Raw genomic sequence first — 922,746 nt, 5'->3', positions numbered from 1 at the left:
AGACCTGATAGCCACCTTGGGATGCGAACCTCTGTGCGCGCAAAGTCCTCGAAACAAAATGGGGCTTTTCCACATCTAAAGAGATTGGGATCAGAACAATCGCGGGCGGGAAGAATTGTCGTGAAATGCAGGGAGATTGAGCCCGATGTCCGTGATATTCTATAAGTCTTTGGTAGACGTGCGCCTATCGCCCCGCGACATAGATTCGCTCCGGGACACGCCGAATATGGCCCCAATCGCACCCAGTCCTACCCAAGCATACACAACGATCCGATATTTATCGCGGGAGAATCACGCTTGGCGATGGAAGACAAGTACGAAGACGATATCCAGAAACTGATTGATACAGGTAAGGAAAAAGGTTACCTCACCTATGGTGAAGTGAACGACCTGATTCCGAATGACCTGAATTCACCAGATGATCTCGACGATCTGATCACCACGATCGGAACGCAGGGGATTGATTTGCTCGATGAGGGCGGCCCCAAGTTTGGCGGCGACAAGTACGAAGAAGGCGAAGAAGGCGAAGACGTTGAGCTCGACCTAACGCCGGGTACCCTCGAAAAAACCAATGACCCCGTTCGCATGTATCTGCGCGAGATGGGCACCGTACCACTGCTCACGCGCGAAGGCGAAGTTGAAATCGCCAAGCGCATCGAGCGCGGCCAGCTCCGCGTCATGAAGGCCATTTCGCGCTCATCGATTGTCATTCGCGAAATCGTCGGCCTCGGCGAAGACCTCAAGCGCGGCGTACGCAACATCAAGGAAGTGGTGATCTTTGACGAAGAAGAGATCACCGAAGAGATCCTGCAGGCGCGCGTCAAGCAGACCGTTTCGCGCATCGACGCGCTGGTCAAGCACCAGAAGAAAGCCGCAGCGTTCGAAGAGAAACTTGAGACCATCAACCCGAAGGCAAAGGCCAAAGAACACCGCAAGACGCGCTGGGCCATCGCACGCGAGAAGGTCTACGTTTCGCGGATCGTTCGCGAGCTGAAGTACACCAACCAGGAGCGCAAGCGCCTTCTCGACAAGCTCAACAAGACCGTCGACTCCATGCGCATGCTCGAGCGCCAGATCAAGTCGCTCGACCAGAAGCACGACCAGTCGAAGAGCGAAGAGCTCAAGAAGGAATACCGCCGCCAGCAGAAGAACTGCAAGATCGATCTCGAAGAGCTGGAGCAGGAAGCCGGTGTCTCCATTGCCGAACTCAAGCGCACGCAGCGCGAGATGATTCAAGGCGACATGGACGCCGAGCAGGCGAAGCGCGAACTGATCGAAGCCAATCTTCGTCTGGTCGTCTCGATTGCGAAGAAGTACACCAACCGCGGTCTCCAGTTCCTCGACCTGATTCAGGAAGGCAACATCGGCCTGATGAAGGCGGTCGATAAATTCGAGTACCGTCGCGGTTACAAATTCTCGACCTATGCCACCTGGTGGATCCGGCAGGCCATCACCCGCGCTATCGCGGACCAGGCCCGCACGATCCGTATCCCGGTGCACATGATCGAGACAATCAACAAGCTTATCCGCACTTCGCGTCAGCTGGTGCAGGAGCTTGGCCGCGAGCCAACCTCGGAAGAAATCGCCAAGCGCATGGATATCCCTGTCGCGAAGGTTCGCAAGGTTCTCAAGATCGCACAGGAGCCCATCTCGCTCGAAACGCCGATCGGAGAAGAAGAAGATTCGCACCTCGGCGACTTCATCGAAGACCGCATGGCCGTATCGCCTTCCGACGCTGTCATCAGCGTCAACTTGAAGGAATACACCTCGCAGGTCCTTAGGACCTTGACGCCGCGCGAAGAGCGCGTCATCAAGATGCGCTTCGGCCTCGAAGACGGCTCCGAGCACACTCTAGAAGAAGTGGGCCAGAGTTTCCAGGTCACCCGCGAGCGCATCCGCCAGATAGAAGCCAAGGCATTGCGCAAGCTGCGTCATCCGTCGCGTTCACGCAAGCTGAAAGCCTTCGTCGACGCCGTCACCGAATAAGGGAGTCATTACAAACTCAAAAGGCCGCTCTGCCGAGCGGCCTTTCCTTTCGCTACCAAACCTCTAGATTTGTCATCCTGAGCGTAGCGAAGGATCTGCTTCTTCTAAACGTGCCTCTAATCTCGTCAGCGCACAGCCTTGTCATACACCAATCTCGCAGCAGCCACATCCTCAGCACCAATCCCAAGGGCCTTATAAACCCTTCGCCCAAAAGGTAGAGCAACCGACCCAGCCAGCAACTCACCAAGCTCGGCGTACACACTCGCACCCGACTTCAAAATATCCCCCGACTCACGCATTGCAGCCTCACGCGACTCCACCACAATCGCCGCCCCCATCACCGCATCATCCAGCTCCCGCCGGTGCGACCCTAAAGTAGCAACAGCATTCACATAGGCATCCGGCCCAAGCCACTCACCTCGAACCAGAGGCTCATTCACATGCGCCACGCTGACGACAACATCCGACCCACGAACCGCTTGCTCCAGCTCCAGCATGACGCGCACCCCAAGCTCTTCAGCAACCTGCTGAGCATGCAACGGTGTTCGCCCCCACACGCGAATCTCCTCGAACGACCGCACCAACCGCAGCGCGCGAATATGCGCCCGCGACTGCACCCCCGTCCCCAACACAGCCAGCACGCGAGCATCCGGCTTTGACAACAACTTCGTCGCCACACCAGACACAGCAGCCGTACGCATCTCCGTTATCAGCCGTCCATCCATTGACACCAGCGGCTCTCCGGTCTTCGCCGAGAAGAGCTGAATCACTGCCTGATGCGTCGGCAGTCCAAGCGCAACATTCTTCTCGTACACCAGCACCAGCTTGATGCCGATCACGTCACCATCGACAGCAGGCATCATGCCAAAGATTCCGCTATGCTCCGGAACCATGACAAGCGACCGAACAGGCTGTTGAATTTGGCCGGAAGAAAAGCGAATCAGCACCCGCTCCATCACAGGGATCAGCTCTTCGTAGCTCAGGAGCCCGCGAACCTGTTCTTCGTCAAAATGAAGCATTTGTAAGTGATGATAAAGCTTCATAAGCCAGAAACACGCACAGAGCAACCCACTCATGTGAATCGACAGGAAGCTCCAATCCTGGCAAGGGCTCAGATTAATTCACACAGTGCAAGAAAAAGGAGAATTGCCGGATGGTCCTGTGTAAAATCCCGCCTGAGTCTCCTTGAGGCAGAACCGCCATGCTGCAAGCATCAGAAAGCGCCTTCGTCGTCATCGCAGTCATGGCTGCCTCTCTGGCATTTCTCTTCGCGCTCGACCGTTGCTGGCCGTCGCATCACAGGCGCAAACACAACGATGCCTTTGCGTGGCAGGTCAATTTCCTCGGCATGACCTATGGGGTCATCATCAGCTTCATGCTCTTCGCCGCGTGGACCAGTTTCTCCGATGCGATCACAAATGCCAATGGAGAAGCCAACGCTGCCATCAATCTGTCACGCCTCTCAGATACCCTGCCGCAAGCGCAGGGTGACTCGGTGCGTGCCCTGACCCGCAGCTACGTTGATGTCATGCTCAACGATGAATGGCCTGCGATGACCCATAACCAGCTTTCGCCAAAGAGCCATGAGCTCATACAGCAGCTTTGGTACGTTCTCTCGCACACCCTGGCAACCAGCCAGGCGCAGCAGGTCGGCCTGGATCATGCGTTCATCGAACTCTCTTCCATGACGGAACACCGCCGCATCCGCCAGGAACAGGCCCTGCAGCATCTTCCCGGAATTCTCTGGGCTGTTCTGCTCCTCGGCAGCGTCCTCACGGTTTCGTATGCATGCCTCTTCGGGGCGGAAAACCTCAAGCTGCATGCCATTCAGGTCGGAGGATTGTCCCTCCTCATCGCTCTCAGCCTCGCCGCCATCGCCGACCTGTCACGCCCCTACCAGGGCGCGGCGCACGTCGAGCCCTACGGTTTTCTGCGTGCGCAGGAAACCCTCAACGCTGCGACAGAAACACACTAAAACCCCGGTGGCCGTTCACCGGCGACATGAAATTCTTTTTCCAGTGCCAGGCCCGCCCGTCCCAGTGTGCCTTCATCAAACAACCGTCCAATCAGCGTGACGCCATGAGGCACGCGCCGTGGGGGAGAGAACTTCGGCAGAGGCTTATCCGGATCGGGAGCCCAGTCGCTCCGCGCCTCCGATACCTCAACGAAGCCAGCACGAAACGTCAGCGAGGGATGCCCGGTAAAATTCGTCAGCGTCAGCATCTCATCGCGCAGCGAAGGCACAAGCAATAAGTCAACCTGCGAAAACACGCGCGCCATCTCCTGCGCTACCTTCCGCCGGAAACGATCGGCCTGCACATAATCCACCGCTGAAAGAAAGCGCGACTGGCGAAAAGTATTTGGCCACGCATCCGGCGTCTGCATCTTCAGTATGTAGACCTGGTGATTCAGCGTAATCTCTTCAAACGCCGCCGCCGACTCCGCAAACAAAATCAAATCGAGCGAATCATACGGCCAGTCCGGAAGCGAAACCTCCACCGGAACCATCCCCAGCTTCTTGGCCGTATCGAGCGCCGCGCGGTCAACCTCCGTTGCCGGAGCCTCCTGCATCCACTTCGGAAAATATCCGACCTTTAACTCTTTCACATCCGCATTCGCGTCGAAATCCAGTTTGCTGGGCACACTCCCCACATCGCCCGCATCCGGACCGGAGATCGCATTCAGTACCAGCAGCGTATCCTCCACGCTGCGAGCCATCGGCCCCAGCTTATCGAGTGACCAGCAGAGCGTCATCGCCCCCGTACGCGCCACCCGGCCATAGGTCGGCCGCAACCCCGTCACACCGCAACGCATGCTCGGACTCACAATGCTTCCACCCGTCTCGCTGCCAATGGCAAATCCCACCAGGCCAGCTGCCGTGGCCGCGCCCGGTCCCGCACTCGATCCGGAAGAGCCTTCTTCGAGTAGCCATGGATTCATCGTCTGTCCGCCGAACCACACATCGTTCAACGCCAGCGCTCCCAGGCTCAACTTCGCTACTAGAACCGCGCCAGCGTCGTTCAGCCGTTTCACCACTGCAGCATCTTCGTCTGGCACGCGCATACGGAAAGGCTCCGCCCCGTAGGTTGTCGCAATCCCCTCAGTATCCAGAAGATCCTTCGCACCCCAAGGAATCCCATGCAGGGGCCCGCGATATTTCCCGGCCGCAATCTCCGCGTCGGCCTGCTTCGCCTGCGCAAGCGCATGATCGCGCGTGAGCGTAATCACGCAGCGTAATTTAGGATCGAAGCGCTGCAACCGATCCAGATAGATCTGCGTCAATTTCGTCGATGTCAGCTTGCGGCTCTGGAGCCAGCGCGAAAGCTGCGAGACCGGAGCATAGGCGATGTCCTCGTCTTTCTCCGGCAACGGTTCGGGAGCCCCCTTGCTGCGGATAAACCGTTCTTTCTCCGGGCCAGCATGTTGCCCCGGCTGCACCGCCTCAACGCGCGACCACGGAGCCAGTCCCGGCTCCAACGCCACCTTGCGCGGCCCTACACGCCGCTCATACAGCGGAGCCATCGCCTGCCGCCAGCTCTGCGCCGCCTCATTTCTTTCCGCAGGACTCAGATCGACCTGCACCAGCTTTTGCGCTTCGGAAAACGTAGCAGACGTAATATCCGGCCCTACCGGCGGAGCAGTTGCAAATGCCGGCGGCGCTCCTGGCGTTGACGGCGTTCCATTCTGCGAGGCAGCCGGCTTCGGCTTTTCTTTGCACGCAAGGGCTGCTCCAGCAAGCCCCAGCGATCCCTTCTTCAAAAAATCCCTGCGCGATTTCGCCATTTCTCTCCTGAATCCGACAAGATTAGAAACTCAAAGGTATCTGGTGCACTATACGATAAACCGTGCGCAACCTGCCGTTGTTTGGTGGCTTGTGATGGTAAGTATCCCTTGACGTAAGGTAGCCTCACAGATCACCACTAAAAGCCATCACCCTCAGGAAGATGAGGAAAATTTCTAGTGTCTCTTTTTCTCTCTTGGTTGATTTCATCAAACGATCCCATACGTGCAGTCGATACTGTGCGGCTGAGTCTTGAATCTTGCAGCGCACACTGGTTCGCTTGGGTCAAATATGCGGGGTACGCTGTGGCCTTAGGTTGCGCCATGGAAGCGCCTGAGACTTTTGTGATTATCAAACGGTGGTGCCTGCTGAGGTTTCGGGATGAGGACCGCGAAGAAAACAGAGAGGAAAGAACAAGCTGGTTCGTCCCAATAGCTGCTATAGGACTGTTGATTATCGTCGCAGGAATTGTGGTCGAAACATATGCCGAAAGCAAGGTTTCGGACAATGATGCTCTCTTGAGGGCGCACGAATCTGACAAAATCACTGCAGCCGAAGGTGAAGCTGCAGCAGCAGTTAAACAGGCGGGTAGCGCCGCTACATCTGCGAAAACCGCCCACGACGAATCGGACGCCGCGAAGACATCGTCTGATGATGCTCTGAAAATTGCAGGAGGGGCTCGCCGGGAGGCCGACACATTCGAGCGGGATATTAAGTCTGCAAAAGAAAGCTCTGCCGATGCGAACAACAAAGCAGCTGAAGCTGAATCGCATTTGGCGTCCGCATACCAAGCAGCAGCCATTGCCCAAGCAGAAGTGAACCGGCTGAAAAGTCCTCGCTCGTTGGTCAACATTGACAAGATCATTGCAGCTTTACGGGATTTTAAGGGAACCGAATATGCGCTCGGGACTTCATCAGACGTGGAGCAAATCGAGCTTACAAAGGAGCTCGCAGCCGTTTTGGATAAAGCCGGCTGGGTGAGAAAGCAGCCGCAACAAGTGCCACTCAACTCCCTGTTTATCCCGCTTTCCGCACAAGGCCCTGCAGACGCCATCCCGCCCTGCATTGCTATCGGAATCGCAGCAGAAGCCCACGTCAAAAACCCATCGGCGGAAATAGGAAAGACTTTCGAAACGGCACCAAAAGAATTAAAGGCGGTGCTTGCTTTCCAAGCGGCCCTTTGGCCAAACATATCTCCTGCCGACCCCAAAAATATCGAGCCGCTAAATCTTGACCCAAAGGCTGGCGAAGCTCCCATAACGATCTGTGTTGGCAAGAAACCGTAAAAGACAAGCAGGACCGCCACCCAAAACACACCTCCTTTCGTTGCCCTGTCACGGTAGCTTGAGTAGACCTTACGTGTGAGAATATTTACCCTTGTGATTTGTACCGTCGCTCTGGAGAGGGAATGGCCGAGCAGGCGCATCTCGACATCTTGCATCAGGGAGTCGCCGCCTGGAACGAGTGGCGTAGCACTCATCCCAAGGTCCGTCCCGATCTCTGCTCAACCACCCTCTCCTGGCTCGAACTCCCCGACGCAGACCTCCAGCACTGCAGCCTGAACGATTCCCGACTCCACTATACGCAGCTCAACCGCGCCGACCTCTACCGCGCTGCCTTCGGCAAAGCCTCGCTCTACGGAGCCGACCTGCGGGGAGCTCGCATTGTTGAAACCAGCTTCGCAGGCGCCGACATGACCAGGGTCGACCTCCGTGACGCAGAAATTTCATTCACCGATTTCACCTCTGCCCACATGGTTGAATCGAACCTGCAACACGCAAAAATGATCGGTGCCGAGTTGAGCAAGGTCAACCTCTTCCGGGCCAATATGGCCGGCGCGCAACTGCGTGGAGCGAAATTCCTCTGGGCCAATCTGACGGGGGTTGATCTTCGCGACGCAAACCTCACCGGTGCGAACCTTACCGGAGCGACTTTCATCGATGCCGATCTCTCAGGCGCCGATCTCAGCAACGCGAACCTGCAGTTCGCGCGGTTGATTGATTCCAACCTCGATGGGGCCAATCTCTCCGCCTGCCGCGTCTACGGAGTTTCCGCCTGGAATCTCACATCCGCTGGAACCGTCGAGTCCGATCTCCTCATCACACCTGGCGGTGAGGCCTCGATCACTGTCGACAATCTCGAGGTGGCGCAGTTCCTCTATCTGCTGCTCAATAACTCCCGTATTCGCCAGTGCATCGACACCATCACCTCAAAAGTCGTCTTGATCCTCGGACGCTTCACCGTCGACCGTCTCCCCGTGCTGCATGGCATTCGTGAAGCACTCCGAAGCCGCGGTTACCTACCGTTAGTCTTCGACTTCGAAGGACCATCCAGCCGCGACATCACTGAAACCGTTAGTACCCTCGCGCATCTGGCGCGCTTCATCATCGCCGACCTCACCGACGCGCGTAGCATCCCGCAGGAGCTCACCGCCATCGTGCCCAATCTGCCGTCTGTCCCAGTGCAGCCCGTCTTGCTCACTTCACAGCGCGAGTACGGCATGTTCGAGCACTTCAGTGCGGTTCGCTCAAGATTTGCACAATCAGCTCTCTCAACCGTTCCGGCTGGAGCTGATCGAGCGGAAGCGACTCACCCGTCCCTGTCCACTGAATGCGCGCCGCCACGCCCGGCTGATCGTTCGTGATGGGAATCGCAATCATCGGCACGCCATGCGCCAGCGCATCGAGAGCCGTATTCAACCCCGCATGCGTGATGCACAAACGCGCGCGCGCCAGCAACTCCCGCTGCGGAGCATAGGAAAGCAGAACGACGTTCTTCGGAATCTTGCTCATCTCCATCTTCGGCAGTGAGCCGCCGCCCAGCGACAGCACCACCTGCGCGTCGAGCGTCGCACAGGCATCTAGGATCGCGCGGAAGATCCATCCCTGACCGTTCTGCAATGTCCTCAGCGAAGCATAGATCAACGGCTTCCCGTTCAAACGCCGCCAATCGAAAGACACCTGCCTGCGCGCCGAGGTGTGATGCAGCGGTCCCACACAGTGAAAGGTGCGAGGCAACTCCTTTCGCGGAAAATCGAGCGCATCCACCATCTGCGCGATCTGCGCCAGCGGAGAAAAGCTGTCCTCCAGCACGTCGTCATAAGGCTTAAGCTTCCATGCCTTCCGTTGTGCATTCTCGGCGTCGCGCCACGGCATCAGCGCCTGCGCAATCTGCTGCCAGCCTTTTTCATTCCGTGCAATCCCGCTCTCGCTCGCGCCAAAGCACCACGGCAAAGTCGGTGGAGGCACGCCTGGCTCGCGGTTTGCCGGCGCCGCATTCGCCAGCGATGCATAGGACAAACAAAGGTGCTGCGCCACCGTCGCGCCGCCGGGAAAAAGCTGGTCGATCACCAGCGCATCCATCTGGTTTGCTTCGATCAGCCCCGGCAGATCGCGGAACGATGCCCGGGCGAGCGTAATCATGCGCTCCAGAAAATACTGGAACCCGTCTGCTCCCTGGAGCCTTCCGATCCTCTCAAAAACCTGTGTCAGCGAGCCCTCGGGATATTCTTCCAGGGCGAAAGGCACAAACCTCAAACCGCTTTCCTCGATCGCCTGCCGGGTATCCGCCAGATTGAAGAAAGTCACCGTGTGTCCACGTTCGCGAAGAGCCCTTCCAAACGCCAGCGACGGGTTAAGATGCCCCGTCGCATATAAAGATAAAAAGCCGATGTAAGCCAATGATCCTCCGTGTGAGTATGCCGCCGTCTAATCCGCGGAGTTGGTTCGTAGCAATGAAGAAGCGCAATCGGGGGGAGAAAGCGCAATGCAGGGCCGGTATGTTGATGCTATGAACTTATTGCTGTCGAGTTGTCACCGGATTGTTGTTGCTCTGTAATTATCCCGGCGCGAAAAGCTGATCTGCGAAATCAGGCTGTCAAGGGGTCGTCGCCTAATATTTTTTGTAAGTTATTGAAAACAAATCGATTTTAGTTGCCACAATTTGGCGTGAAATATTGCTCAAATTGTTATCCTGAATATAAGAGCTGAGAAACAGCGCTTAGGGTTCTTCCATTGCCACAGATGTTCGCAGACCCTCTCCTAAGTGATTGAAAACACTAGAACCGACTTAACCCTATAAGAATCAATGAGGTAGAGGGGGATGATCCCCTGCTAAGTCATTGAAAAATAAGGAAGGGGAGACCGGCACACGGGGGAGGGGGTTACCGGTAAAATAGAGGCTGCAGCATCATGCCATTCACTGAACAGTACGACGTAGTCGTAGTCGGCGCAGGACACGCCGGTTGCGAGGCGGCCATGTCCGCTGCCCGGATGGGCTTGCGGACCGCCCTGTTCACGCTCAACCTCGACCTGATCGCGCAGATGTCCTGCAATCCCGCCATCGGAGGCATCGCCAAAGGCCATCTCGTCCGCGAAGTCGACGCCCTCGGCGGCATCATGGGCGAAGTCGCCGACGCCGTAGGCATCCAGTTCCGCCTGCTCAATACCTCCCGGGGCCCGGCAGTATGGTCACCCCGCGCCCAATGCGACAAGCAGCAATACCGCGTAAAAATGCGGGAAATGCTCGAATCGCAGCCCAATTTGTTCATCAAGCAGGCCGAAGTAGCCGACGTTGTCTTCGAGGCTTGTCATCCTGACCCTGAACGGAGTGAAGGGGAAGGACCTGCTTCTCTCTCTACAGTGGAAAATCCTCGGGTGCCCCATCCTTCACGGAGTGAAGGGTGGGAAAGCAATGCACCCTATAAGCCGGGAAAGATCATTGGAGTAAAACTCCGCGACAGCCGCATCGTGCAAGCAGGCGCTGTCGTCATCACGACCGGAACCTTCCTCAACGGCCTCATCCACTGCGGCGAAGAGAACTACCCCGCAGGACGCAGCGGTGAACCACCATCGGTCCTGCTTGGCGAAGCCCTGAAGCGCCTTGGCCTTCGCGGCTGCCGCCTCAAGACCGGAACACCGCCGCGCCTCGATGGCCGTACCATTGACTGGAGCAAGTTCGAGGAGCAACCCGGAGACGCAGATCCAACGCCGTTCAGCTTCCGCACGAAAGAGATCAAGAGTCGGCAGATATCCTGCCACATCGCTTACACCACGCCCGAAACGCTGCGTCTCATCCGCGAGAACGTCATGCGCTCACCCATGTATTCCGGCCAGATTACGGCCACCGGCCCGCGCTACTGCCCCTCGATCGAGGACAAGGTCGTCAAGTTCCCGGACAAGGAGCAGCACCAGTTCTTCCTCGAACCCGAAGGCTTAAACACCCATGAAGTGTATGTGAACGGCATGTCCACCTCGCTGCCGATGGACGTCCAGTGGCAGATCGTTCACTCGATCCACGGCCTCGAGAACGCGGAGATGCTCCGCCCCGGCTACGCCATCGAGTACGACGCCATCGACCCCACCGAGCTCGACCGCAGCCTGCGCGTCAAGCAGTTCCAGGGTCTCTACCTCGCCGGACAGATCAACGGAACTTCAGGCTACGAAGAAGCAGCCTGCCAGGGCATCATGGCCGGAATCAACGCCGCCTTGTATGTGAAGGGAGACAAGCCCTTCACCCTCGACCGCACCGAGGCTTACACCGGCATCCTTATCGACGACCTCATCAGCAAGGGCACCAACGAGCCCTACCGCATGTTCACCTCGCGCGCTGAGTTCCGCCTCCACCTGCGCATCGACAACGCCGACCGCCGCCTCACACCGCACGGCCGCCGCCTCGGCCTCATCAGCGACAAAGCATGGAGCGACTACGAGCAGAAGCAAGCCCGCGCGGTGACGCTCGAAAAGCTGCTGGCCACAAAGAAGGTCAATCCCGAGCGCCTACAGACGCTCCTGCCCGAACTCGCTGCACAAATCGGCAACATCGCCGGACAGACCTACGTGCAGTTGCTGAAGCGCCCCGAAGTGACCATCGATACGCTCTTCCCGATAATCCGCGAAGATCTGACCGATCCGATCTTCGCCAGCTGGCTCGCTGGGTCTACCGAGACGCATCTGCCAGCGCAGGTCCGCAATGAATTGAAGTCCGTCGAAACCGAGATCAAGTATTCGGGTTACCTCGACCAGCAGAAAAAGGCCATCGACAAGCTCAAGAAGGCCGAAGAGCGTGCCATCCCCGCATGGTTCGACTACAAAAGCGTCAGCGGCCTCTCCCGCGAAATGCAGGAAAAGCTCATGCGCGTCCGCCCGCAGACCATCGGGCAGGCGAGCCGCATCCCCGGCGTTACTCCGGCAGCCCTCTCGCTGATCAACATCTACATCGAGATCCAGGCAAAGCGCGGAATGGCACAAAACGCCAGCTAAATGCTTCTAAACGTCGACTAAGCTCGCATAAAACGCCTTTAATTACACGAAAACAGCAGCTTCCCTCCCCGCATTCCTGCGGTCTACACTCTGGTGGTTCCTGCTGCAGAGAGAGGAAGGCGTCCGTTCATCTGTGGCTTCAGCAGGAGGATTGAAATGAGTTCCGCGGATAACTCAAGTCCAGTAACGCGTCGGATCTTTCTCGTTGCGGGCGCAACGGCCATTGCAGGCAGTGCGTTCGACCTATGGCAAGGTGCGAAACCCGTTGAAGCGAAAGAGAAAACAACGAAGGAAGTGAAGATTCTTCAGTTCTCGGATGCAGGGCAGCGCGAAGACCCCGTGATGCTCCCTGAAGTCGTGAAGACTGACGCCGAATGGCAGCAGCAGTTATCGCAGGATGCCTTTATGGTTACGCGGCGCGCAGCCACCGAGCGCCCCTACTCCGGGCAATACTGGAATCTGCATGACAAGGGGCTCTATCGCTGCATGTGCTGCTCTACCGCTCTTTTCAACTCCGACACGAAGTTTGAGTCCGGCACTGGATGGCCGAGTTTCTGGCAGCCCATCGCAAAAGAAAACGTTCGCGAAAGCCCCGACTACTCGATCGGAGAGATGCGGGTGGCTGTCTCTTGCCAACTGTGCGATGCGCATCTGGGACATGTCTTCACCGATGGCCCTCGTCCGACTGGCCTTCGTTATTGCATGAATTCCGTAGCGCTCCGTTTCACAAAACTTGCCTGAGCGTCTATTCGTTGTTGTCCTGAGCCTGAATGGCTCCATTCTTTAACGCCCATTCGACAAACCCTTCGGGTGCGTTCTTGACCCCAGCGATATTCGCCATCTTGATACTTTTCAGCCGTTGCCACTGGATATTCTTGAGGCTCGTCTGACGCAGATCGGCGCCGCCCAGGTCGGCATCGGCCAGATTTGACCCAGCAAGGTCGCTTCCCACAAGATCGGCTTCATTCAGACTCGCGTGCTCAAAAGAAGTGCCTTCGAGATCGCTACCCCGCAGGTTCGCCGAATGCAAATCAGCATAGGTGAAGTCAGCCGATTTCAGATCGCTGCCACGCAGATCGGCCGCGCTGAAGTCCGCGCGCAGCAGATTTGCACGCTCCAGCTTCAGTCCCTGCAGAAATGCGGACGACACATCCACACCGACGAGTGGAACCCTGTCCTCATTCAGCTCCTGCAATGCATCGATGCGTCCGCCACTGCCGCCCTTCCCCTGGGCCGTGTTGATAACCTGCCAAGCCTGATAGTGTCGTTGCTTGATGCGGTCTCCCGACTCGCTAAAATAGAAAATGACACCCACCAGCATCGAGAAGCTTCCAAGGTACTCAAGGACTTCGAGAAAGCTCCAGTTGCTGAGCAGGAAAGCGATCCAGTCCCATCCCCACTCGAACGCAACGAAAGGAATCATCCAGCGGCGCCTGATTCGTGCACTAAGTGTTGCCCATCTTTCCGGACGTTTTCTCGCTTCGTGCATGATCATTCTGAACCTCCCGTCTGCATCCGTGAGATTCAGAATGTTCAAAACAGTTACATGCTCCGTTTTTTCGGCAACAACTTTTTATCAACACATAGGAAAGACGGTACTTCGTGGCGCTGAAACAAGATAGTGACTTGCGCGAGTCGCCGGATATACTGGTTCCCCGTCGAAATCGAACTAGACACTGTGCTTCTGGCCTTTTGACAGCTAAGGGAGGTGCTTTTGCCGCTTACCATCAACGGTCTATCCAAGACCTATCCCAACGGAGTGCAAGCACTCAAAAACCTGAGTCTTACCATCGGGAACAATATGTTTGGCCTGCTGGGGCCAAACGGAGCAGGCAAGAGCACGCTGATGCGCACCATTGCCACTCTGCAGGAGCCGGATACGGGAGAGATCTGGCTCGACGGAGTCAATGTCATCAAGCAGAAGGAAACAGTCAGGCAACTCCTCGGCTATCTTCCTCAGGAATTCGGAGTCTATCCGAAGATTTCCGCGCTCGACATGCTCAATCACCTCGCCGTGATGAAAGGCGTGACCAAGAGCGGCGAGCGCAAAGATATGGTCGAGGCACTACTGCATCAAACGAATCTCTGGGAAGTGCGCAAGAAAGCTCTGAGCACGTATTCGGGAGGCATGAAGCAGCGCTTCGGTATCGCGCAGGCGCTTCTCGCCAATCCCAAGCTCATAATCGTCGACGAACCCACAGCGGGCCTCGATCCTTCGGAGCGTCATCGCTTTCTAAATCTACTCAGCGCGATTGGCCGTGACGTCATCGTCATTCTGTCGACCCATATCGTCGAAGATGTCCATGAGTTGTGTAACCGGATGGCCATCATCAGCAATGGCGAAGTGCTGCTCGAAGGATCTCCGACTGAGGTGCTTGAAAAGCTCAACAGCCGTATCTGGAGCAAGCTTGTCGACAATGAAGCTGAGCTGACGGCAATCGAGAAAGGAATGCAACTCGTGTCCGTGCAATTGCTGAGTGGCGTGCATGAGGTGCGCGTGTATGCAGAGAGCGATCCGGGAGACGGCTTCAAATCTGTCGATCCGAACCTTGAAGATGTGTACTTTCTCAGTCTGGAACGCCAAAAGACCAACTGATTTGGCCGCGGAGAATCTTCATGTTTCTTGATTTCTTCCAATTAGAGCTTCGACTGCGACTCAAGAGTATTTCGACGTATGTTTACTTTCTGATGTGGTTTCTGCTCGCCTTCCTCTCCGTGGCAGCAGAAGATTTCGGCCCAGTCGGTGCGGGGAAGATTCTGCTCAATGGGCCTTATGCGACAATGCAGATCTTCTTCCAGCTGACTGCTTTCGGAATGATTGTGATGGCCGCGATCTTCGGACCGGCCATCCTGCGTGACTTCCAGCGCGACACATGGCAGATGGTTTTTACGAAACCGATCTCAAAGCTGTCTTATCTCGGAGGCCGCTGGGCTGGATCGATCGTCATCACGCTCCTCATCTTTACCGGACTGCCGATCGGAGAAATAATCGGCTGCTTTGCTCCCTGGGCAGATCACACGCGCATAGGACCGCTCCATTTCGCGATGTTTGCGAAACTGTATTTTTCCATCATTGTCGTGCAAGTATTTTTTCTAGGTAGCCTCTTTTTCATGGTTGCCGCGCTCACGCGCAAGATTGTCATTGTCTACCTGCAGGGCGTAGTTCTCTTTGTTATTTATCTGGTCGGCCTTGTAAGCGTGATTACAGCCAGAAGTCTGGAGCGTTTCTGGCCTTCAGTGTTCGATCCGCTTGGCGTTCTTCTGCTCGACAGCGTTACGCGCTACTGGACCGTCGCGGAAAGAAACACACTGGTCGCGACGTGGACGGGCATGTTCCTATGGAACCGGCTGTTGTGGCTGGGAGTTGGAGTCCTGGCGCTCGCGATTACTTGGATATTCTTTCCGATGTCCGCTGAGTTGCTCACCGCTCGAGCATCACGCAAGAAGAAAAAGGTTGAGCAGGAAGAATTGCATCCGCCCAGACCACGGTTTGCTGTTTCTCTTCCAAAGGTGCAGCAGTATTTCGGCTTTCACACAACGGTGCAGCAGTTTTTGTCACTGCTGCGGTTACGTATCCAGAACATCGTTCGCGAGATTCCATTCTGGGGTATCACCGCATTGATGATCGCGTATGTGCTGATCAATGCGCATTTCGCAGGCCGCGTTGATGATCGCGATGTCTGGCCCGTGACCTATCTGATGCTGCAATCCGTCGAAGGAAATGCGACTTTCTTTCTTTTCATCGTGGCCGCTCTGTATGCAGGAGAATTGGTGTGGCGCGAACGCGATACCCGTTTTGAACAGATCCACGATTCACTGCCGTCACGCGAATGGGTCGATTGGCTGAGCAAGTTGTGTGCGCTGGCTGTCGTTCAACTCGTGCTGCTCACCTGCGTATTGGTTTGTGGAGTTTTTTCCCAGGCGATTCAGGGCTATTACCACTTTGAGTTGCTGCAGTATTTCAAAGAACTCTATCTGATCACGTTCACGCAGGTGGTAACCTTCTCACTCTTTGCCATGTGCGTTCAGACACTTGTCGGCAATAAGTTTCTCGGGCATGGCATTGCGATTGGTTATTTCATTCTGATTCCTGTCTTGTATCGAGTCGGTATTGAGAACCGTCTTGTCCTCTTCGGAGAAATTACACCCTATACCTATTCCGACATGAATGGTTACGGGCATTTCGTTCCTGGACTTTTCTGGTCGCTTCTCTACTGGCTTGCCATCGCTGGACTTCTGGGGATTCTCGGCGTTGCCATGCATCGCCGGGGAAGCGACACATCGTGGAAGACTCGTTTCCATGGTGCATTCGATCGTATGCCCAAATTGGCTCCGGCAGCAGCCGTCTTGCTGGTGGTTGCAGTCGGGAGCGGCGCATGGTTCTACTACAACACGCATCGCCTCAATCCATTTCGTACGACGAAACAACAGCGCCATCTGCAGGCCGAGTACGAAAAGCTCTACAAAAAATATGAGAAGCAACCGCTGCCGAAAATTATTGCCGTTGATACGACGGTCGATATCTATCCGCAGCAGCGATCTTTCAAAGCGATCGGATGGTACATTCTGGAGAACCGTTCCAGTCAATCGATCAGCGATATTCACATTACAGGACAGAAGGAATCTCTTGACGAGATCCACTTTGACCGCCCTTCACAACTGACGCTGAACGACAAACGCCACTTCTATTCCATCTATCACCTGGCCCAGCCTCTTGCGCCCGGCGAAAAGATGCGCATGGATTTCCGCTGCTCATGGACGTCACGCGGCTTCCGCGACGGAAACGAACGTCCGGAGCTTGCCTACAATGGGACCTTCTTTGATCAGGATTACTTTCCGTATCTTGGCTATAACCGCGGCATAGAGTTGGATAACCCGGTCCGTCGCCGGGAAGAGAGTCTCGGCCCTTATCAGGAAATGGCCCCGCGCGGCGACGCTTACTATACGCAGTTGAACCTCTTCCGTCCGGATTCAGACTGGATCACGTATCACGCCGTGGTCAGCACTTCTGCTGATCAAATGGCCATCGCTCCGGGATATCTCCAACGGCAATGGACGGACAATGGTCGGAATTACTTTGAGTACAGCATGGGATCGACGGACATCGCTGACTTCTTCTCATATCTGTCGGGTCGTTACGCCGTCAAACACGATAAGTGGAAGGACGTGAATCTCGAAATCTACTACACGCCGATGCATACGTTTGATCTGGACAAGATGTTGTCCTCGTCGAAGCATGGCCTGGATTACTACACGGCGAACTACAGCCCATACCAGTTCCAGCAGTACCGGGTTATTGAGTTTCCTCGCTATCGGGGTTTTGCGCAGTCATTCCCGAACACTGTTCCTTATTCGGAGGACATCGGCTTCATCGGCAGACTGAAAAAAAAGGATGATATCGATTTCACCTACTTCGTCACCGCGCACGAACTCGCACACCAATGGTGGGGGCATCAACTGATCGGCGCTGACGTGCAGGGCTCGAACATGATGTCGGAGAGCCTTGCCGAATATTCTGCGCTGCGCGTCATGCAACATCAGTACGGCGATACCCATATGCGCCGCTTTCTGAAGCATGAGCTCGATGGCTATCTGCGCGGACGCAGCGGGGAGGTCCGGCATGAGCCGCCACTTGTGCAGGTGCAGAATGAACCGTATGTCTGGTATCAGAAGGGATCTCTGGTCTTCTATGCGTTGAGCGACTATATCGGTGAGGACAGGCTAAATCAGGGGCTCAGGGATTTCCTGATAAAGAACCGTTACAGCATGCCGCCGTACCCAGATACGCGCGGCTTGGTAGTGTCGTTGCGGGCTGTTACGCCATCCGATCTTCAGTATCTGATTACTGACATGTTTGAGAGCATCACGCTTTATGACAATCGTGTCGTCTCGGCCACCTGGCAGGAGACTCCCGATCATAAGTACAAAGTTGTCCTCACCTTGAAATCGCGCAAGCTGAAGGCGAATGGCGATGGCGTGGAAACTGAAGTTCCACTGCACGATCTCATCGAGGTTGGCGTTTTTTCCGGCACGAAAGATCATGAACAACCCATCCATGTAGAGAAGCAGTGGATCTCGCAAAACGACTCGACTGTCGAGTTCATCGTTGACCAGAAGCCGACACGTGCCGGGATCGATCCTTATAACAAGCTGATCGATCGCAATCCGGAAGACAACATGATCGATGTGACCAAAATGTAGCGAGCAGAATCTGTATGTGTTCAGTTGCAGGCTGTAGGTTTCATGAATAAATGCCTCTTCGATCCAATAAAATACGATCCCGCTACAATGGTGCCGTATGAAATCGTGGATGCCAGGCGTTCCGCGCTATCTTCGCAGACGGAAATTCCTGCTCGCGGCTCTGTGCATCCTTTTAGGTGGCTGTCATTCGCATGATGGCGGCCCTCGGCCTACGATCGAGTTCCTCAAAGTTCCGCCGGCAGGGGCTGGGGGTCCAAACAAATTAGATATCATCGAAGGACGGGTCAGCGGTGCGCACGACGGCCAGCAGATTGTTTTGTACGCCAAGGCTGGCAATTGGTGGATCCAGCCGATGGCCTATCAACCCTTTACAAATATTCAGTCTGATTCCACTTGGAAGAATTCAACGCATCTCGGAACTGAGTATGCTGCTCTTCTAGTTGAATCTGGATATCATCCTCTGGACAAAATGGACGCGTTGCCAACCGAGGGGAGTGGCGTAGCAGCTGTGGCGACCGTTAAGGGTGGAAATGCCCCGCCTACGATGTCCAAGACCATTCAGTTCAGTGGCTACGAGTGGACAGTCCGCGACACATTGGGGGAGCGGAACGGCTCTCCGCATGACAACGATCCTACCAACGTCTCACTGGACTCCAAAGGCTTCCTGCATCTTCGCATCGGTCGCAAGCCAGACCAATGGACCTGCTCTGAGGTAATCATGACGCGCCACTTCGGGTATGGAACGTATCTTTTTTCAGTGCAGGATATTTCTCAATTGGAGCCTGCTGCGGTGCTTGGTATTTTCACCTACGATGAGCTGGGAACCGATCAAAATCACCGCGAAATGGACATCGAGATAAGCCGCTGGGGCGATCCAAACGATAAGAATGGGCAATATGTCGTTCAGCCCTATTACGTTCCCGCGAATGTCTCGCGCATTACTGTGCCGCCAGGGCCACTTACATTTTCTCTTCATTGGGAACCAGGCAAGGCGACTTTTGAAACCGTTCGCGGAAATATGCCGACCTCCAGTCCTCATCCAGTCGCGGTCCACGTATTTACGTCAGACGTGCCATCGCCGGGCAGCGAATCGGTACGTCTGAATCTGTGCCCCTTCAACTACTCCAAAGTTCCGCTGCAACATCAGGCTGAGGTTGTCATTGAGCGCGTCCAGTATCTACCGTAATGGTCATCGACGCTTCTGGTGGCTCTTGGCTGCTCTTACAATCCTGGGATTTGCTCATCCGGCATGCGCGCTCGACCCCGACCGAGCGATGTCGCAATACATACGCGACGGCTGGAATCCAGAAAATGGATTTCCTGGTGGACAGGTCAATGCCATTGCTCAGACAGGGGATGGATATCTGTGGATCGGCGCTGAAAAGGGCTTGTTTCGATTTGATGGACGAAACTTTCTCGACGCAGAGCAACTGAATCCGGCGTTGTCACACGTTAACCACGTGCTTGGGCTTAAAACTGATGTTGACGGAGATATGTGGATACGGCTGCCCGGCGCAGGTGTGCTTCGCTACCACGACGGAAAATTCGAAACAGTCATATCGGGTATTGCAACGCCTTCGTCGAACGTCACCGCCATGTCCAGAGCAAACAAAGGTGGGATGTTGCTCTCAACTTTGCTACACCCGGTGCTCCGCTACCGCAACGGAAAGCTTGAGGTGCTCGAATTCAGGAATCTGCCTTCGAATCTGCTGGTATTTTCGCTCGCAGAAACTTCGGATGGAAAGATCTGGATGGGTACTCGGGACAACGGGCTCTTCTATGTAGAGAATGGCCAAGCTGTTGCAGCAACCGAAGGACTGCCTGACAAGAAGATCAATTGTCTTCTTCCCGTGAAAGACGGCAAAATGTGGATCGGCACCGACAACGGTGTTGCGCAGTGGGATGGAACCAGGATTTCCGCAAGCAATGTTCCGCCACCATTGAGCCATGTTCAGGTGTTGAGCCTGGTGCAGGACCGCGACTCCAATCTGTGGGTGGGCACGGCGCGTGGGCTGTTGCGATTCAACTCGCAAGGAGTTGTTCTGTCTGACGTACATAGTCAAGAATCCAGGGAAGCTGTCGCCGCCCTGCTCGAGGACCGTGAAGGCAACCTTTGGGTTGGGAATACCGACGGCTTGGAACGACTCCGCGATGGATTGTTCATGACGTATTCGACTGCTCAAGGTCTGCCGTCCGATCGAAGCGGCCCAATCTATGTCGATTCAGATGACCGTGCATGGATTGCCCCATCCAGCGGTGGCCTCTATTCCATGAGGAGCGAAAAGATTGGACAAGTAAAGACTGCCGGGATAGGCGACGATATCGTCTATTCGATTGTCGGCAATAAAGACGATCTCTGGATTGGAAGGCAGCGCGGCGGACTTACCCATCTGCGCGTGCAGGGAGGCATCTTAACGTCAGAGACATACACCACGGAACGCGGGCTCGCGCAAAACAGCGTCTACTCAGTCTATGAGAGTGCTGACGGAACCGTGTGGGCAGGGACTCTTAGTGGAGGTGTGAGCCGACTCAACAATGGCCGATTCACCACCTATACAACCGCTGAAGGCCTGGCGTCGAACACCGTTACTTCGATCGCGGAAAGCTCCGATGGAACCATGTGGTTTGCAACCCCCGGCGGCTTGAATGCGTTTATCGACGGCCACTGGCGTACTTATGCGGTGAAGGATGGATTGCCATCCGATGATGTGATTTGCCTTCTGCCGGGTGCGGGAGGCGTTTTGTGGATTGGAACCGCGAATGGTCTTGCTGCGATGCGTGGCAACCAAATTATCGGCCCTCATCCAGTTCCAGAGTCCTTGCGGGACCCCATCTTCGGATTCGCCCAAGACAGTGGCGGAGCTTTATGGATCGCTACTTCGAATCACGTACTCAGAATCATTCGAGATCAATTCCTGCATGGCGCGATTCACGAAGAGGATGTTCATGAGTATCGGCTTGCAGATGGCCTGCAGGGAGATGAGGGCGTGAGACGGGATCGCTCCGTCGTGACCGATCGCCACGGGCGTATCTGGTTTTCCCTGAATCGCGGCATTTCCGTGGCTGATCCAAGCCGCGTGAGCAACGATTCGGCGGCAGCCATCGTTCATATCGAAGCTGTCTCTGCTGATGGAAATCCATTCAACATGCAGGACCCAGTGCGGATTCCGGCATCTCAACAGAGAATCGTCTTTGATTATGTCGGATTGAGCTTTGCCATCCCCGATAGCGTCCGCTATCGATACAGGCTTGATGGTTTCGATCACGAGTGGAGCCAACCCGTCGCCGCGCGACAGGCGGTGTATACAAACCTTAATCCAGGCCCATATCGCTTTCGCGTAATCGCGGCGAATAGCTACGGGCAATGGAACAGTTCAGAAGCCACTCAGTCTTTCAAGATTCAACCCGCATTCTGGCAGACATGGTGGTTTGAATACTCGTGCGTGTTGGCGTTGGTATGTGTTGTATGGATTTTTTATCAACTGCGCATGCGTCAAATGGCGCACAGCATGAATGTTCGCTTCGAAGAACGCCTGGCAGAACGAATGCGCATTGCCCAGGAGTTGCATGACACACTACTGCAGGGTCTACTCAGCGCCTCGATGCAACTCCATGTGGCCGTGGACAAGGTTTCGGAGAATTCGCCGGCAAAGCCCCTGTTGAGCCGCGTTTTGCAGTTGATGGGACAGGTGATTGAAGAAGGACGAGATGCCCTTCGAGGTCTCCGATCATCGGGTCGGGATGCTCTCAATCTCGAACAAGCCTTTTCCCATGTGCCCCAGGAACTGGCCATTCAAAAAGAGATTGCTTACCGTGTCATCCTAGATGGTTCGCCTCGTGCCCTCCATCCGGTGATCCGCGACGAGGTTTACCGCATTGGACGCGAGGCGCTGGTCAATGCATTCCGGCATTCTCAGGCGAGTAGCATCGAGATTGAATTACAATACACAGCCAGTCACCTGCAGATTCTTATTCGAGACGATGGCTGCGGGATCGATCCGCAGGTGCTGCGTTCAGGTCGGGAAGGACACTTCGGGCTTCCAGGAATGCGCGAGCGAGCCGAGGGAATTGGAGCGAAACTGAAGCTATGGAGCCGATCTACCGCGGGAACTGAGGTTGAGCTGATCGTGCCGGGAAAAGTTGCCTACTTGCATCAACCTGGAAATCGCCGGCCGGGTTGGTTCTCCCGGCTGAAGACGCAAAGCCAGAAATTCAGGAGCGAGCAAAAATGAACGATAAACCCAGTATCCGCGTCTTCTGCGTCGATGACCATCCGTTGCTCAGAGAAGGAATATCCACCATCATCCGCAACCAACCCGATATGGAGATCGTGTCTGAGGCGCCGAGTGGTCGTGACGCGATTCAGCGGTTTCGCGAACTACGGCCGGATGTCACGCTTATGGATCTCCGGCTGCCCGATATAAGCGGCATTGACGCCTTGATCGCAATTCGCGCGGAATTTCCTGACGCCCGCGTCATCATGTTGACGACTTTCGAGGGCGATGTAGAGGTTCAGCGTGCTTTGGAGGCAGGAGCACGCGGATATATGTTGAAGAGTATGCCTCCGAAAGATCTGGTCGATGCAATTCGCCAGGTGCACGCTGGCAAGAAACGGATTCCGCCAGAAATCGCTGCACGTCTTGCCGAGCATTTCAGCGATGAAACGCTCAGCGAACGTGAAATCGAAGTTCTGAGGCACGTCGCCGGCGGCAACCGGAATCGTGAGATCGCTGAGCGCCTTTTCATCTCCGAAGAGACCGTCAAGGTTCATGTCAAACACATTATGGAGAAGTTGGGCGCGAGCGATCGTACACAAGCCGTAGCGATCGCTGTACGCAGGGGCATCATGCACCTGTAGACAGGAATGCAGGCAGCAGCCGGACAGTACCACTACAGTGGTATCGAAATATTACGAGCCCTCGGGATGTTCCTTGCAACAGCCTTCGCTATTCTGAACGTCGATTTGCTGCAAAGCATCGAGGAGGCGGAGGATCTGCGGCTTTTCTCCACGTTTCCGGCTGGGTTGCCAGGCCTCGGACTGCTTTTGTTGCGGCTCGCGGTCGGCTCGATTTCTGTGGCACAGGGTGCGAGTTTCCTGGTCGCCTCAGGTGCTCCAGCATCGATGCTCTGGCTCATCGGCGCTTTAACCTTTGTGCTGGGCGCGTTCCTCATGATCGGGTTTCTCACTCCGATTGCCAGTATTGTTGCCGCGCTCGTTAGTATGGGTTTTGCATTGAGGGCATTTCCTGGGCTTCCCAGTACGCACTTCGCAGCGCCAGGAGCGATTGAGACCATCGTGGTTACCTTGGCGTTAGCATTGCTGGGTGCGGGAGCGTTTTCACTCGACGCTTTTTTGTTTGGCCGCCGTGAAATCATCATTCCTGATATTTCCCGGTCTCCGAAATGAGACCGCAGACAAGTATGTTTAGCGTGTGTGCGGCGGTCTTTGTCCGATTGATCTTACCTCAATAGTGGTAAGAAAAAAGCAGTCGATCTCGTGATGCGGCTCAGCAGCGTTTTCTTCATAGTGATTTGTATCAACACCAGTAGCGGGACCTGCACTGATACCTCTTCATCGCGTGCGGCTTCGCTACCATGCCAAAATTCACTGTACGTGAAAGCAATTGCTATCTCTCAAACCGCCACGGAGGTTGCGCCAATGACGACCAAATTCAAACTCCATGAAACACTCGAGAATGCCTTCGTTGCAGGACTGCTGCTTACAGGCAGCGTAGAGCGAGCCGAGGCTGCCATACTAGAGAGCGTCAGAATGTCCTGTCCCGATGATCTATTCGGGGAAGCATTGTTTCGCCGCGCCATTCATCATGCCATCGACCCGCAGTTGGAGAGCGAGCACCTCACGGAAGAAGACCGTGCTGCTTCCATCCTGCCCTTTGAGCTGCGCTGCGTCTTGAACCTGCCGAAGAATCTCCGGCACTGTTACGTGTTGCGAATTCTAGTTGGTTTGCCCCGCGAGGTCTGTGCTTGGCTGCTGCATTTAGATACGTCCGAGGTGGAGCAAAGGGTGTGCGCCGCCATGGTCGACCTTCCGCAAATTCAGCAAAGAGAGTGTCGCGTCTTAGGAGGCGGCTCGACCAAGAGATTCGTCGCCGACAAAGCTAGTCTTTCGCCAAGCATCCGGCGATTGCCCCGTGGTCGCAAGCCATATCGGAATCAACCGTCGGTGACCTTCTTTACCACTACCAAAATCATTCAATTCAACGAGCCAACCGCAAACTCCTAACCGCATTCGCGGCGCTTGATTTCTGCGGAGATGATGCAGAAAGCCTCTCCGCGCTGAAATCCTGTTCACCATCCGCTACGCCTTCAATCGCTCTCGAAATCACAGCACAGGAGGAACTCCAAAATGCCTTACCTAGCCACGCCTGACGGAACGCAGCTTTACTACAAAGATTGGGGCAGTGGACAGCCCGTTGTTTTCAGCCACGGATGGCCGCTGAACGCGGATGCTTTCGAAGACCAGATGATTTTTCTGGCCGCAAGGGATACCGCTGCATCGCTCATGACCGCCGCGGCCATGGACGTTCAGGCCAGCCATGGGATGGCAATGAGATGGACACTTATGCCGACGATCTGGCTATGCTGACCGAAAACACTTGATCTCAAGGACGCCGTTCATATTGGCCACTCCACGGGTGGCGGCGAGGTCGCTCGTTACATTGGCCGCCATGGAACAAAGCGGGTTGCAAAAGCGGTGCTGATTGGAGCTGTGCCTCCGCTGATGTTGAAAACAAAAGCCAACCCCAATGGCCTGCCAATTGAGGTATTTGATCAGATTCGTGCTGGTGTTCTCGGAGACCGCTCGCAGTTTTTCAAGGATCTTAGCGAACCCTTTTATGGGTTCAACCGGACGGGCGCCAAAGTCTCGCAAGGTCTACGTGACTCGTTCTGGTTGCGGGGTATGCTGGCAGGACACAAGGCCGTTTATGACTGCATCAAGGCTTTCTCGGAGATCGATTTTACGGAAGACCTGAAGAAGTTTGATGTTCCTACGCTCATCTTGCACGGCGATGATGACCAGATCGTGCCAATCGGCGCGTCGGCACTCCTCTCATCGAAACTTGTCAAAGGGGCCATATTGAAAATCTATCCCGGCGCGCCCCACGGCATGTGTTCTACCCTTAAGGACAAGGTCAACGCCGATCTCCTCGCATTTATCAATGGGGAAACGGATTCGCTTAAATCAGATGCCGAGCGTGAACAATTGTCGAGCGTTTCTTGATGTTGTCGATGGGGTCTCTATTCGAGGCTTTCTGCATTTGCCGGTTATCGGTGGGGGAGACTGCCTCGTTCTGACACATGGCGCAGGAGCCAATTGCAATGCTCCACTCCTTATCAAGCTGGCGGAAACGTTCTGCGCTTCCGGATTAACCGTTCTCCGCTGTGATCTTCCGTTTCGCCAGGCGCGTCCGCACGGCTCTCCTCCGCGGGGAAGTGCGGAGCGTGACCAAAAGGGACTTCGAGCCGCGCTGGGTTCGATGCGACAACAGTCTTCCGGCAGAATGTTCCTGGGTGGGCATTCCTATGGTGGAAGGCAGGCATCGATGCTGGCCGCAGCTGAACCTGGTCTCATCGATGAGCTGTTGCTGCTGTCTTACCCACTTCATCCCCCGCAGAAGCCCGAGGAGCTAAGGACCGGGCATTTCTCTTCGCTCCGGACGCCGGCTTTGTTCGTCCACGGTACCCGAGATGGGTTCGCTACTACCTCGGAAATGGTTGCGGCCTTAACACTCATCCCAGCCCGAACGGAACTGTGCGAAATCACAGGCGCGGGGCATGAGCTTATGACAAAGCGAAATGAAGATGAACTCTCACGAACAATCGTCGGAGTTTTTCAGTCATTCGCGAAGGAGAAAGTCGTATAAGGCAAATAAGACGAATCTCAGAGCAGAGCTGGGAGGGGAGGCGTCACATCACCAGCGCGACGCGCTCAAGCTCCGCCTGGAGGCAGTCTACGGAGCAACCGAAGCCTTCGAGCCGAGGCAGCACATCAGAAACCAGTTTCGAATCCGTGCCGTAGCCATGGGCACCGAGAAATGCGACGACTAATTCGGCGGCCTGCCTGGAGTCAATCCCCGACTGCATCAATTCCTGACGCAGCCGGGAAAGCTCCGCCATCGAAAATTTCTCGATCATGTTCTTATCCGCCACCGCGAACTCCTACCTCAGTAATTTGATGCCGGGGGTCGCTATCGGAATTGAAACACGAGTTCAATCATTTTGTTCTGCCGAATTGGTTCTTACATTCAGAGTCTTTCGTAAGGCCCTGATTGTTACAACTCGGTACTTACGCGCCCTCTCAACTGATTACCTTGCAAGGGCCGGTTCAGGCTCCGCTGCCGGCTCAGTAACACGCTGCTCTGGAAAATAGGCATTGACAACATATTGTTCCAGCATGCGTTGCGTATTGAAAAACGATCCATTCAAGGCGATGGTGGAACGCATAATTCGGCGCCATTGCTGCGGCTGCTCATAAAAAAGCGGCAGTAATACGTGTTCGAGATGTTCATAAAGAGAGTTGGCCTCGGCGGCTTCGTCCTCGTGATCTTCGATCGCCCACCCGGTCACTCCCTCAATCCAGCCTTCGATCCACCAGCCGTCAAGAATACTGAGGCTGGGGACGCCATTTAACGCCGCCTTCATTCCGCTGGTGCCGGAGGCCTCATAGGGGCGCTTGGGAGTATTCAACCAGACATCTACGCCGCCGGTGAGCAGAGCGCCGAGCGTCCATTCGTAGTTTTCGAGGTAAACAATGTGCAGAGCATCAGAGTTCAGCTTCTTTGCCAGTTCAATAACGTGGCGAATCTTGGCCTTTCCGGGCTCGTCTGCCGGATGGGCTTTGCCGCTGTAAAGGATCTGCAAACCGCCGTGTTCATGCGCACATCGCACGAGCCGCTCCGGATCAGTAAAGAGAAGATCAGCCCGTTTGTACGTCGCTGCACGGCGGGCAAAACCGATCGTGAAGACATCGGTCCTCAGTGCAACACCGGTACGTTGTGCGACTGCGTCTACCAGCAACTGCTTGGCGGCGGCATGGGCACTCTCAATTTCCTCTTCCGGGATGTCGATTGCGTAGCGCAGCGTCACGTTGTCCTGACGCCAGCGAGGCATGTGCCGGTCGAAGATATTCTGGAATGCGGCTGAAGTCCACGTCGCAGCATGAACGCCGTTGGTGATGGCGCTGATGTTGTACTCGGGAAACATTGAGCGAGACACCTTGCCATGCTGCATGGCTACGCCATTCACAAAGCGTGAAAAGCTCAACGCAACGTACGTCATATTCAACAGGCCCTCGTGAATACAGCCATTGCGTTCGAGAAAGGCGAGGCGATCCCGGCCAAGAATACGGTTCGCCTGTTCGAGAGAAAAGCGGTCGTGTCCGGCAGGTACCGGCGTATGCGTGGTGAAAACGCAGTGCTGGCGAACAGCCGCCGCATTGGCCTCTTTAGCCGATGAAAGAGGAGCACCGTTCATCTGATCTTCCATCAATGCAAGGGTCAGTAAAGCCGCGTGTCCCTCGTTCATGTGGTAGACCGTTGCCCTATATCCGAGGGCATCCAGGAATCGAACACCACCCATGCCGAGGACGATTTCCTGACGCAAGCGGTAGTCGCCATCACCGCCGTACAGTTGATCGGTAAGCGTACGATCGGCGGGGTCGTTCTGCTGCAGGTCGGTATCGAGAAAGTAAATCGGTATCCGATGTCCCGACACGCCGATCAGGTCATACCGCCAGGCACGCAGTGCCACTTCGCGCTCTTCCAGAGTGATGGTGACAACCGGCTTCTCCGGGGTGAGCTTTTCTTCTATCTTCCATGGCTGTGGCTCTTCGGTCTGCACGCCGTCTTTATCAAGGTGCTGTCTGAAGTAACCTTTGCGATGCGCCAGCGTGACCGCTGCGAGTGGCAAACCCATATCGGCGGCGGAACGCAAGGTGTCGCCGGCAAGGACGCCCAATCCTCCGCTGTAGGTGGGCATATGCGGGGCAACTGCAATTTCCATGGAAAAATAGGCAATACGTGAACTCTCATTGGGGTTGAGAGAGACAAAACCACTTGAAAGACTCATTCAACTCTTCTCCCCGTGCACAACAGTCAACAGATCTTGGCTGTTGATCAAGGTTTGCACGGACACAATTTCTAATGCCATCTGCCATCTATCGCAGCAGCACAGCAAGCAATCCAGCTCTCAGATTTTACCAAGCACACCGCTGAAAGTTTCCGACAAAACGATGAGTCGGCAACGTCGCCAACATCATTTCGGGAAATGAATACTTTACCGTGTGACTAAGATGCATCCTGCTCCAGTTTGTGTGCTCCTGCCGATGCATGGCTCTGATAGATCTCAGGATGAATGCCTGTGCGCGCTTCGTAAGCGGCAGAAATCTTCGACGCGAATTGCTTCGCGTGCACTGACTCGACCAAATTCACTGTGCAGCCGCCGAATCCACCACCCGTAAGTCGAGCTCCAACGCAGCCTTCCAGCTTGTTGGCCAATTCAACCATGATGTCAGCCTCAGGACAGCTCGCTTCGAAATCGTCGCGATAACTTACATGGGCCTCAGCCATCAACCGTCCCAGCGTGTTCAGATCATTCGCTTCCAGTGCGTCCGCTGCAGCCACCGTTCGGACATTCTCAGTAACGATGTGGCGGCAGCGCTTCAGCACGTTGGGCGGCATCTCATGCCCCCAGCGCTTGAGGTCCTCAACCGTAGCGTCGCGGAGCAGGCGGACCTCTGGGCGATGCCTCTGTAGGATCGCGGTGCCTTCTTCAACTTCAGCGCGTCGCGAACCATACTCACCCCCCGCGTGGGAGTGTTTCACCATCGTGTTACAGATCACCAGGCTCAGGTGCTTCGGAATCGGTGCGAGCCGGTAATCAAGACTGCGGCAGTCCAGCAATAGAGCGTGATCAGCAGCACCGCAGCACGACACAAATTGATCCATGATCCCGCACGGAGCACCAACGTAGTCATTCTCCGCGCGCTGGCACAACAGAGCAATTTTGGGCAATGGCAGCGAGGCGTCGGCAACATGCAACATCGCCAGCATGCTCGCAACTTCAATGGATGCTGAAGAGCTTAATCCAGCACCGAGCGGAACGTCTCCCTCAAGTGTCAGATGAAAACCGGGAACTGCAATCCCCTCCTGTTGCAGGATGGCGAGCACGCCAAATGGATAGTCACTCCAGTGATGCGAACCGTGGGCGCCAATCTCGCCCAATGCGTGCGAGATACCCTCCCCGAAGTTTTTCGAGCAGACGGTTGCACTTGCATCGCTGCACGGGGAAATTGCTGCAATCGTTGCAAAATCAATTGCTGCCGGCATGACAAAGCCGTCAGCGTAGTCGGTATGCTCGCCGATCAGGTTGACGCGGCCGGGAGCAAGAAAGAGGATGGGTTCCTTGCCGAATTTCTCCCGGTGCAGCTCTCTGATACCGCTTACATCTAGCATTTTGGGCAGGCCTCGATAAAAATAGGGAACCCGTGATTACAATACACCAGCTACACGCAATTCAAGCGACCAGCGATCTTCAGTACTCGCAGTCAGCTTCCGCGCACGGCCTTGTTCTGCTGCCGATGCCAGTGAGTCGCCCAGAGCAGTACACGGTTCGAGAGCGACGCACTGCTGGCGGTTTGCTCCGTTGCCCGGCCAACCGCCGTAACAAATCCAAAGCCCCAGGTAAGGTAATTCCTGGGAATCGAACCGCAGTTCGACCCGGCTTTTCAGCCGACGACGCTCAATGGCGCACCAACCCTCCTTCGGTGCGGCAGTGAAAAGCTTGTCACCGATGCCGTCTGTTTTCTTACCTGCAATGGTTAAATCCGCTGACTTCCCGTTCATTCGCGCCTGCGGCCACAGCTGCTTCGTTCCCGGCTCGCCCAGCCGATTCTTCGCAGAACCCTCGACTGTTACCTCCGAGATTGACTCCGGGAGAACAATGCGATCCCCAGGCTCGACAGCGAACAAAGGATGCGCCGACCAGACATATTCCACCGGTTCGTCACTCAGATTTCGCACCTCGTAGAAAATATGTAGCTGATGCTCGTCAAGCCGCAAAGTTTTGCCGAATCGCAAAGGGAGGCTAAAGCCATCCGCGAACATTGCCAGTTCGTTCCCGTTCTGGGCGCTGATTTCCCAGGGTACCTGCCAGAAATCTCCATGATCGGGAATTTGAACAGTTCCGGATGCTATTGGAACTTCGCAGGCAGCGACGGAAGGCAGACATTCATCCCATCCGCTGGCATCACTGGCGTCAAAGCTCATATAGCGCGTGCGTAGGGCATAGGGCTGTAGAGGCTGCTGCAGTAGCTCCTCTCCGGTCGGAATTTGAATGGATGCGATCTTGCCGCCCAGCGAAGGAAGGACGACCACTCGCATCCTGCTGTTCTCAAGCACAGCTTGCTCTAGAGGGTTTCGGGTTCGATCGCCTTCGACACTGCGTGGCTCAACTTTTCCCATATAGCATCCACCCAGTTCAGATGTTCCGGCTTCATCAGCACTGACCGAAGACAAGTAACCCTGCCGTCGGCCGGCGCTCCAGGCCACGTCTCAGGACCAAAAAAGTTGACCGGCACCTGAGCAAGTGCCAGATGAAGGTCTTGCTTCGCGGCAAGATCAAAAACCGCGGTGGCCAACCGCGAAGACTCCTCCAATGTACACGCTTTCACGGCCCAGACCAAGATATCCAATTCAGGTTCGGGGCCGGGAAAAAATCGTTTGTCTTGCCTTATTTTGTTATAGACGCGCAAGGCTGCCATTCGGCCGCACGAAAGCCCCTGCGCAAACTCACCGTCAGGAGTTAGCGGCAGGAGTTTCTGAGTTGCCCACAGGGCCGTCGCCGTAGCCCCTGCCCGCGAACACTCCAGGCTGATCTCGCCAAGATGCAGTTCGTTGGATGTGAAATATGTGTAAGGCGAGTCATGCTTATAAAAGCGTCCCACCGAGGGATCGTTGAACAGAATGCAACCGCAACCATAGGGCTGCAGCCCGTGCTTATGTGGGTCGACCACGATCGAGTCAGCCTCGTCGATTCTTGCGTAGGCTCGCGCAGCATCTGGCCCCAGATCCGACACGAGCTTGAAATAGCCGCCATACGCCGCATCCACATGAATGCGGAATCTATGGCGCTGGCGCAGATCTAATATCTTGTCTAGTGGATCAACAGCACCCGCGGAAGTGGTACCCAATGTAACAACGACTGTCCCGACCTCACCGGACTGCAGCGCTGTCTCAAGACTGGATAAGTCCATGCGCCCGCGCGTATCTGCAGCAATATTCTCGAACGCGAGGCCGAGTACACTGCCGATGCGCTGATGCGTGTAGTGAGCATTTTCTGAAGCTACGATCTTTTTTCCCGGTACGAGTCGTCCCGCTACCCACAGAGCCTCAAGATTGGCGAAGGTGCCGCCGCTGGTGAGGTGGCCCAGGTGCTCGGTCCAACCAAACATGGCAGCGATTTCCCGGACGGCTTCAACTTCGAGGCGCGAACTGGCCCGGCCGCCGTCGAGAGCATGATTATTCGGGTTGATCCACATGGCCAGCGCGTATGCTGCCCGCGCGATCGGATGAGGCGGCTTGAGCATCTGCCCCGCGTAAAGCGGATGGAAATACGGATAGTTATCCGCGAGCCGTTCGGTGAGTTCGTCTAGAACTGCGCGCATAGCATCCGTTGATGCCGTCTCTGCCGATGGATCGGACGATGGTAGATGCGAGAAAGCCTGTTGTAACCTGGGCAGGGCCTCGCTAAAGAGTTGCAGTGCCTGATCCTGTTTCATACGAACCAGTCACAGGATACCTGTTTCATCTAGTCAGCCAGCGAATGCTATGCCCTGATGGCTGCCGTCGCAAAATGGCTTATTTGCAGATGCGCCACAGCGGCAGAATGCTGTCTGCTGAAGTTGTGCGGCTAGCTCACCGGCGGCATTCCTGACAGTCAGGCTGCCTGAGGCTAGCAACGGTCCGTTTCTCGCAGGATTGAATTTGACGATCCCGGTCGACACAGAGGATCCAGTGGCATTTGCAGCCTCTGGACCGGGATCATGAAATCCAATCTTTATATGGGAAGCATCGCAGAAGGGCTTGTTCGCAGAAGCCCCGCACCGGCAGAACGCGGCGCGTGTCTCTCGCAGTGTCCCATCAGAAAGTGCGATTTCAAAGTCGCCGCGTGCCAGAAGCGGCCCATCTTCCGTGACTGTGACCACATTTTCGGGTTGCGGAGTCTCGTTCAGTGATGCGTCTTTCGGGCGATAGTGCAAGGCGCCGGTTGGGCACCGCTGAATGATCTGCGCCGTTTTGGCGGCATCTTCGCCATCCGGATGGACCCACGGCCGGGCATCCTTTTTGAAGACCGCCGGCGCGCCGTGAATGCACTCCGTGGCATGGTAACAGCGAGCCACGTCATACAGAATAGTGATGTCCTTGCCTTCGTACTCTCTGATCTTGCCCATGGCGGCATCCCTACTGCAGATACATGTCGTCGATGTAGCACCATCGCCAGTTTTCGCCTCGTTCAGCCGACTTGATAATAGGGTGCTGCGTCGTGTGAAAGTGCGCTCGGGCGTGGCGGTTTTTGGATGAGTCACAGCAGCCGACGTGGCCGCATTCCATGCACATGCGCAAATGAACCCAGCTATCGCCGGTCTTCAGGCATTCTTCACATCCTTTGCTGCCAGGTTTCACCTTCTTCTCGTGATCCTTGACATGGGGACACGTTGCTTGCGCCATTCAACCCTCCGTTGTACAGCCACATCATTTTCCGCTTAAATGTCCGATTCGTCGAGACCGATCTCTCGTAACCGGATGAGTTGCTGCATCGTCTAAGGTTGCTGCAGCGTCTAAGCCCAATAAGTGAGGTCGACCTTAGACCTGATCCGGCCTGCGCTGTGCGATTCATGTGTTTCTAAAAGTAGTAGGCTATCTTACAGAGGTCGATCACCCTTCGGATTAGCGCATCGCGAAATACTTGAAAAGGAGCACTATGCAACTTGGAATGGTGGGACTCGGAAGAATGGGAGCGAACATGGTTCGCCGCCTCGCCCGTAACGGACACGAATGTGTCGTGTTCGACAGGTCAGCCAAGGCTGTTGAAGATCTGGCAAAGGAAAAGGGAGTGGGCGGCTCGTCGTCGCTGGCCGACTTCGTAAACAAATTGACAACGCCGCGCGCGATTTGGCTGATGATTCCTGCGGCAGTCGTCGATGACACGATCGCAGAGATTGTTCCTCATCTGCAAAAAGGCGACATCCTTATCGATGGAGGCAACTCTTACTACATCGACGATATCCGCCGCGCCAAAGAACTCGCGCCGAAGGGCATCAATTACGTCGACGTGGGAACGAGCGGCGGAGTGTGGGGCCTGGAGCGTGGATACTGCATGATGATCGGCGGCCACAAGGAAGTCGTTGAGCATCTTGACCCGATTTTCAAGGCCATAGCACCTGGTATCGGAGACACTCCACGGACCCCGGGCCGCGAAGGCGAGCCGACCCAAGCCGAACAGGGCTACTTGTACTGCGGAGAAAGCGGTGGTGGCCACTTCGTCAAGATGGTGCACAACGGCATCGAGTACGGCATCATGGCGGCGTACGCTGAAGGCCTCGGCATTCTGAAAGCCGCCAATGTTGGCAAAGATACCCACGAGATCGATGCCGAGACAACGCCTCTGCGCGACCCCGACCACTATCAATACGATTTCAATATGCCGGATGTCGCCGAAGTGTGGCGGCGCGGCAGTGTCATTGCTTCCTGGCTGCTCGACCTGACCGCATCGGCGCTTCACGGCGATCCTGAACTCTCGAAGTTTGGTGGCCGAGTCTCAGATTCCGGCGAGGGCCGCTGGACAGTAAAGGCCGCCATCGATGAGGGAGTTCCTGCGCACGTACTCACCGCCGCGCTCTACGAACGATTCAGCTCACGCGGACTTGCAGACTACTCCGACAAACTTCTCTCCGCCATGCGCTTCGCATTCGGTGGGCATCTTGAGAAACCAGCCGCAAAATAGTGGATGCGGTGCCTTTGAAAATGCAGAGGGGAATTCGTTCACCCTCTCTGGATCTAAAGCGAAGGGGCGATTCCCTTTCGGGATTTCGCCCCTTCTTTTCCGATTTTTTTGAAGATCTGGTTCGGCCTCCAGACGACAACCGATTGTCGCTTCGGAAACGTTCAGAACCTGCGAACCTTGAGGCCCGCGCTTTCCTCACTTTCCCGTCGCGCTATCCGTTGTAAGAGCTTCTTCGGCTCCATTCAAAGCTTCCAGTTGCCCAGTCGCTTCGCGAGATCCGTCGCCGGTTCTCCTAATGGTCGTTGTCTGCTCTCTCCCGCTGGAAGATCTCTCTTCCGTTGAGGAGAAGCATACTCCCAGACCAGGTGAATGCAAGTAGTTCTGAGAAATTTCGCGGCGTGGAAATGACGCAAGTATTGGGGAAATACAATACGCAAGTTACGCCTGATCTCATCTGTTTGTTCGGTCGCTCTATGCAATGATCGTCCAGGAAATCGTCGAGCATATCGCTGTGCTCTTCTTATAACGGATCCTGAGCATCCGGGTTCACATCTTCAGATCCAGACTCGACGAGATCACGATCAAATTCATCAAGACGCGAGAGCTCGCGTTCGATTGCGCCAAGAACTCCTGTCAAGGCAGGTGTCATTCGGGCATCGCATGTCTTTGGCAAGCTCAATGGAGCAACAAAACTTCTCAGTGACAGGGGATGAAGCAGGCTTTCGAATTGCTCCCATTCCAACCATGATCCAACCCCGATTACGCAAATGGTTGGAGTTGTGCCAGCGAAGCTGCTTCGTCTCCGCACCTCGCTTGTTCCGTGAATCGGGCCATCGCGAACAGAGTTGGGAACCAGAAGATCGAAAGCGCGCTTAAAAGCCTCACACCTGCGCACGGGATCACGATCCAGGCAGTGCCGGATTAGCTGGACACAGTATAGAGGCAGATTTGAGCCGTTCAATTGACGCACCGCAACAAGAGACATGTCGGGGGCGATCGTCGGCTTTCTACCTGTGAATACTTCGTGCAGAACGACACCGAGTGCATAGAGATCAGTGCCCTGAGTTGGTGGCTGGCCAAGAAATAGTTCCGGCGCCATATAGTCGGGTGTCCCAATGACTGCTCCGCCGTTTAAAACAGTTAGCTCGGACTCCAATGCCCTCGCCAGACCAAAATCAGTGATACATAACCGCACGTCCGGACCCGTCCCGTCGAGCATGATATTGTTCGGCTTTATGTCACGGTGAACGATCCCAGCCGCATGGATGGCTGCTAACCCGGCAACAATCTGCCTCAGGATTGCGAGTCCCTCGTCAAGCGATATCGCACCACGCCTTTTCAATCGTTCCGCAAGGGTCTCACCCTTTAGCAGCTTCATGGTCAGGAACATGCAGCCTGACTGTTGCTCGTCACAATGAAAGATGTCGTATATGGGGCAGAGGTTCGGATGGATCACTTCCCTCGCGAGCACGACTTCACGCGCGAAACGCTCTTGCAGACCAGGATCATCGGCCATGTGAGGAAGAATCGTCTTCAGGGCTACATGCGCACCATGTAGAAATCTGTCCTCCGCCTCATAGACTTCCCCCATTCCGCCCTTGGCAAGGAAACGAACAATTACGAAACGACCGAGGAGCACTCGGCCCGGGGAAAATCTACCAGCAGGAGCGCTGCCTGACGACGCATTACCGTTCTTAGTGTGAGGGTTCTCGTCTGCCACCCCAAGAAATTCCAACGGCGCATGCTGGAGAAAACTGCCCGCCCTGGCGTCATCAGCCAGAAGGTCTTCAACCATCCTCCTCAACTCAGGATTGCCATTGCATGCCTCATCGAGGAAGGCACATCGCTCCGTGGCCTTGAGCGCGAGAGCCCCCTCAAATAACTTCTCCACCAAGTGTCTCTGAGATGCCATACTTCTAATCCGACCGGCTAAAGACTTATGAAGGCCCTTATCTTTGGATTGTTGACCTTCCGTTGGCCCTGAATGTATGCGCTGTGCGAAGTTTCTATTCGGCGCATCATCTCTGACTCTGCAGACGACAGATGGTCGAAAAAACCTTTTCGCGCTGGTGTAATGATCTGATCCTGAGATGGCGCGTTGATGCCCAGGCTATCCAGAACTCCACACTGTCGCCTAACAAAAGAAGCACTGCGCGTGGACATCAGGCTCTTATAGCCGAATAATTCTTAAGCCAGTACAGGCTTTTGCTCTGTGAGGTCGTTTAAGTGAGACATAAGGGAAAACCATGTGAGGTAAGAAATGGATCAACCTTGGAAGATGCTCGTCTATATTTCCGCTGACAACACGCTCTACGATGACGCTCTGGTCAGCCTGCGTCAGTTAACCGATGCTAGTTCACTGAACAATGTTGATATTGTTGTCCAACTCGATGGGCCCAGCCCCGGGCAGGGGTCTCGCTACAGATGCGTCGGGGGCAAGAAACAACTGGTTTGGGAAGCGGACAAGAACTATGTAAACATAAACCGGGCGCAACGGTTAAAGGATTTCCTCAGCTTGGAGGAGGCAGCGGGTAAGTTACCGACCGCAATGCCTCACGTATCGACGGCAACGCCAGAGGGATCGACGGCGACGCCTCCAGAAAGACAGAGGATTGCTCTTATTCTCTGGGGACATGGCGCTGGTCTTGACCACCTTTACTTCTACAAGAATCCTCTGCCGAAAGACTCACTGAGTCCGAACGTTCCTAACCCTAACCTCTACGTGACAAACATCGAACTTGGAACAATCCTCGAGAAATATTCCGCGGGGGTGGTTCGCAAGGGTATTCTCGAGAATTATTCCAAGGATGAGATTCTCGAGAATTATTCCAAGAAATGTTCCCGGGAGAAGATTCTCGAGAAATATTCTAAGGAGGACCTTCTCAAGAAATACTCCGAGGAGGAGATTCTCGAGAAATATTCTAAGGAGGACCTTCTCAAGAATTATCCCAAGGCGGTCGACTTCAAGATTGACTTGTTGGGTTTTGACTCCTGCCTGATGGCGATGACCGAAATTTGTCACGAAGTTGCCGGATCAGTGTCGCTCGTGGTTGCTTCGGATGAAGTGGTGCCCGACCAAAGTTGGCCCTACGATACCATCCTGGGCGACTTGAGCAAATTCCCGGGGATGGATGCCAACACTCTGTCAGCAGCTATCATAAGCAGATTCCGGGAGAGGTACACCCAGAAAGGCAGCAAGACCAGGGTTTCCCTGTCTTCAATGAATTTGTCGAAGAGCAGCGACCTTGTGAAGGCAATGACAGAGTTGGTCAATGCCTTGGACGCTGCCACAAAATGGGATGCGGATGTGAAAGCGAAAAGTATGATATTTCGCGCACGTGATGCGTCACGCACTCCTGATGAGGTCACATACATTGATTTTGGCGTCTTCTGCAAAGAGCTCTCACAGTCTTTCTCCCAGGAACACGTCGAAGAGCCCGAACGCAATAAAAATTACGCCGCCGTGTCCAATCAGGCAAAGAACGCCCTCGATGTGCTCGTGAGCTCCCCGTACATCCTCTACCATCGTGACGCAGGGGAGGACGGATCGATCGATCCGTATGGTCTTGCCATTTACTTCCCGCAAACTCTCGACATTATTACCTCCCTGATCGACGATGCAGTGAAACAAGAGGTGGTGCCAAAGGTGATGCCACGTGACGACGTAAAGACTCCAGGCACTCCACACAAAACCCCCGGTACTCCACATAAAGGAGACGGCCCACAAATTACCGGATATGAAATCCTATGGGGTGACTACCTGAAACTCAAATTCAACCAGGACACGCGCTGGGCAAATTTGGTATGTCAACTACTGGGTGGAAATGCAGATCTGATGAGTAGAACGATAGCAGATCTGATGAGTAGAACGATAGAAGTCGCACAGCCTGCCGAGCGCTCAGTGGCATGATCTGACTGGGGCGACTTTAAGCCGCGTCAATACCCGGTTATCGGAGTGGGTTACATGATGTACGGGCGGGCAAAATCATCGCACTGCCCGTGCGTCATTTGGATGGCCCGGCACTATCCCCCAATCCCGCCTCTCGATGCAAACTTTATCTTGCGATACACACCGGTCATTTTCAAGCGCACCCAGTTGTATGTTCCGCTTTGAGAGCATGCTGACTCATGCTAGCCACCAAAGATGGAAAACGCTGCCCAATAGTATGGATGAGATGTCTCCGGTTTGGATCTGAGATCATGCTCAGCCTCCTTGAGCGCATTGGAGGCGGCCTGTCCTTGCAGCAAGTGCGTGTAAAAGTCGTGCATCAAATCGCTGCTCGCTTGTGAATCGACGCGCCATTTACTTGCGACCACATCGGGGACGCCGGCGCGCATAAATACGCGCGCCAAATTGCTCGGATCCACCAGGCCCTCGTTTGAGACGGCAGTTTCGCACGCTGAAAGAACGACGAGCTTCAGGTTTGCCAGTTCCAGCCCACGAAGCTGGGTTTCTCCAAGCAATCCTGCCTCATCGGCATTCCCCGCCTCCGGGGCGAGTATCAGGCCAGATCCGTGATTTCCTGAAAGGGCGTGACCGGCAAAGTGAAAGATCTCCACTTGCGGCAGCATCTCCTTGACCTTTGTCAGGGTAGCGTCCGTACCCGTCAGGAGATGCCGGTGATCGAACTTAGCCGCAACATCGTGAGCCTCCAGATTTGCTTCCGGTAGAGGAGTAAATTCCGTCAGGTCCGGGTCTGTTAACAGCGGGTTGCCCACAGCCAAAATCGCATTATGCGCTGACACGGCTGTGGCGGGCCGAAGTATTTGCGAGTATGCGAGACCTGGCGACTCAACCATTGGCAAAAGGTCACCCAGGTATCTGCCATCGGGCGCTTTGAGTGCCTGGAAAGGGATGAAAGTGAGAGATTCATCCGGTTCAACAAGAAGCCTGGCAGAACCCTTAAGATTCGTCTCCACGGGCCGAACCAACCAGTCGTACAACTGATGGGCATCTCGATCGATTGCATTTGGATCCGATGAGGGATCAGCACACAACCGAGTGAACCTGGTAACAGTGGCAAGCAGTGACGCTGCACTTACATTTACCCAGGAGAAATGCACGCCGTTGCTATCCAGCAGCCACACAGCGAGTCCATTGGGCAGGGAAGCCCACGTTATCACCGCATCTCCCGGTTTAAGCGCGTACTCTCGCGGGGCAAAAACTGATGTCAAGCCTGAAGAAGATTTTCCCTGAGCGATAGACGGCACTCCGGGCTGCCGCCTGGAGCGAACAACAAGCCACAGAGGCTCGCCTCGATACCACTCCAGAAATCCAAACGACTTTGCCCCATCGCGGTAATTCTCGCTGTAAATTTCCAGCAAAGCGCGATAAACTCCTGCGGTTTCTCGTTGCCATGTGAGGATATCTGCTTCCGACGAAAGCGAGTCTTCGTTCTTTTCGATCAGTCTTACTGCTTCCAGAAGTTCGGTCTCCGCCAGTTGCAGTTTACCTGTGCGGAGGTGGAGTTCCCCCAATGATGCCCAGTGCGAAACAACATAGGCATAGTCATAATTGCCCGAAGAAAGACCGGCCTTCACCCTTTCAAGACGAGCCCCTGCCGCTTCGAATTTCTTTTGCTTTACTTCCAAAGATGCACGGTCAATTTCAGATTCTAAAAGGAGCGCACGAGCCTCCCGTGTCCCCAACCCGCTGAATAATTCGCTGGCCTTTTCATACTCTATTTCCGCCAACTTTGTGTCATTGGCGGCTTCGGCTACCCGTGCCAGCCAATGATGAGCAAAGGCCTCATACGTGCGAGCTATTCCGGAAGACATTCGTACAGCTTCTTTAGCTGCGGCTTCTGCCAGTTGCCACATTTCCCTGGACTCGGCAGCATGGCCCATATCTACGCAGAAGACATATCCGTTCACAGGCGGATACCACCCCTGGCTGAACTCACGAAGGCCAGCCGAGATGCGAGCCCATGAATCGGGTGAAGCTACCCACGGTGTCTGGACACCATCGAGATAATATTGACCCCAGAGCTGCAGGACCGCATAGCGCGCCTGATCAGCCAATGCTACCGCGTGTGCTGCGTACAGCATCGCTTGCTCTGTATTACCTTTAAAGAAGTAGCAATCCGAGACCACAAACAGGATTTGAGTTTCGAACCACGCATAATGATGGCGATGCACCCCTTGGAGTCCGCTTGAGCCGATGGACATGCATCGATCTTCCAACTGAGACTGATTCGAGCCAGTGAAATATTCGTATCTCGCCCCGACCTCACCTGCGTCATTTCTCGCCAATTGAAATTGCTTCATGGATCGGGTGGCATGAGCAATGACTGCATCCATGTCACCCTGCGCATTCGCTTGCGCGGCCGCGGAGAGTTCAAGCGCTCCGTCAGCCCACGCTGACGAATGCGGACCTTTGAGGAGATCAGATAGCCATTCATCGCCGTGCTGCGTACGCAGGATGTCAGAGAGCGCATTCAGAGCAGCCCATTCTGTCGATGATTTCTTCTCTGCCAGTTGCCTGTGGCTGGCAACTGTGGGGAGCCATTCAGTTAGAGCTGTGTCGAGATATGCTTCGTCGAGGGGCAGGGGCCAAGTTTTGTCATTGGGGTTAATCGCGTGAGAACGCAGGGCTGATAGGGCGGATGCCGGGTCGCGAATCGGCGATGCGCGCGAATTGTTTTGTTCCTGCTTTTGTATTCTCTGCTGCAGCAGTTCGTATCGATGCTTGCCCTCCGATAGCCATCCCGGATCAGTCTCGATCTGTAGAAACTTCTTCCAATCTTCTTCCGCCGCTCCATATAAGTAGATGCGTTCTGCCACGACAGCTCGATTGAACAGAGCAACGCTATTGTCGGGAGTTGTAGCTAAGACCTCGCCTAAGTACTCATCTGCGGAATGGTAGTCGCCATCTCTACCTGTCTTCTCAGCCCGCAGAAAATAGGCTGTGGCTAGATCTATCTTCAGCGGCGCCGAGTTAGATTCGGTTTCCAGTGCTCGCTGTAACGACTTGATCGCGGCCTCGTAGTTGTTATCAAGCAAATCTGCACGAGCCTTGGCATCCAGTAGCGTGGTATCGTCCGGATTCTTGTGTAATCCCTCACCAATCAAGGCTTCAGCTCGAAGCAAATCTTCCGGTTTGTCCAAGTTTGAGCCGCTAGTGCCACGTTCCACGCGGATGGGTGCGTTGCTCGCTCCGGGAATACGCAGTTCCAATGTTCGATGTTCAGTATAAGCAGACGCAATAAGTGCCAGGGGTGCAGCGGGGCCTTGGTGAGGATGGGAGAGGAAGAAGTGAAATGCAATCCATCCGACAATCACAGCGGACGCCAATGCGACGGAGACCGGAAGAAGTTGCGGTCTGAGAGCTTCCCATATCCGGATCCACCATTTGCTTTCAAGAGGCGGCTGTGCAGCTCTGCTCATCTTCTGTGCCATCGACCTGCGCCACGACGGATCGTTGCTCTTCAGGCTGGTGAGCATAACCTCTTCATTGGGGCTTACCTCATCGGAAAGAACGTGCATAGCGTCGCTCAATAACGCTCCGCAACGCTCACAATTCGCCGCGTGTCTGAGGAGCAGCTCGGATTCCGCCGCAGGCAAGAGCCCGGCGGCCACGGCTGTCCAATCAATAGTGTCAGGGCACTCCGGATCGGGCCCACTGGTGCGTAAACCTTTTAGGCTCCGCAGTACGTCTTGCACATCTCTATGCATCCGCACCTTTCGACTACATTCCAGGCAAGAATCGAGGTGTCTTTCAACGCCTTCCGCAGATTGCCTCGTTACCGGGCCATCCGTGACGACAGCATCCCCTGATGCCGACAGGAAATCTTCGATATCAACGTCGTCAAGATGTTTGTCTACTGGGCGCTCCAAAAAGCAACTCTCCTTATATGAGGACGACTTTCTCGACCAGAATCCTTCCGAGCCTACTCAGCCTTGGTAGAGGAGCCGGATGGCAGATCTCTTATCTTCTCTCGAATCATGCATTTCAGCCGCAGAATGACGCTCTCCACGCCTTTGACCGTTAACCCTGTTGTCGGTAGTGCAGCAATTTCCTTGGCGGTCATACCCTGCCGATAGTGAAGCCAGAAGACGGTGCGATCTCTCTCCTGGCTGGGTCCTTCCGTGCAGTTTTGCAGGCATGAGTCAATCTGGCGAAGGAGAATCTCGCGCTCCATGGTGCTCTGGCCCCCCAGGCTCTCGCTTGCAGCCTTCGGCTCCAACTCTTCATTCGCTTGCACGACGATTTTGCCCCCACGCTTTCTGGATTGCTGAGACTTGAAATAGTCGTGAGCGACATTAATCGCCACGGTTTTGACATATCCGTTAATGGCCTCACGATGAGCGATCGCAAACTCATACAAAAGGCGGCATTTATCAGCACAAAGCTTGAGATACGTATCCTGCACCAGGTCGTCAACGACTTCCGGAGGGCTAAATCCCCATCGGCGAGCTGTGCGAATGATTGACAGACTAATATCGCGTTGAAAACGCGCAACGAACTCTTCCCAAGCCGCACTGTCATTCGATTCAGCGCAAGCACGGAGCAACTCCTCTACTGCCATGGAAGAGTAGGGAATCAACGCAGCCTCGGAAACGCAGTGCACGAATTCTACACGAGGAACTGGAAGAGTCGGCTGCCCGAATTCGTTAGCAAAGTAAGCGCAGACAACAGATTCGACAGCGAGACGGCTGTGCTCTGATAGTGATTGCAGCGTACAGCCACGGCCAGCGTTTTCGCACCGTTAGTGTGGTGTAGTTTCTTTAGGTAATTGACAAAGACCCGACGTTGTCGAGTCCGGTGACGTGGACGGAAGGTATTGAATTTCCTCTAGGTTCCTTGCTTGTCGAGTTTCGAGGCACGAGACCGCTGTATCTCATTGAACAGCCATACCCTTGCCAGGGCCCAGTCGCTTTTCACAGTTCGGGGTGACACGTTTAGAATTCCCGCTATTTCTTCAACGGAGAGCCCTGCAAAATAGCGCAGCTCGACCACTTTTGCCTGCCTGGTATTCACCTCTGCAAGAAGATTTAGCGCCTCGTGCAGAGCCAACACCTCACCTGAGTGCTTGGCAGAAATCGCAATTTCTTCGTTCAATTCAACTCGCTGAAGATCTCCTCCTCGCATTTCAGCCTGACGAGTTCGTGCGTGGTCGACAAGTAGGCGACGCATCACGTTTGCAGCGACCGCGACAAAGTGCTGGCGATTTTGCCAGTCGACAGCGTCGTAAGCAAGGCGCAGGTAGGCCTCATTGATCAGCGCAGTCGGTTGTAACGTGTGGTCGGTTCGCTCGCGTCGCATATAGGACTTCGCCAACCGATGAAGTTCTTTATAAACGAGGGGCATCAGTTTATCGGCCGCGGATGCGTCTCCCTTCCTCATGGCCTGCAAGAGGAGCGTAACTTGACTGTCAGCAGCATGCATGGCGATGGCTCATAGCAATCTCAGTGGATACAGGCCCGGCGGTCACGCTTTCATGTGCGGATGAAACCGCGCTTTTTCTAACCCTAGGCTAGGCTTCGCGAGCCACAGATTGCAATTGTCGATGAATCTCCCCTTGAAGCCGATTGCCCTTTTCACCTCTGAACTGCGCTTTATGGAATGAAGGCAGTCAGAAAAACGACGCTTCACAGAGTTGAAAGGAGAAAGGCCCATGAAACGAATCACCGCAATCACAATTCTTCTAGCCGGCTTTGCTGCGGTTGGCGCCTCGGCCCAAGAGAATGGCGTGCAGGCTAACATCCCATTTGACTTCACGGTTGCCAGCAAATTACTCCCCTCTGGAACTTACAGGCTTGTTTCGATTGACCCCAATGTCGTTGAGATTCGAAATGTCAACAAAAACAAGTTTCATGCGATAGGCATTGTCAACGCTGACGGCGAGAAAACAAAGACTAATAAGTTGGTCTTCCATAAATATGGCGATCAATACTTCCTCAGCGAAATTCTCTGCACCTCCGGACAGATGAATCTAGCGTTTTCTGTCTCGAAGTTGGAAAAGGATGCTCAACGGCAAGAGGCTTCGCTTCGCGCTGCCACTCAAACCGTTGTCGCATTCAAGTGAAGAGGATATTCGTTGCTGATGTGCCTGGAGCCAAACGGCTCTGGGCCCATTTTCTTAACTCGTCGCGAGAGTAATTGTCTGTAATCGATAAATAGCCAACCTCCTCCATTCTCTCCACAACGCTTGATGATTCACTTCTAACTCTCTCGTGAAGGGATATTCCCAAAGTCGTCGTTGATAGCAGCATGCAACGTCGATTCGTCGGCCAGGTAAAAGGGAGGTCGTATGCCGCGATTTACCACTAAGAAAGTCTTCTTAATAGCGTCTCTCTTGCCGCTCATCGCCTCCGTGAGTTTCGCAGTGTCGACGGATCGTAAGCTTCTTTCTATGATTCCTCCTGGTGCTCAGTCGGTTGCGGGAATCACTGCTCCATCATCCCCAGGCGGTCACGGCAACTTTGTTGTCCTCACCCACAACAGTGCCACCGATTTCAATGATTTTCTTGCCCTGACCGGCGCCGACAGCACGCGCGACATCCATCAGGTCGTTTTCGTGGCTATTGCTGACAAAAAGGGTGAACTGAGCGAGCACAGTCTTCTGGCGAACGGGCACTTCGATCAACAGGGTATCTATAAATCTGCGGCGGCCGGCGGTGCAACCGTCGGTCGCTACCGTAGTATCAGCATCCTGGCGGTTCCGCCGTTTGCACGCGAGCGCAGGGACTTCGACGAGGTGCGCTCACTAGCCATTCTCGATTCTAAAATACTCCTGTTCGGGTCCATCGACAGTGTGCGCCAGGAGATTGACCGCAACCTCGATGGCAGCGAGGAAGATCCTTCGATTGTTGAACGGCTGAACCACCTGCGCCGCGATGACGAGACATGGTGCCTCATCGACGCGCCTGTCAATAACAAAGAGATACAAGATGTCCTGATTCGACTTGACCCTGCGCTCGGCAGGTTGGTTGAAAACGGCGGTACCTTTCAGTTTGGAATTCACTATAGCGGACATGTTGAATTTGAATATGAAGTTACTGCATCCTCCAACCTCGACTCTGAGGCCATATCCGATTCGCTAACAACATCATTGGTGGAGACAGGTACAAAGGGATCTCTACTTCTGCCTCATCCCTATATCGCAGAAGGCGGCCACACCGTACGCGCCGCCGTGAAAATTTCGCGGCGGCGTTATGACGCATGGCTGGCAGAGATCTCGGCCCCAGGAGCACCTCTCGGAACTCATCAATGAGCCTCAGTCGTTGGACGCCGGAATTCTTTGCAGCAACTCCTTGATCGGTGCTGTTGTCACAACTCCCGATAAAGAACACCCTCGATAGATCGCGGGATGCGGAGACATGACTGACATTATTGCCATCGCCGTCTTCGCTGTACTAATCCTGACGACCCTCTTTGTCGCTTTCATAATCGACGGATTGGAGGAATTTGTTCAACGACCTGGAACAAAGAAGACTGAGAGTGAGGTGAGTTCCGCTCGACGGAAAGTCAGGATGGCGGAATCACGCTGGATACGGTGACGGCATCTGAAATGGACTTATGAGCCACGGATGAGATTCATCTCCGCCTGAGCGGTAATGCTGTCTTAATCACCAACCGGAACCGGATCTTTTTCCGCGAGATAGACATAACGAAGCAGACGTCTCTCACTGTTGAGCGCGCACACGCAAGAAAGAAATTGCTGGAGACCATCAAAGTTAGGTTCGCCTTCCACGGCGATCAACTCGTCCCGACGTGAATCGCGGGCGTCTCGCCAACGCATGGCAATGCGGGTGGTGTTCGCGGTTGTATCACTGACCCTGAGCAGGCGAAAACCTGCTTTCCGAATTAGCTCTTCGTTGTGCCCCGGTGGAGTGAAGAGGTAGTATCCGATTGAGCTACGTGTTGCGATCTCTTCATGCGAAATCGCCCCGCCAATAACCAGAGCATCACTGAACAGAAGACGTCCCAGCGGCTTCAGAACCCGAAAGACTTCCAGCAGCAATGAGAGCCGTCTGGGAATGTGGCAAATAACGTCATTCGCAAAGGCAGCATCAAAGCTGGCATGGCGAAAGGGCAGACCCTCGGATGCATCGCAATGCTCGAAGAACACTCGGCCTGAAAGACCGCGTGCATTCACAAGAGCCTTGGCATTGCGTATTCCGGCCTCATTGACGTCCAGGCCCACAATGCTGCAACCGGTTGTCTCAGCAATTTGCAGGGCATACCTGCCTGAGCCACATCCGATTTCAAGCGTATGGGAGTTCGGTGTGACAGCCAATAATTGAGGAATCTCACTCGACTCATCGTTTGTCACCCAACTCGTCTGGCCAAAATCCTCTCCGTAAGTTGCTATACGGATTTGCCGATAAACGTCTTCCTCATAGTTTCCGTATGCGCTGTCATAGAGATCGACTGTCGGCATGATCTGTAGCCCCATCCTCTCTGATCCAAGCTTGTTATACGCTGGCGAGGACTATTCCTCGGCAAATCCTGTAAAGCTATGAGGCGGAACTTCTACCTTGAACTCGATGCGCTCTGGATCGTAAGTGAACCTGGTGCTCGCGGCGGTCTTGCCTTCAATGAGTTCACCCGTGGCCAGGTTTCTTATGTGCATAGGGGCGCGCCGGGATTCGCTGTCCCAGGTATGGAGAGCGTAACCGGCGCGGGAGCATCGAGGAACGACTCTACCACCATCGTTTTGTTGTCGTAGGCGAAGAAGCCTACCTTGGCCGGGCATCCATCCAGACTGGAAACCCTGCCATAATATAGCGCTTGATCTGCGTAAGCGCCTGTTGGGGAAGCGCGTAGAGATCCCCTGGGGTCCTCGGGGATGGCGAGGACGTAAAGAATGCCGTGCGAATATTTATCCATGAGCAGCAGCGGAGCGCCGCCGCCGTTAGAATGCCGCGCACGACGGGCCAGGCATCGTTGGCCTGGAAGGCCACTTCAGGAACCAGAATATCGTTGGCCGCCATTGGGCCAGTGCCGAAACCGCCCCAGAATTAATCCATCTTCAGCACATTGCCAGTGACATGCAGTTCGGCGATTTGCTCGATCCCTTTTCCCTCCAACGCCTTCAATAGAGACGCGGTGATCACCACGTTGCCACTCTGCTCAAGGTGTTTTTTGACCTTGTCGACGATATCGGGATCATACTTAGCCTGCCAGTGAGCAGGACGGTGTGGGCATCGGTCGGGAACTCAGGACGGATGTCGATGGGCAGTCCGATCATGCCGAGGTAGTTCTGGAGGAAGTCTTCGCCAAGAGACTGATACGGTTTGTAACTTGCGATGCCGATCGGATGGCCTAGCTTACCGAGGATGCTATTAACCTCAATGAGCGAGTAACCCGCTGCCGTAGCCTAGGTGACAGGGTCTGCGGAAAACGAAGCAACGAATGCGAGCGCACATACTGGTCTCCTTGCGACAACGCGAAGTTTGACCTTCGGCCCGAGCCAGTATATGCGCAGAATGTGCTTAAGTAAAACGTTTAAGGGAACAGATGGCGAGGGAGGTGAGTCTGGAGATGACATGCTGCTGTCATCTCCAGATTCGGTTTTCAATGACCGTTGACGATAACCGTAACTGGCACGGATATGACACTCTTCCAATTGGCGTCACCTGAATAGACAGCTGTGATAAGGTTCGTGCCTTTTGGTAGCGTCGCCGCAAGCGTCGCGATGAGCGTCCCGCCATTGCCACCGACAACCGCCTGCGGGACACTGATTGGTCGAGCTTGGCCGTCCTCTGCATCGAAGAACTGAATCGTGCCGGTCGGTGCCGCGACATTCGTGGATGCGAGCGAACTAATCAGCGAAGCGGTAACGCTTATTTGCGCGCCCGCCTGCACACGGGTCGCTTCTGCCTGTAGCCTGACTGTGGGAACACCCTGGGCCACGTGCACAGTTATGGGTGTACTGTTGGCTCCGGCATAATTTCCGTCCCCGTTATACACCGCATAAACGCTCTGCGATCCCACGGTGTCCCACTCTACGATGCCGCTTGCGCGTCCACCGGAGAGAGCGAGTTGACCGCTGATCTGCCCGTAGTTCGAATACAAGGTAACGTAGCCTATCGGAACAGCTGTGCTTCCCTGCGTTGCAGGTGTGACCGTAACGGAGTATTCCGTCCTCTGTCCAAGTGGGAACGAATTTGTTCCGAGATTCAGGCTGATGTTTACCGCCTTCGTCCCAGCCGTACTCTCCGTAATGATCTCTTGCTCTGTCTTCCTGCCCCCATTGGTGTAATTCGCATCGCCAGCCCAGTTCGCGACCAGAAAGTAGGCACCGGCAGGCGCATTAAACGGTATGCTTGCTGTTCCGGTCTTATCAAGTATGCCCGTGCCCAGAGTTGCTCCAGTGTCAGAGCGCGCAAGGGTTACGGCGCCTGATGGCGGAGCAGCCGGATCGGAGCCGAAGTAGACATAGCCGGTAATTCGTGTACCTGCAATCGGAGTCGTGTTGCTGGCTGCAGTCTCCCAGTAGGTCGTGCCTTTGGCGATGGTGAATGTCAAGGTCGCGCTGCTCGCGTGGAAGCTGCCATCCCCTGAATACGCTGCATTGAATGTGTATGTGCCCGGCGTGTAATCGCACGGCGTTTGCGGCCCACACTGTATATAAATCATCCCGGTCTTATCGACGGGATACGTGCCGACAGATTTTCCACCTTGCGACAGTTGGATAGAGCCGGTCGCGTCCGTAGGTCTTGACAGACCGGCAACTTGGAACCGAAGCCAGTATGGATTGCCAAACGAAGTGTTGTTCAGTTGAACGATTGGCCTGTTGCCCAGAATGTAGAAGCGGCTGTACGCATAGCTCGTTCCGGTTACAGTGCTGTCTTCGGGAGCAACGGTCACAGCAACTGGATTAGAGTTGCTGGTTCCGTATGTAGCATCCCCGGAATATTCTGCCGTGAGCGTGTAGTGACCGCCAGGCAGATTAATGGTGGATGCGTTGTACATGCCTGCGCTCAATGCGGCACTCGCGACTGACTCAGCAGAGTTCGCCGTGATCAGGACGTCCCCTGAAGGCATACCCTTGCCCGATGAAGCGCTCACCTTGCCGCTCAGTACGACAGATGTGCCGTGCTTGAATGTGGTTTGCGAGAGGCTCAATGTGGTTGCGGAACGAAGTGTCCGATGCACATCCCATGAATTTATGAGATTGGCAGCATCGACGGAGCCCAGGCCGCTGGCTAGATCGTATCCAGCTGTTGCGGCATGTCCATCCGTAAAGCTGTTAGGCGGGAAAAGGGCGGGAGGCAAACTCAGGCCGACGACCACAGGCGAATCAGTACCTTGACAGTCTTGTCCTCCTTTAAAACAAGGCACAGCGTTTGATCCAAGCGTAATGTCGTGAAAGACGCATGCGCTCTTTTGCGTCGGGTCCGTGAGTTGGCTGGAGTTGCAGTTGCCGTTTTGTTGCGCATTCGCCAATTGATAGAACTGATAATTTGCTACGCCCTGAAATTGTCCATGCTTCTGCTCCACCAGGGCCATAATGCCGGCCATGGAAGGTGCAGCTGCGGAAGTGCCGCCGACAATGGAAGCCTGTTCGAGGGTGATGGAGCCGTCGCTGTTCTTTGTCCATTGACAACTGCCTTCATAGCAGAGCATGTAGCCGTCATGCTCGGCTGCCGCTGCAAGCGAGAGATCAGGCAGATCGCGCACACCATCCTGGGGAACGCCAACACCTGTCTGCCATGACGGCTTTGTATACCCCGTTGCGCAATATTCCGTGCCGGAATCGTCCGTGGTGCGGGTCGCGCATGAGCTTGCGCCTCCACCTCCTGCATAGGAGTAGAGATAGTACGGAGGAAAATTGCAGTTCGTAAAGCTCGGGGCAACATCAGCGGCGCAGGATTCATTCCACACTGCCTCAGGAATATAACCAATTGCGGAAGACAGATTCTTAGCGTTGTTCAGATTCCAATAAGTATTCAGGTCGGCGTCATTGAATTCGGTCCCGCCTACGGCCACGTTGTAAGCAGTAGAAGCAAGACCATTGACACCGAAACCAAAGTGCGTGGATTCCGCACCGGGATCGTTACACCCGCTCGCACCCGCATCTCCGGAAGAAACAAAAACCGTAATGCCTTCGGCCGCAGCCTGTTGCCAGAGCAGGTGGTAGAAGGATATCTGCGAATCCGACATGTCAGCTTCGCAAAGGCCAAAGCTCACCGTCATGATGGGAGCAAGCGCCTTATCGACGATGTAGGATGCGGCGATGTCCACGCCATCCGTGGTGGATGTGGTCGCGCCGATCACGTAGTCTATCCTCGCCTTAGGAGCAACTGCACCCGCCCACTCAAGGTCGAGTGAAGCTTCGACATTGTCCCCCTCGACTACGCCTGGATCGGTTGTGGCATAGATGACGTTCGGATCATTGAACGGAAGCCCCGCAATCGTGCGAAATGCTTCTATATCTGACATGCTGATGTCGGAACGCCCCACAACGGCGATTGAAACTCCGGTCCCATTGATGCCGTTGTTGATAACGGGCTGCGTGTCGTAAATCTTTGAAAAGTCCCCAGGTAGAAGATAGGTCTCAATCTGGCTCCCTGCCGAAGTAAACGAAGGTGACGCCGTGGCTGGCGTGCTGGTACTTGCAACACGCGCCAGCTTTCCGTTCTCATTGCGGGCGATGGTTGCAGGTGAAGTGTGTTGCGGGTTTGCGAGGAAGTTATTCATGCTTACCACGCCTGTAACCGCCGGCTCAAGCGCAACCGGGATCGACAAGTTGGTCGCGTTGGCATATTTCTTCACGCCCTTGACGGAGTACTGATGGATCTCTGTCTGGAAGGCAGTTTCTACTTGTCCCGCGTTTCCACTAAAACGAATCCAGCTCTTGCTGCGTGATACTTCTTCGATGGAAAACCCATTGGCTGAGAGCCAACTGCTAATGGCTTGAACATCTTCGTCGCTTCCTCCGAACTGTGCTGCGTACTGCGCGGGGGTAAGCCATTTGTGGAAGTTTGGGGAGTTCGGGTTGTGGAGATCATCCACATATTTCTTTAAAGTGGCTTGTTGATCTGCCGATGGACGTAGCGTGAGCAGCATGTCCTTCATGGTCAGGCCGGCATCCACTCGGCCCTGATCGCTTGCCGTTCTGGTCAGCGGGTGCACCGTGCCAGCAAGCATTTTTCTCTGTGTGGGATCAATCGTACGGGTGATCTTCGGCTTGACCTGCGTGTATGCCATAGGCGCAAGCATCAGCAGCATCCCAGTCATCGACGTAACGAGCTTCAGCGCTCGGCGACAGTAGATTTTCATGCAACCAACCTCCGGAAGAAAGCGTGGGTGGAGATGCCAGTCCCATGCTCAGCAGCTGTTGCTCATCTCCGCATAGGCCTCGTGGCATCCAAGGTGGGAAATTTTCGAAAGGTTAACACTCTAGCTGGAATCAAAGCTCGAAATACGAAGGATAGTTTTCAAACTACCCGAAAGGGTAGTTGCATCAGGCGTCGAGGAGTCCGCGCTGGATCGCAATCACCACGGCCTGCGTGCGGTCATTGGCCTGTAGCTTTAGAAGAATTTTCTTTACGTGCATCTTGACCGTGTTCTCGGTCACAAAGATAAGATCGGCAATCTCTTTATTGCTCTTGCCTTTTGAGATGAGGCCGAGAACTTCGATTTCGCGCTCGCTCAGTTTCTGCGAAGAGATGTATTGCGTTAGTTTCTCGGCGGTCTCGGGCGAAAGGCAGCTGCCGCCTGCCGCGACGTGCCGTACCTGATCGGCAAGCGTAGCGCCGTCGATCCCCTTCAGGAGATATCCGCGGACACCTAGGCTGATCGCGTTGTAAATCGAAGCATCGCCTTGGGCTGAGCTCAGAATGATGATACGCGCCTGTGGATCATTGCCGAGCACAGTGCGCACGACATCAAATCCGCTCTGGTCTGGCAGCCGAAGATCCAGCAGGACAACATCCGGTCTGAGGACCGAATACATTTCGATTGCCTGTTTCCCCGTAGCGGCGAGTCCAACGACTCTCATATTTTGCCGCTCCAGCACACCCGCGAGCCCTTCGCGCACCATGGGATGATCGTCGACAATCAGCACCTGAACCGGAGTTTCAACTTGCGTCTGCATCATTTCCCCTGAATCTGCCTCTGCCATTGCGTCGCCACAGTGAAGAACTGGATGTCTTTACGCGCAGTATAACGTTCGTCCCTTGTTCCGGTTCACTTTCGATTACCAGCGTAGCGCCGATGCGTTGTGCGTGAGCGTGCATTCCGCGCAATCCGAAGTGTCCGGTGCGGCCGTGCTGCAAGAGGTCTTCGGTCATGCCATTTCCATCATCGGCGATCTCAACTTCAAGCATATCGGGAAGAAAACGTACCTCCACTGTTACATATTCTGCATGTGCGTGGCGAAAAGCATTTGCCAGGGCTTCACGACAGATGCGGTAAACCTCATCCCGAATCAGAGGCTGCACCTCGCGCGGCTCACCCTGGGAAACCAGATCGAATACGGGCAGCGGTCCTGATCGGAACTCCGCCTCCGAGTGCCGTAGCACTTCCACCAGACTGTATTGGGTTACAGCTGTCGAATGAAGGTTCGAGACCATGTTCCGGCTGCGCGCAATCGTCTCGCGCATTCGTCCTGCCAGTGTTGCCAGTGACGCCTTCGATTTTCCAGGCTGATCGGCTATCTCAAATCCAATCAGCTCAAGTTGCAGCGTTGCGCCGATCAGGTCTTGAATCACCGTATCGTGAATCTCGTGCGCAATTCGCTCGCGCTCTGCAACACGCTCCTGAAATCGCATGCTGAGCCGTTCCGCTCTGCGGCGAGTGAATCGCCGTGTAACTTCGACAATGATGCCGATCGCCGCACAAATGACAACAATGAGAAACCACTTCGTCTGCCAGAAGAACGGCCGGATCTGAATCTCCACCTGCGCTGGCTGTCCACTTGAGCCACCTTCGCGGTTCGTCGCCATCACCTGGAATGCATAATGAGCGGGCCGAAGGCCTGTGTACGATACCTCGCGCGATGTTCCCGCGTCAACCCAATCGCGGTCCCACCCCACCAGGCGATAACGAAAATGGGTCTGCTCTGGAGCAACCGTGGCCGGAGCTGTGTAGGCAAAAGTAATGCGATGCCGGCCCGGACCTATGATCAAATCTCCGGACAGGTTATGTTGATCGTCCACAACGATGCTGTCGAGGACTGCCTGCGCAGGCTGTGTGGCCATGAGATGTGGATCAATAACAGCCGGCCCTTTGATCGTTGCAAACCACATGCGCCCATCGTGCGCCCGTATGGCTGTCACACCATTCAGCGGCAAAACATAGCGACTCTTGAGGCCGTCCGCTTCGGTAAATACTTCTGGATCAATTCGTGAACTTCTACCCTCGGCATACGCCTTCCATTGTTCATGCACAATGCGAGCAATGGCGCTTGCTGTCACAATCCAGAGATTTTCCGCATCATCGCTCATTACATCAAGCACAGTATTACCGGGCAGTCCCTCTTTCTGTGTTAGCAAACGTTGGCGGCCATTCGTTTCACTTCGCAGCAACAAGCCATTGAATGTACAAATAGCCAATCCATCTCGTGGCCACGCCGCGCAAAGAACCGGTCCATCGGTGGAAAACCCGCGTTCAAAGCGGCTTCCATTCCAGCGTTCCATCCCTGCCGCATCTCCGACCCACAAATCGCCACGAGGATCAAGACCCAGCCACGAAACTGGCTTTCCGCTGAGACCGTCCTTGGTTCCAAACTCGGCAACCTCGCCGTTCCTAAATCGGAAAATTCCTACATGTTCAATGCGGAACCAGACGCTTCCAACACCGTCAACAACTGGAGTGCTCACATATCCATGCGGAATCCGCGTCATCTTCGCAAACCTGCTGCCACGCTTCTCGAATATCCCATAGTCTGCGATCGCGATTGCCGGAGCGGCACCGTGTTCAAAAAACCCTCGAACCTGTCCCGGAGACAGTCCCTGTGCTTTATCGAACCGGTGCGAGTGACCTTCCCACCAACGGACCACGCCTCCTTCGAGGGTCCCCGTCCATATGGAGCCATCTCTTTGTTCAAAGATGGAAACCGTCTGGGTGTGTTGTCCTGCCACTCTGTTCGTTACGGAATAGCTCGTAAAGATGCCCTGATGAAGACGCTGAAGACCGGCAATCGTCCCCAGCCAGAAATCTCCGTTGTGGTCTTCGAGAATCGTACGAACATCGTTGCTCGCAAGCCCGTTGGCTTGGGTGAGGGTTTCTACTTCATCGCCGGATTTGCGCGTGAGTCCATGAAGTCCGCCGCTCGCCATCCAGAGCCGATGATGGCTGTCAACCATCACGCTGACAAAGTTACCCAAGCCAGGCTTGTTGACTCTCGTGAAGCCGTTCCCGTCAAAATGAAACAAGCGATGACCGTCGCCTGCCCAAAGATCGCCAAAGCGGTCAGAATATAGAAAACGAGAATCCCGCAGATTGTATTTTGCAACGACCGAATCCTTGCGCATGCGGAAGATATTCTCGCCGTCTGCGATCCAGAGAGAGCCATCGTTTCCAATTGCCAGATCGCTGACGCGATGCACTCCGTCAGGCAAGCGTGCGGGAACCAATCTGCCCGCTTGGGTTCGCTCCAGTCTGCCCTCAAAGCAGACCCATAATTCTCCGTCCTTTGAGCGGGCAATCGCGTCAATCCGATAGTGCGGTCGCCCTTCAAAAAGAATTGGCACAAATCGATGATGCTCGTAATGAAAGAAGCTTGAAGCTGTCACAATCCAAAGACCGTCGCCACCGTCTCTCACGAGGCCGCCAATAAACCCTTGCAGTTCCGGCGGTCCGTCCTGGCCGAATCCACGGAAATGAAGCCCATCAAAGCGCACCAGTCCATTCATCGTCCCCACCCAGACAAAGCCATCGGATGTCTGCGCAAGTGATGTGATGAAATTCTGAGGAAGTCCCTGTTCAGTCGTCCAGGTAGTCAATACCTCATCGCGGAGCGATGGTTGAGGATCCGACGCCTTCACGCTCTTTGCGCTGAGGGTCAATGCAAGGAGCAGAGGAAAGACCTTGTATGAGTTGCTAAGATTCAACGTTCGTCGTGCTGGCAAGCTGTCTCTATCATATTGGATATAGAGAGCTGCTCAGAAGGCGTTCGTTCTTCTCACTGCGACCGATTACCGTCTCAAGGCCTTCCGAATGCGGGCAAGATGGTGCCAGCTGTGCCGAAGAGCGTGATCCTCAATCACGAACTGCGCAGTGACCGGCGCGTCCGAGTTCAATGAAAAAGGTGCGGCCTGGTCTAACTCTTCATCCGTGAACCCGCGTACCGCCGAGGCGGCGGCACGGCTATTCCACAACAGGAGTTCGAGCGCTGCAGCCTTGCTTATCTCTTCGTGTTCTTCGGTGTGCTCAGCGTTCAACTCAGCAACCACATCCCAGGTAATATCCGTAACAGGCTTCGCGGCCGCGACGCTTTGCGCCAGATTAATCTCGACGGGGTAGACGCTGGCAACGTGATGCACGATTACGCCCACGGAACGCCCATCCTTCCGACCCTCGGGCACCGGGGTGCGCCACTCTGCCTCCGAAAGTCCTTCGGCAAACGCGGCGAGCAGTTCAGCACACTCTTCAATGCGATCCGCCAATGCCGCGGCGCGACGACTTGCTGGCGCTCCGTTGATCTTGCTGAAAGCCTGACTCGCGCGTGCGTCTTTCGTAGTCGTTCGCATTCTCGCATCTCCATCCTGGATTTCCGAAGCAACCATGTTGTGCTGCACAGCAAGAGCAACCTTAGCTACAGGCAGAGCCCGAGCCCGGAGCGAAATATTCGACCCCGGGGCGGCAGCTCAAGTTAAGGTCGGACTTCGTAGACTAAGTTGAATGGTGTTTCTGCTGCCCGCCGAAAGCGAGTGAATCCAGCCGACGTCACAACCTCGCGAATGCGCGCCTCGCCGGCCTGCGCCCCCAGACACAACCCAACTTCCTGAGATCGTGAGCACGGCGTGCACAGCAGCGTCGAGAAAGAGTAATAGACACGTCCCACCGGATTCAGATTGTCTTTCAAGTGATCATTGGCAAAGGGCTCAACAATCATCCATACTCCATCGCGCGCCACAGAGCTTCGAACGTGCGCTGCGGCCCCGATCGGATCGCCCATGTCATGCAGGCAATCAAACACAGCGACGAAATCGTAGTCCTTGCCGGGAAAATCTTTCGCGCTGGATACTTCGAAGCTCATGCGACCCGCAACGCCCTCGCGTTTCGCAGATTCGCGCGCCGCTTCAATCGACTTGTCGTGATAATCAAATCCGAAGAACTGCGACTTCGGAAACGCTTTCGCCATCAGCAAGGTCGAAGCCCCTTTGCCGCACCCGACGTCCGCAACTCTCGCTCCAGCTTCCAGCTTCTCTTTCACGCCATCCAGCGCAGGAATCCAGGCGCTCACAAGATTGGCAACGTAACCGGGGCGAAAGAACTTCTCGCATCCATGGAAGACGCCGTCGGCATGCTCATGCCAACCCATTCCCGCGCCCGTGCGAAACGATTCTGCGATTCTCGGGACTGCGGCAAGCGAACCTAACGCCAGTTCAAATGCTCCAGGCAGATACGCGGGACTGTCTTCCGTCGCAAGTGTGAGAGCCTGTACGTCGTTCAGACTGAACTTGTCGCTCTTCGCATCATAGGTGATATATCCTCCGGCAGCTTGTGAAGCCAGCCATTCGCGCAGGTAGCGCTCGTCGGTGTTCGTCTTCGTGGCGAGTTGTGCCGAGGTCATTGCTTTTCCGGCAAGGGCCTTGTAAAGGCCTAACTTCTCCCCAATTACGACCATGCCCGTGTGGACTGCGGCCCCGAGATCAGTTACAAACTGACCGATAAAGCAATTGAGTTGGCCCATATCGATCGCAGATGCCTGTGTTGTACTCATTTGGACTCGTCTCCTTTCGTCTACATATGGAAATCGGAAATCGATGACCAAAGACGACAGGTGTACCGTTGATATATTTGCAAATCGATGCCAGTGACAGGAAGCAGCATCACTCGACGAAAGAGGTAACTAATCGTTCGCGAAAAACTTGATTGCTCCCAGCAGGTTTGAGTAGTCATCTGTCCACAAACGCGACTGAGGCTGTCCATGAAGAGGCTCCCAGCGAAATGGAGCACTCGTGCCGGAAGCCAGGGTATGCAGGTCGGCTGGCTCGCGAGCCATCACTACCCAAACCGACGGCATCTTTCCGGCATCGCGCTGCGCTTGTGTGACAAAGATGTCATTCAAGAACATGGACACGGTGAAAACGAGGAGCGGCATCGAAGGAGTAAGACGATCTATCAACCCCTTCTTGGTAGGCAGATCAAAGGCATCAGAGTTCATCAATGTCCGTGATAGTACACGACGGGATAACTGGCAACTAGCCTTTTATAAGTAACACTGCGAACGCGTTACTTATCTTCGGTCCGTTAGTAACTCCGCTATTCGAGGGCGTCTTTCATATCTCAGATGTGTCGCTTTTTTCGAAGGACATCGACGCCTCGTTTGCAGTCAAAGCATGAGGGTCAAGCAGCAGTTGGACTGTAACTCTTAAAACCGGCATTGGCCATTCCGCGTTGCGCCTCCGGGTTTTTCATGAAGGTCTCCCATACGAAGGAGGTGCGTACATTTTCCGCCATGAGCATGGTGATACCGGTGTCAATCCCGACGACGTCATTGTCGTACCATTTTTTCAACGGATTGAACGCATCGACAAACCCATAGCGGCACCAGGCTTGCGGATAATGAGTTTTGATATTCTTCAAGACGCGCATGGTGGCGTCCGTTAGAAAAGGCAATGACCCTCCACAAGCTGCCGGGACCACCGTCCCATCGATAGGGCCTGTAGCCGGTGGGCCGCCCCAGACCACATAACCGTTTTCAGAGTCGGAGGCAGTGATGCCCCACAGATCGTCACTGTAATCGGGAAAGTTATTATTAAGACCCACGCAGAAGCGACGGTGAACTTCGGTGGCAATGGCTGAGTTCTGAAAGTAATCCGCGTACTTGTCGCGCATGTGGCGGAAGTCGAACCAAGCCTGGGAGTATTGGTGCACAAACAGCGGTGCAAATGAGCCAATATAGCGAAGCCCCTCGTATTCAAAGGTCGTTCTTTTCCATGCCAACCAAGCCTCAGGCCGCAGGGGATGAGAAGAAGAGCCCATTCCGAGCAGATAGATCATCATCAATTCGCTGTAGTAGTCCCACTTGGAAGCGAGAAACCCGAACTCAGGCGTCCATCCCATCGGCAGAAGTGTGATGTCTTCTGATAGCCAGGTCCAATCCACGCGGTCAAAAATTGCATGGGCAAGCTCGATAATGTCGCGATCCCGAAAGTGCTGGCGGCAGGTAAGAATACCGCAGAGCAAAATTGAAGTATCAATGGAGGAGACTTCGGAATCCCATATTCTTTCGCCGGTATTCATGTTGGCAAAGTGATAGAAAAATCCGCGATGCGTCGGCAGCTTCTTCCAAAGAAATTCAAGTGTCGTGATGACGCGCAGACGTGCGTCCTGGCGGGATATGAAGCCGCGTTTTTCTGCGATACAGATTGCTGTCAGGCCAAAGCCCGTTGACGCGATGCTTGCAGCCACAGTGGTGTCCGCTGTACGAACGTTGCAACGGTCCTTAATCAATCCCGTCTGCGGATTAGTTTGCTCCCAGAAAAAGAGGAAATTGCTTCGTTCAAGTTCGTCCAGAAACTGATCATCTTCAGGCGACACCGTGGTCGCCAGAGGGACGGGTGTTCGTTCCGTACGCTCACTCCCAGCCCGCTGTTGCACGGGTGCCTGCGCCAACACAGGAAAGCCCTTCCATTGGGCGAGCGGCAAACCGAGGGAGACACCCGCCATTTGGCGCAGCAGCTGACGCCTGGAACCGCGATTCTCGCGCCTATCGGTTATTTCGCGAATTTGCGTCTCGTTTCTTCCATCGATTTCACCTGCACTTTCATCTATGCTCATCAGACCATCGCTTTTCTGGGAAAAATCGATTCTAGGTGACACTTATTGAATAATAGACGCAACGACGCCCTAGTTAGAACGACCCATGGGCACCGTATCCAAGTGCATACAACATATATCGGTCTTTGAATGATAGGGAAAAAAGCTGTTTGGGCGATTATCGCAGTTGTCGCAGTAGTGGTCACTGTGCTGTTGCTGCGTGCACACCGACTGAGATCGATTTCCATACGGCAAGCGATCCCGATTGAAGGTTCAGTGATTGGGCGCGACGCTGATACGGAGAAAGAGTTGCCGATCGCAGACGTTGCGATCACAGCATCGGACGGCGTGAAGACTGTCACGACTCGTTCCGAAGCTTCCGGATATTTCAAGGTTGTCTTTCAAAAGGAACCCTTGTCAGAAAAACCTGTGATTGTCAGTTTCCGACATCCATATTACGAACCGCTCAACTTGACGGTTCAAACGGGAAGATTGAAGACCCCGACAGAGCTATATGTTGCGGCAATGACTCCGATTCCTGCGAAGGACCTGGCTGCATCGAAGCGCCCGGAAACTGTAGTATCCAATATCAGGGTGAGATACACGATCAACTCCCGGAGCGAGACGAATATAGGGAGCGCAGTCAAAACCTTTCAGGTCGTCAATAAGGGGAATGTGCCCTGCAATCAACAGTTCCTATGTTCACCGGATGGAAAATGGAAGGCATCCGCTGCATCTGCGTCGTTGGATGCCGGAGCGGACAACACGTTCGGCAATGTTAGAGCCTCTTGCATTGCAGGGCCGTGCCCGTTTACACGGATCGACTCAAGCGGATTTGTTCATGGAGGGCGCAACATCCGAGTCACTGCCCTGAACTGGTCGGATACCGCGACCTTCCTGCTGGAGGCCGAGGTCTTTCATAACGCAATCGTTTCCAATGTCCGCGAGTTATATCCTGTCATTTTTGGTCAGACGCTCAACTTTACACTGCCCCCAACCCAGGAAGGCGTGAGTCTTGAGGCGGAGATCGATGGCTCTCCTGTCGTGTTTCCGCTGAGTCCGGACTTTAATTTGAGCTGGGCCAGCTGTTCTGTCCGGACTGATAACGAAAAAGAGAAGACCACGGTCTACCGTTGTGAACTTAAACCCGGATATCGTTTCTGATCTGCGATGAGCTTCAATGTCGCTTCTGAGACGCCGCCAAACATTGCCGAAAATCCCATACATCCTTCTGGAAAATGGTAGCCAGAGACGGGATCGGAGTCTCTTTGGCTTATTAGAATCTGCAACTTACACATTCCAAATAGTGAGCAAAGTGGAGAAAGTGCCAGAATGCCCGGTTGTGCTTTCAATTTGCTTGCAAAATCGAGTAACACGAGGCCAAGTGGGGCGAGAGTTTTCGGCGGGTCAGCTTCACACCGGCGCACCTTACCATCCATTCCAACAGCGTCAGTCCGGCTCGCTCCGCCCGCGACTCCAGCAACCGCACGTCGGCTCCGAGACTTTCGTGCCTACCGATTTGCTCCGCACTTCACGCTTCATCGCGCACCCTGGCGTTGGGATTCCAAGGCGGCAGACGCCACAAGGCCGCATGACGCATCGTGCGGCCTCGGGCTAACAGGACGGGCAGCTAAAGGAAAAATCTCTTCTGACTGGATCGTGTGCGAGTCGGCTCATCTGCTGTCACCGAGAGCAACGTGCGCCCCGCTCCAGGCCGCGACCGCCCAGAGCATGTTTTTTCTTTAGACGCTGCTTGTCGGCTCTGAGTTACCGCACAGCAACCGAAGTTACTCTGCAGCTCCCATCTGGGTGAGACGTGTCACCCTCAACCCGCTGCCATAGGCAGCGTTGCTCTTCGGCGGGTACGCCACGGCTGCCGGAGATGGGCTGTAGGCAGCCTATGGCTGGACAGCGGCCTGCACATGGCCCGCTTCGTGCAACGACGTGTCCGTGGCAGGAACGCCCTGGGCGCTGTACATGGGGATCGGCTTGACCGGGTGCGCCGTGATCTTCACATCCAGCGACGGCAGCATTTCAACCGTGGGGTTGGTTGGGCTGTCCGTCTCCTCATCGGACATGACGTAGGTATACGTCACTGTGAACTTGCCGTTCACGTCGGATGCGAACTGCCACGTTTGCAGATTGGCGACCGTGCCACCGGCCAGAAGGCGAGGACCGGATTTCACCTCCGTAGCCGTCACCTTCCCGTTGCTGACTGTGAACTCCACAACCACCTTGCCGGTGATGCGCGCCGCCCGCCCGATAGGTGGGTAGACCGGCAGAGCCGCTTCCTGGAGGATCGGGAGCTGGCCGCTCAAGTCCGCGCTCCCCGGATGATCTGCGGGCACAGGCTTGACACTCTGGATCGCTTGAACAACCAACTTGGTTTTGAACGCCCCGAGATGACCCCAGCCAGGCTGATACGACTTTCTGACACCTTCCGGCAAGTTGGGGGAAGGCATTCCCGGTCCGTAGAACTCCCCCTCGAACACTACATCCGCCTTGCCCGCTGTATCCAGCATGGATCGTAGCTGCTCTTTGTTTGCGGTCGATTTAAGGTCGAGTTCAACCCAGGTGCTTTGATCCGGACAGGCAGCGTCGGTAAGAACACTCCCTTCGAACCCGGTGATGTAAATCCCCCCAACTTGAACTGACCGCTGCTCTCCTTGCTTAGCTGTTCGCTGCAAGTCGCAGAGAGGCACTTTGTCGGGCGTCGGTGCTGCGGCACTGACCTGGATGTTCACACCAAGCAGCAACGGTAACAACCAAACGATTTTTCTTTGCGCCTTCATATCCGCAACCTCAGTGTGGAACCACGATACCCAGCACGTTTGCGCCTTGATTGGTTGGAGTCAACGGTTTCCCGTTAATCGCTGATTTATATATTCCCGGGTTTGCGAGTAATATCGCATCGACTCGCCCTGGTATCCCAATCGGGCTTGACCCGGCTCCGAGTGCGCAGTTGGCATTGCCGCAGCCGTTGTAAGACTCATTGGCGGACCTGTAGATGGAGTCCGTTATGGCGTATGCTCGCTGCTCCGATGTGTACTGGCTGATGTCCTGCCCCAGGTGGAGGCTCGTGGTTGTAAATGTGATGTTGGCCGCCATAGTTTGAGCGTCCTCGACGTGGCTTCCTTCATGACCGACGTCTGCATCCAAGGCTGTTCCTTTGTCGTTTGGATTAAACGTGACGGTTGAATTCGATATCGGCGTATTGCCATTGGCATCGAGCACGGAATGTGTAACCCCACCCTCGCCATTACTAGCAACATCGCTAGAAAAAGCCACTGTGACCTTGTCGCCGCGTGCGTCTACAACTTCATTGCCGGGGTCTCCATAAGCTCCCGCTGCTGCGCGAACCGCAGCATTCTTCGATTGCAAGTCATGCTGCCGCGATGCTTCAAACCGTTTGTCAGCATCCGACGTGCAATGCTCCTTTGCACCCGCCGCGTCATCTGCGCACGCATACAAGCCGGTTGGATCGGTGTACCGCAGCGGGTTGTTTAGCACATAGGCGTATTTGTTCAACGTCTGCGGATTGGCAAGGCTCCCGCCCACGGGATCAGGCGACAGCATTCTCCCCATTGAAGATGCAAAATACCTGGCCCCGAAGTAGTCATTGCCGGATTCGGAGTCTCGTTCTTTGCCGGTAAAGAGCGTGGGATCGGAAGGGCCCGTATTCGTTGGGGAAATCACACAATTTTGCACCTGATCTCCGAAAGGAAGACTGCAGAAGGTGACAATCTGGTTGCCCGAGCGATCCGCGTGCATGCGTTCTGTCCCCACCCAATCGGTTGCGCTGTTTACGAGATACGGAGCCGCACTGCTTCCTGTTGGGGCTGTATAGAAATATCCGCGATGTCTGCCATTGACCCAGATTTCCTGATTCTAACCGGCGGCCATACTTTTCTTCTGGACCCGTCAGATCATAACTCCTCTCGCTCTTCCCTGAACTAGAATCCATGCATCCCAATAGTGCCTCCTGTTGTTTGTCTCCGGCGCTGTGGTCGCATGATTAACGATCTTTGGTATAAAAACGCGGTTATATACTGCCTCTCTGTCGCAACCTATATGGATGCAAATGGAGATGGTATTGGTGATTTTCAAGGCCTGACGCGCCGCCTCGATTATCTTCAGGGCATCGGCGTGACCGCCCTATGGCTTATGCCATTTCAGCCATCGCCCTTTAAAGATGACGGATACGATATTGTCGATTATTACGGCGTGGATTCAAGATATGGCACTCTCGGAGACTTCGTAGAGTTTGCACACGGATGCCGGCAGCGAGGTATGCGCCTGCTCATTGATCTGGTTGTAAACCACACATCGAACGAACATCCCTGGTTCAAAGAGGCACGGCGTGATCCGAAGTCGAAATATCGTGAATGGTACGTCTGGTCGAAAAAGAAACCCCGGAATGCTGCCTCCGGAATGGTCTTCCCCGGCGTGCAGAAATCCACATGGACCCATGATCAAACTGCTAAGGCCTATTACTTCCATCGGTTCTATGATTTTCAGCCTGACCTGAACACTGCGAACCCAAAAGTCCAAGCGGAGATTCTCAAGATCATGGGCTTCTGGCTGCAACTGGGAGTTTCAGGCTTTCGGATGGACGCCGTACCATTTGTTATCGCGGAAAAGGGCCCTGAGATTGCGAGGCCCAAAGAGCAATATGAAATGCTTCGAGGCTTCACTCAGTTCCTTAATTGGCGAGAGGGGGAGGCGATCATCCTGGGCGAGGCAAATGTACTGCCCGATACTGACATGGAGTATTTTGGCGGTGCCGGTGAACGGTTGCAGATGATGTTCAATTTTGAAGTCAATCAAAATCTTTTTCTCGCACTGGCAACTAGCGATTCTCGGCCACTGGTAAAAGCGATGCGTGCCACAAAGAGCCGTCCCGCGACCGCTCAATGGGGACAATTTCTCCGCAATCACGATGAACTGGATCTTGGACGCCTCAATGAAGCAGACCGTGAAACCGTCTTCGCTGCATTCGGCGCGGATCTGGACATGCAGTTGTATGGGAGAGGGATTCGCCGTCGCCTAGCACCTATGTTGCAGGGCGATAGGAGGAGACTCGAACTGGCATATAGCCTCATGATGACGCTGCCAGGCACGCCAGTAATTCGTTATGGCGACGAGATCGGGATGGGCGATGACCTTCATCTTCCCGAACGAAACTGTGCTCGGACACCGATGCAATGGTCAACGGAGCCTCATGCCGGATTTACTAAGAACGACAAGCCAATTCTGCCAACAATCAGCGTAGGCCCGTATGGCTTCCAGCATGTCAACGTAGCTGCACAACGCCGCGATCCCAATTCGCTGCTTAACTGGATGGAACGCACCATTCGCATGCGCAAAGAGGTCCCCGAGATCGGCTGGGGTGACTTTTCATTTATATCCACGGGAACACCACAAGTTTTGGCAATGCGGTATGACTGGCGGAACAATTCGGTATTGTTTGTGCACAATCTCAGTTCTGAGCCGCGAGAGGTGCGCCTTGCGTTGAAGAGAGAGGGCGAAGCAGACTGCATCTTGGCCAATCTTCTGTCCGACGATCACAGCCGCGCTGAGAAGGGTGCCCCCCATCACATCCTGGTCGAGCCGTATGGCTATCGGTGGTACCGCGTCTGCGGCTTGGATTATCTACTAAAACGGAGCGACACCTGAGAGACCTGCTTGCACACAGCCGTTCTGACGGCTCTCTCAATCTTTCTGGTGGCTTTCTTCTTTCACCGACTTGGCCATTCGACCTCCTCAGATACTAAAAGTTATGCTTACGGATCACAGATATGGACGATTGCTCGTAGAAGGCCGTGTGGTCCTATATATGCAATTGTTATTTCACGCCAATCTGCGCTTGAATCTTGTTGTAATGGGCTCTGGAAAGGATATGCCTCTTCACCAATTGAGAAGTATTCTCATACGGTCTTCCAGCAATGATGCCCTGCGCCTCTGCCGCAGTCACATCCGGCAGCTTTTCCAGATCTTGGGCGGAAGCGGTATTGATATCTGTCAGTCCCTTTCGGGTTAGTCCCTCAACTACGCCTCTTGCAATCGCCCCTGCGTCGCGTTTAGCCGCCGCGGTCGCATCAGCAGTGTGCTGCTGAAGAGAACGGGTATTGTTCGAATCAAAGCACCCAGAGAGCAAGAGGGTACAAACTAACGAAGTCAAGCTTGCTTTCATGCCCTTCGGATGCATATTTCTGTGGTCAACACGGACGACCCTCCGATGTTCGCCCCTCGACGGGCCGATCATAATACTTAGAATCTTCGTCAACAGGGCCTCAGAAATCGTGGCTTGAGGGTAACGATGCCCGCACCTTCTACCCACGCGGTCACCTCAGATTCGGAAGTGCTGGCAGGAATCTCCTTTGCAAGCCAGACCACTCTGCCTTCATGGCAAACGCCCTGACCCGCGTGAGTACCTTTTGAGGCAGGGTCGGGAGCTTGATATGGGACATCCTGAACCGCTACATACTCTATCTTGTATTCGTTCGGCCTTTCCATGGGGCCTCCAGATCGAAGTTCGTCGTTGCATGTTGGATTGCCACAGTAGGAATGTGGTTATCTAATGTGCCCCGATTAAGACTCGCCATGAGTTGGCTCCGTCTTCGGAGGCTCTAAACCGAGTGTGAGAAATAAAGAGATACGCGCATCCAAGGCGGGATGCCGCCTTCGGACGTATAGCGGAGGTAAGGTGACAGTGTTCTTTGAATGCCGCTGGCAGAATCTGGTGAAAGGGACTGCAATTGGATCTCAGCATAGCCGAACGAAATTGCCTTTGGAAGTGAGGACGATGAAGAGTGTTTAGCTGTTGTGGATGGGCCCGCATTGTCGGCCAGCACGCAGACTCAGTTCACAACGCAGAACTTCCGCGACGCTCCAGGCTTGAGCGATACAGCCGCGAGCAGTGAACGGAGATTCGGCATCGAAGATCTCGCTGATGGTACCGATCCCTGCTTCGCTCATCTCCGTATCAAAGCTCGCGAGTAGCGCCTCTGCGGTCTCCCAATCGCCGGGATTGGCGCGAAGCCATGCATCGAAGAAAGGGCCGATAAGCCAGGCCCAGACCGTACCCTGGTGATATGCGGCATCACGTGCGCGAAGGTCCCCATCATAGCGAGCTTTGAAATCGGGATCACTCGGTGCGAGCGAGCGGAGTCCAAATGGGGTGAGCAACTGCTCACGAACGACACTTAGGACGGGCTTCCACTTATCCTCTGCAAGCACGGCATGAGGAAGCGAGATGCTGAGTACCTGATTGGGACGAAGAGAAGAGTCATTCCCGCCGCCCTCCTGATCCACAACGTCATAACAATAACCGAGCTGAGATGACCAGAAACGGACATTGAAGCTTTCATAGACCTTGGCAGCGGCGTTCGAGAGCTGTTTGGCGCGGCCCGCATCGCCTACCATCTCAAGCCAGCGTGCAGTGACGCACAGAGCGTTATACCAGAGGGCATTGATCTCGACAGCCTTGCCACGGCGAGGGGTCACGACCCAGTCGTCGACCTTCGCATCCATCCATGTGAGTTGGAGACCGGGCGCGCCTTGGTGAAGGAGGCCATCAGCCGGATCTACACCGATGCCGAAGGATGTTCCTTTCTGGTGCCACTCGACGATGTCGAGTAACCTGGGCAGAAGAACCTCGAGAGTCTCACTGTCGTCGGTCGCACGAATATAGCGGTCGGCAGCATGGAAGAACCAAAGGCTCGCGTCGGCGGTGTTATAAAGGCCGGAAATCTTTCCTTCCGGAAACATATTGGGAATCAGGCCATCGCGTATGTACTTGGCAAAGCTGCGAAGAATGTATTCGCCTTCATGGGTGCGTCCCGTGGCGATGGTGAGGCCTTCGAGCGAGATCATCGTGTCACGGCCCCAGTCGGTAAACCAATGGTATCCGGCTATGGCGGTGCGAACTTCATCGCCAATGCTGTGGGCCTGGACCGTTTCCGCTGTGCGCCCGACGGGACTGATAAGAAACTGGTCCGCTGCGAGCACAAGTTCCGCTGCCAGTCCAGAGCGCGCTTCCTTCGGCGCAGTACGAAGCAAGCGCCGCCGCCGTTCGGTTTCTGCAGCAAAAGCATTCTCTGGACTAAGAGCGTTGACATGCTCCCATTTTTCGGTGGAAATCACCAACGAAGCGCTGGAACTCTCTGTAAGGTCGACAGAAAAACAGCCCGGGCTCCATAGATTTCCCTTCCAGTCGTAGCCGCGGCTTTGCTCGATGCGATAGCGGAGTTCTGTCACCTGTTCGAGCATGAGACGAAACGAAGTGCCTTCACCTCGCCATGCAAGACAGAGCGGTGGTAGATCGCCAGCCACCGAAAGCTCATACCCCGCCGAGACAGCGCTGAAACGGTAGTCCTCGTGCCTTGGACCGGCGAGTGATCCTTCATGAGGACGGATGTCGATAGCGGGGCACAATTCCAACTGCGCTGCTTTGCCTTTCAACAAGCGATAGGTGATGTATGTTGTGTTCTGCGCGTGCACCATGCAGAGACGCTTTTCGAGAGTGAACTCGTCCGAAGCGTAGGTAAACACGGGCAAGCCAATTTCCAGACGGAAGCTCTTCAAAAACGGACTAACGGTATCCGTCTGCGTTGCGAGGCTAAGATTATCTGCGGTCAGTTGGTAAGTGCGATCGTCGATGCGAAGTGTCTCAGCGATCTGATTCATCATCATCATGCGCCCATGGGGTGCTGGCAACGCAGCAATCAGCCAACCGTGGAAGCGCCGCGTATTCAGACCTGCAATCGTTCCAGACGCGTAACCCCCCAGGCCATTTGTCACAATCCACTCACGGTCGAGTTCGGCGGAAGTTTGATCGACTTCGATGTGTCGGACAAGTTGTGGGGTGCGAAAGATATCCATTTTTCTCCTCTACTCATTTCTTGGGTACAGGCCGCGACCCATATGCAATCTGTTCTTAGTTGGCATCTGAACCCGTAAAGCCGGACTTCGGAGATTCGGGACTAAATGGGGCGCTGGTTTTCACAGGCACGAGGAGTTGGGTGCTTTCGCCGGTAATGTGCCATGGTCCAAAACGATCCGGAGCATACGATCCACAACCTCCGTATACTGGCCATTCGCTGGACCATTGAACTCGCCATTCACAGCCAGCGGGTGGAGCAGTCAAAGGTTCTGGAAGGTGTGGTAAGTCGAGGCCGACACCAAAGTTGACGAGTAGGAGACGATCTTCGCGACTGGAAGTGAGATAGCGAAGAACGAAACAGCCTTGCCCAAGGACGGCCCCATCGACACGGCAATCTCTGCGGCTAAGTACGGGATCAGTACGGCGTAAAGCAAGCAGATCGATGTGAAGCTGCACGATTTCAGGATGCCGCTCCTGCTCGGCCGGATCGAGCTGTGATTGTCGGAATGTTTCAGGATCCTCAGGACTAGCAACGCAGATCTTCATTTCAGGTGTGTCCTGAGTTGCAAACTGGAGCATGAAACTTCCGCGTCCTCGAGTGACCGCGGCTGCAAGTTCGCCAGCGTGGCCGACAAAGTAATGAAAGGGCGTCTGCGCGCCATACTCCTGACCCTGAAAAAACATTGGTGTACCAGGACTAAGCAGCCAGAGTCCCGTCATGGCTCGATAGCGCGAAGGGCTCGAAAGAAGCCGAAGGCGTTGTGATCTACCGAAGTTAGCTATCTGGTCATGATTTTCCAGGAAGGTGATGAAAGCTTTGGCACCGACATCGAGACTCGACGTGCCACGTGGATGCTGCTGCCAAGAATAGTATTGGCCCTGATATAGATAGCCGTATTTGGCAGCGGAGATAAACTCCTGGGGATGCCCGAGATGGTCGCTGAAATAAGCCTCACGCCGACCAGTGACCGCGACAACAGCGCTGTGGTGGAAGTCGTCGTTCCACACGGCATCAAGGCCGTAGCCGTTCTGCTCGACGCTGCGGATGAGGCACGCATCTTGCGGCTCGTTTTCTGCAAGGACAATGGTCTTGCGTCCATTTGCCGATGCACGGACACAATCGCCAATCTCTGCAATGATATGGATCCCGTGCGATCCAGTGTCATGAATCGATTGTGTAGCGTCCAACCGGAGGCCGTCAAAATGATATTCATCGATCCAATGAGTGACGTTGGCTAAGAAAAAGTCGCGCACTGGTTTGCTGTTTTCTCCATCAAAGTTGATGGCGTTTCCCCACTCAGTGTTCTTGTCTGAGAAGTAATGATTGGAATACTTGCCGAGGTAATTGCCGTCCGGGCCCAGATGGTTATACACCACGTCGAGGATCACGCCGAGTCCAAGCTGATGAGCTGCGTCTATCATTCGACGGAGATCGTCGGGGTGGCCGTAATGGTGAAAGGGAGCGAATAAATCGACGCCATCATAGCCCCAGCCCACGTTGCCGGGAAACTCAGCCAACGGCATACATTCCAAAAGTGTGATCCCAAGGTCTCGCAGGCGTGAAAACTCATGAAGCGCTGAAAGAAAAGTGCCTTGGGGAGTAAAGGTTCCAATATGCAGCTCGTAAAGCACCTGTCCTTCGATAGAGACTCCAAGCCAGTGCGTTTCAGCTTCGCTCCAAACATATGAGCCTGGATCGATGATCTGCGACGGTCCATGGGGCCCTTCGGGCTGGTAACGTGAGGCAGGATCAGGAAATGCTTCACCGCCATCCAGGCTGAATCTATAAAGGCTGCCGACGCGAACTTCTTGCAAAAGGCCGGAGAAGTAACCGTCTTCTTCCGCCCCAAGTGGGTACCGGAGATCTTTGTCCTCGACTACGACCTCAACGTTGCGGGCAACCGGCGCCCAAATGCGAAATTGTGTGCCTCGAGCGTATGGGATGGCTCCTATCGAACAATGCTTTCCGATAAGACGCCCATCCCCCACCTCTCGCATCTCTCGATCACACCTCGTGACTACATTAGATGCGTTCTGGCGAATAATTCAGGCATCGGGAGATTGTTAGCTTGTATAAGATGCTCGGATTTGAAGGCCAAAGCTTTGAAGTTGATGGAAGGCCACGCTCTACAGCGCTCATTGACCTATAAAGATCGATCTGTATCTTCGGCAAGTTGCTTATAAACCTGCCGCCGGAGCAGGACTGGTGATCGTGATCTGGGCTGTACTCGGTCCGATCTTTCATTTCTCCGATACCTGGCAGCTCGTAATCAACACAGGAACAACGATCGTAACCTTTTTGATGGTCTTTCTCATTCAAAACACCCAGAATCGAGATGCCCGGGCAATCAATCTCAAACTCAACGAGTTGATACGCTCTATTGATAAAGCACGTGACCAGATGATCGATATCGAAAACCTGAGCGATCTGGAACTCGATGAACTTCACGCGAAGTACGAAAAGATCAAGGGAGAATGCAATCAGCGAGAAAGTCAAGCTCGTTCCGGCAAGATGGCAGATGTTAACGACTGAGGAATTGCTTTAGAGCCTGGACCGCAATGTATCGCTTGTGTATCCGATTGTAGAGATCGACCTCGAGTTGACCTCTCCGCAGTTTCGACAACCTACTGGATTTCAGATGTACCTGTAAGGCCAGGATGGCTTCCGTTTCCCTTGAGACGCTCGCTTCGATTTGCATTCTGTTCATCACGACAAAGTCTCCTTAAATAGGATGCCGAACCTCGTGAGAACGTGAGAGTGAGATCTGAGATTCGATCCATCGGGCTCTATCCGGGAAAGTGCTAATTAGGCCGCCCTTTTTGCTTCCTTGATCAAGCGAAATGCCGTGTCTTCGCCTTTGCATCCAAGCAATCGATATTTCTTGCCTTCGAGGTTGTGATAGTTCACGAAGAAATCCTGGAGTTCCTTTATCCATTTGGCAGGAAGGTCCTTCAACTTTCGCACGTTAGCGTACATGTGATTGGCTTCGGCAACAGCGACAACGATCATTCCGAATTTTCTTTTTGCCGTCGAGCTGTTCGCCCTCGATAACTCCGATGAGTCGAGCGTGAACGGCGCAACCTGGGAATGCGGGCTCGTCCATCAGCAGAAGCACATCCAGCGGATCACCGTCTGGAGCGATGGTTTGAGGTAGAAAGCCGAAGTCGTAGGGGAACACCATGCCTGCCGGCAGAACTTTCTTGAGCGCGAAAATACCCTGGTCCGGATCGTATGCGAATTTGTTTCGGCTGCCAGCTGGAGTTTCAATAATGACCTGAAGAAGGTCATCCTTCTTATTAATCGGTTTCAACTTTGTTGGATCCGTCAAAGACTTCATTTGTCACACCTCTCTGGCGCCTTCACATACCTGCTTACTGTTACATGGGATGGCGAAATACGGTTAGATAGAAATGCTTATTCAACCCCAATGGCCCTCCTGTGAATAAATTGCGGCCGAGAGATTCCAGATCTCGCTCTGCATGGGATTGACGTAAATACAGGTCCAGCTCGTGATAGCGACAGGATGTCTCGCCGACCATTGTCTGTGGATGGAGACCATAAGCTCTGGCAAAACAATGCGGCGTTACAGTCCGAGTATGATTCATCAATTTCTCGTCCTGCGGCGGCGAGATACGTTTCTGTGGCCCACACGTTCGCGTGTACCTAACGTCTCATCGTCAGGATGAGGGGAGATAACGACCGTCAGTTTGTCGGGTGGTTGCCAACGTGGCAAATCCGACAAAAGTGACATCCATTCGGCTTCATGAACGACAGGAGTGATCATCGCAGCCCTGAAGCGTCAGATGCGGAAACGGTTCATACCGGTTGATTTAGGACATCTCAGTAGATAAATCGCCAGCGAAACGTCAAACGTGGGCATCATACAGACCGAGGATGTTCCCGATATGGCAAAAAAGAGCTCAGTCAAAGCGCGAAAAAAAGCAGTGCAAAAGCTCGACAAGGCTGTCAAAAAGGCCGTGAAGAAGGGCGTTCCCCAAGACGAGCTTGAGCAGACTGTCAATGATGCGATGGGAAGAGCAGTCGCAAAACAGCCCGCAAAGCGGAGAGCGCCCCGTACATCTGGTCGAAATAGAAAAGCCTCAGCTTCTGCTGCTACGGTGCGAGATGAAGATCTCGACTAACTGAAAGGAACCAAAAAGTGACGACTAAGAATGGCAAGATGAACCGTGAGAAGCTAATCGACGCACTCAATGAAGATCTTTCCCGGGAATACCAGGCAATCATCTCGTACGTGAATTATTCGCAAGTGCTCAAAGGGGCTGCATACATGAATATCGCCGACGAGCTGGCAGTTCACGCCGCCGAAGAGCTTTCTCATGCGCTGCAGGTGGCCAATCATATCGACTATCTAGGCGGCATGCCTTGCGTCACTCCCAAGCCCGTCAAGACCTCGGAGAAGGCTGAAGAAATGCTTCGATTCGATCTGGAGAACGAGAAAGAAACAATCCGTCAATACCGTCGCCGTATAAAACAGTCGGACGAGCTCAATGAGTTTGCCATCACGGAGAGCCTTCGCAATATCCTGGTTCAGGAACAGGATCATCTGATCGCGCTGGCGACCGCGCTCGGAATCGATCCACCTAATCCTGGAATCGCTGACTAGCCCATTTTAGATTTTGTTCTGAGTAGCAAATGCGGTCACAGCAATTTGGACATAGATTTCGCGACACTAAGCTGAAGGTCGTCCAAATCCTGCCCCCATTTAGGCGATTTTCCCAAAGGATCGTGATGAGATGGGATAGAAGAAAACGGGGTCGCTAAGGCGCGACCCCGTTTTCGGTATCGATCTTCGAGCTCAGAGTTTCCTTGTCGTGGCGGGTTCGAGAACCTCGTCGCGATCTACGTCAACTATCTCCCCTCCCCGGGCATGGGCCGGGACTGCTGAGGGTTCAGAGATATTTCCAAAGGTTTCCCGGCCACCTGCTGTGTCCTTTGACGCCGCTTCCCCAGTGGACGAGATATCTTTTGCACCTGTTTCCTTGAGAGAAGTCTTGGCGACGTCAACCTGCTCGGAGGTATCACAATGCACTGAAAGTAATGTGCCTCCACCCTTCACGGCACCTTCGTATCGTTTCGCTTCGTATTCAGGAATGCCCATACCTACCAGCGCTCCAACGATGCCGCCTACCGCCCCGCCGACGCCCAAGCCTGCAAGGGCCGCCATGATGGGGCCAGCTGCAATGAGCGGGCCGACACCTGGGATTGCAAGAGCCCCGATTCCCGCTAATAGCCCGAGAGTCCCTCCGACGACGCCGCCAGTTGTTACGCCTGTCGCTGCTCCCTCTGGTGCTTTGGTGCTCTTTTCGTGGGCAAATGCACGAGTGCTCTCGTCGTCAGGAAGAAGGACGGAGATGGCAGAGTTTGTGAAGCCTCTGGCAATCAAGTGATCGACAGCGGCTTCTGCCGTAGCTGCCGTAGCGTAGATGCCGAAGACGGCTGTATTTTTGCTGGACATGATGCTGCTCCTCTGCTGCTAAATGCAGCGTAGATCTGAATTAACATGGATAGTGCTTCTACTGTTTGACGGTGAGCTCATTGGTGATTTGGTCAGCAGAAACAACGCTCGCGGTATCGGAGGCGATCTTTTGCTTCTCGTCCTCTGATTTGACGGGGCCTTTGAGCGTGACCGCGCCATTAAGCGTGACGATCTTGATATTGTGGGCGTACGTCGAGAGATCTTTATCCGCCAAAATCGTCTTACGAACACTTGCCGTAATTTGGCGGTCGGCTTTAGCGTTCGACTGGCTATCTGCTGTTTGTGCGTGATCTTTGTTGCTCTTCGTATTGTCGGGTGCTGTTTGTGCGCTATCGGTCTGCGCAGATGCTTGTAATACAAAAGGAATGCTGGTCGAACATGAGATGGCGATCGCGGCGGAAGCCACGATACCAAAACGCAGTAAAGTCATAGTTGGAACCTTCCCAATTCTGATTGCTGAACAGAGGCTCCGTAGGCTGGCTGTATGTAAGACGGCCCTCTCGTTTAAACGCAGTCATTAACTCAGATGGACTAATTAGGCGACGGAGTTGTACTGTCGGAGAAATGTCCTTTGAATGAACGCGTGCAGGAGCGCGGAGCTTTTACTAAAACCTTGAAGTCGGCCTGCCAGCTGAAATTAACCGGTCAATTTATTTGGTAAATAATCGATTTCTTGCAGGGGGTCTAACTCCCACACTGTAAGCTGGCTCTCTACATCTCACGGAGAGCATCGATAGATTGGTCAGGCCATTTAAATGCTGCTTTCAACCGTTCTGGACATAGACCGTTCTGGTTAGTGGATGCAGAATACTTCTTCTGACTCGTTAGGAAGCGGCGATAGATTGCATCCCACTACTGAGGCAATCATGAAAACAACTACCGTAGTCGGAATTCTCCTTGTCGTCCTGGCAATCGTCGGTTTTGCCGTGGGTGGAATCAGTTTCACGCATCAGAAGAAAGATGTGGACGTGGGCCCTGTTCAGGTTTCGCATAATGAGACCAGTACTGTACCTATCTCGCCGATCTTGAGTACCATCTCCTTGATCGCTGGAGTCGGATTAGTCGTCGCTGGAGTTCGCGCTAAGGCATAAGCTTCCAACCTCGTAACTGATTCACGTAGCCCTCCCTAGATCGTGGTCGTTCGATCGCCTAGTTCTGTTCCCCGCTGAAAGACCCGCTCCGGCGGGGCTTTTCCATCAGGCCGTCATCTTCGCCGGTTCCGGCCTGCTCAATGAAATCAAGGGAAGAGTAATACGGAATGTAGTCCCGTTTCGCCCTGGTTTCTGGGAGGTCCGGAAACGCAACGTGCCACTGTGTTTGACAATGATTCGTTGCGATAACCAAAGGCCGAGGCCGGTTCCTTGCGTTTTGGTCGTCATGTAGGGTTCGAAGAGCCGCTGCGCTACATGTGCAGGGATGCCGCTTCCATTGTCCGCGAGTGTTATATGAATCGCTTCTCCATGAGTCCTCACACGGAAAGAGAGCCTGCCGTTTTCTCGCGGCAGGGCATCCAATGCGTTCAAAATGAGATTCGAGACTACCTGCAAAATCTCAGTCCCAAAAGCTCGGGTCACGGCAGGCCGTTGAAATCTAGAGTCGACGGTTACTCCGTGTCGCGTAATCTTGTCGGCGTGCAGTTTCAGGGCGGATTCTGCGATGGCTACCAGATCCCAATTCTGGGCCTCGGCCTGTGTGCGATGAAATGTCAGAGCCTGGCTTGTCACCTTGCTGAGGATGGCTAGCTGCTGCTCGATAATCCCCATGTTCTCCCAGACCAAGGCAGGATCGTCCTTGCGGAGTTTGGTGAGATATACGAGATTGGTGATGGCTTCGAGTGGATTATTGACTTCGTGCATCAGCGCACCAGCCAAGCGGCTCGCTAAAGCCATCCTCTGGCACTGTTCGAGAGCCCCTTCTACCTGCCGAAGTCTTTGCTTAAGGTCCGTCTGGCTCGCCTCATGCATGAATAGCCCATTTCTAGTTTGGCGTGCCTGCTGCATTTACACCCTGTCTTGTCTGAGTACGAATTAGGACTTTCGGTTGGATTGATTTCGAAATCAGGTAAGATCGGAGACCGTGAATTCACATAGGGCACGCCTCTAAGATTCTGGGGGATTGCAAGGGCAACCCCCGGGAGTATTCTTCAAGAGGGTCCCGACGTCCTGTACCCAGATAATTGCTCCGGAGAGGATTTACATTGCAGAATCGGAATAGCTTACGAGTCTTCGTGGTCGATGACGAAAAGGTGATCGCTCAATCGCTCGCCGTCCTTCTGAGGCAAAGCGGCTTTTTAGCGGAATCTTTTATAAATCCCCTGGAAGCATTGACGGAGGCGGCTTCGACGCCTCCTGATTTGCTCATTTCCGATGTCATGATGCCGGAGATGTCAGGGGTGGAACTTGCCATCAAGTTACGGGCGTTCCATCCTGACTGCAAGATCCTGCTGTTTTCCGGACAAGCTGCAACGGCCGACCTTCTTCGAGCCGCTCGGGAACAGGGCCATGATTTCGAGTTACTTCTGAAACCCGTCCATCCTGCCGACCTTCTCGCAGCCATCAAACGGGTCGTACCCCCAGAAAATGCGGAAGAATGAAGGGGCCACTTTCAGCATCTCAATAATCTGTATGCGGAGAGAAGCGCACGAGTTTGTTCTAAATAGCGTTCTGTAGGATACTCCCTGTGACGATCCGGGCCTTCTGCTGAGAGGCTTGAATACTTCGCGTGCTGCAAGGTGCACCGAATGAAAAGGGCTAACGCGAAGATGAAATCGAGCGTATCCAAATCCGCTTCATCATCGAAAAGAACATCCGCAAGAAAGAGCGCCAGTTTGCCCAGCGATTCCTTTCCCGTAGTAGCGATCGGAGCCTCTGCGGGTGGGCTGGAGGCATACAAGGAATTCTTTCATGCGCTACCGGTAGATACCGGAATGGCGTTCGTCCTGATTCAGCACCTCGATCCCAGCCATCATAGCCTGTTGGCGGAAATCCTTTCCAAGGCGACCAAACTGCCGGTCGATGAGGTCAAGTCGGGGGGCAGGATAAAACCAAATCATGTGTACGTGATTCCGCCGGACGCGTTCATGGCAATTACCGCTGCGACCTTCAGACTGACGCCGCGAAACAAGGGTTCGGGCCAGCATCTCTCGGTCAATTTCTTCATGCGTTCGCTGGCGGAAGAGCGCAAAAGCGGGGCAATTGGAGTCATCCTTTCTGGCACGGGGGCCGACGGCACTCTCGGCTTAGAGAGCATCAAGGCGGAAGGAGGCATCACCTTTGCCCAGGACCCTGAAACCGCCAAATACGATGGCATGCCACGCAGCGCCATCGATTCCGGGTGCGTGGACTTCGTTTTGCCACCCAGAGAGATCGCGAAAGAACTGCAAAGGATTCAACGACATCCGTATATACGCCAGGAGGAACGAGGTGCAGAAGAGCAAAGCAAAGAATTAGAGGATTCCGTGGCCCCTCCCCCGCAAGAGGAGGCTTTCGCAGCCATCCTTGACCAGCTGCGGAAGGCGAGCGGGGTGGATTTCCATCAGTACAAGCCCAATACCATTCACCGGCGTGCGCTGCGGCGCACAGTGATCCTGAAACTGAACACGCTTGGTGAATATGCGAGGTATCTAAAGGAGCATCCCGAAGAGGGACCAAAGCTCTACGACGACGTGCTCATCCCTGTGACCAGCTTTTTCCGCGATTTCGAGGCTTTCGAGGCCCTGAAGGCCCAGGTCTATCCCGCCATTGTGAAAGACAAGGGCAACAAAGGCGCCATCCGCATGTGGGCGCCGGGCTGCTCCACCGGCGAGGAGACTTATTCCCTGGCTATGACCTTGCTCGAATTCCTGGGTGATAAGGCCGCAAGCTTTCAGATACAGATCTTTGGAACTGACTTGAACGAGAAAGGCATTCAGAAAGCGCGCTCGGGCCTGTATCGGGAGAGCATTGCAGACGAGATATCGCAGGAGCGCATGCAGCGATTCTTCGTCAAGATTGAGGGCGGCTATCGTGTCAACAAAGCAGTGCGCGATATGTGCGTCTTTGCCCGGCAAAACCTGGCCATCGACCCACCTTTTTCACAAATGAACCTGGTGGCCTGCCGCAATCTGCTCATCTACATCCAGCCGGTGCTGCAAAAGAAGATCATCCCCATCCTGCACTATGCACTGAAGCCTTCGGGATTTCTGGTTTTAGGAGGTTCAGAGAGCGTTGCGGCTTTCCCGAATCTCTTCTCCACCGTGGATAAAAAGCACAGGATCTATGCGAAGAAGGCGATTGCGTCGAGGCTGCACTATGACTTTGTTCAAAGCTACTATCCCACTGTGATCAGTCGCGATATTCCCAGCAAAGCCCCGAAGTCACAAGATCCGGCGAACAGCGAATTCGATGTGCAGGCCGAAGCCGATCGTCTTGTGCTGAAGAACCACGCCCCGGTCGGAGTGGTCATCAACAGCGCGATGGAAGTGGTTCAGTTTCGGGGACGGACGACTCCGTACCTGGAACCTGCGCCTGGTAGACCCAGCCTGAATGTGCTGAAACTGGCGCGGAATGGACTCGCTGTTGAACTCCGTACGCTAATCAGTGCCGCCAGGAAAAAAGGCGCCTCGGTCAGAAAGGACCAAGTCCTCTTTGACGGGGATAGTCATAAGCGAATCCTGAACCTCTCAGTCACCCCGCTAGGGGAGAAAGGCTCTGAGCACAAAATCCACTTCCTGGTCCTCTTTGACGACGTTACCCCGCAATCGATTCCCGCCAGCGACGTTTTTCGTAGCAGGGCGAAAGGAAGCGCCGGAGATAAGTCTGAATCGAAGCGGCTGAAACGAGAGCTTGCCGACGCACAGGATGCATTGCGTTCCGCTATCGAGTCGGAAGACTCCCTCAAGGAAGAGTTCCAATCTGCGAATGAGGAAATCCTCTCAGCCAACGAAGAGTTGCAAAGCACCAATGAGGAATTGGAGACCTCGAAAGAGGAACTCCAGTCGGCCAATGAGGAATTGAACACGCTGAATACGGAACTTCGCCAGAAGAACGATGACCTGCACGAATTGGGCAACGATATCTCAAACTTGCTGAACAGCACGCGGATTCCGGTCGTCATGCTGGACCGCGGATCACGCATACGCCGCATGACTCCGATAGCGAACAAACTGCTCAAGGTAGTTCCGTCCGATATTGGTCGGCCAATCGCCGATATAAAGCTTAATGTTGATGCGCCCGAGATGGAATCGATGATCGCCTGGGTGCTGGAGAGCCTGCAACCGGCGGAGCGTGAGGTGCGCGACCTTAAAGGCAGTTGGCATTCCCTAAGCATCCTGCCCTATCGGACACAGGACGAAAAAATCGATGGCGTGGTGCTCGCCCTGCACGATATCGATGCCATGAAGGTCGCCAATGAACAGCTGAGAAAGTCGACGGAGTTTTTCCGGGGAGTGATGAACACCGTAATCGAGCCCTTGCTGGTGCTCGATGCAGAGCTCAGAGTCATCATGGCGAACGAGGCCTTTCTGAGCTCCTTCAAGGTATTCGCGGACCAGACCGTCAATAGATTTATCTATGACCTTGGCAATGGGCAGTGGAACATCGCGAAGTTGCGTATCTTGCTCGAGGAGGTTCTACCGAAACACCAGACCATTCATGATTTCATGGTTGAGCACGATTTTGAGAGCATTGGTCCCAGAAAAATACTCCTGAATGCGCAGACGCTTTTTTCGGCGCACGATGAGCAGCCGATGATTCTTCTGGCCTTCGAGGATGTCACCGAACGGGCGCGGGCAGAGGCGGCGTTGCGCGAAAGCGAAGAACGCTTTCGCGCTTTGTTTGATCTGGTGCCTGTCGCGGTCTATTACTGTGATGCCTCCGGGGTCATCCAGAATTTCAATCATCGCGCCCAGGAATTGTGGGGCCGCACGCCGGAGCCGGGAGACACCGACGAGCGCTTTTGCGGTTCGTTTAAGATGTTCCGCCCCGACGGCACTTTCATGCCTCACGATGAGTGCCCTATGGCGGAAGTGGTGAGCGGCAAAACACAGGAGGTGCATGACCAGGAGGTGCTTATTGAGCGACCCGACGGCTCGCGAATCACGGCGGTGGTGAATATCCGTCCGCTGAATAATCAGCGCGGAGAGGTCACAGGAGCAGTCAATTGCTTTTACGACATCAGCGACCGCAAACTCGCCGAAGCGGCTCTAATCAAATCGGAAAAACTGGCTGCCGCGGGACGTTTGGCCGCCACCCTGGCGCATGAGATTAACAATCCCCTGCAGGCTGTTACGAATCTGGTCACTTTATTGAAGCAGTCTCCAAAGCTAGATACGCAAGACCGCTCATTTGCAGCACTCGCGGCGGAGGAACTCGACCGGGTGGCACACCTGACTCAGCAGTCGCTGAGTTTCTATCGAGAGTCAAGTCAGCCCACTTCGGTGAACCTGGAGATCGTATTCGATAGTGTCCTGGACTTGTATGCCAAGCGGCTACTTGCAAAAGAAATTATCGTAACCAAGAACTATGTGTTGGACGGAGCCACAATCGATAGTTATCCAGGCGAGATTCGCCAGGTATTGTCAACCTTGCTTCTCAATGCAATCGAGGCCGTTCCTGCGGGTGGTACCATCGCCCTGCGCATTCGCCGATCATTTGACGGGAATAATCCAGTGAGCGATGGGGTGCGAATGACCATCGCAGACAGCGGCATTGGAATTCCTCAGAACAACGTTGCTCGAATCTTTGAACCCTTTTTTACTACCAAGGGAGAACAGGGTACAGGGCTCGGTCTATGGGTGGCGAGCGGGATCATCAGCCGGCTGGCTGGCTCAATTCGTGTGCGCAGCAGCGTGCGTTCTGGCAAGAGCGGGACTTGTTTCTCCATCTTTCTTCCCACCCAATTGCCTGGCAGAGCATAGACCTTCTTGCCGAGACGCCTTCCTGCCAAGGGGTTTGCGCGTCGAACCGCCCGGGAATGCTCATCGGGCGAGCCGCTTCCGCTGAGTGTCTCCGCGCGTTCTATGACCTTCGCTTCGACGGGATGGTCTTTACGAACGGCCTACATCAGATGACTGCTCGGAGGGCAGTAGTCACGCTCTCACGTGCAGCCCTGAGAGAGATGGCGACCGTCTCACCTGCGGCCATCGTATGCGCGAGTGCTGATCTCTTCCGTGTTCCCGTGTGCTCGAAAGCGACGGTCTCGATCCCACCCCCGAAAAGGGTATGCTTCTCTTCCAGTCGATCGAGCGCAGCGTTCAAGTCCGCGACAAAGGCCTCGGCTTCATCAGCGACGACGATCAGTTCGACATTGATCTTTTTGTATAGCATCTCAATATCTCCACCCCCAATCTTATGCCCGCCCGACTCCAAAGCACCACCCAAGCTCCCGAGTAATGGGCTATGCGGAAGTAACCCAGGTTGCCGTTCAAACCGGTTTATCGTAGGAGTGGAGCCCCGATGTTGCTCACTATTTTGCAAAGTGCAACCTCCTACCACCTGCCGCTTGATTTCCTGTTGCGGGTGGGAAAGTGTCATGGGAAGTGTCAGTCGAAGGAAGAGAACATGGGTTTTCCCGCTTTCCCATGTCGAAATCCTAGCCAGAGATTATGTAACTGTGACTGAGCAGAATTGCGATGACGGAACCCGGCAGCGTCGCGGGGAAGAAGCCGTGGCGCATTCCATGCGGAATACGGCGCTCGAAGGCGGGGAACATGCGTTTCCCCATGATGCGGAAAGGGCATCGGCAGAGTGAGTGTGGGTCAAGTGTGGGTCGCGTTCTTGGAGGAAAATCCCGTAAGTCTTTTTTAATGTGGTGGCCAGAGACGGGATCGAACCGCCGACGCCGGCCTTTTCAGGGCTCCCTACCAATGGACCTAAGTTGCTTAGAATCAGCGGGCGCGATTGATACGAAAGACCTTAGAGCAGCGCCCATTTAGGATCGTTTGGAATCATTTGGGATGGTTTCCTCCCCAGGTTGTTCCCGTATTGTTCTTGCCTACCAACTCGACCGATTTCACGCGCGTATGGAAAGCCGTCCTAGCTTACACGCGATCCTATGTTGCCACAACATTTGATCGACGGCTAACGGCACTTTAGGGCGGTGTCGGCAACCCGGCTTAAATATAAAGACGCTGGAGCAGAAATAGGAATGCAACTTGTTAATCCATGCTTCCGAATTTGATGACCCATCATCCCGAAACACGTGATACGCGTTCTCTCTGTTACAGCGGGTCCAGAACGGCGAAGTGATCGCGATATTCAATGAAGACCCGCCGGAAGAGGCTGATCGTCAAGACGCCATCGAACCCCTTGCCACGTGGATCCTTCTGGGTGCCGGCAAGGCTGACGACGGGCACTGCGGGAAGCCTGAGTGAGCCGATCTTCACGTCTTGCGGAGGCAGAACGGAGAATATCCGCTGCCTTCCATCCACCCCAGTCCCCGGCAAACGAGCTGTTTGCCGTAGAGCCAGGTACTCCGATGTGTTGAAGAGAATGGCGCCGTTCGCACCGGAGTCGAGCATAAGGCGAACGGGGCGCGTCGCATCGGACAGGCGAGCCTCGACGATGATCAGGTTTGGCGGGGGCGATCCGTCTGTGATCTCCGATGGAATGATCAGCGCCGTATGCGGTCCTCTTACGTCCGCGCGCATGGCTCCGGAGCTGTCGAGACACAGCAGCTTGTGTACGTTGTCGATCAGCACATCGAAGTGCTCGAGGAAATCCTCACCAAGAACGCCCTGGATGGTCAGTCCCGTAGCCCGCAGATTCGACAGATCGTACACTAACACTTTCAAGTCCGTGACCTTGTGCAGGCCGGTTTCCACCAGGGCTAGCTTTGAGAACGAGGCCGAAGAGCTCATGCCGGCACTAGCCACCTTTGTGTTGCCGTACTCAGGAAGTTGGAGTGACGAGGCAATGGCGGGATCGATCAAGGTCATCTGGGTCCCAGTGTCGAGCAGGAAGCTGTAGCGTCCACCATGGTTGATGGAGACTTCAACGACCATTTGGTGCCGATTCACGAGATGGTAGGGTACACTGGCCACTTTTCCCGGGCAGTACGTTTCAGCAGTCACAGTCGCAACTGCGGTTATCGCAAAGACGATGCATCCAAATCCCTTCAGGTTGAACATTTCCAGAACTCCTCAGCCAGGTAGGCTGAGGCGACTCGCGAGATCACCTCTGGTTCCTAAAAGGAAATCCGCGCATGAATTGGCTCAACACAAGTCGTGTCGGAACCGGGAATCGGCAGTATCATGTGGGCACGCACCGTGACGGCCTCGTCGCGTTCCCCGAGGTAGTTCCAATCGCGACCCCTGCTCAGTAAGGAGGTCCGATGCCGATAACCGATTCGCCTGAAATTGATGCACTCTTGGCCAAGTGGGGAGAAGGCGACCGGGATGCGCTGCGCGGCCTGATTCCGCTCCTATACGACGAGCTTCGCCGGGTTGCCTGCCAGCAGCTGCGCAGAGCGCCCTCCGCTCGCACGCTGCAGACCACGGCACTAGTCCACGAGGCCTATCTCCGGTTGCACCAGCAGTTTCGGGGACAATTCCAGAACAAGTCGCATTTCATTGCCATTTGCGCATTGCTGATGCGCCAGATTCTTGTAAGTTACGAGCGCGATAGGCGGGCGGCAAAACGGGGCGGCGGGCTAAACAAATGCACCCTTGAGGACGTGCATGCGGTCATGAAGGGCCAGCCTGTAGACCTGCTCGATCTGGACCGCGCGTTGACTGAGCTCTCGCGGCTGGATTCGGAGCAAGGCCGCATTGTGGAGCTCCGCTTCTTCGGCGGATTTTCGATTGAAGAGACGGCCGAGGTCCTGGGTATTTCACCGGCGACGGTGAAGCGGCACTGGTCGACCGCGCGGATCTGGCTCTACCAGCAGCTGAGCGGAGAGGCTTGAGCATGACTCCGGAGCGCTGGCAGATGGTTCGCGGGATCCTGCAAAGCGCGATGGAATTGCCCCCGGGAGAGAGAGCTGCGTTTCTCGATAGCAAGTGTTCCGGTGATCCGTCGCTACGTAACGACGTCGATGAGTGCCTTTCCATCGAGGGCAAGTTGGATCCGGACTTTCTGGAGTCTCCGGCGGCACACCATGTCGCGCTGGTTACTGCTACGGGCAACACCATGCTGGCGGCGGAAACTCGACTCGGGCCCTACGAGGTTCAGGCTCTCCTGGGAGCGGGAGGCATGGGCGAGGTGTACCGCGGCCGAGATATACGGCTCAATCGCACCGTAGCTATAAAGGTAATCCCCCATGCGCTGTCATCCGATCCGTTTCGACAGCAGCGCTTCGAACGCGAGGCTAGGGCGATTTCGGCACTGCAGCATCCCAACATTTGCACCTTACATGACATCGGCCAGCAGGACGGAACGCACTTCCTGGTCATGGAGCACCTGGAAGGCGAGACGCTGGCGAAGCGATTGCAAAAAGGACGGCTCCCGCTCGAGTTGACGCTACACTATGCGGCCGAGGTTGCCGATGCGCTCGATGCCGCCCATCGGCGCGGCATCGTGCATCGCGATCTCAAGCCTGCGAATATATTCCTCACCCTTCATGGCGAATCCAAAGTACTGGACTTTGGGCTGGCGAAGTTTGCAAAGACTGAAACAGATATCCCATCCGACCCTACCGAGGAGGATCGGCATGGCAGTTCTCAGACGGCGTTCGGGCGCGAGTTTTCTGTTGAGCAAAGCCTAAGCCGTACTGGAATTGCGATGGGTACGGCCGGCTACATGTCGCCTGAACAGGTACGCGGCGAAAAGGTTGATTCCCGCACCGACCTGTTTTCGTTTGGCTTGGTCCTTTTTGAGATGGCGACTGGGCAGCGCGCGTTTAGCGGAGATACGGCAGCAGTTGTCCAGGATGCCATTCTTCATCGGACGTTGCCTCCCGTGAGCGAATTGAATCCCGAGTTGCCCGTTAAGCTCGAAGGAATTATTCGCAAAGCGCTGGAGAAAGACCGTGAGTCGCGGTACCAGACAGCAGCTGAGATGCTCGCAGAGCTGAAGAGCATCTCCACGGCCCCAGGCGAGTCTTCTTCATCATCCCATTGGGCACTGCGCGCGAAAACATTCATTGGCGGAGGATTGGTCCTTCTCTTAGCTGCCATTAGTTTCCTCTGGTGGAAGTACTCCCACCTTTCTCCTCCCATAGAAATCAAAGAGCGAAAGCTCACCACGAGTTCCAGCGACAACCCTATCGTCGGTCCGCAAATTTCAGGGGATGGAAAGTATCTTGCTTTTGGGGACAATTTCGGTCTTCAAGTTCGATCTCTCGAGAGCGGTGAAACTCGTGACATGCCTAACCCAGCGCAATTTGGAGATGCTCACGTATCTTGGAGCATTCGCTGGTTCCCAGACAACGCACGTTTTTTGGCAGTCTCGCAAACGAGTGATGATAATTCAGCTGGCGTGATTACATGGGAGGCGTCAGTAATGGGCGGTGTACTCCACAAAGTTCGTGAGGACGCGTTTGCCTGGGGTGTTTCTCCTGACGGTTCATCGGTCGCAGCGACCAACGGGACAGGGCGCGAACTGTGGGTGATGGACGCTGACGGCCGCAATCCGCGAAAACTGCTCGACGCAGGCGAGAATGGCGCTGTTATGGGGGTCCGGTGGTCGCCGGATGGAACAAAGTTACTTTACCAGAAGAGGGATGCGAGTCCTCGACGATCGATTGAGATTCGAGACCTCAAAAGCGGTGACAGTCACGTTGTGCTCTCTAATCCGCAAATTCACGGACTCTATTGGTTGCGCGACGGCCGTGTTGTGTATGTGCTGGAAGAGGACACCGAGGGCGTGACTTGCAACTTCTGGGTCGCGCGAATCGATCAACAGACTGGTGCATTCGCATCAAATGCCCGACAGCTTACTCATTACAGCGGCTTCTGCGTTGAGGACATCTCCGCAACCGCAGACAGCAAAAAGCTGGTCTTTACGAAACGATCAAATTCTGCTGCGGTTTATGTTGCTGATGTCGAAGCTGGAGGCACTCGGATTACCCCTCCAAGGCATTTGAGCCTGACAGAAGGTACGGAATACCCAAACGGATGGACGGCTGATAGCCGTGAAGTCGTCTTTACGTCGAACCGCGACGGGAAATGGGGCATTTATCGGCAGCCTTTGAGTGGGGGAGCAGCTCAGCCGGTGCTGGTAGAAAACACTGGCGAATTCGGATTTCCCCGGACGAGCCCCGATGGACGTTGGTTGCTGATTGAGCGTGAGTCTCCCGGCTCTGTCGGATGGGCCCACCACGACCTGCTTAGAGTGCCCATGACCGGAGGCCCAGAAGAACTGATTGCCAGAGACATTCGGGACCTAACTTCTTGTGCTGCTCCATCAATCCAGTTATGCGCGTATGCGAAGGAAGAGAATAACGAACTTACCTTTACGAGCTTCGATCCGCAACTCAAACAGAGGCGTGAATTAGGACGCTTCAAGATGGATCCCAACTTCAAGGGAGACTACGGTTGGATGCTGTCACCGCATGCCACTCGAATTGCCATCAACCAGGCAGCAACGGGGAACATCTACGTGCTCAACCTGAAGACCCAGGCACTGCAGCACATCATCGTCAAGCATTGGAACAATCTTGTGAGTATGGATTGGGCTGCGGACGGGAAGGGGTTCTTCATGTGCAGCCTTCAACCTGGAGCCGTTCTCCTCCACATTGATTTGCATGGCAATGCGCATGTGCTTTGGGAACCAAATGGCAAGCGAATCGTTTGGGCGTTACACTCGCCCGATGGTAAGCACGTAGCCATGCCATTTTTTTCCGACAACGTGAATGTTTGGATGATGGAGAATTTTTGAGTTCGTTCATTCGCAATGGTATCCACTTGCAAATCGATGCTGAACCGTTAATGCTCGGCAGCATTCAAAAGCTTATACGGAAATACGCTTGCCCTTGCCGTGGAAGATTCGACTGGCATTGTTGAGGAGCGAGACCAAAGCCTCCATCGCTGATATTTGTGTCCGGCATGCAACTCCTGATCACGCGGTTGAGTATGTTAAAGAACTCCATTCTGAGTTCGGCCTGTATGCGGTCGCCCAGGAAGAACTTCTTGGCCAGTGCAATGTTCTCGTTGTAGGTCGGGGGGAGCCGCAGGCTTTCCAGCAGGCGGGGTGCATTACCCGGTACCCACGGTCCAGGATCCGAAAACGCTTTAGGATTTAGAACTGGAAGAGGATTACCGCTTGTATCGGTCTTATCGACATTCTTCCAGGAAATAACCGGCTCAATCCCGGGCACGGCATTCGCGCGATTGAAGCCATTGTTCAATGGATTGCCGCTAGCGCTGACACCTAATGGAGAGCCACTCTGATATTGGAGGATGCCGCTCACCTGCCAGCCACCTGCCAGGTTTTTCTTGATAAAACCACCGTCACTCAGAAGCTTCTTACCGGGACCAACGGGCAATTCATAGACGCCACTGATGTTCACGAAGTGGGTCTGGTCGTAGCCGGCAATCGTATACTCCGAGGCGAGATTGTATTTGTTTAAGGCCTGAACAGCAAAAGCGCCAAATCCGAAGCCAGAAGTCGTCATGGAATGCGAGAGCGTGTAGTTAACCAGAAACCCTAGACCGTCGGCAAACCTCTTCTGAACTTGCGCTTGTAACGCGTTATACGAAGAACGCCCTTGAGTCTCGAAGCTGTTGTGAATGGCGCCGCGGTACTGCGGATACGGCACTAACGCATTCAGCAATGGCACGGATTGGCCGTAATCATTCGAGAAATTCTGATAAACGCTGTTGAAGCGGTTGCTGTCTTTTCCGTAGCCAAGTCTCTGCAGCACGGTCTGAGCCGGAACTGGCGCGGGGCATGGAAACGCCGGGTTGCCGTTACTGTCAAGGGTTTGCGTGGTGCAGGTCCAGCTGTCTCCCAGCACGCAATTGCTGGCTCCGCCATCGTTTGCACACAAATTTAGTAAGTCTGGATTGAGCTGATTCCATGGTTGGAGTCCGGATGGCAGATGGACGCCTCTATTGCCGACATACGACACCGAAAGAAGCAGGTTCCACGGTAGTTCGCGTTGGATACCTGCATTCCAGCTCTCGCTGTAGGGATACTTTCCGGGATCGCGGGAAAAGAAGTTGACGCACTGGTTGGTGGAGAGACCATTACAAAGGGTCGGGCTGAACGGGATGGGCGGAGGAAACGGGAGCGGAAAACTGGAGCTTGTATCCCATTGTCCCGCACCCGGACCAGGATAACCGGACGTGGTATACGAAGATGGCAATGAACCGGCGAGCAGACCGGTGAGGTCGTCCCCAACCTTAGTATCGCCATAATCGTAAGCGCCGCCGATGAGGAAGCTTACAGCATAACCGGACAGAAGCACGGTTTTCTGGCTCAACTGATAGGCCAAGCCCAGACGAGGCCCGAAATTGTCCCAATGAATATTGGCCCGGTCATAGCCCGCACAGTTTGAGCAGGTTCCCAGTAAACTGATAGCTCCACGTAACGGCTGACCAGTAACCGTCCCGATTGCCCCGGGATTGGGCTCGTTTGGATCAAAAAAGTTAACCTGAGCCGCAGGTCCAGATCCAACGGAAGTAAACGGAATCAGGATGTCCCAGCGCAGCCCTGCATCGACTGTTAGGTGCGGCGATAGCTTGATGTTGTCGAGTACGTATGGCGAAACAGCGAAATTCCGCAACTTGCCCAAGGCGGCATTACTTCGGAGCACCGAATCGACATTGCCTAGAAGGAAGCTGGCAAATGCGCTTCCCGTGGTGTTGATGTTCAGTAAGTCGGAAATGTTCGGATCATTGTTGCTTGTCGTATTGCTGTTAAAGCTGAGGGTCCCGTTACAGACACAATTCTGTCCGAAAACATGCTGAGTACTATGGCGAAATTCTGCGCCAAAGTTCCAGGTATGACGGCCTTGCGTGTAGATCCAGTTATTGGCCACACTTAAACCTTTTCCATGCTGTAGCGCAAACGATACATTCCCAAATGTGGTGAGCGCCTTTGGCGCACTGTTATTGGCATTGAAGGTGAACTGTGGAGTCTGGCTGCCGTTCGCGACAATGGATGGAAAGGCGTCAGCTTGTATTGTGGCAGGCGCGGGAGGCAGGTCGTTGTCGTCCTTCTCAAAGAACGCTCCGACTGTTGTTACCAGGTTGCTCCTGATCGCATTGGAATAATTCAGAATAATTCCCATGCCGTATGTAGTCAGAATTGCCAATTGCGTGAGCGGATTATCGGCGGGGAACGAAAAGCCCGGTATGTAAGACGTATAAGGAGCCCGCCAATAAGACCCATGAATTTTCTGCGCCTCCGTCAGGTTGTGATCAATCGAGAAGCCGGGCTCGAATTCGCGCGTGGGAAAACTCGAGACCCCTGTAAAAATGTTGTTTTGGTTTGGGTTCGGAGTTCGAGGATTATTGGAGTGAGGAATGAGCGCCAGAATTTGCTGCGAGATTGGACTGAAGCAACTTGGATCGATCTTGTTGCCGGGAAACTGCTGTCCCGGAACATAACCGTGAGCGGCAAGGCTGCACCCCGGAGGTATTAAGGAAGGATTGTTGGCCCAAGCCTGTGGGACGTAGATCTGTATCTGTTGTGGCACAACCTGACCAGTTGGAAGGGTATTGAAGAAGAAGTCATTGCTGAAATCGCCATTTCTCATGGCATCTGTAGGTACTGTTCCAAGTTGCGTTGTGCCTTGGTTCAAGCGATACCATTCAAAATCAATGTGGAAAAAAGTCTTGTTTTTTCCGTTGTAGACCCTGGGAATGAAGACGGGACCGCCCAACGAGAAACCGAAGTTGTGCTCGTGGTCAGCCGGCGTGATTTTGTTTCCGTTTGCATCAAGATTCGGGTAGGCACCCGGAGCATCGAAGGAGCTGTTGCGCATGACCTCAAAGGCGGAGCCATGCAATTCGTTTGTTCCCGAAGCAAACTGGAAGGCTGCGACACCTTGTCCGAGCCCATACTGAGGTGAGAAAACCGAAGAGATAACGCGAGCCTCGTCTACCATTTCATAGGGTGGATTGATGATCTCCTGAAATCCTGGAGTTTCGTCTTTTACTAAAGGCAATCCGTTGAATGTTACTTCGTTCGCGAAATCAACCCCGCCGTTGATCCGGTGACTGAACTCGCCGCCCGTCACACCGGGAGTCAGAAATATAAACGAGTCGATGCGGCGTCCGCGGTTCGTGGAAATCTGATTCTGGCCCATTTCAATGGGAAGCTCCTCAATGAATGCATGCTCGATCGTGGTACCGAGTTCGGGCATCTCAGTTTCGAGCGTGATCAAGGGTGCCGTGACCTCTACCACCTCTTCTGCTCTGCCTATTTTGAGCGCACCATCTACCGTGATCTTTCTGCCGCCGGGCTCTATAATGACGCCAGTCACGATGTGGGTTTGGAATCCCGGCATCTCAATCCTTACCGAATAAACGCCCGGGATCAGGTCTGTGATTAGGTAAGTGCCGGACGACGTGGTGACAGTATGGCTCGTTACCCCTGTGGCAGTATTGATTGCGGTGACGTTCGCGCCGTCAATGAAGTTCCCAGTAGCATCGGTAATTGTACCTGTAATACCACTTAGTACTTGGGCATGCGAGCAGGGCGGAGAATCCAATAGCAAGAGACAGGTGATTAGAGGAGCTAAGAGCCAGTATGTATTGAGCGCTTTCCCCGCTTCCTGTACAGACTTCGTCACGCGCCATGCGGTTGACCGCATATTTAGTTCCGTGTCTTCGGTTCTGAACCCTCAGGCTACTTCATGAGAGGACTCCGATAATCATGGAGATAATCGTGTACTGTTGCTCTCATGCGAAGTGGAATGGTTCTCGCCACCGGCCCTCTTAAATCGCGGAAACGTCAGCCATCTGCAGAACCTCGCGGAAACGCAAACAAGGATATGCCAGAGAAACCGTGGTGGAAATAAAAAAAGAACCAGCAACCTGACGGACAAAAGCGTGTGACAGAAGGCTCACGGCGACTAAGAAGGTACATCTAGCCTTCCCGGCTCTTGTTTGTCACCTAAAGAAGATAGACCTATTGCCGGAAAAAACAGCATTGTGCCTCTAGGCGCTTGTTGAAATTCGTCTGAACGCGGTGGGTTTATTGTGAATTTGGGTTTTTAGGCGGGTTGAAAACTGCTTGAGTCCTGCCGAAGCTCGTCGCGCGATCAGTCCTGGGAGTCGGATCAGAAGGCGCCGCACAACGGAAGATGAACAGCCAATCCACTTTCTCCAATCCGCGCAGCTTCACCTAGAGCAACAGACCGGTTTGCTTCAGCCATCCAAAGCCCTTCTCGATGAGCCTGCGGCGACTCCGGCTGGTGGCATCGCCGGGCTGGCCCAAGCCCGAAAAAGATCGGGCACCGCTGAGCCGAATTCTCTCGGAATCTCCTTTTACTTAGTGAGAGAGTGCGGCTTCCTGCGAGTGCGACGCCGATTCCAGCGCCGGATTCCTGTTGCTTCCAAGTCTCTTTCGAGGAGGATGTCACCATGTTTGGAAAATTGTTCTCAAGAAGAAACCTGCTATCCAATGGCTTGTGCCTGTTCATCGTGACAGCGACGACAGGTGTGCTACCGTCCAAAGGCGTTCTGGCTGCGACTCCCGCAGCGAACGACGATCAAACCAGGCATGTCTTCTATACCCTTGCTTCTCCTCCTGGAGAGAGGGAGATGTGGGCGATTGAAGTGACCGGCAGGAAGATCACCACGACCGACATTGGACCAATCAAAACGGGCTGTGCCACGCTGGCGATGTCGCCCTCCGGGACACCGCTCAGCATGTGCGGCATACTTTTTGGGACCCAGCAGCTCACCAGCTTCGATACGAAAACCGGACTGGCCACGCTGTTCGGTGTTCCCGTTCCCGGGCTCGCCGTCATGGCCATGGCTTTCGGTCCCGATGGGACTCTGTACGCGGTGGGAGGTTGTTATCCGAACGGTAACCCGAACGATCTGAACACCGACTGTTCCAGCTCAGACCCGAATTTCAACTCGCTGTATACAGTCAATGAGGTCACGGGGGCGTTTACCCGCATCGGTTCAACGGGCGCACCTCAATACTTTATGGACCTGGCGTTCGATCGTCGCGGGAGCCTGTACGGGGTGACGACCACTCTCAACCCTTCTTATGTTCCTGCGATCCTGTATCGCATCAATCCTGAAACCGGCGCAGCCACGAAGATCGTTAATCTGGTGGGAAGTAACACCGTGATGGGGTTGGCTTTCGCCCGGGACGGCAAATTATATGCGACCGACTTCACTGGTGCCTCTGGTCTCTATGTGATCGATCCCAAAACAGGTTTTGAGTGTGCGGTCGCCGCCATGCCCTTTGGTCTTTCCACCGGCCTCGTGTTGGCGGACCCGCTGCCGTGATGAGACTCGTGGCGTCACTCCCATTTCTGAGGTCGGGGTGATGACCTAAACGGAAAAGGACCGCCATTTCTCAATTCGACGTTAAGCCACTGATGGTCTTCCCCGGCTACGACCCCGTACGAGACCAATACTGACCCGATCAGCCGCAGTTTTCGTCATTGCGAGTGAGCGAAAGTGATCGACACCACTCAGAGTACGCATTGTTTGAATGCAAAGCGGTGGGATGGGGCGTCCCAAAAGGCACGAGAGGAACACGTAGCAGCGATACTAGCAATACTGTCGCCTGCGACAGTTCCAGCCGTGTTGACACTGGTGTGTATGAGAGCCCGTTGCTAAGCGTGGGTCCGAGGACACGTAAGGGTCAGTGGTGACGTCTGCCGCGGCAGCGATCCCGTTCAGGAGTTTGCATTCTTCGTAACCTCGGGCCGCAGGCGCCAGTGAAAAGGGAGATGCATGAGATCTTCACAAGAGCCCAGAAGGAGAAGCACTTGCGAGCTATGCCTAGATCGGCGAATGCGCAACCGAAACGACCTTCTGGGACGAAGAAGCGTATATACCAGCGAGCCGGAAACGAGCCGGCATTCGATCTCAAGTCCGAACTGTATCGAATCGCTGGGGTCGACCTTACGGACGTACCTGGGCTTAGCACCCTGACAGCACACACAATCATCATGGAAATCGGACCCGACGTTTCGCGTTTTAGAAATGCATCTGCGTTTGGATCTTGGTTAGGACTGTGCCCGGAAAAGAAGGTCAGCGGAGGCAAGGTCCTCCACTCGCAAACGAGGCACGTAAAGAACAGGGCTGCCATCGCTCTCCGTCTCGGAGCACAGTGCCTATATCACGCCAACAACCATCTCGGCGAATTTTATCGGAAGGCCAAATGGAGATTGGGGGCGCCTGCCGCGGTTACTGCCACGGCCCACAAGCTCGCACGCATCGTCTACCACCTTCTCTCAACGAAGCAGCCCTATACCGAAGAGGTCTTCCAGAGGGCCGACATCGCATCAAGAACTCGCGCCGAAAATCGACTTCGACAACAAGCTGCTGCACTGGGCTTCTACTTGGCCCCTGCAACAGGTACAACACTTTAGCGAGGTGTTCATCAGGAGTCGAAGAGGAGCACGAGGTGTTACAAGAAGCTGAACTCAGCGGCAGCTGATTCAGAGAACAACCTCGGAGGCTCCTCAGAGACGACATGTACTACATCGGACTGGATGTTCACAAGAAGACGATCAGCTACTGCGTGAAGGACGCGGCTGGTTGTGTGCATCAGGAAGGCAGGATCGGATCGACGCGGACCGAGTTGGATGCGTGGATCAGAACCCTTCCACAACCGCGCACGATGGCGATGGAAGCGACGATCTTCAGCGGCTGGATTTATGACCATCTGCGGCCGCACGCAGAGAAGGTGAAGGTCGCGCATCCGCTGATGCTGCGAGCGATCGCCGCGGCCAAGAAGAAGAACGACACGATCGATGCCAGCAGGATCGCCGACTGCCTGCGATGCGATTTCCTGCCCGAGCGCCATATGGCTTCCACGGAGATCCGGGACCGGCGCCGTACCTTGCGCTACCGAAACCTGGTGATGCAGCAGATGGCGCAAATGAAGAACCGAGTATCGGGGTTGCACATGGAAAGCGGGGTCAGCTATGACAAGCTTCGATTGCACCGCATGGCTTACTTCGACGAGTTGCTTTCCACCAACGAAGAAGTGAGAGACAACATACGGCCACTACTGAAGATTTGCCGCCAACAGATCGATCGTGCGATCCGCCTGGACTCGACATTGCTTCGCACGCTGGAGCGGGATCCTCTGCTGCGTGATCGGTTGAAGCGGCTCAGAACTATCCCTGGAGTCGGCCCGATCACAGCCTTGACCTGGGTGCTCGAGGTGGGCGATACATCTCGTTTCCTCAGAGAGGAAAACAAAAACATCGAGATAATTCGGTGCGCAGGCTGCCAGGTCCTGCAGTAAATCGCCCGGGCGACGGAGGAAACTCCCGAGGCTCTCTTCGCATTGTTTCGGGACTGGCAGAGAACACAAACTCAATCTTCTGCGATGGCTCTTACCAGCCTAGGCAGCAAATGGATGTCCGGTTCTGCAAGAGAGCAGGAACCACCCGCCGAGAGGCAAAGGTGCGCGGCGATAGATCCCGATCAGGCCAACAGCGCGCTCTCCAGAGCGCGTCCAGATACTTCGTGCTTCTCCCTTGACAAATGACTTACATGGATGGCGATTATGCGTAAATGGAGAATCTTTCCAGGCAACTGGGCATTTATTGTTACCGACTCACTTCGCGGGGTTTGAAAGCAGGTTTTATGCTGACGGGAACAATACGGGAACATCACCGACTCATATTTTTCAATCACTTACAAGAAAGGAATAAGGACGGCCTCGGAGAATTGGTGCTGGGGTTCCTTGTAAGTTATTGATTCTAAACGGTGGCCAGAGACGGGATCGAACCGCCGCCGCCGGCCTTTTCAGGGCTGCCTAGCAAACTAAACTAAGTGGTCTGGAATCAGCGGATATGATTGAGATAAAGAGCGTTGTGGCCTCTTACATTTTGGATGGTTTCGACCGTACGATGGTCGTGTATTGGTCGTGCGTCTCAAACCAGTCCGTCATCCGATGTATTTCCGTACCCAACTCCGCATAGACGTGCGATTTGCTGTCATGCATGGTTAAGAAAGGGACGAGGCCGAACCTTTCGTTGCGTATTTTCCAACGAAAGGTTTTCCAACTCTTCTACCGATTGTATCCGGGAGCCTCTTCATGGATCTTGGCCAATCATCTCCGTCGTAAGATTCTTCTTTGCAAAGGCAACGAATTGGCGAACTGTCATGCTGTGGGTGTGCCTTGCGGAGACAAGTGCGATCTGGGAAGGTGGAATTCGGTCGAGAATTGTACAGACCCTGACCCCGTCTGGCTTTCGCGTCAACGCAGATTGCGGCAAAACCGCGATTCCCAGCCCTGAATCAACCAAGGAAACAAGAGTGGGCATCTCACCTGCGGACTGCACAACCTCCGGCACGATACCTGCCCGGGTGAGGATGCTGGCGATCTGGTCATAATAGCCCGGCGCAAAGCGGCGTTCATACATGACAAAAGGCTGTCCTGCGAGCTGGCGCAGCCGAAGTTGCTTCACCCTGGCAAGGGGGTGTGCCGCGGGAACCGCCACGACAAACGGTTCGCGATGAATCGGTGTCAGGTCGAGATGCGGAGAAGCCTCGAGCGGAATCCGCAGAAAGCCGACATCGAGCGTGCCCTCGTTCAACATCTTCATCTGATCGTGAGTCAGCACGTTTCGCAGGGAGAACTCAACGTTGGGATTCTCCTTTCGATAGTGGCGCACCAGACGCGGAACGATCTCGTATCCGGCTGTGGAGATGAATCCCAACCGGATTACGCCGATTTTGCCGCGAGCAGTCAGCGTGGCACGTTTCTTAGCCTCTGCTAGACGTTCCATGGCTGCGGTGGCATCCTCCCGAAATGCCGCGCCGGCATCTGTCAGTAGGGTCCGTTGCCGGTTGCGATCAAAAAGCCTGACCCCTAGTTCCTCTTCCAGCGCCTTGATCTGCAGGCTCAGGGCAGGCTGACTCAGATGAAGTTCTTGGGAACTCTTACCAAAGTGGAGCGTCGCCGCCAATGACAGAAACGACTCGATTTGCCGCATTTCCATGTGAGAATCCTCATTTGCTGTACTTATCACAAGCCACTCAACATACGATTAGACCTAATCTCAGCTACGGAATCAAATTGACCAGTAGAGAGTGGTGAGGGCAAGAGAGACGGCGCGCTTGGAACGGCGCCGCATACGAGCGATCCACCCTCGACCGAAAAGAAAGGACTCAAGAGGATGAAATCCAGTTTCTTACGGAAGGAAATCTCACGCCGCGAAATGTTTTCGTATTCAACCAGGCTGGCAGGCAGCGCTCTCCTGGCGCACGTCTTTTCCACCAGACTACTCGGCGCCTCCGTCTCGGGCTACCCGCAACAAGAGCCTTCGCCGGACCTGCTCGCGGATATGCGCGCTAAGTTCAACGCCGCTCCCCTCCAAATCCAGAGGCTTGGTGAAGATGTCACGATGCTCTCCGGCCCCGGCGGAAGCGTGGTCGTCCTCAACGGCCCCGACGGCAAATTCGTCGTGGACACTTTCGTTGCGCCAGCCTGGCCCCGGCTCAAAGAGGCTCTCGATGGCCTGGGCAACGCGCCAGTGCAATGCGTCATTGATACCCACTGGCATTTCGACCACACCGATAACAATGCGCATCTTCATGCCGCTGGAGCCACGGTCCTTGCGCACGAAAACACGACAAAGCGCATGTCGGAGTCGCACGATCTGCCGGTCTTATATAGAGCAGCAAACGGTGCACTCGCCGGCCTGCATTTCGACCCTTCGCCAGCAGGGGCCTTGCCGCAGCAAACCTTCGCCACAAGTTACAAGCTGCAAGCCAATGGGGAAACGCTCGCGCTGCAACACGTTCCTCCCGCGCATACAGACACCGACATCTACGTTCATTTTGAAAAGGCCAACGTGATTCAGATGGGCGATCTGTTTTTCAACTGGATGTATCCCTACATCGACCCCAGTACCGGCGGCAAAATCACCGGCACGATTGCCGCTGCCGACAGAATCTTATCGCTGGCCGACAAGGATACCAAGATTGTTGCGGGACACGGCCCGCTCGGCAACAAAGCGGACCTCACGAGATTTCGGGAAATGCTGGTGACTTCGCGCGATCGGATTGAGAAATTGAACTCTGCGGGAAAACCCGCCCAAGAGGCTGTCGCAGAAAAGCCCTTCGCCGATCTCGACGCCATCTGGGGCAAAGGCATCATCAACAGCGACCAGTGGGTGCAAATTGTTTATCTGACCCTTTGAGCTGCCCGCGACTGAAATCAAATGATCCGACCAGAGCGTAACAAAACAAAAGGAGCAACAAATGGGTTATTCAATAAAGCCTATGCGAGGAGTACGAGGAATCTCTCAGTCCCTTTGCATCGTTTTATCGCTGTTGACCTGCGGCGTACTGTCTGCGCAAAACCAAGAGCAGCGCGTCCGGAATATTGTTCTGGTTCACGGCGCCTGGGCCGATGGTTCTGGCTGGAAAGGCGTCTACGACATTCTCGCCAAGGACGGCTACCACGTCAGCATTGTCCAAGAGCCAGAGACATCCTTCCAGGACGATGTAACTGCCGTGAAGCGTGTCCTCGCAATGCAAGACGGGCCGTGCGTTCTTGTTGGGCACAGCTATGGCGGAGCTGTGATTACGGAAGCAGGCACGGATCCATCGGTTCTGGGCTTGGTGTATATCGCGGCCCACATGCCGGATGCCGGCGAGAAAGAGTCAGACGACGGAAAGCGATACCCGAGCGATCTCGCCAAATCGGGCGCTATTAAGAAAACGCCTGATGGCTTCACATATATCAACCCTGTGCAATTTCATGAATTGTTCGCGGCTGACCTTTCCGATGATCGGGCCGCATTCATGGCGCGCTCGCAGGTGCTCAACTTTGCGGACAATTTCTCAGCGACGATCACCACAGCTGCCTGGAGAACTAAGCCGAGCTGGATGCTAGTGGCGGGAAGCGATCGCACTATCAATCCGGATTTGGAACGTTGGTATGCCAAACGGGCTAACAGCCATACGGTCGAAGTCGCAGGCGCCAGCCACTCAGTCTACGTCTCACATCCTCAGGAAGTTGCAGATGTAATTGAAAGTGCAACACGTGCCGTCTCGAAATAAATCGGACTCCGCAAGGAGTCTTCACACCGGAGAGACCAAGTGAAACTTCTCGAAATTCAGTCGTCACCAAGAGGCGAATCTTCCGACTCGATCGCCCTCACCAGATCATTCATCGAGGCGTGCAAGTCCTACAGCAGCTCGATAGTCGTGGATACGTTGAACGTCTGGCATGAGCGGCTACCGGAGTTCGACTACGAGACAATTGGCGCGAAGTACAAAGCAGTGAAGCACGAAACGATGACTGAGGCAGAGTCCAACGTATGGGAACGTATTCAATCGTTGATCTTCCGCTTTCAGAACGCCGATCGAATCGTTTTAGGAACTCCAATGTGGAACTTCAGCGTGCCCTACAAGCTGAAGCAATTGATTGACCTGGTTGCCCAACGCAACTTTCTCTTCACGTACGACGGCAAGGAGTATGGGCCAGCGCTTCATGTAGAAAAAGCGGTCACTGTCTACACTCGCGGCTCTCGTTTTCTCGAAGCGTCGGCTATCCCGCCATCGCGCTTCGATCACCAGGCTCCTTACGTAGACCTCTGGCTCCGGCTGATCGGGGTGCAAGACCTTCGAAGCATCATCGTTGACAACGCGTGGAATCACGATGCTCGGGAGTCGGAGAGGAGCCTGGCGGATGGTCAGGCGCAATTGATCGAATTGGTCGAGTGGTTCTTGGAATAAGCAACGGCCGAATGCTCGGCGAGTGGTAAGTCGCACTGCACTCACCGGCGAAGGCAACCGAGCAAGGACATGTCTGAATAGTCCGCTTTTCGTCCATGTCGGACTTCTAGATTCTCCATGCCAGACAGTTTCAATTGTGACGTATTAAAGACTGCAGGGCTGAACTCGCGTCTGCGTCTCCAGGGTTGAGTTGAAGCACTCGGGTGTACAGCTTCATGGCGAGATCCGGCCTGCCGCTCTTTTGATAAATCGCGGCCAGATTGAAGAGGGGGATTGGATCGTCTGGATTCATTTCGGCCGCGTTGAGGAATTGCCGAACGGCATTATCCGTGTCTCCTGTACGAAACAAGAGAACACCGAGATCGCAGTACGCATCATCGCTGTGCGGTGCAAGAGTGATGGCACGCTTATATTGCGTTTTGGCCGCGTCGATCTTGCCGAGCGCCTGGAGCGCAGTGCCATAGTTCGTGATAGTTTTCACGTCATCGGGCTTGAGTTGAAGCGCCTTCTGAAAAATGCGGGAAGCCTCATTCGCTCTTCCCAAGTTCAGATCCACATTTCCAAGCCCAGCAAGTGCGGGCTCGTAGGACGGCTCCAAACCGACTGCTTTCTTGTATTCACAGCTCGCCCGAGCGAAATCTTTGCGTTCCTCCAGGATGGCACCCAGATCGTAATGCAGCTTGGCACTGCGAGGAGTAGCTTCCAAAGAATGCCGGTAAAGACGCGCAGCATCCGACCAGTCTGCGATTCGTGTTTCCAGCCGATAAATGCCCCACAACCCCCACACGGCGATTAATCCGAGAACGAACGGTCGCCAGCGCACCCGCGATTCTACGCCGATGACGACAATTATCAAGGCTAGGCCCATGGACGCCACGTAGGTGTAACGCTCGGCCATGCCCTGATAGATGAACACGATGCCGCAGAACGGCAACAACCCGAGTCCCATCCATGCAAAGCCAATTCGTAATCTCGGAATCTTACGGCATACAATCATCAATACAGCACAGGCGAGAGCCAGACACAGCCACGCTGCAAGCGCATTTCTGGACCATCCTGGAGGCGGCGTGTCAGTCGATCGCTCCATGCTCATGTGGATTGGAAGAACCATCCAACCGAGATACTTCCAGAAAAACAGCCCAAAGGACGTCATCGTCCCATTTGTTGTAACTCCGGTTGCACCCGCGGCACGTCTCAACCCAAAGTAAAGCAGTATCGTAGTGACCGACAGGCCATAGAGCGTCATGGCTGCTCGACTCTTGCCTTTGCACTTCGTGATTATCAGCAGGAGAGTGAAAGCAACAATCAACACAGCCACTTCATGTGAAAGCAGTGCACAAGATGCAGCCACGCAATAACCGACAAGATATTTCACCGCAGGACGAGATAAATACCGTTCTGCAAACAACGTCCCAAGCAACAGGAAACACGTGGCTAGGCAATACGGACGACCAGAGATCCACGTAACCACTTCCGAATTAACCGGAAGACACATCCAGAGCAGCGACGTAAGTGCCGAAGACAGAGAGGAAAAATGCAGCCGTCGCAAGAGCAGAAATAGAAACAGGCAATTCAGCCAATGCAGCACCATATTCGCGAGATGGAAACCTGCTGGCCTCAGCCCCCAGAGCTTTTCGTCGATGGCCAAGCTTAGCCAGAAGAGAGGACGATAGAAAGACTCGCCGCTTCCGCTTAGATCTGAGGCAAACGATACAGGAGAGTGAAAGTATTTTAGACTCCCGGCTAGGCATGATAGAGATTGGTTCTCTACTATCTGTGGCGCATCGTCATAGGAAGCAAAGCCTGCGGTAATGGCATGTGTATAGAGAACAGTTATCCAAAGAGAACTGGCCAGGACATAGGATGCTATCGGTCGACAAAGGCACCATTGAGCCGCCCGCAGGTAGAGCGATGTAGTCATCATCTATTCCGTCAGGGTGTATGGCAGGATTGATTCACGCAGAGAGCCTACAAACCGCGGCGTTGCGTGAATGCCTTCTCCGGTTGTGGTGGTAGAAGTTAAAGAAATATCTTTCGGTCCTAGTGACTTGAAAGAACCCCACTGCAACTCCGGGTTCTTTGAAGCCATGCCCCAAGGATGCCGCGCGCGGTATCAGGCGAAGGCAACGGGCGGCGCGAACCGACCGCCACCGAATGATCCGCTCGCGCGATCGGTCTCCAAAAAGAACACCATTATGTCGTTTGGGTCGATGCCTGCGTCGCCAAGCTTTTCGACCAGGGCGACAACAAGACCCTTCTTCCTATTGCTGTCAGTCCCTGAAGATACCAGCACGTCGATCATCAACATCTGGTCGGGGCGCGGCTTGGGCAGTGCGGGATAGTACAGATCAACCCTCGCGTCACTTGGTCCCAAGGAAAGAAAACGTTGGAAAAGGTCGTCCTTTGGATATCCGTAGCAATGCTTGCAGCGTAGATGGCTCTGGAAAGGCGGCCTTCCTCGTTGGTTGACCCGTTGGAATTCATCGTCATGGTAAACAAGGGCATAAAATCTCCTCGTTCAAGGATGAGAATCTTGCCGCGGTCTGAAGTCTTGGTTTCCTTTGTTCTCACTGTTCCCCTTTTGATCCCTTTTCTTGCTGCTCGCGGCAAGTTGCCTCGAAGCTAATCAGCGGCGTTGAAGCCGGCGGAATGCGCCTTCTTCAAGAAAGACTCCAAAGAACGGAAGATCGCTCAACGTCTCTTCGAGAAGATGTGAGCTTGTGAACAAACCCAATCCACTGGCCTGTTCAGCTCCTATAGCTGACAGATAGACCGCTTTCGACGGCAAAGCTCTTGACGTGCCTCATGCAGGACCTTCAACGTCGCCTTGGTCACGGCAAAGCCCGGAGCCGGCGCAAAGTTCGGAGGAACCATTAAGAACACGCCAGCGACACCGGTGAACGCTGCCGTGATCGCATCCACGTCGTCGTAGTCTGCCTTGAAAAGCTCCACACTTTATTTCTGCCACTCTGCCGCTTTCTCGGGATTCCTTACGATCCCACTAACCTTCTCGCCCTTGCAAGAAGTGTGCGTGCAACGGCATCGCCGACATTGCCGTGATTCCCATGACTGCGTACATATTGATAGCTCCTCGTTTCTATCGTGGTTGTCTGAAATGATTTGTTGTGAATGTCAGTGCTTCTTCATCGTTCTCGCCGAAGAGCGCAACGTTTCCCGCGCTGCCGAGCGCCTGCTCCTTAGCCAACCTGCCGTCAGTCGCGCCCTGCAGCGTCTTCGTGACATGTTCCACGATGATCTCCTCATACGCGCTGCATCCGGCTACGAACTTACCCCGCAAGGCCAGCGCCTCCTCGGCGAACTCGAAGTCATGCTGCCCAAGCTTGATCGCCTCCTCAGTGGTTCCAACTTCGATCCCGCCACCGAACAGGCCACCTTCCGCATCGCTGTGACAGACAACGCCGCCGCCGTCCTTGCACCTCTTCTTTGTCGCAATGTCTTGCCCGGAGCAAAGAAGGTCCGCATTGACTTCCTGCCCTGGCACAGCGGCGTTTACGACCAGCTTGCGCACGGTAGAATCGATCTCGCCATGGCGGCCAGCATTGTCGACGTCCCGCCACCCCTGCAGAGCCAGATGATTTACAACGAAGATTTTCTTTGCGCCGTGGATGCAAAGAGTCCCTACAAGCACACTCTCACCATCGGCCAGTACATCAAGGCGGAACACATCAGCATTGCCATCCAGTCCGGCATCCAGGTGGTTCCCGATAAGCCTCTCGCCGCTAAAGGTTATAAGCGGAGAATCGCCATGCAACTCCCCTACCACGAGGCGGCCATCCGCTGCGTTCCGGGCACACACTACATTGCCACGGTGCCGCGCCGCTTCGTGGAGGGAGCAACGCCCAATCCCTCCATACGCTTCCTTAAGCCTCCTCCCGAAGTCAGCAGCTTCCGCTATGTCATGACCTGGCACCCACGCGTTAACACCGACGCAGCCCACACTTGGCTCCGCCAAACCATGCGGCAACTAGGTGCTTCCCTATCCCGCTAAGCGCGGTTTTCGGTGAGCGCGTTATCACCAAATCATTCGCCGACAATGAAACGCGATCCACATAGACGTGTAGTCGCCATCTCGTACAGTTGCCGCATCAGTACCGATCAAGACAGAAAGCGTGCTCTGCCGCTTCAGCTCCTCTAGCGTAACGATCTATTCTTTGTCAGACTCAGCGTGAATTCCGTCCCCTCTCGATTCGATTCCTCGACCCAGACACTGCCAACGTGCTCTTCAGCTATCCGGCGTGCCAGCGTGAGCCCCAGGCCTGTTCCATTGGGTTTTCCTGCGGTCACGAACGGATCGAACAACGTCTTCCGGACAGAGGTAGGTATGCCGGGACCATTGTCCGAGATTGTCACGTAGATCCGCTCATCGACTTCCGTAATGAGGACCGTCACCTCAGGCACGTGAGTTGAGCGCGTCGCAGCCTGGCAGGCATTGAGCAGCAGGTTATATATGGCACTTTCAAGATTTCTGGCATCGATGTCTGCTTCCGCCGGCGGGAACTTGCCGCGTGTGATGGACACGTTCCGCCCGTCTGGATGATGTTTCACTGCCGCAACAGCTTTCTCAACAACCAAGGAAACGCGCTCTCGGACAAAGGAGTTATTACGTCCGCTCCTGCTGAAATGCAGTAGTGAGTCAATGCGCTCCGTCATATCGAGCACTGCTTCTTGAATTTCGAGCAGCAGATTAGCCCGCCCGTTCGCGCATGTATCGTGGTGCTCGAGGAACTCGGCGTTCGCATAGATCACCGTGAGCGAGTGGCGCATATCGTGGGTTATCGAGCATGCCATCCTGCCGATTACCGACATCCTCTCTGCCTCTATCATTTGGCTTTGTGCACGCCGTTGCGACCCGTTTCGCACATCCAGACCAACACCCTTATCAAAGATGAGAATATTGCCGCGGTCTGAACTCTTTGGTTTCCTAAGGAGTGTCTTCACTGTTCCCCCTTGTAACCCTGTTCTTGTTGCTCGCGGCAATTTGCCTCGAAGCTAATTGCCCTGCGGTGAAGACAACTGTTGAAAGGTGTCTTCGTCAAGATAACGACCCGATTGGGAGGCGGGAGCTATCGGGTAGTGGTTCTTTTGCATTCGGTTTTCGAATTCGGCGCCTTCCTGTCCAGCCGGTTCGGACGGAAGAATCTGCGCAAGTGCCTCGAGCCTCATCAGTGCCGTCGTTCCCCTGTTGGCCTAGATCAAGACCGTTCCACTATCGACAACGACTGTCTGCCCAGTGCTGAATCCTTCCTGTCCAACGATCAGAGACTATTCGACGTGACGAGCGAAGTCAGAACCGCCTCTAGGGTCGTGCGCTCTTTGCGAGAGTTTGCCTCGCCAGATTCAAAGTCGATCCATCCTTCGTTGAAGCCGTCAATCATTCGAATCCTCGGCATGGGATTCCTCATGCCCCGCGAGCGAAACAGTGTTTCCCATTGGTCGCGTGGAACTGCTTCCGCCCGCACCGGACGCTCCAGCGCAGCGCTAAACCCCGCAGCAATATCATTCGCGGAGTAGCGCTTCGGACCTTCGAGTTCAATAACACGGACTCCCGTCCATGTTTCATCAAGTAGTTTTGCCGCCGTTCGCGCGATGTCCCCGGTGGCAACCATCGGGATCCGGTGATCGAGTGGTTGCAGAAAGGTGGGGATCACGCCCTTGCGCGCCGCTTCCACATCCCACGCCGCGTTCTCCATGAACCAGGCCGCACGCAATAATGCAATCGGGGCCGAGGTGGTGCGCAGCATCTCTTCCGTGATTTTGGAGTTGTTCAGAAGGTTGGGCTCCGCAATCTGGGCTCCCACCGTGGAGAGAAACACGATCTTCTCCGGCCGGGCAGTTTCGATGGCATGCCGGATGGCTTTGGCTGCCTCGTGCGTCTGAGGAAACCCCGGATCAGGATCGTAGTCTGGAGGCGTCATCAGGAAGACTCCCTCGACGTCCTGAAAGGCTTTGGTGAAACCCGCTGCATCCTCAACGCTGGCGATTGCGATATCACAGCCTTGAGCGGACCAGGGCCGTCCCTTCTCGGCATCCCGCACAACTGCTCGCACCTTGTGCCCCTGTGCCAGGAGACTGCGCGCTACCGCTCCGCCTACCTTGCCTGTCACTCCAGTAATCGCAAACATGATCGACCTCTCTTAAGAATGTTGTTGACCTGGAGATCTGATGTCATATTCGATTGCAGCGATTTGAGCATGAGTGTCATATTAGAAATGACGAAATGCATGAATCAGAATCTCGATGAGCGAGCCGTGAACGGGCTAGGCGTCCTTGCCGCGATTGTGCGATGCGGCAGTTTTGCCAGTGCAGGCAAAGCGCTGAACATGTCGCAGTCAGGGGTGAGCCGGTCCATTGCGCGGCTCGAAGCTCGCCTGGGACTACGATTGTTCGAGCGAACCACACGCTCCGTCTCTATGACGGATGAAGGGCGACGGTTATACGAGCAGATCGGCCCGTTGCTGACTGGCCTCGAAGAGGCTGTGGCATCGGTGATGGAAGGACGAGCACTGGTGCGGGGCAGACTGCGCGTGCAAATGCATCGCACGTTTGCACATTTCCTGGAAGGAGCACGGCTCAGGGCGTTTCTTGAAAGCCACCCAGAACTAGAACTCGAACTGATAACTCGTGATCAACTCGGCGATCTGGTGAGCGAGGGCTTCGACGTTGCCATTCATGTCGGAAACCCGCCGGTTTCGAGCCTGGTTGTGAGAAAGCTCTGGACCACGCGCATTGTGACCGTCGCTGCTCCCTCTTACTTCAAACGACACAAGCATCCAGCAACGCCGCAGGAGCTCGTGACGGACAGACATATCCTGATTGATTATCGCGACCCCGAGACTGGGCGTCCGTTCGAATGGGAATTCCATCGTGGCCGAAGAATCGTAAAAGTTCCCACCAATGGTCACATCATCGTCAGTGACATCATCACCATGCACAATCTCTGCCTGGCAGGCTATGGAATCGTTCAGGTGATGGAAAATGCGGTGTCGCGGTTGTTGAATCAGGGGAAGCTGATTGACCTGTTCCCGGATTGGCAGGATGAGCGCTTTCCTCTCTACGCCGTCTACCCATCGCGGAAACATTTGCCAGCAAAAACCCGCGCATTTCTGGATTTTGTTCTCTCATTACCTTCGTCCATTGCGGCCAACGCTCAGGATTAGCTGACAGTCCGAAAAGGTAAACAATGATCCCCCTCAACTCCATCGCAGCCACCATCTCGTGCGTGCGCTGCAATTTGTTGTAGACCACCCACAGCACAGAAGGTTCGTGGGGCGCCACTAAATACTCTGCGACGCGCAGCTATATAAACGAGCCCGTGCTTCATCCGGAAGGGCTGTCAGTGCTTCTCACACCTAGGCGTCACTGACTGCATGCTCAAGTTCCTCTGCCGCTCCCGCGCTTGGGAACCACCTTCAAACCTTGCAACCGGTCGACAGCCTCGCCAACAGTTCCTGCCACTCATCTTCCTTCCACTCACCACATTGTGCTGTCGGAGAATTCGCGCCGACTACCATGCCCGTCTCGCGACTGAATTGGGATGGGCCTATCCGCTCAGCTGTAGCTGGATCGAAGCTGTCCGTTGTCTTGTAGGAGTCAACCCACGCTCCATCGATCCAATTCAGAGGAGTGCCAGGCAAAGCGGGGATAAGATGGCTGGCGATGACCTTCATGACTTGATTCTCCTTAGTAAGGTGAAGAGGTGTGAACCGTTCGCGACGTACCGAGGTGACAGAGCTCCGACATCGCGCTAGTAAGAATGTTCAGCGGCCGGAGCTCCAATCGTTCTTCAATAAAGATCGCCGGCGCTCGGATCTATCTGAATGTCGATCAAGGTCGGGCTCTCTCTTTGAAGTGCATCTTGCAGTGCGCCGTAGATATCGCCTGACCGAGTGACCTCGACTCCGACCGCCCCAAATCCGCGAGCGACATCCACGTATGAGATCCCCGGTAGGCGGATGCCAGGAGGTTCGCTGTTCCCCAAGAGTTGGCTGAAAGATTTCATTGCGCCGTAGCCGTGGTTGTTCAGGACACTCATGACCATGGGAAGCTTCTCCTGTACGGCGGTCCAAAGAGCTTGGATGGAGTACATGGCCGAGCCGTCCCCGATGAGGCAGACCACGGGCTGTTTTTCGGCGAGCGCGACACCAACAGCCGCCGGCAGCCCCCAGCCCAATCCTCCGCTGGCCATCGTGTAAAAGCCTTTGGGCCGGAGTATCGGAAGATGTTTCTGCATTGCTGGCCGGTGTGAGGGTGCCTCCTCGACGACGATGATGTCGCGACCCACGGCGCGCGCAATCTCCTGCATTGCGAATTCGGGTTGTATTGGGTCTTGTGCCGCGACGGGAACGATACGACGAGTAATCTGCGGCTCTTTGCGAGAGGACTTCGGCAGGCGTTGAAGTAATGCTTGCAGCGCAGGGACCATGGAACTCACGATCGTATTCGTCGCCTGGCTCCGCGCCGCGGAGAGAGGATTATCAGTTATCTGAAAGATTCTCGGCTGCTTCATAGGCGTCTCTGCCAAGCACGATACGCAGAGGAGGTTGGTCGTCGAGTGCCAACTGAAGGAGGATGGAAGCCGCTTTCGTCGGATCCCCGGGCTGCTTTCCGGCAAAATTGCGCTGGAATCTCACAACATTTCCTACCGTGGCGTCGTACTCAGGGCGGCCACCCGTCAGCGTGGTTGACGAGCCTGCAAAATCTGTCCGGAACCCCCCGGCTCCACAATTGTCACGCGAATCCCGAGTGGGCCAACTTCTTTTGCTAGTGATTCCGAGAAGCCTTCCATCCCGAACTTAGCCGCTGCATAAGGCCCGCGACCTATTGGTCCAATCCGGCCGCCAATCGATGAGATTTGAAAGATTCTCCCCGCCTTGCGCTCGCGGAAGTAGGGCAGGACAGCCTTCGTCATAATGATGACGCCAAACAGGTTCGTTTCAATTTGTTCTCGGAACTCCTGCAGCGGTGTCTCTTCGATAGGGGCTACATTTGCCGTAGCCGGCATTGTTGACGAGCACATCCAGCCCGCCAAAGGAATCAATCGTCGTTTGCACCACACGGGAGGCCAGGTCCTCATCAGTGACATCGAGTTGAAGCGGAAGAACCCGGTCTCCGAACTGTCCCTTAAGAGATTGCAGACTTCCGATATGGCGTGCGGTAGCAGCTACTCGATGGCCAGACCGCAGAGCAGCTTCAACGAATGCACGGCCGAGTCCACGAGAACTGCCGGTAACGAGCCATACCTGAGACATTGATACTCCAATCCAATCCTGATATTTGTCGTGGTAACTGTTTCTAAGATGCTAGCCAAAGATCGATTGACATGGCGCCGCATCCTCTAACGATGGCTATCAAGAGCAGCGAGAGGAGCATGACGTGATACTCAATCCCTTCCCCGTTCTTTTCGCCAAACCAATTCATTGCCCATCCATCGGGCAAATGCACTATAAGGGCACCAGTAAAGATTATGAACAGACCACCAGCCGCGATTCTGCCCAAAAAGCCTGCTATTAGCGCAATGCTTCCAAAAGACTGTCCGACGATGATCAGCCATGCAATGCTTTTCGGAATCCTGCGAGAATCTAGGTCTTTCAGAGTGCCGTCGAGTCCTGGCCCCCCAAACCATCCGAAGAGTTTCTGCATTCCGTATGGAAAGATGATGAGTCCAGCAATAATGCTCAGAAAGGTCAAGGCGTAGTCTGGATCTGTGTGAAGTATTTTTTCTATCATCGACTGCTTGACTCCGATTTCCTATGGTCCGCAAGTAAGCGCCACTGATAAGTAGTTCATCGAGCCTCAGTCCAGACCGCCCGAGGAGCATTGGGAAACCACCAGCTTGGATTCTCGCGGAGTGCACAGTTACTTGGCGGGAAGAAGAAGCGGCGCACCTTTATTCTTCACAAAGAAAACAAGGAACTTTGCGGGTTTCGACTTACTGGCGTTGCGACCTACGATGTGTACGTCCTGTGGGCCCTCGTAGAAGGTTTGGCCTGGGCGAAGCGTTACTTCCTTGCCACCTCTGACTTGCATCACAACCGACCCTTCGAGAACGTAGACGAAGACATGGGCATTATGACGGTGGATCGCGTCCGTCGCACCTGGTGGGTAGTCGACCGTAATCATCAGGCCTTCCTTGCCAGGAATTCCTGTCAAGTCCTTCGACAGAAGCGGCGTTACCTTTGGTTCTTGGGCCACAAGTGTTCCAGTCAGAAGAATTGAAACCATGAGTATGCGTTTGATCATTTTGATGCCACCTTGCTACGCATTCCTGGCTGGTAGGCTCCTGGTACCGATCGAAATGAAATCGCGAGACGGTTCCAACCGTTGATGGTGATGACAGCCAGTGTGAGATTTACGAGTTCCTCATCCTAGAAACTCTGCTTCGCTAACTCATATATGTCATCCGGCACATGGCACTCCGTAATCAGGGTCAGAGCCTCGGTCCATGCTAGAGCAGCGCGCTCTCGTGCGGTGAAGAATGGTGTCTCTCTCCATGCGTTAAGCGCATACAAACGCTGTTCCGTCTCGCCTTCGCTGCGGGCATCTTTGGAGTGGATATCAATACAATAGGCACATCCATTGATCTGCGAGGCGCGCATCTTCACGAGTTCGACAAGCGATGGTTCGAGTTTGGATGCTTTTCGAATAAACGTCTCCAAACCGACCATGGCCGCGTAAGCCGCTGGAGACTCTTGCTGAGCATTAAGGCGTGCTTCCATAGTGTGTTCCTTTCTTTTTGCGTTCCCCGAGGGGAGCGATTGGGTTAGTCGTTGACCCAATTTAGGCGCCGTGGCTTGAAGGTTGAGCAATCTCTTCGCCTGTGGCAGTGAGCACCAGAGAGTTTTGTGCCGTAGTAAACCGCACCCTTCCTCTAAATGGCGGGCCGTGTTTTTCCGGAATGTTCTGGTCTGGAGTTGCTCCTACAGATTTATAGTTGAGCCGCCTGAGCACTGAAGCTGGACTGGTTTGTAATGCGTCGGGCTGCCAAGGCGATCGGTAAGCCAACGAATAAAGCGTGCCCGAGAACCCCGTTCAGCAAGAGCGGCAAAGACAAGGGTGATTTCACGACTGCTGTGTGCGGTAGTACGACAAGGTTCATAACAATGAATACCGCAACGCCGTAGATCGTGCCCCACATTACCGCCTCCCTGTTTAGCATGGGCAGAAACCGGCTTGCTCCCGCGTAGATGGCGGCGACCGCGAAGGCCAGGAAAAAATGGGCGAGGAGACCAACCAAGGCGCCGGAAATTCCCTTTTGAAAAGCGGCCGCTCCATAAAGGCCGCTGGCAATAAATTGCAGAACTTGGATCGGGTTGAAGCCTGCCGCGAAGTAATAGGCCGCGAAGCCGTCGGCCGCATCGAGTATTCCAGCAATGAGTTCACCATAAAATATCGCGGCACCTCGGTTGATCGGTTGCGATTTAGACATAATCATCTCCATGCTTCATTTCCGGCACTCGTCTCGGTGACGGGTGAGTTTAAGATTTTGGGCTCCGGGCGCCATCCGGATCGTTACCGACACGATGTCTCTTCGAGTAGCGATGACCGCCGCATCTGCTTCATCGACGGACCGGTGCAGATCGTCGTTGAGGCATCCGGCTTCTAGCCGGGTGGGCTCCGACCAAGCGGCTAGAGCCGCGTCCAGTGCCTCACTCTGGCCACCCGAGCGCGGAATAAAGCGAAATTTGTGACCAGTGACACCGAGTATCCCTCCCCGCTCACGCTGCTAATAGGCGAATGACGGGTTTGATTGTGACCCCTTTTTCACTGTCTTGCGCAGCTTGATTGATTTGATCGAGGCTGTAAAACTTCATCAGTTTCTCGAACGGGAAGCGCCCCTGCGCGTTGAGTTCGATGAGCTGCGGGATAAAAATGTCAGGAACGCTCTCACCCTCAAGAATGCCGCGTATCCCTTTGCCTTGTATCATCAGGGTGTTCACGTCAAAGCTCACCTCTGTGCCTAGCGGCTCTGCTCCGACGATTCCGCACGTGCCGAGAGATCCGAGTGCTTCTATCGCCTGATGCAACACACTGGGGTTCCCAGAGGTCTCCAGCGAGTAATCGACTCCGCCACCAGTAATATCTCGGATCGCCTCGACCGGATTTGTCTGTTTACTGTTAATAGCATGCGTCGCGCCCAGTTCCTTTGCCATTTCCAGACGCGAGGGCACGATGTCTATGGCGACGATGGTTGTTGCCCCAACAGCCCGTGCTGCCATGATCGCAGAGTACCCAACTGCGCCCGCGCCGAAGGAAGCGAAACTTGTACCCGGTCTCACATTCAGTGCATTCATTACGGCGCCGGCTCCGGTCTGAATACCGCATCCGAGCGGACCGAGGCGTTCGAGCGGTACGTCACTGCTGACCTTGACCACGTTGCGTTCATTGGCGAGTGCGTACGTGGCAAAGGACGATTGCCCGAAAAAGTGATCGTGAACTTTCTCTCCCTGGCCGTCGAGTGTAGCAGTGCTGCCGTCCAACCGTGCTCCACCGAAGCAGAGTGGGAACGTCTTCTCGCAATGTGCCATCCTTCCCAAGCGACAAGGCTTACAACGTCCGCATGTCAAGAAGGTGAGCACCACGGAATCGCCGGGCGCGACTTTGAGAACGTCAGCGCCTACGCTCTCAACGATTCCAGCACCTTCGTGTCCGAGCACGATTGGATGTGGCACCGGGTAGCTCTGGTCACGTGCAACCATATCTGTGTGGCACAAGCCGGTGGCTACGACCCTGACTAAGACTTCGTCTCGGCGCGGAGCGTCCAAAGTTAGGGTTTCGATGCTAAAAGGGCCGCCTTTCTCTCGCGCGACGGCAGCTCTAATCTGGGTTGTATTTTTGCTCATCGAATTTTTCTCCTCGGTTGAGACTCTGTAGTAGCGACCTACGCTACTTTTCACGCGACCGAGCACAGCACACTTGTGACTTTCAGGATGCGGTACGATCTCGTCGCGTTCATGAATGATTGGAAGAAGACCCCATCAGGCGCGGTCTTCTCACTTGATTGGCAGCTCACAGTAAGCCCTATGACTTAAAGAATCCGAGAAGTTCTCGCACAACGGCCTCGGGTTGGTCCTCGGGGACATAGTGGCTACTGGAGTTGACCTTTGCGACACGCACGTCTGAAGCCTGTGTCGGAAGAAGCTCGCGCAGATAAGGATAATTACGTTCACCGGCCAAGGCTAGAACTGGCGTTGCTATCTGGCCGTAGTGTTTGGCGTCAATGATGTCCTGTCCAAACGTCTGATACCAGCCGTTTCCAGCGCGGATCGCATCCGGCTGCGAGTACGCCGCGGCGTAGATCGCACGATCACGCTCCGAGATCGCAGCGGGATTTCGCAGTTGAGAATCGAAGAGCCAGTCGATCAGTAACCTAAACTTCCCAGCCAGCAGTTGTTGCGGAAGGTCCGGCAGTTGATTGAAAGCGAACCACCAGAGATAGACCGGATGGATTGATTCCCCGGTTCCGCGGACCGCATGCCCGGGTGGAGGGAGCAGCGACATTGTGTAGAGACTCTCTTCGGGGTGCGCAACGTCGATCAGGCAAATTTTGACCGTCGCATCTGGATAGTTAGCAGCGAAGCTGTAGGCGACCATTGCTCCGATATCGTGTCCGGCGATGTTGACCTGCTTGTACCCGAGCGCTTGGGTCAGCTCGTGAATATCCTTGGCCATGTTCTTCTTGTCGTAGCCCAAGGCCGGTTTAGCAGAACCTCCCATCCCGCGAAGATCAACCGCGATGACGCGGTGGCGCTTCGCCAGTTCCGGCATGATCTTATGGAACTGCCACCAAGTCTGGGGCCAGCCCGGCAGCAGGAGCACGGGCGTGCCTTTGCCACCCTCGACATAGTGGATGCGGGTGCCGTTCACTTCGCCATAGCCGTTCCTGAAATCACCGGAAAGTGAAGCGGCCAGTGCTGCATCCGAAGTATCTACCATGTTCTGTGATCCGCGTTCTGTACGGACTTGGCTGCTCATTTGTTATCTCCTATTTACCTTCGGACTGTACCGAAGAAATTGCTTCTCGGCGCGTGACGACGAATCATTTCACCAGGTCAACGTCGAGTGTGGGTTGGTATTCGGCGCGTACCGTTGTTCAGGCAGCCTGCCAGATCACTTTTGGGTTGGTAAGTTCCAGTGCGCCGGGAGCGCCAAGTTCGCGCCCATACCCTGAAGCCTTGAAGCCTCCGAACGGTGCGCGGGGATCGGTGCGGGTGAAGTCATTGATAAATACCATTCCAGACTCGATCTCGCCAGCAACCCGGCGGGCCTTGACGAGATCGCGGCTCCAGACTGCCGCGCTGAGACCGAAGTCAGTGATGTTGGCGAGGTGAATCGCCTCGTCCTCGGTCTTGAAGGGGAAAATCATAGCCACGGGACCAAAGAATTCTTCCTTGGCTATCGCGGCATCGGGCGGCAGCCCCACAAGCACCGTCGCCGGGTAGAAATTGCCGGGGCCGTCGGGGATCTCACCGCCAGTGAGAATGCGTGCTCCAGCCTTTACCGCGTCGAGCACCTGGCGATGGAGGTTCTTGCGGGCACCGGAGCTGGCCAGTGGGCCGAGCTTGACGCCATCCTTCATGGGATCGCCCATGGGCAGCGCCTTGGATTGTTCGACAAAAGCCTTGGTGAAGTCGTCAAACAGAGACTCCGCCACTAAGAAGCGCTTGGCGCAAATGCAACCCTCACTATTGTTGAAGTAGCGCGATGCCACGCCGTTCTCTACGGCCTTCGCAAGATCGGCGTCCTCCAGAACGATGAATGGATCGGAACCGCCGAGTTCCAGCACCACTCTCTTGCCGACTCGGGCCGCTTCCTCCGCAACGGCGCGGCCGGCGCGGACGCTGCCGGTGACGGTGGCGGCCCGCACCCGTGGATCGGCGATGACGGCCGCACACGCCTCAACCGGGATCGCAAGGTTCACATAGAGTCCTTCGGGGCCACCGGCGTCGCGCACCAGGGTCTCCAGCGCCTCGGCGCAGCCTTGCACTGTTTCGGCATGCTTGATGATCGCGGTATTGCCGACAAGGGCTGTGGTGTTGAAGAAACGCAGCACCTGCCAGAAGGGTACGTTCCACGGCTGAACGGAGAAGATCGGCCCTATCGATTCATAGATGATCTGTGCCGGTATGCCGGGGACGGGCTGTGGCTTGAGATAAGCCTCCCCCATTTCGGCGAGGTGGCGGGCGTCCCAGGCGCATTTCTTGATCTCGAAAATGGAGTCAGCCAGCGGCTTGCCCATCTCGGCGGTGATCAGGCGGGCATAGGTCTCGACCCGTTCTTCCAGCAGCTCGGCGAGCCGAGTGAGAAAGGCGATTCGCTCGTGCAATGGGGTGCGGGACCAGTGCCGCCAGCCGTCCCAAGCGGACTGCAAGCGTACCTCGATTTCTGCCTTGTTGTGCTCCGGATAAGTGCCAAGAAGTTCACCCGTCGCCGGATTATGTGATTCGAAGTTCATTGAAGTCTCCCTGCCACTCTCTGTGGCATATTCAGTTTTGTTTGCATGAAAGTTGTAGTTACAAAAATAGAGATCGACTTGCCAAGCGGCAGGGGGCGATCAGATCACCTTGAAATAGCCCTCATCGTTCAGGATGTGCCGGGGCCAATCCTGCTTCGTTGAAGTAAGCTTTCTGATTTTCTCGATGAACGCGGGGTCTTGGTTGTCACCCCGATAAACGGTCATATCCTCGGCCAGCCAGGCAGGAAGAGCAGCGAACCGATGCACCGTTTGTGTCTCTAGATACCAGGTAATATGGACGAGCGCGCCACTCTCCTCGTACCAGACAGTGGTCTCGACTCCCGGAGCTACCCGCTGGTAGTAGAAGTGCTGGATGGCATGGCGTCCAGCGTGTGGCCCCTCTTTCAGGGTGTAGTCGACGATGTCGGGCCCAACGATGGCAGGTTCGAAGACCCAGCCATTGGCAAAGTGCCAGCTTAGTCGTGCACCAAGGATGCTAGTGAGCATATTAGTTAATTCCTTTCGAGACGCGGCAGCGAGTGTTGGTCGCCGTCATGTGTGTTTCTATGGCTTTGATGAATCTCGGCGATTGTCAGCACTGACATATATCCCTTAAAATCTGCCAGTTCGTTATGCGACCATCCACATCGCGCCACATCGTCTTTACTGCCTACGAAGGTGTCTCGTTGCTCGATCTATCAGGACCGCTGGAGGCTTTCCGGGTGGCTGCTGAGTTCGCTCTGAAAGAGGGCCGTACGAGCTACGAATGCACGGTGGTGTCCTCCCGCGGTGGCCCGGTAAGAACTGTCAATGGCGTGGAACTGAATGTGAAGTCTATGCGCAGCATCGGCAATAAACCGATTGATACGCTCGTCGTGCCGGGCGGCTTCCTTGTAGAAGATGTGACTCGCGATCGCGCTCTCATGCTCTGGATCAGGAAGGTCGCTCCAAGGTGCAGGCGGGTGTGTTCCGTGTGCATTGGTAGTTTTCTATTGGCTGCGGCGGGAGTTCTCGACGGACGCCGCGCGGCCACACACTGGAGGCATGCGTCGTTGCTCGCTAGCCGCCACTCTAACGTCACCGTGGAGCCCGATGCGATTTTCGTTCACGACGGCACCGTGTGGACTTCTGCCGGCGCAACTTCAGGAATCGATTTGGCGCTGGCTTTGATTGAACAGGATGCAGGCAGAGAAGTCGCAATTCAGGTGGCGCGCTTCCTCGTGGTGTATCTAAAGCGAGCGGGCGGCCAATCGCAGTACAGCGCATTGCTCGATGCGCAGGCCCACTCCGACTCTGACCGTTTCAATGAGCTTGAACAATGGATCACAGAGCACCTGAAGAGCGATCTTCGCGTTGAGGCGCTGGCCGATCACGTCCACATGAGCCCTCGCAACTTCGCGCGAATCTACGCTCAGACGCGTGGCCGCTCCCCCGCGAAGGCAGTGGAGGCCATTCGCCTAGATGCTGCACGACGACGGCTTGAGGAGACTACTGATCGAGTCGAGACCATCGCTGGAGATTGTGGCTTCAGTGGCGAAGAGCAAATGCGATTGGCGTTCATTCGAACTTTGGGCGTTCCGCCGCGCGATTATCGAAAGCGCTTCGCTTCTACTCAATCGTGATTGACTTGCTCGGTGGAGCAGAGAATTATTCAACAGATTCGGCTCGGTTACGTGCGCTCCGACAGTGGAGAGGAAGACGATCTTCCAGGGCCGTGCCGACTCGATGGCGTGCCGGATCGTTGTCGTGATGGCTTAGTTCACAACATCCGTCGATGGCCCGGACTCCGCGAGTCGAGCGAAAACAGCGAGAACAAGGCGATCGCAGCGCGCGCCCATGAACGGGAATGCATTTTTACCGCTCTCCCCAACACGTTCGAAAAGCCAGCCGCGCATCATCGCGCGCCCCCTGTGCAGGCGAACCTTTACGTTCTCTTCGGTCAGATCGAGCGCGGCGGCTGTTTCTGAAGTGCTCAGCTCTTCAATATCGCGCAGCATGACCACAGCCCGATACTGCTCAGGAAGGCCGAGCACCGCTTCCTCCAATAGCTGGCCGACTTCCGCAACCGAAGCCCTTTGTTCCGGATCAAGCGAAGTATCGGCCATATCCATAATCCCTTCCCCGTTTTCCTCATCTTCAAGTTGCTGATTGCGGTTGCGCTGGCGTAGCCGTCGCAGCGCTTCGTGCACCGCGATGCGTGTCAGCCAGGCAGAAAATGGAGCTTCTCCGGCAAACTGGTCGAGATGTTGGTATGCCCGTACATAGGCATCCTGCATCACATCTTCCGCCTCTGCATCGTCACGCAGAATGGCAAGCGCCACGCGGTAGAGCCGCTGATTGTAGCGGCGCATGATGATCTCGTACAAAGCGATGTCGCCGGCCTTTACTCGATCGACGACCTCCTCGTCTGTCCAGCTTTCGGATCGTGCTCTCTCGAACGTTCCAATGGTTGTCATGTGAACGACCTGTAGATAAAGAGTCGCGCCGATCCAAAAGGTTACAAGCCCAGAATGATTGTGCCGATCGATGCGCCGCGCCGACGACCATGCGTCTGCCTGGCGCAGGATTTCTGAATACTCTACGGCGCGTGTAACCAATTGTCTGCTCGCCACTCCTTTTTAGTAGAGGGTTAGAAAATGACAGACTTCGATAAGCGTCTCAATGTAGCCTGGTGGGCTCTGAAAATCGCCCTGGGGGTGGGACCCGTTGTCGCCGGCATCGATAAGTACTTCAATAAGCTCACTGATTGGAGCATGTACCTGAGTCCACTGGCAACAAAGGTCATACCGGTCAGCCCTGCAACCTTTATGCATGCGGTCGGCATCGTCGAAATCGTCGCCGGGCTCATCGTACTAAGCAGCAAAACTAGGGTTGGCAGTTACATCGTGATGGCTTGGCTTCTCGCCATCGCCGTGAACCTATGCACCACAGGCATGTTTTATGACCTTGCTGTGCGTGATGTGGAAATTGCCATCGGGGCTTTTGCTCTTTCCCAGCTCACAGCTGTGCGCGAGCAGTACGCGACAGCAACGCTAAGTGCGAAAGCCGCGCCGGACTCAGCCCTTGCTCACACTCACTGAGTAAGACATCAACAACTCAAACGGAGGATCCATGAAAAAACTCACTTCGCTTCTCCTGCTGCTTGGGCTTAGTGCACTTCCTGCACTCGCGGCGCCGCAAACTTTTGAGAACGTATCTGTCGTGGACGTCAACTGCTCCAAGAAGGCAGCTGCCAACCCCGATGCTCACACCCGCGACTGTGCTCTCAAGTGCGAGGGGAGCGGCTTCGGCATCGTCACGAGTGACCAGAAATTCTTGAAGTTCGATGCCGCAGGAAACGAACAGATTTTGGCAGCCCTCAAAGCGTCCAATAAAACCGATCATCTCCGCGTTAATGTCAGCGGGGACGTCGACGGCGATACGCTGAAGGTTTCCTCAATCAAGCTGTTGTAAGCCTCAGGTTCAACCTACTTGTGCATCGGACTCTCGGAATGCCGGTGCACAAGCTTCTGACCACCGGCTGGACCTGCAGCAAGATGCAGGCAGGGGAAATCGAAAATTAATGAATGCACTCATGTGTGCAATCAGCTGGAGGTGACACTATGAAAGCAACGCAAACCCTGCACAATCTCGGTCAGAGCCTTTGGCTCGACAACATCACCTTCTGAATAACGGCACTTTGAGGAAATACGTAGACGAATTTTCGGTTACCGGGCTCACTTCCAACCCGACCATCTTCGAACATGCGATTTCTAAAAGCGCCGCCTACGACGAGGACATCGCCAGCTTCGCTGAGCGAGAGATACACGAGGAGCAGATCTTCTTCGAACTTGCCCTGCAGGACTTGCGAAGGGCGGCAGATCTATTCCTGCCTGCGCACACGCGCACCAACGGCGTTGACGGGTTCGTTTCGCTGGAAGTCTCGCCGCGACTGGCATACGACACGCAAGGATCGATCGCCTCCGCCAAAGAATTGCACGCCAAAGGCAACCGTCCGAATTTGTTCATTAAGATTCCGGGCACGAAGGAAGGAAATCCAGCCATTGAAGAGTCGATCTTCTCCGGCGTTCCCATCAATGTGACTCTGCTGTTTTCTGTCGATCAATACGTGGCGTCCGCGGAAGCGTACATGCGTGGTATCGAAAGACGAATCGATGCAGGTCATTCTCCGAATGTTCGGTCGGTGGCGTCGGTGTTCCTGAGCCGCTGGGACAAGGCAACGATGGATAAGGTGCCAGGCGAGCTGCGAAACAAGCTGGGCATCGCCGTTGGCCAACAGGTGTACAAAGCATATCGAGACATTCTGGACTGCGATCGGTGGCAAAGACTGGCGAACTTTGGGGCCCAGCCGCAACGTCTTCTCTTTGCGAGCACTGGCACGAAGGATCCGAAGGAGTCCGATATTCTCTATATTTCAGCGCTGGCAGCTCCGAACACGATCGATACCATGCCGGAGGAAACCTTGCTAGCGTTCCAAGAACACGGGGCAGTGAACGGGTCTCTGCCGCGTGATGGTGGGGACTTGCAGACGGTTCTCGACGGTTTTCAAAAAGCGGGTATCGACCTTACGAAGCTGGCTGCCGATTTGCAATCGGACGGCGCGAAGTCTTTCGACAAGTCGTGGGACAGTTTGCTGAAGACGATTCAGTTGAAGAGCGAGAGCCTACAGGCAAAATAAAGATACAGCTCTCAAGTCCTCATCCCAACGGATGAGGGACTCGCTTCTAAAAGTTGGCGCGTGTGGGAAGATCCGATTTCTGCGCGCCGCTCACTGCGACAGCTCCGCGAAGAACGCGTCCTCATAGCTCAATGCAATCATGGAAAGGCGAACTGGAAGGGTGAATTATAAGGGTGTTGTTCCCAGGAATCACTCCTTTGCAGTTATCGATGCGTTCATTCGCGCCTGCCGGGATGCCGGCGTCGAGGACTGCAATTTGAGCCTTGCGAAGCTGCTTTAACAGGTCAGCCCTTTTCCTGGCGGCCCAACGAGCATCCTGATTATTTTCGCGACAAGAGAAGCGCCCAGCTTATTCGTCTCGGATGACAGAGCGGGATCAGCCACTCGCCTTAAGAATTCGTGAAGAGTGGCGTTTGGATAAGCAAGGCTGATCCATTTCAGCAACCACTCATATGCCTGCGACGCATGGTCACGTCTGCAGGCTCGCTCCAACTTGCGGACGCTCCTATGAGCGATCCTCGGCGTGGGCGCGGAGTTCCTTCACGCTGAGAACAACGATGCGATGGCCGCGGGCTTCGATCACGCCGCGCTGTGTCAGCTTCTGCAATCCGCGCGTGACGACTTCCCGGACGGAACCGAGACGTGCTGCTATCTTGGAGTGAGACAGAGGGAGGGAAAACGAGATGCCGTCTTTGAGTTCCGGCGTACTTCTCCGTGCCTCTTCGAGCGGCAGGGTTGCTAGCCGCTGACCGACATCCATCAAAGCGAGTTGTTCGACCATCCGCAGTTTCTTCGCGATAATCTCCAGAGCAGTCAAAGCCGTTCAGGATGCTGAAGCATGAATCGGCGAACATCTTCTCGACCGAGAGAGAGGACCTCTGAATCCTCCTCAGCGATCGTCGTGGATGGATAAGGACCGCCATCGAAAACTGAGACCTCGGCCGTCGGACTGCTTCCGCACCATTTTTGAGCAACCCTGCTATGAGCAATTCGGGGATCGCGGAGGAGAAGGGGCGGAGAGGAGGTCGAAGATGAGTCGGCTGATCTCTCCGCCCTTTTGGTTTTCTTTTAGCTTCGTAGTGCGGCGTCCGCTGCTTCGGCGAGCGGTACGACTGCGTCGAAGAATGCCTGGCTTTGGCCCAGGAACAGGCCGGAATTTACCAGGCCCGTCGCGGCCGCAACCGCTCCCGCGGTATTGGTGTTGCGGGGCCTGATGACCGAGCAGACGGGCAGGCTTTTATCCAGAAAGGTGCAGGGTTCAGGCATGATGTCGCCGCGGTTTGGGTTCTCCCGAATGTCGGGAAAACTCGGGCCGTCGTGGCCTTCGAGTTTGCGGATTCGTTCAAGGGCAGTTTGGAAGACGGCGAAGTGGTAGACCTCCACTGGGCCGATGGAGGCGAGGATTGCCACGACGTCGAGGTTCGTGACCTTAGTCATAAACGAGTTGTAGAGGCTGCTTCCACCTTGCTCGATTGCTGCAAAGTGAAAGGCGGCGGTCTGTGCAATAGAACGGAGCTCATCGCCGCCAAGCGAGTCGGAGGTAGGAACTGCGGGCTGGTTGACGATGTTGGCTATCTGGGCGAAGGCATCTCCGAAGTCGGGGTTTCCGGCCTGGCGGTAACGCTGGTAGTAACTCGTATCGACGGTCAGATTCTTCAGGTTGGTCAGACGGCCGATGTTCTTCGCGCCTTCGACGGGTACGCTGGGCAAGGTGCGGAAGGGATCGAGGTTGATTGGTGTTTTGCCGGCAGCGACCAGGAATGCATTGATGAAGGTGGCATGGCTGCGCTCGTCTTCCAATACCCCACAGATGTAGTCGGGAAGCGATTCGTCGATCCTCTGAAGGGCATTGCGGTAGCCGGGATTGTTGGTCGCGAGTTCGCAGTATTGTTCCCAAAGATCAGATTCGACGAGTTCTGCCGCTGCGAGGAACTGCAATACGGCTACATCGCTATCGTTGAGTGAGGGCTTTGATTCGGCGAAAGCGATCTCTGTTCCGTTCATTAAAGCGAAGCCGGGTATGGCGATGGCCGCACCTGCTGCCGTCATCTTGAAGAACGAGCGGCGGCTTTGTGTCGATACTGTGCTGGAACTGCTCATAAGACACTCCTTGTGTTATTCCCTTTTGTTTTCGCAAAAAATTCGGGTTCGCCCTGATGGGAGTGCCTGCGTGTCAGCAAGAGATAAATGACAGCCAGTATCATCACCATGAGAGCATCGACAAAGAACCAGCCATATCCCAACACGAAAATGTGACTGAGAATTACGGCAGTCATCCACACAATAGTCAATCCCGCTCCCAAGTTGGCTGTCTTCGGGATCAGGAGCAGAACCGCCACCACTGTTTCGAACACCCCTGACCCTAGCCGGAATACCGGCTGAGATACCAACCCGTGGACCGCTTGCGACATCTGCGTGAACAGGGTCACCGAATCTGGCATCCCTGCAAACTTGAGAAAGATAGCGGCATACAGAAGGTTCACGGACACGAACAGGCGAATTGAAAGTAGTGCAGGTCTATTACCCATAAAATCTTGCCCCCGTGCTCGAACCGGCCAATGCTTCGCGAGTGGTAGTACTCATTTCTGAGTCTTCATGAACCGGGATCATTGGCGCCCGGCTTTAGCTGCAGCTTGCTCGATTAAGTCTGCTACTTCTTTCGGGTGAGAAAGCATTGGCACGTGACTGGAGGGAACAGTGATCGATGTGGCCTTCATTGCCGCCGCTTCGGCCTTCTCGAGTTCCGGAGAAACGGCGCGATCATCGCTGGCAATCACGGACCAAGATGGCTTGGTCTTCCATGCGGCAGTTGTGATTGTGGCCCCGAAAACAGCTGCCGCTGTGGGACCCTGTGTCGCCGTCAACAGCTGCTTCTCCTTGTCTGGCAGATCCTGGGCGAAGTCCTCAGCGATTCCCTTTGGGGTCACCGTCAGAAAACTTTCAGCATCCGCCCGGACTTCGCTGCCTAGCGGAGCCGGCGGAAACGGTTTGGTGACCGAAGCAACGGACTCACCATCCGACGGAGCGAGGGCAGCCACATAAACCAACCCGACTACCTTTGGATCGTTTCCTGCCTCCGTGATAACCACTCCCCCGTAGGAATGGCCCACTAGCAGTACAGGGCCATCCTGCAATGCGATGGCACGCTTGGTGGCGGCGACGTCATCAGCCAGAGAGCTCAATGGGTTCTGCACAGCGACCACATGTAATCCCTTGGCTTGAAGCAGTGGAATCACTTTGGACCAGCTTGATCCATCGGCCCACGCACCGTGAACAATGACAATGTTTCTAACCGCTTGAGAAGAGTTCGTCTGAGCGACCGCTCTCGTGTGAAACACTGCTGTCAGTAGGAATGCTGCAAACGCAATCAAAGCAATTCGGTATGTTTTCGAGAGAGTCATATTTTTCTCCTTCGTTGCATCAAGATTGAAGCCATAGTTCATCACGCTCTTGCCGCAATCAGAGTCCGCAAGAGCCGACGCAGTCCTTGTAAAACGGTCTGCTACAGGTCCGGCTTACACCACGTTGATCGTGACGTCGATGTTGCCCCGTGTGGCGTTGGAATATGCACATGTCTCGCCGTGCGTGGCGTCCACAATGGCAAGGGCGACTTCGCGCTCCAAGCTAGGCAGGCAGACGTTAAGCCGTGCTCGGAGGAAGTAAACATCGCCGGAGTTACACAAGTCTATTTCGGCATCGACGGTTACGTCAGCCGGAAGTTTGACCTTCATTTTGCTGGCCACAAGTCCCATCGCGCTGATGAAACAGGCCGACCAGCCAGCGGCAAACAACTGTTCCGGATTGGTGCCAGTTCCTGGAACTCCAGGAGCCGAAAACTTAACATCTAAGCGGTCATCATCACTTTGAGAGATGCCGCCGCGCCGACCTCCCCAGGTATGGGTCTTGGCGGTGTACATCACTTTCATGACTTCATGGTTTGAACTAGCTACTGCGTTGGCTTTGGACATCTCGATTTTGCTCCGTGCGCCGGTCATAACCGGCAAGCTATAGTGAATGAAAATCTCTTAGTTGAAGGATTGGCACCACGACCCCGAGTCAGTGGAGCCGCGCGCGATCTGAGTCGGGTTCCGATTACAGGTAGGCATTAGGAAACCTCAAGAATCACTTCCAGCTCAACGGGGGTACCGAGGGGGAGGCTTGCAACGCCGTAGACGAGTCGAGAAGGATTCCTGTCTTTTCCAAAGACCTCTTGCAGCAACTCTGAAGCGCCGTCAGCCACCTTTGGGTGTTCGCGGACATCTCCAGATGTGGCCACCGCTACGCCAAGCCGAATAACTCGCCTCACTTTGTCGAGCGACCCCAGATGCTGCCGCGCGACAGCGAGGGCGTTGAGCGCCGCCACCCGAGCCGCCTTGTGACCCGCTTCTACATCGAGTTCAGCGCCGACGCGCCCGATGAATTTCGCTCCGCGGCCATGCGTGGGTAGCATCCCGGTTAGAAAAAGTAGGTTGCCCGCCTGTACCGCCTCCGCATAGATGCCGAATGGTTCAGGCGGTGTCGGGAGCTGGATGCCAAGTTCTTTCAACCGCTGCTCGGCGCTGGCAGGCCGAGAGCCATCCCGGCTTACCATTTGCCTGCGTGAGCGCCGCCATCCACGTGCAGTATTTCGCCCGAGGTGAACGTGGCGTCGGTCAGAAACAAAGCCGCGTCGACGACTTCTTTAACTTCACCTAGCCTGTCGACTGGGTGCAGCCCTTTGAGAAAGTCGTGGGTTTCGGGTTTATGCATGGGAGTATTGATCACTCCCGGCGCTATGGTGTTTACACGAATGCCATCCTTCGCGTATTCAATGGCGAGTGCGCGCGTCACCGCATTCAAGGCGCCCTTCAGCATAATTTGAACAGCTGCCCCTACACCTGCGATCGGTTGGTCGACCAGGGTGGTTGAGACGTTGATGATGCTGCCCGATTTCTGCTCCAGCATTTGCTTCACGGTGAGCTGTGATACGTAGAGAAAGCCTGCTAGTGTGGTGGAGACTAGGGTGTTAAAGTCTTCAGTCGTGTACTCGGTGAAAGGCTTCGGAATAAAAACACCAGCATTGTTGATCAGCACATCGATCCGGCCAAATCGGGATAGGGCAGTATCCACGATCTTTGCAGCCGTGCGCGGGTCGCCGATGTCTCCATCGACCAGTGCAAGATTCGCGGACGCTGCGAATGGATTGGCTTTAGTCACGTTTCGCGAGTTTGCGACTACGTTGTAACCTCGTTTCAAGAACTCATCCACGAGACCCGCGCCGATACCTTGTGAGGCGCCGGTAACGATTGCTGTTTTCCGCGTATTTACCATTTCTAATCTCCTTTATTGTTCGGTTCAGGCCGATTGGAACCAACCTCGGGGCACCCAAATCTGTGGAACATCTTGAGCGCGAGCTCCCCGTTTCAACCCATAAACAGCTGCTAACAGAGCGACTATTGCGAGCCGATTTGTTGATACATTTGCTCTGAGCACAACTCTGAGTAAACTGCACATCGCATACGGAGTTGTTCGGATTACTGCTGGGGTGGTCGGATTCTTGCTACATTCATGCACCCTGTGGCGGATCTCCAGCTAATTGCAACCAGTCGGTAGACTGTCTCAGGCTGTCTTGAGCGAGATCACTGCGAGGGTTCGAATGAGTTGCGTAGGCACTCTCGGGGCGTCTAGTTCAAATTCCGTCATAGCGTGAATACCCGCGCTTTGCCCAATAGTCCGGCGGTTCGTCTTGAGTATAGGTAATCCGGGTAATTGCCTTGATGTTCTTCAAACCTAGTTTCACAGGTACAAGCAGTCGCAGCGGAGCCCCGTGCTCCACTGTGAGAGGCTTTCCGTTCAGGTGAGTCGCCAGTAGAGACTGCGGATGCTCGGCTGTCAGCAGGTCAATCGAAACGAAATATGGATCCGAATTCCCGTTTGCGTCGAGATTGATCGCCGATTCGATGTGGGCCCATTTTGCTTGGGACACCGGCGGATAAGCATGCAAGAGATCGTCAAATCTCAAACCGGACCACCATGCGATTGCGCTCCAACCCTCCACACACACGAGGCGAGTAATCTGGTCATGGATCTGGTGGTGTGCGAGAAGGGTGCCGATGTCGAGAGAAACGCTCAGCCCGGAGGACAGCCCATCGAGAGTCAGACGCCACCCCGAAATATAAGCCGGATCTGGCGTCGCGCCGTTGTAGTTGTTCTTAAGCGGAGTAATCTGCGATTTAGTATAGGTGGGCGCCAAATGATGCTGCGAATAGAGCGCTGTTGACACATCATCGTCGAATCGCAGTGCTTTGTTCAGAAGCCATTTGTCTTCCGGTCCAGTCTTAACTGGATCGAGACCCAGCCGTTCGAAAACCTCCCGGGGAAGCTGCGATCCGCCAACTGCAAATGTGGCGAGCGCTCCCGCACCGAAGATCAGCAAATTACGCCGAGTCCAGCGGTGCAGCATCGAGGGTTCGACTTCAATCGGTTCGGCCGGTCGTTCGCTGAATGCGCCCTGAAACTTCTTCAGGAGAACAGATCCCCTGGCGGACTTTGGTTCCACATCATTCTGTTTAGAACGCATGATCGGAAACCTCCGAGCACGCGAATTTCTTGGACCAGCCGGTGATCATGCTCCCCAACGTGTCCCAACCAGCGGCGATAACCAACACAACATGCGGAATCGCAAACACTACAAAGAACCACATCAGCCAAAAGTGCCAAACGCGGGCCTTATCGAATCCGCCGAAGATGGCTGCAAGCCAGGAGAGTTGCGCCGGTTTGTGAATTGCCCACCCAGTGGCGACAGCGAGGAAGCCGCCAGCCGCAACGGCAAAATAGGAGAGCCGCTGAAGGGGGTTGTATTTTGTGCGAAATCTGGGATGCGTTTGGCCGCGCTGAGCCAATATGGCGTAGGGTAAGCCGAGATAATATCTGGCCATCTGCAAAACGCCGCCAGCATCGCTCAGCCGGGGCAGGAGTGATCGCCATCCCCCTCCCAGAATGAGGCCTGCAAGGTACACCAGCCCGTTCAGCATCAATGAGTACGCGCAGAGCCAGTGAAAACGTAGAGCGTAGGCGAGCATGAAGGGTCCAAGGCTGCTGTGGTTGTAGACCCAGTCCGCCGGGTCTGCGTAGTGGTGCAGCCATGGAACGTGAGCACAAATCCAGATTCCCGCGTCAGCGAAGTAGTCGAAATTACCCGACTGCGGATCCGGATTATGTCGATAAACGGGCGAAGCCCAGTAGATCGATATGCCGCTCAGAATCAGGCCGACGAGGAGCGGAATGGTAAGCCAATGACTGATCCGTACTAAGATGTGGTGCCGACGGACTACGAGCGCGCGGGCCTTGGGAGACAGCGCGCCTGTAGCCATTCGTTCACTGTGGATTTGTCTGCCAGATGACACGGCATATCCCTCTGGCTATTACTTGGTATTTCCCGAGGGGGGTCCGCCGATCACGAGGATCATATGCGTGCTGAGCGTGCCATCCGTTTGTTTATCGGTCTTGGCGTAGGCCGTCTCCCCTGCCGCCAGCTGAACCTCGCCGGGAACAACACTTACGACCGCAACATTCGGCGGCACAGAAATGGTCTGTGCTCCATCCTGATAGTTAACGACCAGTGTTGTTCCGGTTCCTTTCTGCACGACGCCGTTCGTCATTCGAGAGTGTGACTCGGGCGCGCGCCGCAGGGAAACAGATCCGTTGGTCATCCGACTCTGAGTCGTAGCGCCGGGCTGCGCATCCATTGCAACGCTGCCTTCCACGGCGCCTCGCAGTTCCGACGGAAATATGAAGATCTGCTTTGCCACCTCCGTTCCGTCCGGCAGCTCCGTTGATGCGACACCAATATACGCATTGTCCGTGATGTGGTTCAGGTCCGAGGGAACTACCTTATATGTTGTGAGTGGCTGCGTGATGTCGATATGAAAAAGCCCAGATTTATCCTGGATTGTGATCGAATGATCCCCGACAGACTGAACCTGCCCCAGGGCACCCGAGATGGGTGGTGCAACATCCTGAGCCCGAGCTCCCGGGTTGAATCCAAAAGCGACTGCCACTAGAGCGACCATCGCAAGAGGAAACATGCGGTGACGGCTTGCGTTGAGCAGACGTTGACTCGTGGTTTTGGCACTCATTGACCCAGAGTGTCCGTTCGCATTGGAGGGGAGTGTGGCGCTGCTTAGCTCTTTATTGCCAACCGTGACGTATGACATTTCATATCTCCCTTGTTGTTCCCGCAATCAAGCATCAGTTGATCTTGGGCCGGTCATTTGACCTTGTTCAGTCTCGCGGCTTTCTCCGCGCGAATTCGTGGGTGGGTTCAACGAAACGCGGAGGCCAAGAACGATTCGAACAGGTCCTCTACGTAACGGGCACGAATACCGCCATCAATCGGACTTGCGATTCGAATTGTTCCCGCCTAATTCTTCGAAGGTGTGCTTGCAAGGATCTCAACTTTTTCGACCTGCGGGGGAGTCGCGAACAATTCGTTGGCCCGAGCCCCCAACGTCTTCGCAATCTCGCCAGTCAGGTGGGCATTGCGGCCCGCTTCATTTGCAAAGGTGTCGAAGATGCCGAACTTCCCCGGCCCGATCTTGATCGCATACCATTTCAACGTCCCATTTTCATTGCGCGCGAGAGGCTGAGCCGACTTCAGAAATGCTTCGGCATCGGCCTCCTTACCTGGACGTGCTTCGAGCGTGACTAACAATCCAATTGCTTCCATTGAGTTACCCTTCTGCGTTGAGTTATTCCCGACCGATTGGAACCGGCCTCTGCTCACAACTCTGAGTAAACTGCACATCGCATACGGAGTTGTGCGGGTTTCTGCTCGGATGGTCGGAATCCTGCTACTTCATGCTGCTAGAGACAGAACTCCAACGACTTTCAATTAGGTTTCCAGGGTGCCCTGAGTGAACGACGCCGAGACTTCGAACGAGCTGCGGCGCGCGCAGTCAGAATTGTTGGCGGAGGACGCAGTGCCGAGGCAGATGCAAGGAGCGATGATTTACAAATTCCGGTGAGCCGCGACGTTAGCCACGAGGTGAAAGGCAGCCCGTGAGGGTGACGTGTGGCTGCGAACCACAAATCAGAGGCGTAGCATATCTTCGGAATGGGTTTCCGAAACGCAACTCACTTCGGAATTCAGCAAATCCTGGCGATACTGAGTTGGATTAACTCCACAGACTTCACGAAAAACTTGCGCAAAGTGCTGCTGAGTTCTGAAGCCACAGGCCACGGCCACGTCCAATACTCGCGCATCGGGTGCACGCAACATCGCTTTAGCGCGCTCGACCCTTTGGCGCAGAACAAATTGATGCGGGGTCTCGCCGGTTGACTTGCGAAACATCCGCGCGAAATGGGCTGTGCTCAATCCTATCGATTGCGCCATCTCGTCGAGACTCAAGTCGTCCCCGATCTTCGCATCGACCAACTCTTTAATCCTTCGCAAGCGCGCTGAGCCTAGTCCGCCTCGGTACATCTGCACAGGACGGTGCCTTACTGCATGACCCGTGACCAGGGCTACGGCCATCGCCTGTTCAACAGAATCCAGAAATAGCCGCCCGCTCGGAAAGCCAGCAACCATCTCCGCACGCGCGGCGGCAACCAGCGCACTCAAGCGGGAGTCAGCAAACTTACGTGAAGGGTGCAGTTCTACCTCGCCGTAAGTTCCGTCCGAGCTGGCCATCAGGGCCGCGTCGGAAATACCGAGCTGCAAATGCGGTACGTTCATGAGTCCAACCCACTCTCCCTCATGACGATGGCACAGTGCTAAGTCGCCCTTCGCATAGTCGAACTTTTCCAGCGCGGAACGCTTTGAGCCCCATTCAATTGAGCCGGGCCCCAACATCATTGCGAAAGCCTGATCATGCCGCACCCAATGACGTGGCTCTATATCAGACTCGGGTTGAAAGAGTTCAACTCTCATTCTTTTGCATCATGCCTTCACATTGTTGATATGGCCGAGAGCTCAACAGGCGCTGTTCAAAGTCATCTGATTTGATGAATCTCCGCGGCAAGGCGATACATGTATCTCGCGTGAGGGCAAGGCTCTCAAACAAGTTCTGGGCACGCCATTTGCCGGATACCCAGCAATGTAGTTGAAGGTGCAACAGCACACCACCCTGGGTCCTCTCCGGAGATCCCGATCCAGGGTACTGATGGGACAACCGATGACCTGAACGCTTGACTCGCGCGGAAATGCATGCCGCGTGTTGTGATCTTCTTGAGCGGAGTTCCTATCAGAACCTCACCTGCCCAACAAGTAGAGCGACCTCGAAAGAGGCTGGCGTCGCCCATTCTGCAGCATTCACATTTTGCACATTCCAAAAGAGTTGGAAGATCGCCTTAAATTAAGCAAGGCAGCGCACGACCAATACGCGACCACACCCCAAAAAGTGTCATGCTATTAAAAATAGGTAACTTAGCCAAAACACGCAAAAGCCTCCCGAATGGGAGGCTTATGATTTAACGCCTGTAAGTTATTGATTCTAAATGGTGCCCAGAGACGGGATCGAACCGCCGACGCCGGCCTTTTCAGAGCTGCCTAGCAAGCCAACTAAGTGGTCTGGAATCAGCGGATATCATTGAGATGAAGAGTGTTGTGGCCTCTTCCATTTAGGATGGTTTAGGACCATTTGGGATGGTTTCGACCGTACGATGGTCGTGTATTGGTCGCGCCGGTCGAAACGCTCTCTGGCTCCCGTGTCTTCCATCAACCGCTTTATTGGCCGTAAATGATCCGTCAATTTGTCTCGCATACAGAGCAAAATGTTCAGTCGGCGACAAACTCGATTGCCGGGATGATGACGCGCATCTACTGTTTAAGCTGGGATGAGATCGGGATTTTTTGACACACTTCCCGGAATGTTTTTGGAGGACTGCATTGGATCTTAAATGCTCTGGTCAAGCTGAAGCGGCAAAGGTGGCGCTGTGCTCGACTGCCACGCTGGATGACCGCGTTCGGTGTAAGTTCTGGATTCTAATTGGCGTCTCCGACGGGATCCATCTCTCGTCAGCACGAGAAAACAGCCGGATGTTGCGATAACGGTGAACCGAGCCGTTGTCCAGGCAAACAGATCCGTTGGTCATCCGACTCTGAGTCCGGATCGGTGGTAGACCCATTGTCCTGGCTATGTGTCAGCTCCTCCTCTGGATTCTGCGCCCGGCGAAGGATGGGCAGACGATTTCTCAGAGGTCAAGCGGATTCCTTACCTCATCTTGATAGAGAAGTCGATTTTGAGCTCGTTCTTTATCCTTGTGCCTCCACCAACGCTGACTGGCTGAATACCGAAGTCAGTCTGTTTGATCATCGTACTTCCAATGTATTTGCCGTCGAGTGAATTCACGTGCACCAGTACCGTCCTGGTTTCGCCATGTAGGGTTAGCTGGCCTAAAACATCCCATTCTCCCTCTGCCGTGGATTGCACCTTGTCGGAAGCAAAATAGATTTCCGGGAAACGGCTGCTTTCCAGAACTCGCTCCTGCATCGCGTGTTGAATCTTACTCCGGTGTTCTTCCGGCAGGACGGTCAGGCGGATCGCCTCCACCCGAAAGCTGATCTCCGCTGAAACTCCGTCATCAATCGTTCCGTTCGCAATCGGAGCTGTCACCGTGTACTCGTGGGCGGCGGCCAAGAGCAGCCCGCTCTTGCCCACATGGATGGTGAGCGTGCTTTGCTCCGGGTCGATCTGTCTCTCGACCGCGAGCGCGTATTGGCTCCCGAAGAAACAAAGCAGAATCGACAGAAGGATTGCTTTCATAACCATCTCCCACGTAGCCTGAGCGCGTCTCAGCCGACACGGGCGTTTCTGTCGCCCCGGTGACGGGACCGATATCATTTTGGCAACTGGATTGGAAGCCATGGACTGCGCATGCAGCGTGAGCGCGTTAAGATTGCCGCGCCTTTCAACCACATCGGCGTAGTCAGATTTGGAAAAAAGGCGCGAAAAGGATCGCGCCTGTCTTTAAGGTTTCATTTGATTGTGCTGCTGGCAGAACTGCTCGAAGATGCATCTCCTTGATCGAATCGCACTGTTTGGTTGCCCCATTCGATGTCCTGGACAATGTTTCCATTGGTAAAGCGAATTGCCGCGTCACGATATGGTGACTTCTCCTGAATTACTGTGGCTGAGGCGGTGACGATCGTCTCCTTTCCCTTCATGATGCTGACGCGGACAGATGAACCGGTGCCTTCCCACTGAACGCGATAGCTCCCTGGGGGTATTTGAGTTCCGTTCACAATCACGGTCTGTTCTAACGTGACTTCAGCCCGATTCCTCGAGGCGGCTGGCAACACCGAGGGCATCATTAGCATGAACGAGAGTAGTAAGGTATGCTTCGGTTTCATTCCGTGGGACATGATCTTCTCCAATCTCTGGCATTTCTGCAGATAGGATGAGACGCATTGTCGCGGAGAGTACCGTAGACATATCTGATAGTATCATTCGAATCGAGCGGCACCCTTCTTCGAAAGGCCCCTGAACTCAACCCTTCGGTTCGACGGGTCAGTTACGTACCAATTGTGAGAATCCGGCCTCAGAGGCATGCATGCATTAAGTGCATTCGCCCTGTGTGGCTGTTGAAAAACTCTTCTCTAGAAATCTGCTAAATAATCGCGCCATCGACTTATAGCTTTGAAAATCACATTGAATGTTTGAGCTGTGTCTATTGCCGACAGCAATGCTACGCGGATCGCTGATTGTCCAAGTCGGGCGTGACACTGCCCGCTCTGACTAAAGAGACCAACCAAGTCGTGATCCTTTCTTACCCTCGACTAGATGGCTTGCCTCGTTTTTTTCGAGCCGATTATTACAACGACCGACGGTAGTTGCTTGGCGTCATGCCCGTGACACATCGGAAAATGCGGGCCATGTGATGCTGATTGGCGAAGCCGCTCGACTTGGCAACCTTAGTCAGCGAAGTGCGAGGATCGCGCATCAAGGTTTGTGCTCTTTGCACTCGCCGATCAAGCAGGAATTGATAGGGCGTCTTACCGGTACTCTCGCGGAAACTCCGAATGAAGTGCGATGTGCTCAATCCAGCCTCGCACGCCAATTCATCCAGTCGAAGGTTTCCTTCGAGGCGTGCCTCCATCAATGCGATGCACCGACGCAGAGTAGAGGGCGCCATCCCTCCAACGGATTCCGATATAAGTGGTGCAGCAGCAGAATAATAATGAATAAGGTGGCTCGCTAAAGCGGCCGCTATGCTGTCCAGAAAAAAGCCGCCACTGGGAAAACCCTGACGCTTTTCGTACAGAAGAATCTCCATGAGATGGCGCATGTTGTGATCCTGTAGCCCATGACGCTCCTGCAGTTCAACTCGTTGCTTCCGGCTATCGTGCAGAGCTTGCTCCAGGATTTCATTCTGCAAAAGCACGAGGGCGACGTTTGCGGGGTTTTGCATCTCCATGCGTCGCGGTTGGTTGAATTCGCATATCGACAGACTGCCAGCGCTCACGTTTATCGATAGCAGGCCTTTCGAGCTATGCCAGTGGGCAGAGTAATCGGAGAGGATCAGGCCAAGACGGACATCATTAACTGCTGGAAGTACCCATTCTCCTCGGGGTGCTTCCACCACGGCCACATCGACTGGCATGAAATCCCGCTTCGCTGTTGGCAGAATGCTGAGCGGAGCCGTCTTTGATGTAAATGCACGACTTATATTCATGCTGAACGCCACTTACACCGACCGGTGAACACGTTCTTATAACACTCAGATGTCCAGCGCATCAGCAACGATTCTGAGAGATCCGCTGAACAGTGCGTTTTGTAGCCCGAATCTTCTCGCGAATTAGAGAAATCCATTCATGGAAATGACCTGTATCTAAAGACGCTTTTCTGTGTCGAATTTCGCTTAAACCGTTCGTTATGAAAACAACGACGGCATAACCGCTCGGTCTCGCCGACATCGAACTTGGTGTGCTGGGAAATTGTGCGACCAGACACGAAAACCAGAAGCGTGAAAATGCGTAATTCACAGCAAGAATTTGTAATTCAATCCATAACTAAACGGGGAGAATTCTCCGGAACGCTGAAAACACCAATGAGCCAGTCAACACTTGAACAGAAGAGCCATTGCAGGCGCAGTGCAGAACTCAAATGGTGAGCAACTGCGCGAATCTTAAATGTGCCAAACCACTGCATTATTTGCGAGAAGGTCGAATCTTTGTCTTCAATGTGCAAGATTCGTCTGTGAAAAGTTCTGATGAGAAACAGAGTCACCAACTTGAGCATTATTGGCTTTGTGGTGCTTGTTCTCAGAAGTTCGTGGTCAAAGATCTGAGTGGCGACATTCGGTTGGCTCCCAGGCATTCGGTCCGTAAGTCTGTTGTCCAGAAAAAGGGTCGAAGACCCGCCCTGTCGCGACGGCTTTGGCCTGGTAAGCGAGACGTAAAAGGCATGAGACAGCGGTCCAGTGAACACCGATTGATCTCGTGAAAGCGCGGCGAAAAGGCGCAGTATATGAAAGGACGCTCCCGATCTCCCACTCCACAAGGGAGAAGGAGTTCGGAGCAGAGAAAAGGATGGAAACAATGGCTCTCAAAGGCAAACCACGCGACATGAACAAGTGGCGGGAAGTACTCCTCGATCCGAATGTCCACTTCCCCGGCGAGTCGAGCGAATACCGGCGCGCGCGCAACGAGCTGTTGGAGGCTGAGGCAGAGCTCCGGCGGCAGAACGAGCAGGTCGCCGCCCAGCGCCGCGCACTCCCAGCTGGCGGCCTCATCAGGGAGGACTACGTCTTCGAGTCCGCGGCCGATGGCAGCAAGGTCAGGTTCTCGGAGTTGTTCGCACCGGGCAGGAACTCGCTGGTCATCTACAACATGATGTTCCCGCGCTGGTCAGAAGACCAACGAGCGGGCGCCCCAGGGGGCAAGACAGCCGAACTGCCCCTGGTCGATCAGCCGTGCCCGTCATGCACATCGGTCGTTGACGGGCTCGATGGTGCTGCTTTTCACCTCGCCGAGCGCATCAACCTCGTCGTGATCGCGAAGACAAGCCCCGATCGGCTCGGCGCCTACGCACAAGAACGCGGCTGGCGCAACCTGCGGCTGTTGTCCTCGCGGAACAACACCTTCAACCGCGACTACCATGCGGAAGCACCGGACGGCGGGCAGCTCCCGGTCCTGAACGTGTTCTCACGCGGCGAGGACGGGATCTATCACCACTGGACGAGCGAGATGACATTCAAGCGCGGCGACACCAGCTCCCTCGACCCGGTCTGGGTAATCTACGGCGCTCTCGATTTGACGCGCGAGGGACGCGGAGACAGCGCTGCCTACCCCAACCTGCAGTACTAGGAAGTCCTCGTTGAAGCGGCAAGAATCAGTATTGAAAATGACCGACGCGAGTTACGGCAAGTTCGAGTGCGCCATTTGCGCCCGCGCGATTTCCGAGCGCGCGTTTTTCGCCGTCGCGGCGTTGCTGTTCGCCGCCAGCGCGGCGGTGACGATCGTCTGGTGCAACTCGATGTCGGCGATGGGCGGGATGACGATGGCCGGCGGGTGGACGATGTCGATGGCGTGGATGCGAATGCCCGGACAGTCGTGGGCGGGAGCGTCGTCGTCGTTCGTCTGTATGTGGGGCGTGATGATGGCGGCGATGATGCTGCCGTCGCTGGTGCCAATGCTGTCGCGCTATCGGCGAGCGCTGGGCGGCGCGGAAAATCTTGGCAAGCTGACCGCGCTGGTTGGGGCCGGTTATTTCTCGGTGTGGACCACGTGGGGAATCGCCGCCTTTCCGGTGGGGGTCGCGCTGGCGGCACTCGAGATGCGGCATCCGGCGCTATCGACCGCGGTTCCGATCGCGGTCGGCGTGGTGGTCGTGATAGCGGGCGCGTTCCAGTTCACCGCGTGGAAGGCCCGTCAGCTTGACAGCTGCCGCGATGCGCCCGGGCCCGGCGCGCTTTCACCGTGCGCCGCCACCGCGTGGCGGCACGGCCTGCGCCTGGGGCTGCACTGCAGCCAGTGCTGCGCGGGCCTGATGGCGATCCTGCTGGTGATTGGCGTAATGGACCTGCGCGCGATGGCGGTGGTGGCGGGCGCCATCACGGTCGAGCGCCTGGCGCCGGCGGCCGAGCGGGTCGCGCGAGCGATCGGAGCGGTCATAATCGGAACCGGCTTGTTTCTGATCGCGCGAGCAGCCGGGCTCGGATGACGCGCAGCGCGTGCCTTGGGGCCCGGACAGGTCACCAGCAACGACCGCACGCTGCAATCGATCGCACTGGCCCGGCAGCCGGTGCCCATGACGTGTTCGATTATGAGCGCGACGACATCCGCACAGAAATCGCGAGCGGACCTCCGGATTCGACTACATCGTGCAGCTACCGCTCGGACCTCGCAAGCGAAGTATCCACCTCTTGTTCGATTTGCGACACCGTCGGAGCCCGGAGATCGAGGAGGTGGACGAGGTCCTTGCTAAAAAGCAAATCGAGCGTCCAATCCAAGGCTACGCGGACCTTCTTCTCCAAACGAGGCAACTTACTCAGATAAATGGTGCGCCACAGAAACCAGGCAACGAAACCTGAGAAGTTAATTCCAAGAATGTTCGCCACACCGGTCCTTCGGCCTATCGCTGCGAGCAGACCCAACGTGGAAAATGAGAACCGCGTCTTTGTGCCGCCACGAATCGTCGCGGTTACGTTCTTCGCAACAGTTTTACCTTGCCGGAGGGCATGTTGAGCGGTCGGTGGATGTGGCCGGCCAGTCTTGTGGTCTGTAATCGAAGCGCAGTCACCCAGCGCCCACACGCCCGGCCAATCCTGCACTTCCAGGTACTCATTTGTCACAATACGACCGCGGTCCAATTTGCATGGCAGTGTGGCAATGAGAGGATTCGCAGATGTCCCTGCGGTCCAAATCATTGTCTTCGTCGGAATAGTAGAGCCGTCGCTCAGGTCCACCACATCCTCGTCTACACAGACAACCTTTGTATTGACTCGAATCTCTACTTTGCGCTCTGACAATTTTTTCTGAGCGTACGCGCCCAATTTTGGCCCCAGTTCCGGGAGGATCACATCACCCGGATGTGCCAAAACCACCCGGAGCATGGCTGCCGTAAGATGTGGATAGAACCGAATCGATTCGCGCAGAAAATCGTTCACAGCGGCCACCGTCTCGACCCCGGCAAAACCACCGCCAGCAACAACAATCGTCAATAAATTAGGCCGTTCGCCGGCCGCACACTCAAAATCCGCCTCCTCCAACATATCGATCAGTTGATTCCTCAAGTGAATTGCATCGCTCAGCGACTTCATCGTCATGCCCCTGCGCTCAAGGCCCGGCAGCCCGAAGAAGTTTGTGGTCGACCCAAGAGCGAGAACGAGATAGTCGTAGTTAAGTTCGTGACTATGGCGCTCCGGACCGTGCACCACCGTCACGTGCTTCGAGGCGAGGTCAATATGTACCACCTCCCCATGAAAGAACACGACGTGGCTTAGGAGCTTCCGGACTGGGTTCACGATATGTGTCATATCCAGATCGCTTGCAGCAACCTCATGCAGCATGGGAGTGAAGAGGGTAAAGTTCTCCCGATTGACCAACGTGACCTGCACATCGCTATCGCGGGCGAGCGTCTGTTCAAGCCCGAGAGCGGTATAGAGTCCACCGAACCCACCACCGAGAATCAGCACCTGTTTGCGCGTTCTTGCACTCATTGGTTCACTACAACTTTCTGTTGAAGCTGGATGCTCCCCCAAAAAAAAGCACGAGGCTAGCAAGATTCGACCCTGAAATACCATCGCAAAGGTTGCTCCGATGACTTGATCGTTGAAGAACGAGCCAGCGGAACCGCTTGAGGCGCTTCCGCTGTGCCTTCATTACTCTTTGAACAGTGCGACGCGTGAGTGACGGCCGCGCCCGCCCGCATTGCCGCGGCACCTATGGCTGCTTCCGTCAGCATCGTGTCATTTGCGCCGGCCTGACGCGCTGCCTTCACATGCAACTCAATGCAGTATGGGCATTGCGTCGTGAGCGCAACGGCGACCGCCATCAACTGTTTGTGCAAGACATCGATAGCACCCTCTTTGAACGCCTCTTTATCAAAAGCCCAAAAGGCTTTCATCGTGTCAGGCGCATTCTCATCGAGCTTTTTGAGCCGAGTGAGATTCTTCATATCAAACATCTGGGTGACTCCATTTCTATTTTGTATAGGCGCTTTCGAAGATGAGAGGTACTGAGAGCGCGTTTGGTTACACGTCTCAGGGCTTCAAGAGTGACTCCACAAAACGCACGGGAATGGCAAAATTTGATCCGCCGAAATCGCGTAGTATCGCGAAGTTGATTCCTATGACCTGACCTTGATCATTGAAGAGTGGGCAATGCTAGAACGGCTTTCATTCCTCCGCGGTAATCAGTTGAAACCCTGTATCCTGCGTCTTCAAGCACAGCGATGAGGGTTGCTCTCAGAGCGTCGTCAGACTCAACGATTAACAATTTCCCGGTTTGGTCGTTCATATCTTCCTCTTCTTCGTGCGACGGACAGAATTTGATGCCACAGCAACGTGGCCGGCGCCGATATCTGCGCCCTTCATTCATGCGTTGCGGGTCTGGTAAGAGACGATCAACGACAGGCTTGTAGGAATGGTGCGCTCGGCGCCGAACACGGTCCACGTGAACTCTTCGAACGTGTCACCACGTAATCTCAGTAACAAGCGTGGCTCTGGCAGCGTCCTGCTTTACTAGATAGACCGACGCCGACGGAGGGACCACATCTCTGAGCAGGAAAGCGGCATTTTGGCTATTAGCTTTGTTTTCGGAAAGGATTGCCTTCTTGCCGAAATAGCTGATCAGATAGAACGCAACTCCGAAAGAGATAATGTCCTTGAAGAGAAACAGGCCGAGATTGTTCATGTAATGGATGCCGTGAAACACGATGGTGTCATCCGGGGTTGTGATCAACATGCTGCTTGTGGTGAAGAACATGCCGACTAGAATGATCCCGGCCAGAATGCCTGCTTTCGGTTTGAAGTAGCCAATGATCAGCAGGAGTGCTGCTGTCCATTCAGTGGCCCCGATCATATCCCCCAGAATATATGGTCCAAAGACCTTGAATTGCCAACTGGTAAGTGGCGATCGAGGACATGCATAAACACCCTGAAACTGCCTGGTCGCTGGAACAGTTGGCTCAAAGCGCTGGTATGTCCCGCGCGCGCTTCGCCGCCCACTTTCGCAAGGTCGTCGGCATGACGCCATTTGATTACCTGACGAACTGGCGCCTGGGAGTTGCCCAAACGATGTTGCGCAAGGGCAACTCGCTGAAGCTCATCGCAGCCGCCGTTGGATACACCAATGCCACAGCCCTGACGCGAGTCTTCACCCAGCGTCTCCGAAATGTCACCAACTGAGTGGCTCGCTCGTAGCCATGGACAAAGGAAGGAACGGATGTCTGACTAGCGGATCGTATTCTTCAAATTCGTGAATGCGCCCTTGTGTCTCGATGTAGCCATCATCCTAGTGGTCGAGTTGTTTTATCAAGGCAATAGCTTAGACCAATGCGTTTCAGTTGGCCGTACAGGTCAACGCGCTCATCCACCGCGATGGCAGTTGTCTGTACTTACCGGATTTCACGCTCCCAGATGCCTGCCTGTAGTGTCGCTTCGTGCAACTTCGCCTATGCGCAGTCCTCTGAATATTCGAGAATCTGAGCGCAAGGCTGTCTCAAGGAGTGACACATGACGCAAAGACGACAACGAGGTTGGCTGAAGAAGGAAACACGCATACCGGGTGAAACATGGGTGCTCCATTTTCGAACTACGCGCAAGTCCGACGGCAGGCGAGTGGAGAACAAGATCCCTCTTGGTTTGATCCGCGATCTTCCCGACAAACTTACAGCCTGGGCTGAAGTCGAGCGATTGCATCTTCCGATCAATCCGGTGGACTCGCGACGCGGTGTCACATTTGGCGACCTTGTACTGCACTACGCCGAACACGAATTGGTCGAGCGAACAGAATCAATCCACCCAAAGGCGCATACCACAATAAAAGGTTACGACCGCGCCCTCCGAAACCGCTTGCTTCCGAAATGGGGCAACAGAATTGCGCTGGATATAGAACCGCTCGAAGTCGAGGAGTGGCTGACGACTCTGAAGAAGGAAGAGGAGCTTGAAAATCCAACTCTCGACCGACTGCGACGTGTCATGTCTCTGGTCTATCGCCACGGCCAACGATATGGCTTGATTCCACGAACTCAGGAATCGAATCCAATGCGCTTCGTCCGTTGCAAGACAACCAGCTGCTACGAAGCCATGATCATTACTCCCGAACAAGCTTACGCAATCGTCCGAAACCTACAGGAGCCGGAGCGCACTCTGACGCTTTTGGCTGCGGGCACTGGTCTGCGCATCTCCGAGTGCCTGGGATTGCAATGGCAGGATGTAAATTTCGCGGAGGCGATGATTCATGTACGTCGCACCTGGACGGGAGGCCAAGTGGGTTTGCCAAAGACCAAGGCTTCAAAGGGGCCTGTGCCGCTCCATCCACTGCTGGCCGAATTCATGCTTCGCTGGAAAAAGAAGACCGCCTATTCGGACCCAGGCGACTGGGTGTTTGCTTCGTTTCGACTGAAAGGCAAGCAGCCGCGGGTAGCGAATATGCTCGTTGAAGATTATCTGCGCCCGGCCGCAGCGAAGGCTGGAATTCTTTCATCGCATCGAGATGATTGCGGGCGGCTAGTGGAGGACGATCCGCGCCGGTTCGGATTTCACAACCTTCGCCACAGTCTCGCATCGTTCCTGGTTCGCATCAGAACTGATCCAAAAACGGTGCAAACTCTGCTTAGACATAGCGATGTCAAATTGACGCTCCAGTTTTACAGCCACGCTGTCAGCCAGGATCGCATGGCCGCCGCGGGGGAAATGTTAATCGCGATTCTCAGCCACGCGGCGGATCAAAGCGGACTGGGAGCGGACTAAGGAAACGGTGATTGGCGCTAAGTTCTCGATCATCATGCGGCTACCGTAGGGGCTGTTGGCACGTCTTTCGATGCGGACTGAGAGCGGACTGGGATCTGCGACGGAATTTGGCTAAGTCTTTTAGAATGTGGTGGCCAGAGACGGGATCGAACCGCCGACGCCGGCCTTTTCAGGGCCCCCTACCAATGGACCTAAGTGGCTTAGAATCAGCGGACCCGATTGAAACAAAAGCTGTTAGCAAGGTGCGATTTAGGATTGTTTGGGATCATTTGGGCTGGTTTCCTCCCCAGGTTGTTCCCGTATTGTTCCCGACCACCAAATCGACCGATTTCACGCGTCATAACTCATAGACGTTCTCGCTTACACGCGATTGTATGTTGCCACGAATTCTGAAATCGAGCTCTCCCCTACCAGATTTCGCAGGATCAGGTCTGCCCGATCTTGGGGCGTGTTCCGACATCTACCTCGATAGACTCTTTCTGGTGATACCTCGTGGGGCAAGAGGAACCTTTGCGCACTCTTGAGGCATTGATCGCAAGTGGGCAGGAGAAGACTAAATGAAGGGCGTGGGATACAAGAAACCGCTCCCCATCTCGAATCTCGATTCACTCATCGATATTGAGGTTCCTGTACCGACACCGAGCGGTCGGGACCTCTTGGTCAGAATCGAGGCTGTTTCTGTGAACCCAGCAGATACCAAGCTGCGCGCAGGAGTGGGTCCATTACCGGGCGACGAGTTCCGAATCCTGGGCTTCGATGGCGCGGGCGTGGTGATTGATACTGGCGAAGACGTGGAACTCTTCAAGAAGGGGGATGAAGTTTGGTATGCGGGCTCCGTTGTTCGACCGGGCACAAACGCTGAGTATCATCTGGTAGACGAGCGGATCGTTGGTCTCAAGCCAAGAACGCTGGACTTCACCCAAGCCGCAGCCCTTCCGCTCACTGCCATTACAGCTTGGGAACTTCTGGTCGACCGTTTTGGCTTGCGTGGAAAATCGTCTGGGCACGGAGATTCTATTCTGATCATTGGTGGCGCAGGCGGTGTGGGGTCAATCCTCACGCAACTCGCTCGCAAACTGACGGGACTGAACGTTATTACAACCGCGTCCCGTCCAGAAACTTCCGCCTGGTGCATTGAATTGGGAGCACACTTTGTCATTGACCACACGAAGCGGCTCAAGCCCCAGCTTGAGTCGATTCGTTTTCCCACCGTCAATTACATCGCAGCGCTTACGGCTTCGGACTGTCATTATCCCGGCATGATCGAAGTTTTAGCGCCGGAAGGCACGATTGGCATGATCGACGACCCGCCCCATGTCGACGTCAAGCCGCTCAAGGATAAGAGTGCCTCGTTCCACTGGGAATTCATGTTCGCCAGGCCGAAATACCAGACACAAAGCATGATCAGGCAGCACGAATTGCTTTCTAGCGTTGCAAAGATGGTGGACAACGGCGAACTCCGGACAACGATCGGCGAGAACGTAGGAGTCATCAACGCTTCAAATCTCAAGAAGGCACACACGATGCTGGAATCTGGCCGGACGCGAGGAAAGATTGTGCTGACGGGCTTTTAACGATCAGTGTGCTTGATAATGAGCGTACCGTCCGAATTGCGGAAGGGGTCGGTCACAACTGAGTGTCGGCACAATGTTGTGCAGCGGGTCACAGAGTCCTGCCAGCCGACGAGATTGATCATGCGCAACTTAATAGCTTCGAGATGATCAATTTGACAAATTCGAGTTAATCGGTTTCGCTTCGTCTCAAATGCCCGTCAGCCGAGAACTGGTTGTACTGCCTGAAAGCCAGAAGTGCCGTATAGATCGCGACGTAGATGAGTTGAAGTCCGGCACTCTCCCAATCCTGGCGCAATGTCGCACCGAACGTGAGGCTGAGCATGAGAAGTGCCCCGACTAAGATAACGTAGCGAGTGTAGATGCCTATCAAGAGGAAAAAACCGACGGCGGCTTCGGCCCATGGTAAGCACAACCCAAATAGATATACCGATGTTGCGGGTAAAAAAGTATGTTGAAACATCGGGACCAGAATATGTGCGAAATTCGCTGGACCGGCAAGGATGCGGCTCAAGCCATGCGTGAAGATGTTGAGCCCGATGCTTACGCGCAGAATTAGATAGCCCATAGACACGTCGGTCTGTTGGCCGGAATTGCGGGGCATGTAACCTCCTCGGTGAATCCCAATGTCAGCCACAGGACATCGGATTACTAAAGATAGTTAGGCTTCTGTCGTAGCGAGTTCTTCTTTCGAGTAGTCAACCTGGAAAAAATCCATCTTTCAGAAGACCACAATCGATTTCTCATCTTGAATTAAGTATCAATCGCCACAACTCGTAGCGCTCTTGTCCGGGTTTGATTCCGCCAGCAAAGTGCTGGCTGAGATTGCTCGATGAGAAAACGAGATTTCCCTCGTGATCAATGGTTGGCGTGTCCGGCCACCACACACCTGCGTCAGACGCTACCAACGTCATCGTGTGTTTTTGAGAATCGTATTTGACGATACCCCCGTGTGTTAGGTCCGTGATGTACAAGTTTCCTTCCGCATCGGTCACGATCCCGTCGCTGTTGCCTCCGACGCTCCCGATATTGCGAACTGCCGCAGAGATCTCCTCGTCAGGGGCTGACGGATCTCGCAACAATTGCGTCGAAATCGAGTACGCGTGGAAACCTGTTGTTACTGTCCAATAGAGGGTGTTCGCGTCCGGCGAGAGAGCAATGCCGTTGATACCGCACTTCATGGGATTTCCCGGCCACACCTCATTATTGTGGGAGAACACCTTCACTCCGGGCACGACCTGCAGGCTGGCGTGCTTATGCAGCACTCGTCTGGCCGATCCCGAGGCGACATCGATAACAATGATGCCCACCATATTGTCTGGTGCACTGCGTATGCCGCTGTCGGAGATGTAGCCGATCTTCCGTTGTTCGTCCACGACTATGTCGTTCAGGAAACTTCCTTTGCGATCGCATGCAATATCCAGTCCAATACGCTTGACCAGGCTGCCGGTCTCAAGATCGAACACGAGAACTTTTTGTGCCCCTGCCGGAGCCTCTGTTTCGCCGGCAATGTAGCCCATATCCAGCGCCCACAACCAATCGTTGGTCCGGTCCACATAGAAGCCGAGCACACTACGCAGGTTCTGGTCCGGATTTGCAGACACAGTATTCCCCTCAACTGATGGAAATGCAGTCAGGATGGCAGGGCCAGACAATGAATTCAAATCCAGAACACTTATGGTCGCGGGGGATTCACTGGAAACCAGCCGGGGTGTACTTACGAAAGCCCGTCCTCTCTTATCGAAGTGGATGCCACAGATTGGTGAGGAGACCGAATTTGAGAATGCCTTGGCGGCGCCACTATGATCCGGTCGATCCCAACTCACACCTGAATAACTACGCCACCGCTCAAGCTCAGGATTGACCGCGGTTGCGCTTTTGAGACTCTGGGCATGATAAGCCATGACTTTTCCTTCGAACGATCATGTTGATGTACATTTCTGGTAACTGGTGTCTCAAACCCCCTTAATGAAAGACTCTGGGGTGCCATCCTGTGGATTGAAAAAGATGATGTCCTTGGGATCTCGCCGCGGCGTGTCAAACGAGAGAAAGATCACTGGTCCTTCGAGAATGTCAGGAAGCGCATGTATAGTGCGACGCTTAAAGAAAAGAAGGTCGCCAGGCGCGAACTCTCCGGTGTTGGACGCATCTGACATCCAGAAAGTGCCTTTGCCGGACAGAATGTACAGATACTCATCACTCCCTGCGTGGTAGTGAGGAGGAGTGCCACGATACACGCGAAACACACGTGCGCTTGCCGCCTCTTCATTTGTTAGATATGTGTCGAGCAGGAGTGTATCTGCTGTTTCCGGAAACCTCTTTGCAATTTCCATAACTTTGAAACGATCGAAAGTAGCTCGTGTTGTCATAGGCGTTTGTTCCTCCACTGCAATATGCCATGTGCCCCAGTCGAAGTGGCCTGCTTATCGGCGAACTCCCTTTTGTCCAATGTTGAGGCGATAAAGTACGACTGGTTGCTGGATAGCATTGGTACCGCCGTTTATCCCGGCCATGCGATTGAGTTGTGAAGCAGGCATCAGCAGATGGCCAGAGTCATCGATCCACATCGCATCCACCCAATCCAGACGTGGATCGTCAATGAGTGTCGCGATTTTGCCTTCCGGGGAAATCGTCAAAATGCGCTTTTTATCCGTGTCGCTGAGATAGATTGTTCCGTCAGCTCCGATAGCGGTGCCACCGGTCGATGGTGTGTCGGCAAAACGCTCGACATGCAATGCGAGCTGTGCGTCGGAAAGGCTGGCATCGTCGAGGTAGCGTGTCTCGACGCGAGACATGCGGCCGCAGGAGGGCTGGTAATAAAACCACTTGCCATTCGGCGACACCTCAAGCTGATCGGCATGAATATTGATGGGATCACCCTTCGGATTACGTAGGATCTTCCCTTCGGCGACTAACGGAGTCTGAGCGACAGTCGATGGATGACCGTCCAGCACCCGTCGTCCCTTGCCGGTGTTCAGGTCAAGAACTATCAAGCCTGGGCTGCCTGCGTCAGTGAGATACGCGTGGAGAGCATTGAAGCGGACGTCGTCGACGAAACTCCACGGTCTCGCTACGGCAGCAAGGTCATAGATGCGGGAAACCTTGTTGGTGGCAATGTCGATCTTCATCAACTTTGGACCGCCCGGCGCGAGCGGTTTACCGATGCCCGGCCCGCCTCGATCGACCACCCAGAGTGCACCATCAGGCCCCATTCGGATGGAGTTGACTCCCACGAAAAGCTCATGGCCATCCATGCCTGGCTTCCAACTGTTCATTCGTTCGTCTGGGTAGGGCACCGGTTTTCCATTGCGCACCTCGACAACTTGTGGAGTCGTGCCAGGGCTCGCTGGTTGCGCTACCGTAAAGAGTCTCCCGTCAGGCGACACCGTTGGGCCGTTAATCACAAGGTCGCTCGAAAAGACAGCCTCAACACGGTTTTGAGAAATGACCGGTGACGCTGCGAAGAAAATGGTTGCCGCTATTGCGATAATTCTGGTCATATTCTTCCTATTTGTTTCCGTTAGGGACCATGAATACTCCACCGCGCTGCCTCGCCAATTGAAAAGTGCTCACCCAACGAATGCTCCGGAGTCGATCAGCTTTGGGATCACCTTTCGTTGACGCAATTCCTGAAAAAACTGCTGAAACATTTCCTCCGTATCGATACACGCATCAAAACCCGCGCGGCGAGCTTTAATTGTGCTCGTGATGTTGTCAAACCCTTGGTTGAAAATCGCGTCCCCGAACGGCCATGCGACAACTTCTGAATATGAGTGCTGCACGAGTCGATATCTCTCTACGATGTGATTCCAGAGATCAGCCTTATCGGCCATATAGGTTGCCAACGGGATGGGAACCGGCTCTGCGGTCTCCATCTGAAACATCTTGGCGATTTTTGGCCACATGTACTGCCACCGGAAATAGTCGCCGTTCGTAATGTTGAAGATCTCATTGCTACATTGCGGCGACGTGCCAGACCAGACAGAAGCCTTCCCGAGAATCTCGGCGGATGTTAACTGGTACAACGCTTGATAGCCTTCGATGGTTCCCGGGTAACGCAGCGGCAATCCCAACTCCTTCGAGATGACTGCGTAGATGGCTATCACCATGGCAAGGTTCATGGGATTGCCGAGCGCGAACCCACACACCGCTTCCGGACGTAGCGCGGTCCAGGTCCATTCCTTCCCAGCCTGTCTTTGGCGGAGAAAGTCTTCCTGATCGTAGTAGAAATTGGGGCCCATCAAGCGAGGCTCATCTTCTCGCGCCGGAGTCTTGAACGGGCCCAGATCGGCACCATACGCCTTCCCTCCCTGATAGAACACAACTCGTTCCAAACGAGGAGATGTCGACTCCACAACGTCGAGAAGGTTCCGCAGTATAGCAACATTGACTTCCGACCTTTCAACGACGGACGCCTTCTCGATGTAAGCACCGAATACGACCTGCGATATCCCTCGAATCTGTCCGAGCTTCTGGGTTACGTCTTCCCGATTCAGAAGATCTAACTGAACGGGGATCACGCCTTCAGGTAGAGCGGCATTTCTTCGAGAGAGACCGTAGACAACAGTCCCAGGAATCTCGCTCCATTGTTCGGCCGCCGCTATGCCGCTCACTCCATGCACACCGGCTATCAACACAATGCGTTTTTCGTTCATTGGGTCACTCTCATGTTTTGAGCGCAATCATGCTTAGGTCTCCAGCGCTGAATAATGCCGGTTGCTACTGCGGTACTGCTCCGATTTGCTTCAAGAAAGTGAGATTATCTTCAAGATGCCAATTGTCGGTAATCTGTCCGCGAGCGTCGATGCGTATGATGTCCGTGGCTATGAAGTCCACTTCTTGGCCATGACCATGCAGGCTTCCGAAATCGCCACTGAAGTGCCCCGTGAAGCGGAGATGAGAGACTACGCGATCTTGAACGATGATTTGTTGCAGAACCTCACAGCGCAGATCTGGAACCGCCTTCGTGAACTGACGGAACGCAAATAGAGGACCACCTGGACCTTGAGGTCGGCCTGGAGGAAGAGCCCGATCCGTGAAGGATGGAGAGATGACACGAGAGAGCAGCGCCGGATCGCCGGCATTCCAAAAGGTATAGAACTGTTGCGCTGCATCGATTAGCGATTGCCTTCTTTCGCCTTGAAGATCGGCGGAGACGATCAGGACATCTGGTTTACCAAATTGCATTTTGCTTTCACCTCGCGCGACTGCCAAGTTGATAAGGCTGGCAAAACAAAAACCTACGCATGCGAACCTCCACGAGAAGGCCGTCTGCGTTTTAAGTCTCGTCATGCGATTGTTCCTCCTCCGTCGATAGTGACAACGGAGCCGGTCACGAACGGGTTGGTTGCCAAAAGAGCACTGCCTTGGCAACGTCTTCCGCTGCCCCGATTCGCCGGTCAATGCGTAGATCCTCCGCTGTTGTGGCTCAGGCGCTCGGTAGCCCTGTGACACTAGCCGGACCGCGCTGCATGACAGGCGTATCCTGACGGTTCTCAAGCACCCACTTCGCAATCTCATCTTTGCGCGCAAACCACACACCATCGCGACTCTTTGCATAGGTGAGAAAGCGATCGAGCATCCGGATCCGGTTTGCGTGTCCGTTGATGCGATCATGGAAGCCAATGAGCATCATACGGCGTCGGGTCGCACCTTCTTCATAGAGTTGATCAAACTCATCCTTAAGTGCCTGCTCATAGGCCGTCGGATTGTAGCCTTCGAAAGGGAAAGACGAGATGTCATTCATATGGAACGTATACGGGACAGTCACGAAGTCTTTGCCATTTACGGGAATGATGAAGGGCTCGTCGTGGCTGGGTTCGTCGATGTGATAGAGAAAGCCTAGTTCCTGCAGGGTCTCGAGGATGTGAACCGAGTTGCGGAGCCAGTAGGCATTCCAACCGACCGGGCGTTGCCCGGTGATCTTATGAATTGTTTCCACGCAATCGGCAATGAATCGCTTCTCTTCATCCCGAGGGAGGAAATAGGAATTCTGCCAGGTGCGTCCATGCGCAGCCACTTCATGGCCTCGGCGAGCGATCTCTTGCGCAAGATCAGGGGCGTTCTCAACAGCCTTACCAATCATGAAGCTGGAGACTTTGATCCCGTGCTTGTCGAAGAGGTTCAAAGCGCGCGGAATGCCTTCGTAGTAGCCATAGGCGAAGAAGGCATTTGTCGGAAGATCCGGCAGGCCGTCTTTGATTGGTTCAGGGATCGGACCGCCCGCCCCGGAGATTGGCTGGCCACCTCCTTCAAACATCATCGAGATGCTTACGGCCAACCGAGCGCCATTCGGCCAGAATCGCTTTGTCTGCGTCTGTGTAGTGGTCATTGTGCTTCCTCCTTCGCTGGTTGAACTCCCTGCGCGTGCCTTATCACAAAATGCAGCAATCCCTGCTAGGCCCAGACCCATCGTGAAATGTCGCCGCGTAATCATCATCCGATCTGCCCGACCTGTGCTTCGATCTTTCAAGGAAAACAGTAAAGAGTCGGAGGGTCCGAACACATCCCCAGATTGGGCAGCGATCCACCTGCAAAATCTGGCAGGGTAGGCGCGAGTGGAAGGCGGTCCTGCCAGAGAAGGTGCGTGCTTAACCACGGCTTGTAGAGAGCGGGAACGGATCAAGCGCACACACTGCATCGGCTGCCGCTTGCAGATTTCTGTCGGAAGCCATGGGAATGATAGTCTCAGCTTCCGGTGAAGACTCTGGCCCTGCCAGCCGCTTGTTTACCGTTTGACGGTGAAGGGCGAGATTGGCTTATGAACATAACCCGATAGGTCCTGTGTAGAATTGCCGAGACTGCGTAGGAGACGACGCCGAGAGACCGTCAGTTTCACTTGGGTGCCCGATGTTGCGGAACTAGTGATCGTCAGGTTTCCACCGATGCGTGCAGCTCGCTCGCGCATCGCCTGTAATCCGTAGTGGCCACTCATTACGGCAGCATTGTCCAGCCGATCGAAGCCCCTTCCATCGTCGGAAATCGTAAGTGAGAGATTTCCCGCGTATTCGAGTGAGACTTCGACTTCGCTGCCAAGGGAATGCCTTCTGGCGTTAGCTATTGCTTCCCTTGCAATCCGAAGCACCTCGTCTTGGACCTCGGGTAATAGGTCGACTGGGGTGCCTGAAATCGACAAGGCAACGTTTATCGGACCCTGGGCTCTCGCATCAACTGTGATGGCCTGGAGTGCGTCCGCAAAGTCATCTCGTTTGGGTTGGGTCTCACGAAGCGAATTGAGCGCCGACCGTCCCTCCTCGCTTGCACGATCAAGCCAGTGAACAAGTTGCGCTAAAGCATCGCGCATTCCCCCCACATCGGAACACTTGGCCAAGGCGTGTTCGGCGAACAATTTGCTTCCCTGTATGGTCTGAAGAAAGGTGTCGTGCAAATCCCTGGTTATCAGCATCCGCTCACTCAATCGCTCTTCGATCCGGAGCTCGAGGATTCTCCGCGCAATGACCCACACAAACATGGCCGCAATTAGGAATGTCGAAAGGGCCATGAAGGGAATCAAAAAGAGTATTCGGTTCTGCAGACTACGGGCATTCAACTCGGAGCGCGAAAGCTCCGTGGTAAAGGCTTCATCTATCTTCTCAGCGAACGCCGTCACCTCCATCTCTGTCGGCCTGAGTTCATTTGCGTCGCGATACTTGACCGCTTCCCAATCACTTGTCGCCGCCAACGATCTGATCGCTTCAAGCTGATGCGGAAAGCCGATTTCGACAGCGTCGAGGATTGGCAAGAACCGCCTGTCGAACGAGTGCGCGGAAGGAGACAAACTGAGGGCTTCCCTTGTTTGCTGTAGCTGTTCAAGTAGATCCTTCTGGAGGCTCTCAGACCTAAGTGACAGGGCGTGGGTATCATGTGATACCACGAGTTCATCGATGCTCTGATGAAACGAGACAAGACTGTTGCGCAAACGCAGAACTGCCATCATCTGTTTGCTTACGACGGCTAGGCGGTCGGTCTGCTCTCGAGCCAAGCGAAACTGCCAGATGAGTAGCCCGTTGCCGCCTAGGATGAACACAACGAGTAGTACAAATGTCAACTTCAGGGGGAGACCGAGGTTGAGCTTGATTGTTGTGTATCTTCTCATTCGTCCTCGTTGTGCAGAGGAGTGTTTCATTCTCGAGCCACGAGCCCGGGTTGCTGCCCTGTGATCCGGACCAGATTCTTTTGCAACTCGAATGCTGCAGCAGAGGCTCGTTTCTCTCCGGTAAGCACTGCATGCACAGCCCCAAAATATTCCCTGCTTACTTTTTCATAATCACGTGAATCAAAGCGAGTTGGACGAGCAATAACAATTGCTCGTGCAGTATCCGGGTTCGAAGATGAAACATCGTATAGGGCGGGCTTGGCCACGAAAAGATGAATCTCACCTTTTTCAAATGATTCGAGCTGCTTTCGAAGCAGGAATCGAACAAGCGCGGCGTCTTCTTGGGGGTGCTTAGAGTACTTGGAGACGGCTAATCCAACTCCTCCAAGGGTGCCGACCCTTGAAACGGAACCACCTGGTAGCGCCGTTATCGCCATTTCTCCAACTTGGTGTCCAGTTCCCCAAATAGTCACGTGAAGATTCGAGTCTTGCTGACTTGAATCCCCACCGGGTTCGCCGGCCCAAACGCGGAGAAACGCACTTCGACCGGAATTGAAAGCACCCAAGGCATCCGACTCCCTGTATTCAGGCACGCTCGGAGGAGAAATCCAGCCAATCCAATGCTTGGCCCGTTGCCACGCGTGAATCGCCGCTGGATTGTCCACGCTGACCGCACCATCGCTCTCGATGATCTTGCCACCACCCTCATCGACTTGCCACTCAAGAGCATTGCAGGTAAGCGATTCTTCGGCTGCACCCGGCCATACGTAACCCCAGAAGTCTTTGTTGCCGTGCGCGCGCTCACCCTCTTGGATACGCAGCGCCATCCTTTCAAGTTCAGTCCATGTCGCAGGAGGATTACCAAAGCCGTATTTACGAAGAAGGTCTGCTCGGAAAGCCAAGACGCCGACGTGATTCTGATAGGGAATGGCGACGAGCTTTCCTCCGATGAAATAACTGGACTCAAGTGCTGGCGCGATTGAATGAGCTAAATCCGGCATGTACGGTCTCAAATCGAGCAAGTCATCTTTAAGCATACCCAGCCATGTCTCGTCGACTTCGAGGACCTCCGGTCCTTCGGATCCTTGCTGCAGGAGTTTTCTTACGAACGATAGCTGGTCCAGGGTCTCAGCTGGAACCCCACGGATGTTCTCGAGTCTGATCCCTGTCTGAGTGGTGAATTCTGCGGACAATGCGTTGACTGCAGATAGTTCATTTGGCGGGATCCACTCGTCTCGAAGGATTCGGATCGTTACAGTCTCCTTCGTCTGTTGGTGACAGCTTCCCATTCCCGCCAGGAAAAGTGAGATTATTGCCAGTCTAGTACAGCGGGAGATTGAGGCGCGAAACGTGTGCATGAGCCCAACTCCTGAACCTTGGCTGCGGTTAAATGCGGAGAAATCCGCGCCGTTGTGCAATGGTCACTGCATGCGTACGATCATTCGCACCCAGCTTCATCATCACGTTCTTGACGTGAAAGTTGACGGTATTTTCTGAGATCGCCAACCGATCTGCGATCTGCTTGTTGCGATATCCGTCGCGCACAAAGCTGAGGACCTCGACCTCACGCGTCGTCAGCTCCTCATAGCCGACGTGTTCGGCTAGTCGTGCGGCTACTTCTGGCTGCACGTGGCGATGCCCGGCGTGGGCAGATCGGATGACATTCAGGAGTCTGGCTCGATCCAAACTCTTGAGAATATAGCCAGCTGCTCCAGCGCGTAGTGCGCGCTGAATCTCCGCCTCCCTGTCGAACGTGGTGAGCATAATGATGCGAGCCTGAGGAAATTCCTCGCGAATCGCAATCAAAGCATCGGTGCCGCTTGCATCTGGCAGGGAAAGATCCATCAGCGTGATGTCGGGGCGGTGTTTACGAAAGGCGTCGATCGCCTCGGCAGCGTTCGATGCCTGTGCAACCAGAATCATATCTTCCTCAGTACTGAGGATTACTCCTAATCCGGCACCAAAGACCGGGTGGTCATCAACACTGAGTACTCGAATGCGAGAGTCGGGGAACATTTTCAGGCGCCGTAGAAACGAAACACAATCCTTGACTTACGATGCGCAATTGTAACTTGTCGATTCAATGTTGATGAACCGCCATCATTCTTATCAAACGCTGGAGATGGGAAGTAACCGAAAAGTCCAGGAGATCGCCTACCAGAATTGGTAGGTGAAATCATCTCGAATCTGGCGTTGCGAGATGGATCGATCTGGAATTCAATCAAGGCTGGCATGATCGCTCGGACGCCGCCAAAGAGGAATCTGTAGTCGTCGACGCCGTCGCCCGTGTCAGTAAACTGACAATTCCTAAGTTGATTTGCAAATTATCGCGTGAGCTGTTCAGCACCTTCGCTCACATTATTCGGCAATTCTCAAGCATTCAAACGCCTGATGAACCTAGAACCATGGTATCGATCCCCGGAAGTTCTGGCAGCGATCGCTGTCTTCATTGTGATCGTTGTCTTGTTGATCTATCTATTGCGCCAAAAACATTCAATCTCACGCTTTGATGGCCTGCTAGACCACCGGCTTGCACATCAAACGCGACATACCCGAGATCTGAACGATTCCTTTCTGCAGACCGTGGAGACTGGCAAGTTGCTTGACGACGACGGACCGTCCAACTACGACAATGTGGCGGACATGCGCCGGACTCTGAAGAGATTCTCTGAGTGGCTCGGACAAGCGACTGAGGTGAGAAAGCCGGCTCTAGATTCTCTCCGCTCTCCAACCGAGCACTGTAACGACTTGCTCGAGGCGATCCCTCGCACGAACGAAGAAGGTACTGCAACGAAGTCGATAGAGGTTACGTTCGCGCTGGTTGGCGAAGTACAAGAGACGCACTCCATTGTCAGCAATGAAATCTTTTGCATTGGCTGCGAAGCTATTCAGAACGCTTATATGCATTCAAAAGCGACGAATTTGAGAGTGGAGCTTGAGTTCGGTCAGGATCTTTCGTTGTGCATCATCGACAACGGAATCGGAATCGATCTCACTCCACTTAAGCAAGGAGATCAGACGCAATCCGGTCTCCGGCGAATGAGGGAGGCAGCCTCGCGAATTGGGGGACAGTTGACGATCTCGAGTTCGGCTTCTCTTGGAACTCAAGTTCGCGTCCGATTGGGGTCGATTATCTTTCGTAAAGGCGCCGGGCAATGAGGCGCTCAAGCTCGACAAAAGAATTAATCGCACGGTCGGAGGTAAGAACCCCGAGCTCTTCGAAATCGGCTCTTACAGTTCGGACAAGCCTCGCGGGAAAGTAGTAGGCAACCTTGTTTGACGGCACTGCCACATTCAATTGGGACGAGCATGAATAGCGATTACACAACGATCGATGATGTTCGCAAGCTGTTCACGAAACATATGAACAGTCTTTATTTGCTCGCCCTTTTGCTAACTGGAAATCAAGGGGATGCGGAACGATCCTTCGTCGCTGGTCTCGCCGACTGCGTGGATGGAAACCCCGTCTTCAAAAAATGGGCACGTTCCTGGGCTCGGCGCATCATAGTCGGCAATGCGATTCGGATAATGGGGCCTCATGTCAGCCTCGCTAGGTCGACAGCAAGTGCGTCCGATTCGGCAAAGCAAGATCCTCCCAAGATGCTTTTGGAAGAGTCTCCATTTGCGAGCGTGCTCGCGCTTGAAGACTTTGAACGCCTCGTATTTGTGCTTTCAGTTCTCGAGCGATACCCGGCCCAGGAATGCGCAGCTCTTTTAGGTACTTCGACACAAGAAATCTTGGAGACACGGATTCATGCTCTTCAACATATGGTGGAGTTCGCTAATGGAAAGTCCCACCTTCGTCAATCGGTTTCAGGAATCAAGCAGAAGCTAAGCGCTACTGACGAATTCGCTCGCAGGAGCCTTTCATGAGCCGCACTTCGGTTAACGGTTGAATTGCCGACTGAATTTATCGATCCGCACCGCTGGGGTCGCTTTCGACCTCGGGACAAGTACTTCACTTGGCCGATCATCCGTGAGTAAGACTCACGAAGCGGTCTGGGCGCCACGGCGGTCAAATCTTCTTCGATGATTGGTCCCAACCCCACATTTGTCGCCCGCACCAGCAAAAGGGGATGGTCGCCACCAGACATCGTCGCTACCCGTCTTTGCAAAATGTACTTTATTTGTCGATTTCTGAACTGGATGTTCCGTGGCTCGAGTTCTCCTTGCTCGTCAAAAATTGAGTGCGGCTAGAGCGGTTGGGTGCATATCACGCCAGTCTTCGAGCCCCGTCAAACGAGCCCAGGCTTTGGCTGTGGGCTCTTTCGAGAAGACGCCCAGATTCGAGAGGGCGAACCAACTCCCCGGTTGTTCAGCATGGGTGGCAAGCACCGGAATCAGACTTCGGTCGCAAGGGAAACGTTCGGCGTCCTCCACCCAGAGATCCGCTTCGCGGCGGAAAATAGAAGATCCTCCACGCGCGTGTGCCCTCTGCGGACTCGGCGATGCGGCGACCCGAATGTCCTCGGGATTGGTGGGATGAATGGCAACGCCGTACAGGTACGGTGCAGCTTCCAGACCTTTGCCGAAGTAGATCCAGGTATCTCCGCCGTCCGGGCTTTCGGCAAAGGACCTTCCTGCTCTCAGTAATGCGTCGCCGAGGGCCGCGTAGAGGCGTAGCGGAGCAAGCGGATGGGTGAGCAACACGTGTGCATCCACGGGGCTATCGGGCAACCGGTCCATAAAGGTCCTGCCGCTGTCGCGGGAACGAATCATGGCGCCAGCCTCAATGGCCAGGTGCATGCAACCGTCGCAGGTGTGGGCGATGCACTGGACGTGGTGAGTCCGCGGCCGCGGAGGAAAAGACCAGTTCGTGCGGGAAGGCAAGTCGAGAGCGGACACGAGTTCGAAGGTGTCGCCATGGTCAGTGGAACGGTATATGCGGCTTGGTTCCGTGCCGACCCACACGGCATGCCGGCCATCTGCCTGAGGAGCGGGATCGACGGACACGAAGGTCGTCTCGCGCGGCTCAATCGCACCGCCGGTCGGCCAGTCGAAGAAACCTTGCGGGGTTCCGACGGGCAGCCACGTCTCACCCGCATCCTCACTGCGCCAAAGTCCCCGGTTGTAGGTAGCGCAATACGCTCGAGCAGGCTCGCTGGGGTCCATGGCGAATGCCATCGGCTGGACGCCGGAAAGCACTGGTCTAAGACCGTCACTCGCGTCCAACTCGAATCTATAGAGCCCGCCGGTAAGTCCAATCAGCAATATGGTCATTGTGCACCTCAGTGCCCGTCGACCGGGCCTTCAATCCATGCCTCGAATGAGGCGGTCGTCAACTCCCACGAACAAATGATGCTTGAGACGGCAGCGGGAATACTCAACGTGATTTTGACTACCCGCAGCTTGCTTTCGTTTTGGATGCAGAGATAAGGGAGCCATCGGCCTAGTGGTCGCAATGGCAGGCACGCCTTACGCCTGAACCATCAGTTTCCGCCCGCTCTTATTGGGGATCTGGATAGACCAGGGTTCGAATGTCGCGGTTCTCCAGAATTACCTGCTCCGTTCCCGCACCTGTACGGATCGCGACATCCACCATGGACTTAGCCAGGTCATCGGCACGAATCACCTGGTTGGGGAACAGGAGCTGAAACACGGGGTATACCGATCGCAGCAAGCGGTAGCTGAAATTCGGTTCCTTTCGTGGTTCTACTGGATAGATATAGGCTGGCCTGAAGATGTAGAGCCGAGGAAACCCCGATCCGAGGAGCGCCTTCTCAGCCTCACCCTTGTAACGCGCAAACGCCATGCGGCTTCGTCCCGTAGGATCAGCACCGCTCCCGCTCAAGAATGAGAACGATGCGTTTGGGCAACTGTTACGAAAAACTCGCGCGAACTCGACCGTATAGTCAACGGTGATCATTCGCATTTCGGCGTCTGTCACCGTTCCGGTATACGTGCCCAGGCAAAAGACCGCTGCGTCCTGACCTGCCAGAGCCCGTGCAAGCTCGGAGCAGTCGCTAAAATCCTGATGCAGGACCTCATCGAACTTAGCGTGCGATATACCAGTCTTCCTGCGACTGATCGATGTCACTCGTTCGACAGCCGGAAGGCTCAGTGCATAGCGAAGAGCGTAGCCGCCGACCATGCCCGTCGCGCCCACGATGATGAGCCGCATGCGACCCGCCACCGGAGTGTTCATCACAGCGCACGCTCTTCAATCCAGTCGACGTAGAGCAGGCGCTCGGCAAACAACCACGCGCCGTCCGCCTTCACAAAGGTGTCATAGTAGCGCAGGTAAGCCACCATTAGGCGCCGCTTTTCACCCTCCACCGTGAGATGGTGTGCTATGCAGTAAGCTTCCCCAGTGGCCCGACTGCCGGTGAGCGAGAAGATAGTGCTCTGTCCAACGAAGTGCATCGTTGCGTCGTATTTGTTCAAGTCTGCGAAGACGGGAGCGAGTTCCTCGCGCGAGTGCAGTTCCTGCGAGGGTATCGAGTCCTTCGCATTCATATACACCACGAAATGCGTGTCCACCGTAAAGAGAGACATCTGGCCTTGCGCGTCACGACGGTCCGCGCAATGCGCGTATGCCTCGACCAATTCCCGAATAGCAAGTCGATCCGCGGCTTCCTGGGGTGAGATATCAACGTGTTTGCTCATGGTCCGGCTTCCTCTCCATTGTTTAGTATCGAGAGGGCAGTATACTTTCGCAATAAGGCACCTTTTATGCCTGTACTAACCACGGGGTAACTATTGAAGAAGATAAGCCCAAAGCCGCCATTCAACTGGGAACATATCAAGGGATTTTGCGAGTCCCTCACTGACGACGAGGATTCACTCACGCGCGAGATGGTAGCGTGCATCGCTGACAAGTGGTCTCTCTGGACGATGAGCGTTATCGCTGAATACCGGCGCCCAATGCGTTTCTCTCGCATCATGGAGAACGTCGCAGTCATCAGCCAGAAATCCCTGACCAAGACGCTTCGTGGTCTCGAACGCGACGGCCTCATCACCCGCAAGGTCTTCGCCGAAGTACCTCCCCGCGTCGAATACGCGATTACACCGCTCGGTGCCGAGATGCTCAACAATGTCGCACCACTTTGGCTATGGGTCGCAAAGAGCGTACATCGGTTTCAGGGCGCCCGAGCCGCTTTCGATGGTCGTTCGGTGTGAATTTTGCAATGTAACTGCGACTGGGGCTGTGATTCATCAGGGTGCACATACGAATCCTGCCAATCAACACACTGAGTGGCCACGATTGGTCCCTCAAAACGCGCTAGTGTTTACCGATTTCCTGTGAGTGAGTTTTCACTTGGATGGGAACTAAAAGATCGTTCTGACTGAAGCCCCGTCAACCGATCGCCAACCGTGCAATCGCATCGGCATGAATACCCGCACAGTCGACCAACGGGAAATCGGTCGACTGTTCGTCGAATGCAAGCGCGAGATCGGTGCCCCCAAGCATGATCGCTTCCACGCCCTGGTTCTCAAGCAACCGGTGGCTCACGTCATGGAAGAGCAAACACTGTTCCTTTGTCACAAAGCCCGACGCCGCCATCGAAATGTAGGCTTGATGCACATCGTCTAAGTCCGGTTCGTTTGGCGGGACGATCTCCGCGCTAGCGACGCGCCCGTAAAAGCGCGTCTCCATCTCAATCGGGTTTCTGAACAGCGAGGACGCTTCTCCGATGAAGTCAAAACCGATATGTAAGACCTGCATTGACGAACGCAATCTTGTCAGAGGGGGGAGACTGCTCTAGGAAGGTTCCAGGAATGAAGCCGGCGAGATTCAAGGCACCAAGGAAATGCTCGCTTATCGCCCAACGAATCTCCAAATTGGGTTGGCTGCCGATATAGTGCGCGTCACTAAGATTCGCTGGCCGTAGTGCCACGTTGTTGAAGCTATAAAGCGCATCTTTTGTGCTCTCGCGCCAGAACCAGATCCAACAGATATCTCCGGTCACATTTTGCCGAGGATGAAACCAAAATTGCGGCTGAACAGAAAGCAAATTTGCCGGCCCGATCAGCGCGAACTTCGGCCCGAAATAAGCTCCTCGCGGAAATAGCGCGTTAAATGTTCCCAGGGTAGTCGGCTGGCCGCTGTCACCGCTGATGGCGTCGGCCTGTAGACCGAAACGCGCGCGCCACACCTCACCGGGAAGCGTCCACCCTATATTCCCTCCAGTGGCCCATGCACGGATCGAGCGATTCCCGAAAGAGCCCCACTGGAACCCAGTCTCGATGTTGTAATCAAAACCTGCCCTGGGCGGCTCGCCAGGCAGGCGATTGAAATACCGTCCACCAATCATGCGCCGCTGCTCTCGTGCGGATTGGTTGCCGTATGTTGCCGACTTTGCATCGTAGTCAAGAAAGTAGGCATCGGACATGAACCGCGGGCTCCAGCGCAGATTCGAAGCGTACAAGCCCCAAAAAGTGATCGTTGGGTTAGGTATGTCATCCCACGCGCCTGGGTTGATCTCTACCGGCTTGACAGCGATCAGATCGATGCGGCCCGCTGGTTTGTCGTACCCTACACGGATGCCATCGAACGCGCTTCTTACATTCACCCCCTCGTTGTCATCCAAAAGGCGTCCTGTTCCGAGCACGACTTCCTGGCGCCCGACAATGACATCCCAACCGGGGTGCGGGTCGTGCAGATTTCCCCCGAACTCGACGAAACCTTCATGTCCATCGGCGATGTCCTTATCGATTCCCGGTCGCGGATATTGGCCCGTGAACTCATCGAAGAACGGAGTAACAAAGACGCGCGCGTGATCTCCCAGGCGGAGGTCGATATCGGGCATTAGCCGCACAAGAACAACGCCTGGATTTTGTGGGCCCGCGCCCCAATTATTGTTGCCGAGGTACTGAAACTCCGTCCGGCTCTCAAGCCCGAAGGTTAGGTAGTTTGTCCCGGAGTCGTTCAGCGGAATGAATTTCAATCTGTCGTAACGATCCACTCGCAGGGACGGATCGCGTAGAAAGCTCCAGTCTTCAAACCTCGGAAAAGGACTCAGTGGAGGCCGAACTCCCGGTTGCGGGGCATGGAGGGGCGTTGGGTCTGGTGTCTGTGCCTTCAGCGTGCCCGTAACAAAAACGCAAAGCAAGAAAATAAGGAAACATACTGCCTTTGAAAAGTTTCTCAAAGCCCTATGCTGCCTAATATCACGCGAGTTAACAGTGAAAGCCGGAATATTCATGATGTGAGGTCTATGGGTCGCCTAAGTATTATTCACATCGGTGCCCGTAACCAACGCTACGTGCGGTAGATCCCTGCTGGGGAACGCGTCGCGGGCTGAGTAAACCAACCGCCTCCTACTCGTGTTCAAACATCTAGCCGATGCGATATTGACCGCCATCGACGACGATTGCCTGCCCGGTGATGAATGCAGCCTCATCGCTTGTTAAGAACAGAATCGCGCCCGTCACATCTTCCGGTGCTCCGATTCGCTTGATGGCCTGCTGTTCCCATGTGGCGCGCTTCTGCTCGTCCGATTGGAGGGCAGTCGCCGATGTGCTCGTCAGCCCGGGCAGTACCGCATTCGCTGTAATGCCGTCACTCGCAACATCGTTCGCTAGACCCCTCATGAACCCGATGATTCCCATCTTCGAGGCGATGTAGTGGCTCATGCCCGGTATGGCCAAGCCAACCATGTTTGACGATATGCCGATGAAGCGGCCCCACTTCTTCTTTCTCATCGCGGGCAAGAAATGTTTTGCGCTGAGGAAGTGTGAGTCGAGATTTGTCGCCATGGTTTTTCGCCATGTCGACAGGTCCAATTCATCAATGGAGCAATTTGGAAAGTAACCCGCATTGTTCACGACGATATCTACCTCGCCCACCTCCCCGCTTTTGTTGGATACCGAGTTCCAATCCTCTTCACGCGTCACGTCGAGCTGAAGCGCATATCCCGCGGGCCCAATCTTCCTTGCGGTTTCATGCGGTGGCTTGAGGTCGGTCGCAATCACCCGTGCACCTCGTTCCGCCAGCGCGAATGCGATCGCCTGGCCGATGCCTTGGCTGGCACCGGTCACCAACGCTACGCGTCCTTCGTGCGTTCTAATTGCAGTCTTCATCTGCTAGTCCCCCCTTGCTGCTGACTCTAGAAATGTTCCCACTGACTGGAGCGCCCACCCATGACAAATCCGTGCGCCATCCCATCCATACCTCCAGCGTGGCGTCGATGCCGGCAGCCACGGCCCGTGCGACTTGCCTGGGCATCGGAGCTCATCACGCGAATTGCGCCCGCGCAAAAATGAGGGGCCGTTGAGAACTCCGGCTAAGACGTTGTGACGAGCGCGCGACGTGCAGAGTGCAGGCGAGGAAAGAGGCGTAATGCATTGCCTCCGAGGATAGCGGTCTTTTCCAGATCGTTAAGCTCAACGCTTTGCAGGATCCGTTGTATCGAATGAACCGCAAGGTCCCGACGAAGATACGGGAAATCCGTGCCATACAAAACTTGGCTGATTCCTGCCACGTCCCGCAGCATGCGCAGCACGGGGTCGCTTGCGGCGAGAGCAGTATCCCAATAAATCCGGCGGAACATATCCGCGGCTGTGCCTCGCTGGTCACCGCTCGGGATGAACCCCATTTTGTCGATGATGTCGAAACGCGCCGCAAGATAGGGGATCGACCCTCCAGCGTGAGAAAAGATGTACTTCACATTTGGTGTGCGCGCGAACCTTCCTGTGTAATGCATCTGAGCGACGGCGCGGTTCGTGTCTGTTGTGAAGTCGATCAGATTGTCGGGCAGCCCCAGTGAATGAGCAACCGGGTCAGGCGATGGATTCGGATGCACATAGACAACGGCTTTGCGGCGCTCAAGTTCTTCGAACACCGGCTCCAGGACCGGATCTCCGAGATAGACGCCGTTGGAATTCGTGAAGAGAACGATGCCATCGAGCCCGAGTCCATCGAGTGCATGCGAGAGTTCCTCTAAAGAAGCGTCGACATCCGGAAGCGGAAGGCAGGCAAAGCCTCCAAAACGGTCGGGCCGTGCATGAGTGAGTTCCCCCGAAAACTCATTACACTGTCGCGCTAAGGATCGCGCTTTTGCGCTATCTCCCGTGTGGACGCCGGGCGTACTGAGCGACAGAACGGCGATGTCGATCCCGGCGTCATCCAAAAATGAGATGGCAGCCTCCTTGGACCATCGCAGCGGTGCAAGCCCTCCGACTGGAGCATGCGCGTTTTCCGTCGCCTCCCAGAAGAAGTCGGGTAATAAATGCTGATGCGTATCGATCGTCACCGGTGTGCCTTTTGAATTGCTCCTCATGTTATCCCTGTTTTCAGCTGAGAATGAATTTGGCGGCGCGCCCCGCAATCATATGGGTCGGCGCGTTGGTGGGCCCGGTAATGATCCGCGGCATAACTGACGCGTCAGCTACGCGCAGATTTTCAAGACCATGCACGCGAAGCTTCGGATCGACCACAGCGAGCTCATCCACGCCTATTTTGCATGTGCCAACAGCATGTCCGAAGCTCGCCGAGCCTAGTCTCGCAAGCTCTCGGATATCCTCAGACGTCGCCTTAGGGCCAGGAACGACTTCGATCTCGCGCACGCCGTCAAAAGCATGTTGATTCCCCAGTTCGCGTGCAGCTTCGATGGCGCGTACGATGGCCGCAAAATCTTGGTCAGTCCCGAGATAGTTGCCATTGACTACGGCAGCATCCTGAAATCTATTGCTGGCCAAACGGACGGAGCCTCTACTCGTTGGCTGCACCAGCGCCGGTGCGATCGTGAAGGCATCGTCCGGCGGCGCACCAAATCGCGCCGCAGCCTCGGGTGTAACCGCTGGCAGCTGTTCAAGAACAAGATTGATGTCGGTATCGCCGGAGGAACCGCTCGACAGGTAAGCCTCTGCCTCGACGGCATCGCTGTCGGCCGGCCGTTTCGGCATCTTGCCCTTGTACTTAAACACAACCCCGGACACGAGTACATGGTCTTGCAGATTGGCGCCAACTCCAGGTAGGTTTTCGACGATTTCAATTCCGAGCCCCTGAAGCGCCTTCGCCTCTCCAACGCCGGAGAGCATCAAGAGTTTCGGCGTATGAATGGAGCCGGCGGTCAAGACGACGTCTTTGCTGGCAGCGATATCTTTTTCCACGCCTTCTGTAATCAACTTGACGCCCACGCACCGAGTGCCTTTGAAGTTCAGTTTCACGACATTTGTATTAAGGAGAAGGGTCAGGTTTGGCCTGGCCAACTCCGGGCGAAGAAGGGCGCGAACGGCGCTTACCCGAGTCCCATCGGCGGCGATGTTCATGTTGATGAACCCGGCGCCAGCCCGCATTGGTCCGTTTACGTCGTCGAGGATGGGCATCCCCATTTCTCGTGCAGCTTCGACAAAAGCTGGCGCTGTTGGATGAGGATCTCCAGGGCGGCGGATATGGATGGGACCGCCTGCACCTCGCCAGGAATTGGCGCCTCCCTCCCAATCCTCCTGACTCTTGAAGACCGGAAGCACGTCAACGAAAGCCCACCCCTTCGCACCGCTCTTCTCCCAGCCGTCGTAATCGCGCTGCATGCCGCGAGTCCAAACCATGCCGTTAATACTGCCTCCGCCCCCAAGCACGTGACCGAGAGCCATGTTGAATTTGCGATTGTTCAACTGTGGCAGCGGTTCGAGAGGCAAGTGGTAGTCGAGCGGCCCTCCAACGTTGTAAAACCATATGCTCGGGTTCGCGATGGTCGGCGCGTCGTCGGGTCCTCCCGATTCCACCAGGAGAACCTGTGCGCCGGATTTCGACAGTTCGGCTGCCAGGACTGAACCGGCTGAGCCTGCGCCCACGACGATGTAGTCATAGTGCGCCTGGAGCGAAGTTCGCCGCTCTATTTGATTTGCGTTGGCCGCAAGGGCCTCGTTGAGCGAAGGACCAAAAATACTGGTAGCAGCTGCCGCTCCAAGTATCGAGAAAAACTTGCGGCGGTCTAAGCGGCCAGTAGACAGTTGATCGAGAACAAACTGTTTCTTTTCATTCGAAACATGAATCACTTTGAGCTCCAGAATCTGACTGTTATTCCTTCGGAAGTCGGCGCGCAGGCGGAATCCCGCTCTTGTTTGCGTTGTTGCTCAGGTCGCGATGGAGAGATTTGATTTCGATCGTCACTTCGCGGTCAAAAGGGATACTGGCGCTGACCACTGTGGGCGTTGATCCAAATCACGTCGCTGAAATCGTCGAGACTGCGGGGCCTTGTTCGACCCCACCCGCTGTCGCGAACGCCACCCATCGGTGCGTGAATCTCATCATTTACTGTCGGTGAATTCACGTTCACGATTCCAGCTAGAATCTTTGGCGCCATTTCAAATGCTTTGTAAGTGTTGCCAGCCAGAATCGAAGACGTGAGCCCGTACATTGTGCGGTTTGCTGCGGCAATTGCTTCCTCGGGTGTATCCACCGCCTCGACCACGACGACCGGCCCGAAAGTCTCTTCGTTGGCGATGGCGGCATCGAGAGGAACATCGGTCAGAATTGTAGGGAAATAAATCTGCCCATCGTGTTTCGCGCCGGTGTGAGCCTTCGCTCCACTTGCGCGCGCCTCCTGAACACGATCATCGATCAGCTTTACGGCATCAAGAGTAATGATTGGACCGATAATTGTTTTCGGGTTCAGCGGATCGCCCGCCTGTAGGGTATTGGTCCGTGCCACAAACTTGCCGAGGAACTCGTCGTAGATCTTGCGCTGAATGATGATCCGGCGAGTGTTGAGGCAAATCTGCCCTTGATGAAAGAAAGACCCGAACGTCGCCGTTCGAACCGCGAAGTCCACATCGACGTCGTCGAGAATAATCATTGGATTGAAGCCGCCAAGCTCCATCACGGTTCGCTTCAAGAGCCTGCCCGCTCTCTCGGCCAACATGCGAGCCGTCTTCACTCCGCCGATCAGATTGATGATCCGAACTTCAGAACGGTCAAAGAACTCGTCGGCAATTGGACCAGCGGCTCCTGGCGCATGCGTAATAACGTTAATCACTCCCGCTGGGAACCCGGCTTCCTCAGCAACTTCCGCGAGCATGATTCCAGCAGAGACAGGAGCGAACTCGGATGGCTTAACGACAACCGTGTTTCCAGCGGCCACCGGCGATATGACGGCTCGCCAGGATAGGATGTTGGCGCCGTTCCATGGAGTGAAGCTCGCGCAAACGCCTAATGGCCGTCTCACTCCGATCGAATGAGTATTGGGCTGGTTGGTTTCGAGGACCTCGCCTTTGGGCAGATACACCCACCCTGCAACCTGCTGCAGGGTGGCCGCAACCAGGTCCATCTGGAACACGGAGAATGAAATGGTTGACCCTGTTTCGCGAGCGAGGATTTCAGCGATTTCGTTTCGACGACGTCTGACGATCTCGGATGCCTTCAGGAAAAGACGTGCTTTTTCTGCAGGCGTCGTTTCGGCCCATCCTGGAAAAGCTTCAGCTGCCGCATTCACGGCGGCATGAGCATCCGCCCGGGATCCTGCCGCCACGCGAGCAAAGAGCCTTCCACTGTAGGGCTCGTGGACTTCAAAGGTTTTGTCGTTCTGTGCATTCTTCCACTGATTGTTGGCGTAGTAGCTGTATGTTCTTACATCGGTCTGTAGCTCAGTCACGATTGACTCATCTCCTGTTGCTCAGTTGGCTCTTACGTTCCCACCCGTTATGGTTGTGCAAGAATCGGGCCACTCAAATCCATTGATTTTCAGGAGGTTAGCGCGAGTGTCGCTCCCCACTTTTTGAGATTTCGCGATAGATGGGGAAAAGGGATGCGGCAGGTGAATGAGACACGGAGAAAGCGCTCGAAACCGGTCGTCGGCACGAAACAAATCTGGACATCCCGCCTACCGGCGGGAACCGCGTCGCTATTTGTCGTCTCGATAGGCTCTTTTCTCTTGAAGCATCCACCTGCGAATGTAGGATGAGCAATTAAACACCTCAATGCCCTGAACCACACACTCATTCAGCAAGCGAACCCCATCGATATCGACAACGTCGACTTCGTCCAGATCCAAAGTTGCCGGCTGGCCAACCTGTTCGATTTCGGCACGCACATCATCGATGTACGCGCATCGAAGTTCGCCAGACAGACAAATTCGTGTCCCGTGTTGCTCGCAAATCCGTGTGATTTTCAACGTCATCGCCGCCCCTCCAACCCGCTGGAGCGAAATGCAAAGAGAAGGCCGTTACAATTCATTCGCCGTCAAAGGTTTAGAGCCGGCGAAAGTCTCAGGTTTTCGGGATTTCCCACTCAACGGGTAAAACGCGGAAGGGCTGTGTTCAAGATTTCTTGGCTGGCGGCATCAGCCGGCCTAGGACTTGAATCGAAACTTGTCGATTCCCAGGCGTTTGATTTTCGCTTCAAGGGTGGAATCGGGAATACCCAGTTGAGTGGCTGCGCCTGCTGGTCCTGATATCCGTCCGTGACTCTGCGCGAGCGCGGCTTCGATCACTTCCTTTTCGTGCGCCAGCAACGCACCGTTGAGAGCCGCACTTGAATGCGCAACCTCGGTTGGCTTTCGCTTGAGCCACGCTTCGTCCACGCTAAACGTATCTGAGTCACTCAAGGTAACAGCGCGCTCAATCACGTTTTGCAATTCTCGGACATTCCCTGGCCATCCGTACTCTTGCAGAATTTTCAGGGTCTTCTTCTCTATGGTTTGAAACTTCTTCCCCATCTTCCTTCCGAATCGGGCAATGAAGTATTCGACAAGAATAGGAATGTCGGCCGCCCGCTCGCGTAGCGAGGGCATAGAGATCGGGACGACATTCAATCTGTACAAGAGGTCTTGGCGGAACTTACCTTCACTCACAAGCTCATCGAGGTCACGATGGGTTGCGGCCAACACTCGGACGTCCACGGGAATAGGCCGGTCGCTACCGACACGTTCGATCTCACGCTCCTGCAGCACTCGCAACAATGCGATCTGAATATCCGGAGGCAGATCCCCTACTTCATCCAGAAGAATGGTGCCACCGTTCGCGGCTTCAAAGCGTCCCAACCGTCGATGCGTAGCGCCAGTAAACGCCCCCTTTTCGTGCCCAAAGAGCTCCGAGGCAATCAGCGAAGCGGGGATTGCGCCGCAATTCACGCCAATAAATGCCCGTCCCGCACGCTTGGAACGCTTGTGGATCGCGCGAGCAATCAACTCCTTGCCTGTACCGGTTTGACCCAGAATAAGTACGGTTGAGTCTGAGATCGCTACTTTGCTGACGTGTGACAGCACCTTGCGCAGAGGCTCCGAAGAACCGACGATCTCCTCAAACATCGACGTCTGATTCAGCTCTTCACGCAAGGCGGCGTTTTCACGTTGCAGGCCCTCCTCGGCACGCTTGCGATCATCGATATCGGTACACGCGACGTACCACCGGAGGATTTGTCCATGCTCGTCGCGCAATGAGTTATAGCGGGTCAGGAACCAACGATAGCTTCCATCCCCATCGCGCAATCGCAATTCCAGCTGGCCGCCTGAACCGTTAGACTGGACCTCGGCAAAATAAGCGAGCTCTCGCTCCCGGTCATCCGGATGAATGAAGGCTGCCGGGGCTTGTGTTTGCCTCCACGCTTCGAGACTAATCCCTGCGAAATCAAGCCCGGGTTTATTGAGATAGAGACGCTCGCGACTGGGTCCGTATATCCCAATAAGTTGAGGCGCGAGGTCCAGAACCTGCCGGAGTTCGAGTTCGTTTCTGCGTAGCTCCTCTGTCAGCTGCTCCTGCTCTGTGACGTCGATTCCGGTACCTACGAAAGCTTGGAAAGAGTCGCCGTGACTCAACGGAACGCCGACGCAACGAACACTACGAATCGCTCCGTCAGGTCGCACAATCCGCTTGGTGAAGTCGAATCCGCTGTGTGCCGCGAACATCTCCTGAATGTTCCGCGACACGAACTCTCGATCTTCCGGGTGTACGAGCGCCAGATATTCGGAAACGCTCGGAGCTTTAGTTGCAGGATCGAGACCGTGAATCTTGAACAACTCGGAGGACCAGTGCTCGAATCCGTCATTGTTCAATGTCCAACTGCCCGTGTGCGCAAGCCGCTGTCCCTCATCGAGGTAGAATTCCGCTTGCTTGCGTTCGTCGATATCGAGATTAATCCCAACCCAACACACGAGTGTTCCGTCACTCATTCGCAGAGGTTCTGCTCGGCTCAGAAACCACCTGTATCCTCCTACGGCATTTCGAACTCGAAAGGCCACCTCGCCCGCACTTCCGGTGCGAAGACACGTAGACCACACTCGACGTGTCCCTTCGTGATCATCCGGATGCAGCAGATGAATGTGAGAATCCCACGCCCCACCGGGATCTGCCCCAAGACGAAGAGGATGATCCCTGGGTAGCCCGAGATATTCGGCGCATCGCGAATTCACGAAAACAAGCACACCGGATGGACTTGCATACCACACATATGCCGGAATGACGTTGGCCGTAGCGCGCAGTTGGGCCATGATCGAGAATTGTTCTTCGGGAGTGCCGATTGCATTTACTCCGTTGAGCGGGTCGGGCTCATATGGCGGGAACTCAGCCATGCTTGCGTTATCCCGACAAACCTTGAGATCTTGTACTGCCTTCTATGGATGCACGCCATGCTCAAAAAGAAGCGCCGAACTTACGCCACGGCAAGACCTAGGCCGAATACTAGCGGGAAACGAGCTTGGAAGCAGAAGCCACGCATCGAAGCTACTGTCCCGAATCGACGTGCGCTCCGGTATTCACCCATCTCCCATTGCGTTTCTGAAAGATCTCCGTGGAGCGGCAATTGAGGGACTCCTGCTTTCCCTCACTTCCCATGGTGATTTTTACCAACGAATAGAGGACAGCCACATCGCCGAAGCTCTGGATGTCAGTACGCGGGAAAGAAAGGAACACGAGCTTCCCACCATGATCGGCGAAAGCTTTGGCCCCCGCTAGAAATTCATTGCGATTTTGCCAATGTGCTTCGCCGGGATTGATGGTCAGGAAGTCTTCACCAATCAACTCCTCGAGTTTGACTTGATCGTTCGAGAAATAGCTATCCCACACTTGTTGACGAACTCTGAGCAGTTCTTTTTGTTCGGAGGACGTAGGCGTCGTCTGCGCTCGTGCAAGGCTGAATGATGTGACAGTGAGCACGAACGTCACAACGAAAACGCTGATTACACGCCGCAAATACTTCGTTCCTGGATTTCGATCAGGCATGCTTGTCCCTCGTCACGATTAACACCACCTCTGCGTCTAGCTGAGCCTCAATTCGCAGGGCCTGTTCTTCACGGATGACGAGCCCTTCTCGCGCTTCCACGCGTACCCCGTTCACGTTTACGCGTCCTGAGGCCGGCACAAGGTAAGCAGCATCACCAGAACCCAACGGATACTCTGTAACACTTCCTCGCTCTAACAGTGCGCCAGATACCTCTGCATCCGCGCGCATGGAAAGAACCTCTTCGTCAGTTGTTCTTCCACTGGCAAACGTTACGAATCGACCAGCGCGATCGGCTTTTGGAAATGGTTTTGTGCTCCATTGAGGAGAACCTCCTTGATCCTTCGGGGAAAGCCAAATCTGAAACAGCCGCGCCGGGACGTCCTCTATATTGGTTTCCGAATGGAGGATTCCCGTTCCAGCACTCATCACCTGTACGTTCCCCGCTTCGATTTGACTACGGTTGCCTTGATCATCCTGGTGCGTCACCGTTCCGTACCGAACATACGTGATGATCTCGACATTGGCGTGGTGATGAAGACCGAATCCAGAATGGGGAGCGATCTCGTCATCGTTAAAAACATACAGATTCCCAATTGGAGCATGTGCGGAATTTCCATACTCGCCGATAGCAAAGTGGTGCTTCGCCTTAAGCCAGCCATTTTCCCTGCCGGCTATATCTTCCAGCGCTTTCAGTTCGACCATAAATACCCTTTCAAATTGATGACAGCCGATGGCACATTACCATCTGCTTTGGTAGCGGCAGGATTAGGAGGTGTAGGATCCCATAAGGGTGCAAGGCCTGGTGGGTCCACGATGCGACTACTATGTCGAGCCAACCTAACGATTGCGCTCATATCAACTTCTTCAAGAGAGAAGTCGAAGATGTTGAGATTTTCTTTGAGGCGTTCTTCCCGCTCGGTGCGGGAAAGTACTACGACACCGTTTTGCTGCAACAGCCACCTCAGAACTATCTGAGAAATGGACTTGTTGTATCGTCTAGCAATCCGTTGAAGGACAGGATCCGAAAATACCTCTCCGACCGCCATCGCACAATACGCGGTAACTGCCGCTCCGGCTTGCTGTGTGGCTGTGATGAGGCGCTCCTGGTTGAGATATGGATGATATTCAAATTGATTTGTGGCGAGGGGAATGTCCGACAACTCAACCGCTCGTTGCAGCAGTGCACGATTGAAATTGCTTACGCCTATGCTGAGTACCTTGCCTGCGTGCACTAATGCATTCAAATGCCCGAGCTGGTCTTCGAGCGGCACCGCTGCGCTTGGCCAATGCAGCAACAGCAAGTCGATATAATCGGTGCGCAACGCTTTTAGGCTCTCGTTCACTGATCGCTCAAACCGGCGTTGTTCGTAGTTGCTGACCCAGACCTTTGTGGTAATGAAGACATCATCGCGCGATACGCCAGACCTCTGTATGCCTTCACCGACGGCGTCCTCATTCCCATATATCTGCGCAGTATCGATGTGACGAAAGCCCGCCCGTACAGCATGAACGATCAGGTTCGCGAGCTTCGAACCATGCATGCCGAACGTTCCGAACCCGATGCACGGAATTCCAGCACCGTTGGCGCAGATCGAACTTGATGCGTCACTAGTCGTAGTTACTCCAACCTGTGACATATATCTCCTCCAGTCTCATCACACGCACGACTGCAGCCCAGAGAACAAATTGAAGAGCAGTCGCACTTGTCTTTATTTCTGGCTCAATTCCAAATCGATCGTGATCTTGATCTCATCGCTGACTACACTGTTCGGATACTTCGCCCCAAAGTTAAAATCACTGCGTTTGATTGTGGTTGTCGCGGAGAGACCCGTCACGATATCTCCCTCCATGCCTTTCTGCGGGGCCGCAGGATTCTCTGTTTCCAAAACCACTGGTCTGGTCACGCCGGCGATGGTCAGGTCTCCGAATACCTGATATCCACTATCGGACTTCTTGACCGCCGTCGACCTGAAGGTGATTCGCGGATACTTCGAGATGTTGAAGAAATCAGCACCCTTGATCGTCTTGTCGCGATAATCGTTAGCCGTGTTGACGGTTTTTGCATCCAGTGTCGCCACGACGCTATCGCGTGATGGGTCATTTGGAATCCATTCGACCATTCCAGTGACATTGCTAATCGAACCCCGGATAGTTGTTACTGAAAGATGTCGCGCCTGGAATGTTGCTTGCGTATGGACGGGATCTATCTTCCAGGAATTTGTCTGTCCGAAAGCCTGTATGGCAAGGATCGCAACGACAACAGGGAGCAATCGCAAAACATTTTTCATTCGAGCTTTCTCCTAAAGCATAGGTCTTCGAATCTTCTGGAAACCTATGACTTCACGATAAGCACAATCTTCTGCGGCGTCTTACACCTTCGTTCCAAATGTTTTATAGATTATTGCTGCTGCGAAGCATCGGTCGAAGATTGGCCCGCGTCAAATGCACGATCTTCGATCGTAATACCGCAGGATTATCTTGCCTTGGAAACTTTGTTTCACTTGATTCGGCGGTATTCAGCAGGCGTAATGCCTGTCTGTTTCTTGAATGCCAGTGTGAGATGAGCCTGGCTCGAGAAGCCACTGGCAGCAGCTATCTCTGCAACACCAAGAGGACTGGCAGTGAGCAGCTTTTCCGCATGCGCGACGCGGCGCTGCATTACGTATTGATGTGGTGTCGTGCCCGTTGATTCGCGGAACATACGCAGGAAGTGTGCCCTGCTATAACCCGCCTCTCGAGCGAGAATCTCGAGAGTAATGTCTTGGTCGAGCGAGGATTCCACGAAATCTTTCACCCGAGCAAGTCGATTCCCGGGAAGAGCCGATATCTTGGTGGGAACCTCGATCGGCACTGCGGTCCCAAGATGTAGGAATCGCGACGCAAGTGCTTGGGCAAGAGACTCTGCGAAAAGTCTTCCAGTCGGATTGCCAGCATCGAACTCTGCAACGAGCAATTGCATCAACTGATGAAGCGCTTTGTCCTTGAGCCCGGAGCGAAATACCAGGCGTTCGGGATCAAGACCCCTTATATCCTCTGCGATTTCGTCGATAAAGTTCCCGTCGAATGAGCAGTACACTAACTCTGCAGGCGATACCAGATGCATCGTGGGGACCGGCCCCTTGGGAATCACCGTAACCTGTCCGGCGGTCTTGCGTACAAAAACGGTACCCGATTTGGTCTCGTGCTCGCCACGCATAAGCGGAGAACCGACCAACGCCAGAATATTTTGATGGGCTTGGTCGTTGATGCGCATGTTGACGCCAGCCAATTGCCGCTCCAGGAGAAAACCGCTCCAGGCAAAGTCAGAGCTTGACCGGATGATAGAAAACTCGCCCGTACACAACGCGGAAAGCGCCGGACTTGCATTCAGATTCATCTCAACTCACCAATGATTCTCTCTGGATTATCGCCCGCGCGATGGGTGCGACCTTTGTGCCAAGAAGCTCGATGGCTCGCATTCTGTTGGCATGCGGCAGAGACGCAATGCTCATCTGAAACGTTAACCGCGATATGCCTCCGAGAGCTTCATCAAAGGCAAGAACTTTCTCGACAACTCGTTCCGGCTCACTCACCAGCATAGCTCCGTTGGCACCACGGACTGCTTCGTAGTGGGAACGAGTCACCGGCGCCCAACCTCGTTCCTTACCTATTTCAGTAAAGGACCGAGCATAACCCGGGAAGAACTCGTCAGCGGCCTGCTGGTCTGTGTCTGCAACGTAACCGAGGGCGTGGATACCTACGCGCAGACTCTCAGATTGGTGCCCTGCTTCTTCTCCCGCCTGGCGATAGAGATCGATGAGCGGTCGGAATCTGTGTGGTTGTCCACCAATGATGGCTACCATCAGGGGCAGTCCGAGCTGCCCTGCCCTCACAAATGATTCTGGTGTCCCACCGGCACCGAGCCAAATGGGAAGCTTTTCCTGTAACGGGCGTGGATACACAGGCTGGCCATCTAGTTGGGGACGAAAACGGCCCGCCCAATGTACCTGGGAGTTCTCGCGCAGCTTGAGTAGCAAATCCAGCTTCTCCGCAAACAGGGCGTCGTAGTCTTTGAATGCAAGACCAAAGAGCGGAAACGCTTCGGAGAAGGAACCTCTCCCCACGACCATCTCCACTCGTCCGCGAGAAATGAGATCGATCGTAGCAAACTGTTGAAATACCCGGACCGGATCGTGAGCGCTGAGAACGGTTACCGCGCTCGTCAGGCGAATTCGCCGGGTCACAGCGGCTGCGGCTGCCAGGAGAGTCTCCGGCGCCGAATCAAGGAATTCGGCTCGATGGTGCTCTCCGATCCCGAATACATTCAGACCAACCTCGTCGGCAAGCTTTATTTCGTCAAGAAGGTGAGCGAGGCGATCCTGGGGGCTCAGGCTCGCTCCGGTCAACGCGTCCGGTACTGCCGCAACGAAGCTATCGATTCCGATCTCCATTTCAATCTTCTGGGCTCCTGTGGAACGAAAATGCCTGTTGCAACAGATTCCTATAATCGCTACGGGATGCTTTAATTGCTTAAATGCCGGAATCCTTGCCAGGGATGAGAGCGAACGCAACTAGAAGATCATTTCCCGACCATGTTTCGTACGAGTTTCCAGGAAATTGCCAAGCCTTACAGAATAGTGCGTGAATCTGACCCGATGAAGCTTCACGGTGAGTCCACCCTTACGCTCCGACATCTACTTCACCGGATGTGAGAGATCACAAACCAGCAAAGGAGATGGCATGAAGATAGCGGTTATTGGAGCAACGGGAAAAACGGGTCAAAGAGTAACAACGGAGCTCTTGCAGCGTGGTCACCATGTGACAGCAGTGGTTCGCAACCCCTCGAAGGTCCAGAACCACAAGAACCTGAGCGTCGTTACGAGCGACCTTAGCGACGCGAAACAGATCGCCGGCGCTTTGGAGGGCGCCGATGCAGTCGTAAGCGCATATGGCGCGCCCGCTGATAACACGGAGCAAGTTATTACCGTCACCCGGCACATCACCAATGCAGCAAAGCAGAACAAGCAGCGCCTCCTCGTCGTCGGCGGAGCCGCCAGCTTGTTCATCAAACCCGGCGTTACAGTCCTGGCGGCCGGCTACGTCCCTGAGTGGGGGATTCCGATTGCCACGGCTCATAACAAAGTGCTCGAAGATCTCCGGCGCAGCGACGTAGACTGGACCTATTTCTCACCTGCGGCCTTCTTCGAGCCTGGCGAGCGCACCGGCAAGTTTCGCCTCGGCAAGGACGACCTGATCGCCGACGCTTCAGGCAAAAGCCACATCTCCATGGAAGACTATGCGATCGCGACCGTGGATGAACTAGAGAAGCCGGCACATCGCCGCGAGCGGTTCACCATCGGCTACTGAACCGTGCTTGACACGCAAAGACGCCTGCCGCCGGCGTAGGCTTCGTTGAAGTCGGCTTGGCGGTAGGTGTAGTCGCGGTCAACAACCCTGGCGGCGCCAGATGGACTCGTGAGTTATTTTGTGGTGCGTTGAGCAACCAGCCGGTGGCCCAATCTAACGACCGACTGGGCTTCGCAAATTCGCACAGGATCTCCTTAGAACGCTCATCCTGTACCTTCGGTACTACGATCTCCACCGTCAAGTTCCAGGATTGTAGGCCATTGGAAGTTGGCCAATCATTGGCTGGGCCACGATAATCGCCAACGCGCCCGTCGAGCGACCTCAATCACCTCCTGTAACCCGCATAACAAACAACACGACGGATTGACTCAGTTCTCCCCGAAGTATTTGAAGGTAAGTTTTGTGCTACGGGAACAATATGGGAACATTGTTCATTGATTGTTTTCAATCACTTACAAGGAACGCATGAAAACTGTCTCGGAGAATTAGGGAGGTGTTTCTCGGTAAGTCATTGATTCTAAATGGTGGCCAGAGACGGGATCGAACCGCCGACGCCGGCCTTTTCAGGGCCGCGCTCTACCACTGAGCTATCTGGCCTTGGGAGTTCCAAGGACGCCTGAGGCGCATGGGGATGTCTGAGAAGGAGGAAGGCCAAAGCCTGAGCGGCTTTGCAGGCAGCAACCTGACATCAAACAACCTCAACTAGTATAGCAAACACTCACCACGTCAGGCGGACGGTCTGCTTCTGATAGCCCACACCTGCCGGGAACGTGAGATGCAACTTCCCCAAACCAGACCCGCCGCCAGCCGCCTGATCTACCTTTGCACCCGAAACCTGAATCGCAGACCGCGCTCCATTCACGCGCAACGGCAAATCGTAAGCGCTGCCTCCCTGCGCCTCAAGCTGGAGCGTAAGCGAATGTGCATCCACGCTTTGGCTCAAAACCTTCAACTGCGCCGTGCTCGACCCGGGTAACGGCAACTCATGCGGAATCCCAATCTCCACTCCGGGCAACGGAATACGCAGCTCCCCTCCATGAGCTCCGAACAACTGAACCGAACCGCCCGCAGCCCGAACAATAAGAACCGCGCCCTCCCGCTTGAACGAGATATCGATCAGGCTCCCACCCACCGGAACATGCCGTAACTCAGCGTGATACCACTCCGCCGGCAAGTGCGGATCTACAGAGATGCTGTTATTGAGAGCGTCGGTCGTGATCCCAAACAACCCGCGCAGCGCAGGCGTCAGCACCATCGCCGACGACCAGAGCTGATGCGGCGTGCTGCGCCCGAAAGGCGAAAAGTACGCCCCGGAAAGCAGTTCGGTCACCGAGCCCAGATCCTGTGCCCAGGTCAGGTCCGCATTCTGCATCAGATGAGCATAGCCCGAAAGCGAGCGCCCGGTTCGGTACTCAGCAAGCGAGGCCCAACCGGTAAACAGCGGCCACACCGAACCCTGATGGTAGCTGATCGGATCATAAAAGGCTTCGTGCTCACCCAGATCGCGCAGACCCCAGTCGGTCGAAAATTCCTCCGACGCCCAGCGCTGGAACATCTCGCTCGATTGCTTCAGCGCACAGTGCCCATCCCACCACGCAATCGTCGGATAGATCGTCGCCGTCTTATCCAGTGAGCCATCAACATTATGGCTGAACGCATACATCGGCCCTGCATACTCCTGCTCTATCGTTGCGGCCACCTTCTGCGCACGCGCCTCGGCAGCACTCGCGTCATCAGCTTTGTTCATCGCACGAGCTAAGCGTGCGAAAGCGCCACTCGCCTGCTGGTCCAACGCCGCAAGATAAATCTCCTGATGCGGCATCCCCGAGGGCCAGCTCTCCACCCAACCCGTCCCCTGAGAATTGTCGTAGATTCCGTCGCCATCGGTATCGTGCGTGCGCTCAAACTGCCATGCTTTATCAACCGCATCCCAATGCTGTTGCAGAAACTCCTTGTCGCCGCTCGCGTTGACGTAGTCCTCCATCGCCATCAAAAAGAGCGGCGTCGAATCCGCAGCAGCATACTCGTAGGGAAACTTCCCCCAGTCCACCAGCTCCGCCGTTTGCGAATACTCGTGCATGATCTTGCCGTCGTCGCGCTGACGCTTGATCAGGAACTCGAGAGCCAGCCGTGTGAGCGCGAAATCTCCGTAGCCGTTCACCGCATACAGCGTAAACAGCGTGTCGCGTCCGAAGAACCAGCCAAATCCCGGCCGGTTCGAATCGCCGGAAGAGTAGAACCCCGCCACCAGTCCAACTTCATCTCCATGCCGCACGCGCAGCTGGTCGATCGCAAGCTCGGCCCACCGTATGGCCTCGTTAAAACGCTGGTCCGGAGTGTCAGCTACGAGCCGCTTGTCGAAGAAGTGCGCATAGTAGTCAGCCGTCTTCGCATATAGCTGCGCAGCGTTCTCATTCAACCTCGCCAGCTGAGCCGCAAGCGCCGCAGGCTTCGCGCTTTCCGCGTTGTTCCCGACCGCCAGCAGCAAGGGAAAATACCGGCCTGCATCGCGCTTCGGATCAAAACTCAGAATCATCTGCGTCGGCCAGAATTTTGGCCGCTCCTGATACGGAGCGAGAATTCCCGGCTGTGTTCCCGGCATGCCGATGGCTCCCCGCAAATCCTCCGCGTCCGTGTTCAGAATGTAGTAACCGCCATCGCCCAGCTTCATCCAGTCCGGCGAAGGCGCGTTGTAATTCGGCGCGGGCCACATGCGCTTCATCTCGGGCGTGAATGAGAAGGTAAGCTTAATCGGCCGCACCGATTCGACCTGAAACAGCGCCATAATGCCCGCGCCATTCGTGTCGCATTGTGTTGCAAACAGAATCTCGCGGACGGTAAAGGCAGCATGCGAATAAGTAATCGTTGTGTGATCGGGAGCGACTTCAATCTCCGCCGCCTGTTCGGTCACATCAATGGGGACGTTGTAGTCCGCAAGCTCCGCCTCAAGATGGAAATGGCTGAGCAGCTTCACCGGAAAGACCCACGCCTCAAAGCTGCCGTCCTGCTGACCGACAAAAGTGCCGCACTCTCCAGCCACCGTGAAGGGCTTCAACGGCTCTACATGCTGCCGGATCGTTAGATCACTCGAAGCCAGCGGAAACTGTGGAATGGATTGCAGCCACTGCTGTGCCCCAGCCGTACGCCCCGCGGTCGCAATCACCAGGATCGTCACCGCCTGAGCGAGCCGATACCATACACTTGTCCCACATTGCTTTTGCATTCTTCTCACCCAAGAGGACTATCGTAATGTCTCGCGCCCGCTATCGTCAGCTATTCGCGTTGTCCCTCTTATTCGTCGCGTTGCAATCCACCTACGCGCAAGCCACAGCGCCGGCACATGAGGCCACAGAGGAGGCCCGTACAGCCCGCGCCTTCGAAGAGGCCCGAAAAGAAGGTCCCGCTGCCCTGCGCGCCTTCTTTTACCAGATGCCCAAAGGGGCCGACCTGCACGTGCATCTCTCCGGAGCAGTCTACGCCGAGTCCTTTATTCGTGCGGCAGGCGAAGACGGGCTCTGCGTAGACACCCGGCTTCTCGCCTTTATCAGGCCAGTGAATGGCGCATGCAAGTCGGGCGAAGAACCGGCCGCTAGCGTTCCACACGAACAGAAGCTATACGACGATTTGATTGATTCATTTTCCATGCGCACCTTCGTCCCCAGGACCGGCGACTCGGGTCACGATCACTTCTTCGACACATTTGAGAAATTCGGTGGAACCAACAAAAGCCATGTCAGCGAGTGGATTGACGAGGTTGCCAGCCGCGCCGCTGCGCAGAATGAGCAATATCTGGAGCTGATGGAGACGCCCGATTTCAAACCTGCCGCCGGCCTGGCGATCGAGACCGGCTTCCATCCTAATTTTGTGGAATATCGCGACGTGTTGATGGCACACGGTTTCCGCAACGTCATACCCGCCGTCAGCGCTTACTTCGACCAGATTGAAGCCACGCGCCGGGAACACGAGCACTGTGGTCAACCGAAGGCAACGCCGGCCTGCAATGTGGAAGTTCGCTTCATCTATCAGGTGCTGCGTGGCCTTCCCAAAGAAGTCGTCTTCGCTCAGATCCTTCTCGGCTTCGAAGTGGCGTCGGTCGATCCGCGGGTCGTCGGCATCAACCTTGTCCAGCCGGAAGACTGCGAGGTTTGCATGGCCGATTATCGTCTCCACATGCAGATGATCGATGCGTTGCACCCGCTTTATCCGAAAGTGCACATCTCGTTGCACGCAGGCGAACTCGAACCGGGCATGGTGCCGCCCGATGGGCTCACCTTCCACATCCGCTCCGCCGTTGAGCAGGGACACGCCGAGCGCATCGGCCACGGCGTCGACGTCATGTATGAAGACAAGCCGTACGAATTGCTTAAGGAGATGGCGACAAAGCACGTGATGGTCGAAATAAATCTCACCAGCAATGACGTCATCCTCAATACCAGGGGCGACAGCCATCCCTTCATGCTCTATCGCAAGTACGGCGTGCCCGTCGCTCTTTCCACCGATGACGAAGGCGTCTCCCGCATCGACCTCACGCACGAATATGTACGTGCCGCAGTTACATATCCGCTAACCTATCGCGACTTCAAGCAGATGGTCCGCACCGGCATCGAGCACAGCTTCCTGCCCGGAGCCAACCTCTGGCAAGTTTCCGACCCCGAGAAACTCGAACAGCCCGTATCGCAGTGCCGCGGGCAGCTCGGACGCGATACGCCAACCGGAGAATGTGCAACTCTGGTTCACTCCAGCGAAAAAGCACAACAACAGTGGGAGCTTGAACACAGGTTTCACACATTTGAGGCAAACTTCTAATCAGAAGACGTCATTCTGACGACCAACGGGAGGAAGAATCCATACGATGAAAGCAGCCCACAGACGCGGGCATCTTTCCGCCGCTGCCATCAAGACTTTTGTTGCCAGGGCGAGACGCCTACAGGTATGTGGGTGCTTCAGCCCTCGCATGCCGGCAATAGACTAACCTAAACGATCATCACTATATCTGCCTGAAACATGAGAATCGTCCTTTCGACCTTCGGCACATTTGGCGACGTAAACCCGCTTATTGCGCTGGCTCTGGAATTAAAAAGACGCAGCCATCGTCCGGCGATTGCCGTGCCCGAAATGTTCCGCCCGAAGATCGCGCCTCTCGGTATCGACTTTTTTCCTGTTCGTCCCGATCAGGACCAGACCGACAAGCGCCTGGTCGCCTTGATTTACGACAAGAAGACAGGAACCGAATACGGCCTGCGCGAATTTCTCTTTCCCGCTCTGCGCCAGAGCTACGACGACCTGCTCGCCGCGGTCGAGGCCGACGGCGGAGCCGATCTGCTCATGACCGGCGAGCTCGCCTACGCTGGCCCCATCGTCGCCGAAAAGACCGGCATTCCGTGGGCCTCCTACGTACTGGCCCCATTTTCATTTTTCTCAGCGTACGACCCGCCGGTCCTGCCACCGTATCCAACCTTAGCCCGCGCACAAATTGTTGTCCCAAAAATCGGCCACGCCGTAACCCGCTTCGCTCGCTACGTCACGCGCCGCTGGCCCGAGCCAGTTTACGAACTGCGCCGTGAACTGGGCCTCGGCCGCGGCGAGGATCCGATCTTCGATGCCAAGCATTCCGAGCAGCTGGTCCTTGCACTCTTCTCCCGCATGCTCGGCGAGCCGCAACCCGACTGGCCTGAGAACACCCTGATCGCTGGCTTCGTCTTTTATGACGGCGATGCCGGAAACGTCACCCTTTCTCCGGAACTGGAAAGATTCCTCAATGCGGGACCGCCGCCCGTGGTCTTTACCCTCGGCTCTGCCGCCGTGCTCGATGCAGGCGACTTCTACGAGCAAAGCGCCGAGGCCGCAAGGCTGCTGAACCTCCGCGCAGTCCTCCTCGTTGGCAACGAACCAGACAACATCCCGCGCTTGCCCGTCTCGGAAAACATCTGCATCGCGAAATACGCGCCCTACTCGAAGCTCTTTCCCCGTGTGTCGGCCATCGTGCATCAGGGGGGAGTAGGAACGACAGCCCAGGCGCTTCGTTCCGGCAAGCCGATGATCGTCATGCCCTACAGCCATGATCAGCCTGACAATGCTCGCCGTGTGCGCCGTCTCGGTGTGGCCAAAGTTGTCCAGCGCAAGAACTATACCGCTGAGCGCACAGCCCGAATGATCACGGGACTTCTGAGCAACCCGCGCTACGCCCAGCGTGCCCTCGAAGTACAGCGCGAAATGGCCAAGGAAGACGGCCTGAAGACAGCCTGCGATGCACTTGAAAAAATCATGCGCCGCTAACCGTTTTGTTACAGGACCGTCAAAAAGCATAAGAGGCGAACCCGAAAGCTCGCCTCTTATGATCCGTCTAGATTGTCTGCGTCTTAGAGCGGCTGAACGTCCGCTGCCTGCCAGCCCTTCGGCCCCTTAACGACGTTGAACTGTACGGCCTGACCTTCTTGCAGACTCTTGAAGCCATTTGAGTTAATGGCTGAGTAGTGCACGAAGACATCTTCACCATTCTGGCGCGAGATGAAGCCGAACCCTTTTGCGTCGTTAAACCACTTCACTGTTCCTTGTTCCATGTGATGCTATTTCCTAATTTGAATTGCGCTGGAACAAATCGGATCCACTACTGGCAAGTTCTTGCTGCTGGGCGAGGACTGCTCTTGCCCGTTCAGTTCTAACGCCTATCCAGTCTATCAGATTCGTCAGGTAACCAAGAAAATTGTTACCTTCCCCCTTGCGGCTGGGCCGTGGGATTGGTTTTCACGTCTGGCGGCGTACCCCCCTGCAGGTACGTTTTGTATTGCGTATCGACAATGCCAAGGTTGCGCGCCAGCCCTAGCTTCGCCTGGTTGAACTGGCGCACGCTGTTCACATACTGCGACTGAGCCTGCGCCAGAGTCGACTGCGCCTGCACCACCGGCAAATTGTCATCCACTCCAGCCTGGAAACGGTCTGTGCTCTGCTCCAACGCCGTCGTCGACAGGTCCACATTGCTCCGCGCCACGTTCACCAGATCGGAAGCCGTCTGTAGATCGAGAAGGCTGTCCCGCAACTGCTGGTCAATCTTGTTCCTCAGGTCCGCCATCTGGGAGCGATAGTTCTCCAGCTGCGCCTCGGCGACGTCATGGTCGCCGCGAAACTTCGCCTCTTGAAAGATTGGAACCTCTATCGTGCCTGCCGCCTCGAACACCCCATGGTAAGGTCCGCCGGAAATCCCCGAAACACCATAATTCCCTTTAAAGTTCACCGTCGGGAAGCGCTCATGCGTTGCCGCCTTGCGCTCCAACTCCGCCATGCGAAGGTTCTGTATGAGAGCCTGATAATCCTGCCGACTGGAATAAGCCTCACGCTTCGCATCCTCAATGCTCATCTTGGAAAGATCCGCAAATGGCGCCGCATCCGTGAGCTGAATCTTCTGCCCTGGATCCATCCCGATCTGCCGTTTGAGCGTAATTTCATCCTTCTGCAGCGTGTTCTCGGCATTGATCACAGCCTGCTGCTGCGTCTGGTACTCAACCCGCGCCCGCAGTTCATCGAGATTGGCCGCCGTCCCCGCCTGGTGCTCCGCAACTGCCTGGCTGAGCAGTGTCTCGTCGGTCTTGAGCAATGATTCCGCGTAGTCGAGCTGCGCCCTGTCTGCAATCGCCTGCAGATACGTCGTGCCCACATTCAGCACCACCAGCCCACGCGTCGATTGCGCACTGTAATACGCCGCCTTGGCGCCGGTTTTCATCGCGCGATACAGATCCCAGCCCGCCCAGTTAAAGAGGGTCTGCGACAGGTTCGCATGTCCCTCCGTAACATCGACCTTCACGACAAATTTGAAATTTTCTATCTCCGATGGCGGAAGCAGGCTGCTGAACTCGCCCAGCAAGCCGCCGCGAAATCCCTCTGCCTCCAGGTTGTACTGGTGCAGACCAGTCCCGCCGGACACATACAGATTCGGCAACAGCAAGTTCAACGTCTGCGAGGCTTGCGCCTGCGCCGTCTGCTGATTCTGGCGCGCTTCCGTCAGCGCCAGGTTGTTCTGAATCCCCATCAGGATCGCGTCATCAATCGAGAGCTGCTTCACCTCCGGCGTCGCAGGCGCAACTTGCACGCTCCCGTAGTACGGGTTGGTTGCCGAATTATTCGGATTGCTCTGCCCCAGCGCACAACCTATTCCCATCCAGCCCACCAGAACCGGCACGATCAGAGTGCGCAACTTCATCTACGATTCAACTTTCCTGAATTCAATCTCTTGGCTCAGAATTTTAGATTACGAAACCCGCCGAAGGTTGCCAAAATACTCGACTTGGCGCGATTGTCTCTTCGTGGAATGCCCATCCTTCAAGAGATTTACAAATACCCTCATTCCAAATGGGTTATGAGCAGGGGATGGACCTATTTCCATCATTTTCCCGGCAGCACAAAAAAATCAGGCCAGTCCCAGACTGGCCCAATCGCAAAATCAGTCGAGCATTTGCCGCTATTCCTCTTCCTCCTCCACCGGTTTCTTGGCATTCGCTATAATCTTGTCCGCCTGCACCTGCGGGACAACATCATAGTGGTCCATCTCCATGTGGAAACTGCCCCGCCCCTGGGTCATCGCCGTCAGGCTCTGCCCGTAGGTCAGCATCTCCGCCATGGGAACCTCAGCGCGAATCGTCGTGCCGGAATTGGTGCTCTCCATGCCCTGCACGCGCCCGCGACGCTGGTTCAGGTCGCCCATCAGCGCCCCGGCAAACTCCTCCGGAGCCTCGATCTCAACCCGCATCACCGGCTCCAGCAGCACAGGCTTCGCCTGCTCCATGCACTTGCGGAAAGCGATCCGCCCCGCCAGCTTGAAGGACAGTTCGTTTGAATCGACATCGTGATAACTGCCGTCAAAGACCGTCACCTTGAAATCGACGACCGGGTAGCCCGCTAAAAATCCCCGCGCAGCCGACTCCTGAATGCCCTTTTCGACGGCCGGCACATACTGCCGCGGAATCGCACCCCCGAAAATGTCATTCTCAAACTCGAAGCCCGATCCGCGCGGCAGCGGCTCCATCTTGATCTTGCAGTCGCCATACTGCCCATGGCCTCCAGTCTGTTTCTTGTGCCGCCCCTGAGCTTCAGCGCGCCCGCGAATCGTCTCGCGATACGGCACTTTGGGCGCCTTCAGCGTCACTTCGGTGTGGTACCGCTTGCGCAGCTTTGACACCAGCGATTCAATATGCGGCTGCCCCGCTCCCGCAATCAGAAATTCGCTCGTCTGCGGATCGCGGTAGAAGCGAACCAGCAGGTCCTCCTCCATCAGCTTGTGCACCGCAGGAGCCAGTTTGTCCTCATCGGCGCGTGTCTTCGGCTCAATCGCATAGGTCATCGCCGCTTCCGGCATGCCCACTGGTTCGAAGAAAATATCGTGCCCCTTCTCGCCCAGCGTGTCGCCGGTAAACGTATCGCGCAGCTTGGCCACCGCGCCGATGTCGCCGGCATGCAGATCCGAAACCGGCACGGCCGAATGACCCTGCATAACTGATAAATGAGCAAATTTCTCCGACCCCTTGCGCGAATAATTGCAGACGCCTGCGTCGTTCTTCAGTACGCCGGAAAAGACCTTGAAGAAGGAAATGCGCCCGGCGAACGGATCGGTCATGGTCTTAAACACATAGAGCGAGATCGGCTCCTTGTCATCGACAGCACGCATCACGATCTCAGGCTGTCTCTCGCTTACCTCACCATTGCCGTGCGCAGCCACAGCCTGTAGAACGGCCCTTGCGGCCACGGGAGCACGCTCAACTGGAGCAGGCGCATACACTTTTAGGAAATCGAGCAGGTGATCGGTCGCCACATTTGTGCCGCCGCTGGCGAAGAGCACTGGGAAAATACGGTCTTCCCGGATCGCTTCATGCAGCGCCGTAATCAGGTGCTGCTCCGGAATCGTGCCCTGGGCAAAGAACTCCTCCATCAACTCGTCCTTGCCCTCTGCGACCAGTTCTACGAGCGTCTCGTGAGCCGCCTTGGCTTCTTCCGCCATGTTGGCCGGAATATCGCCGATCTTGCCGTGGCCATCGCCGTCGGGCGTATAGAAAAACGCCTCCATCGTCACCAGGTCCACGACACCCTGAAAGCCCTTGTCATTCACAATCGGCAACTGCACCGGGATCAGGTGCCTTCCATAGCGCTCGCGCATCGCTTCCAGCGTCTTGTCCAGATTGGCTCGCGGATGGTCCATCTGGTTCATTACCACCACGCGCGGCAGGTTGAACTCATCGGCGAATTTCCAGACGCGATCGGTCATCGCCTCCGGCCCGTTCGCGGCGTTCACCACCACCAGCGCAGCCTCCACCGGCATCATCGCCGCTCGCGCTTCGTGCACGAACATATGGAAGCCAGGGGTATCAATGAAATTGACCTTCACTCCGTTCCATTCGGCATACGCCACGGCGTTCAGCATGGTGGTTCGCCGAGCGACATCTTCCTCGTCATAGGCGGTCATGGCGCTGCCATCTTCCACGCGCCCCATTTTTGGCGTCATCTTGGCGGCATGCAGCAGAGCGGAGACGAGCGTTGTCTTCCCGCTGTGCGCATGCCCTACTACAGCTACGTTTCGAATCTCACTTCCTTGATACGTTTTCATCGTGAACTCCTTCTTTGATGTAAGTGAAGTCAGCCAGCAAAAAATTCGGTCCGTAAACGAACCGGCTAGCGAAAGACCGGTCAACAGATTGTGTGGGAATCAAGGAGAAGCGCGGGAATGGATGGTGGCTGCCTTACTTGCAAACCCCGGATGACTGCCCCGGGCTTTAGCCCGGGGCATCAGGACTCCGCGATTAAAGGCACTCAGGTCAGGTGCCTGTTCTTTCTCGAATTGCTCGAGACAGGGATGTCGTTCAGGCGTCGCTTGCGGCGTCTCGCTGACGAAAGAACACGGCGTCAGCCTTCCACCGAATCTGCCGTCCTCGGCATCCATCAGGGCCAGCAGGCGCCCCAAAAATCCGGGCGTCTTCAGAGATTGACGATGCTATCACAGGGAGTGGTTTACCGAGTAGCGGGCGATTCCTGCCGTAAAAAACCAGCACCCTGCCTAAAGGGTACATTCTGCGAATCGCGGACACGCGGCATCAGACACCGCAGCGTACTGCAAAGGTAGTATTGCGCCCATTCTTTGTCTCCCGTATTGTTTTTGGCACTTCCCCCCAGGAATCATCTCCTGACTTCAGCTCTGGAAGCCGCTGACCAGCTCGACCGGTCGGAGAGCCAAAGAAAGTGAGGTTCCATGAAAATCGCCCGCACGTTTGCCCGCACATTTCTGGGTGCAGCAATCGCACTTGCATTCTCTACTCTGCCTGCGTATGCGCAGCAGCCATCCACGGGTTATCACACAGTGGCCTGCTTCAAAGTAAAGCCGGACAGTGCCGCCGCCCTTCACAAGTTCCTGACAGAGGATTCTCACAAAGTCGCCCAAGGCCGCGTGAGCGACGGTGAACTCACCGCCTGGTATCTTCTGAGACCCGTCTTTCCAGGAGGTGAATCCGCAGAGTGCGATTACCTCAGCATTTCCCTCTTCGCCAAAACGCCGCATACCTTGGGGATGGAACAACTCGACGCTGCGATCAAAAAGGAGGGGCTGACCTTTACCCCGGATGATTACCTCAAACACCGGGATGCGGTCGCCAAACTCGTATCGACGGCGCTATTCCAGAATCTGGCAACCGTTGGCGCACCCAAGAAGGGCGACTACTTCCGGGTCAATTACATGAAAGTCGCCGATGGCAACTTTGACGATTGGATCGCATACGAGAAGAAAGTATGGCAACCCATCGCGGACGCGCTGGTGAAAGAGGGCAAGTCAGACGGCTGGTCTCTGAATGTTCGGGCAATGCCCTTTGGGCCCGATTTGCCGTTCCAGGGGGTGACCGTAGATATTTTCCCGAGCATGGATGCTGCATTCGCAGACGATCCACAGTTTCTTGATCGCTTCAGAAAGGTGCATCCCGACATGGAATTCGGTACCACTCTTGAACACTTCGAGAAGCTAAGAACCCAGGCCCTGATCGAGCTCTACGTCCTCGACGACATCGTCACAGCGCAGTAGCAATAGCGCGAGACGCATTCGGCGGCGGCCACCCCCATGGCCGCCGCCTGTCAAGACCCTCAAACCAAACTTTCTTCATCAGCGATTGATTTCGAAGGATATTCGTTGCAACGATCTCTGGCATATTTTCCAGCGAAACCAGCTATCCTGAAATAAGAGAGGCAAATCGCAGAGGAAGGTGCACCGGTTCTGGCACATCCCCTTAACCACTTGTTTTAGACGAATTTACAAAAACATAGGGGGGAGGGTGGCCCTCAGAACCTGAGGTAAAGCCCAATCATTCCCCCATAGGTATGCGTGAATTCAGTGGTCGAGAAAAAGGCATCATACGGCTCTGGTGCGTGATAGACCTTGCTCAAGTATGAACGCCTTAACCGCCTGTGTTTGGACGAATTTACAAAAACATGGGGAGGGGTCAGAACCTGAGATAAGCCCCGATCATCGGCTCCGCCGTATGCGTAAACGCGTTGGTCGATGAGAAGGCATGCGACACGTCCGGCGCGTGATACAGATTGCCGCGGTATTGAAATCGTAACCCGATGTGAGGAATCACCGTCCAGTCCACCCCGGCACCGTACACAAAGACTGGCTTGGCGTCACTCTTGCTGTCGGGCTGTCCCGAGTCGGGATGAAAGAAAATGATCCCCCCACCCGCCAGAATGAACGGCTTCAACATCAGCACCGGAAAGGACACGAACCAGTCCGCTCCCACCTCGTGCGCTGCCGTCTTGATCTCTTCGAAGTCGTTGTAGTTCTGGTTGGCCCGGTTGAAAGAGTAGTTCAGTTCATAGCCGACCAAAGGGTTGGAGATGTGCCGCAACTCCAGCAGCACGCCCGCCGCGTTCGACGGGCTTTGCACCGTGCCATTCGCAGCCGTCGTGCCGCTGAAAGATCCATAGAGGCTGGCAGCAGCGTCCGTCTGGGCCCGCGCAGAGCCGGTTACAAAGAGACCGCCAAAGGCAAAGAAGCACAGAGCGACAGGGAGCTGGGAGAGTAGACGCCGCATCATAGCGTTAACTTTGATGTCAACACTTGTGGAAGCGGAAGTATCCTCGGAGGTGTTTTTGTAGAGGTACTTTTCTCGCGAGGTCAGACGGGAGGAGCAGTGGGAGCCGAGTGCAACTCGGGTGTCGCCTCCACCGGCTCCCGCTTGTAGGTGAGCGGCGGCGTTTCCGGAACCGGAGCCAGATGCTTGGTCATCTGGTAGGTGTAGCTGATGCGGTGGATCACGGTAATCGTCGAGAGCGCGGCCAGCACCCAGAGCACAGGCGCCATCGCCCCCCAGCGGTTAAACAGCGCGCCGAGGATGATAAGAACGATCCGCTCCGGCCGTTCCATGAAGCCGACCTTGCACTGCCCGATCAGCGCTTCGGCGCGCGCGCGGGTATAGCTCACCATGAGCGAGGTGACCATTACGAACGCCGCCAGCACCACGTAGAAAAAGCGGTTGCCGCGAGCGTAGAAGACCAGCAGCCCGAAGAAGAGCACTACATCGGAGTAGCGATCGATGACCGAATCGAAAAACGCGCCGAAGACCGTGACTTGTTGCGTCTGGCGGGCGACGCGTCCGTCGACCATGTCGAAGATGCCGGCGCCAATGATCACCAGTCCGGCATAGAGAAACATGCGTACGTAGTTGTGCTCGTTGGCATAGCCGAAAAGGATCGCTGCAGCGGTGTTGATGATGAGCCCAATGAAGGTGAGCACGTTGGGCGAGATGCGGGTCAGCGCCAGGCCATTCACAATGGCCTGCAGCAGCACCCCGCATGCGCGTCCAAAAGCGCTCGTCCAGGTCTTATTGGAACTCATGCCGCGTTATTCCGCTTCGTCGTGGATCGTTGAAAGTTTCAGGATTTCGAGCTCGCGTTTGCCGTTCGGAGTTACAACCGTCGCAACATCGCCCACCTGCTTGCCGACTAAAGCGCGCCCGATAGGCGAGGTGGTCGATATCAGGCCTTGGTTAACATCCGACTCCTCACTTGTGACAAGCTTATACTCGATCTCCTCATCCTTGGATGTGTCATAAACGACGATGGTTGAGCCAAAAGCGACGCGGTCATGAGGAATATTTGCGAGGTTAACGAGGGCAAGCTCGCCCATGCGCTTCTTGAGTTGCCCAAGGCGCGCATTCACGAATACCTGGCGCTGTTTGGCCATGTGGTATTCGGCATTCTCGCTCAGATCCCCTAATGCGGCTGCTTTCTTGATTTCCAGGGGAAGCTCGTGAGCAAGCTCATGTTCGAGCTGTTTGATCTCTTCCAGCAATTTCTTTTTGATGTGTTCGGGCATGCAATAATCCATTGCGGCTCATAGGCATGAGCCGCTCGTCCACGGCTGACCAGTGATAACCGCCAAACTTTTATTATACGGGACGACGAGTGGGCGTCGAGTGTAGCCTGTCCTGAGCGGAGTCGAAGGACGCCTTCGGCGCTGGTTAGGGCCCCAGACGACGCGCGTCGAGAAAGCCTTGCAGAATAATAACCGCAGCGACCTGGTCGACCACCTCACGGTGTTCTGCCCTCGGACGGCCTGACTCGTACAGAATGCGATGCGCTTCAGTGGTGGTCAGGCGCTCATCCCACAAATGCACCGGAAGCTTCGTTTCATCGGCGAGCAGTTGGGCGAAGACCTGCGTTCTCTCGGCCTGACGGCTTTGATCACCGGAGAGGTGAAGCGGATTGCCAACGACAATCTCCTGGCAGCCGTATTTCCGGGCCAGCCTGGCCAACGATCTCAAATCATCGCGAGGCTTCTTACGAACCAGGGTCAGGACCGGCTGCGCGGTAAGCCCCAACTCGTCGGAAACAGCAACACCAATATGCCGATTGCCTACGTCCAGACCGAGAAGGCGCGGTGCGCCATCGTGCTCCATGGCAGCATCTTACGCAAGACCCGAGAGCCAAATGCAGGCAAAATGAGTCGCATCATACAATCAGGGATGGGAATCAAAACAAATTACAGGTCAAGTGGGATTTGCGACGTTTACTACTTCTTGCAGTGACTGCAGCTCTGTTGTGTGCCGGACTGGCGCTTTACGTTCCGGCGGGCCCTCATAGCGAGATGTTTCTGGAAATTCCGCCCGGTACCAGTTCGGCACAAATTGCACGCCTTCTGAAGTCACACGGTTTGATCCGGAGTCGTTATGCCTTTGACATCATGCGGGCGGTGAAGGGTGGGACACTGAAAGCAGGCGAGTATCGCTTTGATCATCCGGCGCGCATGTCGGAAGTGTATGCGAGGTTGGAAAGGGGCGATGTCTATACGCGGGCGTTGACGATTCCTGAAGGCGCCAACATCTTTGACATCGCGCAGAGGGTTGAAGCCGCACAGCTGGGCAGCAAAGAGGCGTTTCTTGAGGCCGTTAAGAGGAATGTGGCGTTGATCTCCGATTTGGATCCTGGCGCGCAGAGCGTCGAAGGCTACCTCTTTCCCGATACCTATCAATTTCAACGACTGTCAACGCCCGACCAGATAATTGCCGCGATGGTGAAGCGCTTCCGCCAGACGGCCGCAAGCATTGATCTAATCCAGAACTATCACAACGTGGTGACGATGGCTTCGCTCGTCGAACGAGAAACACCCATCGGAAGCGAGCGGCCAATGGTAGCAAGCGTATTCTCCAATCGCATCGCCAAGGGTATGCCGCTCATGACGGACCCCTCCGTGATTTACGCCGACCTGCTGGATGGAAAATACAGAGGCACCATTTACCAATCCGACCTTGACGGCGATTCGCCCTATAACACCTACAAGCACTCGGGGCTGCCACCTGGACCGATCTGCAATCCTGGCATTGAATCGCTGAAAGCCGCAATGGAGCCAGCCCAGACACAATTTTTGTATTTTGTTGCTGCAAGTACCGATCCGGCGGGACATTCCCGTTTTGCAAAGACATTGGAAGAACATGAACAAAATGTTCAGGCTTATCGTCGCGCGCAACACGCAGCAGGCCAGCGTTAGTCGACGAGAGCGTTATTTAGATGAGTTGTAGCGGCAGTTCTTGATAGTGAAGGCCCGATGCGAAAGTTTTGGTTTCAAGCGATGGCGCTGTGCCTGCCGGTGTTGACCGGTTGCTTGAGCCATACCCGAAAGCTTCCGCAACCGAAAATGCCGAGCGTTGTCCAGTCTGCTGATGTGGAGCAATTGGTCAGCAATATTAACAAACAGTACGATGCGATTCAGTCGCTGAACGCAACTGTGGAGTTTCAAGCGTCGGTTGGCGGAGCGCAAAAGGGCAAGGTAACCGACTACACGTCGGTTCGTGGCTTCATTCTGCTGCGCAAGCCTGAGATGCTGCGAATCCTGGGCCTGCTCCCTGTACTGCATACTCGCGCATTTGACCTGGCCAGCGACGGATCAAATTTCAAGCTACTGATCCCGCATGAAAATAAGGCGATTGTTGGCTCAAATGCAGTCAGCAAACCTTCGACGAATCCGCTTGAAAATATGCGGCCGAATGTTTTCTTCGATTCCTTGCTCATCCACAGCATTGGACCAGATGAATCGCTGTCGAGGACGACGGAGACAAAGACTGTACTCGATCCCACGAAGAAGCAGCTGCTACTCGAACCTGAATATGTTCTCAGCGTGTTTCGGAAAAACGGCGATTCAAACATTCTTGTTCCGGTGCGCGTGATTCACGTCAGTCGGGTAGATCTACTTCCGAATGGAGAAGACATCTACGACAAAGAGGGAAATATTCAAACGCAAGCAATCTATGGTCCATACGAATCTTTCGGGGATTTCCGCTTTCCCACCAGCATCACGATCAAGCGTCCGCTTGAGGAGTACCAAATCGTCATTACTTTTCAGAAGGTGACAGTCAACCAGACGCTGAAAGACGACCAGTTCCAGCTCGATATTCCGAAGGGAACCCAGATACAGAATCTGCAATAGAAGCTTTAAGCGGTGTAGCGATCCAGTCTGGCGCGCCTGGCGTGTTCGTCGATGGCTGCGTTGATCTGCAAGGCAGCCTTCAATGCTTCGCGTCCATCCTCTCCGGAAACCACTGGCCGACGGCGACTGCGAACACATTCCAGGAATGATTCAATCTCGAAGCGCAAGGGCTCGCCCTGCGTTACCTGAGGCTTCTGCATGCTGAGCCCGGAAGAATTTCCTACAACACCAGAGTTTGCCGTTGCCCGGGCTTCCACATTGATTACGAGAAGGTCCTGCCTTGCATAGTCAATGGACACATATTGGTGTGGTTGAAAAAAACGCAGCTTGCGCACTCGTTCCGTGCTGACACGGCTGGCGGTAAAGTTGGCGACGCAGCCCGACTCGAATTCGACACGGACATTTGCGATATCGACTTTCGGCGAGAGTATGGGCAATCCAACCGCATGCACATGGCTGACAGGAGACTGTGCAAAGGTAAGGACTATATCAAGGTCGTGAATCATCAGATCCAAAACGACGTCTACATCGAGCGAACGTGGGCTAAAGACGCTGAGCCGGTGCGCCTCAAAAAACATCGGACCATTTAGCAGACCGCGAACCGCCGCAACCGCAGGATTGAAACGCTCCAGATGCCCAATCTGCAGGACACGTCGATGCTGATTGGCAAGAGCTGTGAGCTGCCCTGCTTCCTCAAGAGATGCGGCAATCGGTTTTTCGACGAGCACGTCAATTCCGTTAGCCAAGAGTGCAGATGCCGCCTGGAAATGGCCGATCGTGGGAACACATACAGAAGCTGCGTCTATCTGGAGGTTGCCACTCGCACAATCGCTGAGAAAAGCGTCGATTGAACCGTAGACGGGCAGGCCCCATTCCTGCTCAAGCGACGCGGTCCGGCTCGTGTCACTTTCCACGATGGCAGCGAGCCTGACCGGAAAATCCGATTCCTGCAAGGTTCGATAGACGCGCAGATGATTCCTGCCGAACACACCCGCACCGAACACTGCTACGTTTTGCGTTGCTGATTCCCTCAAAATGGCGCGCTAACGCGCTTCTCCCTTTCCTTCAACAACGCGCAGACAGCGCATGTAGAGTTCCAACAGGTGTGTTACCTGATCCTCTGGCTTTGAAGCGCTCGCAGCAACAAATCCAGGTGAGGAAGCAGCGGTGCGACCCGCACCAGTGGTAGCAGCAACAAATTTGAGCAGGTCAAGAGCAATATCTTCAGTCCGGCGCGTACCGTTCGCCGAAGCCGTTATCTGGTCCATGAACAACCCCTCCGACGCGATGCTACCAAAATTCGAGCGGGCGTGAGTGCATTAGGCTTCGGAGATACTGGCGCAAATGCGGCCCACAACGATGTTGCCAAGGGATTCTTCAGGTTTCATTTCGATCAGTTCGATCGGATGTTCCATCTTTTGAGGACGGAGAACAATAGTGCTTCCGTAAAGCGTGGCGTAGCGGAGGAGCATAGTATTTCCGCGGTGGATGGCATAGATGCTGGGCATTGGCGGCCGATGGGAAACAAGCGAGTTGTATTGCCGATCGATGACAAGAATGGCATGCGGAGCGATTACGGGACCCATTGGCTCTGCTTGTACGTAACTAACTCGAACCGCAACGAATCTTTCCCAATCTTTTCGGTCAGAGGAGCGCCTAGGGCGCAAATGATCAAGGTATCCGGCGGGCAGTTGAACGAGTTCCAAAATGGAACTCGTTCGTATCTGCGATTCATAGATAGCTACGGATTGAGATACAAGCGCGACGCGACTTGTTAACGCAACACTATGCTTGTGCGCCTGACTCTGACGGGTTGGTGCTTGCGCCAGAAGCTCTTCTAGAGTGATGGATTGAGCGGATAGGACGCGGTCGAGCGCATCCAGGCTAAGACGGCGCCTACGGTGAAGGAAATTGGAGATATGCGCATGCTTTAACCCGGTTTGACGGGCCAGCAACGTGCCGCTGAGCACTCCGCGCTCGATGCGTCGCAGAAGTTCCAGGCGAAGTTGCTCATGTAGCTGCGAAAAGGTCATTTGTGGAAAGTTTTCTTTGAGCTATACACTTTTGTGCACAGACTTAGCTCAAAGAAAAGCTACTATGTTGTGTTTCTCTGATTTCGGGGGATCGGAGCTTTCCAGCTAGATACGCTGCGTCTTCTGAGTGGCTATTTGTTGACCAATTCGACGCCGCGCAGATACAGTCGTTTCACTTTTGCATGTCATTTGAGATTTTGCCACTCGTTGAAAGAGCCTTAGCGGCTTTCTGGACATGGGCGCGGACATTGGGCTGGTATCTCAGAAGAAGGCACTAGAGAAACTTATTTAAAGAAAACCCTATCTCTATAACCCCATGATCTGTGTCTCTCTCTCCCTATTCCTACCAACAACAGGAATGCATGCAATCGGCAACGGAAGCCAGTTGAGACCGTGCTGGATGTACCTACTCCCTTGTCCGCAGAAGCAATAGTCAGAAAGAAAGCTGTGGACTTTTTTTACTGCTTTGGAGAAATAATGACGTTTACGCGCGTGACTTTAAAGGTTTGTGAGGGGTGCGGAGGCCTTTGGTTCCGAGCCCAGGAGTTGAACGAGGTTTATTGCGCTACGTGCTCGACGAGGTTGCGAGCCTTTCCTGCTCCAAGATCCAGGAGGTTGGCCGGCCGGCCAAGGAAGAACCGACGCATCACAACACAACATGCGGCTGCCGGGAGGGAGCTATGAGCGCAGCATTGATGCTCCCCTTTGTCTGGGCCGAATCTACAAGCGTTGACACGCCGTCTGTTCCCGTAGGCGCACCTACAGAAGGCATCGCTTTCTACAGGAGACGCACCGAGCTTCTCTTGCGGAGATACATGTTTGTTTCTCTCCAAACAGGACGTGTGCCGTCGCTAATCGGCAAATGTGTTTTTCGTGGAAAAGCATCCAGCTATCGTATGCACAGTTTTGAGGATGCCGTGATCTTTTTATTCGATATTGAGAAATGCCTCAAGAAGATCGATCCGTTTGGGCGTGAATTGATTTCCCGAATTGCGTTGCAGGAATACACACAGGAGGAGACCGCAGAACTTCTTGGGGCGAGCCTACGCTCTGTTACGCGCAAGTATTCAGATACGCTTGATGACCTATCTCGCCTATTTCTAGATCTAGAGATTCTAAAAATCGACTAATAGGAAAACCTGTCAAGGGGGTAGATCTGTGGAAATGTCGCTAAGTTGCTCAATTCATGGAGAAAATAGTTTGGTGTAAGTTGGCGTACTATTTCCACTAAAAATGCTATCCTAAAGATAAGAGTAAAGAAAACAACAAAGGGAGGCGGTTTCCGCCTCCCTTTTATTTTTGCCTATGGTTAAACGAGCTGATAAACCTCGCACTAAACGAGTTATGGAATCTGAGCAAATCGATCCCCAGACGGAGACACACGCTGCCGAAAAACGACTATCGACCAAGCCGAGACACTTCAGAAAAACCGCGCAAGAGGAAATTGGAAGAAACTACCGGCAAATAGTTGAGGCTTTGGCAAATCATGCGGTAGAGGGCAGTGTGCAACATACGAAGCTGCTATTCGACTTAGGCGGAGTTAAGGAAGAAGTCCAGGCTGCTACTTCGAGGCGACGCAGACCGCCAAGCCTTGGACAGATTTTGCTGAAACAAGCTGAGGAACTCAAGCGCAACAAGGCTAAAGAAGCAGAAAGAAGCGAGACGAAGTAATCAGACTTGAAAGTGGTTTCTGTGTTAGACCGCGAAAAAAAGAGGAGCAACGGTGAGCCAGAAGAGGTGGTTTGTGAAGAATGCGATGTGGATCCTGCTATTCGGATTGACTGCATCGCCTATTCATTCCCAGATAACGACTACGACGGTGCAGGGAGTAGTGTATCGAGCAGATGGAACGCCAGCTACTGGAACGCTGATCGTAACATGGGCCGCCTTTTCGACTGCGAAGAACCAGGCTGTCGCTGCTGGCAATGCAACGGTTGCAATCGGGCAAGACGGGTTTGTTAGTATCAATCTTGCCGCGAACGCTGGAGCTTCTCCGGCGGGTAGTTACTACACGGCGATCTATCATCTTAACGATGGCACGGTAAACAAAGAATACTGGGTTGTCCCGGCCGCGGCGACTGCCTCCATCGTTTCAATTCGCGCTCAACTTGTTCCTGCAACGATCGCGGTGCAAGACGCAACAAAGCAATATGTCGACACGTCAATCGCATCTCTGAGTGGTAATTATCTTTCTCTGACTGGCGGGACAATGGCTGGGCCGCTGCTACTGTCAGCTTCTCCAACGTCTAGTAACCAAGCGGCAACGAAGCAGTATACGGACCAGGCGGTGGCTTCGGCTGTGCCGCTGGCGGGCGGTAATATGATTGGAACGCTGCGGACGCCCGATGCGGTGACAAAGCTGCCGCGAGTTGACATCAGACATCCCGATTTTTCCGGGGGAGCTGACCCAACTGGAACCAACGACTCGACACTTGCGATTCAAGCCGCAATTGCTTTTGCGGTTGCGAACCCCCAGGCTGGGAGCAATGGGGCAACTCCCTGCATATATATACCTGCCGGCCTCTATAAAGTAAGCAATACGTTACGTGTTCCATCTAACATATGCATCGAAGGAGATAGCAGTCAAGCGAGCATACTACAACTCACGTCTGCTCAGACGAACCTGCTTACGGTCTACGCTGACTCTTGCTCTAACACAGAAATTTGTAACGGGCAGATAAGCGATATCCAACTCGATGGGAGCGGCCATGCCACAACTGGCACTTTACTAGAAGTCGATGCTGCTGCCCAGTTTCACATTACAAATGTCTCGATGTCTAACCATGGCGGCCGCGGACTGCAACTAAATAACAACAGTGAGCGATTTCGTTCAGACAACTTATCGATCACTTCTGTTCGGTGGCCCATCATCTTAGGCGGCGACATCAACGAAAGCTATTTCTTCAACACCCAGATCTTGGCACCTGGATCCACCGCAGAGCGCTTCGGGGAGGAATACTACTGTTACGGAATCAATTGCCCGAACAACTCCTATCCTTTTCCTAACCAAGGTGCGGGTGGTGGTCCGTCCTCGGTAAGCCCTGATCCTCATGGTGCGATCACAATCGTAAAGGCCGTGAACTATAGTTTCTATGGCGGGTCGATCAAGCCACTCAAGTACATGAGCGGCTTTCGCGCAGGTGGCTATGGAAGCATCCGGAATTTCTATCTGGAGGGTTTTCCTTACAGCAACGAGCCACGACTGAATGCTGGGATTTACGTTAACGGCGGCGTGCTTGAGAAGACGAAGCTGGCGGGTGAACTACCTCCTTCAGCGACAGTTGTCGGAGTAACTGACACATCCTGGATGGCGCAGTATTTTGAATCGGCGGCTGACATGGGAACCGGCTCGATTGTTTACTACATTATTATGCCGCAGGACTTTCTCTCCGGCAGTGCTGCTCCATCACAGTACAATCCGAACATTCAGCGCGGACAGTTTGAAGTCATCGAAGTACAGGGGTTCACTGCCGACGGGAAGATGCACGTCCTTGCCCGCGGGGCTTCCGGGTCGAGCATAAGCAACGGTGACTGGCCAGCAGGCTCCATCGTCGAGGAAGGACCTGGGTCTCAGCATGCGGCCGTTGATATCGAAGACTCTCACATTGCGGCCATTCAGCCGCCCGGCGCTGGATATATCGATAACTGCGACCAAACTGGGGTGCTGACCTGCGCGGAAGTCGTTACCGGACCTATCCCGGATGGTTTGATCGTAGATCCGCCGGGCGGCGCATTAGACTTCTTTGATGGCGTAGGGTCCGCAAAGCTGACGATACATAACATTGATACGTCTTCTGGCTCTTACGCCCATCAAGGCGAGATCGCTGTACATCGTTATCCCGGGTTGAATTTTGATGGCGCCTATGGCATCCCGTTCAATCAACTGGAAACGGCTGAGACCTCCGGGGCATCGTCGCGGATGCAACTCGCCAATATCACGGGTGGCTCTTATCTGACCGCCCCGACCTACGTGAACGGCATATCGGCGCAGCCGACTGTCACCGTGCCGGGACTGGGGCTCGTATGGACGCCAACAAACGGTTTCTTCATGAGATATGAGCAGCAATATGGTCAGTATGGTGGTTACAACCAATGGATGGTCGGGACAAAGTTTGCAAACAGCTACTGCTGGTTCGACACGCCTGCAGTTGGAAGCACTCAATCGCTAAACCGAATATGTTTTAAAGGCTCGCCGGGAAACGCTGGCCATGCAGGGTATGAATACGACGTCTGGAATGGGACTCAGTGGACAGGAGCATTCAGTGTTGCAGGCCAGAGTAACTCAACCGCTAATGTAACTGTCAGTGGAACTACAAAGGTGGGGGGAGCGTTTACTGCTGCATCGCTGAACGGGGAGATCACGGTGGACGGAAGTACTTATACAACCCTGAACAGTGCCTGGAATGCTGCGGTTGGCATTGCTAACGGAACCGGCCGCAACCAGACCGTAAGACTTGGACCTGGAAGTTACTCGGTTAGCTCGTCGCTGACTGAGCCTAGCAACGGAGCCTGCATTAATCTCGTTGGATCGGGTGGAGCAAGCACCGCGGCAGATAGCACAGCAAGCGCGACTACGCTCAATGTAACTACAAATCTTGGAGGAGATGTAGTTTTTCTCGGGAATAACTCTCAAGCACAAGGATGTGTCTTTAAGGATTTCACTATCCTTGCAAGTAAGAATGCTATCCACGGCCTGGAATTGCAGTGGTTCCGCGGGTTGCTGGTGGATGACGTTGCGGTTAACGACACTTCCGCAGAAGGCATCTTGCTCGGGGAGGAAAGCACGACCAACGGACATCAATCGGGGTTCATTCTCCGGAATGTGACTGTCAGTTATAACGCCGCTAACTTCACCCCGGCGAGCCGACCAGCTTACGGAATTCACATGCAGCAGACGGCAATCGATAGCCATCTCGATACTGTACTGGTACGCAACGCGCTCATTGCTGGAATCTATAACGAAGGTACAGGCAATACCGGCTATATGATTCACGGATTCGGCTATCCGTACACGTGCACGAATGCACCTTGTAGCAATACAGCACTAAGTTCATCGGTAGCCAATGCCTCCTACGCAACGGACTATGTGATCTACGATACAGGTGGCGCTGGAAGTGTGTGGACAGATACATATGCTGATAGCCCTGCGATTGCCGGGTTCTACGTCGGCGCCAATGGAACTTCGATCCATGGCGGACATATTCAGTGGCCCGATTTCACGAGTTTTCCGTCGGCAAACCTCGCCTATGTCTCGCCTAATGTGACAAATGGGTTGGAAGTCGCCGACATCGGCTGCCTGGGCATGTCCTCGTCAGTGAACTGGATTACGTATGCGGCTTCTTCCGGCATACCTCCAACATTCGCCAGCGTTCATCATCTGACCGGCTGTGGAAATTATGCGCAAGCATTAGAACCAGAGACGACGACCGGATTTACGGGCGGTGGGGCTTCGAATAATGCTCCCGGAAACAGCGCGGTCGCCACTGTGTGGGCGTCGCCAAAGGCGGCGACTTCGAACTATGAAGCATATTCGGCGCAGCTTTATAGCGGGTATCAGACAGATCTGTTTGAAGGGCACATTGCGGGACAGAATCCTTTTTTCAACGTTACCTATCAAGGCACTGTTCGTACACAGGGCGGCATTGCACTCTCGACCGTATTGAATACTAGTGGATCCATAACATTGACCGCCGCTAACAAAAATGTCATTGCCAACGCGTCGAGCGGAACACAGACAATCACATTACCGAGCTGCTTTACGCCGTGGCCAGATAAGGCTTCTCCAACTGGGGAGGAATTTACGGTCATCAAGTCAGACTCGAGTACCAACGCTGTGACGGTGACGACAACGAGTTCGCAGGCCATTAACTACCAAGGAGCAACCGCTAACTCGTTGGTGATTTCATCGGCTGGCAAAAGAACCTTGGTTTGTGGACCCGATGCGAACTGGTACGCGTATTGAGAGCTGGGGAAGTGCGATTGATCGCAGTGAGCTGCTCGATCTTGGAAGGGTCCTGGATAGCGCGCTGCCTGAGCTGAAAGGCGAGGTTACCGGGCGTTTTCTTGCAGAACAGCTCCTGCGAATTCGCAACCGGACTGGCAAAATCGTGCCATTCCGACCGAACCGGGCGCAGAGGGCATTCGAGCAGCGACGGGGAAGGGCAAATATCGTCCTTAAGTCGCGCCAGATGGGCATCAGCACATGGGTAGCCGGACGATTTTTTCTGAGAACGATCACGAATCCCGGTACGCTGACATTGCAAGTGGCACACACACAGGAAGCAGCCGAGGGAATATTTCGAATTGTTCACAGATTCCTTGATGGGCTGCCAGAATGGCTGCGAGATGGGGCTCTGCGAACCTCAAAGGCAAGTTCGCGGCAGATCGTATTCCCATCACTGGATAGCGAGTACCGCGTTGAAACTGCTGGTGACGCAAATGCAGGGCGGGGCTTGACTATTCATAATCTGCACTGCTCGGAAGTCGCTCGCTGGCCGACTGGCGCGGGGGAGACGCTACAGGGACTACGAGCAGCAATGCCTCCGCAAGGAGAGCTGGTGCTGGAATCGACCCCAAACGGGGCTGAGGGATGTTTCTGGGAAGAGTGGAACAATGCCGAACAGTGCCGGATGGTGCAACACTTCTTTCCCTGGTGGTTGGAGGACGCATACCGAGCGGAGCGCGTGTCCGAGGAGTCGCTGCAGAGTGATGAGCGGAGGCTGATTGAACAGCACGGACTGAGTCTGGAGCAAATAGGATTTCGCAGAAAGATAGCGGCGGGATTTCGTGGGCTGGCGAAGCAGGAGTATCCAGAGGACGCGATTGAATGCTTTCTCAGCAGCGGCGATTGCTATTTCGATGTCGCCGCCTTGGATGCGCGCATCAAGGACTTGCCTGAGCCGATTGCAACACGGCTCGGAGGAAAATTGCAGTTATGGTTTCCTCCAGTGCAGGGGCGACGTTACCTGGTTGCTGTAGACACGGCTGGAGGCGGCAGTGAAGGGGACTATTCTGTTGCGCAGGTACTGGAGATCAATACAGGCCTTCAGTGTGCCGAATTACGAGCAAGGTTGTCTCCACTGGAACTCGCGGAAGAGTCTGCACGGCTAGCGAAGGAGTACAACGGAGCCTGGCTGGTGGTGGAACGCAATAATCACGGGTCTGGGGTGCTGGCATACCTGCATAGTGTGAGCAGATATCCGCATATTTACAGGCAGGAAGATCAGGACGGCTGGCTCACATCAGTGGTTCATCGTCCGCGCATGCTGGGAGCGCTGGCTGCTGCTCTAGTCGAAACACCGACAATTTTTTACAGCAAGCGCCTACTGCAGGAATGCCGAAGCTTCGTGCGGCATCGCAACGGAAAGATTGGCGCCAGTGCTGGAGCACATGATGATTGCGTGATGGCGATGGCAATAGCGCTCTGTGTACGGGGTGAAATGCGATTGTGAACGTCACGTTGGAGCTCGGAGCAGGTACAATCCGATTGAAACGGAGGCAGGTTGGCGGTTCTGGCCACACAAGCAATTCGACGGATGCGAGGAGGAGCGCAGAGCCATCTGATGCTTGCTTCAGACGGCCATCCTTATGTCGTCAAGTTTCAGAATAATCCGCAGCATATACGGGTCCTGGCCAATGAATTAATGGCGACGCGATTGGCGGAAGCGGTTGGGCTAAGTGTTCCAGCCAGTGAAATCGTTGAGGTGACAGATTGGCTGATTCAAAACTCGAAGGAACTTAGCCTTGATTTGGGCCAGACCCAAGAACAATGTCGGCCGGGCTTACAATTTGGTTCCAGATTGGTGGGCGGTCTGATGCCGGGGCAGGTAGTTGATTACCTTCCCGAGGAAAGACTGGCTGAAGTGAAAAACCTTGCTGAATTTTTCGGAATGCTTGTGATTGATAAGTGGACTTGCAATTCCAATGGAAGGCAGGCCGTATTCTACAAACGGCCTCGGGAGAAGCGCTATGCGGCCACGTTTATCGACCAGGGGTACTGCTTTAATGCGGGGGAATGGAAATTTGTTGATGCTCCATTACGGGGGGTCTATGCGCGGAATCTCGTGTACCGAGGTGTTGTGGGTTGGGACAGCTTTGAGCCTTGGTTGAGCCGCGCGGAAGAACTTGATCCGCAGAAAATCTGGTCTATAGCGGAGATAGTGCCTCCGGAATGGTATGGCGGGGATCTAGCAGAAATTGAGACGCTTATTGAGCGGTTATTGGAACGACGTAGCCGTATTCGCGAGCTGATTACTCTCTTTCAGGAATCATCCCGCCAGCCTTTTCCAAATTGGATGACGGTTTCGATCGGCGCGATCGAAAGACAGTTTCCCGAGCCCAGTTGGGCCGATACTATCCGAGGACCGATAATGTGATCGTGGCAATGACATCCAGGTATAGAAATTGAGTACACGGAAGCAATGCGATTTCTACCTCGTCCGGTATGTGCCGGATCCGGTGAGAAATGAATTCGTAAATATCGGAGTTCTGCTGCGGGACGTAGCACAACCGGAACAGATAACCGTGAACTTTACGAAGGACTGGGCGCGTGTTCGATGCATCGACCCGGATGTGGATGTTGCAATGCTTGAGAGCCTGGAGAGTGAGCTTCGGCGGCGGCTAGCACATCAGGGTAGCGACGCAACGCCACTTATGCGTGTTTTCGAAGATTCTTTTTCGACTGGACTACAGATCACCGAACCTAGGGCATATCTGGCTGAGTCGATGATTGCCGGAGTCGAGGAGTTGATGCGGCTATTTGTCGAGCCACGCAAGAGGCAAGCGTCGGCGCGCAAGACCGGACGGCAGGCGATACAAGCCAAAATGCGGTCGCAGTTTGAGCGCGCAGGCGTTTGGGACTTGATGCGCAAACGTATTTCTGTCTCGAGATATACGAAGACGGGTGATCCCTTACGTATCGATTGCGGTTATCGGCCGAATGGCCTAATTCGCATGTTTCATGCTGTCTCGCTAGACAGCGATACGGAGTGGCCTAAAGTATTGGCTTTCAGCGTTGAATCCATTCGGGAAGGTGTGGCGCGGATTGAGAATGCGGAACTGGAACTTACGGCGATTGTAGAGCCGATTGTTGAGGTCAGCGCGGATCGTGAGGATGTTGAGCGCGTGGAGCAATATCGATTTTCCGTCGAGACCATGGAAGAACAGGATATCCGCGTGATAACAACGAATGATCTGCCTAGAATGGCGGAGACAGCGCAGAGGGAATTTCGGTTATAGAGCCAAATGTGACGATCTGAGAAGCGGCAGTGCGTGGGATTGGTTGGGCATGGCTTATCGCCATGCCCTTTCTTTTTGAGAAAGCAGAGAACGACGGGAGGCGAAACATTGAAGGTCAAGAGTTCGGTTCAAAAACTGTGGCGGCGGAAGGAAGTCGGCATCGACGCAGCAGAGGAGCAGGCGGCAAAACGAAAGACCTTGGCACTGCCTTCAATTCTGACTCCCTACCGCACACCCTCAAATGCGTTGCCGAAACCTACTCCTGTGAATTTGCGTCGCTTTGCTGAAACGCCGCTGGTGCGCAGGGCAATCAATGTGCTGAAAGATCGCATCGCCAGCCTGGATTGGCAAGTGCGACCGAAGCGTGGATTCTCACTCCTAGATGTAGACAACGTTCAGGGACGTATGCAGGCCCTGCGTCGAGCGCTTGAGGAGCCGAACGCGAGCGATTCATTTCGCACCTTGATTGAGCAGGTCCTGGAAGATGCACTGGTCGGGGGTTTTGGCGCGATTGAGATGGAGATCACAGGAGATGCGCAAAAACCGTTCGATTTGTGGGCCGTGGATGGCGCAACGATTGAGATCAATCCGAAATGGGATGGGAAGCCGGAATCAGTCCGCTATGCGCAAACGACTGGATTACCTGGCGCCAATACGCAAGTCTTGCTGCGTGATGATCAGCTGATTTACTTGCGGATGAATCCACGATCCCATACGCCGTTTGGTTTGGGTCCGCTAGAGGTTGCATTCGAGACTGTGAACACCTTTCTTGCCGCTCATAGATTCGCCGGAAACCTGGCGAGTAACGCAGTAGTGCAATATGCGTTGTGGCTCAATGAAACAACTCCTGTGGAGCACGAGCGGCTGATTCGATGGTGGCAGGACGAAATTGAAGGCACGGGCAGAGTTCCTCTACTTAGCACAGAACAGAAGCCGGAGGTGCTACGCTTCGCGAGCGGCACAGATGCGGACCTTCGGATGAACTGGCAGGAGTTCTTGATTCGCATGGTTGCGAATGCATTCTCATTGCCTCCGATGCTTCTTGGACTTGAGCGTGAAGTGAACCGAACGACGGCGGCAGAGCAGGCCGACGAAGCATTCCGCAGCGCAATCGTGCCGCTGGCGAAGTTGCTGGCAGAGCATCTGACACGAGATTTGTTTGCGAAGAAGCTGGGCTGGCGTGAATTTGAGTTTGTTTTCAATGAACTGGATGCGCCAGACGAGTTGACGGAACTACAGGTTCAGACACAGCTTCTTGCGGCTGGCGTTTTGACTGTAAATGAAGTGCGGTCGATGCGTGGACTGGCGCCGCTTCCGACTAGTCAGCTCACAGTGACGGCGTCAGAGAGGGGGTAAAAGAGCAGCGAATAGACAACCAGCATTTAGATGAGGGGATAGAGAGGACATGAGACTGGAAGCAATGGCGATTACCATGCCGGAAGTCGGGGATCATCCGAACCGGATTTCCTTTGAAGGTGTGCTTACTACGGTGGACGAAGCAAGCACTCGGCCTCCATCCGGAGCACGGGGACACAGGGTGATCCTTACGCAGACGGCAGCGCGAGAGGCGTTGCCATCATTGCTTGGGATGGCTGTTGATTATGCACCTAAATGGGACGGCCATGATGCACGGGCGAAGTGCGGGATCATCACGGAAGCTGACGTTATCGGAAATCAGTTGCAAGTGGGCGGCTATTTGTTTGGCCGTGATTTCCCGGAGGTAGTGCGGCAACTGCAGCACAGCGAGAGCGGCAGCATGGGTATGTCTTATGAGCTGGCAGATGCGCATGTTGCTGACATGCGTGCAGAGGTATGGACGTTAACGCGTGCCATATTCACAGGAGCGGCCATTCTGCTTCGAGAGAAGGCCGCGTATCGAAACACGTCGTTTCGGTTGTCGGCGGGACGTTGCCGGAATAGCAACTCGCTGAGAGAGAGCAACAGGGCCAAACTTGCTGCGCGCTCGGGCCGGCCATTCGAGACGCAATTTTGGGGTCAGACAAAAGAAGGAAGGAAGCGTAATGGAAACAGATAACATTCTTGCCTCGTTGGGGGAGAGTATTGAACGCCTCACCACCGCCGCGGGTCTCCTGGAACGCACTGTGACGTGGCTCGAACAGCGTGACCAAATTGCAGGTGGAGCGGTTGAGAAAATGACGGCCGCGGTTGAAGGCCAAAGTGAGTCCCTGCAGCGCGAGTGCGAACTGCGACTGAAGCTAGAAGCAGCTGAGCAGCAGATTGCGGAACTACGCGCGCAGAGCAGCCGGTCTACCGCGGCTCGCCAGACACTCCCTGCTTCGACGACGCAACTGCTGGCGAAACAAGGAATTTCGACAGTTGACTCAATTCAGGCCGGCGCCCTGGATGCGGCTCTCACGGGATTGAGCCTCGAACAGCGAATTGCTGTAAAGGCGCAGTTGCTGCGCGCGGGAATGCTGACCCAGTAGAGTCATTCAAAAGACTGGCGCGTGACGGCGGCTGAGGCCGCCCTTTTCTTTTATAACGCACGGCCTTCGGAAACCGTGCCATCTCAAACCAATCACTCCGCCTGTCTGCAGGCAGAAAGAATCGAATGAGCGCAAACTTTTACGACATCCATGCGGCTGCTGATTACATCGGGCCTGGTGCAATCGAAGTACCCTTTTATCAGACTGAGATCACTGACATCGTACAACGTCGGGGTATCTTCGGGCAGAGGATCAAGCAAGTTCCGGCCACAGGACATCCTTCTCGGTTCTTCGAAGAGACCGCCATTCCGACCCCTGGAACGGCAGGCTTCGTCGACCCACGCAATATTGTTGCCCCAATTGTTAGCCCGACACGCGTGGAGCGCAGCGTTCCACTCAAGGCGATTGTCGCCCAGCTCAATTACAACCTGTTTGACATCGAATTGGGCACGCAGCAAAAACAATTCGCTTATCTGCAGGCTAAAGATCTTGTCGATACAGTCGAAGGCGTTCTGCACACCCACGACATTGCGCTTTGGAACGGTAACGATTCCTCGTTGAGCACTCCGACATCGACGCAGTATTTCGGCGTCTCCTCTCAAGTTGCGGCAGGAGGTAACACGACGACGATCGGCGCCACCGCGAGCATCGTCGATGGCTTGAAGTCGACAGTTGCTCAAATGGTAGCTAACAGCAACTTCGCAGTTCGTCCGACTGCTATCTATGCCAACCCGGTGCTGCTCGATCTGATCGACCGCGAGATGAAGACCGACTTTAACGTCGTTCTGAATACTCGCGAAATCAATGCCGGATTCACGGTGAAGACTCTCTCGACGCAGGCCGGAGACCTCCCGCTGATTCCGGACTGGGCATTGAGCTACACCGGTACTCCGGGTTCAGGATCGGCTGTTCTTCCGGCCTACATCGTGACTGAAGACATGATCGAGTATCACTGGCTGAGCGATCCGACACCCCGGGTCTTCCAACTCGGCATTCCCGGCTCCTTGGCTTCGCAGTATGTTGTGGTGAAGTTCGGTGGCGTGGTGGTGAAGGGCGCAAATTATGCGCACTACCAGGTGCTGGTTGATCGCTAGGCATGTCGCCGTCGGGTGATTTCCTAGCAGCATGAATCAACTTGAGGATGATTCGCTCGCGCGGATCATCCCTTTTTGCAGGTGGGTCCGTTTGGTTGAACTGCCTGAGTGGCTAGAGCTCTTTTTTCACGCGGGACTCTGTGAATCGCAATGCGATGCACTTTCGACAAACTGATCCACCCACTTCTTCTTGAAACAAAGATGTGAAGCGTGCGGCGACTCAGATGCGGAGATAATTATGGGATATTTGCAGCCGACAGACTATCAGAACTTCGGCCTTGCGTCGGATACAACGGATGATTGGATCACTGTCGCTTCGGCATTGATTGACACTCACTGCAGACGGATCAGCCTGAATCCTACCCAGTATGTGGAGCGCTTGAGGCTCACGGCTGGATCACAGACGGTGCGATTGAGTTATCTGCCGCTGGCGCCGATCACTCCAGCTACCTCACCGTTTGTAAATATTCAGGCGCGCTACGCGCGCCCGCGGCGTGGCCAGATGATTTATCCATTGCAGGAAGAAATCGCTTGGGCGTTCGCATTGCCCGGCGCGTGGACGCAGATGGACCCGTCGACAGTCGACTTCGTTCCGCAAACCGGTGAGCTAATCTTCCCGATGAACATTCTTGGGTTGCCCTATAACGAGGTGCAGGTGACGTACACGGCGGGGTTGAGCACCATTCCCGATGCGGTAATGGCCGCATGTGCATTGATCGTCAAGAATGCGCAAGCTACCCCAGGATTAAACGTGAAGAGCAGCAGAATCGACACAATGCAGATGGAGTACTTTTCCAACACACTGATTGACAGCACGGTGCAGAGTCTATTGAAGCCGTGGGTGGCAAGTCGCCTGGGGTGAGAGATGAGCGCAGATCTTAGCGTTAGAAATCCGAATAGCAGCGCTCTGTTGATGGCGGATGCGCTTTTACGGGCGGGTGGAGGGATAGCTGTTTCTCTCTTTGTAGCGCCTGCCACTGTCGATAGCAGTGACGCAGGACAAGTTGGCATTGACATTCCCAATTTTCAGCAGCTTTCACTCTCTCCTGCGATTTTTCGCAGGGTTCGCGCCACGATGCAAGAAGGACAACAGGCACGTTACGAGCTCCTAATCTCTGCTTCCGCAGTGCAGCAACAGGTAAGCACCTTGCAATTGACGTCGGCAGATGCGTTATTCGACACAGCAGCGGGGATCGAGATCAATGGCGCTCAATTCCTGGTTGAATCGCGTTCAGTATCGCAATCCCTGGGACAGGTCTATTTGTATCGCCTGCTGTTACGTGAGTCGCATTCACTTCTACAGCCCGTTCCATAACTTTTTAAGAAGGCATGTATGGAAAATGCAAAAGACACTTTTTATGTGACACTACGTAATCGTCTGGCCGCATTGAATCCGAACCGCGTGATCATTTTACGAGGTGTGCAAAGACCAGGCATTCTGATGGAAGAAGCAGAAGCGCCTGTCGCGCAGTTACCGGCAGACGCCTTTGTGTTGCGTTGGACCGCTCTCGACGTGGATGTACAACTGCCGTCCGTCCTGGCGCAGATGACTTGCGAGGTCCACTACACAACCGGCGGCACAGAAGCCAATGCTGGCCTTGACCGAGGGCGGACGCTTGAGGGAATGGATGCAGAACTGCTAGGTATTCTCAGCCCAAATTGTGCGCCAAAGATGAATTTCACACAGACGCCGACTGCCACGATGGCGACGAAGGTCTTCTGGGGAGAACCACAATTCTCGACTTTGACAACGCAACGTGAGCGCCTGACACGAGTTGTGAAGATCAATGTTTTTACGTTTCAGGAGCGCGGCGAACTATGAGCACATCCGTGGTTACAAATTATTCCGCGTTACCTACCATGTATCGACGGGTGCGCGCGTACTTTGCTCCGGTTAATCGAGTGCAACAAGTTCCATCAACATTCGACCCATCTCAGATGGGTCAGTTTTCTCTAGATTCGCCGCCTGAGCCTTGGATCGATCTCGGTTGGACTGAAAATTTCGCTCGCAAGTCAACCGGTTCGATCAGTGCGCTGAACGTCGGCGTGCCAAGTGTCGCGCAGTACCAGGTCCGTGAAGCGACGGGTGCGACCGTATCGTTTCGCTTTAAGGTCTGGAACAAACTGACGATGGCGCTGTCGGCCGGATCGCAGCACATGAACCTGATTCAGCCTGCGAGCGGAAGCGCTGCGAATGGATCTGGCGCAAAAGGGGTTGCGGCAGTCAGTGTGCAGGCTGGTTCCAGTGCCACGAATATTGCTTTGAATACAACAGACATCGGGCCGTTCTCAGCTGGCTGCCTGGTCACCGTCGATGTCGACTACGCAGGGCAGGCAGGCTTTGTCGGGAGCGGTGTATCAGCAGCTTACGTGCGTAATTCAGTCGCGATCAACAATGATCCTGACTACATTCGTCGAGTGAGCTTTAACGTGGCGAGGGTGGCACAGGTAACTTCAGGTGGATTGCAGCTCGCGCAGCCGCTGCTTGCTGGCACCCCGTTGAGTGGCATGAAGGTCCAGCCGATCGTTGGTTTTGTCGACCGTGAAGGCGGGACTTTTTTTCAGGAGTGGTCAGCAGTGTTCGTTCTACCCGGAGAGCAGGGAGAGCGCGTGATCTTTCACTATCCGCGGTTGCAGGCGATGCAAGGATCTGAAGAAAGTGCCGATGCCGTGGCCGCGCCGCTCGAAAGGGCTGCATTAAATGCCAACTTCCGTGCGCTGCCGGTGACCGACAGCAATGATGGTGAACTAACGGTCTGCTTCCGCAGCTTCATTCCGGGCAGCGCTACCTTGATATAGCCCCAAGGAGACCAAGTGATCCTAACGATCGACAATCTAGATGGCACAGGTGACCAGAACTATACGAGTGCCGTTATTCAGAAAACGCCCCTGCGGATCGAGCGGCAATTGAATGAGCCATCCATTTGCACCTTTGCGCTGGCTGCTCAAACGGTCAATCTGCCGGTGCCTCTTCGCTTGGCACGAGTAGTAGTGAGCGACGATGGCGGAGTTGTGCTGTTTACTGGTTACATTGCGAGCGAACCCGCGTTGGAGCTAGTGGGTGAAGGCATGGCCGGGCCCGTATACCAGGCCGTGGTGTCCGCAGTAAGCGATGAAGTTCTGCTCGACATGCAGGGGCTCGCTCTGATGACGTCGAGTTTTGGCCTCCCAGCGGGACAACTGGTCGGAACGTTGACGAATATAGTCGATCCCACACGCTTTTCTCTAAGCACGTCTCAAGCTGCGGGCACGGTCGGACGGTTTACACCGGAGCCTGCTAAAGGCTGGTCTGGCAATGTCGGGACTCTGGCCTCAAGTTCGCGGAATATGTATCGGGTTATGTCAGGAGACGTGACAATGACCCCCATTGGCAATGTCACGCATTCACTGAGTGAAAACAGCGGGACACTGCAAGTAAACAAACTGCAGGCATCGATGATAAAAATGCTCGCGAATGATGTAACGGTTTGCGGCGAGGATGAACCGAGTGCCTATGTCACAGAGGTGTTTGCAGGTGACGGAACCACGATCTTATTCGATCTAACCGAGGACCCATACTTCCCACCATCTTCCAAAACAAAGCCTTTGGCGGATCTCTTTCAGTCGCCGTCAATTAATACGCAGCTATGGCAACTGCAAGATCCTGGCGCTCATATTTCACTCACGTCAAACGGGCTGACCTGCGTGGGCGGCAACGGACTTGATGGCGAAACCACTCTGTGTGCAAATGGCAATTTGGAGCTTGGCGGCTCTCTGGTTATCGAAACGAATGGGCTCGTCCTCAGCGCAGGGAGCACCGGAATTCTGAGCGGTCTGTACGGCGGTGATGTCAATACCGCAGACTGTCTCGCTGGATTCCAAGTGCATCAGGCAAATGGAGCAACCTGCATTTCCCCCTTGATCGCGGGGCTTGCGGCCGGCAGTTCCTTCACTCCAGTCGCGGGACAGATCTACACTCTGCGCACGCGATTGTATGCGAAAGAAATGCAGCGGGTCCTGCAGTCTTACTATTCCTTGGGCGATGAGGGGACAGAACTTTGGGGTAGTAGTGCTGTTCCTTGCGGCTTGAACCTGGTGCTGGAAGTACAAGACATGACAAATGGGGTAAATAGTACGCCCGTTGTCCTCTATGACGGCGCCATGGCAATTACACCATCGATTTGCACGTTCGGGTTATTGAACAGCACAAATCTAATCTGCAGCATTCGCAGCGTGGACATGACACAGGGAGGACCCGTCTGGGTTACGAGTATCCCGCCCGGCAGCAACATGATCACGCAACGGATAGGGACCACCGCCCAGGGGGCCGATTGCAAAATTGAACGGACAGGCAAGCTGCGTTTTTATGCGACCAACGTACCGCAGGCGGGAGAACAGGTGTTCGTCTCCTATCGGACAAAACGCAGGGCTGTGGCACGCATGGCGAATGCCGTTGCCACCTCTCCGCAGAATTCTTCGCAGCTCCCCGCGACCGCTCGCTGGATTGGCTCTGTAACGAGTCCGCATCCCATCAGTTCGGCGGACTGCGAGAATGCAGCATTGGCGTTGCTGTCCTTATCGTCAAGTCGAGCAGCGGCCTGGAAAGGAACCTATACAGGCTGGAACATGGAGACGCAAGGCGACATCTGGCCTGGCGATTTGCTCGCGGTCACTGCTCCATCGGCAAATTTGAGCGCAAATCTGGTCGTACGCGGCGTGCAAATAGAGGTTTCCAACTCGTCGCCGCAGATGAATAAATACACGATTCACTTCGCCAACGACTGGGCCGACGCACTCGCAATCAAAACCTCCTCCGCGGTGCCGGCCGATACCTGGCTGCCGCTACAGCCGCGAACGGTTGAGCCCTTGGCGAACCTGCTGACCCTTAGTCCCTCGTCGATCACTGCGAGTACGCTCCAGGTGAATGCAGGTGTGACGGCTCCTTCTGGAGGGGGATTTGAGGTGAGAAGAAGGGACTGGTCGTTTGGACCGGGAACTGACTCTGACCTTGTATTGCGGAGCCCGGTTAGCAGTTTCACAATTCCTCGCGAAGCCGTAACGGAACAGTACTACGTGCGTATGTATGACGGATCGACTCCACCAAACTACTCGCGATTCTCGAGCGCGATCTTCGTCAACGTACCAATGTAGCGGACATTTCCGGAATGAGTACGTCTGTGGCGGTCCCAGCCGCAACGCAATTCTATTGTTTCCAAAATGAAAATCAGGATGAACCAATGATGAACTTCATGCATGCGATCCTCTGGCCGAGCAGCTCAGCCCAATCCTTTTGGACCGGGGCTGGGGCACTTTGGGTTTTCTCAGCTGCGGTGAGCGCAATGGGTCCACCTAGAACGGAAGCCAGCGGTTTCTACGGTTGGCTCTATCGTTTTACCCATCTTCTGGCAGCAAACCTGGATAGGGCTCTAAGGCAGACTTCGCCTGAACCTGCACCAGAACAACAGCAAACACGCAATTCAAATAAGGAGACCGAATAACGTGGCAAACATCCTTCTTGGAATCGAACACGGCATCGAAGTTGCCGCAGAAGATGTTCTTAAATTCGTGAGCGGGGCCATGGTGGCAAGCAATAAGGCGGAACCCAGTGTGGTTGCTGGGCTCGGTGTGCTTTTAGGCACTGTTGCAAAAGCGCTTGGCGATGTCAATGGCGTCGTCACCAATCCGCTGAACTTCTCGCTGGATATAGCGACCATTCAGGATCTCAAAGCCGTGTGGCCGGCGATGGTTCAGTTTGCCGGATCACTTGGCATCAAACTGTAAACGATCGGGCAAGACGCACTCGCACAGGTTGGGCTGCTCAAGATGATGCTTGATTGAAAGGCACTATAATCACATTCATGGAGCACGCCCCGCTTGTCGGCGTGGTGATGGGCAGTAAGAGTGACTTTGAGGTTCTCAAACATGCCGTCGACCTGCTGAAAGAGTTCTCTATTCCCTATGAAGTGCGAGTTGTTTCCGCGCACCGCACTCCCGACTTGCTTTTCACTTACGCAGAACAGGCGGAAGCGCGCGGGTTGCGTGTGATTATCGCGGGCGCAGGTGGCGCGGCGCACCTACCTGGCATGCTTGCTGCGAAGACGCTGGTCCCGGTACTTGGCGTGCCTGTCCCAGCAACGATGCTCAATGGCATCGATTCGCTGCTTTCAATTGTTCAGATGCCAAAGGGCGTGCCTGTGGGGACGCTGGCCATTGGCAAACCTGGTGCAGCGAATGCCGCTTTGTTTGCTGCAGAGATGCTGGCCACAACAGATCACAATCTACGTGAACGGCTCCGCGTATGGCGAGCTGCCCGCAAAGAGGAAGTGCTGGCTGAGGAGTTGCCGCAGTGAGCGCGATACTTCCCGGCGCAACCATTGGAATTCTCGGTGGCGGCCAGCTTGGGCGTATGACTGCGATGGCAGCGCGCTCGCTTGGTTATCGTATCCAGGTGATGGACCCGGATCCTTCGTGCCCGGCAAGATTCGTTGTTGATGCGTGTTTTGAAGGTTCATGGGATGACGCTCGCGCGGCAGCAGATCTCGCGCGCGGCTGCGATGTCATTACGCTCGAGATTGAACAGATCGCAGTGACAAGCCTGCAGGCAGCAGCCAAGTACGCTCCCGTACGACCTGGCGTGGCAATGATGGAGATCATTCAGGACCGCATTCTTCAGAAAAACTGGCTCGTGGATCATGATTTTCCTGTCGGCGAGTTTCGGAACATCCACACGGAAGCCGACCTGCAGACAGCCATCGTTGCACTTGGAGGTCGCTGTTTTGTAAAGAGTGCGCGTGGCGGATATGACGGGCGCAGCCAGGTGAAGATTGGCTTCGACGAAACTGCTTCGTCAGCTGAGACACTTGCCCATGATGCCTGGAACTTATTGGGGCATCGCCCCGCGATTGCTGAGAAGGCGCTAGACCTTGAAAAAGAAATTTCAGTGATGGTGGCTCGTTCTCCAAATGGCGAACTGAAAAGCTATCCATCGGCTGCAAATCATCACGAACATCAGATTCTGGCGTGGAGTGTCATACCATCTTCAGTGCCAATTTCACTGGAAGAAAAAGCTCAAGAGATTGCGCGTCGTATCGCCGTAGAAATGAGCCTCGAAGGCTTGCTTGCGGTTGAGATGTTTCTTACGAGAAATGGCGAGTTGTTCGTGAATGAACTCGCGCCGCGACCACATAACAGTTATCACGCCAGCGAGCGGGCCTGCACGACAAGTCAGTTCGAACAAATTGTACGTGCTGTCTGCGATTTACCCTTGGGCGATGTGTCAATCGTAAAGCCTGCCGCAATAGCAAATTTGTTGGGCGAACTTTGGCTTGGACATGAACCGCGGTTTGATCTGGCTCTGTCCGTGCCGGGCGTGCGATTGCATTTGTATGAGAAGCACATGCCAAGAGCCGGCCGAAAGATGGGGCACCTTTCCGCCGTCGGTGAAAGCCCAGAAGAGGCTATTGAACGCGTGCTACAGGCAAAAGAATTACTATAAGAAATAAGGCAGGCTTTGCGCCTGCCTTTCTTTCGTCTTACTTGTCCTCGGACTAACCAATATCCTCGCTCCAGTTTTCGAGATACTTCTTTACCTCTGCCATGAATCTACCTGCATCGGCTCCATCGATGATGCGGTGATCGAAGCCGAGCGTGAGGTGGATCATGTGCCGAATCGCAATGGAGTCGGTTCCTGAGTCATCGGTAATAACTGCGGGCTCTTTAAAAAGGCCACCTACGCCGAGAATGGCACTCTCCGGCTGATTGATAATTGGTGTTCCGAACTGCTCGCCGAAAATTCCTGGATTTGTAATCGTGAAGGTGCCAGATCCAACCTCATCCGGCTTTAACTTCTTGCCGCGCGCGCGTTCGGCGAGATCGGCTATCGCACGCGCGACGCCTACGAAGCTGCGCTCTTCTGCCTGCTTGATCACCGGTACAATCAGACCCCAATCCAGCGCAACCGCGATACCCAGATTGATGTTCTGGTGATAGCGGATGGCTTCGCCTTCCATTGACGCGTTCACAATGGGCATCTTGCGGAGTGTTGCAATCACGGCGCGTGAGATGAACGGCATGTAAGTCAGCTTCACGCCGTTGCGCTGTTCGTATTTCGACTTCTCCTTCTCGCGAATCTTGACGATGCGGGTGAAGTCAATTTTGAAGACCGTATGCACATGTGCGTTCGTGCGTTTGGAATCAATCATGCGCTGCGCAATAATCGCGCGCATTCTTGACAGCGGCACGAGCTCTCCGGGAAGGGCTGGAGTAGTTGGCGCTGCCGGAGAAGCAGCGGGCTTGGCAGCCACTGTCGGCGGCGCAGGAGCGCTGACCGGCACGGCGGCGGGCGCCGTAGTTCCAGTTCCGTGCTTCTCTAAAAAGCCGAGGACATCCGTTTTTGTGATGCGGCCGCCAGCGCCACTTCCCGCCACCCGATTCAAATCAAGATTATTGTCCTTGGCAATCTTGCGAACGAGCGGTGACGAACGCATGTTTTCACTGACACTTGCCGCAGCTTCCTGAGGTTCTACTGTCGAGGCTGGAGCCGCTTCAGTCTTTGCAGGTGCAGGCGCAGGAACTGCCGGTGTGGCGGCTGTTCCAGCCGCACCGCCAATGACCCCGACAACGGTATTGATCTGCACCGTAGTTCCAGCCGGAACTTTGATCTCAGAAAGAACGCCGGCGGCAGGCGATGGAATCTCCGCGTCGACTTTGTCGGTCGAAATTTCAAATAGCGACTCGTCCCGCTGCACGGAATCTCCGACCTGTTTCAGCCACTTTGTAATTGTGCCTTCGAAGATTGACTCGCCCATCTGCGGCATAATGACATCCGTTGCCGCCCCCCCAACGGCAGGTGCGGCTGGTGTCGAAGCGACAGGAGTTTGGGCCGGTGCCTCCGCCTTGGGTGTTGTTGGCTGTGGAGTAGGCGCTGACGCCGTTGCTGAACCAGACTCGTTGATCACACCAACGACCGTATTGATTTGTACGGTCGTTCCCTCAGGAATTTTGATCTCAGAAAGAACGCCGGCGGCGGGTGATGGAATCTCCGCGTCGACTTTGTCGGTCGAAATCTCAAATAGCGGCTCGTCCCGCTGCACGTTATCACCCGGTTTCTTGAGCCATTTCGTGATCGTACCTTCAAAAATCGACTCGCCCATCTGGGGCATGATTACTTCAGTCGGCATGGAATCCCTTTCCGGCGTGTTGCGAGAACATGACTATGAGCAAATGTCGATTATAAATCGACATTTCCCAGCCGCGGTCGTACGAGGCCAAACGATTCAGTTTACGCGAAATGCGATTCCTTCACATCCCGCAGACGCTTGATCTCAGACGGGACCGATAACGGAGTGTCTTGCGCCGGACTCTTCGCTGGATTGGGCAGCAGATCGTCGAGAGATTCCAGCCAGAGGGTCTGATGATCGAAAACTTGTCCGAAATACCGCGAAACGGAGTGCATCACCTTTTCGAAATCGATCGACGCATCCAATTCCCGTTCAAGACTCGTCACATCGCGATCGACAATACCGCAAGGAACAATCAGATTGAAATCTCGCAAATCCGTCGTCACATTGAGCGCGAAGCCGTGCGACGTGATACCACGCGAGATGTGAACGCCGATGGCAGAAATCTTGCTTTCACGTATCGAACCACCGGCAAGGGTCCACACCCCGGTTCTACCTGCGATGCGTTGCGCAGGGACGCCGAATTCACCACATGCACGGATCAAAACCTCTTCGAGCTTACGGACGTAGTCAACTGCACCGACGCGGGGACTAAAGCTGCGCAGGTCGAGAATAGGATAGCCGACTAGTTGTCCTGGCCCGTGATAGGTGACGTCTCCGCCGCGGTTGATTTCGTGCACTTCCACGCCACGTGCCGTCAACAGTTCGTCGCTTGCGAGAATGTTCGAGCGGTTGGAATTCCTCCCCAGCGTGAGCACAGGAGGATGTTCCAGCAACAATAGAACGTTGCCAATGCGCTGCTGATGTCTCAGCCCAACCAGCGTTTTTTGGAGTGCGAGACCGGTAGCGTAATCGAGACGTCCGAGATAGAGAACAGAAAGAACCATTTCATCAAAAGCGAGAAGCCCAGCTTATGCCGGGCTTCGTTTCAAAACGGTGTTATACGTTGATCGCCAGGCCTTCAACACTGCCGAAGCCATCCAGCATGGCTTCAGCAAGAGTTGGATGCGCATGAATCATGTACAGCATGTCATCGACTGTTGCTTCAAGCTCGATCGCTGTGACGGCCTCCGCAATCAGTTCTGTTGCCTGAGGCCCAATGATGTGCACTCCAAGAATCTCGCCATATTTCGCATCGCTGACGACTTTGACGAAGCCCTCATGCGAATCGACGATCGATGCCTTGGAATTGGCTGTGAACGGGAACTTGCCAACTTTTGGCGTGTGTCCTGCTTCCTTGGCCTGGGCTTCGGTCAGACCGACACTACCGATCTGAGGTTCCGTATATGTGCATGCTGGAACGCGCTGACGGATAATCGGCCGCGCGTACTTTCCTGCGATTTTTGCCGCGACCACCATTCCTGCCATTGAGCCGGAGTGGGCCAGTTGGGGCAATCCAGCGACGATATCGCCAATCGCATAAATCCCGGGCTCTTCGGTCTGCATCCACTCGTTCGTCTTGATGAAGCCTCTTTCCGGCGTGATCTTTGTCTTCTCCAGACCTATCCCCTCTGTGCGTGGCGCTCGTCCTACTGCCACAAGAACCGTCTCGGCTTCCTTTACTACCTGCTTGCCGTCGGAAGCGGTGAACGTGACCTTAACGCCCGTCTTCGTCTTTTCTACCTTCTCGACCTTTGCGCCAGTATGGGTATCAATTCCACGCTTGCGGAAGGTGCGCGCTAACTCTTTGCTAATCTCTTCATCCTCGACTGGGACCAGCCGCGGCAAATACTCGACGAGTGTGATTTCCGAGCCGAAGCTGCGAAAGATCGATGCAAACTCCACGCCGACTGCACCTGCACCGATCACCACCAGTGATTTCGGGATCGCATTGATAGAGAGAATTTCGATGTTCGTGAGGATCTTGTCGTCGGCCGTCAGTTCCGAAAGCATGCGAGCATCCGAGCCGGTTGCAAGAACAACATTCTTGGTCTTGACCGGGCTCGTTTTTCCCGAGGCATCGGTTACTTCGATGCTGTGGACACCGTCTTTGGCCGGACCGGTCACACGTCCAAAACCAGGGATCACCGTCACCTTGTTCTTCCGCATCAGGAAATCAAGACCCTTGGTATGTTTGGTGACGATCTGATTTTTACGATCCAGAATAGTTTTCCAGTTCAGCTTGGCCTCGCCGGCTAACTCAATTCCGTAGTCTTTGGCATGCTTCAAGTGGTCATAGACCTCAGCATTGAATAGCAGCGCTTTCGTTGGAATGCAGCCTACATGCAGGCAGGTTCCACCCAGCTTCTCTGCCTTTTCAATCAGGACGACCTTCAGCCCGAACTGCCCTGCGCGGATGGCGCATGTATATCCAGCCGGACCGCCGCCGATTATTGCAATGTCATATGTTGTTTCTGCCAAAGGTATGCTCCGTTCAAGAGAGTGCTCGATGGGTTAAGGACGAAAGCCGTTTAACCCAAACATTTCATTGTACGCGGTGAATCGCTTCCTAATGAGAGATGTTCGAATTCGCTGGAAGATGCAGGGCGCTCAGCCGAGTACCTTGGCAGCGTCTCTTGCGAAGTACGTTACGATGAAGCCCGCGCCGGCACGCCGGATGGAAATCAGGGATTCCATCATGGCCCGTTGCGGCTCCAACCAACCCTTGGCAAATGCTGCGTGCAGCATGGAGTATTCGCCGGAAACCTGATAGGCGCCGATGGGCACATCGAATCGTTCGCGTGCCGCACGGATGACATCGAGATATGGCATCGCCGGTTTCATCAGGATCATGTCAGCGCCTTCCGTCAAATCCAGCTCGATCTCGCGCATGGCCTCGCGCAGATTCCCGCCATCCATCTGGTAACTGCGGCGATCTCCGAACTGCGGCGCGGAATCGGCGGCTTCGCGGAAGGGTCCATAAAAAGCGGAAGCAAATTTCGAGGCATAGGAGAGCACTGGGGTCTGCTCCATGCCTTCCTCGTCCAGCTCATCCCGGATCGCGGCAACACGGCCATCCATCATGTCGCTCGGGGCGACGATATCGGCTCCAGCCGTAGCCAATGAAAGCGCCGTGCGTGCGATCAGCCGTACGCTTGAATCATTTTCGATTTCGTACGAATCGCCTTGCTTCCTCACCATGCCGCAATGTCCATGCGACGTGTATTCGCAGAGACATACATCCGCGATCAAAAGCAGCTTCTTAAGAGCCGCGCTCTTTTTGAACTCCCGCAACGCACGCTGCACGATCCCATCGTCGGCCCAGGCGCCCGCTCCTTCGTCATCTTTGGTTTCCGGAAGGCCGAAGAGCAGCAACCCACCGATTCCAAGTGAGGCAGCAGTTTCTGCTTCCCGCAAAGCCTCATCTACTGAAAGGTTGAAGATGCCCGGCATAGAGCCAATCTCATTCCGCACGCCCTCACCAGGGCAGATAAACAATGGATAAATGAATGCTGAGGGATCTAGACTTGTCTCGCGCACAAGGGAGCGCATCGGCTCGCTTGACCGCAGTCGACGCAGCCGAGTAATCGGGTATTCCATGCCTTTATTTTAGGGTACGGCTATCTGCTCATATTCCTGCCCCGACGGGGCAGGCAACAGAACCCACAACGTGTAGATGGAAAGTGCGGTGCCTGTTAGCGGTTTGATGAGAGTGAGGAATGCGGTCACGATGCCGAGCGTCCGGGCCCAGGTTGCACGGCGCAACAGGCCAATTCCTGTGATGAAAGCCAGCAGGGCGCGTCCAAAGACCAACGCAGTGATGAAGCCTGGTATCCACATTGTGTTGGGAAAAGGAAATCCCGGCCCGAAAGTGTAGTAATGATGGCTTCCGTGCCCCCAAACTCCCCAGCCACCAAATACGCCAGCGACGAACGGCAACGCGATGAGCCAGCCCACAACGCTCCACGCGGCCCATACCATCCAGAGAATCGCGACCGTCTGCACATGCCGTTGCACACGGGAGTACATCTGAGGGCGCGCAAGCGGCGTGGGTGGCACAGGGCGCCCGCATTTGGGGCAGACCTGCTCAAAAGCTTGCATTGCTTGGCCGCATCCGCTGCAAAACATTATTGAAATCCCCCTTTCCAGTTGCTACGCACGAAATCCCCATCCGGTTCCGCGAATCGCAACTGCCGAATCGCAGGTACCATATTTTCATGCCGTTAGCGAAGTCCACCCCATTTCCCATGGAGGATTGCAGCCGCTCTGTACTGGAATGGGACAAATTTCTTGCCCTGTTGTCCGGGTATTCGGTTTCCACCATCGGAAAACAATGGATCCTCAATTTGCGCCCGTCCACAGACCGCGCATGGCTTGATCGGCAGCATTCCCTGGTCGACGAAATGCGGCTGCTCCTCAACGAAGGTGCACAGCCAGGGTTGGGGTCACTCTTCGATCCAATTAGCCTGCTCGATAAATCCCGCATTGAGGGGGCTGCGCTTGAGGCCGAGGAGATTCGCGATCTGATGAATCTGGCCGACGATATCTCCGGCTGGACTTCACTTCTCCGGGTGCCGCCTGAGCGCGTGCAGGATCGAATTCCCGAGCTCAACGCTCTTTCAGCGGCATTGTTCACGACCGATCTCCGGCCGTTAGTCGAATCGCTACGTACCAAGATTCTTCCCGATGGCACGCTCACAGACGATGCTTCCCCAGAATTGCGTCGCATTCGCCGTGAAATGGAGCGGCAACAGCGCGCTATTGAGGACAGCCTTCGCTCTGCGCTGCGCCGTCTCTCAGAGGGCGGCAGTACACAGGATGACCTGATCACAATACGCGGAGAGCGGTTCGTAATTCCGGTAAAGAGCGAGCTTAAACGACGCGTGCAGGGCGTGATTCACGGCGCCAGCTCCAGCGGCCAGACCGTCTATCTCGAACCCCTCGAAACCATTGAGCTGAACAACGAGCTGGTACGGCTGCTCGAAGACGAACAGGCAGAGATACACCGCATCTTTCTGGCAATGACAAGACAGATCGCGGGATATGGGTCGATCATCGGCGAAGGCGCTGCCGTGCTGGCAGAGGTTGAATCCCTGCTGGTACGTGCGCGTTTTGCGCTGGAATTCCAATCCGTGCGGCCTCGCTTCAGCGACGCAGTTTCGGCTGACTTCGAATTGAAGCAGGCACGGCACCCGCTGCTCGAAAAGCGTTTACGGAACAGCGGCGGAACGATTGTGCCTTTAACGCTGGGACTTTCCAGCGATGAACGTCAACTGATCATCAGCGGGCCAAACACCGGCGGCAAGACAGTTTCGCTCAAAACCGCGGGATTGCTCTCAATCATGGCGCAAGCTGGCGTTCCAGTACCAGCAGAAGAAGCAGTCTTCCCTGTCTTCGAAAATATCCTCGCGGACATCGGGGATTCGCAATCGATCGAGCGAAATCTATCGACCTTTTCTGCGCACATCGTCAATCTGAACCGCATCGCGCAGATCGCCAATTCCGGATCTCTGGTATTGCTGGACGAACTCGGGTCGGCTACTGACCCTGAAGAGGGAGCAGCGCTCGCCGTGGCGATCGCTGAGCACTTTCTTCGCTCTCAGGCATGGTCGATCATCTCGACACATCTCACATCTTTGAAGGTCTACGCAGCCAATCATGCCGGCGTAAGAAACGCTGCCGTGGGTTTCGACGAGCACACACTCTCGCCAACTTACGCACTGCGTCTCGGCGTGCCGGGCGCGTCAGCAGGCATCAACATCGCGCAGCGACTCGGCCTCGACCCGGAGATCGTCACTGCTGCTCGATCCCAACTCAATACGCAAACACGGGACATCGCCAGCTTTCTCGATCGCCTGCACGCGCAACTCGAAGAGCTGGGCGAGGAGCGCCGCCGCGTACAGCTACTGGAACAGGAAGTCGCGCGCGAACGCAATCGCCTCGCCACCGAAGGCATGAAGGAGTGGCGTGCAAAGGTTCGAGAACTGGAGCAGAAGCTGCACTCACTGCTCAAGGACTTCGAATATCAGGCACGCGAAACGGTGCGCGCCATCGACGACCGCGCGGCGCAGCAGAAGCTGTCCAAACATGCTGAACAGCGAATCGCGCGTCTACGCCGTGAATTTCAGGAGAGCTTCAACTCCGCCGTAGTTGCGGACAAGACTGGCGCGGACAAAGGCGACCAACACGCGCATCCCCATGTGATTCGCAACATCTCTGTCGGCGACACGGTCAAACTGCGAACGCTGGGCCGCACAGGAGTCGTCCAACGCGAGATCGACACAAATATATTTGAGATAGCGATCGGTCCGATGAAAATGCGCGTAGCCCGTGACGAGATTGCCGAAGTCATCCCTGTCCGATCCAGCCCGATTGACGCCGCCCGGAGACGCGGCGTTTCGGTATCCGTCGCCGAACCCGACCCGGAACTACGCGCAGAGATCAATCTCATCGGCAAGACAGTGGATGAAGCTACCGACGAGGTCGAGAAGTTTCTGGATCGCGCATATTTAGCGGGGCTGCCTCGTATCCGCATCGTACACGGCACAGGGATGGGTATTCTGAGGCGTGCGCTGCGGTCTATGCTGGAACGCCATCCTCACGTCGCCTCAATAAGTGAGCCGAGCCAGGCAGAGGGGGGCGCCGGAGCGACCGTGGTTGAACTTCGAGCCTGAACGGTACTATGGACGGCCCATAAAACCAGTGCTACGATACGACACGCAATGCGAGGGCACGTTATGATCCGGGTCATTACCGTGGAACGCGAGTATGGAAGTCAGGGGGCGGAATTCGCTCATCATCTTGCGCACTACCTACAATGGAAGCTCGTGGATCAGTGCCTCATCGATGAGATTGCGGTAAAAGCCGGCATCACGAAGAAGCTTGCCGAAAGCTGCGATGAACGGCTCGATCCCTGGTACTACCGCGTCGGAAAGGCATTTTGGCACGGCTCAATCGAGCGACTGCCGGCTACCGCCGACCCGGATATTTTCGATGCAGAGCGTATGGTCGAATTCGTTCGTGACTATCTGCAGCAACAGGTGAAGACTGGCCACTGCGTAATTGTCGGACGAGGCGCCACGAGTGCGCTTCTCACCACGCCGGGAGTTTTTCACGTCTTCGTGCACGCGTCGATGAAGCGCAAAATGGAGTGGTTCGCAAAGAACTTTCCTCAGCACGCGAAAGAAGCGGAGCAGGAAATCCTGGCAACGGACAAACGTCGTGCCGCATACGTTCGTCGCTTCTACAATCGTGAGTGGACCGATTATCGCCTCTATCACCTGATGTTGAATTCGTGCATGGGATTCGAGGCGATGGTGAAGGCTACTGTCGACGCTGCCGGATTAACCGCCCCTATTCCGCAGCATGCTGAGCTTTGAATGAAATTGGTTGCCTGTATTTACCCTTCTTGCCTCGGTTTTATTTCGCCGACGAATTGCTTTTCAAATCCAATAGATAGAGCAATTTGATTCCTATCGCAAAAGTCATCTCTCAGTCTAAGCAACCGAATCCACCCACAACATCTTCCGACTGAACGTGTCACAAATATCTGTGGGTTGAGGGGCCCATGGAGCAAGCACGAAGAGAAAAGGTCGTCGCTCCTCGAAACCTGCGGATGGCAGCCAGGGAAACGAAGGAAAAGACGGCAAGGTATACCCATGAAGGTCAGACGTCTTTTACAAGTCTTCATTCTCACAGCATTGCTGATGAGCCTACCCGCTGCGTCATTCGCACAAGTGAGTATCGGAGTCGCGGTAAATGTTGCCCCTCCGGTCCTTCCGGTTTATGACCAACCTATTTGCCCTGGAGCGAATTACATCTGGACTCCAGGTTACTGGGGCTGGAACGGTGATGACTATTACTGGGTTCCCGGAACTTGGGTACTCGCCCCTGCAGAAGGCTTGCTGTGGACGCCTGGCTGGTGGGGTTGGGGCAATGGTGGCTATATCTGGAACGCTGGCTACTGGGGCCCGCACATCGGCTTTTATGGCGGCGTAAATTACGGATTCGGCTATTACGGGAACGGCTATGAAGGTGGGTACTGGCGTGGAAACAGCTTTTACTACAACACCGCTGTCAGCCACGTGAACACGACTGTCATCCGCAATGTGTATGTCAATAAGACCGTCATCAACAATGTGACCGTGAATCGCGTAAGCTACAACGGCGGCCACGGTGGAATCACGGCGCGTCCAACGGCTGTAGAAGAAACGGCCCTAAGAGAACGCCGCATGGGCCCTGTCAATGCACAAGTAACGCACCAGAATGTCGCAAGGGAAGATCGTGGAAACTTCTATAAAAGCAATCATGGCGTTCCTGCAACCGCCGCAGTTGCCAGACCGGCAGCTTCGGTCAACGACTTCCATCGCAATGCTGTAGCTGCCAGACCTGTCGCCGCTCCTGCGAACAACGTCGCAGCGAGACCCGAAACTCGTCCGACGCCTGAGAATCATGCAACCAATAGTGCTGCAACCCGACCCGAGACACGGCCAGCACCTGAAAATCACCCAGCCACTACTTCAAGACCAACCAACGCTGCGGCTCGACCAGTGCCCGAGGCCCATCCAACTCCAACGAATAGGCCAGAGAGCACGGCGCGCACAGAGCCTCGTCCCGCTCCTGAAGCCCGGCCTGCACCGCAACCGCAGCATCCTGAAACCTCTACAGCTCGGCCCGAGACCAGACCAGAACCACAGGCACAGCCTCGGCCTGCTCCGCAACAAGCACACGGCACTGCACAGCCTCGGCCCGAGTCTGAACAACAGCAACATGCCCAATCGGAGTCGCGTCTTGCTCCGCAACCAAAGCAATCGAAACCAGAACCACAGCAACAGGCGCACTACGCGTCCCAGCCTCGACCAGAGCAGCACGCGCAACCGCAGGCTCGTCCTGCACCCCAACCAAAGCCTGAGGCCCAACCTCACGAGCAGCCAAAGTCTGAGGCCCAACCTCGTGAGAGTAAACCTCATGGCGAAGAACATCCCCAGCGTTAAACAGTTCCATTCATAACAAAAGGCCCGGAGATCATCCGGGCCTTTCGTTTCCCGAGGAAAAGTGATTCCCTTTTCTTCCCTCAAAATAAATTGGAATTTTGTGCGCTAAAAGCCCAGTTTTGCCAGTCCCAAACTATTCACATCTACTAAGCGCGAGACATATCCTGCGTCTTTCCTTCACAGAAGAATAGGGGCGCGTAGGTCAGGCGGGGTAAGGCGCGCTACCAGCGGGCTTTCGTTGAAAACGCAGAGGCTATTGCGGCCTGTGTCTTTCACGGTGTACATGGCGGTGTCTGCGTTGCGGAGGAGTTCTTCGGGGGTGCGGCCGCCCTCCGGAAAAATAGAGATGCCGATGCTAAGAGTAAGGCTGACTTCCCGACCGCTAATCGCCATGGGCTGGGAGGCGTTGCGCATAATTTGCTGAGCGCAGTGCTCAACGTTTTCCGTAGTGCGGAATTCGGGCATCACGATGACGAACTCGTCTCCACCCATACGCGCCACGGTATCAGACTCGCGCACAGACGATAATAGGCGCTGACCGACGGTCGCAAGGAGGACGTCGCCGTCGGCGTGGCCGAGCGAGTCATTGATCTGTTTGAAGTAATCGATGTCAACGAGGAAGATGGCAACCTTTTGGTCGTGATTCTGCGCACGGAGGATCGCCAAGCGGAGACGCTCGTGGAGCAGCATACGGTTGGCGAGGCCAGTCAGGTGGTCGTGATGCGCGAGATAGTTGACGTGATCGGAGCGCCGGCGGTGCTCGGTGACGTCGCGGCTGGTGATGGCGATGCCAGTGCCAAGCCGGACGACCTGGACGTTGAGCCAGGTACCTTTGATCATCTCGTCGTCGATGAATACTTCGCAGGTATAAGGAATGCCGGTGCGGACGACTTCACGGTATTTGTGGATGAGGCCGGATTTGATCATGAACGGCCGAACTTCGGTGAGGATTTTGCCGTAAAGGGCTTCGCGGGGTACGCCGAGCCGCCGCTCAGCGTTAGGGTTGATGTAGCTGAAGCTGAAGTCGACAATGGCTCCCGTTGCATCGGGGATACTGTCGAATATGTAGAAGTCGTCCAGAGTGCACTCTGCCGCGGCGAAGAACCGGTCGTGATCCGTTGCACCGGATCTGTTGGCCGTCAGAAGGTGTCTAGGACGAAAAGCGTTGAAAAAAGCGAGGGTCTGACCCCAGCAACGTTTCGCGCGCATATTCAGAATTTCGGCTCGGTCGACCCAAGGCAAGACGGGAAATTGAGAACTATCATATCATTGCCGCCCGAATACGGCGATGATCAGATGCGCATGGGCATGATGATATAGCGATATTTGTAGTCATCCGCGCCATCTTCAGGGCGCATCTGCCCAGCTGATTGCGCGTCCTTGAACTCCAACCGAACCTCGCCGGCATTTCCCGTCGCCTTTAGAAAGTCCAAGAGATAGGCGGAATTGAATCCGACTACGATCGCGTCGAAATTGTAAGGAGTCTCAATCACGTCTTCCGATTCGCCTGAATCCGTCGATGAAGACGAAATCTTGAGCTCATTTTGCTCGATACGAATCTTGATTGCCCCCGAGCGCTCATCGGCAAATTGCGCCACACGCTGAATCGAGGCGTTTAAATCTTCGCTCCGTACGACGACGAACTTGTTGTTGTCGCGAGGCATCACAGCCTCATAATTCGGGAACTGGCCTGTCAACTTACGACTGGTCAGCGTGCGGTGGCCGATGCGGAAGAAGAGCGTTTGATCATCATCAGCAAACTCGAGATACTCTTCGTCGCTGTTGGCCAGCAACGACTGAAGTTCAGCCAGCGCCTTACGTGGAATCAGCGTCTTCTTCTCTCCACTGATATTCGAAAGACTCTCGCCCGACTTTTCAATGTGCGCGAGACGGTGACCGTCGGTGGCCACCATTGTCAGGCTTTCGGCCTTGAAAACCAGAAGGGCACCGTTCAACGTGTACCGTGATTCCTCGTTCGATATGGCGAATATCGTCTTCGAGATCAGATTCTTTAACGAGGAGGTGGGTATCTTCGTGACGCTGCTTTCCGGAAACTCCGGCACTTGGGGAAAGTTGGCGCGCGCCATTCCAACCATCTTCGTATTCGAACGCCCGGCGCGGATCTGAACCCAGTGGTTTTCGAGCAGCTTAATGGAAATGTCTCCATCACCGAGCAACTTGATGTAGTCATAGAGCTTGCGAGCCGGAATTGTGCACGCACCGGGCTTCTTGACCTTCGCCGGGCATGAAGTCTTCATGCTCTGGTCTAGATCCGTACCGGTAATAATCAGCTTGTCATCCGCAGCTTCAATCAAAAAGTTCGAAAGAATGGGAATCGTCGTTTTGCGTTCAACCACGCTCTGGGTAGCCGTTAGCTCGCGCAGCAATTCCTGCCGGCTCACGCTGATTTCCATGGCGCTTTGCGCCGTTTGTTTTTCCTGCTCTACGCCTACGCCAGGCATACTCTGCCCCCTTTAGGGATTTGCCACACTTTACACCACCGCGCGCAAAAGAAAGAAGCGCGAAGCCCGATGGAATTCATTCTAGTGAGAAAACCTCACCTTGTGCTTGCGGAAAACGTGGCAGGTGAGTGGGAAATTTTGCAAAGGGTAACAGGCAAGCCGGGGAAGAGCGCGAAGTGGAGCGGACTGGCGCGACGAATTCTGCTTCTATATGAAGTATTAAAGAATAGATAGTAGCCGTAGCAGATCAATGCGGAAAAGTGGAAAGCTCGCCCAAAATCTCTATCAGCGCTCCTTCCGAGCCGTACACGTTTTAGAAAAGTAGGGCTCTTAAAAACGAAAACTTTGGAAGATGCGCCCAAAAGCTTCCCAAACGCACCGCGTTCTCCGCATCGTGCACAGGTCCACATCAAAAGCTCGTGTGGAAAAACTCAATGCTAGGGTGGAAAGCACGTTTTCAGGCAGGAATAGAGCACCTCTGGCGATAGTGGGAAATCCACTAGATGCTTCTTACCCGAAGAATCCACAGCGATGCCGCTGTTCTCGGCTTGGGAATGGAAATCGGTTTGGCAGTTGGCTAGCGCTGCGCGGAAGTTGAGCGTCGCGGGGTAACCAGCGGCCAGAATTCCTCGTGCCGGTCGTCGTGGTAAATGAGTCCGCGGACCTGGCCAGAGGCATCCTTCTGGAAGATGAGCCGCGTTGGACTTCCGGAAATGTAAAAGAAGGTGGTCGGATTCTCGGGCAAAAGTTCGTTACTTTCACCTACGCGACTCCTGGCGTAAAGAGAATCGCCCTGTCGGTAGACTGTGGTCTGGATAATCCCCTGATCCTCGTATTGGCCGACGTAGGCATCATAGATGGAAGGGTTAACCTTGGCAGGCACCGGATGCACCGGAACAAGAAAGTATTCGGCTGCAGGTTGGAGCGTAGGAATCTGGCTTAGAGTGTGTGAGAGCAGCCACCGAGGCAGGTCTGGGTTGGCATAGGCCTTGTCCCAAGCGTTATGGCGAACGCCAGCATACTCCCAGAAGCGCACCTCACCATTGTCCGATTTGAGCGCTTCGTACATGAGCGCAGCTTGTTTTGGTATAACGACAGGATCTTCGGCTCCATGGAAAATCCACACCGGTGTCCTACCTACCGCGCGCGCGTATTCCTGCGGCAGATCGGTGTTATGCCAGCGCTCAGGAGCGTAGGACCAGAAAACTCCACCACAGATCGGGACGACGGCCGCAAAGGTATGAGGCCAGTTCTTGGCGATTTCCCAGGTTCCATATCCGCCCAAAGAAAGTCCAGTCACATAGAGTCGCTCCGGGTCTCCGTGAAACTCCTTCACGCTGGCGCGGAGTGCCGCCATGGCCATCTGCATCATGTCTGGATCGGTCCAGTGATGGTGCTGGAAAGGTACCTGCGGCATAACAACCACAAATGGCCATCGCTCTGGATGAGAGCGGATGGCTGAAGGCAGTCCGATCTGCGTTTGATCTATCCCATCCACTCCACGCTCACCAGAGCCGTGCAGGAAGAGAATGACTGGCCAACGCTGGTGCTCATTCCATGTTTCCGGAAGATAGACCTGGTATTTACGCGTCGTGCCTTGCAGGCTGAGGGTACGGTTGAGAAACCCCGTGTCCTGGTGACGGGCAGAGGCAGGCAAGGCGAGTAGAGCAGCAAAACACAGGAGGAAGAAGTGACGCAAACCCATTACCGGAGAGGATAGCAAGCGACATCCTTAAATGCGCAGAAAATCGTCGCTGGGCGGCCCTACGCGAGAAAAAATGAATTAGTGCAGAAGAAGATCATCCCGCAAGCGACCTACCAGAAGACTGCTGGGATGATCATCGCGAAACAGTCAAAGTGAAGGCGCTCGATTGGTTTCTTCAAGGAACATTAGTTCAGGTCCTGCACAGAGCGCGTCGAGACGGAGGATCAGGAGTTGTCTTCGATGCGTTCTTATGCTGTATCAAGCTTTTTTGCTGGAGATGAGTCTTATCAGAAACGTCAAAATCACCGCACCCAGCACCGCGATGACGATGGTGTAAATCATTCCGCCCCGGCCCGTAAATCCAAGAGCGCGCATGATAAAGCCACCAATGATCGCGCCTACGATGCCGACAATAATGTCCATCACCGGACCATAGCCGCTTCCCTTCATCAACTTGCCAGTGATCCAGCCAGCGATCAGACCGACAATGATCCACCAGAGAATAGAAAGCATGAAAATCTCCTTTCCTCTGAACGCGTAGATGACCTTACCGCCGTCTGAACCTGCATCTGTGTAAAGCGCAGGTACGTTAGCGCAAGGAGAAGGAGTTTTCAAGCAATAATAAATTGTTACACTAAGCCTAATTTAATCAGCTATTTAATGTTTCCTGAAGTTTATTGATCATGCGATTCAGGTCTTTGTCTGAACGCCGTTGTTCTTCAATTTTCGCAATGGAGTGCATCACGGTCGTGTGGTGTTTACCACCAAATTGACGACCGATCTCCGGTAAAGAAGCCTCTGTCATCGTTTTTGCCAGGAACATCGCAATCTGACGAGGTACGACGACAGCACGCGAATTGTTCTTTTGCTTCAACTCCGTTACACGCATGCCAAATTGCTCAGCCACAGCACGCTGAATTGCCTCAATCGTAATCTTGCGTACCTGTGTATCGATAAACTGCTTGAGGCATTGTTGGGCCGCCGGCAAAGTAATTTCGACTCCGCTCATGCTGCACCATGCAAAGAGCCGTGTAAGCGCTCCCTCGAGCTCACGGACATTCGTTCTGACATTGGATGCAACGAAAAGTGCCACATCAACAGGCAGAACCATATGGTCGTTTTCTGCCTTCTTCTGCAGGATGGCGACCTTTGTTTCTAGATCCGGCGGCTGGATGTCGGCAATCAGTCCCCACTCGAAGCGGGAGCGCAGGCGGTCTTCAATTTCGGCCAGTTCCTTGGGAGGACGATCGGAAGCGATAACAATCTGCTTCATGTTCTCGTGCAGCGCATTGAAGGTATGGAAGAACTCTTCCTGCGTGCGTTCCTTCTGCGCGAGGAACTGGATATCGTCGATAAGCAACAGGTCGACTGTCCGGAACTTGTCGCGGAAGCTGGTCATCTTGTCGTAGCGGAGCGAGTTGATCATCTCGTTGGTGAACTTTTCACTCGAGACATAGCAGATGGATGTCTGTGGCTCGCGACGTTTCACTTCATGACCAATTGCATGCATCAGGTGCGTCTTGCCCATGCCCACGCCACCGTACAGGAAGAGCGGGTTGTATGCCTTTGACGGACGTTCGGCCACGGCCTCGGCCGCGGCGCGCGCAAACTGGTTGCCTGCGCCAATGACGAAAGCATCGAAGGTGTAGCGCGGATTGAGTTGCGCCGCAGACGACCAGTCAAAGCGGCCCTGCTGTGGCGCACCGGCTGTCCGTGCTACGCCACGCGCGCCGTCACGAAATCCATTGGGCGGGGCAGTCGGCGAATGGGTGGGCACTGGAGCAAAGCCCCCATCCTCGCGCACACGCACGAGTGTGGGATCCTCTTCCGGCGTGATGAACACGACTTCGTCGAACTCGACCTGAAGATTGTCAATGGCTTCCTGGATCAAATCGCCGTAGCGATCTCCGACGTGCTGAAACTCTGGTGTTGGAATCCGAACAAATAGTTTCTTGCCGCTGATGTGGCTAAATCGAGTTGGCTTCAACCAGGTGTCAAACGATTGCCGGTTGATTTTCTTTTCGAGAGCCCCCAGAATCCGCACCCATGGGTTGAGTGAAGTAGGGGTTGCAGGGACAAAAGACATCGTGTTTCCTTCGCGCGGCGTCCGCCGCAGTGCGATCGGAACCCTTGGTGAAACGCCACAGCGAAAAAACAACATCCTTGCCCGGTTGTGCAAAGCCCGGGGCCAAGGTTCGCTCTGGTGTGCCAGGAGCTTGGATGAGTGCGATTAAGCTCTCACAATGCGATCTTTGAGTGCAGCAGGACGCGCAGAAAAATCTCTAGTGAACGGAGCCGATAGTAGCACATTTAAGCGTGGTTGAAACCTTACTTTCGATGCAAATTGTGTGTCTCATTTGGAGTTGCACCACCGGTTGTGAAAAAGTTGACCCAGCCGCGTGTTTTGCCGATAGGACTAGGATGAGATATACTCAGAAATTGCTGCACTGAGTAATTTCCTGCTCTGTGGACGGCACCCATATTTCATTGAAGAATTTTTGAGGAGCCCACCTCCATGCCGAAGCGCACATTTCAACCGAATCGCCGCCGCCGCTCGAAGACCCACGGGTTTCGCAGCCGCATGAAGACGAAGAGCGGGGCTGCAGTTCTGTCACGCCGCCGCGCCAAGGGACGCAAGCGTGTCTCGGTGAGCGCAGGATATCGCGACTAAGCCTCCATTCTTTCTTCGGCTTCGCCAACCCGGAAGCCAGAAAATAAACGAAAAAGCCATGCAGGAAACAGCTTCTGATCGGACGCCGCCCCCACTGCGTGGCGCGCGTCTGAGTAAGCACGCCGACTATCAGCGCGTGTATCAGGAGAGCCGCAAGTATTTTTCTGCCTCCATGACTTATTTTTTCAGCCCGCGTTCCGAGGACCCATCTTCTTTTTGCGGTCCGCGCGTTGGCCTTACCGCAGGGCGAGTCCTTGGCAAAGCTGTCGAACGCAATCGCATTAAGCGCCGGATGCGCGAGGCTGTGCGCAAAAACCTGGGCAATCTGCATTCGAATGTCGATGTCGTTCTTCATCCCCGGAAGAGCGTTCTGGAAATTGATTTTTCCCGTCTGAATGGTGAAATAGGCCGGGTCTTCGCGACTGTTGAAGCGTCTCTCAAGAAGGACTCACGGGAGACGGAGGCATGAACAAAGAGCGTGGAACTTGCGTACTCCTCATGGGTCCGCTGCACACGTTCTACAAGCTGTTCGTGTCTCCTGTGTTGCATGCCGGTGCAGGGATGGCCGGTGGAGCGTGCCGTTTTCAGCCGACTTGTTCTGAATATGCAGCGATTGCTGTGCATGAACATGGATGGCTGCGTGGAGGATGGATGTCGTTGAAGCGCATGTCGCGTTGCCATCCAGGCGGCAAGGGCGGTTTTGACCCCGTCCCGCAGAAATGTCCATTCATGCAGAGTTCTAAGGCGCCGGTTACCATGAAAGAAGCGCATATTTCACACGAATCGAGATCATAGGAAGCACTCTTGGCAGAAATAAAGAATCCCAATCAGCAAGGCGGGCAGGACTCGAAGACTATTCTCGCGTTCACCACGATCTTTCTTGTGATGTTTCTCGGCTTCCAGTTCATGAAGCCGAAGAAGCCTGCAACGCCTGCCCCTGAGACGCAACAACAAGCTGCTGCTGCGAGCCCCAGCCAATCCACGCCACAATCGCAACCGTCTACCGACCCAGTTCCATCTGATAGCGCCAACACGACGCAGGCCGCATCTGAATCGACAACCGTCGTCGAGAACGAACTCTATCGCATCACCTTTTCGAACCGTGGCGCTCAAGTTACCTCTTGGATTCTGAAGAAATATAAGGACGATGATGGCAAGCCTCTCGACCTCGTAAATCATGAGGCTGCGGCGAAATTTGGCTATCCGCTGTCGCTCTTTACTTATGATCAGAACCTGAGCAGTCGCCTCCAACAGGCAATGTTTGTGCCTTCCGCCACCGGGAGCATCTCGGCCCCCGGTACGCTCAGTTTTGAATATGCGAGCGGCGGTCTGACAGCCCGCAAGACCTTCAAGTTTGATTCAAACTACCTCATAAACGCTGAAGTCTCTGTGACCCAAAACGGCACACCTGTCGCAGCGCTACTCTCATGGCCCTCCGGCTTCGGTGATCAGGACACCTTGCCGCATTACGCTGCGGCCACATTGGACACTGCCCAGGGCGGCAAGGCAGAGCAGGTGGCCTACAAGAAGGTGAGCGGTGGAGAGACGCTGCACGGTTCATTTGATTGGGCAGGAGTCAGCGATCTGTATTTCGCAGCGATCTTCCTTCCCGATTCACCAAAAAATGTGGATCTCGTGAGCCTGCAAAACACCCTCACGATTCCCAAGAACGCCAAGAAGCCCGATCCGGGTCAAACCGAGCAAGCTCCGATTCTAGGTGCGGCGATGGGTGCGGCGGAGCCATACAGTGTCCGGGTCTTTGCTGGGCCGAAGTCGCTCGACGTACTTGGAGCGATTCCAGCGAATGGCGGAGTGAGTCTGGAGAAGGTTGTGAACTTCGGCTGGTGGGGTATCATCTCCAAGCCGCTCTTCCTGATGCTTAAGTTCCTGCACGATCACGTCACCGGCGAATGGGGTTGGGGGATTCTGATTCTGACTCTGGTTCTCAACCTGGCGATGCTGCCGACGCGCTTCCAGATGATGAAGTCGTCACTCAAAATGCAGCGCATTCAGCCCCAGATGGACGCAATCAAGGCCAAGTATGCAAAATTCAAGGCTACCGACCCGCGCCGACAGGAGATGAACAAGGAGATCTTCGATCTGCAGAAGCGCGAAGGCGTGAACATGTTTGGCGGCTGCATTCCGATGCTTATTCAATGGCCGTTACTTTTCGCTTTTTACCGCATGCTCTCGAACGTCATCGAGCTGCGGCAGGCGCACTGGCTCTGGCTGCCCGATCTCTCCGCTCCCGATCCGCTTCATATCCTGCCGATCTTCTTCATTGTCTCCATGTTCCTGGTGCAGTGGCTTACGCCATCTCCAGGTGTTGACCCGGCTCAGCAGCGCATGATGGCGTTTACCATGCCTGCGGTTTTTGGCTTCATGACGTGGAATATCGGCTCAGGCCTCGCGCTCTACTGGGCTGGGAGCAACGTCCTGGGAATTGTGCAGCAGATGCTAATGAATCGCACCAAGATGGGCCAGGAAGTGCGCGAGATTGCGGCAAAGAGAGCAGCAAAGCGCGCAGGCAAACAAGCACCGCTTGTCCGTAGATGAGGAGTCACTAAGCGAGCGAAGTTACCCAGGTGCCCTTTGTCTGCGGGCACCTTTGACTTTGGTGCTGCCAAAACACAGCGCTTCTGTGGCCTGGATTGCCACGATGATATACGTCAAGAGATACTAAATTGATGCCGATTGACGATTACTCTGCCGCAGCTCAGAAGATTGCAGCATTCCTGAAAAACCTGATAGAACTCGGCGGGCTCCGGTTGAAGTATCGGATTACCGCAGGTGCCGGCGCGGTCGATCCGGATGGACTGGAAGCGCGCGAGATCTATGTGGAACTGGCTGGCCCCGATGCGTCTCTACTCACGCAAAGAGGCGGAGAGCTACTGCGTTCGCTAGAGCACGTCGCGGCGAAAATCATACGTCTGGACGCAGAAGAGCACGACAAAGTCTCATTTGACGCCCACAACTTCAAAGCATTACGTGCCCGCGAGTTGAAGCTTGCGGCAGAGACGGCGGCTGACAAAGTACGTCGCACTGGACAGCCCTACAGCTTCGCTCCCATGAGTTCGCGAGAGCGTCGGATGCTCCATCTGGCCTTTCGCAACTACGATGATTTGGAAACCTCGTCGAGTGGCGAAGGATTGCGTCGATTTGTCGTTGCCTATCCCAAAGGCTATGAGCCGGCAAAGGCGCGTCCACGCAGATAGTCGTGCAATCTGATTCCCATTCCGCAACTGAGACGATTGTCTCCGAAAACGAAACGATTGTCGCCATTTCCACACCGCCAGGTCGCGGTGGCATCGGCATCGTACGGTTCTCCGGCCCTCGTGCTCTAGAAATCGCCCTGCCTTTGCTGAAGATGCGCGCTGAACTTGAACACGCGCGCGCTCGATTCGCCGAGATTGTCGATCCTGAGAAGCGGTCCAAGCTGGACGAAGCCGTAGTTACCTATTTCGAGGGTCCGAATTCCTATACAGGAGAGGACATTGTAGAGATCGCGGCGCATGGTTCTCCGGTCATTCTCGATCTGCTTGTGCGGCAGTCGCTTTCTGGGGGCGCTCGGCTCGCCCGGCCCGGCGAATTTACCGAGCGTGCTTTTCTGTCCGGGCGCATCGATCTGACACAAGCCGAGGCGGTGCGTGATTTAATCGAATCGCAAACGCTGTATCAGGCCCGTGTTGCCGCACAGCAGATGGGAGGGTCACTCTCTCGTCGTATAAAGCCCATCAAACAGAATCTCGTTGAGTTGATCGCCGTCCTCGAAGCAGGTATTGATTTTGCCGACGATGACGTGGATGTGATGGCAGACGCCGAGATCGTCGCGCGCATCGACAGCGTTATTGGCCCACTCGCGGAGCTGGCTCGTACATTCGAACATGGCAGGATCGTACATTCAGGCTTGGGGCTGGCCATCGTAGGACGCCCGAATGTGGGCAAGTCGTCCCTGTTCAATCGTCTGGTTGAATGGGATCGAGCTATCGTAACCGCCATACCTGGGACCACTCGGGATTTAGTAACTGAGAAGGTTGCAATTGGAGGGATACCGATTGAGCTGGTCGATACCGCTGGCTTGCGGGAAGCGACAGACGAAGCAGAGTCCATAGGAATACAGAAGTCGCGAGAAGCTCTGGCCGATGCGGATCTCGTGTTGGTTGTGTTGGACGCTTCCACCGAGACTTGGAACGAAGAAGATGATTTGATCTCATCCGTGGCCGGAAGATGCGCAATCATCGTCTACAACAAGTCTGATTTAGAGTCCCGCTCATCGAGTCATCACATGGTGACGGAAGACAACGGAATGCGTGCGATCCGAACCTCCGCCTTAACCGGCGAGGGAATTGAGGTCCTGCGCTCTGCAATCCTCGATCTGGTGCGAAATTCCGGGACTGGCGGCGAAGACGACATGCTGACGAGTGTGCGCCACCATGAAGCCGTCACCGCGGCGTTGAAAAGGCTGGAAGAGGCAAGAGAAGCTATCAGCAGAATGACACCGCATGAAATGCTGATGCTCGATCTTTACGCAGCCCTCCGACAGGTAGATTCACTCACCGGTGAAACAACTCCTGATGACATTCTGAATCTAATCTTCTCCACCTTCTGCATCGGAAAATAGAGTTAGATCCAAGCTCATCCAAGAATATTCGCGTGCACAACATAAGCTCTTGAATTGATTAATAAAACTGTCCTATAGTGTCCATATTGATCCCGGGCAAGCCGACGGCATGTGAGTCTCCAATGAGTCTCCTGCCAGAATGGCTATCAAGAAACTGCCATGGAGACTCAAACGGGGACAGGAATGCCACTTACAGACGCCAAAATCAAAGCACTAAAACCACGAGTATCGCGTTACCTGGTTACAGACGGACGTGGACTTTCGCTCGATATTTTGCCGAGCGGCAAGATGTCGTGGCTGTATCGGTATCGTGTCAACGGCAAGCAGGAAAAAGTGGTGCTCGGTCGCTATCCTGACTTGACCTAAAGGCAGCACGACAGAAACGGGATGATCTGTCTACCGCGGTGGCACATGGCAAATCACCTGCGCAAGAAATGAGGCTGGCACGGGCAGGACTAGCCACAAATCCAACGATGCGTGAGTTCGGGAATCGTTATTTTGAAGAGCAAGTTGTAGCCCGCTGGAAGAACTCCCATGACATACGGCGCTACCTCGACAACGAGATTTATCCGGGACTCGGAGACAAATTACTGAAGGAGCTGACCGCGTTGGATGTGCAGGCGTTGGTCTACCGAAAGCGCGACAATGGCCGCATCGCCGCTGCAATCCAGCTGCGCGGGGTGATCAAGCGAATGTTCGACTATGCAATCGAATTGCAAATAGTCACGATCAATCCTGCTGCGATGGTGGCCACTCGGTTCATCGGTAAGTCTCGGAAGAGGTCTCGCGTACTGACACCGAAAGAGATTCGCTTATATCTGCGCACAATTTATCAGAGCAACATTCGACGGCAGTTCAAGCTGGCTCTACACATCATCCTGTTGACGCTCTCGCGTAAGTCGGAGTTGCTACTTGCTCGTTGGAAGGATGTCAATCTCGACACAAATGAGTGGCTCATTCCGCAAGACAGCGCTAAGAACGGAAAACCACATATCGTTTATCTTTCTAGGCAGGTTAGTGAGATGTTCGGAGAGCTAAAGGTGCTTGCAGGAGACTCTGAGTTACTGATGCCGGGCAGGAGCAGCATGGTAAGGCCTTTTGCCAAAAACGCGCTCAATAAAGCGCTGGAAGGTCTGACTTTCGATATGGACCCCTTAACGATTCACGATTTGAGACGAACTGGTGCAACTCTATTAACCGAGCATGGATTTTGACAAAGACGTGATTGAAAAGGCTTTGAGCCATGAACGGGAGGGCATCGAGCTGTCTATGTCTTGACTGAGTACGCAGAGCAGCGCAGGAAGATGCTGCAATGGTGGAGCGACTATGTGAATGGCATTCTGGACGAGTCGAAAGTGATTGTGGGGAACTTCGGGATCACCGCATAGCGAGTCATAATATCAAGCCGTGCGGTTTTTGGACGGAAGCAAATTGTACTTGGGCGATGTGCTCTACGCTGCCGTCCGGTATCGCGATGCTCGGCAGCGAATAGAGACGCACAGGACTCTTATCTATGAACCCGATCGATAAACTGGTCTCCGACGCGCTCGGCGATTTCAGGAAGGTCGCCGCACTCGCAGATGCAGCATTCATCGCCGACACTATCACTGTCGAGATAATGCCGAAGCCGCACAAACCACCGAAACGTCTACCCGTCGGCTAAATGGCGGTCTATGCGTTTTTTGTCAACGGGCAAGCACTCAAAGTAGGAAAGGCTGGCCCTAAAAGCGCCGCCCGATACACCTCCCAGCACTACAATCCAAACAGCGCCCGCAGCAATCTCGCTCGCTCGGTCGTTATGAATGCACATCAGGTCGGAGCCGGCGGGATCGATAATTCAAATGTTGGGGATTGGATCAAAACGCACGCTGACCGGGTAAATCTCCTTGCACCTCTCAGCCTCGGAACGCCGATGCTTTCTCTTTTGGAATCCTTTCTGCATGTCCGATGGAAGCCCACGTTTGAGGGCCGACTTGAGAACGAATAGCTTTATCAGGGGTACCCGGGGGACACCTCATAAATGAGACCTAGTTGTTGGTTGGACTATCGGTGAACCTTGGCGGCAGTTGAGAACGAGGTGAACGTACTTCCTCTCCGTTAGGCCAAATTCCTCGCAACAGCAGGTGCCTCAAGTCTAAAGTTAGCCTGGCGCTATTTCGCTTTCCGCTCTGTGCGCCTGAGATCCCCACCCCAATCTGCCGATCAGCCAAGCCCGCGAATTGTCGGCGCGAGGTCCGTTCTGATGGTCGCAGGACTGATTTAGAACACAGGGTGGTTACCGCCCGATTATAATCGCCGCGTGCGCGGACGCTAGCGACGGTCACCGCGAAAGCAACTTGTCGAAAAAATACGTCGACGATTGCTTTCCCATGACTCTCGAGTTCTACGGGAGGACAGTCAAGCCCGTGCGCTTATCCATTTGGGATCATTCCACGGCCCTTAGTATTCCGAATTGGGGGAAGACTCCAATGAAAGCTGCAGGATCGGTACTGGCACTGGCTGGGATGGTCATGACGCTCATCGCGTCCAGTCCGGCTCAACAGTCGCAGTCCACTCTGCCCGCTTTGCAGCCAAAAAGAGTCGTCCAAGACCACTTCACGGACATTATCCCTGTCGCTTCTACCAATGTTTTGGAAGGTGCGCTGGTGGGGGCAAGCGACCTAAAGATAGTGTTAGACCAGCTCAGTACGTACGTCCCAGACGGACATGGCCAGGCCATGTGTCTGCAAGTCGCATCTCGGGACGGTCGGTACATTGGGCGATTTGAATACGATATAAGCTCACAACACTCGGGATATTACGGTCTCGTTCTAGCCACTCAGTGGAAGTCTCAGTTGGCGAGCTACAGGGCCAGTGAGCTTGCTGTCCTTGTGGTCTTCAAGAACGACTGTTCGTTTCTGCTTCCAAATGATCTAGTGGGAGTTGCAAGTTGGGGAGACTGGTCAGAGCCTAGCCACGTTACGTTGTTTCTAAATGCCACAAGGCTTGATTCCAGAGTATTCATACCAGATGAAGGACGAGTCTACGACTGTGACTTGATCGACTCTCCCGTCAAGACTGCGTTTGACACGAAATGCCAAGTTATATTTTCTTCGCTCCAGAGGCCTAGCCGTCTTACTGTTCGCCTGTACCGCTTCGAATCGTTACAACCCGAGGTGCCATTTCGGATTGCCATTCCATGAAGAGCACGTTCAAGCAAATTGCGTCCAAGAAGAGCCCGCAAAGAATATCAATAGCTTTGGCGATCCTCTTTGCGGTGGCAGTGACTTTTTGGTCGACACCAACCACGTACGATGTGAACGCAGAAACTGAGACCCTCCGCATTCGCACTGATATCGCACCGATCATATGGGGTTTGTCGGAAGTGATAATGTACCGAGATTACAACCCGCAGTCTGAGGCTTTTACAGGTTCGTTCAGCCCCTCCAGTGGTACCGACGTCGAAGTAGAGCGCATCACTTCGGGCCCCCTCAGGTTACGCTGCAAGAACTCAAATGGTTCTGTAGGCGAACTTCGAAATCAAGACGGCCAACAAAAACTGGGAGGGCGAGTTACGTTTGTGATTCCAAATGTCGACAAACGAGCAAAGTCAGGTGGGACACTGCTGTTTCCAGTGTCAGGGGACATTGAATTGGGTCAAGACTTGACCTATGATGCGAGCACAACCGTCGCGATTCTGCAATCTGGAACCGTTCGAGTCTTAGGCAGGTCACTGTTAGAGCCAACACTTTTCGAGGCCGGCACGTACCCTCTCGAGCTTGGTGATGACTTTAGGTTAGAGGCGGCCTTGTCTCCGAGCGTTGGGGTGCTGGTAGCAGGCGACCATCCGGGCTTTCGAGTAGCCATCAGAGGCACCAGCAAGTCAGCGACCGTCACGCGATTTGGATCGAGTGGGTACGTGATTCGGACCTCGCTGTTCGAACGGTTGAAAAATGACGCTGGCTTGCAGATTCTGTGGGTCGCTGCCTTGACGTTTGTAGGTTTTGCTCGCTCGTTTTGGAAGGAGAAGAGCTAATGAAAATCCTCAAGGTGATGATCTCAATAACTCTGGTGTTGCTTGTCGTCAACAAGGCTCGCGGCGACACGGTGTTCATTCAGGCCGGAGAGCAGACGGGAGTGGGTATAACACGAACAAGAGGTTCGGAATGCTTCGTGATCACCGCAGAGCACGTTCTGGGAGTCGTCCAAACCGTCTCGATTGTCGGATATAGGGGTGTGCGGAGCACAGGAACCAAAGAACGTAGCTATGCCGAGGACATAGCGGTCCTAAGAGTTTCTGGGCAAGGCCCCGATATTTGCGGTGGGCAACAGTGGCGCAATGTAAGTGCTGCCTCTTTGAGGCAATCCATGCGCTGGCAATTGGAGGGAAGCAATGGGGACGGCAGCGTGAGAATTATGGATGTGGCGCTACAGACCATAGATGATCGGTTTTTGTTCGTAACATCCACTAGAGCCACTGACACCATCTATGAAGGGATGAGTGGGAGCCTACTCAAAGCAGATGGTCAACCAGTTGGCATTCTCATCGACGTAAGGAGGGGGAACGACGGCGAATCTGGCCGTGCTTATCGGCTGGATTATCTTGAGTCCACGCTTAACAGTTTCTTTGCAGGTGGCGATCCCTTCAATGCATTGTATGGAAGCTGGCAAGCTAGGCAGCCCGACCTAGAAGTGAGAAGAGGTTCATGCAAGCAGATATACCACAACTCCCTTTCTGTTACGCTAAGCCCATCAGATGTAGAAGATGGGACGCTTTTGGGCAGCGCTGAGCAACTCGCCGCCTTCGAAGTTACGAACAATAAATGCGGAGTTCCTCAGGGAACTAGCGATGCGTATGTGTACCGCTTCCAATGGGTGATCACTCCGAGAACTAGTGTTGAATTTGATCAGATAAGTAAATATTTGTCCTGTTCAGGGCCGTCTTTTCCCTCAAGATGCCACTTTGACGCGGGCGATATGCAGGGGTCACTTAAGGTTCAAGGCGGAACAATGGTTCTTACTAACACATCGGGAGCTGCTACCTTTCAGAAGAGATGACTAGCTGATTGTATGGCGTTTGCCCAGGTAGGCGATGAGTAGCTAGTTCCTCCTAGTGCTCAATTCCAGAGCTCCTGATCTTGGATTGGACGAATCTCGTGAATGTCCCGAATCCCTAAGGGTTCTAACCAGCAGACTACCTAGTACTCGAAATCATAGCCTCTGCATGTCCACACCAGTACTGCGTAATTTTCTAAACAAGGCCTCGACAATTTCGTCGGCAGCCGCGTGATTCGCCTTTTGCGGGGTTCCCAATCCTCGAATGATCTCGCCTTGGCGATGAGACGCAACCGCGCCATAGCTGAGGAAGGTTGTCAGGACCTTCTCATGCCCGAGGTTCTGGCTCCACGCCTTGAACTCTTCGGGAGTTTTGCATACGTCCTCGCCCAGTTTGACAAGGGTATTTCGGAAGCAGTGGGGATTGAAGTATGGTAGCCCCGCAAGCTCGAAGGCATCGCGAAATATTGCACGAATGGGTGAAGCGCTGCTCCAGTGGGCCCGATCCAGCCCCGTGACTCCAAACTGGTGATTTGCTCCCAATGCAATGCGTGTCGATGGGAAAAGGGGATCCTCATTGCCCCAGAGTTTCTCCTCTCTCAAAAAGGACACCCACTCCTCCACAATTCTGTGAACCTCCTCACCCACGGGGAAGAAATACGTGGTGAAAGTCTTGCTGAATTTGGTCTTCACATCCCGCGCGTCCTGATGGGCGCAGCCCGAGACCAGATCAATGTGCTTCAGCTTCATCGATGCGATGGCACTGTCCCGAGCGCCTGTGAGCAGCGTGAATGCAATTAGGGCTCGGTTGCGGCGCTCAATCTCCGTGGTGCCAGGCATCGCATGAATAACGTGCTTGATCTGTTCCAATGTAGGGATTCGCTGCTCCCTTCTGGCAACGGCAATACGAGTATCATTGTCGGAAAGATTGAAATATTCCGCATCCGAATACTGGAGACGCGATTTGTAGCCAGGCTGCCACGCAAGCCACTGGAAGAAACGCTTGAGTTTCGTAAGAGTGGCATATAGAGTCGCCTTGCTCAGGTTCTCTCCAGACTGTTGCGCCTTTTGCTCGGCCAGGTGCTTCTTGAACGCAATTGCCTGCTCGACGTGAAAGGACTTGAAGTTCCGATGCCCTGTATAGGTCATGGCGCAGATGCGGGCGGTGGCGTCGACCAGCTCTACTCCGCTCAGGGCTTCGTTCTTCAGGTGGAGCTTCTGGTCCTTGTCCAATTTGTGATGCTTGGTGATGTAGTCATAGGCGGCAAGCAGGAAGCCACCAGTGCCGCAGGCCGGATCATGGATGAGCTGTCCCGGCTCGGGGCGCATCACGTCCACGATCGCCTGGATCAGGGCGCGCGGCGTGAAGTACTGTCCCGCGCCGCCTTTCACGTCGGCGGCGTTCTTTTCGAGCAGACCTTCGTAAGCGTCGCCCTTCACATCTACGCCGAGCGTGGTCCACTGCTCTTTGCCGATCAGGTCGCTGACCAGGCGCTTCAGCTGGCCGGGTCCTGAATCTTGTTCTGCGCCTTGCGGAAGATCACGCCCAGCGTGCCGCGCTTCTTGCCGAGTTCGGCGAGGATGTGGCGGTACTGGTTTTCGAGGGGATCTCCATCGAGGCGCTCCAGGCTCTTCCAATTCAAGTCGGCCGGAATCAGAGCTTGCTGGCCGGGAAGCATGGCCTGGCGCTCGTCGGCCATCTTCAGGAAGAGCAGGAAGGTGAGCTGTTCGATGTAGTCCTGGTAGGAGAGGCCGTCATCGCGAAGGATATTGCAGTAATTCCAGAGTTTCTGGACGATTGCGTTGGATGTCATTGAATTGTCTGTTGTGAACCTGAGATCGTTTCGGGCAGCTTCGATTGCGGGTTGACATATTCCACCGCGCATACATTCGGGTGCAGATGAAGGAAGTCCTTGTCTGAGGTGAGCAACACCGCGTTAGCTGCCCGGGTTGTTGCGGCAATCCACATGTCATTGTTCGAGAGCGCCCTGGAACCACCCTTCACTTTCAAATTTGCCTGATCAACAGCCACGTACCCTGCAAGTATCTCCGGGTCATTCAGATCCATCGTGATCATGCTGGCAAGTACAGCGTTCAGAGACTCCCGTTTCTTCTCGATCCAGCTCTGTCGGGCAGCCATAGCAAGCAGCTCTCCATGACTCACAACGCTGATCAGGGGTCGTTTCAAAATCTCAGCGAGCCCATAGGTTTGAGTGATGTAATTGGCCAGGTCCTTGCCTCGAACCAGGGCGAGCAGAATGTTTGTATCAAGGAGGTAGAGCGTTCCCCTAGCCACGGACCTCTCTCAGCATCTCTAGCAGTTCTTCATCGGTCTCATCACCCGGCCAGGTGCCAAAGAAAGCGTCCATCCAGTTCCTGTTCTGATCGCCGGTGCGAATCCGGGATGATGGGACGCGGTGCAAAATCGGGGGTGGAATCCGCGTGAACAATCGCGATTCTGCAGTCCCCTCTTCCATGCCTTGCGCATCAATGCGAAGAACGCTTCCGGACGGACGATAGACCGCCTTGCCGACAACCGTGATGAACTTGCCCAGCAACGGCTTCAAGCGATCGATTTCTTCCGCGTTTTCCAATACGCCGCGAACTGGCCTGCCGTCCTCGAGAATCATTTCAAACGACCGCGTGCTGTGCCGCATCATGTCCAGTCGACCAGATACGCGGACCTGCCGCGAGGCGGGGGTCTGTTCTGTCAGCTGCTGCGCGCGCACAGCGACGTCGCGGTCGAGGCGAGCTAAAGGCGAATCTGGCGTCCATCTCTCAGGCAAGTCTACGAACTCCACCTGCTGGCCGAACAGCCGGTTAGCATTGCCAAAACGTTTCAGAAGCCCGAGGTCATAAAGCGAACTATCTAAATTTCCGCTCCTTACTTCCTTCGCAACTCGTGCGAATATATTTAGCGCGGTTTCCTGTGGTTCCGGCTTGGTGTCCCAAAAGGCTGTCTGCTTGTAAATCTCTTCGGCTGCTTCGCCCAGCGGAGGAGCTTCAACCTGCAGAACTGTGGCACAGGCGTCGGTTTCCGTCCAGCCGAGGACGCGGACATCGGCGGCACGGCGCAGCCATGCTGGTGGTGCACCAACAGGAGAGCTGCTGCCCTCGATGGCCATCCGCACCGAGGAGGTGACCATTGGAGCCAGCCGGCGAAAGAAATCCCCGCAGAAGTCCAGCGGCAGTCGGCGGCCAAAATGACCGCTGGTCTGCATTACGACTTGTTGCTCTACATATTTCAGGAAAACTCACCCCCGGTGGTTCATTTTAGCTGACTTCGACACCTTCGGAAGCGTATACCAGCTCCCGTTGAATACCTCGGGCTTTGGCTTTGCTTCCTTCTTGCCGGATACGCTTCAGTAACGCGGAGGCGGGTTCGTCGGCGGGGTCCTGCGTCGTTAGACGTCCTGCAAATGCTGAATCGAGTATTCCGCTGCGTAGTTTCTCTGCGTGAATCGACTTATGAATCACGTTTTCCGAAGCGCTATCAATCATTGAAATTCGTCGCTCAACTTGCTCGACGATTCGACGCTGTTCTTCTAGCGGAGGAAGCGCGATCGGAAGCGAACGAATGTGGGCCACTCCGAGATCAGGGATGGTTGCGCCTTGAACTCTGCTCAGAGCGATCTCGCGAATAACGTTTGATGAGCAAACAATACGCAGAAAGTCGCCATCAACTTGCGGACAAGTTGCTTGGATAAGTACTAATGAGTAGGAAAGGCAATATGTTCGTTCGGGTGGTATCTTGCATGTTCTTCCCGATCGTGCCATACCGAGACATCACGAATGCACCGGAACGGATTTCGAATCGATTTATTTGGTCATTTAATACGTCTAGGCTGACTCTGCGTCCGACAGAAAAGTCAATGGAGCTCTCGCCGACGAAGTTCTCAGCTGATACGAAGGCGGGGCCGTCAGCAACATATTTCGGTGTTCGGTGTGAGGGATTTGGATCAATTACCTCAGCAATAGTATCGAGTCTGACGCGAGTCCAACCCTCGGGCAGTGTGGGCAAGCCCCTAATATCGGGGGCGACTGGGTCCTTGTAATTTTGTTTCCAGCGGTCGTCTTTGGGAGGCTTGCCTGCGGCCTTCATTTTGGCCAGGGTGTTGGCTTCCCAGCAGGCGCGGCGCTCTTTGAGGATGCGTTCGAGCAGCTTGTCTGCCGGTTCGTAGTCGCGGCCATCCTTGCTAGCGAGTTCGGCTTCGGTGGACACAAGCCGCCCCTCGCAGGCAGCCTTGCGCACCGAGGCGCGGTAGCGCTTCAGATTCGCCTGCACGCGCTTGAGCGCCCCTGTTGCGGCATCGAGCCGAGTGAACTGCTTTTCGATTTCGGCGACTATGCGGTCTTGTTCTTCGGGTGGAGCAACGATAAGTGGTACTGAGGATGACAATGCTGATGAACTAATACTTGCTTGATTTACATGGTTCGTACACCGATGACGAAAATAGCCCTTCATCCACAGAAAATGTAGTTGATATGCGACGAAGCCTGGATGTATTCCAGATGGCGGCCTCAGTCTTGTCATGTGATTTGAGAATGTAGTCTCCGGAATGGGAGTTCGAATATAGGTAGTCTTCCCTATCAATTCTGGGCTATTCGTATTATTAAAGAGCACATCTCCTTTGATTACGCGAGAATCGCCAGCTGTGGGCGGTACATATTTCACATCACCCAGATCTAAGTCTCCATCTCGGCTCACGTTCATTGGACGTAGGTGAGGTATGCCCAGTCCTTCTTTATTGTGAATCCCACTCGGGAAACCGGACTGGATATCGGGGATTGCTTGACCAACAATGACTGCTTCCCAGCCTAATGGAAGTTCATCCAGATTCAGTGGATAGAAATCCTTGATGACGCTCATGCTGCCAGCACCTCATTTAGTTGCGTGAGCAGTGGCAGAAACTGCGGGCCAAAGACCTGCTGCGCTTTTCCCAATCCGCCCCACTTCACAAACGGATCCAGTTCGAAATCGTCCGGCTCGACTGTGAGACTTGATGCCACGTGATCGCGGATCGCCTCAAGCCAGCTCATCTGCTCAGGAGTGAAGCTGACTCCGACGGAGTGTTGCTGGTCGAGCCATTCGGTGAAGCGATAGTCGACTTCGGCTCTGCGGGGGACGAGTTCGCCCTTTTGGTGAAGTGCGTACCGGACCAGGTTGACGATGTCGGCTGCGACTTCGGTGCGACTGCCGCGCACATGTTCGTGGTCGAGCCTTTCGTAGGCCTGCCAGAGCTGGTCGGGCTGGAGAGGCATGCGGCCATCGATGGGCTTCTCGATGGTTTTAGCCAGCGCTTTGACCTGCTTCAATGAGAGCCCAACGGCGTAGGGTTTACTGTAGAGAATCTGCAACACCTCGATTTCGTCCTTGTTTTCCGCGAGGAACTGCTCAAACGACTGCACGATGCGCAGCGCTTTCTCACGCTGCTCCTGGGCTGGGCCGGCAAATGTGAGCTGATCCTGATTCACAGTATCAATGATCTGCTCATAGCTTTTTTTCACACCCAGGATAAGGTTGCGTAGCGCCGGATTGGAGGCGAGCGGCTTTGCGGCTTCCTGCAGCAATTGCCTTCTAGCTGCGCAGTCTGCTCCTCTGTAGGTTCGGTTCCGCCGTTGAGCGTCTTTGCGGCTTCGATATGCCGGTCGGGGTCAAGCGCGGCGACGATCTCGCTGGCAATGAAAGAAAGTGGCTGGCCGTTTGCCGCCTCGGTGAGCGAGAGGCGATCTTCAGGCGTGAGCTGGCGATCGAGACGCGCGAGGCGCGACGCAATGGAGCTGAGGACGTCGGCCTCGCGGTTGCCGAAGGTGACGAGTTCGAGCAGCTTGTCGAGGGCGATGTTCTTTTTGCGATCGAGCGGCTGCGTGTCCTGCATCTTTTCCGGTTCAAGGCCGACTGCGTCGATGAGGACGAAGTGGTCTTTCGTTTTGGCGTCGGGGGTTACGCCCTGCAGCTCGGTGGGCGTGACAATGCGGGCGCCACGGCCTTTCATCTGCTCGAAGAGTGTCCGGCTTTTGACCGCGCGCATGAACATGACGATTTCGAGCGGACGGATGTCGGTGCCGGTGGCGATCATGTCCACCGTGACGGCGATGCGGGGGTAGTAGCTGGTGCGGAACTGGCTGAGCAGGTCTTCAGGCTTCAATCCCTGCGTGATCCACTCATCGACTTCGTATTCCTTGCCGTCTGCGTCCGTCTTCTTTGTCCGGACTTTGGCTGTGCCGGCGCGATAGGTGATCTTCTGAGCGAAGTCGTTGCCCTTGCCGAACTCTTCGCGGAGGATCTGGACGATGTCGTCTGCGTGGCTGTCGTCCTTGGCAAAGATGAGCGCTTTGGGGACTTCGGTGCGGCCAGGGAAGATTTCGGTGAAGAGCCGGTCGCGGAAGGTGCGGATGATGGTGCGTATCTGGTCGGGTACGACAACGCGGCGGTCGAGCTCGTCGGCGTCGTAGGGGATATCCTGATCGGCCAGCTCCCAGCGGACTTTGCGGGTCTGGCGGTCGCGATAATCGACGTGAAAGCCGGCGTTGATGGTTTCGCCGAACTCGCTGATGTGGGTGCGGATTTCGTAGAGGTCAAAATCGACGTTGACCCCGTCGGCGACGGCCTGCTCGTAGGGGTATTCCATCACTAGGTTCTGATGGAAGAAGCCCATAGTCTGCTTGGAGGGCGTGGCAGTGAGGCCGATGAGCGAGGCGTCGAAGTATTCGAGCACTTGCCGCCACAAGTTGTAGATGGAGCGATGGCACTCGTCGGTGACGATGATGTCGAAGGTCTCGATCGGGAGATCGGATTGTAGGTAATGGGCTCGGGTGGACGCTTGAGCATTTCGAGCGAGGCGCCGGAAAGCTCATCCAACTCCGGGTCTAGATCTTCACCCTTGAGCATCGAGAACAATCGCTGGATGGTGGAGATGCACACCTTCGCCACCGGATCAATTCGATTCGATTGCAGGTGCTGGACGTTATAAAGCTCCGTGAAGATGCGGCCATCATCCGGTGTGCGGAAGGCCTGGAACTCTTTCAGTGTCTGGCGGCCGAGGTTTCCGCGGTCCACCAGAAACAGAACACGACGAGCACCAGTGAATTTGATGAGACGATACAGGAAGTTGCAGGCGGTGTAGGTCTTGCCGGCTCCCGTGGCCATTTGAATGACGGCGCGCCTGCGGCCTTCGCGCTGGGATTTCTCAAGGGAAGATATGGCTTGTACTTGGGCAGGGCGCAAGCCATCTTCAGGCAGATCTGGCATGGAAGCGAGCCGCGCTTTGGATGTGGACCCTAGTTGTGTTAGCTCATCCTGAAGCCACTCGGCGAGCGTGGCGGGACGGTGGAAGGCGAAGACCGGACGGCTTGCGGCTTCCGGTTCCAGCAAGTTCGTGAAACGGGTCTCTATTCCTGTGGACTCATAGCAGAATGGGAGCGGGCGGCGAGGAGCAGGCAGGACGACCGGCAGCCCTCCCTTCACTGTATTTCTTGTCTGAATCTCAACGCCGGTGAGCGTGCTGCCTTCCTTCTTGGCCTCCACGACTCCAGCGGCCTGCCCGTCCACGAAGAGGAGATAGTCCGCCTCACCGTGGCCGGCATTAAGGGCAAACTCTCGGATGGCCACTCCGCGCGCAGCATCGAGATTGGCATTGGAGCGGTTCTGTACGCACCAGCCCGCGGCAGTCAGGAGTTGGTCGATTTTCTCCCTGGCTTTTTGTTCCGGAGTCAAAGCAGTAAAAGGAAGCTGGCTTCAGTGTAACAATCAGCCATATTTTAGCTGAATGAACTTCTGGCGCAGTTCTAGCGCAGACTCGTCTACCTTCGCTAGATTTCGCCGCGGAGGATCTGAAATGCGGCACGAGTGACGCACGATTTCGCCCGGTAAGCGCCGTGTAGGTAGCGGCCTGGAAGTCGTCTGCCGCATCGAGCATGACAGGGAACATGCAATCATGCTGGTCCCCGAAACACTCGATCCACGCACCCCAAAGATCGTGCAGTTGCCCGATAGCCGTGCCGTGATAGTTCGTTGTCCGGACCGCCACATCGTCCGGCAACGTGACGATGGAATCCCAAGTGCCCTTGTCGATCAGGTCGTTTGCACGCTCCGCCGGCTGTGGCGCGTACCCAAAATCATCCCGCGTCAGGACGATGCACCTCGCCCGGAAGTCTTTCTCGGCAGCCGCCTCGGCATGGGACCATGTTACTTCACTACCTCGATCAGACTGCGTTGCGAAAGAACCGGCTGACTGGAGTAAGCCTCCCAAGGAGAGCCGCGACGGGCAAGAGGAAAAAAGATCCGCAGCGAGCCCTCTGCGTCGATTCTGAAGACGCTGCCCGACGGTCGATAAATCGCCTTTCTACGACTGTAATTGACTTGCCCAGTAGAGACTTTAGCCTGTCGATCTCATCCGCGGGTCGGAGCAGCAAGAAAAGAGGTCAAAGAAAGAGTTTGCCTCCCGTTGGACCGAAGCGCAGAATGCATATCTGCAGGGAAAAATCTAGAGCTTCCTTGGCGCAGTGTCGCGCCAACCTCTCAAATGGCAGGTGTGCGTCCGGCGCAAAGTGCGGACCTTCTCGCCCTTCTCGCCCTTCTCGCCGATTGCCGACTAAGATTGTCCGACCGGAGGTCTTGCCACGATGTCCGTTGTGTACAACCACAATATCCTGATCGCCCCCCAGTACCGTTCCGGACCGGAGGCCCCTGTGGACGCCCCCGCGGAACTCGGCGCCGCCTTTGTAAAAGGAACGATCGCGGTGCTCGATAAAGCGCGGGCGGCATCGGCGAGCTTCAGCGCTCTGATCGTCGCGCTCGTCCGGTGTAGCCACCCCATCCTGATCTACATGGCAAGGAGCAAGCGCCAAGCGCTGGACAGGGGTCCGGACGCGACGGGCGAACGCAATTCGACGGGCGACACGCTAAGCGCCGAGCTGCTGACGCGGGTAGAAGGAACGAGCTATGCAAAACACCGAGCCGACCTTGTCAAATCGCTAAAGAACGCCGTGCAGGGCACAGTGGCCAATAATTCCTTCAATGAAAACGTGGCGACGGCACTGAACAACAAGTATTGGGAGTTCTCTGACCTCACTAAGGCGATCCATGAGCAGATCGTGATCAAAGGCACACAAAGGACTTTTGACGAGCTTCTGTTGCAGGTTGTGGAGTATGTAAAGAAGATGCCCAGGGCTGCAGCGAACGCTGACGAAGGCGATGGGAGTTACCGGAGCAGAAGGAGAGCTTCCCCGAAAAGCATTGTGGACCCCAGGCTGGATTGCGAGGTCTTCACCGCTGATAGCGTGCAGACACCTGTAGACTATTACCGCCCGCTCTATGATCGGCTGGGAACAACACTTCACCTGGATGCGGCACTCAACGCAGTTCCGACAGGAATGCGCCGCGAAACGGAACAAGAGGTTCGAAGACTTCTCGGCCGCGATCAGGGTCCACTCGATGCCGCATTCCTGCGAAAGTGCGAAGCCACAAATCCGAAGGGCTATCTAATGACGAAGCTGATCTTGGAGCGCTATCTGCTGCCCAATGTCGGTTGTGGATCAAACATAATATTCAACCTCTGTGCCAAGCGCGCCGACCCAAGTCAAGAGAAGATGCCCACGGGAACGATACCCGACAAGAACAGCCCGTGGAATTTTCGCCCCGCCGAGGTAGCGCTGGCACACGAACTCATCCACGCATGGAGGAATGCAGCTGGCCGGACGATTTTCAGCGTAAACAGCCTCGAAGACGAGTCGATGGTGATTGGTACAGCGAACGTTCCCTCAGCGTTTCCGCAATTCACGGAGAACACAATCCGGGGGGAAATGAATCTTGCCGATCGACCGATCGATACGAGGCCATCGATGTTCTGAACAGCGGCCAAACCTCTGAGCCTTAAGCAACCTAGTTGCTCTGAGCAACGACAGAGTCTGGTTGTAACCACATCAGTCGGCGTGTCCCGCTGCCGGTGTCCGTATGGATTGTCCTGATCAGCCAACGCCCACCGCATCTACGGCTTATGCGATGGATTTGAGTCTCCATTGAGTCTCCAATACGCGCGTGTTTTCTAAATACCGCATAAACATTGGCGATCGACTATAAATTCTATTTTCTGCATCGGCAAGTAGTTGGACTGTCGAGGTTAACCTTCATGGGATGACTAGACAAAGTTATCAGGATCCCTATCGACCTGATCACGAATCTCCTGAGATCAAACAGAAACGTGATAAACAACATAAACTAAAATCTGATAACGAATGGCCATTCGACGCTTTAGGTGAGACAAAGGGAGCAGATGCGGTTCCGCAAATATCGTTATCGACCAGTTCACGCTATCTGTGAGAAGGTTTTTGAACTTCTTGCGCCGTTGGTTTCCGGTGTCACAGGCGAACCTTTGACGGAAACTCCAAAAAAAATCCTGATTCTCAAATTTGGGGGAATGGGTGAGGCTGTGTTGGCCCGCTCGCTAGTTGAGCATTTGCGTCGGCGAAATCCTCTGATGAGGTTCGACTTCATACTAGAGGAGCGAACGATGGAGCCTATGACCTGTGGCGGAGGGGGAAATTCGCTTATCTATCGTTCTGGCTCCGATGGTTTGGCACAAGCATTGTCGATTCTTAGAACAATCAGACGACAGCACTATGATGCGATTCTGGATTTTGAACAGCATTCCTTGCTCACGGCTGCCTTTACGCGAGCGGCGGGAATTCCCGTCAGGGTGGGTTTTGTTCACCCCGGAACTCGTTCTCGTGGTGAATTCCTGACTCATCCAATTGAACTGCGAGAGAGCGAGTCGATGTGGAGTGCTATGGTTCGAATGTGTCAGGTAATTGATCCACAACTCACCGCAAGTGTGGGGGCTGTTGCGATGCCGTACTCCCCTGAGACCAATAGCTGGATGGAGAGTTGGTGGAAGAACAAAATAACTAACCAAGCCCGTGGCCCGGTTGTAGCCATGCATATCGGAGTAGGGCCAAGCGCGCAGTATAGGTTATGGCCAATGGAGCGCTGGGTTCAATTGGCAAGTCGGCTCTTAGCCCTCAACAAGGAGATGACTGTGGTGCTGACTGGGGGAACGGCGGAGCAGCCTCTTATGGAAAATTTCAAGCTCCAATTCCCCGGCAGGACTGTTGGAGCTTCTGACTTGGGAACCTTTGAACGCTCTGCTGCCCTGCTGGAACGCTGTGACCTCTTGATTAGCTGCGATACTGGAATCATGCATTTGGGTGCTGCAATGGGAACTCCTACCGTAGGATTGTTTGGTCCCAATACGCCCATTTGCTGGGGTCCGGTCGGCTTCCGCGCAACGTATGTTTATCCAACACGTCAGCCATGTAGTCCGTGCATCAATAGCTATCAGCGATATATTCCCGCCAGATGTACAGCCATTCAACAAAGTGCGTGTATGTGGGATATCAGTGTTGATGATGTGTTGGCAGCGACCCGCACCGTTCTCCGTGACGGATGGGTTTAAGGACTACCGCGTCCATCGTTGAGGTGTCGATCTGAACCTGAAACTTTCCCTAAATTTGTGACACTGTATTCGAGTGATCATCGAGACATCGGGTTAGATTGTTTAACTGGCAATTAAGATTGGAGAGGCTTGAGGCGGCTGAGATATACGGTCGTAAAGAATGCGCTTGCAAATGTCGTCCGGGGGGGAGCCTCAGCGATCGCAGCCCTAGTGATACCTCATTTTCTTACGCATGCGCTTGATCATGAGCACTTTGCGGCATGGTCACTATTGCTACAAATTGCCGCGTATGCTAACTATCTGGATTTTGGTTTGCAGACGGCAGTAGCACGATATCTTGCTCAAGCCATTGAGCTTGGCGATGAGGGGCGGCGCGATCGCCTGATAAGCACTACCTTCGGGCTTCTCATGCTGGCCGGGGTATTGGTACTCGCCGTACTTGGAGCAATTATTTGGTGGTTTCCACAGATCTTCCATTCGGTTCCTCTCCAGACCGTTTCAGACCTCCGCGTAGCGCTAGTCATTATGACGGCAACCGCATGCATAATGCTGCCGGTGTCAACGTTTACGGGAGTGCTGATTGGATCTCATCGCAACGAATACCCTGCAATTGCGATTGGCGGGAGTCGAATACTCGGAGCTATAGCGGTACTTGTGACTGTTCGCTACACGCAGTCCTTGAGTCTACTGGCGCTCAGTCTTTGTAGTTTCCAGCTACTTGGAGGACTTGCCCAATACCACATCGCAGAACGCCTGTTGCCTGGGATGCGTGTCCGTTTCTCATATGTTGACCACGCGATGGCACGAGAGTTAATCGGGTACTGCTCAACTCTCACTATCTGGTCGTTCAGCATGTTGTTGATCGGTGGCCTCGATGTCACCATCATTGGATATTTCGATTTCAGTGCAGTTGCGCAGTACTCACTTGCAACGACGCTGATCAGCTTTTTCATGGGGTTAAGCAATTCTATATTCAGTGCGCTATTGGCGCCCGTTGCGATGCTCCAGTCTCGCAAGGAGTACGAACGAATCCGACGGCTGGTTACGACCTCAACTCGATTAAATACTTATGGATGCATGGCGTTAACGGTCGCAGCGTTTTTCTGTGGTGGAAATCTTCTTAAGATTTGGGTTGGACCGGCCTATGCTGCAAAGGTATTGCCGATCCTTGAGATTCTGCTGGTGGCTCAAACTGTACGGCTAACCGGAAGCGCATATGCAGTTGTGCTGGTAGCCTTGGGATTACAACGATATGGCTTGTTCCCGGCAGTCGTAGAGGGCATCCTCAACCTTGCGCTGAGTGTGTTAGGCATGAGGGTTATCGGAGCAGTCGGCGTAGCTTGGGCGACCTTGATCGCCGCCGCAGTTGCAATTGCCATGCAAGTGGTATTGATAATGCAATGGGCGCATGAAATCAAAATGAATCGCTCAACCTTTGCATGGGAAGGAATTGTTCAGCCAGTTTTAGCATTTTCCCCGCTTATTCTCTGGCTTGTTTTCAGAGAATGGCATGTTCCGCATTTGCAGTTCTCAAGTTTGGGGGACCGGTTCTTGCTCGTCGGCTGTTTGTTTCTTACGTGTGTATTTGTCTGGAATGGACTCCAACGCCATATCAAAGCGAGCAGATTCGCCGGTTGAAGTCAAAATAGGAGCGAAGGTTATTCAAGGGTTCACTTTCTCGCAGATTACCTCTATTGCATCACCCTGGTGGACGAGGTCAATTATCCGTTCCAGGAGATTTGCGGTGATAATTAGTAGCAAATTAGAGAAAAGCCATCCCTGCTCAGATCGTTTTGTCGTATTGCGGTTCACGTAGATTTGGAGGCTGCCTAATAGGCTCGTGTAGTTAGAATTGTAGTGCACACCCCTAATTAGAAAGCCAGCACGTTGTAGGAGCGCCGTCAATGTCTTTACAGAATAACTGTACGTGTGCACCGGTGCGCCCATATACCACCAATATCTCCTGAATAGACGAAATGGAAGGCTATCTATATTTGGGACACCGACATACACTTTGCCTCCTGACCGCACAATGCGATACAGCTCTCCTAGTACCTGGACCGGATTTGGCATATGCTCAAAAGAATGATTGCTGCGCACGTAGTCAAATGAGTCCGATGGGAAACTAGCCTGAACTAAGGTACCGTGAAAGATATCGAATCCAGCTTGTCTTCCATTCGCAACCCCATGGGCGCTGGGCTCGACGCCCCGCACATTCCATCCACGAGAGCGCATTCGTTCGAGATAGGTGCCACTGCCACAACCAATATCGAGGAAATCCCCAGGCTCGCTAAAATCAGGGTCATGATTTGGAATGGGAGAGCGCAATATCTTCTGTTTTAATTTCGTCAGACGAGTGGGTTTCAATATCGGTTGATATGCGTAGTATCCTTCAGAATAATACTGCGCGAGTTCGGACTCTGTGGGCATTGGGTCCAGACTTACGAGTCCGCAGTTGACACATCGAACAAGATCGAAGTCGCCTTTTATTCCATAGTGACGATCAGATGTTCGGAATAAGAATTCTCTTTTCAGCGATTGACACACGATACATTCTGGCGAAGGCATTTAAAGGGGATTATAAATTGGTGGCGCCCACCCCGGTTTATATACACTCAGGCTTTTATGGGCATCGCTGATTTTCCCACATGTGTTAACTAGTATTTCGATGTCGAAAAGACAAACGCTGCATGAATGAGAAAACGCTTGATGGCAGTTGGGGGTCAGACCCGTTGCCATACTCCCCTGATCGCATCATATTGCTTGAGCAGCTTTGCTGGATTACCCGCGGCAACTGAGTAGTCTGGGATGTCATGAGTGACTACCGAATGAGCCCCGATAATGCAGTACTTCCCAATCCGCACGCCCGGTAAAACTATTGTAGAGAAGCCGAGGAATGACCCGTATCCGATTTCGACAAACGAATTTTCATCAAGTATTCTGTCGCCAATTTTGGTGAGGTTGTTTACGTCTGAATAAGGATGGGTTACATCTACAATTGCGCAGTTGCCCGTAATCGAGACATTATCACTGATGGTAAGTCGCGAATGACACACAAGATGGACATTCTGTTCTATGTTTACGTTATTTCCAATGTGTAGGCGAGGGATGCGGCTATTGGGACCTAATACAACCTCCAGCCTAGCACCCTGTCGGATGTTTACATTGTTTCCAATGTGCATAAATCGCGGATTGCGGAGCAAGATGGGCCTAAATAGCGTAGAACCTCTGCCAAAATGACCGAACACCTGGCGATAGTAGAGTACCCCCTTAAGTAGACATAGTTTATCGTATAAAAGATTTAGTTTATCGTGAAAAGGCATTTGTAGAAGTCTCTGAAGTTTTACGGACAACGTCTGCATTTATTTGCACCGTGAATTACTGGAAGTTACGGTTCTTAAGTTCTTTTCAATGAACGGCAAAAAATTTGTAAATCCCCGATGGCGGTGCTGCAGCAAGAGGACTCGAGTTGCAGAAATGTAGAGTTAGCATGCCGTCCTTGCTGACAAAACCACTTACACTTAAATTGCCGAGCGTCGAGGGAGGCGAAATGCTGCCAAGGTTGTCGGCCATTTTAAGATCTGCAAGGTGCTTGTCTGTAAAGCTTTGATCGCTGCAACTATTCGCTGCTACGGAGCTAGGGAATATGATTCCCGTTGAGACGAAGCGGAAAGAACTAACGGTGCTTGTCCCGCTAAGATTGAGAGTTCGACTGGCAGTGTTACCGTTGACGTTTTCCCCGTTGCTCGTCCAGATGCCGTTCCCACATCCGACAGAACTGCGGATCACATTTTTATTCTTATCGAATATCTGAATTGCAGAATCCTGCGCAGAATCACAGTAAATTTGAGTATTCCCGGTCGCCGGATCAATGTTGTACCCGTTAGCCGGATATGGGAATGTCGTTAAAGTCGACGGGGGAACGTTCGAAAGCATTCCGCCTTGCAGCGAAGAGTTGGCGGAGCGGCCCCAAAAGAGCACATTCGAGACCAACCCGGGAACATGCCCTCCAAAATCTGACGATTTATAAACGTTATTATAATTTGGAGTCCATCCCGTACCCGATTGGCCGACAAATCCTTCAATCTCGTTGCCCGCAACATTTCCCAAACCGGTGTTGTTTGTGATGTCTGGCCCTGCGGGCAAATCCCATCCAATCGTACCCTCAGAAATGTTGCTCCAGATATTGCCAGCGCCGTTATATCTCCAGTATGTGTACCCTGGACGGTTACTACCTTCCACGATGAAGTTGATAAAGAGATTGCCTTGAATAGTTGGCTTCACCTCCCCACCCCCAGGATTAAAATCCACTACAATCGGACAGTTGACGGTTATGAAATTTGCAAAACTATTGCCGTTTACATATGCTCCGCTTCCTATTGCAGCTAACTGAATCGCCGCGCCGACTTCAGCTACTTGAATGTCATGGAGCCGGAGAAAAGAAACAACTTGGTTCGGGCCAGAAGAAGAAAGCAGGAAGCCGGTTCCCGTGGTAGCGCCGCTGGCCCCCGTAATGTGAATGTGATCCACCTCGGTATCAAACCATCCGTATATAGTCGCCTGAGCAGAATTGAAGGTAAAAACATCTCCGGTGTATCCAGGTGGGAGGCTGATAGTGCACCCTGTGACTCGTGCATGTTGACCAACATTGAATAAGTTGGTGATAGTGCTGTTCGGAATGAAGACCGTGCTGGGGTCGCACAACAAGGTGATAACGTGAGCTGTTCCCGCGATTACGACTGTAGAAGTAATCAATTGTGTTGTTGCGGCAAGTCCACGGGCATCACAGACACCGCCGTTCGGGAGTGCCGCGAGACATGCTGAGATTTTGGAGTCTGCAGTCGTTCCCGGCTCTGTGTCGACCGCCACGATATTGTCGCGTGTCTTCAGGCTGTTACTTACCTGTCCCACCATACAGCTGTAGCAGAACAAACAAACCAAAGTGAAAGTCTTCAGCACAGTCCACACTCTGTTTGATTGACGTTAACGCACGCTTTCATTTTAATAGTTATCATTGGGGTTGAGAGCGGAAAGACTGGTCGCGAAGTCATGGGAAGAATCGGGTTGGCGATCTTTTTCCTGGCGAGCTTTCCATTACTTGCTGCCCTAATCGGCTAGGATGTTTCGGCTGGGCCACGGTTATTCGGTTTCACCGTAAAGTACGATTGTCTATGTTGGCCATCGCCGGGTATTTCGAACAAAATGGAGCGCATGAAGAGATTTTTTGAGCGTCGAGGGCTTCTCTTTTTGAGGTTGATCTTGAATTCGGTTGCATTCCGAATCGTCGATGGAAAATGAATATTCTTATCACCGGCGGAGCCGGCTTTATTGGAAGTCATTTGACACGTTACCTGCTCACGCAGGGACACAAAATCACTATTCTTGACAATTTCCTGCAGCAGGTTCATGGCGATAGGCGCTCACTTGCCGATGACATCGCGACGGATGTACGGCTCGTGCGCGGGGACGTTGCTGATGAATCCGCCGTAGCTTCAGCGTTACAGGGTGCGGAAGCCATTGTTCATCTGGCCGCCGAGACGGGTACTGGCCAATCGATGTACGAAATCGGGCGTTACGCGCGTGCCAACCTGGTAGGTACCTCACAGCTCTTTGAGGAGATAACGAAGAATTCAAAGCTACACATCGAAAAGATTATTGTTGCATCGTCTCGTGCCATCTATGGCGAAGGAGCATATCGGTGCGTAACGGACGGAATTGTATACCCTCAATCACGTTCCTCAGTCGATAAGCAAGCGGGCTATTTTGACCCCTTGTGTCCCATTTGCCACGAGACTTGCGCCGCCATAGCCACTCCGGAAGATGCACCCCTACAGCCGTCATCTTTTTATGGCCTGACTAAGTTGACACAAGAGCAAATCGTGCTGCTTTTCGGTCAGGTTAGGGGGATTTCATCGATTGCGTTGCGATATCAAAATGTCTACGGACCGGGACAGTCACTACAGAATCCCTACACTGGCATTCTCGCCATCTTCTCAAATCTGGCTCGCCTTGGTCAGCCGATTCGCATATTCGAGGATGGTAAGGAGAGTAGAGATTTTGTTTATATTGATGATGTAGTAGCCGCAACGGCCACCGCACTACTCGCGCCGGTAACAGGATGTCATTCTCTGAATATTGGTTCGGATGGACATATTTCAGTTTTGGAGGTGGCCAATAGGGTCAGTGCCTATTTTGGGAGCCGATCGACCGTGCAGGTGACGGGTGCATTTCGTGAAGGTGACGTTCGTCACGGCTTTGGGCAAGTGGCTCGTGCTCATGAGTTATTAGGCTATCGGCCCACCTGGGAGTTTGGCCAAGGCATTGAGAGATTTCTGTCTTGGGCTGAGAGAGCGCCCGTCTCCGCCGAGGGTTATGAGGATTCTCTTGAGGAGATGCGGAACCGGGGGTTGTTGCGTGGTTGAATCCGCGTTGACTGTGAAAGGCAAGATCGGTGTTGTGACTGTTACCTATAACAGTGCACCAGTCCTACGGGAATTTTTCGAGTCATTGGGCAATCAAACACATAGAAACTTCGTTCTCTATCTTGTGGATAATAATTCCAGGGACGAAACATTGATGATGGTACGTCAACGGGAGGATTTGCCCTCCGTTGTCATTGCCAATCAAGAGAATCTTGGTGTCGCAGAAGGCAACAACCAAGGCATTCGCGCTGCCATCTCGGATGGATGTGAGTGCGTTCTCTTACTAAATAACGATACCATTTTTCAATCCAACTTTATCGAAAGATTATATTCGGCGTTAGATCGCCATCAGTGTGACATGACTACGAGTAAGATGTACCACCACGATTCGCCAAAACGCATTTGGTGTGCTGGTGGGCGATTCTTGCCGTTCCGTGGATACAATATTAGTCACAACGGAGAGGGAGAAACAGATGTCGGTCAGTTTAATACGCCGCGACGTGTAACATATACACCGACCTGTTGTTTGATGGCGAAAGCGACGGTGTTTCACCGAGTAGGGCTTATGGATAGTCGTTACTTCGTTTACTCGGATGACGTTGATTTCTTATACCGCTGTCTGAAAAATAGCGTTTCGCTGTGGTATGTGCCTGAAGCTAAGCTTTGGCATAAGGTAAGTTATTTAACGGGTAATATGTCAGACTTTATGGTCCATTATTCAACTCGTAATCGTATATATTTCGTTCGCAAACACCTCCCCTTTTTCCTGGCGCTGCTGTGGTATTGGCAAGCGCAGCTTCAGTCGACAGTGGCCTTTGCAGTGCGTCATATAAAATTCTCGAGATGGAATCTTCGTGTGACCGCAGCAAGAGATGGATGGAAGATGCTCGCTCGATAGCCGATACAGGTCATCGGCTGATGGGACAACCTTAAATCCAAATGTTTTAGTAGAGTATTAATTTTTCGGGATAAGTCTAGTGGAAATAACTCCAATCGGATGGATCTTAATTTCTTTTGGAGCCGTGTTTTCAATTTTCTACCCTGAAGGGCTCTATGCCCTCACAATATTCTTTATCCCCTTCTCAGCGACATCCATTTTAAATATAGGATCCGGCGATACAGGGGCCGGAATTCAGCCCTATATGTTCCTAGGTTTTCTGCTACTCCTTCGTGAATGCGGGGTAATAGTATGGCGTTCGAAGATCAGGCTTGAGAAATCAATACAGACCCCTACCCTCCTTTACTTGTTATTTCTTCTCGTGAGTGGTGTGTCGCTTCTGATGCCCATCTGGATTGATGGAAGTGTGGAGGTTCCATCGAGAGGTACTTTGGACGCGACACTAGAACCTCTAGTATTTGACGCTGGAAGAGTCAGAATATTCTTTGGTTTGATTTATACCTTTTTCCTGACGATATTCATAGCAAAGAGGAATTTGTCTCCGAGTGAATTTACTAAGACAGCACGAATATACCTAACGTCGGGTGTATTCGTGTCGCTATGGGGATTGCTCCAACTCATTTTGTATCTCGTCCACATTCCATATCCATATATGCTATTTAACAATAGCGCCTCTCCAAATGCCCTAGGATACGAGGCGGTTGTGGACACCCTGGACATCAGGAGAGTGTCTTCGGTGGCTCTGGAACCAAGCTCATTAGCTACGACATTGATTGGGATGATTCCGTTTTTGGTGATGTCGACTTTTGCTAAGGCCTATATCTTTGGTAAGTACTTAGATCGCGTTGTTGCGGCCCTCCTAATCATTGTCCTGATCCTCACTACGTCGTCTACTGGATATTTGGGTTTTCTATCCCTTTGCTTTCTATTTCCCTTTTCCTGGCCAGGACTGCGCAAAGCCAGAACGCGACTGCTCTTCTTAGGTGTCGCGCTGGTAGTGTTGATGGCTGCCGCATATGCGGCTGTACCTCAGGTAAGAGATATTCTTGCGTGGACAGTACTGGACAAAGCGGGATCTTATTCCGCATTAGAAAGATGGGCAATCATATATATCGACCTAGGATATTTCCTGCAATATCCGATGTTGGGAGTGGGGTGGGGTAGTACCCCGACCCACGACACGATCATAGGATTGCTAGCAAGTTGCGGACTGCTGGGATTTGGGTCTTTTGTCGGGTTGATAGGTTTCACTGCAAGAAGGTTAGTGAACCAAGTTAATTCTGCTGCAGTCGTTTCTCGCAAGGTTGCAGTGATGGCCGGCATCATGTTCTTGTCCCTCTGCGCTACGATGATGGCTTACCTAGTCAGCGGCCTTCCAGGTGGAGGCACGTTTACTCTAATTTTAGGCTTGTCGATAGCGGCGATCGGTCTCAGGGAGAAGTCAGCAAGACCGTCGAATTATCTGCCGGGGATCGCAAACGGGGGACCAGAATGAAGTCTGTCGTAATTGTCACTGGTTCCTTTCCGCCGGATATATGTGGGGTAGGTGACTACACTAACGCGCTAGTCGATGCGCTAAAAGAACAATTAACTACGGTCCGCGTATTTTACAGGGAAAACTGGTCATGGCGTATGTTGCTGCAATATGCGCATCAGATCAGGGAAATGAATGCTGAAATCATTAACGTACAATATCCGACACGAGGTTATGGGGCTAGTATCGTCCCCCACATCCTCGGGCTATTCACTGGCCGAGCTAAGAAGGTTGTAACGCTACATGAGTTTTCCCAGGCAAGTATTAAGGGCAAGGCAGCGATGCTTCTCTTCTTTTTGTTTGCGGATTGGATCATATTTACCACAGATTATGAGCGCGAGTTAGCGTGCAGGGTCGCTCCATGGGTAAGGAGGAAGTCTAGCACCGTCAACATCGCAAGCAACATACCTATGCAGGGTGCAACCAAACGTGATATCGACGTCGTGTATTTTGGACACATATGTCGAACCAAGGGTTTGGAGGAGTTTGGGAATGTGATTGAGCAACTTCGCGACCGTCGGGATCTGCTAAGGGTACAGGTTATCGGGCAGATAATGCCCGGAAGCGAAGAGTATGCAACCGGCATCATAGAGCGATTCAAAGCCCTTGGAATTGAGGTCGTGCTTGATAGACCCGCAGACGAGGTCTCAACTTTGTTGGCACGAGCACGTGTAGCGCTATTGCCCTTTCCTGATGGAATGAGTTTACGTCGCGGCTCCGCGTTGGCAGCGATGGGAAATGGTGCCTTGCTTCTCACCACCTGGTCATTCACTGAAGCAGCGCTTCTTGAAGGTAAGTGTCTGATGGCGAGAACCGCAAGCGACTTATACCGTGTTTTAGTGGATGCATTGGATAACTATTCTTCTTATGATCGAGTTCGGATCTCGGGGCAAGATCTCGCCAGATCATTTTCCTGGGAAAGAGTCTTATCCGCATATATTCAGACGATAAATTCACTTTGAAGGAGTCGGCAAGGATTTATCGGAAAGGTAGTCGCCTAAGGTATTCGGAGCATGAGAGAAGTGTCAAGTATAGCCATTGACTTGCGGATGTACAGAATGTCAGGAATTGGAAGATACCTTCAGGGTCTCTTACCAGCGCTTGTCCCCCGCCTCAATGCCAAGAGGATCATCGCGTTGGGTCGCGGGACAGATCTTGGGGCGGAAGCGTGGGCCAAAGACAGCCGTGTGGATGTACGCACATTCGAATACCCGATATTTGGCGCTGCCGAGCAACTTCCAAGTGCAACTAGTATCTATCGGGAAGCGGAAGCACTATGGGTTCCCCAGTACAACATCCCGCTGTTTTATCGAGGAAAACTGGTGGTTACTCTTCATGATTTATGCCATTTGGCCCTTCCGGAGACACTGCGAACTCACGTGCAGCGTTGGTATTCTCGACGGCTTTTGACTGCCGTTGCAAATCGCGCAGACGTCCTTCTATGCGTTTCGCAGTTTACCGCGAAAGAGGTTGAGAGGTTCCTTAATGTCACCCCAGATCGCATTCTGGTTACATATCCTCCAATAGCCGACAACTGGGCGAGAGCGAGTGATGTCAAGGAGGCACATACTCCTAAACCGTATCTTCTTTTTGTTGGAAATCAGAAGAAAAATAAAAACCTTGTCGGCCTCATAGGCGCATTTCGGCAGGTCATGCATAGAATTCCCCACCACCTGGTTCTTGTGGGGAAGAGAGATGGGTTCCTGAACTTCGACACTGAAATCGACTTTTCTGATGTGCAGTTACATGGTCGAGTACTCTTTGTCGGGCAGGTTTCTGAGCAGGAGCTGAGGATGTATTATAGGGGGGCTGATGCACTGATTTTCCCGTCGTTATATGAGGGCTTCGGCTTTCCCTTAGTTGAAGCTATGCTACACGGTTGCCCTATAGCCTGTTCTAATGCTTCGTCATTGCCCGAGGTTGCAGGGGACGCGGCGCTCTACTTCAATCCGGTAGAAATTTCGGACATGGCTAAAGCGATTTATGCTGTGGTGACGGATATTGGGTTAAGAGCAATTCTGATCCAAAATGGTTACGCAAGAGTTAGGCGTTTTACTAATGATTCGGGTGCCGTAGCCACCGCGCTTGCGATGAACAATTTGGTTGGACAGCATTTAGGCTAGTCCCGTATGGCTTTCATTACTTCAACGAAGATACTGGGCAACTGCCTCGAACAGAGAGCTGGACACAGCACTTGCAAGTACGATGGCTTCAGTCGCCCCCGTTTTCTGAATCTTCAGATCGTTTTGAATAAAGATGGATGGAAGCCCAAGACGATGTGCGGCTTCAATATCGGAAATCGAATCACCTATGACGAGGCTGTTGGCTCTTGAGGCCTCGGGGAAATCTCGAAACGCCCGCTCAAATAGTCCTGTTTTCGGCTTTCTACAGTTGCATTGGTCTTTGTCATGTGGGCAATAGTAGAAGGCATCAATATGGGCGTGCTTGGCATTCAGGTGCTTCTGCAATTGCTCGTGAATAGTCTCCACCTCGGCATTGTCATACAATCCAAGCGATATGCCGCGCTGATTGGTGACCACAATGACACATCGTCCGGATTGATTTAGAGAGGCGATGGCAGCCTCAACGCCAGGAAGAAACTGGAAGTCACGCCAATTGGCAACATATTCACCCTCAGGGGCTTTGCGGTTTATCACTCCGTCTCGATCGAGAAAGACGTACTTGATGTCAGGGAATAGCATGTTCGTATGGTGGAAGCATGAGTAGTAACGAATATGATAATAAAGTACGGAAGCAAATTCCGCTTTCGTTAGCTCCACCCGCAACCCTCAAAAGGAGAGCCGATGCGTGCATCCCTCAATTTCACTCTATCCTTACAATTCGACTCGGTGATTGATGAGCACCTAGCCGTGATTAACGGGTTGAGATCTCAGAAGCTTATATTGGAGCAGATTGCTGCCGAGATGACACGGTCCCTTTGCAAGGGCGGGAAGGTACTGTGGTGTGGAAATGGCGGCAGTGCTGCTGATTGCCAACACCTTGCGGCGGAACTTGTTGGACGATTTCGGCGTAGTCGGCGTGCTTTGCCCTCAATCGCGCTAACGACGGATACTTCCATTCTTACAGCAGTTGGAAACGATTACGGGTTTGATGAGATTTTCCGGCGCCAGGTCGAAGCATTGTGTGTAACTGGTGATGTCGTCGTTGGCATTTCAACCTCGGGAAACAGCACAAATGTGTGTGCGGCCCTGCAGGCCGCTCGTAAGTTGGGAGTATTCACGGTGGGTTTTACGGGAGACGGTGGAGGCGCTATTTCTACCATTGCTCATGCCACACTCCGCATCCCCTCGAAAGATACAGCACGCATCCAAGAGGCCCACATTCTGTGTGGGCATATCCTATGCGACTGGCTCGAGTTAGCTGTCTGCGAACGTCAAATCTTGGATAATGAAGCGGTGACGCAATGATTCAGAACCTCCACGAGGTTATTCAATTAATCGAGGATAACTGGCGCAAAACGCAAGTATTGGTGGTCGGCGATCTAATGCTAGACCGCTATATTTGGGGAGATGTCAAGCGAATCTCGCCTGAAGCGCCGGTGCCCATAGTACATGCTACACTCAGCACCGACCGTCCCGGTGGCGCAGCAAATGTGGCCATGAACATAGTGGGTCTCGGGGCGAAAGTAGCCGTTTTGGGGTTCTGTGGCAACGATTCCGAAGGTGTCTTGCTGGAGAAGCACTTGCGTGACGCTGGAATTCAAGCGGAAATGACTTCGGTCATGAATCGTCCCACGACTAGCAAGCTCAGGATATTGTGCGGACAACAGCAGTTATTGCGCTTGGATACCGAGCGGTGCGAGGCCTATCCCGGTGACGCATACGCTGCACTAGTCAAACAAATTGAATGTGCGATAACTTCAGCAGATGCAGTGATACTTTCAGATTACGGGAAGGGAGTCCTTACAGAAGAGGTCTGTCAGTGGGTGATTCTGGCAGCGCGTCGGCAAGGCATTCCGGTACTAGTTGATCCTAAACGGCCTAGCTTTGCGAGATATCATGGCGCAACCACCATTTGCCCAAATCTGACTGAGTTATCGGTCGCAGTTGGAATCTCTTCCGATGATGTGGAGGCACTTCTTCAGGCAGGGCAGAATTTGGTAGGGCAGTTGGATCTGGATTGCTTAGTGCCAACGCTCAGCGAGAAAGGTATCGCCGTTCTGCGACAACAATCGAAATTTGTCGCGCCTGCCGTTGCACGCCAGGTTTTTGATGTTTCTGGCGCAGGAGATACAGTAATCGCGACGTTGGCCTTAGCGACTGCCAACGGATTAGAAATGGAAACCGCTGCTCAAGTTGCCAACATTGCTGCAGGAATTGTCATCGGCAAAGTAGGAACGGTGCCGGTTAACAGAGATGAATTGCTAGCAGCTCTGAAGCCGGAAATCGAGTTGCGAGCAATGGAAAAGGTTTTGACGCTAGATCAGTTAAAGATACATGTGTCGGCATGGCGTTCCGCTCGTGAAACAGTTGTCTTCACGAATGGCTGTTTCGATTTGCTGCATATCGGGCACGTCGCCCTGCTGGAGGAGGCTCGCCGCGAGGGAGATCGGTTGATCGTAGCGATTAATAGTGACGCCTCTGTGAGAGGTCTCAAGGGATCATCCAGGCCAATCGTGGGAGAACAGGAACGCGCTCGCATTCTTGCCGCCTTTGCAGTGGTTGATGCGGTAATTGCATTCGATGATCCGACGCCTTTACGCCTTATCGACGCGATCCGCCCAGATGTAATTGTGAAGGGCGGCGATTACCGCGAAGAAGCCGTCGTCGGAGCGGAAGAGGTTCGCTCGTGGGGCGGCCGAGTGAAGATTGTGCCGACGGTTGAAGGCTTCAGTACTACGAAACTAATCGATAGAGCCACCACAGGTTTGACCGATGAGTCGATGAAATCGAAAGATAGCTTTGAGTTGACGACTCAAGGAACCTCAGCGCGATAACGTTGATCCACAGCTGAGTCCATACTCGCATCTCATTGAAATTGGTGCTGAAGACAGTTGGACACAGGTAACTTCGGATTTAGCCTCGCACCACGACTTTTTCTTGCAAAGCGCATCTAAGCTCTTCGGAGAATCATAATGCGCATTTCGAGAGAATTTGGGGCGGTCGCGCTTGTTGGGCTGGCCCTCATGTATGGTGCGATCGGATGCAAGAAGCAATCCGATAATGCCGACAATACGTCGGCACAGGGAGATCAGAGCCAGCAGGATCCGAATTATGATCCGGCTAGCGCGAATATGGCGCCGGGGGACCAGTCGGCTGCTGCCAATGAGAGTGCTACGACTTCGGCTGCACCCAGCCCTGCGTCTAACCCGGCTCCTGCTTCGCAGGCGTCATCGGCCAGCAGTGACAATGTGCCGCCACCGCCGCCGGATCAATCGACGACCGAGTATCCGGAAGACAACACTGTTCCTGCGACCGAGGTTAGTTCAGATCAGAGCAGCTATTACGACACTGCTGCTGTAGCGCAGCCTGTGTACGCGCCGCAACCTCCGCCTCCGCTACCGGTTTACGAGCAGCCGGCGTGCCCTGGACCGAACTACATCTGGACGCCTGGTTATTGGGGATACCAGCCCGTGGGCTACTACTGGGTTCCGGGCGTTTGGGTGATTGCGCCCTATGTGGGCTCGCTGTGGACGCCGGGCTACTGGGGATGGTTCGGCAATCAATACCGATGGAATCACGGCTACTGGGGGCCGCACATTGGATATTATGGCGGGATTAATTACGGCCATGGCTATGTGGGCAACGGGTATTACGGCGGCTACTGGAACCACAACAACTTCTACTACAACCGGACGATCACGAATGTGAATACGACGGTGGTCAGGAACGTGTATGTCCATAACGTCGTGATCAACAACGTGACCATCAACAACTACAACAACACACGGGTGAGCTATAACGGCGGACACGGCGGCATCGAGTCGCGACCCACTCAGGGTGAGCTGGAGGCGTCGCGCGAACGGCATATGCCGCCGCTGACGGCGCAGACGATGCATGCGCGCCAGGCGTCGCAGGACCGGTCGCAATTCTTCAATGTGAATCATGGACGTCCGCAAAACGTGGCTGTGAATCGGCCCCTGGCAACTCCGTTCCGCGAGCCTGCGGCGCAGCCTCCGGTGCGAGGAGTTGCGAACCCCGGGTTGGTGCAGCGCACGGCGATGAACCACCCTGGAGCCCAACCGCGACCCGAGGCACGACCAACGCCCAACGAAGTGAGGCCCACTGAGGCGCGATCCACTGAGGCAAGACCCAACGAAGTGAGGCCTACTGAGGCGCGACCCACTGAGGCAAGGCCCAACGAAGCAAGGCCCACTGAGGCAAGACCCACTGAGGCAAGACCAAACGAGGCAAGGCCAGCGGTTACGGAAACACGACCGCAACCGCAGCAATCGCCAAACCTGATCCGCCCGCAGGCCCATCCGGAGAACACGGTTCGGACGGAGCAGCCTCGAGAGGTCCGGCCGCAGCCTGTCCAGCATGAGCAACAGAAGCCACAGCCGGAAGTTCAGAGGGAACAGCCGAAGCCACAGCCGGAGCAGCGGCCCGCGGTCCAACGAGAGCAACCACGTCCGCAGCAGGAGGCCCGGCCGGCACCCCGTCCCGAGGCCCGACCCCAGGAAGAACGTCCGGCCGCACAGCATCCGGAAGGTAAGCCGCAGGAGCCGCAGCACGAAGATCATCCTCACGCGCGTTGACCGGCTGGAACGATCAGGCGGAAACTCTAAGAGCTTCCGCCTTCCTTTCTTTATGGGTGCTCCCTCCCCATAATTTTATTAAATTCCTTATTTTCATCCACTTACGGCTTGGCCTATGAGGAAATTCCCTGTTTTCAATCACTTACCAAATTATTGAAAACAAGGAATTTATGACACAGCGTCTCGAACTCGCTATTGAATATGGTCTGCACATTTCGTGGATGCTCGCCAGCAAAACAAGAAGTGGGATTCTTCTCTCTATTACAAGGATAGCTGATTCCGGTTAGAATTATGCCAATCCTTGTTGTCACGAATATTCAATGGAATGAGCTATTTGAGGCAGAGGGGGCCGAATCGCCTCTTGACAGATTATTTTCTTCCAGCTGCTTCGACTGTGTAGGTAGGGTCAGCCCCTTCCCAGGAGACGTCGGCTGTCGGTCCGTAAGTGGAAGGGACCGCCTTTCCCAGCAGGCGCAGATAGAGGGTGAGCTGGGTGCGGTGGTGAGCGGTGTGGAGGACGCGCCGCCAGAAGACCCAGATACGCTGCCGCTTTACGTCGAAGAAGGGAACGACTTCCATCCACCAGGGTGTGTCCTGCTGAGCGAAGAAGGTTAGGCGTTTTAAGGCGAGTTCGACGAGGCGAGTGCAGGCGGTTTCGATGGCCAGGGTGGCGGGTAGTACCTGGTCGGGCGGCGGCTCGGGCGTGACGAGGAATTCGCCGAAGAAGCGACGCTCGGAGAGGAGCTGATGCTTGAGGATGCCGCCTACATCAGTGGATTTGGGGTGTGGCTTATAGCCGAGGTCGGCGTCAGAGAAGATGCGCCAGGTGGAGACGACTTTGTTGGTTTCGCTGACGTAGGTGTCGAGGAGGTGCTGGTAGAGCGGGTTGATGGCCTGCGGGATCGCGCTGTCGGGGATGGCGGTGTATGGATATTTCATGGCCGGGTTCCCTCGTAGGTTGGGGCTCTTGCTTTCCCACCCTGACTTCGTCAGGATGGGGCACCCGTTTTCGTGCAGTCCGTTTGCGAAAAGCAGGTCCTTCGACTTCGCTCCGCTTAGGATGACGATACTTTAATGGCATTAACGATTTTTGTTTCAGCCGACATCGTTCGGATTCTTCCTCCCGTTGGTCGTCAGAATGACGGCTATATTTGGTTCGTGGCTTCCGAAGCTTACAGTTGGGCTGACTTCTCTTCTACCAGCTTCTTGCTTTTTACGATGAACTCATCGAGGGGCTGCGAGCCTTGATCGCCCTTTCCGCGAGTGCGCACGCTGATGGCGTTGGCTTCGGCTTCCTTGTCGCCCATGATTAATACGTACGGGACCTTCTGCATGGTGAAGTCGCGGATTTTTGCGTTCATTTTCTCGTTGCGGCTGTCGAGCTCGACACGCATGCCGGCCATTTGTAGCTGCTGCTGTACTTTTTTCGCGTATTCGAGATGGCGCTCGCTGATGGGGACGAGCCCGATCTGTACGGGGGCGAGCCAGAGCGGGAAGGCTCCGGCATACAACTCGATCAGGTAGGAAACCATGCGCTCCATGGTGCTGACGATGGCGCGATGGATCATCACGGGGCGATGTGGATTGCCGTCTGCGCCTGTGTACTTCAGCTCAAACTGACTGGGCAGGTGAAAATCCACCTGTACGGTTGAATAGGTTTCCTCGTGGCCCATCACGTCGGCCAGCTGGATGTCGAGCTTGGGGCCATAGAACGCCGCGTCTCCCTTGCTCTCGCGGTACGGGAGGCCGAGCGAATCCATGGCCTCGCGCAGCACGCGCTCACCTAGTTCCCACATTTCATCGTTATCGACGTACTTTTCTTTGTTTGCCGGATCGCGCAGCGAGAGACGATAGCTGTACTTGGTGATGCCGAGATCGCGATAGGCGCGCTCGACGAGCTTCATGACATTTGAAAATTCTTCCTTGATCTGGTCGGGCGAACAGAAGATGTGCGCGTCGTTGAGCGTCATGCAGCGGACCCGGCTGAGTCCGCTGAGGGCGCCTGATCGCTCGTAGCGATACATGGTGCCCAACTCCGCGAGCCGCACCGGCAGATCGCGATAGCTGTGCAGCTTCGACTCATAGACGAGGATGTGGTGCGGGCAGTTCATGGGCCGGAGCACCATCTGCTCGGTCTCGAGATCCATGGGAGGAAACATGTCCTCGTGATAGTGAGCCCAGTGACCGGAGCGGACGTACAGGTCGACCTTGGCCAGGCTGGGGGTGTAGACGTGCTCGTAGCCCATCTCACGCTCAAGGCCAAGGATGTACTCCTCAAGCAGGCGACGGATGGTGGCGCCTTTGGGCAACCAGAGAGGCAGGCCAGCGCCTACTTCTTCACTGACGGTGAAAAGTTCCAGCTCTTTTCCCAGGCGGCGATGATCACGGCGTTTTGCGTCTTCAATTCGCTCGAGGTATTCGTCCAGGTCCTTCCTGGAGAAGAATGCCGTGCCGTAGATGCGCTGCAGCTGGGGGTTCTTCTCGTCGCCGAGCCAGTAGGCTCCGGAAAGGCTCATCACCTTGAAGGCTTTTACACGGCCTGTTGAGGGCACGTGGGGGCCGCGACAAAAATCCACGAATTTGCCGTTGCGGTAGAGCGAGATTTCGTCGTCGGGTTTCGTGAACTTCTCCACGAAATGCAACTTCATGAAGTCATTGCCGGCTTTGAATTGTGCCAGACCTTCTTCGCGTGGTTCCCATTCGCGAACGAATTTTTCATCACGCGCGACGACTTCAGCCATGCGACCTTCGATGAGCTTCAGGTCTTCAGGCGTGAAGGGTGTTGGACGGTAGAAGTCGTAGAAGAAGCCGGAATCGGTGGCTGGGCCGTGGCCTAGTTTGGTCTCGGGGAAGAGTTCGAGCACGGCGGTGGCGAGGACGTGCGCGGCAGAGTGGCGCACGACTTTGAGCGCGTCGGGATCTTTTTCGGTCAGCACTTGCAGAGATACATCTTCGTTGAGCGGCGTGCTTAGATCGGCTAGGTGCTCGGCGTGCGTGTTCTCGGCACCGTACATCGCGGCTTCGGCGCTGTCTTCGGCGGCAGCTGTGGCGCTCGCGTTGAGCGGCTTGATGCGGGCTACTATAGCGGCTGCGCCGAGACGAGGCGAGATGCTATTGGCTACGTCGAGCGGGGTCGATCCTGCTGGAAGTTCCTTTTCTGAGCCGTCGGGAAGCTGAACGCGAATCAATTTTTCGGATGAACTCATACGTGGTTTTTGTTTGGTTTCTCTTTCATGCTAGCAGGAGGGGCTGTCGGCGGAGGAGCGGTGAAAAGCAGCCTCTTCGTTCCCCGTCTCAGCACGTGAAGAGTGCGTGCTGAGGACCCCGGATTCGATCAGGATGACAGCCCCCATCTTATCTCTCGTCGGCAACCGAGTTCTGGGTGTTGTCGATGGGCGCCTGCGTAGTTCGCGGCTCGGCAACCAGCGTGGCTGCGGTGAGTTGCGCTTCGCTGATGCCGTGCTCGGTGTGTCCGGAGTTCTGGGTGGTGATGTGGATCCACTCATGCACGAGGACGTGCGAGATGGCCTGGGACATGGCGCGGCTGCGTTGCTCATTGGACATGCCGAGGGTGGTGGGGTCGAGGACCTGCGCCATGCGGGTGCAGTCGACGTAGATGTAAGGCTGGATCTCGCCGTGAACGCGGAGCACCCAGCCTAGTGGACCGGGCTTGAGCGGGCGGTAGGCCTGCTGAGGGACGTCGCAGCGGCCGAGGAGCTTGACTTCAATGACGCGACCGAATTCTTCGCCCGGGAAAACTTCGTTGCTGCGCATCAGCTGCGGGGTGCGGTCGGAGAGGCCGTAGTCTTCTTTGGCCAAGTCGTTCTGGATAGCGGAAAAGAGCGGCTGCCAGAGGGTGTCGCTCACCTGCTTGTCAGCATAGAAGACCAAGGTATTTTCCGCGGCCTGAGCCTTGAAACTGAAGACCGCGAGCAGGGACAGAAGTAACGCGAGGCGGATGATGGCCCGTGAACTAGCGAGAGGCCGAGATGGAGCAAAACACGCCACGATAAATATTTTTAATACGGACTATAAGATTCGTCCAATAGATTGGTTGGATTACCATCATCTGATCGAGCCGGGGAGATGTTGCTGCTTGCGGAGGCGGGCTGCGCCACCTAGCGAAAAAAACTGGATGGAGTGATGACGGCCTGCATAGTGCGCGCGGGAAATATCACGGAGTTCTCAAGCGTGGAGGCGATTAAGCAGTGCGCCACGGCCGGGATGGAGATTGGGTTGTTGCCGGGATCGTAGTTGCGGCGGAGTTGCAGCCGGAAGCCGTTGCGGAGTCTGGCCTGGGTTGGGCCGGATCTGGACATTGCCACGCATATCGCGGGGCACAAGGATAAGTGGATGTCGCCGGGGATGGCGGCGTTTCTGGAACTGCTGCCGGAGAAATTGCAGGCTTGATTTCAGGATTTGATCGGGAGGAGGAGTCTCGCGATTCAATGTTCATCGCTGAGATTCTTCCTCCCTACGGTCGTCAGAATGACGGCAAGTCAGGTTTATTTCTTCTCATCCGCTGGCGGGACTGCGCCGGGGAAGAGGTTCGGCAGCGGAGCGTTCTGCTGGTCGCGCAGCTCAGGGTGCGGCAACGGCTTGCGGGGCAGCATCTGGTCGCGCATGGCGGCGTTGTAGACGAAGATAGCTTCCACGGTCGCGATCTGCTTCAGGTCGGCAGGTTGCAGGCGTTCGTAGACGTCCTGGTTGGAGTGGTGGGTGCGGCTCTCATAATCGAGGTCATCCTGAATGAACTGAAAGCCCGGGATGCCGACGGCATCGAAGGACAGGTGGTCCGTGCCTCCGGTGTTGCGCATGGAGAGGGTCGTTACGCCGAGATCCTTGAGCGGGGCGATCCACTGCTCGAAGATGGGCGCGATGGCGGCGTTCTCTTGTAGGTATACGCCACGGATTTTGCCCGAGCCGTTATCGACGTTGAAGTAGCCGGAGACGACCTTCTGTTCGGGCTTGATTTCGAGCGGTCCGGTCTTACGCAGGAACTCTGGCAGCTGTGCCTGGTCGGGCGTGTTGAGCGGGGCTGCGTAGCCGAAGTGCTGCTTCACGTATCCGCGTGAACCGTAGAGGCCTTGTTCTTCGCCGCTCCAGAGGGCGATGCGGATGGTGCGGCGCGGCTTGACCTGCAATGCATTCAGGATGCGCATGACTTCCATGGCAACGATCGAGCCTGCGCCGTTGTCGGTGGCGCCTGTGCCGGCGATCCAGCTATCGAGGTGGCCGCCGACCATGACGACTTCGTCTTTCAGCTTGGGATCGGTTCCGGGGATTTCGGCGACGGTATCAAATCCATGCTCGTGGTCACCGGTGAATTTGGTTTCGACATCCATTTCAAGCGTGACGGGGACATGCGCCTGCAGGAGGCGGTAAACGCGGCCGTAGCTCTCGATCGCCATGACGATGACGGGGACTTTGACTTTGTGGTCGGCGAGGTAGGGCTGGCGTCCGAGCGCGGCGCCGTTGTCGTCGAAGATAGTTCCGCCGGAGCCGCCGCCATTCTTGCCGTCGCGGCTGGGCCGGATAACGGCTGCGGCCTTCTCATCGGCGAGGAATTGGGCGATCTTGTCAACCATGCGGTAGCGCTGCATGTAGGTGCGCAGACGCGCCTGCATGTCCGCAGCGGCGCGGTCGTTCACCGGATATTGGGCGAGTTCTTCAAGCTCCTTGTCGGTGTAACGCTCGAAAAGGACTTTGTCGAGAGGTGGAACCTCGCGCATTTCGCCGAGCAGTACGATTTTTCCGGCGAGTTTTCCTTTGTACTGATCGAAGTCGGCGTCGCTTTGAATATTGACGTAGACGGCTTCCCCGCTCACGGTTCCGTTGGTCGATGGCGACCATGGCGTAGCCTGCGCAATAAAGACGGCGGTGTCGGGCGCGGTCATGCGTACCCACGTGTTGAGCTGCTGCCAGCCCATTCCGAACTCGCCCCAGTCCTCAAGATGCGCGTTGGCGCAACCCATGGCGGTGAGCTGATCGCGCGTCCAGGCATTGGCCTTGGCCATGTTCGGCGAGCCGGTTAGGCGCGGGCCGATGTCGTCGGTCAGCGCGGAGCCATACTCCATGATCTTCGAGTGCGCCAGGCCCTCTTCGCGAATGCGCTGGTACATGGTGAGGTCGAGATTTTCGGTTGCGGGCTGGGGCTGTTCGTAAGATGGGGTAGTGTCTTCGGCGGGTTTGGTTTTGGCTTTGTCAGCGGCGAAGGCGGCAAAGGCTGGAATGGCTACTGTAAGCAGCAGCGCCGACATGGGCCGGCGACAGCGATCGAACATGCGGGTGGTCCTCCTCAAAGGTCAATCAAGGGAAGGGGAAGAATATCAGATATCTTCACAGAGATTGAGTGGCGAGACGTGCTACACATGGATAAGTTTCAGGGAGGACTGCTTATTGCGACCTTTTCAGCACGGTCACGTGAAGGCTGCGCCTGATCTTGAAACCGACCTTTTCATAGACACGGACAGCCCCGGTGTTGTCCTCGCGGACGCCGAGGAAGGGCGTCTTGTTCTGCTCGAAGACGCCGTTCGCGACGGTGGCTACGAGAGCCTTGGCGTAGCCGCGTCCGCGGAACTCGGGCCAGGTACAGACGGCGCTGACCTCGGTGAAGTCGTTGAGGCCGCAGCGTTGTCCGGTCATCGAGGCAAGGCATCCGTCGACGGGGATTCCGCGATAGCCACCGAGTTCGATGGTTCGCTGTCGAAAAGGGCCGGGCTCGGTGGCTTCGGCGAGTTCTATCATCTCAGGCACATCTGCGGTGGTGAGTTTTTTTATGGTCAAATCGCGATCTGGGATTTGAGGAGGCGAGAGGCAAATCATCTGGTACATGGGGAAGCATCGAATCAAACGCAGACTGTCCGGTGGCGTTGGAAGGTCTGTGAGGAATAAGACGGCAATATCGTCCGGACCCAGCAGCCGTGCAAGCGAATGGTAGGCCTCGGGGCTAGTATCGCGCATTCCGGAGAGCGGGCCAATGTCGGTCCGGTAGCGTTTCGCAAGGTCATCGCCTTCGGCGAAGTGAGCGTGTGCGGTTGAGAGGGCGTGCCAGATCGGGTTGTCGAGAACAGATGCGTCGTTGCTCATTTAGTTAATGGGTATAGATGAGCAGGTTTTTGCTTTGCCGCAAAAAATTGGCATTTGGCTGACGATTGTTTGTGAGCCGTCTCATCGTGCACTACGGGCAAAGCAGATCCTTCGCTACGCTCAGGATGACAGCTTATCTTCGATTGAATTTAGTGCTGATAGCGCGTGCTTATTTTGTCGTGATGCCATCGACCATCTTGTGGAGATGTTCGCGCGCGTGTGACATCGCGGTGCGATCATTTGTTAGGCGAGACATCATCAGGCTGCCTTCAAGCGTTGCAATGATGATCGAGGCGATGCTGGATGGCGAGGCTCCTGCGTCAATTTCCCCTTTTCGCAGTGCCTGGGAGACCAGGTCCTCGATGTAACTCAGCCATTCGCGCAGAGCTTCTCGGGCATGCGCGCGTAGGACAGGGTTGCCGTCGTCGGAATCAATCGCAGTGTTCATCAGCGCGCATCCGCCGGGCACTGCCGAAGGCTTGGCAGCGAAGCCGTTGATCATTCCATGCAGCTTGCCGAGCGGGCTCGGGATCTGGTCAAGCATGGCCAGACGCCGTTGCTTGATTTCAGACCAGGCGTAATCGAATGCGGCGACGGCGAGATCTTCCTTGCTATCGAAATGGCGATAGATGCCACCCTTCTCAAGTCCTGTCTCTTCCATGAGTTCCGACAGACTGGTGCCCGAGTATCCGCGCTGATTAAAGACGGCGGCTGCCTTGCGGATAATCTTGTCGCGCGTCTTCTCGCCCTTGCTGAGAAAAGTGCCCACGGAAGCATTATAGCAGAATTTTGCGACCGACCGGTCTCAAATAGAATCTCTTTTGAGGATAGCAAATTTCCATGAGCACAGCGACTTTAGCCCGTCCTCGGGTACCTGCCGATGTCGCGCCGGCTTCACGCGCAATCAACCCGTGGGCGGTCGCGATTACGGTCACGCTGGCTACGTTCATGGAGCTGCTCGATACGTCGATTGCCAACGTTTCTCTGCCGCACATTGCAGGCGGTCTGGGGTCGAGCTTCGATGAGGCTACGTGGGTGCTGACCTCGTATCTGGTTGCCAATGCTGTGGTCCTGCCGCTGAGCGCGTGGCTTTCCCGCGTCTTTGGGCGCAAGCGCTACTACATGATGTGCGTCGGGCTGTTTACAGTTACATCGTTTTTGTGCGGCATTGCGCCGACGCTCGGGTTCCTACTGCTGTTCCGCGTTATGCAGGGGATTGGCGGCGGCGGGCTCGCTCCGGTGGAGCAGGCGATTCTGGTAGACACATTCCCGGCGAACAAGAGGGCAGCTGCGTTTGCACTGTACAGCATGGCGATTGTGACCGCGCCGGCAATCGGGCCGCCGCTGGGTGGGTGGATTACGGACAGCTTTTCGTGGCGCTGGGTTTTCTTTATCAATGTGCCGATCGGGATTGTGTCATTGATCCTGAGCAGCCGGCTGGTGCATGATCCGCCGCAGTTCAAGGAAGAGATTTCCAGGTTGCGCGCGAGCGGCAAGCTGAAGATTGACGGGCTGGGGATTGGACTGATTGCGATAGGTTTTGGCTGCCTTGAAGTGGTGCTCGACCGCGGGCAGATTGATGACTGGTTTGGCAGCTCGACAATTATCACGCTGCTGGTTGCTGCGATTGTCACGCTGGTGATCGCGGTCGTCTGGGAATGGCGGCACAGCGATCCGGTTGTGGAACTGAAGCTGCTCAGGGAACGCAATTTTGCCGCGTCCACGATTTTCTATTTCCTCTTCGGATTTGTGCTCTTCGGCAGCACAACGATGATCCCGGAGATTCTGCAGACGCTCTACGGATACACGGCGACGGATGCGGGACTCGTGCTCGGACCGGGCGCGCTGGTCATTACAGTTCTCGCGCCTTTTACGGCACGGCTGGTGCAGTCGGGAAAGGTAAATCCGCGGCACCTGATTATGTTCAGCTATGCGGTGGTTGCCGCTTCGATGTGGTATTACGCGAGCTTCACACCCCAGACGGATTATTTTCATTATGCGATGGCGCGTGTACTGCAGGGATTCGGCTATGCGTTCCTGTTTGTTCCTGTGAGCGTGATGGCGTATTCGTATCTGCCTCCGCAGAAGAACAACAAGGCGTCGAGCCTTACGAATCTGGCGCGCAACTGGGGCGGTAGCTTCGGCGTGGCGTTTGTCACCACCTTCCATGAGAGGCGCATGGATCTGCACCAGGCTCGGCTAAGCGACACGCTGGCCCATGGTTTGCCCCTGGTCGATGCAACACGCGATTCTTTGACGAAGAGCTTTGAGCGGCTTGGCTTCTCTCATGCGGACGCGGTTACGCATGCGAGTGGGCAGATGTACAACCAGTTACTGGGGCAGGCGAGCCTGCTCGGGTTCACGGATTGCTTTCATCTGCTTGGGTTGGTTGCGCTGGCGGGGATTCCTGTCGTCTTCTTCACGAAGAACTTCAAGCCGGGCGGGGGCTCTGGCGGCGGCCACTGATTTCGTTTGCAGTCGCCTTCACGCCATGTACTATCGAAGATCACTTTGATGGCGCATGGCTAAGATCGGTCTTCTTCGCAAAATCTGGCGTGGCTTTGTCTGGTTCGTTCTGCTGTTGATGACGATCTGGGCGGTGGCCGCGCTTTCCTTTGATGTGCGCATCGCGTGGCTGCGCATTCCCTGCGTGATTGTTTATCTGGCTACGGTGGCCGCGGTCCTGCGGGTCATCAAGTGCTTCCGCTATCGCATACTGGGCTGCCTGGGTTGCTTTGTGATCGTGCTTGGGTGGTGGCTTTCGCTGCGGCCTTCGAACGAGGGTGACTGGCAAGCGGATGTTTCGCGGCTTGCTTATGGGCAGGTGAATGGTGATCACATCACCATCTACAACACGCGCAGCTGCGACTATCGCGCCGAGTTTGATTACACGTGTACATGGCCGACGCGCGAGGTGGACCTCAAGCAGATTCGCGGCATGGATGTGTTTGTGGATTACTGGGGCTCGCCGTGGATTGCGCACACGATCATCAGCTTTGATGTTGGCAATGGGCAGTACGTATCGTTTTCCATTGAGGCACGCAAGCATGTGGGGCAAAGCTATTCAGCGATTCGCGGATTCTTTCGGCAGTTCACCCTGATTTCGGTTGTGAGCGATGAGCGCGATGTGGTGCGACTGCGCACAAACTATCGCGTGGGCGAAGATCTTTACCTTTTTCATACGACCGCTACGGTTCCGTTTGCGCGGTCGCTGTTTCTGGATTACATCGGATTTACGAACAATCTGCATGATCATCCGCAGTGGTACAACGCTGCGACCAGCAACTGTACGACAGAGATTTTCGCGCTCAAGACGATGCGCAGCCAGCCGCGTAATTGGACGATTCTTTTGAATGGCAAAGGCGCGGCGGAGCAGTATCGCGAAGGCAACCTTGCCGGTGATGGGCTGCCGTTTGATGAGCTTATGAAACGGGCTTATATCAACCCCGCGGCGAAGGCTGCGGATAAGAATCCGGAGTTTTCGGAGAAGATCCGGGAGAATCGGCCGGGATTTCACTAGAGCCGCGATAACTGAGAGGAAAAGCAGATCCTTCCCCTTCCTCTTCGTTGCACTCAGAGTCAGGGTCAGGATGACAGCGTTTATTGGGGGGGCGCTTTAGATCAGCGCTGCGCCCGCAATTCCTTCCAAAACTTTGAGCGGTGAGGTTTCCGGCGTGACCAACGCTTCGGGGCGGACGAGGAAGGTCTGCTCGAGGGCGTACTGCCCGGCGAGGACGGCGTGGGGGACGGTGTCGGTATAGACCATCCAGCTGGTGCCCGGAGGGAAGTTGAAGCTGTGCTTCGGGCAGCTGGATTGGAAACCGGGATTCTCTTTGAGGAAGTTGTGGAAGCGCATCATGAAGTCGTCGTATGGGCTGCGTTTGATGGCGGGAATCGCGGCTCCGAGCCCGACGCCGCGGCCGAAGGATTTGGTGGCACGGCTGAAGGCGGTGTCGACGCGCGGGGCGATCTCGGCGGGCGCGAACTGCTTGACGATGGTGGCGAAGGGGTCGCTGACGATCCAGTCGCGAGTGCGCGTGGGGTGGATGTTATTGAAGAAGCGGAGAATGCGCGCGCCATACGTGGGGCGCGTGGGGAAAGCGTCGGTGTGCAGCAGGTCGTTGCGGCGGCGCTGCGGCAGGTCGCGGCCCTCTTCTTCTTGTGGGCGGAAGCTGGCGTAATCGAGTTGCCAGTTGGCTTTGTAGGGCGCGAGAAAGGTGGCCAGGAATTCGGTGACAGACTTTGAATACTGCCGCATGACTCCTTGCAGGCGCGCTACGGCGGCTGCGTCGGCGGTCCTGGTGTCGACGCCGCTGAGCTTGTCGATGTTGGGCTTGTAGGCGATGTTCTTGTGCAGCGAGCTGTCGGTCTGCTGTTGGCCTAAAAGGAATTGCAGATCGCTTTCGGCGATGGCGATGGGTGTCTGCAGGAAGTAGAGGATGTCTCCGGCTTCGAGCTTTGCGCACCATTCACGCTGTTGTGCGGACGACGGCGATTTGAGTTGTTCGAGCGAAATGGGGATGACTGCCATAGCGTTCTTAGTTGCCGCTCAGCTTGCGGCGCAGCCAGAAGCCCAAGAGGACAATGAGGCTGACGGCGAGGACTGTGAGTCCGACGGGCAGTGCGATATAGCGGTAGCTGTCGGCGAAGTTGATGTTGTGGTGGCCTGCGCTGTTGTAGATGAGGATGCTGAAGATGGCGACGAAGCAGGTGGCGAAGAAGGCGAGGAATCCCAATGAGAACGACAGCAGTATCATGGGAAAGAGGCCGAAGTCGCCGAACTGGATTCCGAAAAACCTGCCCTGATTTGCCTGGGTTGCAGCAACCATACTGAAACAAGACGCTCCTCAGCTAGAATACAGGTTCATGGCAGGTACCGCCCAGATCGAGTTGTTGCCCGCGCAGAAAGTGGCGCAGGAAGTGAAGGTGCTGCAGGCGCCGAACAGTGTTTGCTATGCGCAGTATGGCGACACGCATTTGACGGCGCAGGAACTGGAGCGCATTGTGCAGGCGGTGCCGAATTCGATTGCGGCGGCGCTGCACCGGCGTGCTTATTACTTTGTTCCGCTGACGATCAGCGAGAACGATGAGACGCTGGTTGCTCCCGAGTTCACGATTGACTTCAGCGATCGGGCGATCTGCCATCGCAATGTGGAGTTCGGGAATTCGGAGTGCATCTTTATCTCGACGCGGCTGATGCAAGACCGATTTGCGCTGGCGTTTGAGTTTTTCATCAACGTGGGGCATCACTTTGTCGAGTCGATTGGTGTGCCGCAAAGCTTCAGCGATCTGGTGTGGTCGCAGGCCGAGGCGGATGTTCGCGGCGAGACGAGCCAGGATGCTTTTGAGAGCCGCCGCAAAGCGACCGAGCGCGGACGGGCCGATGAGAAGGCGAAGACCACGTTCTTCGATGCATCGTTCTCGGATGCAATTGCGATTTACCTGCTTTCATTGAGCATCGACTTCGATTACGCCGACCTGCGGGAGCGTGAGTATCCTTTACTGACTGCTCCGGCACTGGCGGAGCGGCTGCGGCATATTGCTTCGCTCTTTCCCCCGAATGCCGGGTACGAGTTTGAGATCAAGTACCGGCGGCGCGGTTGATTTCGCATATTTTTTTCGTAAATTCCTTAGTTTCAATAATTTAGTAAATTAGCTATCCACTTTGTTTTCAATAGTTTATGGCAATAATAAGCCAAATTATTGAAAGCAAATGCCTTATGTGGAACTCATTTGAGGCAGCTTTTTGCCTCACAAGCCTTGCTTTTTGCAAGGCCGGGGCTGAAAGGTGTCCTATATTCAGGATACCAACTTTGGGCATAATTCCACGCCACTTGTCGTTGCAACAAATAAATTTCTTGTCCCATTATGGGAATCTGGTTTTGGATACAATCGCGGCATGATTGCGCATTTGCGGGGGCGGCTTTTTTCGAAACAACCGGGCCAGGCTATTGTCGAGGCCGGAGGCGTGGGGTATGACGTCACGATCAGCGTACCGACGTTTACGGCGTTGCCCGCGGAGGGGGCTGAGGTATCGCTCTTTATTCATACGCAGGTGCGCGAAGATGTGCTGGCACTCTTCGGGTTTCTGGAACTCGACGAGAAGCGGTTATTTGAGCGGCTGATTACTGTTTCGGGTGTTGGGCCGAAGCTGGCGGTGACGATCTTGAGCGGGCTGAATCCTGAGCGGACGGTGACGGCGATCCGCGCGCAGGATCATGCGACGCTGACGCGGATTCCGGGTGTGGGAAAGAAGCTGGCGGAGAGGCTGGTTGTCGAGTTGAAGGACAAGCTCGAAGACATGGCGACCGCGCCGGCGGTTGTTTCCGCTGGTCCGGCGGCTGAGGATGTGTTGTCGGCGTTGACGAACCTCGGATATCAGCGTCCGGCGGCGCAGAAGGCGATTGAGTCGGCAGTGGCAAAGAACAAGGCTGCCGGCGAGAACTTCGATGAGTTGTTCCGTGCCGCGTTGCAGTTGATTCGTTAGTTGGGCAGAGTCGAATTCTGATGCGGGCGTGGGATACTGCGTGGGGACGACCAAGCCCATGACGAAAGACGCGCCTTTTAATGCGGGGAAATCACTTTCGCGTTCTGCTCTGATGCTGGCCCTTACGGGCGTGCTGGCGTTCTTGTATCTGCAGACATTTCTTTTGCCTGCGGCTCCTTTTGTTGCGGATCACGACCAGATTCTGTTTTTCGTTCGAGCCTTGCGGCTGGTGCATGGTCAGGTTCTGTACCGCGATGTTTTTGAGTTGGTGACGCCGGGCACGGATCTGCTGTATGCGGCGGGGTTTCGCGTTTTCGGTGTGCATGCGTGGCTCTTGCAGGCGTGGGCGATTGCGCTTGGATTCGCGCTCTTCTCTGTGGTTACCTGGATCGCGAGCAAACTCTTTCGCGGATGGCTGGTGCTGCTGCCGGGTCTGCTGTTTCTGGTGTTCGATTACGGCCTTGCGCTGGATCCGACGCACCACTGGTACAGCACACTTGCTGCGCTGGCTGCGGCTGGCGTGCTTGTTGGCGGTGTCGATCGTTGGAGGGTTTTGGTTGCCGGTCTTCTTTGCGGGATAGCGGTGTTGTTCACGCAGACGCAGGGAGTGTTGGCGTTTGTCGCTGTCGCTGCCTACCTGTTGTGGAAGAAGAGAGCCGATGGTGGTTCGAGTGTGCTGAAGAAGCTTGCGCTTTTGGCTGCTCCGTTCGGGGTGGTGATTGCGTGCGTTCTTGGCTACTACGTTCATAAGGCGGGTTTTCGGACTGTTTATTTCGATCTGGTTCTGTTTGCGCCGCGATACCTTTCTTCGGGCGATGTGAATTCGCCTCGCACGTATCTTCGCCAGCTTCCGCCGATTCATTCGATTGCCGATTGCGTCCGCATTCTTCCCTCGCTGTTTATTTATGCGCTGGTTCCCTACAGTTATTTTTTCGGGGCGTATCGGCTTTGGCGTAAGCGCGCGGTGCTGTCTGCGATGTTGCGCAAGCAGCTCGTGCTTTTGCATGTTGTGGGGTTTGCTCTGTTTCTGGCGGTTGCCAGCGGCCCGCGGCTGTTTCGGCTAAGCACGGTGGCTCCGCCTGCGATTCTTGCGTTTGTCTGGCTGATCAGCGAGACTCGTCCCGTATATCGGTACGTTCGCGGGGTAGTGTGGGGGCTGGCGATCCTCTTTTTTGTGCTGCCGCCGCTGCATCGCCAGAGGAGGTGGCATGCGACGGCCGATCTGCCGATTGGACGGACGGCTTTTGCCGATCCAGATGAATTTCATGAGTTTCAGTGGCTGGCGCAGCGGGCTCAGCCGTCAGATGTCTTCTTCAACCACATGGGGGTTGCCATGTACCTGGCGCTGGATAATCCCACCCCATCCGAGTTTGTGAACTATGACGACTTCACACGGCCGGAGCAGGTGGACGCGGTGATTAAGGCGCTCAGGCGGCGGCCTCCGCACTTCATTTTGTATCCAGAGAACAAGCATGTGACGCCGGGGCAGGATCACTCGGCGCCTTTCCGGCAATATCTTGAGCAGAACTACCATCCTGCGCAGGTTTTCTGGCTCGATCATGGCTCGCGGTATGACGAGCTTTGGGAACTCGGGCCCGAACCTGGGCGGTAGCGTGCGTCGTCGATCTATGTTGCTGTGAGTCAAGGCGGGTTCGCGCCCCCTGTTCAAGAATTTTCGAAAAAAGATAAGCTGACGTGTCGATCCGGGAAGGTCTTGTTCGACGTGAAAGCAGGGGCGGGATTCCGTGATTGGGGTGCTGCCTTCATTTGCGACGAAATGGAGAGAGATTTGCTATGCGATTTTTGATCATTTACAAGCCGGACCATCGCGCTCCGTGTGGGCCCGAAAATATGGAGGAAATGGAAAAACGCGTGGATGAAGCAATGAAATCGGGTGCGCTGCTGGCCACGGGCGGGCTTGTGCCTGAGGGCGTGAAAGTTCGGCGGAAAGAGGGAGCGGTTACCATCACGGACGGTCCGTACGCGGAGGCAAAGGAGATGGTGGCCGGGTTTGCGCTATTCGAACTGGAGTCGATGGAAGTGGCGGTGGAGTCATCGAAGGACTTTCTGCGATATGCGGGCGATGGTGAGTGCGAGATTCGGCCACTGATGGAAGGCTCGCGGTTTGCGGACCGAGACTGATTCGAAAAAAGTTTTGCGACGTGTCGATTCTGCGATGCGCCGTTCGATGTGGAAGTAGAGCTTGGGATAAAACGGTAGGTCGTCCCCAGCATGCGAATTCCAACAAGGAGAAATTGAGATGCGAGTGATGGTGATGGTGAAGGCAACGAAGGATTCTGAAGAGGGCATTCATCCAGAGAGGGAAGAGTTTCAGAAGCTGCTGGCTGACATGGGGAAGTTCAACGAAGAGCTGGTAAAGGCGGGCGTGCTGCTGGCGGCGGACGGGCTGAAGCCGAGTTCGAAAGGCAAGCGCGTCCGGTTTTCGGGCACGGGGCGGACGGTGATTGATGGGCCGTTCTCGGAGACAAAGGAACTGGTCGCGGGGTTCTGGCTGTGGCAGGTGAAGTCGATGGAAGAGGCGATTGAGTGGGTGAAACGGTGCCCGTGCCCGTTTCCGGGGGTGGAGTCTGAAATTGAGATTCGTCCGCTGGTTGAGCCGGAGGATTTTGGCGAGGCGCTTGCCCCTGAGTTCAAAGAGCATGAAGAACGTCTGCGTACTCAGGTGGCGGCGCGCAATTAATTCTTTGCGCTGGCGTTTCGAGCTGTCGATTTAGACGAACGCCATTCGATGTGTAAGCAGGAACGGAATTCAACAATCGTGAGGAGATGAATAATGCGATTTCTTTGTTTGTACAAGCCGGCGCAGGCAGAAGGCATTCGACCAGCGCAAGAGGACATGGAGGAGATGGGGAAGTTTGTTGAAGAAATGATGCGGTCGGGCAAACTGGTGGCGACGGAAGGATGTTTGCCAAGTGTGAAGGGCGCTCGCGTGCGACTGGCAAATGGAAAGTTTGGCGTGGTAGATGGACCGTTTACCGAATCGAAGGAACTGGTGGCGGGCTTTGCGCTGCTGCAGACGGATTCGAAGGAAGAAGCGATTGAACTGACGAAGCGCTTTCTGAAAGTTGCAGGCGACGGTGAGACAGAAATTCGCCAGGTGTATGAGGCTGGCGATCTGGATGTTCCCTGTTCTCGGGATCAGGTGCAGGGAGCACAACTGGTAGAGAAGTAAGCACGACATTGCAACAAAATCGAAACGAGGAGAAACATCATGCAGATCGACCCACACTTGGGTTTTAGAGGCAATTGCGAGGAAGCATTCACGTTTTACGAGAAGACGTTTGGCGGCAAGATCGAATTCAAGATGACGTACGGCGAGTCGCCGATGGCGGCACAATTTGAGCCGGAGTGGCGAAACAAGATCATGCATATGTCAATGCGGGTGGGCAACAGGATTGTGATGGGCGCTGACGGGCCGCCGCAACACCAGGAGAAGCCGCAGGGGTTCTGCGTTTGCGTTGCGGTGGACAACGCGGCAGAGGCGGACCGGGTCTTCAATGCGTTGGCGGAAGGCGGGCAGGTGACTATGCCTATCGCCGAGACATTCTGGTCGCCGCGCTTTGGAATGCTGACCGATCGCTTTGGCATTCCCTGGATGGTGAACACCAACGCCGCAACGGCGGCTTGATTTGAGCGGGTTCCGCGCTTGCGGAGCCCGTTTCTTTTTCCGTGAGGAGGTTGCTGAATGCGCTTTGTGATTCTGCGGAAGTCGGATGCGACGATGGAGTCGGATGCTCCAGCCAGTCCTGAGCTGATCGAAGCGATGCGGCAGTATGACGAGGAGATGAAGAAGGCTGGAGTGCTGGTCGCAGTTGAGCGGCTGCAGCCCACTTCGCGGGGTACGCGGGTTCGCTTGTCGAAGGGCGAGTTCTCGACGATTGATGGGCCGTTCGCGGAGTCGAAGGAACTGGTTGCCGGCGTCACGATGGTCGAGGTCGCTTCGAGGGAAGATGCGATTGCGTGGATCAAGCGCTGTCCTACGCTTTGCAGTGGAGATGTGGAAGCGGAATTTGAGATTCGGCCTGTACTCGCATGCTAAGGCGCTTGCGTTCGTGGACGCAATGATGATGTGATCGGTAGCTGTGACGGCTACTGCTATCCATAACACAATTGATGCGGTCTGGAGGATGGAGTCGGCAAAGGTGATTGCCGCGCTCACGCGACTCGTACGCGATGTCGGGATTGCCGAAGATCTGGCGCAGGAGGCGCTGGTGGCGGCGCTCGAGCAATGGCCGGAGTCGGGGATTCCGGAAAAGCCCGGTGCGTGGCTGATGACGACAGCGAAGCATCGCGCGCTCGATCTGCTGCGACGCAGGCAGATGCTCGATCGCAAACATGAAGAGCTGGGACGTGAACTGGAAGCTCAGGAGCTGACGGTGCCGGACTTCAACGCAGCTCTCGATGATGACATCGGCGACGATCTGCTACGGCTGATGTTTATTGCGTGTCATCCGGTGCTCTCGTCGGAAGCACGCGTTGCATTGACGCTGCGTTTGCTGGGCGGGTTGACGACGGACGAGATTGCACGGGCGTTTCTTGTTCCCGAAGCCACGATTGCGCAGCGCATAGTGCGCGCGAAGCGAACGCTGGCGCAGGAGCATATTCCTTTTGAGGTTCCGCGTGGGAAGGAGCTGCCACAGCGGTTGGCATCGGTGTTGGGCGCAATCTATTTGGTATTCAACGAAGGCTATTCGGCGACGGCGGGCGATGACTGGATGCGTCCTGCGCTTTGCGAAGATGCGCTGCGGTTGGGACGCATTCTTGCTGAGCTTGCTCCGCAGGAAGCCGAGGTGCATGGGCTGGCGGCGCTGATGGAGATTCAGGCGTCGCGCTCGGCGGCGCGGACCGGGCCTGAGGGACGGCCGGTGCTGCTGCTTGATCAGGATCGCGCACGATGGGATCGGCTTTTGATTCGGCGTGGCCTTGCGGCGCTGGAGCGTGCTGGTGCGTTGGGTGGTTCGCGTGGACCATATGCTTTGCAGGCGGCGATTGCAGCTTGTCATGCGCGGGCCCTGGTAGCAGACGATACAGACTGGGCGCGCATCGTGAGTCTTTATGACGAACTGGCGCGGATTATGCCTTCTCCGATTGTCGAGTTGAATCGCGCGGTTGCAGTAAGCATGGCTTCAGGTCCGGATGCGGCGTTGGCGTTAGTGGATGCGCTGACGGCGGAGCCATCGCTCAAGGGCTATCATCTGCTGCCGAGTGTGCGCGGGGACCTGCTGGCGAAACTTGGGCGGTATGACGAGGCGCGAGCGGAGTGCGAGCGTGCTGCGCAAATGACGCGGAATGCGCGAGAGCAGGAGCTTCTGCTGGAGCGGGCTCGCGAGTTCGCGGCGCGCTCAAGCGGGATCAATTGATTAGCAGAGATGGCGCAGAGCAGTTGCCAAGTTGCTTGCCGCAAAAACGAAATAAATTTCGAAAGAACGAACACCGCCGATGGAGTGTGTGCATCCTACGAGTGGTTTGAAAAATGTGCTGCGCGGATTCGGGCAGCGCTTGAATCGCGACACGTCAAGAGAGGAAGCACATGCTGTTAATCATTCTGATTATTCTGCTGCTGGTCTTTGGATTCGGCGGTTACCGTATGGGGCCCGGAATTGGTTATTACGGTGGCGGTGGAATCAGCCTGATCCTTTTGATCCTTATTATTCTGTTGTTGCTGCACGTCTTTTGAAGAAGTTGTCGATGAGGTAATCGCGCAGCTCGATGTTGAAGCTGCGCGTGTTTTTTTGCGTGTCCTGCGCATCGGTGTTGTAGTCGACGATGTAGGCGCTGCGCGTTGCCGGATCGATGTTGATCTGGCTGCGGAAGCCATTCTGCCAGCCGGGATGACCGATCAGTTTCAACGTTCCGTCAGTGTGCACGAAGAAGCTTTCTGCTACTTCGTCATGCGCGCCTGCGCGCGATGGGAAGTCTTCGTCGGGCGTGACGGGAAGCACTGGCCTCCACATTTCTTCCAATGAAGAGCGTTTCAAGATTGCATCGTATTCGGTTTGGTGTGCTGGATCGCCAAGCAGGAAGCAGACGTACTTGAGCATGTCCGTAAGCGGCGCGTTGAGGCCACCGTTGGCGCGGGTGATGCCGGTATTGAAGTCGAATGGATCCTCAGTCAGCTTGCCGTCTTTGAGATCCCAGCTGTGGGAGCGGTATTTCAATAACGTGTAAGGGCTGCGGTCATAGTAACTGCGGTCCATGCCGAGCGGACGGAAGATGTTCTTCTCCATGTAGACCTCAAACTGATCTCCGGAGAGACGCTCGATGATTTCACCTAAGAAAACGACAGCGAGATTGGAGTAGCTGTAGCGTGAGCCGGGCGCGAATTTGATGTCGGAGTACGGCAGCATGGCGACGATCTGCGACCACTGTGCGGGCTCGAAGGGCTGCCAGTCGGCGTCGCGCCAGGGCCATGTAGCATCACGGAAGCCGCTCGAGTGGGACATGGCTTGGCGGATGGTGATGGCGGAGACGAGGCCGTAGGCATCGTGGACGGCCGTCAGTTCGGGGATGTACTTGACTAGCGAGTCGTCGAGTGAGAGCAGGCCGCGGTCGCGCAGCTGCATGATGGCGATTCCGGTGAATGTCTTGGTGACGGAGGCCCAGTGATATGTGGTGTTGTCGTCGACGGGTTCAGTCTCGCTCTGACGGCCGTAGTTGTCATGCAGTATGACTTCGCCGTTGCGGATAAGGATGAGGCCGCTGCCGATGATTCCGTTGCGGCGCAGACCGGATTCGTAGAAGGACTTGATTTCCCGCGGTGTTGCGGAAGTTTTTGTCTGGGCTGAAAGCGTGGTGGCGGCGCAGAGGAGTGCTGCGATGAGTTGGCGCGTCATGTTGCTCGGATTGTATTGGAAGGCGTGGCTATAACCCTAGACGAAATCTACTTGCTGTAGAAGCTGTAGGTCGCGGTGTAGGGTTGGCGGGATTCGCCGTCGGTACAGCCTTCTTTGGGAGCGACGCCGCCGCGAGTGCCTGTGCGTCGGATGTAGTTGACGTCGGTGAAGTTTCCTGAGCCGCTGCCGGGTACAGCTTGAAGCAACAGCCACGGCACGGAATCCGCATCGGGTGATGGCTGCGAAGCGACAGCCTTACCCTTCACTTCGCTGCCGTCAGTCAATTTCCATGTCGGTCCGGCGAAGTGGCTGCCGAGGATTGCTCCCTGCGCGTCGAGGAGCTTCGCGTCGGGGCCTTTGAGAACCCACTTACCCTGGGCGCAGGTGTAGATTTGTACGCCCTCGCCCTTTGCTTCGAGCAGCAGCTCGTGTGTGCCGGGCGGCAGTTCAATGGTTGATGGAGCCGGGGATGATGGCGCCTGAGATGGCGACGCCTGGGACGATGGCGCCTGCTGCGAAAACGCTGCAGCGGATGTGATGAGAGCGGTGCAAAGAATGAGTGCTCGCATAACGTGACGAGGATAACAGAGTTGTGTGAACGGCGTTTCTGCCTCGATTCCTTTTCAGAAGGACATTATTTGCCGTTGTACTTCTGGAAGAGATCGGGGAACTGCTGCTTGAGCGCTGCGATCTTGGGGCGGTCGCAGACTTCGATGTAGGGGTTGCCGGGGTTCTTGAGGGCGTAGTCCTGGTGATAGTCCTCGGCTGCGTAGAAGGCTTTGAGCGGTACAACCTGCGTCACGATGGGGCGCGAGAAGACGTGCGCGGCGTCGAGTTGTTTGATGTAGGCGTCGGCGACGCGGTGCTGCTCTTCATCCCCGTAAAAAATTACGGACCGGTAGGATGGGCCAACGTCATTCCCCTGGCGGTTAAGCTGTGTAGGGTCGTGGGCGACGGAGAAGAAGATGCGCAGCAGCTGGCCATAGGTGATCTTCGACGGATCGTAGACGACGCGGACGCTTTCGGCGTGTCCCGTGGTTTCTGTGGTGACGTCGTTGTAGTGCGCGGTGTTGGCGGAGCCGCCAGAGTAGCCTGCGGTCGTGTCGACGACGCCCTTTACGCGCTCAAAGACTGCCTGCGTGCCCCAAAAACATCCTCCGGCGAAGACGGCTGTTGCTTTGCTATGTTTCGCAGCCAAGGCTGCATCGGTTTCCGCTGCAGGGATGGGCGTCGATCGCGGAGTTTCAATCTGGGCAATGGCGATGGCAACACAGGAAGCGACAACGAACCCGCACAGTATTCGGCGAAGCATACCAAATTAGAGCAGAAATGCCCGGGAAAGTTACAGCGTGCTTTTCATGCGATAGAAGGCTCGTACAAGCGCGCAACCCCTTAAAATGCGGGTATGCCAAAGACCAGCTTCAAAACTGCTCAGCAGGAAGTTCAGCCGTACTTCAGGCCGGAGGCGGTGAAGTTTCTGCGCGGGCTGAAGCGCAACAACAACCGCGAATGGTTTGAGGCACGGCGTGCAGTGTTTGAGCGCGAGCTGAAAAAGCCGATGCTGGCGGTGATTGAGCGGGTAACGGATGCGATGACAGAGTTTGCGCCTGCGCATGTGCGGCCTGCGCAGAAGAGCATGATGCGCATTTATCGCGACACTCGTTTTTTTGCCGATAAGACTCCCTATAAGACGCACGTTTCCGCGTGGTGGACACGCACAGGCGTCGAAAAGACCTCCGGCGGAGGGTATTACTTTCATTTCTCGCCGACCGAGGTGGTGATTGCTGCGGGGATTTATATGCCGGAACGCGAGCAGTTGCTTGCGATCCGTTTGCAGCTGCTCGACGAACATGCGGAGTTTCGCAGGCTGCTGAATGGGAAAAAGCTGCGCCAAGTGATGGATCTCGATCTGGATACGGCAGCGCTGACGCGTCCGCCGAAGGGATTTTCGCCGGATCATCCAGGGATTGACCTGATCAAGCAGCAGCAGTGGGGCGTGCTGGCGCGGCTTCCGGCGGAAGCGGCGCTCAGCGAAGGGCTGGTGAGCGAGATTGTGACGCGCTTCCGGCTGGCCGCGCCCATCGTGGATTTTCTGAACCGCCCATTTGTGCAGGAAACGGAGAAAAAAAGACAATATATCTTCAAGCTGGTGTAGACGCGCGTCTGCGCAGAGGAATAGACTGCTCTTCATTCCCAGGCACGAAAAACGCGTGCCGACCGCGCAAGATAAGGGTTTCCGAGACCTCACAAAACTGCCAAAACTGTGTCCAAATCCAGAAAAAAGGTATAAAAACCTAAAAAAATGGCGAAAAACCTGTGGAAACAGGCCTTTTGCCGTTGACAAAGCTCGCAAGAAGACGCAAGGTAAACGACGGTAGGTTTTTTCAAACACCGCATGGATACAGGGGTTTTCAGGCTCTCAAGGCGTGGAAATCGTCGAGCGGAATGAAGAGACCCGCAATACGCGGTACCAGCAAAGGTTCTGGGAAAGCGAATTAGAACCAGGAGGATTTAAAAAGAACATGGCAACTGGAATGACCAAAACAGCCCTTGTCCGCCACATTGCGGAGAAGCTCGAACTCACCAACAAGCAGGCGGCTGGATTCCTTGATCTGCTTGCGGAAACAGCGATCAAGGAAACGAAGAAGAACGGCCTCTTCGTAATTCCCGGACTCGGACGCCTGGTGAAGGCGGAGCGCAAAGCGCGCATCGGCCGCAACCCGCAGACCGGCGAACAGATCAAGATCAAGGCGAAGACTGTGGTGAAGTTCCGCGTGGCGAAGGCTGCGAAGGACGTTATCGCTCCGCCGAAGAAGTAGGACCAGAGAAAAAAATTCAAGGCGCATTGCGCCGCTCGAAGAAAAGGAAACGGATTGTTCCGTTTCCTTTTTTGTTTCAGAGTTGATGAACGGTTGCCAGATAGGCCTTGATGCCGCTGGCGACAATCTGCACACCAATGCACATCAGAATGAAGGATGACAGGCGCATCACGACCGAGGTGCCGGCGCTTCCCAGCAGGCGTTCGGCTGCGCTGGCGTAGCGGTAGCAGATGAATACGATGAAGCAAACGAGCGCGATGCCCACAAGCGCGGCGATCAGCACTTTGGGAGAAAAAATTGAGTCGGTGTGCAACTCCGCGGGCAGATGCGCGCCAAGAGTGATGGCCACGGAGATGGATCCGGGACCAACGGTGATAGGCAGCGTGTAGGGATAGAAGGCATGGTCGAGGATGTTTTCCTCGCCGACAGTTTTTGTGTTGACGCCGCTGCTCCCCTGCGCCAGCAGAGTCCATCCGGTGGCCGCCACGACCAGCCCTCCGCCGATTTGGACCGCGTAGATCGAGATGCCGAAGAAGGTGAGAATCTTTACGCCCCACAACAGTGAGCAGACGAGCAGAAAGAAGCTGTAAATCGCGATCTTTTGGGAGAGAGCGCGCTGCAGCGGCTGCTCGACTCCTCCGATCATGTTGATGAAGATGGCCGCGCTTCCCAGCGGATTGACGATGGGAAAGAGGGCGCCGACGACGAGGGTCGTGGATTCGGCAACGGCAGCAATGTCATGCAAGATATCAATCATGTTTTGGTGTCTGGGGCAGTATAGCCCGAATGACTAATGATGCCCCGAAACATATGATGATGCACTTGATCAGCAGGTAAGCGTTATAGCGCCACGCGAGAATGGCGAAACACGCGGTAAAGCCGACGTAGTAGCTTTCTGCCAGCAGGCTGGTGAGCCATTGCGGTTTAGCCGGAGCCGCCGGAACGCGGGCACGCAGGCTGCGCCAGAAACGCGGGACCTTCTGTTTGTATGCGAGGTAGGCTTCGCCTTGCTGCGTGGCAAGGTAGGCTTCCTCGCCGAGGATGAGGCGGTAGTAGAAAATGGCTTGCGCGGCGAGGAAGAAGATGGCTCCGGTGGGTGGCATCAGGATCGAGACGGCAATCGCAAAGATGAGCGTGCCCATGTAGAGCGGGTTGCGGGTGTAGCGATAGGGGCCGGCGGCCACGACTCCTGCGCCGTGCATGGACTTGTCGTGCACAATGGCGGTTCCGAGATAAGCAGTGCCCCAGACGCGGAAGATCGTTCCCTTGATGGCGCATGCGAGTGCGATGACGGTGACCAGGATGGTCGCGTTTTCGAGCGAGAGCCAGTGAGCGCTGGCGAGTGCGCCGGGTAGCTCGAGCCACGTGGTGGAGACGCGACCAGAGCCGCCGAGGTATCGCGCCCACGGGGCCCAGAAGCCTAGGACGTAAAGCAGGAAGGCGATTACGACGCGGAAGCGAAATTCAAACTGCGTTGCCTTCATTGCGCCGCGGTCCCGGTGACGCTTTTGTAGACGACGCCGGATTTCATGACGAACTGGACGTTCTGGAGCAGGCGGATGTCTTTGAGCGGATCGCCATTGACTGCGATAACGTCGGCCCATTTGCCAGGCTCGAGCGAGCCTACGTGGCTTGTCCAACTCATGAGGTCGGCGGCGTTGAGGGTTGCTGTTTGCAGGGCGGCGAGCGGTGTCATGCCGAACTGATTCACGTAGACGTCCAACTCATGGGCGTTGAGTCCGTGCGGATAGACGGCGGCGTCTGTGCCGAGCGCTACCTTTACGCCGGCTGCAATGGCTTTCTTGGCGTTTGCTTTTTCAACGGCGCTCACGTCTTTCATTTTTTGTTTGTAGAACGCGGGCAGGTTTCCGTACTGCTGCATCCAGTCGATTAAGTATGCGGTAGGCACGAAGTAGGTGCCGTGCTGCTTCATGGCGGCGATGTCTTCGTCGTTCATGTAGGAGCCGTGCTCGATGGAGTCGACGCCCGCTTCCGTGGCCCAAAGGATGCCCTGCGCTCCATGAGCGTGGGCGGCTACTTTGCGGCCGAGACGGTGTGCATCGGCGACGATGGCTTTTAACTCTTCGAGAGTGTACTGGGAGGCCTGTGGATCGTCGCCTTTGGACAGGACGCCGCCGGTGGCGCAGACCTTGATGAGGTCTGCGCCATATTTGATGACCTCGCGAACCTTATGCTGCACGGCTTCAACACCGTCTGCTACGCCGTCTGTGGTCTGATGGAATTGGAAGGGAAGAAGATTGTCGTCGCAGTGGCCTCCGGTGATGCCGAGCAGCGGACCGCTGACCTGCATGTGGGGACCTTCGACCAGGCCTTCATTGATAGCGTCGCGTAGATCGACATCTGCGTAACCATCGGCGCCGACATTGCGGACGGTAGTGAATCCAGCTTCGAGCGTAACCTTGGCATTGCGAGCGCCGATCAGGGCGCTCTTGGCGACGCTGGTCGAGAGTTCGTGATACGGGTCGAAATTCGTGTCCATCGTGAGGTGTGTGTGCACATCGATGAGGCCGGGAAGCACGGTCATGCTGCGCAGATCGATCTCTTTATCACCTGTCTGGGTTGGCGTGGAAGCTGTCGGCGCGACGGCTGTGATGCTGTCGCCGGTGACGATGATGGTCTGGTCTGCGGATTGGTTGCCGGTGTGTACGTCGATGACGTGCCCGGCGCGGATGAGCGTTCGCGTCGGTGGTTGTTGCGCTGCGACTGGCAAGAGTGGAAGCAGCAGGGCTGGCAAAAACAGGCAAAGAAAACGGCGGGCGATGGTTGTCATTGTGGTGTCTCGGAAGATGAAGATGTGGGCCAAGTCTAGCAGACAGTGTGGTTTATGGGCTTGCTAATTTACCTATTGCCAAACCATAGAAGAGCGCGTAATCATACCTATGGTTAGACAATAGGAGAGACATGGGAGATAAAACCGACGTTTGGCAGGGAACTCTGGCGCTGATGGTTCTGAAAACGCTGGAAACGATGGGGCCGATTCACGGATATGGCATCGCGCGGCGGATTGAACAGACGAGCGGCCATCTATTGTCGCTGAACTATGGGACGCTGTATCCGGCTCTGCTGAAGCTGGAGCAGGAAGGCTACATCGCTTCGGAGTGGGGATTGTCTGAGAACAATCGCAAAGCGAAGTTCTACAAGCTGACACGCGCGGGAAGAAAGCAACTGGAGCGTGAGGCGCGTGACTGGGAGCAGGCGACGGCCATTCTTGCGCGGTTTCTCTCGCCTGCCGAGGAGTCGTAATGGATTCGCTTCGAGGAAAACTGCGGGCACTACGGATGCGGCTCGGCGGCGCGTTCGGCGCTCATAGAACACGTGATGAGTTTGCGGTGGAGCTTGAGAGCCATCTGCAAATGCACATCGAGGACAATCTGCGTTCGGGCATGAGTCCGGAGCAGGCGCGCCGCGATGCGTATATCAAGCTCGGCGGGCTGGAGCAGGCAAAGCAGGCTTATCGAGAGCGGAGCACGGTTCCGCTACTTGAAAACTTGTGGCAGGATATTCGTTACGGGTTGCGGATGCTCGCGCGTCATCGTGGATTTGCCTCGGTGGCAATCCTGACGCTTGCGGTTGGCCTGGGCACAACCACAACTGTTTTTCTCTGGACCGACTCTGTGCTGCTGCGTCCGCTGAGCGGAGTAATGCAGCCGGAGAGGCTTGTGGATTTCGAGACAGTGACTCCGAATGGCGAGTTTGTGCCGACCTCGTATCCCGACTATCAGGATTTTCGCGATCACCTGAAGTTGCTCCAGAAGATTGCGGTGATGCGGCCCACTGCTCTCAGCGTGGGGCATGACGATCACGCGGAGCGGGCCTGGGGCGAACTGGTGTCGGGGAATTTCTTCGACGTGCTGGGTGCGCAGGCTGAGATTGGACGGGTTTTCGGCCCACCCGAATACGACGATAAGCCGGGAGCTTTTCCCGTAGTGGTGCTCAGCGATCGCTATTGGCGGTCGCACTACGCCGCAGACCCCGCCATCGTTGGCAAAACAATTCGTGTGAATCGCCATGAGTTGACAGTGCTGGGTGTGGCTGCTCCGGAATTTCATGGGTCGATGGGTGCGGTGGCGTTCGATATGTGGGTTCCGTATATGCAGCAAACGGTGCTGAATGGCGTCGAGCCTCGGATGGTGCTGCGCAATCGCCAGAACCGGAACATGCTGGGCATCGCGAGGCTGAAGCCGGGAGTGACGCTGGAGCAGGCAAGGCAGGAGCTGGCCGCGCTGGCCGGGCGGATGGCAGTTGCCAATGCGGACGTAAGCGAAGGAATGAGCGCGACGCTGCTGCCTCTGAACAAGTCTCCCTATGGGCCTGCGGCGATGCTGGAGTCTCCGCTGCGCATCCTGATGGGCGTGTGCGTGCTGGTGCTGTTGATTGTGTGCGTGAATATTGCGAACCTGCTGCTGGCGCGAGCGACGGTGCGCGAGAAAGAGTTCAGCATGCGTCTGGCGCTGGGAGCGGGACGCGCGCGGCTTATGCGCCAGGTGCTTACGGAAAGCCTGTTACTGACGTCTGCAGGCGGAGTGCTGGGCCTGGTTGCGGCTCAGTGGATGAGCCACACGCTTCAATATTTGATGCCTCCAGGCCAAATGATTCTGGGCGTGAAGATGGGGATGGGCGCTGTGCTGAATGTTCGCGTGCTGGCTTTTACTGCTGGCTTATGCGGGTTGGTGGCATTGACCGCCGGACTGTTTCCGGCATTGCAGTCGAGCCGGGCAGGTTTGAGCACAAAGCTGAACGAAGCAGGACGGAATGGAGCGGCAGGCAGGCACCGGAACAAACTGCGCTCTGTGCTGGTGATGGCTGAGGTTGCGCTGGCGCTGGTGGCGTTGATCGGGGCTGGTCTTTTTGCCCGTGGGTTTGCTGCGACCATGCGGATCGATCCGGGCTTTGAGCCGAATCACGTGCTTCTGGGCCAGTTTTATCTGGCGACGAGCGGGTATGACCTGGAGCAGCGCAAAGAATTCTGCCGCCGTTTGCAACAGAAGATGGAGGCGGCTCCGGGAGTCGTGCAGGCAGCTTATTCCGATGGTGTTCCGCTGGGCTTTGAGCCGAGCTGGTGGGAGGATCTGCGCGTGGAGGGCTATACGCCCGGTCCCGGCGAGAATATGAAAATCTTTCGCAACGTGGTTTCGCCTGATTATCTGAACGCGATGCGGATTCCTCTGGTGGAGGGGCGGAACTTTACCGAGCATGATGGTGAAAATGCGCAGCCGGTGATGATTGTGAATGAAGCCTTCGCGCGGAGGTTCTTTGCCGGACGCGATCCGGTCGGGCATCGCATCCATGGATGGGGCATGTGGTTTCGCGTAGTGGGAGTGGCAAAAGACAGCAAATATCACTACCTGAGCGAGTCGCCGCTGCCGTATACGTACTTTCCTTTCCGGCAGGTGTATCGCGAGGACATGAACCTGGCTTTCTATGTGCGTACGCGGGGTAATCCTGAGCATGCGCTGCCGGTGCTGCAGGCGAAGGTCCACGAGCTTGATCCGAATGTTTCTGTGTTCGATGTCTCGCCGCTGCGGGAGTTTATCGGGGCATCGCTGTATCCGCAGAAGGTGGCGGCGAGTCTGCTGACGGTGATGGGAGGCCTGGCGGTCCTGCTGGCAGCGATTGGCCTGTACAGCGTGATGGCGTATGCGGTGGCGCAGAGAACGCAGGAGATCGGTGTGCGCATGGCGCTGGGAGCGCGGCGTACTAACGTGATCGCAATGGTGGTGCGGCAGGGGTTGATGCTGGCAGGCGCCGGGCTGGCTGTGGGCGCGTTGCTGTCGCTGGCGATGGCGCGCAGTATTGCGACCTTATCTTTCACGGATTCGGGAATGGGCGGCGGCGCGAAGCTGATCGGCGGCAGCAGTGTTGCCGATCCTCTGATTTATGTGTGCGCGGTGGTGTTTTTATTTGCGGTTGCGGCAGCAGCGGCGTATCTGCCGGCGCGGCGAGCCTCGCGTATCGACCCCATGCAAGCACTGCGGGCAGAATAAGGAGAGAGAATGCGGAAGCTGAGAGCGCTGCGGTTGCGGCTGCACGGTATGTTTGGCGGCAACGGGGCAGATGAAGAGTTTGCCGCTGAACTCGAAGGCCATCTGGAGATGCACATCGCAGACAATTTGCGCGCGGGTATGAGTCCGGAGCAGGCGCGACGCGATGCGTATATCAAGCTCGGCGGTGTTGAGCAGACGAAGCAGGCATATCGCGAACGCGAAGGGCTGCCATGGTTCGAAATGCTGTGGCAGGATCTTCGCTTTGGGCTGCGCATGCTGGCGAAGAGTCCGGGGTTTACAGTTGTGGCAGTGTTGACGCTGGCCCTTGGCATTGGCGCGAATACGGCACTCTTCTCGGTGGTGAATGCCGTGCTGCTGAATCCGCTGCCGTACCCGCATCCGGAAGAACTGGTGACCGTGCATGCGAGTAAACCGAATTTCAATGAGGGTGCGATTTCTTATCCTAACTTTCGCGATTGGCAGCGCGACAACAAGACGCTGGCCGCGCTGGCGGTGGCTCGAGGGACGGGCTACAGCCTGACGGGCATGGGGGACGCAGAGGAATTGCGCGCGGAGCTGGTTTCGTCGGATTTCTTTCCTCTTCTGGGAGTGAAGCCTATCATCGGCCGGCTGTTTGCTCCGGGTGAAGACGAGATTGGGCGTGAGCCGCTGGCGATCATTGGTGAAGACTTCTGGCAACGCAAGTTTGGGTCGCGGCCGGATGCGGTGGGTAAAGTGCTGACGCTTGACGGGCGCGACTACACGATCGTGGGCGTGCTGCCTACGAATTTCAATCTGACGATCAACAACTTTCGTGCAGCAGATCTTTATGTGCCGATCGGGCAATTTCAAAATCCTGCGCTCAATAACCGTTTTGCGCCACTGGGCATCCACGGCATTGCGCGACTGAAGCCGGGAGTCACGCTGGCGCAGGCGCAGGATGACATGCTGCGGGTTTCGGAGCGGCTGGAGAAGATTTATCCAGAGGCGGACCAGGGGATTCGAGCGAAACTGGTTTCCTTTCAGTTTGCGATGGTGCGCGATGTGAAGCCGCTGCTGCTGATCCTGATGAGCGCGGTGGGTTTTGTGCTGCTGATTGCGTGCGTGAACATCGCCAATCTTTTGTTGGTTCGGTCAAATGCGCGGGCGCAGGAATTTGCTGTGCGGTCGGCGCTGGGTGCGGGGCGTTCGCGGCTGCTGCGGCAGCTACTTACCGAGAGCCTGATGCTTTCGCTTACGGGCGGTGCGGTTGGCTTGATGCTGGCGGCGTGGGGGACGCAGGTGATTCTACATCTCCTGCCGCGAGAGCTGCCACGCGCGGCGGAAGTTCACATGAGCGGGACGGTGCTCGGCTTCACTCTGCTGATTTCTCTGGCTTCCGGAACCTTGTTTGGTTTGATGCCGTGCGTGAAAGTCTTTCGGCAGAATCTGCAGGACACGTTGAAAGATGGCGGACGCGGAACGGGCGGCGTGCGCCAGCGTGCGCAGAACTGGCTGGTGGTTGTCCAGATGGCGACAACGTTGGTGCTGCTGATGGGCGCCGGTTTGATGATTCGCAGCCTGATCAAGCTTTCGGAGGTAGATACGGGATTTCGTTCCCAGGGAGTGCTCACGTTTGGACTTGAAGCTCCGCCGTCAATGATTGGCGTTGGACCGGATGCGACGCGGGCTTATTTGCGGGAGACAAACGCGCGCATTGCCGCTACACCGGGCGTGGACGCGGTGTCGTTTTCCTGGGCGGCGCTGCCGATGCAATCCGATGACGAGCAGCTTTTCTGGCTGGATGGCGAGCCGAAACCGCAAAGTCAGAACGCGATGCATTGGGCGATTCGGTACATTGTGGAACCGGGATATCTGAAGGCCATGGGTATTCCGTTGCTGAAAGGGCGCTTTCTGGCGACGAGCGATGACGAGCACGCGCCACGCGCGGTGGTTATCGACGATGTCTTTGCGCGGAAGTTTTTTGGCAACGAGGATCCGATCGGGAAGCGGGTCTTCCTAGAGCAGTTTGATGGGCCTGCCACTGTTGTTGGGGTTGTGGGGCATGTCAATCAGTGGGGGCTGGATAACGACGCGGTGCATCCGCTGCGGGCTGAGGTGTACCAGGCGATGATGCAGATGCCACCGCAGCAGCTCGGGCTGGTGATGATGGGCATGGACGTCATTGTGCACTCAAGGTACAAGTCGGAGACTGCGTTTCAGAGTATTCGCAATGAAACTGCGCAGATGAATCACGCGCAGGTGGTCTACAATCCGGAGTCGATGGAATCGGTGATTGCGGATACGCTTGCGGGGCGGCGCTTCTCGATGATTTTGCTGGCGGTGTTTGCGGGAACGGCTTTGATGCTGGCGAGTATCGGTATCTATGGAGTGCTGTCGTATCTGGTGGTGCAGCATTCGCGTGACATTGGCGTGCGCATGGCGCTTGGCGCAAATCGCATGGCCGTGTTTCGTTGGGTATTGAAGCGTGGCGGCAGGTTGGCCTTGTTTGGGGCGGCCGTTGGTGTGATTGCGGCCCTGGGCCTGACTCAGGTGATGGCCAGCTTCTCGACGCTGCTGTATGGCGTACGGCCGTATGATCCGCCGACTATGCTGGGCGTGATTTTCGTGCTGATGGGTGTTGCTTTCGTCGCGTGCTATCTGCCTGCGCGGCGCGCCATGCGGATCGATCCCATGCAAGTGTTGCGCACGGAGTAGCGCCTATTTGAGTGCCTGACGCAATCTTCCTTTTGCTTGAGCGAGTCTTGCTTCGGCATCGGCTCGCGTGAGGTTGAGCCGCTGCATGACGATGGCTGTCTTTACCGATCCTGCTTCGTCGAGGAGCGTGACGGCTTTGTCTTGCGGCAAATCAGTGAGTGTGGAGATGATTCTGGCGGCGCGGTCGCGCAACTTTACGTTGGTGGGCTGTACGTTGACCATGAGATTGCCGTAGACGTAGCCGAGGCGAACCAATGATCCAGTTGAGAGCATGTTGAGCACAAGCTTGGTTGCGGTTCCTGCCTTCATGCGGGTCGAGCCAGTGACAACTTCCGGGCCTACGGCGGGGGTGATGGCGATTTCTGCGCGCTGCGCGAGCTGCGAGCCGGGAACGCAGCTGAGGCCGATGGTGGCGGCTCCGAGTTTGCGCGCGTAGTCGATGCCGCCGAGTACGTAGGGCGTGCGTCCGCTGGCGGCGATGCCGACTAGAGCGTCTTTTGTGCTGAAGCTGTGGGCTTGGAGATCGCGCTCACCTTGAGACGCATCGTCTTCTGCCCGCTCAACGGACCGGCGGAGGGCGATGTCGCCACCGGCGATTAATCCCTGCACCAGCTCAGGCGGCGTGTTGTAGGTCGGGGGGCATTCTGAGGCGTCGAGCACGCCGAGGCGGCCCGAGGTTCCGGCTCCGATGTAGAAGAGACGACCGCCGTTCTCCAGGCGCTCGACGATCGCGTCGACGGCCTGCGCGATGCGGGGGAGCTCTCGATCGACGGCTGTGAGCACCTCACGGTCGGCGGCGTGCATCGTCTTTAGCATTTCGAGGGTGGAGAGTTGATCGAGATTTTCTGTTGCCGGATTGCGCGCTTCGGTGAGCAACTGGTCGAGCTTTTCCATACTGACAGATTACTTCGTATGGCTGCGTTCAGGATTGGCTGATCGAGCCCCTGAAGACTGCGGCCAGGAGCGCTTTCGAGATCGAAGACGATGACTTCGTTCGCGCCAGACTTCAGCCACGGGCCGGGAAGGTAGAGCGTTTTTTGCGGACCGATGTTCCAGACTCTGCCCAGGGCATGGCCGTTGATCCAGACTTGCCCTTTGGTGAAGGCGCTGGTGTCGAGGAAGGTGTCGGCTGGTTTGTCTACATTGAAGGTGGCGCGGTAGAAGCACGGGCCGGTGCAAGCCGCACCGCTATACGTGAGCGATTGTGGTGAGAGCATCGGCAGCGGATAGATATCCCAACCGGTAACGGGCTTGCCTGCAAGCGTGACTTCTTTCGTAATGCCTTTGCGCTCTCCGCGAATGACCTTGGTGAAATTTACCCGGGCGGTATTTTCGATGAGGATGTCGAGGCGCGCACTCTGACCGGTTACGTTGAGCGGTAGTGAATTCTGATTCAGACGGCGATCCAGAGTGCCCATCAGCTTGCCATCGAGGTAGATTTTGGCGTAGTCGTGGAGCTGATCGAGAACGAGATCTCCATTGGCGGGGCCGCTCAAAGTTGTTTGGTAGAGGATGTAACCATAGGCCTGATCGAGGTCTTCCATCGAGAGCGGCTGTTCGCTGTGCGTGTGCTTGGGAAGGTTGTCCCAGAGCGATGCTGATTGAGTGAGCGTGAACGACGGAACGGGGATGGCGGAATCTACCGTTGGCAAGGGCGGCGGCGTGGTTCCGGTCGCCTTTGCAATGGTGTTGCGCAAGAGGAAGTACTTTGGTGTCGGGCGCCCGCTTTCATCTAAAGGCGAGTCGTAGTCGTAACTGGTGACATCGGGTTCGTAGTTTTTTCCGTCGGAGTTGGCTCCATTCATCCAGCCGAAACTGGTGCCTCCATGAAACATGTAGAGGCTGATGGAGTAGCCTTGGCGCAGTGTCCAGTCGATATCCGCTGCCTGCTGCTTTGCGTTTGTCTCGGCATGTTTGGCGCCCCAATGATCGAACCATCCGTCCCAGTACTCGCTGTTCATGAAGGGACCGTTGGGGCGAAGCTTCTTGAGTGTTTCGAAGCCTTTCTGCGACTCGCCAGGGCCGAAGTTAATGGCTGCAGGTAACTCGGGGAGTGAGCCCGCTGGGACTTTCTCCGGGCCGTCCGCCGTATAGAGTTGAGAGTTGGTGAATCCGGCGTCAACGAGCATGTGATGGATCTGTTCCATGTAGGCGTGATCTTTGTCGAAGGAGCCGTACTCGTTTTCGACCTGAACGAGAATGATCGGACCACCGTTGCCTATTTGTAACTGCGACAGTTCCTTACCGAGACGCGTGAACCATCGCTTTGCGGGCTCGATAAATTTGGGGTCGCTGGAGCGGACGACCGTGCTGTGATCTTTGAGGAGCCATGAAGGAAAGCCGCCGAATTCCCACTCTGCGCAGGCGTAGGGGCCGGGACGCAGGATAACGTAGAGTCCCTCTTGTTGGGCTTCGCGGATAAATTCAGCCACATCGTTGTTCCCGGTAAAGTCGTATACACCGGGTTGAGGTTCGTGTACGTTCCAGAAGACGTACGTGGTGATGGTATTCAGACCCATGGCCTTTGCCCATCGCATCCGGTCGCGCCAGTAAGCGCGAGGGATACGCGCATAATGCATCTCGCCGGAGATGACTTGAAATGGCTTGCCGTCGAGTGTGAATTGGCCGTTCTCCGCCTTGAAAGTGTGCGCTTGGGCGCAGGCGGAAGCGTGCGCCGGCAGGAACATCCCGGAGAAGAGGAAAAGCAGCGCTGCTGCAATGCGTTTCATCAATCTGGATTTTCTCCCTTGATTTCGAAGGGTAGTGTACAGGCTGTCTCGACCTATGGGAATTGACAGATCACTTTGTGATGGCTGCGTCCAGAACAGGGTGGTCGAGTCCCTGCAGACTGCGGCCGGGCGCGCTTTCGAGATCGAAGACGATGACTTCATTCTCGCCAGACTTCAGCCACGGGCCGGGAAGATAGAGCGTCTTTTGGGGACCGACGTTCCAGACTCTGCCGAGGGCGTGGCCGTTGATCCAGACCTCTCCTTTGGTGAAGGCGCTGGTATCGAGGAAGGTGTCTGCGGCTTTTTCGACGTTAAATGCGGCGCGGTAGAAGCAAGGGCCGTAGCAGGCGGCGCTGCTGTAGCTGAGTTTGTTGGGCGCGAGCATGGGCAGAGGATAGATATTCCATCCGGCGATCTGTGTACCATTTAAGGTCACCTGCTTTGTGATGCCTTTGCGGTCAGTTTGCAGCGCCTTGCTGAAGTTTATGCGGCCTGTGTTTTCGACGAGGATGTCCAGACGCACATTCTGTTCCGTGATGTTGAGCGGCAACGTATTCTGATGCAATCTGCGATCGAGTGTGCCGGCCAGCTTGCCGTCGAGATAGACCTGCGCGTAGTCATGTAGCTGATCGAGCACCAAATCTCCTTTGACCGGGCCGGTGAGATTTGTGCGGTACAGAATGTAGCCGTAGGACTGGTCAAGGTCTTCCATGGAAAGTGGCTCGTCGCTGTGGACCGGCGCAGGTAGGTTGTCCCACAGGGAGGAAGATGCGGGGAGCGTGATCCACGGAATGGTGATCGGCGGCGCTATCTGCGGTACTGCGGGTGGGGTAGTGCCGGTGGCGCTTGCGATGGTGTCGCGGAAGAGGAAATACTTCGCTGTCGGGCGACCACTTTCATCTAGTGGCGAGTCGTAGTCGTAACTGGTGACGTCGGGCACGTAGTTTCTACCGTTGGAATTGGCTCCATTCATCCAACCGAAACTGGTGCCTCCATGAAACATGTACAGGTTGATGGAATAGCCTTGGCGCAACGTCCAGTCGAGATCAGCGACTTGCGTTTGCACATCCCTGTTCGCATGTGCTCCACCCCAGTGATCGAACCAGCCATCCCAGTACTCTGCGCTGAAGAAAGGTCCTTGGGGTCGCAGCCTTTTGCAGGTAGCGAAGGCCACGCGCGACTGACCAGGGGCAAAGTTGACGGCTGGGAGCAGTCCCGGCAACACCTTTTCGGGCCCATCTGCGGTGTAAAGAAGTGCCGCGGTGAATCCCGCATCGACGAAGATGCGATGAATTTGTTGCATGTACGCTGGGTCCGTAGCGAACAAGCGGTACTCGTTTTCGACCTGGATCAGAATGATCGGGCCGCCGTTTGCGATTTGCAGCGGCGCCAATTCCTGACCGAGGCGGGTGAGCCATGAACGGGACGCGGCGAGGAATTTCGGATCGGTGGAGCGCACAAGCAGGCTGTGATCTTTGAGAAGCCACGAAGGAAAGGCGCCGAATTCCCATTCTGCGCAGACGTACGGTCCGGGACGCAGAATTACGTACAATCCTTCCTCCTGAGCCTCGCGGATAAATTCAGCCACATCATTATTGCCGCTGAAGTCATATTCGCCGGGACGGGGCTCATGCTCGTTCCAGAAGACATAGGTCGAGATAGTATTGAGGCCCATTGCCTTTGCCATTTTGAGGCGCGCACGCCAATAGGCACGCGGAATCCGCACGTAGTGCATTTCGCCGGAGATGACCTGAAATGGCTTGCCGTCGAGGGTGAACTGTCCGTTCTCTACTTTGAAGGTGTGGACCTCGCCGAAGGCGATTTGCTGAGGCAGCAGAATGACAACAAGAAGCAGGAGAAGCAGGGGAAGGCGTTTGGTCACGCTTGATTTTCTCCGTTTGTTTTCGAAGAGGTAGTGTACAGGCTGTCTCGATCTATGGGAATTCGTTCGCGGCCCCTACAATGGATGCGGATCGATCGGAGCAGTTCTCTATGCCGAAACCCGTACGTTACGTCTGTATTCATGGACACTTTTACCAGCCACCACGCGAGAATCCGTGGCTCGAACAGGTCGAGACACAGGATTCCGCGGCTCCGTTTCACGACTGGAATGAGCGTATTACTTCAGAATGTTATGCCCCCAATGGAGCATCGCGCATTGTGAATAAGCAGAATGAGATCATCCGCATTCTGAACAACTACGCGCACATCAGTTTCAACTTTGGACCTACGCTGCTTTCCTGGCTGGAAGAGAACGCTCCGCGTACGTATCGCATGGTGCTGGAAGGAGACCGGGCGAGCCAGAAACGCTTCTCCGGGCACGGATCTGCAATTGCACAGGTTTACAACCACATCATTATGCCGCTGGCAAACACGCGCGACCGCATCACCCAGATCCGCTGGGGTATCGCCGATTTTGAGCGCCGCTTTGAGCGCATGCCGGAAGGGATGTGGCTGGCAGAGACGGCGGTTGACTCCGAGACACTGGAATTGCTGGCCGATCACGGCATCCGTTTTACGATTCTTGCCCCCGGGCAGTGTGCTGCTGTGCGGTCGTTGGCAAATGGAGCGCCTGGCAGCGAAGCCGCGTGGACCATGACCGATGCGGAGACGCTGGACACGCGGCAGCCATACCTTGTGCGCCTGAAGACGGGCCGCGAGATTGCTGTGTTCTTTTATGATGGCGCTCGCTCGCGGGCAATCGCTTTTGAGGGGATCCTGAACAGCGGCGACAACTTTGCCGCTCGGCTCATTGGTGGCTTTACTGCTGATCAGACTCCGCAAATTGTGCACGTCGCCACCGATGGCGAGAGTTATGGCCATCATCACAAGCACGGCGAGATGGCTCTTTCCTATGCGCTGAAGCTCATCGAGAAATCTCCGGATGTGCGGATGACGAATTATGGAGAGTTCCTCGATAAGTTTCCTCCGGTGCAAGAAGCGCAGATTGTCGAGCGGACCTCATGGAGCTGTGCGCATGGCGTGGGACGCTGGTGTTCGAATTGCGGATGCAATATGGGCTCGGGTCCGGGTTGGACGCAGGCGTGGCGCAAGCCGCTGCGTGATGCCCTCGACTGGCTGCGCGATTCCATATTGCCGCTGACGGAGAAGGCTGCTGCTGCGATCTTTGAAGATGTGTGGGCGGCTCGCGATGCTTACATTGAGGTCGTTCTTAACCGCAGCAGTGAGGCGACGGCAAAATTCTTAGCCTCGCACGCAAGCCATGAGCTGAATGCAGAGGAGCGGATCCAAGCACTCAAGCTGATGGAGATGCAGCGACACGCTTTGCTGATGTACACGAGCTGCGGCTGGTTCTTCGATGAAATCTCCGGCATAGAGACGGTGCAGATCATTGCCTATGCGGACCGCGTACTGCAGCTTGCGGAAGAGGTCTTCGGCAAAGAAGCCGTTAATCTTGAAGAGCAATTCGTCGCGATGCTGCGCGAGGCGAAGAGCAACGTGCCGGAGCAGCAAAACGGCGCTTCCATCTATGAGAGACAGATCAAAAAAATGCAGGTAGGGCTGGAGCAAGTGGCGGCTCACTACGCCATCAGCTCAATCTTTACCAGCTATCCCGAAGAGGCTGAGCTGTTCTGTTACTCGATTCGCAGGCTCACGTATGAAGTGGTAACGTCCGGGCGCGGGCGGTTGCTCTTTGGAAAGGCGCGCGTTGCTTCGCAGATTACGCAGGAGTTGGAGGCGGTGACTTTTGCCGTTGTTCACTTTGGTGACCAGAACATTACTGCTGTAGTGAAACGCAGCAATCCTTCGCTCGACGGAGAATACGAAGACTTTGTGAAGAAGGCGCGGGCTGCAGTCATTGGCGCGGATTTTCCTGCGCTGATTCGTCTTTTCGATCATGTCTTTGATGGCCAGACGTATTCGATCCAGTCGCTCTTTAGAGATGAGCAGCGGCGGATCGTGAAGGTGATTCTCCAGTCGACGATTTCGGAAGTGGAATCCAGCCTGACTGCCATCTATGAAGACCATGCATCCCTCCTGCACTTCCTGGGACAGACAGGGCTGCCGAAGCCGCGGGCATTGAGCCTGGCTGCGACCTTTGCGGTGAATGCCGGGCTGCGAAAGGCACTGGAAAGTGATCCGATCGATGCCCTGCAGGTGCGCGCTTACCGTGGCCTTGCTTCGGGGGACAAGATTGAGGTCGACAAGAGCGGGCTCAGCTATATATCCGATCAGAAGATGAAGCGCGTGATGGTCCGGTTGCATGCGGACTTCAGGAACATGACGCACTTGGAAAATGCGCTGATGACGGCCAGGACGCTCAAAGAGCTGCCGTTTGAATTGAACATCTGGCAGGCACAGAACATCTGGTATGACACGTTAAAACTCTCGCGCAGGCATACGATGCCTGAGGAGTGGGAGAAGAACTTTCGCGAACTCGGCGGGCAGATGAAAATCCGGGTCGACGAGTTGGTAGTGGAAGAGGACGATGATGTTGCGCGGCAGTTAGCAGCGCCGGTTGCAACCTAAGCGATTAACGGCTGCGGATGAGCACGGCTGTTGCGTCGTCTGGATGTTCGGAGCCCTGGCTGAACTCGCGCACTTCTGCGATCAGCCCGTTTATGCACGCATCCGATTGTTGGAAATGGTTTAGAAGTCGAGTGGCTCCGTACTCCTCGCTCTGACGGTTGGCGGCTTCAGTGATGCCATCGGTGTAGAGCAGCAGATGCGTGCCGGGATCGAGGCGAAGAGTGATCTCGGGATACGATGATGCCGCCAAGCCAAGCGGCAATCCGGAATCGACTTCGAGGAACGAGTTGTGGCTGTTGATCAGCAGGGGACGCAGATGGCCTGCGCTGGCAAGAGTCAGCTCGCGTGATTTCGCATCGAGGACTGCATAGATCATGGTTACGAACTTGCCCATGGGAAAATCTTCAAGCAGAGTCTGGTTCAGGTGCGCGAGCGTCTCGCCCGGCGATGAGTGCAGCTTTGCGAAGGAACGCAGGATGGCGCGCGTGGCCGACATGAGCAGCGCCGCAGACATGCCTTTGCCGGAAACATCGGCGAGAACGATGCCGTAGCGCTCATTGCCGAGATCGATGAAGTCGTACCAGTCGCCGGCAACCGATCCGGCAGGATGCCAGGCTGTTTCAAAGGCAAAGCCGGGAACGAGAGGCGTTGCCTTCAGAAAGATGGCTTGCTGCATGGCGCGGGCGTCGTCGCCTTCTCTCTGCATGCGTTCGCGTTCGAGGCGCTCGCGTTGAAAGAGGCGCGAGTTTTCGATGGCTACAGCGACGTGTCCCGCCAGCGCTTCAAGGACGAGCAGCTGATTCTCGGAAAAGGCGTTGATCTCGATGTGGTCGACGCTAAAGACTCCGATAACCTGGCCACCGATTTTAAGTGGAATGCTGACCTCAGATCGAATGTTCGGCTCACAGACGATGTAATAAGGGTCGAGGCGAACGTCGGGAGCGTAGTGCATTTGCCCGGTTGCCGAGACGTGTCCCACGATGCCCTGACGGCCGATTTTAAGGCGCTCGCCTTTGTGGTGCTGGCGGCATCCCCGCACTCCCTGCAATACCATCTCTTCGGTTTCTGTGTGACGCAGCCATATTGCAACGTCAACGTTGCCAAGGGATGCAGCCAGGTCATTTACGACGCGATCTAAAAGCTGATCGAGGTCAAGCGTGGAGGTAATGAGCTGCGCAGCCCGCTGCATCTTCATGAGCGTTTGCACGAATTCGCACGTGGTCTGGACGTCAGGAGTGAGAATCGTTTGCTCGCTGTAAGATTGCAAAGGCGTGGCCATGCGGTCCTCCTTCCAACCCGACGGAATAACAGAGCGTGGTTGAAGGTTGCCGATTAGATGCCTTGGGCACCACCGCGATGCAATCTATTTTGGGCTCTATCTCGGGCATCTTAACTGCGCCAGCGGAGCGTGACAGGGCCGCACATGGGGTGCTGCATGGGTTGGCCTGTGGATGTGGCTTCGAGTCGCGCGTGCTTGAGTGCGAAGTACCACTTTGCGGGGCGGTCAGCGTCGTCGATAAGCATGAGTGTGGGATCGTACTTCAATCCTTCTGCCTGCTGGATCATGGTGATCTGATCCTGTCCGACGAAGCGCTTTCCGAAAAACGTAGCTATGGAAGTTACAAATGGAACGTTGTAGAAGACGTTCCAGGCTGCGTACACATCGATGCGGCACGCATTTGCAACTGTAGGAGTTACAGTTGTGATGCTCGAAAACCATTTGTCCCCCGCGCGGATGGTTTCATAGCGACGGTTCGGGAGGACGAAGTCGATGGTGGTTGTAATGGGTTCGCCGTAAACGCCGAGGAGTTTGTAAGGCGCACTGTTGGCGGACGGCGTGTGCGAGGCCATGCGGAAGCCCTGCTCGATGGGCTCGAAATGCTTTTCTTTCTCGTGGATGCTGGCCTCTTTACGCCACCACCAGGATTGATGCACGAAAGGTCCGTGCGCCGGGTCCATGAGCCCGATGATGCCGTGATCGACGTTGCACGGCAGATCGGCCGTGAGGTGCTGACTGCGGAAGCGTGAGCCAAACTTTGGCGCTTCTGGAACGGGCGGCAGGCTTGTTTCGTCAGCGCGGATGCGGCCTGAGCCGGATTCTGGAACGTAGACCCAGGCGTAACCGTCGCGCTCTTCGCATGGAAACGCTGTTCCGTAGATACGGGTTGGGTCGAGCATGTCGCGGCTGGTAAGTGAGGGGATTTCCTTGCACTGTCCGCTGACCGGTTCGAATGCCCAGCCGTGATATTTGCACGTCAGGCGTTGGCCGTCGAACCATCCGCAGGAGAGCGGGATGCCGCGGTGCGGGCAACTGTCGCGCATGGCGAAGAGGTGCCCGTCGGCACGACGACCAAGAACCAGGGGAATGCCCATGAGCATGGCGGTAGCGAGCGTCTTACCGTGAAGCGACTCGCTGCGCATTGCCGGGTACCAGTCGTTATAAATGAGCGTCGTGGCTGGGCCCTGCGGAGCGCCGATCGTCGTGAGATTTGTGGCCATGCTTCTTTCAACTATAGCTCGCTAAAGCAGGATGGCAGGTCCGACGCATGCGAGCGGGTGAAGGCTGCTCACAGTGCCTAGCGAGGAGCTTTCGCTCCGGTCATTTCTTCGATGGCCTCGACCTCTTCGCCGTCAAAAATCTCCCGCCCGCACTAGAGGAAGCCACGGTCCAGCTATTTCTTCGCCATTTGTTCCCTATTAGGCTGAAGATTCGCGTACACTTGCACCGATGACCGACGGACGACGCCCTGTACGCTACGATGCCGCTCTTGCAATCCATGAACTGACCGCTGCTGACCCGAAGCTCGGCGCGCTGATCGAACGTGCCGGACCTTACACGCTGAAACTCAAAAGCCAGCATTCGCCATTCGAGGCGCTGCTGGAATCGATCATTTACCAGCAGCTTCATGGAAAGGCCGCAGCTGCAATTCTAAAGCGTTTGCTGACGCTCTTTGGCGAAATTCACCCCAGCCCTGAGCATGTGCTCGGGGCAAGCGACGACATGCTGCGCTCGGTTGGTCTATCTGCCAGCAAGAGCAAGGCTTTGCGCGACCTTGCTGCCAAGACATTGGATGGAACGGTGCCGACACTGACCCCAATCCGGCGTATGCCGGATACAGAGATTTTGGACAGGCTGACGCAGGTTCGCGGCATTGGGCCCTGGACGGTGGAGATGCTGTTGATCTTCCGGCTCGGGCGTCCGGACGTATTTCCGCTGACGGATTATGGGGTGCGCAAGGGCTTTTCGCTGACTTTCAAGAAGCTGCCAAAGAGCAAGCCGTTCGATGCGACCATGCTGGCCAAACCGGCGGAGATGTTGCGGCGCAGCGAAAAATGGAGGCCCTGGCGTTCGGTTGCAAGCTGGTATCTGTGGCGAGCCTGCGATCTATATGGGAGGCCTTCACCACCCCCGGAGTAGTGAAGGAAAGCTAAGCAGCCGCTTAGTTTCCCAGCGCTTCGAGAAGCGTGTCGAAGTCCTCCAAACGAGAATACTCAATGATGACGCGGCCTCGTCCGTTCTTGTCTTCGATGCGCACTTTGAGGCCGAGTGAGCGCTGGAGGCGATCCTGAGCTTCGCGGACATTTGGATCGACTGGCATCTCTTTCGCTTTATCTTCGCTCTTTGTTTTCTTCTCTGGATTCAGGAGTCCCTGGACGTAGCTTTCTGTCTGGCGCACGGACATGGATAGTGCCGTGACTTTTTGCGCAGCTTTGAGGATGGTTTCCGGGTTTTCGAGCGGCAGGAGCGCGCGGGCATGGCCAAAGCTGAGATCGCCACTTTCGACTTTGCCTTGGACTTCTGTCGGCAGGCGCAGCAGGCGAAGGAAGTTTGAGACTGAGGCGCGATCTTTACCGGTGCGCTGCGCCATGTGCTCCTGGGTCAGCTTGAATTCGCGGCCAAGCCGTTCAAAGGCGCGCGCCTGTTCCATCGGGTTCAGGTCGGCTCGCTGCAGGTTTTCTACGATGGTCATTTCCATCGCCTGCTCATCGGAGACCTGGCGAAGAATGGCCGGGACGGTTTCCTTGCCAGCCTTTTGCGAGGCCAGCCAGCGACGTTCACCGGCAATGAGCTGGAAGCGGCCGTTCGGCAGGGGGCGCACTACGATTGGCTGGACAACGCCTGTAGCGGAGATAGAGTTGGCGAGCTCGGTGAGCTGTTGCTCGTTGACACGGCTGCGAGTCTGGTAAGGATTGCGGTCGATCTCGCCGACCGGAATTTCGTGCGGCTTGCCTGCGACTTCGGCGGCTGGCGGTTTCGGCGCGGCTTCGACTGCCGCGGTTACGGTTGCCTGCACGCGTGGGAGAAGCGACTCAAGTCCCTTGCCCAGAGCGCGCCGTTTCGGAATCTCAGTTGCCGTTGTCATTACTTATCCTTCCAGTCTTGAATCTTGTGGCCCTGTCTCGATTTGTATGGCTCAGGCGTATGGCCAGAAGCGGATTTCCTTCTTCCCGCGCTTCCCTGCCGCTTCCCTGCGCTCTTTGGCCTTGGGGCTCTCGATGTTGTTTCGCTTCAATAGTTCGTCTGCCAGCTCGGTGTAGCTTTCCGCGCCGCGCGATCTTGGATCGTAGAGGATGACGGGCTTGCCGTAGCTGGGGGCCTCGGCAAGGCGGACATTGCGAGGGATGGCTGTCTTGAGGAGCTTGTCCTTGAAGTAGGCGCGCAGGTTTTCCGTCACCTGCTGGGCGAGGTTCGTGCGGTCGTCGTACATGGTGAGCAGCACGCCCTCGATCTCGAGATTTGGATTGAAGCTCTCGCGCACGCGATCGAGGGTGTTCATCAACTCGCTGATGCCCTCGAGCGCGAAATATTCGGCTTGCATGGGAACGAGCAATCTGTCGGCGGCCACAAGTGCGTTCAGAGTAAGTAGATCGAGCGCCGGAGGGCAGTCGAGAACGACGAAGTCATACTTCGACCGCTGTGGGGCCAGAGATTCCTTGAGACGATGAGCGCGATTCTCCTGCTGAATGAGCTCAAGGTTCGCTCCGATCAGGTTTTTATTCGACGGAACCAGCTTGAGCGTGTCGATCTCCGTCGAGAGAAGAGCCTCTTCTATGGTGGCCTCGCCGAGGAGAATGTCATAGGTAGACTTGCGCTCGTCGTCGCGGGTAAAGCCATAGCCACCGGTCGAATTCGCCTGCGGATCGCAGTCGATCAGGAGGGTATTCAGGCCTTCAAGGGCAAATGCGGCGGCGAGATTGATGGCGGTGGTGGTTTTGCCTACTCCACCCTTTTGATTGACGACGGCCAGAACCTTACTCATGACAATAGGGAAAGACTAAAGATGGTGGGGTTGAAATTCAATCGCGATGGTCTGTGCAGAACTGGACATCAATTGTGGAAGACTTTTCTGCATCGACGGAGGATCTGCTGTAACTCTTTGCTATACGAGAGGATAACAGGGGCTTCGGGGATGTTGAATGCGATGAACCTGGAAAGGCAATCCGTGGAAAACGTTTGTGTTCCACGTGGAACATGGAGGGCTAAGAGTTCGGTTTAGGCGAGCTATGTTCCACGTGGAACGTCCCGCTTCGCTGGCCCATGAGGAGTTGCCTTTGTGAGGATCCGGGCAGACGGATAGGGGCGGACCAGTCGATCTGCTGGAACTGTGAAATAAGCGGGCTGGATGTTTCTTCGGTCAGGAAGAGGATGAAATGGCCACCCAGTTGGAGCTTCTCGACTGCAACGCGGCAGGCCTCCTGCATTTTATCGACAGCGCGCAGGGTAACGGCGTCGAAAGAGCGGTCCAAAGATTCGACCCTTCCGTTGTAGACTTCAGCGTTTGGAAGCTCGAGGGTGCGGCTAGCTTCACGGAGAAAAGCAGCTTTCTTGGATTGGGATTCGCCTAAGGTCACGTGAACTTCTGGACGGCACAGCGCGATTGGGAGTCCGGGGAATCCGCCGCCAGAGCCGAAGTCAAGTAGAGTCTTGATGCCAGTGGGAAGGTGGCGAGCCGCAAAGATGCATTCGATGAAGTGGCGCTGCAGGATCTCGTCCGGTTCGCGAATTGCCGTAAGGTTCAGGCGGGAGTTCCACTTCTCCAGCAGTTCCAGATAGATCTGGAAGCGGCGAATGACCTCAGAGCCCAGCGGTCTGAGATCGGCCCGCGCGACAGCCGATTCGATTTCGGCCGCCGTCATCGGGCGACGGACTCCCGAATCTCACGTGGTTTCCAGGCACGAGCGGCATCGACAAAGCTTTGAAAGATGGCTTGCGAGGCGGGAGTGGAGGGTGTGCGCTCCGGATGCCACTGCACTCCCAGAACAAAGTGCTCCCCACGCTGCTCCACCGCTTCGATGGTTCCGTCCGGGGCTGTTGCGGCGACATCGAGACTGTCGCCAGGGATCTTAATGGCTTGGTGGTGGCTGCTGTTGACCGTAATTCCTGGGGCGAAGGCTTTCAAATGCTCTGCCGTGCCCGGGATCGAGATCGGATGGGCCTCGATGGTCTCGCGGCCTGCCTTGTGATTGATCGAAGTCGTTAAATGCTGTGCCAGCGTGCCGCCCTTCCACACATTGAGAGACTGTGTACCGTAGCAGATGCCCAGAAGTGGCTTGTGCAGGTTGAAAGCATCCTGCAAGACGAGTTCGTCGACAGCCTCCCGGGCTGAATCGGCTGGAGCGCATTCCCGAGCTGGCTCCTGGCCATATTTCTGTGGATTTACATCGGCAGGGCTGCCTGGTAACAACACTCCGGAGCAGGAAGCGACCAGCTTCGCGACAGTTGCCGGGGATGCGGCCAACGGAATGGGGACGGCGACGGCGCCACAGGCTTCAACTGCATGTGCATACTGCGGCCAGCTGCCCTGGTTATAGTCCGGCTCGGCCGAAGTAGGCTCGGGAATAGCGATGCGAGGATTCAGGTCGTTCATACAGCGTTCTCTGGGATTTCGGTTATGGCTTCAAGCGATGGTACTGCTGGGGCTTCCAGGTAGGAGTGCTCGTAATAGAGTCGGCAGATCTCATCGCTCAATCGGCTGGTCAATTCATCTACTTGTCGCATGGAGTAGGCGGTGGTATCGATGGGTTCGCCGACTGCCAGACTAATGGGCACAGGATAAAACTGCGCGGTGTGGATAGGCAGCAATTCATGCGTGCCGATCAGCGCCATTGGAACAATGGGAACCTGGGCGCGGATGGCCATAAATGTCGGGCCATTCAGGAAAGTGTTCGGGTGACCGCTCTCGGTGCGGCCGCCTTCGGGGAAGATGAACAATGGCATGCCGGACTTGAGCGTTTTCACGGCGCTGCTGAGGCTTGAGATGGATGCGCGTGGATTGTCGACGTTCACGGGCACCTGCCCGGAACGGTGAAGATGCCAGCCGATGAAAGGCATCTTCCACAAGTCATGCCTGGCAACGATGCGGAATTGAAACGGCATGCTGGCGAAGATGACCGGTGTGTCCATGTAGGAGAGATGGTTGCAGGCATAGACGGCGACGTCGTGCTTGCGTAAGTTCTCATCGCCGAGAATGGTAATGGGGCAGCCGCTGGCTGCAACGGAGGTTCGAGCCCATGCCTGGGCGATGCGATGCTGCAACTTGCCGTCTCCGTCGAAGAGCGATGCCGTGAGGGAAAGACTGCCGAAGAAAGCAGTCGATGCGAAGACCGCGGGTGCCTGGACGAAGAAAGACAGCAGGCGGTTCGATAGGGGCAGCGGGTCGGGTCGCGGACCGAGAAGACGGCGGGTCACTTCGTTAACTCCTCGCGCAGCGATCCCACCAAGTATACGGAGCCGGTGCCGACGATCAATCCCGTTGAAGGCGTAATCTGCTGCGAGCGCTGGAGCGCCTCCGGCGCATCGGCGCATTCTTCGTAATCCGCACCGACAGTATCGGCGGCCTCAGCCAATTCGTTTAGAGTGGTAGTTCGGGGCGAGTCGACTGGTGTGAGCAAAACCCGATCAAAGAGCGGAAAAAGAATCTGGGCCAGTTCTGTGATCGCCTTGTCGCGCAGGCAGCCAAAAATCAGGGTCTTAGGCGCAGATGCATCCAGTTCCGCCAAGATCGAGCGCAGAGCCCACGCTCCGGCGGGATTATGGCCGACGTCAAGCAGGATCGCCGCGCCATTTTGAGCTGTGAAGCGCTCCATGCGGCCTGGCCAGCGCGTTGCACGAATGCCGTGTTCGATGTCTGCTGCCCCTATTTTGTAACTATGATTGTTACATAACTCGATGACTGTTGCGATGGCGAGAGCCAGATTGCGCTGTTGATGTTGGCCGACAAGCGGCGAGTCCACTTCGATGCTTTGTCCCAGTACCTGCAGCGGGTAACGATTGCGTTCGCCTTCAGAATGCGTCGTGCGCAATGGAATATATTGCGCGGCATTGACGCCGCGCACGCTGAGGCTCGTGGCTACTTCGCCCAGAGCGTAATTCGCTTCCGGATGCTGCGGCAGTGTGACCATCACGCCATTTTCGCGAAGAATGCCGGCCTTCTCGCGTGCGATTGCGGTGATGGTTGGGCCAAGCCATTCCGTGTGGTCGAGTGAGATGTCGGTGATGACAGAGACAAGGGGTTCGACGATATTCGTTGCGTCCAGCCTACCGCCCATGCCGACTTCAAGCACGGCGATGTCGACCTTCGAGTCTGCGAAAGCCGCGAATGCCAGCGCCGTCATGGTTTCGAAGAAGCTGGGCGGCGCGGGCAGCTTGTCTTCGTCGACAAGCTTACGGGCCGTGTCGTCCACCAGAAAATATAGGCGCGCGAAGTCGTCGTCGGATATGTCGGCGCCGTTGATCCGAATGCGCTCATTGACGCGTGTCAGGTGCGGAGAGGTGTAAAGACCAACCCTGTATCCGGCTGCCTGCAGAATTGAAGCGAGTGTGGCCGAAGTGGATCCTTTGCCGTTCGTGCCGGCGATGAGCACTGAGGGGAACGTCTTTTGCGGGTCGCCGAGGGCGGCGGCGAGCACCCGCATGTGTTCGAGCTCGAACTTACGCCGCGGTTGGCCCGGAGGCGTAAATAACTCTCCGGCAAGGGCGAACAGGCTTTCGATGGCCGCAGCGTATGACATATCTAGATTTTAGTAGATTCCACGAGGGCCAAATGAGAACCATAACTTTAGATCGGCGCTGAAGGGAAAGGTGTTATAAGACAGCAGCCATAGATCGAAAAGATATGGGCGCCTAGTTATGCGATTTAGCCGAATAAGTGCTTGACCCTGGCACGAGTAAAAGGCATGATGCAAACAAACACCCTTCGGAAGAAAGCACCCCCATTTACTCCGGGAAAACCAGAGTGGAATGACCTTTGATCGCTGCTGGCAGTCAAGTTGAAAAAAGAACACTTGCCTTGGTACCTCCTTCCCAAACCAAGGGGCTGGCTCGTCCGCAAGGAGTTTGGCGTCTTCCGCCTTTAGTTCACTGCGTTACCTTCGCAATTTGCTTCGTGCTGTTCCTGTTCTGCGCGATTGCGACGCATTTGTTCTCCCTCCACAACCTTGGGGTGAGCGCGATTCTTATTGCCGCGCCCGTGTTGATTGCGCCGTCGCTTTTGCCGGCCGCCTGCTGGCATCAAAAGGGAAACATCGATAAGCGAGAAGCGGCGCTTACGCTTCCATGGGTGCTTTTGCTGATGACGATGATTCCCTGTGTAGTCGTCGTTTCGGCGCGCCTAGGTATGCCGCTTCGCGATCAGGCCTTCCTGCATATGGATGAGCACCTGGGATTCAATATTCCGGCGATCATGGCGTGGGCCGCGCGGCACCCGATCGCGCAACATGCTCTGAGCCGCTCTTACACGCTATTGTTCTGGATGATTGGTCTGGCGGCTCTTCTGCCTGCCCTGATGGGAAAGCGGAAAGCATCCCAGGAATTCCTGTTGGCCAATGCGATTGTTTTCCTGCTTTCTGTTCCGCTGTTCACAGCTTTCCCGGCTGTAGGGCCTTGGGTGGCCTACCACTTTCCGGCCAACGCTGCACAGAGGCTGTGCGAACTCTCGATTCGCGGCATGCACGTGAACTCGTCTTCGGGCGCGGTTGAAGCGTTCGGAGTTGTTTGCTTTCCTTCTTTCCATGTCATATGGGCAATTCTCTCGGCCGTCGCGCTGCAATCCATCAAATGGCTCCGCGTCCCTGCGATCGTTCTTGCCGGGCTGATTATCGCGTCGACGCTTACGACGGGATGGCATTACGGCACCGATGTGATCGGGGGCTTTTTCATGTGCGCGCTTTCTCTAGCGAGCGCAAAGGCGATCCTCCGACTGCAAAGTATTAAAGATGCCGAAGCGTTTGCTTCCGCCCGATAAAATCAATTGGCACCGCTCGTTTCAAGCTCGACATAGTCGATTCCGGCTTTATCGCCACCGCTCGGCAGCCCGTCAATGCGAATGGTGTCGCCAGTCTTCAGAGTCAGCGCCGGCGATGTATGGCGAGTACTCGTGTGCCCGTTCATCTTGGGTGAGGGCAGATCGTCGTCGGCTACCCAGGCATCGACAAGCTTGCCGTTCACATAAAGATGGAATTGAGCCGTGCCGTCATTCTGATCGAAGTATTGCGTAGCGATTGCGTATTCGCCATCAGCGCGTTGGACCGTGAAACTTACCGAGCAGTCTGTAGAGCGATCGCATGTGACCGCTTTGCCTCCGGAGGCTGTTTCCCATGGTGATATTTCCACTGGGGTGTAGCCGTCGAGCTCCATTAACTCGGCCTCGATACGATTCGGATGATGACCTGCGCGGCCTTTTTCGTCGGGTATGCCTGATGTTTTGAGGAACCATTCGCAGATGGCGTCACGCCAGACGATTGCGTGTCCTGCCTGATAGATGAGTCGTTGCAGGACGTCTTTGTACCGTTCGTCATCGACGCGACCCTGCAAAGTCTTCCATTGCGTGATGAGATGGGCAGCCGCCTCGGCGCCTTCGTAGTGTGAGTCGTAGATGTGTTGAATGACGGTTTTTCCGGAATGCAGCTTGTACGTGTACGAAACGTGGTGCATGAAGAGAAGCAGATTGTCCGGGCAGCTTGCGAGGGATTCATACATCGCGGCTACGGGTTCGTGATACTGGCCGATGTAGCCCGTTCCTGTGGCTACGGTACGATCCATGCCGATGCCGTCGTGGTCGGCGCGGTGCCACTGGCCCCAGCCGTTGCGCTCCGATGATTCGATACCCGGCCCATAATGCACGCCGATGATGTCGGTCATCGTGCCTGCGCCGAGCGGCCCGGTATAGCTCTCATAGATATGCCAGGAGGCGAGCTGCATGGCGGTGATCGTCTGAACTACGAGCGGATCGTTGCCGAAGGTTAGTCGCGTCCACTCTTCAGCGATCGTCTGTGGCGAGAGATCAGGGTCCCAGGCGAGGCGGCCGAATCCATACAGATTTGCCATGGCTAGTGGATGCTCCAGCCAGTTGGCATCGAGGCCAACGTTCGCGACTCCTACTATGCCGCCCAGCGGACGCTGAAAGACCTTGCCAGCGAGGATGTCTTTGACAGGTGTTGGGGCGGGCTTGGCGTGAAGATCAAAGTCCAACACCTCTTTCCACATCGGGATGAGGAAGCAGAGATGGCGCTGCTGGCCGGTGTACTCCTGTGTGATCTGGACTTCCATTGCCTCGTTCGTGTGTTCGAGACCGCCGAGCAGCGGCGAGACTGGCTCGCGCGCCTGGAAATCGATCGGGCCATGCTTGATCTGGAGCACGACGTTGTCGTCGAATTTGCCGTCGAGCGGATGGAAAATGTCGTAGGCGGCGCGGGCGCGATCGGCCTTCGGGTCGCGCCAATCAAGATGATGGTTGTAGACGAATGCGCGGTAAAGGACGACTCCGCCGTGGGCTTTCAGGGCGCGGGCGAGTACGTTTGCTGCGTCGGCTGGCGTACGGCCATAGCTTGAGGGGCCAAGCTGGCCTTCGGAATCGGCTTTGACGGTAAACCCTGCGAAGTCTGGTATGAGTCTATAGATTTCGTCTGCTTTGCTGCTCCACCATGCTTGAACGCGCGGGTCGAGCGGATCGAACGTATCGAGCTTATCGACCGTCTGCGGGCTGGCGATGTTGACCGAGAGCGCCATGCGCACGCCCCATGGGCGAAAGGCATCGGCAATGCGAGCCAATTCTTTGAGGGAGGCATCGCTCAGGACATCGGGAGCAGCGTTTACGTTGTTTACGTTACAGCCGTTGATGCCGACCGAAGCAAGCAGCCTCGCATATTCGTTGACACGTGTGAGATCGGCGCGAACGTGACCATTGTCGAAGAAGATGGATCGTCCAGCGTAGCCGCGCTCGATGCTTCCGTTGAGATTGTCCCATTGATCGACCCATCGAATCGGCTCGGCTGGTGTTTCCCTGTCGTCCAGGTTTGATACGTCCTGAAGCTGCGCGACGCGGCTTAGCAGAGCGAACGTGCCGTATAAGATTCCGCTCTCGTCGGCTCCGGCGATCACGGTGTAGGCGTGGCCGCGATGATGAACGGTCTTTAGCCAGAAACCGTCTCCGGTGACCTGGCCAGATTGCAACTCAGAAAAGCGCGACCGCAGATCTGTAACTGTGCCGAGCACAAATGCGTTTTCGTTCGGCAGCTTCGGTACTTCGCGCAGTGTTCTTGCCAGCATGCTTTGGATGCCGCGTGTCAGCTCTTTTTCTGCGCTGGACGCGATGAGACTGTGATCGAGCGAGACTGCAGTCTGAGGCAACGAAGCATATTGCTTGAGGGCATGGGGATCTTTGATTGGCGCGTACCGCAGCCACGCAGCCTCTCCTGTTTCGGCCAGACATTCCGTGGCTCTTAACAGAGAAATTGCCAGAAATAGGAGAAGTCGCAATTTCAAGCCCGCTGCTCCGATTGAAGTAAAGCGATTTTCTAAGGAATCATACTCGTTCGCGAGATCAGCTGTCCTGAGCGGGCTCGAGGCCGGGGTATTCGGTAGGAGTGTATTCCGTGATCGACTTGAAATCGTTGATGAGGTGCGCCTGGTCAAAATAGCCTAGACCGATTGCGAGTTGCGCCCAGTCGAGACGTTTGCCCGAGTGCATTAGCTCCAATAGTTCATGCAGGCGATAACGACGAATGACCCACTTCGGGGTCGCTCCGACATAGCGGCTGAAGAGTCGCTGCAGGGCACGCGCACTCATGCGGGTGCGCGCGGCGTAGTCGTCGACCGTGAGAATGTCTGGCTCGTGAAGAATGCGCTCGACCAGTTGTCGCGCCAGGTCCACCTTTTCATCGGGCGGCGGCTTGCGTTCTGTCAAAAAGGCATCGGCAGCAGCAGTCATTTCACTTTCATTGTTCGTGTCGAGAATTACCCTTTCGAGGGCCTTGACTTCACGACCGAAGACTTGCTCGACAGGGATTGAACTGTTCGCCAGCGATGAAACGGATTTGCCGAGAAAAGGAAAAAATCCGCCGGGGGTAAATTTGATGCCGAAGACATGAGACTTGCCATCGAGCACGCGTGAGAACTTGCTAGTCGATATGCCCCATGCTTTGCTCTCCGATTTTTCGAAGACTATGTGGACGTTGGGATGGGGCAGGCTTTCGACCAGCCGTGGTTCGAGGCCACGCAGGTCCCAGCTCACCATCCAATAGTGATCGATCCATGTCGCGAGTTCTGGAGCTGCGCATAGTCGGGCATGGCGGAACTTGCCAGCCGCTGGCGGAGGTCGCCGTAGGACTCCGCGCGGCTGGCCCAGCTCCGGATCAAACGACTCTTCGTTCTGATATTCGGCAGGTTTAATGGCTGCAGACTCCTGTCGCGTTTTTCCAATCAAGGACGCAGCTTCCAGTTTAGATTGTGTGGCGAGGAAGATTTGGATATGCCAGAACTATTCATTCGCAAATCGATCGAGGTTCATGCCCAGGCGGAAGCGCTGTGGAAGGTGCTGACGGAGAATGAGTTCATCACTCAATATATGTTTGGCTGCGTGGCAGAGACGGACTGGAAGCCGGGTTCCCGCCTGCTGTGGAAAGGCGCGGCGGACGGCAAGCTCTATGTGAAAGGTCAGGTGGTAGCAGTGGATGCGCCGTGGCGGCTCGAATATACGGTGATCGACCCGAATAACTCTGCCTTTCCGGATATTCCGGAAAATTACCTGACTATGATCTACGAGATCAGGAAGCGCAGTGAGGGAGGCGCGACCTTTGAGATCATTCAGGGGGACTATTCCAAGGTAGCCGAAGGACAAAAGCGCTATGAGGACACCCTGAAGGGCGACGACTTCATCCTTGTGAAGATCAAAGAACTCGCGGAGGGACTGCAAGTCGCTGCATTTTCATAACTTGGAAATGGCTTGTTGCAGTGTGCGTTCTTTGTCTGGCGACCAAGGGCCGGAATCGTGCCACAAGATGTTACCGTGCTCATCAATGATGACGACGTAGGCATCGTCCGGTGCGGAAAAGTGGACGGCATCTTTCCATGCCTGCGCGTTTTCCATGATGGGCGCGAAGTGCTTCTGCTGGTCGGGAGTCAGGGTGCTGCGCATGTTGTGGACGATCATGCCGCGGACAAATCCAGGTGCCCCGGCCAATACCGGCATTTCGTAATAGCCGATCTGTGGTTTCGTTTTGAGCTGCGCGGTTATGCCCTCGAACCATGGTTTACAGGCATCGCCCGATTTCTTGCTGAAACCAAGAACCAGAATCGTTCTGGATCCCGGCGCTGGCGGTGGCAAGCGCAGAGTGTCATTCGCGAGGGTAGGGCCGCTGAACGACGGAATGGTTTGTGCTCCGGCCGGCAAGCCTGTCAGCAGTGCACTACCGAGACTGGCGAGAATTGCGAATCTGGACTTCATGGATGTCTCTAATGCTTCATGAAGTCAAGGGCGCGGATCAGGTACGGCTTCATGTCCTTGCGGTTCACAACCGCGTCGAGGAAGCCGTGCTCCAGCAGGAACTCTGAGCGCTGGAAGCCTTCAGGAAGCTTCTGTCGGATTGTCTGCTCAATGACGCGCGGGCCCGCGAATCCGATGAGCGCCCCCGGCTCGGCGATGTTCAGGTCACCCAGCATGGCAAAGCTGGCTGTCACCCCGCCAGTGGTCGGGTCAGTGAGAACTGAGATGTAGGGAACCTTGGCTTCATCGAGACGGGCAAGCGCTGCGGAAATCTTCGCCAACTGCATCAGGCTGACGATACCTTCCATCATGCGCGCTCCGCCGGATGCGGCAACAATGACCAGTGGTCGGCGCATGTCATAGGCACGATCAACTGCGCGAGCAATCGTTTCGCCCACGACTGCTCCCATGCTGCCGCCGATGAAGGCGTACTCCATCACCGAGAGAACGACGGAATGCGGGCCGAGCTGGCCCAATGCATTAATGATGGCGTCGTTGAGGCCCGTATCATGCCGAGCTTTTTTCAGGCGCGATTTGTAGGACTTAAGATCGCTGAAATTCAGCGGATCGGTCGACTTCAGTTCGGTGTCGACGATTTCGAATCCCGGTTCGAGCAGCATTTCGATGCGCGCCCGAGCACCAATGCGGAAGTGATGGCCGCACTTGGGACAGACATAGGAGTTGGCTTCAAGATCGGCTTTGAAGATGACCTGATCGCAGTTCTCACACTTGATCCAAAGTCCCTCGGTGCGAACTGTTTTCTCTCCGCCGCTCTCGATTTTGTTTTCCTGCCGCTTAAACCAGGACATGCCTACCCTTTCTGTCGCTCACTAGTACTCCACGCCACGCTGTGCCAGAATGCCCTTCTGGTAAGCGTGTTTTACCTCGCGCATTTCCGTAACGGTATCGGCGATCTCAACCAAGGATGGATGCGCGTTGCGCCCGGTGAGCACAACATGCACCATCTCGGGCCGGTGCTGCAGCGTTTCTGCAACCTTGGTGGGATCAAGCATGCCGTAGCTGATGGCGTAGTTGATCTCATCAAGCACCACCATGTCCCACTCACCGGAAAGAATGGCTTTTCGTGCTTCTTCCCATGCTTCTTCCACCATGCGGATGTCTTCCGGATCAGTCTCTGCTCCGCCGATCTTCACAAATCCGCGGCCCATCTGCTTGATGACAAAGTTGCCGTTGAAGGCATCGACAGCGTCGAGTTCCCCGTAATGCCAGGATCCCTTGAGAAACTGCAGCATCAGCACTTTCAGGCCGTTGCCGACAGCGCGCAAAGCCGTTCCCATGGCCGCAGTCGTCTTACCTTTGCCCGGTCCCGTGTTGATCAGGATCAGCCCCTTGCGCGATTCGGTCATACCCCTCAGTGGCCCGTGTGATACGGATGCCCAGATAGGATTGTAAACGCCCGGTAGAGTTGCTCGCTGAGGACTACCCGAGCCAGTTCGTGCGGCAATGTCATTGTCCCAAGCGATAACAGCAGGTTTGCCTGCCTGCGGGCGTCGTCCGACCAGCCGTCGGCAGGACCGATGGCGAAGACAATTTTTTGCTGCCCTTGATCGCGTTGTTTGCCCAGCAACTCGGCAAATTGTTCCGATGCGAATTGTTTGCCTCGGCTATCGAGCAGCACCAGATAGGGCACGGTACGGGAGCGGTGACGCGAAAGGGTTTGAAGAAAAGCAGACTCGGAGGCATAGACCGGAATCTCGACTGCAGCATAATTGCCGATTCGCTTGGCGTATGTCTTGAGTGCCGACGTGAAGTCAGATTCGCCGGGACCCCTTTTAATCATTGCAATCGAAACGGTCACCCAGCGAGTCTACTGTTGTCGGCCAGTCCACTCAAAGTGCTTACGTATGGGTGGTCTTTCCACTTGTCATAGATGGGCCAATATATCTATGAAAAATTAGAGATCTGAACACCGTGTCATTACTTCAGCTTCAATATCTTCCGAGTAACTTCTGCAATGGATTTTCATCCTCTCAAAGAACTGTCAACCATTAAATGCGAAGCAATCACAATCCAGCGCCATCAAGACATCGATTACTAATCGATTAATCTAATGCGCACGCTCTAAGAGGCCTCCAGCAATTGGGCCATCGATTGCGAGATAGGGCGGCAAATCGTGGCAATCGAGTTTCGGGCCAGGATTTCTGAAGTGTGCGCTGAGGTAGTGCACTTCTCCCACCTCTGCGCGAGATCTGAAAAAAGTGGTTTCGATAGCCGTTTAAAAGTCACCGTTCCGGAGGATCTATGCGGTCAGCCAAGGTTATTTTGGCAGTGCTGTCGTTGCTTCCCGTTGCCTTCCTTGCCCAGAAAGCTCATGCGCAGAACGTCTATGCCGCGGTTCATGGAACCGTTACGGATGCCAGTGGCGCTGTAGTTGCGAACGCAACAGTCGAGATTCTCAATACCAGTACCAACATCTCCAGCCGGGTGACGACCGATAGCAAGGGGTACTACAAGTTTCAGCAATTACAGATCGGCGGTCCCTATACGGTCACGATCCAGGCGACAAATTTCCAGCAATTCAAGTCAACAGGTCTGAACCTGAATCTAAATGATGACCGCGCGGTCGACGCGGTCCTCCAGATCGGATCGGGCACCACGACCGTCCAGGTGCAGGCCGCTGCCGTTCAGGTAGAGACCTCGGATACACAGCTGAAGACCGAGCTTACGACTCAAGACATCGACGCATTACCTTCGATTTCACGTGACGTCTCCCAGTTAGAAAAGACGGCGCCCGGTGTGGTCGAGGCTGCGGACCGTTTCGGGACATTTTCAGCAAATGGCAGCCAGACTACGACGAACTCGTTCCTGGTGGATGGAACAGACATCAATGACGCGCCGCTGCAGACCCAGGGAATCGAAGTGAATCCGGATGCGATCAGCGAACTGAACATTATCGTCAGTACATTGAATCCGGAGTTCTCGCGCAACTCGGGTGCAGTTCTCAATGAGGTAACAAAGAGCGGAACCAATACCTTCCACGGCAATGGTTTCGAGTATTACCGTGATACGTTCTTAAACAACGGCGACTATTTTGCACTTCCCGGCCAGCGTCCACCATTCCACCAGAATCTGTATGGCGGCACATTAGGCGGCCCGGTGCTCAAGGATAAGCTGTTTTTCTTCCTGGCCTATCAAGGCTTTCGCAATCGTACGGGTGGCACGCAGACTACGCCAGTCTTTACGTCAGACCAGCGTGGCGGTGTATTTGGCGATGCAGGCGCTCTGTCGACGAACCCGATCCCGTTCAACATTAATGGGTGCGTCGCTAATGGCAAGAATTCCTGGGCGAGTTGCTTCCCCAACGGACTCTCGGTTAGTCCGAATCAATTCGATCCAATCGCCGCCAACCTCATGAATAAGTTTGTACCAGCCTCGAACACTATCATCGGTGGTATCCCCATCTACAGCTTCAGCACGGCAAATTCAGGTGGCGGGGACCAAGGTGTTATTCGCGCCGACTATCATCTGACTCAGAAGGATGAAATCTGGTCTTCGGCCATCTTTCAGTCGGACCCGACAATGGAGACCTTACCGTTTACCGGAGCGACTCTTCCCGGATTCGCGGAGGTCGACGCGGCACACGTCAAGATTTTTAATGCCTCGTACACCCACGTTTTCAACAGCAGCATGATCAACGAGCTTCGTGTTGCCTATTTCCGCTTTAACTTTGCGGCGGTCGAACCGGCGACTCCGGTTGCTCCCAGCACCTATGGCTTCCAGATCACACCGCAAAACACAGGTGCACAGAGTCTGCCCCTTATGGCTGTTGGTGGCTATTTCACCCTGGGATTCAGTAACAACGGGCCTCAACCACGCAAAGATTCGAACCTTGGCTTTGTAGACAACTTCAGCAAGGTCATCGGTGCCCACAGCATGAAGTTTGGCGCTCATGTGACGCAGTATCGCGTAAGCAACCCATTCTTCTTCAACAACAATGGAAACTATGCGTTCGATGGTGGCGGTCCCTTCAGTTCCGGTGACCCGGCAGTGGACTACCTATTGGGTATTCCCGATACCTACGCTCAGTTCTCTGGCGGTTTTATCGATGCGATGGCTTATGAGACCTATCTATATGCGCAGGACAACTGGAAGTTAAGCTCGACTTTCACCCTCAACTATGGAATGGGCTGGGACGCAGAACAACCTTTTCAGAACAGCCAGTTCGGCGGCGTGGCCATAGCCTGTTTCATTGCAAACGGGCCGCAATCGAAAGTTTATCCAACCGCTCCTCCGGGGCTTCTGTATCCAGGAGATTCAGGCTGCAACAAGGCGGGCGGTCCGACTATCAAATATACGAATTTTGCTCCGCGGATTGGGTTTGCCTGGTCTCCGGATTCCGGTCCCAAATTCCTGATAGGGACAGGACATCAGGACTTTGCCATTCGAGCTGGTTTCGGGCTCTACTACAACCGGGATCAGGAAGAAGGTTCATTGCAGAACCTGGAGACGCCTCCGTTCACGCTAAACTCGCAGGGAGCCGCTTCGGCCGGGTTACAGCCGGGCTTCGATAATCCGTTTGCCGACGTGGCGGCCCGGGGATCCATTTCAAATCCATACCCGTTTACGCCGCCCAAGCCCGGCCAGCCTATTGATTTCGTTGCCGCCGGTTACTTCCCGACTTTCTTGAATACTTTCAACGTCCATAATAGAGTTCCAGTCGTTTACAACTTCAATCTGAACGTCCAGCGTTCGTTGCCGGGAGCTATGGTGATGACTCTGGGATATGTTGGCTCGGTCGGGCATCACCTGGTCACGACTTTTGATAACAATCCAGTAACGCCAGCCGGGCACGCGGCCTGTCTGGCTGACCCCGTGTGTGTCTCTAACCGCGCGATTCAGCGGCTGGCCTATCCAAGTCATTCCACGGATCCGCTCACTATCGGCAATACCGGTCTCCCGTACTACTTGGGTGTTGGTTTACAGTCCACCACCGGGAACTCAAACTACAACTCATTTCAGGCGCAATTGCAGAAGGCTCAGACTCATGGACTGTTCTTCAATCTCGCCTATACCTACTCGCATGGACTCGACAATGCTTCAGGTCTTGAAAGCTCGGGCTTTAACGGTCTGGGGACGAACCAGATCCCTGGCTTCCAAAATCTGAGCTATGGCGACTCGGATTACGATGCGCGCCATCGCTTTGTAGGCACGTATGTTTACGAAGTTCCGATCCTCCAATCGATGAAGAACAATTTCTTCATGAATGAATTTCTCGGGGGCTGGCACGTCTCCGGGGTCACCGCGTTGCAAAAGGGCTTTCCCATCACCATTCTCGATACCGGTGGCTTTAACTCACTCTGGTGCGATGCATACGTCTACTTCTCCTGCCCGGATACGCCGGTCACATCGACCTTCAAGATCAAGACGCTCAATCCGAGGTCAGGCGAATGGTTTGATCCCAGCACCTTCAGCCAAGAACCAATTGGGACATTTGGCAACGTAAAGCGCAACTTCTTCCACGGGCCAGGATTCAACTACACCAATCTCGGCATCTACAAGAATTTTGCTCTGGGATCTGAAAAGTCTCGCTACGTCCAGATTCGGATGGATTCGTTCAACACCTTCAACCACCCCAACTTCGCACCTCCAGGCTCGCCGGGCGTCCCCGGTGCTAACTATGGTTCAGCGGTCGCTCCGCGCGCCACTTTCGGGAAGATCACTTCTGTGATTCAACCCGTGAACTTTGGTGGCTCAAGCACAGACCCGCAACCTGGCCGCGCGGTGCAGCTGGCTGCAAAGATCTACTTCTGAATTAATCCGCCATTCACGGGTGAGAAAAAGAAAAGCCGCTTCGGCGGCTTTTCTTTTGGGCTGAGATATCACTTTTTCTTTGGACGAGATGGCGGGGAGCCTTTCTTCTCGCTTGCGGTCGATCTTGCGCCGGCAGCCTTTTTCTTAGCCTGCGCGGCAGCCCTCTTTGCCGGAACGGTCTTTTTGCTTGCCGTTTTCTTCCTCGCCGCCAGGGTCTTTTCTTTGAGCGCTTCCTTCAGTTCCTCCAGATCTACGGGCCGTGCCGATTTCCATAGCCGTTCTAGGTCATAAAACGCACGCTTTTCAGCCAGGAAGATGTGGACGACGAAATCAACATAATCCATCAGGATCCACTCGCCCTGCTTGCGGCCTTCGACCGAGTGCGGATAGGTCGCGAACTCTCGTTTCAGGCAAAGCTCAATTTCGTCACCGATGGCCTGCGCCTGGCGATCGTTGGCTGCGCTGGTGATGAGGAAGAAATCGGTAAAGCCTGAGTCGGCGGGATCGAGTTCCAGAACGCGGGTGTCTTCTGCCTTCTTATCTTCGCAGGCCGCTGCGGCAGCCAGCACCATTTTGCGGGTTTCGGTGGACGCCATTCGGTGGGGAGGCTCTCCTTAGATACCAACGCTACATCGTAACGTGGACCGAGTACCAGCGCCAGTGGCATTGCTTAACGATTATCGATAAAGCTGGTGCGCGCGAATATAGTCCGCCACGGGTTGCGGCAACTCAGAATCGTCAACCAGATGGTCGGCCAGCGCGGCGCGTAACTCCGTTGCGGAAATCTCTTCGCGCAAGTCAGGCAGGAAGTAGAGGGTCGAAGTCCGATCCGCTTCGCCTGCCACGTGAAGCACGGTAAGTCCGACTTCATGGAGTGGGTCTCCGCAGAGACGCACTCCGCGCGGTAGCGCTTTGCCTGCGTTCTCGAAGTCAAAGCCCGGACGCCCGGCGATGATGAAATCGCACGCGACCAGAAGCTCGGCTGCGTGGTACCAGCGTGGCAAGCTCAAGAATGAATCAGCTCCAACTAGACAAAACAGGTGATCTTCGGGCTCCAACGAAGCTCTTAACAAGCCGATGGTATCGACGGTGTAATTAGGGCAGTCGTCGCGTCGCGGTGCGTCGATCGTAGATAGTTGAAAACGTAAATCGCCAGCGATCGCCAGCCTCACCATTTCGAGGCGGTCCTCAAAGCTCGCGGCGGATGAGTCGTGCTTGAGCGGCTGGTTACCAACCGGCGCGAAGAGCACGAGATCGAGGCGAAGTCCGTCCGCAGCAGCTTTGGCTATTGCGAGGTGTCCACGATGCGGAGGGTCAAAGGTGCCGCCAAAGAAAGCGATGCGCATGCCGGAGATACTCTGGAGATGATCGTAAACTGTTTCTGCGCCAACCTTTTACGATGACTTCGGCAGAAACACATACGGCCTACATCGGCCTTGGCTCGAATCTTCGCTCACCTGCGGGAACGCCGGCTGAGACGATCGAAGCGGCAATCCGTGAGCTTGAACGTATTGGCAAGGTGACGGCGCGCTCGTCGCTGTATGAAACTGCACCGGTTGGACTTACGGAACAGCCATCATTTATCAATGCAGTGGTTTCCTTCAGAACCTCTGATCAGCCCGACAATTTTCTCGAAAAGCTCCTCGCGATCGAACGCAGTTTCGGACGTGATCGCAAAACCAGCACGCCGAAAGGTCCACGGACACTTGATCTCGATCTGTTGCTGGTGGATGAACTGGTCGTTAACACGCCAAGTCTTTCCTTGCCGCATCCGGCGCTTGCTGATCGCCGCTTTGTCCTCGCTCCGCTGGCTGAGATTTGCCCGGAATTGCAACATCCTGTTCTTAACAAAAGCATGCGCGACCTTCTGGCAGCATTGCCTAATGATGGAGCGAATAGTATCGACCGTGTGCGGATTCTGCCCCCACATCCGTAAAATGAAAACACTTCATGCCGCTTCGATACATGACGGGATGCACCTCGCTACTGCTTTTATGGTTACTGTTTGGTTTGTTGCTGACTCACTGTGAGAGCCAGCAACAGCAACTCTATTCCGGTACGGTTGTGGACGAACAGGGCGCAGGCATTTCGCATGCAGAGATTGCCACGCTTAGTGGCTCGATCCTGGGCACAACTGCGGACGACGGAGCCTTCAGCTTTCAGGACGACTTGCATGGAGCGATCACCGTTAAGGTAACTGCCCTTTCATTTGACCCTGACACAGTTACACTTTCGCCGGGATCGCATGCGCGCGTCGTATTGCAGCGGTTGCAGCAGAGCGTCGAAGTGACCGCATACCGCTCACCGCTCGACACCCTGGACAGTCCAGCCAGCACGCGCATCGTTGGTCAGCAGCAACTGCGTGAGGCCGCAACACCCGCACTCGATGGCAAATTGCGTCAGGTCCCGGGACTGGAACTATTTCGACGTTCAAGTTCACTCGTGGCAAATCCAACGTCACAAGGCATATCCCTTCGCGGATTAGGATCGACAGCGGCGAGCCGTACGCTCGTTGTTTCCGACGAAGTACCACTCAATGATCCATATGGTGGATGGATTCACTGGGAAGAGATGCCCGAACTCGCCATCCAGTCGGTGGAGGTCGTGCGCGGAGGAGCGTCCGATCTCTACGGGTCGAGTGCAATTGGCGGTGTCATCAACGTCATGCCGGTCAAGCCGGAGCGCGACATTTTTGCGCTGACTACAGGCTATGGTTCTGAAAGCACGACCAGCAATGGCATCCTCGGATCACTGAAACGTGGGCCGTGGGCAGGGCTACTCGCCGCAGGCATTGTAAGTACAGACGGATACACGCTCGTTGCTCCGGACCTGCGCGGACCGATTGATCAGCCGAGCAACGTGCATGCCCAGAATGGGGTAATCGATCTTGAGCGAACAATTCGTAACAGTAGCCGTGTCTTTCTACGCGGCAGCGTATTGAACGAGGCTCGCGACAACGGTACTCCCTTGCAGAAGAACGGCACGCGGCTCTGGCGCTATTCGGGAGGCACCGACTGGTCGCAGCTTACACTTCGCCTCTACGGCAGTACCGAGCACTATCGGCAGACGTTTTCGTCCATTGCTTCAAACCGGGCGTCTGAAACCCTGACCCGCTATGCAGAGGACCCGGCCGACGAATTGGGAGCGGTCGCGCATTGGCGGCAGCCGGTCGGGGCAAAGGCTGTGATCATCGCCGGCGCCGACACCCACGATGTGCGCGCGTCGGACGACGAGGTGCTTTTCACCGGAGCTGGTGGTTACCAAAACACAGCGGCGCGTCAGCGTCAGACCGGAGTCTATGGCGAAGCGCTGGCTACACCGGGCAAGTGGACGCTCAGCGCATCTGGCCGCGTCGATCATTTCTCGAATTTCGATGCCGAACAATGGACGCAGAAAGGCGCGCGCACTCTCCCATCGTTCAGCGAGACAGTGTTTAATCCGCGGCTGGGAATTTCACGACGGATCACCACGAACGTTGCCCTCAATGCGTCGGGCTTCCGCGCCTACCGTGCGCCGACAGAGAATGAACTGTACCGCACCGGCCAGGTTGGCCAGCAGACTACACTGCCCAACCCCAATCTTCGTTCAGAACGTGCGACAGGTTGGGAGACTGGATTTCAGACAAACATTCCACGCTGGCAATCGATGCTCCGTGCGAGCTACTTTTGGACGCGAGTAAACCGGCCCATTACAGCCCTTACGCTTGCTACCACCCCCACATCCACCTTGCTGATGCGCGAGAATCTGGGCCAGATCGAGAGCCGCGGTGTTTCCGTCGACTTCGAGTCGCACCCATTTTCATGGGCGGCTATCACGGGCGGCTATCAATATGCGAATGCCACAGTAACCAGCTATACACAGCAGCCGCAGCTCGTCGGCAACTGGATTCCACAGGTAGCCCGCAACATGGCAACGACACAGGTGCGCGTCAGCAATGCGCGTATCGGGGCCCTCAGTCTCCAGGCCCGCATCAGCGGACGGCAATACGACGACGATGCGAACCAATACCTGCTGCACAGCTATTTCCGGCTAGATGCTTACGGTTCGCGTGCGATCGGGCATCACGTGGAGGTCTTTGCGGCTGGAGAAAATCTCTTCGACCGTGCTATCGAAGTGGGCAAGACGCCGATTCTCACCTTGGGAACGCCGCGCGTCGCGCGCTTTGGTTTGCGCCTGCGCTTCGGCGAGTAACCCCATCTCCAATTTGCTCAAAACATAGTGTTTTCAAGCCTGCCTTTCACATCCCTCCTGCGTGGGTGTATTGTGTTCGACGGTGCAGTTTCGGCCCTTTCATAACTCCCATACGGGCCGTCCGCCAAGGAGCTTTGCTATGGCAACTATCGCCCTTGATCCTCGTCTCGGCAAGAAGTCTGCCGACTTCATTGCCCAGACGCATCGCATCTACGTCGATGGCAAATTTGTGAACGCCGCATCCGGCAAAACTTTTCCTGTTTATAACCCGGCGACCGGTGAAGTAATGGCGCATGTGCCGGAAGCAGAATCCGAAGATGTGGACCGCGCCGTGCGCGCAGCGCGCCTGGCGTTCGATGAGGGCCCATGGTCGAGGATGTCTCCGTCACAGCGCGGGCGCATCCTCAATAAACTCGCCGATCTGCTGGAGCAGAATCTGGAAGAGTTCGCCGAGTTGGAATCAATGGACAATGGCAAGCCGATTTCAGTGTCACGTGCTGCCGATGTGCCGCTCGCTGTTGATCTCTTTCGCTATATGGCAGGATGGTCGACGAAGATCATGGGCCATACCTTTCCGATTTCATTCCCTGGCGAATATCTGACCTACACGTTGCGTGAGCCGATCGGCGTGGTCGGTCAGATTATTCCATGGAATTTCCCTTTGTTGATGGCAGCGTGGAAACTGGGTCCGGCTCTCGCTGCGGGATGCACGGTTGTGCTCAAACTCGCGGAGCAGACGCCGCTCACCGGATTGCGTCTGGCAGAGTTGATTCACGAAGCCGGATTCCCTGCCGGTGTTGTGAACGTGTTGACCGGTTACGGTGAAGGCGCTGGTGCTCCACTCGCCGCGCATGATCTGGTGGATAAGGTAGCTTTCACGGGCTCGACCGAAGTGGGCCGGTTGATCGTTCATGCTGCCGCCGGAAGCCTGAAGAAGGTCACGCTGGAGCTTGGAGGCAAGTCGCCGGCGATCATCTTCCCCGATGCGGATCTGGAGCGCGCCATTCCCGGGACGGCCTCGGCGATTTTCTTCAATCACGGACAGTGCTGCTGCGCTGGGTCGCGGCTCTTTGCGCACGAGAGCATCTTCGATCGCGTGGTCGAAGGCGTCTCCGACATCGCATCGAAGATCCGCGTCGGCAGTGGGCTCGATCCAAATACCCAGATGGGGCCGCTCGTCTCTGAAGAGCAATTCCAGAAGGTCACAGGCTATATCGAATCAGGTATTAGCGAGGGTGCGAAAGCCGCAGCTGGCGGCAAGAAGGCGGCCGACAAGGGCTACTTTGTCCAGCCGACAGTACTGACGAAGACGAATCCGGAGATGAAAGTCATTCGCGAAGAAATCTTTGGACCGGTGGTTTGCGCGATTCCTTACAAGGACGCCGATCTGGACCGCATTGCCAAGGAAGCCAACGATACGCCGTACGGTCTGGCTGCCAGCATCTGGACCCGGGATATCTCAACCGCGAATAAGATGGCCAAGCGCATCCGTTCGGGCACGGTCTGGATCAACTGCCACAACGTCTTCGACGCTGCGCTGCCCTTCGGTGGATACAAGCAATCCGGCTGGGGCCGCGAAATGGGTGCCGAGGTACTGAACAATTACACCGAAGTGAAGGCTGTGACTACGGCACTCTAAAGATCAAGAACGAGAGAGCGGGAGCTAGGTTCCCGCTCTTTTTATTTTGATTTATTTTGATGACCGCTTCGACGCAACGCTCAGTGCGAATAACGCTGTTCCCCCACGGGCAGTGCGACCACGAGTTTGTTCTGCGGCGGGGGAAGCGGGCAGGTGGCGTACGGGGTATACGCACAGGGCGGATTCTGGAGGCGATTGAAGTCGAGTATCAGATGGCCGGGCTTGTCGAGGCCGTTGTCAGGGAAGTCAGTGTATAGGAAGCGGGCGGCGCCGTAGGTTGTCGTTTTGCTGGTGGTGTCGCGCAGAATGAAGAAGAGCTGTTTGTCACCGGGCTCTTCAATCACTGGTTCAAGCCGGAACGCTTTGCCATCAAGAGTGAACTCGGCGATTCCCGGGACCGGCAGCTTCAGCGTAGTGCCGATCATGGTGGGTATGGATTCATCATGCGGAGGAGTGAACGGAGTCCACTTTGCCTCGATGCGGTAGCGCGGATCCGGCTCGTACCAGTGCAGTCCGCGGAAGTTGACGCGCGTGGGCGCCTGCGAGTCCTTGATGCGAAGAGCGTAGCGGTCGCCGCGATGAATCACGAGTAGAGTGAGCGTACCTGCCTTCATTACGGTGGGGTTCGGGTCGTCAGTTTCAATTCTTGCCGCGCGAGCGGGAGCGCCGTTCAACTGCAGGCTCGCAGCAAGCGACGACAGGTAGACTTCGTTCCCTTTGAGTTCGAGAACCCCGAGGTGATCGGCGACTTGCGCATTCAGGCGGATGCGATTGTCGGCTGCCGATCCGAAGCTGTTCTTACCGGGCTGCAACCATTCGAGACCGACGAGCGTAAGCCAGCCATCCGGCGCGGAGAGATGTTTCGCGCGTTGATTGCGCCATTGCTCTAAGCCATCTTTCCAGTGAGCGTCGATGGTTGCGGCTGTAGCTAGAGCCGCGATCGCGAAGGCAGCGAGAACCGAGGATCGTTTACGAAATTTTCTCTGCATGTTTTTCCTCTCCTGAAGACTCAGCGGGCCCGTCCTGATGCGGTTGCTTCTTGGACCTCAATCAAACGACCACTTTTCACGTCGTACACGTAGCCATAGATGGGAATGCTTGCAGGCACCAGTGGATTATTACGAATGCGCTCGACATCGTCGACAACAGCCTGTTCCTGATTCGGAACTGTGAGCCACTCGATGAACTCACCAGCGCGTGAACCCGGCCCCTTGCCGACGTCGCGGAATCCGTTGCTCGTCAACTCCGCAGTTTCGAGGCTTGAGGAGAGCAGGCCACGTATGACCTCGTTGGTGAAGAATTCCATTCCACAGTTGGTGTGGTGGATGACGAAGAATTCCTTTGTGCCTAGAAGCTTGTAGCTGATGACGAGGGAGCGGATGGCGTCGTCGCTGGCACGGCCGCCGGCATTGCGAATGACATGGGCATCGCCTTCTGACAGACCGGCAAACTTTGCCGGGTCGAGGCGGGCATCCATGCAGGTGAGGATGGCGAAATGGCGTGCCGGGGGCATTGCGAGCTGAGAAAGATTGCCGAACCCGGCGCTATATTTTTCGTTGGCGGCAAGGACTTCTGGAAGAACGCTCATATTGGAGTCTCCAAAATGCGGCTAGAGGTCGGAGCTTGAGAATGTGCGCAGAGGAAGAGGCGATCGCAGACTAGCGACAACAGAAGGAGGGACGTGAGCCGATGAATGAGGGGGATGCGGTCACGTGAGCAGAGTATCGTTCTTGCGGCCCGGGGTCAATCGTTACAATCATCTAAGTGTCTCTTTCGTTTCAAATCCATACAACGAGCGGCAAGGGCCGCCGGGGTACGATGATTCTTCCGCATGCGGCGGTGGAAACGCCCGTCTTCATGCCGGTGGGGACGGTGGCGTCGGTGAAGGCGGTGCCCCAGCATCTGCTGGAGGAGCTGGGGGCGCGGATCATTCTGGGCAACACCTATCACCTCTACTTGCGGCCGGGGCATGAGCTGATTCGGCGCATGGGCGGGCTGCACCGGTTCATGAGCTGGCACCGGGCCATTCTTACGGATTCTGGTGGTTTTCAGGTCTTCAGCCTTAACGAGCTACGCAAGGTGACTGAAGATGGGGTGCAGTTCCGGTCGCATCTCGATGGCGGGGCGCACTTCTTCTCCCCTGAGCACTCGATGGACGTGCAGATCGCGCTTGGCTCGGACATTGCCATGGCGTTTGACGAGTGCACCGAGTATCCAGCGGACTACGCGCGGGCTCGGAAGTCCCTCGACCTGACGCTACGCTGGGCGGAGCGTAGCAAGCGGCACTTCGACGCGCACAAGCAGGAGCGTCCGTGGGATGAGTCGTTTCCCGGGCAGACGCCGAACCTATTCGGCATCGTGCAGGGCGGGATGTACAAGGACCTGCGACGCGAGGCGGCGGAGCGGCTGGTGGAGATGGACTTTCCGGGCTATGCGATCGGCGGACTGAGCGTTGGCGAGCCACGCGAGTTGACGCGCGAGATCATTGCCGAGACGCTTCCGTATTTGCCCAAGGACAAGCCGCGCTACGTGATGGGAGTAGGCTATCCCGATGAAATTGTTGAATATGCCGAGATGGGCGTTGACATGATGGACTGCGTGCTGCCGACGCGGGCGGCCCGGCACGGACTGATTTTTACCTCGGAAGGGCGGCTGAACATCAAGAACCGGCGCTTTGCCGAGGACCAGGGACCGCTCGACCCGGAGTGCGGTTGCATGGTCTGCCAGCGTTACAGTCGAGCGTATCTGCGGCATCTGATGGCTTCGCAGGAGCCTCTTGCGGCGGTCCTGAATACGCTGCACAACCTGGCGTTTTATCTCGATACGATGCAAAAGCTGCGGGATCGGCTGGAAGCTGGGCAGCCAGTGGCTTCCGGTTCCCCCCTTCCCCCTCTTTGATTTTCTTCCCCTTATTTGTTTTCAATAAGATAGCGGGGGATCATCCCCTGCTATGCCGCTGATTTCATTGTAGTTAGATGGTTTCTAGTGTTTTCAATCACTTACAAGGTAATCGGTAGCGGGTATTATCCGGCTCTGCGATTTTTTTTGCCCCTATATTCAGGATAGCGAATCAGGCATTATTTCACGCCAACTTTCGAGAGAATATATCTCCTTTTGATTCTTTGAGTTAGCCGTAAATCAAGGCTCGCGGGGGCTTGACAAGATTTTTGGGTCGAATTTGTGTCGTTTGCGGGGACTTAAGCTCAGATTTTGTGTTGGAAACGGGCATTTAGGCAAAGTACGCGGCAGGCTGGGGCAGGTTTTCGTGCTGAGCGCAGCGAAGAAGCAGATCCTTCCCCTTCACTGCGTTCAGGGTCAGGATGACAGCCGTGCGAAGCGCTTCGGCGGGTTGTTGCGGCTTAATCGGGTGTCCGCTGGTATCGTTGAAAAGCCCGGTCGCTCCGGCTTCGCCTGCGCTCCACCCGACGGCTGTGAGGTGGTCGCCTGTGGCGATGGTTCATTTTCCGGGGACTAAAATCCCCGGTTTTCACCTGAAGGCGCGTTGCGCTTTTTGGGTGTCAAATTTTTATCAGTGGTAGTGAGAAGATCCCATGTCTCTACGAGACATGGGGCACCCGGCACCCGGCTGGTCTTCTTTGCTGCCCCGGTGTTCGCTTCTGAACACGGAATCCGTTTGTGGACAGCATGCTTTCTGCCCATTATGGATAACTCCTGCAACATCAACTCTTCCAATATGTGTTTGTGGCTTACAGAATGCATGAGATTGCTCTGCGGGTGGTTTATCGACAGGAGCTTTGATTCATGCTGACGGACTTGAGATTCGCGTTGCGGCAGTTGCGGCAGTCTCCGGGATTTACGCTGACGGCGGTGCTGACGCTGGCGCTGGGAATTGGGGCGACTACGGCGATTTTTACGCTGGTACATCAGGTTCTACTGAAGTCGCTGCCGGTGACGAAACCGGAGGAACTTTACCGCATCGGCGATAAAGTCCACTGCTGCATGTGGGGCGGGTTTACGCAGTGGGAAGAGTTCTCGCTCTTCAACTACGAGCTTTATAAGCATTTCCGGGACCACACGCCAGCCTTTGCCGATCTGGCTGCCATGCAGGAAGGCGCTTCGTCGATGGGCGTACGACGCGCAGGCACCCAGCAGCCGGCGGAAGCCGGGATGGGGCAATTTGTCTCCGGGAACTACTTTCGCACCTTTGGCATTGGCGCCTGGGCTGGCCGGGTTTTGACGGATAGCGATGACCGCGAAGGCGCGCCGCCGGTTGCGATGATGACCTATCACGCATGGCAGACGAAATACGGCAGCGATCCTTCCGTCATTGGCGCAACCTTCGAGATCAACAGCAAGCCGTTCACTGTTGTCGGTATCGCTCCGCCGGGCTTCTTCGGCGCTGAATTGAATACCTACGGTGTTCCGGATTTCTGGATGCCGCTGAGCAAAGAGCCTTACCTCAAAGGAATAAGCTCCTTGCTGAAAGAACCAAATCTGAATTGGCTGGACATTATCGGCAGGGTGCGCCAGGGTACGGATCCTAAGGGGCTGGAAGCGCAGTTGAGGCTGGAACTGCGTGAATGGCAGATGAGCCATCTGGCCGATATGAACCCGCAGGAGAAGGAATTTCTGCCGAAGCAAGTGCTGCACCTTACGGCCGGAGGCGCCGGCGTGACGGCGATGCGGCAGCAATATCATGACAGCCTGGTGCTGCTCATGATTGCGGCGGGTTGTGTGCTGCTGATTGCCTGCGCCAATCTGGCGAACCTGCTGCTGGCGCGCGGCATGGCCAACAGGCAGCAGACCTCGGTGCGGCTGGCGCTGGGCGCGTCGCGCATGCGGATGGTACGGAAGGCGCTGGTGGAAAGCATGCTGCTCGGCATTCTTGGTGGGGCAACGGGGCTGGTGATTGCCTATGCGGGAACGAGCATGATGCTGCGGCTCGTCGTCACCAACACGGCTGTTCATGTGCCGATCGAAGCATCGCCTTCGTTGCCCGTGCTGTTGTTTGCGCTGGGCGTGTCGCTGGTGACGGGAGTCTGCTTCGGCGTCGCGCCGGCGTGGGTGAGCTCGCATGCAGAGCCGCTGGATGCTATGCGGGGCGCGAACCGTTCGGTCGCCGGCGCGACCTCGCTGCCACAAAAGGCACTGGTGGTGACGCAGGCTGCGCTTTCTGTAGTGCTGGTGAGCGCAGCGGCAATGCTGACGCACAGCCTGCGCAATATGAAGGATGGGAACTTTGGCTTTGAAACAAAGGACCGCTACATTGCGTGGATCGATCCGATGGAGGCCGGCTATCAGGAGAACGAACTGGAGAATCTTTTTGAGCGCATGAAAGATCGATTGCAGCGGATTCCCGGAGTGCGCAGCGTCGGTCTTGTACAGTGGGCGCCGATGAGCGGGGACAACTGGAACGCCTCGATACGGATTGAAGGCAAGGCCGAGCCGCACAAAAGTGATAACTATGTGGCGAATAGTGTGCGCATGATGCCCGGCTTCTTCGACACGATCGGAAACCGGATCATCATGGGGCGGCCGATCACGGAGGAAGACACGGCTTCTTCGCGGCATGTCGCGGTCATCAACGAAGCATTCGCGAAGAAGTTCTTTAAAGGAGAGAACCCCCTTGGCCAACACTTTGGCGAGATGGAGATGAAGCATGCCGGGGATTATGAGGTTGTCGGGGTTGCGGCGGATGCGCGCTACGTGCCGTGGGACATGCTGAATCCGATCGAGCCTTTGTTTTTCAAGCCGGAAGCGCAGACCATTCGATGGGACACGTCTGCGGCTATCAACGGCGAGATGCGTTCGCATTCTCTGGGCAACATCGTGCTGTGGGCGCCGGGAAATCCTCCGGGGCTGGAGACGCAGGTGCGGCGCGCGCTGGCTGAGATCAATCCGAATCTGAGCATCAATGACTTGAAGAGCTATGACGAAGCGCTGAGTGTGGACTTTGCGCAGCAGGGGCTGATTGCGAAGCTGACTTCGCTCTTCGGCGGGCTGGCGCTGGTGCTTGCCGCTGTCGGCTTGTACGGTGTGACTGCGTATGGCGTTGAGCAGCGCACGAATGAGATCGGAATTCGCATGGCGCTGGGCGCGGATCGTTTGTCTGTCGTGAAGATGGTGATGCGTGGCGCGTTTCTGCAGGTTGGCATCGGGTTGGCCATCGGAATTCCTGCGGCGATTGGAGCCGGGCATGCGATGGCGAGCCAGCTTTTTTACGTGAAGCCATGGAATCCTCTGATTCTGATTTCGGCGACACTGCTTCTTGGACTGGCGGCGCTGATTGCTGCAGTTGTTCCGTCGCAACGGGCGGCGAGCGTGGAGCCGATGGAGGCGTTGCGGAACGAGTAACGCTTAATACGGTTCGGCGTTTGCGGACATCGAACGCCGACACTGCCGCAATCGATCGAGTGCGGACCCGCCAGCTTTTTTGCTTTCAATTTCCAAAGGATCTTCCATTGGTTGGGACGGCTGCGTGGTAGCCTGCATGCTGTAGGCAGGAGTCGTGCTGCTGCAAGAAACCTGCAGCACGAGAATTGTGGTGAGACCCAGTATTGCGGCAACGCGTTGAAGCAGCGTCATAGCAGACTCGGCTTCACCCAACCAAAGCCTATACGATGGCATTTCTCCATTTGACGTGTTGGAATCGCTTTAGATGAGCGGAATCGGGGCGGTCGAATTCGTCTTTCTCCTGCTGCTGTTTTTCATCGTGGTGTTTGGGGTGTTCGCCCGCAAGGTGGGGACGCCATATCCGATCATCATGGTGATCGGCGGGTTGCTGCTCAGTTTCTTTCCGGCGATTCCCGACATCAAGCTTGAACCTGACCTGATTTTTCTGGTGGTGTTGCCGCCGCTGCTCTACTCGTCGGCATGGCAGACATCGTGGCGCGACTTTCGCTACAACATTGTGAGCATTTCGTTTCTGGCCATCGGGCTGGTGGCGTTTACTGTTGTCGGCGTCGCGCTGGCGGCGCCGAAGGTCTTTCCGGGATTCGACTGGCGGCTTGGACTGGTGCTGGGCGCGATTGTCGCGCCGACGGATGCGATTGCGGCGACCTCGATTGCGCGAAGGATCGGGCTACCGGGACGGATCGTCGATATTCTCGAAGGCGAGAGCCTGGTCAACGACGCGACGGGATTGCTGGCGCTGGAATTTGCTACGGGGATCCTGGTAGAGCAGCGTTATCCCACGGTTGCCGGGGGGCTGCTGACGCTTTTGTGGCTCACGGCGGGCGGCATCGCGATTGGCTTGATCATTGCCTGGATTGTTGCCCGCTTCGAGCGACGGATCGACGACGGCCCGATTGAAGTGGCGCTCAGCATTCTTGTTCCTTATGTAGCGTACCTGGCTGCGCAGGCGGCTCACGCCTCGGGTGTGCTGGCCGTGGTGAGCTGCGGATTGTATCTTTCACGTTGCAGCGCACGTTTGTTCTCGCCAACGGTGCGCCTGGGGACGTGGGCGGTGTGGGATTCGCTGACGTTCATTCTGAATGGGCTGGTCTTTGTTCTGATCGGACTTCAGTTTCCAGCCGTTCGCGCGTCGATTCACGAATATGGCCGGGGGACGATATTTGCGTATGGTGGGATCTTCAGCGCGCTGCTCATCCTTTTGCGGCTTGTGTGGGTGTATCCGGGGGCAAGGCTGTCTTATATCATCCGCACGCGGGTACGGAATTTCAAGGAGAGCCCACCGGGGGTGCGGCACATTTTCGTTGTCGGATGGACGGGGATGCGCGGCGTGGTTTCGCTGGCGGCTGCGCTGGCTCTTCCTACTGTGTTGGCGGACGGCTCGCCGTTTCCTCATAGAGACATGATTGTCGTGCTGACGTTCTGCGTCATTTTCGCGACGCTGGTGCTGCAAGGGCTTACGCTGCCGCCTCTGATTCGTTCTCTGGGATTGGCGGGCAACGCTGGGCCGGACTGCGAGGAGCTGGAAGCGCGGCGTATCGTTACGCAGGCTGCCGTGTCGCATCTGGAAGGCGCGAAGGCGCGCGACACCAAGAAGTCAGCCGAGATTTATGATGACCTGGCCAATCACTACCGACACCGGCTTACGAGTCTGAATGCAGATGCAAGCGCGAAAGAGATTTCGGACCACGAGCTGCATCTTTCTTTGTCGCTGGAGGCGTTGCGCGTGGAGCGCGAGACGGCGATCCGGCTGCGCAATGAAGGGCGCATTAACGATACCGTCCTGCGCAGGATCGAACGTGAGCTGGACCTTAACGAATCGCGGCTGGTCAATACCGAGGAATAGGCTCCTTCACGAATGAAGACAGCGCTCCACGTCCTCGGAAAGCAGGTTCACCGACTTGAAGCCTGATCGGACTATCATGGTCATACGATTCTCATGAGCGACGATACTCCGCGGTTACAGAAAACGGTGCTGGTGATAGCGTGTGCAGACTCACCCGTCTTGAATGCGGTGGCGGAAGTTCTGTCTACGTGGAAGCTGGAGTGCGCCGAAGATAACAAGGACGCGCTTGCGCTGATAGAGAAGACCGCTTTCGATCTTGTGATCACCGACCAGGCCAGCTCGGCCCGCGATGATGTTGAACTGCTTCGGAAGATACGGCGGGTGCGGCCGCATGCTCGCGTGATCATCGTTGCGGAGACAAGTACGCCCGCGGATGTGATCGCGGCGATGCGTGCGCAAGCTTTCAGCTACTTCACCAAGCCGCTTTCTGCGCCAGCTATGGAAGAAGTGCTGCAACTTGCGATGGAGAGCCCAGCCTGGGACGAGGCGATTGAAGTCCTGTCCGGGACGGATGCGTGGATACGCCTTTCGCTGCGCTGTGATGTATCGACGGCCAACCGGCTGCATCAGTTCGTTCGCGAATTTCTGCTTTTGCCCCGAGACGACGAAGAGAAGGTGGCGACGGCGTGCAGAGAAATGCTGCTGAATGCGATGGAGCATGGCGGGAAGTTCAATCCAGAGCGGCGTATCGAGATTGCCTTCCTCCGCGCGCGTCACGTAGTGCTGATCCGCATTAAAGATCCGGGCGAAGGGTTCTCTTTAAAGGACAACCTCGATACCGCCATGAACAATCCACCGGATGATCCTATGCGCCATCTGAAACACCGCTCGGAAGAGGGGATGCGGCCGGGCGGATATGGGATTCTGGTGGCCAAGAACCTGGTCGATGAGATGTTCTACGGAGAAAAAGGGAATGACGTGTTGCTCATCAAGTACATCCACGATGAGCGTAAGGCATCGCCTTCCCCGGCTTGAGGAAGGCGAGCTTCAGACGATGCCGCGCTATTTGTTTACCGCAGGCATTAGCGGTTCCAAGGCCTGAATCAATGCGTGATTGCCGAGGTGACCTTTGCCTTCTTTCTGTAAGCGCGCGTAGAGCTGGCGGATCATGCCGGTGGCGATGAGCGGGACGCCAAGTTCACCGGCGTATTCGAGGACGAGGTCTACGTCTTTCTGCTGCAGGTCGATGGTGAAGCCCGGCTTCCAATAGTTGTCGAGAACCTGGGGAGCGCGTTTCGAGAGCATCCAGCTGCCACCTGCCCCGGCTTCGACGGCGGTGACGGCTTTTTTCAGATCGAGCTGCGCGGCCTCGCCGAACATCAGGGCTTCGCTGACGGCGAGCATGTTGACGACGACGAGAATCTGATTCAGAAGCTTGGTGACCTGGCCTTTGCCTGCCGGCCCCATGTGCGTAATGCGCGTGCCGATGGCTTCAAGGATGGGGCGGGCGCGGTGGAAGTCTTCTTCCGATCCTCCGGCCATGATGGCGAGGGTGCCTTGCGCCGCGCCTTCACTGCCGCCGGAGACTGGGGCGTCGACGAAACCGATGCCTTGCTCGCGGAGTTTGGCGGCGAACTCTTCGGTGGCCTTCGGGCTGATGGTGCTCGAGTCGATGACGAGGCTGCCTTTCTTCAACGTGGAGGCGGCTTCGTTCACGACTTGTTCGACATCGCTGGTATTGGTGACGCAGAGCATCAGGATGGATGAGGATGCGGCGAGGTCTTTGATGGTTCTTGCGTGATCGATCTTCAGGGATTGTGCGAGTTCTGCCGCTTTGCTTTCGGTGCGGTTCCAAACGCGGACGGCGTGGCCTTTGGCGGTGAGGTTCTTCACCATCCCGGAGCCCATGATTCCGAGTCCTACGAATCCGATAGTTTCTGGCATAGAGCTAGATTATCGAACTTTTCTGGTCCTTGAAGATTTGGAGGAATGCACCGCTTTCCGGGCGTTAACTTTATGCTGCACAGGAGCGATCAAGAGATCGGCTGAGATACCAAGACCGAATTTCACGCGACGAATCATTTTTAGTGTGAGGCTCCGTTTGCGATTCAGGATTTCCGATACACGCGCACGGCTGCCGATCAGGGGCTCGAGGTCTTTGCGGGTCCATCCCTCCTGCTCCATGCGGAATTCGATCGCAGCGATAGGATCGGGCGCATCAATCGCATGGTGCTTCGCCTCATACGCGTCGACCAGCGTTGCGAGGATATCTAGCTCGTCACCCTCGGGCGTATCCGCATCAGCGTTGATGAGTTCCTGAATGCGGACCACGGCCTTCTCATGGTCATCTTCAGTTCGAATCGGGCGAATCGGTGTACCTGCGCTTCTCATATTTCACTTTCTCCACGTCGATCTGGTCATATTCCTTGTGTGTTCCGAGCCAGACAATCAGCAGCACCTGGTAGAAATAGTTGATGGCGACGACGAGCCTGTATTCATTTCCCTTAATATTGAAAACAACCCGCTTCGCTGAAACAATACTGGCCGAGCGGTATTGCTTTTTCAGTTCCGCGGAACTTTTCCATGTGGCGGCTGCGGCCTCGGCATACCAGGCATCAAGGTGCGCTTTGACCGCTTTCTGATGCTTGCGCACAACCCTGTTTTTCACGAAGGCATTCAGAGTGCTGCGCGCTATCACTCTCACTCTTTTGATAGTATAGTGTTCCCACTGTGGGAGCAACGATGCAGCGCAAAATTTTGACCCAAATCAGCAAATCGAAAGCAGCCTTTCGCCGCAACCGTTATAGGACGAATATGCTTAAGTCGTCTTGAAAGCGTGTATCCATGAAAGCGATTGTTTACCGCGACTATGGTTCCCCCGATGTTCTCAGATGTGAAGAAATCGAAAAGCCCATCCCCGGAGACAACGAGGTCTTAATAAGAGTGCGAGCGGCTTCCGTGAATCCGCTTGACTGGAAGCTCATGAAAGGCGGGCCTTTTCCTGTTCGCGTGCTGCTCGGGCTGGGCAAACCAAAGGTCAAGCGGCCCGGCGTTGACGTGGCCGGCGTGGTTGAAGCCATCGGCAGGAAAGGAACGCAGTTCAAACCGGGCGATGCGGTGTTCGGCACATGCCGCGGAGCCTTTGCCGAGTATGCGATTTCCGCGTCGGTACTGGGCATGAAATCGGTGCTGGTCAAGAAGCCAGACAACGTGACGTTTGAGCAAGCAGCGTCTGTACCGGTGGCGGCATTGACTGCCTTGCAGGGCCTTCGCGACAAGGGGCGAATTCAGCCGGGGCAGAGTGTGTTGGTCAACGGCGCGGCAGGAGGCGTGGGCACTTTCGCGGTGCAAATCGCCAAGGTGTTAGGCGCAAATGTGACTGGCGTGTGTGGTGCCGGGAATGTGGATATGGTCCGATCGATCGGTGCGGATCGGGTGATTGATTACACCCGGGAGGATTTCACAACCGGCAAGCAGCGCTATGACGTTCTTCTCGATTGCGTTGGGAACCATTCGTTGTTTGCATGCAGGCGGATTCTGAATCGCACGGGAAGACTTGTTCTTATCGGAGCGCCGAGTGACGCTTCGGTGACCGCTCTTCTCGCTCGTACGATCGGAGCGCTCGTGTTGTCCCTGTTCCCTGGCCGGAAGATGTGCTTCTTCATCGCGAAGGTTAACTCAGAGGATCTGACCGTTCTGAGCGACCTGATGGCGACTGGAAAGATAAAGGCGGTCATCGACAAGCGCTATAGGCTGAGTGACACCGCAGGAGCTTTCCGGTATGCCGAAAAAGGGCATGCTCGCGGGAAAGTCGTCGTCACGGTCGAAGACGGTGACGGACATGAGGCTCGCCTCCGTCCATCCGACGCCATTACCCCAGGCAGTGAGCGATAAGTCTTGTTGGCGCGACTCGAGACTTCAGAATTTCAGACAATAGCCAGCCCACACGGCCCAGTTGTCACAGTGGGCATTTCCGGCTTCACGCGAAATCTCCAAACGCTCGAATTGGTTCGAACCAACAGGGACTCCAGATTCTGGGCTCAAGGTCGAGTCCATTGCCTACCTGAGACTACTTGTTCTTCTTCAAACAGTTCGTTCCGAGATTGGGCAGGATGAACATCTTCAGATCGTCACCATTTGTGAATCCGTCGTGATTGAAGTCGTACCAACTCGATAAGCCATTGTTCTGGCTGAAGAAGGCCCAATCAACAATGTCCTTGCCGTTCACCTTCTTGTCTTCGTTGCCGTCGCCAGGACACGGTGGTTCGGACATCAACGTCGCTGTCATCGAGGCATTCAGTGCATTGAAGTTAGCGAGGTTTTTTCCTTTCAATCCGTCGGGGCAATTTTCTCCGCAGAGACTGTCACCGTCCTTGTCTATCTCAGGAGCAGGCGCTTTCTCGTTGATCTGATATAGCTCAGTCTGCGGCACCTCTTTATCTGTACCCTTGGAGGTCCCACACATCGTCACCGTCTTTTTTACCAGCTTGTATCGGTCATTCCGCGTTGCTTCCTGATCGACAGGAAACTGGGTCAGTGTTACGGGATTGCCCTGGCTATCTGTATAGATACCTGCTCGCTGAACATCACAGCAGCTGTCGTAAGAAACACCATTCTTGGGATTGGTCGGCCCGTACCAGTCTCCTCCCTCGAAATTGCACAGTGGCCCGCTGTTGAAAAGCTGAACGCAGGTAGGCGGCATGGTGATTGGAAGGACACACGGCGGAGGCGCCACGTCGTTTTGGTGGATGTTGCCGGAGGTCTGCGTGAAATTCGTTTGGCGAATACTGGGCTGGTTGACGTTCGTCAGGTAGGGCAGCATGGATTGGGAATCCAGGATGTGCGACTTCGGAACTACCTTGTGCACGTCGACTCCAGCAAATTCACCGAAGAGCTGAAACAGATCGGCGATATTCACCATGCTCGTTACTTCGCGTCCCGGAGAAGCAACCAGTGGTCCAGCCACGATGAGGGGGACCCACACACCCGTCTGATATACGTACCCCTTGGCGCGACTGGGGTCGAAGGGAAATTTCACTCCCGGTGCAAAGGTGCCGTTATCACCGATGATGATCACCATGGTGTTAGTTTGTGCCGGGTCATACTGCAGCCTTCCTGAACTGTCCATGGTAGCCAGACCGGCCTGTACCAGGAGACTGCCAATCTTGTTGTCCATGGCCTCGATCATCTGGTTGCTGATGATCCGGGTGGCAGCCTCATTTGCGACGGTATTGCCGGTACATGAGAAGCCAGCGGAATCCGGACTAGCGACGGGAAGAAGACTGCGGGGAGGTTGTTGATATGGGGTGTGGTCGTTTGCATACGCCACCGTTGCCATCCAGGTTTGTCCATCCGCATTTTGCTTGCGAATCCAATTCACAGCCGACTGGTTGGTCTGATCCGAGACATAGCCTCGTGCTGGAGGAGCATTCTCGTCCGCAGGGATAACGGTACCGTCCGGCTCGTTGATCACGCGGTTCCATACGTAATACGCATTGAGCAGGTCGAAGTTGAGATCCAGGTCTGCGGAGGACTTACAGGTCTCCTTGGGAACGAAGATGCCGCCATTCTGCAGACAACTGAATCCGGGCGTGGGATGGGCGGCATCTTTGGAGATCACTTTGCAGGTCGAGTCTGCAAATCGGCAGGCTCCCGTATCCGCTCCATGAAGCGGAGACTCCAGTCGATTGGGAATAAACCCGCACGTGTACCAGAAAGCGTTGGACATGGGAGGAGTAGGATGGGATGTATCAGTAAACTGGCCCCCTATCGATGTATCGATCGGGTGTGGCGCTCCCTCGAGGAATCCATCGAAATAATCCCAGCCAAGAACATGAGGAGTCGACCGCCCGAAAGGATTGTTGTCGGGGCCGGCAAGGTGAAATTTGCCGAAGAGGGCGTTCTGGTAGCCAGCCTTCCTCAAAATTTTCGGCGTCGTGACCTCAAAAGGAGAGACCTGGGAGTTCGCCAGATCATCACTGAGGATGGCAGAGTTGACGTTTGTCCTAAGCGGATAGCGCCCCTCAAAGAAGATTGCGCGACTGGGCGAGCACTCGGGCATCGACCAGACGTTACGGAAGCGCACACCAGCGCGTGCAACCGAATCGATGTTTGGCGTAAGTGGAGGCGTGCCACCTCCATACCCGAAGATGCTCATCTGATCGATTCCGACATCATCCATGATGATGAACAGGATGTTCGGCCGAGACTTTTTGCCTGCATCTGATTTCTGAGAGTCCGGTGCCACAAGCTTCGATGGCCCAGCAGTTAGCGACTGCGCTTGAACGACACTTGCAGATCCCAGAAGGATGAGGCCAGTCAGAAGACTGCGCGCAACTTGCATAAACCTTTCCTCCCGATGCTTGAGACAAAGGTGAAGAGGTATCTCAAGCGAGCGCGATTATAGGCGCGCTCATTTAAAGCGAGCGAGTATTTTCGGCGAATTTTCATAAAGTGGAAGCGATATGCAGGCCTTACGGTAATCTCCATTAATTCAAACGCTTACATTCGTCCGCCGCAGATCTTACGCGATGAAGGCGAATTTCTCTTGACTTTCGTTAATCCGTAAGCACCTACTTACGGTAAGTGAATGCTTACCTTCAATCTGGATGTGAGGCGTTGGGGGATGCGACGAGGTTTGCCATCTTCAGCGCCCTTGTAGACAGGCCGCAGGCTGTGGGCGAGTTGGCAGAGCGGTTTCCCGTTAGCCGTCCGGCTGTGTCGCAGCACCTGCGGGTGCTGAAGCAGGCCGGGCTGGTGAGGGACCAGAAGGTGGGTACGCGCCGTATTTATGCTGTCGATCCGCAGGGAATCGCCCGTTTTCGGCGAGAGCTTGATCAACTTTGGGATAACGCTCTGCTGGCTTTCAAAGAGGCTGCCGAGCGATGGGAGGAACCACATGCAGTCTGAAACCTTGGCACCTGTTTTGAAAAGTGTCGTGGTGAATGCTCCGCGCGAGCGGGCGTTCAAGATCTTCACGGAGTTCTTTGGCGGGTGGTGGCCATCGACACACCACATCGGCAAGCAGCCCTACGAGACGTCGGTTCTCGAAGGCAAGGTGGGCGGGCGCTGGTATGAACGCGCGACCGATGGCTCGGAATGCGAGTGGGGACGCGTGCTCGCCTGGGACCCGCCCGCGAAAGTGGTGATGTCGTGGCATCTGCAGCCGGACTGGGGATATGATCCTGATCCGGCGAAGGCGAGCGAGGTGGAAGTGCGGTTCATTGCTCAGTCAGGCGCTTCGACGCTGGTGGAACTGGAGCATCGCAATCTGGAGCGGCATGGCGATGGCTGGGCCACGATGCGCGGTCAGGTGGATTCGCCTGGAGGCTGGGGCACGATTGTCGAGCTGTTTGGGAAGTTTGCCAACGAGCATGCGGGCCACCCCATCGACGAAGACCTGTCGATGGGGGCTCCGGGGGAGGATCTATGAAGACGGTCGATCGCATCTGCGGATGGCTCCTGTTTCTGGGCGGAATCGGCCATGGCCTTGGATGTCTCAAGGCCTATGGCCACAGCCCGGAACTTTTATTGTGGTCTGAATGCGCTACGCTGGCCGGATGGCTGCTGGCTGGATTGAATCTGCTGCGCGTGGGCAGGCCGGCGGATCGCGCGCTGGCGTGGGTGAGTTTTGCCGGATGCCTGGCGTGGGTGGTTGTGGCTGTGGCCTTTGGGCGGCTGATCGAAAATATGCTGGACTTCAGAGCGCTGATCAACCTGATCCTCGCGCTGGTGCTGGCTGCTTTCAGTTTGCGGGCTGCGCTAGGAAAGGCTGGCCAGCACAAGCTGCCCCATCCGGCGCAAAGTGGTGGCGTGGCCGCCTGAGCTGGCTGTCCTTAGCTTTCGCTGAGATATTTACGAAGTCCCCGCCAAGGTCGTGATACCATTCGCGCGACCCGGAGGCTGCATGGATGTCATGCTCGTCTACGCGCTGTCAAGGCGGCCTACGATTCAGACAGCCGCTTTCGCCGCAACAACAATATTCAACGGCAGGTCGGGCAGGAGCAGCCCACGCCTGTCGCATAGCTCTAGTCGTCTTGGTTGCCGAGGCCGGCGAAGGGGATGAAGCATCACGGAGGCTGTCGGCATTGGCGTCACGTTGAGCATCTTCATCGAGAACCCTCCTAAGAACTCTGACTAGGTTTCGCTTTTCACCGGTTCCGTCGCGGACGTTACGACAGGTGGCTGGTCCTTTTCTAACGGCAAGATAAAACGCAACGGGTGGCGAAGGACTTGCCTTGCCAGGTATTTGAGTATCTTTACGCGCTCGTCGTGGCGGACGTTGTAGGCCTGCAGAGCGGTCACGGAGGCGATGGCGAAGCTTACTCCGAGGTTGAGGACGAAGGTCAAGCCAATTCCGGCGACGGCGAAGTAGAACCAGTTATGTCCGAAAGAAGCCACGCCGTAGCGGGCTGCGGAAAGTGCCAGCATGCCGGTGTTCAGAGTTACGTGGCGGACGTCGAGCGGCAGACCGAAGAAGTGAGCGATCTCTGGAAAGAAGCCGAGCATGTAGCCGAGCACGATGCTGGTGCTCCAGGCGGCGATGTTGTTCTCAAACCAGTTGGCGAGGCGCTGCATGCGGCGCGCGCCGATTTTCTGTCCAAGCGGATGCTGCGCGATGGCGGCGGGGATGCGGTTGTAGACGGCAAAGTTCTCACACCATCCGCCTATGACGCCAGCGGCCCATAGGATGACGCCGGTGATGGCCGCATCGATACCTGTGCCTGAGGTGAAGGGGTGCAAGGTTTCATAGACGCGCTTTGCCATGGCGGTGGGCAGGTAGGAGTGAAGAAAGATTCGGTGCCAGAGCTGTTCGAAGGCGATGGCTCCGAGACAGACGGCGACGACGTTTCCCAGGGCGGCGGCAAGCTGCGTACGGCTGATGCGCGCGGCAATGTCGGCGATCTTGCTCCAGCGGGAGACGCCGCGGTTTTCGCGCACGATGCCGGCGAGGGCTGCTCCTGTCATGGATGGCTGTTTGGTAGCGAGGGCGAGGCCGAAGATTTGAAGCAGAACGAAACTGATGGCGTAATCGGTTCCGATGAGAAAGCCCTGGACGAAGAGCGGCAATTCGCCTTCCATGACCTTTAACTTGAGGGCCGCGGTGAAGACGGTAAGCAGGCCGCCTCCGAGCGCAGCGAGCCACATCTGCCAGTACTCGCGTCGGCTCAGGGCGATGTAGTGTTCGCCGCTGTGGCCGGTGCGTTCGACGGTTTTACGCGCGAGCAGGTTGAGGTTCTGGCGGATGAGCGGGCCGAGTTGGGTGTCTTCGAGGCGCCCGGCGACAAGGGTGTTGAGGAGTTGCCGCACGGGGTGCATCGACTGCAGCGAATCTCCGGCGATAGTGGACGCGAGCAGCTGCATGCGGTCGAGCGAGGCATCCATGCTGCTGAGGTCGAAGACGAGGGTGGTGCTGACGCCGGCCTCTTCCATGTGCAGGCGCACCTGGATCATTTCGCGGCGGCAGGCGTGGACGGCGTCTAGCCAGATGCGCAGGGGGACGGAGTTTTCTCTTGATTGTTCGGTGGATTGAAGAAAGGTCTGGGTCACGAACACGAACTGGTAGAAGGGTGAGGCGTCGACGTTGCGCGTCGAGCCGCGCTGGCGCACCGCGGCGGTGACACCGCGTCCGGCGACGCGGGTGGCGAGCAGGCTTAGCGACTGGCGGATATCGTCGGCGACATGCGGGACGGCGCTCAGTCCACTTCGTGGCCAGAGGATGCGGGCGAGGCGGGCGAAGGTGGGGTCGTCGAGTTGGATGAAGCGCTCGACGGCGGTGGGAGTGGAAAAAACGGCGGTGAAGAGACGCGCCGTATCGGATTCCTCGCGTGCAGAGGGCAAGAGGCGTTGAAAGATGCGGCGGACGGCTTCGGGCAAAAGCGCGTAACGCGCGGGAAGGCCGGTATCGGCAAAGAGCGGAACGGAGTCGAGCTCGGCGAGCATGGCCTGCCAGGAAAGATCGAAGCGGGCGCGCAGGTCCTTGTCATGCTCGAGGAGCCTGATCCAGCGCAACAGTGATGTGGTAAAGCCGCGCTCCGTGGGGCGGTTCCAGATATAGACCAAGAGCGCAGCAGCGCGGCGGGTGCGGATGCTGAGCGTGCCAGCGTCGCAGAAGGCTACAGTGCGCTCGTGCAGTCCGGTGTCCGCGTTGGCGAAGACGGGGTTTTTCTTCCATCGCCTCCTGCGCAACCGCCGTCGCACTGACCTTATGAAAGACATTGCTGACTAGAATAGACCGATTTTGATTCTGCGGAATCGAAGTCTGGCCGTGATTTACAACAGGGACACGTGCAATTTTTTCGCAGTTTCCGTAAAACGGAAAGTCGCTTGAAACGATTCATGGTTCTTCTGAAACGATGCACTTTGCGCCTGCACTACAAGGTCGAGCAAATTCCTTTGAGCGGGTAGAGATCGCAGTACGTCGATATCCAGACGGGAGCGTATTACGGCCATGCGACGTAGTGTGCGGTCGGGCGCCATAGCATTCTGCGTTTTGCTGGTGGTCGGATGCTCGCAACAAAAGAACGCGGTGAAGCCTGCGGCTCAAGTGCCGCAAGAGGCGGCTGCGGCCGCTGTCGGGGTTCTGCAAAAGCTGGTGAACGAGCAGAACTACAAGGGTCTCGGATTCCAGACGATGGACGAAGTGAAGCAGGCACAGCTGGGACAGCCGATGGATGTCTTTTATCTCAGTCTGGAGAGGATGGAGAGCTATCAGGCGGGCGAAGACCTGAACAGCCTCCTGACGTCGAGCGCGGAGATGATTTATCCGGTGATGGTGGGGGGCAGCGTTCGCACGGGAGTGACGATTGTGCAGAAAGGGCAGGGGTATGAGTCGTCCAGCTTTGGCAATGCGGATATTGTGAAGCGGCTGGCAGCGTACCGCAGCGGCCCGCGCGACTTTGCCGTGCGCATTCCGGCGTTCAATCTGTACTTTGTGGGCCGGCAGGAGGAAACGCGGGTGATTCTAGTGCCAATTGCGAACAATCCACGGTTGAAGGCGCAGGCGGGTGAAGCTACGCCGCTTGATGTGGTGTTTGGGCAGTTGCGTCCCTATGTCGACTCTTATGACGGGCGGCCATAGCAGGGCTGGCCTGCCTGTCCATCGCGAGGCGGTGATTAACAATGGGCGAATTTTTTCGAGATTCAACAGGAATCCTTCTCATCTGAGACATTCGGGCGTATTCTTCCGTCATCTTAGTTAGCAGATCATTCAGCTAGGCGGAATCATCTGGAGCAGGCGATGAAGAAGTTGGCCATATTCCTGGGAAGTAGTCTCGTCTTGACGCTCGTGTTGTATGAGATCGTGGACTACCTGACGCCAGGATCGCCGTCGGCGGAGATGACGCTGCTGCTTGCCGGTATCGCCATGGTGCTGGTATGGGTGGCGCAGTGCGCAATCAGCATGAACCGGCGGACGAAGAAGAGCGGCGCGCCCGTAGTGCACTAACGCCGCCATTGTATCTATTGCACTTTCTTCACATTGTTGCTGCGGTCGTCGTCGGGTAGCTGGTGATCGGGATCGACCACTACTGAGACGATGGGTGTCTTGTTTTCAAGCGTCCAGGTGTAGGTTCCTTTTGAGAGCCACGTTTCGACTGGCAGCTTTGTGCGGGTTTTCGTGCCGTCGGCGAAGGTGACTTCGACAGTGGTGGGCAATACGAGTTGGCCGCGATTGCTGAGGGTCACGGCGGGGCCTTCTATCTTGTCGACGGCGACGTCGTATTTCCAGTTGTTCAGATACCAGCCCTGCCAGAACCAGCCGAGGTCTTCGCCGCCTTCGCTTTGCATCTCGCGGAAGAAGTCAGATGGCGAGGGGTGCTTGTAGGCCCAGTCATGGATGTACTTGCGGAAAGCCCAGTCGAAACGGTCGGGGCCGAGGATCTGCTCGCGCAGCAGGACCATGCCGTAGGCTCCCTTGAAGTAGCTGACGGGATGGCCTAAAGCGAAGCCATAGGAGTCAGCCGTTGCCATGAGGGTTGGAGCGTCGGGGTTGTCAAGAACTTTGAGAATCGTGTCCGGCGGCTCGCCGCCTGCCGAATACTCGGAATCGCGCTTGGGGCCGAACTTGCCGCCTGCGTAGGTGGCGGACTCGTCGATGTCGATGAAGGTGTTGAAGCCCTCGTCCATGAAGGCGTGGCGACGCTCGTTCGAGCCGACGATCATGGGGAACCAGTCGTGGCCGATTTCATGAGCGGTGACCCAGAACAGGAAGTCGCCGTGGTCGGGGATGCCGTCGAAGACGATGCCGGGGTATTCCATGCCAGTGGAGAATCCGGCAACGTTGATAGCCGCGGGCCACGGGTAGGGATACCACTGTTTCGAGAAGTGCTCGACTGTGTCTTTGACATATTCAGTTGATTTGTCCCAGGCCTCGGGGCCGACGCTCTCTGGCGGATAGACGCTCATGGCTAAGGACTTCTTGCCGTCGGGGAGGTTAATGCGCGCTGCGTCCCAGACGAAGACAGGCGAGGCGCTCCACGCAACATCGCGGGTGTGATCCATGTGGAAGTGCCAGGTGAGCGTGCCGCCCTGCTTCGGGCGCGACGCGGGGTCGGTGACATCGGCCGTGGTGCGGATGTAGACGGTCTTGTCGCTGTTGCGGGCCTGGTCGAGGCGGTCGATCTCGGTTTTGGTGAGGACGTCTTTCGGGTTCATGAGTTCGCCGGAGCCGGCGACGATCATGTTTGAGGGCACGGTGACGTAGTAGTCGAAGTTGCCGTATTCGAGATAGAACTCGCTGCCGATGTAGGGCAGCGTGTCCCAGCCGCGCAGGTCATCATAGACGCACATGCGCGGATACCACTGCGCCATGTCGTAGATTTCGCCCTGCTTGGACATGCCCCACGAGGTGCGCCCGCCCCATACGCCGGGGATCTGGTAGTGATACTGGATGTGGATCTTGAGCTTGTCGCCGTGCGGCTTGAGCGGCTGCGCGAGACGAATCTGCATGCGCGTGTCATCGATTATGTATTTGGGGACGATGTAGTCGGCTTTCGTTGCCTGCTTGCCGGATTCGATCTCGACGGAATCGAGGATGTAGCCGTCGGTGTTGATGTTCTCGGGTGTGGCGCTGGGAGTGGGGTTGTTTCGGCGACGGCGCATGAAGCTGCCGAAGAGGATTTGACCGCGCGAGTCTTTGCGGTAGATGTTTTGTTCGAGCTGAATCCAGAGGCTGGGGAGGGTGTCCGGACTGTTGTTGGTGTAGGTGATGGTCTCGGTGGTGGTCAGCTGCTTGGCCTGCGTGTCAAGGCTGGCGTGGAGCTCGTAGCTAGCCTCGTTCTGCCAGTAGCTGGGTCCGGGCGCTCCGTTGCTGGAGCGGTAGGCGTTGACCGGGTCGGGGAGCGTTACGGGCGCAAAGGTGAGGCGCGGATCGTAACTCGTCTGGGCCAGCGATGCTGCTGCGGTGGTGAGCAGAAGGCAGGTACACATCAGGCGGGGAAAGGATGGCACGCGAGACCCTTTCGTCTACAAGGATGAATTGAATATGGGAACTGCCGGGTTACAGATTGCAACCAGAATACATGGGAATGAAATACATGGGGTGAGCCGCGCTCCGCTTACCTCAACTGTACGGAGAATCAAAACGGCAAGCCGGAGCGCTTTTGCTCACTTGGAGATAGAAGACGGACAGACCTCGTGAATAGACGCAGGGTCGGCATGTGCGTGGCCGCGATGGCCCTGAAATTTGTGTCCTACTGCGGGACACCGCCGGGCGGGACATGCTCGGCGAGGTAACGGGCAATTAGACTGTAGACGTGGAATGAGGTTCCCTTGCCTTCATAAATGCCGTGGGTGCGATTGGGGTAGTCCATGAAATCGAAGGGCTTGCCGAGCTCGACGAGACGGTTGATCAGCAACTCTGTTCCCTGAAAGTGCACGTTGTCATCGCCTGAACCGTGAATGACGAGCAAATGCCCGGTGAGTCCTTCGGCGAAGTTGATGGGCGAGCCGTCGTGGTAGCCCTTCACGTTCTGCTGCGGCAGGCCCATGTAGCGCTCCTGATAGATGGTGTCGTAGCGACTTTCGTCGGCGACAGGAGCGACGGCGATGCCTGCCTTGAAGAGTCCGGGCGAGCGAAACATGAGATTGAGGGTGTTCGATCCCCCGCCGCTCCAACCCCAGACAGCGAGGCGCGACATGTCGATATAGCTGTGTTCCTTGCCAAGCTCCCGGATGGCATCAGACTGCTGCGCTGCCGAAAGCACGCCGACGCTGCCGTATACGACCTTGCGCCATTCCCTGCCTTTGGGAGCGGGAGTTCCCTGATTGTCGAAGCTGACAACGATGTACCCTTCGCGTGCAATCAACGAGTGGTAGAGGCGCGTTTGGCCCATCCATAAATCTCGTACCGTTGTGCTTGCGGGTTCTCCATAGACCTGGATCAGCACTGGATATTTCTTTGTGGGGTCGAAGTTGGGTGGACGAATCATCCAGCCATCGAGTGTCACGCCACCGGAGACAGGAACCTTGAAGAATTCTGTCGGCGAGGAAACGAGATCCTGCACTTTGCGCGTCAGATCCTCATTTGCCTGAAGCACGCGAACGACTTTGTGGTCGGGCAGATGCACAAGATCGGTGACCCAGGGGTGATTGAAGGTGGAGTAGCGGTGGAAAGCCCACTGGCCATCGGGCGAGAGGTCATAGAAGTGCGATCCGGGCTGAGACGAAGGAGTGATTCGCTCGGGTGTTCCACTGCCGTCGAGGCGCGAACGATAGAGGTAAGACTGGGTGGCGTTATCCGGGGAGGCAGCGAAGTAGAGCCAGCCGTTCTTGTCGTCGACTGTGTTTTCAGAGATGACGTCGCCGGTGAAATTGGTGATGAGTTGGGGCTGCCCGGTTGCACGAGAAAAAACATAAGCGTGCCTCCAGCCATCGCGCTCGCTGAGCCAGATGAGGCCTTTGTCCTTTCCAATCCAATCAAAAGAATCGACAACATCGACCCAGGCTTTGTCTTCGTCGGTGAAGAAAACACGCGCCTCGCCGGTCTTTGCGTTCGCCAGAAAGACCTGATTGGTGTTCTGGAGACGGTTCAGGTATTCGATGATCAATTCATCGGAGTTGGCCCAGTCGATGCGCGCGATGTAGTGCTCGCGCGCGTCGCCGGGGAGTTGCATCCAGCGCGCAGGACCGCCCTCGACGGAAACCACGCCGGCGCGAACGGCGGAGTTGGTAGTTCCGGGCTGCGGGTAGAGATATTTCGTGGTTACCGGGTAGCGCTCCTTGGTGTCATTGATCAGCGTGTATTCGCCGACGTGCGTGGTGTCGAATTGCCAGAATGCGATGGACTGGCTGTCGGGACTCCAGCGGAAACCGTCACGAATTTCGAGCTCTTCTTCATTCACCCAGTCCGAGGTTCCGTTGATTAGGGTTGTCGAGCCATCTGTGGTAAGGGCGTGGACGGCATCGGTTGCCAGGTCCTGGACATAGATGTTGTTGGCACGCACAAAGGCGACGCTGCGGGAGTCAGGTGAGAATTTCGCGAACATCATGGAGGATTCGGGACCACCGCCGCCCAGCTGCTTCAATTTGCCGCTGGCGAGATCGAGGACCCAGTAGTCGCCCCGAGTGTTCTGTCTCCAGACTCTTTGGGAATTTGTGTAGATGAGCAGCAGGCGGTTGTCATTCGACCAGGTGTAGTCGTCGATGCTGAGGGGTTTGCCGGCTGATGTGGGAATCAGTTTCTTGGCCGAGACGAGGACGGACCGTTTGCCGGTGGCCGTCTCATACTGGACGATGTCATCGCCGCCGCTCGGATTGGCATCCGACTTGGGAACATCCTTAGATGGCTCGACGGTCGTGTATTCGGCCCCGTCATGCAGCCAGCGTGCGGGTCCGAAGTGAGCCGAGGCGAATTCGTTCTTGTTCATCATGCCGTCGAGGGTTGTTGTGAACTGCGGTGAGAGTTGGGCGGAAGCGACGGCGGTTATGGAGATCAGGGCGATGAAACAGGCGATTCTCTTCATGGAAAATGGCGGAGATGTTCGATTTGTCATGGTTCGACTGGCTCTGTAACTGACGAGTCGCGCTCCCAGCCTTCGTTCTCCAGCTTCAGATGCTCTATGGCGATGGCGTTGGCGTCGGCATCGAGGTCCGGCAGCGCCTGGTATTCCGATGGCCAGCAACGGAAGACCTTGAAGGCGTACACGAGTTGGCCGGCTTCGTTGTAGAGTTCGATGACGATATCCTTGCGGAACTCCTTCAAGGCGACTTCGGAGCCCAGCCCTGCGCCCAGCTTCCACACCAGGTTGGCCCATTCCTCGAAGGCGTGATCCTGGGTCAACCCACGTTCGAGCACGATAGGCGCGAACTGAGTCAGTCCTGGCGACTTCCGGCTGGTGCTGGGGTCGCCACCTTCGCGGTGCTCCACGACTTCGGTGGTGCGCTTGAGGCCGCTGAACTTGGAGACGGCCGCGACATACTTGCCGTCCCACTTCACGCGGAATTTGAAATTCTTGTAGGGGTCGTGGCGCTGAGGATTTACGGGGAATTCAGTCATGCGCGGAAGGATAGCATTGGATAAAGCGTGGTAGTCCAGAGGTAAAGAAAACTCCTAAATCGCTGAATAGGCGGCCCTCCCTCGCAGGTTTTCCTGGGTTGAATTACTGGACGATCTGCCCCTCAGCTTCGCGTTCAAAATAAGCCTCAGCATTCTGCTGAAAATCGGCAAGCGTAGTGAATTGCTTATCTACAGCATTGGTGATTAGTGCTTGATCTCTTTTGCTCAAACCATTCTCAAAGTCCTCGTGGACAATCACGCTCCGGAAGGGGAGTTTCACGATCTGAAATTCGCGACACGCGAGTGCGGCGAACCTAGATTTGGCGCTATCCTTCACCCCATAAAGGAAAATAGGGCGGGGCTTGAGTGAAAAGTTCCAGTCCACCTGAAGCTCCTCTCTTTTTGGATCTGGCACGCAGTCCTTCTGTGGATGGTAACGATAGAGAGTACTGGTAACGAAATCGCCGAGCATCTCATAGAAAAGATTCTGCACCACTTCGCGCTTGAATAGCTGCATATTGCTGACTTTTGCGACTGTTTGCGCAAATTGCATAAACGCAGGGTAAATGTATTCTGGAGAGCTCTCAATAAAGAGTCGCCCGTGTTCCTCCTTGACACCGTTTTCTGACAAGATGCGGTTAAAAATTTTGCGCTTTGTTGGCGTGTCTATGTCATACACATAGGACAACCGCATGAGCGTAAGTCCATGATCGGTGATCCGAATTTCGGAGTTAGGAGAACTCGGCAAATCGATGAAGACATCTATCATGTCGCCGTCTTCGTGAAATAAGGGAGCGAGGACCTGAACGATCCCCGGCCGTTTCGTTCGAAATGAAACATGGTCATTAAATTCCGATTTAAGTGTCTCTAAAGCGTCCATCGAACTCCTTGCTCAAAACGGCAACTTCGCTTGTATAAAGGGAAAATGTTTGCCTGCCTCTTCCGGGTCCAAGTTAATGATTTTAATGAAATATTGAAGCGCCTCCTCGTATTACGCGTATTCTAAGGTCTTTGCGGCGTTCTTCTCTGGTCTGCACCCCGTTGCCATAATTGCTGCATCGGCTTTGTGAATATGAAAATCATAGTGCGGATGGTCGGGGTCAAAAGTGCCCCTATACTCACCATGCTTACCGTTGCATCTCAGCAACGTAATCTCCCCACTACCGTCCGTGGGCTGATATACGAGTCCGATTGAGAAATTCTCCGGAAAATCCTCGCTGCGCCTCATAAACATTCGGAATTCGCCGCTCACATTCTCTGCGACCAATTTAGCGTCATTGCGGGCGTGAGCTCCCTCAATCTTGAGTTCTCTTCGGGGTGCCTCAGAAAAGGTCTTGCGACGCGAGATCAGGTCGTCAATTTCGTCTTGAGCGTATGCCCCCACAGAACCGGATAATACCCGAATGTTTGTCGTGATCGGGAGATTTATAGAATGATCTACCTCAAGAATGAACGGTAGGCCAGGTTGCTGTGTACGCTTCCAAGCCTTGACATAAGCCGCTCCCTGCTGAAAAGCTAGGAAGCTAGGACCCTTCCCGGCATCTGTGGCCTGCATTTACGCGCCTGAAATATCGTTGTGCGCCCCAGGCTGAACGGGACACGGGGACTGTGTTCCTGAAGGAAATAGCAGCCGCCTTAAAAGGCGTTGGCGCTGTCCAAATCCCTTCCGCGGATACAAACTATTATTTGTACCTTGCGCGAGGCGCGAAGCCTAGGCAGGGAAAAGGATTGCAAGTTGAACGCAACACTGCTTCTAGCGGGCGCACTTCCTCCAGGCCTGGTCTCTTTTCTGCCCTTCGTGGTCATTATTGCGGTTTTTTATCTGCTGCTGATTCGACCGAACCAGAACAAGCAGAAGAAGTGGCAGCAGATGCTCAATGAGCTGAAGCCCGGCGACAAGGTCACGACGACGGGCGGCATCCGCGGGACGATTCTCTCGCTGAAAGAGGATGCGATTCAGTTGCGTGTCCCCCCGGACAACATCAAGCTGGAAGTGGTGAAGAGCGCCATCGCTTCCGTGACGACTGAAGAGGTCGGAAAGTAGCGCCCGCTCACGATTTGAATTCCCATGCGTAAGAACCTCACTCAAAAAACTATTCTGATTTTCGCGGTGCTGATCGTCTTCGTCTTCGGCATCTTTGGCATTCCCAAAGGTGTGAGCGGAACGGCGCTGAAAGACGCGTTGCTGAAGCGCATTAATCTCGGGCTGGACCTCAAGGGCGGGACGCACCTGATTTTGCAGGTGATGGTGGACGAGGCTGTCAGTTTCACGACCACCAATGACGCCGCGCATATCCAGACCGAATTGCAGCAGAACGGCATCACGGTTGGCTCCGTGATACCAGATACGGCACATCCGGAAACGATTCTGATTTCCGGCGCTCCGGCTGACCGCGCAGGCGATATCCGTAGCGTGCTGAACCAGCGCTATGGCAACCAGTACGACATCTCATCGGGCGCGAACAATACCTTCACGCTGACGATGAAGCCGAGCGCGGTTGCGGATCTCAAGAAGAACACCATGGAGCACTCCATCGAGGTGATCCGGCAGCGCGTGGACTCGCTGGGTGTAAGCGAGCCGGTGATTCAGGAATACAACCTGGGCAGCGATCAGATCCTGGTCGAGTTGCCGGGCGTGGACGATCCCGGGCGCGTGAAGGACGTGATTCAGTCGACGGCGCGTCTTGAGATTCACGAGGTTCAGGGTGGACCGTGGCCGGATGATCAGGCGGCGCTCCAGGCTCTGGGCGGAACGGTTCCCTATGATTCGCTTCTCTTGCACACTGCTCCGGGGGCATCTGCGCAGGGAAGCGGCAATCAGGTCTACCAGATCAAGCGCGCGGCTGAAGTTGCTGGCACAGACATTCGCGATGCACAGGCGAGCCGCAACCAGAACACGAATGAGCCGGAAGTGGTCTTCTACCTGACGACGGCGGCAGGCAATCACTTTGCGGAGTTCACCGGCGCGAACAAGGGAAAGTCTCTTTGCATCGTGCTCGATAACAAAATTCAGGAAGTGGCGACGATCCACGACCAGATTCGCGATCAGGGAACAATCTCCGGTGGCGGCATCCAGGAGCAGCAGGCGAAGGATCTCTCGATGCTTCTGCGGACCGGCGCTCTGCCTGCTTCGATTCATTACCTGCAGGAGAGCACGGTCGGGCCGTCGCTTGGCGCGGATTCGATTCGCCAGGGCGTGCTGGCTTCGATTGTGGGCATGTTGGCGGTGATGATCTTTATGCTCATCTACTACCGCGGCGCGGGTATCAATGCCGATCTGGCTCTTTTCTTGAACCTGGTGATTCTGCTCGGATTCATGGGCTTTACCGGCTCGGTGCTGACGCTGCCCGGGATTGCCGGCGTGATTTTGACGATCGGTATGGGCGTCGACTCAAACGTGCTGATCTTTGAGCGCATCCGTGAAGAGCTGCGCGCAGGCAAGTCCCCCGCGGCAGCGGTCGATCAGGGCTTTGGGCATGCCTGGACAACCATCATCGATACGCACGTGACAACGATTGTGTCGGCGGCGATCCTGTTTATCTTCGGAACGGGACCGGTACGCGGTTTCGCGGTGACGCTGACGTTTGGTTTGCTGGCGAACCTGTTTACGGCAGTATTTGTGTCGCGCGTGATCTTTGACTCGCATTTGAACAAGAAGCAGCGCGGCGAGGCGTTGTCGATTTAACGACTCCTGCCTCTGGTAGGAAAGAAATTTAGGAGCAGGCGGAATTCCGTGGAACTGTTTCGTGACGTAAAAATCGATTGGCTGGGGAAGAAGTGGTACTTCCTCGGCTTTTCACTGATCTTCAGTGTGGCGGGCATACTCTCGCTGCTTTTCTGGCATGGGCTGCCGCAGGACGTTGACTTTCGCGGCGGCACGGTCGTACGTGTGAGGTTTGACCAGCAGCCGAATGTGGACCATATTCGCGCGGCGGCAGACAAGGCTGGAATCAAAGATGTTCGCATCCAGACCATTACCGGCGGCGGTCAGGCGACGACCAACGAGGTCATTATCTCGCTGGCGCAGAGTGCGAACGAGGCCTCTCTCGATCAGGGTCGCGCGACGATCCTGCAGACGCTTGAGGCTAACTACGCACGCGGTGGCGCAGCGAATCAGGGCAAGCTCGACCTCGACAACGTTGGACAGGGCACGCTGGCAGGCTGGCTGGCGGAGAAGGATCCCGAGCATCTGGGAACAACGGATGCCGCGCAGCAGCATTACAACCAGCAAGCGGAAGCCATCGTTGGGTACCGCAATACGCGCAGCGGTTTGATTGATTCGATCGACAATCTGTCGAGCGTGACCACTCCCGCAGTGTTGAACGAGTTCAAGCAGGATGCCTACCTTTCCGGCTTTGCTGTTCGTAATGTCGAAATTGTCGGGCCCCAGGTGGGCGCGCAGCTGAAGAAGCAGGCGTTGCTCGCGACCCTGTATTCACTGGCTGGAATGCTGGTGTACCTCTGGTTCCGCTTCGAGCTGATCTATGGCGTGGCCGCGGTAGTTGCGGTCTTCCATGACACGCTGATCACGGTTGGCGCCTTCAGCCTGACGAATAAAGAAATCTCGCTCACAGTCATCGCGGCGATCCTGACGCTGGTCGGTTACTCGATGAACGACACGATTGTCGTCTTCGACCGCATCCGCGAAAACCTGCGGCTGACGCGGCGCGAACCGCTGGCCGATATCGTGAATCGCAGCATCAACCAGACGTTGAGCCGGACGGTCCTGACCTCAGGCCTGACGTTCCTGACCGTGCTTTCCCTTTACGTGTTCGGCGGTGAAGTGCTGCATGGGTTTTCGTTTGCGCTTGTGATTGGTATTTTGATTGGCACGTACTCATCGATTGCCGTTGCTGCGCCCATGCTGGTTGCGTACCAGGAATGGCGGCAGGGACGCGGCAGGGCGGCGGTATTGCCCGCGGCCAAAAAAGCCCGGGTGTAGCGTTTCCAGAGATGGGCCGAGTGTGATATAGCTTTTTCACTCGGCTTTTTTCCATGTTTTTCTTACCCGCTCCAAAAAAGCCGGGCAACCGGGAACAAAAGAACACCCTCTTGGTGTCAATAGGTGGTAACAAGTTCTGCTTGGAAGAGGTAGGCTATGTTTGAAGATGCCTTAATGGAGTCTGGCGGTAGGATTAGGACCAAAAGCAAGTACTTCACCATTATCGGTTTCGTCCTGAACGGTTCGATTCTCGCAGCGATGATCCTGGTCCCGTTGATTTATCCGGAGGCGCTGCCCAAAGCGGCGATGGCAACCCTGCTGGTTGCTCCACCGCCACCGCCGCCGCCGCCGCCACCACCCCCGCCACAAGCGCCTGTGCATGTCAAAGTTGTTTCTGAGATGTTGAACAACCAGCTGACAGCGCCGACGAAGATTCCCAAAGAAATCAAGATGGTCAAGGAAGAAGCCGCGCCCAGCGCCGCCGGCGTTGCCGGTATGGAAGGCATGGGCGGAGGCGCTGCTGGCGGCGTGCTCGGCGGCGTCCTTGGCGGCATCGGCAATGGTCCGGCTCCGGTTGTGAAGGCTGCCGCGCCAAAGAAGATTGCAGTGTCGTCGGGCGTGATGCAGGGCAACCTGCTCGTAAAAACGATGCCGCAGTACCCGGCCATCGCAAAAGCAGCCCGCATCCAGGGAACCGTTATCTTGCAGGCAACGATTTCCAAGGCAGGCACAATCGAAAATCTTCACGTAGTCAGTGGCCCTCCCATGCTCCAGCAGGCGGCCATGGACGCAGTGAGATCCTGGCGTTATAAGCCCTACCTGCTCAATGGCGATCCGGTAGAGGTGGAGACGCAGGTCAACGTGGTCTTCAACCTCGGTGGTTGATGCACGTACTTCATCATCCGGCCTCTCGGCAGAACGTAAAGCGAAGAGGTAAACCGTAGGTATTTCGCGCAGGTTTTCCCTAAAGAAGAAAACTCCTCAGGAGGAAAGATCCAAGTGATTCTCGCTCATCTCACACAAGCAATTCATCCGACTTCGTTGGCCTTTTTCCAGGAGCAGACAGTGGGTTTCAGCCCGCTCGATCTGTGGAACAACATGGGCTATCTGGCCAAGGCTGTCGTCATCATTCTGTTCATCATGTCGATCTGGTCGCTGGCCGTCATGATCGATCGCTGGCTTTATTTCAACGCTGCCCGCAAGCAGTCGCGTGAATTCGCTCCGCGCGTTGCCGGCGCCCTGAAGGAAGGCAAGCTGGATGAGGCGGTAAAGGTCGCTGACCGCAACAAGAAGTCGCACCTGGCTGAAGTAGTGACTGCCGGGCTCCAGGAGTTCCGCAACTATGGAAGCGGCGGCGCGGTGTCCGAGGACCAGATCGAGTCTTCAAAGCGCGCGCTGGAGCGGGCGGAAGCCATTGTCCACGCGAAACTGAAACGCGGTCTTGGCGGTCTTGCCACGATTGGCTCGACGGCTCCGTTTATCGGGCTGTTCGGAACGGTCGTCGGTATTCTGAACGCATTCCGTCAGATCGCCACGCAGAAGACTTCGGGCATCGGCGCGGTCGCCGGCGGTATTTCGGAAGCCCTGGTTACCACCGCCATGGGTCTGCTGGTTGCCATCCCCGCTGTTATGACGTTCAACTACTTCACCAACAAGGTAGAAGCGTTTGACGTCGAGATGGACAACTCCTCAAGCGAACTGATCGATTACTTCCTGAAGCAGGGCGGCCGCCGCTAAACGGCGGAAACGCACTCGGTGGCGAGAATCTTGCGCGCTGGAGCGGGGCCAATTAAAGGCCCCGCTCCGGGGCGGTTTTGAAGATGAACACGCGGCCTGAAGGAAGCCCGATCTGAAAGCCCGGTCGGAAAATGGATCCGTACCCGAATCAGGGGGGAGTACAGGAATGGCAATCGTAAAACGGGACGAAGGCAAGAAGGTCAATGCGAACATTAACGTCACCCCGATGTGTGACGTCATGCTGGTGCTGCTGATCATCTTTATGGTCATCACCCCCATGCTGCAGAACAAGGTGAACGTGGAATTGGCGCAGACGGACAATCCGACAGCAATGCCGGACGCTGACCACGAAGATGCTGTCGTAGTCGCTGTTACCCGCGACAGTCAGATCTTCCTCGGGCAGGACAAGGTTTCCCTTGCGGATCTGGGTCCGAAGGTCGCCGACATGCTGCAGAACAAGACGAACAAAATGGTTTATTTCCGTGCCGACGCGCGCGCCCACTATGGCACGGTGATGGATGCGATCGATGCCGTGCGCACGACCGGCGTGGAGGAAGTCGGACTGCTGACCGAACAGCGTCAGGGACGTGAAACGCCGCCTCCCGCTGCTGGCGGAGAATAGTTCGCAACGCATAGGAGAAATGAGGAACTGACTTATGGCAATGGGAAGTGGCAGTGGTCCAGGCGGACTGAATGCCGATATCAACATTACCCCTCTGATCGATGTCATGCTCGTGCTGCTGATCATCTTCATGGTCATCGTGCCGGTGACGCCGAAGGGCCTGGACGCACTTGTTCCTCAGCCCCCGAAGAATCCGCAACAGGAGCAGCCGAATGACCGCACCATCGTCGTCTCGATTCTCGCGGCCCACGGTGGTGCTCCGTCTTACAAGATCAATCAGGATGATGTGGCCAAGACTGATTTGCGCACCCGGCTCGACGCGATTTATGCAGCACGCGCCGAAAAGGTGATGTTCATCAAGGGCGATCCGGATCTGAATTTCACGTCAGTAGCGGAAGTGGTAGACATTGCCCACGCAGTTGGCGTAGACCACATCGGTCTGATCACCCCGAAGATTGAGGCGGGCCAATAAGGCTCGCCTTTTCCCCGCTGGCGTGCGGCTCTCCCAGTCATGCTCAGCATTAGATGCCTGCCGAACATAGACTTGTCATACGGCAGAAACCAATTACAATCACTGCGCAGAGACTTTTCGATGCATCCCAAAGCTGTACGCGGTTCGGAGCAAGAGTAGAATTCATGTGCCTGCGTTAAGGCCGTGCGGATCGAAAAAATTTTGAGAAAGCCTATTCTGAAAGAGTAGACTCACAAGAATCCGAGATGCTGCTTTTGCTGTGTTGGGCGTAAGCTGGCGATCATGCGATCAAAGGAGATAAGAGACAGAATGAACCGAATCGCACGTTTTCCGGTATTGGCGGCCGCGTTCCTGGCGATGCTGACCATGGTGACCGGGTGCAGCCGCCTCAAGGCTCGCGATCAGTTGAACAAGGGCGTCGCGTCCTACAAAAATGCCAGATATGAAGAGGCAATTGGCCATTTTCAGCAAGCGGTGAATCTCGATCCCAGCTTACCTATGGCGCGTTTGTATCTCGCGACGGCATATGCGCAGCAGGTTGTTCCCGATTTGAAGACACCCGAAAATCTGAAGAATGCGAACATGGCCGTTCAAGGGTTTCAGGAAGTTCTCGATAAGGATCCCAAGGACGTCGGCAGTCTCAAGGGGATTGCCGGCCTTTACTTCCAGATCGACGAGTTCGACAAAGCCAAGGAGTGGCAGCAGAAGGTGCTCGCCGTTGATCCGCAAGATGCAGAGGCGGCGTATACGATCGGCGTGATTGACTGGGGCGTAGCGCACAAGAATGCTGTCACGGCTCTCACGGGCGTCGGCATGCAGGATGGCGGCGACGGCAATCCGAAGATGCCGAAGGATGTGTGCAAGAAGCTGGTAGACCAGAACACGACTATCGTCAACGAAGGCTTGCAGTATTTGCAGAAGGCTCTGGATATTCGGCCAACCTATGACGACGCCATGGCCTATATGAACCTCATGTACCGCCAGAAGGCTACGCTGGAATGTGGCAACGATCAGGCCCGCAAGGAAGACCTGGATCAGGCCGGACAATGGCGTGATAAGGCCATGGGCACGCGCAAGGCAAACGAAGAGAAGAAGAACGCTCAGGTGCCGGGCGGCGTTGTTTTGGACAATTCAAAGTAAGCTTGTAAGCGTTCAACGGGAAGGCCTCCGGTCATGCGGAGGCTTTTCCATCTAAAATCCTGTGTTGCCGTGTCGAATCCTCAACCAGCCATTCGTAAAATTCTGATCGCCAATCGCGGCGAAATCGCGCTTCGTATTCTACGGGCGTGTCGCGAACTTGGGATCGCGACCGTCGCTGTCTACTCCGATGTTGACCGCGCCGCTCTGCATGTCCTCGAAGCGGATGAAGCGTATCGCCTGGGGCCTGCTCCTGCGACGGAGTCATATCTGCGCGGTGACTTGATCCTTGATGTCGCCAGGAAATCGGGAGCGCAGGCAATTCATCCGGGTTATGGGTTTCTCTCCGAAAACGCCAGCTTTGCCGAAGCTTGCGAAAACGCAGGCATCAAATTTATCGGACCGCCGGCGAACGCGATGCGTGCGCTGGGCTCAAAGACACGTGCCCGCCAGGCAGCGGATGCCACGGGCATGCCGCGCACGCCCGGCTCTGTGAAGGGGCTGCCTTCGCTCGACGAAGCGTATGCCGTTGCTGAGGAGATTGGCTATCCCGTAATGCTTAAGGCAGCAGCGGGGGGCGGAGGCAAAGGCATGCGCGCGGTTCTCTCAAAGAACGAACTGCGCGATGCTTTCAGTTCGGCCTCCAGTGAGGCTGAACGGTCCTTCGGTTCGGGCGAGGTTTATCTTGAAAAGCTCATCGAGCGACCACGGCACATCGAGATACAGGTGCTGGCCGATGAGCATGGCAACTGCGTCTCACTCGGCGAGCGTGAATGCTCCGTGCAACGACGCCATCAGAAAGTGATCGAAGAAGCTCCGTCTGCAATTGTGGACGAGGATCTGCGCCGGCGCATGGGCGAGGCTGCGGTGCAGCTTGCCAAGTCGGCGGGATACACGAATGCAGGCACGGTGGAATTCCTGGTTGATGAAGCTCGCAATTTTTATTTCCTCGAAATGAATACGCGTCTTCAGGTGGAGCATCCGGTCACAGAACTCGTGACCGGGCTCGATCTAGTGCATCTGCAGATTCGTATTGTGCAGGGAGAGCCGCTGCCATTCAAGCAGGAAGAGATTCGCCTGCGTGGACATGCGATCGAATGTCGCCTCTACGCCGAAGATCCCGAGAACGGCTTTTTCCCTTCACCGGGAAAGATCACCCGCCTTCTGCAGCCGGGAGGGCCGGGCATTCGCGAAGATTCTGGAATTTACGAAGGCTGGGTGGTGCCGCTCGACTACGACCCGATGCTTTCGAAACTGATCGCCTATGCGCCGACGCGCGAAGCGTGTATTGCGCGCTTATTGCGCGCCCTTGACGAATATGTGATCGGGGGCATCCGTTCGAACCTCGGTCTCTTCCGCCGCATCCTCAACGATGCCGATTTCCAGGCGGCGCGCATCGACACTGGTTATCTTGACCGGCTGCTTCTTGCGAATGGCATGCATCGTGAAGCTGGGACCGATTCGCATCATGCGGCGCTCATCGCAGCCGCCGTCTTCGAAAGCATGCGGCCGGCAAATGGCAACGGAACGAATGGGAGTCGCACGAACTCCGATAACGGGAAGGCAGACGTGAGCGGTTGGAAGAGTGCGGCGCGACGCGAGGGGCTGCGCGCATGATGCTCCAGATTGAGATGGGCGGCGAGTTGCGGCAGATCGAACTGACGCAGGGCGAGGATGGACAATATCACGCAAGCATCGATGGCGAGCCGGAACTCAGCGTGAGTGCGGAAATGCTTCGTCCCGGCGTGCTCTCGCTGCACATCGACGGAAAATCCTATCGCTGCGTGCTTGAAGAGAGCCCCGAAGGCACAGTGCTCCACATGGGCGGCAAGCGCCTGCCGTATCGGCTTGATGATCCGCGTTCTTTGAAGTCGCGCCGCAGCAGACATGGCGGCGCGGAAGGCCCTAAGCCTGTGAGTGCACCGATGCCGGGCCGCGTCGTCCGCCTGCTGGCCAACGTCGGCGATATGGTCGAAGCACATCAGGGCATCGTAGTGATCGAGGCAATGAAGATGCAGAACGAATTGAAATCGCCAAAGGCGGGCAAAGTAGTTCAACTCCGGGTTGAGGCCGGTGAAACGGTTGCCGCCGGGGACGTGCTTGCAGTTATCGAATAAGCTTTTCGCATAAGCCATCTCTTTTGCGGCGATCAAAATTCATTCCATAGAGAAACCTCACCCACGTGAGCCGGAAGGCCCGCATTATCTGACAATTACTCCCGCTTTTCATGCGGATTTACGTGCGGATGCAGCCCGAAGGCGTTTTGCGATTCGGGTAATTGTGCTTTATAGTCAAGCTAACGTGCGTGTTTTCATGGACAAAAAGCGATTTCAGCGGTCGTGGGCGGCTTCGCTCGCAATCTTCTGCGTCGCCCTTGTCCTTCTGGCTGGCTTCGTTCAGGTCGTGCACGCGCATCCCATCGGACAGGTAGATCACGAAGGCTGCTCGCTGTGTAACACGGCGCACCACGTGGTGCAGACGGTTTCTCTGATCACGGTAGCCGTAGCGATCCATCCCGTATGGCGCGTTGCCGCAGAAAAGCCTTTAGAACGGCCCCGCCAGAAATTTCTCCACAAACTCGCAAATCGGCCTCCGCCCGTGTCTCCGATCGCTGCTTAATTCAGCGTTTCATCCGGGCCACATAACAAGTTCTTCGGAGGTCTTTATTTATGCGCACGTTTTTACGTCGCATCGTTTCCGCATCCCTCGGGATCTGCGGTATTGCCTTTTTATCGAGCGCACTCTTCGCGCAGTCTACCGGCAACTCGGGTACGATCAACGGTACAGTTACTGACCCCAGCGGCGCAGTTGTCCCCGGCGCCACGGTCGCTCTTCACAACGTCGTCAGCCAGTACGAGCGCACGGTCAAGACAGACAAACAGGGACGCTTCCAGTTTCCCAACGTGCCTTTCAATCCGTATCACCTGACGGTTACAATGAACGGCTTCAACAACGCTGCGCAGGATGTGGATGTTGTTTCCGTTGTGCCTGTTGCTGCGAATGTCAGCCTCGCGGTCGGAACCGCGACAAACACGGTTGTTGTTACCGGTGGCGAAGACCTGGTCGAAAATGATTCGACCATGCACACCGACATCGATCGTGACCTGATTGATAAGCTGCCGGTCGAGAGTGCATCGTCATCTGTGAGCTCGCTGGTGACGCTGTCATCGCCGGGCGTCGCGGCAGACTCGAACGGTCTGTTCCACGGCCTTGGCGACCATGCCTCGAATTCGTTCAATGTGGACGGTCAGGCAATCACCGACCAGCAGAGCAAGGTTTTTTCCAATCAGATTCCCGAGGAGTCGATTCAGTCATTGGAAGTCATCGACGGCGCTCCGCCCGCTGAATATGGCGACAAGACCAGTCTGGTAATCAAGGTTACGACGCGCTCGGGGCAGGGGATGACCAAGCCGACCGGCAGCATCTACACGTCCTATGGGAACTTTGGCTCCGCCACCGCTGGATTCGACCTGGGCTATGGTGGCACGAACTGGGGAAACTTTATTGCTGCTAGCGGAATGAAGACGAGCCGCTTCCTCGATCCGCCGGAGTTTTTTGTTTTCCATGACAAGGGAAACGAACAGAACATCTTTGATCGGGTGGACTATCAACTTACGCAAAAGGATTCGCTGCATCTCAACCTGGCCTACAGCCGCTCGTGGTTTCAGACGCCAAACGCGTATGACAACCTGAATGTTCTGGACCAGTTCGGCAACAGCCTGGGCGAAACCGATCAGAAATCCAAGATCGAAACCTACAACATTTCACCGACGTACACGCGATTGGTCAGCCAATACTCAGTCCTTAATCTCGGCGCGTTTGTCAGGAAGGACGCATATAACTACTTTCCGAGCAGCGATCCGTTGGCCGATCTCGGGCCGATTCAACAAGAGAGCATCGGTCAAAGGCGCACGTTGCTCAACGCCGGCGTGCATGGAGATATTTCCTACGTGAAGGGTATCCAAAATTTCAAGGCAGGCGCGGCCTATCAACAGACCTTCCTTCACGAGAATGATGCGCTCGGTATCGTCAACCCGACATTCAACGCGCCCTGTGTGGATGCAAATGGGAATCCGGTGAGTGGCTTTACCGACCCTTCGCAATGCGCTGCCGCCGGGCTCTTTCCGAACAACGGGTCGAATCCAAATGTCACGGCGACGCCGTTCAATCCTGTCCTGTTGCCGTATGACCTGACGCGCGCGGGGAGCCTCTACAACTTCCTCGGTCACGCGGATGTGAAAGAACTCGCGATGTATCTGGAAGATCAGCTCACGGTCGGACACTGGCTCTTCAACCTCGGTATTCGCGGCGATCTGTACAACGGGCTGACCACCGCAAGCCAGGCGGAACCTCGTCTTGGAGTTGCATACAGCATCAAGCCGACGAATACGGTGCTGCGCATCTCCTATGCAAGAACGCTTGAAACTCCTTTCAATGAAAATCTGATCCTGTCGAGCGAGGGATGCGTCAATCCCGTGCTTTCACCTCTGCTTCTCTGCACGCCCGGAGTATCGAGCAGCTTGCCGCCGGGTTTCCGCAATGAGTTTCATGCCGGACTGCAACAGGCATTTGGCAAATTTCTCGTCATAAGCGGCGACTACATCTGGAAGTACACGCACGGCTCATGGGACTTCAGCGTGCTCGGAAACACACCGATCACCTTCCCCATCAGCTGGCATAACTCCAAGATCCCGGGCTTCACCCTGCGCGCGGATATGCCCGCCAATCACGGCATCAGCGCGTTTGTGGTCATGTCGTCGGTGGCGGCACGCTTCTTCCCGCCGCAGAACGGCGGAGCCGGTGCGACCGTGGGACAGAGCGGTTATCCATTCCGCATCGATCACGACGAGCGTTTCAATCAGACCACGCATATCCAGTACCAGCTGCCGTTTCGCAAGAGCACCTGGTTCGGCTTCAATTGGCGGTATGACAGCGGTCTGGTTGCAGGATCGGTGCCCTGCTATAACGTGACCGATCCGAACAGCGGTTGCGGTCCAACGTCGATCACACTACCGAACGGACAGCCGGGAATCCTGCTGAGCGGCCTTACTCCTGACCAACAGTTTCAGGCTGGACTCGCCTGCGATGGCGTGCGGGCAACGCCAACATCAGGGTTTACACAATGCGATGCGAATGGTCTGACTTCCACCCTGGTGAAGATTCCCGCGCCGGGGACGGAGAATGACGACAAGAATCCACCACGCATTCAGCCGCGCAGCCTTTTCGATATGTCCGCCGGAGAAGACAACATTTTCAATGGCGATCGCTTCCGGTGGGGCGCACGCATTACGGCTGTCAACGTGACCAACAAATACGCGCTCTACAACTTCCTCTCCACCTTCAGCGGCACCCATTATGTGACGCCGCGCACAGTCACCGGACAGATCACCTTTTCCTTCTAAAAGAAGAGGCGGAGCGTTTGCATGGCGCTCCGCCTCTTTCTGTCTTGCTGCGAAATACTCTTATTCCACGCTTTGTTTTGTGCCTGTATGCCAGCTCTTGTAGGCTGCATCGAGCACGCGCTGGTTGTGCAATCCATCTTCGCCTGTCGCGAGGTATTCTCCGCGACCTTCCACAGCAGCAGCGAATGCATCGATCATCCGCGTGTAGGCATCGCCGTTTGAAACGCGCTGGTGTGCTGCGACTTTATCCTGGCGATAGAGGACGACATCGACAGGGTGTTCGACGGTCATGCCGTTTTCGCAAAGTATGACGCCGGTTTCGCCCGTTATTTCAATCAGCGATCGGTAAGAGCCTCGCGTCGTTACCGTCACCGCTCCCATCGCTCCATTGCCGAAGCCCATGTTCACGACGGCGTGTGATTCGACGGCGCCGGACAGGGCATCTTTGCGCGCCAGCGTGCTTACTTCGGTGATGTCCGTTGCCATGACAAAGCGCAAAGCATCGAGGCAATGAATGGCGACGTCGCCGATGGGTCCACCTGTGGCAAGCGATGGATCATAGATCCATTCGCGCGGACTCTTTTCGGCGTCGTAGCAGAACTGCGAGTGTGCGAGCAACGGCTGGCCGATGCGGCCTTCGGCGATCCATTCACGGATGATCTGCGCGCTCTGGTTGTAGCGCATGTTCTGCGCGACACCAAAGACAACGCCCGCGGCGCGCGTGGCAAAGAGCATTTGCTCGACTTCCGCGGCATTCATGCCCAGCGGCTTTTCGCACAGTACGGCTTTGCCATGCTGCGCCGCAAGCAGAACGTGCGGCAGGTGCAGAGCGTCAGGCGAGACGACGAAGACCGCGTCGATCTCCGGAGACGCACAGAGCTCTTCGGCTGTGTCGAAAACATGAGGGATGTGGAACTCACGAGCGTCGGCACGCGCCTTCGTTGGGTCGCGCCGCCACATGCCGGCAACCTGTGCTCCGGCAAACGCAGGCATGAGGCGTTTTCTTGCGTGGTGGCCGAAGCCAAGGATGCCGTATCGGATCATAGCTCTACTCGATTCTTTGACATCAGCCGACGGAATCCTTCCGCCACGGGGTTATTGGGCGCCGTTCTTGAAAATCTCTTCGGCGAAGAAGTTTTCTACGCGGGCCTCATCGCGCAGCATTTCCAGATACGCATTGCGGAGCAATTGCGAACGCGCATCACGCAGCTGACCGCGAATCGTCTGCTGCACGCGCGGGTCATTCAGCTCACGCTGTCCTGCTGCCTGCTTATCGATCAGCTTGAGAATCTGATAGCCGACCTGCTTATGCTGGTTGTCGAAGACGGGCATAATCTCTGTGATCTGGCCGGGCTTGATCTTGCCGATTGCGTTGTAGACATCGGGGCTGGCGTGCAGCTGCGATTCAGGCACGAAGCCCATGTCGCCGCCGTTTGAAGACGTGTCCGGGCGCTCGGAGAAATTCTGCGCGAGCAGGCCGAAGTCCTCACCGCTCTCCAGGCGATTGTGCAGTGTTTCAATTTTCTTCTTCGCGTCGGCGTCGTTGGTGGCCTTGCTGTTCTGCAGGTTGATGCTCTGCTGCTGTGGCGGCAGCGGGATCGAAGTCACCATGATCTGCGCAAGATGATACATGGGCTCAATCAGGTTGAACTCGGCTTTGTGCGCGTTGTAATACGCCGCGATATCCGCATCGGTGATATTGATCTTCGAGTTGATTTCCTTGTTGAGAAGTTTGTCCTCGGTCTTCGAGCGGCGAATCTGGCGCTTCAGGTCGTCCAGCGTGAGATGCTTGTCCGTGAGACGCTTGTTGAACTCTTCCTGCGTATACGGCGCTTTGAGCTCATTGATCTGGTTCTCGACGTCTTCATCCGTTGCCGTCAGATTCAGCTTCGCAGCACGCTCCATCAGGATCTCTTCATCGATGAGCTGACGGATGACGTTGAGCCGTACGATGTCGCCCTGCTCTTTCGAAGGCTGCTGCTGTGAATCTCCGAGATTGCTCTGGTAGAGCTGCTCCACTTCGGAGCGCATGATCGGCTTGCCGTTCACGGTCGCCATAACCTCCGGACCATGCGTGCGGCGGCAGCCGGCGACGCCGACTAAGCACAAGGCAGCCACTCCGATGAAAGCCATCTTCTGGGGAAACTTTAATGCCAGATACAGGGAGTTGCTGTTCAATGAGGGTTGCAACCGTTGTCTCCTCGGGAGCGCGACGGTCGCGCTCGCCAGTTTATTCAAAATAATCTCGCCGTTCATCGCCGGAAAATCGCTACCTGCCACCCGGACTCTTTGTTGTGCCGCTGGTCTGTGACGGCGGATTCGGCTGTTGCGGAGGCGTGATGCCTTCTGCCTTCAAAGCGCGATCAATCGCCAGCCAAACCTGCGATTCCGGTAGCGCTCCCGAGAGCCGCTCGCCATTGATGAAGAGTGTTGGCGTGCCATCGACGCCCAGCGCATCGCCTTCCTTCATCGCCGCGCGCACTCCGGAGTCGTCCTGCTTGGTGAGGCAGGCATCGAGCTTTCCGCTATCAAGCTTGCTGCGTTGGCCTTCGTCACGCGCGAGCTTATCGAGTGTCGCTGCCGACTTTACCGGATCGCGCTGCGGGCCGCTTACATCTTCACCATGCGTGTGCAGATAGTCGACGTAGTTCCAGTAAGCGTTCGGGCTTTGCGAGGCGAGGCAGTTGGCGTCAATCGACGCATGCAGCGCCCAGGGATGAATTTCGATCAGCGGGAAGTCCTTATAAACGATCCTGACCTGGTCTTTGTAGCGGTCGAGCGTATCGGGAAAGAGCTGCGCGTGCATGCGCGCGCAGTATGGGCACTCGAGATCGTCAAAGTTAATGATCGTTACTTTGGCCTGCGGATTGCCGCGCATGGGGCGGCTGTCGGCTGAAACCAGGTCGGCGGGATCCTTGCTTATGTCCCATTTCGAGAGGCGAGCGAGCGTGTTGCCATCCTTGGAGATGAGAAAATTCAGCGTCTGTTTCTTCGTGGGATCAGAGGACGAGGTAAAGGTAATCGGCACAGCGTCGAATCCCGCGATGTCGCTCTTGGTGCGAGCGCCTACGGTGACAAGCCAGTCCTGCGGGACGTTGAGCTGTGAGCGCACCAGAATTTCAATGCGGCGATCGAGCTTGGTGCTGCCCGGCGGGCTATCCTGTGCCCTGCACCCGACTGCCAAAATAGCAAGGAGGCAGCCGAAAAAAAACCGAGTTCGAAACAAGAAAACCACCTTTCTCCGGTGGGAGAAATCTATCTTTCGATTATCTCATTTAGGGGAGTAGTGGTGTGTTTACACCGCTTGAAAGCGGCTATAGACGAACGGCTGGACAGCGCCGGTCGGAGTCTCGTGTAGTTCCTCAGTGCTTTCGATCAGACGAAAACTTTCGCCGAGTTGTTGCGCCAGAGATTGAGACGAGTAGCGGACGACTTCGAGGCCGCTGCACCGTGCGGGTCCACTCAGGGCGAACGTGGCGAGGATCACGTGACCGCCGGGCTTCAGCGCATGGATTGCCTGCCGGATATACGCTGCGCGGTCGGCTTCCGACGTAAGAAAGTGAAAGACCGCGCGATCGTGCCAGATGTCATAGGCGTGCGGAGGAAGCTCGGCCTGCGTTACGTCGGCAGTGATCCACTCAATGCGACCGGCATTTGCGCCGAGTCGTTTCCTTGCGCCTTCAAGGGCAGCGGAAGAAATGTCGAGGACACTCAGATTCCGGTATCCCTGCACGAGCAGGTCATCGATGAGGGTGGATTGGCCTCCGCCAACGTCAAGGATGGACGCGGAAAACCCGGCACCGGCACGCTCAATGAGCGAAAGCGATGTTTCCAGATGGGGACGGTACCAGCTGACCGCACTTGGCGACTCTGCTCCGTGAACCGTCTCCCAATGTGTTTTTGCGTCCACGCTTAGAAGATACGCGCCGCGCGGCGCAGACTGCCAGCCGATCCCACTCCAGCGAGCGTGAAGCTGTAGAGGTACTGCGTGTCGTCACGAACTGTTCCGAGTGAATAGCGGCGCACTTCAAAGCTCAGTCCGCAGCAATCCCAGTTGTAGCCGGCCTGCCCAGCGCCGTATTGCAGCTGGTTCTGTACAAAGTCATAGCCGATGCTTGTTCCCGCGCTGAGGCCAGCCTTGGTCGACGCGCCATAGCTCGCAGAAAAGCGCAGCTGGTTGTAATTTGACGTAGCGTTTGTGACGGCTGTCTGCGGAGTCTGAGCTGTAGGTGGCGCTTCGGGCGCGTTCAAGTGGAAGTCACCCACGGAAAAGGCGTAGTCGCCTTTTTTGTATTCCGCATATACGTTGCTGGCGGTGATACGTCCCAGGCGCGGGTCGTAGTCCAGGTCCCATTGCACATTCGTCGCCGACGACGTGCGCATGTTGAACCGCGAAATGACCGGAGAAAAAGTGCGCGGCCCCGTAAGGAACGCCACGCCCGTCAAGTCCAGCGTAGTTGTCAGCACATTGCGGGTACCGGTCGTGACCGCGCCGCCGAAATCTGTGTTGAAGAAGTATTTCTGCGCCACTTGCCAGGACAGCCAGTCGACCGTTCCCCCACCGCATAGATCGTCCGGGCCAAGCGCTTCGTCGCCCTTGCAGGGGTGCGGATGGAGATGTCGCAGGAACAGCCGCTGCGTCAATGAATAGTCGAGTTCACTGGTGTCGCTTGCGATGTCTACGTCGTCGAAGCGCAGGATCGAATCGAAGTTGTCGATGCCGGAAACGTAGTGATACTGAACGTCCGGTTCGACAGTGTGGCGCAGGTCGCCGCCAAACAGATGCAGCAGCCACGGAGCCGTGAAGTCGCGTTCGATGGCGGGCGGACGAAGGTCAATGCCTGCTTCAAAGTCCTTGCGATTCACGCTCGCATCGCGGACGCTGGGCACAACGCCAAGCTGCGCCGGATTCTGGCTTCTGCCGTAGAACGTATCACGCACCGCGACTTCAGGTCTGAAAGTCCAGCCATCCAGCGAAAATGGCATCGCGAGATGCGGATGGAAATCGACGCGAGGAACGCCTCGCGTCCTGAACGTCGCTGTGTTCAGATCGTTCTCCGGTTCGGCGCGGGATAGCACCGCAACCGAAGCGATGCCACCCCACATCCACGGCGTTTTACCAAGGTAGTGGTCCTCGCCTTCAAGTTGCAGGGCAGGCAGGTGCAGAATGCGGATTTCGGCGTTGGTGGTGTTGTTCTGAAAGCTCTGATAGCGGTCGAAGCGGAGATTTTCAGCAAAGCCGTTCAGTGCATGGGCTCCGAAAAACTGAGACTTGACCTCAGAGTTGATGGCGATAGCGTAGTTCTCTTCAAACGCCTGCCGGTAAGCGTATGAGCTGAGGTATTCAGCATCCACCACGGCGCGTGTGTGCTGGCCCCAGTCCCGGCGCCCGTCGACCAGCAGATCTGTGCCACCCTGATTTTCAGCCGCGGGCAATCGATCAAACAAGGCATGGAAGCGAACGTTGAAGAAATCCTCGCCAAAGCCGCGATAGCGGAACATTCCCATCGGCGAGTAGCCACGTTTGGAGAAATATTCCGTGCCAATCGTGAGATCAGAATTGCGGCTGAGTGGGAAATAGATTTCCTCGCCCAGAATCAGTCCTTTGGTCGTGCTGTTACCTACAATTGGCAGCAGGATGCCAGCCGTGCGCGTCTCTCCGTCTACCGGGTGCGTCACGTAAGGCAGGTAGAACAGGGGCATGCTCATCAGCTCGAACCATGTATTACGCGCGCTGGCCTTCCCATCTGCCATGTTGATCTGCTTAGAAAGTAGACGCCAATCCGGCTTCGGCAGGCGGCAGGACGTCATGGTCCCGTCGATAACCCGGTAACGCCCGGTGCCGAGCTTGATGACCTCGCGCCCGGTGATAGCAAAGGGATTAGGCGAAGTGAACACCATGCGGCTATGTGGCCCAACGGTCGCGACTCCGAGTGTTCCAACCACATCGTAAAAATGCGCGGTGTCCTGGTCGAGATTCATCTCGCCGTGCGTTGCCGTAATGTGCTCGTTGTCCGGGCTGCCGTCGACGATCAGATGCCCTTCCGCTGCTACGTCGCCTGTATCACGGTTGTAGGTAATCTTGTCGGCTTGCACTACGTACGTGCGGTAGTAGATAACGACATTTCCCGTCAGCGTATAGACATTGTTGATCTCACGCTGCGTATCGGCGCGAATTTCGACCGGAACACCGGTTGGCGGCGCGGGGATAACCTTTGCTACGGGTATCTCAGAAGACGCACTGGGATCGTCAGGGAGTGAGTCCGTGCCGGTGGGCTGAGCCCCTGCGGCCGGAGGAAACTGCTTCGTTACTGCCTGCGGCCAAAGCTGCGGATGACACAGGTAGAGCAGCGTGATACATAAAAAGATGCGGGCTCTCATCACGAGGGGCAATGTCCGAGACCCCCGGCGCACCGTACTTGTGCGTCGGGGTTGAAATCTCAGCATAACAAAGCTCCAGCAAACGATTTAGGAGCTGCCTTGAAGAGGGGAAAGCGCCGCTGCTCTGGTGTACGACAACTCGATGGCTCGCCACTGTCGGAGATGATTCGATGGGCGAGCTGTGCGTGTCTCCGCTGCCTCCGGTCCTCAATTTGTACTGGGATTTGTACTGGGAAAGCAGATAGGATGCGCCCGTTCCGGCATGGACGGACCAGCATCCATAGAAATACGGAGTACTCCATTGAGTTCATCGACCTCAAAGTTGCAATTTGACTCTGCCAGCGCACCCGCTTCATGGAAAGACGAAGTGAACGCCCGCTTGGCTGCGCATCGCACCCGGCGCACGCGAACTCCGGACGGTCAGTCGTCGCTGCCCGGCTTCGAATCCGGTTCAGAAAACACGGCCCAGCGCAATCAATCGCAGGCAACGAGCGTGGCTGCGCGCGTAGCCGAGCGCTATGCCAAGGCGCCGACGTATAGTGAAATCCTGGCAGCACAGGCGGCTGCAGCACGCGCCGCCGAGGCCGCGGCTGAAGCAGCCGTGCAGGCGCACGCTGCAGCGCAGGCCGTTCTTGCGGGCCTTGAAATGGACCAGCAGTTCCCGACGGCTCCCGTGATGGTCAGTCCCTCCGCCTCGGAGCCAATCAGGATCGAGCCTATTGCGGAAACGCGCCGCCCCCCGATCAGCGAGATTGTCGACCCGTTTGAGGAAGCAACGGTAATCCCCACGCAGCCGCTGCCTGCCAAGCTGATTGAGTTTCCGCGCGAACTGATTGCTACGCGCAAGGCGCGTCCGCGACTGGCCGAGGGACCGCTGCGCGAAGAGGCCGCGCCTGATGGATCGCAATTGCGCATCTTCGAAGTGGAGGCGGAGACGATTTCCAAAGAGCCGGTATCGACCGCTGTGCTGCCCGAGTGGCATTCGATTCGTCTCGATGCCAAGCCGCGCGAAGAGTTTTACGCGCCTGAGGAAACTGCGAGCGGAGACCATCGGAAGCTGGCCCCGCTCTTCGAACTGCCGTTGCAAGTGGCTTCCATTGGAGACCGCATCATGGCTGGCATTGTGGACGTGTCGCTGGTGATGGTGGCCTTCCTGCTCTTTGTGCTGGTATTTGTCGCCTGCACGGCGCATCCGCCAATGGGAAGGGCCGCGCTGGCTGGCGCGGGTGGCGTCCTGTTCGGCCTCTTCGTGCTCTATCAGTGGCTGTTTTTCTCGTATCTCGACGCAACACCGGGCATGCGCTACGCCAGGATCGCGCTCTGCACCTTTGAGGACGAAAACCCGGCCCGCAAGGCGATGCGATATCGGGTTGGCGCACTGCTGCTTTCGGCAATGCCGTTGGGCCTTGGCTTCCTATGGTCATTCTTCGACGAAGACCACCTTGGATGGCACGACCGTATCACGCGCACCTATCAGCGCAGCTATCGCTAGTTTGAAAGAGCCATCACTGGAGTCATCTTTCTGTTGTTGTGCTTTTCGTGTCGATAGAGCGTGGCCAGAAACAGCAATGTGACGAAGGAGATGGCTTCTCCTAAAAGCTGCGGCTCCACGGGTCTCACAAAACGAGCCGAGACATGGTGCGCGCCCGCAGGCACGGAAAAATTCAGCAATCCCGTTTTGCCGAAAGATGCGGCCAGCGGCTTTCCATCTATGGTGAGATGCCAGAAGGGGAAGTAATACAGCCGTAGCTGATAGGTGCACGGCGTCTGCGCCGTCGTGTCGATCTCGCGGTCTTCCGGCAGCCAGCTTTTGACGTCAGCCGAACAGCCGGGGTCGGACGATGAGACCTGCCCAACTCGAGGCTGCTGATCCGGCGTGCGCACCACAACCGCGCCCGTGCCTTTGGGAACGTACTCCGTCATGCCCATGCTTCCGCCGTCGAGGGAGCGGACGTACTCGCTCATGGGCTTGAACGAACCATGTGCGTGTGCCCAATACAGACAGGTGCAGAACGGGAATGCGGCAAAGGTGCCGCTGAGAACGAAGACGAAAGTGCGCAGCGTTCTGGCCTGCTTGAGAGAAAAGACTGCGATCGGCAGGGCTACGTAAAAGAAAGTCTGAAAGCGGAAGGGAAATCCAACGATCCGCAAGCCCGGCAGATGCTCCCACAGCAATCGCGTGAAAGGAAGCTGAAAGAAGAACGCGACCAGGCCGAGATAGATCAGCAAGCGAACGCCATCTGTGTCTTCTTCAGATTTTCGCAAAGAGGCGAGGCAGAAAATGAGAAGCGCAGCTGCGATTACGGCAAAAGCCGAGAGTGTCTCATCGAGAAAGGCAGTTGCCGTGCGCACGAAGAGCGGGCGGAAGTCATACGGCAGAGATGAAGTCGAGCTCATGTATTTCGTTGCCATGTAAGCTGGCACAAAATACCAGCCGCTCAACGCCAGGGACAGCACTTGTGCGCCGATGTGCAAGAGAAACGGCCGGACTCGTCGCGTTTGAAGGCAATAGATGCAGGAAGCGATGAACAGCGTGTAGGCAAAGTTCATAGCTGCTGGCACATCTGTTTGCCATGCGAGCGCCATGGCAATGGCCAATCCGATGCAGGCGCTGCGCCGCTGTTTCACCAGTATCTTGACAAAAAAGTAGCAGACGACAGGAAGGAATGCGTTTGCCAGCAGCTCCGCCAGGGCAAAGCGCTTGCTGGCGGTGATGAGCAGGTAGTAGCTAACGCAATACAAAGCGGAAACTTGCAGACGGCCGCGCGGTGGAAGAAACAACCCGCTCAACAGATACATCGAGAAGCCTGCAAGACAGAACGAGAGCCAGACAAAGACCGCAGGCACAAGTTTCAGGGGCAACAGCAGGCTCAGAACTGAGCCGAACCAGAATGAAATGGGTGGATAAAAATAGAAGCGCGGTTCTCCCAATCCGAGATTCGCGGCGGCAGACCAGGCCGGATACGCAACACCGCTCTTCCATGCAGCAGTGTAGTCGAGCCACGACGAGAGATGGTACTGATAGTCCGTCCCGCCGTAGTGGGAATACCCGAACGCTGCGAAGCAGGAAATAGAAACAAGCGAGCAGAGAAAAACGACAGCAATAGTCTTTCGATTCAAATTGTGCCCTTATTGAACGAATTCCAGCGCACAAAGAGCGCTAAACCTGAAGTGAAACCGGGGTTCCAGGTTCGGGTACCGCCTCCTCATCCTTACGGGAAGCGTTGTTGATGCGGGTGATACTATCATCTGAGTTTAATCCAGCTTGAATATCCCGATGCATTACGCATGACTGAATTCGCGTGGCGTTTTGCCCTTGCGGCTATTGCGCTCACAGACCCCGGGATGCTATTGCGAGACACTTCTCGATGACCGTGAATCGATGTTCTTTTCTTATTGTTTGTCTGGCCTGCCTGACGTTCATTTCCCTCGGTCTGCACAATGAAGCTCGCGTTCTCCACGCGCACGATTTCAAGCAGCCCTACGCAAGCGCCCGCTGCCTGCTCTTTGGCTGCGATCCATACAGTGAGGCAGAGACCGCGGCACAATTCGTAGCCGCTGGCGGAAATCTACAGCAGGACCCAAAGGTCTTCGCTCCAGACTCTGCCCTCTATCCTCCTTCCTCGCTTGCTGTCCTCGCGCCGATTGCCATTCTCCCGTATCCGGTCGCGCATTTCCTGTGGCTCCTGCTGTGCGGCGTGAGTTTTTCCCTGGCAGCTTTGCTCATCTCAGATCTCTGCCGTCCGTACCGTTCCTTTCCGGTGGTTCTGCTGTTGGCTGTTTTTGTCGCCACCAGCGCAATTCTCATCATGCTCGGACAGGTCTCCGGCATCGTCATCTCGCTGGCCATTATCGGGCTTTGGTGTTTTCTCCGTGAGCGCTGTGCCTGGTTGGGAATCCTTTGCCTTGCTCTCAGCCTTACGCTCAAGCCGCACGTTGCCGGATTGCTCGTCTGTTATCTGCTCATCGCCGGGAAACAATACCGGGCGAAATTCTGGCGGGTGGTTCTGGTAACGGCCCTGCTGAGCTGTATCGGAATCATCTGGGCCGCAACGCAGCCTGCTTCGCGCAACTGGCTCCCCGAGCTTCAGGCGAATCTGGCCGGCAACACCTCTTCAGGCAATGTGGGCGATCCCACGCCCGCAAACCCGGAGGCGTTTAACATCGCGAGCCTGCAGTCTGTTACCGGAGAGTTCTTCCATCCGCATCAAGCGGCCTTCGCGGCGTATCTGATAACCACCATCCTGCTGGGTGTATGGCTCTATGCCACATGGCGAATTCCTGCCAGCGAGAGCAAGCACCTCCTTGCCCTGGCCGGACTGGCCGCGATCTCGATCCTGCCGATCTATCACCGCCAATATGACACAAGGCTTCTGCTGCTCGCATTTCCTGCTGTGGCGATGCTGTGGCAGCAGCGCCGCGTATGGGGAACAGCGGGCCTCGCGCTGATGACGCTGGCAACGCTGATGACCTCGCACAGCTATCTGCACTTACTGGAAACGCGCGTGGTCCATCTGGCAGCAGGCAAGGGCGCGCTCGTGACGATTCTGCTGATGCGCCCACTGCCGGTACTCTGTCTGGTCCTGGCTATTTTCTTCGTCGCCGCTCTTATGCGGGTTTCGCTGGACAACGAAACAAAGGCCGTAGAACTGGAAGAGATCCGCGCCTGAAAAACGCAGACTTTGCCAGTCAACTTAAGCTACGTCAGCAGGGTTTTAATGCCTGCTCTGCTGCCGTTCCCGCGCCGATAATGCTGATCGTCGGATCTTCGGGCAGGAGTTCCAGTGTGTAGCTTTGCAGCGGGCTCATCTTCACCATCTCGTAGAGGTATTGCTTCAGTCGCGTGATATCCAGCCGCTGGATGTCGCGTCCGGTGAAGTAAAACTTGCCTGGGCCTTCCAGATGAATCTGCGTCGCCGTTGCTGCGGCCAGCGCGCGATGGTAGCGCTCGACAAATTCCAGGCAGCGCTTGTCGCCCTTCTTCGCAGCGGCAAAAACCTCGTCCGGCTCCATATCGAGAAAGCGCAGGCGCATCGCGCGGTGACCCATGATGCCTTCAAGATGGCCCCGTCCGCCGCATCCGCAGTAGTTCTCCTTCGGATCGAGGGAAACGATCGAGTGGCCGCCTTCCCAGGGTCCTCCGGCGTCCGGATAGCGCCCGAAGCCGATACCGTTGCCAATCGTCCAGACGCGAATCAGGCGGTCGAGCTGACCGCGTGTTGCGGCGAGCCCCGCGGCCGCTGCGTCGGCGTCATTGAAGACGCTGACACGATTCTCGATGCCGCGTGCTTTGAGTCCAGTCTGCACAGCGTCGGCGACGCGTGCGCCCTTCAGTTGCGGCAGGTTGGGCGAGTCTTCGACAGTTCCATTGCGGATGATGCCGGGCATGGCGACGCCGATGGCGTCGACCTCCGTGCCATTGGGAACGAGGGCTTTGATTTCATCGCATATGCTTTCACAAAGGGCATCGGCAGGCACTTCAATGAGCCCAGTCGATTCGTCCATGCTTTCGGGGAATCTGCGCGTGCTGCCCTTGATCTTGTGATCTTCAACGAAGCCTGACCGGATGGCTTCTGTCATCACAACGCCGATGGTCTTTGCCATGTTGCCCTCTTTTACCCAGGGAGTATGCTATTCAAACTTAGCCAGGCGATTAACGCCGTTAAACGCAGCCGCCTTGTAACACTCAGCCAGGGTGGGATAGTTAAACACCGAATCGATGAAGTAGTCTACCTTACCGTTCAAGGCCATGACAGCCTGGCCGATGTGCACCAGTTCCGCCGCGCCTTCGCCAATGATGTGCACCCCAAGAATCTCGCGAGTTTCGCGATGGAAGATCAGCTTCAACCGCCCGGTCGTGTCACCGCGAATCTGCCCACGCGCGATTTCGCGATAATAAGCCACGCCAACTTCGTAGGGTACGTCTTCTTCGGTCAGTTGTTCTTCCGTCTTGCCGATGAAAGAAATCTCCGGGATGGTGTAGATGCCATAAGGGTAGAAGCCGGGATTCGTCTGCTCGTTTTCATCGCCATAGGCGCGAGCCACCGCGATGCGTCCCTGTTCCATCGAGACGGATGCAAGACTCGGAAACCCAATGACATCGCCTACGGCGAAGATGTGCGGCACTTTGGTGCGAAAGTCCTGGTCTACGGGAATGCGGCCGCGAGAATCGGCGTCGATACCGGCTGCCGTCAAATTGAGCTCAGCAATGTTTCCTTGCCGGCCAACGGCATACAGCAGCGCATCGCCTGAAATACGCTTCTTGCTCTCAAGATTGGCGACGACACCGCCACTAGGGCCTTCTTCCACGCTCTCCACTTCTTCGGCAAGACGCATGGTAACGCGGCTGTCGCGCAGGTGATAGCTGAGCGCTTCGACAATTTCCTGGTCGGCAAACTCGAGCAGTTTAGGGCGCTTTTCAACCAGCGTGACGCGCACGCCAAGCGCCGCGAACATGCAGGTGTATTCCACGCCGATAACCCCACCGCCGACGACAATCAGGGTTTTCGGAAGATCAAGAAGCTCCAGTACCTGATCGCTGTTGATGATGGTTTTGCCGTTGATGGGGACTTTGGGACTGTTGGCAGGCTTTGTGCCAACGGCAATGATGATTTTTTCGGCATGGAAGGTATTGGTGCCGCGTGCTCCGTCAATGCGAAGAGTGTTCGGGTCAACAAAACTGGCAACCCCGGTCAGTACATCCACGCCATTGCGCGAAAGCTGCGCCTCGGTCACGTCGATCTCGGTCTTAATGACGTGTTGCACGCGAAAGGCAAGATCGGACATAGTGATCTTTTCCTTCACGCGGTAGTTCATGCCGTAGATGGAACGGTAGGTGTAGCCCGAGAGGTGGAGCACGGCCTCGCGCATAGTTTTGCTGGGAATGGTGCCGGTATTGATACAGACGCCGCCTACCACGCTGCGCATTTCCACCAGCGCAACACGTTTCCCCTTCTTGACCGCGGAAACTGCAGCGCGTTGTCCAGAAGGGCCAGAGCCGATGACAAGCAAATCGTATGTGTCCATGAGGAGTCCGCGGTGGTTCAGGATTTCTTAAATTTTCTCTGATGCAAACACTACTGTAACTCGCCGATCGGCAAGATTTCGTAAATGTGGTTGCGATTCTGTGAATCCGGTCCGATTTCGAGGCCCTCATTTCCGGAAGATGATTCTAATCCCACCCCGCTACACTTTGAACAGTGCAACTTTACGCTATTACCAATCGCAGGCTTTTTGCGCGTTCTGAAGACTTAATGAAGCAGGTGGTTCTTTGGGCCAGCTCTGGTGTGGAGTATGTGCAGATTCGCGAGAAAGATCTTGCTATGGTTGACCTCGCTGCGCTGGCCGAAGGCATTGTCGGCGCAGTGCGGTCCGTGGCGGCCAGCACACGCGTCCTGCTGAATGGTCCTGCCGAAGTGGCTGCTGCGACTGGCTGCGACGGTGTCCACCTGACAGCGGGTCTTCCCGGTCTTGCGATTCAAGATGCGCGGCTGGCCATGAGCCGAGTCGTCGCCGATCCCATCATCAGCGTCTCCTGTCATACTCTTGCGGAAATCGAACACGCGCGCGACGATGGCGCAGTGCTTGCCATCTTCGCGCCGGTCTTTGAAAAGCGATTGGAATCGGAAACTATGCCGGGGCAGGGATTGGAGGCTCTTGCGGCAGCCTGCAAAGTTGCTGCACCGATCCCGGTCTTTGCACTTGGAGGAATTACGGCGGGCAACGCCGAAAGCTGCGTGCATGCGGGGGCCACGGGCATTGCAGCCATCCGGTTATTCGCGTCCTCGGACTGGCTCAGCCTCCGAGGGTCGCTAAGCGACCCTCGCGGTTGAGAGATTTCAGCTGACCTTGTCATAGACAGCCATGGCCGGCTCGTTGACTCCTATGAAGCTACTTTCCTCGGTCAGCGTTTTGCCGTCTGCGGAGACTGTCTTCTTTCCCTTCCAGATCGCGCTGGGCTGGCAATGAAATTGTGCGCCCTTCCCGTCTTGGCAGGCAGCGACCGGATACTCTCTTCGAGCCTGCTGCATGTGCAAACCTCTCTCAAGAAGAGCAATGGGTGGCGTCTTTCCGTTGCCGATTTCGTATAATAGAAAAAGGGCCGAGATCGCAGGAAGATGGTATCGCAGATACCAAATGGCTTGCCTTGTGCATCGATGTAAACCACTGAAAACAACCAGTTCCCGCGCATGCTTAACCGGCTAAGTAATTGAAAAAACTACCTATGCAAGGCGCGAAGGAGAAGTCCGAAAAAATGGCTTTCAAGGCTTTTCGGGTGATCTATTTTGCTGAATTAACCCCGCTGGTCCTGAGTCCATACCCTGATGGAAAATCCCCCAAAAACCGTGAGGTTTGCCATGCTGATTACCATTTCCGATCTTGAACGGGAACCGCTCGTATTTGATGTTTCTCTTTCCTCCGGCGAGATCGATTACGGTGAAGAAGTCAAGCAGGTAGGGCCGCTCGGAGTCGCTGGCCGCGCCGAGTTGATCGAGGAGCATCGCGGCCCGCGCGAGGTCGTTCCCGACATCCGCTTGCGGGCAAAATACCAGGGCAAGGTTGAAGTGGCCTGCGCCCGGTGTCTGGACGCGGTGGAACATTCCCTGAAAGGCGATTTCGATCTCATTTTTCGCCCTTTGGGTATCGATCAAGGCGCTTCTGAGCGCTCGATTAACACAGATGAGACCGAAATCGGTTATTATCAAAAGAGCGGCCTTGTGCTCGAAGACGTGCTGAGAGAGCAGGTGCTTTTGTCCCTGCCAGCCAGAACGCTATGCCGCCACGACTGCAAAGGGCTTTGCCCGCGCTGCGGCCAAAACCTGAATTCCGACGTTTGTACCTGCGATGCAGCGCCGGTTGATCCGCGCTGGGCGGCGTTGTCGGATCTGGGCAGCCGGATGAAGTCGTAAAGTTTTCTTGCCTGCTCAGGAAAAATCCGGCAGGCCGTTTGTTTGAAAGGAATCCGCAATGCCGAATCCAAAGCGGCGCCACTCCAAGGCCCGCACCTCCAAGCGCCGCGCACATGATGCGTTGACCGCCACCGGTGTCTCCGAATGCCCGAATTGCCACGAGCGCAAGCTGCCCCACCGTGCGTGTCCCAAGTGCGGCACATACAAGGGACGTGAAGTGCTCGACGTGAAGGAAGCCAGCTAGTTCAGCCCCCGATGCTGACCAACATCGCTCTCGATGTTATGGGTGCCGACAAGGCGCCTGACCCGGAGATTCGTGGTGCAATCCTAGCCTGCCGCACCTTGCCCGTGCGGGTGTGCCTCGTAGGACCGCAGGAGCGGATACGCCCGTTGTTGCACGAATATCTGGACGGTGAGCGTCTCCCTATCGACGTCGTTCATGCGAGCGAACGCATTGGCATGGACGAAAAGGCCGCGCACGCGGTCCGCTCCAAGCGGGATAGTTCGATGCGTGTCGGTCTGCGTCTGGTGCGCGAAAAGAAAGTTGCCGGATTCTTCACTGCGGGCAACACCGGCGCCGGAATGGCCACGGCCAAGATGGTGCTCGGTGCGCTGCCCGGAGTTGATCGCCCGGCTCTGGCTGTTGTAGTTCCCACCAGTGCTGGTTCGCCCTGCATCTTGCTTGATGTGGGCGCGAATGTCGACTGCAAGCCGCATAACCTTGAACAATTTGCGGTGATGGGCGAGATGTATGCGCGCAGCGTGCTGAAGATCTCGCGCCCGCGCGTCGGTCTGCTTTCAATTGGCGAAGAAGAAGGCAAAGGCAACGAACTGATAGCGGAGACTCTGCCTCTCATCAAGCAGCTGCCGGTCAACTTTATCGGGAATGTCGAAGGCCGCGATATCTACAACGGTCATGCCGATGTGGTCGTCTGCGATGGGTTCGTCGGCAACGTCGCGCTGAAGACATCCGAGGGCCTGACCAAGCTCGTTCGTGACATGCTGAAGGCTTCGCTGAACACGACAGTGACCGCCCAGGTCGGAGCGTTGCTCTCGCGCAAGGCATTCAATGCCTTCAAGAAGCGTCTCGATCCTTCCGAATACGGCGGAGCGCCGCTGCTAGGCGTGCGCGGTGTCTGCATCATCGGTCACGGCTCGTCGAATGAACGCGCCATCTATAACGGCATCCGCGTGGCTGCCGAATTCGCCCAGGCAGGCATCAACGAGCGCATCGAACGGGAGTTCGCGCAGCGTCCAGCATCGCCGATCTCCTCGAATGGGATCGGGCTGCCTCTGCAGTAAGCCATCCAGCCAAGGGAACAAACCCACCACTCATCTCGTATCTTTCGCGGTAGGGCGAAAGTGTGTCTTCCGCGCCATATCGTGGCGTATGCTTTAAAAGCACACCTCTCCCGCTGATTCATCGAGTCGATACTTCATGGGATTTGCCGAGGCAATCAATATTGCGTTGCAGTCGCTCTGGGCGAATAAGCTGCGCTCCATCCTCACGCTGATCGGCGTGGTCATCGGCGTCGCCTCGGTCATTGCCGTCATCACCCTGACCAATGGCGTGAACAAGTACGTGGCGACGAAAGTCTACAGCTATGGTGCCGACGTCTTCACACTGAGCAAACAGCCGCCGGTCATTTTCACCTACGAAGAGTACGAGAAATTTCAGAAGCGGAAAGACATCCATCTTGACGACTATGAGGCCATTCGCGACAACTGCAAAGCCTGTGCTGATGTGGGCGCCTTGCAAAGCACCACGGGCAAGGTGGTCTATGGAACACATTCCAGTACGGATACGAGTATTCGTGGCTGGAGTTGGAATATGCCCGAAATGTCCAATCTGAACGTGGTGCTCGGGCGAAGCTTCACTCCGGCCGACCAGCAGTACGCCACGCACTCCGCCATCATTGGCTATGACATCGTCGACAACCTCATGCCCGGAATGGACCCGCTGGGCAAGGAGATTCGCGTAGACGGCGAGCCTTACACCGTCATCGGAGTCGGCGAGCGCCAGGGCAAAACTCTCGGCCAGAGCCAGGACAATTATGTCTCCGTGCCGATCACGACCTACCAACGCAAATACGGCACGAACAAGAGCGTCGTGATCTATATCAAGGCCGGGTCGGTGGGGCCCGCGCTCGATCGCGCGTCCGACGAGGCCCGCGCACTGCTGCGTTCACGGCGGCACGATGCGCCGAATGCCGAGGACAGCTTTTCGCTCGACACCAACGCAACCTTCGTTGGCCTGTGGACGAGCATCAGCTCGACCTTCTTCTTTGTCGTCATCGGCATTGCGTCGATTTCACTGGTCGTTGGCGGCATCGTCATCATGAACATCATGTTGGTAAGCGTGACTGAGCGGACACGCGAGATCGGCGTGCGCAAGGCTCTGGGAGCTCGCTACACCGATATCCTGCTGCAATTCCTGATTGAGTCGGCGACGATGTCGCTGGTGGGCGGAGCAATTGGCGTGATCTGCGGCTCGGGTGTGGCCAAACTGGTGACGGTGTTGATTGGCTTCCCATCCGACATTCAGATCTGGTCAGTATTTTTGGCCCTATTTGTTTCCGCCAGCGTAGGTATTTTCTTTGGAGTTTATCCAGCGCGCAAGGCTGCCATCCTCGACCCCATCGTGGCTTTGCGGTCGGAGATGTAGTGAGGAAGGGAGATCGAGATGAGAATTGCTGATTCGCGGGAAGCGGTTCGCATGGCATTCGAGACGCTGCGGACGAACAAGCTGCGCTCCGGCCTGACCATCCTCGGCATCGTGATCGGCGTGGCGACGGTGATCACCATCTCCTCGATCATCAGCGGCCTGAACAATAATGTGCAGGCATGGGTGAGTACGCTGGGGACGGACGTGCTCTGGGTCTTCCATATGCCAGTGATTGGCGTGCGACCCACAGCGGAGATGCTTGCGCGCAAGAAGCTGACCTTCGACGACGTCGCGGCTATCCGGAATCTTCCTCACGTGGTCGCGGCCGACGGTGGTGTGCGGCATGTGAACCCCATCTTTCAAGCCGGCATCGTTGGCGTGAAGTACGGCCAGAAGAAAGCGCAAGGAACACTTCTGCAGGGTGATTCTGTGCAGGTTGCGGAAGTTGCCGACATTCCTCTGATCGAAGGTCGCATGTTTACCGAAGATGAAGACCAGCGGCGCGCTAACGTGGTGATCCTGGGATATGACACGGCACAGCAACTCTTCGGGAACGACAGCGGGCTGGGCAAAGAGGTCAACATTGAGAACAATGCCTTTACTGTGATTGGCGTCTTTGACAAGCGCAAGCAGCCTTTTGGCGGTGGCCGCAATCCGGACGACAACGCGGCTTTCTTCCCCATCAACACCTTCATGAAGCTCCACCCAGAAGATGCAGTCACCGGTGGCGTCTGGGTCAGCGTGAAATATGACGATCCCAAGAACCGCAACCTTGTCCAGGACGAAGTGCGCGAACTGCTGCGCCGTCGCCGCAAGGTTCACGTAGAAGCGCCTGATGACTTTGAGATTTTTGGCCCTGATTCGCTGACACGCTTGTGGAATCAGCTGACCGGCGGTCTTGCGATCTTCATGGTTGCCGTTTCCAGCGTAGGTCTGATGGTTGGCGGCGTCGGTGTGATGAACATCATGCTCGTTTCGGTGACCGAACGAACGAAGGAAATCGGCGTGCGCAAAGCCATCGGCGCAACCAAGCGCAATATCCTGCTGCAATTCACCATTGAGGCGATGACGCTCTGCGCGCTTGGAGGTGTGATCGGCATTGCTGCCGGCGGCATCATCACGCTGTTGATACGTCTGCTGTTAAGCGCGCTGCCTGCGACCATGTCCAGCATGTGGGCGATGATCGGTTTCACCGTCTCATGCATGATCGGGCTGGTCTTCGGCATCTATCCGGCATGGAAAGCCGCGAACCTCGATCCGATCGAAGCCCTGCGCTACGAGTGAGGACTCGCCGTCCAGGCATACGCGCTTCGCGCCATTCTTGCCCCCACCGCTATCCTGTGTATCAGCACAGGTTCGTGCAATTACATAGAAACGCTACACTGAGCATTCATGCTCGCAGTCATCGTTGAAAGCATCACATCCATTCTCGCTCTATGCGGATTGGGTTTCTATCTCGCAGCGCTTTGGAGCGCCCGCGACTTCGTGCGCCGCAAGCGCAAGAACACGAACGCCTTTCATCCTCCGGTCAGCATTCTGAAGTCATTAAAGGGCTTCGATCATGACATGTATGCGAGCTTTGTCAGCCATTGCCGACAGCAGTATGCCGGCGATTATGAAATTCTCTTCGGCGTCAGCAGTATGGAAGACGCGTCTGTCGCCGCTGTCGAGCAGCTCAAGGCCGAATTCCCGCAGATTGCCATCCGGCTGGTTCTCTGCCCTGAGGTGCTGGGCGCAAACGGCAAGGTAAGCAATCTGGCGCTGATGGTCCCGCAGGCGAGCTTCGCTCACATTTTGATCAATGACAGTGACATAAAAGTTTCGCCGCGCTATCTGGCGCGGGTCGTGGCTCCGTTCGCAAATGCGGAAGTTGGTATGGTGACGGCGCTCTATCGCGGACGCTCGCACCAGACAATTGGATCGAAGATGGAAGCTATCGGCATCTCGACCGACTTTGCAGCCGGAGTGCTGACAGCGCGCAAGCTTGAGGGCGGGATCCGTTTCGGCCTCGGCTCGACGCTGGCCATGTCGCGCGAGGCCCTGGACGCGATCGGTGGGCTGCGGCCGCTGGTGGACCATCTTGCCGATGACTACGAACTCGGGGCGCGCATCGCGGCGAAAGGCTATCGGGTCGAGTTGGCCGATGAAGTTGTCGAGACGACGGTTCCGGCTTATACCTTCCGGCAATTTCTTGCACATCAGTTGCGGTGGGCGCGCGGCATGCGTGATGTCCGCAAGAAGGGATACGCTGGGGTCGTCTTCACCTTTGGACTGCCGTGGGCTGTGCTGAACGTGCTCGCTGCGGGCGCGAGCCTGCCGAGTGTGGCGCTGCTGAGTCTTGTTTGCGCGGCACGGGTGACGGTGGCGTTGGCTATCGGCGTCGGAGTGCTGCGTGATCTCGAGGTACTGCGCGATTTGTGGCTGTTGCTTCCGCGCGACATGATCGCGCTCGGTGTTTGGGTGTGGAGCTATGCAGGGAACACGGTCACGTGGCGCGACCAGACCTTCGCCCTCAAAGATGGCAGGATGCAGCGCCTCACTACGACCAGATAGAAGAAACCTTAAGCGGGCGGCGCAAACTCGGATATGTTGTGTGCATGCCTGACAAGCGGTTTCTATCTCGCCTGCTTCCTGCTGTCATTTTCTTTGCAAATTGCCTGTACACATTCGCCCAGTTGCCGCCTGTTCCGACGGACGTGCGTACTGGATTCGAGCAGATTCGCGAAACGGACCTGCGTGCCGATCTTGCTTTCATTGCCTCAGATGCTTTACAGGGACGAATGTCGCTGCAGCCCGGTGACGATGCTGCAGCGGAGTGGATCGCATCGGAGTTTGCCAAGGCCGGACTGCAACCGCAGGTGACGGATTCTAGTGGCCGCAAGAGCTATCTGCAGCCTGTGCCTTTGATCGAATACCGTCCTGACCGCAAAGCGAGCTTTGTCGCGCTCAGGCGCTCTGAAAGCGAAAAGAAATGGCAGTTTCCGGATGTGCTGGGCGGTTATCACGACAATGTGGATATCTCTGCGCCGGTTGTCTTTGCCGGTTATGGGATCACCGCGCCCGAGCTGCACTACGACGACTACAAGGGCATCGATGTTCAGGGAAAAATCGTGCTCGTCTTCGATCACGAGCCGCAGGAAAACGATCCGCACTCCATCTTTAACGGAACCGGCAATACTCGCTACGCCACGACACGGGTGAAGGCAATGAACGCGCAGGCGCACGGCGCTGTGGCGATTCTGATCGTGGCCGAGCCGAATCGCAAGCATCCCTCGAACCAGGAGCGGGTGGCGCGTATCGGCGGCAGCGCCACGCGGGCGAACCCGATACCGGGACAGGCGCTAGCCGACGATGCGCTGCACATTCCGGCTGCAGTTGTCTCTGACGCGATCGCTGCAGAGTTACTGTCGACAGCCGGCGCAAGCCCGTCCGCGTTGCAGGCCGGCATCGACAAGGATCTCTCCCCGCAATCGCGCGCTCTTCCGGATACAACCGTAAACCTCCACTTCCAGAACCTGTCGCGCACCACGGGAACGGCATACAACGTGGCCGGGCTGCTGCAAGGTAGCGATCCGGCGTTGAGCCCGGAGACGATCCTCATCAGCGCGCACCATGATCACGATGGATCTTCGCCGAACGCGTCCGGCGGTCTGGATATCTGGCATGGCGCGGACGACAACGGGTCGGGCACTGTCGGCGTTGTGGAACTGGCGCATGCCTTTGCTGCTAATCCATTGAAACCAAAACGGTCGATTCTGTTCGTTGTGTTTGCTGCCGAGGAGCGCGGCTTGCTCGGCTCTTACTACATGGCGGCCCATCCTCTGCGGCCTTTAGACACGACGCGCGCCATGATCAACTTCGACATGATCGGGCGCGACGAGACGCCAAGCGAACAGACAAACGGGCTGATCGAGATTCCCAAGGACACGACCAACCGCCTGAATCTGATCGGAGCACTTTATAGCCCGCAGTACAACCAGACCGTGGTCGCAGAAAATGAGTATGTGGGGCTGGTGCTCGACGACCGCTTCGATCACGAGAATGCGCTGAACGTTTTCTTCCGCAGCGATCAGTTCCCCTTCGTGTTGCACGATGTCCCGGCCTTCTGGTGGTTCACCGGCTTTCATCCGGACTACCACCACACGACAGACACAGCGGACAAGATTGATTACGCGAAGATGACGAAAATTCTCAAGCTCGCGTATCTCACAGCTTGGCAGTTTGGCACAGAGGCGAACACGCCGAAGTTCGTTGCCAATCCTGTCGGAAACTAGGCGCCGATGGCGCGTTTGCCTGGGCAGCCCGCCCTGAGCGCAGTCGAAGGGGCTAGTCCCTAAAATTCGGCGCCGCGGGCGCTTGGTTGATTGCTGAGGATCTCTTTCCCTCCGCTGCGCCCGATCACGAAGGATTGGCCGGGCAGCTGTGGCGCCTGATCGAGCGGTGTCCACAGGAAGACGCGGTTCTGGCCAGTCCACAGTTGCGCTAGCGCATCGTTATTGATGAAAGCCTCGGGTGCATCCGGGAAGAACGAGCCGTACCAGAGTCCGCCGCCGCGCCCGTTCAAAAGCTGGACTTGCCGTTCAAGGTAAAAGGGCAAAGAGGATGCGCGTTCATAGCGGCCGTTGACCACGATGACGTCGTCCTTGTCGATCTCCGGCTTGATGGCGTTGGCGAGGATCTGGGATGAGATAGCCGGCGACAGTATGTAGAGAGCCAGATGTGCGGCGATGAGAAAAGCGGTAACGGTGCCGACGAGAAAGCAGTTCGCCATGCGCACCTTTTCTTTGAACTGGAACCAGAGGTTCGCGGTAAGGCCAACAAGGAGAGCGGCTGTCGTAATGGTGAGCGGAACGCGAAATGCTCCCAGAGCGCGTAGTGTCAGGTCAAAGAAGTGTCCGAAGAAGAGACGGTGGCTGCGCGTCATCTCCTGCAACACTTGCGTTACATCGGTGCCGATGGGCAGCGGCTTGAAGTAAATCGCGAACAGGAGTGATGCGACGGCTGCGAGCAGGCCGACGATGAACAGGATCAAGGCTACGACCTTCCCTGCCGGCGCTGGCGAGACCTCCGCATCTGCTAGCCAATATCCTGCAAGCAGCGCCATGGGCGGAAGAGCAGGCAGCACGTAATATTCCTGGCGCGCGGGAAAGCTGAAGAAGAACATCACCACCGCGATCCAGATGACGAGCAACATCATTACGCGCTGACGCTCGTCAAGTTCTTCGCGGCGAAAGGCTCCCTTCCAGTCGTGACGCGCCAGGACGATGAGCGCATAGATGGACCAGGGAGCGATGAAAGCCAGCAGCAGCAGCCAGAAGAGCGGAATCGGCACCGAGTCAAAGTTATGGCTCGTAGGACTGAAATAGCGCGCGAACTGTTCACGGACGAAGTAGAACCAAAGGAATCCGTGGACATTCTTTGGCGAAGGAGCTGCACCCATTGAGCCAATGGAGGGATTTCTCAGCGCAGCGAGGATGTGCCAGGGCGCGGCTACGATGAGAAATCCGATGGGGCCGGTGATGGGGTGCCAGCGCAGAAGGTGGCGGAGCTTCCGCGTCATGAACAGGAAGATGAGGATGATGAGGAACGGAATGATCGCGCCGACCAGGCCCTTGGTCAGCACGCCGAGCGCGCAGCAGATGTCGAATCCGAGAGCGGTCGCCAGCGAGGGGGTGGCTTCGCCCAGCGATTTCCAGAAGAAGTACATCGCCAGCGAAAGCCAGAGGCAGAGAATCACATCGGGGAGAAGAATGCGAGTGAAACCGAAGATGCCGCTTGCCGTCAGCAGACAAAGAGCGGCGTAAAAGCCGGCCGTCAGCGAGGCAAAGAGACGACGTCCAAGCGCGAAGATAACGATAAAGAGCGCCAGAGCGTAAAGAGCCAGAGGCAATCGCGCAGCCCAGTCGTGAACGCCGAAGATTTTGAAACTGGTTGCGATGCTCCAGTAAAGCAGCGGTGCCTTCTCGAGATAGCGAATGCCATTCACGTGAAGCGTGACCCAATCGTGCGTCAGCAGCATCTCACGCGCTGCTTCGGCGTGCAGAGCATCCGCGTCGTCGAGTAGTGGCGGACGCACGAGGGCGAACGAGCCGTACAGCAGCAGCCACAGTCCGAGAATGGGAAACAGGAAGCGCTTCATCTGCTGGGAGATGATTATAGAGAAGACGGCCTGTTTCTATTTACTTCTCAGGTAACCGCATCGATTACTCCGCATGTTTATGAGCGCGATGCTGTTGAGGGAATGGTTACTCAAATGCGGAAAAATAAGCACAAAATTTTCCCGGTACTGTGGCGCGACTTGCCGATTCTACCTGTTCGCCTGCTATATTGATTTTTCATTTGAAAATTGTGTTCGGCAGATCGTAAAGCCGGACCGTGACGCTAAAACCCTCCACCACTTTTACGGATTTTGAGGAAGCAGGAACGCATTCATGGCGCAGATTTTTGACCGCAGCTCGAACGCGCTGGCACGGATGAGCCTGGTCTTAACGGGGTTGATCGTAATTGCTTTAGGTGTGACGCTGGATCAGTTGCAAAGATCCCCCTGGGTGACTCGCCAGGGGCAGCGCGCCGACCAGCCGGTTCCCTTCAGTCATAAGCATCACGTGCAGGGACTGGGTATTCAATGCCAGTACTGTCATACGTCGGTCGAGAAGTCGAGCTACGCCGGTATCCCGCCCACGCGGACGTGTATGAACTGCCATGCACAGATCTGGACCAATGCCGAGCTGCTTGAGCCGGTCCGGAATAGCTGGGCGACAGGCCAATCGATTGTTTGGACGAAGGTCCACGATCTCCCGGATTTTGTCTACTTCAGCCATGAAATTCACGTGAACAAAGGCATGGGCTGTTCGACTTGCCACGGCCGCGTCGATGAAATGCCGATCATGTATCAACAGAACACGCTGCAGATGGAATGGTGCCTGAACTGCCATCGCCATCCGGCGGCGAACATCAGGCCAACCAGTGAAATCTACAATATGGCGTGGACCGGACCGAGCGAGCTGAAGCCTGAATGGTGCGCCGTGAAGCAGTCCTCCAAAACAGGCACTCCGACTGCTGAAGACGTAACCTGCACGGCAACCGATCCAACTTCGAATACTGGCGGTCAGATGGCCTCGCTGCAGATGCTTTCCGTTGGACTGCACGGACAGGCGGCGAGCGATGCAGGCGGCGCTGCGGTTCCGGCGACGCTGAATTATCAGAAGTTCACCAGCCAGGAAGAGATGGGCAAGTTCCTGGAAGCGCAATATCACATTCGCAATCCGCGCGACCTGTCGAGCTGCGAGGTCTGCCATCGATGAAGACGGACAAGCAGTTGACAGTCGTGCAAGGCGAGAGACGCGATCAAGAGATGAAGAATAACGGATTGGTAATGCTCGAGGCTCAGGAGCAGGAAAAGTCCCAAGCCCTGACGCTCGAAGAGGTCCGTGCAAAATTAAGCGGCAAGACGGGCAAGAAATACTGGAGAAGTGTCGACGAACTCGCGGAGAAGCCTGAATTTGGCGAGTTGCTGAGTCGCGAGTTTCCGCAGCAGGCTTCCGAGTGGATTGACCCGGTATCGCGTCGCGGATTCTTGAAGCTCGCAGGTGCTTCGCTGGCGCTTGCCGGTCTTTCCGGTTGCACCAAGCAGCCCGATGAGCCGATCTACCCGTATGTCAAGGCGCCGGAGGATTTGATCCTCGGCAAGCCGATGTATTTCGCGACGGCATTTCCCTTCCCGACCGGCGCAGTTCCGGTGCTGGTAAAGAGCGATGCTTTCCGGCCGATCAAGGTCGACGGGAATCCTGAGCATCCGTACAACAAGGGCGGCTCCGATCCGCTGACGCAGGGAACGCTGCTTGATCTCTACGATCCTGATCGCTCGCAGCACCCAACCTATCGTGGTGAAACGCGCTCATGGGTGGCTTTCCAGGCGGCATGGCGAAGTGCACTGGCTGACAAAAAATCTGCAGGTGGAACTGGCATTTACTTCCTGAGCGGAACCGTCACATCGCCGACTCTCGCGGCCCAGTGGAAGAAGGCGCAAGCAACTTACCCGAATGCGAAGTGGATTCAGTATGACGCGGTGAACCGCGATTCAGCCTATGCGGCGTCCAAGGCCGCGTTTGGCGATTATCTCGATGCGCAGTACAAGCTTGATGCGGCGGATGTCATCCTCTCGCTCGATGCGGATTTTCTCTCCGGAGCGGTCCAGCCGGGCTTCCACAAGCTGGCGAAGGACTACGCGAACAAGCGCAGGCTCGACGGCACGACAGAGATGAATCGTCTGTACGTTGTCGAAAGCTGGACGACGACGACCGGACTCAAGGCTGAGCATCGCCTAGCGCTGCGTGCGAGCGATATCGGCCCATTTGCTGCGGCTCTCGCTGGAACGCTCACATCGGGATCCGCCAGTTACAACGGGTCGGATGACGCGAAGAAATTCCTTGCTGCTGTAGCCAAAGACCTGAAGTCGAATGCAGGCAAGTGCCTTGTCATTCCGGGGGAGCAGCAGTCGTCCTCGGTTCATCTCGCGGCGATTGCTATCAATGAAGCGCTCGGGAATGTCGGCAAGACCGTCGCCTACACCGAAACGGTCAACCCGCTGCCTTCAGTCCAGACAAGCGACTTCAAATCGCTGGTCGCTGACATGAACGCCGGCAAAGTGGAGTGGCTGGTCATTCTCGACAGCAACCCGGTTTACGCCGCACCCGCCGATCTGAAGTTCGATGCCGCCTTGGGCAACGTGAAAACGATCGTCCACCTCGGTTCACACCTGGACGAGACCGGGGTGATGGCTCAGTGGCACATCAACAGCGCGCACTATCTTGAAAGCTGGTCGGACGCTCGCGCGTACGATGGCACGGTTACGGTTGTCCAGCCGATGATCAATCCGCTCTACGGCGGACATACGGCGCATGAGATTGTGCAGGCCATGCTCGACAATCCAGATCTGTCTGGATACGACGCAGTTCGCGAAAACTGGAGACAACAGCTTTCCGGAAAGGGCGACTTCGAGTTCAACTGGCGCAAAGCCCTGCATGATGGCTTCATCGCCGATACGGCCTTCCAGCCAAAGGGCGTAGGTGCAGCCAAGGCCGTGTCTCAAGGCTCGAACAATCAGTTTGGCGATCTTCCCGTATCTGCTCGCGCCAGCTCGGCCGGTGGCGCAGACGCGTTAGAGATCGTCTTCCGTCCCGACTACAACCTCTACGATGGCCGCTTCGCCAACGTGGGCTGGCTGCAGGAATTGCCCCGTCCGGTGACGAATCTTTCCTGGGATAACGCGGCCCAGATGAGCTACGCCACGCTGAATCAGCTCGATCTTGCCGAGCACGATGTCGTCGAGATCAGCGTGAACGGCCTCAAGATTCTCGCGCCGGTTTTCGCGGTTCCGGGTCACCCCGATAACACGATTACGCTTACGCTTGGGCAGGGACGCACCCACGCAGGCCGCGTCGGCAGCGGCCAGGGCTTCAATGCCTACGCGCTGCGCAGTTCGGATGCACCGCTCTTCGTAAGCGGCGCGAATTTGCGCAAGACCGGCGATGTCTATGAGTTCGCAGTCACCAAGAGCCACTACACCGACCATCGCGCGATTGCGCACGGCGGCGACGGCAGCGGGACGCATTCGATCGAAGGCAACGAGTCGATGGACCGCGGCATCATCCGCTACGCCACGCTCGAAGAGTTCAAGCAGAATCCGAATTTCGCGCACGAAGGCGAGGGTCACGATACGCCGGAGACAACGACGTCTATGTTCCCGGCCTATCGTTACGACAAGAACGCCTGGGGCATGTCGGTCGACATGAATGCCTGCGTCGGTTGCAACGCCTGCGTCGTGAGCTGCTACGCGGAGAACAATATCGCCGTTGTCGGCAAGCATCAGGTCAAAGTCGGTCGCAACATGCAGTGGCTTCGCATCGACACGTACTTCGAAGGCGATCTCGCTGCGCCGCGCGCGCATCTGCAGCCGATGGCCTGCCAGCATTGCGAGAACGCTCCCTGCGAACAGGTATGCCCGGTGGGCGCGACGATCCACACGCCGGAAGGCCTCAACACGATGGTCTACAACCGCTGCGTGGGTACCCGCTACTGCTCGAACAATTGCCCGTACAAGGTGCGCCGCTTCAACTTTCTGCTCTTCTCCGATTACGAAACCGAGAGCCTGAAGTTGATGCGCAACCCGGACGTCACCGTCCGCAGCCGTGGCGTGATGGAAAAGTGCAGCTATTGCGTGCAGCGCATCAATGCGGCAAAGATTCAGGCGGACAAGGAAAACCGCGAGATTCGCGATGGGGAGATCGTGACGGCCTGCCAGCAGGCCTGCCCGACCAACGCGATCATCTTCGGCAACATCAATGACCGCGCGAGCAAGGTGCGCAAGCTCAAGGAGCAGTCGCGGACTTACGGCGTACTGGCGGATATCAACACGCGCCCGCGCACGACCTATATCGCAGAAGTGCTGAACTTGAACCCCGAACTGGCCGAGGCATAGGCCCTCGCGCTAAGAGGCTGAACGGAATATGGCAACCAAAGAACCAATCAACGATCCGATGCTGGATCCGATAACCGGGGAACTCCGGGTCATTGCGCCGGGGCATACCTTCAAGTCGGTTACCGAAAAGCTCTCGGGCATCGTCCTCACCAGCCATACTCCTCTTGGCTGGTGGGGAGGCTTCCTTCTGGCCGGGGGCGGGGTCACTCTGCTGACTGTAGCGGTCACGTGGCTCTTCCTTCGCGGCACGGGCATCTGGGCCATTACACAGCCGGTCGCATGGGGCTTCGCCATCATCAACTTCGTCTGGTGGATCGGTATCGGCCATGCCGGAACGCTGATCTCTGCCATCCTGCTGCTTTTCAAGCAAAGCTGGCGTAACTCGATCAATCGCTTCGCCGAGGCCATGACGATTTTTGCCGTCGTCTGCGCCGGAATGTTCCCGCTTATCCACACGGGTCGTCCGTGGCTGGGGTATTGGCTTTTCCCCTTGCCCTTCACGATGGACGTGTGGCCGCAGTTTCGCTCGCCGCTGCTCTGGGACGTCTTTGCGGTTTCGACCTACGCGACCATCTCGGTAGTCTTCTGGTACATCGGCATGGTTCCCGATTTGGCAACCCTGCGCGATAACGCAAAATCGAAGTTCGGGCAGTTCTTTTATGGCGTTATCGCACTCGGCTGGCGCGGGTCAGTCCGGCACTGGGTCCGCTATGAGACGGCTTCGCTGCTGCTCTCCGGCCTCTCGACGCCGCTCGTGCTCTCGGTGCATACAGTCATCAGCTTCGATTTTGCTGTGGCGCTCCTGCCCGGGTGGCATACGACCATCTTCCCGCCGTACTTCGTGGCTGGCGCTGTCTACTCCGGCTTCGCCATGGTCCTCACGCTGGCAATTCCGATCCGCAAGTTCTACCACCTTGAAGACATCGTCACCATCCGCCATATCGACAACATGGGCAAGGTCATGCTGGTGACCGGCGGAATCGTGGCCTATGGCTATGGGATGGAAGTCTTTATGGCGTGGTACTCGGCCAGCCATTGGGAATACTTCATGATGTGGAACCGCATGTTCGGGCCGATGGGATGGTCCTACTGGGTTCTCATCACCTGCAACATCGCGCTGCCGCAGTTGATGTGGCTCCGCAAGTTCCGGACGAACGTCGCGCTCATGTTTATCATGTCCTTCATCGTGAATACGGGCATGTGGTTTGAGCGCTTCGTCATCATCGTTACCAGTCTGACACGCGACTACCTGCCGTCGTCCTGGGGGACATACAATGCCACGCGCTGGGACTATGCAACATTTATCGGAACGTTGGGTCTGTTCACGTTCCTGTTCTTCCTCTTTATTCGCTTCCTTCCCATGATTCCCATGTCTGAGCTACGCATCCTTTTGCCGCAGGCAAAGATTCACCCCAAAGACGAACCGCTGCCGGAGGCGGGTGACTAATGCCGATCATTGAAGGAACCTACGGATTGCTCGCCGAGTTCGACACGCCCAGCGACCTGGTGCGGGCCGCGCAGGCTGCCTATGACTCCGGTTATCGCCGAATGGATTGCTATACGCCATACCCGGTCGAAGAAGCGGCCGCGGCGATCGGCTTCCATCGCGACAACGTTTCGCTGATCTGCCTGATCGGGGGACTGCTCGGTGTAGTCGCCATGTTCAGCCTGGAGACGTGGATCTCGGTCTGGGCTTACCCGCTGAACATTGCAGGTCGTCCCTATTATTCGTGGCCGGCCTTTATCGTCCCGGCCTACGAATGGACGATTCTCTTCTCCGGGCTTTCGGCCGCATTTGGCATGCTCGCCGTATGCGGACTGCCGCAGGTCTACCACCCCCTGTTCAACGCACCCAACTTCCGCAGGGGCGCCACCTCGGACAAGTTTTTCCTTTGTCTGGAATCAACCGATCCGAAGTTCGATGTTGCAGAATCACGGGCATTTCTTGAAAGCTGGCAGCCGGTCTCCGTGGTGGAGGTGGAGTATTAAGACGATGATCCGAATCCGCACAACGGGGTCCCCGGCGATAGGTCGACGTCGACGGGGTGTAACGGGTTTGTCCCTGAGCGCGCTGGCAGCGATCTCGCTGCTTGCCGGCTGCCGCCAGGACATGCATGATCAGCCGAAATTCATTCCGCAGCGCGGCACCGACTTCTTCACCGATGGCCGCTCCGCACGTCCGCAGGTGGAGCACACGGTAGCTCGCGGTCAACTGCGTGAAGATGAATACTTCTACACAGGTCTGGTGAACGGCAAAGAGCAGGATGCGATGCCCTTCCCCGCCACGCTCACGGTCCTCGAGCGCGGGCAGGAGCGTTTCAATATTTACTGCACGCCCTGCCATTCACGCGTGGGGAACGGCGATGGCATGATCGTGCAGCGTGGATACAAGCCGGCGGGAAATTATCATGACTCCAAACGCCTCAATCAGCCGCTGAGCCATTACTTCTTTGTGATGAGCAACGGCTACGGCGCAATGCCCGACTACTCCGCGCAACTGACGCCGGCGGATCGCTGGGCTGTCGCGGCGTATATCCGGGCGTTGCAGTTGAGTCAGAACGCGAAAGAGTCTGATGTGCCCCAGGGTGTGCATGTCCAGAACCTGAGCGATGTCGCGGAGCAGCAGGGACTTCCGGCGAGTTTTGCCGGCCCGTGGCCGATGGCTACAGGTACCGAGGTCAATGCGCTGCCACCAGTGGGCAACGTCGCTGGTGCTCCAGCGGAGAACCCGAAGACGCCGACTTTAACGCCGCAGCCTGCAACTGCGACAGGTGCGAAAAAAGGCGAAACAACTTCGCCCGAGCCTAAGCAATAAGGATCAGAACGAATGGCACACAGTTATCACGAGAAAACATTGCCCGCTGACCTTTCGGCGCCGGCCTTTGTTCATGGCTGGCGCAGGCGAGCGCTCGCAGTGGGTGCGGTGTTTTCTGTCCTCGGTATTATTCTCGGATTTCTTGCCGGAGACGGCTGGAACCACTTCCTGCGCGCATGGCTGATGGGCTTCATGATCTGCTTCGGCTTTTGCTGCGGCGGTATGGCGCTGCTGATGACGCAGTATCTCTCCGGCGGCAAGTGGGGCTTGCTCATACGGCGCCCCCTCGAGGCCATGACACGGACGTTGCCGCTGGTCTTCCTCTATTTCCTGCCCGTCGGAATCTTCGGCGTCTCGCTCAAACAGTTGTATCTGTGGGCACGGTATCCCGATGCTGCAGCTGCCCTCAAGGATCACCTGATCAACGCAGAGCAGGCACATGCCATCATCTGGAAAAAGCCCATGCTCAATCCAACCAGCTTCTGGATTGTGATGCTGTTCTGTTTTGCCAGCTGGGCGCTCTACACTTTCCTGCTCAACAAATGGTCGTTGCAGCGGGATGCTGACTCTGCGCCCAATGTTCCCTATTGGCAAGTTAAGTTCGAAAACCTCAGCGGCTTCGGTGTCGTGCTCTACTCCCTGACCCTGACCGCAATTGCCATTTACTGCGTCATGTCACTCGATGTGACATGGTATTCCACCGTCTACGGCTTGCAGTTCCTCGTAGGCCAGGCCTACGGAGTGTTGGCGCTGGTGATCCTGACCCTGATCGGCTTGTCCAAGGCGCAACCGATCAAGACCATTATGCGCACTACAGAGCAGCACGATCTGGGCAAGCTCTGCCTCGCCTTCACCATGCTGAATATCTACCTTGCCTTTGCCGCGTTCCTTATCATCTGGTCGGGCAACTCGCCGGAAGAGATTCCTTGGTATCTGGATCGGATCCGCGGCGACTGGGGTGTGATCGCCACACTCGATTTTGTCTTCCACTGGCTCCTGCCCTTTACCCTTTTGCTCTCGCGCGATCTGAAGCGCATCAAGAGCCGTCTGGCTGTTGTCTGCTGCATCATGATTTTCGCCCGCTGCTGGGATATGTGGTGGCTGATCGAACCGAACTTCAAGGATGCGGCGCGCAACCTGCACTTCAGCATCGGCATTCTTGAATACATCGCCGTGCCGGGAGCGCTGATTTCCTTCTGGACGGCCTTCTACTCCTGGCAACTGACTACACGTCCGCTGGTAGCCACCAACGATCCGCACGTGGCCGAGATTCTGGAGCCTGAACATGCACACGCCTAACCCCCACGAGCACGAGTCGCATAACAAAGCCGCTTCCGTTCGGGAGGGCTACGAAGTTACAGACGTAAGCGCCCATGGAATCATCGTCTTCCTGATCGGCCTCTTTATTTCGGTTGCGGTGTTCTTCGTCTTCTGCTTCGGTATGGGCAAGGTCATTAACAATGCCCTCGTGAAACGCGATGGCCCTCCGAACAGATGGAATCAGGGAAGCGCCGAAGCGGGCAAGACATACCGGATGGAATCGAGCCCGGCGCTCGAACAACAACAGCTGAATCAGCTGACGCAGGCCTTTCCCACGCCGCGCCTGCAGGGTGACGACGGCAATCAGGATACGGCTGATCTACATGCCCGCGAGGACCTTCTGCTCGATAACTACAGCTGGATCGACCGCTCGAAGGGCACGGTGCGCATCCCGATCGAGCGCGCCATGGAGTTAATTGCGCAACGTGGGTTGCCGGTGCAGCAACAGCCTCAGGCGTCGGAACCATTGATGGCCGGTGACAGCGCCATCTCGGTGCAAGTCCCCTTGACTGATGGGTTTGCGCGCACGGCCTATGAACAGCAACTACGCGAAGGCGCTGCCCACGAGCCGGGCGAGCAGGCATCGAGCAAAGCGAACAATAATTAGGTACGGCGCGGCGGGCGTGAATCGCCCTGAAAAGCGGATTAGCATAGAAGCAGAATGCAGATACTGAGCAAAATTCGGGAAAGCAGAACGGGAAAAGGCGCGTTGGCGCTCGCGGCCGGACTTGCGTTCGCCACCTCGGCTGCTTCGGCACAGGTTTCAAGTTATGGCGACAAGCAGATGGGAGATCCCGCAGGCGATCACCTGCCTGCCGTGCTGACCAGGGCCACCATCGTGCAGAAGCTCAATACGCAGATTCCGCTAGACGGCCAGTTTATTGACGAAACCGGAAAAGCCGTCCGCATGGGCGACTACTTCGGGAGGCGTCCGGCCATTCTGTCGCTGGTCTATTACAACTGCCCGATGCTCTGTTCTGAGGAACTGAACGGCCTCGTTGGCGCGCTTGAAATGGTAAAGTTCCGCCCGGGCAAGGATTTCGACATTATTGTCGCCAGTATTGATCCGAGCGAGACGCCGGAGCTTGCAGCGAAGAAGAAGGCGTTCTACATCAAGCGCTATGGTCATCCGGAAACGGCGAATGGCTGGCACTTCCTCACCGGGCAGCAACCGGCGATCAACGCGCTCGCCGATGCAACCGGCTTCGGTTATGTTCGCGTCCCCGGCCCGGATGGCAAGCTGACGCAGTTTGCGCACGCCAGTTCCATCGAACTGGTGACCCCGGATGGAAAGCTTTCGCAGTATTACCTCGGCGTTGAATATTCGCCGAAAGATTTGCGGCTCGGGCTGGTGGAAGCGTCAGAGCACAGGATCGGCTCTCCGGTCGATGCGATCATGACCTACTGCTACCACTACGACCCGACTCTGAGCAGGCACAGCCTGATTGTCGCGCGTGTGGTGCAGTTGGGTTGCATGATCACGATGCTTTGCCTCGGTGGGTACATGATCGTGATGTTCCGGCGTGATCGAAAGTCAGAAAAGGCCATGCCGGTACCAAACTGGAAAAACGTGAACGGATAAAAATTAACGATGCATTACATCAGTCCAGTACTCTGGCAATTTCTCGAGAAATTCCTCAGCCGCTTGCCGCTGTTTCCACCCGAGGCGTCGAGCATTGCTCCGTACTCCGACGCGTTCTTCCTTTACCTGCTTCTCATCTCGGTGTTTGGAACGATGGTGGTCATAGCGATGGTGGTTTCCTTCTCCATCCTTTACCGCAAGGATAGACACCCGGAGGCCATCCAGATCGAAGGCTCCACGCTGCTGGAGACGACTTGGACCATTATTCCCCTGGGTCTTTTCCTGATTGCGTTTGTCTGGGGCGCGCTGCTTTATTTCCGTATCTACAACCCGCCCACAAACGCCATGAATATCTATATCGTGGGCAAGCAATGGATGTGGAAGGCCGAGCATCCCGGCGGCCAGCACGAGATCAACGCCCTGCACGTTCCCACCGGCAAGGCAGTGCAGCTCACCATGATCTCGCAGGATGTCTTCCACAGCTTTTCTATACCGGCATTCCGCGTCAAGCGCGAAGTGATCCCCGGTCGCTATACCACCGTATGGTTCGAAGCCACCAAGCCCGGTACCTATCATCTGTTCTGCACGCAATATTGCGGCACACTCCACTCGCAGATGATCGGCGAAATCGTCGCTATGACGCCGGACGATTATCAGAAGTGGACGGCCGGATCCACCAGCGGCTCCTCGCTCGCGCAGAATGGGGAGCGCCTCTTTGCCAGCCTAGGCTGCGCCTCCTGCCATTCGGGTAGCGCGGACGCGCACGGTCCCAGCCTGGCTGAGGTATACGGCGGCAAGTTGCAGATGGCAAACGGCTCGGTCGTCACCGTGGATGACGCCTTCCTGCGCGACACGATTCTGAATCCAACCATGCATCAGGTCGCGGGGTACTCGCCGATCATGCCTACTTATCAAGGCCAGGTCAGTGAGGACGGTTTAATCAGTCTCGTCGAATACATCAAGAACTTAAACTCGAACTATCGCGTCCATCAGACGCTGAACACGAGCCATGTAGAGACCGTCGCGCCCGCAGCGCCGGCGGCCGGGCAGGGGATGGTGAAGCAATGAGCACCTCAACAGCGATCGTTCTTCCTCCGCAGGAGACGGCCAGTCTTCCGAAGCGGTCCTTTCTGAATAACGAATACGGCCTGAAGAGCTGGCTGCTTACGCTTGACCATAAGCGCATCGCTATTCTCTATCTGTTTACCACCGTTTTCTTTTTCACCATCGGCGGCACCGCAGCCGCCCTGATTCGGCTTAACCTGTTGACTCCCGGCGGCGAGCTGGTTGCAGCCGACACGTACAACAAGCTATTTTCTATTCACGGCATCATCATGGTGTTCTTCTTCCTGGTGCCGATCGCTCCGGCGGTGCTCGGAAACTTCTGCATTCCGCTGATGATCGGCGCCAAGGACGTGGCCTTCCCCAGGCTCAATTTGCTGAGCTGGTATCTCTTCGTGACCGGCGGCTGCTTCGAGCTGTACGCCATCATCTGCGGTGGCATGGATACAGGCTGGACCTTCACCACGCCTCTCAGTACGCACTATGTAAACACGAATGTCGTCGGTGCGGCCCTGGGTATTTTCGTTGCCGGCTTTTCGTCCATTCTCACTGGCTTGAACTTCATCGTCACCATTCACCGGCTGCGCGCCCCGGGCATGACCTGGTTCCGGATGCCGCTGTTTATCTGGTCGTACTACGCGACCTCCATCATTTTTGTCCTGGCCACTCCGGTCATCGCCATCTCGCTGGTGCTTCTTGTGATGGAGCGTGCTATCGGCATCGGCGTCTTCGATCCCACTAAAGGTGGCGACCCACTGCTGTTCCAGCACCTCTTCTGGTTCTATTCGCATCCTGCCGTCTACGTCATGATCCTGCCCGGCATGGGGGTGATCTCCGAAGTCGTTGCCTGCTTCAGCCGCAAGCGGGTCTTCGGATATACCGCGGTAGCTTTTTCCTCGGTGGCCATTGCGGTCTTCAGCTTCTTCGTCTGGGCGCACCATATGTTCATCATGGGCATCTCAAATTACTCTGCGCTCGTATTCTCCCTGATGACTATGCTGGTGGCTGTGCCCTCCGCCATCAAGATATTCAACTGGTCAGCGACCATGTACAAGGGCTCCATCACTTTTGATACGCCCATGCTGTACACCTTCAGCTTCATTGGCCTCTTCACCATAGGCGGACTAACCGGCGTCATGCTGGCCTCGTTGGGTATGGATATCCATCTTACTGAGACCTACTTCATCGTGGCCCACTTCCACTACGTCATGGTGGGCGGCATGGTCAGCGCGTTTATGGCGGGCCTCCATTTCTGGTGGCCCAAGATCACCGGGCGCATGTATCCGGAGGCGTTGGGGAGACTGGCTGCGTCTGTTCTCTTTATCGGCTTTAATCTCACCTTCTTCCCGCAGTTCATCGTGGGCTACCTGGGCATGCCGCGCCGCTATCATTCCTATCCGCCGGAGTTCCAGGTGCTCAACGTGCTTTCCACCGCTGGCGCGTCAATCCTCGCCATCGGCTACGTGCTGCCGATGCTCTATCTGACGTGGTCCCTGAAATATGGCAAGATCGCCGGAAGCAATCCGTGGCGCGCTCCTGGTCTTGAGTGGCAGGTGCAGTCGCCGCCATTGACTGAGAACTTCCCTGAAACGCCCGTCGTCGACTTCGAGGCCTACGACTTTGAATGGCTGGCGAACCAGACCAAGAACGAGGTGCAGACCGTTGGATAGCCAGGCGATCGCAGTTCCTGCAAACCAGAGCGAAGTCGACCACGCGCATTCGCCGCACCTGCAGCACCACTTCGCAACAGTGGGCCAGCAGCGCGAAGCGTCGAGCTTCGGCATGTGGCTTTTCCTGCTGACCGAAATCATGTTCTTCGGCGGCATGTTCACCGCATATCTCATTTACCGCATCTGGTACTACCCGGCTTTTGTCGCGGGCAGCCACTGGATGATCATTTGGGCCGGCACGCTGAACACCACCGTGCTCATCTGCTCCAGCTTCACCATGGCCATGGGCGTGTACTCGGCGGAAACCCGCAACCGAAAAGCGCTGCTGCGTTATCTGACGCTAACCCTGCTGCTGGGCATAGGCTTTCTCGGAATCAAGGCATATGAATGGCACGACGAATGGGAGCACCATCACGTTCCCGGATTGAATTTCAGTACTAGCGACTTCACGCGCGTGGACCCGCGTTATCCGCTGGACAAGGCGCTGCCACAGGACATGGCCGAGAAGACACAGGTTTACTTTTCGCTTTACTTCCTTCTGACCGGCGTGCACGCGCTGCACATGTTGATCGGTGTCTCCATCCTGCTGTTCGTTATCTATCATGCGTGGCAGGGAGCCTATACCACCGGCCACATGACAATGGTTGAAAACTTCGGCCTATACTGGCACTTTGTCGATATTGTCTGGATATTCTTATTTCCTTTGCTTTACTTGATCAGCCGCCATCAGTGAGGATTTGAACGCTATGTCTGCACACAAAGTTAACGAAGTACTGGACACCGAGCCAACACATCACGCAGAACACATGGTCAGTCCGAAGATCTACGCGTTAATCTTTGGCGCGCTTCTGTTGGGCACTGGGCTTACGGTGGCCGCTTCCTATATAGAAATGGGCGACTTCAATGCAGTCGTTGCGCTGGGTATTGCCTGCACCAAAGCTGTGCTGGTGATTCTCTTCTTTATGCACGTCAAATACAGCTCGCGCCTGACCAAGCTGACGGTTGCCGCAGGGTTCTTCACCTTCATCGTCCTCATCACCATGTCGCTGACCGACTACATCAGCCGCGCATGGGGGCTCTGGTAGACCGCGTCCGTTGCTGATTCAAACGGCGGCCTCGGGGCCGCCGTTTCTGCTTTGCGATTTCGTCAAACTCAATTGCATCGATCCTCTCCTCGACAGAAATCAAGCATCTACCATCAGCAGAAGCATGCCTGAAACCGCCGACCTGCCCAAATTGTTGCAGCCTTATGCCGATAACCCGCGCATCAAGATTCGCGGCGCCGGAGAGCCACTCAAAGATGGCAAATGCGTTGTCTACTGGATGCAGCGAGCCCAGCGCGGGATCGACAATCCCGCCGTCGATCTGGCAATCGAACTCGGCAACAAACTTGAACTGCCTGTTCTTGTCTTCTTTTCTGCAATTTCAAATTTTCCGCACGCGAACCTTCGCCACTACGTTTTCCTGAATCAGGGGCTGCCGGATATCGAGGAAGATCTAGCCGAACGCAACGTGACCTTCATCGTCAGGCGTCCGCCGGACAATCAACTAGAGAAGTTTTTACAGGAGGCTGGCGCTGCGGTCCTCGTTGGCGACGAGAATCCATGTCGTGAGCCGGAGCGGTGGCGCAGAGTGCTCTCCCGGCGTCTGCACCTCCCGTATTTGACCGTCGACGCGGATGTTGTCGTCCCCTCGAGTCTCTTCTCCAAGCATCAATACGCGCTCCACGTCATGAAACCGAAGCTCTACGCCGAACTGCCAAAATATCTTGTGTATCAGCCGAAGACAAAAGCGAAACACCAATGGAAACGCCCGGCACAGTTCCGATCCTTCGACGTCCGCAGCGATCTAACAAAAGGCTGGAGGGATTTCGATCGCAGCGTTGGCGCGGTCGACACGTTCACCGGCGGCACGCACCCTGCACTCAAGCGTCTCAAAGATTTCGTTGACCGCAGTCTCCATGCCTACGCAACCAAACGCAATTATCCAGAATGGGATGGGACCAGCAGGCTGTCTCCCTATCTGCACTTCGGCCACATCAGCCCCATCACCATTGCGCTCGCCGCACAAAAAGCCGTCGAAGAAGGCCAAGCCACGCAAGCAGCCTACGACGCTTACATCAATGAGCTGATCGGATGGCGCGAGATCTCAGTCAACTTTGTGAAATACGTTCCCAACTACGACACACTCGAATGTGCGCCCGAGTGGGCGCAGAAGACATTGCGCGAACACGCTCGCGACAAGCGCAATCCCGAATACACATTGGAACAACTTGAACAGGCCAAGACCTACGACGACCTCTGGAACGCCGCGCAGATGCAGATGGTGAAGTACGGATGGATGCACAACTACTTGCGTATGTACTGGGCCAAGAAAATTCTTGAGTGGTCGCCGAATCCCGCGCGTGCCTATGAATACGCCGTCATTCTGAACGACAAGTACGAGCTCGACGGACGTGACCCGAACGGCTATCAGGGCATCGCGTGGGCCATTGCCGGAGTGCATGATCGCCCGTGGTTCGATCGTCCCATCTTCGGCGCGATTCGTTACATGTCGGGCGCGTCCACGGGAAAGAAATTCGATTCGAAGCGCTACATCGAAAACGTCGCATCAGGAAACTGGGCAGGCGATTAGGCCAAACTTTATGCCGTCTTTCTGAGCGTAGCGAAGAATCTCAGCGATTTTCATTGTGACGATATGGCCGAGATTCTTCCCCTCTGCGGGGTCGTCAGATCTATCACCGCGCGAACCAAAGTAACTTTGCGTTCCGTAATCCTTCCCGCATAATCAAACCACTTTCCGCAACCTTACTACATCACTGGAACGCTTCTGCGTCCCGTCTAGGCGCAGAAGCGCTTTTCTCTGTATGCGTGGACTAGGAATACATGGCAACGATTCGCTGGTGGAAGCTGGCCCTTTGGGCATCTATCGTCGCACATGGTTTCGGGCTCCTGACTGCACAGCAGTCAGAGGTGTTGCCCGCGCCGAAACACATCACGGCAAAGCAGGCACAGCTAGCGCAGCGCTTTCTCGCACAGCGCAGTCTCAATCGCACGCGCGGAAAGAATTTCAGTCCGGCCGAGTTGCTGCAAAAGGCACGCGAGCAGAACGAAGCGCTCAAAGCATCCGCCAACAATAGCGGCACTACTCCACTGAGCGCGCCGTGGACTGCGGTCGGTCCATCCGCAGTCGAAACCAGCAGCTATGGTCTCATCACCGGGCGCATCACCAGCCTTGCCGTTGATCCTTCAGACTCGAGCGGCAACACCGTTTACGTCGGCAGCTCTGGAGGGGGCATCTGGAAATCGACGAACGCCGCCGGTCAGCCTGCCTCAGTCAGCTTTTCTCCACTCACAGATACGCTTCCGATTTCCAGCAATTGCAGCACGCCACCGCTCGCGTCACTCAGCATCGGAGCACTCACCGTGCAGCCCAACGGCACTGGCGTCATTCTCGCTGGAACCGGTGATCCCAACGACGCACTCGACTCCTATTACGGTACCGGCATCCTTCGATCGACGGACAAAGGCAACACATGGTGCCTCATTCCCACCTCGATGGATATCTACTACGGCTCTCTGCGCGGATTTTCCTTTCGCGGCATGGGCTTTTCCGGATTCGCCTGGAGCACCGTGAATTCACAGCTGGTGGTTGCGGCCGTGGCGCAGTCGAGAGAAGGCGCAGCGGTGGGCGCGACCAGTTCCAGCAGCTTCGCCGGCCTCTACTATTCAATCGACGCCGGTCAGACCTGGCGGCTTGCCACTATCGAAGACAGCACCACAGCGATCATTCAATCCGCGCAAACGGCATCTGCCAACTACACAGGAAACTCGGCCACCTCCGTTACGTGGAACCCTGTACGCAAGCGTTTCTATGCAGCGGTGCAATATCACGGATATTACGAATCATCGGACGGCGTCACCTGGACAAGGCTGGCCAATCAGCCCGGAATCAATTCAGCAGTGTGCCCTACAAATCCGAATGAGATTGCATCGTCTGCCTGCCCGCTGTTCCGTGGAACCATCGCCGCGCAGCCTGCTACAGGCGATCTGTTCGCCATCAGCGTTGACAACACCAACAGCGATCAGGGTCTGTGGCAGGACGTCTGCTCCGCGAATGCAGGCGAATGCGCATCCCCCACCGTCACATTTTCCAATCAGATTTCTGATGCAGCCATTGACACCGGAGGCGGCACGAACATTCCTCAGGGCGACTACGATCTGACGTTGGCCGCCGTGCCGTCGCAGCAGGATACGCTGCTCTTCGTCGGAACTCGCGATATCTTTCGCTGCAATCTTGCCAACAGCTGCGCGTGGCGCAACACGACGAACGTTGACTCCTGCGGCGCCGCGCAGGTTGCGCCTTCACAACATGCTTTCGATACAACTCTCGGCGTCAGCGGCTTGATGTATTTCGGCAATGATGGCGGCCTGTGGCGCACCACCGATGCAGTGAACCAGCAGCAGCCGACTTGTTCCAGCGACGATGCGGCGCATTTCGAGAACCTCAACGGCGGTATTGGCTCGCTCGCGGAAATCGCGGGCTTCTCGCAGCATCCACAAAATCAGAATGTGATGATGGCTGCGATGGGCGCCTTCGGCACTGCCGCTCTTCAAGTCGGCTCTACCTCGTGGACGCAAATCCTCGATGGCGAAGGCGATGTCAACGCCATTGACTCACAGAATCCGCAGAACTGGTACGCCACCTCAGCCTCTCCGGTCGACATTAATCTCTGCACGCAAGGGACGGCTTGCGACAAATCCGCCTTCGGCACGCCCGTCATCGGCAGCACGCAAGTTGGCAATGATAGCTATGGTCTGACGGGAACCGCCCCGTGGATTCTCGACCCGCAAAACACGGCGAACCTCATTATTGGTACCTGCCGCGTGTGGCGTGGTCCCGCAGCAGACGGCTCAACGTGGACTGCTGGCAATGCTATCAGCACAATGCTCGACACTGTCCAGGGTCCGTATTGCAACGGCAATGCTCAGATTCGTTGGCTTGCCGCATCCGGAAGCCCGAGCGATGCTCCCGGAGCTGCGGAACAGATCTATGCGGGCATGGCCGGCAGCACCGACGGCGGCGCCCCCGTTGCCGGACATGTTTACGGCGCATCGGTAAGCAGTACGACAAGCGTTCCGCCGACTTGGAATGACCTCGCCAACTCGCCAGTGCAGAATAGTTCTCAGCCAATCTTCAACGATGGCGGATTCGATGTTTCGAGCATCTACGTCGATCCGCATGATCCCTCGGGAAAGACGCTCTACGTTGCGCTGCAGGGATTCATCACAGCGAGCGCCAATGGCTCGGTCGTCTACCGTTCCGTCGACGGAGGGAGCCACTGGATCACGATTCAGGCAAACCTGCCCAATGCTCCGGCCAACAGCATCCTCGTCGACCCAAACGATGCGAACACGCTATATGTCGCGCTCGACACAGGCGTCTATGTAACGCGCAATATCAACCTGTGCACCGACAGCTCGCAGAACTGCTGGAGTCCGCTCGGCACGGGCCTTCCGGGTGCACCCGTAACCCAATTGCAGGCCTTCAACTACCTGAACACATCCCTTTTGCGCGCCTCCACATACGGCAGAGGGATCTGGGAGATTCCCCTGCTAACCTCGGGTGTTGCCGAGTCGACAGCGACGCTCAACCCATCCTCACTTACATTTGCAAAGCAGGTTGTCGACACGCAGAGCAGTTGGCAGAACGTCACCGTCAGGAATACCGGCACGGTCAATCTGACGATCACCAGCATCACGGTCAGCGAGAATTTCGCTCAGCAGAATAACTGCACCCAGGTGCTTTCTCCGGGCGGGACCTGCACGATTCAAGTAAGCTTTGCGCCAGCCGCGAGCGGACCACTTCAGGGAGTGCTGACCGTCTTCGGCAACGTATCTTCAGGACAGATCACGGCAACCCTTTCAGGTACCGGCCTTGCAGCAGGAAATATTATTCTTTCCCCAACCAGCGTCAATTTCGGCAACTCGCTCATCGGCACTTCGGCTCCGGCCCAGAACATTACGATTTCCAACACCGGCGGCATCAATGTGAACCTGCAAACGCCCACGATCACGGGCGATTTCCAGATCAGTGCCAACACCTGCGGAACATCGCTCGCCCCCAATTCCGGTTGCACTGTCTCCGTGATCTTCAAACCCACAGTAGCCGGTGGACGCGCCGGAGTCTTTTCGATCAGCGACGACGCGGGCACGCAGACGGTTCAGCTTTCCGGCTATGGTCAGGCCGCCGCAACCGCTGTGTTGTCGGGAATGAGCCTCAATTTTTCTCAGTCTCAAACCGTGGGAACAAAGAGCAGCCCGCAGCAGGTGATGCTCACGAACAACGGCGATGTTTCACTCACAGACATCGCCATCACCGTAAGCGGCGACTTCGCCGCCCAGAACAATTGCGGCTCGTATCTGGTGGGACACGCGAGCTGTGCCATCTCTGTCGTCTTCGTACCGACCAAGGTTGGTTCTGAGAGCGGTACATTGGGAGTCAATACAGTGCTCGGCTCACAGAGTGTCGCTCTTTCCGGTACTGGTCTGGCGCCGCCGGGTATTTCTGCTCTGCCCACGACGGTGAATTTTGGAGGCCAGGCTGTGAACAGCACCAGCACATCGCAGCGCGTTGTGCTGACAAACAATGGCGGATCGCCTTTGACCGATCTGGCATTTTCAGTAAGTGGCGACTACGCCATTGCGGGCAGCAACTGCGCCGTGGGGCAGACGCTAAACGCGCAAAGCAGTTGTTACATTGACGTGACCTTTGCCCCATCGCAGGCTGGTCCCCGCAGCGGTTCTTTAACAGTAAGTTCTACGAATCTCTCGACCCCGCTTGAGATTTCTCTCACAGGAACAGGGGAAGACTTTCAACTCATCGTCAGCAGTCCCTCGTCATCCGTCATTGTGAGCGGGCAGACGGCGACCTTCGCCGTCCAGGCAATTCCTGTGAACGGGTCGTCGGGTACGCTCACCATGGGCTGCACCGGCGTTCCACAAAACGCATCCTGTACGGTAAACCCGGCCTCATTGGAAATAGGAAACGGCGTGACCGGAAATGCGACGGTGACGGTCACGACCGGGATTACCCCCACTTCGTCAGCCATCACCCCGTTTGATCGCTGGCGTACAATGGGCGTCGTCTTCGGCGCTCTGCTGCCGTTTCTAAGCCTGCGCAAACGCAGCTTCCAGAAGCGCGCATGGCTTCTCGGTCTCGTTGCCGTCTCGCTCTGGCTGGTTCTGTTGGCTCCCATGGCCTGCGGTGTTCACGCAACAGGCGGAGGCACAGCGACGTCACCCACGCCGCCGCAGGGTCCGACGACGCCGTCCGGCATCTACACCTTAAACATCACTGCCGCAATTCCGGGACTGCAACGGAATGTGCCGGTGACAGTGACGATTCAGTAAATCAGGCTCGGCTGAGATAGGATAGATACGGAGCAACTTTGTGGATTTGGCGACGGCCCAATACAGATTAGCGCGACACCATGAAAATCCTTTATGCATAGATGAATAACCATGGTGCCTCTCGTAACCCTGTAGGTGCCACATAGTTCCATCCCATGCCAGAAGGCTCTACACTGCAATTAGCGCCTCTGTCGAGCGGTAAAACGGCAATCTTGACGATCTAAGGAGTGGATGCGCAGTTGGTAGCGGATCGCTGCCACGACTGCATGCGTTATGCGTAAGCGACTGGCTCTTTCAATTTTGTCTTTGCTGCTGGCAGCCATGCCGTACGCGCATTCCCAGACCACCACTGGCGATCAGACACAGGGGCAGCAAAGCATCGACTGCTCCGATCCGATGAATGCAATGTCCTCTGCTTGCGGGTCGGATCTGAGTCAGCAGGGGCAATATGGCTTGGGCAACTACGGCCAGACTGGGGGTTTTGGGCAGACCGGAGAGAGAAACGTCCCGGCCGGGGCTCCGCTGAATACACGAACGTACACCGACTTAGGTAATGCGACAAATCCAAATCTGACCACCAATCGGAACCTGCAGCCGACCACCATTCCTCTTCCTCCAGAAGCTCTCACGGAATTTCAGAAGTTTGTCGCCGGTACCACAGGCGAAGTGCTGCCGATTTTTGGCGCGAGCCTTTTCCGTAACGTGCCTTCCACCTTCGCGCCCGTCGAACAGATTCCAGTCACGCCGGACTACATCATCGGCCCCGATGACGAATTGCGCATTCGCATCTGGGGCCAGGTAAATTTCAATGCCGATGTGCGCGTTGACCGTTCCGGCTCCGTCTATCTCCCGCAGGTGGGAGCGATTCACGTTGCCGGTCTGCCATTCTCCTCGCTGGATCAACACTTGCGAACCGAGATTGGCCGAGTCTTCCGCAACTTTGACCTTACGGTCGACGCCGGCCAGCTTCACTCCATCCAGATCTTTGTCGTAGGTCAGGCTCGCCGACCTGGCTCCTATACCGTCAGCTCGCTCAGCAGCCTCGTGAACGCTCTCTTCGCCTCAGGCGGCCCATCCACGCAGGGATCGCTGCGCCACATTCTGCTGAAACGGCAGGGCAAGACCATCACGGACTTTGATCTCTACGACCTGCTCGTCAATGGCGACAAATCCAAAGATGCGCAATTGCTGCCGGGCGACGTTATCTTCATTCCGCCTACCGGCCCGCAGGTCGCCTTAACCGGAAGCGTGCGGCATCCGGCGATTTATGAATTGCGCGACGACAGCACGACCGTGCAGCAACTGCTTGCCGATGCAGGCGGCGCTTCTACGACCGCATCCGATGCGCGCATCTCGATCGAACGCATTCAGAACCATCAGGCGCGCGAAGCCATGGAGATCGCGTTTGATCCCACTGGCCTGGGAACCACGCTGCGCGACGGCGATCTGTTGCGGATCATCTCTATCGTGCCCCGCTACCAGAAGACTGTGACTTTGCGCGGAAACACCGCCAACCCGGGCCATTTTTCCTGGCACGAGGGCATGAAGCTGAGCGATCTCATTCCGGATCGCGATGCGCTGATCACCCGCGACTATTATTGGAGACGCGCACAGCTTGGTCTTCCCACCCCGGAATTCCAGCCCTACGTCTCGGGCCCAGTACAATTTCAACCCTCAAATTCCATCGACCTGCAATCGCGTCAGGCTTACCAGCAGTGGCAAATGCAGAATCGCGTCGAGCGTCTGCCCAACGGACAGTATGTCTTTGTCAATCCTGAGGGAAGCCAGAATCCCTATGGCCAGCCGAACACGCAGCAGCAAAAATCTCCCGTGAATCAGTACCCCTATGCGCAGGGAAATGTCTACCTGCAGGGAGATCAGCAGTACACCATTCTGCCGCCGGCGAATGGCCAGCAGCAACAGCAGCCGACCGACCTGAGCGGAGCCGCCAATCTGGGTGCGCAGGGCCAGCAACAAATATCCGGCCAGACTACGTCAACGACTCCCGGTGTGCTCAACCCTTCGCAGACGTCCAGCAGCGCCAGCCTTGCTGGACGTCAGACGATGATCGTTACGCAAAACACCGAGGCGAACATCAGAAAGAATGATGTGAAGTTGTCCGCTCCGGAGATCGATTGGAACTACGCGGTCATCGATCGTACCGACCCGGTGACGCTGAAGACCACGCTCATCCCGTTCAACCTGGGCAAACTCGTCCTTGAGCACGATCAGTCACAGAATCTTGGGCTCGAGCCGAATGACGTAGTGACCGTCTTCTCTCAGGCCGACATCCGTGTTCCGCTCACGCAGCAAACCAAGTTTGTGCGGCTCGAGGGCGAATTTATCAACTCTGGCATTTACAGCGTCCGTCCCGGCGAGACGCTGCGGCAACTCATCAACCGCGCTGGGGGATTGGCTCCAAACGCTTACATCTACGGATCAGACTTCACTCGCGAATCGACACGCGTGCTGCAACAGCAGCGTATCGACGAGTACGTGCAGAATCTTGAACTGGAAATCCAGCGCGGCGCCATCGCAGGCGTGGCATCGTCGGTTTCAGCGCAGGACGTCGCCAGCGCCAATGCCGCGTCAACCAGTTCGCGCGAGTTGTTATATCGACTGCATCAGATCCGTGCCACCGGTCGCATCGTGCTGCAGGTTAATCCGGATAGCACTGGTATTGACAGCCTCCCCGATCTCTCGCTCGAGGACGGCGATGTTTTCACGGTGCCGCCCTCCCCGGCTACTGTGAATGTGGTTGGAGCGGTTTACGATCAGAATTCATTTATGTTTCAACCCAACCGTCGTGTCGGCGATTATCTCAAGGTAGCGGGCGGTCCGGGCCGCGATGCCGACAAGAAGCACATGTTCATTATTCGCGCCGACGGATCCGTCATCAGCAAGACAACTGCCAGCGGCTTGTGGGGAAATACCTTCGAAGCAGCGCGCATGAATCCCGGAGATACGGTCGTCGTTCCAGAGAAGACGTTCCGACCAACGGCGCTGCGCGGCCTGCTTGACTGGTCTCAGCTCTTCTCGCAGTTGGCTCTAGGAGTCGCCGCTGTGAGCGTCATCTGATGCTGCGCAATCATACGAAAGCTGTATATGTTGTCACAATTTTGAATTCTGCCGATGACAGACTTATGACAACTGTCAAAACTGACAGGCACAACTTTTGATCTGTAAATCTGTCTGATATAGAAGGGAAAACCTGCAGTTCCACGTTTGTACAAATGTATAGATATGGGAATACCAGGGGCAGTGAAAGCACCTTCAAATTCGGAAGGCACAAGCCTTAAGATAGACTTAAATCGTCATTTATTTATCATATTGTTACAAAGACAGCTGGTTAATTCGGTATTAAGGGTATGCCAGCTAACAATTTCAATACAGGACTTAAGTGCAGTTACGTAACAACCGGGTGAACTTATTTACAGATTGACCTAAAGTGACTTGAATCGGCCCTAGACTTGTATACACTGGAGCCTGCTGTACCAGGACCGACCAAATGAACCCATCCTCCGTTCCTTTGCACTCCCGCCCTGCAAGCAGCATGGAGAGACGCCTCGACGTCTCGAGCGATGCAACAAAGTTGCATGCAGTTTCCGGAACGATCTACACGCGCACAACGACATATCAGCCGCTTGAGGATCATGCTTGGAGCCTGTCTGATGGCAAGCGTTTGTTCGATCTTGTCTGCGCGAGCGTCGGTTTCGTAGTCTTCTTTCCCTTTATGGTGCTGATCGCATGCGTAGTCGCTGTCAGCTCACCCGGACCGATTTTCTTCCGCCAGAAACGAATGGGCCGTTGGGGAACTTTGTTTACGATTTACAAATTCAGAACCATGGTTGCGAATGCAGAGGACGGTCCCTGCATTACGGTACAGGGCGATTGCAGAATCACTCCCATCGGAGCATTGCTGCGCAAGTTCAAGCTCGATGAACTTCCACAATTCGTCAATGTCATCAAGGGAGAAATGAGCTTCATCGGTCCACGGCCAAAGCTCCCTCATCACGAAAGCCTGCATATGCCGTTTCGTCCCGGCATCACCGGCGCAGCCACGCTCGCATTTCGGTGTGAAGAAGAATTGCTTCGTCGCGTACCCGAGCAGGAACTGGATCTCTTTTACGCTCGCACCATCAAACCGCTTAAAGCCAAGCTTGACTGGGAATATATGCAGCGCGCAACCTGGTGGACCGATCTCGGACTGCTGTGGTGCACCGCGACCGCGTGCCTCGCATCACGCAGCGCACCCGCGCCCGTGATCGAATTCCCTGAGCAAGCCTAGCCGTTTCTCACAAAACTCCCCCTTCAAAGCAGCGGCTATCTCTTCTAGCTATACTCTTATCAGGCGAAATCATTTTTTCTCCGATGAAGGAAGTGTGTCTGCATGAGTGATTCCGCGACTGTATCAGTCGAAGACGTGCGTCGAGTGGCGGAGCTCGCCAGCTTGGAACTGACGTCCGAAGAAGAGGTCCGCATGCTGCGCGATCTGAACGCCATTCTCGGACACGTATCGCAATTGAACGAACTCGATACCTCGGCGGTTGAGCCCATGGCTCAAGTCAGCGAAGTGATTGGTGAAAGCCAACCTCAGGAAGCCCTGCGCCCGGACGAAGTAAGGCCATGCCTCGACCGTAGCCGTGTCATGGCAAGCGCTCCGGAGACGGACGGCACATTCTTCAAAGTCCCTAAAGTGATTGAACGGTAATCCATGACAGTCGAAACTGCAGCGGCCAAGCCGCTTTCCATTGGCGACATTCGCAATTCGATCGAAACACGCGCGCGCAACGCGAGCACCATAGCCGAGGCTTGCTTTCATCAGATCGAAACTCGTGATAGTGAGATCCACGCGTATCTCTCCACAAATCGTGAGCGGGCACTCGAACAAGCAGCTCGCATCGACGATCTCGCGGCGAAAGGTGAACCCCTGCCCATTCTGGCCGGTGTTCCTGTCGGCGTTAAAGATGTGCTCACGATTGAAGGACTACAGGCAACAGCCGGTTCCAGAATTCTCGAGGGCTACCGCGCGCCCTACACGGCAACCGCGGTCAGTAAGCTCGAAGCGGCGGGCGCGATTGTTCTTGGCAAGCTCAACTGCGACGAGTTCGCAATGGGCTCATCGAATGAAAACTCAGCCTACGGCCCCGTTCACAATCCGCACGCATTAGACCGCGTGCCCGGCGGATCAAGTGGCGGCTCGGCAGCCGCGGTAGCGGCAGGCATGGCCGTCGCAACGCTTGGCACTGATACTGGTGGTTCCATCCGTCAGCCGGCATCTTTCTGTGGTGTCGTGGGCATTCTGCCAACTTATGGACGCGTCTCGCGCTACGGCCTCATCGCATTTGCGTCGTCACTCGACCGAATCGGACCCTTCACGGCAAGTGTGCGCGATGCCGCGACGGTACTCGGCGTTATCGCAGGCCATGATCCGCACGATGCAACTTCATCACCGCTGCCCGTCCCGGACTACTCCGCAGACATCGATAAGGGCGTCAAAGGGCTGAGACTCGGCGTTCCTTCCGAGTACTTTGCTGAAGGACTCGAACCGGAAGTCCGCAGCGCAGTCGAACACAGCATCGATCGGTTGCGCGCAGCCGGCGCCACCATCAAGCCAATCTCGTTGCCACACACGCGCTACGCCATTCCGACGTATTACATCATCGCAACCGCTGAAGCCAGCGCAAATCTCGCGCGCTTCGACGGTGTGCGCTATGGCTTCCGCGCGAAGAACTCCGACACGTTGTCTGCCATGTACCGCCGATCACGCGACGGTGGATTTGGAGCCGAGGTTAAGCGCCGCATCATGCTCGGAACCTATGCATTGAGCGCCGGATATTACGACGCGTATTACAAAAAAGCTCAGCAGGTCCGTCGCTTGCTTACTGAAGACTTTCTGAAAGCATTCACTGAAGTGGACGCAATTCTCACGCCAACCGCGCCGACGCCCGCATTCAAGATTGGCGAGAAAGTCGATGACCCGGTGTCGATGTATCTGGCCGACATCTACACCGTCACAGCTAGTCTTGCAGGAATATGCGGTCTTTCCGTCCCTTGTGGAAAATCGCAGGAGGGTCTGCCCATTGGTTTGCAAATTCTAGGCAAACATTTCGATGAGGCCATGACTTTGCGCGTCGCACAGACGCTAGAAGCGTCACAAAAGTAGCGTCCAAGAAAGAAGGCACGCCTTCAGCCGTGCCTTTAACCTCAAAGAGTCGTGGATAGCGATCTCTAAACCGCTTCTTCGCCGAGCGCAAACTGTAGCTCGCGCGACTCATTCCACGCCATGCGAAGACTACCTGCCACTGGCCTGCTTCCCATCAACCGGACAGCGCGAATGACCATCCACACAGGGGTCGGCACTTGCTGATCCGGCCACAGCTCGCATAACGGCCGAATCACGCCGTTGCCGTCGGGATGAAAGACGCGGTCATCCCAGTTGCGCGAACCCTGCGGAAACTCCGGGTAATCGCGGATCGCATCCAGCGTCGATTCCAGAATCCTGTGCTTCCATGGCTCTGCATACTGCGGCATGAAGAGAACATGGCTGCGACCCTCATAGCGAATCTCGTGCACAAACTCGGTAAAGCTGGCCGCGTTCGAGAGATTGACGTTTGCGTTCGGTTCAATCCCATGCCGGTCGCCACCCGAGATGAGCAGTTTGTTCCACTGCTTCGCCATCTTTTTCACTGCACGGTTCTCTTCCCAGTGGCGGAGCCCGTTCAGCTCAAGAGCGTGCATGAACTCATGATTCCTCTCCATGAAACTCTGCACGTGCTGCTGGTGCCTGGCTTCGCCGATCAGGTAGAGGTCCCACATCGGATGGTTGAAGACAATCAGGACATTCGGCAGGTCATGCAACGCCACCAGAATCTCGGTTAGTTTGGACTCGTCTGGATTCGCCGTATATTCTTCAAAAATCTTCATCCAGGCTGCGCCACTTTCGCTGGGCAGGTTGTGGATGCCAAGATGAAAGGCCTGGTCGCCGCCATAGGGCGCGCTCCACTCCACCGAAACGGGAATATGCCGGGCCGAGGCGACGGTTCGCAGCAGCATCGGAGCGTTGATGTTGTCGTGGTCGGTAATCGAAACCAGCGGCATCACCCCGAGCTTGTCTTGGATTTGTTTGCTTTCGAGGTCGAAGGCCAGGCGGGGGGTAAGGGGAGGGGTCCAGTATGCTGCAGCGAAGTTGAGGGGGGTATGATGGCGTTCTCGCGATCGTCGCTCTGCTTCCCGAATCACGGGCCGCAGAATGCGATACTGGGCGCCGAGATTGGCAATGAAATCCAGCGTCTCTTTCGATTGGTTGGTATGGCTATGCAGGGAAACGCCCGTTGAATAGTTCCGGCTGACTCCAGGATCCTTCCATAGGTACGAAATGCGCCGCAGTTCAGTCATTTGGTCCCCCCTAAACCGCGCAACATATTCGCTCATGTGCTGCGGTTTCGGTATAACCTGCTCCTGCGCAAAGTATCGGAGATGCACCATGAACGCGGCATTACGGGCGCAACAAAGGAAGGTCAAATTCCGGAAAGTACCAACATGGCTATTGACTAAAAAGGTTTGCCGAGCCGCCTGAGAACGTGAACTCCTCTCTCGACGTGTCAATACCCCGCGCCCGCTCATGCGTTGTAACCCGCACATTTAAAAAGGCATTCGTGTAAACGATGACTGGCGTATTTTTAGCTCCCATTCGTTATCCTTGAAATAGGCGCAAACGAGAAACAGAAACATTCGCTTCCGCAGACCAGAGAATGGAGAAAACATCCGTAAGTTCCCTTGTTGTAGGAATTTGCAGAAAATAGGGGGAGGGCCGAACAGAGTCTGGCGACGAGTCTTGGCAATATCCGGCAGTGCATGGCAGACCGCTGAGCCAGGAACATTCGCTTTCCGCAGACCAGAGAGGCGCAGGACATGGGTAAGTTCCTTTGTTGGAGGAATTTGCAGAAAATAGGGGGAGGGCCGAACAGAGACTAGCGACGAGTCTTGGCAATATCCGGCATCGCGCTGTCGTCCGAGTCAGACGGCTGAGCCATGAACATTCCCTTCCGCAGACCGAGAGGGGAGAAACATCGGTAAGTTCCTTTGTTGTAGGAATTTGCGGAAAAATAGGGGGAGGGCCGAACAGAGTCTAGCGACGGGTCTTGGCAATATCCGGCATCGCGCTGTCGTCCGAGTCAGACGGCTGAGCATCGGCCACAAGATGGTTCTTCGTCAGCCCATCCTTCAGAATTGCAAACGCCTCCTCGGGAGTATCGGCGTAATGGAAGAGGTCCCGGTCGCGCGGCGAGATGGCTCCTTTATCAACCAGCACATCCAGATTCAAAACGCTATTCCAGTACGAAGACCCATACACGACCACGGTGATCTTTTTAGCTAACTTCTGCGTCTGCGCCAGGGTTAGCAGCTCGAACATCTCATCAAGTGTGCCGAAACCACCGGGGAAGACCACCAGCGCCTTCGCCAGATACGCAAACCAGTACTTGCGCATGAAGAAGTAGTGAAATTCAAAGTTGAGCGAGGGCGTGATGTACGGGTTCGGTTCCTGCTCGAAGGGCAGCTTGATATTCAGCCCAATGGTCTTGCCGCCAGCTTCGCGGGCTCCGCGATTGGCGGCTTCCATAATGCCAGGGCCTCCGCCGGAAGTAACAACAAAGCGATAGCGCCGTGACTGCAGCGACTTGCTCCACTTGGTGAGCATGTAGGCGAGCTTGCGGGCGTCCTCGTAGTAGCTGGCCATTTCGACGGCAGCTTCGGCGCGCCGTTTGCGCAGCTCACTGGTCTCACCCTGTTCCAGTTCCTGCTCGTTCGCCGGCTGCTCTTCCGGTGGAGCGGGTTGTTGCGAGCCCGTGTTCTCCAGTAGTTCGAGATCGCGATTCGCCTCGTCGAGCGCGCGAAAACGGGCTGACCCGAAGAAAACGACCGTGTCCTGAACCCGCTCGCGGCGGAATCGTGACAACGGTTCGGAATATTCGGAAAGGATGCGAATGATACGGCCCTCAGGGCTATTCAGGAAGGCTGGGTTTTCATATGCCAGTGCCGCGATCGCCAGCGGAGATGGGTTCTTGTCCGTCATCAGTGTTTAAGGTTCACGATACTCGATCGCATCGCTGACCGCGATCCAGATATTCAGCAGCCCCAGCCCCGAGACGATACCGCGAACAACCCCGTTTGCCGTGAACCACGCGATCTGCGGAATAAGGCTGAAGAGATGATTTTCGTCCCACAGATGCGTCCACGGCAACGCCACCACAAGCAGGCCGAGGTAGAGCCGCACAACAACACGCAGGAAAAGATCGACCCGCCGCAGCCAGACCGGTGTGCGATGTTGCTCGACCAGTAATTGTGGCGCAGGTTTCGGAGCAGGTTCGGCCGAGCCGTGTGGTGCGTTGGACGAAAACAGGTTCGGCTGATGCGACATGCGTTTCGAGTGGGCAGCGAAAGGCAAGCATGCCCAAACTGCTCTTTCCAAAACAGTAACACAAGCAGAGCTAAGGGCTCAGATCGCAGGCCAGAGATATGGAAAACTCCGTGGGAAGAACTGGAGCAGCCGGTCCGGTTGCTCCAGCTAAAAATCCTGAACGCGACCTACTGCGCAACCGGCACCGCATGCCGCTTGGGACGCCGGTTCGCCTGCAAAATCTTTTTGCGCAGGCGCAGCGATTTCGGCGTGACCTCGACCAATTCATCATCGGCAATGAATTCGATCGACTGCTCAAGATTCAACAAACGTGGCGGCGCTAGCCGAATCGCATCATCTGCGCTGGAGGCGCGCATGTTGGTGAGCTTTTTCTCGCGAACCGCGTTTACGTCAAGATCGTTGTCGCGAGAGTGCTCGCCGACAACCATCCCTTCGTATGCTTCAGCTCCCGGTTGCACGAAGAGCACGCCGCGGTCCTGCAAGCTGTCGAGCGCGTAGGCCGTGACTGTTCCGGCGCGATCGGAGATGAGCGCGCCGGTAAGGCGCTGCGGAATCTCGCCCTGGTACGGAATGTATCCGTCGAAGAGCGAATTCATCACGATCGTGCCGCGCGTTTCGGTGAGCATTTCGCTGCGCAGTCCGATCAGCCCGCGGCTGGGCACGCGGAATTCAAGCCGCACGCGACCCGAGCCGTGATTGTGCATCTTGGTCATCTCGCCCTTGCGAGGCCCGAGGCGCTCGATAACAGTGCCGATAAAGGTCTCCGGAATGTCGATGGTGAGATGTTCCACCGGTTCCATCACCTTGCCGTCAATCGTGCGCGTCACAATCTCCGGACGGCCCACCATCATCTCGTAGCCTTCGCGGCGCATCATTTCGATCAGGATGGCAAGCTGCAATTCGCCGCGTCCCATCACCTTGAAGCTGTCCGGGCTGCCTGTATCTTCAACGCGAATGGACACGTTGGTGAGCAGTTCCTTCTCGAGACGCTCACGCAGATTGCGCGAAGTTACAAACTGGCCTTCGCGACCGGCAAAGGGAGAGTTATTGACAGAAAACTGGATGGCAATCGTCGGCTCGTCGATCACAATGGCCGGAAGCGGCGCAGGATTCTCAATGCCCGTGATGGTTTCGCCAATGGTGATGCCTTCAACGCCGGCCACGGCGACGATGTCACCGATCTCGGTCGCCTCGATGTCTACCCGCTTCAGCCCGGCGAAGCTGAACAGTTTGGTGATGCGTGTCTTCTGCAACGAGCCGTCTCGCTTCGAAATATTGACCTCGTCGCCGGTACGCAGTGTTCCATTAAAAACACGGGCAATCGCAAGGCGACCAAGATAATCGGAGTAATCGAGATTCGTAACAAGAATTTGCAACTCCCCATCCGCATCGCCGCTTGCTGGTGGAATGGTGCTCAGGATGGTTTCAAAGAGCGGTTGCAGATCCGCGCCCGGCTTGCCGATTTCCGTGCTGGCCAGACCAAGTTTGCCGTTGGTGTAGAGTACCGGGAAATCCAGCTGGTCTTCGGTCGCGTCGAGGTCGATAAACAGGTCATACACTTCGTTGAGCACTTCCTGCGGACGCGCATCGGGCCGGTCGATTTTGTTGATGACCAGGATGGGCTGCAGCTTTGCTTCGAGCGCCTTGGAAAGAACGTAGCGCGTCTGTGGCAGTGGACCTTCCGAGGCATCGACAAGCAGAATGACGCCGTCGACCATTTTCAGGGCGCGTTCGACCTCGCCGCCAAAATCGGCGTGGCCTGGCGTATCGACGATGTTGATTTTTGAATCCTGGTAATAGATTGCCGTGTTCTTGGCCAGAATCGTGATGCCGCGCTCACGTTCGAGATCGTTGGAGTCCATTACGCGCTCGGCAACCGCCTCATTGGCGCGGAAAGTTCCCGCCTGTCGCAGCATGGCGTCCACGAGCGTGGTTTTGCCATGGTCGACGTGGGCGATGATGGCGATATTGCGAATCGTGGTGCTCATGGGCGCAGGTTTCCTCTTCTCTTCGTAAACCGGTGTAGGTAAATTTTGTGGGTTGCCGCCTGGCTGGGTTGGGGAGGCAGCAGGAACTTATTCCTTTACATATCTTATCAGCAGCGGTTGAATGAAGCCGGATTGTGCGCCAAAACCCCGGCGCAGAGCCGCCTGACTTGAAGCGAGCAAGGGGGTATTCCCATGAAGAAAAGCTATCTGTTTCCGTTCGCGGCTATGATCGCCATCCTCCTCAGTCCCGCGGTCGCGCATGGTCAAGATGCCTCCGGCAATACAACCGGACGCATAAACATGGTCAGCGCACGCACGTGGCTCAGCAAAGACCTGGATACGAAAAAAGCCAGGCCAGGCGATCTTGTGATCCTGAAACTGATGGAAGAGGTGAAGATTCCTGACGCACCCAGCCTGCCCGGGAACACAGTGCTGGTTGGCCATGTAGACCAGGTCCAGCCATCGGTGGACAAAGGCGACTCAATGATTCAGGTCACTTTTGACAAGGCGCAACTAAAAAACGGTCAGCAAATCCCCGTCAAAGCCACGATCATTCGGGTATCGCCTCCGGCTACTCTTACCGATCAGGCCAGTCCTTCGCTGGAGCCTCACATGCCGATGGCGTCTCAGAGCGGAGTTACCGGCACAAGGACTCCCAGCGGTTCCACTCCAATGGCGGCTCCAACCGGACAGGCAAGTAGTTCCGAGCCGACGAATCAGCCAGCATGCCAAATTGCGGGAGTTGAGTTGAAAAGTGACATCCATGATGCCGTCTCGGGAACCTTCACTTCGAAACGCCGCAATATTCAACTGTCGGGCGGCACGCTAATCCAGCTTGCCATTGCAGTAATCCCGGCCAATACAGACGTTCGCTGACGAGCGACGCAATAGGCTACCTCTTTTCGGGCCCTGATTGCGGCGATTCCACCTTGCTGATTTCGTGACACGACTCGAAGCCGTTTCTATTTCGTCATTTACGCCCACCTTCAGTTCATGTCGTGAGTGCTTTCTTTCTGTCTAGGCAACGCAATCCCGCTCGTAGGTGTTCCCACAAAGAAGGGTTCTTGAAAGGAGATCGGTCGATGAAGGAAATGAAAAATGCCTGGATTCTGACCGCCGTGCTGGCGTTGGCTGTGTGTCCAATTGCCGGACGCGCCCAGGATGCATCATCCGCCCCTGCGACGACGGATAGCGCTCCAGAAAAAAAGATCGACATGGTAGGTGCTCGCGCGTCGCTGAGTAAGGGGATTGATGCCAAGAAAGCGAAGCAGGGCGATGCTGTAACGGCCAAGCTGCAGGATGATGTGAAGATCCCGGACTCGGTGGATTTGCCAAAGAATACCGTTTTGCTGGGTCGGATTGACCAGGTGCAGCCATCTGAGAATAAAGGCGATTCTTCGGTGCAGGTGACCTTTGATAAAGCTCAGCTGAAGAATGGACAGCAGCTCGCCATCAAGGTCACCATCATGCAGATTGCCCCTCCGCCAAGCGCGATGAGAAATCAGGAAAGCGCTTCTGCTGCGGGCGGTACTCCATCGATGCCTAGCTCTCCAGCGCCATCAGCGCCAAGTGGCTCAGGGGGAGGAATGCAGCCGGCTCAGTCGCAGCCTGCGCCGAGTATGGCGCCAAGCGCGTCAGATTCCTCGCAACCGCAGCCTGCGCAGCAGGGCATTGCCGGCGTCCAACTCCAGAGCGATATCCATCAGTCCGATTCAGGGGTGTTCACCGCAAAGAAGAAGAACGTTCATCTCGACGACGGTACGCAGCTCCAGATGGCAATTGCTGTCATTCCGCCAAACACACAGCTCAAGTAACGCGTAGATGGCCAGCAATGCTGGCCATTTCTCAACTATTCGCGGCTACTCGTATTTGAGCGATTCGACAGGGTCAAGCTGCGCGGCGCGATTTGCAGGCAGCGTTCCGAAAATCACGCCGACCAGCGTCGAGGTCGCCAGCGCGATGATGATGGACCAGCCACCGATCGGGATTCTATAGTCGGTTAAGACACGGATGGATATAGGAATCGCGAGACCCAACACCGTTCCGACGATGCCTCCGCTGAGCGAGATGAAGATGGCTTCAATCAGGAACTGAAGCTTGATTTCTCGGGCGGTGGCGCCTAGCGCTTTGCGAATCCCGATTTCGCGAATGCGCGAACGTACGGTTGCGAGCATGATGTTCATGATGCCCACGCCGCCGACGGCGAGCGTAACGGCTGTCACTAGCGAAAGAACTACGGTGAGAGCATTCGCGATCAGCGCCGCTGTCGTCAGAAGCTCAGTCAGCGTACTGGCTTTGTAAACGGAATTCTTCAGGTGACGCGCGCTCACTACTTGAACAATCTGGCGAGATGCTTCTTCCACGTCATTTTTGTCGCGAATCGTGAAGAAAATCTGTTTGACGTTGTCGGTCCCGGTGAAATATCGGGCCACGGAATAGGGAATAAGAATCGTCTGATCGGCGATCTCAGACTGCCCAAAGGTATCGACACTCTCTTTAAAGGTCCCGATGATTGTGAAGGGCATGCCGCTGAGCTGAAATGTCTGATTGAGCGCAGCATCCTGGCCGCCAAACATCTCCTGCGCGAAGATCTGCGTGACGACGGCCACTTTAGTGTGGCTGATTTCGTCCTGGTCGTCGAAGAACCGCCCGGATACTACCTTGAGATTTCGCACCTGACGGTACTGCGGGCTGACCCCCAGAACCAGCAATTGTTTTTCAAGGCCACTGATGCTGATGCGGTCGTGCATCTCAAGCATCGGCGAAGAATACATCACGGCGGGCACCTGCTCTTCCACAGCCCGTTCGTCTTCGCGTGTCAGGTAATCATTCTGAAAGTTGTTGATCGAGCCTGTGCCACCGCCCGAGTACTCGATATACACCATATTGGTGCCGATACTCTGCAGCAGGTTGAGGATGTATTGTTTTCCGGTGAGCCCGATGGTGGCCACCAAAATGAGCGAGGCCGAGCCAATGACCATGCCGAGCGCCGTGAGAATGAAACGCACTTTACTGGCGCGAAAGCTGTCGATTGCCAGCTTCACAATCTCGCTCAGGACCATGGTGCGCTTGGCGCTCGCCAGGGTCTTTTCAAAGGAGACTCTTGACGCTATACGTGTCCCGACTGGATTCATCGAAGTGTCTCACCGCCGGCTGCGGTTGTCCTCAGAATATTGATCTATGGTACGCGCAAAAGGTGGCAAACGTCGCGATCTCTATGCCGAACCTGAGTCAAGCGGACTGAAACAGCGCCTTGAAACCATAGTCCATGTGCTGCTGAATGTGACAGTGGAAGAGTGATAGGCCGGGTTGATCCGCGGTGAAGTCAACGACGGCTCGACCGTAATAGGGGACAACGACAGTGTCCTTCATGATGCCGGCGGTCTTCTTGCCGTTGATTTCGACGAGCTCCCACAAATGCCGATGCAGATGCATGGGGTGGGCGTCGTCGGTGCGGTTGCGCATCACCAGACGGTAGCGAGTGGCCTGCTGCAGCACGAACTCACGCTCATGCGGGTAGGGCTTGCCATTGATGAGCCAGGAATTGAATTTGCCGTAGCCCCGAGGAATTTTCTCGAAGATCATCTCGATGGTCTGTTGCGGGGCGGGTGAACTGGAGGTTGCGGTCCCAAAGATGGTGTAGTCCCAAGGTGCTCTCGGCGGGTCAATCCATTGTGGCTTATGGTGCTGTCCGGTGTACTCCACTGCGACGCCGAGGCCGGATTCGCGGATCATCTTTTCCGTCGAACCGAGAATCCAGACGCCAGGATTGTTCAATTCAACGACGACATCAATACGCTCGCCTGCGCCGAGAAAGATGGAATCGAGCGCTTTCGGCGTCGGCACCGGGTTGCCGTCCATCGCGACGACCTTCATTTTGTGACCGGCGAGCGCGATGCGCCGGTTTTCAATGGCGCTGGCATTGAGAAAGTGAATCAGCAGCCGTTGGCCCTGGCGGACTCGGAGCGGTTCGCCGGAACCGAGCGCCTTGTCGTTGATGGAATAAGTCAGGGAGCCGACTTCGAGGCCGTCAGGATTGGTGTTTAATGTCTCCGGCTTTTCCAGCAGAGGACCGTTATGGGTGTCATCATCATCGTCTTCCATGACGCTGGTGAAGAACGGCTCCCAATCGCGCAAGGCGAGGAAGAGTTCCTGATCATACTGCCCCGGGTTGTTGCCGCCGTCGACATAAACAAAGCCGAACTGGCCGGTATATGCGCCTTTGTGCAGGTTATCCATCGCCATGGCGTGCGAGTGATACCAGCGGCTCCCGGCCGGCCCGGGTGTGAGCTGGAAACGGCGGCGGCCATGCGGAGGCACGACGGGCGAGCCTTCTTCCTCCGTGCCATCTACCTCGGCGGGGATGAGCATCCCGTGCCAGTGCACTAACTCGGGCGTGTCAGTATCGTTGATGACGTCCACGCTGACTGGTTTACCCTCGCGCATTCGCAGCACCGGACCCGGAGCGGATCCGTTGTAGCCGATTGTTGAGAGGATGTGCGAGCGGTCAAGCTCGACGGTCACGGGAGCAATACGCAGCGTGTAGTCTGCTTTATCCGGAGATGCAGCCGGACTCGTTTGGGAGAAGAGTGGCAGCCGCGTTGTCCCTGCCTGCGCCAGGGCCAGACCGCCGAGCTTGAGTAAGTCGCGACGTTTCAAAGACCTACCTCACAGACCTGCCTCATAGATCTGACGCTTGCGCAGGTTGCTTCGTGCCTCGATCGTCTCACGCGCAAAAGCGACCAGACAAGGGCGCGAACGTGACAAGCAGCCCATCGGTTTCGTCTATTTAGACAGCGCGGTCGGTATTTCTGGTACTCTCGCCCCACAGCTCCCTTTGCGGAGGTCCGAATGAAGTTCTCGCAGATCGCATTGGTGTCAGCGGCGATTGCTGGCTGCTGCGTGGGTCTGCGGGCGTACCAACGGGTTGCTGATTTCGGCTTCGGCAATGACGACTCTCCGGTCAACGTGAAGGCGGAATTCTATTGGTCGCGGCTGGCTTACACAGTAAACATGCAGAACTTCGGCGGTTACAGCCACTGGGGCTATTGGGGCCGCTTTGCCTGGTCCCGCGACTATCCAAAAGCCGATCGCCAATTTCTTATTGCCATGCACCGGTTGACCCGCATCGATGGCCGCCCGACAGAGCAGGTGGTCACGCTCGACAACGACGAGATCTTCAACTACCCGTGGATTTACGCGGTGCAGGTGCAGCTATGGTCCTTTAATGACGCGGAAGCCAAGCGGCTGCGAGAGTACCTGCTCAAAGGCGGCTTTCTGATGGTGGACGATTTTCATGGCACCGAAGACTGGGAGAATTTCATGAACGGCATGCGGCAGGTGCTGCCTGACCGTCCAGTCGAGGACCTTGCCAGCGGCGACGAAATCTTCCACACACTCTACGATGTGGATGACAAGATGCAGATTCCGGGCGAGCAGTGGATTCGTACCGGACGCACCTATGAGAAAGACGGTTATCAGCCCAAGTGGCGTGCGATCCGCGATGACAAAGGGCGGATCATGGTGGCTATTTGCCACAACATGCACCTGGGCGATGCGTGGGAGTGGGCCGACGATCCGAACTATCCGGAAGCGTTCGCATCGATGGCCTTTCGGGTGGGGCTCGACTACATACTCTATGGCATGACTCATTAGATTCGCCCGTAGTTCAGAGGCGACCGAAGTTGCAGCAGATACGCACGAGTTTATTCAGGGCCCAGCGTGAATGTTTCAATTTCTCTTCAAATATCCGAGCCCGGTCTTTACTAAAGGACGCCTTGTGCTGCTCTCAACGTGGCCCAAATGGCTGCTGCCGGTGCTGATCGTCGCGTTCGCGGCAGGCCTCGCCCTGCTGGTGCGCAGAAGACTGCGCGATGCTACGCCGAAATTGCAGACCTGGCGCGCATGGGCTGTATGGGGTATGCAATCGGCGCTCGTGGCGCTCATTCTGCTGTTATTGTGGCAGCCCGCAATTACCGTGTCGGCGCTTAGTTCGCAACAGAACATCATCGCCGTGGTGGTGGATGACTCGCGCAGCATGGCAATTGCGGACAGCAACGGCAAAACGCGCGAGGCAGCGGCTGTAGCCGCACTTCAGGAGGGCATGCTTGCCGGATTGCAGCAGCGCTTTCAAACCCGCCTTTATCGGCTTGGCAGCGGAGTTGCCAAGATTGATGGGCTAAGCGGCGTTGCGCCCACAGAAGGAGCAACGCACATCGGAGATGGGCTGAAACAGCTTGCTCAGGAGACGGCAGACCTTCCCATTGGTGCGATCCTGTTGCTCAGTGACGGCGGGGAGAACACTGCCGGAATGGGTGGATCGGGGATAGGAGTAGATGCCCTGCAGTCGCTGCGCAATCGCCGCTTGCCTGTCCATACGGTAGGATTCGGCAATGTGGACCGAGCGCACGACGTGGAACTGGAAGATGTGAATGTTGCTTCCAGCGCTATCGTGAATGCGCGACTGACTGCGACGCTCAGCTTGAAAGAGCATGGCTACAGTGGCCAGAAGGCAATGCTCACTGTGCGCGATGGGGACAAGACGCTCGCGGCGCGCGAGGTGACGCTGGCGCCCAACGGAGTCCTGCAGACGGAACAGGTTTTCTTTTCCGCTGGTGCGGCTGGTGCAAAGAGTCTTCAGTTCCGGATCGAGCCATTGGCCTCTGAGGAAAACCTTAGCAACAATACGATGAGGCGACCAGTGCTGGTAAGCGATGCCAAGCGGCGGATTCTGTATGTCGAAGGCGAACCGCGGTGGGAGTTCAAATTCATTCGACGCGCGGAAGATGATGATCCAACCGTGCAGGTCGTCTCGATGCTGCGTACGAGCGAGAACAAGATCTATCGGCAGGGTATTAGCGATCCCAGCGAACTGGCAGATGGTTTTCCCGTTAGACCGGAGAATCTGTTCGGTTATGCAGGCATCATTATCGGTTCTGTCGACGCTGACTACTTCACGCCGCTGCAGCAGGAGTTGCTGCGTGAGTATGTCGATCGACGCGGCGGCGGTGTCCTCTTTCTTGGTGGCCGCTCGTCATTGAGCGACGGCGGTTGGGGCGCGTCGAGCATGAACGATCTCCTGCCGACCTTTCTTCCCTCGGGTCGCAACAACTTCCATCGCAATTCTGCCAAGGTGGAACTCACTGCGGCAGGTGTGGACTCGCCCATTACGCGGTTGCTGGACGATCCGGCAAAGAATGCTGAACGCTGGAAGAAGCTCACCTATCTGGCCGACTACGAAGATGCGGGTTCTCCCAAACCAGGTGCTACGGTGCTTGCGCAAATGGATGTGGGGCACCGCAAGCTGCCGATGCTGATTACGCAGAGTTACGGTCATGGACGCACTGCAATCATGGCGACCGGCGGCACATGGCGCTGGCAGATGAGTGAGGCGTTGGGCGATCCGTCCCACGATCTCTTCTGGCAACAGCTTCTGCGCTGGCTGGTTGCGGATTCTCCCGGTCCCGTGACTGCATCTATGCCGGGGCGTGTACTGATGGATGAAGGACATGTGCAAATTTCGGCGCAGGTGCGTGACCGACAATTTCAGCCAGCGGCTGATGCACACGTTATAGCCCACATCGTAGGGCCGGAAAGCGCGAATGCGTTGATCGACCTCACCCCATCGCGGGATACTCCGGGTTCGTACCAGGCGGAGTGGACCGCGGAAAAACCAGGTGCCTATCTGGCGGAGGTTACCGCTGAGTCGCGAGGAGCACAGCCGCAGGAACTGGGTAGTGATGTACTGACCTTCCAGCGTGAGGATGGCGTTGCCGAGAATTTTCATACGGAGCAGAATCGGTCGCTGCTTGAGCAACTCTCATCGCAAACAGGTGGACGTTACTGGGATCCTTCCGATCTGAAGAATTTGCCGCGTGATATTGCCTATTCCGAAGCAGGCATTTCCGTTCGCACCACGAATGAGCTGTGGAACATGCCGATCGTCTTCGTGCTGCTGCTGGGGCTGCCGATAGCCGAGTGGGTATTGCGACGCAAATGGGGTGTTGTGTGAGACGCCTGCGGTTTGTCATGGCTGCATTTGCGCTTACTCTTCAAGCCCACGCGGCGGTGTATTACGTCACGGTGGCGGGACTGGGCGGGGAGCCGGATTACGAGCAACGTTTCACGGCGGCGGCGCAGGATCTGGATAAGGTATTCAAGGCTGGCGACGCAACCGCGCACGTCTACACACTCACCGGCGCACAGGCCACGTCACCCCAACTAAAAGAAACTCTCGGAACTGTCGCGCGCGAGGCCAAGGCAGACGACGACTTTGTACTCATACTCATCGGTCACGGTTCCTTTGATGGCGTCGAGTACAAGTTCAACCTGGTGGGACCGGATGTCACGGCTGGCGAGATCGCGGCAATGTGCGATCGCATTCAGGCGAGACGTCAGCTGATCGTTGATGCAACCAGCGCGAGTGGCGGGGCTATTCCAGCATTCGAGCGGCCGGGGCGTGCTGTGATCGCGGCGACAAAATCAGGCACGGAAAAGAATGCCACAGTCTTCGCGAGGTACTGGGTCGAGGCGTTGCAGGACCCTGAAGCCGATACGGATAAGAGCGATTCCATCAGCGCCATGGAAGCCTTTATCTACGCGACGAAGAAGACGGCAGCCTTTTACGACTCGCAGAAGCGGCTCGCGACCGAGCACGCAGTCTTTGACGACACAGGCAGCGGCGCGCCGGTTCGCGAAGCCAGCAACGGTCAGGGTGCGCTCATGTCGAGCTTCACGGTGCTGCGTATTGGCTCAAGTCAGCAGGCGGCAAACGATCCGGCGAAACGCATCTTGCTGACAAAAAAGGAGGAGCTGGAACAGAAGATCGACACGTTGAAGTATCAGAAAGCGGCGATGGATCCTGACGACTACAAGAGGCAGCTGACGGCGGCATTGCTGGAGTTGGCGAAGGTCCAGGAGGATCTCGACAAATGAAACACCTCGCCCCAGGTCTTCTTTTGCTGCAGATGTGCGCATCGACAGCATCCGCATTTGCGGGAGCACCCGCAGAGTGCTGGTCACTGCGTAAGCACGGCCATCGCACGGAGGCACAGGCATGCTTCGAGCGGTTCACCCACAGCAACGATGCGTACGCCCGCGCCGAAGGCTTCTGGGGACTGGAAGAATGGCAGCAGGCAAACGAACAGTTCCGCCTGGCTACGCAGCCGGATAATAGTAGCGCTCTTTACAAAGTGCGTTGGGGAATGTTGCTGCACGAGCGTTTCAACAATCGCGAAGCAGCTGATCTCTTCCGCGAAGCGCTGGCAAAAGATCAATTGTTTGCTCCGGCATATCTGGGGCTCGCGATTGTTTCTGCAGACACATTTGACGGCAAAGCGACGGCGTATGCGGCGAAGGCCATTGAGCTTAATCCGAAGCTGGCTGAAGCACACGAGCTGATGGCTAGTCTGGCGCTGCAGAATGACGACCGCGATGCGGCTGTCGCTGAGGCGGATAAAGCGATCGCGCTCGAAGATGATGCACTGGATGCGATGGCGGTTCACGCGGCTGTTGAGTTGCTCGCCGATCGTTCTCCCGATGCATGGTTTGCGAAGATTACGGCAGTAAATCCGGGGTACGGGCAAGCCTATGCAGACGTAGCGGACCAGCTCGAGCTGCATTACCGCTACGAGGATGCAGCAACCTATTATCGGAAGGCAATCGAAGCTGATCCCCGGCTCTGGAGTGCCCATTCGGCGCTCGGCATCGACCTTATGCGGCTTGGCAAAGAAGACGAACCGATGAAGGAGCTGGGGCTGAGCTACGACAACGGCTATCGCGATGCTGCGACGGTCAACAGCCTGCGCTTGCTCGACAGCTACAAAAACTTTGTAACCATTCGCGATGACACCACAATCCTGAAGTTGAAGAAGACTGAGGCCGGCCTGTTGCAACCGTACATGCAATCCGAGTTGCACACGATCATCGCGACTTACGACAAGAAGTACCAAATGAAGTTGCCCGCCCCGGTGCAGGTGGAGGTTTATCCGGACCATGAGGACTTCGCCGTGCGCACGACGGGCATGCCGGGACTCGGTGCACTGGGCGTTACGTTCGGAGAAGTCGTCGCCATGGATAGCCCATCGGCGCGCAAGCCCGGAGATTTCAACTGGGGTTCGACACTGTGGCATGAGATGAGCCATGTTTACGTTCTTACCGCCACGAATCATCGCGTGCCGCGTTGGTTCACCGAAGGGCTGGCGGTGCATGAAGAGGGCGAGCACTCATCGGAGTGGGCCGACCGGCTCACACCGGACGTTCTGGTCGCCGTTCGCGATAAGAAGCTGCTGCCCATCGCCAAGCTCGACCGCGGTTTTGTTTATCCCGACTACCCGTCGCAGGTCATCGTGTCGTACTTTCAGGCGGGCACCATCTGCGATTTTGTGAAGGAACGTTGGGGTAGCGAGAAGCTGCTTGCGATGATTCACTCCTACGCTCACCTGAAAACGACGCCGCAGGTGGTGCAACAGGATCTGGGGCTGACGCCGGAGGAGTTTGATAAGCAGTACCTTGCGTGGATGGACAAGAAGTACGGCGCGGAGGCCGCACGCTTCAACGATTGGCGCGAAAAGCTGAAGGCGCTTGTGGCAGCATCCGAACAGAAGCAGTACGACACTGTACTGGTGCAGGGGCCCGCAACGTTGGCGATGTATCCCGAATATGTAGACGACGCGAATGTGTATGAGTTGTTGGCGGATGCGCACAGGGAAAAAGGCGACTCGAAGGCTGAAGCGGCGGTGCTGACCGCATATGAACACGAGGGTGGTCAGGATCCGGCGATCTTGAAGAGGCTCGCGACACTCGAAGAAGGCGCGGGCCAACAGGCTGAGGCAGCGGCCACGCTCGAGCGCGTGAACTATATCTATCCAGTCAAAGATGAGGAGTTGCATCGCCGGCTTGGTGATCTCTTGTATGCGCAGCAGCAATATGACGGTGCGATCCGCGAATACGCGGCAGTCGTGGCTTCGGGTCCGCTGGACAAGGCCGGCGCGGAATTTCATCTGGCACAGGCATACCTCGCGGCAGGACAGAAGGACAAGGCTCAGGAAAGCGTGCTTGCGGCACTGGAAGCTGCGCCTGGCTACCGTCCGGCGCAGAGGATGTTGCTGGAGTTGAATCAGGCATCACAAAAAATGAACTGACGAGGACAGGACGCATGGCTATTTTTGCCGAGCTGAATTCGGATGCAGCGGAACTCCAACAGCGGGTAGAACGCTTCCACGCAGTGCATCAAGGCATCCTGAAGCAGGTGCGGGAAGTGATCGTGGGCCAGGATGAGGTATTGGAGCAGGTACTGATCGCGCTCTTTGTGGGCGGTCATTGCCTGTTGACCGGCCTGCCCGGCACAGCCAAGACCCTGATGGTGCGGACGATCGCCGAAACTCTCGGTCTTGAATTCAGGCGCATTCAGTTCACGCCTGACCTGATGCCGTCAGACATCACAGGCACGGACATTATCGAAGAAGACTTGGCAACCGGCCATCGCAAGTGGACATTTGTGAAAGGCCCCATCTTCGGCAACATTCTCCTCGCCGATGAGATCAACCGAACACCTCCGAAAACTCAGGCTGCACTGCTTGAGGCCATGCAGGAGCATTCGTGCACGGTGCGCGGACACCTCTATCAGCTTCCGGCGCCATTCTTCGTGCTGGCAACCCAGAACCCGATTGAACTCGAAGGCACATATCCTCTGCCCGAGGCTCAGCTAGACCGTTTCCTATTCAATGCAATTCTGGATTACTTGAGCGCCGAGGACGAACTCAAAGTCGTCGATATGACAACGACCACGCGTATCCCACACATTGAACCGGTAACGTTGGCTGAAGAACTTCTCGATTTTCAGCAACTCGTACGCATGGTGCCAATCGCTGACACACTCGCGCGATACGTAGTGGGCCTTGTGCGCGCGACGCGACACAACAGCGGGAGCGCGCCTGACTTCGTGAAGAAATATGTGAACTATGGAGGAAGCATCCGCGCCGCACAGTTCATTGTGTTGGCCGCGAAGGCGCGAGCACTTACCCGAAAGCGTTATCACGTTACCTACGACGACATCACGTCGCTGGTGGTTCCGGTACTGCGACACCGCATCCTGCTGAATTTCCACGCCGAGTCTGAAAGGATCGACGCGGACGAGATTCTTAACCGGCTCATCGCGCAGGTGCCACGGCCAAAGGAGAGCTGATGCAGCGTTTCCTCGATCCCAGGGTTCTGGCCGGCATCTCCTCGCTGGACTTGCTGGCAAAGACGGTGGTGGACGGCTTCGTCGCCGGTTTGCATCGATCGCCGGACTTCGGCTTCAGTCAGGAGTTCGCTGAGTATCGCGCTTACAGCCCCGGCGATGATCTTCGCCATGTGGACTGGAATCTATTCGCGCGCACTGAGCGCTGCTATCTGAAGCGTTATCGCGGCGAGACAAGCAGCCAGGTGACAGTGCTGCTCGATGCGAGCAACTCGATGCAATACACATCCGGACCGCCGTCGAAGATGGACTACGCGCGCTTCATGGCTGCGTCGCTCTTCTATCTCGCGATTCGCAATCAGAGAGATGCTGCTGGCCTGATTGTTTTCGACGATGAGGTTCGAGATTATATCCGACCATCAACGCGGCAAGGCCAACTGATGCGTCTTCTAGCCGGACTAGAACGCGCTGAGCCACGGGCGCGGACGGATTTCTCCAAGCCGCTTCGCCATTTCCAGGCTCTGTTGCACCGGCGCGGCATCGTCATCGTGATCTCCGACTTTTACGAGGAGCCGGACACAATTGTGCGCATCATCGAGCCACTCCGCTTTCACGGCAACGATGTGGTTCTGTTTCACATTCTCGATCCACAGGAGATAAGGCCCGAACTGAAGGGACCAGCGATCCTTGTTGATCTTGAGACCGACCGAGAGATGGAGGTGATCCCCGAATTCACGAAGACAACTTATCGCACGAAGATGCAGACACATATCGAGCAGCTTCGCTCGCGCACGCGAGCAGCGGGAATGGACTATCACCTGCTCGTTACTGATCAACCACTCGACACAGCATTGCGCGAATATCTTTCGCTGCGGCACGCGGGGAATTGATGGGCTTTCTGGCGCCATGGTTTCTTACAGGCCTGGCAGCGCTAGGCGTGCCGGTCTTTGTGCATCTGCTGCGCAAGCACGTGACTACGCCGCGACCGGTGAGTTCACTGATGTTCTTCGAACGTGGTATTCAGAGTTCCACGCGGCATCAGCGCTTACGATATTTGCTGCTTTTTGCGCTGCGATCCGCACTGCTCCTGCTGGTAGTGTTCGCCTTTGCGGAACCGTTTGTGCGGCGCGCAGCAACGGGCGCCAATGAACACGAATTGCTCATCGTTCTGGATAGCTCGTTCAGTATGCGCGCGGGAACGAGATTCGCCGACGCAAGGCAGCAGGCGCTCGCTTTGCTGGCCGCGAAACCTCCATCGCAGAAAGCGCAAGTGATTGCGCTCGGGGGGCAGATCGAGATGCTGACGCAACCGATCTCCGATGAAGCACAGCTGCGCTCGGCTCTCGAGAGCATTCAGCTCGGAGATGGACATGCGAACTTCGGCGAATTGGGGCGAACTATCCGTGCGATGGCGGACACATCGCATAGGCCTATCGATCTGCATCTGTTCAGCGACATGCAGCGTACGGCCATGCCTGCCAACTTTGCCGACATGATGTTGCCGCCAAACGCGACACTCGTGCTCCACGATGTGGCGAAGGGCACGGCTCCACCCAACTGGACAGTGGAGCGAGTGACCGCACCGGCTGAACTCGCAGATCCGAAAGACCCGAAGCGATCGCGCGTGCAGGCCGTGGTGGCTGGTTTCGGCACTCCTGCGGCAGAGAAGACTGTATCGCTGGTGATCAACGGCAAGGCCGTCGCAACTCGAAACGTGAAAATCCCAGCCGATGGGCGTGCGACAGTCGAGTTCGCTCCCGTTGATGTGGGGTATGGCTTCAACCGGTGTGAGGTACGGCTTGAGGGAGGCGACGCCTTTCCCGCCGATGACGCAAGCCTCTTCGTAATTCGCCGGTCGGATCCGGAGCGGGTGTTGTTCGTGCATGCTTCGAACGATATCCGGTCTGCGGTGTACTTTGGCGCTGCGCTGGCTGCCGCAGGAGCAACGTCATTCCTGTTGCAGTCGGTGACTGCAGAGCAGACGACGGACCTGGATCCTTCAAAGTTCGGTTTTGTGGTCCTGTCAGATGCTGGAACGCTGCCGTCGATTTTTGAGCACACGCTGGCGCAGTATGTAGCCAAAGGAGGAGGCGTTCTCATTGCCCTCGGCACGAACGCGGGACGACGTGCGCGCATTCCGCTTTGGGGAGCTGATGCCAGGGACGTGCACGACTACGCTCACACCGGGGCCGCCGCCTCGGTCAGTCAGGTGGACTTCACTTATCCCGCGCTCGCGCAGGAGCAACCTGGGCACGACAATGGAGGCTGGGCGGAGACAAAAATCTTCTATGCTGCATCCGTCGATCCGGGACAGGCCCGCGTAGCGGCCCGTTTGAGTGACGGGACGCCGCTTCTGCTGGACAAGCAGTCGGGTGAGGGACATGTGCTGCTCTTAACCTCGGGACTGGAAAATCTGACGAACGATTTACCGCTGCATCCTGTTTTTGTGGCGTTTGTGGACAAGGCCGCTCGCTACCTTTCAGGGCACGAGCGATTGAGTGGATCCCAGCTCGTGGATTCGTTTGTGCAACTTCGCTCCGCTACCGCTCCAGTCGGCGAGGTTGCAAACGTAGAAGTCATCGATCCGGACGGGCGCCGGCCCCTCTCACTCAGTGAGGCGAGGACGGTGCAAACTTTTCGGCTGCAGCGCGCCGGCTTCTATCAGGTTCGATTTGCAAATGGACGCGATGCGGTGATTGGCGTGAATCCTGATCGTCGCGAGTCGGACCTGCAACCAATTGCACAGGATGTGCTGCAACTGTGGAGTGGAAACAACGCTGGCGGCGTGCCCGTACAGGCGGCCGTCGTTGATGACGTCAAATATCGCCGCGTGAATCTGTGGTGGTACGTTATGCTGCTTGCATTGGTAGTGGCGCTGGCGGAGACGGCGCTTGCCAGCCGCTACATAGGTACGCAGCGGGAGGAAGCATGAGCAGGCGGGATGAGCTCAATTCCTACATTGCTCGACTGCAGCAGAGATTGCGGCTGGGCGCGTGGCTGCGTGGCGCGGCTCTCTTTACGGGAACGGCGCTCATCGTCACGGTTGCGCTCGTGCTGCTGCTCAATCACTTAGCCTTTCCATCGCAAGGAGTTGCAGGAGCACGTCTGGCACTCTTCGCCGCCCTTGCCGCAACCGCAGTGCTTGGCATTGCCCTCCCGCTCATCCATCTCACGCGGACGCATGCCGTGAGCCAGACTGAAGCGGCATATCCTGAATTCGATCAGCGACTCACGACATTCCATGAACGCGAACGCAACGGCAGCGACCCGTTTCTGGAACTGCTGGCCGCCGATACACTGTCGCAAGCGCGGAATGCGGAGCTGTCTTCCCTGGTTCCGAATAACCGGCTCTTTGCGCTGAGCGGTGCGGGACTTGCGTGTCTTGGCGTGCTCGTGTGGACGATCGCCGCAGGCCCGGGGTATCTGGGTTATGGCGCTTCCCTCCTTTGGACTGGACCGAAGAAGGATGCAACTCCGTTTTACTCGATCGTGGTGACGCCCGGCGACGTTGCCGTGCGGCGAAACGCTGATCAGCTGATTACCGCGCGTGTCCTCGGCATGAAGCCGGAAAAAGCACAGATCTTCGCTCACTACCAAAGCACAACCGCATGGGAACCGGTGACCATGCAGGCGCAGCCGGACGCGGGCGGCGCAGCAACATATCAATTCGCCTTTGCGGGACTGCCGGAGAACGTTGAATACTACGTGGCGGCCGGTCCGCTGGTTTCACCACACTACAAAGTGCGTGTCGTCGATCTCCCTGCTGTGAAGGGCATCCGCGTGACCTACCAGTATCCGAAGTGGACCGGATTGAAGCCCATCACCGAAGAGCATACCGGCGACCTGCGCGCCATCGAGGGAACGGATGCGGCGATCGAGATTGAGATGGATCATCCTTTGAAGAATGGTCAGCTCACGCTCGATGACGGTCACGCAATTCAGCTGAAGGACGGCAGCGGAAACAAGTACCAGGGCACGATCCACATGACAAAGGATGGCGCCTATCATCTCGCCGCCACCGATGAAGGCCAATCTGTAAGGTTGTCTGAGGACTACTTCATCGCCGCGGAACAGGCGACGCCCCCGGAGGTTGCCATCAGTCGCCCAGGCGGCGATTACCGCGCCAGCCCGATCGAAGAGGTAACGGTCGGTGTAAAGGCAGCGGATCAATTCGGGCTCAATGATGTGCATCTGCATTACTCCGTAAATGGAGGCCCGGATCGCGACGTGAGCCTGCTCAAGGCTCCAGGAGAAAAGAATGCCGACGGTTCTTACACGTTGCCGCTCGAAGATTTCAAGCTGGTGCCCGGCGATCTGGTAAGTCTCTATGCAACCGCAAAGGATGGTCATGCCGAGTCGCGCACGGATATCACCTTCATCCAGGCTGATCCGTTCGAGCGCGAGTTTTCGCAGTCGCAGCAAATGGGTGGTGGCGGAGGAGGCGGTGGCGGTCAGAACAACCAGATTGAAATCTCTAAGCGCGAAAAAGAGCTGATTGCCGCAACCTGGAAGCAGCAGAACGACAAGTCTGCAACTCCGAAGGATTCCGCGGCGCAAGGGCAATTCCTCTCCGAGGCCCAGCAGAAACTGCGCGACCAGGTAATGGCGCTCTCAGCGCGCATGGAAAGCCGCGATCTCTCTGAAGCGAACGAAGAGTTCAACGGTTTTGAAAAAGATATGCAGACGGCAGCCGCAGCTATGGCTCCTTCCGCAGACAAGCTGAAGGCAACGCAGTGGAAGGACGCCATTCCATTGGAGCAGAAAGCGCTGCAGGCGCTGCTTCATGCCGAGGCAACTTTCCGCAAGATTGAAGTTGCTTTCGGGCAGCAGGGCGGCGGGGGCGGTGGCGTCAACAGCGCAGGACGCGACCTGGCCAGCCTCTTCGATCTTGAGCTGGACACTGAGAAGAATCAGTATGAGACGGCGCAGAGCACGTCTCCGGCAGAGCAGCACCAGAAAGACGTAGAGGATGCGCTGGCGAAGCTCGATGCTTTGGCCCGACGGCAACAAGATTTGGCGAACCAGCAGCAAAATCCGCAACAGAACTTTCAGGAGCGTTGGCAGCAGGAGATGCTGCGACGCGAGGCCGAGCAACTGCAGCGTCAACTGGAGCAGCTTGCGCAGAACAACCGGGGCCAACAGCAGAACGGACAGCAAGGCTCAAGTGGAGCGTCTTCCTCAGGACAATCTGGTTCGCAGCAGCAAAGTGCATCGTCGCAGAACGGATCTCAGACGTCACGGCAACAACAGCAAGCAAGCGGCCAGTCTGGCTCGCAAGGCTCCTCCCAAAGCCCCTCGCAAAGTTCAGACCAGCGCATCGAGCAGGCTTTGAGCCGTCTGCGCCAGGCAGGCGAGGCGATGAAGCGCAGCGGCAGTCCTCAGCAGGGCACCGATGCGGCGCGTCAGGCCGCTGACCAACTGCGCGAGGCGGCAAATCTGTTGGGCGGCACACAGCAGCAGATGGCATCTGGTAAATTGAACTCTCTCTCGCATGAAGCCGACCGGTTGACGCAAGAAGAACGGGCACAGTCAGACCGCATCAACAAACTCACTGGTCAGCAACGCGACGATGATGCGACAGACGACGCGGCAAATAGCCAGATGGATCGGGATCGCATGATGGAGCAGCTTCGGCAGCGCAATCAACTGGCCGGCGAACGGCAGCAACTCTCCGATGATCTGTCGAAGCTGCAGAGGAACCTTCGTGACACGGCGCGTGAGGTGGCTCCGAACCAGCCCGGTGTCTCGCAGAAGCTGCGTGATGCACTGGCTGAGATGGACCAGTCCGATCTCGACAACCACATGCAGAGAACAGCCGACTGGCTGCGGAGCGGGATCAATCCCAACACGAACGGCACCGAGACCGAAATCGCACAGGGACTACAAAAATTGAGTCAGCAGCTTCGGCAAGCGCAGCAAGCCATGGGACAGGAAAAGCCCGGGCAGGGGCAGGAGAAAGCCAGACAGAATAGCGGCGCGGCACCTGGAGATGAGACAGCCATGTTGAATCAGGTAGAGCGACTGCGCAGCCAGCTTGAGGCGATGAGTGGAGGCCAGCAGCAGAGCCAGAATGGTCAACGCGGTGGGCGTGATCCCAACGGGCAGCCATACAGTAGGGGCCAGGAGCAGCGTGCCGGAGGACAATCAGGTCAAAGACAACAGGGCCGCTTGCAACGAGAAGGCTCTTCCGGCGAGCCAACGCGCAATCAATCGGGTCCAAGTGGTGATGTACGCTACGGCAGTGGAACTGCCGCAGACGGCGCTGTATTGGGCAACATCAACACTGGCGACAACCGCTATGGCCAGGGGATTCATCACGACATTCCAATGGATGCCTCTGGCAATCCTGCAGACAACGAACGCTTCTACCAACAAGGCGTGCGCGAGCTGAATCAGCTGCGCCAGATGGTGCAAAACGACCCGCAGGCTGCGAAAGAAGTTCAGGACCTGGCGCGACAGATGCAACGACTCGATCCCAAACGCTTCCCCGGCAATCCCGAAATCGTGGAGCAAATGCACCGAGACGTTCTTAGTTCCCTTGATCGCATCGAATTGCAGTTGCAGCGCGACGATGCCTCGACACAAGCGCGCACCGGCAAGCCCTTCTCGATTCCAGACGGATATCAGGATTCAGTGGCCGAATACTATAAACGGCTTAGCAAGAACCCCTAATCACAGCATGCAATCTGCCGCCAAAGTGGGTGAAGCGAAAGCGGAACTCGTCTACAATGAAGTAACACAAGCACTTCACTCACGCGGAGGGATGTGTGAGTGGTTGAAACAGGCGGTCTTGAAAACTAACTCGCTCCAGCCTCTGTTAAATGGATTCAATGAGTTAGGTCGGAATAGCAGCCTGATATTCGGGATAAATCACACAGTTCGGAAAGAATTGTGCAACCAACTGTGCAACCGCTTCCGCTGCTAACCAATTGATCCGCTGGAATCACTCACAAACGAGGGTCTACCGGTTCGCTTTCGAGAGCCAGAACTCCAAATACGCACTCATGGGTGCGGCGTAGCGTCCCGCTACGGACGAACCGCTCCAACGCCTCTATCCCGAGCGCAAGTTCACGGCTGGCCAGCGACCGCTTCGCGCTGACTCCCCGAGAACGCAGGCGTTCGAGATTCTCGGGCAGCAGACATAGCAGCACCAGTGCCAACAATGTCGGACTCGGGGATCATCCCCACACTTCTGTATGTAGACCGTCAAGGCATGACGAAACAGGTTCTGCTTCGTCCCAACGACAAACCTGCCTTCGCTGTGCTATGCTTGGCGGAGAATAAAAAGCGAAAGATAGGATTTCGTTCCGGATTTCGCGAAGTACGATCTGTCAGACCCTTTTACCCCGTTGCGTCGTGGTGAAATGCGCTGGAGCCTTGCTCTCGCGCAGTGGAGTCATCCACAAAAGGTACGAACAGTGCCTCAGGGTCCAAAGTTAGATCGGGAGAAATTTAGCAAGGCAGCAGTGGGAAGCGGCGAAGCAAAGAGCTTACGCGGATTTCGCAGAAAGACCATCCTGATCGAGATCAGGGAATTCCTCGTAACCGAGCCGGAGATTTCGGCAGATCCAATAGGGCCGGATTCTTGGGCTTCCGACGAGGAGTCTTCCTGAGATCAGGGCTGATAAACACAGTGCGAATGCAGAGAACTAGTAGACCGGCTACCTCGCCGATCGTAGCGCCGCCGAGCCAGAGTAAGACATTCGTAGGCAGGTCAAAACCACGCACCCTGAAACCCTGCAGGAAAAAGATTCCCATCGTGGCAAGCAGCAGGAATCCAAATGCGCAAAGCAAAAAAATCAGAACAATGTTGCGCAACCGCCACGTTTCGGCTTCGACTCTTGTTGTCCAGCTTTTCGGAGTCAGCCGGATTTCCTGCTTAAGGTTCATTCCTGCTCAAAACTACACACGCACACGCGCATGTGCCTTCTCACGCACGACGCGCTCTTTCGCGACCCTCTGTAATGCGGGGGTAATCAGGACCCGATAACTCTCACCGGCTTCGTTCACAGCGGCGATTTCGTTGCCCTTCCTTGTCTCGTGGACAGCCCACTCGAAGATCGTTATTGCGTTATTGATAAGGTCTTTCATGGTGTCTAAACCCGCTTCGGATTGCAGTTCTTTCAGTTCTTTGATTCGTTCTTCTGGGAATTCGAAATTCAATCTCATTGCTTAAATCAGTGCCCACTTTCCTTGATATTTCGATTTCAAGGACATATTTGGAGCCTCTGCCTGGAACCAGCCTCTGTCAGAATATGAGGTTTTTGGCATCAAGTAAATAACGCATATTGAGTATATTTTGAGTTTTGCACGCAACCATTTCAAGGCGGCACAAAACCGTTGGCCCGTCACTTCGTCTTGCGTAGGGTTGCCCCTGGCAATGCCCATCCCGAGGTCACGCGGGAACAATGCCGTGCTTGTCAGCCAGAAACTGCTGAAGATCAACTGGAAGTACTGCGGCCAGTTCCTGCCAGGTAAGCAGCTTGAGGCGGCAGCGAAGTTCGAAGAGCCGACGGAGCATGACTCGCTACCATGCTTCGATCAGATCCTTACCCCATAGATGAGGACGTGCCGAACTTATTGGGACTAAAAACCGAACTTTCCGTGTTACGGATGTGTAGAAGTCTCTAGCATAGAGGTAACGACTCGGGACGGAGCGAACGATGCGACGGACTCACTATTTCTCTCTTGGATCACTCATCCTAGCCACATGCGTAATGATGCAGGTAATGCAACTCAATATCTGCGGCGCTGGCCAGTGGTTCACCACGATCAAGGATAACAAGTGCGACTTGCACGCGGGCAGTACAGAAAACGCTTCGGCGCTCGTGTTTATCAGCGCCAAGGACTATAAAGACTGGCTGGATCATAAAATGGCAGATAGGACCAGTTGTTGATCTTCATTTTCATGACTACGGAGATAATCTTCTCCGTGAACTTGCACCGAGAGTAGAGAAGAATCTTCGCAATGATCCATCTGCTGATTCGTGCTTTCCCTTGTTGCCAGAGCATCCCATCCAGACCGTACCGATACTGGGGTGCAGCGACGGCCAAGCTACCGTGAGCGCGTTACATCGTGCTACGCGATGCCCACCCAACTCGAATGTCGTTCAAATGGTGCGTTTGATAGTAGGTCGCCACTTAGAGGTACCAACGCTGAGCATTCTTCCGCAATCCAGATTCTTCAAGGACTTGGGTGCAGACGATTTAGATTCAGTTGAATTGGTTATGGTCGCTGAAGAGGCGTTCGACATCGAGATCACAGACGAGGAAGCAGAGAAGATTGAGACTGTGCAGGATATGGTTCATGTAGTAGAAGTCAAAATCTGTCCATAAAAGTTTGATCGCCTTAGATACCAGGACAAAGTACGGGAGCCTTACAATCCGAGGCGTCATGAATACCGCATAGGTACTCATTGCACTAGGACAACGAAATCGCTCTTTTGTCTCAGGTCAGGGCGCTACTGACGGGCACCAACCACACTGCACCCAAACGTCGGACTCTCAGCGCAGAACAGAGAGAAGATTGCAGATGCACAGCGGAAACGATGGGCGAAAGCGAAGAAGAATCGACAGCCCAGCAAGCCGCCGACAGGTGACTGAAGTTCACCCCACGTGACTTCTCCACCGCTGCTTTGATCCCTCCTTTTCAGAACAGCTTCTCTTGCCAAGGGGGTACATCGAGGAGATCAACGCTCCTCACAAAGAATACGCATTTATAGCACGCTGACGTATTTCGCCTGACTCCACTAAGCAGTAGACACATAACCGGACGCTACCGGTTTCGATGCGCGTCGCGGCCATGCTACGATTTCCGCAATTCTGCTGCCGAACAGCGCGGGAAATGGAGGGAAAGGAGACGGCCCGAAAGCCCAGCTACGGGATTGATGCACCAACCGTCATCCGCAACCTCTTTGTGGCCTGCGTAGTCTGCCTTGTGCTGGCCCTCGCAGTGCGAAGCGTGACCATCGCCCATGTCCGCCTGGATTTCTTCCCAGGGTTTCTTTACTCGGCGGCAAGTTTCGCTGTCCCGGGCACTTTGATGCTGATTTACTCTCTTGTAGGCAAGTTCCATCATCGCGACCGCATATTGGCAAAGGTGCCGTGGGCTGGCACAGAGACAGTGCTCGACGTGGGGACCGGTCGCGGACTGCTCCTGATCGGCGCGGCCAAACACTTGACTACCGGGCACGCCACTGGCATCGACATCTGGAACGCTGAGGACCTCTCGGGAAATGTCCCTGAGGCTGTGCTAACGAATATTGCTCTTGAAGGCGTCGCCGACAAAACCACAGTGAAGAGCGAAGATGCCCGCCGGATGAGCTTCCCTGACGGATCGTTCGATGTGGTGCTCTCCAACCTCTGCCTGCACAACATCTATGAACGGCATAGCAGGTCAAGAGCCTGCCATGAAATCTCCCGCGTCCTCAAGTTGGGCGGCATGGCCGTCATCTCCGACTACAAACTCATGGCGGAGTACAAAGCCGAGTTCCTCGCCTGCGGCATGAATGTTGAGATGTTTCCGCTGGACTGGGCCAGAACGCGTTCCCGCCGCTGCGAATCCTCGTGGCGCACTAAACTGTTTGAAGTTGGTTGAGCCTGTCATCGACCCGCGAAGGGTTTTTATGCAGGACCGCTTGTTTGTGATGCGAAAGTGGACCTTTCAGTTGATACTTCCCTTTGTGCACGTAGCGGACGGTGGTCCTAACACGAAGACAGGAGAGCACCCTCGCCCCCAAGGAACAGATTTACATCTAAGATGATTGCGAAATTGCTAGGAGAACCTTGCCACAGGTTTCATTCGCAGCCGATATCAAGCCACTGTTTCGCGACGTTGATGTTTCACACATGAAGTCGTTCGGCGCGGAGTTGGACGACTACACCTACAGGTCGAATCCGAACAACGCTAATAGTGTGCTCGCGACTGTCTCCCCGCACAATGGTGAGCTGCCTTCCATGACGCCCGACGAACCCAATTGGACCGAGGCTCAGCTAGAACTGTTCGTTCTGACGAGCCAGCGCGGAAAATCTGCACGCTGGGTTCTGTGGGAGCCGGAGAAGGGTGACTGCCTCCGGCCACCCCCGGTGGGCGCTCGGTGATGAGCGTCCCTACGGGGACAATAGCGATGGTGCGTGATAAAATCGCTGGCTCACCACTTCATGACGACGGAGAGATCTTATGCCAAAGGACTATAACGAACTTTTCAAGAGCGACTCGCTGGGCTTCATGAAGAAGTATACCGTGACTCCGGCGAACCATATTGGCTCGCACGGAACGACGATTGGTGATCTAAACCTTAAGAGGAAAGTGAAGGTGTACCAGAAGGATACCTACGAGTACAACCAGATGGGTCCTGGTAACCTGGTGGGATACATCAACTTCACGAAGGTTCCTCACAATACGGTGAACGCAGGCCAGAAGGGCAATATTGTCGTAACCGGCTCCTATACCTTTGACCCAAACGCGGTGGCGGTGCACTATTTGCCGTGGTACGACCAGAAGATCATCAGCCTGACAATTCCTCCGATGCCACCTAACGGCGGAGGGACGCGGTACTTCTTTACCGCAGCGATCAATGGATGCTCTGTGTTCATCAAAGGGACGCAGCAAAGCCCCACGATCTTCCACGCCGGGGGCAAGACGGTAAAGCCGGGGAGCGATCCGAAGGACGGCGCGAAGTTCTGGCGCGAGATGATGAGGACACGCACAGAGACCAAGACTGGAAAGATTCTGGGCGAGGTGAACAAGACGATGTATGTGACCGATCGTAAGGATAAGGCGCTGGGAACGGCGAACTCACGCCTATTCGATGCGTGGTTAAGGCAGAATCCGAACGGGTTCCGGATTGAGGACGTGGACCCACACGGCTGCGTGTTCGGGAAGCGGGAGGGCGGTCTGTGGACGTTCTACCTTCAGGAGAACGTTACGATCACGTACACGAGCTTCTTGCCGCAACCAGATGGAAACATCGTGGAGAAGCAGCACTCGGTGATGCGGCCCCTGCAGGTTACCGAGGTCTTCCCGAACGGCAAGAAGCACGTGAAGGTAAATCCGCTGCTGTCACGACCGCTGAAGGCGTAGCTGTGAAAGAAACACCGCAACCGGAACCGCATTCGTGGCGCTCGTTATGATGCAGTTGTTCAAAGGGTCCGATCCGTGGCGGAATAATGCCGTACTTGGCAGCCAGAAACTGCTGAAGATCGTCCGGAAGAACTGCGGCCAGTTCTTGCCACGTAATCAATGTGAGTCGGAAACGTAGTTCACAAAGACGAACAGCGCGCATCACTCGATACCAAGCTTCTACCAGGTCGGGGCGGCGAGAGTCACAAAATACGCAGAAAGAACAGGCAGTCGCATACGCCGCCAGCGTCCCTCTGATTAGCTGGTAGCTGCAATGCCTTCCGTTGCGGCATGTTTGATTTTAGGCGGTATGGGGACTCGCGAGATGGGCGCTCTTCGTAAAGCAGCAAGCGAGATGACGAAACCGCCAGACCCCAAACAGTGAGCAGACTTTTACAATGTCATCCAGTTCGCTCATTCGCGACAGAGTGTAAGGTGTGTGCAGGCTGACGGCAAGAGGAATTAGAGCGTGTACCCCAAAGATCTCTGGACTTGTTACCGGTATTGCCGCTACTGTCTGAGAACCCCCACAGACTGCTTACCGGGACCGAAAGAAGTATCGAAGTGGCAAGACGCGGGAGAGGAAAGAACAACGCAGCATTGGGGCTATCCGGCTACATCTGGGCTTTTATATTCGTCATCCTGGGTGCCATATTCGTTCTCAGTGTCATGCTGCGAGTCGGATTCAAACATTAGATAAAGCGTAGATGGTTTATCCTTGTCGGCGGGATACCCGTGAACCTTCAACAGATCATCACAGCACTCGACGAGGAAATCACGCTGCTAACCCATGTTAGAGCCTTGCTCACTGGAACCAGCAGCAACGGCAACCGCACTAGACTCAAGCGCGGACCCATGAGCGCAGAAGGCAGGAAACGGATTGCAGACGCGCAGCGGAGACGTTGGGCGAAAGTGAAGAAGAATCGTTAACCTGCTGGATACCGTCAAGCGTGACGTCAATCAGTGTGCCAACCCTTTTAGGTCGCATTCAACAACTTGGCCACTGTTCCAAGGAGAGTCTCTGGATTGACTGGCTTTTGTAGCGCTTCGTAACCGAGTAGCCGCGCGTCTTCGATCAGTGGGGATCTGCAATCGTATGAAGGAGAATGATGCGACATTCTGGATACCGACGTCGCACCTGATTCGCGCACTCGACCCCATTTATGTCCGTCAAAAACATATCGATCACGGCTAAGTCTGGCTGTGACTTTGCTGAGGTCATGAGCGCAGCCTCGCCGCTGTACTCAGCCGTAGCGTCATAGCCCCAAGCTGTAAAGATCCACGCCAGCGTTTGGGCTACCGGCTTCCCGGCAATGAGGCCATTGCAGCTGTTGAAATCTATCCGCTCTCTGGGAAAAAAGTAAACGGCTGCTGCTACAGAAACGGGCCTCGTCGCCTCATCGATCCCGACGCTTCTCGTCGAAGGCGATAATAAGCCAGGCATGGCACACAAGATTGCACAGGCGATTGCGGAGGCTGGTGTGGACCTCAGCTTTTTTGTTGCCCAAGCCATTGGCAGAAAATATTCAGCGGTCATCGGTTTCGCAAACGATGGTGATGCTAAGAAGGCTGCCACCCTTATCAAGAAGGCAAGCCGAAAGAAGTGAGAGTAATTGCCGGGATGGAGGCATGCCAGTTACTTTGGCGATCCTCGATCCCCTGATTGCGTTCTCAGTAGTACTGCCGATTGTATTCGTGCAGTTCCAACTTGCCCTGACTCCCCAGATCAGGATTTCCGACGTAACGGGTGACCCCGCAGTTCACCGGCTTCTCGTGCTCATCCAGGTGAAGAAACTGCTCTGGACTCAGCCTTTCGAAATTCGCCTGCGTAGCCAGGATCGTCAAATGATGTGTGATCGCCATAACCGCTTTCCCGCGAAATCGCGGGTGAGCGTAGTGATCCAGGAAAGGTTCCGCTGACGAACATCGGGAATATTCTCTCCGTTCATGAAGCGGTAGTCATACTCGCCGAGCAGGTTGTACAGTTCACCCTGTTCCGGGTGCATCACATGGTAGATCCGCCAGTCGCTGTAAAGAAGCGCCAGCCCATGATCTTGTTCTCGGATTCGCTCCTCACGATAAACTTTTGCCTCTTGCAAACCGGGCCATTCTTCCTGCAGGATGCGCAGGGTTTCCTGCGTGCGAAGGTAAGGTGAGACGAAAATGACATCCGGACACTTCACGCCGGACGCCCGCATTTTTTGCCCAGTTATGCTGGCTTGCTCTTCTCCTTTCGGAGTAATTCGAGTCTCGCGGTCGCTGCATCCGAGGGAATGACGATTTTGAAGCATTTGGGCTAAGGGCTGGATTTCTGGATTTGAACGATCGTTCTCGAACAGGTCTCGGAACCAACGATAATCCGGGTCGGCCTCCTTCTGCTGCTTCAGTTTGTTGTATGCCGACTCGGCGTGACGAACCAGCAGCAACTCCGTGGGCCATTTCATAGTCATCCGGACATTCTCCAGGAAAAGATGCATTCTCCTGTCTACTATGTGTGTCGTATTCGGTGGGACGCAACTGCAATCGAATTGAAAGGTCGATGCGAGGTTTTGCCTACACAAGGTAAACAGGTAGACAATGGAACCCCAAGATCGGTTCCGTAAATTCGGTGTGCGGCGAGTCATCCCCAATGATCCATATTGCTGTGAACCCGCGATCGAAGAAAAGCCGTGACGTATCCTCCATGCGCCGCGCTGCCCAATACATGCGGATGAGTACCGAACATCAGCAGTATTCGATTGAGAATCAATCGGCAGCCATTGCCCTCTACGCTGCTGCCCACAACCTCGGTATTATCCGATCGTTTGTGGATCGGGGCAAAACGGGGATGACGATACGACAGCGTAAGGGTTTACAGGATCTCATCCGGGCAGTCGAATCTGGCGGGGCCGACTTCACCGACGTTCTGGTCTATGACGTAAGCCGGTGGGGACGATTCCCAGATTCGGACGAATCAGCCCATTACGAATATCTGTGTAAACGCGCAGGCGTCAAGGTGCAATACTGCGCCGAACTATTCGAAAACGACAACAGCCCAACGTCGAATCTTCTCAAAGCTCTGAAGCGCACGATGGCCAGCGAATTCAGCCGAGAGTTGTCGGTAAAGGTCTCTGCCGGTCAACGTCGCCTTGCCTCGATGGGATTTTGGCAAGGCGGATATGCCCCATTCGGGCTGATGCGGCAGCTTGTCGATCAAGACAAAAGGCCGAAGGGACTGCTGAAAGACGGAGAATGGAAGAGCATCAGCACGGACCGGGTGACACTGGTACCGGGGCCATCTCAGGCCGTCAAAACGATCCGGCTTGCTTTCGACCTTTACGCGACGCGGGGCAAGAGCCGTCATGAGAGTGTGGAGATTCTGAATAAGGCAAAGAGGTTTCGCGGTGGCACGCCGTGGACGATTCAGATGTTGCGTGATCTGTTAATCGATCCCGTGTACAAGGGAGCCTATGCCTATGGCAAGTGGGAGTACCGGTGTCACCAATCGAGGCGTATGCCGCGAGAGAAATGGGTCGTTCGGGAACATGCTTTCCCTGCCATTGTCTCGGAGAAGCAATGGAATCAGGCCGGAGAACGCATCAGGAAGGAAATTAAAACGCTCGTGGACGCAGAGATGCTTAACGATCTACGCCGCCTCTGGAAGCGCGAGGGCCGACTGAACTCCAATCTGATTAACGCGGCTAAGGATATTCCCTCTGCCGTGGCCTACAACAATCATTTCGGCGGCATAGATGAAGCGTACCGGCTGATCGGATACCCGCTTCCCAAGGACTACGATTACATTCATGCCATTCGAATGTCGCGGAATATCAGCAAAGGAATCTGCGAGAGCCTGTGTGCAGGTGTTCGCGCTGTTGGGGGAACCGCAGAGAAATTGCCATTGCCACACATGGTGCGCCTGAACGGTAGCGTCACGGTACATGTGTCCGTATGCAAGGGATGGGTGCGACATAAATTGAATACGTTATGGAGGCTGTTGCTTGGGAAACGAGCAGCAGCGGATGTGATGATCGTAGCGCGGCTCATGCCCCCATCGCGTTCGATCTTGGATTACTTCGTGATCCCCGCAGTCTCTCAATTGCATGGAGCCTGGAGTGTCCGGGAGAAGGATAACGACCCGATCCTGGAGTTATATCGCTGCAATGATCTGCAATCTTTTATCGAATCGTTCGGTTGTTTTTCTATCCGGGGTGACGCATGAGAAAGCAGTATAGGAAACGGGCGAAGACAGAGGTTAAGTTGGAGACCCTTCGTGTCAGGAACACGAAGGCGTTGCCTGAACGCGCTGAATCGGTCGCAAAGAACCTTGCAGCAGTGAATGCGATTTTCCTGCATCTTTTCCATGACGAAAACTTCATCACCTTGCTAGAGGCAGAATCGTTGACGACGATTCCCAGATATCTCCAATCACTATATGAGGAAGCGAGAGATGGGCATGAAATCGGTACGTGAAGACGGTGGTGAATGCTGGCGGATGTGGTACCGCACTCGGAGAGAGCACCTGCTGCGTCTTTCGGGGTCGCCCCCTCAGAATCTATGCGCCGCACAGGTCAGACTCACGGTTTGCTGCCGCTATGCGCGATGGTTGTTGGGCAATCCACGTGTTCTGCGATATCTGAATAAGTACCATCCAATTGAATTGCGGAGGCTGCGAAGCATCCTTGTCGAGTTCGACCGAACGATTCAAGCACCTATTTGAGTGGAGATACGGAAACGATGAGCGAAGGTGAAGAGGAATCGTCAACCCAACAAGCCGCCGACAGGTGGTTGAAGTTCACTCCCCTCGTTACTTCTCACCGTTGCTTCGATCCCTTCTTGCCAGAACAGCTTCTCTAGCCAAAGGGGTACTTCGAGGAATCAGGCTCCTCACAAAGAGTGCATAGCCTTCGACGGGGTTGGGCATTTCGCCGCGTGGAGCATGCCCGATGAATTCCTGAAAGAGCTGGTGGCTCGCGTCCGCCTTCTGACAAATGTAGCCATGACAGGCGGGCTATCGGTTTAACAATCAACTATCGACTTGTGATGGGATGGTCTTTAAGACGCGGCACGGCTGTCGATAGTGTCCTAATTTGCTTCATGTGGGGGCTCTCGTCTGGTGCGACAATTGCCTGTACCGCCTTCAAGAGGTACCGTGAAAGCCGACTGGGACCGAGTCTTGAACCTCACACTTTGGATACTGCAATGCCTCTTGGCTCTGGCATTCCTATATTTCGGCGCAAGCAAATTCAGTCCGCATGAAATCTTCTGGATAGAAACGTTCGCAAAGATCGGAATCGGCCAATGGTTCCGTTATTTTACAGGTAGTCTCGAAGTAATTTGTGCGGTCTTACTGTTGATTCCTCGAACCTCGGCGATTGCCGCAGCCTTGTTAGCTTGCACGATGGCAGGCGCGACCCTCACGCACATCTTCACCCTCCGCGACAGGTACGTCGCTCTGTTCCCAGCATTCTTTCTGTTGATTCTCATCGCCGTTGCACGGAGGCGACGTTTTGGGTCTCGCGCGGTGAAAGAGAATTAGGACACTACCTGGCTGTCGCTGGAATTGACGGCGACGCAAAGGGGAGAGTAGACGCCGACATGCCAGATATATTCCATTCCTACCACTTCAGTGCGAGAGCGGGTCTATGAGAAAAACGCTTCAAAAGTGGCAAGAGACTCTAAGCTCCGCATTCCCCAGTGCTTCGAATCCTTATTGGCGGGCGTTACCTCTACGGCGCATGAAAAGCCTGCTCGCTGGAACGTTCTTTGTTACCGCCGTAGCTGGTTTCGCTGCCGATCTTGCACAACTTAATATCCGGCCACTGGGTCGAGGTTTGTTCTGGCCGGTTTTATTTGGTGCGGCGGCAGTGGGCGCTCTCATATCCTCGATCAAACGAGTTCGTCCCGTCTTTCTCATCTTTATTGTCATCCTCGTACCGTGGCTCGCAGGAGGGCTGTCGGGTCTTGGCTGGATGGGACTGGGCTGGCTGACCTACCCGATCTCGCTCCTTGCCTCGCCACGGCCAATCCCGCAGGCATTGAAATCACGAGTGCTGTTTGATGCGATCGGCATCTTGATCGCCGGAGGTTTCGGTTTTCGATTGCTCTTGTCCTTCGTGACCAACGAAGGTTTGGCCAATGTGCGGATGCAGACCGAACTGTCCGTCGCTCACGGCATTCAAGCCACATTGGTGCCAGATATTTATGTCCCGACCTCAAGATTTGAGGTGTTCGGCAAATCAATACCCAGTACCGAGATGGGTGGAGATTTGATCGACTTAATCGAGAATGACGATGGAAGTGTGATCGCCTATGTCGCCGATATTTCAGGACACGGGCTTGCTGCTGGCCAACTCATGGGGATGCTAAAGGCTGTTCTTCGGGCATCTTGCCAGTTCCATCAACAACCCTCCACGTTGCTTGAAAGCGCAGACCGCGTGCTGCCTGCCGTCAAGACAGCGGACATGTATGCCACCCTTGCCTTGCTCTACTTCAACAACTCGTCTGAAGCCGAGTACGCCTTGGCGGGGCATCTTCCTATCTTGCATTATCGTCATCAACACGGCGACACGACTCGGCTCTCCTCAGAACAGTTCCCATTGGGACTGATTCCGGGTGGATCTTATGCGAGCCAGCGCATCAATTATTTTCCGGGTGATCTGTTCTTGCTGTTCACAGATGGCATTACGGAAGTAGTCAACGAGCAAGACGAAGAGTTTGGCCTGGCACGACTGGAGCGACTGCTTCGCCAACATGCAGTTCAACCGCTGTCGCAGATTTGGGAATTGGTCATGCAAGAGGTAAAGTCGCATGGGGCGCAACAGGACGATCAGAGTTTGCTGTTGCTCCGCGTCCGTCGGTAACAATTTGGCGAATGACGGCAAGCTCGTACAAAAGCGCACCTGGTGCCAACGAGTCAGGCAATCGACGAGAGTATAGAGATGGCCTACGAGATGTACACGCGGGTGTTCAGTCGGGCGGCGCGAAAGGTGGAACCTACCAACTGAGTTGCTCGGTCCTCCGTTGTAAACTGCTCCCCAGAGGAGAATGAATAGATGCCCAGAATCTTGAAGGCTGGCGAACTTGATCAGTGGTTCAATCCGGATGCGATAACAGTCATCAATAGAGCCAACATCGCTGGAAAGCCCGGATGCGAAGTCAACTTCATTGACGGCACGAAGTTGTGCATACCTATGGATCCTCAGGCATTCGCAGATTATGTAAGTTTGCAAACATCCCATGACTCGCACCTCGTTCATGGTGGATAAGCCGCCCCAGTGATGATTCGGAGCTTTACTCTGTGAGCTACAGGCTCATGACTTCTCCAACGCTGCCCTGATCTTCTTCAACTGAGCTACACCCAACCGTGCCCACTCTTCTGCGCTCACCGACGCGAGATGCCGAGCCAGGTCTTCAGTCGGCTCCATTCGCTGCTGCGTCTCTTGCTTCTTCCGACTAGACAGCCATCGCTCGATCTCATGCGATTGCGCCAGCCGTGCGGTCACGCTCTTCTGTTTGACGGAAAATGAGCGTCCGTCCCTGCGGAACGTGTAGTTCAGCGTTCGCACGAGCCCGCTGGTGGTCGAGGTCACTTGCTGGAGTAAGTAGCTGGAACCCTTAATCGTGCTGGCAATCATCAACCAATCGCCAATCTGTATGTTGTTCAGTTCGCTCATTGCCGAAAGAGTGTAAAGACGAGAGGGGGTCGCAGCCAAGAGCGAAATCGAAGTAAGACAAAAGCAGGATGGTTACCCGATGCGATGGAGAGTTCCGCTCGTGCGGAGGCAGCGTATGGACATACGAGATATCGTTGCAGAACTTGAGAAAGAAATCGCTCGTTTGAACCAGATCGTGACGCTGCTCAAGCGTTCGAATGGCGATCTCACTCCAAAGACAGAAACGAAGCGTCGAACTCTGAGCGCAGAAGCTAAAAAGAAGATTGCGGACGCGCAGCGGAAACGGTGGGCGAAGGCGAAGCAGGCTGCGAAGTAATGGAGCCACATGAAATGTAGATATTGCGATATTCCGTTAGAGCGACGGCACCGACGCGGATTGTTAGAACTGTACGTACTTACACCATTCGGATTTATCCTTGGAGATGCAGTTCCTGTGGGCGAGTTTACTATCGCTTCCATCGGTGAACTGCTAAAGCAGCAGTGTTTGACCGCGCGACGCGGCTTCCACCGTGAATTTCTCCAACACTGCCTTGATCTTTCTGCAACTGAGCCACACCAAGCCGCACCCACACTTCTGCACTAACAGACGTTAGATACGGAGCGGTGAGACTTCCATATTGCCGACCACTCAGTCAGAACGCTGCCAAGAAGCAAGAAGAGGTTATCCATTACTACGATGTGAACATCTGCGTCAGATGGGTGAGGCGCAGCAGTTCGAGCACGCGAGGTGTCATGTTGGCGAATTCCAGGATGGATAAGCCTCGCTTGATTGCAGATACCTTGAGAATAACCAGTGCTCCGAGGCCGAAGCTATCCATGTAATTCACATCAGCAAGGTCGACAACGGTGCGGCCACCGGAAGCGATAAGCGGCTTGACCACATCTTCGATCTCACTCGCCGTCTCGCTAACGAGGCTGCCATGACACCTGACCATGGTCACTTGATTCCCGTGCTGGTCTTTCTCTGCCAGCCTCTCAACATCACACTGTAAAGAACGATCGGGCGTCATCCGGAATCCTCTCCTCGAAGCTTCAAAACCTCGCGCTAGAATACATCAAAGACCGCTTTAACGCGAGAATCGGTCGCGACTTCCCCGTCGGTCCAAAGTTTTGATGGTGGATCTTTTATCTCTTCTAAGATGAAGCACTTAGATCACGCCGAGTGCATCATCGACGGTTCAATAGGAAGAAGTTGCCAAGGGAAATCGCTTCCCTGGAACGAGTGTCCGACAATACGGAAGTTTGCCGTGAAGAGAGCCCCATTGGCGACAAAAATGTAAAGACGACAGTGGATCGCTGCAAAAGCGAAATCGACGTAAGGCAAAAGCAGGATGGCTCCGCGATGTGATAGAGACTTAGGCTGATCCTGAGGCGAAAAGGATGGACACACGCGATATCCTCTCAGGCATGCTTCCTATACGTATTTGCGCCGGTTGTGAAACATGGTTGAATGCGACATCGATTGCTATGCGCCGTCATGTGACAGCGATGGACACAGCTCTTTATTTGCTTCGGAAAAAGGGCGACGCTAACTATGAGGAACGACAGCGAGAGGTGTCGGGCTGGCTTGTGCAGTCGCTACAGGAAGCGCAATCAGCGTGGGGTGCCTACTGTGAGCATCTCAAAGAGCATGGCCTACAATGTAAGTAGCAAAGTTTTTGTCACAGCACTGTTTCGCAGAACCTGATGTATTCTGCACCTAACAAGCGTACAAACGGACGCTCGTGAAACCAAAAAAAACGCAGATGTGGGCGGCTCTAAAGTCGCCCTATTTTTTTATCAGGATTCACAACGAGCACTTCTACTGGGACCACTTCTTTCTTACGCGCCTCACGCGGGTATCTGGCACATCTGTGATCCAGAAACGCACCGGCAATTTCGTTCGGCGCTTCCGGCATGAGCATACGACCTGTCGAAGGCTTTGATGGCCGCTTTTTCCACGCACACGCAGAACACGCCCAAAACGGCACCTTCCAGATCAACCTTGGTAGAGACCTTCCCATGCGCTCATCTATTGATTGCGTCACTTCGTCGGTACGCTCCAGCGAGCATTCCACGGAGCGATCCACTCGCCTGATCCCAATGGGCTGTGACTCCCAAAGCTCGGCACCGGGCTCGTCGCGTTGTGGCTGTTATCGGAAGGCTCAACCGCCCACTCGGGGCTGTAGGGAACACGTTCGCCGGAGCCTGACCACATAGCGAGCGCCCGCAACTTAACCGCTTTACGTTCGTTCAACTTCTTTGTGAGTCGTTTCGAATCTCCACGAATCGTCATGGCTACGATTGTAGTCCAGAGCAGCGTTTTGCTTTGCGCGAATCGCGGACGCCCTCCTAACTCTTTGATCCGACAGGCGAGAAAGCCGCTTAGAATCGCTTCGCTGCCACTTCGGGGAAGTGCGAAGGAATCATCTCGTTCTCATCTTCTGACCTCGGTCATACCCGTGTTTTGACCGATGCTCAGACTCACAGCGACTGGGCTGGTCAGGGAAGTCAAGTCTACGCCCCTGGCCTTTACTGCGAATGAGTATTCAGGATTCTTGTGATCCCTATCGTCGCGATCGCCGTGATGTTCCGTGATGTGGAAGTCCAGGTAGACACCGTCGATATTGCCCCGAAAGACAAAGTGGCGGAATCCTTCCTCACGGAACGAGCCAGCGGGAATGAGCGCTGGAAAATTACCCACGTTCAACGTCACAACTTGATGGACAGGATCTATTCCCGTACTCTTAGCACCTTGCTTAAACTCCCCGGTGAGGGTGAAGCCCCGTCTGTCATCGCGATCGTCGTCGCCATCAAAAGCGCGTCGGATGTCCAAATCTCGAATCTCAAACTCGGCAAAAGGCACGCTTACGCCCGGCGGTGGCACAAAATTAGGACAGATCCGAACTACGCTGTTTGCCGCAGATACAGTGCCGTCTGCGAATCGGGTTCCGTTTTGGGCCGCATAGAGACAACTGTCCGCTCCTACCTGCGTAAGATCCCCACGAAAGCCTCCGCTGGCTAGGACAGTCTGGACTGGCGTTTTTGTGAAATCATTGTCGGGAAAATCGAATCTGAATATTGTTCCGTCGTTATTATTTGTAACGACGAAATCAGGGTCGAGGTGAAAAGCCACACCGTCAGGAAATCCGGGAATGGGAATCTGCCGTATGACCGCACCACTCCTATTCAGGATAGTGAGCGTCGGCGCTGGCGTACGAACCGCCATAAAGAGGAAGTTGCCAGAAGGGTCAAAAAATATGCCGTCGATGAAGGTGGCCACCGCCGGGTCGAGTTGAGCAAAAGTACTGGATGCTGTAGTTACCGGATTGACGCTTACTATGACACAGGGTGGACTCCCGAAACAGCTTCCTCCTGCGCCACCCACGTACACAAGGTTGTCTGTCTGGGATCAACAGCGATTCCCAAGCCATTGCCTTGGGGACCAAACGCCGCCCGCAACTGAGCCCCAGTAGTTGCATCGACATTGACGACCCCGTTGCCATTCGCATAGAGAGTCCCATCTGGATGATTGGTAAGACCGCAACCGACATTACTGGCTATTGGACTCCCAGTCGCCTGGGGGTGAACTGGCGAGCCGTCCACCACGGTTGTAGTAAAGCTAAGAATTTGAACAACGCCCCCACGTTGCAGGAATCCACCCACAAATCGTCGTTCGGGGCGAAAGCGATTCCTCCATCAATTTCGCCAGTCGGCAGCAGTACTGTTGAATAAAGTCTTTGCGAAAAATCCGGTTGCAAGAAGGGAAAAGGTTGTTGCTGGGCGGGGGCTCGCTGTTCGGAAGCAATCAACAGAAGGCAGCCCGTTAGGAGAATTAGAAAAACGACTTCCCGCCTAGTGGACGAGGAAATTATCACGTGGATACCTCTCTTCTGTTTTCGTTGGTCTTGCCGTTGTGATTCGCGCGGTCTTCAGCAAATAGGAAAAGTGGTTGAAAACCATGCTCCTTTAACTAGCTAGGCGATAGGAGCTTACACCACTTTGAAGCATGAGAACTTGATTACCAGTCAACTCAGGCTTTCCAGATGGTTCAGCCACGTAAGCTGACATAACAACCTGGCTGCGCGAGTCAAGATAACTCATGCAATCCAAGGGGCAATGGACCTATGTACTTATCCAAAAGCTTTAGTCACATCGCGGAGTACTCGAAATTCGTTGCCTCTTACATGCGAATGAGCGGATAATCCACGCGCTGAGCGGCAGTAGAGCCACACGCCGGGAACCCCTCCTCAAGGTGTGTCATGTCATGCCCTATCAGAAGCGAAATGCAATAGGTCGTTTGTCAAACACCATTCTCAAATCGGGCTTCCTCGTCTTTCTGAGCGGTCTATTTGTCCCACTTGTTGCCGATGCTGTCGCGGTTTCACAGACCACCCCTGTATCGCCCACTCCGTCGCCATCCCCTACCATGCCGAGCGACCCCGTGGAACTCATGAAACTTGCACGTAAAACGAATGGGATCGTTGGTGGCGATGCGCAGCCCTGGCATCTTAAGGCGACCTATCAGGTGTTCGCTTCTGATGGAAAGAAGTCGGAAGACGGAGTCTACGAAGTCTTCTTTGCCGACAGCCGAAAATACAAGCAGAGCTTTGCGAGCAAGTCCTTTTCTCAAATTGATTACACGACAGATAAGGGTTTGTTTAGGACGGGCGACATGCAATGGGCTTCGGGTCCCGAGCGATTGATTGTCAAAAAACTATTTCATCCACTCCCGAACGATGACTTCCTGCAGAAGGAAACGCCACAAGCCTACGACCGCAATATGGGCGGAGCAAATCTTCACTGTGTAGCGTTTCGCTCAACGATGTCTGAAACCCCAAACTCAGGAGCGACTACCCCGACATTCTGCTTCGATCACGACAAGCCGATATTGCGCTACACCAGCGGTTGGGGTGGGACTTATTCAGAACTCAGCGGCGACACTCTGATGAACGAAATAGTCATCTTCCACCATCGTTTCGTTGCGCGTGATGTCTCGGTCACTATGTTCGATAAACTCTACGTGAAAATTCACGTTGACACGCTGGAGGAACTCGCCGTGGTCAACGACGCAGATTTTCATCCTCCAGCCACTGCTGCTGTCGCACCGCCTCCGAGGCCGATGGTTCCTTACAGCATAATGAGTGCAAGAATCATCAAGCGCGTCGAGCCCGGATATGCGGCATTGGCCAATCCGAGTGGCTGGGACGGACGAGTCATTGCGGACGTCATCGTAGGGAGTGATGGACATGTTAAGAGTGTCCGACCGTTAAGCGGATCAAGCATGTATCAAGGAATGGTCGCCGAGGCAGTGTACAAGTGGATTTACACTCCATTCACTGTTGGGAATGTTCCGACTGAAGTTGAGACCGAGGTCGCCTATACGTTCAAGCCGAGAACATGATCGTTGCAAATCGTGCCGTTCCAGGCTCGCTAACCACGGGTCCATTCGATGATGTTCAACATACGATCTACCACCTGCTCGGCAGTCGTCCAAGCATCCATCGGATCAACATCTTTCTGAATATCCTGAACGAATAGCTTGTTATCGGAGAAAGCAATAAAATTTAGGTAAAAAATGCCGTTATTCAAGACACTGCAGCGAATGCGTTCACCGTCCAAGATCAGATCGGTTCGTGTAGACACACCCTCCAACCTGTCATCGCCCAACGTAATCCGCGCGATACCTTCGCCGAATGTACTGATCGAGCCTGTGAAATCGATTTCGTGCAGAGCACTAATAATGCACTTCAGTTCATCAAGGAAGCGTTTCCAAAACTCGTGGCCGTGGGTTTGGATAATGAAGTCCGATGCTGGCGATCGACTCCATCTCTCCCCCCAAGTTACTTCCAAGCGTCTCCTTGATTCCCTCCGTTTTTGTATAAATTCGGGTAGCTTTCTTTCTCTGTCCACTGGAATTACCAATCCCCATTTCTGCTTGCAGCAGGACTTCTGCCCAAAATCTGGCGCTCCTTATTTGCCACGAGCACTATCTGATGACAGCGACAGCCTTCTGCCTAATCACCCCTAAAGCAAAGCCCGGAACCGCAAAACACCGAAGATCAAAAATCGCATTATTAGACGACTGAGTCAGGCAGATTTGGAAGCAAATTCCTGAATCGAATAAATGCTTCGGCAACCATGTTGTCCCGAGAAGATAGCATTGCACGCTTTGAGAAGCAGAGACGGCTGAGCCTCTCCATATTGGAGATATAGAACACAGATGTCGGGATAACTCTCAAGCAGGCATTCGATGAATGCGGCTCGCTCATGTTCCGAGTACGATTGCTCCAGAATGACCAGATCGGGTTCCAAGGAAAGGGCTAGGCTGACAGCACGTCCCAAGCTTTCCGCACATGTTGTGCGATATCCCGCGCCTCTGAGAGTTTCGCAGCAAAATCGAGTAAGGATGACGTGCTCATCCCTTGATACGAAGAGTATCTGTTGATTCACGGCTACTCCAACGCAAATGAGAAGGGTCAAATTGTTGCGAAGCTCTTGCCCATTGCTCTCCGGCGATGCGTCCCCCTCGGAAAGCCGTACGTCAAGACATCCGACTTTACACCACTCGCCAAATAGTGGGATGCCATATTGCGTTAGTCGGTCTGAGTAAACACGCCATTTTGGTGTGCGTTTATGCTGGATACCTGTTTCCTTCGTGAGAGCCATAGGCCGATGTCACAGGTGCCTCCGGGGTTGTCTGCGTCTCTTGGTTGCTATTCGCGAGACAGTGCCGTCGCATGTCTTCGCCCACGCAAATAGGCGCAAAATGCTCGTCTACACCTCCCCCATCCTGAGCGTCGATTTCAACCAAGGCATCGTTGAGACCCTCAATACTATGTATAGACTCGGCGAGCCCAGCGATATATACAAGTCGTGGTTTAACAAGCGGAGGGTGCCCACGCCCACGAGCGCGGCAGACGACCAGAGAAACGATCGTCGTTTCATGCAGAAGACTTTCATCCCACGCACTGGTTTTGTCAACCGAGGTCGGATGCGTTCATTATGCGTTTGTTTAGTCGTATCGGCGATCTCAGCAACGAGGGATCACCGCTCGCCGATTTCTTCTGTTCTGGCCCATTTTTTCTTTTCGATAGCGCTGATCCGCGCCCCTGCTGGAAGTGCCTTAATTTCGACAGATTCTAGACGGGAACTTCACGACATCCAATCTGAATTTCCGTAATGTAGTTTCCAAAGGAGCTTGAAGTCCATGCAATCCATACTTCATCGTATCGCTATAGCGCCCGCCGTGATCATGGTTGCCACCTTAGCTGCAAGCCCTGCGATAGCGGAAACAACTGGTATCAAGGTTCCCTTTGGCTTCGAGGTCGCTGGCAAGACCTTTCCTGCTGGTGACTACTCAATTCGTCGCGACAACAGGGACGGTTTCGTGACGCTGGCTTCAAAGGAGTCGTCGCAGAGCTTCACCAGCATTATCGGTCCCGGCTCGCCCAGTCCGCTGGAGTATAAGATCGCTTTGAAATTCGATCTAGTTGGCCAGACACATCTTCTGCAGTCAATTCAGTATGGGACGATGATCACGAGCAAACTGGACAAGAAAGCACTGGAGAGCGAACGCGAACTCGGCCCAGTAGCGCATTCCGGTGGCCGCTAGACCTAAGGCGTGCAGTTAGCCACATCTACGGTTAGCCACATCTACGAGGTGGGGAGAATTGCTTTTCTGATGAAGTCGCCGATTCAATGCTCAATAGCCGTTCACATCGTCGGATAAAGGTGCGGCGTTCTATCTCCGAACGCCGCATTTTGCCGGTCGATGCCGAATTAGGTTCGGCATCGCTTTTGGTCAGAAATCTTTAGGTTTTTGACTGCCCTTACTGCTCCCCTTGCGCTCACACAAAATCAATCACTTGGAGAGCCGTCTGGCGCACCCCTTCTTGACCAGTGCTTCCGGTTGGCGAGCGCACTATCGTCTAACGAAGGGATTTACCTCTAAGATGATTGCCAGAAATTGCAAGGAGAAAGTAATGCCACAGGTTTCATTCGCAGCCGACATCAAGCCGTTGTTTCGTGACATCGACATTTCGCACATGAAGTCGTTCGGCGTGGAATTGGACGATTATGCCTACATGTCGAATCCTGATAACGCTAATAGTGTGCTCGCCACTGTCTCGCCTCACAGTGGTGAGCCGCCGTCTATGCCGCCCGGCGGACCCTATTGGACAGCGGCCCAACTAGCACTGTTCGTCCAGTGGCAGGAAGAGGGATATCAGCCGTAAGCCAAGAAGACGACCACATCAAACGACCCAATTATTGTTGCTCGGTGTGCAGCCCGCCGTCTGGTACTAATACCATTTCACAGCCTGAGATTTGTGAACAACTCACGACTGCGCTTCGCAAAAGGTGTGCCTTGGAATCGGTTGGAATCAGTTCAGGAAACTTCATCTTGTTGATCTCGCCGCTTATTTGGGCGATCTTCTGCTCGCCGGACATCTGCTGTGATTCGATAACTCCATCCTGGGCAACTTCCAAGCGGAATGTTCCCCATCCACTCAAATTTCCCGTGTGAAGTAGCTTATATGTACGCGACTTTTGCAGTTCATCTGTTCCGTTCTTCGGCCCGGGTTTTGCTCCTGAAGCCTCCAGCCGTGTAAAGCCGTCATGGATGTGTTTGCGCACCTCAGATGGCGTGGTTGAGTTCGATGCCGCATCTGCAAGCCGGTAAGCTGCACAGGCTTCGTTCGGATTGTGCATCGCTTCATAAAGTTGGCCCACATGATCGCCCACTTCTGCACGCAGGCTGTCTCGCCACGCTGCCGTCAGATACGGCTTTGCCTCTTGCAATTTTCCCTCTCGGAAGAGAATCCAGCCCAACGTATCCCACGAAGCAATCAGTAGATTTGCACTCGCGAATGTCTTGCTGTTGGCCTCGGCAGTGGTTATAGTTGCGCTCTTCTCTTCCAACATGTTGACGCTCTTGCGTGACATCTGTTCGGCATACTCCAAGTCGTGGCCAGTTTCAGCAAGGGTGTATGCAGCATCGTTCAGCAATCCAGGGTCATCGGTGCCGTCTAGTACGCTCTTCGCGGAAGCTGCGGCCTCATCATCGCGATTTAAGTGGAGTAGCGTGTTACTGAGTTGAAGGCGCACGGATCGGTCGTCGGGATGTTGCTCCGCCGCAGATTGAAGCGTTTTAAGAGCGGCATCATAGTTCTCGGAACCCAACTGGTAGGAGGCGAGCAGAAGCGAAAGACGCAAGTCCTCAGGATGCTGGTCTAGGTAGGTCTGAAGAGTATGCTGGGCCGCAATGGAATCACCTCCCCTCTTTTCAGCGCCGGCCAAGGCACCAACCGCATTGACGTTTTCGGGATGCTTGGCTAGTTCCTTCTTGAAATCAACCTTCGCTTCATCGTAATTGCGCTGCATCTCGGCAATGACGCCGAGCATGCCCCATAGGTATTCCTGATCGGGGTTCTTTGTTTTCACCAAATCAAGGGTGGCCTTCGCAGCGGGCCAGTCTCCTGAACGCAATTGCTCTGATGCCTTCTGCATCAGTTCTCCAGCCGACGCATTGGCAGAAGCATCCGTGGGCTTCGTCGATTCAGCTTTTGTGTCTGAGTTAAGGTGTATGGTTACGCTTTGACCGTTTGTTATTGGTGTGGGAATACCCTTTTCGTTAGGCCCTGATTTTTCAGCCTGGATAGCGATGCTCTTTGTCGGCTGGATTAATTGGATCCAGGGTTCTCCTTCGAGACTAATGTCCTTGGTGAATTGTTGATAGGCTTTCCAGTCTGATTTAGCGACTTTCTCCTTGAGAACGGTGATTGTTCGCTCGGCTACGATTTCCTTCCCATCGAATCGATAGGTTTTGTCGAAGGTTGCGAAGTCGGTTTTCACGTGAATAGGGTCGGGGAGGTCAGTGCGATAGCCCTCCGGCAAACTGATATGGGTGACCGCCAGCATTGTCCTCGGTGCACCGAGATTGATGTCCTCTGTAGGAGTCGTCGTGTTGCTATCCAATGACGGAAACTCCAGCGCTGGAAACAAAGGAACGATGCGGCGATTATCCCAGTCCCCGAACGGATGACGTTGATAGTCGTACGTGAGAACGATCGGGGAGATGGGATCGTCGATGTTCTTGAATTGCGAATCACTGGTAGTGCCGCTGAATCCGGTTGCGGAGGAGATATATTGTGATGCCTTGTCCCACTCTGCCGGAGCCATATTTCGCGCCATGCCGCGAACCCACAACTCGGAGTCGTCATGGTATGTTGCTGAAATTTTCGATGTGACCTTGCCAACCGCATCCAGGTTTCCGACTGCTTCAAAGCGCTCTGTGAATGGATACGGCGCAGTTGCTGGCGTCGATTCAAGCACAGCGGGCCCAGTCCTAGGAATAACGAGAGCCTTCTGATCGCGTATTACGGCGGAGAGATAACGATAAGGAGCTACTCCTGGCGTGCTGTCCAGCCAGATGCGACCCTCGGGAAGATCGACGGTAGTGATCACATGGTTGAACAGAGCCGGAGACGGCACGTCGGGGACAAGGGCGATCCCGGCTCCGATCAGGGCAGGTGCCGTTGTGAACCCTTTTGATCGCAGCAGTGCCTCAAGAAGAGTGTCTTTGTCCTTGCAGTCGCCATACTGGTTCGCCAGCACCTCCGTGGCCTCGTGGGGTCGATAGCGTCCGACTCCAAAGTCAATACCAACATACCGATACCTGGAACTTACGAACTCATAGATGGCGCGGATCTGTTCGTCAGGCGTCTTTGCATCTTTCGCAATCTCGTTCGCTCGCGATCTCAGAGTTTCGGTGGGCTGGGCTCGCTGTGCGGCCAGGGATTGGTACCATTCACCAACTTCTGCCCAGGTGTGAAATGTGGTCCAGGCTACTGAAGGCAGCTTGCGTCCATCGGCATCTTCGTCTGGGTCTTTCGGGGTCTGCGCCTTAGCTGAGTCGTCCTCCTGTGAGGATTTGGGCGCGGGAACGAGTTGCGCCATACTCCAACTGTACGTTCGAACAGTGTCCCGTTCCGCGATCGTCGGCTTATGATTGGGGCTCCAAACTTGGACGTACTTGTCCTTGGGTACCTCGAGGTTGAGAACCTCCGAGAGCACAATTACCGACCCGGGAGCGGTGAAATGATGGGCACCCCAAAACTGCCCCGGCGCCTCCGGTTTGTCAATCGAGGTGTGAACCTCGTACTCCAATATATCGCCCACCGAAAGCGAACGAACGGGAAGATGCTTCTCCTTAAGGTCGCTATAGAGTGGAGCTTCTCGCGTGACCTCAGCCGACATTTCGATGGCACTGTCTGGTGGTGTATCCACGGTGCTTCCATCGGGCTTATGGACGCACACTAGAGTGATATGCGGTGTTTCAGACGCCGAGGCATAGCTAAATGACAGCACGCCGAACTGCTGCGCTGCGCCCTGCGACTGAATGCGCAGCATTGCATGTACAACCTGCTCCCCTGTTCCGTCCGCATGCATCCGGATGGTCGTTTCGGAGTGTTCTATAACGAGTGATTCTTTGCCAAATGAATTCGCGGGAGCCTCTTGGTGCACTTGCGGATAACCTGACACAAAAGAGCCCAGAGTAACCAAAGCAAACAAAACAACAATGGAGCGCATGTCGGAAGGGTAATATCAAGCTACTCAGGGTGCCAGCACAATTTCTCGTCGCCTTAAAACACTTGCTGGCTTAAGCCGATTCATCATTGCCGATATCACCAACCCAAAGTCTAGCCCGCTAGAGTTGCAGGCTACGATACCGGATTACATGATTCCTTTTGTGCCCATCATTCAGGAAAACGAAGAACCATTTTCGATGTTTCGAGACTTGAAGCAAAAGCATGGTCAACGCTAGGACTGCTGAATCAGGGCCAATTAACTTGGACGCCATGCCTGGAAGGTCATAACCTCGCATTTAAGAAGCCCCCTTAACAGCTAGACGCACAAGTTATACGCACGCTCGACTGCCCTTATTTATTTGTGTTCGGACGGCCCACCCTTTGTTACCCGGCATACCCCGGTTATCGATGCTGGTCACCCTCGTTCTCGCCAAGGCCCGTCAGGGTTTCTTACGGTGCGCGTCGAACCAGTTGAGGGTATAAACCACCTTGGCGACCTGGTGGCTCGGGCGGCGACTGAGACCGTGGGGTTCGCCTGGAAACCGGACAAGAACTGATTCAACTTTGAGTAGTTTAAGAGCAGCGTAGTATTGCTCGGCTTCGGAAATGGGAGTGCGAAAGTCGTCTTCACCGGTCATTAACAGGGTCGGGGTCTTCACGTTCTTCACGAGAGAAATAACCGAGCGCTTCATATAGTCGTCCGTGTTATCCCAAGGATTGCCTGCGAACCAGTACTTTGCCCCAAAGGCAGGCAGATCGGAGGTCAAGACCCAGCTATACCAGTTGATCACTGGATAGAGACTCGCGGCAGCGCGAAAGCGGTCCGTGTGGTCGATCATCCAGCAGGTAAGTACACCTCCGCCCGAGCCGCCCGTGACGAACAGGTTGTCTTTGTCGATATAACCCTTGGCGAGAATTGCATCGACGCCCGAGTCGAGGTCCTGGAAATCGTTGCCGGGATAGGCGTGGTGGATAAGATTGGCGAACTCTTCGCCGTAGCTGGTGCTGCCGCGTGGATTGGTGTAGAGAATCACGTAACCCTTGGCCGCCCAGATTTGCGCGTTGAGGTCGAAACGATCGCCATAGTTGGAAAATGGACCGCCGTGAATTTGCAGTATGAGGGGATACTTCTTCGAAGGGTCGAAATCCGAGGGCTTGATGACCCAGCCTTCGATTTTCCGTTGGTCGAGAGACGAGTCGTACCAGAGTTCTTCCACGGTGCCGAGTTTCTTGGCTGTGAACAGTTCCCGATTGAGTGAAGTCAGGACGTTGAGTTTGGGATTGGCAAGAGAGCCAACCCCTACATCGCCGGGATCCGACGGATCATCGTATCGCATCGTGAAGGAGCCACTCTTGGCAACGCTATAGTCCCCGCCCGCGTTGAGGTGTCCGGCAAGGACCTTGGGTGAACCATCGAGTGGCAGGTAGGCGAGTTTCGTGTCGCCCTGATCCGTATAGATGAAGAAGATGCCTTTGCCGTCCCCAGCCCAATGAGGAGCCGACACGTCGCGGTCGAGTTTGGAAGTCACCGCGTGAGGATTGCTGCCGTCGCGGTTAGCGACATATAGATAGGTGGTCTGATGGCCCTGGTAGCGATCATCGAAACCTGTGTAGGCGATGAGTTTGCCGTCGAGGGAGATTTCCGGCTCGTCATTGGGACCGTTACGATGCGTAAGCTGCGTGAGCGATCCGTCTGCGACGCGGATCTCGAAAAGCTCTGTGTGGAGAGGCTCGTACTCGTAGTTCGCCGTGCCATTCATCGAAAAGATGAGCGATTTTCCATCGGGAGCCCAGGTCGGATAAGAGCCGCCAAATTCCCCTGCACCCGGCCCATGCGGGAAATTGCCAGTGGTTAATTGACGCGGTGCACCACCGTCGGCAGCCACAACGAAAACCTGCGAATAGCCTGGCTTGAGATATCCAGGACCATTGAAGCGATAGATGAGATCCTCATAGACCTTCGGTGCATCCGCCCACTTGGCACCTTCTGGCGCAGAGGGAAGCGTGGCAATCTTCGGGGGAGTGGCGGAGACGAGCGACGTGAAGGTGATCTGCTTGCCATCCGGAGACCACGAAATGCCCTCAGGACCATTTTCAAGGTCGGTGAGCTTGGCAGTCTGTCCGGAATCCATCCATCTGACATAGAGTTGGGACTTACCGTCGCGGTCTGAAACAAAAGCGACGCGGGTGCCGTCAGGCGACCAGCGCGGTGAAGAGTCGTTATAAGTGCCGGTAGTCAGAGGCCGATGTTCGGAGCCGTCGAAATTGACGACCCACAGGTTGGAGACCCGATGATCAGAGGATATGTCCGCCGATTGGCGGATGTAGACAACCCGCTTTCCGTCGGGAGAGATTCGCGGATCAGATGCAACTTGAACGCGGAAGACATCCATAGGATCGAGCCGATCGGTGTTCTCCTGAGCGGCGCTGGCGAGAGGGGAAATCAGGAGAGAAACAAGCAGCACCATTAGCAGTAGGACTTTCTGAGACACGTGGGTCTCCTTTCGCGCTGCATAGTATCACCCCACCTACGGCCATGTTTTTTGTTTTATAGCTCCTTCAGTCGGTGGGAGGACTCCTTCTCAGAATCCCCTAGTGTCATTCGATGCGCTGATGCGGCGATCCAGACAGGGACGTCTTCTTAAACGTTGGTGCCGCCCAGCTTCCGAGTAACCGACTACCCGGACATCAGTCAACGGAAGCGCTTTTCAAAGTACCTATCGTGCAAAGGGCCTTGAAGGCGTGCTTGACCAGCAATTTGCGACTGTCCTGCGCGTTAACTGAGGCTATTCCTGAGAACGAGCGAGAGTGTAAATTTCGTGACTTCCCATTTCAGGCATAGCAACGGGGCATCGATCGCGCCTACTTCACAGCACCCAACTGCCTGTACTCCAACTTGGCTTCGTGGAAGATCGGATTCCGGTTGTCAGCCTCGTGCCAGAGATTCATGAATTCCCGGTAGCTCGCCTGCGCTTTGTCTATCTGTCCCATAAGCGTATAAGCACGGGCGAGGTTCTTGTGCGCCAGGGCGCCGATCGGTTCACTGATCACAATGCCTGGATGATCGAGTATCTTCTGAAACTCTACGGCCGCTTCCTTGCCCTGATTACTCGCCAGGAATGCAATTCCTCGCAGATAGCATGGGTAAAGTGCGAATGGAATTGTTTGATAAGGAGATGGGTTGCCCAATTCGAATGGAGCACTTGCATCCAGCTCCTTGATAGCATGCGCGGCATCGCGATGGTTGAGCGCCAGCTGGGCACGGATGACGGGAAGAAAGACGAACTGGACCATCGTATCCTCCGGAAATCTCCGAGCAAGATCTTCGGCCAAACGCTCTGCTGGCCTGCGGGCAAGTGCCAGCGCGAAAGCTGCCCGCGCTTCCACGTCGCGGGCGCTTGACAGTGCAAGGGCAGCCTCCGCTTGACTGCGCGCCTCGGCGAAATTTCCATATAACCCCTCCCGTATCGCCGATTCAGACTGGTATCCGGCAGCCGTCTCCTTCTGACCGGCCTGCCGGGCAGAAGCAATGGCGCGCTGGGAAAATTCCCGCGCCTTCTCGATTTGTCCACTGAAGGCGGAAGTGTCGGCTTCGTACGACAACAGCACATCTTCCACGCCTGGTTTGCCCACGGCCCACGCCGCTTCCTGGGCCATTTTCCCGGAATCTTTCCTGAGAAATGCAAGGTGGTAAAGATGCTGGGGAAGATCCATCGCCTCAAGTCTCTTCCCGTTCGCCTCATCGGCGGTTGCTCGAGCGTTTTCGAGCTGATCCAGATTCATATAAGCAACCACCAGGCCCTCATAGTCTTCCGGATTCTGCTGACTGCGTGCGAGCGCCTCGCGTGCATCTGCCAGCGCATCATCGTACCGTCCGAGCTCTGGATCGACTTCCTGTCCGAGCACTCCCACAGGGATTCTCTCGTGTGGATAGATCTGTGCCCAGAGCCGGTACACCTGCCGGGCCTTGGGCAGATCACCGATGACGGCAAAGTAATACCGCGACTCTATAGCGAATTTTTCCCATTCGCTGACGTGCTCACGCAACTCGAACGCCCTCCGAATGCTTTTGGCTGCAAGACCTGTCTGTCCGAGATTGATCTGGCTCAGTCCCAGCGAGAGATGCGCCATCGCGAACTTCGGGTCCAGGTCGATGGCCCTTTGGAACAACGGAACCGCAGCTTGGCAGTTATCGTGCAAGTTCAGTTCCCTGCGCCCCATGGTGTAGGCCAAAAGTGCATCGAGCGACGATGTCGTGGCTTCCTCGAGAGGAGTATCGAATCTCTCCACCGTGCTCAGTGATTCGCCGAGCTTCTTCCGCAGCTGTCCGCTGGCCCGGCTCAACGCCTTTAGAACATCTTCTTTCCGCGCCGCTTGCACCTGTTGTTCAGCAAGTACCTCTCCCGTCTGGCAGCTTAGCGCTCTCAGCCCGATCACGTACTCCGATCCAAGGCTCGCGATCGAACCCTCCACCACCGCCGCAGCGGCAATTCTCTGACATAGCTGCCGTGCTGTGTTGGAAGCGAGGTGTGCGTCCGGCGGCTGTCCCATAAGCGACAGTGTATGTTGGATCCGCTGATCTGAGACCAGGTTTAGAAAGGGTGATTGCCCAAGCTGCACTGCAAGACCCTGCCGCAACGTGCCGTCAAATATGGCATCGCTGGTGGTGTTCACGAATTCAGCCAGGACAATTGAGTCCTTGTCCGTCAGCGAATGCGATTGGCGCGAGGTGTATTGCCAAAAGACCAGGCACACACAAATGAAGCCCGCCGCCGCGACCACAGCCCATTTTCCTCTCGAACGTGAGGGCGTAGCGATGGCATCCGTCCTCCCTTTGGCGGCCTCTACGGAATCCTGCGCCAAAAGAGCGGCCGAGACCGTATCAGCATCGCTGCCGTTCGGCGGGACCGTCTCCGCGCCGCGCGTGCCTTGCAAAGTCTCGATGGGATCTTCCGTGACCTCCACCGGGCAAATGAAGCGATATCCGATTCCGGATACCGTTTCGATGAACAGCGGCTCACGCGGATCGTCGCCCAATAATCGCCGCAGTAGGGCAATGTTACGGGCAAGTGAATTCTCTGTGACTGCGGTCTCGCCCCAAACCGAGTTCAACAGTTCTTCTTTGGCAATCAGCTTATTCGGGTTTCGGATCATGATCAGCAGTAACCGGAATGCCTTTGGTTCCACCTGCTGCACCTGACCCGATTTCACGATCGCGAACTCTCGCTCGCGCACAGTCACATCCGCGAATCTGAAAACCAACGACTTACTTGCGATCGGTGGCGTCATCACTACTTCTTCAGAAACACTTCAGGACTTTTTCAAGACGACTGCTCGGATCTTGACTCAGAGTCGCGTCAGAGCTGTGAAGAACTCACGCTTGGTTGTTTTCTCTGGTGTCTCAGCGTTTCGCCAGGCGTGGGCTCCCAGTCCGGCGAACCCTGCTGGACGGGGAATGCCGCAAGTGTAGCCCAGATCATCCGGGGCCGCCAAGACTATCTTGTCGCCACCACAGGTGTTCCGCGCCTAGCGACATTCTCCCTCTCCAGCCAGGGAGTCGCACGCCTTAAGTCCATGAGCCGCAGGCGGGATAAGCCTCCGCTTCGCTCTCTTGCGGCCCGATTCCTCCACATTCGAACCAACGAAAGGGAGCCATCCAAATGACGAAGCAAATCGCATGCTTATCCATCGCGGCCTGCGTAGTTGTCTGCTTGTTCACAACTGCTCGCGCCGGTGCACAAACTCTTGCAGTCGGAAAGGCCAACGAGGCCAACAGAACGAACGTGGTGAGCGCGCACGCTGACGACGTAAAGTTTTCGACGCTCAATTCATTCAAAGCTCCAGCTGCTACAACCTTCACGAGTCCTCTAGGGTCTCAACCGGACACCACGCCGGCGATAGGTCCGGACGGCGACATTTACGGGATGACAACGGTCGGTGGCGAGTTTGGAAACGGCGTCATCTACCGGTTCGACCAGGACACGCATCAGTACAAAGTCCTTCATACCTTCAGCGCGAAGAATGCCAATGGAGAAAACGAGGACGGAGCCTCTCCGGGCAATGGACTGACCCCCGGTCCCAACGGTGTGTTTTATGGCATGGCCATTTTGGGCGGAGCGAACGGCAACGGCACTATCTTCAGTATCACCACGACTGGCAAATTCAACGTGCTGCACACATTCAGCGCCCTCGATGCGAACGGACACAACGAGGACGGCGTTTGGCCGCTGCGCAACATCATTATCGGCAGCGACGGCAACCTTTATGGCACCACCCGGACTGGTGGTGAGAACACCTGCCTCTTCACGCATGGCTGCGGGGTGGCGTGGACGATCGACGACAAGGGAAAGTTTACGGTGATCCATCAGTTCACCGCCGACGAGGGCCATGCAGCATCGCTGACTCAGGGGTTCGATGGGTACCTCTACGGCTGCGCGGTGTGGCCGGCTACCTCCCTGCCACCCGGGCCTTTACCCTCAGGAATCCTCTACCGGATGACGCCATGGGGGACCGACTTTCAGGTGCTCTATACGTTCAGCCAGACCGACACAAGCGGCCAGAACATGGATGGCGCGGACTGCTACGAGCCGCTTGTCGAGACGAGGCCCGGCATATTTTACGGCGCGGCCTATTTCGGAGGAACAAATGGCAGCGGTGTCGTGTTCCGGTATTCCCTCGATAACCCTGGTGTCGTCGGGGTTGTGCACGACTTCAGCGCCGTGAACTCAGCAGGCCAGAATTGGGACGGGGCAGGCCCGGATGGCCCGCTGGCGCTCGGGCCACATGGAACTTTGTACTCGAACGCCGAAGCCGGGGGAGCAAACGGCAATGGCGTGCTTTTCGCCCTCAAAGAAGATGGCCGTTACGAGGTTCTGCACACCTTCAGCGCGACCAATCCAACCACCGGAGCCAACTCCGACGGTGCCAACGCGGATGACGGCCTCGTGCTGGACGGGAACAAGCTCATCGGAATCGCCATCTATGGCGGCAACGGCAGCCCCGCCGGCTACAACAATAGCGGCGGCACGCTCTATGAGTTGATATTGGACGACCGTGAACGGTAGAGGTGAACGTCGATCAGAGGAGTTGCCTCAACGCGGACTTCGGTCCCATTGACGAGGACCCGCGCAGAGGCAACTCCACTGTAACGCAGTCGGCTCTGTTCACGAAGGATTCTTGATTTCCCACTAAACGGCAACAAACATAGGTGCTCTCATGCAGTGCATATACGAAGGTGTGATCGGACCTAAATGGCCACCAGTGACCACGGGCCCGCAGATCGATATAAGAGAAATAAACGAACAGCTTGACTGGGCTCATAGTGAGATTTGCACGGGTGACCCTTACAAAGGAATGGACTTCCTCGTGACCACGCTGCGAGATATCAGGTCTTCCCTTGCCGAGCCAGAATGGAGCGGCGTGGTTTCGTTCTGTCGCGCTCACCCAATCAGATCAATTTTGCACCAGGATCCTTTGACGTTCCGTAGCTATGCCAAGCCACGTGGATACGCGGGGGACGCCGTTATGTTGGATATGATCTACGATTCAGGTGTATTGGTTCCTCCATGCTCCCGGGAGGGTAGCTCTGTGTTCCGCTATACCGCCGGATCAGGTAGGTCACCACACGCAGTACGAAATCGCAGATTGACTATCGCCAGAACGGTCGATGCCATATCTGCGAGAGGAATAATGCCACGAATTCTGAGTATCGCAGCCGGTCACCTCCGGGAAGCAGAACTGTCAATAGCTTTTCAAGAGCGGCGAATCAAGGAGTGGGTAGCGGTCGATCAGGACTCGAAAAGCGTCGAAGAATGCCATCGGCGTTATTGTGGCTCAGTCGTAAATCCGATCAGAGGATCAGTTCGCGGCTTTCTCGCGGGTAAGATCGGAACCGGAGGGTTTGATTTCATTTACGCGGCGGGATTATTCGATTATTTGAAAGATCCTGTTGCCAAAGCGCTCGTTCGCAAAATGTGCGACATGCTGAATGCCGAAGGTGTGTTGCTAGTAGCCAACTTTGCGGATGGCCTTATTGACTCTGGATATATGGAAGCGTTCATGGACTGGCGGCTGATCTATCGGAAAGAGCAGGGAATTATTGGACTCTTTTCGGAGTATTGCGAAAATGCAGCTATAAACCTCCACGCATTTACTGATTCCTGGAAAGCAATCATCTACTGCATCGCAGAGAAACCCCATTAGAACGGCGATCAAAGGGGTCTTCTACCGAGGAAGAAGTTCTCGATCCTACGGGCACACCCCGTCAGCCGCAAGCAAGGCCCTTGCCGGTGTGCGTAATGGCTGTGTGACACCATCGCAGGGTCGTCCACAATCATGACCCGCATATTTGCAAAGGTGCCGATGACTCATCGGGATCGGGCTCCCGTCACTGCGCTCCGGCATGCGCGGCCAGCACAGGAACCAATGCTCGCAGAATGGGAATGAAGAAGTCTTCTATGTCGGCAACCTCGTCCTGAAGTACGCAGTCATCTTCGCGATAGAGTCCGGGCTGTTCGGCGACAACCACACTAGAGTCCAGAAGAACGACCAGCTTGTCTGGTCCGCCGAGCGGTCGATCTTGGTTGAGGACCGGCACTTTGTAATACACGGTATTAAGGCGGTCCACGCATCCTGGATCGCCATAACCAATCGTCAATCCTGTTTCCACGGCGTAGGCAGGCTCACATGCTATCCACCACTTCTTACCATTGGTGCTCAGGTTCTTCAGGACCTGTCGTAGGATCTCGACATTCACCACGACTGCAATATCGACATCGTCCAGATTCAACTCCATGCTTCTCTCCTCGGTGCCTACCAAGAACGTAGTTCGAAATCGCTCGACTCGATTGAGCTTCACCTAGCGCTCACGACCTCGTTGCTCGTCTGCGCTTCGCGAACCATGCGCACGACGGATGCCCGCGAGACCCCATATTTCTGTGCAGTATGTGTGAGCGACATACCTGCAAGTCGGTCACGCACGAGAGAATGACGGTCAACATCTAGAGGTGCGCGGCCAATGCGGCGGCCCTCAAGCTTTGCCCTGCGCATACCAGCACGTACACGTTCAACGATGAGGGAACGCTCTAACTCAGCTATAGCGCTGATGATTACAACGATCGCTCTTCCCAGCGGACCTTCACTATCGATCGCTTCGCGCTGAGACAGGAACTGAATACCAAGCTCATTAAGCTCGTCTAAGACCTGCAGGAAATGCTTGGTCGATCTCGCCAGCCGGTCGCAGGACCAGACCAAGACAGCGTCGAATTTGCGGCGATGAGCATCTTTCAGTAACTGATCGAGCGCCGGGCGGCGGACCTTTGTGCCGCTTATGCCGTGATCGCAATACTCCTGAACTATTTCGTACCCACGTAACCTCGCAAACTCTCGAAGCTCGATGCTTTGGTTCTGAGGATTCTGATCGACGGTGGATACTCGCATGTATAGAGCCGCACGTTTCATGAACGATCCTCTCACTCTTCGAACGGCAGCCCTGGGTCGTTGGAATTGATGCTGACCAGTCGCCCGTGCGCATCGCGTGTTGTATGAAAGCGACTGTTGGCGCGACCGAGAATCTTACCGTCACGGTCGCGGACCACGGTGTCGTCGTCCCCGAAACCGGAGGTTTCGGAGCCGATAATCTGGTTTTTTCCGTTGCGGATGTAGGTTTTCTTCAACATGTCTTGCTCTCTTTGGTAAAGGGCCTTCTTAATTTGACCTGCGACTCATTTCTGGCTTATCTGGAGCACTATTGGGGTCCTATCAATGTCCCCGTGCATTCCGAGCAGCGCTGCGTTTACAAGTGTCGTATCGTCTGTCTGAAAAATCCCGTATGCCCCATGTATGTGACCGAACACGTGCAATCTCGGCTTTACATGCATTACCGCGTCGAAAAGCTCACGGCAGCCGAAATGGATACCTGAACCAGGAGCAGAGTCGAGGACGCCATACGGCGGTCCATGCGTGATAAGGATGTCGGTGTGTTCCGGAATCTGCGCGTAGAGCCGCGGCGATCCTCGGCTGAACTCACGCCAAAGGCTGCATTGGCAAGCGGAGTAACTGGTGATCCCCAGATTCGCAGGCCGTCAACCTCAACACTCTGATTGATGAGAACTGTGGCATTACTCAGCAGGGAACGTCGTGATGGGTCACTTGCCAAAAAGAACTCGTGATTGCCGGGCACGGCAATCGTCAAGCGGTGCGGCAATTCGCCCAACCAGGTATTGAAGTCCTCAATTCCCCGTAGACTGCGGCTGAACATACTAAAGTCGCCAGCGTGGATCAGGATATCTCCACTGGGAACATCTAGCTCGCGATGTAGCTCGTGGGTATCGCTAAGAAGCACGAGACGCAGCGACCTTTTTTGTCTCTGGGGCCGGAGCGATTGCGCTGATGTCCTCATACTCTAATCTGCCCACCTGAGGTGCAGATTGGCGAAGTTTCGCGCGATTATTTTTTCTGCGAGTTCTGAGGACCGCTCTTATTATGTACAAAGGACTTGGACCAGATTGTCACGAATCATTGCTTGCCTTCGGAATTTTTCGTTCTAATAGTTCGAATATGACGGTTCGAGAACGGCTCTACTGGCTTTGCCAAGCGATATTGCTTGTGAGTCTCACCTGCTTTGCACATGCTCAGACCAACTCCGGATCCGAATGGCCGAATTATGGCAATGATCCGGGAGGGATGCGCCATTCGTCTCTTGCTCAGATCAATCGCGAGAACGTGGCAAAGCTCAGGGTTGCGTGGGTTTTCCATACCGGCGATGTCTCCGATGGGCATGACGGAAGGAAGCGCAGCGGTTTTGAAACAACCCCGATCTTTGTCGATGGAAGGCTCTACCTGACTACGCCGTTCAACCGCGTGATTGCACTTGATCCCGCGACAGGACAGCAACTCTGGGCGTATGACCCCCACATTGACCAAAGTCTCGATTACGGCGACGGCCTTATCAATCGAGGCGCTGCAACCTGGCTCGATCCGCAACGCGGATCAAAAGACAAATGCAGGAGGCGCATTTTTGAAGCGACGCTCGATGCTCGCTTGATCGCAATTGATGCGGCCACAGGCCAGTCGTGCATTGACTTCGGGTCTTCAGGGCAGGTGAATCTACGGAACGTTCCTGGCTATCAGCATCCGAACCTCGGCGAGCACATGCAGGGCTGGTATCACATGACCTCTCCTCCGGCAGTGATCGATGACATGGTCATCGTGGGGTCGGCCATCGATGACAACAATCGAGCCGACATGCCCTCAGGAGTAGTACGAGCTTTCGATGCCCGTACGGGAGCCCTGCGCTGGAGTTGGAATCCCATTGCCGAGAACACTCCGGATACGACATCGTCCTGGCTTTCTGGTGCGGCAAATGCCTGGTCGGTTATCGCTGCGGACACGCATCGCGATTTGGTCTTCATACCAACGGGGAGTGCCAGCCCGGACTATTACGGGGGCCTCCGTCCTGGGGACGACAAGTGGGCGAATTCCGTCGTAGCGCTGCACGCGAAATCAGGACAGATGGCATGGGGCTTTCAGTTGGTGCATCACGATCTCTGGGACTATGACACGGCACCACCGCCTCTCCTGGCAATGTTGCCGCATAACGGCAAAGAGATTCCAGTTGTCATTCAGGGCAACAAGACCGGTTTTCTCTATGTGCTTAATAGGGACACAGGAGAGCCAGTGTTTCCCGTTGAAGAGCGAGCTGTACCGCCGAGTGATGTGCCTGGCGAAACAGCTTCTCCGACGCAGCCATTTCCCGTCGCTCCACCCCCACTCGCGCCTCAACACATTTCGGTTGATGATGCATGGGGACCAACGCCAGCAGATCGCGAAGCCTGTCGGCAGGCAATACAAAAGCTTCTCAATCAGGGCATATTCACACCACCCAGCGTACGGGGAACGCTGGCGGCTCCTGGCAATCTGGGAGGGATGAACTGGAGTGGTTATGCCTTCGATCCCCAACGGCACCTGCTGATTGTGAATACCAACAACCTGATCGCGCGTGTGCGACTGATTCCACGTGACAAGGTCAATTCAGATACGGAGGAAGGGAGTTACGGAGCACAGCGAGGGACACCGTACGCCGTCGAGCAGGATAAACGGCAATGTGTTCTGGAACTCTTGGTCGGGATCGTTCCAAAAGACGATGCGTTGCCCTTCCTCGTTGAAGAGGCGTTCCAGTGCGGTGTTGATTTGATTGTCGTAGGGGGCTGGCGACTAACCTGCACGAACTCGGTGTGCCCGATATCGTCATCCAGGCCATCCTGCGACACAGTGAAGTCTCGGTGACCCGGAACGCCTATATCAAGCGGAGTGGCATAGACAAGCCAAGTCGACAAGCAATGGTGGCGCTAGAAAATCTAGTGTGCAACCAATGTGCAACGGCTTCGCTCGAAGATCCAACTCCAGTCGTCGTACAATGAAGTAGAGCAAGCACTTGCCACTCGCGGAGGGATGTGTGAGTGGTTGAAACAGGCGGTCTTGAAAACCGCTTTACCCGAAAGGGTAACGGGGGTTCGAATCCCTCTCCCTCCGCCACGTTTAACTGGTTATATATCAATAAATTACGAGAAAACCAACCCGCTACCGAGAATAGCGATCGGCTGGATGAACGGCTGCGCCAAGAACACAGCGTCCAATTGATTGTGCCCAATCTCCGCAGGCGAAAGCGAACTCAGGATGGAAGGCGACTGCACCGCTACACCCGCGTTGGAAAGTCGAGCGGCTGTTTGCCCGGTTGAAGAACTGCCGCCGTATCTGCAGCCGCTGGACACGCCACGTCGCCAACTTTCTCTGAATGGTTCAACTTTTGCTGTTAGGCCCGACCGATCGTTACGTGGCTTTCGAGCGGGATGCCGGCGCGGCTTGTTACCTCGAAGGTGAGAATGTTGTTGCGCTTGTCGGCGTCGATCTTTACTTCGTCGCCGTGCAGGATTTCACCATCGAGGATCTTCATTGCCAGCGGATCCTGGATCAGCTTCTGCATGGCACGCTTGAGCGGACGCGCTCCGTAGGCGCGGTCATAGCCTTGCGTAAAGAGCATGTGCTTGGCGGCGTCGGTGAGCGTGATCGCGATCTTGCGGTCGGCGAGCAGCCTCTTGAGATCAGCTAGTCGCAGATCGATGATATGCGTGAGCTGATCTTCTCCCAGCGGACGGAAGATGACGATGTCATCGACACGGTTCAGGAACTCGGGGCGGAAGCTTTGACGCAGCACTTCCATGACCTGCGCACGTGCTTTCTCAAAGCCGACTTCGCTCGAGATCAAGTCAGCATTGAGAGCCTGCGCGCCGAGGTTCGAGGTCATGATGATGACCGTGTTCTTGAAGTCGACGGTGCGGCCTTTCGAGTCGGTCAGGCGGCCGTCGTCCAAGACCTGCAGGAGCACGTTGAAGACGTCGGGGTGCGCCTTTTCAATTTCGTCGAAGAGAACGACTGAATACGGCCTGCGGCGGATGGCTTCAGTTAATTGGCCGCCTTCGTCAAAGCCGATGTAGCCCGGAGGCGCGCCGATCAAGCGTGCTACGGCGTGCTTCTCCATGTATTCGGACATGTCGATGCGGACCATGGCCTGCTCGTCGTCGAAGAGAAACTCGGCGAGTGCGCGGGCGGTTTCGGTTTTGCCGACGCCTGTCGGTCCGAGGAAGATGAATGAACCTATCGGACGTTTCGGGTCGCTGAGGCCAGCGCGTGAACGGCGGATGGCATTCGCAACGATGGAAAGGGCGTCGTCTTGACCGACGACGCGCTCGCGGAGACGCGCTTCCATCTGGACGAGCTTGCGGACTTCGCCTTCAAGCATCTTGGAGACGGGGATGCCGGTCCACTTGGAGACGATGCGGGCCACGTCTTCTTCGTCGACTTCTTCCTTGAGCATGCGCTGCGCGTTAGCGTTGCCGTCCTGCGCGGCGTTGAGCTTCTTCAGTTCAGATTCGAGCTTGGGCAGTTCGCCGTACTGGATCTGAGCGGCGCGTTCGAGGTTACCGAGGCGGGTTTGCTCTTCGGCCTCGAAGCGCAGGGCTTCGACCTTCTTTTTCAGGTCGGCGAGACGGGTGATGGCTTCGCGCTCTTTCTGCCAGCGGGCGCGCAGGCCGGTAGCCTTTTCGCGCAAGGCTGCCAGTTCGCGCTCTACGACTTCGAGGCGCTGCTTCGAGTTCTCGTCGCTTTCGCGCTTGAGGGCCGCCTTCTCGATTTCGAGCGAGGTGGCTTGGCGTTCGAGCTGATCGATTTCAGTCGGGACGGACCCGATCTGTATGGCTAGCGAGGCTGCGGCTTCGTCGACGAGGTCGATGGCCTTGTCAGGCAGGAAGCGGTCGCTGATGTAGCGGTGCGACAGCTCGGCTGCGGAGACGATGGCCGAGTCCTTGATGCGGACGTTGTGGTGCGCTTCGTAACGCTCCTTCAGGCCGCGCAGAATCGCGATGGTGTCTTCGACATTTGGTTCGCCGACAAACACAATTTGAAATCTGCGCTCGAGGGCTGCGTCCTTTTCGATGTACTTGCGGTACTCGTTCAGCGTGGTTGCGCCGATGGCACGCAACTCGCCGCGCGCGAGCGCTGGCTTGAGCATGTTCGATGCATCGATGGCGCCTTCCGCTGCGCCTGCGCCGACGAGGGTGTGCAGCTCGTCGATGAAGAGGATGATCTGGCCGTGCGATTCTTCGATATCTTTGAGGACTGCCTTGAGTCGGTCTTCAAACTCGCCGCGGAATTTGGCCCCGGCGAGCATGGAGCCGAGGTCGAGTGAGATGACGCGCTTGTTGCGCAGGATCTCTGGCACGTCACCAGAGACGATGCGGCGGGCGAGACCCTCGACGATGGCGGTCTTGCCGACACCGGGTTCGCCGATGAGCACAGGGTTGTTCTTCGTGCGGCGCGAGAGGACCTGAATGACGCGGCGAATTTCTTCATCGCGGCCAATGACGGGGTCGAGCTTGCCGCGACGGGCGAGCTCAGTGAGGTCTTTGGCGTATTTTTCTAGGGCCTGGAATTTTGCTTCAGGGTTCTGATCGGTCACGCGCTGCCTTCCGCGAACGGTACTGAGGCTCTTGAGAATGGCGTCATAGGTGGCTCCGAAAGATGCTAACAGGAGCTCTGCGCCTTCGTTCTTCTGCTGCGCGAGGGCGAGCAGGAGGTGCTCGGTGGAGACGTACTCGTCCTTGAAATTGTCGGCTTCCTTAAAGGCCTGATCGAGGACTTTCTGCATGGCATTCGACATGCCGGGCTGCGCGCCCGATCCGGAAACTTTAGGCAGTTTGCCGAGAGCCTCGGTTGTTTTTGCGATGAGCTGGTCGGTTGCCACTCCGACTTTTTGCAGGACAGGGACGATGACGCCTTCCTTGTCCTCAAGCAGCGCAGAAAGCAGGTGCAGCGGCAACAGCTCAGGGTTGCCGTGCTCGGTGGCGAGTGTGCTCGCGCTTTGAATCGCTTCCTGCGATTTGACTGTGAATTTGTCCCAACGGATTGCCATATTTGATCTCAGCTTTCGATCTTCTAGATGTAAGAAAGCGGAAGAAAGTCATTTTAGACTTTCTTCCGCGTAGTGGTCGTCATTCGGGGTATGCGCTGAACTTTACATATCTGATTCAGCTCATATCGCTAAGATTCTTCCCTTCGTTTCCCACCCTTTGCTTCGCAAAGGATGGGGCACCCGGCGCTGTGCCCTCATTCGGTTTTGCCGCTTTTAGGCGGCTGGCCTGGATTCAGCTTTCGGCGCTTCGATAGGCTTAGTGCCGCCTACCGAAACCTTGATCTGCTTCGGTTTGGCTTCTGCGCGCTTCTGCAGCTCGATCTTCAGGACGCCGGCGTCGTAGCTGGCCTGTACGTTCTCCGTGTTGACCGTGTTCGGTACGGTGAAGGCGCGGTAGAAGCTGCCGTAGCGACGCTCGATGCGGTGGAAGTTCTCTTCCTTCTCTTCTTTTTCGAACTTGCGCTCGCCGCGGACGGTCAGCGTGTTGTTCTCGACACGTATGTCGAAGTCTTCCTGCCTCATGCCCGGGACTTCGAGCTTGAGGGCGACCTTGTGCTCGTCTTCATAGATGTCGACCGGGGGAGCGAAGGCGGCAGTCGTCAGCGCGTCAGCTTCATTCTGTCCGCGGGTGTAGCCCTGAAAGAGCGAGTTCATACGATTTTGCAGAACGAGTACGTCGCGAAATGGGTCCCAACGAGTGATAGCCATGGATTCCTCCAATTACTAGTTCAGAGATATGAAACCGGGTTTATTCGGCCTTACAATCAATCTGATTCAGGCTATAGCACAATAGTTGCAGAAAATATGAGTGGCTTATTGTCAATTAATAAAAAATAAGATGTAAGAATCTATTTATCAATAAGCTGCACTAGTGTGCGACTCGGTGCGCGCCCAAGGCTGTTGCTGTCTAACCTCTACCGCGGAAGCGGTTGATTAGGCGGCGGTCGCGTTTGGAGGGCCTGCCTTCGGGTAGAGTCTCGAATTGCTGGAGGACTTTTCGCTCTTCGGCGAGCTTGCGGCGAGCTTCCTGGCTGGATTCGGTTTCGCGGTAGAGGGTCTGGGCTACGACTGCCGGGCCGCGCATTTCGCTGAGAAGCAGGACTTCGATCTGAAAGTCGCCGCCTTCGTTCTTAATCTGCAGCATGTCGCCGACGCGGACGTCGCGGGATGGCTTGGCGAGCTGGCCGTTGGACTGGATTCTGCCGAGATCGCAGGCGCGGGAGGCGAGTGCCCGGGTTTTGAAGAAGCGGGCTGCCCAAAGCCACTTGTCCATTCTTACTGAGGTCATAAGGCTATTTTCGTACGCGCGAAAACATTGTCGAAATCCGTGGGTTTCAGGATGCCCGGGCCTGAAGGCCCATTTCTATTCCGCTTTAACGCAGGGCTGAAGCCCGGCTCTTCTACCCTAAGCATCATGTTGCATTGGTCGGCCTAGAATAACGGGGAATGCTGACGGGTGAACAACTTGAACGGGTCTGCGTGGTGCTGGTGCGGGCACGGAATCCAAATAACATTGGGGCGGTGGCGCGGGCGATGTATGGCTTCGGGTTTGAAGAGCTGCGGGTGGTGAGCGAGTATCCAGTTGCGTTGTCCGAGGCGCGGTCTGCGGTAGATGCTGCGGAGGTTCTGGCTGGGGCGCGGGAGTTTTCGCGCTTGGCAGATGCTATTGCGGATTGCACTCTGGTGATCGGAACAACGGCAGGTGGGAAGCGGGTGCAGGAGCATCCGCTCTATCCCCTGGCGGAAGGTGGAGGGATCGTGCGGGCGCATCTGTCTTCGGATGACAGGAGCCGGGTCGCGCTGATTTTCGGCTCGGAGAAGACGGGGTTGAGCCGTGACGAATTGAGTTATTGCAACTGGACCATGACGATTCCGATGTTTGAACGGGAGGGTGTACGGCATCCGTCGATGAATCTGGGGCAGGCGGCGGCTGTTTGTTTGTATGAGCTGATTCGGGGCGGGGATTTGCCTGCTTCTGTTGCTGTGGCGGATGCCATGGCGGGTGATCTGGATCGGCTGACTATCTTGCTTGCCGAGTTGCTGGACAAGAGCGAGTACACAAGGCGGCATCCGGCGAGTGGCGATGCGGCGGCGTTGCGTCGGTTGGTGCGGCGGATGCAGTTTGACTCGGCGGATGCGGCGATGTGGATGGGGATTCTGCGGCAGGCGCTCTGGAAGATTCGGGACAAGCGGCCTTGAATCATCCCGCTGGTTTAGAGTGGGCAATTGAGGCGGCCCGCAAGGAAAAAGGACTATTGGAACTTTGGTTGATCGCGATCGTATGGATTCTTCGCGCAGGTTACGCTCAGAACGACGTGTGATAGGGGTGCCGAAGGAGGGTGAGAATGAGGGAATCGGAACTGCACTGGGGCATCGCCCCTTATTTCATCGTGGATGATGTTGTGGCGACGGCGAACTTTTATCGGGACAAGCTGGGATTTCATTACGACCGTTTCTGGGGTGAACCGCCTTGCTTTGCTATGGTCCGTCGCAGCGGCATCACGATCATGCTCAGCCAGCTGGAAAAGACGGGCCTTATGCGTCCGAATAGCGCAGTTGATCCAGGAGCGTCAGCCTGGGATGCATATATCTGGGTGAGCAATGCCGATGCGTTGTATGAGGAGTTCAAAGGCAAAGACATCAAGATTGCCAGGGAGATCTGCGATCAGCTGTATGGCTGCCGCGATTTCGATGTTCGGGACTGTAATGGTTACACGCTGTGTTTTGGGCACGACACTATGGCCTGAGTACGGGGTCTAAGCACGGGGGCTAAGCACGCGTGGCAGACTGGGCATCGATGATGGCTTCGCTACTGCGGATGACTTTTTCGGGAAGAATTTCGAGCAAGTGGTCTGTATCTCTATAGAGAAGCGTGTCGAGCACCCAGGGATAACGCTTGGGAACACGCGCGGGCGATGCGGCAGAAGATGGCGCACGCTTCCGCGCTGGACCGGGCGTGCGAGGTTCTCGAAGAGGATGTGCTGGCGATGGTCGCGGATTGTCTGGAAGAGGCTTGTTGATCGCGGTTTTCTTAGGTCTCATCTGTCGACACTTTTTTCCGGAACTGATGTCCCGGCTTCTACCAGGAGGCGCTTTGCGCCTCTTTTGGTTGCGGCAATTGGTCTCGGAAGTCGGTGAGAGATGGATCCCACGTCTCGTTGAGACGTGGGGCACCCGCAGTTAGATCCCGGGTTGGATCGTGGGTGAAGTTTGCAACTACGCTGGCCAGCGGGGACGCATTTCCGTATGGAATCCGACTGCTCGGACGAAACTTTTCGCTTTTCTCTGGCTAATTCAATACATTAGTCACGGGGCTGTTTCTCTGGGGTTGTTTCTCACGGTGGCCGGATGCGCGCGACTCTCTTCTTCCTTCTCGTGGTCGCAGGAATGCTTAGCTGGCCGTCTTCCAGTGGTCAGACTCAGGAGTCGACGCCGTCAAACAACGAGCCCGTCCCTCGTATCCAGACAACGACCCGCGAAGTCGTTCTGGACGTCATCGTTACGAAGAAAGACAATCACCCGATCGACGGACTAACAAAGAATGACTTCGTCATTGAAGAAGACAATGTTCCGCAGTCGATTCGATCTTTCGGACGCACATCGGTCAACTCGATCAACAGTTCGCAACAAGCTCCAGAGACTATTCTGCTGATCGACCAGCTGAATACGCGTTATTCCGATTTCTCATTCGCTCGCAGCTCCCTGAAGAAGCTTTTTGCACGAAACGGCGGCATGCTGAGTCAGCCCACCACCCTCATGTACCTCAGAGATACGGGGCTTAAGGTTCTCGCCGGGCCCTCTCAAAGCGGAGCATTGCTTGAATCGGCCCTGGAGCGCTTGCCGGCTATGATCGTCAGGCAATCGGAACAAGACAATGCCGATGCGATGACCGATCGGATCAAGTTTTCGCTGGAAGCCATCAGTGAAATTGCAGCGTCCAGGGCTGGATCTGGCACGCGGAAAAATATCGTCTGGATCAGCTCTGGTTTTCCCGCGCTGTCATCCAGCCAAGTTGATCCAGCAAGCGCAGACAAGATCTATGACATCATTCGCTCGATCTCCGACCAACTCCTGAAGGCGCGCATCGCAGTCTACACCGTGGATCCGCGTGGCGTTATGGCGGGTGACTTTGTTCCGGATGAAAAAGACTTTGGAAAATATGAAGCGTCTCTGCGCGCCGTTAAAGAGGTTGGCGGATTTGAAGACTTTGCACTACAGGCCCTGGCTGTGCAGACGGGCGGCCGCATATTTTTCGGGCGCAACGATGTCGACCAGGAAATAGCGGACAGCATAGGCGCTGGCGATATCTGCTACACAGTTTCCTATTCACCGTCGAATCGCCGCTTCGACGGTCGCTTCCGCAAAATCAAGGTCGTATTGCTGGAGCATCCCGATCTCCGAGTGCGAACGCGCGACGGATATTACGGGTTGCCCGATTCGTTTCCGGCAAATGGCAAGGAGGCAGACGATCAAATCAGCGAAGCGCTCCACAGCCCTCTCTTCTACAGCGGCGTTCCCTTCTTCAACACGATCGTGACGGTTGTTCGAGATCCCCCCCGCGCGAGAGTAAGCTTTACCGTAAACGCAGACGCCTTTACGTGGACACCGGCTTCCAAGGGCCGGATGGAGGCGAAAATGGATGTCGCCACAGCTGACTTTTCGAGTAATGACCAGCTTCTGCACACGGTCACCCGCTCGTACACTGCTTTTCTCCGTGAAGAGCAATTGAAATCCAGCGACACCAAGAAAATCACCGTTCATATCGAAGCTCCGGTTTCACTCAGCAGTGCTCGACTGCGTCTCGTCGTCCGAGATCAGGCCACTGGACACATCGGAACGGCCAATATCGCGCAACTGCCGCCAGCGCAGGAACGGGCGCCCTCGGACTACCTGCACCACCGAGATCAATAAATCGCGAAGTTCTGTGAAAAGAAAATGCGGCAGCCGAGGCTGCCGCATTTTGCTTACGTCTCCGCTCTTAGAACTGGAAGCGGACTGCCAGGGAAATGTGTGGGCCACATCTGGCAGGAATGATAGCGGCGTGCTCAGGTTTTCGAGGTGTTAAAAGCGCAGGCGCAGGGCCAATTGGAGTTGACGTTCCCGGTACAGGGTGGTGCTGTTGGCGTTGGTGACTGTGCCGAAGCGGGCGGTACCGTTGGCTCCGCTGAGGAAGGTGAGGCGGGCGTTGCCGCCAGGAGTGGTGGCTCCATTGATGATGTAGCCAACGGTGTCGATGTTGGTGGCGTTCTGGTGATTGAGCACGTTGAAGATTTCGCTAACAACTTCAAGGTTGTAGCGCTCGCCTATCTGGGTGTTCTTGGCGAGGCGGGCGTCGACGTTGTACACGCGCGGATAGCGGAAAGTGTTGCGGCCCACGGCGGGGATGCGGTTGGCGCCGCCGGATCCGTTGATGCTTGCACCTAAGCCGCTGACTTTGGTGGACGGGCAGATGCCGAGGAGAAATTGCTCGTAAGAGCATTCGAGCGACGGAACAGAACCGGTGGTGCGCATGGTGAAAGGCAGGCCGGTGCGCAGCTCGGCGACAGGCGCGACGAGATAACCGTTGACGAGATAGCCCCAGAATCCGTGGACGCGCCACGGAGCGCGTGCGACGGCGCTGGCGGTGACGCGCTGGCGGATGTCGAAGTTGGAGTTGCCGTATTCGAGCTTGAAATTTGTCGGGTCGAGGACGTCGTTGAGATCGGCGAAGGTGCTCTCGTTCTGGTTGTAGTCGGCGGCGTGGGCGTAGGTGTAGGAACCGGTGAGATCGAGGGCGCGGGAGTGGTGGCTGAGCCTGGCGACTCCGGCCTGGTAGGCGGAGTTGGTTTCGCTGAAAATGTCGGTGATCTGCTGGTAGTTGGGGTTGATGCGCTGGGAGAAAAAGTTGGTGGTGTAGGCGCCGTGGAGCGGGCCTTTTCCGGTGGCGTCGTCGATGGTGTAGGTAATGGTTTTGAAGGGCTGATTGCCGGTGAGGTCGATGTTGGTGTCAATGAAGTTGGGGAGTTCGCGTCCGGCGCTGCCCATGTAGGTGAAGGTGATCGTTGTCTTGCGTGGGAGGGCCTGTTCGAAGGAAACTTCCGCCTGGTGGATCTGCGGGTTCTGGAAGCGCGGGTCGAAGAACACGGCGTTCGGTGCGACGCTCAGCGTTGGCTTGGCGCTGAAGACGTAGGGGAAAGGCGGCGTGCCCTTGTCGGTCGGGCGATAGAAGTAGGTGAGCTGGCCGTTGGGTGATCCCGTGGACGAGAGCGCGGTGAAGATGGTGGAGTTGATAATGCGTCCGTAGTAGATGCCGTACCCGATGCGGAGAACGGTCGAGCCTTTGCCGAAGATGTCCCACGCCAGGCCGAGACGCGGGCCGAAGTTGTTGCGGTCGTGGGGGAGGGTGGCAGTCTGTGGGATATCGGGATTGACCAGGTTTTTGTTGGTGTTGGGCAACTCTTCGTACTCGTAGCGCATGCCCAGGGACAGCGTCAGGCCGTGGCGCAGCTTCCATTCATCGGAGATGAAGCCTGCGTAGTCGGCGGTCTGGAACTGGAACGTGGTGAAGCCAACGCCCTGCTCAAAGTAGGAATAGCAGGGAAGGTCGCCGACTCCGGTTGTAGTACCGGAGCAATGGTTGGGTGAGTAGTAGTCGGCGGCAAAGTCGAGCGGATTGGTGTAGTCGTAGGTGCCGTTCTGATCGTAGAGATTGTCGCTGTAGTCGGTGACGTAATTGAGGTCGTAGCCGAATTTGATGGCGTGGTTGCCTTTGATCCAGGTTAGGGTGTCGACGAACTGGTGGCGGCGCTCATCGGGATAAGCAGGGCGATCAAGGAAGGCTGGCTTGCCGAAGCGGAAGCCATAGCTTCCTGAGGCGATGGAAATTTGCGGGGCGTGGCCGTAGACGTTTTTCGACAGGCTCTGCTCGAAGGGCGCTGGCGCGTCGGAGAATTCCGATTCGGTGTCGCGTCCATACTGGTAACGGGCTTCGTTGAGCATGTTGGCGGTCACGAAGTACTGCCAGCGCGCGATGCCCCAGTCTTCTTTTACGTAATCGTTGCCGAAACTCGCCGTTCCGTAGTTCTCGGAGGCTCCGGTTTGCACGCCGTTGAGCGACGACCAGCGCATGTGGTTGTACTGCAAGATCAGGTGGTTGCGCTCATTGAGCTGCCAATCGATCTTGGGGAAGAAGATGATCTGATCGCCGCTGCGCGGAACGCTGCCCAGCAGGCTGTTGAGGTTGTTGAGCAGATTGTTGTAGCTGATGAGCGCCTGCGTCGGAGTCTGCTGAATGCGGGCGGCGAGCGTTGCAATGTTCTGCGCGCTCTGCATTTCAAAGAATTTGCTGGGCGTCTCCGCAGTGGCGACGGCGGGGAAGTCGCGACGGAATTGATCGTAGGCGAGGAACCAGAAGAGCTTGTCTTTGCGGATGGGGCCGCCTGCGCTCAATCCCCATTGTTTGCGAACGTCTGATGGCTTGAAGGGTGTGGTGACGAAGTCGCCCGTGCTGGTGCGCGAGGTTAGAGTGGTGAATGGGTTGGTCGCGCCCCAGTTGTTGTCGCGGTCGTAGAAAAAGAGCTGACCGTGGACCTCGTTGCCGCCGCTCTTGGTGACGGTGTTGACGACACCTCCGGCGGCGCGTCCGTATTCGGCGGAGTAGTTGGAGGTGTTGACCTGGAATTCGCGCACGGCGGCCTGCGTGGTGGAGTAGCCGATGCGGGTGCGGCCTCGTTCTTCTGAGAAGAAGGCCTGATTGTTGTCGGCCCCGTCGATGGTGTTGTTGTTGAGCAGCACGCTGATGCCGCGGAAGCTGAGCAGACCGTAACCGTTCTGGTCGGGCGTAACGCCGGGCGCGAGCAGAGCGAAATTGGACCAGCGGCGGCTGTTGGTGGGGAGCTCGTCGACTTCAGTCTGGTTGATGTTCTGTGTAACGGCTGCGGATGTCGTATCGATCTGTGGCGAGGCGTTTACGCTGACCGTTTCCTGTGCCGTACCGACGGCGAGCCGGGGGACGATGTGGGTGAGGCGGCCTATTTCAACGGTGATGGATTGCTCGACCAGCGGCGCGAAGCCGTCTGCGCCGGCCATGAGCGTGTAGGTTCCCGGCGTGAGTTCTTCAAAATAGAAGCCGCCTGCTTCGCTGGTCTTTGCGTTGCGCTCAAATCCGGTGGCGGGGTTGCGGAGCGCGACTTGCGCGTTCGGGATGGCTCGGCCTTCTGCGTCGAGAATGGTTCCGGCGATGGCTCCGCCAGTGGTCGATTGAGCAACGGTCCGGCAGCAGGACACGAGGAGCAATGCGCACAGCAGCGCGATGCGTAGCTTCAACACTTGATCTCCAAGGCAACGCAGCAAAGCCCCCGAAGCCACCGGGGTCGCAGGCACAGGCCGCTATCCGGGCGCCGGTATTTTGTCCGGCGCTCCTGCCCGTCCTACTGTTCAATGTTGGGTATCGTGATGCGAGCTTACGCGATTCGATAGACTAAATAATAGAAATGTTTATTGATGAAGCAAGAATCCTGGTGAAAGCCGGTGACGGTGGTAACGGATGCGTGGCCTTCCGTCGCGAAAAATTTGTGCCGCGCGGCGGGCCTTCGGGCGGCGATGGCGGACGCGGCGGCGACGTGGTGATGGAGTCGAGCCAGCGGCATAACACGCTGGTGCATTTTCGATTTAATCCCGAGCACAAGGCAGAGCGCGGGCGACACGGCGAGGGATCAAACTGCACAGGGCGCGATGGCGAAGGCACTGTGCTGAAGGTTCCGGTGGGCACGGCTCTGTTTGACGATGAGACGGGCGAGCTGGTGCACGATTTTGCTCGTCCTGACGAGCGCATTGTGGTTGCGCGCGGCGGACGCGGCGGACGCGGCAACCAGCACTTTGCCACGTCGACGCATCAGGCTCCGCGTGAGCATGAATTGGGGCGCGCGGGTGAGGAGAAGCGTTACCGGCTGGAGCTGAAGCTGCTCGCCGATGTCGGTCTGGTTGGATATCCGAATGTGGGCAAGTCGACGCTGATCTCGAGGCTCTCGGCGGCGAAGCCGAAGATTGCCGATTATCCTTTTACGACGCTCGAGCCGAATCTGGGTGTCGTCTCGATTGGCGAAGCTCCGCATGAGGAGAGCTATGTGGTCGCCGATATTCCGGGGCTGATCGAGGGCGCGCATCTGGGCGCGGGGTTGGGCGTGCAGTTTCTGCGGCACATTGAGCGCACGCGGCTGCTGGTGCATCTGGTCGATGTGTCGGATTCCAGCGGGCGGCCTGATCCGGTGGAGGACTTCAAGGTCATCCTTGGCGAACTGAAGAGCTTTGGGCATGGCCTCGATGAGAAGCCGATGATCGTGGTCGCGTCGAAGGCCGATGTGGCGAATCCGGAGAAGCTGAAGAAGTTGCAGACGATGGCCAAGCGGAAGAAGCTGGCGTTCTTTGCGATTTCGGCGGTGACGGGGTTGGGTGTGGATGCGTTGAAGTATGCGATTGGGGATCGGGTTCGGGAGTTGAGAGAGACGGAGTTGGTGGCGCCTTCGACCTAGACTAGGCACGATACACTTAGGCTCGGGGCTCGTAGGTGTTCTATTCGTTTAGCTGCACAGTAATCATTTCAATTCTCTCGACTGTAAATTCGATCGCGCAACAAACGCATCAAGCTGATGAAGATTTCTTTTCGCAATATTCTGTAGCGTCGACTTTTTCCGGCAAACCCGCGCAGCCGGTGTTAGCGAGCCCAGGGGCACGCCGATTCAGAACTCGGATTCGGGAGGGAGCAGCACAGGGTCCTGTCTTTGCTGATCATTACGCTGTGGCGGTGTGGGGCTGTGGATCAGCATGCCTCGAATTCGCCATCATTGATGCAATAACGGGCAAGGTCTATATCTTTCCTGCCAGCGTGTCTCAAGTTCGCGAGATTGGCGAGCGGCTGATATACCACAGAGATAGCAGAGCCATGCATATCATCGGAAGCCTTAATGAAGAGAATTCGGCCGATCGGTGGTATGTGTGGGACGGCGAAAAGCTCAATCTGATTTCAGAAAAGCCCGCCAAGCTCGTCGACGACGATTCACCATAGCTCCAGCCGTCAGTGCTGAGCGCTACCGCTCTCATCTCTTGCCAATCGACGCCGAACTGTAGATCCTTCGCTTCGCTCAGGATGACAAATATATCGATGTGTGAAGGAGTTGCTTTCCCACCCTGCGCTACGCGAAGGATGATGCACCCATTTTTGTGCAGTTCGATGCAAACTGCGGCCTTGCTTCGCAAGGCAAAAGGCGCACCTCCGGTGCGGGTCCTTCGACTGCGCGCTTTGCGCTCCGCTCAGGATGACAAAACTTAGGGTGGGGTAAAGTATTGATTGCGTGGTTTGGGTGGCACATTGCCGACGGGTCTACACACGATATCTACGACAAAGTCTTCGCTGATTCGGCTGCATGCGGCTGATAACGTCGCTGTCGCTAGGGTTTCGCTGAGCCCGGGTGCGGTTCTTTCGGAGTTTGGTATTGCGGCGAAGACGCCTGTTCCCATGGGGCATAAGATCGCGCTCAGAGCGATTGCCGCGGGCGAGGCGATTCTTAAATATGGTCAGGTGATTGGCAATGCTACGCGGGCCATTGAGGCTTGCGAGCATGTGCATTCGCATAATCTTGCGATTACCGATCTGCACTTGCAGCATGAGTTCTGCGTCGATGCTGTGGCTCCGGAGCTTTTTCCGGAGGCAGATCGCGCTACGTTTCTGGGATTCAAGCGCAGTGATGGGCGAGTCGGGACGCGGAATTATCTTGCGATTCTCTCGTCGGTCAATTGCTCGGCGACGGTTTCCCATGCCATTGCCCGGCATTTCAACACGTCGGGTGAACTCGATGGGTTTCCGAATGTGGATGGCGTGGCCGCGTTTACGCATGGCGGCGGCTGTGCTATGGATGGGCGCGGCGAGGGCTACGCGATTCTGACGAGAACAATGGCCGGGTTTGCGCGCCATCCGAATGTTGGAGCGGCGCTGATGATTGGCCTGGGGTGCGAGACGAATCAGATTCCGGCGATCGTGGAGACGCAATCGCTCGTTGCGGGGCCGACGTTGCGGACGATGACGATCCAGGCGACCGGAGGCACGCGGAAGACGATTGAAGCAGGCATCGACGCGGTGCGAACGATGCTGCCTGCGCTGAATGCGCAGCGGCGCAGCGTTCAGCCGGCATCGGAGCTGGTGCTGGCGCTCGAGTGCGGCGGGTCGGATGGCTACTCCGGCATATCGGCGAATCCTGCACTGGGATATGCGTCCGATCTTCTGGTGCGGCATGGCGGTACGGCTGTTCTCGCGGAGACTCCGGAGATCTATGGTGCTGAGCATCTGCTGACACGGCGGGCGGCGACGCCGGAAGTGGCTCAGAAGCTGCTGGACCGGATCGAATGGTGGCGCGATTATGTGCGGCGCAACAAGGGCGATCTCGATAACAATCCATCGCACGGGAACAAGGCCGGCGGGTTAACGACGATTCTTGAGAAGTCGCTGGGAGCTGTCACCAAGGGCGGTATGTCGAGACTGGAAGCTGTGTATGAGTATGCGGAGCGCGTGTCGAAACGCGGCTTCGTGTTTATGGACACGCCGGGATATGACCCGGTGGCCGTGACCGGGCAGATCGCGGGCGGTTGCAACATGCTGTGCTTTACGACCGGACGCGGATCGACCACGGGCTACAAGCCGGTCCCGTGCATCAAGCTTGCCACGAACACTCCAATGTATGAGCGCATGGCAGAAGATATGGACCTGAACTGCGGCGAAATTGTGACTGGAGAGAAGACGATTGAGGAAATCGGCCAGCAGATCTTCGACAAAGTGTTGGCGGTCGCTTCAGGAGAACGAACCTGCAGCGAACAGAATGACTATGGCGATTACGAGTTCGTGCCCTGGCAGGTCGGCGCGGTGATGTAATCGCCGCCAGCCGGGTTCTGATGCCTACAAGCGGCAAACGCCTAGACTTTTTCGACGGTGACCGGACCCTTCAATCGCTGCCTGGTAATCTCGTTCCACTGAAAGAATGATTCCGACACGGGTGGCGAAGTGCATCCGGGCGACACCAGGTCAACGATGGCCTGCGGCGGGATGTTTCCTTCTTTTGTCCGGAAGAGGCCTTTGACCCAGGCGATAGCGGCGAGGCCGTCCTTCGAGTGGAAGCTCTGCTCCATATAGATCCACTTCTCGTCCCAGCAGAGAGTGCGCGAGCGCAGTTCGAAGGCTGCCCAGAGATCCAGCGATCGGCGGTAGGTGATGTCGACGGAGCCGACGAGCGGGATCCAGCGATCCTTGATGGCGCGGTTGAGGATGCCGTTGGCGGCCATCATGTGGATGCGGCCGTAGTCCATGCAGCTGAGGTAGCGCGAGTTATTCAGGTGGAAGTTGAAATCGATATCGTTGGGCCAGACGCGCATGCGGATGCGGTCTTCGTCGAGGACGCCGATGTGCGGCAGCGGGCGGAGGCGCTGGCGTACGGCGAGTAGTGGAATACGGACGAAGCTGTTAATGTGCGCCATCGGAGAGAGAGATTATCTTCAGGGTACACAAGTAACCTCCAAACGATTACGACATAGTTTCTGGAAAAATCCGAAGGTGGGATGGAACAGTTCCGGCGGGCGCGATACAGTTCAGACATTGAGTAGCACTTGGGGGAGGGCTACTGAATCGGACGCCCATAGACATAACTGGTCTATGGGCGTTGTCGCTTTCAGGGCACTTACTCGCGCTTAGTGCTTCTTGAAATACTGCACTTCGCGCTCGTGCTGCTTGGCCTTTTCCATGCTCGGGAAGGTGCCCAGGTTACGCCGCTTGCCTGTGGACGCGTCCTTCTTCCGCGAATAAAGGCGGTATTCACCGGATTTGAGTTTACGGATCATGCTTTAGCGGATGCAATCAGAGCGCGGAGGGTTTTCGGCGTATCCAGAGGGCTGCGCCTGCAAGCATGAGAGCGGCGGCCAGGATCTGCGTTAGGGAGATGGCTCCCTGGAAGACGAAGCTGCGGTCGCCGCGATAGAAATCCAGAAAATACAGGGCAACTCCGTAGGCGAAGAGGAAGGTTCCGGCCACGTCGCCGTCGTGCCTTTGGCGCGAAAGCCAGAGGAGCAGCAGCGCGAGTAACAGGAAGAGCGTCAGCGCTTCATAAGGCTGGACCGGATGCAGGCGAACGCCCAGCGGCGTGCCGGACCAGAGTGCAGCGAGTCCGTGCTTATAGATGATGCCCCAGGGCTTGTCGGTTGGCGTGCCGTAGTCTGATCCGGCGGCGAAGGCTCCCAGGCTGCTGATCGCCAGACCGAGGGCGACGGCCGGGGCGAGGCAGTCGAGTGTGCGCCGCAGCGGCAGGCCGACCGACAATATGTATCCGATACAGGCACAAATTGCCAGCAGTATGCCGCCGTAGACGATGCCGCGGCTGCGAATCGTGACGAGGCCGAGCATCCAGAACGGGTGTGCCAGGAAATCACTCAAGTGGACGAGCACAAGAATGAGGCGCGAGCCGAGCAGCGCGGTGAAGATGCCGATGAGGCTCAGATTCCAGATCTTATTGGGATCGAGGGCGAGCCGGCGGGCTGTGTGCACGGCCATGGCCAGAGCGGCGACGAGTGCGATGGCGACGAGCACGCCGTAGGTCGGGATGGCAATGTGGCCGAACTGGAAGAGGCGCGGGTGCAAAATTCTTTCAGGGAAAGCAAAACCGACCCACGGGGCCGTGGAGCGATGCGTCGGTGAACCCGTCCTAAGACGGTGGGAACTCTCCGCGGCTCTTTAGGCATTCCGGACTGGCGGACACTGCGCACCGAGCCGATTTGTCGAGTCGAGCTCCCTGTTCAATGAATGTAGGTTCAACCGACGATTATCGCGACCACCTGCTTTGCAGGCCGGTTTCTATTTTGGATGCTAGCGGGTGACGGCGCAGATTGCAAGTGGCGGCGGTGCTGGCGTCAACCTATCTTCCGGTGCTCGCTCAGCACCGCGTCGAGCAGGCCGGTGAGCTTGCTGGTGCGGTTGCGCAGATTTTCCTTTGCCGGTCCGGACAGGGCGTTATAACGCTGTTCGAGAGCGGACAGCTCATCGGCGATATTGAGAGCGGCGAGCACAGCGACACGCAGTGAATCAACGGACTTGCCTTGAGCGGCGACAGCGCGCATTTTTGTATCGACCATCTCGGCCAGGTGCTGAATGTAGGCTGGATCCTGTCCGCGCAGGCGATAGGTCTGATCGTAGATGTCAACTGTGACGAACTGCATCGCGTCGGATGTTGCGGACTGCGCCGTGCTGTTGCTTCCGTTCTGAGAATCGCTCATGAACTACACACACTCCTCATTCGATTTTCTCAGGCAGAAATCTCTTCTAATTGATTCAGCAGGCGCTCGACGCGCTGGCGAACTGTTTCGCGCTCCTGCTCAAAAGCTTTGACCTGCTCCTGTACCTTGGTCAGCTGCGCGGATTGCTCATCAAGAAGCTGCTGCAGGGTGTTGGCGTTCTGTTCGGCCATGGCGCGCGCTTCGCGTTCCTGCTTGAGCAACTCGACTGTGCGCAGGACGCGCTGTTCGAGCGCGTTGAAGTCGTCGGCAGAAATCGGAAGTTCGGCATCTTTCAGGGCAACGGTGGACATTGTGGTACCTCATGTTTCGGGGGAAATTCGAGCGTTCTTCGCGCAGTATAGCTGGTTTCGCACAGAGGAAAATCACGGAAAGCCCCGGAATGTGTGCAGACGCAACCAGTTTGTTACTTCGAGTACGATTCGGTGACCGTTTATCGGCCATCCCACCTTTCGTTTGTGAAAGGTGGGCGCCATTTGCAGCGCTAGCTGCGCAATTTTCCGCCCAGAGCTTCAACGGCGGCGATGATTCGCTGTGTGTAGTTTTGCAGCTCGTCTTCCTGGAGCGTGCGGTCCTGCGCCTGGAAGACGGTGCGCAGCAGTAGCGAGATGTGGCCGGCGGGAACGAGTTTCGAGTCTTTTTCGCCGAGGATTTCTGCCGCTTCAAAACGCTGCAGCTCGGGAATGCCGAGGGCGGCGAGTGTTTCGGAGATTCGCGCCCAGGGCGTGTTCGCAGCGAGGATGAAGGAGAAGTCGCGGCGCACGGCCTGGAAGCGCGACAGCTCGCGCACGACGGGCTGGCGCAGGTTTTGCTTGTAGAGGCGGTCGAGGTAGATTTCGCCGATGAAGATGACTTGCTTCAGCTTGCGCCGCTGCGCCTCGGCGGGGTGTAGCTGGCCGAAGTAGCCGACCGTAGCTCCGTCGAGGACGGCGCGCGCTGAACGGCCTGGATGCAGCCATGCGGGCATCAGTCCGGAGTCCGATGGGAAGCGGTCGAAGTAGAGGGACTTTGAGGAAAATTTACCGAGCAGGGTTTCGATGGCTCCCTTGACGTCGTAGAAGTCGAGCTCGTGCGATGGCTGGTGCGGGCTCGTGAGCGGCAGTTTGCCGGTGGCTCCGATGGCAAGCGATGGCTTTTCTTCGACGCGGTCGGTTGTTCCGTGAAAGACAGTTCCGAGTTCAAAGAGCATGACGTCTTCCATGTCGCGATTCAGGTTGAGGGCGAGCATGCCTAGCATTCCCCCGGCGAGCGAGGGGCGCAACATGCCGGCCTCTTCGCTCAACGGATTGCCGAGCGGGACGGCGGAGTTCGGCTGCGGCGCAAATGTAACCGCGTCGGTTGCAGAACAGAAGGTGCTGGAGACGGCCTCTGACCAGCCCAGTCCCAGCAGGCCCCTGCGGATGGTCGATTCTTTTTCCGCCCACTGCAGTTCTACGACTGACCCGGCGAAGGCGGGCAGCGTGTTCTGGAAGTGGTTGTAGCCGTAGACGCGCGCGATCTCTTCGATGAGGTCGATTTCGCGTTCGAGGTCGAGACGCCAGCTCGGGAGCGTGACTTCGTATTCGGCGCTGCCTGTGCTCGGGACAGAGACAGCGCGCGATGGGTCGAGGTCGTGCGCTGTCGTTGGTGCAGGCTGTGTTCCGTTCTTGCTGAGTTTGCAGCCGAGTCCGGTGAGGACGGTCTCTGCGATGGCAGGCGTGATGCCTTCGGGGTCTTCGGTAGCGCCGAGAATCCTTTTCGCCTCGCTGACGGCGAAGGTGATGGCTGGGCGCTTCGCCGTACGCTGCTCGGCTTCAGGGATCATGACGTCAACGAGATCGCCTTCGACTTCGCCGCCGGCTTCGAGAATGATGCTGCTGACCAGTGCTGAAGCGACGGGTGGCGCGTTGAAGTCGGCTCCGCGCTCGAAGCGGTGCGAGGCGTCGGTGTGCAGGAGATGGCGCTTGGAGCTGCGGCGCACGGTGGCGGGATCGAACCATGCCGCCTCGACGAGGATGTTCTTCGTCTCGGGCGTGATCATCGTGTCCCAGCCGCCCATCACTCCGGCGATGGCGAGAGCCTTCTTCTCGTCAGCTACGACGAGATCATCGGGGTCGAGGATGCGCTCGATGCCGTCGAGTGTTTTAAGTTTTTCGCCCTTGCGCGCGCGGCGGATGATGATGGCTCCCTCCAACTTGTCGAGATCGAAGGCGTGCGTTGGGTGGCCCATGGCCAGCGTTACGAAGTTCGTTGCGTCGACGGCGTTCGAGATGAGCTTCTGTTCTAGCAAACGGAAACGCTCGGCTACGATGCCCGTTGATTGCGTGATAGTGACGTTGCGCAGGACGCGAGCGGTGAAGCGTCCGCAGAGAGTTGGTTCTTCGATCCGGATCGGATAGGGCCTCGCTGCTGGTTTCCCGTGAGGGAGCTTTGGGTTGAGGTCGAGCAGCTTCAGACCATAGATGGTCGCGGCCTCGCGTGCGATGCCATAGTGGTTCATGGCATCAACGCGATTGGTCGTGATGTCCATCTCGAAGAGCGAGTTATGGATTACTTCATTCGGGTCTTCATCGTATCCCTTAATGAAATATTTTCCTTCAACAGCAATTCCGCGAAGTGTTAATGCATTAGCAAGCTCAACATCATGCACGGGAATCGGCGATAGGTAGGAGCGTAACCAAGAACTTAGTATCTTCATGCGAACTGCTCCAGGAAGCGCGCGTCCCCCGAATACAACAAGCTGATGTCGCTGATGCCGTACTTCATCATGGCGATGCGGTCGACGCCCATGCCGAACGCGAAGCCGCTGATCTTTTTCGGGTCGTAGGCTGGCTGCTTGCCCTGCACGAATCCGAAGACCGCGGGGTCGACCATGCCACAGCCAAGCAACTCGATCCAGCCCGAGTATTTGCACTTACGGCAGCCCTTGCCGCCGCAGAAGGGGCAGCTGATCTGCACGTCGGCGCTGGGCTCGGTGAAGGGGAAGAACGACGGGAAGAAGCGCGTTTTGACGCTGGAGCCGAAGAATTCCTTCATGGCGTGGTCGAGCGTGCCCTTGAGGTCAGAGAAAGTGATGTTGGTATCGACGCAGAGGCCCTCGATCTGGTGGAAGATGGGTGAGTGCGTAGCGTCGGCTGCGTCGTTGCGGTGAACCTTGCCGCGTATGACGATGCGCACGGGCGGCGGCTGCTGTTCCATGGTGCGGATCTGCACCGGAGACGTGTGCGTGCGCATGAGCAGGCGGTCGCGCAGAGGTTTGCGGTCCTGATTCGCAACGACCAAAGTGTCCTGCGTGTCGCGCGCGGGATGGCCGGGCGGAAAGTTGAGTGACTCGAAGTTGTAGTAATCCGTTTCAACTTCAGGCCCGACGCCGACGGAGTAACCCATGCGCTGGAAGACCGCGACCATTTCGTGCATGGTCTTGATTAGCGGGTGCTCGGCCCCAAGGGCGCGATGCGTACCGGGGAGGGTGACGTCGATGGCTTCGGCATCGAGCGTAGGTTGTGTACTGGTCCAACCTTCCCAAACTAGCCACGACTCAATGCGCGGCTTCAAGGCATTGAATCGAAGACCAATCGACTTCCTGGCTTCAACGGGTGCTGATTTTAGCCATGCCTCACTTACTTGCTTAAGTCGTCCTTGTTTTCGGCCAAGCCAAAGCAGGCGAAATTCTTCTACCGCGTCCGAGGTACCACGCTTCGTTGCCTCTAATGCACTTGCGTCAACTTCTTTTTCCAGTTCGGCAAATGCCCGGTCAAGCGCGTCTTCGCTGTAGCCGTCCAGTTGTGGAATTCCTTCTTGCGACATGATCTTTAATGAGAATAAATCAAGAAATTATGCCACAATGATCATATCAATCGATATGACCAAGGGAGACCATGATTACTGAAGTCAGTGCAGTCAATTTTCGCCAGAACCTCGGCGAGATGATTAACCAGGTGCAGTATCGCAATGACAGCATCATCATCAACAAAGATGGCAAGCCGGTCGCTGCTCTGGTTGACGCTGAATTGTTTGCGCGAATTCGCCGCATGCGTGATCGCTTCGATCAGTTGAGCGAGCGCATCGCCGCAGCGTATGCAGATGCGCCTCAAGAAGAAGGGTTGGCAGAGATTGATACTGCCGTCGCAAGACAGCGGAAGCGTTGATGCGAGTTGTGCTCGACACAAATGTTCTCGTGTCAGGACTGGCTTATCCGGGAAGCACCCCGGGGCGCATTGTCGCCGCATGGCGGCAGGGGGCCATTGATGTAGTTCTGTCGCGATACATTCTTGACGAGGTCGCCCGGGTGTTACCGCGGTTGTCTCGAATTCGCATGAGCTCAGATGAAATACGAGACCTTGTAGATACATTCCTGTTTCTGGCTGACGTGATCGAACCGGACACTCAACCGGATCCTGAACTGCGCGACTCTGCCGATCAACCGATATTGGCGCTTCTCCGAGCGTCACAAGCCCAGTACCTGATTACCGGCGATAAGGACCTACTCGCTCTGGCAGAGCGGTATCCCATTGTTACGCCCGCCGATTTCTGGGAGAGGCATGGCTGAGCGCGGGTGTGAAAAGCTCACACTCACTCGCTGGCTTGCTGGCCTTCTGACTCGCTCAATCGCCGCTCGATCAGTTCCACCGCTTTCCTGCGGATGCGCGGCTCATCGCCGAAGCCGTGCAGCCAGTACATATCGCGCTCGCGGCGAAACCAGGTGAGCTGGCGCTTTGCGTAGTTACGGTGGCCCTGCTGAGCGAGTGAGATAGCGTCCATTTCACGGTATTTTCTCTCAAGCAGCGCGCGGGCCTGTTTGTATCCCAGCGAATCGAAGGGCCGCGCTTCGCCGTATTTCTCCAGCAGCATGCGCGTCTCTTCAACCAGTCCATTGCGAAACATGGCGGCGGCGCGCTTATTGATGCGCTCGTAGAGATAGTCGCGGTCGGGTTCAAGGCCGATGCGCAGGATGCGGAAGCCCTTCAGCGCTTCGCGGCCCTGCTCCCATGCGTGTGACATAGGTTGTCGCGCGGCGATGCAAACTTCCAGCGCGCGGATGAGCTTGGGCTTATCGTTCGGGTGGATGCGCTGGGCGGACTGCGGGTCGAGGCGCATCAGGATCTGGTAGAGCCAGCCTCGGCCGCGCTTCTTGTCGCTCAGTTTCAGGCGTTCGCGTAGCGATTCGGAGCGCTGCGGTCCGGCAAAGAGGCCGTCGATGAGGGCCTTTAGATAAAGCCCCGTACCCCCGGTAACGATGGGGGTACGGCCACGGGCGGCAATCTCGCTCAAGGCTGTGCGGCCTGCGCGGCTGTAGTCGCCTGCCGTGTAGGGCTCGGTGGGATCGACGACATCGATGAGATGGTGAGGGATGCGCTCTCGGTCGGCCTTGTCGGGCTTGGCGGTGCCGATCTCCATATCGCGATAAACGGCGACGGAGTCACAGCTCACGATCTCACCGTGGTAGCACTCGGCAAGATGCAGGGAAAGAGAGGTCTTACCGCTGGCTGTGGGTCCTGCGAGAACGATCAGCAGCGGATCGGGCCGTGCAGTCTCTACCAAACGTGCCACCATCCACGAGGAAAGACTGTCCCTGCCGGCGCGCGCAGGAGTGCGATTCCAACAATGACAACGGCAATCAGAAGCAGCCCGATGAGCTGGCGCTTGCGGTATTCGTAAGCGTTATTCATCCGGCCGGATGTTGTAGAGGAAGTAGAAGCGCAATTCGAGGAACGGGCCTTTGAATTCCTTTGGCAACGGAGGATACGGCGAAGCACCCGTGATGCCTCCCCACGCAGCGTGGTCAAGTGCAACGTCGCCGGACGGGAACTCAAGAATCATTTGCTTCACGCTGCCGTCGGGAAGAATGCGGAAGCGGATGCCGACCTTGCCCTGCTTGAGCAGCGGTGGCTGGGCCGACTCGGGGATGATGGGCCACCAGGAGCGTTCCGTGTCATAGATGATGCGCCGAATATATGGGCCGAAGTCGACACCCATGGTGTCGCTGAGAATGTCGACAGCGCCACTGTCGCCGGGATGCTGGGACGGGGCATTCGCTCCCATGTCGCCGCCTCCGCCAGTCTGCCCGGGGCGCATGGCGTTGCGGGCAGCCTGCTGGATCGCCTGGCCGGCGGTTGTTGCGGTGCTGAAGTCCGGGCGCGTGGCTGGCTTCGGAGCCTCAAGCTTTGCCTGGTCGTCGTTCTGCAGAGGCTGCGAAGGCCGCTGTTGCGGCATGGGCTGAGGCGGTGGAGGCGTGGACTGCGCCTGCTGTTGCGGTGCGGGCTGCGGTGTCTGCCCCATCTGCGGTGCTGGTACAGGTGACGGCGCTGGCGGCCCGGCGCGCCTCATGGCCTGTAGCTGCTGCAGCGTCTTCTTGTCGAGCGTCGGCTTCTTTGATTCCGCGGTGCGATTCTGATCGGAAATAACGTCGGACTGCTTCGGTTTGATCTTCTTCAGGGCATCGGGCAGATCAAGGTAGGTCAGCTCTTTTTCGCGCTGCTTCAGGATCTCTGAAGGATCCACGACGCGGATGTTGCGGTGCCATACATACTTCGGCCCATAGAGCAGGAACCAGAAGATGATCATGTGGACGATGATCGATATCCAGAAAAACTCTCGCAGCCGTGCCCGCCCACGCTCGTCCTGGAGGTCATCCATGACTTGGAGAAGCTCATGGTGTTCAAGGTTTTCGTAGCGTGATCGTCTTGATTTCCGCGGCGGCTCCGGAGGCGCGCCTGCAGGATCGGTTGGGACTTCGGTGATGGGCATTATGAAACGGTTTCAGGCCGCTGCTTTTGGCTCAGGGATATCTAATATTCTCTCATACACACTACGGGCTCTCGGCAAAAACCTACTTTCTTGAGACGTTTCCCACGGCAAAAAGTTCTGTCTGGTGATGGACTTGTATCCGGCCATTACAATCGAAAGGTATGCCTCACGCCGCCGTTATCACCGTCAGCGATTCCTGTTACCAGGGCAGCCGTGTCGATGGATCCGGCCCGGCGGTGGCCGAGGTGCTCACTTCCCGCGGGTTTCAAGTGGTCGAACAGGTCACGGTTCCCGATGAACGCCCAGCGATCGAGGCAGCGTTGCGGAGCTGTGCCAGTCGGGCGGACCTGGTGGTTACGACGGGAGGAACTGGGATTGCGCTGCGCGACGTGACGCCGGAAGCCACCCGCAGTGCCTGCGACCGGCTGCTGGATGGTGTGCCGGAACTGATGCGCGCCGTCGGTCGCGAGGAGACGATCCATGCCTCGCTGAGCCGTGCCCTGTGCGGAACCCTGGGCAAGTCGCTCATCCTGAATCTTCCCGGAAGTCCGCGCGGAGCGGTTACTTCGCTCACGGCGGTCCTGCCACTCTTATCTCATGCCCTGACGTTGCTGAAGGGTGACGAGGCGCCGCATCCCGAGCCCGGACAACAGTCTGACGAAAGTACATCGCGATTTTGAAACACCTCACCACCCTTTTTCTTAAGTTCAGCGCGTGGCTGGTTGCCATCCTTAAACCCCTTGGTTTCTGGGGCGCGGGCGCCATTTCCATGCTCGATTCGAGCACCGTCCCTGTGCCGATGGACCTGATCATTTCCGGCTATGTCTGGGCGGATCGGCGACACTTCTTCCTCTATTGCCTGATGGCGGCCATCGGGTCATCGATTGGAGGGCTATTGCCTTTCTACCTGGGGCGCGCCGGGGGCGAACTCTTTCTTCTTAAGCGCGTGAATCGGGCCCGCTACGAGCAGCTGCGCGACCGCTTCGAGCGGCAGGAGTTCTTCGCACTGTTTGTGCCTTCGATGCTGCCACCGCCGACGCCCTGGAAGCTCTTTGTCTTCGGCGCGGGCGTCTTTGAGATGAAGGTTCGCAACTTTCTGGTCGCGGTATTTCTGGGCCGCCTGGTCCGCTTTACAGCGGAGGGCCTGCTGGTGCTCTATTACGGCCCACAGATTGTTACCGTCGTTCATGATCTGGCAAGAAAACACCTTGCCGCCATGCTGACCGGGATCGGAGTGATTCTCGGGATCCTGTTGCTGATCGCGATTCGCAAAGGGATGGGCAAACGCAGGGCGGGCGAGTTCGAAAACTAGCGTCACTCTGGAGCGCTGATTGGCGGGCTAATTGCTCCACCCCAGTGGCATGTGTCCCATTCTGGCCGCAAACCCGCTTGAGGTGTGCACAAAAGAAGACGCGGCGTGTACCAAGGTGGACAGGAAGACGGGTTCGCCCGCAATCTGGTGCTTCCTGTTGGCGATTCCTGGCGTTGTGTTCATGCTGCTGTTTGTGCGGGCTGCAGGCGACCATGTCTCGGACTTTACGGGGTTTCTGGTTGGGGCGAAGCTGCTTGGAACGGCACGCCTTTACGATGTCGCAACAAATCTTGCTTTTCAAAATGCCCTCATAGGAAAGACGAACGACGGCGTCATCTACATGAGAATGCCGTTCTGGGCCTTTGTAATGAAGCCTTTCTTGGCCCTCTCTTATGGTCATGCGTTGCTTTTGTGGAGAACCATGATGGGGGTGGTTCTCCTTGCATGCGGGTTTCTTTCAGGGCGCTTCCGCTCGTTCTTTTTGCTTGTGCTAGCTTGGTCGATACCCGCGGCAGGCTGCATTGAGACGGGCAATGACGCTCCGCTGATCCTGCTTTTCATGCTCATCTCGCTGGTCTGCTGGAGAAAGAACCGAAAAATTCTGGCTGGCGCATCTCTCGGGCTGTGTATCGTCAAGTTTCACTTCCTGATCTTTCTTCCCCTGCTGGTCTTGCGGAAGAAACACCGTCAGGAACTGATAGGATTCTCACTTTCGGTAGCGGCGTTAATGGCCGCAAACTTCGCAGTCCAGCCTGATTGGGTCAAGCTCTACTGGGCCGCGCTGCACCTCGAGAAAAATATCAATGCAAACTCTGCGCTGATGCCGAATTTTTATTCCGCCTTTTTCTGGACAGGGTACCCAAGATTCGCAGTCGCGGTAGGAGCGCTGCTCGTTCTTGCGCTTGTTTGGCCAATCTGCCGTCGCCTGCCCTTCGATCTGGCTATGCCGCTCTGTGTCTTCAGCGCACTGCTTGCTTCGCCCCACACCAACTATCTCGATGGCATTCTGGCTATACCCGCACTGCTGGCGGTAAACAGTCGATTTCGTCAGGTACGGCCTTTGGCCGTATTCCTTTTGTCTCCGATTGTGGGAATACTTTCGTATTTCGGCCCGCGCTCGACCGGCCCGATCATCATCGTGACCGCGTCCATATCCCTCTTGGGAGCAGTGGTTTATCTAGTGAGCAACTATAGTGAGGCGATTGACTGGAGGGAAGAGAATGGCCTCCGCTAGTCGCTCATCGGATATATGGGTAGCCGATTCGTTCGAGGTACGCGTGGAGGAGATTCCAGCGTCCGGCAACATGAGGAGGAAGTTCACTTTCTCCCCCATCTGGTGCTTCCTGCTTTCGATTCCGGGTATATTGCTGCTTTTCGCTCACCCTCTGCCGTCTCTTGGCTATGTGGCAGACTTCACAGGCTTTCTCGTTGGGGCGAAACTGATCGGCACCCCGCAAATTTACGATATTGCGACCAATCTGACGCTCCAAAAAGCATTCACGGAAGTCAACGACCCGACCATTATCTTCATGCGGCAGCCGTTCTGGGCTTACGCGATGAAGCCATTCCTGAACCTCACGTATAGCCATGCTTTTCTTTTGTGGCGAGTGATTGTGGGGTTCACCCTCATTGCATGCGTGTGGGTATCAGGGAGCGATCGCCGGTTCTACCTTCTGGCGCTCAGTTGGTCCGTGCCTGCGATGGGTTGCATTGTGATGGGAAACGACTCATCGCTCATTCTGCTGTTTACGTTGATCTCCCTTGCCTGCTGGAGAAACGATCGTCATTTTCTGGCTGGCGTTGCTCTCGGGCTATGTCTTTGCAAGTTTCATTTCCTGATCTTTTTACCGCTGTTGCTTTTCCGCAAACAGTATCGTCAGGAACTGAAAGGGTTTTTACTCTCAGCCGCAGTGTTGGTGGCCATCAACTTCGCAGTCCAACCGGGCTGGATTTCACTCTACTGGGGTGCGCTGAACATTCCTCAGAAAAATATGAGCGGGCACCCCACGCTGATGCCGAATTTCTATGCGGCTTTCTTTTGGACGGAGCATCCGGAGATCGCAGTTGTACTTGGGGGGTTATTTGTTTTGTCGATCATCTGGTACATCTGCAATCGACTGCCGTTCGATCTGGCAATGCCGCTCTGTATTTTTAGTGCTCTGCTCACTGCGCCCCACACTAATGCACTCGATTGGATTCTGGCAATGCCTGCCATTCTGGCGGTACACAGCTGGTTTCCGCAGATCAAGCCAATGGCTCTGTTTCTTCTGTCTCCTGTAGCTGCACTGTTTTGCTTCTGGGGGCCGCGCACTATAGGGCCGGCTATCGTCGTGGCTGCGTCACTGTTGTTCCTCGGAGTGACGTGCAGACTAATCCGATCCGAGATGATCGAGATTTCATAAAACTCGTTGCTGCCTGCGTAGCTGGTTTACGCGGCTTTGTGCGCGGAGATGTCCGCCTGCGCGCGGTAATGCTCGACCAGTGCCGGCAGTCCAAAGGCTAATCCGGCAACCAGTCCGGTGGAGAGCAGGTCGTTTCTGTAGAACGGCAACCCGGCGGCGTAGGCGGTCATCAGTCCGCTGAAGGTGTGGGGATAGTAGCCGCGCAGCACGGTCCAGGCGGCGAAGTTGCTGGCCAGGAAGAACGAAGTGGAGGAAAGAACGACTGAGGTCGCGACGCGCGCTGCGGAACGGCGCTCGCGCAGCAGCAGATGGCCGAGGACGATCACCGCCGCATACCAGCCCCAGGTGATGAGATAGTCCTGCGCCGCAAACGGATAGCTGTAGACATAGACCGTCATGTAGTAATCAAGCGCAGCGAGCGCGACGACGGGCAGAATTGCCTGACGCAACGGACGGCGAGCGCCGAAGAAGAGCAACGATGCGCCGATGGCTGTGAAGTTGAGCCAGCTATGATGCGAGGCCACGGCAACGCGGCTCAGAATCGCAAACAGAATCAGTAGATAAGCGGACATTCTCTCACCTCGGCAAGTCTTAAGAGTCTCATTATTTCACGTTCCTGAGCATGATTCCTAGCGACTGCAAGGCGATTCCAGCAAATTTGGCCTTCAGGAAGAATTCAGTTCACCCCGGTCAAACCACACAATGCCCCCGTCAACACAAAGTCTCACACTCGTCCGATTCACCAGGCCTGGTGCGGCAGATTTGTATCGCGGCCATGGCGTCCCCCGATTCCGAAAGAAAGTACGCTCTATTCGCGAGTCGTGGAATTCAGAGTTGGCGGAGTCAGAGGTCGACGCTTCGGAGCCTTCCCCTTTTCGGTGGCAACTGCGTCTAATCGTTCCGCGATCTTTGTAAAACCGGCGGTTGGCCCAGCCCAACGCAGTTCGTCCACGTTGCTGAAGAGCGGAATGTCGGTGCGAAGGGTAGCGAGTGTTCGAAAAAGCAGCGCGCGCTCGCGTTCACGGACAAGCGTGGCTGCCAGCACGCTCGCGCTTGCCGCATTCACCTTCCATTCGCTGCTGTCGGCAGGGATGGCTTCAAGATGAAGGAATTTGGCGAGCACCGCGGCGGATGACTTTGCGCCCCAGCCCGGCAGTCCGGGATAGCCGTCAGCCGAATCGCCGACCAGTGCAAGATAGTCGGGAATGGACGCGGGCGTGACCCCGAATTTCTGGATCACACCTGTTTCATCGCTTAAAGCCCCGGTCCGCCGGTTCAGCTGCACAACGCGCGTGCCGCTCACACACTGGGCGAGGTCCTTATCCGGAGTGCAGATGATGACCTGCTCGACTCGCGCATCCTGCGCGGCAAGGGCTGCTCCGGCCGCCAGCGCATCGTCGGCCTCAAACTCCACCATCGGCCATACAACGACACCGGCGGCGGCGAGCACTTCTTCGAGCAGCGGAAATTGCGATAACAGGTCGGCTGGTACGCCCTCACTGGTTTTGTATCCCGGCCATAGTGCGTTGCGGAACGATTCTACGACATGATCAGTGGCAACCGCGATGTGCGTCGTTCCGTCACTGATCATTCCCAGCACTGACGCGACTACGCCGCGCACTGCGGCCACTTCGCGACGGGCGGCATCTTTCGCTGAAGGCAGGGCGAAATAGTGGCGGAACAACTCGTAGGTGCCGTCGACGAGGTGGATCTTCAAGAGAAAGCTCCGAAACAACCGTAGCGGATAGATGGTTGCTTGATCAACTGACTAATGTTGCGCGAAGGAGATGATCAATTGATCGAGCGGCAACGCTTTCTTGACCTCGTGCGGCGGCGTGATAGGAGTAATCGCGAGTGGCGTTCCGTTTTCCTCCGCCTCATCAAAGGCTTTCGTGCCCGGAGTCTGTCCAGTCACCTTGAAGTCCTTAATCTCGTAGGGCAGTCCGTTGGATGCCAGCGATAGCTCGCCGTCCATCAGCTGGAAATGCAGGTGCGGCGCGACCGAGTTGCCTGAATCTCCGACGAGCCCGATGACCTGACCCAGCTTGACCTTGTCGCCGCGATTCACGTGAATGCTTTCTGACTGCATATGCGCGTAGAGCGCATAGCGGTGTTGTCCCAGGTCGAGAATGATCGCATTGCCGTCGGCCTGATCGAGAGGTAAGTCCGTTGGATACTTTCCGGGTGCCTGCTCGGGAAGACCTTTCACGACGACAGCGACAACGGCATCTGCAACCGCAAGGACGTGCTTGCCGAAGATGGTGTAGCTTTTCAGCTCTTCACGAGGGCCGGCGTAGATGCGATTGTTCGCGTCGAGCTGCTCCCAGTCGACGGCATAGCGCTGCGCGACATAAACATTGCCGTTGACGGGTAGAGCAGCGCGCGTATGCCGCGTTGCGTCGCAGCAGGAATCGGCCGAGATGTAGCTGTCTCCGCTGAGTGGCGGTCCGATCTGCGCAACTTCTCGGCGGTCCACGGTGGTTGCGCCGCCGGTTTCACTGAAGTCCTGATGTCCCGGAGGCGCGGCCGCATAGTGCGCTTGCACTCGATGCGTAAGCTGCTTCGGGATCGAAGCGCCGGCAGGCAAAATGACATCAAGAAAGAGCAGCGATTGCGCACCTCCGGTAATGGCTCCGGCAGATTCGCGCTTGCCCGCAGGCTGCAACCGGCTCGCAGTCGCGTTCCGGTCAAGCGTCTGGAGTACCAAGCCGTCGCCCAAAACCTCAACCTTTTCGATATCTGCTTCACCACTCGAGAAGTTCGCCATCCACAGCTCATACACAAGGTGAACATGGCCGTCGGAGCCGGTGAATGGCACCGGCGCATCATGCACCGTCAGCAACAAGGGCATCAGGTCCTGGGTTGTTTCACTGTGTCCGGCGTTCAGGTGAAAGGCAATTGCAGTCAGCATCAGCGCGGTGCACAAGAGGGCGCGAATCTTCGGCATTCGGTTCTCCTACAGCAGAGATAGGCGTGTGTTCGGGACCCTTAAGGAATTGGCACCATACTATATGCATCCGTTTCGATAATCTGGGCGTGGTATAAACCAGCGGTGCGAATTTTCTACAGCATGATCGCCGGGATACTCACCCTCACCTTGCATGGGCAGACGATTGCCGTCGTTCAGGAAGGCCCCGGCAAGGTGCTGGTTTTTCCGGCTGCGGATCCGTCACACCCGACTGCAATCGCCGTAGGTGAGAAGCCGCATGAGATCGAACTGACTCCGGACGGGCGGACAGCGTATGTCTCGAACTTCGGCTTGCTTGAAGCGAATCACAAGGCGGGAACTCCGGGGACGACGATTTCGGTTCTCGATCTGGAGCGGCGTGTCGTGCGCGCCCGCTTCAAACTGCCTGCGGGATTCACGGCCCCACATGGGTTGAAGCTGCGGCCTCCAAAATTTCAAGAGCTTTTCACGAATGCGGAAGAAGGCAATGCCGGTATGGTTGTCTTCGATGCAGCGTCTGGCGCCGTGCTGCGGACCTTTCCGCTACCGCCCGGAGTGCATAACTTCATCTTCAATGCAGATGGCTCGGCGCTGTTTGCATTCACGACCGAGGGAAAGGTTTGCCGTATCGATCCTGAGGCGGGGAAAATGAAGGTATGTATTGCGACCGGATCTCCGCGTGGGCTGGCGTGGACTGCTGATGGGCACCACCTCATCGTGTCGGGAAAAAGTGAGCTGCTGATGCTTGAACCCGACAGGCTCACCGGCGTGACGAAATTCGGCCATCTTGATGTGGGACAGATTTTCTATCCTTCGGTAACGCCGGATGGACGCTGGATTCTTGCTCCAGCGGTTCTGGATGGAGTGGTGCTGGTCATCGATGCTAAAACAGGCGCGGTGGCACACCGGATTGAAACGGGGAGTCCGTTGCTCGCTGCTCTCGATGCGGACGGAAAGCATGCGTGGGTCTCGAATGTTCGCATTCCGGCGGGGCTCTTCAATCCCGAGACGAAGGCCCGCGACGGCGGGCTGGTGAAGATTGACCTCTCGACGTTTCAGACGACAGCCATTCCGGGAATTGTCGATACGAACGGGCTGGCGATTGCTGCATCTCGATAATTAATCCTTTTGTTCCTTGCCGCTCATGAACATGCCTTCGATTTCATTTTGCGGACCGACGTAGACCCAGCCGGAGAGGATCGAGTCGCTCGCTTTCCGCGTGAGGACGGGATAATCAAAGCGTAGATCGCGGAACTGAACCGTGTGCCAGTTAGGGTCGGGCGGATCGATATTGTAGCCCGGTGGTGGCATCGCGCCTTTGTCTTCAACCACCGGCCACTGTGCCCAGTCGAGATAGACGCGGCCCAGCAAGGAGCGCTTTGCCGCGAGGGTGGCCATGGTTACGGGCGGCTTGTAGAACACATCTTCAGATGGGTCGAGTTCAATCTGATCTGAGCGCGTGTGCACGGCAGCGCGCTGGTAGAAGTCTGCGGTTTCGATGATGGCCTGCCAGAGGAATGGGTTGATCGGCTCGGGCTCAGCGGAGACGCGCAGGATAGGCGCATTGATAACGCTGGAATTACGGACAAGGTTGATCGCGTGCGCGTGTTCCGCGTTGCGCACGGTGTAGAGCAAAGCAATAAAGACGAACGCGGCAATCGCCCAGCCTCGTCCGCGAAACTTAACGCGTTTCGCGCCGATCTCGCGGTCGGCAAGACCAAAGAACCACGGCAGAACCAGCGCCAGCAAAAGCGCGGCGAACATGAGCGGCTCGAAAATGAAGACGATATCCCACGAATACCATCGCGGATTAAACGGAAAGAACGGACGCAGACCGTAGTTATTGGTGAAATCAAGCAGCAGATGACTGAGATGGGCAATCAGGGCAAAGCACCAGAGCAGGCCCCAACGCACCGGAGCCTGCGGCGGCTTCTTACGGATCTTGTGGATCATCCACACAACAGCCACCGTAATGAGGGCGATGAAAGGCGCGGCGATGAAAGTGTGCGTGATGCCGCGATGATGCTCGAATCCGGCAACCGGGCCGCGAAAGGCCCAGAAGACATCGAGATCGGGGGCTTCGGCCGCCAGTGTCATGGCGAGCGTTGCATAGGCTGCCTTGCGGTTGAAACCGGAGCGGGCGAGGCAGGCTCCGGTCAGGAAGTGTGTGACGGGTTCCATAGGCTCGAAAAGCCAACGTAACACAGGGCTGAGGAGCGGTCAGCAAAAAGGCGGTCAGCGTAAGTCCGGTCAGCTGATAAAGCGGTCAGCAAAAACGCTCCTTGATTTACACCTCAGAAAAAAAGAGCAGTTCGCTGACAGGTTCTTAGCTGACCGTATCACCAGCAGACCGCTTTATCGCTAGCCGCTCCTTAGTTGCCTTTCTGCTTTCTATAATCTTCCTCATGACCAAAAGCACCGCAGCTGACCGGATTGAAGCATTGCGCGATGAGATACGGCATCATGAGCACCTTTACTATGTGATGGATTCTCCTGAGATTTCAGACGCCGAATACGACGTTCTGGTACGCGAGCTGCAGGCGCTTGAGAAAGAGCATCCGGAGCTGATCACACCCGATTCGCCGACACAGCGCGTAGGCGGCAAACCCAAAGAAGGTTTCCCGAAGGTCGCGCATTCGCGTCCGATGCTCTCGCTAGACAACGTGACCAGCGAAGAGGAGCTGCGCGATTGGGACCGCCGCGTGCGTGAGCGCGTGGGCGAAGGTGTCGAGATCAGCTATGTCTGCGAGTACAAGCTGGATGGCCTTTCGATGGCGCTTCTCTATCAGGAGGGGCCGGATGGTTCAGCGCAGCTGGCGCGCGGGCTGACGCGCGGCAATGGAACGATCGGCGAGGATGTGACCACAAATGTTCGCACGATTCGTTCGGTCCCGCTTTCCGTTTCTGCGGCAAAGCTGCGCAAGGCGAAGCTGCCGCCTATGTTCGAAGTGCGCGGTGAGGTGGTCATGCCGCTGAAGGCTTTTGTGAAAGCGAATGAAGAACGCGAAGCGCAGGGACTTGCCCCGGCGGCAAACCCGCGCAACTATGCCGCAGGCACGATTCGCACGCTCGAGCCGAATATCGTTGCCCAACGCCGGCTTGATTTCTATGCCTACTTTGCACTGACAACGACAGGCGAGACCATCTTCAGCGAGCAGAGCGATGCACTGGACGCGTTGACTGCGGCCGGGTTCCGCGTGAATCCGCATCGCGAGGCGATTCACAGCTTCGACAAGCTGATGGGCTTTGTGGATCGCGCGGAGAAACACCGCGCGGATCTGGGATACGAAATTGACGGCGTCGTCATCAAAGTCAGCTCAACGGATCTGCAGGCACGGCTCGGGTATACCGGTCGCGCGCCGCGCTGGGCCGTAGCCTATAAATTCACGGCGCGTGCTGGAACGACACAGGTTGAGGACATCAAGGTGCAGGTGGGCCGCACAGGCAAGCTGACTCCGGTGGCATGGCTTAGGCCTGTGGTGATTGGCGGAACAACGGTCAGCCGTGCGACGCTGCATAACGCCGATTTTATTGAGGAGTTGGGTCTGAAGATCGGCGACTGGGTCAAGGTCGAGCGCGGCGGCGATGTGATTCCGAAAGTGGTGGAAGTCGTCGAGGACACGGAACATTCGCGTGGGCACACGACGTTTCACTTCCCCACGCATTGCCCTGAATGCAACAGCGAAATCGTTCGCGCGGAAGGCGAGGCCGATTATCGATGTGTAAATGCCGATTGCCCGGCGCGTCTGCGGGAAAGCCTGCTGCATTATTCCTCTCGTGGCGTGATGAATATCGAAGGGCTGGGCGAGGCCGTGGTAAACCAGCTGCTTGATCGAAAAATGGTGCGCAGCATTGCCGAACTCTACAAGCTCGACGAAGAGAAGCTGCTGTCCCTGGAACGCATTGGTGAAAAGACGGCGCGAACGCTGCTCAAAGAAATCGAGCAGTCGAAGAAGGCTCCGCTCAATCGCGTGCTATACGGCCTGGGGATTCGCTTTATCGGCGAGCGTACGGCACAGTTGCTTGCCGAGGAGTTCGGATCGATGAACGCGCTGATGGCTGCTTCGCAGGAGGAGCTGGAACGCGTGAACGAAGTGGGGCCGCGTGTTTCGCAGGCGATTCGCGAGTTCTTCGATGAAGAGACGAACCGGCGGCTCGTGGAACATCTGCGCGACGCCGGGCTGACGTTCACGGCTGAGAAGCGAAAGAAGTCTTCAGAACTGGAAGGCCTGACGTTTGTGCTGACCGGCACGCTGCCGACCCTGTCCCGCGAAGACGCTAAGGCGAAGATTGAATCCGCAGGCGGACGTGTGTCTGGTTCAGTGAGCAAGAAGACGAGCTACGTTGTTGCAGGCGAAGAAGCTGGCTCGAAGCTGGATAAAGCGCAAGAGCTGAAGGTCCCCGTCATTGACGAGGCGAAGCTGCTGGAGCTGCTCAATGGCAGATAGCTAATCGTCGCTATTGCGACTTTGGCGCAAAGTAGCCCTGACGCGCGCGTACCGTGTATCGCCGGTCGAGACAGAAAAGATAGATCGTTCGAAAGGCTCCGTTTGCGATGAAGTCCGCAGGCTTGTAAACCAGCGCGTACTGGCTGCGCAATTCGTCTTCGATGTCCGCAAAATTCAGTGACATGTCTTCCATGCGCTTGGGAAAGAATGCGCGGCCGCCGGTGGCTTCTGCAATTTTCGTGAGCGTGTCGTCGCCGCGGTCGCGGCTCGGGCTCACGTTGGTGCTGATGGCGTAGACGATGGTTTCAGCCCGCTGGCATTCCTTGATGGCATCGGTCAGGTAAGCGTGGCTCTGGTTGTCGTCGCCATCGGAAACGAGCACGATAGCCTTACGTACGGGTTCCTGTCCGCGAGAGGCGTCGAGCAGCTTATCCCGGCATGCCGAGTAGATTGCATCAAAGAGCGCGGTGCCGCCGCCCGAGCGCAGAGCGTTGATGCCGGTGTTCAACAGGTCGAGATTGTTGGTCCAGTCTTGCTTGTAGTCGGGTGTGACATCGAAGCCCATCACGAAGGCCTTATCCGACCTCGGCTGGATGCTCTTGAAGAGAAATTCCGCTGCCGCCTGCTGCTCAAACGAGAAGCGCTGCCGAATGGAAGTGCTGGTGTCGATCACAATCCCGACACGCAGGGGCAGATTCGTCTGCTGGGTGAAGCTGTAAACCTGCGCTGGGGCTTTCTGATCGTCAAGCAGGGCGAAATCGCGCTGCTGCAGGTCCTTGATGAAGCGGCCGTGCTTATCCGTGACCGTGAAGACGAGATCGACTTCGTTGGCTGTCGCCGTGATCGTATATTGCTGATCGCCCGGTTGCTGGCCATTTGGCGGCTGACCGTTCGGCTGTTGCCCAGCCGATTTCGCGGGAATGGCAGGCTGCGTCTGCGCAAGCGGCGGAGTCGGGGCAGGTGCCGTCTGTGATTGCGCCCGGGAAAAAGTCGCAACAGAAAAAGGAAAACCAGCTGCAAGCACGCAAGGCAGGAGAAACTTTGAGGCAAGGACCGTCTTCATTGTGGCTGCCGTCATTCTACATGGCAGCTGAAAGGGTCACCAAGATCAGACAGCGAGGGGATACGGCGTGCAATCCCATGTGACTGGGCAAGCCACGTATACTGGCGCGGATGAAGATTCTCTCCCTCTGTTCTTTCGCGCTTCTTACTTCCCTTTTTTCAGCGTCATCCATTCCAGCGGCCGCACAGACAGCAGCACCTTCGCCCTTGGAGATTCTCAAGAGCCTGCCCCCTGCCATTCCTCTTTGGCCAAACGGCGCGCCCGGAGCGCGCGGCGATACCGAGGCGGATAAGCCTCGCCTGTACGCGTTCCCGCCGCAGACCAAATCGACGACCACCGCTGTGCTGGTAATTCCCGGCGGTGGTTATGCCCACGTATCGATGGGGCACGAGGGAATCCAGTACGCGCGCTGGTTGAATGCGCAGGGTGTAACTGCCTTTGTTCTCGACTACCGCGTGGCACCGTATCAATATCCGGTTGAGATTCAGGACGGCATGCGCGGCATGCGCTATGTGCGATCGCACGCAGCCGATTACGGTATCGACCCGAACCGCATCGGCGTGTGGGGATCGTCAGCGGGCGGGCACCTTGCTTCGACGCTGGGCGTGCATGGCAACGATGCTCCGCCGCTGCCGGAAAAATCTGACTCCATCGACCAGACGGATGCGCGGCCGAATTTCATGATCCTCTCGTATCCGGTGGTCAGTATGCAGCCGCCGATTGCTCATACCGGCTCAATGAACAATCTGCTCGGTGAAATGCCGTACGCGCAAATGCAGCAGAAGTTTTCCAACCAGCTCGGCGTGAACGCCCAGACGCCGATGACCTTCCTCTTCGCGACAACCGGTGATCCTACGGTGCCGGTCGAAAACAGTCTCGATCTTTATCGCGCTCTGGAACGCGCCCATATTCCGGTAGAGCTTCACATCTACGACTATGCGGATCACGGCTGCGGCTTGTGCGGATCAATTCCCGAGCTGGCAACCTGGCCGCTGCTGCTGCGCAACTGGTTGATTCATGAAAACTGGTTGCCAACCGACGCGCCGCCCATGCCGCCTGCAGCGCCGAACTATCCATTCTGGCCTCCGGGACTGGATGGCCCGGGCAAGCCGCAGCCATAGCAGCCTGTAAAATCAGTCAGATCATGCCGGAGAGTGCCACCTATTCTGTTTCATCGGAAGCTACGGGCAAACGCCTGGACGCGTGGCTTGCAACGCAGCTTGAAGGTGTGAGCCGCTCGCGCGTGCAAACGCTGCTCTCACAGGGAAGTGTCGTGGTTGATGGCAAACCGGGGAAGGCTTCGCTCAAACTGCGCGGTGGTGAAGTCGTGGAGGTGCACGGTGAGCCCGTTCTGCCTCCGCTGCGAGCCGTAGCCGAGGCGATTCCGCTGGACATCCTATATGAGGACGACGATCTCTCCGTCGTGAACAAACCCGCGGGCATGATGGTGCATGCCGGATCGGGCGCGACAGACGATGCGCGAAATCGCGGCACGCTGGTGAATGCCTTGCTGCATCATTACCGGCAGCTTTCGTCGACCGGCGGCGAACTGCGTCCCGGTATCGTGCATCGGCTCGATAAGCAGACGAGCGGGCTCATCATCATCGCACGAAACGACGCGGCGCATCTGAAGCTGGCAGAGATGTTCTCGCGCCGTCAGATGCGCAAGACCTACATCGCGCTGGTGCATGGCTCATTGAAGCAGGATGCGGGAACGATCAATGCAGCAATCAGCCGCGACGCGATCCGGCGAACGCGCATGACCACACGCCGCGCTACCGGCGGTCGCATGGCGATTTCACACTATGAAGCTGTGAAGCGTATCGATTCAAAGTTCGGTCCCTTCACGCTGGTGCGCGTGCGCATTGAGACAGGCCGCACCCATCAGATTCGCGTGCACATGGCTTCCATTGGACATCCCGTGGTTGGCGACACGCTCTACGGTGCGCCAGCGCAAATCGGTGTTCCGGCGAAGAATAAACGACCCTCATCAGGTGAAGACGCAATTGCGCTCGACCGCAATTTCCTTCACGCGGCAGAGCTTGCATTTGCGCATCCGCGTACCGGTAAATTGCTGGAGTTGTCTGCGTCACTGCCGGCAGAGCTTGGGCATTTTCTGGCGAAGTTGGAAGCGAAAACGTAACTGTAGCGGCTACATTCCTGAAGAAGTGTTCACGGTAATGATTTTCACCGAGCCATCTCCGAGTTCTGTGAACCACACTTCTCCATGGCCGACCATTTCTCCATTGGCATTGCCGAACAGACAATGGGAGGATTGCGCGAGGATGGCAGTACGCACATGTTCGGTGAAGATGGTGTCGTAGCGCGCGAGAAAGGTCTGCTTGTCTCGTATGTGCACACGTTTAGTACCTTGTACGAAGTTCATCGGGTATGAAACCATGCGCGCGATCTTGGCCTTGTCGTTCGCTTTGACGGCGGCCTGCAACTCGGCGAGAAATGCGCGGGCGGCAGTTGCCGTCTCCGGACCCTGCGAGTCGACGGTGGATCCTTGGCACTGTTCATCCATCGTCGATTGAGCGGGCGTGGATTGGGCGTGCATCGGCTGCAGCATCCAAAGACAACATAGAAACCCTATTCCCGCTCGAATGATGATCCACATACGATCTCCTCTACGCGTGACTATCTTAGACCCGAATCAGTGAATGGTGAGGTAACGTTTGAGGATATTCAACACCTCAGTTATGAGGGCGAAGATAGCGAAAAAAGCATGGAAGCGCGGGCTTTTCGCCCAGATGGCCAGCAGACAAAACAGGATGTAAGAGCCTATGCGAATCTCGTAGAAGACTCCAAGGCGCGCAAAATAATCGCTGCCCTTGATAAAGTTGTCCAGTGTGTCGGCGGCGAAAAGAATAATCATCAGGCTGAAAATCCATCGCTTACGCGAGTAGTAGTAATCGCGGTAGCCGTCGTATTCGCTCATTTCATCGGGGAAAAACAATGAGCACAGCAGAAAGAGGAGCGTGGCGTAAAGAGCGAGGAAGAAATAGAGAGGAAAGGTCCACTGCGGGATTTTCTGGAGGTAGAACTCCCACCACCAGAAATGGATCAGATAGAGGAACACGAACAGTACCCAGACGAGGTGAACCCAGTACACCCTAATCTTTGTGGGGTGCTGAACGATGCGTGAGACTCCGCGTAGCAGGTGGCCGACCCCCAGGCCGAGGATCATGCTCAACAGGACTCTGATGTGGAGGTAGACGTCCATCTCTGAGCGGCGAGTATGCTCGCCATTCTAAACGTCAGCAGGTGGAGTTGGCTTTGAATATCGGGCGGGGCTCAGCCTTCAGTTATACGGCTGAAGCGGCTCTGGTCAGCGATGGTGATGGAGGCCCCTTTAATTCTGAGCAGTCCTTCACGCTGAAATTTTCCGAGCAGGCGTGTCACCGTCTCACGGGAAAGCCCCGCAAGATTGCCAAGCTCTTCGTGCGTCAACGCAATGTTGAAACGCAGCTCTTTCCTGTCGTCTACAGCATTCCGCGCAAGGTCGAGCAGCACGTTCGCAAGCCGAGAAGCGGCCGAGCCGGCAAGCGAAAGTCGCCGCGCATCGCGAAATGCTGATTGATACTCGCTCGCCATGCTTTCGAGCGAATGCCGTCCAGCCTCACTGAATTTGTCGATGAAGGCGAGGAATTCGTCGTGACGCAACGTCTTCACCTGACAAGGTTCGAGGGTTTCCGCCGTCACCTCATAGTCGCCCTGGCTCAGCACGGCGCTCAGGCCGAGCACGTCTCCGGGCCATGCGATTTTGAGAATCATGCTTTTGCCTCTGCGAGAAGTGGTGAAGAGCTTTACATGTCCGAAGCACAGAACGTGCAGCGCACGCGCCTTCTCTCCCTGCTGAAAGATGTTCACCCGCGCAGGATAGCGGACCTGGACACCCATCTGATCCAGATGATTCAGCGCATCGTCGTGCAGGTTGCAGAACATGCGCACCCCGCGCAGGGTGCAATCCTTGCAGGAGTCAGTCGATGGGATCGTCGGCGCTGGCATAACGATACGCATAGTATGCGCTTTCGCGAAACGCGAGGAGAACAAATCATTTTTATCAAAAGAGCCGATTGCCTGGATGTGACCATGATCACATCTGGTAGTGTCCGGAATCACGGAAAGATCGAAGCGATTGAGCGATGCTAAGTCCGGGATCAGAAAGGAGGGCGTTATGCCAGTCATTGGCCAGCCCATCGCACTCACCGTCGAAAAGATACTTTTTGCAACCGACTTTTCTGAGAGCTCACTGAAGGCCCTCGCATATGTGAAGAAGCTTGCGCACCATTTTGGCTCCGCCGTTACCGCCGCCCATGTCGTCGACCTGTCACTCGCAACACAATCTCCCGAGGCCGCTGTAGGTTTTTCCATGCCGGATCTGAGAGAGATTGGCGAGGAAGGTATTCGCAAGGTGCGGCAAGAGCTTCGTCGCGAACACATCATTGAAAAAGGGATTGTCCTGACTGGAGTAAATCCTGCGTCGTCGATCATCGAATATGCGCGGGAGTTCAGGCCCGACCTGATCGTGATGGGTACTAAAGGTAAGAGGAATCTGGAGCGCTTTATTCTGGGATCGACAGCCGAAGACGTTTTGCGCCATGTCACCTGCCCGGTATTGACGGTCGGTCCTGAATGCGTAATTCCAGACGGCGACAATGTGTCCTGGTCGCACATTCTCTACGCAACGGACTTTACTCCCGACACAGCCCATGCGGCACTCTATGCGCTATCGCTGGCACAAGAGAGCAAAGCGCGAGTAACGCTCTGCCACATTATTCTGGATCGCATGGGGATTTGCGCTGGATCGTTGCGCGACTCGTTCCTCGATGAACTGAATGCCATGGTTCCGGAAGAAGTGAGGGAATGGTGCTCACCGGAATGTGTGGTGAAGCAGGGCGAGGCTCCATCTACGATTCTGAAGCTGGCAAATGACGGCAACGCCGATCTGGTCGTGCTGGGCGTTCGACCAGCGATCCATCTGCGCACGCACGTTCCAGCTGGCGTGACCTACAAGGTGCTGGCAAGCGCGCGCTGCCCGGTCCTCACCATTTGCGGCAGCGCGGCATTTCCATGGAACGGCTTCTTCGGCTGATTTACCTCAGCGAAGAAGCCACCTCGGCCGTTCCTTTGTCAACAGAACGATGCTTGACTGCGGCTTTGTGCAGGCCACAGGATTCCGGTGGATTGGTCATCTGCTTCACGAACACACGGAAGCTGACAGTCCCCGGCTGCAAGGTTGACCAGTATGAAGTGTGAGCAAAAAGCGACTTGTGCTGATCGATAATCTGATTGCTCAAAATGTTGATGCCACACTTCAGATTGTTTTCCGGATTCAGGATGGTTCGTTGCGGATCGTGCGGCGGAAGATGGCGGTCGACCTCCCAGTTGAAGTCGCAGCCATAGCGTTGCTGATCTTCGTAGGTCAGTTGCAGCAGGCCTTCACTGTGCACGAGCTGATGTGTCACGGCGTCCACCACAGCAACCTCCGGTTCGGTGTGCCGCACATTCGTGCGTGGATTAAGCCCAGCTTCTGCGCCTGCAAGAGCCTGAAAGAAATACGCCCAGAAGGCACGCTTGTCGATTTCCTCCATCTGGTAAAAGCGAGGACAGAAGCGGCGAACATCACGCGGCACGCGGGATGAAAGTAGTTCCGGTGGAATGGCGGTTTCGACAACATTGTCCCACTCCGGATTCCACGTTGTGTCATCTCCCAGCTCTGCCTTCTTCACCGCGAGCGGCGTAGGCGGAGCTGGCTTAGTCTCTGGTGTGGGAGTTATGGACGCCGCTGCAACCTGGCTGTGCCCGCGTTTGCAAGCCAGAGGTGAAACAAGAACAGCGACACTGAGTAGAAATAAGTAAATCTTTAACTGCGCTGTACCGCGCATGGTGTTGCATCTCCGGGGAACTAATGGAGCACCCTCCATGAGAAGCAACTTGTCGCGGTCGCGTTGCCGAATATGTAAGCGAAATAGCTACATTTAGAGGCGAAATTAATGTTTCCCCAGGCAACCCGAAAGCGCAGAGTTAAATGAGCCCTCACGTTTTCGGCACAGTCGGGGCGCAGATTCTTAGACCCACCACGCCGCAGCGGGTTGCTCCCGAATGACAATCGAATTCAGGAGACTCGCTGCTTTCGTCAGGCCTTCTTCCGGCGATAGCAGACTGTCTTCATGCTCGATCGAAAGCACGTTGTCGTAACCAAAGAGCCGCAGCGTAGAAACGAATTCGCGCCACCATGATTCGCCGTGTCCATAGCCGCATGTGCGGAAAATCCAGCCGCGATTGCGTTCATCGGTGTAAGCCTTTGTGTCGAGCACGCCCGTAGTCGGCAGGTTCGCAGCATAGATCTGCGTGTCCTTGGCGTGGACGTGAAAGACAGCATCGCCGAGTACGCGAATCGCTGCGACGGGATCGATCTGCTGCCAGAACATATGGCTCGGATCGAAATTGCAGCCCACGCTCGGGCCCGCAATGGATCGCAGCTTCAACATCGTCTCCGGGTTGTAGACCACAAATCCTGGATGCATCTCGATGGCGATCTTCACGCCATGATCGGCAGCAAACTTCGCATGCTCCGTCCAGTACGGTGTGACAACCTCGTCCCATTGCCACTTCAGCAGGTCGCTATAGTCCGGAGGCCACGGGCAGGTCACCCAATTCGGCTGCTTGGCGTCCGGCGAATCGCCGGGGCATCCCGAGAAATCGACCGTCACCGGCACTCCCAGCTTTTCTGCAAGCAGGATGGTCTGGCGGCTCGTTGCCCTGTGTTGTCGCGCGATGTCTTTGTTCGGATGCAGAGGGTTGCCGTGGCAACTCAACGCGCTGATCGTTACGCCGTGATCGGCAAGTGTCTGCTTGAATGTTGCGCGCGCCGACGCATCATCGAGCATGGAGAGCTTGCAATGTGCGTCGCCGGGATAGTTGCCTGTGCCGAGTTCAACCGTATCGATGCCGAGGGTTTTGAGCTTCGTCAAAACCTGATCGAGCGGCAGCTGCGAGAGCAATGGAGTGAATACGCCGACCTTCATGCCAACCAGCATATATCGGCGAGGAAACTTTGCGGAGACAAGGCATCGAATGCCCATGGGACAAAAGACAATCCAGCGAAAGCAGCTTCTGACAGCGGTGCTTGGAAACAGAAATGTCACTTCCGCAGATGTGCGGGGAATACGCCTTAAAGCGGGCCAGCAGAGTGGGCGGCATCTGCATCCATGTGCCGTGTTGGGATACATCGTTTCCGGCACTGCTGTCTATCAGATCGAAGGCGAAGAGGCGCAGACGCTGCCCGCCGGATCGGCCTTCTATGAGCCTGCCGATGTCGTCATAGCAAATTTCGGCAATGCATCCGATTCTGAGCCGATGACCTTTATCGCGTTCTACCTGCTTGATGGAGAGCAGGAGTTGATTCGCATGCTGGATTAGGCTGCTTCAATCGGCTTTTGCACGAGCGTTAGATAAGCCATTGCTCCCAGAAATGTAACGCAAGCGCAGATAACGAGCGCAATCTGAAACGAATGAGTGCGATCCAGAAACCACCCCGTTAACAGAGGCGCAACCGACGCGAAGAGAAAGCTGCAGAAGTTCTGTAGGGAGCCCACTGAACCTACCAGACGTGCGGGCGCTGCAACCTGCACCAATCCCCAGGCCGATGTTCCGGCAAAGTGAATAAAGAAAAGCGCCATGCCGATGATCGCGACAGAGGTGCCGCTGCTTGACACATGTGTGACCGCGAAGGTGCAGACAGCCGAGCACATCATTCCGGAAACAATGAGCACCTTGCGGCTTCGCAGGGGTTCGAAGCCCCGGCGGACGAGCGCGTCTGCAACAAAGCCGCTGATGAGCATTCCGGCTGACCCCATGAGGAACGGAATGGCTGCAAGCCAGCCAGTTTTTCGCAAGCTCAGGTGGTGCGCCGCTTCAAGGTATCCCGGCAGCCACGCGAGGTAGAGCCATGCCGTGTAGTTCACGCCGCTGAAGCCCAGCATCATGCCCCACACGGTGCGATGACGGAAGAGATCCCTCCATCCACCTGTCCGCACGCTCCTCGGGGCGCTCCATACTTCATCTTCGCTGTTACGATCGCGATAAACCGGATACCACGCCAGCCCCACAAGCACGCCAATCAATCCAATGGAAATGAACATGCTTCTCCAGCCATAGCTAAGAAGCAGCACCGTCAGCAGAGGTGGCGCGAACGCCTGCCCTACCGTAGTGGAGCCATTAAGGATGCCGGTTGGCACGCCACGATAGCGCATCTCATACCAGTCGTGGATCACCTTGAATCCACCCGGCAGAAACGGAGCCTCGCCCACGCCGAGTCCAACGCGTGTAGCGATGAGTGCAGCGAAGCTCGATACCATGCCGGTCGCCATCTGTGCGACGGACCACAGCAGCATGCCGATGCTCAGAACGGTTCTTGGGCCAACAGAGTCGAGCAGCCACCCAGCTGGCAACTGCGCCAATCCGTAAGCAAGCGAAAAAGCCGAGAGCAGCGCACCGATCTCCGTTGCGGAAAGATGCAGATCGCCACGCATCGTCGTATTGGCAATCGAGAGTGCGCTGCGGTCGAGGAAATTAACAATGCCGCCGAGTACTAGCAGTATGAGGATAGTGGCGCGAACAGCCCGCATTAACGTGCGGTCCAACCGCCATCAATCAGCAGCGTGTGGCCGGTGATGAGCGATGCGGCCTGCGAGGCAAGGAAGACGACAGCGCCTGCGACCTCAATCGGCTCACCGATGCGATGCAGAGCGGCGATGCGCTCTACAGTGTCCGCATGGAAGTCAGGATCGGAGAGCACAGGCTTTGTTCCGTCTGTGTAAATGAACGTCGGCGCCACTGCGTTGACATTGATGTTGTATTTGCCCCACTCCACGGCGAGACATTTCGTCAGGTGCGCGATGCCTGCCTTTGTCATGCAATAAATGGACTCTGTGGGCAGGGCGGCGAATCCAGCCTGTGAACTCATGTTGATAATGCGCCCATACTTCTGCTTGATCATCACGCGTCCGGCGGCCTGGCTCGCGAAGAACGTTCCCTTCAGGTTGACTGCCAGGGTGTAATCGAAATCTTTTTCGACGACATTTTCCGCGAGATTATCCGGCGCGACACCAGCGTTGTTCACCAGGATGTCGAGCCGCCCAAAGTGATTTACCGCCTCGTCAACAGCGCTTGTAATCTGCTCAAGGCTGGTCATCTCCATCTGTAGAGGCAGCACGCGGCGACCTCGCGCAGCTATCTCCGCCGCAAGGCCGGAATCAGCCTTGAGATCGCGCAAGCCCATCGCTACGTCTGCGCCTGCTTCGGCGAGCGCGAGAGAAATGGCGCGGCCTAATCCGCGCGCTGCGCCGGTGACCAGCGCTATCTGTCCATCAAGTTTGAATGAAGGGAGTGCCTGCATGAAGGTGAGAATAGCAGGTGCTCCCGTTGGCCCGCTGCTGTAGAGTCGGAATTGCTTATGAAGGATGCCACGACTCGCCTGCACACGAAACTATGGCCGTGCATCGAATTGTTTTGCTTGGCGTTTCTTGCATGTCTTCTGCTGGCGAGGGGAGTGCTGCCGGGCTGGCGCGGTCTCCATTCTGACTTTCCAAACTACTATCTTGTCGCACGTCTCCTACGCGAAGGCTACAGCCTCGATCGCATCTACGATTGGATATGGCTGCAGAGAATCAAAGACCACTGGGGACTTGACCAGTCGCTGGTCGGCTTCGCCGGACTCACTCCGTTTTCTGCATTGCCTGTGTTGCCGCTGGCCGGCTTTGCGGCGCTTATCGCCAAGCGGTTCTGGATCGTTGCGAGTCTTCTATTCCTGTTCGGAACATCCGAGACGCTCCAGCGCGTGACCCGGCTCGGTCGGCGTCGCATCTGGATTCTGACACTGCTAGCAGTCATTCCGTTGCGGTCGAGTTTCATTCTTGGGCAAATGCATATCTTGGTGCTGATACTGTTGTCGCTCGCATATTTTTTTCGTCTACGCGAGCGCGGTATCGTTTGCGGATCACTCGTGGCGCTCGCTGGAGCTTTGAAGGTATATCCACTTCTATTCGTCTTCTACTTCGCGTGGAAGCGCCAGTGGCGCGAAGCCCTTTCCGTGGTGGCTGGAACGGCAGCGCTGCTCGGCGTCAGCTATCTGTGTTTTGGCAGCCATCTCATGCACATCTACATCACTCAGATTCTTCCTCGCAGCATGCAGGGTGAGGTGATCGACCCTTACAGCCCTCAGGCTGCGTCGGCGGCCGCATTCTTGCATCGGCTTTTTATTCTTGAGCCGGATCTGAATCCGACACCCGTGTGGAATCGACCGGCCCTCTACTCGATCTTCTATCCGCTGTGGCAGGTTGCAGTGTGGTTCCCGTTGTTTCTGAGCATTCGACCTTCATCGCGCGATCGTGATACGGAAAAACTGGAGTGGGCCATTTTTCTGCTCGCCCTGCTCATTTTGTCGCCCGTGCCTTCGAGCTACCACTTCGTCGTAATGATCCTTCCGATCATTCTCGCCGCGGATGTTCTGGTCAAGAGGCAACAATATCTTCGGCTGGGGATCGTAGTATTGCTCTATTTCATCATCTGCAATGTGGTGGGTCCGCCTCCGAAAAGCAGTGCATTTACATTCCAGACGGTGCTTGCTTTTTCCCGCTTGTGGATCGAATTGCTCCTTTGGATTGTCCTCGTGATCTGCGTTTGGCGCGAGGCTTATACACCGGAAAGCCGCAAAAACATCCTGTTGAATGCCATTCCACTTACAGCGCTCTCAGGAGTGTTCTGGATTGCCGGGTTCACGAGCTATCAGCATCACTTTTCTCACCTCGAAGAAGATATCCGTTCGCGATTGCGATTTCCTATCCATCCACTGCTCGCGACTGGCGTCCATCCCCTGGACGATGGCTTTGTGGCAACAGTGATGAGCCGGTCCGGATATCAAATTGTTGACCAAAACGGACAGATGGCGTGGGAGCATACTGCATCCGATCAGCTCTCATCAGCTACAACCAGAAATCAATCGCGCGTGATCCCGGAGCTGGCCGACAAAGGCGGCTCGCGCATCACGCTTGGAGATTCGCCTGAGATGCAGATCCAAAACGCCGAGTCTCCCGCAATTTCGACCGACGGAGCGTTACTGGTGTACATCCGCGAAGAAAAAGGTCGAGGCCAGCTCCGCATCGCACACCTCGCAGCGCGGACCGGCGCACCAGCCCTGCTCAGCGATGCTGAGCTGGTGCGCGAACCTTATGATGTTCGCGATGCCGCGTTGACACCTTCCGGAGAAGTCGTCTTTTCTGCGCGCGTGAATGGCAGAACGAATATCTATCAGGTCACTCCCGGCAGCCAGCCGGCTGTCCTGATCGCTGACCGCGAAGAAGTGGAAGCCCCTGCCGTTTCTCCCGACGGGCAGCAGATAGCCTTTCGCAAGTTGCTCTTCAATCGCTGGCAGCTGATGACAATGAGCGTTGCCAGCCATGACGAACGCCAGCTCACATTCGGCGACTGCAATGCGTTCGCGCCTGCGTGGCTGGACAATGCAACCGTTGCCTACGCGACCGATTGCGGACGAGGGTTGGGACTTACCGCGCTGGCCTCGATCAAAGTAATTCGTTAGCCCAGAGAACTGCGACGGGTCTGTGGTTCTGATTGTGCGACTAGAGTTGCGAGCCCGCCATTTCATTGTTGCGCACGAGCCACGCATCGTGTCCGCCTGTAAGGTTTGCAACGTCGCGGAAGCCGGCGCGCCGCAAGATACTCGTAGCGATGGAGCTGCGATATCCGCCTTTGCAATGAACCACCATCAGCTTATCGTGATCCAGTTCGTCAGTTCGAGCCGGCAGCTGGCCTAGCGGAATGCGAATGGAATTCTCAATCGCTCCGCCCTGCACTTCGGTGGATTCGCGAACATCCAGAACGCTGACGTCATCTTGATCCAGCAAGTCAGCCAGTTCTGTAGCTGAAACCTGCGGAATGTAATCGAGTTCGTATCCGCTCTTCACCCATCCCGAGACGCCGTCTTCGAGATAGGTGTCCGCCTTCTCAATGCCAACGCGGGCCAGGCGCAACTGAGATTCCCGCAGATGATCCGCGTCTTCGCCGACAAGGATGATGCGCTTGTACAGTCCAAGAATGCGCGCAGCCCACGACGCATATTGTCCGGAGAGCGCGATATGGATCGACCCTGGCACATGCGCGACCGCGAAGTCCATTGCCGGACGTGTATCGAGAACAACCGCGCCTTCCGACTGCAGACGAAGCACTTCAGACGCGCGCAACGGAGTAAGCTGCGGAAGCTGTTCGAGCGCGGCAGCTCCTCTTCGATTCAGCTCCACGTCGTAGCCAAAATACTCGGGCCGCGGTGGCAGGCTTTCGGTAAGAAGGCTGACAAACTCATCGGAGCTTTTCGCCTGGAGCGCGTAGTTCGTGCGTCGCTCCTTGCCGATCGTAGAAGAGCGCTCTGAGCTCATCTGTCGTCCGCAGAGTGAGCCCGCTCCATGCGCCGGAAACACTTCAGTATCGTCGGGAAGCTTCAGCAGCTTTTCATGCAAGCTCCGGTACAGCATCGCCGCAAGCTCCTGCGGCGTGTGATCTCCGGAGAGATCGGGCCTTCCTACATCGCCCACAAAGAGCGTGTCGCCGGTGAAAACAGCTTTTGGGCGGGAAGGTTCGCCTAGGTCGGTCAACACCGCGCAGGCGCTCTCGACCGTGTGGCCTGGCGTCTGCATGAAATCAATCCGGCAATTGCCGAACTGAATCGAGTCGCCATCCTTGACTGCTGTATGCATGAACGACGCGCCGGAACCATCGCCCAGATAGATGCGCGCCCCCGTGCGCTCGGCCAGTTCATGGTGACCGGATACGAAGTCGGCATGCAGGTGCGTTTCGATAATGTGCTCGATCTGCCAGCCTGCTTCTTTCGCCGCGTCAACATAAATGTCCACATCGCGCTGTGGGTCGATCACGGCGGCAACGCCTTCCGATGCGACCATATAGGAGGCGTGCGCAAGACATCCGAGGAAAAACTGTTCGATCCGTATCGGTTCCATTCCTGTTTTATTTTAATTCTCCGGCAAAAGCTTAAGCCAGCAGCATTGCCAGCAGCCTTTTAAAGTCAAGCTGGATATGGCCAGCAACCGAGGAGCTTGAAAATACATTTACCTGTTCGTCGCCGTCATCGGAGCACTATGGATTCTGCAGAGCACGGGCCTGTCAGTGTAACTTTTATCCCCGCCCGCGAATCAAAACGCGAGAGAGGTGTATTTCCATGCATACGCTACGAGAAGTTTTGCAGCAGGCGCAACAAGACGGGACGGCGGTTGGCCATTTCAATATTTCAGATCTCGTCCTGTTGAAAGCTGTTGTCGAAGCGGCGCGGGAACTGAAGGTTCCAGTGCTCGTTGGAGCGTCCGAGGGCGAGCGCTCTTTTATGGGAGTTCGCCAGACCGCAGACCTGGTCAGGAGCTTCCGCGACGAGTTCGATTTGCCGATCTACCTGAATGCGGACCATACGCATACCCTCGCCAGTGCGGAAGAAGTGGCAAGGGCCGGCTTCGATTCCATTGTCTTCGACCTCTCGGCGTTGCCGCTCGAAGAGAACGTGCGGAAAACTCGCGAAGCTGTCGTCGCTCTGAAGACGATCCATCCCTCCATGCTTGTCGAGGGAGAGATCGGCGACATCGGCACTGGCTCCGAAGTGAAGGAAGCGATGCCTGACCTGTCCAAAACGCTCACCACTCCCGAAGAAGCGCGGCAATTCGTCGAAGAAACGGGCATCGACATTCTCGCCCCGGCCGTAGGCAGCATGCACGGTATGTCGAGAAGCATGGTGCAGGGCGCAACGAAGCAACATTTAAATATCGAACGGATCGCCGCGATCAGGAAAGCTGCAAATGTGCCCATAACGCTGCACGGTGGTTCGGGCACCGATGACGAAGATTTCCGCAGAGCTATCGCTGCCGGCATCACCATCGTCCACATCAATACGGAATTGCGGGTTGCCTGGAGAAGCAGCCTTGAAAAGAGTCTCTCCGACAAACAAGATGAGGTCGTCCCCTACAAGATTCTTCCCTCTGTCGTCACTTCGGTGAAAGAGGTAGTCAAGTCGCGGCTGATGCTCTTCAACACCGTTGCGCCTAAGCCAGTCGAAGTGCGTTGAGTGTGGCGCGGTTTTGCCCGCCCCCACGGTCCGGGTCAATCACCAACTCAAGCTTTGTCACCGCTGCGAGGTCAACGGTGAAATCTTCGATCTCCTGCGATGACCCCGTGGGGCTGAAGTTCCATTGCTGGCGCACAATTTCCCGGCCCGGTCCGTTTGCCGAAGAGTAGCGAAGCACAAACTCCTGCGACCGTTCTGCTTCGTGATCGATGAAATGCGCGAAGATCCGTCGGAGATGGGTCGGCACGGTAAAGACCAGCGCAATCGTCTGCGGCCCGGTACTGGCGGCGCGCCATCCAAGCTGATTACGCTCCGGGTTCATGCTCAGCACGTTTTCGATCGGGAAAGACGCGTCTTCTGAGGTGAGTTCGACGCGAGCCATCGACTCCAGATCCAGCCACTCGGTGTTCTCATGGCTTTTTCTCGCAGCCGTCGTGTGTCCAATGATTTCCTTCTGCATTTTGCCACCTCCATCATGCATAGATGCGAAGTGAAGATGCGCCGATCAGTGAACATCCTCTTTAAGAAAAAAAGGAATGCGGCTCAGGCCATCAGAGAAGGTAGAAGAAACAAATGCAAAGGACCGTTCCAGTGGAAGACGATTCCTCAGGGAGCCGCGACTTCGGTGTGGGCGGGAGTGGTTGCTCCTGCGGACGAGATCGGTGGCTGCTATTGCGAGAACTGCTGTGTCGGCAATGTCGTGCCGGACGACGTGACCATCAGCGTCAACAGCGAAGGCGTGCGTGGTTATGCGCTCGATCTGGAGAATGCCGAGGAGTTCTGGAAGAAGAGTGAGGAGATGGTCGGAGAGTCCCTCTGATCAAGCCTGCCGTGTCAGTTGAGCCCCAGGTCTCTGCGAGATCTGGGGCTGGATTTGATTGCAGCGAGTGATAAGTAGTGCTGGCCAATCAAGCCAAGAGATGGGATGATTGGGTCATCTCCCAATAAATAAATTGTTGTCTAGACTGCTCAATGAGATCCTTTTTCTGTTTGCCCTGGTCCTTTCAACCTTATCGGCATTGGCTGCTGATCATGCCTCAGAGTACAAGGTTGGAATTTTCCCGTCTACCGGACGGCTGCGGGACGGCAGCTACTCCAATGGAGAAACACGTGGAATTGCTATCTATACGGCGGACCACAACATCCACTACGTCCGGACAGATGACGGTATGTATTCCATCTATACGCCTTCTGTTCTTGGCAAGACCTTCCTGTTCAAGCCTCTGACAAACGACGGTACTTTGACAGACGACGACATGACGCCCAATGTGCACAAGCAGTGGTTTATGGATAAGCTCCATGACGGAGCAAAGTTCTCTTCGCTGCCAAGTGCGACAAGAAGCACAACTGTTGGTTCTGGCTGCCGGATCCTGCCAAGCAAGGTGCAGAGGTCAAGACTCAAGGCTTCTTCCTGCCTGATGCTATGGAAACAAACACCCAGTCGTTGTGCGGGAAAGGGAAACTTGCGGCTCAAGTCGAAGCTGAAGTTTGCAAATGAATGAGAATGCGATTTGCGACAAGCATTGTTGGTGCAGCGCTTCTAATGATGACAGGAACAACCTGGCTTTCACTGGGGCAGCAGGTTGTTGCTTCAAATGGCCCCAGCGGGCCACTGAAGGCTTACCTTCGGAGCTACTTGAGCCTCGGCGGGAAGGTCCCTCCTGACACGACAACCAGGGTCACTGCCTTTAGTGTGAAAACCGACGACGGCAAAACCAAAGAGTATATTGTTTATCTCTCAGGGCAAGGATGGTGCGGCAGTGGCGGATGCACGATGCTCGTCCTAGAGCCCATCGAATCATCTTTCAAGGTTCTCGGCAGGGTGACAATCGTTCAGTTACCTATTAGGCTGCTACACTCCACGAGTCATGGCTATCCAGATATCGGCGTGACCGTGCAAGGAGGTGGCATTCTATCCGCCTACGAGGCGGTGCTCTCCTTTAACGGGGAGAGGTATCACAGTAACCCTTCCCTACCCCCGGCGCGAAAGCCTACCGCAGTCCAAGGCAAGATAATCATCTCAAGCACCGACGAGAGCGTTCCCCTGTACGAGTGAGCGCGGCTTACTCGTCTTCAATCAGAATGCCGGTGCGGCAGCCTTGTGCGTCGCAGATGCCCCAGGCCATGCGGGGGGTGTTGTGAGCGATGCTGTAGCGGCCGTCGGGGGCGAGGAGGATGATGCCGCCGTGTCCGCCGAGGCGCTTGTAGAGGTAGGCGATGGCGTCGGGGGCGACCTGTTCGGGGGCTCGGCCCATCTGCACGCGATCGACGGCCCATTTCCCCAGCACTAATTTCATGATGGGCTCGCCCCATCCGGTGAGCGAGACGGCGGCGCTAGAGTTGTCCGCGTAGCAGCCGCAGCCGATGAGGGATGAGTCGCCGACACGGCCGGGGGCTTTGTTCAGGGTGCCTCCAGTCGAGGTGGCGGCAGCGATCTTGCCCCTGGAGTCGAGCGCAACGGCGCCTACGGTGTCGTGAGTATCGAGACCGATGGCTTCGTGCGAGGCAAAGGCCGCGGTTTCGGGGGACTTGTCGTCTCCGGCGAAGGTGAGATCGGGGAGGCCGGCGCGTTCTTTTTCCTGTGCTTCTTCGAGGCGCTGACGCTCGCGGTCGAGGACCAGCTCGGAGTTGTCGATGAGCTGCATGCCGTGCTGCTGGGCGAACTCTTCGGCGCCCTGTCCGACGAAGTAGACGTGCGGGCTCTTGTCGAGGACGAGGCGCGCGGCGTGGATGGGGTTGCGCAGGCGCTCGACGCAGGCGACGCCTCCGGCGCGCATGCTGCCACCGTCCATGAGCAGGGCGTCGAGCTGCACGCGGCCATCGCGAGTGAGGAAACTGCCGCGTCCGGCGTCGAAGGTGTCGTCGTCTTCGAGGACGGCTACGGCGGCCTCGACGGCGTCAACGGCGGAAGCTCCTTTGCTAAGCAGGGCATGTCCGGTGGAGAGGGCGTTGGCGACGCCGCGCTGGTGGGCTTCGACCATGTCGTCGGGAATGGCCCAGGCTCCGCCGTGAACTAGGAGAACAGGAGTGTGTGGCATACGGGAACTCCTGATTGTATCGGGAAATGACGCTGATGGTCGTGAAGGCCTGGAGTTCGGTAATGGGTCAATTTAAGTTTCTACCAGGTTGTGGTTATCGATAAGGCCGTTTTCAAGGAAGTTCATTCCCTATGTGCTCTGCGTCGCCGCGCGCCGCCGTCTGTAAGCAACTATCAAGAAGCAAACGCTCACACTCAAGAAGTGTGGCTAGCCCCGCCCCGACACCATAAAGAAGTCCGAGAAACCTGCTCAGACCAAAAATCTTACATCTCCGCTTTATCTCCGGCACCTGCGCTTGCAATGGGTGTAATGCAATGAGAAGCGTTCATCCGCTCTGTAAGAGGCTTACCTGGATCCTAAATTGGCTGCGGATTGAGACTACGGGCCTCGGTTACGTTCGCTGGGTCGTCTGAAAACGACTTTCCCGGAGCATAAGCGAACTTCTCATACTTGGATCCGGCCTTTCGGATGGCATCATGCCAGCCGTCATCCCAAGTAATACGCGCCTCCCCATCCACGTAGGTCCATGTGCCATGGGCGGCTCCGAACGACTTGGCGGCCTCGCCATTCTCTTCCAGGGTGATGTAGAACGAATCCCCATTTCCTTTTCCTACCAACCATTTGCCCACAAAATGGCGCTTGCTCGGCACGAGCGGGACAGGAATCGCCATCGGTGTTACAACACCCGAGCCCGATTTGAATTCCATTGCTGCGATGATCGAGACAGGAATGCTTTGCTGATGTCCATCCTTGAAGACGATAACGACTGTGCCACCGTCTTCATTCGACACGGGAGCCGCATTCGCATGGAGAAATTCCATAGTGAGCAGCAATAGCCCAGCCAGAGCAGCAGCAGAAATAGTCTTTCGCATAATCACTCCTCGCACATCCATCCGAAGGTTCAGGACCAGACCTGATCTAACCCAGACGCAGAAAGTTCTCTCTTTTGATAGGTACGCGAAAGAACTGCGGATTGTTCCGGCAAGTCTCGCCGAGCGCAAGGGCTGATGCCCGAAAAGTCTGGTTTTCGGTAACTTCACGCCCGGATCAAGTTGGCCCTCTCCCTAGAGTTCTTCGGGGTTACAGTGCTTCACGGTGAGGAGTAAGGAATGCTTACTTTTTAGAACGCCGGCGACGGTTTCGGTTCGCGCTACTTCCTTGAGGTCGCCTGCGGCGACGATGGAGAAATGACTGCCGCAGCTGGTACCGAGACCTTCGCGGCTTATCTGACGAAGGCAGCCCAGGGTGCGTTCTATTAATGAGGCCCGCAAGGTGCGCTCGGGTAAGTCAACCTCTCCCTGGGTGTTCGTCATGACCTGCTGAAGGGTTTCGAGCCGCTGCGCGCAGTTGTGTTGCCACAACTCGCTGACCGCCGTATTGGCGAGCGGGTCGCCTGACTGGTCGACGAGCTTGACATGGAACGCGGGGACAATGGTCAGCCTTTCCGGGTACAGGAGCACCGCCAGCACCAGGATCGAAACCAGACAGAAGGCCCACTTCTTACTCATCGCCGTTACTCTACCGCGATTTATGGTGGCCTGAGAATCCCCTTTCGCTTCAGCAAAAAAGATTTTTATGGGACTTTTGGGGTGGGGATGCCCAGGGATGACGCGGGCGGCAGCGGAATCTTGTTGTTGTCGTGGTCGTCGAAGAGCTGGCGGAGCTGGGTGCAGCGGGTGTGCCAGAGAAGCTGTGCGGCCTCGTAGCGGACCTGCACGTTGCCGAGCCAGTAGGGGCGGTTTTCTTTCTTCCAGGCGTCTTCGTAGAGCTCGCGGGTGAATGTGTAGCCGTCGCGGAGCTGATCGCAGCGGCCGTCGTTCATGTCGGTGATGAGGGAGAAGAGGGCGTCGACTTCATCGTTTTTGGCGGGATCGTTTTGCTCGGCGTAGACCTTGGAGTACATGGCGGCCATCTCGTCGGCGAACTCGAACTTCATGCCGATGAAGTCCATGCGGCGCGCACCTAGTTCGAGGGCGTCGAGGGCGTTGCGGTTGGTGAGGTCGGGGTTCTCGTCTTTGGCTTGCTCGACGAGGGTGATGGCTTGTTCGGCGTGGAGGCGGAGGTCGCGGAGTGCGGGGCGGATCTTGTCGGCCATGGTCTGGCCGTCATGACTCCATGGGTCAAGCCAGAAGAGGTTGTTGCTGGCGTCGTCGATCTTTACTTTTTCGAGCGCCTGGTGCGCGGCGATGATTTCGAATTGCGCCTGGTTGATCTTGCCGGACCAGTCGTTGTGGAAGGCCTGCGCGAAGCTCTGCTGGTATTGGGGGATGCTGCTCTCGCCCTGCTGCCAGCTGGCGGCTGCGCCGAAGAGCATGCCGTACCAGACCTGATCAAATAGGGTCTCGCCCTGATCGTTCCACATGGTGGTGATGGCGCCTTTTGCGCCCATGCGCTGGCCGTCGCGGAGGAAGCCCTGGATGTTGCGCAGGGCGACGTCGTTATTGGGGTAGACCTTGAGCCAGCTGTCGACGCCGGGCGCGACCCAGGTTTCGAGGCCCGCGTCGGTGAAAGGCTTGATGTACTTGTCGAAGCTGGGCTCGGGGTCGTACCACCAGGGGACGGCGATGAGGTCTTTGGGCAGGCGCTTGACCTGCTCGGGGTCATTCATGGCGACGTCGCCCCAGAAGAGGATTTTCTTTTGCAGCGGGGCGAGTTCATGGGCGATGTTGAGCAGGAAATCGACGTAGACAGGGCCGAGGCCGCGCTTCTGGACCTCTGATTGAGTTTTTCCGCGGCCTAAGCCGAAGGTTTCATCGGCGCCGATGTGGATGTAGGGGCCGGGGAAGTTCTGGGCGATCTCAGTGAACCATGACTTGATGAGCTGGAGCGATCCGGGCTCCCCGGGAGCGAGGACGTCGCCGTGCGGCGTTTCGCCCAGGTCGAGGTACTTGTCGTAGGCGAGAACACGGTAGAGATGGCCGAAGGCTTCCTGCTCGGGAATGATGGTGATGTGGTACTGCTGCGCGTAGCGGACGAGTGCGGCCACGTCTTCGCGTGTGAGAGTTCCGGGGCTCGGTGCGGGGACGGGGTTACCGCTATAGCGGAGGGTGAATTCGAAATAGGGCGAGTAGGCGTTCAACTTGAAGGCGGCGAAGGTGCGGATCTGCTTCTTCTGGTATTCGAGTGTGGGCATGCCGCTGCGCGAGAGGTCGTCATCGGCAGCGCGGTGCGAGAGTGCGGGCCAGTCGCGGATGAGGGCGGCTTGAAGCGCCCATGATCCGGTTTGCTTGGTGACGAGTTGCTTGACGGTCTGTGCGCCGTAGAAGACTCCGGCGGAAGTTTCAGCGATGACGTAGAGCGTGTCGCCTTTGGGAATGAGCGCGTAGCCTTCATCGTGCATCGCGGGATCGAAGGCGATGTGGTTGGTTTCGAGGGCTTCGCGTGCGTGGGAGTTGTCTTTGCGCAAGAGGATGACGCGGACCGAGGCTTTGGCGTTCTGCTCTATGCCGTAGGAGTGCAGCGTGTCTTTGAGGTCTTCGGCTGCGAAGGTGTCCTCTACGTCGCCACCGGGCGCTTCGATAGCGATTCCTTTGGTGAGCGGGATGGTCGAGACGAGGCGGGTTTCTCTGGGCTGAGGGATGAGAGCGAGCGGGGCAGGTTGCTGCGCGGCTGCAATGTGCGTGAGAGTCAAAATAGATGAGGCAATAATCAGTGCTGCGAAAATCTTCGTGCGGCGATCGGACAAGTAGCTTTCCTCCGGCGATGCCAGTATAGCGGCGATGTGTGAGAATGAAGCCGTATGCGCCGCCGCGAGTTTCTCTCCTCCTCCGCTCGCTACTTGGGGGCGGGTGCTGTCTATTCTGCATTGCCATTGGGTTTGGCCAGGGCTGCCGCGCCTGAAAATGCGCTGGCGATTGCGCTCAATCAGGTGGGCTATTTGCCTGCACGGGCGAAGCGCGCGAGTGTGAATGCGAGGGCAACGTCGTTTGTGGTGCGGTCTGTTGGCGGCGATAAGGTTGTGTATCGCGGACAACTGGATGCTCCTCTGGCTGATGCTGCTTCGGGAGATACACTGCAGACGGCTAATTTTTCAGCGCTGACCGCGCCGGGGAATTTCATCCTTGAGCTTGATTCGGGGCAGAAGTCGCCGGCGTTTCGCATCGATGGCGATGTTTACCATGATGCTCTCAAGTTGACGATGCGGGCCTTCTATGGACAGCGCTGCGGATGCCATGTCGATCTCGGCGGGGGCTATGCGCACCCGGTGTGTCATTTGACAGCGGCGTATCACGCTTCGTCGGGAAAGACTGGCCCGTTGCAGAACAGGGGTGGCTGGCATGATGCGGGCGATTACGGGCGCTATATCGCGAATTCGGGCATCAGCACCGGTACGCTGCTGTGGGCGTGGGAGCTATATCAGAGCACACTGAGCAAGCTTGCGCTTCAGATTCCGGAGTCTGGCGGGAAACTGCCGGATTTTCTGGCCGAGGTGCGCTGGAACCTGGACTGGATGATGACGCTGCAGGATACCGACGGCGGAGTGTGGCACAAGCAGACGAGTTTGCAGTTCTGTCCATTCATTATGCCGCAGGATGACACGCTGACGAGTTATGTAATCGGCACGGGCGCTCCGGCATACAAGGGCACATGCGCAAGCGCGGACTTTGCGGCGGTGATGGCGATTGCGGCTCGCTGCTATGGGGCGTACGACGCTGCGTATGCCAAGCGCTGTCTTACGGCGGCGCGCAAGGCGTGGGAGTGGGCTACGAGCAATCCCAATGTGTTGTTTCATAATCCGCCGGATGTGGGTACCGGGGAATATGGTGACGATGACTGCGGCGATGAGTTGCTGTGGGCGTCGGCGGAGCTGTGGCGGACAACCGGCGACGCGCAGTATCAGAAGGCTTTTGGCGCGGGCGCTGAGAAGCCTGAATCGATTGCGATTAACGCGCCTTCTTGGAGTGCGCTTTCGGCGCTCGCTTATTGGACATACGCGCTTGCTTCACGCAAGGATACTTTGGGTTTGCTGAGCGCGATTCAGGACGCGACGATCAAAGCTGCGGAAGCGCTCGTGACAAATAGTAACAGTAACGGTTACGGAAATACGCTGGCTGCTGCGGACTATGTTTGGGGTTCGAATGGGGTTGCCGGAAATCATTCACTGCTACTGTTGATTGCCAGCCATTTTCACGCAAATAACGATTTCGTCGAGGCGGCGCTCGGAAATCTGCACTATCTGGTCGGGCGCAATTGCTTTGGGGCTTCATGGGTGACGCAACTTGGCTCGCAGCCTTTTCAGCATCCGCATCATCGGCCCAGTGTTGCTGATCATCTTCCGGCACCGTGGCCTGGGCTGCTTTCGGGCGGCCCGAATCGGCATCCGGCTGATCCTGTTGCGAAGGAGTTGCCGCCTGGACCGCCGATGCGCATGTATGTCGATGATCAGGGGGCTTACTCGGTGAATGAGATCGCGATCAACTGGAACGCTCCGCTGGTCTTCCTTCTCGCTGCAGCAAACAGTCTGTAGTCGTCAAGTCACTCTCGTAACAGCGGCTGTGGCTTATAGCCGATAGATAGCCTTGCCGAGTGCCGAGGTCTCATCCTAGGCTGAAATCCATGGGTCAGATACATGCGGTGCTTTGGGGCCTGGCTCTCGTAGTCAGTTCACCGGGCCTACTCTTCGCCGCAGCCAAAGCCCATGTGGTTGCACTGGGAGCCGTGAAGAAAGTGCCCTACTCGGTGACCGGGGACCCAGCCGGAGCCGCTCCTGACGAAAAAGAGCTTCGCGTTCGCCCGCTGGTGATCGACGCCAAAATCAAGGAATGGACAACAGGTGAAGCGCACGATGTGACGGACCGCAGCTTCGCGGTGCGTCGCGCGATCCGACTGAATGATGCCCTCCCCACAGATAAGACCGAACACTGGGTCTGGCAGCGCGGTCCATGGTTGCTGGTCGATCGGGTTACGGGACATATCGTACCGATCAAGCTGCCGGATTACGATCCGGCTGTTTCTAGTGTCGTCTGGTTTCGGGACTATGCTGCATATTGCGGACTCGCGTCGAGCGGACGGCAGCTCTATGCGGTAGTTGCGCAGGTCGCGGGGCGAAAGCCGGTGCTCGCGAAGAAGCTCGGCGTATGGGACCCGGAAGACCATCCGAAGCCTGCCTGCGCACCTTCCACATGGCAACGTGAACCCTTGCGCATTACCTTTCAAGCGACTGGGGCGGAGCAGGTGAGCTATGACCTCGTCGGCCTTTCCGCTGTTTTGGTTGAGGATGGCGACGCGGGCGATACTGATAACTAAATGAGTAGCTCGTTCGCGCGCATCACTTCTCAAATGATCCGATGAAATTGAATGTGGCGTGTCGTCTTCCGTCTCTGGATCACGATTCCATGTTTAGATATAAACTGATCTCGTGCGACGCCTGCTCGCCATCTCGTTGTTGATGGTCTTCAGCTTTTCGTTGATCTCGCCGTTGCTCGCTTCCGACGCGGTGAATGCGAGCCTGCCGGCTTGCTGCCGGCGCGCGGGCAAGCATCATTGCGCTATGGATGCGGACACGCAACAAGGCAAAAGCATCAGCATCATTGCTGAGAAGTGCCCGTATGCGCCCGCGGCTCAGGTGGTCTTTCATCTCTCGATCTTTGCACCTCCGGCGGATGCTGCTGTATTTGCCGGGCTGACTCAACATCCTGCGATTCATGCACAGACGGCGGCACGCTACCGCATCTCGTTCGATCGCTCGCGCCAGAAGCGCGGGCCTCCATCGCTGATTCTCCTGTAGCTCATCGAACGGGCTTTGCTGAGGCAAAGTTCGACGACCTTTCCCAGCTACTACAAGGAGGCTTCTGCGATGCGCAGAATTGCATTCACTTTTCTTTTTCTATTGCTGCTGATGGGCCAGCATGCGCGGGCTACTGTCTTTGGACAAGTGGACGGGGTTGTGCATGACCCGCAGCACCGGCCGATCGGAGGTGCGCAGGTCACGCTGCGTGCGTCGCACTCTGATTTTGCAGAAACACAAACTACAAATCCTGATGGCGGGTTCCAGTTTGCAACAATTCCTTTGGGCGAGTACAGCATCTCCATCGCGCAATCAGGATTTGCCACGCTCGATCAGCCCATCAGAGTGACGTCGGATTCTACGGCCACACTGCATTTTCAACTGTCGCTCTCGACCGTTCGGGAAACCGTGCAGGTGACGGAAAAGAGTTTAGGCACGAACCCTGATTCGGTCACGCCGACGACGCTGATCAGCCGCGAGGACATCGCATTGACGCCCGGCGCTGATCGCACCAATAGCATGGCGATGATTACCGACTACGTGCCGGGCGCCTACATGACGCACGACATGCTGCACATGCGCGGCGGACATCAGTTGAGCTGGCTCATCGACGGTGTGGATATACCGAATACGAACATTGCGAGCAATATCGCTCCGCAGATTGATCCCAAGGACATTGATTATCTCGAAGCGGAGCGGGGCAGCTACACGGCCGACATGGGAGATCGCACCTACGGCATCTTCAACGTTGTTCCCCGCACCGGTTTTGAAGGCAATCGCGAGGGCCAGCTGGTGATGTCGCTGGGCAATTTCTACCAGACGAATGACCAGCTCAGTTTGGGGGATCACACAGAGCGGTTCGCCTGGTACACCAGCCTGAACGGCAATCGCAGCAACTATGGCCTGTCGCCGCCGATTGAACAGCCAGTGCATGACGCGGCAAACGGCTATGGGGGCCTTGCATCCTTTATCTATAACCACGACCCTGCGAATCAGATTCGCGTTGTGACGCAGGCGAGGACGGATTACTACCAGATTCCCTGCGATCCTGATCCCAACAGCTGGCAAAACCAACTCTACAATTCGAGCGGGCTGCGTGATGGCGAGCATGAGACGGATGCCTATACCGCAATGACCTGGGTTCATAACTTCAGCACTTCAACGCTGTTGCAGCTCTCGCCCTTTTATCACTTCAACAGCGCCAAATATGAGCCGAGCGTGAACGACTTTCCGACGGCGACGACATCTGATCAGACGGGGAACTACGCCGGGCTGCAGGGATCGATCTCAACGGTGGTTGCCAAGAATTCGATTTCGGGGGGCGTGTATGGATATGGCCAGCACGAGAGTGATCTGTTTGGCGTTGTCTTCAACGACGGCAGCAACCCGAACTTCTCCTACCCACAGTCAGTTTCCGGAGGAGTAGAGGAAGTATTTGTCGAAGACAACTACAAACCAACTTCATGGCTTGCATTGATCGGCGGGTTGCGTCAGAGCCACTTTCAAGGCGACGTTACTGACAATGAAGTCTATCCGCGTGTTGGAGTGGCTGTAACGATTCCCAAGATTCACTGGGTCTTCCGTGGATTTTACGGGCGCTATTATCAACCTCCGCCGCTGACCAGCATCTCCGGACCAGTGCTGGAATTTGCGACCGGCAACAACACCAGCTTCGTTGCCTTGCACGGTGAACGCGATGAGGAGCACCAGTTCGGCGTGCAGATTCCTTTCCGAGGATGGCTGCTGGATGCGGACACGTTCCAGACCAGGGCGAATAACTTTCTCGACCACAGCAATATCGGTGAGTCGAGCATTTTTATTCCGGTCACGGTGCAGGGTGCGCTGATCCAAGGGTGGGAGCTTACACTGCGTTCGCCGCAATTGTGGCGTTATGGGCAATTCCACTTGTCGTATTCAAATCAAATTGCACAGCAGAGGGGACCGATTACCGGGGGCCTGATCTGCTATCCGCCGGATTCAGCGGACTGCGCTGTCGATCCGGGATATTCGCCGCTGGATCATGACCAGCGCAACACACTCAATGTCGGCTTTAACGGCAGGCTTCCCTGGCACGCTTATGGCTCGTTCAATGTGTACTACGGCTCAGGATTTTCGAATGGGTTCACCGATCCGCCTTCGCCTTACAGCGGCAATTATCTTCCCGCACACACGACCGCCGATCTTTCGATTGGAAAGTCGTTCGCAGAGAAACTTACCGTTTCAGTGACGGCGGTCAATGTCGCGAACACTCGTGTGCTGCTGGATAACAGTCTGACCTTCGGCGGCTTTCACTACAACGATCCGCGCCAGATTTATGGCGAGGTTCGCTATCGTTTTCATTTTTGATTATTACTTCATCTTGCGCGAGTCCCACTGAGTGCAACCGGTAGGCTGGCTGTAGTCGAGCATCTGGCAGCCGGATACGCTGCCGGGTGCTTTGCTTTTGGTGCTGAAAGGCATGAGCGTGGGCGGCCCGAGGATGCCGAGGTACTGGCTGTCCCATTTGACGGGCACGAGTGAGTTGTTCTTGAGGGTGAAGGTTGCTTCGCCGGGTGTTGGCTTGCCTTCTGCCGGATCGAAATTCAAAGTCAGCGTTTTTCCGTCGAGCTTCCAGTGCACGGACCAGACTACGGGGTCCTTGTCGTGCCAGTTCTGCTGCAGGACGGCGGTGCCGTCCTTGGCGAGTTCGAGCAATACGACGCGGTGTACTTCGGCGGAGTATCCACCGCTGCCCATGTAGAAGTTCTTGAGCTTGTCAGCGAAGGCTGGCGATGCGAGCAGAAGGATTGCAGCGAGCAGAAACCGCGTGCGAAGAGAGATCCCCATATCGCCTACATGGTATCGCGTATGACGGATTTTTCCAGTGGTGAATGAATGTGTTCGGGGCGGACGCCGAGTCCGATGCCCAGGCCGATAATGCGTCTGATTCCAGGGATTTTGAAGAATGCGCGCATCTGCCATGGGGCGTGGGCTTTTTCAGGGTGCCCGAGGAAGTTGAGCGAGGCGTTGTGGGCCCTTTCCTGCGCTGCCTGGATCACTCGAACCGGGAACTCGCGCCGCTCCTGAAGCTTTGCGAGCAGGTCTTCGGTTACTCGCCCTGCGCGCAGAGGCTCGGCGAGGATGTTGGCGGTGGCTACGGCGTCCTGAATGGCGAGATTGATGCCGACGCCGCCGGCGGGAGACATGGCGTGGGCTGCGTCACCGATGCAGAGCAGGCCGGGTTTGTATAACTTGCGCAGGCGGTTGATCTGGACGGAGAGAAGCTTTACTTGATCCCAATTTGAAATTTCTTTTACACGCTGGCCGAGAAAGGGCGCGATGCGCAGCAGAGACTCATGGAAGGCGGGGATGCCGGCTTCTTTGACGGAATCGAAAGCGCCTTTGCGTATGATGAGGCCGCTCTGGAAATAGTCGCCGCGATTGATAAGGATCAGCATGCTGCCGTAGTCGATGCGGCCGAGGGCTTGATAAGAGTCTTCGGATTTCCGGCTAATGCGGAACCAGAGAACATCGACTGGCACTCCCAAGTCGATGACTTTGAAGCCGGCAGCGTCGCGCACGGTTGAGTGGCGGCCATCGCAAGCTACGACGAGGTCGGCCGCGATTTCGATTTCTTCTTGCGGAGTTTTGACGCGAACCCCTTTTATGACGCCTTCGCTTTCGAGGAGACCTACAGCTTCGTGTTCCGTGCGGAGATCGAAGGTGGAGAAGCGCTTTCCATGCTCGGAGAGGAAATTCAGGAAATCCCACTGCGGCATGAGCGCGATGAATTTGCATTTCACGGGCAGGTGGGAGAAGTCGGCTGCGGTGAAGGCGTAATCGCCGAAGAGGCCGCCGATGGAGGGCACTCTCTGGTGCGGCAGCTTCAGGAATTCGTCGAGCAGGCCGAGCTCGCGCATGAGCTCGAGCGTCGAGGGGTGGATGGTGTCGCCGCGAAAATCGCGGAAGAAGTCTTTGTGCTTTTCGAGCACGATAACACGGACGCCTGCGCGCGCGAGCAGGTAACCGAGCATCACGCCTGCGGGGCCGCCTCCGGCGATGCAACAGGTTGTGGTTTCGCGTTCTGGCATGAGCCATCCTTGGTTAGGTTTAGGCAGTCGATACGAGGACTACCATATACCTATGGATGCATTCGATGCGCTATTCAGACAAGCGGAAATTGTCAGTCGACAATGTGACCTGATGCGCATCGCTGAGATTCTTCGCTTCGCTCAGAATGACGACTTCATTTGAATATCCGCAAGACTTAGAGCAAAGTAGATCCAGGCAAGAAAAAGCCCGCCATGAGGCGGGCTTCTTGCTTTGACCTGGGGTTGGGGTTAGAAGCTGAAGCGCGCGCCGAATTCACCGGTGAATGATGTTGGGAGCACACTGCTGTTCGGGGTGATGAAGGTAAGTGGTTTGAGGAACGAAGACGGATCGTTCGTATTAAGCGAGTTCACATTGCCTTGAAGGCTCGTACCACCACCAAAATTCGCTCGATTGGTTAGGTCGAAGCCCTGGAAGAAGAGATCGATGTTGTACTTTTCGGCGATGGTGATGGTCTTGCCGATTCGGGCGTCGAGTTCTACGAATGTCTGTCCTCGCGTCGAGTTATAAGAAGCTTCCTCGCAGGTTCCACCCGTCAGGCAGGACTTGTAGAAGCTGCTGCTGTATACACTGCCGTCCGCGTTGAAGAGTGCAGTGAGCGAGGCAAAATCGTTCATCTTGCCTCCCTTGGGAATAATCGCGTGGGCGTTGCCGCGACCAGAGCCCACACCCCACTTGTCGCTGCTCGAGTAGACATCCACCGGACGTGGGGAGCCGACCTGGAAGATCGGAGAGATGCTGATCTTCCAGGGCAGAGCAAACGTGGCCGCTGCGGTAAGGTGGTGCGTCTCGTCGTTCGGAGCCGGACCGTAGTCCTGGCGGCGGAACTGGCCAAGGAAGGGATTGGTTGCCGTGTTACGGAAGGCTGCCGGATTCCCTTCAAAGGCGAGCGCCTTGCCATAGGTGTAGTTGGCTGTGCCGGTGACGCGCTTCCACATCTGCTGGCGATAGCTGAGATTCAGCGCGTCATAATACGAGCGTCCGATCGACTCTTCTTCGCCGAATCGACCGAGCACAGGAACACCAGCCGCTGCAAAGGCTGCGGAGAATGGCCTGATTCCGCCATTGAAGTATTCGGTTGGATTGATGTTGACGGTTTTGTTTTCATGAATGCCACGCGCCTGCACGTATTCCACTTCGACTACGGAGTGGGGATTCGGAGCGATCTGCAGGCCAAAGTTGATCTGCTGCGTGTAAGGGTTTCGGTAAGCGGGGTTCATTAGGCGGCCGGTGGAGCCGGGCGCAAGATCATAGCTGGCTGGCGGAATCACCGGCATCGGGTCGACGCCGTAGCGCCAGTTGCTGAGGAGAATGTCTGTGCCGGGCACAGTGTTGGCAGCCGAGCAGCTTGTATCGCCAGGACCATTGCAGGCAATGCTGAAGGTGTTGGCGAAGACGGTGTTGTTGGCCTGCTGCAGCATGAACAGCGGGATGTTCTCGAAGGTCTGGCCAAAATAGAGACCGTAGCCGCCGCGCACGATGACTCGACTGTTGCCAAAGACATCGAAGGCGAAACCGATGCGCGGGCTGAAGTCGAGGTTGTCGTTGTGCGGCAAACCCGTGTAGGTGCCGCCGATGTAGCTGAGATCTGGCACATACCCTACGCCGGCGATGCCATTGCGCGTTGCCGGTACGGTGGGAACACCGGTGGCAGCAGCGGCTTGCAGTTCCTGTACCGTGCGGCTGTTCTTCTGCTTGTCGATGCCGTAGGTATCAATGTCGCGGTCATAGCGGATACCGAGGTTCAAGAGAAAGCGCGGAGATATCTTCCAATCGTCCTGGAAGTAGAGTCCGAGCATTTTCGGCGACAGGTTAAAGGACGGATCGCCGGAAGTGCCGGTCATGGCCTGCACCAGACCTGGTGTCGCGAATCCCTGAGGATACTTGCTCGGATCGGTGATGTTGGAGGGGAGATCGAAGAAGTCGAACTCGGGAGTGGGGTTGTTCTCGAAGAATCCGCCGACCTGTGGTTCATAGATAAAGTCCACGCCCGTGCGGAACGTATGCGTGCCGTGCACCCAGGAGAAATCGTCGCGGAACTGGAATTTGTGCTGGCTGGACTTCTGCGGAACATTGACATTGGTTCCGAAGCTGGTGCCGTCGGGGAAGGTGACGTAGGGCGTTCTCGTCGTCGAGTCGATCAGATTATTCCAGTACTGGAAGCCGAAGGTGAAGTTGTTGACGATGTTCGATTTGAGCAGAGAGTTCAGGGTGAAGTTGGTCAGGATCAGATCGTTGATCGTGAAGTTGCCTTCCGACAGATCGTTCTGCGAAGTGGACTGATCGTTGTTGCTCTTGTTGTCCTGTGCCGTGTAGCTGATAAAAGCCCGTTCGGTGTCACTGAAGCTGTGATCGACGCGACCGTTGTAGCGCTTGTCGTCGTACGGAGTGGGCAGCGTGTGCGCGGGCTGCGGGGCAGGGTTGAATGCGCCACTGTTTGCCGCAATGGTCAGTTCATTGAAGGAATCCGGATTGACGGAAAGGCTGGAGCGCTCGCGGAGTCCTTCATAGGCGAAAAAGCCGAAGTCTTTGTCTTTGCGGATGGGGCCGCCGAACGAGCCACCGTACTGCTGCCGGCTGTAGTCAGGCTTTGGCTGATCGCCCTTTTCTGCAAAATAGTTGTTGGTCTGGAAGTCCTGAGTGCGGAAGAAGCCGTAGAGGCTGCCGTGGAATTGGTTGGTGCCCGACTTGGTGACTACGTTGAGAGCGGCACCTTCGCTCTTGCCGTTCGCGGCGGAAAAGCGGTTCGGGCTGATGTTGAATTCCTGCACAGCTTCGAGAGGCAACTGCATGACGGCGCCGCCAACGGTATTGTCTTTGTTATCGATTCCGTTGACGGTGGTGTTGGTGTTGCGACCGGATGATCCATTCACCGCATAGATGGCGTAGCGGTTCTTGGTTGGATCGTAGCTGTCGACCTGTTTGACGCCAGGCGCGAGAATCGCAAGGTTCGCGAAATCGCGTCCGTTCAGAGGAAGAGCCTGAATGTCTCTTTGCGTGACAGAAGTGGAGACATCGGTTTTTTCGGTATCTACCAACTGGTTGCCCGCGGTCACCTCAACGGTCTGGGCCACTTGCCCAGTCGTTACCGGAACGTTGACGGTGGCCGTGGTGCCAACCAGTACCTGAAGCCCCTTCACCTGTGCATGACTGAATCCGCTGGCCTCGACCTCAAGCTGATAGTTGCCCACCGGCAAGAGATCAAAGCGGTACTCGCCTACCCCATTCGTGACTGTCTTACGCTCTGCATTTGTGGCGGTGCTGGTGACACTGACGGAGGCCCCGACGACAGCAGCTCCGGTTGCATCAGTGACTACACCAGCAATATTGCCGCTCGCCACCTGGGCCGATAATCCTTGATTCCCCAGAAGAACAGCAAGCACAAGAAACAAATAGCGAATGAGACGCGGATGCGTCCTGTACGTCCTAGCCATAAACCACTCCTTCGGAAAAAGTGCTGCAAAGCCGGCTCCCTAACGAGTAACCGGAAATACCTGAGTCGGAATTTCTGTTTGTTAGAGACTGATAACCCAAGTATTGTGGGTGATAGTAAACGCTCTCCTCGAAATCGTCGATAGAAAAAAAGCAAAACCGTAGAGGGGATATAAATTTCTCTTATTCGCGCGCTTTGAAGACCCCGCTTTGCGCTGGATCTTGCTTGAATGGAGGCTCTACTTTGCGCCTGGCTGCTCGAGCGCTAACGCATAGGCAGCATAAACGTTCTCAAATACCGCGTCCCACGATCTGCTGAGCGCATCCGCCCGTGCGGCAGCGCACATTTGCCTGTGCAGTAGCGGATTGCGGAGGATGCCGAGGATCGCACTGGCAAAATTCTCATCCTCGGCGACACAGCCGGTCTGGTCTTCCCGAACGATGTAACGCGGACCTCCATCCGGAGTGACAATGGCGGGAACACCCGAGGAAAGTGCCTCAAGCACTACGTTTCCGAAGGTATCGGTATGCGAGGGGAAAACGAAGAGATCCATATTCGCGTAGGCGCGAGAAAGAGAGAGACCGCGTAAGACTCCGGGAAACTCAGCATTGGGAAGATGTTCGCGCAGCCACGGTTCCTGCACGCCATGCCCTACGATGAGAAAGCGGAAGTTGCTCAACCCCGCTTCCAACAACTGCTCACGGATGCGAACCAGGAGCGCGACGTTCTTCTCGACCGAGAGCCTGCCCACAAACCCGAGAACGAAATCCTTGTCGGCGTTTGGGCGATTACGATGATGCGGGGAGAACTGTTCTGTGTCGACTCCGCGTTGCATGAGTTTGCAGGGCCTGCGCGTAGCGCGTTCCAACAACGCGCATAGTTCGAGATTCGGCGCGAAAAGCACGCGCGCAATGGAGTAGAACCGCGCGCTGGCGTAGAGACTGATCTCCTGAATCTGACGCTCTGCTGCGGGCGCGGTCTTGTCGGATAGCAGGTTGAGAAACCATCCTGAGCGCTTGGCTGCATACTCGTGCACGTTTGTATGCCAGGAGGCGACGAGCGGAAGATGAAAGTGGTTCGACATGAGAGCGCCCATCATGCCGAAATCGCTGGGTCCGGTGATATGTATGAGGTCGGGGCGGAAGTTTTGCAGCGTGCGGGCGATGAGGGGCAGGTGACGGAAGAAGCCAAGATCGAAGCTCAGATCTTTTTCCAGGCCAAAGGAAAGCGGACCGCGCGTGAGCTCCAGTGTGGTGAGCTGCCCCTCGGTCAACAGGCGCGGGATGCGATCTCCGGCGCGAATGCTCAGGAATGGCAGATCGCGGCGGCGGATGAATGCCTCAAACTCACGGCTGGTATGGGCTACGCCGTTGATCTCGTGGAACGAGTCAGGGAAATAGGCCACGCGCGGCGGTGGAGAAGACATACACAGCGAGTGTATATGCAGCGTCCCGTATGCAAAGTAAATGCTCTGCTATTGGCCCTCTTCGATGGCTACGCGGTTGATGAGGCGCTGCACAAGGACGGCATGGACGTTGATGTGGCGGGCGAGGTCAGGAACGAACTCGGTAATGAAGTTGTTGATGGGATCGGTGGCCAGAGCGGTTCCGTAGCGGGCGGTTGCGGCGGACCATCCTGTATTGCGATAGGGAACATAGGCGTCGCTGATCGCCTCTTCAACGGCTCCGCCGACAACGTTGGCGTAGTTGAACATGCCTTTGCCGTTGTCTCCCTGGGTCCAGACAACCTGATAGATGCAGTGCGCGATGCGGCGCTTGTAAGAAGCATTGGGCAGACGATGATAATGCGGGTCCTGATGCGCGATGGAAGGGATAAGAAATGTACCGAAGAACTCGTTGGTCATGTCCTGGGTGATGGACACGCCGGATAGCTTGGCCCATCCTTCGAAGCCGGGGCCGTAGGCGGAATGGGAGTCCGAGGCAACGGAGATGGCGGAGACGCCGGCGATGGTGAGAAGGTTGAAGGGATCGATGACATCTTTTCCGGCGAGGATGGCTTTCTGTTTTGGCGTCAGCGGATGCAGTTCAGCGTTGTTGATCATTTGCTGAAACGGATCTCGCGCGGGCGAGCAACTCATGGGCGGCGTGGCAGAGACCTTCGATTGCACGTCGACGCAGACCGGTTGCACGGAGGGAAAGGATCGCACACTGATACTGGACATTGGCGGCGCAGGTGCGGCTGGCGGGAAACTCTGGCCCGGCTCGGGCGAAAAGACAAGTTCGGTGGATGGCTCTGGCGCATCGGGCAGCCATTGCTGCGCCAGCGATTGAAGGCAGGCACAACCGATCAGGAGCAAAAGAAGGACGGCCCTGCCGACCCGGCGCTGGTGACTGCCCATTGTTACAGATTTGCCCCTATCGCCGGGCGGCTGCGACCGCATATCCGATTGGACGCACGGCAGGAAAATTTTTCACTTCAAGAATACAAATCAAGTCTAATCATTTCTCTGGTGGTGGCGGAAGAGCTTCTGGCGGCCATCGGGCCAGAATTCGGACCAGAGATTGCCGCCTGCCTCGCCGAGCAGAGAAAGGCCCCAGGTGGTGAACACTACTCTTGCGTTCGCACTCTTATCGGGGTAATAGGCCATAGTAAGGGCAGAGGCCATCCCGTGACCGACGACGACGGAGGTGTTGAACCCTGAGGCGCCGGAGTCGCGCTGGCCGACGAGAACGCGTTCAGCCGCGTAGACGCCGCGATGCCAGATGCTGCCTGTGGCCATGCGGTAGTAGCGGGGGTCCTCATGCAAGAGCGCGGGCATGACGCCGTCAGAGAATGTGCGCATGCTGAGATCGCGGATGGCTGCGGCTCCGAAGCGCTGGCTGTAGGCTCCGGAATCGACGCCGTATTTAGGATTTCCATCTACAAGCTGTTCCCATCCTGAAGAGGCGAATGCGGAGAACCAGCCGGGGACACGTAACGTTTCGTGGATCGGGAAAAGTAATTTGTCTGTCGCGTAGAGGGGCGGAACTTTCTCACCCGGCTCGACGATGTCTGACCATTTTCGTTTTTCGACCGCGGCAGGAGTGTTGTTTACCGGGTCGCTCGGTTTTGGTGCATCGGGCATAGCGTTCTGTTGCGCGAAAGCGGGAATACCGGTAAGGACAAGCACCGCAACACTTATAGAGAACAGGATGTATTTAAGGGGCATCAATCGGTAACGTTCCTTGCCTAATCTCTGATCGCTTAGCGATTGGATGATGCGAAAAAGCGCCTGGATGCATGCGCATTGAAGGGTAACGGCTTAGGCACCCGGTTACCGGAGAGCCGTTGACCTCGCCATTCCGCAAAAAGCACACTAAAAGTGGTTACAGCACGCAGGAGCGCGCAACTATGGCAGGCAATAACCCGTTTGAAGAGTTTGGGCGCAAAGTCGATGAACGTATCAACAATGCGAGCCCGCGCATGGAAGAAGAAGTGCGCAAGGTGATTACGTATCTGAACGACGAAGTAGTGCCGAAGGTGAGGCAGAACTCATCGGAAGCGTTGCGGATTGCGGCTGATCAACTGCGGAAGCTTGCGGATCATATGGAGCGGAAATAGTGGAGCGGGTGAGCGGCAGAAAGAAGCTGATTGGGTGTGCGGCCTCTGCAGGGATTGCCTTGATCGTTGGCTGCGGACACAAACAGCAGGCAGTGTATGCTCCTCCACCTCCGCCGCCACCGGCGATCCATGCTCCGGCGCCCAGCGTGGCGCAGGCTCCGTCATCGGTTCCACCTGTCACCAACCCACCAACACCTTCCACGGAGGAGACGGCGGACGAGACATTCGTAGAATCGCACACTCCGATTTATTCAGAAACAGGCATGGCGAGCTGGTATGGACCGCCGTATCACAATCATCGCGGAGCGAATGGGCAGATTTTCGATCAGAATGCGATGTCGGCTGCGCACCGCACGCTGCCGATGGGATCGCTCGTGCGCGTAACGAATTTGCAGACGGGACAGGCGGCGGTAATGCGGATCACGGATCGCGGGCCGTTTGTGCCGGATCGCGTGCTCGATCTTTCTGTGGCTTCAGCCAAGATCGTTGGTGTGTGGCGGCCGGGGACGGCACAGGTGCGCATCGATGTGTACGAAGCCCCAAAGCCGATCGACGAGGGTGGCCGGTGGTGTGTGCAGATAGGCGCATTCAGCAAAGAAAAAGAAGCGGTGAAGCTTGAAGAGCACCTGGAGCGGAAATACCACACCGCCAACGTGATTGAATTTACCGGGCCGACCGGGCATTGGGTAAGGATTCGTCCAATGAATGACGACAAGGACCGCGCTGTGGAAATTGCCAAGGAACTGAAGCCCGAGGAAGGCGAGGCCTATCTGGTGCGGCTTGATTGAATTCAACGAGTTAGCGCTAGCGAGTCAGCAAGTCAGCCTCTAAAGCATGTTCATCGAATCTGTTTACACGCTTCCTCCTGACAAACTGGAAAAGGCGATTCATCTAAGTCGTTGGCACACGGCGCTGCATTTTGGCGACGTGGCGTGGACAGTGATGATCTTATGGCTGCTGGTGCGCTTGCGCCTGGGTGAACGAATTCGCGAATGGGCTGCGTCGCTCACACAGAAAGCATGGCTGCAGGGTTTTATCGTGGCTCCGATCTGGGTGACCGTGCTCTTGTTGATCGGTCTGCCGGCAGAGGCAATATCGCATGCCGTTTCGTTGCACTATGGACTGTCGATACAACGCTGGGTTGACTGGTTCGGCGATTGGGCATTGGAATCGCTCCTTATGCTGCTGCTGGGCACGCTTGCTCTGAGCTGTCTTTACGCATTGATGCGACACTCGCAGCGGCACTGGTGGCTTTGGTTCTGGTTAATCACGATGCCAGGGGTGGTTGTCGGAATCTACGCGGTGCCGATCTTCATCGACCCGCTCTTCAATCATTTTTCTCCGCTGGAAAAGAGCGATCCGGCGCTTGTTGCACAACTGGAGAAGGTAGTTGCCCGGGGTGGGATCGATATTCCGCCGTCACGGATGTTTTTGATGGATGCAAGCACGAAGTCGACCGGCGTGAATGCCTATGTGACCGGCTTCGGCGCCTCGAAGCGCATCGTGGTTTGGGATACGGCGCTGGAGCTGGCCTCGACGGATGAGATTCTTTTTATCTACGGGCATGAGCAGGGTCACTATGTGCTGCGCCATATCGTGAGGGGGCTGATTTTTTCGGCTGGGCTGATTTTTGTCTTCTACTGGATTGCATTTCAGCTGCTGCGGTGGCTGGTGAAATGCCGCGGAGATGCGTGGCGTATTCGTTCCGTTGAGGACTGGGCATCTGTGGGTTTGGTTCTGCTGATGATGACTGTGCTGAGTTTCGTTTCTGAGCCGATGGCGAATGCTTTCAGCCGCGTGGTCGAGCACCAGGCTGATGTGTATGGGCAGGAAGTGATTCATGGGCTCGTCGCCGACCCGCAACGAGTGGCGACGCAGGATTTTCAGCGTCTCGGAGAGGTTTGGCTAGACAATCCGTCGCCAAACCGGTTTGTGGAATGGTGGACGTACAGTCATCCTTCGACGACGGCACGGATGCGGTTTGCGGCGGGGTATGATCCTTGGACGGATGAGCGAGAGCCGCGGTATTTCAGAAAGTAGATGCTGGCTTAATTTGCTTCCTGCTTGACGATGAGTTCACGCACGGGCATGTAAATCTCGGCGCCGTTAACGCGAAATACTTCTGTCTGGTTCCAGTTGCCGGTGGAGCAATCAAAGCCGTCGGAAGTAAGGGGATCAATCACCCAAATATTGGAAATTCCCATACGGCGATAGTCTTCGATGCGCTCCTTGTAGCGATGCACACGGTCTTCCGGTGAGAGTATCTCGATGACGATCAACGGAGGCTGATCGAGCACCCCCATGGGCGGGGGACCCTGCACCACACAGATGTCTGCCACACGAAAGCGGGAGGAGCTTACCTCAATTCGCATTTCCGGCAGTGGATAGAGGCGCCATTGCTCCATGTGCTTACCGAACCAGAGGATGACCGCCATCTGGAACAACGCGTGTTGCCCTTCTCCCACATTCCGCTCCTGAAGTTCACCGTCAACGAAGTCGCAATCCGGCTTGTAGCTGGTTCCGAGATATTCTTCAGGAGTTACAGGAAGTCTCGCCGCAGTTGCCATAGGAATTTCTCTGTAGGTGAGATGATAAACCCTCGCTTATTCGATGACAGCTATTTTCGCTTTCTTGCCTACGCGAACAGGAATGCGTACGGGCCGTCTGGGTAGATCAAGAAATTTCTCCGTTGTGGTTGTGCCGTCGATGTTGACTCCGGCCGCGACCTGCTTTTCGGCTTCGGTGCGCGATGATTTCATCCCGAGTGCGACAAGAAGTTTGGCGACATTGACGCGAATTTCGACGGACGGGTCCTGCACTGCGCGTTCAATGTGGGCAGCATCGGCCACTGCGATTTGTTTCAAATCAACCGACTCTTCTTCTGTAACTGCCGCTGTATCTTTTTGCTGGAAGAGTCTCGCCCAGTTCTCGTCGGCTTGCTTCGCGGCCTCTTCCGAGTAAAATCCACCGACAATAGTGCGGGCCAGTAACTTCTTGGCTTCCATCGGGTGCAGCGTCCCGCTGGCAACGTCAGCTTGCATCTTGTCGATCTCGGATTGGCGCAGGTCGGTGAGGAGCGTCCAGTAGCGCCACATCAGCTCGTCGTTGATCGACATGAGCTTGCCGTACATCTCCTGCGGCGGCTCGTGGATGCCGATGGCGTTGTTCAATGACTTCGACATCTTCTGTACGCCGTCGAGTCCTTCGATGATCGGGGTCATCAGCACGATCTGCGGTTGCTGGTTGAAGTCGCGCTGCAGTTCGCGGCCGGCGAGCAGGTTAAACTTCTGGTCGGTGCCGCCTAACTCAACGTCCGCCTCGAGAGCGACCGAGTCGTAGCCCTGCATGATGGGGTAGAGGAGTTCGTGCAGCGCGATGGGCTGCTCTTCCTGAAAGCGCTTGTGGAACTCGTCGCGCTCAAGCATCTGCGAGACGGTGAACTTTGCTGCGAGGCGAATGACGCCTTCGAAGCCCAGCTTGTCGAGCCACTCGGAGTTGAAGCGCACTTCGGTCTTGTCGCGGTCGAGGATGCGGAAGACCTGATTGGTATAGGTCTTCGCGTTCTCGTCAATCTGTTCACGCGTCAGCGGCTTGCGCGTTGCGGAGCGGCCTGTGGGGTCGCCGATGAGCGAGGTGAAATCGCCGACGAGGAAGATGACCTGGTGGCCGAGATCCTGAAAGTGTTTGAGCTTGCGCATCAGGACGGTGTGGCCGAGATGCAGGTCGGGCGCGGTCGGATCGAATCCCGCTTTGACGCGCAGGGGCGTGCCAGTCTGCCGTGATTTTTCGAGGCGCTCGCGAAGGTCCGAGACGCGAATGATCTCTGCCGCTCCTTTTTGGAGCAGGTCTAGTTGCTCGTCTACAGGAAGAAATTGTGCCATTGCTTTATTCAGTATAGATAGCGATGGTCCGGTCAGCTAAGAGGCGGTCAGCAAAACTCCGGTCAGCGCGGCTTCGCCGTAAAGCGAGTCAGCCATAATGGTTAGCTATGGATGTGGAACGGGTGCGTGAATTTTTACTGAAGCTGCCGCACGTTGAGGAGACGATGCAGTGGGGCGACAACCTTGTCTTCTGGGCTGGGGACAAGGCGATTGGCGGAAAGATGTTCGCGCTGGCAAGTCTCAGCGGCATGGGGAAAGGCGTGTTGTCATTTCATGCCGGTGCCGATCGGTATAACGAGCTGCTGGAGAATGAGGGTGTCATTCCGGCTCCATATATGGCGCGGATTTTCTGGGTGTGCCTGGAGCGATGGGATGCGCTGCCACAGCGTGAACTGGAGGCATTGCTGACACGTGCGTATGAGCTTGTCTTTGCCAAGCTGCCCAAGCGGACGAAGGATGTACTCGCTATGCCTGCGGCGCAGCGGCGCAAGTTGATTGCGGAGAGAAAGAAGTTGCTGGCTTCACAGAAGAAGCGGCGTTGAGTTTGTGTCATGCTCAGTGACTTCGTCTCGTCCGAATCGCTGAGATTCTTCCTCCTGTTGGCTCGTCAGAATGACGGCTGGGTTTGTGTTGTGCTTTCCCACCCTTGCTCCGCAAGGATGGGGCACTCGTTTGCCTGCTGATCGCTGGCGAAAAGCAGATCCTCCCCTTCGTGCAGCTCAGGGGTCAGGATGACAGCTTTTCCGCGAAAAACGGCTCGATGTTATGGTCGCGCTTCAAAGACCATGTTGAATGGTGTCTCTGTCGCGCGGCGGAAGTGAGTGAATCCTCCCTGGGTCACTACGTTGCGAATGCGTTTTTCTCCGGCTTGCGCGCCTAGTCCTAGACCTACCTCCTGTGAGCGCGAAGCGGGGACGCAGACGATGGCGGAGGCGGAATAGTAGATGCGGCCGACTGGGTTGAGATTGGAAGTGATGTCATCGCCAGCCATCGGCTCTACGATCATCCAGGTGCCATTGCTGGACAATGATTTGCGCACGTGGGTAGCGGCTCCTGCGGGGTCGCCCATGTCGTGCAGGCAATCGAAGCAGGCGACGAAGTCGTAGTCTTTTCCGGGGAAGGCCTTTGCTGGTGCGACATCGAAGTGAACCCGGTTGTCGACACCGCCAGCTTGCGCCTTCTTGTTTGCCTGCTCAATTGACTTGTCGTGATAGTCGAATCCGAAGAACTCGGACTTGGGATAAGTCTGCGCCATGAGCAGCGTGGATGCGCCGTGGCCGCAGCCGATGTCGGCTACACGAGCGCCGTTCTTGAGTTTGTCTTCGACGCCTTCGAGCGCGGGAATCCAGCTGGTGGTGAGATTGGCGAGATAGCCGGGGCGGAAGAAGCGTTCGCAGCCTTCGAAAAGTCCTTTTTCGTGCTCGTGCCAGCCGAAGCCTTTTCCGGTGCGGAAGACCTCGGTGAGTTTTTCTTCGTCTTTCATGCAGGAGGCGAGCATGTGATAGAAGCCGGGCAGATGAACGGCGGTGTCGTCCTGCGCGAGGGCAAAGGACTGCTCGGGCGTCATTGCGTAGGTATCCGTCGCCGGGTTGTATTCAACGTAATTGCCTGCGGCGTTGGCGTTGAGCCACTCACGCACGTAGCGTTCATTGGTGCTGGTGCGGCGGGCGAGTTCTGCGGCGCTTACAGGCTGGCAATCGCCCATGGCGCGGTAGAGTCCGAGGCGGTCACCAATGAGGATGAGCGTGGATTGCATGGCTGCGCCCATATCGACGACAGCCTGGTGAAGAAGGTGCTGGAGCTTGTCAGGGTCGAGCGGACGTACTGGCGATACGGCGGTGGACATGGGAATACCCTCCTTGTCGGTGATGGCCACGGAGCTGAGCTGATCGTGCTGGAGTATGGAAGCCGGAGCGGACAGAAGAGGCGTCCGTGGCGAAAGCAGGGTCATGATAGTCCCCAGAGGAGTGGGCGGCAAGGGTTTGTTTCACCGCTTCTTGCTTGCTTTGCCGCGCTCGGTTAGGGTCGGAAGATGAGCGGTGTAACGTTGTCATTGGAAGGTAAGGTTGCGTTGATTACCGGGGGCTCGCGGGGCATCGGCGCGGAGTGCGTGCGCCTGTTTCGTGAAGCAGGCGCGAAGGTGGCGTTTAACTATCGCGCGGCGTGGAAGCAGGCCGGAGAACTGGCAAGTGAGTGCGGCGGTTCAGAGCATTGTGTTGGGATTGAGCAGGAGTTGTCCTCTCCCGAAGATGGACGCGCCCTGGTTGGTCGCGTAGTTGATGCCTTCGGCCGGTTGGATTGCCTGGTGGTGAACCATGGGGTCTGGCCACCAGAGGACATGCCGATCGCCTCCATGCCCGACGCGCAGTGGCGGCAGACGCTCGGCGTGAATCTGGATAGTGTTTTCGGTCTGGCGCAGGCTGCGGTGGCGCAGATGCAGAGGCAGGGGCGCTCTGCGAATGGGTCCGCTGCTGGATATATTGTTTTCGTCAGCTCGACGGCGGGACAGCGCGGCGAGGCTTTCCACGCGGACTATGCGGTGACGAAGGGTGCGGTGATCAGTCTTACGAAGAGTCTGTCGAGCGAACTGGCAGGTGAAGGGATCTATGTAAACTGCGTGGCTCCCGGCTGGGTGGCAACGGATATGTCGGCGCCTGCGCTGCGTGATCCGGTCACCAGCAAGAAGATCTTCGGCGCGATTCCGCTGGGGCGCGTGGCGACTCCGCGTGAGATTGCCGGACCGATTTTGTTTCTCTGCACGCCGTTTGCAGGCTTTATGAGCGGCGAGATCGTCAATGTGAATGGCGGCGCGGTCCTGGTGGGATGAAGATGAGCAAGATTACCTCGGGGGCTAAAACCCCCTCGATTTCATTGGCGTGGTTGCGAGGGCTGAAGCCCTGGCCTACCTTCGTTTCTACTCTTCTGTTGATTTTGTGTGCGCTCTTTTCGCCGCAGATCGCCGGATCGCAGAACAATACGCAGGATGCCAATGCAAAAAAGGCGCGGGCGGCGCTGGATGCCATGGTGCAGGCGCTTGGTGGGGATCGCTGGCTGAATCTGCAGAACACTTATATCGAAGGGCGGACTTCTGGCTTCTACCAGGGCAAGCCGACGGGGGCGATTGGAGATTTCTACTCCTACCACGTGTTTCCGGATAAGGACCGCGTTGAGTTGACGAAGAAGCGAGATGTTGTCGATATCTTTCTCGCCAACCAGGGCTGGGAGATCACGTATCGGGGCAAGCGCGAGTTACCTGCTGACCAGCGTGACGAGTTTATGCGCAGACGCGACCACTCGATTGAGGTTGCTGTCAAAGTCTGGATGAAGGACCCAGGCACCATCCTGCTTTTCGATGGGCAGTCGTTGGCGGAGCGGCATCTTGCCGACCAGGTGACTTTGATTTCAGCCTCGAATGACTCGATCACCATTCAGATGGATGCCGAGACTCACTTGCCGCTGCGGCGCTCGTTTCAGTGGCGCGACCCGCTCTATAAAGACAAGAACGACGATTCGGAAGAGTACGACAACTATCAGACTATCGACGGTATTCCAACTCCGTTTGCCATTACCCGCTTTCACAATGGCGATATGACGAACCAGCGGTTTGTTTATAAGGCTGCTTACAATGTGCCGCTTCCGCAAAATGCGTTCGATGTGGATGCTACGGCGGCGAAGATCAAGAAATAGCCTGCCTCTCTTAAACGCGCGAGATGGGTTGACTGGCCTTGAGAACGCCCGCGGTTTTTCGTGTGTCCCGCTTCGCAGACTCCGGCTTAAGGATGCTTTGCGCTACCAGCCAGACGGCGGCGGCAATCACCCAGGAGATGAAGAAGGCGGTCCAAAACAGCCGTGTCTTCGGAGATGTCACGACCTTTGGCCCCCAGACGAGAAGCGTGAAGACGCCGATCATGCCAGCTTCAGCGAAGGCCGCCACCTCGGGAAATACAGAGAAGAGCACGCCGAGGCCGCTGGCGATGTGGCCGAATCCGGTGAGGTAGGCCCAACCGGCTCGGAAGGGCAGCCATGCCGGTACCAGGTCAGCCGTTTCTTTCAGGTAGATGATGTGGCTGAGCCCGATCGGGATGACGGAGACGGCGAAGAGATAGCGGGCAATGCGGATGCCGTTCTCGTGCGCGGCGAAAGCTAACGGTGAATCCTGCGGGATATCGGCGACGGTGGCGAAGAGAATCCAGCCTCCGGAGAGAAGCACGGTGAGTTCGCCGAGGCCCAGCCAGACGCCCTCGATCTGCGGGGCGACAAAGATGGCAGGCAGTTTGAGCGATGCCCAGAGGATGAGATATGGGAACAGGATGCGCGCCGACCATACGGCAGTGATTCTGAGCATCAATCCGATGCCGCCGAAGAGCATGATGATGCCGGAAGCGTAGGCGAGGGCTGTGCGTCCGGGAACCCATGGCGCTACAGGCTGCCAGACGAGGGCGAAATCGCCATAGATCAGGGCAAGAATGCCGAGGCCGATCAATCCGATGGCAAAGAGGGTCAAGGCCGGCTGCTGGCTTCGGTTCATCAGTTCTTCCTCCGCAGCGATGGATCGCACGTTAGCGACGTATCCTAGCATCCGCCTGGGCAGACTCTTGCTGCAACCCGCCAGACGACGCAATTTTGAGGATGAAGAGCTATCTTTTGCAGGCCGGTCGTCTCTCTATTTCCGCATATAATCTGTGTGGCAATCACAGGTCTCATCTGTTTTCGGCAATCTATGAAGAAGATTCAGAAGATCGTGTTTCCCATCGACTTTACGCGCCGATCGACAAAAGGTGCGCAACACGTCGCTACCTGGGCGAGGAAGTTTGACGCGGAAGTTGTCGCGGTGCACTTTATCGATCCTGAGGACCACGATGCTTCGGCGCCGCCAGACAATCTGCGTTTCATGGCGGACCTTCCCATATTGACGGAGAAGGCCACGCGAGACCTCGACTTCTTTTGCGAGCAGAACCTGGCGTCGTGCCGTGTGCGGCGGATTGTGAAGATGGGGGAGAAGGCAGTTGCCGTTCCGTTGCTGGCACAGGACGAGAAGGCTGATCTGGTCATGATTCCGCGCGATCATCAGCCGTGGGTAGAGCGGTTTATGACCGATTCGTTTACGGCAAAGATGCTGAATGAGTGTCCCGTTCCGATCTGGACTTCAGAACATCTGGATGACGATCCGAGCCCGAATATCATGCACATTTTATGCGCGGTGCATGTGGAGGACAGCGTATCGCTGGATGCCGCGAATGAGCGGCTGATTCAGGCGGTGAGGACTGTGGCTTCCACGTTTGGCGCGCGCGTGACTTGCCTTTATGTTGGAGAGCACGGCTCCAATTTTCTTCGGCCTGATTCCAAATTTGCCGCGTCGATTTCTGAGCGCCTGGAAAAGATTCATCACGAGGTGGAGGACATCTCGGACTTTGAGGTGGAATCAGGGGGCATCGCGAGAACGATCCATCGCGTCGCTGTTGATAAGTCCGCGAATTTGATTATGACGGGGCGCTCGCGGCCCGGAACCATTTCGCTGGGATTGCAGACGCATATTTTGATCATCGATCACAATGGGCCTTGTCCAATTTTGAGTATGTTGTAGAGGACATCTCCGTTAGAAGAATGGACGGGAGCGATGGTGAACTTTCCACTCCTCGTGTTGCTTGTCTCATTTCTTGGCCTCGCGCTTGCGGCCTGGATTGGGGACGGTCTTCGCAAGCGATTCAAGCCGCTCAAGGAGGAGAGTCGAGATGATTCCGGCGTGGTGTTGGGGGGTACTCTGACACTGCTGGGCCTGGTCATCGGTTTCAGCTTTGCGATGGCCATCAGCAGATATGACCTGCGCAAGGATTACGAGAAAACCGAGGCCAATGCGATTGCCGCCGAAGACATGCGGGCCGACCTGCTAGTGCCTGACGATGCAGGCAAAGTGCATGGACTGTTGAAGCAATATCTCGATCAGCGAGTGCTGTTCTATACGACCCGCAATGCGGATCGGCTGACACAAATCTCGGCGGACACCGCGCACATTCAGGATGAATTGTGGTCCGCCATCCGCTCTGCTGCCAGTCGGTTGCCGCCGCAACTGCAGGGCCTTCTGATTTCCGGAATGACTGACATTGTTCTTTCGCAGCGGTCAACAGAGGCTGCGTGGTTGAATCGCATTCCGACTTCCGCATGGGTGATGCTTCTGGCGACTTCGCTCGGCTGCAACGTTCTGATCGGGTATCGCGCGCGGCGGACGGACTGGATTGTGTTTCTGGTGATGCCGGTTGCGGTATCAATCTCACTCTTCCTGATCTCGGACCTTGACAGCCCGCGCGGCGGCGCGATTCGCGTGGTTCCGCACAACCTGATCAGCCTTTCGCAGTCGCTGCACGGGAAGTAGAGAATTCAACTGGTGGATGAGGCGGGCTCGGTATCAGCCACCAATTGTCTCAGCCTGTGGAAGGCTCGCAAGTTCGGGGCGAGGCTCTTCGCGGTTAGAAAATGTGCTTGATTCCCTTGCCGATGCCGGTGGCGATTTTCGCGGTCCCTTTGGTCGTTCCGACGGCGACATCCTTGCCTGCGACAACGCCTCCTTTACCGACAGAGGCGGCTGCATCGACGGGATGGAGCGTGACCAGGTTGACAGCGCCTTTGCCAGTGCCTGCTGCAAGGCTGCCGGCTCCCTTGGCTGCTCCTTTGCCGATGTCTCCAGTGCCGCTGGCGACTTCGCCGCCTGCGCTGCGGTGCTTCTTCTCGGCGTGGCAGGGTGCGGCTGCTATGAGAGCGCATAGGGCGATGGTGATGAGTCCGGCTTTCATGGTTGGACCTCGCTGCTTACTATGATGTTCTCGCTGCTTCCAATGATGTTATAGACCCGCGCGGATGGGAATTGTCTCTCGCTTTTTCCCCTCCCCTATTTTTCGTTAAATTCCTCATTTCACAGAAGGTTAGGTGGGCTTTGGCGGTATTTCCTGTCTAAATTGTTCGATTTACGTGAGTTATGGGTTAGATCGGCTGTGTGCATGGCGGGTGTTGCGTTTTCGCAGCCCCTTCTCCCCCCGCCGTTTTCGCTAAATTCCTGATTTTGCAGATAGTTAGTGGTCGTCCGGCAGCATTCTGTCGGTAAATTATTCTATTTACGCGACTTACGGTTGCTTTTGTCAGTTTCTCGTGGAACAGAAAAGGCATGGCTTTCTGGCCATGCCTTCTTTATTTAGTTTAACAAATTAAGGGGAAATTCCCTGCAGGCGTAACTTATTGATGGGATGCGGTTTGCCTGTTCCGGGGCTTGACAAGAATTTTCCTGGGCCCGGGGCTGAAGCCCCTTTCTTTCCGTTTGCTTTTTATTCACCGGGCTAAAGCCCGGTGCTTCTACCCGGAAGCCCTTCGGGCTTGGAGTCCAGGTCTCGTTGAGACCTGGGCACCCGGCAAGTCCTGTCAACCTGTGAGTACAGGCGACGAATGGAAAACCGGTGTCGATCTGATCCAGTCTTCCATGGTGGCATCATCATGGGCCTGCCCGTGTTGCGCGTCACTTTGCGAAGTGGCGCTATTTGCGAATATCAAACTGGGTTGGAAGCTTTCAGGATGGCCCGGGGCTAAAGCCCCCTTTCTTACGTCGCTATTTCTCCGGGCTGAAGCCCGGTGCTTCTACCCGGAAGCCCTTCGGGCTTCGTTCGGGGCAGGCTAAGTGGTACGCGACAGCGGTCTGTCAAACTGCCCCACTCAAGCCAAAGAAGGTGTTCAGTTTCATGACATGCTTTACAAAATGTCTCCGGACATCCTTTACACTCCGCGGCGAGCGCAGCGAGCGGCGGAGTGTAAAGGCGAGATGGGCTGGAAGACGATGGATGTACGGCAGCAGCGGGTGGAGTTTGTAGTCGCGGCGACACGCGGGGAGAAGCCTTTCAGCCGGCTCTGTGAAGAGTTCGGGGTATCCCGTCCGACCGGGTATTTGTGGTGGAAACGGTATCGTAGCGGAGGTCTTGAAGGCATCGCAGAACAGAGCCGGAAGCCGCATGCGAGTCCGACCCGGATCAGGGAGTCGCTGGAAGAGCAGGTGATGGCGTTGCGGCGGCGGTATCCGGATTGGGGAGCGCGTAAGTTGAGCGTGCTGCTCGAGCGATCGGGCCAGCAACTTCCGCCCAGTACGATCCACCGCATCTTGCGCCGCCACGATCTGGTGCGCGATCGGTTGCAGAGCAGCCGATGCTGTCAGCGGTTTGAGCGCAGCCATCCCAATGAGCTGTGGCAGATGGACTTCAAGGGACCGAGCGGATGGAATCAGGAAGTGGGTCCGTTATCGATTCTCGATGATCATAGCCGCTACCTGATCGGGTTACGGGCGCTGGGCAGCACGCAGGCAGAGCCGGTGCGCGAGCAGTTGGAAGAGGCATTTCTGCGCTGCGGGGTGCCGGAGGCGATGCTGATGGATCATGGCATTCCATGGTGGGGGCCGCGATCCCCGCTGGGGCTGACGAAGATCTCCGTCTGGCTGATGCAGCAAGGGATCCGGCTGTACTGGAGCGGGGTGCGGCACCCGCAGACACAAGGCAAAGTGGAGCGTTTCCACGGCACGCTGCTGCGTTCCATCCAGAGGAGGCGCCTGTGGGAGCAGCGCACGCAGCAGTGGCTGGATGACTATCGCTGGGAATATAACCATCTTCGGCCGCATGAAGCCCTGGGGATGAAAACCCCGGCGAAGGTATGGCAGCCGAGTCGGCGGAAATATCAGCCCCACCCGGCCGGCTGGGAGTATCCGGAGGGAGCGGTCTTGCGCAAGGTAGACGCCGACGGCAAACTCCAGGTAGGCGGGCAACAGTGGCATCTCAGTCGCGCTCTGAACCGGCAATGGGTGCAGATCGTGGCTGTGGAGCAGCGTGTGCTGGTCTACTACTGCACCACGCTGATCCGGGAACTGGACTTCTCTATCCAGCGATCGACGATCGTCGATCGCTGGATAGAAGACCCCTTCTGAAATCCAAAACTGTAAACAATCTCTGGAGACAAACTGTAAAGTATCTCGTGGAACTTTACACCAAAGAAGGCTTGAATGGGCCACCCGTCTATGCCATTTTCTTGAAAGATAAAGTGGAGTGATGCGACAATTTCATGCCAAATGAATGAGGGTGAAACGACGAGATGCGTGACTCTGAGCGCTGGATCATCGGCGGGTTGTTGGCTGTTGCGTTACTAACCTTCTTTTTTCCTCTGGTGTCACTGCAGATTCCAATTGCGGGCAATATCGAAGCGAGTGGATATGATGTCCTGTCCAAAGCGACGACATTGAGTCAAACCATCGCAACTCTCTCCTCGCAGAGTCATATGGATGCTAGGTCAGCGTCGTCTGGAGTTGTACCGAGAGCGCCACATGCAGAAAACGCATTATCACTCCCATTCTCGGTTCAGGTGCTACCGTTATTTCCTATTGAGATCCTTATCGGTCTCGGGTGTGCGCTCTTAGGTCTTATGTTTTGCGTCGGAGGGTTCGACTCGTCCTTCGTTAAGATTTGCTTAACTCTTGGAGGGGCGGCAGCAGTGGTGGCCATACTCCACATGGTAGTTGCGGATTCCGACCTGCATACGTGGTTTCAAGAACGAATGCTTTCCGATTCCTCTTCGCCAACTAATGATTCCTTCGCCGGTCTCGCACAGGGGTTTGCAGCAATCGTCTCAAATTCCGTTCACATTAAGCCGGGTGCCGGCCTGTACGTCATGGCGACAAGTCTTAGTTTGGCGGCTGTCATTTCTCTTTCTAAAGTCCTCTCAAATACCACATCAGCGGAGTTTGAATCAGAGCCAAACTTCGATGAAGGCGACGGCTCAGGTAGGTTGTTTGCCTTCTTCGCTCTGGTTGCACTAGTAGTTATTGCTGCTGTTCTTGTACTGAGGCATAAGCCGATAAAAGACCAGAGAGGGGCAGTCGCCGTGCAACCCCGCACGTTGCAACCGCGCACGTTTGGTAATGTGCCGAATCCACGAGAACCCTCCGCGAACTTGAATCAATCTAGCATTATTCCGAACGGACTGCCTCCCGCTGGCTATGTCCCAAATCCCGATCACGAGCGCTCTCGTATCGCAGAAGTTCTTACAGATCTATCAGCGCGACAGGGCCACAATCACTTTTACACTGTTTGTAGGCCAGACACACTCTGTATCACGGATCAAGATGCTCCGGGCGACAATTTCATCGAGAATTTCAGTGCCAATACTGGAATTGCCGCGCGCCTCTTCAACGCTGGCTTCCGTAGTCTTGAAGTTTCGAACAGCAATTATGTGTGGGAAGCAGAAGTTACAGCCGCAGGTTTGATCCCGTTGGCCTCCAAAAACGCTCCTGAAATTGACCAGTCTCAGTAGCGGATGTTGGTAGTTCCCACCCTTTCGCAGAACGCGCGAAAGGATGGGGCACCCTTTTTCGTGCTGCTGCCAGGGAAAAGCAGATCCTTCGACTGCGCTCCCTTCGGTCGCTTCGCTCAGGATGACATGGTGTGGGGTGCGCGACCGCTTAAGGGGTTCGCTTTGTTGGCTGGTAAACTCGGTCCTAATCCCTTCCGTCTATTCCTTTGCATGGAACAAATTGCAGCGAGTGAGCTGACGCAGCTGGCGCGAGAGCAGGCGGTGCTTGATCTTGCGGATTTCGATGAGGTTGTGCGGCTGTATCGGCCGCGGGTCTTCCGGTTTCTGCTGGCGTCATTGCGCGACCGCGATGTGGCCGAGAACCTGACGCAGGACTGCTTTCTGAAGGCGTACATGGGGCGGGCGCATTTTCGCGGCGACTCGAGCCTGAGCACGTGGCTGATGAAGATTGCCATGAACCTGGTGCGCGATTATCTGCGGAGCAAGCGGCTCAGGTTCTGGACGAAGACGCGGGATACGGCGCTCGATCCGGTGGATGTGAGCGACTGGATTCCGGATGGGCGGAGTTCGCCCGAGGCTGAGTTGATTGCGCGGACCGAGGTGGCGCATGTGTGGCAGGCGGTGAGCGCGCTTCCGGAAAAGCAGCGCAGCGTGTTTGTTCTGCGCTTTGTGGAAGAGATGGAATTGAAGGAGATTGCGGAGTTGACGGGGATGAATCCGAGTACGGTGAAGACGCATTTGTACCGCGCGCTGGCGGCGGTGCGGGCGGGCGTGGGTCAGGGATGAGGGCGAGTCTGGAGTTGTGGTTCCCACCCTTGCTCCGCAAGGATGGGGCACCCCTTTTCGTGCCTCTGCCGGAAAAAAGCAGATCCTTCCCCTTCGTTGCACTCAGGGTCAGGATGACAGCCCTTGTGAGGTTGGGACTAGAGCAGAATCGGCTTCTGGGCGTGGGAGATAAGCAATGACGAGAGAGACGACAAACCGGGATGTGCAGGAGCTGTATCCGGAAAGCGATGCGGCGACGAAGCGCGATCTGGAAGGGTTGGCGCACTCGATCAGTGAGTTTCGCGCGGCGGTGTTTCAGATTGCGGCTCGGTCTACGGGTTCAGCGACGGAGTGGGGATTGGAGCAGGCGCGGGTGCGGCGGCGGTCGGCACAGCGGCGCGTGATGCTTGAGTGGGCGGTGGCTGCGGCTTTATGCGTGGCGGCGCTGGCGCCGGCGGTGGGTTTCTATCGCAATCATGCGGCAGCGGTGCGGGCCGAGCATCAGGCGCAGCTCTTGAAGCAGCGCGAGGCGGATACGGCATTGTTGGACCAGGTAACGAACGAGTTGTCCGAGGCGGTGCCGGATTCAATGCAGCCGCTGGCGGAGACGGATGCCGATTACGTGAGTTACGAGACTACGGGGAAGATGGAGAAGACAAATGGGAGAAACTAGAAAGCTTTTGGGACTGGGGTTGATTTTGGCAGGATGCCTTGGAGCTCTTGGAACGTCCAGGCGCGCTGCGGCGCAGGAGATGACGCCGGGTCCGCCTCCGATGGAGCGGGCCTTTGGTGGAAGAATGCTGCACGGGCGCTGGTGGGACGATCCGCAGACGGCGCAGAAGATTGGGTTGACCGCAGACCAGCAGACGAAGATGGATGGGATTCTGCAGCAGCATCGGCTGAAGCTGATTGACCTGAATGCATCGCTGCAGAAGCAGGAAGCGATTATGCAGCCACTCATTGAAGCCGATCAGCCGGATGAGGGAAAGATTCTGGGGCAGATTGACGCGATTGCGCAGGCAAGGGCGGAACTCGAAAAGGCAAATGCGCGGATGCTGCTGGGGATTCGGCAGGTGCTGACGCCGGACCAGTGGACGAAGCTGAAGGCTCTGCGCGCGGAGAAGAAAGAGGAGTGGGGCCGCGAGGGTCGCGGCATGCGGCGCGGGCCGGGTGGTCCCCCAGCGTTACCGGATGGTGGACCGCCTCCGCAGCCTCAGATGGAGTAGATCTTGGTCTGTTAGGAGCGGCCCTTATGGGCCGCTCCTTTTTTGTGTCGCAGGCTCGGGGTTGTGGTTCCCACCCTTCGCTGCGCGAAGGATGGGGCACCCGTTTTCGTGCTGCTGCTGAGGGAAAGCAGATCCTTCGCTGCGCTCAGGATGACAGCACTTCTACAAGGTGCGCAGCCACCAGGTTCGATCGCGGGCGGAGACCGCGCCGGTTAAAGTTTCGCGAGCCGCGGAGGGCGACCGAAGGGAGCGGGTGCCTGGACGGCGAGTCCCCTTTATAATCGCTTTTGCAGATTATGGAGAACTCAACCCACGCTCCTGAGTCTCGCCTGGTGATGGATATTTCCGACATCATGGCGATTTTGCCGCACCGTTACCCGTTTCTTCTGATCGATCGCGTGATTGAGATGGAGCGGAAGAAGCGGATTGTCGCGATTAAGAACGTGACCATCAATGAGTCTTTCTTTCAGGGGCATTTTCCGGATTATCCGATCATGCCCGGTGTCCTGGTGATTGAAGCGATGGCGCAGGCGGGTGGGGCACTTCTGTTGACTGAGATTCCGGATCGCGACAGCAAGCTGATGGTCTTTACGGGGATCGAGCGCGCCAAGTTTCGGCGGCCGGTGGTGCCGGGGGATCAGTTGCGGATTGAGATCAATGTGCTGCAGTGGAAGACGCGCGCGGTGCGTCTGGAAGGAAGAGCAACGGTGGACGGCAAGCTTGCCTGCGAGGGAACGGTGATGTGCCAGCTGGTTCCGCGGCGCAGGCAGGAGTCGCATGCGGAAGCGCCGGCGATGGCTTCGGTGACGGAAGAGTGAGCATTCATTCGACGGCGATTGTTGCGCCGGGTGCTGTGATTCCTGAGTCGTGTACGGTGGGGCCATATTGCACGGTTGGTCCGGAGGTGGCGCTCGGGGAAGACTGCGAGTTGATCTCGCATGTGGTTCTCGATGGGCATTTGAGAGTCGGGGCGCGAAACAAGTTCTATTCCTTTGCCTGCGTGGGTGTTGCGCCGCAGGATCTGAAATACAAGGGCGAGCCTACGGGCGCGGTGCTGGGCGATGACAACGTCATTCGCGAGTGCGTGACGATTTCGCGCGGGACGGCGGGTGGTGGCGGCACGACGCGGGTGGGCAGTGGGTGCCTCATCATGGCGTACGCGCATATCGGGCACGACAGCGTGATTGGCGACGGATGCATTCTGGCGAATGCTGCGACACTGGCTGGTCACGTGATCGTGGAGGATTATGTGACCGTGGGGGCGCTGAACCAGGTGCATCAGTTTTGCCGGATCGGCAAGCATGCGTATACGGGCGGCGGAACGACCGTGGTGCAGGATGTGTTGCCTTTCTCACTGACCTCGGCGAAGCGCGAGACGCAGGCTTACGGGCTGAACAAGATTGGTTTGGAGCGCAAGGGCTTTGATCGTGAGCGGTTGCGGGCGCTGCAGCATGCGTATCGGTATCTGCTGGCCGGGAAGATGAACACTTCGCAGGCTTTGGAAAGAATGAAGAGCGAAGGCATTGCCACGGAAGATGTCGGTTATCTGGTGGAGTTCATCGAGAAATCAGAACGTGGCGTGGTGAAGTAGGCCGGTGAGCAAACTTGGTTTGATCGCCGGAAATGGGCACTTTCCTTTTTTGCTGCTGGATGCGGCGCGCGCGCATGGGCTTGAGGTTGTGGTTGCCGCGATCAAGGAAGAGACGGATCCGGAGATCGATGAGCGCGCTGCTGCGGATTCCGGCGTTCGCGTCTATTGGCTTTCGCTGGGTGAGTTGTCAAAGCTGATCGAGACGTTTCACACAGAGAATGTCTCACGCGCGGTGATGGCTGGGCAGGTGAAGCACAAGCAGATTTTCTCGAGTATTCGTCCGGACTGGCGGCTGGCCAAACTGCTGCTTTCTCTGAGCACCAAGAATACAGACATGCTGCTGGGGGCGGTCGCCAAGGTGCTGGGCGATGAGGGTATTGAACTGATTTCGTCTACTGCATATCTGGAACCGTTGCTGGCGAAGGCTGGGGTGCTGACGGAGCGTTCGCCTTCGGAGCAGGAGCGGAAGGACATCGCTTATGGCCGCGAAGTGGGGCTGGCGGTTGCAGGGTACGACATTGGACAAACTGTCGTCGTTGCGAGCCAGACGTGTGTTGCGGTTGAGGCAATGGAAGGGACTGATGCCGCGATTGAACGCGCGGGCGCGATTATGAAGACGATGGCTGCCGATGGCGATGCTTCTACCTTTGATCGCACGCTGACGGTTGTGAAGGTGGCGAAGCCGAAGCAGGATATGCGCTTCGATGTTCCGGTGATCGGGCTGAAGACGATTGAAGCGATGGAGCACGCGCATGCGACGTGTCTGGCGATTGAAGCGGAGCGGACGCTGATTTTTGACAGGGATACAGTTCTTTTGCGTGCCAATACAGCCAAGATTGCGATTGTGGCTATCGAGCAGGGATAATGAAGAAGCCCCAAAGGAGGGCTGTCAGCCGTGTCAAAGATTTCGATCGCATTGCTTGCATTCGTTGTTGTTATCGGACTGGGTGTGTTTGCGCTTCGCGGATTTGCAGCCGACGAGTCGGCGATGCCACAGGTTGGTCAACAGGCGCCGAGCTTCACACTGAACTCGCAGGAAGGCAAGCCGGTGAGCCTGGACAGCTTCCGCGGCAAGTGGGTGGTGCTCTATTTCTATCCCAAGGACATGACCACAGGTTGCACGATTGAGGCACATAACTTCCAGCGCGATCAGGATAAGTTCCTGAAGGAGAACGCGGTCATCGTGGGTGTGAGCGTCGATTCCGTCGACAGCCACAAACAGTTCTGCGCCAAGGACAGCCTGAACTTCACGCTGCTGAGCGACGAGGAAAAGAAGGTCGTGGCGGAATATGGCTCGCTGGGCAATTATGCCGGATTCAAGATTGCGAACCGCAATACTTTCCTGATCGACCCGCAGGGCAAGATTGTGAAGGTATGGACGAAGGTCGATCCTTCGCATCACAGCGAAGAAGTTTTGACGGCGCTGACCGCGATGGAGGGTCAGCATTCCTAAGAATATGGCGAATCAAACTGCGATGGATTTTGTGGCGGGTTGCGAGGCAATCCGCCATTCGCTTTTACATGTGCCGGAAGATGTTGTCGGCCTGCCATGGCGGGCGGGCGGATGGACGCGCAAGCAGGTGTTGGGGCACATGATCGATTCGGCGGCGAATAACCACCAGCGCTTTGTGCGTGCGGCGCTCGATGGCAGTTATGCTGGTCCTTTCTATGCACAGGAGGGATGGGTTGCTGCGCATGGCTACAACGAGATGCCGTGGGCGATGTTGCTTGCGTGGTGGCAGACGTATCACGAGATTCTTAAGAGCGTGGTCGAGCGCATTCCGGTGGACAAACTGAATGCCGAGTGCCGCGTCGGCGATAACGAACCAGTCACGCTGCGGTTTCTGATCGAAGACTATATTGCGCACCAACAGCATCATCTGAAGCAGATCCTATGCCCGTCCTGAAGGGTGTGGTTGTTTCGGGGATGGGAAATTTTTCTTTCTGGCTGGAAAAGCTGGAGAGCTACTACACGTGGAAGACGGGCATGCGGCTGTTTCCGGGCACGCTCAACCTGCGGCTCGCGGAACCGTATTCGCTTCCGGCGAAAGTTATCCGTCTGGAAAAAGAGGAGTATGGCGGCACGGTATCAGTAAGCATGGCGCCTTGCACGATCTTTGGACGGCGTGCGTTTCTTCTTCGGACGGATGCGAACGAAGCCGGGAGCGGGCATTATGCGAAGAACATTATCGAGATTGCTACGGATGTGAAGTTGCGCGATGCGTATGGGCTGAAAGATGGGGATGAAGTTGAGGTGGGCCTTCCGTAGCCAGGCGTCTACTGAGAGAAACTCGAATCTCGTCTGCGTTGTGATGCTAAGATGTATCACATGAAACGAGCTTCCGTTCGCGATCTCCGTTATAGCTTCAATAAGATTGAGCGGCTCTTGCGGCAGGGACAGGAGATTGAGATCACGAAACGGCACACGGTCATAGCTCGGCTGTTGCCTGAGGCTCAGGGGACGGTCAAGATGCCTGATTTTATCGGGCGTTTGCGTGCTATCTATGGCGATCAGATTCCAGCTACGACAGGAGCTGAGATTGTTGCCGAGGATCGGGATCGATATTGAAGGCTTACTTCGATACAAGCTTCCTGGTTTCACTCTACAGCGTCGATGCCAACTCGACGATCGCCGCCCATATGATCGCAACTGCGCCCACAGCCCTTTTTATTTCTGCATTGGTTGAGCTGGAGTTGTGCAACGCGCTTGAGTTGAAGGTCTTTCGCAAAGAAATTTCCGCAGCGCAGGCGCGCATCTCCCGGAGGGACTTCGACAATGATGCCCAGAGTGGCGTTGTTCGTATTTCAGCGCTGACCGACGAGGTCTTTGAAAAAGCGCGCCAGCTCTCGTTGCGGACGACAGCGAAATTTGGAACGAGAACAGCAGACCCTTTGCATGTGGCCGCTGCTCTCGAGGTAAAGGCCGACACCTTTTACAGTTTCGACAGCAGGCAGCGAAGACTTGCTCAGACGGTTCAGCTAAAAACGCCTTAAAGTCCCATCCTGCAGACGCAAAAAAGCCCGGCGATGAGCCGGGCTCTTTTGCTTGCCTGAAAAACTACGTGGTTACTTCTTCTTTGCTGCCTTCTTGGTTGCCTTCTTTGCAGGAGCCTTCTTTACTGCCTTCTTTGCTGCTTTCTTTGCAGGAGCCTTCTTGGCCGCCGCCTTCTTTGCTGCCTTCTTTACTGCCAAAGTAGTACCTCGTTTGGTTGATTTTTTACCGCTTGCGCTCTTCTTCTTACTAGCCACGGATTTCTTCGTAGCTTTACCGCCGCTACGAGCGCCCTTACTGCTGGTCTTAGCGACAGACTTCTTTGCGGCTTTCTTCGCCGGAGCTTTCTTCGCGGCAGCTTTCTTGGCCGGAGCCTTCTTTGCTGCTTTCTTTGGGGAAGCCTTTTTGGCAACCGCTTTTTTTGCCGGAGCTTTTTTCGCGGCCTTCTTCGCGGCCTTTTTTGCCGGAGCGGCAGGCACAGCCACAATTACTTCTTCGGCAACGATTGCGGGTTCTTCAAATGATTCTCCCCCGCCTTCGTCGAGATCTTCGATGTCATCATCGTCAGAGGAGATGGAGATGCTCACTTCCTCCTCTTCTTCATCCTCACCGAAGCTGTCTTCACCTTCTTCTGAATAATCGTCCGTTTCAGGTTCAAATTCACCATCGTTCTTCGCGTAAAGTTTGCGTTCTTCCTGCATGAAAATGCCCTCCGGCTTCGGTGCCTGTTTTCCGTTCTGCCACAGAATCAAAATGCCCTGCGGCGCGGATTATAGCAACAGCATGCAACGGCTTGCCAATGAACGCAAGTATATAGTGAGCGTCATTGGCTGGTTTTCTTTCCCTTTACAGATGTGGTGTGTGTCGCGGTGGTGGCCTTCTGCTCTGCATGCACCTGCTTTTCTCCGTGCGCTCCAAGGTGAGATGCAGCCTGCGTGTTCGCGGCTGTTGCCTTTCCCTTACGGGAGCGCGATGTAGCGGAGATACGCGCCGGTTCGGTGACATACAGCTTGTGTCCCGGGATGATGGCGCCACTGCCGATGTGGTTCCAGCGGCGCAATTGATCGACAGTGACACCGAAGCGATCAGCCACGGTTACGAGAGTATCACCGCGCTCAATTTTATACATGCTGTTTCGCGCCGACGACGTGGCTGCCACAGGGGCTACGGGGATGACCAGCGAATCGATGTTGCTGAGGTCGGCCGTGGTGGAGCTGAGCTGATTAACGAAGGCTATCTCCGAAGCCGATACGCGATACTGGCGAGCTACCTCTTCGAGGGATTCGTCATGGGAGAGAAGATGGAAGCGCCAATAGCGCCGCTTCTCTTCGGGGATCTCGGCGATGCGCTTCTCGTAGAGTTCCTTGCCACCCGGCGGCAGTTGCAGATCAAAGGACTCATCCGGCGGTGTGCTCATGCGCAGCAGGCTCGGGTTGAGCCCGACGATTTCCTGGATCGGAGCATCGACGACATCGGCGACAAGGCGGAGATCGACGGCGTAATTTGTCGTGACCTTGTCGGTGACGAGCGGTGGATCAGCGACGAGATCCGTCAGGCCGTATTGCGTCGGATTCTTCGCCATGATGGTGACGGCGAGAATGATGGGGACGTAATTCTTTGTTTCCTGGGGAAGATTGTTGCGGCGATACAGTTCCCAGAAGTCGGCGTAGCCGGTGCGCTCGACGGCTCGCTGAATGTTGCCTGCGCCCCAGTCATAAGAGGCCATGGCGAGATACCAGTCGCCGGTCTGGTTATAGAGGTATTTGATGTATTTCGCGTAAGCGCGCGTGGCCTTTTCCGGATCGAAGCGCTCGTCATACCATGCGCTCTTTTGCGGCGCAAAGGCGTCGCCGGGCATGAATTGCCACATGCCTCCGGCGCGTGAGCGGGGATTGATCGCCTGCGGACGGAAGCCGGATTCGGCGACTGCCTGGTAGATGAGGTCCTGCGGCACTCCCTCTTCCTTGAGCACGCGCTGGATCATGTCCTTGTAGCGGCCGGCACGCGTGAGCGAGTTGACGATGGTGTTGTGGCCCTTGGTGGTGTTTGAGAAGAAATTGATGTAGCTCGCAACGTAGTCGTTCATGACGAGCGGCAGATCGGATTGCGTGGTCTTCAGCTCAGCTTCGGCCTGCGCTCTGACCTTCGGATCGGCGGGGAAGGTGACGTCGTTGGCGATATCGACGGGCGTATCTTCAGGATGCTGTTGCGCCGTTTGAATGCTGTTTTCGCGCAGGGCGTCGAGTTCGAGTGTGTTGATCGCGTCCACGACGCGATCGAATTCTTCACTGATGGCTGGATCGTTTTTGATGTCGATGCCGCTGCGCAGCATCATGTCGACGGCATAGTCGAAATTGGATTTTGCCGAGGCGATGTGGCCGTCACGATAATTGCTGAGGCCGATCTGATAGGCCTTTTCCACGCTGTCGATGAGTGACTGGTCGCGGGATGATATTGCGGGCGGTGCGGTTTTCTGCGGCGCGGGTGCGGCCTGCGTCGATGCATTTTGCGGTTCGGAGAGAAATGGGGAAACGAAGCCTTCAGCGCCAGCGCGGCAAAATGAGAGACATGCTATAGCCGCAACAAGAGCGGCGCTTGAGAGTCTGGGGACAACCATTCGGATTTACTGCTTTATTGTATGGGCTGCGGACGCTTGCTCGCCATCTTTGGATGCGATAATAAAGCAGTGAGTCAGGGAAGTTTCTCCGGAAGCAGGCCCTTCGGCCTCGCGTTTTTCTCATGGACAGCAAGCTTATTCGCAATTTCGCGATCATCGCGCATATCGATCACGGCAAATCCACGCTCTCTGACCGGCTGCTGGAGCTGACCGGCTCGCTTACCGCGCGCGAGATGCAGGCGCAGGTGCTGGACGCGATGGACCTCGAGCGCGAGCGCGGCATCACGATTAAAGCGCATTCGGTGCGCATGATGTATCCGGCAAAAGACGGGACAACGTATCAGTTGAATTTGATCGACACGCCGGGGCACGTGGATTTTTCCTACGAAGTATCGCGCTCGCTGGCTTCCTGCGAAGGCGCGCTGCTCGTCGTCGATGCCTCGCAGGGAGTGGAGGCGCAGACGCTGGCAAATGCGTTTCTTGCCATCAGCCACGGGCTTGAGGTCATCCCGGTCATCAACAAGATTGACCTGCCCAGCGCTGACATTCTGCGTACGCAGGAGATGATTGAGCAGGCCGTCGGCCTCGATGCCACCGATGCGATTCCGGTGAGCGCCAAGACCGGACAAGGCGTGCCAGACATTCTGGAAGCGATTGTGCATCGGCTGCCTACACCGACGGGCGATGCGAATGCTCCGCTGCAAGCGCTGATTTTCGATTCATGGTTCGATGCGTATCGCGGCGTGATTGTGCTAGCCCGTATTGTGAATGGCACGCTGCGCAAGAACGCGAAGATCCGTCTGATGTCGAATGGCAAGGTCTTCGATATCGAATCGCTGGGTGTACTGACGCCGAAGCCGGTTGAGATTGATCAGCTGTCGGCGGGCGAAGTCGGGTTCTTTGTGGCGACGATCAAGAACGTTGCCGATACGAAGATTGGCGATACGGTCACGGAAGACAATCGGCCCGCGGCTGAGCCGCTCGCTGGGTTTGAAGAACTCAAGCCGATGGTCTTTGCCGGTCTCTACACGGTTGATTCCCATGAACACACTTTGCTGCGCGATGCGCTGGAGAAACTGCGGCTGAATGATTCGTCGTTCTTCTTCGAGCCGGAGAGTTCGGCGGCGCTTGGCTTTGGATTTCGCTGTGGCTTCCTCGGCCTGCTGCACATGGAGATCATTCAGGAGCGGCTGGAGCGCGAATATGACCTCGACCTGATCACGACCGCTCCCGGCGTGCGTTACAAGATCACGATGACGGACGGGTCAATGCTCGAAGTCGATAATCCATCGCGCTGGCCTGATCCGAGCGAGATCGAGAAGATCGAAGAGCCGATCATCACCGCGACCATCCTCACAAACGAAGAATACGTCGGCGGAATTCTGAAGCTGGTCGAAGAAAAGCGCGGGCGGCAGAAGAATTTCGAATACGTCTCGCCGACGCGCGTGATGCTGACCTACGAATTGCCTCTGAACGAAATCGTGCTCGATTTCTACGACCGGTTGAAGTCTGTCTCGCGCGGGTATGCTTCGCTCGACTATCACCTTGCAGGAACGTGGGATTCGCCTATGGTGAAGATGGATATTCTGGTCTCGGGCGAGCCGGTGGATGCGCTGTCGATTATCGTTCACCGCGAATTTGCTTACGAGCGCGGCAAGGCGCTGGTCTCGAAGATGCGCGAGCTTATTCCCAGGCAGCAGTTTGAAGTCGCCATCCAGGCGGCTATCGGGGCGAAAATCGTTGCCCGCGAGACGGTTTCAGCCCTGCGCAAGAATGTGATCGCCAAGTGCTACGGCGGCGACATTTCCCGTAAGCGCAAGCTGTTGGAAAAGCAAAAGGAAGGCAAAAAGCGTATGAAGCGAGTGGGCAAAGTAGACATCCCGCAGGAGGCATTTCTTGCCGTGCTCAAGCTGGGCGAAGACAACAGCCGTTAGGCTATCTCTTTCAATCTGTGGAGTTACAGTCCTTTAATGCGATCTGTGGAAAGTGCAAATTCAATCTCCACTAATAGGCAGCATGTTTTTGTTCAAGGGCAAGAGTACTTTAGTAACAAGACGCCATTGAAAACAAAGAGGTTGCAGCCCCATTTTGAAAGGCTTTTAAGGCTCTAATCGTTTTCTTAAGGGATTTCCCGTCAGCGCAGAAAATTTCTTCCACATTTTTTTCCACAGATTCCGGTGCATTTTGCATGCCCATCGAATCGCAAAAACTGAGAAATAAAAAGACCCCGAAATCGGGGTCTTTTTAAGCTCTTTGAAAGCTATTACTGCTTGGGAGCAGCAGGGGTTGTGGAGCGCGGGGTGGTTGGATGCGGCGTTGGAGCCGCAGGCGTGCTTCCGACCGCTGGAGTTGCAGGCGCAGGGACACCCGACTTCTGGTTGTAGGCCTGGATGACTGCGGCGGAGATATCCGTTCCCTGGTTGGCCCACAGGACCGGGCTCTGCTGGGTGCTGCCGTCAATCACGAGGCTATAGCCATTCTGCTGAGCATAGGTCTGAAGGACACCGAAGACCTTCTCGGCAAGCTGGGTGTAGGTCTGCTGCAGATCCTGCTGGAAGTCGTTCTGGGTGTCTTCCCCGAGGCGCTGAAAGGCCTTTTCCTTCTCATCGAGGGACTTGGTGCGGTTCGCCTTCTCAACATCGCTCAGGTTGGCGCCGGATGCCTGCAGGCTCTTCTTCAGCGAATCAATTTCATCGCTCATCGTCTTGAGCTGCGTCCGCTTGGGATCGTACTTCTTCTGCAGATCGGCAAAGTTCCGCTGGCCTTCGTTGGTCTGCATGACGGCGGGCTGGAACATGATGACGGCGATCTTGGCTCCGCCTGAGGGGGCAACCGCGGTGGTAGACGGGGCGTTAGGCGCCGGGTCTGTAGTGGCTGCGCTGCTGGTCTGGGCAAGGGCGCTGACGCCGAGCCCGGACGCGAGCATGCAAACGAGGGTTAACGAACGCTTCATGGAAATCAGAAACTCCTTCGGTTCTTGGGTGTGGTCGCCCGCATATCTGTGCGGAAGCGAACTTTCGCTTCCTGGCTTTCCCGTCTGAGGCGCTTCGTGGGGGCGGCTATCCGGCCGGAAAAGCCGGAGACGCAGAGCAGAAACACGGACAGAGGACATTCTCAGGAACTCAAGCGAAATTATAGGTGTGTGGATAAGTAAGGTCAAACCTTGTCTACGGAAACTTTTTGCTCAGGCACCTATATTCAGCGGCAAATTTGCTTTTGCCGTCGACTGCCGATCACGGTGGCTGCCGCTCTTTAACCTATTTTAAACAAAGACGATTCGCTGTGTTTCAGCGCGAATCTTACTTTGGTTTTTCCAGTCGGGACAGGCGGATATGCATGTAAACCACTTACAATGCTATGCATGAGCGCTCCCGTCCAATCCATTCCCGTCCGCCGCATTACCGGAGAAGAAACGACTCTCGCCGACTACAGCGGCAAGGTCATCCTTGTCGTGAACGTCGCTTCAAAGTGCGGGCTGACGCCGCAGTATGAGGCGCTGGAAAAGCTCTATCGCCAGTACAACGATCAAGGCCTGGTGGTCTGCGGCTTTCCCTCCAATGACTTCGCTGGACAGGAGCCCGGCACGAACGAAGATATCCAGAGCTTCTGCAGCCTCAACTTTGGTGTTGATTTTCCGTTATACGAGAAGATCACCGTGGTTGGTGAGGCGAAGCATCCGCTGTATCACGCTCTGATCGAGGCGCAACCGACGGCGGTGAGCACATCGGCAGAGCCATTCGAGGAAGACCTTAGGCGCTTCGGCGTTCAACCAAACGAGGCGCCGGAGATCCTGTGGAACTTTGAAAAATTTGTTGTGTCCCGCAACGGAGAAGTCGCCGCTCGCTTCGCTCCTAACACCACACCGGACGATCCGGCGCTGGTGAGCGCTATTGAATCGGAGCTTGCCAGGAATTAAGAAGCTTAGAACGCGTTTGCTGCGCACATGCCTCGGCGCTAGAATGCTCCGGCAGTTGAAAGATGCATCTCACCTGAGTCACGCGTCACGGGAGGACAACAGTGCGAGCAGCACTCATGACCCGCGAGTATCCGCCGAATGTGTACGGCGGCGCCGGAGTTCACGTCGAATATCTGAGCCGTGAGCTGGCAAAGAAAATCGAAGTCGAAGTACACTGCTGGGGCGATCAGAATTCGGATGAGGGCAATCTGCAAGTGCGCGGCGCGCAGCCGTGGGACAAGCTCGCGCAAGGCGAGCCGCAGAAATTTACCACGGCGCTGGAGGCGATGAGTCTCAATCTCGCGCAGGTGAAATCGCTGAGCGGCGTCGATATCGTACACACGCACACGTGGTATGTATCGATGGCCGGTTTTCTGAGCAAGAAGCTGCACAACATTCCGTTTGTCCTTACTACGCACAGCCTTGAGCCGTTGCGCGCGTGGAAGGCGGAGCAGCTTGGCAGCGGATACGCGATGAGTTCGTGGATGGAGCGGACTGCGATCCTCGATGCGGACGCGGTCATTGCTGTCTCAAAAGGAACGAAGCAGGATATTCTGCGCGCCTATCCCGATGTGCAGGCGGATCGCGTTCACGTGATCTACAACGGCATTGATCTGGCGCAATATCAGAAGACGAGCGATACATCGACGCTTCCGGGATTCGGCGTGAATCTTAGCCAGCCGTATGTGCTGTTCGTGGGACGCATTACGCGGCAGAAAGGCGTGACGCATCTTGTCGACGCGATCCGCTACATGCCTGAGAATACGCAGGTTGTTCTTTGCGCGGGCGCTCCGGATACGCCAGAGATCGCGGCCGAAATGCGCAGCAAGGTGGAAGAAGCCCGCGCTCACAATCCGAACGTTGTGTGGATCGAGAAGATGGTTACGAAGCAGGAGGCCATCGAGCTTTACAGCAACTGCGCGGTCTTCTGCTGCCCCTCTGTTTATGAGCCGTTCGGCATCATTAATCTGGAAGCGATGGCGTGTCAGGCTCCGGTTGTCGCCAGCGCTACGGGTGGGATTCTCGAAGTCGTGGTCGATGGCGTGACCGGCTACCTCGTGCCCTTTGAGCAGGACCCGGTGACCAGCTTTCCTACAAAACCGGATCAGTTTGCGCGTGACCTGGCTGCGAAGGTTTCTGATTTGTTAGCGGATACGACGAAAGCCAAACAGTTTGGACAAGCCGGTCGCAAGCGGGTTGAAGAACACTTCTCCTGGGCAGCAATTGCGGATCAGACGATTGATTTGTATCGCGGGCTGATTGCGTCGCGACGGAAATAAGATTTTGGCGCAGAGCGTTTCTTTGGTGTGTGAGGAGTAGGCGTTCACCTCATCCTAAACCGGCCAAAGTTTCACTGATTACCAAACGAACAAGGTGTAGACTCTCGTTGGGCCCATATACCGCTACCCACCCCAGGAGAGCCAGGTATGCTAGGGATACCTCTGCGTTATCTAATCAAACATCCCATCAGCGGTGTGACGGACATAGCTGCGGATCCGCTGCAAATCATAAGTACAGCTCAAGATGTTTATCTAGCCGATCGTGAGCGGCGCGGTCCGCAATGCCACTATGAGACGGATGATAATTGGGAGCAGCGCCTTCATGCGCACCTCGGTGTTCCACTGCCCTGCCAGGCTTCTTCTGAATTCTGGAAATTGTGGCGCGGTGTGATCGGAGATCTGGAAGCGGCAGGAATTCGACCCGGCCCTGAGAGCTTTCAGAGATGGAATGATGGAGATGCCGGATTTGTTCGCGCGATCTGGTGTCTGGTTCGCCACCTGAAGCCGAAGAATGTAGTCGAGACTGGCGTTGCTCATGGAGTGACCTCCCGCTGCATTCTGGAGGCGCTTGAGAAGAATGGCAGCGGCAGGCTCAGCAGCATTGACCTTCCACCTTTGGAAAGGCCGTGGCGGAAGCAGGTTGGCGTCGCTGTTCGCGGACGCTGTGCTGAGCGATGGTCCTACATCAAGGGTTCCAGCCGGCGGCATCTGCCTCAGCTGCTTTCCCACCTGGGCCAGATTGATCTTTTCATTCACGACAGTCTGCACAGCGAACGGAACGTGCGTTTCAAACTCGATCGCGCATGGGCGGTGCTGCGACCGAATGGCGCTTTGGTTGTTGATGACGTGGATGCCAATTGGGGGTTCCGGTCTTTTACGCAGACATTTTCCGGTCATCTATCGATGGTTTGTGAGGCTGAGCCGCTCCATCCGGACTTGCGGCGCTTCAACAAGAAAGGACTGTTCGGAATCATTCTGAAACAGCCGACTGCTCAGGCCTGACATTGCATAGGCGCCTCCACGGTAACAGACCGTGGAGGCTTAGCTCGCTTTCAGGGCACGGTGATAACGAATTCCTATCTGGGCACTCGACTCAAGATACTGGTACGCCTCGACCACCTGAGCAAACGAAAATGTCTTCGCAATCTTCGGCTGGAAACGCCCATCCTCAAGGCGCTCGTAGATGTACTTCTTCGCCGCGTCAAGCTTCCGCCTCATATCCAAGCCCCGCGGGAAATTTGGGCTGATAGAGGTACTGTCCGCGATAAAACATCGACTCGGCGCGATTCAGTCCGATTGCCTGTACTTTCAGCCGCACTTCGCCCTTGCCGGGGTTCTGCGGTTGCACTTCTTCAAGCTTTAGAACTTCCGGACCCTCTATTTCACGAAAGCGAACAGCTTTGGGCATTGGAATCTCCTGGCGGATTGGATGGAGTTGCAATACAGGAGGACGCAAAAGGCAGCGCCTCGGTGGTCTGGCCGAGCTTGCGTAGTCAGGTACAATTCGTGCGATGCAGTGACCCTGCGTTTGAGGTCGCAGGAATAACGCGGCACGGGCCGCAGAAGGCGTGGCGCATGGGCGAGCAGCGTGTCGCGGGATTGCTGAACTTTGTCGTGGTCGCGGCGGTTGCTGCCGTGGCCTACACCGATTGGCTGATCGTTGCGGATGTTTCCCTTGCCTACCTTTATGTGCTTCCAATTGCACTCTGCGCTTTAGTCAATCCCCTTCCTTTCACGATCGGGCTGGGAACGATTTGCACTTTTCTCGGGGATATTTTCGGTCCTCCTGCTCCTTCGTTGTACTGGCGGATCGTGCACAATGTTGTCTATCTGGCGAGCTTCGTCGTGGTTGGCTTTCTTGTGACGCTGATTGCGCAGCAGCGCGACCGCATGGCCGAGGAGGTACGCGAGCAGCGCGACGCCTATGAGCGCGACCTTGCTCTTGCTGCGCAGGTGCAACGTCGCGTCTTGCCCAAGCCCCTTACTTTGCCGGGAGTCGATATTGCCGCGAAGATGAAGACGGCGCGGATGCTGGGCGGCGATTACTACGATTTTTTCCCCGTCTCGGATGATGTGATTGATGTGGTGATTGCCGATGTTTCGGGCAAGGGCGCGGCGGCTGCATTGTTGATGCCCTCGCTTGCCGTTGCGCTGCGATTGCGCGCGCGCGAGTTGGAAGCGCCCTCGGAGGTGATTCAAGACCTGGATGAGATTTTGAAGCAGATCACCAACGCGGCGACGTTTGTGACGATGTTTTATGCCCGGCTGAATCGCGTGACGCGCACGCTGCAATACGCGAACGCGGGGCACAATCCGCCGGTGCTGCTGCGCGCGAGCTCGTGCGAGTCGCAATTCTTAGATGAAGCCGGCGGCCCGATCCTGGGGATTCTGCCGAACGCGCAGTATTCAGACACTTCGCTCACGCTTGCGCAGGGCGATATTCTCACGCTCTTCACGGATGGCGTGACGGAACAGGAGAACGAGCAGGGCGAAGAGTTCTCAGTGGATCGGTTGGAAGATGTGATTTGCCGGGATGGCGGCGGGTCGGCGGCTCAGGTGGTGGCTCATGTTTCCGAGGCGGTAGCGGTGTTTGCCGGAGAGACGGAACAGGCGGATGATCTGACGCTGGTGGTTTTGAAAGTCTTGTAGGTTGCTTCCAAGCCGCCGAACCATCACAGGTGAAGATGGGTCTCTTCAGATCTATGATGGTTGCGGTTGCGGCTGCGGGTTACGCATTCGGATTGCCGTGCAGTTCCGGGTGCGGCTCCTGTTCGAGTTGATCGAGTTTCTTCTTCTGGTCGTCGTTGAGGATCTCGCGAGCCTGTTTGTCTGCTTTCATGTGCAACGCTTTCATCTTCTCGTGACGCTCTTCCGGCGACAGGCTTTGGTCTTGCATGACGTTCTGCATACCGTCATGCATCTCCTGGAGAATGGGCCTGACTTTGGACTGTTGGTCGTCAGTGAGATCAAGCTTCTCAGACAGCACTTTCAAATGCTGTTCGACTGATGGCATACCGCTTTGCGCGCTGTGCTGGTCAGTACTACCTGATCCAGCGGGAGTCTGTTGCGCGGGTAGAGTGAGCGCGACGATCAACATGGTCCCGATTGCAAGTAAGCGGAAGCGATTCCGATTCATGGTTCTCTCCTTTGCATCTCGACGGCACGGGATGCCGTCGATGAAATTCAAACGACGCGCCGCTGTCTCACGGTTTTCGTTCGCTGACATGAAAATGTTGTTCTGTTGTGAGCAGCGGTTTGTCATATGATTCGCAATGTAGCGAGAATCTGTTACGAAGTCGAGAGCGAGTTTCGCGTTGTTGAACAAAGAGGCAGCCAATGTCCAGAAATGTGGACTCCAGAGTTCAGGATCATGGCGAGCAGAAAGAAGAGAAGCGGCGACGCGCACCGGATCAGCGTATACGGCGTACGCATGCTCGGCTTGGCAGCGCTTTGGTCTCGTTGATTCAGGAGAAGTCAATGGATGATGTGACGGTACAGGAGGTGCTGGATCGCGCGTCGATTGGTCGGTCCACGTTTTATCTTCACTTCCGCGACAAGGATGATTTGCTGCTCAGCCAGTTTGAACAGTTTTTGGAAATGATGAGCACAGCGCTCAGTGTGCGCAAGGAAGAATCACACCGGGTTGTGCCCGTGGCAGAGATGTTTGAGCACATTGGCAGTCAGAAGAAGTTTTATCGGATGCTGGAGGACTCGGGCCGACTCGACGACTTTTTCGAACTCGCGGAAGGATACTTTGCTCGCGGGATTGAGCGACGCCTCAAGGAATTGAAGCGGCTGCCGAAGCTTCCGCAGCGTGAATTGACTGCCCGCACTTTTGCGCTGGCCGGGAGTTTGCTGTCGCTGTTGCGATGGTGGATGGATCGCGGCACGAAAGAATCGCCTGCGACCATGGATGAGATGTTCCACCGGATGGTCTGGAACGGGTTTCAATAGCGGTTTTCTTAGGGAGCGCGCGGCGCATGTCATTAGTTAACTATAGTTAACTAATGAGAGTATACTTTGAGTGATGCGAGTCATTGCTCTCGAAGAAGCGTTCCTGCACCACAAACTGCGGGCGTTATATTCGCCGGCGTACGTCAGGTTGCTCGACATGGTCGGAGATCGTCTTACCAATGTTGGGCAAGATCGAATTCGCCGCATGGACGCTGCCGGCATTGATTTGCAAGTGCTATCTCATGTTCAGCCCGGCGTGCAGGCCCTTGAATGTGATTTAGCTATTCGCTTATCCCGTGAGGTCAACGACTGGCTGGCTGAGCGCATCAGCCAGTACCCGACACGCTTCGCCGGTTTTGCGATGCTGCCAATGCAATCACCTGCGGACGCTGCCGATGAATTGGAGCGGACGGTGACTCAGTTTGGATTTAAAGGGGCGCTCATTAACGGTCACACGCAAGGGCGCTATCTGGACGAGGAATCGTTCGCGCCGATCTTTGAGCGAGCGCAAGCGTTGGATGTCCCGATCTATATTCATCCGACCGATCCACCTCAGTCGATCATCGACACGTACTACAAAGACTCTCCTGCGATGATGCAGAGTTGGGGATGGCAGGTCGAAACGGGGACGCATCTTCTTAAGCTGATTTCGAGCGGTGTCTTCGATCGTTATCCGCGCCTGAAAATCATCGTTGGGCACATGGGCGAATTGATTCCGTTTACCCTCAAGCGCGTCAATGCCGCGATTACGATGGGCAACTGGCTTCTGAAAGAACAGAAGGGCATGCAGAAGAGTCTGCTCTGTTACATGCGCGCAAATGTCTTCATTACGACGAGCGGCTTTTTCGATCAGGCGGCTCTGCAGTGCGCGGTTGCAGAGCTCGGAATCGATAACGTCCTGTTCTCGGTCGATGATCCCTTCGGTGACAATTTCGAGGGCGTGGATTTTCTCAGGAAGGCCCAGCTATCCAACGAGGACAGAGAGAAGCTTGCGTATCGGAACGCTGAACGTGTCCTCAGACTCTCGTCTGCTACGCATTCGCAGAGAGGCTCAAGCCATTCTTTCTTTTCTTTCAAAGCGAACATCAAAGCGAAGATGGCGCGGATGATGTTGTCCTTTCTGGTGAGGTAAGTCCTAGCCGTTTCGGCTTTGCCTCCACTCCCGCCTACGGCAGTGAGGCGGTCGCCTGCGGCGACGGTTTATTCCGGAGACTAAAGTCCCCGGCTTCTACCTGAAGGCGCTTTGCGCCTCTTTTTGTTTTGATAATTTTTGCTTTTCTGAAGGATCGACACTGCCAGCGAGCTAATCTACCCACCCAAGCCAAAAGAAGGCTTGAAGGGGCACCCGGCATATTGCCGACTAGCTATTTGAAGCCGACGACCATCGAGTCTGGACCTACCAGGTGTTCTACATAGGCATCACGGAAGCCTGCGGCTTTCATCCACTCAATGCACTCAGCGCCGGTGTAGTCGAATCCTCCACTGGTCTCAATCAGCATGTTCAGGCTCATCAGCAGGCCGAAGGCATTCCTTGACCGGTCATCATCGATGATCGCATCGTAGACAACCAGCGCTCCACCGGGATTGAGGGCATCGTATGCCTTGCCGATGAGCATTTTTTTCTCTTCGAGATCCCAGTCATGCAGGATATGGCCCATGGTGATGACGTCGACTTTCGGCAGAACTTCGGTGAAGAAGTCTCCCGGCTGGAAGGTAAGGCGGTCGTGGACTCCGTTGGCTTCGGCATATTCTTCAAAGGTTGGGCCTACCTGCGCGAGGTCGAATCCAATTCCCTTGAGATGAGGATTGGCGAGGGCGATCTGAACGGCGAGATCTCCTTGCGCGGTTCCCACATCGGCAAATGTCTTGTAGTTAGCCCAGGGAACCTTGTTCGCGATGGCGACGTTGGCACCGTGGCTGATGCCTGACATGGCGGCGAGAAATGACTTGAGGCGGGCGGGGTCGGCATACAGCGCGCCAAATGGGGATTCACCGCTGTTGTCCCTGGCTTCGTTTTGCGGCCGTCCGGTGCGGAGCGCTTCGGTGAGGTGGTTCCAGAAGCCGTAGAGACGCGCGTTCGCCATCTCGAGGATGCCGCCGAGATAGCCCGGCTTATTCCGGTCGAGAAAAAGATCGGTCTCAGGAGTGTTGGAGTAGACTCCATTTGACCGCTGCAAAAAGCCGAGGGCGACGAGCGCGTCGAGATAGTCACGCGACGAGCGATGATGCAGGCCGAGTCGTCCGGCTAAATTGTCGAATTGCTCCGGCCCATGCGCCAGTTCGGTGAAAACTCCCATTTCGACGGCGCTCAGCAGTACCTTCGATGCCCAGAATCCCAGACCGATCTGCATGATGTGATCCGGTGTGGCCGAACCTGCTTGTGAGTTCAACGTATTTCTCCTCGGGATAAAGTCCGTTGATTATATCCGTGAGGAAAAACACGGCGCAGAAGAAAACGATGCTTTCTAGTAGTCAACTGTCACCTTGAGACGGTCCGGTTTTACGCCATAGTTACACTGTGGGGTGCCATTGTTATTGACGGCTTTGCCCCACTTCGGATCGAGAATGGGATTAAGGTCCTGGTTGAAAACCACTGTTTCGAAAGTCAGCCGCCTGTCTGAGGGATAGTCCTCGCACCTGACGATGGAATAGGCTTCCAACACGCCCCCGAAGGCCCAATTGAATGCCTGCCCATCGCTGGGAGTGTTGGCCAGGATCGTGCTTTGCCCGGTTGAGAGATCGACGCTGAGCACATTCCAGCCGGAACACAAGACGCTTCCCGCTCCACAATTGCTCGTGATGGAACCATAGATCAGGTCGCCGGGACTTACGCTCACGGCTGGGCTGTTTGTCGTAATGCCGTTCAGGCAACAGTTCCAGCTGGCAATCGTCCACTGTCCCTGATACCAACCCAACACGGGCTGAAGGATGGATGTTTGGGGGTCGTTGATATCTTCGAACCCGGGAAAGAAGTAGAGAACCTGACCATCATTTGCCGCGGGTTGCGGTGGCACGATCCACCCTGACACCAGAGAGCCGTATGTTTTGCTCGGAGTTCCTGTGGTGAAGTTGGCGTTTTCGACCCAGCCATTGATTTCAGGTGATGTGCTGGTGTTTCCTGCGCTGGAGACTCCGTTGCGCTGGTAGTGCGGATAGCTGCAGACGGCGGCCTTCTCGTCGATGCTTCCGTCCGCATGCTGAAGGCGTCCGTCGGCCATCAGTCTTTCGCCTTTGACCAGGCTTCGTACGCAGGATGCATGGAAGTAACCGAACGGTGTGATCACGTATCCGTCGGGCACATTGGCGGGACGGTTTGGTCCGGCAATGGGATGCGTGTTGACAGAGGCGGCTTCCTGAGCGCCGCTGGCAGATGTTGAACCAAAAGCCAATTCCGCAGGCGCCGCCATCAAGGCTGTGCCAAGGACGATACTCGCGAGCCATACACTCGTGCGTGGAGTATTCATGATTCCCTTTCCTGTTGTCGTGGCGATGTTCAGGACCCTTTACGAATCACGTGGTCGAAAGCGGGAGCACCCGATTGTGGGGGAGACGATCAATTAGGGGAGAGGTGACCGATTATGAAGCGATGATTTTGGTCTGTCAATAAGAACGAGAACTCTTGCCGGAATCCTTTTTCTTCGGTGAGCCCCTTTGCAACCTTAGGGCTGGCCAGAGGACACCGATACCCCACTCAAGCCAAAAGAATGTCAAGTTACACGACATCGTTTGCAGTTTGTCTCTGGACATTCTTTCCAGTTAGGGTCGAGGGTTTTGAGCTGGTATCCAACGCTCGACGATCGTCGAGCGTTGGATGGCGGGATCGAGTTCCCGGATCAGGGTGTTGCAGTAATAGACCTGGAGCCGCTGTTCGACAGGGAGGATCTGCACCCATTCACCGGCCAGAGCGCGACCGATGCGCCACTTGGTATCGGCGATCTCCAGCTTGCCTTGACAGTCGACCTTCAGTACCCAGGCTCCCTCGGGGTACTGCCAGCGCGGCGGGTTGGGATCGTAGCGCCGCTCACTGGGGCGCCAGCGGCTGGCTGGAGTCTGCATGCCCAGGGCTTCGTGCGGACGCAGATGGTTGTGCTCCCAGCGATAGCGGTCCAGCCACTGCTGGGGCGCGTGGCCACGCAGTCCACGCCGGGTGAGCGCGCGTTCCAGCGCGCCGTGAAAGCGCTCCACCTTGCCTTGCGTCTGCGGATGCCCGATGCCGCTCCAGCAGAGGCGTATGCCCTGTTTGATCAGCCACAGCGCCAGTCCTGTCGTCGCCGCCTGTGGTCCGGCCCAACTCCACCAGGGCACGCCGTGATCCATCAGCATGGCCTCGGGCAGACCGCACTCTTGAAAGGCATGCTCCAGCCGCACACGGACCGGCTCGGCCTGGGTGCTGCCCACCGCCTCCAGCGCGATCACATAACGGCTGTGATCATCCAGGATGGAAAGCGGTCCGATCGGCTGGTGCCACGACTTGGGACCCTTGAAATCCATCTGCCACAGCTCGTTGGGCGCGGCCCGCTCGAAGCGCCTGGGCGCGGGGCGATGCCGGTCCTCGGGGCGCACCAGTTGATGGCGCAGCAGAATGCGATGGATGGTGCTTGCGGGCAAACGTGTCCCGCATTGCTCGAGCAATACCTGCAGTTTGCGCGCACCCCAGTCGGGATAGCGGAGGCGTAGCTCGATCACACGCCCTTCCACCTCCGGCGCGGTCTGCTGTGGACTGTGCAGGGGGCGTCGGCTGCGTTCCGCGATGGCTTCCACCCCGCCAGCCCGATAGCGCTCGACCCACAGCCGCCCAGTTGGACGCGAGATGCCAAACTCCCGGCATAAGCTGCTCAAGCTCCGCTCACGGCGCAACGCCGCCACCACAAACCGCACCCGCTGTTCCCGCACGTCCATCGTCTTCCAAGGCATCCTCAGTCTCACTCCCTGCTCTCGCTTCGCTCGCGCAGGGAGTGTAAAGGATGACTAGAAACATCCTGGAAAGCATGTCATGGCACTGAACAAAAAGAAGGCTTGAATGGGGCACCCGGCTCGTCGCAAGGATGAATATATTCTGAGTGGAACAAGTCTGGTAGTGACAGTCGAGCTAGTCGCGATCGTGCTCCTCATGATCAGCATGCTCGGGCGGCTTTTGAAGCCAGGGCACGAAGCTGATATCTGAGCCGCTGACCGTGGCGCAGCCGGCAGATCCGGGACCATGAGGGCATCCCCAATAATTTTCACTGGCTTCGATCGTGCCGTTACAAATGGTTGCCTTGTCAAACGCGCAAACATCGGCGACGCCGATTTTGCCGCCGCCCAGATCGTTGAGGTGGATATCGACCTCAGTCGGAGTGTTCACCGCGATGTCTACGTCCTCATCGCGGATGATGTTGTATGCAATGACGGTGCCGTGAACGGGGGAGCCGCCACCGCCACTATTAATGTTGATTCCCACGTTGCCGGGGGTGGCGGTGTCAGCCTGGTCGGGAAGGTTCCTGGCGATGAAGTTGCCGACGATGACGTTGTCGTCCATATCATCCGCGGGCAGTCCGAAAGCTGGACCCACATGCGTATGCAGAGCGACGCCTCCGAGACCATTGCCGACCAGCTTGTTATGAATAATGACATTGCCGACTACGTGGCCAGTTCCCATGCCGTCGGTGAAGAGACCTGCGCCGGAACCCCCGATCTGCACTCCGTTGCCGATCGAGACGTTCTCGGCGACGGTATTGTGATCGACGCCGAAGTGAGGAGCGAACGGAGGCGCGGTGTGTCCGGTGGGAGGATGAGAGGCGAGGACAATGCCGCACTCCAATGGATTGTCGATGACGGCGTTGTGGATGAGCAGGTTGTCGTGACTTTCCGCCGTTTCGTCGCTGATGAGGACGCCGTCGGCGTTGCCTGTAATGGAGTTGTCAGAGAGGGTGGAATGGGCCGTTCCTATCAGATGGATCGCGCCGCCGCAGTCGCCCGTCTCGTCGTTCTCGTAGACCCCATTGCCGGGCTGGTTGGGGCATCCCGTGGGTGCACCGGTGAAGCTCAGGCCTGAAGTGGCGTCATTGTTGTTGACTTGATTGTCGCGGATCGTAACATTCGAAGCGCTCACGACAAGAATCCCTTCAAAAAGCGCGTTCTCTACGGTGAAGCCGCTGATGGTGACGTTGGCGAGGTTGGCGTTGTCGAAGCCGTCTACGAAGAAGCCGTGCGGCTGGTTGGTGGCGTCCACGATGGTGGAATCGGCATCTTCACCGAGGATGGAAATTGGAATGCCGATGGTTACGTATTCCTTGTAAGTGCCGCGCGAAACTTTGATGGTGTCTCCGGGAGCGGCGTGATTGACGGCTGCCTGGATGGATGTGTAGCAGCCGGGAACAGGATGGTGGTGGACGCAGAGATTGGCTGCTTTGAGCGCTGGAGTAAGGCTCATGCCGAGGAGGGCACAGCAGGGAATCAACAGAAGGAAGCGAGAAGCATGCATGGGGAATCCTCTCTTTGGTTGCTCAGCCGCAGGACAGCATCGGACCGACGAGCGAAGGACGTGCAGCATTTCTGCGGCGAAGTTATGAATTGGGGGAACCGGTTCAGTCGAGGTGTTTCCTGAAATTTCCAGCGCGGGGATTCTAATGCAGAGTTGTGCGACGCTCAATGGAAAAATCGGGCAGGGCGGGAAAATGCAAGTTTCTCGCGGGCGTTCGTTGCGGTGTCGCCATGATTTGGCCCATTCCGCCAGGTACTGGGGTGTCTACATTGAGGCTTCAGGGTAGAGTCGGACGCCTTAGAAGTGGTAGTCCAAAAACACTCTGGTTCGGGATGCGCATCTCTTGTCGATGCTCCATAGTGTTAGCAGTAACAGCAAGGCTTGAGCGCTCCACGTCACCCTTTCACTTATATTTAGGGAGCGCTCGCTAACCCCCGATGAGCTAAAAACAACTCCTGGCTAAGGATGGCGATGCGATGATCCCGAATCTTGCAAATCTCATAGACCCGCGTCCCCGCGACGGAAACAGGCTTGCGTATTGCGGCATGACGATGCTTCCGATCGCGTTTGAGTGCGAGTGGATGCAGTACAACGAAGTGCTCCAGGTCGCCCTGGTTAAAGAGTTGTGGGAGTTGTTGCGAAATGAAGCGCTCGGTCTCTGCGTGAGCCATGGCCACATCAAAGGAAGTCGTCCCCAATTTGAATGCGAATAACGGCGCAGGGGGAGTCGGCAAAGGCTCGGTGGCGAACAAGGTGGGCCGCCACCGAGCGGATTGAGAAATCTAGTTATGCCATGTGATGGCCGAGGAAATCCTTGGCCTTGGCGATCTCGCTGTCCCATTTCTTAAGTTGGTCCGGGTTGAGGAAGTTCACTACACGCTTGCGAATCTGGTCACGCTGACCTGAGACCTCTTTAACGATATCGGCCTTCGTGATACCGGGATGGTCCTTCATGTAATCGCCCAGCTTTCCTCGAGCATCCTGAAAAGCAGTTTGCAGTTTTTCTTTCTGATCAGAGGAGAGGTTGAGATCCGTTGCGAATCTCTTCACTTCACTATTGACTTGCTCAAGTTGTTCTGGTGTCAGATGCATAACTGTACTCCTATTCCTGAGCTACCTGGCGACTCTGCGTCCAGGCTCCAACGTCGTGCTGCTCAAGTTTGTTGATGGTGAGCGAATTTGGGATGACAAGTTATGAAACGGTTCACTTGCTGACGTTATGGGAGGGCCTTTGCCATCGAACCGTTTCGTGACTACTAGATGGCGTTGTTGAATATAGACCGCATATCCTATGGTTGGCAAACGGGGACCTTGATCCGATCAGCATGGGTTATGGGCCATCACGTAAAGACTTGAATTGGAAGAGGCTTGAATCGGCCAGCTTACCCGATTTCGCCGTCGAGTCACTTCGGCTTTGCCTGCGCTCAGGCCTACGGCAGCGAGGTGGTCGCCTTCGACGGTTTTATTCCGGGGACTGAAGTCGCCGGCTTTTACCCTTGAAACGCGCTTTCGCACCTCTATCTGTTTTGGGAGTTTGCTCTTTCGAAGGATTGACAAACTGCCCCACTCAAGCCAAAAGAATGTCAAGTTACACGACATCGTTTGCAGTTTGTCTCTGGACATTCTTTCCAGTTAGGGTCGAGGGTTTTGAGCTGGTATCCAACGCTCGACGATCGTCGAGCGTTGGATGGCGGGATCGAGTTCCCGGATCAGGGTGTTGCAGTAATAGACCTGGAGCCGCTGTTCGACAGGGAGGATCTGCACCCATTCACCGGCCAGAGCGCGACCGATGCGCCACTTGGTATCGGCGATCTCCAGCTTGCCTTGACAGTCGACCTTCAGTACCCAGGCTCCCTCGGGGTACTGCCAGCGCGGCGGGTTGGGATCGTAGCGCCGCTCACTGGGGCGCCAGCGGCTGGCTGGAGTCTGCATGCCCAGGGCTTCGTGCGGACGCAGATGGTTGTGCTCCCAGCGATAGCGGTCCAGCCACTGCTGGGGCGCGTGGCCACGCAGTCCACGCCGGGTGAGCGCGCGTTCCAGCGCGCCGTGAAAGCGCTCCACCTTGCCTTGCGTCTGCGGATGCCCGATGCCGCTCCAGCAGAGGCGTATGCCCTGTTTGATCAGCCACAGCGCCAGTCCTGTCGTCGCCGCCTGTGGTCCGGCCCAACTCCACCAGGGCACGCCGTGATCCATCAGCATGGCCTCGGGCAGACCGCACTCTTGAAAGGCATGCTCCAGCCGCACACGGACCGGCTCGGCCTGGGTGCTGCCCACCGCCTCCAGCGCGATCACATAACGGCTGTGATCATCCAGGATGGAAAGCGGTCCGATCGGCTGGTGCCACGACTTGGGACCCTTGAAATCCATCTGCCACAGCTCGTTGGGCGCGGCCCGCTCGAAGCGCCTGGGCGCGGGGCGATGCCGGTCCTCGGGGCGCACCAGTTGATGGCGCAGCAGAATGCGATGGATGGTGCTTGCGGGCAAACGTGTCCCGCATTGCTCGAGCAATACCTGCAGTTTGCGCGCACCCCAGTCGGGATAGCGGAGGCGTAGCTCGATCACACGCCCTTCCACCTCCGGCGCGGTCTGCTGTGGACTGTGCAGGGGGCGTCGGCTGCGTTCCGCGATGGCTTCCACCCCGCCAGCCCGATAGCGCTCGACCCACAGCCGCCCAGTTGGACGCGAGATGCCAAACTCCCGGCATAAGCTGCTCAAGCTCCGCTCACGGCGCAACGCCGCCACCACAAACCGCACCCGCTGTTCCCGCACGTCCATCGTCTTCCAAGGCATCCTCAGTCTCACTCCCTGCTCTCGCTTCGCTCGCGCAGGGAGTGTAAAGGATGACTAGAAACATCCTGGAAAGCATGTCATGGCACTGAACATTCTTTTGGCTTGTGTGGGTAGTTTAGATTGCCAGACGAGCAAAAACATGTCTCAGTGTTCAGAGCATCCAGCCTGAGGCTACACTCTCGTCAGCAGTTCCTGGAGGACAGAGTGAACATTCTGCGTCTCGCCGCTCTGCTCATCGTGTGTGGCCTTGTGCTAACTTCGACCGTAAAATCCGAAACTATGCAGGAATCCACTTCCAAACAAGCCGCGCAGCAGACCGACATCCCCAAATCCATCGCCGAAAGCATCAGCAGCACTCTCCAGTTCGCCGAAGGAGATTTTCTCGGCGTTGCCGAAGCCATGCCCGAGGACAAGTATTCGTTCATCCCCACTGCGGGAAAGTTCGACGGAGTCCGCAGCTTCGGCGAGCAGGTAAAACACGTCGCCTGCGCCCAGTTCGCTTTCTTCAACGAATTCGAGGGCAGGCAGCCGCCCGACGACTGCGAGAAGGGCGGCCACGATCCGGCAAAAACGAAAGCAGAACTGATCCAGTACCTGAAGTCTTCTTTCGACTACTCCAACCGCGTCCTGGCGACGCTCACAGAGAAAAACGCGCTCGACCGCGTCGAAGGCCGCTACGCGGGACCGAACACCAAGCTCGGGATTTCAGTCGTTTCCGTCTGGCACATCACCGACCATTACGGGCAGCTCGTCGAGTACCTGCGAATGAACGGCATCGTTCCTCCGATGACGCAGAAATACGGGTTAAAGGTCCGGTGAATGAGATAACGGGTGGTCCATTCAAGCCTTCTTCTTTCACCTTGAGTAGGGGTAGAGTTCCTAACGAGTAGGGGTAGTTCCTAACCTAAAAACCATATCAAGCCCCTTTGGCAGAAGAAATCGAGCTAAATGTCTTTGACAGAGGTCGGAGTAGACCATTTGTCCTGCGAAAGCAGGACGACGGTAGAAGAGCGGGGCTTCAGCCCCGCGTTAGGCCTGGCAAAGAAGGGCTTCACAGGCTGCGGAAAAAGACTGCTTTCAGCTTGGTATGGTCTTGCTGAAGAGTTTTTTCGCGCTTTGAGCCTGTGCAGCGGTTTGTTGCGGTTGCGGTTTTTGTCTCTGGAAAGGCGTTTTGGTGGCCTCCAGAGACACTTCGGCCCTAAGCGGCCATGCTTTGCATCGGAATCAGCCTTCGCATGCGCACCAGGTTGTATGCAGCGATGGTGAGCCGGTAGAACCAGTCCACGCGCTCCAGTCCGCGCAGTTTCACTTGCCGCAGCCCCCGGTGCAACTTGCTCCAGGCGAAGACCCGCTCGATCAACTTGCGTTTGCGCTGACTTACTGAGCGCCACGGATCGGACCTCTCCGCCGCCGTAAGGTGATTCTTGCCCAGGTTCCCGTGCACATATTCGCTGACGTGCGGAGCCACCGAGCGCTCCCGCAGCGCCTGGATAAACTCCGCTGCCTGATACTGGGTGTCGGCCCCCAGCGTAAACCTGCCCCCAGCCGGACGCGCCACCCCGCGGTCCAGCAGCCTGATCGCCGCCCTCCGTTCCGCATCCGTCGCGGCCAGACTGGCTTCGGCTGCGATCACTAATCCGCTGCGGTTTTCCATCAACGCGTGACCCAGATAACTGGGAACACTGCGGTCAGCCGCCGCCTTGCGGTAAAGCCGCGCATCCGGATCGGTCCTCGACTCCACCTTGTCGCGCAACCGAATCCGGCCTCCGTCGCCAGTTCCCGAGCCCGCTTGCGGCGGCTCCTTCTTCGGCTGGAAACTGCGCGTCGAAGCCCAGGCCTGGATCAGCGTCCCGTCCACCGTGAAGTGCGCTTCGCTCAACCACTGGTGAGCCCGGGCCTCTTCCACCACGGCCAGCAGCAACTGCGCGCGCAGCAGCCGCTCGGGGGCAATCGACGGACGGCCTGTGCTCGCATAAAGCTTCCCCAACTCCCCGTCCATCCGCTGCCATGCCCGGTCCACCAACGAACGAATCTGACGCGCCGGATGATCCCATGCAATCCAAGCCTCCATCGTTACGTAACTGAACATCCCACTCTGTTGTTCCTCATCTCCACCCATGCCTGTTTCTTACTTCATCCTCCGCTGCATAAACAGTGACTCTAAAGAGTCTTTTTCCGCAGCCTGTTTAGCCCACCGCTCTTTCACCGCTGTCCTGCTGCGCAGGACAAACGGTCCAACTCCACCTCCGTCAAGGGATCACCATAAAAATTTTGCAGGAAGGGGGTGACAGCCATTTCAGCGGAGCATGGCGACGACGTCTTCCTGGGTTCTGCCCTGTTCGCGCAGGGCGCGCAGGGAAAGGGCGTCGTGCCGCTTTGCGAGGCGCTGGCCGGTTGCGTCGAGCATCAGCGGGCAGTGATACCACGCGGGCGGCTCCAGGCCCAGCGCGGAATAGACGAGAAGCTGTCGTGCGGCGGAGCGCAAGAGATCGGCGCCGCGCACGACTTCCGTGATTCGCATGGCTGCGTCGTCTACGACGACAGCGAGCTGGTAGGCGGGAACATCATCGCGCCGCCAGATGAGAAAATCGCCGAAATCGAGCCCGGCGAGGTAGCTTTTCTGCCCGAGATGGCCGTCTGCGAAGGCAATCTCTTCGCCGTCGGGAACGCGAAAGCGCCAATTCAGGCGTGCGGGCGATTCGGGTACGGCGATTTCGCCGCTCGCTGCGTGCCGGGGTCTGCAGGTTCCGGGATAGATCGGCTCGTCGTCTTCGTCATGCGGAGCCTGCGCGCTGCGCGCCAGGTCTTTGCGCGAACATCGGCAGGGATAGACGAAGCCCGTCTGCACCAGCTTTCGCCATGCTTCGAGATAGAACTCTCGCCGCCGGCTCTGGACGTAGGGGATGTAAGGGCCGCCGACGTCCGGTCCTTCCTGCCACCAGATGCCAAGCCAGCGCAGGTCTTCGAACATGGCGGTTGTGTATTCGGTCTTTGAGCGCTGCGGGTCAAGGTTTTCGTTGCGCATCACCAGGACGCCATTCGCCTGCTGCGCGCGCTGGTAGGCGGTCCAAAACGTCCGTGCGTGGCCGAGATGCAGCAGGCCGGTGGGCGAAGGAGCGAGGCGGCCACGATAGGGTGAGATCACGGGGCTAGTCTAGCGCAACAGAAATGGTGCATTTATGAACATCTGATGTATGATGTTTGATGACGATGCGAACCACCCTCTCCATCGACGACGATGTCCTCAGCGCTGCCAAAGAGATGGCTGCCATGGAGAAAAAGTCTGTCGGGGAGGTGATCTCTGCTCTCGCAAGGCGCGCGCTGGTGCCCGTCGCATCGAAAGCCGAAACACGAAATGGCGTGCCGCTTCTCGAAGTGCGTAAAGGTGCGACGCGGGTGACTTCAGAACTAGTCCATCAACTCCGCGAAGAGTTGATGTGACCCGGTTCCTTCTCGACATCAATGTGCTGATTGCGCTGATCGATCCTGTTCACGTTCAGCATGACCGCGCACACGAATGGTTTGCGTCGAAGGGACGAATGGCCTGGGCCACGTGCCCGCTCACGGAAAACGGAGTCGTGCGAATTGTCGGGCATCTCCGATATCCAAACTCCCCGGGCAGTCCTGCAGCGGTTGCGGACTTGCTGACCTCATTCCGAAAACTGCCCGGACATATGTTTTGGCCCGACGATCTGTCTCTGTTTGACCGGGAGCATGTGACCGCGGATCGTCTGCTGGACTCCGCGCAGGTTACGGATAGCTATCTTCTGGCGCTCGCGCGCGCGCATGAAGGCCAATTGGCAACTTTTGACCAGCGTCTGGTTACAGATGCCGTGATGAACGGACCCCAGGCGCTGCATGTGATTCGTTGAATCCTGCGGCCCTGACAGTTCTGGTCATCTAGGAGAATTCCCTTCAGCAGGAAGACCATCGCCACCAACGAGGAAGAAGATGCGGCAGCGGGCGAAGGAGCGAGGCGGCCACGATAGGGTGAGGTCACGGGGTTAGTCTAGCGAATGGATATGTCCGGAAAGCAATCTAACGTAACAAGGAGTCTCCAAGAAGCCAAGATTCTTTCGCGTTCAGCACGCGGAGTTCGCGAGGAGGCGACGGTGCTCATTGGGAATTTTCCGGTGCTTGAAACGTCCGTATCTCTGACGACCCATATATTATTCTTTGACATGTGAAGAACTCAAGCGATGGGGCGTCATTCGAGAACCAAACTAGATCGCCGAAAGTGATCGTCTCCTTCTCTGGTTACGAGCCTCCGTTTGATCCAGCGCCAATTGTTCGCCGCATGCTCGATTCGGTGCCCAAGAACTATCTGGTGGGATTGGGTGAGGTAGTGCTTTCCAACTCAAGCGGCCTTTCGGGTAAACGTCGCGATATCAGAGTCAAATCGAGAAAGCGCAACGTGAGCTTGGCTACGGCAAGCGGCGCATATCACGGGGCGTCTCGCGGCAGCTCTGCCTGGATCGAAATATTCGTGGACAACGCCCTTCGGGGTTGGGAAAAGGGATGGTGGCTGAGAATTCCCTACATCCGTGAGGGAAGACTGTCCGACGTGCTTTTCCATGAAATCGGACACCACATTCATCGTGCTGTTCGCCCGGAGCACCGTGAAAAGGAGGACGTGGCGGATGTTTGGAAGGTGCGCCTCGAGCGCAATTACCACCTACAACGCTTTCGCTGGATGGGCATAGGCCGTCGAATCATTCGCCCCCTGTTTGGTGCCTATATAGAACGTCAGAGACAAAAGCTGGAATTGGGAATGCTCAAGAGGGGGCAAATTTCCCGGGCCGAATATCTGGAGCGTGTCGCAAACAAAGGAACCCGGACGCTCGATGCACCTTGATCCTGATCACCGGCAATACGGAATGTATGGTCCGCCGCGCTGACGCAGGCGAAAAGTGAAGATGACGGTTTGGTCTGCGCAAATGTATTCGTCTGCCCAGAGCAAGCGCCCAATTCTTACAATGGTGCTCCCGGTTTGAAGCTCCGGCTTGATGAGATTAGACGATTACTCAAGTTCGAATGAGCGATTCCAGGTCTCGATGACGCGTGTCTCGCGTTCAAATCCGAGTGTGCTCACCGACCCTGTTCCCAATGCCAATAGACTGCCCCCTTCCGGCGGTAGACCGATCCAGGTGGCGGCCAGTATGCGGAGAATATGGGCATGGGCGAAGAGCGCGACTTGTCCAACTGAAGCTGTGCACCGATCAATGATCGATTGGGCTCTGGTTTTTACCTGTGCAAGCGTTTCGCCTTCACGAGGATTGTTCTTCCAGATCGTCCACCCAGGCTGCTCCTTTCGGATGTCAGCGGTTGTGCGGCCTTCGTATTCTCCGTAATCCCATTCGCTTAAATCGGAATCGATCTGAGCAACATCACCATAGCCCGTGATGCTACAGGTTTCGCGTGCACGTTGGCGCGGACTGGTCAGCACCAGAGAAAACTGCTGCTGGTGCAGATGATCTGCCATGTGCGCAGCGCGTTCCCGTCCTCTGTCGGTTAGAGGAATATCCGTCCTGCTGGTATGCGCACCGGATAAACTCCATTCTGTTTCGCCATGTCGAATCAGCCAAAGCCGTACTTTATGGTCGGACATGTCTTCACTCCATTTGCACCATTGAATTTACCGCAGCCGTGTTAAACGCAGGACGATCGAATCTACTGACTCAATGCAGCGGCGTTCCGGTATTCCCGATCATGAACCAACTCTTTCAAAATGTGGCAACATGCGGTGTGATGTCATGGCCCCAAAAATTCCTCAGACCAGAAACCATAAGGGAAGTATTGCCGACAACCGGGGCGGTACACTTGAGCAAGTATTGCTGCCATGGATGAACTGAAGTTTGACGAGTTCGCTGACTTCATTCGGGAGTACCGGCAGGTTCCTGACCGGAAGAGGATTTCGCCGGAAACGCAGTTCGAGCGCGATTTGGGACTGACTGGGGACGACGGAAGCGACTTGCTAGAAGCCACAGAGAAACGTTTTCGTGTAACGCTCGCCTCTGAGGAAAAAGGACTGCGCGAGACGTTCAACCTCGGGCCGAATGAATACCTCTTTCACTCCGAAGGTTGGGACATATTCCCATTCCGATTTACCTCGCTGTTCGGCGTGGAACCAACGGTCCGTGAGTTCACAGTTGGGGAGCTGTTCGAGGCGGTGCGGAAAGCAAAGGCCGTAACGAAGTAGACTTTACCGCGAAATGTTCGTGTGGCCGGCAACACGGAAGTACGCACCGAGATGTCGGTATTGCCGTCGGATTCGGCCCAGCTAGGGCGTCGATAGGAATCGTTCAATCTCGCGCATGACTCTGTCGTTCTGGTCTGTTTGAAACAGAAATTGAGCGTGAGCAGAACCATCAAGGATGATGAGTTCCTTCGGCTGGGGAGTCTTCTCGTACTGGGCACGAATCCCAGGGAGTCGCAGGCCGTCTCCACTGCGATCTTCGCGCGCAAGAATGTACAGCGCCCTCGACTTCAGCTTTTCTGCGGAGAGGTTGGGCGCAGCGCCCAGAAATACGATGCGATCAATTTCACCCGGTGCTCCCATGATGGACGCATCTCCAGCGGCTGCGCCGCCGAAACTCCCACCAATGACCGATACGGTTTTAGCGCCGTGCGCTTTCAAGTAGGTAACGGCGGCAAGCACGTCGTTCGGAAACGGGGCAGTGAAGAAATCTGCCTGGCCGGGGCCTGTCGAGCAGCCAAATCCGCGAAAATCAATGGCAAGGATTCGAAATCCTTTCGTTGCTAAAACCTGTGCCTGCTCTTTCCAACTCTCCTTGTTGAATTGGCCGCCGTGGGCGAGGACCACCGCGCGATCACCTTGACCATAAAGGTCACCACATACTTGACCACCATCTTTGGTTGGAAACGAGATGGTTTGCTGCGCTGCCGCGAGCATCGTGAGGATGAAGGCAAGAGGCAGGGAGCGTAGCGCTGACATGCGGAAATTATACGAAGCTGGATATGCTGTTCTCCTTCATGCGCCTGGAGCGGAACGCATGCTGATCCGGCACCTGCAGGAGCTGGTGCGCGGGATTCTTGAAAGGCATGAAGAGAAACGCGTGCCGCCGTGCGTGCGTATTCGATTACGAGGTATGGATGGACGCTGGCTCCGGTGCTGGAACAGATTTGTGGCTGGGGGCGTGTGCATATTGCGCGGGTGGAGAGGAACGAGCGGCTGCTTGAACGTGCTGCTGTGTTACGCGTGCATCGCTGAGATTCTTCCTCCCGTTGGTCGTCAGAATGACGACCTCGAGTTTTGAATGAGGCCAGCCCGCTACTCGGCGCGCAGGGCGTCGACCGGGTTCACCGCTGTTGTGCGCCGCGACGGCACATAGCTGGCGAGCGCAGCGGCTGCGGCGAGTCCCAGACAGACGGAGCCGTAGGTGATGGGGTCCATTGGACTCACGTGAAAGAGCAGCGAGGACAGGAGGCGCGTGACGGCGACCGCGACGATCAGTCCGCAGATGACGCCTGCTCCGGCCAGAATCAATCCCTGACGGACGAACATTCCGGTGACGTCTTTGCGCTGCGCGCCGAGGGCGATGCGGATGCCGATCTCGCGCGTGCGCTGCGTAACGGAATACGCGATGACGCCGTAGAGTCCGACGATGCCGAGGAGCAATGCCATGCCGCCTGCGATGGCGAGCATGACCAGCGTGAAGGAAGTGCGCGCCATCGACTTCGAATAGAAGTAGCCCTCGGTGCGAACGTCGGCGAGCGGGAGGTTTGCGTCGACCGACCATACGGCTTGCCGCACCTCTTTCATCAGGCTCTCGGAACCTGCGCGCGGGCTGCGGATGACAAACACCACGGTGCGGCTCACGTGCACCATGTCGCTCTCGAAATGGTTGAGGAGAAGCGGCCAGTAGGCGATGGAGGGCGCGTCCTTGTTCATGCCGTCATCGTGTATATCGCCGACGACGCCGACGATCTCGCGCCAGTCATCTTTCGTGCTGACGCGTATCTGTTTGCCGAGCGCATTGGACGGGCTGCGCCAATACTCGCGCGCGAAATTCTCGGAGACGATGGCGACGGGACGCCTGTCGTAGAGATCGGTCCAGGTGTAGTCACGACCGGCGATGAATGGAGTGCCCACAGTCTGAAATTCTCCCGGCGAGACGAATTTGAAACGGCGGAGCGGAGGGAAATCTCCTTCGGCGTAGGCGCGGTCCTGCGCGAAGACCGGGTCCTGCCACTGGCCGCCGTCCATGGGCGCGGAATTGGTGAGCGCAACCGAGGATACGCCCTGAATGGCCTCGATCTTGTGTGCGATGGCTTCCTGCATGCGCACGACTTTCTGCTCGTCGGAGACCTCGGCTTCGGGGATGGTGATGCGGAAGGTTTGAACGTGGGCGGGATCGGAGAATCCAGGGCTGACGTGCATCAGGGCGCGGAAGGTGCGCACCATCAGGCCCGAACAGATGAGCAGCACAAAGGCGAGACCAACCTGAATGACGACCAGAGTGTTTCTGGTGCGATGGCGCTCGCGTCCCTGGCTCTGTGCGCGTCCGCCTTCGCGAAGCGCCAGTCCTAAGCGCGCGCCCGCGTATCGCATGACGGGAATCAAGCCGGAGAGAAGGCTCGCGAAGAGCGAAGCAATCAGAGTGAAGATGAGCACGGGAGTGTTGATGCCTATGTCGTCGATACGCGGAAGCCCTGCCGGAGCGAGCGCTACCAGAACACGCAGGGCGCCATAGGCGAGAGCGAGTCCGAGTGCGCCTCCAGCCAACCCGATCACCATGCTCTCGAGGAGCAACTCGCCACCGATGCGGCCCCGGCTGGCGCCGAGTGCGGAGCGAATGGCAAATTCCTGCTGGCGGCCTTCGGCGCGAACGAGCAAGAGATTTGCAGCGTTCGCGCATGCGATCAACAAGACCATGCCGATGCTGCCCATGAGGATCCAGAGAAGCTTGCCGACATCTCCGACTACATCCTGCATGAGCGGGCGGACTTTGGGCGTTAGTTGCGCTTTCTTGAATAGGCCAATGCTGAAGCCGGGAGGCGTGGGGAAGCTATCCCAGACGGTGGGAATCATGCGGCCTACGTCGGTATTGGCTTCGGTGAGCTTTACGCCGGGCTTGAGACGGGCGATGCCTTCATAGCTGAACTGGCCGAGGGTTGTCTTGTTGCGATCGAACTGGATGGGCAGGATGATCGCGGGCATTTCCCAGTCGAGGAACTGAAACTCTTTCGGCATGACGCCGATGATCTGGCGCGGCTTGCCATCGACGGTGAGGGTGCGACCGACGATGGAGCGATCGGACCCGAACTTGCGCTGCCAGTAGCCGTAGGTCAGCAGGATCGTATCCGGGCTGCCTGTGGTGGCGTCGGTGCGATTGAACCAGCGGCCCAGCATCGGGGAAACGCCGAGTACGGGCAGCAGGCCATCGGTTACATCGAGCGCGTTCACGTGCTCCGGCTCCGCTGTTCCGGTTACGCTGACCGAATCGCCCTGGTAGAGGCCGATGTCCTGAAATGTGCGGTTCTGCTCGCGGTAGATGAAGTAATTCGACGGAGCCATGTTCACGTCTTGAAGGCCAAGGCCGGGAGCTGTGTGCCACACGCCGACGAGTCGTTCGGGATGGGGATAGGGGAGAGGCTTGAGCAGGACGCCTTCGAGGACGCTGAAGACCGCGGTATTGGCGCCGACGCCGACGGCGAGAGTGATCAATGTGATGCACGTAAACATGGGCGCACGCCATAGTCTGCGCAAAACCTGTCTCAGCTGGCTTTTAAAGGATTCCACTGGGTTGGCCTCCGATGGAGCGGGTCGCCGTCCTGAAGGGTGATACGCAAGTCGGGGAGTTCGGGTTCCGTCGGAAGCCCAGGGTCTCAAAAATGCGAGCCCCAGTGCTCTTAACGAATTGAGATAATTTGGTTGTCAACGACAGCTATCGTGAAATGGTTCCGAGAAATTTATGGCACTTGATAATCCTGAATACGATGTAGCTATTTCTTTTCTTGCAAAGGACGAAGCTATTGCCGAAGCCTTCTACCGCGGACTTAGCGAAACGTTGGGCGTCTTCTATTATCCGAAGAACCAAGAGGATCTCGCTGGCACAGACGGGATGGAGACTATGCGAAAGCCCTTCTTAGAAGACTCGCGCGTGATGGTCGTTCTGTATCGCGAGCAATGGGGCAAAACCCGATGGACGGCCATTGAAGAAACTGCCATCAAAGAGGCGTGCTTTAACGGTGGTTGGAAACGACTCTTTTTTGTCGCGCTAGAGAAAACCGGCCTCCTTCCGAACTGGCTCCCGGAGTATTACGTCAGATACAACTTCGAGGAATTCGGTATTGATCAAGCCATCGGCATTATCAAATCACGGGTACTAGAAAATGGCGGCCAGCTTTCTCCAATGACGCCCTTAAAAAAGGCGGAGCTGCTAAGGATCGATGAGCAATACCGATACGACAAGAGTCGTATGGACTCTCCGGAAGGCCTTGCGCAAATTTTGGAGAAAGTCAAAGAACTCTTCAAGGAAATATATGCGGGCTGTGAAGAACTAAATACCCAAGGCCATCAGCAAATCGTCTGTGAGAGCAATTATCAGAACAGAGCCACCGATCAGGCCATCTTCCTCATAAACGAACAGGTCAGCATTACCGTAGTTTGGCATCAGCTGTATTTCGGCAGGCTAGAAAATAGCGGACTCTATCTTCGGGAATTCAATGGACGGATCCTCTTGCCGAGTGAGTTGGGCCATTTTATGCAGCTGCGCCCTCCTGACCAGATTCGTGAAATTGAATATGAGCCGGAGCTCTCACGGTCGCGAGAATATGGCTGGACGCTCAAGAGAAAATCCCAAGGCTTCATTTCGTCAAAAGAACTGGCGACGAAATGCATCCTGCAGTTTATGGAACTGATGGAGAAAATGGCGAACGGAAAGATCAGGCGACCCAAGATGTACTAACTACCCAAGCCACTACTCAAATAAATCGGGGATGCTGGTGAATGCGATGCGCGTGGGAGCGGCGGCTTTCGCGAGCAGCATGCTTGCCGGAAACAAAGTGTCGAGCCCGTATTTGTGATTGAGGGTGTCCATGGTGGTGGAGAGGCGCGTGCGCCGCGATTCATCTTCGAGACCGGAGAAGAGGCTGAGCGTGTGCAGGTGGTCGGGCACGAGGTTTCCCAGCCATACGCCGACGAAGAATGGTCTTTGAAACTGGTCGCCCTGGGGCAGCTCGGCCCAGAGTTTGCACAGGGCTTCGACGAGAGTCTGATTGTCCTGGCACTCGATGACGGTCATGCCGTGGGACCATCCGCTCTGCGGAATGCCGGAGAGGTGACGTTTTTTGGCGATTTCCTTGGGGACGACAAACTTTACGGAGAGCGATATGTTCGTAGTCCAGAGATGCGCGGCGCGCAGACGCATGGCGGCCTTGTGCAGCAGCTTGTGGGCGATGGCGTAGGCTCCGTCGCGCGTGCGGAACTCGGGCGGGAGCATGTGGCTCTGGCTGATCGACTTCTGGTGCTCGAGCTTGGGGTCGTTGAAGTCTTCGCCGCGCAGCCAGTGGTAGAGTTTTTCCCCTCCAACACCGCCCCAGACCTCGCTCAGCTTTTCGTGGTCGAGGGCGAGCAACTGTTCCATGGTGCGGATGCCACGGGAGTGCAGATGCTTTTCCATCCGAATGCCAACGCCGGGCAGGTCGCGCAATTCGAGTTGCTGCAAGGCTGGTTTGAGAATGTCCCTGGTGAGGGCGACGAGGCCGTCGGGCTTCTCCATGTCAGAGGCGATCTTGGCGAGGTAGCGATTGGGCGCGAGTCCAACGGAGCAGCAGAGGGTGCTGCCTACGTCGCGCTTGATCGTTTCCTTGATGCGACGCGCCAGGTCGAGGGCCGCAACCAGGGGCTGCTCGCGGCCGATAAGGCTGCAGGCCATCTCGTCGATGGACATGACGGTGGAAACGGGGACGCAGCTTTCGACGGCGGCGACGATTTTCTTGTGATATTCGACGTAGAGCTCGTGTCGCGCTTCTACCAGCTCGATGCCCGGGCACATACGTTTGGCTTCGCCGACCTGCGTTCCGGTTTTGACCTTAAAGGCTTTCGCTTCATAGCTGGCGGCGATACAGAAAGTGGTGTCGGCCATGAGCGGGACGACGGCTACGGGCCGGTTGCGCAGCTCGGGGCGGAGCTCCTGCTCGACGGAGGCGAAGTAGGAGTTCAAGTCGAGGAAGAGCCAGCGGACCCGCGGCTCAGATTTTTCAACGAGTTGGCTAGAAGAGGGCACAGCGCTTTTATTTTCGTATTTCGTTCGCTGGCAGTACAGCGGAATCTATACGCGATGCGGTGAGACTGCATCTAATAGACTGTTCATGCCCAGCGGCCCTGCGCCGATAAGGCATCTAGCCGCGAAACTCTCACAAAATTTGCTTACTGTGGGCAGAAACAGTGAGATGATGATGGCACCCGTTGGAATCTGTGCGGCATGACGCAGATTCCGAAAGAGGGCATGGACTATGTGGTTCCTTAGAATGCACGATTTGTTGGGCCATTTATCGCGATTGAGCGATTTTTTGCCTGCTATCCTGGTAACGATCGGTGTGGCGATGCTCATCGGATGCGCTGTTGGTTGTGTTTGCACTCCGTGCGAAGAGAAAGACGACCTCTTTCACAAAGAAGTTTATTAGCATCGACGCACGCAACTAGGCCAAGCAGTAAAGACCCTTACCCCTGAACGCATCTCTGTGCTCCTCTATAATCCGACTTCATGGAGACATCTAAGCCAGCTGTACGAGCGGAATCGCTCGAAGAACTGGAGCGCCGTAACCGACTGGCGGAAGAAGGCGGCGGGAAAGAGCGGCGCGAACGCCAGCACAAGGAAGGCAAGCTCTCTGCGCGCGAGCGCATCCACCTGCTGCTCGATGAAGGCAGCTTCGAAGAAACCGACAAGCTGGTTACACATCGCTGCACTGACTTCGGCATGGAGCAGAAGCGCATTCCCGGTGACGGCTTTGTTACCGGCTACGGGCGCATCGATGGCCGCACCGTCTTTGTTTTCGCGCAGGATTTTACCGTCTTTGGCGGCTCGCTCTCTGAGACGAATGCGGCGAAGATCGTCAAGATTATGGACACGGCCATGCGCGTGGGCGCGCCGGTGATTGGCCTGAACGACTCGGGCGGGGCGCGGATTCAGGAGGGCGTGGTTTCACTCGCGGGGTATGCGGACATTTTTCTGCTCAATACGCTGGCCAGCGGCGTGATTCCGCAGATCTCGGCGATTCTTGGGCCCTGTGCCGGAGGGGCGGTCTATTCGCCGGCCATTACTGATTTCACGCTGATGGTGGATAAGACTTCCTACATGTTTGTGACCGGGCCGGACGTGATCAAGACAGTCACGCATGAAGAGGTCACCAAGGAAGAACTGGGCGGGGCGAGCACGCACAACGAACGCTCCGGCGTTGCGCATTTCATGGCGCACGACGATGCGGAATGCCTGGCGATGATTCGCGAGCTGTTCGGCTTCATACCGTCGAACAATCTCGACGATCCGCCGCGCCGTGTTTGCACCGATCCGATGGATCGCGCCGATCGGGAGCTTGATTCGCTGGTGCCCGAGGAATCGAACCAACCGTACGACATCAAGGATGTCATCCAGCGCGTGGTGGACGATGGATATTTCTTTGAGGTGCATGAGCACTTCGCTCGCAACATCGTGATTGGGTTTGCGCGCATGAACGGGCGGCCGGTGGGCATTGTCGCCAATCAGCCTGCATTTCTCGCGGGTGTGCTCGATATTGACGCAAGCGTGAAAGGCGCGCGATTTGTGCGCTTCTGCGATGCCTTCAATATTCCGCTTATCACGCTGGAGGATGTGCCCGGCTTTCTGCCTGGAACGCAGCAGGAGTATGGCGGAATCATTCGCCACGGCGCGAAATTGCTTTACGCTTTCGCGGAGGCGACGGTGCCAAAACTGACTGTGATTACGCGCAAGGCGTATGGCGGAGCGTATTGCGTTATGAGTTCGAAACACATTCGCACTGACATGAATTTTGCCTGGCCGACGGCGGAGATCGCGGTGATGGGTCCTGAGGGCGCCGTGAATATCGTCTATGGACGCGACTTGAATCAGGTTGTCGCTGATGCCGAGGCCAGCGAAGGTCCGTTGAGCGAGGAACGCAGGCAGCAGTTGCTGGCTGCTGCGCGCACGGAAAAAGTGCACGAATTTCGTGAGCAGTTTGCCAATCCGTATATTGCCGCTGAACGCGGCTATGTCGATGAAGTGATTCTTCCCCGCGAAACACGTCGCCGCCTCATCACCGCGCTCGAAATGCTGCAGGGCAAGCGCGACAAGAATCCGCCGAAGAAGCACGGGAATATTCCGCTATGAGCGAACCTGTCAGCGTGGCGACTGCGGAGCACTACGTCTGGGGCCAGGTTTGCGATGGCTGGCACCTCTTGCGCTCGGATGGCCTCAGCATTATCGAAGAGCGCATGCCTGCGGGAAGCGAAGGGCAGCGGCATTGGCACGAGCGCGCGCGTCAGTTTTTCTATGTGCTTGAAGGTGAGCTGACGATGCAGTTCGACGACGGGGCCGCCGTCATTCGTTCGCGCCAGGGAGTTGAGATCGCGCCCGGTCTGCCGCATCAGGCAAAGAACTGCTCCGGTACGGATTTGCGCTTCCTGGTGGTTTCGCAGCCTCCAAGTCATGGCGATCGGCAGACTTAACGCTTACGAAAAGCCTCTTTCTGAGATTTCGCATCTCTTTCTATAAGCACGCCAAAAACCCGAAGCTGGAGATGCAGAGATGGCTACGTCGCAGAAAAAATGGGTCAGGGAGGTAAAGACTGATTCCACGCACCCTCCAGAAGGACTCTTCAAGAAGAATCCCGAAACCATTGCGCGCTCGCTTGCCTCGAAAAAGGTTTCGCCCAAGGGGCCCGGTTCCGGTATGAGAATGCTGACATACTTTATCAATCGCGCAGGAAAGGGCTTAAGCGCGACGGACAAAGCACGCCTGGAAAAAGCGAAAGAACTGCTTTCAGAGCGGGTAAAGAAAGCACGCGCAAAAGAGCACAAACGCGCGGCTTGAGCCTTCGTCTAAATCTTTAAAGTCTGACCATTTTCCTGATCGCAGGCTGAAACGTCAGCTTGCCATTGCACACTATTCACTCAGCGGTGGTATGTTATTGCCTGCCGTTAAACCTGGGTCGCAAAGTCAATCTAAGAAATACGAGGTGATCCCATGGCTTCCCGCGTCACTCTGGAAAAAACCCTACATAAAGCGCCTGCACATGCCACGCATCTGGGGCGCACACCATCAGGCAACGTGATCAGTGTCTCCGTCATCGTCAGGCGGAAGAATCCACTCAAGCTGAGCGAGTTGAAAGGGCGCCGGCTATCGCATGCGGAATTCAACGCTCAGTATGCGGCCAATCCGGCGGATTTCGAAAACATACGCGTCTTCGCGAAGAATCACGGTCTCTCCGTGGATGAAGCGGCTTCGAGCCTGCCACGCCGGACGATTGTGTTGAAGGGCACGGCTGAGGCTATGGAGCAAGCCTTCGGCGTTCAACTGAACTCCTATGAAGACACGCGGCACAAGAAGCGCTTCCACGCCTTTGAAGGTACGATCTCCGTTCCGGAAGACCACGCGCCGGCCATCGAAGCCGTGCTCGGGTTGGATTCGCGCCCGATTGCAACGCCGCATTTCCGGCGCAGAGACGATTCTGCTGATCCTGACAAAAGAAAGAAACAGCAGCCGACTACTCCCTCGCTTCAGCCTCAGCCCTTCAGCGCGGTGCAGGTTGGACAGCTTTACGGATTCCCAACCAACCTGAACGGAAGCGGCCAGACGATTGGCATTCTCGAATTGGGCGGTGGCTACACCGATAGCGATCTTCAGACTTATTTTCAAGGTGTAGGACTTAGCACACCCAACGTGACGGCAGTCAGCGTTGACGGCGGGTCGAACTCGCCCGGCGATCCGAACGGCGCGGACGGCGAAGTGGAACTCGATATTGAGGTAGCCGGCTCTGTGGCGAATGCGGCGAATATCGCGGTGTACTTTGCACCGAATACCGACCAGGGATTCATTGATGCCATCACGACCGCGGTTCACGACACCACGAACAAGCCTTCTGTGCTTTCGATCAGTTGGGGTGGTCCGGAGTCGGCCTGGTCGGCGGCTTCTGTGACTGCGCTTGACAATGCCTGCCAGTCAGCAGGGGCGCTGGGGGTGACGATCACAGTGGCTTCGGGCGATAGCGGGTCGAGCGATGGAACGAATGGCACCGTGGTCGACTTTCCCGCATCCAGTCCGCATGTGCTTGCCTGCGGCGGAACGGAACTGTTTGCCAATGGCACCAGCATTGCGGAAGAAGTTGTTTGGGACGATCAACCGCAAGGTGGCGCAACCGGCGGCGGATTCAGCGGATCTTTCGCCGTGCCAACGTGGCAGGCAAGCGCATTGCCTTCGGGCAGCAGCGGACGCGGCGTACCGGATGTTTCCGGCGATGCGAGCCCAGAGAGCGGATACAACATCATTGTCGATGGTCAGCCGCAGGTGGTTGGCGGCACGAGTGCGGTGGCTCCGCTGTACGCAGGGTTGATCGCTCTGGCGAACCAGCAGCTGGCTTCGCAGAATTCGCCTTCGGCGGGCTTTATCAATCCCACGCTTTATGAAAACGCCAGCGCATTCAATGACATTACGCAAGGCAACAACGGCGCCTACTCGGCTGGACCCGGATGGGATGCCTGCACGGGTCTTGGCTCGCCGAAAGGCGCAGCCATTGTGACCGCATTGGCGGCAGTAGTCGCGACGGCCGCCTCGGGAAGCTAACGAGGCGGTTGTATCACCGGCTTGCCTTTGTCGTTGAGCGCGACGTAACCGAAGGGGGTGTGGTGGTCGTGTGTGAAGAGCACCAGCCACTCTTCGGGAATTGCCCGCGCATAGAAGCGCTTGCGCTCTTCGATGCAGGTGAGCGGATCGAGATCGTAGCCCATCACCCATGTGATGTCGAGGTGGGCGCTCGTCGGAATCAGGTCGGAAATATAGCAGGCTCGCTTGCCGCCTGATTCGAGATGCACCGCCATGAGCTGTGACGTGTGTCCGGGAAAACCTTCGACGGAGATGCCGGGAACGATCTCCCGCGTTTCACCGCGCTTTACATCAAGCAGCGTCATCTGCCGGCTCTCTACCAGGGGATCATAATTCTCGCTGATGTAGCTGATTGCGTCGCGCTCCAGTTGCAGGTGGCCGTGTTCTACTTCGCCGCGGTGCGCGAAGTAGCGCGCATTTGGGAAAGTGGGGACGACCCTTCCATCTGACGTGCGCGTGGTATTCCATCCGCAGTGGTCAAAATGCAGATGGGAGTTGATAACGATGTCGACTTCTTCCGGCTTGATTCCGGCAGCGGCGAAGGCGCGCAGCAGGTTCTGCTTTGCGCCGTAGATCTCTCGTAATTTGTCACTGAGCTTGTTACCAATTCCTGTCTCAATGACTACGGTCTGTTTTCCGGTGCGCACTACGACTGTGTTCAGGCCCAGTAGAATGCGATTCTGATCGTCGGTAGGCGCGCGCTTTTCCCATAAGGGCTTGGGTACGACGCCGAACATGGCTCCGCCATCAAGGAAGTAGAAACCATCGCTCAATACGGTGAGTTCGAAATCGCCGAGTGTGGTTCGGCCGCGAATCAGCTCATGCGAGTCAGCCCGTTCTGCCGGATGGCTCACTGTGCTGCACCTGTCGGTTTGAGATACGTTTCAAAGTGCCACAGGATGCGCTCATAGAGATGCGTGTGCGCCACTGGTCCGGCAATCGAATGCGTTTTGCGCGGATAAGGCTGGAAGTCGTAGGGGATCTTCGCATCGATCAGCTTTTGAATGTACTGGATGGAGTTGGCGAAGTGCACATTGTCGTCGCCCGTGCCATGCACCAGCAGTAGATGGCCCTTCAGATTCTTTGCGGACTCCTGCACGGAAGCTTCGCGATAGGCTTCGGCGTTTTGTTCGGGCAAGCCGAGATAACGCTCGGTGTAGATTGAGTCGTAATTTCTGAAGTCGGTGACGGGGGCGACGGAAACACCGGCGCGGAATCGATCGGAGTGAGAGAGGGCATTGAGCGTGAATGTGCCTCCCCAACTCCAGCCCCACCAGCCGAGACGATTCTTATCGAGCTGCGGATACTTCACCAGGACCTGATCGATCGCTGCCAGCTGGTCGCTTAACTGCACCGGTCCAAAGTTGCGATATGCTGCTTGCTCAAAGTCGCGTCCACGACCGCCCATGCCGCGGTTGTCGACGTGCAACACGGCGAATCCATGCTGCGCGAGCAGCTCGTCGAAGAAGAAATTCGGCCCTCCCCAACTATCACGCACCGTCTGCACGTGTGGGCCGCCGTAAGGATTGTTGATCAGCGGCACGCTGGCAGGAGAGGTCGCGCCCGGCGGCAGAAGCAATGAAGCATAGATCGTCGTTTTGCCGTCCGCGGCTTTCAGCTGCAGGATCTCGGGACGAACGAGGTCATATCCCTTCGGCGGTTCGGCGTGCCAGATTCTCTGGCAAATGATGGCATCGTGACAAAGGCTGATCGTGGGCGGCGTCATCTTGTCGGAATAATGATCGATATATGTCGCAGTGCCTTCCGCGAAGTTGGTCCGATGCACGCCGTCTGGTTTTGAAATGCGCTGCTTGCCCGTTCCGTCGAGCTTCACCGACCATACCTGTTCCTGCAGTGGATCGCCTTCGTTCGAGAGGTAGTAGACAGTCTTGGCGTTTGTGTCGACGGACTGGATCGAGTTTACTTCGTAGTCGCCATCTTCGAGCTGATGTACCGGTTGTGCGGGACCATCAAGCGGATTCTCTGTGTTGTAGTTATAGCGGAAGATGTGCGTGTGGCCGTCGCGCCAACTGGTGATGAGAAAGTCGCCGGGAGCGAAGAAGTTTACGTCATAGACTTCATCGAAGAACTTGTCGTCGTTCTGCGCCAGGACCAGCCGTGAATCTCCTGTATGAGTATCGGCGAAGTACAGGTTCAGATGTTTGTGATCGCGTGTCAGGACTTCGATCCAAACGATGTGCGGATTGATCCATCCAAAACGCGGGATGTAGTCGTTGCTTTCATCCATCGGCACTTTCATCCAGCTTGTTTTGCCGCCCATTGCGCTGACCACACCGACGCGCACGCCGGGATTCGCGTCTCCGGGCTGCGGATAACGCTGCTCGTCGACAGCTGCATGGGTCGGGATCCAGTCGACAATGGGGTACTGCGGTACCGAGGCCTCATTCATCTGCAGATAGGCGAGCTGCTTGGAGTCCGGTGACCAGAAGTAGTTGCTGCGGACGCTCAGCTCTTCGAGATAGACCCAATCCACCTCGCCATTCAGCAGTGTAGGTTCGTGCGTATTGGTGACGGCGGCGGCTGGAGTAGAAGGACGGCCTACGTACAAATTGTGATCGTGCAGATAGGAAATGAACTGGCCATTCGGTGAAAACTTCGGATCGTCGCCGCTGCCTTGCCCGGTGCGTCCGACTTCGACGCCGGTTCCGTTTTGCAGGTCATACATCCAGAGTGTGCCGTTGGTGTCGAAGAGCAGACGCTTCGAATCGGGCGTCCAGATATAGTCCGGCTCGCTGTAGCGCGCGCGATGGTCGCGGTCCTTCTCGTTCAGTTGCGCGTTCATGATCGGCGCAAGTTTGTCGCGGCTCAGCAGCCGGCTCATTTTTCCGTTCGAGGCGCTTAGCTCCATCAGGTCGCCTTGCTCGCCGATGTAGACGGCGCGGCTCCCATCAGGCGCCCATGTCATCTCACCCGGTTCACGCTGGGCGAGACTGCCGTTGCCGAAGATGTCGGTGACGGTCCATTGTTTTTGCGCCTGGGCATGAAAACTGACAACCAACAGCAGAGCTGAGGCAAAAGCTGACAAACGATGCACTTCGAAAACCCCCCGAAAATTGGCTTACGCCGCTCGGGAAGATTCGATGTGCGGCGAAAGAACAATTTTAGTGCCTCCTTGCTCTCTTAGAACAAATCAGCGTGAGTGCCGGTACGAACCAGATACAGATCCTTCCCATCGATTTTGTAAATTAGCAGCCAGTCAGGCTCGATATGGCAGTCGCGATGATGTTTCCAATCTCCGCTCAGGGGATGATCTTTGTAATGCGGAGGCAAATGCTTGTCTTCCTCGAGCAGCAGAATCAGTTCCCGCAGCTTCGCCATGTCTTTACCACGTTTCACGGCCAACTTCACATCGCGCTTAAACTGAGCGGTGCCGACAATATTGCGCATTTGTTCTTCTCCTTTGCTCTGAACGGAAAAACGCCCCAAGAGGAGCGACAGCATGAACAGCAGCAGCTTTCTCTTGAGGCGCTTCCTTCTCGCAAGGAGTGATGGCGTATTCTCAATTCGATTCCAGCATTGACCGAAAGTCGGGTCAAGCCAGGTCACAACATTTCTGCAGGTATAGGCGTTATACCTTAGATACCCAGGTCCTTAAACAGTGCCTTGGAAGAGCTGAATCGCTTGCCCTTCTTCTTGTCTGCCGCTCGCATGGTTTTTACAGTGGTTGCATTCGGGACCCGCACTTCAAAGGGAAGCGCTTTCTCCGCAGCTACCCGCACCAGCATCATTCGCACAGCGTCGGAAACGGACATCCCCATTTTTGCCAGTGTCTCAGATGCCTGTTCTTTCACCTTCTCATCCACCCGGACATGAACCATTGTCGTCGAGGACATTTTGCTCTCCTGAGATGCATTGTATCTCAATTCAATCTCAGCGCATCGCCAATCTGCTTCCGGCGTTCTACGATGAATTATGGACAAATGGACACGGAGGACGTTGTTGCGATCAGCAGGTAGTGCGGCTATCGCAACAGCAATCCAATCGGCATTGCCATCCCCTCTCTTCGCAGTAAGCGACAGTCAGGAAGAATCTAAACGTCCGAAGCCGGCTGATCGCCGCTTCCGCAGCGCGGCCGTGGAGGCATTTATCGACGAGACGCGAACGCGTATTGGCGACTCGGAACTTGCTGTGATGTTCGCGAACTGCTTTCCCAACACGCTCGATACGACTGTTGAGCCGGGACAGTTTGAAGGCAAGCCCGACACCCCTGTGATCACTGGCGACATTCCGGCGATGTGGCTGCGCGATTCTTCCGCGCAGGTGTGGCCCTACCTGCCGCTGGCGCGCAAAGACGAGCCACTGCGCGCGCTGCTCGAAGGCGTCATCCGCCGGCAGGCACGCTGCATTCTCATCGATCCCTACGCGAACGCTTTCATGGCTGATCTCAACGCGCCTTCGCTCGAATGGAGCCGTAAGGACAAGACCGATCTGAAGCAAGGCGTAGGAGAACGCAAGTGGGAGCTCGATTCGCTCTGCTATCCCATACGGCTCTCGCATGGTTACTGGAAGCAGACCGGAGACACGCGCCCCTTCGATGCGGGCTGGCAGCAGGCGATGGCGCTGACTGTCGAGACAATGATTGTGCAGCAGCGCAAGCACGGCCTCGGCCCGTACCGCTTCCAACGCGAGTCCTTTGTTTCGACAGAGACATTGCCTGCCGACGGGTACGGAAATCCGGTGAAGCCGGTTGGGCTGATCGCTTCCGGCTTCCGCCCGTCCGACGATGCCTGCATCTTTCCGTTTCTGGTTCCGTCGAATCTCTTTTCGGTTACATCGTTGCGCCAGCTGGCGGAAATGGCGAACGCAGTTCTTCACGACTCGGCGCTTGCAAATCAGGCGCAGGGTTTGGCGTTCGAAGTTGAAGCAGCGTTGCGCCAGCACGCCATTGCGCAAACGCAGGACGGCACGATCTGGGCCTATGAAGTGGATGGCTTCGGCAGTCAGTTGCTGATGGACGACGCCAACGTGCCTAGCCTTCTCGGACTGCCCTATATCGCAAGTTCGCCCGATGCCGCGCTCTACGAGCGCACGCGAAAATTTGCCTGGAGCGAAGAGAACCCGTGGTTCTTTCGCGGAACTGCGGGTGAAGGCATCGGCGGTCCGCACGAAGGCAAGGACATGATCTGGCCAATGTCGCAAACCATTTACGCACTCACGAGCAATTCCGACGCCGAGATTCGCCAGGCGCTGTCGATGATCAAAGTCTCATCGGCAGGCAGCGGCTTCATTCACGAAAGCTATTTCAAGGACGACCCAAAGAAATTCACACGCTCGTGGTTTGCATGGGCGAATACGCTCTTTGGTGAGTTGATCGCAACGCTGGCCGTGACGAAGCCTGCACTGCTGGGCTGACCTTTCGGTTTAGCCCAGCTTGCAAATTGCGACAACCTAGGGTGTGGATAAACCCTAGAGAACCGGCTCGGAGACGATTTCAATTTGCTGCCGTCGGGTTGTTTCCGGGATATCGATCGATCCGAGAACGACTGGTTTCCCCTGAGTCAAGGTGGACGTACCCTCCAGAGTTGTTTGCCGGACCACTGGATCCGGCAAACCCGCCGCGGATTTCTCTTCCGCGACCCGCGATTGCTCGATTTTGCTGCGCAGCTTCAAGCCGTCTGGCGATTCCTCCAGAGCTGCGTCGATATTCAGTCCTACATCGAGGTATTGCACCTGAGAATTGGGGTTTGAAGATCCTTCATTCAGCACCCCAGTAACTATCGGCACCTTATTGCCTTGCTTAAACACGGTCTTTCCTCCCGAGACAACGACGAGAGCGACATGCCGCGTTCCAGTCTGTTGGCCTCCATCCATTTCGGTAATCGTGTAGGTCAGGCGATAGGTCTTTGGCTTGCGGTCAGTGTCCGCGAGAATTTTTTGCGCGAGTTGGAGGTCCTCCGCGCTCCCTCGCATTGAGATCGCGTTCTGCGACGGCACATAGTACAGTCTTGCGTTCGGCAGCATGTTGCGGAGGTCGGTGACAACGTCGACCGCACCGCTGTCCTTAGTCGTTCCTGTCAAATAAAGCGTTTTGTATATTTCTCCGCTTTTCTGAGTTTCAGCGGAATTTGAAGCTGTCGTCTGCGTCTGGGCACCTGCGCCCGGTGCCCAAAGCGCCATGACGATTGCCGCTATGACAAGCGTTGGGACAGAAGTCGTCCGGCTTCTAGGTTCACAACAATTCGATTTCATGTTTTGCCTCACGTTCGCAGAAGATCAACCCTGATTTTTCACTGGCTTCGATGGGATCTTCTATCGACACGGACGCGGTAGGCTGATTTCCGCTCGACAATTTTTCGGCGAGAACCTATCGGATCGGCTTGCGGACAAGAGCCACAGCGGTCATGTCATCTCTGCATTGCCGTTTACCTGGATGCAGGAAGCCGTAGATCCGCGACCACGGATGGTTCTCGGAGTCGTGCGCTTCACGCAGCACGTCCTCGCAAATCTGCAACGCCGACTCTGTGCCGGAATTCTCAAGTGCGCGTTGCACGCGATCGATACCAAACGTCGTTGCTCCATGGCGGATTTCGGTCACTCCCTTGGTCACGATCAGCAACTGCGCACCTGCATCAAATGCCAGAAACGCGGGCTCATATGTGCTGTGCGTAAAGAGCCCCATGGGGATTCCACCAGACCCAAGAATCCGCGTGCCCCCTGCATCGCGGAAGATTGCCGTCATGGCGCCGGCGTTGTGATATGTGAGGACGCCGACTGGCAAATTGAAGCAGCCAACAAAGGTGGGAGCAAAGCGCACGCCGTGTGCGGCGTCCATCAGGGCGCGGTTCACAGCGTGCGCCAGCAGCGCAATGCCTTCTGATTCATTTGCGTCCGGCGGCTCGAACAACTCCCGCGCCTTCGCCCGGAATACTTCTTGCACTTGCGCTGCGATCGGATGAGTCTCCTCCCGGCTGCCCGCAATGTCCGTTAAGAGGAACAACACGCGTGCACCGGTCAGCACGGCATCGAAGAAGTCTCCGCTGCAGCGGTCTTCCAGGTATCTGGACTTAATATCCAGACCCGCGAGCTCCGGCAAATTGACCGGCCGGGGAGTAGGAACCGTCCGATTTGGTGATGCATCCACTGCCGTTGGAAAACCCATCCCTATCCCTGTTAAAGGAGCATAACTGAAATGGCTGGCATTCTAGCCATCCCGCGTTGTAAGAGGGATCATCGATCAGCAAACGCGCTTTTTCATGCCGACCATGCCGCGAACCTTCTGGTATTGTCTCTAGCAGAATCGCACAGTGACGATTCTGCGGTTTTTCCGAGGAGGCTGCGTCGGTGGATCAGCACGAGGTGAACCCATGAATTTAACGAAGGATGAGCTGCGGCACGTTCCACTCTTTGCGCTGCTCGATGATGAGGAGGCCGCTCTCCTCGCCACCCAGGTTGAACTCAAGCGCTTTGCGCCGCGGCAGCGCATCTATAAAATCGGAGATCCGGGCAAGAATGCTTACGTTGTCATGTCGGGCGGCGTGACAGTGAGCACGGTGGACGAGGACAACCAGGAAGTAGTTGTGGCTGAACCTGGCCATGGGGAATTTTTCGGCTTTGCCTCGATGCTGGAGCAAACAGCTCATCAGACGAATGCGGTCGCCACCGAAGAGACGACTTGTCTGGAAATAAGCCGCGACGACATTGCGATTCTTTTAGAACGGAAACCGATGGCGGGCATGGATATGCTTACTGTACTCGGCCGTCAATTCCATGCATCGCAGCAACTTGTGCGCGGCCGCGCCAGTCGCAATGTAAACCAGCTGATTGAAGAAGATGCGACCTGGGGGGAAAGAATCGCCGACGAAGTGGCGCGCTTCGGCGGCTCGTGGGCCTTTATCATCTCGTTTTTGATTGTTCTGATGGTGTATACGATGATCAACATCGTTCTTAGAGGCAAGGCCTGGGACCCTTATCCATTTATCTTGCTGAATCTCTTTCTCTCGATGCTCGCCGCTATCCAGGCGCCGGTCATCATGATGAGCCAGAACCGCCAGGACACCAAAGACCGTCTGCGCGGCGAACTGGATTTCGATGTCAATCGCCGCGCCGAATCGGAGATTCAGGGGCTGGCACGCAAGCTCAATCTGCTCTCGGACAAGCTTGGCGATATAGACGATTTACTGCGCGAGCAGCGGACGAGTGCGGGGCAGGGCTACAGCACGATGGGCTCTTGACGTTGAGGAATATTACGGAGCGACGCTCAACGACAGAAAGCAAAAGAGTTTTTTACATACCTGCAACCCAAGGCGCGCCTGCCTCGCGCATGCTAGACTGCATTTTCAATGATGGACGCTTCTCTCGAACAGCTTATCCGCTTGCAGGAAGCCGATGTTGAATCGGCAAAACTTCGGCAATCCATCGCTGCCCTCCCCGCTCATCTGGCGACTATTGAGGAGAAACTCCGCGCGCAAGGGCTGGCCGTCGAACAGGCCGAGAAGACGGTGCAGGCGGAAGAAGCCAAACGACGACGGCTCGAGAGCGACATAAAGGATCAACAGCAGAAGATCGCAAAATTTCGCGATCAATCGAGCAGCGTCAAAACCAACGAGCAGTTCCACGCCCTGCAGCATGAGATCAACTTTGCCGAAGGCGAAATTCGCAAGCTCGAAGATCAGGAACTGGAAAGCATGGAGCGCAGCGACCACCTGGAACGGAGCCGCGCGCAGGCCCGTCAGGACCTGACCAGCCACAAAGCCTTTGTTGAAAGGGAAAAGGAATCGGCTCGCAAACAAAGCGTCCAGCAGCAGTCGCGCCTTGATGAGCTGAACAAGTCTCGCGCCGAGGTTCGCAGCCAGATCGACGAGGATCTGCTTTCCGACTACGATCGCATCGCATCCTCGCGCGGCACGGGCATTGCGCGCGCACAAGGCCAACGCTGCCTGGGCTGCCAGATGGCTCTGCGTCCGCAGATGTGGAACCAGGCGCGCGAAGGCCAGCTGATTCACTGCGAAAGCTGCGGACGACTGCTCTATTTCGATGCTTCGCTTGAGCCGATTCCTGAGCCCCCCATCGTTGAACCATCGAAGCGGAAGAAAAAGACAGGAATTGAGGCGGCCGAGAGCGAGTCATGAAGCGCATCGCCATCGATATGGACGAGGTGCTGGCCGACACACTTGGCGAACACATTGCGCGATACAACCGGGATCATGACGAGGCCATTACCAGGACCGATCTAGAAGGCAAGTGGTTGTGGGAGATTGTTTCCACAGATCGGCAGGAGCGGCTTGAAGGGTATCTGCGTTCAGAGGATTTCTTTGAAGATCTGGAAGTGATGGCCGACAGCCAGGGCGTGGTGAAAGCCCTGGCGGAGCAGTATGAAGTATTCATCGCAACGGCGGCAATGGAGTTTCCAAATTCTTTTGGGCCCAAGTTTCGTTGGCTGCGCCGCCACTTTCCATTTCTGCCGCCGACACACTTTGTTTTTTGCGGCGACAAGGGAATTCTGAACGCTGACTATCTGATCGACGATCAGCCGCTGCATTTCCGGCGATTTTCCGGTGAAGGAATTCTTTTCAGCGCGCCCCACAACCTGAACGTCACAGGCTACCGCCGCGTGGACAACTGGCAGCAAGTGGAACATCTTTTCTTGTCAGTCGGAAAGCCTTAACTGTGGCCGTTTCCCGGCATTACGCCAGCGGGCCGCGGAACGCCTGAAAACTGCTGTCCTGAAGTTCTCTCGAATCCGGACTCAGTTTTTGCCCCGAGCGGTCGCGCAGGGGGAGCCGGCGGAGTTCCCACAGTGCGCAGATGTATGCCAGGTTGCTGCTGAACATGCTGCTGGTGCATCGTCACGATGATTGCGGTTGCCGGGATCTTGCCTGCACAGCGATAGGAGTGCGGTGTGCTGGCGTCAAAGTAGACGCTGTCTCCAGCTTCGAGGACGCGCGTCTTATCCGCATGACGAATTTCCAGCTCGCCATCGAGCATGTATAGAAATTCGTAGCCGGGATGCACGTGCGGGCGCACTTCGGTGTTTTTTTTCAGGGGAACAAATTCCGCGTAATAAGGGTCGAGATGGCGATCAGGCACCATGTAGCCGAGACTTTCAAAGTAGTAGGTGGGGTCATCTACGCCGGTCTGCGGCAGGCGCACGCGTTCATTTTTCTTGTGCACGCGGAAGACCGTATGTGGCTCAGATTCAAAGAAATAGGACAGATCCTTGCTGAAGACCATGGCAATTCGCGCCAAGTTCCGCAGCGTCGGCACCACACGACCGGTCTCAAGTTGGGAAAGAAAACTGGCGGAAAGGCCAGTGTGCCTCCCCAGTTCGACCAGCCCCATCGATTTCTTTAGTCGCAGACGCTTAATGCGCTCACCGATATGCTTTTCGGATATAAAGGATTCCGCGCTGGCAGGATCAATCTGCTCGTTACTTGATTGTTTAGTGGCCATATTTCCGACCTCTTTCCCGCATCCTTAGGGATGCAGTGAAATACATTTATGTTGCAGTAGTAAACAAATATTTGCGCAGCATCAAATGCGATCTGAGTTTTCCGGGGCACAAAGGGTACTCTCGCAGCATCCGCATTTAGATGAATCGTAGGGAGTTCCTCCGTTTTGTTTGTCCGGAAATTGTCATTAGCTTGTAAAAAATCTTTTCGATACGCGCATTTCCCTAGGCCAAACCCGTTTTCGAGCGATGAACAGAGAATCCAGAATCCTGATCAGCGGCGCCTCCGGATTGATTGGCACAGCATTAGTACGTGCCTTCACTGCATTGCAGATTTCTGTAGTCTGTCTTGTCCGGGAGCCTGACGGTCAGCAGGAGATCCTGTGGTCTCCTCAGGCATCGCCGACAATCGCCAATCCGACGCTTCTCGAAGGCTTCGATGCGGTGATTCATCTCTCCGGGGCTAACATCGGCGCGCACCGCTGGACACCCGCATACAAGAAGGAGATTGTTGAAAGCCGCGTGCAAACTACGCGCGCTTTGGCTCGGTTGCTGGCAGCTTTGAACAACCCTCCGCAGGCGCTTCTATGCGCATCAGCAGTTGGCATTTACGGGGATCGGGACGGGGAGACCTTGACTGAAGATTCAGAACCGGGCTCAGGCTTTCTTGCGGAAACCTGCGCAGCATGGGAAGCGGCGGCTCAACCAGCAAAAAATGCTGAGATTCGGGTTGCGCATCTGCGCTTTGGAGTGGTGCTCTCGCCGGAAGGCGGTGCGCTGGCAAAGATGCTGCCCGTTTTTCGTCTTGGTCTTGGCGGGAGGCTTGGATCGGGCGAGCAATGGATGAGCTGGATTGCTTTGCCTGACCTTGTGAGTGCGGTCTTTCATATCATCGATGCTCCCGAGTGTTCAGGTCCGATTAACATGGTCGCGCCGATGCCCGTCACCAACTCTGAATTCACGCGAACCCTGGCCCACGTGCTCCATCGCCCCGCCGTCATTCCCGCGCCAGCTTTCGCACTCCGCGCAGTGGTGGGAGAAATGGCAGACGAGGCCCTGCTGGCGAGCGCGCGGGTCATCCCCGCACAGCTGGTCGAGGATGGATTTCAATTCAAGTACCCGCAAGTTGCTCCGGCGCTGGAGTCTCTGCTCGCCTCTGCTAGGCTGAACTAGAACGGAAAAAATATCAGGAATGAAACAGCGCGCGCGGGCATCTCTCTTCTTCATCTCTTTGGCCGCCGTTCTGCGATTTCTTGCCGGCTGCGGCATGGTCGCTCCGCCGCAACCGCCGAGCCTTCATCTGCCTCAGCCGGTTACCGATCTTAGCGCAGCGCGTATTGGGAGCGATGTCCACCTGCATTGGACGATGCCGAAGCGCGCCACTGACAGGGTATTGCTCAAGGGAGATCAGGCTGCGCATGTCTGTCGCAGCGTTGCCGGAGGCGCGTGTGAGCCGGCAGGCGACGCGAAATATGCTCCTGAGGCGCAGGCCGACTTCACGGACCACCTGCCCGGAGCATTGACCAGCGGCCCACCGCAACTTATTACTTACACCGTTGAGCTGCGCAATCAGCGGGGCCGAACTGCGGGACCATCCAATGCTGCATGGTCCGCCTCCGGAGCCGCTCCTGCTCAGGTGACCGACTTCGTTGCGGAAATTCACACTGACGGGGTCCTGCTCCACTGGCAGCCTACGCAGGATGCAGGCACGATTCTGCGCATCGAGCGCACACTGGCGCCGAAGCCGGGAACGTCAACGAAAGCGGGTTCTGCCTTGCTGCGCAAAGGCGCCGAGGAACCCGCGCAACAGACTCTTGAAGTTGGTTACGCATCCGAACGCGATCCGGCCCATGCCTACGACAAGGATGCTGCCTTCGACCAGCAGTATCGCTACGTTGTGCAGCGCGTCGCGACGCTCAACTTAGGCGGACACAAGATCGAAATTGCCAGCGATCCGAGCCATACCTACATTCTGAATACACGCGATATCTTTGCGCCTGCCGTGCCCACGGGATTGGTTGCAGTTGCCAGCCCGGATGAGCACGCGATCGACCTGTCGTGGTCGCCAAACCCAGAGAACGATCTAGCCGGATATGTTGTGTATCGCCGCGAAGCCGGCCCAACTGCGGACGCCGTTCGTATTTCGCCTGAGCAACCCATCGCCGGACCGGCCTTCCGCGATGCGGCAGCCGTGCCTGGAAAGCGGTACGCCTATTCGGTAAGCGCCATCGATCAGGACAAGAACGAGAGCCGCAAGTCTCCCGAGGTTGAAGAATCTCTTCCGCAATGAGGAACGAATGAAATACTGCCGCTTCCAATCTGAATCAGGTCCGCAATATGGTGAAGTCGTAGACCGAAACGGCTCGCTTTGGATCGAGCGTCTTCTGCCGCCGCCGGAAGAAGATCCCTGGACGAAGTTCGTCGATCAAGGCGCATTCAAGCCAGTGCCGCTCGATCAGGCCACGCTTCTTTCGCCGGTTGTACCTTCGAAAATCGTTTGCGTCGGACGCAACTATAAAGAGCACGCTGTCGAGCTGGGAAACGAAGTCCCGAAAGAGCCGTTGCTCTTTCTGAAAACTCCGTCATCGCTTATCGCGCACAAGCAGGCAATCCATAAACCAGCTATCTCGCAACGCGTTGATTTTGAAGGCGAGCTGGCGGTGGTCATCGGCGAGCGCTGCTCGAAGATCGGCTCCGATGAAGATGTGCGGCAGTATATTCGCGGCTACACCATCGTCAACGATGTCACGGCTCGCGACTTGCAGAAGAGCGATGGGCAGTGGTCCCGCGCGAAAGGCTTTGATACTTTCTGTCCGGCAGGCCCGATCGTTACTGACGAGATCGATCCTGATGCCGGCATTCAGGTGCAGACACGCCTGAACGGCGAGCTGCGGCAGGACGGCAACACGCGCGACCTGATCTTCCCGATTGATTTTTTGTTGCGCCACATCACGGCCGCCATCACACTCTATCCCGGCGACTTAATCCCGACTGGGACCCCATCGGGCGTTGCTCCGATGCAGCCCGGCGACACGGTAGAGGTTTCGATAGAAGGCATCGGAACGCTCTCAAACCCGGTAATCGTGGGATAATCGAAGCGGTATCTTAGTCTGCTCCGTCGCATCTAACTCTGTAGCCCCGCATAATCAGGCCTGAGATCAGGAGGAATGTATGTCGAAGTCTTTGCTCCAACAGCTCCGCGAAATGACTGTCGTCGTAGCCGACACCGGCGACATTGAAGCTATCGAACAAGCCAAGCCACAGGATGCGACTACCAACCCGTCGCTCATTACCGCGGCTGCGCAGATGCCGCAGTATCAGTCCATCGTGGATGACACGCTGCTCGAAGCGCATAAGCAGCTCGGTGACAAAGCCAGCGATAAGGATGTAGCCAACCTGGCGTTCAAACATTTAGCCATCGAGTTCGGTAAACGGATCCTTGCTGTCGTCCCTGGCCGCGTTTCAACCGAAGTGGATGCCCGCCTCTCCTACGACACCGAAGCCACCAAGAAGATGGCCCACGACATCATCGGCCTCTACGAGAGCGCCGGCATCAAGCGCGAGCGCGTACTCATTAAGATCGCCTCCACGTGGGAAGGCATTCGCGCCGCCGAACAGTTGGAAAAGGAAGGCATTCACTGCAATCTGACGCTGCTCTTCGGACTGCACCAGGCCATTGCCTGTGCCGAAGCCGGCGTGACCCTTATCTCGCCCTTCGTCGGCCGCATTCTTGACTGGTACAAAAAGGACACCGGCAAAGACTACGTTGGAGCTGACGATCCCGGCGTCCAGTCGGTCACCCGCATTTACAACTACTTCAAGCATTTTGGCTACAAGACTGTGGTCATGGGCGCGAGCTTCCGCAACCTCGGTGAAATTACCGAGCTTGCCGGCAGCGACCTGCTCACGATCTCCCCGCACCTCATCACAGAACTCGCGACCACCGAAGGCGATTTGCCGCGCAAGCTCGATCCCGAAAAAGCCAAGACAATGCAGATCGAAAAGCTCAGCATCGACAAGGCGACCTTCGACAAGATGCATGCTGCGGACCGCATGGCCCACGACAAGTTGAAGGAAGGCATCGAAGGCTTCAGCAAGGCGCTGGAAAACCTTGAACACCTTCTGGCAAAGCGCCTCACCGAACTCGAAGCGCGCGAGCCAAAGCTGGTCAGCGCCGACTGATTCACTCTTCTTCGAATAGCGACAGGCAGCCTTCGGGCTGCCTGTTTTATTTGATTCGCGGGCGGCGAGGAATCGGGATCGTTTTCATTGATTTGAAGCCGGAGTACCGGCGGCGGAGTAGGCCTTAATGAGGTGGCTCCTCATCTGCGGCTTTAAGGTTTTGCCGTTCCAGTTGAAAACAATCAGATTCGTTTCCTGCTTCGGCATGTGGCAGTCGATGCAATTGCTGGTGACAGGGTGATTGCTCTTCGAGAATGTTGCAGAGTCGGGTTTGTGGCAGCCCAGGCACTTCTGGGAGAACTCAGCCAGATCATGCTGCGTGCGATGAACATCATGGCAGGTGAGACAGGTCATACTTGACGAAATAAAACACCGGCTTCGCTTCAGCAATTCCACCTGATTTCCATGAACATCAAGCGGAGCATTCGGATCGGGCGGCGGGAGATCGAGGTATTTCTCCAGCGGATTGTTGGGGAGGTAGGAAAATGTCGGCAGGAGCGGCCGGCCATGTCCGGCGTGGCACCAGGCGCAAAGATCCATCTGGCGTTCTCGCGTGAATTGAGCGGGATTGAGTATGGCAGAGGATGTCCCCGAGCCCGGCTTGGCTGTTTCCAGTTCCACGTGCTCGCGGCCTGGGCCATGGCACTTCTCGCATGTGATGCCCAGCGAGAAGCCGGTTGTGCGATAGCGATTTGATGGCGGCGGAAGCGCGGCAAAATACGTTGCGTGACATTCGAGACAGCGTGGAATAATTGCGCGATCGAAATTGGCGAAGCCATCGCGATATCCGGGGCTGTTCACCCAGCCGAGATCTTTCCAATAGGACACCGGCAGCTGAAAGAGCTGATCATCATTCCAGTACAAATAGGTCTGGCCCTTATCGCCTGATCCAACCACCACTGCGAAACGCTCCGTGCGCTCGTTTGTGTGTGGTGGTGTTCCCGCAACAGCGGTTTGAAAGAAGCCGGTATCTTTGTCGTCCATCCGGAAAAACAGACTTGGATTGGAAGTTTTCAGAATGTTGGCGTCAGGAGTGAAGCTGCCCAGAATGGACTTGCTGTCCGGTGCGCTCGAAGTCAGATAGTGCGCGGTCTGGTGGAATGTGCCAACTTTGTCCCCGTGACAGGATTGGCAAGCGCTGTCGCCAACGTAGTTGGCCCGTTCATTTGATTTCGCGGACGAGGCAGCCTGGGCGGCAGCAAGTGGAGAGTGCCAGCCCGGCGCCATGTTTGAAGCGGTCAACTCCAGAGCGATGATGATGGCGAGAACGCGGTACATGTCAGGATGGGCCGAGCTTCATGGATAGAGTATCCGATAAGCCCAGCTTGTCGCGGGAAACGCTTATGTATGACGCGTGCTTCCTATTCCATTCTCAATAACTGCATAGGCTCGACCGACGCGGCTCTCCGCGCCGGCAGATAACAAGCCAGCAGCGCCGCCACCAACAGCACGAGCCCGACCACCGCGAAGGCGGAGAGATCCATCGCGCCCACGCCATACAAGGTGCTGCGCATCGCGCGGCCAACAAAGTAAGCGCCGACCAGCCCCAACCCTAGTCCGCAGAAGGCGAGAATCACGCCCTCTTTCAGAATCAACGTGACGACGCGATTTCGCGTGGCTCCCAGGGCCATGCGCAAGGCAATTTCATGCGAGCGTTGCGCAACCGAAAACGCCATTACGCCGTAGATTCCTAACGCAGACAAGAGCAGCGCCACTGCGGCGAAGCAGGCAAACAGGATGAGCGTGAAGCGGTCATTCGCCAGCACGTCGTCGTGCACCTGTTCCATCGTTTTCGGATCTGCAAGAGCAATCTGCGGGTCTACAGAATGCACAGCTGCAGCAATGCTCTTCAGCATCGACGCGGGGTCTTCCTGCGTGCGCACGCCCATCCCCGCACTGGGCCACGGAATCTGCCAGAACGGGATTTCCATCTCGGGATAGTCCTCGCGGAATCCGCGCGAACGCACATTGTGGAAGACGCCCACGATCTGCCACTCCTGATAAGGGCCGAGCTTCGTCACCCCGGGAATCAGCTGCTCTACCCTGACGCGCTTCTGCAGGGGATCCGCGCCCTTCATATATTTGTTGACGAACTCCTCATTCACCACCGCCACCTTCACGCTGTTGGCCGTGTCCTGATCGTTAAAGAATCGCCCTTTCACCAGCTTGATGCCGAAAGTCTGAAAATAATCCGGCGTCACCATGCCGAACGATGTGTTCGGCCTCTGCGATGGATCGGCGACCGTCGGCTTGTCGGCCAGCTCAAAGGGCATGCCAAAACCCGAGCCTTCCAGCGGCAATCCAGTTTCAGCCGAAGCATGCATCACGCCCGGCACGCCTTGAATAGCCGACAGCATCTGCCGGTAATAGGCAACGATGTGGTCCGGATCCTTTGGGCGCGAGTCGGGTACAGAGAGAAAAAACGTCATAACGTGGTCTGTCTTCACGCCGAGATCGACGCGCTGCAGATTCAGGAAACTGTGAATGGTTAGCCCAGCCCCTGCGAGCAAAGCCAGCGCTAGGGTAAATTCGCCTATCACCAGAACCCTGCGCAGCTGATGCCGCCCCACGCTCGTGCCCGAGCGCCCGCCTTCTTTCAGCGTCTCCGCCGGATCGACGCGGGAAGCAATCCATGCTGGGATACAGCCGAACAACAATCCGGCAAGCGTTGTCGCGGCCAGCGTGAAGAGCAGAATGGGAAAATTCAGGCTTAGGTCAGCCTCGCTCGGCAGCGTTCCCTCGGGCATTACGGCAATCAGTCCACGCAGCATCGCGTAGCCAACACCCACGCCCAGAGCACCGCCGAAGGATGCAAGCAGCAGGCTCTCGGTAATCAGTTGCGCAAAGATCTTCCCCGGCGTCGCGCCCAGCGAACTGCGCACAGCAATTTCCTTCTGCCGCGTCATGCTCTTCGCGAGCAGAAGATTCGCCACATTCACGCAGGCAATCAGCAGCACGAATCCCACCGCGCCGAGCAGCAGCCAGAGGGTCTGGATTCGCTCGCTCGGGAGAAAATCATTCTTCAGCGGCTCGACAAACGCGCCCCAGCCCTTGTCGCTCTTCGGGTACGTCTGCGCGATGTGGTCCGTTACCGCGTTCATGTCCGCCTGCGCCTGCTTGATCGTCACGCCGTCCTTCAAACGGCCCATTACCAGCAGAAAATGAAAGTCGTGATTAATCTGCTCCGGCTTGAAGACCAGCGGCACCGTCAACTGGGCGGGCAGGCGATCCTGAAATCCTGGTGGCTCCACTCCCACGACGGTGTACGGAGTGCCGTCGAGCTGCATCGTCTTGCCAACGATCTTCATGTCGCCGCACAGCTTCAGCCAGAGCTTGTGCGAGAGGACGACAACGTGGTTCTTGCCGTCCTGGCCTTCCTCAGGTAGAAACCCGCGCCCAAGAAAAAACGGCAGACGCTGCATGTTGAAGAAGTCAGCCGTCACGCTGTTTCCCGGCACGAACGCCGGCTGATCCTTCGTCGCAATGTTGAACGAGCCGCCCGTCCACGCATCCAGGCTTTGAAACGATTTGCTCTGCGCTTTCCAGTCAAGATAATCGCCCGCCGAAACTCCGTTGTGAAAGGTCTGAATCTTCGACCACACCATCACAACCTGATCTGGTTGGGGATAGGGCAGCGGCGCCAGCAGCGTTGCGTAATCGACGGTAAAGATGGCCGTATTTGCGCCGATGCCGAGCGCGAGTGTGAGCAGCACGGTGATGGTCAGGCCGGGATTCTTGAACAACATGCGCAGGCTGAAGCGGAGATTCTGAAGCAGGTTCTGCATAGCCCTCCTCGCTGGCAATTGCGGAGTTTTGTTCTTACTGACGGGGGAACGGGATAATCGTTTGAGAAAGCTTAGACAGCCGAATTCTTAAATGGTTATGTACGAATTGCTTCGTAGCAATCGGGATGCCATCGCTGTTCGCGATCAAAGGTTAAATAAATCACTGGTTTACGTTGTTTTATTTCGGCAAATGCACGGCTTTTGTCGTCCGGATGTGGGCGCGATTGTGCGTTTCTGGACACCGGTGGTTGATTGGGACTAGAAAACACTGTCAAGTCCCCAAAAGTGAAGAAATCCTCTAACCTGCTCATAATAATGGAATTAAACTTGGGTGCAATTGGCGTGTTGTTTTGCTGGAACCGGTACAATAGATATAGAGAACCGTTTCATCTTCATCATGAAGAAGCCACCTGCACCGCCCTCCCGCTAAATCGCCTAAATCATTTGGAAAGAGTAATTTATCTTAAATATTGACTAAGTACCTTTATTTGGAGGAATTTAGCCAAAGTGGGGGAGACGGTTCCGATGTCAGCTCCCGGCTGCGCGGTATCAGAAGCCCCTGGGCATCGAGGCCGCGAAAGGAGGAATTGAAACGGCAGAGAGGTCTAAGTCTATTTATTTAGAAGAATTTAGATAAAATCCCGGGGTGACTACGAAGAATAAAATCCCGGGGTGGTGACTACGAAGAAATGGTCCTCGTAGCCAGGTTCACGATCACCCTGTCATCCGGGGTTTTGGTTGTCGAGCCGTCCGAGCCGGGATGGTACTCGATCCGCATCGTCGTTGCGTCGACGACAATCCGCAGGTAGCCATAGTCGGTGTCATCATAGCTGTTCAGCGTCAGCTCGCTGTCGATCGGATACGGCGTTCGGATCGGGTTCCCGCTCGAATCGCTCTGCAGGCTGGTGACGCCATGACCGCCGCAGCCGGCCACTACGTATGGGATCGACATGCCGTTCAACGTGCGGGTAAAGCGCTGGTAGTTGTGCGCATGGCCGGAAATCACTGCATGCGGCCAGAAACCAGCTGCCTCTGCCGCGCTATCCAGGTCAGCAGACAGATTCGGGCTGGGAAAATGTGCTGTCCCGCCCGTGTAAGGAGGATGGTGCACCGCAATAATCACCGCGCCGGCATAGTTTTCCGATTTGCATCGCCCGAGTGCAGCTTTAAGAAACGCTAATTGAACGTCCGTAACGTTCGCCCGCGTGCCGCCCTCGCTCGAGATGACCCCCGGGTCTTCCAGCACGTTGGAATACACCCCGAGAATGCGAACGAAAGGTGCGTCAAAGGTGAAATACACCCCCGGAGCGATCATCGCTGTGCGCAGCAGGCCACCCGCTTCCGGCGTATTCACGGGCGCTTCAGCACAGAAGTTGCGCAGAAAGGCATCGAGCGTCGGCGCAGGATCGCCGGTGTAGACCACTCCATCATGATTGCCGGGAATGGCAATGATGGGGGCCGGATACAGGCGGTATGGCTCGTAGAACTGATCGTAGTAGTACTTGGCTTCACCAAAGCTGTACACCACGTCGCCGAGATGGAAGAAGAACGCCGGCACATTCGCCGGATCTGTCTCGTTGAAATCGGCGACCATCTTGTCGGCTACTTTATCTTCGGTCAGCGGTCCTTTCACGCTGCCCGTATCGCCGACGGAATGAAAAACGATCTGCTTGGCCTGCTGGATCGCATTAGCCTTGGCGCCTTGGTCGTCGTAGACATCTGTCAGCGACAGGATCGGCTCTGCAGCTCCGCCGCGCGGCGGCGGGATGGGCTGCAACAACTTACTGTTGACCTTGTTGTACAAATTGTTATCGGAAGGGTGGGGCACTTTGAAGGATGTAGGATCCGGGCTCGGCTGTGGCTGCGCGAATACAGGGGTGTCGCCACTTGTTGACGGCGGCGTTGGAGAAGGCTTGGGCGCAGGAGTCGGCGGCGGGGTGGGATGAGGTTTTTTTGCGGGATGAGATGGCTTGTGCGGATGTTTGGAGGAAGTCTGCTTTGCCATAGCTATGTCCTTCCAATAAAGACGCGCAACTCATCATACGCCCGTTCTATGGTGGGAATTTTGAATGGAGCGTGACATTTTTAATTTGGGTTAGATGTCGCAGTTTGGCATTGTGACTGCTAATTATTTGGGTGGAACCAAAGAAGTCTCTTGTTTTATGAAACGAATTCATTCATTTGTAATCCATACGGAGTATGCGGCTTCGCTGAAAAGCGCGTCAGAATAAAGCACATGCGCTTTGCGCAGCCCGTGCAGGGAGGCCCAGGATGATTTCACAGGATCATGCGTTACGTCAGTTCTTCCACAATGTCGTAGCCGAGTGCTACGACGAACATGTAGGCATCAGGGACGGCGAGGTCACAACCTACATTGCAGATCTGCTGACGGACTTCTGTATCTCTGACCGCCTCTATCCCATTCGCGATGTGGCGGGACGCCCGGTGAAGGAAGTGGGCGAGATGCTGCTCGCCTCCGACCCCGTTCACGGGAGCGCGCCCTCTTTCGACGCGGAGCGCGAGATTCGCAAACACATTGGCGACTACGCCCTTTTCTGCACTGGCATGTATCCGGAGTCGGTGCACAAATGGCGTGAGAACGAAAACGCCAACCTTTACGACATGATTCGCGCCGGCAAGGAGAGCTACTATATCGTCTCCACTTTCGACCTGTTTGAATATGCAGTGGAGGCGCCGCTGTTTGGCCGCCTGTCTGAGGCTTTCGAAAGCTGCATGTACGGGTTGAACCAGGTGCGCAGCGAACTGGAACGCAGATTGCCCGGGACAGTGCCACCGAGCGGGGCCCAGAAATTTCTAATGTAAGAAGCAAATCGGGCAAGAACGAAGGCCGCTGCATTCGCAGCGGCCTTCGTTTTGGAATGAATGGGTTGCTCAGACCTGCATGATTTCGGCTTCTTTTTTCTTGCTCATCTCGTCCATGCGCTTGATTTCTTCGTCTGTCAACTTCTGTATTTCTTCGAGCGAGCGCTTTTCCTCGTCTTCGGAGATTTTTTTGTCCTTGGCTGCCTTCTTGATGAGATCGTTGCCATCGCGGCGAATGTTGCGGACAGCAGTCTTGTGCTCTTCAAGCACCTTGTTCAGATGCTTGACCACTTCGCGACGGCGTTCCTCCGTCATGGGCGGAACCGGCACGCGGAGAAGCTTGCCGTCGTTCTGGGGATTGAAGCCGAGATCAGAGGTGCGAAGTGCTTTTTCGATTTCGCCGATGACGCTGGCGTCCCACGGCTGGATGACGATCATGTTGGCGTCTGGAGTGGTCACTTGCGCGAGCTGGTTGATCGGCGTATGCGTGCCGTAATAGTCGACCTTCACCTGGTCGAGCATGCCGACCGAAGCGCGTCCGGTGCGTGTGGACGCGAGGTTCGTCTGGAAATCGTGCACAGCTTTCTCCATGCGGACCTTGAGCTGGCTGTGTGTATCCTTGAGCGCCGGTATGCCGGCCATTACTGAGACTGCCATGGTTGTCTTCCTTTATCTCGATCCAAAACCCGTATTTTACTTTGTCAGGAGAGCCGCGTCACCTTGACGGAGTGTCAAGCTCACATGCGGCTGTAGGGTACGTTGATTCCGAAGGCGCTCGAAACGCGATCGAGTTCGGCTCGAATTTTTTCCCATTCGGAGAGGGTCTTGGCATCGAGTTGGAGGCTGTAGATGAGGCGCTCTATTTCCTGCGCGCTGCCAATCGTCGTCTCGACGGCGACATCGCTCCGCTTTGTCTTTCTGAATTCGCTGAACATCGAATCGGTCTGTTTTTCGAAACTGGCTACCAGACCCTTGACGTCTTTTTCCTGGCTGGTTCTGCGGATGGCGCTCTTCTTGAGCGCACTGTCAAGGTTCTCGCGGAAAGACTTGGAATCTTCCTTCAGATTCTTCATCAGGGCTTCGACATCTTTATCGCTGACACGTTTCTGCGCATGAAGGCTGGAGACTGCAGAGATGTTCAATAGTCCAATAAGTACAAAAGCACAGCAGCGAAAAAGCGCAGAATGGTTTTTCTTCATCAACTACTCCTTGATTCGCGCAACACTTCCATTACAGATGTATTGGGAAATAGGGACTCTTTCTGGCAATCGAGTGAAACCGGTCCTGTGACCCGTGGCCAATCCCTCTAAATAGAATATTTGTTTCTTGGAATAGTTGCCATTACTCTGGTTTTCAAACCGGACACAAAATGATACCCGAGAAGCGTCTTCCCGTAACATTTCATTCCGCCACCCTGCTGCTGGCCATCGATCTTATCGGCACATTTGTGTTCGCCGTTGAGGGCTCCATGGCCGCGGTACAAAGTAACCTGGACATTCTCGGGCTGATGGTCCTTGCCTTTGCTACAGCACTGGGCGGCGGAATTATTCGTGACGTGTTGATCGGCGCCATTCCGCCCAATTCCATTTGTAACTGGCGGTATCCTGCCGCTGCGTTCGCAGGCGGAGCTATTGTTTTCTTTCAGAGCAGCTTCGTGAATAAGGTTCCGGAGTCGCTCATTACGACGCTCGACGCTGCCGGATTGGCTCTGTTTGCCGCAGCAGGAGCCGCGAAGGCGCTCGATTTCAACATCCATCCTTTCCTTGCAACGCTGATGGGCGGAATTACGGGTGTGGGCGGTGGGACAATCCGCGACGTGCTGCTGGCGCGCATTCCTTCCGTGCTCCGCGCCGATGTGTATGCTGCTGCGGCGCTCGCTGGAGCGGCGGCCATGATTCTGGCTCTTCGGCTGAGAGCGCGTCCCGCGGTGGCCACGACGATCGGTATCGCAGTCTGCTTTACGCTAAGGATGGCTGCAGTGCATAGGCACTGGAATCTGCCCAAAGTGGCCGGTCATTGAGTTGCGGCGGTTACATCCCCGTAGAACTTCCATTGCGTATGGAAGTCTTTCGTTAGATTCTGGCGAGTCAGGCTGGCGCGGATCATCTCAATCGGTATGTTGTTCTCTTTGAGTACAGCGTCATGGAATTGCCGGTTCGTCATTTTGCCGGAGCCGACTAACTCGCGGTGCAATGCATAAATCTGCATGCCGCCCAGCAGATAGGCAGCCTGATAGAGGGGTCCATATTCGCCGCCGAGCGAGCGGCGCACCTCACCCGTGGCAGCCTGCCGCTCGAAGCCGACTCGATCGACCAGGAGATCAATGCATTGCTGCGGTGTCCACTTCCCGAGATGGAAATTGAGGGAAAAGACAATGCGTCCGCAACGATGGCGGCGCCAGGCCAGTGCGCCTACGCGTTCTTCTGGCGTGTGGTCAAAGCCCATGTCCCAGAAAAGCATTTCCCAGTAGAGTGCCCATCCTTCAATGAGGAAGGGTGTGCCGCCGAAGGCCAGGCGATAGGTACGATAGCGGTGCTCCATGAAGCCCTGGAGTTCGTGTCCGGGCATCATCTCATGGAAGACTGTCGCGTGCGACATCGCGATGTTGTTGGCGCGCATTGTTGTAATGCGCTGGTCGTACGACATGGTGTTGGTCGGGTAGGAAATCTGGAGCACTTCGCCGCCGAGAAAGAACGGCGAGACGAGTTGCTGCTGGGGTGGAATCATCCGCATGCGCCAGGTTTCACGAGCCAAGGGCGGCACGGTGACGAGATCGTGCTGGTCGATGAACTCCAGCGCTTCGAGCACGTACTTGCGAGCCAGCTCCGTCTGTTTTCCCGGCTCGACATAGGTGTTCTTTACTTTGTCGAGAGCCTTTTTCCAGTCGTCGCCAAAGCCCATCTCGCGCGATGCGCGAATCATTTCGGCATCGTTCCAGGCGAATTCCTTTTCGGCGATGGCGATCAACTCTTCCGGCGTGTAAGGAATCATGGCAAATTGAAGTTCATGGAGCAAAGCATCTCGACCGATGGCGTGGCCGATGATATCGCTCGTGTCATCGGGGTGCGCATTGGCGATGGACTGGGCATAACCATCTTCATCCTCACCACGCTGTGACGGTTGCTTTTGCTCGCCTGGAGGCGGCTTCAGCCCTACAACCTTCTCCCGAAGGAATTTGCCATAGGCATCCAGAGTTGAATCAGTCGTCTTGTACGGCTCCTCTGCCCACCAGGTGAACATCGGGTCGTAGCCGTTGTAGAACTCAAACCAGTTGTGCAGCAGTTGCCGCAGCGTCGCGACGTGCTCGGCGGCTCGATTGGCGGCCTCACGCTGTCGCTGCGCAGCAGTGCTTTTGGGATCTTCTTTTGTTGCTGCCAATTTCGCTTCCAGATCCTTCTGAGTATTGGCGCATGCATGTTGGAGTTGCGAGAGGCTGGCTGCGGACTGCTTGCCGTCGATCGGTTCCATATCGCGCTGAGCGAAGAACAGGGCGATGATCATGTCGGCGAAAGGTATATATACGGCTGCCTCGTTTTCGAAATGTGTGTCCTCCTCCAGGTGACCGAGCTGGCGCGAGAGATAGTTGCTGAAGAGGATATAGTCGATGCGCGCGGCCTCGCTCAACTTGTCGAAATTGACTTCGGCAAGCACTCCTTGCCACTCGGTGTAGAACTTGCGCATGCGGTCGTGTGTCTGCGGCGCGAAAGGAATGCTGTAAAAGCGGTGCAGGAGTTCCTGGTCGGTTGAAAATCGCTCTACGTAGGGACGGAGTTCACTGGATGCAGTATCAATGCCAACGCTGGGAGCCGGTAGTGTTTTCGAGTCAGGCGATGCAAGTGCGAAGTTGGGCGCTACGAGACCGAGAGCTGCGGCAGAAGGCACACTGCGAAAAAGAAAGGCGCGGCGAGTGGTCATCCATTAACCCCTGATGATGGAATTTCTTCGGAGGAAATAATTGTATACAATTTTTGATTTTTAAAACCCGCGTACATCGGAATGGCCGCGCGAGAGGGCAATCGCGCCCTTCTAGAGACCATAGGCAATTACAAGATCGGACACGCCGTCTTCATCGAAGTGAGCAGAGACGAGTGCCAATGGACGCAAGGCGGGTGATGCCGGAGAGCGACCAGCCCTTCGTCAGGCGGTTGGGATCGAAAAACTGGTCGAAGGGCAATTAATAATCATAGCTCATCCCGAAGTTGTGCTTTACATCGAAAGCCAATAGCTCAGCGCAGTCGAACGGCAGGCCCGGCCCGAAGACCGTCTTCAGCGCAAGCTACATCGGTTCTTGATGAGACGGAATGAGTGCCTCTGTACCTATTTCTGAAATAGGTATTTTGAGTCTATACTTCTTGGAATGGCGAAGAATTCTGAACATCGTGATCTTTTCCCCGGCGCATTGGAGATCATGATTCTCCAATCGTTGCGGCTGAAACCCATGCACGGATATGCGCTGGTGAAACACATCAAGCAGGTTTCTGATGACCTGCTGCAGGTGGAAGAAGGCTCGCTGTATCCGGCGTTGCAGCGAATGCTCAAGGAAGGCTTGCTGGAAGCTGAGACTGGGACCTCGGCCAAGGGTCGACCAACGCGGATTTACCGTCTCACGGATGCAGGCATTCGTCATCTCGAACGTGAGGTTGTCAGTTTCGAGAGGATGTTTGCAGGTTTTACCCGCGTGCTTGCCGCAGCCAAAGCGTAGGAGGTGTCGATTGTCGCGTCTCAGTCAGTTCTTCTCCCATTTCTTCAGGAAGCGCCGCTATGACGACATTTCTGTCTCCATCCAGGAGCATATCGACGAGCGGATCGACGAGTTGATGGATGAGGGCATGTCGCGAGGTGAGGCCGAACACAACGCGCGGCGCGAGTTCGGCAATGTGACGCTCATGCAGGAGCGCAGCCGTGAAGAATGGCAGTGGCAGAGGCTCGAATCGCTGCTGGTGGACTTGAAGCATGTGTGCCGCCGGCTAGGGAGATCGCCGGGATTCGCGATCACGGTGGTGCTCACGCTGGCGATCGGTATCGGAGCGAATACGGCCGTGTTCAGTGTAGTGAACAGCGTGCTGATCCGGCCGCTGCCATACCCTGAGCCGCAGCAATTGGTTGCGTTACATCTGAACGCGCCCGGCGCGCCGGGGCTGGCTGATTTCCGGGATGAACTACGCCTCTCGGCCTCGATGTATCTCACCTTTGCCGCGCATAACCGTGCATTCCAATCGGTGGGCGTATGGCAATCCAGTACAGCAACTATTACTGGCACTGCGCAGCCGGAGCAGGTGAACACGGCACTCATCACTGATGGTGTTCTCCAGACACTCAATGTGCCTGCTACGGTCGGGCAATGGCTTACGGCGGCCGACCAGGACCCACGCGGAGCGCGGCGGGTGATGTTGAGCTACGGATACTGGCAGCGGCGCTTCGGCGGCGATCCGAGTGTCGTGGGACGCACCATCAGCGTTGATTCACAAACGCGTGAGATTGCCGGTGTGATGCCGCGCGGATTCAAGGTAGTCAATTACGATTTTGATCTGCTGGTGCCGCTGGCATTCGATCCTGTACACGAGTCGCTGGCCGGATTTGCATACCACGGCATCGCGCGGCTCCGGCCCGGCGTGACGATCTCGCAGGCCGACGCCGATGTAGCGCGTCTGATCATGGTCTGGATGGGTTCGTGGACGAACGGTCCGGGGATCGATCCGTATTTTTACCTGACCTGGAAGATCACGCCTGCGCTTAAACCTTTGAAGGACCAAGTGGTCGGCAGCGTGGGCAATGTATTGTGGGTGGTGATGGCGACGATCGGCGTGGTGATGCTGATCGCGTGCACCAACGTTGCCAACCTGCTGCTGGTTCGTGCGGATGCCCGCCAGCAGGAACTCGCGGTGCGCGCCGCGCTGGGTGCGGGAAGGTGGCGAATTGCGCGCGAGCTGCTGGTGGAAAGTGTGACGCTGGGCCTGTTAGGCGCCGCGGTCGGCGTGGGAGTTGCATATGTGGGGCTGCGCCTGTTGACGGTGATAGGGCCGGAGAATCTGCCGCGCCTGAGTGAGATCTCGCTTGACGGCCGATCGTTCGCATTCACGGTGATCTTGTCAGTGCTCTCCGGGCTGTTGTTCGGGTCCATTCCTGTGCTGCGTTATGCGCCTTCGCAGCAATCCGTGCCGCTGCTTGGTGGTGCTGTGCGGACATCGAGCGTGAGCCATGAGCGGCAGCGTGGACGCAACCTGCTGGTGGTCGCGCAGGTAGCCATGGCGTTGGTGCTGCTCATCAGCGCGGTGCTGATGATCCGAACGTTTAATGCGATGCGCACTGTCGATCCGGGCTTCTCTGGTCCTGAGTCGCTCCAGGTGATGCGCATTTCCATTCCGGGGACGCTGGTTCGCGACCCGCAGATAGTCACGCGGATGCAGAACGACATTCAGGACAAACTCGCCGCGATTCCTGGCGTTGCCTCTGCTGGCTTCGCCGCTTCTGTTCCCACGAGTGGAGCTGAACCGAACTGGAACGAAATCACCATCGAAGGGAAAAACTATGCAGGCGAAGAGCCTCCCTTGCGCCTGTTCAACTACGTGTCGCCGGGTTATTTCCATACCGCGGGCACAAGAATGGTTGCCGGGCGCGATTTCGCGTGGACGGACATATACGGCCTCAGGCCGGTAGGGATCCTGTCTGAGAGCCTTGCTCGCGAGCTATGGGGATCTGCTCAGGCGGCCATCGGCAAACGGTTCCGCGAATGGCCGGCTATGCCATGGCACGAAGTGGTCGGGGTGGTCCAGGATGTGCGAGAGAACGGCGTCGACCAGATCTCGCCCGCAACCGTGTACTGGCCTTCGATGATGCATGACATCTACGGTCCTGGATCTTTCGATGCCAGGCGCACCGTCTACTTTGCAATGCGCAGCAATCGTGCCGGGACACAAGCCTTGATCAACGAAATGCAGCAGGCCGTTTGGTCAGTGAATTCGAACCTGGCGGTGGACTCGATCAGAACGATGCAGGATATCTACGGCGAGTCGATGGCGCGTACCTCGTTCACGCTCGTCATGCTGGCCATTGCTGGAACGATGGCGTTCGCTCTCGGCATCCTCGGCATCTACGGCGTGATTTCATACGCGGTTTCTCAGCGTACGCGCGAGATTGGCATCCGCATGGCGCTGGGTGCGAAGAAGAGCGAGCTGGCGTGGATGTTTGTTCGCTCAGCGCTGGTGCTTACCGGTGTCGGTACTGCTGTCGGACTGGGTGCAGCAGCCGGACTCATGCGCCTTATGCAAACATTATTGTTTGGCATCAGCCCGCTCGACCCGGTCACATTCATCGCTGTGCCGGTAGTTCTGGTCGCTGCAGCTGCGCTGGCAAGCTATCTGCCGGCGCGCCGCACTGCTGCTATTGATCCCGTCGAGGCGCTTCGAGCTCAGTAACCCGGGCAACTGGATCTTCAGCTGTTGCCAATTGCATCTGCTCAACTGTTTAGATGCCCCAACCCCCTACTGGTATGAAGGAATAAAATCGCTGCGAGGGTCTTGATCTCGATTATTGTTGAATACCCCAAGGGGGTATGGGCATGTATACTAGCGGAGAGATCAAAAGCATGGAAAACACAATCAAACTTTCCATTGAAGGGATGCACTGCGGAGCTTGTGCGCGACGGGTGACGAATGCGCTTGCCGGGGTCGATGGCGTTCGTGTTGACTCTGTGGAAGTTGGCTCAGCACAGATCAAGTTCGACGCCACAAAAACCTCACCAGACGAGATCACGGCCGCTGTGGATCGCATTGGGTTCACGGCTCGGGTTGATGACGGTTTCGGGGAGTAATCGATGGCGAAAGCTTTAGAAGACGGGGTCGTAAGCGATAGAGATGCCGCTTCGACTGGCACTCTCGAACGGGTCAACATTCCGGTCACGGGCATGACCTGCGCCGCATGCCAGTCTTTTATCCAAAGGACATTGGCAGGTGAGTCTGGAGTCCAGGACGCGACCGTCAATCTCATGTTGCACAATGCGACCGTGACCTTTGATCCGCGGGTGATCACACCTTCCGGGCTGGTCGAGAAGATTCGCAGCACGGGCTACGGCGCCGAATTGCCGGTAGCGAATGAATCGGTTCTCGCCGCACAGGAGAAGAATGACGAAGACCAGCTGCGCGAGTATCAACAGTTGCGCTGGAAGGCCTGGGTCAGTGTTCTGGCGGGCGTCATCGCCATGGTTACCTCCATGCCGCTGATGAGCATGTCGAGTGCGGGAGGCCTCCAGAGCATGAAGGACCCGTTCATGAGCTGGTCCATGCGGGCCCTCGATCCAGCATTGCGCAAAATGGCGCCATGGCTGTATTCCGTCAGCGACAACAGCATACGCTGGTTCCTTTTTGTGCTCTCCGTATTCATCATCGGCTGGGCTGGACGTCGATTTTACGTCAAGGCGTGGTCAGCGTTGCTGCACAAGACGGCGGACATGAATACGCTGGTTGCGCTGGGAACGGGTGCCGCATTTCTTTATTCCGCAGCCAACACCATGGCGCCGGGCTTTTTCCTCGCGCACGGCATCGCGCCTGATGTTTATTACGAAGCGGGCATTCTGATCATCGGACTCGTCCTGGTTGGCAACACTCTGGAAAGTCGAGCCAAGGGCCGGACTGCTCTCGCACTGCGCAAGCTGGTGCAACTGCAGCCGAAGACCGCACGCGTGCTCCGAGAAGGTCTGGAGTCTGATGTGCCACTCGAAGCAATCCAGCGCAGCGACATCATCCTCGTCCGTCCTGGCGAGCGCATTCCAACAGATGGCGAAGTCATCTCGGGCAAAAGCAGTGTGGACGAGTCGATGCTAACCGGCGAGTCGCTGCCCGTCGAAAAGGAAACGCAGGATCGCGTTATCGGGGGCACTCTCAATCAGCGTGGGTCGCTCCAGTACCGTGCCACCATGCTGGGCGCCGAAAGCACGCTGGCACAGATTGTACGGCTCTTGCGTGAGGCCCAGGGATCTCGCGCGCCGATTCAGCATCTTGCAGATCGCATCAGCGCCATCTTCGTGCCATCCGTGTTGGCTCTGGCCATCGTCACGTTCGGAGCGTGGCGATTCTTTGCTCACGGTGCGGGCACGATGCAGGCCTTTGCCGCGGCTGTCACTGTGCTCGTAATCGCATGCCCGTGCGCTATGGGCCTGGCCGTTCCCACCGCTGTCATGGTGGCGACCGGACGCGGAGCAGCGTTTGGATTGCTCATCAAGGGAGGCGAAGCGCTCCAGCGACTGGAAAAGATTGATACTGTGGTGCTCGACAAGACGGGGACTATCACGGCAGGACGTCCAGAGGTCACAAAGGTGGTGCTCAGCCCGTCGAGTAGCTTTTCTCAGGATCGGGTCCTTTCCGTCGCTGCGGCACTCGAGCGCGCCAGCGAGCACCCGTTGGGTGAGGCCGTCGTTCGCCATGCAACGCAGAACGGTCTGACGCTGCAGCGGCCGGAGGAATTCGAGTCGCTGACGGGTCAGGGCGTTGTGGGAATCGTTGAAGGGCATGCAGCCCTGATCGGCAATGTGAAGCTGATGCAGGGGCACAGCGTCTCCGTCGCGCCGCTGACTCGGGCTGCTGATGAGGCGGCAGAACAAGGCCGGACGCCGCTGTGGGTATCGATCGACGGCGAACTTGCAGGAATGATTGTCGTCGCTGATACAGTCAAGCCAACCTCGATCGAGGCCATTCGTCGACTGCATCGCGAAGGCCTGCACGTAGTGATGCTCACCGGCGACAACGAACGGACCGCGCACGTTATCGCCCGCGAGGTAGGGGTGGATGACGTGATTGCCGGCGTGCTGCCGCAAGGCAAAGTGGATGCCATCCGGCGTCTGCAGGAACAGAGGCGGTCGGTTGCCATGGTCGGCGACGGCGTCAACGATGCACCCGCATTGGCGCAGGCGGAAGTAGGCATCACCATGGCGACAGGCTCTGACGTCGCTATGGAAGCCGGTGATGTCACGCTCATGCGCAGCGATTTAAACGGGGTGGCAGCCGCGATTGCGCTGTCGCGCGGCACCATGCGAGTTATGCGCCAGAATCTGTTCTGGGCTCTTGCGTATAACGTCATCGGTATTCCGATCGCAGCCGGAGTTCTGTATCCCGTTTGCGGGTTACTGCTCAGTCCAGTGCTGGCCAGCGCAGCGATGGCTTTCAGCTCATTCAGTGTCGTTACAAATAGTCTGCGTCTGAGCCGGTTGAAACTTACGTAAGGAGAGAGTTATGGCTACCAGGAAAACTACATATTGTCCCGCTCCTTCTTCTGGAGGCGAGATTCCGATCGCGGGGCGGAAAGCTGTAGGAGTCGACGCTGAGATAAAAGCCTCCAACCTGCGCCGCCTTAGCCGTATTGAGGGTCAGGTGCGCGGGATTCAGCGCATGGTAGAAGGGGACAGGTATTGCGCCGATATTCTGATGCAGATCTCTTCTGCGCAGGAAGCGCTTCGCGCCGTCGCTCGCTCTCTGATGCGCAACCACCTGACGCATTGTGCGAGTCATGCCATCACGAGCGGTTCAGAAGAAGAGAAAGAGGCCATGTACGACGAGCTGCTCGAAATGATTTATAAGAACGCTCGCTAGAAAGCCCACAACTGCAGGGGTCCCCTCATGGGGAACCCTGTCCCGATTGAATATTGCGGAGTATGTCTGGATCGCAAAGAGCGATGTTACTGACAAGTGATACCCGAAGAACTTGCTTGCTCATGCGCGTGGTATGAAGAGCGTACAAGCGGTCCGGACTCGACGTGGCGGAAGCCCATCCTGAGCGCTTCCTGTTTCATGAAGGCAAACTCGTCCGGCGCATAGTACCGCGCTATTGGGAGATGATCCTTTGATGGCCGCAGATATTGTCCGATGGTGAGTACGTCGGTCCCGACGGAGGCAAGGTCGCGGTAGACCCGGAGTAATTCGTCCATCTCTTCACCGATGCCGACCATGACTCCGGATTTCGTCGTGATGGTCGAATCGAGTTCTTTAGCGTATTCGAGAAGGCGCAGCGTTCGCTCGTAGCGCGCTCCGGAGCGGACGGCGCGATAGAGACGCGGCACTGACTCGGTGTTGTGATTCAGGATTTCCGGACGGGCCTCTACAACTATTCGGATGGCTTCTTCATTGCCCTGGAAATCGGGGATCAGAACTTCGACCTGGCAGCCGGGTGCCTGCTTGCGAATCTCGTCGATCACCATGGCGAAGGCGCGTGCGCCTCCGAGAATATCGTCATCACGATTGACGCTCGTGATGACGGCGAACTTTAGTCCCAGAGTGGCAACGGCCTCGGCTACGCGGCGGGGTTCATCGAAATCGATGGCGTCGGGGCGTCCTTTGGGCACCGCGCAAAAACCGCAGCGGCGAGTACAGGTGTTGCCGAGCATCATGAAGGTGGCAGTGCGATGGTTCCAGCATTCGCCGATGTTGGGGCAGTGCGCCGATTCGCACACCGTGTGCAAATTCAGGCTGCGCGCCAGCTTCTTCAGGTTGTGATAGTTATCGCCAACTGGAGCGCGTGCCTTCAGCCAATCTGGTTTAGGCGCGGGTTTACGAGGAGCGACGTCGATCTGTATAAGTTCGGCAGCAGTACCCATGGCAACCCTTTATTGTACGGGATTTGCTAGTGCTGCATGCCCATGCTGTCTTTTGAAAGGGGCAGCGTACTGAACGCAAACTGTTTGTAACTTCTAGGCTCCAGCTTCGACGCGCCCTCCCTCACATGAAAGGCTCGGTCAATCGCAACATTCGTAAAGATCTGCGTGGTTTGTGAGACAGGCCAATAAATTTCAACCTTCTCAATTGAAGCTGCTTTTCCAATACCGATATGTTGACGGAGTGGATTTCCTCCGAAACTGGAACCGTATCCAACGGTGCGATAGACGTGTCGTGTTGTGCCCTGGTCTTTGAAGGTGAGAGCGATACGCGCACCGAATGCCGCCCGGTTCGTCTGAACGCCCTCAAGCTCCAAAGTGATCCAGTGATTCCCATGCCCGGGGTTGCGGTAAAGAACGCTTTGATAGCTGTCTCCCGGCAGCGCGCCTCCCATCCCTTCGAAAACATCTTCGTTTCCGTTGTTCTCGATGTCGCCGAAAGCAATGGAATGTCCCTTCTGCAAGTGCCCGAATCCACCGGATGTCGTGACATCCTGAAAGACCTTGCCTTCATTGTTGCGAAACATCTTGTTCGGCAGAAGAGCCTGATAGGAAGGAGCTCCGGTACCAAGATAGATATCGAGCCAGCCATCGTTATCCAGATCGCCGAAGTTTGCACCCATAGGCAGAAGCGCGCGATCGAGGTGCATGGCCTTCGTTACGTCGGTAAATGTTCCATCGTGATTGTTGTGATAGAGGCGCGGCAATTCGCCGTGAAATGGCTTGCCCATCTCGAAATCGGCCACATCGTTCATGGAATCGACCCAATACCCCGACACATAAATATCTGGCCAGCCGTCGTTGTCGTAGTCGAAGAACCAGGTAGCGAAGCTCTTGAGTGGCTGCGCCACTCCCGCTTGTTCCGTCACATCTGTAAACTTCCATTGATCGGCTCGCGGGTGCTGTGGGTCGCGCGGGCCGTCGTTGCGGAACAGATGATTGGCGCCCCCCAGGACCGAGACATATAAGTCAGGGAAACCGTCATTGTTGAAGTCACCCCATGCCACGCCTTTCACGAAGCCGAGATTTGCCAGTCCATTCGGTGCTGCGACTTCAGTGAATGTGCCGTCGTGATTATTGTGGAAGAGCTGCGAAACATGCGGATTTCCCGGAGTTGATTCGACGCCGACGAAAAGATCGAGCCAACCATCGTTATCAAAGTCTGCCCAGGCTGCGGTTTGAGTAGGATGCACGGAAAGCAATCCTGCTTCTGCGGTCACATCATCAAATGTTCCGTTGCCATTGTTTCTAAGCAAAGACATGGGATATTCGCCATATTTGCCCCACCATCCGCCGCGCAACACGAGCACATCGGGATAGCCGTCATTGTTGTAATCCGCTTCCACGATGTTCAAGCCGCCCACTTCACCAGTGAGCCCGGCCTGCCGCGTGCGATCGCTGAAAGTGCCATCTCCGTTGTTGTGAAAGAACCGCAACTGCTCCATGGGCGCTGAAGACGAAATCATCAAGTCAAGCAGGCCATCCCCATCGAAGTCGTCAAGGATCACTCCGCCAGCATGTCCAACCATGGCCACGCCCGCCTGTGGCGCAACATCCAGAAAATCTCCGATGTCGTACTCGGATTTGAAGAGGTCCGCGGGGATGAGCCATTTTGCCGGAACACCCTGGGGATATTTCCCCAGTTGCATGTAGGCGATGTTCAGCAACCAGCGCCCCGCATCATCCTTGGAGTCTTCATCAAGTATTTCTGTGAAGGTCTTCACTGCTCCTTCAGCGCCGCGTGTGAGGGAATGTATCCCTGAACCTTGAATCGGAAAGATGCAGGACTTCTGCCCGTGCATGCTGCTGCAGTTCTCCTGCTCGCCCAACCGAAGATAGGAGAGCGCAATGAAAAGCTCCAATTGTTTGTCTACCTCGGTGGGCAAATGAATATTGCGGCCTTGGCAACTCTTTGCCAGGTCCTCCAGCGTGTGCAAGGCGTCTTCACTATTTCCCGCGCGCAACTGCTCTTTCCCCATCTCCAGCCGAACGGTTACTTCCTGTTCAGGAGTTAAATTTTTCTCTAATAGAGCGCGGTAATATACAACTCTCTGCGCAGGTTTGTTCGGATCGGCCTTCCAATCGTTCTGTTCATAAATCTGGCGCAGCAGCGCGGCCATTTTCTTTGTGCCCGCGGATTGATATGCGCTGCCTTGTTCGCTTGCTTGCGGCAAAGCGGAAACTGCCAGAAAAACCACAGCCCAAAAGAGATGAACCCCGCGAGGCATGCATGGAACTTTAGCATTCTAGAGATGGAGATTTCTATCGCAGCCGCTCGATGACCTGCGGGCGGACCAGATAGAGAAAGAAGATCAGATTCACTGCGATCATCACGATGAGCGGAGTTTGATGAAAGCGAAATAACATGTAAACGCCGTAACACATCGAAAGGAATGCCGCAGCCAGAGAAAGCGCCCAGCCCCATCGGCGCTGTCGCAGAAGTCCACTCGAGGCGGCAGCGAAGAATACACACAGTAAGATGGCCACCCTCGGCAATTGATGCGCGATAACACCGTATAGCCCGATGCCGCAGAGAATGAACATCCAGAGAGCGACTGCAGCCATCCCAGGCAGCGGGCCCTTGATTTGTTTTTGATTCGTCGTCATAGCGTGTGCAAGTAGGCGAGCAATGCCTGCAACTGCTCGTCATCCATCGAATTTCCCATCGCGGGCATCATGCCGCGTCCATGTAGGATCAGGTCGGTTACGCGATCATCGTTTGCCGGAGCACCATTGCGAAGATACTTTCTCCGAAAGAGGCCGAACAACCCTGGTCCGTGCAGGCCCGAGTCGCGATCTGCATAGTGACATCGCGCGCAGTGGCCGGCGAAGACCTGCTGTCCGTGTGCTTCCTGCGGCGTCAGCTCGTTCAAAGGCTTTGAGGGAGCAAGTTTCGGTCCGCATCCGACTGCTGCGAGCCCCGCCGCTGCCATCAGCGAGACGATGCCTAAAAGATGTCTCTGAGTATGCGACAAGGCTACTGCCATGATAGCAGCGCGTAGCCGGCGTTAGTTCGCAGCGGCAATCGCGGCTACAACATTGTCCATGGCTGCGCGCGTGGTATCGGTTACGGGCGAGTGGTCGTTACAGAGGATCGAGAACACCAGCGTGCGTCCGCTTGCTGCTGTCAGATAGCCGCTCAATGCATGGACTTCGGCCAGGGTTCCAGTCTTTGCAAATACCTTTCCCTTTAACGGCGGCTGTTTGAATCGGTTCTCCAACGTGCCGTCGACTCCGCCCACCGGAAGAGAGTCGCGATATACAGCGCCCCAACTCTGGCGCGTTGCGTAGCTGAGCAGAGTGGTTGCGGCACGAGGCGTGATGACGTCCTGTGGAGATAGGCCGGAACCGTCGTAGAAGAAGAAATCATCCGGCTGCACTCCCGCTGAGACGAGGAACTGCCGCACCACACGCGTTCCCTGAACAACGGAGCCGTCGTCGCCTTCAGCTTTGCCCAGGAGACGCAACAATATCTCAGCGTGCAGGTTCTGACTGACTTTGTTGACCACCGTTACGATCTGGCTCAAAGGCGGAGATGTGCGCTCCGCGACGATGCGAGCACCCGGAGCCAGCGGGATAGGATCTGGCTGGCTGGAGTTCATTGGTTTGAGGGCGAGCGACTGCTGCGCTTCCTTTTCGAAAATTTGTGTGTCGCCGGAAAGTCGATGACTCGCCTGTACGGTGTTACTCACAACAACACCGTGCGCCGTGAGTGCTTGCGCGAATTCATCTCCAGCGGTCTTGGCCGCATCCTGTACGGCGATGGCGAAGGTAGCGGGTTTGCTGCCCGCTGGGATCGTTCCGTAAGCTCGTAGAAATGTCTGGTCGGGTTGGCGATCGAGGCCGAGGTGCTGTTGTGATCCAGCCGGGGAAGTTGTGGTGTCGTTCTTCAGATTCGCTGAATCGTCCGGGAGAAGTGGATTCCAGGTAGCGATGGCTGCGTCTCCTGCTGCGGCGCCGGAAGCCAGCGTCAGGTAGCGGACGTTGTCGTTGACGGTCAAGGCAGAGACGGGCGCCCCATAGTCCCATTGAAGGTCGTCTTGCGCCCATCCCTGGCCGTAGCGCTCCCAGGCGAAGACTGTGTCATCGGCGACGATGGTTCCATCCAGGGAGCGGATTCCGCTGGCGGCTACCTGCGCAGCCAGATCGTCGAGGGCGCGAAATAGCTGATTGGGATGCTCAGAGTGAGGGGAATAAGGATAGATCCTGTCGGAAATGGTAGGATCGCCGCCGCCGATGAAGCGAAGAGAGCCGCGCAGCTGTCCGTCGGATGAAACAGGCCCTTCGGCGACAACGTAGGTCTTGATGGTGAAGTCAGGTCCGAGCAGTGCCAACGCTGCAGCGGTGGTGAAGAGCTTCGCGTTCGAAGCAGGCTGGAAGTACTGCTGATCGTTCAGGGAGTAGATGGGTTGACCTTCGAGCGTGACCACTGAGATTCCCCAGTGCGCTCGAGCTATAGCTGGAGCGCTGAGGATCGCCGTAATGGTCTGAGCCAAGTTGGTGGGCTTTGCTTTGTCGTGTGTTTTGGCGAAGGCGGAGGCGCTCAAGAGGCCGGTGAGACAGAGAAACAGGCAGCGCGTCATCGCTTGAGTTCGAAGGATTGTCACCATGAGTGTCCTTGGGGCGAAGTGTAGCATTACCTCGTATGCCCTTCACTCGACGGAGCGAATTCCTCTGGCATCTGCGCACGCGATCGCTGGCACTGGGTGCGAGGACACTGGTGATGGGCGTGCTGAACGTCACGCCGGATTCGTTCTCCGATGGCGGTTTGTATCACGACGCGAACGACGCCATTGAGCATGGGCTGCGCATGCTCGATGATGGTGCGGACATTCTGGATATCGGCGGCGAGTCGACGCGGCCTGGCCAACCGGAGAACTTGTCCGCAGCTGCCGAGCAGGAGCGCGTGCTCCCGGTGCTTGCCGGGATATTGACTGCGCGTCCGGAGGCGGTGATCTCGATTGATACCTACAAGGCTTCTACGGCACACGTTGCGGTGGATGCGGGCGCCGAGATCGTCAACGATGTGAGTGGGTTTCTGTGGGACAGCAAGATGGCTGGCGTCTGCGCACGTCTCGGCTGTGGTGTGGTCCTGATGCACACGCGCGGTCGTCCTGATGAATGGAAGTCACAGCCTCGGCTTGTTTCCGACGAGGTTTTACCTTTGGTAAAGCGGGAGTTGAATGAGCGGCTGCAGGCTGCACTTGACGGGGATGTTCCGCCGGAGCGGATCGTGCTTGACCCGGGTTATGGGTTTGGGAAGCGCTTTGATGAAAACTACGCGCTGCTTGGGCGTCAGGAGGAGTTGCTGGAACTGGGGCAACCACTGTTGGCCGGGGTGTCGCGGAAGTCGTTTCTGGCTCGGACGCTGAGGGCGCTTCACGGCGGAGCAGACGCGCCGATGGAGGATCGGCTTTATTCCACTCTTGCAGCTACCACCGCAGCGATTCTCGCCGGGGCTGACATTGTTCGGGTGCATGATGTGCGTCCAGCCGTCGAGGCGGCCCGCATTGCGGACGCTTTGCTGGCGTCTGTTTCCCCACACTTCTCGGAATAGTTAAGCTTTTATTCTTAGTGGCTTGCGATGATTCAGGCGGTAGGCAATCCAAGAGCCTGCCGGAGGTGTTCAAAGGCAATACGGATGTCACTCGCCGTAGCCTCAACTTTTGGAACAGCTTTGCTCCAGTCTCCGTCGATCAGGTTGCCAACTTCCTCTTCCAAGTTTCCAATCACCGATCCCAAGTTCTCGACGGCGTTTTGAATCTTTTTACTGTCTATGAGATTCATGGTGGCTGCAGGCTCTTGCTCGCTATGGCAGCCCATTGTCAGGCCTGCAACTGGCAGTAAGACGGCAAATTGACGGCGATTCATGGTCGATATCTTACTCAACGCCGAGATCCGATTCAGTGCTTTTCGCGCTCGTTGCTGTCATGGATGCGGCTGGCTTCAAAGCTGACGATCTTCCATTGCCCGAAACGCCGGTTGTAGACGCGAGTGTAGCGGTATTTGCCGCTGATGTCGCTGGCTCCGTTCGTGCCGGCGAGGTTGGCTTGGGAGGTGACGACAGCGGTATCGCCATAGATGCGAACCTTGAGATCGTTCAAATCCAGGGTAGTAATGTGTAAGGTTCCAGCGCGGCGCAGGGCGAGGGCCTCGGGCTTGGTCTCGATCGTTCCGCTGGCGCTGATGCCGATGTAGTCATCGGCGAGGAGGCGGTCCATGACGGCCACGTCATTGCTGAGCTGGGCTTGGCGCCACTGCATTTCCAGGGTTTCGATTTCCTTGTGCAGCTCATGGTTTGGGTGATGGGGAAGGGCGGCAAAGGCGGGCTGAGCAATGGCCCAGAGGAAGAAGCACAACATCAACAGGCACACGCCGGGGGGTGCCGAAAGCGGTGTCCGGACGCGGAATTGTCTTCCCATCTGCGTACTGGATGGTAGTCCGCAGCGAAAGTACGAGTCAAAAAAAATGGCCAGACGTGCGGTTTTCAGCTTTGAAAGGCGCATTCTAGGAACTGGACGGGGAGGGGCTGACATGCTGTTGTTTGCGATGCAGCTCGGGCCCGGGAATGTTAGGTTTCGTTCCAAATGATTTAGACGACAGCGGTCAGGTTTTCGACCGTGCGCTCGCGCATGAGTTGGTAGAGGCCGGCAACGGCATATTGCTTAAAGTGGGAAGTAGCGCGGTGAGCATCGAGCGATTTGCCATCCTTGTATTGCTCATAGATAAGGACCGTGTTTGGGTCTCCATCGACCCAGTGGGGGATGTAGGAGACGCATCCGGGTTCCTGGCGTGAGGCCGTGGCTAATTTTTCGAGTATCTCGGAGATTTGCGGACGGTCTTCGTCGGCAAAACGCATGCGCACTGTGAAGCTGACCATAAGTTCAGGGCTCAAGCTAGAAAGTACGATAAAACGTTTGGCTAGGGAAGTGTGAAAATCTCCCGCACCGTTGCGGACAGGATTGATGCGGGTTTCGTTGCCTGAAGAGACTCAAAATGAGCCGGAATTCAGCAGGAGCGCGACGGTGTCCAGCAGCGAAACGGGATGCACCGGCTTAGCGAGGATCTCGAAGATGTGTCCTTTTTTCGCAGCCTCTTCTGCAATTTCCGTCGTGCCTGGCTGGCCGGAAAACAAGACGAGACGGCATGACGGGTAGTTGGCCCTTAATACGATGGCGAGGTCGATTCCATTCATGTGGGGGAGTACAACATCGATGATTGCCACATCAGGTCGCCACTCTGCGATGATTTCAATCGCCTGCTCGGCCGAATACGCAACCCGCGCCTCATATCCACGCTTCGAAAATACAATGGCCAGTGTATCGGAGATCCTGGGTTCGTCATCGATGATTAAGACTCTGTAGGTAACGGTAACGCCTGACATTTTAGACCCTCGGAAAAGCGCGAAATTCGCGAGTGCAGCGTGCGCAGATTGGTTGGCCTGGAAGGGACATATCCGGCGAAGGAAGATCAGAATGGGCTGCAATCGTTTTCTTGAGATGGGCGTAAGATAAGCGCCGGATCGGAACTCTCTCCATCCAAATCGCTTGACATTCAGCTGCTCGCTCTTTTGCAGTCTTAAGCTTCGGCATTCCCGGGGACCTCTCCGACCTGTTCCTACGATGCGGAAAAGTTCCTGCTAGTATACCTGCTAGGAAGTTAAGTTATTGATTTCATTGGAGCAATTGCACCGATGAAAGGCCCGAAGCCGTGGAGTGGCAATGGTCGCCCAACAAGCTCGGTCTCCGGAGTGGTCCGATCGGATTCGACGATTGCTCGGAGACTTAAAACTAACCCAGGCCGGGCTTGCGGAACGACTCGGCATCTCGCCGGCGACCGTTTCGCGATGGCTACAGGGCAAACTCGAACCAACGGCTGAAACCTATATCGCACTGGGAAATCTTGCGCGTACGCCAGACGGGATTTATTTCTGGGAGCGCGCGGGAATGGAAACTTCAGACCTCCCCGACGCGAACTTGCGTCGCGCACTCTCTTCGGTGCAGGTAAGGCTTCAGGATTTCAAGCTGGTTGCGAGTCGAAAGATCTCCCGCCAACTATCCGGAAAGGGGAATGCGGTAGCGATACCCCTGCTGAACGTGACAGCCTATGGAGATCAGATTCCGCCGCAGCAGAATGTCAGCCTGTCTGAAGTTCAGGTGGAAGATGTTCTTTTGGCGCCGCTTTCCTGGTGCCCGCATCCCGAAAGCATGATCAGCATGCACTTGTCGGGCGACTCGATGTACCCGATCATTCCTCCCGGTTCGATCATCTTTGTCGACACTGCTGTTACGGATCGCGAGACCCTGAACCGACGGCTCACCGTCGTTTCTCACCGAGACCTGGGATTTAAAGTTGCCCGTTTCCAGCGGCTTTCCGGTGCCGATCTGCTGGTATCGGTGAATCCAAAATGTCTGCCGCTGGATGTCAGCAACGTGTCCAAGTGGAAGGTATTCGGAGAAGTTCTGTGGTGGGTGACGAGGGACGAAAAGCCAGAATGCTGATTTCAGCAGAACTCACAGAGTTTGGTCCGGGATATACAACAAACAACATTCTTTGTGAGTGATGAAGTAACTGAAAGAGGTATCGTCGAAGACAGAGGAAGATATGGCTGAGTTACTGCGCTCCCAGATTGCTACGATAGTTATTTGCCTACGAACGTAGCCATTTACAGGCATAGTTCCGCTTTCTGGGCCAAATTCCTCACAGGCCCCAACCTATTCCAGGGACAGTCCGAGAGTTCTTTGAGACCTTAGGCGAGTTGGCGATTGCAGCAAATCTGGCATCCCGTCAGAGATGACTTGCGTTGTGCTTCCTCAGAACGCCGCCCGAGTCCGGGTTTGTTGACGGACTCTGGCTCTTTTTATCTAGTGTGAGACAGGAGTCAGCCCGAGAGCCTGCACATATCCGGCGTTGACGCGCGTGTTGGCGAACTGAATTTTCTTGAGCAGATCATCAAAAGCTGCCTGCGCGTCTTCCATTGGAGGGCGCGCGGCGATGCGCTTCTCCGCGTTGCCTGTGCCAGTGGGGAGTTTGGCAAAGGCGAGGACTTCATCCCAGTGCGCGGGTCGGTCGAAGGTGACGACGGAGGATGTCGCGTCCATTTTCTTGTACGGCCAGAAACACCAGCCTATGTGATTCGCTTCGAGCGTCTTGGTGAAGGCGGCGATCCATTCGTCCTTGTTCTCGCCGGATTCTCCCAGCCAGATGGGGACGTGATATTTGTCGCGAAAGTCGAGGTATGGTTGGATGACGCTGACGTCGGGGGCTGTCCAGTATTTGTGGAAGGTGTACATCACGTTTGAGTCGAAGGGCTGGCCGAAGACGTTGAAGTTCGAGTCCCATTGCGCGCCGCCGAGGATGACGACGTGGTTCTTGTCGACTTCGCGAACGGTGGCGACGATCTTGCGGTAGAGGGGCTCGAGGTCTTTGTTGTACTGCTGCAGCTGTGGGAAGTGCGGGATGGGCTCATTGAGAAGATCGTAGCCGAGCACGATGGGTTCGTTTTTGTAGTGGGCGGCGAGCCTGCGCCAGATGGCGAGAGTGTTGGCCTGCGCTTCAGGACTGCGATAGAGCCACGGATAGCCGAGGCTGTCATCGATGTTGGTGCCGGTTTGTCCGCCGGGCGCACAGTGTAGATCGAGGATGACGTAGACGTTGTCCTTGCGCGCCCACTGGATGAGGCGGTCGAGGAGGCGGAAGCCTTCTGAGTTATCGCTGTCGAAGAATTTCCAGTGGAGCGGCACTCGCACGGAGTTGAAGCCGCTCTTTTTGAGCAGGTCCATGTCGGCTTCGGTGATGTAGGTTTCGCGCCACTGCTTCCAGAAGGCTTCGGCTTTGTCGGGTCCGATGAGTTCTTCGGTGAGCCCTTCAATCTCGCTGGTGGACTGCGGATTGTCTTCGAAGTGGAACATATAGCCCTCGGGCTCGAACCAATTGCCGAGGTTGGTGCCGCGCAGCATTAATGGCAGGCCCTTGGCGTCGACCAGATCGGAGCCCTTGGTGTGAACGAAGCCGCGCTGCGCGTAAAGCGCGGGAGAAATGAGAAGCAGCAACGACAGCCGGCAGATAGAGCGCTTTGTGAGGAGGTTCATATTGGCGACAGAAAGCATATCTCAATGGACAAGCGATTGTCTTTGCATTGGCGTGAAGGCGATGCTGGTCGACAGAGCGGTGCTGACAAAATCGCAGACCGGGATTGTGACGAATCGCTATAGAAATGCGGTGGATGGAGGGCCGATAATTTTGAGGCGTCTATCTTGCTGAGGAGAAACGATGCCAACAATATTGCGGGATCTGCGTTACGCGCTGCGCCAGCTGTTCAAATCACCCGGATTTGCTTTGACGGCGATTCTTACGCTTGCGCTGGGAGTGGGTGCGAACACAGCCATCTTCAGCGTGATTTACGGACTGCTGCTCGAGACGCTGCCTTTTCGCGATGCCGGGCGCATCGTTGCGATTCTTGAGACGCATCCGCAGGTAGCGGCCGGCGCGGAGGCGACATATCCGGATTACATGGACTGGCGCGCGCAGCAGAAGAGCTTTGAGCAGGTGGCTGCATATTCGGTGGTGAACCCGGGCACGGTTTCACTCGTGACTAGCGGCGAAAGCGAGCAAGTGCACCGCGTGTTGGCTTCGGGGAATTTCTTTTCAACGCTTGGCGTTTCGCCGCTGATGGGGCGATTGCTGAACGATCAGGATGAGAAAGCTGGCAGCGATCATGTTGCGGTGCTGAGCGCGACGGCGTGGAGGCGCTACTTTGGCGGTGACGCGGGTGTAGTCGGCCGCAGCATCGATCTGAATGGAGCGCGCTACACGATTGTTGGCGTGTTACCTCCGGGGGCGGCGTATCCGGCAGAGGGCGAGGTGTGGCTGCCGCTTTCGCTGCTCGACCAGCCGACACAGGCTTCGCGCGTGTGGCACTCGGTGAGTGTGCTGGGTCGGTTGCGGGCCGGCGTTGGATTGGCTGAGGCGAGGACGGACATGCAGACGATCGCGGCGCGCATTTCGGCGGCGTATCCGGCGACAAATAAGTTGGAGGGCGTGGCGCTGAAGCCGCTGCGAGAGCAACTCGTTGGAACTCTGCGGCCTGCGGTTCTCTGCCTGATGGGAGCGGTGTTGCTGGTGCTGCTGATTGCATGCGCGAATGTCGCCAGCCTGATTCTGGTGCGCGCGACGGCGAATCAGCGGGAGATTGCGATTCGGCAGGCGTTGGGCGCGGATCGCACGCGGTTGTTTTCGCAGTTTCTGACACAGACGCTGATTCTTTGTCTTGTCGGAGGGATGTTGGGAACGGCTCTCGCATGGCTGGCCCTGCCCCTGTTGCGTCTTGCGCTGTCGCACACGGCGGGAGTTGATTTGTCACTTGTCGAGTCGATCGGGCTGAATGTGCCTGTATTGCTGCTTACGTTGAGCACATGTGTGTTGACGGCGGTGGTTTTTGGTCTGCTTCCGGTGACGAAGACATTTTTGAATCTGGCTGAGGCTTTTCGGCCCGGCGATCGCGGTAGCACGGGCGGAAACCGGCGCAGTCGCGGGGTGCTGATTGCGGGTGAGATTGCGATTGCCGTGGTGGTGCTGTTTCTGGGGGCGCTTGTGGTTCGCAGCTTTCAGAAGCTGGTTGCTGTCGATCCGGGGTTTCGCACAGATCATTTGCTGAGCTTTGAAGTCACGCTGCCGTCGTCACGCTACTCGGACAGCGGCGCAACGACAACGCAATTCTATGAGCGTCTGATTGAGAAGGTTGGGCAGATGCCGGGCGTGGTTTCGGCAGGTAGCACGACGGCTGTGCCACTTGAGCCTTCGCTTTTGATGACACGGTTTTTGATCGAAGGCGCGCCGCCACTGGCTCCGGGATCGTTTCCGTATGCACAGATTCGTTATGTGAGTCCTGACTTCTTTCGCACGATGGGGATTGGGCTCGTGCAGGGCCGAACTTTTGAGAAGAAGGATGTGGATTCGCCGACGGGTTTCTTTGTCGTCAACCAGGTGTTTGCGCAGAAGCATCTGTCGGGGCGGGATCCTGTTGGCGCGCATATTCTGATCGGCGTGATGAGCCCGCAGCCCTCGAACATTCCGGTGATTGGAGTGGTGGCGAATGCGCACGATCTGGGAGTGGTGACGGATTCGCAGTCGGAGATATATCTGCCGGGTTATGGCCTGCATGCTGTGCTGCTAGTGCGCACATCCGTTGCTCCCGGGAGCATCGTGTCACAGGTGAGAGGCGCGGTGCATGATCTGGATTCAAATGTGGCGATTTACAACGTTCAGGCAGTTGGCGATGTACTTTCGGATTCACTGGCGCGGCAGAAGATGACGGCGGTGCTGCTCGGGATTTTTGCGGTGGTTGCGGTGGTGCTGGCGGCGATTGGGATTTATGGCGTGCTGGCTTATTCGGTCGAGCAGCGGACGCGGGAGATCGGCGTGCGCATGGCTGTGGGCGCGCGGCGCGAAGATATTTTGACGCTGGTGCTGAAGCAGGCTGCGGTGTTTGTTGCGAGTGGAATCGTGGCTGGACTTGCTGTTGGTTTTGCAGGTGCGCGGCTCCTGAGCGGTTTGTTGTTCAAGACGAGCACCGCTGATCCGCTTTCTCTTGCGGTGACGATTGGGGCTCTGGTTGCGATTGCTGCTCTGGCGGTGAGCTTGCCGGCGCGACGGGCCGCGTCGGTTGAGCCAACCGAGGCGCTGCGCAGCGAATAATTAACTGTGCATCTCGTCCAAGGCTGCGGCGAATTCCGGCATGAGCATGGTCTGGTCGCGGTCGGGGCCGGTGGAGATCATGCCGATCTTTGCTTTGGATTCCTTTTCGAGGAAGCGCAGATAGTCCTGCGCCAGCTTCGGCAGCTTTTCGAATGCGGTGATGCCTTCGGTGGATTCGTTCCAGCCTTTCAGCTTGGTATAGACGCACTCGATGGATTCGAGGCCGCGCACGTCGGCGGGCATCGTGTCGATGAGCTTGCCGTTGATCTTGTAGCCGGTGCAGACGGGAATTTCCTCGAGCGCGTCGAGGACGTCGAGTTTCGTCACGACGAGCCATTCAGTCCCGTTGATCTGGTTGGAGTAGCGCAGGAGCGGCAGGTCAAGCCAGCCGCAGCGACGCGGGCGTCCGGTGACGGCTCCGAACTCCTGTCCGCGAGCGCGGAGAAGTTCGCCGGATTCGTCGAAGATTTCGGTTGGGAACGGGCCTTCGCCGACGCGGGTGACGTAGGCTTTGGTGACGCCGATGACGGTGCCGATTCTGGTTGGGCCGACGCCGGTTCCGGTGACGGCTCCGCCTGCTGTTGCTGACGATGAGGTGACGAACGGATACGTTCCGTGGTCGATGTCGAGCATCGTACCCTGCGCGCCTTCGAACATGACGCTGCCGCCCTGGTCGATGGTTTTGTTGAGCAAGTAGGCGGTGTCGGTGACGAAGGGCGCGACCTGCTCGGCGGCGTGCGCGTACTCGTCGTACATCTTGGCCGGGTCGAGCGGCTTAGCGCCGAAGAGAGCGTTGGCGATGGTGTTCTTTTCGTGGCAGGCGTTCTCGATGTGCGTCTTGAGCAGGTTCGTGTTGAGCAGATCGACGACGCGGAGGCCGTTGCGGGCCATCTTGTCTTCGTAAGCAGGGCCGATGCCGCGGCTGGTGGTGCCGATCTTCTGGCGGCCCGGTGCGCTTTCGGCGGCGAGCTCGATCATGCGGTGGTATTCGAGGATGACCTGCGCGCGATTGGAGACGAAGAGTTGCTCGTCGACGTTGATGCCCAGGTCGCGCAGCTTGCCGACTTCGCGGAGGAAGGCAAGTGGATCGAGGACGACGCCGTTCCCGATCACTGCCTTGCTTGTAGGCCGCAGGATGCCGCAGGGGATGAGTTGCAAAATGAACTTCTGGCCGCCGATGATGACGGTGTGTCCCGCGTTGTGTCCGCCAGCGTAACGCGCCACGACGGAGAAGCGTTCGGAGAGCACGTCGACGATCTTGCCTTTGCCTTCATCGCCCCACTGGGCCCCGAGTACGATGGCTGTTTTTGTTCGCATCTTTCTCTGAATCCTGCCTTTATCTTGGCCTTGCTTCGCACACGTTGCCTCTTTGCCGTCCGTGTTCCGAAATGACCTGGAGAAGCGTGTGCCGGATGGCGACCGGTGATCCGATCCAAACCTCTATGATATACGCGGGGCATGGCAAGCCAAAACCTGAGCCGCGTGTAAGCTCCTTCAACTTGCCGGGTTGCTAAACGTAGTCGAAGAGCGACATGAAGCCGAAGTCCATGTGGAGTTGCTGATGACAGTGAAAGAGCGTTGCGCCCGGGTTATTGGCGACGAAGTCGATCTCGACTTCCTGATAGCCGCCGACCATGACGACGTCCTTCATAAGGCCGCTGGTGGGCTGGCCAGCGTAGCGGGTTACTTCAAAAGTGTGACGGTGCAGGTGGACGGGGTGAATGTCATCGCTGGCGTTGCGCATGCGAAGGCGGTATCGCTTGCCTTCATGTAGGTGATACGCTGCGGGCGCCATCATCTTGCCCACGGGATAGGACTTGCCGTTGATCGTCCAGAGGTTGAAGCCTTCGAAGGCTGCGTTCACCTTTTCAAAGATCATCTCAAAGGTTTCGTCAGCTTCGGGCGCGGTGGCTCCCACACCGCCAAACTGGGTGTAGTTCCAGCGGAATGGTTTTGGGGCGATCCATTGGGCTTTTCCGTTTGCGTTTGCGTACTCGATGACGATGCCCAGGCCGTGGTGGCGGTCGTCGTCAGCCAGATCGCCCATGATCCAGACACCGGGACGGTTCATTTCGACGATGGCCGAGATGCGTTCTGCTGTGCCGAGCCATAGGCCGGGCACATTGACGGGCTTCGGGAGTGGATTGCCGTCCATGGCGATGATGGTGAAGGTGTGGCCAGGCAATGCGAGGCTGCGAATCTCAGTTGCGCTGCCGTTGAGGATGTGGAAGAGAACACGCTGACCTTGCTTGACTCGGATTGGTTCGCCGTGTCCGAGCATTTTTCCGTTGATGGTGAAGGAGTCGTAACCGACTTCAAAGCCGTGCGGTGTTCCCACATCGAGCGACTCCTTCATCGTGCTCTCGCCGCGTTCTTTCAATATCTGCGAGGTGGTTGCGGGCGAGAGGAAATCCTGGGCCATGTCGCCACCGCGGCTGAGGGTGGGCTGGAATTCTTTCAGAGTGAGGAAGACTTCGCGGTCGTAGGCGCCGGGGTTGTCCCTGGGCTCGATATAGACCGGGCCGACAAGGCCACTGTATTGTCCGTCGCTGAGGTTGGCCCCGGCGCGAACGTGGGTGTGGTAGAAGCGGAATCCGGTGGGGCGTGGGGTGAAGATGATGCGTCGGTTGTCATGCGGTGGGATGAAGGGTGTGCCTTCTTCGGCGGACCCATCGACATCGACGGGGACCATCTGACCGTGCCAATGGAGCTGTTCCGGCGTGTCAGTGTTGTTGTGAATATCGACTGTGACTTGCTGTCCTTCCTTGAAGCGCAGGAGCGGGCCGGGAAACTGACCATTGTAGGTGGCGACGCAGAGGATTCGGTTGGAGGCGATCTCGATGGGGTTGGTCGCGATGGTGAGGGTGTAGTCGGCGGCGCGGTCGTCATCGGGAACTGTTGCTGAGCGCGGCTCAGCCCGGAGCGGAGAGGGTGAGAGCAGAGTGCTGCCGGCAAGAGCGCCTGTAGCGCCGAGGAAGGCTCTGCGCGAAAGCTTGGGACTCATCGTGTCTCGCAGTATATCTTTGCTCCTTAACTTTGGTGTCAGAATGGCAGTGTTAGGCTTAGGTGCGAGGTGAGAAGGATGCGACGAATGAGCATGGTTTGTGCGGCGATCGGTTTGGCGGGGCTGATGGTTCCGGGAGTGCTGTTTGGGCAGGCGGCGAGTTCAACTGCGGTACCCGCTGCGAATCCTCTGGCGGCTGAGGTGCAGGGACGGTATACACAGGTCAAGGGATTCATACTCAAGGCCGCGGACAACATGCCTGCGGAGAACTACACCTTTAAGCCGACTCCCGACATCCGGACATTTGCCCGCGTCGTCAACCATGTGACTGAGGCGCAGTTTCGCGCTTGCGGCGCGCTGAACGGAGTGAGCGAGGCCAAGCCGGCTCCTCCGGAGACGGCGGACAAGGCGACCATTGTGGATGCGCTGAAGGCCTCGTTTGCAGAATGCGACAAAGCGTTCGACGCCCTGAACGATACGAGCATCACCAACATGGTGCAGGCTGGTCAGGCAAAACGTTCGCGGATTGGGATCGCCTGGGGCACCGTTTCCCACGACAACGAGCAATATGCGACGCTCGCCTTGTATATGAGGTTGAAGGGGCTTGTGCCTCCCAGCAGTGAGAAATAGCCTTCGACGACAAAAGAAGTCGGCCCTCGCTTAATTTGCACGAGGACCGATTTTTGTTGTGGCTAGCTGGCTAGCGAGGTGCAGTCTTTTCGTTGTGTTTTTCGTCGTATATCTGTCGGCTTGCGCCATTCTGTTCGCGGTTGATTTGCTGATGCTCCTGCGGAGTGAGTTTTCCTCCATTTGCCTGACGATCAGTTGCAACCTGATGGTTGATGTTTGCTTCGCGATTTTCGGTCCTCGCAGTTTCTGAGGGAGTCATCTGCCCGCTGCGGATGCCCTGGGCAACGCGTTGCTGTTGCTCATCGCGGCGTGCGCCTACCTGGTTGTTGCCGTAGTTTGCGGTTGCCGCATTGTGCTTGTCGTCATTGATGGAGCGGCTCAGGTTGTTCTGCTGCCGGTTCACCTGCTGACGTTCCTGCGGAGTGAGCGTGCCTCCGTTGGCCTGACGGTCGTTGTGGACCTCCTTATTCAGGTTTGCCTCGCGGTTTTCAAGATTCCGCGTCTCGCCAGCTGTTAACTGACCGGACGCAACGCCGTTGGCGATGCGTCCCTGCTGGTCATAGCGACGCCCGTTGACGGAGTTCATCGCCATGGTTGCGGGGCGTCCATGATTGACGGATGCGAGCTGGTTGCGGTCCTGGCTTGCGGTGTTCTGGTGTGACAGCTGCTCCGACGTTGCCTGGAAGTGCTGCTCGCGCAGGGCTGCCTGTTCCTGTACGCTCGGCTGCGCTGTAAGGCCGCCCTGTCCGTTAAAGCTGGTGCGGTTTATGTTATTGACTGTCACATTGTTGATCACTGTGCGGTTGATGTAGGTGTTGTGGACGATGGTCGTGTTCACATTCACCACGGCTGTGTTGTAGTGGAACGCTCCGCCCTGCCACATTCCGCCAACGAAGCCGACGCCGCCATAGCCATAGCCATAGTTCACGCCGCCATAGAAGCCCACGTGCGGCCCCCAGTAGCCGGGGCGCCATGAGTAAATGCCGCCAACGAAGCCCCAGTAGCCGGGTGTCCAGAGCAGGCCAATCTGCGGCGGACGCACCCACACGCCTGGCACCCAGTAGTAGCCATCCGGCCCCCATGCCCAGTAACCGGGCGTCCAGAGGTAGCCGTCAGCTGGGCAGGGAGGCTGCGCATAAACAGGTAGCACTGGAGGCGCGGTGTGAATCGTGAAGCCGATGCCGATGGATATCTGGGCAAAGGATGCCGCGGGAACGGCGCACAAAAGAAGCGCCAGGAAGATATTTCGAATTTTGAGAAGACCTTGCATATCAGCTCCGTGGGTTCTATCTACCTGCGCGCATTTGCTCCAGCAATGCGTTCAGGTCTGCGGCTCGCGCCACGGATACTATCAACTCGCTTTCTCTGAAAATGTCTCTGTTAGTAGGGAACTTTCGGTACTGTTCCTGAATCAGGAATTGTGGTAGCGCCGGTGTGGCGACTCCTCTCCGGCCCCTTGGGCACTTCTAGCATGTCGTATCGTGAGAGTGTCTTCTTATGTATTCGCTAAAGCTATCGACAGAGGCTCTCCTTGCGTTTGTTGCTCTCTTATTTGTTTGCGAAGCTTCACCGGCAACGGCGCAGTCATGTGGCGCAACAGGGTTGGCGGTGCAGGTGCTTGGTTCCGGTGGGCCGGAACTGCAGGACAAGCGTGCGTCGACCAGCTACCTGATCTGGGATCACGGTCGTGCGCGCGTGATCGTCGATGCGGGAGGAGGCAGCGCGCTTCGCTTTGGTGAGAGTGGCGCGCAGATGTCCCAGGTGGACGATTTTCTCTTCAGTCATTTTCATGTGGATCACAGTGGTGATTTTCCTGCTTTGATCTTTTCTTCGTGGTTTGAGGATCGCAATCGGGCGCTGCCGGTGTACGGCCCTTCGGGGAACGAGTACATGCCTTCGACTACGGAATTTGTGCGTGATCTCTTTGCTGATCCGCATGGAGCGTGGCGCTATTTAAGCGACCTGGTCGAGCCGGCTGGCGAAGGCAATTATCAATTACAGCCGCATGATGTTGCGCCCAGCCCAACGCCGGTTCTCGTCACTCGCAATGGCGATATGGCGCTGTATGCAGTGAGCGTTGTTCATGGTGTGTTTCCTGCACTGGCATGGCGCGTGGAGATCGGCGGCAAGCGCATCGTCTTCAGCGGAGACACGAACGGTGACGGCGATGGTCTGACGCAGTTAGCCATGAACGCGGATTTATTCGTCGCTCATAACGCTGTACCGGAGGGTGCGACTGGATTGGAAAGACGTCTCCACATGCCGCCTTCGGTGATTGGAACGACTGCCGCAAATGCTCACGTGAAGCAGCTGGTGCTATCGCATCGCATGTTGCGGACGTTGGGAAAAGAGAAGGACACCGAAGCCGAGATCCGGCGGCGATATTCGGGTTCAATCGCTTTTGCCAACGACCTCGATTGCTTTCCGGTTCGGTGATCGCTTCTCTCAAGCCAAGGCCGTGCGCGCGTGCGTGAGCGCGGCGGGCGAGATGCGGCTCGTCCATGAGCGCGGCGAGCTTCTTTCCGTTGAGTTCTTCGTAGACCTTTCGGGATTGTACTCCACGGCTGTGTTTGAGCACTTATCAACTTGGGTTAGGCATGTTCACCTTGAGCCAGCAAAAAAAGCCCGACTCTGCGTCCTGAATATCGAGCTGAGGCCCCTGGCTCCAGTCTCGGTGGCGCGGATTTTGCGATCATCAGCTTCGCGCCACCCTGGACCTTGCCGAAATGCTCATCTTGCTGTGTCCAATTTCGAACATGTTTGACCTGAAACGGACATTCTGTTTTTGAATGCCATGTGAATCTGTTGGTTTCGGGCGGGTTGCGCGTCGTAACCTTTGGCTGGCTACGTGCTCATATCTATTGCTGAAAGTTTTGAGGAACTGCTATGACACAGCCTCCGTATCGTCTCCCAGAGGATCGACCTATGCGACGTTTCGCTATTTTCGCAGCCGTCCTGCTCGTCATCGTGGCTATCGGATCCCTACCCGCGCAGCCGCGTTCTACTAACAGTTCCGGGAAAGACTCCTTCTGCGTCTGCCTCCCATCGCGGGCGGGATTGATGCTGAAATCGATGATGAGCCGGTCGTCGGCTACAACGGTGCACGCTGCGTCCGCCCGGCAATCTGCAGAGAAGGCAACAATTCCTCAGTAGAGAAGTCGTTGAGGGAGCGGTGGACGTTCATTCGGGGGTGAGTGTTTCCGTGTGTGACCCCTCCCCCTATATTTTGTAAATTCGTCTTTTTATAGATACTTGGGGGTACGCGGTCATCGGTTCTGATGTAACCTGCGCGCGTTTTTGTTTTATCTTCGGCGCGACAACCTTCTCGCTTTGCTAGATGGCTGCCGACGCTGGGGTGGAGGCCCCCCATACTTTTTTGTTAAGGTAATTATCCCTTGACATCAAGTAGAAGATATGGCAAACTATCTTCATTATGAAAGTCAAGCAAAGCATCCCGAAACACTTACGGTTCACGGTAGCTGATTTCAACCGGATGTTTCCCGATAACGATGCTTGCTTGGAGTTCCTGAAAGAGCAGCGCTTTCCGAACGGCATTGCTTTCTGTGAGAAGTGCCAACTTGACCGCAAACATCATCGCGTTACGGGCCGTCCAGCCTATGCTTGCGATTATTGCGGAAGCATGATTTCCCCGATGGCTGGAACGATCTTTGAGAAGTCCACTACTTCTCTCCGGTTGTGGTTCTACGCCATGTATCTCATGTCCTCAACACGCTGCGGCATCTCCGCAAAGCAGATTCAGCGCGAGGTGGGAGTGACCTATAAGACGGCTTGGAGGATGTTTAAGCAGATTCGTACCCTGATGTCGGAGGACATCAGTCTGGAGGGATCGGCGGTGGAAGCTGACGAATCCTACTTCGGTTCTAAGGGTCGCAATCGCCGCTTTGGGAAACGTGCTGGCGCTGGACGTAGCCTTGATAACAAAACTCCCGTGTTCGGCATGGTAGAGCGCGGTGGCCGCGTCGTCGCTATGGTTACGCCAGATGCCAAGGCTAAGATGATCATGCCGATTCTCTGCGAAAAGGTACTTCCGGAGAGCGTCGTGTATACCGATGAGTTCCCGATCTATGACAGGCTTTCGCAGCATCCGAATGGTTATGTTCACCGCCGCATTCAGCACTCGCAGAGCGTGTATGTGATGGGCGATTGCCACACGAACACGATTGAGGGTTTCTGGAGCGTAGTAAAGCGCGGTATCGGTGGCGTGTATCACTCAGTCAGCAAGAAGTATTTGCAGACGTACCTGAATGAGTATTCTTTCCGGTACAACCGTAGATTTTCAGATTCGCCGATGTTTACTTCGATTTTGGAGAGGATTTCGGAACGGGCGAACTAGATCGCCTCAAGAGGCTGAAGAAAGAATCGCGGCTGACGGGCTGCATCTTTTCTTCTACTTCTTTGGATGGCTTAAAGCCTGAAGGTTTCGCGTTCGGTTCATCGCTGCTAGAGTTGCCGCTCACGCTGCTGTGATCCTCCGCCTAGGCGGAGTGTATCACAATCCGCCGGAAAAGGCGGATATGCTACGCGAAGAACGGAATCAATCGACTGTAAGCCTCAGTGACAGCCTGACACAATTCCCCGGCCACGATGGTGATAAGAACTGCTCGAAATTGACTTTCTTCGAGCACTACCACTGCGGCAAACTTGCTATCCACATTCACCTCTCCATCCTGCGTAACGGGGAAAGGGCCAATCTCTGCCTTGAAATGCACCGCTTTTGGCAGGTCTTTAGCCATTGCGAAGAGTTCCCCGTTTTCATCGAGGAGGGCAGAGGGATCGCTTGGAGCCGGGCTAGCCGTCAAGACGGCTATATGCAGTTTCCGGTGCTTGTGAGTGTTTGTGAGGTTTCGGAGAGCCATCAATCGAGATGGCACAAGGTCAGTCCTACCCTCGTAAGATTGCAATCCCTCAATGACTGCGACTGCCTCAAACGGAATGCCCCAGAGCGCATCACCACCGATTTCCTTGTTAAACGCACCACGGCTAGTGGCGACGGGAAACTTATGATGCGGTTTGGCTTCCTCGCCTGGGTTGTACCTTCGGAAAAGTTCGCAAACAAGATAGTCGAGACAGGAATTGGCGGACTGAAGAACATCTCCGAACATATGGGATATGACCGTGGGCGCGTCGCCGCCAATTGTGGATTCGAAGTTTCCCCAAGCTTCAGTCTTCGCCTCGTTATAACGCTTGGCAAGGAACCTAATGTTCTTTGGATCGACGTATTCGGGGACGGCTTTATCGAGGATGTCGAAATGATGGCTTGTCCACTTTAGCTTGTCGTGAACAGCTTCGAGCCAGATATTTTCTGGAGGCACGACTCATCATAGCATCATTACTTGACGTGACGGGATACTTACCTTTAGCAAAAACGTACGGGGGAGCCCAAAACCAACACCAGGGCCAGGAAAACGGGTGCCCCATCCTGCCTTCGCGCGTTGTTCGCGAAGGTAGGGTGGGGCGAACCAGAACGCGCAAAGCGCACCCTATAAAGTTCCGTAACCACTAACAAAAAGAAGAATTTACGAAGGCACCAATATACCTGACGCATCAAAATCGAACTGAGTGAACAGTAAGTTATAGAATATGAGCGACTTATACTTTTGACAGCACGTTCATTCGGTAAGTGGTATTTGCTTGAAACGCAACAGTTTAGCCCAATCTGATGCGTCAAATATATTGGTCCCGCCACATCTTCACCAGCGGAAAGAAATGCCAGTCACCCGCGCTCAAAGACCAAAACAAGGACCAGAACTTCTGCTACTTCCACTCCAACACCCGCAAGCGCCCGACTCCGAAGAATCAACCCTACGAACCCTACATCGACCCCAAAGAAACCGCCCACGCCCTAACCCCGCTCGAAGACGCCGACGCCATCCAACTCGCACTGTCCGACGTAGTCCTGGCCCTGGCAGCCAATCGCATCGACTCCCGCCGCGCCCGTATCCTCATCTACGGCCTGCAGGTCGCCTCGCAAAACATCCGTCACCGCGAAGGCATGGCCGCCAAGGCACAGACGCCCACTCTCACGGTACGAGAGACCCACGAGCACGAAGACGGAACCCTCATCGGCCCGACCCAGCAGACCCCCGACCCGGAAGAAGCCGCAGCCAGAAAGCGCCCACCCAGCCTCGGCGAAATCCTCCTCCGCCAAGCCGAAGCCATGAAGGCCGAACGCGATGCCCGAAGAGCGCGAGGCGAAGAAGTAGAACCCGTCAGCTACACGCTCTCCGATCTCTACGCCGTCGCCGACAAAAGTGAATGGGAGCCAACCTCAGCCCCGACCTCAAGCCGCGATCCCGATTGCCTTAATCTAGAGTCATGCTCGTACTCGCATCCTCATCGCCGCGCCGCAAGGAGCTGCTCACGCAAGCCGGATTCGCCTTCCGCGTCCACGCCTCCTCCATCCCCGAAGAGCATCGCGAAGCGGAGGACCCCATCGCCTTTGCCACCCGTCTCGCGCGCGAAAAAGCTGAAGCCGTTTTCACGCCACTCGCCACTCAGGACTCGGGAAACGATCCACTGCTCGTCCTCGGAGCCGACACCGTCGTCGTGTCGTCGGCCAACGAGATCCTCGGCAAGCCAAAGCACGCAAACGACGCGGCCCGCATGCTGCGCCAGCTCGCCGGCGGAACGCATTCCGTCATCACCGGGGTCGCAGTCGTCTCGCGTGCTGGTATCGAAGTTGCTTCGGAACTCACCTATGTGACCATGACCACCATCTCAGAGGTCGAGATTGAGGCCTATATCAACACCGGCGAGCCCATGGACAAGGCTGGAGCGTACGCGATCCAGGGCTACGCAGCCGCATGGATTCCCCGCATTCACGGCTGTTATTTCAACGTGGTCGGATTGCCGCTCGCACTCGTGAGCAGCATGTTGGAAGGCGTAGAAAAACGGTTGCAGAAGGAAACAGCCACGGCAGTTTAGGCGATCTCAAATCTGTCAGGGGCTTTGAAGGGGCACGGCTTTAGCCGTGCCATAAAAACAAATGAAGTCTTGCGGCTTTAGCCGCTGGGAACTTCGCCTTGAGCCTAAAGCTTACGCAGCGGAGCAATTTCCGGATCCGCTTCAACCATCTCAGGCGCAGCAGCGTCCGTGCCGCGCGGAGTGGAAGCCACGAGCCCGAAGATGATGAGCAGCGATACAGCCAGCAATCCGAACTCGATAAGCTTCAGCATGGGGGAACCTCATTCTCCGGCATCTGCCAGCATGGCTGCCAGCAATGCTGTACGTGGCGCCATGTGCTTCAGGAGCAGCGATTCGTGCAGGGCATGCGCGCCCTCTCCTACTGCGCCCATTCCGTCTAATGTGGGCACGCCAATCGCGGATGTGAAATTACCGTCCGATCCGCCCCCGGTCGCCGCTTCTTCCAGCACAAACCCAAGCTCTCGGGCATGCGCTGCGGCTCGCTTGAAGAGAGCGACGGTACCACGCGTGCGCTCCATCGGGGGGCGATTCAATCCGCCTTCAACGTGCAGACTGCACTTGCTATCAAAGACGCGCAGTGAATGAAAATGTTTCTCAATGCGCGCCCTATCTTTCGCCCGAGCCACTCGAATGTCCACCTCGGCCCGGGCTTCAGCAGCTACTACGTTAGATCGTGTTCCGCCCTGAACGGTTCCAACATTTACCGTAATGCCACGATCCAACTCGGTGAACTGTGTGATTCGCTCGATCTGCCGTGCAAGCTCGACGATGGCGCTGTGTCCGCGCTCAAAGTCCACGCCGCTGTGCGAGGCCACACCCTTCACCTGAACCTGATAAACACCAACACCCTTGCGCGCCGTCTTGTACGCGCCTTTCAACCCCTGTGCCGGTTCCAGCACAAACACCGCATCGCACTGCTTCGCCAGCTTCTCGGTCAACGGACGCGAAGCGTTGCTGCCCACTTCCTCATCGCTGTTCAGCAATAGGATGACGGGACGACTCAACTTCTGCCGCTCCTGATTCTGCCGTTCATGGAGGACGGCAATGGCCGTCAACGCCATCGCCACGCCTGCCTTCATATCGAGCACACCGGGCCCCCATACACGTTCAGCGTCAACGCGGAAGGGCATGCTCTTTAGTGTTCCGAGTGGCCAAACCGTATCAAGATGTCCAAGCAAAAGTACCGGCCGATGTTTACTCCTCAGCGGACCGAAGCGCGCCTCCAGAAGGTCGCCGAAGTCACGCCGGCGATGCAACCGAACCCGTCCGCTCAGCCGCGAGCACTCGGCCGCGACGAAGGCAACGCAGCGATCGACGGCTGCCTTGTCATCACTCGGCGACTCAATCTCGACCATGGCGCGAAGCAGATCGAGAGTCGCAGGCATTCTTTGCTCGACGGCTGCAGACAACTGCTTGACCATATAAGTACCTGTCTGATCAACTAGTTACTGTGTAGATACATTTCCGGCAGGCGATGCTCTTCTGCCACTACAGTGTGGCAAAGATGCAACAGTGAAACTTAATTCTCTGCCATTAGTCTATGACCTTAACGCCCCCAAATGGGCCAGGAACTTCGGCTTGCCAGATCCATCGTATCTTGAACAGACAATTGCTTCGACCATTGAATTCTCCGGCGTAGGACTGCACAGTGGTGCTCCCGTGCAAATGCGATTGCTTCCCGCCCCCGCCGGATCGGGAATTGTCTTCCGCCGCACCGATCTGGACAACTTTGAAATCCCAGCCGTCGGGCGCAATGTGGCGAAGGTCAGCTACGCAACCAGCCTCATGCGCCAGAGCGTGCTCATCTCCACAACCGAGCATCTGCTCTCCGCGCTCATCGGCATGGGCGTCGACAATGTGATCGTCGAGCTGGACAATCTGGAACTCCCCATCCTCGACGGCAGCGCCCTGCCCTACGTCGAGGCCTTCCGGCAGGTCGGATTGAAGACGCAGCGCCGTCGCCGCGAATACCTGCGAATTCTCAAAACCGTCGAAGTGCGCGAGGGCGACAAGTTCATCGGTGTCTATCCTGGCGAGGGCTACAGCGTCTCCTACCAGATAGATTTTCCCTCGCCGATCGGCAAGCAAGGCTTCACAGTTGATCTGGCTACCAGAAATTTCGGCCTCCAGATCGCTCCGGCCCGCACCTTCGGCTTTAAGGAAGACGAGCAAATGCTGCGCAATATGGGTCTGATCCGCGGTGTCTCGGAATCGAGTGCGATCATCCTCACTCGCCAAGGTGTAGTAAACGGACCGCTACGTTTCGACGATGAGTTCGTACGCCACAAGGTTCTGGACCTGATCGGCGATCTGGCTTTGGCCGGCCATCAAATCCTGGGCCGCGTTGTAGCCGAGCGTGCGGGGCACGCCATGCACACGGCCCTGGTCGCCAGGTTGCTTAAGGACCGTTCTGCGTGGAAATTAGTCACCATCGCGCCAGAGAAGATGAAAGCAACCCTGGCAACTCCCGCCAGTGCACTCGTGACAGTCGGCTAAACAAACACCAAACATTGCGGCTTAATCAGAGGAAAGCTGTTGCCTGTCTCCGCCAGCTTTCCCGTCTTCGAATCTCTCTGGATCACGGCGATATTATCCGAAGCCTGATTTGCGACAAGCAGCCATCGCTCCGTCGGATCAAGCGTCATGTGGCGCGGTACTTTGCCTCCGCAGGATGTCGCTCCAATTTGCGCAAGCTTGCCTGACGATGGATCGATGCTAAGGGTGACAACCCGGTCCCAGAAACGCACTGCGGCATATGCAAAATGACCACTACTATCGATGACAATTTCAGAGGCAGCGGATTCTCCGCGATAGTCCTTCGGCATAAGCTCTACATGCTGCAGCGAGGTGAGCTTGCCCGTCCTGCCGTCCCATGCAAGCACGTCGATCGTCGACGTAAGCTCATTCAAGCAGTACGCCCATTTCCCGTTGGGATGAAAACGCAGGGCGCGCGGACCGGAGCCAGGCTTTGCTGACCACTCTTGCGGATCGTTCGGAGTCAGCTTCGCGGTCGCGGGATCAAGATGGTAAATGTGGATACAATCCAGTCCGAGATCATTGATGAGCACATAGTGGTTGTCCGGCGTGACTGTGGCACGATGCGCGTGCGTCGCTTCCTGACGATCGGCAACCGGGCCGTGACCCTCATAGTGAAATTGCGAGACCGGTTCGCTCAATTTCCCTGTCTGATCGATGTGGAATGATGCTGCACTGCCTCCGGAATAGTCGGCGCAGAACAGTGCGCGTCCGGTCTGGTCAACGCTGACATGACATGGGCCCGCGCCCGCGGAAGACACGGTATTGATATGCGTGAGCTTTGCCCCAGCGCGGTCAATTGTGAAACCGCTGACAGATCCACTCTTGGTGCCCTCATACTGGTCGATCTCGTTTGCGGCATAGAGATGCTTGCCGTCCGGCGAAAGCGCAATGAAGGTTGGATTGTCGCTCTCGACAGCAAGTCCGAGCTCTTTCAATTCGCCGTTGCTGGGATCCCAACGGAAGGCATAGATACCCTTGCTGGAGACGCCCGTCTGCGTTCCCGCAAACATGAGACGACTGTCTTGTGCGTTCGTGGCGGTCTTGGCCTCTGCCCACCAGGTGTTTGCCGCGAGAGAAGAAACCGCTGCGGCCTTCATAAACGTGCGTCGGGAGATCGAATGGGTCACGCAAGCATCCTCTGCAGATTGACGCGTTAGCGTCGTTGTAAGACGAAATGAATTTCACTAGGCTACGGGGACGGGATGCCGGAGCCATCCATAAAGCGGGAAGTGCTCGGCCAACTCCAGCACCTGTCCGCGAATGCGAGCAAGCGCTTGCGGATTGGTACGCTCGCTTAGTGCCTCGCTGATCCACTTGCCAATGATGCGCATCTCCTGCTCCTTCATGCCGCGTGTGGTCAGCGCGGGCGTGCCGATGCGGATGCCCGAGGGCTTCAGCGGGGGATTGGTGTCATACGGAATCGCGTTCTTGTTCACGGTGATGCCTGCATCCCCCAGCGCCGCCTCTGCCTCGCTGCCCAGCATGCCTTTCGCAAAAACATCGACCAGCATCAGATGCGTGTCCGTGCCGCCGGAAATAACACGGAAACCTTCCGCCTGCAAAGTCTCTGCCAGCACACGCGCATTCGCCACGATCTGCGCCGCATACTGCTTGAATTCGGGTTGCAGGGCTTCACGGAAAGCGACGGCCTTTGCCGCCATGATATGCACGAGCGGTCCGCCCTGCTGGCCCGGAAAGACAGCCTTATCAATCGCGGCTGCGAACTGCTGTTGGGATAAGATCAGCCCGGAGCGCGGCCCGCGCAGCGTCTTATGAGTTGTGCTGGTTACGATATGCGCGTGTGGCACGGGCGACGGATGCGCTCCTCCGGCAACAAGGCCGGCAAAATGCGCCATGTCGACAATCAGCAGCGCGTTTACTTTATCCGCGATCTCACGCATGCGGGCAAAGTCAAAAATGCGCGGATAAGCGCTGCCGCCACCAATGATGACCTTCGGCTTTTCGCGCTCGGCTGTAGCTTCAAGTTCGTCGTAATCGATAACTTCAGTATCTTTGCGAACTCCGTAAGAAACTACCTTGTAGAGCTTGCCTGAGAAGTTCAGTTTATGGCCGTGCGTCAGGTGGCCGCCGTGCGCGAGATCGAGTCCGAGAATTGTATCACCTGGATTCAGCACTGCCATGTAAGCGCCGGCGTTGGCCTGGGATCCGGAATGCGGCTGCACATTGGCGTGCTCTGCTCCAAAAAGCTGCTTGGCACGGTCGCGAGCGAGATTCTCAACCACATCCGTAAATTCGCAGCCGCCATAGTAGCGGCGGCCGGGATATCCTTCCGCGTACTTGTTGGTGAACACGGTTCCAGCGGCCTCAAGCACTGCCTCGCTGACAAAGTTCTCCGAGGCAATCATCTCCAGCCCTTCATGCTGGCGACGAAGTTCGTTTTCAACAGCAGTAGCGATCTCAGGATCGGCCTGCGAGAGTGGTAAAGACATGCGGTCGGGCATGCTTCGATTGTAGCTTCCCGCAATGCGGATTTTACTGCTTTGTTGCACAATCATGAGGCGAACTCATGCGACTCTTTTGTGCTTTCTTGATGGTAATTGTCTCGTTCTGGCAACCTCTGCGTGCGTCGGCGCTGGGCGATGAAATTTACAAGAGCGTTCATTGGGATCCCGCGCAGCTTGCCAGCGGCTCTCCGTGCCTGCTGACTGTGGAATTCCAGAGTCCTCCCGCTAGCTTTCAAGGCGAGTGGTTTGGTCACCAGGTCAGCTTCTTTCCATCACGGAGCAGGACCGTCTGGTACGCTCTTGCCGGAGTGGACGTCGAGACCACTGCCGGGACTTACAAGCTGACGCTTCACGCGACCATGCCGGACGGCAAGAGCGTGGATGCCACGCGCGACATCACCATCGCATCCGCGCATTACAAGCAAGTTGAGCTTCACGTTGCGGAGAACTTTGTGGAACCGGATGCGGCGGCCCTCAAGCGCATCGCTGAGGACAGCGAGATCAAGCATCAGGCCTTTGCGAAGAGCGCACCTGAGCCATTGTGGCGAGGAGGATTTCTGCTTCCGGTTCAATCGCCCGCAACCGATTCATTTGGAACGCGACGCCTCTTTAATGGCAAACTGGCCAGCATTCATCGCGGCATGGATTTTCGCGCTGCCTCCGGAACAGCGGTGCATGCGGCCAACTCAGGAAGAGTGATTCTTGCCCGCAGTCTCTTTTACGAAGGCAATTGTGTCGTCATCGATCACGGCCAGCAATTCATGACGATCTATATGCATCTCTCAAAGATCAAAGTCTCTGAGGGGCAAAATGTGCATGCATACCAGTTGCTGGGGCTGAGTGGCTCTACCGGTCGAGCTACTGGACCGCACTTACATTTCGCTGTGCGCTGGCAGAGCGCATACCTGGATCCTGCGATTCTTTTCAAGATGAAGCTGCCGCCGACACCATAAGACGTCAGCGCGACAACAACTCTTCGTCTCGGACACTCTCAAGCACGGGATTTTGCCGGGAAGGCTCGGCGGCAAGCTGCTTGAAAGCTGAGTAAACGAATGAGCCAAGATACCAGCCATCGATGAACTTGTAAGGAGTCTCGCCCGTGGTGTAGTGACCGCAGGGCAGAACCTTTGAGACAAAATCTACGCCAAGTTCAGAAAAGCTGCGAAGCACTTCGAGAGAATATTCGCGCAGAAAAGTCAGGTCATATGTCGCGTGAACGACAAGGACCTTCTTGGAATGAGAAGCGAAGCGTTCCATGTACGAAACAGGACTGATCGAAGCCCACAGCTTCTGGAGTTTCTGCTGTGTCATGCCCGCTTCTTCGAAAGCCTCGCGGATGTGCCGGGTACTCTGCCCTGTCCAGACTACGTCGCCAAATGAAGTTGAAGCGTGGTTAAAGGCGTTCACACGCAAGCGCGGATCGTGTGCGCTCGCAATGAACGCATAGCACGATCCGAGACTCGTTCCCAGTATTCCGAACTGCTCATAGCCCTGCGACTCGAGCCAATCCAGACAGCAGCGAATATCGACCACGGCCTGACGGCACGCCGCTATGGTGCGGCCAATGTTGGAGCTGACGGCATAGTCTGAGCGTTCCAACTCCGCTGGACGGCGAATATCGTGATAAGGCTTGCTTAAACGCAGCGCCGAAATGCCAAAGCGATTGAACAGCGAGCAGAGAGCGTTGTGACTGAAGGCATCCGCGTTCCATTGCGGCATCACAATCATCGCTTGCTTCGGTTTCCCGGCTTGCTTCTCTTCAGGCGCCGGATACCATCGTGCATTCACCAGATCGTTCTCCGGATAAGGCGTCCTGACTGGCGATGTGAATCGCAGGAACTGAGCGGTCTTCAGCTTGCCGTCCGCAGCCAGGGCTTTGAACTTAGCATCCTGCGCCAAAGTTTCCGGACGCACGTTCGTCGGGAACAACTGTGGATGACGGTCTTCGAGCCGATAATCGCAAGGTTGCTCGTAACTGAAGAAGCTGTCACTCGCGCGAACGATTGTCTCATTCAGCGCGATCATCCATTCCTGGGCTACCTTCGCATCGACCGGTGCATGCGACGCACTTCCCACGCCATGTTCGCGCAGGAAGTCATCCAGCCACTCAAAACCCCATTCAATCGGTCGAACGACCCGGTTTTCATCGCGCGTTGTCAGCGCCGTCTCCCAAGCGAACATCCAGCGCGCATACCACTTGCCAAGCATACTTATAGTTTAATCAACCAGAAGGCGTGGCACACGCGCGTTGATGGCGCAGGTGACCTCATAAGGGATCGTGCCCGTGGCATCGGCAAGGTCATATGCGGTTATACACTCGCCTCCCTGCTCGCCGATCAGCACCACCTCGTCACCGATTTCAACCTGAGGAATATCGGTCACATCGAGGATCGTCTGATCCATCGATACACGTCCGGCAATCGGCACTTTCTTTCCTCGCACAAGTGCGCTCCCGCAATTCGAGAGCAAACGATTGAGGCCATCCGCATAGCCCACTGGAATGAGCGCGAGCGTCGTGCGTCGCGAGGCGCGAAAAGTCATGTTGTATCCGGCGCTCTCGCCCGCCTCAATCGTTCGAATCGAAACAATGCGGGTTTTCCATGCAAGCACTGGCTTGAGTTCGCGATTCATAGCATCGCGTGAGTGCGGCGTGAATCGCGGTGAGTAGCCGTAGAGCGCGAGCCCGGGCCGGAGCATCAACCGCGCGGAATGCTTCTGCGCGAGTTTTTTGAGAGTTTCAAGATGCTGCGGAACGAACGCTGTCGCCGAGTTACCCGCGTGAATCCAAACTGGATGGTGGCCTTGTTTTGCAACCACGTCGAGTGCGGTTGTGAAACGAGCGATTTGCGACTGCGTCTCATCGGGTTCGAGCACTTCAGGCGCACTGAAATGCGTCATAACGCCCTCCACAAGAATCGGCGACTCTGCGCTACAACGAGCTAGCAATTTCTCTAACTCGTCAAACGAACGCACACCCTGTCGCGACATGCCAGTGTCGATCTCAAGATGAATTGCAACGGACCGCGGTCCAAGTCCTAAGGCAAGGGCCGCCTTTTCAAGCAAGTCGAAATGGAATGGCTCCCATACCTGCGGCGCAAGCCGATGTTCAATAATCGCGCCTGCCTCCCCACCCCACAATCCCGACATGACCAGAATGCGCGCATCGGGACAAACCTTGCGCAACGCGACCGCTTCCGTGACACAGGTCACACCAAACCATTTCGCTCCGGCGCGCTCCAGTAGTGGCGCGCAGGCGACGGCGTTATGCCCATATGCGTCTGCCTTAACGACGGCCATTACATCGGCTTCGTTGTGAACCGCACTCCTCAGCAATTTCCAGTTGTTCAGAAGACCCGAGCGGGAAATCTCCGCCCAGACAGGACGAGTTGGCATCATCGTGATGCTTCTATCTTAAATTGCACAAGACAGTTCAGTTTTGCTGATTCTCATCCACGGCCTGAAGCAGCTTCTGTTAATGCTGGCGAGACACTAGTAAATGGATGCTCACAGGGGCGGCCAAACAGACTTGCCTGCGCCAATGTAGTCGCGACAGCATCAGGACGACCGCTGCCAAATCGCTCGCGCAATATATCGGAATCGCCAGTCGCACCCCACAGGCCGATCAAGATGCGGTTGTCAGGCAGATAATCGCGAACCCGCTGGCACAAATTTCGCGCATGCACGAATGCAAATGGCGGCAAGGCTGAGATGCAGATCATTGTGCCAGGTTCTTCCTTCAAGCGATCCACAATTTCCAGAGTGAGGGCAGAGGCCGGTAGCAACATCGTTTTGTGCCCGCGTTGCTCGAGCAGTTGTGCGAGCATAACCCCGGCAATCTCGTCTGCCTGATCGTTAGCCGGGATACAAACTACCGGACACCCTCGATAGGTTTGATCTTCCGTTTCGGCATACGGATCAGGCAGGGGCGAGCGGTAGTCCGTTAGCTCAGCAATCAATTCCGTAGCGCTCTGGAAGAGAAATGTGCTGCGCGTATCATCCAGAAAACCCTTGTGCCGATCTTGTTCGGCAAGGCTTAGCGCCGGCAACACCACGCCGTCATACAGATCGACGAGTCTGTGACCATCGAGAAACTTATCGGCTATGTGGTGAGCCTCCGTCTGGTCCATAGCGAGCAGTCGCTCGTAGAAATGCGCTTCCGGCGCAAGTTCTGCTTCATCGCCCAACAGAATATGAAGGAACGACATCTGCGGGACATATCGCCCCATTACGATCAGACAAACTGTGAGAGGTGTCGAGAGTATTAAGCCGGGCAATCCCCACAGCAGGGTCCAGACCATGGCAGTTGTGACCAGCGCCAGCGCCGAGATTCCGGTGTGACTGCCGTAAAGCCAAGGCTCAATGAAATTGCTTACTGTTATCTCGAGCACAATGAACAAAAGCAGGACAAACAGCGGCGTCCACCATCCAGGAAAGACGGCAAATGCGAAACAAATGGGCAATCCACCGCCGATGATCATTCCCGCATAAGGAACCATCCGCAGTATGCCAAGCAGGACACCCCAGAGCGTAGCGTTAGGCACGTGGAGCAAAAACAGGCCGATGCCAAAGACCAGTCCGTAGCTGGCATTCACAAGGACATTCATTAGCAGATAGCTGCTGATGCGTCGTGCCGCGTCGTTTAACGCCTGAGTCATCACATTCAGACGGCTCATACCGGCAAGCAACAGGAGACGGTTGCGCAGGTCTTCGCGCTTGATCAGCATGTAAATGGTGAAAATCACCACCATGCCGAGCATTCCGAGGGGTTTGATGATTGGCTTGAGCAGTTGCTGAGCATAGGCGCGATCGCTCGTCGGCGGCTGAACAACTACGACCTGCGTGGGAGCAGTGCTTGTGGGCACTGCTGCACGAGTGCGACGAGTGTTTCGAGTTTTGTCTGATTCAGGGGCTGGAAGAGGTTGCGACAGTTTGGCGCCAAATAGATCCTGGTTGAGAAGCTTGATCCCGTAAATAGCACTCCCTACCGGCCCTGCCGTCGGTGCGTGGATCGAGGACAGCTTCTCGTCGATATTCTGGCGGTAACTCGGCAGGTCACTGGCGACGTCCAGTAGTTGTCGAACCACAACCCAGCCAACTACCCCAATGAACGCAGAGGCCAGCAGTACCACCAGGATCACCGCAGGCAGTCGCCGGAGGCGCAAGCGCTCTAACAGGATGACTGCCGGTGCCAGCAGGAAGTTGAGCGTGAGCGCCATGGCGAGCGGAATGAACAGATCGCGAGCAAAATAAAGCGTGAGCAGCACGAGGCCAAGCACCAGCAATGGCTCATTGCCGAGCCATCCGTGTTTATTTCTACTTATGGCTCCTGCGCCACGTTCCATGCCGTTCATGTTGACTACCTGAAATGGAGAGCTTTCCCGATTAGAGACCGAAGGCCGCGATTAGTGCAACAATTCCTCAGATGCAGGCGGGATCGTATGTGAATCTGGAACCATCTTATGGACGCATGCGTATCGTTGCTTAGTAGCAGGAACGAGGGAATTTAACCAATGACCACTCCATGGATTACCGGAAATCTGACCGATGAGCAAAAGGCGGTTTTTTACGCCCAGATGTCCGCAGTGCAGAAAGATGAAGTGGTCGGTGTATTGTTGGCGCTGTTCCTTGGTACTTTCGGAGCGCACCATTTTTATCTTCGGCGTAATGGCCTCGGCATTATGTATGTGCTCTTCTGCTGGACTGGTATTCCCACCATCGCCAGCTGGATCGAGTGCTTCTTCATGCCAGCACGTGTGCGCCAATTCAACGCCGAACAGGCGACGATGCTTGCCGCGAGCCTGCAATACGCGATGCCGGGAACTGGCGGCGTGCCGGGCATCGTTCCATCAAAATCCTTCGTTGCTCCCGCTTGTGCTTCCTGCGGAGCGCCCCTGGCGCCTGGAGTGAAATTCTGCAGCCGCTGTGGCACTGCTGTCACTCAATAGATGGAAAACCGCGACGGCGTAGTTCTTCGATCGCGGTTTTCCCAACAGAGGGACCGGCGCTTACATGTTGGTGTGGCCGGCCCGCATTTCCTCGTTAAAGGTTGGCTTCGTGATGTCGAGGGCAGCGTGCATCTTGGCGTTATATTCTTCGGCGCGCGCCAACAATGCCGACGTTGGAGAGGCGTAGTCGTCCGTTAGCGTCAGCAATCCTCGCTTCGAGAGATCGACGGCGATGAGCTTCAGCTCCTCAGCCGTGGTGTTGAGATACTGCGCATCGCGTGGATCGGCGATCCATACCGGCTGATCATTTCCCATCACATGCGAAAGCCAGTAGGCCTTCAGCTCCAGGAACTCCAGGCGGCTCGCGTCGTCCGTGTCAGTGAAGATGAACTTCTTCTGCCAGCGGCTGTAGTAGCGCGTGGTCACCGGAACAGGCTGACGGTTGCCGCTCTTCAGCAACTCAAGCTGGCCCTGATCGAAGGTCTTGCGAATCGCGTTGTAGATAAAGGTCTCGGCGTAGGGCTGTTCGGCAGCAGGGACGATCTCGGCAAAAGTCACCGTCATGCTGGCAGCAATCTTCACGTGGAGTGGCGAGTTGGTGCCGTCTTCCAGATGTGCTACGCCGTGCACGATGTAGGTATCGGCTCCGGAGGTGGAACCGTGGAAGGGCCATGCGAACTGGTTGAGGCTGACGGGAAGTCCGGCAACCGTCACATAGGCATCCGGGCGCGGATTGCGCAAGCGCTTCGCGGCTTCCCGCAGGTGGCTCGTCATTTCCGGAAGCAACTCGGGCTTATGGAAGTCGAAAGCGTCGCTCAGCTCCAGCTGCAGCGTCTTTGCAGGAGGCGCATCGGGCGAAAGCGCCAGTTTGAACTTCGCTGTCGGGTGATTATTGAAGTCTGTGCCTGCTTCTGCGGAAAGGATGGCTAATCCAGCTTCGCGCGCTGCCTTGCCCAGCGTGGCCGTAAGGGCTGTTTCAAGATTCGTACTCATCACCCCTTATTTTACCGGCGTAGGGCCTGAATGGCGAAGTCGGCCCAGCCTCCGAAAGGGGGTGCAGGCGGTTAGAATCCGCGAAGCTCCCGGTCAACTGCCAGCTTCTCGGCAGTCAGCTTGAGCAGAGAACTGGAGTCTCCTGTGCGCTCCGCATCGGTGATGGAAGCACGGAGTTCACGCTGACGGCGCTCCAGATGGCGGTGCCTTAGCGTGTCGAGGGCCGCCGTCACATGCTCGGCGCTGATCGCCTCAGATTCTGCCAACAATGCCTGCGCCAGTAGACTGTGCTCAAGCGGGTCGGTGACGGCGGCCATAGGATCGACTGCACCACGGTGCCGGAGTTTCCTGAGTACGGAAGTGACTGTCAATCCTTCGAAGTGGTGTTCATTCGCGTCAAAGCCTGCCATTGCAGCCTGGCAGGCTGAATCGGACGGCGCGCAGGCCAATGCGCGCAGCAATACCTTCTCTGCTTCGCTGAAGGCAGGGACTACTGGCGATAGCGAATCGCGGCGCTTCGCGGCGGCCTGTTTCAGCTCCTCGCGCACTAGGGCGGAATCTATGCCGAGCTTCTGCGCCGCATCGGCGGCGAATTCGTCCCGCGTGATGCGGTTTGGCATGCGCCGGATGTGTGGCAGCAGGAAGTTCAGCGCCTTCACCTTCGCGTCGGCTGTTGTGGGCGGAAAGAGTTGCCGCGCCCGCTCGATCAGGTAGTCGGAGTGGCGCTTCGCTGCGCGCAGAGCGGTCATGTAGGCCTGCGTGCCGTGCTCGCGGATGTAGCGGTCGGGGTCGAGGCCGCCTTCGAGCGTTACCACGCGCACCTCGAAGCCTTCTTCAGTGAGGAGTGCGATGGATTTCTCGGCCGCATTCGCGCCCGCTGTGTCCGGGTCGAAGTTGACGATCATGCGCGTTGCGTAGCGCGAAAGCAGGCGCACCTGCGCCTCGGTGAAGGCCGTTCCGCTGGTGGCGATCACATTCTTCACTCCAGCGAGATAGACCGAGATGCAGTCCATCTGGCCTTCGACCAGCACCGCGAAGCCGGTTTCGCGGATGGCTTGCCGCGCCTTGTCGAGATTGAAGAGGACGTTTCCTTTTGAATAGAGCGGTGTTTCGGGAGAATTCAGGTACTTTGGTCCGGCTTTTTCGCCTGCTTCGAGAGCGCGCGCGGTGAAGGCAATCACGCGGCCTGACTCGTTTGCGATCGGGAAGGATACTCGCTTGCGGAAGCGCGAGTAGAGCGGTCCCGGCTTGCCGTCTTCCTGCTCCTTGAAGGAGAAGAGGCCGGAAAGCCGCAGGGTTTCCTGATCGGCGACGGATTGGAGGCGCTCGCGCAGGGCGTGGAACGAATCCGGCGCGTAGCCGATGCGGAACTTCTGGATCTCGTCAGGTTTCAGGCCGCGGCCGGAGAGATATTCGCGCGCCAAGGCTCCTTCGGGCGAGCGCAATTGCTCTTCAAACCATGCTGTGGCCAGTTCATGCAATTCGAGCAGCTTCGTTCGCTGCCGACTTTCCTGCGCTTCTTCCTCCGACGAGAATTCGCGCTTGGGAAGCGGAATGCCGCACTTCTGCGCGACGAATCGGACCGACTCGGGGAAGCTGACGTTCTCGATCTTCTGGATGAAGGAGAAGACGTCGCCAGAAACGCCGCAGCCGAAGCAGTGAAAGAACTGGCGCGTGGCGTGGACGGAAAATGATGGCGATTTCTCTTTGTGAAAGGGACAGAGGCCGCTGAAGTTCTGGGCTCCGGCCTTTTTCAGACGCACGTGGTCGCCGATGATCTTGACGATGTCGGCCTGTTGCTTGACGAGCTGTGCGAAGTCGGAGGCCATGGTGTGATCGGACCCGACTCCCCCTCCCCCGGGTGTTTCGGCCGTTTCCTTTGTTTTCTATAACTTAGCGGGGGATCATTCCCCGATATCTATCTGATCTGAAAGAGGTTAATCCGTTTCTAGTGTTTTCAATCACTTAGCAGTGGGTTCTAAAGCGCCCGGGGCTAAAGCCCCTCCCTCATAACTCTCAATTCACCGGCCTAAAGGCCGGTGCTTCTACTTTTTATTCCCCCTATATCCAGAATAGCAATTCTGGCCAAAAAGTACGCCAAAATTGGTTGAATATAACATGTTTGTTTTGAATGGCTTAGGAAAAATCTCGCTGATCATCCCCTTGACAAAGGAGAAGCAGGGCAAAAGCCCGGGGCTAAAGCCCCTTCTTTGTCGGGTCCTAACGCGGGGCTTCACAGGCTGCGGAAAAAGACTGCTTTCAGCTTGGTATGGTCTTGCTGAAGAGTTTTTTCGCGCTTTGAGCCTGTGCAGCGGTTTGTTGCGGTTGCGGTTTTTGTCTCTGGAAAGGCGTTTTGGTGGCCTCCAGAGACACTTCGGCCCTAAGCGGCCATGCTTTGCATCGGAATCAGCCTTCGCATGCGCACCAGGTTGTATGCAGCGATGGTGAGCCGGTAGAACCAGTCCACGCGCTCCAGTCCGCGCAGTTTCACTTGCCGCAGCCCCCGGTGCAACTTGCTCCAGGCGAAGACCCGCTCGATCAACTTGCGTTTGCGCTGACTTACTGAGCGCCACGGATCGGACCTCTCCGCCGCCGTAAGGTGATTCTTGCCCAGGTTCCCGTGCACATATTCGCTGACGTGCGGAGCCACCGAGCGCTCCCGCAGCGCCTGGATAAACTCCGCTGCCTGATACTGGGTGTCGGCCCCCAGCGTAAACCTGCCCCCAGCCGGACGCGCCACCCCGCGGTCCAGCAGCCTGATCGCCGCCCTCCGTTCCGCATCCGTCGCGGCCAGACTGGCTTCGGCTGCGATCACTAATCCGCTGCGGTTTTCCATCAACGCGTGACCCAGATAACTGGGAACACTGCGGTCAGCCGCCGCCTTGCGGTAAAGCCGCGCATCCGGATCGGTCCTCGACTCCACCTTGTCGCGCAACCGAATCCGGCCTCCGTCGCCAGTTCCCGAGCCCGCTTGCGGCGGCTCCTTCTTCGGCTGGAAACTGCGCGTCGAAGCCCAGGCCTGGATCAGCGTCCCATCCACCGTGAAGTGCGCTTCGCTCAACCACTGGTGAGCCCGGGCCTCTTCCACCACGGCCAGCAGCAACTGCTGGCTCACCCCTCCGGAGATCAGCCGCTCCCGGTTCTTGGTAAACACCGTCACGTCCCACACCGGATCGTCCATCTCCAGGCCGACAAACCAGCGAAACAGCAGGTTATAGTTCAGCTGCTCCATCAGCTGACGCTCCGAGCGAATCGAATACAGCACCATCAGCAACTGCGCGCGCAGCAGCCGCTCGGGGGCAATCGACGGACGGCCTGTGCTCGCATAAAGCTTCCCCAACTCCCCATCCATCCGCTGCAATGCCCGGTCCACCAACGAACGAATCTGACGCGCCGGATGATCCGATGCAATCCGAGCCTCCATCGTTACGTAACTGAACATCCCACTCTGTTGTTCCTCATCTCCACGCATGCCTGTTTCTTACTTCATCCTCCGCTGCATAAACAGTGACTCTAAAGAGTCTTTTTCCGCAGCCTGTGAAGCCCACCGCTCTTTCACCGCTGTCCTGCTGCGCAGGACAAACGGTCCAACTCCTCCTCCGTCAAGGGATCACCATTGATTTATTTCGCTCCAGGGGCTTGACAGCGTCTGCTGGCTGGCAGCCTGCGAAGCATCCAGCATTCTCTGCGAGATGTGGGGCACTCTGGGGTGCAGAAAAGGCCTTGTTTCGGCAAGAGGGGCGTGCCGTGACCACTCGTGAGCAGGAAGAGCCGTTTGGCTGGATCTCCCTCATGCGTGATCACAGAAGGTCTGCGGAATTCCCGGTGCCTGGCAAGAGACAGCACCGAGTCGAGTTCGGCCTTCGACAACCCCGCAAGAAATCGAGGTCGCAGCCGGTCAGGAAGTCCGAGAACCTGCTTGCCATTCGAGAGTTTGAGGCCGCAATGCATGGCGTCCTTTGTATCAGACATGAGGCGAAACATTCACTGGCAGAATTGCGGAGCGAATGATCCTCGACAACGATGTTCACAGTGTTGAAAAGGTTGTCAGTGTTCTTCGAACAATTGCTCGCAATCCCGATGAGCGAGTCACGAGAACGTGCGAGTTCTACGTGAAAAATCCACAAAGAACAACATCAAATCCACAAAGAACAACACCATCGGATAGGCTCGCCATCTTAGGTCGTCAGGAGATTTGATGAACTTCATTCGCAAAGCTGTAATTTACCCCACGCTTGTTGCGATCCTGCTTCCCGGCGGAGTTGCCTTTTCGCAGGATCACCATGATGACCACCACGACAACCACGCCTACGTTCACCATGAGGAATGGAAGCACGGCTACAAGATGCACCATGAAGACTGGGACCGCGGCGAACGCGTCGACTACCACCACTATCATCTTCAGGAGCCTCCGCGCGGTTATGAGTGGCGCGAAGTAGACGGCAATTACGTGTTGGCCGCCGTCGGCACCGGAGTCATCGCTTCGGTCGTCATCGCCTCAGAATCACACTAAGCGAGTGTGCAAGCGAAGTCTGCATATGTCTGCGTGTCGGCGTGCGGCTCCCATTCGCTAAGATTTTGAGCGACAGGTTGAGCTTCATGCCGACCAGCACACAATTTCCAACTCACATCTATCAGCAGGTTGCCGAAGAAGTGGTTGCCGAGATATGCGCCCCGCCTTAGAAGATAATCTCCATCCGCGCGCCCAAAAGGGTCGTAGAGTAAGCCTTGGTTGCGTAGGTGGGATGGATGGAGACTTCAAGATCCGGGCCAATGTTTATGCTCTGCGTCAGGCGAAGGCGATAAAACGACTCGAACAGGCTTTCGTGATGCTTGCCATTGCTCGGTTCGCTGTAGTTAAACGCCATTGCGAACAAGTCTCCTCGACGCCCGAATGGACGCACACGAGCCAGGCCGATTCCCTCGACTTGTTTGATGGCGGTCCCGGTGCTGGTGCCGAGGGCAAACCTTCCGAACGGAACCAAGCCATTTTCAAATTCGTGGTCGAATCCAATGCCGCCTCCATATCCACTCCCATTGTTCTTCGTATCGTCTCGCCAAATGCCAACTCGAATATGCCGGTACTGTTCACCCAGCGATCCTGATCTCCACCCCAGTTCAACATCCTCCGCAAATTTTCGGTCGACGAGCGTTTCGATGTTTCTCTGTTGCGCGCCCTCCGTGTCCACGGCGATCGCGTGAATGTAAATATGCCGGGTAGCCTGGAATTCAACCGCGCCGCCGGCGGCATAGGTTCCATCGTAGGCGACCGCCAGGTTGCCATCGTTCGCCCCATTCAGGAACTGTGTTCGTTCGTCGTTGTTGAACATGCTGAGAGTGACAAACTCATTGGGATGGATCTTGCCCACATAAAACGAAAGTCTCTTCGCGAAGAAATCCTGGCGCCAGTAGAGAACGTTCAGTGTGATCGGCTCCTGGGGACCGCCTCCTTGCAGACAGTTCAGATAGAGTCCTGAGCCAATGCTGTCGCTCAGGTTGAATTGCTGACTGACGCCGATATTTGTGCCGGAGCGCACGAGCAGGCTCATGGATCCGGCGCTGCTTCCGTGATCGTACACACTCCAGGCCCCGGTAAAATCGAGGCGTCCGCTGAGTTGATTGTGTCTTGCAGTACCATCGGGCACGATAGTCGCGTACTGATTCAGAAACGTATACGTAGCCCCGAACTTCAAGCGCGCCGATTGAACAAGACGATCGCTGAGCTTATCGACCGGTTGAAAGATCGGCGCCAGAGGATCGGGCCGGACAAGCGGATCGGCAGGTATCTTCGACAATGCGGCCGCGTCTACGTCGAGCTGCTGCTTCAACTCGTCGGTTTCTTGCTTCACTGGAGCAGGCGGCTTGGTTTGAGATGGTTGGCCCCAACTGAGGAGCGGGGGCAGCATTGACGCCGCGGCTCTGACCGGTGGCCGATAGGCTTGCTGCGAGCACAAGCAGGAGCAATCGGGTTCTCAAATTTTCTGCCCCCCGAATCGCCGACCATCTTTACATATCTTCCGGCAGGCCACAAACGCAGCGGAAGCGGTTTACCTTGCCAGGTGTTTTTGTGCTCGATAAGTGCAGAAATACTGACCAAGGGGTATGTATGGAGGGTAAGCCGAGGCGATCGTCCCGATAAAGCAGAGCAATGTTTGACTTGCCGAAGCCCCTACACGGCGCTATGCTGATTGCATTTTTGAGGCTCGACAGCCGATGAAAGTCTTAGTTAGGTTTATCCGCCTCTTCGTTCTGTTCTTACTTATCTCAAGCTGTCTACCTGCGATTGGTCAGGCGAACCCAGCTAACGCTCAAAAGCTCGTAAGTGACTTCATAAAAAAACGTCAGACCAAAGACTTTAACGATACTGTGCAGCAGTATGAGCAGGAGATCGAAGATTGGAAGGTAGAATCCAGGATTCTATTGACCTTCGACATTGTGATCATAACCTGCGGGGCAGTTATCGTTTATCTGCATGGAGCTAGAAGCAAGCGCGCGAGAAATGCAGTCCTCATTCTAGCGATCACTACTAGTAGTTTGACCGCAATCAAGGCATTGATTTGGCCAGCTGACTATCAGACGCTTCGTCGCTCAGTGAGGCAAGGCAAAGAGCCCTTAACTCATATGAGATCTTACGCGGACGATATCGCCAAAGTTCTCAGCATAACGGAGGAAGATTTTGAGACTCTGTCTTCGGAATTCAAAGATCAGCAGAGATCTTTTGAAATACTCGCCGCGGCTGCGGAGGGACGGATGCCCGAAGGTTTTCCAAGCATCGTGCGTAAATCTGCTGTTGGATTCTATCTGTTTAATATTAGAGTAGTTAATGCTCAGTCGGATGGAACACCCTCTTGGGTCGAAAATCCTCCTACCACTACAGATAGTTTTTACTTTGTTGGAAGGAGTACCGCTAACTCCCTTACAGATGCTAAAGCAGCCTCATATGACGACGCGATAAATCACATCATCGCCTTCCTGGGTCAAGGACCTCCGTACAGAGCTACTGAGTCACAGAGCGCGTTTATTCGGAGCGCATCGAGTATCCAGGACACGTTCTTTAATTACAACCAACAATCAAATTCCTATTCCTATTACTATCTGCTCCGAATAAGCAAAAAAAATCAACCCTCGCGCCCGAGTATGCTGACATATCGACAAAAAGATTGGTACCCAATCGATTTGGCCTACGATCCTGTTGCGGGACTCTTTGTACTCGATAAAGATGGCTTCGTTTCGAAGATTGTTGTTGATGAAAGCAGCATTAGCATTCAGAAGGTATTTCCCCTTCCCAGAACATGGTCACCGGATGCATTGGCTGCCACGAGAGAAGCAATTTATGTTAGTGCGAACAATAACGATCTGGGCTGCAAAATATTCCGACGTTTTCTTCCTACGAACGAGACTGAGGAAGTATTACTCACGTCAACTGACGTCGGAAAGCGATCATGCAAGGGAATAGCGACTGATGGTACGGGCATTTTCTTGGTAATAGCCGACTTGCAGGAGATTCGCTTTTGGCCAATTTGGAACCACCCAGGTCAAAATTTTAGAGAATTTTCATCCGAATATATTGGGGAAACCTCGACGCTTGGCTTCGATCACCCTCGGCACCAGTTGATCTATACCGATATTTCCGGATCAGCCTACACTCTCTCAATCAAAGAATGGAAACCGGATCGTATAACCTCAAATTTAGGTCTAGTGCAATCTATAAGCGACGATTCGGACAACTTTCTTTTTGCATCTGGAAAAAAAATCTTGTTCTACTCGAAAGCTAATTACCATTGGCAGCAGCCGCCAGCAAGCATGAGATCGTTGAATGCGGGGTTGATAACAGGTGTTGCAGTAGATAGTTCGGGCGCCGCGTGGATAATTGACCGAGATAGAGGGACTATACAGGGTCCATTTCCGTTAAATTAAGCTCGACTTCCCATGTCAATAGGCTGCTGTCAAGCGTGAAGTAGCTGCTGGCGATTCCCGGGGATCAACGCTAAAACACCGGCGGTCCTACTGCTAGATAGCTTTGCAAGGCCTCAATTATTGCCTAAAGCTGCGTTACTATAAGAACAAGCGAGCAGCTGGGCGGTCGCTGCTGATCGCAAGATCAGGAGAGGAAAGTCCGAACTCCGCAGGGCAGTGTGCCGGATAACGTCCGGGATCGAAGCGTCAAGGCTTCGAGACGGCTAGTGCCACAGAGAAGATACCGCCTACGCCGCAAGGCGCAAGGTAAGGGTGAAAAGGTGCGGTAAGAGCGCACCGCTCCGGCGGTAACGTCGGGGGCAGGGTAAACCCCACACGGAGCAAGACCAAATAGGGAGGGATGCGCGGGTGAGACCCAGATAGCCGCGCGGCGTGCCTGCCCGGCGCGCCAACGTGGGTTCTCCAGACTGGCGGGCTTGCCCCGCAAAGTGGAGCGGAAACCTTCGGGTAGGTCGCTTGAGCGCCGCAGCAATGCGTCGCCTAGAGGAATGACCGTCCTCGACAGAATTCGGCTTACAGGCTGCTTGCAATGATGGCCCCGGATCTCCGAAAAAGGAGCCGGGGTCTTCCCGTTTTGATCTCAAATTTGCAATCTGGCTGGCCTCTTTGCATGCAGACGGCGACTCTGCTCCCTAACTTTGGACAATAGGGCCCAACTAAATTCATTGCCAATAAAAAAAGCTGTCGCTATCCTTTGAAAAATCATCAGAAAGGAAATAATTCAGCTTGCCAGCCTTGGACTTGAGCGATTGCAAATTCTTCCGCATGTGGCCTCGTAAGGTATTCCGAACGAAAGACAGCAAAAAACGACTGCTCATTAAAACCAACGTTCCGGATTTGAAGCACCCAGGCGTTTATGTGCTTTATCGGGGCGACGAGTTGTATTACATCGGCAGGGCCCAGAATCTTTTTTCACGATTACATGACCACGCCAACAAAATAGCGGATCGGTACTATCCCCATTGGAATTACTTCTCTGCGTTCGCGGTCACTTCTGCCAATGGAAACCAGCAGAAAATTGCAGAATTAGAAGCGATACTTATTGCCGCTATGCCACGTGCGACAAATAAATCCACACCAAGATTCAAGAAGGTCAGGATTCCCAAGGCTCTTCTGGTAGATCAAGATCAAGAACAGTAATGTCAATCATTACCTTTGGGGCGCACTAAAGCTTGCGCTGCACCTTACAGGCCCCTCGTAATGAGGGCCCCATATTTCCTGAACAGGAAACCGGGGCCTTCCTTATTGTTGGCGCTTACGAGGAATACTCCTCGTCCGTCACATGCTTGTGCCACACCACAAACGCTCCAGTGTGGTCGCTTTCCTGAATCGCAAGATGCGTCATCGTGCGGTCGGGAACTGCGCCATGCCAGTGTTCCTCACCGGGCTCGATCCAGACCGTGTCGCCGGGATGAATCTCCTGCACCCCTTCGCCCTTGAGCTGTACCCGCCCCACTCCGGAAATGACATGCAGCGACTGCCCCACTGGATGCGTATGCCATGCCGTTCGCGCTCCTGGCGCAAAAGAAACCATGGCAGCGCTGACGCGCGCCGGAGCAGGCGTGGTAATGACTTCGTCGATCCAGACGGTTCCGGTGAAGTAAGCTTCCGGCCCTTTGCGGCAGCCACGTATCTGGTTGGTGATGATTTTCATGCCTCGATTGTAGATGCGCGGGCGAGCGGCTTGCATCGCATGCCGGAATCATTTGAAATACCCAAGTCATGAGTGAAAGAAAGTTAGCCTTCCTGTTTCCCGGACAGGGCTCGCAAGCCGTTGGCATGGGCCGCGATCTATCTGAAAAATTCCCCATCGCAAAACAGACCTTCGAAGAAGCCGACGAGGCGCTCGAATTCTCGCTTTCGGAGCTCTGCTTCGAAGGCCCGGAAGAGAAGCTCAAGCTGACCGAGTTCACGCAGCCCGCGATCTTCACCGTCTCGATTGCCGCGCAGCGCGTACTGGCCGAGAAAGGCGTCACCCCATCCTTCGTCGCAGGCCATTCACTCGGCGAATATTCAGCAGATGTAGCCGCAGGCGTCCTCTCTTTCACCGACGCGGTAAAGACAGTTCGTAACCGTGGCCGTTACATGCAGGAAGCCGTGCCCGCAGGTGAAGGCGCGATGGCTGCGATCCTCGGCCTCGCGCCGGAAGCAGTGATCGAAGTCTGCGCGAAGGCTGCCAGCGAATCAGGCGGAGTCGTTTCCGCGGCGAACCTCAACTCGCCCGAGCAGACGGTGATCTCAGGTTCTGTGGCCGCTGTCGAAAAGGCCGCAGCCATAGCAAAAGATACCGGCGCAAAGAAGGTCGTGATGCTCGCGGTAAGCGCGCCCTTCCATTGCGCCCTGATGCAGCCTGCGCAGGACCGTCTCGCCGAAGACCTGCGCCGGCTCAACTTCTCCGCGCCCAGCAGGCCCGTTGTAACGAATGTCGATGCGGCCCTGACGACAGACGCAGAGCAATTGCGCGACGCGCTCATTCGGCAGGTCACGGCATCGGTCCGCTGGGTCGAATCGATGCGCGTGCTCATTGACCAGAAGCCGACGCACTTTATCGAAGTTGGTCCCGGCAAGGTGCTTGCAGGGCTGATGCGCCAGATCCAACATCGAGAGACAGGGCGCTCGCAGACCGCGCTCAACGTAGGCGACGAGGCCAGCCTCGAAAGGACGCTCGCTGCGCTTACGCCCGCCTCATAAACCACGAGTACAATTGCCGATGCGGAGGCCCTGCGCATGACGGACACCAATGGCATTGTCACGATTCCCAGCAGCCATTCAGTCGATGAGACCGTGGCGAGACTGGAGAAGATTCTCGTAGAAAAAGGCATCAAGCTCTTTGCGCTGGTCGATCACAGCGGCGAGGCAGAAAAAGCCGGACTGAAGATGCCGCCAACAAAGCTGGCCATCTTCGGCAGCCCAAAAGCAGGAACGCCGCTGATGCTCGCGTCCCCGAGCATCGCCATCGATCTGCCGCTGAAAATTCTGATCTACGAAACGAAAAACGGGGAAACGAAAAACGGGGAAGACGCAAACGGGAGCGTTTTCGTTTCCTGGAACGCTCCCGCTTATCTCGCTGTGCGGCATGGATTGCCGCATGAACTGGTGCCCAACATAGCGGTGATTGAGAAGCTGGCCGCCGCGATCGCCAGCTAGGCTTTTACTTGACCGTAACGGTCAGCGCGAGCGAATGGGTGGTGACCTCGCCGCCGTTGTTGGAATAGGCGGTAAGGGTGACATTGTAGGTTCCTGGCGGGGTTCCGGTATTCGGTGTAGGTGGATGGTGCAGGTAGCTGTACCGCTGCGAGCAGGCGGTAAGGCCAGATGCGCTTGCCAGCAGCAGAACAGCCACACCCATCAGGCGAAGGCCATTGCCGCCGCGTTTCCTCAGCGCGCCGATACCAACCAGCGCCAGCACGCCGGGAAAGAGCATCGCATACGTGAGGTGGAATCCGCCGCCGCTACCCGGCAACCCTTCATTCCGCGAAGAACTCGAACTCGCCGTGGTCTGAATCTGCAGCGTGCTGGTGACTGCGGCGGTTGACGTCGGGGTGACGATACTCGGCGTAAAGCGCGAGCTGGTCGTGGTCGTCGGCAATCCGGATAAGGCGAGCGTAACTGACTGGGTGAAGCCATTCTCCGGAGTCACCGTAATAATCACGGTCCCGAAATCACCGGGGTTTAGGTTCAGTGAAGTGGGATTGGCTGTAACAGAAAAATCCGGAGGCGCCGACGTGTTGTTCGCCTGCAGGTTCGCACTCGCTGAGGTGGAAGCCGCGTAGTGCCCGCTGCCGGAGTAAACCGCAGTGATCTGCCTGGCGAAGGCAGGTATTTTATCCAGCGTCAGCATGGCTGTGCCGTTGTCCTGAACAATGGCCGACCCAAGCGACTGGCCATTGCTGACAAAGCTTACCGTTCCGTCAGAGACAGCGGCGCCTGTGGGATCCTTCACCGTAACCGAGAGTGTGGTCTTTGCCGCTTCCGTTGCGACAGAAAGAGCAGTCCGGGTGCCGATCGTCTGGCCGTGACTCTGCGCAACTAAAAGAAAAAGAGCGAGAAATGCGGCCCAATGGGACCCACGCCTGATTGTTGCGGTGTTATTCGACTTCCAGATGTTGCTCGATGACTGCAAACTCATTCGTCCGGTTCTCTGCTCTTTTCCAACAGGATTTCTGATTAATACCCAATTGTATCTGCGCGGCGCAAAATCGGCGATGGCGCGGAAACCATTGCCGGCTCTGACGCGCAGATCGCACCTGTTAGACGCAGCGAATTTGGGATCGGGGATTCTATTCCCCGCGCAGCGATTGCATGGGATCAATCGAAGCGGCACGCATCGCCGGAAGCGCCGACGCCGCCAGAGCGAGCAGCAGCACGGCGACGGCTGCCATCGTCAGCACCACCGGATCGAACGGGCTCACGCCGAAGAGGAACGATCGCAACAGGCCGGCCGCCGCCGCCCCTCCGATCAATCCAATGGCACAGCCGACCGCCGCCAGCTTCGTCCCGGAGATAAGAATCAGTCGCATAATGCCACCGCGCTGCGAGCCGAGCGCCATGCGGATCGCCATCTCATGTACGCGTGACGCGACGGAGAAGGCAATGACGCTGTAGATGCCGAGCACAGCAAGCAACACAGCAGCAGCAGCAAAGGCCGAAATGAGAGCCGTGTTAAAGCGACGCGGAGCTTCGGTGTCAGACACATTCTGAACCATGGTCTGCACCTGGGTCAGCGCCAGCTGTGGATCGATGGAACGCGCAGTCGCACGCAGAACATTCTCCATCTGCTCAGGCGGAAGCGCGCTGCGCAGAACAATATATCCGCCATTGCCATTCAGATCGGTGGCCGGATTGGCCAGCGTACCGAAGGCTTTCTCAATTTGATCCACTGTCAGGTAATACTGCTCCTTCGTTGGCTCGTCGGGAGCCCCGAGCTTCACATCAGCAATCTCGCCCACTATCGTTAGCCACGGAGTCTGCATTTCCGGCGTGCCGATGCGAATCCGCTTGCCGATTGGATCCTGATTGGGCCAGTAGTGTTCCGCCAGTTTGCGGTTCACCACCAAAACAAGTTGAGCATCCGCATTGTCCGCTTCGGTCAGATATCGCCCGCGCAGCAGCGGAATCTTCATCGCGCTGAAGTAATCGCCCATCACAATCGCGTTCGTAGCCAGGCTCATGTTCTCGCCCTTAGGCGGAACATAGCCCTCAGGAACAAACGCCTGATTATTATTGTTCCCGGAAGCAGGCAAAAAGCTGGTGAGGCCTACAGCCTGCCCGCCCGGAGCCTGTCGCAGTCGCAGCAGCAATTCCTTATTGAAGGTATCGATCGATGCCTGCGTAGCGTACTGCTTCTGCGGCAGAGAATATGCCGCCGTCGCAATGTGCTCCGGCTGGAAGCCTAGATCGACTGAGCGCATCTTCTCAAAGCTGCGCAACAGCAATCCCGAAGCCGTAAGCAGAATCAGAGCGATGGCAATCTCCGCCACCACCAGCGCTGACCGTAGACGCGCATGACCGCCGCCAGCCGATCCGCTGCGGCCGCCTTCCTTCAGTGTTTCGTTCACGCTGGTGCGCAACGCAGCAAACGCTGGAGCCAGCCCGCAGACAAAGCCGGTGGCAACAGCAAGCAGCAACGCAAAGCCAACTACGATCCAGTTCAGGCCGATCTCGCTGATGCGCGGCAGGCTCTCCGGCAGCAGATTCTTGCCCAATGTCAGGGCCGCCCCCGCCAGAACTACGCCAAGGACGCCCCCCGTCACGCTCAGGATAAGGCTCTCAAGAATGGCCTGGCGCAGCAGCGCCGACGAACGCGCACCCAACGCCATGCGCACAGCAACTTCACGTTGCCTGCGAATGGCGCGGACCAGCAGCAGCCCGGCAAGGTTTGCGCAGGCAATCAGCAACACGATAGCAACCGCAAAAAAGAGCGTCCGCACCAGCGGTCGCGCTCCCTCAATCGTCTCCTCCTGCAGAGGACGTACGACGGAAGTGATATGCAGGCTGGCCATGAACGACGGATAGCCTCGCATGATGTCCTGTGCAACGCGCTCGGCATCCTGTTGCGCTTGTGTCGTTGAGACGCCCGGCTTCAGACGGCCCACCATCTGGTAGCTCCAATTCGCACCGGCTGTAGGGCTCAGCTCATCCGGACGGAAGCTCATCGGCGCCCAAAGCTCGATGCGGTTCAGATGCCCCGACGTGAGAGGAAACTCGAAATTGCGTGGCATCACGCCGATCACGAGATACGGCTTGCGGTCGAGCAGAATCTTCGTGCCCAAAATCTTCGGATCGCCATGGAAGCGGCTCTGCCAGGTCGAATAGCTCAGCACCACCACCTGCTGATGATCGTCATCTTCCTGCTGCGTATACACGCGTCCCAGAAGCGGAGCCACGCCCAGCGCCGGAAACACTCCACCAGTCAGCCGCGCGGCATTCACTTGCGCAGGATCTCCGTTGCCCGATAGCTCATAACCTGCGAACTGATAACCGCCGAGTGCCGTAAACGAATGCGTGTCGCGTGTGTAAGCGCGAATATCCGGCACGGTCACGCCGGCCTCACCATTGCCACCCACATCGGCGCCCTGCAAACGGTCCGCAAGCACCACCAGCCGGTCAGGATCGGGGAACGGCAGTGGCCGCAGCAATACGCCTTCGACAATCGAAAAAATCGCGGTGGTCGCGCCAATCCCGAAGGCAAGCATCAACACCGCCGTGGCGGCGAATCCAGGCGACTTGCGCAACTGGCGGAAGGCAAACTTCAGGTCGAGCAGAAACGTTGGCATCCGGTCCTCACAAAAATACAGCTACGGCAAATGTGCAGCATCCGTTCCGCCAAACACCGCCGGACCCTAAGTGCTTTCTATGCAGAGATTTATCTGACTCAGGGCGAGGGAAGCCAGGATGAAGCGTCCAGAATTGAACGGGTGCGTCCGGAAGTGAACAAAAACGGGCACTCCTCTCAGGAGTGCCCGCCATTCGCTGATATGTGGTTTATTACCGCAGATGAATCGGCGCTGCCAGCTTGAAGTTCAAGACAGACTCCGCCGGGATGGTGACGTCCTTGTTGCCGGTAAAGGCCGCGACGCCGGTTCCCGCGCCCGCGCCCGCAAGTCCGCCGACCAGCAGGCCGACTCCGCCCGTAGCCACCCCGCCGATCAGCATCCCTAATCCGGTGCCGCCGCCGATAAATGCCGCGCTGCGCTTGCCCTTACCCTTCTTGGTCCGGGTTACGCTGCTCGTGTCAATGCGATAGTGCTGGCCATTGATGTTCAGCGCCGTCAGGGTGAGTTGCAGCGTTGACGCTCCCTTGAAGTGGCCGCGCTTGTGTGCCTGCACTACCATTCCCTCCGCCGTCGAACCCGTCGGAATCACCGTATTGCCATCCACCACAATCGGATTGGTGATCGTGCCCGTGAACGATTGTCCTGCCTCGGCATGCTTTACGTTGATCGTCTGATTCGTGCGGATGCTGAGGACTGTTCCCTCTGGAACCTCGGGCAGCGCAGGAGCCGGAGCATTGGCTGCCTGTTGCGGAGCTACCGGCTGGTCCGGAGTTGGGGTTGCAGCGCCAGCCGACGAGTCAATCGGCGCAGGTGCAGGCGCAGGAGCGGCTGCACTCGATCCAGTTGCGGCTGGCTGCGCTGGCGCCGGGGTGGTCGCCGAACTTGCCGGAGCCGAAGTTGGAGCCGGGTTCGTCGCCGCCGCGCTCGACGGATCGGCGGATGCCGGAGTGCTCGCCGTCGGCTTCTCCTCGGAATTCTTGTGACAGCCAGCCGTAAGCGCAACCGCCAGCAAAAGTGCAATGCGCGAAATGTATTTGATCTGCATGTATGGGTCTATCTCCTAGTTGTAAACCTGAACGGTGCTCGTTCGGATGCCGCGCAGTGAAGAAGCGCTGCCTGTTTTGTCTCCGCGCCCCTACACGATAGGATGCTAGAGCCTGCTATCCACTTTATGACACGTGGCGACGGGAGCGGATTTTTTCGAGGGCAAGAAAGGAGAAGCGACGCATACCGGGCGTATGTTAGCGACGAGTGACGCAGCCATCGAGAAATTCCGCCCCGTCCCTTGGGTTGCGATGGAAATCAGGCCCGACTTTGTTGTCGGCCTCGCCTGTGGACCCGCCACAGTCTTCAGCCTCCGCCTAGTCTGGCCTGATTTCCTCTCGCAACGCCACATGCCATAAAGTGGATAGCAGGCTCCAGTTACGCCATTTTTTGCAAAGCGAGGCAACCTTTATGTCGACCACCCTCTCCCAGCGCCCGCAACTCAAGCACCTCACGGCAATACTGGACAACCTGAAGCAGCGCGGCACCCACTTCAAGCTGCGCATCCTTGAAGATGAGCAGGGCCCTGTCTGCACCTACGACGGGAAAAAGGTCATCAACCTCGCTTCGAACAATTACCTCGGCCTGTGCAACCACCCTTTGCTGCGCGAAGCCGCCCTTGAAGCAACAAAGACCTACGGCGTTGGCTCGGGAGCGGTAAGAACCATCGCCGGCACCATGAAGATCCACATGGATCTCGAAGAAAAAATCGCACGTTTCAAGAATGTCGAAGCCTGCGTCGTCTTCCAGAGCGGATTCACCGCCAACGCCGGGACGGTTTCGTCCATCCTCGGCAAAGAAGACTTCATCATCTCCGACGAACTCAACCACGCCAGCATCATCGACGGCGCGCGTCTCTCCCGCGCCAAGATCAAGGTCTTCCGCCACAAAGATGTCGCCCACGCAGAAGAGCAGCTCAAAGAAGTCGCAAACGAGCCCGGTCGCAAGCTCATCATCACCGACGGCGTCTTCTCGATGGACGGCGACATCGGGCCTGTGGACAAGCTGTGTGATCTTGCCGACAAGTATGGCGCCATCATGATGGTCGACGACGCGCACGCCTCAGGCGTACTGGGCCGCAACGGTCGCGGGTCGATTGATCATTTCGGGTGCCACGGCCGCGTCGACATCCAGGTAGGCACGCTCTCGAAAGCCATCGGCGCATTAGGCGGATACGTCTGCGGCAGCCGCGACCTCATCGACTACCTCTATCACCGCGCCCGCCCGTTCCTTTTCTCAACCTCGCATCCGCCATCAGTAGCCGCAACCTGCATCGCGGCTTTTGATCTGTTGGAGAACGAACCCGAGCGCATCGACCGCCTCTGGAGCAACACGCGCTACTTCAAAGAGCAGCTAGGCCGCATCGGTTTCGACATCGGCGGCGTCACCACCCCCGCCAGCGAAACACCGATCACGCCCATCATCATCGGCGACGGCAAAAAGACAATGGACTTCTCGAAAGCCCTCTTCGATGCAGGCGTCATGGCAACCGGAATAGCCTTCCCCACCGTCCCCGAAGGCAAAGCGCGCATCCGCACCATCATGACCAGCGAACACACGAAAGACCAACTCGATCAGGCTTTGGATACGCTGGAAAAGACCGCAAAGAAGCTGGGGATTCTGAGCTAATCCCCAGCACCCCACCACTTACTCATACGATGTCATCCTGAGCGGACCCTGAACGTAGTGAAGTGGAAGTCGAAGGACCTGCTTTTCCGGGACTCATCGCAATCGTAAGTTGGCCCGTCATTCTGACGACCAACGGGAGGAAGAATCTCAGCGATGATGGCTTACCGTTTCAACTCGGGAAATCGTTCGTACACCTCAGCCACGATGTCTCCAGCAGCATAATCCGGTTTATCAATCTGCTCGACAGGGGCAAAGATGCCCAATTGATGTTTGGGAGTAATCAGGCTGCTGACTTGCTCTTTCGTCAAACCGATTTGCTCTTTGTAACTCAGCTCCGCTCCATCTTCGAGCTTGTCATGGATAACTAAAAGATCGCGCAGGCCCTTGAATATCGAGACGACCGACTTACCTTGCTGATTCTCGTAGGTCTGCTCCTCGGTTTTTCCACGCTTCATAGCTTTGTCATAAGCTTCTTCCGGGTTAGTAGCGTGTATGAGAACCACATTGATATGGACAACATTACGCGGATCGTCTTCGACACATATTTCGAGAATGATCTCTGCTAAATACCATTCAGCGTCTTCAGGAATGTAGGCCATGGTTTCGTTTCCCGGTAACTCGAAAATTGGTTCGAACCTAGCTCACCTTCTTCTGAGCATTTACATACTCACGAAGGGCAGCATTGATGCGGCTCTGGTACCGCTTGCCTGTCTTCTTGAAAAATGACACGACATCCGCATCCAGACGAAGCGTGATCTGCCGCTTATTCTCTGTGGGAACCAGCGCACCCGGCCGCGTCCACTTTACATTTGTCTGCGGCGGAATGTCGCTATAGTCGATCTCGTCATCCTTCAGCTTACGCAGCGCGTCCAGCTTCTTCTTCGGCAGAGTCGGGAGCTTCTTGCTGTCCAGGCGAAATTTAACGGTTCCAGTATTCTTGGCGCTCATATCGATTTGCCCTTCTGGCAGAAATGATTCTCACTGTCTCTGCCCGCAGCGTGTAGACAATTACGATTTCGATATCTTCCACGACCCCAACGTGATCCACCGCTCTTCTCGATCTTCCGAATCCTCATCGAGTCGATCCATGCGGTTCTCATCGAGAAAGACGCGAGCTGCGAACGGGAACGGAATTCCATGTTTACGCCGATTGGAAGCTGCTTTTCTGGAGTCCCATTCAAATTCCACAATTGGATTGTACTACAAATGTAGCTACATAAGAGGAGATTGCATTTCGCGCAAGTCCAGCTTGCCGAATGCTGCGTCAGCGCTGCTCACCAAACCCACGCTGGGTCGATCACCATGCGAAAAGTGTCGAATGCCAATCCCGCTTTTTTAAACTCGACCTCGGTTGCCGAACCTGCTGCGTCGCAAAGCTCTTGCTTTGTAACCGCGCAGAGTGGACCTGCAATCACTTCACGCAATACAAGCTGCTCACCGAAGTCGGCGAAGTACAAGCCAGTTTTGGGGTCGGGGTCTTGCAACGTTGTGTAGATTCTGGCTTCCTGTTCGTAGCGCCAATCTTCGTACTTCGTGAACAGGAGCCGATCAGCAGTTTCGAAGTTAATCTTCTCCGGAACTGGTCTGTCTTTCACATAGGAAACTCGCTTCAGAATCCGCTCGTTCACATCGAAGCCCAAGGCCAGCCCGCGATGCCTATCAGCGAAGTGGCTCCAAAGCAGCGGGTTGTGCCAATCCAAGCTGAAGCACAGCAACCCGTATTGCTTGGCCATTTGTTGTTTTGTTGCGCTGATAGCCTGTCGAAGACGCTGGTCAGGTTGCGCGATTGCCCAAAGCTCGAAAGGGTCATTTAGATCGTCTAGCTGTGCAATTTTCAAATGCCGATGACACAGGTCATCGAGTCCGTGACAGAGAGGGACGAAGTGGTAGGTGCGTTGCATAGGGCTATCGTTCTAGTTGGCGGCCGCTTCGATGATCATACCGATCGCTCTGCCGATGCGAAGCGTGCGAACGCTGATCGCCCTGTTTCGGTCGGATTGTCGGTCACCTGGAAGTAATCCATTTGTCGGTATAGTCGGCATTCTCGGACCTGTGCTCTTTTGACCCTGGCAGGCTGAATACGATGTACTTGGGGCCTGTCTCGCTCCTCTAGGGTAAAACTGACTCACTCCTACAATGAGGTTCCGCACATCGCATCGATAAGTCCATAATGCAGCAATGGCTTTCACCCTGGAGCAACTGGACCACATCGTCCTGACCGTCGCCAACATCCACGCCACCACCGACTTCTACACCGAAGTCCTCGGCATGGACATCGTCACCTTCTCGGGCCGCACGGCCCTCAAATTCGGCGACCAGAAAATCAATCTCCACCAGCGCGGACACGAATTCGAGCCCAAGGCTTGTCGTCCAACACCCGGCGCAGCAGACCTCTGCTTTATCACTCTCACGCCGATGGAAGAAGTCGTCGAATATCTGAACCTGCTGAAGGTCCACATAGAAGAAGGCCCCGTGGAACGCGCCGGGGCCGTCGGTAAGCTGATGTCCGTCTATATCCGTGACCCCGACCAGAACCTGATCGAGATATCGAACTACGTCTAATTTCCGCCCATGCTGCCCGGGTTGTAATAGAAATGCTCGTGGACAATCTTGCCGTTCTTCACGGTGTATAGAGCCATCTCTTCCAGCTGCATGCGCTTGCCCGATGGCTTGTTCGTCACGTCAAACTTGAACTCGACGGCGAACTGATTCTCTCCAACATACGGCCCATTTGCCTCGCCGCTATGGACTTCGTGGTTCTCCACCCACCACGCATTCTTTCCGCGGATCGCTTCGATGCCTTTCATCTCTGCGGGCATACCCGGACCGCTGGCTGACTCCACGCTGACGATGTCATCGGCGTAGTACTTATCGACGGCTTCAAGGTTTTTGCCTTCGCGGCAAAGCTTGACCAGATCATTAGCAATATCGGCAACTGACATATTCCCTCGTTAACTCGGAAGTATCCGGCGAACGGGCGAAGTGTAGCACAGCCGCGTGAACCTGGTTTTTACCACTTACCATTCGATGACCCAGGCGATCGCAAGCAGCGCGAGGCCAACCATCATGAGCGTATGCGCGCCGGGGACGAAGATTCCGAACATGAACAGAGCCATGCCGAGTCCATAAACGACGCGGTTGAATGGATCGCACCTTTCGGCTTGCTGCGGCGGATGCTGCACCGGAACGTTGTTCATAACCCCTCCTTTTGACAGGGCTAGAATCGCACCGTTCGCAGCGCCGCAGCAGTAAGCTTTGTCAGCAAAGCGATATGACAGTTGTCATGCGACGCCCAGATACTTCTTCATCGCTGTCGTGCCCGAGCCGATCAGCAGTTTCTGCCGATCCGCCGACATGCGAAACTCCGTCGTGCCGTATCCCCCCACCGGCAACCGGCAGACAGCCGACTCATACTGCCGCATCACCGCCAGATCCGAGCTGTCTGTAAGCGTGTCGATCAGCCGTGTCACCCGGTCAGCCGCTCGCAACCGAGGCCGTCTGGTGTCAGAAACCTCAGCCCCCGGCACCATCACCGTCGCATCCAGAAGCAGCCCAAGATTCCCGGCACCGCCAGGATCGGTCTTTCCCATTACCGCGATCACCTCCGGCGTCGATTCGGCAATGAGCCGCAGCGGAAAATTCGACAATACCCCGCCATCGACGAAGATATTGCCCGCCTTCGGGCGTCGCGTGATCTGGCCATTCGCATCCAGCACGTTATACGTGCCCCACTCCGGCTCCCAGATCATCTCCCGCCACACAAAAGGAATGCTCATCGACATGCGCACCGACTCGGCTACCGGAGCATTTGGAGCCGTGCGCGCATTCAGCACCACCGACTCCTTATCGGTCACATCGGTCGTCACCACCGACACATCCTTGCCCGTCTTCTTCGCGAAATCGGCCCAGGTGATATCCGCCGCCAGGCCTTTCGCGACCAGCCGCTCGCGAAACCACGCCAGCGCCTTGTCCCCGGCATAGAATCCGCCGCATTCATTAAAAGAAAACAACTCGCGATATAGCTCCAGGTGAAGCAACGCCTTGATGATCTTCTCTTCGACGTTCTGCATCACCCCCGAGAAGGGAAATCCCGCCGCCTTCATCAGCGCGATCGTCTCGCAGCCTTCAATCAGGTCCTGCGTGAAGTCAGATTCAGCCGGAGGGTCCATGAACGCGGCAAAGATCGGATTCCCCGCCGCATCGGTCTTGGTGCATTCCGTGATCAACTCCGCTGGAGTGTAACCCGCGCCCGTGAGCATGGCCGTAATCGCTCCGGCGGAGGTTCCAACGACGCGCCGATGCTGATGCCCCGCGTCGGCAAACACCTGAAGCGCACCGCCAAACGCCATTCCTTTGGCGCCGCCGCCTTCAAACACAAGATCGTAAAGTGCCATAAATTAGGGCTCCTGTTCTGGGGAAATGGTCGAGATTCTGCACGAAAACGTTACAATCCGACTCCCTTTCCGACAAGTAAATTGTTCATCTGAGCGGAATTGCCATTCCATTCACCCCCAACGATCCCCGTCCAAACACCAATTTTCCCCATTCGGCCCAACTCGGTTCTTCTCGCCTTCCCCGGCGACTATCCTTGAAACTGTAAAGTCCTCTGGAAGCGGCAGTTACCATAACCCGCGCTCCCCCGAGGTTCGGTAAAGCACAAGTTGGCTTTCCTGTCCGAAAGCGTGTTTTGAGTCACCTACAACTGGCAGGTAGCTTCAGGAGAACTGAAAAATGTCGAAAGCCGTGAAGTACGCAGAGCGGGCGGTCACCCTCGCCGCGAATGGCGTCTGGTCCGTCTTCGAGAGGCTGAACAGCATCAGCCCCAACGAATCATTCACCCCTAAGTGGTCCGATAAGCCTCTGCTCAAGTCCTGGCAAAAGGAAAAGCCGCCCCTCGGCTGGCCCCGCACCACCGATTCGCTCTGCCCCAAGTGCGTCCCTGAGATCCGCCAGCAGATCATCGACGGCAAGCTGCCTCACGAAATCCTTCTGAATGAGAAGGTTGGCGAAATCAAGGCGCAGATCATCGAGCGCGACGGCAAGATCCTCATGGTCAAGGACTGCCCCAAGCACGGCCACTTCGAAGACGTCATGTCCATGGACCCGGCCTTCTTCAAGCACCTCGAAGAGGTCTTCCCCGGCCGCGACATCCGCGCCCACAATGACGAAAGGCTCCACAACCACGGGACGTCAACCGTGACGCACGGCCGCGGCTCGGTTCTCACCATCGACCTGACCAACCGCTGCAACATGATGTGCGACCCCTGCTTCATGGACGCCAACCAGGTTGGCTTCGTCCACGAGCTCACGTGGGACGACATCAAGACCATGCTCGACAACGCGATCACCATCAAGCCGCGCCGTCAGATGTCGGTCCAGTTCTCCGGTGGCGAGCCGACGCTCTCGCCCTACTTCCTTGACGCGGTCGCCTACGCCCGCAAGGTCGGTTACGAATCCGTTCAGGCCGCGACCAACGGCATCGAGTTCGCCAAGTCGAAGGAGTTCTCCAAGGCCGCAGCCGAAGCTGGTCTGCGCTACGCCTACCTCCAGTTCGACGGCATCGGCAACGCCGCCAACTCGCACCGCAAGGTCGGCAACCTCTTCGATGTAAAGCTCCAGGCCATCCACAACCTGCACGAAGCCGGCGTGGACATCGTCCCCGTCACGACCATCGTCAACGGCATCAACAACGAGCAGGTCGGCCACATCATCCAGTTCGCGCTCGACAACCCCAAGAAGATCAACTTCCTCAGCTTCCAGCCCGTCTCCTTCACCGGCCGCGACGAGGAAGTCTCGGACGAGCGCCGCGAAGCGCAGCGTTACACGCTCTCGCACCTCGCGCACGACGTCAAGAGCCAGACCGGCATCGGCGAGCCGACCCGCGACTGGTTCCCTATCAGCTTCATCTCCACCTTCTCCGACTTCGCCGACCTCGTTCACGGTCCTGACCGCGACTGGGGACAGATTTCCTGCGGATGCCACCCGAACTGCGGCATCGGCATGGCCATCATGATCGACAAGGAAACGAAGGAAGCCGTTCCGGTCACCGCGTTCCTGAACGCCGACCGCCTCGCCAAGGACGTAGCCAAGGTCAACGACGCCGCTCGCGGCAAGTTCCTCTCGCTCGTCGGTATCACGCTTGCGCTGCTGCGCAACTACGATCCGACCAAGGCGCCGACACACATGCGCATCATGGACCTGCTGAAGAAGTTCGACAAGTTCTCCGGCTCCACCAAGCGCAAGTATGGTTCCGTGAAGGCCGACCGCACCATGGCCGACATCGAAATGCGCCGCGCCGACCGCTGGAACTTTCTCTTCATCGCCGGCATGTGGTTCCAGGATCTCTTCAACTACGACTTCCGCCGCACCGAGCAGTGCATCATTCCTTACGCCACGCAGGAAGGCGAAATCAGCTTCTGCGCCTACAACACGGGCGTGGGCTGGCGCAACATCATCGAGAAGATGCACATGACCTCCACGCTCACCAAGTGGTATGACGAGCATGGCCGTCACGAAATCTTCGCCGGCGGCAAGAAAGTCGGCATGGGCGAAGCGCAGCACACCCTCGTCCTCAACGACGAGCACGTGCACGCCCACGCCAACGACACCCTCGACAAGCTGGGCATCGCCAAGAACTCGCGCGAAGAAAAGATTCGCGCCCGCGACGCCAAGCTCAAGCAGGACGCCGAGAACGCACAGATGGCCAAGCTCTACCGCGAGCACATCCTCGGCGAAAAGCCAGTCGAAGGCCTCGTCTCCATCAACTCAATCGCCCCAGCGCCGAAGACGGCCCCCGCAACCGAAGAACCCGTCATGGGGGACTAACCATCCAGGGGACTGCGCGTCCAGCGATACGCGCCGCAAGCGGCGCAAAAACAAGAAAAGCCCGGCCAAACGCCGGGCTTTACGGTTTCTATCGATGTCGAAGCTGATATTTGTTTCCAAATCTTAGGTCAAAGCCCTATCTCGTCAACTTCTTCTTCAGGCTCTTCAGGATCATAGTCGTCAGGATCGATACCCTCGATTTCTTCTTCCCCATACTCCATATAGCTGGTTGTAGCAGCAAGTCCATCCCCGTAGAACCTAACACCATGTGTCTGAAGGATGGAGAAAAAGGGATCTGCAGCAACGTAGTCTTTCTTTACAGTCGTAGGCTGCCATCCGTGCTCATGTGCTTCATAAGCCAAAAGCCAATGATCTTCATAAAGACTTGAACCGGCCATATGCCCATACCAAAGTTCCAATTGATCTGTATCGAAATTACCCTGTTCAAGAAGGTCCAAAGCCACGAGTGCCACGACATCATCATCGAGTTTGGCAACAGCGTCTGCTACCGATTTGGGAATTGGTACATTCAATTTTCTGGCAAGCCACAAGGCCCAAGAGACCTCGTTCCCCTGCTGAAGGGGAGCATGATAATAGCAGATACTGTACAGAGCGCTGGCAAGAGCGTCGTTGCTTGTATGATAGGAAGCATAGTTATCGTAGATCAACTCTAGAACGGACATCATTGTCGGTTCCGCTATTGCTGCCTTGAGGAGCAAAGCTTCACAGAGTTCCCAATTTTCTTCAAATATGTCCGAGCTGAGTACTTGTCTTGCTGCGTATGTTAGGACATTGTCGGTTGGAAAATTCTTGGAGTGTTCAAAAGCTCGGTCAAAAAGATTGAGTAAGTCGGTAGCTTGGGGCTGAGGAGTTTTCCGAATTACTATATTCCGAAGCTCGCTTTTCCAAGACGGTTCGAGAATATCTGGTAACTGAACTATTTCTGTCTTAGGATCGTTAATTTCTAGTTCAAATTGCCTAGCAATACTGTGAAGGGCTGCTAATCCCGTCTCTGCGTCCGATACTGAATCGAAATAAAGGTAATAGTCATCGATATTTCTCGTACCTCGTAGGGCAGGCAGTCTATCCTTTAGCTCTAAATCGAGTGCAGTACCGACGATTTCGCCAATTAAGAATGACGAATCAGGCCCTATTGGTATCCGACCTGTTTGTTTATCCTGGGTTTCCCTTGTCCAAAGATCAAGCCTGTTTCCCAATAACTGATATTGCGTATCTTTTCTAGCTGCTGGCTTTCCATGCAGCGCCCAAGGAATGCTATGCGTATAGATCGAGGGATAGAAACGCGCGATGTCAGTCTTCAGTAGATATCGACGACCAACCGACCTATGCGCCCTAAATTGCGGTTGAATATTTAAGGGAGTCTTGCGATCGATTGAACGAGTTGAATCTAAAATTGGTGCACTTAGAGAAAAAGGAGATTTACTGCAGAATTCCTCTAGCTCTAACCAATTCGTAGCGATCTCATCAGAAAGCATGCATTGATGAAAAGGGTTGGGAATTGATAACGTCCTACGTAAATGCTTCCGCTTAGGGATGGAATGCGTGACGCAACGACTCCGCAACTTATTGGCCTTTTTCTGAACCATCTTCGACGCTATAGGCCGAACGTAATTCAGCATGTCAGTTAATGCTGTTCCCAGTCCTAGCGAGTTAACGGGAGGAATCACTCGGCCAGGGAAATAACCTCGTGTCATGAGATCTTCCACCGATAGGGGTGAGATTACGGGCGCCGTAGCCATATCTTTCGCAAGCGGATTTTACAAGAAGGGGCATCCCATGTCTCTGTGAGACATGGGATGCCCCCTTCAACTTCCACGACTGGCCGCCTCGACGAGGTGGACGGGGATTGGCCCATTCAAGCCCTCTTTTTGTTCAGTGCCATGACATGCTTTCCAGGATGTTTCTAGTCATCCTTTACACTCCCTGCGCGAGCGAAGCGAGAGCAGGGAGTGAGACTGAGGATGCCTTGGAAGACGATGGACGTGCGGGAACAGCGGGTGCGGTTTGTGGTGGCGGCGTTGCGCCGTGAGCGGAGCTTGAGCAGCTTATGCCGGGAGTTTGGCATCTCGCGTCCAACTGGGCGGCTGTGGGTCGAGCGCTATCGGGCTGGCGGGGTGGAAGCCATCGCGGAACGCAGCCGACGCCCCCTGCACAGTCCACAGCAGACCGCGCCGGAGGTGGAAGGGCGTGTGATCGAGCTACGCCTCCGCTATCCCGACTGGGGTGCGCGCAAACTGCAGGTATTGCTCGAGCAATGCGGGACACGTTTGCCCGCAAGCACCATCCATCGCATTCTGCTGCGCCATCAACTGGTGCGCCCCGAGGACCGGCATCGCCCCGCGCCCAGGCGCTTCGAGCGGGCCGCGCCCAACGAGCTGTGGCAGATGGATTTCAAGGGTCCCAAGTCGTGGCACCAGCCGATCGGACCGCTTTCCATCCTGGATGATCACAGCCGTTATGTGATCGCGCTGGAGGCGGTGGGCAGCACCCAGGCCGAGCCGGTCCGTGTGCGGCTGGAGCATGCCTTTCAAGAGTGCGGTCTGCCCGAGGCCATGCTGATGGATCACGGCGTGCCCTGGTGGAGTTGGGCCGGACCACAGGCGGCGACGACAGGACTGGCGCTGTGGCTGATCAAACAGGGCATACGCCTCTGCTGGAGCGGCATCGGGCATCCGCAGACGCAAGGCAAGGTGGAGCGCTTTCACGGCGCGCTGGAACGCGCGCTCACCCGGCGTGGACTGCGTGGCCACGCGCCCCAGCAGTGGCTGGACCGCTATCGCTGGGAGCACAACCATCTGCGTCCGCACGAAGCCCTGGGCATGCAGACTCCAGCCAGCCGCTGGCGCCCCAGTGAGCGGCGCTACGATCCCAACCCGCCGCGCTGGCAGTACCCCGAGGGAGCCTGGGTACTGAAGGTCGACTGTCAAGGCAAGCTGGAGATCGCCGATACCAAGTGGCGCATCGGTCGCGCTCTGGCCGGTGAATGGGTGCAGATCCTCCCTGTCGAACAGCGGCTCCAGGTCTATTACTGCAACACCCTGATCCGGGAACTCGATCCCGCCATCCAACGCTCGACGATCGTCGAGCGTTGGATACCAGCTCAAAACCCTCGACCCTAACTGGAAAGAATGTCCAGAGACAAACTGCAAACGATGTCGTGTAACTTGACAAAAAGAAGGCTTGAATGGGGCACCCGCCCGCCCTATCTAATTCCCGAGCCTACTTAGTTTTTCAAGATCGACATGTAACTCGAAAAACTGAAAGCGCACTCCTCTCGAATCTGGCGATAGCCATTTTCTAGTCACACTGAAGCCCTCAATCATCTCGATGATTCGGGCCGCTTCATTGTCGAACGAGCTAATCTTGGTCATCATGCTCGTCCCGGTTTCTTTGAGCCAAGCGGTCACATTTCGGTAACACCCTGCCGCTTTCCTCAGGGAACTTAACTCGTCCTCTAGTGTCGAGATTTCTTCCGGATCGGGAAAAACCGCGTGGTTCTTGTGTAGCGATCTTGCTGATCGGCCTGGATTGTGCCCGTGGGCGTATAGGTTTCTCCATCCTACGAGATACTTTAGGCTTCCATAGACATGGGAAGACTTTATATTTGACTGGCCTAGAAAGGTTGCTGCCACCAAAAGTTTTTCTGTTGGTTGAAGTTTCTCGAGCGTCTCGGATACCTCATTGGGTAGTTCAAAGTAGCAAAAGCGATTGATCAATCCCTCCGAAGATATAGCAGTTAAAAGATGGAATAACTCTATTCGGATAGATGTGAGCTCCTTTTCCTTGTGGATATGGTGATCGAACATGTGCATTTGATCTTCTCCCGATTGGCCAGCGGTCGCGTGGAGACCGTCTTTTATTTTGGCCGATAGGGCGCGCAATGCTGTCACGACGTCATTTGCAGCAGTCACAACAGCAATGTGTATTCCTGGGTCTGCCCATATGGCCCCTTTGGACCACTCGGAGTAATCTTCTTTTGTCTGCTCCACTTCTTCATCTGGGGGCATAGATTCCTTTAGGATTTGAGTCTCCAATTATTGTTGTATTTAGAGTAAGTCTCACTTCTCCCCGATGATAGCAACATTCCATGGCTGCAGCGTGATCTTGCCGGATGAGCTAATCTTGGTTCCTGTTAGCAGGTCAGCGCTTTCTTAGTAAGAGAAGGCGATGGTCTGCTCGCTGGCGGTGGCCCAGATCTCACTGTTCTTGGGAAACCATGGGTGCCCCACGTCTCGCTTTTGAGACGTGGGATTCCGGCGTGGCACGTTCTCGGCGTGTTGCCGTCCATTCGGACTCGATTTCGACAGTGCCTATATGTCCGGTTAGGTAATGCCGGAAGCTGGACCACGGCCAATCCCACGGCTTGCTTGCCAGTCCTCGCTTTACTGGGTTGCGATGCATGTACCGGAGTTTTTCGACGTGCTTTTTCTCCGTGTAAACATTGAAGTCGTAATATCGTGCCTGCCAGAACGGCCGTTCCCTTCGCTTTGCGACAACCGACAGCTTTAGTGCCTGCAGGGCCTTGTTCAGCAAGATATCTGAAGGCTCGCCGACGAGAAGGTGTACGTGTTCCGGCATCACCACGTATCCGGTTATCCAGAAGTCGTAGCGGAGTCGCATCGCCTCTAGTGATTTCTCGAAACGATCACGAGCCTCTGCGGTATTGAGATAGGGCCTTCTTCCGTAACAACTGAAGGTGATGAAATGCAGGTCGCCTGATTGGTGGTACCGGACCAGGTTTCGTGGCATGCCCTCAGCCTATATCCCAGGTCTCAAAAGCGAGACCTGGGGCACCCACGTTTTAGATTTTGGTGGCAGACCAAAGTAATCCTCGGTTTTCTCTTCACTTCTCCTCAACGATGGCAACATCCCACGGTTGCAACGTGATCTTACCGGATGAAGTGATCGCGTTGCCTGTGAGCAGTTCGGTTCCTGCTTTATAGGGGTAGGTGAAGGTCTGCTCGTTGCTTGAGTAGTTGAGGTAGTAGTGGAGTTGTTTGCCTTCGCGATTGACTCCGTGTTTTACGTGGACTGGCGCGGGGAGTTGCTGGTCGGGACCGGTCAGGTTCGCTTCTTTTAAGACTTGTTCGACGACGGCTTTTTGCAGGGTGTCGGATAAGTAGGTTCCTTCGTAGGTCAGCGTGCCATTGCCGTAGTTGTTTTCGGTGATGGCGGGCCACTTTCCGAAAAATGGGTGGTCATAGTAGGCCAATGCTTTGGCGTGTTCGGGCATGAGGAATTCGGCCCAGTAGCTGACTTTGCTCTGGTCGGCACCTACGTGATACGGGTCGTCTTTGAGGGCTAATGGTTTTTCCAGGTTGGAGAATTCCTGATAGCTGAAGCCGGCGGCCTCCCGCAGGGGGCCGGGGGCGCGGACCCAGCGGACGGCTGAGTTCTCGTTGGCGAATCCGCTCTTGAAGGTCATAAGGACGTGGCCGCCGTTTTTAACGAAGTCAGAGATTTTTTGTAACAGCGCGTCGTCGGAGATGTAGAGCGCGGGGACGATGAGGACTTTGTATTGCGAGAAGTCGGGGTTCTCGGGGAAGACGAAGTCGGTGCCGATGTTGAGATCGTAGAGGGCGCGATGCATCTGGTGGACGAGGTTGCCGTATCCGACGATGGGCGGCGCGAAGGCCCACTGCGGGCCATTGCTGGTGAAGGGCATGAAACTGATGGCGTTGAGCGAATCGACGCTCCAGAGGATGGCGACCTTGTTCTTGATGTTGAGGTCGACGAGGTGCGGACCGATCTTCTGGAGTTCGTGCGCGGTCTTTGAGACTTCAGCGTAGGCGCGGTTTGGTTCGAGGTCGTGGGAGAGGACGCCTTTCCAGTAGGTCTCCTGACCGGCGTGAATGGAGGCCCAGTGCCAGTACTCGACCATATTGGCGCCACTGGAGAGGTGGGTGTAGACGTCGAGGCGGAGCTGGCCGTCGTAGGGCGGGTACTGGTAGGCGGAGGTCCAGTCGGTGGTCTGCGCGTTGGTTTCGGTGATGAGGTAATTGCTGTGCTTTAGGGAGCGGGTGTAGTCGCCTGCTTCGGCTTCGGACTCGCCGTCCATGTGGTCCTGCATGCCGTGGTAGTTGTTCATGGCAGGGATGTCGAGGGCTTTGGCGACTTCGAACTCGTTGACCTCGCTTTTCATGCCGCCGCCGAAGTCGGTGGTGACGAACTGGTGCGGGCCGCGGTTCTCGCGAACGAGCTTTGCCTGCCAGTCGAGGAAGTTGGTGACGCGCATCTGTGACCAGCGGGACCATTCGAGCTTGTAGCTGGTGCTGGAGGCGCTGTCGCGGGTGGGCATGTCTTCCCAGGAGTTGACGTCCTCGCCCCAGTAGTTGAGGAACCAGGCTTTGTTGAGGTTGTCAGTGGTTCCGAACTTTTGCTTGAGGTGGTTGACGAAGCCGATGAAGACGTCGCGGTTAGCGGCACCGTAGGATGAGGTTTCGTTGTCGATCTGCCAGCCGATGACGTTGGGGTTGTTCTTGTAGTGCTCGACGAGGTTGCGGATGAGGCGCTCAGAGTAGAAGCGGTAGACAGGGCTGTCGGTGTCCATGTTCTGGCGCATGCCGTAGAAAGGCTTGGCGCCGCCGAGTTGTTCGGCGAGGACCTCGGGGTGCTCATGGTAGAGCCAGGTAGGGATGGAGTAGGTGGGCGTGCCCATGATGACCTTGATCCCGGCTTTGGTCATGGCGTCGACGACGCGGTCCATCCAGGCGTATTCGAAGCGGCCGTCTTCGGGTTCCCAGAGGCTCCATGTGGATTCGCCCATGCGGACGACGGAGATGCCGGCTTGCTTCATGAGGGCGACGTCTTTGTCGAGGCGGCCCGGTTGCAGGTCTGCGGGCATGTATTCGTTATAGTAGGCAACGCCGTAGAGAACGTTTTCCCAAGGGACGGCGTTGTAGGGCTGGGGTTTGGTGGTCTGGGCCAGGGCGGTGGTGGCGAAGAGGGTGGTGAGGATGGTTGCGGCCCTTAGCGTTTTTGAATCAGACATATAGTTGTCCTCGGAAGCTCCACAAATATCTATCACGGATGTGGTGGTGTTTGCTCGGATGGGCGCCGACAGAACGGAAAGTAAATCCCCGGAGTTGACGGTTGTGCTGCCCACCCTATCGCAAACTGCGCGATAGGATGGGGCACCCATTTCGTGCCCGCTTTCGGCGAAAGCAGATCCTTCGACTTCGCTGCGCTTCGCTCAGGATGACAGCCTTTGGGTTGTGCAGCTTTTGAGTTGTGCGCTGTCGGGAACGGCGGCTTTGTTTCTCATTCTGCGAAAATATAGGCTATGCCGGAACTTCCTGAAGTTGAGACGGTTGCCAATGGGGTCAACCAGCGGGTGCGAGGCGAGGTGATTGAGTCGGTGTGGCTGGGTTCGAAACCGGAGCCGTTCAAGACTGATCCTGTGGAGATGGCGGAGGCGCTGGCCGGGCGGCGGATCGAGCGCGTGTATCGCGTCGGCAAGCATATTGTCTTCGATCTTTCCGGCGAGAATAGCAAGGCGGAACCGCAATGGATTGTTCATCTTGGGATGACTGGGCGGTTGCTGGTCTCCACCGCCGAGGTGGCGGTTCCGGCGCATACACACGCCGTTTTGAGGCTCGCTTCGGGGCGTGAGGTGAGGTTTGTCGATGCACGGCGGTTTGGGCGGCTGGCGATTCACTGGCGGGCGTCAGGCGATGGCTTTCAGGGATCAGGGCGCGAGCCGTTAACGATTTCGATTGAGGAATTTGCGGCGCTTTTTCGGGGACGGAAGACATCGATTAAGGCCGCATTGCTCAATCAGAAGCTGTTGCATGGGGTGGGCAATATTTATGCCGACGAGAGCCTGTTTCGGGCGGGGATCCGGCCGACGCGGATAGCTGGGCGGCTGAATAAGGACCGGCTGGAGCGGTTGCGCGCGGCGCTGCAGGAGGTTTTAAAGCACGCGATTGAGCTGGGCGGGTCGTCCGTGTCAGATTATGTGGATGCGGATGGGGTGAAGGGATTTTTCCAGCTGGAGCACCGGGTCTATTTGCGGGGTGGGGAACCATGTCTGAAGTGCGGCACGCCGATTCGCAGGATGGTTCTGGGGGGACGCGGAACGCATTATTGCCCAGCCTGCCAGAAGTAGTGATGTATGAATTTGTGAAGCAAGCAGGATTCAGCCTTCCATAATCTGAAGGTCGCGCGTATCGCGTTCTATGTAAGTTATTCATTCTAAATATATGAACGTGCGGCATAAGAATTGCTTATTAAGAGAGTGCCAGCGACGTACGTGTTCCGGGATTCGAACTGGAGCACGAAAGGACAGACCTCGGTACAAGAGAGTTGGAGCCGTAAGAGGCTCACCCCAGCCGAGGTCGTTGCCCAGATGCCTGATGGCGGACGGGCTTTTCAGGGAGGCCAGTGATTGGCCTTTGAAAGGCAGAACGGCCGCCCCAACGAGGCGGCCGTTCGGTTTTATACCCCGAATTAAATTCCTGCATCCAACTACTTGCCAGAAGTATCAATAACGAGTAGTATCGTCTTTGCCTATCGAGCGGCTGATGCCGGAAGGTAAAACCGGAAAGTTCGCCGCATTTCTCGACAGTCAAGAATTCAACTGGCGCGTATCACCTTGATGTAGGTATGTCTTCGCATTGCGGAAACGATGGCGGTTCAAGGTGAAACACCCAAACTTAGCGATAGCGAGTTGAAAGTTCAAATATTGGACTCCGTGACACAGTGCAGGCCAGGACCCGGTTCCTCCCTCGACAACCCAGTTTATGTCGGCACATGTGCAGGAGTATGAATCAACCGATCTCCCGGCAATTCGGATGAAACGAAAGCAGCAGCGGCTTTCCGCCGGAATTTCGCTGCAACCAAGTCAACGCACCAGGAAGTGCAAGCATGACAACAGAGCAGAACCAGCCCCAGGCACAAGCGCCTCAGGGGTCCGCGCCGCAAGGCCAGCCCCAGGGGCATCGCCGCAGACGTCGCAGACGGAAGGGCGCGAAAGGCCAGCCGAACGCTCCCCAGGCGAATGGCCAAGCCAACCAGAACCAGCAGCAACAGGGACAAAAACCGAAGTATTCCAACCAAAACCGGCAATACCAGAAGAACGGGAGTAGCAACGGTCAGGGTGGAGGGCGCCGCAAAAATAAGCAGAGGCGGCAGCAGGTTTTCGTCGGCCCGATGGACCATAGCTACCGCGTGGCGAATGGCAATGTAGCGGACGGGCCTCCTTCGACGATCGAATACCGAAACGGGAACGGCAATCCGAACGGCTATCATCCGGCAGAAGCTGTCGCGGAAGCGCCAGCCCCGGTGCGCGAAGATGCGCCGACGCGGATCTTCTGCTTCATTGACGATCTATTCTTCCTGGCTAAGATTCAGGAAACTGCTCGCAAGCTGGGCGTGAAGGTTGGCTTTGTGAAGGCGGACAAGGAAGTTGTCAGTAAGCTGACCAGCGCGAAAGATGATGAGCGGCCATCGCTGATCGTTTTCGATCTCAACAATGCAAATGCGAAGCCGCTTACGCTCATTCCGAAACTCAAGGCGAAGCTGAAACGGGGAACTTCGATCATTGGATTTCTCTCGCATCTGCAGGGCGATCTGAAGGTGAAGGCGCTGGAAGCGGGATGCGACATGGTTATGCCGCGCTCTGCATTCTCGCAGAACCTGCCGAACCTGCTGCGGCGTCATGGTCTAGATGAGGAACTCGAAGCAGCTGAAGCCTGAGTAAATCAATTTTTGCTGTAGAAGTGAGAGGCCCGCCATGTGCGGGCCTTTGTTCTTGCGGCGATCAACGATGGTATCTCGGCGCAGATAAAGCAGATGCATTGCGCAAAGTCCGGAGAACAGGAGTACAATTCCTCGTCGTATCGCGTAGCGTTGGATTGGGCTTGCAAGGGCCATGGATGCATCATTGTTGGGCTGATTAAATCAAGGTTCCGAAGCAGGGCCGGCAACGCGGCGCGCAATTTGAATTGCGAGGTCCCTATGCGTAAAGCACAAACAATGCTCCTGCCGTTTATGGCCATCGCACTGCTAGCTGTTACAGGGTGCCAGCGTCATTCCCATGACGAGACCTACTACCTCATCTCGAACAATCTGAAGCTCACTTACTGGCAGACGGCAGTAGAGGGATTTAACAAGGCGGCCGCTGAGTACCATGTGCAGGCGAAGGTCGTGGGTCCTGATACGTATGACCCGCAGGCTGAACTGACCGAGTTGCAGCACGCCATTGCGGCAAAGCCTGCAGGGATCCTCATTTCAGTTGCGGATGCAACGCTATTCCAATCGGAAATCAACGCAGGAATTGACGCGGGGATTCCGATTATCACGATGGACTCGGATGCTCCGCACAGCCATCGGCTGTTTTTTATCGGGACGAACAATCTGCAAGCGGGACGATTGGGCGGACAACGAGTGGTGAATAAGCTGCCGAACGGCAAGGGCAACGTCGTGTTTTTCTCGATGCCGGGTCAGCCGAATCTGGATGACCGCTTCAAGGGGTACCAGGAGGTTTTCGCTGACCACCCGGGAATCAAGACGGTGGAGGTGGTTGACATCAAGGGGCAATCCACAGCCGCATTTGATAGAGCACAGCAATTCATGACGCAGACAGGCGACAAGAAGATCGATGCCTTCATTTGTCTTGAGGCCTCGGCGGGCAAAGAAGTGGCCGCGGTGCTGAAGAACGACAATTCGAATCGTCTGCTGGTGGCGATGGATGTCGACCCGGATACGCTGAATCTGATCAAGAGCGGGGTGATCGATGCGACGATTGCACAAAAGCCTTACACGATGGGGTACATCGGATTGAAGGCGCTGGATCAGGTCTTTCATGATGGGCTGAAGACGTTCAGCAGCGACTACAGTGTGGATACGTTCTCGCCGTTCCCGGTCTTCATCGATACAGGAACAGCGGTCGTAGACAAGGTGAATGTGGATCTGTTCAGCAATTCAGCGGCTGCGGCGCAAAAGTAGGCTAGCCGGGAGGCCAGTGCATCTGGCGTCCGCCAAGCAGATGCATGTGAAGATGGGAAACGGTCTGGCCTCCATCGGGACCAGTATTGATGACAGTTCGATAGCCGGCGCTGAGGTTATGTTCGGCGCCGATTTTTTTTGCGACTGCATGCATGTGGCCGAGCAAGGCTGTATCACTCGCGTCGGCTTCTGCAAGCGACGCGATGTGCTTCCTGGGCACGATCAGCAAGTGCACAGGCGCTTTCGGATCGATGTCCATGAAGGCATAGGTGAGATCATCTTCGTAGATCTTCTTTGAGGGAATCTGTCCGGCGATGATTTTGCAGAAGATGCAGTCCATGGGGTCAGGATACCGCAGAGACAGCGCCTTCCCACCCCATCACGCAAAGGGACCGCGTCTTGGGCCCCGTTTCGGCGCAAGCGGGTCAGCCGACGACGGAAAGCGCTTTGTTGTACGACTTTCCGTTAAAATTAAGTTGGAATGAATTCGATCCGCATGCATTTTTTCTCACGCTATGCCTTCAGGTTCTTGACGGCATTGACAGTTGGGGTTGCTGCTTTGGTTGCTTTGCCCGCGATGGGGCAGTTTTCAAATCCCAGTGCTGGCCCGGGTACGCCGGTGCATAACGCCAAGGCTCTGCGTCCACCTGCCGGGGCGCGCGTTGCCATCTATGAGTTTGAAGATCTGGAGTGTCCGGATTGCGCACGGGCGAATCCGCTGCTGAAGGACGCTGCGGCCAAATACAACATTCCCTGGGTGCGGCATGATTTTCCTTTGCCGTTTCACACCTGGAGCTTTGATGCGGCGGTAGCGGCGCGGTGGTTCGATACGAAATCGAAGAAGCTGGGCGATGACTTCCGCGATGCGGTGTTTGCGAACCAGGTAAGCATTACCTCGCAGGATCAGCTGCGCGCCTTTGCGCAGAAGTTTGCTGACGATCACAAGCTGGCGTTTCCTTTTGTCGTCGATCCGCAGGGAAAGCTGGCGGCTGAGGTGAAGGCGGATTACGACCTTGGGCAGAGCATCGGGATTCAGCACACGCCGACGATCTGGATCGTTACGAACAAGACGAGCGGCACACCATTTGTAGAGGTTGTGGACCGGACGCGGTTGTATGAGTTGATCGATGAGGCGATGGCGGAGACGAAGGCTGCGCCTGCCGCCGCGCACCATGCGAGCGGGAGATAGTTCGCACTGAAAGAATTTGTTTTTTGAGGGGGAGTTATCCGTGCCGTTGTATGAATATCGGTGTAAGGCCTGCGGGCATCAATTTGAAAAGATTCAAAGCTTCAGCGCTCCGGAAGAGAAGGTGTGTCCGGTGTGCGGCGGCGAGGTGGAGCGGCTGATCTCTGCGCCGGCTGTGCAGTTCAAGGGGTCAGGATGGTATGTGACCGACTACGCGGCGAAGAGCGCGAGTAAATCTCCTGCGCCGAGCACTGCCGATGGCAATGGCAGCAAGGCTGAAAGCAAGCCGGCTGCTTCGAGTGAGAGCAGTTCTTCAGATTCTAAGCCCGCGTCCAAATCGACGACGAAGAGCGAGTAGCACTCAGGGCCGCATGAGCAGTCGCAGGGGATCGTTTGGACTTCTCAGCTGCAGAATAAAAGCCTCGGCTCTTTTGTAGCCACCTTCGATGCCGCGAAAGGCGGCTACGTCATCCTGCAATTTGTAGTAGCGGTCGGGAGTCTGGCTGGCGTGCGCGTAGCAGGCGGCGCGCTTCATCGCTTCCTGGTCGGTGATGTCGATGTAATGCGTTGGGGAAAACTGCAGCGTGTCTTCTCCGTTTGAGACCTCGTAATAGTAGAGCGCGAAACTCTGGTTCGAATTCTTCCATGCGTCGTAGGTGAGCATGGTGAGGGCGCGGTGATCGCGGTGATTGTCGATGGGCCACTGGGTGAAGACGAGGTCCGGCTTTTCGGCGTTGAGCAGCTTTGCGTAGGACTCGTAGTGGGCGTTGTCGACGATGGCGTGGCCATTTTCCTGATCTGCATATAGAGGACGCGCTTTGAGGATTTCGCAGGCCTTCTTTGCTTCAGCGATTCTCTCGGTTGGTGATGTTGGTGGCCAGCCACCGTTGTTCAGGTAAAGCAAGACAACTTCATGGCCAAGGCTTGTCAGGCGGGCTACTGTACCGCCGCATCCGTATTCGGGATCTCCGGGATGGCCGCCGCAAACCACGATTTTCAGTTTGGGTTGATTGCTCTGTGCCTCCGCCTGCGGTGCTCCAAGAGCGATGGCGGTGGCTGTTGCGGTTGCCAGCATTTCTCTTCTCGTGAGATTTTTCATTTGACTCGTGCGGAGTAGTTCTTGGAATCCTGCCAGTAAGGATAATCAAAATGTTGTCGCCGACCAGTGGTCCTGGTCACCAAATATCGTTCAGATTCTTTCCTTCGGCTCCGCTCAGGACAGGCTCTCCCGCTGGTCGTCAGAGTGACGGGAGCCATCTTTTGTGGCCACTGCTAAAGTCTCTAGAGATTTAACTTCTTGAAGATCGAGTTGGGGATGGAGCGGATGATTAGCATGATCACTGCCCATATCGGCGGCACATAGGCTACGTCTTTGCGTTTCTCGATGGCTTTCAGGATCCATCGGCCTACGGCTGCGGGATGTGCGAAGAGCCCAGTTTGCGGCAGGTGCGCGGTCATTGGTGTGGAGACGAATCCGGGCTTGATAGTCAGCACGTGCACGCCGCTGCGGTCGATGCGGTTGCGCACGCCGTCGAGGAAGATGTTCAGCGCGCCTTTGGATGTGCCGTAGACGTAGTTGCTTTTGCGTCCTCGGTCTCCTGCGACGGAGGAGATGACGGCGAGCGTTCCCTGGTGCGTTGCTTCGAAGTAATTTGCGAGCCAGGTGATCAGCGAGACAGCGGAGAGGAAGTTTGTTCGCAGAATGGCTTCCGCTGTTGCGTAATCGGTCTGCGCTCGCTCCTGATCGCCGAGCACACCGTGAGCGAGGAGCGCGAGGTCGATTGTATCGAGCTTTTCAGCGGCTTCCGCGAGCATTGCCTCATGAGATGCGGTGTCGTCGAGGTCCATGACGCAAGTGAAGATAGCGGATGCGCCGCGGGTCTCCAGGTCGCTGGCTACCGCCTTCAGTTTCTCGGGACTGCGTGCTACCAGATAGAAACGGGCGCCTTGTTCCGCGAGCGGGCGCATGACGCCGTTGGCGATGGCCGAGGTGGCGCCGAGAACGAGAACGCGAGAAGGAAGCTGCTGACGCTTGCTAGCCACGGGCTGTGACCCTCTGCCAAAACGCAGAGTCGAATGCCGGGTCGACATAGCGCGCGAATTCCTGCCACTGCGGGTAGAAGGATTGGAAGCGGTCGGCGGTCATGCGCGCGTCCTTGGCCGGGTACATGCGGCCTCCATGCTCCTGCGTAATGCGCGCGAGACGGTCGACGAGATCGAAGCTGAGTTCGGCGCGAATGGGGAAGTCGAGCGCGAGCGTGATTCCGGGCATAGGAAAAGAGAGCATGCCGGGGGATGGCGCATCGCCAAAGACTTTGATGACGGTGAGGAACGAAGCGAGTCCCGACGCGGTGATCGCCTTCATCATGTTAATGATGCCGAACTGCTGATTCTCTTCCCAGGGAAGCACGCACTGGAATTGCAGCAGGCCGCTTTTGCCGTACATGCGGTTCCAGTGGAGGATGCTGTCGAGCGGATAGAAGAATGGCTCGTAGTCGACGAGTGCCGTCTTTTCCTTGCTGAATTGCTTGTTGTAGTAAAGGGTGTTGAAGAGGCCGATGGAGAGATGGTTCAGGGCGAACTCCGGCAGGTCGAGCGGTAGCGTGAGCCACGGCTCTTTGCTGCGCGTGAGCGGCTCGGGCTGCGGATTGTGATCGCCCTGCATGAAGATGCCGCGGGCGAAGTTGTTGCCGGTGGCGACAGAGTCCATCCATGCGACGGTGTATTCGGAATGCGTGTTTGCTTTTGAAATCGCCACAAATTCGTCGATGCCGACGAACTTGGTTCCCTTGTATTGAATCCTGCGGGACACGATGGGGCGCAGGCGGATCTCGGCCCACGCGATCAGTCCGGTGAGTCCCATGCCGCCGACGGTTGCTGAAAACCAATCGGAGTTTTCGGACGGGCTGCACTCGAAGCGGGCGCCATCGGAGCGGACCAGCTCGAAGCGCAGCACGTGACAACCGAAGGTTCCGGCGATGTGGTGGTTCTTGCCGTGAATGTCGTTGGCAATTGCTCCGCCTACGGTCACATATTTCGTTCCGGGCGTGACGGGGAGAAAGAAGCCGCGCGGCACGGCGAAGTCGAGAATTTCGGCGAGTGTAACTCCGGCTTCGCATCTGAGGATGCCGGTTTGAGGATCGAAGTGCTGGAAGCGGTCGAGGCCGCGCGCCTGAAGCAGCGTTCCGTGCCCGAGAAGGCAGACGTCGCCGTAGCTGCGCCCTGCGCCAACGGGCAGGATCTTTGTTGCCGGAGGCTGCGTGAGCGGGAAATCCGTGGTCCAACTCAGTGGAACCAGATCGGCTTCCAGTTTTGGGTAACGCCCCCATGATTCGAACTTCGGGGACTGAAACTTCGGCTGCGAGTTACGTGGCATTCTTCTCCATCGTAAAGGATGCGTGTTGTGGAGAAATCAAAGGGCGGCGACTATGGCGATGAGGACGACGGCCAAGCCGATGAGCAAACTCATGCGGTCGGTGACGGCGAAGATGACAGGATCTTCGTTCATCTCACCGCGCGAAGCGAGCAGCCAGACACGGCTGATCCAAAGCAGCATGAGAGGCACGATGAGCCACATGCGCACGGGATGAGCGTAGAGTTGCGTGACGTTCGTTCCGCTGATGTAGAGGGAAAAGACAACGATGGCCGCGTAGCCGCTGGCTGTGCCGAAGCTGCGCAGTTGTTCGATGTCTGAGATAAGGTAGCCGCGACCGTTCGAAGGCGCATTGCCACGTTCCTGCAGATTCAGCAACTCACTGAAGCGCTTGACCATGGCAAGGCTGAAGAAGAGGAAGACGGAGAATCCGGCGAGCCAGGTGGAAATCAAGATGCTTGTGGCTGCGCCTCCGGCAAGCATCCGCACGGTGTACAAGCCGGAGAGAAGGATCACGTCTACGAGCACGACTCGTTTGAGCGCTAGTGAATAGCTGAGGGTAACGACGAGATAGAGCAGGAGCCATCCGAGAAATGCAGCGGGCAGGAAGTATGCTCCCACAAATCCGGCTGCGAGAAAGGCAACGATGATCGCGACTCCGGTGGAGGCCTGAAGGTCGCCGGCGGCGAATGGACGAAAGCGCTTTTTCGGGTGCCTGCGGTCGGTTTCTATATCGAGCAGGTCATTGACGATGTAGGTGGCCGAGGCGCAGAGGCTGAAGGAGAAAAACGCCATAATTGCGTTGAGGACGAGTGGCAATTTCAGCGAATGGGCGAGCAGCAGCGGCACGAAAATCAGGACATTCTTTGCCCATTGGTGGAGGCGGATGGCTTTGAGGAATGCTTTTCTGTGCGAAGCGCGGTCTTCGAAATGCCGGTGGATAGGAATCTTGCGGGATTTGAGCAGCGTGCGCAGAGAAGCGTGCGGATTGGCAAGCATCGCCGCTCCTGCGTGCTCGAGCAGTGGCAGATCGGGACGGGCATTGCCGATGTAATCGAAGTCTTCGCCGTGGAATTCAGACTTGAGGCTGGCCAGCTTATTGCCGCCGGTGAGGTTGGTATTCCCGTCGCTCGCCAGCACCCCATCGAAGATTCCGAGATGGGCTGCGATTTTTTCGGCGAGTCTCGCGTCGGCGCCGGTTGCCAGATAAATGCGGCGGCCCAGCCCGCGCTCCTGCTGGAGATATTCAAGTAGAGGGCGATTGTAGGGGAGATGCGTCACGTCGAGTGTGACGATGTTGCCTACCTGCGCCTTGAGGGCCGCTTTGCCCTGCAGCACCCAGCGGAAGGTCTTCAGGATGCTTTGCGGGTGAGTGCGCAGCAGAACAAGCAGGGAATCCACCAGCGTGTCACTCTTGACGAGCGTTCCGTCGAGGTCGACGCACAGAGGCCGGAGCAGGCCGGAATCCGGGTGCTGCAGCTGAATTTGTGCTTGCTCCTGCAAATCCTTCTCCTGTGTTGATTATCGCTTGTAGGATGCACGGGAAAGCAAGACTGCTTTGGTAATGCTGTTAAATCAGCGATGTCTGCGGACGTTTTGATTGCGCGAGCGGAAGAGTAAAGTGTTCAGTAGAAACCCTTTCGGCCTTTTTCATTCGTAGAATCATGCGCCGACGACGGGAGATTGAGACTGACGGTTCATGTCTGAGGAACAACCCCGAGAACACAGCGGCCCCTCATGGGGACTGATGCTGGCACTGCTTTTTCTGGCGATTCTTGTCGCCAGCGGAATTGCCTACCTGCTGATCTATCCATACATACATCGCTAGCCGTAGGTCCATCGCTAACTGGAGGACGGCTGCTGCGCACGGTCTGCGAGCAGGACGGGGATACCGTCTTCGATTGGATACCTGCGCTGGCACTGGGTGCAGCGAATCTGATCGCCTTCGAGGAGCAGATTGCCGTGGCACACGGGACAGGCAAGCATGGTCAGCAGATCAGGAGAAATAGGTCCGGGAGACGCCTTGGCTTTCATGTCAACAGTGTACTTCGAGGCCGCAAGGTGTCTATTGGCGAGCTTCCGCCGCTCAGAATCGTCTCTGATATTCGTTGCTGATACGCATGAGAGCTGCTCCGTAGTCGAGTTTAGTGTCCTTCTCATTCACCCATTCAAACGAGTACGGCGGCTCATTGGTTGCTCGATATTTCAGGATCACAAACTCGTCATAGAGAGGTGCAACTTCTGCGAGCCGTGAACGGGCTTGCTCTGCTTCTTGGATAGGGTGTTTGTACTTCCCTCCATCGGTTCGGTAGCAGCGTTCTCCCTCGTAGCTCGTAGTCACAGCTGCGTAATTTATTCCGACTATTCCGAAGCAGATTGGCTTGCTCGATCCGGCACGGTGCTTGAAGTTCTGCATCTGATGCGCGAGATCACTCTTGACCCTGTCGATAAGCTCTCCGAATGTTCCGTCGCCTCGCCTTGCTTCGATGCCTTTCCGCTTGTTCTGAACATTGAGCACGCTAGACATTCTCTCGACAGAGAGAACATATCTCTCTGACTTGTTTACAGCCACTAAATCTTCATAGAGGTGTATGGCCACAAAGTCGCCCAAATTCGAACGACGGTGCTCGTATTTCTTACCGTCAAAAAGCCTGCGAAACTCCTTTAGCAGCCTGTAATCAGCCACAAATTACCTCGCATGACGTGGCCCCCGCCATGCGTTTTACCCGGGACAAGGCCGATATTTTCTGTCGAGCTACTTCTAGGTATGACGGTTCAATTTCGATGCCGATGGAATTACGACCGGTCCTTATAGCAGCAGCAGTTGTAGAACCCGTTCCAAGGAACGGATCGAGAATTGTATCGCCAGCAAATGAAAAAAGTTTGATAAGCCGTTCGGCCAGTTCGATGGGATAAGGCGCAGGGTGTTTACTTTTGGTGGTCGATGCCCCCGGAAGATCGGCCCAACCGGAACGCAACCATCCTTGCATCTCATCCTTTGTCAACATGGAGAGCACCTTCTGCACTGGTTCGGCGGAACGATATTCTCCACCTTTCCGCAATAACAAGATGAATTCCGTGTCGTTTTTTACAATGGAACCTGGCTGATACGGCTTCCCGTAGAAACCGGCACCATTTCCTTCCGCCTCTGTGGCACCGTTGGTGATTTTTTGCCACAAGATTGGTGTCAAGCAGTCGAGCCCTAGCTTTCGAGACCGGACTTGAATATCAGCGTGCAACGGCATCACGTGATGTCGGCCTCCACGCTTTCTCGATACGCAAATGTCACCAACTACACAACAGATTCGCCCGCCCGGTACAAGTACGCGAGCACAGTGTCTCCAGACCTTATCCAGTTCAACCAGGAATTGCTCGTAATCCGCGATATCCCCGAGTTGTGATTGGTTGTCCCGAACATACTCCTTTAAGGTCCAATAAGGCGGTGATGTCACCACTAAATGAACAGAACTATCAGGTATCCAGGAGAGGTCCCTTGCATCCCCAAGTCGCAACCGGTGTGTAGTTTTGTCAAAAGGGGCAGGCCAGGGCACCGTCCGGTAGTGATTGTTAGCTTCACGATAGATTTCCAGCGCCCCAGGATCTGCGTCGTTCAATGGTATGAGGAAGGAAACTTGTGCTCGGCTTACTAGCTCCACATACGGCCGCTTAACGGAGCCTTCTTGCGCATTGGCCGTCCGCTCTGAAGACGTATTCCTCTCGATCGCCTGCCTCATTCGAATCCACTCCATTTAAACTTGACTAACGTATTGTTACAACGTTTTGCGCCTTTACCCAAGTCTCTAGCAAGTGACCTCCGCGATTTAACCAGCGCATGTCCGGATTGAGCAACACCACCCTAGCACCCATCCTTTACCATGAACAGAGAGATGACTACACCACGTGTTCTTGATGGAAATGCAATCGCCTCGCAGATCAAGGCGGAAGTTGCGGCGGAGGTTGAGCAGTTAGCTGTGCAGGGCATTCGCCCCGGTCTGGCTGCGGTGCTGGTGGGCAATGTGCCGGCTTCTGAGATTTATGTACGCAGTAAGGTTCGCACCAGCGGGCAGCTTGGAATCTTTTCGGACCTGATTACGCCTCCTGATACGGTCACGACGGAGGAGATGCTTGAGCTGGTGGCGCAGTTGAATGCGCGCGAGGATATTGACGGCATTCTCATTCAGCTGCCTCTGCCGAAACAGGTGAATGCGAAGCTGCTGCTGGAGGCGGTTTCTCCGGCAAAGGATGTGGATGGATTTCATCCCGTGAACGTGGGACGACTGCAGGCGGGGCAGCCGGGGCTTGTGCCGTGCACGCCGGCGGGCATGATTCAGATGCTGAAGCGGAGCAATCTGCCGATTGCGGGGCAGAATGCGGTCGTGATTGGGCGCAGCGATATTGTGGGTAAGCCGATTTCAATTCTCCTGTTGCACGAGAACGCGACAGTCTCCATTTGCCACAGCAAGACGCGCGACCTGGGCAGCTACACGCGGAATGCGGACATTCTGGTGGCGGCGATTGGAAGGCCGGGATATGTGACACCTGATCTGGTGAAGCGGGGCGCGACGATTCTCGATGTCGGGATCAACCGCGTCACAACGCGCGAGGAATTCGACAAGTATTTTGCCGGTGACGCCAAGCGCGAAGAGATGTTTGTTCTGAAAGGATCGACGATTGTGGGCGATGTGCATCCCGAGGCGTTCAAGGCTTCAGGCGCGTATACACCTGTCCCCGGTGGCGTTGGGCCGCTTACGATTGCCATGCTCATGGCGAACACTGTGCGCGCGGCGAAACTGCGGCGCGGGCTTGCGGCCTGAGACCGATGCTGCGCGTAGGGCTTACAGGAGGTCTGGGCAGCGGCAAAAGCACCGTCGCGGAGATGTTTGCGGCGCGTGGCGTTCACGTCATATCGGCAGACGAAGTTGGGCGCAGACTGATGCAGCCGGGCGAGGGAGTATATCGGCAGATTGTTGAGCAGTTCGGCAAGGAAGTGGTTCGTGCTGATGGTACGCTGAATCGCCCGCTACTTGCCGAGCTGGCATTTCGCCAAGGCAGGCTGGACGAGCTGAATCGAATCGTTCATCCCGCGGTGATTGCCGCGCAGGAGGAGTGGGCAAACGATCTGGAGGCGCGCGAGCCGGATGCGATTGCCATGATCGAATCGGCGTTGATCTTTGAGGCAGGGGTTTCCGGCAGCGTTCCCGGATGGAAGGATCGTTTTGACAAGATCGTGCTGGTGACGGCTCCGGACGACGTGAAGATCCAGCGTTTTCTTGAGCGTATTGGCACTGGTATGCAGGTGAACGCGGAGCAACTCAAGCTATTCGAAGAGGATGCGCGCTCGCGGCTTGCGGCACAGATTCCGGATAGCGAGAAGATTCCGTTTTCGGACTACGTGATTGACAACAGCGGATCGCTGGAGCGCACGCGGCAAGAGGTTGACGAGGTCTTTGGCCGATTGCGCAGTGCCTGACTCGATAAAATAGAAGCAATGCTTTTCCGGCTGCCCTTGTCCCCCGGATGCCGACAGCCAGGCAATCACATTTGAACGGATGATGTCGCAATGATTTTTCGCAGGATTGTTTTGGTGCTCGTTCTGGTTGGCGGCTTCTGGCTGGTTCTCAATCGAACTCGGCCGGCGAACCAAATGCCGCCGTCGATTGCTCCCGGTTCGCTGCATCTGACAGAGGCGCACGCCGCTCCGGAGTACGACTCCGAAGAGCTGAATAATATTTCTGTTTACAAGAGGGCGCTACCGTCTGTGGTAAATATCACGGCTTCTGCGGTTGCCTTCGATTTCTTCTGGGGCGCGGTGCCGCAGCAGGGGCAGGGTTCCGGGTTCATTCTCAACAAAGAAGGCCAGATTCTTACCAACTACCACGTGGTTGCCGATGCGACGCAGGTAGAGGTCACCACTTCTGACAAGCATCGCTACAAGGCGCGTGTGATTGGTAAGGACCGACACCATGATCTAGCGCTGCTGCAGATCAGCGCACCGAATCTTGTGCCCGCCACGCTGGCTGATTCGCGCAATCTGGTTGTGGGGCAGAAGGTCTATGCGATTGGCAATCCATTTGGCCTGAGCGGCACGATGACTACGGGCATTATCAGCGCCAAGCGGTCGATTCGCGGGCCTAGCGGCGATCTGATCGACAATGCGATCCAGACGGATGCGGCCATCAATCCCGGCAACTCCGGTGGCCCGCTGCTGAATTCGCGTGGCGAGGTGATCGGTATTACTTCGCTGATTGCCACCAATCCGAACCAGGATGTGGAGCAGAATGCTGGTATTGGCTTTGCCATTCCTATCGATACGGCGAAGGCTGTGCTGAGCGATTTCCAGCGCTATGGCCGGGTGCGCAGGCCTTCGCTGGGGATTGTGTCTTATCCGATCGGCCCTGATCTCGCTGACCAGATGGGGCTGGCTGCTGATTATGGCGTATTGATTCAGCGTGTGTTGCCGGGCGGTCCGGCGGAGCACGCAGGGCTGCATGGCGGGAATCAGACGGCATACCTCGGCAACATGCAGATTTATCTTGGCGGTGACCTGATTGTCGGCGTCGACGATCAGCAGGTGGCAAGCACACAGGACATTGACGAGATCATGGACCATCATCAGGCGGGCGATGTGGTGACGATTACGTTCTTCCGCGGCCGCCGCAAGCTGACGACTCGGTTGACGCTGGGCGAAGCTGGAGACCGGTCGGTCTAAGAATTATGAAGTCGTGCGATCAACTCGATATTGCCAAGCTGCGCATTCTGGATGGCGGGATGGCGACGGAGCTTGAGCGGCGCGGCTGCAATATCAGCGGGCCGCTGTGGTCGGCGCATGTGCTGGATGAGAGTCCGGAGACGATTGCGGCGGTTCATCTGAGCTATCTGGACGCCGGGGCCGACTGCATTCTCACGGCCAGCTATCAGGTTTCGGCGATGGGATATGCAGAGCTGGGCCAGCCTCCGGAAGCTGCCGCTGCTGCCGCTGCTGCTCTGCGGCGGTCGGTGGATCTGGCTCTCGCTGCGCGAGAACGGTATCGGAGGCAATCTGCGCGGCCGGTATGGGTTGCGGCGTCGCTGGGGCCTTATGGCGCGGCTTTGCACAACGGAGGGGAGTATCACGGCAATTACAACGTCGACTTTGCTGAGTTGGTCCGGTTTCACGCGGAGAGGCTGGCAGTCATTGAGAGCACGGAAGCTGATTTTGTTGCGCTTGAATCTGTTCCTTCGCTCGAAGAGGCGGAAGCAATTGTCGAGGCACTGCATCAGCATCCCGTTGTTTGCGGGTGGATTTCTTTTACGTGCAAGGATGAGCAGCATGTTTCCCACGGTGAGAAGCTGGTGCGCTGCGCGGAGTTTCTCGACAAGCAGAAGCAGGTCATCGCGGTGGGGATCAATTGCACACAGCCGAAGTTCATTCGACCGTTGATTGGTGAATTGAAGCGAGCGACGCGCAAGCTGATTGTTGTTTATCCCAATTCCGGTGAAGGCTGGGATGCTGAACACCGCTGCTGGACGGGTGCCTCCGATGTAGCGGGCTTCGGGAGTCTTGCCCGCGAATGGAACGAAGCTGGAGCGCAGATTATCGGCGGCTGCTGCCGCACGGGGCCTGAACATGTGCGCGCGATTCGGGAGAGCCTTGCAGCGAGTCTCGCTGCGCGTTAACTGCCTTCGTAGGCTCGTTTCAGAGCCGCGATATCGATCTTGCCCATCTGCAGCATGGCCTTCATAGTTCTTTGCGATTTTTCGGGATCCGGGTCACTCAGCATTTCGCCGAGCGCCCTCGGGATGATCTGCCACGACAACCCGTATTTGTCGACCAGCCAGCCGCAGTGGTCTTCTTTTCCGCCAGCGGTGAGCTTCGCCCATAGTTCATCGACTTCTTCCTGCGTTTCGCAGTTTACGAAGAGCGAAATGGCGGGCGAGAGCTTGTAGTAAGGGCCGCCGTTCAAGGCCATGAATGGCTGGCCTTCGAGCTCGAAGGTGACGGACATGGCAGAGCCTTTCGGGCCGGGGCCTGCGTCTCCGTAGCGGCTGATGGTGCCGATTTTCGAGTTCTTGAAGATGGAGACATAAAAATGCATTGCCTCCTCTGCCTTGTCGTCGAACCACAAGAATGGCGTGATTTTCTGCATAGGAGTCTCCTTAGAGTGGGGTTTGTCAGGCGGCTTTTGGTTCGAGCATTTCCGCGAGACGGTCGTAGGTTTCGGCTGCTCCGTGCTCCATGCCTGACTTGATGACGGCGTCGCGGACTTCTTTCGAGGCATACAGCACCGTGGCGGTCATCGTCGTTTTGCCATCTTTCTCGACGAAAACGGATGTTACCTGCGACTCGCTGCCGGGGAAGTCGTCGAACGACTCCATGTGCACGGAACCTTCTGGCGGCGTGATCTCTTTGTAGGTTCCGCGCATGCCCATCTCCTGGCCGTCGGGGCCACGCATGACGAAGCGAAAGCCTCCGCCTACTCTGAAGTCAACTTCGCAGACTGGCAAAGACCAGCCGTGTGGCCCAAACCAGCGTTTGAGCAGTTCAGGTTTGCTGAATGCTTCGAAGACCAGATGGCGCGGTGCATTGAAGACCCGCGTGAGGACAATTTCGCGGTCGTTCGGCGTGGTCACTTGCAGGGTTCCGGTATTCTTCATGATTTATCTCCTGGGACGGGTATGTCTCGCTCTCTTTTCCTTCGCTTTCATTTCTTCGAGCAGCGCATCGAGACGCTGAAAGCTGCTTTCGAGTGTGTTGCGATAGCCCTCCAGCCAGTCAGTTGCCTCGACCAGGGGCTCGATTTCAACGCGGCATGGCCGCCGCTGTGCATCGCGTCCGCGCGAGATGAGGCCGGCGCGCTCCAACACTTTGAGGTGCCTGGAGATGGCGGGCTGGCTCATGGCGAATGGCTCAGCCAGTTCCATCACCGAGGCTTCGCCATCGGCGAGACGAGCGAGAATTGCTCTCCGGGTGGGGTCAGCAAGGGCCGAAAATGTTGCATCCAGATTTGCTGAAGTCATCTCTTTATAACATCATGGTTATATAACGTATAGGTTATATGCAAAGGTGACGAGATATGTCAAGGGTGCTCTTCAGGAATTTTTCGACGCTTGTCAGGACGGGGGTTCTCAGGGCATTCCGGGGCGGCCTTGGCTCACTCATCCATGCGACAATATAGAAGTAACCGTCATGAAATCAGAATCTCTCCCTGTAGCTCCACAAGCTGCCTCGGTAACCCCTGAGCTTTTGGCTCAACACAGCATTACACCGGATGAATACGAGCGGATTACGGCCGCTCTGGGGCGTACGCCGAGCCTAACGGAGCTTGGTATCTATAGCGTTATGTGGAGCGAGCACTGCTCCTATAAGTCGTCGCGCGTGCATCTGCGGCGGCTGCCGACCAAGAGCGATCGCGTGGTGCAAGGGCCGGGTGAGAACGCCGGCATTATCGACGTGGGCGATGGCTGGGCCTGCGCTTTCAAGATCGAGTCGCACAATCATCCCTCGTATATTGAGCCGTTTCAGGGAGCGGCAACCGGCGTCGGTGGCATTCTACGCGACATTTTCACCATGGGAGCGCGCCCACTGGCGGTGATGGATTCGCTGCGCTTCGGGCCAATTTCGGAAGACAAGGATACGCCGCGGGAGATCGTGCATAAGAATCACTCGATTGTTGAAGGAGTGGTGCACGGCATCGCGGGATATGGCAATTGCTTTGGCGTTCCAAACCTTGGCGGCGAGACACGATTCGAAGAGTGTTACTCGGGGAATCCGCTGGTGAATGCCTTTGCGTTGGGGCTGGTGCGGCGCGATGAGATTTTCTACGCGAAGGCTACGGGCGTTGGGAATCCGGTGATTTATGTCGGGGCCAAGACTGGCCGCGACGGCATTCATGGCGCGACGATGGCCAGCGAAGAGTTCAAGGAAGGTTCAGAGCAGAAGCGGCCGAATGTGCAGGTGGGCGACCCATTTATGGAGAAGCTGCTGCTTGAGGCTTGCCTCGAAGCGATGAAGACTGGTGCGATTGTCGGTATTCAGGACATGGGTGCGGCCGGGCTCACCTCTTCGAGTTGCGAAATGGGAGCGCGCGGCGGTGTCGGACTCAAAATGAATCTGGATCACGTCCCGCAGCGCGAAACCGGCATGACCGCCTATGAAATGATGCTCAGCGAGTCGCAGGAGCGCATGCTGCTCGTCGCCGACAAGGGCCGCGAGCAGGAAGTGCTCGATGTCTTCGCCAAGTGGGGACTGGATGCGACTGTCGTCGGCACGGTGATTCCGGAGCCGCGACTGCGCATTCTGCACCATGGTGAGCTGTTCGCGGATATTCCGAATCAGTCGCTTACGGATGATGCGCCTGTGTACCACCGTCCTGTGGGCGAGTGGAATGCTCCGGTTCCCGCGGAACCGACGAAGAGTGCGTTAGCAAAACTCGGGTACGAGGATAAGACTTCGACACGTAACTACACCGATGATCTGCGTACGCTGCTTGCTTCCAGCAATGTGTGCTCGAAGCGGTGGGTGCATGAGCAGTACGATTCGATGGTGCAGACGAACACGGTGCAGGGGCCGGGCGGCGAAGGCGGCGTGATGCGAATCAAGGGAACAAAGCGCGGGCTGGCGATGGCGCTCGACGGCAATGGGCGGTGGTGCTATCTCAATCCGAAGCTGGGTGCGCAACATGCGGTTGCGGAAGCGGCGCGCAAAGTGGCTTGCACAGGAGCGACTCCGATTGCGGCGACGAACTGTCTGAACTTCGGCAATCCAGAGAAGCCGGAGATCATGGCGCAACTTTCGGCGGCTATAGACGGCATCTCGGAGGCTTGCATCGCGCTGGGCACGCCGATCACGGGCGGAAACGTTTCGCTCTACAACGAGACGCGTGGCGAAGGCATTTATCCGACGCCTGTGCTTGGAATTGTTGGTCTGATTGAAGATGTAACGAAGGCGGTTCCGGCAGATTTTCAGAAAGCGGGTGACATCGTTCTGGTTATCGGCCAGGCGAAACTGCCGACGATTGAAGAGCGCATGCGGGAATTCGGTTCTTCGGAATATGCCAAGACGGTGCTTGGGGAAATCTGGGGGACGCCGCCGGCTCTTGATCTGAGCGTGGAGGCGGCACTGCAGAAATGTCTGGCGGAGTTGGCGGATTTGAGACTGCTGCATTCGGCGCGCGACATTTCTGACGGCGGCATTGCCGTTGCGCTGGGTGAAGGCGCCTTTGGGGATGGTGTTGGCGTGAGCGCACATCTTCTCGAAGGGCCGGACCTTCCGGTTGCGTGGCAGCTTTTTGGCGAGACGCCGACGCAAGTCATCGTTACCTGCGACGCTTCAGATGTTGCGAAGATTAAAGCTGTTGTCGGCAAGTATGCAGGCCTGCTGGTGCAGGACGTGGGTGAGACGACGAAAGATCATTTCCGCATCGAGGTCAATGGCAGAGCGGTAATCACCGAAAGTGTGAAGGGATTGCGGCATGTGTGGTCCAACGCTCTTGAAGCCAAACTTTACGATGAGGTGCTTGCGTGAGCGGTTTGCTGATCGAAGGCATTTCCGAGGAAGAAACCCGGGTTAGCTCCACGAACCCTTCGACGAGTTCAGGCCAGGCTCCGGGGCACCCGGATAGCACGCAGGATGACAAGCTGCGCGAGGAGTGCGGCGTCGTAGCGGTCCACGGCCATCCAGATGCGTCGCGCCAGGTCTATCTCGGGCTCTATGCTTTGCAGCATCGTGGGCAGGAGTCTGCTGGGATAGCGACTGCCGATGGCACGAATCTTTCAAACATCAAGGGAATGGGTCTTGTAGCCGACATCTTTACGGAAGAAGTTCTCGCAAAGCTGCATGGTGACATGGCTATTGGCCACACGCGCTACTCGACGACCGGCGATTCGGCGCTTTTGAATGCGCAGCCGATTCGTGTGGATTCGACCAAGGGGCTTATTGCGATTGCGCACAATGGCAATCTGGTAAACCTTGGCAATGTGCGCGCGAAGCTCGAACGCGAAGGCGCGTTCTTTCAGACTACGAGTGACTCCGAAATTATCGTGCAGCTGATTGCGCACTCGAAGGCAGGCACACTGGTTGATGCGATCGCGGATTCATTGCGCCAGGTTGATGGGGCCTTCTCGATCGTTATGATGACGCGTGACCGGGTGTTTGCGGCGCGCGATCCGCGGGGCTTCCGTCCGTTGTCGATGGGGCGCATTACGAATCCGGATGGTCCGGATACGATTGTCTTTGCTTCGGAGACCTGCGCCTTCGACTTGCTCCGAGCCAAATTTGAGCGGGACGTGCAGCCGGGCGAACTTGTCATGGTTACGCGCGACGGTGTCACCTCACGGCACTATTCGACGGGCATTCCGCAATCGAGTTGCATTTTCGAGCATGTCTACTTTGCGCGGCCGGACAGCAAGATCTTCAATCGGTGGGTGCAGGAGAGCCGCGAAGAAATGGGACGTCAGCTGGTGCGCGAGTCGCATGTGGATGCTGATCTCGTGGTTCCTGTGCCGGACAGCGGTGTTACGGCTGCGATTGGTTATGCGGCTGAGAGCGGCTTGCCGTTTCGTTTCGGGCTGATTCGAAATCACTATGTGGGCCGGACGTTTATTGAACCGGAACAGCGCGTGCGCGACTTTGGCGTGAAGCTCAAGCTGAATCCTGTCCGCAATCTGCTTGAAGGCAAGCGCATCATCCTGATCGACGACTCGATTATTCGCGGGACTACGAGCAGAAAGATTGTGCGCATGGTGCGCTCGGCGGGTGCGAAGGAAGTTCACTTGCGCATCAGTTGCCCGCCAACGATCTCGCCCTGTTTCTACGGCGTGGATACGCCTCGTAAACAGGAATTGATCGCAGCCAATAATTCCATCGAAGAGATTCGTCGCTTCATTGAAGCTGACTCGCTTGCTTATTTGTCACTAGAAGGGTTACAGAAGGCATGCGAGGGCGGTGAGGGCAATCACTTCTGCGTTGCGTGTTACACGGGGAACTATCCTACGCAATGGGTGGACGCGGAAGACATTCTGCCTGCAGTCGTCGCGCAGTAAACTGACACGCAACCCACCGCACATCTGCTGCTTCCCATCTTCAGGAGGAGAGTCCATGCCGACTAAAAAGAAGGCGAGCAGCCGTAAATATGGGACGGCGGCCTCGAAGTCCGTTGAGCGCGAGATGCGCGCCATGAAAAAGGGAAAACTGAAGAGCGGCCGCAGCAAGAAAAAGGTCACGAGTCGCAAGCAAGCTATTGCTATTGGCCTTTCGGAGGCGCGCAAGGCGGGGGCTAAGGTTCCGAGTCCACCTAAGAAAAAAAGCGCTAAAAAGAAAAGTACGAAAAAGAAAAGCTCGGCGAAGAAGTCGAGCAAGGCTGCCTGAAAAAAGAGCGGCTGGTTGCTGCTCCACTTCTTACGCGGCGGCTTCGAGGTCGTTCTCTTCGACCGCGTCGATTGGGTTCGCGACGCGCAGTTCCCGTAGCCAGATTATTGGCGCAGTGACGAAGGAAAGCAGCAGGCCGGGCAACTGTTTGAGATCGGATGAGAGAGAGCGGCTCTGCTTTCCGACGAGCATGGCTCCACTTTCCATGGCATGCCAATGAAACATCGCAGAAACCAGCGTGAAGATGAGCGCGCCGATACCGAGAGCATGCGCGTCGACGTGGTCCAGCAGCGAATGTAAGACTGCATCCAGGCCCAGCGAAGTAAGTGGGACGAGGACCACCACGACTGTCCACGCGCAGTAACGGGGCTTGATGACGAGCGCTTGCTGCTGCCATGCTGAGAAAATACCCGCAGTCAGCAACACATAAATCATCTCGACGGCACTGAAGTGCTGCCGCTCATGCGGATGGACATGCCGTAGCGCTGCAATACATGCCGCGCCGCGGAAAATTGCAGTGATCAGAGCAGCTTTCCAGTTCCAATGCGTAAGGGCAAACAGCCACCGGCGGTTGTCACTCTTCGTCTGCATCTCGCGGACCAAGATAGCCTGATTCGAACAACATGCCATCAATGTGACGTTACGATTTTGACAAAACTCCTTTGCGTACCAAAAGTAACCAAACCGGCCGCGCAACTTTCGATGCCGGCGTTGGAGCGTGAATGCGCCCAGGGCAGTCGTTTGTGATTTGTGGTTGACGGCACCCACTATCGGAATGGGCTGAACAACCTGGAGGAAGCAAGTTCTGTGACCGATGTTCGAGCCGTAGGGCTATTGATCAGGGATTCATTTTCAAGCCAGCTGGTGCTCCTGGCTCACTCCGTTGGAGAATACGGATTCCTAAATGGTGCTTGCACTTAGGATGACGAGGGGACAGAAATCGCTGTTCCCAAGTTCGATTTTTGCGCTCAGTCGGTTCGCTTTCTGCCGTTGATTCGCGCTACAATCTTTGCCCAAAGGCCGGGTTCACCCGGACGCCACACCGTTCCGCCTGTCGCTGCTTGCCGGACGAGATGGCTGTGACCCCCAAATTTCCGGGCCGCCTGGCTGGATGCAGAATGGTTTTTCGGCATCCATCTGGATAGATGTCCAGGGGGAGGCAGTCATGAAAGCCCTTCGTTCCTCGGTGACCTCACACACGTTCGCAGTTCTCGCCGCCTTGTCGCTCCTCTTTGCACTGACATTGCAGCCTCAGGCGCAAACACCGATGTCATTGTTCGCCATAGGTAGTTATGCTCAGCAACCTCCGGTGAAGGCGATGGATGAGGCGCCGCATTTTGCGCTGAGTCCGGAGATGATGGGAGACATCATGATGGCGCATCAGCGGTACATTGCCGCCCTCGATGCCTACCGGCAGGGGCCGATGGATTCGGCTGTGTTGTGGAACAAAATGGGGATAGCGAACCATCACATGTTCAATTTGCGGGAAGCGCAGAAGGATTATGAGAAGGCTCTCAAGCTGAAGCCGACTTATCCGGAGGCGCTGAATAATCTGGGGGCGGTGTATTACGGACAGAAGCAATTCCATGATGCTGAGCACACGTACAAGAAGGCCATCAAGCTCAGCCCGAAGTCTGCCATGTTCTATAGCAATTTAGGTACGGCCTATCTTGCGGAAGGCAAGTTCAAGAAGGGCGCCGAATGTTATCGAACAGCACTTGCTCTCGATCCCAATGTTTTCGATAGCGATCCCGCAACGAGAATTGCTGAGACTGGTCCCACGGAAGAGATTGCGACACTCAATTATCTGCTGGCCAAGACTTATGCCCAGGCAGGCAGAAAGGCCGAAGCGCTGCTTTATTTGCGCAAGGCGATAGACGAAGGATTCAATGACCGCAAGAAGCTGCTCGCAGACAAGGAATTCGCCATTTTGAAGGACGTGCCGGAATTTCAGCAAATGATTGCTGAGAAACGTGACTAGCGATCCCACGCCGAGGCTGGCCTCCGGGCTTCTTCAAACGGTATTCTGCTCTGAGTGAAGACGTTCATCAGCGTTTCCAAAGAAGACTACCTTAAGGCGATTCTCGAAGCCGAGAGCGAGGGCCAAACCGTCATTTCCGCCACACTTGCACACTGGCTCGATGTGTCTCCACCAGCCGTCTCGATGGCTCTCCGCCGATTGAAGCGCGACGGGTTTGTCGATGTAAAGGCAGATGGCATTGTCCGGCTAACGCCGAAGGGGAAAGAAACTGCTTATCGTACGGCTCTTCGGCATCACCTGATCGAACGCATGCTGTCTGAAATGTTTGGGATGCCGTGGTATGAGGTGCACGACGAGGCGGAGCGGTTGGAGCATGCTGTATCTCCCGCTTTCGAAGCTCGGCTCCTGGAAAAATTAGGGGAAAAGGGAACCTGCCCGCATGGGAATTCCGTCTTGCCGGAGACGCCTGTGCAGCGAGGAAGGCAGGGTCTCGCGTTGCTTTCTGAAGCAAAGGAGCTAACCGAATACACGGTGTGCAGCTTGTATGAGCGGGATCCTAAGCTGTTGCAATTTCTCAACGAAGTAGGGATTGAGCCACAGGGCGCGGTCCGCATCGTGAAGAAGAACTATGATCAGACGGTCGCGATTGAAACTGCGAAAGGCAGCTTTACGATCGGCGCTCCTGCGGCACAAAAGGTCTGGGTAAGGCGTCGCCGGGGCAAGGGATAGACGCCTTCTCCACCTTTTGGTGGAGTGTGCCACCGCCCGATGGGTGTGTAGTATTCGTGGTAGCGCACCAAACATGCTCATTCGTCGCCATTTGTGGGGTCTCTGCGTTGCGGGTCTTCTTCTGGCCAGCCGCGACTCCGTTGCGCTGGACCCGCACTATCCCTTGCAGCACTATGGCTACCAATCATGGCAGACCGACGATGGGCTTCCTCAAAATACGGTACATGCCGTGTTGCAGACACGAGATGGCTATATATGGTTAGCCACTGAGGCGGGGCTGGTGCGATTCGATGGTGCGCAGTTCACCGTCTTCGACAGGAAGAACACGCCGCAGCTGGGCAGCGATATGATTTACGGCCTGTTTCAGGACGAACAGGGTGCGCTGTGGATCAGTACCGCCGGAGGGCTTACCCGCTTCGAAAACGGTGAGTTTAAGCTGTTTAGTGCGAATGACGGGCTGCCTGCGAATGCTATCTGGTCGGTTTACCAGGGCCGCGATGGAAGTCTGTGGGTCCTCACGAATGCGGGCCTGGGCAAGTTGGTGAGCGGGCATTTTCAGCCTGCGGTTTTTCCGCAAGGCCTCTCGGCTGCGAGCACGATTGTAGAAATGCTCGATGGCTCGCTGTGGGTGAACTCCGGGAATAGCGTGCTGCGGGTTGATTCCAGTGGCGCTTCCGTCGTCACCGTTATTGCAGGTGGGGAACAGATACAGGCCCTGGCGTCCGATGGCCATGGGGGGATCTGGGCTGGATCTCGCTCTGGACTGAGAGTTATTTCTTCGCATGGTACGCAGAACACGTTTCATTTGCCCACAGGGCTTGGGAGCGACATTACGTGCCTGCTTGGCGCTTCGGACGGTCATCTATGGATAGGTACATCAAACGGGCTGGGCGAGTTTGATGGCAAGGCCACGCGCGTGATCACGACTCGTGATGGATTACCTGGGAACCGTATCACCAATCTGTTTGAGGACCGCGAGAATGCCATATGGGCTGCCACGGATCGCGGAGTCGGTCGCATCGCAAAAGGAGATGTCTCAGGGTTGAACTCAAAAGAAGGTTTGTCGAGCAGCCTTGTGCTTGCCCTTTACGAAGATCGCGAAGGCAGTTTGTGGCTGGGTACTGAGTCGGGCGGCGTAAGCATATTGCGGGATCGGAAATTCACAACATATACAACGCAAGATGGATTGACGGATGATCTCGTACGCTCCGTGTTTCAGGATGGCAAGGGAACCTTGTTGGTGGGCACGAACAGTGGCGGGGTCGATCGATATGAGGGCGGTAGATTCGCGTCCTTGTCGACAGCCAATGCCTTATCGAGCAACGTGGCGCTTGCTTTAACCGATGATGCCGGCGGCAATCTTTGGGTGGGAACTCCCGACGGCCTGAATCGCATCAACGGAAGCCGCTCCGCGGTCTTCACATCGGCTGACGGACTCGCCGATGACTTTGTTCGCTCACTCTACACGGATCGCAATGGGGCTGTGTGGATCGGGACGCGTCACGGGCTGTCGCGCTACGAGAATGGGGAATTCACGTCGTATGCCGCGACGGATGGCCTGGGGAGCGATCTGGTGGGAGTTGTTCTGGAAGATAGAGACAACAGCTACTGGATTGGAACGCTGGGCGGTCTCACGCACTTTGCCAATGGCAGTTTCACAAACTTCACCAGCGCGCAGGGACTTTCGAGCAATGTGATTACGTCGCTGCAACTGGATCCTGACGGAACGCTGTGGATTGGGACTAACGGCGGTGGATTGAATGCGCGCGTGAATGGGAAGTTCGTGAATTTTCTGCCGGCGAAAGCATTGCCTCAAGATATCTTTGGAATTCTCGACGATGACCGTGGGAATCTGTGGCTGGGTTCGAGTAAAGGTATCTTTCGCGTCAGCAAAGCACAGCTCATTGCAATGGCGTCGGCGAATGCGGGCGCAATCTCTCCGGACGTTTACGGTACAGCGGATGGGATGCGGATCAGTGAGTGCAGCAGTGGAGGCCATCCTGCGGCATGGCGTGCGAAGGACGGGACGCTTTGGTTTGCGACATTGCGAGGGGTGACAACGGTAGATCCTGCGCACATGCCTGTGAACCAGGTGCGTCCGCTGGCAGTGATCGAACAAGTGCTGGTGGATGATGCTTCGTCGCCAATGACTCGTGACTTTGAAATCGGGCCTGGTCATACCAGGCTCGCTTTTCAATATGCGGGGTTAAGTTTTGTTGCGCCACAAAAGGTCCGCTTTCGCTACAAGCTCGATGGGCTGGACAAGGATTGGGTAGACGCAGGCACGAGGCGAATCGCATACTACACGAACATTCCTCCGGGACGCCACACGTTTCACGTGATGGCATGCAACAATGACGGCATCTGGAGCGAAGAGGATGCTGCCTTTAACTTCCGCCTACTTCCGCACTTCTATCAGACATACTGGTTCTATCTGCTGCTGGTCGCGTCTGTATCGCTTCTTGGTTATGCGGCGTACCGGTGGAGAGTACGTACGGTAGAGTCGCAATTCAGCGCTGTGCTGGCGGAGCGCAGCCGCATCGCGCGAGAAATTCACGATACGCTGGCGCAAGGCTTTGTTGCAGTCTCTGTTCAACTGGAAGTTGTAGCGCGATTGCTGGCGACATCGACCGATGCTGCTCGGGAGCATCTGGAACAGGCGCGAACAATGACACGTGATTGCCTTGCGGAGGCGCGAAGCTCTATCTGGAACCTGCGGTCACAGGTCTCTGCGCAAAATGATCTGGCTTCGGCATTGACCCAGGCGGCTGAACGCATCACTGCCAATAGCCATGTGAAAGCGCGGGTAAAGGTGAGTGGGACATTTCGGCCGATTGACTCGCGCATTGAAGCGGAGCTGCTTCGCATCGGGCAGGAAGCGATTACGAATGTCGTTCGACATGCAGAGGCGCAGCACGCCGACATCACGTTGCTGTTTCAGGATAAGCTGCTGCGCATGACGGTGAAGGACGACGGGCGCGGATTTGAACGCGAACCGAAAGAACAAATGCAAAATGGACACTTTGGTCTCACGGGTATGCGTGAGCGCGCGGAGCAGATCGGTGCGCGTATCACAGTGAAAAGCGAGCGGGATCAAGGCACCGAGATTCAGGTAGAAGTCGCAATTTGAGAAGGAGCCTATGACTGAATCGATTCAGATCATGGTCGTCGATGATCATCACATTGTGCGGAAGGGGCTAGTCGCTCTGATCGCGACGATTCCCGATATGAGGGTGGTTGCAGAGGCGGCCGATGGCGTGCAGGCGGTCGACTTGTTTCGCAAGCACCAACCTGACGTTACGCTTATGGATCTTCGACTGCCGAATAAGAACGGCGTAGATGCGATCACAGACATTCGCCGGGAATTTCAGGGAGCCCGCATCATTGTTCTGACGACATTTGACGGGGACGAGGATATCTATCGCGCTCTGCAGGCGGGAGCGAAAGGGTACTTGCTCAAAGGTATGAACGCCGATGAGCTGACTGAAGCGATACGAACGGTACACGCCGGGAAGTCGCGCATTCCGGCAGTCGTGGCAGAACGGCTGGCAGAGCGGATGGGTGGGCCCTCGCTCACAGGGCGAGAGCTGGATGTTTTAAAGCGGATTGTGGGCGGTCGCAGCAACAAGGAAATTGCGGGAGACTTGTTCATTTCTGAAGCGACGGTGAAGACGCATATCAATAGCATTCTCAGCAAGCTTGGCGTAAATGACAGAACGCAGGCGGCAACGACGGCGTTACAGCGGGGGATTGTGCACCTTGACTAACAGCAGAAAATACAAATGGCTGGTCGCGTTATTTGCGGTTCTCACCGTTGTGGGAATGTCTGCGCAGGAACCCAGATCCGGATCGTGGCGCGCCGCCACCGATGGAGAATTGAAAGCCCTCATTCCGCCCCGGGCGCCGGTGATTCAGGAACGCATTGAGACGGAATTGCGCACGGCTTCAGGAATTACAGATGGCAAGGGCAAGTTTGTGGCCGGCGTCGTTCTGATTACTGCGGGATATTCCGCCGAAGGCAAGTATTCGCACTATTTCATCGCGCAGGTGCCGATGAAAATCGGTAACATACAACTTAGTGCTGGTGAATACCTCATTGGCTGGAAGCACAATGAAGAGTCGCTCACGGTCAATTTCTATGAAGCTGCCAGCGGCAAATTTCTTGGTAGTGTGGAGGCGGTAAAGAACGCGTCGACGACGCGGGTTGAGTCGTTTCGCATTTGGCCGCCAGCCGATAAATCCCTCATCCAGATTGGTCGCTTCACCTTTCCGTATCAGCTAGAAAGCTAAGTACACATGGTCGCCACCAATGCAAAAGGGAAAGAGCCTTTGCTCTTTCCCCTCGGGTGCACGTTGATTCTCTTGAGACATCTGTGAGACTACTTCTAGTCCTTTTCTGTGCGTTTTTTTGCGCAAGGCAGCCGCGACGATATCAGCAATGCGAGGCTGCAAAGTGACGACAGTACGACGGAAAAAGCGAGAGCCATGAAGACGGAGTGTCTTAAGGTTATCGACCCTAACGCCGCACCAGCAAACATCGCCACCACCGCTGCAATGCGCCGCTGCCAACGGGGATTGGTTCCGCCTGCCAGAGACGAATCCGCAGCAAGGCCAGTAATGGTCAACGTCAGCACTGTCGTTGTCAGGTCAGGAACGGCTAACTTACGTACGGCGGCATTTCTCATCCCCATCGCTATGGCTGTGCAAGCGATCATCGCGTAAAGCCGTAGGAAATGCGGAGATGAAACGACACTATAGCCAAGTGCGGCCAGTGTCGCACCAGCTAAGAAAACAATCTCCAATGCAAAGACCGAACTGGCCGCACGAAGCTGCACCACTGCGCTTGCGCCAGCCATGATGCGACCGCCAACCGCGGCGCCTGCAAGAAACCCCAAGAGAGCAGTCATTGAACCAGCCAGGGAAACCTGGGGTACGCCCGTACTCGCAAATGCAAGAAGAACGATGTTTCCAGTCATGTTGGCTGTGAATACGTGCCCGAAAGAGAGGAAGCTCACTGCATCGACAAGACCGGTAACGGCGGTCATCCCAAGCAGCGCATAGGGGAGGATTGAGTCCGCAGTCAGCGCTTTCCACATAAATCAACACCTCTGCTCGTCAGACTAAAACTTGTAGCCGGTCCACAAAGCCCAGTAGTTGAGGTTGCGCCCAGGCTGCGTCTGCTTTATAAAGCTGCCCGCATAAAAGATCCCGTAGTCGCCTTGAAACCATAGATGACGACTCTTCTGCCAGCGGATCTGCGTGCCCGGTCTGTCTCCGACATATCGGGCTGCGCTTCCATCGGCAGCTCGGATCAGAAATCCGGGCACGTTATAGACACCATCTTGAGTGGTTTGGCGCCACTGCACGATCCAATCAAACGAGGCAGAGACGTTGTGGGGCAGTGCTAACTCGACATGAGGATGAACATCGATAAAATTGATTGGGCCCGGTCCCGTTGTAGCCAGGACACCGAAATAGTCGCCCTTCGGGAACAGAGGATAGAAAGTGCCCAAAGTGTTCGAGGCTGGATGATCCCCGCTTGAGATATCAGCCTTCACGCTGAAGCGTGGCTTTAGAGGCACATTCGGAAATCGATAGCCCGTTTCTGTAGCGACCGTCCACGCTCGAATGTTTACCGAACCAAAGGTGCCGAACTGCCACAGAGCTTCATTGTCAAAGTCCCACCCGGGCCGCTCGGTCGCAATGGGACGGGAGAACCGTCCGCCGATGGAGTGACGCACCTCCTGAGCCGTGCCTCGTTGGTATGTGGCCTGCTTTCTATCCAACCCCAGGTAGTACAGTTCTAAGGACGTTTTCGACAGCGTGGGTCGAGTAGCATATACGCCCCAGAAACTTACCTGGCTGTTTGGCCGATCGTCAAAGAAATCAGGCTTGTCCAGGCGTGGACGCATGGCGAATCCGTCCACGCTCCATGCATTGATTTTGCTTTTGACCAGGAAGCCAACAAAACTCAGGCGGACATTCGGCCCCTCGCGGACGTCGATAAGCCGGCCAGATCCATACTCGAGTTCCTGTATTCCGGCCCTTAGTTCGATGAAGTTCTGACCTTCTGCAGTTCCAACCTGTAGGAGGGCGGCTTGAAAGTCGAGTTTCTTCTCGTCGATCGGACGCGGGCCGCCCTGCCGATAGGAATTTATGCCGCTTTTAAAATCGACAAAGGTGCGAACATGCTGTCCATAATGAACATCGAGACCCAACATGTACCTTTCATTGAGGTACCCGTTCCAGTAAGGAGCTTGTCCCCAATAATCGTTGCCGATCTGCTCCCATACCTCTCGGGCTTCTCCACTGATCGTCATGAACCAATCATCGCGCCCCCTTCGAAGCCGGATATATTTGACCGGGTCCCAGAAATCACGGTTGGCAGGATTCGCAAGAAAGCTCCAGTCCTCGTCTTCCCGCAGTAACTTGATCGTCCTGTCTGGTGCGTCAGGCAAGGCAGACGATATGGCCTGGGCTCCAGCGGACAGTCGTGTGACGAGCAAAACAGCTGCCGCTAGCATTGGGAAAAATCGCATCAAGGTATTTGCTCAACGTCAGTTCGGTTTGCTAGCGATCGAGTGGATCTCGGCAATGTATCCGCCGGGAAATTGCACTATGGCTGCTTCGCGCTGGTCGGCAGTGTAGGGAGGAACCAGTACCTGGACTCCTGCCGCCTTGGCCTTGGCAAGGGTAGCCGCGAGATCCGAAACCTCGTAGCCCGTCATCTCGTGCCCGTATGGATACGGAAGATGGCCATCGGTTACGAGAACCGTCAGCTTGCCGAAGTTGGATTGGATACGGACTCGCCGATAAGTGTCACTCGGCCGTCCGATCTCAACACCGGGAGCGTGCGCATCATCAGCGATAACATTCCCATGACTGAAGGCAAGAAAGCTGTCTACGAAGGCAGCCGCGCGATCGGCAGACACATAGACCCGGTTTTCCGGAATGGTTTGAAGAGCTTTATAGGACGGCGCGGTCGTGTGCCAATAGAGTTGCGTGTTCACGCCGCCCGGCCACTGGATAATGGCATCTCGTCCGATTGGGTCAGGGAATGGAGTCACGAGAACGTCGGCACCTGTCGTGCGGGCGGCCTGAACCGCCGCATCGAAATCGGTCACGAGGTAACCCGTTCGCTCTGCGCCAAACGGATACGGAACCGGCGTCTTGAACCCGAAAACCGACAGGGTTCCTACGGGAGTCAGCACCAGCTGGGACATGGTGCTGCTCGGAGTCGGCGTCACGGTGAAGACACCCTGTTTGGATGTGGTCCCGCCGAAGGTTGCTACAAGGCTGGCGACGAAGCGGTCGAAGTCCTCGGGCGCGACGTAGACGTGGGTCGTATCGTATTGCGCCCCCACGGCCACGTTGGGCGTTGGCGTAGCGGCGTTGGCGACTCCCAGCGACGGGAATAGACCCCAGCCTCCCGCACTCAAAAGAACTGCAATAGCGATTACGCCAAGCGGCCGAATGGTACGCATTCAATATCTCCTTTTGCCATCAACGGGGTTAGAATCCGTGCGACGCCTCGGCAGCAACTTATTCCTCAGTCGCGTGAGGCTGAACTGATACTACAGATTGCACATTCGCTCGCTGATCCCAGTGCTTACCCACAAGACAAACGGATGCAGCATGTGTCACGCTGACATGTTTCGTAAGAATCCAACTGCCTAGCTGTTCTCCGAGCACCATTCCCAGAAGGCCGAGCAGAGCGACGATTGGCGGGGCCGGACTCTTTACGCGAATCACTCCGTACAAAATGCCGACAAACAAACCTACCGCAAATGAAATGAGCAGTACTTTCATCAGTCGCTCTCCCTTCCAGTTTTCAAGCCATTCTTTCGTCCGGTTGTGTTTTAGAACGCGAAACAGTCACAGCCGAGAGTCCAAAGCCCGGATTTTCCGAATAAACGGACGTGCCCCTTTGGGCCCTCCTCCGCGTGACTCAGCCCTGAGTGCTGGCAAAAGGCGGAATGAGAGGCTCCAGCGAGTGATTTTGAAGCCTTGGCATAGCCGCCATAGTGCGCGACGGGCGACCAGTCAGGACTGACAGGAAGCTCGGGAGGAGCAAGGCTTGCGTGCTCTTCAGTGGCATACACAACCCTGCCACCGACGATGGTCAGCACCGATTCGAGATCTTTAATTTCTTCCTCCGGGATCGAGAAATAATCGGCAGAGAGAACGGCCAGATCAGCGAGCTGCCCTGGTGCGAGTGCTCCTTTCTTACCGTCTTCCGTGGAGAACCAACTGCTTCCCATGGTGTAAAGCTTCAGCGCTGCCGATCGGTCGAAGCGATTTTCTTCCGGATAAAGGTTCAAACCACCAATTGTCTTACCGGTGATAAGCCAGTAGAGGGAGAGGAATGGGTTGTAACTGGAGACGCGGGTTGCATCGGTCCCTGCTCCCACGGGAACACCCATCTCCAACATCCGCCGTATCGGTGGTGTGCGCTTCGCCTGCTGCGCGCCGTAACGTTCGACGAAATACTCGCCCTGGAATGCCATGCGGTTCTGCACTGCAATGCCACCGCCCAGCGCTTTCACACGCTCGATATTGCGATCGGTGATTGTCTCGCAGTGATCGAAGAACCAGTGCAGGCCGTCAAACGGAATCTCTCGATTCACTTCTTCATAAACGTTCAATGCCCGCTCGATCGTCTCGTTGTATGTCGCATGTAAGCGAAATGGCCAGCGGTTCTCGACCAGGTGACGGATCACTGCCTTCAGTTCACTCTCCATGAAAGGCGCCATATCAGGACGCGGCTGCAGGAAGTCTTCGAAGTCTGCGGCAGAGAAAGCAAGCATTTCTCCCGCGCCGTTGACGCGGTAGAAGTCATCGCCCTCGCCAGGCTTTGTCATCTTCGTCCAATTTTGAAAGTCCTGGAGTTCCTGCTTTGGTTTCTGAGTGAATAGGTTGTAGGCCAGGCGAATCGAGAGCTCACCCTTTTTATGGAGTTCGTTCACGACCCCGTAATCGTCAGGGTAATTCTGAAACCCTCCACCCGCATCAATGGCGCTGGTGATGCCAAAGCGGTTTAGCTCGCGAAAGAACAACCGCGAAGAGTTGAGTCGATCTTCGCGCGATAGCTTTGGCCCCTTGGCCAGCGTTGAATAGAGTATGTTCGCATTCGGCATTGCCAGCAGAAGACCCGTGGGATTGCCGTGCCGGTCCCGCTGAACTTCGCCGGCAGGAAAGTCCGGCGCATCTTTCCCATAGCCAACTGCACGCAAAGCTGCCCCATTCAACAAAGCACGATCGTACAGGTGCAGAACGAAAACAGGAGTGTCCGGCGCTGCCTCGTTGATTTCATCGAGCGTCGGCATGCGGCGTTCAGCGAATTGAAACTCCGTCCACCCGCCAACGACGCGCACCCACTGCGGTGCGGGAGTTCGCGCCGCTTGCTCCTTGAGCATTCGCAGCGCATCGGAGAGCGAAGGTACGCCGTCCCAGCGCAGCTCCATGTTGTAATTCAGTCCGCCGCGGATCGGATGCATGTGGGAATCGTTGAGGCCAGGAATGATGGTTCGGCCCTTTGCATCAATCACTTTGGTCGCAGGGCCGCGCAGCCGTAAGATATCTTGCTCGGTGCCCGTGGCGACGATCTTTCCGTCCGTAATCGCGAGAGCTTCAACAAAGGAAGGAGTGGAATTCGTCGCGATCTTTGCATTGTGCAGGATAGTGTCCGTTGCCATAAGATTTTCCTCACAGGACTGTGTTGTCAGGGGGCAAGAAAGACTCTTGCCCTCTGAGTGTGCCTACTTGTGTGCGCCAGCGAGCGCCGCAGGAATTACATATTCAGGAAATTTGGTTGGGGGAGCGCCGTGCACCATCGTGTACGCGTACTCGACTCCGATCCCGTAGGCTCCATAGTGGGTCTTCACAATGTCCATCACGGCGTCGTAAGTTTCCTTGTGCGCCCAGTCGCGCTGCCACTCCAGCATGGTTGAGAGTGACGTCACGGGTTTCGCTCCCGCCTGGACTACTCGCTTCATAGCGTTGTCATGAGCGAGTTGACTCACGTCACCGCAACAATCCTCCAGCACGTAGACTTCGTAGCCGTCGTGGATCGCCTGTATCGTCGGAAGCGCCACGCAAGTCTCCGTCCACAGTCCGGCCAACACGATCTTCTTGCGTCCGCTTTTTTCGATCGCGTCGACAAAGTTTTTGTCGTCCCACGAGTTCATGGAAGACCGCTCGATGGGTTCTTGGCCCGGAAATACGGCTCGCAGCTGCGGCCACATGTTGCCACTAAAGCTCTTCGTTTCTACTGTGCTGAGTACCACAGGCACATCAAACACTCTGGAAGCTTTCGCAATTGCGACGGTGTTGTTGATGATTCCCTGACGATCGAAATTGCTCGTTCCGAAAATCATTTGTCCCTGATGGTCAATCAACGCCACAACGCAATTGTCCGGCGTCAAAAGCCCCTTTTCGCTCAGTTTTGGACGACCGTTGTTCTGAACCATGACTTTCTCTCCTCTTAGAGGTGAATGGATGATGTAAGACGTCTCCGCCTTCAACACATCCGAAAGGTGGTTACGCCGCTGCTAAACGTGGTGTCGTGTTGAGGAATTTCGCTTTCTTCGATGTAAGATCGAAATCACTTTGTACTACGAAGGGGATACCAGGAACCAAATGGATACCTGGTCACCAAAATTGAAATGAGCGCTAAACGTATTGTCAGCATGTGTCCGATCGAGGAATTGCTTGTCCTGATCGGGGGCCGCTGGAAGCCAGTCATTCTCTGGTGGCTTATGAGCACCGAAAAGCCGTTCCGGTTCAAAATCCTCCGGCAAAGCATGCCTCGAATCTCGCAGAAGGTATTGACGCAGCAGCTGCGAGAACTTGAGCGGGACGGACTTGTCAAAAGAGAGATGTTTCCCGAAATGCCTGTGCGTGTTGAATACTCGCTGACCGCGTTCGGACGAAAGCTCCGGCCTGTTCTTGAGGAGCTCGATTCCTGGGCTCGAGAGTATCTGCTTTAGGCAAGAACGAAGGCGAGCAGATTCCCCAGGGGAGGTCGCTGCATCGGGAAATTCAGCCCCATGAGTGTTGGTATGCATGCAGCGTTGAGGATCGAGTGAACGTAACGATGGCTGCATGTTGGGATGCCGCCGATTTGGCGAGTTGTTCGCGGTTTGTAACTGCTCGCTGCGATGGTTCGCTTTGCGTGCTGTTATCGCAGACTCAAGCACAGGGGTAGTTTGGAGGGACCACCATGTATAGGCGACCTTCCCCACGAGGAGAAGTTGAACAAGATTAATGATCCCAATTACGCCAAGGAGAACAAACATCTCGTTTCCCCTTTTCTGGAGGCTTGCAGGTTCCACCGACGTCGCGCGCGTAATTTTTAGTTGGTGCACATACTACTTGTTTTCTATACGGCCTGACATCACCAACTAAGAGGTTTTTTACCTACCACTGTAGAGGAGCCAGGAGATACCATTACTGTGTGGTGAGGGCTGTTCGCCTCGTATTCACACCAGAGTGGTAGCGCGTTCGCGTCCGAAGTTCCACTCGCTCGACTGAATGGGAGCGTCTTATTTTGATAGCCGCAAATTCACTTGTCTGCAAATTCACTTGTCTGTTAGTTCGCTACTCGGACAAGTGGCCCCGATAGTGCGTCAAAAAGCGGCTTTTGGAAACTTGTCATCCGTCCAACAGCTTCGGAGCAAGTTATAGAAACTGGGATGAGGCGGTCGCTCCGAGAAGAGAGCCTAAGCGGATGAAAAGGATACGCAGGACCTTATCGCGGAAGTACCATGGGGTTGCTCTCAGGTTGATAACGATAGGCATCGACCTTGGGGATGCCCGGAGCCATTACTGCACGCTCAACGAAGATGGTGAAGTCGACCGGGGCAGATGCTCCGAGAACAATGATTCCTGCTACAGCAATAAAGAGAAAGCCCCGGGGGAAACCCGGTATATGCTGGGTCGCCGGAGAGCCATTGCGTCCAAATCGCGACCGCTACCCCGATCAATCCGGCCACCGTGACCAATCAGAAAGCTGCGGTTCGGCCGTGATCAGCGACGTTATGGCGAGTTGATTTAATGGAGCACCGGGCGGGAATTGAACCCGCGAATACGGGTTTTGCAGATCGTCGACATCTTTTATTTTCAATTACGTAAATAAACTGCAACATCCTCAAAAGTACTGAAAGGACCGAGAGGAATTCTCTCGATGGTGTGAAAATGGTGTTGTCATCGATCACAAAAGACATAGTCTCTCTCCCATACCAACAAAGTGTTCAGACCTACGACCATCGCTGATGAACGCGCAAACGCCACCAACTTCATAGCTCGGCACGGTAAATGGCCCATTTACCTAGCAACCTTCATCAGTGGGCCAACCCATGAGAACAGGAAGTTACCGACTGAGGGAAATTGCGTGGCCACAAGGCTGACGATCGGTAATCCGGTGAGGCTCAACATACGCATCCAGAAGTCTCCACCTAGTTCGCCGGATTTGGTATCCGTCATTCGGCTCAAGACTGGATCTCGATGCATCTGCGCATAAACAACGGCGAAGCAAGTAGTAATCAGAATAAGAATTGCAAACATCGCCGCCCGGAGAAACGCCCTCGGCTCGAATGGATATGAATTCAACGCCAGTACTTCGAAAACGAAGATCCCGGCTGTTGCGGCAGCAAGGCTTCGGATGCGCAGAAGTATTGTGACGATGTAGTTCATATACAGCATGTTCACGAAGTATTCACTAATTTCTCTCACGCTCCGCGGCGCGTCCTTCTGCGCCTGCTTGATGGCATCCGCATCCAACTCGCGCACAATCTCCGGATGGGTGGGATAGTGGCGCATAAGGCCATCCATCAGACTGCCGGCGGCATCGGCGAACTTGCCCTGGGCGCGACTATACGCTGCAAGCAGCCGCATCTCCTTCCTCCGCTGAATCTCGTTCCGATCGCTGCCGTGCTCTCTCCCCTTCCCCAACAATTCTTCATACTTGCGCCACACCAATCCGCCCTGTTTCTTTACCGCCTCTGCGCTCTTGTACATCTCCTCTGAGAGTTCCATGTCTCCGTTTGCTTTTGTTTGCTGCTCATTCTCTGGAAATGTCACTCCCTGCATCAGCGCGCGAAAGCTGTAAAGGAGCTTGTACTCCGGCTTGTCTGCCGTGACGACTTCGCCGCTGGGTGGCACCGGCCCGGCCACAGTCTCCTGGGCTTCTGCACGACTCCTCAGGAGCAGACACAGCGCCTCTGACTGCCGCGAAAAGAAAGAATGTGCCATGCTGACCGCTGCGATGCCCACCTTCCAGATCGCATTCCAGGTAATTCCGCCGACCGTACACATCTTCGTGCGGAAAGGCTGCTGATTCAGCCCGCGCAGCAGATGTCTGGCTTCCTTCCACACCACCAGGATCCGCACGACGGATTCTGCCAGCAGCCCGAAGGAGACAACTAGCGCCAGAGTAACCAGCCAGTTGTAGCCTCGCCCCTCCACGCTCCACACCAACGGCTTAGGCCCGATAAACAAGTAAGTAAAGACTCCGAGCAGGATCGCCGGAATCCAGAGTCTCCGGTCCAAGTGTCCCGGAGCCATGGCGGACTCGAGACCCTTTTGCTCCTCCGCGCTGATGTCAATGGGAACTCCGCCGTGGATTTTCCGGGCAGGCAGAAGCGGACGGCGGGAGTCCGTCAGCACGCACGCCGCAATGTTGTACCAGAGCCACCAAATGACCGACAAAGCCAGGAGAAACAGCGGCATCACCGGGCTGATCTGGGAAAAAACATCGATGTAACGCCGCAGTTCGACCGATTGTCCCTTGACGGCAATACCAACACATGTCAGAACGCAAGCAACAAACGAGATCACCGGAAGATACCGAATGCTTCCCGAGAACCTGTGCACCATAACGCCGCTCAGTCCACTACCGGCGATGAGCGCCGCGAAAACGTAAAGCCGGAATTCTCCATTTGGCCACGCCCCGGTCATGAATGCCGGACGATACACCAGCATGAGCACGGCCATCCATGCACAGGCTAGAAACACAATCAGCGACTTCCGCCCAACACGGGTGAAATCGTTCTCCATTGTATCGGCAGGAGCAAGCAGGATTTCCGCCTCGATCGTGCTGACGATGGAAGCGCGGCAGAGGCAAAATATGAAAAGCCCGATGCCGCTGAGCACCGCGATCGCCAGTACCTTCCACGAACTCGGCAGACTCATTTCACGCCGAAACTCGCTACCGGAACCGGTTGCGGTGAGCTTCTGCTGAGGCAGCCAACTCTCTGTTGTCTGGAGAATGGCGACATGCAAGAACCCGTCCCGGCCTAGAGCATCCAAATAGAGCGCGGGAGTGGCGTAATCGTTTTTGCCAACTTGCGTAAATCCCATCAGGCCAAGTTCTGATGGTAGCTTCTCACTGGAAGGACCATTGAGACACCAAGACGTGCTTGGGCTTAGGATGCACCACAACAGAGCGGCGGTGGCATTGTATAACCCCGCGGAACCATCGTCAGGAAACACAATCCCGTTCGGCGAATTTACGTCTGTTTTGGACTCGGCTGGCTGCAACGAATAGGTGGTTAGCGCTAGGACACCCAGCATCGCCGGATCGGGCGATTCGTGACGGAGTAGCAGATCAGAACCCATCGTCACGAGGTGCGCATATGGATAATTCTTTTTGAAATACCGCACCAGAAAGAGAGTGTCCAGAGGGTCGGACGCCAGCAACACGATTACCCCTACCCTTCGCCTGTGCAATTGGTCGACGAGGCCTGTCAAGACTGCATCCTGCGAGACTGGCAGCTGCGGCGAGAACTCGGGCACAGAGTCGGCGCTGCCGTGCTTTTCCTCAAGATTGGGCCGGAGCGTGGTCCGCAATGGGGGCCGATCGTCATCTGCACTGTTACCACCGGGAAACTGCTGTTCGTATGCGCTACGGACATGGAATATGCCTCTTGGAAAATACAACCTCACATGTCTGGCGTTTTCGCCCGATGAATCGGGACAAAGTTCTCTGTCGTCGTCGTTCTGTTGTCTGCCGAAGGCCGTTTCCGTTTCGCTGATCACCGCGATGTTTGAAGGCTGAAGATTCCAGTTCTGGCATGCGAAGCTAACAAATGCACGCAATTTCACTCTGCTGTTTTCCTCAAAGATTGCAAAGTTCGCTTGCCCGTCTTTCCCGAACGTCTGGCCGATCGAAGCGCGAAAGCTTTCCACCGAGTCAGGGTCCGATACCGTTCCGCTGGCAATCGCGATTCGGGAAAAGCTGTGGCCCTCAGACTTGAGCAGAGCAGCCAGTGAATACAGCGAGCCAGAAAAGCTTGGCCCTGCGATCGTAAGAGGCTGCGCGCCCTCCGTCTTCGGAGCGAGTCGCTTCGCCAACCCGATCGCGGTGACGAACTGCCCCCGATTGATCCCAGCTGTCGGGCTTTCGCCCACCACGAACACCACCAGGGTCTCAATAGACTCAGACGATGGCTTCTCGTTGGCGAAATAGTGCCTGCGGAAGACCAGTACGCCGGGCGCCTGCTGCTCCCCGCGCACATACTCGCGTTCATCAAGACGCGTGCCGAAGTTGCTCGACTCCGGATGGTCGTGCTCGTCCCAAGGCAGCAGAGCACGATCGAAATCGAAACCGCCATCCTGAATCGCCTGTTCGAGCGCATCCACATAGCGGTCGAAAACGAGCGAGAGGTGCGTTTTTGCCGGATCAGGCACCAGTGCAATCATGAAGGCAGTCCGGCTTTCGGCCCTCTCTGCTTCAGAGTTTGGATCGGCCTGCTGATCCTCATTAAGTACCGAAGTATTCCGCTTCGCGTCGGCGATGAAAGCCGTCAGCCGACGGATCTCATCAGCGTAGCCATCTCTCTTGTTGTTGGACTGTTCCCCGGCTGGGGCTGCCGTTTCCGCGCTATGCGCTGACATTCCTGCAGTTACGGCCGTGTCCGTCGAGGCATTCGGCTGAGAGCTCTGCGAGCCTCGAATCCCTCCGCCCGCAAAGACGGCCAGCAACACCGCCGCCGCCACCATTCCACCGCCAGAACGATCCATAACCCCCTCCATCTAGCTGGAACGGGAAGCAGGATTTGGATACTCCGCGCCTTCCCGGCCAGCACCAATTTTCTCGTCATCTGAGAATGCGGAATTCGGAGGTGTGGAGGGACATGTCGGCAACCAGGATTCCGTGATACCGCTAGGCTAGTCATCCGATTGTCAAAGCCTCACGGTTTCTTGGTCCTAGATGGTCGCGAAATGGTGAGAAAATTGTCCCATCTGGGGAATTCCTCGTAAGATTCTCAGCTACGGCGTGAGTGAGTGATATGAGCGCGAGCGAGGGAGATGTTACGGCTCTTTTGAAAGCTATGACGCGTGGAGATGTCACGGCGAACGAGAAGTTATTGCCTCTCGTCTACAAGGAACTGCATCGTCTGGCGAAATCCTACATGCGCCGCGAACGACGTGATCATACCCTTCAGCCAACCGCCCTTATCAACGAAGCGTACTTGCGGCTCGCTCATGATTCCACCGACTGGCAGAGCCGGGCTCATTTCATCGGGATCGCTGCGAATGTTATGCGCCAAGTGTTAATCGATCATGCCCGGGCGCACAAGGCCCGCGTCCGTGGAGGTGATCTTCAAAGGGTGGAGTTCGACGAGGGTTTTATCGTATCGGGAAATACGTCCCCGGATCTCCTCGCGCTAGATGAAGCACTGCTCAGGCTCGAAAAAGAAAATCCACGACAGGCGAAAGTTGTAGAACTGCGCTATTTCGCGGGGCTCTCAGTCGAAGAGACGGCGCGGGTTCTGGGCATAGCTCCGCGCTCGGTCAAGCGCGACTGGGCTGTCGCGCGGACAAGGCTGTATGGGGAGATCAGCCGTCGCGGACGTAACGCCTGAATGGCGCCGAGAATGCTGAACTGCTATTTCGACTTTGCGTGGCCTTCGGCGGGTTACCAAAGACCACGTCCCACAATCGAGCTACTGCACGGTTATTTGTCCAGTGGCTGCTGAGCAGCCCGGAACGGAAACCGTGTATGTATAGTTACCCTTCGCCGCGCTTGTCAGCGTGCACGTCGCATAAGGGTTGGCATCCGAAAAGGCGGAGACTCCCTCTGCGCAGGTCAGTGGGCTCGGCGTGGCGCTGCCGAGATCAAAGCTATAGTTTGAAACGGACGCATTCCACTGAATAGGATCGATACTACCAGCCGTGTATTGAATCGGCGTAACGCTGGCAGCACCCCCATTACAGCTGATCTGCGGATTGATCGGTTGATATATGGTTATTTTCCCATTAGTAGTTCCCGGGCACTTCGTATCATTGACAGTAACGGGGTAATTATAGGATTGATCGACAGTCCAGCCTGTCAGCGTACATATTGCGTGTGGCTGCTGCGATGAAAAAGAAGGAGGTTGCTTTTCCCTGCAGCCCAGAGGCGGTTGAAGGGTGAAGCTGTAAGTTGGATTGCCAGAGGGTGGATTCGCGAGCGAAGAACTCCACTCGATCGCGTCGCCGCTATTAGCCTTATACGCAATGTCCGAGACTTTAGGCTTGTTATCGGAACCACAAAAAATGCTTCCATTCGGAGGAGGTTGAAGCGCCGCCGTGTTTACATTGGCTGGCAAAGATTTGACATCTTTGTGTTCCGTGCTAACTTCGGCAATTTTGTCGTATCTGAAGTCGCGGAAGTCATCCCATGCGAACTCCAGGTTATGGAGGACTTCGTCCCATACGAACCCCACAGTTTGCTGATACATCGTCGAGTGCGGACCAGGGACGCTTCCTGGGCCTTTTCCTGGATCTTTACAAGGGCGGCCATGATTTTGACATGTATAGTAGTAGTCCAGAGGGACCGTAGTAACTCTACATGTCCTAATCGTGTAAGTGGCGGCTGTGCTTGGATCAGGGGTAAGTTCGCAGGGAACACCTTTCTGATCCTTGCTGTAAAAAGTTACTTGTCCGTATACAGGGTTTTTCGGATCATCCGGCTCTTCGGGGTCTTCCACAAGCCAGCGAACGACATCTCGAGGTAGCGGGTGAAGGTTGACCTCGCCGTTCGTTCTGATGATGAACGTAATTTCGTTGGGCCTATATATTCCAATCAGAATCCCGCCGATCACACCAATGACAAAAGCACAAATGACTAGGATCCAGCACCTTTTCTTGGGCTTCTGCCCCAGTTCCTGTGTCTTTGCTGCTATGTTCATCTCCATCTCCTTTGCTACAGCAGATATGCCTGAATCAGGAATGCGTCTTGTGAGCGGGGGAGGTAAGCATGGCTACATGCGATTTGTATCGTGGGTCTTTGCGCAGATCCGCCAGATCGAGGGCGAGATCAACATCGAGAGGCGCCAAGCCCTTGTCTAGGCAACGGAGGAGAATTGCCAAGGCCTCATCCTTCTTCCCAAGCAGCGCTAATGCCTGGACTTTCATGAACTGTGAGTCGACATCACTGGCACCACGAGAATCTCCATTTTCAAGTTCGTGTTCTGCATCGGCGAAGTCTCCGATCTTCGCGTGGTAAAAGGCCAGCGTCATCCAGTTATAGCCTGCCTGGGGATTGGTCTTCAGATCATCGGCCAGTAACTCGGCGGCTCTTGCATATTTGGCCCGGACCATCGATTTGTCACCAAACATTGCGTAGCAATCTCCAATGTTCCTCCAGAGAAGATTGTTCTTTGGGCTAAGCTCCACGGCCTTTTGGTATTGAGTGAGGGCTTGGCGATAGTTCCCTTTGGTGAATGCAATATTGCCGAGATTGTTGTAGGCATTCGCATTGGGATGTTTGGCCAGGCTGCGGCGGGCAGCGTCGATAGCATTTTCAAAATCACCCTCCTCGATGTACATCGTGCTTAAGTTGGCGAGCGGCAGCGCTACCGTCGGGGCACATACAGAGGCCGCTTCAAACTCGGCAGCAGCCTCTTTATACCTGGCCTGCCGGGAGAGGACCCAGCCAAGCTCATTGTGTGCCACCCAGTAATTCGGCCTGATTGTGAGCAGTTCCCGATATGCCTTTTCTTCATCCGCCCAGCGATCCAGATCGCGGAAGGTCTCAGCCTTGTAGATCATCACTTCGGGGTTGTCCGGATCGAGTTTCAATGACTTTTCGAAGTACTGGATGGCCTGCTCGGTTTTTCCTGTGTAGGAATAAACGAGTGCTTTGCTCAGCAGAGATCTAACTGATCTTGGATTACTCAGAGAAAGATCGGCGTTCCGGGCTGCCAGATCGAGGCATGGCTGTCCGCCGTCAAGCAGGAACTTACGGACATATATGATTGCGATCTGTGCATAGCCAAGAGAGAACTTCGGCACGAGCGCCAACACCTTTTCATACTTGTCAATGGCGGCATCCAGCCCTGTGTTATTCGGCTCATTGGAGAGGCGCTCAGCCTCCGTAAACTCCCTATAGGCTTCGGGAGGTAGGTTTCGTATCTCCTCTGAATCCTCAAGTGAGTCCTTGCGCTCCTGCAGGTCGAGGACCCGCGCCGCCAGCGCATATCCCTCGTCCGCGAGCCTGCTCAATTGAGATGACGAGGACTCGACATGACCCTTGCGAAGTACCTTTTGCGTAGCTGAGTTCAACAACTGAAGACTAAGAGTAACGGCGGAACTTTGGTCATGAAGCGCGGCTGCTAAGACCAGATTGGCGCCCAAAGTATTTCGCGCGTCTGTCGGTGTCGATAACTTGCTTGGCGAGTCCGGATTGTCTGCCTCCGAGACGACCAGTAGATTCTTGACATACGCTTCTGCCCGGGCAAGTCTGCCCTTGATGGACTCAATGATAGTCGAAAGGAGCGCTGTATCTTCACTTCGCGGAGTGGGCCATGCCATCAGGGCCACTGATCGGTTAGCCGGAAGGGGGTTGAAGAGAAAATCGATGCGAGGCCACTCGATCCAGACCATGCCTCCCAAAGCGATGCCCGCGCCAGCCCCAAGACGGATTGCGGTCCGACGTGAAATCTTATGGTGGCCTTCGTCAAGTTCGTCCAGCAGCTGTTGCACATTTGAGAATCGCCGCGATGGATCTGCCTCCAGGCAGCCTCGAATCAGCCTCTGCCACGCTGTGGGAAGATCATGAAAATCGGGCTTTTTTCTGTTTTGCCCTTCCGACTGGAGCGGAAACACCGGTAGGCGCCCCAGGAGCATTTCGTAAGCGACGACGCCAAATGAATAGATATCGCTTGCCGGAGATGGAAACTGCCCTTGGAAGAGCTCCGGCGCAAGATATCCCGGAGTACCGGCTATTTCAGTGACACTGATCCGGGTCGTATCAAAGTAAAGGCTGCGCGCCAGGCCGAAGTCCATCAGGCATGCATTCACAGCTTCACCGGATCCTTGGAGCATGATGTTGCCTGGCTTTATGTCTCGATGGATGATGCCCGCTTTATGCGCGGCTGCCAGTCCAGACCCGATCTGGTGCACGATGATTGTTGCTTCCTGAAGCGGGAGTACGCCCTGCCGCCTTAGCCGGGCGGCAACCGTCTCGCCAGGCAACAACTTCATCGTCAGGAAACACAACGGGCCTCGTAAATCGGTGCAGCGCTCAATGTGGTAGATGGGGCAAAGATGCGGATGGACTACCTGGCGCGCCGCGAGTACCTCGCGCTCGAAACGGGCCTGCATCGCCGGGTCTCCGGAAATCTCCGGCCGAATCACCTTGAGAGCAACATGTACATCGTGGAGGTGACGATCTTCGACCTCGTACACTTCACCCATTCCACCTCGGTCGATAAATCGAACCACATGGAACCGATTCGCAATGATGTCGCTAGGACGAAAGAAAGATTCACCTGCCCGCACGGGGTGATGTCCCAGTGCGCTGATATCCTTCGTACTATCCGACCCACTATTTAGTAGTGGTTTCTGGAGAAAACTTCCGGCTGCTTCATAATCACGAAGCAGTTGTTCGACTGCGCCTTGCAAATCACTGTCACCCCCACAGGCCTGACTGAGGTAAGCCTGTCGCTGTTCAGGCGGCTGCTCCAATGCCGCTTCAAACAGCAATGCCACGATTTCCCGACGTGATTCAGCCATCCGCAAGCCTCGTCCGAGTACTCACCGACGCAACTGTCTAGATCCCTGGTTCATCTGGCAGGCGAGAACGGCAGAAAAGGTCCAAGAGAAGTAAGTCTGCCCTTATCCTGGGCTGACCACCGGGCCGCCTGTGAATCCCCACCATGCTTACTAATGGATTGCGTAATGCTACCTACAAAGAGGCCCCAACTATTAATAAATAAACGATCGTAATTCCCTTTCGCCTTCAGTCCGATGAGATAAGATGTCGCTCTGCGGGGGCCAAATGGGATTTGAGTAGGCAACCGTCCAGCTGATCCGCGCGAGACATCTATGGGCAGTTGAATCAGAATCTTGCGGGGAAGCCGACTAAAAGATAGCGAACTGGCCCGCATTTTGCAAGGAATTGGGGAGTATATCTGTGCGCAAGGGGAGGGATTACGGCATCAGGAAGCCGCCTTCACCGAGATAGCCTGTCTTGCGCAAGAGTTTGGATCCGTCGTTGTAAGGGGGAAACAAACTTCTTACATATCTCAGATATATGTGATAGCCTGGTTTCCTTTTATATGAAGCGCGCCGCCCTGTACATGCGGGTCTCCACCCTCGATCAGCACCCCGAAACCCAGCTCTACGAGCTCCGGCAGATGGCTCAGCAGCGCGGCTTCCATATCGTCGAGGAGTACACCGACAGGATTTCCGGTGCCAAGGCCAGGAGACCGGGCCTCGATGCCCTGATGCGTGATGCCCGCCGCGGCCGCTTCGACGTCATCTTGGTCTGGGCCTCGGATCGCATCGCCCGGTCGGTGAAGCATCTCCTTGATCTGCTCGATGAGTTCAATCGGCTCAACATCGAGTTCGTCAGCTTCCGCGAGCAGATCGACACCGGCGGTCCGCTGGGCCGCGCCATTGTCGTCATCATCGGGGCCATCGCAGAGCTCGAACGCAACCTCATCCTCGAACGGGTGCGCTGTCTCAAACGGCCTCCAAAAACCCGCCCGCTAAACCCCGCCTAATCCATACCCCAAACTCCCCCTCCCGCCTGTTTCAGAAGGTGTGGGTTGTGTTACAGATCTCACGAGGTAGCGCAAGAATCATTCGTAGAAACCGTGCTTCGGTAAGCAATTTGGGATGAGTGTCAACAAATAGGAGTAGCCGGATCTTATCAAATTAAGCCCGGTTTAAGGTGACTGATTGCATGATGATTGCGAGGAGGGACTCATGAAGAATGCTCTTATTGTTGCAATAGGTGCCGCAACCGCTCTGTCCATAAACAGCCATGCGGAGGCTAAGCGCGTGAACTTTGGTGATCTGCCTCCTGCTGTAAAGGAGACGGCGCAGAGAGAATCTCTGGGGGCTACAGTCAAAGGCTATTCGAAGGAAGTGGAAAACGGCCGGGTCGAGTATGAAGTGGAGATGATGCTCAACGGCATGTCGAAAGACGTCTCGATTGATCCTTCTGGAAAGGTGATCGAAGTTGAGCAGCAGGTGTCACTCGATGCAGTGCCGGCAGCAGCCATGGCCGCCATCCAAAAGGGAGCCGAAGGCGGTTCGATTCGGATGGTAGAGGAAGTGAAATCTGACTCCGAGACTGCCTATGAAGCCCAGATTTTAAACCATGGGAAACACCGAGAAGTCCGTGTGCATGCCGATGGCACTCGAGCGCCCGAACAGAACTGAAAGTGTGGTGAATCACCTGCGCAGATGTTAAGCATCCAGGTATTCATTTTGTCTAAGAAAGGAACGGAAAATCCCTTGAAGAACACCATCCAACTCATGGTTGCGTCCACTGTGCTCCTGTTATCTGGAAGTGCATCGCATGCGTTTGCACAATCCAACTGGGGAGTTACGAAAACATTTCATATCGGCGGAGACGGCGGCTGGGACTATCTCACAGTCGACCGCTCCACGCACCGGCTGTTTGTGCCGCGATCCACTCACACTATGGTCATCGATGCTGATTCAGGGAAGGTGCTCGGAGACATACCCGGCCAGAAAACCGCACATGGCGTAGCGATCGCTCCCAAGGTTGGACGTGGCTTCATCACCGATGGCGGCGGTAGCGGCGCTATCGTGGTTTTCGACCTGAAGACCTACGCAGTGCTGGGGACGATCCCCACCATGCCCGACTCCGACGGCATCATCTACGACGGGGCGCTTGACCGCGTTCTTGCTGTCTCAGGCGACGGCGGCGTGCTGATGACCTTCAAGCCCGACATCGATCCGAAGAATGGCAAGATCGATCCTCCCATTATGCTGGGCGGAGCGCCGGAGTTCCTCGCCTCTGACGGTGCAGGCAAGGTCTACATCAACCTGGAAGATAAGGATACCGTTGCTGTCGTCGACCTGAATTCGCGAAAAGTGACCGCACGCTGGCCAGTCGCTCCGGGTGGACATCCGGTCGGCATGTCGATGGATACAAAATCACGTCGTCTCTTCATCGGCTGCCGGAATCCGCAAAAGCTGATCGTGATGAGCGCGGACGATGGCAAAGTGGAAGCATCGTTGCCTATTGGCGCGGGTGTAGATGCCACAAAGGTCATGGCAGAAAAGTCCTTCGCGAGCTGCCGCGACGGATCGCTCGTTGTGGCTGCGGAGAAGGCGGGCAAGTTCGAAGTAGAACAGGTCGTCAAGACACCTGAAGGTGCGCGAACAATGGGCGTGGATGAGACTTCACAATTGATCTATTTACCTACAGCCGAGCTTGAGCCAGCAACAACGGGTCGGCCAAAGCCGAAGCCGGGCACCTTTATGATTGTTGTGGTTGGACAGCGGTGATCAGGGAACATGTGGAGCGTTGTCCTTGAGCAACGCTCCACAAACTTAACCCTTATTGTTCACCCGCTAGCGTCCAGCGCAAACCAAACGAGACGGTGGGTCTGTAATACTCGCGCTGTACCGGGTAGATGCCGCTACCGTTGTAGAACCCGAAGACCTCATTGCTGAGATTCAGTCCCGACGCCACTACCCGCAAATCCTTATAGATGCGATAGCTGCCCTGCACATCAAACTGCGTGTGCCCGTAGAAGTAGTTATCGCCTGTTGGGCCCTTTAGTCCAAGAATCGGATCGTTCGTCGGGCCGGTTGTCGCGTTCCACTGGTAGGCCGCAATGTTCGGGTCGTTGTGGCTGATAGCAAAACGTCCTGAGAAGCGGCTCTTATCGTAAGTCAGGTTGAAGTTGTAGTTGTTGGGCGCAGTACGGTCCAACCCAGGATGATCGGTGCGGCCGCCGTCGAATCCTGATGGGAAAGTGACCTGCGAAGCCGAATAGCTGTAGTTCGCATCGATGCCAAATCCGCTCAAGATGCCAGGGAGAAAGGAGAAACGCTGCTCCCATTGCAGCTCAATTCCCTGAATGTGCGCGTTCGGTCCATTGATGGACTGTGTCAACTGATATGTCCTGCCAGTGTTGTTGTAATTCGGAAGAAGAGTTGCAACCGGATAGATCGGGTTATGGAGTTCTTTAAAGAAATACCCGGCTTGCACAATACCCAACGGTTTGAGATAGTGTTCGGCCAGAACATCGAAGTTGTCTGACAAGGTCGGAATCAGATTTGGATTGCCTGTAGAAACCGTTGGATACGGAGTCTGGTTTGGATCGACCACGGTGGCTGGCACCAGGTCTCCGATATTGGGCCGCGCAAGTCCGCGGCTGTAGACGACACGCAGATTGCTGTCCTTCTGGAACTGCCATTGCAACGCCACACTGGGAAGCGCATTGAAGTAGTTGGCATCCTGCCGATTGGGCGTAACGGCAGGGCAACTCTGGCTTGGGTCTTTGTAGCAGGGCCCATTCGCGCCGTTGTCGATCGTATTCGCAAGAAAGTGAGTGCTGCCAGAATCAAAACGCACGCCACCTTCCAGGCGCACGTTATTGAAATAAATTACGTCTTCCAGATAACCTGCGGAGATCAGCTCATCGGCATTGAAGAATGCCGAAGCATATGTGTTGGAATCGCCTACGACGTCTTCAGTGAAAGCGCCCGAGTTGGCCGCCACAGCGCTCAGTATTTTGTTGTACGAGGAGGTAGGCCCATACGCCTGTCCGTTAATCGCAAACGATTTGTTGTAGTAGGTCGGATTCGTATAGTTTCCCCCTACACTGGCCAGGGTGAAGGGATTCGTTCCCGTGAAAGCGAGATGCGTGTCGTTCTCGCGTTGTGTGGAGTAGGAGTTACGAAACTTCAGCCCCATTGAGAAGGTGCTTGCATGCCCTGACAAATTGTAGTTATGCGCGAGATCTGCCGATCCCTGGATGTTGAGCTGCGTAGCGTGATAACTACCGGTGTCGGATTCATTGACCGTGTACTGAGTGGTGTTAAAGCCATTTGTACCGTCTGTAGCGTAAAGCCTTGGGCGGTAAGGATTGCTCAGGTCCTCACTGAAAGTCACGGCAGGCGGCCCGCTGAAATAAGTCGTTGGGAAGTCCTGTCCGCCGATGTTATGGCCGCGCGATACAGCAAGGTTGACAGTGATCAAATCCTTGGGCAAAGCTTGGCTGGCGCCGGCCAGGAAGCTGAAAACCTGCTGATCGGGCCTGCGGATGTAGTGGCGATAGACCCAATTCCCGTAGCTGCAAGGTGTGCTCGCATTCGGATTCTGCGCGTTATACGCATCGCATTGAGCGGGAGTGAAGAAATTTACCGTCGAGCCGCTGGCGGAATCGATCATGTTTGCTGTGCTTGGCGTGTAAACATGGGTTTCACCGAAATCGTGAAAGTCGGCATAAAGGCCCTTCACATAGGTCGTCAGAGTGGGGGTAATTTTGTAGTCTATTCCGGTATCGAAGCCGTACCGGGTGCGATAGTAATCGTACGAGCGAAAGTCCTCGCTGCTGACATAGGCAACATTTTGACCGTTGGCGAGGGTGCCGAAGGTCTGGCTCGGTTCAAGATCGTCGATACCACGGTTGGTGCGATCCCATGTTCCACCCAACAGGAACCCGAACTTTTTGCCGGGTCCGAATCGCTTCCCGAAAGTTCCGTCAAAGCCTCCGCGCCAGTAGCCGGTTTGCAGAGGGTTGTATCCTGCCGTACCGTTCAGCGAATACGTTGGCTTGTCCTGTGCCGTCGGGGTTACCAGGTTCACCGTACCGCCTACGCCATCGGCGTCCTGATCGGCAGCGAGAGTCTTGTAGACCTCGATGCGCTCAATTCCGTTGGAGGGGATCGCGTCCATCTTGACGTTGCGCACCGTCACTTCAACCGACGGCACGTTGACGCCGTTGACGGTAAGATTCGACAAGCGCGGTTCCGTGCCGCGAATCTGTACGTACTTGCCTTCACCTTCATCTCTCTCCAGAGACACGCTGGGCAAGCGCCCTATGGCATCGGCGATGTTGGTGTTGGGAAGACTGGTGATCACTCCCTGTGGCGCAACCTGCACAATTTGTGCCGACATGCGCTCGACGTTCACGGCTTCCGCTTCGCCCTCAAGTCGAGGTGCGGTGACAAGGACAGTGTCGGCGTCAGATCCCACCTGGAGCGTCGCAGTCACATTTGCAGTTTGACTTGAAGCGACGGTCACAGTTGTTTCAAATGGGTTGAACCCCACATAGGAAACCCTGAGCGTGTACTGCCCAGGAGGAAGGTTCGGGATACGAAATGTCCCTTGATTGTCGGTGGCTGCCTGGCGATCGGACGGTTCGATTTCTACTCTCGCGCTGACAAGAACCGCGCCAGCTGAATCTTGAACATTTCCGGCTATACCGCCGGGAGCCGTTTGTGCGGGCACTCGGAACGAAGTCAGCAAGCAGATAAGTATGAGAACGGAGAACGTCTGTTGGAAACATTTGCGCATACTCGATTAACCTCCCCAAAAGGTTGCCGGGTTCATTGCGTGAGTCTTGTTTGGATCTATCTCTGTCTTGGTAGCCTCTCTTGGATTAGCAGTGGCGGCGGATCCCCAGGACAAACGCTTTACTGTGAGTGGCGTGGTTTCAGCGTAGGGAGGTTTAACTTAAGTGAAAGTTAAGGAGAGTGGCCGTTCGCAATTGTTTCATCTGAAATTCACCTGCTGTTCACAAGCTCAGATGAGAAGAGTTTTCTTTTCGGCAACTGATGCCAGGGCGAGCTGCGAGATTTCAACGACCGGTCTGGTCATTTTTCCCGCGTGCGGACGTTTGGATAGACCTAATCGGCTGCGGACTCAACCCCATGTAGATCGGCCATTCAAGGTCGATTTACTTAACAGGCGCCACTCGGCCGAATTGCCGAACCGTCTTCTTGGGTTGGCATAACTTGCGGAGTGGGAAGTTGGTACGCAGAAAAGGCCGCCAGGTTGTTAACGCATTCGGCGATGGTTGACGGAAGGCCTGCGACGGTTGAGGGCAATGTGGGAATGGATGTGTCAGGCTTGATGAAGTTGAAGGCGCTCGTCATATCGCCTACTGTTGAGCGACGCCATGCAGTCAGGTTCGGCACTTCAGCCCCGAATCGTGTCTCAAGAAAGCGAAGAACCGAGGTGTGATCGAACAGGTCCGATGAAACAAAACCGCCTCGGCTGAAGGGAGAGATGATCAACATTGGCACTCGAAAGCCGAGTCCAAGGGGACCGGCTATCGCTGGGTTCCCCACTACAGACGGTTCCGGGACCTGTGCCCACCACATCCAGAAAGGATCCCTCCTAGCATCTCTGCTGCACCAGCTGCGACTCCGATCTTCAGCAGGTCTCGGCGCGTAAATCGTGTAGGAGGCATCAAGGACTTTATCGCTTCTCGACTTTCTTTGATGCTATTTCCTGGCTCCGCAATCTTCTTTGTCCCAAAGACACGTTTCGATGCGATAGCACCGATGTGCGATCAACTGCCAACAAAGATGCAAACGCGTGAGGACGTCAGTGAAATTCCCACTGTTTGGAGGCTCAGAGTAATTCTCGGCTCGGTGCAAGCCAAAGATTCATGCTGTAACACAACCCACACCTTCTGAAACAGGCGGGAGGGGGAGTTTGGGGTATGGATTAGGCGGGGTTTAGCGGGCGGGTTTTTGGAGGCCGTTTGAGACAGCGCACCCGTTCGAGGATGAGGTTGCGTTCGAGCTCTGCGATGGCCCCGATGATGACGACAATGGCGCGGCCCAGCGGACCGCCGGTGTCGATCTGCTCGCGGAAGCTGACGAACTCGATGTTGAGCCGATTGAACTCATCGAGCAGATCAAGGAGATGCTTCACCGACCGGGCGATGCGATCCGAGGCCCAGACCAAGATGACGTCGAAGCGGCCGCGGCGGGCATCACGCATCAGGGCATCGAGGCCCGGTCTCCTGGCCTTGGCACCGGAAATCCTGTCGGTGTACTCCTCGACGATATGGAAGCCGCGCTGCTGAGCCATCTGCCGGAGCTCGTAGAGCTGGGTTTCGGGGTGCTGATCGAGGGTGGAGACCCGCATGTACAGGGCGGCGCGCTTCATATAAAAGGAAACCAGGTTATCACATATATCTGAGATATGTAAAGAGTTTGTTTCCCCCTTACAACGACGGATCCAAACTCTTGCGCAAGACACGCTATCTCGGTGAAGGCGGCTTCCTGATGCGCAACAACCTCTACGGCATGAACGTAGAGCGTATGGCCGAATACGATGTGGTTGAGTCGCGCGTTCATGGCTGGGAGCGCTTCCAGGGCAAGTCCATCGAAGAGGTTCTCGGGCTCAAGAACGGTGAGCAGGCAATCCTCGGCTACATCAACGGCAACCCGGTCACCGCCGGCGGCGATAAGAACTACATCGAAAACGTCTTCCAGATGGGCAACGGATAGCGCGCTCTTTAGCGGATGGGTCCGAGAGAAGGCTGAAGCAATGTCAATGCGCTGGGATTCCCCTCCGGCCCGCGAATAATGTCCATCATTCCGCGGTGATCTCACCGCGGAATGGTTGAAGTGAATAGGCACGCAGGATGCCGGGGAGTTGAGGTTTTATAGGGTTTGAGAAGGGTGTTATTGATCTCAGGGGATCAGTTGCCTGGATAGGCAACCTGCATCTAGATCGAGCAATGCGAACGCGATGTATGGAATGCGAATGGCGCGAGTATTTGGTGAAAATCAGTAATCGGTCACAATCGCAGTATGGTGAACACCACTTCTTCGCATTTGCCTTTTGATCGGCTTCCAATTGAAGCCCGAGCACTGTTTTTCATTTACGCATCTGCAGCCTTGGCTCGCTACTGTCCCCAACCGCCGACGCCGCGCGGTGTGGCAGCGGATCTTGTAACCGTCTGGAACACAAATCGCCTTTGCCATGCCGATCTCTCCGATCCGTCTCGTATGACGTGTCTTCTTGAACAGCACTTCGCTGGCACAACGACAAGTACTGATTAGAGCTGCAAATCAAATCGTGCTATTGGCAAGGAACTCGCCGTCGATGAGGGCACTGTTCGCCGCGATCGGAAGTATCTGGAAACCCCCGAACACGAGCGGCCAGTTAAGAAAGAACGACCGAAGAAGCCCAAGAAGATCAGGCCGGCATATAACCCTGACAACACTGAAAGCCTCGAGCTTCACGTGCGCCGCATCCTGAAGGCACTGAAGCTCTGGGTCGCGGACGAGCGCATGGTGCTGAACGAACTCGAATACGTATTGCACGAAGCTGGCAAGCATCTTTATCAGGGGCGCTCATCGATCCAGCACTATCCCGTACCGACCGCGACGCCTACCCAACTGCTTCCTGCCGCCTGTCCTGACAAGTCAAAATGGGGAGATTTCATACCCAATCCAGACTACTGGGCGGAATGGCTGGCTCGCTGGCTGGTTCTTTGTCTCCCACGACAGGAGGAGCTTCAGAATAGGGTGCTACAGGAAACATCACTCTGGGCTCGGACATAATCGCTCAGCTTCGTATACTGGTGGCACATGTCTGAGACTCGTGACAGGCGCCGCCGAACTGACCTCGACCTATTTGTGTTGGCATTGATCGATAGCGGCATTTCGACTCCGTACGATCTACAAAAGATGGCCGGACTTTCCCCTGGTGCAACGATCCCTGCACTACAGAGACTTTTGGACGCGGGATGCGTACGCCAGGGAAAGCCCGGCCCTCGGGGCCGCACGGATCACAAAATCACAGCAACGGGAAAAAAACTCCTCAACGCTGGCTGGCGTACCTTGCTCGAGGATGGGCCCAGCGGCGATCTCGATGCCGACCTTCGCGTGGCGCTTGTGGCTTTATGGGCGGGTGGGGAACGACGCCTTGCCATCGAGTTCCTTCGGGAATCTGCACATAAGAAAACTGACGCGATTGAGTCGATCGAAGAGGACGATTCGTCAGATGCGTCCGCTCCACTTGCTAGGTGGTATCGCACGCTGCGATCCGCTGCTGCGAAGGCCCTGCTGAAAGGAGAATCGCAGGCGGCTCTCGCCATGGCTGAAAGTCTGCCACGAAGCCTACCTAAGAAAAGAAAGCAATCCGACCATTGAAGCCGCTTCGCTACTTTATCTCTAGCAAAAGATGGCTGCCCCATTGAGGTCGAAGATTGATTTCTGATCAGTGAGAGATAGGACTCTCGGGTGGACTTACGAGCAGGCATCTCCTCGGCAATGTATCGATCCAAAAGCGCGCCGAAGGTGACCCCAGCAGAGAGTCCGTAATTCGTTCCTCTGTTAAGCCTCAGAATCTGAGGTTCGAGCGCCTTCCGAACATCCGATTCTGTCTTGTAGATCTTGGGATCAAAAGTCTCCGCCCGAAGCTTCCGCTTGCCATTTTCGTTGACGTAATAACGGAACTCCCAGGCAAAACCCTTGGCGCGACGCACCTTGCGGATGCTGCCCTGTTGATAGCGATTTCTCTTGATTCGCACCGTCGTCCTTGAGGGAAAACTGACGAAGTGTATCTTAAAATGGTTTTCGATGGTGTTGCGGCGATTCAAGAATCAACATAAACCATTGATTTAAATGGAGCACCGGGCGGGAATTGAACCCGCGAATACTGGTTTTGCAGACCAGCGCGTTAGCCACTTCGCCACCGGTGCTCTCGATCCGCCACGGCAGCTGCGTGCGGCGGATTTTTAAAATGAATGGACTACTCTGCCGGCTGCGCGACGGTGCGCAGGTACGGCTTAACTGTTTTGTAGCCCGGGAAAATCTTATCGGCTTCTTCATTCGAGACGGCGCCAGTAATGATGACGTCCCCGCCCTGTTGCCAGTTCGCCGGTGTCGCCACTTTGTGCTTGGCCGTGAGCTGGATGGAATCAATCACACGGATAATCTCGTCGAAGTTGCGGCCAGTCGTCATGGGATAGGCGAGCGTTAGCTTGATGCGCTTATCCGGGCCGATGACGAACACTGTACGCACTGGAGCATTGTTGGCCGGCGTGCGTCCTTCACAGCTATCGCCCGCCTCCGCCGCCAGCATGTCATAGAGCTTGGCAACTTTCAGTTCCGGGTCTCCGATGATGGGGTAATTGACGGCGTTTCCGGTCACGTCATGAATGTCCTTGAGCCAGTTGGTGTGATCACTCACTTTATCCACGCTTAGTCCAATGACCTTGGCTCCGCGTTGCGCGAACTGGGCCTCCAGACCGGCGACCGCTCCCAGCTCAGTTGTGCAGACAGGCGTGAAATCCTTTGGATGGGAGAAGAGCACTGCCCAGTTATCGCCGATCCACTCATGAAAGTGGAGCGTGCCGTGCGTTGTTTCTGCCATAAAGTCTGGTGCAACATCGTTGATCCGCAGTGACATTTCGCTTCTTCCTCTTCGGGCAAATCCCTATCTTTCCTTTGAAATAGAAAACCCACCTCGGCAGGTCTCTGCGGGTGGGCGTTTTCGAGCTTTGGCGTTCAGACTTCGCTCTAGGAACACACCCGCATGGCGCAGCTACAGCAGCAGCACATACACATACGGGTTGGAGCCAAGCCGTTCATCCTGTGGATCAGGATAGCCGGTGGCTGCTGGCGTGTCAATCGCGCCAGCGTAGTCTTTCTAGCTAAGCCGAAAGACGGCGTTCGAACGTTTGTCGAGTCTGCGAAACTATCGGCATGCGTGCTTTCGATTACCATCTCTGCGATGTTTTCACCGATACCCCGTTTCACGGGAACCAGCTTGCCGTCTTCGAGAATGCCGGCGACCTGACGCAGGAGGAAATGCAGAAGATTGCGAAGGAGACCAACCTCTCCGAGACGACCTTCATCGTTCGCCGCTCTCCTGAAATGGAGAAGCTGCGCGGCGTGCGCGTTCGCATCTTTACGACGCAGGAAGAATTGCCCTTTGCAGGGCACCCGACGCTTGGTACCAGCACGTTTATTCGGCAGCATCTTCCCGAATACGCTGATTGCGAATCAATCGAGCTTGAGTTGAATGTCGGCCCGGTGAGTGTACGATTTTCGCCGCCCTTGAATGGAGCAGTACATGGCGAGATGACCCAGCCCGATCCTATCTTCGGACAGTTGCATGATCACATCGAAGTCGCGCGCGCCATTGGGGTGAAGGCTGATGACCTGGCGATGGAGATGCCGGTGCAGACGGTCTCAACGGGACTGCCTTACTGCATCGTGCCGTTTCGCGCTGTCGACGCACTCTCTCAATTGCGCATTCCGGCAGCTGCGGCGGAAGAGTACCTGAGCGACAAGGATGCGAAATTCTTTTACTGCATTGCGCCCGAGCTGAAAGGCATTTGGCGCGCGCGGATGCAGTTCTATAACGGCGAAGATCCAGCCACTGGATCTGCCGCGGGCTGCGCAATTTCCTATCTTGTGCATCACGGCTTTGCGGCATCGGATGAACAGTTGCACATTCGCCAGGGCATTGAAATGGGCCGACCGAGCATGATCGACGTGCGCGCGAAATTCGATGGAGTTTCAGTTCGGGAAGTGCGGGTTGGAGGCAGCACTGTTTTCGTAGCAAAAGGACGCTTTTTCCTTGAATGATTCACATGCTTTCAACAGGCCTTCTATCGCGCATCGTCAATAAAGACGCTGCAAAATCAAAATTCAGTGAATCTCCAGTAAAAAATTCACGGCTTCTTCGCTTCATCTTCCCTGTTTACACGCGACGCTGCCCTTCGTACTCTTGGCAAGCGTTCCGGAATTTTGGTTCGCAACTTTCGCCGATTACTGACAACTGAATGAGAGCCAGAGTGCGCAGACATGTGCGCTTGCGGCATCTATTGCATAGCCTGCCACCTTCCGGAATGTATCCCGAGAAACGCGCAAGCACCGCAGTGGTTGCCTGGTTGTTGCGCCGGCAACCATGCCCGCTCTTTGGTTCAACCGCATCCCGCTTGAGACGGGAACGCGGCGCCGCGCATATTGCGTGGAGGATGATTTGTTTTTCTAAAAAGACCTCCACGCGGCGCGGAAAGCCGGGCCTCGTCTTTACATAAATGGATTGCGGCCCGACGTAACCCCCCGCGGGCTCGCACACTGGAAGTGTGTTCGCCCTCATTAACCGCTTCGCCATGGCTCGCGGAGCAGTAAGGAAGTTTATGAGGCCCAGAAAAGTAATTCTCTGCGTTGACGACAATGAACAGGCCCTCTCCGTTCGTAAATTTCTCCTGGAAACCCGTGGATACCGCGTGATTACTGCGCTTTCGTCAGAAGAAGCTCTCGATATCTTCCGCAGCGGCGGAATCGACCTTGTGTTGAGCGATCTGCTCATGCCGCAGATGGATGGAAACGAACTGGTTCGCCGCATGAAGGAGATCACGCCCGAAGTGCCGATGATTCTCGTCAGCGGAACGGTGAAAGCCTTTGATCGCGCGAACCGCGCCGATGCGTTTCTGCCCAAAGGTGCCTGCACGCCCCTTGAGATGCTCGAACGCATTCGCATCATGATTGCCCGCAAGCGTGGACCGAAGAAGGTGATGCGCCCCTATCATGAGGTACCAGAACACGAGCCGGCGGCCGCGCTCGCATAAACGGAAGATGGGGCTGCATTTACAATCAAAGAGTGCAGCCCATCATCACCGCAGAAAACCTGTCGAAGGTTTATCGCACTGGAAAAATTGATGTTCCAGCCCTTCGCAACGTTTCGTTCACGATCGAGTCCGGGGAATTTGTCAGCATTGTCGGACCCTCGGGAAGCGGGAAGTCGACGCTCTTCTATATTCTTGGCGGATTGACACGACCCACTTCGGGGCACGTCAGCATTGATGGATCCGATTTCAGCTCTCTGACCGACTCTGAGCGTACGCGGATGCGAAAGACAAAGATCGGATTTGTTTTTCAGCGTTTTAATCTTCTGCCCACGCTTACGGCCATCCAGAATGTCGAGATTGCCTACGAGATCTCCGGACGCAAAGAGCCGCTCGATCGTGCATATCTGGAACATCTGACGCAGCTGCTTGGAATCAGCGGACGGCTGCAGCATCGTCCTTCCGAACTATCCGGCGGCGAGCAGCAACGCGTGGCCCTTGCGCGCGCACTCGTCACCCATCCCGCGATTGTGCTGGCCGATGAGCCGACCGGCAATCTCGACAGCAAGAATTCTGACGCCGTTCTTGATATGCTTCTGCGTTCGAATCGGGAACTAAAGCAGACAGTATTGATGATCACGCACAATCCGGAGGCTGCGGCGATTGCAGACCGGATCCTGCATATGCGCGATGGTGAGATCACCAGCATTGAAGCCGGCAGAGGCCAACTGGCCGCGCGATAGGTCTTTATATCTTCTTCTTTTCGTCGATTTCCGGCGTGAGGCCTATCTGTTTCACAATCGCTTGAAAGCTGGGATTTGCCCGCATGCGATCAAAGACCGGATCAATATTCAAGTAAATCATCGCGCTCGATTTTTCCTGTACCGCTTTCTGCAACCACGTCACGCAATTCGTATCGTCACCGAGGGCCGCAAACACGGCCGCAATCTCGGCTGAAGAGATGTACCGCTCCTGCGTGTCTTTGATCAGCGAATCGAGGATCTGGCGCGCATCCGCGCTGCGATGCGACATGGCGTAACAACGGGCCAAATATGCCTGGGACACGGGATCGCCATGGGACAGATCGACACCCTTCTTGAACTCGCTGCACGCCTCGGTGTATCGCCCGGTGTAGAGGTAATCGAGGCCCAGGACGCGGTGAGCCTGCACGAAATCTGGATCGATCTCGATTGCCTTCCGTGCCTGAGGGATCGAGCGGTCGTATTCGCGGGCCATCAGGTGATGCCACGCCATGTGCTCGTTGAGGATTCGGTCCATTGGCTCGATGTAGAGCGCCTGTTCACTTTGCTCGTGCGATTCCAGGATGCGACCCTCAGCCATCAGCTCATGCGAATACCAATGGCGGGCGTTCACGTTTTTCGGATCGAGTGCGAGAGCGCGCTTGAATTCGGCTTCCGCGCCAGGCCAATCCCAGTCATAGGTGAGTTTGATGTAGGCCAGAGAAGTATGCGCGTCCGACGAACTGTCGTCGAGCACAAGCGCCTTGTGCACCGCTTCTTCAGCCTTGGGTATCGCGATCTGCGGGGCCAGGAAGCTACTTCCGTAAGACCCTGCTGTGATGTAGGCGTCGGCGAGACCGGCATAGGCTTCGGCGTAGCTCGGGTCAGCATTGATCGCTTGTCGGAAGAGATCCAGACTCTGCTGCACCGACTCGATGCTTCGCTTGTTCCACAAGGCTCGGGCGCGGGTATACAGATCGAAGGCCTGGGCATTCTCGGGCTGGCCTGCGTGGTGCGCCTCGACCTTTATGGGTTCAGTCCGGGAGGCTGCCCAATGCTTCCATAGAAGGAATCCTGCCACGACGACTCCAGCTGCCAGCACGAGACTGGCAACGTACCGCCATGTCGTCGACTTGCTGCTTTTGGGAATCGTGGCGTGCTGATCCCCGTCTGGCTGCTGCGTGCTCGTGGTTGAGTCGGGTGTCTTTCCAGACGGTAGGCCAATCGCTTCAGCTGCCTCTTCAGCCGCTTGCACCGATTCACAGACGGTGGCGTCAAAGCGGTATCCGCGCTTTGGAACAGTCGCAATATATTGCCGTCCATCGATCTGCTCGCCGAGGGTCTTTCGTAGCAGCGAGATATTTACCGTCAGATTGATTTCTTCAACGAAGCTATCGGGCCAGATTTCATGCATCAGCTCTTCGCGGCTTACCAGACGCCCATGGCGTTTTACCAGCGCGAAAAGCAGCTCATAGGCCTTGGGCGCCAAAGGGATGGGCTTCTCTTCCCGCAGCAGAAGATGCTCCGACGGAACTAGTCGGAATGGTCCGAAGCTGTAGTTTGCGCTATCCACGACGATCGAAACCCGCGCAGAATGGCCCCAAGAAAGCCCCAAGCTTTTCCTAAGCATAGTCCAAGCAGATGAAAAGAAGGGACAAAATTCCCTTCGCCAGTGGTCGTCCAGCCTATCTTTCGGTCATTGATCTCGAGAATGTCATTTCCAAGAAACTCTGTCAGATAGCAGGCATTCACGACGCCGGTTCAGATTCACAAACGAATTTCCAATCTATCTTTCAGCGATTCCAAACGACATAGGCCGGGAGATTTTCATACTTTTCGGTTGCTGCCGCTCCCCTCCGGCGGACTCAACTTTGACGGAAAAGGATGAAATTCCCATGCATCTGACATACAGCTCCCACATTCGCAAAACCATCGCAGCTCTCACCTTTACAGCAGTGGCCTCGGGTCTCTGCTTTGCCCAGTACCACCGCGACCGCGACGCAGACGACGCATTTTTGCCCAGTCCCGTTCGCACAGCCTCCACCGTGCCCAGCAATGGAGACGTCAATCCCTACGGCGTAGCCTTCATCAAGGACAATTTCCAGACCGGCTCCGGGCCTCTGCAGCACGGCGACATTCTAGTTTCCAACTTCAACAACAACCAAAATCTTCAGGGAACCGGTACCACGATCGTCCGGATCCCAAAGAGCGGTTCGCCATCACTCTTTTTTCAGGGAACGGCGCCTTTGGGGCTTTCCACTGGGCTCGGTACGCTTCAGTACGGGTTCGTGCTGGTCGCCAACCTTCCCACAGCCGATGGGACGTCTGCGACGGCAAAGCCTGGCTCGTTGCTGGTGATCAACAATCAGGGAAAGCTGATTCAAACGTTTACCAGCGCGCAGATCAACGGGCCCTGGGACATGACGGTGGTAGACAAGGGCGATCGCGCGATCGTTTTCTTTTCGAATGCCCTGGATGGCACCGTAAGCCGGATTGATTTCGGAGTGAGCGATGCAGGACTGACCAAGCTGGATCACTACACGATCGCCTCTGGCTTCATGCATCAGGGTGATCCTGCGGCTTTGTTCGATGCGCCTACCGGTCTCGTCTACGACCAGCGCGGCGATCGGCTGTACGTGGCTTCGACGCTGGATAACGCGGTGTTCGTTGTGCGCGACGCCATGCGGCGGACGAGCAGCGACGGTCCGGGCAGCATCGTTTACCAGGACAACACGCATCTCCACGGTGCCTTGGCGATGGCGGAAGCGCCGAACGGTCATCTGCTGGTCACCAATAACGACGTTATCAACAGCGATCCCAACCAGCCCAGCGAGATCGTTGAATTCACAAAAGACGGCCAATTTGTGAAGGAGATTCCGGTGGACCCCAACCAGGGTGGATCGTTCGGTCTCGCAGTGAACAAGGTGAACGACGATACCGCGATCCTCGCTGCGGTAGACGACAACACCGCCTCGCTCACGATTTGGACGCTGAATCTGGACTAAGCCCGATTCGCCACTCTCCGACTGCTTCCGGTTGAGCCAGATAACCTCAACCGGTTTAACCGGAAGCTCAACTCAAGAATTTCGCACAAAGGAAATTGAAATGACGAAGGCATTCAGCAACACAACCATCGGCGAATCGGTTCTTCAGTTCGCTGCTCTACTCATAAAATCGCTTCTTCTGCTCTCAGCTCTATTCGTGCTCTTACAGCAGGGAAGCAATGCCCATGCCCAGGAATGGGATCGTGGAGATACCTTAAAGGCCGACCTGGTCTCGTTTGAACAGGTTCCCTCTGTTCTCGCACCGAGTCACGGGAAGTTCGAAGCTCAGATCAACGATAACGAGACGATCTCATTCGAGTTGTCATATGCAAACATGAGCAGCGCTGTTGTTCAGGCCCACATTCACTTCGGTGCAAGCATGACGAATGGCGGCGTTGTTGTATTTCTGTGCGGCGGCAACGTAAAACCGCCGTGCCCTGCTTCCGGCACGGTAACCGGAACAATCACTGCCTCGGATGTAAGTATTCTGCCGTCAACCAACGTCGACTCGGTCATTCCCCAGGGTATCGAGCCAGGCAATTTGGCGGGTCTCATTAAGGCAATCCGCCGCGGCGATACCTACATCAACGTCCACACCACGAATTTTCCTTCGGGTGAAATCCGCGGCCAGGTTCGCATTCAGTAACCGCATGGTGGCTGACAAAGCAATAGCCGACATGGAGGATTCAGACCAGTTTCCTCGTTTGCTTAGATAGGCGGTGTGCGGCAACCACCTCATAGCGCCTATCCCTGGCCGATTCGGTTGGGCCCTGAGTTTGAAAATGCGTCTTGATCTCGTGCAACCAAAAAGAAAGGAAAGAGCCATGGATAACCAAGTCAATCAGTCTTGTTCTCTTGTCGATTTCCTGCTGGGAGACGGTATCCGCCCCGGCTGGCTGGACAAGCAGAGCCATCATGCTTTCGCCAACATCGAAGTAAGCTGCCCCGGTTACGCTGGAGATCAAGGCAGACGAGAGGTCACCGAATGCGTGGTGAGAGGAGTGTGGCATGGTGGCGGCGCGCAGAATGCGTTCGGGAGCGGCGTACAGCGTTTTACGACTTTTGAGCCGGCAACCATTGAGAGATCGATGATCGGCTCGAATCTGAGATTTTAGAGGCGCTGCGATGGTTGAATTCGCCACTTCTTTACGGAGCTATGATCTGGTATTTGCTGTACATGTCTGTGTCTGTGCTCATATGCAGCGGACTCTCTATTCCTGCCGGGCCGCGTTGACCGTGCTTGGCCAAGCCGATATACTCAATAAGTACCAAGCGGGAGTAGCTCAGTGGTAGAGCATCGCCTTGCCAAGGCGAGGGTCGCGGGTTCAAATCCCGTCTCCCGCTCCAGTCAGCTGCCATCGGGTTAGTTCAAAAAATACCTGACCGCAGAATGGCTTCAACACCGCCGAATGAAGTAAGATTTCCTATCCAAGGCGCGGTACCCAAGCGGTAAGGGAGAGGTCTGCAAAACCTTTATGCGTCGGTTCGATTCCGACCCGCGCCTCCAAGCTATTAAACAACAATGGCTTACGCTCAACAGCGGGGCTCAAAACTTCTGCTGTTTTTACTTCGAGGCGGACCAGAAGCGGACCGTCAAATCCAATTATCTCAAGTAGGGCAGTGCTGTTACTGTTTGGGACAGACCTCTCCGTTGTAGACCTTTTCCCAACACGATCTGCGGGCTTACCGCGGCACGCCCCACTTTATGACGCCGCAATTGTCAGCCCTTAACTGGTGAACCTGGAACGCGCCCTCTTGGGTTGTAATGAACTGTCACCGTCCGAACAGCCGGTTTTACGGCAACTTGGATTGCCGTCGAAGCGCTGGAATGTTGGTTGGCACTCGCCTCTAGTGGTTGGAAACGTGATCCCCGTTTATGGACAGAAGCTGTTATTGCTTTGAGGCACTGGATCGGCCGGATCGCTTAGTGATTGCGCTCTTCGGCAATCGCGGAACAACCTGAACGCCCGCCCAAAGCGTTGCGATCGTTTGCTCGACCACGAGAGTCTGGTCAGGCAAGTCAGGCACAACCCCTTGGATGACCATGAGCGTGGCGAGGCCAAAGATTGTGTACCACCAGGTGTGGGCCACCACTATGTCATTCTTACTTGGCAATCCTTCATCCTTGGCAACGTCGATAAAGAGCTGCACGAATCGCCGGAACAACGGCCTGCCAATATCGTCGATATATTGTCCAGCGCGAATGCCGTTGCGGTTCTCCGGCCCGAAGAAGACGTTGCGAAACTGCTGTGGATGGGCAGTGCAGAATTGAATTAAGCCGCGTGAAGTCGCAAAAAGGCGCTCCTTCGGTCGAAGAGGTTTAGCGGCAATCGCGTCGAAGTTCTGAATCAGCAGCCCGATCGTCTCCCTGCTCAGTTCGGCAAGAATATGCGCTTTGTCGGGGAAATGTTGATAAATCACGGCGTGCGTATAGCCGATCTCTTCAGCGATAGAGCGAAGCGTCACAGCTTCGTAGCCGCGATCGGCAAACATTTTGCTGGCGGCCGCAAGGATTTCGCCCCGCAACCTCTCCTTGCGCTCTGCCCGGCGGCTTGGTGATGTGGATGTCACTTCAATAGCTTAGCCCCTTTTGAAGATTCTTGCTACCGATTGTTTATTTACAACCACTGGCCATTAGACCACTGATTAATTTGCAACCACTGGTTATTACTCGTCCTCTAATCGTCAGGTCGCTCATTAGGATGGGCGGCCAAATCGAGGCACAAGGAGGATGCGATGAAAGTTCTAGTGATTGGAGCAGCGGGCAAGAGCGGAGAAGCGCTGGTAAATGAGGCGTTGGCGGCTGGGCATAAGGTGACGGCTTTCGTGCGCGGTGCCGCGCAGTACAAGAAGGCGAACGTCAGAGTTGTTGCGGGCGACGTGCTGGACGCGGCCGCGGTCGACGTTGCGGTCGCCGGACAGGATGCGGTCATCGACGCGCTGGGCGGCAAGACGCCGTGGAAAGTGACGACAATGGAAACGAGCGCGGCACACAATATTGTGGACGCGATGCGACGCAATGGCGTGCGGCGGTTGCTGAAGATTTCGGTGGTTGGTGCGGGCGAGAGCGTCAAGAACGCCGGCTTCTTCAACGAGCACCTGCTCATGCGGACGTTTCTGCGGGGTCTGCTGGTAGACAAGGCGGGCATGGAGGCCGAGATCGAAGGCAGCAACCTGGACTGGACGCTCGTACGACCGCCGATGTTGACCGACGGGGAGAAGACCGGCGTTGCCAGGGTGCTGAGCACGGAGGGCGGCGAAAAGGCGCACAAGATCGGGCGGGCAGATCTGGCAGCCTTCATGGTGCAGCAACTGGAAAGCAGCCGGTATGTGCGTCAGGCCGTGACAGTGACGACCACGTAGCTAGGCCTCCGCGAGGATCAACCCCTCTCTCATCGAGGCGATCCGATCAGCTGTGTAAGGGGCCTGTAACGATTCATGCGACAGATAACTGTGGAAACCCACGGGACTAGCGGAGTGCTAGCTCCGCAACTCACAAGCTCTGACATTCACCCCAGAGCACCAACTTCGTTCACGAAAGGAAACTTATATGTCAAACTTCCCCACTCCGCTTGAAGAAGTCATTCATCACAACGTCATTAAGAACAACAAAACAGGCGGCCCGGCGCTGGCTATCGGGCCTATGCAATTGCTATGGAGGGCACTGGGAGAGAACACGGGCTATACCTTCTCCATTTATGAGACCACGGTCGTGCCGGGCATGGGTATTCCACTTCATAAGCACCCATTTGCGGAGTTTTTCTATGTACTGGAAGGCACTCTGGCTATTGGGTCCTGGAACAGCGAGGGCGCCGCTGAGTGGAACGTGTATGAATCCGGCGAAAGCCTGGTGGTGCAACCCAATGCGCCTCACACATTCTTCAACAAGAGTGAGCATCCGTGTCGCATGCTGAGTGTTTCAACGTATCACCACGAGCGGATGATGAAGGATGCAGTGCAACCGGATGGCAGGACAGATTTCCTGCCTGCTCAACTCTCTCAGGCTGATTTTGTGAAGTTGACAAAGTCCATGGAAAAGAACCAGACATTCCTTGTCGCAGACCATGCTTAGCATGGGCCATCTCTTGAGTTCACCCTTGAACTCAAGAGATGCAGCAACTGGGAAGCAGCCGGTATGTGCGTCAGGCCGTGACGGTGACGACCACATGGCAAGGCCTCCGCGAGGATCAACCACCTCTCTCATTCAGGTGACCCGGAGGCCGTCCCACCAATTCACTCCTCGAGGAATTGAGTTGGTTTGAGCGATTCTCGCCGAGATGCCAGCGTGCGCCGCGAGATTTCGAGTTCGCTGTCGAGCGCACGAAGCTGGAAATAAGCCGTTGCTACATTGGTCACCAGCGAAGAAATCACCGCTCGCTGCCCCCACTCGGTTGCGAATAATTGGGCTCGAGCCGCTTCGGTTTGTCTGCGATACTTCCCCCAGAAGTCCAGATTCCAGATCACCGATAGATTCAGTTCGCCTGTGTTGACCTGATAAGCGGGAAATACATTTGTCACCTTGGCGTTTTGTTGGCTGTAAATGTCGGCGCCGACGCTTGCGGACGGAAATCGGTTGGCGCGGGTAATGCCGACTTGTGCCTGAGCTTCGAGCACTCGAGCGGCGGCGATGCGCACATCATAATTTTGCGCAATGGCGGTGTGAATCAGCTGCGTGAGCACCGGATCCTCATAAAGCTGCCACCATTGCTCGTTGCCAAGCGACGAGGCTTGGGTGGCTTGTTGCGGTTCCGGCGTACGGTACTGTTGAGGAACATTCACCGCAGGCCGTTTGTACTTCGGCCCCATCATGCAGCCGGTTTCTTGAACCAGCACGGCTAGGATTCCTAAGTGTGCAGTGTTCTTCATGATTCAATCTCCCAGAGTGGGCGTTTCGGCGGGAGCGAGTGGCAATACTTCCGCTTCTCAGCGCCTGAGAACCTCTCAACTACGTAGAAAATCGCGGGAACAAAGAATCTGCCGACAAACGTCTCGGCCAGCATGCCTCCGATCACAGTCATTCCTATGATGTGTCGTGCGATTGAGCCTGCACCGGATGCGATCCAGAGCGGCACGCACCCGACAAATAAAGGCGAGCGCGGTCATCATGAGCGGCCGAAAGCGAAGCCTTGCGCCGTCCAGCGCAGCATCGATTAGGGGCTTGCCGCGTTCGTACTCTTCTTTCGCGAACGCGACAATCAGAATGGAATTCTTCGCGCCCAGGCCGATGAGCATCACCAGGCCGATCTGGGTGTACACATCGTTTTCCATTTGAATCATGTACGGCGGCAGGAACCAGCCGAGCACGACGCGACGCAGCCAGAGTGCCGCAACCGCGCCAAATACTGCGACCGGAGTGCTCAGCAGTACGCTCCATGGCAGCGACCAGCTCTCATACATCGCAGCGAGAACGAGAAACACGAAGAGCAGCGATAGGCCAAAAATTGCCCAGGCCGGTACCCCTTGGCGCGCTTTCTGCTCTTGATACGACATGCCCATGTAGTCGAAGCCCATTTGGTGGGGCATGGTTTGCCTGAACACGTCTTCCAGTGCCGCTGTCGCCTGTTCCGAGCTGTAGCCGGGCGCAGCGCTGCCGATAATTTCGGCAGAGCGATACTCGTTGTAGCACAAGGTGAATTCCGGGCCGTAACGAGTCTCGAAGTTTGCGAGCGCGGAAAGCGGTACATTTTGACCCTGGTTGTTGCGAACATAGAACTGTCCAAGATCTTGCGTACTGGATCGGTAAGGCGCTCTCGATGCTGGGCCTGGTTCTGGCAATCGGCCTCGTGGTCGACGACGCGATTGTGGTTGTCGAAGGCGTGCAGCGCCGCCTCTGATGGTGCCGCGATAGAAAGCATAGACCTCTAGAGATGGGCCGGGCACCACCCCAGACGCTTACTGAATGACATGTGACGCTGCTGGAGATTTCTGCTCTGCTACGGCAATTCTCTGTTCACTGACAAATCGCTCTAGGCGTTGCATGGCTTGTGCCTGATGCTGCTGAGTCGGGTGAGCGTATCTGAGCACCATTTGGATTCGGGAATGGCCCAGCATGGCTGCCATTGCACAAGATCAATGCCGGACCTGGCTGCGCGAGTCGCCCAGGTGTGCCGAAGGTCATAAAGTCTAAACGGCGCAACCTTGGCATCCCTCACAGCCCGGTCATGAGCATTATTGACTTTTGGCACTGGGCGAGTCGGATTCGTTTCACAGGGGAACAGGTACGGCTCTGCTCCATTTATTCGGCGGATTAGAACTTCCTTGGCTGCTCCGGTGAGCGCAATCTGGCGACGAGCCGCCTTCGTCTTGCCGTAGGGATTGAAAAGGTAGCCACTCGCCAGAAAGACGTTTTCTCGACGGATGCGGAATACCTCTTCAGGGCGCATTCCTGTTTCAAGCATCAGAGTTGCCACATCGCGGAGCCGTGGTGTTGCAGCTTTCAAATAACTTTCTTGTTCGTCGTAGGTAAGAACACGCGTTTGTTCATTCTGCTCTTTAAGAAACTTCACCCGGCTCGCCGGATTTCTGAGGGGTATGTCTGACTTTATAGCGTAATTAAAAACGGCCTTCAGGCAGGCCAATTCTCGATTCACAGTTGCTGGGCGCAGCCTCTTGCTAATCTGCTTTCTCTTGTTCCTTCCAGCCCGAACGGTCTTGTTCTCCGCAGATCGGGCGGCCTTGAAGCGTTCCACATGTTCTGGCGTGATCTTGTCCAGGGGCGTGTCTTTGAAATGGCGAAGCAGGGCCACGCTGCTCACCCGATAGCGCCGATGCGTTTCCGGGTGTGACTGATGCTCGTGAGCAGACCACGAGAGAAAATCATCAAGCGCCTGTTTAAATGATGGAATCCGCTTGCGCTCCATTATTCCGACCTCGCCCTTTACCAGTGCAGTACGAAACGCTGCTTCCATCTGGCGAGCTGCACGATGATTGCCCTGGCCTGTACTCTTCTGAATATGCTTGCCTTCGGTGACGGTATTCTGCGACTTAGCGGAGGAATACCCGAGCAGGTTGGAACTGCTGGTTGCCAGGATTGTTGTTGCCGAACCAGTAAGAAATCTGCCCCTGTGCATGTTCGCCACCCGGAAGGACAAGGTATGCAAGTTAGGATGCGAAGAGTGTTGAACATGTTCACGCCGCCTCTGTTTATGGTCTGGGCGGTCGGCATGATATGGCGTATCCGGCTTGGATTGCACTGAAGATGTTTGACGCCGCGGGCTTTCACCTCGGTCGGGCCGCTATTTGTCGTGCAGCAGGTTCTGGTTCACCTTGTAATTGCCCGGTCCGCCCGTTACCGCAACAGGGACAACCGCGCCCGCATGCTTCTTCTTGAAGAACGGCGCCAACGGCTTGAGCAGAACTGACTTGAACCCGGTCGTAACGTGCGAGATGTCGGACTCCATCTTCAGCTCGCCCAGCATGTGCACGTTGCCGTTCCGCAGATCGTACGTACCCTTCAAATCCGCCGAGGCTCCCGGCAAGGTAAACGTCAACCGCTCCGTCGAGACCACTCCCTCGCGAACCTTAACCTGTCCTTCAAGGCTGGACAGGACCGCTGCCGCGGGATCTGCCTGCGCAGGGTCAGGATCATCCTTTGGCGGCTTCAGGCCTTGCGCCCGCTCGCTGAAATTCGTAAGCGTGTTTTCCTTCTCGGGATCGCTTACCCGCTCCCGGGGCAGAACAAAGCTGCCATCCATCGTCAGTCTCTTAAGGAACGCCGTTCCGTCCTGTTGCACCGCAAGATGCGCATGAACTTTTAATGCCACGGGTCCCGCAACCGGCGGCTCATGGTGAAGGAAAGGGCGCAACAGATCCTGAACCCGCGCTTTCGTGGTCATCAAATCAAGATCCGTTGTCTTCGGCGTGTTCGCCGCCCCTGTGACCGTGCCTGCCGCATCTACAGTGCTCTCCCCGGTTTTGACCTCGATCCGGTGGAGCACCACATTGCCGGTGAGACCATTCACGGTGCACTGTACCGATCCGTTGACTGGCGTCGACTGGCCGTCCTCAACCGCCAGATCATGCGTTAACGCCGAGGCAAACAACTCAATCGCGGCCAGGGCGCCCGAAAAATGGCCGTCCGATGCCAGCGTTCCGTGCAGCTCTCCGATCTGATCCAGATGGACGCCCGTGAACGTGAACCTGCCCGATAGCTGCGTCCTTCCCAGGTTCTTCGGAGTCACCGGACCGAAGCTGCCGATCGCATGGATCTGCCCCGCAGGCCACGCATTCTGCATGTCCACAACGTAAGGAGCGGCTTGCCCCTGCCGCACATTGCGCATGATCAGCTGACGAATCACATAGGTGTAGCGACCGCCATTCTTGCGCGTCAGGTCGAGCGCCGCGTCATGAATCACCAGCTTCTCCACCGCTGTTTCCGGACCCGCAAAGTCTCCGCTGCTTCCAGGCGGAAAATCCTCCTGCATCGCCCGGCTGCCCACCGGGGGAATGACCACGTGCAGACCCTTGATATCTACAAACCGCACCTGCTTCCGGAACAGAAGCAGGTCCAGCCAACTCCCCTGAACGATCAGGTCCTCGGTCGACCCCACCGGTGGAAGATCGGGCGCCGTGTTCCGCCGTAATGTGAGCGCCTTGGCTACAAATCCAGGATGCGGGAAATAGGTGCGGTGATACGCGCTCACTGTGATGCGGCTCGCCAGTAGTTGCTCAAGCAGCGGTTTCACATTGCGATAGCGATATGGCCAATGCTGATCAATGATGTAAATGCCCGCTACCAGAGCCACAACCACCGGCACACCCATAGCCAGCACCCACAGCAGCCGTCTGCGGTGTCTCTTCACGAATGAGGGAGGCTCGAAGGTCGTCCCGGTTTCTTTCATGAAGCTGCCCGCCTTTGCCCACGCGATGTTCCTTGGGATGCAGCCGGGCTGGCTGTCAGTTGCGGCTCGCTATTTCAGCGGCGAATCTCGTTCAGCCCAAGGCTCGTCGCCTGCACTGCGACTTCGATGACGATCCCCGTCCGGATTCTCATCGTTTCGCGATTCGAGGATCACGGTTTTGTAGTCGCCTGCCGGAAGATCCTCGAGATGAGGGCTATCGTACCGTTTCCATCGGTACACTTGGGCTCGCAGCGTCCGTGGCATTGAAGAGTCGCGTAAGCCTTATCATTGTGAGCAGATCTTTCGCGGAAGTCGAACCGGTTGCTGGTGCTTCACCAAGTCGATACGAGGTGACCGCGCTCCCTCTCTGATCGAGTGCCGCACCTTCGTACGCGAGAGAGCCGACGCTGACGCTGTACTGGTCACGGAGAGCCCCCCAACGACCGTAGCCAAGTCGTCATACTCACCCGTGAACATTTACACGCCGCCAGGCGTCGAAAGATTTGTGACCGTCCTGTTGCCATCCTGGAAGATCAACGTCATCAGACCCACGACGTGCACGTAATTCGCGGTGATGAGATCCTCAAAGAGGGGGATGCTCAGTTCGCAAAATCCCGGGAACTGCTCCCCCAAGGAAATAAGTGGGAACGGCATGGACACGAACGTTTAAAAAACCTCTTCGCTCCGAGAGAAAGTAGATTGTCTTTCCATCCGGAGACCAACTCTGAAAGAGAAGAATCAATAGCGGTCCGAACGCTCAGCCCGAAAGGATCATTTTCTTGAGCATGGCAAAGCCGGCTGTGTGATCGGCAGATCCACACTGATGGCAGCATGGTCTGATAAAGGCTCGTTCAGTGCTTGGTTCGCTTCGTTCATAGTGCGTGCAAAGCCAGGCGCGAAGCGATAGGAGTCAGCCGCCGCCGAATCCTCTTTCAAATAGCCTTTCACAAATATCCAGTCGAGCCTGAATTTTCCTACTGCCCCCATGGTTCGGGGCAATGCGAAAGTTGTAACAAATCCCTTGCTGGCGCGCTCGTTTGAATTGCCCAACGTTCCCTCACGGTCGTTCACCGAGAGTTCCGCATCCCCGCGAAAATCGATGCGGGTGCCGTCATCGAAACGATCCTTATTCAAGTCTTTGAAGAATCCCTGTTCGGGATTTGCCGCCAGTAACGGAACTCCCGACGCTGTTGGATCGCCCTGGAACTTCGTCCTCTTAAAGCCGAAACTGGCAATGTCCATGACAAGCCCCACTCCCGTGGCGTACTTGATGCCTTGTGTGGCCCAAAACGCGGGATTGTTTATCTTTTTGAGCGCCGCCGATTTTAAGCTGAGAACCGAGCCATCCTCCCCGGTTGTGTTCATATCCCCGGCGACGATCACGGGATTGCGAATCGGGCGAATCATGTCAAAAAGCTCATCCGCCTCTTCGACTCGGCCTTTCGGCGTGGTGCGGTTCTCAAGGTGAGTCGCAACGATGGTAACCTGCTGTCCCGGAAGATCAGGCACATCGATCGTCGCAATGAGGTTGGTGCGGCCTCCGCGGCGCACCTCGCGCACGATTGTTTCTCCGAAGAGGAGACTAGCGCCCTTACGTTTGCCGGCCTCAACGGACCCATACTTCTTCTCGCCGTTGTACCAGTCGTAAGCCTGATACTTGAAGGGCACGAGCTTTACATCCCGCAGAGGATAGCGAGAAAGAATGGCCGTGCCATGCAGCCCGAGAAAACGCGTCTTGTCGGTGCTGAACAGTTCGTCCAACTCCTTGCGCTCGGCCTCATTTTCCACATTCGCGAACGATTGGGTACCTAACACTTTGGGATCAACTTCTACAAACTCGACGCCATAGGCCCAATTCATCTTGAGTGCATCGGCGAGATCCTTTACCACGGCCCGGTAGCCGCTTCTCTTCATGCCCCAATCGAGCTCATTCAGCACGAGCACGTCTGCCGATTGAAGTACGTCCATCTGCGCACTCAGCACCTCGTCGTTTGCCTTTTCGGTGTTCGTATTGTTGGCAGCCTCGCTGTGTACTTTGGCGATAAATGCTTGCTTATCGGTCAGCAATAACTTGATCTCATCGAATGAGATTCCTCTCTCGATGTTCCATTCGACGAGGCGTAGCGAGGGCCCCAAGCCCTTGAGATCGGGGCGGAGAGGCTTTGTTCCAGCGAAGTACGCCTCATTATTGATAAAGGGGGTTGTCAGTAGAGTGTTGAGCTTTTTCGCCAGAGCAGGATCGACGGTTTCCTGCTCACCGAGAGCCATCAGTTCCTGATAAGTCAAAAGCTGCGGCTGCGAGTTGCGTATGTAATCCGCATTACGCTTATTCTGAGCGGATACGTTGGAACACAAGGTCAATGCCAGGAGCAGGAAGAGTTGTCCCGCGACTGCATGGGGACTGACATAGTCGTTTGTTGGAAGACCGCTGGCTTTGAGACGCGCTTGGCCGAACTTCATCATCGCGAGAGGTTCCTCCCATTGATTATGACTTCATAGTGGAGAATACTTGTCGCCGGCTGTCGTGGCTATCAGGAAATTCCTAACCTTCAGAGACCCTGATTCAGCCACGGGCCACTAACTCAGAATGCTTTGAGTCCTTCGTCGCGAAAGAGAGTGCATGCGTGTTCAACCGCTTCGGGACCTGGCGGCTGAACATCGTTGAGCGTGTAGTTTAGCTTGAGTTCCTTCCATTTGAATCGGCCTATTTGTGAAGCGGCAAAACGTCAACTCGCTCTACGTTGCCCAGGCTGGCGGCGAATTTCGCTATCTGCGCGATCTCGCCATCGTTATCCGTGAGTCCGGGAACCAGGACAAACCTTAACCAGGCTGCTTTCCCGCGGTCGGCCAGCCGCCGCGCGAAATCCAGGGTCGGCGCATTGTCCATGTGCGTGAGATGACGATGGCGTTCTGGATCCCAAGTCTTGATATCCATAATTACAAGGTCGATCTGTTCCAACTTGGCATCGGTGAGACGTTTATGGAGCGAGCCGTTTGTGTTCAGCGCCGTATGGATTCCCGTCGCTTTCGTGGCTGTGAGCAGCTTGACGACGAATCGATCTTGCAGGAGAGGTTCTCCGCCGCTCAATGTGAACCCTCCTAACAGGATTTTCAGTCCATGAGGATACTTGCGGAGTTCCTCAGTTGCGCGATTTACCGTCACGGGAATGCCATTGCTCATCGTCCACGTATCGGGGTTATGGCAATACAGGCATCGCCAATGGTAGCCTGTTGCCCATCCCACAACCCGAACGCCCGGCCCATCGACGGTCGAGCCGGTGGCGAATGAATGAAGAAAGCCCCATGTCTCCTGCGGCAAGCGCAGACCGCACGTCCGACTCCGGCGTTCCCTTCCCGAGATCATCGTATTCCGGCGTATGAAGAAATCGAACAATGCGTAGTTAATGAAGAAGTCATCGATAATTTCCTGCGCCTGTTGCTCGGTAATTGCGCCTGAGGCAAGATCGCTTTCGAAGTAGATATCAAGGAAGGTTGATGTGCTGCCAAGGGAAATGGCTGCACCGTTTTTGTTCTTTCACCGCGGCCAAGTATACGAAGTACAGCCATTGCACAGCCTCGCGTGCGCTACGAGCAGGCTCAGAGATATCCAAGCCGTAGCTTGAGCCATCTGGTTCAGTTCGTGAGGGCACGAATCTGTTCACTGAGTTCCTCGCGGTCACGAATGATGCTTTCGGTCGACATTGCGGAATCAAGGCTGAGCTTCTCTCCTTGCTTGTGCTTGATGAGAAGGGAGACTCCGTAGAGGACAACGCGGCGGTAGTCGCCGATGATGCGACCGCGTCCGCAGGCATCTGGCAAACCAATCAAGATATGAGAACTGCGACACCGCCTCACGTCTGCTGTGTAAGCATCGAGGACGCCGTCATTTATGGGTTCTGCGGTACTTCGAGAATATTTCGACAACTTGCGGGTCAGGCGTATATCCGTATACCTTCAGTGCGCTTTCGACCATTCGAAAGCCGCCGTTCGGCATATTGCCCGCTTCAAGGGAGCTTCGGTCTGAAGGCCAACGATGATTTCATTCTTGCGATCGATATAGCCTGGGCCGTGTGTTGTGTTCCTTATGGCTTCTTTCGGCGCGCATGAGCCGCCAACATGGCGACGCCACAGCTGGCAATCCGCGACCGTACGCTATCGGCGCGACTGGTAAGTATGATCGGGACTCTCGCCCCCAGCACCAACCCGGCACTGTCCGCATTGGCCAGGAAGCTGAGTTGCTTGGCAAGAATGTTTCCCGCTTCAAGGTCGGGCGCCAGAAGGATGTCCGGATCACCTGCGACAAGAGAGCGGATCCCTTTGGTCTCCGCCGCCCGCTTGCTGATTGCGTTGTCGAACGCAAGCGGACCATCCAGAATCGCGCCCGTGATCTGTCCCCGCTCCGCCATCTTGCAGAGTGCAGCGGCGTCGATGGTGGCCGGCATTTTAGAAGTCACGGTTTCGACTGCGGACAAGATTGCGACCTTGGGCTTCTTGAGTCCAAGCGCGATGATGAGATCAATTGCGTTCTGACAAATGTCCGCCTTGTCTTCCAGTGTGGGTGCAATGTTGATCGCTCCATCCGTAACGAACAGCACCTTGTGATATGTAGGAACATCCATAACAAACACGTGGCTGATGCGACGCGCGGTGCGGAGGCCTCCCTCGCGCGAAACCACCGCAGACATTAGCTCGTCGGTGTGCAGGCTGCCTTTCATCAGAAGTGCCGCCTGGGCCTCGCGAACTAATTCGACCGCCTTTGTCGCCGACGCATGGCTGTGCGGAGTATCCACGATTTGATGCTTGCTGATGTCAATCCCTGTGGATTTAGCGGTCGCTTCGATCTTGTCGCGAGGACCGATCAGGATTGGAAAGATCAGTCCCAGATTCGCTGCCTCAATCGCGCCTGATAGTGCTGACTCCTCGCAAGGGTGCACTACTGCGGTTGGAACCGGCTTCAGGTTCTTGCATTTCGTCAACATTTGTTCATACTTGCCAGTTCCGGTTTGTTGACTCACTCCTACCTCCTATGCCCTTTGTGAGGGGGCCCTTCGGCTTCGCGCCCATGGCTTGTGCGATCATCGCAGCGCCCATAGAAGACCCCACTCCAACTTCAGCCTGGCAATTCTCTATCGCGTTTTCCCGGCTCGAGCACCCCGAGTCATGCCACCTCGGCTGCTTTAATGACTCTACCTACAAGCCACTTGCAGAAGAATGTGTAAGGTAATCGCGTGCTCTACATTCGGGATGGCGAAAGAAGAAATATCAAGCACCGGTGATGCAAACCCGTAGTCATAACTTCGGAGTGTCGCATTGTAACGGCGTCTCCGTTATATGTAGAACGACAGAACGACTATTGCAGACGCTCGCATCGTTCGAGAACTGTCAGTTCTGCTAGTCTTTGCCGAAAGGCGCAAGCATCCGTTCTTTCGCAGAAGGTCTTTGTAAATCGGGTCGTCTTTCAGTTTGGCTCTTCCACACCGCTGCGTGCTGCGCGCAAATCACTCCGGTTTGTGCTGCGCGGAAGCTATCGCGATTTCGCGCTGTCTCCATTTGGTTGTTCCTGAAGCTCTGGCAGAACTAACAGTTTGCAAGAAGTCTCTTATCTGGCATCGTTCCTGCGGAGTAGCAGGTTTTTGGGCATGAGACAAAACAACACTACTCGGTGGAGAGAGACTCTACAGGGTATCGTCGCGACGATCATCGTGTGCGCGACGAGCTTACAAGCTCAAATCCAGAAATCTCAAAGCCCGGATCTACAAGTCTTGAAAGACAAAATGCAGCGGCTTGAGGAGGAGATGCAAGAGCTGAAAGATGAGATCAACGTGGCGGAGCAGGCCCAGCCAACGCCACTTGCAGCCGCCGTAGCCGCGCTACGCACGCCGGCTCCTCCTCCCATGGCGAATGAGAAGGCGTCCACAGAACGGGAAAAGTCAGAAAGCACGATCGACCTGTACGGCTTCGTCATGACCGACACTGGGTACGACTTCGGCCAGATTGACCCGCAATGGTTTGATGTCGAGCGTCCCACCAAATTGCCGGCGTTTGCAAATGAGTTTGGAGGCAATGGAAATACCTACTTCGGCGTGCGTCAAACACGATTTGGAGTTAGGACTTCGACCCCGACTGACTGGGGTGATCTTAAGACCCAGTTTGAGTTCGAATTGTTCGGGACCGGAGTTGACGCGGGTCAGACAACTTTTCGACTTCGACATGCTTACGGGGAGTTAGGGCAATTCGGCGCCGGCCAAACCTGGAGCCCGTTCATGGACATCGATGTGTTCCCGAACTTGCTTGAGTATTGGGGACCGAACGGGATGGTTTTCTTCCGCAACGTACAAGTCCGCTGGATGCCAATACGCAGTAGCCATACCGAAGTCATAGCAGCGCTAGAGCGACCCGGCGCCAGTGCAGACCAGGGTGTCTATTCCGACCGCATTGAGTTACAGAACGTCAAGCCACGCTTTAATTTGCCCGATGTTTCTGGGCACGTGCGGTTGACGAGGAATTGGGGCTACGTCCAGGCGGCAGGGATTTTCAGGAAAATCGGATGGGTCGACTACAACGACCCTAAGTACAACCTCAGTGGTACCGCTTACGGGTGGGGTGTAAATGTCACCTCGAATCTTAAGTTGAGCAGTCGGGATATAGCCAGGCTCGCTGTTGTCTACGGTGAGGGCGTAGAGAACTACATGAATGATGCGCCTGTCGATATCGGCATCAAGAACAATTTCGGGAATCCCGTCACACCCGTCAAAGGTGTGCCTCTGCCAGTCCTCGGGGTGGTTTCGTTCCTCGATCATAACTGGGGCGAACGCTTCAGCAGTTCGGCTGGCTACTCCATGGTCAACATCGATAATTCGAACGCGCAGAACCCAGCCGATTTTCATCAAGGGCACTATGCACTCGCCAATCTGCTTTATCACCCGGTTCCCACGGTCACGATGGGCGGTGAATTCCAGTTCGGCAGACGCCTGAACTTCAGCGATGGTTACAGTTTTAACGACTACAAGATGCAGTTTTCTTTCAAGTACGACTGGAAGAAAAGCTTCGCATATTGATTGGGTGAGAGGTGCTGAATATGTCGTCGGCAATTAGTCGCAAATACGCCCTCCTCAGGGATTCCTGTTGCGCTCAGCCGGCGCCTGTTGCGTGTGAGTCTTTTTCGAGAAGAAGCCTTGGTCTTCTGAAGAGAGCGCACATTCGGATCATTGCCTCAACGTTGTTGATGGCGGTAAGTTTCGTACCTCTTCGACTGTCAGCACAGGCCAGCAGTCCCGTTGCCCCTCGGCGGGAGCTTGTGGAATCCGTAGTTAAGGAGGCCTACGACAAATTCCGGAACGAAGCAAAGGGAAAGAATGCTGACTATATTCCATACCTTGCACAAGTAGACTCGAAACTCTTTGGTATTGCTATCGTCACTACCGACAATCAGGTGCTCACACTCGGGGACGTGAACTATTCCTTTTCAATCCAGTCCATCTCGAAGGTCTTCACTCTGGCTCTCGCGATGGAAGAACTCGGGCCAGACAAGACGTTTGAGCGAATCGGTTCGGAACCAACCGGCCGTGCGTTCAATTCTGTGCCAGCCGTCGTCGACATGCCAACGCATACTGGCAACCCTTTCGTCAACGCGGGCGCCATCGCCACGACCAGTCTCATATCCGGCAAAGACGCGAATGAGAAATGGGACAAGATTCTGAATTTCTATAACAAAGTCGCTGGTGAAAAATTGACACTCATCGAAGAGGTCTATAAATCAGAAGCTGCCACAAACACTGGAAATAAAGCTCTGTCAATGCTGCTGGCCAAGTATGACCGCATTTATGCCGATCCCTTCGAATCGGTCGACATTTATACCAAACAATGTTCCGTGGGAGTGAATGCAAGCCAACTTGCCCGGATGGGCGCGACACTGGCGAACAATGGAGTCAACCCTGCATCGGGAGAGCAGGTCATCAAGCGCGAAGACGTCCCGTACATTCTCGCTACGATGACGATGGCCGGGCTGTACGACTCTTCCGGAAGCTGGGCCTGGCATGTCGGTCTCCCCGCAAAGAGTGGTGTCGGAGGCGGCATTGTTGCAATTGCTCCAGGCAAGGGCGCTATCGCCGTGTTTGCGCCGCCGCTGGATGAAGCGGGTAACAGCGTCAAAGCGCAAGAGGTGATCGACTATGTCGCTCAGAAACTGAACTACAACCTTTATTCGCCGAGTTCGGTTGGATTGAAGTAGTCACGCTCGTTCTTGCGGACAATGTGCGGAACGAAAGAACATCGTCGGCGTTTGAGGGTCGCGAGCGCCCTCGGAGGCACTGGGCGGTGTTCCACACGAACGTTGAGTTGGCCTTCTAAGGAGCTAAATGGAACGCAACAGCTCACGCAGTGCTTTGAACAAGGAAGCAATCGAGAAAGTCCGCAAGGGTAATTACGAGCGCATCTTTGATGATGCGCGGGAAAGGGTACGCGGCTGGGAGCAGACGCACGTGATCACCCAAAATTCAAAACCAGAAAGGACAACACCATGAACCGGTTCACATTATTTAACGCTAGATACCTTGCAACTCTGGCTCTAATCAGCACACTGGCGCCATTGACACTTGCGGCTCAAAAGACTGTAAAAGTTGAAGGCCTGATTAAAGGACGAAGCGGTGAAAACATGATCGTGCAAACCACGGACAATCCAAATCTCGTGGTTGAGCTGACCGATGGCACGGATGTGGGCCAGGTGCAGGGGATGTTCAAGGCTCGCAACAAGAAAATGTCCATGGCTGCCCTGATTCCAGGCCTGGCGGTAAAGGTGGAAGGCTACTACCATGACACTCGGCTCATAGCTCGACAGGTAAGGTTCAAGGGCAATGATCTGCAACAGGCTGAAGCCATTCAAGCCGGGACCCATGAAGTCAAGCAGCAAGCCCAACAAAACGCGGCTGAATTGGAAAAGCATAATGCGGAGCTGCAGGCACAGAATCAGGCACTGCAGGAGCATCAGGCAGCCATCGAGGCGAATCAGGCTAAAATCGCTGCGAACAAAGCGGCCGTGGATGCCGCTATCGCACGCTTCGGTCAACTGGACGACTATTACATCATGGATGAGGTAACTGTTTTGTTCGGCAACGGCAAGACCAAGGTCGATCCGCAATACAATCCCCAGCTTCTGGCGCTGGCTGACAAGGCCAAAGGAGTCGATGGTTACATGATCGAAGTAACAGGCTATGCCTCTACCACCGGCAGTGCCGCTACGAATCAGAGACTTAGTGAAGACCGAGCCCAGAATGTGACGAACATTCTTCTTCAGCAAGCTAAAATTCCACTCACCAGAATGCTGGCTCCAGGTGCAATGGGAGAGAGTAATCAAGTCGCTAGTGACAAGACCGCTGAAGGGCAGGCCGAGAATCGCCGTGTGGTGGTGCGCGTTCTACAAAACAAGGCGATTGCCGGGCCTACAAGCTAAAGGCTTGCCCCTTCAGCTCCGATCGCCTGAGAATCGTCAATGATCCGGAAGTTTCGTGCGACCGTCAAGTATTCTGTTTCCACTAGATCGTGTTTCTGAGAAGCGACCGTCTAAACAGAGATTTTGTCTCCGCTCGTGAGTTTCTGCGAGATGATATGGCGGTCGCCGATTTTTCGAGTAATTCTTGTGCGAGGGTAGTCTCATCGCACGGAGGCAGCGTCTCGAGTTCGACGAGCATCGCGCGCGCGGCCCACACAGGGAATATCGAGAGGTCCAGCATGAACTCCCGAAACTTGATTCTTGTTTTCTCTTCGTTCTTACCGCACCCGCGTTCGCGCGAGATAAAACGGACCGGTTGAGCATGAAGAACGGCGATTCCATGACCTGTGAGATCAAGGGTCTCGACGCAGGAGTGCTCTATTTAAGCCTCGATTACATTTGATGGCAGTGCTGGGCTCAGCCGGACCTGCGCACTGAAGTGACGTGCATCAACTTCCAACGTGACTCGCCGCGATCGATTTTTCCTTGCGAGAGAAATGAAGATACGCGCCGACGCTCAGGAAATTAATGAACACACCGATAACGTTCCACAAGACAACTGGCCGAGAAACAATCAACAGACCGTAGTAAACCCAGAGAATCTGGAACACTCCGATGATGGCCGCCATCCTCGGGTTCATGCCAACGCTGGACCGACGTTTCAACATCACAATCAAGTCCGGTAGGGCGGCAAAGGTTGTCCCCAGGCCAGCAAGAAAACCGAAGACTTCTGACCGGCGAAGGCCGGGAAAGAACAGGCTCTGTATGTCGCGTGGAAGGTGTTCCTGACAGCCATCGATCATGATCAGACACGCCAGGGGAACGACGAGTATCACTGAGTTGAATCGGGCCATGTGTGCCTCCGTACGTGGATCGCCGGGCCGCTGTCCAGTAGCATAAGCCGCTACTGTGAATTGCCAACTGTCAAATGAAACAGACTTCGTTTGGAGAGTTCGATGCGCTGCCCGTTCAGTGAATCAATGCTGAGAAAACACATCTGTTTATTTAGACAGGTGCGCAGGGAAAGCAGCGCGATCTAGAATTCGGACGCAAAGTGGGATGGCGTCCGATTGAGAGACGATACGCGGCATGCTCCGAATTAGAGCCGGGTAGCGGAAAACTCTAGTCTTCATGCAGCGTTTTCTTTCGCCAAGATCACCAGATCACTCTGCGGGATGCGCCCTACAGTCTGGAGCATTTGCTACAGGAGGGGATCGGTCGGTCGCGATTCCCCAGGAAGGCGGAAGGAAGATAGCCATGAACCTGAAACCAAGGATATTCGGCACAGCAATTCGACGTTTTCTGGTTGCAGTCTGCGCAGTCATGCTCGTGCCGGGAGACTCACTGGCAGATATCGAGCATGCGTCCTTGTCGCAAAACCAGACGTCTGCATCGCAGAACCAAGCGTCTGCGCCGCAGCAACAGGCTGCGAAGATTCCGCCGGACCAACTGGATTCTCTCGTGGCGCCCATTGCGCTTTATCCCGACCCGATGCTGGCTCAGGTCCTTGCCGCGTCTACGTATCCGCTGGAGATCATTCAACTCCAGCAGTGGCTCACGAAGAACCCGGGGCTGAAGGACAAAGCGCTCGCCGACGCCGTCGCGAAACAATCGTGGGATCCCAGCGTCCAGGCTTTAGCCGGACTCCCCGACGTGGTGAAGCGGCTAGCAGACGACATCCAGTGGGCGACCGATCTCGGCAACGCTTTTCTGGCGCAGCAGAGCGATGTGATGGATGCCGTGCAGCGGATGCGTAAGAAGGCTCAGGACAAGGGCAATCTGAAATCGAACGAGCAGCAGAAGGTAGAAACCAAGGTCATTGAAAGCAAAAGCGTAATCGTAGTAGAACAGGCCAATCCTCAAGTCGTGTATGTACCCTCCTACAACCCCACCGTTGTGTATGGGCCGCCAGTGTACCCATATCCTCCTGTGTACTATCCGCCTCCGGGATACTACGCGGCGGGAATGGCGATCTCTTTTGGCGTGGGTGTTGCGATGGGTGCGTTCTGGGGCGGCGGCGGCTGGGGCTGGGGCTGCGGCTGGGGAGGCAACAACGACATCACCATCAATCGCAATAGCAATTTCAACCGCAACACGAACATCAATGGTGGCAATCGGGTGAACGGCGGCAACCGCCCGTCGCAATTGCCTTCTCGCGGCGGCGCTGGTGGCGCTGGAGGTGTTGGCGGTGCCGGTGGTGTGGGCGGCGCTGGAGGTATTGGCGGTGCCGGCGGCGTCGGTGGTGTGGGCGGTGTTGGTGGTGCAGGCAACCGTCCGTCGCAACTCCCGTCCGGTGGTCGCGGCGACAGTTGGCAGCACAACCCGCAACACCGGGGCGGCGCTCCATACCGGGATCGAGCTACGGCTGACCGGTTTGGCGGTCAGGCTCGCGGGGACTCACTCGCCAACCGTCAGGCTGGAGCAAGACAACAGATTGGAAGGCAGGGCGGAAATCTGACCAGTAATCGCGCAAACGGTTTAGGCGGCGGGAACCGCAGTGGAGGCGCCGGGGTTAGCAATCGTGCTGCGGGAGGGGCGGGCGTCAGTAATCGTGCTGGCGGTGGAGGAGATCGTGTAGGAAGCAGGGATATCTCGCGCGGCGGCGGAGGCGGCGGACGTGATGCCTTCGGTGGCGGTTCCGGCGGATTCAACGGAGCGAGCGCACGCGCCAACAGCAGCCGCGGTTCATCGAGTATGGGATCGCGCGGCGGTGGCGGTGGGCGAAGAGGCGGCGGTGGGCGCAGGTAGGACTGAGAAAAGGAGCAATGAGATGAAATCAATATCTGCCAACAAGAATCTCCTCGGACTTGCCTGGGCTGTGAGCGCAATTGCGATGGCATGCTTGTCCGTTCCCGCTCTCCTTACCGCTCAGCAACCTGAGGCGAAGGAAGCTCCTCCGGCCGCTGCCGCCACACCGACAGCAGCGCCTGCTGCAGGTGCAAAGACTTTCGACTCACCGCAACAAGCTGCTGACGCGTTGATTAGCGCGGCGGAGCAGTGGGACGAATCTACACTCATTCAGATCTTCGATCCTGACGGCGACGATATCGTACTTACCGGAGAAATTGTGCAGGACCGCCAGCGCGCCGCTGACTTCGCCGCCGAGGCGCACGAAAAGAAGACTGTCTCCATTGACCCGAAGACCGGGAACCGCGCATTCCTCATTGTGGGTAATGAAGAATGGCCCTTCCCGGTTCCGATGGTAAAGACAGGCAATAAATGGCACTTTGACAGCGCTGCCGGCAAACAGGAGCTGTTATATCGTCGCATCGGAGCCAATGAACTTGACGCTATTCAAATCTGCCATGGTTACGTGGAAGCGCAGGAATCATACGCACTAGAGCCACGCGAAGGTTACAACGTAAACCAGTACGCGCAGCGAATCATCAGCACGCCCGGCAAGCAGGACGGACTGGCCTGGCAAAACGCAGATGGCACATGGAGCGGCCCCATCGGGGAAAAGATTGCAAACGTGATCGAACAGGGCTACTCCAACCGCGCAGAACCCTACCATGGCTATTTCTTCAAGGTCCTCAAAGGACAGGGCCCTGCTGCTCCGATGGGACAGATGGACTACGTGGTGCAAGGCGTCATGATCGGAGGCTTTGCGCTCGTCGCTGCGCCGGCCGAATACCGTGTGACTGGAGTGAAAACCTTCATCGTCAGCAATGACGGTGTTGTCTACGAGAAGGATTTCGGGGTCGGCACTTTCGATCAATTCAAGAAAATGGAACTGTTCAACCCAGACAAATCCTGGACCCCAGTTCCAGATGAGGACGACTAGAAGAGAATTGAAAGACAACCCGCCATCGCCATTCTCTTAGAAGAGCTACGAGGGAGATCCCGCATGACACAGAAGTGCAAAGCATTATTCCTGCTTCTGGTTGCTGTTACCCTCGAGAGTTCCCATCCCTCCTCAGCTCAAGCGAATCCTTCGAGGCCGCTTCCAAATATTGTGATCCTGGCGACCGGAGGAACGATCGCCGGGGCTGCGTCCACGAGCACGCAGGCGTCTTACACTTCCGGTGCGGTAACCATCGATGCGATGCTTGCTGCCGTCCCCGGAATCAGGGATCTCGCTAACATCAGGGGCGAGCAGATTGCGAACGTCGGATCGCAAGACATGACGCTTGCCATCATGCTCACACTTGCGAAGCGAATCAATATCTTGTTGGCACAGAGAGATGTCGATGGAATTGTTGTCACCCACGGCACCGACACCATGGAAGAGACCGCCTATTTCCTCAATCTGGTGGTAAAGAGCGATAAGCCAGTCGTGCTCGTGGGCTCAATGCGACCCTCGACCGCGGTCAGTGCGGATGGGCCTTTGAACCTGTTCAACGCTGTCGGCGTTGCAGCCGACTCAAAAGCTGCCGGACGAGGAGTCCTCGTCGTCATGAATGATTGGATTCACGCGGCACACTCTCTTACGAAGACGAGCACAACCGCTGTTCAAACCTTCATGTCTCCCCTGCGTGGTCTGGTTGGAGTTTGCGCCTATGGCAAGAATGACTTCTTTAACTCGCCCCCATGGAAGCACACCACGGGAAGCGAATTTGATATCACCGATGTTAACCAGTTGCCTCGGGTGGATATTGTTTACGGCTATGCGGATATGCCTGCCGACCTGATCGACGCCTCCGTAAAAAACGGCGCCAAGGGCATCGTTATCGCCGGCGTTGGAAATGGAAACATGAACAAGGCATCGTTAGATGCCGCAGAGCGAGCCGTTAAGGCCGGAGTGGTAGTCGTTAGAAGCAGCCGCGTCGCAACAGGAAGCATTGGACGGAATGTCGAAGTAAACGACGACGAAATGAACTTTGTCGCTTCTGACGAGCTCAATCCGCAAAAGTCCAGAATCCTGCTGGCGCTGGCGCTGCTCAAACCCCGCTCCACCGCTGAAATTCAGAACTTGTTTTACAGCTACTAAGCCGCAAAAACGTGCACTTCTCGCGGGAAAGCAGGGAGGCAAAACATGAGCTCCAGGGATACCGTTCGAGCTCCGATTGAGAAGGCCGGCGATCAAATAACAAGCAATCGGATGTCACAACGTGTTGCCTCCATTGACTGGATGCGCGGCTTCGTCATGGTACTCATGATCGTCGACCACGCTTCCATGGCTTTCGACGCCCACCACCTGGATCACGACTCTGCCATGTATGCCGATGCGGGCACGATGGCTCTTCCAGGCGCAGAATTTTTCACTCGCTGGATAACGCACCTTTGCGCGCCTACATTCGTGTTCCTCATGGGAACTTCTTTGGCTCTGAGCGTAGAACGTCGCGTCGTCAAAGGCGTCAACGCATGGGAAATTGACAAGAGCATGCTGACGCGCGGCGCGATTATTGCGCTTCTCGATTTGACGATCATCTCCCTGGGCTCCGGCTATTGGAATTTCGGCGTGTTGTTTGCCATCGGTGTTTCGATGATCTGCATGGTACCGCTTCGGCGCCTGCCCACCTGGGCCATGCTCTTGCTAGCTATCGGCTGGATGTTCCTCGGAGAGATCCTGACCGGCTGGTTCTGGGTGCCCCCCGGGAACTCTTCCGTACCAGCGGCATTGACAGTGGCAAACTACGCAAGCAGCATGCTGGTCATCAAGTATCCGGTGATTCCATGGCTGGCGATCTCGGTCCTCGGATGGGTTTTCGGCCGCCACCTCATCCGCTTCGCCGCCAGCCAAAGCAAGGTCTCCGGAAGAAATGTTTTGTGGGCTTGCGGGGCTGTCAGCCTGATTCTCTTCGCGGTTGCCCGAGGCATGCGCGGATACGGCGACATGTTTCTGCACCGCGCAGACGACTCGTGGCAGCAGTGGCTGCACGTCAGTAAGTATCCACCGTCTCTCACATATTATGCCCTGGAGCTTGGCATTCTATTCCTTTGCCTCGCGGTGCTCAGGACACTCGAACTGCGCATCGGCGTCCGCCAGAACGGCATGTTCTATGTCTTCGGACAGACCGCCATGTTCTTTTACATCGTCCACCGTCTCGCATTCGAAGTCCCAGCAACCTATTTCGGCCTCCGGGACGTCTACGGTTTAGGCGCGACCTATGGTGTTTCTGCGGTGATGCTTGTTCTACTCTATCCAGCATGCCGCTGGTATCGCACGGTCAAGGCAGCACATCCTCAATCGATTTTGAAGTACCTGTAGCCGCAGTCTATTTCGATCGGCTTTTCGGAGCTGTGGCCGAGCGTGATGACTATCTGAAGATGTCCCGACGGGCGTGTTGGACGCCTCCCCATGCCCTCATGAAATGACCTCTTTAGTACGGGGCTTCTCTAAAACACAAGCTTCAACGCCAGTTGTGCGACTCGCGGATTGACAGCCGTGCTACTAACGACGCCGAAAGTAGCCGATGTGAAATTGGTGTCGGGATTCGAAAACTGCGGATGGTTCAGGGCGTTGTAGAACTCAGTCCGAAAGAGAAGGGTAGTATTCTCGCGCGGCCAATTAAAGATCACCGCTTTTGAGAATGCCAGATCCAGATTTGCTTGTGCAGGCCCGCCTATGATACCAGTCGCGCTGTTTCCAAACGCTGTTCCTATGCCGTCTGATCCTATGGCGGGCGGGCTCGTAAAACAGGAGCTGTTGAAATAGTTGTTCAGCTTCGACTCCACCGGCCCTTGGCGTACCAGATTGCCTGACGAGCATGTGGCGCTCAGTTGCGCACGGTCCTCGCTAATTCCAAAGACATTGGAAGAATTTGTTTCGGCAATGGTCAGGGCGTTACCGGATTGTATGGTTGCTATTGCGGACAGAGACCAGTTTCGGAGGAAACTGCCCAGTGCGTGAGCAGGCGGTTTTGGCAGGGTCCACGTGGTGCTGAAAACGAACCGATGCGTGCGATCAAAACTCGCGCGTCCCCAGCGCTGTTGGGGCGAGTTCTGATCTCCCAGCGTCAGTGCGTTTCCGCTTGACGTTGAATTGATGTCGGCGCCGTCCGTATCCAGTGTTTTAGAGAAGGTGTAGGAAGCGAGGAATTGAAGGCCATGGTTCAGTCGTCTGGTCAGGCTCGCCTCTAAGCCGTTGTACCAGGAACTGCCCTCAGACTCCATTTCCTGAAGTGAGTCAGGAGGCACTCCTGGAATGGGAACTCGCAATAAGATATTTGCAATCGTGTTCGTGGTTACTCCCCGTATGGGATTGCCGGCAGAGGCCTGCAACGCCTGGTTCAGGGAACGTTGACGCATCAGATGAGTGCCGCGAGTGCCAACGTAGCCAATTTCCGATAGCCAACCCTCATGCAACTCGGTCTGGACATTTAATGAATATTGCTGAATGATTGCGGGGCGGAAGCCGGGCGCCACGGCGTATATCGTCGTAGTGCTTGTGGGTGAGTACGCGGGAAACATCGGGAAGGAATCAGGTGTGGGGAATGGTTGCGCGAAAGGAACTTGAAAGGTCGCGTCTGCGTTCGCCTCTCCGGCATTTAAGCGAAAGACTGAGAACGGAGCGCCGAGAACGTTCTGATAAAAGGCCTGACCGGTGGGCCGCGAATAATATATTCCGTACCCGCCTCTGAGTGCCGTGTTTGAGTCGGGCGAGAACTGCCAGGCAAACCCGATCCGTGGAGCAATTGTGTTTTGTCCCGCTGCTTCATTCGCGAAAGTGTTATGTGCGCGCTGCACTCCTGGAGGTGGAGTTCCAGGAAAGTTAGAAGCCACAATGTAGCCGGCCACGCTCCCGGTGGCTGGTGGATTGGGATCAGCGTTGCGGATGTCGAAACTAGAGTTTCTGCCAAGCTCGTCTCCAAATTGGCCGAGATGCTCGTAACGCAAGCCGGCATTCAGTGAGAGTGACTTGAGAATTCTATAGTCGTCCTGCACGAATCCTGTCCCCTCCCACACTCTGTACTCCCGAGTCGTCAGACCGAAGTCATCGAATGAGGCGAAAACATTGCTGAAATCGGTACCGTTGCCGCTGGCGCTGAGACCAAGCAGAAAATCCGGCCAGCTTAGAAACCGCATGAACGATCCGAGTCCCACGAGATTGATATTGTCCTGCAACCGCGTGACGGATCCTCCGAATTGCAACGCGTGGGGACCGTGGACGATGCTGAGATCATCATCGGCTACGAAACTATTCTGCGTGATGGTTCGTGGAAAACCTGAAGCGATACTGACAGAGCCGAGAATTTGTAGGCTGGGGAGTTCGTTGTTGTTGCTCATCTCTCCTTCGGCAACCCCGACGTCAGACCACTTGAACGGGGCTGTGGCTTCGGTGCTGGTTCGCGTGCGGACATAGCCTATCCGTGCCTGATTGAGTGATGAATTGCGGAAGGTGTAGGTATGGGCAAGAGAGAAATCAGTAAAGCCTGAGTCACTGGGACTCGGAAAGCCACGGATGTTGCCCGAAGGATTGAGGCCATTACCCGGAAACGTGACGGTCTCATCATCATTTGCGTGGAAGAACCGGGCCGAGATTCGGTTGTTCTGCCGAGGGAGGTAGTCAACATTCGTCAAATACTGGTCCTCGTTGAAATGGCAAGGATCCGTGAAAGCCGAGAATCCCTGCCGGACGAGCGGCTTTGCCGGATCCACGGTTTGTGGCGTCGGGATGAGGAAGCTTCCGTCAGATAGTCTTAGATTCAAGAGGGCTATGGCCACAGGATTAATGTTCGAACCGTCAGGGTTGATTGCAGTGCCACCCTCCTCTCCGCTCATGCCGCCAAACAGTCTTCCCAACTTGGCTGGTGTGCGGTCATCGGTGAGAGGCGGTTCGCTCAGGCTGGCAGAACATGCAGTCCTCGACTGTCCTGCGGCAACGCCGTTCACCTGGCGCGTCCCTTGATAGGAGCCAAAGAATAGAAACTGGTCTCTCTTGATCGGGCCGCCCAGCGTGAACCCAAACTGGTTCTGCTTGAGTACCGGCCGTCGTTGGCCTGTCTGGTTCAGAAAGTAATCGTTTGCGTCGAGCGCCTCATTGCGGAAGAACTCGAAGAGCGCACCATGGAAAGCGTTGCCGCCCGTCTTTGTGATCAAGCTGACGTTGGCGCCGCCATAGCGCCCGTAGCCTGCGTCGTAGAGTCCTGTCTGGACTTTGAATTCCTGTATGCTGTCGGGGTTTGGAATCGGAATTCCTCCGCTTCCGGCCGCGCTGCCCTGTACGTCGCTGACGCTAATCCCGTCCATCAGGAAGTTATTGTCATAGGAGCGTGCTCCGTGGACGAAAAGCCCATCGTTGGAGCTGGCTATCTGCGACAAAGCAGTTCCCCCCAACCCGAGTTCTCCTGCGTTATGGACTCCGGTCATGACTCCCGGCGAGAGGCTGGCGATTTGAGCGAAATTCCTGGTCACAAGCGGAAGACCGATCACTGCTGTCTCATTGGCAACTCTGCCCAGAGAGTAATTATCGGTCTGGACCATCTGGGACTCTTCCGACACGCTTATGCTGTTTACCACGGTCGCTATGCGGAGACGGAGTTCGAGTCGAAGTGTTTCCGTTACGTTTATGTATACCGTTGCGTTGCCGAGAAGAGAGACTGACCCCGGTCTCGTGGCCTGTAACTCATACTCGCCCGGTGGAAGCAGAAGAAAACTGAAGCGCCCTTCCTTATCAGAGGTAGCAGACCTGGTCGTGGCGGTATCCTTGTTGGCAAGTCGGATGACCACATCTGGCAAAAGGGCCCCGGTTGGATCAAGCGCCAGTCCCGATAATGCTCCGGTTGAAGATGTCTGGCTATTTGCGCGGCACGGAATCAACAAAATTGTCGTCAAAGCCACAAGAAGAGGTACCCAACCCCAACGTGGCCTATGACATGACCAATGAAAACCATTGCTCATCAGCGACCGTCCTTGCACGGAGACGCACAGAGGCTTCAGCCTTCCTGTTGACCATTTGTCGGATGAACTAATCTTTCAAAGATCTGACTGCAAGAAAAATGGGGCATCTGATAGTATCCGAACCGACAATGGTATTGCTAGTTTTCCAAAAGCCAGCACGGGAATGCATATTCGGCGTAGAGATAGTTCAGTCGGCCCGGAATTTGTGGAGAAGGTGTTTGAGACCTTTTTGTAAGAAGTCCATGGAGGCTTCTCTTGTCAGCTCCGATGGAGCAACGTACATGCCACTATTGGTTCTCTGATCGGCATCCCCTCAAGAAATGCAAACGAGGCAGATACCCGATTCCGGACACGCGCGTCCTGATTCTGATTGCAGCTGTCGCAGCTTTTCTCCTGCTGCAACCGCCATCGGCGGGCGCTGCGAAGGAAGTCCGGCGTGTCCTTATTCTGAATGTCTTCGGACCTCTTTCATCCCCTGGCGTCGCGCTAATTGATCAAGCGATTGTTGCCGGTCTCGAGAAAGCTCCTTACCAGATCGAACTCTATCATGAGGAGATGGAGTCGGCTTTGTTTCCGGATGAAGCTTCCCAGCGCGACTTCCGAGAGTGGTTTATCCGCAGGTATAGTGATCGCAAGCCCGACGTAATCATTACCGTCGGGCCGAGTCCCCTCAACTTCATGGTTGAGTCCCACGAGGAAGCTTTCCCAGGCATCCCGATCATCTTCTGTGGAAGTACGGAAGAGATGCTTGGTGGATTAAAGCTCGATTCTGACTTTACTGGCACATGGGGAGTCGCACAGCCTGAGAAGACGCTGATTGCCGCACTCCGCTTACTACCATCCACCAAGCACCTGGTAGTGGTAGGCGGTGTGGGACTGTATGAGCGAGACCTCGAATCCGTCGCAAAGAAGAGCTTTCAAGGTTACGAATCAAAGCTCGACATTACCTACCTTACCGACCTGGACATGCCGACGCTGATCGAGCGGTTGAAGCACTTGCCAACCAATACGATCGTTTATCACACAGCAATCACGCAGGATGCCGCGGGAACGCGCTTCATTGATGCGACCCAGTCGGTTCCAATGATTGCCGGTGCAGCCAATGCTCCCGTATTTGTAGTAGATGACGTCGATGTGGGTAGAGGATCGACAGGTGGCTATGTTCTAAGCCTTGCAGCTGAAGGGCGAACTGCCGCTGAGATGGCTGTGAGAGTGCTCAAGGGGGAGAAGCCGGCAAACATCCCTGTTGTAAAGAGCCCCAATATCTACATGTTCGATTGGCGCGCCATGCAACGCTTTGGTCTCAAAGAAAGCACCCTTCCGCCTGGCAGTATGGTGCTCAATCGACAGCCAACCATTTGGGAAACCTATCAGCGGTACATTCTTGGCGTTATTTTTCTGATCCTCCTTGAGACACTGCTGATTCTGGGACTGCTTTGGCAGCGCGCGAGACGACGACGGGTGGAAAGCGAACTTGCGGTTGCCCACGACCGGCTTCGACTTGCGGTCGAAGCTGGTAAGTCCTCGGGATGGGAATGGGATATCAAGAGCGGACGGGTTCGTCGGTTCGGCGACCTTCACACTATCTACGGAATTCCGTCATACGCCCATTCGGGGAATATTGACGATTTTCGCCGCCACGTGCATCCGGAGGATCGAGAACTCGTCTGGAACACGCTCGACGACTCAAGACAGAACCAGAATCCGTACTTTGCGGAATTCCGCGTGATTCGAAATGACGAGACCATACGCTGGATCGGAGCCAGGGGAAGATTCTATTACGCGAAGAACGGAGAGGCCGAGCGAATGCTTGGCATGACGGTGGACATTACTGAGCGCAAACTGGCTGAAGAGGCTCTGAAGAAGTCTGAGGAGAAATTTTCTACAGCGTTTCGAGAGAGTCCTATGGCCCTCACGCTGACCAGCATGAAAGATCACCGCTACCTCGATGTCAACGAAACTTTCGAACACCTCACCGGTTGGCACAAAGACGAGGTGATCGGAAGGACTCCGTTCGACATTAACGTGTGGGACGACCCCTTCAAGAGACTGGAGATCTCAAAACGACTACTGTCCGAAGGCGCAATTCGGAATTATGAATTCCAGTTTCGGTGCAGAGATGGCACGACGAAATGGGGCCTGGGCTCGGCAGAACTGATTGAGGTTGATAACGAAACGTCCATGCTTTCAGTAGTTGCGGACATCACGGAGCGCAGACAGATCCAAGAGAAACTGCGCACCAGTGAAGAGATGTTAGCGGGTGTCATTGCTTCGGCAATGGATGCGATCATTGCCGTCGACAGCGAACAGCGCATCGTGCTCTTCAATGCTGCCGCTGAGAAGATATTCGGTTGCCGTGCAGAGGAAGCGATTGGGACGTCCCTGGAGCAGTTCATTCCGCATCACTTTCGCGCGGCTCATTTCGATCAGACTGGCACGTCTAACCGCATTATGGGCACGCTTGGCGCACTGTGGGGTTTGCGGGTTACCGGCGAGGAATTTCCTATTGAGGCATCCGTTTCACAGGTAGGAACCGCTGGCAAAAAGCTATTTACCGTTATCATCCGGGATATCACCGAACGTCGCCGCGCGGAGCAAGCGATACGCGAGAGCGAGGAGCGCTTCCGTCTGGTTGCCAATACTGCGCCGGTGCTGATTTGGATGTCTGGTCCCGATAAGCTGTGCACCTATTTCAATCAGCCCTGGCTTGAGTTCACCGGCCGACCGATTGAAGCGGAGCTTGGCAACGGGTGGGCAGATGATGTCCATCCCGAAGATCTGAGTGCCTGCCTGGATACTTACACAAATGCATTTGACCGGCACGAGTCTTTCAAAATGCAATATCGACTCCGTCGCAATGACGGCGAATACCGTTGGGTATTTGACCTTGGCGTACCGAGATTCAACCCGGACGGGTCTTTTGCGGGATATATCGGCTCATGCATCGATATAACCGAGCGCAAGATGGCAGAAGAAACGCTCGCGAGCTTGAGCGGTCGTCTGATTGAAGCCCAGGAGGAAGAATGCCGCCGGATTGCTCGTGAGATCCATGATGACTACAACCAGCGACTGGCGATGCTGGCGAATGAACTGGAAGACATGGCTCAGAGTATTGGGGATTCTGTTGCTGAGGCAGGTCCGCGGCTCCACGAACTTTGGAATTCTGTCAGTGAGCTCGGCGTCGATCTGCACTCGTTGTCTCATCGCTTGCATTCCTCCACTTTGGAGACTCTTGGACTTGTCGCGGGAGTGAGAGCATTTTGCGAAGAGTTTGAAGACCTACAGGAAATACAGGTCGAGTTCACCCATGAGAATGTTCCACGGGCAATTCCGGCGGATGTTTCGCTTTGTCTTTTTCGCATAGCACAGGAGGGCCTGCGAAACGTCAAACGTCACAGCGGCGCCAGCAGTGCCAGGGTTCACCTTGACTTTGTAGATGGAAAACTGCACTTGTCAGTTTCCGATCAAGGAAGAGGATTCAATCCCGCCAGGCGTTCAGCGCGAGATGGCATCGGAATTCGAAGCATGGAAGAGCGCTTGCACTTTATTGGAGGTCAACTGGAGGTTCGCTCACAACCCCTGGAGGGAACCAGCATTGACGCGTGGGCCCCGTTTAAGGCATCCGCCTAGCTGGTTGTTAGTCACCAACGCGAGCTCTTCAATACGGGAGAATTCAATGAAACATCTCAGCCACACTAACAGACTGCCGCGGGTCCTCATTGCTGACGACCACGCAGTCGTGGCCGAGGGTCTATGTTCGATATTGCAGAAGAGCTGTGACGTTATTGGAATTGTGCGGGATGGCCGAGAATTACTGGTGGAGGCTCCTAAGCTGGAACCCGACCTCATCGTACTGGACATCAGCATGCCTGTGCTGAATGGTCTCGATGCAGCTGAACAACTGAAGCATTTCCTTCCTAAGGTGAAGTTCGTTTTCCTCACGATGAAGGACGATCCCAACCTGGCCGCTGCAGCTCTGAACCTGGGGAAAGTCGGGTACGTTCTCAAGCATTCATTGTCATCCGAATTGTTGCACGCAGTCTCTGAAGTGCTTCAAGGCAATGCATATGTAACGCCTAGACTCCGGTCGGAAAATTGGGCAGTACAAGGGTTGCGGGCACGGCAAGTGTCGCAAGACCTAACCCCGCGCCAGAAGGAAGTGTTGCAGTTGCTGGCTGAAGGTCGTCCTATGAAGGAAGTGGCGCAGATTCTCAACGTCAGCGAAAAGGCGATCATGTTCCACAAATATCGCATCATGGCATCGTTCAATCTGAAGAACAATGCGGAATTGGTCCTATTTGCCCTCAAACACCACCTGATTTCCTAATGACTCCGAGCCTATTCAAGACTGTCAGTTTTTGCAGTTGGATCAACTGAGCGCCTCAATTAAGTTAGAGCTCGGGTTGCTTTTTCAATTTGTGATCCCGCGGAAGGGTTCGGACCGCTGCTGTATGTGAGAGGTAGGTTGCCCTTGGACCGGCCGAGGATACTTGTCGCCGACGACCATGATGTCATGCTTGAGACCGTGTTGTCCTTGTTACAGCCGGGCTTTGAAGTAGTCGGGACAGTCAACAACGGAAGAGATCTGATTAGAGAAGCGCAGCGGCTTCAACCGGACGTGATTGTGCTGGACATCACGATGCCAATACTCAATGGAATTGAGGCCGCCCATAAGATCCATGAGGCCGGGCTGACGCCGAGGCTTGTTTTCTTGACGGTGCACGAACAGTCATCGTTTGTGACCGCGTGCTTCGATGAAGGAGCATTGGGTTACGTCACGAAATCACGGCTCAGAACAGATCTTATCCCGGCGATACGCGATGCTATTTCAGGCCATCACTTTATCTCATCTTTTCTGCCTCGCGCGAGGCGGCAAACCGACCCCGGTTAGGTCGATATATAGGGGAACTCCGTTGCCTTTATGCCTAGGAGTTTTGCTAGTTGACGCGCCCGCGCCCTGATCGTAAAAAACCAGCAAAGGAGACTCCCCATGCAAGGAATCCGTCCCCGCATTCTGATAGCTGACGATCACACGCTGATAGCGGACCTCTGCAAAACGCTGCTCGAAAAGGAGTTTGAAGTGGTCGGCACGGTGGGAGACGGTCGCGCACTTGTTCGGGCTGCAGCCATCTTAAAGCCTGATGTGATCGTGGTTGATGTCACGATGCCGGTTCTCAATGGAATCGATGCTGCCTGTCAGGTCAAACAAGAATTGCGCGCCGTCAAGGTGATTTACCTCACCATGAATCCTGATACAGAGATCGCGGCAGAAGCCTTTCGCCGCGGCGCCTCGGGCTATTTGCTCAAGACCTGCGCAGCCTCAGAGATGGTGGCAGCTGTTCGCGCGGTTCTACAGGGCAGGTCGTATCTGTCAGCGTCACTTTCCAGGGACGATGTCGCCTACCTCCGTCGGCAGCCTAAGAAAATGGTCGAGGAAGGAGACAAGCTTACAGAGCGACAACGGGAAGTTCTGCAGTTGATCGCCGAAGGCAAAGTAATGAAGGAAGTTAGTGTAATCTTAAATATGACGACCCGGACCGTTGCGTTTCACAAGTATCGGATCATGGAGGCCCTTTGCGTCAAGAGTAACGCCGAACTTGTTCGATATGCGGTGAGAAACCACATAGTTGCTCCATAGATGCTCGCTTGGCTCGACCTGTCGCCAAGGTTGGGAACCCAACGACTCGCTTCACTCGATCTGAATTCGATTCTGGCATTAGCTATTCGTTCTCTTCCACGATCGAACTCCAAGACTGTCTGAATTGAAGCGCTTCGGGGTTGGCGATGCCGATTACAATTTGTAAACCGTGGACCTCCTATCTCTGTCAAGACTGACAGTTCCCATTACGGATTCGACCGCCTAGCATCAGCGAAGAATCGAAAAGCGCGAGTTCCGAAGGCTGACACTTTCGTGTCGTTGAAAGGGAACGGCAACTCGGTAGCTGAGGAGAGAGCACATGAAGAAACTGCGGTTTGTCTGGATATTCGCGATACTCATGATTTCAGGCAATGTTTTCGGCCAGGATGTTCGCTATAACTTCGACAAAGACACCGACTTCTCTAAGTTCAAAACCTACAAGTGGGTGGCCATCAAGGATGCCACGCCGGTAGACGATCTTACCGACAAACAGGTCAAGGAAGCATTTGATGCCGCGTTGGCGACTAAAGGCCTGAGTAAGGTAGACGGAGACAACGCCGACTTGTTTGTGGGATATCAAACCGCAATCGGATCAGAGAAGCAGTTCACGTCGTATAACTCCGGTTGGGGTTACGGCCCAGGGTGGTACCGTGGTGGCTGGTATGGCGGCGGAGGCGGAATGACCACCGGGCAAACCTCAACCATCTATACCGGACAGTTGGGTTTGGATATGTATGATTCGGCGCACCACGACTTAGTCTGGCGAGGCGTCGCGAGCAAGACCTTAGATCCGAAAGCGAAGCCAGACAAACGTCAGAAGAATCTTCAGAAGGCAGTAGCAAAGCTTATGAAGAATTATCCGCCTAAGGCAAAGTAATCGTCTGAATCCGCTGGGCGTTGATTTGGTGGTTAAGTATTGGACCTCTGTCAGATTTAACAGGCGACATTTCCCATCGGCAACTCTATATTTTCAAATCATTCACGCTGACGAAGTTGTCGGATCAAACAGCGACCCGGCTATCGAAAGAACGAATGGCGCTTTACCGCAACGATGGTCTGGCTTGTCGCGACACCCTTTGCAGGTGTGACGGGCACAAACAAATAATGGAACACTCGCTATCCTTTCGGAGTTCTCGTAAGTTTGCTCGCACCAGGCTGCCTGAACAAGCAGGCTGAGTCGTCGCTAAACCTCCTTTCTGGAGAGACAGATGAGACGAATGTTCTTTTCTGTGGCGCTCGTCGTATCGCTGTTCTGCTTCTGGGAAGTTGTGCGTGTGAGCGCTGCAGGAGCAGATAACCAGCAGACCAGCCCGCATAAGAAGGCCAACATACCCGACCCGGCTGACTTTGTTGGCTCAGAAACCTGCGAGACTTGCCATGAAGACATTGGCAAGAAATTCGCGGAGAATCCTCACTCCCGGCTCGCAATGCTGCACGGCGGCAAAGGAGTGACGTGCGAAAGCTGCCACGGGCCTGGCAGAGAGCATGTGGAGGGAGGCGGCGATATAGAAAAGATCCTCCGGTTCAGCACAATGACGCCGAAGGCAACGGATGAAAAGTGTCTGGAATGCCACGCCGCGGCGCATCCTAACTTCGAGCGCTCCGCACATGGCGATGCAGGCGTAAGTTGCACGAGCTGCCACAGCATTCACAAATTTGAAAACGATGTCAGCCTTCTCAAGGTCTCGCAGCCGAAGCTTTGCTATACCTGCCACACTGATGTAAAGCCCGCTTTTTCGCAGCCATTTCATCACAAGGTGGATGAAGGGTTGATAGATTGCAGCGATTGCCACAACCCACATGGCAGCTTCAAGGACAAGGGCCTACACAGCAGCGTCGCGGGCGATGCGGTCTGTGTAAAATGTCACACCGAGACGGCAGGTCCGTTCGTCTACGAGCATCAGCCGATCAGGACGGATGGCTGTACGTTTTGCCACTCCCCGCACGGATCCCCGAATCCTCGTCTGCTTACGCGCAATAATGTGAATTCTCTATGTCTGCAATGTCATTCAGCATCGATGAACTTTAACGCGCCTGGCATTCCGTCGTTTCATAACCAGGCGAAACAGTATCCGGCCTGCACGGTTTGCCATGTGCAGATTCACGGCTCGAACGCCGACAGTGTGTACTTTAGGTGAGAGCGGCCCCACGATGAGCAATTACTCATTCATCCCGGCCCCGGTGAAATTACGACGAGCTGCTTTTGTCATTATTTTCTGCATGGCCATTGTCAGCGCCGCGTGCACCCAGGACGCTCAAACAGCCCCGGCAGCCCCACAAGAGCCTCAACAACAACCGACGCCAAGCCAAAAGATTTATCACGGTTATGTGGTACACCAGTCGGTCGATCTCGGTGGTCGAATTGTGGAACACTCTGGCAGCGACCCCGCCTACGCCACTCTGGTCAATCTTGCGTCCGGTGCGCGCGTTCTTGACCAATCACTTACGATGCACGCCGTAGATCCGGCGCATGCGATCTTCTTTGATCAGCTTTCAACCAGCAGCTTTGGCTATGGCGGCGATCCTATTAACGTCACATATCTAAATGTGTCGAAGGGGCGCATATATGACTTTCGTGGAAGCTACCGGCGTTATCGTCAATATTTTGATTACGATCTGCTTGCCAATCCCCTGATTCCGCCTGAGTCGAATCCATTCGTTCCCGCTCTTTTCTCACCGCACCTCTACAACACACTGCGTCAGATGACTGATCTCAACCTGACTCTGGCTCCCTTGTCCAAGGTGAGCGTACGCTTTGGTTACAACCACAACATCAACCAGGGGCCATCCTATAGCACGATTCATCTCGGGACGGATGCGCTGCTTTCCCAAAATTGGCGCAATTCTACTGATAATTGGACTGGAGGAGTCGACTGGAAGCCGGACCCAAAGACAACTTTCAGCTACGACCAGTTCATTACTCATTACAAAGGGGACACGAGCTGGCGGCTTAGCGGCTTAAATTACACTCTCTCGAACGGCACGCCTGTCAGTCTTGGGGTCAATCTATCTTCAGTATGGGGCTCTCCCTGCTCCAGCCCATTCAATCCTGATGGAACAGTGAATCCGGCATGCCAGGGGTTTCTTGCCTACACTCGTTTCGCACCCACGCGAACTCTTTACCCAACTGAGCAGGCGCGATTCCAGACCTCAGCGATTCATAACTTCACATTAAATGGGCGTCTGCTCTACAACGGTTCAAACAGTACTCTCGTTAACTACAATGAATTTTTCAACGGCTTGGATACGCCTTCACTGCGTCAATCGGTCGAGACTGGGAATGCCCGCGTACAGCGTGTGAATGTCAACGGGGATATCGCTGCTGTATGGCAGATCACACCTAAACTTTCAGCTTCTGATGTTTATGACTTCTGGTATTTCCGTATACCAGGTATCAACAGCTTCTCAACAACAAGCTATAACGGAACATCGCTGCTGCAGCCTCCGGGAGCTGCTACGACGGCGACATCGACGGACTATCAGGCGCTTAATCAGAAAACGAAAGCCAACACATTTGTCACGGCATGGGACGTGACGCCTAAAGCCCGCATTTCAGTTGGCTATCGGTATCGAAGCCGAATCATTACCGACTCTGCAGGAGACTTCATCCCCATCCATGAAAGCTGGGGACTCTTTGGCGCCGCTCTGAGGCCCACTCCTGAGTTGCGAATCAATTTCAATTTCGATGGCATGTACGCTGACAATGCGTTCACTCGCATCAGCCCTCGTCAACTGCAGCACTATAGAGCGCGCGCTACCTATCAGCCGCGCCCATGGCTTACGGTGTCCGGGGCCGTGAACATCTATGAGGCACGCAACAACGTAGAGACTGTGAACCACCTCGAACACAATCGCGATTTCTCGTTCGGCGCAACAATCGCTCCAAGTGAGAAATGGTCGCTGAACTTGAGTTATGCCTATGACAGCGTGTACTCGACCACAATCGAGTGCTTCCCTTCTACGCCGCCCCCTCCCGGGGCCACCACCGCGCCGCCAGTCTGCACTGCAGCCGGCGCGCCATACCAGACCAATGGTTACTACAATGCGCCAATGCAGTTTGGTTCGATTGGTTTCACTTTCTCGCCGGTTAAACGAGTACATATAAACGCGGGGTATCGCATGAGCGACGTGGATGGCACATCCGAAATGATCAATATCCGTCAGGTGCCAGGCTCACTACAGTCGCAGTTTCAATCGCCCTACGCGGGAGTGTACATACAAATGGCGCCGAACTGGACTTGGAAAGCAGATTACAACTATTACAGTTACGGCGAAGGTACACCCATTGGCCCAACGCTACCGCGAAGCTTTCGAGGAAATGTATACACTCTCGGAGTCAACTATGCCTTTTAGGATGTCTTAGCCTGCGCTATGATTATCAACCGTTAACTTGGAGGAACGAATGACTATGCTGAAATACGTTACTCGCGTCTGCGTGGCAAGCCTGCTTGCTGTAAGCACTTTAAGCTTTGCTCAGAAATCTGGTGCGGATACTTATAAAGCCAAATGCCAAAGTTGCCATGGAGCTGACGGTGCTGGAAATACTCCAGCGGGCAAATCGATGAAGGTAGTGTCCTTCAGTGCGCCGGATATTGTGAGTGCTTCGGATGCAGATCTAATCGCGGACACAAAAAATGGGAAAGGCAAGATGCCCGCGTACGCAAGCAAACTTTCGGACGACCAAATAAAAGATGTTGTCGCTTACATTCGTACATTGCAAAAGAAATAGAGCCTAAAAGAAGCTGAGCGATGACTCAATCTGAAGGATTCAGAGCGAATCGGCTTAGGCCGCTGGTCTTTTTTGCGCACAACCCAGTCAGCTTGATTGGAGTCGGACTTACGACCGCGTCAGCTCTGACTCTGATCGGCTTCTGGGTGGTCGACGTTATTGGCCACGGCGGCTCAGCAAACCCTTATGTTGGTATTGTTTTTGACCTTTGCCTGCCTGCCCTCTTTATCCTCGGGCTAATCCTCATTCCAATTGGTATGTGGTGGAGGAGACGACGGCTGAAGGCAATGGGCCAGTTGCCATCTACCTATCCCCAGGTTGACTTTGCCAATCCTGTTATCCGTCGTTCCTTCCATTTTGTCGTTCTCCTTACGTTTATCAATTTTGTGATTGTAGGCACCGCAAGTTTTCGTGGCGTTGCCCAAATGGACAAGCCGTCATTCTGCGGCCAGTCCTGTCACGTTATGGCGCCCGAGTGGAGCGCTTATCACGTATCGTCCCACGCGAATGTAACCTGTACGGAATGCCACGTCGCTTCGGGGTTGTCAGGCTACGTGAGTGCAAAGCTAAACGGAACGCGGCAGCTTGTGCATTTGGTATTAGGCAGCTATCCTCGCCCCATCATGCCAGAGGGTAAGGTGCCCCCTGCTAACGCAACGTGTTTGCACTGTCACAATCCTGGAAAGTACATCGGCGACAAGCTTGTGGTGAAGACATCCTATGGCGACGACGAAAGCAACTCGGTCACACACTCTCTGGTTCTGGTCCATGTTGGAGGGCGAGATCTGTCTGGCCGATTGAGTGGAATCCATGGCGCGCATCGTGGTCATATCGAATTCATTGCGACGGACAACACAAATCAGACCATTCCCTGGGTAGCCAAGATAAATGAAGACGGCTCTGCAGTCGAGTACGTGTCGTCGGACGCGAAGACGCCCGAAGGTGGCCAAAAGCGTGTGATGAATTGCATTGACTGCCATAACAGGGCCGCGCATTCGTTTGATACTCCAGTGAACGCAGTGAATACAGCGATGGCCCGTGGACGGCTCAGCACTTCTTTGCCTTTCCTCCACAAGGAGGGTCTTGCTCTGATCAAAGCAGAGTATGCTTCGCAAGCAGATGCAGAATCGAAGATCACAGCTGGCCTGGAGGACTTCTATCGCAGTAAGTATCCAAATGCATGGAGTCAGCAGCGCTCTCAGATCGATGACGCCGCGAAGACCCTGAGTGCGATTTATGGTGAGAATGTATTTCCTTTCATGAAGGTTACCTGGGGCACGCATCCGAATAACATCGGACATAATGACTATCCTGGCTGTTTCCGCTGTCACGATGGAAGCCACAATACCAAGGATGGAAAGAGTATCGATAATGACTGCGCCACTTGCCATAATCTGGTGGCTGTCGATGAAGTGAATCCGAAACAACTTACTGATCTAGGCATTCAATGAAGCGTCCGCGATCACGCGGTCGAAGCTCTCCGTTGGGCGCGACACCGGCAGGAATCGGTGTGAACTTCAGCGTTTACTCACGCAATGCTTCAGACATGGATTTGCTACTTTTCGATAGGGAGGACGATGCTCGCCCTGCACGTGTGATTTCTCTCGACCCATTCATCAACCGAACCTATCACTACTGGCATGTTTTTGTCCCCGGTATTCAGGCGGGGCAGATCTATGGGTATCGAGTGCAAGGACCATTCGAACCATCGGCGGGATTGCGCTTTGATGATTCCAAAATTCTGCTCGATCCATATGGTCGCGCAGTTGTTGTTCCGAGGAACTACTCTCGCGATGAAGCACAGAGCAACGCCGCAACCGCGATGAAGAGCGTTGTGGTGGATACCAGCCTCTATGACTGGGAGGGCGACACACCGCTCATGCGTCCGCCTTCGCAGACGATCATCTACGAAATGCATGTGAAGGGTTTTACGCAGCATCCGAGCTCAGGAGTCGAGGAGGATAGGCGAGGTACCTATCGTGGGCTCATCGAGAAGATTCCGTATCTCCAGGACCTCGGTGTTTCAGCTGTTGAACTGCTTCCTGTATTTCAGTTCGACGCCCAGGATTGTCCTCCTGGACGCGTCAATTATTGGGGCTATGCACCAGTCTCCTTCTTCGCACCGCACCAGGCATACAGCTCCAGCCGGGACTCCGTGACTCCGGTGAGTGAATTTCGCGACATGGTCAAGGCGCTACACAAAGCAGGGATCGAGGTCATCCTGGATGTCGTCTTCAATCACACAGCGGAAGGCGATCAATCGGGGCCGACATTCTGCTTTCGCGGATTTGATAACAACGCTTACTACGTTCTGGAGGGGGAACGGTCACGGTACGCGAACTTCAGCGGCACCGGAAACACGCTCAACGCCAATCATCCGATCGTGCGACGGCTGATCGTCGACAGCCTCCGGTATTGGGTGCAAGAGATGCATGTGGACGGTTTTCGCTTCGATCTCGCTTCGATTCTTGCTCGCGATTCGAGCGGCCATGTCATGGCTAACCCGCCCGTTCTCTGGGATATTGAGTCCGATCCGGTACTCGCAGGAACAAAGATGATTGCCGAAGCCTGGGACGCGGGTGGGCTTTATCAGGTCGGCAGTTTTGTTGGAGACAGTTGGCGCGAATGGAACGGGCGCTTTCGCGATGACGCACGTAGTTTCTTCCGCGGCGACGAAGGCGCCTTGCAACATTTTGCCGACCGTCTGCTCGGCAGCCACGAGATATTTTGCCACGAGGAGCGCGAAGCGGAACAGAGCGTGAACTTCGTGACCTGTCATGATGGATTTACGCTCAACGACCTGGTTTCTTACAACCAGAAGCACAACGAATCGAATGGTGAGAATAACCGGGACGGCGGAGACGACAATCGAAGCTGGAACTGCGGAGTTGAGGGGCAAACGGATGATCCCGCGATCGAGGATCTCCGAAACCGTCAAGTGAAAAACTTTATGACGGTGACACTGCTCTCTTTGGGTCTGCCCATGTTCACGATGGGCGATGAAGTCCGGCGAACGCAGCTTGGCAACAACAATGCCTACTGCCATGACGCCCAGGGCAACTGGTTCGATTGGTCTCTGCTTAAGAAGCACGAAGATATACATCGATTCGTGAAGTTGCTTATCGCTAGAAGGCTGCGGCGAGATGCAAGCGGACTGCGGCAACGGATGACGTTGACTGAGCTGATCGCAAAGAGCGCGAAAGGCTGGCATGGAGTTAAGCTTGACCAGCCGGACTGGAGCAGCCATTCGCACAGTATTGCGTTCAGCGCTGAGCTGCCGCAGGAAAACGCCCTTGCATACTTCATCTTCAATGCATATTGGGAGGCTCTTGATTTTGAATTACCGGATGTAGCCAATGGGCAGGAAGGCCCATGGCGACGATGGATTGACACTTCTCTACCCACACCGCAGGACATTGTGCCGTGGCAAGAATCACCCTTCGTTGCTGAACAAACGTATCAGGCGAGACCTCGATCGATGGTCGTTCTCTGGGCGCGCGCTGGCAATGATGTGCTTGCTTCTACGTGAGCAGCCCGTTCGGACGGCCAGCCAGTATGTGACCACACGGCCTGCAACTGCCAGTTGTCAATAGAGAATGACGGCGCAGACTGTTACTTCTACCAGTTTGCTACTGGGCCGCAGAGGCATACCCTTGGCTGCGTCTGGCACTCTGTGCCCTCAATTTGTCGAACTAGAGTCGTGAAGGCCTTGTTGCTTTGTGAGTACCTCCCTCAGAGATAACTTGCCGCTCTCAGCACTCAACCGTTGGGTGAGATCGAAAGCGTTACCCTAGAGTCGCGCGATGAAGAGACTGATTATCAATGTTTGCGTCGGACTCATCATTTGCCAACTGCCGGCGGCCAGTCCTTTGTCGGCAATGGCCCAACAGCAGTTGACCACCCCAACGAATAATCAAGTTGCAAGTGAACAGGATATTATCGAGGAAGAAGTCGCCAAGACCGGCGAAGTGGTGATCGATGGCCGTCCGGTGTTGACGGTTTACGAGCGGATTGCCCATCTTACTCCTGAGGCCCGCGCGCAAGGAATTGAAGCACGTATCATCACTCTCGCCAGGGAAACCAGCATTCCACCAGAATCCGTACTGATTCAACCGCGTGATGTCTGGACCGAAATTTCGGCAGACAACGTCGTGATTATGGCCGTCACAGACGCAGATGCCAGAGCGGCCGGCAAGAGTCGTCAAATACTCGCCTTGGAGGATGCAGCGAGCATCCGTCAAACCATCCAGACTTACCGGCAGGAACACAGTTGGAGGATGATACTGCGTGCAATCTTCAAAACTGCCTTGGCCGTGCTTTTTCTCGTCCTGTCCCTCTGGCTTGTCCGGCGGTGCCGGTGGTTCTTGCGGGTTCGAATTGAAGAGCACATTCGCAGAAGCGCAAAAGTCTTAGAGAAGTCCGGTTGGCATCTCTCTTTCGCCTACATCGGCCCGACGATGTTGGCTATCGGAACCTTCCTGCGATGGTTACTCATCCTTGGTCTTTGTGAAGCCACTTTGACAATTGTCCTGGGCTTTTTCTCCTCGACTCGTGAAATATCACTCACGGTGACCCGTTGGGTGTTTTCGCAATTGGAAATGCTGGGCCGGTCAGTCGTGGACTATCTACCGAAGCTGTTGGTCGTCGCTGTGATTGCAATCATAACCAACTATGCCCTTCGTTTGGTACGGCTGATTTTTCGGCAGATTCGCAGAGGTGAACTGAAGATTCCCGGATTCTATCCGGATTGGGCTGAACCGACGGAGAAGCTGATACGGCTGCTCCTTCTCGTTCTCGCGTTGATCGTGGCCTTTCCGTATCTTCCCGGAGCCAGAAGTCCTGCATTCCGGGGCATCTCTATCTTTGTCGGTGTGCTGTTGTCATTGGGTTCTTCGTCGGCTGTAGCCAGTGCGATCGCCGGGGTGATCCTGACCTATATGCGATCTTTCCTGGTAGGGGATTGGGTTCAGATCGGCGACACGATGGGAGAAGTCATCGAAAAGACTCTGCTCGTGACCCGCCTTCTCACTCCGAAAGCGGAGGTCATTACGATTCCCAACTCTGCCGTTATGAATGGCTCGGTGAAGAACTATAGCACCGAGGCGAAGAGGGCTGGGGTTATCTTTTACACCGCCGTCAGCATTGGTTTCGATGCGCCCTGGCGGACCGTTCATCAACTACTCGTCGGCGCAGCACTCGCCACCGAGCACGTATTGCGGCAACCGGCTCCATTCGTATTGCAGAGATCGCTGGATGATTTCTATGTGACTTACGAGCTAAATGCCTACACGGATACTCCTCGCGAAGTGCTGAACATATATTCGGATCTCCATCGGAACATTCAGGACAAGTTCAATGACGCCGGTGTTGAGATTTGTTCTCCACACTTCTCTTCGTTGAGGGATGGGAACACGATCGCGATTCCCGAGCAATATATCAAACCAGACTACAAACAGACCGGATTTCGGGTGAATCTAGGTGAAATCGCACGCAATGGCGACTCTCAAACGAAGTGCGCCGCCACATCCGGGGATAAGTGATTCACCGTGGTCACAATCAAGACAGTTGCAAACGCACGGCGAGCGTATCAACCATCTGGTACTGGACCCTTACTGTCTTTTCTGACAGTATGCACAGCTAAACCCTGGACATAACCTACTCATTTAATGGCTGTAACTGCATTCGCACACGGACATCGCGAGAGCGATTCGACAGGGCAGAAAAGGGGTGATGATTCATGGCCGACAAGGACAACGGCAAAGACGAAAACAAGTTGAGCAATAAGCAGTACATGAAAGAACTTCGACGCCTCCAGGCGGAACTTTGCAAGCTTCAGGAGTGGGTCAAATACAAGGGGATTCGGGTGATTGTCGTCTTTGAAGGCCGGGACGCCGCAGGCAAGGGAGGAACGATCCGCGCAATGACCGAGCGGGTAAGTCCCCGTGTATTCAGGGTCATGGCGCTGCCAGCTCCATCTGACCGCGAAAAGACCCAGATGTTCATGCAGCGCTATATCGATCGTTTTCCGGCTGGCGGCGAGATCGTAATCTTCGATCGCAGCTGGTACAACCGAGCCGGCGTTGAGTTTGTAATGGGCTTCTGTACCAACGAGCAACATCGTATTTTTCTCGAGCAATGCCCCCAGGTAGAGAAGTACATCGTGGATGCTGGAATCATTCTCATCAAGTACTGGCTGGAAGTCGGTCCTGATGAGCAGGAAAGGCGATTCAAAGCAAGGATCAATGACCCGCTGCGGCAATGGAAGCTGAGCCCGATGGATCTCGGGTCGTTCGGCCGCTGGTATGACTATTCAATGGCGCGTGACGCCATGCTCAAGGCAACCGACAGCAAGCATTCTCCCTGGTTCGTCGTTCATTCCGACGATAAGAAGAAGGCACGGCTCAACTGTATCTCGCATTTCCTGAGCAAGATTCCCTATGGAAAGGTTCCGCGGGAAAAAGTGAAGCTGCCACCGAGAGACAACCGCAAACGATATGACGATCAGGCCCCGCTGAAGAAGGCGCACTTCATTCCCGAAATTTATTGACACCGCTCATACAGAATGTTCATGTCTCGCGGCTGAATCTGCTGGATCACTTCGGCTCAGCAGGGTGCTTCTGAGGAGAGAAATGAATGTCTCGGCGCGCCATATCCCGATTCTTTCCCATCGTCGATTGGCTGCCTGACAGTACACCGAAAACTATACGTGCGGACGTAATCGCAGGCATTGCGCTTGCAGGATTACTGGTCCCGGAGGGAATGGCTTATGCGGGCATTGCCGGAGTCCCGCCGCAGATGGGCCTATACGCCGCGATGGCGGGAATGTTTGTCTACGCGCTCCTTGGAACGTCGCGCCAACTTGCGGTTACGTCTACATCGTCATCGGCAGCCATGCTGGCCGCTCTCGTGGCTCCGATTGCCGTTGGTGATTCGACGCGATACGTTGTGCTCGCTTCGGGCGCCGCGACTGCAGCGGGCATCATCTTTCTCGTAGGCGGTCTGCTCAAGCTGGGAGTTGTGTCGGAGTTCATTTCCAAGCCAGTTCTTAAGGGCTTTGTCTTCGGACTCGCGCTCACCATCATGGTGAAGCAGGCCCATAAGCTCACTGGCATTTCTGCAGGACAGGGAAATTTCTTCCATTTAGTGTGGCATGTGATCACCTCATTCAAAGAGGCGAATCTATGGGTGTGTGCAATCGGAGCAATTGCGATTGCCGTTATGTTCCTCCTCGGCGCATTTGCTCCCCGCGTGCCGTCGGCTTTAGTGGTGCTGGTGCTCGGTGTTTTATCTGTCTCCTGGTTCGGCCTGAAACAGCATGACGTGGATGTTGTCGGTACGATTCAAGCTGGAATGCCCTCGCTGAGCCTGCCCAGAGTCGGTGAAGACCAGGTGGCGGATATCTTCATGGGCGCCATCGGAATTGTGCTCGTGCTTACCGCCGAGTCTCTCGCCGCCGGCCGAACGTTTGCTGCAAGGCATAAATCTGAGATCAATCCCAATCAGGAGCTTTGCGCCATAGGAGGGGCAAACATCGCATCGGGTTTATTCGGCGGCATCATCGTCGGCGGGGGCATGTCGGGGACGGCAGCCAACGACAGCGGTGGGGCGTGTACTCAACTCTCCACCATTACATCGTCGATTTTTGTGGGTCTTACGCTGGCTTACTTGTTGCCCCTGATCAGTAATCTCCCGGAAGCTGTTCTCGGAGCGATTGTCGTCCATGCCGTCGCACATTTGGCCGACGTTGGCACGCTCAAATACTATGTAAAGCTCCGCAGTGGAAGCATCTGGGGTGAGCTCGTCGCACTGTTCGGTGTTTTACAGATGGGAATTCTTAAGGGGCTGATTTTCGCGGTCGCTCTAACACTAGTGGCCGTGATGCGAAGACTCAGCGCTCCACAGGATTCCGTACTGGGCAGACTAGGGAGCTCCGGGAATTTTGTCGATGTCGGTCGACATCCGGAAGCTGAGCAGATTCCTCATCTCCTGATCTTCCGGCCGAATGGAATGCTGTTTTTCGCAAATGCGAATCGCATTCGCAGTCACCTGCGCGAGTTCACCAGGCAGTCTGACAGGTCCCTCCACGCAGTTCTGATAAACCTCGAAGCTTCTCCTGAAATAGATGTGACCAGCCTTGAAATGCTGGAGCAACTGCGTAGTGAATTAGAGGGGTCGGGTGTTGCGCTCTACTTTGCCCGTGTCGCAGATCGGGTTCGCGATTTTTTCGATCGCAGCGGATTTACAGAACGCGTTGGGTCGAATCGGATATTTCCTGGCGTCGATTCAGCTGTCGACGCGTTTCTCAAAGATGGCGCGCGCACGGAGAAGCTTGACCAAACCCATGCCTGAACGGCCGACGAAATCCAGAAAGCGCCTCCTCGATCCGATAGAGAGGATTTCCGAAGTGCTTTTGGGCTCATCCTGAAGCTCACCATAACCTGCTCTTTCAGCATTGCTGAAGCCGGCCACACAGGAGTGCGCAGATCCTATTGATGAGAACGACAGCGTCTGCTTTCAATGCAGCGCTGCTAAAGATCACGGAATAACCGTCACCAAGTTGTCTGATTTGTTCGACATCCATGCTCGTCTCGAAGAGCGCATGGGGTTGACTCGGGCGTAACGCCGAACTCAGCAAGGACAAGCTCCTGACCGGATGGCGTGGCTCCGCCATGTCTTCCCATGGCCGGCACAATGAAAGGTTCTGCTCTCGAAACACGAATGCGGTTGAGAGCAGCGGTCACAATCTCAACAAGGTTCGCGATTCCACGGTTTCCAATTCCAACCGCGACCCGCATGCTCGGTTTGAGTTCCGATGTAAGAGACTTGCGTTCCAGTCCTTCCGGAGCAAGGTGTCGAATTCGAGTTGCCGCGAGGAAGGATACCGTTGGTAAAGATGAAACATTTGCGGCAAGGCCTGGGACATGGCGACGATGATCATGCAGATTTCTAACGTTGAAGAGATTACAATGGAGAGCCATCAAATTCCTCCATGAAATGCCCGCACGGAAGGAATGCGACGCTCTCCCGAAGCGGAAAGCAAAACCGGGATGACCGGAAACAGGACATGGCGAAAAAATGAAATTTATAGGTCTGCGCGGCAAAATCGGACGGCGTAGCCTATAACGGCAAAATCGATCCCCGAGCCAAAGACCAAGGACAGGTAATCCGATGGCTACCTAGGGGCCAATTGATCACAAATTGAAGAAGGCAAATGCACTCTCGGGGCAAAAGGAAAGTTGATGCGGAGAAACCTGCAACTAGGTATAGTGTGGGATTGTTGGAGCATAGAACGTAACGACAGAATAAAGAATGATCGCAGAAGCGTCCCTCGATATTGGTAACACCTCGCTCGGGGTCGCAAACGCCTGACGCAGGAGAAGAATACATGTCTGAGTCGTCGGCCGAGGTCTATATTGACCTCACAGAGATCGGACCCGATCTGATTATCGACCGAGGTGGTCGAGCTTGGGGGGAATTCGCTAACACGCTCGTCGATGAAATCAATGTGTCCTTTCGAAATGCGAAGGACAATTCGCTCAAGATTAGGGCCCAAACGACTGATACCCGGCCTGCCTCATCCAAGAATCCCGCCGCGGGTATGGCGGTTGGCGGAATACTTATCAGCATGCTCGCCGGTGCTGGGTATTCGATCACTCCAGAGAAAGCGACACACTTGCTCAAGGATGTTTGGCAAGCACTGAAGAAGCTTCTGCCAAAGAACACGCATGTCAAGATCACGTCGGGGAATATCACTATTGATATCGATGCCGACAGCGGCGATTCTGCAAGGTTCCTGTTGCAGGCGGGTGCAGAGGTGGTCAGCACTCTCTCTACAAAACAAGAGAATAGGCAGGACAAAGGCAAGCGTGCCGTTACGCTAAAGCCTCGAAAGCGATAAGCCAAGGTGTTTAAGCATCGAATAGCCCTGCTTTTTGGTACAGAGAAGTACGCGAACTATGCCCCTCTGCCTTGCGTACGCGGCGACATCGACGGAACGCCTAGCTTTCCGGGCCTGCATAAAGTCCTCTCCACCGGTTTAGGAAAGCATTCTTTTACTGCCGTCAAAACTTTTTATGACTGCTCAACCAAGGACCTGCTGGCAAATATCAGAGGTACTGTCGACGAGCTAAAGAAAGAAGGCAGGAATACTGCATCGACGCTGTTGTTTCTCTATTTTTCAGGGCATGGAGTGGCCGATGAGGATGAGCCACCAGAAGACCAGTTTTTAATCGCCGCTTCTGATACGGAAGGTGAGCAACCTAAGCGAGGACTGAAATTTAACTGGCTCCTGAAAATGATCCAGCCATTGGAAATGGCTGTCGTATGCTGCATCGATTGCTGCTATGGAGGAACAGCGATCGCGGCAGCTAAACACTACATTGCCGGCAAAGAAAATGCGGCGGTTTTCGCCTCCTGCTCCCCGAATGAAGAGTCCTACTTCGCAAACGATCAAGGACAGAGCCGTTTTACGAGATATCTTATCGATTGCTTGAGGGGAGTGGAACCCATCGCGCTGGATCTCAGAGATGTAACGACCACCTCTCTGGAAGCAGGCATCAAGAAGCATTTCCATGACGGATATCAGCAACCTATTTCCTGGGTCGGCGCTGCTTCACTTTTGCTCTCTCGTCCTATTCATCCCGTGTCGGTATTGAAGCGGCTCGACAAAAGCAACGTTCGGCGGACCTTCGAGGATTATATTCGGGGCCGGATGCGAGAATACGAGGACCTTCCGGAACTTATCTCCGATGAATTCCACATTCGGAGCAACTGCCAACGGTTTCTGCTTAGCGGATCGCCGATGGATAAAGTCCCGGAAGAGCCATTCGTACAGGCAACACTGGAAGCTCTGAATGAATGGAGCCTAGCATCAGAGCGTCCCTTATTGTTCGTGATGGGTGACACTGGGACTGGAAAGACGACTGCTATCCGACGGTTCTGGTATGAACAGGCACGACTGTGGCTCTCGGGCGGGACAGATCGAATCCCCTTTCTTCTCGAATTGCGGTTGTTTGGAGGGGTGCGTCTATCTGACGGCATCAATCGAACACCCGCCGAAGCTGAGAATGAATGTTTAAGGAGGTTTCGGGCAGTTTTTGTGGATGCGATTCAAAACCGTGAGGGCCTTGATCTTTTCTGGCACGACTTTGTAAGTCTCTGCCACGAAGGCAAGATGTTGTTGATTTTCGATGGTCTAGATGAGATGGACGTTGAAGGACTGGCAGCAACGCCAACTGCGAACTTCACGATGTTAATGCAATTGCTAGGACCTGAGGGCAAGATAGTACTGACATGCCGAACGCACTACTTGCGAAGCGACGTAGAACTGACTGATCTCATTGCGCACTCATCCTCGGTTCCTCACGAGATTTCTGAGATACAGGTCTTACCATTTAACTCTACGCAGATTACTGCATACCTCCGAACACGCATTCGAAGCGATGCCCTGGAGCGCTGGCACCGTGTAACCCAAAGAGATACGCTTGGATTGTCGAATCTCTGCCAACGACCATTCTTGTTGGCGGAACTTGTCCGTCATTTTGACGACGTAATTGCCACCGACGATCGGATCCGGCCGTCGCGAATGTTCTTCCAGTACCTTCGTACATGGCTGGAGCGCGACGACTGGCGCTTCAGCAGGTTCCTAAACGATTTCAAAGATGCTGTAGAACGAGATCGCGCGCGTCTAGACGAATCGATAGGAAGGGACGCACCTCGATCAGACCTGTCTGAATGGGAGCATCGGGTACTCGCAGGATTCATCGAAATTCTTGCCGCTCACCTTTGGACTAAGAACGACGTTACCATTCCTGCAAAGAGCATACCTACGGTGGTTCGGGCGCATCTCCCCTCTACCCCCAGCGTATTCGTGAGCTTTTTCGATTACGCCATCCGCACCTGTTCGTTTCTGACGCGAACAGGAGATGGCGCGTACGGATTCGTCGATAACAGCATGCTTGAGTACTTCGCCGCGCGGAAGTTTCGAGACGATATTCTGAATACGGTTTATCCATGGGATTTATCTTCGGACAGGGCAGCCTCAGCTATTCCTCGAATACCCCTCGAACTTGGCAGCCGGCCCTTAACTTCCCGAATGGCGGACGTTCTAGCAGACGCCTTGCGCTCAGACGCCGAAGGAGCGAGGCGGCGGCTGGCAGATCTGATTCAATCGACCAGCAAAAGAGTCAAGGCAAGTCCGCAGACGTTGTATTACTTGGGCGGGAACTGCTTGTCCATATACGCCAGGCTAAATAACCATACCATTCCGTCTGATGCGAACCGATTAGATCTGAGGGACAAATGGTTGAATGGAGCCTTGCTTGACCATTGCAACCTTTCTAAGGTGGATATCTCGAAAAGCTTGATCGAAGGCGCCGACTTTCAGGATGCCGTTCTAAGGGATGTCGCCCTATACGGGGCAAGAGTCTTCAACTGCAAGCTTCGTGGCGCCGATTTGAAGGGAGTTCTCATTAACGGCGAAAAGGATGCCGTCATCGTTGCCTCCGATACCTTCGATCCGGTCGCGAGCGGCGCCTCCGCCAATGTTAGAGAAGTTTATCGACTGTCAAATTCCAAAGGTCCTGGCGCGCGGGTTTTCACGAGACCTCGGGCGGTCGCGGGGCAAATGATCTTTATCCCTGGTGGGTTGTTCTGGATGGGGACCACATCGCGCATTGCTCAACCGTTCGAGAAGCCGCCAGTCCCCACCCTGGTAAAACCGTTCTATCTTAACCTTCACCCGGTGACGAACCAAGAGTTCGCCAAGTTTGTCGTTGCTAACCCCGAATGGCGAAAGGAAGCGGTGATCGACAGGTTCGGAATTCCTTATTACCTCTGCTACTGGAGGGGGGATACACCTCCCGAGGAAAAACTCGGGCATCCAGTCGTTTACGTCAACTGGTACGCGGCTGCGGCATACAGCGCATGGGTAGGTAAGCGCCTGCCTACAGAAGCTGAATGGGAGTTTGCCCTCCGGGATGGGAACCATAGCGAGCGTTGGGACTACCCGTACGGCCCATCGACAGACACCGGGATAGAGGAGTGGCTTCGCAGCCAGTTCGATACCGCCGCAACATTGCCTGCGGAACAGCGAACGCTCGACGTGACCGGTGAGGTTCAACCGAGCCGAAGATCCAGACATTACAAACTTATTGACATGAATGGAAATGTCAACGAATGGGTTCAAGATTGGTTTGAGGAGGATTTTCAGAGCGCCGAGCGATTGGTTGAGCGTCTCAAAGCTAGCGGCGAAGAATCTTTGGATGATAACGGCGGCCCGATCGCGGGTTCCCGAAAAGTAATACGCGGCGGTTCTTACTTGTTTGAATATGACAGGAACTGGACACCCTTCACAACGTTCTACAGACGCCCCCTGCCGCCAATCAACACGAACCAGGATTGCGGATTCCGGTGCGCAGTTGGTATTGAGGGTTACGCAGCATTAGATATGGGCACGAGTTGATTTACTGTGCGGGAGAGTGAAGGCTATTGAACGTTGCATGTATGGGGAAACGATTATGACGCGGATAATGACTCCATCAGTGGCTTACCTATTTTTAGGCTGCTTTGCCGCAATCATGATAATCCTGACCACTCTTGCTTCGCGCGGCCGGATATGGAGAAGCGCGGAGGGCTTCATGGCGGCAGGTCGGAGAGTTCCATGGTGGATCGGCGCAATATCGATCGCTGTGACGTGGATCTGGGCGCCCGCGCTCTTCGTAAGTGTTCAACAGGCATATCAACAGGGGATTCCCGGCATATTTTGGTTTACTGCGCCGAATGTCCTTAGTCTTATCATCATAGCTCCGCTTGCGGTTCGCATACGCCGCCAGCTGCCGGGCGGCTATAGCCAGCCAGAGTGGATTCGATATCGATTTGACAAAAAGACCGAGCGCCTCTTCCTGGTTCCCTTCTTCTGGTATCAGGTGATGGCGGTCACGGTTCAGTTATATGCGGGCGGAAGCATCTTCTCATTGCTGACGGGCGCGCGAATCGAGTACGTGATGATGATCCTCGCGTCCACTACGTTGGTATATAGCGTTATCTCAGGCATGCGGGCATCTATCGTTACGGATTTCCTTCAATATGCGCTGATGCTCACCGCCGCGTTGATTGTCATTCCTTGGACGATCAGTAGCGCCGGCGGATGGTCAGCGATTTCCGGCGGTCTGGGCGGGGTTAGCGGCAGCCACCGCAGCATCTTTGATGCCCAGGTAGCATTCAATTTCGGGATAGTCACTACGATCGGATTGCTTTCCGGCTCGCTCGCCGACCAGCAACACTGGCAGCGAGCGTTTGCAATCGAAAAGCAAGGATTGGTGAGGGCTTACGTCCTCTCAGGGGTACTCTTCGGGATCGTGCCTCTAGTAGTTTCGTTGCTTGGCTTTGTGGCGGCAAATCCCGCCTCGGGTGTCTCGCTCGCTGCTGGTGTTGATCCGTCCATGGTGGGGGTTGTCGCGGTTTCACATTTCCTTCCTAAGTGGGCAGTGGGCGCATTTGCGGTAATGTTGCTGGGTGGGCTGTGCTCCACGCTAGACTCGGGGATGTGCGCTGCCAGTGCACTCTATGCCGGGAGTGTGTTGAAGTTGAATCCTGCCGAACAGGCAATCCGTGAGAAGGAACGACTGGGTCTTGAACTGGCGGCAGAAGAGCGTGAAGAACAGAGGCAACTCGACCACAAGATTGTGTCGCGCGGGAGATGGGCAATGGTAGGTGTCACGGTTGTGGGCGCCGCTGTTGCCCTCGCCGTTTTATACATTCCCGGTTTTGGTCTTCAGTATCTGTGGTGGGTCTTTAACACAGTAGCTGCCTGCGTGGCGATGCCTACGATTCTGAGCTTATATTGGAATCGCTTGGGTTCAACGGGCGTGTTCTGGGGTGTCTTGATCGCATTTTTTGTTGGTATTCCACTCTTCGTGTACAGCAATATCAGGGGCATTATATGGTTGACTGTGGCTTCATCCTTGGGGATCATCGCGGTCACAATCATTTTCTGTCTGATTTTCCCGCGAGCAGTGCCGTTTGAAATGAGGCCTGCCAGCGGTCAGGACCTGGAATGGCCGGAGAGGACTCTTTCGAATTAGTCTTGGGGACCCGCTCGCCGGGAACTCGACAAGATTGCTACCGAGTGAACCGCTTTCAAATAAAAAGTGAGACGCGGAACGAAGGCGATGCAGCTCTTCGTTCCGCGTCTCGGTTGGTTGTTTCGGTTGATGAAACCCGCTCTAACTAGAAGTTAATGCGGAAGTAAGCCTGACCTTGGCGAGGGCTATTGCCCTGACAAGGTCCGACCACGTAACCAAAGTTTGCGTTAGGGTTGCTGGCGGTGCGGAGATCGCTGACATTCGAATCACTTGGACCGCAAACCTGCATACGATTCAGAACGTTGAAGTACTCCATCCGAAGTTCAGCCTGCACGCCTTCGCCAAACTGAAACTTCTTGGCGAGCGCCAAATTCTCTACAGATTGAAACGGATTACGCAAATCGCTCTGATTTCGTGCAGCAGATCCCACAGCTGTTCGACCAGGATCAGAGAAAGCACCAGTATTCAAGACCGGAGTGCCGTTGTAATAGTTCTTGTAGTTGAGACTGATAGGAGCCCCGGCTACGTCATTGGCGCGGTTTCCGCCTGTAGCTAGAGGCGTTCCCGAAGCACTAATTCCAAACGGCGTACCACTGTCGTACTGGAAAGTACCGCTGAGCTGCCAGCCACCGATCACCTGCTTGCTGAGGAACCGATTGCCACCGCTGAAGAATGGCTTGCCTGCACCAAACGGCAACTCATAGACACCGCTCAGAACAAGCACATGTGGTTGATCGCCCGACGAGACCGCCCATTCTGCCCTCTGGTTGAATTTGTTGAGAGCATTTGGCGTAAAGATACTGAACCCTGTATCAGCATTCGACATGGTTCGCGAGTAGGTATACGAAAGCAGGAAGCTCAAGCCGTCGCTAAACCGCTTCTGTAACTGAGCCTGCAATGCGTTGTAGATAGAAACACCGTTGGTGTCAAAGTTGTTGAGGGTGTTTCCATTCTCTGTTCCCAGAAATTGCGGATATTCAAGCAATGCCTGCTGAACCGTCTGACCAGGAAAGTCATTGCTGAAGTTGGCATAGGGCTGATAAAGGCCGTTGATCTGAGCAACACCGACGCTGTGGAGAGCAGCCTGACCTGCAGCCGAGTTCCATGGCTGCAGGAGAGCCTGTCCCAACGAGAGGTACCTGGGATCAAGCTGGTTCGTTGGATTGAGTGCAGACACGAGGTGAACTCCGTGGTTACCAACATAGCTGGCTGACATAAACAGGTTCCAAGGAAGTTCGCGTTGTAATCCCAAGTTAAACATTTGGGAATAGGGCTGACGAATACCACTCCTCTGGAAGGCGTGGAGAACGCCTGATCCATTGCTTATGGTTGCGGTCAATGGCGTAGCTGGGGGATTTAGCAGCGTACGAGCATCCCAACTACCATAAGCGGCAAGGTTGGTTCCACTGGAAGGAGTCTGATTGATTCCTGCCAAGATATTGCCGTAGTCGTTGGCGACTTTATTGGTGCCGAATTCATAGGCTCCGCCATCAAGAAAGATGACTGAGTAGCCGCCGTTAAGCACCGTTTTGGAATTCACCGCATAGGAAAATCCAAGACGTGGCCCAACGTTTGTCCATGGAATATCGGCACGACTGAAGCCGGCAGCTCCTGGTCCATTACCGAGCGCTGTTGCAGCGCCCAACAATGGACCATTGGGGCCGATAGCTCCGGGATTTGGCTTTGTCACATCGAGAAAGGTGATGTTGCCGGGCTGGTCAGCCGTATACGGCACGAGAATATCCCAACGCAAACCAGCGCTAATCGTAAGCTTTGGGTTGATCTTGATGTCGTCCATGATGTAGGGCGAGATCGAGAAATTACGCAGCCTCGATTCAAATGCCTGCTGACGGAAGGAGCTGTCCACCTGTCCGAGCAGGAAACTGGCAAATGCGTTCCCGGTTGTGTTTTCGTTCAGGCCTGCTCCCTGGTCCGTTATGCCATTGCTGGTCGTAAGGCTGGAGAACGCAAACCCGCCGGTACAGCTGTTGCACTCGTGATCATCCTGATAAGCACGGCGTGCCTCAAAGCCAAAGTTAAAGGTGTTGCGGCCGTGCAGGTATAGATAGTTGTTCGCAAAGGCAAGACCCAGCTTGCGATTGATGCTACTAACCTCGCCATTAGTGTTTGCGCCCCAAGTGGTGGGCGCATCTGGAGCGAGGCCGGAGAAACTGATCGTGGGTAGTGTCGTCCCTTGTTGGACGCCAGGGAAGTTGACGTTCTGATGAGCATTGAGCTCGTTGTTAATCTCGCCCGTCCAGCCAAAACCAGCCGTAACAACCAGGTTGTTGGATATCGAGCCCGTGTAGTTCAGGAAGAACCCCGAGCCCAAACGCGGCTCTGTTTTCAGTCCTGACAGCTCATTGCTGAAATATGCATTGTTATCGACGGCCGGAGAATTGTGGCTGTCCCGCCATTGGCTGTAGTGGATCGAGTGCTGCTGATTGAAGTTGTGATCGATCGTGAAACCCCATGATGTTTGCGTCGTTTGCACCACGCCGAGCTGCGAGTTGATGTTGTTGGTCAAGCCTGGCAGCGTCGGATCAGGAATCTGATTCAGCAAACTCGATGAGAGGGCACTGAAGCAGCTCTGAGGAATGATATTTCCAGGGAACTGCTGGCCCGGCGTGAGACCGGCGCAATGCAGACCCGCAGGTACATAGATAGGCGCGTAGCCCGAGAAATTACCCTGCTTTGCAAGGGCTGTCGGCACAGTCATGGTCGTGGAAGGCTGTTGATTCCACTTGAACCACTCAGAGCTGGCGTGCCAGAACGTACGATTGCGCCCGTTATAAACATGGGGAATCCATACCGGGCCGCCGAGCGAGAAGCCGTAGTTATTTTGCTTGTCGACAGGGACTTGAGGGTTGATTTGTACCAGACCACGCGCATCAAAATAGTTATTCCGATTGATTTCGAATGCATCGCCGTGGAGCTTGTTCGTGCCGGAAACGAAGTTGTAGCTTACCGCGCCCTGCCCCAGTCCATATTGCGTAGAGAACACATCGCTGGCAACGTGAAACTCGTTCACCATCTCGAACGGCGGGTTGATGTAGCTTTGATACCCTTCCGTCTCCGATTGCACGGCCGGAATCCCCTGGAACAGAACCTCGTCCTGGAAATCTTGGCCGCCGGAGATACGATGACTAAACTCACTTCCGGTCACGCCCGGAGCAAGAAAAATGAAGTCGTCAATCTGGCGACCTTGCCCGTTGATTTGATCGGGCAGTTCCTGGACGACCTTGTTTTCAATCGTGACGCCGACCTGCGGGGTCTGCATCTGGAGTGAGATGGCCGAGCTGGTGACCTCGACCTGAGTGTTTACCTCGCCAACTCCCAGCACCAGGTTCACGCTGGCAGTCTGTCCGGTTGCCACAATGACTCCGCGTTCGACTGCTGACTGAAAACCCGTCTTCGTAATGGTAACCGTGTACGTACCAGGAACGAGGCTGGGAATATTGTAGCTGCCTGCTGAATTGGTAGTTTCCTGAGTCACGACTCCAGTTGCCAGGTTGCGAACAGCCACCTGAGCCCCGTCGAGTGTGGCCCCCGATGAATCAGTGATTGTGCCGTTAATTCCGCTCTGCGTCTGAGCCAGAGCCCTGCCTACGTAGACCAACGCTAATAAAGTCAGTACTGGTATTAAAAGTCTTCGACAATATAAAGACTGCATCCGTGAACCTTTCGAACGATAGGTATGCATAAAAACTTGTCGAGCCACTTGCCTGCCCGCCGGTAGAAAGAAAATGAGAGCTTAACCAGGTGGTATGGTTTCCATAAAGGAATGGTATCGATTCCACCTAGAACTAGAATTCTTGCTCTGCCGCATAACAAGTGTCAAGGATCGGCAAGAGAAAACACGTCACCGTTGCTCGAAATCGAATCAACTCGCCTCACCATGTTGGCTAATCGCAGCCGCTCCGGCGAGTAAAATCCAAAGACATATCAGAAGACCCTGAATAGTCTTCCTCGATTGAATTTGCCGTTGCCCACCAGTCTTTTCGTGACAGAGACCACGTCTGCGCTATGATTGGGCACGTTTACATGATGCTTTTGCCGTAACGCTCGATAGCCCTGACGTCCCCATGTAGGCAGAAGCCTCTGGGAGTGCGTCTATGTATCGGCAGCTTGGCGGTTCGGCAGTTTTGTTGTTGCTGGTTACGTCTGCGATTTCACACGTTGTCGGGCCGAGCCGCGGAACGCTGGCTGTCCACAGCGAGTCGGGCAGTCCAAGCACCAGCTCGACGGAGTCGTCTGCTGTGGAGGCTGACGAGCATACATGTTACGTTTTCGAAGCTCTGCGCCTCTATGCCGGTATTGTACGATCGCCATCGAAGCCAGCTGCGAGCCCGTTAAACGAGAGTCTTCCATCTAGCCTGACCTGTTCGCCATTGACTCTAGCGGCAACCTTTCCATCGGGCATTCCGCAAATTGACACCAAAGAGAGCCAGGTGCTGATTGCTACCGTTCCCGATCCGCTGCAATCGTCGGAGGCACTGCAGTTTGACCGCGATATAGCGGCTCTCCAAGAGGCCGCTTCAACTGCGGGGTATGACTTTCAGAGAATATCGACTCCGTGGCAAGCCTCCGATTTGTCAGACCCGAAGGACTTCAAAGACGCTCGCGAGGTAGAGCGCTATCGCCAGAGCTTTGGAGATGAGCCAGGGGCGATACTCTTTCGAAAGCGAACGCGCGCCGACAGGGTTCGTCTTGATGATGCCGACTCGTTGCTCCTTCTTGTACTGGTGCCGGAATCACCGATCTACGGGCTCAACCTGACCGCTGGCCGCGAAGCTCTGGATGCGGTCCGCACCTTGCTGAGCCAGGGCTTTCGCACGACGCCGGCCGGAGCACCGGAAGATGCCTCCCGCATCCGCTGGATCGGACCCAGTTATTCCGCATCCGCACCGGGATTACGAACGCTGGAGCAGGAGACACAGCCACACCTGTCCTTCGACGTCTTGAGCGGAACGGTCAGTACCAACTCGGCGACTGCTTTTCTGGTGAAGCTCGACCAAGATGGAAGATGGGCGTCCGCAGGTGGAGGAACCCAAACCACTCTCACGGAGCTTGATCAGAGCGCTCTCTGCTGGTTTCTTGGACAAACCTCAAGACCCGGCATGCATTCCGATGAGCCCGTGGTAGTCCTGCAAGAGGATGAGACTGCCTACGGCGGAAATATATCTGATCCCACGATTCCAACGAATCCGTGCAGCCCATTCACAAATCTCGTGCGACGCTTCACCTTTCCGCGCGGCATATCGCATGTGCGACGACTATACGGCAGCACACTCAAGAGCACCGCCGCGAGTCAACCGGAAGAAGAGGAAAGTTCCAAAACGAATGGGACGGTTTCTCTCAGTTTTCGAGACGAACTGAAAGACCCCCTGGATGAGGTGCCCGAATTCGCTCCACAGTCTCCTGTATCAAATGAGAGCGTGCTCGCGGCGATTGCTTCGAGCATCAAGCATTTGCATGCCCGCGCCATCGTGATTAGAACCAGCGATCCGCTGGATCAACTCTTCCTCGCCCGCTATTTTCGTCAGGAATGCCCGGACAGCAGGCTTGTTCTTTTCAATGCAGAGCGCCTTCTCACGCGCTTGCGCGGTGACTTCAATCTGGATGGCACACTCATCGTCACTCGTTTTCCGCTCTTCCAGAATTCGTACTTGCAAACTCCATTCCGTGGAGAGTCTCGTCATTCTCTGTCGTTCACGAACAGCCGGGAAGAGGCTATTTTTCTGGCTGCACTGTTGCAGATCAAACCTGGCGATCTTCCACTGCGGCAATCGCCATTCGGTCATCAGCACTTTGCGATGGCTCCCTGGATTGGCGTAGCTTCCGGGGGAGATTTCTGGCCTGTCGCTTACTTCGGCAAGGATCCGGTCGGCCAAAACACAAAGGCTCCCGGTAACGTTTTGCTGCTTACGGACACTCCGCCGGAGCCGCTTCCCGTTTTATGGACCCTCGTTACGTTGGCTACTCTTGGCTTTTCTGTAGTTCACTTTCTGTGTTTTCTGGCAGCAATGCCGTTGCACACCAAGCTGCGGCACAGCAGAATGGCCTGGGCAAGAAAGATAGCGCTGCATAAGATGCTGAGCTACTACCTGTCTCCTCCATCGGCCACCTGCGAGCAGTCCCGTCTCTTTACCGGACAATGCTGGTGGCTGCTGAATATCAGCACGCAGCTTGTTCTTGTTCTCTCGTATCTTTTGTTCCCGGCTCTTGCCTATCAAGCAAAAGTACAGAACGTTACTTCTGTTCTGGCTGGCATTCAGCACTTCCCCATGCAAACGACTATGTTTGCCGGCTTCACACTGATCGTACTCATGTCGCAGTTCTGCATGGCAGGCACGCTCTTTCTCCTCCTTTCGAGACGCTGCAAACAGCTCGGGAAAGGGTTCTTCAATCGCTTCGAGGGCTTCCTGCTCCCCTGCATCTCCTTGTTATGGGTTTTGCTTTCGCTCACGCTCTTTTGCCTTCAACTTGCTGACAAGCAGACCGGATTCGCTTTCGCATCGCGTAGCTTACATCTGAGCTCTGGCGTATGTCCGATCCTGCCGCTCTTGCTTGTTTCGGTCGGGTTTCTGATTGCTGCTGTTGTGAATCTCAATGCTCTGAGTATGGCGGTGACGCGCAATCCTGCGTTGCCGCTGATTCATTGGCCTTATCTGGACCTGGCCTCGTGGCAAATCAGGCTCACCGGTTTCACAGAACTCTGGTACGGCCTCCCAGGCATGGACGGTAAATTACTTGCGGCGGTTGTTTTCCTGGTCTGCCTGCTGTTGCATCCGCAAAAACTCTTCGCAACGTTTGACACGCCGTACATTGGCTGGCTCTACACGTTTAACTTTGTTCTAAGTATCTGGACTGTGCTGTGGCTCTGGGTGCGTTTCACCCGCATTTGGGGTGTGCTGCGCGGTGGTTTGGATTCTCTTGAGGGTTCTCCATTGCGCTTCGCGTTCTCGCGTCTTCCATCAATCTTTTCTGTCGATCCGATCTGGTCATATTCCGGGCTGCGCCGTGTCGTCACATTGCCAATGCGATGGTTTGAGTACCTGAAGGTTGCTCCACCAGTGGCGGACGAGAAACAGTCGATCCTCACTGACAACCTGCACGAGTTGCGAACAATCCTTCAGGAAATGCGTGATGCCCAATGGCTCGACAACAGGACTTACTGCACCTTCAGCCACAAACAGAACGAATATGCGATTCAGCTCTCGGAGGTGCCAGCAATTCGCGCAAGCTGGGAACGCGGCGGTCCTGATTGCTCGATCTCCGGTGCATCAACATGCAAGCCTGAGAAGTCAGAAGAAGGTGAGAACAAAGAGGCCCACTGTCCGCAGTCCCGCGCTGATATTCCTTCACCATGTGGCACTGTCTTCGGTCCTGACAATTGCCTGGTGGAAATTGGCAATGAGTTTATCGCGATGCGCGTCGGCGCTTATGTTCGCTACGTAACGCTGCAGATGAAGAACCTGATGACATTCATGTCTCTGGGCTTTCTGCTGACGCTGCTTGCTGCTATCAGCTATCCGTTTGACCGGCCGCAGATCATTGCATGGGCTGCGACGCTTACTCTCGCTGCGCTGCTTTTTACGGTTGGGACGGTGCTGGCGCAGATGGATCGCGATGCCATTCTCAGCCGGATGAGCAACAGCACTCCGGGGCAGGTTCGGTACATGGCGTTTGTGAAGCACATGCTGGCTGTGGGCGGACTGCCAATTGTCACAGTTCTTGCGACACTCTTTCCCGCGATCGGCAGCTATCTCTTCTCCTGGGCCGCTCCGATTCTGGAGAGCCTGCACTGACAGCGATCCCCACGCTATGATGCTTTCGTGGGCTCCTTGCTGGAACTTGAACGGTTATCGATCGCTTTCAATGGCCGTCTCGCCGTCGATAACCTTACGCTAAGCATCGCGCAAGGCGAAGTGCTCGGGCTTGTTGGCGAATCAGGCTCTGGGAAGTCTGTGACTGCGCTCGCAATCCTTCGCCTGCTTGATTCTGCGGCGCAGGCGACCGGATTGATTCGCTTCGATGGGCGCGATTTGCTTTCATTGCCGACTGAGGCCATGCGACGCGCGCGTGGACGCGAGATATCCATGATCTTTCAGGAGCCGATGACGGCGCTGAATCCGGTGATGCCGGTGGGAGCGCAGATTGCCGAAGCGATTCGTGCGCATCATCCTGAACAAAGCCGGCGACAGGTGCGTGAGGCAGTGATCGAGGCGATGCAGGCGGTTGCGTTGCCGGAACCTGAGCGACGCATGAATGACTATCCGCACCAGTTCTCGGGTGGGCAACGGCAACGCATTCTCATTGCGATGGCGATTGTGAATCGCCCTCGGTTGCTGATTGCCGATGAGCCGACGACGGCGCTCGATGTCACCGTGCAGGCGCAGATTCTTGATCTGCTGGCTGATTTGAGGGAGCGCTACTCGTTGGCGATGCTCTTCATCTCTCACGATCTGGCGGTAGTGTCGCAGGTTGCAGATCGAGTGGCTGTGATGCGGCATGGCTTGCTTCTGGAGCAAGGCTCTCGGAAGAACATCTTCCAATCGCCGCAGCATGCGTACACCCGGAGTCTTCTTGGGGCGATTCCCACATTGCAGACGGATATTCATGAGCCACTTGCGACGCTGCCATCTGCACTTGGAGCGAGCGCTGGTGAGCTTCGCGAGTATGCGTCTGGCCATTGGGTGAGAAGCTAGGGCACTTGGAATCCGGGCGCGTTGGGACTAGAGTGAGAAGTTGGCTTTGTGACCATGCGCGCCCTTGTCCTCTCCGATATCCACGCAAATCTTGAGGCGCTTGATGCAGTGATTGCGGCTGCGCCTGAGTACGATGTGGTGTGGAACCTTGGCGATGTAGTCGGTTACGGCGCCAATCCCAATGAGGTGATCGATCGCGCTCGCTCGATTGGCAGCGTCTTTGTGCGTGGGAATCATGACCGCGTTTGCAGCGGGTTGAGCAGCATGGAGGACTTCAATCCCATTGCCAGCCGAGCAGCGAAGTGGACGCAGTGCGTGCTCTCGGCGGAGCATATTGCGTGGCTGCGGCATCTGGCGCATGGTCCGATCATGCCGGATGGTCCGCAGGTGAGCTGCACGCATGGATCGCCGCTGGATGAGGACGAATACATTCTTTCCATGCGCGATGCGATCCATCCGCTCAAGCAGGTTACGACTGCGATCAACTTCTTCGGCCATACGCATCTGCAGGGCGGTTTTGCCACCAACGGAGATGACTGGTTCAAGCTGGTTCCGGACTATGCGACGCACGACGAAGCAGAGGAATATGAGATTCAGTTACGCGAAGGTGTTCGCTATCTGATCAATCCGGGTTCGGTGGGGCAGCCTCGCGATGGCGACTGGCGTTGTGCGTTTGCGATTTATGACGATGTGCAGCGGATTGTGACGTTTTATCGTGTTCCGTATGACGTAAAGCTGGCGCAGATGCGGATTATTCGCGCTGGTCTGCCGGATCGCTTAGCGACTCGGCTGCGCGATGGGCGGTAGTTTTCGGCCACGTCTGAGAAAAAACAGATCCTTCGCGTTCCTCAGGATGACAGCGTCAGATAGGACGTCATTCTGAGCGAAGCGAACCTCAGCAATATTCAGTTGAGCCATCGTCGCTGAGATTCTTCCTCCCTTTGGTCGTCAGAATGACGGCTTTAATGGAGTGCTGATCACCTGCAACGCGAACCGCTCCATCTCTTCTAACTGTGGGCTGCTCTGCAAGAGCACGAGATCGACGCCGACTGACGCGAATTCTTCCAGACGTTCGGAGACTCGTTCTGGGGTTCCGACTAAGCCGCTTCTCAGGCCTCGGTTCGAAACGGAGTAGTCTTCTAACGAAATTTTCTGTTCGAGATTCGAGCCGGTGATCCATTGCTGGTAGTTGGCGTAGCCGCGAGCGGATTGCTGGACGTCGGTGATACGGGCCACCTCCCCTTTTGCTTCGGCTTCAGAGTCGCGAACGATGGCGTATCCGGCGATGCCGTAGGTCATCGGTGGCAGGCCCGCGGCTTCGCGGCGGCGGCGCATGTCAGCAACCTTCTTCCCGACGATTTCCGGAGGATCGCCGTGCATGAGGTAGGCGTCGCATTTGCTGGCGATGAGGTTCTTGGCGGTCTCGGATTCGCCTCCGGCATAAAGCGTTGGTCTGGGCTTGCTCACTGGTTTGGGTGAGAGAACGTTGTCGTCTACGCGGTAGTATTTGCCTTGGTAGGAGAAGCCCTGCTGGTTCCAACAGCCGTTCACTATTTCGAGCCACTCGGAGGTGCGGGCGTAACGGTCGTCGTGCTGGTCGAACTGGATGCCGTACTTCGTCGCCTCGTCTGCCCACCAGCTGGAGACGACGTTGAGCGTGAGGCGGCCATTGGAGATGTGGTCGATGTTTGCGGCCTGCTTGGCTAAGAGCGCCGGATTGTGGAAGGTGGGGCGGACGGCGACCATCAACTCCAGCTTCTTCGTCACGGCGGCGAGGGCTGCGGTTGTGGACCAGGCGTCGAGCGAAGGAGCCTCGACGCCTTTGATGTCGTTGAGGTTCAGCTCGGCGATCAGGGTAAGGTCGTAGCCGATCTCTTCGGCGCGGCGCGCGAGGCGGCTGATGTAGTCCCATGTCGGCTTCATGCCTTCGTCTTCGACGTTGCGGAGCCATCCACCGAAAACCGGCAGCCAGAAGCCGTAGCGCATTACCGCGCTCCTACTGCTTCAGCTTCGTTGACCTTAGCGGCTTCCGCTTCGAGCCAGTCGACCAGCTTCGCGAAGGGGTCGAAGCCGATGACGCGGGGGCCGTCGGCGACGAAGTTGGAGAGGGCGTTGATGTCGTAGTAGAGGCGTTGGCCATCACGGTCGTCGATGATGTACTCGATGCCGCCGAGATCGATTCCGGCTTCCTGCATGATGCGCTCGACGTCGCCGATGACTTCCTGCGGCGGGTGGTAGCCTTCGACGCTGATGCCAGTTTTGGGCGCATCTATCGGGCAGGCGGCGCGGTTCAGGTCTACTCCACCGGTGGTGCGGCAGATGTCGGCGGGGCAGAGGTCGAAGGTTTCGCCGGTGATGTGGACCTTGATGGCGTAGAGGAACTTTCCTTTCAGCACTTCACAGCGGACGATGTGGGCGTCGCGTGCGGGGATGAATTCCTGCACGAGCGCGGTCGAGTCGAGTCCGAAGGCCAGCTCGTTGGCTTCGGCTGCGGCTTGCAGAGATTCGGGCGTGTCGAAACGCTTGACGCCTGCTCCGGAGCCGCCGATGTTGGGCTTGACGACGATGGGCCAGCGCAGGCCTTTGGTTGCGGCCAGTGCCTGTGAGGCGCGGTGGATGACACGGGCTTTCGGGTAGGGAAGGCCTAGTTCGTCGAGGAGCGAGAGCTGGGCTGCCTTTGATAACTCTGTCCGGAAGGCTTTGAGGCCGTTGATGATGCGGACGCCGCGCCGTTCGAGGTGGTCGAGGAAGCCGAGCGTGTAGAAGATGGAGTCGCCGTGTTCGCGGTTCCAGGCTGAGGGGCTCATGCGATTCACGACGAGCGAGTAGCTTCGCTCGGGGTCCTCTTCGATGGCGTAAGTATGGGCTGTCGCGTCCAGCTTTACGTAGTCAGTGCCTCGCTTATCGAGTTCGGTGAAGAGTGGCTTGAACCAGTGCTGCTGTTCGTAAAAAATTGCGATGGGCTTTGGCACGCTAACTTCCTTCCCGAACCGGGTATCCCCCCGGTCTTCCGATTGCTTTCTTTTATTTGCAACAACTTAGAAGGGGATCATCCCCTGCTATCCCAATGATTCTAAATACTTTATATCGCTTCTAGTGTTTTCAATCACTTAGCGGGGGGTCCTGTTTCCGCCCTCTAAAGCATTGCCCCTATTTCAAGGATAGCAAGTTTCGCGAAATAGTACGCCAAATTGCCTCGCCTATAAGAGGCTTGTTTTGAGGGGGTTAAAGAATTTTTTGAGGTGAGGGGGCTTGACAAGGCTTTGTGGCTCCGTGCTTGATAGCAGGATCGATCGGTATGATAAGGTGATTTTTCGTGCTCCGAAGGGCAGTTAAGTGCACAAAACGTGCTGATTTCGCGGTTTTAACGGCTGGCTATTCTCGAAGCCTCTTCACGTCGAGCATATCCTGCTCTCTACCCCTGGCCAGCTTGTTTCGGATGAGGTCATCCCGGGAGATGACAGCGGCCGGGATATCTCCGTCGATCATCCCCTCGATGCGATGGGACCATGCCTCTTCGAATGTGATGCCGTCGATATGTTGGAGAAGATCGATCCTTGCAGGGGGCTGGCCGATCTGGAAGGTGCTACCGTCCGAGAAATCTTGAGGGCTTAGGCCCTGAAGCGGAGCGCCATATTGCATGAGCGCGCGGAATACGGATTCGCTGTTGTCTGCGTCGGGGCTGATGAAGATGTCCAGATCCTTCGTGGCTCGCGGCTCAGCGTGGACACCGAATGCGTAACCGCCGACGATCAGATATCTAACGTGCTGGTCGTTGAACGCGAGTAAGAGATCTTTGAGGTCTTTGGGCAGCATCAGTTCGCACTTCCCTGAAGGATACTGCAAACGAATACGCAGCTTCGCTGAGATCCCATACCGCTGAGAGTCGCTCGCCTACTGGACGAGAGCGCCAGTATTGGATGGTTTCTCGGCTCTGTTGTTCCGGGTCTTGGATTCGACGGATGGTTCGTGTCTCCCTCATGAAGCCTGCGTACCTGACCTCAATCGTTATATATTTCTTGGAGTTAATGCTTTACATTCTTTGACGACTGATTGTTAGTGCGCCCGCTTAGGAAGGAGTGATAATTCGTTCAACATCTCTGCGATTTCATCCTCGTCAGGTCCTTCCCAGTCATACGCCTCATTGAGTAGAAGGAACGTCGCCCAGCGATAAGTCTCGTCATCTGTGATTTCGCCTTGATTATGCTTCTCTATCGCGCTATTGATGTGGCTGACTTCCACGCGAACGCCAGGCACTGGTAACTGGAAATATGAGACGAATGTACGCTTCTCGCGGCCAAAATCCATTTCCAAGATATCTTGGAAATGGGTTAGAACTTCATCAAGAGACACTTCAAACCGCACGAATCGAGCTAGAAGCTCTTTCTCATCAGGAGTTAGTGGCCGATTCGCTTTGATCTTTTGAGTCACTATATGGACCTCTTCTCAGATATGCAACCATTGAAGCCGGGCCTTGCTGCGCAAGGCGAGAGGCGCACCTGCGGTGCGGGTCCTTCGACTTCGCTGCGCTTCGCTCAGGATGACATCGGTGGGGAGTGTGGCGAACTAAAATAGGATCCCACATCTCTTCGAGATGTGGGGCACCCGGCAAATGACGACTACACATTCGAGGGTGAAATATTTCGAGATTTGATCATCCGCAATACAATCCAAGCCAACGATGCATAGAGCACAGCATTTACGAAAGGACCGTACACGTCGTGCGTACTGTTAACGGGAAAAAAGGGGCAGACGATTTCGCCACCAAGATAGTACAGACCAGCTATTAGACCATTTCCGACATTGAAAAGTGCGAATCCGAGAAACATCCAAAAGATCGAGATTAGGAATCCAGCCAGCCCGGCGAGTGCAACGCGTTTCCACACAGTGTGCAGCTTACGCGGTCCGATCCGCCTAGTCCAGAATTGACTCAGAGCAAAAATGAAGCCTTCAGGCTCCGGACTGTGCTTCATGTTACGAGCATTAAAACCGGGCCTGAAGGCCCTGACTTGAGTCCTATTATTCCCCGCGCTAAAGCGCGGGGCTTCTACCCGAAACCCCGATAGACCACAATGCAAGCGACCAGCAGGAGCGGGTCGGAGCAGACACTATTTGCCGTAGCACGCATGGCGCGCAGAGCGCGCGCCTGCTGCATGCAATGCTACTCGGCGGCGGCTTCTTCGGCCTTTACAGTCACCTTGATGTGGGCGGTGACTTCGCGGTGCAGCTTGACGGGGATGAGGAACTCGCCGAGAGACTTCAGGGGCTCGTCGAGGTGGACCTTGCGGCGGTCGATGTTGAAGCCCTTGGTTTCGAGTCCATGGGCGATGTCGGCGGAGGTAACCGAGCCGAAGAGGTGGTCGTTCTCGCCTACCTTGCGCTCGAATACGAGAGCAACGTCGTTGAGCTGGGTGAGAAGCTGTTCGGCTTCGCCCTTTTCCTTCGCCGAGCGGCGGACAGCCGATGCCTTCATCTGCTCGATGACGGCCTTGTTGGCGGCGTTCGCTTCCATGGCAAGCTTTTTAGGCAGAAGGTAGTTGCGGCCGTAGCCGTCGGCCACCTTCACCACGTCGCCGCGGTGGCCCAGGTTGTTTACGTCTTCTTTCAGAATGACTTCCATTTGCCAATCTCCAAATATTGCGTGGGTTGGTGAATGCCTCAGCGGCTAAAGCCGCTTTCCCAACCGTGATCTGTGGCAGGGCTGAAGCCCTGCCCTACCTAACTTCGTTGCCAGTCGCTTGCGCCTGCTATCAGGTCTGTGAAAGGCCCGGGGCTAAAAGCCCCTTATCTTTTGCGCTCTATTCACCGGGCTAAAGCCCGGTGCTTCTACCCGAAAACGCTGATCCTTGCTCTCCCACCCTGACTTCGTCAGGATGGGGCACCCATTTTCGTGCCGCATCTCTGGAAAAGCAGGTCCCTCGACTGCGCGCAGCGCTCCGCTCAGGATGACAACCCTTACGGGTTGTTAATACCTGGCGGCGAAGGGCAGCAGGGCAATGTTGCGGGCCTGCTTGATCGCCTTCGTCAGACGGCGCTGGTGCGTGGTGCAGACGCCCGTCAGCCGGCGGGGAACGATCTTGCCGCGCTCGGCCACAAAGCCCTGCAGCAAGCGTACGTCGCGGTACGGGATCGCGTCGATCTTTTCCGTGCAGAACTTGCAGACCTTCTTGCGGCGGAAGAACTTGCGTCCGCCAGGACCGCCGGGGCCACCGCTGCGGGGACCGCGCGGGCCACCAAGGCCGCCGGGGCCACTTGTGGGAGCTGCGCCTTCGGGCGCCTTCGTTGTTGTTTCGTCAGCCATCTCTTTTTCCTTCTCCGCAGGATCGTGCCAGCGGCGTAAATCTGAATTCGGTTATGCGCTTGCGGGGGTCGCTTCGACGTGGGGCTCGGCGCTCTCGACGGGAGCGGCAACGGGCTGGGCGCTGAGCTTCTTGCGCGTGGCGCGGATGGCCCTGACCTTGTCGAGGCGCTTCTGCTCCTCGTCCATGCGCACGGTGATGAACTTGATGACCGGCTCGGAGACGCGCAGACGGCGCTCAAGCTCATGGACCAGTGGGCCATCGGCGTCGATGGTCATGAGGATATAGTTGCCTTCGTTGAACTTGCGGACAGTGTAGGCGAGCTTACGGCGTCCCAGCTTTTCAGTGGAACGGACGGCGCCCCTGCCGTTGGTCACGGTGGCTTCAAAGCCAGCGATCAGCTTGTCGACTTCTTCGTCCTGTGTGTCGGGACGAACGATAAACATTACTTCGTAAAAACGTTCCATTCGTTTCTCTCTTCTCTCGCAGCCACGGCCTATCGTGGCTGTGAAAAATCCCGGGGCTAAAAGCCCCTTTTTTCAATTCCCTTGTTCACCGGGCTAAAGCCCGGTGCTTTCAACCTTTGGTGCCTCAGGGGCTGAAGCCCCCTCCGTTCGCATCGTTCTATTGCGAGGGCTAAAGCCCTCGCCTACCCTTAAGTCACCTCGCGTGGCGTGGCGTTTCGGGTAAAGGCCCCTTCTACCCTTCCGCCGGGCCGTTTTGGTCGCGGCGGTTGAATTCGTTCATGGCAGCCTTAATGCCCTGCGACAGGATCATCTCGACTGCTTTGGCCGCCTTGTCCAATACCGGATCAAGTTCGGCCAGATCTGCCTTGCGCATCGGCGTCAGCAGATAATCTTTTCCGCGCCGGTGGCTCAACTCGCCTGGCTCGGGTCCTACGCCGATCCGGATGCGTACCCATTCCTGTGTCCGCAGCGCGCCATTGATCGACTTCGCTCCGTTATGGCCGCCGTCGCTGCCGCCTGTTCTGACGCGGAGCGTGCCCAGCGGCAGGGCCAGCTCGTCGTACAAAATCACCAGGTCGCGTTCCGGGTCGGCCTCGAATTCATTTACAAGAGCCTCCACGGAAAGCCCGCTGAGGTTCATGTACGTTTCGGGCTTGGCCAGAACCACTTCGCGGCCTGCCATGCGGATCGTTGCCGTCGCTGCTTTCGAGCGGCGGTTCGTGATCTGTACGCCGTAGTCGTCAGCAATTCGATCTACAGCAAGAAAACCCGCATTGTGCGGCGTGAACTGGTATTCGATTCCGGGATTGCCGAGACCGACGACCAGGAACACGCCGCGATTTGTTTCTTCTGCCAATCTTTGTGAACCAGGGCTAAAGCCCTTTTGTATTGCTGCCCTGATTCACCGGCCTAAATCACCCCAGCACGCGAACGCGCGCGTTCTGGGGACCCCGATCAAGGCCGGTGCTTCTACCCTTGCTACCTCAGGCTTTTTGTTACCTCAGGGGATAAAGCCCCGTTGATTCCGGCTCGGGGATTTGTGAGGGCTAAAGCCCTCACCTACCAGCCCTCGCCACTACTTCTTGGCCGGAGCCGCAGCCTCGGCTGTCTCTTGCTTACCCTTCTTGACTACTTCCGGCTCAGCCGGAGTAGCAGCCGCAACCGCCACAGCATCCGGCGTTGCAACTACTTCTTCCTTGATGGAAACAACGTGCGCAACGGTGCTGTTCTCGTCGGTCAGGAACTTGAGCTTGCCGCCGTGGGGCAGATCGGAGACGCGCAGAACGTTGCCAAAGGCGAGTTCGGAAACATCGACGTCGATGTGACTGGGGATGTCAGTCGGGAGGCACTCGATTTCCACTTCGCGCAGCACCTGATCGAGGATGCCGCCCTGCGTCTTCACGCCAACCGGAACACCTACAAGGTGGATCGGCACTTCGACGCGGATGGCCTTGTCGAGGGCGATGCGCTTGAGGTCGATGTGCATGAGCGATCCCTTGATCGGCTCGTACTGCCAGTCAACGATCATCGCCTTGGCCTTCGCGTCGCCGACTTCGAGATCGAAGATCGAGTTGTGTCCTGATTCCGAGTGCAGAATGCGGAGGATCTGCTTGGGATCGACTTCGACGGCGACGGAGGGCTCATTCGCGCCATAGACTACGGCGGGAATTTTGCCGCTGACACGCACGCGGCGCGCTGCGTTCTTGTTGAACTTGCCCTCGCGGGGTGTGGCTGCTACGACTTCCTGAGTAATCATTCTGTCCTTTTCCTTCGGGCACGGAATCGTTTCCGCTCCCTTTGCTTGGCGACCAAGCTGGCTTAATCGCGACCTTACGAAACAGACTTGCTCAGCTGAACAGCGTGCTGACGCTCGTCTCCATGTGGATGCTTTCGATGGCCGCGCCCAAGAGGCCAGCAATCGACCGCACCTTAATCTTTGGCAGCGCCTGCGCTTCTTCGCTCAGCGGGATGGAGTCGGTTACGACCACTTCCACCAATCTCGACTTCGCGATGCGCTCTACTGCCGGACCGGAGAGCACCGCATGCGATGCCCCGGCGTAAACTTTGGTCGCGCCCTTTTCGAGCAGCGCGTCGACTGTTTTGACCAGCGTGCCGGCGGTGTCGATGATGTCGTCGATGATGAGGCAGGTACTGCCCTTCACATCGCCGATGACGTGCATCACTTCCGTCACGTTGATGTCCGTCCGGCGCTTGTCGACGATCGCCAGAGGGACTCCCATTTTCGTTGCGAAGAAGCGCGCGCGTTCCACGCCTCCCGCATCGGGTGATACCACGACCAGATTCGGGAGGTTCAGCTCCTTGAAGTAGCTCACCATCACCGGGCTTGCGAACAAGTGGTCCACCGGGATGTTGAAGAACCCCTGAATCTGTGCCGCGTGCAAATCCATGAACAATGCGCGATTGGCGCCCGCGGTGGTCAGCAGATCTGCGACCAGCTTGGACGATATCGCGACGCGCGGACGGTCTTTTCTGTCCTGCCGCGCATAGCCGTAGTACGGAACGACGGTAGTGATCCTGCCGGCGGATGCGCGCTTCAGCGCGTCAATCATGATCAGCAACTCGACGAGGTGCTGATCTACCGGATTGCAGGTCGGCTGCACGATGAAAACGTCGACTCCGCGAACGTTTTCAAGCAGCTGAAAGTAAATTTCGCCATCGGCAAAACGCTGCGTCTTGGTTTCCCCCAGCGGCACGCCGATGTGCTTGCAGATCTCTTCGGACAGCGCACGATTTGCCGTGCCGGAGAAAATCTTGAAACGCCTGTCCTCGGCCAGTTTCTGGTGCCGTTTGCGTTCGGGCATGGGCTTGCCGCGCCCGTCGGTCACCATTTCTGGCACAAATATTTCCGTCGCTACTTCCGTCTTCATAAGAAACCCCCAAGCTGGTTTGCGTTGGTTGTCACTCATGCTGGCCGGACTGCATGGCCAGCGGCTTCTGTTGTGATTGCCGGGCCATCGCAAGAGGTTACCCCTTGATGGCTCGGCCTGAAACCTGGCTGGGCGACTAGGATTCGAACCTAGACAAAGTGCTCCAAAGGCACTTGACCTACCGTTAGTCGATCGCCCAGTAACTGCCCGGGGCTAAAGCCCCTATCTTCTGGCGGTTTATTCACCGGCCTAAAGGCCGGTGCTTCTACCTTTTCGCCGGGCTAAAGCCCGACGCTACCTTTTGTGTGTGAGTCTTCTATCATCGTGCGCCAGTATGCTTCGCGGGGCAAGGTTTTTGTCCGCATGGACGCGATACCGCTGGCAGATAACCGCTCTTCTGCTGCCTTTGCTGCGGATTCGGCTTCGTAGAGGCCGAAGACGGCCGACCCGGAACCTGAGAGCGCAGCGTAAAGAGCCGCCTGCTCCGGCTGGTCCGAACACACTAAGATGCGCTTGATGTCGCCGAGTGAGGGATGCTGACGAAAGACGACCCCTTCGAAGTCGTTTTCGATCCCGGTTCGGACAAGCGCGAGAAGTGGATTCCCGGGCCGGTCTTCTCCCAAGGAGAAGACACCGGAGGAGTGCGGCTCGCAAAGACACGCAGAGAGAGCTCGACTCAACTCTTTCAGTCTATCGGAGGAATCCTCGCGGGTCAAACCTTCTGCGTGGCGGGAATCCCAGTCGCGGAATGCCTGCGGCGTCGAAACGCCGACATTTGGGAGAGCCACGACGCAGTGGGTTTCGGGCAGGTCGGGCATGGGATAGACTTCTTCGCCGCGTCCCACGCCGAGAATGGCACCGCCTAGGAGGAAGAGCGGGACATCTGAGCCTACTTCGGCTGCGATTTTCAGGCGATCTCCACCGGAAAGTTCTTGATTCAGCTCGTGTTCTAGGCCGATCAGCGCGGCTACGGCGTTGGCAGAGCCTGCTCCCAGGCCGCCCTGGACCGGTAGGCGTTTTTCTATGTGGACGTGGACTTCGGCGGGGGCTTTAAGGGCAGGCAGGGCGCGGTCGAGCATCTTCCAGACGGTGTTTCGCTCGTCGGTGGGGACGCGTTCGTCATTTGTGGTCAGGGTGATGCTGCCTTTGCCGGCCTTTGTTTTGTTGGCTTCGACGGTCAGGAGATCGTGGGCGGCGAGCGTCTGATAGAGCGTCGTCAGCGCATGGAAACCGTCGGGGCGAGATGGACCGATGGCCAGACCGAGGTTGATTTTTGAAAAGGAACGAACTCGTGTAGACATCCAGATGGATTGTATCGGTTTGAAAAAATCGGATTAAACTACCGGCTACGATGACTCACCGCCTCCTCTGCTTTTCTGCCGCGCTAAGCCTTTCTGCCTGCTTCAATCTGACGGCGCAACAGGTCGTTAATCCGTCGCTGGCGATTCAAAATGAAACTCCTGCCCGGACGAAGCATGCCATGGTCGTCAGCATTCATTATCTCGCGACCGATGCCGGGGTTGAGGTCTTGAAGGAAGGCGGTAATGCGGTGGATGCGGCCGTGGCTACGGGGTTCGCGCTGGCGGTGGTGCATCCGGCGGCGGGGAATATTGGCGGTGGCGGGTTTATGCTGATCCACTTTCATGCTGGGCCGCACGCGGGCAAGTCGACTTTTATCGATTACCGCGAGAAGGCTCCGCAGGCTGCCTCGGCCAACATGTATCTCGATGACAAAGGCAACATCATTCCGAATGCGAGCCTGGTGGGATTTAAGGCCAGCGGCGTTCCCGGATCGGTTGCGGGGATGGCATATGCGGAGAAAAGGTATGGGAAGCTTACGCTGGCCAAGGTTATGGCGCCTGCGATTCGTCTCGCTGCTGCTGGATTTGTGCTGAGCGAAGAGGAAGCCAAGGAACTGCGCGACTCCGATCTGGCGCGGTTCCCGGAGACGAAGCATATTTTCCAGCGCGACGGGAGTTACTATCAGCCGGGAGACACCTTCAAACAACCGGAGTTGGCGGAAACGCTGCGACGCATCGCGAAGGATCCCGATGATTTTTATCACGGGAAGATTGCTAAACAGCTTGCAGCCGATGTACAGAAGGGTGACGGGCTGATCACGGAAAAAGATCTTGCCTCGTATGAAGTGAAAGAGCGGGAGCCGCTGCTGGGCACGTATAAGGACTATACGATTGTGGCAGCGCCGCCGCCGTCGTCTGGAGGCGTGGTGCTGATCGAGGCGCTGAACATTCTTGAGGGCTACAACCTGGGTCGTCTCGGCGACCGCACGCTGCCGGAGATTCACCTGATCACGGAAGCTTATCGGCGTGCGTACATGGACCGTACTGACTATCTCGGCGATCCGGACTATGTGAAGATTCCCGTCGAGCAACTGACAGACAAGAAGTATGCGGCGGCCTGGCGGGCCAGCATTCAGCAGGAACAGGCTACGGCATCCGCAAGCCTGAAGCGCCCCGCTGACTTTATTCCTCCTCCGCCGACAATGGCCGATGTGCGGCACGAATCATCGCAGACGACGCACTTTTCGGTGGTCGATGCCGAGGGCAATGCTGTTGCAGTGACAACGACACTGAATAACAACTTTGGCTCGGATGTTACGGCGGAGAAGCTTGGCTTCCTGCTCAACGATGAGATGGACGACTTTGCCTCGAAGCAAGGCGTGCCGAATATGTATGGGCTGATTCAAGGGCCGGCGAACTCGATTGCTCCGGGCAAGCGGCCGCTGTCAGCCATGACGCCGACGATTGTGCTGAAAGACGGCAGGGTTGCGATGGTGCTGGGTTCGCCGGGGGGCGGCCGCATTATTACGACGGTCGCCAACATTTTCCTGAGCGTCGCGGATCAGGGAATGAATGTTCAGGCGGCTGTCGATGCGCCACGATTCCACCATCAGTATCTGCCGGACGTGCTGTCTCTGGAACCCGGATTCACTGATTCGACCGTTGAGGGACTGCGTGCGCTTGGTTATCACGTGAACGTTGCGAAAGGCCATTGGAGCGACGGCGAGTGTATTGCCGTGGATCCGGCGACGGGCGATCTGGAGGGAGGGCAGGATCATCGCCACAGCTTTGGAAAAGCTGCGGGATATTAGGCTACTGTCTTCTTCGTTTTTGGCCTTCCCCCAAGGCTTCCATTCTTCTTTGCCGCCGTCACCTTCGCTGAGCTTCTCGATTTCCCTCCGATGGACCCGAGTCGACTCGCCATCCACTTTTTGGACCCGAAGAATCCTTCCAGCAGGGCGGGGAGATATAGGTCGGCGTCTAATTTTGGAAAATGAATACCGAAGCCGGAAGGTGTGACTTCGATTGTATCGAGCTGCGCGGGGGTGGCATTCTCCAGACCCTCCGCATCATGCGGCGAAAAGGCAATGTCGAGTTTCGAATTGAGATGAACAAAGATTCGCCCAATGCGGCGATCATAGTGGGCGCTTAACGCTCTTGGGAGCGATGCTTGAATCTTTCGTGCTCTTTGATTCGCCGATTCAAATTGATCACGCGATTCCATGTATCTCCTTCCAAGCCGCACACAAAACAGTCAGGTTGTGAATAAGCATGGCTTGAATACCCGCCAAATCATGCTTCGCAAAGCCGTAATTCTCTCGAAGCGTAACAGGACCGGCAGGACAACCCAGCGTGAAAACTGCTTCGTGACTGTGCCCGATGACATGCACGTGTGCCGGACGATGATCATTCGGATAAATAACGACTCTCAGTCCGCCAAACCTCAGAACGGTTGGCATATTCAAAACTATAAACCGAAGCGCTTGGGTTCAGTGAGAAAAATTTCATAAGAGCAGGATGAGAAGATAGAGCAGGACTCGTTCTGCTTATCTATGTTGAAGGTCATTTCTACCCATGTATTTTTGCGCAGCCGTCTGCATCCCGGTCTTCTTGAGGTTTTCTCCAAGGCCGGAGCGCAGGGCGTTGAACTCTTTGCTGCGCGGCAGCACTTTGATTACACCAGCCGTGCGCATATCCGCGAGGTTGGCGAGTGGTTTCGGGCCAATCCGGTAGAAGCTTTTTCGATGCATGCGCCGATGTTTCCTGATCTCGAAATGGGTCGCGGCGGGGCGCCTGCGGTGAATGTGATTCATCCGGAGAAGTCGCGCCGTATTGACGCGATGGATGAGATCAAGCGCGCGCTGGAGGTGGCGGAACAGATTCCTTTCCGTTACCTGATCGTTCACCTGGGCGAGCGCGAGGATGGCTGGAGTCCACGCTCGCTGGAGAATGCGCTGACGGCTCTGGAGCACTTGCGGGCGTTTGCCAATCCGCTGGGCGTGAAGCTGCTGGTGGAAAACATTCAGAACGAGGTTACGCAGCCTCGGAATTTGTTGGAGATTATTCAGGTTGGGCATTTCAGGGATATTGGCGTGTGTCTGGATGTGGGACATGCTCATCTTGGAGACGGAGTGGCGGCGACGATTGCGGAATTGCGTCCGCTGATTCGCAGCTCTCACCTGCACGACAACAACGGCGGACGCGATGAACATCTCTGGCCGGGCGATGGAACGATTGCGTGGGAGGAGGCGATTGGGGAGTTGAAGTCTGCGCCACAGACTCCGGCTGGTGTGCTGGAAATTCACTATGCGCTCGAAGAGACACCGGAAAGTGTGGCGGCGAAGGCGCAGGCTGCTTTTGAGAAGTTCGGATTGTAGGAAATCATCGATCGCAACCATTGAACGTCATTCTAAGCAGACAACCGAGGAAGCCCAGCGATAGTGGCTGAACCTTACATCGTTGAGATTCTTCCTCCCTTTGGTCGTCAGAATGACGACATTGAACCAATACAATGATTGGTGGATGAGTTGAAGCTTTTACGCTTCTGATTAGGGAATCGTATGTCTGAAGAAACTGTAGTTACCGCAACCGAAGCACCCGTCACCACGATTGCCAGGATTGGCGAGCATGAAGGGAAATCCGTCATGCTCAAGGGCTGGCTCTATAACCTGCGCGAGAGCGGCAAGCTGCTCTTTCCTATTTTTCGCGATGGCTCGGGGACGATTCAGGGCATTGTGCCGAAGGCTGCTGTTCCGGCTGAGGTTTTTGACAAGATCAAGGGATTGACGCAGGAGTCGAGCGTCATTGTTACGGGCAAGGTTCGCGCGGATAAACGTGCTCCAGGCGGCTATGAACTGGATGTCGAGAATGTCGAAGTCGTGCAGCGGGTGCCGGAAGATGATCCCTTTCCCATCTCGCTCAAGGAGCATGGCACCGACTTCCTGATGGAGCACCGGCATCTGTGGATTCGCACGCCGCGCCAGTCGGCGATTCTGCGCATTCGTGCGGAGATCATCAAGGCGGCGCGGGATTTTCTGGATGACAACGGCTTTGTGCTGACCGATCCGCCGATTCTGACGCCGGCGGCATGCGAGGGCACGAGCACTTTGTTCCCGGTTGAGTATTTTGGCGACGAGGCTTATCTGACGCAGAGCGGCCAGCTCTACATCGAAAGCACGGCGCTGGCTCTGGGCAAGGTTTACAGCTTTGGACCGACATTCCGAGCTGAAAAGTCGAAGACGCGGCGGCATCTGACCGAGTTCTGGATGGTGGAACCGGAGTGGGCGTATGCCGGACTTGACGATCTGATGGGGCTGGCTGAACAGTTCATTAGCTTTATCGTCGATCGCGCGCTGACACGGCGTGCTGCTGATCTGAAGGTGATAGGGCGCGACACGACGAAGCTGGAGGCGATCAAGGCGCCGTTTCCGCGCGTCAGTTACGACGAAGCCGTGCAGATGCTGAATGACGCGCATGCCAAGGGTTTACTGGAGCAGCCCTTTGAGTATGGCAATGACTTTGGCTCTCCCGATGAGACGTACATATCGTCGCAGTTTGACAGTCCAGTGATGGTGCATCGCTACCCGGCGGCGGTGAAGGCCTTCTACATGGAGCCTGATCCGCAGAATTCGAAGTATGCGCTCTGCGTGGATGTGCTGGCGCCGGAGGGTTATGGCGAGATCATCGGCGGATCGCAGCGTATCGCTTCTTATGATCTGCTGAAAAAGCGGATTGAAGAGCACAACTTGCCACTTGATGCGTTCAAGTGGTATCTCGATCTACGGCAGTATGGCTCGGTTCCGCATTCGGGGTTTGGGATGGGGATTGAGCGCGCGGTGGCGTGGATCTGCGGACTGGAGCATGTGCGGGAGACGATTCCGTTTGCAAGGACATTGAACCGCATTTATCCGTGATTTGAGCTTGGGCGTGCGGACTTTAGCATTGATTGTGCCGCGCGTACCGTGGACTGGCGCGGGCTTCGGTCCGCGCATTGTTGTGAATAGCTAGAGGTTCCTGGGACGTTGTATGTCGAAGATCAGCGAGACGCTCGCGAATGAAAAAGCAGCCGTGACCGGTTCTGTCGTAGGACCTATCAAGAGTGGAGTGCAGTCTCTTCCGCCGCGCAAGATTCGCATCATTGGGGTGCCGCTCGATCTTGGCGCATCACGGCGCGGTGTGGATATGGGGCCATCGGCGGTACGTGTGGCCGGGCTTGAAGCGCGCCTCGAAGCTCTGGGCCATAATGTCGCCGATGGCGGAAACATCAGCGTTGCTATCGCGGAGACGAAGCACGTCGGCGAGGAGCATGCTCGCTATTTGAAAGAGATCACTGAGACGTGCACGCGGGCAGCGGACCAGGTGATCGAGACGCTCGAACACGGCATGACGCCGGTGATTCTTGGCGGGGATCACTCGGTTGCGGCGGGAAGCGTCTCGGGTGTTGCGGAACACTATCGCAGGCAGAACCAGAAAATTGGCCTCATCTGGATTGATGCGCACTCGGATCTGAATACGCCGGAGACTTCGCCGAGCGGCAATGTTCACGGAATGCCGCTGGCGGCACTGCTTGGCCTCGGTCCGGAGTCGCTTGCGAACATCTGCGGCTTTTCGCCGAAGATTCTGCCCGAGAATACTGTGCTGATTGGCGTGCGCGATATCGACGCGACAGAGAAGGAAAACATTAAGCGCACGGGGCTGACCGAGGTTTACACGATGCGCGACATCGACGAGCGCGGCATGCGGACGGTGATGGAAGAAGCCTTGCGCTCTGCCGGGCGCGGGACCGCCGGCTATCACGTCTCGCTCGATATGGACTGGATTGATCCGGAAGATGCTCCGGGGGTTGGAACTCCTGTCCGTGGCGGGGCTACCTATCGCGAGGCGCACCTGGCGATGGAGATCATCGCCGACCATGGGCGGATGCTGAGTCTGGAAGTCGTCGAGGTCAACCCGGTGATTGACGAACATAACCGGACGGCGGATCTGGCGGTTGAGCTTATTTCTTCCGCGTTTGGGAAGAAGATTCTGTAGGTGCTTTACGCCCTGCCGGTCAGCTCGAGCACGATCACGAGAGCTGCCATCACAGCGGGAATGAGCAGGGCCCTGATCTCGAAGAAATGGCTGCCGGTGGCTGCGAGCATGGCGCCAGCTCCATAAGCGACCCATACTGTCAGAAATGCCTTGATGCGTGTTGTGCGTGCACGTTTCTGTTCCGTATCCGTTGCTGGTGTTGCTACCTCGGTGCCCAGCTTTTCTATGTCGCCAGTCAGGAATGTGGTGTTCAGGTTGATTGGTCCGATCTGCAGGAAGGCGTCGTTTTGCAGCCCCATTGCCCACGCCAGCAATAGAAGCAGGGCGATCCGCAGGCGTTCGTGCAGGATAAGAAACGCGGCGGCTGTGAGTATTGCACACTCGATGGCCAAGCTCACGACTGCCGGATTGAACCTGATTCTCTCGGACTGAATCCAGCGTTTCAGAAAACGATTCGTGACGACGCCAGCGAAGAAACTGACGATTATTCCTAGGCGAAGGGCAGCGGACCGCCAGTGGCCTGCGACGGCGTGATATGCAAAGAGCACAGTGTTGCCGGTGAGATTGGCTACGAAGACGCGGCCCAGGCGGAAATATGCCAACAGATCAACAGCTCCGGCTGTAGCGCAGAGAAGCGAAATCAGCAAAAAGATGTGAGTCTCCCTTTGCTGTCGCGGAGGAACCATCTTCGTCATTTCTTTCGCTCGGGGTTCACATTCGCATTCTATGCGGGCGCGTTACACTCGGTTTAGTTCGATATGTCCAAGCTGCGTGTAGGTGTTCTATTTGGTGGACGCAGCGGCGAGCATGAGGTTTCGCTGCTGTCAGCTGCGTCGGTTCTGAAAGCGATTGATCCCAAGAAATACCAAGTGATTCCCATCGGCATCACCAGGGAAGGCCGGTGGGTTACGGCTACCGATGCCGAGCGATTGCTTGCCGGTGAATCGCTGCATCCGCGTCAGCTGCGCGCGGGCGATCCGGACGTGACGGCTCCGGCTGCGGTGCTGGCCAGGGGCGAGGCGATCATTGTGCCGCCGGTTCCATCGAAGAACAGGACCGGGTCGCTGGTTCCCTTTGAGACGCATGGGAACCAGGCGCATCAGGCGCTCAATGTTGATGTGATCTTTCCTGTTCTACATGGAACGTTTGGCGAGGATGGGACGATTCAGGGGCTGTTTGAGCTGGCGGGTATCGCTTATGTCGGATCGGGCGTGCTGGGCTCGGCTACCGGTATGGACAAGGATGTGATGAAGCGGCTGTTCGCGTCGGCCAAGCTGCCGATTACGAAGCATGTCACGTTTCTGCGCGGCGAGTGGGAAGCGGGATCGAAAAAGATTATCAGTCGAGTTGAAGCTGCGCTCAAGTATCCGGTGTTCGTGAAGCCGGCGAACCTTGGCTCGTCAGTTGGTATCAGCAAGGCCCATGACCGCAGGGAACTGACGCCAGCGATCGAGATGGCCGCCAGTTTTGACCGCAAGATTGTCGTCGAGCAAGGGGTTGGCGGGAAGCGCGGGAAAGCGCGAGAACTGGAAGTTGCCGTTCTTGGAAATGACAATCCTGAGGCTTCAGTTGTTGGCGAGGTTGTGCCGATCAAAGAGTTTTACGATTACGAGGCGAAGTACCTGAGCGAGGGCTCGGACCTGATCATTCCGGCGAAGCTTACGCGACAGCAAACGAGGCAGGTGCAGCAGATGGCGATTGCTGCGTTCAAAGCCTGCGACTGTTCGGGTCTTGCGCGCGTGGACTTTCTGCTCGATCCGGGCAAGACCGGCCGCATTTATTTGAATGAGATCAACACCCTGCCGGGCTTTACGGCTATCAGCATGTATCCGAAACTTTGGGAAGCGTCTGGCGTCAAGTATGCAGAGCTGATTGACCGTCTGATTCAGCTGGCGCTGGAACGGCGGGTGGAAAAAGACCGCACGCAATACTCGCGTTAAAGCCAAAATGTTTTTTCGTGGAACTCAGCCTTTGTTTGTGGTGTCAGAATAAACGTGGAGGTATGTCTCCTCAGATTGAAAGGAGTAGCATCTCCTTATGACTCTGCTCGATGCGCCCATATATAACGCCGCTCGCGCAAAACGCAACCGCAACATCATCATTGCCATTATTGCGGTTGTGGTGCTGGTTGCGGTTACCGGCTTTCTGGGATTCCTTACAGGGCATGGCTGGTTCTTCGCCACGGTGCCTGCCGAGCACAGGGTGAACAAGTTTCTTGAAACAGTGGAAGCCAAGGATTTCACCAAAGCCTATGGCCTCTGGAACAACGACGCCGACTGGCAGAAGCATCCCGAACAGTACAAGCTTTACGATTTCGACCAGTTTCAAAAGGACTGGGGACCGTCAAGCGACTATGGAGTGATTCGGAGCCATCAGATCGCCATCACGAAGGCAGTGGGGAACGGGACTGTGATGGGTGTCAACATTAATGGCGGCAAAACACCTCTGTTTCTCCGCGTGGACGACAAAACCAAGCAAATTGGTTTCTCTCCGATTGAGCTTTACGTCGGGCCGTAAGTTTTTCACATCATGCAACGGATTCCCTCCTCGAACATCTCTGCTTAGGTGGAGGGAATTTCATGGAAACACGTCTGGATTATCAGAAGGCATTTCCTGAGGGTGTGCAGGGGATGCTGCATCTTGAGGCGATCATTCGGCGTAGTGGTATTGAACCTTCGCTGTACGAGCTTGTTAAGATTCGCGCCTCCCAGTTGAATGGGTGCGCCTACTGCATCGACATGCACACCAAGGACGCACGCGCGAATGGCGAAACCGAGCAGCGCATCTATGCGCTTTCGGCGTGGCGCGAGGGACCATTTTTCACGGAGCGGCAACGTGCGGCGCTGGCATGGACCGAAGCGATTACGAATATTCAGAATGGACACGCGTCTGAAGACGTTTATGCCGAGGCGCGTTTGCAATTCAGCGAAGAAGAGCTGGCAAAGCTGACGTTTGCCATTACCCAGATCAATAGCTGGAACCGCATAGCCATCGCTTTCCGGCCGGAAGTGGGTGGCTACCAGCCGCAGCAGCGTGCCGCTACATCGGCTGCCAAGAGCTAAGCTACTCGGCTTCGCCTTCGGTTTCGATCCAGTCGACAGATTCAGCCCAGGGGAAGGCGCGGAGTTCTTCGGTCAGAGCGTTCATCATTTCGGCGTCGCGTGTCTTTGATTCGACAACCGCCTGCACGATGCTGCGCTCTGCATCGTCCAATTCTTCTGTACTGATTTTGCCGAGCGTGAGAGACCGGGCTTGAACGGCATGCGTGAGATGAATCTCGGCTTCCATCAAATCCTCTTTCGCACAGGTCAAGCGAACACGATACAGCGTATGCGCGTGGAAGGTCGCGAGGGAGCGCTGGTCGATGAAGCGTGCAAGCGGGCGCAACAGCGAGTTGATGGCGATGAGGAGCGCGGTCACGAAGATGGCGTCGAGCATTTCGCCCGAGCCCGCGCAGGCACCTACTGCTGCCGAGCACCAGAGCGTAGCGGCGGTATTCAGCCCGCGAACGCTGCCACCGTCTTTCATGATGGCGCCCGCCCCCAGAAAACCGACGCCCGAAATCACATAGGCAATGACCTGTGTGGACGATGGGGCCACGATGGAGCCGAGGTCGACAAACGCGGCGGCACCCAGACAGACCAGGGTATTCGTTCGCAGACCCGCGGCTCGCTGGCGCCATTGACGTTCAGCGCCAATGACCGCGCCAAGACAAGAGGCCAGCAACAGGCGCGGGAAGGTCGTCTGATGCATCAGCCATACGGAATCTGACCACCACCGATTCGTCATAAGGGTGTATGAGAAGCCCCCTTTCATTCTGCCTGAAATCTGTGAATTACAGGGGCTTAGCCTGAGTCGACTGTACGCGGAACGCATCAAAAGCGTATAGTCAGAGATTGGGTTCGGGTAGCATCCCTCAGGGAGCTGCACTGGAGACAAGAATGAGTGTTACAAATTTCTGTAGCGCGGATGCGCACACTGCCTCGGCGGCTCGCGCCAAGGTAACCTTCCATACACTTCAAGAAAAGAAACAGAGCGGCAGGCCAATCACGGCATTGACCGCTTATGACTACGCCACGGCCAGGCTCGTGGACGAGGCTGGGATCGACCTGATCCTCGTTGGCGATTCGCTGGCGCAGGTTGTGCTTGGCTATGACACGACGCTTCCGGTCACGGTCGATGAAATGCTGCATCACACGCGAGCGGTGCGCCGTGCGGTGAAGCATGCCATTGTTGCCGCAGACATGCCTTACGGTTCCTATCATGTGAAGCTGGATGAGGGCGTTGCAAATGCAGCGCGCTTTATGAAAGAAGGCGGCGCGGAGGCAGTCAAGATTGAAGGCGGCGCAAATCGCGTGCAGCTGGTCGAGCGGCTGACGGACGCAGAGATTCCGGTCATTGGACATCTTGGGCTTACACCGCAGTCGGTTCACCGCATGGGCGGCTATAAGGTGCAGGGAAAAACCACGGCTGCTGCTGATGTGTTGTTGAAGGATGCTCTTGCGCTGGAAGAAGCTGGAGCGGTTGCGATTGTGCTTGAGGGTATGCCGCGCGAGGTTGCGCAACATATCACGCATAGGCTAAATGTTCCCACGATTGGCATTGGAGCAGGCCCTGATTGCGATGGGCAGATTCTCGTCTTTCACGATCTGGTGAATCTGAGCTTTTCCAAACCGGCGAAGTTTGTGCGGCAATATGGCGATGCGGCGAGTCTGTTCCGCACGGCGGTTGATGGCTACCTGCACGATGTTGAGCGGCGCGAGTTTCCCAACGAGAGCGAGAGCTATCACTTGCCGAAAGAGACACGCGCGGCGTTCGAAGCTGCTTCGCCTATCCGTCGCAAAGCATAGTCACGATGCTGATTGCCAAGACAATTGCAGAGGCGCAGTCTGCTTGCGCGCGGCTGCGCGGTGACGGTCGCGTCCTTGGGCTGGTGCCAACGATGGGGGCGCTCCATGAGGGGCATCTGTCGCTGGTGCGGGCGGCAAAAGCCGCATGTGATGCCGTGGCTGTTTCTATTTTCGTGAACCCTACGCAGTTTGGGCCAAACGAAGATTTCTCGAAATATCCGCGCACGTTTGCTGAGGACTGCGCGCTGCTGGAGCGTGAGGGTGTAGATCTGATCTTCGCTCCGACTACGGACGAAATGTATCCCGCAGGCGCGAGCACGTTTGTGCTGGTCGAAGGCGTGAGCGACCGGCTGGATGGAGCTTCGCGACCGGGACACTTTCGCGGTGTCACGACGGTCGTCAGCAAGTTGTTCCACAACATCGGGCCGAACAAGGCTTTCTTTGGACAGAAAGATGCCGCGCAGGTGGCGGTGCTGCGCAAGATGGTGAACGACTTGAATTTTCCGCTGCAGATGGTTGTTTGCCCGATTGTGCGCGAGGCTGATGGCCTGGCGCTGAGTTCGCGTAATCGATATTTATCGGGAGAAGAGCGCCAGCGGGCTTTGGTGCTGCATCGTGCGCTCAGACAAGTGAAAGAAGCTGTTGCTTCCGGTGAAACATCTTCACAGGCCTTGATTCGGATTGCGCGTGGTGTTTTTACTGAAGAGCCTGGTGTGCGCGTGGATTACGTCGCGATTGTGAATCCGGACACGCTTGAAGATGTTACTGAAGTGAGCCATGGTACGTTGGTGGCGGTTGCGGCTTTCGTCGGAACTACCCGGCTTATTGATAATGTTGTGCTGTGACCGTTGAAGGCTGTGTTTCCCACCCTATCGCATACGCGATAGGATGGGGCACCCTTTTCGTCCTTCTGTCTGGAAAATCTTACTCAGGTTTTTTCATTTGCATGGCATTGCCGTGTTCTTCGGCCTTGGGCACGAATTGCGCGGGCATGGTGTTGCCACGATGGCATGTGCCGCAGGTTACCGTTTTGTCTGCCGGCTTGGCGTCCGGATCATCGATCTGCGTCATGTATTTTGAATTGATGTCCTGCACCATGGCGATCATGGTACGGGCGATCTTCTTGTCCGGTTTGGTATCGGCGGCGAAGTTCGGCTGATGCGTCTGCTCATTCACTTCATGACAAAAGGGGCATTGCACACCAAGAGCCTGTGAGTATCCGAACATCATCTTCATCAGGTCTTGCGGGGCAATGTCCTTTGGCAACACTTGCAGGTTTGTGGGCGCGGGCATGGGGCGGCGTGCTTGAGGGGCGGCCGCTGGCGCATCCTGTGCGATCAAGGCGAGGCTGGTGCAGGCGAGAAAGGCTGCGACCAGAGCGCACGTGTTGACTCGTTTCATGCGATGAGGCTCCTTTTTGCTGTTGACGCTGCCGGTACGACAAATGGTGTTGCCAAGTATACGGGCAAGTCGATGAAAAGGTCACCGGCTTCCGGAAACAAATTTATTCTTATCAATAAGAAAGCGGGCGGGTAGATCGGCAGCATGCCGGATGCCGATGCGCGGCGTCACCTGAATCGCTTCGGGGTGGTAGTTGTCGTCCTCGATGCGCAGACAGGATGAAGGGTCCGTCACATCCAGGCCATTGTGAGCGGCGCGGGTGATGTCGAGTGCCTGGCACAGACGACCCGGTCCTGAGGTAAGCAGCTGCGGCTTTGGATTTGGAGCGAGCTTGCGGAGTTTTGCCATCGTCTCCAGGCCTGCGACTGGTTCGAGCGCGCGAATGAGCACACCGCCTGCCTGGCCGTCGGGCTCGCAGGAAACGTTCAGGCAGTAATACATTCCATAGATGAAGTAGACATATGCGATGCCCGGTGGCCCGAAGAGGACAGCGTTGCGCGCGGTGCGTCCGATGTAGGAATGAGCGGCGGGATCTTCCGTGCCGAAGTACGCTTCGACTTCGACGATGCGGCCGATGAGACGCTCGGTTTTCCAATCACGAACAACCATTTTGCCCAGGAGAGCGCGTGCGACAATGTCCGGAGCGCGTTCGTAGAACGAAACCGGGACCACTGAAGCAACTTTGCTGGAAGAGCGCGCCGTCCGAGACATAGGGAGTTGAATCAGAAATCGAGAAAAGGAGCCGTCAAAAACGATGCGTCGCCATTCAGGATTCACGAGTATTGTCACATATGCCATTGCGGCACTGATGTTTGTTGCAACCGTAATTTCTGCCCAGGCCCAACGCATACCGCGGGGCACTACCATTGTGGTACGGAACACGGACGCGCTCAGCTCGGGCACGGCTACGACAGGCCAGCGTTGGTCTGGGACGTTGGTCAACGACCTTGCGGTGAATGGAGAGGTCGTGGCTCCCGCAGGATCGCGCGTGCGAGGCACGGTTTCCGATGCCGAGTCTTCAGGCCGGTTGAGCAAGCCGGGCACATTGGCACTAGAGTTGACTTCCGTGAACGGTATTCCTGTGACCACGGACATGTATGCGGTGGACGGCGAGGGTCACACCAAAAGCAACGTAGCGAAGATTGGCGGCGGAACGGCAGTGGGAGCGCTGCTGGGTGGAATTTTCGGCGGCGGCAAGGGCGCGGCGATCGGCGCGGCTGCGGGTGCGGGTGCAGGAACTGTTGGGGCAGCTGCGACCGGCAAGAAGGAAGCGAAGATCGACGCGGAGACTACGCTTACGTTTAAGGTTCAGTAGACGGGCTCCCAGGTCTCAAAATCGAGACCTGGGGCACCAGCATTTCTACTTTTTCAAAGATTTGATTACTTCCAAAACTTCTTCTGCGTGGCCTTCCGGCTTAACCTTCGGGAAGATTTTGAGCAGCGTCTGATCGGGGCCGATGAGGAAAGTTGTGCGTTCGATTCCCATGACTTTCTTGCCGTACATGTTCTTTTCTTTCAACACGCCAAACTGTTTACAGACTTTTTCGTCTACATCAGCAAGGAGTGGATACGGAAGGTCATACTTTGCCTTGAACTTCGCCTGCGCCTTGGGCGTGTCGCGTGAGATACCGAGCACCACTGCCCCGGTCTTCTGAATTTTCTTGAAGACATCGCGGAAGCCGCAGGCCTCGATGGTGCAACCCGGCGTATCGGCACGGGGATAAAAGAAGAGCACAACCGGCGTTCCGGCGTAATCTGAAAGATGAACGGTATTCTCCTGGTCATCCTGGAGGGTAAAATCAGCAACTTTGTCGTGAACTTCCATGAATGGGTCCTTCCGCAAGCGTAAAGTTATGGGTCAAGTCGATTGTGTCGCAGACCCTGTAGCTATGTCACTGCCTGGCAGATTTCTCCAGTCTAGAATTTCGAGATCCTTTTTCATCTCGTCGATTTTGATCGCGGCGACGTGCGCAGCCGCGCATGCGCAGTATCCCGGCCACATTAAGAAAGATGCGGATACGACACCTACGTTGCGGGCTACGGGTGTTTTTGAGTGGACTGGCGACCTGGATCAACCCAAAGCCGGGCGATTAATTCCGCTGACTGTTTGGGATGGCCAGCAGTATCAGCCTGGAGGGCTGTATCTGGCGCAGCCGGCACCGCTGACAGTTCTTACCGGGACGGTTTATGAACTGGAGCAGGCAGGCACGCCGAAGGGACTTTTCAATGTCAATGGCGCGGAGAACCTGGAGGGTTCGTGGATTGCAGTTGGGTCGGTCAAGCCGGAGGTAATGAAGGTCAAGGCCAAGCCTCCGATGTCGAAACATCCGCCGCAGGTGGTAAAGGACACAAGCAATAGCGAAGCTACAACGGATTCTGACAGGCCTACGCTGCATCGGAAGGACGGCAGTGACAGTGGTTCCGGTTCTGGTTCGAGCAACACTACATCCGGTAATACTCCGACCGGCAATACTGGCGGCAGCAACACCACGGCCAGCAACACAGGATCGGGTAATGGGTCTAGTAATGGCTCGGGCACGCCTTCGAGTGATCCGGACAAGCCTACCTTGCACCGGCGGGATTCGAGTGACAGCAGCTCCGGATCAGGTTCGAGCAGTGATTCGACCAGCACTTCGAATGCGCCAACCGATGAGTCAGACAAGCCTACGCTGCATAGGAAAGATTCGGGTGATAACTCGCAGGATGCTCCTGCTCCCGATCCGGACCGGCCCACTCTCCACAAGCACAGGGACGCCGCCAATGCGGACGGCACTGTAAGCTTCCCTGCTGACCCCGACCGCCCGAAGCTACGTTATGGCCGACCCCAGACGCCGGAGGAAAGCGTCGTGCCCACCAAGCTGGAAGGGCTGCCGATGGATATGAACCAGATGGCCGCTATCTCGGATGTGAAGACGACCGAGCTTCATCCGTATACCTATAGCTGGGCGGATCCAGAGGATGCGGCCAAGATGAAGGCGGCGATGGAAGAGCAGGCGCAGAAAGCAATCGCGGCCGGCTTCACCACACAAACACCTCAGGCAAATGTAACCAAGACAGCTACAAAAACGACGGCAACACGGCGCAAAGCTGCGCCGCCTCCGCAGCTGCCGACACTGGAAGACGAGAAGTTCAATGCCTTCGAGCTTTCCTACAATGGCGGCGCGACACTGGTTTTAACGGCGAAGAGCACAGGCGCCGACGGCGAGGCAAAATACATTACGCTGGTTGCCCAGCCTGATTTTTATGGCACGCCGCATGTCATCTTCAAGCAACTGACGAGCGATAAGGCGCTGGATATCGTTCCACGCATGCGTCTTGTCGACGTTGCGGATACGGATGGGGATGGACGCGCGGAATTGATCTTCGAGCAGCGTGGAAAGACGGGAAGGTCCTTCGGTATCTATCGCCTCTCAAGCGGGCGCGTGCTGGAAGCCTTTAATACAGGCCCATTACCTTAATGGGCCTGTATTTGGATGAGGCTACAGGTTAGGGAGCTTGGTCGTGTCCCAACCGCCGCCGAGCGCCTTGATCAGCAGCACGTTAGCGGCAAACTGGCGGGTGGTGATGTCGGCCTGGGTGCGCTGGTTGGTCAACAACACGGTCTGGGCAGTGAGCACCACCAGATAATCGTCCAGCCCTTGCTTATATCGGACGGTGCTGATTCGCAAGGACCGTTCAGCCGCTGCGACTGCCTCTGCCTGCGTGACCGATTCATCGTTGAGGATACGCAGCGCAGCCAGGTTGTCCTCAACCTCCTGGAAGGCACTCAATACGCTCTGACGGTAGTTGGCGACGGTTACCTCATAGTTGTCGCGTGCCTGTTCGGTGACAGCATGACGACGGCCTGCGTCGAAAATCAACTCCGAAGCAGAAGCGCCCAGAGACCACAAAGCGCTCGGGCCCTGAATCCATGTGCCCGGATTCTTACTCTCGAAGCCTCCCGTTCCGGTGAGGGTAACGTTTGGATAATAGGCTGAGATGGCTACGCCTATCTGCGCGTTGGCAGCATCGGCGCGGCGCTCCATGCCCGCAACATCGGGCCTGCGCTCCAGCAGTTCCGACGGCAAGCCGGGCGGAACCTGCGGAAGCGGCAGATTGAGCGGCGCCTGGGTCAGGCTGAAGGTCGAAGCTGGCTCACCAATTAATGTCGCGATGGCGTGCTCAAACTGCGCACGGGCGACATCTACATCGATGTCCTGTGCCTGGGTGCTTTTCAGTTGCGTCTCCGCTAGCGCCACATCTGAATCCGTGGCCACGCCTCCTTTGAATCGCGTCTTCGTCAGATTCAGAGAGTCGGTGTAAGAGATGACGGTGTTATCGAGTAACTGTTTCTGTAGATCCAGGCCGCGGAGTTCGAAATAATCCTGCGCCAGTTCGGAACGAACGCTCAACTCAACGTTGGCCAGATCGGCTGCGCTGGCTTGTGCAGAGGCACGCGCCGACTCCACGCTACGACGAACCTGCCCCCACAGATCGGGCTCCCAGCTTGCTTGGCCGGCGAGCACGAAATCGTTGTACTGCGAGAGCGATGACGGAATGGAGACCGGGCGGTTCTGCGACAAGTGCTGACGGCTGATTGATGGGCCGGCGCTGAGCGTCGGATAGTAAGCTGCGCGGGCAACTTGAACAGCGGCACGCGCTGCAAAGTATTGCTCGGTTGCAGCCTTCAAAGTCTGGTTGGAGATCGCGATTTTTTCTTCGAGCGCGTTCAGTTGCGGGTCGCTATAAATTTCCCACCACTTGCCACGCAACACCTGATCGCTGGGCTGCGCCTGTTTCCACGATCCATTTGGGATGCTCGGGGGCGGAGCAGTTTCTTTAAAAGCCGGCGCTGAGGGAGCACTTGGCCGCTTGTAGTTGGGGCCAACCGTGCAGCCTGCGATCAGCGCGCATAGCGCAGCAGCACCGATAGCTGGGATACGAAGCGCAATCATGCTTACTCGGCTCCCTTTTGCGGCTGGGTGGGCGGGTTCTGCTGCGGGCGCACGACGTTCACAACTTCACCGTCGATGACTGAATCGGGCGGATTCTGGATCACCTCATCGTCGGGTTGCAATCCCTGCGAGACTTCGACAACTCGGCCGTCATCCCGACCGATCATGATGGGAACCAGTTTCGCCTTGTTGTCGATGACGGTTGCAACCTGCAGCCCTTCAGAACGGAAGATGAGGGCAGGCACAGGAATAATGAGCGTAGGCGATGTGCTGTCTAATTTGAAGTGAACTTGAGCATAGGCGCCGGGGACGAGTTCTCCCTTGCGATTGTCAACATCCACTTCGACCAGCAGCGTGCGCGAGGTAGGATCGATTGCCTTTGACGTGCGCACGGTCTTCCCCTGAAATTTCCGTCCTGGATACTGGTCGAATGTGAGATCCGCGATGACGCCGGGCTTGCAGGCCAGCGAGTATATCTGCGGGACGTTGACATAGACACGAAGCGTTCTCTCGTCAGCCATGTGGAACATCTCTTTGGACGCGCCGGAATTGATCAGTTGCCCAACATCAATGCCGCGGGCCGTAACAATTCCGTCGAATGGGGCGTATATCTTTTCAAACGAGACAAGCTGTTCTAGGCGTTGCATGTTTGCCTGCGCCGACTTGACTTGCGTGCTTGTGGCGGACGCCTGTGTTGTAAAGTTCTCCGTGTCCTGCTGCGACACAGCGTTGGCCTTCACCAGGTCCTGATAACGGGACGAAGTGGTCAGCGCGTATTTCGCGTTGGCTTCCGCCGTAAGCAGATCGGCCCTGGCCTGCGCGAGTTGCTGATCGACTTCGGGACTCTCGATTTCAGCGAGCAACTGGCCTTTGTTCACATGCGCGCCAATGTCGAAATACCACTTCCTGAGATAGCCATCCGTACGGGCGTAGATAGGAGAATCAACATACGCGAAAATGTTGCCGGGAAGGATGACTTCTTCCGACGGCTTGCCTTGTTGTGGCTTGGCTACCAACACATCGGGTGCGGCGAGCGCGTTCGTCTCGTCCTGCAGCTTGGTGCGCGCACGCAGGCGAGGAATGATGCCGGTGACGGCAAGGATTGCGGCAACAACCAAGACAACGATGAGAAAGGTGATGGCGCCTGCGCGAGAAGCCCGAGGCGTCTGATTGCCAGAGCTATGCGGTGCGGGTGTTCGATTCATATTTAGTTCTCCCCTCTTGCGGGCAGAGTGTTTTCAGCGTGCTCGTTCCGCTTGCGGCGTTTCTTTTCCCGTCGTCCGTGCAGAACGCTGAAGAATGTCGGGACGAAGAAGAGCGTTGACACAGTGGCGAGCAACAAGCCGCCGATAACCGCGCGCCCCAGCGGAGCGTTCTGCTCGCCGCCATCGCCAAGTCCCAGAGCCATGGGCACCATGCCGATGATCATCGCCAATGCTGTCATCAAGACGGGGCGGAAGCGAGTGAAACCTGCCACCAGTGCCGCTGCGGGTGCATCGCCTACGTTTTCTTCCAATTGTTCGCGCGCGAAGCTGATTACGAGAATTGAGTTCGATGTGGCGACGCCCATACACATGATCGCGCCAGTGAGCGCCGGGACGCTGATCCGCGTATGGGTGATGAAGAGAAACCAGACGATGCCGCATAGCGCCGCGGGCAGCGCGGAAATGACGATAAAAGGATCAAGCCATGACTGGAAGTTGACCACGATTAACAGATAGACCAGCAGGATCGAGAAGACCAGGCCTCCGATGAGACCGACGAACGAGGTTCGCATGGTCTGCACCTGACCGCGGACGACGATTTGCGACCCGCGCGGCAACTTGGCTTTGGAATCGGCAATGATCTTATCAATCTGTTTCGACACGCTCGCGAGGTCGCTGTTGACCACGTTTCCGTAGATATCAATCACGGGAGCGATGTTGTAGTGAGACACAGTGCCCATTTCAGCCCCGGGCGATACCGAGGCTACGTTACCGAGGATCTGAATTGGCGACCCGCCCATGGGGAGATTCACGGGTGTCGCCAGTGTTCCTGGGCCGTTGCTGGCAGCAGAGGCCGGAGTGGTGGATGCCGCGGTGCTGGTGGTGACCGGGATGTTCCTCAGATCCTGAAGCGTGTCCAGAGTGTATTGCGGCGACTGCACGGCAATGCTGTAGCTCACGCCGGTTTGCGGATTCAGCCAGAAATTCGGCGTCGTCTGGAAGCTTCCGCTTGTCGCGATCAGAAGGCTTTGCGCCACGTCCTTCTGCTGGAGACCGATCTGCTGCGCCTTGGCGCGGTCTACGTCAACCATGAGGTGCGGATTGTCGAAGGGCTGCTGGATGCGCAGGTCCGCAGTGCCGGGAACATACTTCACACGGTTGAGGAGTTGCTCGGCAAAGTCGCGATTCCCCTGAAGGTTCGGTCCAACGATCTGAATGTCAATCGGCGCAGGAAGTCCGAAATTCAGGATCTGTGTCACCATATCGACTGGAAGTTCGTAGAAGATCGTACCGGGAAATCGGTGCGCCAGCGTGCTTCGCAACCTCTGCACATAGGCCTCGGTGGGATGATGACCTTCTGCCAGTGAGACCTGAATGTCCGCGTCGGCGGGCCCAATCGGCGCCGAGTTGCTGTATGTGGTGTTGATACCGCTGTAGGGCAGGCCTATGTTGTCGATGATGGTGACCAGTTCTTTCTTTGGGATCACCTCACGGATGGTGTCGTCTACTTCATCGCACAGTCGCGCAGTTTCCTCAATGCGTGTGCCGGTGCGGGCGCGGAGATGCAATTTGAACTGTCCAGCATCGACCGACGGGAAGAAGTCCTGCCCAAGAAATGGATAAAGCAGGACAGCCGAGCCGATACAGAAAACGAAGAACATTGCCAGAAAGATGGCTGAGTGAGCGATGCACATCTGCAGCAGGCCACGGTAGGCGTTGCGAAATTTTTCGAAATTGTGCTCAAAGCCAAGCTGAAAGCGCACAAGAGGATTGCGGCTCTGATGCTTGCGTTCCATGGCATCGTCGTCGTGCTCCTGCAGTAAGTACTTCGCCATGGTGGGTACAACTGTCCGCGAAAGGAGATACGACGCAAGCATGGCGAAGACGACGGCTTCAGCCAGCGGAACGAACAGGAATTTCGCCACGCCGGTGAGGAAGAACATCGGCACGAAAACAATGCAGATGGAGAGCGTGGAGACGAACGCCGGAATAGCAATCTGCGCCGCACCATCGAGAATCGCCTGCTCGACTGCTTTTCCCAGCTCGATATTGCGGTTGATGTTCTCGATCTCAACGGTGGCGTCATCAACAAGAATACCGACGGCCAGCGCGAGACCGCCGAGCGTCATGATGTTGATCGTCTCGCCCAACGCGCTCAGAACTAGTAGCGACGACAGAATGGATAGCGGAATCGAGACGGCGATGATCAGAGTGCTGCGCCAACTCCCGAGAAAGACAAGAATCATAATTCCCGTGAGACAGGCAGCGATAACGGCTTCCCGCACAACACCGTCAATGGATGCACGGACAAAGATGGACTGGTCCGCAAGCGGCGTAATGCGCAAGGCCGGCGACAGTTGCGCCTTGATGCCGGGAAGCTTTGCCCGGATGCCCTGCACGATGTCGAGCGTTGACGCGTCGCCCGTTTTGATGATGCTCAGGAGCGATGCGCGCTGCCCATCGACGCGCACGATGTTCGTTTGGGGAGGAAAACCGTCTCGTACATGGGCAACGTCGCGAATGTACACGACCGCTCCGTTCACGGCGCGAATCGGCAGGTCGTTCAGCTCCGCTACTTTTCCGGGAGCGCTGTTGGTCTCGATCTGATATTCGAACTGGGAAACCTTCGCAGTGCCCGAGGGAAGGATCAGGTTTTGTGTAGAAATTGTATTGACAACATCTGCCGGGGAAAGACCTTTCGACTGCAGAGCCTGCAGGTTGAGATCAACCTGAACCTGCCGCTGTTTTCCGCCGTAAGGATACGGAATGCCGGCGCCATCGACCGTCACCAGCTGGGTACGGATGAAGTTCAATCCATAGTCGTTCAGCTGGGCTTCCGATAAGCCTTCGCCTGAAAGACCAAGCTGGATAATCGGAACGCTCGATGCGCTGTACTGAATGATCAGGGGCGGTGTGGTTCCTTGCGGCAGCTGCCGCAGTTGTGTTTGTCCAATAGCAGCTACCTGCGCGACCGCCATCGCGATATTCACTTTTGGCTGAAAGAAGATCTTAATTACACCGATGCCGTTCAGCGATTGCGATTCAATGTGCTCAATGTCATTGACGGTTGTGGTCAGGGTGCGCTCGCTCTGGAAAACGATGCGCTGTGACATCTGCTCCGGAGAGAGTCCGGTGTAATTCCAAACCATCGCCACTACCGGGATATCGATGTTCGGAAAAATATCCGTGGGCGTCCGCATGATCGAGATCGGGCCAAGGATCAGCAACAGCAGAGCAAATACAGCAAATGTATAAGGCCTGCGCAGTGCGAGGCGGACTATCCACATATTTCGTCAATCTCTCCTGCGGCCTGCATCGATACCTGCGCACGGCCGGAAAGGGTGGGTTTACCTGCGGAACCAATCTCTAGCGTTTACCTGCCCAGTCCACGCACAAAAGAACCAGCAATCGCGTCCTGGTCGACACGGGCGGGGAACGGTATAGCCGCAAAAAGTAATAAACGAAACCGGGTCTTGCCAGAGGGATTCGCCGAATGAACGCTCTATTTCAGTCACTGCTTGCCTGGTCGGGACCCAATTAGGTCAGACCTGCAAGCACTTCTATTTTACGGTAGACGACTCGACGGATAAAAAAGCCGAAAGTCGCAAACTGAATCTATCCATAGATATGGATGTCATTGGATCCGGCTTCGATTCAGAAACAAAACACGAGTGGTCAGTCCACCGGGACCGCCCGGCGTCTGCAATCGGCCTACCAATAGGAGCCACCAGGAATTGGCATCGGATTCGCGAGCCCACGACAAACCTAAGGCTGTCGCCTGATTGAACGGCACGTATAGATCGATACCAACAATCTCCTCCTCGTGCCAACCCAAGACCCGGAACTCACCGACTTCCTCAACACCCACTCGCCTTCGCTTGAACTAGCACGTTACTCACTACGAGACTGCGTTTAGGCTTTGGCTGATCGGCTACTCAGATGCTTCCCGTTTGTCTCTTCCGCTGCAGAATCAAAGGATGGAACGACACTCAAACTGTTAGGCCTGTCGCGTACCGCTTCTGAAACTCATTCATCTCCTCCCGATTCACCATCTTTTCTTCCCCACTTCGGCTAGCGGCAAATACACTTCGAATTCAGACAAACAGGAGGAACCCATGCCTCTGCACAACACTGAAGAGCTCAAAGCTGCCCCCACCAGTCAAGTCGAGTCCGATCTCCTGAACGACAAGACTGAGACCTACGAGTTCCCCAAGGATAAGCAGGACCCGCAGACCGTCTACCAGACCATCCACGATCAGCTCATCCTCGACGGCAACTCCCAGCAAAATCTCGCCACCTTCTGCACCACCTGGATCGAACCCGAGGTTAAGCAGATCATGGACGAGTCCGCCGACAAGAACATGATCGACAAGGATGAATACCCGCAGACCGCGGCCATCGAAGAGCGCTGCGTTCACATGCTCGCCGATCTCTGGAACTCCCCGGAAGCGGGCAGCACGATCGGCTGCTCGACCACTGGCTCCAGCGAAGCAGCCATGCTTGGCGGCCTGGCCCTCAAGTGGAACTGGCGCAAACGCCAGCGCGCCCAAGGCAAATCCACCGATACTCCAAACCTCATCATGGGCCCGGTCCAGGTCTGCTGGCACAAGTTCTGCCGCTATTTCGACGTCGAAATCCGCGAAGTCCCCATGGAAGGCGAGCGCCTCCTGCTCACCCCGGAAGAAGTCCGCAAGCGCTGCGACGAAAACACCATCGGCGTCATCGTCACTCTCGGCGTCACGTTCACTCTTCAGTTCGAGCCGGTCCATGAGATCAGCCTTGCCCTCGACCAGTTGCACGCCGACACTGGGCTCGACATTCCCATCCACGTCGATGGAGCCAGCGGCGCCTTCCTCGCACCCTTCATCCAGCCGGACCTTCTCTGGGACTTCCGCCTGCTCCGCGTAAAATCCATCAATGCTTCCGGCCATAAATTTGGCCTTGCCCCGCTGGGCGTCGGCTGGGCGCTCTGGAGGGAGAAACACGACCTTCCCGAAGAACTGATCTTTGACGTCAACTACCTCGGCGGCAACATGCCCACCTTCGCGCTCAACTTCTCGCGGCCGGGCGGTGAAATCATATGCCAGTACTACAACTTCCTGCGACTCGGCAAAGAGGGCTACCGTGACATCCAAACCGAGTGTTATGCTCTGGGCCGCGTTCTCGCAGAAAAGATCGCCGAGTTCGGACCCTTCAAAATCATTTACGACGGCGACGGCGGAATCCCTGGCCTCTGCTGGGAACTGAAAGACCCCGCATCGTCAAGCTTTACCCTTTACGATTTCGCCGATCGATTGCGCGAGCGCGGCTGGCTCGTTCCTGCCTATTCCATGCCACCTAACCGCGAAGATCTTGTCATCCAGCGCATCCTCATCCGCCACGGCTTCACGCGGAAAATGGCCTACGACCTACTCAACGAAATGCAAAGTGTGCTGAACCACTTCGCCCAACACCCACCAGAAAAATCATTGGCCCTTACTCCTGTCGGAGCAGAATCAAGCTCATACGATCATTCCGGCCGATAGCATCCACTCCGATGACTCACCATTGCAAATGACGCTGTATCGTGGCGAACCCCAGCAAGAGTTTGAGATGACCTGCCGACATGTCCAAGCGCATCATCGCGGTATGCGAGCGGGCGCTTCCAACCACCGTGAATAACATTCAGTACACGGAATCGCAGTCGTACAGCGGCGTGGGAGTTATCAAGACCCATTTTCAACCGGGTGTGAGGCACGGCGAAGATGGGCGACCGGGAGTACCTGGTTGGAACCAACAGCAGCGCGGAGACCATCGCAGAGTTGAACGCTCTGCCGATTCGTACGGTGAATGGCGCGGTGGTTCTGAAGGATGTCGCATGGCCGATCGTGGAAGTGCAGACCGTGCACATCGCAAGCTCGGAGCAGGTATTGACCTTGCCGGGCACTGTGATCCCACTCCGGAGCGCGCACATTTATGCGCGGGTCTCCGGGTATCTGAAGGGCCCGGTTTGTGGACCTGGGGGATACGGTACACAGGGGTCAGTTGCTGGCGATCATCTCGGCTCCAGACCTGGACGCCTCGGTAGCACAGCAGACCGCAGCCCGCGGCATCCGGAAGCAGGGCGCCGAAAACCCCATTTTCACCTCATTGAGAAAGTACGCGAGAGTAAGTTCAAGGGTTTTTGAGTATGGGATTTTCCACTTAGGTTATTGATTTTACTGAAATCGACCAGCCTGCGAAATCAGTATTCGCAGGGTTCAATTCCTGCCTGGTGCTCCAAAGCTCACCTTTCCAGATTCCCTCCCGCTTGCGCGCAATTCTTCGTTAAGTCCTGCGTCGGCTGCGGCGTCCGACTTCTATCCGTGTCGTGATCCGGAACACAATCTGAACCGCGCACAGATTCCCTGCGTAGAAAGCGCTGGGAGCCGGATACTATGGTGGCCAGAGAATGAAGATCAACAAAGTTTCTCCCAATTTGCTGCGCTTTTTCCTGGGGCTTTATGTATTGGCCAGTGTTGGCTACTGGTTATCAACGACTCTCGACCACTGGACTGCTGTCTTTCATCCGGAGCGCCATGTCCAGGCGCCATTTGTTTACGACAATGACACTTGCGTGATTGGCTCCCTACAGCCGGAGGCCAGAGCCGCCAAAGTTCCAGAAGGAGCCCACCTTGATTCCCTGAACGGCGTTCCATACTCAGCCCGGGTGTGGGATGAAATCCTGAATACTGCGCATCCCGACGACATGATGGATGTCGGATTCACCCGCAAAGATGGAAGTACGGGAACGGCGACGATCACGTTTGTTCCGCAGAAGCCGCTCATTGCAGGCATTCCTTATCTCGTTCTCTCGTTGCAGGAGATTATTCTCGCCGGTGTTGCCCTGGGCTGTCTCTTGATGGGCTTCTGGGTAGTGATCGCCAAGCCGACAGACGGCAACGCATGGCTATTGCTGATCTTGCTGAACTTCCCCACCGTGCTTTTTTCCTTGCACCACGGCTTTGCCACGGGGCTTGGCGCACTTTTTCTGGAATTCTGGTTTCAGACAATGCAGTTCGCTGCCTCCCCGGCGCTGCTGCTCTTTGGCATTTATTTCCCTGAGCGGTCCCGCTGGAATGTCAGGTTTCCGTGGGCAAAATGGGTAATCTTGATTCCTTTGCTGCTATGTGCCGTCATTTTCGGGCCGATCATCTATGGCTCGCATTACGGCGCAGGAAATGGCCCGATGCTGGTCCGCGCGGGCCACTGGGCGGAGCAGACGACGAACTTCCTCAACCTTGTCTGCCTGGTGCTCTCCCTGGCGCTGACCCTCGACAAGCTGCGCTCAGCCTCTACTGAAGATGCGCGGCGAAGGCTGCGTGTTCTGACAACCGGCATGAGCATCGGACTCTCCGCGCTCCTGCTGGTCTTCATTGTGTTGCCGCATTTTGGCATCACTCCCGCTCAAAAGGGTCGCTTATGGATTGGTTATGCCGGAATCACAGCATTCCTGTTTGCGCCTTTTTCACTCGTCTACGTGGTGTTGGTGCAGCGTGCCATGGACGTGCGCATCCTGCTTCGGATGGGCGCGCGCTACGCCCTGGCCAAGGCGACTCTATGGGTAGTTCAAATTGCCTTGCTCACGGTGGTTGCGGTCGAACTCATCCTGCCTATCTTTGGCAAGAAACAGCCGCAGCTCGCGGACCTGCTGGGCCCGCTCATCTTCTTCGCGCTCGTCATGATTTTGCGGATGGGCGTGCACAAGCGCATCCAGCAATGGCTGGATCGGAGGTTCTTCCGCGAGGCGTACGATGCCGAGCGCGTCCTCAATGAACTCGCTGAGGAGGTGCGGCGCTACACCGAGACGGAACCGCTGCTCGAAACTGTGGCCCGCTGCGTCGCAGAGACTTTGCACGTCGACCAGATCGCCATGCTGTTGCGGCGCGGAGAATATTTCGTACTGCAGCAATCGATCGGCATTGCCGCAGGCAGAACTCTGACGCTTCCGCTGCAGTCCTCTGCCGTGCGTTATTTGACAAATTCGAACGAGCCCGCGCGTCTGTACCGCGAAGACCCCGACGCATGGTACTTGATGGCAGGTACCGCCGAGCGATACGCGCTCGACAAAATGAATTCCGAGCTGCTGCTCCCTCTGCCGGGCAGGAATCGCATGATGGGCGTCATGGCGCTCGGCCCGAAGCGATCGGAAGCGGCGTATTCTTCGGCGGACCTGAAGCTGCTTCAGGCGCTCGCATCGCAGACCGGTCTTGCGCTTGAGGTGAGCGAGCTGGCTCGCTCTCTGGCCTCAGAGGCAGCGCAACGGGAACGCATCAATCGCGAAATGGAAATCGCGCGCGAGGTGCAGGAACGGCTCTTCCCGCAGGAAATGCCCGAACTGCCGGGAGCAAAAATCGCGGGCTACTGCCGTCCCGCGCTTGGCGTTGGCGGAGACTACTATGATGTGATCGATATTGGTGACGGCCGCGTGGGCTTGGCGGTCGGTGATGTGTCCGGTAAAGGCATCTCCGCGGCATTGTTGATGGCCAGTCTGCGAGCGTCGCTCCGCGGCGTAACTCTCGATAGTCCCCGCGATTTCGCCAAGCTGATGCACAAAGTCAATCGACTGGTTTACGAAGCCTCGGCCTCCAACCGGTACGCGACATTCTTCTTCGCCTCCTACGACCCGGCAACACGCAAACTCGAATGCGTCAACGCGGGCCACAATCCGCCCGTGCTCCTCCGAAATGGCGAGACCATCCGTCTTGAAGCCGACGGTCCGGTGGTCGGCCTGCTCCCTTTCGCCCCCTATACCGAGCAAACGCTGACTCTTGAGCCAGGTGACCTGCTCATCCTGTACACCGATGGCATCAGCGAAGCGATGACGAAAGAAGATGAGGAGTGGGGTGACGAGCGCATGATCGAAGCCGCGCGCCGCTCTCTGCATAAGCCCGCCAATGACGTGCTCGACGATCTCTTTGCCGCCGCCGACGTCTTCACCGCCGGGGCGCCGCAACATGACGACATGACGCTGCTGATCTTGAAGCTGGAGCCGTAGAATCGTAACGATGCATAAGAAATGGTTAGTCTGGTCAGTTGGGCTGTTGCTGCTTTCAGGCACCGCTCTCAACCTGCCTGCGCAGGACAATGAGCCGGTCATTCCTCAGGTTGCGCCGCGCGCAGCCGATACCCTCGTTATGCTGCCGGATGGCTCCACAGTCCACGTCGAATTGGCAAAGACGGAAGCCGAGCGCAACTACGGGTTAATGGGCCGCACGAGTCTCCCGCAAGGTCGCGGCATGCTTTTTATCCACGAGCATCCTGGCCAGTACGGCTACTGGATGTATCACTGCAAGATCGGCCTCGACATCATCTGGATGGATGAAAGTCATCGCATCGTGGAGATGTCGCCGAACACCCCACCCTGCAAGGGCAAGTCCAGCACATGCCCTTCCTACGGAGGGCACGCCACCGCCACTTATGTGCTTGAATTGCCCGTCGGCTCGATCAAGGCGCATGGCCTCGAAACGGGACAAACGGTCAACTTCAATCTGAACTGAATCAGTTACTTCCCAGCATTGGCTGCCAGTTCAACCGCCGCATCGTAGGTTCGTTTTTCTGGCGGCAAAGGAACGAGCTTGTACAGGATCAGCACGTTGCGGTCTTCGTCGTCGAAGGCATGATAGCGAGCCACCCGCTGCAAGGAATACTGCGTCTTCAGGTCTTCGAGCGTGCCCGGATCGATTTCGTTCCAGGCTGCGTACCAGCCGGGCTGATAGGCGTGAATGCGATACGGCAGATCATACGTGCCGAAGTCATCACATATCGAAGGCAGATGCGTGATGAGCGTGATGTTGGCTCCACTGATCGAAAGCAGCAGACGGTTGCCATTCGGATGCTGATCGATGTACCGGGTCAGGCGCCTGGCCGCGATGACGAAGCCGTGATCGGTATGGCGCATGAAGTGTGCGATCAGCCGAAGGTTGAAGCCGATGCTGACGACGATAACTGCCAGAGCAGCCACGCCCATCCATCTACGCTTCTCGAGCAACGCCGCCGTTCCAGTACACACGACGATGATCAGCGGAAAGGCGACGATCTGGTAGTAGCGCGGCTGCATGTTGTTATGCCAGCCGGTGAAGAAGATGTATCCGGCTGCAGCCAACAGCGACGCCACAATCAGAGGATTCCTCCACAGCCCGCGCAGCCAGAAAAATGAAAGCGCAAGCAAAACAACCGCCAGCAGGCAGAGAATGGTGTCAATCCACAACGCGCCATGAAGCGCGTACCAGAAGGTCGCAATCCAGCCGCCGAGCGTTGTCGGCTGCTCCCACTTATTTGCGTCAAATAGATAGTGATAATCGGCAAGGAAGCGCGGGCGGACAACGACGAAATAATAGACACCCCAGGGAACAAGGCCAGCGAAGGCCATGATCGCCGCGTCTTTGACAAAATCCTTCACCCGATACTGCGCTGCGTGCAAGATCAGGTAAACCGTGGCCGGAATCACGAAAATCGCCGTCGTCTTGGTAAGAATCTGCAGGCAGACCAGAAAACCGATGGCGACCAGCAGCACGTAGCGTTGTCCTTTCGACGACGCTCGCGAGAGCCGCAAGGCCAGCAGCCATGAGAGCAGCATCCAGAAAACAAGCAACGGCTCAAGGATCGCGAGGCGGCCAAAAGCATAGAGAAAGGCGCTTGCCGCGGCAATGGTCACGCCGAGCAGGGCAACAGGCTGCTTTTGCTGCGTGCGAATCAGCGCATAGGTCAGCAACAGGTTTCCCGCAAACACAGCCAGCACCAGAAGGCGCGCAGCGGCCAGGCTAACGCCTGTAAAGCGAAAGACCATACCTTCGAGCAGTGGCCAGACAGGCAAAGCGGCCGCCGGGTTGAAATCGCCCGGAACACGCCAGGAGCCGTTCAGAAAATGGCGCGCGGCAGCGCTGCCATACCATCCCTCGTCGGTGTACTTGGAGTAGTCCATCCAAGGCGAGAAGTTGGGGAAGTCGGCGCGCAAATGAAGAAGGTGAATGCCATAGAGCACGCAAATGCCGGCAATCCAGGCAAAGGTCAAGATGCGGGTCCGCTTCACCGTCCAATTCACCAAAGTTGGGGAGACACTCCTATGCCAACCCATAGCGGTCAGACTTAGTTGCGACGGGCGCACGGCTGCACTTTCTGTCAAGCAATTCTTATCTCCCGTTATATATGAGGCTTAAATCAAAGACATAGTCCTTTGATTGTCCTTCAGAAGGAGAGGATATTTGCCCTTGGCGCGCTCTTCAACGCCCAAAAAGCGCCTTCAAGCTGGCAGGGCAATTCCTGGACCGCGGAGGGGAACCGAATCTTATGTTCTTTCGTATTCTCTTGCATGAGCGCAGCCGGCACCATAACGTGGAATGGATGGGGCGTGGCCAGGACGGTATCGCGGGGCATGGATAAGCGCCCGCAATCTCCTGATCCATGGCTGCGGCCTCAGGATGCCGGGGTCGGCAGCGGGGCGCGCCGGTCAGCAGACAGACCAGGGGAAAGGCATTTGGACGCAGACTGGCAACTGATTGTCACGCGCTGTCTCGACGGCGACTCAACAGCATGGACAGAGCTGGTCAAAGCTCACCATCGGCGTGTTTACGGGCTCTGCTACCGTTTTACCGGTTCGCCGCACGACGCCGAAGATCTGGCTCAGGAAGTTTTTCTCAAAATCTACGGCAACCTGGCGACATTCGATGTCGCTAAAGGCAGCTTTCAGACCTGGATCACAACCCTCACCCGGAACCTTTTAGTCGATCACTTCCGCCGCTCCAAGCAGCAGCGTGTGACCGACTCGATGGATGCCGGATGGGACGAAAGCGAAGAGCGAAAGATTGCGGACCGGCTCTCCGATCCGCGACCCACGCCGCACGAGCATGCGGCACAAAAAGAACTGCAAAAGATGGTGCAGGCGGCATTGACCAAAGTGTCGCCGGAGCTCCGCGAAGCAGTGATTCTGCGCGACTTGCAAGACATGGACTACAAGGAGATCGCGCAGGTTTTACGTATTCCTGAAGGGACTGTAAAGTCGCGCATCAGCCGCGGTCGGGCGGAACTGGCGAGGCTTCTGCAGCGTAATGGAAGGCAGGTGGTTTAGATGTCAGAGCGCAACCCATTTCAACAGAATCAGACGGGCCCTCTGCAGTGCGAAGAGTGGGAAGCCCTGCTGGTGGATGCTCTCGATGGAACGCTGAAAGCTGAGGACAAAGCCGTTTTCACCTCCCACGGAAGCGAATGCCCCATGTGCGCCGAGATGCTGGCGCAGGCAAAGCAGGGGCAGGAGTGGATGACCTATCTGCATGAGGAGCCGTCGGTTCCTGGGGATCTGGTTTCGAAGATTCTTGGCCGCACCAGCGGAGCCTCGTTGCCGCAGCTGGCCGTAGCTGGCCCGGCCCAGCCAGTCGCTGTGCCGGTGGCACATTTCACCACGCGGCGCACCTTCCGCGATGCGCGCATGCTGATGACCGCCGCCATGGCTTTCTTTTCGCTCGCCCTTTCGCTGAGTCTCTTCGGCGTCCGCCTGGATACGCTGCGCCTGGCCGACCTGAAGCCTTCGGCATTGCAGACGACGATCGCCCGGCAGTTCTACGGCGCGAAGAAGCAGATGGTGAGCTACTACGAGAACATTCGGCTGGTGTATGAAGTCGAATCTAAGATGCGCGAGCTGCGCCGCGATTCCGAGACAGACCAGAACACGCAGCCGCGCAAGGACGAAAAGCAACCGGGCAATCCGCCGGGCGATGGTCACAAGACAGGCGGCAAGCTCACAACTCCTAATCACCCTGGAATGCCGGGGCCAGTCGTTGCGGGCCCGCCAGTGCTGGCCGACCTGGACCAGACGGAGACAGAGAAAGCGCAGAATCTGCGTAAAGAAGAAGTTGTAGAGGTAAATGAATTGGTCGTGAAAAGAACAGCAGACCAAGCAGAAAGGAGCTTGGCATGAACTGCGCGAATCATCCTGATCTTCCGGTTGCGGCATACTGCCAAAATTGCGGCAAGCCGCTTTGCACTCAATGCGTGCGCTCGATTTCGGGCGTAATTTATTGCGAACCCTGCCTGGCAGCAAAGCTCGGCGTTTCCGGAGCGACGCCCACCGCGGCGCCCGGCGCTCCGATCCCGGTAGAATCCGACGGACCGAATCCGGCCCTGGCTTTTGTTCTCGGCTTCATACCGGGCGTCGGCGCCATGTTCAACGGTCAGTTCATCAAGGCGCTGATTCACGTCCTGGTTTTCGTTGTGCTGATCGGTATTACCAACGAACACCCGTTGTTCGGCATTTTCATCGCAGCCTGGGTTTTCTATCAAGTCTTCGACGCCTACCAGACTGCGCAGGCACGCCGTAACGGATTGCCCTTGCCTGATCCATTTGGACTGAACGAACTGGGTCAGCGGCTTGTTCCCAACCGTTCCTATGCCGCACCGCCCATGGGAGCGGTTCCGCCCCAAGGTCAATATCAGGCGCCACCCGTACCGCCGCCCTCAGGATATGGAGAACCCTATACGCCTGTGGATCCCTATGCGGCCGTGCCGCCGGTGCCGCCCATTCCACCGATTCCGCCCATGCTTCCTGACCTCCCGGGACGGCGGCCTGAGCCGGTAGGCGCGATCGTGCTCATCATCGTCGGCATGCTCTTTCTCTTCAGCACACTGCATATATTCCGCTTTGACTGGATCGGGCGCGGCTGGCCCGTCCTGGTGATCGTCATAGGCGTCTGGCTGCTCGTACGCAGAACTCGCGAAGTGCCGCCGCCCCCTGCACCGCCGAGTGGAGGTGCTCAATGAATCAGTACATTTTTCTCCAGCGCATTACCGGTCCAGCCATGTTGCTCACTTTCGGCATATGCGCACTGATGGACCAGTGGGGCGTCCTCAATTTCGGACGCAGCTGGCCTTTGTATCTGATCGTCTTGGGTGTAATAAAGCTCGCTCAGCGCGCCGCTCTGGCAACTGCCGAGCCGCCTCAATATCAGCCGGGATACGCCGGTTATCCACCGGCTGCCGGCCCAACACCAGCGCCCGCGACAGGATCAACGGCACTCGTTCCAACCGACACCGGCATTACGCCGACCAACGACTCCGGGGACAGGAGGTAAGCCATGGCCGCAGCACCTCCTCCCTACAGCCCACGCGACAGCCGTCAGCAATGGAAGGATTGGCAGCGCGCGCAAAAAGACGCGATGCGCGCACGCCGCTACTATTGGCGCTACTATCATCGGCCCTCCATTGCCGGGCCCGTCATCCTGCTGGCCGTCGGCATTCTCGCTCTGCTCATGGAGACAGGCCGGCTAAACGCCGCGCGTTTCTGGTCGTGGTATGCGCAATGGTGGCCGATGCTTCTCATTGGCATCGGGCTCATTCTGCTCCTCGAATATTTCATCGACCGCAACAACCCGTATGCAGGCCGCAGGTCGATGGGGGGCTTTGGCTTCCTCATCATTCTGCTCATCATCGGCGGATGGGGCACGCACGCTGCTCACGTCTGGGGGCCGCTGAGCGACCAATTCTCTGACAATCGTGATGACTTCTGGTCGCTGATGGGAGAAGAGCACGACAACGACGTGCAGCAGGACGAAGCCATCTCTCCAAACGCATCCGTGCAGATCCAGAACCCGCGCGGCGACGTGACCATTACTGCTTCCTCCGACGACAGGATGCACCTGAAGGCCCACCAGGTCGTTCACACGTCCTCTGACAATGATGCCCGCAAGACCTTCGAAGCAGTAACGCCGAAGGTGATCAACTCCGGTTCAAACGTTGTCTTGAGCATTGAAGGCAGAAACAACTCACGCGTCGATCTCACCGTCGAGTTGCCGCCAACCGCGAGCACCGTCGTTAACGCCGGACGTGGCGATGTCACCATCGAGGGCCTCAAGACCGGCTCTGATGTATCTGCCAGTCACGGCGACGTGAAATTCGATAACATGGGCGGCACCGTTCACGCGCGCATGGATCACGGTGATCTCTCAGCACACCAGATCGCGGGAGATGTGACGGTCGACGGCCACTCCGGCGATGTTACCTTGTCCGACATAAAGGGCAATGTCACCCTCGATGGCGAATTCTTCGGCGACACGCATCTCGAACAGATCGGCTCGACCGTGCACTTTCATTCCAGCCGCTCCGACATCGCAATTCAGAGATTGCAAGGCGACATGACCATGGATTCGAGCGACCTGAATGTAAGCCAAGCCGTGGGCCCTGTGCGTATCGTCACCCGCTCCAAGGATATCGATCTGTCGCAACTCAGCGGCGACGCTCACATCGAAAACAACAATGGCGATGTGAACATCACGGCTGCCATGCCGCTCGGCAATCTGCAGGTCAGCAACCGGACCGGAAACATTACGGTGACCGTACCGGAGAACGCGAGCTTTGCCGTAACAGCGTCCAATGCCGATGGAGACCTGCACACAGACTTCCCCCTGACGATGACCAATTCCGACGACCGAAAGTCAGCTCAGGGGCAAATCGGAACCGGCGGCCCACACCTCGAACTCTCAACCGGCCACGGCGATCTGCAATTGCGCAGAGGCAGTCCGTCGGCGCCAGTTCCACCACCACCACCGACACCTCCCGCAGGCGCAAAACATCTACGCGCTCCGAAAGAGCCTACTGCGCCTGCAGCACCAACCGAGCAGTAATGAGGTCCTGAACCTTGTTGACCACCTCTTCAAGCGTCAGGTCAGTCGAATCAATCACCACAGCGTCGGGCGCGGGCCTCAATGGAGACTGCGCCCGGTTCCTGTCCCGCTGATCGCGCTCCCGAATCTCTTTGAGAATCGATTCCTGGGTCGTCACCTTGCCCGATTGCTCGAAGCGCCTCTCGCCTCTCGCCTCCGGTGAAGCATCGAGAAAAATCTTGATATCGGCATCGGGAAACACCACCGTCCCGATGTCCCGGCCCTCCATTACAACGCCGCCTTTTTCTCCCAGCTTGCGCTGAAGGTCGACCATCCAGCTGCGAATGGCAGGATGTACGCTGACCTGCGATGCAGCCTGCGTCACGGCAGCATCACGCACGCGTGCGGTCACATCGCTTCCATCCAGCAGCACGCGATTCCCCGCAGGCGTTGCTTCCAGTCCGATCGATGTCTCGGCAGCAAGCTTTTCAAGCGCCGCAGCGTCGTCGGAAGGAACGCCATTCTCGATGGCTTTGAGCGCAAAGGCGCGGTACATCGCTCCCGTCTCAAGGTTCAATAGACCAAAATCCGCGGCCAGCTTTCCTGCTACTGTGCTCTTGCCTGCGCCAGCGGGTCCGTCAATGGCCACAATCAATCGACGACCAATCATTCGCCGGATTTTTTCCCTTTCCTGTTATTTGGGCGCTTTCCAAAAGATGGCTTCCCGCCCGGACGACTCGGGCGCTTCGCTCCAAACGAAGGCTTTCTGCCCCCGCTCTTCGGTCCTCCGAAGCTTTTGCCGCCCTTAAAATCTGGCTTAGAAAAAGATTTTCTCGGACGCTCGGCGTCTCCGCCTTCAGCACGTCGCTCTCGCTGCGGCGGCTTCTTGCGGTCGAAGCCTGCGCGGCCTTCTCTGTTTTCAGAAGAGCGCTTGGCGCCAAAACGCCTTTCTCCTGTGGGCTTGGACCGGCGATCAGCGCCACCTTCTTCGCGGCGAGGGCGAAAGCCTCCGCCTGCAGACGAACGCGGTTTGAATTCACGCCGCTCGGTTGGTTCGCCTGTGCGGCGGGGGCGGAATTCGCTGCGCCCCTCGCCCGCGCTGCCTTCACGGCGCGGTTTCCACTCTTTACGCGGCGGTCTTTGCGGACCTCCCGTGCGCGGGAAGAATTTGCCTGCTGAACGCTTATCGCCAGCGGCGCGCTCGCGGTATGGTCTGGAGCCTTCACTCCCCTCAGTACGGCGAGGGCGGAATTCGATTCGCCCCTCACCTGCGCCTTCACGGCGCGGTTTCCACTCTTTGCGCGGAGGTTGCTGCGGGCCGCCCGAGCGTGGGGAGAATTTGCCTGCTGGCCGTCTATCGCCAGCGGTGCGCTCACGGTATGGTCTGCCGGAACCTTCACTGCCCTCCGTGCGGCGTGGACGGAATTCGCGCGGCTGTTCACCTTCGCGGCGCGGAAATTTTTCTCCCGATCCTGAGCTTCCAGATTGGCTCCGATACGGCTTCTTGAATCCGCCCTGGCCCGTTCCTTCGCGGCGCGGGCGAAATTCTCCTTGCTGCGGACGTGGCTTCCATTCTCTGCGCTCCGGCGCTCCCGAAGATTGTTCTCCCGTGCGTGGACGGACGGGTTTCTTGAAACCCTCGTCGCCGCCGGCACGACGTGGACGAGATTCACCCGTTCCAAAGGAGCGTTGATCTGGGCGCGGCTTCCATTCTCTGCGGGGACGATCTCTACCGGAGGTCTCGCCTCCTTCGCGTGCCGCCGGGCGTTCTCTAAAGGGAGGACGCTCACGGCGCGGACCACCACCCGGCGTGCTGCGCGGCACAAAAGGCCGGCGCTCGTGCGCCGCTGACGGACCCAGTTCTGGCAGCGTTTCGTTTGCGGAAGTTTCTGCTGGAGCCTCAATCACCGGGAATTCGGGCAAGCCACCGGCAATGTGCAGCAGACTCTGTGTGCCGAGAGAGATCGTGAATAGCTGGCGCGTAGCGGCCAGTCCTCGCACTACCTCGCCGATGCGGGAGCGCGGCGCAAGGGGCGACAGGAATGTTTCGATCTCCTCCGTAGTGGCAGCAATCGTCGAGTCGAGATAGAGCGAGATCAGCGCGGAAAGAGCCGTGGCCTGTGCCATACCGCCGCCCACCTGCATCGCCTTCTGATGGCTGGACTCGAAAAGTTCCCACGTGGTGGCCTCGCCAGGCGTATAAACCGGCAGCACCCGCAACGCCGTCCACAGTTCGCACAGTGCGCGAAGCACAGCGGCTTCCGTCAGTTCACGCCCCAGAAGCTCCTGCATCTCTGGCACGGTGAGCGCTCCTTCGCGCTTGAGCAATTTCCATGATTCAACCACCAGCGGAGAAGACTTCTCGCGCGGGCCACGCTTCCAGTCGCGGTCTCCACGTAACGCAAAAACATAGGGCAAGGTTTCAGGCGAGACGAGAAAATCCGGCTGCTCGGAGACTCCGCCCAGCAAATTGAGCGGCGTAGCCTTATCTGCCGCAAACAGCCGCGTGGCCATTTCAAATGCATTCTGTATCGCAGTCGGCGCCGGAGTGCCATTCGTTTCACCGAGCACGGCTTCAACAAAGGAAGGTGCGGGCGCCTGCAATTGTGTCTTTCGAGGCAGAAACAGGCTCACGGCAGTGGACTCGATCCACGCTTCTGCGTCCTCACTGGTGAGGAGAGGATTTGCCTGCTGCCGCCATTTTTCGGCGCGCGCTGCCTGGAGTTGCTCTGTTGTCAAAGAATCCTTCTTCTTGCGGGCGGCGGTTCAAATTCGCTGAAACGCCCGCTGGATGTCTTTCCAAGAATACCGCAATACGATAGGACGCCCGTGTGGGCAGCTCGTGGGATGGTCGGTTTTTGCCAGCTCCGCCAGCAGCCACTCCATGCGGACCGGATCGAGCGGAAAGTTGATCTTGATTGCAGAATGGCAGGCAATCGAAGCGGCGATGCGAGTCCGCAGGGTTTCAAGATTCTGTGCCTGATCCTCCCGCTCGGAGTGCTCCAGCACTTCCATCAGCGTTCGCTCCAGCTCTTTGCCTTCAAGACCAACCGGCGCGGCCTTCACCGCAATCGTTCGCGGCCCAAAGGGCTCTACCTCAAAACCATTGCGCTCCAACTCTGCGTTAATACGTGAAAACAGGACCATCTGGTGCGGCAGCAGCTCCACAAGCAACGGCATCAGCAGGCGCTGGTGCTGCACCCGCTCCACATCGCGCTCGCGCAAAAGCTTTTCAAACAGTACTCGCTCGTGCGCAACGTGCTGATCGATGATCCACAATCCCTCATCGTTCACCGCCAGAATGAATGACTCGCGCAATTGCCCCAAAGGCTTGAGCGACGACAGCGAAGTTAGACTCGCAGCCTGCTCGCCTTGAACCGGTATGTCCGCCTCGCACGCATGTTGCGGTGTTGGTCCAGTTCCGTTGGCTTCCGCCATCAACGCATCGGCAAAAGGCAATCTCACTTCAACCGGAGGAAGTGCCGGAGGCGTAAGGGTAAACTCAGCCACCTCTTCTGTGTTCAGCGGAGGCTCAGAATCGGGCATCAACGCCGGCGGCGTCGATTCCGGCTCGCCTGGCATCGGCGATACCGATGGCAAGAGTGACGGCGTTGCATGCGGATTCGTCGTGAGCGCGGCAAGAAATCCTGCCGCGGGCCGTGTCGAGATCAGCGTGTTGCGAATGCTGTCACGGACAAAATCATGCACCAAGGATTGCTGGCGAAAACGAACCTCGGTCTTGGCCGGATGCACATTCACGTCCACCTCGTGCGGCGGCATTTCCATGAACATGAGGATGACGGGAAACGATGTCGGCGGAAGGATATTGCGATAGGCCTCACTCACCGCATGAAGAATCAGGCGGTCACGAATCAGCCTGCGGTTCACAAAGATGTAGATCGAATTCCGATTGAGCTTCTGCAACTCGGGCTTCGAAATGAAGCCCTTGATACGCAGAAAACCAGGCTCCGGCGCCGCATAATCTTCATCCCGCCTCCACGGCGGAGGCTCCGGCAATCCGGCGCGATCGAACGGACGCTCCGCTGCCATCGAAAGCAACTGGTCCAGCGTCTCATGGCCGAAAATCTGAAAGATCCGCTCCTCTGCCTTTCTCACGGGAGGCGCAACCAGAAGCGCGTGCGTCGCCGAATGCAGCTCAAAATGCTTGTCCGGATGCGCAAGCGCATAATGTGTAACTAACGCAGTTACATGGGACAGCTCCGTTGTTTCTGCCTTCAGGAACTTGCGCCTTGCAGGCGTATTGAAGAACAGGTCGCGAATCGTGAAAGTCGTTCCCGAGGGCACGCCCGCATCATCCACGCGCATCACCTTGCCGCCAACAATTTCAATGCGCGTGCCTGATGCCTCATCCTCTGCTCGCGTCTCCATCTCCAGCCGCGCAATCGAAGCAATCGACGGCAAAGCCTCGCCGCGAAAACCAAGCGTTGCAATCGAAAGCAGGTCATCACTCGATCGGATCTTCGACGTGGCATGCCGCTCGAAGGCCAACAGCGCATCATCGCGCATCATGCCGTGGCCGTTATCGGTAATCCGAATCAGCTTGCGTCCGCCGCCTTCCACCTCAACGCGAATGCGTGTCGCGCCCGCGTCGAGAGCGTTTTCGAGCAGTTCCTTCACCACCGACGCAGGACGGTCCACCACCTCGCCGGCGGCGATCTGGTTGGCTACCTGGTCGGAAAGAATGCGGATGCGTCCCATCTGAAAATCACCTTAGCAGGTTGACCCGCGTGCGAAATACATACCTTGTGTGCAAAAAGAGAATGGCGGCCCGAAATAAATCGGACCGCCACATTCCAAGCGGGCGCAACTCAGCGCTTCTTAGTCTTGCCTTTCGCAGCAGCTTTCTTCGTCTGCGAATTGCCCAGCTTCTTCGCCGCAGGCGCCGTCAGGCGGTCGCCGAGAACATGGAGACGCAGAAAGTTCGTCGAGCCACTCTTTGTGCGGGTTCCCGCTACAATGCCGAGAATATCCTGCGGTCGAACATACCCACCTTCTTCGAGCAACTGCTCCGCCATATCGACCATCTGCTCGGCTGTATGTGCCTTCTCGCATCGGACAGGATGCACACCCCACAGCAGGTTCATGCGATGGATCACCGGCTCGACGCTCGACAAAGCGTAGATCGGCGGAGTGGGGTGATACTTCGACAGTTGCCGCGCCGTCGTCCCCGTCTCCGTAAAGACGGCGATAGCGGCAAGATCAAGGTCTTCGGCAGCGTGCGCCATCGATTCGCAAATCGTTTCCGCGATCGAAAGGCGTATATGGCTCGGCTGGGTGTTATGTACCGGAACCTCGGGTTTGTGCGATTCCGTCTCAAGGACGATCTTGGCCATCATCTTGACCGCCTCAATCGGATACTTGCCCGCCGCGCTCTCTGCCGAAAGCATCACTGCATCGGTGCCGTCGTAGACAGCGTTGGCCACGTCGCTCGCTTCCGCGCGCGTAGGGCGCGGATTCTCGATCATCGACTCAAGCATCTGCGTCGCGGTAATCACCGGCTTGCGGTGCGCCGCGGCGCGCCGAATCACATGCTTCTGGATCGCAGGAACCTTCTCTGGCGGCATTTCTACGCCCAGGTCGCCGCGCGCCACCATCACGCCATCGGTCACGTCCAGAATGCTTTCGAGATTATCAATAGCCTGTGGTTTTTCGAGCTTGGCCACCACCCAGGTGTCCGCTCCCAGAGCCGCAATCCGCTGCTTCACCACACTCACATCATCCGCTGTGCGAATGAACGAGACGGCAATCGCATCCACGCCATTCTTGATTGCGAATTCAAGATCGTTCTCGTCCTTTTCTGTAAGCGAAGGCACACGCACCGCGAGCCCCGGAAGATTGATTCCCTTATGCTCGCCAAGCGTTCCGCCGTTGATGACCTCGCACTCCACGTCCTCGCCGGGAATATCGAGCACACGCAGTTCGATCAGACCGTCGGAAAGCAGAATGCGTGCTCCCGGCTCCAGATTTTCTGCCAGGGTTGGAAATGTAGTGCTGATCGTGGTGGCGGTTCCAGGAATGTCGCGAGGTGTAATGGTGAGTTTCTGCCCTGTTTTAAGCTGGACAGGAATACGATTCTTCAGGCGGCCCGTGCGGATTTTCGGTCCTTGCAGGTCGCCCAGAATACAGATCGGCTTGCCTTCCTCCTCGGCCACGCGGCGAACCATTTCAATCAGCTTCAGTTTCTCCGGCTGGGTTCCATGGGAAAAGTTCAGTCTTGCCACATCGAGACCGGCACGTACCAGTTCGCGAAAAGTCGTTTCATTGCTAGACGCAGGCCCCAGTGTGCCCACAATCTTGGCGCGGCGGTTATTGCCGATGCCGGCAGCCGTAAAGTTCATCCATCCCCCAGATATTTGAGTGGTCGAGCTTATTTTAACTCGCCCGTATAAAGGTTAGACGGCTAGGCGGTCTGTCTTTTCCCGTGCTCAAGTACATCTTCTTCCTCCTCCGCATGCGCAGCAGGATGAGAAACTTGAAGCGGAAAAATCTGCGCGTTGAATTCAGCGCCGACGAGAATGCTGATCGAGACCATGTAGAGCCACACCAGCGTAGCCACAGCCGCGCCCAGCGATCCGTACACCACCGAATAGTCGGCAAAGCGCGTAACGTACAACCCATACCCAATCGTGATCAGGAACCACGTTCCTGTCGCGAGCAGGGCGCCCGGCACCACGCGCCGCCAGTCCTGCGTCTTCGGCGTGCCGAAGTGGTAGATCACCGCCAGCACAGCCACGCTCGTCAGCATGGCAATAATCCATCGCACGAGCCGCCAGAAAAAGATGACGTAAAGACGCAGCGCATGGTCGGCGTTGTCAATCATCCAGCGCTCAATCTGGTGTCCGAAAACGATCAGCAGCGTCGCAAAGAACATCGGCACCAGCGTGATCGGAATCAGACCGAAGGCCACCACGCGTTCGCGCCAGAAGTTCCATGTGCCGCGCGGCAGCCGATAGGCGCGGCGAAACCCTTCCATAATCGACAGCATGAAACCCGACGAGGCGAGAATCGCAATCGCCGTTGCCGACCACACCAGGCGAACCGACCGCGCATGGTTCATCTGGAAATAGTTCTGCACCAGGCCCATCGTGTCCGGCGGAAGAATGTCGTAGAAGGCGGAGCGAATATCACCCAGCGTTTCCGTCTCCGGACTCAGCGCCAGAAGCGTAGTGCCCGTCAGAATCGCGGGAAAGATGCTCAAAATACCCGAATACGCAGCTGCTTTAGCAGTGGTAAAGGCGTTGTGGAGAAATGCATTCCACGCGGCGCGCCTCAGATGTGTCCACAGCCACAGCAACATACCTTGTCGAGACTAAATCAATGCACTGCCATGAGGAAGTGTCAGCCCTGCGTCGTGCCGCTGCGGAGTCCCGCTTCAGGCCTTATGTTTCGGTTTCCACTGGTTCAGAAATTCGGTCACCGACGCCGGATCCATCTTGCGCATCGCCTCAAACTCGCCGTTTTTCTGGCTGTAGAGCAGCTTGCCGTGCGCATCCAGAACCGCAAGACCCGGAACCCCGCGCTTCAGCGGAACGTCATATTTGTCCGCGATATCCGTATTCCGGTCGTAGCGACCGATATTCACGTGGACGAGAACAAAATTGCTGTCCAGCAATTGCAGATTCGGCTGCTGGTGCATATAAATATCGAGCACCTGGCAATCGCCGCACCAGTTCCCGCCAAAGTCCAGAATCACGCGCTTGTGCTCATGCTGCGCCGTAACCAGCGCCTGCGTAATGTCATGGTGCGCATCTGCCGTGTCCGAGTAGATGGTGCGCGTCTGCGCACTTGCGGCGAGAGTGGCAGCTAAGAATGCGGCGACAGCAATGTGACGTAGTTTGTTCATGGCGCGGAGATTTCCCCAAGGTATCAATAGGATGCCACAGCCGAGACCGGCGATCCTAATTTGATTTCGCTACCGTAAACGCCCGAAACGGTTCGCCCTCGTCGCAGTTATCACTGCTGAGGCTCGTCTTCTTTCTTTTCAAAGTGCTCGGCAATGGCTCCAGCGCCTTCAAACCCGGCGATGGCCGCCGCGCCTTCGGTCAGGATCGATGCATTCGGATCCAGCTTCTTCACGCCTTCCACGGCCACCACGGCTCCCGCAATTTTCTCCGCATCTTCGAGCAATCCCATAACAAACCTCCTTAAAGGATTTAAGGGAATGACTTGCCACTCGATCTAAGGCGGAATCACCATACCATTCGCACTTGTGCAAGGACAATTCGCCGAATCTTATCCCTGTGTTCTCAATGACAAGAGCCATCGTCATGGAACTGGCCGCTCGCCTCCATTCCCGCCAGCGAGTGCGCGCAATTCAGAATCTTTTTGTCCAGCGGATCGGTCTCGAGCGCGTTGGGGGCAATATAGCTCAGATTCTTTCTCGCTGAAATCATCTTGTCGCTCAACTGCTGCATAAAGTTCAGCTCGTTCCCAATCAATTGAGCGGCATGTCGATCAGACTCGCTGGTCGCGGCAACAGAAGCCTGCCGGACGCTTGCCGCCGCCGGACCGCTGTAGTGATTCACCCAGTCACTATTCGTAGGAAACCCGTATTGCACAGCAGTCTGTAGCGCACTGCGCCACTCCCGGATCTCGGACATAGCTTCAATCGCTGCGCTCAGGAAGCCCTGCGTGAACCCCTGACTCCCCGGCTGGCTTGCAGAACCGCCGTGCAGTGATAACGTGATCTGATTTCCACTGAAACTCAGAGAACCGTTCATCAGACTTGCCAGCGGTTCAATGCCAACGCAGGACCCGCCGCCCGCAGCGATCACCGGAATTTGCCCGGAATGTCCATCGATGACAAGAACCTTCTGCTGGCCGTGCGCCATCGCTGACGCGCCAACAAACAGGCCGCAAACCAACCTGCCGTAACGCAATTTCATCCACATAGCTTCGCTCCCATCACAAACTCGCGTTTCAAGGCATTCATGGTAGCCTCAAGCGCGCGCGCCGGGAATTGGCAAAATTGCCAGTCTTCTGAGGACAAGTCCCCGGGCGCAGGCCAGGTGATCCCTGGTCAGTCGGTTTCGACGAGAGGGCCGACTTCTTCGCCTTCGGGGGTGAGTTCGAGGCTGTGGACTGGATGGAGATAGCCGATTTCGTCGAGTCGGCTGCAGTTAGAGGAGGCGATCTGGAGGCCGTAGAGCAGGAGGCTGGCTCGTTTGCAGTCGATCTGGTTGGCGGCGAGCGCACGAAGGACGTCGGTAAGGACGATCTGAACGGCGGTGCGGTCTTCTAGCATGGGCAGGGTGATGGTTGCGGACTGGGGCGCGGGCGCGGTGGCTCCGTTGGCTACGGCGGCGGCGGGAGTGATGGCCGAGTATCCGCGACGGGACTGAAGGTGGAAGTAGCAGAAGCGGTGGTCGCGGATGGCGATGGCGCGGCATTTCTTTCCGCTGGGACGAACGTGCTGGCACTCGTAGAAGGTGGCGCTTTGTCTGGCGGGCATGGGTATCCTCCCCCTCCCCCGGATGGGGTGGGCTGCTTTATTTATTTTCAACGACTTAGCGGGGGATCATCCCCTGCTATCCCTATGATTCGGCTTGAGTTAAGTGGTTTCTAGTGTTTTCAACGACTTACGGGAGGGTCCGATTCTCCTGGAAATGAAAAACGCCCGCTTTTGGCGGGCGTTCGTTTTTGATTTATGCTCTTATTTCTATTTTAGCAGGTTGAGCGAAATGGTACGCCAAATTACCGGAGAATTTATTTCCTTTTAAATGTGTGACTTAGGTCAAATTTGGAAGTCTAGGGGGCTTGACAGCATTTTGGTGTGATTTTCTGCTGTTTGTGGGCCCTTAAGCGCAAATTTCTGCCAAAAATGAGGAATTAAGAGAGACTGTTTTGGTTGCTGGCGCACTGAAGTCTAAAACTGACTTACGGGAGGGTCCCAGTTTCCCTGCAAATGAAAAACGCCCGCTTTTGGCGGGCGTTTCTTTTGATTTATGCTCTTATTTCTATTTTAGCAGGTTGAGCGAAATGGTACGCCAAATTTTATTCGTGACATAAGCCATTTTGAAATAATAACTTAGCGTGAAGATGCAGTTCTCAGGGACTTGACAAAGAATTATTGTGGGGAAATTTCGATGAAGCGTTTTCAAAGCAGGTCCAATCAACTCTATTGCTTTAATCACAAAAATGCGATGTTTTTGCATCTCCCCTCTTGAAAATCACAAAAAGGTGATGTTTGTGACTCATGTTCTTTGGGATTTCACCGATAATAGAAATCGAAGCGTCGTTCAAACGTGGATTGTGGAAGAAGGAATAACGAAACGTGACATTGGGCAGTTGAACCAAAAACTCGATATGCTGCAATTGCACGGAACCGCATTGCCTCCCAAACTGTTGGCTGGGCCGATCAACAAGCAGAAACACATCTACAAGCTGATTATTCATGGACAGAGAATGCTCAGGCCGATGCTCTGTAGAGGGCCATTCGACATGGATGGAGAATTTACCTTGCTGCTAGGCGCCATCGAGATCAATTTCAGACTCACTCCGGATGCTGCGGAGGCGACTCGGAATAGGGAGATTCTTTTGAGTGACAAAAGGAGACGAGCGGGACATGAGAGATATTGAATCGGCCTTAAGAAGTGAGTTGCGCGATCCGGAATATTCTGAAGGATACGCTGAATCCTTTTTAAATACTTACATAGCTTCACAGATCAAGGTCATTCGCGAACAGCGCGAGATGACCCAGTCAGACCTGGGAGAAGCCATCGGGACGACTCAAGCTGGCGTATCTCGCTATGAAAATGCTAACTACTCGTCTTGGAACATTAGAACTCTCATCAAGATTGCTAGGGCGTTTCATTTAAGGCTCAAGGTGTCTTTCGAACCGTTTGGGACATTGCCCAATGAAGTTGTGCGTTTCGGTCGTCAATCACTAGAAAGGGTACCTAGAGAGGAGGATCTGGGTCTCAGGGAAGATGACCTGACTTGGACCCGACCCTTGCGTCCCTCTGGTCAAGAAAATTTTGCCGGTGCTGATCTCTATCTAAGACAGGCAATCGATCAAACTGCCGAAAGAGAGCTGGCTAAGCAACTCGCTCAGACTCCAGCAATGCAGCCCGCAGTCCCTCAAGTTGCGATTAATCTGCAAGCAAACCAAGTGCCCCAAATTTTAGCAACGGAGGACAGCATATGGAGATAACGGCCATTCTTAAGGCGCGTGCTCTGGCTAGGGTTGAACTAGATGAACTTAATCTGGGTGGCAGGGTGCGCTTTTTAGACTGTGTCGCTCCTCTTGTCGAGCGTTACCAGTTTGCGGTTTTTCCTCAGAAACCTGAAGACTTCGACTTCACGAAGAACGGAGTCAAATTTGAGTCTGGCAAAGCAAATGGCCTACTAATCGATTCTTTGGTGATTTATGACCAGGCGATCTACGTCGATACTCTGTCTTCGACGGATGATTCTCAGAAGATTCTACTTGAAATGATGGAGTGGGGGCGTGATGCCCTTAGACTTTCTTATCGGCCGGGAATGTTTAGAAAATGGGGTTATATTAGCGACATTACGTTTCAAACGGACTTTCCGTTATTGGCCTCTTTTAGTTCGCCATTGCAGAGACTTGGAGAAAAGACATCGGAGGTAATGGGTGATTTGTTTGACGGCCTTCACTATCAACCAATGTCACTCACAATTGGCCACGACCCTAACGTCAGAAAAAACGGCATAGCCGGACTAGTCATCCAGCATCGTGTCGGTACGCTATTCTCCGAGAACAAATATTTCTCTGAGGCGCCATTGCCTACCCATTTTCACATTAGGTTTCTTCAAGAGTTCGAGGCCGACGTATTAGAAGCTAGGAAGCTGCAGGCTCTGGCTGATTAACTAAGCCAATTGCTGGGCCCCGGCCGCAAAGCAGGACGCCATTCTAAGTTCGGATTCGCCTTTCCCAGCTGAGCTCAGTCCGGCATCGGGGACGATAATCTACCCAGATGGCAGAGACATACGACGTCATCGTCATCGGGCTAGGTGGAATGGGCAGCGCTGCGGCGTATCATCTCGCCCGCCGTGGGAAGCGTGTGCTGGGTTTGGAGCGCTTCACGCCCGCACATGATCGCGGCTCGTCACACGGCAGCTCGCGCATCATCCGGCAGGCCTACCACGAGAATCCCGGCTACGTGCCGCTGGTGTTGCGCTCCTACGAACTGTGGGAACAGCTGGAGCGCGATACGCAGGCGCAACTGCTCACGATAGCCGGAGGATTGTATCTCGGCACCGAAGACAGCGACGTGGTGCAAGGCAGCCTGCGCAGCGCACGCGAGCACAATCTCGCCCATGAGCTGCTTGACCAAAAAGAAATCCGGCGGAGATTTCCCGTCCTCCATCCACGCGCTGAGGATTGCGCAGTGTACGAAACGCAGGCTGGATTTCTGCGCCCTGAAGCGGCGGTAGCAGCGCACCTGGGATTAGCAACACGGGGACTGGCAATGCAAGGTGGAGCAGCGCTGCACTTCGAAGAGCCCGTTTCCAACTGGCAGATCACAAACGGCGGCGCAGTTCGCGTGACGACCGCGAAGGGCACTTACGAAGCCGGGCATCTGGTGATCGCGCCGGGCGCATGGGCAGAGAGCCTGCTGAAGCTGTCTCTGCCCTTGCATGTGCGCCGGCATGTGATGGCGTGGTTCGATCCGCCGGAAGGCATCGCCGACTTCTCGCCCGACTGCTTTCCGATCTACATCTGGCGGACCGGCGCCGATACAGTCTTCTACGGATTTCCGGCGACCGATTGCGAGCACTGCGGGGTGAAGGCCGCCATGCATTCCGGAGGAGATATCTGCACGGCGGAAACGATCGAGCGGAAGTATCAGGCGCGCGATATCGCCGAGATCCGTGAGCAGCTCGCCGCGTACATTCCAGCGCTGAACGGCAGGCTGCTGCATGCAGCGACCTGCATGTACACCATGACTCCGGATGAGCACTTCATCGTCTCCCGGCACCCTGACTACGCGCAGGTGAGCGTGGCATGCGGCTTCTCCGGTCACGGCTTCAAGTTCGCGCCGGTGATCGGCGAGGTGTTGGCGGATCTGGCCATCGAAGGCCGGACGAAATGGCCGATTGATTTCCTTTCCGCTGAGAGATTTGCAGGATAATTTCTGATGACAGAGTTGACATGATCCGGCGATCCGACTTATGGTCAACCTAGATGCAGATTCACCGCCATCATCGTCATCACCACCATCATCACGTGACGAGCGTGTCGGCGAATCCTTATGGCCTAGAGTAAAAAGCCAGAGATCAAAGGACCTAAAGCCCGCCGATGCGCTAAGCGCAGGCGGGCTTTTTGCATCTACCGTCTGCATGAGAAACGCGAAACCGGGTGATCAACGAAGGACGAGCGATGACGGACATAGCAATTGATTTTGCCAAGATGGATGGCCTGGTTCCGGCCATTGTGCAGGATGCCGCAACCGGTCAGGTGCTGATGGTTGGCTTCCAGAATGACGCGAGCTACAGGAAGACTCTGGAAACCGGCTTCGTAACCTTCTGGAGCCGCACGCGCCAGAAGCTGTGGATGAAGGGCGAGACGAGCGGCAATCGGCTGCGCGTGATTGAGGCCTCGACGGACTGCGACCAGGACACGGTTCTCTACCGGGTGCAGGTAGAAGGCGATGGCCTCGTCTGCCACGAAGGCACGGTGAGCTGCTTTACGCGGCCGATTGCGGTTAATGCCACGGCGGAGGTGCGCTGATGGCGAACAAGCTGAAGCTCGGGATTCCCAAAGGCAGCCTGCAGGATGCGACGATTGCGCTGTTCCAGCGCGCGGGCTGGAACATCTACGCCAACGGGCGCTCTTACTTTCCCTCCATTGACGACAGCGAGATTGAATGCACGCTGATTCGCGCGCAGGAGATGGCTCGGTACGTCGATCACGGCGCACTCGATGCCGGGTTGACTGGGATCGACTGGGTGATTGAGAGCGGGCGCGAGGTGAAGAGTGTCACCAGTCTCGTATACGCGAAGCAGAGCCGGCAACGTGTTCGCTGGGTGCTCGCCGTGCCTGATGATTCTCCGTATCAGAAGGCCGAGGATCTGGCGGACAAGATCATTGCGACGGAGCTGGTGGAGGTTACGAAGCGCTACTTCGCTGATAAGGGAGTTCCGGTCAAGGTGGAATTCAGCTGGGGTGCGACCGAAGTGAAGCCGCCAACGCTGGCGGACGCGATTGTCGAGGTCACCGAGACGGGAAGTTCGCTGAAAGCAAACCGGCTGCGGATCATCGATACGGTGATGGCGAGCGAGACGCACCTGATTGCGAATCCTGCGAGCTATGGTGATTCGTGGAAGAAGCAGAAGATCGACAACCTTGCGCTCATGCTGCAGGGCGCGATTGCCGCGCAGGGACAGGTAGGGCTAATGCTGAATGTGCAGAAGGCGAACCTGGCTGCGGTTCTTTCCGTGTTGCCCGCGCTGAATTCACCGACGGTTTCGGCCCTGAGCGATCCCTCATGGGTTGCAGTGAATACCATTCTTGAAGAGAGCGTGGTGCGCGATGTGATTCCCAGGTTGAAGGCGGCGAATGCGACTGGCATCGTTGAATACCCCCTCAGCAAGGTGGTGCTCTAGATGAAGGTGCTCCACACGTCCGGACGCAATGCCAGGCGGGCTCGGGCTGCAATCGCGCGATTGGAGAGCCGTCGCACTGCCGTGGACGAGCGCGCCACACCGGTTGCGCGACGGATCATCGATTCGGTGCGGAAAGGTGGCGATGCGGCTCTCCGTCGTTATGCTGTACGGCTCGACGGGATTTCTCAACAATTACCGTTACGAATTTCGGAAGATGAACTGAAACAGGCGTGGCGTGATGCTTCGCCTGCTTTCCGCACAGCGATTCAGGCTGCAGCGAAGAATATTCGCCGCTTCGCGCAGCGCCAGATGCCGAAGGCCTGGCGCTTTGAGCAGGTGCCAGGGTTGACTGTCGGACAGGAAGTTCGACCTCTTGAATCGGTTGGCTGCTATGTCCCGAGCGGCCGTTATCCGCTGCCGTCAACCATGCTGATGACTGTAATTCCAGCGCAGGTAGCGGGAGTGCGGCGCATCGTTGTGGTATCGCCCAAGCCAGCGGCTGAAACTCTTGCGGTTGCTGGCTTCCTCGGTATTGCAGAGTTTTACCGCATCGGCGGAGCGCAAGCTGTGGCTGCACTGGCCAACGGGACGGAGAGCATTCCGCGTGTCGATAAGATTGTCGGGCCTGGGAATGCATATGTGACTGCAGCGAAGAAGCTTGTCTCATTTGATTGCGCCATCGATATGCTCGCAGGACCAACGGAAATTGTTGTTACCAGCGAGAACGGCGACCCGACCGGCATTGCTGCAGATCTGGTGGCGCAGGCAGAGCATGATCCGGATGCGGTTGCCGTCTTCATCACGGCAAAAGCTGCATTGGCTGAGAGAGTGCGCTCCGAGGTAGACAGACTCGCAACTAAAAATCCGATCGCAAAAAAAGCCATTCAAAGCAACGGTGCGATATTTGTAACGGATTCGGTTACCGAATCGCGTGCTCTGACGAATCGCCTTGCGCCTGAACATCTTACTGTCGATGCGGAGAGCGACCTGGAATGGATTAGGAATGCAGGATCTGTTTTCGTTGGACGTTATTCCGCCCAGCCATTGGGTGACTACATCTCCGGCCCTAATCACACGCTGCCCACGAGCGGCTGGGCACGGACCCGCGGCGGGTTGAGCGTTTCCGATTTTCTCAAGGTCATCACTGTGCAGACCTTCCAGCGCGAAGGCATTCAACAGCTTGGGCCTCCGGCGATTGTGCTGGCTGAAGCTGAGGGTTTGTTGGGCCATGCCGAGGCGATCCGCGTGCGAGGTGTCGATGGCTGACTATCCCAGTCCGCGCGCGGCGGTTCTCCGTACCAAGGAATATCATCCCCCGCTGGGCGCGCGCGATGGCGTGCGGCTCGATTTCAATGAGAATACCTTTGCCTGTTCGCCGAAGGTGCTTGAGGTGCTGGGAGGAATCTCGCGTGGCGACCTCACGAAATATCCAGAGCGCGAGCCGGTTGAGCGTCTCGTAGCATCGCACCTCGGTCTTCATGCCGGGCAGGTGCTGCTGACAAATGGTGTAGACGAAGCGATTCACGTGCTTTGCCAGACCTTCCTGGAAGCCGGCGACGAGTTCTTGCTTCCTGTGCCGACGTATTCGATGTATGAGGTGTATGGCTCGTCGACGGACGCGAAACTAGTTTGCGTACAAGCCGGGGAAGATTTCGCGTTTCCATTGGAAGGTCTACTGCAGAAGATCACGCCGGCAACAAAGCTGATCGCGATTGCCAACCCAAATAGCCCAACTGGCCGTGCTGTGCCGCGCGAAGCGATTCTGAAGGTGATCGAAAGCGCGCCTCATGCGATGGTTCTGGTGGACGAGGCCTATTTTCATTTCTACGGCCACACAGTACTTGACCTGATCGATCACATACCGAATCTGGTGGTGACGCGCACTTTCTCGAAAGCGTATGGACTCGCTGGTCTTCGGCTTGGCATGCTGGCGGCGCATGAGTCGCAAATGCACTGGATGCGGCGCGTGATTTCCCCCTACAGCGTGAATGGCCTTGCTCTCGCCTGCCTTCCCGCCGCGATCGAAGATGCAACGTATTTGGAATGGTATGTGGAGGAAGTACTCCAAGGGCGCGATCTGCTCATCAAGGCATTCCAACAGCGGAGTCTGCGCTACTGGCCGTCAGAGGCAAATTTCCTTCTGGTAAAGATTGGAGCGAAACACAAGCAATTCGTCAGCGCAATGCGCCAACGTGACGTGTTGGTACGTGACCGCTCGAATGACCCCGGTTGCGATGGCTGCGTGCGCATTACGGTTGGAACGCTCGAACATATCAACAGAGGGATCAGGGCGCTCGATGAATCGCTGGCAGAAATTAGATGGAGTCCTAATGAAGACTAAGAGCACGCTTCGCAGGCGAACGGCTGCAATCGAACGCAAGACCGCAGAGACGCAGATCGCTCTGCGCCTGACGATCGAGGGGACAGGCAAGTATAAGGTCAGCACCGGCATTCGCTTTCTTGACCATATGCTGGAGCTCTTCACACGCCACGGCGCGTTCGATCTCGACCTCACCTGCAAGGGAGACCTGGACGTAGATCAGCATCACACCGTGGAGGATATCGGGATCGCACTTGGCGAAGCCTTCGACCGCGCCCTCGGCGATAAGAAGGGCATCATGCGCGCAGGGTATTTTTTGATGACGATGGACGAGACGCTTGGCATTGCGGCAATCGATTTGAGCGGGCGTGTTTCCTCAGTGATTGATACAAAGGTCAAGACGCGGCTTGTGGGTGATTTGCAGTCAGAACTCGTCGACGATTTCTTTGAAGGCTTTGCCAGAGGAGCACGCGCGAACGTACATCTGAAGACGATGTATGGACGATCGAACCATCACAAAGTGGAGGCGCTCTTTAAGGCATTCGCGCGCGCACTACGCTTTGCCTGCATGCGCGACCAACAGCTAGGTGACATGCTTCCCAGCACCAAGGGGTTGTTGTGATTGCCGTTATCGATTACAAAGCGGGCAATCTCACCTCAGTGATGAAGGCGCTGCACGCAGTGGGGGCGGATGCGATCGCAACTTCCGACTCTGCTGTTGTCGTGCGTGCCGATAAAATCGTGCTTCCCGGAGTGGGGCATTTCTCTGCGACTGCTTTTCTGGAAGAGCATGGCCTGAAAGAAGCAACGGAAGAACGCATGCGAAACGGGATTCCGTTCCTCGGCATCTGCGTTGGGCTACAGTGGCTATTTGAAGGTAGCACCGAATCACCCGGCACCGAGGGGCTGAAGGCATTCGCCGGATGCTGCGAACGTTTCGGCGAAGGAGTCAAGGTGCCGCACGTGGGGTGGAATTCGATTGCAGTGAGAGAGTCGCGATTGCTGCGAGGGGTGTCAAGCGGAGAGTTTGTCTACTTTACGCACTCTTACCGTGCGCCTGTCGTAAACGGAACCGTGGCAGTTACAGAATACGATCTACCCTTTACTGCCGCCGTAGAGCGCGACAACGTGATGGGCGTGCAATTCCATCCTGAAAAATCCGGAACGGTGGGCCTGCGCATTCTAGAGAATTTCGTGAGGCTGCCATGACGCTGACAAAGCGCATCATTGCCTGCCTCGACGTCAACGCAGGCCGCGTGGTCAAAGGCGTTCAGTTTGTAGACATTATCGATGCAGGCGATCCCGCGGAGTTGGCGCGACGCCACGCCGAGGCCGGCACAGACGAGATTGTATTGCTGGATATTACCGCAACGCATGAGGGGCGAGGGACGTTGATCGAAACGGTAGAGCGAACGGCGAGGCAGCTTTTCGTTCCCTTCACTGTCGGCGGCGGCATTCGCACGCTCGATGACGCGGCTGCGATTTTCGATGCGGGCGCCGACAAAGTCAGCATCAACTCCGCGGCGGTTGCCCGGCCGGAATTGATTGATGAAATTGGCAGCAGGTTTGGTGCGCAGGCTGTCATCATTGCCGTCGATGCACGACGCGCGGGATCAGGCGATGATCCGGTTGCAGACGCGGAAGTATTCGTGAGTGGAGGTCGCAAGCCGGCGGGTCGCAAAGTGCTGGATTGGGCGAAAGAGGCCGAATCACGAGGAGCGGGAGAGATATTGCTTACCTCGATGGATGCGGACGGAACACGCGCAGGTTTTGACTGCGCTTTGACAGCGCGAGTGAGTGAGGCCATACAGATTCCGGTGATTGCGTCGGGAGGCGCGGGCACGGCTGATCATTTTGCCGATGTGCTTCTTGAAGGAAAAGCGGATGCGGCATTAGCGGCGAGCATCTTTCACTTCGGAATTGCCGATGTTCGCACGCTGAAGCAAGAAATTGCGAAGAGAGGTATTCCAGTGAGGCTGCCATGTTGATTCCGTCGATTGATTTGATGGGGGGCCAGATTGTGCAGCTCGTTCAGGGCGAGAAGTTGAAGCTTGCCTTTGACGATTTTGACTACTGGATTGATCGTTTCAGCTCGTACCCCATCGTGCAGCTTATTGATCTAGACGCGGCGCTGCGCCATGGCGACAATGCAGTCCTGATCGAGAAGATAGCGAAGCGCCTGCCTTGCCAGGTTGGCGGGGGCATTGCGACGGTTGAACGTGCCGCGCAGATGCTGGCCGCGGGCGCGCAACGCGTGATCTTTGGCTCAGCTCTCTTTCGCAGTGACGAAGGCGTCGGCACGGTGAACATTGTGCTTGCGAACGAAATCCAGTCGACGATAGGGGCGGACAGATTTGTGGCGAGCATCGATACAAAAAAGGGGCAGGTTGCAGTAAAAGGCTGGAAGGAGCAAGCAGGACTTACTCCAGAGCAAGCGATAGCAGCTCTGAATCCATTTTGCGGAGCATTCTTATACACGCATGTGGATACGGAAGGAACGATGCAAGGCTTTCCACTGGATGTAGCTCGACGGCTGCGCGGCCTGACGGAGCGGCAATTGATTGTCGCAGGCGGAATTCGCGAACAGGCGGAGATCGATGCTCTACACAGGATTGGCGTCGATGCTGTCGCGGGGATGGCAGTTTATACGGGGGCGCTCGCTACCTGACTTGTTCCTTGCGGTGAAAACGTAAACCGACAGCGAGAAACGCTATCGCAATAACGGCCTGCAGCCACGCTCGCTGCCAGCCCTGATGGAGGCCTGTGATGATCGCCGCCACGAACCAGAGTGATGCGATGAAAAACCAGACAGTGGATCGGCGCATACGTCGCAGCATATCATTTTCACGCCGCCGGTCTCGGAAAGACACTCACATTCCGCGAGATTCGGATAAGCTAGAGAGTTTGGCGTTGCACCGACTCGCATCACGCCAGCAGATTTTCCGGTGGAGAATACCTCAAGATGGTTACCAAAAAAGCCACGTTGCGTGTGGCCAAGCGTCTGGATGAAGTCGGTTTTTCCGACATCGTTCAGATTCGCAACAAGGTCATGGAACTGCGCAGCGCGGGCCAGCTTGTGCATGCATTTCACGGCGGCGAGCCTTTTTTTGAAACGCCCGAGCCAATTAAGTATGCAATGATCCGGGCTATGGTGGAGAACAAGACAAAGTATGCGCCCTCTTCCGGGATCATGCCGCTGCGTGAGGCCCTGGTCGAGAAGTTGCGAACCCGCAATCATCTCGATGTGGCATTGGATGATGTGCTGATTACATCTGGTGGGGCGCATGCGTTGTATGTCGCTTTTCAGGCGGTGCTTGATCCTGGTGATGACATGTTGCTGTTTTCACCATATTGGACGCCAATTCGTGACATGGTAACGGCTGCGCAGGCGCGGCCTCTGCTTGTCCCCACGGCAAGCGCGCGGCGCAATGGGCTGACTAAGGCGCTGGAGCAGTTCTCCACGCCTCACACCAAGGCGATCTATTACAACACCCCGCAGAATCCTTCTGGGGCGGTATTCTCGCGCGAGGAAGCGGAGGAAGTTGCATCGTTTGCCAGGAAGCATAACCTCATTGTGATTGCTGACGAGGCTTATGAAGATCTCGTGTACGAGGGCGAGCACGTATCGATCGCATCTTTGCCGGGAATGGCAGAAAGAACAATTTCGACCTTCACGTTTTCGAAGAGTTATGGAATGACCGGCTGGCGCGTGGGGTACCTCGTCGCTAAAGAACCGTTCATAACCGGACTGCGCAAGCTGGTTCTTTATTCGGCCAATGGCGTTTCTACGCCATCGCAATGGGCGGCGCTGGAAGCATTGGCGACGACGCAGAGTTTTATCGACCGGCGCAGGGAAGAATATCGTGAGCGGCGCGATCTGTTGGTGAATGCGCTCAACGAACTCGGACTCGAATGCGAAATGCCACAGGGCGCCTTTTACGCGCTGCCGAGTGTCTGCAAAATCCACAAGGACAGCCGAAAGGCAGCTACGATTCTGTTGGAAAAAGCCCATGTGGCGACCATTCCGGGAGTAGTTTTTGGAGCGCAGGGCGAGGGCTGCGTGCGCTTCGGTTACTCAGTTCCGATGGCTGCCATCGAAGCTGGCATTGAGGCGTTGTCAAAATTTCTTAAATGATGGGGTTCGACGAAGCTCCTATCCGTTTTCTTTGCACCCAGTTGCCGACCTTCGCCGTCTAATCCAACATGCCACTACGCGGTTTCTTGACTCGATGTACTATTTTTGCCCTTTTGGCGTTCGTCTCGGTGTCTTTGGCGCGCGCGCAATCTGTTGCATCTGTCGATGACATTCCTGATGCTCCGGATACCGCTCTTGCGCAACAGACCTCGGATCAGAGCGGGGGCATGCGGAGCCAGCAGCAAACCAGTGCGGATCCCACCAACCTGGAGGGAAAGCAAACGAAACGTATCCTGTGGATTGTGCCGAATTTTCGTTCAGTTTCGGTTGATGAGAAGCTTCCGCCTCAATCGCTCAAGGACAAGTTCGTCACCACGACGCTGGACAGCTTCGACTATTCAGCGTTCATCTTTGCCGGCATGCTGGCCGGCGTAGCACAGGCAGAGAATTCCTATCCGGAATTTCACCAGGGAGCCGCTGGATATGGTCGGTATTACTGGCATACGCTTGCCGATCAGGCCGTCGAGAACTACAACGTCGAGTTCATCTTTCCGACTGTATTGAAGCAGGATTCGCGCTATTACACGCTGGGACGCGGCGGTATCATCAAGCGGACAGCGTATTCTTTCTCCCGCGTCTTGATTACCCGCACAGATTCCGGCAATGAGACGTTCAATACTTCGGAGATTATGGGCGCAGGCTCGGCATCTGCAATTTCAAGCCTCTACTATCCAAGCCGCGAACGAACCTGGACAAAGATTGGCCAGCATTGGCTCACAAATGTCAGCCTGGACGGCATGACATTCATCTTCAAGGAATTCTGGCCTGATATTAACAACGCCATTTTTCACCAGAAGCAGTAAGGTCTCGCTCTCTGTTCGGTTAGCATGAGAACAGCATCGCCATAGACCAGGGAGCGAAGTCTGCATGGTGAAGGTCGGAGTTCCGCACTGGACGGATGAGTCTTTACTCGCAAAACTGCCTGCGGACGTAGTTGTTCGAGTTCTGCCCAAAGCGCCGTCTGCGCCGATTGAGATCGATTTTTGGGCTGCGCCGTTATTTCGGAAAGACGCTGAGCCGGTAGCACCCTATCTGCGCGGTGTGAAGGTCGTGCAATCCCTGCAGGCGGGAGTCGACTGGGTGCGATCCTTCGTGCCACCGGGAGCTGTTCTCTGCGATGCGCAAGGTGCGCACAATGTGGCGACTTCCGAGTGGACGGTCTCGGTGATTCTGGCCGCGACGAAATTCCTGCCTTTCTATTTTGACCTGCAAAGGGCTGGCAAATGGATTTCGCGTGAGGCTGCGGAAGACAATTACCGGTCAATCTATAAAACCGACAAGCACAGCTATCCACCGGTCTTGATCGAAGAGTTGGCTGGCAAAACAGTCATGATCGTCGGTTACGGTTCGATTGGCAGGTCGATCGAGGAACGTCTCGCGCCATTTGGAGTGAATTTCATTCGCATTGCGCGTACAGCAAAATCTGGAGTGGAATCGGTCGACCGGCTTCTCGACCTCCTCCCGTCAGCTGACGTGGTTGTACTGATTGTGCCGCTCACTCCTGAGACGCACCACTTGATGGACGCCGGCGCAATCGCTCGCATGAAGCAGGGCGCGCTACTGGTGAATGCTGCACGAGGACCAGTGGTCGAAACGGATGCCCTGGTTGAGGCACTCAGGGAAAAGCGGATCCGCGCGGCGCTCGATGTAACGGATCCGGAGCCGCTGCCTGCGGGACACCCTTTGTGGAGCGCACCCAATCTGCTGCTGACGCCTCACGTCGGAGGATCGAGTCCGCTTTACATGTCGCGGGCTTTTGATCTGGTCGCGGAACAGGTGAAGCGATTCGCAAAGGGCGAGCCGCTTAAGAATGTTGTCGAGGGAGACTACTAATAACCTCGGCAAAATGCAGGGCGCGCCTGCTTGTGCTTTGAGCGATCTGTTCGCGGCAACTGAAGCCATCTGCAACTAACAATGTTTCCGGAGACGCCATGCGAACGGCCGGCAGCAGCACGCGCTCGCCAAGTGTCTGCGACACTTCATATTTTTCCTTCTCAAAACCGAAGGGACCAGCCATGCCGCAGCAGCCTGAGTCCAGCATCTCAACCTGTGCGCCCGTTGCCATAAGGATGGCGAATTCATCATTCATTTTCATCAGCGACTTGTGATGGCAGTGGCCATGCAGAACGATCTGTTGTCCAGCAAGGGACGGAGGCTTGTACCCGACGGCCTTTTGCGCAAGAAACTGGCTTAACAGGAGAGTCTGATCGCTGAGACGCTTTGCCCGCATGTCTGTGGGGAAGAAGTTCAGTAACTCATCGCGAAAGACGCTGGCGCAGCTTGGCTCGAGAAAAATAAAGGTTGTTCCTGCGTCGATCTGTGGAGCGAACTGCTGCAGGACTCTTTCAAGATAGCCGCGCGCCTCCTTTAGAAATCCAAAATCATAGAGCGGACGCCCGCAGCAGACATGCTGCTTTGGTGTGTACGGAGCGAAACCAGCATCCGTGAGCACTTGCCGCGCCGATTGGAGGACACGCGGATGGTAGTAGTTGTTCCAGGTGTCGGGCCACAGCAACACCTGGGCCTGCGAGCGCGCGTCTGAGGCCAGGTGACTTTGATAGCTGTGCGCGGCGAATCGTGGAAGCTCGCGCTGCGGAGCGATTCCCAGAGTTTGTTTGACTAGAGACACCACACCCGGGATCTGCAACGGCATGTTCGCGAGGCGCGTGGTGATCCCGGGAACTATCGACGCTAGGCGAGCCCAGCGGTCCATGAAGCCGAAAGCGTAGTCGCGCAGAGGATGACTGTGCCTTTCGTGATAGTGCGCGAGGAATTCAGCCTTGTAGGTGGCCACATCGACATTGACCGGGCACTCGCGCTTGCATGCTTTGCATGAAAGGCACAGATCGAGCGCCTCGCGTACCTGCTCATTCCCCCAGTCCCGATCGAGTACATCACGCTCCATCAGTTCCCATAAAAGATGAGCTCGTCCACGCGTCGAATGACGCTCTTCCTGCGTGGCCATATAGCTGGGGCACATGGTTCCGGGATTTTTTTTGCGGCATGCGCCCACGCCAACGCAGCGCAGCGTGGCCTCGGCAAACGATCCTTTGTCGTCCGGGAATTGAAAATATGTGTCGAACTTTTTGGATTCGTAACCTGCGCCCAACCGCAGGTTCTCATGCGGTTCGTAGACGTTGACCGGATCTATGAGCTTGCCGGGGTTCATCTTGTTCAGCGGGTCCCAGAGCGCTTTGAATTCGCGGAATGCCTGCATCAGCTCAGGACCGAACATCTTCGGCAGAAGCGCTGCGCGCGCCTGACCGTCGCCGTGCTCGCCGGAAATAGACCCACCATGCGCGATAACAATGTCTGTCGCGAGATCGAGAAATGTGCGGAATTTGCGGATACCGGGTTCGCTTTCGAGATCGAAGTTGATGCGCATGTGCACGCAGCCCTCGCCGAAGTGCCCGTACATGGGGCTGCGATAGTCGAACTCTTTCATCAGTTTGAACGTCTCGCGCAGGAAAGAGCCAAGTTTTTCCGGAGGAACGCCGGCGTCCTCCCATCCCTCCCATCCATGCGGCTCACCAGGAATGAAAACGGTCGAGCCCAGCGCAGATTCGCGAACATGCCAGACGCGCGGTGCCTCGGCACTGCTATAACTGCGAACGACGGCGGGCGTCTGCGCTATGGCTTGCAGAAATCTTTCGACCTGCGCATCGGCATCTTCCGCCGACCATCCACCGAACTCGACAAGGAGATGCCCGCGCCCTTCAGGTAGAAGAACGACGTCATCAACGGCAAGCTCCTTGCGCTTCATGAAATCGACCAGCATGCCGTCGAAGCCTTCGAGACCAATCGGCTTGTATTCGAGCACAAACGGCACGTGGTCCGCAGCGATGAAAGGGTCGGCAAAGCCGAGGCCAACCAGTCGCCGATATGGCGGACTTGGTTTCAAGTGCAGCGTTGCTCCCAGCACCGTGACGCACGTGCCTTCGCTGCCAACCAGGGCGCGTGCTACATGGAAGCCATTCTCCGGAAGCAATTCGTCGAGATTGTATCCGGAGACGCGACGCGGGATACGCGGAAAGCGCTTGCGCACGAGATCAGCATATTGATCGCGGATACGGCGGAGTCCGGTGTAGATTTCACCGCTGCGTCCACCGCCAGCGATGATCGCACTCAGTTCTTCTTCAGTGGTTGCGCCCACAGACAGCTTTGTCCCGTCGTAAAGGGCAATGTTGAGCGAGTGGATGTTGTCGACAGTCTTGCCGCCCATCAACGCATGAACGCCGCATGAGTTGTTGCCAATCATGCCGCCCAGTGTGCAACGGCTGTGTGTGGCAGGGTCAGGCGCAAATGTCAGGTGATGCTCTTCAGCAGCCTCGCGGACACGGTCGAGCACGATGCCCGGCTGAACGTAGGCAAGCTTCTTTCCCGGATCGAGCCACTCGATCGAGTGCATGTACTTCGAGAAATCGAGCACGACGGCAACGTTGCAGCATTGGCCGGAAAGACTGGTGCCGCCGCCGCGTGCCAATATGGGCGCGCCAAATTCGCGACAGGCAGCGATGGCCGCTTCCACGTCAGCGGCATCGCGAGGAATGACTAGCCCGATGGGCACCTGGCGATAATTCGATGCGTCGACGGCGTAGAGGGCGCGAGATGCCGGATCGAAGCGGACTTCGCCACGGATGACGGACTGCAGCTTCTTCTCTAGATCGCGAGAAGCATCAAAGCCTTCATGCGGATGATGCGTGTTATTCAGAACCGGGAAGGGCGAGACGGAAGTCACGCCAGTATCGTAGCAGTTCGCGGACTTACGCTGCCTCTGTCACATAGTCGGTTTCGAGCGTCGTGTCGCGTCCCCGTTCGCTGCCAATTGCGTCAAGAAGCAAAGTGACAATAATTGAGACCAGCAGATTTGCCAGAAGTGCAGGAACAGCTGCGTACACTGTCCACACATGACCGCCAATGTGCAGAGGATAGATGGAACTTTTCAGGTCACGGGCAAACGCCATACCAGTTCCTGTCGCCATACCTGCCAACCATCCCCAGAAGAGAGCGCGCCCGTGCAGCCAGCGCGTAAAGAGCCCTAAGACAACCGATGGAAAGAGCTGTGTAATCCAGATTCCGCCGAGCAACTGCAACTCGATCGCGTACTGCGCGCGAACAAAAAGTACGAAGACGAGAGCGCCCACCTTAATAAACAAAGACACGAGTTTGGCCTGCGTGGCCTCCTGCTTGGGAGTCATCGACCGGTGGATCAGTTCACCATAGAGGTTGCGCGTGAACAGGTTCGCGGACGCGATGGACATGATCGCAGCAGGAACAAGCGCACCGATGCCTATTGCCGCCAGGCAGAATCCGGCGAACCATCCGGGGAACTCCTGCACAAAGAGCAGAGGTACTGCGCTTGATGTGTTTGCCGTGTGAACTCCCGCGGCAAGCGCGACGAAGCCGAGCAGCGCGATGAGCGCCAGCAGCAGGTTATAGGCAGGCAACAGCGCCGCATTGCGCTTGATGACGGTCCCGCTGGATGAACTGAGCACGCCGGTCGCCGTATGTGGATAGAGGACGATGGCGAGGGCCGAACCGAAGGCCAGAGTCGCATAACTCAGGTACTGAGACGGCTGCAAAATGACCGAAGCGGGAGGCTTTTTCTGTGCGAGCGCCGTGCTGGCTGCGGAGAAAACATGCGCGTATCCGCCCAGTTTCATCGGGATAATAATGATCGCTGCCAGCACCATGATGTACAGCATGATGTCCTTCACGATGGCGATGACGGCAGGCGCGCGCAGACCGCTTGAGTAGGTGTAGGCGGCAAGAATGATGAAAGCAGCTATAAGCGGCCATTCGCCGTTGATGCCGAGAGCGGCAATCACTTCTCGCATCCCAACCAGTTGCAAGGCGATGTACGGCATGGTTGCAAGAATTCCAGTGAGTGCAATGGCAATCGAAAGTGACCGGCTGCCAAAGCGTCCGCGTACAAAGTCAGCCAGCGTTACGTAACCGTGACGGTGACAAACCTGCCACAGCCGCGGCAGCACAAGCATCATGTATGGATACAACAGAATGCAGTAGGGAATCGCAAAAAATCCCGGCGCGCCAGTTCCGTATAGCGCTGCAGGGACGGCGATGACGGTGTAAGCAGTGTAAAAGTCGCCGCCAATCAGGAACCACGTCACGAGCGTGCCGAAGCGACGTCCGGCTAGGCCCCATTCTTCCAGGCTGTTCAGGTCGCTCCGCTTCCAGCGCACAGCCCAGAAGCCTGCCAGCGTGACCAGCAGGAAGCAGGCACAAAAAATCCCAGTGGCAACTGCGTGCAGTGAGGATGTCATGTCGCGTGCCATTGATCTTAGATGATTTCAGCGAATCCTGACAGTCGGAGAACCAGAGTTTGACTTCTCTTCATTCACCTCTGCTACACTCAATGGTTTTCCAGTTTGAGGTTCCCCGATGTCTGACACACTGACTGCATCCACCCCGCTGCCACTTACACAACTGAATGAGGATGAGCAGCTTTTCCGCTCTACCGTGCGGGATTTTGCGCAACAGAGCATCGGACCGCTGGTTCGTCAGATGGATGAAGAGCAGCATTTTGCCCCGGGACTGTTGCCGCAGCTCTTCAATCTTGGCCTGATGGGAATCGAGACTCCGATTGAATATGGCGGCAGTGGCGGAACGTTCTTTGAAGCTATTCTCGCCGTTGAAGAAATCTCTGCCGTCGATGCATCCGTTGGAGTGCTCGTCGATGTGCAGAATACACTCTGCGTCAATGCGTTCCTCCGTTGGGGTTCAGAAGCGCAGAAGAAAACCTGCCTGTCACGACTGGCCACCGACACCGTCGGCGCATACGCCCTTTCGGAAGCTGCTTCCGGTTCGGATGCCTTCGCCCTGCAGGCACGCGCGGAATTGCGTGGCGATCACTACATCTTGAACGGCCAGAAGCTCTGGATCACGAACGCGAAGGAAGCCGGCGTGTTTATCATCTTTGCCACGCTCGATCCTGCTGCCGGATACAAAGGCATCACTGCATTTATCGTTGAGAAGGATTTTCCCGGTTTTTCTGTTGGCAAGAAGGAAGACAAACTAGGTATCCGTGCTTCTTCGACATGCGAGCTGATCCTCGAAGACTGCCGCGTGCCTGTGTCGAATGTTCTGGGCGAGCCGGGCAAGGGCTACAAGATTGCCATCGAGACGCTGAATGAGGGCCGGATCGGCATTGGCGCGCAGATGCTAGGGCTCGCGCAGGGAGCATGGAACTGCGCAGCGGAATATGCGCAGGAGCGCAAGCAGTTCGGCAAGCCGATCGCGGAATTTCAAGCTGTTCAGTTCTCGCTTGCAGAAATGGCAACCGAGATCGAAGCCACGCGACTACTCGTCTATAACGCCGCCCGCTTGAAGGATGCGAAACTCAGCTATATCCGCGAAGCAGCGATGGCCAAGTATTTTGCCTCGCAGGTTGCTGAACGAGTCGCTAGCCAAGCGGTCGAAATCTACGGTGGCTATGGTTTCGTCAAGGATTATCCGGTTGAAAAGTTCTACCGCGACGCCAAGATAGGAAAGATCTATGAAGGCACGTCAAATATGCAGCTTGCAACCATTGGCAAGCTTGTGTTGAACAGCAAGTAGACCGGCAGATGGTAGTGTCGTTCGCCACCCTCGCTCATCTAAACTAGTGATTGGCAGACATTCAGACTATCTCCCCCGAAGTTCCAGTTGAGCTGCACCCCAGACATCGCAGTCTGCTGCCGTTTCTTGGCTTGGCGTGTGGTGTAGGTGTTTCGAATATTTATTACAACCAGCCGCTTCTACTCGAAATGGCTCACAGCCTGCACATCGACCACAGCAAGATGGGCACGGTTGCGGTGGCCACGCAGGTCGGCTATTCCATCGGTATTCTCGCCTTTGTTCCGCTCGGAGATGTAATCGAACGCCGCAGCCTCATGGTGCGGCTTTTCGCTGGAGTCGCGATTTCGGCTCTGCTTGCGGCCTTGGCGCCCAATCTTGCAACGTTGCTTGCCGCGAGCATCGCGATAGGTCTCACTGCGGCGGTAACCCACGTGGTTGTTCCAATCGCTCCGGATCTTGCCGACGACGAAGAACGCGGGCGGGCGATTGGCACAGTCATGACGGGGCTCCTCCTTGGCGTCCTGCTGGCGCGCTCCGTCTCGGGCTGGATCGCATCTTTCTTTGGATGGCGATCTGTTTTTATCTTCGCTGCGCTGTGCAATGCGGTCTTCGTTCCGTTGATGCTGCGCAAGCTGTCTAAACTGCCGCCTCATTCGCCCTTGCCTTACGCGCAAGCACTTCGTTCGCTCTGGACGCTGACACGCACGCATCCGCTATTGCGTGAATCTGCGATCATCGGCGGCCTGGTCTTCGCGGCCTTCAGCGCATTCTGGACAACGCTCGTCTTTCTGCTCGGATCAAACCACTACCACTTGGGGGCCGGCACGGCAGGTAGTTTCGGAATTCTAGGCGCAACAGGTGCACTCATTGCCCCTGTTGCCGGGCGCGTCGCCGACCGTCGTGGATCGAGAGCCGTGGTTACGCTTGGCCTCTCGTTGCTCGCAATTGGCTTCTGTATCCTTTGGATGCTGGGATATCACATCCTCGGGCTGGTTTTGGGCGTGATTGTGCTCGACCTCGGTGCACAGGCGAATCAGATCGCAAACCAGACGCGCATCTTCGGGCTTGAGCCTGGAGCACGCGGCCGCATCAACACCATCTACATGATGATTTACTTTCTCGGCGGCTCACTCGGTTCACTTCTTTCCACCATGGCCTGGTCTCGCTGGGGCGGAGTCTGCGCGCTGGGGTTGGGGTTGCTTGGGCTGGCGGGGCTGCGTCACACCACAGGAGCACTTGCCAGCCGGGCTGTTGAAACAGCTTAGAAGTGTAGATAGGCTCCTACAGCCGGTTCGCTGCTCAGGCGCCATGTTCCTGTCTTGAATCTCGGGTCACCGTAGTCGGGAGTCTGATGGTAGAGGCCGCGATACTGCACGCGCAGGCCAAAATGTGACGTCAGGATTGGGAAATCGCCTCCCACACCAAACGTAATCGCTGCCCGCGCTTGTGCGCTTGCGTTTTGTCCGCCATTCAGAGTCGGCGCATATAAGAGAGCGCTGACACCCGCAAGCCCAAACGGCCGAACTCCCAGAAGACTTGGAGAACTCAGCAGGTAGGAGCCTTCGAATTCATGCACGTTGTGCTGTATGGCAAATGGGTAGCTGGAGTAGCGGTCGGAGAAGCGTGTGTACCCGTATCCGGCTTCGTATCCCAGCAATGGGCTGTAGACGTGGCGGAAGGTCGCCTGGCCGCCGATAGAGTCCAGCGGCTTCACTTCAATGCCGTTCCCGTTCGATGAGCTGGTGAACTGGCCGAAGACGTTCAGCCCGACTTCGCTGTTCTTGAGGTAACTCTGTGCGCTTGCCGGTTGAGCAAACAGTGACGCCACAAGCAGCGCCGCAAACATCAGGGATGGCTTCCAACAGCTTCGGTACATTGCCAACATCGGGTCTCCCTTAGTCATACTAACGAAACTCTTTGCGCCGCGGCAGTAACCGCGGCGATGCGGGTTTCCGCAGAGGCGTCCGCGCTGGTAAAGTCAAACTATGATCAAAGGCATTACCTCAATCCGTCAGACCAGCACTCCGGCTGTGTTCGATACGCTTGAGAGCTTCTTCTCTGCACTGGGGTTTGAGCGTGGGAAGGACTGGGACGAGGAGCAGAGCCGTGGCCGCGCCTTTCTCGCGCCGCTGGGCAATCTGGAGTTCATTGACGGAACGCTGCCGTCGAATGCGGATGTCTTTGTCGAGGTCGTGAGCCTGGATTCCGTGCGGGAGGTTGCGGAGAAGTGGCTGACGAAGAACCTTGGCGATGCCGAGGCGTCGCGGCGCATTACAGCTACTGCGGATACGGATTGGAAGTCGCGGATGTTTACGGTTGAGCCGGTTCCCGGAACTGCGTTCTCGTTCTGGGAGTGGCTGGATCCGCTGAAGGGCAAGCCTGTTGCGCTGGAGGGTGATCTTTCGGCGGAAGGGATGCGGTTTGCTGTCATCGTGGCGCGTTGGAATGCGGTGATTACGGATCGGTTGTTGCAGGGCGCGCTCGATTGCCTGTATCGCAGCGGAGCAAAGCGTGACGACGTTCAGGTTCTGCGCGTTCCGGGAGCATGGGAGATTCCTTCGGCGGCGCGAAAGGTTGCGAAGACGGGAAAAGTTGACGCAATTGTGACATTAGGCGTGCTTTTACGCGGTGAAACTGCGCATTATGAGGCGATTTACAACGAGGTTTCGCGCGGAATCGGCCAGTCGCAGCAGGAGACAGGAATTCCGCATGCTTTCGGCGTGCTGACCTGCGAGACGCTGGAGCAGGCTCTGGATCGCGCCGGGCTGAAGGCAGGGAACAAGGGATTTGAGGCGGCATCGGCGGCGATCGAGATGGTGTCGCTGCATCGCAAAGTTGGAGCTACGGCGTGAGCGCTCCTGGTAAGCGCCGCAAGTCGCGCGAACTTGCCATGCAGATGCTCTTTCAGCTCGACATGGGCAAGAACACGCCCGATCAGGTTCGCAATACATTCTGGAAGGCTCGCGACGAGGATGATGCTGACGTTCGCGGCTTTGCTGAGGATATTTTCCGCGTTGCCGTTGCCCGTGAGCCTGAGGTGACCGAGCTGATCGTGAAGCATTCGGCGCATTGGAAGCTGGAGCGCATGGCCAGCGTCGACCGCAACGTTCTGCGCATGGCGATTGCCGAGATGCTTGGGTTTCCGGGGACGCCGGCGCCGATTGTGATTAACGAGGCGCTGGAGATTGCGCGGAGGTATTCGGCTCCGGAGTCGATTAACTTTCTCAATGGGGTTTTGGATGCTGTGGCCAAGGCCCGGCTGAACGGGTAGTCCCCCTCCCCTCCTGTACTCTTCCTTTCTTTTGTTTTCAATGGTTTACGGGGGGATCATCCCCCGCTATCCCCATGATTTTGCTAGGGTTAAGTGCATTTTAGTGTTTTCAATGACTTACGAGGGGGTCCGGTACTCTTCTGGAAAAGGAAAACGCCCGCTTTTCGACGGGCGCTTTTGTATTCTTCTTCTATTTCTATGATAGCAAGTTTTGCTAAATAGTACGCCAATGACTGGCTTGTCTTAAGTGGTTTATTTTTAATGATTTGTACACCAAGTTACTATTGATACCTCTTGACAGGTTGTGTGCCGCTGAAGGGAAAGCAGATCCTTCGCTCTTGCTCAGGATGACATCGGTTGGCATAAGGGATCGCCCTCCCACCCTTTCGCAGACTCCGCGAAAGGATGGGGCACCCTTCCGAGGCGAAAAGCAGGCCTTTTGCTCATGACGACATCGGTTTGGTGGAGCCCTCCCGGCTGCGTTGGTCGACCACTTCGTCAAACGCCCTGTGCGCGGGTGGGTAGAAGAGAATTACCAAGGCAGTAACGAGCGCAATGAAACCAATAATGACGAGTTCCATAAGAGACCGCAGGCTAGGAGGGAACGATTCCGGTGATGGCTTTGGCAGCTTCCACAGCTTGATCTCGGTCGGGATATCTCCTCATGATCACGACCTCCCCTGAGAAGGCATCGACTACCAGAAGTTCGTGCTCTTCAAAATCAGGAATTTCGCGCACATTGGCGCAGAGGCCAAGTCGTTCGTTTGTGAAACTGGCAACCAGGAATGGGGGATCTACTGCGGTACTCATGCAACCTCTTCATAGGCAGAATATTGCATCTGCATACTCAAGCCTATCGAGGCGATCCGGACCCCACAATCCCACAAAGGGGTAATCTTGAATCCCCATAAGTAGGGCTAGACGTTCTTCACGCTGCGCCGGATCAAGGCGAGACTCAGGCGGAATATCGTACCGCTGCGCGGTTCATCTTTCCCTGTTCCTTAGACATACGGGTCCCGTGAAAATTATCATGGCAGTCATGTCGCTGAGCCGCCGTGAATTTCTTCGTTCGAGTGCCATTGTTGCTGCCGCCTCCACTGTTGCCACCCATTCGCTTCTTGCCAAAGCTGGAAAACCCTCACCGATCCGGCTGGGGATGTGCAGCTATACGTTTCGCGAGTTCGACCGGGCGCATGTGATCCAGTTCATGAAGGAGCTGAAACTTACCGATCTGAACGCGAAGGATGTGAGGGACCATCTGCCGATGACTCCGCCGGAGGCGACGCTGGCAGCGGTGGCCGACTACAAGGCGGCGGGCATCACGCCGCGGGCGGTGGGCACGGTTTACTTTCCCAAGGATGAGGACGATGACGTGCGCTCGCGCTTCGAGTATGCGAAGCGCGCCGGAGTGAAGGTGATCGTGGCGGGCGATCCGACGCCGGAGACGCTGCCGCGGATTGAGAAATTTGTGAAGGAGTATGACATTCGCTTCGCCCTCCACAACCACGGGCCGGAGGACAAGATCTGGCACTCGCCGCTCGATGTGCTGAAGGCCGTGCAGAACATGGACCCGCGCATGGGCTGCTGCATCGACGTGGGACATACGGCGCGCGCAGGCGTTGACCCGGTAGAAGCGATCAAGGCCGTTGGGCCGCGCCTCTTTGATGTGCACATGAAAGATCTTGCCGACATGAAAGTAAAAGAGAGCCAGGTGCCTGTGGGCGAGGGCAAGATGCCGGTGCGGCAGATCTTTGAGACGTTGATTGCGATGAAGTATCCGGGGTATGTGGATTTAGAGTACGAGATTCATGGGGATGATCCCATGCCTGGGGCGACGAAGAGTATTGGATACATGCGTGGGGTTTTGGGGGAGATGGGGTATGTGGCTTAGTTAATCGGATCTTGATGTCGCGGCCCCCGATTCAGGGCTTTTTCGAGTGTTCGATCATGTTGTAGAGCGAGGGAATACCGAGCAACTTTAATTGCCTTCGTTTATGCTTACCAATTAGCAAGATGCCAGAAGCCTTCAAATAGGCTTCGACCTGCTCTTTTATAAACTTATCGGCGTCTAGATATATATTCGCGACGCGCATGTGTTTGTACCACTTTCCCCAGCCATTAATTAAGTTGGTTAATTGCTGTAAGGTCTTGAAGAGACTGTTTCCGCTGTCAGGTTTTAGAATTTCCTTAACTTTTCCCTTAAATCTCGTCACCGCTTTGCTTGCTGGGTAGATTTCTTGACCTTCGAAGCGAATACCGAGAAAGAGCAGCCCGTCTTTTGAAAAACTTCCGATCTTGCTTTTAGAGCCCTGTTCGTCGAGAGTATGAATTTTCAGGTTAAGGGTCGTTAATGTGTCTCTGCAAAGCCCATGTGCTCTATGAGCATCCTCTAGGCTCTTACACATTACTACGAAATCGTCAGCATACCTCACTAGATTGAAGCTGTGCTGAACCATTCTTCGGTCGAATTCATACAAATAGAAATTAGCAAGCATTGGAGATAACACTCCACCTTGAGGAATGCCCGTATTGGCGCCAAAAAACAGTTCTTGGAATTCGGTGTGATGGCTTTGAAGATCTTCCAATTCCAAATCGAAACATTTACGAAGAAGGCTCAGGAGACTTTTTTGGCGGACTTCTTTAGAAAACATTTGCCACAATACTTCGCGGTCAACCGAGCCAAAGAAATTGATTATGTCAGCCTCGAAGTAATACTTATTACCTTGATCGATAAGTTGATGTATTCGATTAATCGCCGGGGTAACGCCCCGTCCTTTGATAAAGGCGAAACTGCAGTCCAGATTAAATTGATTGAACCTTGGTTCTAAGAATAAGGCGATCGCCTTCATCACAACGCGATCCCTCACGCTGGCGATCTGAAGTGGACGTGGTTTGTTAGATCCGGACTTTTTAATGGCATGAGCTCTCAGCTTCTTGAACTCATACTTGCCTGTGCGCAATTCATTGCTAATGTCAGACAGATTCTCGTCGAGCCGGCTTTTGAACGCTCTTATGGTTACATTGTCTAGCCCTCTGGACTGCATGTTGCGTTTGGAGATTTCTCTCCAAGCTTTGCGAAGAAATTCCTTGTCAGAGACTCTAAAGAGGGCTGATTGTGCGTTCATGGTTGAAGTTATGCCGCCTGCGGAGAATTACGGATGCAGGCGGCGTTCACTAACGGCTTTGCTTGAGCAGTACGACAAAGATCCGTACGCTTTTCGCAGTCGCCTTCGCTTCGTGTCGACGCGACGCCTCCACCAAGACTCCATCGAATCGCAAACCTAATTGCTAGGTTGCCAGCCAACGGAGCGGTGGTGCAGTTTATACAGGCCAGATAGATGCAACAAACCCCGGCCGCTTTCAGCGACCGGATCACCCCATTATCAATTCTAACCAGATTGGTTTTTTGTCAAGCCCTTTCGAGCTCCGCCCGCCTCTCGCCTCCAGGTTCTTGCTACTTGCCATCGTTCTCCTTTTATCCTCGACAGCACCTTTAGGCGCTGCAGGTGTGGACTGTCTCTTAAGACCGGCCCGGCCTGCACGCTGTGGATGTCGTCCGAACTTCACTAACGGCTTTGCTTGAGCAGTACGACAAAGATCCGTACGCTTTTCGCAGTCGCCTTCGCTTCGTGTCGACGCGACGCCTCCACCAAGACTCCATCGAATCGCAAACCTAATTGCTAGGTTGCCAGCCAACGGAGCGGTGGGCACCAATGAATAATGATATCTCTATCTGCATGAGGGATACGAGGTCCTTTCCTGCGCAAAACGCGGAAAACTAGGGCGCAAATATGGTGGGAATCAAAAACGTCAATAACAAGTAAGTAAGAGGATATTTAATTCTTAGTGGACGGTGGCCATTCAAGCCATCTTTTGGTCTGAGTGGGATAGTTCGACTGCGGTGCAAAGCTTTCCCACCGCTCGCCCGCTCGCGATCCACTCGGGCTCGATCTCAACGCGTCTTTCTTATTTGTAACGGTTGTGACGAGGAATGTTCCAGAATGCACAGGTCGCGGTGGAGCAGACATTGGACGCGATTTTATCGCGTTTACCTCAGGGGCTAAAGCCTCTTTAGACGGGGCTTCGATGGCACGGCTTCAGCCGTGCCCTTACGAACCATTAAGAAATTTCACCCTCGTTCGCCATGGTGGAATCATGTACATTCCCAAATTGAATGAAAAGTCGCCCGCTCTTGTTCTCTGCTAGTTGATTCGTGAGCGCCCGCTGGCGCAGCTGTCATCGTTCAGATTCTTTCCTTCGATTGGGCTCAGGACAGGCTCTCCCGCTGGTCGTCAGAATGACGGCTTAATAAGGCTTGTTGCTGGGATAAGAAGCCCCTCGTTGTCTTGCGCGTTTTCACCGGCCTGAAGGCCGGTGCTTCTACCGTTGAATCAGTGCGCGCTTTGCGCGGTCTTGTTCGACCCCACCCCTTCGGCAGGCTCAGGGAAGGCTCTATCTCCTCGAACTGCGCGAGGAGACAGGATGAGGCAACCGTGTTCTGTTGGTGGTTTGGGTTCATGTCGTACGTTTTTGCTTCGAGGTGGTGAGCGAGAGGGATCGTTGAGATTCTTCGCTGCGCTCAGAATGACGGGCAGGGGGCGAGAAAGATGGTTTGAGGCGATCGAAAAAATCTTTTATTCTCCATTGAGTTGCCCGAAATGAGGCACCCTTTTCTGCGAATCCGTAAAACACTCGGGTGGATTTTTGCGTCTATTTAAGAAAGCCCCCAAAACAGTTGCGATCGTATGCGGGAGCGACGCGGTGGATTCCTTCAGTGCTCTTGGTGTGTCATTTTCTGTCTTGCAAACGCCGCTTCTCAGTGCGAAGAGAAGCTATAAAAGGAAAACTTACACTATGTATATTCCCCGGCATCATGAAGAGACACGTGTTCCCGTGCTGCATCAGCTGATGCAGCGGCAGCCGTTCGCTTCTCTGATTACATTCGGTATCTCCGGTCTTTATGCAACGCATCTTCCCATGGTCCTGGATGAGCAGGAAGGATCGCTGGGCGTGCTGCGCGGGCACATCTCGCGGGCCAACATACAGTGGCGGGAATACTCGCCGGATGTGGAGTCGCTGGCCATCTTCTCCGGGCCGCATCATTACATCTCTCCTTCGTGGTATGCGGAGAAGCAGGAGACGGGCAAGGTGGTTCCGACGTGGAACTATGCGGTGGTGCATGCCTATGGCTATCTGAAGGTGATTGAAGACGCCGCCTGGCTGCGAGCGCACGTGGAGCGGCTGACGAATATTCACGAAGCGACTTCGCCCGAGCCGTGGAAGGTGACGGACGCGCCGGCAGGCTATGTGGCGTCGCTGGTGAAAGGCATTGTCGGGCTGGAGCTTCCGATTGAGCGGCTGGAGGGTAAGTGGAAGGTCAGCCAGAATCGCTCGGAGGCTGACCGGCGGGGCGTGATTGCCGGGCTCGAGGAGCTTGACACGACCAACAGCATGATGATGCGGCAGATGGTATCGGATACGCTGTAGCCTTACTGGAGGAGTCCGGGATCACACTCGGCGGCGAACTGAGCTTTGCGAAGGCTCGTGGCGTCCTTCGCATTCCGAGTGCGCGACATGCTAGACTCAGCGGTTCACCATGAGCTACGAAAACATTCTTGTTGAGATTCGCGACGCTGTCGCTGTTGTTACGCTGAACCGTCCCAAAGTTTTGAATGCGCTGAATGCGGCTACGCTGAAAGAGTTGGGAGCGGCGGTGGAGGAGTTGGTTGCGAATTCTGCCGTGCGCGCTCTTTTGCTGACTGGAGCCGGGGAAAAGGCCTTTGCGGCCGGAGCTGACATTCAGGAGCTTGCGCGCGTTTCGGCGATAGATGGACATGCTCTGGCGCTCTGCGGGCAAGGCTTGTTTGATCGCATTGAGAACTGCGGAAAGCCGGTGATTGCCTGCGTGAATGGATTTGCGCTGGGCGGCGGGTGCGAGCTGGCGCTGGCCTGCACCTTCCGGATCGCGAGCGAGACGGCGAAATTCGGACAGCCTGAAGTCAAGCTGGGGATCATTCCCGGGTATGGCGGATCGCAGCGGCTGCCGCGGCTGGTAGGCAAGGGCGCCGCGTTGAAGATGATTCTTACGGGCGAGATGATTCCGGCTCTGGAGGCGCTGCGGATTGGGCTGGTTGAGGAGGTTGTCGCGCCCGATCAGCTAGTGGCGCGTGGCGAGCACATTGCGCGCACGATTGCGGCGCAGGCTCCGCTGGCGGTGGAGAAATGTCTTGAAGCCGTGCATAGCGGATACGATCTGCCGCTGCGGCAGGCGCTTGACCTGGAGGCATCACTCTTCGGGCTGTGCTGCGCGACCGAGGACAAAGCAGAGGGAACGAAGGCATTTCTGGAGAAGCGTGCGGCGGTGTGGAAGGGCCAATAAAAAAGATGCGCAGTGGCATGTGGTCCACTGCGCGTAGGAGGCCAACAAATTCCGGAAAGTAGAACCTGATTTACCGGCTTTGAAGGTCACAGTAAATGGTTTTACCAAACCGTGCGGACATTAGGCTCTTGTAGAATTCGCATTGTCAAGTAAATGTTTTCACAAGTTCCCCGATTCCGGGACGCAGGATGGGTGGGAAAATTCGATTCTTTTGTCGTTGTGGACGCGTACCTGAGTGAAGGTGAAACGCGTTTGAATGACGGAAAAGTAGTAAGCAATCGGTTTCCTGCTGCGCAATCTTGCTGGATGGCGTGAGCGCACGCTTGATATGCTGCGCAGTAGTGTCCCTGATTGCATGAAGCTTAGAAATCGTCTGACCGCATTTGTTGTTGCTCCTGCTCTGATTTTCATTGCAGCCTATGTTGGTTGCAGGCGTTCGGAAACGCCGGCGGCCGGTGCTCCGCCGGATGCGGCGGCGCAGGCGCGCGAACAGGCGAAACAACAGGCGCAGGCAGCGGCCAAAAAGATCGATGCCGCGCGCGAGGAACTGGAGCAGATTCCGCCGCCAGCAAAGAGTCACTACATGGCCATTCACACGACGGAGAGCTGGAACAATCCCTTTTTGATTGTGGGCGGACAGAATGTGACGCTGCGGGTGATTTCTCCGGATCAAACCGGGAGCCCCGCGCTACCGAGCGCAATGCTGAAGCCGGCAAAAGCGCGGCGGCAGGAACTCGAATTGCGGCTGGGAGACTTGCCGGATGCGCTTGGCGCACTGCCCTCACAGGATTGGCCGTATGGGCGGGTGATTGCCGTCGAGGAAGACCCGGCGGAGACGCGCGCGAACCGTTTGCAGGTTCGGCGGAACGTAGAAACAACGATGGGAGTGCTCAATAATCTTGGCGTTGTCGTCTATGAGTGGCCGACCACCGGGACAGCCCGTTAAACGAAAATCGCAAAGACTGCGCTGCGATCGGAAATAGCAGCTCTCATTTTCAGGTTGGAATCTAGACGAGCTTGAGGGCGGGAGCGGTGCGGCGGATATTGCGCGCGTGCGGCTTTGACGAGCGGTGCACGATGGTCAGCTTTTCGCGGTCCAGGATTTTGCGCTGTTGGCCGCGCGCGTGGTTCGCCCACGGGCCAGTATTGTCCAGCTTGAGATAGGCGGTCCAGTGGCGCAGGGCTTTGCGGCGTTGTCCGGTGCGCTCGTAGGCCAGGGCCAGGTTGTAATGCGCGTCTGCGTAAGTAGGCACGAGGCGGATGGCGGATCGATAAGCCTCGATGGCCTCTGGAAGATGCTGCAGCTCGTCGAGCACGTTGCCAAGGTCAAAGAATGCGAGCGCGTATTCGGGGTCGACGGCGGTGGCCTGACGGTAGAGGCGCTCGGCCTCTAGAAATTGCCGCTGATTGTAGTGAATGGTGCCGAGGTTGATGCAGGCTGGCGCATGCATTGGGTCGAGCAGCAGGATTTCCCCGTAGATCGCGGTGGCTTCGGCGATCTTATGAGCTTCCTCGCAGCGGACAGCGTCGAGGAACAGACCGTTGGCCCGGGCTTCGCGATGGACTTGATCGAGCACCGTACTGCCGAAGGTCGTCGTGTTGCGGGCGGCGCCCGCGTCGAAATCGAAGACGAACTGGCGGGCGATGGGTTCCATGGTGGCGCCGGAATGACGGAAGAGGAGACGCGAACCGCGGCGCGCTGTTCCAGCCTCGACCAGTGGGTTGGACATGCCGGAGACCGAGCGCATGGCGGTCACTGACTCGCTGATTTTCGCGGCGGACATCCGCTTGGCGCGGAGATCGCGCAGCTTGCTGAGTTGGACCAGATCCTGAAAGGAATAGGTTTCAGTAGGGGCGATGAGGCCACTGCGCTCCCATCCGCGCAACTGCCTGGGATGGATGCGCAGGATACGCAGCACGTCCTGACGGTTATACGGGTTCACAGGGCGAACCGTTTCTCCTTGGAGTCATAGACCCCGCCTCTTGAGGCGATTATGCGCATCGGGGCGTTTGGATACAAGGGGATGAGTATGAAAATCCGTGGATAAATGGTATTTAATTCGATTCCGGCTGTGGATTTCCAACTTTTTCCTAATGAAATTGACGCCGTTCAGACGGCGTGATCCGATGAAAGCTAGTGAGTCGCAAGCTTGTTCTTCCGGTCGATGAAATTCTGCCGACAATCCTCTCTTCCCTAAAGCGCTCTCCGAACCTCGTGATCGAGGCGTCACCCGGTGCTGGTAAGACGACGCGCATTCCTCCCGAGATGCTCAAACTCGTGGACGGTGAGGTCATGGTGCTCGAACCTCGTCGCATTGCGGCACGGATGGCGGCGCGGAGAGTTGCCTCGGAAATGGGTGAACGGATCGGCGAAACGATTGGCTACCAGGTTCGATTTGACGAAGTCGCGGGCCCGCGCACTCGGCTGCGGTTTGTGACTGAAGGGGTGTTGACGCGGCGCCTCATTTCAGACCCGAATCTCAAAGGTGTCGCGGCCGTAGTACTAGATGAGTTTCACGAACGCCATCTCGAAAGCGATCTCGCTCTCGCCTTATTGAAGCTGCTGCAAGGCAGGCGGCCTGATCTGCGCATCGTGGTCATGTCAGCAACGCTCGAGGCCGCATCGGTCGCTCATTATCTTGATGACTGCCCGATCATACGATCCAAGGGAAATTTGTTTGAGCTTTCGATCGAGCACTTGCCCTATTCCCCAAAGCCTCTTGAAATGCAGGTGCGGGATGCAGTGGAAAAGCTGATCGCGCGTGAAAACTCCGGGGATATTTTGGCATTTCTCCCCGGCGCTGCTGAGATTTACCGGGCAATGCGCGAGTGTGAAGAGAGTGCGCGACGAGCGGGCCTGGTGATTCTGCCGTTGCATGGCAGTTTGTCTCCAGAGGAACAAGACCGTGCGGTCACGCCAGGATCGCAGTGGAAACTTATATTGGCGACCAATGTCGCGGAAAGCTCGATTACGGTTGAAGGAGTACGCGCTGTCATTGACAGCGGTCTGGCTCGAATGGCGACCTGGTCGCGATGGACCGGATTGCAGACACTGCAGGTCGGACGAGTGAGCAAGGCTTCTGCAACGCAGAGAGCGGGACGAGCCGGGCGCACCGGACCCGGGCGCGTGTTGCGCCTTTACACTAAAGAGGATTACCAATTACGGGCGGAGCACGATACGCCGGAAATTTTGCGCAGCGATCTGTCGCAGCTCTGCCTGACGATGCGCGCGATGCAGATTGATCCGGTAAAAGATGTGCGATGGCTGGATGCGCCGCCCGACGGCGCGATGGAAAGCGCCGGTTCACTTCTGGATCGCCTTGGAGCCACTGGAGATATGGTGCGGCAGTTGGCGCGCCTTCCGGTGTCTCCGCGGTTGTCGCGGCTTGTGATCGATGCGCAGAAACGAGGTGTGGGGGAGGACGGCTGCGTGGTTGCAGCGCTGCTCTCGGCAGGCATCGAGCCGGGGAGCAACGATCTTCTCTCTGCCATGGATCAGGGTCGGGATCAGGGTCGGGATCCTCGACTGGAGCAGCCTCTTGAACAACTACGCAGAATTGCGCGACCGTCTCGACGCCAACATCATGATGAGGATGCTCTACTCAAGTCTGTGCTGACAGGCTTTCCAGACCGTGTGGCGCGACTGCGAACGGGGAATCAGTTACTGCTCTCGTCAGGGGCATCGGCTGAGGTGAAGGGCCAGCCTCCTCGCTATGAGTTTATGGTGGCTGTTGATGCCGAAGACCGCAGTGATAAGCCTCTGCCATTGGTCCGCATGACAGCACGCATCGAGCCGGAGTGGTTGATCGATTTGTTTCCGGATCGCGTGCGAGAGCAATCCGGCGTCGTATGGAATCGGTCGGCGGAGC

At 56.0% G+C, this 922,746-nt stretch carries 817 protein-coding genes, 6 tRNA genes, 2 other RNA genes and 9 pseudogenes (1 of these 834 only partly in view); 413 read left to right on the top strand and 421 right to left on the bottom strand.

Annotation, left to right across the window (positions count from 1 at the left end):
* The first annotated feature begins 297 nt into the window (after positions 1-297).
* Complete coding sequence (gene rpoD / locus H7849_RS22385) at positions 298-1,986, top strand: RNA polymerase sigma factor RpoD (RefSeq protein ID WP_186742677.1); 1,689 nt, start codon at positions 298-300, stop codon at positions 1,984-1,986.
* Between the two features lie 125 nt (positions 1,987-2,111).
* Here the strand turns inward: rpoD and H7849_RS22380 are convergent, their stop codons facing one another.
* A complete protein-coding gene (locus H7849_RS22380) occupies positions 2,112-3,005 on the bottom strand; it encodes an ornithine cyclodeaminase family protein (RefSeq protein ID WP_186742675.1) in 894 nt (297 codons plus the stop codon).
* Positions 3,006-3,187: 182 nt separating this feature from the next.
* On the opposite strand from H7849_RS22380, the gene H7849_RS22375 reads away from it, so the two are divergent.
* Positions 3,188-3,961, top strand: a complete 774-nt coding sequence (locus H7849_RS22375) for a bestrophin-like domain (RefSeq protein ID WP_186742673.1) — start codon at positions 3,188-3,190, stop codon at positions 3,959-3,961.
* Here the strand turns inward: H7849_RS22375 and H7849_RS22370 are convergent.
* Positions 3,958-5,769, bottom strand: coding sequence for an amidase (locus H7849_RS22370; protein WP_186742672.1), 1,812 nt, complete (start codon positions 5,767-5,769; stop codon positions 3,958-3,960). The two genes, H7849_RS22375 and H7849_RS22370, sit on opposite strands and share 4 nt — an antisense overlap.
* Before the next feature lie 177 nt (positions 5,770-5,946).
* Between H7849_RS22370 and H7849_RS22365 the strand changes: the two genes are divergently transcribed.
* Positions 5,947-7,053 carry a hypothetical protein gene (locus H7849_RS22365; protein WP_186742670.1) on the top strand — a complete coding sequence of 369 codons (1,107 nt, stop codon included), beginning with the start codon at positions 5,947-5,949 and terminating at the stop codon, positions 7,051-7,053.
* Positions 7,054-7,175: 122 nt separating this feature from the next.
* A pseudogene (locus H7849_RS26965) lies at positions 7,176-7,799 on the top strand (pentapeptide repeat-containing protein); the annotation flags it as partial.
* Between the two features lie 481 nt (positions 7,800-8,280).
* On the opposite strand, the gene H7849_RS22360 reads toward H7849_RS26965, so the two are convergent.
* The gene (locus H7849_RS22360) at positions 8,281-9,447 is read right to left on the bottom strand and encodes a nucleotide disphospho-sugar-binding domain-containing protein (protein WP_186742668.1); all 1,167 of its coding nucleotides are present in this window, start codon (positions 9,445-9,447) and stop codon (positions 8,281-8,283) included.
* 510 nt (positions 9,448-9,957) lie between these two features.
* Between H7849_RS22360 and mnmG the strand changes: the two genes are divergently transcribed.
* On the top strand, positions 9,958-12,027 hold the full coding sequence (gene mnmG / locus H7849_RS22355; protein WP_186742666.1) for a tRNA uridine-5-carboxymethylaminomethyl(34) synthesis enzyme MnmG: 2,070 nt from the start codon (positions 9,958-9,960) through the stop codon (positions 12,025-12,027).
* 156 nt (positions 12,028-12,183) lie between these two features.
* Complete coding sequence (gene msrB / locus H7849_RS22350) at positions 12,184-12,768, top strand: peptide-methionine (R)-S-oxide reductase MsrB (protein ID WP_186742664.1); 585 nt, start codon at positions 12,184-12,186, stop codon at positions 12,766-12,768.
* A 4-nt stretch (positions 12,769-12,772) separates the two neighbouring features.
* Here the strand turns inward: msrB and H7849_RS22345 are convergent, their stop codons facing one another.
* Entirely contained in the window at positions 12,773-13,450 is a 678-nt protein-coding gene (locus tag H7849_RS22345; RefSeq protein ID WP_186742663.1) for a pentapeptide repeat-containing protein, read from the bottom strand.
* 291 nt (positions 13,451-13,741) lie between these two features.
* On the opposite strand from H7849_RS22345, the gene H7849_RS22340 reads away from it, so the two are divergent.
* The 10 genes and pseudogenes from H7849_RS22340 (at position 13,742) to H7849_RS27215 (ending at position 26,114) form a co-directional block, all read left to right on the top strand.
* Positions 13,742-14,623, top strand: a complete 882-nt coding sequence (locus H7849_RS22340) for an ABC transporter ATP-binding protein (RefSeq protein ID WP_186742661.1) — start codon at positions 13,742-13,744, stop codon at positions 14,621-14,623.
* Positions 14,624-14,643: 20 nt separating this feature from the next.
* Positions 14,644-18,228: an ABC transporter permease/M1 family aminopeptidase gene (locus H7849_RS22335; protein ID WP_251106413.1), complete on the top strand. Its 3,585-nt coding sequence runs from the start codon at positions 14,644-14,646 to the stop codon at positions 18,226-18,228.
* 109 nt (positions 18,229-18,337) lie between these two features.
* Positions 18,338-19,414, top strand: coding sequence for a glycoside hydrolase family 16 protein (locus H7849_RS22330; protein ID WP_251106412.1), 1,077 nt, complete (start codon positions 18,338-18,340; stop codon positions 19,412-19,414).
* Between the two features lie 25 nt (positions 19,415-19,439).
* Entirely contained in the window at positions 19,440-22,460 is a 3,021-nt protein-coding gene (locus tag H7849_RS22325) for a sensor histidine kinase (RefSeq protein ID WP_186742659.1), read from the top strand.
* Positions 22,457-23,086, top strand: coding sequence for a response regulator (locus tag H7849_RS22320; RefSeq protein ID WP_186742657.1), 630 nt, complete (start codon positions 22,457-22,459; stop codon positions 23,084-23,086). Before H7849_RS22325 ends, H7849_RS22320 begins: the two co-directional genes overlap by 4 nt.
* 6 nt (positions 23,087-23,092) lie before the next feature.
* Positions 23,093-23,635, top strand: a complete 543-nt coding sequence (locus H7849_RS22315; protein ID WP_222439724.1) for a TQO small subunit DoxD — start codon at positions 23,093-23,095, stop codon at positions 23,633-23,635.
* Positions 23,636-23,887: 252 nt separating this feature from the next.
* Positions 23,888-24,472 carry a hypothetical protein gene (locus H7849_RS22310; RefSeq protein WP_186742655.1) on the top strand — a complete coding sequence of 195 codons (585 nt, stop codon included), beginning with the start codon at positions 23,888-23,890 and terminating at the stop codon, positions 24,470-24,472.
* A gap of 206 nt (positions 24,473-24,678) precedes the next feature.
* Positions 24,679-24,849, top strand: coding sequence for an alpha/beta fold hydrolase (locus H7849_RS27645; protein WP_432756509.1), 171 nt, complete (start codon positions 24,679-24,681; stop codon positions 24,847-24,849).
* Between the two features lie 4 nt (positions 24,850-24,853).
* Positions 24,854-25,471: pseudogene (locus tag H7849_RS22305) on the top strand (alpha/beta fold hydrolase); the annotation flags it as partial.
* Complete coding sequence (locus tag H7849_RS27215) at positions 25,410-26,114, top strand: alpha/beta hydrolase family protein (protein WP_349627435.1); 705 nt, start codon at positions 25,410-25,412, stop codon at positions 26,112-26,114. The pseudogene H7849_RS22305 and the gene H7849_RS27215, both read left to right, overlap by 62 nt.
* Before the next feature lie 43 nt (positions 26,115-26,157).
* Here the strand turns inward: H7849_RS27215 and H7849_RS22295 are convergent, their stop codons facing one another.
* The 7 genes from H7849_RS22295 to H7849_RS22265 form a co-directional block, all read right to left on the bottom strand.
* Entirely contained in the window at positions 26,158-26,400 is a 243-nt protein-coding gene (locus H7849_RS22295) for a hypothetical protein (protein WP_186742652.1), read from the bottom strand.
* Between the two features lie 156 nt (positions 26,401-26,556).
* A complete protein-coding gene (gene glgP / locus H7849_RS22290) occupies positions 26,557-28,317 on the bottom strand; it encodes an alpha-glucan family phosphorylase (protein WP_186742650.1) in 1,761 nt (586 codons plus the stop codon).
* A gap of 218 nt (positions 28,318-28,535) precedes the next feature.
* Positions 28,536-29,702, bottom strand: a complete 1,167-nt coding sequence (galK, locus tag H7849_RS22285; RefSeq protein ID WP_186742648.1) for a galactokinase — start codon at positions 29,700-29,702, stop codon at positions 28,536-28,538.
* 36 nt (positions 29,703-29,738) lie between these two features.
* Positions 29,739-30,629 (bottom strand): aldose epimerase family protein, encoded by an 891-nt coding sequence (locus H7849_RS22280; protein ID WP_186742646.1) that lies wholly within the window; start codon positions 30,627-30,629, stop codon positions 29,739-29,741.
* Between the two features lie 26 nt (positions 30,630-30,655).
* Positions 30,656-31,912, bottom strand: coding sequence for a pyridoxal phosphate-dependent decarboxylase family protein (locus H7849_RS22275; RefSeq protein WP_222439723.1), 1,257 nt, complete (start codon positions 31,910-31,912; stop codon positions 30,656-30,658).
* A gap of 147 nt (positions 31,913-32,059) precedes the next feature.
* Positions 32,060-32,698 (bottom strand): CDGSH iron-sulfur domain-containing protein, encoded by a 639-nt coding sequence (locus H7849_RS22270; protein WP_186742642.1) that lies wholly within the window; start codon positions 32,696-32,698, stop codon positions 32,060-32,062.
* A 10-nt stretch (positions 32,699-32,708) separates the two neighbouring features.
* Positions 32,709-32,975, bottom strand: coding sequence for a UBP-type zinc finger domain-containing protein (locus tag H7849_RS22265; RefSeq protein ID WP_186742640.1), 267 nt, complete (start codon positions 32,973-32,975; stop codon positions 32,709-32,711).
* Between the two features lie 253 nt (positions 32,976-33,228).
* On the opposite strand from H7849_RS22265, the gene gnd reads away from it, so the two are divergent.
* Positions 33,229-34,251: a phosphogluconate dehydrogenase (NAD(+)-dependent, decarboxylating) gene (gene gnd, locus H7849_RS22260; protein ID WP_186742638.1), complete on the top strand. Its 1,023-nt coding sequence runs from the start codon at positions 33,229-33,231 to the stop codon at positions 34,249-34,251.
* A gap of 520 nt (positions 34,252-34,771) precedes the next feature.
* Here gnd and H7849_RS22255 read toward each other — a convergent pair.
* Complete coding sequence (locus H7849_RS22255; protein ID WP_186742636.1) at positions 34,772-36,163, bottom strand: serine/threonine-protein kinase; 1,392 nt, start codon at positions 36,161-36,163, stop codon at positions 34,772-34,774.
* Between the two features lie 348 nt (positions 36,164-36,511).
* Between H7849_RS22255 and H7849_RS22250 the strand changes: the two genes are divergently transcribed.
* On the top strand, positions 36,512-38,161 hold the full coding sequence (locus tag H7849_RS22250; protein ID WP_186742634.1) for a clostripain-related cysteine peptidase: 1,650 nt from the start codon (positions 36,512-36,514) through the stop codon (positions 38,159-38,161).
* A 221-nt stretch (positions 38,162-38,382) separates the two neighbouring features.
* Here the strand turns inward: H7849_RS22250 and H7849_RS22245 are convergent, their stop codons facing one another.
* From H7849_RS22245 to H7849_RS22235, 3 genes are all read right to left on the bottom strand, one after another.
* Positions 38,383-41,736 (bottom strand): CHAT domain-containing protein, encoded by a 3,354-nt coding sequence (locus H7849_RS22245; protein ID WP_186742632.1) that lies wholly within the window; start codon positions 41,734-41,736, stop codon positions 38,383-38,385.
* Positions 41,737-42,140: 404 nt separating this feature from the next.
* Positions 42,141-42,821 carry an RNA polymerase sigma factor gene (locus H7849_RS22240; RefSeq protein ID WP_186742631.1) on the bottom strand — a complete coding sequence of 227 codons (681 nt, stop codon included), beginning with the start codon at positions 42,819-42,821 and terminating at the stop codon, positions 42,141-42,143.
* A 224-nt stretch (positions 42,822-43,045) separates the two neighbouring features.
* Positions 43,046-43,639 (bottom strand): sigma-70 family RNA polymerase sigma factor, encoded by a 594-nt coding sequence (locus H7849_RS22235; protein ID WP_186742629.1) that lies wholly within the window; start codon positions 43,637-43,639, stop codon positions 43,046-43,048.
* Between the two features lie 229 nt (positions 43,640-43,868).
* On the opposite strand from H7849_RS22235, the gene H7849_RS22230 reads away from it, so the two are divergent.
* Both H7849_RS22230 and H7849_RS22225 read left to right on the top strand, forming a co-directional pair.
* On the top strand, positions 43,869-44,279 hold the full coding sequence (locus H7849_RS22230) for a fibroblast growth factor (RefSeq protein WP_186742627.1): 411 nt from the start codon (positions 43,869-43,871) through the stop codon (positions 44,277-44,279).
* 225 nt (positions 44,280-44,504) lie between these two features.
* Complete coding sequence (locus H7849_RS22225; RefSeq protein ID WP_186742625.1) at positions 44,505-45,467, top strand: hypothetical protein; 963 nt, start codon at positions 44,505-44,507, stop codon at positions 45,465-45,467.
* A gap of 351 nt (positions 45,468-45,818) precedes the next feature.
* Here the strand turns inward: H7849_RS22225 and H7849_RS22220 are convergent, their stop codons facing one another.
* The 12 genes from H7849_RS22220 to H7849_RS22175 form a co-directional block, all read right to left on the bottom strand.
* The gene (locus H7849_RS22220) at positions 45,819-46,637 is read right to left on the bottom strand and encodes a class I SAM-dependent methyltransferase (RefSeq protein ID WP_186742623.1); all 819 of its coding nucleotides are present in this window, start codon (positions 46,635-46,637) and stop codon (positions 45,819-45,821) included.
* 51 nt (positions 46,638-46,688) lie between these two features.
* On the bottom strand, positions 46,689-46,829 hold the full coding sequence (locus tag H7849_RS27755) for a hypothetical protein (RefSeq protein ID WP_490337727.1): 141 nt from the start codon (positions 46,827-46,829) through the stop codon (positions 46,689-46,691).
* A complete protein-coding gene (locus tag H7849_RS27750) occupies positions 46,820-46,909 on the bottom strand; it encodes a hypothetical protein (RefSeq protein ID WP_490337738.1) in 90 nt (29 codons plus the stop codon). Before H7849_RS27750 ends, H7849_RS27755 begins: the two co-directional genes overlap by 10 nt.
* Before the next feature lie 26 nt (positions 46,910-46,935).
* The gene (locus H7849_RS22210) at positions 46,936-47,190 is read right to left on the bottom strand and encodes a hypothetical protein (RefSeq protein WP_186742620.1); all 255 of its coding nucleotides are present in this window, start codon (positions 47,188-47,190) and stop codon (positions 46,936-46,938) included.
* Between the two features lie 119 nt (positions 47,191-47,309).
* Positions 47,310-47,507 (bottom strand): hypothetical protein, encoded by a 198-nt coding sequence (locus H7849_RS27745; RefSeq protein ID WP_490337737.1) that lies wholly within the window; start codon positions 47,505-47,507, stop codon positions 47,310-47,312.
* Between the two features lie 266 nt (positions 47,508-47,773).
* Complete coding sequence (locus H7849_RS22205; protein ID WP_186742618.1) at positions 47,774-51,484, bottom strand: Ig-like domain repeat protein; 3,711 nt, start codon at positions 51,482-51,484, stop codon at positions 47,774-47,776.
* Positions 51,485-51,668: 184 nt separating this feature from the next.
* Positions 51,669-52,304, bottom strand: coding sequence for a response regulator (locus H7849_RS22200; RefSeq protein WP_186742616.1), 636 nt, complete (start codon positions 52,302-52,304; stop codon positions 51,669-51,671).
* Positions 52,285-55,278, bottom strand: coding sequence for a sensor histidine kinase (locus H7849_RS22195; protein ID WP_186742614.1), 2,994 nt, complete (start codon positions 55,276-55,278; stop codon positions 52,285-52,287). Before H7849_RS22195 ends, H7849_RS22200 begins: the two co-directional genes overlap by 20 nt.
* Before the next feature lie 66 nt (positions 55,279-55,344).
* The gene (locus tag H7849_RS22190) at positions 55,345-55,899 is read right to left on the bottom strand and encodes a DinB family protein (protein WP_222439722.1); all 555 of its coding nucleotides are present in this window, start codon (positions 55,897-55,899) and stop codon (positions 55,345-55,347) included.
* Positions 55,900-56,021: 122 nt separating this feature from the next.
* Positions 56,022-57,095 carry a class I SAM-dependent methyltransferase gene (locus H7849_RS22185; protein ID WP_251106410.1) on the bottom strand — a complete coding sequence of 358 codons (1,074 nt, stop codon included), beginning with the start codon at positions 57,093-57,095 and terminating at the stop codon, positions 56,022-56,024.
* Between the two features lie 129 nt (positions 57,096-57,224).
* Positions 57,225-57,539, bottom strand: coding sequence for a hypothetical protein (locus H7849_RS22180; protein ID WP_186742613.1), 315 nt, complete (start codon positions 57,537-57,539; stop codon positions 57,225-57,227).
* Between the two features lie 182 nt (positions 57,540-57,721).
* Complete coding sequence (locus tag H7849_RS22175; protein WP_222439721.1) at positions 57,722-59,158, bottom strand: glucoamylase family protein; 1,437 nt, start codon at positions 59,156-59,158, stop codon at positions 57,722-57,724.
* A gap of 288 nt (positions 59,159-59,446) precedes the next feature.
* On the opposite strand from H7849_RS22175, the gene H7849_RS22170 reads away from it, so the two are divergent.
* Positions 59,447-60,301 (top strand): carboxypeptidase regulatory-like domain-containing protein, encoded by an 855-nt coding sequence (locus H7849_RS22170; protein WP_186742611.1) that lies wholly within the window; start codon positions 59,447-59,449, stop codon positions 60,299-60,301.
* 734 nt (positions 60,302-61,035) lie between these two features.
* Here H7849_RS22170 and H7849_RS22165 read toward each other — a convergent pair.
* Both H7849_RS22165 and H7849_RS22160 read right to left on the bottom strand, forming a co-directional pair.
* On the bottom strand, positions 61,036-61,929 hold the full coding sequence (locus H7849_RS22165) for an energy transducer TonB (protein ID WP_186742609.1): 894 nt from the start codon (positions 61,927-61,929) through the stop codon (positions 61,036-61,038).
* A gap of 10 nt (positions 61,930-61,939) precedes the next feature.
* A complete protein-coding gene (locus tag H7849_RS22160; RefSeq protein WP_186742607.1) occupies positions 61,940-62,908 on the bottom strand; it encodes an RHS repeat-associated core domain-containing protein in 969 nt (322 codons plus the stop codon).
* Positions 62,909-63,148: 240 nt separating this feature from the next.
* Between H7849_RS22160 and H7849_RS22155 the strand changes: the two genes are divergently transcribed.
* Positions 63,149-64,813, top strand: coding sequence for an alpha-amylase family protein (locus tag H7849_RS22155; RefSeq protein ID WP_186742606.1), 1,665 nt, complete (start codon positions 63,149-63,151; stop codon positions 64,811-64,813).
* Between the two features lie 169 nt (positions 64,814-64,982).
* Here the strand turns inward: H7849_RS22155 and H7849_RS22150 are convergent, their stop codons facing one another.
* The 3 genes from H7849_RS22150 to treZ all read right to left on the bottom strand — a co-directional run bounded on the left by H7849_RS22150 (position 64,983) and on the right by treZ (position 70,019).
* A complete protein-coding gene (locus H7849_RS22150; RefSeq protein ID WP_186742604.1) occupies positions 64,983-65,330 on the bottom strand; it encodes a ComEA family DNA-binding protein in 348 nt (115 codons plus the stop codon).
* A gap of 623 nt (positions 65,331-65,953) precedes the next feature.
* Positions 65,954-68,020, bottom strand: coding sequence for an amylo-alpha-1,6-glucosidase (locus tag H7849_RS22145; protein WP_186742602.1), 2,067 nt, complete (start codon positions 68,018-68,020; stop codon positions 65,954-65,956).
* A gap of 55 nt (positions 68,021-68,075) precedes the next feature.
* Entirely contained in the window at positions 68,076-70,019 is a 1,944-nt protein-coding gene (treZ, locus tag H7849_RS22140) for a malto-oligosyltrehalose trehalohydrolase (protein ID WP_186742600.1), read from the bottom strand.
* Between the two features lie 208 nt (positions 70,020-70,227).
* Here treZ and H7849_RS22135 point away from each other — a divergent pair, with 208 nt between their 5' ends.
* Positions 70,228-70,554: a low affinity iron permease family protein gene (locus H7849_RS22135; protein WP_251106409.1), complete on the top strand. Its 327-nt coding sequence runs from the start codon at positions 70,228-70,230 to the stop codon at positions 70,552-70,554.
* A gap of 273 nt (positions 70,555-70,827) precedes the next feature.
* On the opposite strand, the gene H7849_RS22130 is transcribed toward H7849_RS22135, so the two are convergent.
* Both H7849_RS22130 and H7849_RS22125 read right to left on the bottom strand, forming a co-directional pair.
* Positions 70,828-70,998: an inorganic diphosphatase gene (locus H7849_RS22130; protein ID WP_186742599.1), complete on the bottom strand. Its 171-nt coding sequence runs from the start codon at positions 70,996-70,998 to the stop codon at positions 70,828-70,830.
* The gene (locus H7849_RS22125) at positions 70,988-71,359 is read right to left on the bottom strand and encodes an inorganic diphosphatase (protein WP_186742597.1); all 372 of its coding nucleotides are present in this window, start codon (positions 71,357-71,359) and stop codon (positions 70,988-70,990) included. The genes H7849_RS22130 and H7849_RS22125 overlap by 11 nt, the downstream gene beginning before the upstream one ends.
* A gap of 822 nt (positions 71,360-72,181) precedes the next feature.
* Between H7849_RS22125 and H7849_RS22120 the strand changes: the two genes are divergently transcribed.
* Entirely contained in the window at positions 72,182-72,646 is a 465-nt protein-coding gene (locus H7849_RS22120; protein WP_251106408.1) for a ferritin-like domain-containing protein, read from the top strand.
* A 192-nt stretch (positions 72,647-72,838) separates the two neighbouring features.
* On the opposite strand, the gene H7849_RS22115 is transcribed toward H7849_RS22120, so the two are convergent.
* Together H7849_RS22115 and H7849_RS22110 are read right to left on the bottom strand one after the other, a co-directional pair.
* The gene (locus H7849_RS22115) at positions 72,839-73,498 is read right to left on the bottom strand and encodes a DUF3341 domain-containing protein (RefSeq protein ID WP_251106407.1); all 660 of its coding nucleotides are present in this window, start codon (positions 73,496-73,498) and stop codon (positions 72,839-72,841) included.
* Positions 73,499-73,556: 58 nt separating this feature from the next.
* Positions 73,557-73,949: a BON domain-containing protein gene (locus H7849_RS22110; RefSeq protein WP_186742595.1), complete on the bottom strand. Its 393-nt coding sequence runs from the start codon at positions 73,947-73,949 to the stop codon at positions 73,557-73,559.
* Between the two features lie 436 nt (positions 73,950-74,385).
* Between H7849_RS22110 and H7849_RS22105 the strand changes: the two genes are divergently transcribed.
* Positions 74,386-74,610, top strand: coding sequence for a DUF3185 domain-containing protein (locus tag H7849_RS22105; RefSeq protein ID WP_186742594.1), 225 nt, complete (start codon positions 74,386-74,388; stop codon positions 74,608-74,610).
* A 105-nt stretch (positions 74,611-74,715) separates the two neighbouring features.
* Here the strand turns inward: H7849_RS22105 and H7849_RS22100 are convergent, their stop codons facing one another.
* On the bottom strand, positions 74,716-75,408 hold the full coding sequence (locus H7849_RS22100; protein ID WP_186742592.1) for a sensor histidine kinase: 693 nt from the start codon (positions 75,406-75,408) through the stop codon (positions 74,716-74,718).
* Between the two features lie 338 nt (positions 75,409-75,746).
* On the opposite strand from H7849_RS22100, the gene H7849_RS22095 reads away from it, so the two are divergent.
* Both H7849_RS22095 and H7849_RS22090 read left to right on the top strand, forming a co-directional pair.
* Positions 75,747-76,112, top strand: a complete 366-nt coding sequence (locus tag H7849_RS22095; RefSeq protein WP_251106406.1) for a response regulator — start codon at positions 75,747-75,749, stop codon at positions 76,110-76,112.
* Between the two features lie 234 nt (positions 76,113-76,346).
* A complete protein-coding gene (locus H7849_RS22090; RefSeq protein WP_186742588.1) occupies positions 76,347-80,414 on the top strand; it encodes a chemotaxis protein CheB in 4,068 nt (1,355 codons plus the stop codon).
* A 145-nt stretch (positions 80,415-80,559) separates the two neighbouring features.
* Here H7849_RS22090 and H7849_RS22085 read toward each other — a convergent pair whose 3' ends face one another.
* Positions 80,560-80,823 (bottom strand): hypothetical protein, encoded by a 264-nt coding sequence (locus H7849_RS22085; RefSeq protein ID WP_186742586.1) that lies wholly within the window; start codon positions 80,821-80,823, stop codon positions 80,560-80,562.
* A gap of 893 nt (positions 80,824-81,716) precedes the next feature.
* Positions 81,717-82,625 (bottom strand): aspartyl protease family protein, encoded by a 909-nt coding sequence (locus H7849_RS22080; protein WP_186742584.1) that lies wholly within the window; start codon positions 82,623-82,625, stop codon positions 81,717-81,719.
* Positions 82,626-82,828: 203 nt separating this feature from the next.
* On the opposite strand from H7849_RS22080, the gene H7849_RS22075 reads away from it, so the two are divergent.
* Both H7849_RS22075 and H7849_RS22070 read left to right on the top strand, forming a co-directional pair.
* Positions 82,829-83,401 carry an ECF-type sigma factor gene (locus H7849_RS22075; RefSeq protein WP_186742582.1) on the top strand — a complete coding sequence of 191 codons (573 nt, stop codon included), beginning with the start codon at positions 82,829-82,831 and terminating at the stop codon, positions 83,399-83,401.
* A gap of 2 nt (positions 83,402-83,403) precedes the next feature.
* Positions 83,404-86,313 carry a protein kinase domain-containing protein gene (locus H7849_RS22070; protein ID WP_186742580.1) on the top strand — a complete coding sequence of 970 codons (2,910 nt, stop codon included), beginning with the start codon at positions 83,404-83,406 and terminating at the stop codon, positions 86,311-86,313.
* A 64-nt stretch (positions 86,314-86,377) separates the two neighbouring features.
* On the opposite strand, the gene H7849_RS22065 is transcribed toward H7849_RS22070, so the two are convergent.
* Positions 86,378-90,196, bottom strand: coding sequence for a TonB-dependent receptor domain-containing protein (locus H7849_RS22065; protein WP_186742579.1), 3,819 nt, complete (start codon positions 90,194-90,196; stop codon positions 86,378-86,380).
* A gap of 418 nt (positions 90,197-90,614) precedes the next feature.
* Positions 90,615-90,810: pseudogene (locus tag H7849_RS26955) on the bottom strand (IS5-like element ISCARN71 family transposase); the annotation flags it as partial.
* Positions 90,811-90,968: 158 nt separating this feature from the next.
* On the opposite strand from H7849_RS26955, the gene H7849_RS22060 reads away from it, so the two are divergent.
* From H7849_RS22060 to H7849_RS22050, 3 genes are all read left to right on the top strand, one after another.
* Entirely contained in the window at positions 90,969-91,850 is an 882-nt protein-coding gene (locus H7849_RS22060) for an NHL repeat-containing protein (protein ID WP_186742577.1), read from the top strand.
* Between the two features lie 497 nt (positions 91,851-92,347).
* Complete coding sequence (locus H7849_RS22055; protein WP_186742575.1) at positions 92,348-92,944, top strand: transposase; 597 nt, start codon at positions 92,348-92,350, stop codon at positions 92,942-92,944.
* A 173-nt stretch (positions 92,945-93,117) separates the two neighbouring features.
* Positions 93,118-93,828 (top strand): IS110 family transposase, encoded by a 711-nt coding sequence (locus tag H7849_RS22050; protein ID WP_251106405.1) that lies wholly within the window; start codon positions 93,118-93,120, stop codon positions 93,826-93,828.
* A gap of 796 nt (positions 93,829-94,624) precedes the next feature.
* On the opposite strand, the gene H7849_RS22045 is transcribed toward H7849_RS22050, so the two are convergent.
* Positions 94,625-95,533 carry a LysR family transcriptional regulator gene (locus H7849_RS22045; protein WP_186742571.1) on the bottom strand — a complete coding sequence of 303 codons (909 nt, stop codon included), beginning with the start codon at positions 95,531-95,533 and terminating at the stop codon, positions 94,625-94,627.
* Between the two features lie 219 nt (positions 95,534-95,752).
* On the opposite strand from H7849_RS22045, the gene H7849_RS22040 reads away from it, so the two are divergent.
* The 3 genes from H7849_RS22040 (at position 95,753) to H7849_RS22030 (ending at position 98,279) form a co-directional block, all read left to right on the top strand.
* Positions 95,753-96,736 carry an MBL fold metallo-hydrolase gene (locus H7849_RS22040; RefSeq protein ID WP_186742569.1) on the top strand — a complete coding sequence of 328 codons (984 nt, stop codon included), beginning with the start codon at positions 95,753-95,755 and terminating at the stop codon, positions 96,734-96,736.
* A gap of 61 nt (positions 96,737-96,797) precedes the next feature.
* Positions 96,798-97,601, top strand: a complete 804-nt coding sequence (locus H7849_RS22035; RefSeq protein ID WP_251106404.1) for an alpha/beta hydrolase — start codon at positions 96,798-96,800, stop codon at positions 97,599-97,601.
* Between the two features lie 39 nt (positions 97,602-97,640).
* Positions 97,641-98,279, top strand: coding sequence for an FMN-dependent NADH-azoreductase (locus H7849_RS22030; protein WP_186742568.1), 639 nt, complete (start codon positions 97,641-97,643; stop codon positions 98,277-98,279).
* Between the two features lie 130 nt (positions 98,280-98,409).
* Here the strand turns inward: H7849_RS22030 and H7849_RS22025 are convergent, their stop codons facing one another.
* From H7849_RS22025 to H7849_RS22015, 3 genes and pseudogenes are all read right to left on the bottom strand, one after another.
* The gene (locus H7849_RS22025; protein WP_222439720.1) at positions 98,410-99,591 is read right to left on the bottom strand and encodes a tetratricopeptide repeat protein; all 1,182 of its coding nucleotides are present in this window, start codon (positions 99,589-99,591) and stop codon (positions 98,410-98,412) included.
* A gap of 801 nt (positions 99,592-100,392) precedes the next feature.
* A pseudogene (locus H7849_RS22020) lies at positions 100,393-100,665 on the bottom strand (tautomerase family protein); the annotation flags it as partial.
* 368 nt (positions 100,666-101,033) lie between these two features.
* The gene (locus H7849_RS22015; RefSeq protein WP_186742562.1) at positions 101,034-101,231 is read right to left on the bottom strand and encodes an SDR family oxidoreductase; all 198 of its coding nucleotides are present in this window, start codon (positions 101,229-101,231) and stop codon (positions 101,034-101,036) included.
* Between the two features lie 163 nt (positions 101,232-101,394).
* On the opposite strand from H7849_RS22015, the gene H7849_RS22010 reads away from it, so the two are divergent.
* On the top strand, positions 101,395-102,288 hold the full coding sequence (locus tag H7849_RS22010) for a LysR family transcriptional regulator (protein ID WP_186742560.1): 894 nt from the start codon (positions 101,395-101,397) through the stop codon (positions 102,286-102,288).
* Positions 102,289-102,431: 143 nt separating this feature from the next.
* Here the strand turns inward: H7849_RS22010 and H7849_RS22005 are convergent, their stop codons facing one another.
* Together H7849_RS22005 and H7849_RS22000 are read right to left on the bottom strand one after the other, a co-directional pair.
* Entirely contained in the window at positions 102,432-103,238 is an 807-nt protein-coding gene (locus tag H7849_RS22005; RefSeq protein WP_251106403.1) for a sensor histidine kinase, read from the bottom strand.
* 317 nt (positions 103,239-103,555) lie between these two features.
* Positions 103,556-104,422: an NmrA family NAD(P)-binding protein gene (locus H7849_RS22000; protein WP_186742559.1), complete on the bottom strand. Its 867-nt coding sequence runs from the start codon at positions 104,420-104,422 to the stop codon at positions 103,556-103,558.
* A gap of 99 nt (positions 104,423-104,521) precedes the next feature.
* Between H7849_RS22000 and H7849_RS21995 the strand changes: the two genes are divergently transcribed.
* Positions 104,522-105,457, top strand: coding sequence for a LysR family transcriptional regulator (locus tag H7849_RS21995; RefSeq protein ID WP_186742557.1), 936 nt, complete (start codon positions 104,522-104,524; stop codon positions 105,455-105,457).
* A gap of 252 nt (positions 105,458-105,709) precedes the next feature.
* Here the strand turns inward: H7849_RS21995 and H7849_RS21990 are convergent, their stop codons facing one another.
* The 13 genes from H7849_RS21990 to H7849_RS21940 form a co-directional block, all read right to left on the bottom strand.
* Positions 105,710-105,967 (bottom strand): hypothetical protein, encoded by a 258-nt coding sequence (locus tag H7849_RS21990; RefSeq protein ID WP_186742556.1) that lies wholly within the window; start codon positions 105,965-105,967, stop codon positions 105,710-105,712.
* Between the two features lie 116 nt (positions 105,968-106,083).
* On the bottom strand, positions 106,084-106,806 hold the full coding sequence (locus H7849_RS21985) for a thiamine pyrophosphate-dependent enzyme (RefSeq protein WP_186742555.1): 723 nt from the start codon (positions 106,804-106,806) through the stop codon (positions 106,084-106,086).
* Positions 106,775-106,930 carry a hypothetical protein gene (locus H7849_RS26595; RefSeq protein ID WP_222439719.1) on the bottom strand — a complete coding sequence of 52 codons (156 nt, stop codon included), beginning with the start codon at positions 106,928-106,930 and terminating at the stop codon, positions 106,775-106,777. The genes H7849_RS21985 and H7849_RS26595 overlap by 32 nt, the downstream gene beginning before the upstream one ends.
* A gap of 41 nt (positions 106,931-106,971) precedes the next feature.
* Positions 106,972-107,301, bottom strand: coding sequence for an SDR family NAD(P)-dependent oxidoreductase (locus tag H7849_RS26590; RefSeq protein ID WP_222439718.1), 330 nt, complete (start codon positions 107,299-107,301; stop codon positions 106,972-106,974).
* On the bottom strand, positions 107,234-107,548 hold the full coding sequence (locus tag H7849_RS27640; RefSeq protein WP_222439717.1) for an SDR family NAD(P)-dependent oxidoreductase: 315 nt from the start codon (positions 107,546-107,548) through the stop codon (positions 107,234-107,236). Before H7849_RS27640 ends, H7849_RS26590 begins: the two co-directional genes overlap by 68 nt.
* Positions 107,549-107,591: 43 nt before the next feature.
* Entirely contained in the window at positions 107,592-108,026 is a 435-nt protein-coding gene (locus H7849_RS21975; protein ID WP_186742554.1) for a DoxX family protein, read from the bottom strand.
* A gap of 129 nt (positions 108,027-108,155) precedes the next feature.
* Positions 108,156-108,539: a cupin domain-containing protein gene (locus H7849_RS21970; RefSeq protein WP_186742553.1), complete on the bottom strand. Its 384-nt coding sequence runs from the start codon at positions 108,537-108,539 to the stop codon at positions 108,156-108,158.
* Positions 108,540-108,664: 125 nt separating this feature from the next.
* Entirely contained in the window at positions 108,665-109,015 is a 351-nt protein-coding gene (locus tag H7849_RS21965) for a carboxymuconolactone decarboxylase family protein (RefSeq protein WP_251106402.1), read from the bottom strand.
* A gap of 209 nt (positions 109,016-109,224) precedes the next feature.
* A complete protein-coding gene (locus H7849_RS21960) occupies positions 109,225-109,737 on the bottom strand; it encodes a hypothetical protein (protein ID WP_186742552.1) in 513 nt (170 codons plus the stop codon).
* 277 nt (positions 109,738-110,014) lie between these two features.
* Entirely contained in the window at positions 110,015-111,139 is a 1,125-nt protein-coding gene (locus H7849_RS21955) for an NAD(P)-dependent alcohol dehydrogenase (RefSeq protein ID WP_186742551.1), read from the bottom strand.
* A 178-nt stretch (positions 111,140-111,317) separates the two neighbouring features.
* A complete protein-coding gene (locus H7849_RS21950; protein WP_186742550.1) occupies positions 111,318-112,271 on the bottom strand; it encodes an alpha/beta fold hydrolase in 954 nt (317 codons plus the stop codon).
* A 118-nt stretch (positions 112,272-112,389) separates the two neighbouring features.
* Positions 112,390-113,751: an NAD-dependent succinate-semialdehyde dehydrogenase gene (locus tag H7849_RS21945; RefSeq protein ID WP_186742549.1), complete on the bottom strand. Its 1,362-nt coding sequence runs from the start codon at positions 113,749-113,751 to the stop codon at positions 112,390-112,392.
* A 99-nt stretch (positions 113,752-113,850) separates the two neighbouring features.
* A complete protein-coding gene (locus H7849_RS21940; protein ID WP_186742548.1) occupies positions 113,851-114,258 on the bottom strand; it encodes a phenolic acid decarboxylase in 408 nt (135 codons plus the stop codon).
* 125 nt (positions 114,259-114,383) lie between these two features.
* Here H7849_RS21940 and H7849_RS21935 point away from each other — a divergent pair, with 125 nt between their 5' ends.
* Positions 114,384-115,373 (top strand): GlxA family transcriptional regulator, encoded by a 990-nt coding sequence (locus H7849_RS21935; RefSeq protein WP_186742546.1) that lies wholly within the window; start codon positions 114,384-114,386, stop codon positions 115,371-115,373.
* 132 nt (positions 115,374-115,505) lie between these two features.
* On the opposite strand, the gene H7849_RS21930 is transcribed toward H7849_RS21935, so the two are convergent.
* Positions 115,506-116,348 (bottom strand): RNA polymerase sigma factor, encoded by an 843-nt coding sequence (locus H7849_RS21930; protein ID WP_251106401.1) that lies wholly within the window; start codon positions 116,346-116,348, stop codon positions 115,506-115,508.
* A gap of 39 nt (positions 116,349-116,387) precedes the next feature.
* On the opposite strand from H7849_RS21930, the gene H7849_RS21925 reads away from it, so the two are divergent.
* From H7849_RS21925 to tal, 3 genes are all read left to right on the top strand, one after another.
* Positions 116,388-116,831, top strand: coding sequence for a hypothetical protein (locus tag H7849_RS21925; protein ID WP_186742544.1), 444 nt, complete (start codon positions 116,388-116,390; stop codon positions 116,829-116,831).
* Positions 116,832-116,862: 31 nt separating this feature from the next.
* Positions 116,863-117,204, top strand: coding sequence for a head GIN domain-containing protein (locus H7849_RS21920; RefSeq protein ID WP_186742542.1), 342 nt, complete (start codon positions 116,863-116,865; stop codon positions 117,202-117,204).
* A gap of 226 nt (positions 117,205-117,430) precedes the next feature.
* Positions 117,431-118,429, top strand: coding sequence for a transaldolase (gene tal / locus H7849_RS21915; RefSeq protein ID WP_222439716.1), 999 nt, complete (start codon positions 117,431-117,433; stop codon positions 118,427-118,429).
* Positions 118,430-118,705: 276 nt separating this feature from the next.
* Here the strand turns inward: tal and H7849_RS27740 are convergent, their stop codons facing one another.
* The 16 genes from H7849_RS27740 to H7849_RS21840 form a co-directional block, all read right to left on the bottom strand.
* A complete protein-coding gene (locus H7849_RS27740; RefSeq protein ID WP_490337736.1) occupies positions 118,706-118,945 on the bottom strand; it encodes a BatD family protein in 240 nt (79 codons plus the stop codon).
* The gene (locus H7849_RS21910) at positions 118,935-119,210 is read right to left on the bottom strand and encodes a Crp/Fnr family transcriptional regulator (protein WP_186742540.1); all 276 of its coding nucleotides are present in this window, start codon (positions 119,208-119,210) and stop codon (positions 118,935-118,937) included. Before H7849_RS21910 ends, H7849_RS27740 begins: the two co-directional genes overlap by 11 nt.
* 287 nt (positions 119,211-119,497) lie before the next feature.
* Positions 119,498-120,529 carry a ferritin-like domain-containing protein gene (locus tag H7849_RS21905; protein WP_186742538.1) on the bottom strand — a complete coding sequence of 344 codons (1,032 nt, stop codon included), beginning with the start codon at positions 120,527-120,529 and terminating at the stop codon, positions 119,498-119,500.
* Positions 120,526-120,957 carry a hypothetical protein gene (locus H7849_RS21900; RefSeq protein ID WP_186742536.1) on the bottom strand — a complete coding sequence of 144 codons (432 nt, stop codon included), beginning with the start codon at positions 120,955-120,957 and terminating at the stop codon, positions 120,526-120,528. Before H7849_RS21900 ends, H7849_RS21905 begins: the two co-directional genes overlap by 4 nt.
* Positions 120,958-121,035: 78 nt before the next feature.
* On the bottom strand, positions 121,036-121,830 hold the full coding sequence (locus H7849_RS21895; protein ID WP_186742534.1) for an alpha/beta hydrolase: 795 nt from the start codon (positions 121,828-121,830) through the stop codon (positions 121,036-121,038).
* Positions 121,831-121,944: 114 nt separating this feature from the next.
* Positions 121,945-122,397, bottom strand: a complete 453-nt coding sequence (locus H7849_RS21890; protein ID WP_186742532.1) for an organic hydroperoxide resistance protein — start codon at positions 122,395-122,397, stop codon at positions 121,945-121,947.
* A 137-nt stretch (positions 122,398-122,534) separates the two neighbouring features.
* Positions 122,535-123,020 carry a RidA family protein gene (locus H7849_RS21885; RefSeq protein ID WP_186742530.1) on the bottom strand — a complete coding sequence of 162 codons (486 nt, stop codon included), beginning with the start codon at positions 123,018-123,020 and terminating at the stop codon, positions 122,535-122,537.
* A complete protein-coding gene (locus H7849_RS21880; RefSeq protein WP_186742528.1) occupies positions 123,014-123,739 on the bottom strand; it encodes an SDR family NAD(P)-dependent oxidoreductase in 726 nt (241 codons plus the stop codon). The genes H7849_RS21885 and H7849_RS21880 overlap by 7 nt, the downstream gene beginning before the upstream one ends.
* Before the next feature lie 358 nt (positions 123,740-124,097).
* Positions 124,098-124,988 carry a molybdopterin-dependent oxidoreductase gene (locus tag H7849_RS21875; RefSeq protein WP_186742526.1) on the bottom strand — a complete coding sequence of 297 codons (891 nt, stop codon included), beginning with the start codon at positions 124,986-124,988 and terminating at the stop codon, positions 124,098-124,100.
* Entirely contained in the window at positions 124,978-125,781 is an 804-nt protein-coding gene (locus H7849_RS21870; RefSeq protein ID WP_186742525.1) for a cytochrome b/b6 domain-containing protein, read from the bottom strand. The genes H7849_RS21875 and H7849_RS21870 overlap by 11 nt, the downstream gene beginning before the upstream one ends.
* A gap of 51 nt (positions 125,782-125,832) precedes the next feature.
* Positions 125,833-126,624: a hypothetical protein gene (locus H7849_RS21865; RefSeq protein ID WP_186742523.1), complete on the bottom strand. Its 792-nt coding sequence runs from the start codon at positions 126,622-126,624 to the stop codon at positions 125,833-125,835.
* Between the two features lie 206 nt (positions 126,625-126,830).
* Complete coding sequence (locus H7849_RS21860) at positions 126,831-127,136, bottom strand: putative quinol monooxygenase (protein ID WP_186742521.1); 306 nt, start codon at positions 127,134-127,136, stop codon at positions 126,831-126,833.
* A gap of 363 nt (positions 127,137-127,499) precedes the next feature.
* Positions 127,500-128,339 carry a helix-turn-helix domain-containing protein gene (locus H7849_RS21855; protein WP_186742519.1) on the bottom strand — a complete coding sequence of 280 codons (840 nt, stop codon included), beginning with the start codon at positions 128,337-128,339 and terminating at the stop codon, positions 127,500-127,502.
* Positions 128,340-129,621: 1,282 nt separating this feature from the next.
* The gene (locus H7849_RS21850) at positions 129,622-130,173 is read right to left on the bottom strand and encodes a YceI family protein (protein WP_186742517.1); all 552 of its coding nucleotides are present in this window, start codon (positions 130,171-130,173) and stop codon (positions 129,622-129,624) included.
* A 212-nt stretch (positions 130,174-130,385) separates the two neighbouring features.
* Positions 130,386-130,772, bottom strand: coding sequence for a hypothetical protein (locus H7849_RS21845; RefSeq protein ID WP_186742515.1), 387 nt, complete (start codon positions 130,770-130,772; stop codon positions 130,386-130,388).
* A gap of 449 nt (positions 130,773-131,221) precedes the next feature.
* Complete coding sequence (locus tag H7849_RS21840) at positions 131,222-132,082, bottom strand: helix-turn-helix domain-containing protein (protein ID WP_186742513.1); 861 nt, start codon at positions 132,080-132,082, stop codon at positions 131,222-131,224.
* Positions 132,083-132,947: 865 nt separating this feature from the next.
* On the opposite strand from H7849_RS21840, the gene H7849_RS21835 reads away from it, so the two are divergent.
* Together H7849_RS21835 and H7849_RS21830 are read left to right on the top strand one after the other, a co-directional pair.
* Entirely contained in the window at positions 132,948-133,715 is a 768-nt protein-coding gene (locus H7849_RS21835) for a DUF899 family protein (protein WP_251106400.1), read from the top strand.
* A gap of 10 nt (positions 133,716-133,725) precedes the next feature.
* On the top strand, positions 133,726-134,571 hold the full coding sequence (locus H7849_RS21830) for a DUF2182 domain-containing protein (RefSeq protein WP_222439715.1): 846 nt from the start codon (positions 133,726-133,728) through the stop codon (positions 134,569-134,571).
* Between the two features lie 166 nt (positions 134,572-134,737).
* Here H7849_RS21830 and H7849_RS21825 read toward each other — a convergent pair whose 3' ends face one another.
* The 3 genes from H7849_RS21825 to H7849_RS21815 form a co-directional block, all read right to left on the bottom strand.
* Complete coding sequence (locus H7849_RS21825) at positions 134,738-136,069, bottom strand: NAD(P)/FAD-dependent oxidoreductase (RefSeq protein ID WP_186742511.1); 1,332 nt, start codon at positions 136,067-136,069, stop codon at positions 134,738-134,740.
* A 56-nt stretch (positions 136,070-136,125) separates the two neighbouring features.
* On the bottom strand, positions 136,126-136,536 hold the full coding sequence (locus H7849_RS21820; protein WP_186742509.1) for a carboxymuconolactone decarboxylase family protein: 411 nt from the start codon (positions 136,534-136,536) through the stop codon (positions 136,126-136,128).
* A 506-nt stretch (positions 136,537-137,042) separates the two neighbouring features.
* Positions 137,043-137,606 (bottom strand): DUF417 family protein, encoded by a 564-nt coding sequence (locus H7849_RS21815; RefSeq protein WP_285288908.1) that lies wholly within the window; start codon positions 137,604-137,606, stop codon positions 137,043-137,045.
* Here H7849_RS21815 and H7849_RS26580 point away from each other — a divergent pair.
* The 3 genes from H7849_RS26580 (at position 137,495) to H7849_RS21800 (ending at position 140,898) form a co-directional block, all read left to right on the top strand.
* Entirely contained in the window at positions 137,495-137,758 is a 264-nt protein-coding gene (locus tag H7849_RS26580; RefSeq protein ID WP_251106398.1) for a helix-turn-helix domain-containing protein, read from the top strand. The two genes, H7849_RS21815 and H7849_RS26580, sit on opposite strands and share 112 nt — an antisense overlap.
* 327 nt (positions 137,759-138,085) lie before the next feature.
* Complete coding sequence (locus tag H7849_RS21805; protein WP_186742507.1) at positions 138,086-139,324, top strand: tyrosine-type recombinase/integrase; 1,239 nt, start codon at positions 138,086-138,088, stop codon at positions 139,322-139,324.
* 557 nt (positions 139,325-139,881) lie between these two features.
* Positions 139,882-140,898 (top strand): zinc-binding alcohol dehydrogenase family protein, encoded by a 1,017-nt coding sequence (locus H7849_RS21800; RefSeq protein WP_186742506.1) that lies wholly within the window; start codon positions 139,882-139,884, stop codon positions 140,896-140,898.
* A gap of 166 nt (positions 140,899-141,064) precedes the next feature.
* Here H7849_RS21800 and H7849_RS21795 read toward each other — a convergent pair whose 3' ends face one another.
* The 10 genes from H7849_RS21795 to H7849_RS21750 all read right to left on the bottom strand — a co-directional run bounded on the left by H7849_RS21795 (position 141,065) and on the right by H7849_RS21750 (position 151,006).
* Positions 141,065-141,499, bottom strand: coding sequence for a DoxX family protein (locus tag H7849_RS21795; protein WP_186742504.1), 435 nt, complete (start codon positions 141,497-141,499; stop codon positions 141,065-141,067).
* 139 nt (positions 141,500-141,638) lie between these two features.
* Positions 141,639-142,499 (bottom strand): L-dopachrome tautomerase-related protein, encoded by an 861-nt coding sequence (locus tag H7849_RS21790; RefSeq protein WP_222439713.1) that lies wholly within the window; start codon positions 142,497-142,499, stop codon positions 141,639-141,641.
* A 351-nt stretch (positions 142,500-142,850) separates the two neighbouring features.
* Positions 142,851-143,264, bottom strand: a complete 414-nt coding sequence (locus H7849_RS21785; RefSeq protein WP_186742500.1) for a cupin domain-containing protein — start codon at positions 143,262-143,264, stop codon at positions 142,851-142,853.
* 54 nt (positions 143,265-143,318) lie between these two features.
* Positions 143,319-144,395: an SMP-30/gluconolactonase/LRE family protein gene (locus tag H7849_RS21780; RefSeq protein ID WP_186742498.1), complete on the bottom strand. Its 1,077-nt coding sequence runs from the start codon at positions 144,393-144,395 to the stop codon at positions 143,319-143,321.
* Positions 144,396-144,464: 69 nt separating this feature from the next.
* The gene (locus H7849_RS21775) at positions 144,465-145,550 is read right to left on the bottom strand and encodes an SDR family oxidoreductase (protein ID WP_186742496.1); all 1,086 of its coding nucleotides are present in this window, start codon (positions 145,548-145,550) and stop codon (positions 144,465-144,467) included.
* A gap of 64 nt (positions 145,551-145,614) precedes the next feature.
* The gene (locus tag H7849_RS21770) at positions 145,615-146,187 is read right to left on the bottom strand and encodes an ester cyclase (RefSeq protein ID WP_186742494.1); all 573 of its coding nucleotides are present in this window, start codon (positions 146,185-146,187) and stop codon (positions 145,615-145,617) included.
* A gap of 136 nt (positions 146,188-146,323) precedes the next feature.
* Positions 146,324-147,226, bottom strand: coding sequence for a polysaccharide deacetylase family protein (locus tag H7849_RS21765; protein WP_222439712.1), 903 nt, complete (start codon positions 147,224-147,226; stop codon positions 146,324-146,326).
* A gap of 396 nt (positions 147,227-147,622) precedes the next feature.
* A complete protein-coding gene (locus H7849_RS21760; protein WP_186742490.1) occupies positions 147,623-148,990 on the bottom strand; it encodes a sensor histidine kinase in 1,368 nt (455 codons plus the stop codon).
* 26 nt (positions 148,991-149,016) lie between these two features.
* The gene (locus H7849_RS21755) at positions 149,017-150,183 is read right to left on the bottom strand and encodes an extracellular solute-binding protein (RefSeq protein WP_186742488.1); all 1,167 of its coding nucleotides are present in this window, start codon (positions 150,181-150,183) and stop codon (positions 149,017-149,019) included.
* A 193-nt stretch (positions 150,184-150,376) separates the two neighbouring features.
* Positions 150,377-151,006 (bottom strand): response regulator, encoded by a 630-nt coding sequence (locus tag H7849_RS21750; protein ID WP_186742486.1) that lies wholly within the window; start codon positions 151,004-151,006, stop codon positions 150,377-150,379.
* A gap of 375 nt (positions 151,007-151,381) precedes the next feature.
* On the opposite strand from H7849_RS21750, the gene H7849_RS21745 reads away from it, so the two are divergent.
* A complete protein-coding gene (locus H7849_RS21745) occupies positions 151,382-152,149 on the top strand; it encodes a sensor histidine kinase (protein WP_186742484.1) in 768 nt (255 codons plus the stop codon).
* A 1,017-nt stretch (positions 152,150-153,166) separates the two neighbouring features.
* Here the strand turns inward: H7849_RS21745 and H7849_RS21740 are convergent.
* The 3 genes from H7849_RS21740 to H7849_RS21730 form a co-directional block, all read right to left on the bottom strand.
* Positions 153,167-154,210, bottom strand: coding sequence for a WD40/YVTN/BNR-like repeat-containing protein (locus tag H7849_RS21740; RefSeq protein ID WP_186742482.1), 1,044 nt, complete (start codon positions 154,208-154,210; stop codon positions 153,167-153,169).
* A 226-nt stretch (positions 154,211-154,436) separates the two neighbouring features.
* Entirely contained in the window at positions 154,437-155,135 is a 699-nt protein-coding gene (locus tag H7849_RS21735; protein WP_186742480.1) for an NAD(P)H-binding protein, read from the bottom strand.
* Positions 155,135-155,596: a nuclear transport factor 2 family protein gene (locus tag H7849_RS21730; RefSeq protein WP_186742478.1), complete on the bottom strand. Its 462-nt coding sequence runs from the start codon at positions 155,594-155,596 to the stop codon at positions 155,135-155,137. Before H7849_RS21730 ends, H7849_RS21735 begins: the two co-directional genes overlap by 1 nt.
* Positions 155,597-155,689: 93 nt before the next feature.
* Between H7849_RS21730 and H7849_RS21725 the strand changes: the two genes are divergently transcribed.
* Positions 155,690-156,109, top strand: a complete 420-nt coding sequence (locus tag H7849_RS21725) for a winged helix-turn-helix transcriptional regulator (protein ID WP_251106397.1) — start codon at positions 155,690-155,692, stop codon at positions 156,107-156,109.
* A 178-nt stretch (positions 156,110-156,287) separates the two neighbouring features.
* Here the strand turns inward: H7849_RS21725 and H7849_RS21720 are convergent, their stop codons facing one another.
* The 14 genes from H7849_RS21720 to H7849_RS21655 form a co-directional block, all read right to left on the bottom strand.
* Positions 156,288-156,656 carry an aspartate/glutamate racemase family protein gene (locus tag H7849_RS21720; RefSeq protein ID WP_222439711.1) on the bottom strand — a complete coding sequence of 123 codons (369 nt, stop codon included), beginning with the start codon at positions 156,654-156,656 and terminating at the stop codon, positions 156,288-156,290.
* Positions 156,631-157,878 carry an alginate export family protein gene (locus H7849_RS21715; RefSeq protein ID WP_186742476.1) on the bottom strand — a complete coding sequence of 416 codons (1,248 nt, stop codon included), beginning with the start codon at positions 157,876-157,878 and terminating at the stop codon, positions 156,631-156,633. Before H7849_RS21715 ends, H7849_RS21720 begins: the two co-directional genes overlap by 26 nt.
* Positions 157,879-158,269: 391 nt before the next feature.
* A complete protein-coding gene (locus H7849_RS21710) occupies positions 158,270-159,013 on the bottom strand; it encodes an SDR family NAD(P)-dependent oxidoreductase (RefSeq protein ID WP_186742474.1) in 744 nt (247 codons plus the stop codon).
* Between the two features lie 203 nt (positions 159,014-159,216).
* Positions 159,217-160,212, bottom strand: a complete 996-nt coding sequence (locus tag H7849_RS21705) for an amidohydrolase family protein (RefSeq protein ID WP_186742472.1) — start codon at positions 160,210-160,212, stop codon at positions 159,217-159,219.
* 13 nt (positions 160,213-160,225) lie between these two features.
* Positions 160,226-161,932, bottom strand: a complete 1,707-nt coding sequence (locus H7849_RS21700) for a GMC family oxidoreductase (protein ID WP_186742470.1) — start codon at positions 161,930-161,932, stop codon at positions 160,226-160,228.
* A 122-nt stretch (positions 161,933-162,054) separates the two neighbouring features.
* A complete protein-coding gene (locus tag H7849_RS21695) occupies positions 162,055-163,527 on the bottom strand; it encodes an aldehyde dehydrogenase family protein (RefSeq protein WP_222439710.1) in 1,473 nt (490 codons plus the stop codon).
* Positions 163,528-163,776: 249 nt separating this feature from the next.
* Entirely contained in the window at positions 163,777-164,052 is a 276-nt protein-coding gene (locus tag H7849_RS21690) for a hypothetical protein (RefSeq protein WP_186742468.1), read from the bottom strand.
* A 171-nt stretch (positions 164,053-164,223) separates the two neighbouring features.
* The gene (locus tag H7849_RS21685; protein ID WP_186742466.1) at positions 164,224-166,440 is read right to left on the bottom strand and encodes a sigma 54-interacting transcriptional regulator; all 2,217 of its coding nucleotides are present in this window, start codon (positions 166,438-166,440) and stop codon (positions 164,224-164,226) included.
* A gap of 151 nt (positions 166,441-166,591) precedes the next feature.
* On the bottom strand, positions 166,592-167,089 hold the full coding sequence (locus H7849_RS21680; RefSeq protein ID WP_186742464.1) for a nuclear transport factor 2 family protein: 498 nt from the start codon (positions 167,087-167,089) through the stop codon (positions 166,592-166,594).
* Positions 167,082-167,792, bottom strand: a complete 711-nt coding sequence (locus H7849_RS21675; RefSeq protein WP_186742462.1) for a pirin family protein — start codon at positions 167,790-167,792, stop codon at positions 167,082-167,084. The genes H7849_RS21680 and H7849_RS21675 overlap by 8 nt, the downstream gene beginning before the upstream one ends.
* Positions 167,780-168,727, bottom strand: a complete 948-nt coding sequence (locus tag H7849_RS21670) for an aldo/keto reductase (RefSeq protein WP_186742460.1) — start codon at positions 168,725-168,727, stop codon at positions 167,780-167,782. Before H7849_RS21670 ends, H7849_RS21675 begins: the two co-directional genes overlap by 13 nt.
* A gap of 72 nt (positions 168,728-168,799) precedes the next feature.
* Entirely contained in the window at positions 168,800-169,378 is a 579-nt protein-coding gene (locus H7849_RS21665; RefSeq protein WP_186742458.1) for a YceI family protein, read from the bottom strand.
* 209 nt (positions 169,379-169,587) lie between these two features.
* The gene (locus H7849_RS21660) at positions 169,588-170,466 is read right to left on the bottom strand and encodes a helix-turn-helix domain-containing protein (RefSeq protein ID WP_186742456.1); all 879 of its coding nucleotides are present in this window, start codon (positions 170,464-170,466) and stop codon (positions 169,588-169,590) included.
* A 1-nt stretch (position 170,467) separates the two neighbouring features.
* Positions 170,468-171,520 (bottom strand): LLM class flavin-dependent oxidoreductase, encoded by a 1,053-nt coding sequence (locus H7849_RS21655; protein WP_186742454.1) that lies wholly within the window; start codon positions 171,518-171,520, stop codon positions 170,468-170,470.
* 289 nt (positions 171,521-171,809) lie between these two features.
* Here H7849_RS21655 and H7849_RS21650 point away from each other — a divergent pair, with 289 nt between their 5' ends.
* Entirely contained in the window at positions 171,810-172,436 is a 627-nt protein-coding gene (locus H7849_RS21650; RefSeq protein WP_186742453.1) for an NAD(P)-dependent oxidoreductase, read from the top strand.
* Positions 172,437-172,958: 522 nt separating this feature from the next.
* On the opposite strand, the gene H7849_RS21645 is transcribed toward H7849_RS21650, so the two are convergent.
* Positions 172,959-173,033 (bottom strand) — tRNA-Phe (locus H7849_RS21645).
* Between the two features lie 121 nt (positions 173,034-173,154).
* On the bottom strand, positions 173,155-175,659 hold the full coding sequence (locus H7849_RS21640; RefSeq protein ID WP_186742452.1) for an amylo-alpha-1,6-glucosidase: 2,505 nt from the start codon (positions 175,657-175,659) through the stop codon (positions 173,155-173,157).
* A gap of 26 nt (positions 175,660-175,685) precedes the next feature.
* Between H7849_RS21640 and H7849_RS21635 the strand changes: the two genes are divergently transcribed.
* Positions 175,686-177,242 carry an adenosine deaminase family protein gene (locus H7849_RS21635; RefSeq protein WP_186742451.1) on the top strand — a complete coding sequence of 519 codons (1,557 nt, stop codon included), beginning with the start codon at positions 175,686-175,688 and terminating at the stop codon, positions 177,240-177,242.
* Between the two features lie 198 nt (positions 177,243-177,440).
* Complete coding sequence (locus H7849_RS21630) at positions 177,441-178,712, top strand: glycosyltransferase (RefSeq protein WP_186742450.1); 1,272 nt, start codon at positions 177,441-177,443, stop codon at positions 178,710-178,712.
* 83 nt (positions 178,713-178,795) lie between these two features.
* Here H7849_RS21630 and H7849_RS21625 read toward each other — a convergent pair whose 3' ends face one another.
* The 3 genes from H7849_RS21625 to fusA form a co-directional block, all read right to left on the bottom strand.
* Entirely contained in the window at positions 178,796-178,996 is a 201-nt protein-coding gene (locus H7849_RS21625) for a cold-shock protein (protein ID WP_117300112.1), read from the bottom strand.
* A 146-nt stretch (positions 178,997-179,142) separates the two neighbouring features.
* Positions 179,143-180,630 carry a TolC family protein gene (locus tag H7849_RS21620; protein WP_186742449.1) on the bottom strand — a complete coding sequence of 496 codons (1,488 nt, stop codon included), beginning with the start codon at positions 180,628-180,630 and terminating at the stop codon, positions 179,143-179,145.
* 258 nt (positions 180,631-180,888) lie between these two features.
* Positions 180,889-183,024 carry an elongation factor G gene (fusA, locus tag H7849_RS21615; RefSeq protein WP_186742448.1) on the bottom strand — a complete coding sequence of 712 codons (2,136 nt, stop codon included), beginning with the start codon at positions 183,022-183,024 and terminating at the stop codon, positions 180,889-180,891.
* Between the two features lie 639 nt (positions 183,025-183,663).
* On the opposite strand from fusA, the gene H7849_RS21610 reads away from it, so the two are divergent.
* Positions 183,664-184,482, top strand: coding sequence for a hypothetical protein (locus H7849_RS21610; protein WP_186742447.1), 819 nt, complete (start codon positions 183,664-183,666; stop codon positions 184,480-184,482).
* A 415-nt stretch (positions 184,483-184,897) separates the two neighbouring features.
* Here H7849_RS21610 and H7849_RS21605 read toward each other — a convergent pair whose 3' ends face one another.
* The 4 genes from H7849_RS21605 to ruvX all read right to left on the bottom strand — a co-directional run bounded on the left by H7849_RS21605 (position 184,898) and on the right by ruvX (position 187,354).
* Positions 184,898-185,491 (bottom strand): outer membrane beta-barrel protein, encoded by a 594-nt coding sequence (locus H7849_RS21605; RefSeq protein WP_186742445.1) that lies wholly within the window; start codon positions 185,489-185,491, stop codon positions 184,898-184,900.
* Positions 185,492-185,571: 80 nt separating this feature from the next.
* Positions 185,572-186,291 (bottom strand): CDP-alcohol phosphatidyltransferase family protein, encoded by a 720-nt coding sequence (locus tag H7849_RS21600; protein ID WP_251106396.1) that lies wholly within the window; start codon positions 186,289-186,291, stop codon positions 185,572-185,574.
* A 6-nt stretch (positions 186,292-186,297) separates the two neighbouring features.
* A complete protein-coding gene (locus tag H7849_RS21595; RefSeq protein WP_186742444.1) occupies positions 186,298-186,771 on the bottom strand; it encodes a GreA/GreB family elongation factor in 474 nt (157 codons plus the stop codon).
* A 145-nt stretch (positions 186,772-186,916) separates the two neighbouring features.
* Positions 186,917-187,354, bottom strand: coding sequence for a Holliday junction resolvase RuvX (gene ruvX, locus H7849_RS21590; protein ID WP_186742443.1), 438 nt, complete (start codon positions 187,352-187,354; stop codon positions 186,917-186,919).
* A 101-nt stretch (positions 187,355-187,455) separates the two neighbouring features.
* On the opposite strand from ruvX, the gene mltG reads away from it, so the two are divergent.
* Both mltG and H7849_RS21580 read left to right on the top strand, forming a co-directional pair.
* Positions 187,456-188,442 carry an endolytic transglycosylase MltG gene (gene mltG, locus H7849_RS21585; protein WP_251106395.1) on the top strand — a complete coding sequence of 329 codons (987 nt, stop codon included), beginning with the start codon at positions 187,456-187,458 and terminating at the stop codon, positions 188,440-188,442.
* Positions 188,443-188,499: 57 nt separating this feature from the next.
* Complete coding sequence (locus H7849_RS21580) at positions 188,500-189,378, top strand: LolA family protein (protein WP_186742442.1); 879 nt, start codon at positions 188,500-188,502, stop codon at positions 189,376-189,378.
* Between the two features lie 5 nt (positions 189,379-189,383).
* Here H7849_RS21580 and H7849_RS21575 read toward each other — a convergent pair whose 3' ends face one another.
* The 3 genes from H7849_RS21575 to H7849_RS21565 are packed head-to-tail and all read right to left on the bottom strand — an operon-like array spanning position 189,384 to position 191,411.
* The gene (locus tag H7849_RS21575) at positions 189,384-190,412 is read right to left on the bottom strand and encodes a Gfo/Idh/MocA family protein (RefSeq protein ID WP_186742441.1); all 1,029 of its coding nucleotides are present in this window, start codon (positions 190,410-190,412) and stop codon (positions 189,384-189,386) included.
* A 9-nt stretch (positions 190,413-190,421) separates the two neighbouring features.
* Positions 190,422-190,646 carry a hypothetical protein gene (locus H7849_RS21570; RefSeq protein ID WP_186742440.1) on the bottom strand — a complete coding sequence of 75 codons (225 nt, stop codon included), beginning with the start codon at positions 190,644-190,646 and terminating at the stop codon, positions 190,422-190,424.
* A 51-nt stretch (positions 190,647-190,697) separates the two neighbouring features.
* Entirely contained in the window at positions 190,698-191,411 is a 714-nt protein-coding gene (locus H7849_RS21565; protein ID WP_186742439.1) for a helix-turn-helix domain-containing protein, read from the bottom strand.
* A gap of 680 nt (positions 191,412-192,091) precedes the next feature.
* Between H7849_RS21565 and H7849_RS21555 the strand changes: the two genes are divergently transcribed.
* From H7849_RS21555 to purK, 17 genes are all read left to right on the top strand, one after another.
* Positions 192,092-192,541: a sigma-70 family RNA polymerase sigma factor gene (locus H7849_RS21555; protein WP_186742420.1), complete on the top strand. Its 450-nt coding sequence runs from the start codon at positions 192,092-192,094 to the stop codon at positions 192,539-192,541.
* A gap of 593 nt (positions 192,542-193,134) precedes the next feature.
* Complete coding sequence (locus tag H7849_RS21550) at positions 193,135-197,373, top strand: glycosyl hydrolase family 28-related protein (protein ID WP_186742418.1); 4,239 nt, start codon at positions 193,135-193,137, stop codon at positions 197,371-197,373.
* Positions 197,351-198,862 (top strand): terminase large subunit, encoded by a 1,512-nt coding sequence (locus H7849_RS21545; RefSeq protein ID WP_186742416.1) that lies wholly within the window; start codon positions 197,351-197,353, stop codon positions 198,860-198,862. Before H7849_RS21550 ends, H7849_RS21545 begins: the two co-directional genes overlap by 23 nt.
* A gap of 51 nt (positions 198,863-198,913) precedes the next feature.
* On the top strand, positions 198,914-199,786 hold the full coding sequence (locus H7849_RS21540) for a HipA family kinase (protein WP_186742414.1): 873 nt from the start codon (positions 198,914-198,916) through the stop codon (positions 199,784-199,786).
* 28 nt (positions 199,787-199,814) lie between these two features.
* A complete protein-coding gene (locus tag H7849_RS21535) occupies positions 199,815-200,648 on the top strand; it encodes a DUF3037 domain-containing protein (RefSeq protein ID WP_186742412.1) in 834 nt (277 codons plus the stop codon).
* 108 nt (positions 200,649-200,756) lie between these two features.
* Positions 200,757-202,004 carry a phage portal protein gene (locus H7849_RS21530; protein ID WP_186742410.1) on the top strand — a complete coding sequence of 416 codons (1,248 nt, stop codon included), beginning with the start codon at positions 200,757-200,759 and terminating at the stop codon, positions 202,002-202,004.
* Between the two features lie 49 nt (positions 202,005-202,053).
* A complete protein-coding gene (locus tag H7849_RS21525) occupies positions 202,054-202,683 on the top strand; it encodes a hypothetical protein (protein WP_251106394.1) in 630 nt (209 codons plus the stop codon).
* Positions 202,670-203,095, top strand: coding sequence for a hypothetical protein (locus tag H7849_RS21520; RefSeq protein WP_186742408.1), 426 nt, complete (start codon positions 202,670-202,672; stop codon positions 203,093-203,095). The genes H7849_RS21525 and H7849_RS21520 overlap by 14 nt, the downstream gene beginning before the upstream one ends.
* A 125-nt stretch (positions 203,096-203,220) precedes the next feature.
* A complete protein-coding gene (locus H7849_RS21515; RefSeq protein WP_186742406.1) occupies positions 203,221-204,189 on the top strand; it encodes a hypothetical protein in 969 nt (322 codons plus the stop codon).
* A 238-nt stretch (positions 204,190-204,427) separates the two neighbouring features.
* On the top strand, positions 204,428-205,051 hold the full coding sequence (locus tag H7849_RS21510; RefSeq protein WP_186742404.1) for a hypothetical protein: 624 nt from the start codon (positions 204,428-204,430) through the stop codon (positions 205,049-205,051).
* Positions 205,052-205,054: 3 nt separating this feature from the next.
* Complete coding sequence (locus H7849_RS21505) at positions 205,055-205,504, top strand: hypothetical protein (RefSeq protein WP_186742402.1); 450 nt, start codon at positions 205,055-205,057, stop codon at positions 205,502-205,504.
* Between the two features lie 18 nt (positions 205,505-205,522).
* On the top strand, positions 205,523-206,011 hold the full coding sequence (locus H7849_RS21500) for a hypothetical protein (protein WP_186742400.1): 489 nt from the start codon (positions 205,523-205,525) through the stop codon (positions 206,009-206,011).
* Positions 206,008-206,988, top strand: a complete 981-nt coding sequence (locus H7849_RS21495; protein WP_186742398.1) for a hypothetical protein — start codon at positions 206,008-206,010, stop codon at positions 206,986-206,988. Before H7849_RS21500 ends, H7849_RS21495 begins: the two co-directional genes overlap by 4 nt.
* A 15-nt stretch (positions 206,989-207,003) precedes the next feature.
* Positions 207,004-209,319, top strand: a complete 2,316-nt coding sequence (locus H7849_RS21490) for a hypothetical protein (protein WP_186742396.1) — start codon at positions 207,004-207,006, stop codon at positions 209,317-209,319.
* Positions 209,320-209,667: 348 nt separating this feature from the next.
* Positions 209,668-209,949, top strand: coding sequence for a hypothetical protein (locus H7849_RS21485; RefSeq protein ID WP_186742394.1), 282 nt, complete (start codon positions 209,668-209,670; stop codon positions 209,947-209,949).
* A gap of 77 nt (positions 209,950-210,026) precedes the next feature.
* A complete protein-coding gene (gene purE / locus H7849_RS21480; protein WP_186747724.1) occupies positions 210,027-210,518 on the top strand; it encodes a 5-(carboxyamino)imidazole ribonucleotide mutase in 492 nt (163 codons plus the stop codon).
* Positions 210,515-211,663: a 5-(carboxyamino)imidazole ribonucleotide synthase gene (gene purK / locus H7849_RS21475; protein WP_186742392.1), complete on the top strand. Its 1,149-nt coding sequence runs from the start codon at positions 210,515-210,517 to the stop codon at positions 211,661-211,663. Before purE ends, purK begins: the two co-directional genes overlap by 4 nt.
* Before the next feature lie 52 nt (positions 211,664-211,715).
* Here the strand turns inward: purK and sucB are convergent, their stop codons facing one another.
* From sucB to H7849_RS21450, 5 genes are all read right to left on the bottom strand, one after another.
* On the bottom strand, positions 211,716-213,347 hold the full coding sequence (sucB, locus tag H7849_RS21470; protein ID WP_186742390.1) for a 2-oxoglutarate dehydrogenase, E2 component, dihydrolipoamide succinyltransferase: 1,632 nt from the start codon (positions 213,345-213,347) through the stop codon (positions 211,716-211,718).
* A 101-nt stretch (positions 213,348-213,448) separates the two neighbouring features.
* A complete protein-coding gene (gene lipB, locus H7849_RS21465; RefSeq protein WP_186742388.1) occupies positions 213,449-214,234 on the bottom strand; it encodes a lipoyl(octanoyl) transferase LipB in 786 nt (261 codons plus the stop codon).
* Positions 214,235-214,286: 52 nt separating this feature from the next.
* Positions 214,287-215,708, bottom strand: coding sequence for a dihydrolipoyl dehydrogenase (gene lpdA / locus H7849_RS21460; RefSeq protein ID WP_186742386.1), 1,422 nt, complete (start codon positions 215,706-215,708; stop codon positions 214,287-214,289).
* Positions 215,709-215,837: 129 nt separating this feature from the next.
* Positions 215,838-216,827: a porphobilinogen synthase gene (gene hemB / locus H7849_RS21455; protein ID WP_186742384.1), complete on the bottom strand. Its 990-nt coding sequence runs from the start codon at positions 216,825-216,827 to the stop codon at positions 215,838-215,840.
* 9 nt (positions 216,828-216,836) lie between these two features.
* A complete protein-coding gene (locus tag H7849_RS21450) occupies positions 216,837-217,328 on the bottom strand; it encodes a hypothetical protein (RefSeq protein WP_186742382.1) in 492 nt (163 codons plus the stop codon).
* A 116-nt stretch (positions 217,329-217,444) separates the two neighbouring features.
* Here H7849_RS21450 and H7849_RS21445 point away from each other — a divergent pair, with 116 nt between their 5' ends.
* The 3 genes from H7849_RS21445 (at position 217,445) to H7849_RS26575 (ending at position 222,220) form a co-directional block, all read left to right on the top strand.
* Entirely contained in the window at positions 217,445-219,901 is a 2,457-nt protein-coding gene (locus H7849_RS21445; RefSeq protein WP_186742380.1) for an endonuclease MutS2, read from the top strand.
* 63 nt (positions 219,902-219,964) lie between these two features.
* Positions 219,965-220,606, top strand: a complete 642-nt coding sequence (locus tag H7849_RS21440; protein ID WP_186742378.1) for a cytidylate kinase-like family protein — start codon at positions 219,965-219,967, stop codon at positions 220,604-220,606.
* Between the two features lie 279 nt (positions 220,607-220,885).
* Positions 220,886-222,220, top strand: coding sequence for a YXWGXW repeat-containing protein (locus H7849_RS26575; protein ID WP_222439709.1), 1,335 nt, complete (start codon positions 220,886-220,888; stop codon positions 222,218-222,220).
* Between the two features lie 177 nt (positions 222,221-222,397).
* Here the strand turns inward: H7849_RS26575 and H7849_RS21430 are convergent, their stop codons facing one another.
* The 5 genes from H7849_RS21430 to dnaA form a co-directional block, all read right to left on the bottom strand.
* The gene (locus tag H7849_RS21430; protein WP_186742376.1) at positions 222,398-223,429 is read right to left on the bottom strand and encodes a sensor domain-containing diguanylate cyclase; all 1,032 of its coding nucleotides are present in this window, start codon (positions 223,427-223,429) and stop codon (positions 222,398-222,400) included.
* 83 nt (positions 223,430-223,512) lie between these two features.
* Complete coding sequence (dnaN, locus tag H7849_RS21425) at positions 223,513-224,682, bottom strand: DNA polymerase III subunit beta (RefSeq protein WP_251106393.1); 1,170 nt, start codon at positions 224,680-224,682, stop codon at positions 223,513-223,515.
* Positions 224,683-225,259: 577 nt separating this feature from the next.
* Positions 225,260-226,405 carry a prolyl oligopeptidase family serine peptidase gene (locus tag H7849_RS21420; RefSeq protein WP_186742374.1) on the bottom strand — a complete coding sequence of 382 codons (1,146 nt, stop codon included), beginning with the start codon at positions 226,403-226,405 and terminating at the stop codon, positions 225,260-225,262.
* 240 nt (positions 226,406-226,645) lie between these two features.
* Positions 226,646-226,900, bottom strand: a complete 255-nt coding sequence (locus H7849_RS21415; protein WP_186742372.1) for a GlsB/YeaQ/YmgE family stress response membrane protein — start codon at positions 226,898-226,900, stop codon at positions 226,646-226,648.
* A gap of 136 nt (positions 226,901-227,036) precedes the next feature.
* Positions 227,037-228,473 carry a chromosomal replication initiator protein DnaA gene (dnaA, locus tag H7849_RS21410; RefSeq protein WP_186742371.1) on the bottom strand — a complete coding sequence of 479 codons (1,437 nt, stop codon included), beginning with the start codon at positions 228,471-228,473 and terminating at the stop codon, positions 227,037-227,039.
* Positions 228,474-228,902: 429 nt separating this feature from the next.
* Between dnaA and rpmH the strand changes: the two genes are divergently transcribed.
* The 11 genes from rpmH to H7849_RS21355 all read left to right on the top strand — a co-directional run bounded on the left by rpmH (position 228,903) and on the right by H7849_RS21355 (position 238,716).
* Positions 228,903-229,058, top strand: coding sequence for a 50S ribosomal protein L34 (gene rpmH / locus H7849_RS21405; protein WP_186742369.1), 156 nt, complete (start codon positions 228,903-228,905; stop codon positions 229,056-229,058).
* Between the two features lie 58 nt (positions 229,059-229,116).
* Positions 229,117-229,527 (top strand): ribonuclease P protein component, encoded by a 411-nt coding sequence (gene rnpA, locus H7849_RS21400; RefSeq protein WP_186742367.1) that lies wholly within the window; start codon positions 229,117-229,119, stop codon positions 229,525-229,527.
* The gene (yidD, locus tag H7849_RS21395; protein ID WP_222439708.1) at positions 229,524-229,853 is read left to right on the top strand and encodes a membrane protein insertion efficiency factor YidD; all 330 of its coding nucleotides are present in this window, start codon (positions 229,524-229,526) and stop codon (positions 229,851-229,853) included. The genes rnpA and yidD overlap by 4 nt, the downstream gene beginning before the upstream one ends.
* 9 nt (positions 229,854-229,862) lie before the next feature.
* On the top strand, positions 229,863-231,614 hold the full coding sequence (gene yidC, locus H7849_RS21390) for a membrane protein insertase YidC (protein WP_186742365.1): 1,752 nt from the start codon (positions 229,863-229,865) through the stop codon (positions 231,612-231,614).
* A 131-nt stretch (positions 231,615-231,745) separates the two neighbouring features.
* Positions 231,746-232,273 (top strand): Jag family protein, encoded by a 528-nt coding sequence (locus tag H7849_RS21385; RefSeq protein WP_186742363.1) that lies wholly within the window; start codon positions 231,746-231,748, stop codon positions 232,271-232,273.
* 2 nt (positions 232,274-232,275) lie between these two features.
* On the top strand, positions 232,276-233,679 hold the full coding sequence (gene mnmE / locus H7849_RS21380; RefSeq protein WP_251106392.1) for a tRNA uridine-5-carboxymethylaminomethyl(34) synthesis GTPase MnmE: 1,404 nt from the start codon (positions 232,276-232,278) through the stop codon (positions 233,677-233,679).
* A 159-nt stretch (positions 233,680-233,838) separates the two neighbouring features.
* Entirely contained in the window at positions 233,839-234,045 is a 207-nt protein-coding gene (locus H7849_RS21375; RefSeq protein WP_186742362.1) for an Arm DNA-binding domain-containing protein, read from the top strand.
* A 68-nt stretch (positions 234,046-234,113) separates the two neighbouring features.
* Positions 234,114-234,893, top strand: coding sequence for a tyrosine-type recombinase/integrase (locus tag H7849_RS21370; protein WP_186742360.1), 780 nt, complete (start codon positions 234,114-234,116; stop codon positions 234,891-234,893).
* A 299-nt stretch (positions 234,894-235,192) separates the two neighbouring features.
* Positions 235,193-235,342: a hypothetical protein gene (locus H7849_RS21365; protein ID WP_186742358.1), complete on the top strand. Its 150-nt coding sequence runs from the start codon at positions 235,193-235,195 to the stop codon at positions 235,340-235,342.
* Positions 235,343-236,857: 1,515 nt separating this feature from the next.
* The gene (locus H7849_RS21360) at positions 236,858-237,694 is read left to right on the top strand and encodes a hypothetical protein (RefSeq protein ID WP_186742356.1); all 837 of its coding nucleotides are present in this window, start codon (positions 236,858-236,860) and stop codon (positions 237,692-237,694) included.
* A complete protein-coding gene (locus H7849_RS21355; protein ID WP_186742354.1) occupies positions 237,694-238,716 on the top strand; it encodes a hypothetical protein in 1,023 nt (340 codons plus the stop codon). Before H7849_RS21360 ends, H7849_RS21355 begins: the two co-directional genes overlap by 1 nt.
* Positions 238,717-238,869: 153 nt before the next feature.
* On the opposite strand, the gene H7849_RS21350 is transcribed toward H7849_RS21355, so the two are convergent.
* The 9 genes and pseudogenes from H7849_RS21350 to H7849_RS27735 form a co-directional block, all read right to left on the bottom strand.
* Positions 238,870-240,153 (bottom strand): N-6 DNA methylase, encoded by a 1,284-nt coding sequence (locus tag H7849_RS21350; RefSeq protein ID WP_222439707.1) that lies wholly within the window; start codon positions 240,151-240,153, stop codon positions 238,870-238,872.
* Between the two features lie 56 nt (positions 240,154-240,209).
* On the bottom strand, positions 240,210-240,527 hold the full coding sequence (locus H7849_RS26570) for a type I restriction-modification system subunit M N-terminal domain-containing protein (RefSeq protein WP_222439706.1): 318 nt from the start codon (positions 240,525-240,527) through the stop codon (positions 240,210-240,212).
* Positions 240,524-241,009, bottom strand: a complete 486-nt coding sequence (locus H7849_RS21345) for a type II toxin-antitoxin system VapC family toxin (protein ID WP_186742353.1) — start codon at positions 241,007-241,009, stop codon at positions 240,524-240,526. Before H7849_RS21345 ends, H7849_RS26570 begins: the two co-directional genes overlap by 4 nt.
* Positions 241,002-241,934, bottom strand: a complete 933-nt coding sequence (locus H7849_RS21340; protein ID WP_186742351.1) for a hypothetical protein — start codon at positions 241,932-241,934, stop codon at positions 241,002-241,004. The genes H7849_RS21345 and H7849_RS21340 overlap by 8 nt, the downstream gene beginning before the upstream one ends.
* 52 nt (positions 241,935-241,986) lie before the next feature.
* Complete coding sequence (locus H7849_RS27630; RefSeq protein ID WP_432756508.1) at positions 241,987-242,490, bottom strand: restriction endonuclease subunit S; 504 nt, start codon at positions 242,488-242,490, stop codon at positions 241,987-241,989.
* On the bottom strand, positions 242,393-243,583 hold the full coding sequence (locus tag H7849_RS21330; RefSeq protein WP_186742347.1) for a restriction endonuclease subunit S domain-containing protein: 1,191 nt from the start codon (positions 243,581-243,583) through the stop codon (positions 242,393-242,395). The genes H7849_RS27630 and H7849_RS21330 overlap by 98 nt, the downstream gene beginning before the upstream one ends.
* Positions 243,580-244,284 (bottom strand): type I restriction-modification enzyme R subunit C-terminal domain-containing protein, encoded by a 705-nt coding sequence (locus H7849_RS26565; RefSeq protein ID WP_222439705.1) that lies wholly within the window; start codon positions 244,282-244,284, stop codon positions 243,580-243,582. The genes H7849_RS21330 and H7849_RS26565 overlap by 4 nt, the downstream gene beginning before the upstream one ends.
* Positions 244,218-245,432 (bottom strand): helicase-related protein, encoded by a 1,215-nt coding sequence (locus H7849_RS26560; RefSeq protein WP_251106391.1) that lies wholly within the window; start codon positions 245,430-245,432, stop codon positions 244,218-244,220. The genes H7849_RS26565 and H7849_RS26560 overlap by 67 nt, the downstream gene beginning before the upstream one ends.
* 176 nt (positions 245,433-245,608) lie before the next feature.
* Positions 245,609-246,325 (bottom strand): annotated as a pseudogene (locus H7849_RS27735) (DEAD/DEAH box helicase family protein); the annotation flags it as partial.
* Between the two features lie 325 nt (positions 246,326-246,650).
* Here H7849_RS27735 and H7849_RS21320 point away from each other — a divergent pair.
* From H7849_RS21320 to H7849_RS21305, 4 genes are all read left to right on the top strand, one after another.
* Positions 246,651-246,947, top strand: a complete 297-nt coding sequence (locus tag H7849_RS21320; protein ID WP_186742346.1) for a hypothetical protein — start codon at positions 246,651-246,653, stop codon at positions 246,945-246,947.
* Positions 246,948-247,338: 391 nt separating this feature from the next.
* Positions 247,339-248,565, top strand: coding sequence for a type III secretion system effector protein (locus H7849_RS21315; RefSeq protein WP_186742344.1), 1,227 nt, complete (start codon positions 247,339-247,341; stop codon positions 248,563-248,565).
* A 422-nt stretch (positions 248,566-248,987) separates the two neighbouring features.
* Positions 248,988-250,166 carry a glycosyltransferase family 9 protein gene (locus tag H7849_RS21310; RefSeq protein ID WP_186742342.1) on the top strand — a complete coding sequence of 393 codons (1,179 nt, stop codon included), beginning with the start codon at positions 248,988-248,990 and terminating at the stop codon, positions 250,164-250,166.
* A 129-nt stretch (positions 250,167-250,295) separates the two neighbouring features.
* Positions 250,296-251,804: an MATE family efflux transporter gene (locus tag H7849_RS21305; protein WP_186742340.1), complete on the top strand. Its 1,509-nt coding sequence runs from the start codon at positions 250,296-250,298 to the stop codon at positions 251,802-251,804.
* A 24-nt stretch (positions 251,805-251,828) separates the two neighbouring features.
* On the opposite strand, the gene H7849_RS27625 is transcribed toward H7849_RS21305, so the two are convergent.
* The 3 genes from H7849_RS27625 to H7849_RS21290 all read right to left on the bottom strand — a co-directional run bounded on the left by H7849_RS27625 (position 251,829) and on the right by H7849_RS21290 (position 255,125).
* A complete protein-coding gene (locus tag H7849_RS27625) occupies positions 251,829-252,596 on the bottom strand; it encodes a class I SAM-dependent methyltransferase (RefSeq protein ID WP_186742339.1) in 768 nt (255 codons plus the stop codon).
* Between the two features lie 293 nt (positions 252,597-252,889).
* A complete protein-coding gene (locus H7849_RS27620; protein ID WP_251106390.1) occupies positions 252,890-253,348 on the bottom strand; it encodes an acyltransferase in 459 nt (152 codons plus the stop codon).
* A gap of 226 nt (positions 253,349-253,574) precedes the next feature.
* Positions 253,575-255,125 (bottom strand): hypothetical protein, encoded by a 1,551-nt coding sequence (locus H7849_RS21290; protein ID WP_186742336.1) that lies wholly within the window; start codon positions 255,123-255,125, stop codon positions 253,575-253,577.
* Between the two features lie 335 nt (positions 255,126-255,460).
* Here H7849_RS21290 and H7849_RS21285 point away from each other — a divergent pair, with 335 nt between their 5' ends.
* The 5 genes from H7849_RS21285 (at position 255,461) to H7849_RS21265 (ending at position 261,143) form a co-directional block, all read left to right on the top strand.
* Positions 255,461-256,588: an NAD-dependent epimerase/dehydratase family protein gene (locus H7849_RS21285; RefSeq protein WP_186742334.1), complete on the top strand. Its 1,128-nt coding sequence runs from the start codon at positions 255,461-255,463 to the stop codon at positions 256,586-256,588.
* Positions 256,589-256,601: 13 nt separating this feature from the next.
* Positions 256,602-257,486, top strand: coding sequence for a glycosyltransferase family 2 protein (locus H7849_RS21280; protein ID WP_186742332.1), 885 nt, complete (start codon positions 256,602-256,604; stop codon positions 257,484-257,486).
* Positions 257,487-257,565: 79 nt separating this feature from the next.
* A complete protein-coding gene (locus H7849_RS21275) occupies positions 257,566-258,981 on the top strand; it encodes an O-antigen ligase family protein (RefSeq protein ID WP_186742330.1) in 1,416 nt (471 codons plus the stop codon).
* Positions 258,978-259,982 carry a glycosyltransferase family protein gene (locus H7849_RS21270; protein WP_186742328.1) on the top strand — a complete coding sequence of 335 codons (1,005 nt, stop codon included), beginning with the start codon at positions 258,978-258,980 and terminating at the stop codon, positions 259,980-259,982. Before H7849_RS21275 ends, H7849_RS21270 begins: the two co-directional genes overlap by 4 nt.
* Positions 259,983-260,078: 96 nt before the next feature.
* Positions 260,079-261,143 (top strand): glycosyltransferase family 4 protein, encoded by a 1,065-nt coding sequence (locus tag H7849_RS21265; RefSeq protein ID WP_186742327.1) that lies wholly within the window; start codon positions 260,079-260,081, stop codon positions 261,141-261,143.
* 21 nt (positions 261,144-261,164) lie between these two features.
* Here the strand turns inward: H7849_RS21265 and H7849_RS21260 are convergent, their stop codons facing one another.
* A complete protein-coding gene (locus H7849_RS21260) occupies positions 261,165-261,800 on the bottom strand; it encodes a D-glycero-alpha-D-manno-heptose-1,7-bisphosphate 7-phosphatase (RefSeq protein WP_251106389.1) in 636 nt (211 codons plus the stop codon).
* Between the two features lie 24 nt (positions 261,801-261,824).
* On the opposite strand from H7849_RS21260, the gene H7849_RS21255 reads away from it, so the two are divergent.
* From H7849_RS21255 to H7849_RS26950, 3 genes are all read left to right on the top strand, one after another.
* Complete coding sequence (locus H7849_RS21255) at positions 261,825-262,448, top strand: D-sedoheptulose-7-phosphate isomerase (RefSeq protein WP_186742325.1); 624 nt, start codon at positions 261,825-261,827, stop codon at positions 262,446-262,448.
* On the top strand, positions 262,445-263,977 hold the full coding sequence (gene hldE / locus H7849_RS21250) for a bifunctional D-glycero-beta-D-manno-heptose-7-phosphate kinase/D-glycero-beta-D-manno-heptose 1-phosphate adenylyltransferase HldE (RefSeq protein WP_186742323.1): 1,533 nt from the start codon (positions 262,445-262,447) through the stop codon (positions 263,975-263,977). Before H7849_RS21255 ends, hldE begins: the two co-directional genes overlap by 4 nt.
* 138 nt (positions 263,978-264,115) lie before the next feature.
* Complete coding sequence (locus tag H7849_RS26950) at positions 264,116-265,738, top strand: hypothetical protein (RefSeq protein ID WP_251106388.1); 1,623 nt, start codon at positions 264,116-264,118, stop codon at positions 265,736-265,738.
* A gap of 369 nt (positions 265,739-266,107) precedes the next feature.
* Here H7849_RS26950 and H7849_RS21240 read toward each other — a convergent pair whose 3' ends face one another.
* From H7849_RS21240 to H7849_RS21210, 7 genes are all read right to left on the bottom strand, one after another.
* A complete protein-coding gene (locus tag H7849_RS21240) occupies positions 266,108-266,677 on the bottom strand; it encodes a DinB family protein (RefSeq protein ID WP_186742321.1) in 570 nt (189 codons plus the stop codon).
* A 233-nt stretch (positions 266,678-266,910) separates the two neighbouring features.
* The gene (thrS, locus tag H7849_RS21235; RefSeq protein ID WP_186742319.1) at positions 266,911-268,944 is read right to left on the bottom strand and encodes a threonine--tRNA ligase; all 2,034 of its coding nucleotides are present in this window, start codon (positions 268,942-268,944) and stop codon (positions 266,911-266,913) included.
* Between the two features lie 148 nt (positions 268,945-269,092).
* Entirely contained in the window at positions 269,093-269,746 is a 654-nt protein-coding gene (locus tag H7849_RS21230) for a hypothetical protein (RefSeq protein ID WP_186742317.1), read from the bottom strand.
* A gap of 110 nt (positions 269,747-269,856) precedes the next feature.
* Entirely contained in the window at positions 269,857-270,057 is a 201-nt protein-coding gene (locus tag H7849_RS21225; RefSeq protein ID WP_186742315.1) for a hypothetical protein, read from the bottom strand.
* Positions 270,058-270,243: 186 nt separating this feature from the next.
* Positions 270,244-272,022: a M20/M25/M40 family metallo-hydrolase gene (locus tag H7849_RS21220; protein ID WP_251106387.1), complete on the bottom strand. Its 1,779-nt coding sequence runs from the start codon at positions 272,020-272,022 to the stop codon at positions 270,244-270,246.
* A gap of 112 nt (positions 272,023-272,134) precedes the next feature.
* Positions 272,135-272,827, bottom strand: a complete 693-nt coding sequence (locus H7849_RS21215) for a GNAT family N-acetyltransferase (RefSeq protein WP_186742313.1) — start codon at positions 272,825-272,827, stop codon at positions 272,135-272,137.
* Positions 272,828-272,996: 169 nt separating this feature from the next.
* Positions 272,997-273,596: a TetR/AcrR family transcriptional regulator gene (locus H7849_RS21210; protein WP_186742311.1), complete on the bottom strand. Its 600-nt coding sequence runs from the start codon at positions 273,594-273,596 to the stop codon at positions 272,997-272,999.
* 71 nt (positions 273,597-273,667) lie between these two features.
* On the opposite strand from H7849_RS21210, the gene H7849_RS21205 reads away from it, so the two are divergent.
* Together H7849_RS21205 and H7849_RS21200 are read left to right on the top strand one after the other, a co-directional pair.
* A complete protein-coding gene (locus H7849_RS21205) occupies positions 273,668-275,293 on the top strand; it encodes a DHA2 family efflux MFS transporter permease subunit (protein ID WP_186742309.1) in 1,626 nt (541 codons plus the stop codon).
* Positions 275,294-275,348: 55 nt separating this feature from the next.
* Positions 275,349-276,347, top strand: a complete 999-nt coding sequence (locus H7849_RS21200; protein WP_186742307.1) for an Lnb N-terminal periplasmic domain-containing protein — start codon at positions 275,349-275,351, stop codon at positions 276,345-276,347.
* A 96-nt stretch (positions 276,348-276,443) separates the two neighbouring features.
* Here H7849_RS21200 and H7849_RS21195 read toward each other — a convergent pair whose 3' ends face one another.
* Both H7849_RS21195 and H7849_RS21190 read right to left on the bottom strand, forming a co-directional pair.
* Entirely contained in the window at positions 276,444-277,358 is a 915-nt protein-coding gene (locus H7849_RS21195; protein ID WP_186742305.1) for a Kdo hydroxylase family protein, read from the bottom strand.
* Between the two features lie 7 nt (positions 277,359-277,365).
* Positions 277,366-277,656, bottom strand: coding sequence for a hypothetical protein (locus H7849_RS21190; RefSeq protein ID WP_186742303.1), 291 nt, complete (start codon positions 277,654-277,656; stop codon positions 277,366-277,368).
* 37 nt (positions 277,657-277,693) lie between these two features.
* Here H7849_RS21190 and H7849_RS21185 point away from each other — a divergent pair, with 37 nt between their 5' ends.
* The 10 genes from H7849_RS21185 (at position 277,694) to H7849_RS21140 (ending at position 285,012) form a co-directional block, all read left to right on the top strand.
* Positions 277,694-278,431 carry a hypothetical protein gene (locus H7849_RS21185; protein ID WP_186742301.1) on the top strand — a complete coding sequence of 246 codons (738 nt, stop codon included), beginning with the start codon at positions 277,694-277,696 and terminating at the stop codon, positions 278,429-278,431.
* Positions 278,432-278,726: 295 nt separating this feature from the next.
* Complete coding sequence (ruvA, locus tag H7849_RS21180) at positions 278,727-279,314, top strand: Holliday junction branch migration protein RuvA (protein WP_186742299.1); 588 nt, start codon at positions 278,727-278,729, stop codon at positions 279,312-279,314.
* Between the two features lie 40 nt (positions 279,315-279,354).
* Positions 279,355-280,926, top strand: a complete 1,572-nt coding sequence (locus tag H7849_RS21175) for a hypothetical protein (protein ID WP_186742297.1) — start codon at positions 279,355-279,357, stop codon at positions 280,924-280,926.
* A gap of 182 nt (positions 280,927-281,108) precedes the next feature.
* Complete coding sequence (locus H7849_RS21170) at positions 281,109-281,456, top strand: YciI family protein (protein ID WP_186742295.1); 348 nt, start codon at positions 281,109-281,111, stop codon at positions 281,454-281,456.
* Between the two features lie 118 nt (positions 281,457-281,574).
* Entirely contained in the window at positions 281,575-282,015 is a 441-nt protein-coding gene (locus tag H7849_RS21165) for a YciI family protein (RefSeq protein ID WP_186742293.1), read from the top strand.
* Positions 282,016-282,108: 93 nt separating this feature from the next.
* Positions 282,109-282,507, top strand: coding sequence for a YciI family protein (locus H7849_RS21160; RefSeq protein ID WP_186742291.1), 399 nt, complete (start codon positions 282,109-282,111; stop codon positions 282,505-282,507).
* Positions 282,508-282,546: 39 nt separating this feature from the next.
* A complete protein-coding gene (locus H7849_RS21155) occupies positions 282,547-282,963 on the top strand; it encodes a VOC family protein (RefSeq protein WP_186742289.1) in 417 nt (138 codons plus the stop codon).
* Positions 282,964-283,020: 57 nt separating this feature from the next.
* Entirely contained in the window at positions 283,021-283,374 is a 354-nt protein-coding gene (locus tag H7849_RS21150; protein ID WP_186742287.1) for a YciI family protein, read from the top strand.
* Between the two features lie 88 nt (positions 283,375-283,462).
* Positions 283,463-284,695, top strand: coding sequence for an RNA polymerase sigma factor (locus tag H7849_RS21145; RefSeq protein ID WP_186742285.1), 1,233 nt, complete (start codon positions 283,463-283,465; stop codon positions 284,693-284,695).
* Positions 284,696-284,865: 170 nt separating this feature from the next.
* Positions 284,866-285,012 (top strand): DUF3309 family protein, encoded by a 147-nt coding sequence (locus H7849_RS21140; protein WP_186742283.1) that lies wholly within the window; start codon positions 284,866-284,868, stop codon positions 285,010-285,012.
* Here H7849_RS21140 and H7849_RS21135 read toward each other — a convergent pair.
* From H7849_RS21135 to msrA, 3 genes are all read right to left on the bottom strand, one after another.
* Positions 284,984-286,168, bottom strand: a complete 1,185-nt coding sequence (locus H7849_RS21135; protein ID WP_186742281.1) for a serine hydrolase domain-containing protein — start codon at positions 286,166-286,168, stop codon at positions 284,984-284,986. The two genes, H7849_RS21140 and H7849_RS21135, sit on opposite strands and share 29 nt — an antisense overlap.
* A gap of 47 nt (positions 286,169-286,215) precedes the next feature.
* Positions 286,216-286,737, bottom strand: a complete 522-nt coding sequence (locus H7849_RS21130; RefSeq protein WP_186742279.1) for a DUF3455 domain-containing protein — start codon at positions 286,735-286,737, stop codon at positions 286,216-286,218.
* Between the two features lie 65 nt (positions 286,738-286,802).
* Positions 286,803-287,480, bottom strand: coding sequence for a peptide-methionine (S)-S-oxide reductase MsrA (gene msrA / locus H7849_RS21125; RefSeq protein ID WP_186742277.1), 678 nt, complete (start codon positions 287,478-287,480; stop codon positions 286,803-286,805).
* Between the two features lie 93 nt (positions 287,481-287,573).
* Between msrA and H7849_RS21120 the strand changes: the two genes are divergently transcribed.
* On the top strand, positions 287,574-288,323 hold the full coding sequence (locus H7849_RS21120; protein ID WP_186742275.1) for a DUF2461 domain-containing protein: 750 nt from the start codon (positions 287,574-287,576) through the stop codon (positions 288,321-288,323).
* A gap of 367 nt (positions 288,324-288,690) precedes the next feature.
* The gene (locus H7849_RS21115; protein ID WP_186742273.1) at positions 288,691-288,987 is read left to right on the top strand and encodes an HU family DNA-binding protein; all 297 of its coding nucleotides are present in this window, start codon (positions 288,691-288,693) and stop codon (positions 288,985-288,987) included.
* A 76-nt stretch (positions 288,988-289,063) separates the two neighbouring features.
* Here H7849_RS21115 and H7849_RS21110 read toward each other — a convergent pair whose 3' ends face one another.
* The 3 genes from H7849_RS21110 to H7849_RS21100 are packed head-to-tail and all read right to left on the bottom strand — an operon-like array spanning position 289,064 to position 291,778.
* A complete protein-coding gene (locus H7849_RS21110; RefSeq protein WP_186742271.1) occupies positions 289,064-289,744 on the bottom strand; it encodes a MarC family protein in 681 nt (226 codons plus the stop codon).
* The gene (locus tag H7849_RS21105; RefSeq protein ID WP_186742269.1) at positions 289,737-290,471 is read right to left on the bottom strand and encodes a methyltransferase family protein; all 735 of its coding nucleotides are present in this window, start codon (positions 290,469-290,471) and stop codon (positions 289,737-289,739) included. The genes H7849_RS21110 and H7849_RS21105 overlap by 8 nt, the downstream gene beginning before the upstream one ends.
* Positions 290,468-291,778: a metal-dependent hydrolase family protein gene (locus tag H7849_RS21100; RefSeq protein ID WP_186742267.1), complete on the bottom strand. Its 1,311-nt coding sequence runs from the start codon at positions 291,776-291,778 to the stop codon at positions 290,468-290,470. The genes H7849_RS21105 and H7849_RS21100 overlap by 4 nt, the downstream gene beginning before the upstream one ends.
* A gap of 131 nt (positions 291,779-291,909) precedes the next feature.
* On the opposite strand from H7849_RS21100, the gene H7849_RS21095 reads away from it, so the two are divergent.
* From H7849_RS21095 to H7849_RS21085, 3 genes are read left to right on the top strand one after another with little or no spacing between them, the layout of a single operon-like run.
* Positions 291,910-292,251, top strand: a complete 342-nt coding sequence (locus H7849_RS21095) for a PadR family transcriptional regulator (RefSeq protein ID WP_186742265.1) — start codon at positions 291,910-291,912, stop codon at positions 292,249-292,251.
* Positions 292,251-294,992: an ABC transporter permease gene (locus tag H7849_RS21090; protein ID WP_186742263.1), complete on the top strand. Its 2,742-nt coding sequence runs from the start codon at positions 292,251-292,253 to the stop codon at positions 294,990-294,992. Before H7849_RS21095 ends, H7849_RS21090 begins: the two co-directional genes overlap by 1 nt.
* 9 nt (positions 294,993-295,001) lie before the next feature.
* Entirely contained in the window at positions 295,002-297,689 is a 2,688-nt protein-coding gene (locus H7849_RS21085; RefSeq protein WP_222439701.1) for an ABC transporter permease, read from the top strand.
* A 3-nt stretch (positions 297,690-297,692) separates the two neighbouring features.
* On the opposite strand, the gene murQ is transcribed toward H7849_RS21085, so the two are convergent.
* The 3 genes from murQ to H7849_RS21070 all read right to left on the bottom strand — a co-directional run bounded on the left by murQ (position 297,693) and on the right by H7849_RS21070 (position 302,300).
* On the bottom strand, positions 297,693-298,583 hold the full coding sequence (murQ, locus tag H7849_RS21080) for an N-acetylmuramic acid 6-phosphate etherase (protein ID WP_186742261.1): 891 nt from the start codon (positions 298,581-298,583) through the stop codon (positions 297,693-297,695).
* Positions 298,499-300,418: a glycoside hydrolase family 35 protein gene (locus H7849_RS21075; protein WP_222439700.1), complete on the bottom strand. Its 1,920-nt coding sequence runs from the start codon at positions 300,416-300,418 to the stop codon at positions 298,499-298,501. The genes murQ and H7849_RS21075 overlap by 85 nt, the downstream gene beginning before the upstream one ends.
* A 70-nt stretch (positions 300,419-300,488) precedes the next feature.
* Positions 300,489-302,300 (bottom strand): glycoside hydrolase family 35 protein, encoded by a 1,812-nt coding sequence (locus H7849_RS21070; RefSeq protein WP_222439699.1) that lies wholly within the window; start codon positions 302,298-302,300, stop codon positions 300,489-300,491.
* A 110-nt stretch (positions 302,301-302,410) separates the two neighbouring features.
* On the opposite strand from H7849_RS21070, the gene H7849_RS21065 reads away from it, so the two are divergent.
* Positions 302,411-304,909, top strand: a complete 2,499-nt coding sequence (locus H7849_RS21065; protein ID WP_186742259.1) for a DUF3536 domain-containing protein — start codon at positions 302,411-302,413, stop codon at positions 304,907-304,909.
* Positions 304,910-304,913: 4 nt separating this feature from the next.
* Here H7849_RS21065 and H7849_RS21060 read toward each other — a convergent pair whose 3' ends face one another.
* Entirely contained in the window at positions 304,914-306,188 is a 1,275-nt protein-coding gene (locus H7849_RS21060) for a GAF domain-containing SpoIIE family protein phosphatase (RefSeq protein WP_186742257.1), read from the bottom strand.
* A gap of 110 nt (positions 306,189-306,298) precedes the next feature.
* The gene (locus tag H7849_RS21055; RefSeq protein WP_186742255.1) at positions 306,299-307,408 is read right to left on the bottom strand and encodes a Rieske 2Fe-2S domain-containing protein; all 1,110 of its coding nucleotides are present in this window, start codon (positions 307,406-307,408) and stop codon (positions 306,299-306,301) included.
* Between the two features lie 229 nt (positions 307,409-307,637).
* Between H7849_RS21055 and H7849_RS21050 the strand changes: the two genes are divergently transcribed.
* Positions 307,638-308,327 carry a DNA-3-methyladenine glycosylase family protein gene (locus H7849_RS21050; protein WP_186742253.1) on the top strand — a complete coding sequence of 230 codons (690 nt, stop codon included), beginning with the start codon at positions 307,638-307,640 and terminating at the stop codon, positions 308,325-308,327.
* A gap of 22 nt (positions 308,328-308,349) precedes the next feature.
* Here the strand turns inward: H7849_RS21050 and H7849_RS21045 are convergent, their stop codons facing one another.
* The 6 genes from H7849_RS21045 to H7849_RS21020 all read right to left on the bottom strand — a co-directional run bounded on the left by H7849_RS21045 (position 308,350) and on the right by H7849_RS21020 (position 313,921).
* Positions 308,350-309,273: a ParB/RepB/Spo0J family partition protein gene (locus H7849_RS21045; RefSeq protein ID WP_186742251.1), complete on the bottom strand. Its 924-nt coding sequence runs from the start codon at positions 309,271-309,273 to the stop codon at positions 308,350-308,352.
* 51 nt (positions 309,274-309,324) lie between these two features.
* The gene (locus H7849_RS21040; RefSeq protein WP_186742249.1) at positions 309,325-310,170 is read right to left on the bottom strand and encodes a ParA family protein; all 846 of its coding nucleotides are present in this window, start codon (positions 310,168-310,170) and stop codon (positions 309,325-309,327) included.
* Between the two features lie 220 nt (positions 310,171-310,390).
* A complete protein-coding gene (rsmG, locus tag H7849_RS21035; protein ID WP_186742247.1) occupies positions 310,391-311,047 on the bottom strand; it encodes a 16S rRNA (guanine(527)-N(7))-methyltransferase RsmG in 657 nt (218 codons plus the stop codon).
* Entirely contained in the window at positions 311,044-311,778 is a 735-nt protein-coding gene (locus H7849_RS21030; RefSeq protein WP_186742245.1) for a gamma-glutamyl-gamma-aminobutyrate hydrolase family protein, read from the bottom strand. Before H7849_RS21030 ends, rsmG begins: the two co-directional genes overlap by 4 nt.
* Positions 311,775-312,599: a lysophospholipid acyltransferase family protein gene (locus H7849_RS21025; protein WP_186747925.1), complete on the bottom strand. Its 825-nt coding sequence runs from the start codon at positions 312,597-312,599 to the stop codon at positions 311,775-311,777. Before H7849_RS21025 ends, H7849_RS21030 begins: the two co-directional genes overlap by 4 nt.
* Positions 312,596-313,921, bottom strand: a complete 1,326-nt coding sequence (locus H7849_RS21020; RefSeq protein ID WP_186742243.1) for a bifunctional folylpolyglutamate synthase/dihydrofolate synthase — start codon at positions 313,919-313,921, stop codon at positions 312,596-312,598. The genes H7849_RS21025 and H7849_RS21020 overlap by 4 nt, the downstream gene beginning before the upstream one ends.
* 374 nt (positions 313,922-314,295) lie before the next feature.
* Between H7849_RS21020 and H7849_RS21015 the strand changes: the two genes are divergently transcribed.
* On the top strand, positions 314,296-315,153 hold the full coding sequence (locus H7849_RS21015) for a phosphatase PAP2 family protein (RefSeq protein WP_186742241.1): 858 nt from the start codon (positions 314,296-314,298) through the stop codon (positions 315,151-315,153).
* A gap of 2 nt (positions 315,154-315,155) precedes the next feature.
* On the opposite strand, the gene H7849_RS21010 is transcribed toward H7849_RS21015, so the two are convergent.
* Positions 315,156-317,672, bottom strand: coding sequence for an alpha-glucuronidase family glycosyl hydrolase (locus H7849_RS21010; protein ID WP_251106386.1), 2,517 nt, complete (start codon positions 317,670-317,672; stop codon positions 315,156-315,158).
* Between the two features lie 58 nt (positions 317,673-317,730).
* A complete protein-coding gene (locus H7849_RS21005; RefSeq protein WP_186742239.1) occupies positions 317,731-318,612 on the bottom strand; it encodes a helix-turn-helix domain-containing protein in 882 nt (293 codons plus the stop codon).
* Positions 318,613-318,657: 45 nt separating this feature from the next.
* On the opposite strand from H7849_RS21005, the gene H7849_RS21000 reads away from it, so the two are divergent.
* Complete coding sequence (locus tag H7849_RS21000; RefSeq protein ID WP_186742237.1) at positions 318,658-319,119, top strand: SRPBCC family protein; 462 nt, start codon at positions 318,658-318,660, stop codon at positions 319,117-319,119.
* On the opposite strand, the gene H7849_RS20995 is transcribed toward H7849_RS21000, so the two are convergent.
* The 4 genes from H7849_RS20995 to H7849_RS20980 are packed head-to-tail and all read right to left on the bottom strand — an operon-like array spanning position 319,114 to position 321,472.
* On the bottom strand, positions 319,114-319,632 hold the full coding sequence (locus H7849_RS20995) for a hypothetical protein (protein ID WP_186742235.1): 519 nt from the start codon (positions 319,630-319,632) through the stop codon (positions 319,114-319,116). The genes H7849_RS21000 and H7849_RS20995 overlap by 6 nt on opposite strands.
* An 8-nt stretch (positions 319,633-319,640) precedes the next feature.
* Positions 319,641-320,480: an acetyl-CoA carboxylase, carboxyltransferase subunit beta gene (gene accD / locus H7849_RS20990; protein ID WP_186742234.1), complete on the bottom strand. Its 840-nt coding sequence runs from the start codon at positions 320,478-320,480 to the stop codon at positions 319,641-319,643.
* Positions 320,481-320,501: 21 nt separating this feature from the next.
* Positions 320,502-321,038 (bottom strand): cob(I)yrinic acid a,c-diamide adenosyltransferase, encoded by a 537-nt coding sequence (gene cobO / locus H7849_RS20985; protein WP_186742232.1) that lies wholly within the window; start codon positions 321,036-321,038, stop codon positions 320,502-320,504.
* A gap of 5 nt (positions 321,039-321,043) precedes the next feature.
* A complete protein-coding gene (locus H7849_RS20980; RefSeq protein WP_186742230.1) occupies positions 321,044-321,472 on the bottom strand; it encodes a 23S rRNA (pseudouridine(1915)-N(3))-methyltransferase RlmH in 429 nt (142 codons plus the stop codon).
* 461 nt (positions 321,473-321,933) lie between these two features.
* On the opposite strand from H7849_RS20980, the gene H7849_RS20975 reads away from it, so the two are divergent.
* A complete protein-coding gene (locus tag H7849_RS20975) occupies positions 321,934-325,443 on the top strand; it encodes a TonB-dependent receptor (protein ID WP_186742228.1) in 3,510 nt (1,169 codons plus the stop codon).
* A 68-nt stretch (positions 325,444-325,511) separates the two neighbouring features.
* Here H7849_RS20975 and rsfS read toward each other — a convergent pair whose 3' ends face one another.
* Positions 325,512-326,039 (bottom strand): ribosome silencing factor, encoded by a 528-nt coding sequence (gene rsfS / locus H7849_RS20970; protein ID WP_186742226.1) that lies wholly within the window; start codon positions 326,037-326,039, stop codon positions 325,512-325,514.
* Positions 326,040-326,120: 81 nt separating this feature from the next.
* A complete protein-coding gene (gene nadD, locus H7849_RS20965) occupies positions 326,121-326,789 on the bottom strand; it encodes a nicotinate (nicotinamide) nucleotide adenylyltransferase (protein WP_186742218.1) in 669 nt (222 codons plus the stop codon).
* A 53-nt stretch (positions 326,790-326,842) separates the two neighbouring features.
* Here nadD and folK point away from each other — a divergent pair, with 53 nt between their 5' ends.
* The 3 genes from folK to H7849_RS20950 all read left to right on the top strand — a co-directional run bounded on the left by folK (position 326,843) and on the right by H7849_RS20950 (position 331,273).
* On the top strand, positions 326,843-327,379 hold the full coding sequence (gene folK / locus H7849_RS20960; RefSeq protein WP_186742216.1) for a 2-amino-4-hydroxy-6-hydroxymethyldihydropteridine diphosphokinase: 537 nt from the start codon (positions 326,843-326,845) through the stop codon (positions 327,377-327,379).
* A 14-nt stretch (positions 327,380-327,393) separates the two neighbouring features.
* Positions 327,394-329,634 (top strand): TonB-dependent receptor, encoded by a 2,241-nt coding sequence (locus H7849_RS20955; protein WP_186742215.1) that lies wholly within the window; start codon positions 327,394-327,396, stop codon positions 329,632-329,634.
* Between the two features lie 139 nt (positions 329,635-329,773).
* Positions 329,774-331,273 (top strand): aldehyde dehydrogenase family protein, encoded by a 1,500-nt coding sequence (locus tag H7849_RS20950; RefSeq protein ID WP_186742213.1) that lies wholly within the window; start codon positions 329,774-329,776, stop codon positions 331,271-331,273.
* 80 nt (positions 331,274-331,353) lie between these two features.
* Here the strand turns inward: H7849_RS20950 and H7849_RS20945 are convergent, their stop codons facing one another.
* Positions 331,354-332,262, bottom strand: coding sequence for a DUF1684 domain-containing protein (locus H7849_RS20945; protein ID WP_186742211.1), 909 nt, complete (start codon positions 332,260-332,262; stop codon positions 331,354-331,356).
* Between the two features lie 20 nt (positions 332,263-332,282).
* Entirely contained in the window at positions 332,283-332,861 is a 579-nt protein-coding gene (locus H7849_RS20940) for a beta-class carbonic anhydrase (RefSeq protein ID WP_186742209.1), read from the bottom strand.
* A 176-nt stretch (positions 332,862-333,037) separates the two neighbouring features.
* Between H7849_RS20940 and tgt the strand changes: the two genes are divergently transcribed.
* The 4 genes from tgt to H7849_RS20920 all read left to right on the top strand — a co-directional run bounded on the left by tgt (position 333,038) and on the right by H7849_RS20920 (position 340,466).
* A complete protein-coding gene (tgt, locus tag H7849_RS20935; RefSeq protein ID WP_186742207.1) occupies positions 333,038-334,171 on the top strand; it encodes a tRNA guanosine(34) transglycosylase Tgt in 1,134 nt (377 codons plus the stop codon).
* Between the two features lie 864 nt (positions 334,172-335,035).
* Positions 335,036-337,588 (top strand): ABC transporter permease, encoded by a 2,553-nt coding sequence (locus H7849_RS20930; protein WP_186742205.1) that lies wholly within the window; start codon positions 335,036-335,038, stop codon positions 337,586-337,588.
* Positions 337,589-337,892: 304 nt separating this feature from the next.
* Positions 337,893-339,491 (top strand): Na+/H+ antiporter, encoded by a 1,599-nt coding sequence (locus H7849_RS20925; RefSeq protein ID WP_186742203.1) that lies wholly within the window; start codon positions 337,893-337,895, stop codon positions 339,489-339,491.
* A gap of 93 nt (positions 339,492-339,584) precedes the next feature.
* Positions 339,585-340,466 (top strand): ATP-binding response regulator, encoded by an 882-nt coding sequence (locus H7849_RS20920; RefSeq protein ID WP_186742201.1) that lies wholly within the window; start codon positions 339,585-339,587, stop codon positions 340,464-340,466.
* A 27-nt stretch (positions 340,467-340,493) separates the two neighbouring features.
* Here the strand turns inward: H7849_RS20920 and H7849_RS20915 are convergent, their stop codons facing one another.
* The 3 genes from H7849_RS20915 to H7849_RS20905 are packed head-to-tail and all read right to left on the bottom strand — an operon-like array spanning position 340,494 to position 342,099.
* Positions 340,494-341,375 (bottom strand): NAD(P)-dependent oxidoreductase, encoded by an 882-nt coding sequence (locus H7849_RS20915; RefSeq protein ID WP_186742199.1) that lies wholly within the window; start codon positions 341,373-341,375, stop codon positions 340,494-340,496.
* Between the two features lie 9 nt (positions 341,376-341,384).
* Entirely contained in the window at positions 341,385-341,822 is a 438-nt protein-coding gene (locus tag H7849_RS20910; RefSeq protein WP_186742197.1) for a helix-turn-helix domain-containing protein, read from the bottom strand.
* Positions 341,782-342,099 carry a type II toxin-antitoxin system HigB family toxin gene (locus tag H7849_RS20905; protein ID WP_222439698.1) on the bottom strand — a complete coding sequence of 106 codons (318 nt, stop codon included), beginning with the start codon at positions 342,097-342,099 and terminating at the stop codon, positions 341,782-341,784. The genes H7849_RS20910 and H7849_RS20905 overlap by 41 nt, the downstream gene beginning before the upstream one ends.
* Positions 342,100-342,275: 176 nt before the next feature.
* Here H7849_RS20905 and H7849_RS20900 point away from each other — a divergent pair, with 176 nt between their 5' ends.
* Positions 342,276-343,325, top strand: coding sequence for an NAD(P)-dependent alcohol dehydrogenase (locus tag H7849_RS20900; RefSeq protein ID WP_186742193.1), 1,050 nt, complete (start codon positions 342,276-342,278; stop codon positions 343,323-343,325).
* 175 nt (positions 343,326-343,500) lie between these two features.
* On the opposite strand, the gene H7849_RS20895 is transcribed toward H7849_RS20900, so the two are convergent.
* Positions 343,501-345,774, bottom strand: a complete 2,274-nt coding sequence (locus H7849_RS20895; protein ID WP_186742191.1) for a sulfatase-like hydrolase/transferase — start codon at positions 345,772-345,774, stop codon at positions 343,501-343,503.
* Positions 345,775-346,049: 275 nt separating this feature from the next.
* On the opposite strand from H7849_RS20895, the gene H7849_RS20890 reads away from it, so the two are divergent.
* From H7849_RS20890 to H7849_RS27615, 4 genes are read left to right on the top strand one after another with little or no spacing between them, the layout of a single operon-like run.
* A complete protein-coding gene (locus H7849_RS20890; RefSeq protein ID WP_186742189.1) occupies positions 346,050-346,340 on the top strand; it encodes an ArsR/SmtB family transcription factor in 291 nt (96 codons plus the stop codon).
* On the top strand, positions 346,330-346,863 hold the full coding sequence (locus tag H7849_RS20885; protein ID WP_186742187.1) for an SRPBCC family protein: 534 nt from the start codon (positions 346,330-346,332) through the stop codon (positions 346,861-346,863). Before H7849_RS20890 ends, H7849_RS20885 begins: the two co-directional genes overlap by 11 nt.
* Positions 346,860-347,255, top strand: a complete 396-nt coding sequence (locus H7849_RS20880; RefSeq protein ID WP_186742178.1) for a hypothetical protein — start codon at positions 346,860-346,862, stop codon at positions 347,253-347,255. The genes H7849_RS20885 and H7849_RS20880 overlap by 4 nt, the downstream gene beginning before the upstream one ends.
* Before the next feature lie 21 nt (positions 347,256-347,276).
* Entirely contained in the window at positions 347,277-347,456 is a 180-nt protein-coding gene (locus tag H7849_RS27615; protein WP_186747706.1) for a BBE domain-containing protein, read from the top strand.
* Positions 347,457-347,567: 111 nt separating this feature from the next.
* On the opposite strand, the gene H7849_RS20870 is transcribed toward H7849_RS27615, so the two are convergent.
* On the bottom strand, positions 347,568-349,631 hold the full coding sequence (locus tag H7849_RS20870) for a hypothetical protein (protein ID WP_186742176.1): 2,064 nt from the start codon (positions 349,629-349,631) through the stop codon (positions 347,568-347,570).
* Positions 349,632-349,881: 250 nt separating this feature from the next.
* Here H7849_RS20870 and H7849_RS20865 point away from each other — a divergent pair, with 250 nt between their 5' ends.
* Both H7849_RS20865 and H7849_RS20860 read left to right on the top strand, forming a co-directional pair.
* Positions 349,882-350,511, top strand: a complete 630-nt coding sequence (locus H7849_RS20865; RefSeq protein ID WP_186742174.1) for a hypothetical protein — start codon at positions 349,882-349,884, stop codon at positions 350,509-350,511.
* A gap of 159 nt (positions 350,512-350,670) precedes the next feature.
* Positions 350,671-350,877, top strand: coding sequence for a hypothetical protein (locus H7849_RS20860; RefSeq protein ID WP_186742172.1), 207 nt, complete (start codon positions 350,671-350,673; stop codon positions 350,875-350,877).
* A gap of 14 nt (positions 350,878-350,891) precedes the next feature.
* On the opposite strand, the gene H7849_RS20855 is transcribed toward H7849_RS20860, so the two are convergent.
* From H7849_RS20855 to H7849_RS20835, 5 genes are all read right to left on the bottom strand, one after another.
* The gene (locus H7849_RS20855) at positions 350,892-352,880 is read right to left on the bottom strand and encodes a M1 family metallopeptidase (protein WP_251106384.1); all 1,989 of its coding nucleotides are present in this window, start codon (positions 352,878-352,880) and stop codon (positions 350,892-350,894) included.
* A 242-nt stretch (positions 352,881-353,122) separates the two neighbouring features.
* Positions 353,123-355,423: a S9 family peptidase gene (locus H7849_RS20850; RefSeq protein ID WP_186742170.1), complete on the bottom strand. Its 2,301-nt coding sequence runs from the start codon at positions 355,421-355,423 to the stop codon at positions 353,123-353,125.
* Positions 355,420-355,926, bottom strand: a complete 507-nt coding sequence (locus tag H7849_RS20845; RefSeq protein ID WP_186742168.1) for a phage tail protein — start codon at positions 355,924-355,926, stop codon at positions 355,420-355,422. The genes H7849_RS20850 and H7849_RS20845 overlap by 4 nt, the downstream gene beginning before the upstream one ends.
* Before the next feature lie 103 nt (positions 355,927-356,029).
* Complete coding sequence (locus tag H7849_RS20840) at positions 356,030-356,806, bottom strand: DUF1828 domain-containing protein (RefSeq protein WP_186742166.1); 777 nt, start codon at positions 356,804-356,806, stop codon at positions 356,030-356,032.
* Between the two features lie 111 nt (positions 356,807-356,917).
* Positions 356,918-357,481: a hypothetical protein gene (locus H7849_RS20835; RefSeq protein ID WP_186742165.1), complete on the bottom strand. Its 564-nt coding sequence runs from the start codon at positions 357,479-357,481 to the stop codon at positions 356,918-356,920.
* Positions 357,482-357,661: 180 nt separating this feature from the next.
* Here H7849_RS20835 and yajC point away from each other — a divergent pair, with 180 nt between their 5' ends.
* From yajC to H7849_RS20775, 12 genes are all read left to right on the top strand, one after another.
* A complete protein-coding gene (yajC, locus tag H7849_RS20830; protein WP_186742163.1) occupies positions 357,662-357,970 on the top strand; it encodes a preprotein translocase subunit YajC in 309 nt (102 codons plus the stop codon).
* 24 nt (positions 357,971-357,994) lie between these two features.
* On the top strand, positions 357,995-359,611 hold the full coding sequence (gene secD / locus H7849_RS20825) for a protein translocase subunit SecD (protein WP_186742161.1): 1,617 nt from the start codon (positions 357,995-357,997) through the stop codon (positions 359,609-359,611).
* 48 nt (positions 359,612-359,659) lie between these two features.
* Entirely contained in the window at positions 359,660-360,868 is a 1,209-nt protein-coding gene (gene secF / locus H7849_RS20820; RefSeq protein WP_186742160.1) for a protein translocase subunit SecF, read from the top strand.
* 156 nt (positions 360,869-361,024) lie between these two features.
* Positions 361,025-361,753, top strand: a complete 729-nt coding sequence (locus H7849_RS20815; protein WP_186742158.1) for an energy transducer TonB — start codon at positions 361,025-361,027, stop codon at positions 361,751-361,753.
* A gap of 114 nt (positions 361,754-361,867) precedes the next feature.
* Positions 361,868-362,605 (top strand): MotA/TolQ/ExbB proton channel family protein, encoded by a 738-nt coding sequence (locus H7849_RS20810; protein ID WP_186742156.1) that lies wholly within the window; start codon positions 361,868-361,870, stop codon positions 362,603-362,605.
* A 166-nt stretch (positions 362,606-362,771) separates the two neighbouring features.
* Positions 362,772-363,227 (top strand): ExbD/TolR family protein, encoded by a 456-nt coding sequence (locus tag H7849_RS20805; RefSeq protein ID WP_186742154.1) that lies wholly within the window; start codon positions 362,772-362,774, stop codon positions 363,225-363,227.
* Between the two features lie 34 nt (positions 363,228-363,261).
* Complete coding sequence (locus tag H7849_RS20800) at positions 363,262-363,699, top strand: ExbD/TolR family protein (protein ID WP_186742152.1); 438 nt, start codon at positions 363,262-363,264, stop codon at positions 363,697-363,699.
* A gap of 309 nt (positions 363,700-364,008) precedes the next feature.
* Complete coding sequence (locus H7849_RS20795) at positions 364,009-364,839, top strand: tetratricopeptide repeat protein (protein ID WP_186742151.1); 831 nt, start codon at positions 364,009-364,011, stop codon at positions 364,837-364,839.
* A 33-nt stretch (positions 364,840-364,872) separates the two neighbouring features.
* Positions 364,873-366,453, top strand: a complete 1,581-nt coding sequence (gene accC / locus H7849_RS20790) for an acetyl-CoA carboxylase biotin carboxylase subunit (protein ID WP_186742149.1) — start codon at positions 364,873-364,875, stop codon at positions 366,451-366,453.
* Entirely contained in the window at positions 366,450-366,953 is a 504-nt protein-coding gene (locus tag H7849_RS20785) for an acyl-CoA carboxylase biotin carboxyl carrier protein subunit (RefSeq protein ID WP_186742147.1), read from the top strand. The genes accC and H7849_RS20785 overlap by 4 nt, the downstream gene beginning before the upstream one ends.
* A gap of 196 nt (positions 366,954-367,149) precedes the next feature.
* The gene (locus tag H7849_RS20780; RefSeq protein ID WP_186742145.1) at positions 367,150-367,455 is read left to right on the top strand and encodes a hypothetical protein; all 306 of its coding nucleotides are present in this window, start codon (positions 367,150-367,152) and stop codon (positions 367,453-367,455) included.
* A 50-nt stretch (positions 367,456-367,505) separates the two neighbouring features.
* Positions 367,506-370,238 carry a TonB-dependent receptor gene (locus H7849_RS20775; protein WP_186742143.1) on the top strand — a complete coding sequence of 911 codons (2,733 nt, stop codon included), beginning with the start codon at positions 367,506-367,508 and terminating at the stop codon, positions 370,236-370,238.
* Positions 370,239-370,298: 60 nt separating this feature from the next.
* On the opposite strand, the gene H7849_RS20770 is transcribed toward H7849_RS20775, so the two are convergent.
* The 5 genes from H7849_RS20770 to H7849_RS20750 are packed head-to-tail and all read right to left on the bottom strand — an operon-like array spanning position 370,299 to position 376,619.
* Positions 370,299-371,282, bottom strand: coding sequence for a Gfo/Idh/MocA family protein (locus H7849_RS20770; protein WP_186742142.1), 984 nt, complete (start codon positions 371,280-371,282; stop codon positions 370,299-370,301).
* A gap of 51 nt (positions 371,283-371,333) precedes the next feature.
* A complete protein-coding gene (locus H7849_RS20765) occupies positions 371,334-372,518 on the bottom strand; it encodes a SurA N-terminal domain-containing protein (protein ID WP_251106383.1) in 1,185 nt (394 codons plus the stop codon).
* On the bottom strand, positions 372,508-373,473 hold the full coding sequence (locus tag H7849_RS20760; RefSeq protein ID WP_432756507.1) for a DsbA family protein: 966 nt from the start codon (positions 373,471-373,473) through the stop codon (positions 372,508-372,510). The genes H7849_RS20765 and H7849_RS20760 overlap by 11 nt, the downstream gene beginning before the upstream one ends.
* A 60-nt stretch (positions 373,474-373,533) precedes the next feature.
* On the bottom strand, positions 373,534-374,148 hold the full coding sequence (locus tag H7849_RS20755; RefSeq protein WP_186742139.1) for a class I SAM-dependent methyltransferase: 615 nt from the start codon (positions 374,146-374,148) through the stop codon (positions 373,534-373,536).
* Positions 374,149-374,150: 2 nt separating this feature from the next.
* Positions 374,151-376,619: an LPS-assembly protein LptD gene (locus tag H7849_RS20750; protein WP_186742138.1), complete on the bottom strand. Its 2,469-nt coding sequence runs from the start codon at positions 376,617-376,619 to the stop codon at positions 374,151-374,153.
* Between the two features lie 301 nt (positions 376,620-376,920).
* Between H7849_RS20750 and H7849_RS20745 the strand changes: the two genes are divergently transcribed.
* On the top strand, positions 376,921-378,111 hold the full coding sequence (locus H7849_RS20745) for an RDD family protein (protein ID WP_186742137.1): 1,191 nt from the start codon (positions 376,921-376,923) through the stop codon (positions 378,109-378,111).
* On the opposite strand, the gene H7849_RS20740 is transcribed toward H7849_RS20745, so the two are convergent.
* A complete protein-coding gene (locus H7849_RS20740; protein WP_186742136.1) occupies positions 378,108-379,739 on the bottom strand; it encodes a glycosyltransferase family protein in 1,632 nt (543 codons plus the stop codon). The genes H7849_RS20745 and H7849_RS20740 overlap by 4 nt on opposite strands.
* Before the next feature lie 248 nt (positions 379,740-379,987).
* On the opposite strand from H7849_RS20740, the gene H7849_RS20735 reads away from it, so the two are divergent.
* Positions 379,988-381,289 carry a glycosyltransferase family 87 protein gene (locus H7849_RS20735; protein ID WP_186742134.1) on the top strand — a complete coding sequence of 434 codons (1,302 nt, stop codon included), beginning with the start codon at positions 379,988-379,990 and terminating at the stop codon, positions 381,287-381,289.
* Between the two features lie 34 nt (positions 381,290-381,323).
* Here the strand turns inward: H7849_RS20735 and H7849_RS20730 are convergent, their stop codons facing one another.
* Together H7849_RS20730 and sthA are read right to left on the bottom strand one after the other, a co-directional pair.
* Positions 381,324-382,223 (bottom strand): ROK family protein, encoded by a 900-nt coding sequence (locus H7849_RS20730; protein ID WP_186742133.1) that lies wholly within the window; start codon positions 382,221-382,223, stop codon positions 381,324-381,326.
* 27 nt (positions 382,224-382,250) lie between these two features.
* On the bottom strand, positions 382,251-383,645 hold the full coding sequence (gene sthA, locus H7849_RS20725) for a Si-specific NAD(P)(+) transhydrogenase (RefSeq protein ID WP_186742132.1): 1,395 nt from the start codon (positions 383,643-383,645) through the stop codon (positions 382,251-382,253).
* 173 nt (positions 383,646-383,818) lie between these two features.
* Between sthA and H7849_RS20720 the strand changes: the two genes are divergently transcribed.
* On the top strand, positions 383,819-384,451 hold the full coding sequence (locus H7849_RS20720; protein WP_186742131.1) for a thiamine phosphate synthase: 633 nt from the start codon (positions 383,819-383,821) through the stop codon (positions 384,449-384,451).
* A 6-nt stretch (positions 384,452-384,457) separates the two neighbouring features.
* Here H7849_RS20720 and H7849_RS20715 read toward each other — a convergent pair whose 3' ends face one another.
* Positions 384,458-384,649 (bottom strand): hypothetical protein, encoded by a 192-nt coding sequence (locus H7849_RS20715; RefSeq protein ID WP_186742130.1) that lies wholly within the window; start codon positions 384,647-384,649, stop codon positions 384,458-384,460.
* A gap of 327 nt (positions 384,650-384,976) precedes the next feature.
* Here H7849_RS20715 and H7849_RS20710 point away from each other — a divergent pair, with 327 nt between their 5' ends.
* The 7 genes from H7849_RS20710 to H7849_RS20680 all read left to right on the top strand — a co-directional run bounded on the left by H7849_RS20710 (position 384,977) and on the right by H7849_RS20680 (position 392,467).
* Positions 384,977-385,528 (top strand): YceD family protein, encoded by a 552-nt coding sequence (locus H7849_RS20710; protein ID WP_186742129.1) that lies wholly within the window; start codon positions 384,977-384,979, stop codon positions 385,526-385,528.
* 58 nt (positions 385,529-385,586) lie between these two features.
* Positions 385,587-385,772 (top strand): 50S ribosomal protein L32, encoded by a 186-nt coding sequence (rpmF, locus tag H7849_RS20705; RefSeq protein WP_186742128.1) that lies wholly within the window; start codon positions 385,587-385,589, stop codon positions 385,770-385,772.
* Positions 385,773-385,783: 11 nt separating this feature from the next.
* A complete protein-coding gene (gene plsX, locus H7849_RS20700) occupies positions 385,784-386,830 on the top strand; it encodes a phosphate acyltransferase PlsX (RefSeq protein WP_186742127.1) in 1,047 nt (348 codons plus the stop codon).
* Positions 386,831-386,966: 136 nt separating this feature from the next.
* Positions 386,967-388,193, top strand: a complete 1,227-nt coding sequence (locus H7849_RS20695; RefSeq protein ID WP_186742126.1) for an ABC transporter permease — start codon at positions 386,967-386,969, stop codon at positions 388,191-388,193.
* A gap of 18 nt (positions 388,194-388,211) precedes the next feature.
* Positions 388,212-389,477, top strand: coding sequence for an ABC transporter permease (locus tag H7849_RS20690; protein WP_186742125.1), 1,266 nt, complete (start codon positions 388,212-388,214; stop codon positions 389,475-389,477).
* Between the two features lie 108 nt (positions 389,478-389,585).
* Positions 389,586-390,746, top strand: coding sequence for a bacteriohopanetetrol glucosamine biosynthesis glycosyltransferase HpnI (hpnI, locus tag H7849_RS20685; RefSeq protein WP_186742123.1), 1,161 nt, complete (start codon positions 389,586-389,588; stop codon positions 390,744-390,746).
* 44 nt (positions 390,747-390,790) lie between these two features.
* On the top strand, positions 390,791-392,467 hold the full coding sequence (locus H7849_RS20680) for a M20/M25/M40 family metallo-hydrolase (RefSeq protein ID WP_186742122.1): 1,677 nt from the start codon (positions 390,791-390,793) through the stop codon (positions 392,465-392,467).
* 59 nt (positions 392,468-392,526) lie between these two features.
* On the opposite strand, the gene H7849_RS20675 is transcribed toward H7849_RS20680, so the two are convergent.
* The gene (locus tag H7849_RS20675; RefSeq protein ID WP_186742121.1) at positions 392,527-394,332 is read right to left on the bottom strand and encodes an ArnT family glycosyltransferase; all 1,806 of its coding nucleotides are present in this window, start codon (positions 394,330-394,332) and stop codon (positions 392,527-392,529) included.
* A gap of 292 nt (positions 394,333-394,624) precedes the next feature.
* Between H7849_RS20675 and H7849_RS20670 the strand changes: the two genes are divergently transcribed.
* The 18 genes from H7849_RS20670 (at position 394,625) to gatA (ending at position 420,700) form a co-directional block, all read left to right on the top strand.
* Complete coding sequence (locus tag H7849_RS20670) at positions 394,625-395,497, top strand: cytochrome c3 family protein (RefSeq protein WP_186742120.1); 873 nt, start codon at positions 394,625-394,627, stop codon at positions 395,495-395,497.
* On the top strand, positions 395,494-398,673 hold the full coding sequence (locus H7849_RS20665; RefSeq protein ID WP_186742119.1) for a TAT-variant-translocated molybdopterin oxidoreductase: 3,180 nt from the start codon (positions 395,494-395,496) through the stop codon (positions 398,671-398,673). The genes H7849_RS20670 and H7849_RS20665 overlap by 4 nt, the downstream gene beginning before the upstream one ends.
* Before the next feature lie 28 nt (positions 398,674-398,701).
* A complete protein-coding gene (gene nrfD / locus H7849_RS20660; protein ID WP_186742117.1) occupies positions 398,702-400,120 on the top strand; it encodes an NrfD/PsrC family molybdoenzyme membrane anchor subunit in 1,419 nt (472 codons plus the stop codon).
* Entirely contained in the window at positions 400,120-400,662 is a 543-nt protein-coding gene (locus H7849_RS20655; protein WP_186742115.1) for a DUF3341 domain-containing protein, read from the top strand. The genes nrfD and H7849_RS20655 overlap by 1 nt, the downstream gene beginning before the upstream one ends.
* 4 nt (positions 400,663-400,666) lie before the next feature.
* Entirely contained in the window at positions 400,667-401,488 is an 822-nt protein-coding gene (locus tag H7849_RS20650; RefSeq protein ID WP_186742113.1) for a c-type cytochrome, read from the top strand.
* 12 nt (positions 401,489-401,500) lie between these two features.
* Positions 401,501-402,787: a hypothetical protein gene (locus tag H7849_RS20645; protein ID WP_186742111.1), complete on the top strand. Its 1,287-nt coding sequence runs from the start codon at positions 401,501-401,503 to the stop codon at positions 402,785-402,787.
* Entirely contained in the window at positions 402,774-403,415 is a 642-nt protein-coding gene (locus tag H7849_RS20640; protein ID WP_186742109.1) for a hypothetical protein, read from the top strand. Before H7849_RS20645 ends, H7849_RS20640 begins: the two co-directional genes overlap by 14 nt.
* Positions 403,416-403,469: 54 nt before the next feature.
* Complete coding sequence (locus H7849_RS20635; RefSeq protein ID WP_186742107.1) at positions 403,470-404,390, top strand: SCO family protein; 921 nt, start codon at positions 403,470-403,472, stop codon at positions 404,388-404,390.
* A gap of 9 nt (positions 404,391-404,399) precedes the next feature.
* Positions 404,400-405,458 (top strand): cytochrome c oxidase subunit II, encoded by a 1,059-nt coding sequence (gene coxB / locus H7849_RS20630; protein WP_186742105.1) that lies wholly within the window; start codon positions 404,400-404,402, stop codon positions 405,456-405,458.
* Positions 405,455-407,122, top strand: a complete 1,668-nt coding sequence (locus tag H7849_RS20625) for a cytochrome c oxidase subunit I (RefSeq protein WP_186742103.1) — start codon at positions 405,455-405,457, stop codon at positions 407,120-407,122. Before coxB ends, H7849_RS20625 begins: the two co-directional genes overlap by 4 nt.
* Positions 407,115-407,855, top strand: a complete 741-nt coding sequence (locus H7849_RS20620) for a cytochrome c oxidase subunit 3 (protein ID WP_251106381.1) — start codon at positions 407,115-407,117, stop codon at positions 407,853-407,855. Before H7849_RS20625 ends, H7849_RS20620 begins: the two co-directional genes overlap by 8 nt.
* A gap of 13 nt (positions 407,856-407,868) precedes the next feature.
* Positions 407,869-408,207 (top strand): cytochrome C oxidase subunit IV family protein, encoded by a 339-nt coding sequence (locus H7849_RS20615; RefSeq protein WP_186742101.1) that lies wholly within the window; start codon positions 407,869-407,871, stop codon positions 408,205-408,207.
* A 124-nt stretch (positions 408,208-408,331) separates the two neighbouring features.
* Positions 408,332-409,756: a deoxyribodipyrimidine photo-lyase gene (locus H7849_RS20610; RefSeq protein ID WP_186742099.1), complete on the top strand. Its 1,425-nt coding sequence runs from the start codon at positions 408,332-408,334 to the stop codon at positions 409,754-409,756.
* A gap of 251 nt (positions 409,757-410,007) precedes the next feature.
* A complete protein-coding gene (locus H7849_RS20605; RefSeq protein WP_186742098.1) occupies positions 410,008-414,534 on the top strand; it encodes a choice-of-anchor D domain-containing protein in 4,527 nt (1,508 codons plus the stop codon).
* Positions 414,535-414,807: 273 nt separating this feature from the next.
* On the top strand, positions 414,808-417,612 hold the full coding sequence (locus tag H7849_RS20600; RefSeq protein WP_186742096.1) for an SLBB domain-containing protein: 2,805 nt from the start codon (positions 414,808-414,810) through the stop codon (positions 417,610-417,612).
* 475 nt (positions 417,613-418,087) lie between these two features.
* The gene (locus tag H7849_RS20595; protein WP_186742094.1) at positions 418,088-418,822 is read left to right on the top strand and encodes a sugar transferase; all 735 of its coding nucleotides are present in this window, start codon (positions 418,088-418,090) and stop codon (positions 418,820-418,822) included.
* Between the two features lie 102 nt (positions 418,823-418,924).
* Positions 418,925-419,245: an Asp-tRNA(Asn)/Glu-tRNA(Gln) amidotransferase subunit GatC gene (gene gatC / locus H7849_RS20590; RefSeq protein WP_186742092.1), complete on the top strand. Its 321-nt coding sequence runs from the start codon at positions 418,925-418,927 to the stop codon at positions 419,243-419,245.
* 3 nt (positions 419,246-419,248) lie between these two features.
* Positions 419,249-420,700, top strand: a complete 1,452-nt coding sequence (gene gatA / locus H7849_RS20585) for an Asp-tRNA(Asn)/Glu-tRNA(Gln) amidotransferase subunit GatA (protein ID WP_186742090.1) — start codon at positions 419,249-419,251, stop codon at positions 420,698-420,700.
* 65 nt (positions 420,701-420,765) lie between these two features.
* Here gatA and H7849_RS20580 read toward each other — a convergent pair whose 3' ends face one another.
* The 4 genes from H7849_RS20580 to typA form a co-directional block, all read right to left on the bottom strand.
* Positions 420,766-421,932, bottom strand: a complete 1,167-nt coding sequence (locus H7849_RS20580) for a hypothetical protein (RefSeq protein ID WP_186742088.1) — start codon at positions 421,930-421,932, stop codon at positions 420,766-420,768.
* Between the two features lie 733 nt (positions 421,933-422,665).
* Positions 422,666-423,610 carry an LOG family protein gene (locus H7849_RS20575; RefSeq protein ID WP_186742086.1) on the bottom strand — a complete coding sequence of 315 codons (945 nt, stop codon included), beginning with the start codon at positions 423,608-423,610 and terminating at the stop codon, positions 422,666-422,668.
* A 6-nt stretch (positions 423,611-423,616) separates the two neighbouring features.
* A complete protein-coding gene (locus tag H7849_RS20570; protein WP_186742084.1) occupies positions 423,617-423,982 on the bottom strand; it encodes a hypothetical protein in 366 nt (121 codons plus the stop codon).
* A gap of 140 nt (positions 423,983-424,122) precedes the next feature.
* Positions 424,123-425,943, bottom strand: coding sequence for a translational GTPase TypA (gene typA / locus H7849_RS20565; RefSeq protein ID WP_186742082.1), 1,821 nt, complete (start codon positions 425,941-425,943; stop codon positions 424,123-424,125).
* Positions 425,944-426,135: 192 nt separating this feature from the next.
* Here typA and H7849_RS20560 point away from each other — a divergent pair, with 192 nt between their 5' ends.
* Both H7849_RS20560 and H7849_RS20555 read left to right on the top strand, forming a co-directional pair.
* The gene (locus tag H7849_RS20560; protein WP_186742080.1) at positions 426,136-426,819 is read left to right on the top strand and encodes a hypothetical protein; all 684 of its coding nucleotides are present in this window, start codon (positions 426,136-426,138) and stop codon (positions 426,817-426,819) included.
* A 206-nt stretch (positions 426,820-427,025) separates the two neighbouring features.
* The gene (locus H7849_RS20555; protein WP_186742079.1) at positions 427,026-427,757 is read left to right on the top strand and encodes a hypothetical protein; all 732 of its coding nucleotides are present in this window, start codon (positions 427,026-427,028) and stop codon (positions 427,755-427,757) included.
* Positions 427,758-427,802: 45 nt separating this feature from the next.
* Here the strand turns inward: H7849_RS20555 and H7849_RS20550 are convergent, their stop codons facing one another.
* Complete coding sequence (locus tag H7849_RS20550; RefSeq protein ID WP_186742078.1) at positions 427,803-429,077, bottom strand: ABC transporter permease; 1,275 nt, start codon at positions 429,075-429,077, stop codon at positions 427,803-427,805.
* A 97-nt stretch (positions 429,078-429,174) separates the two neighbouring features.
* On the bottom strand, positions 429,175-430,602 hold the full coding sequence (locus H7849_RS20545; protein ID WP_186742077.1) for a multicopper oxidase family protein: 1,428 nt from the start codon (positions 430,600-430,602) through the stop codon (positions 429,175-429,177).
* Positions 430,603-430,794: 192 nt separating this feature from the next.
* Between H7849_RS20545 and H7849_RS20540 the strand changes: the two genes are divergently transcribed.
* The 8 genes from H7849_RS20540 (at position 430,795) to H7849_RS20505 (ending at position 444,796) form a co-directional block, all read left to right on the top strand.
* Positions 430,795-431,598, top strand: coding sequence for a DUF4159 domain-containing protein (locus H7849_RS20540; RefSeq protein ID WP_186742076.1), 804 nt, complete (start codon positions 430,795-430,797; stop codon positions 431,596-431,598).
* A 70-nt stretch (positions 431,599-431,668) separates the two neighbouring features.
* Positions 431,669-433,954, top strand: a complete 2,286-nt coding sequence (locus H7849_RS20535) for a glutamine amidotransferase (protein WP_186742075.1) — start codon at positions 431,669-431,671, stop codon at positions 433,952-433,954.
* Positions 433,951-434,877, top strand: coding sequence for a hypothetical protein (locus tag H7849_RS20530; protein WP_251106380.1), 927 nt, complete (start codon positions 433,951-433,953; stop codon positions 434,875-434,877). Before H7849_RS20535 ends, H7849_RS20530 begins: the two co-directional genes overlap by 4 nt.
* Entirely contained in the window at positions 434,874-437,084 is a 2,211-nt protein-coding gene (locus tag H7849_RS20525) for a peptidase MA family metallohydrolase (RefSeq protein WP_186742074.1), read from the top strand. The genes H7849_RS20530 and H7849_RS20525 overlap by 4 nt, the downstream gene beginning before the upstream one ends.
* A gap of 14 nt (positions 437,085-437,098) precedes the next feature.
* Complete coding sequence (locus H7849_RS20520) at positions 437,099-438,127, top strand: AAA family ATPase (RefSeq protein ID WP_186742073.1); 1,029 nt, start codon at positions 437,099-437,101, stop codon at positions 438,125-438,127.
* A complete protein-coding gene (locus H7849_RS20515; RefSeq protein ID WP_186742072.1) occupies positions 438,127-439,014 on the top strand; it encodes a DUF58 domain-containing protein in 888 nt (295 codons plus the stop codon). The genes H7849_RS20520 and H7849_RS20515 overlap by 1 nt, the downstream gene beginning before the upstream one ends.
* Positions 439,014-441,056, top strand: a complete 2,043-nt coding sequence (locus H7849_RS20510) for a BatA domain-containing protein (protein WP_186742070.1) — start codon at positions 439,014-439,016, stop codon at positions 441,054-441,056. The genes H7849_RS20515 and H7849_RS20510 overlap by 1 nt, the downstream gene beginning before the upstream one ends.
* Complete coding sequence (locus H7849_RS20505; RefSeq protein WP_186742068.1) at positions 441,053-444,796, top strand: DUF4175 family protein; 3,744 nt, start codon at positions 441,053-441,055, stop codon at positions 444,794-444,796. Before H7849_RS20510 ends, H7849_RS20505 begins: the two co-directional genes overlap by 4 nt.
* A 275-nt stretch (positions 444,797-445,071) precedes the next feature.
* On the opposite strand, the gene H7849_RS20500 is transcribed toward H7849_RS20505, so the two are convergent.
* The 3 genes from H7849_RS20500 to H7849_RS20490 all read right to left on the bottom strand — a co-directional run bounded on the left by H7849_RS20500 (position 445,072) and on the right by H7849_RS20490 (position 446,287).
* Positions 445,072-445,275, bottom strand: coding sequence for a hypothetical protein (locus tag H7849_RS20500; RefSeq protein WP_251106826.1), 204 nt, complete (start codon positions 445,273-445,275; stop codon positions 445,072-445,074).
* A 376-nt stretch (positions 445,276-445,651) separates the two neighbouring features.
* Positions 445,652-446,014, bottom strand: coding sequence for a hypothetical protein (locus tag H7849_RS20495; RefSeq protein WP_186742066.1), 363 nt, complete (start codon positions 446,012-446,014; stop codon positions 445,652-445,654).
* Positions 446,015-446,026: 12 nt separating this feature from the next.
* Positions 446,027-446,287, bottom strand: a complete 261-nt coding sequence (locus H7849_RS20490; RefSeq protein WP_186742064.1) for a hypothetical protein — start codon at positions 446,285-446,287, stop codon at positions 446,027-446,029.
* 217 nt (positions 446,288-446,504) lie between these two features.
* On the opposite strand from H7849_RS20490, the gene H7849_RS20485 reads away from it, so the two are divergent.
* The 6 genes from H7849_RS20485 to H7849_RS20460 all read left to right on the top strand — a co-directional run bounded on the left by H7849_RS20485 (position 446,505) and on the right by H7849_RS20460 (position 450,206).
* Positions 446,505-446,684, top strand: a complete 180-nt coding sequence (locus H7849_RS20485; RefSeq protein WP_186742062.1) for a hypothetical protein — start codon at positions 446,505-446,507, stop codon at positions 446,682-446,684.
* 103 nt (positions 446,685-446,787) lie between these two features.
* Entirely contained in the window at positions 446,788-447,021 is a 234-nt protein-coding gene (locus H7849_RS20480) for a hypothetical protein (protein ID WP_186742060.1), read from the top strand.
* 163 nt (positions 447,022-447,184) lie between these two features.
* Positions 447,185-447,460, top strand: coding sequence for an acyl carrier protein (gene acpP, locus H7849_RS20475; RefSeq protein WP_285288907.1), 276 nt, complete (start codon positions 447,185-447,187; stop codon positions 447,458-447,460).
* Positions 447,461-447,968: 508 nt separating this feature from the next.
* Positions 447,969-448,721 (top strand): class I SAM-dependent methyltransferase, encoded by a 753-nt coding sequence (locus tag H7849_RS20470; RefSeq protein WP_186742056.1) that lies wholly within the window; start codon positions 447,969-447,971, stop codon positions 448,719-448,721.
* Between the two features lie 188 nt (positions 448,722-448,909).
* Positions 448,910-449,224 carry a hypothetical protein gene (locus tag H7849_RS20465; RefSeq protein WP_186742054.1) on the top strand — a complete coding sequence of 105 codons (315 nt, stop codon included), beginning with the start codon at positions 448,910-448,912 and terminating at the stop codon, positions 449,222-449,224.
* Between the two features lie 79 nt (positions 449,225-449,303).
* Positions 449,304-450,206: a hypothetical protein gene (locus H7849_RS20460; RefSeq protein WP_186742053.1), complete on the top strand. Its 903-nt coding sequence runs from the start codon at positions 449,304-449,306 to the stop codon at positions 450,204-450,206.
* Here H7849_RS20460 and H7849_RS27610 read toward each other — a convergent pair.
* Together H7849_RS27610 and H7849_RS20455 are read right to left on the bottom strand one after the other, a co-directional pair.
* Positions 450,133-450,516 (bottom strand): annotated as a pseudogene (locus tag H7849_RS27610) (PGN_0703 family putative restriction endonuclease); the annotation flags it as partial. The gene H7849_RS20460 and the pseudogene H7849_RS27610 sit on opposite strands and share 74 nt — an antisense overlap.
* An 804-nt stretch (positions 450,517-451,320) precedes the next feature.
* Positions 451,321-451,689, bottom strand: coding sequence for a response regulator (locus tag H7849_RS20455; RefSeq protein WP_186742051.1), 369 nt, complete (start codon positions 451,687-451,689; stop codon positions 451,321-451,323).
* Here H7849_RS20455 and H7849_RS20450 point away from each other — a divergent pair.
* On the top strand, positions 451,688-451,852 hold the full coding sequence (locus tag H7849_RS20450; RefSeq protein WP_186742049.1) for a hypothetical protein: 165 nt from the start codon (positions 451,688-451,690) through the stop codon (positions 451,850-451,852). The two genes, H7849_RS20455 and H7849_RS20450, sit on opposite strands and share 2 nt — an antisense overlap.
* 64 nt (positions 451,853-451,916) lie before the next feature.
* Here H7849_RS20450 and H7849_RS20445 read toward each other — a convergent pair whose 3' ends face one another.
* Both H7849_RS20445 and H7849_RS20440 read right to left on the bottom strand, forming a co-directional pair.
* On the bottom strand, positions 451,917-452,108 hold the full coding sequence (locus tag H7849_RS20445) for a hypothetical protein (protein ID WP_186742047.1): 192 nt from the start codon (positions 452,106-452,108) through the stop codon (positions 451,917-451,919).
* A complete protein-coding gene (locus H7849_RS20440) occupies positions 452,087-452,722 on the bottom strand; it encodes a histidine phosphatase family protein (protein ID WP_186742045.1) in 636 nt (211 codons plus the stop codon). Before H7849_RS20440 ends, H7849_RS20445 begins: the two co-directional genes overlap by 22 nt.
* Before the next feature lie 152 nt (positions 452,723-452,874).
* Between H7849_RS20440 and H7849_RS20435 the strand changes: the two genes are divergently transcribed.
* The 4 genes from H7849_RS20435 to H7849_RS20420 all read left to right on the top strand — a co-directional run bounded on the left by H7849_RS20435 (position 452,875) and on the right by H7849_RS20420 (position 457,492).
* Entirely contained in the window at positions 452,875-454,446 is a 1,572-nt protein-coding gene (locus tag H7849_RS20435) for a recombinase family protein (RefSeq protein ID WP_186742043.1), read from the top strand.
* An 894-nt stretch (positions 454,447-455,340) separates the two neighbouring features.
* The gene (locus H7849_RS27605) at positions 455,341-455,763 is read left to right on the top strand and encodes a DoxX family protein (protein ID WP_432756506.1); all 423 of its coding nucleotides are present in this window, start codon (positions 455,341-455,343) and stop codon (positions 455,761-455,763) included.
* Positions 455,764-455,962: 199 nt separating this feature from the next.
* Entirely contained in the window at positions 455,963-457,087 is a 1,125-nt protein-coding gene (locus tag H7849_RS20425) for a PP2C family protein-serine/threonine phosphatase (protein ID WP_186742039.1), read from the top strand.
* 192 nt (positions 457,088-457,279) lie between these two features.
* Entirely contained in the window at positions 457,280-457,492 is a 213-nt protein-coding gene (locus H7849_RS20420; protein ID WP_186742037.1) for a hypothetical protein, read from the top strand.
* A 45-nt stretch (positions 457,493-457,537) separates the two neighbouring features.
* Here the strand turns inward: H7849_RS20420 and H7849_RS20415 are convergent, their stop codons facing one another.
* On the bottom strand, positions 457,538-457,900 hold the full coding sequence (locus tag H7849_RS20415; protein ID WP_186742035.1) for a hypothetical protein: 363 nt from the start codon (positions 457,898-457,900) through the stop codon (positions 457,538-457,540).
* Between the two features lie 115 nt (positions 457,901-458,015).
* Between H7849_RS20415 and H7849_RS20410 the strand changes: the two genes are divergently transcribed.
* A complete protein-coding gene (locus H7849_RS20410) occupies positions 458,016-458,216 on the top strand; it encodes a hypothetical protein (RefSeq protein WP_186742033.1) in 201 nt (66 codons plus the stop codon).
* Between the two features lie 355 nt (positions 458,217-458,571).
* On the opposite strand, the gene H7849_RS20405 is transcribed toward H7849_RS20410, so the two are convergent.
* The 3 genes from H7849_RS20405 to H7849_RS20395 form a co-directional block, all read right to left on the bottom strand.
* On the bottom strand, positions 458,572-458,910 hold the full coding sequence (locus H7849_RS20405; RefSeq protein WP_186742031.1) for an STAS domain-containing protein: 339 nt from the start codon (positions 458,908-458,910) through the stop codon (positions 458,572-458,574).
* 1,013 nt (positions 458,911-459,923) lie between these two features.
* A complete protein-coding gene (locus H7849_RS20400) occupies positions 459,924-460,175 on the bottom strand; it encodes a hypothetical protein (protein ID WP_186742029.1) in 252 nt (83 codons plus the stop codon).
* Positions 460,176-460,316: 141 nt separating this feature from the next.
* Positions 460,317-461,108 (bottom strand): hypothetical protein, encoded by a 792-nt coding sequence (locus tag H7849_RS20395; RefSeq protein WP_186742027.1) that lies wholly within the window; start codon positions 461,106-461,108, stop codon positions 460,317-460,319.
* Positions 461,109-462,146: 1,038 nt separating this feature from the next.
* Here H7849_RS20395 and H7849_RS20390 point away from each other — a divergent pair.
* A complete protein-coding gene (locus H7849_RS20390) occupies positions 462,147-463,283 on the top strand; it encodes an energy transducer TonB (RefSeq protein WP_186742025.1) in 1,137 nt (378 codons plus the stop codon).
* 29 nt (positions 463,284-463,312) lie between these two features.
* Here the strand turns inward: H7849_RS20390 and H7849_RS20385 are convergent, their stop codons facing one another.
* Complete coding sequence (locus tag H7849_RS20385; protein ID WP_186742024.1) at positions 463,313-463,732, bottom strand: hypothetical protein; 420 nt, start codon at positions 463,730-463,732, stop codon at positions 463,313-463,315.
* Between the two features lie 1,357 nt (positions 463,733-465,089).
* On the opposite strand from H7849_RS20385, the gene H7849_RS20380 reads away from it, so the two are divergent.
* Positions 465,090-465,494, top strand: coding sequence for a hypothetical protein (locus H7849_RS20380; RefSeq protein WP_186742022.1), 405 nt, complete (start codon positions 465,090-465,092; stop codon positions 465,492-465,494).
* Positions 465,495-465,864: 370 nt separating this feature from the next.
* A complete protein-coding gene (locus H7849_RS20375; RefSeq protein ID WP_186742020.1) occupies positions 465,865-466,116 on the top strand; it encodes a hypothetical protein in 252 nt (83 codons plus the stop codon).
* A gap of 31 nt (positions 466,117-466,147) precedes the next feature.
* On the opposite strand, the gene H7849_RS20370 is transcribed toward H7849_RS20375, so the two are convergent.
* The 3 genes from H7849_RS20370 to H7849_RS20360 all read right to left on the bottom strand — a co-directional run bounded on the left by H7849_RS20370 (position 466,148) and on the right by H7849_RS20360 (position 474,759).
* A complete protein-coding gene (locus H7849_RS20370) occupies positions 466,148-469,330 on the bottom strand; it encodes a DUF3857 domain-containing protein (RefSeq protein WP_285288972.1) in 3,183 nt (1,060 codons plus the stop codon).
* A gap of 580 nt (positions 469,331-469,910) precedes the next feature.
* On the bottom strand, positions 469,911-471,962 hold the full coding sequence (locus H7849_RS20365) for an alpha/beta hydrolase family protein (protein ID WP_222439696.1): 2,052 nt from the start codon (positions 471,960-471,962) through the stop codon (positions 469,911-469,913).
* A 370-nt stretch (positions 471,963-472,332) separates the two neighbouring features.
* Positions 472,333-474,759, bottom strand: a complete 2,427-nt coding sequence (locus H7849_RS20360; RefSeq protein ID WP_186742016.1) for a winged helix-turn-helix domain-containing protein — start codon at positions 474,757-474,759, stop codon at positions 472,333-472,335.
* Positions 474,760-475,130: 371 nt separating this feature from the next.
* On the opposite strand from H7849_RS20360, the gene H7849_RS20355 reads away from it, so the two are divergent.
* Positions 475,131-476,534, top strand: coding sequence for a choice-of-anchor tandem repeat GloVer-containing protein (locus tag H7849_RS20355; RefSeq protein WP_186742014.1), 1,404 nt, complete (start codon positions 475,131-475,133; stop codon positions 476,532-476,534).
* 625 nt (positions 476,535-477,159) lie between these two features.
* Complete coding sequence (locus H7849_RS20350; RefSeq protein ID WP_186742013.1) at positions 477,160-477,672, top strand: class I SAM-dependent methyltransferase; 513 nt, start codon at positions 477,160-477,162, stop codon at positions 477,670-477,672.
* 184 nt (positions 477,673-477,856) lie between these two features.
* Here H7849_RS20350 and H7849_RS20345 read toward each other — a convergent pair whose 3' ends face one another.
* The 4 genes from H7849_RS20345 to H7849_RS20330 form a co-directional block, all read right to left on the bottom strand.
* On the bottom strand, positions 477,857-478,264 hold the full coding sequence (locus H7849_RS20345; protein ID WP_186742011.1) for a hypothetical protein: 408 nt from the start codon (positions 478,262-478,264) through the stop codon (positions 477,857-477,859).
* Between the two features lie 59 nt (positions 478,265-478,323).
* Positions 478,324-478,929: a recombinase family protein gene (locus H7849_RS20340; RefSeq protein ID WP_186742009.1), complete on the bottom strand. Its 606-nt coding sequence runs from the start codon at positions 478,927-478,929 to the stop codon at positions 478,324-478,326.
* Between the two features lie 11 nt (positions 478,930-478,940).
* The gene (locus H7849_RS20335; protein ID WP_186742007.1) at positions 478,941-479,147 is read right to left on the bottom strand and encodes a hypothetical protein; all 207 of its coding nucleotides are present in this window, start codon (positions 479,145-479,147) and stop codon (positions 478,941-478,943) included.
* A gap of 200 nt (positions 479,148-479,347) precedes the next feature.
* Positions 479,348-479,869, bottom strand: coding sequence for a metallophosphoesterase (locus H7849_RS20330; RefSeq protein ID WP_251106379.1), 522 nt, complete (start codon positions 479,867-479,869; stop codon positions 479,348-479,350).
* A gap of 83 nt (positions 479,870-479,952) precedes the next feature.
* Here H7849_RS20330 and H7849_RS20325 point away from each other — a divergent pair, with 83 nt between their 5' ends.
* Positions 479,953-481,755 carry an outer membrane protein assembly factor BamB family protein gene (locus H7849_RS20325; RefSeq protein WP_490337726.1) on the top strand — a complete coding sequence of 601 codons (1,803 nt, stop codon included), beginning with the start codon at positions 479,953-479,955 and terminating at the stop codon, positions 481,753-481,755.
* Positions 481,756-481,914: 159 nt separating this feature from the next.
* Positions 481,915-482,004 (top strand) — tRNA-Ser (locus H7849_RS20320).
* A gap of 277 nt (positions 482,005-482,281) precedes the next feature.
* Here H7849_RS20320 and clpB read toward each other — a convergent pair.
* The 3 genes from clpB to H7849_RS20305 form a co-directional block, all read right to left on the bottom strand.
* Positions 482,282-484,936 carry an ATP-dependent chaperone ClpB gene (gene clpB, locus H7849_RS20315; protein ID WP_186742001.1) on the bottom strand — a complete coding sequence of 885 codons (2,655 nt, stop codon included), beginning with the start codon at positions 484,934-484,936 and terminating at the stop codon, positions 482,282-482,284.
* Positions 484,937-485,149: 213 nt separating this feature from the next.
* A complete protein-coding gene (locus H7849_RS20310) occupies positions 485,150-485,644 on the bottom strand; it encodes an Hsp20/alpha crystallin family protein (RefSeq protein ID WP_186741999.1) in 495 nt (164 codons plus the stop codon).
* Positions 485,645-485,843: 199 nt separating this feature from the next.
* Positions 485,844-486,224 carry an RNA-binding S4 domain-containing protein gene (locus H7849_RS20305; protein ID WP_186741997.1) on the bottom strand — a complete coding sequence of 127 codons (381 nt, stop codon included), beginning with the start codon at positions 486,222-486,224 and terminating at the stop codon, positions 485,844-485,846.
* A gap of 158 nt (positions 486,225-486,382) precedes the next feature.
* Here H7849_RS20305 and H7849_RS20300 point away from each other — a divergent pair, with 158 nt between their 5' ends.
* Positions 486,383-487,135: an RNA methyltransferase gene (locus H7849_RS20300; protein WP_186741995.1), complete on the top strand. Its 753-nt coding sequence runs from the start codon at positions 486,383-486,385 to the stop codon at positions 487,133-487,135.
* 146 nt (positions 487,136-487,281) lie between these two features.
* The gene (locus tag H7849_RS20295) at positions 487,282-487,683 is read left to right on the top strand and encodes a VOC family protein (RefSeq protein WP_186741993.1); all 402 of its coding nucleotides are present in this window, start codon (positions 487,282-487,284) and stop codon (positions 487,681-487,683) included.
* Positions 487,684-487,705: 22 nt separating this feature from the next.
* On the opposite strand, the gene H7849_RS20290 is transcribed toward H7849_RS20295, so the two are convergent.
* Positions 487,706-487,978, bottom strand: a complete 273-nt coding sequence (locus H7849_RS20290; protein ID WP_186741992.1) for a hypothetical protein — start codon at positions 487,976-487,978, stop codon at positions 487,706-487,708.
* Between the two features lie 306 nt (positions 487,979-488,284).
* On the opposite strand from H7849_RS20290, the gene H7849_RS20285 reads away from it, so the two are divergent.
* On the top strand, positions 488,285-489,847 hold the full coding sequence (locus H7849_RS20285; RefSeq protein ID WP_186741990.1) for a VWA domain-containing protein: 1,563 nt from the start codon (positions 488,285-488,287) through the stop codon (positions 489,845-489,847).
* A gap of 150 nt (positions 489,848-489,997) precedes the next feature.
* On the opposite strand, the gene H7849_RS20280 is transcribed toward H7849_RS20285, so the two are convergent.
* Positions 489,998-493,243 carry a TonB-dependent receptor gene (locus H7849_RS20280; protein ID WP_186741988.1) on the bottom strand — a complete coding sequence of 1,082 codons (3,246 nt, stop codon included), beginning with the start codon at positions 493,241-493,243 and terminating at the stop codon, positions 489,998-490,000.
* Between the two features lie 164 nt (positions 493,244-493,407).
* Between H7849_RS20280 and obgE the strand changes: the two genes are divergently transcribed.
* The 3 genes from obgE to H7849_RS20270 all read left to right on the top strand — a co-directional run bounded on the left by obgE (position 493,408) and on the right by H7849_RS20270 (position 496,835).
* Positions 493,408-494,445, top strand: a complete 1,038-nt coding sequence (obgE, locus tag H7849_RS20275; protein WP_186741986.1) for a GTPase ObgE — start codon at positions 493,408-493,410, stop codon at positions 494,443-494,445.
* Positions 494,446-494,855: 410 nt separating this feature from the next.
* A complete protein-coding gene (locus H7849_RS27150; RefSeq protein ID WP_285288906.1) occupies positions 494,856-494,978 on the top strand; it encodes a hypothetical protein in 123 nt (40 codons plus the stop codon).
* A 303-nt stretch (positions 494,979-495,281) separates the two neighbouring features.
* Positions 495,282-496,835, top strand: coding sequence for a UxaA family hydrolase (locus tag H7849_RS20270; protein ID WP_251106378.1), 1,554 nt, complete (start codon positions 495,282-495,284; stop codon positions 496,833-496,835).
* Between the two features lie 41 nt (positions 496,836-496,876).
* Here H7849_RS20270 and H7849_RS20265 read toward each other — a convergent pair whose 3' ends face one another.
* The 8 genes from H7849_RS20265 to pheS all read right to left on the bottom strand — a co-directional run bounded on the left by H7849_RS20265 (position 496,877) and on the right by pheS (position 503,023).
* On the bottom strand, positions 496,877-497,434 hold the full coding sequence (locus H7849_RS20265; protein WP_186741984.1) for a thioesterase family protein: 558 nt from the start codon (positions 497,432-497,434) through the stop codon (positions 496,877-496,879).
* Between the two features lie 210 nt (positions 497,435-497,644).
* Positions 497,645-497,794: a hypothetical protein gene (locus H7849_RS20260; protein WP_186741982.1), complete on the bottom strand. Its 150-nt coding sequence runs from the start codon at positions 497,792-497,794 to the stop codon at positions 497,645-497,647.
* 16 nt (positions 497,795-497,810) lie between these two features.
* Entirely contained in the window at positions 497,811-498,587 is a 777-nt protein-coding gene (locus tag H7849_RS20255) for a prolipoprotein diacylglyceryl transferase (RefSeq protein ID WP_186741981.1), read from the bottom strand.
* 20 nt (positions 498,588-498,607) lie between these two features.
* A non-coding RNA gene (gene ssrS / locus H7849_RS20250) (6S RNA) lies at positions 498,608-498,798 on the bottom strand.
* Positions 498,799-498,856: 58 nt separating this feature from the next.
* Positions 498,857-499,219, bottom strand: a complete 363-nt coding sequence (locus H7849_RS20245; protein ID WP_251106377.1) for a cell division protein ZapA — start codon at positions 499,217-499,219, stop codon at positions 498,857-498,859.
* Between the two features lie 29 nt (positions 499,220-499,248).
* Positions 499,249-499,530, bottom strand: coding sequence for a hypothetical protein (locus H7849_RS20240; protein WP_186741979.1), 282 nt, complete (start codon positions 499,528-499,530; stop codon positions 499,249-499,251).
* Between the two features lie 191 nt (positions 499,531-499,721).
* Entirely contained in the window at positions 499,722-501,914 is a 2,193-nt protein-coding gene (locus H7849_RS20235) for a phenylalanine--tRNA ligase subunit beta (protein WP_186741977.1), read from the bottom strand.
* Complete coding sequence (gene pheS / locus H7849_RS20230) at positions 501,911-503,023, bottom strand: phenylalanine--tRNA ligase subunit alpha (protein WP_186741975.1); 1,113 nt, start codon at positions 503,021-503,023, stop codon at positions 501,911-501,913. The genes H7849_RS20235 and pheS overlap by 4 nt, the downstream gene beginning before the upstream one ends.
* 71 nt (positions 503,024-503,094) lie before the next feature.
* Here pheS and H7849_RS20225 point away from each other — a divergent pair, with 71 nt between their 5' ends.
* Together H7849_RS20225 and H7849_RS20220 are read left to right on the top strand one after the other, a co-directional pair.
* Entirely contained in the window at positions 503,095-503,364 is a 270-nt protein-coding gene (locus tag H7849_RS20225) for a type II toxin-antitoxin system Phd/YefM family antitoxin (RefSeq protein ID WP_186741973.1), read from the top strand.
* Positions 503,364-503,765, top strand: a complete 402-nt coding sequence (locus tag H7849_RS20220) for a putative toxin-antitoxin system toxin component, PIN family (RefSeq protein WP_186741971.1) — start codon at positions 503,364-503,366, stop codon at positions 503,763-503,765. The genes H7849_RS20225 and H7849_RS20220 overlap by 1 nt, the downstream gene beginning before the upstream one ends.
* Before the next feature lie 23 nt (positions 503,766-503,788).
* Here the strand turns inward: H7849_RS20220 and miaA are convergent, their stop codons facing one another.
* The 3 genes from miaA to tolA are packed head-to-tail and all read right to left on the bottom strand — an operon-like array spanning position 503,789 to position 505,963.
* Positions 503,789-504,757: a tRNA (adenosine(37)-N6)-dimethylallyltransferase MiaA gene (gene miaA, locus H7849_RS20215; RefSeq protein WP_251106376.1), complete on the bottom strand. Its 969-nt coding sequence runs from the start codon at positions 504,755-504,757 to the stop codon at positions 503,789-503,791.
* Entirely contained in the window at positions 504,751-504,885 is a 135-nt protein-coding gene (locus H7849_RS27145) for a hypothetical protein (protein ID WP_285288905.1), read from the bottom strand. The genes miaA and H7849_RS27145 overlap by 7 nt, the downstream gene beginning before the upstream one ends.
* Positions 504,878-505,963, bottom strand: coding sequence for a cell envelope integrity protein TolA (tolA, locus tag H7849_RS20210; RefSeq protein WP_186741967.1), 1,086 nt, complete (start codon positions 505,961-505,963; stop codon positions 504,878-504,880). Before tolA ends, H7849_RS27145 begins: the two co-directional genes overlap by 8 nt.
* 161 nt (positions 505,964-506,124) lie before the next feature.
* Here tolA and H7849_RS20205 point away from each other — a divergent pair, with 161 nt between their 5' ends.
* The 4 genes from H7849_RS20205 to H7849_RS20190 are packed head-to-tail and all read left to right on the top strand — an operon-like array spanning position 506,125 to position 509,677.
* Positions 506,125-506,643, top strand: a complete 519-nt coding sequence (locus H7849_RS20205) for a MogA/MoaB family molybdenum cofactor biosynthesis protein (protein ID WP_186741965.1) — start codon at positions 506,125-506,127, stop codon at positions 506,641-506,643.
* Positions 506,640-507,275, top strand: coding sequence for a YqaA family protein (locus tag H7849_RS20200; RefSeq protein ID WP_251106375.1), 636 nt, complete (start codon positions 506,640-506,642; stop codon positions 507,273-507,275). The genes H7849_RS20205 and H7849_RS20200 overlap by 4 nt, the downstream gene beginning before the upstream one ends.
* 31 nt (positions 507,276-507,306) lie before the next feature.
* Positions 507,307-508,509 carry a glycosyltransferase family 87 protein gene (locus H7849_RS20195; protein ID WP_186741963.1) on the top strand — a complete coding sequence of 401 codons (1,203 nt, stop codon included), beginning with the start codon at positions 507,307-507,309 and terminating at the stop codon, positions 508,507-508,509.
* Positions 508,496-509,677 (top strand): glycosyltransferase family 87 protein, encoded by a 1,182-nt coding sequence (locus tag H7849_RS20190; protein WP_186741961.1) that lies wholly within the window; start codon positions 508,496-508,498, stop codon positions 509,675-509,677. Before H7849_RS20195 ends, H7849_RS20190 begins: the two co-directional genes overlap by 14 nt.
* Before the next feature lie 26 nt (positions 509,678-509,703).
* On the opposite strand, the gene H7849_RS20185 is transcribed toward H7849_RS20190, so the two are convergent.
* The 3 genes from H7849_RS20185 to H7849_RS20175 all read right to left on the bottom strand — a co-directional run bounded on the left by H7849_RS20185 (position 509,704) and on the right by H7849_RS20175 (position 512,624).
* Complete coding sequence (locus tag H7849_RS20185; RefSeq protein WP_186741959.1) at positions 509,704-510,249, bottom strand: DUF6580 family putative transport protein; 546 nt, start codon at positions 510,247-510,249, stop codon at positions 509,704-509,706.
* Positions 510,250-510,485: 236 nt separating this feature from the next.
* On the bottom strand, positions 510,486-511,394 hold the full coding sequence (locus H7849_RS20180; RefSeq protein WP_186741958.1) for a 5'-3' exonuclease: 909 nt from the start codon (positions 511,392-511,394) through the stop codon (positions 510,486-510,488).
* Positions 511,395-511,445: 51 nt separating this feature from the next.
* Complete coding sequence (locus tag H7849_RS20175; RefSeq protein ID WP_186741957.1) at positions 511,446-512,624, bottom strand: M23 family metallopeptidase; 1,179 nt, start codon at positions 512,622-512,624, stop codon at positions 511,446-511,448.
* 105 nt (positions 512,625-512,729) lie between these two features.
* On the opposite strand from H7849_RS20175, the gene H7849_RS20170 reads away from it, so the two are divergent.
* The gene (locus tag H7849_RS20170; protein WP_186741956.1) at positions 512,730-513,743 is read left to right on the top strand and encodes a YncE family protein; all 1,014 of its coding nucleotides are present in this window, start codon (positions 512,730-512,732) and stop codon (positions 513,741-513,743) included.
* Here H7849_RS20170 and H7849_RS20165 read toward each other — a convergent pair whose 3' ends face one another.
* Positions 513,744-514,805, bottom strand: coding sequence for a metal-dependent hydrolase (locus tag H7849_RS20165; RefSeq protein WP_186741955.1), 1,062 nt, complete (start codon positions 514,803-514,805; stop codon positions 513,744-513,746).
* A 224-nt stretch (positions 514,806-515,029) separates the two neighbouring features.
* Between H7849_RS20165 and ligA the strand changes: the two genes are divergently transcribed.
* On the top strand, positions 515,030-517,072 hold the full coding sequence (ligA, locus tag H7849_RS20160) for an NAD-dependent DNA ligase LigA (RefSeq protein ID WP_186741954.1): 2,043 nt from the start codon (positions 515,030-515,032) through the stop codon (positions 517,070-517,072).
* Between the two features lie 10 nt (positions 517,073-517,082).
* Here the strand turns inward: ligA and H7849_RS20155 are convergent, their stop codons facing one another.
* Positions 517,083-518,135, bottom strand: coding sequence for a VWA domain-containing protein (locus H7849_RS20155; protein WP_186741953.1), 1,053 nt, complete (start codon positions 518,133-518,135; stop codon positions 517,083-517,085).
* Positions 518,136-518,341: 206 nt separating this feature from the next.
* Here H7849_RS20155 and H7849_RS20150 point away from each other — a divergent pair, with 206 nt between their 5' ends.
* Both H7849_RS20150 and H7849_RS20145 read left to right on the top strand, forming a co-directional pair.
* Positions 518,342-519,256 (top strand): alpha/beta hydrolase, encoded by a 915-nt coding sequence (locus H7849_RS20150; protein ID WP_222439695.1) that lies wholly within the window; start codon positions 518,342-518,344, stop codon positions 519,254-519,256.
* Positions 519,257-519,279: 23 nt separating this feature from the next.
* A complete protein-coding gene (locus tag H7849_RS20145; RefSeq protein WP_186741950.1) occupies positions 519,280-520,278 on the top strand; it encodes an RluA family pseudouridine synthase in 999 nt (332 codons plus the stop codon).
* A gap of 9 nt (positions 520,279-520,287) precedes the next feature.
* Here the strand turns inward: H7849_RS20145 and H7849_RS20140 are convergent, their stop codons facing one another.
* The 3 genes from H7849_RS20140 to H7849_RS20130 form a co-directional block, all read right to left on the bottom strand.
* Positions 520,288-520,755: a hypothetical protein gene (locus tag H7849_RS20140; protein ID WP_186741948.1), complete on the bottom strand. Its 468-nt coding sequence runs from the start codon at positions 520,753-520,755 to the stop codon at positions 520,288-520,290.
* Between the two features lie 36 nt (positions 520,756-520,791).
* Complete coding sequence (locus tag H7849_RS20135) at positions 520,792-521,361, bottom strand: hypothetical protein (RefSeq protein ID WP_186741947.1); 570 nt, start codon at positions 521,359-521,361, stop codon at positions 520,792-520,794.
* 71 nt (positions 521,362-521,432) lie between these two features.
* Complete coding sequence (locus H7849_RS20130; protein WP_251106374.1) at positions 521,433-522,158, bottom strand: Crp/Fnr family transcriptional regulator; 726 nt, start codon at positions 522,156-522,158, stop codon at positions 521,433-521,435.
* Between the two features lie 157 nt (positions 522,159-522,315).
* Between H7849_RS20130 and H7849_RS20125 the strand changes: the two genes are divergently transcribed.
* Positions 522,316-523,233, top strand: coding sequence for a universal stress protein (locus H7849_RS20125; RefSeq protein WP_186741945.1), 918 nt, complete (start codon positions 522,316-522,318; stop codon positions 523,231-523,233).
* 1 nt (position 523,234) lies between these two features.
* On the opposite strand, the gene H7849_RS20120 is transcribed toward H7849_RS20125, so the two are convergent.
* Both H7849_RS20120 and H7849_RS20115 read right to left on the bottom strand, forming a co-directional pair.
* Positions 523,235-524,026, bottom strand: coding sequence for a hypothetical protein (locus H7849_RS20120; protein ID WP_186741943.1), 792 nt, complete (start codon positions 524,024-524,026; stop codon positions 523,235-523,237).
* A 183-nt stretch (positions 524,027-524,209) separates the two neighbouring features.
* Positions 524,210-525,226 (bottom strand): sugar phosphate isomerase/epimerase family protein, encoded by a 1,017-nt coding sequence (locus H7849_RS20115; protein WP_432756505.1) that lies wholly within the window; start codon positions 525,224-525,226, stop codon positions 524,210-524,212.
* On the opposite strand from H7849_RS20115, the gene H7849_RS20110 reads away from it, so the two are divergent.
* Positions 525,219-525,563 carry a cupin domain-containing protein gene (locus tag H7849_RS20110; RefSeq protein ID WP_186741942.1) on the top strand — a complete coding sequence of 115 codons (345 nt, stop codon included), beginning with the start codon at positions 525,219-525,221 and terminating at the stop codon, positions 525,561-525,563. The two genes, H7849_RS20115 and H7849_RS20110, sit on opposite strands and share 8 nt — an antisense overlap.
* Here the strand turns inward: H7849_RS20110 and H7849_RS20105 are convergent.
* Together H7849_RS20105 and H7849_RS20100 are read right to left on the bottom strand one after the other, a co-directional pair.
* Positions 525,560-526,771: an MFS transporter gene (locus tag H7849_RS20105; RefSeq protein WP_186741940.1), complete on the bottom strand. Its 1,212-nt coding sequence runs from the start codon at positions 526,769-526,771 to the stop codon at positions 525,560-525,562. The two genes, H7849_RS20110 and H7849_RS20105, sit on opposite strands and share 4 nt — an antisense overlap.
* On the bottom strand, positions 526,771-527,625 hold the full coding sequence (locus H7849_RS20100) for an SDR family NAD(P)-dependent oxidoreductase (RefSeq protein ID WP_222439694.1): 855 nt from the start codon (positions 527,623-527,625) through the stop codon (positions 526,771-526,773). Before H7849_RS20100 ends, H7849_RS20105 begins: the two co-directional genes overlap by 1 nt.
* A 33-nt stretch (positions 527,626-527,658) precedes the next feature.
* Here H7849_RS20100 and H7849_RS20095 point away from each other — a divergent pair, with 33 nt between their 5' ends.
* A complete protein-coding gene (locus tag H7849_RS20095; protein ID WP_186741939.1) occupies positions 527,659-529,740 on the top strand; it encodes a glycosyltransferase 87 family protein in 2,082 nt (693 codons plus the stop codon).
* Positions 529,741-529,780: 40 nt separating this feature from the next.
* Here the strand turns inward: H7849_RS20095 and H7849_RS20090 are convergent, their stop codons facing one another.
* Complete coding sequence (locus tag H7849_RS20090; protein ID WP_186741937.1) at positions 529,781-531,172, bottom strand: MBL fold metallo-hydrolase; 1,392 nt, start codon at positions 531,170-531,172, stop codon at positions 529,781-529,783.
* A gap of 218 nt (positions 531,173-531,390) precedes the next feature.
* Here H7849_RS20090 and H7849_RS20085 point away from each other — a divergent pair, with 218 nt between their 5' ends.
* Entirely contained in the window at positions 531,391-532,281 is an 891-nt protein-coding gene (locus H7849_RS20085) for a class II fructose-bisphosphate aldolase (RefSeq protein WP_186741935.1), read from the top strand.
* Here H7849_RS20085 and H7849_RS20080 read toward each other — a convergent pair.
* Entirely contained in the window at positions 532,259-532,741 is a 483-nt protein-coding gene (locus tag H7849_RS20080) for a carbohydrate-binding protein (protein WP_186741933.1), read from the bottom strand. The genes H7849_RS20085 and H7849_RS20080 overlap by 23 nt on opposite strands.
* A gap of 36 nt (positions 532,742-532,777) precedes the next feature.
* Here H7849_RS20080 and H7849_RS20075 point away from each other — a divergent pair, with 36 nt between their 5' ends.
* From H7849_RS20075 to H7849_RS20065, 3 genes are all read left to right on the top strand, one after another.
* Positions 532,778-533,101 carry an SDR family NAD(P)-dependent oxidoreductase gene (locus H7849_RS20075; protein WP_222439693.1) on the top strand — a complete coding sequence of 108 codons (324 nt, stop codon included), beginning with the start codon at positions 532,778-532,780 and terminating at the stop codon, positions 533,099-533,101.
* A 109-nt stretch (positions 533,102-533,210) separates the two neighbouring features.
* Positions 533,211-533,783: a hypothetical protein gene (locus H7849_RS20070; protein WP_186741931.1), complete on the top strand. Its 573-nt coding sequence runs from the start codon at positions 533,211-533,213 to the stop codon at positions 533,781-533,783.
* A 2-nt stretch (positions 533,784-533,785) separates the two neighbouring features.
* On the top strand, positions 533,786-534,337 hold the full coding sequence (locus H7849_RS20065) for a hypothetical protein (RefSeq protein ID WP_186741929.1): 552 nt from the start codon (positions 533,786-533,788) through the stop codon (positions 534,335-534,337).
* A 7-nt stretch (positions 534,338-534,344) separates the two neighbouring features.
* Here the strand turns inward: H7849_RS20065 and H7849_RS20060 are convergent, their stop codons facing one another.
* From H7849_RS20060 to H7849_RS20045, 4 genes are all read right to left on the bottom strand, one after another.
* A complete protein-coding gene (locus H7849_RS20060; RefSeq protein WP_186741927.1) occupies positions 534,345-535,319 on the bottom strand; it encodes an isoaspartyl peptidase/L-asparaginase in 975 nt (324 codons plus the stop codon).
* A 356-nt stretch (positions 535,320-535,675) separates the two neighbouring features.
* The gene (locus H7849_RS20055) at positions 535,676-536,191 is read right to left on the bottom strand and encodes a hypothetical protein (protein ID WP_186741925.1); all 516 of its coding nucleotides are present in this window, start codon (positions 536,189-536,191) and stop codon (positions 535,676-535,678) included.
* A 192-nt stretch (positions 536,192-536,383) separates the two neighbouring features.
* On the bottom strand, positions 536,384-536,827 hold the full coding sequence (locus H7849_RS20050; RefSeq protein WP_186741923.1) for a hypothetical protein: 444 nt from the start codon (positions 536,825-536,827) through the stop codon (positions 536,384-536,386).
* 65 nt (positions 536,828-536,892) lie between these two features.
* Positions 536,893-539,004 (bottom strand): glycoside hydrolase family 20 zincin-like fold domain-containing protein, encoded by a 2,112-nt coding sequence (locus H7849_RS20045; RefSeq protein WP_186741921.1) that lies wholly within the window; start codon positions 539,002-539,004, stop codon positions 536,893-536,895.
* 54 nt (positions 539,005-539,058) lie between these two features.
* Here H7849_RS20045 and H7849_RS20040 point away from each other — a divergent pair, with 54 nt between their 5' ends.
* From H7849_RS20040 to H7849_RS20025, 4 genes are all read left to right on the top strand, one after another.
* A complete protein-coding gene (locus tag H7849_RS20040) occupies positions 539,059-540,786 on the top strand; it encodes a glycoside hydrolase family 9 protein (RefSeq protein ID WP_186741919.1) in 1,728 nt (575 codons plus the stop codon).
* A gap of 89 nt (positions 540,787-540,875) precedes the next feature.
* The gene (locus tag H7849_RS20035; protein WP_186741917.1) at positions 540,876-541,565 is read left to right on the top strand and encodes a hypothetical protein; all 690 of its coding nucleotides are present in this window, start codon (positions 540,876-540,878) and stop codon (positions 541,563-541,565) included.
* A gap of 112 nt (positions 541,566-541,677) precedes the next feature.
* Positions 541,678-542,046, top strand: a complete 369-nt coding sequence (locus H7849_RS20030) for a hypothetical protein (protein ID WP_186741915.1) — start codon at positions 541,678-541,680, stop codon at positions 542,044-542,046.
* Between the two features lie 69 nt (positions 542,047-542,115).
* Positions 542,116-544,392, top strand: a complete 2,277-nt coding sequence (locus H7849_RS20025) for a TonB-dependent receptor (RefSeq protein ID WP_186741913.1) — start codon at positions 542,116-542,118, stop codon at positions 544,390-544,392.
* A 3-nt stretch (positions 544,393-544,395) separates the two neighbouring features.
* Here H7849_RS20025 and H7849_RS20020 read toward each other — a convergent pair whose 3' ends face one another.
* The 6 genes from H7849_RS20020 to H7849_RS19995 all read right to left on the bottom strand — a co-directional run bounded on the left by H7849_RS20020 (position 544,396) and on the right by H7849_RS19995 (position 552,737).
* Entirely contained in the window at positions 544,396-544,872 is a 477-nt protein-coding gene (locus H7849_RS20020; RefSeq protein WP_186741911.1) for a hypothetical protein, read from the bottom strand.
* 5 nt (positions 544,873-544,877) lie between these two features.
* Positions 544,878-546,116: an FAD-dependent oxidoreductase gene (locus H7849_RS20015; protein WP_186741910.1), complete on the bottom strand. Its 1,239-nt coding sequence runs from the start codon at positions 546,114-546,116 to the stop codon at positions 544,878-544,880.
* A 249-nt stretch (positions 546,117-546,365) separates the two neighbouring features.
* On the bottom strand, positions 546,366-549,569 hold the full coding sequence (locus tag H7849_RS20010) for a TonB-dependent receptor (protein ID WP_186741908.1): 3,204 nt from the start codon (positions 549,567-549,569) through the stop codon (positions 546,366-546,368).
* Between the two features lie 237 nt (positions 549,570-549,806).
* Positions 549,807-550,994 (bottom strand): glycosyltransferase, encoded by a 1,188-nt coding sequence (locus tag H7849_RS20005; RefSeq protein WP_186741906.1) that lies wholly within the window; start codon positions 550,992-550,994, stop codon positions 549,807-549,809.
* A gap of 48 nt (positions 550,995-551,042) precedes the next feature.
* Positions 551,043-551,927: a hypothetical protein gene (locus tag H7849_RS20000; RefSeq protein WP_186741904.1), complete on the bottom strand. Its 885-nt coding sequence runs from the start codon at positions 551,925-551,927 to the stop codon at positions 551,043-551,045.
* Positions 551,928-552,023: 96 nt separating this feature from the next.
* Complete coding sequence (locus tag H7849_RS19995) at positions 552,024-552,737, bottom strand: hypothetical protein (RefSeq protein ID WP_186741902.1); 714 nt, start codon at positions 552,735-552,737, stop codon at positions 552,024-552,026.
* A 182-nt stretch (positions 552,738-552,919) separates the two neighbouring features.
* Here H7849_RS19995 and H7849_RS19990 point away from each other — a divergent pair, with 182 nt between their 5' ends.
* From H7849_RS19990 to H7849_RS19980, 3 genes are read left to right on the top strand one after another with little or no spacing between them, the layout of a single operon-like run.
* Complete coding sequence (locus tag H7849_RS19990) at positions 552,920-553,129, top strand: hypothetical protein (RefSeq protein ID WP_186741900.1); 210 nt, start codon at positions 552,920-552,922, stop codon at positions 553,127-553,129.
* A gap of 8 nt (positions 553,130-553,137) precedes the next feature.
* Positions 553,138-553,917, top strand: a complete 780-nt coding sequence (locus H7849_RS19985) for an SPOR domain-containing protein (protein WP_251106373.1) — start codon at positions 553,138-553,140, stop codon at positions 553,915-553,917.
* A 46-nt stretch (positions 553,918-553,963) separates the two neighbouring features.
* Positions 553,964-555,169: a M48 family metallopeptidase gene (locus H7849_RS19980; protein ID WP_186741898.1), complete on the top strand. Its 1,206-nt coding sequence runs from the start codon at positions 553,964-553,966 to the stop codon at positions 555,167-555,169.
* Between the two features lie 8 nt (positions 555,170-555,177).
* On the opposite strand, the gene H7849_RS19975 is transcribed toward H7849_RS19980, so the two are convergent.
* Together H7849_RS19975 and tyrS are read right to left on the bottom strand one after the other, a co-directional pair.
* Positions 555,178-555,696: a Uma2 family endonuclease gene (locus tag H7849_RS19975; protein WP_186741896.1), complete on the bottom strand. Its 519-nt coding sequence runs from the start codon at positions 555,694-555,696 to the stop codon at positions 555,178-555,180.
* A gap of 36 nt (positions 555,697-555,732) precedes the next feature.
* Positions 555,733-557,010 (bottom strand): tyrosine--tRNA ligase, encoded by a 1,278-nt coding sequence (gene tyrS / locus H7849_RS19970; RefSeq protein ID WP_186741894.1) that lies wholly within the window; start codon positions 557,008-557,010, stop codon positions 555,733-555,735.
* A 122-nt stretch (positions 557,011-557,132) separates the two neighbouring features.
* On the opposite strand from tyrS, the gene H7849_RS19965 reads away from it, so the two are divergent.
* Positions 557,133-557,552: an MmcQ/YjbR family DNA-binding protein gene (locus H7849_RS19965; RefSeq protein ID WP_349627432.1), complete on the top strand. Its 420-nt coding sequence runs from the start codon at positions 557,133-557,135 to the stop codon at positions 557,550-557,552.
* Positions 557,553-557,773: 221 nt separating this feature from the next.
* Here H7849_RS19965 and H7849_RS19960 read toward each other — a convergent pair whose 3' ends face one another.
* Entirely contained in the window at positions 557,774-558,961 is a 1,188-nt protein-coding gene (locus tag H7849_RS19960) for a class I SAM-dependent methyltransferase (protein ID WP_251106372.1), read from the bottom strand.
* 81 nt (positions 558,962-559,042) lie between these two features.
* Between H7849_RS19960 and H7849_RS19955 the strand changes: the two genes are divergently transcribed.
* Positions 559,043-559,837, top strand: a complete 795-nt coding sequence (locus H7849_RS19955; RefSeq protein WP_186741891.1) for an SDR family NAD(P)-dependent oxidoreductase — start codon at positions 559,043-559,045, stop codon at positions 559,835-559,837.
* A gap of 2 nt (positions 559,838-559,839) precedes the next feature.
* On the top strand, positions 559,840-560,697 hold the full coding sequence (locus tag H7849_RS19950) for a hypothetical protein (RefSeq protein ID WP_186741889.1): 858 nt from the start codon (positions 559,840-559,842) through the stop codon (positions 560,695-560,697).
* 10 nt (positions 560,698-560,707) lie between these two features.
* Here the strand turns inward: H7849_RS19950 and H7849_RS19945 are convergent, their stop codons facing one another.
* Positions 560,708-561,538, bottom strand: a complete 831-nt coding sequence (locus H7849_RS19945; RefSeq protein WP_186741887.1) for a DoxX family protein — start codon at positions 561,536-561,538, stop codon at positions 560,708-560,710.
* Positions 561,539-561,730: 192 nt separating this feature from the next.
* On the opposite strand from H7849_RS19945, the gene H7849_RS19940 reads away from it, so the two are divergent.
* Positions 561,731-562,594 carry a universal stress protein gene (locus tag H7849_RS19940; RefSeq protein WP_186741885.1) on the top strand — a complete coding sequence of 288 codons (864 nt, stop codon included), beginning with the start codon at positions 561,731-561,733 and terminating at the stop codon, positions 562,592-562,594.
* 33 nt (positions 562,595-562,627) lie between these two features.
* Positions 562,628-563,380 carry a bestrophin-like domain gene (locus H7849_RS19935; RefSeq protein ID WP_186741883.1) on the top strand — a complete coding sequence of 251 codons (753 nt, stop codon included), beginning with the start codon at positions 562,628-562,630 and terminating at the stop codon, positions 563,378-563,380.
* Positions 563,381-563,474: 94 nt separating this feature from the next.
* On the opposite strand, the gene H7849_RS19930 is transcribed toward H7849_RS19935, so the two are convergent.
* Positions 563,475-563,798 (bottom strand): hypothetical protein, encoded by a 324-nt coding sequence (locus H7849_RS19930; protein ID WP_186741881.1) that lies wholly within the window; start codon positions 563,796-563,798, stop codon positions 563,475-563,477.
* 938 nt (positions 563,799-564,736) lie between these two features.
* Between H7849_RS19930 and H7849_RS19925 the strand changes: the two genes are divergently transcribed.
* The 13 genes from H7849_RS19925 to H7849_RS19865 all read left to right on the top strand — a co-directional run bounded on the left by H7849_RS19925 (position 564,737) and on the right by H7849_RS19865 (position 573,912).
* On the top strand, positions 564,737-565,957 hold the full coding sequence (locus H7849_RS19925) for an IS481 family transposase (RefSeq protein ID WP_251106371.1): 1,221 nt from the start codon (positions 564,737-564,739) through the stop codon (positions 565,955-565,957).
* 164 nt (positions 565,958-566,121) lie between these two features.
* Positions 566,122-567,336 (top strand): hypothetical protein, encoded by a 1,215-nt coding sequence (locus H7849_RS19920; RefSeq protein ID WP_186741879.1) that lies wholly within the window; start codon positions 566,122-566,124, stop codon positions 567,334-567,336.
* Positions 567,337-567,498: 162 nt separating this feature from the next.
* Positions 567,499-568,122, top strand: a complete 624-nt coding sequence (locus H7849_RS19915; protein ID WP_251106370.1) for an RNA polymerase sigma factor — start codon at positions 567,499-567,501, stop codon at positions 568,120-568,122.
* Between the two features lie 175 nt (positions 568,123-568,297).
* Entirely contained in the window at positions 568,298-568,774 is a 477-nt protein-coding gene (locus H7849_RS19910; protein ID WP_186741877.1) for a hypothetical protein, read from the top strand.
* The gene (locus tag H7849_RS19905) at positions 568,761-569,327 is read left to right on the top strand and encodes a Spy/CpxP family protein refolding chaperone (protein ID WP_186741876.1); all 567 of its coding nucleotides are present in this window, start codon (positions 568,761-568,763) and stop codon (positions 569,325-569,327) included. The genes H7849_RS19910 and H7849_RS19905 overlap by 14 nt, the downstream gene beginning before the upstream one ends.
* A 296-nt stretch (positions 569,328-569,623) precedes the next feature.
* Positions 569,624-570,145 (top strand): 3-hydroxyacyl-ACP dehydratase FabZ, encoded by a 522-nt coding sequence (fabZ, locus tag H7849_RS19900; protein ID WP_186741874.1) that lies wholly within the window; start codon positions 569,624-569,626, stop codon positions 570,143-570,145.
* The gene (gene lpxA, locus H7849_RS19895) at positions 570,142-570,918 is read left to right on the top strand and encodes an acyl-ACP--UDP-N-acetylglucosamine O-acyltransferase (RefSeq protein ID WP_186747681.1); all 777 of its coding nucleotides are present in this window, start codon (positions 570,142-570,144) and stop codon (positions 570,916-570,918) included. The genes fabZ and lpxA overlap by 4 nt, the downstream gene beginning before the upstream one ends.
* Positions 570,919-570,922: 4 nt before the next feature.
* Complete coding sequence (locus H7849_RS19890) at positions 570,923-571,783, top strand: LpxI family protein (protein WP_186741872.1); 861 nt, start codon at positions 570,923-570,925, stop codon at positions 571,781-571,783.
* 30 nt (positions 571,784-571,813) lie between these two features.
* Complete coding sequence (locus H7849_RS19885) at positions 571,814-572,371, top strand: peroxiredoxin (protein ID WP_251106369.1); 558 nt, start codon at positions 571,814-571,816, stop codon at positions 572,369-572,371.
* 4 nt (positions 572,372-572,375) lie between these two features.
* A complete protein-coding gene (locus H7849_RS19880) occupies positions 572,376-572,825 on the top strand; it encodes a DinB family protein (protein WP_186741870.1) in 450 nt (149 codons plus the stop codon).
* On the top strand, positions 572,813-573,187 hold the full coding sequence (locus H7849_RS19875) for a CTP-dependent riboflavin kinase (RefSeq protein ID WP_251106368.1): 375 nt from the start codon (positions 572,813-572,815) through the stop codon (positions 573,185-573,187). Before H7849_RS19880 ends, H7849_RS19875 begins: the two co-directional genes overlap by 13 nt.
* Positions 573,188-573,247: 60 nt before the next feature.
* The gene (locus H7849_RS19870) at positions 573,248-573,487 is read left to right on the top strand and encodes a type II toxin-antitoxin system Phd/YefM family antitoxin (protein WP_186741868.1); all 240 of its coding nucleotides are present in this window, start codon (positions 573,248-573,250) and stop codon (positions 573,485-573,487) included.
* A complete protein-coding gene (locus tag H7849_RS19865) occupies positions 573,484-573,912 on the top strand; it encodes a type II toxin-antitoxin system VapC family toxin (RefSeq protein ID WP_186741866.1) in 429 nt (142 codons plus the stop codon). Before H7849_RS19870 ends, H7849_RS19865 begins: the two co-directional genes overlap by 4 nt.
* A 72-nt stretch (positions 573,913-573,984) precedes the next feature.
* On the opposite strand, the gene H7849_RS19860 is transcribed toward H7849_RS19865, so the two are convergent.
* Complete coding sequence (locus H7849_RS19860; RefSeq protein WP_222439692.1) at positions 573,985-574,611, bottom strand: hypothetical protein; 627 nt, start codon at positions 574,609-574,611, stop codon at positions 573,985-573,987.
* Between the two features lie 122 nt (positions 574,612-574,733).
* Entirely contained in the window at positions 574,734-576,527 is a 1,794-nt protein-coding gene (locus H7849_RS19855) for a lytic transglycosylase domain-containing protein (protein ID WP_186741865.1), read from the bottom strand.
* A gap of 122 nt (positions 576,528-576,649) precedes the next feature.
* On the opposite strand from H7849_RS19855, the gene lepA reads away from it, so the two are divergent.
* Positions 576,650-578,461, top strand: coding sequence for a translation elongation factor 4 (lepA, locus tag H7849_RS19850; RefSeq protein WP_186741863.1), 1,812 nt, complete (start codon positions 576,650-576,652; stop codon positions 578,459-578,461).
* A gap of 329 nt (positions 578,462-578,790) precedes the next feature.
* Here the strand turns inward: lepA and H7849_RS19845 are convergent, their stop codons facing one another.
* Positions 578,791-579,480: an OmpH/Skp family outer membrane protein gene (locus H7849_RS19845; RefSeq protein WP_186741861.1), complete on the bottom strand. Its 690-nt coding sequence runs from the start codon at positions 579,478-579,480 to the stop codon at positions 578,791-578,793.
* 408 nt (positions 579,481-579,888) lie between these two features.
* On the opposite strand from H7849_RS19845, the gene H7849_RS19840 reads away from it, so the two are divergent.
* From H7849_RS19840 to H7849_RS19830, 3 genes are all read left to right on the top strand, one after another.
* A complete protein-coding gene (locus H7849_RS19840; protein ID WP_186741859.1) occupies positions 579,889-580,443 on the top strand; it encodes a glutathione peroxidase in 555 nt (184 codons plus the stop codon).
* A 101-nt stretch (positions 580,444-580,544) separates the two neighbouring features.
* Positions 580,545-581,762 (top strand): glycogen synthase, encoded by a 1,218-nt coding sequence (gene glgA, locus H7849_RS19835; RefSeq protein ID WP_251106367.1) that lies wholly within the window; start codon positions 580,545-580,547, stop codon positions 581,760-581,762.
* 147 nt (positions 581,763-581,909) lie between these two features.
* Positions 581,910-582,764, top strand: coding sequence for a class I SAM-dependent methyltransferase (locus H7849_RS19830; protein WP_186741857.1), 855 nt, complete (start codon positions 581,910-581,912; stop codon positions 582,762-582,764).
* Positions 582,765-582,803: 39 nt separating this feature from the next.
* On the opposite strand, the gene H7849_RS19825 is transcribed toward H7849_RS19830, so the two are convergent.
* The gene (locus H7849_RS19825) at positions 582,804-582,980 is read right to left on the bottom strand and encodes a zinc-binding dehydrogenase (protein ID WP_186741855.1); all 177 of its coding nucleotides are present in this window, start codon (positions 582,978-582,980) and stop codon (positions 582,804-582,806) included.
* Positions 582,964-583,170 (bottom strand): hypothetical protein, encoded by a 207-nt coding sequence (locus H7849_RS19820; RefSeq protein WP_186741853.1) that lies wholly within the window; start codon positions 583,168-583,170, stop codon positions 582,964-582,966. The genes H7849_RS19825 and H7849_RS19820 overlap by 17 nt, the downstream gene beginning before the upstream one ends.
* A 167-nt stretch (positions 583,171-583,337) precedes the next feature.
* On the opposite strand from H7849_RS19820, the gene H7849_RS19815 reads away from it, so the two are divergent.
* The gene (locus H7849_RS19815) at positions 583,338-584,411 is read left to right on the top strand and encodes a PP2C family protein-serine/threonine phosphatase (protein WP_186741851.1); all 1,074 of its coding nucleotides are present in this window, start codon (positions 583,338-583,340) and stop codon (positions 584,409-584,411) included.
* Between the two features lie 79 nt (positions 584,412-584,490).
* Here H7849_RS19815 and H7849_RS19810 read toward each other — a convergent pair whose 3' ends face one another.
* Positions 584,491-584,898, bottom strand: coding sequence for a hypothetical protein (locus H7849_RS19810; RefSeq protein ID WP_186741850.1), 408 nt, complete (start codon positions 584,896-584,898; stop codon positions 584,491-584,493).
* A 200-nt stretch (positions 584,899-585,098) separates the two neighbouring features.
* Between H7849_RS19810 and H7849_RS19805 the strand changes: the two genes are divergently transcribed.
* Together H7849_RS19805 and H7849_RS19800 are read left to right on the top strand one after the other, a co-directional pair.
* Positions 585,099-585,716 carry a TetR/AcrR family transcriptional regulator gene (locus H7849_RS19805; RefSeq protein WP_186741848.1) on the top strand — a complete coding sequence of 206 codons (618 nt, stop codon included), beginning with the start codon at positions 585,099-585,101 and terminating at the stop codon, positions 585,714-585,716.
* Positions 585,717-585,789: 73 nt separating this feature from the next.
* Positions 585,790-586,848 carry an amidohydrolase family protein gene (locus H7849_RS19800; RefSeq protein WP_186741846.1) on the top strand — a complete coding sequence of 353 codons (1,059 nt, stop codon included), beginning with the start codon at positions 585,790-585,792 and terminating at the stop codon, positions 586,846-586,848.
* A gap of 232 nt (positions 586,849-587,080) precedes the next feature.
* Here the strand turns inward: H7849_RS19800 and H7849_RS19795 are convergent, their stop codons facing one another.
* From H7849_RS19795 to H7849_RS19780, 4 genes are all read right to left on the bottom strand, one after another.
* The gene (locus tag H7849_RS19795) at positions 587,081-588,106 is read right to left on the bottom strand and encodes a methyltransferase (protein WP_222439691.1); all 1,026 of its coding nucleotides are present in this window, start codon (positions 588,104-588,106) and stop codon (positions 587,081-587,083) included.
* Positions 588,107-588,181: 75 nt separating this feature from the next.
* Entirely contained in the window at positions 588,182-589,180 is a 999-nt protein-coding gene (locus H7849_RS19790) for a hypothetical protein (protein WP_186741844.1), read from the bottom strand.
* A 292-nt stretch (positions 589,181-589,472) separates the two neighbouring features.
* On the bottom strand, positions 589,473-590,615 hold the full coding sequence (locus tag H7849_RS19785; protein ID WP_251106358.1) for an IS481 family transposase: 1,143 nt from the start codon (positions 590,613-590,615) through the stop codon (positions 589,473-589,475).
* Positions 590,616-590,805: 190 nt separating this feature from the next.
* A complete protein-coding gene (locus tag H7849_RS19780; RefSeq protein WP_186741842.1) occupies positions 590,806-592,179 on the bottom strand; it encodes a right-handed parallel beta-helix repeat-containing protein in 1,374 nt (457 codons plus the stop codon).
* A gap of 476 nt (positions 592,180-592,655) precedes the next feature.
* On the opposite strand from H7849_RS19780, the gene H7849_RS19775 reads away from it, so the two are divergent.
* On the top strand, positions 592,656-592,892 hold the full coding sequence (locus tag H7849_RS19775) for a hypothetical protein (RefSeq protein ID WP_186741840.1): 237 nt from the start codon (positions 592,656-592,658) through the stop codon (positions 592,890-592,892).
* Between the two features lie 73 nt (positions 592,893-592,965).
* Here H7849_RS19775 and H7849_RS19770 read toward each other — a convergent pair whose 3' ends face one another.
* Complete coding sequence (locus H7849_RS19770) at positions 592,966-593,271, bottom strand: hypothetical protein (protein ID WP_186741839.1); 306 nt, start codon at positions 593,269-593,271, stop codon at positions 592,966-592,968.
* 276 nt (positions 593,272-593,547) lie between these two features.
* On the opposite strand from H7849_RS19770, the gene H7849_RS27140 reads away from it, so the two are divergent.
* Positions 593,548-593,679, top strand: a complete 132-nt coding sequence (locus H7849_RS27140) for a hypothetical protein (protein ID WP_285288904.1) — start codon at positions 593,548-593,550, stop codon at positions 593,677-593,679.
* Between the two features lie 132 nt (positions 593,680-593,811).
* Here the strand turns inward: H7849_RS27140 and H7849_RS19765 are convergent, their stop codons facing one another.
* Entirely contained in the window at positions 593,812-594,954 is a 1,143-nt protein-coding gene (locus H7849_RS19765) for an IS481 family transposase (protein WP_251106358.1), read from the bottom strand.
* 219 nt (positions 594,955-595,173) lie between these two features.
* On the opposite strand from H7849_RS19765, the gene H7849_RS19760 reads away from it, so the two are divergent.
* Complete coding sequence (locus tag H7849_RS19760; RefSeq protein WP_186741837.1) at positions 595,174-595,788, top strand: DinB family protein; 615 nt, start codon at positions 595,174-595,176, stop codon at positions 595,786-595,788.
* 379 nt (positions 595,789-596,167) lie between these two features.
* On the opposite strand, the gene H7849_RS19755 is transcribed toward H7849_RS19760, so the two are convergent.
* Positions 596,168-597,088, bottom strand: a complete 921-nt coding sequence (locus H7849_RS19755) for a transposase (protein ID WP_186741835.1) — start codon at positions 597,086-597,088, stop codon at positions 596,168-596,170.
* A gap of 177 nt (positions 597,089-597,265) precedes the next feature.
* Positions 597,266-598,114: a tRNA glutamyl-Q(34) synthetase GluQRS gene (gene gluQRS, locus H7849_RS19750; protein WP_251106366.1), complete on the bottom strand. Its 849-nt coding sequence runs from the start codon at positions 598,112-598,114 to the stop codon at positions 597,266-597,268.
* Between the two features lie 65 nt (positions 598,115-598,179).
* Between gluQRS and H7849_RS19745 the strand changes: the two genes are divergently transcribed.
* The 3 genes from H7849_RS19745 (at position 598,180) to H7849_RS19735 (ending at position 599,824) form a co-directional block, all read left to right on the top strand.
* On the top strand, positions 598,180-598,410 hold the full coding sequence (locus H7849_RS19745; protein WP_186741833.1) for a ribbon-helix-helix domain-containing protein: 231 nt from the start codon (positions 598,180-598,182) through the stop codon (positions 598,408-598,410).
* A complete protein-coding gene (locus H7849_RS19740) occupies positions 598,407-598,841 on the top strand; it encodes a TA system VapC family ribonuclease toxin (RefSeq protein WP_186741831.1) in 435 nt (144 codons plus the stop codon). The genes H7849_RS19745 and H7849_RS19740 overlap by 4 nt, the downstream gene beginning before the upstream one ends.
* A gap of 425 nt (positions 598,842-599,266) precedes the next feature.
* Entirely contained in the window at positions 599,267-599,824 is a 558-nt protein-coding gene (locus H7849_RS19735) for a hypothetical protein (RefSeq protein WP_186741830.1), read from the top strand.
* Between the two features lie 165 nt (positions 599,825-599,989).
* On the opposite strand, the gene H7849_RS19730 is transcribed toward H7849_RS19735, so the two are convergent.
* The gene (locus H7849_RS19730; RefSeq protein WP_186741828.1) at positions 599,990-600,577 is read right to left on the bottom strand and encodes a histidine phosphatase family protein; all 588 of its coding nucleotides are present in this window, start codon (positions 600,575-600,577) and stop codon (positions 599,990-599,992) included.
* 231 nt (positions 600,578-600,808) lie between these two features.
* Between H7849_RS19730 and H7849_RS19725 the strand changes: the two genes are divergently transcribed.
* Positions 600,809-601,168, top strand: coding sequence for a DUF1493 family protein (locus tag H7849_RS19725; RefSeq protein ID WP_186741826.1), 360 nt, complete (start codon positions 600,809-600,811; stop codon positions 601,166-601,168).
* An 81-nt stretch (positions 601,169-601,249) separates the two neighbouring features.
* Here H7849_RS19725 and H7849_RS19720 read toward each other — a convergent pair whose 3' ends face one another.
* Both H7849_RS19720 and H7849_RS19715 read right to left on the bottom strand, forming a co-directional pair.
* Positions 601,250-601,924 carry an alpha/beta hydrolase gene (locus H7849_RS19720; RefSeq protein ID WP_186741824.1) on the bottom strand — a complete coding sequence of 225 codons (675 nt, stop codon included), beginning with the start codon at positions 601,922-601,924 and terminating at the stop codon, positions 601,250-601,252.
* 336 nt (positions 601,925-602,260) lie between these two features.
* A complete protein-coding gene (locus H7849_RS19715) occupies positions 602,261-604,732 on the bottom strand; it encodes an ABC transporter permease (protein ID WP_285288903.1) in 2,472 nt (823 codons plus the stop codon).
* A 172-nt stretch (positions 604,733-604,904) separates the two neighbouring features.
* Here H7849_RS19715 and H7849_RS19710 point away from each other — a divergent pair, with 172 nt between their 5' ends.
* Positions 604,905-605,900: a TIR domain-containing protein gene (locus tag H7849_RS19710; protein WP_186741820.1), complete on the top strand. Its 996-nt coding sequence runs from the start codon at positions 604,905-604,907 to the stop codon at positions 605,898-605,900.
* A 12-nt stretch (positions 605,901-605,912) separates the two neighbouring features.
* Here the strand turns inward: H7849_RS19710 and H7849_RS19705 are convergent, their stop codons facing one another.
* Positions 605,913-607,220: a DNA polymerase Y family protein gene (locus tag H7849_RS19705; RefSeq protein ID WP_186741818.1), complete on the bottom strand. Its 1,308-nt coding sequence runs from the start codon at positions 607,218-607,220 to the stop codon at positions 605,913-605,915.
* A 480-nt stretch (positions 607,221-607,700) separates the two neighbouring features.
* Between H7849_RS19705 and H7849_RS19700 the strand changes: the two genes are divergently transcribed.
* The 4 genes from H7849_RS19700 to H7849_RS19685 all read left to right on the top strand — a co-directional run bounded on the left by H7849_RS19700 (position 607,701) and on the right by H7849_RS19685 (position 611,771).
* Positions 607,701-609,320: an acyl-CoA carboxylase subunit beta gene (locus H7849_RS19700; RefSeq protein ID WP_186741816.1), complete on the top strand. Its 1,620-nt coding sequence runs from the start codon at positions 607,701-607,703 to the stop codon at positions 609,318-609,320.
* A complete protein-coding gene (locus tag H7849_RS19695) occupies positions 609,317-609,658 on the top strand; it encodes a cupin domain-containing protein (protein ID WP_186741815.1) in 342 nt (113 codons plus the stop codon). The genes H7849_RS19700 and H7849_RS19695 overlap by 4 nt, the downstream gene beginning before the upstream one ends.
* A 79-nt stretch (positions 609,659-609,737) precedes the next feature.
* A complete protein-coding gene (locus H7849_RS19690) occupies positions 609,738-610,022 on the top strand; it encodes a DUF3175 domain-containing protein (RefSeq protein WP_186741813.1) in 285 nt (94 codons plus the stop codon).
* A 153-nt stretch (positions 610,023-610,175) separates the two neighbouring features.
* Positions 610,176-611,771 (top strand): S53 family peptidase, encoded by a 1,596-nt coding sequence (locus tag H7849_RS19685; protein ID WP_186741811.1) that lies wholly within the window; start codon positions 610,176-610,178, stop codon positions 611,769-611,771.
* Here H7849_RS19685 and H7849_RS19680 read toward each other — a convergent pair.
* From H7849_RS19680 to H7849_RS19665, 4 genes are all read right to left on the bottom strand, one after another.
* Complete coding sequence (locus H7849_RS19680; protein ID WP_186741809.1) at positions 611,768-612,664, bottom strand: MBL fold metallo-hydrolase; 897 nt, start codon at positions 612,662-612,664, stop codon at positions 611,768-611,770. The genes H7849_RS19685 and H7849_RS19680 overlap by 4 nt on opposite strands.
* On the bottom strand, positions 612,661-614,865 hold the full coding sequence (locus H7849_RS19675) for a S9 family peptidase (RefSeq protein ID WP_186741807.1): 2,205 nt from the start codon (positions 614,863-614,865) through the stop codon (positions 612,661-612,663). Before H7849_RS19675 ends, H7849_RS19680 begins: the two co-directional genes overlap by 4 nt.
* An 86-nt stretch (positions 614,866-614,951) precedes the next feature.
* Entirely contained in the window at positions 614,952-615,218 is a 267-nt protein-coding gene (locus tag H7849_RS19670) for a type II toxin-antitoxin system RelE/ParE family toxin (protein ID WP_186741806.1), read from the bottom strand.
* Positions 615,219-615,406: 188 nt separating this feature from the next.
* Positions 615,407-615,664, bottom strand: a complete 258-nt coding sequence (locus tag H7849_RS19665) for a type II toxin-antitoxin system RelB/DinJ family antitoxin (RefSeq protein ID WP_186741804.1) — start codon at positions 615,662-615,664, stop codon at positions 615,407-615,409.
* Positions 615,665-615,770: 106 nt separating this feature from the next.
* Here H7849_RS19665 and H7849_RS19660 point away from each other — a divergent pair, with 106 nt between their 5' ends.
* The gene (locus H7849_RS19660; RefSeq protein WP_251106365.1) at positions 615,771-617,183 is read left to right on the top strand and encodes a glycoside hydrolase family 125 protein; all 1,413 of its coding nucleotides are present in this window, start codon (positions 615,771-615,773) and stop codon (positions 617,181-617,183) included.
* A 54-nt stretch (positions 617,184-617,237) separates the two neighbouring features.
* On the opposite strand, the gene H7849_RS19655 is transcribed toward H7849_RS19660, so the two are convergent.
* Both H7849_RS19655 and H7849_RS19650 read right to left on the bottom strand, forming a co-directional pair.
* On the bottom strand, positions 617,238-617,948 hold the full coding sequence (locus H7849_RS19655; RefSeq protein WP_186741800.1) for a hypothetical protein: 711 nt from the start codon (positions 617,946-617,948) through the stop codon (positions 617,238-617,240).
* A gap of 187 nt (positions 617,949-618,135) precedes the next feature.
* Positions 618,136-618,930, bottom strand: a complete 795-nt coding sequence (locus tag H7849_RS19650; protein WP_186741798.1) for a PP2C family protein-serine/threonine phosphatase — start codon at positions 618,928-618,930, stop codon at positions 618,136-618,138.
* A 205-nt stretch (positions 618,931-619,135) separates the two neighbouring features.
* On the opposite strand from H7849_RS19650, the gene H7849_RS19645 reads away from it, so the two are divergent.
* The 3 genes from H7849_RS19645 to H7849_RS19635 all read left to right on the top strand — a co-directional run bounded on the left by H7849_RS19645 (position 619,136) and on the right by H7849_RS19635 (position 621,435).
* Positions 619,136-620,002, top strand: coding sequence for a DUF1003 domain-containing protein (locus tag H7849_RS19645; protein ID WP_186741796.1), 867 nt, complete (start codon positions 619,136-619,138; stop codon positions 620,000-620,002).
* Between the two features lie 108 nt (positions 620,003-620,110).
* Complete coding sequence (locus H7849_RS19640; protein WP_186741794.1) at positions 620,111-620,899, top strand: zinc ribbon domain-containing protein; 789 nt, start codon at positions 620,111-620,113, stop codon at positions 620,897-620,899.
* Positions 620,896-621,435 (top strand): 5' nucleotidase, NT5C type, encoded by a 540-nt coding sequence (locus H7849_RS19635; protein WP_186741792.1) that lies wholly within the window; start codon positions 620,896-620,898, stop codon positions 621,433-621,435. Before H7849_RS19640 ends, H7849_RS19635 begins: the two co-directional genes overlap by 4 nt.
* Here the strand turns inward: H7849_RS19635 and H7849_RS19630 are convergent.
* Positions 621,432-622,220, bottom strand: coding sequence for a helix-turn-helix domain-containing protein (locus tag H7849_RS19630; RefSeq protein WP_186741790.1), 789 nt, complete (start codon positions 622,218-622,220; stop codon positions 621,432-621,434). The two genes, H7849_RS19635 and H7849_RS19630, sit on opposite strands and share 4 nt — an antisense overlap.
* Positions 622,221-622,467: 247 nt before the next feature.
* Between H7849_RS19630 and H7849_RS19625 the strand changes: the two genes are divergently transcribed.
* The 4 genes from H7849_RS19625 (at position 622,468) to H7849_RS19610 (ending at position 626,400) form a co-directional block, all read left to right on the top strand.
* Positions 622,468-623,391: a TIGR01777 family oxidoreductase gene (locus tag H7849_RS19625; protein WP_186741788.1), complete on the top strand. Its 924-nt coding sequence runs from the start codon at positions 622,468-622,470 to the stop codon at positions 623,389-623,391.
* Positions 623,392-623,410: 19 nt separating this feature from the next.
* Positions 623,411-624,508, top strand: coding sequence for a fibronectin type III domain-containing protein (locus H7849_RS19620; RefSeq protein ID WP_186741787.1), 1,098 nt, complete (start codon positions 623,411-623,413; stop codon positions 624,506-624,508).
* Between the two features lie 7 nt (positions 624,509-624,515).
* On the top strand, positions 624,516-625,310 hold the full coding sequence (locus H7849_RS19615; protein WP_186741785.1) for a fumarylacetoacetate hydrolase family protein: 795 nt from the start codon (positions 624,516-624,518) through the stop codon (positions 625,308-625,310).
* Positions 625,311-625,389: 79 nt separating this feature from the next.
* Positions 625,390-626,400 (top strand): transaldolase, encoded by a 1,011-nt coding sequence (locus tag H7849_RS19610; RefSeq protein WP_186741783.1) that lies wholly within the window; start codon positions 625,390-625,392, stop codon positions 626,398-626,400.
* A gap of 84 nt (positions 626,401-626,484) precedes the next feature.
* Here the strand turns inward: H7849_RS19610 and H7849_RS19605 are convergent, their stop codons facing one another.
* The 3 genes from H7849_RS19605 to H7849_RS19595 all read right to left on the bottom strand — a co-directional run bounded on the left by H7849_RS19605 (position 626,485) and on the right by H7849_RS19595 (position 632,190).
* Complete coding sequence (locus H7849_RS19605; RefSeq protein WP_186741781.1) at positions 626,485-627,678, bottom strand: multiheme c-type cytochrome; 1,194 nt, start codon at positions 627,676-627,678, stop codon at positions 626,485-626,487.
* Between the two features lie 83 nt (positions 627,679-627,761).
* Positions 627,762-630,185 (bottom strand): ABC transporter permease, encoded by a 2,424-nt coding sequence (locus H7849_RS19600; RefSeq protein ID WP_186741779.1) that lies wholly within the window; start codon positions 630,183-630,185, stop codon positions 627,762-627,764.
* 679 nt (positions 630,186-630,864) lie between these two features.
* The gene (locus tag H7849_RS19595) at positions 630,865-632,190 is read right to left on the bottom strand and encodes a metallophosphoesterase family protein (RefSeq protein WP_186741777.1); all 1,326 of its coding nucleotides are present in this window, start codon (positions 632,188-632,190) and stop codon (positions 630,865-630,867) included.
* 266 nt (positions 632,191-632,456) lie between these two features.
* Here H7849_RS19595 and H7849_RS19590 point away from each other — a divergent pair, with 266 nt between their 5' ends.
* Positions 632,457-633,008, top strand: a complete 552-nt coding sequence (locus H7849_RS19590) for a hypothetical protein (protein ID WP_186741775.1) — start codon at positions 632,457-632,459, stop codon at positions 633,006-633,008.
* A gap of 69 nt (positions 633,009-633,077) precedes the next feature.
* On the opposite strand, the gene frr is transcribed toward H7849_RS19590, so the two are convergent.
* Positions 633,078-633,665, bottom strand: coding sequence for a ribosome recycling factor (gene frr / locus H7849_RS19585; protein ID WP_186741773.1), 588 nt, complete (start codon positions 633,663-633,665; stop codon positions 633,078-633,080).
* 80 nt (positions 633,666-633,745) lie between these two features.
* Positions 633,746-634,207, bottom strand: coding sequence for a hypothetical protein (locus H7849_RS19580; protein ID WP_186741771.1), 462 nt, complete (start codon positions 634,205-634,207; stop codon positions 633,746-633,748).
* Positions 634,208-634,377: 170 nt separating this feature from the next.
* On the opposite strand from H7849_RS19580, the gene H7849_RS19575 reads away from it, so the two are divergent.
* Positions 634,378-635,028 (top strand): trimeric intracellular cation channel family protein, encoded by a 651-nt coding sequence (locus H7849_RS19575; RefSeq protein WP_186741770.1) that lies wholly within the window; start codon positions 634,378-634,380, stop codon positions 635,026-635,028.
* Here the strand turns inward: H7849_RS19575 and H7849_RS19570 are convergent.
* Positions 635,022-636,923 carry a DUF885 family protein gene (locus tag H7849_RS19570; protein WP_186741768.1) on the bottom strand — a complete coding sequence of 634 codons (1,902 nt, stop codon included), beginning with the start codon at positions 636,921-636,923 and terminating at the stop codon, positions 635,022-635,024. The two genes, H7849_RS19575 and H7849_RS19570, sit on opposite strands and share 7 nt — an antisense overlap.
* Before the next feature lie 442 nt (positions 636,924-637,365).
* Between H7849_RS19570 and H7849_RS19565 the strand changes: the two genes are divergently transcribed.
* The 5 genes from H7849_RS19565 (at position 637,366) to H7849_RS19545 (ending at position 643,588) form a co-directional block, all read left to right on the top strand.
* Complete coding sequence (locus H7849_RS19565; protein ID WP_186741766.1) at positions 637,366-637,710, top strand: PadR family transcriptional regulator; 345 nt, start codon at positions 637,366-637,368, stop codon at positions 637,708-637,710.
* A 10-nt stretch (positions 637,711-637,720) separates the two neighbouring features.
* Complete coding sequence (locus tag H7849_RS19560; protein ID WP_222439690.1) at positions 637,721-640,423, top strand: ABC transporter permease; 2,703 nt, start codon at positions 637,721-637,723, stop codon at positions 640,421-640,423.
* A 170-nt stretch (positions 640,424-640,593) separates the two neighbouring features.
* The gene (locus H7849_RS19555) at positions 640,594-640,818 is read left to right on the top strand and encodes a heavy-metal-associated domain-containing protein (RefSeq protein ID WP_186741762.1); all 225 of its coding nucleotides are present in this window, start codon (positions 640,594-640,596) and stop codon (positions 640,816-640,818) included.
* 3 nt (positions 640,819-640,821) lie between these two features.
* A complete protein-coding gene (locus tag H7849_RS19550) occupies positions 640,822-643,221 on the top strand; it encodes a heavy metal translocating P-type ATPase (RefSeq protein ID WP_186741761.1) in 2,400 nt (799 codons plus the stop codon).
* Between the two features lie 10 nt (positions 643,222-643,231).
* Entirely contained in the window at positions 643,232-643,588 is a 357-nt protein-coding gene (locus H7849_RS19545) for a metal-sensitive transcriptional regulator (RefSeq protein ID WP_186741759.1), read from the top strand.
* An 86-nt stretch (positions 643,589-643,674) separates the two neighbouring features.
* On the opposite strand, the gene lipA is transcribed toward H7849_RS19545, so the two are convergent.
* From lipA to dacB, 5 genes are read right to left on the bottom strand one after another with little or no spacing between them, the layout of a single operon-like run.
* Positions 643,675-644,589, bottom strand: coding sequence for a lipoyl synthase (lipA, locus tag H7849_RS19540; RefSeq protein WP_186741757.1), 915 nt, complete (start codon positions 644,587-644,589; stop codon positions 643,675-643,677).
* A gap of 26 nt (positions 644,590-644,615) precedes the next feature.
* Positions 644,616-646,874 (bottom strand): FG-GAP-like repeat-containing protein, encoded by a 2,259-nt coding sequence (locus tag H7849_RS19535; RefSeq protein ID WP_186741755.1) that lies wholly within the window; start codon positions 646,872-646,874, stop codon positions 644,616-644,618.
* Between the two features lie 34 nt (positions 646,875-646,908).
* Positions 646,909-647,253 (bottom strand): DUF2127 domain-containing protein, encoded by a 345-nt coding sequence (locus H7849_RS19530; protein WP_186741753.1) that lies wholly within the window; start codon positions 647,251-647,253, stop codon positions 646,909-646,911.
* On the bottom strand, positions 647,250-647,633 hold the full coding sequence (locus H7849_RS19525) for a c-type cytochrome (RefSeq protein WP_251106364.1): 384 nt from the start codon (positions 647,631-647,633) through the stop codon (positions 647,250-647,252). The genes H7849_RS19530 and H7849_RS19525 overlap by 4 nt, the downstream gene beginning before the upstream one ends.
* A 21-nt stretch (positions 647,634-647,654) precedes the next feature.
* Positions 647,655-649,256: a D-alanyl-D-alanine carboxypeptidase/D-alanyl-D-alanine endopeptidase gene (gene dacB / locus H7849_RS19520; protein ID WP_186741751.1), complete on the bottom strand. Its 1,602-nt coding sequence runs from the start codon at positions 649,254-649,256 to the stop codon at positions 647,655-647,657.
* 35 nt (positions 649,257-649,291) lie between these two features.
* Between dacB and folP the strand changes: the two genes are divergently transcribed.
* On the top strand, positions 649,292-650,203 hold the full coding sequence (gene folP, locus H7849_RS19515) for a dihydropteroate synthase (RefSeq protein WP_186741750.1): 912 nt from the start codon (positions 649,292-649,294) through the stop codon (positions 650,201-650,203).
* Between the two features lie 32 nt (positions 650,204-650,235).
* On the opposite strand, the gene H7849_RS19510 is transcribed toward folP, so the two are convergent.
* The 4 genes from H7849_RS19510 to H7849_RS19495 form a co-directional block, all read right to left on the bottom strand.
* Entirely contained in the window at positions 650,236-650,517 is a 282-nt protein-coding gene (locus H7849_RS19510) for a hypothetical protein (protein WP_186741748.1), read from the bottom strand.
* Positions 650,518-650,549: 32 nt separating this feature from the next.
* Positions 650,550-651,152, bottom strand: coding sequence for a nuclear transport factor 2 family protein (locus tag H7849_RS19505; protein ID WP_186741746.1), 603 nt, complete (start codon positions 651,150-651,152; stop codon positions 650,550-650,552).
* Between the two features lie 86 nt (positions 651,153-651,238).
* Positions 651,239-651,526 carry a putative quinol monooxygenase gene (locus tag H7849_RS19500; protein ID WP_186741744.1) on the bottom strand — a complete coding sequence of 96 codons (288 nt, stop codon included), beginning with the start codon at positions 651,524-651,526 and terminating at the stop codon, positions 651,239-651,241.
* Between the two features lie 111 nt (positions 651,527-651,637).
* Entirely contained in the window at positions 651,638-652,030 is a 393-nt protein-coding gene (locus H7849_RS19495; protein WP_186741742.1) for a response regulator, read from the bottom strand.
* 337 nt (positions 652,031-652,367) lie between these two features.
* Here H7849_RS19495 and H7849_RS19490 point away from each other — a divergent pair, with 337 nt between their 5' ends.
* Positions 652,368-653,147 carry a S24 family peptidase gene (locus H7849_RS19490; protein ID WP_186741740.1) on the top strand — a complete coding sequence of 260 codons (780 nt, stop codon included), beginning with the start codon at positions 652,368-652,370 and terminating at the stop codon, positions 653,145-653,147.
* A 363-nt stretch (positions 653,148-653,510) separates the two neighbouring features.
* On the opposite strand, the gene H7849_RS19485 is transcribed toward H7849_RS19490, so the two are convergent.
* A complete protein-coding gene (locus tag H7849_RS19485; protein WP_251106363.1) occupies positions 653,511-654,755 on the bottom strand; it encodes a glycoside hydrolase family 5 protein in 1,245 nt (414 codons plus the stop codon).
* Between the two features lie 163 nt (positions 654,756-654,918).
* Between H7849_RS19485 and H7849_RS19480 the strand changes: the two genes are divergently transcribed.
* Entirely contained in the window at positions 654,919-657,342 is a 2,424-nt protein-coding gene (locus H7849_RS19480) for an ABC transporter permease (protein WP_186741738.1), read from the top strand.
* On the opposite strand, the gene H7849_RS19475 is transcribed toward H7849_RS19480, so the two are convergent.
* Entirely contained in the window at positions 657,343-658,659 is a 1,317-nt protein-coding gene (locus H7849_RS19475; protein ID WP_186741736.1) for an adenylosuccinate synthase, read from the bottom strand.
* A gap of 193 nt (positions 658,660-658,852) precedes the next feature.
* On the bottom strand, positions 658,853-660,346 hold the full coding sequence (locus H7849_RS19470; protein WP_186741734.1) for a multicopper oxidase family protein: 1,494 nt from the start codon (positions 660,344-660,346) through the stop codon (positions 658,853-658,855).
* 87 nt (positions 660,347-660,433) lie between these two features.
* Between H7849_RS19470 and H7849_RS19465 the strand changes: the two genes are divergently transcribed.
* Positions 660,434-660,976 carry a DinB family protein gene (locus H7849_RS19465; RefSeq protein ID WP_251106362.1) on the top strand — a complete coding sequence of 181 codons (543 nt, stop codon included), beginning with the start codon at positions 660,434-660,436 and terminating at the stop codon, positions 660,974-660,976.
* Between the two features lie 70 nt (positions 660,977-661,046).
* Here the strand turns inward: H7849_RS19465 and H7849_RS19460 are convergent, their stop codons facing one another.
* A complete protein-coding gene (locus H7849_RS19460) occupies positions 661,047-662,246 on the bottom strand; it encodes a YXWGXW repeat-containing protein (RefSeq protein ID WP_186741730.1) in 1,200 nt (399 codons plus the stop codon).
* 227 nt (positions 662,247-662,473) lie between these two features.
* Between H7849_RS19460 and H7849_RS19455 the strand changes: the two genes are divergently transcribed.
* The 4 genes from H7849_RS19455 (at position 662,474) to H7849_RS19440 (ending at position 666,267) form a co-directional block, all read left to right on the top strand.
* Positions 662,474-663,412, top strand: a complete 939-nt coding sequence (locus H7849_RS19455) for an MBL fold metallo-hydrolase (protein ID WP_186741728.1) — start codon at positions 662,474-662,476, stop codon at positions 663,410-663,412.
* A gap of 489 nt (positions 663,413-663,901) precedes the next feature.
* Positions 663,902-664,129, top strand: coding sequence for a hypothetical protein (locus H7849_RS19450; protein WP_186741726.1), 228 nt, complete (start codon positions 663,902-663,904; stop codon positions 664,127-664,129).
* A gap of 280 nt (positions 664,130-664,409) precedes the next feature.
* Complete coding sequence (locus H7849_RS19445; RefSeq protein WP_186741724.1) at positions 664,410-665,330, top strand: IS1595 family transposase; 921 nt, start codon at positions 664,410-664,412, stop codon at positions 665,328-665,330.
* A gap of 151 nt (positions 665,331-665,481) precedes the next feature.
* Positions 665,482-666,267 carry a hypothetical protein gene (locus H7849_RS19440; RefSeq protein ID WP_186741722.1) on the top strand — a complete coding sequence of 262 codons (786 nt, stop codon included), beginning with the start codon at positions 665,482-665,484 and terminating at the stop codon, positions 666,265-666,267.
* Between the two features lie 572 nt (positions 666,268-666,839).
* Here H7849_RS19440 and H7849_RS19435 read toward each other — a convergent pair.
* A complete protein-coding gene (locus H7849_RS19435; RefSeq protein WP_186741720.1) occupies positions 666,840-667,043 on the bottom strand; it encodes a hypothetical protein in 204 nt (67 codons plus the stop codon).
* A gap of 269 nt (positions 667,044-667,312) precedes the next feature.
* Between H7849_RS19435 and H7849_RS19430 the strand changes: the two genes are divergently transcribed.
* Positions 667,313-667,921 (top strand): Maf family protein, encoded by a 609-nt coding sequence (locus tag H7849_RS19430; RefSeq protein WP_186741718.1) that lies wholly within the window; start codon positions 667,313-667,315, stop codon positions 667,919-667,921.
* A 104-nt stretch (positions 667,922-668,025) separates the two neighbouring features.
* Here H7849_RS19430 and H7849_RS19425 read toward each other — a convergent pair whose 3' ends face one another.
* Together H7849_RS19425 and H7849_RS19420 are read right to left on the bottom strand one after the other, a co-directional pair.
* Positions 668,026-668,172, bottom strand: a complete 147-nt coding sequence (locus H7849_RS19425; protein WP_186741716.1) for a hypothetical protein — start codon at positions 668,170-668,172, stop codon at positions 668,026-668,028.
* A gap of 9 nt (positions 668,173-668,181) precedes the next feature.
* Positions 668,182-669,306, bottom strand: coding sequence for a M20 family metallopeptidase (locus H7849_RS19420; protein WP_251106361.1), 1,125 nt, complete (start codon positions 669,304-669,306; stop codon positions 668,182-668,184).
* A 193-nt stretch (positions 669,307-669,499) separates the two neighbouring features.
* Here H7849_RS19420 and lpxC point away from each other — a divergent pair, with 193 nt between their 5' ends.
* Positions 669,500-670,417 (top strand): UDP-3-O-acyl-N-acetylglucosamine deacetylase, encoded by a 918-nt coding sequence (lpxC, locus tag H7849_RS19415; protein ID WP_186741714.1) that lies wholly within the window; start codon positions 669,500-669,502, stop codon positions 670,415-670,417.
* Here lpxC and H7849_RS19410 read toward each other — a convergent pair.
* Complete coding sequence (locus H7849_RS19410; RefSeq protein ID WP_251106360.1) at positions 670,414-671,586, bottom strand: lactonase family protein; 1,173 nt, start codon at positions 671,584-671,586, stop codon at positions 670,414-670,416. The two genes, lpxC and H7849_RS19410, sit on opposite strands and share 4 nt — an antisense overlap.
* A 57-nt stretch (positions 671,587-671,643) precedes the next feature.
* Positions 671,644-672,921, bottom strand: coding sequence for a serine hydroxymethyltransferase (glyA, locus tag H7849_RS19405; RefSeq protein ID WP_285288971.1), 1,278 nt, complete (start codon positions 672,919-672,921; stop codon positions 671,644-671,646).
* 65 nt (positions 672,922-672,986) lie between these two features.
* Between glyA and H7849_RS19400 the strand changes: the two genes are divergently transcribed.
* On the top strand, positions 672,987-673,877 hold the full coding sequence (locus tag H7849_RS19400) for a M23 family metallopeptidase (RefSeq protein WP_186741713.1): 891 nt from the start codon (positions 672,987-672,989) through the stop codon (positions 673,875-673,877).
* A 4-nt stretch (positions 673,878-673,881) separates the two neighbouring features.
* Here the strand turns inward: H7849_RS19400 and H7849_RS19395 are convergent, their stop codons facing one another.
* Genes H7849_RS19395 through H7849_RS19385 form a run of 3 tightly spaced genes read right to left on the bottom strand, consistent with a single transcriptional unit; the run spans position 673,882 to position 678,275 of the window.
* On the bottom strand, positions 673,882-675,132 hold the full coding sequence (locus H7849_RS19395; RefSeq protein WP_186741712.1) for an alpha/beta fold hydrolase: 1,251 nt from the start codon (positions 675,130-675,132) through the stop codon (positions 673,882-673,884).
* A gap of 9 nt (positions 675,133-675,141) precedes the next feature.
* A complete protein-coding gene (gene alr / locus H7849_RS19390; protein WP_186741711.1) occupies positions 675,142-676,320 on the bottom strand; it encodes an alanine racemase in 1,179 nt (392 codons plus the stop codon).
* A 50-nt stretch (positions 676,321-676,370) separates the two neighbouring features.
* A complete protein-coding gene (locus tag H7849_RS19385; RefSeq protein ID WP_251106359.1) occupies positions 676,371-678,275 on the bottom strand; it encodes an AI-2E family transporter in 1,905 nt (634 codons plus the stop codon).
* A gap of 159 nt (positions 678,276-678,434) precedes the next feature.
* Here H7849_RS19385 and H7849_RS19380 point away from each other — a divergent pair, with 159 nt between their 5' ends.
* A complete protein-coding gene (locus H7849_RS19380; protein WP_186741710.1) occupies positions 678,435-678,869 on the top strand; it encodes an NINE protein in 435 nt (144 codons plus the stop codon).
* A gap of 60 nt (positions 678,870-678,929) precedes the next feature.
* On the opposite strand, the gene H7849_RS19375 is transcribed toward H7849_RS19380, so the two are convergent.
* The 3 genes from H7849_RS19375 to H7849_RS19365 form a co-directional block, all read right to left on the bottom strand.
* On the bottom strand, positions 678,930-679,862 hold the full coding sequence (locus tag H7849_RS19375) for a hypothetical protein (protein WP_186741709.1): 933 nt from the start codon (positions 679,860-679,862) through the stop codon (positions 678,930-678,932).
* Positions 679,863-679,933: 71 nt separating this feature from the next.
* Entirely contained in the window at positions 679,934-681,691 is a 1,758-nt protein-coding gene (gene dnaG / locus H7849_RS19370) for a DNA primase (RefSeq protein WP_186741708.1), read from the bottom strand.
* 551 nt (positions 681,692-682,242) lie between these two features.
* Positions 682,243-683,334 carry an IS5 family transposase gene (locus tag H7849_RS19365; RefSeq protein WP_186741706.1) on the bottom strand — a complete coding sequence of 364 codons (1,092 nt, stop codon included), beginning with the start codon at positions 683,332-683,334 and terminating at the stop codon, positions 682,243-682,245.
* A 726-nt stretch (positions 683,335-684,060) separates the two neighbouring features.
* Here H7849_RS19365 and H7849_RS19360 point away from each other — a divergent pair.
* Positions 684,061-684,375 carry an RcnB family protein gene (locus H7849_RS19360; RefSeq protein WP_186741704.1) on the top strand — a complete coding sequence of 105 codons (315 nt, stop codon included), beginning with the start codon at positions 684,061-684,063 and terminating at the stop codon, positions 684,373-684,375.
* Positions 684,376-684,541: 166 nt separating this feature from the next.
* On the opposite strand, the gene H7849_RS19355 is transcribed toward H7849_RS19360, so the two are convergent.
* Entirely contained in the window at positions 684,542-685,768 is a 1,227-nt protein-coding gene (locus tag H7849_RS19355) for a carbohydrate porin (protein ID WP_186741703.1), read from the bottom strand.
* 307 nt (positions 685,769-686,075) lie between these two features.
* Between H7849_RS19355 and H7849_RS19350 the strand changes: the two genes are divergently transcribed.
* The 3 genes from H7849_RS19350 (at position 686,076) to H7849_RS19340 (ending at position 688,979) form a co-directional block, all read left to right on the top strand.
* Complete coding sequence (locus H7849_RS19350; RefSeq protein ID WP_186741701.1) at positions 686,076-687,779, top strand: hypothetical protein; 1,704 nt, start codon at positions 686,076-686,078, stop codon at positions 687,777-687,779.
* A gap of 150 nt (positions 687,780-687,929) precedes the next feature.
* Positions 687,930-688,371: RNase P RNA component class A (gene rnpB / locus H7849_RS19345), an RNA gene on the top strand.
* A 194-nt stretch (positions 688,372-688,565) separates the two neighbouring features.
* On the top strand, positions 688,566-688,979 hold the full coding sequence (locus tag H7849_RS19340; RefSeq protein WP_186741699.1) for a GIY-YIG nuclease family protein: 414 nt from the start codon (positions 688,566-688,568) through the stop codon (positions 688,977-688,979).
* Positions 688,980-689,094: 115 nt separating this feature from the next.
* Here the strand turns inward: H7849_RS19340 and H7849_RS19335 are convergent, their stop codons facing one another.
* On the bottom strand, positions 689,095-689,493 hold the full coding sequence (locus H7849_RS19335; RefSeq protein ID WP_186741697.1) for a (R)-mandelonitrile lyase: 399 nt from the start codon (positions 689,491-689,493) through the stop codon (positions 689,095-689,097).
* Between the two features lie 68 nt (positions 689,494-689,561).
* Here H7849_RS19335 and fabD point away from each other — a divergent pair, with 68 nt between their 5' ends.
* Both fabD and H7849_RS19325 read left to right on the top strand, forming a co-directional pair.
* Positions 689,562-690,530, top strand: a complete 969-nt coding sequence (fabD, locus tag H7849_RS19330) for an ACP S-malonyltransferase (RefSeq protein ID WP_186741695.1) — start codon at positions 689,562-689,564, stop codon at positions 690,528-690,530.
* Positions 690,531-690,566: 36 nt separating this feature from the next.
* A complete protein-coding gene (locus H7849_RS19325) occupies positions 690,567-690,986 on the top strand; it encodes a DUF302 domain-containing protein (protein ID WP_186741693.1) in 420 nt (139 codons plus the stop codon).
* Between the two features lie 4 nt (positions 690,987-690,990).
* Here the strand turns inward: H7849_RS19325 and H7849_RS19320 are convergent, their stop codons facing one another.
* The 3 genes from H7849_RS19320 to H7849_RS19310 form a co-directional block, all read right to left on the bottom strand.
* Positions 690,991-691,968 (bottom strand): Ig-like domain-containing protein, encoded by a 978-nt coding sequence (locus tag H7849_RS19320; RefSeq protein WP_186741691.1) that lies wholly within the window; start codon positions 691,966-691,968, stop codon positions 690,991-690,993.
* 151 nt (positions 691,969-692,119) lie between these two features.
* Entirely contained in the window at positions 692,120-694,615 is a 2,496-nt protein-coding gene (locus H7849_RS19315; RefSeq protein WP_186741689.1) for an ABC transporter permease, read from the bottom strand.
* Positions 694,616-694,826: 211 nt separating this feature from the next.
* Complete coding sequence (locus H7849_RS19310) at positions 694,827-695,660, bottom strand: hypothetical protein (RefSeq protein WP_186741687.1); 834 nt, start codon at positions 695,658-695,660, stop codon at positions 694,827-694,829.
* A gap of 410 nt (positions 695,661-696,070) precedes the next feature.
* On the opposite strand from H7849_RS19310, the gene H7849_RS19305 reads away from it, so the two are divergent.
* Positions 696,071-697,288, top strand: a complete 1,218-nt coding sequence (locus tag H7849_RS19305; RefSeq protein ID WP_186741685.1) for a glycine C-acetyltransferase — start codon at positions 696,071-696,073, stop codon at positions 697,286-697,288.
* Between the two features lie 161 nt (positions 697,289-697,449).
* Here the strand turns inward: H7849_RS19305 and H7849_RS19300 are convergent, their stop codons facing one another.
* The 4 genes from H7849_RS19300 to H7849_RS19285 all read right to left on the bottom strand — a co-directional run bounded on the left by H7849_RS19300 (position 697,450) and on the right by H7849_RS19285 (position 699,189).
* Complete coding sequence (locus H7849_RS19300) at positions 697,450-697,887, bottom strand: DUF4288 domain-containing protein (RefSeq protein WP_186741683.1); 438 nt, start codon at positions 697,885-697,887, stop codon at positions 697,450-697,452.
* A gap of 37 nt (positions 697,888-697,924) precedes the next feature.
* A complete protein-coding gene (locus tag H7849_RS19295) occupies positions 697,925-698,236 on the bottom strand; it encodes a BrnA antitoxin family protein (RefSeq protein WP_186741681.1) in 312 nt (103 codons plus the stop codon).
* A gap of 60 nt (positions 698,237-698,296) precedes the next feature.
* Complete coding sequence (locus H7849_RS27600) at positions 698,297-698,476, bottom strand: BrnT family toxin (RefSeq protein ID WP_222439689.1); 180 nt, start codon at positions 698,474-698,476, stop codon at positions 698,297-698,299.
* An 86-nt stretch (positions 698,477-698,562) separates the two neighbouring features.
* Entirely contained in the window at positions 698,563-699,189 is a 627-nt protein-coding gene (locus H7849_RS19285) for a DUF2971 domain-containing protein (RefSeq protein WP_186741679.1), read from the bottom strand.
* Positions 699,190-699,466: 277 nt separating this feature from the next.
* Here H7849_RS19285 and H7849_RS19280 point away from each other — a divergent pair, with 277 nt between their 5' ends.
* The gene (locus tag H7849_RS19280; protein ID WP_186741677.1) at positions 699,467-699,850 is read left to right on the top strand and encodes a VOC family protein; all 384 of its coding nucleotides are present in this window, start codon (positions 699,467-699,469) and stop codon (positions 699,848-699,850) included.
* Here H7849_RS19280 and H7849_RS19275 read toward each other — a convergent pair.
* The 3 genes from H7849_RS19275 to H7849_RS19265 all read right to left on the bottom strand — a co-directional run bounded on the left by H7849_RS19275 (position 699,847) and on the right by H7849_RS19265 (position 701,682).
* On the bottom strand, positions 699,847-700,230 hold the full coding sequence (locus H7849_RS19275; RefSeq protein WP_186741675.1) for a nuclear transport factor 2 family protein: 384 nt from the start codon (positions 700,228-700,230) through the stop codon (positions 699,847-699,849). The two genes, H7849_RS19280 and H7849_RS19275, sit on opposite strands and share 4 nt — an antisense overlap.
* Before the next feature lie 75 nt (positions 700,231-700,305).
* Entirely contained in the window at positions 700,306-700,485 is a 180-nt protein-coding gene (locus H7849_RS19270) for a hypothetical protein (protein ID WP_186741673.1), read from the bottom strand.
* 84 nt (positions 700,486-700,569) lie between these two features.
* A complete protein-coding gene (locus H7849_RS19265; RefSeq protein ID WP_186741671.1) occupies positions 700,570-701,682 on the bottom strand; it encodes a patatin-like phospholipase family protein in 1,113 nt (370 codons plus the stop codon).
* A 337-nt stretch (positions 701,683-702,019) separates the two neighbouring features.
* On the opposite strand from H7849_RS19265, the gene H7849_RS19260 reads away from it, so the two are divergent.
* A complete protein-coding gene (locus tag H7849_RS19260; protein WP_186741669.1) occupies positions 702,020-704,113 on the top strand; it encodes a radical SAM protein in 2,094 nt (697 codons plus the stop codon).
* Positions 704,114-704,241: 128 nt separating this feature from the next.
* On the opposite strand, the gene H7849_RS19255 is transcribed toward H7849_RS19260, so the two are convergent.
* A complete protein-coding gene (locus H7849_RS19255) occupies positions 704,242-705,828 on the bottom strand; it encodes an RNA-directed DNA polymerase (RefSeq protein ID WP_186741667.1) in 1,587 nt (528 codons plus the stop codon).
* A 282-nt stretch (positions 705,829-706,110) separates the two neighbouring features.
* Between H7849_RS19255 and H7849_RS19250 the strand changes: the two genes are divergently transcribed.
* A complete protein-coding gene (locus tag H7849_RS19250; RefSeq protein WP_251106358.1) occupies positions 706,111-707,253 on the top strand; it encodes an IS481 family transposase in 1,143 nt (380 codons plus the stop codon).
* A gap of 87 nt (positions 707,254-707,340) precedes the next feature.
* Here H7849_RS19250 and H7849_RS19245 read toward each other — a convergent pair whose 3' ends face one another.
* The 3 genes from H7849_RS19245 to H7849_RS19235 all read right to left on the bottom strand — a co-directional run bounded on the left by H7849_RS19245 (position 707,341) and on the right by H7849_RS19235 (position 711,161).
* Positions 707,341-708,141, bottom strand: coding sequence for a hypothetical protein (locus H7849_RS19245; RefSeq protein WP_186741663.1), 801 nt, complete (start codon positions 708,139-708,141; stop codon positions 707,341-707,343).
* Between the two features lie 190 nt (positions 708,142-708,331).
* Positions 708,332-708,883, bottom strand: coding sequence for an REP-associated tyrosine transposase (locus H7849_RS19240; protein WP_186741661.1), 552 nt, complete (start codon positions 708,881-708,883; stop codon positions 708,332-708,334).
* Between the two features lie 94 nt (positions 708,884-708,977).
* Positions 708,978-711,161, bottom strand: coding sequence for a beta-galactosidase (locus H7849_RS19235; protein ID WP_251106357.1), 2,184 nt, complete (start codon positions 711,159-711,161; stop codon positions 708,978-708,980).
* A 255-nt stretch (positions 711,162-711,416) separates the two neighbouring features.
* On the opposite strand from H7849_RS19235, the gene H7849_RS19230 reads away from it, so the two are divergent.
* The 3 genes from H7849_RS19230 to H7849_RS19220 all read left to right on the top strand — a co-directional run bounded on the left by H7849_RS19230 (position 711,417) and on the right by H7849_RS19220 (position 715,081).
* Positions 711,417-712,241, top strand: coding sequence for a DNA-formamidopyrimidine glycosylase (locus H7849_RS19230; RefSeq protein ID WP_186741659.1), 825 nt, complete (start codon positions 711,417-711,419; stop codon positions 712,239-712,241).
* A 758-nt stretch (positions 712,242-712,999) separates the two neighbouring features.
* Complete coding sequence (locus tag H7849_RS19225) at positions 713,000-713,830, top strand: response regulator (protein WP_186741657.1); 831 nt, start codon at positions 713,000-713,002, stop codon at positions 713,828-713,830.
* Between the two features lie 261 nt (positions 713,831-714,091).
* Entirely contained in the window at positions 714,092-715,081 is a 990-nt protein-coding gene (locus H7849_RS19220; RefSeq protein ID WP_186741655.1) for a substrate-binding domain-containing protein, read from the top strand.
* 1 nt (position 715,082) lies between these two features.
* Here the strand turns inward: H7849_RS19220 and H7849_RS19215 are convergent, their stop codons facing one another.
* Complete coding sequence (locus H7849_RS19215; RefSeq protein WP_186741653.1) at positions 715,083-715,421, bottom strand: histidine triad nucleotide-binding protein; 339 nt, start codon at positions 715,419-715,421, stop codon at positions 715,083-715,085.
* Between the two features lie 156 nt (positions 715,422-715,577).
* On the opposite strand from H7849_RS19215, the gene H7849_RS19210 reads away from it, so the two are divergent.
* Both H7849_RS19210 and H7849_RS19205 read left to right on the top strand, forming a co-directional pair.
* Positions 715,578-716,270, top strand: coding sequence for a DsbA family protein (locus tag H7849_RS19210; RefSeq protein ID WP_186741651.1), 693 nt, complete (start codon positions 715,578-715,580; stop codon positions 716,268-716,270).
* Between the two features lie 40 nt (positions 716,271-716,310).
* Positions 716,311-716,625: an FmdB family zinc ribbon protein gene (locus tag H7849_RS19205; RefSeq protein ID WP_186741649.1), complete on the top strand. Its 315-nt coding sequence runs from the start codon at positions 716,311-716,313 to the stop codon at positions 716,623-716,625.
* Between the two features lie 3 nt (positions 716,626-716,628).
* Here the strand turns inward: H7849_RS19205 and H7849_RS19200 are convergent, their stop codons facing one another.
* The 4 genes from H7849_RS19200 to H7849_RS19185 all read right to left on the bottom strand — a co-directional run bounded on the left by H7849_RS19200 (position 716,629) and on the right by H7849_RS19185 (position 721,143).
* The gene (locus tag H7849_RS19200; RefSeq protein WP_222439688.1) at positions 716,629-717,342 is read right to left on the bottom strand and encodes a PIG-L deacetylase family protein; all 714 of its coding nucleotides are present in this window, start codon (positions 717,340-717,342) and stop codon (positions 716,629-716,631) included.
* 206 nt (positions 717,343-717,548) lie between these two features.
* A complete protein-coding gene (locus H7849_RS19195; protein WP_251106356.1) occupies positions 717,549-718,310 on the bottom strand; it encodes an SDR family oxidoreductase in 762 nt (253 codons plus the stop codon).
* Entirely contained in the window at positions 718,303-719,643 is a 1,341-nt protein-coding gene (locus tag H7849_RS19190) for an FAD-binding oxidoreductase (protein ID WP_186741643.1), read from the bottom strand. Before H7849_RS19190 ends, H7849_RS19195 begins: the two co-directional genes overlap by 8 nt.
* A gap of 36 nt (positions 719,644-719,679) precedes the next feature.
* A complete protein-coding gene (locus H7849_RS19185; protein ID WP_251106355.1) occupies positions 719,680-721,143 on the bottom strand; it encodes a UbiA family prenyltransferase in 1,464 nt (487 codons plus the stop codon).
* A 196-nt stretch (positions 721,144-721,339) separates the two neighbouring features.
* Between H7849_RS19185 and H7849_RS27135 the strand changes: the two genes are divergently transcribed.
* Positions 721,340-721,468 carry a hypothetical protein gene (locus tag H7849_RS27135; protein WP_285288902.1) on the top strand — a complete coding sequence of 43 codons (129 nt, stop codon included), beginning with the start codon at positions 721,340-721,342 and terminating at the stop codon, positions 721,466-721,468.
* A 14-nt stretch (positions 721,469-721,482) separates the two neighbouring features.
* On the opposite strand, the gene H7849_RS19180 is transcribed toward H7849_RS27135, so the two are convergent.
* From H7849_RS19180 to H7849_RS19170, 3 genes are read right to left on the bottom strand one after another with little or no spacing between them, the layout of a single operon-like run.
* Positions 721,483-721,674 carry a Trm112 family protein gene (locus H7849_RS19180; protein ID WP_186741641.1) on the bottom strand — a complete coding sequence of 64 codons (192 nt, stop codon included), beginning with the start codon at positions 721,672-721,674 and terminating at the stop codon, positions 721,483-721,485.
* Positions 721,675-721,726: 52 nt separating this feature from the next.
* Positions 721,727-722,326: a hypothetical protein gene (locus tag H7849_RS19175; RefSeq protein ID WP_186741640.1), complete on the bottom strand. Its 600-nt coding sequence runs from the start codon at positions 722,324-722,326 to the stop codon at positions 721,727-721,729.
* On the bottom strand, positions 722,319-723,374 hold the full coding sequence (locus H7849_RS19170; protein WP_186741638.1) for a DNA-methyltransferase: 1,056 nt from the start codon (positions 723,372-723,374) through the stop codon (positions 722,319-722,321). The genes H7849_RS19175 and H7849_RS19170 overlap by 8 nt, the downstream gene beginning before the upstream one ends.
* A gap of 153 nt (positions 723,375-723,527) precedes the next feature.
* Between H7849_RS19170 and H7849_RS19165 the strand changes: the two genes are divergently transcribed.
* The 4 genes from H7849_RS19165 to mmuM all read left to right on the top strand — a co-directional run bounded on the left by H7849_RS19165 (position 723,528) and on the right by mmuM (position 727,296).
* Complete coding sequence (locus H7849_RS19165) at positions 723,528-724,454, top strand: bifunctional 5,10-methylenetetrahydrofolate dehydrogenase/5,10-methenyltetrahydrofolate cyclohydrolase (RefSeq protein WP_186741636.1); 927 nt, start codon at positions 723,528-723,530, stop codon at positions 724,452-724,454.
* A gap of 5 nt (positions 724,455-724,459) precedes the next feature.
* On the top strand, positions 724,460-725,110 hold the full coding sequence (gene coaE, locus H7849_RS19160) for a dephospho-CoA kinase (protein WP_186741634.1): 651 nt from the start codon (positions 724,460-724,462) through the stop codon (positions 725,108-725,110).
* A 90-nt stretch (positions 725,111-725,200) separates the two neighbouring features.
* Entirely contained in the window at positions 725,201-726,349 is a 1,149-nt protein-coding gene (locus tag H7849_RS19155) for a S1C family serine protease (protein ID WP_186741632.1), read from the top strand.
* A 5-nt stretch (positions 726,350-726,354) separates the two neighbouring features.
* Positions 726,355-727,296, top strand: coding sequence for a homocysteine S-methyltransferase (gene mmuM / locus H7849_RS19150; protein ID WP_186741630.1), 942 nt, complete (start codon positions 726,355-726,357; stop codon positions 727,294-727,296).
* On the opposite strand, the gene H7849_RS19145 is transcribed toward mmuM, so the two are convergent.
* From H7849_RS19145 to H7849_RS19135, 3 genes are read right to left on the bottom strand one after another with little or no spacing between them, the layout of a single operon-like run.
* Positions 727,293-727,766 (bottom strand): VOC family protein, encoded by a 474-nt coding sequence (locus tag H7849_RS19145; RefSeq protein ID WP_186741628.1) that lies wholly within the window; start codon positions 727,764-727,766, stop codon positions 727,293-727,295. The two genes, mmuM and H7849_RS19145, sit on opposite strands and share 4 nt — an antisense overlap.
* 25 nt (positions 727,767-727,791) lie before the next feature.
* Positions 727,792-728,274, bottom strand: a complete 483-nt coding sequence (locus tag H7849_RS19140; protein WP_186741626.1) for an SRPBCC family protein — start codon at positions 728,272-728,274, stop codon at positions 727,792-727,794.
* A gap of 3 nt (positions 728,275-728,277) precedes the next feature.
* Positions 728,278-728,637: an ArsR/SmtB family transcription factor gene (locus tag H7849_RS19135; protein WP_186741624.1), complete on the bottom strand. Its 360-nt coding sequence runs from the start codon at positions 728,635-728,637 to the stop codon at positions 728,278-728,280.
* 169 nt (positions 728,638-728,806) lie between these two features.
* On the opposite strand from H7849_RS19135, the gene purL reads away from it, so the two are divergent.
* The 3 genes from purL (at position 728,807) to H7849_RS19120 (ending at position 732,985) form a co-directional block, all read left to right on the top strand.
* A complete protein-coding gene (purL, locus tag H7849_RS19130; RefSeq protein WP_186741622.1) occupies positions 728,807-731,143 on the top strand; it encodes a phosphoribosylformylglycinamidine synthase subunit PurL in 2,337 nt (778 codons plus the stop codon).
* A gap of 113 nt (positions 731,144-731,256) precedes the next feature.
* The gene (gene purF, locus H7849_RS19125; RefSeq protein ID WP_251106825.1) at positions 731,257-732,660 is read left to right on the top strand and encodes an amidophosphoribosyltransferase; all 1,404 of its coding nucleotides are present in this window, start codon (positions 731,257-731,259) and stop codon (positions 732,658-732,660) included.
* A gap of 55 nt (positions 732,661-732,715) precedes the next feature.
* Complete coding sequence (locus H7849_RS19120; RefSeq protein WP_186741620.1) at positions 732,716-732,985, top strand: DUF6496 domain-containing protein; 270 nt, start codon at positions 732,716-732,718, stop codon at positions 732,983-732,985.
* A 30-nt stretch (positions 732,986-733,015) separates the two neighbouring features.
* Here the strand turns inward: H7849_RS19120 and H7849_RS19115 are convergent, their stop codons facing one another.
* Positions 733,016-733,576 carry a hypothetical protein gene (locus H7849_RS19115; protein ID WP_186741618.1) on the bottom strand — a complete coding sequence of 187 codons (561 nt, stop codon included), beginning with the start codon at positions 733,574-733,576 and terminating at the stop codon, positions 733,016-733,018.
* Positions 733,577-734,150: 574 nt separating this feature from the next.
* On the opposite strand from H7849_RS19115, the gene H7849_RS19110 reads away from it, so the two are divergent.
* From H7849_RS19110 to H7849_RS19090, 5 genes are all read left to right on the top strand, one after another.
* Positions 734,151-734,966, top strand: coding sequence for a tetratricopeptide repeat protein (locus H7849_RS19110; RefSeq protein ID WP_186741616.1), 816 nt, complete (start codon positions 734,151-734,153; stop codon positions 734,964-734,966).
* A gap of 54 nt (positions 734,967-735,020) precedes the next feature.
* Positions 735,021-735,695 (top strand): metal-dependent transcriptional regulator, encoded by a 675-nt coding sequence (locus tag H7849_RS19105; RefSeq protein ID WP_186741614.1) that lies wholly within the window; start codon positions 735,021-735,023, stop codon positions 735,693-735,695.
* A 73-nt stretch (positions 735,696-735,768) separates the two neighbouring features.
* Positions 735,769-738,825 carry a sensor histidine kinase gene (locus H7849_RS19100; RefSeq protein WP_186741612.1) on the top strand — a complete coding sequence of 1,019 codons (3,057 nt, stop codon included), beginning with the start codon at positions 735,769-735,771 and terminating at the stop codon, positions 738,823-738,825.
* Positions 738,826-738,835: 10 nt separating this feature from the next.
* Positions 738,836-739,462, top strand: coding sequence for a response regulator (locus H7849_RS19095; RefSeq protein ID WP_186741610.1), 627 nt, complete (start codon positions 738,836-738,838; stop codon positions 739,460-739,462).
* The gene (locus H7849_RS19090; protein ID WP_186741609.1) at positions 739,455-739,985 is read left to right on the top strand and encodes a hypothetical protein; all 531 of its coding nucleotides are present in this window, start codon (positions 739,455-739,457) and stop codon (positions 739,983-739,985) included. The genes H7849_RS19095 and H7849_RS19090 overlap by 8 nt, the downstream gene beginning before the upstream one ends.
* A gap of 95 nt (positions 739,986-740,080) precedes the next feature.
* On the opposite strand, the gene H7849_RS19085 is transcribed toward H7849_RS19090, so the two are convergent.
* The 6 genes from H7849_RS19085 to H7849_RS19060 form a co-directional block, all read right to left on the bottom strand.
* The gene (locus H7849_RS19085) at positions 740,081-740,791 is read right to left on the bottom strand and encodes a YoaK family protein (protein ID WP_186741607.1); all 711 of its coding nucleotides are present in this window, start codon (positions 740,789-740,791) and stop codon (positions 740,081-740,083) included.
* 24 nt (positions 740,792-740,815) lie between these two features.
* Entirely contained in the window at positions 740,816-742,234 is a 1,419-nt protein-coding gene (locus tag H7849_RS19080) for an alginate export family protein (protein ID WP_186741605.1), read from the bottom strand.
* A gap of 18 nt (positions 742,235-742,252) precedes the next feature.
* The gene (locus H7849_RS19075; protein ID WP_186741603.1) at positions 742,253-743,179 is read right to left on the bottom strand and encodes a glyoxalase; all 927 of its coding nucleotides are present in this window, start codon (positions 743,177-743,179) and stop codon (positions 742,253-742,255) included.
* Between the two features lie 58 nt (positions 743,180-743,237).
* Positions 743,238-743,504 (bottom strand): DUF1427 family protein, encoded by a 267-nt coding sequence (locus H7849_RS19070; protein WP_186741601.1) that lies wholly within the window; start codon positions 743,502-743,504, stop codon positions 743,238-743,240.
* Between the two features lie 50 nt (positions 743,505-743,554).
* A complete protein-coding gene (locus tag H7849_RS19065; protein WP_186741600.1) occupies positions 743,555-745,390 on the bottom strand; it encodes an amidohydrolase in 1,836 nt (611 codons plus the stop codon).
* 63 nt (positions 745,391-745,453) lie between these two features.
* Positions 745,454-746,164 carry a hydrolase gene (locus H7849_RS19060; RefSeq protein ID WP_222439687.1) on the bottom strand — a complete coding sequence of 237 codons (711 nt, stop codon included), beginning with the start codon at positions 746,162-746,164 and terminating at the stop codon, positions 745,454-745,456.
* Positions 746,165-746,359: 195 nt separating this feature from the next.
* Here H7849_RS19060 and H7849_RS19055 point away from each other — a divergent pair, with 195 nt between their 5' ends.
* Positions 746,360-746,683, top strand: a complete 324-nt coding sequence (locus H7849_RS19055) for a winged helix-turn-helix transcriptional regulator (protein WP_186741598.1) — start codon at positions 746,360-746,362, stop codon at positions 746,681-746,683.
* Between the two features lie 1,336 nt (positions 746,684-748,019).
* On the opposite strand, the gene H7849_RS19050 is transcribed toward H7849_RS19055, so the two are convergent.
* Positions 748,020-751,715: a hypothetical protein gene (locus H7849_RS19050; protein WP_186741596.1), complete on the bottom strand. Its 3,696-nt coding sequence runs from the start codon at positions 751,713-751,715 to the stop codon at positions 748,020-748,022.
* 269 nt (positions 751,716-751,984) lie between these two features.
* Here H7849_RS19050 and H7849_RS19045 point away from each other — a divergent pair, with 269 nt between their 5' ends.
* Positions 751,985-752,560 (top strand): ECF-type sigma factor, encoded by a 576-nt coding sequence (locus H7849_RS19045; protein WP_186741594.1) that lies wholly within the window; start codon positions 751,985-751,987, stop codon positions 752,558-752,560.
* A gap of 81 nt (positions 752,561-752,641) precedes the next feature.
* Here H7849_RS19045 and H7849_RS19040 read toward each other — a convergent pair whose 3' ends face one another.
* Positions 752,642-753,868, bottom strand: coding sequence for a hypothetical protein (locus H7849_RS19040; RefSeq protein ID WP_186741592.1), 1,227 nt, complete (start codon positions 753,866-753,868; stop codon positions 752,642-752,644).
* 34 nt (positions 753,869-753,902) lie between these two features.
* Entirely contained in the window at positions 753,903-756,695 is a 2,793-nt protein-coding gene (locus H7849_RS19035; protein ID WP_186741590.1) for a protein kinase domain-containing protein, read from the bottom strand.
* A 545-nt stretch (positions 756,696-757,240) separates the two neighbouring features.
* On the opposite strand from H7849_RS19035, the gene H7849_RS19030 reads away from it, so the two are divergent.
* The 3 genes from H7849_RS19030 (at position 757,241) to H7849_RS19020 (ending at position 759,449) form a co-directional block, all read left to right on the top strand.
* A complete protein-coding gene (locus H7849_RS19030; protein ID WP_186741582.1) occupies positions 757,241-757,687 on the top strand; it encodes a recombinase family protein in 447 nt (148 codons plus the stop codon).
* A 205-nt stretch (positions 757,688-757,892) separates the two neighbouring features.
* Positions 757,893-758,351, top strand: coding sequence for a hypothetical protein (locus H7849_RS19025; RefSeq protein ID WP_186741589.1), 459 nt, complete (start codon positions 757,893-757,895; stop codon positions 758,349-758,351).
* 75 nt (positions 758,352-758,426) lie between these two features.
* A complete protein-coding gene (locus H7849_RS19020) occupies positions 758,427-759,449 on the top strand; it encodes a YncE family protein (RefSeq protein ID WP_186741587.1) in 1,023 nt (340 codons plus the stop codon).
* A gap of 52 nt (positions 759,450-759,501) precedes the next feature.
* Here H7849_RS19020 and H7849_RS19015 read toward each other — a convergent pair whose 3' ends face one another.
* The 3 genes from H7849_RS19015 to H7849_RS19005 all read right to left on the bottom strand — a co-directional run bounded on the left by H7849_RS19015 (position 759,502) and on the right by H7849_RS19005 (position 764,076).
* Positions 759,502-762,471, bottom strand: coding sequence for a TonB-dependent receptor (locus H7849_RS19015; RefSeq protein WP_186741585.1), 2,970 nt, complete (start codon positions 762,469-762,471; stop codon positions 759,502-759,504).
* A 386-nt stretch (positions 762,472-762,857) separates the two neighbouring features.
* A complete protein-coding gene (locus H7849_RS19010; protein ID WP_186741583.1) occupies positions 762,858-763,280 on the bottom strand; it encodes an alkaline phosphatase family protein in 423 nt (140 codons plus the stop codon).
* 349 nt (positions 763,281-763,629) lie between these two features.
* A complete protein-coding gene (locus H7849_RS19005) occupies positions 763,630-764,076 on the bottom strand; it encodes a recombinase family protein (protein WP_186741582.1) in 447 nt (148 codons plus the stop codon).
* Between the two features lie 80 nt (positions 764,077-764,156).
* Between H7849_RS19005 and H7849_RS19000 the strand changes: the two genes are divergently transcribed.
* From H7849_RS19000 to H7849_RS18990, 3 genes are all read left to right on the top strand, one after another.
* A complete protein-coding gene (locus H7849_RS19000; protein WP_186741581.1) occupies positions 764,157-764,420 on the top strand; it encodes a hypothetical protein in 264 nt (87 codons plus the stop codon).
* A 741-nt stretch (positions 764,421-765,161) separates the two neighbouring features.
* Positions 765,162-765,482, top strand: a complete 321-nt coding sequence (locus H7849_RS18995) for a hypothetical protein (protein ID WP_186741580.1) — start codon at positions 765,162-765,164, stop codon at positions 765,480-765,482.
* 27 nt (positions 765,483-765,509) lie between these two features.
* Positions 765,510-766,073: a hypothetical protein gene (locus H7849_RS18990; protein ID WP_186741579.1), complete on the top strand. Its 564-nt coding sequence runs from the start codon at positions 765,510-765,512 to the stop codon at positions 766,071-766,073.
* A gap of 475 nt (positions 766,074-766,548) precedes the next feature.
* Here the strand turns inward: H7849_RS18990 and H7849_RS18985 are convergent.
* Positions 766,549-766,624, bottom strand: a tRNA-Cys gene (locus tag H7849_RS18985).
* 50 nt (positions 766,625-766,674) lie between these two features.
* Complete coding sequence (locus H7849_RS18980; RefSeq protein WP_186741578.1) at positions 766,675-767,334, bottom strand: peroxiredoxin; 660 nt, start codon at positions 767,332-767,334, stop codon at positions 766,675-766,677.
* Between the two features lie 296 nt (positions 767,335-767,630).
* Between H7849_RS18980 and H7849_RS18975 the strand changes: the two genes are divergently transcribed.
* The 3 genes from H7849_RS18975 to H7849_RS18965 all read left to right on the top strand — a co-directional run bounded on the left by H7849_RS18975 (position 767,631) and on the right by H7849_RS18965 (position 770,247).
* On the top strand, positions 767,631-768,518 hold the full coding sequence (locus H7849_RS18975) for a PhzF family phenazine biosynthesis protein (protein ID WP_186741577.1): 888 nt from the start codon (positions 767,631-767,633) through the stop codon (positions 768,516-768,518).
* Between the two features lie 557 nt (positions 768,519-769,075).
* Positions 769,076-769,507: a response regulator gene (locus H7849_RS18970; protein ID WP_186741576.1), complete on the top strand. Its 432-nt coding sequence runs from the start codon at positions 769,076-769,078 to the stop codon at positions 769,505-769,507.
* Between the two features lie 32 nt (positions 769,508-769,539).
* Positions 769,540-770,247, top strand: a complete 708-nt coding sequence (locus H7849_RS18965) for an ABC transporter ATP-binding protein (RefSeq protein ID WP_186741575.1) — start codon at positions 769,540-769,542, stop codon at positions 770,245-770,247.
* 4 nt (positions 770,248-770,251) lie between these two features.
* Here the strand turns inward: H7849_RS18965 and H7849_RS27130 are convergent, their stop codons facing one another.
* Positions 770,252-771,859, bottom strand: coding sequence for a winged helix-turn-helix domain-containing protein (locus H7849_RS27130; RefSeq protein ID WP_285288901.1), 1,608 nt, complete (start codon positions 771,857-771,859; stop codon positions 770,252-770,254).
* A 280-nt stretch (positions 771,860-772,139) separates the two neighbouring features.
* On the opposite strand from H7849_RS27130, the gene H7849_RS18955 reads away from it, so the two are divergent.
* The 5 genes from H7849_RS18955 to H7849_RS18935 all read left to right on the top strand — a co-directional run bounded on the left by H7849_RS18955 (position 772,140) and on the right by H7849_RS18935 (position 774,795).
* Complete coding sequence (locus tag H7849_RS18955) at positions 772,140-773,249, top strand: NHL repeat-containing protein (protein WP_186741571.1); 1,110 nt, start codon at positions 772,140-772,142, stop codon at positions 773,247-773,249.
* Between the two features lie 100 nt (positions 773,250-773,349).
* A complete protein-coding gene (locus tag H7849_RS18950; RefSeq protein WP_186741569.1) occupies positions 773,350-773,934 on the top strand; it encodes a CHRD domain-containing protein in 585 nt (194 codons plus the stop codon).
* A 178-nt stretch (positions 773,935-774,112) separates the two neighbouring features.
* Positions 774,113-774,403, top strand: coding sequence for a hypothetical protein (locus H7849_RS18945; protein ID WP_186741567.1), 291 nt, complete (start codon positions 774,113-774,115; stop codon positions 774,401-774,403).
* Between the two features lie 157 nt (positions 774,404-774,560).
* Positions 774,561-774,635, top strand: a tRNA-Gly gene (locus H7849_RS18940).
* Positions 774,636-774,720: 85 nt separating this feature from the next.
* Positions 774,721-774,795: transfer RNA gene (locus H7849_RS18935), tRNA-Cys, on the top strand.
* A gap of 383 nt (positions 774,796-775,178) precedes the next feature.
* On the opposite strand, the gene H7849_RS18930 is transcribed toward H7849_RS18935, so the two are convergent.
* Positions 775,179-775,859, bottom strand: coding sequence for a TetR/AcrR family transcriptional regulator (locus tag H7849_RS18930; RefSeq protein WP_186741565.1), 681 nt, complete (start codon positions 775,857-775,859; stop codon positions 775,179-775,181).
* Positions 775,860-776,024: 165 nt separating this feature from the next.
* On the opposite strand from H7849_RS18930, the gene H7849_RS18925 reads away from it, so the two are divergent.
* Both H7849_RS18925 and H7849_RS18920 read left to right on the top strand, forming a co-directional pair.
* The gene (locus H7849_RS18925) at positions 776,025-776,651 is read left to right on the top strand and encodes an NAD(P)-dependent oxidoreductase (protein WP_186741564.1); all 627 of its coding nucleotides are present in this window, start codon (positions 776,025-776,027) and stop codon (positions 776,649-776,651) included.
* 187 nt (positions 776,652-776,838) lie between these two features.
* Positions 776,839-777,360: a cupin domain-containing protein gene (locus tag H7849_RS18920; protein WP_186741562.1), complete on the top strand. Its 522-nt coding sequence runs from the start codon at positions 776,839-776,841 to the stop codon at positions 777,358-777,360.
* A 161-nt stretch (positions 777,361-777,521) separates the two neighbouring features.
* Here H7849_RS18920 and H7849_RS18915 read toward each other — a convergent pair whose 3' ends face one another.
* The 3 genes and pseudogenes from H7849_RS18915 to H7849_RS18910 form a co-directional block, all read right to left on the bottom strand.
* The gene (locus tag H7849_RS18915) at positions 777,522-778,154 is read right to left on the bottom strand and encodes a TolC family protein (protein WP_186741560.1); all 633 of its coding nucleotides are present in this window, start codon (positions 778,152-778,154) and stop codon (positions 777,522-777,524) included.
* On the bottom strand, positions 778,151-778,360 hold the full coding sequence (locus tag H7849_RS26940) for an efflux RND transporter permease subunit (RefSeq protein WP_251106354.1): 210 nt from the start codon (positions 778,358-778,360) through the stop codon (positions 778,151-778,153). Before H7849_RS26940 ends, H7849_RS18915 begins: the two co-directional genes overlap by 4 nt.
* 70 nt (positions 778,361-778,430) lie before the next feature.
* Positions 778,431-779,063 (bottom strand): annotated as a pseudogene (locus tag H7849_RS18910) (efflux RND transporter permease subunit); the annotation flags it as partial.
* Here H7849_RS18910 and H7849_RS27595 point away from each other — a divergent pair.
* Positions 779,036-779,113, top strand: a pseudogene (locus tag H7849_RS27595) (efflux RND transporter permease subunit); the annotation flags it as partial. The pseudogenes H7849_RS18910 and H7849_RS27595 sit on opposite strands and share 28 nt — an antisense overlap.
* A 141-nt stretch (positions 779,114-779,254) precedes the next feature.
* Here H7849_RS27595 and H7849_RS18905 read toward each other — a convergent pair.
* The 9 genes and pseudogenes from H7849_RS18905 to H7849_RS18870 all read right to left on the bottom strand — a co-directional run bounded on the left by H7849_RS18905 (position 779,255) and on the right by H7849_RS18870 (position 787,143).
* The gene (locus tag H7849_RS18905) at positions 779,255-780,358 is read right to left on the bottom strand and encodes a tyrosine-type recombinase/integrase (protein ID WP_186741558.1); all 1,104 of its coding nucleotides are present in this window, start codon (positions 780,356-780,358) and stop codon (positions 779,255-779,257) included.
* 165 nt (positions 780,359-780,523) lie between these two features.
* Complete coding sequence (locus tag H7849_RS18900) at positions 780,524-782,128, bottom strand: AsmA family protein (protein WP_186741556.1); 1,605 nt, start codon at positions 782,126-782,128, stop codon at positions 780,524-780,526.
* Between the two features lie 477 nt (positions 782,129-782,605).
* A complete protein-coding gene (locus tag H7849_RS18895; protein ID WP_186747923.1) occupies positions 782,606-782,782 on the bottom strand; it encodes a hypothetical protein in 177 nt (58 codons plus the stop codon).
* Between the two features lie 117 nt (positions 782,783-782,899).
* Complete coding sequence (locus H7849_RS18885) at positions 782,900-784,591, bottom strand: endonuclease/exonuclease/phosphatase family protein (protein WP_186741554.1); 1,692 nt, start codon at positions 784,589-784,591, stop codon at positions 782,900-782,902.
* A gap of 241 nt (positions 784,592-784,832) precedes the next feature.
* Complete coding sequence (locus H7849_RS18880; RefSeq protein WP_222439686.1) at positions 784,833-785,492, bottom strand: radical SAM protein; 660 nt, start codon at positions 785,490-785,492, stop codon at positions 784,833-784,835.
* A gap of 30 nt (positions 785,493-785,522) precedes the next feature.
* Positions 785,523-785,648: pseudogene (locus H7849_RS27590) on the bottom strand (pyruvate formate lyase family protein); the annotation flags it as partial.
* Positions 785,611-785,778: a pyruvate formate lyase family protein gene (locus H7849_RS27585; protein WP_222439685.1), complete on the bottom strand. Its 168-nt coding sequence runs from the start codon at positions 785,776-785,778 to the stop codon at positions 785,611-785,613. The pseudogene H7849_RS27590 and the gene H7849_RS27585, both read right to left, overlap by 38 nt.
* Positions 785,762-786,052: a pyruvate formate lyase family protein gene (locus H7849_RS26535; RefSeq protein ID WP_285288900.1), complete on the bottom strand. Its 291-nt coding sequence runs from the start codon at positions 786,050-786,052 to the stop codon at positions 785,762-785,764. Before H7849_RS26535 ends, H7849_RS27585 begins: the two co-directional genes overlap by 17 nt.
* 158 nt (positions 786,053-786,210) lie before the next feature.
* The gene (locus H7849_RS18870; RefSeq protein WP_186741552.1) at positions 786,211-787,143 is read right to left on the bottom strand and encodes a bifunctional enoyl-CoA hydratase/phosphate acetyltransferase; all 933 of its coding nucleotides are present in this window, start codon (positions 787,141-787,143) and stop codon (positions 786,211-786,213) included.
* 624 nt (positions 787,144-787,767) lie between these two features.
* On the opposite strand from H7849_RS18870, the gene H7849_RS18865 reads away from it, so the two are divergent.
* The 4 genes from H7849_RS18865 to H7849_RS18850 all read left to right on the top strand — a co-directional run bounded on the left by H7849_RS18865 (position 787,768) and on the right by H7849_RS18850 (position 791,576).
* Entirely contained in the window at positions 787,768-789,186 is a 1,419-nt protein-coding gene (locus H7849_RS18865) for a DcaP family trimeric outer membrane transporter (RefSeq protein WP_222439683.1), read from the top strand.
* Between the two features lie 167 nt (positions 789,187-789,353).
* On the top strand, positions 789,354-790,358 hold the full coding sequence (glsA, locus tag H7849_RS18860; protein ID WP_186741551.1) for a glutaminase A: 1,005 nt from the start codon (positions 789,354-789,356) through the stop codon (positions 790,356-790,358).
* Positions 790,359-790,485: 127 nt separating this feature from the next.
* Positions 790,486-790,650, top strand: coding sequence for a hypothetical protein (locus H7849_RS18855; protein ID WP_186741550.1), 165 nt, complete (start codon positions 790,486-790,488; stop codon positions 790,648-790,650).
* Positions 790,647-791,576: an OmpA family protein gene (locus tag H7849_RS18850; RefSeq protein ID WP_186741549.1), complete on the top strand. Its 930-nt coding sequence runs from the start codon at positions 790,647-790,649 to the stop codon at positions 791,574-791,576. Before H7849_RS18855 ends, H7849_RS18850 begins: the two co-directional genes overlap by 4 nt.
* 488 nt (positions 791,577-792,064) lie before the next feature.
* Here the strand turns inward: H7849_RS18850 and H7849_RS18845 are convergent, their stop codons facing one another.
* A complete protein-coding gene (locus tag H7849_RS18845) occupies positions 792,065-792,469 on the bottom strand; it encodes a SemiSWEET family sugar transporter (RefSeq protein WP_186741548.1) in 405 nt (134 codons plus the stop codon).
* Between the two features lie 403 nt (positions 792,470-792,872).
* On the opposite strand from H7849_RS18845, the gene H7849_RS18840 reads away from it, so the two are divergent.
* From H7849_RS18840 to H7849_RS18825, 4 genes are all read left to right on the top strand, one after another.
* Positions 792,873-794,363 (top strand): DUF3300 domain-containing protein, encoded by a 1,491-nt coding sequence (locus H7849_RS18840; protein WP_186741546.1) that lies wholly within the window; start codon positions 792,873-792,875, stop codon positions 794,361-794,363.
* 22 nt (positions 794,364-794,385) lie between these two features.
* Positions 794,386-795,399: a DUF2950 domain-containing protein gene (locus H7849_RS18835; RefSeq protein ID WP_186741544.1), complete on the top strand. Its 1,014-nt coding sequence runs from the start codon at positions 794,386-794,388 to the stop codon at positions 795,397-795,399.
* 63 nt (positions 795,400-795,462) lie between these two features.
* On the top strand, positions 795,463-796,545 hold the full coding sequence (locus H7849_RS18830) for a type II asparaginase (protein ID WP_186741542.1): 1,083 nt from the start codon (positions 795,463-795,465) through the stop codon (positions 796,543-796,545).
* A gap of 45 nt (positions 796,546-796,590) precedes the next feature.
* Positions 796,591-797,766, top strand: a complete 1,176-nt coding sequence (locus tag H7849_RS18825; RefSeq protein WP_222439682.1) for an acetyltransferase domain-containing protein — start codon at positions 796,591-796,593, stop codon at positions 797,764-797,766.
* A 128-nt stretch (positions 797,767-797,894) separates the two neighbouring features.
* On the opposite strand, the gene H7849_RS18820 is transcribed toward H7849_RS18825, so the two are convergent.
* A complete protein-coding gene (locus tag H7849_RS18820) occupies positions 797,895-801,338 on the bottom strand; it encodes a TonB-dependent receptor (RefSeq protein ID WP_186741540.1) in 3,444 nt (1,147 codons plus the stop codon).
* A 315-nt stretch (positions 801,339-801,653) separates the two neighbouring features.
* Here H7849_RS18820 and H7849_RS18815 point away from each other — a divergent pair, with 315 nt between their 5' ends.
* From H7849_RS18815 to H7849_RS18740, 16 genes are all read left to right on the top strand, one after another.
* Entirely contained in the window at positions 801,654-805,028 is a 3,375-nt protein-coding gene (locus tag H7849_RS18815) for a sensor histidine kinase (protein WP_186741538.1), read from the top strand.
* A 46-nt stretch (positions 805,029-805,074) separates the two neighbouring features.
* Complete coding sequence (locus H7849_RS18810; protein ID WP_186741536.1) at positions 805,075-805,725, top strand: response regulator; 651 nt, start codon at positions 805,075-805,077, stop codon at positions 805,723-805,725.
* A 144-nt stretch (positions 805,726-805,869) separates the two neighbouring features.
* On the top strand, positions 805,870-806,289 hold the full coding sequence (locus H7849_RS18805) for a response regulator (protein ID WP_186741534.1): 420 nt from the start codon (positions 805,870-805,872) through the stop codon (positions 806,287-806,289).
* A 99-nt stretch (positions 806,290-806,388) separates the two neighbouring features.
* Positions 806,389-807,036: a response regulator gene (locus H7849_RS18800; protein WP_186741532.1), complete on the top strand. Its 648-nt coding sequence runs from the start codon at positions 806,389-806,391 to the stop codon at positions 807,034-807,036.
* Between the two features lie 319 nt (positions 807,037-807,355).
* Entirely contained in the window at positions 807,356-807,913 is a 558-nt protein-coding gene (locus H7849_RS18795; protein WP_186741530.1) for a DUF4136 domain-containing protein, read from the top strand.
* Between the two features lie 331 nt (positions 807,914-808,244).
* Positions 808,245-809,174, top strand: coding sequence for a DmsE family decaheme c-type cytochrome (locus tag H7849_RS18790; RefSeq protein ID WP_251106351.1), 930 nt, complete (start codon positions 808,245-808,247; stop codon positions 809,172-809,174).
* A 13-nt stretch (positions 809,175-809,187) separates the two neighbouring features.
* Positions 809,188-811,389, top strand: a complete 2,202-nt coding sequence (locus tag H7849_RS18785) for a hypothetical protein (protein ID WP_186741528.1) — start codon at positions 809,188-809,190, stop codon at positions 811,387-811,389.
* 49 nt (positions 811,390-811,438) lie between these two features.
* Positions 811,439-811,765 (top strand): c-type cytochrome, encoded by a 327-nt coding sequence (locus tag H7849_RS18780; protein ID WP_186741526.1) that lies wholly within the window; start codon positions 811,439-811,441, stop codon positions 811,763-811,765.
* A gap of 20 nt (positions 811,766-811,785) precedes the next feature.
* Positions 811,786-813,216, top strand: a complete 1,431-nt coding sequence (locus tag H7849_RS18775) for a NapC/NirT family cytochrome c (protein ID WP_186741524.1) — start codon at positions 811,786-811,788, stop codon at positions 813,214-813,216.
* A complete protein-coding gene (gene glgX, locus H7849_RS18770) occupies positions 813,213-815,294 on the top strand; it encodes a glycogen debranching protein GlgX (RefSeq protein ID WP_186741522.1) in 2,082 nt (693 codons plus the stop codon). Before H7849_RS18775 ends, glgX begins: the two co-directional genes overlap by 4 nt.
* Positions 815,295-815,568: 274 nt before the next feature.
* Entirely contained in the window at positions 815,569-817,305 is a 1,737-nt protein-coding gene (locus tag H7849_RS18765) for a mechanosensitive ion channel family protein (RefSeq protein WP_186741520.1), read from the top strand.
* Positions 817,306-817,502: 197 nt separating this feature from the next.
* Positions 817,503-818,312, top strand: coding sequence for a polyphosphate kinase 2 (ppk2, locus tag H7849_RS18760; protein ID WP_186741518.1), 810 nt, complete (start codon positions 817,503-817,505; stop codon positions 818,310-818,312).
* A gap of 86 nt (positions 818,313-818,398) precedes the next feature.
* Positions 818,399-820,114 (top strand): SulP family inorganic anion transporter, encoded by a 1,716-nt coding sequence (locus tag H7849_RS18755; protein ID WP_186741516.1) that lies wholly within the window; start codon positions 818,399-818,401, stop codon positions 820,112-820,114.
* A gap of 1,036 nt (positions 820,115-821,150) precedes the next feature.
* Positions 821,151-821,663, top strand: a complete 513-nt coding sequence (locus tag H7849_RS18750; protein WP_186741514.1) for a hypothetical protein — start codon at positions 821,151-821,153, stop codon at positions 821,661-821,663.
* 6 nt (positions 821,664-821,669) lie between these two features.
* Entirely contained in the window at positions 821,670-825,227 is a 3,558-nt protein-coding gene (locus H7849_RS18745) for an SUMF1/EgtB/PvdO family nonheme iron enzyme (protein ID WP_186741512.1), read from the top strand.
* A gap of 175 nt (positions 825,228-825,402) precedes the next feature.
* Positions 825,403-826,848: a sodium:solute symporter family protein gene (locus H7849_RS18740; protein WP_186741510.1), complete on the top strand. Its 1,446-nt coding sequence runs from the start codon at positions 825,403-825,405 to the stop codon at positions 826,846-826,848.
* Between the two features lie 145 nt (positions 826,849-826,993).
* Here the strand turns inward: H7849_RS18740 and H7849_RS18735 are convergent, their stop codons facing one another.
* Positions 826,994-830,521 (bottom strand): carboxypeptidase-like regulatory domain-containing protein, encoded by a 3,528-nt coding sequence (locus H7849_RS18735; RefSeq protein WP_285288899.1) that lies wholly within the window; start codon positions 830,519-830,521, stop codon positions 826,994-826,996.
* A 442-nt stretch (positions 830,522-830,963) separates the two neighbouring features.
* Here H7849_RS18735 and H7849_RS18730 point away from each other — a divergent pair, with 442 nt between their 5' ends.
* Genes H7849_RS18730 through H7849_RS18720 form a run of 3 tightly spaced genes read left to right on the top strand, consistent with a single transcriptional unit; the run spans position 830,964 to position 836,366 of the window.
* Positions 830,964-834,659 carry a hypothetical protein gene (locus H7849_RS18730; protein WP_186741506.1) on the top strand — a complete coding sequence of 1,232 codons (3,696 nt, stop codon included), beginning with the start codon at positions 830,964-830,966 and terminating at the stop codon, positions 834,657-834,659.
* Between the two features lie 27 nt (positions 834,660-834,686).
* On the top strand, positions 834,687-835,559 hold the full coding sequence (locus tag H7849_RS18725) for an ABC transporter ATP-binding protein (protein ID WP_186741504.1): 873 nt from the start codon (positions 834,687-834,689) through the stop codon (positions 835,557-835,559).
* Positions 835,560-835,613: 54 nt separating this feature from the next.
* Positions 835,614-836,366 (top strand): metallophosphoesterase family protein, encoded by a 753-nt coding sequence (locus H7849_RS18720; RefSeq protein WP_186741503.1) that lies wholly within the window; start codon positions 835,614-835,616, stop codon positions 836,364-836,366.
* Between the two features lie 141 nt (positions 836,367-836,507).
* Here H7849_RS18720 and H7849_RS18715 read toward each other — a convergent pair whose 3' ends face one another.
* The 12 genes from H7849_RS18715 to ispE form a co-directional block, all read right to left on the bottom strand.
* Positions 836,508-837,545: an LLM class flavin-dependent oxidoreductase gene (locus H7849_RS18715; RefSeq protein WP_186741501.1), complete on the bottom strand. Its 1,038-nt coding sequence runs from the start codon at positions 837,543-837,545 to the stop codon at positions 836,508-836,510.
* Positions 837,545-838,531, bottom strand: a complete 987-nt coding sequence (locus H7849_RS18710) for an ATP-grasp domain-containing protein (protein WP_186741499.1) — start codon at positions 838,529-838,531, stop codon at positions 837,545-837,547. Before H7849_RS18710 ends, H7849_RS18715 begins: the two co-directional genes overlap by 1 nt.
* A gap of 403 nt (positions 838,532-838,934) precedes the next feature.
* The gene (locus tag H7849_RS18705; protein ID WP_186741497.1) at positions 838,935-839,375 is read right to left on the bottom strand and encodes a DUF6036 family nucleotidyltransferase; all 441 of its coding nucleotides are present in this window, start codon (positions 839,373-839,375) and stop codon (positions 838,935-838,937) included.
* 240 nt (positions 839,376-839,615) lie between these two features.
* Positions 839,616-839,990, bottom strand: coding sequence for a hypothetical protein (locus H7849_RS18700; protein WP_186741495.1), 375 nt, complete (start codon positions 839,988-839,990; stop codon positions 839,616-839,618).
* Between the two features lie 730 nt (positions 839,991-840,720).
* Positions 840,721-841,179: a 50S ribosomal protein L9 gene (rplI, locus tag H7849_RS18695; RefSeq protein ID WP_186741494.1), complete on the bottom strand. Its 459-nt coding sequence runs from the start codon at positions 841,177-841,179 to the stop codon at positions 840,721-840,723.
* A 345-nt stretch (positions 841,180-841,524) separates the two neighbouring features.
* On the bottom strand, positions 841,525-841,860 hold the full coding sequence (rpsR, locus tag H7849_RS18690) for a 30S ribosomal protein S18 (protein ID WP_186741492.1): 336 nt from the start codon (positions 841,858-841,860) through the stop codon (positions 841,525-841,527).
* Positions 841,861-841,911: 51 nt separating this feature from the next.
* Positions 841,912-842,325, bottom strand: a complete 414-nt coding sequence (rpsF, locus tag H7849_RS18685) for a 30S ribosomal protein S6 (protein WP_186741490.1) — start codon at positions 842,323-842,325, stop codon at positions 841,912-841,914.
* A 232-nt stretch (positions 842,326-842,557) separates the two neighbouring features.
* Entirely contained in the window at positions 842,558-843,181 is a 624-nt protein-coding gene (gene pth / locus H7849_RS18680; RefSeq protein WP_432756504.1) for an aminoacyl-tRNA hydrolase, read from the bottom strand.
* 219 nt (positions 843,182-843,400) lie between these two features.
* Positions 843,401-844,081 (bottom strand): 50S ribosomal protein L25, encoded by a 681-nt coding sequence (locus H7849_RS18675; protein ID WP_186741488.1) that lies wholly within the window; start codon positions 844,079-844,081, stop codon positions 843,401-843,403.
* 91 nt (positions 844,082-844,172) lie between these two features.
* Positions 844,173-845,213: a ribose-phosphate diphosphokinase gene (locus H7849_RS18670; protein ID WP_432756503.1), complete on the bottom strand. Its 1,041-nt coding sequence runs from the start codon at positions 845,211-845,213 to the stop codon at positions 844,173-844,175.
* Between the two features lie 125 nt (positions 845,214-845,338).
* Positions 845,339-845,412 (bottom strand) — tRNA-Gln (locus H7849_RS18665).
* Positions 845,413-845,494: 82 nt separating this feature from the next.
* Positions 845,495-846,514 carry a 4-(cytidine 5'-diphospho)-2-C-methyl-D-erythritol kinase gene (ispE, locus tag H7849_RS18660; protein ID WP_186741486.1) on the bottom strand — a complete coding sequence of 340 codons (1,020 nt, stop codon included), beginning with the start codon at positions 846,512-846,514 and terminating at the stop codon, positions 845,495-845,497.
* 50 nt (positions 846,515-846,564) lie between these two features.
* Here ispE and ggt point away from each other — a divergent pair, with 50 nt between their 5' ends.
* Positions 846,565-848,325 (top strand): gamma-glutamyltransferase, encoded by a 1,761-nt coding sequence (gene ggt, locus H7849_RS18655; protein ID WP_186741484.1) that lies wholly within the window; start codon positions 846,565-846,567, stop codon positions 848,323-848,325.
* Here ggt and H7849_RS18650 read toward each other — a convergent pair.
* Positions 848,322-848,738, bottom strand: coding sequence for a DUF2442 domain-containing protein (locus H7849_RS18650; protein WP_186741482.1), 417 nt, complete (start codon positions 848,736-848,738; stop codon positions 848,322-848,324). The two genes, ggt and H7849_RS18650, sit on opposite strands and share 4 nt — an antisense overlap.
* Complete coding sequence (locus H7849_RS18645; protein ID WP_186741481.1) at positions 848,725-848,973, bottom strand: DUF4160 domain-containing protein; 249 nt, start codon at positions 848,971-848,973, stop codon at positions 848,725-848,727. Before H7849_RS18645 ends, H7849_RS18650 begins: the two co-directional genes overlap by 14 nt.
* A gap of 93 nt (positions 848,974-849,066) precedes the next feature.
* Here H7849_RS18645 and H7849_RS18640 point away from each other — a divergent pair, with 93 nt between their 5' ends.
* The 3 genes from H7849_RS18640 to rocF all read left to right on the top strand — a co-directional run bounded on the left by H7849_RS18640 (position 849,067) and on the right by rocF (position 852,544).
* Positions 849,067-849,891 (top strand): sugar phosphate isomerase/epimerase family protein, encoded by an 825-nt coding sequence (locus tag H7849_RS18640; protein ID WP_186741479.1) that lies wholly within the window; start codon positions 849,067-849,069, stop codon positions 849,889-849,891.
* Positions 849,892-850,074: 183 nt separating this feature from the next.
* Positions 850,075-851,427: an asparagine--tRNA ligase gene (asnS, locus tag H7849_RS18635; RefSeq protein ID WP_186741477.1), complete on the top strand. Its 1,353-nt coding sequence runs from the start codon at positions 850,075-850,077 to the stop codon at positions 851,425-851,427.
* A 112-nt stretch (positions 851,428-851,539) separates the two neighbouring features.
* The gene (gene rocF, locus H7849_RS18630; RefSeq protein ID WP_186741475.1) at positions 851,540-852,544 is read left to right on the top strand and encodes an arginase; all 1,005 of its coding nucleotides are present in this window, start codon (positions 851,540-851,542) and stop codon (positions 852,542-852,544) included.
* A gap of 5 nt (positions 852,545-852,549) precedes the next feature.
* Here rocF and H7849_RS18625 read toward each other — a convergent pair whose 3' ends face one another.
* Positions 852,550-853,239: a YoaK family protein gene (locus H7849_RS18625; protein WP_186741473.1), complete on the bottom strand. Its 690-nt coding sequence runs from the start codon at positions 853,237-853,239 to the stop codon at positions 852,550-852,552.
* Between the two features lie 63 nt (positions 853,240-853,302).
* Here H7849_RS18625 and H7849_RS18620 point away from each other — a divergent pair, with 63 nt between their 5' ends.
* From H7849_RS18620 to H7849_RS18610, 3 genes are all read left to right on the top strand, one after another.
* Positions 853,303-854,484 carry a D-alanine--D-alanine ligase family protein gene (locus H7849_RS18620; protein ID WP_186741471.1) on the top strand — a complete coding sequence of 394 codons (1,182 nt, stop codon included), beginning with the start codon at positions 853,303-853,305 and terminating at the stop codon, positions 854,482-854,484.
* Positions 854,485-854,581: 97 nt separating this feature from the next.
* Positions 854,582-855,061 (top strand): hypothetical protein, encoded by a 480-nt coding sequence (locus H7849_RS18615; RefSeq protein WP_186741470.1) that lies wholly within the window; start codon positions 854,582-854,584, stop codon positions 855,059-855,061.
* Positions 855,062-855,123: 62 nt separating this feature from the next.
* A complete protein-coding gene (locus H7849_RS18610; protein ID WP_186741468.1) occupies positions 855,124-855,606 on the top strand; it encodes a carboxymuconolactone decarboxylase family protein in 483 nt (160 codons plus the stop codon).
* A 1-nt stretch (position 855,607) separates the two neighbouring features.
* Here the strand turns inward: H7849_RS18610 and H7849_RS18605 are convergent, their stop codons facing one another.
* Positions 855,608-856,297 (bottom strand): MgtC/SapB family protein, encoded by a 690-nt coding sequence (locus H7849_RS18605; RefSeq protein WP_186741466.1) that lies wholly within the window; start codon positions 856,295-856,297, stop codon positions 855,608-855,610.
* A 188-nt stretch (positions 856,298-856,485) separates the two neighbouring features.
* Between H7849_RS18605 and panB the strand changes: the two genes are divergently transcribed.
* Positions 856,486-857,394, top strand: coding sequence for a 3-methyl-2-oxobutanoate hydroxymethyltransferase (panB, locus tag H7849_RS18600; protein ID WP_186741464.1), 909 nt, complete (start codon positions 856,486-856,488; stop codon positions 857,392-857,394).
* A 5-nt stretch (positions 857,395-857,399) separates the two neighbouring features.
* Entirely contained in the window at positions 857,400-858,239 is an 840-nt protein-coding gene (panC, locus tag H7849_RS18595; protein ID WP_186741462.1) for a pantoate--beta-alanine ligase, read from the top strand.
* 79 nt (positions 858,240-858,318) lie between these two features.
* Here panC and H7849_RS18590 read toward each other — a convergent pair whose 3' ends face one another.
* Together H7849_RS18590 and H7849_RS18585 are read right to left on the bottom strand one after the other, a co-directional pair.
* Positions 858,319-858,795 carry a c-type cytochrome gene (locus H7849_RS18590; protein ID WP_186741461.1) on the bottom strand — a complete coding sequence of 159 codons (477 nt, stop codon included), beginning with the start codon at positions 858,793-858,795 and terminating at the stop codon, positions 858,319-858,321.
* An 81-nt stretch (positions 858,796-858,876) separates the two neighbouring features.
* On the bottom strand, positions 858,877-859,506 hold the full coding sequence (locus H7849_RS18585) for a DNA-3-methyladenine glycosylase (RefSeq protein ID WP_186741459.1): 630 nt from the start codon (positions 859,504-859,506) through the stop codon (positions 858,877-858,879).
* Between the two features lie 43 nt (positions 859,507-859,549).
* On the opposite strand from H7849_RS18585, the gene H7849_RS18580 reads away from it, so the two are divergent.
* Positions 859,550-860,110: a hypothetical protein gene (locus H7849_RS18580; RefSeq protein WP_186741457.1), complete on the top strand. Its 561-nt coding sequence runs from the start codon at positions 859,550-859,552 to the stop codon at positions 860,108-860,110.
* 45 nt (positions 860,111-860,155) lie between these two features.
* Here the strand turns inward: H7849_RS18580 and bcp are convergent, their stop codons facing one another.
* Positions 860,156-860,620 carry a thioredoxin-dependent thiol peroxidase gene (gene bcp / locus H7849_RS18575; protein ID WP_186741455.1) on the bottom strand — a complete coding sequence of 155 codons (465 nt, stop codon included), beginning with the start codon at positions 860,618-860,620 and terminating at the stop codon, positions 860,156-860,158.
* Positions 860,621-860,747: 127 nt separating this feature from the next.
* Between bcp and H7849_RS18570 the strand changes: the two genes are divergently transcribed.
* Positions 860,748-862,253, top strand: a complete 1,506-nt coding sequence (locus H7849_RS18570) for a hypothetical protein (protein ID WP_186741454.1) — start codon at positions 860,748-860,750, stop codon at positions 862,251-862,253.
* Positions 862,254-862,274: 21 nt separating this feature from the next.
* Here the strand turns inward: H7849_RS18570 and H7849_RS18565 are convergent, their stop codons facing one another.
* From H7849_RS18565 to H7849_RS18555, 3 genes are read right to left on the bottom strand one after another with little or no spacing between them, the layout of a single operon-like run.
* Positions 862,275-863,729, bottom strand: a complete 1,455-nt coding sequence (locus H7849_RS18565) for an efflux transporter outer membrane subunit (RefSeq protein WP_186741452.1) — start codon at positions 863,727-863,729, stop codon at positions 862,275-862,277.
* Between the two features lie 2 nt (positions 863,730-863,731).
* On the bottom strand, positions 863,732-864,934 hold the full coding sequence (locus H7849_RS18560) for an efflux RND transporter periplasmic adaptor subunit (RefSeq protein ID WP_186741450.1): 1,203 nt from the start codon (positions 864,932-864,934) through the stop codon (positions 863,732-863,734).
* A 2-nt stretch (positions 864,935-864,936) separates the two neighbouring features.
* Positions 864,937-868,221: an efflux RND transporter permease subunit gene (locus H7849_RS18555; RefSeq protein ID WP_186741448.1), complete on the bottom strand. Its 3,285-nt coding sequence runs from the start codon at positions 868,219-868,221 to the stop codon at positions 864,937-864,939.
* A gap of 828 nt (positions 868,222-869,049) precedes the next feature.
* Between H7849_RS18555 and gad the strand changes: the two genes are divergently transcribed.
* The 4 genes from gad to H7849_RS18535 all read left to right on the top strand — a co-directional run bounded on the left by gad (position 869,050) and on the right by H7849_RS18535 (position 874,452).
* Positions 869,050-870,459: a glutamate decarboxylase gene (gene gad / locus H7849_RS18550; RefSeq protein WP_186741446.1), complete on the top strand. Its 1,410-nt coding sequence runs from the start codon at positions 869,050-869,052 to the stop codon at positions 870,457-870,459.
* Positions 870,460-870,678: 219 nt separating this feature from the next.
* On the top strand, positions 870,679-871,101 hold the full coding sequence (locus H7849_RS18545; RefSeq protein WP_186741445.1) for an efflux RND transporter permease subunit: 423 nt from the start codon (positions 870,679-870,681) through the stop codon (positions 871,099-871,101).
* A gap of 263 nt (positions 871,102-871,364) precedes the next feature.
* Positions 871,365-873,950 carry a SpoIIE family protein phosphatase gene (locus tag H7849_RS18540; protein ID WP_186741443.1) on the top strand — a complete coding sequence of 862 codons (2,586 nt, stop codon included), beginning with the start codon at positions 871,365-871,367 and terminating at the stop codon, positions 873,948-873,950.
* Positions 873,951-873,960: 10 nt separating this feature from the next.
* A complete protein-coding gene (locus H7849_RS18535) occupies positions 873,961-874,452 on the top strand; it encodes a DUF192 domain-containing protein (protein ID WP_186741441.1) in 492 nt (163 codons plus the stop codon).
* Between the two features lie 5 nt (positions 874,453-874,457).
* Here H7849_RS18535 and H7849_RS18530 read toward each other — a convergent pair whose 3' ends face one another.
* The gene (locus H7849_RS18530) at positions 874,458-875,984 is read right to left on the bottom strand and encodes an ArnT family glycosyltransferase (protein ID WP_186741439.1); all 1,527 of its coding nucleotides are present in this window, start codon (positions 875,982-875,984) and stop codon (positions 874,458-874,460) included.
* A 279-nt stretch (positions 875,985-876,263) separates the two neighbouring features.
* Between H7849_RS18530 and H7849_RS18525 the strand changes: the two genes are divergently transcribed.
* From H7849_RS18525 to H7849_RS18505, 5 genes are read left to right on the top strand one after another with little or no spacing between them, the layout of a single operon-like run.
* The gene (locus H7849_RS18525; RefSeq protein WP_251106349.1) at positions 876,264-877,019 is read left to right on the top strand and encodes an RNA polymerase sigma factor; all 756 of its coding nucleotides are present in this window, start codon (positions 876,264-876,266) and stop codon (positions 877,017-877,019) included.
* The gene (locus H7849_RS18520) at positions 877,020-877,865 is read left to right on the top strand and encodes an anti-sigma factor family protein (RefSeq protein ID WP_186741437.1); all 846 of its coding nucleotides are present in this window, start codon (positions 877,020-877,022) and stop codon (positions 877,863-877,865) included.
* The gene (locus H7849_RS18515) at positions 877,862-878,704 is read left to right on the top strand and encodes a B-box zinc finger protein (RefSeq protein ID WP_186741435.1); all 843 of its coding nucleotides are present in this window, start codon (positions 877,862-877,864) and stop codon (positions 878,702-878,704) included. The genes H7849_RS18520 and H7849_RS18515 overlap by 4 nt, the downstream gene beginning before the upstream one ends.
* Positions 878,701-879,015 carry a LiaI-LiaF-like domain-containing protein gene (locus tag H7849_RS18510; protein ID WP_186741433.1) on the top strand — a complete coding sequence of 105 codons (315 nt, stop codon included), beginning with the start codon at positions 878,701-878,703 and terminating at the stop codon, positions 879,013-879,015. Before H7849_RS18515 ends, H7849_RS18510 begins: the two co-directional genes overlap by 4 nt.
* A gap of 3 nt (positions 879,016-879,018) precedes the next feature.
* Positions 879,019-880,563 (top strand): DUF4097 family beta strand repeat-containing protein, encoded by a 1,545-nt coding sequence (locus H7849_RS18505; RefSeq protein ID WP_186741431.1) that lies wholly within the window; start codon positions 879,019-879,021, stop codon positions 880,561-880,563.
* On the opposite strand, the gene cmk is transcribed toward H7849_RS18505, so the two are convergent.
* The 9 genes from cmk to H7849_RS18460 all read right to left on the bottom strand — a co-directional run bounded on the left by cmk (position 880,532) and on the right by H7849_RS18460 (position 890,014).
* Entirely contained in the window at positions 880,532-881,212 is a 681-nt protein-coding gene (gene cmk / locus H7849_RS18500) for a (d)CMP kinase (RefSeq protein WP_186741429.1), read from the bottom strand. The two genes, H7849_RS18505 and cmk, sit on opposite strands and share 32 nt — an antisense overlap.
* Complete coding sequence (locus tag H7849_RS18495) at positions 881,209-883,281, bottom strand: hypothetical protein (protein ID WP_186741427.1); 2,073 nt, start codon at positions 883,279-883,281, stop codon at positions 881,209-881,211. The genes cmk and H7849_RS18495 overlap by 4 nt, the downstream gene beginning before the upstream one ends.
* Before the next feature lie 27 nt (positions 883,282-883,308).
* Positions 883,309-885,261 (bottom strand): DNA mismatch repair endonuclease MutL, encoded by a 1,953-nt coding sequence (gene mutL / locus H7849_RS18490; RefSeq protein WP_186741425.1) that lies wholly within the window; start codon positions 885,259-885,261, stop codon positions 883,309-883,311.
* A 110-nt stretch (positions 885,262-885,371) separates the two neighbouring features.
* Complete coding sequence (gene pyk / locus H7849_RS18485; protein ID WP_186741423.1) at positions 885,372-886,901, bottom strand: pyruvate kinase; 1,530 nt, start codon at positions 886,899-886,901, stop codon at positions 885,372-885,374.
* A 62-nt stretch (positions 886,902-886,963) separates the two neighbouring features.
* On the bottom strand, positions 886,964-887,860 hold the full coding sequence (locus H7849_RS18480) for a YihY/virulence factor BrkB family protein (RefSeq protein WP_186741421.1): 897 nt from the start codon (positions 887,858-887,860) through the stop codon (positions 886,964-886,966).
* Between the two features lie 75 nt (positions 887,861-887,935).
* Positions 887,936-888,406 carry a thioredoxin family protein gene (locus H7849_RS18475; RefSeq protein WP_186741419.1) on the bottom strand — a complete coding sequence of 157 codons (471 nt, stop codon included), beginning with the start codon at positions 888,404-888,406 and terminating at the stop codon, positions 887,936-887,938.
* 110 nt (positions 888,407-888,516) lie between these two features.
* Positions 888,517-888,696, bottom strand: a complete 180-nt coding sequence (locus H7849_RS18470; protein WP_186741418.1) for a hypothetical protein — start codon at positions 888,694-888,696, stop codon at positions 888,517-888,519.
* Between the two features lie 113 nt (positions 888,697-888,809).
* Positions 888,810-889,454 (bottom strand): hypothetical protein, encoded by a 645-nt coding sequence (locus H7849_RS18465; RefSeq protein WP_186741416.1) that lies wholly within the window; start codon positions 889,452-889,454, stop codon positions 888,810-888,812.
* Between the two features lie 128 nt (positions 889,455-889,582).
* A complete protein-coding gene (locus H7849_RS18460) occupies positions 889,583-890,014 on the bottom strand; it encodes a hypothetical protein (protein WP_186741414.1) in 432 nt (143 codons plus the stop codon).
* Between the two features lie 1,113 nt (positions 890,015-891,127).
* Here H7849_RS18460 and H7849_RS18455 point away from each other — a divergent pair.
* The 11 genes from H7849_RS18455 to H7849_RS18405 all read left to right on the top strand — a co-directional run bounded on the left by H7849_RS18455 (position 891,128) and on the right by H7849_RS18405 (position 900,122).
* The gene (locus tag H7849_RS18455; RefSeq protein WP_186741412.1) at positions 891,128-891,715 is read left to right on the top strand and encodes a helix-turn-helix transcriptional regulator; all 588 of its coding nucleotides are present in this window, start codon (positions 891,128-891,130) and stop codon (positions 891,713-891,715) included.
* Positions 891,706-892,395, top strand: coding sequence for a hypothetical protein (locus H7849_RS18450; protein ID WP_186741410.1), 690 nt, complete (start codon positions 891,706-891,708; stop codon positions 892,393-892,395). The genes H7849_RS18455 and H7849_RS18450 overlap by 10 nt, the downstream gene beginning before the upstream one ends.
* A 107-nt stretch (positions 892,396-892,502) precedes the next feature.
* Positions 892,503-893,660: an N-methyl-L-tryptophan oxidase gene (gene solA / locus H7849_RS18445; protein ID WP_186741408.1), complete on the top strand. Its 1,158-nt coding sequence runs from the start codon at positions 892,503-892,505 to the stop codon at positions 893,658-893,660.
* A 248-nt stretch (positions 893,661-893,908) separates the two neighbouring features.
* A complete protein-coding gene (gene hisI / locus H7849_RS18440) occupies positions 893,909-894,259 on the top strand; it encodes a phosphoribosyl-AMP cyclohydrolase (protein WP_186741406.1) in 351 nt (116 codons plus the stop codon).
* The gene (hisG, locus tag H7849_RS18435) at positions 894,259-895,134 is read left to right on the top strand and encodes an ATP phosphoribosyltransferase (RefSeq protein WP_186741404.1); all 876 of its coding nucleotides are present in this window, start codon (positions 894,259-894,261) and stop codon (positions 895,132-895,134) included. Before hisI ends, hisG begins: the two co-directional genes overlap by 1 nt.
* Positions 895,135-896,400, top strand: a complete 1,266-nt coding sequence (gene hisD, locus H7849_RS18430; RefSeq protein ID WP_186741402.1) for a histidinol dehydrogenase — start codon at positions 895,135-895,137, stop codon at positions 896,398-896,400. It begins immediately after the preceding gene.
* Entirely contained in the window at positions 896,393-897,475 is a 1,083-nt protein-coding gene (gene hisC, locus H7849_RS18425) for a histidinol-phosphate transaminase (protein ID WP_186741400.1), read from the top strand. The genes hisD and hisC overlap by 8 nt, the downstream gene beginning before the upstream one ends.
* Positions 897,465-898,076 carry an imidazoleglycerol-phosphate dehydratase HisB gene (gene hisB, locus H7849_RS18420; protein ID WP_186741398.1) on the top strand — a complete coding sequence of 204 codons (612 nt, stop codon included), beginning with the start codon at positions 897,465-897,467 and terminating at the stop codon, positions 898,074-898,076. The genes hisC and hisB overlap by 11 nt, the downstream gene beginning before the upstream one ends.
* Positions 898,073-898,663: an imidazole glycerol phosphate synthase subunit HisH gene (gene hisH, locus H7849_RS18415; RefSeq protein ID WP_186741396.1), complete on the top strand. Its 591-nt coding sequence runs from the start codon at positions 898,073-898,075 to the stop codon at positions 898,661-898,663. Before hisB ends, hisH begins: the two co-directional genes overlap by 4 nt.
* Positions 898,660-899,442 (top strand): imidazole glycerol phosphate synthase subunit HisF, encoded by a 783-nt coding sequence (gene hisF / locus H7849_RS18410; RefSeq protein WP_186741394.1) that lies wholly within the window; start codon positions 898,660-898,662, stop codon positions 899,440-899,442. Before hisH ends, hisF begins: the two co-directional genes overlap by 4 nt.
* Positions 899,436-900,122 (top strand): 1-(5-phosphoribosyl)-5-[(5-phosphoribosylamino)methylideneamino]imidazole-4-carboxamide isomerase, encoded by a 687-nt coding sequence (locus tag H7849_RS18405; RefSeq protein WP_186741392.1) that lies wholly within the window; start codon positions 899,436-899,438, stop codon positions 900,120-900,122. The genes hisF and H7849_RS18405 overlap by 7 nt, the downstream gene beginning before the upstream one ends.
* Here H7849_RS18405 and H7849_RS18400 read toward each other — a convergent pair.
* Complete coding sequence (locus H7849_RS18400; RefSeq protein WP_186741391.1) at positions 900,115-900,291, bottom strand: hypothetical protein; 177 nt, start codon at positions 900,289-900,291, stop codon at positions 900,115-900,117. The two genes, H7849_RS18405 and H7849_RS18400, sit on opposite strands and share 8 nt — an antisense overlap.
* Before the next feature lie 125 nt (positions 900,292-900,416).
* Here H7849_RS18400 and H7849_RS18395 point away from each other — a divergent pair, with 125 nt between their 5' ends.
* The 3 genes from H7849_RS18395 (at position 900,417) to H7849_RS18385 (ending at position 903,482) form a co-directional block, all read left to right on the top strand.
* On the top strand, positions 900,417-901,589 hold the full coding sequence (locus H7849_RS18395) for a pyridoxal phosphate-dependent aminotransferase (RefSeq protein WP_186741389.1): 1,173 nt from the start codon (positions 900,417-900,419) through the stop codon (positions 901,587-901,589).
* A 128-nt stretch (positions 901,590-901,717) separates the two neighbouring features.
* A complete protein-coding gene (locus H7849_RS18390; RefSeq protein WP_186741387.1) occupies positions 901,718-902,452 on the top strand; it encodes a hypothetical protein in 735 nt (244 codons plus the stop codon).
* Between the two features lie 64 nt (positions 902,453-902,516).
* Entirely contained in the window at positions 902,517-903,482 is a 966-nt protein-coding gene (locus H7849_RS18385) for a 2-hydroxyacid dehydrogenase (RefSeq protein ID WP_222439679.1), read from the top strand.
* Here H7849_RS18385 and H7849_RS18380 read toward each other — a convergent pair.
* Together H7849_RS18380 and mctP are read right to left on the bottom strand one after the other, a co-directional pair.
* A complete protein-coding gene (locus H7849_RS18380; RefSeq protein ID WP_186741385.1) occupies positions 903,454-906,387 on the bottom strand; it encodes an FAD-binding and (Fe-S)-binding domain-containing protein in 2,934 nt (977 codons plus the stop codon). The two genes, H7849_RS18385 and H7849_RS18380, sit on opposite strands and share 29 nt — an antisense overlap.
* Before the next feature lie 25 nt (positions 906,388-906,412).
* Positions 906,413-907,945, bottom strand: coding sequence for a monocarboxylate uptake permease MctP (gene mctP / locus H7849_RS18375; RefSeq protein ID WP_285288898.1), 1,533 nt, complete (start codon positions 907,943-907,945; stop codon positions 906,413-906,415).
* A 106-nt stretch (positions 907,946-908,051) separates the two neighbouring features.
* Here mctP and H7849_RS18370 point away from each other — a divergent pair, with 106 nt between their 5' ends.
* Together H7849_RS18370 and H7849_RS18365 are read left to right on the top strand one after the other, a co-directional pair.
* On the top strand, positions 908,052-909,227 hold the full coding sequence (locus H7849_RS18370) for an acyl-CoA dehydrogenase (RefSeq protein ID WP_186741384.1): 1,176 nt from the start codon (positions 908,052-908,054) through the stop codon (positions 909,225-909,227).
* Between the two features lie 50 nt (positions 909,228-909,277).
* A complete protein-coding gene (locus H7849_RS18365; RefSeq protein ID WP_251106348.1) occupies positions 909,278-910,492 on the top strand; it encodes an MFS transporter in 1,215 nt (404 codons plus the stop codon).
* Here the strand turns inward: H7849_RS18365 and H7849_RS18360 are convergent.
* Positions 910,489-911,103: an outer membrane beta-barrel protein gene (locus H7849_RS18360; protein WP_186741382.1), complete on the bottom strand. Its 615-nt coding sequence runs from the start codon at positions 911,101-911,103 to the stop codon at positions 910,489-910,491. The two genes, H7849_RS18365 and H7849_RS18360, sit on opposite strands and share 4 nt — an antisense overlap.
* A 109-nt stretch (positions 911,104-911,212) precedes the next feature.
* Between H7849_RS18360 and ribH the strand changes: the two genes are divergently transcribed.
* Positions 911,213-912,079 (top strand): 6,7-dimethyl-8-ribityllumazine synthase, encoded by an 867-nt coding sequence (gene ribH / locus H7849_RS18355; protein ID WP_186741380.1) that lies wholly within the window; start codon positions 911,213-911,215, stop codon positions 912,077-912,079.
* On the top strand, positions 912,076-912,498 hold the full coding sequence (gene nusB, locus H7849_RS18350; protein WP_186741378.1) for a transcription antitermination factor NusB: 423 nt from the start codon (positions 912,076-912,078) through the stop codon (positions 912,496-912,498). The genes ribH and nusB overlap by 4 nt, the downstream gene beginning before the upstream one ends.
* A 594-nt stretch (positions 912,499-913,092) precedes the next feature.
* On the opposite strand, the gene H7849_RS18345 is transcribed toward nusB, so the two are convergent.
* A complete protein-coding gene (locus tag H7849_RS18345) occupies positions 913,093-913,308 on the bottom strand; it encodes a hypothetical protein (RefSeq protein ID WP_186741376.1) in 216 nt (71 codons plus the stop codon).
* Between the two features lie 220 nt (positions 913,309-913,528).
* Here H7849_RS18345 and H7849_RS18340 point away from each other — a divergent pair, with 220 nt between their 5' ends.
* Positions 913,529-914,389 carry a sugar phosphate isomerase/epimerase family protein gene (locus tag H7849_RS18340; RefSeq protein WP_186741374.1) on the top strand — a complete coding sequence of 287 codons (861 nt, stop codon included), beginning with the start codon at positions 913,529-913,531 and terminating at the stop codon, positions 914,387-914,389.
* A gap of 31 nt (positions 914,390-914,420) precedes the next feature.
* Here the strand turns inward: H7849_RS18340 and H7849_RS18335 are convergent, their stop codons facing one another.
* Entirely contained in the window at positions 914,421-915,623 is a 1,203-nt protein-coding gene (locus H7849_RS18335) for a reverse transcriptase domain-containing protein (RefSeq protein ID WP_186741372.1), read from the bottom strand.
* Positions 915,624-917,352: 1,729 nt separating this feature from the next.
* Here H7849_RS18335 and H7849_RS18330 point away from each other — a divergent pair.
* The 3 genes from H7849_RS18330 to H7849_RS18320 all read left to right on the top strand — a co-directional run bounded on the left by H7849_RS18330 (position 917,353) and on the right by H7849_RS18320 (position 919,823).
* Positions 917,353-917,985: an FMN-binding negative transcriptional regulator gene (locus H7849_RS18330; RefSeq protein WP_186741370.1), complete on the top strand. Its 633-nt coding sequence runs from the start codon at positions 917,353-917,355 to the stop codon at positions 917,983-917,985.
* 109 nt (positions 917,986-918,094) lie between these two features.
* Entirely contained in the window at positions 918,095-918,877 is a 783-nt protein-coding gene (locus tag H7849_RS18325) for an enoyl-CoA hydratase-related protein (RefSeq protein ID WP_186741368.1), read from the top strand.
* A gap of 355 nt (positions 918,878-919,232) precedes the next feature.
* Positions 919,233-919,823, top strand: coding sequence for a hypothetical protein (locus H7849_RS18320; RefSeq protein WP_186741366.1), 591 nt, complete (start codon positions 919,233-919,235; stop codon positions 919,821-919,823).
* A gap of 61 nt (positions 919,824-919,884) precedes the next feature.
* Here the strand turns inward: H7849_RS18320 and H7849_RS18315 are convergent, their stop codons facing one another.
* Positions 919,885-920,820: a tetratricopeptide repeat protein gene (locus H7849_RS18315; RefSeq protein ID WP_186741364.1), complete on the bottom strand. Its 936-nt coding sequence runs from the start codon at positions 920,818-920,820 to the stop codon at positions 919,885-919,887.
* Between the two features lie 194 nt (positions 920,821-921,014).
* Here H7849_RS18315 and hrpB point away from each other — a divergent pair, with 194 nt between their 5' ends.
* A protein-coding gene (hrpB, locus tag H7849_RS18310; protein ID WP_186741362.1) for an ATP-dependent helicase HrpB crosses the window boundary here: on the top strand, positions 921,015-922,746 show its 5' portion. 605 nt of this gene lie beyond the right edge of the window; the window shows 1,732 of its 2,337 coding nt (coding positions 1-1,732); it begins with the start codon at positions 921,015-921,017; its stop codon lies beyond the right edge, outside the window.

The sequence above is a fragment of the Alloacidobacterium dinghuense genome (genome assembly GCF_014274465.1).
In the GTDB taxonomy this organism is placed as follows: domain Bacteria; phylum Acidobacteriota; class Terriglobia; order Terriglobales; family Acidobacteriaceae; genus Alloacidobacterium; species Alloacidobacterium dinghuense.
The sequence above is the reverse complement of the archived record's forward strand: the minus strand, read 5'-3'. Positions and strand labels throughout refer to the sequence as shown.

Excerpts from the sequence above, each read along its gene's own strand:
- H7849_RS18730 (WP_186741506.1), top strand. The coding sequence starts at position 830,964 with ATGTATCGGCAGCTTGGCGGTTCGGCAGTTTTGTTGTTGCTGGTTACG.
- H7849_RS20115 (WP_432756505.1), bottom strand. The coding sequence starts at position 525,226 with ATGGGCATTCGATGCCTTGTCTCCGCAAAGTTTCCTCGCCGATATATG.
- H7849_RS21365 (WP_186742358.1), top strand. The coding sequence starts at position 235,193 with ATGAACCCGATCGATAAACTGGTCTCCGACGCGCTCGGCGATTTCAGG.
- ispE (WP_186741486.1), bottom strand. The coding sequence starts at position 846,514 with ATGTCTACACGAGTTCGTTCCTTTTCAAAAATCAACCTCGGTCTGGCC.
- H7849_RS20335 (WP_186742007.1), bottom strand. The coding sequence starts at position 479,147 with ATGTTGAAGAAAACCTACATCCGCAACGGAAAAAACCAGATTATCGGC.
- secD (WP_186742161.1), top strand. The coding sequence starts at position 357,995 with ATGCGTAAGAACCTCACTCAAAAAACTATTCTGATTTTCGCGGTGCTG.
- H7849_RS18605 (WP_186741466.1), bottom strand. The coding sequence starts at position 856,297 with ATGCATCAGACGACCTTCCCGCGCCTGTTGCTGGCCTCTTGTCTTGGC.
- H7849_RS20795 (WP_186742151.1), top strand. The coding sequence starts at position 364,009 with ATGAACCGAATCGCACGTTTTCCGGTATTGGCGGCCGCGTTCCTGGCG.
- H7849_RS21495 (WP_186742398.1), top strand. The coding sequence starts at position 206,008 with ATGAGCACATCCGTGGTTACAAATTATTCCGCGTTACCTACCATGTAT.
- hemB (WP_186742384.1), bottom strand. The coding sequence starts at position 216,827 with ATGGAATACCCGATTACTCGGCTGCGTCGACTGCGGTCAAGCGAGCCG.
- thrS (WP_186742319.1), bottom strand. The coding sequence starts at position 268,944 with ATGAGTTCATCCGAAAAATTGATTCGCGTTCAGCTTCCCGACGGCTCA.
- H7849_RS19655 (WP_186741800.1), bottom strand. The coding sequence starts at position 617,948 with ATGGCGCTTTGGGCACCGGGCGCAGGTGCCCAGACGCAGACGACAGCT.
- H7849_RS21340 (WP_186742351.1), bottom strand. The coding sequence starts at position 241,934 with ATGCAGACCAGCGGTCATTTTGGCCGCCGACTGCCGCTGGACTTCTGC.
- H7849_RS20290 (WP_186741992.1), bottom strand. The coding sequence starts at position 487,978 with ATGAGACCTAAGAAAACCGCGATCAACAAGCCTCTTCCAGACAATCCG.
- H7849_RS19155 (WP_186741632.1), top strand. The coding sequence starts at position 725,201 with ATGATTTTTCGCAGGATTGTTTTGGTGCTCGTTCTGGTTGGCGGCTTC.
- H7849_RS20495 (WP_186742066.1), bottom strand. The coding sequence starts at position 446,014 with ATGAACCTTAAGCAGGAAATCCGGCTGACTCCGAAAAGCTGGACAACA.
- H7849_RS22085 (WP_186742586.1), bottom strand. The coding sequence starts at position 80,823 with ATGCTATACAAAAAGATCAATGTCGAACTGATCGTCGTCGCTGATGAA.
- H7849_RS19755 (WP_186741835.1), bottom strand. The coding sequence starts at position 597,088 with ATGGGTGGAGATGAGGAACAACAGAGTGGGATGTTCAGTTACGTAACG.
- tyrS (WP_186741894.1), bottom strand. The coding sequence starts at position 557,010 with ATGGCACAATTTCTTCCTGTAGACGAGCAACTAGACCTGCTCCAAAAA.
- H7849_RS19305 (WP_186741685.1), top strand. The coding sequence starts at position 696,071 with ATGTCGACCACCCTCTCCCAGCGCCCGCAACTCAAGCACCTCACGGCA.
- H7849_RS22175 (WP_222439721.1), bottom strand. The coding sequence starts at position 59,158 with ATGAGCATAGATGAAAGTGCAGGTGAAATCGATGGAAGAAACGAGACG.
- H7849_RS18800 (WP_186741532.1), top strand. The coding sequence starts at position 806,389 with ATGCAAGGAATCCGTCCCCGCATTCTGATAGCTGACGATCACACGCTG.
- H7849_RS19215 (WP_186741653.1), bottom strand. The coding sequence starts at position 715,421 with ATGGACTGCATCTTCTGCAAAATCATCGCCGGACAGATTCCCTCAAAG.
- H7849_RS20785 (WP_186742147.1), top strand. The coding sequence starts at position 366,450 with ATGATGCTCCAGATTGAGATGGGCGGCGAGTTGCGGCAGATCGAACTG.
- H7849_RS20640 (WP_186742109.1), top strand. The coding sequence starts at position 402,774 with ATGCACACGCCTAACCCCCACGAGCACGAGTCGCATAACAAAGCCGCT.
- H7849_RS19545 (WP_186741759.1), top strand. The coding sequence starts at position 643,232 with ATGGCTACCAGGAAAACTACATATTGTCCCGCTCCTTCTTCTGGAGGC.
- H7849_RS22380 (WP_186742675.1), bottom strand. The coding sequence starts at position 3,005 with ATGCTTCATTTTGACGAAGAACAGGTTCGCGGGCTCCTGAGCTACGAA.
- H7849_RS19065 (WP_186741600.1), bottom strand. The coding sequence starts at position 745,390 with ATGGCAACGGACACTATCCTGCACAATGCAAAGATCGCGACGAATTCC.
- H7849_RS21020 (WP_186742243.1), bottom strand. The coding sequence starts at position 313,921 with ATGTCATACGCTGCGGCCATCGAAAGCCTGTTCGCCCTTGCCGGAGAG.
- H7849_RS20360 (WP_186742016.1), bottom strand. The coding sequence starts at position 474,759 with ATGACGCCACCGATCGCAAGTAAGTCGTTGGTTTTCAGATTCGCGGAT.
- H7849_RS20050 (WP_186741923.1), bottom strand. The coding sequence starts at position 536,827 with ATGAGTAAGAAGTGGGCCTTCTGTCTGGTTTCGATCCTGGTGCTGGCG.
- lepA (WP_186741863.1), top strand. The coding sequence starts at position 576,650 with ATGGACAGCAAGCTTATTCGCAATTTCGCGATCATCGCGCATATCGAT.
- H7849_RS19490 (WP_186741740.1), top strand. The coding sequence starts at position 652,368 with ATGGTCGCCCAACAAGCTCGGTCTCCGGAGTGGTCCGATCGGATTCGA.
- H7849_RS22130 (WP_186742599.1), bottom strand. The coding sequence starts at position 70,998 with ATGTACGCTAACGTGCGAAAGTTGAAGGACCTTCCTGCCAAATGGATA.
- H7849_RS20470 (WP_186742056.1), top strand. The coding sequence starts at position 447,969 with ATGGAGGGAAAGGAGACGGCCCGAAAGCCCAGCTACGGGATTGATGCA.
- mctP (WP_285288898.1), bottom strand. The coding sequence starts at position 907,945 with ATGGCACGCGACATGACATCCTCACTGCACGCAGTTGCCACTGGGATT.
- H7849_RS19595 (WP_186741777.1), bottom strand. The coding sequence starts at position 632,190 with ATGGCAAAGCAGACTTCCTCCAAACATCCGCACAAGCCATCTCATCCC.
- H7849_RS18720 (WP_186741503.1), top strand. The coding sequence starts at position 835,614 with ATGCGCGCCCTTGTCCTCTCCGATATCCACGCAAATCTTGAGGCGCTT.
- H7849_RS21990 (WP_186742556.1), bottom strand. The coding sequence starts at position 105,967 with ATGAAGGTCATCGCCAGCCATCTTATCCCCGCTTTGCCTGGCACTCCT.
- H7849_RS20130 (WP_251106374.1), bottom strand. The coding sequence starts at position 522,158 with ATGCGTATCGTTATGCCAGCGCCGACGATCCCATCGACTGACTCCTGC.
- H7849_RS19925 (WP_251106371.1), top strand. The coding sequence starts at position 564,737 with ATGCTTTACAAAATGTCTCCGGACATCCTTTACACTCCGCGGCGAGCG.
- H7849_RS20350 (WP_186742013.1), top strand. The coding sequence starts at position 477,160 with ATGCCACGAATTCTGAGTATCGCAGCCGGTCACCTCCGGGAAGCAGAA.
- H7849_RS19295 (WP_186741681.1), bottom strand. The coding sequence starts at position 698,236 with ATGAGCGCCAAGAATACTGGAACCGTTAAATTTCGCCTGGACAGCAAG.
- H7849_RS27135 (WP_285288902.1), top strand. The coding sequence starts at position 721,340 with ATGTCTGAGGAACAACCCCGAGAACACAGCGGCCCCTCATGGGGACTG.
- H7849_RS21225 (WP_186742315.1), bottom strand. The coding sequence starts at position 270,057 with ATGTCCAGATCCGGCCCAACCCAGGCCAGACTCCGCAACGGCTTCCGG.
- H7849_RS19920 (WP_186741879.1), top strand. The coding sequence starts at position 566,122 with ATGCGTGACTCTGAGCGCTGGATCATCGGCGGGTTGTTGGCTGTTGCG.
- H7849_RS18895 (WP_186747923.1), bottom strand. The coding sequence starts at position 782,782 with ATGCCGTTCCCACTTATTTCCTTGGGGGAGCAGTTCCCGGGATTTTGC.
- H7849_RS22320 (WP_186742657.1), top strand. The coding sequence starts at position 22,457 with ATGAACGATAAACCCAGTATCCGCGTCTTCTGCGTCGATGACCATCCG.
- H7849_RS21660 (WP_186742456.1), bottom strand. The coding sequence starts at position 170,466 with ATGAATCTGAATGCAAGTCCGGCGCTTTCCGCGTTGTGTACGGGCGAG.
- H7849_RS21110 (WP_186742271.1), bottom strand. The coding sequence starts at position 289,744 with ATGATTGATATCTTGCATGACATTGCTGCCGTTGCCGAATCCACGACC.
- H7849_RS21000 (WP_186742237.1), top strand. The coding sequence starts at position 318,658 with ATGCCAGAACTATTCATTCGCAAATCGATCGAGGTTCATGCCCAGGCG.
- rpsF (WP_186741490.1), bottom strand. The coding sequence starts at position 842,325 with ATGGAACGTTTTTACGAAGTAATGTTTATCGTTCGTCCCGACACACAG.
- H7849_RS19225 (WP_186741657.1), top strand. The coding sequence starts at position 713,000 with ATGACAACAGAGCAGAACCAGCCCCAGGCACAAGCGCCTCAGGGGTCC.
- H7849_RS18915 (WP_186741560.1), bottom strand. The coding sequence starts at position 778,154 with ATGAAGAACACTGCACACTTAGGAATCCTAGCCGTGCTGGTTCAAGAA.
- hpnI (WP_186742123.1), top strand. The coding sequence starts at position 389,586 with ATGCTCGCAGTCATCGTTGAAAGCATCACATCCATTCTCGCTCTATGC.
- H7849_RS21910 (WP_186742540.1), bottom strand. The coding sequence starts at position 119,210 with ATGGTCGAACAACTCGCTTTGATGGATGTCGGTCAGCGGCTAGCAACC.
- H7849_RS19930 (WP_186741881.1), bottom strand. The coding sequence starts at position 563,798 with ATGAAAGCCGGACTCATCACCATCGCCCTATGCGCTCTCATAGCAGCC.
- H7849_RS20510 (WP_186742070.1), top strand. The coding sequence starts at position 439,014 with ATGGGCTTTCTGGCGCCATGGTTTCTTACAGGCCTGGCAGCGCTAGGC.
- H7849_RS20435 (WP_186742043.1), top strand. The coding sequence starts at position 452,875 with ATGATCCATATTGCTGTGAACCCGCGATCGAAGAAAAGCCGTGACGTA.
- gatC (WP_186742092.1), top strand. The coding sequence starts at position 418,925 with ATGAGTGATTCCGCGACTGTATCAGTCGAAGACGTGCGTCGAGTGGCG.
- coaE (WP_186741634.1), top strand. The coding sequence starts at position 724,460 with ATGCTGCGCGTAGGGCTTACAGGAGGTCTGGGCAGCGGCAAAAGCACC.
- H7849_RS21625 (WP_117300112.1), bottom strand. The coding sequence starts at position 178,996 with ATGGAACAAGGAACAGTGAAGTGGTTTAACGACGCAAAAGGGTTCGGC.
- H7849_RS18385 (WP_222439679.1), top strand. The coding sequence starts at position 902,517 with ATGGTGAAGGTCGGAGTTCCGCACTGGACGGATGAGTCTTTACTCGCA.
- H7849_RS18330 (WP_186741370.1), top strand. The coding sequence starts at position 917,353 with ATGTATATTCCCCGGCATCATGAAGAGACACGTGTTCCCGTGCTGCAT.
- purL (WP_186741622.1), top strand. The coding sequence starts at position 728,807 with ATGAAATCAGAATCTCTCCCTGTAGCTCCACAAGCTGCCTCGGTAACC.
- H7849_RS21710 (WP_186742474.1), bottom strand. The coding sequence starts at position 159,013 with ATGAAGACTGCAATTAGAACGCACGAAGGACGCGTAGCGTTGGTGACC.
- H7849_RS20885 (WP_186742187.1), top strand. The coding sequence starts at position 346,330 with ATGCAGTCTGAAACCTTGGCACCTGTTTTGAAAAGTGTCGTGGTGAAT.
- H7849_RS18615 (WP_186741470.1), top strand. The coding sequence starts at position 854,582 with ATGACTCTGCTCGATGCGCCCATATATAACGCCGCTCGCGCAAAACGC.
- H7849_RS20015 (WP_186741910.1), bottom strand. The coding sequence starts at position 546,116 with ATGCCAGAACGCGAAACCACAACCTGTTGCATCGCCGGAGGCGGCCCC.
- H7849_RS21385 (WP_186742363.1), top strand. The coding sequence starts at position 231,746 with ATGCCGATTGACGATTACTCTGCCGCAGCTCAGAAGATTGCAGCATTC.
- H7849_RS20550 (WP_186742078.1), bottom strand. The coding sequence starts at position 429,077 with ATGAATCCAGTCGGGACACGTATAGCGTCAAGAGTCTCCTTTGAAAAG.
- purE (WP_186747724.1), top strand. The coding sequence starts at position 210,027 with ATGGAGCACGCCCCGCTTGTCGGCGTGGTGATGGGCAGTAAGAGTGAC.
- H7849_RS21160 (WP_186742291.1), top strand. The coding sequence starts at position 282,109 with ATGCGATTTCTTTGTTTGTACAAGCCGGCGCAGGCAGAAGGCATTCGA.
- H7849_RS22185 (WP_251106410.1), bottom strand. The coding sequence starts at position 57,095 with ATGAGTACAACACAGGCATCTGCGATCGATATGGGCCAACTCAATTGC.
- ribH (WP_186741380.1), top strand. The coding sequence starts at position 911,213 with ATGATCAAAGGCATTACCTCAATCCGTCAGACCAGCACTCCGGCTGTG.
- H7849_RS21920 (WP_186742542.1), top strand. The coding sequence starts at position 116,863 with ATGAAAAAACTCACTTCGCTTCTCCTGCTGCTTGGGCTTAGTGCACTT.
- H7849_RS19710 (WP_186741820.1), top strand. The coding sequence starts at position 604,905 with ATGGCACTTGATAATCCTGAATACGATGTAGCTATTTCTTTTCTTGCA.
- H7849_RS21440 (WP_186742378.1), top strand. The coding sequence starts at position 219,965 with ATGATCCGGGTCATTACCGTGGAACGCGAGTATGGAAGTCAGGGGGCG.
- H7849_RS18370 (WP_186741384.1), top strand. The coding sequence starts at position 908,052 with ATGTCTGACACACTGACTGCATCCACCCCGCTGCCACTTACACAACTG.
- H7849_RS20920 (WP_186742201.1), top strand. The coding sequence starts at position 339,585 with ATGAGCGACGATACTCCGCGGTTACAGAAAACGGTGCTGGTGATAGCG.
- H7849_RS20680 (WP_186742122.1), top strand. The coding sequence starts at position 390,791 with ATGCCTGACAAGCGGTTTCTATCTCGCCTGCTTCCTGCTGTCATTTTC.
- H7849_RS21055 (WP_186742255.1), bottom strand. The coding sequence starts at position 307,408 with ATGGCCACAAATCTCACGACGATCGGCGCTCCGCAGGGCCCAGCCACG.
- H7849_RS19800 (WP_186741846.1), top strand. The coding sequence starts at position 585,790 with ATGCGAGTCATTGCTCTCGAAGAAGCGTTCCTGCACCACAAACTGCGG.
- H7849_RS20865 (WP_186742174.1), top strand. The coding sequence starts at position 349,882 with ATGCGACGTAGTGTGCGGTCGGGCGCCATAGCATTCTGCGTTTTGCTG.
- H7849_RS19550 (WP_186741761.1), top strand. The coding sequence starts at position 640,822 with ATGGCGAAAGCTTTAGAAGACGGGGTCGTAAGCGATAGAGATGCCGCT.
- H7849_RS20305 (WP_186741997.1), bottom strand. The coding sequence starts at position 486,224 with ATGACCTCAGTAAGAATGGACAAGTGGCTTTGGGCAGCCCGCTTCTTC.
- H7849_RS21825 (WP_186742511.1), bottom strand. The coding sequence starts at position 136,069 with ATGAGTGCAAGAACGCGCAAACAGGTGCTGATTCTCGGTGGTGGGTTC.
- H7849_RS21165 (WP_186742293.1), top strand. The coding sequence starts at position 281,575 with ATGCGAGTGATGGTGATGGTGAAGGCAACGAAGGATTCTGAAGAGGGC.
- H7849_RS19050 (WP_186741596.1), bottom strand. The coding sequence starts at position 751,715 with ATGGATCGTTCTGGCGGTGGAATGGTGGCGGCGGCGGTGTTGCTGGCC.
- murQ (WP_186742261.1), bottom strand. The coding sequence starts at position 298,583 with ATGGAAAAGCTCGACCAGTTGCTCACCGAAGCGCGCAATCCGGCAACA.
- H7849_RS18955 (WP_186741571.1), top strand. The coding sequence starts at position 772,140 with ATGCATCTGACATACAGCTCCCACATTCGCAAAACCATCGCAGCTCTC.
- H7849_RS18465 (WP_186741416.1), bottom strand. The coding sequence starts at position 889,454 with ATGTGGATGAAATTGCGTTACGGCAGGTTGGTTTGCGGCCTGTTTGTT.
- H7849_RS19325 (WP_186741693.1), top strand. The coding sequence starts at position 690,567 with ATGACGGACACCAATGGCATTGTCACGATTCCCAGCAGCCATTCAGTC.
- H7849_RS27625 (WP_186742339.1), bottom strand. The coding sequence starts at position 252,596 with ATGCCCACAGAGTCCGAACTCGCGCAGTATTATTCTGAAGGATACTAC.
- H7849_RS21050 (WP_186742253.1), top strand. The coding sequence starts at position 307,638 with ATGACCGACGGACGACGCCCTGTACGCTACGATGCCGCTCTTGCAATC.
- H7849_RS22220 (WP_186742623.1), bottom strand. The coding sequence starts at position 46,637 with ATGCCGACAGTCGATCTCTATGACAGCGCATACGGAAACTATGAGGAA.
- H7849_RS20085 (WP_186741935.1), top strand. The coding sequence starts at position 531,391 with ATGCATACGCTACGAGAAGTTTTGCAGCAGGCGCAACAAGACGGGACG.
- H7849_RS20600 (WP_186742096.1), top strand. The coding sequence starts at position 414,808 with ATGCGTAAGCGACTGGCTCTTTCAATTTTGTCTTTGCTGCTGGCAGCC.
- H7849_RS19480 (WP_186741738.1), top strand. The coding sequence starts at position 654,919 with ATGCCAACAATATTGCGGGATCTGCGTTACGCGCTGCGCCAGCTGTTC.
- H7849_RS22345 (WP_186742663.1), bottom strand. The coding sequence starts at position 13,450 with ATGATTCCTTTCGTTGCGTTCGAGTGGGGATGGGACTGGATCGCTTTC.
- H7849_RS22255 (WP_186742636.1), bottom strand. The coding sequence starts at position 36,163 with ATGGCATCTCAGAGACACTTGGTGGAGAAGTTATTTGAGGGGGCTCTC.
- H7849_RS20425 (WP_186742039.1), top strand. The coding sequence starts at position 455,963 with ATGAAAAGCCTGCTCGCTGGAACGTTCTTTGTTACCGCCGTAGCTGGT.
- H7849_RS22155 (WP_186742606.1), top strand. The coding sequence starts at position 63,149 with ATGATTAACGATCTTTGGTATAAAAACGCGGTTATATACTGCCTCTCT.
- H7849_RS22150 (WP_186742604.1), bottom strand. The coding sequence starts at position 65,330 with ATGAAAGCAAGCTTGACTTCGTTAGTTTGTACCCTCTTGCTCTCTGGG.
- H7849_RS20525 (WP_186742074.1), top strand. The coding sequence starts at position 434,874 with ATGAAACACCTCGCCCCAGGTCTTCTTTTGCTGCAGATGTGCGCATCG.
- H7849_RS19610 (WP_186741783.1), top strand. The coding sequence starts at position 625,390 with ATGTCGAAGTCTTTGCTCCAACAGCTCCGCGAAATGACTGTCGTCGTA.
- H7849_RS19690 (WP_186741813.1), top strand. The coding sequence starts at position 609,738 with ATGGCTACGTCGCAGAAAAAATGGGTCAGGGAGGTAAAGACTGATTCC.
- H7849_RS19995 (WP_186741902.1), bottom strand. The coding sequence starts at position 552,737 with ATGCCCCTTAAATACATCCTGTTCTCTATAAGTGTTGCGGTGCTTGTC.
- H7849_RS21780 (WP_186742498.1), bottom strand. The coding sequence starts at position 144,395 with ATGACCAGAATTATCGCAATAGCGGCAACCATTTTCTTCGCAGCGTCA.
- H7849_RS21450 (WP_186742382.1), bottom strand. The coding sequence starts at position 217,328 with ATGCAAGCTTTTGAGCAGGTCTGCCCCAAATGCGGGCGCCCTGTGCCA.
- H7849_RS22200 (WP_186742616.1), bottom strand. The coding sequence starts at position 52,304 with ATGATGCAGACGCAAGTTGAAACTCCGGTTCAGGTGCTGATTGTCGAC.
- H7849_RS18715 (WP_186741501.1), bottom strand. The coding sequence starts at position 837,545 with ATGCGCTACGGCTTCTGGCTGCCGGTTTTCGGTGGATGGCTCCGCAAC.
- typA (WP_186742082.1), bottom strand. The coding sequence starts at position 425,943 with ATGAGCACCACGATTCGCAATATCGCCATCATCGCCCACGTCGACCAT.
- H7849_RS18520 (WP_186741437.1), top strand. The coding sequence starts at position 877,020 with ATGTCAGAGCGCAACCCATTTCAACAGAATCAGACGGGCCCTCTGCAG.
- H7849_RS22270 (WP_186742642.1), bottom strand. The coding sequence starts at position 32,698 with ATGGGCAAGATCAGAGAGTACGAAGGCAAGGACATCACTATTCTGTAT.
- H7849_RS20265 (WP_186741984.1), bottom strand. The coding sequence starts at position 497,434 with ATGGCGCACATTAACAGCTTCGTCCGTATTCCACTACTCGCCGTACGC.
- bcp (WP_186741455.1), bottom strand. The coding sequence starts at position 860,620 with ATGGAAGTTCACGACAAAGTTGCTGATTTTACCCTCCAGGATGACCAG.
- H7849_RS22210 (WP_186742620.1), bottom strand. The coding sequence starts at position 47,190 with ATGGCGGCCAACGATATTCTGGTTCCTGAAGTGGCCTTCCAGGCCAAC.
- H7849_RS20730 (WP_186742133.1), bottom strand. The coding sequence starts at position 382,223 with ATGGCAAAGACCATCGGCGTTGTGATGACAGAAGCCATCCGGTCAGGC.
- H7849_RS20445 (WP_186742047.1), bottom strand. The coding sequence starts at position 452,108 with ATGGCGATCACACATCATTTGACGATCCTGGCTACGCAGGCGAATTTC.
- ppk2 (WP_186741518.1), top strand. The coding sequence starts at position 817,503 with ATGGCCGACAAGGACAACGGCAAAGACGAAAACAAGTTGAGCAATAAG.
- H7849_RS21170 (WP_186742295.1), top strand. The coding sequence starts at position 281,109 with ATGCGATTTTTGATCATTTACAAGCCGGACCATCGCGCTCCGTGTGGG.
- H7849_RS20190 (WP_186741961.1), top strand. The coding sequence starts at position 508,496 with ATGGCCTCCGCTAGTCGCTCATCGGATATATGGGTAGCCGATTCGTTC.
- H7849_RS19170 (WP_186741638.1), bottom strand. The coding sequence starts at position 723,374 with ATGAGGCAGGCGATCGAGAGGAATACGTCTTCAGAGCGGACGGCCAAT.
- H7849_RS21605 (WP_186742445.1), bottom strand. The coding sequence starts at position 185,491 with ATGATGCGGCGTCTACTCTCCCAGCTCCCTGTCGCTCTGTGCTTCTTT.
- H7849_RS19840 (WP_186741859.1), top strand. The coding sequence starts at position 579,889 with ATGAGCGCTCCCGTCCAATCCATTCCCGTCCGCCGCATTACCGGAGAA.
- fabD (WP_186741695.1), top strand. The coding sequence starts at position 689,562 with ATGAGTGAAAGAAAGTTAGCCTTCCTGTTTCCCGGACAGGGCTCGCAA.
- H7849_RS19360 (WP_186741704.1), top strand. The coding sequence starts at position 684,061 with ATGAACTTCATTCGCAAAGCTGTAATTTACCCCACGCTTGTTGCGATC.
- mnmG (WP_186742666.1), top strand. The coding sequence starts at position 9,958 with ATGCCATTCACTGAACAGTACGACGTAGTCGTAGTCGGCGCAGGACAC.
- H7849_RS19700 (WP_186741816.1), top strand. The coding sequence starts at position 607,701 with ATGGAGACATCTAAGCCAGCTGTACGAGCGGAATCGCTCGAAGAACTG.
- H7849_RS21545 (WP_186742416.1), top strand. The coding sequence starts at position 197,351 with ATGCGAACTGGTACGCGTATTGAGAGCTGGGGAAGTGCGATTGATCGC.
- H7849_RS20185 (WP_186741959.1), bottom strand. The coding sequence starts at position 510,249 with ATGTCCGCTTATCTACTGATTCTGTTTGCGATTCTGAGCCGCGTTGCC.
- H7849_RS21945 (WP_186742549.1), bottom strand. The coding sequence starts at position 113,751 with ATGAACTTCGAATCACATAATCCGGCGACGGGTGAACTTCTTGGCACT.
- H7849_RS18620 (WP_186741471.1), top strand. The coding sequence starts at position 853,303 with ATGTCCAAGCTGCGTGTAGGTGTTCTATTTGGTGGACGCAGCGGCGAG.
- rplI (WP_186741494.1), bottom strand. The coding sequence starts at position 841,179 with ATGGAAGTCATTCTGAAAGAAGACGTAAACAACCTGGGCCACCGCGGC.
- H7849_RS21200 (WP_186742307.1), top strand. The coding sequence starts at position 275,349 with ATGGCTAAGATCGGTCTTCTTCGCAAAATCTGGCGTGGCTTTGTCTGG.
- H7849_RS20575 (WP_186742086.1), bottom strand. The coding sequence starts at position 423,610 with ATGACGGACAAGAACCCATCTCCGCTGGCGATCGCGGCACTGGCATAT.
- H7849_RS18835 (WP_186741544.1), top strand. The coding sequence starts at position 794,386 with ATGAAATCAATATCTGCCAACAAGAATCTCCTCGGACTTGCCTGGGCT.
- H7849_RS21765 (WP_222439712.1), bottom strand. The coding sequence starts at position 147,226 with ATGACCACTACACAGACGCAGACAAAGCGATTCTGGCCGAATGGCGCT.
- H7849_RS22330 (WP_251106412.1), top strand. The coding sequence starts at position 18,338 with ATGCCAGGCGTTCCGCGCTATCTTCGCAGACGGAAATTCCTGCTCGCG.
- H7849_RS20610 (WP_186742099.1), top strand. The coding sequence starts at position 408,332 with ATGCCTGAAACCGCCGACCTGCCCAAATTGTTGCAGCCTTATGCCGAT.
- H7849_RS21150 (WP_186742287.1), top strand. The coding sequence starts at position 283,021 with ATGCGCTTTGTGATTCTGCGGAAGTCGGATGCGACGATGGAGTCGGAT.
- mutL (WP_186741425.1), bottom strand. The coding sequence starts at position 885,261 with ATGGGACGCATCCGCATTCTTTCCGACCAGGTAGCCAACCAGATCGCC.
- H7849_RS20670 (WP_186742120.1), top strand. The coding sequence starts at position 394,625 with ATGGCGCAGATTTTTGACCGCAGCTCGAACGCGCTGGCACGGATGAGC.
- hisI (WP_186741406.1), top strand. The coding sequence starts at position 893,909 with ATGACGGACATAGCAATTGATTTTGCCAAGATGGATGGCCTGGTTCCG.
- H7849_RS18475 (WP_186741419.1), bottom strand. The coding sequence starts at position 888,406 with ATGAACAAACTACGTCACATTGCTGTCGCCGCATTCTTAGCTGCCACT.
- H7849_RS21960 (WP_186742552.1), bottom strand. The coding sequence starts at position 109,737 with ATGGAGATGATTATGTCTAAATCGCAACCGATCAACCGAGGTGCCGCG.
- H7849_RS21685 (WP_186742466.1), bottom strand. The coding sequence starts at position 166,440 with ATGGCTGAGTTCCCGCCATATGAGCCCGACCCGCTCAACGGAGTAAAT.
- H7849_RS21360 (WP_186742356.1), top strand. The coding sequence starts at position 236,858 with ATGAAGAGCACGTTCAAGCAAATTGCGTCCAAGAAGAGCCCGCAAAGA.
- H7849_RS20440 (WP_186742045.1), bottom strand. The coding sequence starts at position 452,722 with ATGCATCTTTTCCTGGAGAATGTCCGGATGACTATGAAATGGCCCACG.
- H7849_RS19095 (WP_186741610.1), top strand. The coding sequence starts at position 738,836 with ATGACTGAATCGATTCAGATCATGGTCGTCGATGATCATCACATTGTG.
- pyk (WP_186741423.1), bottom strand. The coding sequence starts at position 886,901 with ATGAACTTTACGGCTGCCGGCATCGGCAATAACCGCCGCGCCAAGATT.
- gnd (WP_186742638.1), top strand. The coding sequence starts at position 33,229 with ATGCAACTTGGAATGGTGGGACTCGGAAGAATGGGAGCGAACATGGTT.
- H7849_RS21190 (WP_186742303.1), bottom strand. The coding sequence starts at position 277,656 with ATGGTTGCTGCAACCCAGGCAAATCAGGGCAGGTTTTTCGGAATCCAG.
- H7849_RS20975 (WP_186742228.1), top strand. The coding sequence starts at position 321,934 with ATGCGGTCAGCCAAGGTTATTTTGGCAGTGCTGTCGTTGCTTCCCGTT.
- H7849_RS20285 (WP_186741990.1), top strand. The coding sequence starts at position 488,285 with ATGCGCGCGACTCTCTTCTTCCTTCTCGTGGTCGCAGGAATGCTTAGC.
- H7849_RS21850 (WP_186742517.1), bottom strand. The coding sequence starts at position 130,173 with ATGAAAGCAATCCTTCTGTCGATTCTGCTTTGTTTCTTCGGGAGCCAA.
- rnpA (WP_186742367.1), top strand. The coding sequence starts at position 229,117 with ATGCAGGAAACAGCTTCTGATCGGACGCCGCCCCCACTGCGTGGCGCG.
- H7849_RS19245 (WP_186741663.1), bottom strand. The coding sequence starts at position 708,141 with ATGCCCCCAGATGAAGAAGTGGAGCAGACAAAAGAAGATTACTCCGAG.
- H7849_RS18790 (WP_251106351.1), top strand. The coding sequence starts at position 808,245 with ATGAGACGAATGTTCTTTTCTGTGGCGCTCGTCGTATCGCTGTTCTGC.
- H7849_RS19430 (WP_186741718.1), top strand. The coding sequence starts at position 667,313 with ATGCTCGTACTCGCATCCTCATCGCCGCGCCGCAAGGAGCTGCTCACG.
- H7849_RS21940 (WP_186742548.1), bottom strand. The coding sequence starts at position 114,258 with ATGCTCACTAGCATCCTTGGTGCACGACTAAGCTGGCACTTTGCCAAT.
- H7849_RS18450 (WP_186741410.1), top strand. The coding sequence starts at position 891,706 with ATGGAGATAACGGCCATTCTTAAGGCGCGTGCTCTGGCTAGGGTTGAA.
- H7849_RS18565 (WP_186741452.1), bottom strand. The coding sequence starts at position 863,729 with ATGATTGCGCTTCGTATCCCAGCTATCGGTGCTGCTGCGCTATGCGCG.
- H7849_RS20345 (WP_186742011.1), bottom strand. The coding sequence starts at position 478,264 with ATGGAGTTGAATCTGGACGATGTCGATATTGCAGTCGTGGTGAATGTC.
- H7849_RS21680 (WP_186742464.1), bottom strand. The coding sequence starts at position 167,089 with ATGCCTGATCGAAATCCAGGAACGAAGTATTTGCGGCGTGTAATCAGC.
- H7849_RS21520 (WP_186742408.1), top strand. The coding sequence starts at position 202,670 with ATGGAAACAGATAACATTCTTGCCTCGTTGGGGGAGAGTATTGAACGC.
- H7849_RS21100 (WP_186742267.1), bottom strand. The coding sequence starts at position 291,778 with ATGACAACCATCGCCCGCCGTTTTCTTTGCCTGTTTTTGCCAGCCCTG.
- H7849_RS20910 (WP_186742197.1), bottom strand. The coding sequence starts at position 341,822 with ATGAGAAGCGCAGGTACACCGATTCGCCCGATTCGAACTGAAGATGAC.
- H7849_RS20955 (WP_186742215.1), top strand. The coding sequence starts at position 327,394 with ATGCCGCTTCGATACATGACGGGATGCACCTCGCTACTGCTTTTATGG.
- H7849_RS18320 (WP_186741366.1), top strand. The coding sequence starts at position 919,233 with ATGAAGCTTAGAAATCGTCTGACCGCATTTGTTGTTGCTCCTGCTCTG.
- H7849_RS21775 (WP_186742496.1), bottom strand. The coding sequence starts at position 145,550 with ATGAACGAAAAACGCATTGTGTTGATAGCCGGTGTGCATGGAGTGAGC.
- H7849_RS21875 (WP_186742526.1), bottom strand. The coding sequence starts at position 124,988 with ATGCGTTCTAAACAGAATGATGTGGAACCAAAGTCCGCCAGGGGATCT.
- H7849_RS19210 (WP_186741651.1), top strand. The coding sequence starts at position 715,578 with ATGCATTTTTTCTCACGCTATGCCTTCAGGTTCTTGACGGCATTGACA.
- H7849_RS19825 (WP_186741855.1), bottom strand. The coding sequence starts at position 582,980 with ATGAGGCGGAAGCTTGACGCGGCGAAGAAGTACATCTACGAGCGCCTT.
- H7849_RS19950 (WP_186741889.1), top strand. The coding sequence starts at position 559,840 with ATGAGCAAGATTACCTCGGGGGCTAAAACCCCCTCGATTTCATTGGCG.
- msrB (WP_186742664.1), top strand. The coding sequence starts at position 12,184 with ATGAGTTCCGCGGATAACTCAAGTCCAGTAACGCGTCGGATCTTTCTC.
- H7849_RS22180 (WP_186742613.1), bottom strand. The coding sequence starts at position 57,539 with ATGAACTCTGATGCCTTTGATCTGCCTACCAAGAAGGGGTTGATAGAT.
- H7849_RS22160 (WP_186742607.1), bottom strand. The coding sequence starts at position 62,908 with ATGCACGCGGATCGCTCGGGCAACCAGATTGTCACCTTCTGCAGTCTT.
- H7849_RS18990 (WP_186741579.1), top strand. The coding sequence starts at position 765,510 with ATGTCTGAGACTCGTGACAGGCGCCGCCGAACTGACCTCGACCTATTT.
- H7849_RS22045 (WP_186742571.1), bottom strand. The coding sequence starts at position 95,533 with ATGGAAATGCGGCAAATCGAGTCGTTTCTGTCATTGGCGGCGACGCTC.
- H7849_RS19935 (WP_186741883.1), top strand. The coding sequence starts at position 562,628 with ATGGTGAACTTTCCACTCCTCGTGTTGCTTGTCTCATTTCTTGGCCTC.
- coxB (WP_186742105.1), top strand. The coding sequence starts at position 404,400 with ATGCATTACATCAGTCCAGTACTCTGGCAATTTCTCGAGAAATTCCTC.
- gad (WP_186741446.1), top strand. The coding sequence starts at position 869,050 with ATGCCTCTGCACAACACTGAAGAGCTCAAAGCTGCCCCCACCAGTCAA.
- H7849_RS21740 (WP_186742482.1), bottom strand. The coding sequence starts at position 154,210 with ATGACCATATTGCTGATTGGACTTACCGGCGGGCTCTATAGATTCGAG.
- H7849_RS19445 (WP_186741724.1), top strand. The coding sequence starts at position 664,410 with ATGAAAGTCAAGCAAAGCATCCCGAAACACTTACGGTTCACGGTAGCT.
- H7849_RS20835 (WP_186742165.1), bottom strand. The coding sequence starts at position 357,481 with ATGCAGGCCACAGATGCCGGGAAGGGTCCTAGCTTCCTAGCTTTTCAG.
- frr (WP_186741773.1), bottom strand. The coding sequence starts at position 633,665 with ATGGCAGTCTCAGTAATGGCCGGCATACCGGCGCTCAAGGATACACAC.
- H7849_RS19135 (WP_186741624.1), bottom strand. The coding sequence starts at position 728,637 with ATGACTTCAGCAAATCTGGATGCAACATTTTCGGCCCTTGCTGACCCC.
- sthA (WP_186742132.1), bottom strand. The coding sequence starts at position 383,645 with ATGGACACATACGATTTGCTTGTCATCGGCTCTGGCCCTTCTGGACAA.
- H7849_RS21955 (WP_186742551.1), bottom strand. The coding sequence starts at position 111,139 with ATGAGCAAAAATACAACCCAGATTAGAGCTGCCGTCGCGCGAGAGAAA.
- H7849_RS19765 (WP_251106358.1), bottom strand. The coding sequence starts at position 594,954 with ATGGACGTGCGGGAACAGCGGGTGCGGTTTGTGGTGGCGGCGTTGCGC.
- H7849_RS18645 (WP_186741481.1), bottom strand. The coding sequence starts at position 848,973 with ATGCCAACCGTTCTGAGGTTTGGCGGACTGAGAGTCGTTATTTATCCG.
- H7849_RS19110 (WP_186741616.1), top strand. The coding sequence starts at position 734,151 with ATGAAAGCCCTTCGTTCCTCGGTGACCTCACACACGTTCGCAGTTCTC.
- H7849_RS18535 (WP_186741441.1), top strand. The coding sequence starts at position 873,961 with ATGCATAAGAAATGGTTAGTCTGGTCAGTTGGGCTGTTGCTGCTTTCA.
- H7849_RS18650 (WP_186741482.1), bottom strand. The coding sequence starts at position 848,738 with ATGGAATCGCGTGATCAATTTGAATCGGCGAATCAAAGAGCACGAAAG.
- H7849_RS18740 (WP_186741510.1), top strand. The coding sequence starts at position 825,403 with ATGGCGGCAGGTCGGAGAGTTCCATGGTGGATCGGCGCAATATCGATC.
- H7849_RS20205 (WP_186741965.1), top strand. The coding sequence starts at position 506,125 with ATGCCTCACGCCGCCGTTATCACCGTCAGCGATTCCTGTTACCAGGGC.
- hisB (WP_186741398.1), top strand. The coding sequence starts at position 897,465 with ATGAAGACTAAGAGCACGCTTCGCAGGCGAACGGCTGCAATCGAACGC.
- H7849_RS19870 (WP_186741868.1), top strand. The coding sequence starts at position 573,248 with ATGAAACGAGCTTCCGTTCGCGATCTCCGTTATAGCTTCAATAAGATT.
- H7849_RS19055 (WP_186741598.1), top strand. The coding sequence starts at position 746,360 with ATGAGCGCTAAACGTATTGTCAGCATGTGTCCGATCGAGGAATTGCTT.
- H7849_RS18810 (WP_186741536.1), top strand. The coding sequence starts at position 805,075 with ATGAAACATCTCAGCCACACTAACAGACTGCCGCGGGTCCTCATTGCT.
- H7849_RS21935 (WP_186742546.1), top strand. The coding sequence starts at position 114,384 with ATGCGACCATCCACATCGCGCCACATCGTCTTTACTGCCTACGAAGGT.
- H7849_RS21975 (WP_186742554.1), bottom strand. The coding sequence starts at position 108,026 with ATGATAGAAAAAATACTTCACACAGATCCAGACTACGCCTTGACCTTT.
- H7849_RS21690 (WP_186742468.1), bottom strand. The coding sequence starts at position 164,052 with ATGACGTTGAAAATCACACGGATTTGCGAGCAACACGGGACACGAATT.
- H7849_RS20950 (WP_186742213.1), top strand. The coding sequence starts at position 329,774 with ATGGCAACTATCGCCCTTGATCCTCGTCTCGGCAAGAAGTCTGCCGAC.
- H7849_RS18480 (WP_186741421.1), bottom strand. The coding sequence starts at position 887,860 with ATGTTGCTGTGGCTGTGGACACATCTGAGGCGCGCCGCGTGGAATGCA.
- H7849_RS20715 (WP_186742130.1), bottom strand. The coding sequence starts at position 384,649 with ATGCAGCAGGCTCGAAGAGAGTATCCGGTCGCTGCCTGCCAAGACGGG.
- glgX (WP_186741522.1), top strand. The coding sequence starts at position 813,213 with ATGAAGCGTCCGCGATCACGCGGTCGAAGCTCTCCGTTGGGCGCGACA.
- H7849_RS19845 (WP_186741861.1), bottom strand. The coding sequence starts at position 579,480 with ATGAAGCGTTCGTTAACCCTCGTTTGCATGCTCGCGTCCGGGCTCGGC.
- H7849_RS19015 (WP_186741585.1), bottom strand. The coding sequence starts at position 762,471 with ATGCGCAAATGTTTCCAACAGACGTTCTCCGTTCTCATACTTATCTGC.
- H7849_RS21205 (WP_186742309.1), top strand. The coding sequence starts at position 273,668 with ATGAGCACAGCGACTTTAGCCCGTCCTCGGGTACCTGCCGATGTCGCG.
- H7849_RS21220 (WP_251106387.1), bottom strand. The coding sequence starts at position 272,022 with ATGTTCGATCGCTGTCGCCGGCCCATGTCGGCGCTGCTGCTTACAGTA.
- H7849_RS19730 (WP_186741828.1), bottom strand. The coding sequence starts at position 600,577 with ATGTCCGACCATAAAGTACGGCTTTGGCTGATTCGACATGGCGAAACA.
- H7849_RS18950 (WP_186741569.1), top strand. The coding sequence starts at position 773,350 with ATGACGAAGGCATTCAGCAACACAACCATCGGCGAATCGGTTCTTCAG.
- H7849_RS19745 (WP_186741833.1), top strand. The coding sequence starts at position 598,180 with ATGCGAACCACCCTCTCCATCGACGACGATGTCCTCAGCGCTGCCAAA.
- H7849_RS20735 (WP_186742134.1), top strand. The coding sequence starts at position 379,988 with ATGACCGTGAATCGATGTTCTTTTCTTATTGTTTGTCTGGCCTGCCTG.
- H7849_RS19070 (WP_186741601.1), bottom strand. The coding sequence starts at position 743,504 with ATGAAAGTACTGCTCATTTCATTTGCGGTAGGTTTGTTTGTCGGCATT.
- H7849_RS19500 (WP_186741744.1), bottom strand. The coding sequence starts at position 651,526 with ATGGTCAGCTTCACAGTGCGCATGCGTTTTGCCGACGAAGACCGTCCG.
- H7849_RS19045 (WP_186741594.1), top strand. The coding sequence starts at position 751,985 with ATGAGCGCGAGCGAGGGAGATGTTACGGCTCTTTTGAAAGCTATGACG.
- H7849_RS18325 (WP_186741368.1), top strand. The coding sequence starts at position 918,095 with ATGAGCTACGAAAACATTCTTGTTGAGATTCGCGACGCTGTCGCTGTT.
- H7849_RS21215 (WP_186742313.1), bottom strand. The coding sequence starts at position 272,827 with ATGAGCAACGACGCATCTGTTCTCGACAACCCGATCTGGCACGCCCTC.
- H7849_RS19775 (WP_186741840.1), top strand. The coding sequence starts at position 592,656 with ATGATCCCGAATCTTGCAAATCTCATAGACCCGCGTCCCCGCGACGGA.
- H7849_RS20415 (WP_186742035.1), bottom strand. The coding sequence starts at position 457,900 with ATGAGCGAACTGAACAACATACAGATTGGCGATTGGTTGATGATTGCC.
- H7849_RS21880 (WP_186742528.1), bottom strand. The coding sequence starts at position 123,739 with ATGGTAAATACGCGGAAAACAGCAATCGTTACCGGCGCCTCACAAGGT.
- H7849_RS19495 (WP_186741742.1), bottom strand. The coding sequence starts at position 652,030 with ATGTCAGGCGTTACCGTTACCTACAGAGTCTTAATCATCGATGACGAA.
- H7849_RS21805 (WP_186742507.1), top strand. The coding sequence starts at position 138,086 with ATGACGCAAAGACGACAACGAGGTTGGCTGAAGAAGGAAACACGCATA.
- H7849_RS22235 (WP_186742629.1), bottom strand. The coding sequence starts at position 43,639 with ATGCATGCTGCTGACAGTCAAGTTACGCTCCTCTTGCAGGCCATGAGG.
- H7849_RS20815 (WP_186742158.1), top strand. The coding sequence starts at position 361,025 with ATGTTTGAAGATGCCTTAATGGAGTCTGGCGGTAGGATTAGGACCAAA.
- H7849_RS21370 (WP_186742360.1), top strand. The coding sequence starts at position 234,114 with ATGAGGCTGGCACGGGCAGGACTAGCCACAAATCCAACGATGCGTGAG.
- H7849_RS20930 (WP_186742205.1), top strand. The coding sequence starts at position 335,036 with ATGCTGACGGACTTGAGATTCGCGTTGCGGCAGTTGCGGCAGTCTCCG.
- H7849_RS21635 (WP_186742451.1), top strand. The coding sequence starts at position 175,686 with ATGTCTCGCGCCCGCTATCGTCAGCTATTCGCGTTGTCCCTCTTATTC.
- H7849_RS20235 (WP_186741977.1), bottom strand. The coding sequence starts at position 501,914 with ATGAAGATACTAAGTTCTTGGTTACGCTCCTACCTATCGCCGATTCCC.
- H7849_RS19365 (WP_186741706.1), bottom strand. The coding sequence starts at position 683,334 with ATGCGTGGAGATGAGGAACAACAGAGTGGGATGTTCAGTTACGTAACG.
- H7849_RS19475 (WP_186741736.1), bottom strand. The coding sequence starts at position 658,659 with ATGCGAACAAAAACAGCCATCGTACTCGGGGCCCAGTGGGGCGATGAA.
- H7849_RS22075 (WP_186742582.1), top strand. The coding sequence starts at position 82,829 with ATGCCGATAACCGATTCGCCTGAAATTGATGCACTCTTGGCCAAGTGG.
- H7849_RS19505 (WP_186741746.1), bottom strand. The coding sequence starts at position 651,152 with ATGCGCCTTTCAAAGCTGAAAACCGCACGTCTGGCCATTTTTTTTGAC.
- H7849_RS20000 (WP_186741904.1), bottom strand. The coding sequence starts at position 551,927 with ATGGGCAGTCACCAGCGCCGGGTCGGCAGGGCCGTCCTTCTTTTGCTC.
- H7849_RS18865 (WP_222439683.1), top strand. The coding sequence starts at position 787,768 with ATGAGACAAAACAACACTACTCGGTGGAGAGAGACTCTACAGGGTATC.
- H7849_RS19960 (WP_251106372.1), bottom strand. The coding sequence starts at position 558,961 with ATGACCCTGCTTTCGCCACGGACGCCTCTTCTGTCCGCTCCGGCTTCC.
- H7849_RS22125 (WP_186742597.1), bottom strand. The coding sequence starts at position 71,359 with ATGAAGTCTTTGACGGATCCAACAAAGTTGAAACCGATTAATAAGAAG.
- H7849_RS19600 (WP_186741779.1), bottom strand. The coding sequence starts at position 630,185 with ATGCAGAACCTGCTTCAGAATCTCCGCTTCAGCCTGCGCATGTTGTTC.
- H7849_RS20245 (WP_251106377.1), bottom strand. The coding sequence starts at position 499,219 with ATGAGCGATTCTCAGAACGGAAGCAACAGCACGGCGCAGTCCGCAACA.
- H7849_RS21835 (WP_251106400.1), top strand. The coding sequence starts at position 132,948 with ATGGCTCTCAAAGGCAAACCACGCGACATGAACAAGTGGCGGGAAGTA.
- H7849_RS20325 (WP_490337726.1), top strand. The coding sequence starts at position 479,953 with ATGTACAAAGGACTTGGACCAGATTGTCACGAATCATTGCTTGCCTTC.
- H7849_RS21855 (WP_186742519.1), bottom strand. The coding sequence starts at position 128,339 with ATGAGAGTTGAACTCTTTCAACCCGAGTCTGATATAGAGCCACGTCAT.
- H7849_RS20915 (WP_186742199.1), bottom strand. The coding sequence starts at position 341,375 with ATGCCAGAAACTATCGGATTCGTAGGACTCGGAATCATGGGCTCCGGG.
- H7849_RS18735 (WP_285288899.1), bottom strand. The coding sequence starts at position 830,521 with ATGCAGTCTTTATATTGTCGAAGACTTTTAATACCAGTACTGACTTTA.
- H7849_RS19945 (WP_186741887.1), bottom strand. The coding sequence starts at position 561,538 with ATGAACCGAAGCCAGCAGCCGGCCTTGACCCTCTTTGCCATCGGATTG.
- H7849_RS18335 (WP_186741372.1), bottom strand. The coding sequence starts at position 915,623 with ATGAACGCACAATCAGCCCTCTTTAGAGTCTCTGACAAGGAATTTCTT.
- H7849_RS18675 (WP_186741488.1), bottom strand. The coding sequence starts at position 844,081 with ATGATTACTCAGGAAGTCGTAGCAGCCACACCCCGCGAGGGCAAGTTC.
- H7849_RS20485 (WP_186742062.1), top strand. The coding sequence starts at position 446,505 with ATGCCCATCCCGAGGTCACGCGGGAACAATGCCGTGCTTGTCAGCCAG.
- H7849_RS21085 (WP_222439701.1), top strand. The coding sequence starts at position 295,002 with ATGCGGAAGCTGAGAGCGCTGCGGTTGCGGCTGCACGGTATGTTTGGC.
- H7849_RS19725 (WP_186741826.1), top strand. The coding sequence starts at position 600,809 with ATGGATGAACTGAAGTTTGACGAGTTCGCTGACTTCATTCGGGAGTAC.
- H7849_RS20040 (WP_186741919.1), top strand. The coding sequence starts at position 539,059 with ATGCGCCGCCGCGAGTTTCTCTCCTCCTCCGCTCGCTACTTGGGGGCG.
- hisC (WP_186741400.1), top strand. The coding sequence starts at position 896,393 with ATGGCTGACTATCCCAGTCCGCGCGCGGCGGTTCTCCGTACCAAGGAA.
- H7849_RS19770 (WP_186741839.1), bottom strand. The coding sequence starts at position 593,271 with ATGCATCTGACACCAGAACAACTTGAGCAAGTCAATAGTGAAGTGAAG.
- H7849_RS19630 (WP_186741790.1), bottom strand. The coding sequence starts at position 622,220 with ATGGCCACTAAACAATCAAGTAACGAGCAGATTGATCCTGCCAGCGCG.
- H7849_RS18670 (WP_432756503.1), bottom strand. The coding sequence starts at position 845,213 with ATGAAGACGGAAGTAGCGACGGAAATATTTGTGCCAGAAATGGTGACC.
- H7849_RS27215 (WP_349627435.1), top strand. The coding sequence starts at position 25,410 with ATGGGGAAACGGATTCGCTTAAATCAGATGCCGAGCGTGAACAATTGT.
- H7849_RS22035 (WP_251106404.1), top strand. The coding sequence starts at position 96,798 with ATGGGTTATTCAATAAAGCCTATGCGAGGAGTACGAGGAATCTCTCAG.
- H7849_RS20535 (WP_186742075.1), top strand. The coding sequence starts at position 431,669 with ATGTTTCAATTTCTCTTCAAATATCCGAGCCCGGTCTTTACTAAAGGA.
- H7849_RS19525 (WP_251106364.1), bottom strand. The coding sequence starts at position 647,633 with ATGGCAGTAGCCTTGTCGCATACTCAGAGACATCTTTTAGGCATCGTC.
- H7849_RS21760 (WP_186742490.1), bottom strand. The coding sequence starts at position 148,990 with ATGAGAAGATACACAACAATCAAGCTCAACCTCGGTCTCCCCCTGAAG.
- H7849_RS19485 (WP_251106363.1), bottom strand. The coding sequence starts at position 654,755 with ATGCTTTCTGTCGCCAATATGAACCTCCTCACAAAGCGCTCTATCTGC.
- H7849_RS21285 (WP_186742334.1), top strand. The coding sequence starts at position 255,461 with ATGAATATTCTTATCACCGGCGGAGCCGGCTTTATTGGAAGTCATTTG.
- gatA (WP_186742090.1), top strand. The coding sequence starts at position 419,249 with ATGACAGTCGAAACTGCAGCGGCCAAGCCGCTTTCCATTGGCGACATT.
- H7849_RS19580 (WP_186741771.1), bottom strand. The coding sequence starts at position 634,207 with ATGAAGAAAAACCATTCTGCGCTTTTTCGCTGCTGTGCTTTTGTACTT.
- H7849_RS20300 (WP_186741995.1), top strand. The coding sequence starts at position 486,383 with ATGCTGACGGGTGAACAACTTGAACGGGTCTGCGTGGTGCTGGTGCGG.
- H7849_RS20845 (WP_186742168.1), bottom strand. The coding sequence starts at position 355,926 with ATGACTGAATTCCCCGTAAATCCTCAGCGCCACGACCCCTACAAGAAT.
- H7849_RS19275 (WP_186741675.1), bottom strand. The coding sequence starts at position 700,230 with ATGTCAGTTGCCGATATTGCTAATGATCTGGTCAAGCTTTGCCGCGAA.
- H7849_RS20555 (WP_186742079.1), top strand. The coding sequence starts at position 427,026 with ATGAAGGAAATGAAAAATGCCTGGATTCTGACCGCCGTGCTGGCGTTG.
- H7849_RS18555 (WP_186741448.1), bottom strand. The coding sequence starts at position 868,221 with ATGTGGATAGTCCGCCTCGCACTGCGCAGGCCTTATACATTTGCTGTA.
- H7849_RS19955 (WP_186741891.1), top strand. The coding sequence starts at position 559,043 with ATGAGCGGTGTAACGTTGTCATTGGAAGGTAAGGTTGCGTTGATTACC.
- H7849_RS18515 (WP_186741435.1), top strand. The coding sequence starts at position 877,862 with ATGAACTGCGCGAATCATCCTGATCTTCCGGTTGCGGCATACTGCCAA.
- H7849_RS19590 (WP_186741775.1), top strand. The coding sequence starts at position 632,457 with ATGATTTCACAGGATCATGCGTTACGTCAGTTCTTCCACAATGTCGTA.
- H7849_RS19180 (WP_186741641.1), bottom strand. The coding sequence starts at position 721,674 with ATGAAAGCCAAGGCGTCTCCCGGACCTATTTCTCCTGATCTGCTGACC.
- H7849_RS19190 (WP_186741643.1), bottom strand. The coding sequence starts at position 719,643 with ATGCCACGTAACTCGCAGCCGAAGTTTCAGTCCCCGAAGTTCGAATCA.
- H7849_RS18510 (WP_186741433.1), top strand. The coding sequence starts at position 878,701 with ATGAATCAGTACATTTTTCTCCAGCGCATTACCGGTCCAGCCATGTTG.
- H7849_RS21135 (WP_186742281.1), bottom strand. The coding sequence starts at position 286,168 with ATGACGCGCCAACTCATCGCAGCACTCCTCTGCGCCGCCACCACGCTT.
- H7849_RS19875 (WP_251106368.1), top strand. The coding sequence starts at position 572,813 with ATGCCCGTCCTGAAGGGTGTGGTTGTTTCGGGGATGGGAAATTTTTCT.
- H7849_RS21610 (WP_186742447.1), top strand. The coding sequence starts at position 183,664 with ATGAAAATCGCCCGCACGTTTGCCCGCACATTTCTGGGTGCAGCAATC.
- H7849_RS21870 (WP_186742525.1), bottom strand. The coding sequence starts at position 125,781 with ATGGCTACAGGCGCGCTGTCTCCCAAGGCCCGCGCGCTCGTAGTCCGT.
- H7849_RS22310 (WP_186742655.1), top strand. The coding sequence starts at position 23,888 with ATGACGACCAAATTCAAACTCCATGAAACACTCGAGAATGCCTTCGTT.
- H7849_RS18980 (WP_186741578.1), bottom strand. The coding sequence starts at position 767,334 with ATGTCACTGCGGATCAACGATGTTGCACCAGACTTTATGGCAGAAACA.
- H7849_RS18400 (WP_186741391.1), bottom strand. The coding sequence starts at position 900,291 with ATGCTGCGACGTATGCGCCGATCCACTGTCTGGTTTTTCATCGCATCA.
- H7849_RS19100 (WP_186741612.1), top strand. The coding sequence starts at position 735,769 with ATGCTCATTCGTCGCCATTTGTGGGGTCTCTGCGTTGCGGGTCTTCTT.
- H7849_RS19420 (WP_251106361.1), bottom strand. The coding sequence starts at position 669,306 with ATGCCTGCGACTCTCGATCTGCTTCGCGCCATGGTCGAGATTGAGTCG.
- H7849_RS19975 (WP_186741896.1), bottom strand. The coding sequence starts at position 555,696 with ATGGCAACTGCGGCGAGACTTCCTGTAACTCCTGAAGAATATCTCGGA.
- H7849_RS21995 (WP_186742557.1), top strand. The coding sequence starts at position 104,522 with ATGAATCAGAATCTCGATGAGCGAGCCGTGAACGGGCTAGGCGTCCTT.
- H7849_RS20800 (WP_186742152.1), top strand. The coding sequence starts at position 363,262 with ATGGCAATGGGAAGTGGCAGTGGTCCAGGCGGACTGAATGCCGATATC.
- rocF (WP_186741475.1), top strand. The coding sequence starts at position 851,540 with ATGTCGAAGATCAGCGAGACGCTCGCGAATGAAAAAGCAGCCGTGACC.
- H7849_RS19270 (WP_186741673.1), bottom strand. The coding sequence starts at position 700,485 with ATGAACAACGTTCCGGTGCAGCATCCGCCGCAGCAAGCCGAAAGGTGC.
- H7849_RS20805 (WP_186742154.1), top strand. The coding sequence starts at position 362,772 with ATGGCAATCGTAAAACGGGACGAAGGCAAGAAGGTCAATGCGAACATT.
- H7849_RS20945 (WP_186742211.1), bottom strand. The coding sequence starts at position 332,262 with ATGCAGAGAAAATTTCGTAAACGATCCTCGGTTCTCGCTGCCTTCGCG.
- H7849_RS19735 (WP_186741830.1), top strand. The coding sequence starts at position 599,267 with ATGCTCGATTCGGTGCCCAAGAACTATCTGGTGGGATTGGGTGAGGTA.
- H7849_RS21310 (WP_186742342.1), top strand. The coding sequence starts at position 248,988 with ATGCGGTTCCGCAAATATCGTTATCGACCAGTTCACGCTATCTGTGAG.
- H7849_RS19075 (WP_186741603.1), bottom strand. The coding sequence starts at position 743,179 with ATGCGTACCATTCGGCCGCTTGGCGTAATCGCTATTGCAGTTCTTTTG.
- H7849_RS19375 (WP_186741709.1), bottom strand. The coding sequence starts at position 679,862 with ATGAGTACGAATCTTGAAACAGCCCTTACGGCCACGCTGGGCAAGGCA.
- H7849_RS21655 (WP_186742454.1), bottom strand. The coding sequence starts at position 171,520 with ATGGAGATCGGAATCGATAGCTTCGTTGCGGCAGTACCGGACGCGTTG.
- H7849_RS19910 (WP_186741877.1), top strand. The coding sequence starts at position 568,298 with ATGACGAGAGAGACGACAAACCGGGATGTGCAGGAGCTGTATCCGGAA.
- H7849_RS20135 (WP_186741947.1), bottom strand. The coding sequence starts at position 521,361 with ATGGACGTCTACCTCCACATCAGAGTCCTGTTGAGCATGATCCTCGGC.
- obgE (WP_186741986.1), top strand. The coding sequence starts at position 493,408 with ATGTTTATTGATGAAGCAAGAATCCTGGTGAAAGCCGGTGACGGTGGT.
- dnaA (WP_186742371.1), bottom strand. The coding sequence starts at position 228,473 with ATGTCTTTTGTCCCTGCAACCCCTACTTCACTCAACCCATGGGTGCGG.
- H7849_RS21895 (WP_186742534.1), bottom strand. The coding sequence starts at position 121,830 with ATGACTCTCTCGAAAACATACCGAATTGCTTTGATTGCGTTTGCAGCA.
- H7849_RS19645 (WP_186741796.1), top strand. The coding sequence starts at position 619,136 with ATGAATTTAACGAAGGATGAGCTGCGGCACGTTCCACTCTTTGCGCTG.
- H7849_RS21785 (WP_186742500.1), bottom strand. The coding sequence starts at position 143,264 with ATGACAACACGAGCTACTTTCGATCGTTTCAAAGTTATGGAAATTGCA.
- H7849_RS20540 (WP_186742076.1), top strand. The coding sequence starts at position 430,795 with ATGAAGTTCTCGCAGATCGCATTGGTGTCAGCGGCGATTGCTGGCTGC.
- H7849_RS19510 (WP_186741748.1), bottom strand. The coding sequence starts at position 650,517 with ATGAATCGCCGTCAATTTGCCGTCTTACTGCCAGTTGCAGGCCTGACA.
- panB (WP_186741464.1), top strand. The coding sequence starts at position 856,486 with ATGAGTGTTACAAATTTCTGTAGCGCGGATGCGCACACTGCCTCGGCG.
- H7849_RS21500 (WP_186742400.1), top strand. The coding sequence starts at position 205,523 with ATGGAAAATGCAAAAGACACTTTTTATGTGACACTACGTAATCGTCTG.
- H7849_RS19530 (WP_186741753.1), bottom strand. The coding sequence starts at position 647,253 with ATGACGACGAATCAAAAACAAATCAAGGGCCCGCTGCCTGGGATGGCT.
- H7849_RS19790 (WP_186741844.1), bottom strand. The coding sequence starts at position 589,180 with ATGAATACTCCACGCACGAGTGTATGGCTCGCGAGTATCGTCCTTGGC.
- H7849_RS18395 (WP_186741389.1), top strand. The coding sequence starts at position 900,417 with ATGGTTACCAAAAAAGCCACGTTGCGTGTGGCCAAGCGTCTGGATGAA.
- H7849_RS26570 (WP_222439706.1), bottom strand. The coding sequence starts at position 240,527 with ATGACATCCAACGCAATCGTCCAGAAACTCTGGAATTACTGCAATATC.
- H7849_RS21255 (WP_186742325.1), top strand. The coding sequence starts at position 261,825 with ATGCGTGCATCCCTCAATTTCACTCTATCCTTACAATTCGACTCGGTG.
- H7849_RS19635 (WP_186741792.1), top strand. The coding sequence starts at position 620,896 with ATGAAGCGCATCGCCATCGATATGGACGAGGTGCTGGCCGACACACTT.
- H7849_RS18460 (WP_186741414.1), bottom strand. The coding sequence starts at position 890,014 with ATGCCCGCCAGACAAAGCGCCACCTTCTACGAGTGCCAGCACGTTCGT.
- H7849_RS19470 (WP_186741734.1), bottom strand. The coding sequence starts at position 660,346 with ATGAGTCCCAAGCTTTCGCGCAGAGCCTTCCTCGGCGCTACAGGCGCT.
- H7849_RS22110 (WP_186742595.1), bottom strand. The coding sequence starts at position 73,949 with ATGACTTTACTGCGTTTTGGTATCGTGGCTTCCGCCGCGATCGCCATC.
- H7849_RS19280 (WP_186741677.1), top strand. The coding sequence starts at position 699,467 with ATGGCTTTCACCCTGGAGCAACTGGACCACATCGTCCTGACCGTCGCC.
- H7849_RS19575 (WP_186741770.1), top strand. The coding sequence starts at position 634,378 with ATGATACCCGAGAAGCGTCTTCCCGTAACATTTCATTCCGCCACCCTG.
- H7849_RS21505 (WP_186742402.1), top strand. The coding sequence starts at position 205,055 with ATGAGCGCAGATCTTAGCGTTAGAAATCCGAATAGCAGCGCTCTGTTG.
- lipA (WP_186741757.1), bottom strand. The coding sequence starts at position 644,589 with ATGGGTACTGCTGCCGAACTTATACAGATCGACGTCGCTCCTCGTAAA.
- H7849_RS18945 (WP_186741567.1), top strand. The coding sequence starts at position 774,113 with ATGGATAACCAAGTCAATCAGTCTTGTTCTCTTGTCGATTTCCTGCTG.
- H7849_RS18585 (WP_186741459.1), bottom strand. The coding sequence starts at position 859,506 with ATGTCTCGGACGGCGCGCTCTTCCAGCAAAGTTGCTTCAGTGGTCCCG.
- H7849_RS21105 (WP_186742269.1), bottom strand. The coding sequence starts at position 290,471 with ATGAAGGCAACGCAGTTTGAATTTCGCTTCCGCGTCGTAATCGCCTTC.
- H7849_RS26950 (WP_251106388.1), top strand. The coding sequence starts at position 264,116 with ATGCGCATTTCGAGAGAATTTGGGGCGGTCGCGCTTGTTGGGCTGGCC.
- cmk (WP_186741429.1), bottom strand. The coding sequence starts at position 881,212 with ATGATTGGTCGTCGATTGATTGTGGCCATTGACGGACCCGCTGGCGCA.
- H7849_RS20060 (WP_186741927.1), bottom strand. The coding sequence starts at position 535,319 with ATGCCACACACTCCTGTTCTCCTAGTTCACGGCGGAGCCTGGGCCATT.
- H7849_RS27630 (WP_432756508.1), bottom strand. The coding sequence starts at position 242,490 with ATGGCACGATCGGGAAGAACATGCAAGATACCACCCGAACGAACATAT.
- H7849_RS21865 (WP_186742523.1), bottom strand. The coding sequence starts at position 126,624 with ATGTCATACGTCACGGTTGGCAATAAAGAGCTAAGCAGCGCCACACTC.
- H7849_RS19905 (WP_186741876.1), top strand. The coding sequence starts at position 568,761 with ATGGGAGAAACTAGAAAGCTTTTGGGACTGGGGTTGATTTTGGCAGGA.
- folK (WP_186742216.1), top strand. The coding sequence starts at position 326,843 with ATGACTTCGGCAGAAACACATACGGCCTACATCGGCCTTGGCTCGAAT.
- H7849_RS18825 (WP_222439682.1), top strand. The coding sequence starts at position 796,591 with ATGAGCTCCAGGGATACCGTTCGAGCTCCGATTGAGAAGGCCGGCGAT.
- treZ (WP_186742600.1), bottom strand. The coding sequence starts at position 70,019 with ATGCGAGAGGTGGGGGATGGGCGTCTTATCGGAAAGCATTGTTCGATA.
- H7849_RS19820 (WP_186741853.1), bottom strand. The coding sequence starts at position 583,170 with ATGCCCAAAGCTGTTCGCTTTCGTGAAATAGAGGGTCCGGAAGTTCTA.
- H7849_RS20355 (WP_186742014.1), top strand. The coding sequence starts at position 475,131 with ATGACGAAGCAAATCGCATGCTTATCCATCGCGGCCTGCGTAGTTGTC.
- H7849_RS22100 (WP_186742592.1), bottom strand. The coding sequence starts at position 75,408 with ATGGCTTTAGCGAGCCGCTTGGCTGGTGCGCTGATGCACGAAGTCAAT.
- H7849_RS22275 (WP_222439723.1), bottom strand. The coding sequence starts at position 31,912 with ATGCGCGCAGTTCTAGACGAACTCACCGAACGGCTCGCGGATAACTAT.
- galK (WP_186742648.1), bottom strand. The coding sequence starts at position 29,702 with ATGCTAGATGTAAGCGGTATCAGAGAGCTGCACCGGGAGAAATTCGGC.
- H7849_RS19720 (WP_186741824.1), bottom strand. The coding sequence starts at position 601,924 with ATGTCAGCGCTACGCTCCCTGCCTCTTGCCTTCATCCTCACGATGCTC.
- H7849_RS18880 (WP_222439686.1), bottom strand. The coding sequence starts at position 785,492 with ATGATCTCGGGAAGGGAACGCCGGAGTCGGACGTGCGGTCTGCGCTTG.
- H7849_RS19085 (WP_186741607.1), bottom strand. The coding sequence starts at position 740,791 with ATGTGGAAAGCGCTGACTGCGGACTCAATCCTCCCCTATGCGCTGCTT.
- H7849_RS19535 (WP_186741755.1), bottom strand. The coding sequence starts at position 646,874 with ATGCCTCGCGGGGTTCATCTCTTTTGGGCTGTGGTTTTTCTGGCAGTT.
- H7849_RS18470 (WP_186741418.1), bottom strand. The coding sequence starts at position 888,696 with ATGGGATTGCTCGAAGATGCGGAGAAAATTGCGGGAGCCGTGGTGGCC.
- ligA (WP_186741954.1), top strand. The coding sequence starts at position 515,030 with ATGACCAAAAGCACCGCAGCTGACCGGATTGAAGCATTGCGCGATGAG.
- H7849_RS20925 (WP_186742203.1), top strand. The coding sequence starts at position 337,893 with ATGAGCGGAATCGGGGCGGTCGAATTCGTCTTTCTCCTGCTGCTGTTT.
- H7849_RS22315 (WP_222439724.1), top strand. The coding sequence starts at position 23,093 with ATGCAGGCAGCAGCCGGACAGTACCACTACAGTGGTATCGAAATATTA.
- H7849_RS20145 (WP_186741950.1), top strand. The coding sequence starts at position 519,280 with ATGCCGGAGAGTGCCACCTATTCTGTTTCATCGGAAGCTACGGGCAAA.
- H7849_RS20375 (WP_186742020.1), top strand. The coding sequence starts at position 465,865 with ATGCCACAGGTTTCATTCGCAGCCGACATCAAGCCGTTGTTTCGTGAC.
- H7849_RS18540 (WP_186741443.1), top strand. The coding sequence starts at position 871,365 with ATGAAGATCAACAAAGTTTCTCCCAATTTGCTGCGCTTTTTCCTGGGG.
- H7849_RS21415 (WP_186742372.1), bottom strand. The coding sequence starts at position 226,900 with ATGCTTTCTATTCTCTGGTGGATCATTGTCGGTCTGATCGCTGGCTGG.
- H7849_RS18925 (WP_186741564.1), top strand. The coding sequence starts at position 776,025 with ATGAAAGTTCTAGTGATTGGAGCAGCGGGCAAGAGCGGAGAAGCGCTG.
- H7849_RS20505 (WP_186742068.1), top strand. The coding sequence starts at position 441,053 with ATGAGCAGGCGGGATGAGCTCAATTCCTACATTGCTCGACTGCAGCAG.
- H7849_RS21900 (WP_186742536.1), bottom strand. The coding sequence starts at position 120,957 with ATGGGTAATAGACCTGCACTACTTTCAATTCGCCTGTTCGTGTCCGTG.
- H7849_RS19250 (WP_251106358.1), top strand. The coding sequence starts at position 706,111 with ATGGACGTGCGGGAACAGCGGGTGCGGTTTGTGGTGGCGGCGTTGCGC.
- H7849_RS20370 (WP_285288972.1), bottom strand. The coding sequence starts at position 469,330 with ATGCATGCGGACGGAACAGGGGAGCAGGTTGTACATGCAATGCTGCGC.
- H7849_RS21515 (WP_186742406.1), top strand. The coding sequence starts at position 203,221 with ATGAGCGCAAACTTTTACGACATCCATGCGGCTGCTGATTACATCGGG.
- H7849_RS21445 (WP_186742380.1), top strand. The coding sequence starts at position 217,445 with ATGCCGTTAGCGAAGTCCACCCCATTTCCCATGGAGGATTGCAGCCGC.
- H7849_RS27755 (WP_490337727.1), bottom strand. The coding sequence starts at position 46,829 with ATGCACATAAGAAACCTGGCCACGGGTGAACTCATTGAAGGCAAGACC.
- H7849_RS22335 (WP_251106413.1), top strand. The coding sequence starts at position 14,644 with ATGTTTCTTGATTTCTTCCAATTAGAGCTTCGACTGCGACTCAAGAGT.
- H7849_RS21525 (WP_251106394.1), top strand. The coding sequence starts at position 202,054 with ATGAGACTGGAAGCAATGGCGATTACCATGCCGGAAGTCGGGGATCAT.
- H7849_RS20005 (WP_186741906.1), bottom strand. The coding sequence starts at position 550,994 with ATGTCTTCTCCACCGCCGCGCGTGGCCTATTTCCCTGACTCGTTCCAC.
- H7849_RS19980 (WP_186741898.1), top strand. The coding sequence starts at position 553,964 with ATGTTCATCGAATCTGTTTACACGCTTCCTCCTGACAAACTGGAAAAG.
- H7849_RS22000 (WP_186742559.1), bottom strand. The coding sequence starts at position 104,422 with ATGTTTGCGATTACTGGAGTGACAGGCAAGGTAGGCGGAGCGGTAGCG.
- H7849_RS20405 (WP_186742031.1), bottom strand. The coding sequence starts at position 458,910 with ATGACGCCCGATCGTTCTTTACAGTGTGATGTTGAGAGGCTGGCAGAG.
- H7849_RS21555 (WP_186742420.1), top strand. The coding sequence starts at position 192,092 with ATGAGCGCAGCATTGATGCTCCCCTTTGTCTGGGCCGAATCTACAAGC.
- asnS (WP_186741477.1), top strand. The coding sequence starts at position 850,075 with ATGTCTGAAGAAACTGTAGTTACCGCAACCGAAGCACCCGTCACCACG.
- H7849_RS20770 (WP_186742142.1), bottom strand. The coding sequence starts at position 371,282 with ATGATCCGATACGGCATCCTTGGCTTCGGCCACCACGCAAGAAAACGC.
- H7849_RS19625 (WP_186741788.1), top strand. The coding sequence starts at position 622,468 with ATGAACAGAGAATCCAGAATCCTGATCAGCGGCGCCTCCGGATTGATT.
- H7849_RS18545 (WP_186741445.1), top strand. The coding sequence starts at position 870,679 with ATGGGCGACCGGGAGTACCTGGTTGGAACCAACAGCAGCGCGGAGACC.
- H7849_RS20645 (WP_186742111.1), top strand. The coding sequence starts at position 401,501 with ATGGCACACAGTTATCACGAGAAAACATTGCCCGCTGACCTTTCGGCG.
- H7849_RS19455 (WP_186741728.1), top strand. The coding sequence starts at position 662,474 with ATGTATTCGCTAAAGCTATCGACAGAGGCTCTCCTTGCGTTTGTTGCT.
- tolA (WP_186741967.1), bottom strand. The coding sequence starts at position 505,963 with ATGCCCATCACCGAAGTCCCAACCGATCCTGCAGGCGCGCCTCCGGAG.
- H7849_RS20090 (WP_186741937.1), bottom strand. The coding sequence starts at position 531,172 with ATGGAACCGATACGGATCGAACAGTTTTTCCTCGGATGTCTTGCGCAC.
- H7849_RS20850 (WP_186742170.1), bottom strand. The coding sequence starts at position 355,423 with ATGACAAATCGAACATCTCCGCCATTTTCCATGAAGAGAATCGCCTGT.
- H7849_RS18920 (WP_186741562.1), top strand. The coding sequence starts at position 776,839 with ATGTCAAACTTCCCCACTCCGCTTGAAGAAGTCATTCATCACAACGTC.
- H7849_RS20155 (WP_186741953.1), bottom strand. The coding sequence starts at position 518,135 with ATGAAGACGGTCCTTGCCTCAAAGTTTCTCCTGCCTTGCGTGCTTGCA.
- H7849_RS18505 (WP_186741431.1), top strand. The coding sequence starts at position 879,019 with ATGGCCGCAGCACCTCCTCCCTACAGCCCACGCGACAGCCGTCAGCAA.
- H7849_RS19265 (WP_186741671.1), bottom strand. The coding sequence starts at position 701,682 with ATGGCACTTTACGATCTTGTGTTTGAAGGCGGCGGCGCCAAAGGAATG.
- H7849_RS21965 (WP_251106402.1), bottom strand. The coding sequence starts at position 109,015 with ATGGAAGCACGCCTTAATGCTCAGCAAGAGTCTCCAGCGGCTTACGCG.
- H7849_RS18560 (WP_186741450.1), bottom strand. The coding sequence starts at position 864,934 with ATGAATCGAACACCCGCACCGCATAGCTCTGGCAATCAGACGCCTCGG.
- H7849_RS21890 (WP_186742532.1), bottom strand. The coding sequence starts at position 122,397 with ATGTCCAAAGCCAACGCAGTAGCTAGTTCAAACCATGAAGTCATGAAA.
- cobO (WP_186742232.1), bottom strand. The coding sequence starts at position 321,038 with ATGACCGAATCGCGCAAGGGGCTGATCCTGATCAACACGGGACCGGGC.
- H7849_RS19385 (WP_251106359.1), bottom strand. The coding sequence starts at position 678,275 with ATGAACGGCATGGAACGTGGCGCAGGAGCCATAAGTAGAAATAAACAC.
- H7849_RS21430 (WP_186742376.1), bottom strand. The coding sequence starts at position 223,429 with ATGCGCGCGAAACGTTGCTGGGGTCAGACCCTCGCTTTTTTCAACGCT.
- H7849_RS21145 (WP_186742285.1), top strand. The coding sequence starts at position 283,463 with ATGGAGTCGGCAAAGGTGATTGCCGCGCTCACGCGACTCGTACGCGAT.
- H7849_RS27750 (WP_490337738.1), bottom strand. The coding sequence starts at position 46,909 with ATGGTGGTAGAGTCGTTCCTCGATGCTCCCGCGCCGGTTACGCTCTCC.
- H7849_RS22115 (WP_251106407.1), bottom strand. The coding sequence starts at position 73,498 with ATGTCCAGCAAAAATACAGCCGTCTTCGGCATCTACGCTACGGCAGCT.
- H7849_RS18455 (WP_186741412.1), top strand. The coding sequence starts at position 891,128 with ATGAGAGATATTGAATCGGCCTTAAGAAGTGAGTTGCGCGATCCGGAA.
- H7849_RS21595 (WP_186742444.1), bottom strand. The coding sequence starts at position 186,771 with ATGCCCGAACACATCAAAAAGAAATTGCTGGAAGAGATCAAACAGCTC.
- H7849_RS19990 (WP_186741900.1), top strand. The coding sequence starts at position 552,920 with ATGGCAGGCAATAACCCGTTTGAAGAGTTTGGGCGCAAAGTCGATGAA.
- H7849_RS20750 (WP_186742138.1), bottom strand. The coding sequence starts at position 376,619 with ATGAGAGCCCGCATCTTTTTATGTATCACGCTGCTCTACCTGTGTCAT.
- H7849_RS22145 (WP_186742602.1), bottom strand. The coding sequence starts at position 68,020 with ATGGATATCTTTCGCACCCCACAACTTGTCCGACACATCGAAGTCGAT.
- rpmH (WP_186742369.1), top strand. The coding sequence starts at position 228,903 with ATGCCGAAGCGCACATTTCAACCGAATCGCCGCCGCCGCTCGAAGACC.
- H7849_RS20860 (WP_186742172.1), top strand. The coding sequence starts at position 350,671 with ATGAAGAAGTTGGCCATATTCCTGGGAAGTAGTCTCGTCTTGACGCTC.
- H7849_RS18850 (WP_186741549.1), top strand. The coding sequence starts at position 790,647 with ATGAACCGGTTCACATTATTTAACGCTAGATACCTTGCAACTCTGGCT.
- H7849_RS19640 (WP_186741794.1), top strand. The coding sequence starts at position 620,111 with ATGATGGACGCTTCTCTCGAACAGCTTATCCGCTTGCAGGAAGCCGAT.
- H7849_RS18580 (WP_186741457.1), top strand. The coding sequence starts at position 859,550 with ATGCGTCGCCATTCAGGATTCACGAGTATTGTCACATATGCCATTGCG.
- H7849_RS20595 (WP_186742094.1), top strand. The coding sequence starts at position 418,088 with ATGGAGAGACGCCTCGACGTCTCGAGCGATGCAACAAAGTTGCATGCA.
- H7849_RS19665 (WP_186741804.1), bottom strand. The coding sequence starts at position 615,664 with ATGTCCTCGACGACAATGGTTCATGTCCGGGTGGATGAGAAGGTGAAA.
- lipB (WP_186742388.1), bottom strand. The coding sequence starts at position 214,234 with ATGGTTCTTTCTGTTCTCTATCTCGGACGTCTCGATTACGCTACCGGT.
- H7849_RS21925 (WP_186742544.1), top strand. The coding sequence starts at position 116,388 with ATGACAGACTTCGATAAGCGTCTCAATGTAGCCTGGTGGGCTCTGAAA.
- H7849_RS21820 (WP_186742509.1), bottom strand. The coding sequence starts at position 136,536 with ATGTTTGATATGAAGAATCTCACTCGGCTCAAAAAGCTCGATGAGAAT.
- H7849_RS21730 (WP_186742478.1), bottom strand. The coding sequence starts at position 155,596 with ATGAGCAAACACGTTGATATCTCACCCCAGGAAGCCGCGGATCGACTT.
- H7849_RS20940 (WP_186742209.1), bottom strand. The coding sequence starts at position 332,861 with ATGAGCGTTCTTCCAGAAGTCCTTGCCGCCAACGAAAAATATAGCGCC.
- H7849_RS20655 (WP_186742115.1), top strand. The coding sequence starts at position 400,120 with ATGCCGATCATTGAAGGAACCTACGGATTGCTCGCCGAGTTCGACACG.
- H7849_RS27150 (WP_285288906.1), top strand. The coding sequence starts at position 494,856 with ATGCATATCATCGGAAGCCTTAATGAAGAGAATTCGGCCGATCGGTGG.
- fusA (WP_186742448.1), bottom strand. The coding sequence starts at position 183,024 with ATGAAAACGTATCAAGGAAGTGAGATTCGAAACGTAGCTGTAGTAGGG.
- dnaG (WP_186741708.1), bottom strand. The coding sequence starts at position 681,691 with ATGGCCTCCGACTTCGCACAGCTCGTCAAGCAACAGGCCGACATCGTC.
- H7849_RS20105 (WP_186741940.1), bottom strand. The coding sequence starts at position 526,771 with ATGCGGGCTGTTCGCGCCACTATCCTCATACTGCTAGTACTCGGCGGC.
- H7849_RS21885 (WP_186742530.1), bottom strand. The coding sequence starts at position 123,020 with ATGGTAAGCCGGGATGGCTCTCGGCCTGCCAGCGCCGAGCAGCGGTTG.
- H7849_RS21045 (WP_186742251.1), bottom strand. The coding sequence starts at position 309,273 with ATGACAACGGCAACTGAGATTCCGAAACGGCGCGCTCTGGGCAAGGGA.
- hisF (WP_186741394.1), top strand. The coding sequence starts at position 898,660 with ATGACGCTGACAAAGCGCATCATTGCCTGCCTCGACGTCAACGCAGGC.
- H7849_RS18885 (WP_186741554.1), bottom strand. The coding sequence starts at position 784,591 with ATGATGAAGTTCGGCCAAGCGCGTCTCAAAGCCAGCGGTCTTCCAACA.
- H7849_RS18845 (WP_186741548.1), bottom strand. The coding sequence starts at position 792,469 with ATGGCCCGATTCAACTCAGTGATACTCGTCGTTCCCCTGGCGTGTCTG.
- H7849_RS19355 (WP_186741703.1), bottom strand. The coding sequence starts at position 685,768 with ATGCTGCCCCCGCTCCTCAGTTGGGGCCAACCATCTCAAACCAAGCCG.
- H7849_RS20995 (WP_186742235.1), bottom strand. The coding sequence starts at position 319,632 with ATGAAGTCCAGATTCGCAATTCTCGCCAGTCTCGGTAGTGCACTGCTG.
- H7849_RS19940 (WP_186741885.1), top strand. The coding sequence starts at position 561,731 with ATGAAGAAGATTCAGAAGATCGTGTTTCCCATCGACTTTACGCGCCGA.
- dacB (WP_186741751.1), bottom strand. The coding sequence starts at position 649,256 with ATGGTGACAATCCTTCGAACTCAAGCGATGACGCGCTGCCTGTTTCTC.
- rsfS (WP_186742226.1), bottom strand. The coding sequence starts at position 326,039 with ATGGCGTCCACCGAAACCCGCAAAATGGTGCTGGCTGCCGCAGCGGCC.
- H7849_RS19285 (WP_186741679.1), bottom strand. The coding sequence starts at position 699,189 with ATGCAACGCACCTACCACTTCGTCCCTCTCTGTCACGGACTCGATGAC.
- H7849_RS20560 (WP_186742080.1), top strand. The coding sequence starts at position 426,136 with ATGAAGAAAAGCTATCTGTTTCCGTTCGCGGCTATGATCGCCATCCTC.
- H7849_RS21950 (WP_186742550.1), bottom strand. The coding sequence starts at position 112,271 with ATGAGCAGCCAAGTCCGTACAGAACGCGGATCACAGAACATGGTAGAT.
- H7849_RS18640 (WP_186741479.1), top strand. The coding sequence starts at position 849,067 with ATGTTGAAGGTCATTTCTACCCATGTATTTTTGCGCAGCCGTCTGCAT.
- H7849_RS19565 (WP_186741766.1), top strand. The coding sequence starts at position 637,366 with ATGGCGAAGAATTCTGAACATCGTGATCTTTTCCCCGGCGCATTGGAG.
- H7849_RS19320 (WP_186741691.1), bottom strand. The coding sequence starts at position 691,968 with ATGAGTTTGCAGTCATCGAGCAACATCTGGAAGTCGAATAACACCGCA.
- H7849_RS20460 (WP_186742053.1), top strand. The coding sequence starts at position 449,304 with ATGCCAAAGGACTATAACGAACTTTTCAAGAGCGACTCGCTGGGCTTC.
- H7849_RS19120 (WP_186741620.1), top strand. The coding sequence starts at position 732,716 with ATGCCGACTAAAAAGAAGGCGAGCAGCCGTAAATATGGGACGGCGGCC.
- H7849_RS19880 (WP_186741870.1), top strand. The coding sequence starts at position 572,376 with ATGGCGAATCAAACTGCGATGGATTTTGTGGCGGGTTGCGAGGCAATC.
- H7849_RS22375 (WP_186742673.1), top strand. The coding sequence starts at position 3,188 with ATGCTGCAAGCATCAGAAAGCGCCTTCGTCGTCATCGCAGTCATGGCT.
- H7849_RS20240 (WP_186741979.1), bottom strand. The coding sequence starts at position 499,530 with ATGTCCACCGTTGCCCTGAAAGATGCCGAACTTCCGATTTCTGCCGAC.
- H7849_RS20895 (WP_186742191.1), bottom strand. The coding sequence starts at position 345,774 with ATGCAAGTTGCGCGCAGTCTTCTGACTGGCCTCATCCTTCTGGGATCT.
- H7849_RS20450 (WP_186742049.1), top strand. The coding sequence starts at position 451,688 with ATGGCACACAAGATTGCACAGGCGATTGCGGAGGCTGGTGTGGACCTC.
- ggt (WP_186741484.1), top strand. The coding sequence starts at position 846,565 with ATGACTCACCGCCTCCTCTGCTTTTCTGCCGCGCTAAGCCTTTCTGCC.
- H7849_RS27645 (WP_432756509.1), top strand. The coding sequence starts at position 24,679 with ATGGCCGCTGAACGCGGATGCTTTCGAAGACCAGATGATTTTTCTGGC.
- H7849_RS18345 (WP_186741376.1), bottom strand. The coding sequence starts at position 913,308 with ATGAGTACCGCAGTAGATCCCCCATTCCTGGTTGCCAGTTTCACAAAC.
- H7849_RS20140 (WP_186741948.1), bottom strand. The coding sequence starts at position 520,755 with ATGTGGATCATCATTCGAGCGGGAATAGGGTTTCTATGTTGTCTTTGG.
- H7849_RS21065 (WP_186742259.1), top strand. The coding sequence starts at position 302,411 with ATGCCGAAACCCGTACGTTACGTCTGTATTCATGGACACTTTTACCAG.
- H7849_RS20295 (WP_186741993.1), top strand. The coding sequence starts at position 487,282 with ATGAGGGAATCGGAACTGCACTGGGGCATCGCCCCTTATTTCATCGTG.
- H7849_RS20035 (WP_186741917.1), top strand. The coding sequence starts at position 540,876 with ATGGGTCAGATACATGCGGTGCTTTGGGGCCTGGCTCTCGTAGTCAGT.
- H7849_RS18975 (WP_186741577.1), top strand. The coding sequence starts at position 767,631 with ATGCGTGCTTTCGATTACCATCTCTGCGATGTTTTCACCGATACCCCG.
- accD (WP_186742234.1), bottom strand. The coding sequence starts at position 320,480 with ATGTCCTGGTTTAAGCGGCAGGAAAACAAAATCGAGAGCGGCGGAGAG.
- H7849_RS20175 (WP_186741957.1), bottom strand. The coding sequence starts at position 512,624 with ATGCCGAAGATTCGCGCCCTCTTGTGCACCGCGCTGATGCTGACTGCA.
- H7849_RS18905 (WP_186741558.1), bottom strand. The coding sequence starts at position 780,358 with ATGCACAGGGGCAGATTTCTTACTGGTTCGGCAACAACAATCCTGGCA.
- folP (WP_186741750.1), top strand. The coding sequence starts at position 649,292 with ATGCCCTTCACTCGACGGAGCGAATTCCTCTGGCATCTGCGCACGCGA.
- H7849_RS21815 (WP_285288908.1), bottom strand. The coding sequence starts at position 137,606 with ATGGCGTCATGCCGACGACCTTGCGAAAGTGGGCGGCGAAGCGCGCGC.
- glgP (WP_186742650.1), bottom strand. The coding sequence starts at position 28,317 with ATGAGTCTTTCAAGTGGTTTTGTCTCTCTCAACCCCAATGAGAGTTCA.
- hldE (WP_186742323.1), top strand. The coding sequence starts at position 262,445 with ATGATTCAGAACCTCCACGAGGTTATTCAATTAATCGAGGATAACTGG.
- H7849_RS20775 (WP_186742143.1), top strand. The coding sequence starts at position 367,506 with ATGCGCACGTTTTTACGTCGCATCGTTTCCGCATCCCTCGGGATCTGC.
- H7849_RS19025 (WP_186741589.1), top strand. The coding sequence starts at position 757,893 with ATGAAGAATGCTCTTATTGTTGCAATAGGTGCCGCAACCGCTCTGTCC.
- H7849_RS19830 (WP_186741857.1), top strand. The coding sequence starts at position 581,910 with ATGCTAGGGATACCTCTGCGTTATCTAATCAAACATCCCATCAGCGGT.
- H7849_RS20635 (WP_186742107.1), top strand. The coding sequence starts at position 403,470 with ATGCAGATACTGAGCAAAATTCGGGAAAGCAGAACGGGAAAAGGCGCG.
- H7849_RS18750 (WP_186741514.1), top strand. The coding sequence starts at position 821,151 with ATGTCTGAGTCGTCGGCCGAGGTCTATATTGACCTCACAGAGATCGGA.
- H7849_RS19780 (WP_186741842.1), bottom strand. The coding sequence starts at position 592,179 with ATGCATGCTTCTCGCTTCCTTCTGTTGATTCCCTGCTGTGCCCTCCTC.
- H7849_RS18970 (WP_186741576.1), top strand. The coding sequence starts at position 769,076 with ATGAGGCCCAGAAAAGTAATTCTCTGCGTTGACGACAATGAACAGGCC.
- H7849_RS19300 (WP_186741683.1), bottom strand. The coding sequence starts at position 697,887 with ATGGCCTACATTCCTGAAGACGCTGAATGGTATTTAGCAGAGATCATT.
- H7849_RS21970 (WP_186742553.1), bottom strand. The coding sequence starts at position 108,539 with ATGATCAAACGCATACTCATGGTTTCAATTCTTCTGACTGGAACACTT.
- H7849_RS20625 (WP_186742103.1), top strand. The coding sequence starts at position 405,455 with ATGAGCACCTCAACAGCGATCGTTCTTCCTCCGCAGGAGACGGCCAGT.
- H7849_RS20420 (WP_186742037.1), top strand. The coding sequence starts at position 457,280 with ATGCCCAGAATCTTGAAGGCTGGCGAACTTGATCAGTGGTTCAATCCG.
- H7849_RS21195 (WP_186742305.1), bottom strand. The coding sequence starts at position 277,358 with ATGGCAGTCATCCCCATTTCGCTCGAACAACTCAAATCGCCGTCGTCC.
- H7849_RS19140 (WP_186741626.1), bottom strand. The coding sequence starts at position 728,274 with ATGAAGAATACCGGAACCCTGCAAGTGACCACGCCGAACGACCGCGAA.
- H7849_RS21795 (WP_186742504.1), bottom strand. The coding sequence starts at position 141,499 with ATGCCCCGCAATTCCGGCCAACAGACCGACGTGTCTATGGGCTATCTA.
- msrA (WP_186742277.1), bottom strand. The coding sequence starts at position 287,480 with ATGCTTCGCCGAATACTGTGCGGGTTCGTTGTCGCTTCCTGTGTTGCC.
- H7849_RS21155 (WP_186742289.1), top strand. The coding sequence starts at position 282,547 with ATGCAGATCGACCCACACTTGGGTTTTAGAGGCAATTGCGAGGAAGCA.
- H7849_RS20400 (WP_186742029.1), bottom strand. The coding sequence starts at position 460,175 with ATGACGATTCGTGGAGATTCGAAACGACTCACAAAGAAGTTGAACGAA.
- H7849_RS20380 (WP_186742022.1), top strand. The coding sequence starts at position 465,090 with ATGCAATCCATACTTCATCGTATCGCTATAGCGCCCGCCGTGATCATG.
- H7849_RS20065 (WP_186741929.1), top strand. The coding sequence starts at position 533,786 with ATGCGATTTGCGACAAGCATTGTTGGTGCAGCGCTTCTAATGATGACA.
- H7849_RS20075 (WP_222439693.1), top strand. The coding sequence starts at position 532,778 with ATGCGCCGATCAGTGAACATCCTCTTTAAGAAAAAAAGGAATGCGGCT.
- rsmG (WP_186742247.1), bottom strand. The coding sequence starts at position 311,047 with ATGACGGCGGCCGAAATCGAATCGGCTGTCGCGCGGGCCGATCTCAGA.
- accC (WP_186742149.1), top strand. The coding sequence starts at position 364,873 with ATGCGGAGGCTTTTCCATCTAAAATCCTGTGTTGCCGTGTCGAATCCT.
- H7849_RS27145 (WP_285288905.1), bottom strand. The coding sequence starts at position 504,885 with ATGAATAACGCTTACGAATACCGCAAGCGCCAGCTCATCGGGCTGCTT.
- H7849_RS21675 (WP_186742462.1), bottom strand. The coding sequence starts at position 167,792 with ATGGTCGAACTGAAAGCGCTGGAAGATATAGCCGGCAGGGAAAATGGC.
- H7849_RS21905 (WP_186742538.1), bottom strand. The coding sequence starts at position 120,529 with ATGAGCAGTTCCAGCACAGTATCGACACAAAGCCGCCGCTCGTTCTTC.
- H7849_RS21355 (WP_186742354.1), top strand. The coding sequence starts at position 237,694 with ATGAAAATCCTCAAGGTGATGATCTCAATAACTCTGGTGTTGCTTGTC.
- H7849_RS22105 (WP_186742594.1), top strand. The coding sequence starts at position 74,386 with ATGAAAACAACTACCGTAGTCGGAATTCTCCTTGTCGTCCTGGCAATC.
- H7849_RS21600 (WP_251106396.1), bottom strand. The coding sequence starts at position 186,291 with ATGAGTTCCAATAAGACCTGGACGAGCGCTTTTGGACGCGCATGCGGG.
- H7849_RS19620 (WP_186741787.1), top strand. The coding sequence starts at position 623,411 with ATGAAACAGCGCGCGCGGGCATCTCTCTTCTTCATCTCTTTGGCCGCC.
- H7849_RS20900 (WP_186742193.1), top strand. The coding sequence starts at position 342,276 with ATGAAAGCGATTGTTTACCGCGACTATGGTTCCCCCGATGTTCTCAGA.
- H7849_RS21315 (WP_186742344.1), top strand. The coding sequence starts at position 247,339 with ATGTCCGTTGTGTACAACCACAATATCCTGATCGCCCCCCAGTACCGT.
- H7849_RS19460 (WP_186741730.1), bottom strand. The coding sequence starts at position 662,246 with ATGCAAGGTCTTCTCAAAATTCGAAATATCTTCCTGGCGCTTCTTTTG.
- H7849_RS21570 (WP_186742440.1), bottom strand. The coding sequence starts at position 190,646 with ATGGACCAGATAACGGCTTCGGCGAACGGTACGCGCCGGACTGAAGAT.
- nadD (WP_186742218.1), bottom strand. The coding sequence starts at position 326,789 with ATGCGCATCGCTTTCTTTGGCGGCACCTTTGACCCTCCGCATCGTGGA.
- H7849_RS21030 (WP_186742245.1), bottom strand. The coding sequence starts at position 311,778 with ATGAACGACCTGAATCCTCGCATCGCTATTCCCGAGCCTACTTCGGCC.
- H7849_RS21330 (WP_186742347.1), bottom strand. The coding sequence starts at position 243,583 with ATGAGCGTCATCAAGGATTTCTATCCACTGAATCTGGATGAACTTCCA.
- H7849_RS21580 (WP_186742442.1), top strand. The coding sequence starts at position 188,500 with ATGCGAAAGTTTTGGTTTCAAGCGATGGCGCTGTGCCTGCCGGTGTTG.
- H7849_RS21840 (WP_186742513.1), bottom strand. The coding sequence starts at position 132,082 with ATGAATATAAGTCGTGCATTTACATCAAAGACGGCTCCGCTCAGCATT.
- H7849_RS18755 (WP_186741516.1), top strand. The coding sequence starts at position 818,399 with ATGTCTCGGCGCGCCATATCCCGATTCTTTCCCATCGTCGATTGGCTG.
- H7849_RS21510 (WP_186742404.1), top strand. The coding sequence starts at position 204,428 with ATGGGATATTTGCAGCCGACAGACTATCAGAACTTCGGCCTTGCGTCG.
- H7849_RS19200 (WP_222439688.1), bottom strand. The coding sequence starts at position 717,342 with ATGCTGGCAACCGCAACAGCCACCGCCATCGCTCTTGGAGCACCGCAG.
- mmuM (WP_186741630.1), top strand. The coding sequence starts at position 726,355 with ATGAAGTCGTGCGATCAACTCGATATTGCCAAGCTGCGCATTCTGGAT.
- H7849_RS19035 (WP_186741590.1), bottom strand. The coding sequence starts at position 756,695 with ATGGCTGAATCACGTCGGGAAATCGTGGCATTGCTGTTTGAAGCGGCA.
- H7849_RS19005 (WP_186741582.1), bottom strand. The coding sequence starts at position 764,076 with ATGAAGCGCGCCGCCCTGTACATGCGGGTCTCCACCCTCGATCAGCAC.
- H7849_RS19570 (WP_186741768.1), bottom strand. The coding sequence starts at position 636,923 with ATGACCACTCGCCGCGCCTTTCTTTTTCGCAGTGTGCCTTCTGCCGCA.
- clpB (WP_186742001.1), bottom strand. The coding sequence starts at position 484,936 with ATGGCAATCCGTTGGGACAAATTCACAGTCAAATCGCAGGAAGCGATT.
- H7849_RS19165 (WP_186741636.1), top strand. The coding sequence starts at position 723,528 with ATGACTACACCACGTGTTCTTGATGGAAATGCAATCGCCTCGCAGATC.
- H7849_RS26575 (WP_222439709.1), top strand. The coding sequence starts at position 220,886 with ATGAAGGTCAGACGTCTTTTACAAGTCTTCATTCTCACAGCATTGCTG.
- H7849_RS18360 (WP_186741382.1), bottom strand. The coding sequence starts at position 911,103 with ATGTACCGAAGCTGTTGGAAGCCATCCCTGATGTTTGCGGCGCTGCTT.
- H7849_RS20665 (WP_186742119.1), top strand. The coding sequence starts at position 395,494 with ATGAAGACGGACAAGCAGTTGACAGTCGTGCAAGGCGAGAGACGCGAT.
- H7849_RS21090 (WP_186742263.1), top strand. The coding sequence starts at position 292,251 with ATGGATTCGCTTCGAGGAAAACTGCGGGCACTACGGATGCGGCTCGGC.
- H7849_RS19815 (WP_186741851.1), top strand. The coding sequence starts at position 583,338 with ATGGGCGAGCAGCGTGTCGCGGGATTGCTGAACTTTGTCGTGGTCGCG.
- H7849_RS22060 (WP_186742577.1), top strand. The coding sequence starts at position 90,969 with ATGTTTGGAAAATTGTTCTCAAGAAGAAACCTGCTATCCAATGGCTTG.
- H7849_RS20840 (WP_186742166.1), bottom strand. The coding sequence starts at position 356,806 with ATGGACGCTTTAGAGACACTTAAATCGGAATTTAATGACCATGTTTCA.
- H7849_RS20020 (WP_186741911.1), bottom strand. The coding sequence starts at position 544,872 with ATGGGGATCTCTCTTCGCACGCGGTTTCTGCTCGCTGCAATCCTTCTG.
- H7849_RS22040 (WP_186742569.1), top strand. The coding sequence starts at position 95,753 with ATGTTTTCGTATTCAACCAGGCTGGCAGGCAGCGCTCTCCTGGCGCAC.
- plsX (WP_186742127.1), top strand. The coding sequence starts at position 385,784 with ATGCTGACCAACATCGCTCTCGATGTTATGGGTGCCGACAAGGCGCCT.
- rpmF (WP_186742128.1), top strand. The coding sequence starts at position 385,587 with ATGCCGAATCCAAAGCGGCGCCACTCCAAGGCCCGCACCTCCAAGCGC.
- H7849_RS26580 (WP_251106398.1), top strand. The coding sequence starts at position 137,495 with ATGCATAAACACCCTGAAACTGCCTGGTCGCTGGAACAGTTGGCTCAA.
- H7849_RS22370 (WP_186742672.1), bottom strand. The coding sequence starts at position 5,769 with ATGGCGAAATCGCGCAGGGATTTTTTGAAGAAGGGATCGCTGGGGCTT.
- sucB (WP_186742390.1), bottom strand. The coding sequence starts at position 213,347 with ATGCCGACTGAAGTAATCATGCCCCAGATGGGCGAGTCGATTTTTGAA.
- nrfD (WP_186742117.1), top strand. The coding sequence starts at position 398,702 with ATGGCAACCAAAGAACCAATCAACGATCCGATGCTGGATCCGATAACC.
- H7849_RS21185 (WP_186742301.1), top strand. The coding sequence starts at position 277,694 with ATGGCAGGTACCGCCCAGATCGAGTTGTTGCCCGCGCAGAAAGTGGCG.
- H7849_RS21770 (WP_186742494.1), bottom strand. The coding sequence starts at position 146,187 with ATGACGAGACTTAAAACGCAGACGGCCTTCTCGTGGAGGTTCGCATGC.
- H7849_RS19030 (WP_186741582.1), top strand. The coding sequence starts at position 757,241 with ATGAAGCGCGCCGCCCTGTACATGCGGGTCTCCACCCTCGATCAGCAC.
- panC (WP_186741462.1), top strand. The coding sequence starts at position 857,400 with ATGCTGATTGCCAAGACAATTGCAGAGGCGCAGTCTGCTTGCGCGCGG.
- H7849_RS19555 (WP_186741762.1), top strand. The coding sequence starts at position 640,594 with ATGGAAAACACAATCAAACTTTCCATTGAAGGGATGCACTGCGGAGCT.
- H7849_RS19805 (WP_186741848.1), top strand. The coding sequence starts at position 585,099 with ATGTCCAGAAATGTGGACTCCAGAGTTCAGGATCATGGCGAGCAGAAA.
- H7849_RS20480 (WP_186742060.1), top strand. The coding sequence starts at position 446,788 with ATGCGACGGACTCACTATTTCTCTCTTGGATCACTCATCCTAGCCACA.
- H7849_RS22165 (WP_186742609.1), bottom strand. The coding sequence starts at position 61,929 with ATGAAGGCGCAAAGAAAAATCGTTTGGTTGTTACCGTTGCTGCTTGGT.
- H7849_RS21630 (WP_186742450.1), top strand. The coding sequence starts at position 177,441 with ATGAGAATCGTCCTTTCGACCTTCGGCACATTTGGCGACGTAAACCCG.
- H7849_RS20455 (WP_186742051.1), bottom strand. The coding sequence starts at position 451,689 with ATGCCTGGCTTATTATCGCCTTCGACGAGAAGCGTCGGGATCGATGAG.
- H7849_RS20650 (WP_186742113.1), top strand. The coding sequence starts at position 400,667 with ATGATCCGAATCCGCACAACGGGGTCCCCGGCGATAGGTCGACGTCGA.
- H7849_RS22010 (WP_186742560.1), top strand. The coding sequence starts at position 101,395 with ATGATTTGTTGTGAATGTCAGTGCTTCTTCATCGTTCTCGCCGAAGAG.
- H7849_RS20695 (WP_186742126.1), top strand. The coding sequence starts at position 386,967 with ATGGGATTTGCCGAGGCAATCAATATTGCGTTGCAGTCGCTCTGGGCG.
- H7849_RS22250 (WP_186742634.1), top strand. The coding sequence starts at position 36,512 with ATGGATCAACCTTGGAAGATGCTCGTCTATATTTCCGCTGACAACACG.
- H7849_RS21860 (WP_186742521.1), bottom strand. The coding sequence starts at position 127,136 with ATGGAAGCAATTGGATTGTTAGTCACGCTCGAAGCACGTCCAGGTAAG.
- H7849_RS20010 (WP_186741908.1), bottom strand. The coding sequence starts at position 549,569 with ATGGCTAGGACGTACAGGACGCATCCGCGTCTCATTCGCTATTTGTTT.
- H7849_RS20780 (WP_186742145.1), top strand. The coding sequence starts at position 367,150 with ATGGACAAAAAGCGATTTCAGCGGTCGTGGGCGGCTTCGCTCGCAATC.
- H7849_RS19060 (WP_222439687.1), bottom strand. The coding sequence starts at position 746,164 with ATGGTTCAGAACAACGGTCGTCCAAAACTGAGCGAAAAGGGGCTTTTG.
- H7849_RS20330 (WP_251106379.1), bottom strand. The coding sequence starts at position 479,869 with ATGAGGACATCAGCGCAATCGCTCCGGCCCCAGAGACAAAAAAGGTCG.
- H7849_RS19400 (WP_186741713.1), top strand. The coding sequence starts at position 672,987 with ATGCGACTCTTTTGTGCTTTCTTGATGGTAATTGTCTCGTTCTGGCAA.
- H7849_RS21120 (WP_186742275.1), top strand. The coding sequence starts at position 287,574 with ATGCCAAAGACCAGCTTCAAAACTGCTCAGCAGGAAGTTCAGCCGTAC.
- ruvA (WP_186742299.1), top strand. The coding sequence starts at position 278,727 with ATGATTGCGCATTTGCGGGGGCGGCTTTTTTCGAAACAACCGGGCCAG.
- H7849_RS18795 (WP_186741530.1), top strand. The coding sequence starts at position 807,356 with ATGAAGAAACTGCGGTTTGTCTGGATATTCGCGATACTCATGATTTCA.
- H7849_RS20605 (WP_186742098.1), top strand. The coding sequence starts at position 410,008 with ATGGCAACGATTCGCTGGTGGAAGCTGGCCCTTTGGGCATCTATCGTC.
- H7849_RS21075 (WP_222439700.1), bottom strand. The coding sequence starts at position 300,418 with ATGAAACGCATTGCAGCAGCGCTGCTTTTCCTCTTCTCCGGGATGTTC.
- ruvX (WP_186742443.1), bottom strand. The coding sequence starts at position 187,354 with ATGGAGCACGATGGCGCACCGCGCCTTCTCGGTCTGGACGTAGGCAAT.
- H7849_RS20310 (WP_186741999.1), bottom strand. The coding sequence starts at position 485,644 with ATGGCTATCACTCGTTGGGACCCATTTCGCGACGTACTCGTTCTGCAA.
- H7849_RS18705 (WP_186741497.1), bottom strand. The coding sequence starts at position 839,375 with ATGCTGCCCAAAGACCTCAAAGATCTCTTACTCGCGTTCAACGACCAG.
- H7849_RS21800 (WP_186742506.1), top strand. The coding sequence starts at position 139,882 with ATGAAGGGCGTGGGATACAAGAAACCGCTCCCCATCTCGAATCTCGAT.
- H7849_RS20515 (WP_186742072.1), top strand. The coding sequence starts at position 438,127 with ATGCAGCGTTTCCTCGATCCCAGGGTTCTGGCCGGCATCTCCTCGCTG.
- solA (WP_186741408.1), top strand. The coding sequence starts at position 892,503 with ATGGCAGAGACATACGACGTCATCGTCATCGGGCTAGGTGGAATGGGC.
- H7849_RS21130 (WP_186742279.1), bottom strand. The coding sequence starts at position 286,737 with ATGCGAGCACTCATTCTTTGCACCGCTCTCATCACATCCGCTGCAGCG.
- H7849_RS18525 (WP_251106349.1), top strand. The coding sequence starts at position 876,264 with ATGAGCGCAGCCGGCACCATAACGTGGAATGGATGGGGCGTGGCCAGG.
- H7849_RS20025 (WP_186741913.1), top strand. The coding sequence starts at position 542,116 with ATGCGCAGAATTGCATTCACTTTTCTTTTTCTATTGCTGCTGATGGGC.
- H7849_RS18830 (WP_186741542.1), top strand. The coding sequence starts at position 795,463 with ATGACACAGAAGTGCAAAGCATTATTCCTGCTTCTGGTTGCTGTTACC.
- H7849_RS20615 (WP_186742101.1), top strand. The coding sequence starts at position 407,869 with ATGTCTGCACACAAAGTTAACGAAGTACTGGACACCGAGCCAACACAT.
- H7849_RS21985 (WP_186742555.1), bottom strand. The coding sequence starts at position 106,806 with ATGAAGCAGCCGAGAATCTTTCAGATAACTGATAATCCTCTCTCCGCG.
- H7849_RS21745 (WP_186742484.1), top strand. The coding sequence starts at position 151,382 with ATGAACCTAGAACCATGGTATCGATCCCCGGAAGTTCTGGCAGCGATC.
- H7849_RS18590 (WP_186741461.1), bottom strand. The coding sequence starts at position 858,795 with ATGAAACGAGTCAACACGTGCGCTCTGGTCGCAGCCTTTCTCGCCTGC.
- H7849_RS20165 (WP_186741955.1), bottom strand. The coding sequence starts at position 514,805 with ATGGAACCCGTCACACACTTCCTGACCGGAGCCTGCCTCGCCCGCTCC.
- H7849_RS21140 (WP_186742283.1), top strand. The coding sequence starts at position 284,866 with ATGCTGTTAATCATTCTGATTATTCTGCTGCTGGTCTTTGGATTCGGC.
- H7849_RS19260 (WP_186741669.1), top strand. The coding sequence starts at position 702,020 with ATGTCGAAAGCCGTGAAGTACGCAGAGCGGGCGGTCACCCTCGCCGCG.
- H7849_RS20340 (WP_186742009.1), bottom strand. The coding sequence starts at position 478,929 with ATGAAACGTGCGGCTCTATACATGCGAGTATCCACCGTCGATCAGAAT.
- H7849_RS19310 (WP_186741687.1), bottom strand. The coding sequence starts at position 695,660 with ATGCAGATCAAATACATTTCGCGCATTGCACTTTTGCTGGCGGTTGCG.
- H7849_RS19080 (WP_186741605.1), bottom strand. The coding sequence starts at position 742,234 with ATGCGATTTTTCCCAATGCTAGCGGCAGCTGTTTTGCTCGTCACACGA.
- H7849_RS18625 (WP_186741473.1), bottom strand. The coding sequence starts at position 853,239 with ATGACGAAGATGGTTCCTCCGCGACAGCAAAGGGAGACTCACATCTTT.
- H7849_RS19650 (WP_186741798.1), bottom strand. The coding sequence starts at position 618,930 with ATGGGTTTTCCAACGGCAGTGGATGCATCACCAAATCGGACGGTTCCT.
- H7849_RS21040 (WP_186742249.1), bottom strand. The coding sequence starts at position 310,170 with ATGAGTAAGGTTCTGGCCGTCGTCAATCAAAAGGGTGGAGTAGGCAAA.
- H7849_RS19860 (WP_222439692.1), bottom strand. The coding sequence starts at position 574,611 with ATGCAGGAAGAACGCAAACTTTACGCGAAGAACGATGGTGAATTTGAA.
- H7849_RS21720 (WP_222439711.1), bottom strand. The coding sequence starts at position 156,656 with ATGCAGGTCTTACATATCGGTTTTGACTTCATCGGAGAAGCGTCCTCG.
- H7849_RS21060 (WP_186742257.1), bottom strand. The coding sequence starts at position 306,188 with ATGGCCACGCCTTTGCAATCTTACAGCGAGCAAACGATTCTCACTCCT.
- H7849_RS19670 (WP_186741806.1), bottom strand. The coding sequence starts at position 615,218 with ATGCGCAATATTGTCGGCACCGCTCAGTTTAAGCGCGATGTGAAGTTG.
- H7849_RS20980 (WP_186742230.1), bottom strand. The coding sequence starts at position 321,472 with ATGATTAAAAGGGGTCCCGGCGAATCTGACTTCACGTCGGCACTCAAG.
- H7849_RS21705 (WP_186742472.1), bottom strand. The coding sequence starts at position 160,212 with ATGAGGAGCAATTCAAAAGGCACACCGGTGACGATCGATACGCATCAG.
- H7849_RS18765 (WP_186741520.1), top strand. The coding sequence starts at position 815,569 with ATGAAGAGACTGATTATCAATGTTTGCGTCGGACTCATCATTTGCCAA.
- H7849_RS19450 (WP_186741726.1), top strand. The coding sequence starts at position 663,902 with ATGCGACGTTTCGCTATTTTCGCAGCCGTCCTGCTCGTCATCGTGGCT.
- H7849_RS21640 (WP_186742452.1), bottom strand. The coding sequence starts at position 175,659 with ATGCAAAAGCAATGTGGGACAAGTGTATGGTATCGGCTCGCTCAGGCG.
- H7849_RS20080 (WP_186741933.1), bottom strand. The coding sequence starts at position 532,741 with ATGCAGAAGGAAATCATTGGACACACGACGGCTGCGAGAAAAAGCCAT.
- H7849_RS21750 (WP_186742486.1), bottom strand. The coding sequence starts at position 151,006 with ATGTTCCCCGACTCTCGCATTCGAGTACTCAGTGTTGATGACCACCCG.
- H7849_RS18405 (WP_186741392.1), top strand. The coding sequence starts at position 899,436 with ATGTTGATTCCGTCGATTGATTTGATGGGGGGCCAGATTGTGCAGCTC.
- H7849_RS20220 (WP_186741971.1), top strand. The coding sequence starts at position 503,364 with ATGCGAGTTGTGCTCGACACAAATGTTCTCGTGTCAGGACTGGCTTAT.
- H7849_RS19240 (WP_186741661.1), bottom strand. The coding sequence starts at position 708,883 with ATGCCACGAAACCTGGTCCGGTACCACCAATCAGGCGACCTGCATTTC.
- H7849_RS21240 (WP_186742321.1), bottom strand. The coding sequence starts at position 266,677 with ATGAAATATCCATACACCGCCATCCCCGACAGCGCGATCCCGCAGGCC.
- H7849_RS18785 (WP_186741528.1), top strand. The coding sequence starts at position 809,188 with ATGAGCAATTACTCATTCATCCCGGCCCCGGTGAAATTACGACGAGCT.
- H7849_RS18855 (WP_186741550.1), top strand. The coding sequence starts at position 790,486 with ATGGAACGCAACAGCTCACGCAGTGCTTTGAACAAGGAAGCAATCGAG.
- H7849_RS19395 (WP_186741712.1), bottom strand. The coding sequence starts at position 675,132 with ATGCTTGGCAAGTGGTATGCGCGCTGGATGTTCGCTTGGGAGACGGCG.
- H7849_RS22070 (WP_186742580.1), top strand. The coding sequence starts at position 83,404 with ATGACTCCGGAGCGCTGGCAGATGGTTCGCGGGATCCTGCAAAGCGCG.
- H7849_RS22230 (WP_186742627.1), top strand. The coding sequence starts at position 43,869 with ATGAAACGAATCACCGCAATCACAATTCTTCTAGCCGGCTTTGCTGCG.
- H7849_RS22080 (WP_186742584.1), bottom strand. The coding sequence starts at position 82,625 with ATGTTCAACCTGAAGGGATTTGGATGCATCGTCTTTGCGATAACCGCA.
- H7849_RS18840 (WP_186741546.1), top strand. The coding sequence starts at position 792,873 with ATGAACCTGAAACCAAGGATATTCGGCACAGCAATTCGACGTTTTCTG.
- H7849_RS21565 (WP_186742439.1), bottom strand. The coding sequence starts at position 191,411 with ATGACCTTTTCGCAGCTACATGAGCAACTTCGCCTGGAACTTCTGCGA.
- H7849_RS19855 (WP_186741865.1), bottom strand. The coding sequence starts at position 576,527 with ATGGTTGTCCCCAGACTCTCAAGCGCCGCTCTTGTTGCGGCTATAGCA.
- glsA (WP_186741551.1), top strand. The coding sequence starts at position 789,354 with ATGGCGGTAAGTTTCGTACCTCTTCGACTGTCAGCACAGGCCAGCAGT.
- H7849_RS19425 (WP_186741716.1), bottom strand. The coding sequence starts at position 668,172 with ATGCTGAAGCTTATCGAGTTCGGATTGCTGGCTGTATCGCTGCTCATC.
- H7849_RS22190 (WP_222439722.1), bottom strand. The coding sequence starts at position 55,899 with ATGCGAACGACTACGAAAGACGCACGCGCGAGTCAGGCTTTCAGCAAG.
- H7849_RS21115 (WP_186742273.1), top strand. The coding sequence starts at position 288,691 with ATGGCAACTGGAATGACCAAAACAGCCCTTGTCCGCCACATTGCGGAG.
- H7849_RS20120 (WP_186741943.1), bottom strand. The coding sequence starts at position 524,026 with ATGCGCGGTACAGCGCAGTTAAAGATTTACTTATTTCTACTCAGTGTC.
- yidD (WP_222439708.1), top strand. The coding sequence starts at position 229,524 with ATGAACAAAGAGCGTGGAACTTGCGTACTCCTCATGGGTCCGCTGCAC.
- H7849_RS20110 (WP_186741942.1), top strand. The coding sequence starts at position 525,219 with ATGCCCATGGGACAAAAGACAATCCAGCGAAAGCAGCTTCTGACAGCG.
- H7849_RS22265 (WP_186742640.1), bottom strand. The coding sequence starts at position 32,975 with ATGGCGCAAGCAACGTGTCCCCATGTCAAGGATCACGAGAAGAAGGTG.
- H7849_RS19810 (WP_186741850.1), bottom strand. The coding sequence starts at position 584,898 with ATGAATCGGAATCGCTTCCGCTTACTTGCAATCGGGACCATGTTGATC.
- H7849_RS21320 (WP_186742346.1), top strand. The coding sequence starts at position 246,651 with ATGCTGGTCCCCGAAACACTCGATCCACGCACCCCAAAGATCGTGCAG.
- H7849_RS22280 (WP_186742646.1), bottom strand. The coding sequence starts at position 30,629 with ATGCGAGTGGTCGTCCTTCCTTCGCTGGGCGGCAAGATCGCATCCATT.
- H7849_RS20520 (WP_186742073.1), top strand. The coding sequence starts at position 437,099 with ATGGCTATTTTTGCCGAGCTGAATTCGGATGCAGCGGAACTCCAACAG.
- H7849_RS19615 (WP_186741785.1), top strand. The coding sequence starts at position 624,516 with ATGAAATACTGCCGCTTCCAATCTGAATCAGGTCCGCAATATGGTGAA.
- H7849_RS18900 (WP_186741556.1), bottom strand. The coding sequence starts at position 782,128 with ATGAAAGAAACCGGGACGACCTTCGAGCCTCCCTCATTCGTGAAGAGA.
- H7849_RS21265 (WP_186742327.1), top strand. The coding sequence starts at position 260,079 with ATGTCAGGAATTGGAAGATACCTTCAGGGTCTCTTACCAGCGCTTGTC.
- H7849_RS18780 (WP_186741526.1), top strand. The coding sequence starts at position 811,439 with ATGACTATGCTGAAATACGTTACTCGCGTCTGCGTGGCAAGCCTGCTT.
- H7849_RS19040 (WP_186741592.1), bottom strand. The coding sequence starts at position 753,868 with ATGAACATAGCAGCAAAGACACAGGAACTGGGGCAGAAGCCCAAGAAA.
- H7849_RS20395 (WP_186742027.1), bottom strand. The coding sequence starts at position 461,108 with ATGGCGGTTCGTACGCCAGCGCCGACGCTCACTATCCTGAATAGGAGT.
- fabZ (WP_186741874.1), top strand. The coding sequence starts at position 569,624 with ATGGAGAACTCAACCCACGCTCCTGAGTCTCGCCTGGTGATGGATATT.
- H7849_RS21845 (WP_186742515.1), bottom strand. The coding sequence starts at position 130,772 with ATGTCCCACGGAATGAAACCGAAGCATACCTTACTACTCTCGTTCATG.
- H7849_RS20390 (WP_186742025.1), top strand. The coding sequence starts at position 462,147 with ATGCCCTATCAGAAGCGAAATGCAATAGGTCGTTTGTCAAACACCATT.
- pheS (WP_186741975.1), bottom strand. The coding sequence starts at position 503,023 with ATGTCGCAAGAAGGAATTCCACAACTGGACGGCTACAGCGAAGACGCG.
- H7849_RS20410 (WP_186742033.1), top strand. The coding sequence starts at position 458,016 with ATGGACATACGAGATATCGTTGCAGAACTTGAGAAAGAAATCGCTCGT.
- H7849_RS19145 (WP_186741628.1), bottom strand. The coding sequence starts at position 727,766 with ATGCAGAAAATCACGCCATTCTTGTGGTTCGACGACAAGGCAGAGGAG.
- H7849_RS18775 (WP_186741524.1), top strand. The coding sequence starts at position 811,786 with ATGACTCAATCTGAAGGATTCAGAGCGAATCGGCTTAGGCCGCTGGTC.
- H7849_RS19230 (WP_186741659.1), top strand. The coding sequence starts at position 711,417 with ATGCCGGAACTTCCTGAAGTTGAGACGGTTGCCAATGGGGTCAACCAG.
- H7849_RS22245 (WP_186742632.1), bottom strand. The coding sequence starts at position 41,736 with ATGCACGTTCTTTCCGATGAGGTAAGCCCCAATGAAGAGGTTATGCTC.
- hisG (WP_186741404.1), top strand. The coding sequence starts at position 894,259 with ATGGCGAACAAGCTGAAGCTCGGGATTCCCAAAGGCAGCCTGCAGGAT.
- H7849_RS19115 (WP_186741618.1), bottom strand. The coding sequence starts at position 733,576 with ATGCAGACGAAGAGTGACAACCGCCGGTGGCTGTTTGCCCTTACGCAT.
- H7849_RS20580 (WP_186742088.1), bottom strand. The coding sequence starts at position 421,932 with ATGACTGAACTGCGGCGCATTTCGTACCTATGGAAGGATCCTGGAGTC.
- rpsR (WP_186741492.1), bottom strand. The coding sequence starts at position 841,860 with ATGGCTGACGAAACAACAACGAAGGCGCCCGAAGGCGCAGCTCCCACA.
- H7849_RS21735 (WP_186742480.1), bottom strand. The coding sequence starts at position 155,135 with ATGAACACTCCGGTGGCGGGTCGCATGCGGCTCATCATCGTGGGCGCG.
- H7849_RS22225 (WP_186742625.1), top strand. The coding sequence starts at position 44,505 with ATGCCGCGATTTACCACTAAGAAAGTCTTCTTAATAGCGTCTCTCTTG.
- H7849_RS21670 (WP_186742460.1), bottom strand. The coding sequence starts at position 168,727 with ATGTCACAGGTTGGAGTAACTACGACTAGTGACGCATCAAGTTCGATC.
- H7849_RS20125 (WP_186741945.1), top strand. The coding sequence starts at position 522,316 with ATGCCAGTCATTGGCCAGCCCATCGCACTCACCGTCGAAAAGATACTT.
- H7849_RS19220 (WP_186741655.1), top strand. The coding sequence starts at position 714,092 with ATGCGTAAAGCACAAACAATGCTCCTGCCGTTTATGGCCATCGCACTG.
- H7849_RS27620 (WP_251106390.1), bottom strand. The coding sequence starts at position 253,348 with ATGCACATTGGAAACAATGTAAACATCCGACAGGGTGCTAGGCTGGAG.
- H7849_RS19605 (WP_186741781.1), bottom strand. The coding sequence starts at position 627,678 with ATGTACCGCGTTCTCGCCATCATCATCGCTCTGGAGTTGACCGCTTCA.
- H7849_RS26590 (WP_222439718.1), bottom strand. The coding sequence starts at position 107,301 with ATGCCGGCTACGGCAAATGTAGCCCCTATCGAAGAGACACCGCTGCAG.
- H7849_RS19335 (WP_186741697.1), bottom strand. The coding sequence starts at position 689,493 with ATGAAAATCATCACCAACCAGATACGTGGCTGCCGCAAAGGGCCGGAA.
- H7849_RS21375 (WP_186742362.1), top strand. The coding sequence starts at position 233,839 with ATGGAGACTCAAACGGGGACAGGAATGCCACTTACAGACGCCAAAATC.
- alr (WP_186741711.1), bottom strand. The coding sequence starts at position 676,320 with ATGATGCCAACTCGTCCTGTCTGGGCGGAGATTTCCCGCTCGGGTCTT.
- H7849_RS21095 (WP_186742265.1), top strand. The coding sequence starts at position 291,910 with ATGGGAGATAAAACCGACGTTTGGCAGGGAACTCTGGCGCTGATGGTT.
- dnaN (WP_251106393.1), bottom strand. The coding sequence starts at position 224,682 with ATGCCTGGCGTAGGCGTAGAGCAGGAAAAACAAACGGCGCAAAGCGCC.
- H7849_RS20690 (WP_186742125.1), top strand. The coding sequence starts at position 388,212 with ATGAGAATTGCTGATTCGCGGGAAGCGGTTCGCATGGCATTCGAGACG.
- H7849_RS19695 (WP_186741815.1), top strand. The coding sequence starts at position 609,317 with ATGAGCGAACCTGTCAGCGTGGCGACTGCGGAGCACTACGTCTGGGGC.
- H7849_RS19785 (WP_251106358.1), bottom strand. The coding sequence starts at position 590,615 with ATGGACGTGCGGGAACAGCGGGTGCGGTTTGTGGTGGCGGCGTTGCGC.
- H7849_RS27640 (WP_222439717.1), bottom strand. The coding sequence starts at position 107,548 with ATGTCTCAGGTATGGCTCGTTACCGGCAGTTCTCGTGGACTCGGCCGT.
- H7849_RS21620 (WP_186742449.1), bottom strand. The coding sequence starts at position 180,630 with ATGAAGTTGCGCACTCTGATCGTGCCGGTTCTGGTGGGCTGGATGGGA.
- H7849_RS20880 (WP_186742178.1), top strand. The coding sequence starts at position 346,860 with ATGAAGACGGTCGATCGCATCTGCGGATGGCTCCTGTTTCTGGGCGGA.
- H7849_RS20225 (WP_186741973.1), top strand. The coding sequence starts at position 503,095 with ATGATTACTGAAGTCAGTGCAGTCAATTTTCGCCAGAACCTCGGCGAG.
- H7849_RS19465 (WP_251106362.1), top strand. The coding sequence starts at position 660,434 with ATGAGCATGGTTTGTGCGGCGATCGGTTTGGCGGGGCTGATGGTTCCG.
- H7849_RS21270 (WP_186742328.1), top strand. The coding sequence starts at position 258,978 with ATGAAGTCTGTCGTAATTGTCACTGGTTCCTTTCCGCCGGATATATGT.
- H7849_RS19010 (WP_186741583.1), bottom strand. The coding sequence starts at position 763,280 with ATGTGGTGGGCACAGGTCCCGGAACCGTCTGTAGTGGGGAACCCAGCG.
- H7849_RS18340 (WP_186741374.1), top strand. The coding sequence starts at position 913,529 with ATGGCAGTCATGTCGCTGAGCCGCCGTGAATTTCTTCGTTCGAGTGCC.
- H7849_RS21650 (WP_186742453.1), top strand. The coding sequence starts at position 171,810 with ATGAAGATAGCGGTTATTGGAGCAACGGGAAAAACGGGTCAAAGAGTA.
- H7849_RS19350 (WP_186741701.1), top strand. The coding sequence starts at position 686,076 with ATGAAAGTCTTAGTTAGGTTTATCCGCCTCTTCGTTCTGTTCTTACTT.
- H7849_RS20675 (WP_186742121.1), bottom strand. The coding sequence starts at position 394,332 with ATGAAGCGCTTCCTGTTTCCCATTCTCGGACTGTGGCTGCTGCTGTAC.
- H7849_RS22065 (WP_186742579.1), bottom strand. The coding sequence starts at position 90,196 with ATGCGGTCAACCGCATGGCGCGTGACGAAGTCTGTACAGGAAGCGGGG.
- H7849_RS22055 (WP_186742575.1), top strand. The coding sequence starts at position 92,348 with ATGCCTAGATCGGCGAATGCGCAACCGAAACGACCTTCTGGGACGAAG.
- hisD (WP_186741402.1), top strand. The coding sequence starts at position 895,135 with ATGAAGGTGCTCCACACGTCCGGACGCAATGCCAGGCGGGCTCGGGCT.
- H7849_RS19315 (WP_186741689.1), bottom strand. The coding sequence starts at position 694,615 with ATGCCAACGTTTCTGCTCGACCTGAAGTTTGCCTTCCGCCAGTTGCGC.
- glyA (WP_285288971.1), bottom strand. The coding sequence starts at position 672,921 with ATGCCCGACCGCATGTCTTTACCACTCTCGCAGGCCGATCCTGAGATC.
- H7849_RS20710 (WP_186742129.1), top strand. The coding sequence starts at position 384,977 with ATGCTGATTACCATTTCCGATCTTGAACGGGAACCGCTCGTATTTGAT.
- H7849_RS22205 (WP_186742618.1), bottom strand. The coding sequence starts at position 51,484 with ATGAAAATCTACTGTCGCCGAGCGCTGAAGCTCGTTACGTCGATGACT.
- H7849_RS19380 (WP_186741710.1), top strand. The coding sequence starts at position 678,435 with ATGACCACTCCATGGATTACCGGAAATCTGACCGATGAGCAAAAGGCG.
- H7849_RS19255 (WP_186741667.1), bottom strand. The coding sequence starts at position 705,828 with ATGACACGAGGTTATTTCCCTGGCCGAGTGATTCCTCCCGTTAACTCG.
- H7849_RS20055 (WP_186741925.1), bottom strand. The coding sequence starts at position 536,191 with ATGCGAAAGACTATTTCTGCTGCTGCTCTGGCTGGGCTATTGCTGCTC.
- H7849_RS19685 (WP_186741811.1), top strand. The coding sequence starts at position 610,176 with ATGGCTTCCCGCGTCACTCTGGAAAAAACCCTACATAAAGCGCCTGCA.
- H7849_RS18610 (WP_186741468.1), top strand. The coding sequence starts at position 855,124 with ATGGAAACACGTCTGGATTATCAGAAGGCATTTCCTGAGGGTGTGCAG.
- H7849_RS21665 (WP_186742458.1), bottom strand. The coding sequence starts at position 169,378 with ATGAAAAATGTTTTGCGATTGCTCCCTGTTGTCGTTGCGATCCTTGCC.
- H7849_RS20260 (WP_186741982.1), bottom strand. The coding sequence starts at position 497,794 with ATGATCCGTAAACTCAAATCCGGTGAATACCGCCTTTATTCGCGGAAG.